Origin of the sequence: Rhodopila sp. (assembly GCF_965276935.1) — a bacterium.
In the GTDB taxonomy this organism is placed as follows: domain Bacteria; phylum Pseudomonadota; class Alphaproteobacteria; order Acetobacterales; family Acetobacteraceae; genus Rhodopila.
In genome coordinates this window covers 834,123-1,745,663 of sequence record NZ_CBDIBS010000003.1, presented here as the reverse complement: position 1 = coordinate 1,745,663, position 911,541 = coordinate 834,123, and the positions used below count along the sequence as shown (strand labels likewise).

Here is a 911,541-nt window from a genome sequence, read left to right as displayed (position 1 = left end):
GACGTGGACGACCGCATCGGGCTGCTCGGCGTCAACGGCGCCGGCAAGTCCACCTTCGCCAAGCTGGCCGCCGGGGCGCTGGAACTGCAGTCGGGCCACCTGCAGCGCGAGCGCCGCATCAAGGTCGGCTGGTTCCACCAGCACCAGATCGAGGCGCTGAACCCCGCCGACACGCCGCTGGACATCATCCGGCGGGAACGGCCGGATGACAGCGAAACGTCGCACCGGTCGCGGCTGGCGCAGTTCGGGCTGGGGTTCGACAAGCAGTCCACCACGGTGGAGAACCTGTCCGGCGGCGAACGAGCCAGGCTGCTGCTGAACCTGGTGGCGATGACGGCGCCGCATCTGCTGATCCTGGACGAGCCGACCAACCACCTGGACATCGACAGCCGTCGCGCGCTGCTGGATGCGCTGAACGATTATTGCGGCGCGGTAATCCTGATCACGCACGACCGGTCGCTGATGGAGCTGGTGGCGGACCGGCTGTGGCTGGCGGCGGACGGGACGGTGATGCCGTTCAATGGCGACATGGACGACTATGCCCGGTTCGTGCTGGAGCGGGCGAAGGGCGGGACCGCGCCGAACCAGATGCGGGTGGGCAAGGTGAAGGGAAAGCGGAAGGTGGCGTAGCGGTTGATGATGCTTCTTGGACCTTGCAATCGAATGCCCAGGATTAGCGTACCTATGGGATGTCATTCGCATTCCGCTGTTCGTGAAATCGTGGTCCCCCAGCCTGAAGGCGGCTTTGCCATGACCTTTCCAGGCCCCTCGTGGAGCAGTCAATGACGCAGGTAAAGAATGGCCGCCTGCCGCTCATTCCAGCCCGCGCCGACATAAGCGGTCATGATGCCACCGGGCCGGCGAAGTTCTGGCAGCAGCTCCGGACGTTCCTGGACATGGCGCCACGGCAGGGATGTAAAGCGACGGGTGCGCCTTCCGCCTGAAAGCTCACCAAGTGATAACCGCGTGACAACCAGCGGACAACCGGCCACACTCATGGCGTGAATATCCTCGCTCCACCGAAGGCGCGCCTTGGTATCGAGATCGTGCATGATCTCGTGTGCCCCTGGTGCTACCTGGGTGTCCGGCGGCTGATCCGCACGTTGCGTCGCCGGCCCGACATCCTGTTCGAACTGACTTGGCGGCCGTTCCTGCTCAATCCCGACATGCCGCGCCTGGGGATGTCCCGGCCTGACTACGTCGTGCGGAAATTCGGCGGCGAGGATCGGGCTCGGCGGCTATACGCGACAATCACTGAGGTCGGCCGGCTCGAAGGCGTGCGGTTTCGTTTCGACCGCATCCGTCGCACACCATCGTCTGTCGATGCGCACCGTCTGGTCCGCTATGCCACCCGCTACGGCCAAGGCGATGAGATGGTGGAGGCTTTGTTCGCCGCGCATTTCACCGACGGATACGATATTGGCGACCACGACGTGCTGGCGGCGATCGCAACCGCCTATGGCATGGACGCCGTCGCCGTGCGCCGCTTCCTGGCCAGCGAGCAAGAGGCGGAAGCCGTTCACGCTGACAATCTTCGCGCGCATCGGCTGGGTATCAACGGCGTGCCCTGCTTTGTGCTGGAGGGCAATCATGCCATCGCCGGCGCTCAGGAACCCGAGGTGATCGAGCGGTTGCTGGACATTGCAACGGTTGACGCGGTGCGGCTCTAGCCGGCGGCATTATTGCCCGGTCTTGCAGCCGCGCCTGTCATTCAGCGCAGGGCCTGCTTGTCAGTGAACGTCGCTTATCCCGGTGCGCCACGCTCTGGGCTTTGACGGCATGACTGTCGGTCACCACCCGTCGACGCAGGGCCGCTTCTTGCCGGTGCGCGGCGGTGTCGGGGGCACCGAGCGCAGCCCGGCAGCAATCCACTTGCGTGTCTCGGCGGGATCGATCACGTCGTCCACGCCGAACCCCGTTGCCTGGTTGATCGCCCGGCCGCGTTCATACAGTTCGGCAACCATCCGCTCATAGGCGGCGCGGCGCTCGCCTGGATCCTGGATCGCCTCAAGCTCCTTGCGGCGGCCGAGCTTGACCTGTCCTTCAAGGCCCATGCCGCCGAACTCGCCGGTGGGCCAGGCGATCGAGAACACGCCGACGCGCATCCCGCCGCCGATCATCGCCAGCTTGCCAAGCCCATAGGATTTCCTGATGCAGACCATAAACACCGGCACGGTCAGGTTGGCGCCGATCAGGTAGCTGCGGCAGCAATGCCGCACCAGCGCGGTCTTTTCGGCTTCCGGCCCGACCATGTTGCCGGGGTTGTCGTTCAGCGACAGCAACGGGATGTCGTGCGCGTCGCATAGCTGCATGAACCGCGCCGCCTTGTCCGCCGCGTTGGCATCGATCGCGCCGCCGAGGTGGCGGGGATTGTTGGCGATTACGGCGAGCGGGCGGCCCTCGACGCGGATCAGGGCGGTGATCATGCCCAGGCCGAAGCCGCCGCGGATTTCCAGCACGGAACCTGCATCGGCCAGGATCTCGATCAGGGCACGCATGTCGTAGCCGCGCAGCCGGTCCTCCGGCACGATGTGCCGCAGCTTGCGCTGGTCGGCGGCGGACCAGTCCGGCAGCCGGCCCTGGAAATAGGACATGTATTGCTTCGCGACGGCGACGGCCTCGATCTCGTCACGCGCCACGATGTCCACCACACCGTTCGGCACCTGCACACGCATCGGGCCGACTTCCTCGGGCTTGAACACGCCCAGGCCGCCGCCCTCGATCATGGCTGGACCGGCCATGCCAATGGTGCAGTCCTCGGTGGCGATGATGACGTCGCAGCAGCCAAGCAGCACGGCGTTGCCCGCGAAGCAGCGGCGCGACGCGATGCCGATCAGCGGCACCAGCCCGGACAGGACGGGAAACTTGTTGAACGCCTCGACCTCGACTGCGGCGCTGGCATCGGTGTCGCTGCCGCGTCCGCCGCCGCCCTCGGCGAACAGCACGATCGGCAGGCGGAGCCTTTCCGCCAACTCGAACATGCGGTCCTGCTTGACGTGCCCCATGCGGCCCTGCGTGCCGGCGTAAACGGTGTAGTCGTATGAAACGACGATCGCGCGGCTTTTTTCCTCCGGGAAGCGGTCGCCGTTGATGGTGGCCAGACCCATGATCAGCCCGTCGGCCGGCGATTCCTCGATCAACTGCTCCATCGTCCGGATCGACCGGCGCGCGGCGACGACCATCCGTCCGTACTCAACGAAGGAGTCTGGATCCACAAGATCGGCGATGTTCTCGCGCGCGGTGCGCTGGCCGGTGGCGCGGCGGCGTTGCACGGCCTTCGGCCGCGCTTCATCGGTGGTACGGCGGGCACGCTCAAGCACCGCTGCCAGGTCTGGGCGGACATGATCCGGATCGACCGCCGTAGCCGAGGGTTCGCTGCCGCCGGCGACCTCGGTGGGCTCGATGAACAGCAGCGCGCCGCCCTCGAACACGGTGTCGCCGCGCGCGACATGCAGGGCGCGGATGACGCCGCCGGTTTCCGCGGCGACACCGTGCTGCATCTTCATCGCCTCCATCACCAGCACTTCCTGCCCCGGCCGTACTTCGTCGCCGATGGAGACAGCGAGCGACACGATGGTGCCCTGCATCGGTGCCCGCAGAGCGACCGTGCCTTCCGGCCCGGCGATATCGGGCGGCGGATCATCCTCATCAGGGTCGCCCGTCGTGTCGGCTTGCCTGCCGTAACGCACCACCGCCAGCGGATCGAGCGGATCCACCCTGGCTCCGGCGTGCCTCGTGGCCGAGACGCTGGCGCCCGCGGGTTCGAACCAGCGGCGCTCCGCCGCACCATCGTCCGAAAGCAGGCTGGCGGCATGCGCCTCGACGAAGCGGGTATGCGCGGCCCCGGCCAGGAAATCCCGATCGCGCAGGATCGCCTGAAGCAGCGGAATATTCGTCGGCACGCCCGCAACCCGGAACTCCGCCAGCGCTCGGCATGCCTTTGCTGAAGCGTCTTCCAGGCGTCCCGATGCGGCGTGCACGATCACCTTGGCGAGCAGTGAGTCGAACCGCGGGTTGGTGCGGTAGCCCGCGTAACCATAGCCGTCCACGCGCACGCCATGACCCGACGGCGGCTCATAGGCGGCCAGAACCCCGCCCGCCGGCCGCACGCCGCCATCCGGTGCCATGCTCTCCAGGTTCACCCGTGCCTGCAGCGCCATGCCGCGCGGCGCCGGAACATCCGCCTGGCGCAGCCCGAGGTCGGCGAGGCGGGCGCCCTGCGCGATCTCCAACTGAAGCCGCACGAGGTCGAGTCCGGTGATTTCCTCGGTTACCGTGTGCTCGACCTGCAGGCGCGCGTTCGCCTCGATGAACGCGAACGGCGCATCGGCACCGGCGTGGGTGGCGTCGACCAGGAACTCGATCGTGCCAAGGCCCTGGTAGTCGGCGGCGGCGGCGAGCGTGGTCGCCGCGTGCAGCAGGCGCTTGCGCACGTCCGGGTGCAGGTTCGGCGCGGGGGCGATCTCGATGATCTTCTGGCGTTCACGCTGGATGCTGCACTCGCGCTCCCATAGATGCACGACCGCGCCGGCGCCGTCGCCGGCGATCTGCGCCTCGATATGGCGGGCATGGGGAAACAGCCGTTCAACATACAGGTCGCCGTTGCCGAACGCGTGCAGGGACTCGGCGCGGCAGCGTTCGAACGTGGTCGCAAGCTGCGCCGCGTCGGTGACGGGACGCATTCCGCGTCCGCCGCCGCCGGCGAGTGCCTTTACCATCATAGCGCCGCCGGGGCCGAGGGTGTCCAAGAATGCACGTGCCTGCTCCAGCGTGGTGGGGCCGGCGGTGCCCTCGATCACCGGCACGTCGCATCTCTCGGCGAAGCGCCGTGCCGCGGCCTTGTTGCCGAACAGGTCGAGCGTCTCCGGGCGCGGCCCGACGAACACCAGCCCCGCCGTCTCGCACAAACGCGCGAAGCCGGCGTTCTCGCTCAGGAAGCCGTAGCCAGGATGCACCGCGTCGCACTGTGCCTCATGGGCGCGGGCGACGATCCCCGCGCCGTCGAGATAGGCGGCGGGGCCGCTGCCTTGCAGCGCCATCGCCTCATCCGCCGCGCGCGTATGCAGCGAGCGCCGATCGTCCTGAGAAAACAGTGCGACGGTGGCGATGCCCATCTCGGCGGCGGTGTGCGCGATCCTGATGGCGATCTCGCCGCGGTTGGCGATCAGCAGCTTGGCGATGCGCATCCGATGTCTTCCTGTCCTGTTCGGCGCGTGCCCTATTCAAGGCGTGGGGCCGCGCGCGTGCCGATTACGCCCTGTTGTTCCAACCGCGCCAAGTCGCAAGGCGGAGGCCCGCCTGTTCGGCCAGAACCTGCTGATCGTACTCTCCCAAGGTCGGCGCCAGCCGAGTGACCGGCGGCGCCGCGCTGCCCAGCCGGTACGCCGCGCGCGACGATGAACCCCGCGCTCTATGGAGTCTGACGCCCCTCAGCGACCTGTCGACCGAAGCGCTGCATCAGCCATGCCGCCGCCGGTCCCGGAGGCGTGTCGATGCGATAGATCACGTCCACCAGATAGTCGAACGCCACCAGGTCGGGCATGTCGAGCTGGACCAGACGACCTGCCTGAACGTCGTCGGCGACCATCCACCAAGGCATCGCGCCCCAGCCGAGCCCGGCCTTCAGCAGCATGTGCTTGGAGGCGAGGTCAGCCAGCCGCCATGTCCGGTTGCCGATGACACTGAAATCGCGCCCCGCGGTCAGCGGGGATCGGTCGTAGACGACAAGCTGAGTGTGTTGGCGGGCGGCTCCCGGTGAAAATCCGCCTGGCGGGGGTGAAGCCAGCGGATGCGCTGGAGCCGCAATCGGTACCATGCGAAAGCTGCCAACGTTGACGCGCTCCAGTGCGTCACTGTCAGTTGCGAACCGGCCACTGACGCCGATCGAGGCGACTTTGTTCAGCACAAGGTTGGCGACCGCCCCTAGTGTCTCGACGTGAAGGTGGAGCCTGACGGTCGGGAACTCGGCGCGGAAGGCGGTCAGCGCGTCGACCACGCGCTCACCGGGCAGCAAGGAGTCCAGGACGACATGCAGTTCGCCCTCCAGGCCTTGCAGCATTCCCTTCACCTTGGCGCGAAGGCTGCTGATCCCGCCAGACAGGATGCGTGCTTCATCCAGCACGATGCGCCCGGCCGTGGTCAGTTGCGGTTTACGCGTTGTCTCGCGATCGAACAGGATCAGGCCTAGTTGAGCCTCCAGGTTGGCCATGGTGTAGCTGACGACCGAGGTCGCGCGATTCAGTCTGCGCGCCGCCGCTGCGAAACTGCCGGTCTCGACCACCGCGATGAGCACGCGAAGCTGATCGAAGGTGGGACTGCCGGGGTCAGAGGACATGTCGATTTATTCGAACCTAGATGCCGATGATTTGCCAGTTTTCTTCAGCCGATTGAGCCTCCTAATGTCTGGCCAGGAGCTTGGCTAGCCATCCCTGGAAGTCGAATGGGGTCGCGGCCGCCTCCATGACACGCCGGTAGGGTATCGACAGGAGCAGGGACGATATGCCGAGAGTTCTGGTTCTCTATTACTCAACGTATGGCCACATTGAGACCATGGCTTACGCCATGGCGGAAGGCGCTCGTGCCGGAGACGCAGTGGTCGACGTCAAACGTGTGCCCGAGACGGCGCCTCAGGACGTCGCACGTGCTGGAAATTTCAAGCTGGACCAGGCGGCCCCTGTCGCGACGGTCGCAGAACTGGAGAGCTATGACGCCATCATTGTGGGCACGGGCACCCGATATGGCCGGGTGTCCTCGCAGATGGCGGCGTTCCTCGACCAGACCGGCGGCCTGTGGGCGAGGGGCGCGCTGAACGGCAAGGTGGGCGCCGCCTTCGCGTCGACCGCGACCCAGCACGGTGGGCAGGAGACGACGCTTTTTTCCATCATCACCAACCTGATGCACCTCGGGATGGTGATCGTCGGGCTGCCCTATAGCCATCAGGCGATGATGACGCTTGATGAGGTCGTCGGCGGCTCGCCTTACGGCGCGACGACCATCGCCGGTGGCGATGGATCGCGTCAGCCAAGCGAAATCGAACTCGCCGGCGCGCGTCATCAGGGTGAGCTTGTCGCCCGAACGGCGGGGAAGATTTTTGGCTGAGCACCAGAATCTTCGCGAGATAGAAACCGCCGGTCCATGCGCCTTCGGAGCAGCGAAAAGTGAGCGAGTACAGATGATCCATCTCTACACCTGGCGCACACCAAACGGCCGCAAGATCCCCATCATGCTTGAGGAGATCGGAGTAGCTTACGCGGTGCATCCGATTGACATCAGCAAGAATGAGCAGTTCGCGAGCGACTTTCTGAGGATTGCTCCGAACAACAAGATCCCTGCCATCATTGATGATCATATCGTCGATACGACCGCCGATGGCGGTGCATTCGCGATCTTCGAGTCCGGCGCGATCCTGATCTACCTCGCCGAGACGTCCGGAAGGCTTCTGGCGCCGTCTAGGCCGGCTCGTTTCAAAGCGCTCGAATGGCTGCATTGGTCGATCGGAGGCCTGGGACCGATGCTAGGCCAGCTCGGCTTTTTTGCCGTCCGCGCGGAAGACAAGGCGGCGCTGGCGATCGATCGCTTCACGCAGGAAGCCGACCGTCTGCTGGGGGTGGTGGAGCGGCGGCTATCCGATGCGCCTTACCTTGCTGGAGACGACTACTCGATCGCCGACATCGCTTGCTACCCGTGGCTCGTGGCGGCGACCACCGCGCTTAAGGAACCGTTGGCCAAAAGCCTGCAGGACAAGCCGGCCCTCCACCGCTGGCTTGCAACGGTCGGCTCGCGCCCGGCTGTCGTGAAGGGAATGCGGGTGCCGCCGGAATGAGGTGTGGTGGAGGGGTTAAGCGGCGCCCAGGCCGCTCGCCGAGGTGAACGCGGCATGAACATTCATGGTCCCACAGGGCCCAGGAGCGGCGGCTTGAACTTTCTGATCTCGCTTGTGGTCGGCCTCCTGGTCGGCGGTTTGTACGGTCTGCTCCGCGTACACTCGCCGGCGCCGCCGCTCGTCGCCCTTGTCGGGCTCCTGGGCATGGTGATCGGCGAACAGAGCGTCCTGCTTCTTCTGCGGCATCATTGATGGTGACCCGAGGATGCAACGATAGTGAAGCCTGATGTCGCGGACGACTGAGCAACAAATCCGGACGTTCGTTCATGTTGCGGAGATCGCGGTCAAGCTGTTCGGCCGACTGCAATTCGCTATGAGAGAGGAGGTGTTGGGTGGCAGCCGAGCTAAGCCGACCGCCGGGACCGGCCACGGCGCTGCGCGGGTTCGCGCTGGCCCTGGTGTTGCTCTGGCTCTCAGGCGCGGCGTTGCGGGTGACCATCCTGGCGGTGCCCCCGGTGCTGCCGCGCATCACCGCCGAGCTTGGCCTCAGCGCTACCGACATTGGTCTGTTGACTGGTCTGCCGTCGCTGCTCTTCGCTCTGGCGGCGGTGCCCGGCGCGCTGCTGATCAGCCGCTTCGGCGCGGTATCGGCATTGGTGGCGGGGCTGCTGCTGAACGCGATCGGCGCGGCGGCGCGGGGCTTCGCGGGCAGTGCCCTGGGGTTGGACGCGACGACAGTTCTAATGTGCCTCGGTATCGCCGTGATGCAGCCGGCGATGCCACCGTTGGTGCGGGAATGGGCGCCGGCGCGCATCGGCTTCGCCACCGCCGTCTACACCAACGGCCTGCTGATGGGGGAGCTGATTCCCATCGCCTGGGTGCCGCAACCGGTGCTGCCCCTGGTTGGCGGCGGCTGGCGCGCCTCGCTGGCGGTCTGGGCGCTGCCGGTACTGGCAACGGCGCTGCTGGTGGGTGCGCTGGGCCGCCGGTCGAAAGCCGCGGCGGACGCGGCGACACCACGCTGGTGGCCGGACTGGCGGGACCCGCGGGTCTGGCGCCTTGGCCTGATGCTGGGCGGCGTGAACGCCACCTATTTTGGACTGAACGGCTTCCTGCCGGGCTGGTTGACCGCTGCCGGCGCGCCGGATCTGGCGCGCCCGGCGCTGACCGCGCTGAACCTGGCGCAGATCCCGGCCTCGCTACTGATGCTGGTCCTGGCCGGGCGGCTGGTGCGGCGGCCGGCGGCTTATGCGAGCGCGGGTGCGCTGCTCCTGACCGGGGTACTCGGCTGTGTGGCGATGCCCGGTCCCGCCGCGGTGGCATGGGCCGGCCTGGCGGGGTTCGCCGGGGGGATGCTGCTGACCTTGGGCCTGGCTCTCCCCTCACTGCTGGGCGCGGCGGCGGATGTGCCGCGCCTCGCCGCCGCCATGTTCACCGTCAGTTATGGGCTGGCGCTAGGGGCGGCGCTGCTGGCGGGACGGCTGTGGGACCTCAGCGGCATGGCGGCCATGGCTTTCCTGCCCTTCGCGCTGGCGGCGTTGGCAGTGACGCTGCTGGGTGCCACGCTGCGGCTGCGGCCGGCGGAAGCGCCGCGGTCCCGCGACCTGCGCGCTGAAGTTCCGGCAACAGATGATCGATCTGGTCCGCGCCGGCCGTGACCCTGCCGACCTCGCTCGGGTTTGAGCCTTTCCGCCACGCCATCCGGAACTGGATGGCCGAAGCCGATCGACCGGCTGACCGCCGCGAGACGAAGCCAGCAGGCGGTGATGCCATTCTGGCCACAGCCGAGCGCGACGCGTTGGTCCGTCTTCGGCGCGGGAACAAGCGACTGCGCCTGGAATGCGACATCGCCTCTCGGGCGGCAGCCCGGTTCGCGAGGGAGATCCGCGCTGCGTGGGCAGCCGACTGCTCGAGCAGCGACTCGTCCGCGCCATCCGGTTCATACCATGCTAAACGAAAGAAAAACTGGGAGATACGTCATGCCATACCCTGTCGCCCGCGTTCACGGGTTGACGCCGATTGGCCCGGTGCCGACTGGGCGGGTGTCGTCCAATGCCTGACGATTTCGGCCCGACGCCGTCGAGCGTTCCGGTGCAATCAATCGAGAGCCGCGCCTCATGGGTCGCGGCCGGTGTGAGCCTTGCGATCCTGTCCGTGGCCTATGGCTCGACGCTGCTGATCGTGGTCGGGCTTCGCGTGATGGAGATCGATCTCGGGGTGTCGCGCTCGACCATGGCGCTTGCCGGAGGGCTGACGTGGGTCGGGACGGGCTTGGGCGGTATCGTCATGGGTTGGCTAGCCGACCGGATCGGGGTGCGGAACAGCGTGTTGATGGGCGCGGTGATGATCACGCTCGGTCTTGCCCTGTCATCGAGCGGCAACATCTGGGCGCTGTATATCGGACAGGGCGCGCTGATCGGGTTCCTGGGAATGGGAGCGATCTACCCGCCGCTCCTCATCTACGTCAGCCGGTGGTTCGATCGCCGGCGCGGCACTGCCATCGCGCTGATCTCGTCCGGCCAGTACATCGCAGGTGTCGTTTGGCCCGCGGTGTTCGAGCGGTTGATGGCGGGTCCCGGCTGGCGCGTCACGTACCTGGGCTTCGCGGGTGTTGTGTTGCTAGGCGTGGTGCCGCTCGCTGCCCTGTCCCTGCGCCCCGCGCCAGGCGCGGTTGGCGCTGTGGCGGGAGGCACCGGAGACAAACGTGCCGCGGGCACGCGGGTGCTGGGACTGCGGCCGAACACGGTGCAGGCGATCCTTTGCACCGCCGGCTTCTGCTGTTGCGTGCCGATGGCGATCCCGCAGGCGCATCTGGTGGCGTTCTGCGGCGACATCGGCCTCGGCGCGGCGACGGGCGCCATGATGCTGTCCGTCTTGCTGGCGTGCGCGTTCATCTCACGGCAGTTCTGGGGCGTCTTCGCCGACCGCCACGGCGGCCTTAAGACGGTGCTCGCAGGGTCGGCCTTTCAAGCCGCGGCGATCGGTGCCTTCGTTTTCACCCAGAACGAGGCCGGACTATTCGTCGTCGCCGCTGGCTACGGGTTTGGCTTCTCCGGCATCATCCCGGCCTACGTCGTGTCGATCCGCGACCTGTTTCCATCGGCCGAGGCATCGTGGCGCATCCCCCTCGTGCTTTTCACCTCAATGAGCGGCATGGCGTTCGGCAGTTGGTTGGCGGGGCGGCTGTACGACCACTTCGGCTTCTACGCACCAGCCTTCGGCTCCGGCGTCGTGTTCAACGTCATCAACCTGGTTTTGCTTGGCTTCCTGGTGTTGCGACAGCCGAAACGGCGGCGCGCCATCGACGCCCGGCTTGCCGTTTGAGCAGGGTCGGCGTCAGTGCCGCACGCCGACTTATCCATCGGCAGCCCGGTAGATGCCGCCGGGATAGGTGGTGAACCGGCGCCCGAGCCCGTCTATCGCCGCGATCCGCCGCGCCGGCAAAAAGGAGAAGATCGACATCGGCTGCCGCCGCATCCGGGGGCGCGCACTTTGCCGTGATCCCGCCAGCGGCGAAGGTTGCGCTTGCTGCGCCGCCGTGGCCAACCGCCGCCGCGTCAGGCGCCGCCGCCTGCAACACGTGGGCAGCCTGAGACGCAAACAGTCGGCCGTAATAGCGGATCGTGACGCTGGCCGGACACGCCAGCACTGTAAGATCGGTGAGTGGGTCGATGGTCATTGGGCATGCCTTGTCGTCAGCAGATGTCATACCATGCGCGATCAGCCCTCAACCTCATCCGGACCGCATTCGATGCACATTACCTCCAAGACCTATGATGTCGCAGACCTGTGGGCAGCGCAGGAACTCTATCACAGCAACGGCTGGACCGACGGCCTGCCGATCGTCCCGCCGACGCGCGATGCGGTCCAGGCTTGCCTGGAATGGGTGATGACGCCGCCCGACCAACTGCTTGGCGTCGAGCCGGTGCGCGGCGTGCCGATCACCGCGGAAAAACTCGCCATCAACGCCGTCATGGCGGGCTGCCTGCCGATGCATTTCCCCTGCGTCCTCACCGCCTTCACCGCGATGCTCCGGCCGGAGTTCCTGCTGCATGGCGCCACGTCCTCCACCGGCGGCTGCGCCGTGTTCATCGTGCTGAACGGTCCGATGCGCCGCGAACTCGGTGCCGCCGGTTCGTTCAACGCCCTGGGCAACAGCGACCGCGCCACTGCGGTGATCGGACGCGCGATCCGCCTCGCGTTGATCAACATCCTTCAGGTTCGGCCCGGTGGCATTGATCGCTCCACGGTCGGCCACCCCGGCAAGTTCAGCTACTGCGTGGCCGAGGACGAGGAGGACTCGACGTGGCTGCCGCTGCACGTCCAGCGTGGACTGCCGCCGGAGGTGTCCGCCGTCACTGTCATGGCCGCCGGCGCGCCACGGCAGATCATGAACGAGTGGACGACGCGGCCGGAGGACATCCTGGAAACCTTCGCCGCGGAAATGCGTGCCAACATGCGCCACTATTCGATTTGGGGTGGCAACTATACCCTGATCATTCCCAAGCAATTGCGTGACCATCTTCAAGCCGCCAACTGGAGCAAGACCGATATTGCCGCCTACATCCACCAGCGCGCTCGTATCCATCGCGGCGAATGGGCCGAGGTGGGCAAGGGCGCGGTCGTGCGCGAGCGCGGCGATAGCGAATATACGGCACTGCCCACGCCCGATGATCTTCTTGTTGTCGCCGCCGGTGGCCCCGCCGGTGGCTTTGGCGCCGTGATCCCGCCCTGGCTTGGCCTCAAGAGCCGCGCCGTCACCCTGCCGATCGGCGCCTGTATTGACTGTGAACCGCCGGCGCGGTGAACTGCCGGTTATGCCTCTGCAGGTCCTCGATCCTACCAACGAAATCGTGCCACCGGTCGGTCAGCCGGCGCCCCGGCTGACGTCGCTCGCTGGCAAGACCATCGGGTTCATCTCCAACGGGAAAGAAGGCACGCAGGGCTTTTTTGCCCATCTCGACCGCATGCTGCGCGAGGAATTTGGCGTGGCCGATGTGGTCAGGCGCGTGAAGTCCAATTACAGCGCACCAGCCGATCCTGACATCGTGGACGAGATCCGGCGCTGGCAGGCGGTCGTTACGGGGATTGGCGACTGAGGCAGTTGTTCGTCGTGCAGTCTGCATGACTCCGTCACCGCTGAACGTCTTGGCGTTCCCGCGATGGCCGTGATGACCACCCGCTTCATCAGTGCGGCCGATTTGATGGCGCGTGTTCTTGGCTTTCCGGCTTACGGGTTCGCGGTCATTCCGCATCCGATCAGCAGCGCCAGCGACGACGCGCTGCGCGAGATGGCGACTGTCGCGACCGCCGAGGTGCGTCGCCTGCTGCTGCTTTCGAAATAGGTGAAGCGGCGTGTCCTGGGGTTGATGCAGCCGAGCTTGCTCCGATAGCATGGACGCGAGCACTTTTGGCGGATCCGAATTCGCCGGCATGTCGTTCACTTTCGTCGTACCATTGATCGCCAAGGATCCTGGCGCGATGCTAGCCTTTTATGCCGGCAGCCTGATGCGTCGCGGCAGCATTGCCGCGACATCCATAGAGGCGTTATGTGCCTAGAGCGCTTCCGCGGTGACTGGAAACGGGCATAAGCCTTCCTTTCGTCATGGCTGGCCTTGTGCCGGCCATCAGCGCACGAAAGCTGGGGGCGGATGGCCGGCACAAGGCCGGCCATGACGGCGGATAAAGATCGGACGGTTCCAGTCAGCGCAGACACGGTCTAAGCTGAAGACGTACGCCGGATCAATCGGAGCCCGAACGGGCCGCTTAACGGGAGAGAAGCAGTTCATGACAACGATCTCTAGGCGCCATCTGCTCGCGGCCTCGGCTGCAACGTTGGGTGTCCCTGCCATCGCTAGCGCGCAGGGCGCGGCCAAGCCCCGCTTGACGGCCATTTCGCAATGGTCCTCCGGCAGCGACGGCGCGGCGATTTCCGCACTCGGCAAGGTGTTCGAGGAGCATGGCGGCATCTGGCAGCACAACCCGGTGCCGGGCTTCACCACCGATATGATGAACAAGCTGCGGGCGCAGATATTGGCTGGCGATCCCCCCGCCATCTCTCAGCTCAAGGGCCCCGAGATCGCCGCCTGGTCGAAGATCGCGCCGACCGTGGACATCTCGCCCTGGGTCAAGGCGGCGGGCTGGGGCGACAAGGTGCCGGCCGAGCTGGCCAAGAGCTGCCAACCCGCCGGCGAATGGATCGCGGTACCGTTGCAGGTGTATCGGATCAATACCTTGTTCCTGTCCGCCAAGGGCATGCAGCGGGCTGGCCTCAGCAAGCCGCCTGCCACCTGGGCCGAGTTCAATGAAGCGGCGGAAAAGATGAAGGCCGCCGGCATGACGCCGGTCGCCAACGGCGGCATCCGTTGGGACGACGGCATGAAGTTCGAGATCGCGCTCGCCGGCATCAGTCCGGACATCTATCGCCGCGCGATCATGGAACTCGACAGCGACGCGCTGAACAGCAAGGAGGTGCTCGCCGCGTTCCAGCAATTGCGCAAGATCGCCAACTGGATGAACCCCAACATCGCGGCGCAAAACTGGCAGGTCAACATTCCGGCGTTCGTGAAGGGCGACATGGGGATGGTGCTGATGGGCGGCTGGGCACAGGGCAACCTGATGCGGGCCGGCGCGACGACAGCCGACTTCACCAGCGGTTCGGCGCCGCAGGAGAACGGTCCGCCCTGCTTTGATCTCAACGCCGATTGCTTCATCTTCTGGCGCCAGAAGGCGGCGGACCTGCAAGCGGGTCAGAAACTGTTCGCCGATGTCGTCATGCAGCCCTCGACGCAGGCCATGTACTCGAAGATCACCGGCTCGATTCCCGCCCGCGTGGACGTCGACCTGTCCGGCCACGATTTCACCGACGGCCAGCGCAACGCCGCGCAGAACCTGCGTGACGCGATCGGTCAGAAGCGCGTCGTCCTGAGCCTGGCGCACAACATGGCGCAGCCGAACGGCATCACGGCGGCGATGATCGATGTGCTGACCGACTACGTGCACAACAGCGCAATCCCGGCGGCTGAAGGGCAGAAGCGCCTCGCCGCGGCGGTTGAAAGCGCCCAATAGAGCAGATCGCGGGAGAGCGGAACGTGCGGACGCGTGAGTCTGCTCTACAAATCAGCGCTCCAGCGCCGTGACCGCTACCTCGGCACGGATCTGGCGAGCGCGCGCCGGCGGCGTGCTGACCCAGCTCGCGATCCTGGTGCCGTTGGCGATCGCCGCCGGGCATGTCGTGCTGTTCACCGCCTGGACGACCTGGGTGTCATTCACCCGCTCGACATTGCTGCCCGACTACACCTGGGTTGGCCTGCGCAACTACCGGGCCGTGATGCGCACGGAAAACCTGCACATCGCCTATGTGAACCTCGTCATATTCGGCTTTGGGTCGGTCCTGCTGACGGCCGTGGTCGGGCTTCTGCTGGCGATCCTGCTCGACCAACGGGTTCGCGGCGAGAATGTCCTGCGCACGATCTTCCTCTATCCGCTGGCGGTTTCCTTCGTGGTGACCGGCACGGTCTGGAGCTGGCTGCTCAATCCCGGACTGGGCATCCAGAAGATGGTGCAGTCGTTCGGCTGGCCGGGATTTCACTTCGACTGGTTGGTGCAGCCGGACAAGGCGATCTATACGCTGATCATCGCGGCGGCCTGGCAGGGTGCCGGGTTCGCCATGGCATTGTTCCTGTCGGGCCTGCGATCAGTCAGCGCGGATCTGATCAAGGCCGCGCAGATCGATGGTGCCGGCCCATGGCGCACCTACTGGCGCGTGGTCTTGCCGACGATGTGGCCGACGGTCATCACCGTCCTGGTGATCCTGCTGGCCGCGGCGATCAAGACCTTCGACCTGGTGCGCGCACTGACCGGCGGCGGTCCGGGCATCGCGACCATGCTGCCGACGCTGGTTGTCTACGATTTCATGTTCCAGCGCGGGCAGCTAGGCCGCGGTTCGGCTGCCGCGGTCCTGATGCTGCTGTCGCTGGTCGTCGTCCTGGCGCCCTACGGCCTGTATATCCGGTGGCAGCGGCGACGGCGGGCCCGTGCATGAAGTGGAACCGTCTGATCGTGTACGCGGCTCTTGTCGTGCTGGCGGTGCTGTTCCTGGTGCCGCTGGCGGTCGTCGTGGTGAACTCGCTGCGCAGCAGCCAGGAGATCGCGGCGACCTCGATGATCGGCTGGCCGCGGCACTTCGCCTTCAAGAATTACCCGGACGCGTGGGACCGGTTCTGCATGGCCGAGCATTGCTGGGGCATTGAGCCGTATATGGTGAATTCGCTGGCGATGGCGATACCGGCGACGCTGATCTCGACGTTGCTCGGCGCGGTCGCCGGCTATTCGATCGCGCTCTGGCGCTTCCGTGGCGACCAGGTCGTCTTCGGGGTGGTGACGCTTGGCATCTTCCTGCCCGAGCAGATGAAGCTGATCCCGTGGGTGGTGGTGCTGCGCGATCTTGCGCTGATGAACAGCATCGGCGGCCTGATTCTGATCCATATCGTGCAGGGCATGAGCTTTACCACACTGTTCTGCCGCAACTACTATGTCAGCATCCCGCTGGACCTGATGAAGGCGGCGCGCATCGATGGGGCCGGTTTCTTCCGCGTCTTCTGGCGCATCGTGCTGCCCCTGTCGCCGCCGATCCTGGTGGTAACGGTGATCTGGCAGTTCACCGGCATTTGGAACGAATTCCTGTTTGGCGTGACGTTCACCTCTGGCGCCAACCAACCGGTGACCGCCGCGCTGATCTCGCTCAGTGCCGCCGTGACCAGCGAGCCGATGTACGGCGTGCAAAGTGCCGCTGTGCTGATCGCGGCATTGCCGACACTGCTGGTTTACCTGTTGGGTGGGCGTTATTTCCTGCGCGGTCTGACGGCGGGGGCGGTGAAATGAGGCATTTGAAATGGCCGCGCTGAGCATCCGCGGCGTGTCGAAGCGATTCGGTGCGCTGGACGTTCTAAAGAACGTTGATCTAGACATCGAGAGCGGCGAGTTCGTCGTGCTGGTCGGCCCATCGGGCTGCGGCAAGTCGACCTTGCTCAACATTGTCGCCGGGCTTGAATCTCCGAGTGCCGGAACGATCGAGATCGGCGGACGCGTGGTGGACGGTGTGGCGCCAAAGGATCGGGACATCGCCATGGTGTTTCAGTCCTATGCGCTGTATCCGTCGATGACGGTCAGGCAGAACATCACGTTCGGGATGGAATGCCGCGGCGTGGCGAAGCGGCAGCGCGATGAAGCCGCGGCCCGGGTGGCTCGGCAACTGCAGATCGAGACCTTGCTGGATCGCCGGCCATCGCAGCTTTCAGGCGGTCAGCGCCAGCGCGTGGCGATGGGGCGGGCCCTGGTGCGTGACCCGCTGCTGTTCCTGTTCGACGAGCCGCTATCCAACCTCGACGCCAAGCTGCGTGTCGAAATGCGGATGGAGATCAAGCTGCTGCACCAGCGCGTCAGCGCGACGATGGTCTATGTCACCCACGATCAGATCGAGGCCATGACAATGGCGACGCGGATTGCCGTCATGTACCAGGGTGAGGTGCAGCAATTCGCCGATCCCGACATGGTCTATCGGCGCCCGGCAAACCTGTTCGTCGCCGGTTTCATGGGATCGCCGCCGATGAATATGCTGCCGGCGCGACTGACGGCCGACGGGAACGCTCCTTTGGCGGTTATCGGCATGGGACGGCCTGACGAGTTGCGCGTCAAGCTGCCGCTTCACGATGGAGCTGCCGCATACCGTGATTCCGAAGTCGTTCTAGGTATCCGGCCGGAATGCATTGCCGAGGCCGGCCGTCGTTTTGGTCCGTCGTCGGACGCGACTCTGGCGTTCAGCGCCGACGTGGAAATGATCGAACCTACGGGCGCCGAAACGATTGTGCTGCTGCGTCTGGGCGGTTCGCCGGTTCTGGCGCGGGTGGCCGCCGATGTCCGGCCGCCGCTTGGCGCGCCCGCCTCGTTCGTGCTTGACACCAATCGCATTTGCTTGTTTGATCCGGAAACACAACGAATTATCGGATGATCGATGCCGTGACTGCCAAGGAAACGATCCAGGAGTGAGCAATCATTCTGCCATATTGCTCATGAAGTCGTTCGATAGCGCCGGTCGTTCCGCCCTGGGCACCGGCCCTTCCCAATCCATTGTCGGGATTGGGTGCCCGTGCCTGATTCGCACCCGTTATTCGGCCATGAAACCTTAATGGAAATGGATCCGTCCAGCATGTCACCCCAGGTCGCATCACACGTCGTTGCCCAACTCGCGCCGCACGGTGTGCTGCGGGCGGCGATCAACATGTCCAACTTCCTGCTGGTCACCGGCCGCACCGCGTCCGGCGACCCGGAAGGCGTTTCCCCCAGCATGGCGCGCGCGGTCGCCGATCGTCTGGGCGTTCCGGTCACCTACGTGCCGTTTCCGAAGCCGGGTGAACTGGCGGATCAGGCTGGCAAGGATGTCTGGGATATCGGCCTGATCGGTGCCGAACCGGCCCGCGCCGAAAAGATCGCGTTCACCGCCGCCTACGCGGAGATCGAGGCGACGTATCTGGTACCCGCCGGTTCGCCGATCAGCCGTATCCAGGACGTCGACAAGTCCGGCGTGCGCATCGCAGTCACCGCGCGCAGCGCGTACGACCTCTGGCTAGAGCGCAACATCAGGCAGGCCACGCTGATCCGCTCCGACAGCCTGGATGGAGCGTTCGAGCAATTCGTCAACGACAAGCTGGAAGCTCTGGCCGGCCTGCGTCCGCGGCTGTTGTCGGACGTCAGGAAGGTTCCGGGGGCGACACTGCTGGAAGGTAAGTTCACCGCCGTGCAGCAGGCAGTCGGCACAGCCAAGGCCAACAGCGAAGCTGCCCGGTTCCTGCACGATTTCGTCGAGGAAGCCAAGGCTTCCGGCCTGGTCGCTGGCTTCATCGGACAGTACAAGGTCGACGGGCTTTCGGTGGCCCCTCCGGCGTGATCAGCCGTCGGATCGGGCTTTTCCGTCGGATCATGCGCTCACCCGATCCGCAGCAGCGTGGTGCCCTCGGTCTTCAGCCAGGAAATCGCGGCGTGTCTGTGCGGCGTCAGTTCCTCCACCAGCGCCCAGAACTGCCGCCCGTGGTTCATGTGGCGCAGATGCGCGACCTCGTGCGCGACCACATAGTCCTGCACGAACGGCGGCGCCATCACCAGGCGCCAGCTTAGCGCGATCGACTTGTCCGGGGCGCAGCTTCCCCAGCGGCTGGAGGTATCCTTCATCGTCACCCGCCGCGGCCTGACGCCGACCAGGCTGGCTTTGGCCATCGTCACCTCGGTCAGCCGCCGCCGAGCCTCCTGATGGAGGAAGTCGCGGATGCGGCGGCTGAGGAATTCCGGCGCGCCGGCCACATGCAGCGCACCATCGGCGATCCAGGCGGCGCCGCGGCCGTTGACGACATGGCTGATCCGATGCGGCAGGCCGCCGATCGGCACGCTGGCTCCATCGGCGAACCGGACGGCGGCCGGCAACGCGGCCAGCCGGTCCGCGACCCAGTCCACATGGCTCATCAAAAGCGCCATGCCGGCCTTGTGCGGCGCGCGGGTCGGCAATGTCACGATGACCGCCCCGCCGGCCGGATCGATCCGCAACGACACGCGCCGCGCCCGGCTGCTGCGGCGCCATTCGATACGGGCGACACCTGATGGCAGGGTCAGTGATTCGGGCAGCGCGGCGTCCATGGGTACCATTGCGCAGAGGCACGGGTCGTTCGTCAACGGCTGGTAGCGCTGGTCTCGATAAAGGCTGGGAGGAAGTCCGTGGCGGCCGTGATCGAACCAGCCGAGCGAGCCAATTTGGATCAAAAACAGCTAGAGCGTGATCGCCTGAGGCTGACCCAGTCAGAAGGCGTGGATCACGCGATCAAACAATGAATTAAAGCGCGATTCGTGGGTCGACCTAAATCAATCGCGCTTTAACAGGCTGCTGAAAAACTTATCTGAAACGAACCTCTGGTTGTGGTAGCTCAGACTCAGAGGAAAACCCTCTATGATCAAAGCGATATTAAGGTGGATATGCTCGATAAAGCCGTTTTATGTCAGCCACAAAGGTAACGTTCCGGCTGTTTACAACCAAAAGCGACTTTTTCAGCAGCCTGTTAAAGCGCATCCTTCACCTTCGCCCAATCCTCGATCGCGGCTTCCTGACCGGGGACAAGCTGGATGGTGAACTGGGTGTAGCCGGCATCGCGCAGGGCGCCGATCCGTTGGACCAGGTCCGGCTGATCGCCGGTGAAGGTGGTCTGGCGGATCATCTCGGCGGTGACGAAGGGACGCTCGGTTTCCTTCACCGCCATCAGATGGCCGCGGTGATTTTCGAGGTAGCGTGCGTCCGCAGGCTGGAAGTGCTTCGCCATGGCCACGTAGGCCGCCACCGGTTCCGCCACCGATGCCGGTATGGGCGAAGTGTTGGGCAGGTCGGACAGCGCCTCATCCGCCGCGCGATGGAGCAGCACGGCGGCACGCGGGCCCGCCTGTGCCATGGCACGATCGCTATCCAGGGCTTCGTCCGGCCGCAGCACGCAACCGGTTGCGAAGGCCACGGCGGACAGCGCGGGTGCGGCGTGGCCGGCGTTCTCCCAGCTGTCGCGCATTGCCTGCATGGCCGCCACGCCGCCCGCAACGTCGCCGACGAAATTCAGCCAGCCGGCGGCGAGCTTGGCAGTCAGTGCCCGCGCCTTCGGCCCATAGGCCGAGACATGCAGACGGACCGGATCGGCAAGGTTGATCAGCTCCAGCTCGGGATTGAGGAAGGTGATCTTTCGCCGTCCGCCCTCCACCTCGAAGTCCACCACGTTGTCGTTCAGCAGGTTCATGACGACCCGGATGTATTCCTCCATGTCGGCGAGCTTCATCGCACCCAGACCCATCGTGCGCCGGCCGGTGAAGCCGGTGCCGACGCCGAAATCGATCCGGCCCGGCGCAAGCTGGTTCAACGAGGCGAAGGCATTGGCGGTGACCGGCGCGATGCGGTTGGACGGGATCAGCACGCCGGTGCCAAGCCGGATGTGGCTGGTCTGGACGGCGGCGGCGCCCATGGCGACGAAGCAGTCGGCGCACAGCATCTGCGTGTCGTAGAACCAGGCGTGGGAGAAGCCCAGGTCCTCCGCCCGCTTGACGACCTTCCAGCTATCCGCGGCGGTGGCGACGGTGATGCCGAAGTCCATGCTACAGTTTCCTCCCATCCGGCGCAGGCGAATCGTGGACAGCCGATGGTGATCGTCGCGAACGGACCATCAAGATTTCGCTGCGTGGCCTGCTGAGGTGAGTGGCCGGGTGGAGCCTTGTCAATGCCGCCCGTGCCGCGGCCGGATAGGCCACGGCCGAGGTCATCACCGCCACGCGCTCGGCGTCGTGGATCAGTCGGATCATCTCGTCAGCTTCCAGAGGTCCGGAGGTGATTCGCATACTGGCGTCGGCAATGGCAACCTGTTGCCAAACCGCATGAGGGCTGTTGCATGTCCGACGTCATCCACGCCAGTTTCACCTTCAGCGATTTCCACCTTCAGGGCGGCGACAGCCTGCCGGAGGTGACGCTAGCCTATGCCACCCGTGGCACCCTGGCCCCAGATGGCCGCAACGCGATCCTGGTGACGCACGGCTACACCAGCGGGCCGCGGATGATCGAGCCAGGGGTCGCTTCGTCCGAAGGCGCCTGGAGCACGCTGGTCGGACCGGGTGCGCCGATCGATACGGACCGGTATTTCGTCGTCTGCTCCAACATGCTGGGGTCCAGCTTCGGGTCCACCAACGCGGCGTCGATCGATCCAGGCAGCGGCCGGTGGTACGGGTCGCGCTTCCCGCGGATCAGCGTGCCGGACATCGTCACGGCGCAGCGGCGGCTGCTGGAACATCTGGGCGTGACGCACCTGCGGGCGGTCGTCGGGCCGTCCTACGGCGGGTTCCAGGCATTCCAGTGGGCGGTGACATTCCCGGATTTCATGGATGGAGTGGCACCGGTGGTCACGTCGCCGCTGCCGCCCGCGTCCGACCGGATCGAGGGGCTGATGAAGTGGTTCGGGCCGGACCCGAACTGGAACGGCGGCGACTACTACGACGGCGGCGGCGTGCACGAAACGCTGACCGCGCTGCGGGTGGATACGCTGACGCGGTATGGGCTGGCGGACAGCCTGGCGGAGCGGTTCGCCGACCCGGCCGAACGCGACCGGGAGCTGCGGCGGATCGCATCGGCGTGGGCGGATGTGTTCGACGCGAATTCGTTGTTCATCCTGGGGCGGGCGATGGAAGATTACGATGTCGCGCGGGATTTCGGGCGGATCAGAGTGCCTGTGCTTTATGTGCTGTCGCGCACCGACGCGCTGTTTCCGCCGACGCTGGCGCCGGGGGTGATGGCGGGGTTGCGGGCGGCCGGGGTGGACGCGGAGTATGTGGAGATCGACAGCGAGCACGGGCATCTGGCGTCGGGCGCGGATGCGGATAAATGGGCGCCGGCGCTGCGGCGGTTTATTGACACGTTGGAAGCGGGTGGGCGATCAGGTTCTGCTTATCAATAAGCCTGTCGGTTGTTCCGACGCGCCATACCTTCACCAGCGGGGCGGCCGCAGGGCGCCATCCACGGCTTGCCGTGCCGATCTCGGCAAAGGCGTGGATGACGGGCCGACACCCGCCACCACGGGATTCGGCACCTTGAGCGCAGCAGTTACTTGCCACAATTCCGTGCTCCCCAGGGCATGGACGTTCGGCCGGAAGCCGCCGGCCGATTGGTCAGGGCGCGGAAGCCTGACTGGCCCAAATCTGATCACCAGCGATCATTCCATTCCACCAGCCCGAAAGCGAACGTCCGAATGACCATGGTTGACGATGCCATCACCTCCCGCCGCTCCATCCGGCGGTTTCTGCCCACCCCGGTTCCGGCGGCGACCGTGGAAGCGATCCTGGACGTCGCCGTCCGCGCGCCCAGCGGCACCAACATGCAGCCCTGGCGCGGCTACGTCGTGGCCGGCGCGGCCAGGGACGCCCTGGTCGATGCGGTGCAGGCGGTGTTCGACGCGCAGGAACCGGGCCACGCGCAGGAGGTGCAGTACTATCCAGACGAATTCTTCGACCCCTACCTGTCCCGCCGCCGGGCCGTCGGCTGGGGCCTGTATGGCCTGCTCGGCATTGCCAAGGGCGAGGGTGCGAAGATGAAGGCGCAGCACCGCCGCAACTTTCAGTTCTTCGATGCGCCGGTAGGCATGATCTTCACCATCGACCGGCGCCTCGCTACCGGGTCCTGGCTGGATTACGGCATGTTCCTGGAAAACGTGATGGTCGCCGCGCGCGGCCGTGGGCTGGACACCTGCGCCCAGGCCGCCTGGTCGCACTACCACCGGGCGATACGCCCCGTGCTGGGGCTGACGGAGATGGAAACCGTCGTCTGCGGCATGGCACTCGGCCATGCCGATCCCGACGCGCCGGAGAACATGCTGGCGACAACCCGCGCTCCGGCGCGTGAGTTCATGCGGTTTGATGGGTTCGCTTGACCTTTAGCGCTGCATGTGGAACATAAAGGGAACATAAAGAAGACCGTGGTAATCGGGCAACGGAAGCTTCATATTGTAGTGTGGGCGGCGGAATAGACCTATATCTTGTTTGCCTCGAATCCGACGCGCCTGAGAGAAGGGCCGTCCGCGAATGATCTTGCCAGAGGAAGCCGCAATGGAAGCCGTAATGGAAGCCGCCATGCTCGATGCCATCCAGATGCCCGGCCGCTATCAGGTTCGGGTGGACCGGTCGCGGGATGCGCTGCTGACCGATTTCGGTCGGGCGACGTTGACCGACCGATATCTGATGCCGGGGGAGGCGTTTCAGGATCTGTTCGCACGGGTGGCGTCCCAATATGGCGACAACCACGCGCACGCCCAGCGGATCTACGACTACATGAGCAAGCTGTGGTTCATGCCTTCCACCCCCGTGCTGTCGAACGGCGGCACCAATCGCGGCCTGCCGATCTCCTGCTTCCTGAACGAGGCATCGGACAGTCTGGACGGCATTCTGGGGCTGTGGAACGAGAACGTGTGGCTGGCGTCGAAGGGCGGCGGCATCGGCTCGTACTGGGGCAACCTGCGCTCGATCGGGGAGAAGGTGGGCGCGGTCGGCAAGACCTCCGGCGTCATTCCATTTATTCGTGTCATGGACAGCCTGACCCTGGCGATCAGCCAGGGATCGCTGCGGCGCGGGTCGGCGGCGGTCTATCTGCCGATCTGGCATCCGGAAATCGAGGAGTTCATCGAGATCCGCCGCCCGACCGGGGGCGATCCGAACCGCAAGGCGCTCAACCTGCACCATGGCATCCAGATCTCTGATGCCTTCATGCGCGCGGTGGAGGCGGATGAGCCGTGGGCGCTGCTGTCGCCGAAGGACAAGTCGGCGGTGCGCTCGATCTCCGCGCGCGCGCTGTGGGTGCGGATCCTGACGGCGCGAATCGAGACCGGCGAGCCGTACCTGGTGTTCTCCGACCACGTTAACAACGCGCGTCCCGAGCATCACAAGCTGGCGGGGCTGGAGGTGAAGACCTCCAACTTGTGCAGCGAGATCACGCTGCCGACGGGTGAAGACCAGCATGGCAACCAGCGCACCGCAGTGTGCTGCCTGTGCAGCCTGAACCTAGAGAACTGGGCCGAGTGGGAAGACCATCCGACGTTCATCGAGGACGTCATGCGGTTCCTCGACAACGTGCTGCAGGACTTCATCGATCGCGCGCCGGCCGGCATGGAGAAGGCGCGGTATGCAGCGATGCGGGAACGCTCGGTCGGTCTTGGCGTGATGGGGTTCCATTCGTTCCTGCAGGCGTTGAACGTGCCGTGGGAAAGCGTCGTGGCGAAGGTGTGGAACAAGAAGATCTTCCGGCATATCCGCGCGCAGGCGAATGCGGCGTCGGTGACGCTGGCACGGGAGCGTGGGGCGTGTCCGGATGCCGCCGAGTATGGGGTGATGGAGCGGTTCTCGCACAAGCTTTCAGTCGCGCCGACGGCGTCGATCTCGATCATCGCCGGGAACTCGTCGCCAGGGATCGAGCCGATCGCAGCAAACGTGTTCCTGCAGAAGACGCTGTCGGGCAGTTTCTCCGTGCGCAACCGCCATCTGCAGAAACTGCTGGCGGAGCGGGGGTATGATAACGAGGAGGTCTGGTCGTCGATCACCCTGACCAAAGGCAGCGTGCAGCACCTGGATTTCCTGACGGAGCAGGAAAAGGCGGTCTACAAGACGGCGTTCGAGCTGGATCAACGCTGGGTCATTGAGCACGCGGCGGATCGGGCGCCGTTCATCTGCCAGAGCCAATCGGTCAACGTGTTCCTGCCGGCCAACGTGCATAAGCGGGACCTGCACCAGATCCATTTCATGGCCTGGAAGAAGGGCGTGAAGTCGCTGTACTACTGCCGCAGCCTGTCGCTGGCGCGAGCGGACAACGTCAGCGAGAAGGCGGTGGCCCCGGCGGCGTTCACGGTGATCGGGGAGGCGTTGCCGCTGCCGGCGAATGACGGGCAGGCGCGCCTGCCGCTGGTCGCGATGACACCGGCGACGACGGATTACGAGGAGTGTCTGGCCTGCCAGTAAAGGACCTTTGGCTGTGGCTTTCATGATAATTGGCGGGGTTCTTCCGGTGTTATAGGATGCTGATTACGCGTGTATTTCAGGCGGCGTCGACCAGGGCGGGTCGATCCCATGAGAAGCATCTGAAGGAGCTGCGTCACATGCACGATACCGGCAACTACTCGAACGACCTTGCCGAGCTGTTCTCCATTTCATGGCTGATCGTCTATCGCACCCTCGCTCGACAGCTTGGCGGCACTGTCGCGAAAGCGGCGTGAGATTCCGGAACCTACGCGCCTTCACGGGGCTCCTGCCGCCAGTTACGTTGAGGCATGAGCGTTCTTGAAACGGCGACTGGCAGCGTCAAGCCGAGGCTCTACCACGCCCCGTCATCTTATTTCTCCATGATTGCGCGGCTGGCGCTTGCGGAGGCCGGGATCGACCACGAGCAGGTTTTTGTCGACATCCTCTTCCGACGCAGCCAGCAGCTACCAGCATACGTTCGGCTCAACCCGAACATGACAGTTCCAACGCTGGTGCTCGCCGGGCGCGTCCTTGATCAAAGCCGGGAGATACTGAACGTCGCGCTGTCCGGCGCCGGACAGGCGCCTGATGCCGAAACTGCGTCATGGCTCGATCTGCATTACGCCTACCCGATTGAGGAACTGACCTTTGGCGGGTTCCTGGCCCGCCACGCAGCGGCACGCGCCATCATCCCCGCCAGGATGGCCGCCGTCCGCCGCCGCCTTCTTCAAGCGGCCGCCGCTCATCCTGATCTAGCCAAGGTTTACGAAAGGCGGGCCGAGGTGTTCGCCGAACGCGAGCGCATCTTTGATCCCAAGATGGCGGTTCACTTGTTGGCGACGCGGCGCACGGAAGCAGTCGGGTTGCTGGACCGTCTCGAACGTCATCTCGCCGACCGCTGCGATGTGATGGTCCCGCCGGATTACGGCGCCGCTGACGTCGTGTGGACGGTGTTTCTAGCCCGCATGACGTTTGTCGGGATGGCAGGAAAGATCGCCGACAGGCCGGCGCTTGCCCGATACTGGGGTGCGATGAAAGCACGACCCAGCTTCGTCGCAGCCGATATATGGACAACGTTGCAAGTCGGCCGCGTTATTTTCGGCATAATCCACGGTTGAGCGCCACGAAGATATGTCCGCTTTTGGGCTGGCCGACATAACGATCTAATGTCCGAGACGGCCGCAAAGCCACCGCCGGCGGGCCGGGCACACTATGTCCGGTTTCCGCCAAACTCAGCGTCGGGGTGCGCCATACAGCGCTGCAGGAACCCCGCCAGTTATCGCTGAGGGCCACGGTTGGCGGCGCGAGAACCACCTGCGCACAGCAACGAGCCGAGCGCGACCGTTGCACGATCGCGCACCCGATTTGGGGTTTGCCAGCGCGTGCGATCCGGATGATCGTTCGAGCCACGATAGCCGCGTCGCGATTGCTGGTTGCAAGACGCGGGTCAGGATGAAATGCGCGTCCGCGCGATGGCGTCGGGTCTCGCCGCACGGCGGACCGCGCTGCAGGGGATGGGGCCATACAGGTGCGGGAATGGAGCCTGATCGGGCTCGCTGTTGACCCAGCATAACCTGGCCGGCACCTCGTCCGGATCGAATGTCAGCACGAGCAGATCCGTGACCCCGACGAAATGGCGAGCCAGAACGAAATCGAGCTGCTCGGCGGTGCAACAATGCAGGAAGCCGTCACGATGCAGCGCGGGCGGCGAATACTGGCCGGTCCGGCTCGCCATGTCCCAATCGGCTTCGGTGGCGACGTGATGCAGTTCCATGGTTCTGATCGCTGCTGCCTTGGCTTGTCCATCATCTGTCACGGGCGACGAAACCGGCGATCGCTTCGATCATCGCCTCGGGCTCGTCGGAGCGTATGGAGTGGCTGCTGTTCTCGAAAATACGCAGATCCGAGCCTGGAATATGCGTGTGAATCTCCTCCGAGAACTCCGGCGCGCAGATCCAGTCATGTCGGCCGGCGAGAATGAGCGTGGGCACGTTGATCTCGCCAAGCCGAGGACGCAGGTCGTAGCCATACATGAACCCGCCAGGTCCGAAGGCGCGGTTCAGCGGCTCCGGCGCATGGCTGCCGCGGCGCAGCGCCGCGGCGGCGGCCTTGGGATCGTAGCTGCGCGCGTACAGCGGCCCCATCACGGCGTAGTAATGCTTCAGCCGTTCCACCGTATCGAGTTCGCCCGCCCAAAGCATGTCGCAGACACGCTGCTGTTCGGCGGTGCCACGCTGGCGCACGATCTGCCTGGCGCGGTCGATGAAGCCGCCATGCGCGGCGGTGACGATCAGCACGAGGTGGGAGATGCTTTCGGGATAGCGCAGCGCGTGCGCCATCGCCACCATGCCGCCATAGCTGGTGCCGACGCTGACGATCGGGTCGAGGCCGAGATGCCGGCGCAGCGCCTCCATATCCTCGACATTCTCGTCCAGCGTATAGGTGCTTGAATCGCCCCTGCCCGAACGCCCTTGTCCGCGATGATCGAAATAAACCAGTTGCATGCTGGCGGCCAACGGCGTGAAGGCGGGCTTGAGGCCGCTGTGGTCGCTGCCCGGGCCGCCGTGGATCAGCATCGCCACCGGGCGTTCACGCATGACATCGTTGTCGGGGACCAGGCCCATCCCGTCGATGTCAAAGTAGATTTCGGTGCCGCGCAGTGTCGCTCGCATCGGAGCCTCTCCGGATTATGGTGGCCAGGCTGGCAGTGGCCAGGCTGGCAGTGACCAGGCTGGCAAAACGACTTGCGCCAAAACCTTCAATACGACTCGCCGAACGCGTTGGCCACCGCGAGCAGCGTTGTGTCCGTGCCTGGGGCGCCGACAAGCGACAATCCGACCGGGGCGCCGTCAACCCGTGCGCCGGGCAGGTTAACCTGCGGCGATCCGGTCAAGCCGCCCACGCAGGCCAGGCAGGTGATCCGCTCACGCGGGAGCGCCAGATCCGAGATCGACAGACCGCGCATCGGTGCAGGGAATGGGGTGGTCGGCAGGCACAGGATCGTGTCGGGCGGCAGCAGCATCCGCAGCCGTGCGCGTGCTTCCAGCCGCATCAGCGCGGCCCTGGCGCGCTCGCCGTCACTGATCTGAGCCGCCAGTGCAAGGTTTCGCGCCACGCTGAACTGCAGGCGAGGATTGTACCGGTCGACCCACGGCGCGAAGGTCCGCCAGGATTCGCTGGATTGGAGGCAACGCTGCGCCTCCTTCCACACCGACAAGCCTTGCGGCGCCAGGGTTTCATCTCGGCGCGTGCCGATCAGGTCGGCCAACCTGTTCACCATCGGCGACAGCGCCTCGGCCACGGCCGGATCGGCGAAGGCGAACGCATCGCTGGCGATCAGCAGGGTGCGGGGCAGCATCTCGGGCAGCGTCTCGTCGAACAACACCTGTCCCACACGGGCAAACGTCGTGGCGTCCCGCGCCAGCCAGCCGACCGTATCGGAGGACGGCGCCTGGACGGTGATGCCGCGAAAATTCAGTCGCCCGTGCGTCGGCCTGAGGCCGAACAGGCCGCAGAAGCTGGCTGGTACGCGAACCGATCCGCCGGTATCAGTGCCGAGGGCGAAGTCGCATGCGCCGCCGGCCACCGCGGATGCCGATCCGGATGAAGATCCGCCCGGCACGCGATCCGGCGCGGCCGGGTTCAGCGGTGTGCCGGTGAACGGATTCTCGCCAAGGATGCCGAGCGACACTTCGTCGGTCGCGGTCTTGCCGATGATGCGGGCCCCGGCGTCCAGCAGACGCTGCACCACCCAGGCGGATCGTTCCGGCACCGGGTGCGCACGTGCCCAGTCGGGATTGCCGCCGCCGGTCGGCCAGTTGGCGACATCGATCAAGTCCTTCACCGCGAAGCTTAGATCGGCCAGCGGACCGCCCGCCGCGCCGGGGATCGTGCACCGTTCCCCCGGCACGAAGGCATTGAGATGATCCATCAGGTCGCTCCTGGATTTGTTCCGCGATCGCTTCTTGCCAGGCCGCACCCTGCGCGGCCGCGATCGGCGCCGGCACAGGCATCCGGCGGGGCGCGAGGATGTCCCGCGTCGCGAGGCCCCCGGTTATCCCGCCGTTGGACATCATGGCATGTCAGCGCTTCGTCGTCGCGGCCCGATCCGGACCCCGGAAAGCCTGACGCGCCCCTCACGGCCCGTAGGCCAGATCGAGATCCCGCACGATGGCCTGTGCCATCTCATTCCGGTTCGCCGGCAGCGGCAGGCGCGGCGGCCGTGGTTCACCCACATCCAGGCCCATGTGCCGCAGCAGCGCCTTCGATCCGGCGACATAGTATTGGCCGCCGACGAACTCGATCAGCCGGAGGTAGCGCAGGTAAAGCGCCCGTCCTTCGGTCACCCGCGCCTCGTTCGCCACCAGGGTGAACAGGCGGGCCAGCGGGCGGGGCGCCACATTGGCGGCGACCGCGACCCAGCCGGCGGCGCCCTCGACGAAGGATTCAAAACCGAGGATGCCGCCGAACACCGTCATCCGGTCGCCGCACAGCCGAAGGATGTCGCGCACCCGCGTCACCTCCAGCGTCGACTCCTTGATGTAGCGGCAATTGTCGATGGCGGCGAGCCGCGCCACCACCGGCGGCGTCAGGTCCACATTGGCGGTTGCCGGATTGTTGTAGATCATGATCGGCAGACCGATCGCGTCGCCGATGGTCTTGTAGTGGTGGTACAGCTCGTCCTCGGTCGGCGTGCAGTAGAATGGCGGGATGATCATCACGCCGTCGGCCTTCAGGCTTTCCGCCCTGCGGCTGAGCCTGACCGCTTCACGGGTGTCCTCCGCCCCGGTGCCGATCAGCACTGGCACGCGACCGGCCGCCTGCTGGATCACCGTCTCCGCCACCGCGAGATGCTCGTCGTCCGACAGCGACAGGAACTCGCCGGTGGAACCCAATGGAATCAACCCGTGGATGCCCTGGCCGATCTGCCAGTCGACGAGGCGGCGCAGCGTCGGCAGATCAAGCGCGCCATCGGCTGTGAAGGGCGTGACCATCACCGTATAGGTGCCGCGAAAGGCTTGCATGGTTCGTGCTGCTCCTCGGGCCGCGAGATCGACTTCGACAGATGTACTCCTTGCCGGTGTCGCGCTCAAAAGGCATCACCCACAGCTTCCAACACGTATCATGGCCGATGGCGGCCAGCCATCCGCGACAAAGGGGGGCGGCCAAATTCGGACAGGCCGATAAAGGGAATTTCTGCCTGAAAGCGGCGAAGCTGCCGCGGATCAGGAACAAGCATGACCAAGCGAACACACTGGACGCACGCCGCGGCGTTGAAGGCCAAGGTGGCGCCGTCGGCCATCAAGGGCGAGAGGACGCTGGCCGAATTGGCGCAGCAGTATGATGTAAAGCCGGCCTGCTGAGCGCCAACGATGATCGACCGGCGCCATGACCTTCCGTTGACACGGCAGGCGGCCGTTTGCGGCTCAGCCGGAGCAGCCTTCACTACGAACTACAGCCCGTGCCGGAGGCCGAACCAATGATCATGCGGCGGATTGATGCCCTGCACTGGAATTACCCGTTCGCGGGCAGCCGGATGCTGCGTGACCTGTTGTGCGGCGGAGGCGTCATTGGTCGTGAGATGGTAAGAACGATGATGCGGCAAATGTGCATCGAGGCGCTGTATCGCCGGCCGCGCACGTCAAAGCCGTATCCAAGATCTGCTCAAATGGAGTTGCGGTAGCAAAATGACCTCTGGCCCTGTGGTGCCGACCTTGCGACACCACCCTACGGGAAGCCACCCCTTTAGGGCATTATCGGCCGCGAGTTGCGAAAGTCGGACCAGTGTCCTGCCCCCGAAGTTCGTCATATCTTCTGACGGATGGAGGGGATAAGCAGGCCACTGAAATAAAGAACCAGCGCCGATGCCATCAGGTCCGCCATGACGGGGATTGGGCGATCGTTTTCGTGCATTGGACGTTTGCCGGATTAACGTCGCTCGTGCCCCCGTGGCGCGGGCTGATCCTGGTCCTCCTGCGCCTGTCAAAGCCCAGCATGACGCAACCTCAGGGGCTGAAAAAATTCGCTGACACGGAGGCTCGACCTATCAGTTCCCGTAACGCCGGATTGTCCTCGCTATGCTCCTCCGTCAGCGTTTCCATCGGCACGAAAAACTCGTGAGCATGCGGAAGCTGATGGCGGGCAAAGCCCTTGTAGTGGTCCTTCTTTAGACCATACAGCACCCGCATCTCCCGCACCGGAATGATCACATCGTTGAATGGCTCATGCAGGATCACCCCAGTGGTCTTCCAACGTGGCGTGTCGTCGGACGGGGCAATCGGCGCCAGCAGCCAACCTGTGGGGCAGACGCACATCAGGGAATGCGTGCTGGGGGCAAAGCGAGAGCGTTTATCGAGCAGGTTCTGGATCGTCGAACAGGCTTCGATGGCCAGGATATCAACAAAGGGTTCTGAAAAACTGCCGCCGAAGTTCAGCCACAGGCCATCAGGCAGAGTACGCAGCCGCGTGCTGCCAGGGATTTTGAGAAACGGATTGCAAATCCTGGTTTCGTCCTCTGATGGGCGGCCGCGCAGCCAAGCTTCCTTGCCGCGCCGTGGTTTTACGCCGGGTGGTCGTTGACCCCAGCCCTTGAGGCGGTTTTTAACGAGAATGTCTAAAGAAATTGGTCCTCGCATTGGCCTGTCCCTCAAATCACTTCTTAGTGAATGCAACCTTAACGCGTATTAACGGATTTTATTGCAAACTAACAATCTTATCATACAGGAATATTATTGCACTTATAGCGTCGAAATCGTGAAACCAGTCTTGATTCGTTTGCCTCTATCGACAAAGATACCAATATGTGGATTTAATCGGCACTTATCTGCCGATATCATTTTTCTATTATTACGACATGATGATGCTTCAAGCGACTGCCGTTGAACCTTGATGCTGGATGCTAGCCGTTCGTTATCCACCGAATTTTTTAGAGGACGACAAACCCAATTTCACCAGGTGAAATTTGGATTATCGCTTCAGCCGGGCGACAACGCGCGCAAAAAAGCCGGCGACCAGCGGCCGCCGGCTGATCGCAGCCGTCAGGGTGTCAGCCGCGCTTGATCGACGGCACGTAGTCACGACGCGGCGCGCCGGTGTAGATCTGACGCGGCCGTCCGATGCGCTGCTGCGGATCCTCGATCATCTCCTTCCACTGGCTGACCCAGCCGACGGTGCGGGAGACGGCGAACAGTGCGGTGAACATGTTGGTGGGAAAGCCCATCGCCTTTAGGATGATACCAGAGTAGAAATCCACGTTCGGGTACAACTTCCGATCGACAAAATAGCGATCGGTGAGAGCGATCTTCTCGAGTTCGACCGCCAGATCCAGCAGGGGGTCGTCCTTGATGCCAAGTTCCTGCAGCACGTCATGGCAGGCCTTCTGGATGATCTTGGCCCGCGGATCATAATTCTTGTAGACCCGATGACCGAAGCCCATCAGCTTGGTGTGGTTGTCCTTGTCCTTCACGTCCGCGAGGAACTGCTTGATGTTCTTGGTGTGGCCGATCTCGGCCAGCATCTTTAACACGGCCTCGTTAGCGCCGCCATGCGCTGGGCCCCACAGGCTGGCGATGCCGGCGGCGATGCAGGCAAAGGGATTGGCACCGGTCGATCCCGCCAGCCTGACCGTGCTGGTGGAGGCATTCTGCTCATGATCCGCGTGCAGGATCATGATCAGGTCCATGGCCTTGGATAGGACCGGGCTGACCTTGTATTCCTCGGCCGGCACCGCATGGAACATATGCAGGAAGTTTTCTGCATATGACAGGTCGTTGTGCGGATATATGAACGGCTGGCCAATCGAGTATTTGTGCGCCCAGGCCGCAATTGTCGGCAGCTTGGCGATCAGCCGGAAGGCACTGATGTCGCGGCTTTCCTTGTTATGGATGTCCAGGCTGTCGTGGTAGAAAGCCGATAACGCGCCGACGACGCCACACATCACTGCCATCGGATGCGCGTCGCGACGGAAACCGTTGTAGAAGGTCCGAAGCTGCTCGTGCAGCATGGTGTGCCGCATCACGCCAAGGTCGAAGTCCTTGGCTTCCGCCTCGGTCGGCAGTTCGCCGTTCAGCAGCAGGTAGCAGACCTCCAGGAAGGTAGAGTGTTCGGCAAGCTGCTCGATCGGATAGCCGCGATACAACAGGACGCCTTCGTCGCCGTCGATATAGGTGATCTTGCTGTCACAGGATGCGGTGACACCGTAGCCCGGATCAAAGGTAAAGACGCCCAGATCGCCATAAAGCTTGCGGATGTCGAAGACATCCGGTCCAATGCTGCCCGAGAGCAGCGGCAGACTGGTCGATTTGTTCGACCCGTCCAGGGTGATCGTGACAGACCGTTTGACGCTGCCGCTCATGTGATGTCCTTAATGACTGGAGGCGGAGATGCACCATCAGCCCGACGGGCGAAGATCGCTTGCCGGGGCAGTTGATGATCAAAAAACTATGGTGCTCCGCGTCACGACGCAACCTTCGCACACGCAGCAAATTCCGCCTAGGCCGGTTTCCGTTGCCTGATGTCAGGCAGATGATCTATGCGCAGCCGGAAATCAATGCAGGACCAAATGCCGCCGCGGACGCAGTACGGGTGTCGCGCGCGCCTGGTCCGCCTGGCAAGCGCGGATTGCCTTGCGCAGGGCCAGTATGGTGCGCGGCAGGTTCAGGTTGTCCGCTTCCTCCGCCAGTATGGTAAGGCACTGCAGCACATTGGCTGCTGTCGCAAGCCGAACCGCTTCAGGCAAATCGTCGTCAACCATGGGACGGTGATCTCTGTCGAAGCCGATATCACGGGAGCGTGAGATCGGACCATGATTTATGGCGATAAATGCCTCCGGCTGGCAACAAAAGTCTGTCTTGTATGGAATCCAGAATGGAAAATCAGGCAGAAATGCCACGCAGCCCACTGTTTCCCGATGCTGCGAGCCTGACGACCGCGAAATGCAATGTGGGAAACCGAGGTCTTGGGATCATCGCCGGCGGCGGCGAATTGCCGGCCAGGGTCGCGGCGGCGGGACGGGCAGTCGGACGCAGCGTCTTTATTCTGGGTCTGGAAGGCTTCGCCGATCCGGCGGTTCTGGCGCCCTGGCCGCACCAGATCGTGCGGCTCGGCGCTGCCGGCCGCATTCTGGCGCTGCTGCGAGACAATGGGTGTGAGGACATCGTAATGATCGGGCCTGTCCGCCGACCGTCGCTGCTTAATCTGCGGCCTGACGCCGAGGGAGCCCGTATCCTGGCGCGCGTCGGCCGAGCCGCCTTCATGGGCGATGACGGGTTGCTGGCGGCGGTCATCAAAGTGCTGGCCGAGGAGGGATTTCGCGTCATCGGCGCGCAGGAGGTGATGCGCGAGGCCACCGCCCCGCGCGGTGTGCTGACCCAGGCGGGGCCGGATGCCCAGGCCATGGCGGACATCGCACGTGCGGTGGAGGTGGTTCGCCTGCTGGGTGCCGCTGATGTTGGCCAAGGCTGCGTCGTGCAGCAGGGCCTTGTGCTGGCGGTGGAGGCGATCGAGGGCACCGACGCGATGCTGGCCCGCTGCGCGCCGTTGCGCCGCGATGGCATCGGCGGCGTGCTGGTCAAGCTGGTGAAGCCAGGTCAGGACAAGCGGGCCGACCTGCCGACGATCGGGCCGCGGACGATACGCAATGTCGCCGCCGCCGGCCTGAGGGGGCTTGCGTTCGAGGCCGGGACAACCATCCTGGCGGAGCGAGAGGCCTGTGTGGCCGCGGCGGACGCGGCAGGCCTGTTTCTACTGGGCCTCGACCCTGAAACATTGACCTTGTCCGGTGTTCCGGTCACGAGTCTTCCATCCGCACGTCTTCAACCTGAAGGGGAACCTCCATGAGCCGGTTTTTGCACACCATGCTGCGCGTCGGCGACCTGCAGCGCAGCATAGACTTCTACACCAAGGGCTTCGAGATGAAGGAGCTGCGCCGTCGCGACGTGCCGGACGGCAAATATACCTTGGCCTTCGTCGGCTACGGCGATGAGGACAGCAACACCGTGCTCGAGCTGACCTACAACTATGGCACCCAGGAATACGATCAGGGCACGGCCTTCGGACACCTCGCCGTCGGCGTGCCGGATGTCGCGACGACCACCGAGAAACTACGGTCGCTGGGGGCGAAGGTGACGCGCGAACCGGGGCCGGTGAAGTTCGGCACCACGATCATCGCCTTTGTCGAGGATCCCGACGGCTACAAGATCGAGTTGGTGCAGCGCGGCTAGCTGGCGCCCTGCCGCCGCATAGCCCTGTTTCGGTCATGCCGGTGGCGGGTATCGCGAACCTGGATGTGCCAGCTTCAACAGTGATGCGCATAAGCCAGGATTGCTGATCTGGTCTGTCCTCAATCAACCAGCGGGGGAAGCACATAACAGATGGGACCTTTGGCAGGCGTGAAAATCGTCGAGTTCGCGGGCATCGGCCCGGCGCCGATGGCGGCCATGCTGTTGGCCGACATGGGGGCTACGGTGCTGCGCATCGACCGAGTAGCGCCGGCTGATCTTGGCGTGCCGATGGCGAAGGAACATGAGTTCACCCACCGGAGCAGGGCGACGATCGGCCTTGATCTGAAGCAGCCTCAGGCGGTTGACCTTGCGCTGCGGCTGATCGCCGGCTCCGATGCCTTGATTGAAGGATTTCGGCCCGGCGTCATGGAGCGGCTGGGGCTTGGGCCGGATCAATGCCTGGGGCGTAATCCGCGGCTGGCCTACGGGCGGGTAACCGGCTGGGGGCAGGATGGTCCGCTGGCCCACGCGGCCGGCCATGACCTGAACTACATCGCTCTGACCGGTGCGCTGCACGCGATTGGACGAGCCGGCCAGAAGCCGACGCCGCCGTTGAATCTGGTGGGCGACTACGGCGGCGGCGCGCTGTATCTGGTGACCGGGCTGCTGGCGGCGATCCTCTCGGCGCGAACGACCGGTGTCGGACAGGTGGTCGATGCGGCGATGGTGGATGGGGCACTGTCGCTGATGACGCCGATCTACGCGATGCAGGCGGGCGGCCGGTTGGCCTCGCCGCGGGGGGAGAATCAGCTCGATTCTGGTGCCTATTACTATGAGGTGTATGAATGTGCCGACGGCGCGTTCATCTCCCTCGCGCCCATCGAGGCGAAATTTCATGCCGAGTTGCTGAGGCTGCTGGAAATCGACCCGGCGACACTGCCTGCGCAGCGCGACAAGGCCGGCTGGGACGGTTGGAAAAAATTGCTGACCGAGCGGTTCCGCTCCCGCACGCGGGATGACTGGTGCCGTCTGCTGGAAGGCAGCGACGCCTGCTTCGCCCCCGTGCTATCGATGCAGGAGGCGCATGAGCATCCCCATAATCAGGCACGGGGCGCCTTCATCGATGTAGGTGGTTTCCGCCAGCCGGCGCCAGCGCCTCGGTTCGGCGTCACGCAGCCTGATCCGCCGCGGGCGCCGGGATTGGTGACCGCCGGAGAGGCGCTAAGGGCCTGGGGAATGTCCGCGGCGGAGATCGAGGCGGTGACCGGCTGAACGGGAGCCTATCGAAACGCTGAAACAACCGTAAGCGGGGGTCTAAATCGTAGGCCTTTTGTCGGCTTAGGACCGCGAGAGGCGCCGCCAACGAAAGGCTCCGGGTCGATCGAGCGAACCAAGATTTCTGAGATGGCGCGGTTGACACGCCCACGCGTGCCTTTTTGGACACATGCCTACAACAAGACCGGCTTGGTGGCAGAACCCTGGAAAATCTATCCCTCAACGATCCGAAAAGTTGCTATTTTTCATTGCGGTGAGGTGTGCCCTGGTGTCTTCACGCATTGGTGACCAGTTGCCCGCTACCGTGCGTCTTTCGTAGTGAAATATGGAGGCTCGCTGGTGTTGATTTGTTACGCCGCGACAAGAAAGGAATGACGATGTTGAGAAGAACGACGTTGCTGGGCGCGGTTTCGCTGCTGGCAGGTTCAGTGCTGGTCGCGCCCCTGGCGCAGGCGCAGTCGAGCCAGCAGGTTACCGTCGATGGCGCCCGCAAGGTGCTGGCGGATCTTCGTCATGACAAGGAGTTTGGCAACGCAAAGCAGCTCATGCGCCGGGCGAAGGCGGTGATGATCGTTCCCAAGCTGCTGAAGGGCGGCTTCATTGTTGGTGGAGAGGGTGGCGATGGCGTGCTGATGGTGCAGGGCCGCAGCGGCTGGAGCGATCCGGCGTTCTTCGCGATTGGCGCGGCGTCCTTCGGCTTGCAGGCTGGACTGGAACAATCGGAGCTGATCCTGCTGATCATGAGCCAGAAGGGCCTGGACGGCGTGCTGCGCAATGAATTCAAGATTGGCGCGCAGGCAGGGATCACGGTCGCAACATTGGGTTCAGGCGTTGAAGGCGCGCTCAGCGGGGCCTCCGTGCCGGATATCGTGGTATGGTCGTCGTCCACCGGGCTGTACGGCGGTGTGGCGATTGATGGCTCGATCATCCGCGCGGAACCGAACCAGGACTCCGCCTACTACGGCCGGTCGCTGACCTCGCATGAGGTGCTGTATGGCCGTGGTGGCAGTCCACGTACCGTGGGCTTGCGGCGGGATATCGAAGCGATCGGATAGGCATGAGTTGCGGGGCGCGGGCGGCGGTGCTATCCACCCGCCCGCGCCCGATGGGGGATAGTTTAGCGGTAAAACTCCCGGCTCTGACCCGGGCATCCTTGGTTCGAATCCAGGTCCCCCAGCCACATCTGGTCGAGAGCGTTGCACCTGGTGGTCCGTGGTTGTGCAGGTCAATGCTTCAGGAACAAGTCGTCGGTTATCGACACGCTCCATCAGCAAGACGAGCGGAAAAGGGCATTTTACCCTAGCCGATTAAGCTGGTGGAAGCTCACGCGGCGGTAGACGTGGATATGGGCTGAGGGATCGGTTGACGAGCAGAAGGTTGTTCCCATGACCGTTTGCGCATTGCGGAAGCTGGGTGGCGCATCCGGTTCACCACCTGCTGTCTGTGATCCGCACCTTGACCATGCATAGTCTCATTGATACAATTTTATTGATATTTATAGTCTGGAGGATGTCTAGATGGCCTGGAAAACACCTAAAATCACAGAAATCGCGCTCGGCGCCGAAATCAATTCGTATGCTTCCGCTGGTTTGAAGTAAACATGCTTCGCGCCACTTTGGTGGCGCGGCGGATCGCACGATCAGACCTTTGAGAGCGCTTGTCCTTGGCGCCGCGGCCGGCGGTGGTTTTCCGCAGTGGAATTCCAACGCCGTGGGATGCAGGCGGGCGAGATCCGGTGATCTCTCCGCCGTTCCGCGCACCCAGGCCTCGGTTGCGATTAGTGCCGATGGCAATCACTGGTTTCTCCTGAATGCGTCTCCGGATCTGCGACAGCAGATCGAGGCGTCGTCCTGTCTTCAGCCACACCAAGGTTTGCGCTCATCACCAATTGCTGGCGTGGTTCTGTCTGGCGGGGACGTGGATGTAATAGCCGGGCTGCTGACGTTGCGGGAACGGCATGCTTTCACGGTTTACGCTACTCCGCGAATTCACCAGGTATTGGATGGGAATCCCATCTTTGAAGTGTTGGCGCGCGATGTGGTGACGAGGCGGCACGTCGCGGTTGGGATGCCGGTCATGTTGGCGTTGCCAGATGGTTCGCCGAGTGGTCTTGACGTGGCGTTGTTTTCCGTCCCTGGCAAGATCCCGCTGTATCTTGAGGCGTCCACTGGAGAGCCGTCTATTGTCGAGAGCGAAGAGACGGTCGGTGTCATGGTAAGCCACGGGAGCCGTCGATTGTTCTTCATTCCCGGCTGCGCCCGCATGACCGAGGCGCTCGCGCGGCGCTTGAAAGGTGCGGACGTGGTGCTTTTTGACGGCACATTGTGGCGCGACGACGAGATGCTGCGGGCCGGCCTTGGCAGCAAGACCGGAGCGCGCATGGGCCACATGAGCATTGATGGACCAAACGGCACGCTCGCCGCATTCAAGGCGATCGACGTGCGGCGCAAGATCATGCTGCACATCAACAACTCCAATCCAGTGTTGTTGGATGACTCACCTGAAAGGGCAGAGGTCGAGGCGGCGGGCTGGGAAGTCGCCTATGACGGAATGGAGATTCCGGTATGAGCGGTCGATTGCTGTCGCCCGATGAACTGGAAGCCTCGTTGCGGCAGATCGGCGCCGAGCGCTACCACTCACGGCATCCCTTCCACAAACTAATGTACCAGGGAAATTTGAATCGCGGACAGCTTCAGGCCTGGGCGTTGAATCGCTACTACTACCAATGTCGCATCCCGGTGAAGGACGCCACACTGATCGCAAGGCTGCCAACGTCGGAGCTGCGACGCGTCTGGCGACGACGGCTGCATGATCATGATGGTGACGAACCGAATACCGGTGGCATCGCGCGATGGCTGCGGCTGACCGACGGGCTGGGGCTTGATCGTGACTACGTCACTTCCATGGCCGGTCTGCTGCCGATTACCCGATTTGCCGTCGATGCATATGTGGAAATCGTGCGCGAGCGGTCGATTTTGGAAGCAATCGGATCGTGTCTCACGGAACTGTTCTCCCCAGCGATCATCGCCGAACGCGTTGGAGGCATGCTGGCGAACTATGATTTCGTTACGGCCGAAACGCTCGGCTACTTCACGCCGCGGTTGGATCAGGCTCCGATGGATGCCGAATTTGCGCTTGATTACGTCAAGGAGAATGCTCGCACGCCAGAGCAGCAGGCGGCGGTGCTGGCGGTCTTGCGCACCAAGTGCGACATACTCTGGGCCATGCTTGATGGGCTGTATCTGGCCTATGTCGATCCGCGATTGGTCCCGCCTGGCGCATTTGTCCCGGCTGACAGGTGAACGACGAGGCGGCCATTCCGCGATTTGGCGCTGGCGTGAAGTTCCGCTTCGACGCGGTGCGTGCGGCGTGGGTGGTGCTGGCCCCTGAGCGGCTGTTCCTGCCCGACGAGCAGGCGGTCGAGATCCTCAAGCTGGTCGACGGCATACGCAGCCTGAGCGTGATTATTGATGATCTGGCCGCGCGCTATGACGCACCGCGTGAGCTCATAGCCGGCGACGTCGAGACGATGTTGCAAGGTCTCGTTGAGAAGGGGGTGGTACGGTGGCAAGCATGATCGATCCACCGATGGGCCTGGTGGCGGAGCTTACCCATCGTTGCCCGCTGCAATGTCCATACTGCGCCAATCCTGTCACGTTGCACCGGGCGGCCGCCGAGTTGGATACCGCGACCTGGCGGCGGGTACTCGAGGAAGCGGCGGCACTGGGTGTATTGCAACTACATTTTTCCGGCGGCGAGCCAACCGCGCGAAAGGATCTGGCGGAGCTGGTGCGCGCCGCCGCTGACTGCGGATTGTACAGCAACCTCATTACATCCGGTGTGCTGCTGGATGAACGGTTGCTGAACCAGCTCGCGCGCGCCGGGCTTGATCATGTGCAGATCAGCATCCAGGACATCGAGGCCGACAGCGCTGACCGGATCGGTGGGCTTGGCGGCGGCCACGCACGAAAGCTCGCGGCGGCGCGGGCGGTGACGCAAGCTGGGCTCGCGTTGACGCTGAACTTTGTCGTACACCGGCAGAATGTGGCGCATGTTTCGCGGATGCTCGACCTCGCGGAAGCATTGGGGGCCGGGCGAGTGGAAATCGCCCATGTGCAGTATCACGGGTGGGCGGTTTCCAACCGTGATGCGTTGTTGCCCAGCCGAACCGAGACGGATGGTGCGACCGTGGCCGTGGAGGCTGCGCGTCAGCGGCTCAAGGGCAAGCTTGTCGTCGACTATGTGGCTCCCGATTATCACGCGTCGCGGCCAAAGGCCTGCATGGGCGGCTGGGGTCGACGCTTCATGACTGTGACGCCGTCTGGCAAGGCATTGCCGTGCCACGTCGCCGAGTCGCTGCCAGATCTTAATTTCCCGTCGGTGCGGGAGCAGTCTCTCCGCGCGATCTGGCACAATGCGCCTGCGTTTACCCGCTTCCGAGGCACAAGTTGGATGCCGGAACCGTGTCGGTCGTGCGATCAGCGTGAGATCGACTGGGGCGGCTGTCGTTGCCAGGCCTATGCGCTGACCGCGGACGCATCACGCACTGATCCCGCCTGTGAGAAGTCGTCCGACCATGCGCTGATCCAGGCGGCCGTGGCAGCGCGGCGGTCGACGCCGCCGGCCTTCATCTACCGCCGCTATCCCGGTGCGACACAGACAACCGACTGAACGTGGCGTGTGCGGCGATGGCTCGATCATCGACGCGCGGCTTTTTCCGCCGCCGCTTGCTTAGGGCATGGCGCCGTTGATATAAAAAAACCGGATACCGCCGCCGCGCGTATAGACGTGTGACGAGGTCGCGGCTCAGCGCCGCTGTCGGGAGCAGCTCCACCAATGACCGATATCACCACGAAGCCGAAAGCAAAGGTTGAAATAAAAGTCGAACGTCCGCGTCTTCACAAGGTTATTCTGATCAACGACGCCTATACGCCGCGCGAGTTCGTCGTGACGGTGCTGAAAGCGGAGTTCCGCATGACTGAGGATCAGGCAATGCGAGTGATGATGACCGCGCATCGGCGCGGTGCGTGCGTTGTTGCCGTCTTTACGAAAGATGTTGCGGAAGCCAAGGCAACGAATGCAACGGATCTAGGCCGCAGCCAGGGTTATCCGCTGTTGTTCACGACCGAGCCGGAGGAATGAGGCAAAGAGGATCGCCTCGGCCGAGCCGTGGGCGATAATCGTAGCTTCAGGATGCCAGCGAGATATTCATTTCCTCGCCGCCGCTTTCAGGGAAATCTATTTCGGTGAGTGATCGTGCCAAGTTAGCAAGAACTTATTCATGTTTCATCAGGATGGATCAATGACCATCTGCCAATCCGCGCTGCCTCTTATGCCACACCGTCCGCAGCGAATTCGCCAATGTCGTCAGGTGGCCGAACTTTATTAGCCGCAAGGCGCCTGTTGGCTTCACGGACGCTGGGATAGAGAAGACGGATAACGACCGTTCGTCGAGTCAACGGTCTTACCCGTGCTCCTGGAACTGGTCGGAGCGGCGGGATTCGAACCCACGACCCCCAGTCCCCCAGACTGATGCGCTACCAGGCTGCGCTACGCTCCGATTACGCCGGTGCCTTCGTCTACCAGCCCGCGCGCCGCGCCGCAATGCGTCTGCTGCCTCAGGTTGGCGTTTCCCCCCGATCAGTCCACATTCCGCATCATGATTGCCTTTGCCGCCCTGCTGGAGCGTCTGGTCTTCACGCCGTCACGCAACGCCAAGATCGCGCTGCTGCGCCACTATTTCGCCACCCAGCCCGACCCGGACCGAGGCTTCGGCCTGGCTGCGATCACCGGCGAACTGTCGTTCACTACGGCCAAGCCAGGACTGATCCGAGATCTGGCGGCCGCCCGCACCGATCCTGTCCTGTTCGACTGGTCATACGACTACGTCGGCGATCTGGCCGAAACCGTTGCCCTGATCTGGCCGGTTCAACCCTCTCCAGCCAACCCACCGCGCCTGACGGACGTTGTGGAGACGCTGGAAACCGCGTCGAAAGTGGCTTTGCCTGGGCTGGTGGCGCAATGGCTCGATACGTCCGATTCATCGACCCGGCTGGCGCTGCTGAAACTGATCACCGGTGGCCTTCGCGTCGGCGCCTCCGCCCGCCTGGCGAAGATCGCGCTGGCCGAAATTGGTCAGGTTGCCGCGGATGATGTGGAGGAAGTGTGGCACGGCCTGTCGCCGCCCTATACACCCCTGTTCGCCTGGCTGGAGGGACATGGGCCGAAACCTGATCCCGCCGATCAGCCGGTATTCCGGCCGCCGATGCTGGCGCATCCGCTGGAGGCCGCGGATTTGGCCGCACTGCGACCGGCCGATTGGCGGGCCGAGTGGAAGTGGGATGGCATTCGCGTCCAGGTTGTCGCCACAGCCGGCGGCCGTCGGCTGTTCTCCCGCGGCGCTGATGACATCTCGGCGGGGTTTCCCGAAATCATCGCGGCGATGAATTTTCACGCGGTGCTGGATGGGGAGCTTCTAGTGCTACGCGAAGGAACGGTAGCGCCGTTCGCCGAATTGCAGCAGCGGCTGAACCGCAAGACCGTCACGGCGACCATGATGGCGCAATACCCGGTCGGCATTCGCTTGTACGACCTGCTGTTCGACGGCACCAATGACCTGCGCGCGTTTCCATTTGATGACCGCCGTGGTCGGCTGGAGGCCTGGCTGGCGCGCGAAAAGCCTGCTCGGATGGACCTGTCGCCGCTGATTCGCTTTTCATCCTTGCAGGAACTGATGGTGCTGCGGGATGGCGCCCGGGCTGCCTCTATCGAGGGGCTGATGCTGAAGCGTGGCGACAGCGCCTATCTGGCCGGGCGGGTCAAAGGTCAGTGGTGGAAGTGGAAGCGCGACCCGCTGACGGTCGATGCTGTGCTGATGTATGCGCAACGTGGGCATGGCAAGCGCAGCAGCTTCTATTCCGACTACACCTTCGGCGTCTGGCGTGGCGAGGAACTGGTGCCGGTCGGCAAAGCGTATTTTGGCTTTACCGACCAGGAATTGGTTTTCCTGGACAAGTGGACCCGCAACCATACGACCGCCCGCTTCGGACCGGTTCGCGAAGTGGAAAAGAAGATGGTTGTGGAAGTGGCGTTCGATGCGGTGCAACTGTCGAACCGCCACAAGTCCGGCGTGGCGATGCGTTTCCCGCGTCTGGCGCGCATCCGCACCGACAAGCCGGCGGCCGAGGCGGATCGGCTGGAAACCTTGATGGCGCTGGTGGAGGACCGGACTCCGGTTGATTGACCTTATCATGTCGGCATGCTGGCCTGATCCAAACAACGGGGGAAACCATGTCCATCACCGTCAGCACGACCCGTCAGCGCCTGAAGGCCGGCAAGATGGCTCTGGGCTTTGGTGTACATCATCTACGCACGGTCGCCGCACCTGTGCTGGCCGCCGCAACTGGGCACGACTGGATGTTCGTCGATGGCGAGCACGGTGCCTTTACGATCCAGGAGACGACGCAGCTCTGCATTGCTGCCCTGCCGACCGGGGTGACGCCGATCGTGCGCGTCTGCGCCGGCGCGCTGGACGAGGCGACGCGCGCGCTGGACAACGGCGCCATGGGCATCGTCGTCCCGCATGTGGACACCGCCGCCGACGCCAAGCGAATTGCCGATGCCTTTCATTATCCGCCCATGGGTCGTCGAAGCTGGGGCGGCTCACCGGCGATCTACGGCTATCAGCCGCCGGCCACAGCCGAGGCGCAGGCCGCGATCAATTCCGAAATCCTGACCGTTGTCATGCTGGAAAGTCCCGAAGCGGTTCGCAACGCCGATGCGATCGCGGCGGTGGAGGGTGTCGACATACTGTTCATCGGCACCTCGGATCTGACAGCCGAGCTGGGTATTTCTGGTCAGATGGACCATCCAAAGGTGATCGACGCCTACCAGGTGATTGGCGATGCGTGCCGCCGGCATGGCAAGGTGCTCGGCATGGGGGGCGTCTACGATGAGCAGAATGCATCGCGCTATGTCGGCATGGGCGCGCGCTTCCTGCTGACCGGATCGGATCACAGCTATATCGTCACGGGGGCTGCTCAGCGTGTGTCGTTCTTCAACAGACTGGCAGGCGTACCGATGTGATTGATGCTCCACACAACTGCGTCGTAACGTTCAGTATCGCCGATGATACGCCGATCTTCAGATGTTGGCTGATGGCTTCGGCTACTCGCTTGCCACCGGCTCCGGCGGCTTGACCGATTGCTTCAATAGCAATGAATTGCTGGATGCGGCCATTACCGACCCGCTTGTCTGCTGCCTCGCCAACGTCACGCGGCGTTCTGGACCGGCGATCTCATCGGCAGCACCAGCGGCCTGTCGGTGGTCGCCGGTGCAGCCGAGACTGGCTACCTGTCCTTCGGCGACCGCACTGGACGGCCGCTGGTCATGCTTTCGCGTGGCGGCCGTGACAAAGACGCTGACCAGGACTGTCTGACGCAGGGCGAGTGCTGGCATATTGCCGCTGAGCTGCCTGTCTTATCTGGGAACATTCCCGCTTCGCACCGGAATTCCTGTCTGCTCATAACAAACCCTCGCAAGTTCTGCCACCCCTTCCCGTATTGTCCCTTCACTGGGCATTGCGAAGCAAAGCCGGAGGCAGTTGCTGGAGTTATCCGGGCTGACCGCCCATTCAGGCCCCGCATTGAAAACGATTCCCGCCTCGGCCGCCGGTTTGACGAGCTTACGCACATCGACATTCGCCGGCAGCCTGATCCACAAAAAGATGCCGCCTTTCGGCGCACAGCATTCGGCTGTTGAACCGAACTCCTTTTCCACGGCCTCTGTCATCGCCGCGAGCTTGCCGCGCAGCACGCCGTTCAGGTGCGCCAGATGGTTATCGAAGTGCTTCGAGAAGTATTCCGCCACCACCATCTGATCCAGCGCGCCCGTGCCGCTATCGCCTTTCAAGGGCAGCAGCCGGCGCATGATCTCCCAGCCCGCAATCAGATAGCCGAGCCGCAAGGCGGGAGCGAGGGATTTCGAGAAGGATCCGATATGGATGACGCAGCCGGGATCGAGCGCATACAGCGCCGGGGGTGCCTCTATCCCATCCCAAAGCAAGTCAGCGTAACATTCATCTTCAAAGATCGCGATGTTGTATTGGCGGGCGAGCGCGATTAGTGCGTGCCGCCGGTCCAGCGGCAGGACGCTTGCCGTCGGGTTCTGCACCGTCGGGATTGTGTAGATGAATTTCGGCGTCACCCCCTGCGCCTTCAGCGCCGCGAGTTGATCCGCCAGAGCATCAATCACGATTCCATCCGCATCCAGCTTCATGCCCAAAAGCTTAGCGCCGAGCTTGCGAAACCGGTTCAGAGCACCCTGGTAACAATACTCCTCGGTCAGCACCGTGTCGCCGGGGTTGATCAGCAGGCGGCTGATCATGTCCAGACCCTGACCGGATCCTGTGGTGATCAGGATGTCCTCGACCGGCGCCTCGATGCCCCGCTGGCGCTTTGACTTGTCGGCCACAAACTGGCGCAGTCCTGGATATCCCTGAGGCCCAAGTCCCAGATTGTAGATCGCCAGCTTCGCGCCTTCACGGCGCAGCACGGATGATGCCGCCTCGATCAGCCCGTCGATCGGGATCTGCTCGGGATCGTTGTTGCCACCAATGAAATAGTATTTTGGAAATGGTGCCCAGCGCGGCGCCGGATCGGGCAGGCTTGCGCTGTAGAGTTGCGAATAGTCGATGCCGGCGGCACTCATTGGCTGTTCCTCGGTTGCTCTTACGGCGAGGCTAGCAGCGATGCTGGACAGAGGCGACTCGATCGCACGAACCCCTCCGGCTTCGCCTTTGCCCAGGCAATCACCCGCGGGACTGTTCGCATTGCGACTTGGAAAACATTGTCCCCGGTGTATCCGGTTGTGGGTCTGGGAAAGGCGGCGGACAGGGGACCCAGAACCAGGCGGCAGTGCGATAGTCGAGGCCGTCTCGGCGATCCGTCAATATATAATACTCGGTATCTACGGCGAAGCAGCAAATACAACAGCGGGTAAGTTGTTGCTGGCCGGGCCGCTTTGTCAACCAATCCCGCGTGCCATATGGTGGACCTTCGACAGGCGGGGAGGCAGGGCATGATCCGGCCGGAAGGCGCGCATAACATCAGCTTTGTCGGCCACACCGACCAAGGCGGCCGCGGTGACGGCGTGCAGGTCATGGTCAGCCGCGGTCACGCCTATGTCGGCACACGGGTCAGCCGTGGCGTGGTGGTCACCGATGTCCGTGATCCGCGAAGCCCGCGGCCGGTGAACTTCATGCCGATCCACCCAAATTCCTGGTGCATGCACCTGCAGACAGCGAACGACCTGCTGCTGTGCATCGAGGAGCTCGATCTCAAGGCCCTGCTGTCGCAAAAGGATTATTATGGTGGCTCGAACCAGGTGGATTCGGCACGCTATGGCAAGCGCGGCGAAGATTTCTCCGCCGGCATGCGGGTCTATGACATTGCTGATCCGGCCAATCCGCGCGCCATCGGCTTTATGGAGGTCGAGGGGCTGGGTCTGCACCGCATCTGGTGGACCGGGGGCCGCCATGCCTATGCCTCGGCGCTGCTGGACGGTTTCGTTGACCATATTCTGATCGTCATCGACATGGCCGATCCAACCAAGCCGATCGAGGTCGGCCGCTGGTGGATCCCAGGCATGAACGCCGCCGCCGGCGAAACGCCGCACTGGACCGGACGCTGGGCGCTGCACCATGCGGTGGTGCAGGACGACATCGCGTATGCCTCCTGGCGCAACGGCGGTTTGACGATCCTGGACGTGAAGAACCCCGCCGCACCCGATTTGATCGTTCACCGCAACTGGTGTCCGCCGTTCGGTGGCGGCACCCACAGCGCGTTGCCATTGCACGACCGTGATCTGCTGGTAGTGGCCGACGAAGCGACCCTGAATATCGATCAGGAACAGATGAAACGAACGTGGGTGTTCGACATTCGCGAAAAGCCCAATCCGATCTCGATTGCGACAATGCCGACACCCATGGATCAGGACTATGTCTCGATGGGCGGCCAATTCGGCCCGCACAATCTGCACGAGAACCGGCCTGGATCGTTTCAATCGTCCACGACGATTTTTGCCACCTGGCAGAGCGCCGGCGTGCGCGTCTTCAATATCGCAGATCCGTATCGTCCCGCGGAGGTCGGCTATTTTGTTCCACCGCAGCCGACAAAGTGGATGGAGCCGATGCGCGGACGGGCAAAGATCCGCCACACGGCAGATCTTTTCGTGGCGCGAGATGGATTGATGTATGTGACGGACTACGATGCCGGGCTGTATATACTTCAGTGGGATGGGAAGTAGGGATGCTGTTGGAAGAGATCAACGGCTTGAAGCGGTGCACCGGCGTCGCGGCGTCGGGGCCGCCATTCATGACTTGCTGTGCTGGATTATGCAAAGGCACGGATAGCGTGCCTGTGTCCGTCATGGCGATAACTGAACACTGACGGGGAAAACGGATGAAAATCGGTTTTATTGGTCTCGGCATGATGGGTGCCGGCATGGCGTCCAACCTGCAGAAGGCTGGCCATGACCTGGTCGTGCATGATCTGACCCGTCAGGCGGCCTCGCGTCATCTGGCGGCAGGTGCCACCTGGGCCGATAGCCCGCGCGATTTGGCTGAGGCGTGCAATATCGTGTTCACGTCATTGCCCACACCGGCGGATGTGCAAGCCGTCGGTACTGGCCCAAACGGGCTGATCGAGGGTTTCCGCTCCGGCGCAGCCTGGTTCGATCTGTCAACTAACGCGGTCGATGTCGTGCGATCCTTGCATACGACCTTTGCCGGAAAGAACATCGATTTTCTCGACGCCCCGGTCAGCGGCGGTCCGAAGGGCGCCAACAGCGGTCGGCTGGCCATCTGGGTCGGCGGCGACGAGACGGTGTTCGACAAATACCGGTCAGTGCTGTCGGCGATGGGCGATCAGGCCGTCTACATCGGTCTGATCGGTGCCGGATCGATCGCCAAGCTGGTGCACAATGCATCCTCCGCCGCCGTCAACGTTGTGCTGTCGGAAGTCTTTACCCTGGGCATCAAGGCCGGTGTGGAGCCGCTGGCACTGTTCGCGGCGGTGCGGCAGGGCGCCTCTGGCCGCAACCGCATGTTTGATCGGCTAGCCGACCATTTCCTTACCGGCAGCTACGATCCGGCTGACTTCGCCCTGCGCCTGCTGCACAAGGACGTGTCGCTGGCATGCCAGTTGGGGCGGGAGGTGCAGGTGCCGATGCGGCTGACGAACCTGGCGTTGCAAGAACTGACCGAGGCGTTGAACCGCGGGTGGGGTGCGAGGGATTCTCGCGTTGGCTCGCTGCTGCAACAGGAACGTGCCGGCGTGCCGCCGATTGCCGTCGCGCCGGAGAAGATCAAGGCCGTGCTGGCGGCTGATGAGAAATAGGAGAAAGATATGCAGTTAGGTGCCCTGGTTCCGTTCAATGACACCGGCGGCGAGGCATCGCTGGTTCGCGACTTCGCCCTGAATGTCGAAGCCCTCGGCTATGACTTTCTGGAAGCGCCCGATCACGTCCTGGGCGGTCGGCCGGAGCCCGGCGCCACCGCTTTTGCGGATGGCATGTATCACGATCCATTCGTGCTGTTGGGATACCTGGCCGCCTGCACGACGCGACTGGAATTCTCCACCGGCGTGCTGATCTTGCCGCAGCGGCAGACCGCGCTGGTAGCCAAGCAGGCCGCCTGCCTGGACGTGCTGTCCGGCGGGCGCTTCCGCCTGGGCATCGGCGTCGGCTGGAATCCGGTGGAATTCACCGGCCTGAACGAGAACTTTCACAACCGCGGCCGCCGTTCGGAGGAGCAGGTGCAGGTGATGCAAGCGCTGTGGACTGCGCCGCACATCAACTACCAAGGCCGCTACCACACCATCGACGATGCCGGCATCAACCCCCGCCCGGCCGCGCGCCGCATTCCGGTCTGGTATGGTGGCCATCACGAGCACACCTTGCCCCGCATCGCCAAATGGGGCGATGGCTGGATGCCCAACGCCTATCCGCCGGATCAGGCAGCCCTCGACATCTTCACGACATTACGCAAGCTTACGGAAGAAGCCGGCCGGGACCCGGCCGCCGTGGGTATCGAGGTCTGGACCTCCTGTGGTGACACCACCGAAGCCGACTGGCGAAAGGAGGTCGCATTCTGGAAGCAGGCCGGCGCCAGCCACATCTGCCTGACCACGACCTTCAACCGCCGCCATCATCATCGGATAGCCGGCAAGACCGCCGCCGACCATCTGGCGGTGCTGAAGCGCTATCACGCTGCTGTCGCCGACCTGCTGTAGAAGGACAAGGCCATGCAACTAGGCGCAACGATACCAGTCGCCGATATCGGCACTGGCCCTGGTGAAATCCGGGACTACGCCCAGGCCGTCGAGGGCCTGGGTTTCGACTATCTCCAGGCGCCCGACCACGTGCTGGGCGCCAGTCCCGCGAAAGTCACCGGCAAGGGCAGGGTAGGGACCAACGAAAATCCCTACCATGATCCCTTCGTCCTGTTCGCCTTCCTCGCCGCCTGCACCCAGCGGCTCGGCTTTGCTCCCGGCGTACTGATCCTGGCTCAGCGGCAGGCCGCTCTGGTGGCCAAGCAGGCCGCCTGCCTGGATGTCCTGTCCAACGGACGCTTGCGGCTGGGGGTCGGCGTCGGCTGGAACCAAGTGGAATTCACCGGGCTGAACGAGGTCTTCTCCAACCGCGGCCGCCGCTCGGAAGAGCAGGTCCAGGTCATGCAGGCGTTGTGGTCACAGTCGCATGTGGCTTTCAAGGGCCGCTACCACACGATCGAGGACGCCGGCATCAATCCACGACCCACTTCCGGCCGCATTCCCGTCTGGTTCGGCGGCCATGTGGAAGCGACCTTGCAGCGCGTGGCGAAATACGGCGATGGCTGGATGCCGCTGGCCTATCCCGCGGATGACTCCGCGCTGGCCGTGTTCGAGAAACTGCGCGGCCTGATCCACGCCGAAGGCCGTGACCCGGCCGCGGTGGGACTGGAGGTGTGGTTGTCGCTGGGAAGCGGCGACGAGGCAGCCTGGCACAAGGATTTTGCTTTCTGGAAGGCGGCAGGTGTGACGCATGTCACCGCCCACACCACCTATGCCGTCGGGCATCACAAGCGGATACCGGGCCACACCACCGCGGACCATCTGGCGGCGATCACACGCTTCAAGCAGGTGATCGCCGATTTGCGCTAACTGAATTTATTCCATGACCTATGTGATACGAGGTAGCCACACGGCCCGCATTCCGCATGTCATAGTTCCCAAGCGACCTGCGCGCGCGCGTGCTGCGTGAGGCACACGCCAATGTGTGGCAAGCAGGGTGAGGCTTTCGCCATTGTAATTGGCTGGTCATGTCTGTGTCATCCAGATTACGCGACCGCGGTCTTAATGTTCCCCCGCTTTAACAATGGGGAAGTCAAAGAAGATGGGCTCACTGCGGAATTGCTTGTTGGCGTCTGTAACGGCTGTTGCCATGACATCCCTGTCCACCGGCGCCTCGAAGGCCGTCGCCGCCACACCAGCCGTCAGCTCCGGCTACGAGCACGTGCTGCTGATCAGCGTGGACGGCATGCATGCGGTGGACCTGGCCAACTGGATCCAGAACAACCCGAACAGCAATTTCGCCAAGCTGGCCAACAGCGGCATCATTTATCCGAATGCCTTCACCACGGCGCCGTCCGACAGCTATCCGGGCATGATCGCGCAAGTGACCGGCGCCTCACCGAAGACAGCCGGCCTGTTCTACGACGACAGCTATGACCGCACGGAATATCCGTCGAAAGCGTCCTATACCAGCCAAGGCCTGTCCGACCCCGGCTGCACCGGCACTCCGGGCACCGAGGTGACCAATACCGAGGAACTTGACCACAGCTACAACTTCACGACCGCCTTGGTGGCCGACGTCACCGGCGGCGGCACCCTCGGTCAGGTGTTGACGCAGCTCGATCCAAGCAACATGCAGCGCAAGCTGATCGCCGGCGAGTGCCGGCCGGTCTATCCGCACCAGTATATCCGCACCAACACCATCTTCGAGGTCATCAAGGCGGCCGGCGGGATTACCGCCTGGTCGGACAAGCACCCGGCCTACGAAATCCTGAGCGGGCCGTCCGGCAAGGGCATTGATGACCTGTTCGCACCAGAAATAAACTCGCAGATGTTCCTGGCCGGTGCGCCGCAGGGCGTCGACAACACCACCAGCTACGCCGCTGTGCGCGCCTATGACACACTGAAGGTGAACGCCGTCGTCAACTGGATCAACGGCTTGAACAGCACGGCCACCGCGCATCCCGGCGTGCCGGCGATCTTTGGCATGAACTTCCAGGCGGTCAGCGTTGGGCAGAAGCTGGCGACGGCGGGCTATGGCGACGACGCCAGCCTGACCGGCGGGTATCTGGACAGCAATGCGACGCCCGGCAACGCGCTGACGTTGCAGTTCCAGTTCGTCGACGCGGCGCTTGGCAAGTTTGTTCAGACGCTGGCCGCCCAGGGCCTGGACGGTTCCACGCTGATTATCGTCAGCGCCAAGCACGGCCAGTCGCCGATCGATCCGAAGGACCGCGTCATCCAGTCGGACAAGCCGTTCCAGAAGACGCCGGGCTTCGGCACCAACGGCTTCGAGATTTGCGACGATGTAGGGCTGATCTGGCTGGAACCCGATCTGCAGCAGGACAACTACGCCGCCGCCAAGGCTTACCTGCTGGCGAACGCCGGCACGCTGCACATCTCGGAACTGCTGGACCGGACCTCGCTGACGCCGCTTTATGGCGACCCGTTGAAAAACAGCCGGGTGCCTGATTTTGTCGCGGTGACCGATCATGGCGTGATCTGCACCGGCGGCACCAAGCTGTCGGAACATGGCGGCTTCTCCGACGACGACCGCAACGTGCTGATGCTGCTCTCGGCGCCGAGGATCAAGCCGCAGATCGTCGAAACGCTCAGCTATACGACGCAGATCGCGCCGACGATCCTGAACGCGCTTGGCCTTGATCCGAGGCAGCTCAAGGGTGTGCGGATGGAGGGCACGAAAGTGCTGAGCAAGTAAGACCAGCCGCCCAGATATGTCGACTGTCGAGTGGCGCGCATTGGTCATGCGGATCGGGCCAAACCGTCCGGTATGCCGGTCCGGATTTTTGAAGGATGTAATCAAACTGCGTTCGTCAAGGCACCCACGGGAAATACCCAATCATGGGCCGGCTACGCTAACTCGGCAAAAATCTTTCCCAGCCGTCGGATTGATCCCAGAGTCTTTTCCTGATCCAGCCCAGGCCATTGGCAGCGCATGATGAAGTGATCCACGCCCAGCAGTTCCTTGTAGCGCAGCACTTCATCCTTTACCGACTCCACATCGCCGATGATGAATCGGTCACGCGCGAAGTCCTCGAACGCAATACCTTCCAGCGGGCTTGTCATGCCCCAGACAGCATAGGCGGCATACTTATACTCCAGCGCCGCCTTGCATTCCGCCAATGCCGTCTTAAAGCTGCTGCCGACGTAACATTCACGGGCAATTGGGAATTCGAGCGGCGGCCGTCCATACTCAGTCAATGCGGCACGATAGGTGTGCATCTGCGGCGTGATTTCCTGGATGGACGAGGCATTGGCGATCAGCCAGGCGTCGCCGATCCGCGCCGCTCGGCGCACCGCCGAGTCCACCAGACCGGCGACATAAATCGGCGGTCCGCCGGCGCGCACCGGCCGCAGGCTGAGTCCGGCGTCGCGGATGGTGAAGAATTTTCCCTCGTGCGTGATCTTCCCGCCGGTCCATAGCTTGCGCATCAATGCAACACTTTCGGCAAACCGGCTGGCGCGTTCAGACAACGGAATCCCGAACGCGGTGAACTCCGGCTCCCGATATCCCAAGCCGGCGCCCAGGACGTAGTTGCCGCCGGTCAGCACATCCAGCGTTGCCGCTTCCTCCGCCACGTGCATCGGGTTCAGCAGCGGAAGTATCAAGATGTTTGGCCCGATCAGCATTCCCCGCGCCTCGGCGGCCAGAAACGCCATTGCCGGCATGATCTGCAGCATCTGCATCGGCTCGGTCAGCCAGTGATGCGGGAACCAGAGCGACTTGAAACCGGCATCGCGCGACACCCGGACCTGCTCGATCATGTCGGGCACCGCGGCCGGAACGTCGACGCGCTCCGGAAACTGTGTGTTTATGAACAGACCAATTTTCATGCTGAATTACCCTCAGATGCCTGTCCCGGCAGTAAGGCAGGCCGAGGCGGGCTTGAACAGGGGACTGCCGCAAGCCACATTCCCGGCATGAAACGCGACATCCCTCCGCAACTGGACATGACGCTTGAAGGCGAGTTCGTCTCGCCACCGAAGCCGCCGGTTTCGACCCGTATCATGGTCTGGGCGATCGTCATCGCAATCATTACCGGCGGCCTAGCGTTCGCCGCCCTGGCGCTGTGGGTGGCGTTAATTATCCTGCCGGTCGCTTTGGGGGCCGCCATCATTGCCTGGGCGATGTTCCGCTACAGGATGTGGCGTGCCGGAAAGTCACTCGGCGGCCAGCGGAACATGTGGAGCCCCCGCAGGCCGCTGTAGTTCAAATTCCCGCGCCAGCAGCGTGTAGGAACGTCGCCGAGCCTCCGGATCGTGCAAAGTCGTGAGAACGGCGATCTCCTCGACGCCGTGAAAGTCGGCCATGGCTCGCAACTTTGTCCCGACGACATCAGGGGTGCCGTAGAACGACCGAGTCCGAAGTTGCTCAATCCGCGCCTGCTCCGCCTCTGAAAAAGGCTGCGCCGCAGCCTCTTCGGGTGATGCAAGGGCCGTAAAAATCCCGCGATCCCGACCAAGGCGCCACATTTCCCGGGAGCGGAACAGCCAGGCTGCTTCGTCCTGCGTTTCCGCCGTCATCGCCCACACGCATACGGCTGTGTGCGGCGCCGACAGCCGAACATTGGGACGGAAGCTTTCCCGATACACCGCGAGGGCCTGTTCCACACCGTGACCATCGGTAATGAAATGTGCAAAGCAGAAGGGCAGGCCAAAATAAGCTGCGACCTGCGCGCCGTAATCCGAGCTACCCAAAATCCATACCGCTGGCGTGGTTGGTCCCGCGGGCTGGGCGCGGACATCCCTGAAAGGATGACCCTCCAGCAGCCGTTCGCCTGCCAGCCACGCCAGCAGATCGCGCACGTCAGCGGGAAACTGCTCCGCCGCGGTGTCCGCCCGCGGGTTCAGCGCATAGGCCGTCCTGCCGTCCGATCCCGGCGCCCGCCCCAGTCCCAGGTCAATTCGCCCCGGCGCGATGGCATCCAGCACGCGGAACTGCTCCGCCACCTTCAACGCCGCATAATGCGGCAGCATCACGCCAGCGGAACCGACGCGGATGCGCGTCGTGGTCGCCGCGATAGCCGCGATGAGAATTTCCGGCGCGGTGCCCGCCTGACTGTCGGAGTTATGGTGTTCGGCGCACCAATAACGGTCGTAGCCCAGTGCCTCGCAGTGCTGTGCCAGACGAATGCTTTCGCGGATCGACGTGTCGGGCGAGCGGCCGGTGACGACGGTTGATTGATCGAGAACCGAAAGCCGTATCATTTCAACTCCTCAGAGACTGGGCCGGCGCTTCAGAAGCTGGCATGACCCAGCAATGTGTCCAAGAGCGCGTAGAGCAAACCGCCAATCAAAAACCCGACGATGGTTCCGTTCATGCGAATATACTGCAAGTCCCGGCCCACCCGAAGCTCCAGGCGGTCGATGACCGTCGCGGTATCCCAGTTGGCGATGACCTGGGCGATGAATTCGGCGATCCGTATCTGCGCGCCGGGCAGCAGGGACCGCAAGATTGCCTCCGCCGCGACCTCCAGCCTGGTTCGTGCAGCCGGATCAGCCTCCAGAATCGCGCCTAGGTTGGCGAGTGCGCCCTCGACATAGGCGACCGTGCGGCCGCCGGGCTTCGCCAGATCGGCTTCCAGCGTCAGGCGCAGCCGTGCCCAGATGTCCCACAGCCAGGCCTGGATCGTCTCGTGCGCGACGAGGTGGCGGATTGCCGCACCAACTTCGGCCGCCCGTTTAGGCTCGGTTTCCATACGGTCGATTTCCCGGCGGACCCATTCATCGAAGGCGGCGCGCAGTTCCGAGCCGTCGGGGCTCATCTTGTCCAGTTCGCTGTTGATCAGCGCCAGCACCCGGCGTGCTACCGAGGCGCCGACGGCCCAGCCGACCAGCCGTCCACCCTGTTCGCGCACGCGCTCCTCGATGGCGTGACGCAGCACGTCCTCGCGGTTGGCGAGCAGGACCTTTAACTGGCCCAGGATGAAGCCGAACACCTCCTGGTGCCGACCGCCCTCGACCATGCCGTGCAGTGCGCGGGCGACGACGGCGCCGCCGGCGGGACCACCAACGATCCGCGGCACGATCCGCGCCACAACGCGCCGAGCCCGGCCGTCTTCCACGGTGGCTAACAGCTTGGGCAGCGTGCTGGACAGCGCCACCGCCGCCGGATGCGCCGCCACCGGATCGGCCAGGAACCGGTGCAGGATGTTGGGAAGGTCGAGCTGGTGCAGAACGTTGGAGACCTCCTGGCCAGTCACGACATGGTTGGCAATGAAACGGCCCAGCGCCTGACCCAGCCGCTCTCGTTGATTTGGGATGATGGCGGTGTGGGGAATTGGGATGCCCAGCGGGTGGCGGAACAGCGCGGTTACCGCGAACCAGTCGGCAATGCCACCGATAAACCCGGCCCTCGCGGCGGCTTGCAACAGGCCACTCCACCAGCCGGTGGGCAGCAGGTAGCTGCCAAGGGTGAGCGCCGCCATTAGGCCCAGCAGGCTGCTGGCGTATCCACGATATCGACGGAGCGTCCGGCGGGCAAGAAGATCGGGATCAGGCTTAATCATCGCCCCCTGTTTAGGCCCTGAGACGGAATAGGAAAGGCCGGATGGAGCCATCGCAGTGCTCTTCGCACCAGACCCTGGGGTTCCACTCGGCTTATGAATTTCCGTCAAAACCGATGCAGCGGCAGCCACATGACCTTTGCCGCAGCCGTCGGATCGCCTGTCCGGTCGGGCTGCGCCTTTCCTGCGCGACGACCCAACGGCCACACGTTACACAACCAAACGGCAGGGAATCCACTTATCGATGGCGAAACGCCGCAGCGAACAAGCTGACCACCTCTTTCATCCGGTTCGCCGGCGAGCGCAACGAAACAGCAGGCTGTGGGCATCATTGGCCGCCCTCGTATTAAAGCGCGATTGGTTTAGGTTGACCCACGAATCGCGCTTTAACTCATTGTTTGATCGCGTGATTCACGCCTTCTGACTGGGTCAGCCTCAGGCGATCACGCTCTAGCCAACTCCGTCTCAGCCAGCGGCTGTCCCGGCTATCCTGGGTAGAACGCCCGCCTACCGCAACCCGGCATTGATCTTCGTCAGCGCCGCCGAACCCGGCACCAGCGCGTCCTCCTGCAACGCGTTCAGCGGCGTGTCCGACGTCTTGAGGTAGCCGTGCATGTCGTGCGGCGCCGGATCGACATACAGCAGACCTGTCACGATCTCGCCCGCCGCCTGACGCTGCTGCATGTACGTCATGGCTGAGACACGGTCGTGCATGTCATATTCGACATGCAGCTTGCGCAGCCGCAGCTTCGACCCATCGTGCTGCGTCACCATCTCCACGCTGCCCGGCGCATAGTCCACGGTGATTTCCTCCCGTCCGGTGATGACATCCAGATAGTTCACCGCGGCGTTGTGTTCGCGCACGTAGTCGAAGCTTTTGGTCGATCCCATGTGGTTGTTGAACGCGACGCAGGGAGAGATGCAGTCGATGAACGCAGCCCCTTCGTGGCGCAGCGCCGCCTCGATCAGCGGCACGAGCTGCGCCTTATCGCCGGAGAAACTGCGCGCGACGAAGGTGGCGCCTAATTGCAGTGCCATGCCGACCAGATCGATCGCCTCATCGCTGTTCTCCAAGCCGCGCTTGGATTTGGCGCCCTTGTCGGAGGTCGCCGAGAACTGCCCCTTGGTCAGCCCATACACACCGTTGTTCTCGACGATGTAGACCATGTTGACGCCGCGCCGCATGGCGTGGGCGAACTGCCCCAGACCAATCGACGCGCTGTCGCCATCGCCCGACACACCCAGATAGATCAGGTCGCGGTTCGCCAGGTTGGCGCCGGTCAGCACCGACGGCATCCGCCCATGCACCGAGTTGAAGCCGTGCGACGCGCCGAGGAAGTACGTCGGCGTCTTCGACGAACAGCCGATCCCCGACAGCTTGGCGATGCGGTGCGGCGGCAGTTCCAGCTCGAAGCAGGCGCGCACGATCGCGGCACTGATGGAATCGTGCCCACAGCCGGCGCACAGGGTGGAGATCGCACCTTCATAGTCGCGGCGCGTATAGCCCAGACTGTTCTTGTGCAGTTCCGGATGATGCAGCTTCGGCTTCGCGAGGAAGGTCATAGGACAGCCTTTTCGGATAAGGCGGGCTTTTCGGATGAGGCGGGCGTTTCGAGTGAGGCGGACTTCTTCAGATGGTCAACGATCGCGCCGGCGATGAAACGCGCACTGATCGGCGTGCCGTCGTAGTGCACCACCTTGATCAACATTCTTGGGTCGATCTCCAGTTCGTTCACCAGCAGGGAGCGCATCTGGCCGTCGCGGTTCTGCTCGACGACGAAGACAAGGTCGTGCGCGTCGATGAACCCCGAGACCTCCTCGTTGAACGGAAAGCCACGCAGCCGCAGCAGGTCCACGTGAATGCCCTGTTCAGCCAGCATGGCATCCGCCTCGTTCATCGCCGGGCTGGTGGAACCGAAGTAGATCGCGCCGAGGCGGGTAGGCGCCTCGGCCTTGCGCTCGACCGCGGCGGGCACCAGCGATCGCGCGGTGCGGTGCTTCTTCAGCAGCCGCTGCATGTTTTCCTGATAGTCGTGGCCTTCTTCCGAGTATTTCGCCATGCGGTCCTTGGAGGTGCCGCGGGTGAAGAAGGCGCCCTTGGTGGGGTGCGTGCCGGGCAGGGTGCGGTAGGCGATGCCGTCGCCGTCAACGTCAAGATAGCGGCCGAACAGCTTTCCAGCCTCCAGCTCCTCGGTCGTCATCACCTTGCCGCGGTCCATGCGGCGGCTGTCGTCCCAGGTGAAGGGCTTGGCCAACCGATCGTTCATGCCAATTTCCAGGTCCAGCATGACGAAGATCGGCGTCTGCAGACGGTCCGCCAGATCGAACGCCAAAGCGCCGAACTCGAAACATTCATAAGGATCTTCCGGAATCAGCAGCACGTGCTTGGTGTCGCCGTGGGAGGCATAGGCGCAGGCGGTGATGTCGGTCTGTTGCGTGCGCGTGGGCATGCCGGTGGACGGGCCGGCGCGCTGCACGTCGAAGATCACCGCTGGTATTTCGGCGAAATACGCCAGTCCGACGAACTCCTGCATCAGCGAGATGCCGGGGCCGGAGGTGGCGGTGAACGCCCGCGCCCCGTTCCACGCCGCGCCGATGACGATGCCGATCGAGGCGAGTTCGTCCTCCGCCTGGACGATGGCGAAATTGTTCTTGCCGGTCGCCTTGTCCACCCGCATGCGGCCGCAATAGCGGATGAACGCCTCGGCCAGCGACGAAGACGGGGTGATCGGATACCAGGCGCAGACCGTCGCGCCGCCATACACCGCGCCGAGGGCCGCGGCGCTGTTGCCGTCGATGAAGATGCGGTCGCCGACCGTATCGGCGTGGCGCAGGGTCAGCCCGATCGGGCAATCCAGATGCTGCTTCACCCAGTCGCGGCCCATGTGCAGCGCCTGGACGTTGGCGACGATCAGCTTGTCGCGGCCCTTGAACTGTTCGGCCAGCAACTGCTCGACCGCCGCCGGGTCCATGTCGAGCAGCGCCGACAACGCACCCAGGCCGACGATGTTCTTAAACAACTGGCGTTGCCGCGAGTCGGTGTAGGCTTCATTGGTGATCGCGGTCAGCGGCACGCCGATCACCACGATGTCGGGGCGCAGCCGATCCACTGCCATCGGCCTGGTGTTGTCGTAGAACAGGTATCCGCCAGTCTCGATGGACCGCACGTCCTGGTCCCAGGTCTGCGGGTTCATCGCCACCATCAGGTCCGGGCCGCCACCACGCGCGGCCAGATGGCCGGCGTCGGAAATCCGCACCTCATACCACGTCGGCAATCCCTGGATGTTCGACGGGAAGATGTTGCGCGGCGTGGCGGCGATGCCCATGCGCAGCACCGCCTTGGCGAACAGCGCGTTGGCGCTGGCCGAGCCGGAGCCGTTGACGTTGGCGAACTTGACGACGAAGTCGTTGATCCGTTGCAGACCTTCGACCCGCTCTATTTGCTGCAGCATGCGTTCTCCGCCCTCGTCATATCCGCTTGGGCCACATCGATAAGGAAACGTTGCATGTCCCACGCGCCGGTCGGGCAGCGTTCGGCGCACAGCCCGCAGTGCAGGCAGACATCCTCGTCCTTCGCCATGATCCGGCCGGTCTTCAGCCCGCCGGAGACGTACAGCGCCTGATCCAGATCGTGCGCCGGCGCGTTCAGCCGGGTGCGCAGCTCGGCTTCCGGACCATTGTCGGTGAAGGTGATGCAGTCCACCGGGCAAATATCGACGCAGGCGTCGCACTCGATGCACAGCGCGTCGGAGAACACCGTCTGCACGTCGCAGTTCAGGCAGCGCTGCGCTTCGGCGAAGGCCAGCTTGTCGTCAAAGCCGAGCTCCACCTCCGCCTTGATGTCCTTCAGCGCGGCCAGCTTGTCGCGGTGCGGCACCTTGAAGCGCAGGTCGAGCGAGACGTCGTTGTCGTAGCTCCATTCATGGATGCCCATCTTCTGGCTGGCCAGGGTTACCATCGGCGGCGGCCGGTCGCGCACATCCATGTCCTGGCAGAACTGATGGATGGAGATCGCCGCCTGATGGCCGTGCGCCACTGCCCAGATGATGTTCTTCGGCCCGAACGCCGAGTCGCCGCCGAAGAACACGCGCGGCTCGGTGGACTGGAAGGTGGTCTCGTCCACCACCGGCATGTCCCATTCGTTGAACGCCAGGCCGATGTCGCGCTCGATCCACGGGAAGGCGTTTTCCTGACCAACCGCGACCAGCACGTCGTCGCACTCGAAGAACGCGTCCGGCTCGTTGGTCGGCACCAGCTTGCGGCGGCCCTTGGCATCGTATTCCGGCCGCACCTTCTCAAAGGTCATGCCGTACAGCACCCCGTCGCGGTGCTTGAATTCCTTCGGCACCAAGTAGTTCAGGATTGGGATGTCCTCGTGGATAGCGTCCTGCTTTTCCCAGGGCGAGGCCTTCATCTCCTCGAAGCCGGAGCGGACGATGACCTTGACGTCCTCGCCGCCCAGGCGGCGGGAGGAGCGGCAGCAATCCATCGCCGTGTTGCCGCCGCCCAGCACGATGACGCGCCGGCCGATCTTGCTGATATGGCCGAACGAGACGGAGGACAGCCAATCGATGCCGATATGAATGTTGGCCGCGGCTTCCCGCCGGCCGGGCAGCGGCAGGTCGCGGCCGCGCGGCGCGCCGGAGCCGACGAACACCGCGTCGTAGCCTTCCGCCAGCAGGGCCTTCAGACTGTCCACCGGCTGGCCGAGGCGCATTTCCGGTCCCATGGCTGTGATGTAGCCGACCTCTTCGTCGATCACCTCCTCCGGCAACCGGAACTTGGGGATCTGCCGCCGGATCATTCCACCGGCTCGCCCGTCCCCGTCGTAGATCACCAGATGATAGCCTAGCGGGGCCAGGTCGCGCGCCACGGTCAAGGAGGCGGGACCGGCGCCGATCAGGGCGATCCTCTTGCCGTTGCGTGTGGTGGGGGCTGACGGCATCCGGCTGCTGATGTCGCCCTTGTAGTCGGCGGCGACGCGCTTGAGGCGACAAATGGCGACGGGTTCGTCCTCCACCCGACCGCGGCGACAGGCCGGTTCACACGGTCGGTCGCAGGTGCGGCCCAGGATGCCGGGGAAGACGTTCGACTTCCAGTTGACCATGAACGCGTCGGCGTAACGCTCGGCGGCGATCAGGCGGATGTACTCGGGAACGGCGGTATGGGCTGGGCAGGCCCACTGACAATCGACAACTTTGTGGAAGTAGTCGGGCGCCCGGATATCAGTCGGCTGCAAGTCGGACTCCTTTCCTCCGGTTCGGCTGGATCACCTGCCGTGCCCCTTGCCAAACCCGCCGCCAACACTACGGCGATCCGGGCCCGTCGGCAATCGGGACGTGGTGGTCGGTAAGGCGGGGGCTCTGCCCCATAAGCGCTAGGATAAGGCATTTTTAGCGTCTTTGTCTTGGCAGCGGCGCTTTCTGGGCGGCTCGGCCAGCCGCCTGCGTGCCGTTCTGCGGGTCGCCAGGCTGCGGCGTCTTCGGGGTTGTGCGAACAGAGCCACTTGCAGACGGCGGTGGTTGGATTGCCAAACCCGCCAAAGGCTGGCGTGACGGGTTGCACGGCCAGATGTTGGCTCAGGGGGGAAAGCCGAGATCCTCGCCCAGCGAAGTCTCGATCAGCACGGCGGCGATGAGATGAGCGAGCAGCCAACTGCGCGCGAGCTTGGGATCGCTTGCTTGCAACGCCGCAAAGCCGCCCAGGCTTTTCAGTCGTTTGAACGCGAGTTCCACCTGCCAGCGCATGCGGTAGAGCCGCACGACCTCCGCCGCTGTCGCCTGTTCTGGCGACAGCGAGGTCAGCAGCATCATGTATCCAGCCGCCCTCAGGGTGCGCGGATCGGTCTTGTGGCCCTTGCGACTGGCCTTGCGGTGCAGCCTCTTGTGCTGGCGCTCGGTCGCCTCGGGCGGCTTGCGCGCGATGATCAGGCGCGCGCGCACCGGGGCGCGGCCGGCGCCGATTGACACGGCGTGTTCCACCACCGACGGGCCGTTGTCGGACAGCGCCGCGACCAGATCAAAGGCCTGCCGCGACGCATCGAACACGTTCACCGAGCGCCAGCCGATCCGGGTGATGAAGTCCGCCTGGTTGGCGTGGGCATGGGCAAAGTTGCGCACCCGCGCATAGCCACGATCCTGCACCAGAACATCACCGGGCCGCACCGCCACGCAACTGAGCGCTTCGGCCGTGGCGGCCTTGGTCATCGCAAGATCGGTAAAACAGCCGCGCGCCGGTTCATAGCGCGCGTGAAGCCGCCAGTCACTGCCTTTACTGCCCGGGATCGAGACCGTGGAGCCATCCACCAGGTTGAGTTGCAGGCGCCCCTCCATTGGCGTGTCGCCGCGACGATCCGCCAGCAGCCGGTCCAGCACATCAGCCAGGAAATCACCCGAATTGCGCAATCGATCCAGCAGCGAGACGTCACAGAGATCGGCAATCCCGGCTTCGGTGGCATGGCTGGCGACCGCACGCAGCGATAGCCTGCCGGGGCCGTAGAGGAGAGCCAGATGCAGCAGGTCGGCCGCGCTGCGCACGCCACGTTTGCGCACCAGGGCTTTGTGCGTCCGGGCGCTGACCTCCAGATCAATCAGCGAAGAGACGTGGCCGACGACGCTTGGCCAATGATCCAGATGAAACAATGCGGTTTGCATCTGCCCCGGAATCACGCCAAAACGTGCCGTGTCAATCCTATCCTAGCGCTTATGGGGCGCTGCCCCCGCACCCCGCCAAAGGCTGACGCCCTTGGAACCCATCTAGGGGTTTGGGGGAGAGGGGGCTACTCAGGTGTTGCTACCGCCTCGGTCGCCCCCTCTCCCCCAAACCCCTGGACGGGGATCAAAGGGGCATCCGCCCCTTTGCGGGTCCAGGGCAGCGCCCTGGCCTTGCTTACGGCCGCATCCCAAACGCCGAAGGTTCCGGCGTCCGCAGTGGCGCCGCCAGGGTGGCGAAGTCGCACAGCAGCCTGCGGGTGTCGCGCGGGTCGATCACCTCATCGACCCAGAAGGCCTCGGCCGTGCGGTAGGGGGAGCGCAGGCGGTTCAGCCGTTCCTCGATTTCCGCCAGCTTGGCATCGGGATCGGCGGCGGCGTCGATCTCCGCGCGATAGGCTGCCTCGATGCCGCCTTCCAGCGGCAGGGAACCCCAGCTTGCGGACGGCCAGGCGTAGCGCAGGCACAGGTGCCCGACCGGCTGATGTCCCAGGCCGCCGACACCGTAGCAGTTGCGGACGATAATGCTGCACCAGGGCACCGTGGTCTGGTTGATCGCCGACAGCGCGCGCACGCCCCAGCGGATCACCGCGCTGCTTTCGGCGCGCAGGCCGACCTGAAAGCCGGGGCAGTCCACCAGGTGCACCACCGGCAGATGGAAGGTCTGCGCCAGATCGATGAAGCGGATGATCTTGCTGCAGGCATCGGCGGTCCAGGCGCCGCCGTCAAACAGCGGGTCGCCGGCCAGCACTGCCACCGGCCAGCCATCCAGGCGGGCGAAGCCGGTGATGATGGAGCGGCCGAACAACGCGCCCATCTCGAAGAAACTGTCCTTGTCGAAGACCGAGGCGATGATCCGCCGCATGTGGTAGGCTTGCTTCTTGACTTTCGGGATCGCCGCGATCAGCGCCTCGTCGCGGCGGCTTGGATCATCCCAGCCGCGCAGCCGCGGCGGCACATCGTGGATCGAGCCTGGCAGGTAGGACAGGAACCGGCGGGCGGCCTCGAACGCCTGGTCCTCGGTGTCCACCGCGTGGTCCACCGCACCGCAGCCGAGCTGGATTTGCCAACCGCCGAGTTCCTGCTTGGTGCGCGGCTCGCCCAGGCGCTCCACCACCGGTGGGCCGGCGACGAACACCGCGGCGATGTCCTTCACCATGACCGAGTAATGCGTGGCGACCAGCCTGGCCGCGCCCAGTCCGGCGACGGAGCCTAGGCCGAGGCCAACCACCGGGACCTGCGCCATCTGGTTGGCCACCAGATCGAAAGATGTCGTCTCGGTCAGGCCGCCAGGCAGGTTGGCGCGCCCGGTGGTCTCGATCGTCTTGACCGAGCCGCCGCCGCCGGAGCCTTCGATCAGGCGGATGATCGGCATGCGGAACTGGGTGGCGATCTCCTCCGACATCTTGGGCTTGCCCTTGATGGAGGCGTCCGCCGATCCGCCGCGCAGGGTGAAGTCGTCGCCGGCGACGACCACCGGGCGCCCGTCGAGCGTGCCGCGGCCGAACACGCAGTTGCCGGGGGTGAAGGCGGTGATGCTGCCGTGGGCGTCGTAGCTGGCCTTGCCGGCGATGCTGCCGATTTCCTGAAAGCTGCCGGGGTCCAGCAGGCGGTCGATCCGCTCCCGCACCGTAAGCCGGCCGCCGGCGTGCTGGCGCGCGACCCGGTCCGCGCCGCCGAGTTCCCGCGCCAGCGCCTGACGATGGCGGAGTTCGGCCAGTTCGGGTTCCCAGCCGACCAGGCTGGATCGCGCCGACGCCTGCGCGGGTTGGGAGACATTGTCGTCGGCCATTCGCTTCCTGTCCGTGTTCATTCCTGCGGCATAACACCAGCGGGTAGAGCGTATGGTTGATCGTCTGCGCGCGCAACGTGGCGGGCGTGGCGCTAAATCGCGGGTTGCGCTGTCCGCCGGTGCCGCCGCGACGGCGTCCTCGCAGCGCACGCCTCACCTTGGCGTTGTTGCCCATGCGATGATCAGTGTCCGGTCGTGACCTGAGGCCGCGCGGAGCGCTGAACTGATCGAGCAGCGGCGTTCAGGACAGCACGCCGCTGGCGTTGAGCAACTGAGCAACGGCCAAAGTATCCTTAAGGCCAATCGTTTTGAAGGCAGTGAACTGTGTCCAGGCTGTCGGATTCGCCATCGCGGCGATGATATCCTGAAGCTGAACCTTCAACTGCCGGCTGGCATCAATGACCTTTCTCTGCTGCAGGCCGCTGACGAACAGGCCTGCCGCGGGCGGCACGCGCGTGCTGACCTGGAGCTCGGCGGCGCCCAGTTTCAAGTCAGTCCGATAGTGATTGACGTCGCTGGCCAGGATGCCGAATGCCGAGGTAAATTCGGTCGACGCGCCATAGGCTGCCGAGGGCGCCGTAGGCAATGGCCAGAGCGTGAAGAACCTGTGCCCTGGCATCGAGTTTCGTCTGGATGCCGCTCAGCGGATCGCGGGGCTTGCCCGAAACGGCCGCATCCGACGTGGGCTTATAGGTTCGCCGGAATATTTCGGCACGTTTGAAACCAGAAGATGCGTCGGAGGACAACACCGCCGCCTGCCCGGCCTGACCAGCGGCCGCCTGACCGGCCTTGCCGAGGTTGACGCCGGCGGTCAGCGTGGTTTGCACAGCCGGCCGCCGACAGACCGATCGCCACGATCAACACGGATAGACCGACGCCACGCCACGCGCTTGTTTTCAACTGGCGGCGAATTCGTTTCACCTGCTACTTTTTCGCGATCCCATCTAGCATTGCGTCCACTTAAAGATGAGTTCATTACAATAGAATATAAAAGACATTCAAGTCACAAATCTGGTCTGGCCGTCGGTAACTTATTGATTTCGCGCGCAGCCGCCCCACCAACCCCGCGCGCCTACCAGTTGGTCTTTCGGGCCGCTAGTACAATCGGATGGTTCCGTTCGGGGCAGACCGCTCATGCCATGGCCCTTGCTCTTGATTGCAGCTCTACGGCATCGTCCGGCCCGACCTGTTGGACCAGCCCGTGACCTTGCCACAAGAAGGATCCTGCCGATGACCGACGAACTGCTCTACGACCGGCAAGACGGCATCGGCCGCATTACCCTCAACCGGCCGCAGGCGCGCAACGCGCTGACGTTTCCGATGTATGAGCGGCTGGCCGAGATCGCCGCTGATCCTGGCGAGGTGCGGGCCCTGATCATCACCGGTGCCGGCGACAAGGCCTTCGCCGCCGGCACCGACATCAACCAGTTCCGTTCGTTCAGCTCCGCCGAGGACGCCATGGCCTATGAGGCCCGCATCGACCGCGTCCTGACCGCTGTCGAGCACTGCCGCGTCCCCACCATCGCCGCCATCGCCGGCGCCTGTACCGGCGGAGGTGCGGCGATCGCCGCCGCCTGTGACCTGCGCATCGCCGCCGCCAACGCCCGTTTTGGCTTCCCGATCGCGCGCACGCTGGGCAATTGCCTGTCAATGTCCAATATCGCCCGCCTGTCCGCCCTGGTCGGCCCTGCAAGGGTCATCGAGATGATCTTCACCGCTCGGCTGTTTCCGGCATCCGAAGCGCTGGCCGTGGGCTTGGTGACGGAGGTGCTGGCCGATCAGCCCGCGCTTGAAGCGCGTGCCCTGGAACTCGCCATGCTGGTCGGTGGTCACGCACCGCTGACCATGCGCGCGACGCGGGAGGCGCTGCGGCGCCTGCGCGACAATCTGCCGCCGGACGAGGATCTTATCCACCTGTGCTATACCAGCCAGGACTTCCGGGAAGGCATGGATGCCTTCCTGACCAAGCGATCTCCTGTCTGGCGAGGCGAATGACGAAACCCCTCACGCTTTTTGACAAGATCTGGAACAGCCATGTCATTACCACGCGGGAGGATGAAACCTGCTTGCTGTGGATCGACCGGCATCTGGTGCATGACGGCAGCTTCCACGCGTTCGACAAGCTGGATCACGACAACCGCCTGGTGCGCCGCCCCGACCTGACCTTTGGAGTGGCCGACCACTACGTGCCGAGCCATGCACGGGACCGGCCAATTGGCGATCCGGAAGCGGCAATACTGGTCGGCCGCCTGCGGGAGAATGCGGCGCGCTATGGCTTTGATGCCATGGACATGAACGATCCTCGCCAGGGCATCGTGCACGTGATCGGACCGGAACAGGGCCTGACGTTGCCTGGGCTGACGCTGGTCTGCGGCGACTCCCATACCGCGACGCACGGCGCGTTCGGCGCCCTGGCTTTCGGCATCGGCGCATCGGAGGTCGCGCATGTCCTGGCGACACAAACCTTGTGGCAGCGCAAGCCACGTCAGATGCGCATTACCATGGATGGCAGGTTGAACGCCGCGGTCAGTGCAAAGGACGTCATCCTGACCATGATTGCCCGGATCGGCGCCGCCGGCGCGACCGGGTGCGCGATCGAATACACCGGCGCCACCGTTCGCGCCATGTCGATGGCGGCGCGCATGACGCTGTGCAACATGTCGATCGAGGCGGGCAGCCGCACCGGCATGATCGCGCCGGACGAGATTACCTTCGCCTGGGTGCGCGGCCGACCGCGGGCGCCGAAGGGGGCGCATATGCAGAAAGCCGTCGCGGCCTGGCGCCTGTTGGTCAGCGACCCGGATGCCGCGTTCGATCATGAGGTTGTGATCGACGCCAGCACGATCACGCCCACGGTTACCTGGGGCACCAGCCCAGAGACCGCGCTGCCGATCACCGGCCGGGTGCCCGACCCAGCGGCGGCATCCAATCCCGGCGCGGCTGACTGCATCCGCGCCCAGCTCGACGCGATGGGGCTGTCGGCGAACCAGGCGCTGGATGGCATCCCAATCCACCAGGTGTTCATTGGAAGCTGCACCAATGGCCGGATCGAGGATCTGCGCGCCGCCGCCGCCGTCTTGCGCGGCCGGTCCGCGGCGATCCCTGGCCTGGTCGTTGCCGGCTCGATGCCGGTCAAGCGCCAGGCGGAACGAGAAGGGCTGCACCGTGTCTTCCTTCAGGCCGGGCTGACCTGGGGGGAGCCAGGGTGTTCCGCCTGCACCGGCATGAATGGCGACACCGTTCCGCCTGGGAATCGCTGTGCCGCGACGTCGAACCGCAACTTTGTCGGGCGGCAGGGCCCAGGATCCCGCACGCATCTGATGTCGCCGGCAATGGCAGCGGCGGCGGCGGCAACCGGAACGATCTGCGACGTGCGGCGGTTAATCGAATGACGCCGTTCACCGCGGTTGCTGGTTTGGCGACGGTGCTGACCCAGGGAGATTTGCTACAGGGGAATCAAGCCCGGGCCAACATCGACACCGACCAAATCATCCCGGCGCGCTTCCTGCGCAAGCCGCGCAGCGACGGCTACAACAATTTTCTGTTTTACGATGCGCGCGCCGCCGATCCCGGGTTTCCGCTCAGCCCTTCCGGCAACAGGCCGATCCTGATCGCAGGGCTTAATTTCGGCTGCGGCTCGTCCCGTGAGGGCGCGGTTTATGCCTTGGTGGATGCCGGCATACGATGCGTCATGGCGCTTGGCTTCGGTGACATTTTTTCCACCAACGCCGGGAAGAACGGCTTGCTGACCGTTGTACTGCCACCGGACGACCATGCGGCGGTGCTGCGCGCGGCCGCGGACGGGGTGGAGCTTACGGTTAGCCTGCCCGACCAGCAGATCCGCTTTGGCAATCAGGTTATGGACTTCCCCATTGACCTCTTCCTGAAACGGTGCCTGCTAAACGGGCTTGACGATATCGGCCTGACGCTGGATGAGAGCGCCCGCATAGCCGCCTTTGAAGTGGCCGACAGCAAGCGGCGACCCTGGTCGATCCCCGACTGAAGCCGGCGCACCATGACCAGCATGTCTCGACATAGGGCGTATGTTCAATCATAGGATGATGAAGGTAAGGATGCGCCCGCCCAATGCTGCTTGGCTGGCCTGATGCCATTCTGAACCATTTCTTAACCCTCTCCGGCTATATAACTCGACGTGAGATACCTTACCGACTTCGCCGACCAGGCGGTCATTCTTCCTGTCGTGCTCGCCGTGGCGGTAACGCTTGCCTTGCAGGGCTGGCGGCGCGGCGCCATCACTTGGCTGGTCGTAGTAATGGGAACCTTCGCGGCCACACTCTGCGCCAAGCTGATGTTCCTATCTTGTTCTCCTTTGTTCGGACCGATGGACGTACAAAGCCCGAGTGGTCATGTGGCGGCGGCGACCGTGGTGACAGGCGGCCTGGCCGCGATGCTGACACGCCGGCGTGACAGCATCATTCCCGCTGCTTTGGTTGCCGCAGTGGTAATCGGACTTTCCCGCCTGCTGCTAGGCATGCACTCGCTGCCGGAGGTAATTATCGGCGCGCTGATCGGTTTGGCCGGCGCCGCGGCGTTGATGCGCTTTGCAGGTAGGCCGCCTGCGCTCCGTCTCAGTCCCTTGATAGCGGTCGTCGTGATTGTAGCGACCGTGCTGCACGGGTTGCATCTGCCGGCCGAAGCGGCAATTCGGCATACCGCATATCGCGCGGCGCAGTTTATTCCGGCGTGTCGGGGAACGCCAGTATGGCGGCATCGGGGGACCGGATAGCGATCCGTGATATTGGACTGTGCTCGGCGTGTCATGGCAAGCTGGTCCGGTCAGCGGCCAAGGCAAGGATTCGCTCTCCATAACAGAGCGCATGGGCCGGAATAGACTGACGATCATATCCAGCCGGCGCCTTGCCTGTACTAGATCCGCCGCTTTCGCCGGCGCATTCCGGTAGCGACGCGCAGAGCCGGCACCGCAAGTTGCGTCAGGCTCATCATGCTTCCGAGGCCCGTGATTGCCTGCCGCCGCACACCAAGCGCTTCGCGCTCAACACGACCAGGACCCGACCGGCTGGCAAGTACACCGAGCACGACGGCAATCAGCAGATCAACGCCAAGTACAATGCCGGTGGCCGCATAGAATGACAGGCCGGCGTCCACGCGAAGCGCATACCAAGCCATGAAATGCACAATCACGAGTGCGCCAAGGACAAAAAGCAACGCGACGACAGCAAGAAGGATGCGCGTGACGTAACGTGTGGCCATGGCGCGCAGGCGAACACCCTCGGCCTCTGCCGCGATACGCGCGAGCCGAACTGGACGGATCATCGATCAGCGCATCACGCGACCGATAATCCACCCTAAGCCGGCGGCAATCAGGATGGCAATCAGAGGCTGCTGCCGCACCCGGCCGGACACCGCTTCGGCCTGGCCGCGCACCGCGCCGGTGGCGTTATGCACGGCAGTTTCCGCTCGGCCGGCAAAATCCGCCACGGCCGGGGTGACCCGATCCTTCATCAATGCTTCAACCTGTTCGCGGAGCCGCTCGATCTGCGCCTGGGCATCATCTAGCTTACCGCGTGTGTCGCTGCCGAGGGCCATGGAGGTTGCTCCTTTCAAGATGCCGATATGAACAACAGTTAAGCGACATTGTTCCCCGAATGAATATGCCATCGCAGCACGCTTGCGCGAGTTGCGATGGCCAAACCTATTTTGCCATCCGGGTCTCCAGGCTGGCCAGCGAGCGACCCTTGGTTTCCGGCAGCAGCAGCAACGCGACGATCATCAGCGTCAGTCCGCAGAAACTGAAGATGGCAATGGCCGCCGCCAAGCCGAGCCACTGCGCCAGGAAACCGACCAGCGCGGGAAATATCGCGCCGATGCCGCGGCCGACATTGTAGCAGAAGCCCTGTCCGACGCCCCGCACGGCGGTCGGGAACAACTCGGTCATGAACGGCCCCATCGGCGAGAACATCATGTAGTTGATGTAGCCCAGCAGGAAGCCCACCGGCAGGATCATGCTGTTGCTCAACGGCGCGAGCAGGTAGATCAGCATCAGCACCATCGATCCCACTGCCGACAGCATGAAGGTGGCCTTGCGGCCGATCGCATCCGCCAGATACGCGCCCGATACGAAGCCGAAGAACGCGCCCAGGATCAGCACCATCAGGTAGCTGCCTGTGCCCACCGAGGTCATATGGCGCTGGGTTTTCAGGTAGGTCGGCAGAAAGGTGGAAATCGCGTAGCTCGCGCCCTGCGCCCCGGTTACCATCATCGAGACCCGCCAGGTGATGGACAGGTATGGCGGCTTCAGGACGGAGAACAGATGGGAAAAGCGAGGCGCGGCGGCGCCGCGCGGCTGGATCGCCGGATCCTCAACATACTGGCGGATCCAGAACACCAGAGCGGCGGGGGCGAGCCCGATCCAGAACATCACCTTCCAGGTCAAGGCCTCCGGCAGCGTCGCCGACAGCAGCGTATAGAGCAACGCCGCCGTTCCCCAACCGAGCGACCATCCCGTCTGAACCAGTCCAACCGCCCGGCCGCGATACTTGTCGCGAATTACCTCGCCCATCAGCACCGCACCGGCGGCCCACTCACCGCCAAAGCCAAGCCCCTGGAGCGCCTTGAGCACGAACAGCTGATTGAAGTCCTGGGCGAAACCGCACAGAAAGGTGAAGACGGCGTACCACAGGATGGTGATCTGGAGGATTCTCACGCGGCCATAGCGGTCGGATAGGGCGCCGGCCAGCCATCCGCCAAAGGATGACACGACCAGCGTGACCGTCGCCAGGACGCCGGCTTCCGCCGTGGTGATGCCCCATAGCGTCAGCAGAGAGGGGATAACGAAGCTGAAGGTCTGCACGTCCAGCGCATCCAGCGACCAGCCGCCGAAGCAGGCTGCCATGGTCCGGCGTTCCTGGACGTTCAGGTCCCTGAACCAGGCCAACATTCTGTTTCTCCCGCGCAAGAATTTTAATTCCGACTCCAAATTGACATGCGAACGGCGTTTCGGCCCCGCAGTGAAGCGCGGCCGGCCCAATGGCACAAGTCAGCCAGCCGCCTGAACAAAATCGACGGCGCATATGCCACCGATGGCCAACCCACTGGTTAAAGCCGAGCATGCAACGTTGGAAGGGAAGTCACCGATGCCGAATCACACTTACCGGGTCATTGAAATTGCCGGGTCGTCCGAGATCAGTCATGCTGACGCAATCGACAACGCCATTGCCCGAGCCGCCAAAACAACCCGGCACCTGCGCTGGTTTGAAGTGACTCAGTTGCGCGGTGAGGTCGAGGAGGGTGAAATCCGCCACTACCAGGTGTCGATGAAGGTCGGCTTTACCCTTGAGGAGTGAGTCAGACTGAAACTGACAAGAACAAGTGGGCAATACTTGCCCGCTTGTTCTTGCAACGACTGTCATGCCGTCCTGTCGCTTTCCGCACCCAATGCCGCCTGTGCCGCCGCAAGCCGGGCGACTGGCACTCGGAACGGGCTGCACGATACGTAGTCCAGACCGACCTGCTCACAAAACGCGATCGAGGCGGGATCTCCGCCGTGCTCCCCACAGATGCCCAGCTTGAGTGCGTTCTTCGTGGCGCGCCCCTTGACCGAGGCCATACGCACCATTTCACCAACGCCTTCGACATCGATCGAGACGAACGGGTCCTTCGGCAGAATTCCCGCCTCCACATACTGCGGCAGGAACCTGCCGGCATCGTCGCGGGACAGGCCAAAGACGGTCTGCGTCAGGTCGTTGGTGCCGAAGCTGAAGAAATCAGCAACCTCGGCGATGCTGTCGGCCAGGATCGCGGCCCGCGGCAGCTCGATCATCGTGCCGACGCTGTAGTCGATCGTGGTGCCGCTCTGGGCAAAGACCTCGGCGGCGATCTTGTCCACCTGCGCGCGGGTGATTTCCAGTTCCTTCTTCATACCGACGAGCGGAATCATGATCTCCGGATGCGGCGCCTTGCCGGTTTCCTTCGCCACCGCGATGGCACCTTCGAAGATCGCGCGCGCCTGCATTTCATAAATCTCCGGGAAGGAGATGCCCAGGCGGCAGCCGCGATGGCCAAGCATCGGATTGGCCTCGGCCAGATCGGCGGCACGACGACGGATCGTCTCGATATCGGTGCCCAGACTTTCCGCGACTTCCTGCATTTCCGTGTCCGCATGCGGCAGGAATTCGTGCAGCGGCGGATCAAGCAGGCGGATGGTCACCGGCAAGCCGGCCATGATGGTGAAGAGCTGCCGAAAATCCTCCCGCTGGAAAGGCAGCAGCCGGTCCAGCGCGGCGCGGCGGGCGGGCTGGGTGTTGGAGATGATCATCTGGCGGACCGCCAGGATACGTTCCGGATCGAAGAACATGTGCTCGGTCCGGCACAGGCCGATGCCCTCGGCGCCGAACTTGCGGGCGGTTTCCGCGTCCATCGGGGTTTCCGCATTCGCCCGCACGCCCATGCGGCGGCTCTTGTCGGCCCATTCCATCAGTGTGCCAAAGTCGCCCGACATGGCGGGTTCGATCATCGCGACGGAGCCGATGAAGATCTCCCCGGTTCCGCCGTCCAGGGTAATGGTTTCACCAGCGCGGATTTCCTTTCCGCCGGCGGCCAGGATCTGGTTGTTGTAGTCCACGCTGATGCCGCCGGCGCCGGAGACGCAGGGACGGCCCATGCCGCGGGCGACCACGGCGGCGTGGCTGGTCATGCCGCCTCGGGTGGTCAGAATGCCGCGCGCCGCGTGCATGCCATGGATGTCCTCCGGACTGGTTTCAATGCGGCACAGGATGACCGCCTCACCCTTGGCGGCGCGGCTTTCGGCTTCATCGGCGCTGAACACCACTATGCCCGACGCGGCGCCGGGACTGGCGGGAAGGCCCTTGCCAAGCAACGTACGCGGCGCCTTCGGGTCCAGCATCGGGTGCAGAAGCTGGTCGAGCGAGGCCGGGTTGACCCGCATCACGGCCTCGGCCTCGTCGATCAGGCCTTCGCGCGCCATGTCCACGGCCATGCGCAGGGACGCAGCGGCGGTGCGTTTGCCGTTGCGTGTCTGCAGCATGTACAGCTTGTTTTGCTGCACGGTGAACTCGATGTCCTGCATATCCTTGTAGTGATTCTCTAATTTGGAGCGGACCGCCATGAGTTCCGCGTATGCCTCTGGCATCGCCTGCTCCAGCGGGATCTCGCCTTGCTTGGCGACCGAGGCGGATAGTGGTTGCGGCGTGCGGATACCGGCGACGACGTCTTCGCCTTGTGCGTTCACCAGATACTCGCCATAGAACATGTTCTCTCCGGTGGAGGGATCTCGGGTGAAGCACACGCCGGTGGCGCAGTCGTTGCCCATGTTGCCGAACACCATGGCCTGGACGTTGACCGCGGTGCCCCAGCCGGCGGGAATGTCGTGCAGCCGGCGATAGGTGATCGCGCGCGGGTTCATCCATGATCCGAATACCGCGCCAACCGCGCCCCAAAGCTGCGCCTGTGGGTCCTGCGGGAATGGCTTGCCGGTCTCCTGCTGGACCAGATCCTTGTAGTTTTCCACCACCTCGCGCCAGTCCTTGGCGGTCAGCGCGGTGTCTTCGATCACGCCATTGTCCAGCTTGGCGTGTTCGATGATCTCCTCGAACCGGTGGTGGTCCACGCCCAGCACGACCGAGCCATACATCTGAATGAAGCGGCGGTACGAGTCCCAGGCGAAGCGAGGATCGTCCGCGGCGGTGGCGAGACCCTCTACCGTAAGGTCGTTCAGGCCCAGGTTCAGCACCGTATCCATCATGCCGGGCATGGATACGCGCGCGCCAGAACGAACTGATACCAACAGCGGGTGATTCTTGTCACCGAAGTTCAGGCCTACGGCTTTCTCGACGGCGACCAGGGCGTCATCCACCTGACCTTTCAGGTCCGTTGGATAGTTCCGGTCATTGTCATAAAAGGCGGTGCATACATCAGCGGTGATAGTGAAACCGGGTGGGACGGGAAGATCTATCGAGGCCATCTCGGCCAGGTTTGCGCCCTTTCCCCCCAGCAGATTACGCATATCCGCTCGGCCTTCATTATGACCGGCGCCAAACCTGTAAACCCACTTGGTCATGCGGACCTCATCTAGCCTTCGATACGGGAGAAATCGGCGATCTGGTCCATGATAGACCGAACCTGGTTGAGAAGACGCAAACGATTGCGGCGCAATTCCGGCTCCGGCGCGTTGACTGTCACTTTATCAAAAAACGCGTCCAGCGGCGAGCGGAGCCGGGCGGTCATTGTCATGGCGGCGGCATAATCCTGCCGCAGCAGCAGGCTGGGCACCTCCCGCATCGACTGCAGCACGTTGGCGAGCACGGTTTCCGCCGGTTCGCGCAGATAATCGTTGTCGGGAAGCGCCTCGTGCGGACCATCCTTGCGGTCCTCGATACGTAGAATATTGGCGGCGCGACGATAGGCGGCGAGGAGGTCGGCGCCGTCCGGCGTGCTCAGCAGCGCGGTGACCGCGTTGGTTCGCGCCAGCAGAGCCACCAGGTCGTCGTCTTCGGCCAGGCCTTTCGCAGCGAATACGGCGTTCAGGATGTCGTACCGAGCGCCGTCAGCGCGAAGCTGGACGACAAGACGTTCTTTGATAAAGCTCATGATATCGAGCACTACCACATCGGTGCTGCGTGCGCTGCCAGGTATCAGCAAAGTTCCCGTCAGGCCCCGGTTCGGAATTGCCTGCAGCGCCTTTTCGACCAGATCAAGCAGATGCAGCCGTACCCCGTTTTCCCGAATAATTCGAATCACGCCCAGCGCGGCGCGGCGCAGCGCATAGGGGTCGCCGGAGCCGGTGGGTTTCTCGCCGATGGCGAAGAAGCCGGCCAACTGGTCCAGCTTGTCGGCGAGCGCGACGGCGATCGACACCGGCGCTGACGGCGCCGGCTCGCCGGGGCCACGCGGCACGTAATGGTCGCGGATCGCGTCGGCCACGGCCGGTGCCTCGTCATCGTGCAACGCGTAGTAGCGGCCCATGATACCCTGAAGCTCCGGAAACTCCCCGACCATGCCGGTGAGGAGATCCGCCTTCGCCAAGTCCGCGGCGCGTGCCGCCTGGGCGGGATCGGCATCGACGAGCGGGGCGATTAGCGTCGTCAACCGAACCAGCCGGCGCGCCCGTTCCCCCTGGGAGCCTAGTCTTGCCTGGAAAGTCACCTTGTCCAGCGCCGGAATGCGCGTGTCCAGCCGAGTCCTGCGATCCAGCTCCCAGAAGTGCCTGGCGTCCGCGAAGCGAGCGCGCAGGACACGCTCGTTGCCGGCGATGATCACCGCGCCGTTGTCCTCGGCCTGGATGTTGGCGACGAAGCCGAACCAGGGTGCGGCCGCGCCATTGTTGGTGCGCAGGGAGAAGTACCGCTGGTTCACCCGCATTGAAACCTGCATGACCTCGGGTGGCAGGTCCATGTGTTCGGCAGCGATGCGGCCGAGGTGCGGGACCGGCCATTCGACCAGGCCGGCGACTTCTTCCAGCAGGGCCGGATCGTCCACGACAACCAGGGACTTTTCGGCGGCAAGCCCAGCGATGCGATCGGCGATAACCTGTTTGCGGCGATCGGCCTCCACCAGCACCCGGTGCTCGGTCAGCTTTGCCTGCCAGTCGGCCGCGCTGGTAACGGCGAAGGTGCCGGGCGCGTGAAAGCGGTGACCCTCCGTCAGATTGTCGGCGGCAAGTCCATGGCCGTCGTCTCCGCCGTCACGCAGGTTGAACGGCACGACGGCGCCATCGAGCAGGCAGATGATCCGGCGCAGCGGGCGGACCCAGACAAAACTGCTGGTGCCACCCCAGCGCATTGATTTCGGCCAGGGAAAGCGGCGGAGCAGGGATGGCATCGCGGCAGCGATCAGGCCCACGGCGGAAATCGCTTCAACGCGCCTTTCCAGCACCCAATAGCCGCCTTCCTGACGCAACTGGTCAGGCGACGCGTTGTGCTTGCGCAGGAAGCCGGCAAGCGCCTGTTCGGGTGCAATGGTGCGCGGACCACGCTCGGTGGTGCCGACGGCGGCGACCTCGGCGGCAACTTCAGCGCGCAAGGCGATGCGGCGGGAACCGAACCAGGTCGCAAGGCTGGACGGTGTAATCGTGGCCAAGGCGGCGGTGACCAGGCGTTCAAGATCGGCGGCCGCGCCGCGCTGCATACGGGCGGGTATTTCCTCGCTGAACAGTTCAAGGAAGAGTTCCGCCATCGTCAGCCCTTCAGCGCCGGCTGGACGTCCGTCCGCGCGAAGTCGACACCTTTGAACAGCAAAGGCTCGCGCTCCGACCTGGCGACGCCATAAACCAGGCAGTCGCCAAAATTCAGGCCGGCCGGATGGTGCGGACGGCCATACAGGCGGCGACCCAGCCGAGCGGCCTCCGCATGGCGGGCGGTGAAGGGAATGATGTCGATGCCGAATTTCTTTGGGAAATCATCCGATCGGCTGACGGCAACCGCATCACCGGCGAGTTCAGTTCGCATCGCGGCTTCAAACCAGGTCACGCACGGCATGCGCGGGTGATGCTCGGATGGGATGGCGCGTGCGAACAAGGCAGCATCCGGTTCACCTAACACGATGGCCAGCAACGCGGACGCGTCGATAATCACCGGGGAAATCCAAGATCATCATACAGGCAGCTATGATCTGAAGTGATCGCCTCGCGCAGATGAGAGCGAATTTCCTGGCCGGCTGCCAGCATTCTAGCGACTTTCGTGTCGATGTCGCGCGCCCGCCGCTCGCTGTCCAGTTCGGTCCGAAGCGCCCTGCTCACGACGGCGGTCAAACTTTCGCCGGTCAGTTCAGCCAACTGCGATGCGAGGTGATAAGCATCCTCGCTCTTGATGTTCAACTGTGCCCCCATGGTCCCGCCGTGGTAGAATGCAAATTTGGGGCGGTAGAAATAGGCACTCCGAGCATTGATGTCATGGGGTTTCCCCGGCTATCCACACTTCGCAGCAGCCTTTCGCCAGTGCGCGGACGCGGCCGATATAACTTGCGCGCTCAGTAACGCTGATGACCCCCCGGGCGTCGAGCAGGTTGAACAGGTGACTGGCCTTGATGCACTGGTCATAGGCTGGCAGCGCCAGCTTGTCGCCAAGCAGCGCCGCGCACTCCTTCTCGGCATCGGTGAAATGGCAGGAGAGCATGGCGGTGTCGGCGCGTTCGAAGTTATAGGCGCTATATTCCCGTTCGGCTCGCAAAAATATGTCGCCGTAGGTGACACCGGCGCCGTTGAAGTCGAGGTCGTACACGTTCTCGCGGTCCTGGACATACATCGTCAGGCGTTCCAGGCCGTAGGTCATCTCGAAGCTGGGCGAGGTCACCGGGATGCCGCCGACCTGCTGGAAGTAGGTGAACTGGCCGACCTCCATCCCGTCGCACCAGACTTCCCACCCGAGGCCCCAAGCGCCTAGGGTGGGGCTTTCCCAGTCATCCTCGACAAAACGGAAATCATGCAGCAGCGGGTCCAGCCCGATCGCCTGATAACTCTCAAGCAGCAGATCCTGCGCGTCCGCCGGACTGGGCTTTATGATCACCTGGTACTGATAGAAGTGCTGCAGCCGGTTTGGGTTCTCTCCGTAACGGCCATCGGTCGGGCGGCGGCTGGGCTGGACGTAGGCGGCGCGCCAGGGCCTTGACCCAAGGGCACGAAGGGTGGTCGCCGGATGAAACGTGCCCGCGCCCATTTCCATGTCATATGGTTGCAAGATTACGCACCCCTGGCGCGCCCAGAAGTCATGCAGCCGGCGGACAACATCCTGAAAGTTGGGTGCGGTCGCGTTCATTCGGCATCCTGATCATGGCACAACAGAACGCCATCAGGCACCGCGGCCGTGCCCGAACAAGCCGCGGCGATAGCGAATGGCCCGGCCACTCCAACCGACATCTGCGGGAGTTTGATCATTTCATCGGGTGGTCCGTTTAAAGTCTTTGCCATATAACGGTCGATGGAGACCATTGGCGAACCATAAGTTGAAGCGACGCCGATTGCGTAGCCGAGTGTGCGCGCGAACCGGCTGTATGGCGGTAGCCGCTTGCGCTGGCATTGAACCTGACCGGATTGGTCAAACCCGGCTGCGGCACATCATTGCCAGTATTCCGTATTCTGGCGAAAAAGCAATGTCGGCCGCTTCTTTGCCATCAGCACTCCGCCTGATGGTAATCTGCCGGACATCGCCACCGGGAACGCCCACAGCCACCAGGCGCTGGTGGGTTATCCGCGCAGTGATCATCCCCGAGGCGAGAACCGGACATGGATGGGCAATCTGATCAATGGCTTTTGAAGCGGTTTCAGGACACGGCTACGACATCGGCTTGTTCCGCAGGGTTCCACAATCTCGGGCGCAATTTGGCAAACTTAACTTCCAATAACCGTCGCAAGGGGTATGTCTCTAAACGGGCGGACCTAATTGGGACTCGGTTGCGGAAGGTTCCGTTTGCATACTTGAACCAGAGGCACAGACGATATGACCGAAGACGGGCCGACCCCACCACATGCTAACCTGCATGCCCTTGGGCATATGGCGAGGATCGCCGTTGTTATGATAGGTTTGCTGCCGCAGGCATGTTCCCCGGCGGGACCCATCGGATCCGGCGCGCGGGTTTATGCCGTTGACCTGTCCGGTGGGGCGAAAGTTTGTGACGTTCCGAAGGTGACGCCAATCGCTGGGCAGACCCTAGCCACTGAAATCAAGCTCGGCAACGACGGTGGCTGGTGCGGTCTGACGGTTTGGCAGCCTGGACCCAAACCATTCGACGCTGGCTTGTTGTTGATGCGGCCCGCGCACGGAAATGTCGTGATTCACGAGGTTGGCGACGACACAAGGATCGACTACACGCCTGAGCACGGCTTTAGCGGCAGCGACAAATTCGCGGTAAAGCTGATACCGGGTAACGCGATTATTAATATTGCAGTGATGGTTAAGGCGCCCACGCAAAACCCGAAGGTGTGATGGTGGGCGGTGCCGGCCGAGGCAACGCCCGGATTGGGAAACCCTACGCTGATACTGCTGCAACTATCTCTTCTTTGAAGCAACCTTAGCCACTATCCGGTGGATCTTCTTCGGCGGGGCAGGCAGAGGCGAGCAAATATTCACGGAAGTCGGGACGAGGTCCTTGCCGGCTGCGTAGTCCGGCAAGTCGGACGGCGCGGGAAGCGCCAGCACCTCCTTGAACATCATGCCGTTGCGTGGGCAAAAGTCGCCGCCAAGGTCGCTGCCCTGGTGCGACATGGCGTTGGCCAGGTCGGTGACAAAGCGGTCGTGTTCGGTCTGGCCGTTGCGGCCATAGCGATGGACGAAGTAGGCGTTGATTGCGCGTTCGTTGGCCTGCAGGTCGGGTTGGTACCGGCGGATGAAGGCATTATAGCGGTCGTCGTCGTGACAGCCTGTTGCCAGGACCATCAGTTCGCTGCGCAGGGCCTGGATCTCGAACGCGGATTCATCCATCGATGCCGTGCACTGCGGAGCCGCCAGTACTGGTTGGGCGAACATCATGCTCAAGGCCGCGGCGACGCTCAGCAGACGGCGCATGCGATTCTCCTTTTATGTATTGGCCACGGTGGATAGCGTGGCGCTCTTGTGTTGCCAAGGCAATTTCCTGATATAATGGGAACGTTCCGTCGGATCGGGACAAGGCGGTGCGCAGTGGATCTTTTGGCCTGGGGGTGCCGACCTGGTGCGGTTGTACTGGCCCCACCGTGCCGGCGGCTGGTGCGTGCGAAACTGCGTTAATGGCCGGTGCCGCATCAAGAATTGGTGGTCGCATCAGCACGGCAGGCGCCTGAGTTGCCAGCCCGTTGGATGCGGCGGCTGACGGCATCCTTTCAATGTGCTAGGCGCGCGGCATGACGACAGGGGAGCGTTTCGCGCTGGGCAGCACGCTAGCCGGTTGCCTCGTGCTGGGCCTGAAAGGCGCTGCATGGTGGGTCACTGGCAGCGCCGCGCTTTATTCGGATGCGTTGGAGTCGATCGTCAATGTCGCAGCGAGTCTGATCGCGTGGATCGCCCTGCGTTTCGCGGGTCGTCCGGCCGACGCCAATCACCCATATGGCCATGATAAAGCAGAGTTCTTTGCCGCGGTCATTGAAGGCGCACTGATTGTCGTCGCCGCCATTCTGATCTTCAATGAGGGTTGGCGGAGCTGGTTGCGGCCTCGTCCGCTCGAGCTGCCGTTTCAGGGCATCGCGCTGAACGCCGCGGCAACCTTGATCAATGCGGTATGGTCGACGGCGCTGCTGAAGGCCGGGCGGCGGTTGCGGTCGCCGGCGTTGCTGGCCGACGCGCGGCATTTGCTGGCCGATGTTGTCACGTCGGTGGGGATCGCCGTGGGCGTCGTGCTGGCTGTCAGCACCGGCCGCTTGATTCTTGATCCATGCCTGGCCGCCGCCACGGGCGTCTATGTATTGTGGTCGGGCATGGCAATGATCTCCAGCTCGGTCGGCGGCTTGATGGATGCCGCGCCGGAACCGGCTGTGGTGGCCCGGATCAAGGAACTGGTGGCTAACAGCGCCGCCGGCGCGATTGAGGCGCACGATTTGCGGACCCGACATGCTGGACGGCTGACCTTCCTGGAATTCCATCTGGTGGTGCCGGGTGCAATGACGGTCGCAACGGCCCATACGATCTGTGACCGGATCGAAGACACACTAAAAGCCGAAATGAATCACCTCATGATCACGATTCATGTGGAGCCGGAGGAGAAGGCAAAACGAGGCGGCGTTCCGGTGCTGTAAGTTAACGTGCTAGCAAATTACGAACTGCACGCGATAAGATAAATATGTCTGTTGTTAACACGTAAAAGTTGTGCTTCTTCACCTTGACACCTATCTTTTGCCTGCGTAAAACGCCCGTCTTATTCTGCTTTAGCCAAAGGTCTCCGGACCCGAGGCGACGTGCCACTCGTGATGTGAAACCAAAGGACTCATGGCCAATACCGCCTCGGCGCGAAAGCGCATCCGTCAGACAGTTACCCGCACCGCCCGCAATCATGCGCGGAAGGCGCGCATGCGAACGTTTGTGAAGAAGGTGGAAACCGCGATCGCGACGGGTGACAAGTCTGCGGCGAATGACGCTCTTCGTACGGCGCAGCCGGAGATGCAGCGTGCCTCCGGGAAAGGTGTTGTCCACGCAAACACGGTGGCGCGGAAACTGTCTCGCCTGGCGGCGCGGATCAAGGCGCTACCGAGCGCCTGAAGCACGAAATTGAGAGGCGGTTTGTTGACCGGCTCTTTCTGGTGGTAACTGCGAACCGCAAGTGGTCCGAAATCTGACTTTATTGGACGTAGGCGTTTGCATTCTTCAATCTTGTTGAATGATTGCAAGTAGTATAAAGCAGCAGGCTGGTTAAGTGAGAATACCGAGAACATTATTCCTTTTTTGTACCTCATTTTTACGGTCGCCAGTTTGATATTGCCTCACGTCGAAATTCTGACATAATGCTTTTTCTTCAGCCAAACCAGAAGAAGTTGTAGTAAAATCCTCTCCGGAGGCTAGAAGAACTGTGTCATATTGGCCAGGATCGGGGAATCTCGACGGATCAACCGTCAGGACCAGGAACGATGTGGTGGGGCAGTGAGTTAAGTAATTCGGGGGGCATTGGATGACCACGACTGAGCCGGAGATTGTGGAACTGCCACATCTTGCTGCCCAATGGGCACGGATCAGGGCGCGGCTTCAAACCGAGGTGGGCGACGTCGAATATCGTACCTGGCTTCGGCAGATGACCTTGGCTGGGATCGACGGTGACGAAGTGACTGTCGCGCTACCCACACGTTTTCTGAGAGATTGGGTTACCAGTCGCTATGGCGACAGGATCAGTGCTTTTTGGCAGGCGGAGAATACGGCGGTGCGGCGCGTGGATATTCGAGTAGGCGCCGCGCGGCCGGCAGGCATGCCGCCGGCAAAAAGCCTGACCGTGTTGCACGATCCGCTGGCGCTTCAGGCATCTGGCACGGACGACCGGGCATCGCAATCGGAAGCTGCTTCCCCTCCGGGCATCGACGGCGCGTCGGCTCCGGTTGGCTTCTCGAACAGCTCAGCCATGCCTGCTTCTGGCTGGCAGGAGGATCGGGTCGAACCACGTCCGGAAATGGCCGCGGCCCTCGATCCTCGCTTTACGTTCGAGGGTTTTGTGGTCGGCAAGCCGAATGAATTCGCCTATGCCTGCGCCCGCCGGGTCGCCGAACGGCCGTCCAGCCCAGGGTTCAATCCGCTGTTTCTTTATGGCGGCGTTGGCCTGGGCAAGACCCACCTGATGCACGCTATTGCGTGGGAATTGACGGACCGCGCAACCCATCCCGTCTCCGTGGCCTATATGTCCGCGGAAAAATTCATGTATCGCTTCATTGCCGCCATCCGCAGCCAGTCCACGATGGAGTTCAAGGAGCACCTGCGCAACGTCGACGTGTTGATGATCGACGATCTCCAATTTCTTATCGGCAAGGACAACACCCAGGAAGAATTTTTTCATACGTTCAACTACCTGGTCGAGGCCGGCAAACAGATTGTCGTATCCGCCGACAAGTCGCCCTCCGACCTAAATGGGTTGGAGCACCGGCTTCGAACCCGGTTGGGCTGTGGCATGGTGGCAGACCTGCATACCACCACGTATGAATTGCGCATCTCGATCCTGGAAGCAAAAGCAGCCCGTGCCGGCGTTCCCGTACCTGTGAAGGTGCTCGAGTTCCTGGCGCACAAGATCACGTCGAATGTCCGTGAGCTTGAAGGCGCACTAAATCGCCTGGTGGCGCACGCCAATCTGTTCGGCCGGCCGGTGACGCTGGAAACGACGCACGAGGTGTTACACGACATCCTGAAGGCGCACGATCGTCGTGTAACAATTGAAGAGATACAAAAGAAAGTTGCTGAGCATTACAGCATTCGTTTGACCGATATGTCCTCTGCCCGCCGCGCCCGCGCCGTCGCCCGACCCCGGCAGGTGGCGATGTTCCTCGCCAAGCAGCTTACCAGCCGCAGCTTGCCGGAAATCGGCCGCAAGTTCGGCAACCGAGACCACACGACCGTGATGCACGCGGTATCACGCGTTAGCGAACTCATGCAGCGCGACGGCACCTTTGCCGAGGATGTGGAACTACTGCGGCGGCTGCTGGAGTCCTAAACGAAGAAGGCCAGGGCGCTGCCCTGGACCCGCAAAGGGGCGGATGCCCCTTTGATCCCCGTTCAGGGGTTTGGGGGTGAGGGGGCGACCGAGGCGGTTACAACGACTGAGTAGCCCCCTCTCCCCCAAATCCCTAAATGGGTTCCAAGGGCGTCAGCCTTTGGCGGGGTCGAGGGGCGGAGCCCCATAAGCGCTAGGATAGGATTGACACGGCACGTTTTGGCGTGATTCCGGGGCAGATGCAAACCGCATTGTTTCATCTGGATCATTGGCCAAGCGTCGTCGGCCACGTCTCTTCGCTGATTGATCTGGAGGTCAGCGCCCGGACGCACAAAGCCCTGGTGCGCAAACGTGGCGTGCGCAGCGCGGCCGACCTGCTGCATCTGGCTCTCCTCTACGGCCCCGGCAGGCTATCGCTGCGTGCGGTCGCCAGCCATGCCACCGAAGCCGGGATTGCCGATCTCTGTGACGTCTCGCTGCTGGATCGATTGCGCAATTCGGGTGATTTCCTGGCTGATGTGCTGGACCGGCTGCTGGCGGATCGTCGCGGCGACACGCCAATGGAGGGGCGCCTGCAACTCAACCTGGTGGATGGCTCCACGGTCTCGATCCCGGGCAGTAAAGGCAGTGACTGGCGGCTTCACGCGCGCTATGAACCGGCGCGCGGCTGTTTTACCGATCTTGCGATGACCAAGGCCGCCACGGCCGAAGCGCTCAGTTGCGTGGCGGTGCGGCCCGGTGATGTTCTGGTGCAGGATCGTGGCTATGCGCGGGTGCGCAACTTTGCCCATGCCCACGCCAACCAGGCGGACTTCATCACCCGGATCGGCTGGCGCTCGGTGAACGTGTTCGATGCGTCGCGGCAGGCCTTTGATCTGGTCGCGGCGCTGTCCGACAACGGCCCGTCGGTGGTGGAACACGCCGTGTCAATCGGCGCCGGCCGCGCCCCGGTGCGCGCGCGCCTGATCATCGCGCGCAAGCCGCCCGAGGCGACCGAGCGCCAGCACAAGAGGCTGCACCGCAAGGCCAGTCGCAAGGGCCACAAGACCGATCCGCGCACCCTGAGGGCGGCTGGATACATGATGCTGCTGACCTCGCTGTCGCCAGAACAGGCGACAGCGGCGGAGGTCGTGCGGCTCTACCGCATGCGCTGGCAGGTGGAACTCGCGTTCAAACGACTGAAAAGCCTGGGCGGCTTTGCGGCGTTGCAAGCAAGCGATCCCAAGCTCGCGCGCAGTTGGCTGCTCGCTCATCTCATCGCCGCCGTGCTGATCGAGACTTCGCTGGGCGAGGATCTCGGCTTTCCCCCCTGAGCCAACATCTGGCCGTGCAACCCGTCACGCCAGCCTTTGGCGGGTTTGGCAATCCAACCACCGCCGTCTGCAAGTGGCTCTGTTCGCACAACCCCGAAGACGCCGCAGCCTGGCGACCCGCAGAACGGCACGCAGGCGGCTGGCCGAGCCGCCCAGAAAGCGCCGCTGCCAAGACAAAGACGCTAAAAATGCCTTATCCTAGCGCTTATGGGGCAGAGCCCCCGCCTTACTCCTTCCTCAGACCAATCAAGCCGCTGAACGCAATGCATTGGTCGTGACCGACTTGATCAGGTCCGCGCCTTTTTCGGCAATCATGATCACTGCTGCGTTGGTGTTGCCGGAAGGGACGGTGGGCATAATCGAAGCGTCCACCACCCGCAGGCCGGCGATGCCGTGGACGCGCAGTTGGTCATCCACGACGGCCATCGGGTCGGGACCCATCCTGCACGTGCCGATGACGTGATAGGTCGTTTGGCCGGTTTCCCGCGCCCATTGCAGCCACTCGGCATCGCTCTGGACTTTGTCACCCGGGTTCATTTCGTAGGCGCGATATTTGTCCAACACGCGGTTGCTGATAATGCGGCGGCCGATCTTCATGCCGTCCACCAGGACGCGCTGGTCGATCGGGTCGGCAAGGTAGTTCGGCCGGATCGCCGGCGACGCGTGCGGATCGCTTGATCTGGCGTGGATCGAGCCTTTTGACTCCGGCCGGCACTGGTAGACCGTCAGGGTCATGCCGGGCTGGGTTTCCAGCACGCGCGTTTGCGCGTTGCCATAGCTGGCATGGGCGAAATGGTATTGCACATCGGGCTCTTCCAGTTCCGGCCGGGTCTTGATAAAACCGTAGGCGATGCCGGCGGTGAAAGTCAGGATGCCACGCCGCTGGGTGTAGTACTTCACGACTTCCCTGGCCAGAGCAATGCCGCGGCTGTGCTCGTTCAGGGTGACCGGCAGCTTTACCCGCCAGTTCATTCGTGGTGCGTAATGGTCGCGGTAGTTTTCGCCGACCCCAGGTAGCGCGTGCGCCACCGGAATACCAAGCGATGAAAGCAGATCCGGTTGACCAATGCCAAAAAGCTCCAGCAGATGGGGCGATTTCACCGCGCCAGCTGACAGGATGACCTCCCGGCCGGCGCGTGCCTCCTTCTCGACGCCAGCTTGAGTGTAGGCGACGCCGACGGCGCGCCTGCCGTCCAGGATCACCTTCGACGCCAGCGCCTCGGTCTCGATCTTCAGGTTTGGGCGGTTGCGGACCGGATCGAGGAAGCCGCGTGCGGTGGACCAGCGCTCACCATTCTTCTGCGTGACCTGGAAATAGCCAAAGCCTTCCTGGCGGCCGTTGTTGTAGTCCTTGTTGCGTGGGAATCCTTCGTCCACCGCGGCATCAATGAAGGCGTCCAGCAGTTCCGCCCGTTCACGCATGTGGTCGACGTGCAGAGGTCCGCCGCGCCCGCGGGAATCGTCGCCGCCAGGCCCGAAATGCTCAGCCTTGCGGAAGTACGGCAGCACCGAATCATATGACCATCCGCGGTTTCCGAACTGCGACCAGGTGTTATAATCGAGTGGATTGCCGCGGACATACAGCATGCCGTTGATTGAACTGGAACCACCGAGCGTGCGCCCGCGCGGGATCGGGATGCGGCGGTTGGCGGCATTGGGTTCCGGCTCACTCTCGAAGTTCCAGTTGAATTTCGGGTTGTTGAGCAGCTTGACGAAGCCGGCCGGGATGTTGATCCACATCGACGCGTCCTTCGGCCCGGCCTCCAGCAGCAGGACGCGGGTTCGCGCGTCCTCGGTCAGCCGGTTGGCCAGCACGCAGCCGGCTGAACCACCACCCACGATGATGTAGTCGAATGCCGTCATTGGCCGCGCTCCCACCTTTAACGCGATCTATAGCGCTGGACGGCCCGTACCGGAAGCCTGACGCACCGCCCAGGCGGACGGCTTGGCGGCTTTCCGCCGCCGGAAAGCTGTGGCAACCATGCCGCCCCATGGTGGATGGCGCACGATTTTCATTTCTTTCGCTGCTGCGGCACGGTGCGGGGCAGGCCTGGGCTCGGCAGTGGCGGGATGCGCAGCCGAAGTCATCCTACGATACGATCATCGTCGGTGCCGGCGGCCACGGTCTGGCGACAGCGTATTATCTTGCCAAGGAGCATGGCATCCGCGATGTCGCGGTGCTCGACAAGGGCTGGCTGGGCGGCGGCAACACGGGACGCAACACCACCATCATCCGCTCCAACTACCTATGGGACGAGAGCGCGGCGTTGTACGACCACGCGCTGAAGCTGTGGGAGCGGCTGGCCGGCGAACTGAATTACAACGTGATGTTTTCGCCGCGCGGTGTGCTCATGCTGGCGCATACGCATCACGACATGCAGGTGTTCCGGCGCCACGTCCACGCCAACCGTCTGCAAGGCATCGACAATGCGTGGCTGACGCCGGCTCAGGCGAAGGCGGTCTGCCCGCCGCTGGATATCGGCGCGGACGCCCGCTATCCGATTCTGGGTGCCGCCCTGCAGCGGCGTGGCGGCACCGCTCGGCATGACGCCGTGGCATGGGGCTACGCCCGGGCCGCCAGCGCCCGCGGAGTGGACATCATTCAGAACTGCGCCGTGACCAGCATCGCTCGCGACCCCACCGGCAGGGTCACCGGCGTCGAAACGACACGCGGCCCGGTCGCTGCCCGACAAGTGGGCGTGGTGGCCGCGGGCCATACCAGTGTGGTGATGGCGATGGCCGACGTACGCATGCCGCTTGAATCGTTTCCGCTGCAAGCATTGGTCAGCGAGCCGGTGAAGCCGGTGATGCCCTGCGTGGTGATGTCGAACACCGTGCATGCCTATATCTCCCAGTCGGACAAGGGCGAACTGGTGATCGGCGCCGGCACCGACGCCTACACGTCGTACAGCCAGGCCGGCGGGTTGCACATTACCAGCGAGACCTTGCAGGCACTCTGCGAGATGTTTCCCATGTTCCGGCGGCTGCGGATGCTGCGCAACTGGGGCGGCATTGTTGATACGACGCCGGACCGGTCACCCATCATCGGACCGACCCCGGTGCCGGGACTGTTCGTCAATTGCGGGTGGGGTACGGGCGGATTCAAGGCAACACCCGGATCTGGTCATGTCTTTGCCGCCACGATCGCACGGGGAACGCCACATCCACTCGCGGCACCCTTCGGTCTGGATCGCTTCACCACCGGCCGCGTGATCGATGAGGCCGCGGCGGCGGCCGTGGCGCACTGATGCTGCTGATCCCATGCCCATGGTGCGGCCTGCGTCCGGAGAACGAGTTTCGTTACTGCGGTCAGGCGCATGTGGTGCGTCCGGATGATCCGTCCGCCGTCGACGATGCGGCCTGGGCGGCTTATCTGTATCTGCGGGACAACGCGAAAGGTGCCCACAAGGAACGTTGGCGGCATATACATGGCTGCGGACGGTTCCTAAACTGCATACGTGACACCGTAACCGACCGTATCGCCGCGACATACCGCCCTGGTGAGGCCGATGAACGGTAGCCCTGACCTGCCGTCATGGTCGGGCAAGGCCCTTCTTGCATCCTGCGCTGCCGCACCCGAAACCACTTCGCCATGACCCAACCATTCCGCGCCTCGGCCGGCGGACGGATCAACCGCGCTGATCGCCTGCGTTTCACCTTCGACGGCCGTCCTTACAGCGGCTTCGCCGGCGACACGCTCGCCTCCGCCTTGCTGGCGAACGGCGTGCACCTTGTCGGCCGCTCGTTCAAATACCATCGTCCACGCGGTATTATCTCCACCGGCGCCGAGGAGCCGAATGCCTTGGTCACCGTTGATCGCGGCGCCGGCCGGATCACGCCCAACCTGCGCGTGACCCAGATCGGGCTTTACGACGGCCTGACCGTCCACAGCCAGAACCGCTATCCCTCGCTTGGCTTTGACCTTGGCGCGGTGGCCGGACTGGCCGGCCCGCTGCTGGCAGCCGGCTTCTACCACAAGACCTTCATGTGGCCGCGATCGTTCTGGCACCGCCTGTACGAACCGGCGATCCGTCGCGCCGCCGGGCTTGGCAAGGCACCACGGGCGCCCGACCCGGATCGGTATCTGCATCAGTACGCGCACTGCGACGTCCTGGTGATCGGCGGCGGCCCTGCCGGCCTGTCCGCCGCATTGGGAGCCTCGGTCACCGGCGAACGGGTGATCCTGTGCGACGAGCAGCCGGAACTCGGCGGCTGCCTGCTGGCGGAGCCGGCGGTCACCATCGACGGCTGGGCTGCCGCCGACTGGGTGCGAGAAGCCGTCGCCACGCTATCCCGCTCGATCACCCTGCTGCCCCGCACCACGGCGTTCGGCTGGTATCCCGATCAGATGATCGGCCTGGTGCAGCGGCTGACGGATCACGTCGCCGCTCCCGATCCCGCAATGCCGCGGGAACGCCTGTGGCAGGTCCGCGCCGGCAGGGTGATCCTGGCAACCGGCGCCATCGAGCGGCCGCTGGTATTTCCCGGCAATGACCGGCCCGGCGTGATGCTGGCCGGCGCGGCACGGACCTATCTGCATCGCTACGGTATCATACCGGGCCGGCGCGTGCTGTTGGCGACCGCCGACGACAGCGCCTATCGCACCGCCGCCGACCTGCACGACGCTGGGATAGCCATCGCCGCGATTGTTGATCAGCGCGCCGCGCCAGAGGGCGAGGCGATCGAGGCAGTCCGTGCGCGCCGGCTGCCGGTCCACACCGGCACCACCATCGCCGGGACCAAGGGCCGGATGCGAATCCGCTCCGCCGGTTTGGCGAACGGGATCGATGTCATCCCTTGCGACACGCTTCTGATGTCGGGCGGCTGGACGCCCTCGGTGCACCTGCATTCCCAGTCACGCCGCCCGCTGATGTTCCACGCTGCGTCGGGCACCTTCCTACCGACTGATGAGCCGGGACGGGCCGGCGCTCGCGCCGTGGAATCGGGACGCGCCTGTGCCGCGGGATCGGTCGGCGCCTGCGCCGGCGTCTTCGACCTGGCTGTCACGCTTCACGACGGCACCGCAGCCGGCGGCGGCGCGCCGCGCCTGTTCAGTGTCATGGGTCTGCCGGCGATGGCGCCTTCGTTGCCGCCGTTGCCGGCCGCCCCACATCCGAAGGCGTTCGTTGACTTCGGCAATGACGTGACCACGCGCGATTTGGCGGTCGCAATGGACGAGGGTTTCCGCTCGATTGAGCATGTCAAACGCTACACCACGACCGGCATGGCGACCGATCAGGGCAAGACGTCCAACCTGAACGCGTTGGCCACTGTCGCCGGTCTGACCGGACAAGGGATCGAGGCAATCGGCCAGACCAGCTTCCGGCCGCCCTACACGCCGGTGACCTTCGGCAGCCTGGCCGGTCCATTCCGCGGCAAGCTGTTCGCCCCGGAGCGCCTGCCGCCGATCGCCGTGCCGGGTGCGGTGCTTGAAGATGTTGGTAACTGGAAGCGCGCCCGATGCTTTCCGCACGACAATGAAACCATTCAGGCTGCCGTCGCGCGCGAATGTCGTGCGGTGCGTACCGAGGTCGGCATCTTCGACGCCAGCACCCTGGGAAAAATTGAAGTTGCCGGCGCGGATGCCGAGGCATTCCTGAATCGCATCTACACCGGCGACTTCAGCACCCTCCACCCCGGCCGTTGCCGCTATGCCATCCTGCTCGGGGAGGATGGTTTCATCCGCGACGATGGCATTGTCGGCCGTCTGTCAGCCGACCGTTTCCATGTCACCACAACGACCGGCGGCGCCGCATCCGTGCTGCACCACATGGAAGATTATCTGCAGACCGAATTCTTCGGCATGCGCGCCTGGCTGACCTCGATCACCGAGCAGTGGGCTGTCATTGCCGTGCAAGGACCACGGTCGGCCGATATCCTGGGGCCGTTCATCCCAGACATTGATCTGGGCGCGATGCCGCACATGAGCGTGCGGGAAGGCCATATCGGCGACATCCCGGTCCGGTTGTTCCGCGTCAGCTTTACCGGTGAGATGGGGTTCGAGATCAACCTGCCGCCGGATCAGGCGCAGCGTGTCTGGGACACGCTTCTGCAACGTGACGTCATGCCGTACGGCACCGACGCGATGCACATCCTGCGCGCCGAGAAAGGCTACATCGTCATCGGCCAGGACACCGACGGGACGGTCATTGCCGATGATCTGGGCCTGGATTGGACCATCAGTCGGGTAAAATCGGATTTCGTCGGCAAACGCTCGCTGTCGCGGCCCGACATGCTGCGCGCGGACCGCAAGCAATTGGTCGGCCTGCTGCCGATCGATCCAGCGGTGGTGCTGGAGGAAGGCGCGCAGGTGATAGAAGGCCGCCGATCCGCGTCTCTCGGTCACGTCACCTCCGCCTACCACAGCCCTGTTCTCGATCGTGGGTTTGCCATGGCGCTGGTGTCGGCGGGCCGTGCCCGGATTGGTTCGGTGCTACTTGTGCCGATGGTGCGGGCCCTGGTGCGGGTGACCGTCACCGAACCGCTGTTCTACGACAAATCCGGCGAGCGCCCGCATGCTTCGCCCGGTCCACGCCCACCCGGCGCATCGCTGCTGCCCGCGACCGTCACGCCCGCGCCGGTCGCCCGGCCCGCAGCCTCCGTCCGGCTGGCAGCGCTGACGCCGGCGACACGGCTATGCGTACGCGCCGCCACCGCCGCGGCGACGGCCATTGGATTGGCGATCGGAGTGCTGCTGCCCACTGTTCCCTGCCGTTCGATGACCGCCCGCAACCGGGCGGCGCTGTGGCTGGGGCCGGACGAATGGCTGATCCTCGCGCCGGAGGCTGACACCATGGTTGTGGCGCAGGCGATGCGGGCGGCCGCCGATCAGTCGGCCAGCGTGGTGGATGTCTCACATCAGGCCGGGCGCCTGGAGGTCACAGGGCCGCGCGCTGAATGGTGCCTGAACGCGTTCTGCGCCCTGGACCTGGATTTGGTTACGTTCCCCGTCGGCATGTGCACCCGCACCCTGCTGGGGAAGGCCGAGGTGATCCTGTGGCGCATCGGCGTGGAGGCATTCCAGGTCGATATCACGCGGTCGTTCATGCCTTACGTCTGGGCCTGTCTGGAAGAGGCGCGGTTGGAGTTCATGGTCATGCCGCGACCACCGACGCCGCCGCCCCATTGATCGTCACGTCAACCGCCAGAGCCGTCCAGATGAGCACGAAGTCAGTCCTCATGTCAGGCACCAATTACCATAGGCGACGCAGTTGCCGATAAGATGGCTTGGCTGCCGTGTCATGCCGATGAACCAGTCGATCGACAGCACCAGCACGATGCGGATCGCCGCCGCCACGTTCGACGGGACCAGGCAGATACGCGGCACCAGCATCAAGTCGTCGGATGACAGGGATGTGTCGGCCGCCTGAATGATGAATAACCTCATTCGCCTCGCACCCGCCTGTCATTTTCACGCGCCAGCAAATGCTCTACCGTTCATGCAACGCCAACAACGAAGCGAGGAAACACATGGACTCCAGTGGGGACTTCCACGGCAAGGTTGCCTTGATCACCGGTGGCGGCAACGGCATTGGGCGCGCCGCCGCCCTCGGTTTCGCCAGCCGCGGCGCCAAGGTCGTGATCGTGGATCGCGACCAGGCCGCGGGCGAGGCCACCGTCGGCATCCTGCGCCAGCAGGGCGGCGACGCACTCTTCGTGTCGGCCGACGTCACCCGTTCCGCCGATGTGCAGAACTACGTAAAGCTAGCATTGGATGCCTATGGTTCGATCGACTGCTTTGCCAACAACGCCGGCATCGAAGGCAGCGTCGCCGCCACTTACCAGTACGACGAGGAGATGTTCGACCGGGTGATGGCGGTCAACGTCAAGGGCGTCTTCCTGGGTCTGCGCCACGTCCTGCCGGTGATGATCAAGCAGGGCCACGGGGCGGTGGTAAACACCGCCTCGGTGGCCGGCCTGGTCGCCTCGCCGGGGATGCCGGCCTACGTTGCGTCGAAGCATGCGGTGATCGGTCTGACCAAGACCGCGGCCGGCGAGGTTGGGCGGGCCGGCGTGCGGGTGAATGCCGTGTGTCCTGGCCCGATCGACACGCGGATGATCCATTCACTGGAAACGATGTTGAACCCGGACGACCCTGGCAGCGTCGGCACCCGCTACCAGTCCAACATCCCGATCGGCCGCTACGGCACCGCCGAGGAAGTCGCCAACCTGGTGATCTTCCTGTCGTCGGACCTGGCATCCAACATCACTGGAGCGCACTACGTCGTCGATGGCGGGCGAAGCGCCACGGGCGGTGCGGTCACCAACAACCTGGTGCGCTGAGATGCTGCTGGCCGGCAAGCTGGCCCTGGTCACCGGCGGCGGATCCGGGATTGGTGAGGGCATCGCGCGCGCCATGGCCGACAACGGCGCCCGCGTGATCGTGGCCGATGTGAACGCGGCCGGCGCCGAACGCGTCGCCGCCTCGATCGGTGGCGATACAGCGTATCATTGGCTGGATGTGTCGGACCGGGCGGCATGCGATGCGCTTGCAGGGAAGGTCGGTCCTGTCTCGATCCTGGTGAACAACGCCGGCATCATCCGGCGCGGCAAGCTGGAGGCGGACAGCACGCAGGCGGATTGGGACGCGACGATGGCGGTCAATCTGGATGGGCCGTATAACATGGTTATCGCATTCCTGGACCAGTTGAAGGCGACCAAAGGCTGCGTGATTAACATTGGCTCAGTCCAGTCGTTCGTGGCGCTGCCGAATTCGGCCGCCTACACCACCTCGAAAGGCGGCGTGCGGGCGCTGACCAAGGCGCTGGCGATCGAACTGTCGCCGCAAGGGGTGCGGGTCAACGCGATCGGTCCAGGCATGATCGCCACCCCGCTGAACGCCGATGCCCGTCAGAACCCCGACTACATGGCCAACTTCACCCAGCGCATTCCGCTCGGCCGCCTGGGCGAGCCGGCGGATATCGCCGGTCCGGCGGTGTTCCTCGCCTCCGACCTGGCGCGCTACATCACTGGCGTCACCTTGCCGGTCGATGGCGGGTTCCTGGCATACTGATGATGCAAACGATCCGCACGCCGGTCCTGGAGATCGCTTACCTCGAATCCGGTCCTTCCGACGGGCCGGTGGTGGTCCTGCTGCATGGCTGGCCATCTGACGTGCACGATTGGGACGCAGTGGCGCCGCCGTTGGCGGCTGCCGGTTACCGCGTGCTGGTGCCGTGGCTGCGCGGCTTTGGTCCGACCCGGTTTCTGCATGCGGCGACACCGCGGAGCGGGCAGCAGGCGGCGCTGGGCGCGGATGTGCGCGATTTCATGGACGCCTTGTCGATCCGTCGCGCGATCCTGGGCGGTTACGACTGGGGCGGGCGAGCGGCCTGCGTCGTGGCGGCGCTGTGGCCAGACAGGGTGGACGGGCTGGTCGCCATCACTGGCTACGGCATTCAGGACATCGCCGCCTCCGCTCGGCCTGGGGCAGCCGAGCAGGAGTTTCGGCACTGGTATCAGTGGTATTTCCATACCGAGCGTGGGTGTGCCGGCCTGGCCGCCAATCGCGGCGACATCGCACGGCTGCTGTGGCGTCTGTGGTCGCCGAACTGGGTCTTCGACGACGCGACGTTCCTGCTTACGGCACCGAGTTTCGACAATCCGGACTTTGTCGCGGTGACCATTCAGTCGTACCGGCATCGCTACGGCAACGCTCCTGGCGATCCGGCCTATGACGATCTGGAAGCCTTGCTGGCGGCTCAGCCGCCGGTCACCGTGCCGGCGATCGTCCTGCACGGCGAAGACGACGGGGTGGCCTCTCCGGCAGGCTCCATTCCACGTGACCGGTTGTTTACCGGCGGCATGGAGCGTTTGCTGGTTCCCCGCGCCGGACATTTCCTGTCGCGGGAGAACCCGTTGGATGTGGTAGCCGCGGTGGAGCGGCTGGCGAAGGCTTGATGAAAAAGTATCCGTTGATCAATAGGCGCGCCGTTCGCGGCAGCGTGCCGATTGCGGCGGCAAGGCACTCTCGCAACGTTATCGCGGCCGCGGGGCCGCCATCCCCGACTTGACGTGCTGATTTCCGAAAAACGGTGGATGGAACCCCCCTCGCCATGACGAGATCGGGCAACCGTGCCTGGTCCGCGGCAGTGGGGTGGCGACAAACCCTGAAGGAGACGCAATGATGGACATCATTCCCAACGGGCAGACACTCGGCGCGCGCGTCGAAGGCATCGATCTGGCGGAGCCGCTGTCCAATGGCGACTTTCGCGCGTTGCTCCGCGCCCTCGGGCGGCATGGTGTGCTTTGCTTTCCCGATCAGACCCTCGAGACCGCCGCCTTCGCCGCCTTCGGCAGGCGCTTCGGCGATCTGGAGGTCAATGTCGCCAACCAGTTCCATGAGTCCGACTTTCCCGAAGTCATGATCCTGTCAAACCAGCTTCGTCCCGACGGCAGGCCAGTGGGACTGAACGATGCCGGGCAAGGCTGGCACACCGACATGTCCTATAGCCGCGACATTGCATTGGCGAACGTGCTGCATGCCCAGGCGGTGCCGGTCCGCAACGGCAAGCCGGTGGGGGAGACCCAGTTCCGCAACATGCACGCCGCCTACGACGAACTGCCGGAGGGCCTGAAGCACACACTGGAAGGCCGCACCGCGACGCATGACTTCGAGAAGTTCTGGGAGGTGATGCGGCAGCGTCCAGGGTCACGGCGCGCCCCGCTGACCGAGGCGCAGAAGCGGCAAAAGCCGCCAGTGTCGCAGCCTTTGGTGCGGCTGCACCCGTTGACCGGACGAAAGGTGCTGTACGCCAATCCCGGCTACACCATGTCGATCGACGGCATGGACCCGTACGAGAGCGGCACGATCCTGGACTACCTGTTCCGCCATCAGGAGCGCGCGGACTTCCTGTATGCTCATCACTGGGCGGTGGGCGATGTGCTGATGTGGGACAACATCGGCACGGTGCACAACGCGGTTGCCGACTACATGCCGTCCGAGCCGCGGTACATGCGCCGGGTGCAGGTGATGGCGACGCTGGACTATCCCGCGCTGGTGGTTTGAGTAAAAGATAACGCGGCTCAGAAGGCACAGAAACCAAAGTGGCGCTATTCGTCCGGTGGTATATGTCGTGTCCTAGCGGAGCGGTGAGGATGCCGCAGTCCACTCACTAGAAGTGCTACTGTCCCGGCGATCATGCTGAGGGCCTCCGGAGGCGCACGCCATACGAAGATCAGCACTGTGATAGCGAGGATCAGTTGCGCGAATGCTGAACACCAAGTCATACGAGGCTCCGTGCGCTGAGACAACGCGGCGGAGTTTGGCAATTTGGCGAACCCGCATTAAGGCCAAAACTTCCAGGGACGTTTGGCCCCAATAAGAAAGCGACAGACCCTTACGGCGAACCTTTTGAACACGGGACGTGTTGGAGTATGGCCTTTCCCTTTCTGACCAGTTTTTTTGCTGACGACACGTCCGCGAGGTTTTCTTGGCTTCTCACCTTCTCGAATGCGTCGCCGGACTTCATGTCTTCCAAGCGGTACTGATCGTACGACAGGGCGGCTCGTTTGGCTCTTTCAGCCGAGGCCCGATCCTTGATCGCATTCGATCCTTGTTTGGTGAACTTGAGTAGCTTAGAAATGAATGCGGCTAGGTTGCCGTCGGCCTCTGCCGCTATCAGACCTAGTGCTGTCTCGTGCAGATAGGCGGCGCACCAACCCGGGAGCGGCATGGGTGTCACACATGGATCGGTGCACAGAGATGGTCGGCTTCGTCGCTACAGCATTTCGCCTCCGTTAAGTGGATCTCCTGCCTGTTGGTTACGTAAGGTACTGCTGTCAGGTCGCCTCGCAGGGAGGGCGTAGCCTGATCGGAGAGGCGACCCGACAGCAGCGGCAAAATTCATGCGGCTGCCACGTGTGGCGGCAGGTGGGTGAAGTAGGCTTGGTCCGGCGTCCGGGCGTCAAGGCTCGAGTGCGGTCGTTTGCAGTTGAAGAAATCCAGATATACCCCGATCAGGCGCCGCGCTTCGGCGACGGTTTCATAGGCCCGCAGATAGACCTCCTCGTACTTCACCGACCGCCACAGCCGCTCGACAAATACGTTGTCTCGCCACGCACCACGACCGTCCATGCTGATGGCGATCCCGTTCTCCAGCAGCAGCCCGGTGAACGCGGCACTGGTGAACTGGCTGCCTTGATCGGTGTTGAAAATGTCCGGTTTTCCCTGCCGCGCCAGCGCTTCCTCGACGGTCTCGAGGCAGAAATCAACCTCCATGGTGACCGACACCCGCCACGCCAGAACCCGCCGGCTAAACCAGTCAACCACCGCCGCCAGATAGACAAAGCCTTTCGCCATCGGAATGTAGGTGATGTCCATCGACCACACCTGGTTGGGCCGGTCAACCGGCAGGCCGCGCAAAAGATATGGGTAAATCTTGTGTCCTGGACACGGCTTTGACGTGTTCGGCCGACGGTAGATCGCCTCAATACACATTCGGCGCATCATCGTCCGCACCATCTCGCGGCCAATGATCACCCCCTCCCCGCGTAGCAGATCGCGCAGCATCCGGCTGCCCGCGAACGGGTAGTCCAGGTGCAGCGCATCAATCCGCCGCATGATGACAAGCTCGCCCTCGGGCACCGGCTGCGGGTCGTAGTACAGGCTGCTGCGGCTCAATCGCAGCAACGCCGCCTGCCGCCCCAGCGGCAACTCGTGCGTCCGGTCAATCATCGCTTTGCGCTCCGCAGGCCGGCCTTGCTGAGCGCACCGGACAAAAAATCGTTCTCCAGCGTCAGCTCTCCGATCTTGGCGTGGAGTGTCTTGACGTCGATGACAGGTGCCGGTTCGGATGCTCCGCCGCCCGAACCAAACAGGCCCGAGGCTGCCTCCAGCAGGTGTCCCTTCCAGGCAGTGATCTGGTTCGGATGCACCTCAAACTGTTGCGCCAACTCGGCCAGCGTCTTCTCGCCCTTGATCGCGGCCAGCGCCACCTTGGCCTTGAAGGCCGCAGCGTGGGTCCGGCGTGTTCGCTTCGTCATATTCGCTCCTGATCCGCGGCATCCTCGCCGCTCTCAGGCAGAAGTTCCACTTAGCAGACTGTCCGAATTTAGCCGACCACCTCTGAGTCGAGAGCCACTAGCATAAGGGCGACATACCACACCATCAGAGTACGATAAGACGTTACCTATGAGCCCAAACCAAGAATTCGAGTTCATGGCAAAGAGCCGCGTGCCCGGCGCCGAGACAGTGAGATGCACCGTCAGCCAGCATCCTGGCTTTCGCTTTGAGCCAAAAGCGGTTAGCGCAGGGTGGCTGGAGGAGAGAGTCATCGTCAGGCAAAAGTCCGGCTGACAGCAGAGGCATACGCCGACACGATTCTCGAACTGTGCCACTTCATTGGGATATTCTGACGTAGCTGCAAAGGACAACAATGATAGGTTCTAGCCATGGTATATGGGACAACATCGGCACGGTGCACAATGCGGTTGCCGACTACATGCCGTCCGAGCCGCGATACATGCGTCGGGTACAGGTGATGGCGACACTGGATTATCCCGCGCTGGTGGCCTGACAGATGGCGGATTTCACCGGCAAGCGCATTGTCGTCACTGGCGGGGCGGGCGGCATCGGCATCGAGACGGTGCGCGCCTTCATGAGCCAGGGCGGCCACGTCGTCATGGCCGATGTCGATGAGGCCGCCCTGGCCCGCGCACAAAGCAGTCTCGGCCGGGTACGGCTGGGCATCATCGCCTCCGCCCTGGATACGCCGGCGGAATGCGCCCGGGTGATTGAGTCCGCCGGTGCGCCGGTCTTCGCGCTGGTGCATCTGGCGGGACTGTTCGAGCGGGATGACCTGAACCCCGACGACCATGGCGTCTGGAACCGGGCGATCGCCGCGAACCTGACCAATGCCTACGACATGGCGGTGGCGTTCTCGACGCGTTTTGACCAGCGAGAGCCGGCGCGAATCGTACTGACCAGCTCCGTAGCCTATCGGCGCGGCAGCGCAGATTTTGCGCCATACGCCGCCGCGAAAGCCGGGATTGTCGGGCTGACCCGGGCACTGTCGCGAAAACTGGCACCGGACGTGTTGGTAAACGCCATCGCGCCCGGCTTGATCGAGACGAAGATGGCGGACCCGATCATCGCCGAACGCGGCGAGGCGTATCGGCAGGAAATCCCGCTGAAGCGCTTTGGCAAGCCGTCCGAGATCGCCTCGGTCATCCGGTTCCTGTGTTCGCCCGACGCGTCCTATATTACCGGGCAGACAATCACGATCGATGGCGGCATTACCAACGCCTGACCGGCTCTGGAGACGGCTGAACAGGCCTTAGCCGAGGCGAGTTCCATGTCTTGTCATGACTGGCTTTAACCTCCTCACGCTGATCGCTTGGGGCAGCAAGGGATATGCGCCTCATATAGGTTGTTCTGGGGTCATATGAGAATTGAGCACGCGTCCACCTTCCGCCCGTCTCTCACATATTCGTAATCTCCAGACACGGCGCAGTTAAAAATTGCTAACTCCTGCGCAGTTAAAAGTAGACGTGAACCGCGGATGACAGTGCAACCGATGCTAGCCATCGCCGTTGCGCTTTCCATCGCTGCATTCATGCAAGGAAGACGGGGGGAGTCGCATGGCTGGACGGAATTCGCGTGCAAGTAAGATCCGGATGCTCGGGATTGCCGGCTTCCTGGCGGGGATCATGCCATTTGCCATGGGCGCGTCTGCACAGGCGGCACCGGATGACGCGGCGGCCAAGATGCAGATCGACCAGGCCAACAAGGCGCTGGAAGACAATCAGCCAAAAGACCCCCTGATTGCCCGCGGCAAGTACCTCGCCACAGTCGGCGACTGCTCGGCGTGCCATAGCGCCAAAGATGGCCGCGATTACGCCGGCGGGCAGTACATGCCGACGCCGTTCGGTCCGATTTCCACGCCCAACATCACCCCCGACAAGGAGACCGGGATCGGCGACTGGACGGATGACCAGTTCGTTCGCCTTTTTCATGAGGGTCTCGGCAAGAATGGCGAGCACATCTATCCAGTGATGCCGTATCCCTGGTTCACCAAGGTTAGCCGCGACGACGCGCTGGCTATCAAGGCCTATCTGTTCTCGCTTCAGCCGGTGCACGCACCGCGTCTGCCCAACCATCTGGCATTTCCGTTCAACGTTCGTGCCGGTCTTGCTGTTTGGGACCAGTTGTTCCTGAAGGAGGGCGTCTTCAAACCCGACCCGTCAAAATCGGCGGAGATCAACCGCGGGGCGTATCTCGTTGAAGGCTTGGGTCATTGCGGTGAGTGTCATAACGGCCGCAATCTGCTGGGTGACACGCAGATGGCGCAGTCGTTGCGTGGCGGTCCAATCCAGGACTGGTATGCGCCAAACATAACGTCCGATATGCAGAATGGCATCGGCAAGTACAGTGACGATCAGGTCTTCAGCTTTCTCAAGACCGGCGTCGCCCCCGGAATGGGCGTGGTGGCGGGACCCATGTCACAGACCGTTCACGAAAGCCTTTCCAAGCTGACGGACGCGGACGTCCATGCCATCGTCGCCTATCTGAAATCGACCCCAGCGGAACCGAGTTATACCGGCAAGCAGGACGCCGCGTTCACCGGCCCGCAGGCAGCCGGCGCGCAGGTCTATCTCAACAACTGCGCATCCTGTCACCAGCTTGACGGCAAGGGCATTGGCGAGAACGTGCCATCGCTTGTGAACAATGGCGCCGTGCTGGCGAACGGGCCGGAGGATGTTATCCGCGTGATCCTTAGCGGTATCGAGGCGCAGGCGACCTATGCGCCGATGCCCGCCGTCAGTGTCGGCATGACTGACCAGCAGATTGCCGACGTAACGAACTACGTTCGCCAGTCCTGGGGCAACAAGGCGCCAGCAAATGCTGGTCCGGGTACGGTTGGCAAGCTACGTGCAACGTCGTTTTCAGCGATGAATATCGGGCCCAATGGGCACTGCGATACCGTGGTGCAGCCGGATCTCGCCCGCGTTATCAACGATCCCAAAAGCGGCATCATGGACGCGCTTCGCTCCATGACGTTGGAGAACGTGTTGCAGACCGCTGGCCAAGTGGTTTCAAAGGTCAAGGCAGCGGCGCCGCAAGCCAAGCGGGCGGACATAGTCAACAGCCTGACCATCGCCTACTGCCCAATTGTCCAAGCCAACAGCACGGTTGCGGAAAATCAGAAAGTGGCCGAGCTGGATAATTTCAGTGAGCGTGTCTACTCGGAACTTCAAACCGCCGGCAAGGAGTGAGACCGGCTGTCGCATCGGGCCGAACATCGGTTCGATGCGACAGCCCTTCGGGTAGTCCGTAGCGTTTCGCCGGCGATCCCCTTGGTCAGGCGAATGCAATGGTTCGTAAGCGATAAAAATGGGAGACGGTTTGGACAACCGAAGGCTGGCTGAGGTGCCCAATCGTTTTCGCGGTTGCTCCACCGATTAAAGTGCTAAAGATCTGACCACGATACGAGCCACGTGCTGTATCACACGCTGAACTCCAACGTCACCCCAAATGCCTCTGTCGCCGGTACCAGCACGCTGGTTCCGATCCGATCCACGCCGCGAATGCCGCCGGCTTCCAACGCTGTCTCCGCCGCGTCCAGCGACAGCGTCTGGAATGTCAGTGCCGCCATATAGTCGCGCCGGCCGCGGCTGTCGGCGGCCGCGTCGCCGAACATTTCCCACAGCGCCGCCGGCGTCACCACATCGAAACGCGACAGGCCCAGGGTCAGAGCACAGCCATCATCTGTCGCACGCACCGCGCGCGGGCCGAACATCCGTGTGAACAGGGTTCCCACGGTGTCAGGGCTTTCGGCCGCGATCACCGCGCGGGCCACGCCGACCGCGCCGTTCGCATGTTGCCGCCATTCGTCGCGCCAGACCAGGTGCCGCGTCAGATGCTGGCAGAAATATAGCCGCCCTGCCGGCGCTGTGCCACGCGGCAGCCTAACCGTACGGAACACGGCGTCACGTTGCCCTGTCTTGATCTCCACCGGCCGGGAAAACTGCTGCGGCGGATCGATTGGAACCTCGGCCTGCCGCAGGGCATCGAATGTGGCGGCCGCGTCCTCGGTTCCAAACACCAGACCCTCCAGCCCGATCGGCGCTTCCATGATCTCTGGCCGGCTGGTATCGCCTGGCGTGGCGGCGATCAGTTCCAGGTAATCCGTGCCGAACATCGCCAGATGGTTTATCGAGCCCAGCGTGTGGTAGCCACGTGGCGTCAGGGTAAAGCCCAACCGGCGATAGGTGTCGGCGGCCTGGTCGATGCGGTCGCGGACGTTCACGACCACATGGTCAAGCGTCGGAACCGGAAAAACATGCGTCATGCGAGATCACCCAAAGCTTGAATATGTCATACCCGTCGGGCCATGCTCCGCCAAGATTGACAAGCCGATCAAGTCGAGTGCGGATGGGACTGCGTGATCTTGACCGGCCACGATTGCTTCCACCGTACACAAGGATTCGGATGATGTCCGTCACCCAACCCGTCCTGCTCCTGACCGGTGCCAGCCGCGGCATCGGCCACGCCACCGTCAAGCGCTTCGGCAGCGCGGGATGGCGCGTCCTGACGATCTCTCGCCAAGCATTTGATCCACGCTGTCCCTGGCCGGGCGGGGAGCGCAATCATATCCAACTCGACCTGTCCGACGTCGACATCGTGCGGGATGCCCTGCCGCGGATCAAGGAGATCACCGGCGGTCGGCTGGATGCGCTGATCAACAACGCCGCGGTATCGCCCAAGCACGAGGATGGCGGGAAGATCACCAGCCTGGAGATGGTCTACAAGGATTGGCTGCGCGTCTTCAACGTCAATTTCTTTTCCGCCATCCTGCTGGCGCAGGGGTTGAGCGAACTGCTGGTGGAATCGAGGGGCAGCATTGTCAACATGACCTCGATCGTCGGCTCCCGCGTGCATCCCTTCGCCAGTGCCGCCTATGCAACGTCCAAGGCGGCGCTGGCGGCGCTGACACGGGAAATGGCGAATGATCTGGGCCGTTATGGCGTGCGGGTGAATGCGGTTTCGCCTGGCGAGATCGACACCGCCATCCTGTCACCGGGAACCGAGGAGATCGTCCAGCGCGACATCCCGATGCGGCGGGTCGGCAAGCCGAACGAGGTCGCCAATCTGCTGTTTTTCCTGTGCTCGGATCAAGCGCTTTATCTCAGCGGCTCCGAGGTGCATATCGACGGCGGTCAGCGGGTTTAGCACTTTGGCCTGACGTCTCGCATTCCGCCGATACGTCGACGCATGGCATGATTTTTGTCGTCAGGATTTGACGGACGCTGCCGCTTCACGAAATTTGGTTCGCCCGCGCCACCACCGCCTCGAACAAAACCTGGCATCCCGCTTCGGCCTCCTCGGGTGCGATGCTTTCGGCCTCGTTGTGCGACAGCCCATCCTTGCATGGGGTAAAGATCATGGCGGTCGGCACATGTCGCGCGACGTAGACGGCGTCATGCGCCGCACCAGAAACGATTTCCCGGGCGCTATAGCCAAGTTTCGCCGCGCCCTGGCGCACCAGGTCAACGCAGACTGGATCGAACGGCTGCGCCGGTATCTTGAACAGCGCCGTCAGTTCGAGCCTCACCCCGCATGCCGCGGCGATCGCCTGCGCCGCCGGCGGAAAATCGGCATGCAGCACGTCGACCTCCGCCATTGCGGGATGGCGAAACTCGACCGAGAACCTCACCTCCCCCGGCACCACGTTGCGACTGTTGGGAAACACTAGAAGCTGCCCCACCGTGCCACGTCCATCCTCCCCACGCGCCCGCATCATCCGGTCCACAAGGTCGACAATGCGCGCTGCACAGACCAGCGCGTCCTTCCGCGTCGAGGGCGGCGTGGTTCCCGCGTGGCTGTCCTGGCCAACCGTCACCGCGTCATACCAGACCTGTGCCTGAGCACCCGTGACGATGCCGATCTGCCGTCCCTCGCGCTCCAGAAAAGGGCCTTGCTCGATATGCAGCTCGAAATACGCGTCTGCCGGGAACGGTGCCGCCGGATCAGTGCCCCGGTAGCCGATCCCGTCCAACGCGGTCTCGACCGAGACGCCTTCGGTATCTGTCAGGGAATAGGCCTTATCGAGCGTGAAGACCCCTGCCCAGACGCCCGATCCCATCAGGCTGTGGCCAAACCGGCTGCCTTCCTCGTCCGTCCAGTTGATCAGCTCCAGCGGCGCTTCGGTCACGATCCCCAGGTCGTTCAGGCTGCGCATCACCTCGAGCCCGCCAAGCACGCCCAGCGCGCCGTCGAACTTTCCGCCGGACGGCTGGCTGTCGAGGTGGCTGCCGAACAGCACCGGCGGCCGGGTCGGATTACGCCCGGGCCGGCGGGCGAACATGTTGCCGATCGCATCCAGCCGGACGGTCAGTCCCAACGCCTCGCATTCGGCGCGAAACCGATCCCGCCCGCGCTTGTCCACATCCGTCAGCGTCAGGCGACGCACGCCGCCCTTGGGAGTCGCGCCGATCTCGGCGAATCCCATCAGACTGTCCCAGAGGCGTTTGCCGTCGATGCATTGATTTGTCTGTGCCATGCGGCGGCATCTTGCCCAGCGGCCGGCTTCCTGCAAGCCTGCGCCGCATGAACAGTCCCTCGATCTTGCGAAACAACGCCCTCGATGGCCAGGATGTCTGGCAGGCCCGGGTGGACCTCGCCGCCTGCTTCCGTGCCGCCGCTCGGCTTGGCCTGAACGAAGGCGTCTGCAACCACCTGTCCTTCATGGTGCCTGGCTCCGCCGACCTGTTCCTGGTCAATCCCGATGGCTGGTCGTTCGCGGAGATCACCGCCTCTCGCCTGCTGGTCTGCGATTTTCATCGCAATGTCATCGCTGGCGATGGCGTGCCGGAGGACACCGCGTTCTACATCCACGCCCGCCTGCACGCGCGCCTGCCCCGCGCCCGCGCCGCCTTCCACACCCACATGCCGAACGCCACCGCGCTGACCATGGTGGAAGGCGACCCGCTGATCTGGGCCGGGCAGAGCGCGCTGAAATTCTATGGCCGGATCGTGGTGGACGACGTCTACAACGGCCTTGCATTGGACGAATCGGAGGGTGACCGCATTGCCGCCAGTGTAGGCGATGCCGACATCGTCTTCATGAAGCATCACGGTGTCCTGGTCCTGGCGCCCAGCATCGCCAAGGCCTGGGACGATCTGTATTATCTGGAGCGGGCTGCCGAAGTGCAGCGCCTGGCTCAGTCCACCGGACGGCGTGTCGTGCCGGTTCCGCGCGAAATCGCCGAAGCGACGGCCGAACAGATGCGTCACGAGGGTGGTCGCGACTCGCCCAAATTGCACCTGGAGAGCATCAAGCGCCAGCTCGACCGCGATGCGCCCGAGTATCGTCAGTGAGCCGGCTGCTGCCAGTCCTGCTGGCACTGTTCAGCTTTACCGGCTGCACGTTGATCGACCAGCGCACCTTCGCGCCCTCACCCGAGGCAAAGGCGCAGACGCCGCCACCGCTTCCGGCGGTGGCGATCGATCCGCGCACGCCGCTGGTCACCATCGACTATACAGCCCCATCGCCGGACTACGCGGAGCTGCTGCATTACGCCGTGCGCGCGGCGGAGGCGCGGGATGTCGATGTTCAGTACGACGTGATCTCGGTTCTGAAAGACCCGGCGGAGGCGTCGGATGGGCAGGAACACGCCATCGGCGTGATGCGTGCGATCATGCGCGACCGTGTGCCGGCCAGCCGGATTCATCTTGGCCTCCGCACGGACCCCGTGCTGGCCGCCAGTCAGGTCCGAGTTTACGTACGGTGAGAAGGATGCGTGCGTGGAAGCGCGCATCGGTAAGGCGATTGGCCGCTACGCACCGTGTCCAAGAGCGTTACTGTGCCGCCCCTGACATCCAGTGCGTAAGCTTCTACGATGTATCGCATTGACCTTGCTGGAGACGCGCAATGCCTTACGCGACAACCGATGACGGAGTTCGTTTACATTATGAGGAATGCGGCAGCGGCACTCCGGTGATCTTCGTGCACGAATTCGCTGGCGATCATCGCTCCTGGGAAACGCAGATGCGGCATTTCGGCCAGCGCTACCGCGCCATCACCTATGCGGCGCGTGGTTACTCGCCATCGGATGTGCCGGAGGATGTGGCGAAATATTATCAGGCGCGTGCTGCGGACGACATCGCGGCAGTGCTGAGTTGCCTGCGGATTGAAAAGGCCCATGTCGTCGGCCTGTCGATGGGCGGGTTTGCCACCTTGCACTTCGGCTTCCGCCATCCACAGCGCGCGTTGTCGTTGTGCGTTGCTGGATGTGGCTACGGTGCCGAGAAGGGCCAGCAAGACAAGTTCCGTAACGAGGTCGCAACCGTCGCGGCTTTTCTCGACGCTCACGGCATCGAGGCATTCGCCGCCAAGTACGCCTATGGCCCGACCCGCGTGCAGTTCGAGAACAAGGATCTGCGCGGCTTTGAGGAATTCAAGCGTCAATTGTCGGAACATGCCGCCGTCGGTGCCCGCAACACGCAGCTTGGCGTGCAGGGCGAGCGGCCTTCACTGTATGATCTGGTCGAACCCATGAAGGCATTGACCGTGCCGACCCTGATCCTGACTGGAGACGAAGATTGGCCATGCCTGCAGCCTGCTTTGCTGATGAAGCAGACGATCCCCAGCGCCGCGCTGTCAGTGATGCCAAACTGCGGACACACCATCAATCTTGAGGATCCCGATCAGTTCAACCGTCTTGTGGGTGACTTCATCGTGCAGGTTGATGCGGGGCGATGGCCGGAGCGGGATCCGCGTGCAACGGTGGCATCTATAACGGGCATTAAATGATTTTGATAAAGTAAATATCTGTTAGTTTGCGGGCTGTCAGTCAACGATCCTGTGATTGGACCCGGCGTCGACGTCACCATTATCACATCTCGTAATGTTGCTTCGCTTCCGTCCGCTCATGATCCTGCTGCTCTGCGTGGGTGCTCCAGCCGGTTGCGGCCCGGTTCTGACAGCATCCACAGCCGACGTGGCCGGCATCACCGGTGCCGGTGTTGCCAGCGCTGTTTCCAGAAGCCCTGCGGCTGCGGCCGGCATCGGCCTCGGCATCGCCGCGGGTGCCAGTGCCGGCCTGCAATACGTCGAGCGGAACGTGCATCGAGCCGAACAGGATCGCATCGCCGAGGCAGCCGGCCCGCTCGACCAAGGCGTAATCGGGCACTGGAGCGTATCGCATACCATCCCGATCGAGGACGACGAGCACGGCGATCTTGTCGTTACCCGGCTTGTGGGTTCGGCGGATTTCTCTTGCAAGGAGATCGTGTTTTCGGTGGACACGATCAAAAAGAAGATCCCGCAGCGGGCGTTTTATATTGCCACGGTGTGCCGGGACGGCGACGTCTGGAAGTGGGCTTCCGCCGAACCGGCGACCGCCCGTTGGGGTTCGCTGCAGTGACTGGCGTGCGGGCCGCCACATTGGCAATGATGGTGCTGTTGACCGGATGCAGCTCGGTGCCGGAGATCGCCGCCGTGGTTGTGGGCGGTGCGACCGGAGGTGCGACAGCTAACCCCGCCATCGGCTTTGCCGTGGGCGTGGCCACTGCCGCCGCAGCCACCGCTGCCGTGCAATACTATGGCCGCAGCCGCCAAGGGGCCGAACAGGATGCCATCGCGCGGGTCGCCGGAGATCTGCCGGTCGGTGGTACAGCGGACTGGAAGATTGAGCACACTATTCCGCTTGGCGATGAGCACGGTCAGCTTCGGGTGACCCGCCTGATCGATTCGCCGCTGGCGGAATGCAAGGAAGTAGCGTTTTCTGTTGCCGAGGGCTCCAGGAAGGCTGCAAAGCTCAACTGGTTCACCACGGATGTCTGCAAATCCGCCGACACCTGGACATGGGCAGCCGCCGAGCCAGCGGTCGAACGATGGGGTTATTTGCAGTAGTCCCGGAACGACTAGAGCGTGCGCGCTGAAGGCTGATCCGTCGAAGGGCGTGAATCACGTGCTCAAACAACATGAATGGACACCGGCGATCGATGCAAATCCGGACCATCATGGTCTGAAGTTGAGGATGGTTGTCGCGCCGAGTTGATCCGCGACCGCTTTTACTGATAGGCATTGATCAGGGTCCAGATCATGGGCATCTAGGTCCGCGCGTTAGCCAGCCTGAACCTATGAGTGTCTGGTCCATCGTCAGATGTATTCATCATGAACAGAAAGCTTTACATCCATGATCTGGAACAGAAGATCCAGAACAGCCGGCGGCTTTTTCGGCAAGCTGCCACACCGTGATTTCGTTCTGCTTCCAGCGATTTTCCTGCTGACCTTGCTCTGCATCGGCTTTACCAGCGAGGCGCTGGCGCGTCTCTGGTATCCTGAACAACAGCTTGATCGGTGCCAGATAAACGAGCCGACAGGCGGCCGTTTCAAACCGGGATGTCATTCCGTTACAAAGATGTTTGAAAGCACCTGGGTCGAATCAGACTATAATGACTGTGGCTACCGTTCGGCCCATTCATGCCGGACCAAGGCGCCGGACGCCTTGCGCGTTGCCGTTCTGGGAACCTCGATCAGCCGAGGCTACTGGCTTCCTTACAACCAGAGTTTCGCCGGCCGGGTCGAGCATGATCTGACAGTTGCCTGCCAGCAGCCGGTGGACCTGCAGAACGTTTCGCAAGCCAACAGCATCCTGGTGACCGGAAACGGCCGAATTCCGATCTGGCATCACATTGCCGATCGGGTGCCCGAAGCTCTTGCCCTGCGGCCAAACGCACTGGTGCTGGTCATGGCGCCATTCGATCTGGAAAGCTACGAGGTGATGCCTGAAAGCACCGGCGCCTCCGCCGCCACGGCGCCTGTCACTCCGGGCCCGCGGGGGCTCGTCGGTCTGTTCAAGACCATCAAGAACTTCATCAACAATGACAGCCGGGTCATCCTGGTTGCTCGGCACATCGCCTACCAGGATACCGATCGCTATGTGCTGCATGATCTGCAGCAAGGCGATAGCAGCGACTACCTCCGGCAACCATTCACGGCGAAGTGGGCGCTGCGGTTGAAGGTAGCTGACCAGACCATCAGCCGGATTGCCTCGCAGGCCAATGCAGCGGGTGTGCCGCTTATCGTCGTGCTGATGCCGCTGCGCACACAGGCCGCGCTGAGCGCCGCCGGCGTGGACCGGCACCAGACGCATCCTTTCGCGCTCGGTCGAGCCTTGTCCGGCATCGTGCGGGCGCAGCATGCCGACTTCATCGACATGACCAACGTGACCAGCACGTTGCGAGATCCGGCTGATCTGTTCTTCGAGATCAACGGCCATCCGAACGCCGCCGGTGATGCCGCTCTGGCTCGCTCGGTCGAAACGGCACTTGTGCGAGATGTCCAAGGATTTTCGCATTGTCGGCCTGTTGGGCCACGGATGTCAGGCCGCTGATCAAAGCCGGCAGCCTGTTCACGATTGCACATCCCTCAACGCCTCGTTAGGTTCAAGACGCGGCGGGTGTAGCTCAATGGTAGAGTCCCAGCCTTCCAAGCTGGCTGTGCGGGTTCGATTCCCGTCACCCGCTCCATTTGACAGCACACGCAGTCCGCCGCATCTTCCAGATACTGAGGGGAGCCCCACCAGAGGGGCTGAGATATCGTCTGAAACCGGATCAACCGGTGGTGCGATGACCCTTGAACCTGAACCGGGTCATGCCGGCGGAGGGACAGGTCTATGCGAAGTGACCTTGTTCCGTCGTCCGCGACCCGCCGACGATGCAATTCATGCGCTTCCCGCGTGAAGTTTCTTCCGCGTGTTTCGCGCGAAGTTGAAGGAGAGGTCCATGACGGTCCAGTCAAAGTCCGCCGCCCGCCCGAGCTCGGTGACCACCGGCGCGATCGCCGGGTCGCGCAAGATCTACAGCGCCCCCGCCGACCGGACCGATATCCTGGTGCCATTCCGCGAAATCGTGCTCGATCCCAGCGCCAAGGAAGAGCCCTATCGCGCCTACGACTGCTCCGGCATCTACACTGATCCGTCGATTACGGTGAATCTGGAAGCCGGCCTGCCGCCGGTGCGTCGCGAGTGGCTGGCCAAGCGTGGCTTCGACCGTATCGCCGCGCGTGCCGTGAAGCCCGAGGACAATGGCTTCATCACCGGCGACAAGCTGGTTCCGGAATGCCCCGCCGACCACCCTGTCCTGGCCGGCAGGCCTGGACAGTCTGTCACGCAATATGAATTTGCCCGCGCCGGCGTCATCACCGAGGAGATGATCTACGTCGCGCACCGCGAGAACATGGGTCGCGCGAAGATGATCCCAGGTGCGGAAGAACGCGTCGCCGACGGTGAAAGCTTTGGCGCGGACATCCCCGCCTTCATTACTCCGGAATTCGTCCGCGACGAGATCGCCCGCGGCCGCGCCATCATCCCGGCGAACATCAATCACCCGGAACTGGAACCGGTGATCATTGGCCGCAACTTCCTGGTGAAGATCAACGCGAATATCGGCAACTCGGCGGTGACATCGGGTGCGGCGGAAGAGGTGGAGAAGCTGGTCTGGGCGATCCGCTGGGGGTCCGACACCGTGATGGACCTGTCCACCGGTCGGAACATCCACAATATTCGCGGCTGGATCATTCGTAACTCTCCGGTGCCGATCGGCACAGTGCCGATCTACCAGGCGCTGGAGAAAGTGGACGGCGACCCGACCAAATTGGACTGGGAGGTGTTCAAGGACACGCTGATCGAGCAGGCGGAGCAGGGGGTCGACTACTTCACCATTCATGCCGGCGTGCGGTTAAAATATGTCCCGCTGACAGCCAGGCGCGTCACAGGGATCGTGTCACGCGGCGGTTCCATCATGGCCAAATGGTGCTTGTCGAGGCACAAGGAAAGCTTTCTGTACGAACGCTTTGACGAGATCTGCGACATCATGCGGAAATACGACGTGTCGTTCTCCCTGGGTGATGGTCTGCGTCCGGGATCGAATGCCGACGCCAACGACGCGGCGCAATTTGGTGAACTTGAAACCTTGGGCGAACTGACGAAGGTTGCCTGGAACAAGGGCTGCCAGGTGATGATCGAGGGGCCCGGCCATGTACCAATGCACAAGATCAAGATCAACATGGACAAGCAGTTGCGCGAATGCGGCGAGGCGCCGTTCTACACCCTTGGGCCGCTGACCACGGATATCGCGCCTGGCTACGATCACATCACCAGCGCGATCGGCGCCGCGATGATCGGCTGGTACGGCACTGCCATGTTGTGCTACGTCACGCCGAAGGAGCATCTGGGCCTGCCGAACCGTGACGACGTGAAGACCGGCGTGATCACCTACCGCATCGCCGCGCACGCCGCGGATCTGGCGAAGGGGCACCCGGCGGCCAAGCTGCGTGATGATGCGGTCAGCCGAGCAAGGTTCGAATTTCGCTGGGAGGATCAGTTCAACCTGTCTCTCGACCCGGACACGGCGCGATCGTTCCATGACGAGACCTTGCCAAAGGAAGCCCACAAGGTGGCGCATTTCTGCTCGATGTGCGGGCCGAAGTTCTGCTCCATGCAGATCACCCAGGACCTGCGGGTGGAGGCGGAGCGGATGGCCGGTCTGGAAGCAAAAAGCGCCGAGTTCGCGGACGCGGGCAAGGAGATTTATCTGCCGCGTCAGGCGGCGGAGTAGCCGCATTCTCGCGCCGCGATGACTGATCCCCGGGCCGCTCTTGAAGCGATCGGCCAATTGCCGGATACCGAGATTGACATCGGTAACGCCGCGCTTCAACTCGCCCGGGTGGATGCTCCCAACAGCGATTGGCATGCCGCTCGGCGGCATCTGACGGATCTGGCGCAAGGGGCGGTAGCCCTAGCGGCGTCGATGGAGGGACAGGCTCTGCAGGCTCGGGCAAAGGCGCTGTCGGATTTTCTGGCTGATCACCATGGATACGTGGGCGACACGGAATCCTATGACGACCTGGCGAACGCGAACCTGATCAGGGTGATCGAGCGGCGGCGCGGCCTGCCGGTTGCCTTGGGGGTTATCTGGATGCATTCCGCCCGAGCGGCCGGATGGGGCAGCCACGGGGTCGATTTCCCCGCGCATTTCCTGATCGCGCTGGAGGGACATAAAACGCAGGTGGTGCTTGACGTCTTCAATCGCGGGCAACTGATGACAGCCCGCGACCTGCGCGAGTTGCTGAAGCGCGTGGAAGGCAAGAACGCCGAGTTGCGCCCTGGTCTGCTGCAGCCCATGAGCACGCGACGCGTGCTGCTTCGGTTGCAGAACAACATCATGACGCGGCGGTTGCAGACGGGGGACATGGACGCCGGCCTGCGCTGCACCGAGGACATGCTGCGCATCGCCCCCGATCAGGCCGAACTGTGGCGGCAGTCGGGTGTGCTTAATCAGAAGCTGGACCGAGTTGCCGCGGCCCGAATGTGCTATGAGCGGTTCATCTCCCTGGTACCAGAGGGGGCCGCAGCGGATGCGGTCAGGGTGCAGTTGGATATCCTGAAGTCAATGCTGAACTGAAGCCGACCTTGTCAGGTTCCTGAACCGCAGAATACCGCAAGATGTCAGTCTCACGGTGGGTTTGAATCAGGCCTGGGCTCGGGAACCGGGATCTTGGACGCGCATTCCAGCAGCGCCATGACCCGAAGAGCGGACGCCAATGGCCGATCCGGCCCGCGACCTACGTCAGCCGCCGCGACAAGGGTGGATAGGCTTTGACCACGAGCCTGCGCCATCTGGCCAAGAACTGTCCAGAATTCGTCCTCTAACGCGACGCTGGTGCGATGACCGGCAAGCGAGAAACTACGTTTGATAAGGCCGCTCAGGCGCGTGCTCCATGCTGTGGGTTGAACGGCTGAATTCAACATGTGTTGTCGCTCATGGCGATCCGGGTCACGACTTCGCGGACCTGCGGCAGCGTTGTTGGCATGGCGCAACCTGCCATAGGGGTAGCAAGCACCTACCGATCAAAACATGCATCATTTGCCATGGCACGGCACATTCCGAAGGTCATGGCGGGCGCAAGCTCCACCTGCGTTGAATCAGGCATCGTCGTGGGTTGGTCAGGCCCGGTGTCATGGCCGACGGAGGCCGGCTACGCCTTCTTGCGGTGCCACCCTGCCGCCCACGCGCACAGGGAGTTGGCAAAGGCATCTTGACATGGGAGCTGATTATGTTCTACATATGTTCTAATGTTGACGGAGCGACGCCTAGCATGACCGTATCCGGTCACACTCAGCCGCCCAATGGGCCGCCCAATGAGCCACCCAATCAATTGCCAGCCCCGACGGGACCACAAGACAATCCGTTTCTTGAACGCCTCTTCACCACGATGTGCCGTTACATATATGTGTTGCCCGAGGAGACCTTCGTGCATCAAGTACAGCGCTGGATCGACGCACTTCATTTCATGACATCACTGAAGCCGCGGACCGAGCAGGAATGGCTTCTGGCGTCTGATGTAACGATGCAGCACATGTTCGCACAGCAAAGCCTGGCCCTGAGCCGCGGCAAGGGCGTGCGAATAAAGCAGCGGATGCAGCACGGCAAGGATTTCATCACCCATGCCAAGACCCTGCATGCCGCGCAACTGCGCTATGAACTGGTGCGGGCCAAGCCGGCCGCCTGAAGCCGCGGCTGATATGAAGCCGAGCGATGTTGGTCTAGTGTCCTCCGCCGACAGAAGGGGGGACTTCCATGACGCAAACGCAGTCGGTGACAGGCGCCGAATTTCTGGCACGCAGCCTCGCGGCCAACGGCACGACGCATGTCTTCTTTATCGATGCGGTTCTGCGCCGGACGCTGATCGAACTGGGCACCCTCGGCGTCAACCGAGTGCTCGGCCATAGCGAGAAGGGCGTTGCCTATATGGCCGACGGCTATGCCAGGATCGCTGGCCGGCCAGGTGTCTGCTTCGCCCAGTCGGTCGGCGCCGCCAATCTCGCGTCGGGTCTGCAGGATGCTTATCTGGGCCGGGTGCCGGTGATTGCGATGACTGGTCATAAACAGCCGGCCATGCAGCAACGCAACGCCTACCAGGAAATCCCCCACCTGCCGCTGTTCTCGGCGGTGACGAAGTTTTCCGCCCGTGTCGATCAGGCGGCAGACCTGCCGCGGCTGATGCGCCAGGCCTGGCGCGAGGCGATGACCGGGACTCCGCGCCCGGCGCACCTGGACCTGAACGGCTTGCAGGCCGAAGTGATCGAGACCGGGCAAGTGGCGGAAGACCCCGGCCCTGATCCGGCCTTCCAACTGACAATGCCGCCGCATCGCCCGACGGCTTCGCATGCCGATATCGAACGCGCGGCTGCCCGCATCCTGCAGGCGAAGCGGGTGGTTCTGATGGCTGGCGAAGGCGCCGCGGCGTCGGGTGCCGCAAGGGAACTACTTGCGCTGGGTGAACTGCTGGCCGCGCCGATCGCGACATCCCTGGGTGGCCGCGGTCTGGTCCCGACCCGTCACCGCCTGTCGATTGGCTGCGCAGGCAACTATGCGGCGCCACCAACGAACCAGATCGTGCACGAGGCGGACCTGGTGGTCTTCATCGGCTGCGAGACAGGCGATCAGGTTACTCATACCTGGCGCATTCCGGCGATCAATACGCCCTGCGTGCAGATCGACATCGACCCTACCGAGCTTGGTCGCTCCTATCCGAACACCCTGGGTCTGATGGGTGATCCGAAAGCCACAATGTCCGCGCTGATCACTGCCCTCGGCAAGCCAGCGCGAGAGACCGGATTCGCGGAGCGGGCTGCCGGCATCGTCTCGGCCTGGCGGGAAAGCCGAGTGGCGGCACTGGCGAGCAGCGCGATACCAATCTGGCCAGACCGGCTGTGCGATGAGATCACCAGGGCGCTGCCTTCGGACGGGATTCTGGTCGCTGACACCGGCTACTCCGGCATCTGGAGCAGCACGCTGATCGAACTGAATGGCGAGGGACAGACCTATCTGCGTGCCGCCGGTTCCCTCGGTTGGGCGTTTCCGGCGGCGCTGGGTGCCAAATGCGCGGCGCCACATCGGAAGGTGATCTGCTGGTCGGGTGACGGGGCGATCTACTACCATTTGACCGAGCTGGAGACTGCCCGCCGCCGGGGTATCGCGGTGGTGCTGGTGATCAACAACAACTCCGGCTTCGGCCAGGGTTGGCCGAACATCCAGCGCCAGCAGGGCAACAAGCCAGGCGATGTGTCAGAACTTGTCCGCTTCGGACCGACCAATTTTGCGGAGGTGGCGCGCGTGTTCGGCCTGCGCGGCATCCGCGTGGAGGACCCTGCCCAGATTGGGCCGGCCTTGCGCGACGCGCTGGCTTCGGATGAAACCGTGGTGGTCGATGTCGCCACGGACATCGATTGCCGAGCACCGGAACCCTGGCTGCCGGAGGGCCTGTAATGACAGACGTCGCGGTTATCGGCGCGGGCACCATGGGGCACGCGCTGGCTCTGGTCTTCGCGCTAGGCGGCCACATGGTGCGGCTGACCGACAGCAATCCCGAAACTCTGCGGCGCGCGCCGGCGCTGATGCAGACCGCGGTGGAAACATTAGCGGAAGCCGGGGAGGTCGATGCCGCCTGGAAAGAAAACGGCATCGGCCAGTTCGTCCGCTGCTGTGACACGCTGGCGGAGACCGTCGCGGGCGCCGCCATCGTCGTCGAGGCGATCATCGAGCGGCAGGACGCCAAGCATACCTTGTATGAACAGCTCGATCGCTTGATGGGGCCCGACGCGATCCTGGCCAGCAACACCAGCAACCTGGATATTTTCCCACTAGTGCCGGAGGCCAGGCAGAAGAACACGATGGTCGCGCATTGGTATACGCCGCCCTATCTGTGCGATCTGGTCGATCTCTGTCCAGGCCCACGGACCGACCCGGCCATCGTGGAGACGATCCGCGGCACAGTCGCGGCAATGGGCAAGGTGCCGGTCGTGTTCAAGAAGATGGTGCAGGGCTATGTCGCCAACCGCATTCAGGCGGCGATCGGGCTGGAGGTGTTCCGATTATTGGACGAGGGCGTCGTGACGGCGAAGGATATCGATGATTCGGTCATCCACGGCCTCGCGCTGCGCATGCCGATCCTGGGCATCATCGCCAAGGCTGATTTTACCGGGCTGGCGCTGATGCAGCAGGGTCTGGCCAACCGCAGCTATACACCCCCGCCGGTCACCGGGCGGTCGGAGGCGTTGGATCATCTGATGGATCAGGGCCGCTCCGGCGTCATGGTCGGCAAAGGCTTCTTCGACTGGGGTGATCGCACACCCGAAGAGCTGTTCCGCGAACGTGACCGGAAATTGCTGAAACTGAAACAGGCATTGCGGGCGATCGGCCCGATGGAGGGCACATGATCCGTTATGATCTGACCGGGAAGACCGCATTGGTGACCGGCGGTGCGTCCGGCATCGGTTTTGCCACCGCTCATATGCTGGCGGGCTTCGGTGCAACCGTCGCGGTGAATTTTCTGGCCGACGATCCGCGCGGACCGGAAGCGGTAGACAAGCTGATCGCCGCCGGGGGTAAGGCAATCATGGCACCCGGCAGCGTCGGCGATGCGACAGAGTCGGTGCGGATGGTGGAGACGGCGGCCGCCGACCTCGGCCGGCTCGATCTTCTGGTCAACAATGCCGGCACGCCGGGCACGCGGCATCGGATCGCGCCGCCGGATCTGGGCCTGATCACCGAGGAACTTTGGACGACGCTGCTGGAGGTCAATCTGCTGGGCGTGTTTCGCTGTGCGAAAGCGGCGGCGCCCGCGCTGAAGCAGGCGGGTGGCGCGATCGTCAATACCGCCTCGATCGCTGGCCTTGGACGTGCCGGCAGCAGCCTGGCCTACGGCGCGACCAAGGCCGGCGTTGTCAGCCTGACGCAGAACCTGGCGCGTGCGCTGGCACCGGATGTGCGGGTGAACGCCATCGCCCCCGGCGCCGTGGACAGTTCCTGGATGGTGGAATGGACGAATGAGGAAAGACAGCAGTCGATCGAGCGTGCTCTGCTGAAGCGGCGCTGCCAGCCGGAGGATTTGGCCGAGGTCATCCTGTTCCTGGGCTTCGGCGCGGCAATGGTAACCGGGCAGACAATCACCGTGGATGGCGGTCTGACATTGTAGACCGCAGCGGCATCGACATCGGAGGGCGGACGTCAGAAGGCAGCTTATGGCCGCTGATAACCGGTCGCGGCATATCCTTTTTCGACACCAACAGGGCGATGCCACTGGTTCGTCCGGGTTAGAAGGTGATGACGGCATCGCCTCCAAAGGTGAAGCTGTTTGATGTGCTCTTGGTGCGTGCCGGCGGGTTTTGGTTGAACGGGTTGTTGTCGGTAAATGAATGATCCCACCGGACTTCCGGCCGGAGCAGCAGGCTGGTGACCGCGGGTAGCGCTGGCTTGTAGCTCACGCCGAGGGTCAGTGCTCCATAGGTCGTGCTGCCGCCTGGTGCCGAATAGGCGTTGGAGACGGTCGGCAGCCCTTGCTGGAACCGCACCGGATCGTTGTTGCCGGAGAATGACGTTACGAAAAAGTTGTTGTCGTCGCGCCAGGCCTCGACCCGCCCGTTCAGCGTGAGAGTATCGGTCAAGGTATACGATCCATATTGTGCCACCCCGTACGCATTCACTGGCTTGTTTTGAAAGCCATAGGCGTCCCGCGCCCAGTTCAGCTCAGTCACCAGGGTCAGCTTGTCGGTGGCCTTGTACGTTACCACCACATCGTTGTAGGAGCGCCACTCGCCGTTGGCATTGAAGCCTAGAGGCGAAAGAAGCCGGGTGGGCTGCTCGGGACCGAAATGACTGAGCGCCAGAATGGTCAGGTTGCCACCCATGAAGTTCAGCCCAAAGCCGCCAATACCGCCGAGCGCGCCATTCTCGTCGCCCAGCGGTCCGAAAGTTGTATTGGTGCCTGTATCGACGCCGGCATAGATGTCCAGCAGGCTGTTGACGTGTGTGGTGGTCAACACGCCGGTGTGCTTGAACGGCAAGCCGAACTGAAAGATGTATGAATGCGAGTAGAACGGATTGGTGGACGGATCGATCGTCTCGTATCCGAGCGGGGTTGAATACTGTCCCGCCTTCAGGTCTATGCCGCCCTCTGTCAGATAGGGCAGATGGAGAAGGACGTTTGCCTCGACGACGTCCAACTGGTACCGATCGCCTGGATTAACACGGTTAAGTTCGCCCAGGAACTGAGTGAACCGTGCATCCGAGCCATACAGGAACTGCAGCTTGAAGCCCCATTGGAAATTCGGATCTTTCGGGTCCAGCGGCTTGTTGGCGGTCAACAGAAGCTGGTTGAGCTGCGCCTGATTGGCATGATCGGTAAACAACTGACCAAAGTTCAGGCCGGTACTTGGTCGCATCGGATTGAAAATGACACCCGCGTCCAGTTGCGCCGACAGGTGGATGCCGTCGATCCAGTACCCAGGCGGTGGTGCGTCGGCGGCAGGGGCGACCGCGGGTTTCTGGGTTTCGGTCGTCGCAGCCGGGGGCGTGGCTGCCGGCGGGCCAGCGGCTGGAGAAGCGGGCGACGTCTGTGCCACTGCTGAGACCGAGGCTGTTGCCATGGTTGCGGTAGCAACAAGCAGCGCCCGCTGGTGGAGCCAGTTCTTGGTCATGTGTCCGTTTCCGTTCCTGTAGTATCCGTATAGCAAAAGCGAAATATATAGTCAGTGGAATAATGGCAAAGGTTTATATAAGCCGTATAAAAAGGGCGCCTCGCAGCAGCGGCGCCCCCAGGATACCAAGCTAGAAAATCTGCTCGCCATGCAGCACGATATCCAGACCCTCGCGTTCTTCCTCCTGGTCAACCCGCAGCCCAACCAGGGCCTTGGTGACCATCAGAAGTATCAGAGTCATGACACCGCTATAGACCAGCGTAGAGACAACACCAATCGCCTGCAGCTTCAACTGCGCCAGGCCGCCGGGGCTGCCGTCCGGGCTGGCATCCGTGGCTGACAGCGGGCCATAGGAGAACACACCGGTCAGCAAGGCACCAACAATACCGCCAATTCCATGCACGCCGAACGCATCCAGACTGTCGTCGTAGCCCAGCATGTGCTTCAGGCTCGTGGCAGCCCAGAAGCAGATCACACCGGCGGCAATGCCGATGACAATGGACCCACCGGGCAGCACGAAACCTGAAGCTGGGGTGATGGCGACGAGGCCGGCGACGGCACCGGATATCGCACCCAATACGGAAGGCTTGCCCTTGGTGATCCACTCGGCGAACATCCAGCCAAGTGCCGCCGCGGCGGTGGCGATCTGCGTCACCGTCATCGCCATGCCTGCTCGGCCGTTGGCAGCCGTCGCGGAACCCGCATTAAAGCCAAACCAGCCGACCCATAGCAACGACGCGCCGATGACTGCCAGAGACAGGTTGTACGGCGCCATGTTGTCGCTGCCGTAGCCAACCCGCTTGCCAAGCACTAAAGCGCACATCAGGCCGGCGATACCAGCGTTGATATGCACGACGGTGCCCCCCGCGAAGTCGAGAACCCCCATTTGATTGGCCCAACCGGAGGGAGCCCAGACCCAGTGCGCGATTGGCGAGTAAACCAGCAGCGACCATAGCGTCATGAAAATGCACAAGGCTGAGAACTTCATACGGTCAGCGAATGCTCCGGCGATCAGCGCTGGGGTGATGATCGCGAAGGTCATCTGGAACATCATATAAACAGTCTCGGGTATCGTCGTGGTCATGTCCGAGACGTCCTTGACGCCGGAGGCCAACACAAAGGCTTGCGTGTCATTACCCTTGGCAATGTGTTCGGCGATGCCGTTCAACATGACACGAGAAAAGTCGCCCATATAGGCGTTTCCAGTCGTGAAGGCGATGCTGTAGCCGACCACAACCCAAACCAAGGTAACGATGCAGCAGATCGTGAATGATTGCATCATCGTCGCCAGCACGTTCTTTTTCCGCACCATACCGGCATAGAAAAGGGCCAGGCCGGGGATGGTCATCAGCAGCACCAGCGCGGTGCTGCTCAGCATCCAGGCGGTATCGCCAGAATCAAGCTTTGGTGGCCCGGCCGCCGCGGCCGTCGCGGCGGCAGTCGTGCCTGGAGCAGCATTATCGGCGAAGGCCGGAAGCGCGAGGATCAGAGCCAACAACAGCACGCTCAGTCCCCAGGCATGGCGGGATCTTGTCATAGTCTTTATTCCCTATCTTGTTCAGAGTGCTTCGGTATCGACTTCACCGGTGCGGATCCGCATCGCCCGTTCAATGTCGAGCACGAAAATCTTGCCATCGCCGATCTTGCCGGTATGAGCGGCCTTTGAAATCGCCTCGATAACCTGATCAACCAGGTCGTCGGGTGTCACAACCTCGATTTTTATCTTGGGTAAGAAGCTGACGTGGTATTCTGCCCCGCGATATATCTCGGTCTGGCCTTTCTGCCGGCCAAATCCTTTCACTTCGGACACAGTCAGGCCTTGCACCCCAAGTGGAGTCAAAGCCTCTCGCACGTCGTCAAGCTTGAAGGGCTTTATGATGGCCATGATGAGTTTCATGTCGACCTGCCCTCTGGCATACCAGCATTGATGATGAAAACCTGCATTCTTGGGTCCTGCTTTGCCGTTTCGTCATGCCGCCATGATCCACACGACCAGACGTCGGTTAATTCGAATCAATAATCGTGCCAACGCGATTAACCCCGTTGACACGTATTTTGGTATCCGAACTACGGACACGGCTAGAAGATATGCTTAATAAAGCAGCAAATGCCTGCTACCGTCACAGCCGTAGGGATGCCAGGAAATGCTGCTGCGCCCGCCAGGTTTGCGTTTTCGGCGGCCTATGCGAAGTAACGCTGCCTATGGAATGAGATGCCCCGGATGCTCACGACGTTCAGCCTTGCCGATGACGTTGACTCTAAGGCGGATGTTACGGCTTGATGCACGAGCGGCAGGTCATTGAGCCTTCCAGATCGAAGCCGAGGCGGCTAATCGGGTTACTGGAGCAGCAGGACAACCGGGGGCGCGGTTTACCAAGCAGGCATCAAAGATTGTTGGCATGGCCAACATTGTCCTGGCCCGCACATAGCTTAAGTTGAGGTCACAACGGACACCGCGTCAGACAAGGCCCCACCGTCCAATGGACGACGGGGCTTTGATGTGACTGTTCTGGGTTGGATCAGGTCGAGTAGTACATTTCAAATTCAACCGGGTGCGGCGAATGTTCGAAGCGATAGACCTCGTTCCATTTCAGTTCGATATAGCTTTCAATCTGATCCGTACTGAAGACGCCGCCTTCCAGCAGAAAATCATGATCAGCAGCTAACACACCCAGCGCTTCGCGCAGGCTGCCACAAACGGTCGGAATGCCCTTCAGTTCCTCCGGCGGCAGGTCGTACAGGTCCTTGTCCATTGGATCGCCAGGATGGATCTTGTTCTTGATTCCATCCAGCGCTGCCATTGTAATAGCGGAATAGGACAAATAGGGGTTGCAGCTCGGATCAGGGAAGCGAACCTCGACACGCTTCGCCTTCGGATTGGTTGTATAGGGGATGCGGCACGACGCCGATCGGTTCCGCGCCGAGTAGGCAAGCAAGACTGGTGCCTCGAACCCCGGAATTAGTCGCTTGTAACTGTTGGTCGAGGGATTGCTGAAGGCGTTGATCGCCTTGGCGTGCTTGATGATGCCGCCAATTGCGTACAGGCAGGTTTCCGACAGGTCGGCGTAGCCGTTACCGGCGAACAGCGGCTTGCCGGCCTTCCAGATCGAAATGTGGGTGTGCATGCCCGAGCCGTTGTCGCCATAGATCGGTTTCGGCATGAAAGTCGCCGTCTTGCCATAGCTGTGTGCGACGTTGTGGACGCAGTACTTATAGATCTGCATCTGGTCGGCCATCGTGAGCAGCGAGCCGAACCTGAAGCCTAGCTCATGCTGCGACTGCGCCACCTCGTGGTGATGCTTTTCGATCGACAGGCCCATTTCGCCCATGGTCGACAACATCTCGGCGCGCAGGTCGCTGTCGCCGTCGACAGGCGGGACCGGGAAATAGCCGCCCTTGACTGCTGGCCGGTGGCCCATGTTGCCCTCCGGATAGTCCTTCAACGGGGCCTCTGGGCCTTCGACGCTATCGACGTGAAAGGTGGCGAAATTGCCGCCGGTGCCGAACTTCACGCTGTCGAAAATAAAGAATTCGGCTTCGGCTCCAATAGACACGCTGTCGCCAATGCCGCTGGACTTGACATAGGCTTCGCACAGCTTGGCTGTCGCACGCGGATCGCGAGAATAGTACTGCCCAGTCGACGGCTCCACGATGTCACAGAAAAGGATCAGACTTGGTTTGGCAGCAAACGGATCCATCACGGCTGTGTCTGCGTCAGGCATCAGAATCATGTCGGATTCATTGATCGCCTTCCAGCCAGCGATCGACGATCCGTCAAACATGATGCCGTCGGTAAAAACGTCTTCCTTGATCGTAGACACGTGCTGCGCGGTGTGCTGCCACTTGCCGCGCGGATCAGTGAAGCGCAAATCGACATAGTCCACTGAATTTTCCGTCAGCATGCTGAGCACCTTGCTCACGCCAGCGCTTTTGTCTTCCGGCTTTCTCGCCATCCTGATCTTCCCTGTTGCCAATCAAGTCGCCGCAACGTCTGTAGCCATCGCGCGACGCAACGAGATACGGCGGGTTAAAGGGCCCGCACCACGCGGTACCTGGTGATTCGGCCCTCCATAGCTTCATCCGCCGAGGGCCAATAGCGGGTAACAAATCTAGATGGCGTCCTCCCCCCGTTCGCCTGTGCGAATGCGGATGACCTCCTCGATCGCCGAGATAAAGATCTTGCCATCGCCGATCCGCCCGGTCCGTGCCGAGTTCACGATCGCCTCCACCGCACGTTCGACCACACTATCGTCACAGATGACTTCGATTTTAACCTTCGGCAGGAAATCCACGATATACTCAGCGCCACGATAAAGTTCCGTGTGGCCTTTCTGGCGGCCAAACCCCTTGGCTTCCACCACGGTGATACCTTGCAATCCAACCTCGTGCAGCGCTTCCTTCACTTCATCAAGTTTGAACGGCTTGATGACAGCTTCGATCTTCTTCATGTTCACCAAGCCCGGTTTGGCCGGGCCTCCCAACAATGTTCAGGCTGCCCGTATTGCTACTGAGGTTCAGCAGCATGAACAGCGCATTAGGCTTGCATTTCGCGTGCCAATCAGCAACGGCGACCGCGTGACCGTCATGCCACACCGCCATGGGCAACACGTAAGACAATTCAGGCGGCTCCTGTTCCTTCCATCGCCGTCCACGTGCCCACGCCACGGTCGCCGCATCAGCAGTTTCGGCTGGCGGGGTATAGGCGGATTGGCACAATGACCCATCGTTGTTCTTTGCACGCTATGGCGGAAATCATTTGCATCCACAAGCAGTCTCGGCCTTTTCAACCTACTCCGCAGGCGATATTTCATCGTATGGCAGCAGTAGAACGGAGCGCGGACGGATGCGCGGAGCGAACAGCTATCTCGGGTCGATCGGCACCACCATCTTCACGGTGATGTCGGCGCTCGCGGTCGAGCATCAGTCCATCAATCTGGGTCAGGGTTTTCCGGACACCGACGGTCCGGAGGACATCGTCCAGGCAGCGGCTGAAGCGTTGAAGGACGCGCGCAACCAATACCCGCCGATGCTCGGCGTGCCGGAGCTGCGGCAGGCCGTCGCCGCCACGAACAAACGCTTCTATAATCTTGATATCGACTGGATGAGGGAAGTCACGGTGACCTCGGGCGCCACCGAGGCGATCACCGCATGCTTGATGGCCATCCTCGACCCCGGAGACGAGGTTGTGCTGATCGAGCCGCTGTACGACACCTATGTCCCGGTGGTGCGGATGCTCGGCGCGATCCCACGCATCGTCCGCCTGGCACCGCCGCATTGGGAGCTGCCGCATGCCGAACTGGCGGATGCATTTGGTCCGAAGACCAAGGCGATCCTGTTCAACTCGCCCATGAACCCCTGTGGCAAGGTCTTCACGGTCGAGGAACTTTCCTTCATTGCCGAGCTGGTGGTCCGCCACGATACCTATGCAATCTGTGACGAGGTTTACGAGCATCTGACATTCGATGGCGCGCGTCACATTCCGCTCATGACCTTGCCCGGCATGCGCGACCGCGCGATGCGTATCGGCAGCGCCGGCAAGACGTTTTCGCTTACCGGGTGGAAGATCGGCTACGTGACGGCCGCCGCCAACCTTTCTTCGCTGGTGGCCAAGGCGCACCAGAACCTGACCTTCACCACCGCGCCCAACCTGCAACGCGCTGTCGCACTTGGGCTGGCAAAGGATGATGGCTATTTCGCCTCGTTGGCGGCCAACCTTCAGGCGCGGCGTGATCAGCTCATCGCCGGCCTGGCTTTGGTTGGCCTGTCGGTGCTACCGACGCAAGGCACCTGTTTCATTACGGCGGACTTCGCGCCGCTGGATTTTGCGGGCGACGATGTCACTTTCTGCCGCCACATCACGGAGCAAGCCGGCGTGACCGCAATCCCGGTCTCGGCCTTCTACGATGCGCCAGGGGCACCACGTCATTATGCCCGCTTCGCCTTCTGCAAGCGGCAGGAGGTGCTGGAGGAGGCAATCGGAAGGCTGCATCGACACTTCGGAACCGCCTGAATCAGAACCGAACCCGAAGACTTGCACCTTCGAGTTCGGCTCGATCTGATCAGATCGCGTGTACCTTCGCTTCACGTTCCCAAAACCGCAGCTTTCGGCAGGTCGTGATAAACTTTTTCATGTCTGCCGCATCCGTCAAGGCGACGATGCCCGCATCGATATCCGTCAGTCCCGCCTTTTCAAACAGCGGCTTCGCGGTTTCGGTGCAGCCAATGAATTTCGCATGAGCGAACGCGTCGTTGAGGAAATCCTTGGCAGTCGCCTCTCCCGTCAGCATTGCCGCACCCTCGGCGGACGGCATCACGACGACCGCGTCGTACAGCACGGACGGTCCGCCGTTCAGCTTCTGCTGGGCCTCATGACGATTGCCATCACTGTCGGTAAATCCGCCGACCTTGGGTGCTACCAATTCCATCATGGCGCCTTCCGCCTTGACCGCCTGCATCAACGCCTTCAGCAACGCAGCGTCGGAGCCGTTGCTGACCAGCACGCCAACCTTACGGCCAGCAAAGGTGTTCTTGGCATTGCCAATAATGCTGAGGGCAGGGGACTTCTTCAGGTTCATCACGACAGGCCGGGCGGCGGCGGCGGCGGTGGGAAGCTTCTCCATGCCAAGACCGTCGGCTACCTTTTGTGCCAGGGACTCATCGACGTTCAGCAAGTGCGATACCATGCGGACGCGGATCGCCACCGTTTCAACCTTGCTCAGTTCGAACACGAAGGCATCTTTGATGTGGGTTTGCTCGATTGGCGTCTGGCTCAGGTAGAACTGACGCGCCTGGCTGTAATGGTCGGCAAACAGTTCGGCACGAACCCGGCGTTTCTCACCAGTTTCGACCACCGGCGTGGTGACGAACCCACGGTCGGGTGATTCTCGAGGGCCACCGGCGGCGCCACCCCAGGAATTCGGTTCATAGTTCACGTGCCCCTTGGGGTTGTGCATCGCCATATGCCCGTCCTGCTGGAGCGTGTGGAACGGACACTTTGGCGCGTTGATTGGAATATGCGTGAAGTTAGGGCTGCCGAGACGCTTCAACTGCGTGTCGAGGTAAGAGAAATTCCGGCCCTGCAACAGCGGATCATTGGTGAAGTCGATGCCTGGAACAATGTTCTGCGTGCCGAACGCGACCTGCTCGGTTTCGGCGAAGAAGTTGTCCACGACACGGTCAAGGACCATGCGGCCGACCTTGCGGATTGGAACCATCTCCTCGGGGATGATCTTGGTGGCATCGAGTACATCGAACTCGAACTTGTCGGCGAACGCTTCATCAAAGAGCTGCAGGCCAAGTTCCCATTCCGGATAACTGCCGCTCTGGATCGCAGCCCACAGGTCGATGGAAATCCGGGTCCGCGCCGTTCAGCTTCACGGCCTCGTTCCACACGACTGACTGCATGCCGAGTTTCGGTTTCCAGTGGAACTTCACAAAGGTCGATTTGCCGTCAGCATTGACCAGTCGGAAGGTGTGGACGCCAAACCCTTCCATGAAGCGCAGCGAGCGCGGGATGGTACGGTCCGACATGATCCACAGCAGCATGTGGACCGACTCCGGGATCATCGAAACAAAGTCCCAGAAATTGTCGTGCGCGGTCTGTGCCTGCGGAAAACCGCGATCAGGTTCCTGTTTGGCGGCATGGATCAGGTCGGGAAACTTAATGGCGTCCTGAATGAAGAACACCGGGATGTTGTTGCCGACAATGTCCCAGTTGCCTTCCTTGGTGTAGAACTTTACCGCAAAGCCGCGTACGTCGCGCGCCAGGTCGGACGATCCCTGGTTGCCTGCGACGGTGGAAAACCGGACAAAGACCGGGGTTTTTTCGCCGACGCGCTGAAATATGTCGGCCTTGCTGACGTCAGCGAGCGATTCGGTCAGCTCAAAGAAGCCGTGCGCGCCAACGCCGCGGGCATGCACCACCCGCTCGGGGATACGTTCGTGATCAAAGTGAAAGATCTTCTCGCGAAAATGAAAGTCTTCCAGAAGAGTTGGGCCGCGTGGCCCGACCTTCAGGGAATTCTGGTCGTCGGAAACAGGCATACCGAGCTGGGTGGTCAGCACAGGAACGTCGCCACCGGCAACCTGATGGGTTTCACCACCCTCTCCCCGGAAAATTTTGGCATCCGCCATTTGAGCGGGTTTCAGGTCGTTGGACTTAACTATGTCGGCCATGCGGCGCCCCTTCAGCATCAGATAAACATCCGGCCACGGCGAGATGACGGCATGACCTCGGATGCGTCCCCAACGCCGGTGCGGGCAAGTGGTTGTGGCCGCCAAGTGAAGTTAATTGGACGGACATCATGCCGGCCAAGGCGCCGCCTGCTTCAACTGACACCGCCTCTTGCCGCAACCGGCCAGAGGCACTCCACCCGGCCCTTGCGAACGCCGACATACCAATCGAATTTATCAACCGTCGGGTCGCAGTGGCCGGGCACCAGGCGCAGCTTTTCACCGACCTTTGGCGCAGCGGTTTCGCTGGCGACATCCAGCTTGCCATGCTCGTCTGACGCGCTGACATAGCGCAGGTCCGGCCGCTGCCACACCGTCGGCAGTCCAGAATCCACGGCGACCGCCTTATGGCCGGCATCCAGCACCGCAATACCTGGCCGCGTCGCGCTCATGACCGAGGACAGCACGAATAGCGCGTGCTGGAATGTCGAGACTGGCGCGCCTGCTTCGTCCAGGTTCCGGGCGTAGTCCGCGTCCATAAAGACATAGCTGCCGGCCTGCATCTCGGTGTAGACGCCAGACGTCGATTCAAAGGGAAATGTGCCGGTGCCGGCGCCGCCGACGATCGGGCAGTCCAGCCCACGCTGGCGAAGCTGTTCCACCGTGCGGCGGGACGCCTCCACCGCGCCGCCGATCAGCGTGCGCCGCTCGCCTGGTGTGCGCTTGTGCTGCGCGCTGCCGTGGTATGCCTGCAGGCCGCCAAAGATCAGGTGTCGGGATTCGGCGATACGTGTTGCCAGGGCAACCGCCTCGGGTCCGGGGGCGACGCCGCAGCGGCTGGCGCCGACATCGATCTCCACCAGCACGGTCATGCGGATGCCGGCATCGGCGGCGGCGGCCTCGATCGCTGCCACCTGGCCTTCATCGTCGGCACAGACCGAGACCTGGGCGATCCGCGACAAGGCGCACAGCCGAGCCAGCTTGGCGGCGCCGACGACTTCGTTGCTGACCAGGATGTTGGACACGCCGCCCCACGCCAGGACCTCGGCTTCGGTCACCTTCTGCACACAGTTGCCGATGGCGCCGCGGGCGATCTGCAGCTTGGCGATAATGGGCGATTTGTGGGTCTTAGCATGGGCGCGCAACTTGGCACCGGTCGGTGCGAGCAGGGCCGCCATGGCATCCAGGTTGGACTCGAACGCGTCCAGGTCGATCACCAGGGCAGGTGTGTCGATGTCTTCCTCTTGCATTCCGGGAGCGGCGGGCGGCATTTGCAGCATGGCTCAATCCTTCAGAATACCGCGCATTGTCGCCGGTCGAGTCAAAAATGGCAAACTGGTCGAAGTCCTTATGAAAAGAACTGAAGCCTTGCTTTAATAAGCTCAACCGCTGTCAAAGCATCCTTCAACAGGGCCAGCCGATGCCGGTATACCCAACCTGCGTGGGTCACTATGAAACCACTGCCGTCGGCGGGAAGGCTTTGACAACAATTCCGCATGCATCGCGCCAGCTTGGCCTGTCGCAGCCCACCATTACCAGTGGTCTGGAACACCTACGGAGTTTGGTTATCGCGCATGAAGCGACGCGTCGACAGCGCGGCCGTGTCTTCGTCTACAGCGCGTTTCTAAGCCTGTTGAGCGAGGGCACCGAACCCTTGCCGCCTTGATATCAAACCAGGTAAGGCATCCGCACGCCGGGATTGTTCGACGGAAAATCCTTCATGTCCCGTGTCACCAGCAGCCGGTCCGTGACTTGCGCTGATGCCCAGACGATCGCATCCGGCAACTTCATCCGGTGCGCCTGGCGCAGTTCGACCGCACGTTGGGCAACGGTCCGGTCGACCTCGATCAACCGGAAGCCGTCAAGGAACCGCCGCGTTGGCTCGGTGAACCCGGGCGGGGTGCCGACCAGAACCTCCATCCAGGTCACAGCGCTGATCGCCTTGTCCTGATGCAGGTTCAATTCGTCCTTCGCCTGAGGCAGTCCGCGCAGATAATCCACCAGGATGTTCGTATCCAGCAGCGCCTTTACCATTCCGCGCGTACATTCCGTTGGAAATCAATCCCATCCGGCGCGTTGGCGGTCCACAGGCCGAACGCCTCCTCCCCCGGAGCACGCTGATATTTGGCCAGATATTCGGCTATTGCGTCCCGCACAATGGCAGCGCGCGGCTGGTTGACCTTCTCACAGAGGGCGGCCAGGGCGCGGACCTGAGTGTCCGGGATGTCGATCAAGGCACGCACGGTTCACCTCGTATAGTTGATATGCACATCATATATATCAGACTATATCATCAACATATATCAGAGTCTACAGAAATGACGTCAAAAGCGGTCCGGCGTCCGCGATCTGAAGCGGCCTGGCCCCGAGCAGCGCAGCCGCCGCGACTGGTTCCCAGGCTGCCTCCTCCGGCGCCAGCGGATCGAACGGTGAAAGCCGGTGCGCCAGCACGAAACGCGCCAGCAGAGTTCGCCGCGCATCCGAGCTCGGCCGAGACCCCTCCCAGGCCATCAATACCGCACTGGTTGCATCATACAGCGCCGTCGCCGCCTGCCTTGCCAGAACCTCCTGGCCCTCCGCCGCCACCCGTTCGGCCAGGGCCATCGCGCGATCCAGCGCAGCGCTTAGCGCGTTTCGGAACGGATCGGGCAGGGACACCGCCTCTGCCAACCGGCCACGCAGCAGCGCATGCAGGGCCCGGTGCGCGCCGGATTTGCCAACCGCGCGGGTAATGACGTCCAGCGCGTTGATGTTGCTGGTGCCTTCCCACAACAGGCCAACCTGGGCATCGCGGATCAGCCGCGGATTCACCCAATCCTCGATATAGCCGTTGCCGCCCCGAGCCTCCATCGCGCCGGTCGCAACGGTCACGTTGTCACGACAGGCGCGCAGCTTCAGCAAGCCGGTCAGGATCCGCAACTCCTCGGTGGCACCGCGGCCCAGCGCGTCGGCGGTGCAAAACGCCATGGACAGCGCCTGTTCCGCCGGCACCATCAGCTTGATCAACTGCCGCCGCATCAGCGGAAAATCCGCCACGGTCCGGCCGAACGCGACACGCCCGCGGGCAGCGGCCAGTGCTTCGTTCACGCAGCGGCGCATCATCGCCGCCGCGCGCACGCCGTGCGACAGACGAGACAGGTTCACCTGCTGCATCATCTGGTTTAGTCCCTGATCCACCTGGCCGACCAGATACGCCTCGGCGCCGTCCAGCCGGACTTCCCCGCTGGCCATCGACCGGGTGCCCAGCTTGTCCTTCAGGCGGACGATCCGATAGGCGTTGCGCAGTCCGTCTCGAGTGTGTCGTGGCAAGGCGAACAGCGCGAGGCCCTTCGTCCCAGCCGGCGCGCCCTCCGGCCTCGCCAGCATCAGCGCCACGTCGGCATCGGTGTGCGAGCAGAACCACTTCTCGCCGTAAAGCCGCCAGACATCACCTTCATTGCGCGCCGTGGTCTCGATGGCCCCGACGTCCGAACCGCCTGCCTTCTCGGTCATGAACTGGGTGCCCTTCCACAGGGTGGAAAGGTCGTCGGACAGCATTCGGGGCAGCAGATAGTCCTGCAACGCGTTGCTGCCGAACGTGCGAATCAGGTGGATGGACGTGTCGGTGACGCTGATCGGGCACATCAGTCCGAACTCGGCTTGCACGAACAGATACTGGAACGCGTATTTGGCCACCGGCGGCAAAGGCCGGTCCATGCCCAGCACGCCACCGCGATGCGACATGGCGTGGAACTGGAACGCCTCGAACGCGATCTGCTCCATCTCCCGGTAGGCGGGATGGTACTCAATCCAGTCTTGATCACGGCCGAAGCGGTCACGTGGGTGCAGCACCGGCGGATGACGATCAGCGATGCGGGCCAGTTCGTCCAGCCGGCCGCCGGCAAGCTGCCCGAGATGCTGAAGATGCGGTGTCAGGTGGTGCAGCATGTCGCGCGGCAGGTAGATGGCCAGAAGGTCGCGCAAGCTCCGGTCGGCGGCATGAAAATCCATGCCGGCGCAATCAGGTGCGATCCAGTCGGAGCCGGTGCGCGGCTGATCCAGGGGCATGTGGGTACATCCTTGCGACGTTTCTCGGCTTTCTCAGCGGTTCATTATCCTGTTGTCGCGCCTTGTGAAAAGATCCCGAGGCTCCGGCGCACAATGATCTTTTCCAACGCCTAGTTTGCGTTCCATGGCCGTGCCGGCCATTGCTTCTATACGCTACAATACTACGGCCAACCGCCGGGACGGCTATAACTTCCCGTATGGGATTCAGGATGGAATGTCATTCTGGACTGTTTCCGATCTTGCCACCGGTAAGCTTGCCGATCTTGAAAGGCCTGACCGGCGGGATTAATGCAATGCTCGATATGGTGATGGTGGACGTCGATAAGAGGAGCAAATTATCAGTTACTGTGCCGCTCAATCCGGTACGTTACGCTCTCAACGTCATGGCGCCCGCAGGGTCGCCATGCACGGCTAATCCTACTGCGCTTGCACCACGCTATTGAACGCCGTTCGATTGGTCTGCGGATTGGTTTGCTGTTGTACCGCATCAACGAATACCGTCGCCAGATCGTTCTGCACCGACTGGGTGATTGCAGCCCGCGCCTGATCATATCCGGTCTTGTCCGCCGCCGCGTCCGGCGTCACCACCTCGGCAAGCTGGGCAACCACGAAGCCGTCAGAGGTTTCTACCATCGTCGTTTCGGCTTTCTTCAAGCCAAACAGCACGCGCTGCAGTTCCGGCGGCATGTCTGAATTGCCCTGGTTGCGTGTCACCAGCGGACTCAGCCGCGGTGTCACGCCCGCCACCGTGGCCGCGTCGGAGAACGATTGGCCGCCTTTTACCGCGATCATCATCGTGGTTGCCGCGTGGTCCTGGGTCCGCCGACGCTGGTCCTGCTTCCAGTCGTCCGTCACCTGGTCCTTTACCGCGTCGAAAGCTTTCTTGCCGGGGGGGATCACGTTCTCCACCGCCAGCGCATAATAGGCCGACCCTCCGGTAGACGGCGTCTGCACTTCGGTCAGTTGCGGCGGATCCCCCTGATGGGCCTGAAACGCCGCGGCAATCAGGGCGGCCTTCAATTCCGCTGAGCCCGGGATCGGCGCCGGCGTGCCCGCCTGCGTCTCTCCCGCCGCATCCAGGGTGCCCGCCACACCGGCCAGGCCGAGGTCGCCCGGCAAGGCGTCCAGGCTGGTGCCGTTGCCCAGAAGCTGGTCGATCTTGTTGGCACGGTCATACATCAGGTCGGCTGCCTTGCCAGCCAAAAGCCGAGCGCGCAGGGACTCCTTGGCCTGGTCGAAGGTGGTTTCCATGCCGGGATCGACTTTGGTAACCTTCACCACGAACCAGCCCAACGCGCCCTTCACCGGCTCACTGACGCTGTCCGCCGTGGCTGAAAACACCGCCTTGGCCAAGTCGGGATCGGGAAACTGGACCTCGGTGGCGTCGTCTTGCATGATCGCCGCCGCGCCATCCGCCCGTGCTGCCGCCTGCATCGCCGTCCAGTCCGGCGTATCGTGCCATCGCGCCGCCAGTGCCTTGGCCTGCGTTTCGTCCGGCGTGGAGATGACCTCGGCGGAGCGCTTCGCCGGGGTCTCGAATTCCGCCTTGTGCTCCTGATAGGCGGCGCGGAGCTCATCGTCCTTGATAGTGATCTCCGGCGCCAAGGACTGCGGTGAGAGTTCGATCGCCTTGATCCGACGAAACTCTGGCGTGGCGTAGCTGTCCGGGTGGTTGTCGTACCAGCGTTGCAGCGCGGCTTTGTCCGGCGTGGGCGGTTCCGGGGCCGTGGACAGGGGAAACGTCGCCATGTCGGCGGAGCGCTTCTCGAACTCGGAATCATACAACGGCCTAACTTCGGCGTCCGGCGCGCTGGCCGAACCTGTAACCGCCGACAGAAGCTGCCGCTGCGCGATATCCGCCCGAAGTTCGGCCAGGAAACGCGCCTCGGTGAAGCCGTTGCTGCGCAGCACCGTATCGAACGTAGATTTGCTGAAGGCGCCGTCTGGCCCCCGGAAGGCCGGCATCGCCCGAGCTGCGGCCGCTACCGCGTCGTTCGGGGTAACGATCCCAAGCTTCTTCAGTTCCACGGCCAACGCCGCCTGGGCGATCATTCGCTGCAACGTCTGCTGGCCGACCGTCTGGCGTAGGTCCGGCGATGCTTCCTGCCCGGCCGGCAGGTTGTGCTGCTGCTGTGCCAAAGCCCGCTGGTATTCCGTCTGGAACGCGGGAAGCTGGATTGTCTCGGCGCCGACCTTGGCAACCCAGCTTGGCGAGCCGCCCAACTGCGTCAGGCTGCCGCTGATGCCCCAGCCGACGAAGGCGACCGTCATCAGAACGAAGAACCCGCGGACAATCCAGGAATCGAGCGAGCGGCGAAACAAGGAGATCATGAAATCGGTCCAGGGCCCAAAAACGATGCGGCGGCGAGCATATACGGCGGCTGGTGCGCGATTGCCAGCCGCGCCGATGCCAACCCGCCGTCATCACCCAGCGTTGCTCTTGACGCGGCCGGTTAGTGCGCTAGCAGCAGTCGTTGGAACACGGAGGGGTGCCGATGCGACAGTTGATCGCCGGAAACTGGAAGATGAATGGTCTCGGTGCCGACAGCGTGGCCCTGGCGCGGGCGATCGCTGCAGGTGCGACGGGCATCACCGCCGACCTGCTAGTCTGCCCGGCCGCCCTGCATCTGTCTGGGGTGGTGCAGGCGATACGGGGCTCGGTTGTCGCGATCGGCGGACAGGATTGTCATCAGGATCAGCAGGGCGCCCATACCGGCGACATTTCCGCGCCGATGCTGCGCGATGCCGGCGCCGCTTGGGTCATCCTCGGCCATTCCGAACGCCGGCAGAACCATGGCGAAACCGATGAACTGGTGCGTGAAAAGACCCTGGCCGCGGTCGCCGCCGGCCTGACCCCGATTGTCTGTGTCGGCGAAACCAATGACCAGCGTTCCGGCGGCCAGGAGACCGAGGCCGTCGGTTGGCAGATCGCCGGCAGCCTGCCCAAGCCGTTCATCGGCGTCATCGCCTACGAGCCGATCTGGGCGATCGGCACCGGCCGCACGGCGACCGAGGACGATGTCCTGGATATGCACAGCTTTATCCGGGAGGAGCTGATCCGCCAGTTCGGCGATGCCGGGCACGGGATCCGCATCCTGTATGGCGGCTCGGTCAAGCCGAACAACGCGGCTGGATTACTCGCGGTGCCCAATGTCGGCGGCGCGCTGGTCGGTGGCGCCAGCCTGAACGCGGAAGACTTTCTGGCGATCGCGCGCGCGGCGATTGCTGAAAGTGGCCAGGGCGGGTAAGAGGCGCGCGCGGCGCTGATCTCGCCGCGATGCTTCTGTGAAAGTCCACGCGTTGAACACCGTCCTGCTGATCGTCCACCTGTTCGTCACCCTGGCGTTGATCGGTGTCGTGCTGATCCAGCGCAGCGAGGGCGGCGGGCTGGGCATCGGCAGCTCGCAGGGGATGGGTTCGTTCATGTCGGGTCGCGGCACCGCCAACCTGCTGACCCGTACCACGGCGATTCTTGCGGCGATCTTCATGGTCCTGTCGTTGGCCCTGGCGCTGTTAAACCACGGCACCACCGGCGTCGATCGTTCCATCCTCGACACGCCGGCACCGGCGCCAGGCGCTGCCCAGCCGGCAACGCCGCCGCCAGCCGCGCCAAAAGGCCCGTCCGCCCCGACGAATTGACGTCACGAACCAGATGGGCAAACCGGATGGGGCAAACGAAATGTCAGGGTTGCTGCCGAGGGGCTTCCATCGGCCCGATTCGGCTGGATATACTGGGTGCCCATGACGCGTTATGTGTTTATCACCGGCGGCGTGGTCTCCTCCCTTGGCAAAGGCATCGCCGCCGCAGCGCTGGGCGCGCTGCTCCAGGCACGCGGCTTTGCCGTCAAGTTGCGCAAGCTTGACCCCTATCTTAACGTCGACCCGGGCACCATGAGCCCCTATCAGCACGGTGAGGTCTTCGTCACCGACGACGGTGCCGAGACGGATCTGGATCTGGGGCACTACGAGCGCTTCACCGGCGTGCATGCGACCCAGTTCGACAACGCCACAACCGGGCGCATCTACCAGGATGTCATCGCCAGGGAACGTCGCGGCGACTACCTTGGCGCTACCGTGCAGGTAATCCCGCACATCACCGACGCGATCAAGGAAGTCATCCTGCGCGAAACCGGCGCATTCGATTTTGTGCTGGTGGAGATCGGCGGCACCGTCGGCGATATTGAAAGCCTGCCGTTCCTGGAAGCGATCCGCCAGCTTGGCAACGAGCTTGGCATGGATCACGCGATGTTCGTGCACCTGACCTTGGTGCCCTATATTCCATCGGCTGGCGAGCTGAAGACCAAGCCCACCCAGCACTCGGTCAAGGAACTGCTGAACGTCGGTATCCAGCCGCAGATGCTGCTGTGCCGCTGCGACCGGCCAATTCCGGATACTGAACGCCGCAAGATCGCGCTGTTCTGCAACGTTCGCGCGCAAGCGGTCATCCCGGCGCTTGACGTCGCGACGATCTATGAGGTGCCGATCGCCTACCACGTCGAGGGCATGGACCGCGAAGTGTTGCGGCATTTTGACCTGCCGTTCACTGCCAGCCCCGACTTGGCGCGCTGGCAGCGGATCGTCGATATCGTGCGGAATCCGGAAGGCGAGGTTCGCATCGCCGTGGTCGGCAAATACACCAACCTGCTGGACAGCTATAAGTCGCTGTCCGAGGCACTGATCCATGGCGGCATCGCCAACCAGGTGAAGGTGCGGCTGGACTGGGTCGACAGTGAAGTCTTTGAGCAGCCCGACACCGTGCACCGCCTGGAAGGCGTGCACGGCATCCTGGTCCCAGGCGGCTTCGGCGAGCGCGGCACACTCGGCAAGATCGCCGCCGTCCGCTTCGCGCGCGAACGCAACGTGCCGTTCTTCGGTATCTGCTTCGGCATGCAGATGGCCGTCATCGAGGTCGCGCGGAACATGGCCGGCCTTCGCGACGCGTCCTCAAGCGAGTTCGGTTTCTGCGACACCCCGGTGGTTGGCCTGCTGACCGAGTGGGCACGCGGCAACCAGATCGAGCGCCGCTCGGAGGCTGATGTAAAGGGCGGCACGATGCGCCTGGGCGCCTATCCCGCCGTACTGGGCGCGGACAGTCTGGTGCGGTCGATCTATCGTGGTGCCGGCGTGATCGAGGAACGTCATCGTCACCGGTATGAGGTGAACGTCAATTACCGGACCTGTCTGGAGGCGACCGGGTTGCGGTTCTCCGGCATGTCACCCGACGGCGTGCTGCCGGAGATCATCGAACTTCCGGGTCATCCGTGGTTCGTCGGAGTGCAATACCACCCGGAATTGAAGTCGAAGCCGTTCGAGCCGCACCCGCTGTTCGCTGGCTTCATAGCCGCCGCGGTGCGGCAGGCTCGGCTGGTATGAAAAGCCCAGGGCTTCGCCGGTTGGCCGAGTAGGCGGTAGCAACCGATCGGGGCCAACCAATCAGGCCAGATCACTGGATGGCGAGGCCATGGCGCCACGACTTTGACCGCCGCTATCGCCCAAGCACGCGGTGGAACAGCGCCAGTTGTCCCGCCGTCGTCTCATCCCAACTGAGCCCTTCCGCATACCCCCGCGTGGCCATCCGATCAGGCGGTGAGGCAAATAACCGCCGCACCCCCGCCGCGATCGCGTCCGGTGTATTGGGCTGATAGATCACGCCTGCTTCCGGCGCGCGCACGACCTCTGGATTGCCCCAGATGTCGCTCGCCACCACCGGCGTTCCGCACGCCATCGACTCCAGCAGCACATTCGCCCAGCCTTCGCGAGAAGACGCCAGCACCGAGGCATCGGCCGCGCCGTACAACCCGGGCAGCGAAGCATGCGGGCGCGGACCCAGCAGCCTGACCCGGTCGGCCAGGCCATGCCGTTCGATCAGTGCCGCAAGCCGCTCCCGTTCCGGTCCCTCGCCGGCGATTAGCAGCTCGAATTCGGCAAGCTGCCGCATTGCCTCGATCGTGCGGTGATGACCCTTCCGCTCGATCAGCCCGCCGACGGAGATCAGGGCGGGGCGTGTTAGACCCAGTTTGGCGCGAGCGGCGGCGCGGTCGGCCGGCGGGCGGAACAGGCTGGTTTCCACGCCGTTGCGCAGGACCGTGACCTTGTCATCCGGCGCGCCGAGCTCCACCAGCACCTGCTTCAATGCCGCGCTGACCGCGACCAGCGCACTGGCCTTTCGTATCGCATCCTGGATCAGCCGGCGCGGCATCGCATAGCGCGGGATCAGGTTCACGTCGGTGCCACGCGCCGTGATCACCACGGGCAGGCCGAGGCGCTTGCCCAGCCATGCCGCCGCGACTCCGTCCGGATAGACGTAGTGCGCATCGATCAGGTCGAAACAATGCCCCGCCGCGAGCAGCCGCCGGATGACCGGCAGCACCGCCTGATAAAGCAGCCAGGGTGCGATCGACATGCCGGCCTTCGGAAGCACCGGATAGCGCGGGTGGCGGATGTCGATGCCGTGCCGGGTCTCTTGCTGCGGCGCACGCGCATTGAGCGCCCAGTCGCCAAAGCGGTTCGACCGGCTTGGAAACCAGGGCACCGGTGCGAGCACGAGACTGGTCGCTGCTTGGCTCGCCAGCAGATGCCGCAGCCGGTTTTCGACGAAAATGCCGTGATTGGGACGCGCCGCATGGGGAAACAGCGTCGAGAAGGTCAGCAGGCGGATGGGTAGCACGATCTGGCTCACTGCAGGCCGGGATCAGGAACCCTTTGCAAGGTCGTCCAGCAGCTTCCGCGCCTCGGTCTTCTCCTTGAAGTCGCCTTTCGTGGCGATCACCGTCTGCAACTGCTTTCTGGCTTCCTGCCGATTGCCGGTGTCCTTCAGGGCCACGGCGTAGTGGAACAGGATCCGCGGATCCGATGTGGTTTCGGCGCCAGCCTGGCGCAGCAGGGCCACGCCATTCCCGGCATTGCCGGATGTGGTGAGGATCCACCCCAGCGTGTCGGCGGTCTGCGGCCCGGGAGACAGCACATAAGCCTGCCGCGCGAGCGGCTGGGCGCGAGCATCGTCGCCCATCTGCTGATAGACCCAAGCCAGGTTGTTCAGCGCCACGGCATCGTGCGGCTTCTGCTTTAACAACGCCTGCAAATAGTTCGCCGCATCGTCCAGTTTTCCGGCGGCGATGCTGATTTCCGATATCTGCTCGGTCACCACCAGGTCATTGGGATGCTTGCCAAGCCAGTCCAGCAACAGCTTGCGGGCGTCGTCCGTCCGACCTGCACGAAGCATGGCACCAGCCGCCAGGATGACAAGCTGGGCCGATGGAGCGGTGTTGTTGGCCTCGATATAAGCCGTCACCGCATCGGCCGGGCGGTTGGCGGCCATATAGACATCACCCCTGAGAGCCCGGATCGCGGAAAAATCCTGGTCCTGTGCCTCCAGCCGGTCGGCGGTCGCCAGCGCGGCATCAATGCCGGAGGCCTTCAGGTCGATCATCACGAAGTCCCGGTAGAGCTGATAATTCCGCGGATCGACGGCCAGCCCCGCTGTGACGACGTTGCGCGCGCCTTCGAAATCGCCGGCTTCGATCAACAGGGCAACAAGCTGCCGCCGGACGCCGACGGCGTGCCCGTCCTGCGTGAGAATTTCCGCGTCGGCATTCCGCGCCTCCTTCTTCTGGCCGAGGGCGAGGTAGGCAGCGGCCCGCAGGCTGAGCATATCCGTGGCAACGACGACGGGTTGCTTCGCGGCCAAGGTAAGATCCATGGCTTTTTGCGGATCATTGGCACGGATATACAGTTCACCGAGGCTCGTGGTCACGCGGACAAGAGCCGGGTCGGAGCGATGCGCCCGTTCCAGCAGCGCGACCGCGTCCGGCATGCGATTGTCTTGCTGATACATTGAGGCGAGCATGGTCAGAGCCGGTTCCGTGGTTGGCCGGCGAGCGAGAACTTCGCTCAGCATGGTTTCAGCCTGAGGCCTGTCCCCCAGCATCAGTGTGACGCGCGCCAGGTTGATCTTGGCTGGCGTGAAGTCGGGGTATTTCCGCACCACGTCCGCGAAGGTTGCCTGCGCGCCTGCAAGATCGATCTGCGACAGCTTGTAGAGGCCTTCAAGATTGCCGACCACATCGGTTTGGCCCTCGGCGGCACGGATCCTTGCCAGCGCATCCGCGGCCTTCGCCGTGTCGCCGGTCGCCAGGGCGGCGAAGAACAGCGCCTCACCCACTGCCGGAAGCTTCGGTGCCAGGACCAGCGTATGCTCCAGGTCGCCCATTGCCGCGTCGGCATCGCCCATGCCCATGCGGACAGCGGCCAGCCGGGTCTGCAACCCGACATCATTCGGCGCCAGAGCCTCGGCTTTCTGGAACGACTGGATCGCTTCCTGACCACGCCCGATCGCAGCAAAAGCTCTGCCCAGCAGGTCGTAGGATTCGGCGTCAGCCTTGCCGGAGTCGGCGGCCTTGCCAAGTGTATCGATCACCTGATCCGGCCTGTGCCTGACGAACTGGATTCGCGCCAGCATTTTGTATGCGGCGAGGTCATCCGGCGAACGGCCGAGGTACTTCAGCGCGGCTTCCTCCGCCTGTTCACTCTGCCCCAGTTGCTCCTTGACCACCGCCTGCAAATAATAGGCGCGCTGGATTTGCCCAAGAAAGGCTGAGATCCGCTCCAGGTTGGCATCGGCGGCCTTGTAGTTCCTGGCCTGCGCCTGCGTCACCGCCTGCAGGTAGATCGCCTGAACATTGCCGGGCGTCGCCTTCAGCACCGTATCGATGTCGTTCTTCGCGGCATCCTGGTTGCCCGACGCGAGTTCCAGGCTGGCGCGATCCAGCCGCGCCTGCATGATGCTGGGTTGATCAGTGATCAGGGCGTCCAGCACGGTGATCGCACTGGGAATGTCGTTCTTTAGGCGCAGCAATTGTGCCTTGGCCAGCAGGGCCTCGGCTGATTTCGGCTGGGCGGCGATGGCTTGGTCGATCTTCGTCCCCGCGGTCGCCAGATCGGCCCGCGCCACCGCGAGGCGGGCATCGGCCAGTAGCGGTTCCACCGCATTCGGTGCGTCCTGCTCCGCCTTGGCGAACGCAAGCTGCGCATCGTCCGGCCGCTTCAGACCAAGCAGGGCATTGCCGCGCGAGACCAGGATGGAGGCATCCAGCAGCGGATCCTTGCCGTCCGGCTTCAGCGTGTCCAGAAGCTGCTCGAACTTGTTTTGCGCCAGCAGCGCCTGGGCCAGCAGCGGCACGGTCCGGTGCGGGTCATAGCCGCGGTCACGCGCGGCCATTGCTTCTCGTTCCGAGGCCACGGGATCGCCAAGCTCGAACACGACCCGGCTGAGCCAGTAATGCGCCTCGGCGTTGTGCGGATCGGCACGGATGGCGTTGCGCAAGTCGATCTGCGCCGACCTCAGGTCGCCTTTCCTGATGGCATCCTGGGCGCTGGACAGGTAGTCGGCATGGGCAGTAAGCGGCCAGGCGCCCACCCAGGCGCCGATCATGATCCAGCCGAGCGATCTGTAGCGCATGTGGTTCACCTTAATTGTTCCGCGGTATCGTTTCGTCGGCTGGGGCGGTGATCTCCGCGGTTCTGGCGGCGTCGGTGACCAATCCGTGGGCTTCCAGAAGGCCATACAAGGTGGGCCGGCTGACCCCCAGAAGCCGTGCGGCAACCGAAAGCGTGCTGTTGCTGCGGGCCAGGGCCGTCTTGATGACCTCATGTTCCGCCCGCAGCCTGGCGGTCCGAAGGTCAAGGTCCGGCAGCGCCGCCTCCGGCGCGGCAAGCTCCAGATCGACGGCGTCGATCAGCCGCTGTTCCGTCATTACCACCGCGCGCTTCAGGCGGTTCTCAAGCTCCCGCACATTGCCTGGCCAGTCATGCGTGTTCATGGCGACGGTCGCATGTTCGGTAAAGCCGCGAATGCCGCGGCCGAATTCCTGGTTGAAACGGTTCAAGAAGAAGCTGGCCAGCAGGCTGATGTCGGTGCCGCGGTCGCGCAGTGGCGGAATGCGGATGGTCAATGCATTCATGCGGTAGAACAGATCGCCGCGGAACACGCCCTGACTGATCTTCTCGTCGAGGTTGGCATTGGTCGCGGAGACGATCCGCACATCGACCTGGATTTTCTGACGGCCGCCGATTCGTTCGACGATCTGGTCCTGCAGGAAGCGCAGCAGCTTGACCTGCAACGGGTGCGGCAGGTCGCCGATCTCGTCCAGGAAAAGCGTACCCTTGTTGGCGGCTTCGATCTTGCCAATGGTCTGCTTGACGGCGCCGGTGAAGGCGCCGCGCTCGTGCCCGAACAGCTCGCTTTCGAGCAGGTTCTCCGGGATGGCGCCGCAATTGATCGCCACGAAGGGATGCTTGGCGCGCGGCCCCAGGTCGTGCACCGCGTTCGCCAGCGCTTCCTTGCCAGTGCCGCTTTCGCCAAGCAGCAGAACAGGAACATTCGCGCCGGCGATCTTCTCGATATCGCGGCAAACCTTCAGCATTGCCGCATGGCCGGTGATGATCCGTTCAATCGGTGAACGGGCCGGGATGGCGGCGAGGCGGCGGTTCTCCTCCTCCAGCCGGTGCAGGTTCAGGCCACGTTCAATGATTGTCCGCAGTACTTCGAGTTCGACCGGCTTTTCACAAAAATCGTAGGCACCGGTGGCAATCGCCTTCAGCGCGTTCTTGCGCTCCCCGTTGCCGGTTACGACAATCACCTTGGTGCGCGGCGCCAGGCGAAGGATTTCCTCCAGCGTGGCAAAACCTTCGGTAACGCCATCGGGGTCGGGCGGCAGCCCAAGGTCCATGATCACCACCGGCGGCGCTTCACGCTTGGTCAGCGCGACCGCCTGTGGCCTGGCATGTGCCAGCAACACATCACAGGTGGGAAACGCCCAGCGATACTGCGAACACAAACCTTCGTCGTCTTCGACGATCAGCAGTTTCGGCTTTACCACGCGCGCGCCGCTCATGCCTCGACCGATGCGCGGTCGGCCATCCCCCGCTGGATCGAGGGCAGGACGATGCGCATTGTCGTTCCATATCCAGGACGGGTCGTCACCAGTAGATCGCCGCCGGCATCGCGTAACAACTCCCGCGCCTGATAGGCGCCAATGCCATGACCGCCTTCCTTCGTACTACGGAACGGGCGGAACAATGCGTCGCGCACGAATTCCGCCGGCATGCCGGGTCCCAGGTCGATGATGTCAATCACGACGCTTAAGGACTCGACGTGCATGTCCACCCGCACCGGCGCGGGGCCGGACGCTTCAATCGCATTGTTCAGCAAATGCGTCGCGACCGCATCGAATGCATCCGGATCGATCGCCGCGCCAGCGCCATCGCTGCGGTCGGTAAACGTGACTTTAGACGAATGGGCTGTCTGGTGGGCGTCAATCAGTTCACGCAGCCGCTCCGCCGGAGTGACCAGAGCGTGATCACGTTCCTGCCGTTCGACCGCCAGCCGGGACAGCAGGCGGGTAATCTTGCCAACTGATGCACGCACCGTCGCCAGCATATCGCGCTGGAAATCGGGATTGTCCGCATGGACCTCGGCGTTGGTCAAAAGCATCGACAACTGTCCTGAAACATTCTTGATGTCATGAATGACGAATGCGAAACGTTGGCTGTATTCGCGCAGTTGCTGGGTCTGGGTCAGCACCTGCATGGCACGCTGCTCAGCTACTCGGCTCGCGACTTCGCGACCAACCACGCGTAGCAGGTCAAATGCTTCCCGGTCTAGTTTGAACTGCGCTCGGGACCGCGCCAGCACAATAAATCCAATTAAATTTCCGAAATGGTTTAGCGGCACGGCAAGCCAGGACCGCGGCAGATCGACAAGCCATTGACCGGCCTCCGGGTGTTCGTCGAGGCGAACGATCCAGTCGCCGTCGCGGAACAGCGCGATCAGTGGATGCCCAGGGGCAATCGGCGCGGTCACGCCCGGCATGTTCCAGGAGCCGGCCCATTCAAAAGCCACATCCCGTGGCGCTCGCACGAACAGCGCGCCGGCTGGGCTGTCCACGACTTCCGTCGCGGCGCGGATGGCTCTTTTCGGCAAGGCGACGAATGCCTCGGGGGCGGTCAGCGCGTCGATGCAGCGCATCCATTCCTTGCGGTAGTCGTAGCGGTGGCTGTAGAAATTTTCCACCACGACCGACCGGATGCGGGAGCGGGCGGAGCCTGAGGTCAGGACAACCGCAACGGCCAGAATGCCACCAAAGATCAGGCAGGTTTCCGTCACTTGGCCCCATTCGGAGCCGCCGCGCCGGAATGCCTCGCCGATCGCGGCGACAGCCAGCAGGAATATGCCGCTGGCGATCAGGGTGAAGCTGTGGAAGACGACGTCGCGGGAGACGTGAATGTCGATGGCCCAGCGACGGTTCCGAGCCGCCGCGAGCGCCACCAGTGGGGCCGCCAGCATGGTAGCGGGAGCGCGTCCTTCCACCAGCGCGAGCGAGAGACGGCGAAACAGCACGCCATCGGCATAAAGCAGCAGATCATAAAGAAATATGCCGCCTAGCGCGACGCAAAGCAGATTGATGTTCCAGCGCGATTCCGACGGCGTGTTGAAGTAGAGGTTTTCCAGCAGAAGTACGTTGCAGACCGCAAAGCCGAGCCTGACGGCGGTGCGGAGAGAGGGAATGCCGACACCGGCGGGGCCGCTGAGGTAATCAATCAGCGGACTGCCGCAGACCACGAGCAGCGCGAGCAGGCCCATGGTCGTGAATGCGTTGCTGATCTGGTCGCTGGCTTTGATGGTGCGCCGGTAGAGATGCAGGATGAAACCGCACCACGCGCCAGAGCGCCCAACTTCCAGCCAGGCGGCCAATGGACCAATCGGCGCCTGCCAGGCAAGCGCGAACGCGGCCGCCCAGCCCGCCGTCATCAGACAGGCGAAGACCAGCCAGGCGCCGGTCCGGCTGAGTGGCGGGCGCGCCAGGATCAAAGCCCCCAGCAAGACATATACCAGCGCGCAGGCGCCGTGCAGCACGACGAAGGTGGAGAAGTCTGGTGTCATCACGGCTGCGGCAATCGCACTGCTCGGCCACCAGGTCCAGAAAAAACCGACAGACCCCGGTCGTTTCTTGCCTGCCTTCGGATCGGCCGGAAAAGCCTCACTGGCTCAGCGGCCACCTTCACAAAACAGTACGACACGAATGGTGGAAAGCAGGATCCGCAGATCAAGCAGGATGCCGCGGTGTTTCAAGTAATATAAGTCATACGCGAGTTTTTCGCGCGCATCCTCGACCGAGGCGCCGTAGGGAAAATTGATCTGTGCCCAACCGGTAAGGCCTGGCTTGACATAGCTCCGCTCCCGATAGAAGGGGATAGCAAGCGTCAGTTGTTCAACGAAATGGGGCCGTTCCGGACGAGGGCCAACCAAACTCATTTCACCGAGAATGATGTTCACCAGTTGCGGCAGCTCGTCAATGCGAGTGGCGCGAATGAATGCGCCGACCTTGGTGATCCGTGGGTCCTGCTTCTGCGCCCAGCGCGGTGCCCCGCAGGCTTCCGCGTCGACATACATGCTACGGAACTTTAACACGGTAAAGGTCCGGCCAAAATGACCAATCCGCTGCTGACGGTACAACACCGGGCCGGCGGAGTCGAGCTTGATGGCCAATGACGTCAGCACCATAAGCGGCAGTGTCATTAGCAGCAGTGCGGCGCTGATCATCAAATCGCAGCCGCGCTTTAGGGTCAAGGACAGCAAGCCGTCGACCAAATCGTCCCCAGGCAGCAGATGTTTGACGGTCAGCCCATCCACGTCAATCCGACCGAGATGCTGTTCCTGAAAAGCCTGATCGCTCAGGACTGTCATTCCGCGTAGCTTCCAGTCCAGCAGAGGTTCAGGAAGCGCGGTTTCGGTGGCGAAGGCGACGATAATGCCCCAGATGCCCTGTTGGCTGACGTGGCTCCAGGACAAGGCGCCGGCGGACGTAGTATCTAGGTGTGGCGTGCCGGGAGGCGCCAGTAGCGGTTCAAACTGCCTTCCGCGCCTGGATTTGAGCCTTGAACTCACGGCCTGGATGCGATCCGGGTCACCGATGATGAGGATGCGGCGAGGCAGCCCAGCCCGCTGCATGAAGAAACTGAAGATCAGGCGAAACAGGGCGATCGTGGCTAGCCAAGCGCCAAGAATTCGCGCCAGCCAAAGTCCGCGTGCCGTAGCGCTGCCTTCAATGAAAAGACCACTCAGGAGCATGAACAGCGGGAACGCGGTCAGTCCGGCAAGACAGGCCGCTCCCAACAGCTTGGCGGTGTCGGGGCGGGTCGTTGACTGAAAGGAACTGATTCCGACCACCACCGCGCAAATGGTGAAGGTCAAAACCGCAGTCAGATAGTTGACTGGATGCATCAGGCTGATCGAACCATTCGTCAGCAAAATGCCGCTGTCGGGCGTGTCCAGCATATGCTGGATCACCATGAACGACAGGACGAATTCCATTACGCAGTGGACGGCCACGTCCAGGGGGACGTATCGCGACATCGCACGCCGCATCCAGCGTTCCCTTTCCACTACGATTTGGCTCATATTAAAGTATGAAAGCCCAAGATTGCAGGCGATCTGGTCGGGCGTCTTTAACATTTCGTGCTACACGCCATAAAGGCCGCAGATCACGATGAAAGTCATAACCAAACGTTATCGACCGGGGGCGGGGGCGTCAATCTTTTTTCGAATCCCAACCAATTCTTGCGAGGTCATGGCCAGGACAGGGGATACGGAAAGCTACGCAGTCTCCTAGACACTTCTAGTGGAGCGCGGCAGCTTGTTATTGGACAAAAGGCTTGCGCGATCGTAACCGTCGGATGTAGAACCCATCCATCGTCCAAGGATGGCTTGCATGCACCGCGTCTTCATCAAGCTGGCAACATGGCAGGGATTTGTCTCTGCTAGAAACGGCAGACGTTCGACGCAGCATGCGTTTGTTCCGACGGTTTAAATTGACGATGCGTCAGGCGTGTAGCTCATTGGCAGAGCACTGCCTCAACACGGCAGATGAGGGGGTTCGATTCCTTCCACGCCTACCATTACTTATGCGTCTTTGGCGGACTACTTCATGTTTCTGGTGCGGCAGGCACGTGCCTAGCCTCGTCGGCTGCTTTCATAGGTCGAGTTGATGCACGGCTGGCTGCGCCCGAATGGGTTTGATGTTGTCAGGCTGGTTCGGTCAGTGGCTGCGATTGCTTCTGTTCTTTCGCTCGTCGCGTGCGAGGCCGGACCGTTCTGGTCAAAAGCACCGCCGCCCGTGGTCGAGACCAGCTCCGCCAAGGCATCGGATGATTACATTATCGGCTCGGGGGACTCGCTCAGTATCTTTGTCTACCGCAACCCCGATCTCAGCGAAGAGGCCGTCGCGGTGCGGCCCGATGGACGCATCTCCACTCCGCTGATTGAAGACATCGTCGCGTCTGGCAAAACCCCGACTCAGTTGGCGCGAGAGATCGAACAACGGCTGACCAAGTTTATCCAGGAACCAAATGTCACGGTGATTGTGCGCGGCTTCATCGGGCCGCCCGATCGGCAGGTGCGTGTGATTGGGGAAGCGACCGATCCGGTCGCACTGCCTTATCGGGACCATATGACTCTGCTTGATGTCATGATCGCCACCAAAGGCCTGACGAAATATGCCGCCGGCAACCGAGCGGTGATCGTGCGCACCGACCCGGACGGCAAGCGGCAGTCCATCAGGGTGCGGCTGAACGATCTGACCAAGGACGGGGATATCGGACAAAATGTCGAAATGAAACCGGGCGATACCCTGATCATCCCGCAAACCTGGTTTTAAAGGACGCAGGTCCGTGGACTCCGTTCGCGCCATGCTGACCCAGTACTTGCGTGCCGCCTGGCGCCGCCGTTGGTTGGGTGTGGTCATCGCGTGGCTGATTTGCGGCATCGGGTGGGTGGGCGTTTACATGATCCCAAACCAGTACGAGTCAGGCGCGCGCCTCTTTGTTGACGCCGATGCAGTCCTGACGCCGCTGCTGCGTGGAATCGCGGCCGATTCCGCACCGACCACCCAGCTTGAAATCCTCCAACGTACTCTGCTCAGCCGGCCTAATCTGGAAAAGCTGGTCTCGAAGACCGGCCTGGACCTGACGCTGAACAGCCCGTCTGATCGGGAGCGCCTGCTGACCCGCCTAGCCGCGCAAATCAAGGTCACGCCGCAAACCAAGAACCTGTTCACCATATACTATCGTGACAAGAGCCCGAAGCTGGCGCGTGACGTCGTGCAGACCCTACTGACAATCTTCATCGAGAACGCCACCGGCGGCTCCCGGTTGGACATGGAGAACGCTCGGCACTTCCTGGAGCGACAAATCCAGTCGTATGAGCAGCAACTTCGCGCGGCGGAGAAACGGCGGGCTGACTTCCGCGCCCGCTACGTCGAGATCCTGCCAACGGACAATAACCCAAACGTTCCAGCTCTGGAAGGCGCACGCAACCAGGTGCAGGCGTTGGAGGGCCGACTGCAGGATGCGGTGACTGCACGCGACGCACTCAAGCGGGAGGTTGAGACGACCCCTCCGATGCTGGTCGTTGAATCGGGCGATATTCTGGTCAACGGTCAGCCCGCGCCAAAGACACGATTGCAGGAGGCTCAGGATCAGCTTGACATGCTGCTGCTGAAGGATACCGACCAGCATCCGGATGTAATTGCCCAGCGCAAATTGATTGAATCGCTTAAAAAGACGCCAAGCAAGATGGTGGGTGTCAAGGCCGCCATGGATGTCGGCGGCAAGCCGCAAGGCGGTTCAGTTACACCGAAGCGTTCGGTACCCAACCAGATCTATGACCAGATCAAGCTCAAGCTGATCGACGCAAACACGCAGGTGGTCTCGCTTCAGCGGCAGAAGGATGACGCTGTGCGCACGCTCGAACGACTTGAAAAGATGCAGCATGAGCAGCCTGGTCTGATCGCAGAGTACGAGAACATGGATCGCGACTATTCCGTACTTCAACAGAACTATGAGCAGCTACTCAGTCGGCTGCAGTCGGCCAACATCGCCCAGGCGGCGGATACGCAGGCCGACAAGGTGAAGCTTCAGGTCATTGATCCGCCGGAGATCCCACGCCTGCCAGTGGCTCCCAATCGGATGCTGCTCGTCACAGGGGTTTTGCTGGGCGGCCTGGCAACCGGTGTCGGCATGACAATCCTGTTCGGCCAGCTCGATCAATCCTTCTCCACGGTCGATGATCTGCGTGCACTGGGGCTGCCGGTGCTAGGTGGCATTTCCGTACTTGGAATGGTCCCCCTGCGTCAGCGGCTGATGGCGGCCGGCCGTTTCGGGGCCGCTGTGGCAGTCCTGGTCTGCATCTACGGTGGCATTCTCGTCCACATCCTGCGTTCAGCGGCGCTCATCTAGTGCCAGCGCAGTTTCCCCACGCGTTCCCGTTGTTCGGGGCATTTTACATCCGCTGTCGCAGGCCCGATGACGCTTCACGCGCTGGACGTCATTCGATGATGAAGGTCAGGCTAGGACGCAAGGGACCTTCCGGCCCATGTTGATACCCAAGGCTTCGCATCTGGTCGAACGCGTTGCGGAACGCCTGCTGCGCAACGGCGGTCTCGACACATCAGCGGCACAGTTGCTGCGGCCGTCCGCCACGCCCATGCCCGAGCCGGTGGACCAGCCCGCCGTCGACGTGTCGCAGCGCTCGTCGCTGTTTGCCACGCCGCAGCCGACGCTGCTGGAAGCGGCCTGGACCGAGGCACCGGCGGACGCGGCGGCGCAGGTGTCTCGGCTAACCGAAATCCGCAGTAGTGCGTCCTCAGCCGATTGCGCGGCAGAGGCCGTCGCGCCTGAGTGGCCCGTCAAAGCGCCGGTTGTGCCGCCGCCGCGACCGCCCGTGCGGGCTATAGGGTCGGAAGCGCTGCCGGCACCGTCGCTTTCGGCCACGCTGCCGACGACCACCAGCGATCCCACGGCCGAGGCGGCTTCAAGCCCGGTCCAGACGCTCGGATCCGTCGATGCGGTGTCGCTGGAACGCGCGGGCATGGTCGACTGGTCACGTACCCGCAGCCGCATCTCCGAGGAGTTTCGGCTGGTGCAGCGCCAGATCCTGCGATCCGCTTTCGGTCCAGACGCAGAACCAGGCTTCTCCAATCTCCTGATGGTCACCAGCGCGCGCCCAGGCGAAGGCAAGAGTTTCATGTCCCTCAACATAGCGGGAAGCATCGCGCGTCAGAACGACAACCACGTGCTGTTCGTCGATGCGGACTCGAAGCGGGATTCCCTCTGCTACAGCCTGGGTTTGGCGCAGGCGCGTGGTCTGCTGGATTTGGCATCCGATCCAAAGCTCGATCCCGCCTCGCTGATCCTCAAGTGTCCGATCGAACGGCTGTCCATCCTGCCCATTGGGCGGGAGCGGGAGAGGAGCGCCGAGCTTTTCTCCACCAAGGAAATGACCCAGGTCATCCAGAGCCTTGGACGCCGCTATGCCGACCGATTGCTCATCCTGGATGCGCCGCCGTGCCTGTCCACCAGTGATCCTGCCCTGCTGGCTCAGGTCGTCGGACAGATCCTGTTCGTAGTGGAAGCCGATCGTACCCAGCGGGACGAGGTGGAAGCATCGCTGGATCTGATTCAGGCATGTCCAACCATCACGATGGTGCTCAACAAGCAGCAGATGTCTTCCCGGTACACCTTCGGCGCCTACTCCTCGTACTACTCAGTCTGATCCGTCGCCAATGGCAGGGCAATGCGGATTTATGCCATGAGCAGGGATGAGAAACCGCCGGCCGCCAAGGCACACCGCACCGGAACACCGGGTCGCCTGCTGGGATTTGGCGCCGCGCTAGTCGTCTTGCGCGCGGCCGCCGCCGTTGCGTTCCCGCTGATTGATCCAACCAACGAGAACCAGGTGCCGACGGGCACTGAACTGGCGACGCCAGACGCCCAGGACCTGCAGCACCAGTTGCAAATCGTCAATGGCTTAGCGGCACCTCCGGATGGCGGCTGGACCTTCGTGCCGCGGCTCGACGTGCAGGAGCTGCTGACCGACAATGTGCTTCAGCAGCACACGCCGCGGCGGTGGGACATGGTCACCTATGTCGCACCGGGGTTCAGCGTGGCCGCGGACACACCGCGGCTGCAGCTTTCTTTCAGCTATGCGCCGACCCTGGCGCTGTATGCCCGCACCGGCTCGCTCAATGCGCTGACCCAGCAGTTCGCTGGCACCGGCCTGGTCACGGTGATCCCTGAGCTGGCTTATGTCGACGTCCGGGCTGTGTCGGGCGTGCAAAGCCTGTATGGCGGCATTGGCGGCCTTAAGACCATCGGCGCGGCGCCCGCCGCCGTCGGTGCCACGGCGGCGACAATTCCGTCGCTCGCCGGCAACGGCCTTGGTCTGAACAAGGACAACGAGGTGCAGACCAGCAGCTTTGGCGTGTCGCCATATCTGCTCCGACGCTTCGGCGACTGGGGAACCGGCAAGATCGGCTACTCCGTCAATGTCACTGAATCCAATCTGGTCACCGGATTTGCTCCGCCGCCGTTTCCAACCGGGGGCGCCAATGGACAAAGCCTGATCAGCAACGAGGAGATCGCGCACTTCGCGACGGGAGAATTCCTCGGGCGATTGCAGGACAGCATCGATGCCGACCTGACGCAGTCCAGCTACAACACCGGCACCAACTATCCCACGGACACAACAGGCCCGCTGGCGAACAACAATAACACCACCTCGACGCGGGCACTCTTCTCCGACCAGGTCAGCTACGTGCTGAACCGCGGCATCACCGTTTTCGCCTCCGGCGGGCACGAGGATATCAGCTACACCAATTCGGCTTACCCGCACATCAATGACCTGACATGGAGCTTTGGGACAACCCTGACGCCCAATGCCGACAGCTTGCTGACCGTCAGTTATGGTCACCTGAACGGATTTAACTCGTTCACCGCCAGTGGCCATTACGCGGTCACGGCACGCACTGTATTGACTGTCTCCTACGGCAGCACACTCGGCACACAGCTTGAAAACGTGCAGAACCAGCTCAATCTCGCCAGCACCGGCAGTGGAGGATCGCTGGTCAATGCACAGACCGGCGGTCCGTTATTTGGCAGCACCAATGCACTGGGCGTGCAGGCCGGGGTATTCCGCACCGACACCCTGACGCTTGGCGGCCAGACCACTCTGGCGCGCGACATCCTGTCGGCGAACCTGCTCCTGACAAAGCAAAGCCAGCAGAACGGACGGACCGTGTCCCCGACCACCGCCGACACAATCACTCTGCAGTGGATACATCAGATCCATCCCGATCTGACGCTGAGCTCGGCGGTTGCCTATTCCCTGCAGCAGCAGGAGACCGGCATTGTTCTCAATCCCGGCAACAGCAGGTCGGTGGCGGCGAGCGTTGCACTGCAGTATCAGATTTCCGATACACTCAGCGCCAGTTTGCGCTATTCATTGTTTGACCGACAGTCTGCCGTTACCGCCTACCAGGTTTACCAGAACTTGCTCATCCTGGGCATTTCGAAGACATTTTGATCGCACATCGTGTTTGCACCATTCTACCGCCTGACCGGCCTGCCGTTCCTGCTGACGCCCGACAGCCGTTTTTTCTTCGGGTCGAGCGGACACAGCCGGGCGATCGCCCATCTGGTCTACGGTCTGTCGCAGCAGGAGGGCTTCATCGTCATCACCGGCGAGGTCGGTTCCGGCAAGACGACGCTGGTCGAGCAGATCTGGGCGCAGCTTGACCGCAAAGCCTACGTCATTGCCCGCGTCGTGACCACTCAAGTAACTGGTGATGACCTGCTGCGACTGGTGATGGCCAACTTTGGCCTGAATGACACGCCCGGCACCGACAAGGCAACTTTGCTGCACCGGTTCGAGCAGATGGTCCGCGACGAGACCCAGGCGGGACGGCGTTGCCTTCTGGTGGTCGATGAGGTTCAGAACCTGTCGCTGCCGGCCTTGGAGGAGCTGCGGATGCTGTCCAACATCACTGTCGACGGCAAAGCCTCGGTGCAAACAATCCTGCTGGGCCAGCCGCAGTTCCGGCCGATCCTGGCGAGCCGGGATGTCGTGCAGCTTCGCCAGCGCGTGCTGGCCTCCTATCACCTGGGGCCGCTGACGGGCACCGAGACCCAGGCCTACATCGAGCACCGGCTGAAAATGGTTGGATGGCAGAAGGATCCTGCTTGGGACGACAGCGCCTTCGCCGCGGTGCATCGCCAGACGGATGGCATCCCCCGCCGGATCAACACCCTCTGCTCCCGTGTGCTGCTGTTTGGCGCGCTGGAGGAAGCCCACACGATCACCGCCGACATAGTGGACGCCACCGCCGAGGAGCTGAACCGCGATCTGGGCGCGGGGGATCTGCCATACGCAATCGAAACCAAGGAACGGCCAGCCGAACAGCGGAACGACATCATTCGGCGGATCGAGGCACTGGAAGGTCTGGCCTACCAACAGGCACAAGCCTTCAGGGGTATGTTGGATCTGTTGGAAACGAAGCTTGTGGCGCGGCCATGATAATGATCCGCAACGCGATGACGGTCGACGTCGAGGATTACTTCCAGGTGCAGGCGTTCGCGCACTGCATTGCCCGCGCCGACTGGGACAGCTTTCCCAGGCGTGTCGACCAGAATACCAACCGCATCCTGGACCAGTTCGCTCGCGTCGGCGTCACCGCGACGTTCTTTACCCTCGGTTGGGTGGCGGAGCGCTTTCCCGCCCTGGTCCGCCGCATTGTGGCGGATGGCCATGAATTGGCCAGCCACGGCTGGGACCACACACGCGCTGATCTGCAGGATCCGGAAACCTTCCGGGCCGATATCCGCCGCACGCGTCTGCTGCTGGAGGACCTCGGTGGCGTCGCGGTCACCGGCTACCGCGCCGCCACGTTCTCGATCGGCAGCCGCAACCTGTGGACGTTTCCCATACTGCGGCAGGAAGGCTACCGCTACAGTTCCAGCATCAACCCGATCCGGCACGACCTGTATGGCATGCCGGATGCGCCGCGGGTGCCATTCCGGCCGGCCGCCGACGGCGTGATGGAAATTCCGATGACCACCGTCCGTCTGCTGGGCCGCAACTGGCCGTGCTCGGGCGGCGGTTACTTTCGGCTGTTGCCGACAATGCTTTACCGCATGGGCTTGGTCAGGGTGAACCGGCATGACCGTCAGCCAGGCATTTTCTACTTTCATCCGTGGGAGATCGACGCCAACCAGCCACGCATCGCCAACGCCGGCTGGAGGTCGCGCCTGCGGCACTACACCAACCTGTCGCGGATGGAAGGCGATCTGGATCGGCTGCTGCGGGATTTCGTTTGGGACCGGATGGATCGGGTCTATGCGCATGTTCTGGCGGATGCAATGCCGCAACATGCGCCGGCAGAAGCCGTAACGGTCTGAGGGAATAGCATGTCCATTGTTCTCCGCGGCCTGAATGACGGCAACGCGGCGGCATGGGACCGCTTCGTCAATGCCATGCCGGCCGGCACGTTCTTCCATCGTTCCGGTTGGGCCCGCGTGGTGGAAACCGCGTTCGGCCATGTGACGCATTACGTCCTGGCCGAACGTGATGGCGCGATCACCGGCGTGCTGCCGCTGGCGCGGGTCAAGACCCGGCTATTCGGCGACACGCTGATCTCCAATCCGTTCTGTGTCTACGGCGGGCCATTGGCCGCCGACGCGGAAAGTGCCGCGGCGCTGGCTGCCGAAGCCGAAGCGCTGCGTGCACGAACCGGTGCCAGCGCCGTGGAGTTCCGCCACCGGGAACCAATCGGAAACGATGGCCTTGAAGACACCTGGATCGAGCGGCCCGACCTCTACGTGACATTCCGCAGGCCAATCGAGGCCGATCATGAACGCAACATGAAGGCCATCCCGCGCAAACAGCGTGCAATGGTACGCAAGGGCATTCAGAACGGCCTGACGTCGGTTGTTGACCGTAACGTCGACGGTTTGCACAAGGTCTACGCCGAAAGCGTGCGGAACCTCGGCACGCCGGTGTTTTCCCGCCGCTATTTCCGCATCTTGATGAACGTGTTCGGTGATGCGGCGGATGTGGTCACGATCCTGCACAAGGACGCGCCGGTCGCCGCGGTGATGAACTTCTATTTTCGCGAGGAAGTGCTGCCCTACTACGGCGGCGGCAGCTTGGCCGCGCGGGCCTGCGCCGGCAACGATTTCATGTATTGGGAAGTGATGCGCCGAGCGGCTGAGCGCGGCTCACGCCTGTTCGATTTTGGCCGCAGCAAGATCGGCACCGGCGCGTATGCCTTCAAGCACAACTGGGGCTTTGCGCCAGAGAAGCTGCATTACCGTTACGGGCTGGCACCGGGGGCTTCAATCCCCGAGCACAATCCAATGAACCCGAAATACCGGTTGTTCATCGCCGCTTGGAAGCGCCTGCCGCTGCCGGTCGCGAATATGCTGGGCCCGTTCATCGTGCGCGGGTTGGGCTAGCAGATGGCCATGCCCAGTCTGCTGTTTCTCACCCAACGCCTGCCCTATCCGCCGATCAAGGGCGAGAAGATCCGTCCGCTGCAAATTCTGAAATACCTGTCGCAGTGGTACGACGTTCACCTCGGGTGCCTGATCGACGATCCGGCCGATGAGCCGTATATCGAAACGATACGGGCATTGTGTCAGGACATTCATGTCGCCAGGCTGAACCGCCGGTTGGCGCGTCTGTCGTGTCTGCGTGGGCTGCTGACCGGCGAATCCCTCAGCGTCACGTTTTTCCGTGACCGGGGGCTGGCGCGCTGGGTCCGCGACGTGGTCGTAAAAATCAGACCAGAGGTGATCTTCGTCAACTCCTCCAACATGGCGCCCTATGTGCTGGACCTGCCCCGCACCGGAACGCGCATTGTCGACCTTGCTGATGTGGACTCGGAGAAGTGGCGCGCCTACGCCGACAAGGCCACTGGACCAATGCGGCTGGTCTATCACCGCGAATGGCGCAGGATGGCTGAACTGGAGAGGCGGATCGCGCATGAATTCAACCTGTCCAGCTTCGTCTCCGACGCCGAGGCGGCACTGTTCGCCAGCCAGGTGCCTGACTGCGCGTCCCGCATCCGTGGCGTCAGCAGCGGCGTCGATCATCGCTATTTTGATCCGTCCCTGCAACACGCGCCGGTCTACGACCTGACCGTCCCGACCTATGTCTTCACCGGCACGATGGATTATCCGCCCAATGTCGATGCCGTAGCGTGGTTTGTTACCGAGATCCTGCCGGTGATCCGCCTCCGCTTGCCGGCCGCACGGTTCTATATTGTCGGCAACAACCCAAGCCCCGATGTGGAACGCCTGACGCAGACCGAGGGGGTTGTCGTCACCGGCCGCGTCCCGGATGTCCGCCCTTATGTCGCGCATGCCACCGCCAGCGTCGCGCCGATGCGCATTGCCCGCGGCATCCAGAACAAGGTGCTGGAGGCGATGTCCCTGGCCCGTCCGGTCGTCCTGACGTCCGGCGCGTTGGAAGGGATTGCGGCGGTGCCGGGCCAGGAGGTGATCCTGGCTGATACGATCGACGACTTCGCCACCGCCTGCGTCCGCCTCGCCACCCTCGGCGATCAGACCGGGATCGGTCCCAAAGCTCGCCTGTGTGTGTTGCGTGACTACGACTGGAGCGTAACGTTACGCCGGTTCGACGATCTGCTGCGTCCGCCACAGTCGGCAAGGCTTCCGGCGGACACATGAAGAACCAAGGCATCGACGCGCCAGTTCTCACCGCTGAACCACCGCGGGGCGCAGCATCCGCGCGGCGTTTCCGGGGGACTTCCGCCGGCCGCCGGATCGCGCTGCCGCTCTGCCTGGGTCTGCTGTTGCTGGGCGCGGTCTTCAATCAGGAAGTCGCCGCGGCGGTCCGGACATGGATCGACTCGACCGCCTATAATCACTGCTTTCTGATCATTCCCATCGCTCTCTTTCTGCTGCGGGAGCGGCGGTCGGACCTTGCCGGAATTGCCCCAAGGCCGATACCGGTGGTGGCTCTGCTGGCCATCCCGGTCGCGCTGGTCTGGTTGGTCGCGGAACGGCTGGGAATCATGGAGGGACGGCAACTCGCAGTGGTCAGTTTCGCCGAGTTGCTGTTCCTGGCGGTGCTCGGCCGGCGCCTGTGGTGGATGGCATCGGGGCCGCTGCTGTATCTTTACTTCCTGGTGCCGTTCGGCGGATTTCTGACTCCAAAGCTACAAGATGCGACGACGTTCTTTATCCGTCATGGTCTCGATAGTCTCGGTGTGCCTGCCTATATTGACGGCTATATCATTGAAATCCCGCAAGGCACGTTCTTCGTCGCCGAGGCTTGTGCTGGGCTGCGCTTCCTGATTGCCTCCGTCGCCTTCGGCTGCCTGTATGCGCTGATGATGTATCGCAGTCCGGTGCGACGTGGCGTGTTCATTATGGTTTCAATTATCGTGCCCATCATCGCCAATGGGTTCCGCGGGCTTGGGATCGTCTACCTAGGTTATATTTTGGGCAGCGCCCAGGCGGCGGCGGCGGACCACATCATTTATGGCTGGATCTTCTTTTCTGCCGTCATCCTGGTGCTGATTATGCTGGGCTTGCCGTTCCGAGAGGACGACACGCCGTCTCCGCCGAACCACGTTCCGCCCGAACAGACAACCCGCTCGGGTTCTGCCTTCGCCGCGGTTGCAGGGGTTGTCGTACTGGCGGCACTCGCCCCGATGCTGACCGCTGGCTTGACGATGGCGGGTTCGGGCCGGCCCGCGATCCCCGCTGCGCTCGATATTGGATCTGGCTGCGTGATCCTGGCCGGAAGATCGGCTGGGTCTGATGAAGCCCGGATCCGCACCGAACGCGCCATTTGTGGTAACATCGCCATGGACATGACATGGGAGGCATTTCCTCCCGGAATCACCGCAGGCCCGGTCATGGCGGAGCGTCGGCGGCTGTGTCGACCTGCTGAAACCGAGAATGCAAGCAAATCCTGGATGCCCGACACGAGCGCGGCGCACCGGGCGTGGCGGATCATGCAGTCGAACGAGCCGGCCTATGTGCTGGCTACCGCCCTCTGGATCGACGGCAAACCGGCCCGGCCAGGTGTGGCGATGCGCGCGCGGATGGCGGTGAACAGCCTGTTCGGGACCGCATATGCGCCGCTGCTGGTCACCATGACGCCGGCGGTATCTTGGGATGGCATGAGGCCGTCTGACCTGAAGGCGGCGGAAACGAGCCTGTTGGCATTCCTTCAAGCGCATCCGGACCTGGATTCGAGGATCGCCGCGCTTTCAGCGCTGCGGTAGCCGCTAACAGGACCATTTTCCGCTGATTCTACCAAAATCTTGGGTTGGCAGACAAATAAGTGCTGCAAGTCAGGCGCGGTACCCCATCCCGGCATGGCGAGCGCGGGCCCGCTATCCACGCCTTAATCGTGACCGGCCCTGCAAGCCGTTTTACGGCAGGCTTGCCCTCGCCATGACGTTGTGAGAATAGCGCAGCGTTTCGGAACGTGAAACCGACGTCTGCCGGCGGCGTTGTGGAAACCGCCTTCGCGGCGCTGACAACCAGCCGCACCCATTGGCCATACCGTCCCAGGATAGACTCACGCAGCTAAGGATCGCGTCACCGTCTACTGCGTCTGATAATAGGAGATGATGTCCTTTGGGCTAAGGGCATTGTTGCTTTTCCGCCCAAAGAAGAAGAACCCCAGACCGGCGTCCGAGGCGGGGCGACGGCGCATGAGGCGATCAAAGTACCTCAGCCAGAAGAATGGTGCCGTCAGCGCTGTCGCGGCCTTGTCGCCAATCCCAAATGCGCGCCAGAAATACTTCACCGACCAGAGCATTGACCAGCCGGCACCGCCGAGAAGACCACCGTCGATCTGGTCGAACCTGCGAAACAGCCACCGATGACCGCTTAAGGTAAAGCGGGTGAAATCATGGGCGCCTTCGTGGACTTGCTGCATGAAGGGCGTTTCCGCATAGACCACGCCATCCGGCTTGAGCACCCGGTGGATCTGCTCGACCACGGCATGCGGTTCCAGTACATGCTCCAGCACCGCCTGTATCCAGACCCCATCGAAGACTTCATCCGCAAAGGGTAGCCAATGGGCATCGGCGAGCAGGCAGGTATACGGCGACGGATAGACATCGATAGCAATGATTTCGACCGAATTGTCCTTGTAGAACGTGTCTGTTCCCATACCTAGCGTGCCGCCACCGATGATGAGCAGCCGCGGATGTTCCGTTCGCTGCTTCAGAGACTTCAGCACGCCAAGGCTATTCTGTTCGGCGATATGGTTGACACCGTAAATGACTTGCCTGACCCGCTCACGGAAAGTATTGTTGGTATAAGTACGGAAAGATCCAGAGAACCTGACGCCTGACGGCGGTATAACGGCATCGGCCTCATTGTAGTCGCTACGGCGAAAAACGGAGTGCTCGAAATCAACCAGCACGGGCTGGCCTGCTGCCGTAGGATAGCCGTCACGCGAAAAATCACATTCCGGATTGCTGCACCGCCATTTTGTTGATGAAATATCCAAAGTCGCCCGACAGCGGGGGCATGCGACAATGTCTTCGAGATGCACAACGACTCACCTTCTGTGACTGTCGATATTGCAACCTATAGGCTGAAAATCCACGGTTGCACAGCCACCCTCCCAATCGTGATCCGTTCGTAACCCCCCACCTTCCAATTCCACCAACGGATCGGTCGAGCGAGGCAGGTTATCGATTTGCGCAAGCTGGATTATGTTCTTTTTTGCGACATTTTCAATTGAAGAACTTTTGAAACCACGCCAGGGTTTCGCTCGGCGCTTCCTCGGCTATGTAATGCCCAGCCGGCATTGGTCCACCGATCACGTCCGCCGAACAGTAGTCCCGCCAGATCGCCAGCGCGTCATACCAGCGGTTGATCGATCCTTTCGCGCCCCATAGCACCAGCATCGGACAACGGACCTTCAATCCCGCCGCTCGGCTCGCTCGGTCGTGCTGGAGGTCAATACTGGCGGCGGCGCGATAATCCTCGCACATGCCGCGCACCATCTCCGGCTGGCGCACCGCGTTCAGGTAATCGTCCAGCGCATCGGGGTGAAACAGATCGGATAGCGAGGGATCCCGGCTGGTATGCTGACGCCACCAATCCTCCGGCGCGCGGTTGATCAGCAATTCCGGAAACGGGTGCGGCTGGGCGAACCAGAACCAGTGGTAGTAACCCAGGGCGAACTCCATGTTGGTTCGCTCGAAATGCTCGAGCGTCGGGATGATGTCCAGCACGGCGAGTTTTTCCACGCGGTCCGGATTGTCCAGCGCGATGCGATGCGACAGCCGAGCGCCCCGGTCATGGCCGGCAAGGAAAAACCGGTCAAAGCCGAAGTGATCCATCACCGTGGTCATATCCTTAGCCATCTCGATCTTGGCGTAAGGCGCGTGGTCCGAGGTCGCGGGCGGCTTCAGCGAAAATCCGTAGCCCCGCAGGTCTGGGCAGATCACGGTGAAGCGCTCCGTCAGAGCCGGCGCCACGCGGTGCCACATAGCGTGCGTCTGTGGATTGCCATGCAGCATCAGCAACGGCGGACCCGAGCCGCCATGGCGCAGCCGGATCGTGCCGCCCGGCACCGCGACATGGGCCAAGGCCAATCCCTCAAAGAACATCGCTACTCTCCCTCGGCTGTTCGTTCGTAGGCCTCGACGTTGAACCCGGTCGCGACGCGGCGCCAGCCCGGACCGGCCATCGCCTTGCGCATGATCGGCAGGCTGGCGGTACTGTCGCGATCCTGCGCCAGCAGCGCCAGGACGACTCGGCGATATGCGCTGATGCGGGCGCGGAGCGAATTGACGGAATCGGCGGCTGAGACAAGCAGGATGGGTAACGAAGGTGGTGCTTCCAGTCCGAAGGCGCCAACGATACCGACCCCGTCATTGCCGCGCGGCACCAGGACCACCGTGGCATCGGCGAGAGACACAGCGGCCTTTGCCGTGGCGCGAGCGGGTTGCATGGTGCGGGACCCGGTCACCAGGCCGACGATCGAGGCAAGCTGAACGGAAAGCACCGCAATGAGCATAAAGCCAGTCCAAGCTGGTGGCCGACGCGGACGTTCACGGCAGGTGCCTCGCTCACGAAAAAGCGTCATGGCGGGCGCACGCCTGCCATCGGCGCCTCTGTCCGCATCACCGCAAGCCCTGAAAGGCGAGCCTGCGCCCGCCATGACAAGGAAACCGGACCCATGCTTCGCGGCGGCTTCTGGAACATGCTGCCCGTATGAACGACATGCCCACGCCGTGAGCAGGGCGATGAATGGCACCCCAAACGACAGATACCGCAGTTCGATCGGGGTGTTGTTGAACACTGCGCCCAGCAGCAGCAAACCAGCCAGCGGCGCGGTGGCGGCGCCCAGAAGCATTCGGATGGATGGACCAGCCGAAAGCGGCCGCGCCCGCAGCACGACAAGCAAAAGCCCGAGCACCAGAACACCAATGGCGCTGCTCACAATGATCCGCACGACACCATCCATGTAGAGCGGCAATCCGCCAAACACATTGGCAACCTGATAGGCCGCCAACCTCGGCAGCGCGAAAAACAGCGAGAATGGCGGAAACTGGCCATCCCTTGCACCGTGTTGAGCGGCGAAGAACCACCCATCCAGCGCCAGGAACGGCGCGGCCGCAGGTATGATCAGCCAGCCTCCAGCCAGCATAGTGGCAGCGGTGGCAACGAATATCGCAAGGTAATTGCAGCAGCATGCGGCGCCGAACAACGCTCCGGCGGCCAGCGTGCCGAGGCGGGTGCGCCGGCCGATCAACAGCGCAACGCCGCACAGAATCAGGGCCTGCGCCGGCGCGAAGCCTCGGGCAATGGCGTTTGTATAGGCAAAACCATAACTGCCCAGCGTGAGCAGCATCGCCAGCCACGGCGGGATGCCGCATCGTCGAGCAATCAGTCCCACTGCCGCGAGGGACACGAGGCCGCATAGCACAGAGAACAGGCGCGCCTCGAACAATTCAGGCCCGGCAACGCCGCGCCACACCGAGACGGCCCAGAAATACAACGGTGGATGGACGTCGGTCGTGCGCAGATCGTGGGCAACCGAGGCCAAGCTTGCCCGACCGGATTGCACGGCCGGAATGGCGCCAGCTCTGAACACAGTCTCGGGCCAGGTGGGCCGGGCCGTGCCGGCGGTGAGGAAAAGGGTGTATTGCTCATCGTATTCGGCGCCGCGCAGCCAGGCCGTCGTGGTCAGCACCAGGACAGCCAGGAGCAGCATTGCCGCGATGCCGGCGCGTGAATCGTTGGGCCGGTTAACCAATTGTCAGCACTTCCCGGACTACCATCGCCGCGAGTGTAGCGGTAACTGGTTAACGGAGTGCTTATGCTCGACATCTCGCTGCTTGCCCTGCGTCGGCCCTGGCAGCCGACGATTTCAGTGGTCGTGCCGGCTTACAACGAGGCGGATGGCCTGGTGCGGTTCCACCAGCGGCTGGAGCACGCGATGGCCGGGCTTGGGCACTGGGAAGTCATTTACGTCAACGATGGCAGCACCGACCGGACCATGGCGGTGGTGGAAGCGCTGCAACGGACGGATGACCGGATCGCGCTGGTCAGCCTGTCGCGGAACTTCGGCAAGGAGACCGCGATCACCGCCGGATTGGACTACGCTTCAGGGGATGCCGTGGTGGTGATCGACGCTGACCTGCAGGATCCGCCGGAAGTCATTCCCGCGCTGGTTGCCGCCTGGAAATCCGGCTTCGACATGGTTTACGCCAGGCGCCGCAGCCGAACCGGGGAAACTTGGCTAAAGCGGACGACGGCGGACGGGTTCTATCGGCTGATGCGGCGGATGGGGGATCTGAAGCTGCCGCGTGATACCGGTGATTTCCGCCTCATGAGCCGCCGCGTGGTCGATGCCGTGCGCCAGTTGCGGGAGCAGCACCGGTTCATGAAGGGGCTGTTCGCCTGGGTCGGATACCCTACGACGTTCGTGCTGTACGACCGGGCGCCTCGGCACACCGGCGTGACCAAGTGGAACTACTGGAAACTATGGAACCTGGCGCTGGAGGGGATCACAAGCTTTACCGTGATGCCGCTGAAGCTGGCGACTTATGTCGGGTTGTGCATCGCGCTGCTGTCGGGGGTCTATGCGGTTCAGGTGATCGTGAAGACCTTGATTATCGGCAACCCGGTCGCCGGCTATCCCAGCCTGATGACGGTAACGCTGTTCCTAGGAGGGGTTCAGCTCATGTTCCTGGGGGTCATTGGCGAGTACCTGGGCCGCGTTTTCAACGAGACAAAGCAGCGGCCGCTTTACCTGGTGGAACGCTACGCACCCAGCGCGGTGAAGGTGGAGGGATGATGCATGCATCTTTCGACGTCGTTGTTGGCGCAGGCTCGTCATTCAAGCATTGGGGTGCTGGTGAGGCGGAGGCACCGATAACAGGCCGTCGCCTGCCATGACGTCGCCCAGAAGAACAATCGGTCGCTGGCTCCTGCTGCTGTTGCTGGCCCAGGTCCACGCCGTCCGGGCACAGCAACCCGTCTCCCTGTCACACGGGATCAACATTACCGGCTGGTTCCGCTTTCCCGTCAGCCGCCAGCCGGCTGCGTTGGCGGGCTACATGACTGACCAGGCGCTGGCCGATCTGCGTCGCGCCGGGTTCGACTTCGTGCGGCTGGCGATTGATCCGGCCGTGGTGGCCTCGCCCGCCGACCGGGCCGTATTGATCCAGGCGATCCGCCGTATCCAGCGCCAGGGTCTGGTCGTCGTCGTCTCCCCGCATCCGCAAGACTGGCATTTGGAGACGCAGCCGGCCGATCGCGACCGCCTGCGCGACTTCTGGCGCGACTTGGCACCAGCATTGCAGCCGTTGGACCCGGACCGGACGGTGCCCGAGGTGCTGAACGAGCCGGTCTTTCCCAATGATCCCGCCGGCTGGGCCGCCTTGCAGCATCAGGTGCTGCTGGATATTCGCCAGGTTCTGCCGCGCCAGACCGTTGTGCTGACCGGCCAGGATTGGGGCAGCATCAACGGGCTGCTGGCGCTGACGCCGGAGGCCGACCAAGCTGTGCTTTACAGCTTTCATTTCTACGATCCGGCGGAACTGACTTCGCTGGCGGCCTATCGGCCTGGACTGGATCGAACCTCCCTGGCCCGCCTACCGTTTCCGGCCACCGACCGCACCGCTTGCGAGGCCACGGCGAGTCTGACGTCTGATGCCGCCACCGGCGATCTGATGCGCTACTATTGCGCCTTGCACTGGGATGCGGCGCGCATCGATGCGGCGTTTGAACAGGCGGCCGACTGGGCGCGCCAGCACCAAGTCCGTCTGCTGGCCGGCGAATTCGGCGCAAGCATTCAACTGAACCCGTCGGCGCGGCTGGCATGGTTCCGTACGGTGCGCGACGGGCTGGCGGCACATGGCATCGGCTGGGCGCTTTGGGGCTACGACGACGTGATGGGCTTGGCGGTGTCACGTCCGCCCGGGCCACGCCCATCGCTGGATCGTGACCTTCTCGCGGCACTTGGTCTGCAAACAACAACGTTATCGGCATCGGTGCGATCCGCACCCTTACAAGGTTTGCCATGAACGATAGCCTCGATCCTGCTGACTGGTCCGGCTTGCGTGCACTTGGACACCGCATGGTCGACGACATGTTCGATCACCTCGAGACACTGCGCGACGGTCCGGTCTGGCGCCCCATGCCGGAGGCGGCGCGGGCTGAACTGCGTCAGGCCCTGCCGCGCGATCCTGTTCCGGCGGCGGCGGTGTACGACGATTTCCGGCGCCTCGTGGTGCCTTACGCCACCGGCAACCTGCATCCGCGTTTCATGGGCTGGGTGCATGGCGGCGGCAATCCGGTCGGGATGCTGGCCGAGTTCCTCGCCGCCGGGCTGAACGCCAATCTGGGCGGGCGCGACCACGCGCCGATCGAGGTGGAGCGCCAGGTCATCGCCTGGGCGGCGGAGATGCTGGGCTTCCCGTCTGACGCCTCGGGTGTGCTGGTGACTGGTACCTCGATCGCCAACCTGATCGGCGTTCTGGTCGCGCGCACGGCGAGCCTGGGGCCGTCGGTGCGGCGGCGCGGTGTTCGTGGCAGCGGATTGGTCGCTTACACGTCGGCCGCGGCGCATGGCTGCCTGCCGCGGGCGATGGACATGGCTGGCCTGGGGCGGGAGGCGCTGCGGCTGATCGCATGCGACGATGACGGCCGCATGCGCCTGGATGAACTCGTGCGGCGCGTGCAGCAGGACCTTGACGACGGGTTGCGACCGTTCCTGGTCGTCGGCACCGCCGGTACGGTGGATACCGGCGCGGTCGATGATCTGGCCGGGCTGGCGGATTTCGCCGAACGGCAGGACCTGTGGTTCCACATCGACGGCGCCTACGGTGCGATCGCTGCATTATCCCCCGCCCTACGGCCGCTTCTGACGGGGATCGAGCGGGCCGACTCTGTCGCGTTCGACTTCCATAAATGGGCGCAGGTTCCCTACGACGCCGGCTGCATCGTTGTCCGCGACGCCGCCAGACAGATCGAGACATTCGGCGCCGAGGCGGCCTATCTGCGGCGCGAGCAGCGCGGCCTCGCTGGCGGCGGTGTATGGCCGTGCGATCTGGGACCGGATCTGTCGCGTGGCTTTCGCGCCCTGAAAGTGTGGATGACAGTGTCGGTCTATGGTGCGGACCGCATTGGTGCGATCGCGGCACGGACCTGCGAACTCGCGGCCATGCTGGCGGCGCGGGTGGATCAAGAACCCGATTTGCAGCGTCTGGCGCCGGTTGCGTTGAACATCGTCTGCTTCCGCTTTATCGCGTCGAGTGGGAACCTCGACCGGCTGAATGTCGAGATTGCCGCGGATTTGCAGGAAGCCGGCATCGCCGCACCGTCTACGACAACCGTCAACGGCGCACTGGCTATCCGTGCGGCTATCGTCAACCATCGGACGAGCGAAGCCGACATCGCAGTGCTGGTTGATGCGGTGCTGAAGGCCGGGCGGGTGAGAACGAGGTGCGTGCCGGCGCGGGAAACCCAGATGCTGAAAGCCATGCGTTGAGGACACGTAGCTTCACCGTGATGTGCAACTCGGTCGGACATACGCCGATCTAGGCGTCTGCTTATCGAGGAATGAATTGTTTATCCCGGTGCTACACGCTCTCATTGTCATGGCGGGCGAACCTCAAATGATCAAGGTTTAACGCCGACCAGACCAATACTGCGTGTTGCATGGCCGGCCTGCGGGTCGGGCCGAACGACCGCCCAAGCACCAGCCTTACGCCCGCCACCGCAATTTCTTCCGTGAAAGCTCGCAAGTCATCGGTCGTCGGGCAACGCTGACCGAGACTCGAAAGGGCGGCATGTGCATGAGGCTCGCATTGGCACATGATATGCACTTGGTTGCGGCGGCTACGCCGCCGGTGCGGCACCTAGGATCGCACGCCACTGTGGCCAAACCGGCTTGAAACGCAGCAAAAGGGGAATTCCGGATGATCAAGCGACGCAGTGTTCTGACCGGTGGCGCCGTCGCCGCAGCGGTCGGCCTCGCTCGGCCTGCCGTGGCAAAGGGCGCGAACGTTCTGACGTACGTGCCGCAGGCCAACCTGGCAAACCCGGACCCGATCTGGACCACCGCCACGGTCGCGTCGCTGCACGGATACATGGTCTGGGACACGCTGTTCGGCATTGATGAAAAACTGGTCGGCCAGCCGCAGATGCTGGCGGGCAGCGACACCTCCTCCGACGGGCTTACCTGGAAGCTGACGCTGCGCGACGGATTGCTGTGGCACGACGGCGAAAAGGTGCTATCGAAGGACTGCATCGCCTCGATCCAGCGCTGGGGCAAGCGTGACGGTTTCGGCCAGCGGCTGATGGGCCAGACCGCCGAGATGAAGGTCGTGGACGACAAGAGCTTCGAAATCCGCCTGAAAAGGCCGTTCCCGGTGATGGCCTACGCGCTTGGCGCCAATGGCTGCTTCATCATGCCTGAACGCATCGCCAAGACCGACGCCTTCACCCAGATCACCGAGTACATCGGCAGCGGCCCGTTTAAGTTCCTGAGGAATGAATGGGTCTCCGGCGCCTCCGCCGCCTATGCGAGGAACGACAAATACGTGCCGCGGCAGGAGCCGCCGAGCTACTTCACAGGCGGCAAGGTAGTGCATTTCGACCGGGTCGAATGGCAGATCATGCCAGATCCCGCCTCGGCTTCTGCCGCGCTGCAACGCGGCGAGATCGACTGGTGGGAGAACCCGCTAATCGATCTGTTGCCGTTGCTGAAGCAGTCGCCGGGGGTCAAGATCGAGGTGCTCGACCCACTCGGCTCGCTGGGTGTTGTCGCGTTCAACCACACCCAGCCCCCCTTCGACAATCCTAAGCTGCTGCAGGCCATGCTGGTGGCATTCAATCAGCACGATTACCTGGACGCCGTTCTGGGCGATCAGCAGGATCTCGGCCGCACCGCGGGTTTTTTCATACCCGGCTCGCCGATGGCCAGTGATGTCGACATGGACAAGATCCTCGGCAAGCGCAACCTGCCGTTGGCGAAGAAGCTGGTGGCGGAGAGCGGCTACAAGAACGAGCCAATCGTGCTGATGTCGCCATCGGATCAGCCGCAACTTGTCGCGGCGGCCCAGGTGACTGATGCCTACTACAAGTCGCTCGGCCTGAATTCAAAATATACCAGCATGGACTGGGGCACGCTGGTATCGCGCCGGGCCAGTCACGCACCGTCCAGCGAGGGCGGCTGGAACAGCTTCTGCACGGGGTGGGGCGGGCTGAACGTGTCCAATCCCGGCAGCGACTATCCGCTGCGCGGCAACGGCAACGGCGGCTGGTTTGGCTGGCCAACCGATCCCGCGATGGAGGCGCTGCGTGACAAATGGTTCGATGCACCAAACCTGGCCGCGCAGCAGGCAGTGTGCAAGGACATGCAGCGCCTGGCCTTCCAGGACCTGCCGTTCTTTCCAACCGGCGCATGGTTCACGCCGACCGGCCACCGCGACAATCTGACCGGATTCGTCAAGGCCGGTCTCATGCTGTTCTGGGGCGTCAGGCGCGTCTGACGCGGAGTGCTGGGCAGGTGATGCTGCCCATGCGGTTTGCGCCCGGCGTGGAGCATCTTATGATTGTTGCATTCGCTCGCACAGGAGACGCGTATGTCCGACGCAACGCTCACCCTCACGGTCGCCGACTATGCGCGAATCATGCCGCTGGCCACCGGCGCGGTGACACCCGAAGGCGTGAAGCTTATTGTCATCACTGGGCGCGAGGGATCCTGGCCAGAGCGGGCAGGGCTGCTGCGCCGAGCGGTGACGGATCCGAGTGTCGATGCCGGGGAAGGATCGATGGGCGTTCATCTGGCCCGCATCGACCGGGGCGATCGCAGCTTCGTCGCCCTACCGGCCTTCGTGCTGCGGAACTTTACCGCGCGTGACCTATATGTGCTGAAGGATGGGCCGCTGCGTAGCCCGCGGGACCTCGCGGGCCGGCGCCTTGGGATGTATAGCTGGACCGCCAGCGGTTCGATCTGGTATCGCCACTTCCTGCGCTGGTGCGGCCTTGATCTCAATGCCATCGAATGGTGGATCGGTGAGGTCGATGTGCCGCAGATCGCAACGCCTGGTGCCATGTTGCCGCCACAGGTGCATGCGGCGCCGGCCGGAAGGTCGCTCTCGGAACTGCTGATCGCCGGCGAGATCGACGCCCTGTACAGTCCGCCGCGCCCGCTGCGCTACCACCCCACACAGGGTCCGATCGTGCGGCTGGTTCAGGACATCCGCGGCACCGAACAGCGCTACTATCAGGACACCGGCGTCTATCCGCCGCAGCATCTGATCGTCATGCGCCGCGAGGTATGGGAACGCGACCGTTCGCTGGCTCGCCGACTGACAGATGCTTTCATTCGCAACAATGAGGTGTTCGAGGCGTCGCAGCGCGGCTTCCCCTATGTCACACCCTGGCACGATCTGGAGAACGAAGCGACGGACGCGCTGATGGGACCCGATTTCCACGCGGATGGGCTGGAGCCGAACAGACGCACGATGCAGCAGTTCTGCCAGATGGGGTTCGAGATTGGACTTACTTCAAAACTTATTTCCGTTGACGATTACTTTGCGGAGTATCTTGTTTCAGGTTGAGAGCCTTTGATGGACAAGTGCCACGCCTGCGGTACAGATGACTGATGCCGGGGGCGGAGGCAGGTCATGGCACAAGGACAGATCCACGCCGCAACCTTGTGGGTTCGCGGCCCGCCCCGGCCATGATGCGAACGGTGGGCACTTCACCAAAAGTCCCGAGCATCGCCCGTGTCCCCCAGGAGCGTAGGAAACATGCGCATCATCATTACCGGCGGCGGGATTGGCGGACTTACCCTGGCCTTGATGCTGCACCAGCAAGGCATCGACTGTCAGGTTTACGAAGCCGCCGCCGAGGTGAAACCGGTGGGCGTCGGCATCAATGCCTTGCCGCACTCGATCCGTGAACTTGCCGGCCTTGGGCTGCTGCCACGGCTGGACGAGATCGCCATTCGCACCCGCCAACTGACCTATGCCAACCATCTGGGACAACCGATCTGGTCGGAGCCGCGCGGGCTGTACGGCGGCCATGATGCGCCGCAATTCTCTGTCCACCGCGGCCGGCTGCACGCCATGCTCTGGCGGGCGGCGACCGAGCGTCTGGGCACTGCCGCGCCACGCCCTGGACGGCGCCTGGTCCGTTTCACTCAGCACGTCAGCCATGTCGTGACGACATTTCAATGCGCCAACGGAACGCTGGAGGAAGCGATGGGTGACGCGCTGATCGGCGCCGACGGCATCCATTCCACGCTGCGTGCCGCGCTGCATCCCGACGATCCCGGCATCCGCTGGAACGGCATCCAGATGTGGCGCGGCGCGGTGGACTGGCCCGCCTTTGACGGCGGCGACAGCATGGTGATCGCCGGGGACGCGGTGGCCAAGCTGGTGCTCTATCCAATCGCGCCGGGCGAGACGGCTGCGACCCGCCTGACCAACTGGGTGATCTACGCCCGCGTGGCCGAGGCCGGCGTGCCGCCGCCGCAGCGGGAGAATTGGTCGCGCCTTGGCCAGTATTCGGCCTTTCGGCATCTGGCCGAACGGCTCGATCTGCCGTTCATCGATCTGGAGCGGTTGATCCAGTCGACGCCGGAGATTTTCGAGTATCCAATGTGCGACCGCGATCCGCTGCCGTGGTGGACGCAGGGGCGGGTGACGCTGCTGGGCGATGCGGCGCATCCGATGTATCCGGTGGGGTCGAACGGCGCTTCCCAGGCGATCCTCGACGCGCGCTGCCTGAGCAACCTGCTGGGCGCGCATCCGGTGCCGGAGGCGCTGGCCGCGTACGAGACAGAGCGGCTGCCCGCTACGGCGGCGGTGGTGCAATCAAACCGCATCGGCGGCCCTGAGCGCGTGGTGGACCTGATCGCTGCGCGGGCGCCGCGCGGATTCACCCATGTGCGCGAGGTGGCGACCGAGGACGAACTGACTGACATCGTGCGCGGCTATGCACAATTGGCTGGATTCGGTGTCACACCAACCGTCTGAAGGATCGACGGCTCAGCACCGCCTTATCATCGTCATGGCTGGTTTGTGCCGGCCATCTTCGCACCAACGGCTGGAGGCGGATGGCCGGGACAACCTTCCCAGGGGAATCGCTTGAGTGTCTCATGCGATGCGCCGGATGACGTTTTCCAGATAATCCTGATTCCAGCCGGCCTTTTTACGGCGGTTCTTAAAGCTGGTGACGGGTTTCGCCTGGTTCAGTAAATTCATGGCAGTATGTTTCACGACCGCCATGTTGGCAGGGCCATGAGCGGTGCGCAGGCGCGCCAAATCGTCGTGGAATACCACATCCAGCACCCAGTGCAGCCGGTTCTCAATGCCCCAGTGGCTCCGCACGACCCTGGCGAGGGTCTCGGCACTGAGTTTGGTTGAGCACAGGTAGTATCGGGTTTCTGTCTGGATAACGCCGCCCCGCTCGGTTTCGCTTTCGATCATGCCGATGGCGGTCAGGCCAGGGAATGCAAATTCGCCCGGATGACGCCGCTCGGCGAACAGCCAGTTGATGTCGTGGCAGATCGTATGGCGGCGGGTTTCGATCCGGCCATGGTCGCCATCGACGGTCTCGAAGCTTTGCAGCGTCAGCGTTGGTGGTGGATCGGCAAAGACGGTTTCCACTTCGGCATAGGTCGCTGGCCAGTTCTCCTTCAAGGCCAGCACGTAATCGCCACCACCCTCGATGATCGTCTGGGCAATCTCCTTCTGCGTGCCCATGGCATCGATGGTCACCAACGCGCCGGCCAGTTCCAGACGACGCAGCAGCACAGGAATGGCGGTGATCTCATTGGATTTCGCCGACACCGCCTCTTGTCCAAGGACCAATCGCTGACGCGTCGCCCAGGCGGACACCGTATGCAGCGGCAGACGCCCTTTGCCGCGGGCATGGCTGCGACGCGAGGTCTTGCCATCGATCGCGATAATCTCGGGCGTGTCAGTCCGCAACCCGTCTACCCAGGTCAGGAAACATGTCTTGAACAGCTCAGGATCAATCGCCGCGATCACGTCGCACAATGTGTCGTGGCTCGGGATGCCGTGCTTGAACGGCAGAAAACGGCGGAGGAAGCCCTGGCGTTCGCTGCCCCACAGGCTGATTTCGACAAAGTCGTCCGCACCGGCGATGGTCCCGCAGAGCATCAGCAACAGGATTTCCGGTAGAGGATATAGCACCTTCGTCGCTTGGCGCGGGTCCCGGAGGGCCGCGAAGTGGGACAAGAAGCAGGGCTGGCTTGGCATGGACATAGAGACCTCCTGATGAGAGGCTTCCTATGAATCCGATTCTAGCCCGCACGGGAATCCCTCAACCACTCAAGCGATCGCCCTGACAACCTTCCCTTGCGTGCTCGGTCGCCCGGCTATATCAAGTTGATGCGACGTGATCGGAAACTGCTCTGACGCTTTGTTCAATGCCGTTATTCACGCCTGCTGATGAGTCAGCCTCAGACTATGACCTACCGGCTGAGGCCTCACCGCGCCAGCGGCCGGTACTTGATCCGGTGCGGCTCCGTCGCGTCCGCCCCTAGCCGGCGCCGCTTGTCTTCCTCATAGGCCTGGAAGTTGCCTTCGAACCATTCGACACGGGCGTCGCCCTCGAACGCCAGTATGTGGGTCGCCAGACGGTCGAGGAACCAGCGGTCGTGGCTAATGATCACCGCGCAGCCGGCGAATTCGGTCAGCGCCTCCTCCAGCGCCCGCAGGGTATCCACGTCCAGGTCATTAGTCGGTTCGTCCAGCAGCAGAACGTTGTGTTCGACCTTCAGCATCTTCGCCAGATGCACACGGTTGCGCTCGCCGCCCGACAGGATGCCGACCTTCTTCTGTTGGTCGGACCCCTTGAAGTTGAACGCCGCCACATACGCCCGTGACTGCACCGCGCGCTTGCCGAGGTAGATTACCTCCTCGCCGCCGCTGATCTCCTGCCAGACGGTCTTGTTCGGGTCCAGGCTGTCGCGCGACTGGTCGACATACCCCAGCTTCACGGTGTCACCGACGCGCAGGGAGCCGGAATCAGGCTGCTCCTGTCCGGTAATCATGCGGAACAGCGTCGTCTTGCCGGCGCCGTTCGGGCCGATCACGCCGACGATCCCGCCGGGCGGCAGCTTGAAGTCCAGCCCGTCGATCAGCACGTTGTTGCCGTAGCCTTTGCGAAGATCTTCCGCCTCGATCACGATGTTGCCCAGCCGAGGCCCCGGCGGAATGACGATCTCCGCCACCCCGGTCGCCAGTTCCTGCGACTTCTGCAGCATCTCCTCGTACTTCGCGATACGTGCTCGGCTTTTGGTCTGCCTTGCGCGCGGGGAGGCGGCGATCCATTCCGACTCGGCGGCGAGGGCGCGCTGGCGGGCACTTTCCTCCTTTTCCTCCTGCTGCAGCCGCTTGCGCTTCTGTTGCAGCCAGGACGAGTAGTTGCCCTCGAACGGATAGCCCCGGCCGCGCTCCAGCTCCAGCATCCAGCTTGTGACGTTATCCAGGAAGTAGCGGTCGTGGGTGACCACCATCACGGTGCCGGCGTAGTCGTGCAGGGTGTGCTCCAGCCAGGCGACGCTTTCGGCGTCCAGGTGGTTGGTCGGCTCGTCCAGCAGCAGCAGATCTGGCTTTTCCAGCAGCAGCCGGCACAGCGCGACCCGCCGTCGCTCGCCACCCGACAGCTTGGCGACCGACGCATCGGCCGGCGGACAGCGCAGCGCATCCAGCGCGATGTCCACCTTGCGGTCGAGCTCCCAGCCATCCTGGCTGTCGATCTTCTCCTGCAGGTCGCCCTGTTCGGCCAGCAGATCGTTCATCGCCTCGTCGCTCATGGGTTCAGCGAACGCCATGGAGATTTCGTTGAACCGGCTTAGCGCGGCCTTCAGGTCGGCGAAGGCTTCCTCGACGTTCTCCCCGACCGTCTTGGCGGGATCGAGCGGCGGTTCCTGCGCGAGGTAACCCACGGTGGAACCTGGCGCGGCCCAAGCTTCGCCGCCATACTCGGTCTCAATGCCGGCCATGATCTTCATCAATGTGGATTTGCCGGCGCCGTTGACGCCGAGCACGCCGATCTTCACGCCGGGCAGGAACGACAGGGTAATGCCCTTGAAGACCTCCCGGCCGCCGGGGAAGGCTTTAGTCAAATCCTTCAGCACATAAACGTATTGATAACTCGCCATGATTGGTCGCTTCGCTGTTTGGTATGGGTTCTAGGTTGGGGCTGCGGCTGGCTCAATAGCGATCAGGGCGCCAAGTGCCATGGAATTTGTCATCGTAGCACGGACTGGCCACCCTCACGATCCCCCACCAGCCGGTGATCCCGGAAAGGTACAGCGGTTGACGCACCGCGTAGCCGGATCGAAAAATGCGATTTCCCCGATAGCAAGGGATTAGATCCATGGACATCGACGAACAGAAGATCGACGAGGCGGTGCTGGCGTTGCTGTATCTGACTCGATGCGGCGATGCGCGCGCCTGGAAGGGCCATAATTGGGATGCGATGGACCGGTTGCATGAGAAGGGAATGATCGACGACCCGAAGAGCAAGGCGAAATCTGTTTGGCTTACTGAGGAAGGCGCGGCGGAGAGCGAGCGGTTGTTCAGGAAGCTGTTCGGCAAGTTTGGCACGTAGACGCTGCCAATACGGTCTGGCGGAGTTAGATGGTCGCGCGCAGACACCGCGGTCAGTGCTGCTCTTTCGCCGAAAAAGCAGCCTCCAAGGCCGAGCAGGGCGCCTGCAACAGTTCATCAGGTGTGATCGGGCATGTGGAGGGTCTATTAGCCGCGGATTTGCCACCGTGGCGTAACGGCTCGCTCTGCTGCACAGCGCGGGCATAAAGCCTTGCCAGATCAAGCCTCTGCGGCATGGACGGCGAAAAGTGCCTGGCGGCATCAATCTGGAAGGTGACGATTTCGCTGCGCCAGTGCCGGCGAGCAGCCAGATTGGGCCAGCCATGAAGCAACCGGCTTACGCGGCGAAGGAAGCGGCGGACACGGTGCGCCCGGCAGGACTCGAACCTGCAACCGAGCGGTTATGAGCCGCCAGCTCTAACCAATTGAGCTACAGGCGCGCACCACGCCTTAATGCCCGCGGCACCGGTGTCCCGTCAACGACCGCGCGATGTCTGCACTATAATCCCGGACGGCACATCCCGCTTGACAAGCGCCGCCCCTGGCCCGGTATCTCGCATCCGCACAACACGTCGCATCAACGAGAGAGCGCATATGCCGAAGATCATCCCCGTTGCCATCTTCGACTGCGTCGTCTTTGGCGCCACCGGCGACCTGACGCTGCGCAAGCTGCTGCCGGCGCTGTACTACCGCTTCCGCGATGGCCAGATGCCCGCCCAGTCCCGCGTCATCGGCGCCGCCCGATCGAAGCTGTCGGACGAGGATTACCGCGAGCGCGCCGCCCAGGCGCTGCGCAAGCACGTCGGGGTCGGCGACCTGGAGCCGGACGTCCTGGCCAGCTTCCTGAGTCAGGTGCACTACGTCCCGATCGACGCGACCGCGGCCGACGCCGACTGGGACCAGTTTACCGTTGTGCTGGACCCCGCCCGGATCCGGGTCTTCTACCTTGCCACCTCGCCAGACCTGTATGGCGCGACCTGTCTCGGACTGCAGGCCGCCGGCCTGGTGACCGAGCAGTCCCGCGTCGTTCTGGAAAAGCCGATCGGCCATGACCTGGACTCGGCGCACGCCATCATCGAGCAGGTCGGCCGCGTCTTTTCAGAGGCGCAGACCTTCCGCATCGACCACTTCCTGGGCAAGGAGACGGTGCAGAACCTGCTGGCGCTGCGCTTCGCCAATACGATCTTTGAACGACTGTGGTCGTCCGACGTGATCGACCACGTGCAGATCACTGTCGCCGAAACGGTCGGTCTGGAAGGCCGCGGCGGCTACTATGACAAGTCCGGCGCGCTGCGCGACATGCTGCAGAACCACATGCTGCAACTGCTGTGCCTGATCGCGATGGAGCCGCCGGTGTCGCTGGACGCCGACCGGGTGCGCGACGAGAAGCTGAAGGTGCTGCGCGCGCTGAAGCCGCTGGAACCGCATGACGTCGCCGGCCTGACCGTCCGCGGCCAGTACACCCAGGGCGCCATCGCCGGCAAGCCGGTGCCGGGTTATCTGGCGGACCTCGGCGCCGACGACCCCTCCGGCACCGAATCGTTCGTGGCGCTGAAGGCCGAGGTGCGGACCTGGCGCTGGGCCAACGTGCCGTTCTACCTGCGCACCGGAAAACGGCTGCCGAAAAAGGTGTCGGAGATTGTCATCCAGTTCCGCTCCCTGCCGTTCTCCATCTTCCCGTCCGAGGCCGCCGAGTGGCAGCCGAATTCCCTGATCATCCGCCTGCAACCCGAAGAAGGCATGCGGCTCGGCATGATGACGAAGGATCCTGGTCCCGGCGGCCTGCGGCTGTCACCGACCGGATTGGACATCCGCTTCGAGAAGACCTTCGGGATGCGCTTTCCCGACGCCTATGAGCGGCTGCTGATGGACACCGTCCGCGGCAACCCGACGCTGTTCATGCGGCGCGACGAGGTGGAGGCCGCCTGGACCTGGGTCGAACCGATTCTTGAAGCCTGGGCGAGCCGACCGGATCAGCCAAGGCCGTATCCCGCTGGAAGTTGGGGCCCGACCGCGGCAATCGCGCTGATCGAGCGGGATGGCCGGACCTGGCATGAGGACGTGGAGTAGGCACAAAGGACCCGCTTGCCTCGTGATAGGCCCATGAGTGGATCAAGCCATGGCTTCAAGCTTGCCCTTGCCAGGCGCACCTGTTCTCATCACCGGATTCTTGATCTCACGCTGCGCTTTTCAGACCGGTTTCAGCCGCCATCGCTCACCCAATTGCCGTGAAAACCGAACGGCACGCGATGCGACAGCGCCACTGTGGCAATCGGACCGTGGGCGATGTCGCGGGTATCGAGCACGATCAGGTCGCTGCGCCGCTCCGCCGCACGCCACGCCACACCCAGCAGCCAGCCATCGCCTTCCGCCGCTGCCTCGTCGCGCGGCACGAACACCGGCTCGGAGATGCTGTCGCCTGCCGGTAACGTGAAGACAGCACGCCGGTCGGCGGCCAGATCGAGCCAAGCAATGCTGTCCAGCCCGACCTCGGGACGGCTGCGTCCGGCAAAGGCGCCGAATCGGTTGCGCAGGCCGGCGCGACGATCGTCGATGCGCGGGAATTCACCGCTCATGTCATCCAGCCTGGTGCGTGTGATCGCATCTGTGGCGGCGGCCGGATCAAGCGTCCAGCGCACCAGGTGCGCCTGCGTATCGCCGGACGGGAGACCATCAGCCCGCGGAAACAGCGGCGGCTCGTCATATTGCATCACGTCCGCGATGATGCGACCGTCTTCGTCCCAGGCGTTGAGCACGTGGAACACGAAGCAGCTTTCAACCCGGAACCAGCGCAACGAGGCGATGCCTTGCTCGCGCACGATCAGCCCGACATAGCCGCCCAGGTCCGGCTCCCAGGCAAACGGCGGCGCGCCGGCGCGCGCACGTGCCATGCTGCCGCTGAGTGGCAGGACGGGGAACACGACGTGCCGCTGAGTGACGACGAAGTCGTGCACCATGCTGCAATACGGCGCCTCGAAGTGCTCGAAGCGCTTGACACGTCCGTCGGTGCCGATCGTGCCATAGCTCATGCCCGCGGATAGCGGCCCCGCCGCCGAATAGCCAAAGAACACAAGCTCGCCGGTGATCGGGTCGAGCTTGGGATGCGCGGTGAACGGCCCTTCCAGGGCGCCGCCGCAGTTCCATACGCCGCGTGTTGCCAGCGTGGCCGGGTCGAGTTCGATGGGAAGATGCCCTTCCTCGAGCGCCAGCAGGCGTTCGGCGTGCCAGACCACATTGGTATTTGCCACGCCTTCATTCGCCATGGCGCGACTGGAGTCGGAACCGAAGCCAGAGACCAGCGAGCGCCCCGCGGCGGCTTCCGCGTGCCACTTGGCGGTGCGTACCCACCGGTTGCGGTATGACACCCGACCGTCGCATAGCGTAAAGCCGTGAACCATGCCATCACCGGTGAACCAGTGATGCCGCAGCGGATCGAGCGGCGTGAATTGTGGATTGGGCCCGTTCCGGAACAGCGTGCCGTTCAGCGCCCGCGGCAGTTCGCCGAAAACCGGCAGATGCGGTGCCTCGCACTCCATGGTAATCGGCGCGAAGTTGTCGGTCAGGCCTTGGGCATCTCTGCTAATCATGACGGTCTCCGGGGATGGGCTGACGGGCACGAACGCCGCCGATGTCGCTGATCAAACCACGCCGGGATGCTTGGTGTCTCCATGCCTGGAAGCAATCTTCCCGAACGTTTTCCGCTAGCTGGCCGACGTGCGGCCATTTCTTGCCATCGGCCCTGGCGCTGTCGCTGGACCTGCTCCATCCATGTGATCCGTCCCTATGACAGAATCGCCGCTCGTCGAAACAAAGCTGGAACGACGGTTTCTGGCTACTCCCGCGCCGCTGGCGTGCCTGAAAGCCAGGGAACAGGAACCGTCAAGGCCTTCCTTGCCAACTCGGTCGAGCAGGAACAGCCTCAAATCATGCTGGGCGAGAGGTTTTGCAACCAATCAAGCAGTGGACGCCAAAGCTCTCGCTCCGCCCGCGCTCCCGCCGTCATCCCGATATGTCCGGCCGCCGGCTCATGTAGAGCCGCCTTAGGGATCAACCCCGCCAGCGACCGAGCCGAGTCCGGCGGGACAATGCGGTCCTGCCGCGGCACCGCAACGAATGCCGGCATGGCAATTGCTCGCGGATCAACCGGCAGCCCGGCAATCCGCCATGTTCCCCGCGCGGGTGCGTTCTCCCCATACCACTCGCCCAGGCACACCCGCGCCACCTCGGCCGCCAGTGGCACGCCATCGTTCAGCCAGTCCTCCAGTGCGACGATCAGCTTGGCCCGGTCGCTGGCCTGATCCAGCCGAGAAAAGCCGCGATACTTGTCCGGCACGCCCCAGGGATCGAGCAGCGCGAACAGCGATTGCAGCAGATCGACCGGCAGCGCCTGGTTGAACGTCAGAGCCGGCTCCAGCAGCGGCAGGCTGGCAGCGACTTGCAAGGCCTGCGTGCGATCCGCCGCGTGGAAATCCCAGGGCGCGGCCAGCAGCGTCAGGCCGCGGATCAGATCCGGCCGCCGCTGCGCCGCCGCCACCGCCAACGTGCCACCCATGCAGTAGCCGGCCAGCACCAAGGGTTCGCCGGTCAGCTCCGCCGCCGCCGTGATGGCCCGTTCCATCCGCCCCGCCACGTAGTCGGTCAAAGTGAAGCGCCGTTCCGTCTCACCTGGCCAGCCCCAGTCTAGCAGGAATGGCCTCACCCCGTGCTGCGCCAGCCAGCGCAGCATGGAATGTCCCTCCGCCAGATCAAGCACATAGGCCCGGTTGATCAGACTAGGCACGAACAGCACAGGTGAGGCGGCCGTGCCGGCTCCGTAGTCCAGCAGGCGCGAGTCGCCTTCCGACCAGACCGTCGGGGGATCAGTCAATGTCCGCCGCCAGGGGTGCCGGCGATAGGCGGCGATGCCCGCGATCAGCGCCGCATCCTGCCGCAGCGTCTCCGCCATCACCTCGGCCGGAAACGCACCCTCAAGGTTTCCGTCGCGGACGGCGCTTCGCAGGCCGTGCAGCACCGCCGCTCCGCTCGAGGTCGGCCAATCGGCGTTCCAGTGCGGTGACATGGCGCGCGATACGGTCGATCTCAGCGTCGCGAGGGTCAGGTGCAGCAGCAGCGGCCGTGGCCCGCGACGCATCAGCGGCCCCGGCGCGTCGGGTCGCGTGGTCATCCCGGTCAGGTACCGGCTCGCGCGGTATCACCCGCAGCATGGCGGACATGGCAGCGGCCCAAAGCGACGCCATGGTCTGCCACGCCTGCCGCAATTCGGGATCGGCGGCGAGAGCTGACAACTCGCTTTGCCATACGGTGATCCAGTCCTGTGCCAGTTTCCGCGGATCGTGGACGTCGGCGGCTGAAGCAGAGCGGCGTACGTTCTCGCCGGCCCCTGATGGCTTGGCATCGCCGGCCGCACCGAGATCGCTGCCCGCATCTTCGGCCGACGTTCCGGCAGAATCCGCCACCATGCCGCATCCATCCTCCTTGCCGACCAGAACATAGGCGCGGCGACGCGGCGGCGAAACGCCGAACCTGCAGGTGATCACGCAGTTCAGGCTTTCGCAGGTGCGAAAGGCACGGTAAAGAGAGAAACTATCGCGAGGAAAGCATGGCTGATACGGTCCAGATCCTGCCGGAGTCCAAGTCAACCGATAAGCCGCCGGTCGTGGTCAAGAAATACGCCAACCGGCGTTTGTACAACACCGAAAGCTCCAGCTACATCACGCTGGAAAACCTCGGGGAGATGGTTCGCCTTGGCCGCGATTTCGTTGTCTACGACGCAAAGTCCGGCGATGACATCACGCGCGGCGTGCTGACCCAGATCATCGTGGAAGAAGAGGGCAAAGCGGGGCATCACCTGTTGCCGACAAGCTTTCTGCGCCAGTTGATCGGCTTCTACGGCGGTTCGATGCAAGGGCTGGTGCCAAAATACCTTGAACATGCAATGGCATCGTTCGCCCAGCAGCAGGAGCAAATGCGCTCCGCCGTGCAGAAGACGATGGGCGGGCTTTTTCCCTTTGGGAACATCGAGGAAGTGAGCCGCCAGAACATGGCGATGATGGAGCGGGCGTTCAGCCTGTTCACACCGTTCTATCGCGGCGTCGAGTCCAGCTCATCGGCACCGCCAACAGATGCCAGTGCCGAGATTGCCGCGCTTCAGGCGGAGGTTGAGCGGCTAAGGAAGGAACTGGCGACGGCCAGGAAGCCGTAGGGCCGTTCGCTCAACAGCGTTGGGTTTGATCTGGCTATTCCCCGCGTTGTCCCTTGAACGGGATCATGACAATGGCAATCCCCACGGCGTAGGGGAGCAACATGCCGGTGATGCCGAGCAGGCCGGTTCGGGTCAGTCCGAACCAGGAAAGAGCGAGCGCGCTTAACACCAGGTAGCAGCCCGTCACTATCGTGATGCATGATTGCCGGCTTAATCGGCCAACAACTCGACTAAAGTAGGCCGCGCCAAAAAGAACGCTCCAGACGACGACGATTGCAATGGTGACGAAAGCCAATGCCTTACCCTCAAGTCAGTGGTTTGCACCCGCTCAGGGAGCGGAAATCGAGTCGCTTGGCCGAGCGCAGGCGACATCGTCTTTCATCGCGGCTGGCAAACGCGGCAACGCCTATTGAGAGCCCTGATTCGCGCCATGTTCCAATGACATGTCGAGCATCTGGCCGCCGCATCAAGGTAAGCCGCGACAACGAAATTCATCGGCCTTGTCAGAAGCAAGGCCGATGGGTTTTCTGATTAATAGACGCGGCATCTACTTTTATAGGCCCGCTCTCGATGTCATGGCGGGCGCAGGTAGCATGTCGGAAGGCATGGTCTGGCGTGTAAACAAGGCCCAATGGCAGGACCGGCGTCCGCCGACATTGACACGGAAGCGTAAAGGCCGCCTGCAGAGCGACTGAAAGAACGCTCGCCGAGGGCACATGCCAAACCCCGCTATACCCCCTATTCCACCTGCGCTATACAAACCTCATGGCTGCGGCGGGCTCCTTGATTCGCATCGCCGTCAACGTCGCACTTGACGGCGGCATGGCGGCTGTTTCGATTCCGGTGGCGCGCTGGCTCGCTGACCCGGCGACGCCCGCCATGCATCCGCTCTGGGAAATTCCGCTCGGCGCGCTGTGCCTGCTGATTGCTGGCATCCCCTTCCGCCTCTCGCTGCAGTACTGGCGCTTCGCCGCCATCGGCGACCTGCTGACTGTTGCCGCCAGCGCCGCCGCCGGCGCCGCCTTGTTCGCCGCCACCTCCGCCCTGGTGAACATCGCCCCCGCCAATCCCGCCTTTCCGGCCATCCATGCGCTGACGCTGCTGCTCTTCCTCGGCGCCCCCCGCGTCGGCTATCGCTGGCGCCGGGGGCGCCGCGGCAGCAAGCCGCCGCGGATCGATGCCGCCTCCATCCTGCTCGTCGGCAGCATCGAGGATGCCGACTTGTTCATTCGTGCGCTTGCCCAGGACCGCCGCCAGGTGTTTCGGATCGAGGGCCTGCTGGCGTCCTCCGACCGCCAGACCGGACGACGCATCCAGGGCCACCGCATCCTTGGCTCACTGAAAGACGCCGCCAGCGTGCTGGACCAACTGCAAGCCGAGGAGCGCCTGCCCGGCACGCTGGTCTTCGTCACGCCGGAACTGGCCGGCGCCCGCCTCGCCCAGGTGGTGGTCCAGGCCGACCGCTTCGGCTTGCAGGTGCGCCAGGCGCCCCGTCCGACCGCATTGGCCGACCCGACCGATAAACCGCGCCCGGTCGAACTCCGCCCCGTCGCCATCGAGGACCTGCTGAACCGCCCGCAGGTCCCGCTCGACCGGGACGGCATGGCGCGCCTGATCCAGGGCCGCCGGGTGATCGTCACCGGCGCCGGCGGCACCATCGGCAGCGAACTGGCCCGCCAAGTCGCCGCCTTCGGCCCCGGCACGCTCATACTGCTGGACAACGGCGAGTACGCACTGTGGCAGATCGATCTGGAACTGGCGGAGACCCATCCAGGCGTGCCCCGTCGCACGCTGATCGCCGACATCCGCGACGAAGCCCGGATCCGCGTCATCTTCGAGGCGCACCGCCCCGAACTGGTGTTTCACGCCGCCGCCCTGAAACACGTGCCGATCGTCGAGGCCAATCCGCTGGAGGGCCTGGCAACCAACGCCGCCGGCACCCGCCACGTCGCCGACGCCGCCCGCGCGACCGGCGCCCTTGCCATGGTGCTGATCTCCACCGACAAGGCGGTGAACCCGACCAGCGTGATGGGCGCATCGAAACGGCTGGCGGAGATGTATTGCCAGGCGCTGGATGTTGCCGCCCGTTCCACTCAGCAGGGCATGCGCTGCATCACCGTCCGGTTCGGCAACGTGCTGGGCAGCACCGGCTCTGTCGTGCCACTGTTCCAGCGGCAACTGGCCCGCGGCGGCCCGCTGACGGTCACCCATCCTGACATGCAGCGCTATTTCATGACAGTGCGCGAGGCTGTCGGCCTGGTTCTGCAAGCTAGCGTGCTGGGGTTGGGCGGCGTGTCCTTGCCGTCCGGCGAGAACGGCGGCATCTTCGTTCTCGACATGGGCGAACCGGTCAAGATCGTTCACCTGGCCCGCCAGATGATCCGCCTCGCCGGCCTGCAACCGGACAACGACATCGAGATCCGCTTCACTGGCCTGCGCCCCGGCGAGAAACTGTTTGAAGAACTATTTCATGGCAAGGAACCGCCTGTCCCCACCGGCTATGCGGGCCTGCTGATGGCCTCGCCGCGCACCGCCGATCCCGCTATCGTCGGCAGGGCGATTGAGGAAATCGGCAGCGCCTGCCGCGGCGGACAGGTCAAGCTCGCGCTGACCTTGCTGGGCCGGCTGATCCCCGAGTTTGAACACAACGCCGAAGGCAGCGCCGGCGAAGCCCGCGCCTGAAAGAGATTCCATGACCGATACGCCCACTGGCACGCCCACTGGCACGTCCACGCTCACGCAGACGCCACGCCAGATCCCGTTCCTCGACCTGAAAGCGCAGCAGGCCCGCATCGCGGTCGACCTGCGCCGCCGGCTGGATACGGTGCTGGCGCATTGCCAGTTCATCCTCGGTCCCGAGGTCCAGGAACTGGAGGCGGCGCTGGCGCAATTCTGCGGCGCGGCACACTGCGTCAGCGTCAGCTCCGGCACGGATGCGCTGCAGATCGCCCTGATGGCCGAGAACATTGGCCGCGGCGACGCAATTTTCCTTCCGGCCTTCACCTATACCGCCACTGCGGAGGTGCCGTTGCTGCTGGGTGCCACCCCGGTTTTCGTCGATGTCGATCCACACACCTTTCAGATCGACCCGGCGCACCTAATCCTGCGGGTTGACCAGGTTCGCGCCGCGGGCACGCTGCGTCCGCGTGCCATCATTGGTGTCGATCTGTTTGGCCAGCCCGCTGACTGGGGCAGTCTGACCGATATCGCCCGACGCAACGACCTGTTCACTCTGGATGATCTTGCGCAAAGCTTTGGCGCCTCGCTGCACGGCGCCATGCTGGGCACCCAGGCCGACGCGACGGCAACCAGCTTCTTTCCCTCCAAGCCGCTGGGTGCTTATGGCGACGGCGGCGCGCTGTTCACTGAAAGCCAGGCGCGCGCCGAGCTGTATCGTAGCCTGCGCACGCACGGCGAAGGACACACGCGATACGAGGTGCTGCGAACCGGCGTGAACGGCCGCCTGGATTCCATCCAGGCCGCGGTCCTGCTGGCCAAGCTGGCGGTCTTCCCCGAAGAACTGAAGGCCCGCGAGCAGATCGCCCAGGTTTACGACCAGCGTCTTGGCAATGCCGTCACCATCCCGGCGCGGGTGCCCAACAGCACAAGCGCCTGGGCGATCTATGCCATTCTGCTGCCCGATGCGGCGGCTCGGGATCGGGTTCGGACAGCGCTGCAAGTCGATGGCGTCCCAACCGCAATCTATTATCCCCGGCCGCTGCATCGTCAGCCGGCTTACGCCGATCATCACGACGGTGTGTCCCTGCCTGTTTCGGATGACCTGGCAGGGCGTATCCTGGCGCTGCCGATTCATCCTGACCTGACGGAACAGGCAGTTGACCAGATTTGTGCCGCGCTACTCGCGGCTGTATAACTTCTCAGAAAATATCGTTTCTCTTGACATCCACCGTCGAAAGTCTATCTCAATCCTGCGGGTTGAATACCCAAACCGCCATCATCGGCCGCGCATCCCTGATGCGGGCAAGTCGTGTTTCATGACTGGGAAACGCGCATACCACGGCACCTTCCGGGCTTGGCCCGGGCATCCGTACGGAACACATCCGCCACATGGCAGCATCCGCCACCGCGCGCGTTCAAGAGCCTGCGCAAGACCATTTTCGGGGGGAAGATTTCGCCTCCCTGCTCGATGAAACACTCGGCACTGACACGGGTTTCGACGGTTCCGTCGTCACCGGCCGGGTGCTCCGCCTGACCGACGAATTCGCCGTTGTCGATGTCGGCCTCAAATCCGAAGGCCGCGTCGCCCTGAAGGAATTCGGCCCGCCCGGCGCCAAGCCGGAAGTCAAACCCGGCGACTACATTGAATTATATGTAGAGCGCTACGAGGACCGCGACGGAGCGATCATCCTGTCGCGCGAGAAGGCGCGTCGCGAGGAAGCCTGGACCAACCTGGAAAAGGCGTTCGAGGCGCAAAAGCGCGTCGACGGCACGATCTATGGCCGGGTCAAGGGCGGCTTTACCGTTGATCTTGGCGGCGCGGTGGCATTCCTGCCCGGCAGCCAGGTCGATATCCGTCCGGTCCGCGACGTGGCCCCGCTGATGGGAACGCCGCAGCCGTTCCAGATCCTCAAGATGGACCGCGCCCGTGGCAACATCGTCGTCTCCAGGCGCGCCGTTCTTGAAGAGACCCGTGCGGAGCAGCGCAGCGAGCTGATCCAGGGCCTCAAGGAAGGCATGATTTTGGACGGCGTGGTGAAGAACATCACCGACTACGGCGCATTCGTCGATCTCGGCGGCGTCGATGGTCTGCTGCACGTCACCGACATCGCCTGGCGCCGCATCAACCACCCGTCCGAGGCGCTGACCATCGGTCAGCAGGTCAAGGTGCAGGTGATACGCTTCAACTCCGACACCCAGCGCATTAGCCTGGGCATGAAGCAGTTGGAAGCCGATCCGTGGGAAGGCGTGGCGGCGAAGTATCCGCCGGGCGCGAAATACTCCGGCCGCGTCACCAACATCACCGACTACGGCGCCTTCGTGGAACTGGAGCCTGGGGTCGAAGGCCTGGTCCATGTCTCCGAGATGTCGTGGACCAAGAAGAACGTTCATCCTGGCAAGATTGTTTCCACCAGCCAGGAAGTCGATGTCATGGTGCTGGACGTCGACAGTTCCAAGCGGCGAATTTCGTTGGGCCTGAAGCAGGTGCAGCGCAACCCGTGGGAGCAGTTCGCCGACGACCACCCGAACGGCTCCGAGGTCGAGGGCGAAATCCGCAACATCACGGAATTCGGCCTGTTCATCGGTCTGTCCGCGGATATCGACGGCATGATCCATATGTCCGATCTGTCCTGGGACGAAGCCGGCGAAGCGGCAATGGCCGGCTACGAGAAGGGCCAGACCGTCAAGGCAAAGGTCTTGGATGTGGACGTGGAGAAGGAACGCATCAGCCTCGGCATCAAGCAATTGCGTGACGATCCGGCCGCCACCATCCTGGGCAGCGTCCACAAGGGTGATGTGGTCACCTGCATCGTCAGCGCGATCCAGGCCAATGGGATTGAGGTCCGCGTCAACGATGTGCTGACCGGTTTCATTCGGCGGGCCGAACTGGCGCGTGACAAAGGTGATCAGCGGCCTGATCGGTTTGCCATCGGCGAGAAGGTCGATGCCAAGATCACCGCTGTGGATCGCGCGTCCCGCAAGCTGACCCTGACGATCAAGGGCAAGGAAGTCGAGGAAGAGAAGCAGGCCATGGCCGAATTCGGCTCGTCTGACTCCGGTGCCTCGCTTGGCGACATCCTGGGTGCGGCGATCCGTCGGCGCAACCAGTTGGCGCAGGACAGCAACTAGCCCAGTTACGCATGTCGCTGGAAACCGATCTTCTGCTGGACAGGCGGCGCCTCAAGCGCCGCCTGGTCTTTTGGCGGGTGTTCTCCGTTCTTGCGCTGGTGGTGGCAGCGGTGGTGGCGATCCGTGGAATCGGAGTTGCCCCTGTTGGGGCGCATATCACGCGGGTGACGGTCAGCGGGATCATTACCGAGGATCGCAAGCTGGCCGAGGCAATCGATGCCATGGCCGACGACAGCCAGGTGAAGGCCGTCATCCTTTCCATCGACAGCCCAGGCGGCAGCGTATCGGGCGGCGAGAGTCTGCACGATGCGATTGCCAGGGTGGCCGCCAATAAGCCGGTTGTCGCGGTGATGGGGGGGCTGGCCGCATCCGCCGGCTATATGATCGCGGTGCCCTCCAGCCGTATTTTCGCACGCGACTCGACCCTGACCGGATCGATCGGCGTGCTGATGGAAACCGGCGAGGTTTCCGGTCTTCTGGGCAAGCTGGGGATCGATGCGGAGACCATTCGCTCGGGTCCACTGAAGGATGAGCCGAGTCTGACGCGACCATTGTCGGATGAGGGACGGAAGGTGCTGCAGGGGTTGGTCAACAACCTGTATGAGCAGTTCGTCGGCATGGTCGTCACCGGCCGGCACATGGACCCGGCCCGCGTCCATGCGCTGGCTGATGGACGCCCCTATACCGGCCAGCAGGCACTGGGCCTGGGACTGGTCGATGCCATCGGCGGGGAGCGAGAGGCGAAGGCCTGGCTTGCCACGCAAAAAGGCGTATCCGCGGGCTTGCCGGTGGAAGATCTGTCAACCGGCGGACTGGCGCGATGGGCGATGCGGGGGGAATTTGGGTGGATTATGCAAGGGCTTTGGAAAAGTCTGGTTTCACAAAGCGTTAGTCTTGACGGCCCGCTGGCCCTCTGGCAGCTTTCCGATAATTAATCGGGGATGGGCTTTGACCAAATCGGAGCTGATCACGGAGTTGGCGACCGCCAACCCGCACTTGCGCGGTCATGATGTGGAGACCATCGTGGCAACGATCTTTGAGGAGATAAGCTACGCGCTCGCGCGCGGCGAAAGGGTGGAATTAAGAGGCTTCGGCGCTTTCACCGTCAAGCAGCGCGATGCGCGCACGGGACGAAACCCACGCACCGGTGCATCCGTTGCGGTCGATCAGAAGTCGGTGCCTTTCTTCAAGGCCGGCAAGGAGCTTCGGCTGAGGGTCAACGCCGGAAAAATCCAGCGTGCCTCCGCGGCGGTACGAAAACAAGCCTGACGGGTTACGGTGCGGATGCTGTTCCTAATCGTTTCAATTATTTTATGTCTGCCGTTCGCGGTGTTCGCCTTGTCGAACATGCAGGTTGTCCAGCTTGGCATCTGGCCGACCGACTATGTCGTTAGCGTGCCGCTCTCCCTGGCGATCCTGGGTGGAATGGCGGCGGCTTTCCTGGTTGGCGGGCTTGTCGTCTGGGTCGCCGAACTCGGGCAGCGCCGCCGGGCACGGAAAGCCGAACGAACGGTGCGTCTGCTTGAGGCCAAGATCGAGGAACTTCAGGCGCGCCCGCCCGGTTCCGCCTTGGCACTGCCTCCCGCGGCCTGATGCCACAGACCAACCGGCTGATCGTGGCCCTGGACACAGTCGATTTGGATCGGGCGCGGTCCTGGGCCAACGCGGTGGCGTCCTGTAGCGGTCTAATCAAGCTGGGACTGGAGTTCTTCCTGGCCAACGGTGCCTCAGGCGTCCGGGCAATTGCTGGCGCTCCGGTCTTCCTTGACCTGAAACTGCATGACATCCCGAATACTGTGGCCGGCGCCGTTCGGGCCGTCTTGCCGTTGCGGCCGCGTATGCTGACGCTTCATGCATCGGGCGGCGCGGCGATGATCCGGGCGGCATGCCAGGCGGCTGTCGCGGCCGGCACCGACCGTCCCTTGATCCTGGCGGTGACCGTATTGACCAGTCTGGATCAGGCCGCCCTCGCCACCATCGGCATGGCGTCCCCACCATCCGAACAGGTCCTGCGGCTCGGCCGGCTCGCTGTCGAAGCCGGTGCCGACGGTCTGGTGTGTAGTCCGCTGGAGGTTGCGATGCTCCGGCAGGCCTTCGGTTCAGCCATTCAACTGGTGGTCCCTGGTATCCGCCCGCCGGGCGCCGCCGCCGATGATCAGGCGCGGACCATGACGCCGGCGGATGCCGTTGCGGCCGGGGCCGACTGGATCGTGGTCGGACGCCCTATCACGGCCTCAGACGATCCAGCCGCCGCGGCAGCGGCCATCGCGGCCAGTATCCGATGACCAAGGTCAAGATCTGCGGCATCAATGACGCGGCGGCATTCGATGCGGCGGTGGGGGCGGGCGCGGATTGGGTCGGGTTTAACTTTTTTCCGGCATCGCCACGCTTTATCTCCCCCCAGACAGCGGCCACCTTATCACGCCGCGCCGCCGCCGGCCCTCCCCGCGTTGGACTGTTCGTGGAGCCATCCGATGCGCTGCTCGCATCCGTGCTCGATTTCTTGCGGCTGGATATCCTGCAGATCTATGGGCGATTGAACGACATCGCCAGCCTGAAGGCCAAGTTCGGCTTGCCAATATGGCGGCCGGTGGGTGTCGCCGCGCCGGCCGACCTGCCTGTGGATCCGTCGAGCGCGGATGCATTGCTGATAGAGGCGAAACCGCCGGCGGAGGCGACGCGACCAGGCGGAAACGCAATCCTCGTCGACTGGCCCATTCTACGCGGGTGGATCGCACCGGCACCCTGGTTGCTGGCAGGTGGCCTGACGCCGAACAATGTGCGGACCGCGATTCAACTGACCGGGGCGGATGCGGTCGATGTCTCATCCGGCGTGGAACGGACGACGGGCGTGAAGGATCCTGATCTGATACGTGCATTCATCCAGCAGGCGAAGCACGCCTCGACCTGTTCCGAAGCAGATCAGCCGGAATAATCTCCATCGACAGAATGTTCGTCTTTACTTAACCCCCCTACTGGCGGGGTAGCAGCGAAACCGGAAATTCGATTGGATGAGGCATTGCGGCTGAGGTTGGGTAATGCTGAAAGTCTGGGGGCGCCTAAATTCGTTCAACGTTCAGAAAGTCATGTGGCTGGTGGATGAGCTGAAACTCGCACACCAGCACATCCCCGCCGGAGGCGACCTTGGCGGCCTCGACGCGCCAGACTTCCTAACGATGAACCCGCATGGGCGCGTGCCCGTCATTAAGGATGGCGATCTAGTAACTCTGCACAGTGATTTTGAACGGTTAAGTGGTGTCGGGATAGGCGCGAGCCAGCTTGTCTCTCGCCTTCTGCGTCGTGAACTTCCATTGGATCCGTGCGCCTGACGCGTTGCGTTGGCTTTGCCATGCTTTGATTTCGGTGTTGAGAACGTCGCGCTCACCGATCCGGCGATCCAGGCACTGGCCGCGCAGCACGCCGATCTCAATCTCCACCATGTTCAGCCAACTGGCATGTTTGGGTGTGTAATGAAATTCCAGGCGCTGAAGAATACGGTGCGCTTCGGGTGCCGGGAAGGTCTCATATAGCGCCCCGGCGGTGTGGGTTGAAAGATTGTCCAGCACAACCCGGATCTGGTCGGCATCTGGATAGTGGGTATTGGCCAGATCACGCATGCAGACGGCGAAATCCTGCGCGGTTCGCTGGTCTGTCACCTTTACATGACGCCAGGGTCTGTGTGCGTCGAGAAACACGAACAGATTGGCGGTGCCGTTACGGCGGTATTCGCAATCATAGCGCTCCGGCTGACCCGGTTCGGCCGGGATCGGCTCACGTACCTCGCCGATCAACTGGGTCGGACTTTCGTCAAAGCACACCACCGGGCGCTTCGCATCAGCCGTCTCGGCGTAGAGATCGAGCACATCCTCCATCCGCGCGACATAGGCGCCATCAATTTGTGGAATGCACCACATCTCCCGCCGCCACGGCTTTAGATCGTCTTCTGCAAGGCGCCGGCGCACGGTCTCGCGCGACAGATCCTCATGCTCGGTCAGCCTCACCATCTCGCCGGCCAACAGATCGAGCGTCCAGCGCTTGCGCCCCACCGGCGGGGTGGTGCAGGCCGTTGCCACCAGCAGCGCGGTCTCCTTGCCGGACAGCTTGCGCGAAGTCCCTGGGCGGACCTCCTCGCTGAGCGCCAGATCCAGGTTGCCCTCGACGAAGCGTCGCTTGGTGCGGTAGACCGTCGAGGTGCCAACCGAGACGCTGTTGGCGATCACGTCGTCGCTGACACCAGCATCGGCGGCCAGCAGGATCTGAGCCCGCTTGATCTTGCGTGCTGCGTGTTTGCCGCCGTTCAGCAGCGTCGTGAGGTGTGCGCGCTCCGCCTCGCTCAGATCGACCCGATACCGTATGGTCATCGCCGTTCCTTTCCCTTCAAGGACAACGATGAGTCGAGCTGTCGATGCGCTGCGACCGCAATTTACCCCCAGACAGGGCGTAAGCGTCGCGTTCGGCCCACCTGGCGCTGACGGCTGAAAATGTGATGGGTTTGTCTCATGGAGACGAACGCGAACCCAGCCGCGATGCCTGCGGCGCCAAAGAGCGCTCATACGAGCAGTCATAAGAGCGCTCGCACGCCGCCGGTCGAGTTGATTACCCGCGGTGAGCGGCGCCGACGCTGGACGGTTGAGCAGAAGCAGACGATCGCGGCGCAGAGCCTGGCGCCTGGTGCGTCACCGACCGAGGTGGCGCGTCAGCACGGCATCGGCACCGGTCAACTTTATAGCTGGCGACAGGCCTTGCTGGCGGCGCAGCCGAGTGTCGCGGCGCCGATGCTTGGACGCTTTGCCCGGGTTGAAGTGGCGGCTGGCAGGACAATGCCGCACGTCGAAGGCAGCATGATCCCGGCGCCGACGCCACCCCCTACATCGGCCCAACCGGCCGGTCTGATCGAGATCGTTCTGCCGAACGGCACGACGTTGCGTGTGGACGCGCAAGTCGATCCCCGTGCCTTGCGACGCGTGCTGTCGGCGCTGCGCGGATGATCAGCTTGCCATTGGGTGCGCGGGTGTGGCTGGCCTGCGGGCACACCGATATGCGCAAAGGGATGGATGGCTTGGCGATGCTGGCCCAGCAGGTGCTGGCGGAGGACCCGTTCAGCGGCGCCTTGTTCGCCTTCCGCGGCAAGCGCGGTAGTCTGGTCAAGCTGCTTTGGTATGATGGTCAGGGCCTGTGCCTGTTCAGCAAACGGCTGGAGAAGGGCCACTTCGTGTGGCCGGTGACGACCACTGGGCGGGTGTCGCTGACGGCTGCACAGGTGTCGATGCTGCTGGAAGGGATTGACTGGCGGATGCCGCAGCGGGTGCGCCGCCCGGAACTGGCAGGCTGAGCGCGGCGGCTCACGCAGGATTCATTGGCGCCGCTTTGCGCCGATACTCCAGCCTCCGAGCGTGTTCACCGCTCCCACCGCTCTACCCGGCGATCCGGCGACGTTGCAGCTGATCCTGCGCGCCGCGCTGGCCGAGATCGAGCGGCTGCAACTGCTAATCGCCGGCCTGCAACGCAATCGGTTTGGCCGCCGGTCCGAGCAGTTGGACGACGAGACATTGCAGCATGGACTGGAAGACCTGGAGCAATCCCTGGCCGAGCAGGCAGCCGGGTTGGAAGCGGCGATACCGCCGCCAGCGGTGGCGGCGTCGGATGCCGAACCAGTGGCGCGTCCGATAAAGCCGCCGCAGCGCAACCGCGGCGCGTTGCCGGCACATCTGCCGCGGGTTGAGGTCGTTATCGATGTCGAAGACAAGGCGTGTCCCTGCTGCGGCGGCACGCTGCATCCGATCGGTGAGGATCGGGCGGAGATGCTGGATTACGTTCCTGCCCAATTGCGGGTGCGGGTGATCCGCCGTCCGCGCTATGGCTGCCGGGCCTGCGAGCAAGCCGTCGTGCAGGCGCCCGCCCCGGAGCGGCCGATCGATGGTGGCATGGCCACCGAGGCGCTGCTGGCGCATGTGCTGGTCAACAAATATGCCGATCATCTGCCGCTGTATCGCCAGTCGCAGATCTTCGCCCGTCAGGGTGTGACGCTGGATCGTTCGACGTTATGCAACTGGGTGGGCCGGGCCTGCTGGTGGCTGGCCCCGCTGCACGAACTGATGCTGAGCACGGTACTGTCGTCGCCCAAAGTGTTTGCCGATGATACCACTTTGCCGGTGCTCGACCCCGGCCGGGGACGCACCAAGACCGGACGGTTATGGTGCTATGCCGTCGACAATCGCTCCTGGCAGGGGCCGGGCCATTCCGCCGCGGCTTACGTCTACAGCGAAGACCGCAAGGCGGATCATCCGGCGGTGCATCTAAAGGGATTCCGCGGTCTGCTCCAGGTCGATGGCTATGCCGGGTTCGGCCGTCTAGTCGCCGCGACCGCGGACGGCGCAACCCAACTGGCTTTCTGTTGGGCTCATACACGCCGAAAGTTTTACGACATCCATATCGCTACCAAATCACCGCTCGCCGAAGAGGCACTGCGGCAGATTGCGGCTCTTTATGCGATCGAGGCCAACATTCGCGGCCAGTCCGCCGACGAACGCCGCCAGGCACGGCAACAGCACAGCCGCCCGCTTGTTGCGGCCATGTACATCTGGCTGAACGAGCAACTTGGCCGCATATCGGGTCGCTCCGCCCTGGCACAGGCGATCCGTTATGCGCTCAACCATTGGGGCGGGTTAATTCTGTTCCTCGACGACGGCCGCATCGAGTTGGATACCAACACGGTCGAGCGCGCCATGCGTCCGGTTGCCCTCGGACGCAAGAATGCGTTGTTCGCCGGAGCCGATAGCGGTGGGCGGCATTGGGCCATCGTCGCCACGTTGATCCAGACGGCGAAGCTGAATGACGTCGATCCCATGGCGTGGTTGACCGATGTGCTCGAACGCATCGTGTCAGGCCGCACCAAGCAGAACCAACTACGCAGCCTGCTGCCGTGGATTTGGAAGAATCCTGATCCAGTTGGTGTCAACACGGGATAGCATCAAAACACCAGTGGAGTTGGCACGACGCTTACGACAGGGCCAGTTTTTGGCGTATATCGACGCTTATACTCTGGTGAACGGGCGCCCGCCGGCGGAGGCGGACATGATGCGGTTCTTCCGCCTCACGCCTCCAAGCGTCCATCAGATGGTGCTCACCCTCGAGCAGGCCGGGCTGATCTCACGCAAACCAGGCTTCGCACGGAGCATCGTCGTCCTGCTTGAGCGTTCCGCTTTGCCTGAACTACTTCCAGGACACGCTCAACCGGTCAAAACCTCTGTGCAAAGGTACTAGTGGTATGGGAGAGCCACGCCATCCTGAGATACTTGGCCGCCTGCTATGGCCAAGGTCAGTTCTGGAACGATGATCCTGCCAAACGTTCTCAGGCCGACCGCTGGATGGATTGGTCTCAGACGAGCTTGCAGCCTGACTTTCTCATGGGCGTGTTCTGGGGCTTCTATCGCACGCCCGAGCACCTGCGGGACCGGGCCGCCGTCGCAGCCAAAGTCGCGGCCTGCGCTGCGCATATGCGCGTGTTGGATCCCATGCTCGCGGACCAGCCCTACCTCGACGGTGAGGAGCTGACTTTGGCTGACATCCCAGCAGGTACCGCGCTGTATCGCTATTTCGGCCTGGAAATAGAGCGGCCGAGCGTGCCGCACGTGGAGGCCTGGTATCGCCGCCTGCAAGCGCGCTCGGCTTACCGCAAGCAGGTCATGGTTCCGTTCGGCGATCTCAAAGGAAAGCTGGACTACTAAAAGCGATTTTACGAAGGCCAACGAGTGGCAGGCGGCGGCCGTCTTCTTGAACCGCCAAGACGAAGGTGTGCAAAAATGGCGCGGCGATCTGGAGCTAGCCAACGCCATACTCCCGCTTCGCCGCCGCCGCTGACAGATATCCCAGCCGCACGTCGCGTTGCACCGCCACCGGATCGCGCTCCGCCGCCGGCCCCATGCCGCCGCCACCGGGCATCTCGATCACCAGTCGCTCCCCTGCGGGCACGACTTGCAAGCCTTTCGGCTTCAGCGCCGTACCGGACTTCAGCGACAGCGCCCCGCACTGGCCGGCGCCGCCGCCGATGCGACCGCGAGCCGGAAATTTCACCCGCTCGAAGCCGGCGAAGATACCGAAAGCCGCGTCTTCCCGCGAGCTGATCTCCATCACCTGACCCAGCCCGCCGCGATATTGCCCGGCACCCCCGGAGTCCTGCCGCAGTTCCTTGCGCCAGATTACCAGCGGGGTGATCGCCTCCGTCGCCTCCACCGGCACGTTTCGGACGCCTGATGGAAAGGGGGTCGCCGACAGGCCATCCTGCCGAGGACGCGCGCCGGCCCCGCCGGAATGAAAACTCATGACCATGAACTGGGTGCCGGATTTTTCGCCGATGCCGGTCAACCCATGGCCGGCGACCATCTTCAGGCTCCAGAGGTTGGACGTCCCCTCGGCCGGCACGCGTCCTGGGATCGCCTGTTCCAGCGCGCCATAGACCACGTCCGGCATCATGTGGCCAATCGACGACCGGGCATATACCGCCGCCGGATAGGTCGCGCTGACGATCGTGCCGGGTGGAGCGGTCACCTTCACCGCGTCCAGCGTCCCCGCGTTGTTCGGAATCGTTGGCGCGACCACGCAGTTGATGCCGAACGTCGTGTAGGCTTCCGTATAGCACAGCGGGCAGTTGATGGCGTAGCTCGACATGCCGGAAGTGCCGGTGAAATCCACATGGATCGTGTCCGACGCGATGGTAACGGCCGCGACCAGATCGAGCGGCGCCTCATACCCATCCACGCGCATGACATTGGTCCAGGTGCCTTGCGGCAGCTTGCCGATGGCTTCGGTCATGGCGCGCCGGCTGCGGGTGATGATCTCTTCCCCCAGCATCTCAAGGTCGAGCAGCCGGAATTCTTGCATCATCGACACCAGCCGGCGGCTGCCGATCTCGTTGCAGGCGATCAGCGCATAGACATCGCCGATCACCTGCACGGGTTCACGCACGTTAGCCCTGATCATCGCCAGCAGGTCCTCGTTCATCGTTCCGGCGGTGGCTAGCCGCAGCAGCGGAATGAACAATCCCTCGTGCCAGATCTGCCGGCCCTCGGGCGTCTGGCCGACGCCGCCCATGTCCACCAGATGCGAGGTGCAGGCGAACAGCGCGACAAGCCGTCCGTCCATGAACGTCGGTGACACGACGACCAGATCGTACAGATGTCCAGTGCCCTTCCATGGATCATTGGTGATGTAGACGTCGCCTTCCTTCATCCGGTCGATCGGGAAGGCCTCGATGAAGTAGCCGACCGAGCGGGCCATGGTATTGATATGCCCCGGCGTCCCGGTGACAGCCTGCGCCAGCATTCGCCCGCGCAGATCGAACACGCCCGCGGATATGTCGCCAGCCTCCCGCGCCGAGGTGCTGAACGCGGTGCGGACCAGCGTTTGCCCCTGCTCCTCCACCACCGAAAGCAGGCGATTCCACATGATCTGGACGTCAATTTCGAAAATATTGCGTCCGCTCATGCCATCTTTTCCTCAATAATGATCTCGCCGCCATACCCAACCCGTGCCGCGAATCCGCTCGGCACGATGGTGGTGGTGCCGGATTCCACAATGGCCGCGGGTCCGAGCAAGGTGGCGCCGGACCGTAGTGCGGTTCGGGCGAAGATCGCCGCGTCGACGGTCTCGCCAGTCGCGGCTTCCACCATGCGGCCTGTGTCGATCACGACGGCCGCGGCCGCCGGGGCGGCGACCTGGTCGGGGCGCGGCAATACATGCGGCTCGGACAGCCCGAGTGTCCACGTCACCGCCTCGATCTCCAGCCGTGGAATGATCCGCCCGAACAACTGCGTGTAGGTCGTCTCGAACGCCTGCCGCAGCGTGTCCGGTTGCAACGCGGCGTTATCCAGCGGAACCGCGATTTCATGCCCCTGGCCGCGATAGCGCATGAAAGCGGTGCGGGTTTCGGCGAGTTCACCGGTCGGCACACCCAGTCGCACCACGGGTTCGGCCTCGGCCCGCATATCAGCAAACAGTGCATCGATCAGCGCCTGGTCCAGTCCATCGAGCCGCACCAGAAATGTCCGCGCGACCTCATAGGCAATCGGTGCGTCCAGAAAGCCATGCGCCGATCCGACACCGGCATCAACCGGGATCACCACGCGTCCGATCCCAAGCTTCTGCGCCAGGCGGACCGCATGCAGCGGCGCCGCGCCGCCGAATGCGATCAAGGTGCGTCCGGCGGTATCCTTGCCGTTTTCCACCGCATGGACGCGCGCGGCACTCGCCATGTTCTCGTCGACGATCTCGACAATGCCACGCGCGGCTTCGTCCGTCGTCATGGCCAGCTTCAGTCCCACATCCGTCAGCACGGCGTCATGCGCCAATGCCGGATGCAGAGCGATCTTGCCGCCGGCGAACCGGCTGGGATCGATGCGACCCAGCACCACGTCGGCATCGGTGACGGTGGCGGCCGTGCCGCCGCGGCCATAGCAGGCCGGTCCGGGATCGGAGCCGGCGCTGTCCGGTCCTACGGCGATCCGGCGCAATGGGTCGACCCGCCCGATCGAACCGCCGCCGGCGCCGATCTCCACCATGTCGATCACCGGAACGCGCACCGGGATACCACTGCCTTTGGCGAAACGATACGCCCGAGCGACTTCGAAATGGCGCGACTGCTGCGGCATGAAATCGTCGATCAGGGTGATCTTCGCGGTCGTGCCGCCCATGTCGAAAGACAGTGCCCGGTCATAGCCGCCCAACGCGGCGACCCGGCGGGCCAGGATCACCCCGCCGGCCGGGCCACTTTCCACCAGGCGGACCGGGAAGCGCGTCGCCGTTTCCACCGTGCAGATGCCGCCCGACGACATCATCAGCAGCAGCGGACAGGTCACGCCAATCCCGGCCAGTCCTTCCCGCATGCGGCCCAGGTAGCGGCTCATCAGCGGCAGGACATAGGCGTTGGCGACAGTGGTGGAGGTCCGCTCGTATTCGCGGATTTCCCGGCAGACGTCCGAGGATAGGGTGATCGCCAGTTCCGGCATCGCCGCGGCGATCAGGTCGCGGGCGCGCTGCTCGTGCGCGGGGTTGATGTACGAATGCAGGAAACTGATCGCCAGCGCCTCGATCCGCTGCGCCCGCAGCACGTCCGCCAGCCGTCGCAGCGCGGCCTCGTCCAGCGGCAGCAGCACGGAACCGTCGGCGGCCAGGCGCTCGGGCACTTCAAGCCGAAGGTCGCGCTCGACCAACGGTGCGGGCCGTTCCATGTACAGGTCGTATTGCTCGAAACGATGTTCGTAGGCGATTTCCAGTGAGTCGCGGAAGCCGGCCGTGGTGATCAGGGCGGTCCGCGCGCCCTTCCGCTCGATCAGCGCGTTGGTGGCGAGTGTGGTGCCATGGATCACCAGATCCAGCGCGGACCCGTCGATGTCCGCCTCCGCCAGGATCGCCCGGGTGCCCACGATCACCGCCTCGTCGGGCGCGTCATGCGTGGTCAGCAGTTTTGTCGAAAGCGTCCGGTCGGGCAGGGACAGCACAAGGTCGGTGAAGGTGCCGCCGATATCGACGGCGAGGCGGGTCCGGCCAATCATCAGGCGGTCATCAGGTAGGTGGTCATCCGGTGGGCGGGCCTTTTTGTTCGGCGCCAGGGTAGTCCGCCCCTCCCGCCGGGGGAAGCCGGTTAGTCACCGTCCGACGGCGGACAGGGGTGGGGCGATGTCCTCCAGCGACCGCCGCTCGGCGTTGGCCGTCAGGAAGCCCGATACCACCGCCGCACCCACCATAAGCAGGCCACCCAGCAGATAACCATAGAAGATCGACATGCGGGAACCGGTACTGATCAGCGCCCCGAACAAGGCCGGTCCGGCGACGCCGCCGACGCCGGTGCCAAAAGCGTAGAACAGCGCGATGGCGATCGCCCGAACCTCCAGCGGGAAGCTCTCGCCGACGGTCAGGTAGGCGGAACTCGCGGCGGCGGAGGCAAAGAAAAAGATGATCGTCCACGCCATCGTCTGCTGCTGGGCATCCAGCCATCCCAGCGTGAACAGCCAGCCGGTCAACACCATCAGCACGCCGGACAGGCCATAGGTCGCGGTGATCATGATCCGCCGGCCGAGTGTATCGAACAGCCGTCCGAGAACCAGCGGGCCCAGGAAGTTGCCCAGCGCGAAGGGCAGCATGAACAGGCCCACGTCGCCCGACGTGACGTGATAGAAGCGGGTGAGGATCAGCGCGTAGGTAAAGAACACCGCATTGTAGCAGAACGCCTGCGCCGCCATCAGCGTAATCCCCAGCCAGGTCTGTCGCTGATAGGTCGTGACCAAGGCTTTCGCCCCGGCGCCGAACCAGGAATGCACGTCTGTGCGCAGTTTCAGGAAGCCTGGCGGCACCGGCGGCAGCGGTCTGCCTGTCTCGCGCTCCACCCGTTGCTCGATTTCGGCGACCACCCTTTCGGCTTCCACCGGATGACCGTGGGTCATCAGCCAGCGTGGGCTTTCCGGCAGGAACCGACGCAGCAGCAGCACGAAGATGCCGAGGACGCCACCGATCACGAACGCGGCGCGCCAGCCGATCTCCGGCGGCATGATGGAAGGGTCGAGCACGACATAGGCGCCCATCGCGCCGATCGCCGCGCCGAGCCAGAAGCTGCCGTTCACCACCAGGTCGGTGAAGCCGCGCCGACGGGCCGGGATCATCTCCTGGATTGTGGCGTTCACCGCCGCGTACTCGCCGCCGATGCCGGCGCCGGTGATCATCCGGAAGATCGCGAACGACCAGAAGTTCCATGACAGCCCGCAGGCGATGGTGGCGACCAGGTAGACCAGCACCGTTATGCTGAACAGCTTCTTGCGCCCCAGCCGATCCGTCAGCCAGCCGAAGAACAAGGCGCCCGCGACCGCCCCCACAAGGTAGGCGCTGGCCGCCGCGCCGACCTCGCTGGGCGTCAGATGCAGTGTCGGGCTGTCCGACAGCGCGCCCGCCAGCGAGCCGACGATGGTGACCTCCAGCCCATCGAGGATCCAGGCAATGCCCAACGCGCCGATGACCAGCCAGTGGAAGCCGCTCCATGGCAGCCGGTCCATCCGGTTGGGAATATTGGTTTCAAACGTGTTGTCCGCAGCCGGCATTGCCCGTCCTTGATTTCTGTTGCCTACTGGACCTGCCGCCAAGCCGGAGACCCCGACACATGGATGCTTTCGAGACATTGGTAGAAACAACAATCACGCGCTGGCATGGGATTACGGCGCCTAATCCTCCAGCGCAACGGCTGGCCGCCGAACTGGCCGAGACCATCGCGGCCTTCGAGGCATTGCGTGGCACGCTGGTCTTCGAAGATGAGCCATCCAGCTTCGAGGCGGCGTTGCAAGCCACCAAGGAAGCTGTCTGATGCTCGAGCTCGCGAACCTCTCCCTGATTCAGGCCGCCGATGCGGTGCGCACCGGTCAGGCGACGTCGCTTGAGCTGCTGCACGCCTGCTGGGCCAACCTGGATGCCGTCAATCCGCGGGTCAATGCGGTGATCTGGCAGGAGCGGGAGGCAGCGGAGGCCGCCGCCCGTGCCGCTGACGCGGCGGTGCGGAACAAGGCAACTCTGGGCCCGCTGCATGGCGTGCCGATGGCGCACAAGGACATGTATTATCAGGCTGGCAGGCTGAGCACCTGCGGGTCGGCGCTGCGCGAGGGCTTTCGCCCCAACGTGACGGCCACGGTCATCGAACGCCTGGCGGCGGCCGGCGCCTACACGTTCGCCGGTCTGAACATGGCCGAGTTCGCGCAGAACCCGACTGGCCACAACAAGACCTTTGGCGATTGCCACAATCCCTGGAACCTGCCGCATGTCACCGGCGGTTCGTCCTCCGGCTCGGGTGCCTCGGTCGCGGCCCGTTTCAATTACATGGCGTTGGGTTCGGATACCGGCGGGTCGATCCGGCTGCCCGCCTCGGCCTGCGGCGTGACCGGGCTGAAGCCGACGCAGACCCGGGTGTCGCGGTTTGGCGTGATGCCGTTGTCGTTCTCGCACGACAACGTCGGTCCGTTGGCGCGCACCGCGCGCGACTGCGCCCGGGTGCTGTCGGTGATCGCCGGGCATGATCCCAAGGACCCGACCAGCGCGCGGGAGCCGGTGGCGCAATATGAATCGGCCATGACTAGCGATCTGCGCGGCGTGCGCATCGGCGTGCCGACCAATGTCTTCCTCGATGGCGCGGATGATCCGGTCGTCGCGGCGATGGAAGCCGCCCTGTTGGTGCTGACCGAGCGCGGCGCCACCGTCAGCCGGTTCGACCTGCCGTTGATGGATGCGGTCGCCGCCTATGGCGGGATCGTCTCGCGGGTGGAGGCGGCGGCGATCCATGCCGAGTGGATGCGATCCGATCCGCAAGCCTACGGCGCCCATATCAGCGCGCGCATGTATCCCGGCTATGCCATCCCGGCACCTTACTATGTGGAAGCGCTCAGTCGCCGCGGCCCTATCCTGAAGGCATTCGCCCGAGAAGTGTTCGCCCAGATCGATGTGCTGGTCACGCCCACCATCCGCACCTGCCTGCCGACCTTGGCGGAAACCGACATCGACCGCGGGCCACCTGGAACCGAGCACCGCTTCATGGCCTTGTCGGCGAACACACGGCCGTTCAACTACCTTGGCCTGCCAGCCATCAGCGTGCCGTGCGGCTTCGATCCAAACGGCTGCCCGATCGGCTTGCAGATCGCCGGGCGTCCATTCGGCGAGGCGCGCATCCTGAACGTCGCCGGCGCCTATCAACAGGACACTGAATGGCATTGGGCGCGTCCAGCGATGCTGCAAAGCACGCTGCCGGCTGAAGCCGCCGCGCGGGCAGGCAGCGCCATATGAACAAACCGAAGGTCGCCTTCATCGGCACCGGCGGGACGATCGCATCGCTCGGCCGCGGCCCGCTGGACCTGCAGGACTACGCCTCCCTCGGCAACATGATGCACGCGGAGGACGTTCTGGCCCGCTGGCCGGAAACTGCCCTGGTGGCTGATGTGCTTCCAATCCGCTACCGCGCCATTCCAAGTCCGGCAATCGGCTTTCCCGATTGGAAAGCACTGTCCGAGCTATGTACGCAGCTTGTCCAGGACCATCCGGACCTCGCCGGCATCGTCATCGGCCATGGCACCGCGACCTTGGAGGAAACCGCCTATTTTCTGAACCTGACGGTGAAGGTTTCGCTGCCCGTGGTGATTGTCGGCTCGCAGCGGCCATCCAGTGCGTTGTCCAGCGACGCCGGCATGAACCTGGTCAACGCCATCCGAGTGGCCGCCAGCCCGGCCTCACGCGGCCTGGGTGTGCTGGTGGTGCTGAACGATGAGATCCACGCGGCGCGGGAGGTGACCAAGACCTCCACCCTGCGGGTGCAGACCTTCCGCACGCCGGATTTCGGGGTGCTGGGTCATGCCGATGGTGACGCGGTCGAATACTACCGGCAGCCGATCCGACGGCGCGCGCCGGACACCGAGTTCGACATCGCCGGACTAAATGCCCTGCCGCGGGTTGATATCTCCTACTCCTATGCTGGCGGCGACGGCACCGCCACGCGCGCCTTCATGGCCGCCGGCGCCGCCGGCATCATCGCTGCCGGCTTCGCACCCGGCATGTCCGCGCCAGACGATTTCGAGGCGCTGGCCGAGGCCGCGCGCCAGGGTGTCGTCGTGGTGCAATGCACCCGCGCCGGATCAGGCCGCACGTTTCGCGGAACCCGGCTGCGCGAAGCCGGGTTCCTGATCGCCGACAATCTCAACCCGCAAAAGGCACGCCTGCTGCTGTCGCTGGCGCTGACAATCACTCGCGATCCGGAGGCAATGCTGCGGATTTTCCGCACCTATTGATGCGGCCGTAGATCAAGATCGACCGTTGATCGGGCGGCAACGCCTGTCGATGACGAAATGACTTGACATTTACAGCGTTTTGTGACTTTATTCCCAGGCTATCTGGCTTGATTTTCTAGCCGCGCCTTATTCCATTTACAAAGAAACGGCTTTGCACTGTTCCATATTTTCTCCGCGGGTATCGGCATGCCGAACAACCTGACGGAAGCGGCGACTGTCCCTGGTTTGTCCTCCACTGCCGCGGCGCCCGCTAAGCTCCTGCCGCGAGAGGCGCCTCCCTTTGGCCTGCAGCGGGGACTGGTAGCCGTCGCGCCGAATCTGACGGCGGCCGAGCAAGCCGCGTGGATCGACGCGATGACCGGACCGCTGCTCAAGACAGCAGTCACCACGCCCCGGCGCGTCGCCGCCTTCCTTGGTCAGTGCGCCATGGAGAGTGGCGGCTTTCGCGATCTGGAAGAAGACCTGTCCTACAGCGCCGGCCGGCTGTGCCAGGTCTGGCCCGACCGGTTTCCAACGCTCGGCGCGGCGGAGTCCTGTGCGTTCCAGCCCGAGATCCTGGCCAATCGGGTCTACGCCGGCCGGATGGGCAATGGCGAAGTCGCGTCAGGCGACGGCTGGCGGTTTCGTGGGCGCGGCCTGATCCAGTTATCCGGACGAACCAACTACGAACGATTCGCGGCAGCCATGAACCTGGGCCTCGACGACGCGACGCAACAGGCTGCCACTCTGGTTGGCGCGGCTGAAAGCGCGGCCTGGTTCTGGTCTGTCAACCACTTGAACAAGCTCGCCGACTGCTGGTCAACCAATCTTGTCACCAAAACGATTAATGGCGGCATGACTGGTGCGGCGGAGCGCAGCCGGCTGTGCAACGCCGCCCTGCACGCTATCGGCCGCCCTGCCATTGGCGACTGAACCGCCGTTGTTCCGCTGGCTGCCGCCATGCCAGTTCGGCGACATCGCATTTCATCCGCGGCTAAATGACTGTTTCGAATGCATTTCTTTTCATTCATCCGGAGTCATTACATGGATCTCATGACAGCGCTGGCCGCCATTCCGGCCGCCGGTCCGCTACTGCCCTATATCGCCGCCGCCATCACAATCTGCGCCGGCGTCGCGATCGCATTGCCACATCCCGCCGCCGGCGCGACAGGCATCTATCCGACGATTTACGCCGTGGTGAACTTCATCGCGCTGAATTTCGGTCACGCCAGGAACGCCGAGGCCCCAGCCGCGCCGAGGACACCGCCCGCGGCTTAATTTGAAAGAATCCTTGTCATGAATCGCCGAATTTTGCTCCGCGCGGCCGCGCTTGCGCCGGCCGCCAGCCTGATGGCTTGCGCGACGCAAGCGCCCTCGCAACTCGCGACCGATGTAACCTTGATTGCCTCCGGACTCACGGCGGCAATTGCTCAAATCAAGCAAATCCCCGCCGTGCCCAGCGCAACCGTCACCCAGCTTGACGCCTATCTGGCGGCGGTCCAGGCGGACGCCGCCCAGGTTGCCGGTGCCACCAGCGCACCCGCGACCTCCACCGTGCAGCAAATCGCCCAGGTCGTGCAGGCCGTGGCATCGACCGTCTTGCCGTTGGTTCCGGGTGGATCGGTGGTCGAGGCGACGGTCCAGGCCGCTGTGTCGCTGCTGCCGGCGGTTATGGCGGAGATCGGCGTGTCGGGCGCCACTGCGCCAATGAAGTTCACACCGGATCAGGCTCGGCTGATTCTGGCGGCGGCGCATTGATGCGGCTCGGGCGGCGCCCGCACGACAAGCTGGCGCTCGCTCGCGCGCCGTCGCATCGCTTCGGCATCGCACCGCCACCGCCGGTGCTGGATCGAGGTGACGTCGCGTTCATGCCTGAACTCTATTCAAATGATATAATACCGGATTGTACAGCCGCCGCGCTGGCCAATGCCGCCCGCGGCATCGCGGCGTTGAACGGCTTCGGCCTGGTTGTCGATCAGGCGTGTGTGCCGGCCTTCTACGGCGCCTGTGCCGGTCATCCGCCCGACCTCGCGGCAACCGACGGCGTCGTCATGCTGGATGTGCTTCAGCGGCAGGCCAGCCTGGGCTTTGATATCGGCACCCAGTGCCTGTTTGGACTGTTCGGGACGCTGGACGTGCGAAGCCGATCCGCACTCGCCCATGGCATCGCCCGCCTTGGCGCCGGCTACTGGGGTGTCACACTGCTGGAGCGCGACATGCAGCGTGCCGCGGTGTGGGACGTTCAGGACGGCCGCGATGACGGCGAGATTGCCGGCGGCCATGCGGTCATCGCCTGGGACTACACCAGCCTGTCGGACGACGGGACAGTGCGCCTCGGCACCTGGGGCTGCTGGCAGCGCGCCACCTGGGCCTGGATTGCCGCTCGTTTGGACGAGGCGCATGGCGTCTGCTGGCGGCAACTGGAGCGCGCGGACGGCACCTTCTACGATCGGCTGACCGCGGACGGGCTGGTGGCGGAGATTACCGCCAGCCAGTGTCCTGCCCCCGAAGTTCGTCATACCTTGTGATGGACGGAGGGGATAAGCAGGCCACTGAAAACAAGGAACACTAGCCTGGCACAGTAATGAGAAGCTGTTCCTGCCGACCTCCAGCAACTGCTTCGTCCGCAACGTGAACCAGATCCCGCATCACCTCGGCTAACACGCCACGCCAGTCGCCGGGCCGCTCCTGGCGAAGCAGGCGAGCCGACGCATACCATGGGCTGTCCTCCCGTCCCAGCAGCCAGCGCCAGTCCGGCGCGGCCGCCAGCAGCACCCAGACCGGCTTGCCCAGCGCCCCGGCCAGGTGCGCGATCGAGGTATCCACGCTGACGACGAGGTCCAGGCACTCCATCAACGCCGCGGTCTCCGAGTAGTCGGTCAAATGCGCGGTCAGATCGGGTAGTCCAAGCCCAGCGGCGGCAGGACCATGCTGCAGGTTGACGAAGGTCAGGCCAGGAAGCGCCGGCAGCGGAACGACCTGGTCGAGCGGGATGGAACGCCGCCGGTCGTTGCCATGAGCCGGGTTGCCGGCAAACGCCACGCCAACCTTCCGGCCCTGCGGCAGCCGCGCCCGCCAGGCCGCCGCACGATCCGGGTCAGCCCGCAAGTAGCCGGCCGCACCCGGGATCGTCTCAAGCGTCGTGCCGAGGACGTGGGGCAGGCTCATCAGGTCGATCCAGCTATCGAAGGACGGCAGCGGGTCAAAACTGGATACAACCCGAACGCCTGCCATGCGGCGGATGAGTGGCACCATTGCCGGTGCGCAAACCAGGATCGGAGCGCCGCCGGCATCGCGTATCACCGGCAGGAAGCGGGCGAACTGGATGATGTCGCCAAGACCTTGTTCCGCACGCACCAGGATGGTTCGGCCGGCGGGGTTGCGCCCATCCCATTCACAGCCAGGAAGCGAGACGAAATCGCGTTGATACGGGCCATGCCGCTTGCGCCATTCAAAGGCGGCAAAGCCACGCCGCAGATCGCCGCTCAACAGCGCCGCGATGGCCAGGTTCCAGTGCCCCTGGGTGAACGCCGGACGCAGCCGGATCGACGCCTCGCAGGCCTCGATCGCTGCCGTGGTCTGGCCCCGCGCGGTCAACATATAACCCAGGCTGGCGTACGCCTCCGGCAGGGCCGGGTCCAACCGGACCGCCGTCCGGCAAAGCCGTTCCGCGGCCTCCAGGTCATCCAGGTCGGCCCAGGCATTGGCCAGATTGAGGCACGACGGCGCGTGATCGGGCAGAAGCGCCATCGCGCAGGTCAGCGCCGCGCAGGCTTTCACCGGCTCGTCCAGCGCATTCAGGGCGGTGCCGCGGGCAAAATGCAGCTCGCCATCGTCCGGGGCGTTCGCCAGGCAGGCGTCGGCCTGCAGCAGGGCTTGCCGGAACTCGCCCGCCGCCAGCAAGGCCCGCACCAGGTTCCGCCGCACCCCCGGATGGGCGGGCTGCCGTCGCAGCGCGGCAGTCAGCAGGCTCGCGGCATGATCCGCATCGCCGTCCCGCAACGCCAGCAATCCGTCAATGTACAGGCGGCGACCGTCGTCGGGATCGGCCGCGCGGGAATGGGAGGCGGCAGCCTGACAAGCCGCGGTGACCGTGCGATCGCGCATGGGGCGATCCTGCCACCGAATGGTTAACGACTGCTGAACGGCGCCAGATCGACCGAGCCGGCCGCATGCCTTCCGGTCGCTGCGGGACGGACGCCGGGTGGCAGGCGCACGCCATGGAGCAGCGGAAGACTGGCCGCATGATACGTCCAGCCTCAATCTACGTCGGGCCGCTTATCGACGTATTGTGATATGAGAATTTATCGCTTGAAATGGCGGTTCGGTGATATGAATATCCTCCATAAGGTCGCAACGGGGGTATTAATGATCTTCCGCCAGTTGTACGACGCGGTGTCCGGCACCTACACCTACCTGCTCGCCTCCCGCCGTGGAGGCGAGGCGTTGATCATCGATCCGGTGCTGGAAAAGGTGGATCGATATCTGGCGCTGATCCGTGAACTGGACCTGCGCCTGGTCAAGGCCGTCGATACCCATCTGCATGCCGACCACATCACCGGTCTCGGCGCGCTGCGTGACCACACGCGGTGCATCACCGTCATGGGCGAGCAGTCCAGCATCGACGTCGTGTCGATGCGCCTGTCGGACGGCGACCTGATGCGGATCGAAGGTCTGGAACTGGAGGCAATCTACACGCCTGGGCACACCGATGATTCCTACAGCTTCCGGATGTCCGACCGGGTGTTCACCGGCGACACGCTGCTGATCCGCGGCACCGGCCGGACCGATTTCCAGAACGGCAGCGCGCGGGCGCAGTACGAGTCGATCTTCAACCGACTTCTGCGGCTGCCGGACGAGACGATGGTGTTTCCGGCGCACGATTACAAAGGCGACACGGTCAGCACGATTGGCGAGGAAAAGCGCTGCAACCCGCGCCTGCAGGTGCGGTGCGTCGACGATTACGTGGCATTGATGAACGGCCTGAACCTGTCGAACCCGAAGATGATGGATGTCGCGGTTCCGGCCAACATGCGCCAGGGGCTGGCGCAGCAGGACATCGCGCGCCAGGGTTGGGCTATCACCGCCGAACGGGCGCGGGCAATGACCGGTTGCAAGGACACAATGCTGATCGACCTGCGGGAACGGACGGAGCGGCAGAAGTACGGCGCGATCCCCGGCTCGCTGCACGTACCCTATTCCGATCTTGAGGCGAACATCCAGCCGAACGGCATGCTGCATGGACTGGCATCCGCCACCGGCCGTCAAATCCTCTTTTACTGCGCCTTCGGTGAACGCTCGGCCATGGCGGTGCGGGCAGCGCACGAAGCCGGACTGGAGACGGCGTATCATATCCATGGCGGCCTCGATGCCTGGAAAAAAGCGGATGGTCCGCTGACCCACTGAAGTTGCGCGAACCTGGACAGGCCGCCGACCCGAGAGTACGAGTACGGCAGCTCAAGGGGGAACGTCGCGATGACGACGGTAAGGGTCGATGGACCAATAACAGCCGTGGATCAGGCATGGGTAGGCGGCTCCGTCATGGCGGGTGCAGGCCCGCTATCCCTGCCCTTGTCGAGACCAGCACCGCGCGGCGTGGATGTAGGGCGTGTGCTCGCCATGACGTTGAAGGTGCGCCGCGCCCCGGCAACCGGTCGGCTTGTTGATCAGCCGGCCGTGGCGTGCCTGCCGGGGCCCCGCAGCATCAGGGTGTATCAGCCATGAAACTGGGCATCTTCGACCATATGGATCGCGGCTTGGCGCCGCTGGATCGCTTCTATGAGGAGCGGCTGAAGCTGGCTGAAGCCTATGATCACGCAGGCTTCTACGGCTATCATGTCGCTGAACATCACGCGACACCCTTGGGCGTGGCGCCCTCGCCAGGGGTCTGGCTGGCGGCGGTTGCGCAGCGCACCAGGCGGTTGCGGTTCGGTCCGCTGGTGTACCTGCTGCCGCTGTATCATCCGATCAAGCTGCTGGAAGAGATCTGCATGCTCGACCAGATCAGCGGCGGCCGGATGCTGCTGGGCGTCGGGCGCGGCATCTCGCCGATCGAGCTGCGGTATTACGGGCTGGACCCGGAGCAGACACCGGCAATGTATGCCGAGGCGCTGGAGGTGATTTTGCGTGGCATGACCTCTCCGGCGCTGAACTTTGAGGGCAAGTACTATCAATACCATGACGTGCCGATGGAGATGACGCCGTTCCAGACGCCATACCCGCCGCTCTGGTATGGGCTGGGCCGGCTGGAAGCCGTGCCTTGGGCGGCCAGGAACCGGGTGAACATCGTCGGCAACTTGCCAGGCGCCGGAATGCGGGCGCTGACCGACCGCTATCGCACGGAATGGAACGCATTGGGCAACGATCCCGCCGATCTGCCGCTGATGGGGGTCGGCCGCCATGTCGTTGTCGCGCAGACTGAAAAGGAAGCGCTGGAGATCGCGCGGCGCGGCTACGACAAATGGCGCGCCAGCTTCCTGAAGCTTTGGATCCAGCATGGCACGACGCCGGTCATGCACGCGCTTTTCCCCGAGCGTTTCGAGCATGCGGAAGCGCAAGGCCGCGCCGTCGCGGGCACGCCGGACAAGGTCCGCGACTTTCTGCAGCAGGGCATCGACGAGGCCGGCCTGAACTACCTGCTCTGCCGCTTCGCCTTCGGCGACATTACCGGCGACGAGGCGCTGAACTCCATCGACCTGTTCACCCGCCACGTGATGCCAAGCCTCACCGCCCACCAGCCGGACAGGTAGGTGATGACAGCGGAATATGAGTTGTTCGCCTTGCGCTATGCCACGCGTCAGGCGCGGCGGCACGAACACTTCATCGGTGGTGATCCGCATGATGGACCGATGCCGATGGACTACTTCGTCTGGGTGGCCCGCAACGCCGACCGGGCGGTGGTGATCGATATCGGCTTTACCGCTGACAGCGGCGCCAAGCGAGGCCGGCGGCTGGAACGCTGCCCGATTGAATCACTCACGCTGCTTGGCGTTGATTCGGCGCTGGTGGAAGACGTCATCCTGACGCACATGCACTACGACCATGTGGGAAACTTCCACAAGTTCCCCAGGGCACGGTTTCATCTGCAGGAGCCGGAAATTCATTACGCCGTCGGCCGCTACATGCGGCACAAGCAACTGGCTCGCAGCTTCGAACCGGATGATGTTTGCGGCATTGTGCGGCTCAATTTTGAAGGCTGGGTCGTTTATCATAATGGACCGGTCGAGGTGATGCCGGGCATCAGCATCGTGCCGACGGGCGGCCATTCGGCCGGCCTGCAATTCGTCAAGGTGAACACCCGGCGCGGCGCCGTTATACTGGCGTCCGACGTGACGCACTTCTATGAGAACATGGAGGCATACCGTCCGTTCACGACGGCCTTCCATGTCGGTGAGATGCTGGATGCCTTCGATACGCTGCGCGCCCACGCGGCATCTCCCGGCCTGATCGTGCCTGGACATGATCCGCTGGTGATGCAGCGTTATCCGGCGCCGTCGCCGGACCTTGAAGGCATTGTCGTGCGTCTGGACGTAGCGCCCACGAAGGCCTGATCAAGGTCGGCAAGCGGCAACCGGAGTTGACTCGCGCCTCGACCGTCCGCGTTGAGCGCCTGAGGCTGTCCCAGTCAAAAGCCGTTAATCGTGCGATCAACAATGAGTTGAAGCGCGACTCCTGCGTCAACCTCAACCAATCGCGCTTTAAGACAGCCGCACCTTGACGTAGCTGCCCGGCGCATCCTCAAGAGTCTGCAACTTTGCGTCGCCGGGATGTCGAGCCGGGACCTGAGCCTTGTTGAACGACAGGATCCAGCGGTGCCAGTCGGGCCACCATGATCCCGCCATCTCGGTGGCGCCCGCCAGCCAGGCTTCCGGCTCAGCCGGCAGGTCCTTGTTGATCCAGTGGCCGTACTTGCCGCCATCCGGCGCATTTACCACGCCGGCGATATGGCCGGAGGCCGCCAGCACGAAGCGCTTCGACCCGCCCAGCAACTGCGTGCCGCGATAGGTCGATTTCCAGGGTGCGATATGATCCTCCCGCGTCGAGAGGAAATAGGCCGGCACCTTGACGCGGCTCAGGTCGATCGGCACGCCATCCAGAGTGATGCCGCCGGGCTCCGCCAGCAGGTTCGTCTGATACATGTTGCGCAGGTAAAAGCTGTGCATCCGCGCCGGCATCCGGGTGGAGTCGGCGTTCCAGTACAGCAGGTCGAACGGGAATGGATCGTTTCCCATCAAGTAGTTGTTGACAACGAAGGACCAGATCAAATCGTTGGCTCGCAGCATGTTGAAGGTCGTCGCCATCTCGCTGCCTTCCAGATAACCTCGCTTGTTCATCTTTTCTTCAAGCGCCTGGAGTTGTTCCTCGTCAATAAAGACGCCCAGTTCGCCGGCCTCGCGGAAGTCCATCATGGTGACAAAGAACGTTGCCGTCTTGATCCGGTCGTCGTTCTTCTCCGCCATGTAGGCCAGCGTGGAGGCAAGCAAGGTACCGCCCAGGCAGTAGCCGATGGCGTCGACCTCGTTCTCGCCAGTGGCCGCTTCGATCGCGTCGAGCGCGGCGAGATAGCCTTCCTTCATGTAGTCCTCGAAATTCTTCTCGGCCAACTGCTCATCCGGATTGACCCAGGAGATCATGAACACGGTATGGCCTTGCGCCACCGCCCAACGGACGAAACTGTTCCGCGGGCGCAGGTCGAGGATGTAGAACTTGTTGATCCAGGGCGGGGCGATCAGCAGCGGCCGCTTCAGCACTTTCTCGGTCGTGGGATCATACTGGATCAACTGCATCAGGTCGTTCTGGAACACCACCTTGCCGGGAGATACCGCGATGTTCTCGCCAAGGCTGAAGGCGTCGGTATCGGTCATCTTGATGCGCAGCTTGCCCTTGCCGCGCTCCAGGTCGCTCAGCATGTTGTTCAAGCCCTTGAGCAGGTTCTCTCCGCCGGTCTCAGCGGTCTTGCGCAAGACCTCCGGATTGGTCAGCAGGAAATTGGACGGGCTCATCGCATCGACGAACTGGCGAGCGTAGAAATCGACCTTCTGCGCGGTCTTGGGGTCCAGCCCGTCGACATGGGTCACCACGTCCTGAACAAAGCGGGCCGACAGCAGGTAGGACTGCTTGATGAAATCGAAGACCTCGTTTTCCTTCCAGGCCTCGTCCTTGAAGCGCCGGTCGGAGGCAGGGGGATTTATCACGGCCGCGGCCTCGATCCCCATGATGCGCTTGGCGGTGTTCTGCCACAGGGTCATGTAGTCCTGCCAGAATCCAAGCTGGGCCTGCATCAGCCTGGCCGGATTTACCATCATGCGTGTGGTCATTTCCATGAAGGCCCTGCCGATGTTCAATGGGTCCGTGTGATGCTCCGACTCCGACTGACGCTTCAGCCAATCCGTCACGATGCGCTGCGACCGCTCCGCGATATCGGCCATGGAACGGCCGACCACGTTCGGGTCGGGCATCTTGTAGCCAGCGGCGTCCGAGGGTGCTGCGATGTTGGCGGGGTAGTTGCCCGCGCTCTTGTCGTTTTGGGCCATGAACAGACATCCTTTGCGTCCGCGCCACCAGCGGCTACACAAGCGGCCGTTAGCGAAGAGCGGTTCCGATATATGGTGATCAGCAGAGATGGCGCGCAACCTAGTGGCGCGGGAATGTGCGTTCAAGCCGTGTCTGTCGGGTTCTTCCGCGGCGTGCGCCAGATCGTCTGTTTCGGTTTGGCCGCCTGTCTTCTGACCGGCTGTTCAACGCTGGGTTCCATCAATCCGGTAAACTGGTGGCACCGCCAGGAGGGCGGCAAGATCGCCGAGGAGCGCCCGGCCCCGCCGGGGGCCAATCAGGCTTATCCGAACCTGTCCACCGTGCCGGGAAAGCCGCCGGCGCCGGATGCCGCCGCGTTGCAGAAGCTTACGGATTCTCTGGTAGCGGACCGGACCAATGCGCAACACGCGGCCGAGACGGCGCCGCTGGCCGATCCGTCGTCGCCAAGTGCCTCGCCGACGCTGTTTGGCGTTGGCACGGCACCCCCACCGGGTCCGGCATCACCACCCCAGACGCCGGCAACGCCAGTCTCGGGTACCCCGGCACCGGGCACGCCAGCCACGGGTACCCCGGCTTCGGGTGCGCCGACCGCGAGCGCTTCACTGCCGGCGGTTAGCGCACCGCCCGCTCCAGCGACGGCGCCCACGCCGGCGCCCCGCCGACCGGTGCGGAGTGCGCCGCTTGAACCGCCAGCTCCGGCGCCAGCCACGACCGCCAGCGCGGCCCCCGAACCTGGAGCGGCCGCTCCGCCCGCGGCCGCTCCGCCAGCCTTGCCCGCCGAACCGCCGCCGCGTCCGCAGGCGGCCGGCTCGCCGCCGCCGCCGGTGGCCGTCCCGGTGCCGATGCCGTCGCCCGCCGCCGGTCCCGCCGCCACTGTCGTGTTCGCCGGTGAGTCCGCCAACCTGTCGTCGCCGGCCGCCGACGATGTGAAAGCCTTCGCCGGCAAGCGCGGCAATGGCGTGATCCTCGTCACCGGATTTGGCGACGCGGCCGCCAGCGATCCATCGGCGCAGTCGGCGGCGCTGACCCTGGGGCTGTCGCGCGCCCAGGCGGTGGTCGAGGCGCTGAAGCAGGCCGGGGTGCCCGGCAACGCAATCCGCGTCAGTGCAGAAGCGTCCGGTCGCGGCGCCTCGCTGCACGTGATACAATAATTCTGTATCAAGCCGTGAAAGGCCTGTCATGAGCTGCGACTCCGCCGGCGAATTCCATCGCATCCGTCGTCTTCCGCCGTATGTCTTCGCCGAGGTAAACACGGCCAAGGCGAAGGCGCGCGGTGCCGGCGAGGACATCATCGACCTTGGCATGGGCAATCCTGACAGCCCGACGCCGCCGCACATTGTCGCCAAATTGATCGAGACGGTGCAGGACCCGCGTTCGCACCGCTACTCCGTCAGCAAGGGCATACCAGGTCTGCGGCGGGCGCTGGCGGGATACTACCAGCGGCGGTTCGGTGTGCGTCTCGACCCGGAGACCGAGGTGGTCGCGACGCTCGGATCAAAGGAAGGGCTGGCGAACCTGGCGGCAGCGATCACCAGCCCGGGCGACACGATCCTGGTGCCCAACCCATCCTACCCGATCCACCAGTTCGGCTTCATCATCGCCGGCGCGGCGGTGCGCAGCATTCCGGCGATCCCCGATGACGACATGCTGCGGGCGCTGGACCGCGCGGTGCGTCACTCCGTGCCAAAGCCGACGGCGCTGATCGTGAATTTTCCGTCCAACCCGACCGCCTACCTGGCGGATCTGGATTTCTACCGGGAGATCGTCGCCTTCGCCCGCCGGCACGAGATCTGGGTGATGTCCGATCTGGCCTACGCCGAGATCTATTTCGGCGACAAGATGCCCCCGTCCATCCTGCAGGTGCCGGGGGCGAAAGCTATCGCGGTGGAGTTCACCAGCCTGTCGAAGACCTACTCCATGCCTGGGTGGCGGATGGGGTTCGCGGCGGGAAACCCTCGGCTGATCAACGCACTGACACGAGTGAAGTCATATCTGGACTACGGCGCCTTCACCCCGATCCAGGTCGCCGCCGCGGCCGCATTGACCGGGCCGCAGGATTGCGTGGAGCAGATGCGAACGCTTTACCGCGAACGCCGCGACGTGCTGATCAAGGGTCTGGCCTCGGCCGGATGGGATCTGCCGTCTCCCGAAGGATCGATGTTCGCCTGGGCGCCGGTACCGCCGCGTTACGCATCGCTAGGCAGCGTCGAATTCTCCAAGCTGCTGCTGGAGCGGGCAAAAGTCGCGGTTGCTCCAGGTCTAGGCTTCGGCGAGCATGGCGAGGGCCATGTCCGCATTGCCCTGGTGGAAAACACCCACCGTCTGCGCCAGGCCATCCGCAACATCCGCGCCTTCATGCAGACCGGCTCCAACATCGCGGAGGCCGCGGCGCTGTCCGAAATGGGGGTGTCTTGAGGAAGCCAGGTCAGGGGGCGCTGCCCCCTGGGCCCCTGCCAGGGGCGACGCCCCTGGACCCATTCATGTTTGGGTCTGGGAGGGGGCCTGCCGAGGTGTCGAAACGCCTGTGTCGTTTCCGCCCCCTCCCAGACCCAAACAAAGCGGGTTCTAAGGGCGTTACGCCCTTAGCGGGGTCCAGGGGCAGCGCCCCTGGCCTTGCTCGCCCATGACCCGCCCCCTCTCGGTCGCGCTGGCCGGCCTGGGCACCGTCGGCGGCGGCGTGCTGAAGCTGCTCCGGGACAATGCGGACGTCGTCGCGGCGCGGGCCGGCAGGCCGATTGCGGTGACGGCGGTGTCGGCGCGGGACCGATCCAAGGATCGTGGATTCCCGGTGACTGGATTGCGTTGGTATGAGGATCCGGTTGCTCTGGCGGCTGACCCCGCAGTGGATGTGGTCGTGGAGTTGATCGGCGGTTCCGAAGGGCCGGCGCGGACGCTAGCCCAGGCCGCGATCAACGCGGGCAAGCCGCTGGTGACCGCCAACAAGGCCCTGCTGGCAGTGCATGGCGCGGACCTCGCCGAGGCCGCCGAGGCGCAAGGTGTGCCGCTGGCGTTCGAAGCGGCGGTCGCCGGCGGCATTCCGGTCATCAAGGCGCTGCGGGAGGGTCTGGCCGGCAACCGCATCAGCGCCGTCGCCGGCATCCTGAACGGCACCTGCAACTACATCCTGACCCAGATGCGCGAGCGAGGCCGCGAATTCGCCGAGGTTCTGGCCGACGCGCAGAAGCTGGGCTACGCCGAAGCCGATCCCAGCTTTGACATCGACGGTGTCGACACCGCGCACAAGCTGGCGATCCTGGCTGCCCTTGCGTTCGGCCGGCCGGTGGCGTTCGACCAGGTGCACATCGAGGGCATCCGCCGAATCTCCGCCCTCGACATCGCCTTCGCCACCGAACTCGGCTATCGCATCAAGCTGCTTGGCATTGCCCGCCAGACCGACGCGGGGATCGAGACCCGCGTGCATCCCTGCATGGTGCCCTGGGCGGCGCCGATCGCGCGGGTGGACGGGGTGTTCAACGCGGTGGTGGCGGAGGGCGATTTCGTCGGCCGGGTGATGCTTGAAGGCCGCGGGGCAGGGGCGGGACCAACCGCGTCCGCCGTGGTCGCCGACCTGATCGACATCGCGCGAAACCGTTTCACGCCAGTATGGGGCGCTGCGGCCGCTGCGTTGTCCAGCGTGCCGTCGGTGCCGATCGGCGCCCATGTCGGGGCCTATTACCTGCGCCTGATGGTGGTGGACCGACCAGGCGTCATCGCCGATGTGACGGCGATCCTGCGCGACATCGGCGTTTCGCTGGAATCGATGCTGCAACGCGGCCGCAGCCCCGGCGAGGCTGTGCCGGTGGTGCTAGTGACGCACGAAACCCAGGAAAGCGCAATGCGGCAGGCACTGGACCGGATCGGCGCGCTGGATACGGTGATGGAAGCGCCGACGCTGATCCGGATCGATGCGGGTTAGCCGGTCGCGAGCCTGGTGCCGCGATAGATCGCGGTGATGTCGACGCTGAAGTCGATGCTTGTCAGCTCCAGCACACCCGCCTCAATCTTCATGGGCCGTTCCGGCCAGTTGCCGCTGGCGTCGCGGCGCAGCAGTTCGGCGCCGATCGCGGTGCTGCGAATGATCAGGATTTCCTTGAGCGAGGGAATACTGGTGTAAGCCCAAATATTGGTCCAGGTTTCCGCCTGGTTGCTGGGCGAAAGGATCTCGACCACCAATACTGGATCGGTCAGGTAATACTCTTCCTGCTGGTAGGACGAGCACGTGATGGCCAGATCGGGAATACGAAAGTTGATGTCGGCCCGGATACGGGGAACGATACCGGGCGTCGGAATGATGGAGCACGGACTGCCGCAATCTACAAAGTGATTGCGAATCAGCGCGTTAAGCTCACCCAAAATGCCGTTGTGCGTCCGGCTGCCAGGCGCCATGGCCTGCGGTTCGCCGTCGACGAGTTGCCACGGCGGCCCCCATGGAGCGTCCCAGGCGAGGAATTCCTGCAAGGTCATGAATGACGGTATGCGCACTGCCGCTTCCATGTCGCTGACATAGCAGATCGCTTCCTGGCCGCCTAGGTTTGCACTTGCGTCCGCTCTGACTAGACTTCGCGCGGTGATCACCGGGGGTCGGCAACATGGACTTCAACCTCAACGCGCAGCAGCGGGACATGATCGCCTCGGTGCGGGCGCTGGCGCAGACCGACTTCAAGGCCCGTGCCATGCGCTGGATGGACGGCACCTTCCCGTGGGAGAACATGAAGCAGCTTGCCGACCTTGGCGTGCTGGGGATGTCGGTGCCGGAGGAATACGGCGGCCTGGGCCTGCCGATACTGGACACCGCGCTGATCCTGGAGGAAATCGCCAAAGTCGACTACGTCACCGCGATGGCCGTGCTGGGGGAGGCGGGGGTGCAGACACGGGTGATCGCCCGTTATGCACCCGCTTCGATCCGCGACCGAATCCTGCCCAAGGTGGTCAGTGGCGACTGCATCCTGGCGGTGTGCATGACGGAGCCGCATGCCGGAACGGATGTCGCAAATTACCGAACCAACGCGCGGATTATTGGCGACCGGGTCATCCTGAAGGGCACCAAGACGCTGATCAGCCGAGCGCGTGAGGCCGGAATGTTCGTGGTGTTCACGCGGGTGGCGGGCAAGCCGGGGCGGGAAGGAATCGGTTGCGTGCTGGTCGAACCCGATACCAGGGGCTTCGAGGTGACCAGCACCTATCACACCATGGGCGGCGAGAATCTGCACGAGATCCAGTTCAACGACTGCGAGCTGCCGCTGGAGAACCTGGTCATCCGCGAGGACGGCTTCCGGCAACTGCTTACCGCGTTCAATACCCAGCGCTGCCTCAATCCATCGATATCGCTGGGCCTGGCGGAAGGCGCATTCGACGAGGCGGTGAACTATGTCCGGGAACGCACCGTCTTCAACAAGCCGATCGCCGACTTCCAGGGCATCCGTTGGAAGCTGGCCGACATGTTCAAAGACATCGAGGCGGGGCGGGGGCTGCTGTATCGCGCCTGCCTGACAGCGAACCCGTTCCCCGATCCGTTCATGGCGGCGGCGGCGAAAATCTTCTGCAACGAGATGTCGCTGCGGGTGACCAGCGAGGCGGTACAGGTGCACGGCGGCTTCGGCTTCACCGACGAATATCCGGTATCACGGCTTTACCGGGGCGCCCGTTACGGCTCCATCGGCGGCGGCGCGTCGGAGACGTTGCGGGACCTGATCGGCAAGAAGATCGTCGGCGACTTCGATGTCACCGACGGCATCATGGGCATGGGGACGTTCTGACGTGCTGCTGATCGAGGCGGACGGCAAGGCGCTGCTCGCTGCCGCCGGTATTCCGGTTCCGCTCGGCGTGGTGGTGACAGCCGAGTTGCCGGCGCTGCCAGGTGCGGGGCCGTGGATGGTGAAGGCGCAGGTGCCGGTGGGCGGCCGTGGCAAGGCGGGTGGCGTGGTGCGCTGCCAAACCGCTGCCGATGTCGCCGCCACGACGTCGCAGATGCTGGGCAGCCGGCTGAAGGGGCACACCGTCGAGGCATGTCTGGTGGAGCAGGCGGCCGAAGGAGAAGAACGTTATCTAGCCGTCATGGTAGATCCTGGCAGCTACGGCTTGCGGGTGATCTATGCCGCGCAGGGCGGTATGGACATCGAATCGGCCGCGGGTGCCGTTCATGAGCGGCTTTGTCCGCTGCATTCGGGCGCTGTTGCCGAAGTGCTGGCCGATCTGATCGCGGACGAACCTCAATCCTGGCGCGCCCATCTCGCCGGCATCGGCAAGACGCTTGCGGATATGGTCATCGAGGGGGAACTGGCACTGGCGGAGATCAATCCTCTGTTTGTCAGCGAAACAGGCTGCCTTGCCGGCGATGCCAAGGTCGTCGTCGATCTGAACGCGGTGGACCGCCAGCCGGCGATCGCCGCGCTGATCGCCGGCCGCCCGACAACCTATCTCGACGCCGGTCGCAAGCTGGCCGAAGGGTTCGATTATGTCGAACTCGATCCGGAAGGCGAGATCGGCTTGGTCACCACCGGCGCCGGCCTGTCGATGATGCTGATCGATGAACTGACGGCGCGCGGTGCCAGGCCGTTGAACTTCTGCGACATCCGCACCGGCCAGATGCGCGGCAGCCCGGCGCGCCTGATGCGGGTACTGGAATGGATCACCGCAGCTTCCTCGTTGAAGGCCGTGCTGGTCAACATCTTTGCCGGCATTACCGATCTGGGCGAATTCGCCGGCCTGCTGGCCGCGGCCCTTGAGCAGTCGCCAAGACTGACCGTTCCGGTGGTGGCACGCCTGGTTGGCCGTGGCGCGATGGAAGCGCAACACATCCTGACCGAGAGGCGGCCTGGGATGCTGGTGACGGAAGACCTTGAGGAAGCCCTGACAGCGATAGACCTGATCGTCAGGACCGCGGCATGATTGGCGGCCTGTCACGCGCGACCCCGGTCATCGTCCAGGGCATTACCGGGCGCATGGGACGCAGCCATGCCGCGCTGATGCGGACCTATGGCACCAATATTGTCGGCGGAACCTCAATCCGGACGGACATGAAGACAGCCGCCGGGGTGCCGGTTTTCCCGAACTGCGCGGAGGCGGTGCTGGCAACCGGCGCCGTGGCCTCGGTCGTCATGGCGCCGCCAAACGAAACCCTGGCGGCGGTGCAGGAGGCGCTGGCGGCGGGTATCAAGCTTATTGTAACGGTTGCCGAAGGTGTCCCGTTGCATGACGCAATCAGGATTGGCCGAACGGTGCGGCGGGCAGGCGCGCAATGGGTGGGGGCCTCGACGCCGGGGCTGGCGGTGCCGGGCGAATGCAAGCTGGGGTTCCTGCCGGATGTCTGCCTGAATCCCGGGCCGATTGCGATCATGTCAAAGAGCGGCACGCTGTCCTACGAGGTCGGCTATCGCCTGGCGCGGGTGGGCCTGGGCCAGAGCATTTGGGTTGGCGTCGGCGGCGATGCGGTAAAGGGGCTTCGGTTTGCCGATCTGCTGCCGGTGTTCCTTGCTGACAGGCATACCAAGGGGATCGTGCTGGTAGGCGAGGTCGGCGGCACGGAAGAGGAGGATTGTGCCGACGCGTTTGCTTGCCTGGGTGCGCGAAAACCGCTGTTCGCGCTGATCGCGGGGCGAGAGGCAAAGGAAGGCATCTCGATGGGTCATGCCGGGGCGCTGGTGCATGGCGAAGCGGGCACCATGGCATCGAAGGTGCGGCGACTGACCGAGGCGGGGGCGACGGTATTTGGGTCGATCGAGGCGCTGATCGATCGTTGCGCACGGACCTACCGCTTTGACAAACGGTAAGGGCGTCTGTCGCTCAATTCATGATTGAAACAATCGTTCGCGCGGTGGCTGACCCCGCGTGGCCGACAAATAAACCGGGCTGCCGCATAGCGGCGCCGAGCAGACTATCCGATCGTCATCTCCCGCACCAACCGGGCCTTCTGGGCGCAGGCCGCGGCCAGGAACGCCAGATCCGTACCAGTCGAGACATAGCGCGCGCCCATTGTCACGAACTGCGTCATCAGGTCGTCCCGCGATGCCAAACCGCCGATGCCAACATGCTTGCCGACGCTGCGCGCCGCCGTGATGGCGCGGGCAAATGCATCTTTCAGCCTCGGGTGATCGTATTGGCCGGTGATCCCCATCTCCCCGCACAGATCGTTGCTGCCGACCAGCAGCAGGTCGACGCCTTCGGTGGCGATGATTGCTTCCACGTTCTCCAGCGCGGCGACGGTTTCCAGCATCACGACCAGTGACGTCGCATCGTTCATTGCCGCGTTCGTTTCGTTGATCGGGAAGCTGCGATACTGGTAATGCGACAACGGGCCACCCGCCGACCGATGGCCCAGCGGCGGGAACTTTATCAGGTCGACCATGGCTCTGGCCTCCTCGGCGGAGCGGACATGGGGCGTGATCACGCCCATTGCGCCGCCGTCCAGCACACGGCAGATGTACTCTGGCGTATTCGCCGGCACGCGGACCAGCGGTGTCACGCCGATCTGCTGCGCGGCGATGCAGATCTGGCACGTCGTATCGATCGACAGCGTGTTGTGCTCCAGGTCCACGTACAGCGTGTCGAAGCCGGCCGTCTTGGCGATCTGGGCGATCTCGATCGAGCGGGCCAGGCGCACAGTCATGGAAGCAACGACCTGATTGGCCGCCAGCTTGTCTTTCATATGGTTGCGCAGGATGCTGCGAAGCTCGGACATCAATCTTCTCCCGGTTGAACAGGTCTAGCGTGGAGACAAGACGGCTAGGGCGCAACGCCTTATGCCGCACGCCGATCAGCCTTTCCTGGACCATCAAGCCGCGACAAATCGGTCATGAGGGTCATCGGAAGGTGGCGCTTACCGAAAGACGCACGAACGCTGGAGTGCTGGCCGGCGCGGCGTGGGGAAGAATGCGCTGCCGATGCGTCGAAGTCAGGCTTGCGCCGGCGGGATCAAGCTTGTAGGTAGCGCTCCCGTCCGCATACCGGGCGCTGCTGTAGCTCAGTGGTAGAGCACTCCCTTGGTAAGGGAGAGGTCGAGAGTTCGATCCCCTCCAGCAGCACCATATTTTCAATGACTTAGACAAGGTTTACCGGAAACGATTTGAGCATTTCCGGGGCCACTGGCCCCGTCTTTCCGGCTACGATCCAGTTAGCGCAGCCACCGCGTTCCGCAGGAAATCCGGGCTGAACTTGGCATACACCCGCTCGGTCACCCGGCTGTCGCCATGGCCCAGCACGCGGGCGATCTGCTCCATCGGCACCCCCGCCATCGCCATCCACGTCGCCCCGGTATGGCGCAGGATATGCGGCGTCACACCCGGCAGCTCGGCCCGGATCGCCGCTGCCCGTGTGCCGGTCTTGACGCTGTGAACCTTGGCGCTGCCGTGCTCCACGACATAGCGGCTGGTGGCGGCATCGCGTACCATCCGCAGCAGCGGTAGCAGCTTGTCGCCGATCGGCACCACGACACGTTTCTTGCCGCCATCGACAAACCCGTAGTCGATCAGGTTCGTGCCGAAATCGACCCGGTCCCATGTCAGATCGAGAATAGCACCCGCCCGCGCCGCCGTGTAAAGCGCCAATGCTAGGAACGTCTTGATGTGCAGCGCGCGGGCGCTCTCCAGCAGCCGATCGGCTTCCGCGCGGGTCAGCCAGCGGTCGCGCGGCGGCGGCTGGCGCGGCACCGCGATATAGGGAATCTCCGAGATCCACTTCTCCCGCTGCGCCCATTTCAGCGCCGCCCGCAGCGTCAGTAGCTCGCGGATGATCGTGCCGTCCTGCGTCGGCTTCTTCCGGCGCGCATCCGGCGGCCCGACCATGTGCCCCTCGGCCCGCCGCCGCGACATGTAGAACCGGACCCGCTCGCGTGTCAGGTGGTCGGGCTGCAGTTCGCCCAGGTGGCGCACCAGCGCCTTGCCGCAGGCCGCCAGCGTGCCATAGGCGCGCACGACCGGTTTGCGATCCGCCAGATAGCCGGCAACCACGCTGGCGACCACCGGCGCCGGCGGCGGCTCCGGCGATCCGCGGCCGGCCTCGAACTGCGCTAGGAACCGCTCTGCCGCCCGGCGCTCCGCCTCCCCCGTTGAAACGCGCTGCCACGCGCCATCTTGCCACCATCGGACATAGAAACGATCACCGCGCTGGACGAGCCGGTATCGGGGAGCGTCGAGTTTACTGCGTGGCACTGGCGGCCCTCATACGATTCGATGTCGACAAGGCGGATGCGGATCAGGCTGCCGATGCGAAGATGGCCGAGCGCCTTGGCCGCGACCAGATCATAGACATGCCGATCCGATACGCCCCAGCGGGCCGCCACCTGGCGGACGCTGAAGGCGGTCTGGGTGAAGGGTGTTCCGTCAGACATCAGCAGTCTCCAGCATCATCCCTGGCCCCACCGGCACATCCACCGGCACCGGTCCCGCCATCGCCCGCGCTCGCGTCACCACGACCGCGATCGCCATCCCGTGGCAGTCGGCCTGGAACCGCACCAACTTCGGCACCGCCGGATCGAACGTCCACTCCAGGCGCTCGATCGGCTGGCGGCACGCGTGGCACCTCGGCCACCAAGTGGGTGGATCAACCACCGGCAGCCTCCCCAACACAAACCAGCGGCGCGTTGACGATGCGTAGCCAGACGTCCGCATGGCACGGCTGATCCAGCGGACACCAGCAGGCCAGGTTCTTGCCGCGCAATGCTTTGCTTCCAGCGCCGATCGAAGCGCCGTCGAAGGCAATGAACTTCTCGAACATCGCCACCGCCTCGGCGGCGCTCCCCGGAACCTTCGGCGGTTCGCGAAATCGCCAGCCGTAGGCTTGTAAAAGTCGTTTGTTGGGCGGTTCGCAGATGCGGATCGGGTTACCCCACTCCGTGGAGCGATCCACCTTCACGCGGCGGAGCTGGATGCGGCGCGGCGGCGCCTCGATCGGTCCGATCACGCCATCACCTCCGGGTGCTCCACCCCATCCAGCAACGCTCCCCGCTCCGCCGGCAACTGAATGGCATAGCCGCGGCTGCCGGGCCCGTTGCGGTCGCCGACCAGCATCGCCGGCGCGCCGATGCCGGCGAGCTTGAACCTGATCCGGTGCACCAGGACGCCGACCAGATTGACGCGGCTCTTTGTCCGGATCTCGGCGATGATGTCAGCCGCGGTGACAAACCGGCCGGCCCGCGCGGCGATGGCCTGCAGGATGGCGATCTCCTGCGGGGTGAACGGCACCGACTGCTCGCCGCAGCGCGCCGTCCGCGTCTGGCTGTCCAGCGTCACCGGGCCGAGGAACAGCACCTCCGGGTTGCCGGCCTCGCTGTCCCAGCCGACGCTGCCGGCCAGCAGGTCGACCAGCCAGGTCTTGTCGACCTTGCGAAAATCCACCGCCGCGGTGTTGGCGATGACGAACCCGCGCACCGCGCTGCGGTGGATCCACCACTGATCGCCGCCCTGCTGCTCGACCCGCGCGGTGCCGCGGCGCGACGCCCGCAGCCAGTCTTTCTCAATCCAGCGGATGATCGTGCCCGGATCGACACCGAACAGCTCCGCCAGGCCGCCCGCGGTGAAATGCTCCGGATCGGCGGTGCTCGCACCCAGCCGCTTGCGCTGCACCACGATGGCCACGTCCGACCGCTGGAACCCCGCCTTTTTCAGCATGGCGCGCAGCACCGCCGGGTCCAGATGGGCGTGCTCGGCGAGGATGTCGTTCTCGGCCTCGGTCCAGGGCAGCGCCTTGAACCGCGGCACCGCGATGCCAAGCCGCACGGCACGGCCATAGATCCATTGTCGCGGCCGGTCGATGCTCTGCGCCAGGCGCTTGACCGCGCCCTTGTCCGGGCACCCCTGATAGGTCTTGCGGATGGCGTCGTCGATCGCGTCGCTGGTTGCATAGGTCTGACGCCGCAGCGACGCGGCGTCCGCCGGCACGCGCAGCCCGAGCATGCTGGCCCGGGCATAGATCGACTTCGCACTGCGGCCGGGCAGCCGCGCCAGGCAGCCAGCCACCCCGCCTTTCGGATACGCGTCGCGCAGGATCACCTCCTCCCGTCCGGTCCAGAACCGGCGCGCGCCTTCACGCGGCGCCCCCACGGTCTCGGCGGTATCCAGCAGCAATCTCAGCGCGCTCATGCCGCGTCGTCCGAAGGACGCTCGGTTCGAGCGATGTCGTCCGAAGGACGCTCGGTTCGAGCGATGTCGTCCGAAGGACGCTCGGTTCGAGCGATGTCGTCCGAAGGACGCTCTGTTCGAGCGATGTCGTCCGAAGGACGCTCTGTTCGAGCGATGTCGTCCGAAGGACGCTCTGTTCGAGCGATGTCGTCCGAAGGACGCTCTGTTCGAGCGATGTCGTCCGAAGGACGCTCTGTTCGAGCGGTGCCCGCAAAACCCATGTCGAACAGATAGTCCGCCAGGATGTTGGCTTCATTCTCGCCGACGCGGACGGTCCGCGCGTCCTTGCCGCCAATCTTGATGCGGAACGATACGCCGCGGCCGGACTCGGCGAACACCTCGATCGTGTCCTTGCTGTTGATGGCGCACTTCGCCCGAAAGCTTTCCGCGCTCCGGTTCATGCCATCACCGCGCGGTGCTCGACCCCGTCCAGCACCGCTCCGGCCGCCGCCTTGCCGACGTGCTCGCCCTCGCGAAACTCCCCCCACTGCTTGAAGAAGAACGGGATGCCGTAATCCGCGCACTGATCGCGCAGCACGCGCAGCCAGTTCGCCTCGACCGGCCGGGCGTTGGGTCCCGACTCCCCGCCGGCGACCACCCACTCCAGCGTGCCGACGCCCTCGGTCAGACCGATCTCACCAAGTAACGGTTCGGCCGACAGCCAGCACCGCCAGCCAGCCTGGCGCAGCGCCATCAGCGGCGGTAGTCGCATATGAAACCATCCGCCGGTCTCCGCGCTGATCCCCAGCCGCACCTGCGGCAGCGGCCATACCCAGTCGATAGACGCATTGGTGATGTGCTTGCGCGACGACCGGAGCACTGCATACCGCGCCTCACGAATGCGAAATTTCGTGTGGAGATCAGCGAAATACGCCAGCATCAGAGCCGGTCGCTTGGTCAGCACCTGGAACCGGTGCCAGTCCGCCAGCGCCATCACCGCGAACACCTGGTCGCGCAGCGGGTCCGGCACCGCCGCATGGAACAGATCGCCGTGCGCGACCACGAAGATGTCACGCGAGCGGCACCAGTGCAGCGGCTGGTGCAGCCAACCATCCATGAAACGAACCGTGCCGTTCCACACCGGTCCGGCGCGGCTGTCGATCGTCAGCCCGGACCGGCTCGGCGTGTGCTTCAGCCGCGTTCCAGCCAGTCGCATGGCGTAGCAGTTGGTGCAGCCGGGGCTGATCACATCGCAGCCGATCAACGGGTTCCAGGTCGCGTGGGTCCATTCGATCAGGCTGTGGTCAGCCATGCCGCACCACCGGTGCCGGCGCCCCGAACGCCGCCGCATCCGGCCGCCAGGCCGGCAGCCTGCCGACCAGCCGCGCACGCAGCGCCGCCACCGTCCCAGTGGCCCTCTCGCCGAACGCCAGCGCGACCCGGCGCAGCTCGTCGCCGCCGACCTGCTTCAGGAAGTCCTCGGTATCGAACCGCGGCATCGCCTGGTTGGCGTCGATCGCCGCACCGATCCACTCCGCGGGCGCGCCGCTGGACGAATAATACAGACCAGCCACGCCAAACGACAGCACCCGCGCCATGACCTCACCGGCATAGCCTCGCGCATCCGCCATGCTGACCTCGTCCAGGCCGCCGCCGGGCAGCAGCACCCGGGCGGCGATGTCGCGAAAATTCCTCTGCTCGTAGGAATTATCGCCCGCTGCAACGTTCGACACGCTGACGTTCAGCGCCCCCCACGCCAGCACCATCAACACCAGCAACCGTTCCGCCGGCATCTCGGTCAGCCCGGTGCACAACGTCTCGCGCAGCGCCTGCGTTTTCGCCGCGTTGACCATCGTCAGTCCGGCCTTCGTCAGACCGGGTTTCTCCACCACCGCCGCCGGCACCTCAGCAGCCTCGTCGTCCGCGTCATCCTCCACGGCCTCGCCCGTGGGATCCCCAGTCGCCGTCTTGGCCTTCTCCACCTTCCGCGCCTCGGCCGCCTTCACCGCCTTGGTATCCTCGGCAAGGATGCGCTTCACCACACCCATGTCGTCGAGCGTCACGAATACGCACTCGACCCGCTTCGGCTTCTCGACGTCGCCAGTCCACACCCGCTTGAACCCGACCGGCAACTTCGGTGTGTGATTGTTGCTGTCGAAATCAACCAACTGGACACGCTGCTTCCTGGCCTGCGCGTCCGCCACCTGCGATTCCAACGCCTGGCGCTGCAGCCGCATGAACGTTTCCCCGTCAGTCGAGGTGTATTCCTCATCCGAACCCGGCTGGGCGAAGAAATCCACGTCCCATGTCATTGCGTCGGCATCGAACAGCGCGTTGCCTCGAAAGTAACGAGTGACCCGGCAGGCATGCGCGATGGCGTGCCAGCTCACCCGCTGCTCGTCGCCCCGTCGCCAGATCGCGTCCTTGCTCTTCACCGCCTTCGCCTGCATCGCGCGCGGCGCGCTGGCGATGATCCGCAACTCCCCATCGGTCGGCATTTCGTCGCCCGCCTCGATCAGCGCCAGCAGCTTCGGATCAAGCAGGCCCAACCGCTCCATCCGCCGCGTCTGCCGGTCGTCCAGGCCGAGCGCCGCGGCCGCATTGGCGAAGGTGAAGCCGCCGGCGACCAGGTCGCGCACCGCGCGCCACTGATCGGTCGGATGCATCGGCACCCGCACCATGTTCTCGGCGGCCTGCGCCGCCAGCGCCCACCCCTCGGTCATTCGGCCGACCTCGGCGGGGATTTCGTCCAGCCCGGCGGCACGCGCGCAGCGCAGCCGGCGCGCGCCGGCGACCAGCACGAAGCCGCTGCCGTTCGCGCACACGTCGTCCGAAGGGCGCGCTGTTCGCACCAGGATCGGCTGCAACACGCCTTGCGCCTGGATGCTGGCGGTCAGTGCCGCATCCGCCGCGGCGGAGGCTTTCATCCGGCGGGAATTGCCATTCTCATGCACGGCATCAATCCGGATCAGCATCCGTCAGGACCTTTCATAGCGCGCGAAGCACGCAACCACCCCACCCTGCGCCGCCGCCACCACCCGGCTCGGCACCCGCATCCGCGGCAGACCGGCCAGCGCCCGAAGCTGCAGGCACAGCACCCGCTCGCCGCAAGCCTCGGCGACGCCGGCCGCCTCCTCCAGCGCATCCGCCAGCAACAGCAGCGCGTCGCTGTCGGCCGCCGGGTCGCACAGCAACGCCGCCACCCCCGCCCGCAGCCAGCCCGGCACCGCCGGCGCGATCCGCGCCGCCACCGCCAGCCAGCCACCGCGGTCGCTCGGCCGCCACGCCGGCGTGGGTTTCGCCCATCGGTTCAACCAGACGACGTTCCGACGCATCAGCCGAACCTCCCCATGTCGCCCGGCCTTCGCGTGCAAGGCGCGCTGTTCGCCCGTCGCCTGCAAGGCGCGCTGTTCGCGCGACGCCGGCGCCGACGCGCCAGCCACGCGCAAAGCTGCCCCCACCAAGTCGCCTGCACGACACGCCGCGGCGGCGTCACCCGGCGGCCATGCGCGTCCAGGCACAGCCCGGCGAGGAATCGCGCCGCGGCCAGGCAGTCGATCCCCACTGGCGTCGGCCGGCCGCCGACCACCATCACCTGGCCGGGAAACGACTGGCGCAGCCAGGTGTCGTCGCCACCGAACAACGCCAGCAGCGTGCCCCGGCTGCTCAGCGCCAGCAGCGTGACCGCCCGCTCGGTGCCGTCGGCCAGCCGGAACACGTAGCGCGAGCCACAGACGCCGACCGGATGCAGGCTCAGGCCGCTCATGGCTCGGAACCCGCCACGCCGCGCGGCCGCGGCCGGCGGCCGGCGCGCAGCAGCATCTGCAGCAGTGGTTCACGCGCGGCGACGTTGATCTCGTCACGCAGTTCGGGGGCAACGCTGTCCTGCCAGCGCCGCACGATCGACAGCAGCGCCGTCTCCACCCGGTCCATCACGTCGAGGATCTCCGATCGCTTGGGCGGCCGCGGCGCCGTCGTCCGCTTCGTTGCAAAACGACGCGCCATTACCAAAACTGGCGGGAAAGATTTAATGCTTCGCCGCAAGATTTTATGACGTTATCGCTTGTTAACCCCCGGTTGTGTTCGGCAGGTTCACCCGAGCGTGAACGGTTGAAAGCAAAAGGGGGTGGGCGATGGAGCGCGGGCGGCATCGACGAAGCCTCGGTTGTCATGAACCCACGCTTACGTCAGGTAAGCTTAAATGACAACAGAAAAGCTACGCCAGGTAAGCATCATGCTTTCCGACCCGTCAGGCTGTGACGCGTTGACCCTTCGCTGGGCTGCTCTGCTGCTCTATCTCGGCTCTGACCGCGACCGAGGTCCGGAACAGGTTGAGGTGCGAGATCCGCTGGCCGGGTGTGAGTTGGCGATACAGCGTGACGATCTCGATCTCGTCCGCGTTGGTTAGCACCATCTCCGCCAGATCCGGCACCACGTTCTCGATGAAGTAGGACATCGGCTTGCCAGTGACACGGGCGATCGCGACCAGGTTCTCCCGACCCGGCAGCTTCTTCTGGCTCTCCCAGGCGCCGACCAGGCCATGGCTCACCCGTGTCGCCGTCGCCAGGGCGCGCTGCGATAACCCGGCTTCCCTGCGCGCCGCACTGATTCGACTGCCGATATGCACCACCCAAAAATAGGCGTTGAACCGTAGACCTGGGGTAAGCATTTTGCCCTTGCTCCCTGCGCTTACGTTGGGTAAGCATACGTTATGGCGACGCTTCTGATTATCCGCCGCGGTCGCGGCAGTCTCGCAAAGCTGGCCGAGGAACTCGGCCTGACCCGTGGTGCCGTGGCCAAATGGGATCGCGTGCCGGCCGAGCGGGTGGTCGAGGTCGAGCGGATCACGGGTATTCCCCGTGAGCAGTTGCGCCCTGATCTATACCGCCAACCGCTCGATGCCATCCATATCGCCGAAACGCAACCGGCCCGCGCCGCCTGATGCCTATCTACGCCCTGCACGCCGGCGACAACCGACAGAGCGTAATGGAACTGCTCGACGCCGGCAATCCAGTGTCTTCTTTTGCGCGCGTCATATTTACCTGGCGATCCTCGTCGCGGCACTCATCGAGCTTTCGCCGTAGCAATGTTGTTCTGTATCCAACACTGTGCCAATTGCGGTTCGTTGAACCAGCGTCGCCCGATCTACATCTCGCCCCCATGGCGGTTGCCCAGGCGCTTCCGGCGATCGCGCCACAGCACGGTAAGCGCCTCGAATGCCTCGACGAACCGTCCCTCCTGGCCTTCCGGCAGGCCCTCGGCGCGCGCCATCGCGCGGTCGAACGCCGACGGCTCGTCCTCGGCTGCCTGATCGACCCTCGCCGCCTGGCGAGCCGGGGACATTATGTCGACCAGAGCGAACGTCAGGGTGCGCGCCTGTTCCCAGGTAAATCCGCCGGCCTCAAGACATTCAGCAAACTTCAGCGGGTCAAACACGACGGCGCCCATCGCCTACAGCTTGCCCATCGCGTGCAGCACCAGTCCAAGCACGGCAGCCCCCCCGGCAAAGGCGGTGCCAAGCCCGGCGATCGCCTGCACCAGGAATTTCCTGTTCTCGGCTTTCATGTCGAACCGCATCTTCTCGATGTCCACAGTCATCTGGTCGATCCTGAGATCCTGAGCCTCGCGTGCTCGGCATCTTGGCCCGCTTCACGGTCCGCGATCTTCCTGGTCACGCGCGGTCACCTGGTGATCCTAGACCGCTCATCCAACCGCCTCCAGCCCCGCCCTCGCGGGCTCGCTCGCCCGCTCCAGCAGCCACGCGCCCGGATCGCGGATCACCTCGCCGGTGGCGCCATCGGCCATCGCCCGGATGCTGGCCACCAGGAAGCTGCGCGGCCGCTTGCGCAAATGGCAGTAGCCCGAGATCATCACCGCCACCGCACGCCCGGCCTCATCCCGGCCGGTCTCGATCGCGCGCACCGTCACCTGTCGCTGCTCGGGCTTCGCGCCGCGTCGGGCATAGGTCAGGATCACGTCAAAGCCGAGCCGATCCACCTTGGCCGGGATCGGCGGTTCGAGCGCGGCGGCCGACGGCACGACCGAAGCCGGTTCCGCCACATCACGTGGCGCGATCCGCGCGGCCTTTTGTTCCAGCCGGATCGCCCTAAAGCGCCGATACCAGGCGCGCGCGCGTGTCATAATGGCAAGCATCGCCACGAAACCCAGCCACAGCAGCCAGAACCCGACAGCCGCGCCATCGGCCCGCGGCAGCCCGCCGTTCGCCGCCGCCAGCAGCAACCCCACCGCGAATATCCCGAACAAGCCGCCAAAGCCACCCTGACGCGGCCTGCCCTGGGGCCTGTCCTGCGACTTGATCGTCGTCAGTCCGAATACTTGCGCAACCAAGGCTGTGCTGCTCAGCCAAAGCAGAACGCCGCCGATCAACCCCCATACATTCATAATCACTGCTCCTCTAATCCTGTCATACTAATAACGAAACGTATGGTTGTCTAATGCGCCATTTTCACACTCTCGCCATCGCACCCCTCGCCCGCGTGCTGGCTCGCCCGCCCGATGTGATGATCGGCGGTCCCGATACCCCCTACCTCCGGCGCTGGTGGATCATCCCGCGCAACCGCTGGTGCAACCTCTACCTGCACCATTTCCTGCGCAGTGATGACGACCGCGCGCTGCACGATCACCCCTGGGCCAGCCTCTCCATCCTGTTGCGCGGCCGCTACCGCGAACACCTCGTCACCGGTCCAGGGAAGCTGACTGTCCGCCTGCGCCGCCCGTTCCGCCCCATCCTCCGCCGCGCCGTCACCGCGCACCGCGTCGCGCTGATCGACGACCAGCCGGTCTGGACCTTGTTCATTACCGGCCCACGGCGCCGCGAATGGGGCTTTCTCTGCCCCAACGGCTGGCGCCACTGGAAAGCTTTCACCGACCCGGCCGATCCCGGCGCCATCGGACCAGGCTGCGGCTGATGTTCGGTCGCCCCACCAACAAGCCGCCGCGCACGTCGCCCGAAGGGCACGCTGTCCGCACGACGCCCGAAGGGCGCGCTGTCCGCACGACGCCCGAAGGGCGCGCTGTCCGCACGACGCCCGAAGGGCGCGCTGTCCGCACGACGCCCGAAGGGCGCGCTGTCCGCACGAAAATCATCCTGACCGGCCATCCACCGCCGGAGCAGCAGATTGCCGGCCAGGTGCGCAGTGCCACCGGCATGACCTACGGTGTGCAGACCGCCGATGGCGCCCGCATGCCATCCGCCGTCGCCCGCCAGCCGGCGCCGCGTCCACAGCCATTGATCGCCTCCTGGCCCACCCCGCCACCGCGCTCGGCCACCATTCCACCACGGCTGGCCACGCTGCTGGCCACGTCGCCCGAAGGGCGCGCTGCCCGCGCGACGCCCGCGTTACCACCCACTCTCTCCGCCGCCGCGCCGCCGGGACGAACCCCCAAAAGCCTGGCGCGCACCAACCCTCCCTCGCGTGCTCGGTTGCCCGTCATCGCCGCCGCGCGAACAGCGCGCCCTTCGGACGACGCGCGAACAGCGCGTCCTTCGGACGACGCCGCGCCGCCGGCCGACCTGACCGGACCCGACGGGCGTCCCGGCCAGATCATGGCCTACCTGCATCAGATCGAGCAGGCCGGCGGCCGGCTGCCGACCCGCCACGTGCTGGAGGCCGAGTTCGGCGCCGATCTGATCGCCCTGCTGCGCAAGCTGCACGCCGGCCGTCACATCGACCTGTGGCGCGGCCGCGCCGGCGTGGTCCCCGGCACCGGCCATCCGCACGAGCTCGCCATCCGCATCACCGGCTCGCCGACCGTCCTCGCCACCCCCGGCGCGCCAAGCTGGTTCGCCTGGGAACGCGGCCGCCTCGCATCATGACCGATCGCGGCATGACCATGGTCGAAATCGACGGCGCGCGCATCACCCTGCCGGCGCTGCGATGCCCCTGCGGCTCGCCCGACTGGTTCGCCTGCGCCCCCGGCACTGCAGCCGAGACCGCCGATCCCGCCGCCCGGATCGTGCCGCTGCACCCGGCGCCGGAGATCCCGACGAAGGTCTGGTGCGCCGCCTGCTGGCCCTGGTCGCGGCCAGCCCGGCGTCCCCTGTCGTGCAAGGCAACCGATGCCTGAGCTCGATCTCGGCCTCACCCTGAAGCTGACCGCCAGCGACGAGCTGCTGCGCGTCCTCGGCGTCATCGCTGACGCGCTGGCCCGGATCGCTGCATCGACTCTGCCGCACTCCCCTTCTCCGGTCGTCCCCGTGCCGGAGCAGGCCGTCGCCCAAAGGGCGACCGAGCACGGCGGGTCCCCAGCCAACATGTTGGCTGGGAGCCCGGCGAGGGAGGGGCGCTGTTCGCACGACGTCCAAAGGGCGCGCTGTTCGCACGACGTCCCCGGTGACTTGCGACCGTCCTCCCCTAAGCCCCAACGGCCGGCGGAAGGGCCAGGTCGCGCCGCCGGCCCAACTTCAGCGGGCGATCGAAAGGTCGCCCGCTATGCTTCGCCCAAGGGATGGCTGACCGCCGCCCGAAAGATCGAACTGACCCGGTTGTGGCCAACCGAGACACCGTATCAGGCGATCGCGGCGGCATTGCGTCCGCTGTCCGACATCCCATTGCCCGAATCCAAGGCCATCGACCAGGCCGCCTTCAGGCTCGGTCTCAGGCGTCCGCCGAGTATGCGTCCCGCCAGCTTTCCACACTACCGCACACCGCCGGCCAGCGCCGCGGCGAGCGCGATCCTTCCCACGCCGGCGGCGCCACACGATCCACCACCGATCGCCAAGCCGCCTGAACCGCCACCGGCGCCGGTATCCGACCCGCCGCCGATCGCCACCCCGCCCGCCCTCGATCCCGTCCCCCGCCAGGCCGGCACCCTGCCGGCCGCCCCGATCGAGGCCAGCCAGGAAGCCATCCGCCAGTGGGGCGAGGCGCGCGGCATCCACCACGTCGCCGGCTTCAACCTCGCCATCGTCAACCGCAAGGCGCACGCCCTCGGCCATCCGGGCTTTGTCGTGCGGCGGACAGCGCGCCCGGCGGCCGACGTCAAACCTCCACCCAGCTCCGTCGCATGAACCACCCCACCGCCCCCACCGCCGCCGACCTCGCCGCCGAACTGGCCCGCCAAATCGAGACGCTGTGCGCCGACCTGCTCCCCGCCGGCCGCCGCAAATCCGCCTACTGGACGGTCGGCGGCACCGACAACACCAAAGGCGGCAGCCTGTGGGTGCATCTGCGCGGCGCCAAGCAAGGCCGCTGGCAGGACGCCGCCACCGGCGAGTTCGGCGACGCCCTCGACCTGCTCGCCGCCTGCCGCCACGCCGGCGACAAGAAAGCCGCCTACGCCGCCGCCCGCGCCTGGCTCGGCCATGGCGGCAACGCCCCGGCACCCATCCGTCCCCCACCGCGAACCCAGCCAACCCAGGTCGATGACGAGGCCCGCAAACGCGCATACGCTCTGCGTCTCTACCTGCAGGCCGCGCCGGCGCTCGCCTTCACCCCGGTCGCCAGCTACCTCCGCGACCGCGGCATCGATCTCGCCGCGCTCGGCCGCCAGCCCCGCGCGCTGCGCTACCACGCCGATCTGCCGCACCGCGAAACCGGCCTGCGCTGCCCCGCCATGATCGCCGCCATCGCCGGCCCCGACGGCCGCCACATCGCCACCCACCGCACCTACCTCGAACGCGCCGGGGGCGGCTGGATCAAGCTGCGCAACACCAACGCCAAGCTGTCGATCGGCAACTTCGCCGGCGGCTCGATCCGCCTCTGGCGCGGCGCCTCCGGCCGGCCGCTGCGCGACGCCCCACCGGACGAACCCGTGCTGATCGGCGAAGGCATCGAAACCTGCCTGTCGATCGCCCTGGCCTGCCCGGAGCTGCGCATCCTCTGCGCCGTCTCGCTCGGCAACCTCGGCCCCGTCTGGCTGCCCGCGCAGGTCCGCATGGTCATCCTCGCCGCCGACAACGACACGCATCCCCAGGCCCGCGTCGCCCTGCAACGCGCCATCGAGCGCCACATCGACGCCGGCCGCGAGGTCCGCATCGCCCGCGCCCAGAACGCCAGCGACTTCAACGACATGCTCACGTTCGCCGCATGACCGGCAAGAAACCGCCCACATCCAGCACGCCGGCGACCAGACGCATCCGCGATTCGGTGCTCGGCGCCGACCGCGCCTTCAAGGTGGTCGACGGCGGCAAAAGCGGCGGCGGCAAAGCCGGCAACCACAGCCCCGACCCCACGCCCGACCCGCCCGACGACTGCCCGATCACCGCCCTCGGCCATGCCGACGGCAGCTACATGTTCCTCGACATCGCCGGCCAGCCGCGAAAACTGTCCGCTCGCGACCTCGGCAACCGCCACAACCTGATCAGCCTGTTCGGCGGCGACGACACCTGGCCGCGCGCGCAGTTCCCGGTGAAGAAGGAGTTCGAGGCCGCCGACGGCCAGAAAACCATCCGCACCGTCGATTTCCGCGTCAACGCCGTCGCCCACGAGCTGATCGCCCGCGCCGCCCGCCAGGGCCTGTGGGGCAAAAGCATCACCCTGCGCCAGCCCGGCGTCTGGCGCGGCGAGGACGCCATGCCGATCGTGCACTGCGGCGACACCGTGCTGGTCGGCGACACCTGGCGCAGACCCGGCTTTCGCACCGGCAAGCAGATCTGGGCCGCCGCCGAGGCGATCGCCCGCCCCGGCATCCCCTGCGATCCTGGCGTCGCCCGCGATCTGCAGCAGGATCTGCAAACCGCCTGGAACTACAAGAACCCGGCCGCCGGCATCGCCCTGATCGGCCTGCTCTACAGCGGCTGGCTGTGCGGCGCCCTGCAATGGCGGCTCAACGGCTTCGTCACCGGCCCGGCCGGCAGCGGCAAGTCGGCCTTGCTCAAGGTGATCCGCGCCGCCTGGCTGGTGCACGACTACAGCAACGACACCTCCAAGGCCGGCATGGAGCAGACCATCGCCAGCCGCGCCATCCCGGCGCTGATCGATGAGGCATCGGATCGGAATCAGTCCAGCGGCCGCGATCTGCTCGACATCGTGCTGTCGTCGTCCGGCGATGAGGGAACGAAACTCGCGCGCGGCACCGTCGACGGCAAGGGCCGCACCGCCGAGATCGTCTCCAGCGTCATCATGTTCAGCATCTACCCGCCGCCGCTGCAGCCGCAGCACCTCGGCCGCTTCGTGCTGATCGAGCTGCAAACCCCGCCGGACGGCGCCGACGGCACCGAAAACCACCGCCGCATCGCCGGTTTCGCCCGCGCCCATGCCGCCGGCCTTTGGGGGCGTGCCATCGGCGCGCTGGAGCGCTATACCGAATCCCTCATGCTGTTCCGCACCCACCTGGCCGAGGCCGGCTGCTCGCCCCGCGAGATGGACAGCAAGGGCGCGCTGCTCGCCGGCTGGTATGTCATGACCAACGACGGCCTGCCCGACACCCGCGCCCTGCGTGAGGGCATCGCCGCGCTGGGCGGCTTCGTCGTCACCGCCGCGCAGGCCGAGGCCGACGACGCCCCCCGCCGCGCCTTGCAGCATCTGCTGGCGTCGCACGTTCAACTGCACCGCTCCACCGACCGCGAGCCGATCGGCGAGCTGCTGGAAACCGCCTACGGCCTCGGCGACGAACTGCGCGTGCCGGCCGCCGCCGCCGACCTGCTCGCCCGCAACGGCATCCGCCCGGTGCTGGCCTGCCTGCGGGACAAACCGCCGCCGGACGGCAGCGCCTGCACCTGCACCAACTGCTTCAACGCCAAATTTCACAAACCCGTGCCTCGGGTCGGCCGTGGCGCCGGCATCTGGATTGCCAACCGCCACCCCATCCTGGAGGGCATCTTTCGCAACACCGATTTTGACGATCGCAAATGGCTGACCGCGCTCGCCCGCAGTCGCGACGCGCTGCCGTCCAGCCGGGTGATCCGCATCGGCGCGATCACCGGCTATGCCATTTGGCTGCCGAAAGACACGCTTTTACCCCCTGAAGACAGCTCATAAAATAGGCATTTAACAACGCTTCACGCGAAGTCTCAATGATTTCAGTGATGTAGTTGTTAAAAAAATCCGGGTTGTTAAAAAGGTTGTTAAGCGAAAAGCCTAACAATATCAATATTGTGTGGGTTGTTAAGCGAAAACCCCGATTTTCGCCCTATAGGCGTTTTTCTCCCATGGAGAGGATTTTGCGCTTAACAATGATCACGAACTTAACAACTCTCTATAACCTATTGATATATATATATAAAGGTTGTTAAAAAAGTTGTTAAAAAGGTTGTTAAGGTTGTTAAGAATCGTGTGTCGAAATGATAAAATCCATGATTTGTGATGTTTCAAACATCATTTATGATGCAAATTATGTCACCGCCACTCTGGAAGCCGCCGGCAAAACCCTGCTCGCGCTGCCCGGCTGCGGCTTCAGTCCCGGCCTGTCCGCCGGCGGCCTCGACGTGGTGCGCAACGCCATCGAGGCCTACGGCTGGACCGAGCTGCCGATCCGTCCGCCCGTCCCCCGCGCCCGCGCCATCTCCGAGATGGATCAGGCGCTGCGCTGGCTCAGCCTGATCCCGAATGACCGCTACGTGCTGCGCCGCATCGTCGGCGCCCGCCTGCTGGTCCACCCCGTCACCGACCGCCACCTGTTCACCTGGCGCCGCGTCGGCAAGGTGCTCGGCTGCGACTACCGCGCCATCCAGCGCTGGCACGCCGAGGCCATCGACCTCATCGTCCGCGCGCTGCACGCACGAAATAATTTTCAATGGGGCTGTTCAAGCTGATCAAAAATATGCCATGAAATCGCTATCGTAACGCGAGTCTCATGCGCGGGCCGCAATCGGTGGTCGAAATCACCGGATCGACCGGCTTTCCGACCGATCCCGCGCCACGCCTAAGCGCCGCGCCCGCGCCGCCCGTCCGGCGCTTCCAGTCCGCAAAGGCCGCCATGCTGAACTTCCAGGTCGACACCGCCGGCCTGACCCGCATGGAGCGCGCCCTGACGCTGTTCGCCGACAAGCAGCTCCGCTATGCCACCGCGCGCGCGCTGAACGACTGCACCCAGGCCGCCAGCGTCGCGGTGAACAAGGCGATGCCCGAGGTCTTCGACCGCCCGATCCCGTTCACCGAGCGCGCCGCGATCGCTCCGCGCGACCTCGCCGCCACCCGCGACCACCTGGTCAGCACCGTCACGCTCCGCCCGATCCAGGCCGCCTACCTGCTGGCCGAGGAACAGGGCGGCACCCGGACGCCCGGCCAGAACACCCGCAAGCCCGGCACCGCGCTGGTGCTGCCCGGCAAGGGCACGCCGCTCGATGCCTACGGCAACATCCCCAACAGCACGCTGAAGAACTTTCGCGCCCAGGCGAAAGCCGACCAGCGCGCCCGCCGCAAGCGCCTCAGCGCCAGCCGCCGCGCCGCCAAGGTCGAGCAGGCCGCCCCGCCCAAGGTGGATGAGACCAACACCATCGTCTTCCTCGCCGCGCAGACCCCCGGCAACAAGGCGGCGATCGGCGGTTACTTCCGCCGCCTGAGCAACCACCACCTCACCCGCCTGACCGCCTTCGAGCCGGAGACCCACTACCACGCCCGCCTGGGCTACCACGCCCGCGTCCAAGCCACGTTCGCCCACACCTGGCTGCCCGCCCTCCTCCGCCGCCTCTACGAAGCCCTAGCGACCGCCCACTAACGCCCACGGGTCCCTCCTCGGGGGCCGGCCCAACCGCGGGTATTTGACGCCCCGGTTTGTGGCTCTCGATTTGCAAAACAAAAGGGGTTTCGGTTGTCCCTCTCGTTGTCGTCCGGTGCCGACGTGGCGGTTCGGGTGAACAAGCGGGAACTTGCGCGGGTGCTGGCTGTCTCGCTGCCCACCATCAACGCCTACCTGGACCGCTACACCGATTTCCCGGTCCTGCAGGAGGGCACCAACGGCCGCGAGTGGCAGTTCGATGCGACCGCGGTGCGCGCCTTCATGGCGGCGAAGGAACGCGAGGAAGAAGCCGCCGAACTGCGCAAGCAGGAACAGATCGCGCAGCTCGCCATGCCGCTGGAGTCGACCTCCGATCAGCCCAGCGAGATCAACCCCGGCGACCGCCTCAAGCTGATCCGCTCGCTGGCGGCCGAGGACGAGCTGCGGCTGAAGCGCGGCTTCCTGGTCAGCGTGCCGGCGCAGCGCCAGGCGCTGACCGCCGCCGTCGCCCGCTGGAACCGCGCGCAGCTCGCCACCATCCGCCAGGCCGGGCGGGACTTCAACCTGCCGGACTCGGTCATCCGCAGCCTGCTCGACCGCCTGGGCGAGGCGCAGCGGCAACTGATCGCCGACCTGAAGATGGACGCCGGGCTGCTCCCCGACGGCCTGCTCCCAGCCGACATGACCCAGACCGGTGATGCCGAGCGCCGGATCGCCTGAGGCGCCGTATTTCGATGCGGGGCGGCTGGTGGCGGAGGTGTTCGAGGCCTCCTTCAACCCGCCGCGCCGCGGCTCGGTCGCCGACTGGGCATCGGAACACCGCTGGCTGGCCAACGAGGGCGGCGGCTACGTCGGCCGCTGGCGCCATGACATCGCCCCCTACCTGCGCGACCCGATGGAGGTTCTCACAGACCACCGCTACCTGACCGTGGCGATCGTCGGCCCGGGCCAGTGCGGCAAGACCGAGGTGGCGCTGAACTGGCTGGGTGCGGCCATCCACGGCGATCCGGCCGACATGCTGTGGTATCTGCAGACCGACGCGGTGACCCAGGCCTTCGTCAAGACCCGCATCGACCCGCTGCTCGACGACCACGCCATCCTGCGCGCCCAGCGCGGCCTGCGCGCGGTCGATGACAGCCTCGGCTTCAAGCGCTTCCGCGGCATGACCATCGAGTTCCTCGGCGCCACGCGCAGCGCGATGATCAACAAGCGGGCGCCGCGCATCGTCGCCGACGAGTGGGACGCCTACGACCCGGGCCTGGGCGACCCGAAAGCGCTGCTGGACATCCGCCGGCAGACCTATGGCCGCGAGTCGAAGCTGGTGGCGATCAGCCACCCCGACCTGGCGACGGGTTCCCGCCCGGCCGGCTGGACCGGCGGCATCATGGCGCTGTTCGCCGAATCCGACCGCCGCCTGGGCTGGTGGAGCTGCCCGGAATGCGGCGCCTGGTCGTCGCCCAACCCGGTGGCGTCCCGCGTCATGGCGGTGGACCACCCGGCCGACGGACCGCTGGACGAGATCGCCGAACAGGCCCGCCTGATCTGCCCGGTGAACGGCTGCATCCTCGACGAGAGCCACCGCCGGCAGATGATCCAGACGCTGCGCTGGATCGGCCTGGGGCAGGGCATCGACGTGGATGGCACCGTGCACGGCTCGCTGGAGGCGCGTGACGCCGCCGGCTTCTGGATCACGGGGTTGATGTCCCCGTTCGTCATGGGCGGCCTGGGCGGGCTTGTACGGGCCCGCGTGAAGGCGTCCCGCGAGTCCGAGGCCACCGGCAGCGACGAATCGCTGCGCCAGGTCGTGGTCAAGCAGTGGGGTATCCCGTTCGATCCGGTGCGCCAGGTCGGCGCGCTGGACGCCAACAGCCTGGCCGACCGGGCCGAGGACAGCCTGCGACTCGGCGTCGTGCCCACCTGGGTGCGCTTCCTGACCGCCGCCGTGGACATCCAGGCCAACCGCTTCGAGATCCTGGTGCGCGGCTGGGGCCCGGAGCAGGAGAGCTGCGTGGTCGACCACCAGCGCCGCGCCGGCGATCCGGCCACCTCCAGCCGCGACTGGGACGATCTGCTGGGGTGGTTGATCAACGCCGCCTGGCCGCTGGCGGACGGCTCGCCGCGCGGCATGAAGCTGCGCGGCATCGGCTACGACAGCGCCGGCGGGGCAGGGGTGACGCAGGAGGCCTATGCCGCCTGGCTGCGGCTGAAGGCGCGGCGCCATGTCACCCTGCGCGGCCGGGTGGACGGGCGCGACGCCTGGACGGTGATCCCGCTGAAGGGCATCGGCACCTTGGGCGCGCAGCCGCTGCTGGTGACCTACCCGGACACCGCGCGCAAGGACCGCCGCGTGGTGACCACCGGGCAGGTGCCGATCGGCCAGTTCAACGCCAACTGGTTCAAGGATGCGCTGGCCGGCCAGCTCGCCCGGGTCGATCCGGGGCCGCGCGCGATCCACCTCCCGGCCGCGCTGCGCAGCCCGGAACCGCCGCACGCCTGGTTCGAGCAGCTCGTCGCCGAAACCCGCCGCAAGGATGGCCGCTGGGAGAACCCCAGCGGCGCGCGCAACGAGGTCACCGACCTGATGGTGATGGCCGACGTGGTGCGCCGGCTGCACCAGCCGGCCAAGCTGGACTGGAGCCGCCCGCCGCTGTGGGCGGCGGAGTGGGACAGGAACGCGCTGATCGTGTCGATCGCGGCGGTGGCGCGGGATGCCGAAGCGCCGGCGGCGCCGGTCGTGGTCGCCGCGCCGGCGCCACGCAAGGCGGTCAACCGGCTGGACCGCATCGCGGCGATGCTGCGGTGATTGATACGTAAACGGAAAGCCTGAAGGGACCTGATGCTTCATCTCATACCAACCAACACGCCGGACGGCGACCCGGACGCGCCGCACACGCAAGCACCGTCGTCCGAAGGACGCGCTGTCCGCGCATCGTCCGAAGCGGGTGTTCCCTTGGGACAAGACCCCAAGGACATGATTCGCACGTCGCCCGAAGCGCGCGCCGTCCGCCCGACCATCGGGCGCATCGTGCTGTTTTCGCCGGGGCCGCGGCTGCCGGATGCGCATGGCGTCGAGGTCGGCGGCAACGAGTTCGTCGCCATCATCGGCGATGTGTTCGACGAGCAGGGCAATCCGCGGCCCTGCTGCAACCTGCTGGTGATGCCGCCGTTCGCCACGCCCTATTGGCAGGGCGGCGTGCGGGAAGCGCATGAGGGGATGCGGCAGACCTGTTCCTGGCGCTGGCCGCCTCGTGCGGACAGCGCGTCCGTCGCGCGAACAGCGCCCCTCCCTCGCGTGCTCGGTCGCCCTCCAGGCGACGAACGACGCGCCTGATGTCGCAGACGATCCCGACGGTCTGCCCGCCTGTCTCCGGCACCTTCGCCGGCCTGTCGGTGCTGGCGCTGCAGGCCGCGCTGATGCAGGCGCAGCAGGCGCTGATCAACCTGGAGACCGGCGCCCTGGTGGCCACCGTGTCCTACGCCCAGGGCGAGGGCAACCGCTCGGTCACCTACAGCCGCGCCGACTCCGGCCGGCTGCGCCAGCTCATCGCCGAGCTGCAGGCCGCGCTTGGCCTGCGCGCGCGGCGGGCCATCGGGGTGCGCTTCGCATGACCATCCTCGACTCGCTCGGCCAACCGATGCGTCCTCTCCAGGCCACGCCGCCGCGGCCGCGCGCGGCGCTGACCGAAGGGGCGATCGGCGCCGGCTTCCCCTATGACGCCCAGGTGCCCTACAGCCAGGACATGGCGGACTGGCAGCCCTGGCTGCGCGGCCCCGACGCTGAGATCAACTTCGACCGCGACCGCGTCGTGGCGCGCACCCGCGACATCGTGCGCAACGACGGCTGGGCCCGCGGCGGCATCGTCGGGCGCATCGCCGACGCCGCGATCGGCGCCGACTTCCATCCGATCCCGGCGCCCAACTGGCGCGCCTTATCACGCCACGACAAGGCGTTCGATGCCACCTGGGCGGCCGAGTTCGCCGCCGCCGTCCGCTCCGAGTGGTCGCTCTGGGCCGACGACCTGAATTTTCAGTCCGATGCCGCGCGCACCCTGACGATGACGCAGCAGTGCTACCTGGCGTTCATGCACTACCTGATCGACGGCGATGCGCTGGGCATGAACCTGTGGGCGCCGGAGCGGGCCGGGCCAGGTGCCGCCCGCTACAGCACGGTGCACCAGGTGATCGACCCGGACCGGCTGTCCAACCCGTACCAGATGGTCGACACCCACGACCGCCGCGGCGGCGTCCAGGTGGACGATTTCGGCGCCCCGGTCGGCTACCACATCCGCCAGGCACACCAGAACGACTGGTATGACGCCGAACGCAGCATGATCTGGGAGTTTTTCCCGCGCGAGACACCGTGGGGCCGGCCGGTGGTGGTGCACTTCTTCGACAAGGAACGCGCCGACCAGCACCGCGGCAACAGCGTGCTGACGCCGATCCTGTCGCGCTTCAAGATGCTGTCGAAGTATGACACCGCGACGCTGCAGGCCGCCGTGCTGCGCACCATCGTCGGCTTCTTCCTGAAATCGCCCTACGACCCCGAGCAGGTGCGCATGGCGATCGACAACGGCACCTATGGCGACGGCGCCGGCGATCCGGAGGACGTCTTCGTCGGCATGATGGGTGCGCGGGCGCAATGGAACAAGACCGCCGGCGGGGTTTCGCTGGGCGGCGTGCGCATGCCGCTGCTGGCGCCGGGCGAGAGCATCGAGACCGCCGCCGGCGGCAACCACGCCGACGATTTCGATGCGTTCGAGACCAGTTTCCTGCGCAACTTCGCCGCCACCACCGGGCAGAGCTACGAGGAGGTCAGCGGCGACTTCCGCCACACCAACTACAGCAGTTTCCGCGGTGCGATGCTGCAGGCCTGGCGCACCCTGGTCCGCCGCCGCGCCAGCTTCGCCAGCCGCTACGGCGCGCAGATCTACGGCGCCTGGCTGGAGGAAGCGCTCGACACCCACCTCGCCGACATCCTGCCGGCCAACGCCCCGCCCTTCGCCGACCTGCGCTCGGCCTATGCGCATGCGAAATGGATCGGCCCCGGCCGCGGCTGGGTCGATCCGGTCAAGGAACCGCAGGGCGAGGTGCTGAAGCTGGATGCGGCGATGACCACCTTGCAGGATGTCACGTCGAACATCTCGGGTCGTTACTACCTCGATGTGCTGGACGAGCGCGCAGTCGAGCAGGCGCAGATGAAGGCGCGCGGCCTGCGGCTGCCGGACTGGGCCGGACTGCCGGCGCAGGACGTCGAGAAGAAGCCGTTGGCGGAATGAGCGGCGACTTTGCCTTTCTGTCGGCCCGGGTCTTCAACACCCCGCTGATGCTGACCGAGGCCAAGGCCGAGATCATCATGGCGGCGCTGGCCGAACGCCTCGGCGTCACCCAACTGTCGCGTGGCGATGGCGCGGCCGTCGCGATGGCCGGCTACGCGCTGGACAGCGATGCAGCACCGGAACGACCCTACGGCATCACGCCGGAAGGCGTTGCCATCATCCCGATCCAGGGCACGCTTATTCAACGCGGGGCGCTGCATCCTTATTCCGGGATGACATCGTATTCCGGAATCCGCTGCAAATTCCTCGGTGCGATGGCGGACGAGGACGTCCGCGGCATCGTGCTCGACATCGACAGCCCGGGCGGCGAGGTCGCCGGCGTGTTCGACCTGGCCGACACCATCCTGGCCGCGCGCGGCGTCAAGCCGATCTGGGCGATCCTGAACGAAAGCGCCTACTCGGCCGCATACTGCCTCGCCAGCGCCGCCGACACCATTACCGTGCCGCGCACCGGCGGCGCCGGCTCGATCGGCGTCATCGCCATGTGCGTCGACCTCTCGCGCGCGCTGGACCAGCAGGGCATCACCGTCAACGTCATCGCGCACGGCAAGCGCAAGGCCGACGGCAACCAGTTCCAGCCGCTGGCGAAGGAAGCCCGCGATCGCTTCCAGGCCGATGTGGACAGCATCGGCGCGCTATTCGAGGCCACCGTCGCGCGCAACCGCGGCATCGCCGTGCAAGCCGTGCGCGACACCGAGGCGGGGACTTTCCAGGGGCCGGCGGCGGTGGCGCTGAAGCTGGCGGACCGCGTCGCCGCCCCGGACGAAGCGTTCGACGCATTCCTGCAACGACTCTGAAAGGGTGATCCATGGTTGAAACGACCGAGCGGCCGCGCGTGCGCGTCCCGGCGGGCAGCGGCCCGGGCGGCAGCATACGCGGCGGGCTGCTCGCCGGCCTGTCGACGATTGCCTTCCGTGGCATCGGCGCTGCCGCGTCGCGCGAACAGCGCGCCTTGCAGGCGACGAAGAAGCCGGCGGCCGAGGAAGATGAGGAGATGGCCGCCGCCGAGGCAGACGAGGAAGCCGCCGCCACCGAGCCAAAGGATCCCCCGGAGGATACCGAGGACGACAAGCCCGCCAAGCCGGCGAAGGCCAAGACGGCAAAGGGCAAGCGCAAGACGGACGACGACAGCAAGGATGAAGACGAAGGCGGCGAGGGCGAGGAAGGCGACAACGACGACGATGACGACCGCGAGGACATGCGCGCCGGCACCCCTTCGCGTGCCATGCGGCTGCGCGAGCGCGCCCGCGTCGCCGCCATCCTGGAATCGTCCGCCGCCGCGGCCAACCTGGAATTCGCCGTCCGCCTGGCGCTGACCACCGACCTGCCGCGATTGGAGGCGATCGCGCTGCTGGAGGCCGCGCCGAAGGCCGCTGGCGGCCGGCTGGCCGACCGCATGGCGCAATACGGCAACCTGCGCCCCGGTGCCGGCGCCGCCGCCGCGCCGAAGGGCCAGGCGGCGATCGACGCGCTGTGGGACGCCCAGGCGATGGCCAATGGTTTCCGGCCCGCTCGATCGCGTTAGCGGCGGCAGGGCCTGGGTGCGTGCGAACAGCGCATCACCACGACATGACTTAACCGAAACGATAGGACCCATCCCCCATGGTCTCCCCCGTCCTGACCGAGAACTGGTACACCAGCGGCTTCATCGTCAGCGAGGCGCCGGGCAAGCTGTCGCGCAGCCTCGGCACGATCTACAACACCGGCACCGCCGACATCGTGCAGGAAGCCGGCCTGGTGCTGGCGCAGGCGACCACCGCGACGCCCACCGTGACCGCCGGCGGCGCCAACCACGGCAACGGCTCGGTCACCGCCATCACCGCCGGCAACAACGCGGTGCTCGGCGCCTATACGCTGCTCGCCACCAGTGCGACGTCGTTCAACCTCACCGATCCGAACAACGACGCCATGGGTCCGGCCACCGTCGGCACCGCCTATGCCGGCGCCGAGATCGATTTCATGATCAACGCCGGCGGCACCGCCTTCGCCGCCGGCGACATTTTCACCCTGACCCTGCTGCCCGGCACCGGCGCGTTCGTCTCCTACACCGGGGCTGTCGGTCTGCCGGCGGTCGGCGTGCTGTATAACCTGGTCTGGGTGCCGGCCGGCGGCTCCACCAAGGTCACCGTGATGGCGCGCAACTGCGAGGTCAACCGCGCCGAGCTGCAGTGGGATCCGTCGATCGTCAACAGCGGCAGCGTCGCGGCGCTGGAAGCCACCGCGCTGGCGGCGCTGGCGACGCACAACATCATCGCCCGCTGACCGCGCGAGATCATCGCGCGCGCTTCGCAGAACATCCTCGCGCGCCCTTCGCACGACATCCTCGCGCGCTATTCGCACGACATCCTCGCCCGCTGATCGCGGGATATCACCGCCCGCCGATTGGAGAGTAGACCGTGGACATTCTGAACGTCTTTCGCAACGATGCCTTCTCGACCGTGTCGCTGACGTCGTGGGTCGATCGCATCCCCTATGTGCCGGTCGGCATCGGCGACATGAACATCTTCGAGGACGTGCCGCTGCGCACCACGGCGATGGCGGTGGAGGAGCGCGACGGCCTGCTGGTGCTGATCCCGACCACGCCGCGCGGCGCGCCGCGCACCGAGCGGGTGACCGAAAAGCGCAAGATGCGCTACTTCGAGGTGCCCCGGCTGTTCCACGGCGACACCATCCTGAGCAGCGAGATCCAGAACGTGCGCGAGTTCATCGGCACCGGCGGCGTCGCGCAGACCGTGCTGATGCAGCTTGTCACCGAGGTGCAGCGCCGCCTGGCCGGCCCCACCGGCATCCTGACCAACCTCGACTACACCGAGGAATACCACCGCCTCGCCGCCATCCAGGGGCTGCTGCTGGATGTCGACGGCTCGGTGATCCACAACTGGTTCAGCGAGTTCGAGCTGACGCAGCCGGCCGAGATCGGCTTCAACCTCGCCGCCGGCGCCACCGCGCCGACCGGCACCATCCGGCCCTTGTGCAACCAGATCGCGCGTGCCATGCGTCGCGCGGCGCAGGGCACCTGGCGGCCGACCACCCGGGTGGTCGGGCTGTGCGGCGACGAGTTCTTCGATGCCTTCGTCAACCATGCCGACGTCCGCAGCACCTACCTGAACTTCATGGACGCGCGCGAGATCCGCACCGGCACCGCGTTCAACGCGTTCGAGCAGTTCCAGTTCGGCAACATCACCTGGATCAACTACCGCGGCAGCGACGACAACAGCACCGTCGCGATCCCGATCGACAAGGTGAAGTTCTTCCCGGTCGGCGCGCCTGGGGTGTTCCAGAAGGGCATGGCGCCGGGCGAATCGTTCGAGTGGGTCAACCAGCCGGGCAAGCCGCGCTACGTGCGGATCATTCCGGACGAGAAGCGCAACGAGAAGGTCGAGATCGAGGCCACCGCCTATCCGCTGCACATCTGCACCCGCCCGGACATGCTGCAGTCCGGCCGTTACGAGGCCTAAGATCATGGCGGATGAAACGCAGACGCGCGCTTCAGGCGATGAAACCCGCCTGGTGACGACCAAAGGCAAGCTCTACTTGCCCGGCGGCAGCGTCGGCTTTCCCGCCGGCACCGAGATCGCCCTGCCGGTCCAGGTGGCCGACGAACTGGACGCCGCGGGACACCTGGAAGCGCCGGCGCGCAGTGGTCAGTGATCAGTCGTCAGTCGTCAGAAAGCCAGACGACCGAGCGCTGCTTCACCCGCCGCTCTGCAGACTGACGACTGATTACCGGAAACTGCTTCCATGGGTGCGGCAGACGCCTTACGGCACATCACAGCGTCGCCTCGCTCCGTGCGAACAGCGCGCCCTTCAGGCGACGCGAGCCTTTGGCCGTGGGCGCGATTGACATCGCCCGGCGCATCATGACGTCAGTCCGCTTCGCGGCCTTTTGGTCATGATTGACTTCGACGCCCTGGTGCTGGCGCCATGCCACGCCACGTTCGGCGAACTGGTCACCTACTATCCGGCCTCCGGTCCGCCCACGCCGCTGCCCGGCATCTTCAACGACCGCTACATGGAAATTAAGCTGCAGGACGGCGTCGAGATCGTCGATTACCGCACCGTCGTCGCCATCCGCGCGTCGCTGTTCCCGATGGCACCGCCGAACCAGGCCGAGCTGATCCGGGCGCGCGGCGTGCTGTATGTCATCACCAACGTCGAGCCGGACGGCCTCGGCGATCTGCGCCTGTCGCTGCGCTCCGCCACTGATGCGGAAGCGGCCAAGCTCCGCCTGCCGGCGGTATGACAATGGCGGAACGCTCAGCCGTCACCGATGACACCCCGCGCGCGCATCATCGCGCGCAGCTCGGCCTTCTCGGCCGCCTCCATGTCGTCTGGCAGCGCCGCCAGCCAGCCACAGGCGGCGCAGCGATGCGGCTGGCTGGGCAGGTGCGTGAAGCTGATCACAGGCAAGCCGCAATCGACGCAGTTGAATTTGGCGGCATGGTCGTCAAGGTCGTCGTTGCTCGGATTCATGCTTCGTTTCCCAGACGGTTACGGACGCAACGATCGAAGGGCGCGCTGTTCGCGCGACGATCCGCGCGCCCGATTCGGATGATACGAACCTCGCACGCGTGGTTGACGCGACAATGACGATGAGTGCGCTGCAAGACCAGGCCGCGACCATCCGCGCCACCACCGCGGCCATCCTGCTCGCCGCCGGCACGCTGGCCGGCGACGCGGTCGAGCAGGAGCGGATCGACCCGCTGCAGCCCGGCGACGCGCCTCGCCTGGTGGTGTTCGCCGACCAGTCCGGCCAGACCGACAGCACCGCCGGCACCGCCGTGCGCTTCACCGTCACCTGCAACCTGACGATCCAGGCGCTGGCGCAGCGCTCCCGCCTGGCCGACGTGCTGGGCGACCTCGATACGCTGGTGTTTCAGACCAAGGCCGCGCTGTTCTGCGATCCGGTCTTCGTCACCCTGGCCAGCAACATCGCCAGCGTCCGCGTCACCAGCACCTACAAGGACGGCGGTGACTGGATCACCGGCGATGCCCGCATCCAGATCACCATGAGCTGGTTCGAGACCTACCAGCCGAACCCGACCACCGTGCTGTCCGGGCTCGACGTGACCACAAGGCTGCCCGGATCCAGCGGCCCGACGATCTATTCCGAATTCCTGACCACGGGAACCTGAACCAATGTCCGGCAACGTCTCCGCCCAAGCCGTTTCGTTCAATACCATCCCGCCCAACCTGCGGGTGCCGCTGTTCTGGGCCGAGGTCAACAACAGCCAGGCCGGTGCGAACCAGCAGAACCAGCGCGCGCTGATCATCGGCGGCAGCCTCAACACCGTGCCGCTGGCGCCGGTGTTCATGCCGCCGCCGTCCGGCACCGGCGCTGTCGGCGCCGCCCAGGCCGCCGCCGCGCAGTTCGGCCGCGGCTCCATGCTGGCCGAGATGGTCGCCTATTACCGCATGAACGACCCCTATACCGAGCTGTGGGTGCTGCCGGTCACCGATCCTGGCGGCGGCACCGCGGCCACCGGCAGCCTGGTCATCAGCGGCACGGCGACGGCGAATGGCACGTTGTCGCTCTACATCGGCGACGTCCTGCTGCAGGTCGGCGTCACCTCCGGCCAAGCCGCCGCGACGGTCGCCGCCGCCATCGCCACCGCGGTCAACGCCGGCCTCTTTCCAGTCACCGCGACCAGCGCCAGCGGCACCGTCAGCTTCACCAGCAAGCACAAGCTGATCGAGACCAACGCCCTGCAGCTCGGCCTGAACTACCTTGGGTCCGTCGCCGGCCAGTCCACCCCGGCCGGCCTGACCGTGTCCGTCACCGGCTTCTCCGGCGGCGCCGGCGTGCCGCTGCTGACCGGCATGGCCGCCGCCCTCGGCGTGCAGGACTTCGACTTCATCATCTGCGGCTACAACGATCCCACCGCGCTGGCGGCCTGCACGGCGATGATGTCCGACGGCGCCGGCCGCTGGAGCTACATCAACCAGCTCTACGGCGGCGTGTTCGCCGCCGATGTCGACACCGACGCCAACCTGCTGACCCTCGGCGGCACGGTGAACGACCAGCACCAGGTCATCTGGGGCGCCTACGGCACGCCAACGCCATCCTGGAAGGTCGCCGCCGCCGCCACCGCCGCCGTGGTGCCGAGCCTGGTGGCGCAACCCAACCTGCCGCTGCAGACCCTGCCGGCCTATGGCGTGATGGCGCCGCCGGCCGGCCCCGGCGCGCTGCCGTCGGTGTCTACCATGCAGAGCCTGCTGACCACCGGCATCAGCCTGCTGTCATGGGACCGCACCGGCCTGTGCCGCGTCATCCGCTGCGTCACCACCTATCAGACCAACCCCTATGGCGTGGCCGATCAGTCCTACCTGGACGTCGGCACGCTCTACACCCTGATGGCGGTGCTGCGGACCCTGCAGGCGATGGTGACGCAGCGCTACGGCCGCGTGCTGCTGGTCGCCGACGGCACGCCGATCGGCGCCGGCATCGCCGCCGTCTCGCCCCGCACGGTGCGCGCCGACCTGGTCGCCGAATACACCATCCTGGAAGACCTCGGCCTGACGCAGAACAGCACCGCCTTCGCCGCCGGCCTGATCGTCACCATCAACGCGAATGACCCGACCCGGCTGGACGTGCTGCTCGATCCCTACCTGGTCAGCGGCCTGGCGATCTTCGCGGTGGCCTGCCAGTTCCACCTGAACACTGCGGTGAACAACAACGCCGCGTCCACCGCGGCGGCGTGAGGCGTCATTCCAGGCGTCGTCGCCTGAAGGGCGACCGAGCACGGCGGGTCCCCAGCCAACATGTTGGCTGGCAGCCCGGCGAGGGAGGGGCGCTGTTCGCGCGGCCGGGTGATCCATCCGCGCCATGTCATCGAACCCGGTCTTGATCCGATAGGAAGATCGGAAGTCGAATTCAGACAGGTCGCGGTGCGAACCTTGACGAATCGAATCCCAAAACTTAGTTCCTGAATGCCGGGAGTGCGTCACATAGCACGTCGGAACCATGGTTCCGCTCGGCGTCTTCCCTGGATCCACCCTGGTCGGTATCGGCCTGACGGCTGGAGACCATCAGGCAGCAATTCTCTCTGGTCCGTCTGTCAGACTTCGGTCGCGGGATTGTCCGGCTTCCGCCGCAGCGGTCGTTTGCCAGACGGCAACGGGGCAAGCAGGGCCTTGCAAAGCCGCTTTGCGTTGGCCTTGGAAATCGGCACCCCGGCCGCTGCCAGATCACGGAAAGTGCCGGCGATCCGCATCACGTCCGGCACGACTATGTGACCGCCGGCCACCGGAGGTTCTTGGCTTTCCCGCTGAATCTGGCCGCGGATGGCGCGGCTTAGCCACTCGCCCAGCGTGAGGTCGGACCGCCTCGCGGCCTCGCTCGCGGCGTCACGCTCTTCGGGCGGTATGCTTCTGATCGTCCACGGCTTGATACTATCCGACATCTCGTTCGGCACTTCTGACCCCCTTAACGCCGCCCGACCCACAGCAGCCAAGCGCACACGGAACGACTGCCAGGCACAATGACAGGCCGCCTGCTCGGCTTTGTCCTGCGGGACGCCGCCGATCACCGAGTTTGCGCTGCCGCTGCCGCCTGATCAAACGGCGGCGCTCCGCCGGGCAAACCCGTGGGCAAACCTGCCGCGAAAACAGGCAAACCCGCCGGTTGACGCTGGTCGGACCGATGGGCAAACCTTGCCGGGAAACCGCGAGGCAAACCATGGCAGACCAGGCCCCCTGGACGATCAAGGCCGTTCCGATCGAGACCCGGCAGAAAGCCCTGAAAGCGGCGCATGCACAGGACCAGACCATGGCGCAGTGGCTGACCGACGCGGTTGACCGCCTGGCTGACCAGCAGGCGGCTAACCTGGTCATACCGCCAGGCAAACCGGAAGCAAAACCCGCGGTAACACCGGACATCGATCTCGCCGACTTCGCCGCCGCGGTGAACGCGGCGGTGGGTGCGACGCTGGCGGCCGGCGGCAAACCGCCGAAAGCGCTTGGCCGTGATGCGGCGGCAATGATCCGCCAGTATGCCCGCGCCGCACGCGGCCTGCCGCCCCAGCGCACCCGTGGGCAGACCATCGGGCAAACCATCGACGAAAACGGGCAAACCCCGAGAAGCAGTCATCAGCTTTCAGTCGTCAGTGATCAGACGAGACGACCGAGCGTGATCCCGCCTGCCTCCCTTCTGACAACCGACGACTGAAAACTGGAAACTGAACATGAGCGTTGGGGTATCCTACGGCGGCACCGCCCAGTTCACCGTCGGCGGCACGCTGTATTCGCTGGCCGGCAGCATCAAGGTCGATCCCGGCGGCATCATCAAGACGCCGGCGATCGGACCGTCCGGCCCGACCGGCAACTGGACCGAGAAATACGACCCGCCAATGATCGAGGTCGAGCTGTTCGACGATCCCGCCCAGTCGGTCACCACGCTGCGCGGCGTCGTCGGCGTCACCATCCAGGCGCAGAACCGCAACGGCAAGACCTGGGTGCTGCGCAACGGCTTCGTCGCCGACAAGATCGACCTCGATCTGATCAGCGGCAAGTACACCATCAAGTTCAGCGGCACCGACGTGCAGGAGCTGCTGCCGTGAGTGACCCGATCACCGTCACGCTGTCGACGCCGATCCAGGACATCAACCTGGCGACGATCTCGACCGTGACGATCACCCCGCCGACCGGGCGGCACCTGATGAAGGCCGGCTCGGTGATGCGCATCATCACCCAGGAAGACAGCGGCGAGACCGGCATCGAGATCAACCCCGCCGGCATGGGCAAGCTGATCGGCGTCTGCGCCAACCTGCCGATCCGCAGCGTCGAGATGCTGTCGGCCGCCGACTTCATGGCGATCTCCACCGCGATCATGGGTTTTTTGGCCCCCACGGCCGCAACGGTGACGATGTCCTGACGGCCTATTTCGACGCCGCCCGGTTCTGGAACGACCTCGATTTCGCGTTTGATCTGACCCTGGACGAACTCGATACGCTGCTGGTGCACTCAGAACGCATCGCAAGGCGCGAGAAACCCAGGACCTAGTCTTGCCGGACGGTCGCGGCGATGTGCACCCATGCCGCTTGACGCCGCCTCAAGTCTGTTCCTATTATACGCACATTGGCGACGGGATCGGCCCGATGCCAGCCTTCAGGAGGCACTCATGGCAAGCATCTCCCGCGACTTGCACGACCGCTGCATCGCGGCGTTCGCCGCGATCAAGGCGCGCGACCCGGATCTGGCGGCACAGGCGCTCGCGCGCGGCGTGCCCCTGACCATCGGCTCGCCGGCGCATGCCCTGATGCAGGATCTGCTCGCGCTCGATGCCGTGGCCAGCGCGTTCGCCACCGGGGTGCGGCCGCGCGCGGCGCAGATGAAACGGGCGCTGGCGCTGACCGAGGTCCGCGCGTGAGCGTCGTGCCAGAAGCACGCCCTTCGGGCGACGATCCGATCCTCGCCGCACTGCGCCGCCTGGAAGCCGGGCAAACCGCCCTCCGGCTTGACTTGATGGCGCGGATGGACCGTCTGCAGGACGGACTGACCGCGATCCGCGACGACATCGGGGTCAACATGGGTGCGGCCGACGCGATGCAGCGCGCCAACGACAACACCCGTGAGCTCGTCCGCCTGCAGGGCGAGCAGATGAGCGTGATGTGGCGCCAGCTCAAGAATTTGCAGGCGAAAGTCCGCGAGATTACGGGCGAGCCGTGAACGCCGCCGAATATCGCACGCTGCGCGAGGTCTGCGGGCTGTCGGCCCGGGATGCCGCGGCCTTCCACCAGGTTGCGGAACGCACCATCGTGCATTGGGAAACCGGGCGGAACGGCATTCCGCCCGGCGCGGCCGACGAACTGGCCCAGCTCAACGCGCGGATCGAGCGCGCGGTGCGCGCCAGCGTGGATCTGTACCGGGAAAGCGCCCCGCCAGATGCCCCGGATGCGGTCGCGCTCGTCCGCTATCGCACCGCGCGAAGCTACGCCGACAGCCGCGCTGCGCGCGAAGGTCTGTCGCACGCAAGCCACAATGCGTTGATCGCGCGGATGATGACCGCCCTGGAGCAAGCCGGCGCGCGGGTGATGATCGACTGGGGTTGACCCGCCGCGGGCAGTCGCCGCCTGAAGGGCGACCGAGCCCGGCGAGGGAGGCGCGCTGTTCGCACGTCGCCGGCCATACCGTAACGACGCCGCACCTATAGCCAGGACATCATGGCCGCCACCGTCTTCGACGCACAGATCCAGGCGGTCGACCGCGCCTCCGGCCCGATCCGCGCCATGGTGCAGGGCATGCGCGAGATCATCGTCGCCGCCCGCGGTGTCGCCAGCAGCAGCGAGCACGGCGCCCGGGCCGCCGGCCACGCGGGAAAAGCCGCCGCGCATGCGGTCAAGCACGCCGCCGAAGGGGTCAGCAAGGCCGGCCAGACCGCCACCAAGGCGATCGAGCAGACCGAGCACGCGGTCGAGCACGCCGAACGTTCGCACATCCGCTTCTTCCGCGCCATCGGCGGCCACGTCCGGCTGCTGCGCGGCCATTTCGGCGAGCTGCACGCCTCGATCGGCGAGATCGGCAGCAGCCTGACCGAGTTCCTGCCGATGCTGGGCGCGCTGGGCGCCGGCGGCTCGCTGGTCGGCTTGTTCGAGATGACCAAGGAGGCCGGCGAGGCCGCCATCGCGCTGGATGCCGCCGCGCAGAAGATCGGCGTCACCGCCGGCCAGTTCGCCGGGCTGTCCTGGGCGGCCAAGGAAAACGCCGTCTCCACCGAGACCATGACCTCCAGCCTGGAGAAGCTGAACAAGACCGTCGGCGGCGCCGTCGCCGGCAAAGCCAAGGACGCCGCCGCGCTGTTCCACCACCTCGGCATCCAGATGAAGGACGCCCAGGGCCACACCAGAAGCACCGCCGACCTGCTGCCGCAGCTCGCCGACGCGTTCGCGAAAACCCGCGATCCGGCGATGCGCGCGCTGATGGCCACCACCCTGTTCGGCAAGGCCGGGCAGGAGCTGCTGCCCATGCTGATGAAGGGCCGCGAAGCCCTGGCCGAGATGTCCGAGGCGGGCGAGAAGTTCGCCGATCTCGGCACCGACGAGGAACGCGAGAAACTCAAGGCGTTCGGCCATTCCTGGGGCGAACTCGGCGCCAGCATGGACGGCTTCAAGACCCGCCTGGCCACCGAGCTGGCCCCGGTGCTGCTGCCGATCGTCGAGATGGCACGCGACTGGGTGATGGCCAACCGCGACTGGATCGCCACCGCCATCGCCGACAAGGTCAGGCTGCTGGCCGAGGCGATCAAGGGCATTCACCTGAAGGAACTGCTGACGGACGTCTGGCACTACGCCCAGATGCTCCACCACCTGACGGCGGGGCATGGCGAGTTGCTGGCGATTGTCGGCGCGGTCACTTTGGCCATGGGGTCGCCGCTTTATACCGTGGTGACGCGGATCGGCGGCGCGTTCATGATGCTTGGCAGGATCGTCACCGGCCTGGGTGCCCTCAGCTTCGCCAATCCCTGGCTGTTGGCCGCCTATGCGCTCATCGCGGTCGCCGTCCTGGTCTACGAGAAGTGGGATTGGGTCAAGGGCGTCATGGTCGCCTTCACCCAACTGCCGTGGGGGCAGGTCCTGGCGGACTCCTTCAAGCCGTTCCTGCTGGTGCCGGAACTGATCGTGCAAGCGTTCGAATGGGCCTGGCAGAAGCTACAACCCATCATCGAGCGCCTGAAAGGCGCCGCCGACTGGGCCAGGACAAGCTGGCTCGGCCGCGGCCTCGGCGCCGTGGCCGACGTCGGCGGCCGCGTCGCCAACAGCGTCGGCAACGCCCTGGCCACGCCGTTCGCCAATCCCGAATTCGGCGCCCCGCCCATCGCACCCAACCTGTATCGTCCGGACGGCCCGGCGGCGCAGGCGCTGCAGCAGAAAGGCGAGGTCAACGTGAAAGTCGACTTCACCAACACGCCGCCCGGCACACAGGTGCGCACCGACGCCTCCGGCATCGCCCAGCCGCCCGACACCAGCATCGGTTTCCTCAATCCGCTGGCGTTCGGTTACTAGAGCGAAATCGTCGGAGGCGGAATCGCCGGAGACGTGAATTTCGCTCTCAAACAATGGTCTGGAGCGGTGTTTGTGAACCAAGGTGAATGGATAACGCTCTGATGTCGGGCGTCCTCAACACGTCGTCCGAAGGACGCGCTGTCCGCGCGCTGTCCGGCGGCCTGGCATCGGCGACGAGCTGGCGCAACGGCCTGCGTCCCAGCAGCTTCCGCGGCGTGCCGTTCTACATGGACAGCGCCGGCGGCAGCGGCGGCCGGCGCAAGGTGGTGCACGAATTCTCGCTGCGCGACACGCCCTATATCGAGGACCTCGGCCAGGCGGCGAACAAGTATCGCATCAAGGCCTGGACCGTCGGCGACAGCTACCTGCAAAACAGCCGCGCGCTGATCTCGGCCTGCCAGGATTACGACACGCCGGCGATCTTCGTGCACGCCTGGCGCGGCGAGATCCGCTGCAGCGCCAGCCTGATCGCCTGGAGCGAGAACAAGGACGCCGGCGGCTACTGCGAACACGACATCGAGTTCCTCGTCGATACCGGCGGCCTGCCCAGCCCGACGGCTTCGGTCGATACCGCCTCCACCCTGCTGGGCGGCGTCGCCAGCCTGGGCCAGGTGCTGATCGCCGCCTATCAGGATGCCAGCCTGGTGGTGCAATACCCGTCGCTGCTGCTGCCGCTGATGGGCAACCTGCTGGGCGGCGTCGTCGCCGGCCTGACCGGACTGCCGAGCAGCACGATCGGCAGCCTGCTGCAGGGTGTCGGGTCGATCCTGCTCGCGCCTGGTGATGACAGCGCCACCGCGACGGCGATGCAGACCGTGTTCCAGGGCGCCGCCGCCAACGCCATCACCACGCTGACCCCGGCCACCCAGCCGGACGACCCGGTGATGGGCATCCTGCCCGACCTCGCCGCGGTGGCCGACCTGTCCGGTGGCCTGGCGGCGCTGGCGACCTGGGGCAACACGCTGGCGACGCCAACGGGCCCGGTCCAGGCGGCGCAGCAGCAGGCGGTCCAGGCGCTGGTGCAGGGCAGCGCCATCGTCGGCGTGCTGGCGGTCTATGCCTCGATCGACTGGCCAACCAGCCAGGCCGCCAGCGCGGCGCGGACGCAGGTGCTGACGATGATCGACAGCCAGCTCACCCTGGCGGCCGCGACCGGCAGCGACGACCTGTACCTGGCGTGGCAGGCGGTCAGCGGCCAGGCGATGGCCGACCTGATCAGCCGGGCGCAGGCGCTGCCCGACCTGGTCAGCTTCACCAGCCTGGCCAGCCTGCCGTCGCTGCTGCTGGCGCAGACCTGGTATCAGGATGCCGGGCGGGCCGGGCAGTTGGCGCTGCTGAACGACGTGCCGGACCCGATGTTCATGCCGTTCACTGGTGTGCGGCTGTCGGCGTGACCTTCGGATTCTGGCAAACGCTTTGAAGCGAGCCCGGCGGCGGATGGGTTTGGTGCATGTCGGCGCATCGCCCCAAGCGCGGCGGCGTCAGGTAACGTGCTCGGGTGCATCGGCCAGCCCAAGGGCCTGGCGCAACAAGGCGTTGACCTGGGACTGCCAGCCGGGACCGGCCTCGCGCAGCTTGGCCACCACGTCCGGATCAAGCCGCAGGCTGATGTGTTCCTTCGGTGCGGCGGACTTTGGCCGCCCGCGCCCGCGCCGGACGAATGAGTCGCCCTGGAATACCTCGGCCTGGTCAACAAAGGCGTCCGTGATCGGCGGCGCGTCGTCCGGGTCCGGACACATGGCTCTATGTGTCCGCGGTGACTGCTGAAGGCTCTTGTTCCAGCAGCTTGCGCACATGCAGCAACTCGACGCCGATGACGCGCCCCTGCTTGTCATAGTCCAGGACGACCCCAGGGGCGACCTCGCTACTAACCTCGTATTCCGCCCCTTCCGGCGCGAAATAGATACCGATCGCGTCGGCCTCTCGATCATAGCTGACGCGCCCTCCCGCGCCGGGCTCCCAGTCAACATGTTGGCTGGGGACCCGCTGCGCTCGGTCGCCCTCCGGCTTGTCGGTCATGGCTTGGCTCCTCGGTCAAAAAAAGCGCTCAATACAAGCACATCCGCCCCGTCAGGCCGATGCCCGTCAGGCCGATGCGCAACGCGCAACACCCGGCCGCCGTGTTCCGTGATTTTCCGGAACGAGCGCGTAACGCCAGGCTGCTGTGGGTCAGCGGACGTCCAGTCCGGTGAAAGGACAGCGGCCTCGATCCACGCTTGTGCCAGGCCGTATGCAGCTTGGCGCTCTTTCGCATGGTTTGTCAGCCTGATGTCCATAGGTTTTATGTATCACATTAATCCCTATAACGCAATATCCGTGATACAATAAATACCGGTTTGTGAAGGACCGCCACAGCGCCATGCCAGTCGCGACCACCGATCCTGTCACCCTGCTGGTCAACGGCATGCGCTATGCCGGCTGGAAGGAGATCAGCATCGAGCGCGGCGTCGACCGCTGCGTCAGCAGCTTCAACCTGTCGGTGTCGGAACGCTGGTCAAGCACGGCACAATCGGGCCAGGTCGGGGCGGGCCAAGCCGGGGGGAAAGCCTGGCAGATCCAGCCGTTCGACGCCTGCACCGTGTTCATCGGCAACGACCTGGTGCTGACCGGCCACGTCGAATCCTACATGCCGGCGTTCGAGGCGCGCTCGCACGGCGTGCGCGTCGCCGGCCACAGCCTGACCAAGGACTTGGTGGACTGCGACATCGATCCGCCGTCCGGCCAGTTCTCCGGCTACTCGGTGGCGGCAATCGCCCGCGCGGTGTGCAAGCTCTACGACATCAACGTCGTGGTGCAGACCGACCTGGCCAACCAGGTGGTCAGCAACACCAACCTGCAGCGCTGCGAGACCGCCTTCAGCTTCCTCGAACGCCTGGGCCGGCTCGCCGGCGTGCTGCTGTGCGACGACGAAAACGGCAACCTGGTGCTGACCACCGCCGGCGGGACCAGAGCGGCGTCCACCCTGGTGCAGGGTCAGAACATCATGGCCGCGAACGCCACCATCAGCGTGGCCAAGCGCTTCAGCCAGTATGTCGTCAAGGGCCAGGCCGGCATCGGCGCCGGCAGCACCGACATCTGGGGCGGCGCCAGCGGCATCGGCACCAGTGGCAACGCGCCCACAGGCGCGGTGCAGACCCAGATGCGGGCCTCGGCCACCGACACCGGCGTGCCGCGCTACCGGCTGCACGTCACCCTGGCCGAGAGCCAGTTGTCGCTCGCCCAGATGCAGGCGCGGGCCAACTGGCAGCGGCAGTTCGCCTACGGTCAGGCCACCAAGGCCTCGGTCAAGGTGCAGGGCTTCCGCCAGGCCGACGGCAGCTTGTGGCAAATCAACCAGATCGTCGCGGTCACCGCGCCCTGGCTGGAGATCGACGATGACCTGCTGGTGGCGAAGGTGAAGTTCGTGCTCGACGCGACCTCCAACGGCCATGTCACCGAGCTGGAGCTGGGCCCGGTCGCGGGCTACACGCCCGACCCCGGCGAGGTGAAGCTGAAGAAAACCAAGCACGCCGGCAAGGGCAGGGGCGGCGGCATCAACTGGTCCGGTGCAGGCGGCGATTGATGTTGAACGCCCTCGGCGCCGCGTTGAAATCCATCGTCTCCCGCGGCAAGGTCGCCAACAGCCGCGTCGGCCCGCGCACCCTGCTGCAGGTCACCGGCCTCGACGGCGTCACCCAACAGGTGGTGGAACTGCTGCTGCCGCCCGGCTACAGCGCCCGCCCGGCCGCCGGCGCCGACATTGCCCTGCTCCAGGTGCTCGGCAGCGCCGATCACGTCGTGGCGCTGGGCGGCGACATGGCGGGACAGGCGATCGGCACCCTCGCACCCGGCGAGTTCGGCCTGTCCAACGGCAGCCAGATGGTCATCGTCCGCGCCGACCATATCGAGATGATCAGCCCGACCTACGTCCTGTGCACCACGCCGCAGCTCCGCGTCACCGGCGCGGTCATCGCCAACTACGGCAGTGGCAACACCACCAGCCTGGCCACCCACACGCACGGCTCCGGCGGCGCCGGCCACACCGCCGCGCCCGATCCGAACACATGACAGGTAAAATGGTTCCGCCCGTAACGACTCTGCTGATAGATCCAGCAGTCACGCCCTGTCACTGCTATGGCGCACCCATCAACTTTGTCTGGTCTGACGAAACACGGAAATGGCCGTTGCTGGGGTATAGCTGTGGTCAATGCGGCGCTTGCTGGCCGACGTCCTGGGCGCGAACGGCTCATCCGTAATTGGTCACGTCCCTTTAGTTTTAGAGGCCAGCAGAGAGTGCAAAATGTCCGAGTTGGTGAACGAGACAACCAAACAAGTCAGGATCTTTCCCGAAACCTTGGATGCTGATGACGGCTATCCAAGTGATGAAAAGATTGCGCAAATCCGTGCCGCGAATGACATCCCGAACGCCGCGCAATGGCTGATCGAGACGTTCCCGAAGCTGGTGGAAAGCCTTCCTTGTGGCTTTGTCGAAGTCCGTGACGACGTGAACGATTTCGACCGTCCAATCAAAATTGTCTCGTTTTCCACCGGCGGCTGGAGTGGTCAGGAGGCACTCATCGACGCTGTCGAGCATGGCCTTGTCGGATTGTTCTATCTCTGGTCCTGGCAGCGCGGCGGACACTACCAGTTTCGCGTTCCTGCTCCTCAATCCACCGGCCACACCACCGCGCCTAGCTTGTCCAAGTCATGACCGACATCGCGCTGATCTGGGACCCGGTGAACGGCCGCGCCGACTTCGCCGTCGCCGGCGGCGACCTGGTGATGGACCAGGGCCTGGCCACCGCCGTCATCATCAGCCTGTTCTGCGACGGCCTGGCCGACCCCGGTGATGCCATCCCGGACGGCACGCTCGACCGCCGCGGCTGGTGGGGCGACACGCCGCTGCCAAACGCAACCGACCCAACCGCCGGCGGGATCGACCTGACCGGATCGAAACTCTGGCTGCTCGCCCGCGCGCTGCAAACCCAGGAAACCCTGAACCAGGCGCAATCCTACGCCCAGGCCGCGCTGGCCTGGATGATCACCGACGGCATCGCCGGCTCGATCGATGCCACCGCCGTCTTCCCCGCCACGCCGCCGAACGCGCTGGAGCTGAGCATCGACATCTACCAGACCGGCGCCGCCAACCCGACCCGGTTCGCCTTCGCCTGGTCGGCAAGCTGACCCATGCCGCTGCCCATCCCCACCCGCGCGGCACTGCAGCAGCAGGTGCTGGCGGACATGAACGCGCGCATCGCCGGCGCCGACAGCTCGCTGCGTTTCTCCACCATCCGCATCCTCGCCTACGTCTGGGCCGGCTCGCTGTGGCTGACCTATCGCTTCATCGTCTGGCTGTCGAAACAGCTTTTCATCGACAGCGCCGAGACCGCCTATCTGGAACGCCGCCTCGCCGCCTACGGCATCATGCGCGAGGGCGCCACGTTCGCCGCCGGCAACGCCGTCTTCGCCGGCACCCCCGGCATCGACATCCCGCTCGGCACCCAGGTGCAGACGACCGACGCATCGGTCCAGTTCGCCACCCAGGCCGACACCCAGATCGCCGCCGGCAACACCACTGTCACCGTCGCCATCGTGGCATCCGTGGCGGGGTCCGCCGGCAACCTGCCGGCCAACGCGCCGCTCAACCTGAGCACCGCCATCGCCGGCATCCAGCCGGTCGCCAACGTCGACGGCAACGGCCTGTCCGGCGGCACCGACGCCGAGACCGACGCGGCATTGCGCATCCGTGGCCAGCAGCGCATCCAGCAGCCGCCGCAGGGCGGCGCCGGCACCGACTACGTCGCCTGGGCCAAGCGGGTCGCCGGCGTCACCCGCGTCTGGGTCTACCCGCTGCTCAACGGTCCCGGCACCGTCGGCATCCTGTTCGTCATGGACGGCCGAGCGAACAACATCCCGCTGAGCGCCGACATCGCGGCGGTGCAGGCGGCGATCAATGCCGCGCGTCCGGTGACCGCCGCCGCCACGGTCTCGGCGCCGATCGCCGACACCCTGGCCATCACCATCCTCAACCTGGCACCGAACACCACGGCGATGCAGCAGGCGGTGATCGCCCAGCTCGATGCCCTGGCGCTGACCGTGCCGGCTGGCGCCGCCACCATCGGCGACGGCGTCAGCGCCGCGCAACCCGGCGGCATCCTGTATCTGGAGGCGATCTACGCCGCGATCAGCGCCGCCGGCGCCACCGCCTTCGACCTGACCGCGCCCACCGCCGACGTCAGCTTCGCGCAAGGCCACGTCCCGGCGGTGCCGACGGTGAGCTTCTGATATGGCGCTCGTGACAAATCCCCCCTCGGCCGCCTTCCTCGCCGCGGTGCAGGCGCTGCCGCCGCCTGGACGCGCCTTCCCGTCCGATCCCACCACCATCCAGGCGCAGGTCTTCACCCCGCCGGCCGACGCCCTGCTGAACGTGCGCGCGATCGCGCTGCAACTGGCCAACGTCGAGGCCGACCCGGCCTTCACCACCGAGCTGCTGCCCGACTGGGAAGCCGACTTCGGCCTGCCCGACCCATGCAGCGCGCCCGGCGCCTCTGTGGAGCAACGCCGCGCCAGCCTGCTGGCGCGGATCGCCAGTCTGGGCGGCCAGTCGCCGGGCTATTACATCGCCGTTGCCGCGGCGCTGGGCTTCACCATCAGCATCACCGAGTTCATCCCGTTCCGCCTCGGCGTGGCGCAACTCGGCCAGCCGCTGCTCAGCCCGGGCTGGCAGTTCGTCTGGCAGGTCAACGCCCCGGCGATCACCGTGTCCTACTTCAAGCTGGGCCAGAGCGTCTGGGGCGACCCGTTCTGGAGCGTCGGCAACACCGAGCTGCAATGCCGCATCCGCGCCCTCGCACCGGCCCACACGCTCGTTCTTTTCAAGTATTCATAGGATCGACCGATGCAGCTTATCCAGAACGGCACGCAGGGCGGCGCCAGCGTGCCGGCCAAGCAGGCGGCCGTCGGCACGCCGGGCTACGCCAACAGCGGCTCGCCCGGCACGTTCTCGCCCACCACCGCCGATCCGGACGTGTTCAACACCGTGCTGGCGGAGATCGCCGCCGTCATCATCGCCTCCGGCCAGACGTTGAATGCCGCCAACAACGCGCAGCTCCTGCAGGCGATCCAGGCGGTGCCAAGCGGGCGGCTGCTCAACGTGCAGGTGTTCAAGACGCCGGGCACCTTCACCTACACGCCGACCGCGGGCACCAACAGCGTCGATGTCGAGGTGCAGGCGGGTGGCGGCGGCGGCGCCGGCGCGCCGGGAACAGGCTCGGGGCAGTATGCGCATGCCGGCGGCGGCAGCGCAGGATCCTATGCCCGCAAGCGGATCACGTCCGGATTTGCTGGCGTGACGATCACCGTCGGCGTCGGCGGCGGCGGCTTTTCCGGCACGTATGGTGGTCCCGGCGGATCATCCTCCTTCGGCTCGATCGTCTCCGCCGCCGGCGGCATCGGCGGCAACATCTACGGGCCGATCAGCAGTTCGACCTTCGTGGTTGGCAACACCGCGGCGGCGGCCACGCCCACCAGCGGCGACATCAACGTCACCGGACCGACGCCGAGCCAGTCCTTCACCATTTCGGGCAACGGCATCACCCCGGCGCCGGCGGCGTCGATGTTCGGGTTCTCGTACGGCGCCGGCGGCGCCAGTGGCGGCCCGATCGGGCCGTCCAGCTTCTCCACCGTCGGCCTCGCCGGGCCGAGCGGCATCGTCATCGTGCGGGAGTATGCCTGATGGCCTGGGGACGCATCTATGACAGCCTGATCGCCGAGCAAACGGCGATCGACCCGACCGGACGTTTCGACGCCTCGATGCTCTGGGTCAACCTCGCCGGCATCACCCCCACGCCGCAGCTCGGCTGGTCCGCCAGCGAGACAAACGGCACCTGGAGCTTCACGGCACCGCCGCCACCGCCGGCGCCGACGCTGGCCGAACAGGCCATCACCGCGATGTCGGCCGGCCTGACCATCAGCTCGGCCGGCACGCCGGCGCTGGACGGCACCTATGCCTGCGACGATACCGCGCAGGCCAACCTCAACAGCATGTACAACCTGATCCAGCGGGCCGGCGGCAACGCCTTCCCCGGCGGCCTGTCGGCGCTGCCCTGGCCGCTGTTGTCCGGCGCCGTGGTCACCTTCACCAGCGTCAGCGCGTTCCTCGCCGTCGAGACCGCGATCGGCGACTACGTGCTGACCCTGGATCTGGTCGTTACCACCAACGCCGGCACGCTGCCGCCGGCGACAGCGAGCATCGCCTGATGCCGGCCGACATCGCGCGGGAAGCGCCCCTCCCTCGCGTGCTCGGTCGCCCTTCAGGCGACGCGCGGGAAGCGCGTCCCCTGGACGACACGCCGGGGATCATCCCGCCGTCGCCGGACGCCGGCCGCGCCTGGACCGCGCGCCTCGGCCTGGCCGCCGACCGGCTGCTCAACGTCGTGCTGTTCAACGGCGACGACACCTGGACAGTCAGTCTGCACGCCGCGGTGGCCCGCGTCGAAGGCCGCCGCTGGGGCTGCATTGTCTGCGGGCTGCTCGGTGTCCTGATCCAGCGACGCCATTGCGCGCTGACGCTCGATCCGAACACGCAGGAAAGCACCGGTGCGGCGATCCGCGCCGGGCTGCTGATCCTGGCCGTCTTCGCCGCGCTCGGCTTTGGCCTGCGCGCTCTGTTTCACCTGTTCTAGGAGCAAAACCATGGCCGCCGGTAACGTGACCGTCTACTCCAACGCCGCCCTGGCACTGACCAAGGCGGCGATGAACCTGGCCAGCGACACCTTTGTCTGCATCCTGGTCACCGCGTCCTACACCCCGGCGCCGAACACCGATGCGACCTATGCCAATGTCTCGGCCAACGAGGTCGCCACTGGCGGCGGCTATACCCAGGGCGGCGTGGTGCTGACCAGCGTCACCGACACGCTGTCGGGTGCCACGGTGACCTACAACGCGGCGGCGGCGTCCTGGTCCAGCGCCACCATCACCGCCCAGTATGCGGTGATCGTGCACCGCGCCGGCGCCTCGCTGGCCTCGACCGACCTGCTGCTGTCCTACGTCAACCTCAACAGCGGCGGCGGCTCGGTCAGCAGCACCAACGGCACCTTCTCGGTGACCTGGAACGCGTCGGGCATCTTCACCCTCACGCACACGCCGTAAGGCATCCGGATGCAGCCCTGGACCTATGCGGCTTTGAAGACCGCGGTGGCGGCGCTGTCGCCCGTGCCGGCGACGCTGGATCTGGTGGTCGCGGCGATCAACGCGCAGAGCACGACGCTGACCAGCCAGACGTTCCCCTGGTCGGCCGCCAAGCTGATCGCCCGCCAGGCGTCCACCGGCGACTGGTCGCGCATCGTGGCGCGGGCGCGCGGCACGCCGGCGCTGCCGCCGGCCAGCACCGCCGACCAGGCGATCCTGGCCGCGATCAACGCGGTGGAAAGCCTGGACAGCGACATCATCGACCCGACCAACGCGCCGACCTGGGCGGCGTTCCAGGCCGGCCTGGCGGCGCTGGGGCCGTCTGGCCCAGGCGGCATCGGTTCCGGTGACATCAGCGCGGCCACCATCGCCGCGATCACCGCGCTGACCACGGTGACCGGGCCGGCCTGGGTGCCGGCGGTGACCGCGGGCCAGGTGCAGACCGCGGAGGCGCAGCCATGACCACGCATTTTTCGCAAAGCCTCAACAGCGGGCTGGACAGCCCGTTCGGCTCCCTCCTCGGCCTGGCGAACGGCGGCTACCAGCTGAGCACCTCGGCCATCGCCAACACGCCGACCGATGGCACCACCATCAGCTACGACATGGCGGATCTGGTCATCGCCCTGAGTGGCGGGGGCATCACCACCGGCAGCGGTGCGCCTTCCGTCACCGTGTGGATCTTGCCGGCGATTGACGGCTCCAACTACCCGAACCCGCCCGGCGCCACGGCACAGGCGGCGCCAGTGGGACTGTCCTACACCTTCCAGCAGGTGCCGGGCGTCGCCACCACGCTGATCGCCTGCCCGAACATCCCGATCCCGCCGTACAACTTCAAGGTGATGATCCAGAACAACCTTGGCGTGGCGTTGCCCTCGTCGGGCAGCGCGGTCTGTGCCCTGCAGCGCAAAACCGTCGCCAACTGGTAGCCTAACGTGGCGCTGATCCGCCGCGCCGCGTTCGCGTCTCCGCGCCAGTGGCACCCGGCGCAGGTGCCGACCGGGGCGGTCGAGATCGACAAGAGCCAGGAACTCGCGTCGGGGCTGGTCGGCTGCTACCTGCCCGGCGGGCTGTCCGGCCTGACCGACCTGTGCGGCATCGGTCCGACGCTGGCGCCGTACGCCGCGCCTGCCATCGTCGCCAACCCGTTCGGTCCCGGCCTGGCCTCGGCGGCGGTCGCGCAGGGCGCCTATGCGCCGGCCTATGCCGCCTACGGGTCGTTGCTGACAGCCGCCACCAGCCTGTTCTGGAAAGGCTCGTTTCCAACCGCCTACTCGGGCAACTATGGCGCGGTGCTGTGGGGCTTTTCCGCGCACAGCACCGACTCGTCGCCGTATTACGCGAACGCGATTGAACGCCAGAGCGGCGGCGACGTCGGCGACGCCTTCTCCTTCGGCAACGGCGTCGCTGCCGCCATCGCGTCCGACGCCGGCGTGACCTCGGTCGCCTCGACCTTCGACGGCGCCAACAGCGAATTATTCACCAACGGCACCGGCCAGGGCCTGGTGTCGGCCAACGGCAACACGCCGACGCTCTACAGCGGAGCGACCGGCTCGCAGCTGTCGTTCGGCTGGTATGACCCGGCGCAAGGTCGCACGGTGAATGCGATCTCCAACCTCGGGCTGATCTACAACCGCGCGCTGTCGCCCGCCGAGGTGGCGCAGCTTCACGCCGCGCCGTTCGCCCTGCTGCGCCCGGTGGTGCGGCGGCAGTATTACGTCGGTGTCGGCGGCGGCACCGCGTTCACCGCGACACCGGGTGCCGGCGTCGTCGCGCTGACCGGCCTCAGCCCCTCGCCATCGGCCGGGGCGGTGGCGGCGGCTGGCGCCGGGCGCCTCGCCGTCACCGGCAACGCGCCGATCCCGGCGGCCGACGCGACGGCCGCATCCGGCGCGGGGCTGATTGCCCTCACGGGAATCGGCCCGGCTGCCTCGGCGGCCGTCCGCGCGGCACCCGGCGTCGGCAGCCTCTCCGTCGCCGGCAACGCCGCCGCCCTGGCGGCCAGTGCGGCGGCCATACCCGGCGCGGGTCTGATCGCCCAGGCCGGTGCCGCCCCGGCGCTGTCGGCCGGCGCGGCGGCGACGCCAGGGGCCGGCGCGATCGGTCTCACCGGTGCGGGGCCGACGCCGGCGGCGAATGTCACCGCACTGCCCGGCAGCGGACTGCTCGCCCTCGCCGGGTTCGCCGCGAGCTTCGCCTCCGGCGCCTCGGTCACCGCGCAGCCGGGTGCCGGTGCCGTCATCCTGACCGGCCTCGCGCCGACACCGGCGGCGAACGCCACGGCGCTGCCCGGCAGCGGACAGACGGCGCTGACCGGCCTGCCGGCCATCTTCTCCTCCGGCAGCGCGATCATCGTCCAGCCGGGTGCCGGTGCGGTCACACTGACTGGCCTCGCGCCGACACCGGTGGCGAACGCCACGGCGCTGCCCGGCAGCGGACAGATGGCGCTGACCGGCCTGCCGGCCATCTTCTCCTCCGGCAGCGCGATCATCGTCCAGCCGGGTGCCGGCGCCATCAGCCTGACCGGCAGCCTGCCCACGCTGTCGGCCGCGGCTACCAGCGCGGCCGGTGCGACAACGGTCGCGCTGGCTGGCTTGGCACCGACGCCGGCCGCCAGCGCCAGCCTGCCCGCAGGTGCCGGCGGCATCGCATTGAGCGGACCGTCCGCCGCATTCTCGGCGAGCGCCAGCGCCGTCCCAGGCGCCGGTCTGATCAGCTTCGCGGGCTATGCGCCGAGCTTCGGGACGGGCGTCGATGTGCGCGGGCTGCCTGGCGCCGGCTCGGTGGTTGCCACGGGTCTGGCCGTCACCCTGTCGGCCGACGTCTCGGTTGATCCCGGATCAGGCCTGATCAGCTTCACCGGCTACCCGCCGGCCGGCACGCCGGCACCCTTCGCCCCCAGCGGCCTGCGCGCGATCCCGCTGTTCGACCAGGCGATCGCGGCGCCGCGTGGCGCCATCGCGACCATCCTGCCGCTGCGCTGGCCGGCCAAGCTGGCCGCTGCCACGCTCGATTTCGCGCTCGATGCATCTGCCCTTCAGGCCACCCCGACTGACATCCTGGCCGCCACGCTGAACGCCAGCACGAACGTCCAGGCCGTCATGCCGCCCGTCGTCATCGGCGGCCTGGTGACGCTGTTCCTGTCCGGCGGCATCGCCGGCGCCGACGGCCTGCTGGATTTGACCCTGACCACCGCCGCCGGCCGCCAGGTGCGCCGCATCGTCCGCCTCGGCATTCTCTGACAGGGCCCCGCCATGCTGACCTTCCAGACCCAGTCGCCCGACGACCGGCTGACCAACACGTTCGACTTCACCACCGAGCTGGCCGCCGGCGACGCCATCGAGCTGGCCAGCGTCAACCTGATCGTCATGCCGGACGGCCTGCAGGTCAGCCCGGTGTCCGTCGCCGGCGCCGTGCTGACCGTCTGGACGCAAGGCGGCAGCGCCTCGACCACCTACGGCATCCTGTGCCTGGCGCAGTCGGCACAGGGCCGCGCCGTGGTCGGCGTCGCGCAGATCTTCGTCGGCCCGGTCGGCCTCGACACCGGCGGATGAAGCAAGCTGCCGAAGCCCAGCCGCCGGAAGGCAAACTCGTGAAATTCAACCCCGAACTCAACGTCGGCACCCTGGTCACGGTGTCCGCCGTGCTGTGCAGCCTGGTCGCCTGGATCGTGACCGGCAACAACCGCAGTGAACAGAGCACGCGCGACCTGGCCACCGTGCAGACCACCGTCTCCAGCCAGATCGCCGACCTGCGCACCGTGGTCTCCTCCGGCCTGCAGGATGTGCGCCAGCAGATCAGCACCTTGCCGGACCAGCGGGCCAAGCTGGAGCAGGTCGAGCGCCGGCTGGCCGACCTCGATGCCAAGCTGAACACCGAGGACCAGCAGATGGCGGCGCTGGAGCGCTCGACGATCGAGTGCCGCGCCGACATCAATACCCTGTTGCGTGCCGCCAACGGCCCCCTGGTGCCGGGGCGATCCAGCCGGTGAAGCGGCGGCGACTGGTGCTGACCGGCCTGCTCGGGATGCTGCTCGGCGCCTGCATCACCCTGATCGTCACCGCCTTCCTGCTGGCCAGCGCACCGTTGCAGATCACCCAGATCCGCCCCTTCGTCGTCACCCGCGCGCGCGGGTCCACGCTGGAGCTGCATTACAAGTTCCTCAGCCGCAGGCAGTGCAACAGCGTCATCGCGACCTGGCTGTGGACCTGGGTGGACAACGACGGACTGGCGCCGCGGCAGCGCTACTTCGTACCCATCAGCACGGTGTTCGTGACCCTGGCCGACCCGTCGCCGCTGCTGCAGGAGTTCATCATCGCCCGGCACCTGCCGGACGAGGTGACGCCGGGGCAATGGTTCCTGCGCGCCAAGTATCTCGACCGCTGTGGCTTCCTGGCCGGGCTGTTCGACCCGGAGGTGCGGGAAAGCCCCGACATGCCGGTGATAGTTCCCGAACGCACGAGCGAACGCGGCAGCGAGGCGACACCTCGACGGCCGAACGGGCACGCAAGTAACGATTCAGCCGAGGCGCCACCTTGAAGCTTCTGGTTTTCATGCCGCCGATCTGGGCGGCCATCCTGCTGCTGTCGGCCTGCGCCGCGCCGCCGCCGGCGGCGATCCCGACACCGCTGTCGGCGCTGGTGCCGCCCGAGCTGCAGCACTGTCCGGAGGGCCGGCCGCCGCCGCGGCCGCCGCCGCCACCGCGCACGCTGCAACAGCTTGTCGACTGGGTCGTGCAGGTCGACGCCGCGCTGCTGCGCACCGAGCACGCGCGCGCCGAATGCGCCGCTCGCCTGGGCCGCCTCAATGAAGCAATCACCAGTGGTCAGTTGTCAGTTGTCAGAAAACAAGTCGGACCCTGAAAGCAGCCGTCAGACCGCAAGACGATCCGAATACTTCATCTGCCTTTCTGACAACTGGTCACTGACAATTGGAAACTGCACTATGACCTCACGCAATTTCGGCACCGGCTACGGCTTCATCGAGGCGCCGGACGACGACGGCCAGCCGTTCCACATCACCCCAGGCGATCCCGGCGGCGCCACCGTTTACGGCTGGACCTACACCACCTGGCTGCGCGCGGCCCCGCTGCACGGCGTCGACGACATCTCGCTCGCCGCCTTCAAGATGCAGACCAAGACCACCCTGCGGCCGCTGACCCAGGCGGTGTTCTGGAACAGCATCCAGGGCGACCGCCTGCCGCCCGGCATCGATGTCTTCTGGTTCGACTTCCAGTTCGGCAGCGGCGCCGCCACGCGCGAGCTGCAGGCCGCCCTCGGCACCGCACCGGACGGCGCCGTCGGTGATCACACCATCGCCGCCGCCGTCGCGCACGATCCTACCACCACGCTCGCCCGCCTGCTGACCGCGCGCACCGCCTACTACGACGAATGCGGCTTCCAGGCGCGCTGGCCTGGACTCTACCGCCGCGCCCGGGCCTGCCATGCCCTGGCGCTCACGCTGATCCCCACCACCGGAGGCTGAATCATGGACCTCAACCCGATCCTGCAGTTCGTCATCGGCGTCGCCGCCGCCGCCATCGTGCCGGTCGCCGCCTTGCTGGCCGGGCGCGCGCTGCGGCTCGCGCAGGCGCGGCTGCACCTCGCGCTGTCGGCGCGCGACCAGGCGGCGGTGATGGCCGCCGTCAGCACCGGGGCCGGGCTGATGCGCGCCAGGCTCGCTACCGGCGCCATCAGCCTGCCCGACGTGCACCTGGGCAGCGCCGCGGTGGATCAGGCCGCCAGCGTCGCGATGAACCTGATCACGACCTCGGCCAGCGCCAGCGGCCTGACCCAGGAGGACATCGCCCAGCGCATCGTCGGCAGCCTCGGCCACGCGTTGGGTGAGGATCCCACGGTGCCGTCGATCGCCAGCCTGCCGCCACCGCCGCCGGCGGCCGTGGCGGCGGTCGTCGTGAACGAGCCGGCCGCCGCCACCTGAATCCGCACGGAGGGACAGCATCATGCTTCGCCGACATCTGCTGCGCACCGTGGCCGCGGCCGCCGTCGCCGCCACGACCGCGTGCGCCACCACCACCGCCGTGCCGCCGCAGCTCGCCACCGACGTCAACCTGATCGCCACCGGCCTGGCGGCGGCGATCGCCGGCATCAAGCAGATCCCGGGCGTGCCGATTGCCGCGCTGACGCAGCTTGACGCCGATCTGGCGACGATCCAGGTGGACGCGGCGCGGATCACCAGCGCCACCGCCGGCACCGCGATCTCGACCATCCAGGAGATCGGTCAGGTGGTGGAAGCCATCGCTGCGGTGGCGCTGCCGCTGATCCCCGGCGGGTCGACCGTGGAGACCACCATCGAGGCCGCGGTGTCGTTGCTGCCCGTCATCCTGGCAGCGGTCGGCAGCGCCGGCGCCGCGCGAACAGCGCGCCTTGCAGGCGACGGCCTGGCGTCGCCTGAAGGGCGCGCTGTTCGCACGACATTCACGCCCGAGCAGGCCAGGCTGATCCTGGCGGCGGCCCACTGATGCGCCCCCCGGGGATGCGCCTCGGTCGGCTGCCGCATGATCCGGCGGCGCTGGCGGCCGCGCCGCGCCACCGCTTCGGCGCCGTGCCGCCGCCGGCGGTGCTCGATCGGTCGGCGCTGGCGTTCACACCTGGTCTTTACAGTAACGATACCTTGCCCGACTGCACCGCCGTCGCGCTGGCCAACGCGGCGCGCGGTGTCGCCGAGCTGCAGGGCTACGATCTGGTTGTCGAGGCCGACCGGGTGCCGCGGTTCTATGCCTGGTGCATCGGCAATCCGCCGAACCTGGCGGCCACCGACGGCGCCAACATGCTGGACGTGCTGACGCTGCAGCAGAGCTACGGCTTCTTCATCGGCCCGCAGCTCCTGGTCGGCCGGTTCGGCAGCATCGACGTTGCCAGCCGGTCCGCGCTCGCCGCCGGCCTGGCGCGGCTCGGTCCTGGCTACTGGGGCGTCACGCTGCGCGAGCGCGACATGCAGCGCGCGCCGATCTGGGACGTCCGACCCGGCCGCGACGATGGCGCGGTGGTGGGCGGCCACGCGCTGATCGCCTGGGACTACACCGGCCTGGCGGACGAGGCGACGGTGCGGCTGGGCACCTGGGGCGGCTGGCAGCCGGCCACCTGGTCCTGGATCGCCGCCCGGCTGGAGGAAGCGCATGGCGTCGTCTGGCGGCAACTGGTGCGCGCCGACGGCACGTTCTACGACGGCCTGACGGCGGACGACCTGGTGGCGGAGGTGGAGGCGTGAGCTGGTTCTGGAAGCTGCTCAACCGCATCGCCGGCCGGCTGATGGCGGTGGCGAAAAGGGCCGAGGACGAATAGCGCGAGAACCGCGATACAACTGTCGTGACGTTCGCGGCCCCCGGGACATCCCGGGGGCCGCTTTTTTGATTCCAGGGCTGTGACGGCTTTGGGCCTGACCGCGTCACGTCAGCCAACCCCGGACCGTGCACGTCGTACGGTTCATGGATCGACCGGCGCCAAATCCTCTCGACCAGTTGCGATCGTTCGGAGAACGGGGAACGCCAAGGCCTCGCATTATACGTCATAATGACGTATATAGATCGTGCCTTCGGCAATGGGGTCGAGGGCCAACGGAAGGAACCCAAGATGCGGATTGGCATCAAATGGGACTTCCGGTGGGGAAAGAAGCGGATCAAGGGGTCAATCGAGATCCGCTTCTAAACCAGCCGGAGGGCGGGGGTCGCAAGGCCCCCGCCTTCTGGATGCTATCACGGGATCGGATGGAGTTGAACATGAGCCAAAGCTACAGCGAGTTCCGCGCCAGGATCGCCGGCCTGGGCCTGACACAGAGCAGCCTGGCGCGGCGCATGAAGGAACTCGGCGACGACCGGGACGAGAAGAACATTCTGCGCTCGATTCAACGCATGGTCGCCGGCGATGCCCGGGTGTCGGGTGAGATGCGGGCGCTGCTTGGCCTGCTGGAGGAGGTCAGTCCGTCTGAACGTCGACGCGCATCGGGCAACTGACCGTCCCGCCCTGCTGCCGGCGCTTTCGAGCCAAATAATAAACGGGGCCAGGTGGCCCCGTTTATCGCCTTCGTTACGCGAAAAACGCTTAAAAACGGCACTTCTCGCGATTTCGCGATCAATAAAATCAATGTTCGCACTCAGGTGCAGTGTTTTGGTAAGGGAGAGGTCGAGAGTTCGATCCCCTCCAGCAGCATCATTCAAAGCACTGCTCCTTGACGGAGCCAGCGTCGCTTCCAACCATTCGTGTTGTGGTGCGAGACACCGCCGTACCATTGTCTTCCGCTACGTTCCAGACTGACGCGCAACCAACGGGCGGGCAGTCAACGGGCAGGCGATCGACTACCGGGCAACCGACTGCCGGTTGGGCAACACCGATCATGATCGAACAGTCGCCCATGCGAATGCCTGTGGACTGCCGGAACCGTTAAGCCAGTCTTAACACTTCTGTAATTTGAAGAAACAATTTTGCTTGTTTTTGTTCTTACTTAATCCTACTGGCCATGCTAGTTGACAGGGACATTCAGTATTGAACGTCAGGGGCCTGTCATCCACACCTTGCAGTAAGGATCTCGACAAAGGCGTTGAAGACGGCCTTGCCGCCCAATAGAACGAGAGTGGGCGAACGTACCTGATTTACAGCCGCTGACGTCCCGCAAATTCTGTCAGTAGACCCCAGCCTATTCTACTCCGCCAACTCTAGTGCTGACCAGAAACGGAAGCTTGTGCCATGTCGATTACTGAAAATAAGAATGCGTTTGTCGGTGACACAGCCAGGTCTGTCGGTCTTTCAAGTATGTTTACGGTGACCGCGGCAGGCACAAATCCGGCTTATCTGGTTCTGACGGCACTCGACCGCGACGAATATATCGCCGGTGCCAGCGCGGCGACCGGCAATTTGTCCGGCGACGGCCAGACCACGCGCTTCAGCAGCATTGGCGGCGACGCGCGGGGTACCGGACTTGTCTTCACCTATCAGGCATCAACGGGTCGGTACTACAACAGTACTTACGGCTACTTCGATCAGTTGACGTATAACGCGTCAGGCAGCCTGGATGACGTGACGAACCTTTCTCTGTTCGGCACCAACAGCCTGGCCACGGCCAACGCTTATGCCGCCAATGCCTATGATATGATGCAGGTCGCCGCATCCGGCTACCTCGGCAGCGCCACGGTCGTCACGGAGCAGAATTTCATCGCTACCGTTCCCGCCCAGGCGACGCCGGATTCCATTGCGGCGGTCGCCGACAGCTTTGTCGGCCAAGCCTGGAACATGAATGGCTGCTGGGTGCTGGCCAGCACCATCGCGGCCGAGGCCGGGGCATCGCTGCCGGTCGTCAGTACCGCGATCGGCCTGCCCGGGCAGGCGAACGGCGAGTGGATCGTCGCCTTCGACGGACCGGCCGGCCAGTCCGGCAATTGGCAGTCGCTGGTGAAGCAAGGCGAGATCGTGGTGATCGGCACCTCCGGCGGTGGCGGCCATATCACCACCTGCGTCTCCGGTTCCGGCGGCACCGCGATGCTGGTGGATAACATCACCTATGTGAACGGCAGCGGTCAGGTGCAGAATTCCGCGCATGACGGGTCCAGCAGCGACGTCACCGTCGCCGCACCGCATCAGGCTTCCCAGGAATGGTCCGGCGTCGCCGCCGCGTCGGTCGTCATCTACGAGTTGGACACACCCATCGTCACCGACTCGGTCTCGGCCGATGGTCTCGCGCCTGGTTCCAGGCAGGCGTTGTCATTGCTGTTCGCCGCGACAGATCCTGGCAACAAGGCGATCACCGAGTGGCAGGCCTATGATACCGCGACCAGCGATATGCTCGTGCTCAACGGCATCGACGATGCCGCCCATTCGGCCGCCTCGGCTCTGACCGCGACATCGCTGGCCGCGGTCTCGCTGCTTGCCGGGTCGACCCAGACAACAGATACCCTGGATGTTCGGGCATTCAACGGCAGCTACTGGGGCGATTGGGAGCAACTGGCGGTTTCTGTCGCCGGTTTCGCTGCCCCAGTGGTGGCTGCCCCAGTGGTGGCTGCCCCAGTGGTGGCTGCCCCAGCGGTGGCGGCGCCAGCGGTGGCTGCCCCGGCGGTGGCTGCCCCAGTGGTGGCGACGCAGACGGCGAACCAGACATGGACGGGTGGCAGGGCGATCGCGCTGGCGCTGCCGGCGACAACCTTCCATGACCCGCAGAACCAAACGCTGACCTATACCGCGAAGCTGTCGAATGGTCAGGCGCTTCCAAGCTGGCTGACCTTCAACCCCAACACCGCGACCTTCAGCGGTCTGGCTCCGCCGACGGCGCAGACGCTCCGCATCGCCGTGACCGCGACGGACACCAGTGGCCTGTCAGCCTCCGACACGTTCGCGGCCACGATCATCGGTGCGCCGGTGGCGGCGGCGCAAACCGCCAACCAGACCTGGACGGCAGGCCAGCGGATTTCCCTCGCGCTACCGGCGGCGACATTCACCGATCCGCAAAATGAGGCGCTGGTCTACACCGCCACGCAGTCCAACGGGCAGGCCCTGCCGAGCTGGCTGACCTTCAATGCGGCAACCGAGACGTTCAGCGGCACCACCCCGGCCACTGCCCAGAGCCTAGGTATCAAGGTGACGGCAACGGATGCCAGCGGCCTGACGGGGTCGGAGACGTTCACCGCCAACGTCCAGGCGCCAGCGACGGTGGCGCGGCCCGCGATCACCACATCCGCACCAACACCGAACCAGGTTTGGGCTGTCGGCGGCCCGGTTGCTCTCGCCCTGCCGTCCAACACCTTTACCGACGCGCTCGGCCTGAAAATGACCTTCGCGGCGTTCGAGGTGTCCGGTCCGAACATCACGTCCTGGTTGCGCTTCAATCCGGCCACGGACACGTTCTCCGGCAACGCGCCGGCATCGATGAACGGATCAGTGGAACTCGCCGTGGTCGCGACCGATGCCGCCCGCGCTGACGCCGTGGACCTGTTCAACGTGACCTTCGCGGCGGCCTCGGGGCACACCGCCTCTGCTGTTCAGGTGATGTTGCCTGGTCTGGCTGCTCAGTTCGCCGCATCGCAGCCGGTTGTCTCATTGGGTTTTCACTTCTGATGCCGCGTCATTGCCTGGGCGATTATCCAAGCGACGCCGAGGCCCGTGAGGTGGTGGCGACCAATTCATCAGCAGCCATCCATGATCACCCGTTCTAGGTTCCCTTGACCATGGCCGCTGGACCCACGACCTGATGTGTCGCCGGCAGATAGGGGAACCAACACCATGCAGCGAACCGTTCCGCGTGTTAGCCAAATTCTGGAGACCTCGCTCTACGTGGAAGATCTTGACCGGTCGCGCCGCTTTTATGAACGTCTGTTTGGCTTTACGGCTTTGGTCCAGGATGATCGCATGTGCGCCATGGAGGTCCCTGGCGAGCAGGTGCTGCTGTTGTTCCGTCACGGCATGACGGATCGGCCCGCGCCGGGGCCGAAGCCAGGTGATATGATTCCGCCGCATCACGGCCGCGGCGCGCTGCATCTGGCGTTCGCCATTCCCTACGGTGAACTGGATGCATGGCGGACCCACCTGCTTGATCAGGATGTCGCGCTGGAAAGCACCCTGCGCTGGCCGCATGGCGGCACCAGTCTTTACTTCCGCGATCCCGACGGGCACTCGCTGGAGGTCGCCACGCCCGGCCTTTGGCCGAACCGGTGACTCCCCATAGATTGTTCAAACGCATCGGTGACTTGCTGTGGATGAAGATTTGATAATATCGGCTTAATGGGAAAGGCCGCAGCAGAGACAGGAATTCAGTTCGCCGCGATCCCCTTCATGATTGCGCCAGATGGGTTACGCGTGCTGCTGCTGACGTCGCGGGAGACGAAACGGTGGGTCATCCCGAAGGGCTGGCCGATACGCGGCCTGAAGCCGCGGGAGGTCGCGGCGCGGGAAGCTTTCGAGGAAGCCGGCCTGGTCGGCACGATCGTCGGAAAACGACCTGTTGGTTCCTATCACTACAGCAAACAGCTTATCGCTCGTCCGGCGGTGCTTTGCCGAGTCCGGGTGTTTTTGCTGTCGGTCGACCATCAGTTGGAGGACTGGCCGGAGAAAGCGCAGCGCGAATGGTGCTGGGTCGATCCAGGCAGGGCCGCGCAAATGGTGACTGAAGGCGGTCTAGCCGAGATCATCCGTGATGCGTTTCCCTTGATCAACCGGCTGGTTACTAAAGCGGCAAAGCGCCGGCGTTTGCCTCGGTAGGCCGATGCGGCTCGGCTGCCTGTCTTTCCCAGCCTAAAGCGCGATTGGTTTAGGTTGACCCACGAATCGCGCTTTAACGCATTGTTTGATCGCGTGATTCACGCCTCTGACTGGGTCAGCCTCAGGCGATCACGCTCTAACCCCCGCCGCCTAAACTTCCTGCCGCAGCCGGCTCGGCAGCAGTTCGCCGCGACTTTCCAGCACGGGATAAGCCGCCGCCGCCACGATGTGGGTATTCACGCTCTTCAGGTCGCGCAGTGCGTCCAGATGCAGCGCGCCAGTCTCCGCCGTATCGATGCGGCCAGAGCGGAGCCGATCGAAGTGTGCTTCTGTGGCCGTCGTCTCCATGCCGCGAAAGATTTCCTTCTCCGCCGCCAGCAGCCTGGCCGCACGTTCATCCGCAGTCATGAACAACGAGGCCGCGGCGCGGACATTGGCGATCAGCCGGTCGATCATTGTCAGCAACTCGGCCTCGCCGGCGGCGGAAAATGTTAGGCCGCGCTTGATCTTCTTTGAAGCCAGACCCAGCAGGTTGCGGTCCACGATATCACCGGCACGCTCCATGTTGGTGACAAAGGACAGAATCTCGCGTATGCGGCGGTGATCTGCATCGCCCAGCGCATCCGGGTCCAGCGCCGTCAGATAAGCGTTGATTGCCCGGTTCAGCTTGTCCAGCGTGTCGTCCAGGTGCTTCGTCTCTGCCACAATCCGGCGATCGCCTCTGGCGAAAGCATCCCGCAGACCCTGCAGCATGCTCTCCAGCACATCGACCAGCCGCAGCGCCTCCCGCGCCGCGCCGCCGATCGCGACGACCGGCGTCTCCATGGCCGCATCATCGAGGTAGATCGGCCGACCGGGATCCGCCGCATCGATCCGCACCGGCATCCAACGTTGCAGCAGCCGCGCGTACGGACCCAGCAGGGGAAAGAAGACCAACGCGAGCACGATGTTGAAGGCGGTGTGGAAGTCGGCCACGGAGCGAGCGTTGTCCGGATCGATGGTGACGATCCAGCCGCCTAGCCGGGGCAGCGCCAGCAGCACGGCGGCCACGCCGGCAACGCGGTTGATCAGGTTGCCGACCGGTAGGCGCCGAGCAGAGGGGTTGCCGCCCGTGTTGCCTTCCAGCACCGGATTGATGGCGGTGCCCAGGTTGGCGCCCAGCACCAGCGCGAACGCGGCATCGGGCGGCACCGTGCCCTTGGCCGCGAACGACATCACCACCAGGACCACGGCGACGCTGGAATGCGCCGCCCAGGTCAGGCCGGCGGCCAGGATGACATCCAGGACAGGCTGCGTGGATATCGCGCCGAGCATCATCCGCAGGCTGGGCGCGTCCTCATACGGCGTCAGCAGTTCGACAAATTGGCTCAGCGCCATCAGCACCAGGCCGAGACCGATCAGCACCCGGCCGAAATCGCGTGGGCCGGTGGAGGCGCGCTGGAACATCAGCACGCCGATCAGGATGAGCGCGGGGGCGACCTCCGCGACATTGAACGACAGCACCTGCACGATCAGCGTGGTGCCGACATTCGCCCCCAGCATGACGGCAAGGGCCGGAACCAGGTCCACCAGCCCACCGGCGGCGAACCCGGTGACCATCAACCCGGTTGCGGTGCTGCTCTGCATGATGGCCGTCACGCCAATGCCGGCCAGGAACGCGCGGAACCGGTCGCGCAGCGCATGACCCAGGAAGCTGCGCAGCCTGGCGCCGAACGCCCGCTGCACGCCGGTCTGCACCATGCGGATGCCCCACAGCAGCAGCGCCACCGATCCAGCCAGTTTCACCAGGGTCAGCGAAACATCCATCACATCTATCGTGCCGCCGCTCTGACCAATGCACTTGCAATGTCAAACAGATCCAGCAGCCGCGCAACATAGTGGTCGTGCACGACGAACCCTGGCGCGCCCGGGTCGTGCATCTGCCGCTCCAGCGCGTCCAGCATCCGCGTCAGGCGCCGCCGGTGCAGCCCCAGCCGGCGCTGCACCGGGTCCGCCACCACGCCGGCGAACGCCGATGCCACAGTGGACGCCATCAGCAGGCCCCCGGTCAGCGCGCTGACCAGCACCACCGAGGGTGCCACCGGGAACATCGCATACCAGACCGAGCCCAACGCGCCGCCCATCGGGAACGACATCACCGCCGCGCGCTGGGCAATGGCGGCGGCAAGGCTCGGACCGAGCGAGATGGCGCCGGGGGTGAGCTTCCGCAGGGCAACGACGCCGGCGCTCAAGCTGAGCAGAGCGGTGGTGATCTCGGTCGCGGCGGCACGGGTGCGGGTGTACTCGCTCATGGCGATCTCGAGCCGCCGGCGCAGGGCGGGATCATTGCCGTGGGCGCCGATCGCCTCCAGCGCCGGGGTAAGCGCGGCGACAACGCGAGGATCGGACAGGATCGTCTCAGCCAGGGCGTCGCGCCGGGTGATCCGCTCGCCTTCCTGGAACGGCAGTTCCAGCAGGTCGGCGTGCAGCCGCCAGGCGAGTTCACGGCCGACCGCGGTGTGCACCACCAGGTGCGTGTCACCGAGGCGCGCCGCCGTACGCGTGGCGCCTAGCTTGCCGGCCAAACGGGCGGCCAGCAGCAGCCCGACCTGGGGCCCGGCCATCGCCAAATTCAGCGGCGCTCGGGCGATATCCCAGCCGACCGCCACGCGATGCAGCCGCAACGATCCGGTGAGTGAGAAGTTCCTGTCGACGAACGCATCGATCCTGGTCCGCCGATCCTGAAAATACCGACGTATGCCGTCATCGACGATGGCGCGGGCAAGCGCCGGGTGGGTTTCCGCCTGATCCGGCAACGCCGGCGTCATATCCATACTGCTTTCCGTCAGGACTTCCATCGAATCGCCTCCCATTGGCTGCGCCGGGTCAACCCGGCTAGGCTGCTTTCAACAAATTCAGGGAGAAACAGATGTCCTTTGCCGCCGCCAGCGACAAGGTCATCGAATCGTCTTGATGCGGCGGGCGTTCTGACGGCTGATGCCGGTCCTGTTGCTGACCTACCTGATCTGCCATATCGACCAGGTCAATATCGGCTTTGCCTTGTTGCGGATAAACAGGTGATCGGCATCAACCCGAAGACCGATGGCCTGGGCGTGGGCAGGTTCATTATTGACTATTTTATCCTGGAGATGCCGAACAACCTGGAAACGGCGGCGATGCGGCGGCAGGACGATGCAAGGGTGACTGCCGCCGCGTGCTGCCGGCCTGGCGGGTCATCCGAGTGTGAATTCGCTGTGTCGAATTAGCGAACTCTTAACGTTTGCCATTCAAATTGCCTTCGATCCGGAGGCATCATGGCGGTCAAAGGCGACAAGAAGGGCTCCAAGCGCGGAGTCATTATCAAAAAGTACACGATCGAAGCCAGTGGCCACCACGGCGGCGCCTGGAAAGTCGCCTACGCCGATTTCGTCACCGCCATGATGGCGTTCTTCCTGCTGATGTGGCTGCTGAACGCCACGACCGAAGACCAGCGCAAGGGTCTGGCTGATTATTTCAGCCCCAACAATCTGTTGTCGCACGCTTCGTCCGGCACCGGTGAGCCGTTCGGCGGCCACACCGCTTTCGACCAGGGCGCGCTGGTCTCGGATCGTGGGTCCGTGCAGGTCACCGTCGGCAAGCGTCCGGTGCTGGAGAATGTCGCGGACGGCGATGACCCGGTCTCCACCGAATATCATCGCGCCCGCGCCGGCGAAGGTGTCGGACAGGGCCCGATGACACAGGATCAGGCCGCCGATGACGAGACGGACGAGAAAACCATGGGTGAGGCGGGCACGCGACGCCCCCCCGGGCCGGGCGGCCCGGCCGATACGCGCAGCCAGGGTTATACCAAGCTGAATCGTGACGCCGCGGCGGATGACGCGAAGGACCAGGCGCAGGCGCAGGCCCGCCAGGAAAAAGCCGCTTTCGAGCAGGCGGCGGAACAGATCAAGGCAGCGGTTCGCGCCGACCCCGCGCTGGCGGAACTGGCCAAACAGCTTGCGGTCGACATGACGCCGGCCGGCTTGCGCATTCAAATCATGGATGAGGTGAAGCTGCCGATGTTCCCCACCGGCTCGTCCTCTCCGAACGAGCGTGCTCGGCTGCTGATACAGAAAGTCGTGCCGGTGCTGATGAAGCTCAATCATCCGATCTCGATCGCTGGACACACTGATGCCCAGCCGTTTCCCGGTCCGGATCGTACCAACTGGGAGCTGTCGGCGGAGCGGGCGAATGCGACGCGGCGGCTACTGACCGATGGCGGCTTCCCCGAAGCACGCATCCAGTCTGTCAGCGGGCATGCCGACCGCGAACCACTGCTGCCGGCGGATCCGATGGCGGCGGCGAATCGGCGGATCGCGATCCTTGTGTTGCGCGAGGCACCATTGCCGGATGCCGCCAGGCCCGCGCCGGCGTATGGCCCCAGCCGGCCCGCGCCGGCGCATGGCCCAGGCCAGCCTGCGCCGGCGTGGCACTGAGCATCCACCGTGCTGACCATTGGCGGGCTGGTCTTCCTGTTCATCTGCGTGTTCGGCAGCTACCTGACTTCGGGCGGCAGCATGGGACCGCTGATCGAGGCGGTCCCGTTCGAGATGTGGACCATCGGCGGCGCCGCCCTCGGCACCTTCCTGATGTCGAACAGCATGACCGGGGTGAAACACACGCTGCACGGGTTCGGCAAGATCATGAAAGGTGCCAAGTTCAAGAAGCCCGATTATGTCGAACTGCTGAGCCTGCTGTTCTTCCTGGTGCGGCTGGCAAGCACCAAGGGGACAATGGCGCTGGAGCCGCATATCGAGAAGCCGGCCGAAAGCACGGCATTCCAGAAGTTTCCAAAGATCCTGGCAAACCACCACGCCAGCACGATTATCTGCGACTACCTGCGCATGGTCGGGATGAACGCCGATGACCCGAACCAGATCGAGGACGTGATGGCGCGGGAGCTGAAGAAGACGTTCAATGAGGAGATGCACCCCTCGCACGCGTTGCAGAGTATGGCGGACGCACTGCCGGCGCTGGGGATCGTGGCGGCGGTGCTGGGCGTGATCAAGACGATGTCGCACATCGATCAGCCCCCCGCCGTTCTCGGCGCGATGATCGGTGGTGCGCTGGTCGGAACATTCCTCGGCGTGCTGCTGGCCTACGGGATGGTGGGTCCCTGTGCCACGAGGTTGAAAGGCGTGGTCGAGGAGGAGTCGACCTACCTGGAAGTCATCCGCGCGGTGCTGGTGACACATTTGCACGGCAATGCGCCGCAGGTCAGCGTGGAATCCGGCCGCAAGATGGTGCCGAACGAGCACATGCCAAGCTTTCAGGAGCTGGAGGAGGCGGTGCAGGCGGTTGAGGCGTAGTATCGGGCTGCTCCGCCAATTGGGTTTTGCTGATACCACCGGCTCTTGCCTTAGCCGCGCCAAGCCATAAGCTTGGTGCATGAATCTGCGCTGCGTGTGGTTGATTGGGATGCTGGCAATGCCCGGCGTCGCGTCTGGACAGACGCGGCCGATGTCCCTGCACCTTAGCTACGAAACCTATGCGGCCGGCCTGAACGTGGCGGAGATGGATGCCGGGTTTGGGCTAGGCCCATTCTCATATCAGCTAAACCTGGCGTATCATACCAATGGCGTCGTCGGATTTTTCTTCCGAGGCCACCAGTTCGACACCGTCAGCGGCTCATGGAACGGCACGCAGCCGGTTCCCAACCGGTTTTTCGGGCATGGCGTGTGGCGAGGACAAGACCGGGTCGCGGTGATCGACTACGACAAGGGCATGCCGATCGTGCGCCAGCTTGTGCCGCCAAATTCGCATGAGCGGGAGGTCGTGCCGGATGCGCTGCGCGCCAACACGATCGACACGGTCAGTGCCCTGATCGGACTGGTCCGCAATGTCGAGACCACGGGTCGCTGCGAGACCGTGGTCCACACATACGACGGTCGTCGTGCAACCGAGATCCAGGCGGTGACGGTGGGGAACGAGATGCTGGAACAGACCAGCCGATCCACATTTGCCGGTCGGGCGCTGCGCTGTGATTTTACCGGGCGTATGCTGGCCGGGTTCCTGCTGAATGACAACCGGGAGCGGGACAGCAAGCCGCTGCACGGGTCAGCCTGGCTGGCGCCGGTGCTTCCGGGCGGCCCGCCCGTGCCGGTGCGCCTGACGTTTCAGACACGCTGGGTCGGCGATGTGACGATGTATCTGACGGGCGTCGGCGCCGGAGCGGAGCTGGATACCACGTCGGCGATGCGCTAACCGCTTCACCTCGTCCCATGCCAAGCCGGCCCTGCGCGCCACAGGTGGTAAAATACCGCTCAGCAGGCGACCGATACGCGCCCCTGTCATGGTCGCGGCGGCCGGCCATCGCCGCGCCCGTCACGACAGGCTTGTGCCAACGTGCCTGACCGGCAGTGGTTATTCTCCGCGGGCGTCTAGCCCTGATCACCCAGCCGAAACGCGTCGGTGATCCGTCGAACCTGTCCCGCCGGGTCGACCAGCAGCACGTCGAAGCGAACACCGTTGGTGCCCCAATCCGGATGCTTCGCCAGAATGATATCGCAGGCGCCCAGCAGCCTGGATCGCTGTCGTGCAGTCAGGGCGGCGGCGGCTTCGGCGAGAGACTTGCGGTGCTTGACCTCGATGAGCGCCAGCAGACCGGCTTTCTCCGCCACTGCGTCCACCTCGCCGGCCGCGGTGCGCAGGCGGCGGCCGAGGATGGTCCAACCGTCAGTCCGCAGCGCGGCGCAGGCGGTATCCTCGGCGGCGAGGCCGGTGGCGTAGGCGGTCGGTCCTCGGCGGCGGGAGAGCATTGCTCAATACTATGGGCAAGACATTAAGATCCGGTGAATATCGGGGGGAGACGATTGCGCGGGCAGTCGCGGCGCGCATCCAACTGGCATCCCCCAGGCCAATCCCCATGTCTGCATCTCAACCACGCATGGAACCCCGTCCATGGCCGCACCTGAAAACCTGCTGGGTCGGGAAACCTCCCCCTATCTGCTGCAGCACGCCGGCAACCCGGTGCACTGGCGCCCCTGGGGTCGCGCCGCTCTGGACGAGGCGAAGCAGACCAACAAGCCCATCATGGTCTCGATCGGCTACGCCGCCTGCCACTGGTGCCACGTCATGGCGCATGAATCGTTTGAGGACCCGGACACCGCCGCGCTGATGAACAGCTTGTTCGTCAACATCAAGATCGACCGTGAGGAACGCCCGGACATCGACCACATCTACATGTCCGCCCTGCATGCGCTGGGTGAACCGGGCGGCTGGCCGCTGACCATGTTCACCACGCCGGACGGCACGCCATTTTGGGGGGGCACCTATTTCCCGCCGGAGCCGCGCTGGGGGCGCCCATCTTTCCGTCAGGTGCTGCAAGGGGTCGCCAACGCCTTCAACACCGGGGCGGAGGCGGTCACGCAGAACACCCAGGCGCTGGCGGATCATCTTGCGAGCGAAGCCGCTGTCTCGGCCGGCGATGCGCCTGGGCCGGCGCTGCTTGACCAGGTCGCCGAGGCGTATCTGCGGATGACCGATCCGGATCAGGGCGGTCTGCGCGGCGCGCCGAAATTTCCTAACCCGCCAATCTACCGGTTCCTCTGGCAGAACGCCTTCCGCGGCGGTGACAGGGCGGCCCAAGACGCGCTGCATCTGATGCTGGAGCGGATGTCGCAAGGCGGCATCTACGACCATCTGGGCGGCGGCTATGCCCGTTACTCGACCGACGCCATCTGGCTGGTGCCACATTTCGAGAAGATGCTGTACGACAATGCCCAGCTTCTGGAGCTGCTGGCGCTGGCCCAGGCGCACCGGCCCAACCCGCTTTACGCGCAGCGCGCCACGGAAACCGTCGGCTGGATGCTGCGCGACATGACCGCGCAGCGGGTTGACGGCAACGCCGCCTTCGCCGCCTCGGAAGACGCGGACAGCGAAGGCGAGGAAGGCCGCTTCTACGTCTGGACCGATGCCGAGGTCGATGCGCTTCTCGGCGCTGCCTCCGCCGCCTTCAAGCAGGCCTACGACGTCACGCCTGGTGGCAACTGGGAAGGCCACACGATCCTGCGCCGGGTGACGCCGCCAGGCTCCGCCGAAGCGGAAGCCGCGCTGGCACGCGCTCGGGACGTGCTGTTCCAGACGCGGGACAAGCGCATCCGCCCTGGCTGGGACGACAAGGTGCTGGCTGACTGGAACGGGCTGGCGATCGCCGCCCTCGCGCGCGCCTCGGTGGTGTTCAAGCAGCCGGCGTGGCTGGATCGCGCGCGGCAGGCGTTTGATTTCATCCTGACCCAGATGGCCGCCAGCCATGGCGGCGTGGCGCACGCCTGGCGGCTGGGCCGCGTAACCGCCCCGGGTCTGATCGAGGACCAGGCGGCCATGGCCCGTGCCGCGCTGGCCTTGCATGAGGCGACCGGTGATCCCGCACCCCTGACGATTGCGGTGCGCCTCGCCGATGCCGCGCGGGACGCGTTCGGCGACGCGGCCGGCGGGTTCTATGCCACTGCCGCCGATGCCGCCGACGTGCCGCTGACCCGTCCGCGCACCGCGGCGGACAATGCCACACCGTCTGGCAACGGCATGATGGCCGAGGTGCTGGCGCGCCTCTACCACCTGACCGGCGACCCCGACTTTCGCCTGCGGGCAGTGGGCGTGTTGCGCGCCTTCGCCGGGCAGCCGGACCAGATGACGGGCATGCCCACGCTGCTGGCCGCGGCCGATCTGCTGGAGGAAGCCACCACCGTCGTGGTCGCCGGCAATACCGCGGATGCCATCGCGCTGATGCGAACGGCGTCGTCTTCCGCCGATCCGGCGATCGTCGTCCTGCGTACGGCCGATCCTGGGACATTGCCCCTCGACCATCCGGCCCATGGCAAGCCGGCCGGACCAGACGGTGCCGCTGCATATGTGTGCCGCCGCTCGGTCTGCGGACTGCCGATTTCGGATCCGTTGCTGCTGGCGCAGGCGCTGCATACGCGGCGGTGACCACTCAGCATCGGCTGAACCGGCGTCCCCGACGCTTCATCGCCCTATCGGAATGCTATGCGCCATCGGCACCGGCTGCTACCAGGATACGCACCTGCCGGCAGCCGGAGATAGGACGATGGACAGCACCGCAAGTCACGCCGAGACAAGGGGCGCCACAACCAGAGCGGCCTCGCCTGCCGATCGTCCCATCACGACCGCCGGCGCCTTGGCCGCCCTCGGTATTGTCTTTGGCGACCTGGGCACAAGCCCGCTCTACACCTATCAGACCATTGTCGGCACCGTTGGCGGGCATCCGTCGGCGGCGGATGCATTGGGCCTGTTGTCGCTGGTGGTCTGGTCGCTGATCATTACCGTCTCGATCAAATACTGCGTGTTCGTGATGCGAGCCGACAACCACGGGGAAGGCGGCATCCTGGCGCTGATGGCGCTGGTCACGGGAAGTGAGGCGGGTCGAGCCGGGCGCGGCGTTGGAGCGCTGATCGTCGCCGGCCTGTTCGGCGGAGCGCTGCTCTATGGCGACGGGATCATCACGCCGGCGATCTCCGTCCTGAGTGCGGTGGAAGGCATCAACGTCGTCACCGACGCGTTCAAGCCGTACGTGCTGCCGGCGGCCATGGTTATCCTGTTCGCGTTGTTTGCCGCCCAGTCCAAAGGCACCGCCAGCATCGGCCGCATCTTCGGCCCGGTCATGCTGCTGTGGTTCGTGGTCATCGCCGTGCTCGGCCTGTTGGGCCTGCTGCACCGGCCAGAGGCGCTGTTGGCAATCGATCCGCGCCACGCGATTGGCTTTCTGATGACGCATGGTCTGCGGAGCTTCATCGTGCTGGGCGGCGTGTTCCTGGCCTTGACCGGCGGTGAGGCTTTGTATGCCGACATGGGCCATATCGGACGAAACCCGATTCGGATGTCCTGGTACGGCCTCGTGCTGCCGGCGTTGCTGCTGTGTTACGCCGGGCAGACAGCGCTGCTGATTGAAAATCCCGGCCTGGACGGCAATCCGTTCTTCAAGCTCGCACCCGCGTGGAGCGTCGTGCCGCTGGTGGTGCTGGCGACGTGCGGCACCATCATCGCCAGCCAGGCGATCATCACCGGCGTGTTCTCCCTGACCCGTCAGGCGATGCAGCTCGGCTGGTTTCCGGGGCTGAACATCCGGCAGACCTCGGACCAGGAATATGGCCAGATCTACGTGCCCATCGTGAACTGGACGATGATGCTCTGCACCCTTGCACTGACGTTCGGCTTTGGCAGCTCGGATGCCTTGGCCGGTGCCTATGGCACGGCGGTTTCAACCACCATGCTGCTGACCACGGCGTTGCTGTACAACGCCATGCGCGACGTGTGGCGCTGGCCGATCGCGATCGCCGCACCGATCAGCGTCGGCTTCCTGCTGATCGACCTGGCGTTCTTCGGCGCCAACCTGCTCAAGATACGGGAGGGCGGCTGGCTTCCGCTGCTGCTGGGCTGCGTGATCTTTACCATCATGACAACCTGGCGACGTGGTGTCGTCGCCCTGCGAGACCGCCAGACGCATACGGAGCAGACGCCGGAATGGTTCCTGGCCAAGCTGCAATCGGGCAATATCCCCCGCGTGCCGGGCACCGCGGTGTTTCTCAGCCGAGCGGATGCGGTCATTCCGCCGGTGATGGTGCGGCACGTCGAGCAGTTCAGGGCGTTGCACGAAACGGTTGTGAGCTTGACGGTGCAGTTTGAAGAATATCCCCGCGTGTCGGCGGACCAGCGGGCGGAGTTTCGGCACTTGGCGGACCGGCTTTGGCACATCACGGTGCATTTCGGTTTTGTCGAGAAGCCGGACGTGGTGGCGGCGCTGGCCTGCGCGAAGGAGAAGGGATGCCCGCTGAACCTGGACGACGTGGTCTACTTCGCCGCCCACGACGAGGTCGTCCGCAACGAGACGCGCCCTCGGCTTGCCGGATGGCAGCGGATGGTGTTTGGCGCGATGTATCGCAATGCCGTTCAGGCGCCGGATCGGTTCAACCTGCCGGCCGACAGGTTCCTCGAGATTGGGCGGCAGGTGGCGTTGTAGCATTTTGGTGCGGATGAACCGAACGTCCTGGCGTTGCGGCAAACCTGGGATCGCGCCACGATAGCTGTCTGTGCCGTCTTGAACGGCGCGGAAGGGAGCAATGCCATGGCCAACGATGCCCCGGCGCCGCTGGTTCGTCCGGGCGCGACATCTGCTCTCGCGGTCCCGTCGAAGCGGCGCTTCGTCGTCATGGCGCTGCTGTTCGTCACGGTCGTCATCACCTACCTCGACCGCAGCAATCTCTCGATCGCGGCGCCTGGCATCGCCCGTGAGTTCGCGCTCTCCCCGGTGCAGATGGGCCTGCTGTTCTCGGCGTTCGGCTGGACCTACACGCCGCTGCAAATCCCCGGCGGGTGGCTCACCGACCGCATCCGCCCCCGCACGCTCTACACTGCCGCGCTGGTGCTTTGGTCAGCCGCGACCCTGAGCATCGGCGTCGCCAGCGGGTTCACCATCCTGATCGTGCTGCGCATGCTGGTGGGCGTCTGGGAGGTGCCGAGCTTCCTGATCAACAACCGGGTTGCCACCACCTGGTTTGGCGAAGGCGAACGCGCGACCTGCATCGCCGTCTACACGGCCGCGGAATACGTCGGCCTCGCCTTTCTGACCCCCGTTCTGGCCTGGATCGCGGTGACGTTCGGCTGGCCCGTGATTTTCTTCGCAACCGGAGCGGTAGGCCTGATCTGGGCTGTCATATGGTATCGCAGCTATCATGAGCCGACGGAATTTCCCGGCGTGAACGCGGCCGAGATCGCGCTGATCGAGAGCACCGGCGGCATTCCCGACCTCAGCACGCGGATCGAGGCGCATCGGCGCCAGAGCGGCATCACCTGGCGCGACCTCGGCGTCGTGCTCGGACGTCGCAAGCTCTGGGGACTCTACCTGGGCCACTTTGCCTGGGGCAACACGGCGGCGTTTTTCCTCACCTGGTTTCCCACTTACCTGGTGAAATACCGGCATCTGGACTTCATCAAGGCCGGTATCTACGCCTCGCTGCCATTCCTCTGCGCGGTCGTCGGCGTGCTGTGCTCGGGCATGCTCTCGGATTGGCTGGTTCGCCGCGGCGTCAGCCTGAGCATCGCGCGCAAGACCATGATCATTTGCGGCCTCGGGCTGTCGTCGGTGATCATCGGCGCCAACTATGTCAGCAGCCCGGCGCTGATCATCATGTTCCTGGCGCTGGCGTTCCTCGCCAATGGTCTGGCCTCGATCCACTGGTCGCTGGTGTCCGCGACGGCACCCGAGCGGCTGATCGGCCTTACCAGCGGGATGTTCAACTTCGCCGGTGGGCTTGCCTCAATCACCGGGCCGATCGTGATTGGCTTCCTGCTGCAGGCCGGCAGCTTCACCGCCCCGCTTGTCTACATCGCCTGCGTCGCGCTGCTTGGCGCCGGCTCGTACATCTTCATCGTCGGCAAGCTCGAGCGTGTGGCGGATTGACGGCTAAAGGAGTTCGAAGAATGAAGATCACCAAGGTTGAGCCGCTGATGGTCGATCGCTTCTGCCTGGTTCGCATCGAGACCGACGCGGGCATTACGGGCATCGGCGAGAGCGGCGCGTGGGGCCAGCTTGAAGCCAGTGCCGCGGCGATCCGCAAATATGCGGAGTATCTGGTCGGGCGAGACCCGCGCCCGATCGAGCACCATTGGAACGTGATGCTGCGCGCCAATCACTTCACCGGCGGCGCGATCACCGGCGCCGTCTCCGCCATCGACATCGCCCTGTGGGACATCAAGGGCAAGCTGCACGGCGTGCCGGTGTTCGAGCTTCTTGGCGGCCGGATGCGCCACAAGGCGCGGCTCTATGGCCACGTGAAAGGTCGCACGATCGAGGCACTGGTCGCCGAGGCGAAGCGGCTGAAGGCCGAAGGGTTCACCGCCCTCGGCCACCTCAACCCTTTGCTGGACGAGGACGAGGAGGCGCCGTACTATCGCTCTCACGCAGCGAAGATGCATCAGGCGATCGATAACGTGCGCCGGTTGCGCGACGCGGTCGGGCCGGAGGTCGATCTGTGCATCGAAATCCACCGTCGCCTAACGCCGCCCGAGGCGATCGCGCTCGGGCGCGGCATTGAACAGTATATGCCGATGTTCTTCGAGGACCCGCTGCGGCCCAACAGCTTCGATGCGATGGCCTGGGTTGCCGACCATATCCCGATCCCCGTCGCGACCGGCGAGCGCTTCACCAGCCTGTACCAGTTCCAGACGCTGCTGACGCGTCACGCGGTCGAGTATCTGCGGCCCGACGTGTGCCTGTGCGGCGGCATTACCGGGGCGAAAAAGATCGCTGCTCTGGCCGAGGCGCACGACGCGCAGGTCGTGCCGCACAATCCGCTGTCGCCGATCAGCACTGCGGCGTGCCTGCAGATTGCCGTTTGCATCCCCAACTTCGCGATCCAGGAGTACCCGTCGCGCACACCCGACCTTGATGGATCGGCTGAGCTGCTTGGTGCGGGACTGGCGACCGGGCTTGCGGAGCAGCAGGGCGGCTTCATCACGATTCCCGACACACCCGGTATCGGCCTGGAGCTGGTGCCCGACATCGAGCGTCGTTTCCCGCCGCGTAACCGGCCAATCCGCATGCGCCCGCACCAGGACGGGTCGGTCGTGGATCAGTAGGCGAGGCCGAGGGGCACTGATCGTTGCCCGGGGCTGCTGTTTCGATCCTCCCGTTCATTGGTTGGGCGGCATCCTGCCATGCAAAGCAACAACGTTGCCAGCCCGGCTGATTTGCGGCATGCACGACGTAAAGACGGAGCCAGTCCCATATGCCCTTCCTGACCGAACCGGAGCCGCAGCGCGGTGCGGCCCTGCCGGTGCTGCCCGGCATCAGCCGGATCGTCGCCGACAATCCGGGGCCGATGACCTACCTCGGCACCAACACCTATCTGATCGAGACCGCGGACGGCCTGGTCGTGCTGGACCCCGGGCCGGCGGACCATCCCGAGCATATCGAGGCGATCATGCGCCACACCGGCGGCCGGATCGCCTTTATCCTGGTCAGCCACACGCATCACGACCATGTCGGCGCGGTGCCTGCCTTGCAGTCCGCCTGCGGCGCGCCAACGGTGGGCTTCCGGATCAGCGGGACCGAGACGTTCGAGCCCGACATCAAGCTGGATCACGGCGCTGTGTTCGCCGGAATGCAGGCGCTGCACACGCCCGGCCACGCCTCGGACCATCTCTGCTTTGCCTTGCCGGCGGATGGCGAGAAGGCGCTGTTCAGCGCCGACCACGTGATGTCGTGGTCCACCAGCATTGTCAGCCCGCCCGGCGGCAACATGCACGATTACTTCAACAGCATGAACCTGTTGCTTGCCCGAGACGACGACGTGTATCTCCCCGGCCATGGTCCGCCGCTGCATGAGCCTCGCGCGCTGGTGCGGGCGATGCTGACCCACCGCATGATCCGCGAGGCGGCAATCGCGGAGAAGCTGGCCAATGGACCGGCCGATACCTACACGATTATGGACACAATGTATTCACAGTTGAACCCACGCCTGCGCCGCGCGGCGGAGCGGAATGTGCTGGCGCATCTGCTGAAGATGGAAGCCGAGGGCAAGGCGGTGCGGGACGGGGAGATCTGGCGGGCGGCGTAAGGCCTGGAATCGCCGATCGGGTAAATCCCGCCAGAGGCGTGCATTCCGACGCTCTGGCTGGACGATTCGCAGGATATCGTTTGATGATGTCTCCGATCTTCCGGTACGAGATCCGATCAACAAGGGTTGTCGCCGCGACGGCTCGCGTCACATAGGACGTATGCCAAGTATTCAAACCTATCTTCTGGTTCGCTTCCTGCGATGGCGCATCAAGAAGCCGATCAAGGATCCGGTCGATCTCGCCGCCATTCGCATTCAGCTTGGCCAGCCATACCGAGGGCGCATTCCGCGCGATATCCAGATCAAGACCGTTCATGGGCCAGTACCCGGCGAATGGGTCGCCTCGGACCGAGCCGCGCGCGATGCACCAATCATGCTCTATCTCCACGGCGGCGGCTTTTTTGCCTGCTCACCCGCCACCCATCGGGCTGTGACAATTGCCTTCGCACGATCCGGAGGGCTGCGGCTGTTCGTGCCGGACTACAGGCTCGCCCCTGAGCACCGGTTTCCCGCCGCACTCGACGATGCGATCACCTGCTGCGACTGGATTGCCACCGAAACCGGCCAGCCCGTCGCGGCCATCGCCGGTGATTCGGCTGGCGGTAATCTGGCGCTCGCCACACTGTTGCGGCTGCGCGATACCGGGCGGCCAATGCCGGCGGTTGGCGTGGCCTTTTCGGCGGTAACGGATTTGGCTGCCACCGGGATCTCGATCATCGAGAATGACCGACGCGATGCGCTGTTCTTCGGCGCTTCCGTGGCGCGGCTGGCCGAGGTGTATCTGCCGCCCGAACTGGATCCGCGAGATCCATTCGCCTCGCCGCTCTATGCGGATCTGACCGGGCTGCCCCCAATACTGCTGCACGTCGGCGGCGATGAGGTGCTGCGGGATGATTCGGTTCGCTTCGCGGCACGGGCCCAGGCGGCTGGGGTCGATGTCACGCTGCGGGTTTGGCCAGGTGTGCCGCATGCCTGGCAGCTTATGGCACAACTGTTGCCGGAAGGGCGCCGGTCATTACAAGAAGCGCTACACTTCGTATTGCACGCGATAGAAGGGTCTCGTTCACGATCGCGGAAGGAAGCTGCATGACCGGCTAGAGCAGTTCCGATCAGGTCGCTCCGTTTTGAACCCGTCATGGCCGGGCTTGTCCCGGCCATCTTCGCACCAACGGCTGGGGGCGGATGGCCGAGACAAGCCCGACCATGACAAATTGGTGCAACGTGATCGGAAACTGCTCTATTATTTGGTTCCGGAGGCGCAGCCGCTTGCCGCCGTCCTGATGTCCCTGGCTGGCATCGGCCCCAACAATGCGGTGGCAAGCAAACGTCCACCGCGTCCGCCGGCAGTACGCAACGCGTTCCGCGAACATGACGTGATGAACGTCTTCACGCGCATATCGCTGAACAGGGTCGCCCGGAAGCAAGACGAAACGCTGCCCGTGCGCTAGGCTGTTGCCATCTACCGCAGCCGAAAGCGTCCAAGCCATGAAAATCACCGCCGTCCGCCTGCGCAAGCTGCGCGGGACCATGCCGACATCAGGTTCGTTCTGGGAAGAGCGCCTCGTCCGGCCGATCGATATCTACCCGGAGTATCGGGCACGCCAGGATTTCGAGGGTGGCCAGCAAACCGAGCGCGGCTTCGCAATCGAGACCTATTTCGTGCAGATCGAGACGAATGAGGGCGTCATCGGCATTGCCGGCCCCGTGCCGGACACCGTCGCCTTCTTCGTCGGCCGCCGGCTGCGCCCGATGCTGATGGGTCGCGACCCGATCGCGCACGAGATGCTGTGGGACCAGATGCACCGCCTGATGGTGCATGGCCGCCAGGGCGACGCGATGCTCGCGATCAGCGCCATCGACTGCGCATTGTGGGACCTCAAGGGCCGCTGGCTCGGCCAGCCCGTCTACAAGCTGCTGGGCGGCCCGACGCGACCCTCGATCCCAACCTACGCCAGCATGCTTGGCTTTGCCACACAGGATGCCGGGCGGGTGCGCGAGCGCGCGCTGGTGTTCTCGGAACAAGGCTATGTCGCGCAGAAGTGGTTTTTCCGTCATGGCCCAATGAGTGGGCCGGAGGGCATGCGCAAGAACGTCGAACTCGTCCGCACGCTGCGCGAGACGCTGGGCGAGGATGACGACATCATGCTGGACTGCTGGCAGTCGATGGAGCCAAGCTACGTCATCGACCTCGCCTCCCGCATCGCGGAGTACCGGCCGCGATGGCTGGAAGAATGTTGCATGCCCGATCGCATCGACAGCTACCGGCGGATCAAGGACAAGATCAGTATTCCGCTTTCAGGCGCCGAACATGAGTACACGCGCTGGGGCTTCAAGCGGTTTATCGACGCGCGGGCACTCGATATTCTGCAACCCGACATCTACTGGTGCGGCGGCCTGTCGGAGACGCTGAAGATCGCGGCCTATGCGACGGTGCATGATCTTATCACCATCCCGCACGGGCATTCGACGCCGGCTGGCATCCACTTCTCGGTGACGCAGTCGCCGATCCACACGCCGTACCAGGAATACCTCGTCAAGTGGAACGACATTCACCAGCATTTCCTCGCGCACCCGGTCAAACCGGAGCGTGGGGAGATCCATGTGCCGAGCATTGCAGGTCTTGGCATGGATCTCGATCCGGCGAAGATCGAGGCGGAGGAAGAAGCGTTCGCGCCGTAATGGCTGGAATAAGACCGTAGGGCCGGAAGGCGCCGTGTTCCTGAAGCGGCGCCACCGGAAGATGTTTCAGCGCCTACGCCTTCACCAATGGACAACCACCGTCGGCCAACGGCCGCCAGGCATCAGCCGGCGGAATGGTCGCCAGCAGCTTGCAGAAATCGTACTTCGACTTCGCCTCTGCTACCGGCTTGACCTGCCACAGATACATCACGTGCATCACCCTTCCGTCTTCCCGCACCTTTACATTGGTATTGTAGAAATCATTGACCGGCAGTTCCTTCATCTTGGCGACGACCGTGTCTGCGTCCGTCGTGCCAGCCGCCTTCACCGCCTTCAGCCAGTGGTTGGTCGCGCAGTAGTTGCCGGCGTGCAGCAGTCCGGGCACCATGCCGCCCATCTGGGCGCTCCAGCGCTTGGACCAGGCGCGGGTGCTGTCGCTCATGTCCCAGTAGAAGCTGTCGGTGTAGGTCAGTCCCTCGCAGACGCGCTGGCCCAGCGCGTTCACGTCGCTGATCTGCATCAGCAGCGTGGCCAGCCGGATGCCGCTTTTCGTCAGGCCGAACTCCGCCGCCTGCTTGACGCAGTTCTGCGTGTCGGTGCCGGCGTTTGCCAGGCCAATGACCTTGGCGCCCGAGGACTGTGCCTGCACCAGGTACGATGAATAATCGGCGGTCCCGAGCGGGGCGCGGACGTTGCCGAGGATCTTGCCGCCGGCCGCCTTGACGGCGTTCGTCGTGTCACGCTCCAGCGCGTAGCCGAAGGCATAATCGGCGGTAATGAAGAACCAGCTATCGCCGCCGGCCTTGGTCAGCGCGCTGCCGGTGCCATGCGCCAGCGCATAAGTATCATAAGAGAAATGGATACTGTAGGGCGAGCACTGCTTGCCGGTGAAGTCGGAACTGGCGGGGCCGGTGACCAGGTAGATCCGCTTCTTCTCCCGCGCGATCTGCAGGACCGCCAGGCCGGACGACGTCGCCGCGCCGTCCGCCAGGACGTCGACACCCTGGTTGTCCACCCATTCGCGCGCCAGCGTCGCGGCGACGTCGGGCTTGTCCTGGCAGTCCGCCTGCAGCACCTCGATCGGCCGGCCCAGCACGGAGCCGCCAAAATCATGCACCGCCAGTTCGACGGCCACCTTGTTGCCGGGGCCACCGACATCCCGGTACGGCCCGCTCATGTCGGACACCAGCCCGATCCTCACCGGCTTGGATGTGCTCTGTGCTCGGATAATGCCAGGCCGAGCCAGCGGAGCCGCGGCCGCGCTACTGATCAGCACCCGACGCGTCAGTCTCGACATGAATAATCCCTTCCATCCCGGGCGTCCGCTTGATCGGCGGCGCCACGCCTTGTAGCCAGATAGCACTGTCTGCCGCCGAGGAGGAAAACTACTTATGCCCACGATGCCAGGAAAGACCGCACTGCTGGAATTATTGAAGCAGGAGGGCGTGCGGGTGATGTTCGGCAACCCCGGCACCACGGAACTGCCGCTGATGGATGCTTTCGCGGCTGAACAGGACCTGCGCTACGTCCTGGCGTTGCAGGAGGCGCCGGCGATGTCGATGGCCGACGGCTATGCCCAGGCGTCCGGCAACATCGTCGCGGTCAACCTGCACGCCGCCCCGGGCCTCGGGAACGCGATGGGCATGCTGTACGACGCGCAGAAGGCCGGCTCGCCGATTCTGGTGACCGCCGGTCAGCACGAGCAGCGGTTCAACTTCACCGAGCCGCTGCTGTGGGCCGATCTGCCGGCGCTGGCGCGTCCGTTGGTAAAATGGTCGGAGGAGGTGCGGCGGCTGGCCGATCTGCCGCGCGCCATCCACCGCGCGGTGAAGACCGCGCTGGCGCCGCCGATGGGGCCGGTATTCCTCTCGCTGCCGGGCGATATCCTGACTGACAGTGCTGACCTGGATCTTGGCCGGCCCAGCCGTGTCGCTGGTGCCATCCGGGGTGACGCTACCGCGATCGCCGATGCGGCAGCGATTATCGCCCGAGCGGAACGGCCGCTGATCATCGCCGGTGATGCGGTGGCGCAAGGCAACGCCCTGGCCGAACTGGTCGCGCTGGCCGAGGCGCTCGGCGCGCCGGTCTATGACGAAGGCATGGCCAGCCGCGCGATGTTCCCGTCGTCGCACCCGCTGTATCGCGGCCCGATCGCTCGGCTGCCGGCCCCGATCCGCGACCTGCTGTCGCAGCACGACCTGCTGGTGTCCATCGGCGCCGACCTGTTCACGCTGTCGCTGCCCGGCGACGTGGAGTCGATGCCGGAAGGCTTTCCCGTGGTCCATCTCGATACCAACCCTTGGGAACTGGGAAAGAATTATCCAGAGAAGGTGTCCATCCTGGGCGAACCCACGGTTACCCTGCCGGAGCTGACGGATGCCGTTCGGCGCGCCTGTTCAGCGTCGGAGCAAGCGGCGGCGGCGCAACGGCTGGCGCGGGTGAAAGCCGCCGGCCTGGACAGCCTGGCGCGGTTCCATGCCATGGCCGACGCCGTGGCGAGCCGTAATCCGATCCACCCGATGGCGCTGATGCAGACGATCGGCAAGCTGCTGCCGGCCGAGGCGGTGGTGATCGATGAAACCGTGTCTTCCGGTGTCGGCGTAAGGCGGTTTCTGAAAAGTGACGATGCGCAAAGCTTCTTCGGTCTGCGCGGCGGTGGCATCGGCTGGGGGCTGCCGGCGGCGATCGGCGTCAAGCTGGCACTGCCGCACCGCCCGGTGGTGGCGCTGATCGGCGACGGGTCGGCGATGTACTCGATCCAGGGCCTGTGGACCGCGGCGCATGAGAAGCTGGCCATGGTGTTCGTGATCATCAACAACTATTCATACCGCATCCTCAAGCAGCGGACCAACGCGATGCGCGGACATGCGGCGCAGACCGACAACTATGTCGCGATGGACCTGGACCGGCCGCGGGTGGATTTCCTCTCGGTGGCACGCGGCCTGGGGCTGACGGCGCACAAGGCCCACACGCTGGCGGACTTCGGCGACTTGCTGCGGCAAGGACTGGCGGCCGAGGCGCCGACGCTGATCGATGTGGAGGTGGATCGGGCCTGGAAGCCGGTATGATGACCTGACAATCCATCACGATTCGCATCCAATGCGCCCGCGTCGTTTGACGGCAGCGGACATGAGGTTGCTGGCGGATGCGCTCGATCAGCAAAACCACGGAGGCGCTCCAACGCACACCCAAGTCGCCACTGCGCATCAAGCTCATGCTCGGCTTGTCGATACCAGGCGTGCCTCGTCCGCGGCACGGTAGAGGTACCAGGTGGCGAGGGACCGATAAGGCGCCCAGGCAAGCCCGATCTCGGCCAGCGCGCGGGGCTTCGGCTGGACCTCCAGGCCGTGCAGCACCCGATAGCCCTCCCGCACGCCGAAATCGTCCACCGGCAGCACGTCCGGCCGTCCCAGGGTGAAGATCAGCAGCATTTCCACCGTCCAGCGCCCGACGCCACGGATGCTGGTCAGCCGCTCGATCAGGGCCTCGTCAGTCAGACGGGTCGACTCGCGGCGGCTAGGGATCGTACCATCCAGCGCCTTGGCGCAGATGTCACGAATGGCGGTGATCTTGGCGCCGGAAAAGCCGCAGCCGCGCAGCGCCAGTTCCCCCGTCGCCAGCACGGCATCAGGAGCGGGAAACGCTCCGGCCGGGAACAGCGCGGCGAAGCGGCGCAGGATCGCCTCGGCTGCCCGGCCGTGCAGTTGCTGATGCGCGATCGCGCGGATCAGCGCCTCGTACGGGCTGCGCTGGCGCTGAATATCCAGCCGCGGCGATCCGACCCGCTGGATCAGCGAACCGAACCGGGTGTCGGTGCTGAGGTGCCGGATGGCTTGTCGCGACAAGGACGCTTTCCTCCGCATCAATACATGCTTGACTTGCAGTGACCGCACGCGGTTCCTTTATGATCGATGGGTTGAAACACGGGAAGGCGGGCTGAATGTTCACGCATCGCCCTTTGCTGGATGAGCAGGATGACCAGAAGGTGGCGGACCGCCAGACGGCGGGCCTTCTGGGGATTGCTATCACACTGGTGCTTTTGGTTGTGGGATTGTTCCTGGTCCAGCAGCTCCGGTCTTCAGCCGCGATCGAGGATTGCCTGATGGCCGGGCGCACGAACTGCGGCCCGCCCGCAAGCTTGCAGCGTTGACCTTCATGCCTGGATAGGGCCAGCGTCAGCATGGTGCGATAGCGGCATCAGGAGCCATGGGCTTGGTGCCCCGGGCTGGCGGGAGATTGCCATGGACATTGATTTTGACGGCAAGGTGGTCGCGGTCAGCGGGGCCGGGCACGGCTTTGGGCGGGAAATTGCCCGCACCTTTGCTGGCCTCGGTGCCGAAGTGTTCGCCACCGACCTGACGCCGGACGGCCTGACCGAGACCGCCTCGACCGGACGGATGGTTACCCAGGCACTGGATCTGCGTGACCGCAGCGCCGCGACAGCCTGGGTCCGCCAGATCGAGGTCGCGGCGAAACGGCCGATCGACATCCTGGTCAACAATGCCGGCGGTGTCGCCGGGCAGGCGCCGGTGCCAGTGGAGGATGTTTCCGACACGGACTGGGACGTCATCTTCGACATTAACGTGCACGCTGCGTTCAACCTCAGCCGAGCGGCGGTGCCGGGCATGAAGCGGGCAGGCGGGGGCAGGATCGTCAACATCAGTTCCGGTGCCGGGCTGCAGGCGTCGTTGACCGGCATCCAGGCCTACTGCAGCGCGAAGCATGCCGTAGTCGGGCTGACGCGACAACTCGCGCACGAGTTGGGACCGTTCAACATCACGGTGAACTCCGTGGCTCCTGGTTTCATCCGGACCAACGCGGCGACGGAGAAGCAGTGGGAAAGCTACGGGCCCGAAGGCCAAGAGGCGCTGGTGGAGCGGATCGCGTTGCGGCGGCTGGGTTTCGCGCGGGATATCGCCAATGCGGTCGTGTTCTTTGCCTCGGATCTGGCCGGCTTCGTCAATGGACAAATCTTGCAGGTGGACGGAGGACGCTAACGCCTGGAGTGACGGCGCTATCGTCTTGCGATACTTCAGCGCCTTGCGGGGATTGGGTCGCTGTCTTTTCATTCCTCTTCCTGGCCCGCCTCGCCTGTGCTCAGGGATACCTCAGCCAGCATGAGCACCCGCCCAGGCGCCGAACGTCCGCGGCTCGTCCGACGGCGCCATGCCCGTCATCCGGTTCGGCTTTTCAATAGCGGACGCGTGACAATGCCGCATTTGGTCAATTGCCGGCAATGCGTCCGGCGTTGGCCGTGGCGCTCGGGACTGTAGATCAACGTGAGCACACTGGCGACAATTACAGCTTAAGAGTGCCCCGCAAGTATGATTGCCCCAATAGGTAGCAATTAAGGTTATTCTTAGAAATCCCAGTAGAGTAACTACTATATGATCTCAAACGCAAGTGATAATGCATGCCTGCGTAAGCAGATCCGTTGACAGAACACGAACAAACGGCCAGCATGCCTGCGTTCTACCTGACGACAATAACTCTACATGACGACAACAACATCGTGAAGAAGGCTTTCGCACGTTCGAAATATTTAGCTCGAAAGATTTACTGTCACCAACGATGACACAACTGTGGTTCGTTTAATTGCTTGAACATTGATTATTCGGGCATGCCTGACGCGGCACCGCCCCGTGACGGAAAAGTGCAACGAGGAACACCAACGTCAGTCAAGTTGGTGGCGGATCGGCAAGCGGAAGTAGATCGTGCAAACAAACCTCATATATGATCCAAGCGTAGTTGGTGCTCCGTCGGCTTTCAAGTCCGCGGTTCAAGATGCGGCCAATTACTTGGATGCATTGATCATTAACGCCGTAACAGTCAATATCAACGTGGGATGGGGCGAAACCGCGGGATTTTCGATAGGCCCAGATGCCTTGGCAAGTGCGTCGCCGATCGGCACGGCATTTACCTATGCCCAGGTTGTGTCGGAACTGGCGAAATACGCGACGACAAGTAATGATTTTTTGATCTTGAAATATCTTCCGGTAACGGATCCGACGGATGGTGCGGGATTTTTTGTGTCCATTGCTCAGCAACAGGCCTGGGGACTGCTGCCGGCCGCGACTGCGACTATCGCTGGAGCCGTCGGATTCAGTAATACTGTTGCATTTTCGTTTAATCCAGATAATCGAGCAACTTCGGCCACCTATGACCTCATCGGCGCGGCCGAGCACGAGATCACCCACGCTCTGGGACGATTCGCCAGCGATGGGACCAATCCGCAGTCGCTGGATATGGTGATGGACCTGTTTCGATACACCGCCCCTGGCGAACTGGCCACAAGTCCCAATCAGCCGGCATACTTCTCGATAGATGGCGGACAAACAAATCTTCTGCCATTTGACCCATCCTTGTCCGGAGACCCAGGAGACTGGGCCTCCAGCGTCCAGGATGACGCATTTGGCTATGGGAGCATGAACCAACTCGAAAATATCTCTCCGACTGATATGACCTTGATGGACGTGCTAGGCTTCAATGTAGATGCGAGCAGACTTTTACCGGGCACCACCGGCCTAAATGTCGCTGATACCACGACAGGACTTCCCGTCTCGGCGCTCGCCCAGGCCTATGCGGGTCCGGTCAGCGGATTGCAGCAGCAGTACATCAATATCACCAGTGATAGTCTAAATATAACCGCCACCACTCCCAACTGGTTCATTCACAGCGGTAGCGGTAATGATGCGATCGCCGCCACCGGCGGAACCAATGTGCTCGATGGCGGCGTTGGCTCGAACTTCCTCACCGGCGGCACCGGGTCCGACACGTTCTTCGTCGATGATCGCTCGGCCAAGGCGGATGTCTGGAGCACGGTCAATCACTTTATCGCAGGCGACGCCGCAACGGTCTGGGGCATCACGCCAAGTGACGCCGGTCTTGCCTGGGTGAATGGACAGGGCGCGGCCGGTTACACAGGTCTGACACTTCACGCCTCGGCTTCAGGCCAACCGACCGCATCGTTGACATTGGTCGGCTTCGCCGGCAATGCCTTGAGCGACGGCAGGCTATCAGTCAGCTACGGTACTTCGGGCGGCAGCTCCTACATGTATATTCACGACAACATCTGACAGGGTGGCCGCCGGGATTGTCGGACGAACGTGGAACGTATCGCCAAAGTTCATGATCCGGATGGACTGTTTCGCGACCGAACCTCGCACGAGCAAAGCCCTAGAGGCTGTTATGAACCTACCGCCAGTGAAGCGACGCGTTTGAGCATGAGGCATACAAATGCAATGAGGTGAAATCCTGCCAGAGTACTGGCATATCGTTCATAATCCCTGACCAGGCGCCGAAAGCGGGTCATCCAAGCGAACGACCGCTCGACCACCCAGCGACGCGGTAGCAAGACAAAACCCTTTTTGGCTTCCGGCAACTTGACCACAACCAGTTCGATACCGTTGGCTTCGGCGGCCGCGGCGGCGTTGGGACCATTGTAGCCCTGATCGGCGAACGCAACCTCGACGTTGTTGTCACTCACGGCCTGCACCGTCCGGGTCAGTCGGCCGACCTCAACCCGCTCGTCGACATCAGCCGCAGTGACGTGCAGTGCCAGCAGACTGCCCAGCGTATCGACCGCCAGATGCAGCTTCGAGCCCTTTTTGCGCTTGGCACCGTCATAGCCCGCACGCTGCCCGCTTTCCGGCGAGGACCGCAGGGTACGGCTGTCGAGAATGACGGCGCTTGGCTCTGCTGAGCGGCCCAAGGCGTGGCGGAGCACCGCCCGCAAATCGTCAACCAGCGCCTCGAAACAGCCCGCTGCCAACCACCGCTGCGCCTGCTGGTAGACCGCTGCCCAGGGCGGCAGGTCATTTGGCATCCAGCGCCATTGCGCGCCGGTCTTGATGATGTATCGCAGGCCGTTGAACACTTCCCGTAGCGGATGGGCCCGTTGTCCGGCATCCTCCGCCAGCAAGGTCAGGTACGGCGCAACCAAAACCCATTCTTCATCAGTTACATCAGACGGGTAGGGCTTGCGGACGGTGCTCATGCCTGCAAACTTGGTGATTACTCCGCCGCAGGTCCATAACAGGCTCTACCGCTTCGCATCCTCAATCCCGACGACTCTCCAGTCACATCATGATTGCGGAGCGACGCGCCCATAGGTTGATCCAGTTTCATGGCAATGGCGTCGTCAGCGCGTCGTATTCGTACAGCCAATCATAACGTTGTTTCACTTTGTCCGGCTGGAATTCCCGCTCGACATAAGCCGCGGCTCCCTGCGGACTGCCCAGAGCAGGATTATGGAAACGTCTGGTGTTGTCTGATGACCCACGCACGATTGCCACGGTGCGTTGCAGGCGGGCGTTCTCATATCGCATCAAGGCCTCCGGCACATCGTGGGCGTCCAGGCAACGGGCGATGACCACCGCGTCCTCCAGCGCCATGTTGGCGCCCTGAGCCAGAAAGGGCAGCGTGGGATGCGCCGCGTCGCCCATCAGGCAGACCCGGCCCTGCGTGTAATGATCCAGCGGATCCCGTCCCAGCAAGGCCCACTTATACGGCGTATCGATCGCCCGGATGATGTTCTTTACATCCTCATGCCAATTGTTCAGGTCGTGCAGGCATTCCGTATGGCTGCCAGGCTCTGTCCAGGACTCCACGCGCCAGTCGTCGCGTTCCACCACGCCGACGAAGTTCAGGATTTCGCCACGCCGCAGCGGGTAGGTGACGACATGCCCACCCACGCCGATCCAGTTGGCGCCGACCAGCCGGCGCTGGTGCGGCGGCAGGCGCTGCATCGGCACCAGGCCGCGCCATGCCATGATGCCGGTGAAATGCGCCGCGCCCTGTCCGAACATCTGCCGGCGCAGCCGGGAGTGGACGCCGTCCGCGCCGATCAGCGCATCGCCGGAGACATCATCGCCACTGGCCAGATGCAGGGTGACGCTGTGGGCGGACTGCTCGAAGCCGACGCAGCCCTGGCCGGCCCGCACCGCCTCTGGATCAGCCGCGCGCACCGCATCCAGCAGCACGCGGTGGAAGTCGCTGCGATGCACCATCCAGTAGGGTGCGCCGAACCGCTCGACCGAAAACTCGCCCAGGTCGAACGTCGGCCAGCTTTGCCCGGTGGTGCCCAGCCGGATCTCCTTGCCGGTGGCGGCGCAGACGACCTTTTGCATGGCGGCCTCCAGGCCGAGCGCGATCAGGATGCGCGTGCCGTTGGCGCCGAGTTGCACGCCGGCCCCGACCTCCCGCGGTTCGGCCGCCTGCTCGAATACCCGCACCTGATGCCCGTGCTGGATCAACGCCAGCGCGGCGGTCAGCCCACCCAGACCGGCGCCCGCGATCAGAACATCAGCCATCGGTTTCGTCCTCCCGCCCCGGCGCAACCTTGGCATTGTTCCGACCCGGGCGAACCGATGCCGCGCCAGGTCGAACCGCGTGGATGATGACGTCCGAGGGCGCGGGCGCCTGGCGCAGAAACGATGTCAGGCCGTCACAGTGGTAGCTGATGCACAGATCCGCCCGCAGCGCACGGTCCAGGGTGCAGCCGTTCGCACCGTGGAACAGGCAGGACCCGGCATAGGACATGGGGGCGACATCGCGGACATAGGCGGCGATCAAGCCACGCGCGTCCTGGTCCGGCCGGTCCCGCCGCACGCGGGCCATGGTACGTTCGTCCAGATATGCGTGCTCTCCACCGCCCAGGCAGCAATGTCCGTGGCACGCGGCGCAGCCAGCGCGGAGCACGGCCGCGACATCGCCCTCGGGTTCGGCCGTATAAGGCTGGATCAGCCGGTCGGGATGCTTTGCCACGCGAAGGTCGCGCAGTGACCGGACCAGATGACGGCGCAGGCGGCGCACCCGGTCGAGCGATGGCGACTCCAGCGTCCGATCCTGATAGGGCACGGTGATTTCCATCACGAACTCCCCGGTTCGATCTCATTCGCGCTATATCAGACAGATAGGGCAATTGTAGAAGCACCCGATGCCCATACCCATCATCCTCGACTGCGATCCTGGCACCGATGACGCGTTGGCGATCTTCCTCGCGCTCGCCTCGCCGGAATTGTCCGTCCTGGCGATCACCGTCGCCGGCGGCAATGTAGGGCTAGACCGGACCCTGCCAAACGCATTGACCTTGACGGCGTTGGCTGGGTCCGCCGTGCCGGTTCATGCCGGTGCGGACCGGCCGCTGCTGGGGCAGTTCGTCAGTGCACCGCACATCCATGGCACCGACGGGCTGGGCGGCATGATCCTGCCGACGGGCAAGCCGGCCGCACCCGGCCTCGCGGCCGACGTGATCCGCCGCATCCTGCGCGAATCGCCTGACCCCGTCGCCCTGGTCGGCATTGGCCCGGCCACCAACCTGGCCCTTGCCCTGGCCACCGAACCCGCCTTGATCACCCAGGTCGCGCGGATCGTCCTCATGAGCGGCGCCTGGGCCGAGGGCAACGTCACGCCCGCCGCCGAGTTCAACGCCTGGAGCGATCCGGAGGCGCTGGCGATCTTGCTCGCCACCGGCCGGCCGGTGGTGTTCGCGACTCTGGAACTGACCGCGCAGGCGCTGGTGACGCCGGCCCGCATCACCGCCTGGCGCGCCCTGGGCAACGGACGCTGCCTGCACGCCGCCAGTGACATCCAGGCCAGCCTGACACCGTCGCCGCGTCTGGCGGGGCAGGGAACGCCGCTGCACGACCCCTGTGCCATCGCCTGGCTGATCCAGCCGGCGCTGTTCACCGCGCGCGACTGCGCGGTGCGGATCGACCTCGGTCCCGGCCCCAGCCGTGGCCGCACCCTGATCGACCGCTGGAGTGGTGCCACGCCCAACGCCACGGTGCTGGAGACGCTGGATGCCGACGGGTTCTTCGCGCTGCTGGGCGAAAGGCTCGCCAGGCTGCCATGATCGTGGCACGGTTCCTCGATCACCTGGAGAAACAAGATCATGGACCCGAACGCGCTGCCCTTCGACACCGATGCGATGCTGACCGGGCTGCGCGAATGGGTGGAATGTGAAAGCCCGACGTTCGACGCGGCCTCGGTCAACCGGATGATGGACCTGGCCTCCCGCGCCCTGGTGCTGGCGGGCGCGCGGATCGAGCGAGTCGCCGGCCGTATGGGCTTCGGCGACTGCGTGCGCGCCAGCTTTGCGCATCCGACGCCGGATGTGCCAGGCATTCTGGTGATGGGGCACCTGGATACCGTGCATCCGATCGGCACCCTGGCAAAGCTGCCGTTCCGGCAGGACGGACAGCGCGCCTGGGGACCCGGCATCCTGGACATGAAGGGCGGCAACTACCTGTCGCTGGAGGCGATCCGCCAGCTTCAGCGCGTCGGCGTGCGCACCAGGCTGCCCGTCACCGTGCTGTTCACCAGCGATGAGGAGGTTGGCAGCCCCTCCACCCGCGACCTGATCGAAGCCGAGGCGTCGCGGCACAAATACGTGCTGGTGCCGGAACCCGCCCGTCCGGATGGCGGCGTGGTGACCGGCCGCTACGCCATCGCCCGGTTCAACCTGGAAGCGACCGGGCGGCCGAGCCACGCCGGGGCGCGGCTGGGGGAGGGGCGGTCGGCGATCCGCGAGATGGCGCGCAAGCTGATCGAGATCGAGGACATGACGACGGAAAGCTGCACCTTCAGCGTCGGCGTCATCCACGGCGGCCAATGGGTGAACTGCGTCACCACCACCTGCGCCGGCGAAGCGTTGTCGATGGCCAAGCGGCAGGAGGATCTCGATCGCGGCGTCGCTGCCATGCTGGCGCTGCGGGCGTCCTCCAACGAGGTTCAGTTCCAGGTGACGCGGGGCGTGACCCGACCGGTGTGGGAGCCGGATGCCAAGGGCATGGCGCTGTATGACACGGCACGGGAGATCGCCCGCGGGCTTGGATATCAGATCAGCTCGCAAAGCTCCGGCGGCGGGTCGGACGGGAACTTTACCGGGGCGATGGAGATCGCGACGCTGGACGGGCTGGGCGTGGCCGGGGCAGGGGCGCATACGCTGGATGAACATATCCAGATCGACAGCCTGGCTTATCGCGGCAAGCTGATGGCCGGGCTGCTGGCTTCCTTGCGCTGAATGCGGCGCGTCCGGCGGGCGGTCTGGGCGCACCGCCGGTCGTGCACCGGGATGCTCGCTGGCCTGGCGGCGGTGCCGTTGCTGCCCGTGCGGCTGGCGGTGACGACGCGCGGCATCCTGGCCTGGGACATCGGCGTGCTGGTCTTCCTGGTGCTGGCCGGGCACCTGTTCGTCACCGCGCCGCCGTCCCAGATGCCGGCCAACGCCGAGGCGCAGCAGGAAGGCGAATGGACCATCTTCTCGCTGACCCTGGCCGTGGTGATCGTCAGCTTCGTCGCGGTGACGCATGAGTTCGCCGCGATCAAGGGCGTGACCGGACCTCGGCAGGGGCTGGATGTGGCGCTGGTGGCGATAACGCTGCTGACGTCGTGGCTGATGACCCATGTCACGTTCGCGCTGCGCTATGCCCACGAATTCTATGCCCGCGACAATGGCGGCCCGGACATCGACCGCGGGCTGGAGTTTCCAGGGGAGACACAGCCGGACTACATGGACTTCATGTATTTCTCGCTGGTGCTCGGCATGACGTTCCAGGTGTCCGACGTGCAGATCACCAGCCGGAAGCTGCGCCGGGTGGCGGCGTTGCACGGGCTGCTGAGCTTTCTGTTCAACACCGTAATCGTGGCGCTGACGGTGAATATCGCCGCCGGGCTGTTGTAGGCGCCAATCAGGCAAGCGCGGCGGCAGGGCACTGATCAGGGCCCAGGCGTTCACCGCTGCCAAGGATTGGAAACAGCCTGTCGGCAGCCTTGTCACGACGGCCGCTATGGGATTGGCCGCCGCTTTCGCTGATCCCCGGCAAACATCCATCTTGAGCGAGTGGGCGGCATTCAGCGCCGCCTTGACGGCCTTATCCGACAGAGAACAAACTTGTTTTAGGCCGATGGTCACCCACGGTTCATGACCAGGGGTTCCACCTCCTTCGATCGCGCAAGGCGCCGTCAAATCAAGCAAACGCCTGGAGCTTGCCGATGCCAACCCAGCCCCCGACCGTCGGCCTCGCGCTGCAAGGCGGCGGCTCCCACGGCGCGTTCACCTGGGGCGTGCTGGACCGTTTGCTGCAGGAAGTCGCCGCCGGCCGCCTCGGCTTCGCGGCGATCAGCGGCACCAGCGCCGGCGCCATCAACGCCGCCCTGACCGTCAGCGGGCTGGTGCAGGGCGGCCCCGACCTTGCCCGCCGCAAGCTTGCGGACTTCTGGCGCGCCCTCTCGCGCGGTGGCTTCCTCGGCGGCAACGCGCTGTTCTTCGGAGAGCAGGGACCGTTTGGCTTCAATCTGGACTGGTCCCCCGTGGCCATCGCGCTGGAGGCGGTGGGTCTGGTCGTCTCGCCCTACACCAACCCGTTCTACAGCGACGCCCTGGCGCCACTGATCGCGCAGGCCTTCTCCGCCGCCGACCTGGCCGCGCTGAACGCCGCCACCGAACCGCGGCTGTTCCTGACAGCCACGGATGTCACCAGCAATGGCCGAGCAATCTTCACGCAGCCGGATATATCGGCGGCGACGCTGCGTGCCTCTGCCTGCCTGCCGAGCGAGTTCAAGGCCGTCACCATCGGCGGCGTGCCGTACTGGGACGGCGGCTATCTGGGCAACCCGTCGCTGTCGCCGCTGCTGGACCATGCGCAGGATCTGCTGCTGGTCCTGGTCAATCCATTTCACCGCGACAGGATGCCGCCGCACAGCGCCCCCGCCATCCTGGATCGGTTGAACGAGATCACCTTCAACGCCTCGGTCGTGCTGGAGGTCAACGCCATCGAGGCGGTCAACAGCCTGCTGAATGAATTGGCGGAATCGGACGTGCCCTATGCCGGACGCTACAAGCCGATCCGCATCCACGCCATCCGCGACGATGCCTTTCTCGAGCAGCTCGGCTTCGTGTCGAAGAACAGCACGTCCTGGCGCCTGCTTTCAGCGCTGCGCGATGCCGGCTACAGAACGGCCGAGGCATGGGTCGCCGCGCACCGGGACAAGGTCGGCAAGCGGTCCTCCTTTAACGTCAAGACGGAGCTGACCAACAAGGTGCTCAAGGCGCCGAGCTCATCCACACGGGCAATGTAATGGCCCCCACAAGCCTGGGCGCCGACGCCATTGCAATGCACGCGCGAGACCCGGATGCCTGCATCGCGTTGCCGACCTTTGGCTCAACCAGCCGCGGCAAACATCCGAAGCCAGAGCCTGACACTTGCGACATCGCCAGTCATGCCGGTGTTTCATCCCGCCCCCTGAGGCGGCGCGATCCACACGGCCACGCCCGCATCGCCACCCGTCCGATCGCCATCAGGCGTTCCCGGGATGCCCCATCCCGCGCCTGAACAGCGATCCCACGAAACAAGGCGCTAAAGAACGCGGCGAGCACCTCGACGTCCGTATCAGCCGGCAGATCGCCCGACATGACGCCACGCCGCAAACGCTCCGCCAGCGCCTGCTCGGACATCGCCCGGTGCGCCATCAACCTGCCCCGCACCGAGGCAAGCGCCGGCGGCAGATGAGTGCCCTCCAGCGAGATCATGCAGCCAGCCGGGCGATCATCGCGCGTGAACTCGGCTGCCGCGGCGTCGAGCAAGCGTTCAAACGCCGTGCGCGTTGTGGTGGCCTCGGACAAGACTCGCCCGAACCAGCAACTGGCACAGGTGATGTAGTGGTCTATCGCCGCCTGGTAGAGTCGCTCCTTGCTGCCGAACGAGTTGTAGAAACTCGACGGGCTGATGCCCATCGCGGCGATCAGCTCGTCGAACGTCGTCCCCTCGTAGCCGCGCTCCCAGAACAGCGTCATTGCCTGCTGCAGCGCCGTTTCGCGGTCAAAGCCTTGCGGCCTGCCGCGGCCCCGCTTCACACCATCGTGTATTTCTGTTGCCATCGCTCCAATAACTCTTGACTGTCGATCGCCTTGGCACACCTTCCCAATATAGGAGCGAATGCTCCAGATAAAAGCCGCGGTCTCGTGCGCCGCCGCGGCCCTGCCTTGCCGGCCGATGCACGAACGCCCGAACCGGCCAAGGAGTTTGCGATGCAACCGAGGACTTGCCGGCGACACGGCGGGAATGTTCAGGACCGCTGTCCTCAGGACCATTTTGAGTGACGCTCCTCTCGGACGCGTCATGCAAGACCCGCGGCACCCACGAAATCGCACTGACGCCGGCAGGCGCCGGATCTCAAACCTGATGTGGAAGACAAGATGACTGGCCATCCGCGGTTTATTGACGACTTGGTTGCTGATCCCGTGACTGCTGCGCCTCGGTTCCGCGGCCGGCGCCGGACGTGGCCGGCTGTCGCCTTGATCGGGCTGCTTCTGGCATCAGGAGGTGCGATATGGGTCGTCAGGCAGCACCAGGGGGCAGCGCCGCCGACAGCCGTCCTGCCGCCCCCGCCCGCGGTGACCGTCAGCCCGCCGCTGCAGCGCAGTGTCGCCCGTTGGACCGATTTTACCGGGCAATTCTCCGCCGTCGATCAGGTCGAGCTGCGCGCCCAGGTCAGCGGCTACCTGACCGAGATACATTTCGCCGACGGCCAGGTCGTCCACAAGGGCGACCTGCTCTTCGTCATCGACCCGCGCCCGTACGAAATCGCGCTGCAGCAGGCCGCCGCGCAATACCAGACCGCCGTGGCCGGCCTGGATCTCGCGAACCAGGAGGTCTCGCGCACCACCAACCTGGCACATGACAACTTCGCCTCCCGCGAGCTGCTGGACCAGCGTGTCCAGACGCAGCGCGCCGCCCTTGCCACGATCGAGCAAGCCAAGGCGGCGATCCATGCGGCCCAGCTGAACCTGGAGTTCACCCACATCACCGCGCCCTTCAGCGGCAAGATCAGCATGCGCAACGTCTCGATCGGCAGCCTGATCAGCGGCGGACCGGGTGCCGCGACCGGCACGGCGCTGACCAGCATCGTCTCCCTCGACCCGATCCACCTGGATTTTGATCTCAGCGAGGCGGACTACCTGGCCTATGAACGCTTCCAGGCTACCAAGCAGCCGGGCCTGGACAGCACCATCCGCGTCAGCCTCAGCGATGAGCAGGGCTGGCCGCGTCATGGCCAGCTTGACTTCATCGACAACCAGATCGACCGCGGCAGCGGCACGATGCATGCCCGCGCCAGCCTCGCGAACCCCGACCTGCTGATCGCGCCCGGCCAGTTCGCGCGGTTGCGCCTGCCGGTCTCCGCACCCCGCCCGGTGCTGCTGGTGCCGGATGCGGCGCTGGTGACCGATCAGTCTCGCAAGCTGCTGATGGTGGTCGGCGCCGACGGCACGGTGATGCCAAAACAGGTTGAGATCGGCGCGCTCGACGGCGAACAGCTTCGCGTGATCACCAGCGGCCTCGCCGCCACCGACCAGGTGGTCATCAGTGGCCTGATGCGGGTGCGTCCCGGCGTGAAGGTCACGCCCCAGCCCGGCAGGATTTCACCTGCGTCGGAAAGCTGAGGAGGCCGCGCCATGCGCCTGACCCATTTCTTCATCGACCGTCCGATCTTCGCGGTGATGTTGTCGCTGTTCATCACCATCGTCGGCGGCGTTGCCTACTTTGCCCTTCCGGTGACGCAGTATCCGGACATCGCGCCGCCCATCATCCAGGTCACGGCGAGCTACCCTGGGGCCTCGGCCGAGGTACTCAGCCAGACCGTCGCGACGCCGCTGGAGCAGGAGATCAACGGCGTCGAGAACATGCTGTATTTCAGCAGCCAGTCGACCGGCGACGGCAAGCTGATCGTCTCTGTCACCTTCAAGCTTGGCACCAACCTTGATACCGCGCAGGTCCTGACGCAAAATCGTGTCGCCATCGCACTGCCGCGCCTGCCAAATGCGGTGCAGCGCCTCGGCGTGACGGTGAAGAAGAACTCCCCCGAAATCCTGATGGTAATCCACCTGTTGTCGCCGGACCACTCGCGCGACCAGCTCTACCTGTCGAACTACGCGACGCTGCACGTCAAGGACCCACTGTCCCGGCTGCAAGGCGTCGGCGACGTGCAGATCTTCGGCGGCCGCGACTACGCCATGCGGATCTGGCTGGACCCGGACAAGGTCGCCGCGCACGACCTGACAGCGGGTGAAGTCGTCACCGCTCTGCAGGCGCAGAACGTGCAGGTGTCCGCCGGCGTGCTGGGCCAGCCGCCGATGCCGCAACCTGGCGCCTTCCAGCTCAACGTCCAGGCCCTGGGACGGCTGACCGATCCAGCGCAATTTGACGACATCATCGTGAAATCCGACTCCGCCGGCCGCGTCACGCGGCTGCGCGATGTCGGCCGCGTCGAACTGGGCGGCCAGGACTACGGCTCGAACAGCTACCTGAACACCCGGGAAGCCGCGGCGCTGCTGATCTTCCAGCAGCCGGGATCGAACGCGCTGTCCACCGCGCAGGAAATCTACGCGACCATGCGAGGCCTGTCCGCCCAGTTTCCGCAAGGACTGACCTACGACATCGCCTATGACACGACCGGATTTGTCGCCCAGTCGGTGCATGAGGTCGTCAAGACCATTTTTGAGGCGGTGGCGCTCGTGGTCGTCGTCGTCATCCTGTTCCTGCAGACCTGGCGCGCCTCCGTCATTCCGATCGTCGCGATCCCGATCTCGCTGATCGGCACGTTCGCCGTCCTGTCGGCCCTCGGCTTCTCGCTGAACAACCTGTCGCTGTTCGGCCTGGTGCTGGCCGTCGGCATCGTCGTGGACGACGCAATCGTCGTGGTGGAGAACGTCGAGCGCAATCTGCGGCTTGGCCTGACCCCCCGGCAGGCGGCGCACAGGACCATGGACGAGGTCGGCGGCGCCCTGGTTGCCATTGCCCTGACGCTCTGCGCGGTGTTCATCCCGTCCGCGTTCATTTCCGGCATCTCGGGCCAGTTCTTCCGCCAGTTCGCGGTGACTATCGCCGCGTCCACGGTGATCTCCTGCTTCGTGTCGCTGACGCTCAGCCCAGCGCTCTGCGCGCTGCTGTTCAAGCCGCATGTGACCCATCCGACAGCCGAACGCCGCTCGCTGCTGGTGCGGCCGGTGGTGGCGTTCTTCACCGGCTTCAACCGCGGCTTCGAGTGGCTGTCCGACCGCTTCGGCCGGCTGGCGGCGCGGCTGATCCGCATGACCGCGCTTGTGCTGGTGGCCTACGCCGGACTGATTGGCCTTACCGGCTGGCAGTTCAGCCGAGCGCCAACCGGGTTCATCCCGGAGCTGGACCAGGGCTATCTGATCACCGTGCTGCAACTGCCCCCAGGCGCCTCGCTGGCGCGGACCGACGCCGTGGTGCGGCAGGCGACAAATATCATCCTTGGCACGCCCGGCGTGCGCAATGCTGTCGCGTTTGCAGGCCTTGACGGGGCGAGCCTGACCAATGCGTCGAATGCCGGTACGATCTTCTCCGGCCTGCGTCCGTTCGAGGACCGGAAGACGGCAGCGCTAAGCGGCCCCGCGATCCTGGCATCGCTGCGCCAAAGGCTTTCGGTGATCCAGGATGCCTTCGTCATTGTCCTGGCGCCCCCACCGGTCAGCGGCATCGGCAATTCCGGCGGCTTCAAGATGATGCTGGAAGATCAGCAGGGCCTTGGCTCGACAGCGCTGGCGGCGGCGGCTCAGGACATGGCGGCGTCGGCCAATGCGATCCCAGGCCTGGTCGGCGTGTTCACGCAATTCAGCAGCGGCACGCCCAGTGTCTTTGCCGACATCGACCGGGTGAAGGCGGAGAAGCTTGGCGTCTCCCCGGACAAGGTGTTCGAGGCCATGCAGGTCTATCTCGGTTCCGCCTACATCAACGACTTCAACTATCTCGGCCGCACCTATGAGGTGACAGCGCAGGCCGATGGCCGCTTCCGCAAGACGATCGACGACATCGCCCGCTTCAGGACCCGTAACGCCAGTGGCGGGATGGTGCCGTTGGGCTCGGTCGCAAGCTTCGATTACGTCACCGGACCATACCGCGTCCCTCGCTACAACCTTTTCCCGGCGGCGGAGGTGCAGGGTGGCACCGTCCCAGGCGTGTCCTCCAGCTATGCCCTCGCGGCCATGGAAAAGCTGGCGGCGCAACGTCTGCCGGCCGGCATGGGGTTTGAATGGACCGATCTTGCCTTCCAGCAAAAGCAGGCAGGCAACAGCACGATCCTTGTGTTCGGCGCCTCGGTGATCTTCGTCTTCATGGTTCTCGCCTCCCAGTTCGAGAGCCTGACCCTGCCGCTCTCGGTCGTGCTAATCGTGCCGATGTGCCTGCTGGCGGCGATCTCCGGGCTGTTGCTGCGCGGCATGAGCATCGACATCCTGGCGCAGATCGGCTTCGTCGTGCTGGTCGGGCTTGCTTCGAAGAACGCCATCCTGATCGTGGAATTCGCCAGACAGGCACAGGAAGCCGGCGCTACCGTCAATGCGGCGGCGGTGCAGGCGGCACGCATACGCCTGCGGCCGATCCTGATGACGTCGTTCGCCTTCATATTCGGCGTCGTGCCGTTGATGACCGCGACCGGCGCGGGCGCCGAGATGCGCCAGTCGCTCGGCACCGCGGTGTTCTTCGGCATGCTTGGCGTGACGGTATTCGGATTGGTGTTTACCCCGGTCTTCTACACCGTGGTGCAGCGCCTCGCCCGCCTTCGGCACCCTGTCCAGCCAATACCCAAGCCAGCGGCGGAGTAGTCAGTCGCGGCTATCGTCTGGTTGCGCGGTTCGTTACTGTATAGTGGATGCGTCGCACGGCCTTTCCGCGCCACCTCAACCATCAAGCCGCGCGGACGTCGCGCAGGAACGTTGCCACCTGCACCTTGAGCACTTCGCCATTCCTCGATAGTTCGGCCGCCGAGGCAAGCACCTGGGTCGCCGCCGCGCCGGTCTGTTGTGCCGCTTGGCTGACGCCAGTGATGTTGCCTGATACCTCTTGCGTGCCCTCGGCGGCCCGAATTACGTTGCGAGCAATCTCCTGCGTCGCGGCCCCTTGCTCCTCCACGGCCGAGGCAATGGTGCCTGCTGTCTTGCTGACCTTGCCAATCGTTGCGGTGATTCCTTGGATCAATCGCGCGGAGAGTTGTGTCGCCTCCTGGATTGCCTTGATATGCGCGCTGATCTCCTCCGTCGCCTTCGCTGTCTGATTAGCCAAAGCCTTGACCTCGGAGGCGACCACCGCGAAGCCCTTGCCGGCGTCGCCCGCTCGTGCCGCCTCGATCGTGGCGTTGAGCGCCAGCAGATTGGTCTGGCCGGCTATGCCGTTGATGATTCTCACCACGTCGCCAATCTTGTCCGCCGCCTCGGTCAGGCCTTTCACTTGCTCGTTCGACATCTCGGCCTGCCGCACACTCTCGTTGATCATTGCGCTCGCGGCGACCACCTGCTGGCTGATCTGCCCGATGGAGGCAGTCAGTTCCTCGGTCGCGGAAGCAACGGTCTGCACGTTTCGGGTAGCCTGCTCCGACGCCGTCGTGACCGTGCTTGCTTGCTGCATCGTCTCTTCTGCCGTCGTCGCCATGGCCTGAGAGGTTGTTTGAAGCTCGGTCGCGGCGGAAGCCACGCACTCGACGATGCCGCCAATGCTCGCCTCGAACCGGCCGGACAGGTCAAGCATTGTCTGGCGCCGTGTTTCGCCCGCCTGACGCTGCGCCGCCTCCTGTGCCTTTCCTGATGCCTCGATCTGAACCCGCGCGGCGTCGGCCCTGTTCAGATTGGTGGCGTTTGTGGCAATCAGACTGGCCAGGTAGTCGGTCAGCCAGATCAGCGCGCCGGCCTCGATCACCAGGATCCCCGCATGCAAGACGACACGGCCCAGATCGCTTTCGCCACCAAATACCAAAGCTGGCGCGACAAAGCTCAAGACGAGGTGATGAACCGCCGTTACCGCTGCAGCGGCCAGAATCACGTTTCGGTCACAGTAGGCCGCCAGCACGGCAAGTGCCGCGAAATAATACATGTGGATATCGGTTTGCCATGCGCCGCCCGCTGTCGCCGCAAGCAGCAGCGAGACCATCACCACCAAGCCGACGCCCATCGCCATCCTTCGCATGGTGTCCGCGGACCAGGAGAAGCCGGCCAAGGTGATCGCCGCCGCCACGGCCGCCGCGCCGCCGCCCAGCAAGAACATGGCGTTGCCCTGAAACCATGCAACGCCAGTGATCAGTGGCACGTGCAGCCAAAGTGCCACCATCATCACCTGATCCACCTTGCCGCGCAGGTGTGCGAGTTCGTCCACGGGTTGCAATTGCCGCTCCATTTATTGGGATTTCGATCTAAAGCCGCAGCCCGCGAGGCCGCGAGGGTTAAGCAGAAGCCAAGCGCCGCCACGCCACAACCGATCTCGACCTCGCGCGTCATCGGGCACGATGATCACGACGGAATGCGTCAGGCCGAACCGCAGCACCGCTCCGCCTTCAGCCGCGCCATTGACTGTACGCGTTGCGTCCCACCAGGGTGGGAATACGACCGCCACCGGACCACCGGCCGGGCCGCCCATCAGAGCCATGAACAGCCCACCAACAGCCAAGCCTACGACGGCCAAACCCTGCAACGGACGGTGAAGTGAAAACTGGACCACGATGGCGCATCGCTATCGAAAACTGATTAAAGCTCCCTTAACGCCTCGCCATCGTTAACGAGCACGATGGTTCACCCCGTCCTCCAGTGGCGGGATGTCGTCGAGCGAAATGGCGTTTGCAAGTTATCCTCCGATGCACGCATCGCATCGCAAGGCAACGATAGTCATGGCTCAACCGGGCACCGCACCTAGCCGCCAAACGCTGCCCGGCGAGCGGCCGTGGCAAGCTGGTCAGCGCGTTCGTTGAACACGTTGCCGTCGTGGCCGCGCACCCAGCGCCACTCCACCCGGTGCACCGTGGCCGCCCCCAGGATACGCTTCCACAGGTCGATGTTCGCCACCGGATCACCAGTGGAACTCCGCCAGCCCTTGCGCACCCAACCGGCGCTCCAGCGCGTGATGCCGTTGCGCACGTACTGGCTGTCGGTATGGATCACCACGTGGCAGGGACGCTTCAACGTCTCCAGCGCCGTCGCCGCCGCGGTCAGTTCCATTCGATTGTTGGTCGTCGGCGCCTCGACGCCGGAAAACTCCTTGACCACGCCGCGGAACGTCATGATCGCCGCCCAGCCGCCTGGCCCGGGGTTCGGCTTGCAGCCGCCATCGGTCCACACCTCCACCACCTGATCGGGATCAGGCGGCAGCGACACCACGATGTCGTCAGAGGCCATAGGCTTGGCCACCGGTAGCGGACATGTGGAACCGCAACCGGCGCAAATACTCCAGCGGGTCCTTCCGGGTCACCATTGCCCCCGGCGGCGTATTCAGCCAGTCGTACAGCCGTGTCAGCAGGAAGCGAATCGCCGCGCCCTGACACAGCACCGGCAACGCCGCCTGCTCCGCCGCCGACAGCGGCCGGACGGTATTATAAGCTGACAGCAGCGCATGCCCCTTGGTGACGTTGAACGAGAAGTCCGCTTCGAAGCACCAGGCGTTCAGGCAGACCGCGATGTCATAGGCCAGCAGGTCAGTCGCCGCGAAGTAGAAGTCGATCAGCCCGGAAAGGCGATCATCCAGGAAGAACACGTTGTCGGGGAACAGATCGGCATGGATGTGACCATCCGGAAGCCCCGGCGGCCAGCCAGCCAGGATCGCCCGCAACGCCGCGTCCAGTTCCGCTGTCAGCCCCGGCTGCACCTCGTCCGCCCGTTCCCGAATGCGGTTCAGCAGCGGCATCCATCCGGCCGGGCCCAGTGCATTGACCCGTCTGGGCGCATAATCCGTCCCCGCCAGGTGCAGCGCCGCCAGCGCCGCGCCCAATGGGCCGCAGTGGTTGACGCGCACGCGCCGCGGCCAGACGCCAGGCAGGAACGTGGTGATCGCCGCGTGCCGCCCGCACAGGTTTCGCAATGCCGATCCGTCACGCCCATGCACCGGCTGAGGACACACCAGCCCACGTCCCGCCAGGTGCTCCATCAGTCCCAGGAACCAGGGCAGTTCGTCGGGATCAACCCGCTTTTCGTACAGCGTCAGGATGAAATCGCCAGCCGTGGTGCGCAGTGAGAAGTTGGAGTTCTCCACCCCCTCGGCAATACCGCGGAAGGCGACAACCGTGCCGATGTCGTAACCGGCCAGGAACGTCCTCAGGGCATCGTCGGTGACTTCCGTATAGACCGCCATCCGGTCGGTCAGTGCGTCCAGTTCTCGGACCGGCCGTAGCGGAAGTTATCGGCGTAGGCCTTCGGCTTGATGCGGCGGACCTGCGACAGTTCGACCTCGTACTCCAGACCGGCGCGTTCGGCGTAGGCGATGGCTTCCTCACGCGTCTCGAATGTCAGCTTGACCTGGGTCTGGGTGTCGCCGCCGCCGGCCCAGCCCATCAGCGCGTCGGGACGCCGAGCGCTGGTCGGCATGAATTCCAGCGTCCAGGCATGTGTCTTGGCCCAGCCGGACTGCATGGCGGTCTTGGGAGGCTGAAAGATGCGGGCCCGCATGAAAATATCTCCGTAACGAATAGTTGCCGCGTCAAATGGTCGGGGCGGCGGGACTCGAACCCACGACCTCCTGTACCCAAAACAGGCGCGCTACCAGGCTGCGCCACACCCCGACTGAAACCCGCGCGGAACCTATGGGCGGCGACGTGCGGATGCAAGGTTTATGCTGCGGCGACGTGCGACGCCAGCCCGGATCGCGACCTACTGTTGCGCATTGCCGAAAATCCGCTGATGGATGACATCGCCGACACGGATGTTCAGCTTGGCGGTAATGCCGGCTTGCAGTTCCAGTACCGCACGCACCGGGCCATGGCTGCTGATGATCGCCAGGCTGCGCGGTGTGGTGTTCTCGGCGATCGCCCGGATCGTGCCGTTGGCGTTGATGAACACCATGTCCAGCGGCACCAGGGTATTCCGCATCCACATGTTCGCGGGCCGCGAAATGCCCCAGTCGAACAGCATGCCGCCATCGGCCGGCACCGACGTGCGGAACATCTCGCCCACGGTCTGCTGCTCCTGGGTCGTGGCCATCTCCACCTTGAACGGATGCGACACGCCGTCTTGCGTGACGATCACCAGTTTTTCCTTCGGCAGTTCAGGCTGTGGCCCATTCGGGTCTGGCTCCTGACCAAGCGCCACGGCGGTTGGCAGGGCGACCAGCAGAGCCAGGACAAAGCGCCTATTCATGCAGATGGAGTCTCCTCGGTCAGTTGCCGTACGACATCGCGGACCGGACCGACGCGAGGCGGGTCCAGCAGCGTGGTCAGCCAGTGTTGCGGCGGATTGCGCCCGGCCGCCCGATCATAGCGCAGCCCGCGGAGTCCGGCCTCGGCTTCGGGCGGCAGTCGGTCGGGGATCGGAAAATCGTTCAAGGTGCCCCAGATCAGCGCCCAGCAGCGGCCCACGGTCCAGGGGTTGTAGCCGCCGCCGCCGAGTACGACCAGCCTCGGCGCCAGCGCCATGACCGCCCGCGCCACCGCCCGATGCGCGTTGTTGGACAGCGACAGTTTCGCCAAGGGGTCTTCCTCCAGCGCGTCCGCGCCGGCCTGCAGCATGATCGCCTGCGGCTGGCGCTGCGCGATCAGCGGCAGTACGGCGTGCTCGATGACCCAGGCGAACTCGGTGTCGTTGCAGCCGGCGGGCAGCGGAAAGTTCCGCGCGGCACCGCCCGCCCGGTCGTCCGCCGCACCGGTGAACGGCCAGCGGGCGCCTTCATGCAGGCTGATGGTGAACACCCGCGGGTCGTCGTGGAAGGCGTCCTGCACGCCGTCGCCGTGGTGCGCGTCGATATCCAGGTAGACGATGTTGTCCAGCCCCAGGTCCAGCCAGGTCAGCAGCCCCAGCACCGGGTCATTCAGGAAGCAGAAGCCGGAGGCGCGATCCGGCCGTCCGTGATGCGTGCCGCCGCCGGGGCAGTGGACGATCCCGCCATCCGCCGTCAACCGCGCCGCCAGCATCACGCCGCCGGCGGAGATGGCGGGGCGGCGGTAGACCTCCCGGTAGACCGGGTTGCCCTCGGCGCCGATGCGGAACCGGGTGCGGACCGCGTCGCTGACCGCCTGATCCGCCTCCGCCTGGCGCAGCGCCGCGACATAGGCGGGATCATGGAAGCGGGTCAGCGCCGCTTCTTCCGGCATCGGGGCGTCACGGTAGACCGCGTCCGGCAGCCAACCGAGGGACCGGCACAGGTCGGTGCACACCGACACCCGCGGCACGGCGAGCGGGTGCTTCGGGCAGTAGCTCGAATTTCGGTAGATCTCGCTGCCGATATACAGGGGGGTCACGGGTGGGGCGTCTCGCGGGGCGGTTTCAGGAATTCCACATGTTGATCCGGCGCCGGCTTGGCAAAGTCGCCCGCGTTCTCAGAAACCGAACATGTGATCGAGCGAGAACCCGCCTGCCTCGTCCATCAAGCCGTGATAGCCGAACAACCGGCAGGTCGGATCACGCACCAGCACGTAGCCGCCATCGCCGGCCGCTTCCAGCGCGGCGGTATCGAACGCCAGATGGGGCCACACCATGGCCGAGCCCGAACAGGCAATTTCCAGCGGCGCCTGCGCGATCATCGCGCCCGATCCGTCGTGCAACTGCAAGATCGTGGCGGAGACCGGATGCCATGGGCCGGAGGCCGGGTAGATCAGCGCCGCGAAGCTGTGCCGCCGGCTGTCGCCCAGCTTCAGGAACAGCCGGGTGGACAGGCCGGGCGGCGGCCCCGCGTAGGATTGCGGCTCGTCGCGATAGGTCATCGCGGTGTTGAAGATGTGCGCGCCGAAACTCGATTCCGCGACATGGCCGGAGTGCCGGTCCTCGTAGCGGAACAGCGCGTGCAGCCAGCCATCCGCCTCGCCGCCGTCGCGGAAGTCATAGACTAGTTCGGCATGGCCCGCCTCCAGGTCGAACTGCTCCAGGTCCAGCGCCAGGCTGCGGTCGCGCGGCAGATTGCCGAGGAATGTCTCGGCGCGCTTTATCCCGGCCTGGTCGAAGACATCCAGCCGGATCGGCAGGTCACGCTGGGTGGTCGCCATCGGCGTCGGCTGGACGATGCTGCGGAAGCGCGACTTCGGCAGGATCGGAAATGGCAGGATGTAACCGCGGCCGAGTTCGGCGGGCAGCGTCGGGATCATCGGATCAGGCCGCAGATTGTCGCGTTCGACGTTGACGTGCGCGATGCGCACCCGATCCTGCCGGGTCACCTCATAGCGCGGGCGGACCACGTGCCGGCCGGCGCGCAGTTCGATCTGCCCAGGCCAGCGCAAACCCGGAAGGTAATCCGCCACATCCAGCGCGACGGTGGCGAACGGACCGACCGGCTGGTCCAGCGGAACCGGCTGCTCCGCCCCCATGCGATCCAGCGCGATGCTCCCGGCTGGGATCGGCACCGCATGGCTGTTCTGCAGCCACACCACGACCTTCTCGTCGGGCCGCGGCGCCGGCAGGCCGGCGAACCGGTCGGATGGCCAGGCATTCGCGTCATGCGTGCAGGACAGCGACGCACCGTTATCGGCGGCGTAGGTATCCAACGCGTACTTCACCACGTCATGGCCGGCGACGCCCACGGCGTGAATGAACAGTTGCCCGATGAACGGATCGAGCCCGAACCGCTCCCTGACGGAGCGGCTGTCGATCGAGAACCCGCCAGGGCCAGCGGGCAGCGCCTGTTCCCAGGTCGCCAGAACCGCGCCACCGCTATCGAACAGGCGCAGCCATAGCCGCACCGGCCCGGCGCCGTAGCTTGCCCAGTAGTTGGCGGATGCCACCCGGGTCGAAAGCCCGTCGGCCTCCCGGAAGAAGGCGAAGTTCGTCGCGAAGTTCAGCTTGTCCAGATAACGGTCGCGGTTGCTCAGCAGCGCGTCCGGCAGCCGAACCTCGTCCAGCGTCAGCACGCTGGCACCTGGCGGCAGCATGGGGGCGATGCGGCTGGCGATGCGGCCGGCGTCGAACGCGGCGATCAGGACCGTGCGGCACCCGCTTGCTGTCAGATCCGTCAGCGCCCCGGCCGTCACGCCCGCTCGCCGTTGCCCAACCAACGTCACATCGTGCACGAACAGACGGTCGATCAGCGTCGGGTACAGCGCGATCAGGGCATCGGCGATGCCGTCTGGATCATACAGCGCGACCGGCCCCTGCAGCCGACCATACAGACGCGCGATTGCTTCCGCGGCCAGCGGATGTGCCAGCGCCTTGTAGATGACATTGCCCCCGGCGCGGGCGTCGAACGTGTCGATTTGCAGCATGAACCTCGAATCCTGGGATCTGCGGAAAAATAACGGCTTTGGATCAGGCACGGTCGCCAACCGCTCCTTATAGGGTCAGGTCCCTACAAGCCCAGCCGGTGGCGCATCTCGGCGGCGGCCATCGGCGTATCATTCAACGGCGCCACCGGCCACTGCGTGAAGCGTCCTGCAAAGGCACGGATACGATTTTCTTCCATCATGGTCTTCAGGAACAACGCCTGCCGATGCGACCGGCCCGGCAGGGGAACGAACAGCACGGGTGCGGTGGTGGCCGAGGCCTCGGAAATCATGGATACGCTGTCCTGCGTGACGATGATCATGTCCGCCAGCGCGAGCATCCCGAAATAGGGGTTTTCGCCCGCGCCATCCCACACCCAGCCGCCGATTGGGGCGAGGGCGGCGCGGAGCTGAGCGGTCACCGCCGGATCGGTGCGGCGGGACGGTGTGACGACAATCCCCACCTTGTCGCGCCGAACCATTGCCGCCAGGTCCGCCGCCAGCTTCGCACCCGCGTCGCGGTCCAGGCGGTATCGTCCGTTGCTGCCGCCCAGCAGGACAGCGACCAGTGGGCGTCTGTAGGCGGCGAAGCGGTCCCGCCAGGCCGCCGCCGCGGCCAGCAGCCGTTGCTGTGTCACGCGATGCAGCGCGGTGCGGATGACGAAGACGTTCGGCCCGGTCAGTTCGTCGTGGCGGTTGGCGATCAGCAGGTCGAAGCGCCTGATGTCCATCCTTGGGTTCTGCACCTGAACCACCCGCGTCGATGGCCGGCGCAGTGCCGCCAGCACGGCACCCGCCATGCCGCCGCAGCCGATCGCCAGACCCGGCAGCGGCGCCTTCACCGCGTCGGCGACCGCGGCCAGCGGGTTGGGCCAGAACTTGGCGGCGATCCATTTCCACGGCGCCGCCGGTTTCAGCACCCGCGCCTGCGGCGACAACCCGGCTGCCTCGGCCAGGCCGAGGGCCTGCGCCTGAAGGCCGGCCAGGCCCTCGGTGATAACCCAGGGCGACAGCCGGGATGCGCCGATATCAGACATCGGCGGGCTGTTCGGCCCGCATCAGGTCGGCGGCCGAGGCAAAGCCCAGGCACCCAGCCGGATCACCTCGCTCGGCCGCCGTCCGAACCCGGCCGCTCGCTACCAGGCCGCCGCCGCTGGCCAACAAGGTCCGTCGTCGCATGGCTCAGGCCTCCTTGCCTTGGGGATACATCCCCGTGGGGACACATTCATACGCCGAAGCCAGGCCGATCGGCCTGGTCGCCGGCGTGCGCGCGGGGGGATCACGTCCAGACGACAACGCGGCTTTATCCCCAGGACGCCATATCCCTACCCGGCGCCCTGGATGAACGAGATCGCTACGATCCGCAACGGCGAAAGCGGACGCCAGACGGTTCCACCACACTCAGGTCGGCTGTATCCTGCCGGTCGCACGGCAGGGAATACCGCACATGGACCGCGATCTGCTTGGGTACGGCGCGCATCCGCCCAACCCCGACTGGCCAAACCAGGCACGCCTGGCCGTCAACTTCGTGCTGAATTTCGAGGAGGGATCGGAACCATCGGTCCCCGACGGCGATCCGGCGTCGGAGTGGGCACTCACCGAATATGGTGGCACCAATCCCGGCGTGGTCGGACGCGACTTGGCGGCCGAGGGGATGTTCGCTTACGGCAGCCGGGTCGGCTTCTGGCGCATCCTGCGGCTTTTCCAGGAGCGCAACCTGCCGCTGACGATCTTTGGCTGTGCCCTGGCGCTGGAGCGCAACCAGCCGGCGGCGGCGGCGATCAGGCAGGCAGGCTTCGATATCTGCTGCCACGGCTGGCGCTGGGAAAAACATTTCGAGTTGGCCGAAGAGATCGAGCGGACGCGGATCGCCCGCGCCGTTGCCTCGCTCCGGCAGACCATGGGCGAACGTCCACTCGGCTGGTACTGCCGCAGTGGGCCAGGGGTGAACACCCGCCGCCTGCTGGTCGAGGAGGGTGGATTTCTGTACGATTCGGATGCCTATGACGATGAGTTGCCATACTGGACGAAGGTGGAAGGCAAGCCGCATCTGGTTGTTCCATACAGCCTGTCCACCAATGATTCGAAATTTGGCCGCGGCACCTTCGCCACCGGCGACGATTTCTTCCACTATTGCCGCGACGCGTTCGACTTCCTTTACCAGGAAGGCCGCACGCAGCCAAAGATGATGTCGATCGGATTGCACATGCGCATCATCGGGCATCCGGCGCGCGCCGCCGGCCTGCAACGGCTGCTGGATCACGTCGCGCGGTTCGATGGCGTCTGGATTACCCGCCGGCTGGATATCGCGCGCCACTGGGTAGCCCGATTTCCCCCACCGGTTGCCCCCATGGTTGCCGACAAGCCAGCGTGCTGATACGGGAAATTCATGGCATCGCAGGACATTCAGGCCAGCGATGGTCTTCCCGCTCCCGAGCAGGTTCGGCAGAACATCCTGGTGATCAAGCTGGGGGCGTTCGGCAATATCATGCTGTCATTGGCCGCCTTCGCCGCCATCCGGCTGCACCACGCCACGGCGCGGATCAGCGTCCTGACGACCGCCGCCTATGCGGATTGGCTCGCCACGTTCCCTTACTTCGACCAGGTGCTGGTTGATCCGCGGCCAGCCTGGTGGGACCTCGGCGGCGTCGGTCGGTTGCGGCGAATGCTGACCACGGGCCAATTCAATCGGATCTACGATCTGCAGACGTCCAGCCGCTCGTCCCGCTATTTCCATCTGTTTCCGGCCAAGCATCGGCCGGAATGGTCCGGCATCGCCTTCGGCTGCAAGCTGCCGGACCGCGATCCCCGGCGCAACATGCTGCACGATACCGAACGTCAGCAGGGCCAGTTGCGCCAGGCCGGGATCAGCGTCTTCCCGCCGGCCGACCTGTCCTGGTGCCGCGGCGAGATCGGGCGGTTCGGCCTGCCGCCCGACTTCGCCCTGCTGGTACCCGGCAGTTCCCCGAACCGCTTGGCCAAGCGATGGCCCACCGCCCGGTATGAGTCGCTCGCGCGTGCCCTGACGGATCGTTGCATCACGCCGGTCGTCATCGGTGCATCGGCTGAAACGCCGCTGGCGGCGGCGATCCCCTCCGCCATCGACCTGACCGGACAGACTGGCTTGGGAGACCTCGCGGACCTGGCGCGCGGCGCGCGCTTCGCCGTCGGCAATGACACCGGACCGATGCACCTGATCGCCACCGCCGGGTGTCCCGCCGTCACGCTATTTTCCGTCGACTCGAACCCTGCTCAGTGCGCGCCGCATGGCCGCTGGACACGCGTGCTGCAGCGCTCCGATCTGTCCGATCTGCCGGTCGATGCGGTGCTGGCGTGTCTGCCCGAGCCGGTCGTCGCCTGATGCCGGATGTCTCGCCTCCGGTCAGAACCTCGATCGAGATACCGGACGGCGTGCCAATGCCGCAGCGGATGTGGGCGATTCTGACCATTGCGCTCGGCCTGACCCTCGCCGTGCTGGACGGCGGCATCGCCAACGTCGCCCTGCCAACCATCGCCCGCGAGGTTCATACCTCCCCGGCGAATTCGATCTGGGTGGTGAACGCCTACCAGCTCGCGGTCACCATCTCGCTGCTGCCGTTGTCGTCGCTGGGTGAAATCTACGGCTACCGGCGGATCTATCAGGCCGGCCTGGTGCTGTTCACCTTCGCTTCGCTGGCCTGCGCGCTGTCGTCATCGCTGCCGACCCTGATCGGGGCGCGAATGCTGCAGGGTTTTGGCGCCGCGGGGATCATGAGCGTGAACGGCGCGCTGATCCGCTTCATCTATCCGCGGCGCTGGCTGGGACGCGGCGTCGGACTGAATGCCACGGTGGGTTCTATCGCCTCGGCGCTTGGGCCGACGGTCGCGTCCGGCATTCTGGCCGTGGCGCCTTGGCCGTGGCTGTTCGCGGTGAACGTGCCGCTGGGCGTCCTGAGCGCGGTCATCGCGCTGCGCGCCCTGCCGATGACGCCGCTGTCCGGCATCCGGTTCGACCTCACCAGCGCGGGCCTTCAGGCGGTTTCGTTCGGCACCCTGCTGTTCGGCGTGTCGGAACTGGGTCACGGCGACTCATGGGCCCATGTCGCCGTGGCCCTGGTCGTTGCCGTGGTATCCGGCTTCATGCTGGTGACCCGGCAAATGAGCCGCACCGCCCCGCTGCTGCCGGTCGATCTGATGCGGATACCGCTGTTCGCGCTTTCGGTCGCCACCTCGATCTGTTCGTTCATCGGCCAGTCCATCGGCCAGGTATCGATGCCGTTCCTGTTCGAGCATCGCTTCGGCATGGACCAGGTGATGACCGGCCTGCTGATGACCCCCTGGCCGCTGATGGTCGCGGTCGTGGCACCCTTCGCCGGGCGTCTGGCGGATCGCTATCCGGCCGGCTTGCTGGGCGGCTGCGGCATGACGGTCATGACCGTCGGCCTGCTGGCCATGAGCCTGCTGCCGGATCACCCGACCACCTGGGATATTGTCTGGCGGATGACGGTGTGCGGCCTCGGCTTCGGCTTTTTCAACACGCCGAACAACCGCGCGATCATTACCTCGGCGCCGCCGATCCGCAGCGGCGGCGCGAGCGGCATGCAGGCAACCGCACGGCTGCTGGGCCAGTCGATGGGTGCGGCGCTAGTGGCGTTGGTGTTCACGGCGTTTCCGCTGAACGGCACGACAGTTGCCCTGTTCATTGCTACCGGCGCCGCCGCGGTGGGTGCCTGCGTCAGTTTCAGCCGGCTGGCGGCGGCGTGATGCTTTCTATCGAAACGATAAATATATCATGATGAATATAATACTGGAGAAATAACCTCCTGCGGAGGCAGTACACGACGTATAGTCATACCGATTTAGTATCAAAAAATGCCACCCTCGCAAGCATAACTGCTGCAATCTCCATGGTCCTGTCGCTCCCGGCAAGTCCCGTTCCTTACGAATACCACCCGAAACGCTATTTCGATGTGGATAATCACCGCGAATTTTATAATCTTCCTTCCGGCGATGATAGGCTTGGCAACAAGGCCGGATGGAAGGAATGAAATGACGACTTTAACGGTTGGAACCGGTAGCGGGTTTGACTACGGCACCTTGGCCGGCGCCATCGCGGCCTCTGGAAACGGCGACGTCATCCGGGTGCAGGCAGGCACCTACACCAACGATTTCGCCACCATTACAACGAGCATCGCTATCGAAGGCGTTGGCGGCATGGTGAACCTGGTTGCCACCGAGGCGCCGCCAAACCGGCAGGGCATCCTGACCATTGGCACGCCGGGCGCCACCGGCCCCGATGTCACCCTGTATAACATGTCGTTTTCCAGCGCCGCGATTTCCGGCGCGGATGGGGCCAACGCCGCCGGCATCCGCTACAAAAGCGGCAACCTGACGCTGAACAACACCGACTTCACCAACAACCAGGATGGGCTGCTGGCGGACGCCGATCCAACCGGAAACATTACAATCAACAACTCGCAGTTCGCAGAGAATGGCGGTCCGTCAGGCCAGACCCACAATCTTTATGTCGGCGGCATCCAGCAACTGACGATCGACAACAGCTATTTCTACGATCCCCTGGTCGGCCACGACATCAAGAGCAGGGCGGCAAACACCACGATCGAGGATTCCCGGATCGACGATCCGAACGGCACCGGCAGCTACGAGATCGACCTTCCAAACGGCGGCAACGCCGTCATTCGGGACAACGTGATCGACAAGGGCGCCGGGGCCCACAACGCGAACTTCATCTCGTTCGGGGCAGAAGGCGGCCTCCACGCCGGTTCGACGCTCAGCGTGACCGGCAACACGGTCATCAACGATTATGGCTCGAACGCGAACCTGCTGGTGAACGACACCAACATACCGGCCAGCGTGACCGGCAACACCGCCTATGGACTGAAGTCCACCCAGATCGCCGAGGGACCGGTTGCCACGCCGGAGACCAATACGCTGGCGCCTCAATCCAGCGAACCGCCGCTGGATACCTCCGCCGCATACTTGCCGGTCGCGTCGTTCTCCTTCGCCTGCTTCGCCGCGGGCACGTGCATCCTGACCACCGACGGCCCGGTGCCGGTCGAGGCGCTGCGTGTCGGACAGGAGGTCGTTGTCGTCCGATCGGACAACGAGACGCCGGGTCAGCAGGGAACGCGATCCATTCACTGGATCGGCCACCGGCACATTGATCTCGCGCGTCATGCCGATGCCGAGCTCGCTCGGCCCATTCGCATCCGCGCAGACGCGTTTGCCGACGGTGTGCCGCTGCGCGATCTGCTGCTGTCGCCCGACCACGCGATCTACCTCGACGGCCTGCTGATCCCGGTCCGGCTGCTGCAAAACGGCGCGACCATCGTGCGCGAGGATCGTCTGCGCGCCGTGCGATATTTCCATGTGGAGCTTGACCGGCACGACATTCTTCTGGCCGAAGGTCTGGCGACCGAAAGCTATCTCGACACCGGCAATCGCTGGCAGTTTGAAAACGTTGGCAGGTCGCTGCTGCTGCATCCCGACCTTACGGCCGATGATGGACAGGCGCGCCGGGAATTATTCTCCTGTGCTCCGTTCACGGCTGATGCCGCGCGCGTGGAACCGGTGTGGCGGCGGCTGGCGGACCGTGCGTCGCAACTGGGACACGTGATAGCCGATCCGGCGACTACCTCCGATCCGGCGCTGCGTCTGCTGGTCGACGGTCAAGAACGTTGGCCCGTCACGACGACCGATGGTTGCCATATTTTCGTCCTGCCGCAATCCGCCGCGTCGGTTCGCCTGATTTCCCGGGCAACCGCACCCTGCCACGTCATGCCCTGGATCGAGGACCGCCGGCGGCTCGGCGTCGCGGTCGGACGCATCGTTCTGACCAGCCCGACGGAGGCTTGCGATATGCCGGCCGACCATCCGTCGCTGACGGAGGGATGGTGGCCGCATGAGCGCGATGGATCCAGACTTTGGCGCTGGACGGATGGCAATGCGATGTTGCCGTTGCCGCCGGGCGTGGCGATCGTCGAAGTTCATCTGGCTGGCGAAAACACCTACCAACTCGCGGCGGAGGCCAATCAGGCGGTGACACCAAAGCTGTTGATGGTGGCGTGATGGCGGTCCGTATCACGACCGGCACACCCCTGGACGGCATAGGGCCGGTCTGGCAATAAAACAACAAACCTTCCGCTCAACCACAACCAAGCTGTCAGCTTTAATGAAAGCAGGCTGATGGCCCATCACGGTCTCAGCGGGCTTGCCTCGACGACTTCCGGCAATTGTCAGCTCATCCCGCGGTCAACCGCCTGGGTCTTTGGCACTGTCGCCATGCAGCGCAAGAAGCCGTATCGTCCGAGGAAATTTCGATACGAGGTTCCCGATGACAACACCCCTGGCCGGCATTATTGTTCTGGACTTCGGCCAGATCTACCAAGGCCCCTACGCCACCATGCTGATGGCCAAGGCCGGCGCCGACGTGATCAAGATCGAGCCACCGGGCGGTGAGCCGCTACGCCGGCGGGTGATCGCGACAGGCGGCGACACCACGCTGCCGATCGCCATGCTGAACGCCAACAAGCGTGCGGTCACACTCAACCTGAAATCGGCCAGTGGAAAGAACCTGCTGAAACAGATGGTCGCGCGCGCCGATGTGCTGCTGGAGAACTTCGCGCCCGGTACGCTGGACGGCCTGGGCGTCGGCTACGACGTGCTGCAACAGGTCAACCCAAAGCTGGTCTACGCCACCGGCACCGGCTTCGGCATCAGCGGCCCAGACCGCGATAATCTGGCAATGGATTTCACCATCCAGGCGGCATCCGGTATCATGAGCGTCACCGGCGATCCCGATGGGCCGCCGATGAAGGCCGGCCCGACCTTGGTGGATTTCATGGGCGGCATCCATCTGTATGCGGCCGTGGTGTCCGCGTTGCTGCAGCGGGTAACCACCGGGCAGGGCCAGTTGGTCGAGGTGGCGATGCAGGAGACTGTCTATTCGACCCTTGCGTCCAGCTACGACTACCACCTGCGCACCGGCAAGGTGCCGCCGCGTGCCGGCAACCGTCAGGCCGGGCTGGCCAGCGCCCCATACAACGCGTTCCAGACCAGGGACGGCTGGGTTGCCATTCATGTGGTCACCGAAGCCCATTGGCAAAACCTGCTGCGGGCCATGGGCCGGGACGATCTGCTGGACGATCCACGCTTCAGCACCAATCCAGCGCGCACCGAGAACATGGCGGCGACCGAGGCGCTGGTTACCGCCTGGACCCTCGGCCTTGGCAAGATGGAGGTCGCCGCCGTGGCCAAGCGCTACAAGATCCCCGCCGCCCCGGTGCGCAACGCCATCGAGGTCATGAACGACCCGCATATGCATGAGCGTGGCATGTTGCAGCGAATCGACCATCCCTCCCTGGGGCCGATCATCGTGCCGAACTCGCCGTTGCGGCTGCATGGCGCTGACCGGGTCGATCCGCTGCCGAGCGCGTCGCTGGGTCAGCACAATCTGGATGTTTATGGCGATTGGCTGGGTCTGGGCGCGGACGGGGTGCGACAGCTCGAGCATGAGGGGGCGATCTGAATGGGCGCTTGCCCGACGTTGCCGATCCCGTTCACCTGTTCCGGATTGTCACGCGGAACTAGCCGACAAACCGTATCAACCGTGCATCAAGGAAGTGATTCATGACGACACTCCGTTTCCTCGGCATTTCCGGCAGCCTTCGCGCCGGTTCGTTCAATACCTTCGCGCTTCGCGCCGCGCGGGAGCTTGCGCCTGAGCAGGTCTCGATCGAGCTTGCGGATATCAGCGGTATTCCGCTGTACAATGATGATGTTCGGATCGCTGGGATGCCGCCGTCCGTCGTGGCGCTGCAGTCCGCGATCGCGGCGGCCGATGCGGTGATCATTGCGACACCTGAGTATAACTTCTCGGTGTCCGGGGTGCTGAAGAACGCCATCGACTGGATTTCGCGCACCGATCCCCAGCCATTTCGCGACAAGCCGGTCGGCATCATCGGCGCCAGCATGGGCATGGCTGGCACCGCGCGGGCCCAGTATGACCTGCGCAAATCGTTCCTGTTTCTCGACGCCCATGTACTGAACAAGCCGGAAATCATGATCGCCGCGGCGCACACCCGCTTCGATGCCGAGGGACGCTTGACGGATGAGGCAACGCGGGGCTTCCTGAAGGCCATGCTTGTTGCATTGCGCGACTGGACGCTGCGGCTGCGGAACTCGGCCACGATATCGGTTTAGGAGGCACCATGTCTGTTTCCCAGGAAGATCGGCGGCCGCGGCTGGTTGGCCTCAATCACATCGCGCTCGAGGTTGGCGACATCGAGGAGGCGCTGAATTTCTATGGACGCATCTTCGACATCCGGTTGCGCGGCCGAGTGGAAGGCGCGGCTTTCATTGATATGGGGGATCAGTTCATCGCGCTGATGCAGGGACCGGTGCGCGCCGCGTCCAGCCATCGTCATTTCGGCCTTGTGGTGGATGATCGCGCCGCAGTTCGGACGCTGGCCGAAGCAGCCGGCGCGGAGATGGTGGATGGCCCGTTCCTCGACTTCCTCGACCCCTGGGGGAACCGGGTGGAGGTTGTTGGCTACGGCGATATCCAGTTTACCAAGGCGGACCATGTCTTGCGCGGCATGCAGCTTGCGCTGCGGAAGACGGATGCTGCCATCAGCGAACTGGCTGCCAAGGGCATGGCGCCGGCGGTGTGATACCAGCTCGCGAACGTCCTGATTCTCCGCGCAGTCCGTGTTCGCCGATCGGCGTTGGTCATGATGGCAGAACAACGATGACCGTCGGCCAGACCTCGTGCTGGTTGCCAGCCCTCGTGCTGGTTGTATGAGAGGACATTCCGCTACGGCTGTCATGCTTGGATGCTCGCCCAGTTTGACTCTCACACTACCAGGCTTTGATAGCACAAGTGACGTTTATAGTAAACGCCGGACGCGTGTCAGATTTTCATGCGCGAAGGCCTGAACATCCCCATCAAAGGCAGCCAGCAAGCGACAGTTACTAGACTGTCCCGGGCCAATACAAGCCAGGGTGAAAACGATAGACTTGGACGACCCTCAGATCCGATCAACTTCGGCTAATTCCTCCGCCGTCAGCACCCAGGATCCCGCCTTGACGTTCTGCTCAAGCTGCTCCGGCCGCGTTGCTCCGGCAATCACGCTGGCCACCGGACTCTGTGCCAGCAGCCACGAAAATGCGAGCTCCAGCATTGTCCGTCCGCGCGTCTCGGCGAAGTCACCCAACTTCTCCGCCATCACCCAGTTCCGCTCGGTCAGGTACCGATCAGCCAGCCGCTGCGTGCTGGCCAGCCGCGTTCCCGTCGGCAGCGCCATGTTGCGGCGATACTTTCCGGTCAGCAAGCCACTGGCCAACGGAAAATACGGCAGTAGCCCATAACCCAGCTTCCGCGCCGCCGGCAAAAGCTCGGCTTCCGGCGCGCGATGTACAAGCGAATACTCATCCTGACAAGAAACGAATCCGTTCAACCCCACTGAGCGCGCGGTCCAGGCTGCCTCGGTCATCTGCCACGCGGGAAAGTTGGAGCAGCCGGCATAGCGCACCTTGCCCTGCCGGATCAGGTCGTCCAGCGCGCGCAGGCTCTCCTCGATCGGCGTCCGCGGGTCGGTCTGGTGCATCTGATACAGGTCGAGGTAATCCGTCCGCAGCCGCCGCAGGCTGTCTTCCACAGCCGCCATGATATACCGGCGCGATCCGCCCAGCTTCTCCCCGCTGTCGTCCATCGGCATGGCGAACTTCGTCGCCAGCACGATCCGCTTGCGGTCATCGCCCAGGATGCGGCCCATCAGTGTTTCCGATCCGCCGCGTTCGCCATACACATCCGCGGTGTCAAACAGCGTGATACCCAGATCGAGCGCCTTGTGGATCACCGCCTTCGTCGCGGCCTCATCAATTCGGCCGCCGAAGTTGTTGCAGCCGAGGCCGATCGTCGACACGCGCAGGCCCGACTGGCCGAGGTTGCGAATTTCCATGATGCCCTGGCTCCAACAAGTGTTGACAACAGCTTCACCGCATGGGCACCCAACGTCAAATCGCCGCCAGGCAAATCGTCAGAAGACGATCAGCTTGTCCACATCCCGGCCACGCTCCGCCGGCAAATCGAAATCCAGCGCAGGCCCCACGGGAACGATACCGGTCGGATTGATGTTTCGATGACTCATGTAGTAATGCCGCTTGATGTGACCTAGATCGACAGTGGCCGCGACACCGGGCAACTGGAAGATGTCCCGCGTGTAGGCCCATAGGTTTCGGTAATCCACGATCCGCCGGACGTTGCACTTGAAGTGGCCGTAATAGACGGCATCGAACCGCACCAACGTCGTGAACAACCTTATATCCGCCTCGGTCAGCGCGTCGCCGCACAGATAGCGGGTCCGCGACAGCCGGTCCTCCAGCCAGTCCAAGGTGGCGAACAACGGGCCGACCGCTTCCTCATAGGCGGCCTGCGTGGTTGCGAACCCGGCCTTGTAGACCCCGTTGTTGAGGGTGTCGTAAACGCGCTGGTTGATCGCGTCGATCTCGGCTCGCATCGGCTTCGGATAGAAGTCGCCCGGCCGGGCGCCCACCGTGTCGAACGCACTGCCGAACATGCGGATGATGTCCGCGGATTCGTTGTTCACGATCGTCTGGGTATGCTGGTCCCACAGCACCGGAACCGAGGCGCGGCCGGTGTATTCGCCGTCCGCCCGGGTATAGAGTTCATGCACGAAATGGCTGTTGTATAGCGGGTCATGGACCACATGCTCGCCGGGCGCGAAGGTCCAGCCCTGGTTCCCCATCAGCCAGTGCGTGACCGAGACCGGTATCATCGCCTCCAGTCCCTTCAGCGCTCGCACGATCAGGGTCCGGTGCGCCCACGGACAGGCGAGCGACACATACAGATGATACCGCCCCGCCATCGCCGCGAAGCCGTCCGTTCCGCTGTGCCCCGGCCGCCCGTCTGGCGTGACCCAGTTGCGGAACGCGCTTTCCTTCCGTTCAAAGCGGCCATCTGGCCCTGCCTCGGGTTCATGCTCGTGCCATGCGCCGTTGATCAGCAATCCCATTGGTATCTCCCTGTGTCGCCCGCGGCCGAGTTACCGGGTGGCCGCGAACCGGTTCCCGTCGGGTTGGGCGGCGATTTCACTGACCAGCTTGTGAGTCATGGCGTCGCCGAAGGTCGCGAAGTCATGTATCTCCATCACGAAGCTGCCCGGACCGCCCACGACATTCTGGCGGTAATAGTTGGCCAGCCCGCCCGGCGGCTGCACGTGCGCGAAGGTCCAGGAAACCGGATGGTCGTTGATGATGGTCAGGCCATTAATGGTGATGCCCACCTTCAACGCATCATCGCGCGCATCGCCGACCTCACGCCCGGCGTTGTTGGTGCCGTCACCGCACACGTCGATGACATGGCGGGTCGCGTTGCCCCCGGTCTCGGTCAGCAACTGCACCGCCTGATCGATGCCGGCACTGATCGCGGTGCGGCCCCAGAAGGATCGCGGCGCGGCGGCAAGCTGGTCGGCGAACGCCCGCGCCGAGGCCGCATCCCGGATCACCGTCCAGTCCAGCACGGTGCGGACCTCGAAGCTGCTGGCGAATTCAAGGTAGGCGACCGCGATCTTGCCCACCGGACCACCCTTGATCGCTTCCAGCACGCGCTGATTGGTGAAGGCAACACTATAGCCGTCCTTCTCCAGCTTGAACTCGCTGTCGTCGATGCTGCGTGACACGTCGGTGACCAGCACCAGCGCGACATCCACGTCCTCGGCCTTTGCCGGCGGTGCGGCGGACATTGACAGGAGCATGATAACCAACGGAACCAAGACGATCCGACCCATCGGCGCAGTCCTCCTGCTGTTGATCTGACGCCTTGCCGCGCCTGCTCGTCAAAGGAAAACAGCCCTGCCCCGACCGTGCAAGAGCACGGATGCGCCAGCCTACTGGCTGGCCCAGACGATGCGATGGATCCAGGCCATCTCCGTGAGATCGAAACTGTAGTCGGGATGTTCCGGGTTCAAGCTTTTCAACTCGACCCGGCGAGCCGATCGGCGGGTCAGTTGCTTGGCCATGACCTCGCCGGCCAATGTCCGCACCACCACCCGGTCACCACGGCGGATCGGCGCCGACGGCGACACGATGACAAGGTCGCCGTCACGGAACACCGGCTCCATCGACTCGCCGCTGATCTCAAGTGCATAGGCATTCGCATCGGCGATCTCCGGCAGGCTGACTTCATCCCAGCCACCGCCAACCGGATAGCCGCCATCGTCGAAGTAGCCTTCGCCGCCCGCCTGCGCTAGACCGATCAGCGGCACGCGCCTGACCACGCTGCGCGCCGCCGCGCCGCTGGTCAGCGCACGCGCCCCAGACACCAGGGCGGTAAAGCTTTCAAGCGACGCACCGGTCGCATCCAGCACTTTCGCCAGGCTTTCCGTGCTTGGCCAGCGAGCCCGCCCGTCCGGCATGCGCCGCTTGGATGGGTTGAACGTTGTTGCATCCAGCCCGGACCGCTTGGCCAGACCAGACGCCGACAAGCCGCTTTCCGCCGCCAGCGTGTCGAGCGCGCGCCAGACATCCTCGTGCTTCATCCCATACGCCTTCCCTGCTGCGGTACGTCCTGCCGCCCGCGAATCGGCCGCCCGCCGACTTCGCTTCACCGCATTATCCTAGGAATAGGTGCCAAATGAAATAGGAAAAACAACCATATTTACTTGCAGCCGTATGCAACCTATGGTTACATAAAGCTGGCACGAACACTCGCGCCGATATTTAACCGGGAACGCCCTTTTTCATGTCGATCGCTCTTCGTCACACCCGCATTTCAACACCCTCCACGCCGCCGCGACATGGCGCCGCGACCCGCGTTGGTACACATCCCTTCAGCAGCGCCGAGGAGGCATGGCTGTGGACGATGGCCGCTCTGATCGCCCGCCGTGAAGGGGCGCGCTATACCGCCGGCAAGGGCCTGGTCAGCCGTCCTTGCGATCCGGATGACGTCGTGAAATGCCTGGACGGCCTGTATCGGCAGCGGCGCATCGGGCTGTTGCACGCACGCGTCCTGCGCATCTGGGGCGAACGCCAGATCACCCCAAGCCCAAACGTCGCGGCGGAGCGAACCGAGCAAAAGTTGTGGACCGAGGCACTGGAACGTCTTGAATGGCCGCTGCGTATCAAGGGCATCGTCGCCTAACCCGTCATTTATAGGAAAAATATCATTGACACTGATATGTGTTTTCTCGTAATGTTCTTCTTGTCAACGGGCGAGTTGCGCCTGTTGTGAGTTTTCTTCCCCGCAAACCTTCAAGGCCGCCGTCCCTGCCTGGGACAGCGGCCTTTTCTTTATGGAAGGACGTCCGCATGGCCTTCGCGATCCGCAATCTGTCCGTGTTGGCCTATGCCAATGGCTTTACACTCTGGCACTACAAGTCCGGCAAGGACCGGCTGGAGACGATCAGCAGCGGGAACTACCTCTCTGACGCGGCGGATATGCTGACCGTCGGAGACCTGATCATGATTACCGCCGCCGATGGCGCGCGCATTCTGTGCGTGACGCTTGCGGACCTCGAAACCGTCGTCACCGCGCCGCTTTCATAGCATCCGCCTTTGCACTGGCCGTTGCACCGGACGTTGTTGACGCACCTGGCTGCCGCAATGGTTCGTGTCGCTTGGCGCCTCCGGCTGCCCATTTGATCGCTCCCGCGATCAGGCACATAGGCAGCCGCCCGAGGTTCCCAGCACCTCCGTCGCATGCCGAAGCTTGCCTGCATGTGTCAGTTCGAAACGTCCGTCGTCACGCTGGCGGCACAGGTCGATGCCTGACAGCCGCCGCAGGCAGGGATCATCCAGCAAACCGGCTGGACGCCCCGCCGGACCACACAGATGCAATCGGTGCAGCGCCGCTCGGCAGCATGTCTCAAGGTACGGTTGATTCCACATTTGACTACATCTAGGCGCTGCCGCGAATAAGGCAAATCCACCCGCGAACAAGGTCCCAGAAGGACCCAAGGGCCCAATGGTTCGACGGCAGACCCGGCTGTGATCTTCATCGTAAGCAATTGCCCTCATGTGATCCCGGTAAGAAATCCGTAAACGAAAGGCGCTGGTTTATGCCAACGTTGCTGCTCGTGTTCCGCCGCCCTGGACGCTCTGTCGCAACAGCGTATGTCTCGCCCGATGCGCGCCATCGTCCTGCCAACCGCCATCCGTGCCGGTGTCGCTGTCATTCCGAGCAAGTATCATGTATTTGCCAGACGGCACCGACATGATTGATCGACAAAATGCCGATCACGATCATCGGCCATTAGTGAACTTATCATACAACGTGACTGGTTGCGTAACTTGAAATTTAACTCAGAACTCAACCTCGGCACACTGGTCACCGCCGGTGCCGTGTTGTGCAGCCTGGTGGCATGGGTCGTTACGGGAAACAACCGTAGTGAACAGAGCACGCGCGATCTGGCCACTGTTCAAACCGCCGTATCAAACCAGATCGCCGACCTGCGCACCGCGATCACCGCCGGGCTGCTGGATGTGCGTCAGCAGATCAGCACGCTACCGGACCAGAGGGCGAGGCTGGAGCAGGTCGAGCGCCGGTTGGGCGACCTCGAGACCAAGCTGAATAACGAGGACCAGCGGATGGCGGTGCTGGAAAGATCAACAATCGAAAGTCGAGCCGACATCAACACCCTGCTGCGCGCCGCCAATGGGCCATTGCTGCCCCCGTTCGGGAAACCCAATCGACCATGACTTTTCTTCAGAAGGTAAACAAGCTCCAGTTCGCGATGACCAGCATGCTCGGAATCCTGATCGGCTCTTTCATATCCCTGATCATCGCAGCCTTCGTGATGTCCAGCACGCCTCTGCAGATCACCAGCATCCGCCCGCAAATCACCTATCGCGCGCACGACTCAGTTCTTGAAATGCATTACAAGTTCGTCAGTCGCAGGCAATGCAACAGCGTCATTTCGACGTGGATATGGCGGTGGGTGGAAGGCGATGGCCTGGCCCAGCGGCAGCGATACTTCATTCCGATCGGCACCGCCTTCGTGACGCTCGCCGACCCTTCGCCTGTCATGCAGGAGTTCACGATCGCGCGGCATCTGCCGGCCGAGGTGACGCCAGGACAGTGGTTCCTGCGCGCCAAGTCGCTTGATCGCTGTGGATTCCTGGCACAGCTCTTTGACCCGGTGACCCGGGTCACCGCGGACATGCCGGTGACCGTCCTCGAGCAGGAAGCGAACGAGCACGCGAGGGCGGGACAATGAAAGCCCTTGTCCTCGCGGCCCCCATTTGCGCGGCCGTCGTGCTGCTGTCGGCCTGCACCCCCCCGCCGCCGCCGCCGGCTGTCCCCCCGCCACCGCTGTCGGCACTCGTGCCGCCCGAGTTGCGGCGATGCCCGGAGGGCCAGCCACCGCCGCCACCACCACCGCCGCCGCGCACTCTCCAACAGCTTATTGACTGGGTCGCGCAGATGCATAGCGCATTGTTGCGCACCGAGCGGGCGCGCGCCGCATGCGCGTGGCGTCTTGCCAAGCTCAACGAGCTGATATTGGAAAAGCAATGATCCCGCCGCACGGATGACCCCTGGCCCGGACGAGACGCAGCCGAACAAATGAAGCAGCCCGCTGCACTGCCGCTACAGCACGAGGGGAATGTTGGGCGGATGCGGAACGCCGCTCGTGTTCCCCCGCATTGGCCTGCAAGCGGCGGCGTTTCGCTTTGCCGGATGCCTGCGGTCCGGCCACGCGGAAAGGACAGCAGCGGATCAAGCAGCGCTTTTGCCCTTTCGGCGCCTTCCGCTTGCTTGTATAGGCGCGGCCCGATGCTCCCATTCCTCGTCTCCGCCGCACTGCCGCTACTCCGGCGCATCGATCCCGAGCGAGCCCATGGACTTGCGCTGCAGGCGTTACGTTGGGCAACGCCGAACACCGCCCCGCGGCAGGACCACCCGGCACTTGCGGTCACCGCACTGGGACGGACATTCAGCAATCCCATCGGCCTGGCGGCCGGCTTCGACAAGAACGCGGCGACCGGCCTTGCCCTGACCCGGCTTGGCTTCGGCTTCGTGGAGACAGGCACCGTTACGCCGCGGCCGCAGGCCGGCAACCCGAAGCCCCGCATCTTCCGCCTTACCCCGGATCACGCCGTCATCAACCGGCTCGGCTTCAACAATCTGGGACTGGACGTCTACCGGACCAATCTTGGCCGCCTGGTGCAGCGAACCATCCCGCTGGGTGCCAATGTCGGCATCAACAAGAATGGTGCTGATCCGATCCGTGATTATCCCGCGCTGATCGCCGCGGTGGGCCCGCTGGTCGATTACGTCGTCGTCAACGTCTCCTCGCCGAACACGGCCGGCCTGCGCGACCTGCAAGGACAGGCGCGGCTCCAGCCCATCCTGACCGCGGTCAGCCCCGCGCTCGGCGCAATGTCCAGCCCGCCGCCGATCCTGGTGAAGATCGCCCCCGACCTGGCACCAGACGACTTGGCCGCGATCGTCGAGACCTGTGTGACGCATGGCGTCCAGGGTCTGGTTGTGGGCAACACCACCATCTCCCGCCCGCCTGGCCTGTTGTCGCCGCTTGCCTCGGAAGCCGGCGGCCTGTCCGGCGTCCCCTTGCAGGCGTTGTCAACCACGATTCTGGCACGCGCATTCCTTCTGGCGCGCGGGCGTCTGGTGCTGATCGGCGCGGGCGGCGTATTCACCGGCCGGGACGCGCTGACGAAAATCCAGGCGGGCGCTTCGCTCGTGCAGCTTTACACCAGCTTCGCCTTCCATGGACCGGCGCTGATCCCGCGGCTGAAGACCGAGCTGCTGGCCGCCCTGCGGCAGGAGCGGTTTGCCGGCGTGTGCGACGCGATCGGGACCAAGGCGCAAGCCCTTGCGTCGATGCCGTACCCTCTGACGGAGCCTGCCTGAATGGAACACCTGTAATGGAACACCTGTCCGGCTTCGCGCCGCTGGCCGGTCGCTACGACGGCTTCGTCCTCGACCTCTGGGGGGTGATCCATGACGGGGTCAACGCGTTCCCCCACGCCGTCGAATGCCTCCGGCAGCTTCGCGCCGCCGGCAAGCGGACATTGCTGCTGTCCAACGTGCCGCGGCCGAATGCGGACGTGCAGGACATGATGCGGCGCATGGGCATCGACGATGCGCTCTACACCGACATCCTGACCAGCGGTGAAGCAGTGCGGCACGCGCTGCGGACGCCACCGGACCTGTGGTGGGCGGAACTCGGCCAGCGTGTCTTCCACCTCGGACCCGGACGCGACCGCCCGGTGTTCGACGGACTGCCTCTGACAATCGTCTCAGGTCCGGCTGACGCCGACTTCGTGCTGAACACCGGTCCCGATGATCATCGTAATCCCAGCGACATGGCGGAGTTCGAGCCGGTTCTGCGCGATTGTGCCCGATACCGCCTGAAGATGATCTGCGCCAATCCGGATCTGGTGGTGATCCGAGGCGGCGTGCGGGTGCTGTGCGCCGGCTCCCTGGCGCTGCGCTACCAGGAACTTGGCGGCGACGTCCGCTCCCTCGGCAAGCCCGACCCGGCCATCTATCAGCCGGTGCTGCAGCAGCTTGCCTTACCGCCCGAGCGGATCTTGGCGGTCGGCGACTCGCTGCACACCGACATCGCCGGTGCCGCCGGCGTGGACCTCGCAGCCTGCTGGGTGCTGAACGGTATCCATGGCCCGTCGCTCGCCGACGGGGCAGGCGGGTTTGATTGGATCAAGACGGACCAAGCCGCTGACGCTGCCGGTCTCTCGCCAGTCGCCGCGTTGCCGCGTTTCGCCTGGTAGCTGTTGACCGCGCGGGTTTCATAGGCATGACGATAGCGCGTTGAAGGGCGCACAAACGCCTACTTCCAGGCGGTTCAAGATTCTGGCGGGCTGCTATCAGTCCGATAACAATCGCAATGTTGCGACCTCGCAAGAGCAGACTCCGACGTTGTATGATGTTTATCCCCAGCTACAGTGCCCTCACCGACCGAGGAACCACTGAACGGCACAAGATGTCCTCGATGCAAAACCGGAGTACAGGGACAAGTTCGCGTGCAGCTAGATGACTCCTTGAAGGCATGGCACGACTTTTACGCGCTGGTCGGCACCGCTTCGGCCACGCTGATCGGCTTGTTGTTCGTCGCCGCCTCTGTCGGTTCCGGCGTCTACACGCCAGACAAGCATCATGCCTTGCGCGCTTTTCTCTCGCCCACCGTGATGCACTTCAGCAGCGTGCTTGTCGCGTGCCTGATCATCATGACACCGATTCATCGCTGGACGTTGCTTGGTCTTCTGGTCGGAGCCGACGGATTGATTGGCTTCGTCTATGCCGCTTCAGTCTGGCGCGGCATGAAGCACCACGGCCTGCTGTCGCTTATTGATCGGGAAGATTACACCTTCTACGCGATATGTCCGGTTTTCGGGCACGTCATCACCGTGGTCGCCGGCATCTTGCTGCTTTTGCGGCTGAACGCGGGATTTGGGATTCTCGCTCTTGCAATCGCGGTTCTACTGCTCGTCGGCATTCGTAATGGCTGGGACATGACGCTATGGACCGTCATGCGACCACGGAATAACGTCAACAGCTCAAAGGACTAGTCTTTATCGGTGGCGAATTCCATTGCGATATTGGACTCTCCGCCCTCTGAACAATTAACACTTCTGTTCAGTCGCCTGATCCGCTGATGCCCGAACGAATGATGCCCGAACGAACCGCGCCCGTATTCCTTTCCGGTTGCGACGACCTCTGTAGGCAGTGTGGATCTAGGCGTAGGGTAAAGCTAGGCGAGGACACGGTTTATGACGTTTCAAGGCATTGACGTCGCAACGAGGTTGCTAGTGATCGCGACGATGGCAGTCGGCTCTGCCTTTCAGGCAGCGCTTGGAATGGGGTTGGCCTTGCTCGTCGTGCCCATTCTGGCGCTGCTTGATCCAGGGTTCATTCCCGGCCCCATGCTGCTCGCCGGCACGGTGCTGACCGCCATGACGGCCTATCAGGAGCGGGATGCCATTGATCGCAAGGGCTTGGCGATATCGCTTCTCGGTCTTCTGGTCGGAACCGTGATCGGCGCGGTCTCCCTTCAATATGCGGCCGGCCCCAACGTGCAGCGCGTCTTCGGCGCCGTGATTCTCGTCGCCGTGCTGATCAGTGTCCTGGGGTCGCACGTTGTGCCGAACACGCGTAACTTGATCATGGGCGGCGGTGCTGCTGGTGTAATGGGTACCATGGTCGGCATCCATGGACCGCCGATCTCGCTGGTTTTTCAGGGTGCGGAGCCAAGGGTCGCACGGGCGATGCTCGGCGCGTTCTTCACCATTGCCTATCTGGGATCGGTGGCGGCGCTCGCGTTGGACGGCCTGTTCGGTCGCGCTGGGGTCGAACGAGCTGTCGTGCTGCTTCCAGGCGTCGGCATCGGCTTGGCGCTCGCGCCTGTCGTCCGGCGGTGTGTCAACCGGCGTCGGCTTCGTGTCGCAATTCTTGCGGTGGCGGCGATCAGTGGGGTCTTGCTGGTCCTGAAGTAGTCCCTCCGGCGCCTTCAGGCGGCCGCTTCAACTGCGGACGTCGCCGATCCCAGAGTCGCAAGCCGCGTAACGCTAGGTCGGCAACCGCCGGCAATAGCCGCGGCTGCATTAAGTCCGGATCAAAGACGCTCATGCGACGGGCGTTTTCACGGTAGCAGTCCTCGACGAACTGCTGGAAGCTGAAGCCGTCCAGGAACATGTTGGCCTGCGTGACCGCGAAATCCTGCCCGTCATTCGCGGTTTGACCACGGCGGACCATGCCGAGCAGGCGCCGTAAGGCACGGCCGTAGAACCAGGTCGACTTAAGGGCCCGGGTCGGTGCGATGTGCCCCCGCCGTTTCTCGCGCCAGGCCATGTAGTTGATAAAGAACACGATGTGGCGCGTCTCCTCCTGCATCAGCACGTCGAAAATTTCGAACATGCCGGCAGGCAGGAACTCCGATTGGCGGGCTGTCTTGAAAGCACCGAACCCGAGGAAGGCATCAAGGCATTCGCCGAAGCCGAAATCGATGAACGCCGTCTCCAGGTCGGCCGGAAACGCCTCAAGCGGTTGTTCAGTCGCGTCGATGCCGTAGCGGTCGATCATCACCCGGATCAGTTTGGCATGGCGCGTCTCTTCCAGGCCCTGCAAGGCGACGGCTTCACGCACGACCGGGTCCATGACGTGTGGCGTGAAGGCGTCGACGATGGCGCCGGCACGGCGCTCGGTGTGATAGACTTCCTGCCAGAATGGCACCCCGCGCAGACGGGCGAGGGCCGCATCGTCAAGCACCGGCCAAGGCAGCGTCTCCGGATCGTACAGCTCATGGGTTTCGATGAACTGGCGGCAGAACGACTCCTTGTGGAGGTCTGATCCGGCGCTGATCTTCATGCCGTTGCTCCGACAATGTTGTGGCGAGGCTTGCGCAGGAAGCGACGGATCAAGCGCACCAGACTGGGCATTGTCGTCGGCCTCAGCAGGCGTTCGTCGTAACCCGCGAAGCGGCGATCATTTTCCGACAGGCAAAGTTCCATGAGATCTCTTGTTCCAATATCGACATCGCTGACCGCCTTGGCGCCCTTGACGGTGAAGTTGTTGTCCTGCGGCTTGCCAGCGTTGCCTTTCCCGTCGTCCATGCCGCGGGCGAGTCCGATACGTTCCCATCCAAGGAACACCCAGACGGCAGCGACGCGCAACTCGAACCATGGACGCCGCCACCACGGCATGTTGCGCCGCTGCCAGGCAAGCCAGTTGGCGAACAGCAGGATGTGCCGGCATTCCTCCTGCATCACCGGCTCGAATGTGTCGACCAGCTCGGGTGGAAAGAAGCCGGAACGCTCGGCGACCGCGAACAGGCCGAACGCGAAGAAACTGTCGATGCACTCGCTGAAGCCGGTGACCAGATAGGCCCATTCCGTGTGGCGAGGTTCGGGATAGGCCGGCTCGGGTTCCAGGACGATGCCGTAGGACGAGACGAGGTTGGAAAGCACCGTCTTGTGCCGCCCTTCCTCCCAGCCATTCAGCTCGATCGCGCCGCGCCAAGCCGGGTCAACAAGGCTGTACGCGTAGGACAGCATCCTGATCCGTGCCTTGCCCTCGGTTTGCACCGCGATGTCCCAGATCGGCAGGTTGACCAGCCTGTCACGCTCTTCCTGACTGAGCTTCGGCCAGTCGATGATTGTTGGCTTGAACGGATTGAAGGTCTCGCGGAACATCCGTGCAACCGCCGCCTTGTGCGCATCCGTCCCTGGCCGCAGCTCTCCAGGCTCGCGACTGACCCAATGCCTGGATGCATGGTCGGCGGCCGCGATGACGGCCGGATCGCGGTCAAGGCGTTGCGCCAGTTGCAGACCACCGGGAGGCGCCTCAAGAACAGGGGCATTCATGTTGAACTTTGTTCCTTTCCACTGTTTGGATCACTCAGGTCAAAGGGCAAGTGTGCCCGAGACAGCCGCCTTGTCGTGTTGCTGGACCACCGGCCAGTCCACCACGTTCCACCACGCCGCAAGATAATCTGGCCATCGGTTCTGGTTTTTCAGGTAGCAGGCATGCATGTCCAAGACATCTTGCCGAAAAGCACCGCCCTGCCTTCCATCAAGGGCAAGTTCCGGTTCGGGTGGGTGACAAGGCTCAGCTTGCCGCTGCTGCCGACGGGCACCATCACCCAATCCGATCCGACCTGCCCCGCGCCCGCCCTGCCAACCGCGGCCTTCCTGTCCGAAGGAGCAATCAGACACCTGCCCGTTGCGAGGCTGGTGCCCGGAATCGGCTCTCCTCAGGCCGGGATGGGGGGGCCTGTCGGGTAGGTCGCGGCGGCCGCTCTCGAAGGCGGCGCTCGGACGAGTGGCAGAGCCAATCTCATGAGGCGCCGCGCTGCCAGGCGGACCGCGATCAGCACGGGGGTCAGAGCGAGGCCTGCCTGTGCCAGGGCCAGACATAGCGGACACAGGATGCAATCCAACTGGCCGTGATGCGCGGGCAGCGTGCCGCCGGTCTCCGCGCGACCGGCGTGGCACACTACCAGCGTGAACGGCGGACGAATGGAATTCGCTGCTGACATACCCGGAGCGGGCACAACGGCACCAAGCGCCAATTGCCCCGCTAGCGCGAGGACGCCCATCCAAACACCGATGAGCCAGCCGGTTTCATTGAAGCGACTAGATGGACAGCACTGTCTCACAAGCAGAAGCTACCACGCTTCTTGCCATGCCAAAATCCGTGTGCCGTTGCCGCCCTTAATCGTGATGACGGCAGATGCGGGGCAGGGTGGCGCAGCCAGCTACCTGGCGCCGATGCCAATCGGCACGCCAGGGCAAACTACCCAACGCTGCTTGAGGACGGGATGCCAGGACCGGAAGCACCTCTGTTCGCCGCGACGATTTCGGCTTGCGGCACCAGGAATGCACATCGTGCAAGGGATATCCGTTTCGCTTAGCGCATGATCGCCTAAGGCTGACCCGGTCGGAAGGCGTGAATCACGCGATCAAACAATGAGGTAAAGCGCGATTCGTAGGTCAACCTAAACCAATCGCGCTTTAGCGCGTGATCGCCTGAGCTCGACTTTCCGCAATTTATGCTGTGAGGCATAGTGTCTCCACGAAGCGTTGTAGCAATGGAGCGGGAATTTGCACGTGCTCGGTGTGCTGCCGGGACATGGAAAAACCCTCGGGCATCCAAAGCACGCGGCGAACGGCGGCGATCGCGTCGCTAAACGTTGGCTGGGATTTGTCGTACCAAACGGCGGTATGCGGCCGGACTGCGGTGTTCGCCGCTGGCATCAGCCCATGCGCCCAAACGGTGATCAGCGAGTACAACCCCAGCAGCGCCGGGGTGGTGCGCCGGATGGCCAGATCGGACCACTGCCGCTGGGTCTCGACGCCCAGATGTTGGCGGACCTCCTGGAAGGTGGTCTCGATCCGCCAGCGCAACACGAACCGACTGAGGATCGCCATGGGGTCAAGCGCGAGATCGGTGCACAGGAATGCCTGTGCGTCGCGCGCGCCGGTGGGATCGCGCACCAGCACCCAGCGGATCGGGGCGGGCGGCAGGCGGCAGCTGTACCAGACCGCGGTGCCGGAGATCGTGTCCAGCACGCGGGTTTGGCCGCCATACCATTCGGCCATCGTGACCCGTGTCCAGACGGTGGCGGGATCGGCCAGCACGGCGCTAAGTTTGGGCCGGCGTTGGCCTTTCAAGGCCGGCCGGCCGCGTTGGCCGGGTCGGCGCGCGGGGGCGGGTTCGAACAGGGCAGCATCCAGACGCAGCCGGGTGATCAGGCAGACATGGCGGCGCACCGCGGCGATCAGTTCCAGGGCGGCGAAGCTGCTGTCGGCGACCACCACCACACGCCGATCCGCCAGCCAGCGCTTGCTTTGCAGGATCGCCTGACGCGCCTGATCGGTCAGGGTCTTGTGCCGCCGGCCGTGCGCCTCGCTCCAGCGCACCGAGGGCGCCAGCACGGTCAGGAACGGCAGCGACCAGTGCCGGCCGGCGAAGGGCACCGCCAGCACGACGGCCAAGGACAACCAGCGCAGGCCGCTGGTCTTGACGAAGTGGCCACGCGACGAACGCACCGGGTCACGATAGATGCCGCGGGCCTCGATCTTGCGACCCCAGCGCCGCTCGATACTGTCGTCGATGGCAATGACCACCTCACCCTGCGGACCCAGCACCGCCAGCAGATGATGCAGCAGCCGGCGCGCCACGGCGCGGGCATCCCAGCGCGCCCGGTTGAGCGCCTCATGGTAGCGGCCGAAGCCAGGCTGCGCGGCCAGCCCCATGACGCGCAACGCCTGGCTGACGGTGCGTTTGCCGGGGGCCAGGACGGCGCCGGCAACCAGCACCAGGATGTGGTTCCAGACCGGGGCCGTGAAGCACGGGCGAAACGGGGCCAGCCATGTCAGCAGGATCGCGGGCACAGGGGAGACGACTGGGATGCGTTGGGTGCGCTTGGCGATCATCGCAGATATCCAAGCAAAACGCCCATGCCGCGCAAGAGCCCCGCGGCACAGATCGGACAATCCGCCAAGGGATCACGAAGGGATCACGACATCGCGCTGCGAAAGCGTCTATCGTGGGGCGCGATGGACGACGCAATCATTCAGCACATCGAGGCCTTCCGCTGCGCCAGAGGGACCTTATTGGCGGAACGACGCAACCGCGGCTACACACTCTACGATGCTAGATCCGGCGCACCGGTCGCGCGGCTGCGCGCAACGCCATCAAACAACAAGTTCGAAATTCTCTACTGGTCGCTCTGGAACGAGCGATGGACCGCCACAGGTCCGTTCGGCCGGACGATCCTGTCCCTCGATGAGGCGCTACCGTTTATCACTCACCAGGATATCTTCTGGGCCATGACATGATCGTCCAGACCTCCAAATTGCGGAAAGTCGAGCTGAGGCTGACCCAGTTAGAAGGCGTGAATCACGCGATCAGACAATGAGGTAAAGCGTGATTCGTAGGTCAACCTAAACCAATCGCGCTTTAGCGTCGCACAAGCCGCGGTCCGCAAGGGCAGGGGACCTTTGCCTATGCGGCGCAATGGCCGGACGAGGTCACCCAACTTGTCCTTATTCAAAGCGGCTTGCCGGCTTTCAGCCAGAAAGCGGCGATGGATATCGTCAGCGGTTGAACATCTGACGGTGGCGTGCAGCGGGCGCCATGTTCCGGAAGAGCAGCCCAGAGAGCTGGCGCGTGCGGTCCGCGCGTTCCTCGACGCGCATCCGTAGCCGCTCTTTCCCGTCCCTCGACCGCGCCGGCTCAGTGCGAAAAGAACACCGGCACCGTCATCTCGGCCAGCAAGGTCCGGGTCACGCCGCCGAAAATCATCTCCCGCGCGCGGGAGTGGCCGTAGCCGCCAGCCACGATCATCGTGGCGCTGATGTCCGCAGCGTAGGACAGCAGCGCCTCGCCATCGGCAACGTTCCTGGCGATGGTCCGCGTTGTCTCCGCCTTGATGCCATGGCGAGCCAGGTGCGTCGCCAGATTGGCGGGCGGCACGCCGGCGGTGTCCTGGGCGACCGAGGCAGACGGATTGACCGCCAGAATGGTGACTTGTCCAGCCTCTCGCAGCAGGGGCAGGGCATCATGCACCGCCCGTGTCGCCTCCCGGCTGGCATTCCAGGCAATCAGCACGTGCTCCGTCAGTGTCGGAAAATCGCCGGCAAAGGGGATCGTCAGGATTGGGCGGCCAGAGGTCATCAGGACCGTCTCCACCACAAGCCGGCCGCGATTGTCCCGACGCCGTGGATCATTCGGTTGGCCAACCACGACAAGGTCCGCGTAGTGCGCGTCCGCGCCAAGCACGGCAGGCGTGTCTCCCTCGATAATCCGCCACGTGCCTTGCAGATCATGCTGCCGGAGCTCTTGCCGGAATGCGGCCTCCACCGGCTCCGCGCGGGTGCGCGCCTGCGCCGTCATGACGTCGATCGTCGGGTCGGGACCCAAACCGGCCATCGGCATGCCGGCGCCGTACAGATACTCGGCATTCGGAATATCGACGACAAACAGGCCGGTCAGGTAGCTGCCGAACCGGCGTGCGAGATCGGCCGCGACACCGAGCCTGACGGCGCTCCTGGCGCCTTGATCAAGCTGAACAAGAATGTCTTTCATCACTATGATGAGCTCCTTGACCATTGATCACGCACCGCGGCATGGCGCCGCCGCTGGGCACCGCCGTGATCAGCTATCCGTCAGTCCCGGTTCCAGGCAGCGTTCCGCGGATTGGTCGGCGCCCACGGCGCGAAGCTGGACCAGCAGCTTCTGCAGTTCCAGAATGGTGAATGGCTTGCGCAGCAGCCCGGCAAGCTGCGCCCCGACGATGTCCGTCTCCGACAGTTCGGCATAGCCGGTCACCAGGGCAATGGGCGCGGTGACGCCGCGGTTGCGCAGGGCCCGGGCGACCTGGATGCCATTCATCCCCGGCATGGCGTAATCCAGCAGGATCAGCGTGGGCGGCGGTGACAACTTGTCGATCAGCACCAGCGCCTGTTCGCCGCCGACCGCCTGCGCCACCTCGCAGCCAAGGTCGCGGGTCATCTCTACCGTCACCTGACGGACCGCGTCGTCGTCGTCAACCACCAGCACAAGATCATTCGACAGCCTGCCGACAAAGGCGGCTTTCGTCATCTTCGCTTCCGGCAAGGCACCGGTCTGCTCGGTGTGAGTGGCCCGAGGCAGGCACAGCGTGACGCGCGTGCCTTCGTTCGGCTGGCTGTCGATCATCACGTTGCCGCGGCACTGGCGCGCCATCCCGTAGACCTGGCTCAGACCCAGGCCGGATCCGGCGGGACCCTTGGTGGTGAAGAACGGTTCGAACGCGCGCGCCTTGACCTCCCCCGTCATGCCGGTCCCGCTGTCCGAGATGCACACCCGGACGTAGCAGCCCGCTCGCAGATCCTTGGTGTCAGCGGCACCCTCCGACGTCTCGTCGACCGTGAGGTTGGATGTGCTGATCAGCACCCGTCCGCCCTCCGGCATGGCATCGCGGGCATTCAGGCATAGGTTCAGGATCGCGGCTTCGACCTGGCTTGGGTCGACCAGCGCGGGCCAAAGGTCCTCGGCCAGTTCCGGCGCCACCTGCACGCGCCGCCCCAGCGTGCTGGAGGCCAGCGTGATCAGATCGCGCAACAGTGCGTTCACATCTGTCGGACGAGCGGCAATTCGCTGACGGCGGGAGAAGGCCAGCAGGCGTGACGTCAACTGGCTGCCACGATGCACCGCGCCGGTGGCACGGCCGATCAGCCGCATCAGGCGATCACTGTCGCCATCCGTCCACGCCTTCCCGGTCTGCGCGACCCGCCGCTCCATCAGTTCAAGGTTACCCAGGACGGTGGCAAGCATGTTGTTGAAGTCGTGGGCGATCCCGCCGGCAAGCTGGCCGACGGCCTGAAGCTTCTGCGCCTGATGCAGGGCGGCCTCGGTCTTCTCGCGACCGGCGATCTCCACCTGCAGCCGATTGTTGCTCTCCGAAAGCGCGCGCGTGCGTTCCGCCACCTGTGCCTCCAGGAAACTGGCTTGCAGCCTGCGCTCGACTTCCCGCGCCTGCAATCCCGCTGCCATCGCATTGAAGGCTTCCGCGAGGGCGGAAAATTCCGCGCCTGGATCGGACATCCTGGCCCGCGTGCCCAGCTCGCCTTCTCGCCAGTTCCGAGCGGCCAGCAGCAGGGTTTCGGTCGGTTGACGGATGAAGCGGCGGCTGGCGGCCCAGGCCAGCAGCAGCGCGACCATCGCGGCGCCGCTGATGACCAGCATGTCCTGTTTGGTCGCCCGATCAATATCCGCGATCACGTCGGGCAGCGCCATGGTCTCGATGACCGTAAGGCCGGTCAGTGCCGCCGCCGGCTCGTAGGCAGCGATATAGGCACGACCGTTTGGATCGGTCACCGTCGCGACATCCCCGGTTTTCCGATCGACGAACCGCCGTAGCCACGGCGGCAACGGTTGCCCGACCGCGCGTTGCCCGATTGCGTCTTGATGGTCCGGCAGCCGCGTCACGACCATGCCGTCATGGTCAGCCATGATCAGCGTCGTCTGCGCCATCGCTTGCCGGTGGCCGGGCTGCGCCGCCTCGAGATGCCTTGCAATCCAGCCAGCGTCGAGCGCCGCCACCAGGATCACGGGGTCGGATTCGGCCCCAGCGCTTGGTATGCGGACGCCGACCGGAAGGAACGCTCCGCCCGGACTGCCGGCCGCCGCCAACGGGCCGACCTGCACGTCGCGCTCGGCCGCCATGTCCACGATCCACCGCGGGCGGCCATGTCCGGCGTCGTCCGGCGTCGTCGCGGACCCGCAAAGCAACCTGCCATCCAGCGCGTAGACCGCCAGGAAGCGGTATTGCGGAAGGCCACGTTGCAAGGCTGTGAGATGGTCATCGCACCGCCCCCCCGGCGCCAGCACATCGGGAAACTGGCGGAGCATCGTGCCGAGCTGACCGACGGCATTGATGATATTGCCCATGTCCGCATCCACCAACGCCGCCTGACGCTCAACCAGGCCCCTGATCTGGTCCTGTCTCGCGTTACGGAGATTTAGCTGGGAGTAGATCTGCGCGGTCAGGATCGGCAACAGGCAGCCCAGGATAAGCAGGACGAGCCGGGTGGACAGCCTCATGCGTCCCTTTCTCGGCTGGAGATGCCGTTTACAGCGCCGGTTCTCTGAAAGCGCGGACCGCTGACTGTGGTGACGGCCGCTGGTGTCATACGAAGAACCCCGCGAACCCCGCATCGGAGCGCCTGAGATATCCGGCAATGACTTTGCCGGTGGGGCGCCAGCCCAAACCTGACAAAACACAAACTCGTGGGCGAAAGCGAGAGCCTTTTGCCCCACACCCATATCACAATGTCGCGACTATCATGGATGGTTGCCATTGTCGACCAGTGATGGGCTGGTCAAACCATCATAAGACGCTTTACTTTCATATGTTTGGACAAACCAGCGCGAATGCGGTTGATTGTCCGGCTGTTGTGAACGTGATTTGCGTGCCGTCAGACAACAAGACTGTTTGGGTTACGGAGGTGGGAAATCCGCAGGGCTCCTTGGATTGGACGCTGCCGCCGCTGACGGTGCTGCCGGTCGTCGGTTCAGCGAACAGCGGCACCAGATTGGTCGCCCGCGGCTTGCAGCACGACGTGATCGTCGCACCTTTTAACCGCCCCGGCCGCGAGCCGAACATTTCGCCGTCGAGGGTTTGAGCATTGGGTACTCTATAACGAGTCGTGGTGGTTTTCCGCATGGCGGGCTCCATGTCAGTGGCTGGCACAGCCAATAGGGCATGCCGACCGGCGCGCTACGCCGTCGCGATTGACAAATGGTTAACCCAAGAATTCGACAAATTTCCTCCGGCATGTCCCGGTCATGGTCCCGCCGAATTGACCCGCAAACACCACCCTGCCGGGGCGGCCACGTCATATCGGCAGTGATTTGCCCGGCTACCGCCCTGATCCTGCCGCCCCGCCATGACCAGCCGCCGTCAATCATGACAATCAGGGAACGCCCGTCACCTATTCGGGTTCATCTCACCTGAGTGGAACGCTCAGGCTGAGGCCTGGAGTCTGGATTGCCTTGCGGTCCTCGGACGACTGATAGCGCGAGCCGGGGGTGAACCCCAGGCTGGGATCGTAGGACTTCGAGCGATACATCTTCACATTGAGGCTGGGCTGCTCGGATGGTGGCGCGATCGGCGCGGCGACATCGCGATCGGGCACCGGCGCGATCTCGGTGACGGGCACATCGTCGGGCGGCAGAGGTGGCAGAGGAAGAGCCGTTCCGATCGCGCGTCCCGCCGTCACGCCCTCCGCCGTCACGCCCGCCTCGCTGGCGCCTCCCTCTCTCACACCCGCAATCGCGGCGACGCTGAAAGTCAGCATGAACAGCACCAGGTAGCACTTCATAACCCAGCTTCCCCCGAACAGACGCGTGCCGGCTTCGCCAGCCCGTGAACGCCTCGCATGTCCTCGGCCGAATTACCGGCTGGTTGCCCCAGGCCGGCGCTGCCCGCGGCTTTCCAGGCATCCAGCGCCCAGTGCACGGTCGGGAAAGCAATGTTGCTCCAGGGAATCTCATGCCAACGGAACAGCCGGACATCCTGGCTTTCCGGACCAGGCCGAAAATATGGCTGGTCCGGCTCGGTGAACCTGGCTCGGAAGATCACCTGCACCTGGCCGATACGGGCGATACTGAAGACGCCCAAAATCCCCTCGATGGTGATAGTCGCTTCGGCTTCCTCCAGCGCTTCCCGCGCAGCGCCTTCTTCCAGGGTCTCCCCCAGCTCCATGTAGCCGGCGGGCAGCGTCCAGAAGCCCATCCGCGGCTCGATGGCCCTGCGGCACATCAATATCCGATCACCGGCCGCGACCACCGAACCGACAACGATCTTCGGATTTTCATAAGCGACATATCCGCAATCGGCGCAGATACTACGCTCGCGGTTGTCACCCTCGGGAATATTGCGGATGAACGACGACATACCCCAGGGTGCCGCTTTGACCCGTCCAAATCAAGTGCGAAAGACGTCGGCGGATCGCCAAACCGCACGCAATAGTTTCGCCGCCCCCGGCGCCCGCACTTCGGCGGCTACACGCTCAGGTCCAGCAACGACCCGCGCGGCAGCCCGCGCAGCGGCGGCGTCGCCGGTGCCGGTGCGGCCGAACCGGCCGGCTTGCGGGTCGGCAAGGCGGTGACCGGCGGGACAGCCGGCGCGACAGGGGGTATCCGGACGGGCTGCACCGACGGTGTGTGCCCAATCCGGCCGGAACCGGCCGAGACGCTTGCGAGTGTGGCTGGAGACAGCATGCGATCATCCTAGCGATCGCTGGTAAATGAAACGTTAAAGCAAGTGGTCAGGCCACCACATCCTGCATGATTTCCCGCAGGGCGCATGCGGCCGCGGCGAGTTCCGCCTCGGCCCTGACCATCGCGGCGGGCCCCAGGGCGGCGGTATCGCCAGCCTGTGCCGCCGCCATGATCGCCCGCAATGCGGTTTCCAGCGCGGGCATGCCATAGCCCGCCGCCATCCCGACCATGGCATGGGCATGCGTCGTGATCGCGCGGACCGAGCCAACCGCGAAGGCTCGCCGCAGGCCGGGAAGGCATTGATCCAGATCGACCAGACAGGCCTCGACCAGCGTCACGAAGGTCCGCGGCGGCAGATTGCCCCGCAGTTCCAGGATCCTCTCGGCCGACAGCACCGGATCAATCGCCGGGATGTCCGCTGGGGCACAAGGAACGCCGCCAGCATCCCGCGCCTCGCGGCGTGACCACGCATGCGCCTGCAACGCATCCAGCAGGGCCCGAGCTGTCAGCGGCTTGACCAGCAACCCGTCCATCCTCAACGCCTTGAACATCGTTGCATCCTCGGCGGAGGCCGCCGTGATCAAGCCGATGACCGGCACCAAACGAACCGGTCCGGGCACAACGCGTCGCTTAATCATAACCAACACCGAAAGCTAGACAACACTGATGATAGATCGGACAGGCTCGGACAGTACTTCCGGCACATCAACGATATCAGGGGGCTGAGGAGCAACCGAACGCAACGGCTATAAGGCTGGAATACACCGGTCTTGCTGCCCGTCCCGTCCCCGCTGTGGACCAACCGCGCCGCATCGGATTTGGCATAAGTCCCTCGCGAAGCGTCCGGCGGCGGAAAGGTCGTAGCTTGGTGCAAAAACCCCATAAACGGCTACCACACAACCTTTCGCTCACGTCGCAGACCCTGGCTGCCGGAGCTTCAGTCTCAGGGACGGGGCGCCGCCTGCGATGCAGCGGCTGATTCCCCAGTAGGATGGACCGAACCGATTACCAAACAATGGTGATTTGCTCCAGGAAATTCGAAACGAAAAAGGACTTTATCGTTCACCGGCCCGAGTGACGGCCGCGATCAGCCCGCGTTCTGGGCGAACAATGGCGCCAGGCGCCACCGTCGCCTCGCATGCCGACGCACGGGTCGGGTATGTTTGCCTTTCAGGCGGAAATTTCCCCTGTCGACATGGCTGCTTTTCATCGACGACCTCCGACGCCAGCGACTGGATCAAATAAGCGGTTGACCGAGCACGCGACGCCGGGGATCTCGCAAAACACATTGCGCGGCTCGGCACGGGCTCGCCTGGATGCTTTGGTTCGAGACCCCGGCTTTTAACCTGATCCGGCTGCCCACGCGCCGGCGACAGGCTGGGTCTGCCGGCAAAATGCCGCAAGGCGGAAGGAGCGGTCCTAAAGCTATCACAGAAATCGGCTGGAGCCGCCCGTAAACGTCAAAATGGACGATTGGTACTGACGAATTAGGAATTCCAGGCGGGCGTTTCAGCAGCATGCCAAGGATCATCGCGATCGAGCGAGGCGACTGCCGCGCACTGCACCGCGCCGAACGTAAACCAATTCCGCGGCGTGATCGCGATGACTCTACGACACGTTTGGCAGCAGCAATCGCTGATCACGATAAGACGGCGCACGATCCTGCCTGAAACCGTGGCGCCTGAAATGGGACGGCCCGCGCATCCGCTAGATGACCACGCTGCTTTCTATTTTGATGCGGACGTCAGGTATTGGTCGAAAATCAATGCCGGTGCGCGTGTTCAGACAAAACACGGCTCGACCGAAGACATATTGGCATACCGGAATATGATCAGAGGCTGACTTCGCCCTGCTACCGCGTGCAGCTCAACATAATATATACCGCCCCGCGGGAGCAATTTCCCACAATACTCGCGTAAAAAGTGCAAATTTATTCGCATTAAATGCGAAAGTTGATGGGGTTGCCACAAAGCCTTCTGCCGGCCATTTGTCGGACGTGTCAATCGCGGTTGTCCACACCCGACACAGGTAGCCTGGATGCAAATAAATTTAACAATATCATCATCATTTGCCAAATCGGCGCTAAAGCCTAACAATAATGTTCTCGATAGATGTGAACGAGATGTCACGATAAGTCGAGAAGACCATTGCTGGAGATTTGAAGTATTGATGCGGACAGGTTTTGCATGGCACTGTGATTTGGGGTTGATACAGGGAATGCAGCTACAATGCGCGGCGAAACCAAAGCGCTACACATGGGCTACGATCCTAGTAACGACGCCAACCATGCGGTCGCCGTGCCGATCTATCAAACGGTCGCGTACGCATTCGACAGTGCGGATCACGGAGCGGCTCTGTTTAATCTTGAAGCGACCGGCTTCCGCTATAGTCGAATCAGCAATCCAACCACGACAGTACTAGAAACGCGTATTGCGTCTCTTGAGGAAGGTCTTGGTGCGCTGTGCGTCAGCACCGGTCAGGCGGCTGTCCACTATGCCATCATGAATATTGCCGAGGCAGGCAGCAATATCGTGACCGTACCGCAGCTTTATGGCACGACACATACGCTTTTGACTTATCTGCTTCCGCGATTTGGTATTACTGCACGTTTCGCCGAGACCGAACATCCGCGTAGCATTGAAAAACTGATCGATGACGATACGCGGGCGGTGTTTTGTGAAAGTGTCGGCAACCCCGCCGGCAATATTTGCGATATCGAGGCCTTGGCGGCGGTCGCACACCGGCACGGCGTGCCGCTGATCGTCGATAATACCGTGGCAACACCGGTGCTGCTGCGTCCGATTGCCTACGGCGCCGACGTCGTCGTGCATTCGCTGACCAAATTCGCCGGCGGCCATGGCACGACGCTGGGCGGCGCCATCATCGACGGCGGTCATTTCCCGTGGCGGAAATACCCAGAGAAATACCAGATGTTCAGCGTTGCCGATCCATCCTACCACGGCATGATCTACTCCGATCATTTTGGCCAGAGCGCCTACATCGAGCGCTGCCGCAGTTTCTATCAGCGGCTCACCGGTTCCGTGTTGTCGCCGTTCAATGCGTTTTTGCTGTTGCAAGGCATCGAAACAATGGCGCTCCGGGTCGAGCGTCATACCGACAATGCCAGAACGGTGGCGCGTTTCCTGCGCGATCACCCGCAGGTCGCCTGGGTCAACTACGTTGGCTTTGATGACAACCCTTATCACGACCTGGCGCAACGCTATCTCGGCGGACGCGCCTGCTCGTTGATTACCTTCGGCGTGCGTGGCGGCTTTGATGACGGCAAACGCTTCTATGATGCTCTGAAGCTGGTTCTCCGTTGCGTCAATCTCGGCGACTCAAAGTCATTGGCCTGCCATCCCGCGTCGACAACGCATCGGCAGATGCCAGTCGAGGCGCAGCGCAAGGCGGGCGTGGGTCCCGAAGTCATCAGGCTCAGCATCGGCATCGAACACGTCGACGACATCATTGAGGACCTCAACCAGGCGTTGGAGGGCTCCTGACATGCTCAGAATTGGGATCGTTAACAATATGTCTCCCGCCGCGATCGGCGGCACCGAACGGCATTTCCGCGAGCTTCTGGGCGAAGCGGCCGGAGACGGCATTCCCCTGAGCATCCAGTGGTTCCGGCTAATGGGCGCGCGCCCGGCCAACTATGGGCAGTTGGCCGACCTCAAGAAGCATGACTTCGACGGGCTCATCATCACCGGATGCGAGCCGAAAGCCGCCACCTTGCCGGATGAGCCGGTCTGGGAGCCGCTGACCAAAACGATTGACTGGGCGGCACGGACAACCACCTCGGTCATCTTCTCCTGCCTGTCCGCCCATGCCGCCGTGCTCCACCTCGATGGCGTGCAACGCCACCCGCAGCCCCGCAAGATCTTTGGCCTGTATCCCGCTGTTAAAGTCGCCGATCATCCGCTGCTCGCGGCCACGCCCGACACATGGTTGGCGCCACACTCGCGCTACAACAACCTGCTGCGCGACGAGCTTGAGGCGAATGGTTACCAGGTCCTGGCGGACTCCCGGGGCGCCGGCGTTGACACCTTTGCCAAGCAGGTGCGGCGTAGCCAGTTCATCTTCTTCCAAAGCCACGGCGAGTACGATGCCGGCGTGCTGATGCGCGAATACCGTCGCGATGTGGAGCGCTTCTACCTGGGCACCCGGATGCATTATCCGGCGGTGCCGGCAAACTACTTCAATGAGCAAATCACGGCGGAGCTCGAGGCACTGCGCCACTGCGCGTCCGCCGGCAGCAAGTCACGCGGTCAGCTCATCCTCGAGCGTGCCAGCCTGCCGACGCATAGCTGGAAGTCGACTGCCGTGCAGATGTATCGCAACTGGCTGACAATGCTGCTGGCGGCCCAGCAGACCCAGCACGTCGCAGCCCAACTGACCCAGCCCATGTCGCTGATGGCGGCGGAATGAGCCAGCCCCTGTTCCCGCCGCGGCAGGAGCGCCAGCGCATCGACCATGCGCTGACCGCAATGCTCGATACAGCGGAACAGCGGGTCCTTGCCGGCGCCGTGGTGCCGAGCTTCGACCACAGCCGTTTTGCCCGCGAGCTTGCCGGCTTTACCTTCGACACGCCGCGTGCCTGCGAAGCGACGCTGGCGTGGCTGATTGATCAGATGGAGCACGGCTTGGTCCACGTGAACCATCCGCGCTACTTCGGGCTGTTCAATCCGTCGCCGACCTTTCCCGCGCGGTGCGCGGACCGCATTGAGGCGGCGTTCAACCCGCAACTGGCGACCCGGACCACCTCGCCCGCCGCCGTCGACATCGAGAACCACCTCATCGCGGCCGTTGCGGCGCGCCTGGGGCTGCCCACCGGGTCGGGGGGTCATTTCACCTCGGGCGGTGCCGAAGCCAATTACACCGCCGTTCTCCTGGCGCTCAGCCGTGCCTCGCCAGCGTTTGGCGAGCATGGCGTGCGCGCGTTCCCCGGCCAGCCGGTGTTTTACGCCTCGCGCGAAAGCCATCTGGCCTGGATCAAGATCGCTGCCCAGGCCGGCCTTGGTCGTGCGGCGGTGCGCCTGGTGGCCACCGACGGGCATGGCCAGCTTGATCCGGCGGCGCTCGCGGATGCCATCGAAACCGACCGTGCGCTCGACTGCTGCCCATTTATGATCGCCGCCACCGCCGGCACCACGAACGCGGGAATGATCGATCCGCTGAACGCGTGCGCCGACCTCGCTGCTCGATATGGCATATGGCTGCATGTCGATGCGGCGTGGGCTGGCGCACTGATCGCCGTGCCCAACAGGCGGCATCATCTGGCGGGCATCGAGCGTGCCGACTCGGTCACTGTGGATGGCCACAAATGGTTCGCGACGACCATGGGCTGCGGCATGTTCGTCACCCGCCACCCAGCCTTGCTCGGCAGCACGTTTCATGTGGCGGCGAGCTACATGCCATCGCGCGCTGCTGCCGTCGATCCGTATATGAGTTCCATGCAATGGTCGCGCCGCTTTCTCGGCTTGCGGCTTTTCCTGTCGCTCGCCGCGGCGGGGTGGGAAGGCTACGCCGCGCATATCGAGCAAACCCTGGCGATGAGCGATCTGCTCAGGCAGCAACTGGCCGAACGGGATTGGCGCACGGTCAATGCATCCCCCGCCGGCGTGCTCTGCCTGTTGCCGCCACAGCCCGCGCCTGTGCGCCCGATCGTCGAACGCGTGCTGGCGTCCGGACGGGCCTGGGTATCGGTGGCAAGCTTCGAAGGACGTGAGGTGATGCGCGTGTGCGTTACCAGCGGATTGACAACGGCGGACGACGTCGCCGCCCTCGTCAGCACATTAATGCAGGCCGAAACAACTTGACTTAGCAAGGAATCCAAAATGGACACTCTAACCGCCGGGTACAGTCCGGTCATCGAAGAAATCTGTGCATACGACTGGGCCACGCTATCGCCTGACCAGTTGTCACTGGTCGCCTGGGCATATTACTACTTTTCGATCCAGTTTCGTGAAAATCTGGAAGTCACGCTGGCCTTGTTGCCAGATGATCCACAGCTTCAAAAGCTGAAGGCCGAGGAATGCGATACCGCCAACCTGTCACCTTGGCCGGGTGTCGCCGCGCCCGGTGAAGCGATGAACCACGACGAATTCATGGCCCGGGCTCTGCGCCTTTCACCCATCAACGCCGCCGCCAGGCACCGCGTTGAGCGGGCTGGCGAGCTTTACTTGAAACAGGTGCGCGCGACGGACGAGATGAGCAAGGCGATGAGCATCGCGAGCTATGAAGGCGGCGGCCTGGAAGCGATTTTCCACGCTTTCCTGCGCGCCAGAGACTGGAACACGCCACTGCTGCACGCCTTCCGGCACTTCCTGACTAAACACATCCAGTTCGACAGCAACCCTGATGCAGGACATGGCGCCTTGTGTGCCCACCTCGTCCCCGATGACCGGATTCGCGGGTTATGGGTCGCGTTCCGTACGCTTCTCATCGAGGCGGTGCCGCATCTCACTCTCGCCGCTTGATTATGCGGCGGACGGGACAAGACCGAGGAGAGGCAACCCGCACGACATAATCGTACGAGGCATGTGATGAGTGCAACAATACAACTTGAAATCGTCGACGTCGCGCTTGTCGCTGACGCTGCCGTTGCTATGGATATGCCGTTCGTCACTGACGTTCCCATCATCGCGGACGTCGCGCTGATCCCGGACCGAGAACGTGTGTTGCCCAAGACGATGTTGCTGCGTCACTGCTATCGTCTGGTCGAGGACGCTTGCCGCCGTGATCTCGATGTTATTCTCGCCCTTTTCGGGCTCGTTTGCTTGCTTCCCGTCATTCTTGTTCTCGCCTGCCTGATCGCGACGGATGGCGGGCCGGTGTTCTTTTCACATAAGCGGGTGGGTCGTCACGGCGTGATGTTTGGCTGCTGGAAATTCCGCACCATGGTTGTCGGGGCGGAAGAGTGTCTCCGTGACTACCTCAAGTATCATCCGCATGTCGTTCCGGAATGGAATCAGGAGAATAAGCTTGCGGTTGATCCGCGGATTACCCCGCTGGGAGCGTTTCTACGCAAGACCAGTCTTGACGAAGTGCCCCAGCTTTGGAACGTACTGTTGGGAGAAATGAGCCTGGTCGGTCCGCGTCCGGTGACCGCGCAAGAAATGCGGGAACGCTACGGATCGCATGCTGATGTTGTGACATCGGTAAGGCCCGGTGTTACCGGACTCTGGCAGGTCAGTGGCCGCAATGATATTGATTATGATCTGCGCGTTCTACTTGATCATCGCTACGTACGCTCCCGGACACTGCTTTCCGACCTTGTTATCATGCTCCAAACGGTGCCGGCCGTCGTGCGCGCCCGCGGAGCTCGTTGAGGACCGGCGTATGATGTCTCAAACCATATCAGTGTTGATGGCCGCCTATCAGCAGCAGCGCCCCGAGCATTTCGCGCGCGCGCTTGAGTCGATATTTGCCCAGGTTCAACCTGTTCAACAACTTGTTCTCACGCTGACCGGCCGGAGCGGACCTGAACAAGAGGCCATCGTCGCGCGTTACGCCGTCGATCCGCGTATCAATGATGTGAGGGTGCTGCGCCTGGCGCGCACCGTCGATCTGCCGGAAGCCCTGAATATCGGCCTGAACGCTTGCACAGGCACCTGGATCATGTGCATGGACAGCGCGGACGAATCGCTGCCGGATCGTTCAGCCGTGCAACTTGACTATGTGCGGCAGCATCCCGTTGACCTGGTGGGCGGCTGGACGGAAGAAGTCCTGGAAGGAAAGCCGGCGCGCGTCCTTGCGACCCCCACCACCCATGAGGCGATCGTCAAGGCGCTTGCGTGGCGCAATATCCTTGCCCATGCCGGCATGCTGGTTCGTGCCGATACGCTCCGCGCCGCAGGTGGCTATCGCAGCAACTATCCGCCGTTGGCGGATTGGGATCTGTGGGTCCGGCTTGCGCTGGCGAACGCGCGCTTTGCTGTTATTCCAAAGGTTCTGGTGCGCATGTTGACCGGGACGGAACAACGGTCACAGCGACGCGGCCTGCGATATCTTCAACATGAGGTGCGGTTTCGGACGTATTGCTGGATGCGGGGGTTTAGCAGTTTTCGTCAATACGCCTTTAGTACAGCGACATATGCAACGTTTCGATTGGCCGGCGCTGTTTCGGTACATCGCCTGAAGAGCAGAACGATGGCATGGCGCTGATGCCGATGAACATCAGCCTGCGGCGAACGACGTCCGCTAACCGGCGCGGCAACAGTTTGACCATCTTGGGGAATGCACAATGAAAACTGCTCTGGTCTGTGGTGCCGGTGGATTTATCGGTGGCCATCTGGTGCGTCGCTTGAAGCGCGAAGGCTTTTGGGTACGCGGCGTCGACCTCAAGTTTAACGAGTATTCGGAAAGCGAAGCAGACGACTTCGTGCTGGGTGACTTGCGCGAGCAGGCTTTTTGCCGCGCCATGATTGACCAATCGTTTGACGAAGTCTACCAGTTGGCCGCCGACATGGGTGGCGCGGGCTACATCTTCACGGGCGAGCACGATGCCGACGTGATGCACAACTCGGCCACCATCAATCTCAACGTGGTCGATGCGTGCCATAAGCGTCGCATCAAACGGGTCTTCTATTCGTCGTCCGCCTGCATGTATCCGGCTTATAACCAGGAAGATCCGGACAACCCGCTGTGCGCGGAAGCCTCGGCTTATCCTGCCGCGCCGGACAGCGAATACGGCTGGGAGAAACTGTTCAGCGAGCGGGTATATCTTGCTTACCGGCGAAACTATGGCGTGCAGGCGTTTGTTGCCCGCTATCATAATATCTTTGGCCCGGAGGGCACCTGGACCGGCGGCAAGGAAAAGGCGCCAGCGGCGATCTGTCGCAAGATCGCCATGGCGAGAAACGGGGATGCCATCGAAATTTGGGGCGACGGCAAGCAAACTCGCTCGTTCCTCTATGTTGATGAGTGCCTGGAAGGCAGCACGCGACTGCTCCGGTCAAACTTTGCCGGTCCAGTGAATATCGGCTCCGAGGAAATGGTCACCATTGACGGGCTGGTCGATCTGGTCGCCGACATCGCCGGCAAACGGATCAGCAAGAATCATATTTCCGGACCGACAGGCGTGCGCGGCCGAAACTCCGACAATCGTGTCATCGCGGCGAAGCTGAACTGGGCGCCGAGTCAGTCCCTGCGGCTAGGTCTGGAGAAGACCTATGCTTGGATCGAAACGCAGGTGTGCCGCAACTTTCCTGCCGAAAAGTTGGTTGCATGAACGACAAATTCGACTTTGGCCTTCTGCTGCGCCGGAAATGGCTGATTATGCTGTCCGGTTTGGTCGCCGCCTGTTTGGCGGTGGCCATGACCAAGGTCATGCCGCGTGAATATGCCGCTGACGGCGGCATGATTGTCGAGAACAGCGAACCCAACGTGCCGGAACTCGGGGTTGGCGTAGGCTCGTCGGGCGGCAACAACGACGGTGTTGTCCTGACACAATTGGAGGTTTTGCGCTCGCGTGGCCTGATCAACCAGGTTGTGCTCGATCACCACCTCGTTGATGCGCCTGACCTGAAGCCGGCTCTGCGGCTGCCGCTGGCTGTTCAGCATTTTCTGGCAATGATGCACGGCTATCTTGCGGCGGCCACCGCCGTCTTCGCTGCTTCGTCGGGCAATGGGTCTGAACGGAGTCCGGTTGATCAGGCGGCCGACTATATTGGCAAGCACCTCAAAGTGGCGGCGACCGACCATAGCAGCGTGATCTCACTCCGATTTCTGGCCGGCTCGCCGGTTCGGGCGACGGAAGTCATCAATGCGGTAATGGATGTCTATCTGGCGAACGACATCGCCCGGCGGAAGGTGCAAATCACGCAGGTCAACAACTGGTTGACCGAGCGGGCAGCCAGCTTGGAGAAGGACGCCAACAACGCTGAGCATGTGGTCACGGATTTCATCTCTCGCCACAATCACCCGGAGGTGCAAGGCTCGCTCACAGCTGCGATCCAGCTCAGCAAGGACCAGGAGAAGCTTGCCGTAGCGCAGCAGAAACTTGCCAATCAGGAAGCCGTCCTGAAGGCCACGCTGCATGGCGGTGGGGCTGGCGCCGAAGAAACTCTCGAGTCGAAAACGATCCAATTCTACAAGGATCGAGAGTCGCAAGTCAGGCAGCAGCTTGCATCGATGACGCAAATCGATCCGCGCCGGGTCGCGTTCGAACGGATACTGAGTGACATGCAGGCACAAGTCACGCTTGAAATACAGCGCATCGTGGATGCGACGCGCTACAAGGTCGATATCGATCAGGCCAACGTCAAGGCGACGGAAGCTGCTGTTGATCGCGATCTAGGACAGGCTCAGTCGTCCTCGGTGGACGCTGCGACGCTGCTTACGCTGCGCCATGATGCCGATGCCAAGCATCAGCTCTATCTTGCTTTCGGCACGCGCACCCAACAAACCATGCTTGCGGCGGCAGGGCTGCCATCGGCACGGATCCTGTTCAAGGCGGACCTTGAGCCGGCCACTTCCTTTATGAAAATGGCCTTGCTGTTCGGCTTTGTGGCTGGCGCTTTGTTGTCGTCCGCCCTGCTCATCCTGCGCGAGTCTTTCAGCACAAAGATCAACTCCACGATCAAGATGGCGATTGCCACCGGCTTGCCGGTGTTCGGCAGCCTGCCGGCGGTGAAGAAACCACGCGAGTTGATCGCCGCGCCGGCCACCTCCATGGTGGGCGAAACCCTGCGCGCGATCTGGCTGAAGATACGCCCGCCATCGGGCGAGGACTTGGCAACCACGGTGCTGGTTACCTCCAGCGACGTAGGCGAGGGCAAGACCACCATCGCGGCGGCCCTGGCGCATCGTATTGCCGAAGACGGCTATCGCGTCCTGCTGATTGATGGTGACCTGCGCCGCCATCGGTTGGCAGCCGCGCTGCGTCAACGCCCTACCCGGTTCCTGGACGGCATACTAAGCGGGTCTGTGACGTTGCAGGACGCGGTGATACGGGATCCGTTCTCTGGCGTAGACCTGCTCTTCTCTGATGGCAGCACGAGCAATCCCATGGCGGCGCTGTCGTCCGCTGCCTTCAGCATCCTGCTGATGGATGCCAGGCGGGAATACAACTTCGTGGTGCTCGACAGCCCGCCGGTTCTGCGGGTCGCCGATACCATGATCATGGCTGAGCTATGCCAACATATCCTGTTCATCGTGCGGTCCAATTACTTGGCGAGCGGGTTAATCAGCGAGGCCACGCGACGGTTCGCTGAGACGGACCGTTTGAAGATCTTCACCTTGTTGACAGGCGTACGACCCAATCACCTGCAACGCGGGGACTACTTTGGTGGCTATCTGCCGGCGCCAGCATAATGGACATCATGGTTCACGACTATTGCGGTCACCCGTTTCAGATTCACCTGAGTCGTCAACTGGCGGCGCGTGGCCACCGCGTGCTGCACGCGTACTACGCCGATAATCATGGGCCGAAAGGCCTGTTCCGGCGCCCCGATGACCCGGCCTCGCTGGAGGTCATCGGAATGAGCCTCGATTGCGTGGTGGCGCAAACCGCGCTGCTGGCGCGGCGCTCCCATGACCGTGCCTATGGTAAGCGCGTTGCCGATCTGATCCGAATTCGCCGCCCCGATGTGGTGATCTCCGGCAACACGCCGACCGAGGCCCAGCAGTTCATCATCAAGGGGTGCAAGGACGAAGGGAGCAGCTTCGTCTATTGGTTGCAGGACATCTACAGCATTGCAGTGACCAAGCTACTGAAAAAGCAGATCGGCCGCGCCGGCGCGGCGATTGGCGGCTACTACCGCTGGCTCGATCGCAGCCAGTTTCGCCGCAGTGACGCGATCATCGCGATCACCGACGATTTCAGCCCGCTGGCCGGTGCCTGGAGTGGCGATCCGGCCAAGGTGTCTGTTATCGAGAATTGGGCCGCGCTGGAGGATTGTCCGGTCGGACCAAAGGATAATGCCTGGGCGCGAACGCATGGCCTGAATGAACGCTTTACCTTTCTTTATTCCGGCACCCTCGGCCGCAAGCACAATCCGATGCTGCTGCTGCAACTGGCGAAGCAACTCGATTTGTCCGCCATGGTTGCCGTCGTGGCGCAAGGCGTCGGCATGCAGCTTTTGCAGAACGCTCCCCCCCTGGCTGCCTTGAAGCTTTTGCCGCTCCAGCCGGCCGCTCGGTTTCCCGAGGTGCTGGCCACGGGGGATGTTCTGATCGCCAGCATTGAAAGCGACGCAGGCAGCTTTGCCGTGCCTTCGAAAGTGCAATCGTATCTCTGTGCCGGACGGCCGATCCTGCTTGCGGCGCCAAAGGAAAATCTGGCGGCGCGTACTGTGCTGCGAGCCAATGCAGGGCTGGTGGTTGATCCCGATGACACGGCGGGATTTCTCGCCGCCGCCGAACGGCTGCTGCTTGATCCGGCCTTGCGGGCGGACCTGGGCGCCAATGGCCGCGCCTATGCCGAGAGAACGTTTGACCTCCGCTCCATCACCGACCGGTTCGAGGCCGTGTTTCGCGCTATCCGCCCCTCTCGCACCATGCGCCGCCAAACGGCCATTTCCAAGGCGGACCCGCGCCTTGTGCGTCCGGCGTCCGTGGCGGAATGAGGCAGGCATCGGTGCTGACTGCCTCTGAAACGGATGCGGCCTATGCCAGGGCCGGCATTATCACGATGCCTTCGCCGTTAACCGCCCGCCACCGGTCGATGATCCGCTTCATCACCACTCAACTGTTCTCTGTTCTGTTTCTGCAAAAACTTGCTTTGGGCTCCGGCACGTTCCAGATCAACGCGCCATTGCTGGTGATGACCGCGGGCATTGGTTGGATGGCGATTACAAGAAGGATTAACTTTTCCGTTCCCAGATTAGCCACCTACCTGATCTTTGTTGGTGTGTGCTTGATCTCGCAGGTAATCTCCGGTGCGGGCGCTGGTTCAATGCCAAGCTTTCTCGAACTGATGCTGATCTATGCGGCGATGACGATTACCACCGACCTGTCGGAAGCGGACTATCAACGCTGCCTGCTTGACCGGTTTGTAAAATTCATGATCCTGCCGGCGCTGATCGTCTTGATACAATATGGCTTTCAAAAGCTGACTGGCGGACCTGATCCACTTAGCATGGATAGGATGCTGCCCAAATCAGTGCTGTTGCAGGGCTTCTACTACAGCGCCCCGTATCCGGTCTGGACCTCCAGTTTCACCCGTCCGAACGGATTCTTTTTTCTGGAACCGTCCTTCATCTCCATGTTTACCGCCTCGGCGGCGATCTGTGAGTTGAGCTATCTTCGCCGCCCTTTGCTGATCGGGTTAATGATGTTGGCCACGGTGCTGAGCTTTGGCGGCACCGGCATGACGATGCTGGTGGTGGCGGCCCCGTTTTTGCTCGCTCGTGAAAATCCTCGTATTGTCTTGCTTCTCGTGACTGTTCTTGTTGTCGGGCTGGTGGTCGCGTCCATGATGGATGTGCCATTGCCGTTGATTTCGCGTCTTAACGAACTCGACAATGGCAAGGCAAGTGGTTCCGAACGCATGCTGACGCCGGCTGTGCGCCTTTTTGCCTTGCTGCTCGACCCCCACTACCTGTTGACAGGGACAGGGTCCGGCTCAACGGGCGCCGAAGACGGCAGTCCATGGCCAATGCTCAAACTGACCAATGAATATGGTCTGCTGACCATGGTCGCTTTTGTCGTGTTTTTCATTACGGCAATCCGAAGCAGGGGAAACATGCCGCTGAAGGCTGCCATTTCGGTCGTCTACCATTTTACCGGTGGATACTTGTTTGACATGGAAATGGTGTATTTCTTGATGCTGCTCAGCATGAATGAGCCGGTGCGCGAATCCGCCCCCGCCGTCATCCGCCGATCACCCTTGCGCTGCGTCGTGCCGGCCGTTCGCCTGTCGGGCCACGGCCGGTTACCCTCGAAATTAGCGGCCCTATCCATTCCACTGTCAGACCATAATGGATGAGTCCGGTGAACTTGAACTGGTGTGAGAATCGCCCGATCGAACCCGACCGGATGCGGCATATTTTTGCCGATCCGCCAAGACGTATCGATAACGTAAATATTTGGCCGGGAAGGCGCTGATGCAAGTTACCTATTTTGCCCAGGACTTGACCGATGCCGCCGTGGTTCGGCGGGTCCGGATGTTGCGCGCGGGGGGCGCCGAGGTAAAGCTCCTCGGCTTTCGGCGCTCGGCTCAGGCTTGCTCCACCGTTGATGGCGTCCCGGCCGTTGACCTTGGCCAAACCCATGATGGAAAGCTCGGACGCCGTGCCGCCCTGGTGCTGCGCCGCTGTCTTGAAGCTGGACAGTGGCGGGACTGGGTGGCCGGATGCGACGTGCTGTTGGCCCGCAACCTGGAAATGTGCACGATCGCCCTGGCGGCTCGCAAACGGGTCAACGCAACCGTGCCGCTGGTGTTTGAGTGTCTCGATATACACACCGCGCTCTCGGGCGCCAATTTGCCGTCCAAGCTTCTGCTAGCCTGGGAAAAGCATATTCTCCATCGCTGCGCCGCCTTGGTGGTGAGTTCGCCTGGCTTCCTGACGCATCATTTCCGGACGCTTGGCGTCGACTTGCCGCGCGTGATCTTGGCCGAGAACAAGCGCGTCATGGTTGATGCGGCGATCGAGCGACCGCCGCTCGCCCGGCCAGCGAACACACACTGGCGCGTTGGCTGGTTCGGCAACATCCGTTGCGCCGACAGCTTCCATATGCTGCTGGCATTGGCCAGGCGCGGGCCAGACATTATTGATGTCACTCTGCGTGGCAAACCGTCTCGGGCGTTGCAAGCCCTGATCGATCGGCATCTCCCCCTGCCTAACATGGTCTTTCACGGCCCATATCAACAGGCCGAACTCGCCACCATCTATCAGGCCGTGCATTTCACCTGGGGATGCGACTATTACGAAGCAGGTCTGAACTCCGACTGGTTGCTGCCAAACCGATTGTATGAGGGCAGTTTTTTTAACCGTCCGGTGATTGCCGCCACCGGAACGCAAACGGCGGAGTGGTTGCAAGCGCGCGGCGCGGGCGTACTGCTGGACACGCCAGCCAAAAACCTTGAACCGTTCCTCCGGCGCTTGACCCCGGATTTGTATGCTGATCTCCAGCGTGCCGCCGCGGCCATTCCAACAACCGATCTCGTCTGGACCCGCGCCGACTGCGAACGGTTCGTAGCTCAATTAGCCGGCCATAAGGCGGCTACGGCACGAAATCCGATATTCCACATTGCGGATAGGGCTCCGCGCAACCGGTCGCAACAGGCCGTTTGACATGGCAATGATTTGTCCGGATTTTGCCAGCCGATACGACGTGTTTGGTCTCGTGCGCATCGGATCAAATTCCACGTTCTCGTGCGACGCCGCGTTTCTTCGCGACATGCTTTCAAGCTGGTTGAACGCCGGGCGAGCGGTCGGCCATCCAGGCAACGCGACCATCCGCACCGATGCTCACGAAACGGTCGATGCATGATCGCGCCGCACCGCATCAATCGCGAACACCGCAAGCTGCTGTTCTCGCTGGGTACCATTTTCATGACCCGCATTCCCGGTGCGGTCGGCGTGTTGTGGTTCCTGCCGTTGCTTCGGTTCGGTCTAGGCACCGAGGATTATGCCAACCTGCTGAGCGCGATGGGTTTGGCGATAGCGGCGACGTTTCTGATCAATGGCTTCTCCATTTTCGGGCGCCGCCTAATTGGCGAGGCCTATGCAAATGGCGATCGCGTGGGCGAAGCGGACGGTTTCGCAAGCCTTGTGTGCGCAAATGCGTTGGCGCTCGCCCTGGCCCTAGCCATCATCGCTGCTTTTTGCACTCTGAGGGATTCCGGCACCGCTGTGCTGATAGTATCAATGTTGCCGGCTATCGGCATCTTTCTTACCACGTTCGATAACGTGCGCTCTGCCTATAACGAGCATTATGTTACGGCAACGGCTCAGTTTGTCCTTCAGGTGGGTATCTACACCATCGGCTTTCTTCTACCGGCGGTCCGGCATAGCCTGATTTTGGCCGCGCTGGTGCTGCAGGGCCATGCCATATTGTCAAGTCTGATCACGCTCGGGCTGCTGCTGCGCGACCGGGCTTATCTCCTGACTGGACGCCCCGTCGCGGCGTGGCGGGTGATACGTGAGGGCACAATTGTCGCGATGGCCGAAGGCTTATTGACGGCAACGCTGAGCTTATCGATGGTATGGTTGCAAACCACCGCCAGCGCGACGACCTCGGCATGGTTCGCCACGATTGTGCGGCTGTTCCAAACTTTTCTCACGCCGGTCATTCTGCTGCTGATGCCGCTGTCGAGCTATATCCGCCTGTCATGGAACGGCAAAACCTTTACTCAGCAACAGACCCTTGCCAAAGTCGTCTTGATGATCGGGCTTGGTTATGGCGCCCTGGTTGCGCTAGCACTCCTGCTGGCATCGCAACTTTATGTCGATCGCTTGCTGCATCTGCCCGCTCCCGGAGGATTGCTGCAAGTCCTGCCCTGCTTCCTGCTGTTTGGTGCCATCATTGCTTACAAAAGCTACTCCTCCATCGCCTATCTCGTGCTCGACGGGGCATCCCATCTTTCGTCGTGGACCACGGTGGCGATCACTGCGGCTGCGATGCTGGGCGCGGCAACGAGCTTCGCCGTCGATTCGTTCAGTGTGATCAGCGTCTATGCCGTGGCGACCAGTCTATCGATGATCCTGGTGCTGTGCTGGAACGCGGCGCGCTTCGTGCTTGACGGCAACCGCTTGCAGGAGAGCTGAATTCCTATGCTGGCAAAGCGCGCGCTGGTCATGGTTGTGCTGCTCCCGTTCGCAGTGAGCTACTCGGCGGAGGAGCCGGCGACCGAAGGCCCGATCCCGGCCGGCTTCCACCAGGTCTGGTCGGATGAGTTCACCACGCTGTCGCTGCGGACCGGCGGGCCGAGCTATGATGGTCTTGCGGATGGAACGGGCACCTGGGCGGCGCCTGGCGCCTGGTACAGCGACGATCCACGCGGCGTCGCGGGCTACGGCTACGATTGGTTCGTCGATCCGTCCTTCGATCGCTGGCCGGCCGGCTATCCACGGCTGGGGCAGTTCGCCATTACGCCCGAGGGACTGCGGATCCGCGCCGAGGCGCCGTCACCCGCTATGGCAAGGATGTTGCCGATGGCTGTGCGCGATCGCAAGATGCATCCGTGGCTGGCGGGCCAGATCAACAGTTTCCATGCCGTGCGGATCAAGCCGCCATTTTACTTTGAGGCCCGGGCAAAGATGCCAGCCGGCGTCGGGCGGCCGTTTCCGGCCATCTGGCTGGTGACCGGCGCGCATAAACATCCCGGTGATCATGCGCGGGACTACGAAATCGATGTGCAGGAAGGCTTTGGCGATAGCGACCGTTTGCACGCCACCATTCATTGGAACACATCGCCGGACACGGCCAACTTTCCGTCCCGCGACGTGGTGAACATGGCGGCCGCCGGTGATCTGTCAGCCGGATTCAATACCTGGGGTTGCTACGTAACAACCAAGCAACAGGTGATCTATTTCAATGGCAAGGAGGTCGGGCGGGTCGTAACGCCGGAGACCGCGGTGGCGGATCAACCGTTTGGCATCATTCTTGATGTCAGTGCCGGCCTGCCTTGGAAGGGCGGTGGGCCGCCGAGTGGCGGCCCGCATGATATGATCGTTCGCTATGTCCGGCTTTATGGACCGGACGGCCCAGGACCGGTCGCCCGTCCATGATCGCCAAGTCGATAGCGGCTGACTACTGATCATGGTCTGATTGGTCTGCACCACGTGGTCAACGCCCGCTTTTGAGGCATTGACGCGACAGTAACCCGCAGTGCCGGTCAGGCTCTCCGGCACCTGCTTCAGCGGTAACGCGTTTTGATGAACCAACAAGATGTCGATCACAAATTATACTTGCGATATAAAGTCGTGGACCGCGTTTTGCTGTGAAAACTATTATGTGATTGGGGTTCGATGCCTGTGTTCTGGTGTTCTTCTCAACTAAAGACTATACTAAAGTTAATGGGGAGAGCTTAATGTTACCGGTTAGCTTCGAAAGCTGCTTTGGACTGCTGCATGTTCCGCCATCAGACGCGATGTCAACCGCGGTGGTGATTTGTCCAGGTCTTACGATCGACGAATTAAGCGGGTATACGACGCTCCGCCTGCTGGCCGACGCTTTCGCCGATGCTGGCTTTCCAACGCTGCGGTTACATTATGCCGGAACCGGCGACGCGCCTGATCCAGCCAAGGGACCGGAATACTGGCTTCGCTGGCAACAGGATATTGGCGCGGCCATCGCGTGGATCGGCGCGCACTGCGGAGCCAGGCGCATCATTCTGTGTGGGTTTCGATTTGGCGCGCTGCTTGCCGCGACCGTGGCCGCGGCTCGTGCGGAAGTAGCCGGACTAATCTTGCTCGCCCCGGTGCTGCGCGGGCGGTCCTATATGCGCCAGCTCTCGATCGAAAGCACCCCAAGCCGGACCGGGATCGATGCCGGGCGGTTCTATCTTTCCGCCGAGACGGTCGCGCTGATCAGCAAAGTCGAGTTGCGCCATATCGTGCTGCCGCCGACCTGCAAGACGGCGCTATTCGCACGACCTTCGACCGTGCTTGCTCATTGTGCGGCCGATTGGAAAACCCGTGGCGTCGAGCTGACGGTTAACGACTTCGCCGGACTGGAACCGCTGCTTCGCCCTACCTTCGCCATGCATGAGGGATCGGCGGAGGTGGCTGCTATTGTCTCCTGGGCAATCCATGCGATACCGGATCGTTCCCTGGCGGACATGCTGTTGCCCAATTGCTCTGCGGTGGTCGAAACCGAGGACTGGATCGAAACACCACAATACTTCGGTCCTGCCCGAGACTTGTTCGGAGTTCTGTGCCGCCCGAGGCAATCCGGTAGCGAGGTTGTCGTTCTGATGGTGAATGCGAGTGGTGATCCGCATTGTGCCGGCGGTGCCGTTAACACCGCTCGGCATCTCGCGAGAGGTGGCGTGGCATCGTTTAGGATCGATCTGGCGGGCTTGGGTGACAGCGGCCAGGCGAACGATCAGCATGTTTTCGAAACAGATCGATCAGGTGACTGTTCAGCGGCGATTGATGCCCTCGAGGCGCTGAACTACAGGCAATTCGCCATTTTCGGCCTGTGCTCCGGCGCCTACCATGCGTTTCATGGTGCCAGTGCCGATCCTCGCATTGGCTATGCTGTCCTGATCAACCTGCCGTTCTTTGTCTGGACGCCCGGATTTCCACTCAACGACCTGACCTTTGATGTACGCAAGCCGGCGCATTTTTTGCAACGCCTGAATACTCGAGCGTTTTGGAAAATCTTCCTGTTCAAGTTGGTAACAGGTGACCTCAATCTGCGTGTCCGGCTGGCTTGGCTGGAGCGCAAGTTCCGTCGGCTGCCGGGTTTTACTCAGGATGTATCGCTGGCGACGCGCGTGGCCAAGCAAGTCAAGATGTTGTTCCTGATCTGCGAAGGCGACATCAGTGGCGAACTCCTGCGCCGCGAGTTTGGCCTGCATCCCCCACCGGGCACGCGCATCACGCTGGTGCCGGAACTCAACCATGCGATGACCGGCAGCTTCATGCGCGAGGTCGTGGCGCGCCACATCATTGCTTTTCTGCCGGCTGAATGCAGCGTGCAACCGCCTGCAAAAGCGCGTAGTTTAGCTGTTGCGGATGCGTAGGCATAGTGCGTATTGTAGCCGCGGGAGGGCATCCTGCGGACAACGGAATTGGTAGCAGCTTGTAATCGGAGGAAACATGATGACGGTTCACGACATCGTTTATGAGCAGATAAGGACTGTTGCAAAACAACAGCATAAAACGCTGGTATCGCTGGTTGACGACCTGCCATTGCTGGAAACCGGTCTTGACTCGCTTTGTATCGCCATCCTGATTGCATCTCTCGATGACCAACTGGACGCCAGCCCGTTTGACGAAGAAGGGGTCGTTATTCCGATCACCGTTGGTGATCTGGTCCAGATTTACCAAACGGCCAAGTATCCCGCCTAGGCGATTTAAAATAATGAATGCCCGTATTTCGCGGCAAGGCGTGCCCTTTAAGACAGCCGTTTATGAACACGAAACGTTTATTCGAACGGCGCGGCATCTTTCGGTGTGCAAGTGTGTAAAGCGCGGGCGGTAGTGAAATCGGTATAAGTACTCAGGCAATCAAGACGATGGAAGCGGCTCGTCATCCGGCAGATATTCCGACATGTCTTCGGTGTCCTTTCTGAATTTGTCTACCGAGGTGCTGTTGATAGAAAATTGCAAATGTGTAACGTCGTTGGTGGTCCCGGCGGTTGTGTTGTTCACTCAGGATACGGCGGCGGCTGTGGATTCTCAAACTCCGGACGCTTGTCGTGAAACTCAAAAAGCTGCCGTCCATCAGAATGAAATCTTTGTTTTCTTCACGGTTGGAGGGACGCCGGTGCGACATCATAACTACATAGTTAAAGATGTGCTTTGGAATGATACTAGCATGTTAGCGGTTGCGGCGGGTTAAACCGATGTCTGGCAGTGCTGCGAATATTCGCAAGGCGTGTTTGAGCATCATGGTCCGGAGATCGTCTGCCGCATGTTTCACGGCCTCGACCTCGATGCCGATAAAAGGATACGATTGAAATGTTTGAAGGCTGTCCGACGTGTATTTCGCCATGCATATTCCTGTGTCGCGACGGTATCACTGGCGACAAATTGTGGCGTGCCAATACGTTTGCCAGAACACCTCTTACGGTGGAGCAATGCAATTGAGTGCGGACCTCGGACAAGTTTGCGAAAATTACATGACCGAACACGATTGTCCCGCTCGATGATGGCGGCGCTGACGCTGTATCCGTCATGATTTTGGGCTTTTACCCGTCAGTCGACTCGTTGCTGATAAGCGCCAAGCCGCTCAGGAAAATGCCATTCCGCTGCTCCGTCACTGATAAAAGCGTCACCACGACACATTGCAATTGGCCTTGTCGCCGGAAGGTTCCACATGTTGCCGTCTAGGCGCTCGCTCGCGTCGTTAACGCTGGCCGCGCCCGCCGCCGGGCGGTTCATCATCGACGGGCAGGCCGCCGTGGCGCTGGCCGATTTGCGGGATGCGGCGCCTTTCGCCGCGCCGCTGGAAGCGTTTCGGGACAAGGCGGTTGTGTTGGCGACGGATCGCCAGATGACCACCGCCTTGGCAGCCATCGCGCTGGATGGGATCGCGCGGCGGCTGTTTTTTTGCACACCTGATCTAACCCCGCGTCTGCCGTCGATCCTCGTTGAAACAGGGGCGGACGTTGTGGTATCGGACCGTCCCCTGCCGCCATGCGATGTGCCTCTGATAACCTGTAGTGATGACCTACTTGTTCCCGTCACGCCGACCTCGCGCGACGTTGAAACCGAGTGGGTGCTGTTCACCTCGGGCACCACCGGCATGCCGAAAATGGTTGTGCATACCTTGGCCGGATTGAGCGGACCGCTCGATGACGGCGTTTTCGTCAGCCAAGGCACGGTCTGGAGCACGTTTTATGACATCCGCCGTTACGGCGGCATGCAGATAATGTTGCGTGCCTTGCTGGGCGGCGGTTCGCTGGTGCTGTCGCATGCCAGCGAACCGGTCGCGGCATACCTGCAACGCCTCAGCGGGCAGGGTGTGACGCATATCTCCGGCACGCCGTCGCATTGGCGCCGAGCGCTCATGAGCCCGGCGATCGTCACCTTCGCGCCCCGCTATGTCCGCCTGTCCGGCGAAACCGCCGATCAGGCCATTCTGGACAGGCTGCGCGACGCGTTTCCGACTGCCAACGTCGCACACGCCTTCGCCTCGACCGAGGCTGGAGTTGGTTTCGATGTGCGCGATGGAAAGGCCGGGTTCCCCGCCGATTTCATTCCTTATCCCAACGAAAACCGCTCGATCGAAATGAAGGTGGCGAACGGGACATTGCGCATCCGTTCGACCCGTACCGCGCGCGGTTATCTGGGCACCCATCGGCTTCCCGCCGAAGACGGATTTATCGATACCGGCGATCTCGTCGAGCAACGCGGCGACCGCTACTATTTCATGGGCCGCCGCGAAGGCGTGATTAATGTCGGCGGCCAGAAAGTGTTTCCCGAGGAAGTCGAGACTGTGCTGACCCAGCATCCCGATGTGTTGCTCGCACGGGTCTGGCCGCGCAAAAACCCGATCATGGGGGCGGTGGTCGCCGCCGACCTTGTGTTGCGACCCGCCGCCAAAGCCGACTTCGCCACCATCCGGAACGCCTTGCTGGCGCGCTGCCGGCAAACCCTCGCACCACACAAGGTGCCGGTGTCCTGGCACCTCATGGACAACATTGAAATGACGGCATCAGGGAAAGTCAAACGTGCTTAACATTGTCGTCACAGGCGGGACCCGCGGCATCGGACTTGCCGTTTGCCGGATGCTCGCTGCCGAGGGATACCGGGTCATACCGATCGGTCGCAGTCCGATGGCGGAAACCGAGATGCTGGGCGCGCAGCCGGAGTTCCCGTCCCTCGTCACCTGGGATCTGTCGGACATCGGCTCGTTAGGCAAACTGGCCGCCACGATCCGGGAGAATTTTGGTCCGGTCTATGGCTTGGTCAACAATGCCGGCATCGGTACCTCCGGCATTCTGTCCACCATGACGGATCGCGATCTCGCCCGGATCGTGCAGTTGAACGTGCTTTCACCGCTGACGCTGAGCAAGTATCTCGTGCGCTCCATGATGGCGGCCCGCGCTGGACGCATCGTGAACATGTCCTCGATCGTCGCCAGCACCGGCTATCCGGGGCTCACCGCGTACAGTGCGACAAAAGCGGCGCTGGAAGGCATGACCCGGTCGTTGGCGCGCGAAGTGGGCTCCCTGGGCATCACGGTCAATGCCGTCGCGCCTGGCTTTGTCGAGACCGGCCTGACCAGCGAACTGAACGAAAAACAACGCGAACAGATCAAGCGGCGCAGCGCTTTGCAGCGCATGGTGACGGTGAACGATGTCGCCGCCGCCGTCGCGTTCCTGATCAGCGAGAAAGCCGCCAACATCACCGGCACGGTGCTGACCGTCGATGCGGGAAACACCGCATGACCGCAACGGCAACCTGGGTGCGCGCGCTTGAAGCCACCAAGAAAGCGGCGTCCCTGACGCTGCACAGCATTCTCGATCAGGCGGCGTCTGCCTATCCTGACCGGCCGGCGCTGCTCGATGCGCACCACATGCTGACCTATACGGCGTTCGCCGAACGCGCCAACTGGTATGCGCACTGGGCGCTGGCGCAAGGCATCGCCGGCGCCACGGTGGGATTGCTCATCCCCAACTGCCTGGAATACGTGCCGATCTGGCTCGGCTTCACACGAGTGGGCTGCACCGTTGCCTTGCTCAACACCAATCTCAGCGGCGAGGCGCTGCGCCACAGCCTTGCGGCGGCACAGGCGACGCATTTGATCGCTGATGCGCGGGTTCCGCTGAACGCGACGCAGACCGGGGTGCGCCATGTATGGCGATGGCCAATGCACGATTGGCTGGGCAATCTGTGCGCGACACCGCCGGATGTGCCGCTGCCGGCAATCGATAGCGTGGCACTCTACGTCTACACGTCCGGCACCACCGGTCTGCCCAAGGCGACCAGGATCACCCATCGGCGCATCGTCGAATGGAGCTGCTGGTTCGGTGGCATGATGGATGTGCAACCCGAAGATCGGCTCTACGATTGCCTGCCGCTGTATCACAGCACAGGCGGCATCACGGCGATCGGCGCGATGCTGGTCAAGGGCGCTTCCGTTTACATCAAGGATCGGTTTTCCACCGGCCAGTTCTGGGACGATATCGTGCGGCATGAATGCACGATCTTTCAATATATTGGCGAACTGTGCCGCTACCTGATCCTGGCCTCGCCGCATCCCCTGGAACGGCAGCACAAGCTGCGTCTGGCCTGCGGCAACGGCATGCGCGGCGATGTGTGGGAGCGTTTTCAGGAACGTTTCGCCATCCCTCGGATCCTGGAATTCTATGCCGCCACCGAGGGAGCCCTGTCGCTCTACAACGTGGAGGGCAAACTGGGAGCGATCGGGCGCATTCCGCCATTTCTGGCACGCTCTATCGTCGTGGCAATCATCCGCTGCGACCCTGAAACCGGCCAGCCGTTGCATGACGAGCAAGGATTTTGCGCGCGCTGCACGGATGATGAACCCGGCGAAGCGATCAGCCGGATCGTCGATGGCCGGCGATTCGACGGCTACACGGATGGTGACGCCACGCATCGCAAGCTACTCTCGAACGTGTTCGAGACGGGTGATCTCTGGTATCGCTCCGGCGACTTGATGCGACGCGATCATGCCGGATTTTTTTATTTCGTGGATCGGCTTGGTGATACCTTCCGCTGGAAAGGCGAGAATGTGTCGACCACCGAGGTAGCAAGCATTCTGCAACGTTGTTCAGGGGTGATTGAAGCCTTCGTCTACGGCGTGTCGGTCGCCGGTAACGAGGGACGCGCCGGCATGGTCGCGCTCACCACCAGCGACGAGTTCCGCCTCGACGATTTCGCGGCACATTGCTTGGCGCACTTGCCGGTGTACGCGCGGCCGCTGTTTATCCGGCTCGCCCGATCGCTTGATCTCACCGGGACATTCAAACCAACCAAAGCAAGCTTGGCGCGGCAAGGCTATGATCATTCCCCCGATCCAGTGTGGCGGATGGAAGCAAAAACTGGCGGAGTACAGCCGTATGACGCCTCGCAGATCACGCCCTGAGCGGTAAGGTGCGGCCTATCCAGGTGCACGGTCCTCTCAAAACTGCTCTTCATTGAATTCCATGCGCGAAATCACATTGTCCCAAAAGGAGAATAATCCGACCAGCAGCATGACGGGGACAGTCAGCGTCCGCCATTAACTAATTTCACTTCCGCGTGATGACGCACCTGGACCGTGGCATTTCGTTGCAATGTAGTGCCGATTTGCGATAGAGCAATATCAGCCTGACTGGAATAGCGAAGCGATCTCAGGCTGATGAAATTGCTTGTGAAATACAGCTAAAGTGGTTCCACGCTTGGTGGAACCGCTCTCGTGCGCGGCACAGGCATGGAAGGAGATCGGCGTGGTTGCCACCCAGCGGGCGTCTATCGCGTTGCCCGCATCGACAGACGATTCTGCCTCCGCCTTTACCACCGCCGGCGGACGGATGGCGGCGCTGATGGCATCAACCGACTGGGCCCGCACGGGTGTTGGCCCGCGGACATCCTGGCCGCACAGCCTGTCGACCATCCTGCGGATGATGGTCACCTCCCGCTACGCGATGTGGATGGGCTGGGGCAAGGACCTGACGTTCTTCTACAACGACGCCTACATGCCCACCCTGGGCGTCAAGCACCCTTGGGCGCTCGGCCAGCCGGCCAGCACGGTATGGGCGGAAATCTGGTCCGATATCGGTCCGCGCGCGGCATCTGTCATGGGCACCGGCGAGGCGACCTGGGACGAGGGGCTGCTTCTTATACTTGAGCGGAGCGGCTACCCCGAGGAGACCTATCACACCTTTTCCTACAGCCCGCTGCCCGCCGACGACGGCTCCGTCGGCGGCATGCTGTGCGTGGTGACGGAAGAGACCGAGCGCGTGCTCGGTCAGCGTCGCCTCGCCACGCTGCGTGATCTCGGCAGCCATCTCGCGGCCGTTCATACCGAAGCGGATGTCCGCCAGGCGATCGCCGAGGCGCTGGCCCGCGACAACCGCGATCTGCCATTCAGCATCGTCTACCTCCGGGATACGGAAACCGGCCGGCTCCGCCGCATATGCGACACGGGCAATGTCGATGCTCGTCTTGCGCCGCGGGACATGGACAGCGCCGACGATCTGCCCTGGCGGGCGGCGGAGGTCCTGACCGGACGGCAACAGCGCCTGATCCACGACGTCACGGCCGAACCGGACCTGCCTATGGGTGCCTGGGACAAGCCGCCGCGCCGGGTGATCATCGTGCCGCTGCTGCGTCAAGGGCAATCGGCGCCAGCAGGGGTTTTCATCGCCGGCCTGAACCCCTATCGCCCCTTCGGCGATGCCTATTCTGATTTCATCGATCTGGTCGCCGCGCAGATCTCCGGCGGACTCGCCGCCGCCGGTGCGTATGAGGCCGAGCGGCGGCGCGCGGAAGCGCTGGCCGAGCTCGACCGGGCGAAGACGGCGTTCTTCTCTAATGTCAGTCACGAGTTCCGCACCCCGCTGACCCTGATGCTGGGACCGCTGGAGGAGGAAATCGTCTCCCACGGCAGCGATGCGGCCGGGCGAGCCGCTGCGGACCGGCTGGCGATGGTTCATCGCAATGGTCTGCGCCTGCTGCGCCTGGTCAACACGCTGCTGGATTTCTCCCGCATTGAAGCGGGACGGGTCGAGGCGAACTTCCAGCCGACCGATCTCGCGGACTATACCGCGGAACTGGCAAGCAACTTCCGCTCCGCCTGCCAACGCGCCGGCTTGCGGCTCGATGTGCGATGTCCGCCGCTCGCGCACCCGGTCTATGTTGACACCGACATGTGGGAACGGATTGTCCTGAACCTGGTGTCCAACGCCTTTAAGTACACCCTTTCGGGCGGCATCACCGTCGCACTGGCGCCCAGCGACGATCACGCAGCGGTGGTTTTCACTGTTCAAGACACCGGCGTCGGCATCCCAGCGGCGGAATTGCCGCATATCTTCGACCGGTTCCATCGCATCGAGGGACAACGCGGCCGCACGCTGGAGGGCACCGGCATTGGCCTTGCCCTGGTCGACGAACTGGTACGGCAGCATGGCGCCACGATCCATGTGGCCAGCCAGATCGACGTGGGCACCACGGTCTCGGTGCGGCTGCCGTTCGGGCGGAGCCACCTGCCGGACGCTCGCGTGTCGGAAACATGCGCCCGCAACGACCCGCGGTCCGTCGCCGCCGCCTTCGTGGAAGAAGCGCTGCGCTGGCTCCCCGAGGAACCGCAGGCGCCGGCGGATGATCCGATGCCGCGGACGTCCGGCAGCCTGTGCTCGCAGCGCGTCGGGACCCTGTCGGCGGGACAGGCGCGGCGCCGCATCCTGCTGGCCGACGACAATGCCGACATGCGCGACTACGTCATGCGGCTGCTGCGGCCGGACTACGACATCGTCACGGCGCCCGACGGGCAGGACGCGCTCCGCTTGGCTTATGCGGTCCGGCCCGACCTGATCCTGTCGGATGTCATGATGCCCGGTCTGGACGGCTTTGGCCTGCTCGCCGCGGTCCGTGCCGATGCCGCGCTGCGCGATCTGCCGGTTATACTGATCTCCGCCCGCGCCGGCGAGGCATCCCGGCTGGATGGGCTCGACGCCGGTGCCGACGATTACCTGGTCAAGCCGTTCTCGGCCCGGGAACTGCTGGCGCGGGTGCGTTCGAACCTGGCTCTCGCCATGCTGCGGCAGGAAGCGCGCAATGCGCTGCGACAGGCCAACGAGATGCTGGAACAGCGCGTTGCCGCCGAGATCGCCAAACGCGCCACGGCCGAGGAAGCCGCTCGGCAGTCACAGAAGATGGAGGCGATCGGCCACCTGACCGGCGGTGTCGCGCACGACTTCAACAACCTGCTGACCATTATCTGCGGCGGGGTGGAGACCTTGCAGCGCATGCTGGTGGCGGTGCCGCTGGGTGCCGAGGAAGCCCGCATCAACCGGGCCGTGGCAATGATCGCGCGCGGTGCCGAACGAGCCGCCGCCTTGACCCACAGGCTGCTGGCGTTCGCGCGCCGCCAGACCTTGGACCCAAGGCCGCTGGATGCCAACAAGCTGGTCGCCGGCACGTCAGAACTGCTGCGCCGGACGCTGGGCGAGTCAATCAAGCTGGAAACCGTGCTGGCCGGCGGATTGTGGCTGACCACCGTCGATCATAATCAGCTTGAGAACGCGCTGCTGAACCTCGCGGTCAACGCCCGCGACGCCATGCCCGACGGCGGCCGGCTCACGGTGGAAACGGCGAACACCTACCTGGACGATGCCTATGTCGCCACGCATGAAGACGTCAGCCCCGGCCAATATGTGATGATCGCGGTCAGCGACACCGGCATCGGCATCGGCCGAGCCACGCTGGACCGGGTGTTCGAGCCGTTCTTCACCACCAAGGATGTCGGGCACGGCACCGGCCTTGGCCTCAGTCAGGTGTACGGCTTCATCAAGCAGTCGCAAGGCCATGTGAAGCTTTACAGCGAGCCAGGGCAGGGCACCGTGGTGAAACTTTATCTGCCGCGGCTGCTGGGCGAGCAGGCCAACCGCGAGATCGTGCAGACGCAGGCGGCGATTCCACCCGGCCGGGGCGAGCTGGTTCTGGTGGTCGAGGACGAGGCATCGGTGCGCGAGCATTCCTCGGATTCATTGCGCGACCTGGGTTACCGCGTCCTCACCGCCGGCGATGGGCTGGCCGCCTTGCGGGTGCTGAAACTGGAATCGGCGATCCGGCTGCTGTTCACCGATGTCGGCCTGCCGGGCGGGATGACCGGGGGACAACTCGCGGCGGCGGCGCGGGTGCTGCGGCCTGACCTGAGAGTGCTGTACACGACAGGCTATGCCCGCAACGCCGTCTTGCGGGGTGGTGGGCTTGATCCCGGCACGCAGCTTCTGCCGAAGCCGTTCAGTTATGCCGCCCTGGCGACGAAGATCCGGGCTGTGCTGGACACCTGAACGAATATCCTGCTCCCAAGGTTCGTCGCATGATGCGACGGACGGACGCGATCAGCAGGCCACTGGAAACAAAGAGCGAGTGGCGCTAATCCGAGGTTCGCCGACTATGGCGAACTTCAGGTTCGGCACACTGGCCGGCCGTCGAGCCTTGGGTTGCCTGAAACGATGGTTTCAGTTGACCGCCGCCGGACCGCTTGACGGATTTCATTTGATGACGACATGCGGTTTCAACGGCATCGGGCACCAGAAATAGCAATTCCTTGCGGCGGCCGGAGACTTGAATTTGTTTTAATTCCATCGTTGCTGACAACATTTTCCCTTGCTGGCCGCACGACCGTCTGAGCAGGATCAGCAGTGACCGCGAGCGTCGGCAAAACAAGATCAACAGGCTTATCGGCAATGGCTTCATGGAAGGGACATCAAGATGTCGGTCGGGGCGGTACTGAAGACCAAGGACGGCGCGCACATCATTTCCGTCGAGCCGTCGACGACGGTGCTGGAGATCGCTGAAATCATTTCCACCCGCCGGATTGGCGCGGTGCTGGTGCTGGACGACAATGGCGGCGTAGCCGGCATAGTCAGTGAGCGCGATGTCGTGAAGTCTCTGGCCGCGCACAAGGCAAAGGTGCTGGAGATGCGGGCGGACGACCTGATGACCCGCAACGTGACCACGACGACATCGCAGACCACCGTGGCGGAGGCCATGGAGATCATGGACCACGGCTATTTTCGCCACCTTCCCGTTGTCAATGACGGCAAGCTGGAGGGCATCATCAGCATTCGTGATCTGGTGAAGTTCCGTATCATGCTGCATGAACAGGACGCCGACAACATGAAGGCGTACATTGCCCGCACGGTCTGATTGGCCGCGGCGCGATTGCGTCCACCCTGTTTGGCCTGCTCGCCGTTCTCCATTCAGGCAGCCTCGGCAACGACGTTGTAGCGTGGATGGCAGACCGAAAACCCGTGCCAAGCCGTCCAAGCACCTGATCATTCAAGACGGTGACGATGCGGACTACGATCCGATCGCACTAGAGCATGATCGTTTTAGGTTGACCCGTAGCCGGAGTTGACGAGGTAATTGGCGCATTCTTCGACGGTATACTCGTCGAGGAGCTTGGCGATCGCTTCGATCACTGCGTCGATGGTGCGGGCGTTGGCCTTGCGCAGCAGGGTTTTGAGTTTGGCGAACACCTGCTCGATCGGGTTGAGGTCGGGACTATAGGGTGGCAGGAAAATCAGCTTTGCACCCGCTGTCCGGATTGCCTTGCGGATGACAGGGCCCTTGTGACTGCTCAGATTATCCATGATCACAACGTCGCCCGGTCGTAACGTCGGCACCAGGAACTGCTCGACATAGGCGCGAAAACTGATCGCGTTCATCGGCTGATCGAGCAGGCATGGCGCATGAATGCCGTCGCATCGCAGGGCGGCAACGAAGGTTTGCGTCTGGCGATGACCATGCGGCACCTTGGCGAGCAGACGCTGGCCGACCGGGCACCGCCCCCGGATCGGGGTCATGTTCGTCTTCGTCCAGGTTTCGTCTACAAAAACAAGCCGTCTGGGATCAACTTTATCCTGCCGCTTTTGCCATTGCAGGCGCCGACGGGCAACATTGGGACGATCCTGCTCGCTGGCGTGCAGGCTTTTTTTTAAAGCTGAGACCAGCGCGGTCAACGATGTTCCAGACAGCAAAATAGCTCACCGTGATGCCACGGTCTTGCAACTCAGCGAGCAGTGCGCGCAACGGCAGATCCGGCTGTTGCGCAATCCGTTCGATAATCCTGTCGCGTTCGTTGGCCAGTGCGAAGGGCCGATGACCACCCAGCCCCTGCGCCGCCACGCTGCCCTTCTGTCGATCCAGCCGCGACCACCGCTGCACAGACGACTCACTGACCTGGAAGAGGGTCGCCGTCTCAAGCCGGCTCCTGCCTGAGCGGAATGCCGCGACAGCGCGTTCTCGCAAATCCAACGTGTAAGGAGCACCCATCCATGCTGGCCTCCGACCCAGCCCACAGCTTGGATCAGATTTTAGGCCGCGCCGGAACCCCTACTCACGCAGGAGTCAACTTAAAACGATCATGCTCTAACCCCAATCGCGCTTTGAGAAATCCATGTGGATCATCTCACCCCAGTATGCCCAGGCCAATGCCGCCGAGCGCACCGATGGCAACCACCAGCAGCGGCGGCACCCGCCAGACGACCAGCAGCACGAATCCTAGCACGGCGAGCGCGAAATCGGCCGGCCGCAGCACGGCGCTCGTCCAGACAGGATTGTACAGCGCCGCCCCAAGCAGTCCGACGACGGCTGCATTGACACCCCGCATGGCAGCTTGCGCCTGCGGACGGGCGCGCAGCGCATCCCAGAACGGCAGGGTGCCCATCAGCAACAGGATGCCCGGCAGGAAGATCGCGAAAAGCGCGATGATCCCCCCAACCACCCCGCCCAGGGGGCCAGAGATGACCGCCCCCAGATAGGCCGCGAAGGTGAACAGCGGACCCGGCACGGCCTGCGCCGCGCCATAGCCCGCCAGGAAGCTGTTTTCCGACACCCAGCCCGGTGTCACGACCGCATCGCGCAGCAGCGGCAGGACCACATGGCCGCCGCCGAACACCAACGCGCCGGAGCGATAGAAGGCGTCGAACACGGCAATTCCCATCCCGGCCCCGCGCAGCAGCGGGGCTACCAGCAGCAGCACCGCGAACAGCACCAGGCAGCCGATTCCCACGCCGCGGGAAACCGGCATAACAAGCGGCTCAGGCACCACGCCGGCACCCACCGCGGCCGCTGGCCGGCACAGGAACAGGCCGGCCACCCCGCCCAAGGCAATCGCGGCAATCTGGCCAATGGAGGTCGGCGCAAACAGAACCAGGATCAGGGCAACCGTGGCGATCGAGGCACGCTTTCGATCTGGGCAGAGTGAGCGCGCCATGCCCCATATGGCCTGCGCCACGATCGCGACCGCGACCAGCTTCAGCCCATGCAGGACCCCAGCCCCGGACGCCGTGGCCGCAAGCCCGCCCGCCCCATAGGCGAACAGCAGCAGGAGCACGGCGGAGGGCAGCGTGAAGCCGGTCCAGGCGGCCAGGCCGCCGAGATAGCCGCCGCGCAGAAGCCCGATGGCGAATCCGGTCTGGCTGGATGCCGGGCCAGGCAGGAACTGACACAATCCGACCAGGTCGGCGAAGGCTGCTTCGTCCAGCCAGCGGCGCCGCTCGACGAATTCAGCGCGAAAGTAGCCGAGATGCGCGATGGGGCCGCCGAAACAGGTGACGCCCAGTCTTGCGAACGCCGCAAGAACCTCCAGCGGTGAACCAGCGCGGCGCCGATCACCTTCCGACTGCGTCAAGGCCGCCATATCTCCGTTTCCTTCCTAACTCCCTTGCCAATCGAGGTCCGCCTCGAACCGCTCGCGCGCTTTGACCTTGGCCGGCTTCAAGGCCTTACGCTCCGTGGGTGTCGCGTGATGACCCGCCACGTTCTTCCGCCACTCCGCGCCTTATAGACGGTCGGAAGTCCTGGCGTTCGAATTGATGAAATAACGGACAAGGCGTGCCCAGGCCTGACCCGGTAGCCATGTCGTTCCCAACGCCTCGATCATCTCCATCCCGTGGACCGGCCCCCTGTGCGCTAACATAGAGGTCGGCGCGTGTCGATCAGACCTGACGTCATGATGGGCGAAGGCCTGCGAGTGACGATCAGAAGCGCTGCGCGATGCCCCCGAGGATGGCGCGCCGAAGACCGAATTGCGGTGCCCCGACGCCAACGCCCGTGCCATCCCTGATCTCGTACTTCTGGTCGAGCAGATTGATCACATCGAGCCTAAGCTGCGTGCCGTGCAGATAGCCAACATTCAGCGTCTGCACCGCGGAAAGATTGATCGTGTAGTAGCTCGGCAGCTCGCGCCCGTTCGGCACGGTCGGGGTGCTGGCGCGGAGTCCGCTGCCGACAAGCAGATCGGCGGAAAGCCGAGCGGGGCTGCGTGTTTCCTTGAACAGGGTATAAGCGGCGCCCACCGACCCGGTCCAGCGTTGGTCATGATCAAGATAGATGTAGTGGTGACTAATATACGCCAGATCATCCGCGGTGAAGTTGAACTGGGAAGATGTGATGTCTCTGCCGATCGCGCGCGAAAAGGCGACATTTCCGTACAACGACCAAGGCCCGCGATCATAGCTTGTCGTGCCTTCGACGCCCCATACCTGGCCCTTCGCGTAATTGAAGGCGGTCTCTATGATCGGCGCTCCGAACTGGCCCTCATCGATCAGGTTCTTCGCTTGCTTGTAGTAGGCATCCACGCCGGCCGTCAGGCCAGGCAGCAGAATCTGGGTGACGCCCGCATCGAAATAGTGGTCCCGCTCGGCCTTGACAGTAGTGTTCTGGTTCGTCGCCGGCGCGGCCGTGGTGTTGTTGAACAGGCTGAGCGTCGAGCCGGAGACCAGTTCGAAAGGCGGTGGTGTGAAGTAGCGGGAATAGCCGGCATGAGCCGTCGTCGTGTCGGTCGCTTTCCAGACGACGTTGATGCGGGGGCTGATCTGGTTCTCCTGGGTGAACTCGTCCACACCATCGAACCGCGCGCCGTAATTCAACGTGACGCGCGGCAACACACGCCATTCGTCCTGGACATAGACCCCATAGAGACCACCGGTCTTTCCGAGGCTGCCATAAACCGTGGATGGCACGTCGGAGACCGGTGCGCCGCTATCGTCGGTCAATAGGACCTGCGATTCGGTGGCGGCCACTGTCCGTTCACCGCTACCCTGAAAACCAGCTCGCACCGTGTGACTGTCGTTGACGCGCCAACTTGCATCGGTCTGCGCGCCGGTTGACCAGACCGACCGAGCCGCCGTCTGTGATATTCCGTTGTACAGCAGGTCACCCAGCGGATCAGGCGTGAAATACAGGCTCGTGTAACGCGAGAACGCCGAAATCTGGATATCGACAGTATCAATATGTTTTTGCAATGATAAAATGCCGAAATCGGTGATCTCGCGCTGATGTTCCGTCAGGCTGGCGCTGTTGAAATCGCTGATGCCATTGACCGTGAGCCCCAGCGTGGGAGTCTGGTTGGGATTGTTCGGGATCTGGAACACATCGTTGGAGACGCCGGCGATGAAGCTGATCCGGGTGGTTGGATCGACGATACCCGATACATGCAGAAGACCGTGATACTGGTTACTAAGGTCATGGATCGCGTTGAAGCTGCTGGTCGGATTCTCGATGCCGATCCGCGTGTGCAGAAAGTCGCCGGTTATGAAATAGTCGATCGCGCCAGACCGTCCACCATACGAAAAGCTCGGCTGGAACAGATCGCGCATGCCGCCGTAGATCGAGATTTCGCCGCCGGGATCGGTGGTGCCGGATTTCGTCGTGATGTCCACGACCCCTGCCTGCAGGAAGCCGTACTGCGCCGGCAGCGAGCCAGTGATCAACGAGATCGAATGCGCGAAGCGGGTCTCTAGGGCCTGTCCGAAGACCGACAATCCCTCCGGAAGCTGCACGCCATCAAGCCGGTACTGCACCTCGTTGTGGTCGCCTCTGACGTGGATCTGGCCAAAGCTGTCCTGCGCCACACCCGGCGCCTGCAGCAGGACCTGGTTGAGCGGTGCGTTATCGCCCTGCGGAGTCGTTTCGATTCCTTGTCGGCTGAAATCGAAACGGGTGGCGCCAAGATTGGGCTCGATCTGGCTGCGTGCCTCGTCCAGCCGTTTGGCCACGACATCAAGGTCGGGCAGACTCATATTACCGTTGGTCCCGAGATTGATATCCGGCGCCAGGGGCGGCGACACGACATCCGCCGTGAGTGCCGGCGTCGCCGAGACGATGCCAAAGGCACTGCTCAGCAGCAGGGCATGACGCATTTTCATCCGAATGTGTCTCCAGCATTGTCAGCGAATCGCGACAGCCAATATGATACATTGTGTCAATTCAGGCAACGCTGTAATGTGAGCTTTCCGACCCGGCACGCCTTGCGACAAGGTGGAGTCAAGAGCAGCAACAAGCGCTGGACAGGCATTCTGGCCGTTGGCGCAACTGGAGGTTTTCATGTCGAGATTGGCTGCGATTGTCGTTGTGGCTGGAAGCCTGACTTTCTCGCCTGCCTTGTCGCAGGCAGCGCAGCCGCCGATGTCCATCGTGGCCGCCGAAAACTTCTACGGCGATGTCGCCCAGCAGATCGGCGGCCCGAACGTGAAGGTGACGAGCATTCTCAACAACCCCGATCAGGACCCGCATCTTTTCGAGGCAAGTCCCTCCGTCGCGCGGGACATTTCGGCCGCCCGCATCGTCGTCTACAGCGGTATCGACTACGATCCCTGGATGGAAAAGCTACTGGAGGCTGCCCGCTCGCACGACCGTCGCACAATTGTTGTCGCACCGCTGGCGGCTCGCAAGCCGGGTGACAATCCGCACGTCTGGTACGATACGCAGACCATGTTGGCCTACGCGGCCGTGCTGACCGACGCCTTGGTCGCCGAGGATCCCGCCGGTGCGGCCGGCTTCCGGGCGCGTCTGCAACAGTTCCAGGACTCCATTCAGCCAATCCAGGCGAAGATCGCCCTGTTGCGCGACCGCCTGGCCGGCACGCCGGCCACCGCGACGGAACCGATCTTTGGCTACATGCTTGATGCAATCGGCATGCATAGCCGGAACCAGTCCTTCCAGCTTTCAGTCATGAACAACACCGAGCCGAGCGCCTCCGACATCGCGGCGTTCGAGAACGACCTTAAAACCCATAAGGTCCGGCTGCTTATCTACAACAGTCAGGCAACGGACCCGACCGCGGACCGGATGAGAGGGATCGCCAAGACAGCAAACGTTCCGCTCGTTGCCGCGACTGAAACAGAGCCGGCGGGCATGAAGAACTACCAGGCCTGGATGAGCAGCGAACTTGATGCGGTCGATAAGGCGCTGCCGAACGCGAGCCCATGAACGCCATCGAATTTCGCGACGTTCGCCTGACGCTCGGCGGGCGCGTCATCCTGGACGGCGTCAGCCTGGACATCGCCGCCTGCGAGTTCGTCGGTGTTCTGGGGCCAAATGGCGCCGGCAAGACAACGCTGATGCGCGCCATTCTCGGACTGGTGCCGCCAAGCCGCGGCAGCATCCGCGTCCTTGGCCGTCTGGCGGCGCGGGGCAATGCCACAGTCGGCTACATGCCGCAGCTTCGTACCGCGGTCGCCAGCATGCGACTGAGCGGCTGGGACTTCGTCGCCGGTGTGGTCGCCGGCCATCGGCTGGGCCTGCCGATCCTTGGCAAGGCGGCCCGGGCCGAGGTCGACCAGGCGCTCGATCTGGTCGGCGCGCGCGAACTGGGACGTCGCCCGCTCATCGAGATATCCGGTGGCGAGCGGCAGCGGCTGCTGCTCGCCCAGGCGCTGATCGGCCGGCCCCGGCTGCTGCTGCTGGACGAGCCGTTGATCAGCCTCGACCCGCACCACCAGCGCGGCGTGGTGGAACTGGCCAGGTCGCTCCAGGCTGAACTGAAGATCGCGGTGCTGTTCAGCGCCCATGAGCTGAACCCGTTGCTGGGCGCGCTCGATCGCGTGCTTTATCTCGGCCGGGGTCAAGCGGCGCTTGGCACGGTCGATGCGGTCATCACCGGCCCCGTGCTGTCGCGCCTGTACGGGTCCGAGATCGACGTCGTGCGCCTCAAGGACCGGATCTTTGTCATGTCCGGCAGCCACGACCTGGAACACGACGCACACCGGCACCAGAATGACATGCCAGCAGCGGCCGGCCGGCGGAAAAAGGAGACGGATCGTGCTTGACTACGATTTCATGCGCGATGCCTTTGCCGCGGCAACCGTGGTCGCGATCGTCTCGGGCGCGGTTGGCTATTTCCTGGTGTTGCGCGGCCAGACCTTCGCCGGCCATGCCCTGGCCCATGTCGGCTTTACCGGCGCCACCGGCGCGGTCCTTTTCGGTATCGCGCCCATCTGGGGCCTGGTGCTGCTGACTGTTGCCGGCGGGATCGGCATGGGACTGCTGGGTGACCGGCTGGCGCAGCGGGACGTGGCAATCGGTATCGTGCTCGCGCTGTCGCTCGGCTTCGGCCTGCTGTTCCTGCACTTCTATACCGCCTTCGCGGCGCAGGCGACGGCGCTGCTGTTCGGCAACGTCCTGGCCGTTGATGTCAATACCGTCTGGACGCTGCTCGCCCTCGGCGTCGTCAGCCTTACGGCGCTCGCCGTCATTTCCCGGCCGCTGCTGTTCGCCAGCCTGCAACCGGAGCTGGCCGAGGCCAAAGGCGTCTCGCTGCGGACCTATTCCGTGCTGTTCCTGGCGATCGTGGCGCTGGCGACCGCCGAATGCGCGCAGATCGTCGGCGTGCTTCTGGTTTTCACCCTGATGGTCTGTCCCGCGGCGGCGGCCCAGCGGCTGACCAGCGGAGTGGGCAAGGGCGTCCTGCTCTCGGCGGCGCTGGCGCTGGTCGAAGCCTGGCTCGGCATTACGCTTGCTTTCTACACGGACTGGCCGAGCAGCTTCTGGATTACCGCCTTGAGCGCTGGGGTCTATCTGCTCACCGTCCTGCCGCGGCTCGCGTTGACAAAGCCTGTGTCACTGTCGGCCCGTGAAGACATGGATCTACCGGCACCCATTGTCGCTTCCCAGAAGCGTTAATACGCGCGTCGGGACGGACGCGAGAAAAAGCGCTTTTTTGTCGATTAGTCAGTGTAGCGGAATACGCAAAACCGTCCGCTCATAGAAACCCGCTCAACTAGTCGTACTGCCGCAATAGACGACACTAGAGCAGTTTCCGATCAAGTTGCACCAATTCGTCATGGCCGGACGACCGAGCGCGCGAGGGAGGGTCGTCCCGGCCCTCCACCCCCAGCCGTTGGTGCGAAGATGGCCGCGATAAGCCCGGCCATGACGGATTCAAAACGGAGCAACTTGGAGCCGCTGCAACAAGTGCCTTGACCGCGGCAACAACCAAATTAGGCTCCAAACGAGCTGTGCCCTGTTGCGGCGAGATGGACTTTTTAAAACCCAGGACAGCAAAAGGATGACAGCCATTGGGTGTGCAAAGGCAGATGCGGCTTGGGCTGAATATCGTGGCGAACGGCGCGCACGCCGCCGGTTGGCGTATGCCGCAAGCGCGCGCCGACGCGCTCGACATCCGGCTATGGAAGCAGATGGCACAGGCGGCGGAGCGCGCGAAGATCCACTTCATGTTCTGGGCCGACGGCATCGCGGTGCGCCACTCGGCACAGACTGAGGACGAACTCAGCTACAACGCGCGCATCGACGTGTTCGAGCCGCTGACGCTGATCGGTGCCCTGGCGGCGGTGACCGACCGAATGGGCTTCGTCGCCAGTGCCTCCACCACCTACAACGAGCCGTACCATATCGCCCGTAAATTCGCCTCGCTGGACCACATCAGCACGGGCCGCGTCGGCTGGAACGTGGTCACGTCCTGGAGTGAGCAGGAAGCCTATAATTTCGGCCGCGATGCCCATATGCAGCACGATCTGCGCTACCGTCGCGCGGAGGAATTCGTCGACGTCGTCTTTGGACTTTGGGATAGCTGGGAAGACGACGCCTTCATCCGCGACAAGGCCAGCGGCCGCTACTTCAATCCCGACAAGCTGCACACGCTGAACCACAAGGGCGACATCTTCTCGGTCAAGGGGCCGTTGAACGTGGCGCGGCCGCTGCAAGGTTATCCGGTCATCGCACAGGCTGGCTCGTCCGGTCCAGGCCAGGACCTCGGCTCCCGTATTGCCGACCTGATCTACACGGCGCAGAAAACCAAGGCGGATGCCGTGGCCTTCTACGCCAGCGTGAAGGCGCACGGGCAGAACGCAGGTCGTGCGCCGGGTTCAATGCTGGTGATGCCCGGCATCCTGCCCATCCTGGGGCGCACGCATCAGGAAGCGCAGGACCGTTTCGAACAGTTGCAGGACCTGGTTCACGTCCGCCTGGGCCTGCCGATGCTTGCTGCCTCATTCGGCGATCTGTCCGCCCTGCCGCTCGACGGGCCGCTGCCGCCGCCTATTGCTGGCCACAACGAGGTGAAAAGCGCGCATGACGTGCTGGCGCGCCTCGCGCGGCAGCCGGGAATGACGATCCGCGCCCTGTACAAGATCATGGCCGGCGCATCCGGCCACAACGTCGTGGTCGGCACCCCCGCCGCGGTCGCTGACCTGATGGAGGACTGGTTCACCGCCCATGCCTGCGACGGGTTCAACATCATGCCGCCTTTCCTGCCGGAACCGGCGCACGAGGCGTTCGACTGGCTGGTGCCCGAACTGCAAAGGCGCGGCTTGTTCCAGACCGAATACCAAGGCGATGGCACCTTGCGCGGCAGCCTGGGACTGGCGCGCCCCGCCCATGATTCATATCGGCGCAAGCCCGCTTCCGCCGAGGTATCAGCATGAAAAGCCGGCTTCCAAGGACCGCCTGTTGCGTGCTGCTGATGGCGCTTGCGGGCGCGCCGCTCGGCTTTGCGCAAGCCCCCGACGCGGCGGTGCCAGCCGAGGCGGCGCAGCCCAATCTGGTCAAGCTCCTGCCGCAGGCCACGGCGGCTTCCAAGACGCTGACCGTCGCCGTCGCACTCGGCTCGCCGCCCGATGATTTCCGCAACCAGAACGGCGAAACCACCGGCTGGGAGATCGACATCCTGCACGGCGTGGCGCAGAGCCTGGGGCTGCAACTCGAACTTCGCCCGGCCACCTTCGACACGCTGATTCCGGGCCTGCAAGCCAAGCGCTTCGATGCCGCGGTGGGCCAGATGGGCATTACCACGGTGCGCGAGAAAGTCGTCGACATGGTCGGAACCCTGCTCGCCAACGAGCAGTTCGCCGCGCTTGCATCCTCCGACATCAAGGTCAACAGCCTGGAGGATATTTGCGGCGTGACGGTGGGCACCACGCGCGGCTCCCGCGAGTACGAATTCGCCCAGTCGTACAATCCGAAATGCGAGGCCGCCGGCAAGAAGCCGATCAACGTGCTTGCGTTCAACGATGGCAACGGCGCGGCCGAGGCGCTGATAAGCCGGCGGGTCGAACTTTTCTGGCTCGGCTCCACCGCCGTCAGCTATTTCGTCAACCAGTCGCACGGCAGGACCAAGGTCGTCGGCAGCTATACCGACACCAGCTATCTCGGCGTCGCGCTGCCCAAGGAGTCCGACCTGGCCAAGCCGTTGCAGGCCGCCATCCAGCACCTGATCGACGACGGCACCTACCAGACGATCGTGCGCAAATGGGGGCTGGAGAAAGGCGCCATCAAGACCGCGCCGCTTAACCCGACCGGCACGCCGAGCTGACCGCGATAGATGCGCCATCCGCGGCGGCGAACCAGGCGATCCAACCGGGGCGGGTCGTGCCGCTGCGCCACCCATGGACCTGGGTCGCCAGCGCGGTCGTCGGCGTGATCGCTGTCCTGGTTCTGCTCAGCGTCGCCACCAACCCCGCCTTCGAGTGGCCGGTCGTCGCGCGATACATGTTCGACCGCCAGATTCTGCTCGGCCTGTCGCGCACGCTGGAGCTGACGATCGCCGCGATGGTCATGGGCCTGGGCCTAGGAACCGTGCTGGCGGTGATGCGGCTGTCGAGCAACCTGCTGCTGTCCACCGTCAGTTGGGCCTATATCTGGTTCTTCCGCAGCGTGCCGGTGCTGGTACAGCTTATTTTCTGGTACAATTTCGGCGCGCTGTACTCCAGGATAACGTTGCGTATCCCGTTCGGCCCGACGTTGTACTCGGTCAGCACGAACACGCTGATCACACCGCTGTTCGCTGCTCTGGCTGGGCTGGGACTGGCGCAGGCCGCGTACACCGCGGAAGTCATCCGCGGCGGCATCGTATCGGTGCCGCGTGGGCAGACGAAGGCCGCATTGGCACTGGGAATGCGGCCAGCAACGATCTTTCTGCGCATCGTTTTTCCGCAGGCCATGAAGGTCATCATCCCGCCCGTCGGTAACGAGGTGATCTCGATGGTCAAGAACACCTCCCTTGTCAGTGTCATTGCGCTGGCGGAGTTGCTATACACGGCGCAGCTTATCTACGCACGCACATACGAGACGATACCTCTGCTGATCGTTGCATCGCTGTGGTATCTTGCGATCGTTTCGATCTTGTCGGTTGGCCAGCACTTCCTTGAACGCCGCTACCGGCAACGCTCATGACGGACATCATGGTCAGGATCCGCGGCCTGTCTAAGCGCTACGGCAATCGCGAAATCCTGCGTGGCATTGATCTGGACGTGCCGGCTGGCAGCGTGATGTGCATTATCGGCCCATCCGGATCGGGCAAGAGCACACTGCTGTCCTGCATCAATTATCTGGAACGCATCGATGGCGGTCGGCTTTGGGTCGGTGGCGAACTCGTCGGTTACCGTGAGCACAAGGGCAGGCTGCACGAACTGCCGGAGCGGCAGATAGCGCAAATGCGCGCCAAGGTTGGGATGGTGTTCCAGCAGTTCAATCTGTTCCCGCATATGACCGCGCTGCAGAACATCATGGAGGCGCCGATCCGCGTGAAGCGGATCCGCCCTGACCCAGCCAGGCGCCGCGCCATGGAGTTGCTGGATCGGGTCGGCCTAGCGGGCAAGCAGGCCAATTTCCCGATACAACTTTCAGGTGGCGAACAGCAGCGCGTGGCGATCGCCCGCGCTCTTGCGATGGATCCGCAACTGATGCTGTTCGACGAGCCAACCTCCGCACTCGACCCTGAATTGGTCGGCGAGGTTCTGGCGGTGATGCAGGATCTCGCGCGGTCTGGCATGACGATGGTGGTGGTGACGCACGAGCTCGCCTTCGCACGGGAAGTCGGGGACGCATTGACCTTCATGGACGCCGGGCGCGTCGTCGAATGTGGTCATCCGCGCACCGTGCTGAACGCGCCAAAGGAACGACGTACCCAGGAATTCCTGGCACGGGTGCTTTAGCCGGCCAGTTAACCTGCACACTGCGGTTATAGCGGCCGCACAGTCCATACCACCCGCTGGTTTTAGACGCTTTCTGTCCATAACATGGTCTTGGAGCAAAATCCGATCGTGCTGCATAGCCGGAGTTGCAGGGTAGTTGCGGCATTCCTGCTCGGTGAACTCGTCGCTGCCAGTTTATTAACGTTCGTGAACCGAATTAGCGTGTCGCTTGAGGTTGAGAGGGCGGTGCGACCGGGCCGATGGTGGGCGCTCCAGGCGGTGACGTTTGAGGCGTGGGAGGATTCATAGGCGCCCTAGGACGGTACACAACTCTCCTGGCTGGAGATCCGGTCCAATCCACTACATACTCCTTGTTCATGACATCCTTAAATTTCAACTCAATTTGTGGACTGTAATTAAAAAAAGCTACCTGTTCCACACCTGGAAATTTCAGGCTTAAATTTCCTTTAATTAACCCGCCTACCGGAATTGCGTTAAATCCCTCATTTATTAGAGGCTTTTGATAGGCGTAATTGGCTAAGTTTGCGTCAGAAAATTGCCAGTATGAAGGAAGGCCTTCGAGAACTGCTTGGTGCTTATCCCCGTTAAAATTGGCCGTAACTGTCCAAGATACAATTGCACTTGGCATGGTGCCTGAATTCCTTATTGTTACGGCTAGAATAATCTCAGAACTTATAGGGTCAACTTGGGTTGCCGGCATAAACATTTGTTCGACTGTGCCACTCAACTCTGGCAGGGGCCGGTCGAATTTTTCATTCGCAACGAGAATCACAAATATCGCGACAAAAAGACCTAGAACGCTCCACCCAAATTGCTTACCACCCTTGAAAAGACCAACTGCCTTTTGACCAACTACGGTTAAGGCCACAGCGGAGATCATTGCTTCGATCCCCTTGACGAGTAGCGCCCATCCGACGTTCTGCACTGCCCAAGAAAATATACTGCTGGGGTCCATGAGCGGCCTTGTTGCTTGATGCTATCAGCAACTCGTAGCTGCCCACGAAAGCAGTCGCTAAGATACCCACAAAAAAGTGTAAACCTTCCAAGGAATACACACTTGTTCCACCATCGCGTGGGACGCATCCAAAGTCATTATTGCTTATGGTCAGATGCTTCATATCCACTTTCTCCACTTTTAGATGGAATCGGCATAGCGGCATTGGGTAAACCATTGATTTGCTTGGTGGCGGCTGCTACTTAATAGCGATGATTTCGCGTATCATGGCGCGTTATGGGCGGGCAAGTTGTCCATCACGACGATGTCGCCGGGGAACAAAGTCGAGGGATGGTGTCATTGCCCGCGAACGTGCACCTGACCGTCAACGCCAGGAGAAACGCCGGGCGCCTGCAGGAGGGTGGAACCGATGGACCGGTTCTCACCGCCAGGCTGTGATTGAAGGCGCGACTGGTCAAAGGAATAGGCCGTAGCACCCAAAGGCGCGAAGATCCGCGCACGGTTTTCGTCCATCTTCCTGGCAATGGCGGCATACTTCGATGTGCCAGATGGCGAAACCGCATCAGCATGGGCCGGCTGCATAACCAGCCCACCGCTCATGATCGTCAGAAAAGCCATGAGATGGTGCAAAAAGCATCTGTGCTTCATGACAAAAGAGATCGGTCGGGCGGCTCTGTGGGGCAAGTCGTGTTCATCCGCGCCCAGGGCAATGCCATCGCTCATTCCGCGGCCTTTTCAAAAGCCTGAAGCCCGCTCAGGACCGTTTCACGCGAGATATCCCGCACGATGAAAACCAGGCGCGACCGGCGATCTCCGCCGGCTGGCCAGGCTGGCAACAGCAGCGGCTCATGAAACACGTGCTGGACACCGTGCACGACCAACGGCCGGTCCTGACCCCGCAGGTTCAGGATACCCTTGATCCGCAGCACGTCCTGCCCGCGCGTGCGGACCAGCATGTCCAGGAACATGCCCATTCCATCCCATCGCAATGGCGTCTCGAACGTCAGGCAGAAGGCGTGGATTCGGGCATCGTGGCGATTGGGATCATGGGCGTGATGTTGATGGTTCGCGGCGTGCGCTTCTTCCCCCAGCCAACGTGCCACGTCCGGAATTTTGCTGTCTGGCTTGAACGGCCCGACGTTCAATACGACGCCGGGGTCGATCACGCCATTCCGCACCCGCCGCGGTGGCGCGCCGGGATTCAATGTCCGCAACCGCTCCTCCAACGCAATAAGGACCTCCGGAGCAGCAATGTCCGCCTTAGATATGACAAGTCGATCGGCGATCGCCGCCTGCTTGACCGCCTCCGGCTGCCGATCGAGCGTCGCCATGCCGTTCGCGGCGTCAACCACGGTAACGACGCCGTCGAGCCAGAATGTGCCGAGCACCAGCCGGTCGCTCATCAGTGTGTGCAGAATGGGCGCGGGGTCGGCAAGGCCCGTCGTCTCCACCACGACACGGCGCACCTTGTGGCCCGCATCGATGCGGTCGCGCAGACGCCGCAGCGCCTCGATCAGGTCGCCACGCACGGTGCAGCACAGGCACCCCGCGTTGAGCAGGACCACATCGTCGTCCAGCCGCTCCACCAGCAGGTGGTCGATCCCGACCTCGCCGAACTCGTTGACCAGCACGGCACATTCCGCCAGCTCCGGCTGCTTCAGCAGGTGATTGAGCAGCGTCGTCTTCCCGGCGCCCAGAAAGCCGGTCAGGACGGTGACCGGTACCGTGTCGTCGTGGATGGCAACGCGCTCGCGCGAGACGATCATCGCGGACCTCGGGAATGAGCCAATGATATTTTGTATCAACCTTTATATCAGACTCGCTCACGGCGACAAGACCTGATACAAAGTATCAATACGTGCCCCCTTCGGCGCGTCCCCGTCAGGAGGCTGCCATGTCAGTAACCACATCGCCCGCCGTTTCGCAGATTCCGGTAACGGTGCTCACCGGTTATCTCGGGGCCGGCAAGACCACTCTGCTGAACCGCATTCTCTCGGAAAGCCACGGCAAGAAGTATGCTGTCGTGATCAACGAATTCGGGGAACTGGGCGTGGACAACGACCTCGTTATCGATGCCGATGAGGAGGTATTCGAGATGAACAACGGCTGCATCTGCTGCACCGTCCGCGGCGACCTGATCCGCATCGTCAACCAGCTTGTGAAGCGCAAGGGCCAGCTCGACGGCATCATCATCGAGACAACGGGCCTCGCCGACCCGTCCCCTGTCGCCCAGACCTTCTTCGTGGATGAGCAGGTCAAGACCCGGTCACGGCTGGACGCGATCGTCACCGTGGTGGACGCCAAGCACCTGCTGGCCCGCCTGGCCGACAGCCACGAAGCGGAAGAGCAGGTCGCGTTCGCCGACGTGATCGTGCTGAACAAGACAGACCTGGTGACGCCCGAGGAACTGGCGGTGGTCGAGGCCCGTATACGCTCGATCAACCACGCGGCACGGATCATGCCCACGCAACGGGCCGAGGTGCCGATCGCCGACCTGCTGGACCGCGGCTCCTTCGATCTCGGCCGCATTCTGGAGATGGAGCCGGACTTCCTGACCGGAGAGGACGACCACGCGCACGATGACGCCGTCACCTCGGTCAGCCTGACCTCGGACGCGCCGCTCGACATGCAGCGCTTCCACCAGTGGATCGGCGATGTGCTGGCCGAGAAGGGCCAGGACCTGCTGCGCACCAAGGGCATCCTGCAGTTCAAGGATGACAATGAGCGGTTCGCCTTCCAGGCGGTGCACATGATCGCCGATGGCGACTACATCGGTCCCTGGAAGGCGGGCGACCCGCGGCAAAGCCGGATCGTGTTCATCGGGCGCGAGCTCAACCGTCCCGAGCTGCGGCGCGGTTTCGAGGCGTGCGCGACAGCTTAGCGCACATCGGGCTCGTCCCGGCCAGCCACGGTTCGCGAACCTGGGCGCCGCAAAGGCATGGAGGCGGGTCCGTACCCGTCATGACGCGGAGGCGTAAGGCCGCCCGCGGCGATCTGTTGACGCAGATGCCGACAAGCCCCGCCATGCCAGGTTCAAGGTGGAGCGAGCTGATCGGAAACAGCTCCAGCGAAAGCTGACTGATCATCGGCGCCGGCGTATATGAGGGACGTGAAGCGGTGCCGCACACGACCGGATCGCGGCAACTCGCGACAGACCGCCGATCGGGTTGCGGCCGCGAACGGGAAAGGCACGTCATGACCATTACGCCAGACAATGCCGGCACGCTGGATGAACTGGAGGTGATTTGCCGACAGCGCGGCGGACGGATGACACGCCAGCGCCGCGCCGTGCTGGGCAAGCTGCTGCAGACCAAACGGCCGCTCTCCGCCTATGAACTGCGCGACATGCTGCAGCCGGAGGATGCGTCCGTCACCCCCGCCAGCGTCTACCGGTGTCTCGATTTCCTGGTCGAACACGGCCTGGTGCATCGGCTGGAGACAACCCGGTCCTTCATCGCCTGCGACCATCCGGACCACCCCCATGCCGTCCAGTTCCTGATCTGCCGGCAGTGCGGCACCGTCGTCGAGGCCGAGGACAAGCGCATCGCGGCAGCGGCGGAGCGCCTCGGCCATCGGCTCGGCTTCGCGCTCGACCAGCGAACGGTCGAGCTGACGGGCATCTGCGCCACCTGCAAGACCGAGGACACCGCCGCGACCCCGTGCGTCTGACGGTCGGGATGGTGCGGCGGTTCACCTGGGCCTGGCAGGGCCGGCCGGTCGAAGCGGTGTATGAGGTCGTCGGGACCGGCGCGCCGGTGCTGCTGCTGCCGGCGTTCAGCACGGTATCGAGCCGGGAGGAGATGCGGCCGCTCGCGTTGCATCTGGCGGCGGCGGGGTTCGCCTGCACGCTGGTGGACTGGCCCGGCTTCGGCTCATCGACCCGCGGCCGCCTCGGCTACGGGCCGGCGCTCTATGAGGGTTTCCTGGCTGATTTCTGCACGGCCGTGACCCCGGCTGGAACCGCGGTGATCGCCGCCGGGCACGCCAGCGGCTACGCGCTCGCCCTCGGCCAGCGACGTCCAGGTCTGTGGCGACGGATCGTGCTGCTGGCACCGACCTGGCGCGGCCCGCTGCCAACCGCCATGGGGCCGCGCCCGCGTGCCTATGCCATAATGAGAACGCTGGTTCGCGCGCCCGTCATCGGCCAAGCGCTTTATCGACTGAATATACATCCTCGGGTGATCGGGATGATGTATCGCCGGCACGTCTATGCGGACGCTGATCAGGTGACACCGGCCTTCATCGCCACGAAGCGAGGCTTCGCCCGTGGTCCCGGTGCCCGCTTCGCCTCAGTCGCCTTCGTCACCGGCGCGCTCGACCCATCGCCGGACCGGCAGGGCTTTCAAGCCTTGCTGGGGCCGCCACCGGCGACAACGCTTATCCTGTGCGGAACCGCGACGCCGCCAAAGTCGAAGGCCGAAATGGCCGCGATCGCCCAGAGCTCGAGCGTGACGGTGCAGTGGGTGCCGGGATCGCTTGGGCTTCATGAGGAGTCCGTCGGGATCATCGGCCGGTTGATCGCCACCTTTCTGGCGGATCAGGCGCGGGTGGAGCAGCCCGGGTCGGCCGCCCCGCGTCGCCTGATCGGTTGATCGCTCAGCCGTGGCAGGTGCAGCCGGCGTGCTCACAGCCGGCGCCGCTCTTGTGATTAATTGGTCAAGGAAGCCTTCAAGGACGTGATCTGGGCCAGTAGGGTCGGTTACCAATCGCGTGGGTGTCTTGATACAACATATCACTTCATGCGATCGATTGGAGAAATTTTGAAAGAGCCCGCATGATGGGTGCCGCCTGGTTCAACCGCCGCTCGCGCAACGGCCATCCGGCCGCCGAATGGTCATTGTCCGCACTGTGCCGCGGCCTGACGCTGTTGCCCTTTCTTCTGGTGCCCCCGGTTCTTCTGGTGCCGCTAACGGCTGTCGCACAGGATGCGTCGCCAGTTGCCCCCGTGCGGGCCGGGGCTGTCGGGTCCGCCGTGCTGCCGCGGGATCTGTCGGCCTGGGGCATGATCACCCAGGCGGACTGGGTGGTGAAGGCGGTGATCGCGGGCCTGGCGTTCGCTTCGGTGCTGACCTGGACGGTAGCGCTGGCCAAGAGCCTGGAGTTGTTCGCCGCCGGCCGCAGCACCCGAACCGGGCTTGCCGCGCTGCACGCGGCCGCCAGCCTGGAGGACGCCGAACGACAGCTCGGACCCGCCCAGGGACCTTGCGCCGACCTGGTCCATGCCGCACGGCAGGAGATCGCGGTCTCGGCCGATACGCTCAGCCGGGAAGGCGTGAAGGAGCGCGCGGCATGGCGGCTTGAACGTCTGGTCGCGGCCGCCGGGCGCACCATGGGGCGTGGCACCGGCGTGCTGGCCACCATCGGCGCGACGGCCCCTTTCGTCGGGCTGTTCGGCACCGTCTGGGGTATCATGAACAGCTTCATCGGCATCTCCCGTGCGCAGACGACCAACCTGGCCGTGGTGGCGCCCGGCATCGCCGAGGCGTTGCTCGCCACCGCGGTCGGCCTCATCGCGGCCATTCCCGCCGTCGTGATCTACAATGTCTTCGCCCGCGCCACCGCCGCCCACAGGGCAAGGCTCGCGGATGCGGTGGCGGAAACCATGCGCCTGCTGTCGCGCGACCTGGACCGTGGTCCGCCCGGCCGCCTGCGGGCCGTGGGCGAGTAACGCCATGGCCATCAAACTGGGTGACGACGACGACGATCTGCCCGAGGCGCACGAGATCAATGTCACCCCCTTTATCGACGTGATGCTCGTGCTGCTGATCATCTTCATGGTGGCGGCGCCGCTGGCGACCGTGGACGTGCGGGTGGAACTGCCCGCCTCGACCGCGCAGCCGCAGCCGCGACCGGACAAGCCGGTCTTCCTGACGATCACGGCCGACCGGGTCCTCGATCTGGGTGACGCGCCGGTGCCGCGCGACGCGCTCGGGGCGGCGCTGGATACCGCGACCGGGCAGCACCGGGACCAGCGCGTGTTCCTGCGCGCCGACAAGGGCGTGCCATACGGCGAGGTCATGACGGTGCTGAACCTGCTACGTGCGGCGGGCTACCTGAAAATCGCGCTGGTTGGCCTGGCTGCAAGTCAGACGGCGCCGTGAGCGAAGCGGCCGGCGTCCCCCGGCGCACGAACGCCATGACGGCCTTGCGCTGGGGGGCGTGCCTCGTCCTGATACTTGCCCTGCATGTCAGCCTGGCTCTGCTGCTGCTCCGCCGTAGCCTGCTTCCGGAACAGCCGTCGCTGGCGCCCGAAGCCGTCATGCTGGACCTTGCGCCCGAGCCGGCGGCATCGCCGCCAGGTCCCCCGCCGTTGCCAGCGCCTGCGCCGCTGCCAAGCCCTGCGCCGCTGCCAAGGCCTGCGCCGCTGCCGCCGCCTGCGCCGCTGCCGTCGCCCGCGGCCCCGCAACCGCCTGCCAAGCCTTCCGAACCGCCGCCGCCAGTCGAGCCGCCGCCCAAACCGACAGCCGAACCGCCGCCCCCGCCATCCTTGCCCAATCCCGCTGTGGTTTTGCCGGAGCCGCCGCCGCCGCCGCCCCGCCTGGCGCCAAGACAGGTGGTTTCGCCGCGCCCCATGGTTCGGCCGCGACCGCCCCGTCACGCCCAAGCCGCGCCGACCGAAGAAACGTCGAAACCATCGGCACCGGCTGCCGTTCCGACGCCCGCCCCCGCCGCAACAGCCTTGGAAGCACCGGCCTCCAGCGACGTGCCGGGGTGGCGAAGCGAGCTGATTGGTCGGCTACAGCGCGCGAAACGCTATCCGGATGCGGCGCGTGCGCACGACGACCAAGGCATCGCGACCGTGACGTTCACCATCGATCGGGGCGGACATGTCCTCTCCGTGAACCTCGTCCGCGGTTCTGGTTCGCAATCGCTTGACGAGGAGGCGGTGGCGCTGGTTCACCGGGCCGATCCGCTGCCCGCGGTGCCGGCCGAACTCGCCGGCAACACGCTCACGTTGACCCTTCCGGTGACGTTCTCCTTACGCTGATACCTGCAAGATTGGACATCGGCGATGATGTGGCCTCGAACAATCATGATCTGGCCTTCTCGATGGCCAGGCGGTCGATCTTCTGGCCAGTCGATATCGCGCGCCGGGTTGGTGGGCGACTGAGCACGCGAAGGAGGCGGCGGCGCGCCAGATATGACTGTTATACCGACGGCCGTTGGTCTGCTCTTGCAGGGCAACATCAAGGACCGCCGGTATGACGCTTGTTGGTTATGAAACAGCTTTCGGTCCGGGTAACGCTTGTTGGTTATGAAACGGCTTTCACGCTGTTTCAGGCTGCGTGGCCTTGCCCGCCAGCGGCAGCAGCAGCGTCACGCATGTGCCAGTTCCCGGCGTGCTGACAAGGCGGAGAAGGCCTTGTGATTGGCTGGCGAATGCTCGGACCTGCGACAAGCCCAGGCCACTGCCTTTGCCGGCCTGCTTCGTGGTGAAGAAGGGCTCCAAGGCCCGCTCCAGGACGTCCTTGCTCATGCCAACGCCGGTGTCCTCGACCGATAGGTTGACAAACTGGCCAGGACTGGCGTCCGGATTGCCGGTCAGCGCCTCGCGTCCAACCGTCTCGAGGCTGGTGGTGATCAACAAGGCGCCGCCGGCCGGCATGGCGTCGCGTGCGTTGATCACCAGATTCAGGATGGCGGATTGGAAGTACGCCGGATCGACGCGGCAATCGGATATCAGCGTCTTTGGAACAATCTCGAGCTGTATCGGTGGCGGCGCCGCTCGACGCAGCAGCGGTTCGAAGTCCTGCAACAGCGCGTTGACATCCACATTCTCCAGCGGCAGCGACTCGCGCCGAGCGAACGTGAACAGGCTGTTGGTCAGGTCAACGTCATGCGTCGCCGCGTGCTTTGTCTCGACGGCGTAGCCGACGATGCTCGCGTTGCCGCTGCTCAATCGGCGGATCACGCTCGGCGTAAGGTTGCTGACAATGACCTGGATGAGGTTGTTGAAGTCATGCGCGATGCCCCCAAGCAGGTGTCCGAGTGCCTCCATCTTCTGTGCCTGGTACAGCGTCGCTTCAACCGACCGTCGTTCGGCGATCTCGTTGAACAATCGTTCGTTCGCCTCGCCCAGCTTGCGCTGCTCCCGATACAGCGCCAGCCGAAGCTGCACCCGTTGGCCGAAAGCACGATGCCCGTTGAGACTGATCAACGACAGCGAGACTGCGAAGATGACGAGCATCAGGGCCGACATCAGTCCCAGTCCGCCCTTGGCGGCGAACCGCGCGGCTAACGGCAAGCTGGCCGGCAGGATGAAGCCCAACACCGTCGGCAGGTGTGCGGAGTTGACGGTAATCGAGCCGGCGCACATCCCACCGACAACAAAAGCCAGAAAAAGCTGATAGGATTGCGAAGCCGGAAACAGCACGGCTGCACCGCCGCCCCAAAGCAGGCCAGTCGAGGCCGAACCCAGGATACTGATCACCGCCCAGCGGCTGGTCTTGTTGATCTCTCCCCGCACAAGGCGAAGGAAACGCCTGCCGCCGACCCAGCGGGGAATGGACACCGCCGCGATCGCGGCCGACCAGATTGCCGGAAGCAGAAAGTCACCCTGCAGCGACAGCACGATTGCCGTCAGGATCGAGTTGATGATTGAAACGCCCAGGGTCATGGGTGCGCTGCGAAACACGCATCGTAGCCGTTCGATTTCGATCAACGCCGCATCCGCATCCAATGGCATTTGAGCCCCCAGGCCGAAAAATGGTTGCAGGCGGACATTGTAGGCCGTTGCAAGCATGCGGGAACAGCAAGTTGCAGAGATGGCAACTAAGGCTTGTGGACAAATCACGGCTGCGAAGCAAGCACGGCTGCTGCATCTCGTTGTGGCGTCCGCCACGCCTCATCCGCGTCGTGGCGGACGCCACGCCTCATCCGCGTCGTGGCGGACGCCCGCCATGATGTCGAGAGCATGACGTGTCGAGATGAACGGCAGGTTTACCGGTAAGCGAATCCTTCAATCATTGGTGTGACAAGCACGCGGTAAATAAAAACACGGTTTTGTGTCGGTATCAGGACCCGTCGTCAATTGAGCCAAATGACGGTGGCGGCCTGGTAGACGGCGGCCAGGAAATTCCTCGCGGTTTTTCATGTTGTGTTGCCAGCGTTCCGGCACAGGTTGAACGCTGCCGCGGTTGCACGATAGGCTGTCGCGAAATCCGCGGGAGCGAGCATCATGGAATTCGGCATCGGCATTCCGACATCGCACGATAGTTGGAAGGTGGCGCAGCGGGCGGAGGAACTCGGCTTCACGCATGCCTGGTTCTACGACACGCAGATGCTGGTGGCCGATCCGTTCGTGGCGATGGGAGCGGCAGCGCTGAAGACCGCGCGCATCCGCCTGGGCACCGGCGTGCTGGTGCCGACGAACCGGGTTCCGGCGGTGACGGCGGCCGCCTTCGCCACGCTGAACGCAATGGCGCCGGGGCGGATCGATTTTGGCGTCGGGACGGGATTTTCGGCCAGGCGAGCGATGGGACTGGGCGCCATGAAGCTCGCCGACATGGAAGAATACATCCGCGTCGTCTACGCCCTGCTGCACGGTGAAACGACCAAAGCCGAGGTCGATCCCGGGGTGCGGAAGAAAATAAGGTTTCTCAATCCTGAACTGGGGCTGATCAACATCAAGGACCCCGTCCGCCTGCATATCTCGGCACTGGGGCCGAAAGGGCGGCAGATGACGGCACGCCACGGCGCGGCATGGAAAACAGTGATGTCCGGCGTCGATGACGGACTGGCGGCGCTGAACGGGATGCGGAAAACCTGGACCGAGGGCGGCAGGGCAGCCGGCGACCTGTATTCCTCCGCCTGGATCTGGGGCTGCCTGCTGCGCGACAACGAGACGCTCGACAGCCCGCGGGTGCGCGCGCAGGCGGGTCCGCGCGCGGCGGTGCTGCTGCATCGCGCCGCCGATGTGGACATGGAAGGCTGGATCAACACATCCCCGGTGCCGGACAGCGTCAAGGATGTGTTGCAGGGTTATGTGGAGGCGGCGCGCAAGTTCGAGCCGGCGGATGCACGCTACCTGCTGAACCATACCGGCCATTGCGTCGCGGTGAAGCCGGAGGAGGCGCGGTTCATCACCGCCGAACTGATCCGCCAGACGACATTCACCGGGGCGGAGCAGGACATCAAGCAGCGGATCGCGGCGATGCGTGATGGCGGGCTTTCGCAACTCGTCATTCCGATTGTCCCAGGGCATGAATCGGCGATCGAGGATTGGGGCCGGATCACCAAGGCGTTTCGCTGACCGAGGACGAACCCACCGATCACGGCGAGCGTAAGATCGGCGCCGCCGCCTCGCCATGCCGCAGCAAGTCCGCATCCAGGCGTTGCGACGCGCGCGGCAAGGCGTCGATACCAACCCCTGTCGGCATGACGAACAATGTCAGGCCGGCGGCTGCATGCCCTCGGTGACCACCGTGCGTAGCCTCGCGTGCATGTGCGGATTGCCGGCGACGATGTTCGCGGTCTCACGCGGGTCGCCTTCACCCACATCCGTGGCGTAGCCGCCGGCTTCGCGCACCAGCAGCATGCCGGCGGCGATATCCCAGGGCTTGACGCCGAGTTCCCAGTAGCCATCAAAGCGGCCATGCGCCACCCAGGCGAGGTCCAGCGCGGCGGCGCCGAAGCGTCGGATGCCGGCCACCTGCGGCATCAGCGTCGCCAAGGTGCGGCTGAACGCCTGCCGCCGCGGGACCGAAACGGCGCCAAACGGAATGCCGGTGGCGAACACGCACTCGCTGAATTCGCGGCGCGCGGAGACACGCAAGCGGCGTTCATTGACAAACGCGCCGGTGCCCTTCTCCGCCCAGAACATCTCGTCCGCCGCCGGCGCATAGATCAGGCCGGCGTGGACCTCGGAGGCGCCATCCGGCAGGCGGCGTTCCAGGCCGATGCTGATCGCCCAATGCGGCATGCCGTGCAGGAAATTCGTTGTCCCGTCCAGCGGATCGACCACCCAGCGCCAGGCCCAGTTGGCGGAGCCGGACGGCCCGGATTCCTCCATCAGAAAGGCATAGCCGGGGCGCGCCTTGTTCAGTTCCTCCTTCAGCGTCTGTTCGGCGCGCAGGTCAGCCTGGGAGACGAAGTCGGACGGCCCCTTGATGCTGACCTGCAACTGCTCGACCTCGGCGAAGTCGCGCAACAGGCGTTTCGCCGTCTTCTGGGCGGCATTGGCCATGACGGTCAGATGCGGGGAGAGACGAAATGCCATCAGCCCTTCGCGCGCTCCACATAGCTGGCGTCCTCGGTGCGGACAACGATGCGTTCGCCTGCCTCGATGAACGGCGGTACCGCCGTCTTCACGCCGTTCGACAGGCGGGCCGGCTTGTAGGAGGACGACGCGGTCTGGCCTTTCACCACCGGATCGGCCTCGACGACTTCCAGCACCACCGTGCCGGGCAGGTGGATCGCCACCGGCTCGTCTTCGACCAGATCGACGGTCAATTGCATCTGGTCCTGCAGGAACGGCGCGGCGTCGCCCATCAGGTCGGCGGGAATATGGGTTTCCTCGTAGGTCTCCGGGTCCATCAGCACCAGGTTGGTGCCGTCGGTGTAGGAGTAGGTGTACTCCTTTTCCTCGGTGGTCAGCCGTTCCACCGTATCGGCGGTGCGCCAGCGCTCGTTGGTCTTGTTGCCAGACTTCAGGTCGCGCATCTCGACCTGAATGAACGCGCCGCCTTTGCCGGGTGTGATGATCTGCTGCTTCAGCACCGTCCAGCGCCGGCCTTCATGCTCGATCACCTGGCCGGCGCGAATCAGGTTCGCCTGCTGCTTCATGGATGGATCCGTCCGAGAGATAGGGAGAGGTGCGGGCTTCTAGACCTTGGAGGTTTCGGGAGCAAGGTTGCGGCAGGGTTGCCGATAGCCAGCGCATCCCGTGGACCGGCGGCGACAAGCGGATAACAAGGGCGCGGCATGGACCAATTGGATTGGAATAGCTGCCGGCAGGTCCTAGTGGTCCGATCCTGACGCTTGGTTTCCAAGCGTTAGGTGAATCGGCCCACCAAATCAAAGCCTAGTGGATAAATTCAACGGACCTATCGGTTGGATTTTATCCATTAGCTGTCGGCGTTCGCCGGCCACAGCCAGGCGGCGCCGCGGACACCGGATGAATCCCCATGCTTGTTGCGCAAGATCGGCGTGGCGATCACATCGCTGAACGCATGCAGTGATATGAGCCGCGGCAGCTCGGTGTAGAGGTGGTCCATGTTCGACAGGCCGCCGCCGAACACGATCGCGTCCGGGTCAAGGATGTTCACCACCATGGCCAGGCCACGGGCGAGCCGGTCGGCATGGCGGGCCAGGGCGTCGATCGCCCGCTGCTCCCCGCTGGCCGCCCGGGCCGGCAGCGTGCTGGCGTCCTTCGCGCTGTGTCCGTCACTGTCTCGCGCCAGCGCGGGGCCGGAGACATAGGTTTCCAGACAGCCGTTCTTGCCGCACCAGCATGGGTTTCCAGGCATTTCCCAGCCGGTGATCCATGGCAACGGCGTGTGGCCCCACTCGCCGGCGACCCGATGCGAACCGCGATGAACTTTCCCGTCGATCACGATGCCCGCGCCGCAGCCGGTGCCAAGGATCACGGCGAAGACGCAACTGAAACCGACACCGGCGCCATCGGTCGCCTCGCTGAGGGCAAAGCAGTTGGCGTCGTTCTCGACCCGCACCTCCCGCATCAGGATCTGGCTTAGATCGCTATCCAGCCGATGGCCGTTCAGGCCGACCGAGTTGGCGTTCTTCACCAGACCGGTCGCCGGGCTGATAACCCCGGGGATGCCGACGCCCACGGTCGCACTGATTTCCAGGCAGGCTTCAACGTCATGCACCAAGGCCGAGATGGTGTTCAGGACATCCTGATAGCCGGGCGGAGTGGCAACCCGATGACGAAGCACCTCGGTCCCGTCCGGTCCCAGGACGGCAATCTCGATCTTGCTGCCACCAAGATCGATACCAATTCGATAACGGCTCATAACTACCGAGCATGCCATTGCCGCCGCGATCGCTCAAGCGGATTGAGAGCTTGAGGACAATGAAGTCCGGCTTCGGCGACAGGTGCGCAAGCTGAGGTCGCGCAGGGTTGAACCATCCGTTGCCGCCTCGCTATCGCTATACTTCAGGTCCTGCTTGTGGCGGCAGGCCGGATCGGCCGCGCGTGCAACAGGCGTTCAAACAATCTCAGGCATGGGAGAATTTCCTCGATGGCTCCGAATGCGCAGCGCGTTCCTGGCCGGCGCTGGACGATCGGCGTACTGCTCGGCGTCGGCGTGCTGATCAACTACTTCGACCGGATCAACCTTTCGGTCGCGGCGCCGCAGTTGCAGCAGGAGTTCAGGTTGTCGCCGGAGCAGCTCGGCCTGTTGTTCAGCGCGTTCTTCTGGTCCTATTCGCTTCTGCAGGTCCCGGGCGGCATTGTGCTCGACCGGTTCGGCGTCACCCGAGTTGGGCGCTGGGGCGCCTTTCTGTGGTCCATGGCATCCGCCGTCACCGCGGTTGCCGGGGGTTTCGCGGGCATTTTCGCCGCGCGCATCGTGCTGGGCATCGCCGAGGCGCCCGCCTTCCCCGCCAGCCAGAAGGCCACCGGCTACTGGTTTCCCCGCAACGAACGCGCCCGTTCGACCGCCATCTTCGACAGCGCCGCCAAGTTCTCCAACGTCATCGGTGTGCCGCTCGTCGCTTTCGCCATTGTTGAACTCGGCTGGCGCTGGGGTTTTGGCATCACGGCGTTCCTCAGCCTGGCGTATTTCGTGGCCTACTGGGCGATTTATCGCGATCCCAGCGAAGACCGGCGGCTGACGCACGCCGAACACATCTACATCGTCGATGGCGGCGCCACGCCCGAGGGCGTCGCGGCCGGCGGAAACAGCGCCATGCTGGGATACCTGTTACGAAATCGGAAGGTATGGGGCCTGACGATCGGCTTCTCCGCCTACGGCTATTCGTTCTATCTGTTCCTGACATGGCTGCCCGGCTACCTGGAGCAGACATTGCACATGAGCATTCTGAAGTCGGCCGGCTACGCCACCATTCCATGGATCTTCGCCAGCCTTGCCGATCTGCTGATCGGCGGCTTCCTGGTCGACCACCTGATCGCGCGGGGCCGCGATGAAACCAGGGTGCGCAAGACGGTGCTCGTTGCCGGCATGTTGCTGGGCCTGACGGTGTTCGGTGCTGTCGCCACCACCAATCCAGTGTGGGCTATCACCTGGATCACCATCGCGCTGACCGGCCTGTCGGCGGCGGCGCCAGTCGGTTCGTCCATCGTCTCGCTGATCGCGCCTCGGGGCGGCACCGGCACGATCGGCGGCATCGTCAACTTCACCAACAACCTGATGGGCGCCGCGGCGCCGATCGTGACCGGCTTCATCGTCGGCCTGACCCACTCCTTCGCCGGCGCATTCCTGGTCGCCGGCGTCGTGCTGGTGATCGGCATCGTCTCCTATGTCGTGGTCCTCGGCCGCATTGAGCCTATTCCGGAGCCCGCCGTGACGCTTGACCGTAGCGGGACAAGCGCGGTTGCCTGATCTTGTCGTCCGTCAGGCATAGGTTGCCGTTCGCGCCGAAGTTCTCCTGCCGGGCCGCAAGCATCTGGGGTGGGCCGGCTCGCGAACGAACCGACCCGCTCCCCTACCGTCTCTTGATGATGATCTTGACTTTTACGGTATTATGTATCAACCGCCACCACAGGATAGCGGCGCTAGGGGCCTGATTCCACTACTATATATAGCATGGAAAACAAACACATAGCTGCCGTCCTGGTTCAGAAACGCGCATCGTTGACGGGCCAGATCCTTGATATGGAGGAGCGGCTTCGTCAAGCGCGGCAGGATTTGGTCCACATTGACGCATCAATCCGGCTCTTCGACCCTGACCTCGATTTTCGAAAGATCAGCCAAAAGCGTCCGTCAACACGAGGCACGTTGTTCGTGCATGGGGAGGTCGCGCGTTATTGTCGGAACGCGCTTCGCGGGGCGTCTGAGCCGATCGCGGCGGAATCCATCGCAATTCAGGCAATGCAGGAAAAGGGGCTTGACCTCGTTGACTCCAAACTACGGGTAAGGATAACCAAAAGCGTGCTGTGGTCGCTGCGAGAGTTGCGGCGGAGTAGATCAGTGGAGAAGATCGGCGAAGGATTAGGCTCTCGTTGGACGTTGCCATTACCAAGCGCTACGTCTTCCGATTGAGTGGCGGCGGATGCAAGCCGCGACGTGAGACGGTGGTCAAGCATGGTATGGGATGGGAGCGGTGGGGGTTGCCGCTTACACCTGCGGTGCCATAAACTCGATCAAATGCGTCTGAGAGCGCAAGTGAGATCATTAAGCCAATGGCTCTAACCACCGTCGATCTTTTTAGGTCTGGCAATCGCACGAGCCCATGCCTGGACAAGCCTCGAATTACGCCACATTCTCATCCAGACATAGAGACATATATCGAGATTTGGGGGGACATGTATGTCAAAGCGCAAGCGGGAGGAATGTCCACGTCCGAAGCAATTGACCCGGCATGGACAGGAAAAATCTGGAAACTCCCTTCCGGATCAAGTTATAGTGACTCACTTGTATTGATTGATGATGGACAGGGTCACTGGTCATGGGAGCCATCTGTAAACATGAAATTGTCCGAATATCGGCGTCTCCTTTCGGATATGCACCCCCAGTTCTCTAGAGTTTAGACGTCTCGGGAGCGGCCAGATGCTCATACTTTCAGCAGGCGCAGTACGCGTAGTGAGTGCGGCGGTGGACCGTTTGTCTGATCAGCAACAGCGAGCTGACTGGCTTACGTGGCTATCTTCATATCCGAATATGAGAGCAAAAAAGAGCACATACAGCGACAACGGTCCGAATATACCAGCCCATATAGTTGCTATATCACTGTTGGCTTTGGAACTAGCATATTCCGAAATTACCAAAGAACGAGAATCCGCGGACGAGGACGACCAATTTTATTTTGACAATGACCTCACCTTTATATCATCTATTAAAAAAAGTCTCTTAGCCGAAGTTTCCTAGGCCGCCTTTTGCGCCCGCTGCCAATACCCGCACCAATCCACCGAAGTCGGCGCCGCCATGGCTAATCCCGCTACCATCCTGACCTGGGTGCCGTTGGCAACCCGACGGTGGTCCTCCCGCCAAGCACTCTCTTGCGCATAACGGATCAGGTATTGGCCGGCGATGTGGTGGTGATGCCCGATCTCGGCTCGGCGCATCCGGGAGAAGAACTCTTCCGCACCGTTCGTGTAGACGCCAGACCGATCGCTGTAGAGCGAGCCGTGGTCGATCCGGGACACCTCATACCGGGTGTGCAGATCGTTCCACGACGTGGCTTCGTCCGCCATCAGATTCGTCTCCGGCGCCACCCGATTAACAATGAAGCTCAGCGCCGCAGTCTCTGACTTGAACACGGAGGGAAGCGTCCGGCCGCCACGCTCCCGCATCACCACGACCACCTGACGCTTGCCGTTCTGATTCTTGGCAAGTCTCCGGTCGCGGCGGTTCTCCTTGTGGTTGGCCGGCTTCACATACCCACCAAAGTAGCCGCAATCCACTTCCACCGTCTCGCCAGCGCCGCCCAGGCGCATACCCTTCAACTCGGATGCCATCGCCTCGCGCAGTTTGTGCCCGAGCACAAAGGCCGTCTTGTATTGGCAATCCAGATCACGAGACATCGCCAGTGCCGACTTGCCTTTGCACTCATTCGTGAAAATGACAATTGCCGCGAGGTAATCCCGCAGGCCCTTCTTGTGGAAGGCAAAGAGGGTGCCGCTGGTGATGCTGAAATCCTTGCGGCACGCTTTGCAGCGGAAGCGCAGCGCGCCGTCCGGGCGACGGCACTCATAGACGGTCGGGCATTCGCAGTGCGGGCAGACGGCTTTGCCATCAGGCCAGCGGACGGAGCGAAACGTTGTCTCGGCTTGCGCGTCGGTCATGCGCATAACTTCCGCCAGTGAGAGGGTCCGGGCTTTGGCGCTAAGGAGAAAGTGTTGGGACATCTGTCATATCCGTCGTTAATTCGACGAATATGTAGATTATGCGATGCCCATTTGCAATAGGGAAATCGACACATATGTAGTATTATATGCAGAAATGGAGGATAGCCGATATGGCAGCCGTAAGTGAGAAATGGGCAGACCACGCCAAACGGCATTTGAAAGCAGAATTAAAGCGCGCCGACGTGAACTATGCCGAACTGGCCCGACGCTTGACGGACATGGGTATTCCGGAAACGGATACGTCCGTTGCCGCAAAGGTCAATCGGGGGGCTTTCCCAGCGTGGTTCTTATTCGCCGTTATGCGCGCCATTGGCGCACATACCTTACGTGTGGAGGACTGGTCCTAGGGCTTTGTTGCAGTGAGCAAGCGCTAGGCCAACATCAGAGCGGCGATGATGCCAACCGCAATACAAAGAACACCACAAGCGTACCAGATCTCCCCTTGCCGCCTGTCGTGGAACCGACGTATTCCGGACTCATTGATCAGAGTGCTTGCCAGCCATCCCAGGCCAGCCATCAAGCCGATCTTTGCATAGCTTGGCGCGCTGCTGTAGCGACCGAGGAACAGGCTTTCTGGTCTAGAGTCGCGTGCTTGGCCGCCGTCTTCGGAATAATCTTTGTAGTTCGCACGCTGCACTACACTAGAGTTGCCGCCGAAGCGGCCCAAGTTAGCGCCGGGGCGGCGGAGCGAGCCATTGAGGAGAGCTCTAAGACGCTTGCCCATGCACGAGATGTAGCCGCCCGCGACCTGCGGCCGTGGATTACGATTGAGGCTGTTCTGGACGGCCCTATCGAATTGAACCCATGGATAATAGCGACATTCCCACCGGACGAAAACAACTTGGCGTTCTTCATCCGATTGCACGCTAGGAATGTTGGTAAATCTGCCGCCCAAAATGTAATCTACTGGATTGCCGCAGCCGACTTTTCTGAACTCGGTGACGCGGACAAGTGGTTTGAAGACGCCGTCAACGACGCAGTTGCCGCTTCGCGAGGCAAAGGCGGCGCGAGCAACGATTCTCTCGCGCCGTCCGAAGCACATAAAAACAGACGATGGTGCACCGCAAAGGCAGCCGCTCCGGACAAACGGCCGCATTGGAAAAGTTATGAGCTTTGCGTCTGCGTCGTCGCAGCCTACATGGGCGAGGCTGATACAACGCCATTCTATACAGCTAAAGTCTTTCCGATCGGGTTCCCGGACGTTCCGGTGTTCCAGAAGTTCATCAGTCCCGCCAAGCTGCCTATAGGTACGGGTGATGTTGGCTTCGGCCCGGTCCGGAAAGCCAAGTCCAGCTAACCAAGTGGCAACAAGCACCGTTCTGAAACACCGCCGCCAGCCCACGGCGGTCACCGCCGGCCTACATGACGCCCTCCGTCATGTGGCGGATCGCCATCGTTTGTTAGGCTCTGTCGATCAAGCGCATCCATCAGCCTACGACGGGATTGCCGATTTGCCCGATCCGCACGGATAATAGACACTCCAGCGGCAACTACGGCGATTACAAAGATGACAAACAGCGTTGGGAGCAGCCCATTTTGGTTTGGGTTTTCCCTTAACTTCTGGGATTGGGCTGGATCAAAACTTCTCGTTGTAGCTGTGTTCGCTGGCATATTCGCAGCACTAGCAAGCGGCCTGTCGTCTGGTATTAGCTCTGCCGTGACGGCCAAAATCCAGGACACGGCGGGGATCCGCATAACAGCCGCAGAATCGGAATTGCAGAAATCGCGGGAGCGGATCGCCACGCTGACATTACAATCCGACCAACTGAAGAACGACAATCTAAAGCTGGCGCTCCGGTTGGCAGAGCTTACACAGCCACGTGACATAGATGTCGATGCCGTGGTGAAGGCGGCTAAATCTTTTCCTGGCGCAACGTTTGATATGAACGTGTTGGTAAACGACCCAGAGACAGAAAGGTTTGCCACACTTATTGAAGAGGCGCTTTTGAAAGCAGGCTGGAAAGAGCTAAGCTGGAAAACTGGAACGGTTAAAATATCACGGCCTGGAAAACCGAATTGGGGATTAAATAACTCTTCAGGGGCTGCAATTCTTGTTGATACAAAAGAAGCCGAATCAGTGGCTCTGGCGGTGCTTCCTGCTCTCAAATTAACAACCAAGAAATTTGAAATAAATTCAACCCATGGAGCGCCGCCTGAATTTGGCAGCCCAGGCGCGCTACATTTCGTGATTGGAAAAAAACCGATCAGCTCACCCTGAGATGCAGGTTTGGGCTGGTGGCGGCTGCTACCTAATACCGGACTTTTATGATCACGATCACCAACATTAGCAGTCAGGATATTGTGTCATCCTATACCTCCAGATGTTAAGCCGGCGGGTCATAACCGCCGGCTTTTTCATTTTGGCGGTCATGTACGAAGGAATGGTTGATAGCGCGGGAGTGTTCAACCCGGACCCGTCCTGGGCGGATTTGGCCGGCCGTTTGTCACTTGGCACTTACCTGATCCGCGCCTCTCCCGACCCATGCTCGCGCGCCTGCTGCCGTTCGCGCACCTGGGCGTCGCTCAGTCGTGCGTCATAGATCGATCGCGGCTCGATGGTGCGGGCCAGCAGTGTCGCGGTCGCCACGGCAAGCAGCAGCGGCACGATGGCGGCGCGGGCATAGCCGGTCAGTTCCATCATCAGCACGACGGTCGAGATCGGACCCTGGGTGGTCGCCGCCAGCATCGCCGCGGCGCCGACCAGGGCGAACAGTCCCGGCGGCACGCCAGGCCAGAGCCAGGACCAGGGCAATCCGAGCACCCCACCTAGCAGCGCGCCCAACGCCAGCGACGGCGTGAACAGGCCGCCGGGCGCGCCACTGCCCAGGCAGAGCACGGTCGCCGCCGGGCGCAGCAGCACCAGCGCCATCAGCAGCAGCGGGCTGAGCTGCCCGGCGAATGCCTGCGCCGCCACGTCGCGTCCATTGCCGAGCAGTTGCGGGAAAGCAATGGAGACGGCGCCGAGGACCGCAAGCGCGATGACCGGAGCCAGCAGCCGCCGCCACCCTCGCGGCTTGTGACGATCGGCCCAGGCCACCGACCGGACGTAGACGACCGAGACCAGGCCGACGACCGGCCCGGCCAGCAGCGCCCAGACGCTGCTGGCGAGCGAACCTTCGAAAACTGGAATGTGGTAGGTCGGCGCGTCGGGCAGAAACCACCAGGATACCTCGGTCGCGACCACCGAAGTGACCAGGGCTGGCAGCACGAAGCGCAGCGCGAGGACGCCGCGCAGCACCTCCAGCGCGAACAGCGCGCCACCGAGCGGTACGCCATAGGCCGCCGCCATTCCGGCACCGGCGCCACAGGCGACCAGCAACCGACGCTCCTCGTCAGACAGTCGCACCCGGTCGGACAGCATGTCGGCAATCACCGCGCCCGCCTGCTTGGGTGCGCCTTCACGCCCAAGCGCCGCGCCCATGCCGACGATCAGCACCGACAGCGTGGCGCTGCCCAGCGTGCGCAGCTTCGGCAGGCGGCCGGCCTGGAACCAGATCGCGGCGGTGATGTCGATGCCGTTGCCGCTCGACAGCCGCGTGAGCAGGAGCTGTCCCGCGCCGGTCAGCACTCCCGCACCGGTCAGCACGACCAGATGCTTCCACGGCGGCGCCCGTGATGCCCCCTGCAGCAGATCAAGACCATTGCCGCCCCAGATCCTGTGCTGCGTCACTTCAAGCAGCCCGGTCAGCGCCGCGGCGCCGAGACCGGTGCCGATGCCGGTCAGAATGACCGCGAGCCAGAACCCGGCGGCGCTGCGCCGAGCCAGGATGGGCGGGATCACGGGTCGGACGTTGTTCGGATGAGTTGGTCTCCGGTGCCCGATGCCGGATCGGACGGACTATTCTGGCGCATGTTGGAAGCCTCCGGTGCCATGCTAGCGGAGCGGCTGCTATACAAGCCGGATGCCCAAGCGCGAATACGACGTGATCATCCTGGGCGCCGGGGCGGCGGGCCTGATGTGCGCGATTTCCGCCGGCCAGCGTGGACGGCGGGTGCTGCTGCTGGATCATGCGGCGGAGGCGGGCGCGAAAATCCTGATCTCCGGCGGTGGGCGGTGCAACTTCACCAATACCGGCACCGTGCCGGAACGCTTCCTGTCGGACAATCCGCACTTCTGCCGCTCCGCTCTCAGCCGCTACCAGCCGGCCGACTTCGTCGCGATGGTGCGGCGGCATGGCATCGGCTTCCATGAAAAGACCCTCGGCCAGTTATTCTGCGACGGGTCGGCGCGGCAGATCGTCGCCATGCTGCTGGCGGAATGCGCCGCGGCCGGCGTGGAGCTGCGGCTGGGGCATCGCGTGACGGACCTGGCCCGATCCGAGGTCTTTCGGGTCGAGACGGACCAAGGCGCGTTCGCCGCCGGCAGCCTTGTGCTGGCAACCGGCGGGCTGTCGATCCCGAAGCTGGGCGCCACCGGTTTCGCGCATGACGCCGCCCGGCGCTTCGGCCTGCGGCTGACCGACATCCGGCCCGGTCTGGTGCCGCTGACATTCGCCGACGACCTGCTGGCGCTGATGCGGCCGCTCAGTGGCGTGTCGCTGAACAGCGAGGTGACGATAGGCCGGCAGACGTTCCGGGAGGCCATGCTGTTCACCCATCGCGGCCTGTCCGGGCCGGCGATCTTGCAGATCTCGTCGTATTGGCGGCAGGGGCCGATTGCCATGAAGCTGCTGCCCGGGATCGATGCGGCGGCATTCCTGCTGGACCGCAAGCGGACCCGGCCAAAAGCGGCGCTGGGCAGCGTGCTGGCCGAGGTGCTGCCGGCGCGGCTGGCTGCGGCTTTCGCCGTGGAAAGCGACGCCGTCCGGCTGGCGGATGTGCCGGATCGGGTGCTGGCGGCCTTGGCCGCGCGGCTGTCCGCCTGGGTCGTGCGGCCAAGCGGGACGGAGGGATACGCGAAGGCGGAGGTAACCCGCGGCGGCGTGGATACGCGCGATCTTTCGTCCCGGACGCTGGCGGCGGCCGGCGTTCCGGGACTGTTCGTGATCGGCGAGGCGGTCGACGTGACCGGCTGGCTCGGCGGCTATAACTTCCAGTGGGCGTGGGCGAGCGGGTGGTGCGCGGGGGAAGCGGTTTGAACCATTAATGGCGTCGTGGCGACTGGGCGGCCGAAGGCGCGGGCATTGCCGCATCGCCTTCCGCCAGGACACGGGCCGTCTCCGTCAGGGCGCCGAACCAAATGAGTTGTTCCCGGCGCTGCGCCGGCGTCAGGTGGGCAAGATCGGCGGAGCATTCAGCCGCGACTTCCGCCATCGCGTTGGCCCAGACCAGCCGGTGCTGTCGCTCCGCCGCCGATTTGCCGGTCGAAGCCGCCGGCTGAGCCTGGGCCTGCTGGACCGCCGCGCGGGCGTCGGCAAGCGACGCAAGCAGTTCGGCCTCGGACGGGGCATCGTCGAGTTCCACCACCTGACTTTCGGCCGGATCGCTTTCGATCGGCGGCACCACGTGGGACCGCTGCTTTTCCAGCGCGGCCGTCGCCCGTTGCGATGTGTGGTTGAGCGCATTGGCGTTGCCGCGCAGCTTGAGCTTCATTTCCACGCTCAGGTCATGCGCCATCGACAGGCGCAGCGTGTCGAGTGAGGCGAGGGCGAAGCCGGCGATCTCGGCGACCGTCAGCAGTTGTTCCACACCGCGGGCCTTGTAGCTTCTGATCGCCTGGGCGGCGGCGAGGCGGGCGAGGCCCGGATCAGTCATGCCGCCGGTCATCAGCAGCGGGGTGAGCAGGCCGATGATGAACTCCATCAGCGGATCGGCTGGCTGGTCTTGTGTCGGGTGGATTTCTGTCATGGCATGAGGCCTTCAATAAGTGTCGAATGGTGGAATCACAGGATCAGGTCGCCGGGGCGGATGTGGCGGATCGGCGGATACTGGCGCAGGCCGCGGCGCAGGTTCTCCTGGCACTCGCGGCGGTAGGCCAGGCCGAGGCGGCGGGCCATGTAGGCCTCCTGCTGCGGCGTCGGGTGCTCGGGCATGATCATGCCGCCGCCGGGCAGGATGCCGTCGGTGTGCTCGATGTCGAGGCCCTCGTTCTCGACGGCGATGCGGTCGGCCTCGCGCAGTTCGTTGGCGAGGGCGATGGCGCGCGGGTTCCAGGCCACGGCGGGGGTTTCCGCGAGTGAGGCGCCTTCGGCATCACGGCAGCGGGTTTCCCAGGCCTCCATGTAGCTGGTGGGGTCCTGCCGGTTCCACTTGCGCGGGGCCGGGCGGCCGAGCGGAACCGTGAGCGGCTTGATCTGGCGGCGTTCGAGGCCGCGCAACAGGCTATCGAAGGCGCGCGCGGCGGAGGCGGCGGTGGCGATGTGGCGGGTGCTGTCGCCGCAGGGGTGATGATGATTCATGCCGAGGCGCCAGCAGGCGGCGGCGGCGTGATAGGCGCACAGGGCCTGGACGCCGATCATCACCTCGATCTCGTCACGCGGGTGCAGGGCGGCGAGCGCGAGCATGGCACTGTGGCGCCGCCGGTTGGCCCAGTCGGCTGATTCCGCACGGTCGATCGGCAGGGCGCGCATCAGGGTGCGGATGGCTTCGGCGACAAAGCTGGGGTTAATCGGGCCGTTTTCGTCGAAGATGGCGTGCGGGTCGTAGGGCGGCGTGGTTTCGGTGGTGACGTCGGACATGCGGCGCTTAAGTTCTTGGTTTGTTCTAAACGGTGGTGGAGATGGGGAGGCTGGCGGCTGGTGCAAGGGGTTGCGCAATGAAAACGATATGGCGAGAACCTGGTGCCGATCCGATCGTGGCCAGTGGCGCCATTGGCCCGGCTTCGTTCCAGGCGGCGGACCGAAAGCCCATGCCATGACGCAGCACGGGACCGAGGCGTTCTGTCGTCACCGGGCAGGGCGGTGAATGTCGATGATCAGCGGTGTTGATCCGCTTTATTCATCGACCTGACAGGCATGTCGCTTGAGAGGGTATCGACCAGGAGTTCCTTGAACCACGCTATCGAAGCCGAAGGTTTAGGCTGTCGGCCACTGTTGGGCCGCGTGCAGAACGCGCGGGATAGGCACGACGTGGATATTCTCGGCATAGGCCACCACGTTATTCCTTCGGACAACCATTTCCCGCGTGCCAGCGACGCGGCCCCACCTGTAGAGCTTGGGGTGTTCCTGCAGCTTGGAAACCTTGGCCTCGATCTCGTCTTTCAAACGCTGGGCGGCATCGGCGTTGTCGTCGGATATATAATCAGTAATCGACAGCAAATCGGCACGAGCCGTCTCGCGCCATTCAAGCACCAACGCGTGCACGGCGCTTCCTGTCGATCAGCGCTTGGGCTTCGTCCATGACTTGCGGATGCGGCGCAGACGAGCGCGTGTCTGCCAGCGCTTCCTGGACCTTGGCACGAAACCACGCGTCATAGGCTTCGGGATCGGCCGTCAACCCAGGAGGCAACGCGCCCTCGTTGGCGACGCGGGTTAACAACATGCGCACAGCATCCGAGACAGTCATACCGAAATGAGCGAGCTTTTCCGCCGCTTGCGCCTTGATTTGGTCATCGACACGCACGTGCAACATTGAGGTGTGAGCAGCCATATTCAATCCTCTTGGCTTAGCTCATACATGTATCTCAAATGAGATACAATCAAGGCGTGCCGCAAAGATCTCAAGTCGCGCGACAAGCTGGGTTTTCGCGGGTCTCGTGGCCCTTCCGACCCAGATGATCCCTGGTGACCCGACCGTTGTGTCTTGGCATTTTAGCCGTTTTCGAGGTCCGTGCTGCTATCGACATTCAAGGCCGAGCCAACTGAATATAGGCACAACGGCAGCCGATGTCCTCGACAGGGCCATCATCTTCCGCTTTGGTCCCTCGACGCGAACCTAAACCTTGTCCATCGTGTCGCAGTCTGCGTCGATATGCACGCGCAAAGGCTTGCGGGCAGGGTAGTTGCGGGCAGGATATGAGCACGGCCTATCGGAAACTTTTATCGGCAGCCGGTCAAGGTAGTCCTAAATCACCAGCATGCATGACCTGATCATCCGCAACGGCCGCGTCATCGATCCGGAAAGCGGGCATGACGGAACGGCCGACGTCGCCGTGTCCGGTGGCCGCATCGCCGCGGTCGGCGCCGGGCTGGACGGCGCGGCGCGGGTGATCGACGCGGCCGGGCTGATCGTGGCGCCGGGCTTCATCGACCTGCACGCGCATGGCCAATCGCTGCCAGCCGACCGCATGCAGGCCTTCGACGGCGTGACCACCTCGCTGGAGCTGGAGCTGGGCGTGCTGCCCGTCGCCCGCTGGTACGACGAGCAGGCCCATGCCGGGCGGCTGCTGAACTACGGCGCCTCCACCGGCTGGGTGTTCGCCCGGATTGCCGCCATGACAGCGCAGCAGACGGAATCCAGCGTAGAGGGCATGGGGCGCGCCATGCGCGACAGCCGGTGGGTCGACGCCGTGGCGACCGCGGCGGAGACCGCCGACATCACGCAGCGTGTCCGCGCCGGGCTGGAGCAGGGCGGCATCGGCATCGGCTTTCCAAACGCCTACGCGCCCGGCACCGGTGTCAAGGAAATCTCCGAACTGTGCAGCCTGGCCGCCGACCACGGTGTGCCGACCTATACCCACATCGCCTACATGTCGAACATCGACCCGCAAAGTTCCGTGGAGGCCTATACGCGGCTGATCGGCTTTGCCGGGTCGACCGGCGCGCACATGCACATCTGCCATTTCAACAGCACCAGCCTGCAGGACGTCGAGCGGGCGGCGGAACTGGTCGGTTCGGCGCAACGTCAGGGCCTGAAGGTAACCGTGGAAGCCTATCCGTATGGCACCGGCTCGACCGTGGCGGGCGCCGTGTTCTTCACCGATCCGGCCTTCCCCGAGCGGACCGGTACGGATTATCAAGCCGTGGAGATGCTGCGGACCGGGCGCCGCTTCACCGGCCGTGACGACTTGCTCGCGGCGCAACAGGATGATCCGGGCGCGCTGGTGCTGTGGCACTTCCTGGATGTCGAGGTGAACCAGCGCCACCGCGATCTGCTGGATGTCTCGGTGCTGTATCCCGGCGGCGCCATCGCCTCGGACGCGGTGCCCTGGACGGTGGACGGCGTCACCTACAACGGCGACGCGTGGCCCTTGCCGGACGCTGCGGTATCCCATCCGCGGTCGTCCGGCACGTTCACGCGGTTCCTGCGGCAATGGGTGCGGGAGCGGCAGGCGGTGCCGCTGATCGAGGGGCTGGCGAAATGCACGCTGATCCCGGCGCGCATCCTGGAAGCCAGCACGCCGCAGATGCGCCGGAAAGGCCGCATCCAGCCCGGCTGTGACGCCGACCTGGTGGTGTTCGACTTTTCGACACTGACCGACAAGGCGGAGTTCAAGGCGATGAACCGCCCGGCCGAGGGCATGCGCCACGTGCTGGTCCACGGCAACGCGGTGATCACCGACGGCCTGCTCGATCTTCATGCTTGGCCCGGACGTCCGATACGCCGCGCCGTCGGCTGATGGCGGTTCCCATCCTGCTGGTGACGGGCTTCCTGGGCGCCGGCAAGACGACGCTGATCAACCATCTGCTGACCCATCCGCAAGGCCGCCGCCTGGCAGCCGTGGTGAACGACTTCGGCGCCATCGACATCGATGCCGCGCTACTGGGAAATGCGGCGGACGGCGTGGTCAGCCTGAAGAACGGCTGCATCTGCTGCAGCCTGCAAGGCGACCTGCTGCGGACATTAAGCACCATCCTGCGCCGTGATCCGGTGCCGGACGGCATTGTCATCGAGACCAGCGGCGTATCCGATCCAGCCGAGGTCGTGCGTGCCCTGCTGGACCCGGTCGTCTGGCGGGAAGCCGCGCTGGACGCGGTGATCTGCGTCGCCGACGCCTGGCACCTGACGCGCCGGCCTGATCTGCTGGACGACGCGCTTTGCCGATCGCAGATCCAGGCCGCCGACTTCGTCGCGCTGAGCAAGACCGACCTGGTCAGCCCGGACGAAGCCGACCGCATCAAGGCGGCGCTTGCCGCGGTCAAGCCGTCGCGGATGATCTTCGACATGGAGCACGGCCGCGTTCCGGCGGACATTCTGTTCAGCGCGTCGCTGCATCAGCCGGCGCGCATCACCGCGCCACGGTCAGCCTTCGCCACGCCGGACTTCGAGACATTAAGCTGGACGGCAACCTCCCCGCTCTCGCTGATGCGGTTCCAGGCGGTGATCGGACGTGTTGCCGGCCTGTTGGTGCGGGCGAAGGGTATCCTGCGGTTCGCGGAGCGGCCGGATCAGCCGATGCTGTTCCAGCTCGTGGGCGAACGCGCGACACTGAGTCCCAGCCCAATCGATGATCCGGCGACTGAACCGGTGCGACTGGTGCTGATCGCCAGGAACGGTGTCCTGGACGTCCCGAAAGTCAGGGACATGCTGGCGGATTGTGTCGCTAAGCCGCAATGACGAGTACGACCTGCCGGGTCCGCGTCCGGGCTTCTCAGATTTCTCCAAGCCGAAGCACGGGTCGTGCCGCTTCATTCAAGTGTCAGTGCGCCGGGGTGGCATCCGAGGCGCTGCCGGCGTTGTGCTGGCTGAAAGGCTGCGTCGCCGCTGGCGCGCCCTGGCTGCCGCTGGCGGATGGCCGCGCGGTTTGCATCTGGCGGGTCAGGTCGACGACGCAGCGACCGAATGTATCGCTGACCGCGGTCGATCCGGCGAGCGAGATATGCCACGGCGACTCGTTGCCATCCGGATAGCTCAGTGTCATCGAGCCAGCAGCGCGGAACTGCTGGTCGAAGGTCTGGATGGCGTTGCGGTCCATTGTCCATTCGATGGTCTGGCCATGGCCGGTGCCGTGCAACGTCCAGGCCGGATTGGCGCCGATCTGCATCACCACCGCGACCTGCATGCCGTCCGGGATCGTCCAGTCTGGCTTGTTGGCGTCGAACACGGTGTCCGTGCCACCGATGTCGAAGCGGACGGAGAACGTATGGCCGGTCGCCGGGTTGTTGGTCCCGATGCCGCAGACCGGGCCACCGCCGACGGCGCGGCCGCTGAACGCGTCCCAGGCCCCGGAGTGGTAGTACACCTGGGTGCGCGGTGCGTGGCTCGCGGCAGCCGGTGCTTGAGCAGCCGGCGTCGCGGTCGCCTGCGGTTGCGAAGCCGGCGGCTGGTTCTGCGGTTGCGTGGCCGGCGGTTGCTGGTCCTGAGGTTGCTGATCCTGCGGTTGCGTGGCCGGCGGTTGCCGGTCCTGGGGTTGCTGATCCTGGGGTTGCTGATCCTGGGGTTGTGTGGCCGGCGGTTGCGCGAACCCGGCGACTGGCGCGGCGGCGGACAATACGGCAAGCAGGGCGGCCAATCGACTCGAACGGTTCATGCGGCACTCCTTCATGGGCATACTCGGATAGGGCGGTGGCAGGTACGCCAAACCAATCGGTTTCGCAAATGAAAGTGCGACAGCGGCTGAATGCGGCGGCCCCGCCGGGTGCCCCGCGGGTTGGCAGGCCGTGCCTTGGTTCAAAGGCTCCAAAATGCGGAACCAGACACAGCCACGGTCGGCCGCGGTGACAACGGCAATAGAAGACAATGGGTATTCGGCCGTTGCCTGAAGATAGCCGGGACGTCAAAAGGCACCGATAGCGACCGTGATCCGGATATGGTACTCTGCCACTGAATGAGGCTTGAGATACCCTTATGAGCAACTTGTATCACACTGATGTCGTGGTCTGGTCTGAACAGCAGGCATCGCTGCTGAATCGAATCGCTACAGGTGAGCGCGTCAACAGCGATGAACTGGACTGGCCCAATATCGCGGAGAAGATCGACTCGTTGGCCAAGACCTACAGAAGGGAACTTGGCAGCAGGGTGTCGACGGTATTGATACACCTGATGAAACCGGTCGCTTCGCCAGCCGACGCGCCACGTGGTGGCTGGGTTGAAACGGTTTGGTCGCAGCGGGAAGAAATCGATGCCTTGCTGACGGACACTCCAAGCCTCCGGCAGACCGTTTCCGGCGTCATCGCTGAAAGGCTTGGCAGCGCCAGGAAGCGAGCGGCCGCGCCGCTGGCATACTATGGCGAATCGTCCCTAGTCGACATTGACAGCTTGACGTTCACGGAGGATCAGGTGCTAGGCGACTGGCTTCCTGAACAGCCTGCCGTGCCGTCGTAAGCTCGAGATCATTTGTCGGACGTTGACCAGGCACGACAACATCAGCTTGCAGTAATGACTATGCAAGACTGCATTGTGGTTGCCGCGGGCATCCTTATCTTTTGTCTGAATGCGCTGAGGTTGTGCAGCGCTTCCAGTACTTTTGTCCCGAATGCGGTTCACCGCTGTTTACCACGGGCGAGGGCGCGGAGGCGCTTGAGTGGGGCATCCGGTGGGGCAGCATCCGCCAGCGCCGCGCGCTCGCACCCAAGCGACAGATCTGGTGCCGCTCGGCGGTCCCATGGATCGATCAGATCGGCACGCTGCCCGGCAATCCGGCCGATTGAGCGATAGAACCAAGGCCGAGCATGGACACTCGCCCTGTCCACGACCGGCTGGCAACAGCCGGGGCGAAATGATAGGCACCGCCGCAATGCCGTCACCGGAGAACCCAGCATGCCCCTGATCGCCGACATCACCGCGCGCGAAATCCTCGACAGCCGCGGCAACCCAACGATCGAGGTCGATGTCCTGCTGGAAAGCGGTGCCATGGGCCGCGCCGCGGTGCCATCCGGCGCCTCGACCGGCGCGCATGAGGCGGTGGAGCTGCGCGACGGCGACAAATCCCGCTACGGCGGCAAGGGTGTCCAGCAGGCCATCGCCAACGTGCAAGGCGAGATCCTGGAAGCGGTGGGCGGCGAGGAGGCGACCGAGCAGGTCGCCATCGACAACATCCTGATCGACCTGGACGGCACGCCGAACAAGGCGCGGCTCGGCGCCAACGCCATCCTGGGGGTTTCCCTGGCGGTGGCCAAGGCTGCCGCCAACGACCTGCAACTGCCGCTGTATCGCTATGTCGGCGGCGTCTTCGCCCGCACCTTGCCAGTGCCGATGATGAACATCCTGAACGGTGGCAAGCACGCCGACAACCCGATCGACATCCAGGAGTTCATGATCCAGCCGATCGCCGCGCCGACCTTGGCCGATGCGGTGCGCATGGGATCGGAGATCTTCTCGACGTTGAAGCAGGGCCTGCATGACGCCGGCTTCAACACCAATGTCGGCGATGAAGGCGGCTTCGCGCCCGACCTGAAATCCGCCGATGAAGCACTCGGGTTCATCGCCAAGGCGGTCGAGAAGGCCGGCTACCGGCTGGGCGAGGACGTGACCTTCGCACTCGATCCCGCCGCCACCGAATTCTTCAAGGACGGCAAGTACCACCTGGAAGGCGAGGGCAAGGTGCTGGATGGCGAAGGCATCGTCCGCTACTACGCCGATCTGGTCAGCCGCTACCCGATCGCCTCGATCGAGGATGGCTGCGCCGAGGACGACTGGGACACCTGGAAACTGCTGACCGAGACGCTGGGCAAGACCGTCCAGTTGGTCGGCGACGACCTGTTCGTCACCAATCCGGAGCGTCTGCGCCGCGGCATCGGACTGGGGTCGGCGAATGCCATCCTGATCAAGGTCAACCAGATCGGCACCCTGTCGGAAACGCTGGAAGCGGTGGAACTCGCCCATCGCGCCGGCTGGAACGCGGTCATGAGCCACCGTTCGGGTGAGACCGAGGACGCCACCATCGCCGACCTCGCGGTCGCCACCAACTGCGGCCAGATCAAGACCGGCAGCCTGGCGCGCAGCGACCGCACCGCCAAGTACAACCAGCTTATCCGGATCGAGCAGCAACTCGGCACCGCCGGCCATTACGCTGGGGCGACGATCCTGCGGCGGTGAGGTTGCAGTGGCGTCACGGCGGCGACGTCATGGTGATTTTGCGCGGCCGGCCCTGAGGAAACCGTCTCGCTTTCCCTGCGGCGGCAACCTTTTCTTAAGGATTACCTGACATTCATGCGTCACACCTGGCCGCCGGGACAAGCCACGCATGACGGACACTTTTTTGGATTCAGCCACGCTGCCGTTATCCGCCAGGCCCAAGGCCGACGTGCTGCACGGTCCGCTGATCGGCAGCCGGCAACGCTGGCAGCATCTGGTCAGCCTCGCCGCCGATCTTGCCTTCGAGACCGACGCCAAGGGACGTTTTGTCTTCGTGGTGCCGGATCAGGTGCTGGGCTGGTCGGCCGCCGCGCTGATCGGCCAGCCGTCGGAACTGCTGCTGGCCGACAGCGGCGACAGCCCGTTCAATCCGTTTCGTCCCGCCGTCGAAACGCGCGGCCGGCGCATCTGGATCAAGCGGCACGATGGAACCATGGTGTACATGGCATTCTCCGCCGCGCCGCTGCTGGACGCCCTGGGCAACATCGTCGGCTCGCGCGGGATCGCCGCCGATGTGACGGAGCATCAGGCGCAGGCGTCCGCGATCGCCGGCAGCCTGCGCCGGGGCGAGGTGCTGGATTACATTCTATGGTGTGTGGCGCAGGAGGTCATGGCGCCGCGCATGATGGATGCCGCGCTGTCCGCACTGGTCAACGCGCTGGCCGCCGAGGGCGCCATCGTGGTCGCCGTGCGTGAGGGCGAACAGGTCGAACTGCTGCATGAATCCGGTCCCGGCTCGACGGCGGTGCGCGAGGCGGCCGCCAGGCTGGCGGCCGAACATGGCGCCGAGGCAGGGCAGGCGATCACCGTGGACGGCAGGCTGGTGCTGGCGGTGGGATGTCAGACCCGGTTCGGCGCGAATGCCGGCCTTGGGGTCTGGCGGACCGCCGATTCGCGCCCCTGGGATCGCGACGATACAATGCTGGTCCGATCCGCCGCCAGCATCATCCGCATGATCCTGGAACATGAGTCCATTCAGCATGAAATGGGCCGTCAGGCACGCACCGACCCGCTGACCGGTCTGCTGAACCGGCGCGCCTTCATGGAGGATATGCAGCGCCACGCCGAACGGCTGGACCAGGAACACGCGCCTGGGACGCTGATGTTCGTCGACATGGATGCGTTCAAGACGGTGAACGACCGCCTTGGTCACGAAATGGGCGATCAGACGCTGGTGCATGTCGCCAAGATGCTGCGCGACCTGGTGCGGCCGTTCGACCTGATCGCCCGCCTCGGCGGCGACGAGTTCGCCGTCTGGATGGGCGGCGCTGATCATTTGACCGCGGCGGAGCGTGCCGATCACCTCCGCAAGACCGGTCCGGCGGAACTGGAATCGCTGCTTGGCCAGCCGATCCCTGGTCTGGGCCTGTCCATCGGCATCGCCAGCCGCAGGGCCGGAAGCCAGGAGCCGATCGACGACCTGATCCGCCGAGCCGATATGGCGATGTATGAGGTCAAGCGCAGCGGCCGCGGCCACTGGCGGGTCTCCCTGCTCGAGGGCGACTGATGCAACAGGATGAGGCCGCACGTGTCCGGCAAAGCGCCAACACCGCGACCGGAGCCGATATCCTGCAGGATCTGGCGCAGGATCCATCGGCTACGGTGCGTGCCACGGTCGCGCTTAATCCCTCGGCGCCCGCGCTGGCGAATACGATCCTGGCGTCCGACCGGGACGAACGGGTGCGCGCGCTGCTGGGCCGCAAGCTTGCCGCCCTGGCCCCGAACCTGAACGATGTGGCGCATCAATGCCTGCGCCAGCAGACGGTCGAGACGCTGACCGCGCTGGTCGCCGACGAGGCGGCGCGGGTGCGGCAAAGCATCGCCGAAGCGGTCAAGCACATGCCGGACGCGCCCCGCGACATCATTCTGCGTCTGGCGCATGACCCGGTGGTGATGGTGTCCGAGCCGGTGATCCTGTTCTCGCCGGTGCTGACCTCGCAGGACCTTGTCGCACTGATCGTCGCCGCGCCGTCGGCCGAAACAATCGCCACGGTGGCCCGCCGGCCGGGGATTGATGGCCGCGTGTCCAATGCCGTCGTCGCCGCCGCGCATGCCGATGCCGTTGCCGCCCTGCTGGCCAATCCGTCGGCGCAGATCATGGAGGCGACACTGGATGCCCTGGTCGCCCGTGCCGAGACCGAGGTCGCGTTGCAGGACCCGCTGGTGCGCCGCCCCATCCTGCCGGCACATGTGGCGCGCGCCTTGTCGGAGATCGTCACCACCCATCTGCTGGCGGTACTGAGCGCCCGCGACGACCTGGATGCGGGCCTGGCCCGTGATCTTCGCGACCGGCTCAAGCAATCCACGGCGGCGGCGCGGCCGGCATCGGCTGATCAAACAGCGCAAGTGGTGCTCGCCCAGGCAACCGCGCTGCGCGATGTCGGGCAACTCAATGATGCGGCCTTCATCGCCGCCGCCCGCCGCGGCGACAGCGGCCTGTTGTGCACCATGCTGGCGATGAAGGCGGGGGTTGCGCTGCCGGTGATCGAGCGTGCCGCGGCATTGCGCAGTGCCAAGGGACTGATCGCCCTGGCCTGGAAGGCCAACCTGTCGATGCCGGTCGCGCAAGCCTTGCAAGTTGTTCTGGGTCGCCTGCCGCCGGACGCTGTCATCCACGCGCGGCCCGGTGGCGGCTATCCGATGACGACCCACGAGATGCGCTGGCAATTGGAGTTCATGTATCGCACCGGCCGGTGAGGCTGCGGCTGCGGCTGCGGCGGCCGAACCGGGACGCGGAGCCGGGGCAGTATCCTACCGGCGGATCAAGGTGCCCGGCCCGGCCGCGGTGAACAGTTCCAGCAGGCAGGCATGCGGCACGCGGCCATCCAGGATCACCGCGCCTTTCACCCCCTGCCGCACCGCTTCCACGCAGTTTTCCACCTTCGGGATCATGCCGCCGGTGATGGTGCCGTCGGCGATGCGCGCCTGCACGTCCGCCAAGGTCAGGCTCTGGATCAGCCGCTTGTCCTTGTCCAGCACGCCGGCGACATCGGTCAGCATCAGCAGCCGCGTCGCGTTCAACGCACCGGCCACCGCCGCCGCCACCGTGTCGGCATTGATGTTGTAGGTCTGTCCGTCGGTGCCGATTCCCACCGGGGCGATCACCGGCACCAGCCCGCCGCCAGTCAGCGCATGGATGACCCGCACGTCGATGCTGGTCGGTTCGCCCACGAAACCCAGGTCCAGCGCCTGCTCGATGCGGCTGTCGGGGTCCTGCTTGGTCCGTGTCAGCTTGCGCGCGCGGATCATCGCGCCGTCCTTGCCGCAGATGCCGACCGCCAGTGCGCCGGCGTTGGTGATCAGTTCGGCGACATGCTTGTTGACGGTACCGGCCAGCACCATCTCCACCACTTCCACCATCGCCGCATCGGTCACCCGCAGCCCGTCGATGAAGGTGGACTGGATCGCCAGCCGCTTGAGCATCGCGTTGATCTGCGGCCCGCCGCCATGCACCACCACCGGGTTGATGCCGACCTGCTTCAGCAGCGCGATGTCGTGGCCGAACTGCTGCGCCAGGCTGTCCTCGCCCATTGCGTGGCCGCCGTACTTCACCACCACCGTGGCGCCGGCGTAACGCCGCAGGAAGGGCAGGGCCTGCGCCAGCACGTGGGCCTGTTCGGTCGCCGCCGCGACGTCGACGGCTCGGATCTGTGTTTCGCTCATGGCGCGCGTGTAGGGCGGCGTGGGACGCAGGGTCAAGAACCCGCGCCGCGAATGAGCCGATCCAGTCGCAAACCATCGGAATCTTAACGTTTTCGTAAGTCATTGGCTGCAATGATCCGGCCGCGAGAGAACCAGGAGGCCGGCGTGCGTGAAGCTGGAATGTTGCTACTTCCGGATGGCCTTGCCGATGGCTTGCCGCCCGTCCGCACCATCCGGGCAAAACCCGGCGCGGCGCGGCGCGGTTCGGCGGCCCGCGTGACGCTGGCGGCCATGGCGCTGGATCACCTGCCCCTGGCTGTCGCGGTGCTGGATCGCGGGCTTCGGCTGCATTACTGGAATCGGCACGCCGCCGACCTGCTCGGCGTTCCGTCCATGATGGAAGCGGAAGCGCCGGAGCTTGCGGACGTGCTGCGGACCGCCGGGCGCGTGACGCCGCGGCAGCTTGAACGGATCACCGAATTCTGCGGCAACATCATTGCCGGCATGGATCGCGCCGAACCCAAGGCCTGGCTGCGCGTCGCGCTCGGCCGCCACCACCGCATCATGTTCAAGCTGCACGGCTTGGGGGGCGATCGCTGGCTGCTGGGCATCGAGGAGATCGCGCCGGCCGCGCAAATCGCAGAGGCCGGCGGAGACGCCATGCTGGATGCGCTGACCAGCTTGAGCAACCGCCGGCACTTTAACGATACCTTGCGCGATGTGGTCCGCGATGGCGATCCAGACACCCGGCGTGCCGTGCTGATGATCGATCTCGATCGGTTCAAGACCGTAAACGATACCCTTGGTCATCCGGTCGGCGATGCCCTGCTGTGCCTGGTCGCGCAGCGGCTCCGCCGGGAGACCCGCGATGATGACCTGGTCGCGCGGCTGGGCGGCGATGAGTTCGTCATCCTGCAGCCGAACGGTGAAGCGGCCGAGGCGTTGGCGGTCCGCGTGGTGGACATCCTGTCCCGGCCCTTCCTGGTCGAGGGTCATGTCGTGAACATCGGCGCCAGCGTCGGCATTGTCCGCTATCCCGAGCACGGCACCACCGCCGAGGACCTGATGCGGCATGCCGACCTGGCTTTGTATGACGCGAAAAGCGCCGGCCGCCTGACCTGGCGGGTTTTCAATCCGGCCATGGCCGAACAGGCACGCCTGCGGCGGGAACTGGAGACCGATCTGCGCAAGGCGCTGACCCTGGGGGAATTCTCGCTGGCCTATCAGCCGCAGTTCAATGTCCGCGGCCAGTGCCTGACCGGGTTCGAGGCGCTGCTGCGCTGGAACCATCCGACCCGCGGCGCGGTTCCGCCCGGCGTGTTCATCCCGGTCGCCGAGGACATCGGTTGCATCCAGGGGCTGGGAGAATGGGTGCTCAAGATGGCCTGCCAGGAGGCGGCGCGATGGCCGGTTCACCTGTCGGTCGCGGTGAATGTGTCGCCGCGCCAGCTTGGCGACAGCGAGCGCCTGTTCAACGCCGTGCAATCCGCCCTGTACGCATCCGGCCTGCCGCCCGCGAGGCTGGAGATCGAGATCACCGAAAGCGCCATCATGACGCAGGAGGCGCCGGTGCTGGACCTGCTGCACCGGCTGCGCGGCCTGGGCATCCGCATCGCCATGGATGATTTCGGCACCGGCTATTCGTCGCTCAGCCAGTTGCGCGCCTTTCCGTTCGACAAGATCAAGATCGACCGGTCGTTCGTCTCCACGCTTGGCGCCGACGCCGAAGCCGATACCGTCATCCGCGCGATCACCACGCTTGGCGCCGGCCTCGGCATGACGACGATCGCCGAGGGCGTGGAAACCAAGGAACAGGCGGCGCTGGTGGTGGCGGACGGCTGCACCGACATCCAGGGCTATCTGATCAGCCGACCGGTTCCGGCCACCGAGATCGATGGCCTGATGGCGCGGTACACCGCCGCGTTGAAATCATAAGGAGAGATCGTATGGCTGGAGCGCTCTACCGGCTGCTGTATTGCAGCCGCAATGTCATTGCCCATGCCGTGCCGGCGGGACAGGCGGTGGACATGGAGCGGGAAATCCGCGCCATCCTGGATGTGGCGCGGCGGCGGAACAAGGCGGACAACGTCACCGGCGCCCTGCTGTTCACCGCGTCCGGCTTCGCCCAGGTTCTGGAGGGATCTCGCGAGACCGTGGAGCGCACCTTCGAACGGATCGGCGCCGATCCGCGTCACGCCGATGTCTCGGTGCTGTCATTCACGCCGATTGAACGGCGCGGCTTTCCCGATTGGGCAATGGGGTTCTGCGGCGATATACGCTCCGATCGGGTCGATCCGCTGGCGCACCTGCTGTCCGACGCCACGTTCACCGGAGAGCGCGCATCCACCGGCGGCGATCTGCTGCGGCTGCTGGAAAGGCTGGTTCGGCGGGAGGACGAGTGGATCGCGGCATGACGGGCGCTGGCCGCCGCTCAGGCATCTGCCGCGAATTCAGGCAAATCGCTTCACGTAAAAGATGCGATCATGCCTTGGCGGGTAATCAGTGATCCGGCCGCATTCGACGAAGCCCAGCTTCGGGTAGAAATCCGGTGCCTGAAACGTCCAGGTGTCCAGCCAGATTCCCAGCAGGCCTCGTCGCTTCGCCTCGGCTTCGGCAAGCATCATCACTTCGCGGCCAAGACCCAGGCCCTTTGCCGGACCGAGGGCAAGAAGTTCCACGAACAGAAATCCGTAGCCAGTCTGACCCCAAAGGCCACCGACGACCTTGTCGCCGGAATCCCGTACTGTAATTGCCAACGTGCCCCAGCGTCCAGGCCCGGCGGCGGCCTCGTTGTGCGCCACGAGCGGCGCCAGGATCTCCGCGCGCAGTGCCGCATCGGGATCAGCTTCGACGGTGATTTTCCACTGGCTGCTCTGCATTGGACAATACGCCTGGCTACCTGATGAGGAAGCCGTACCCTAGGCATGCCGACTCCCGAATACAACGAACCTCGGCAATTCGCCCGACACCGCGGGCGACTCCGCCGTGCCTTCCGCTTCTAGTCCGATGCGGAGCTTCACTGATCGCGCCATGACCGTGGCCTGGGAGCGTGATCGTTTAAGGTCGCGTCATCGCCGGTGTCCGACCACGGTCTAACCTTTGCCTGATCACATGATTCACGCCTTCAAAAGAGAAGAAGCCTGCAGAAATTCCGCGGATACGCCAGACCCACTTCGATGCTCGACTAGTCCCCTCTCTTCCTGATATGTCTGGATTTTCTTCCCTGGCGCGCGCGCACGATCGGGCAGGACATCTATTCCATTGTCGAAGAAGCAGTAAGTGCCTCGCCCCTGCGCCTTGGCATCGTATAGTGCGTGATCGGCCTGTCGCAGCAGCACAGCGCTATCAGCGTCCATGTCACGCGTGCACAAGGCAATGCCGACACTGATGCCGACATTTGCCGAGTTCCCATTCAGCATGAAGGGAACAGATAAGGCCACCACAACCCGCTGCCCGACGTCCGCGGCTTGTTCCACCGTGGTCAGGCCTTCCAGAAGCACGGCAAACTCATCGCCGCCTAGTCGGGCCAAAGTATCCTGACTGCGCAGGCAGCGGCCGATCCGCATCGCCGCCTGCCGCAGGAGTTCGTCGCCCGCCGCATGGCCCAAGGCATCATTTACGTTCTTAAAATTGTCAAGGTCAAGAAACAATACGGCGATCAGCCAGTCTTGTTCCGCGGGATCGGGTCGAGAATCCTCTAGGCAGCTCTCCCCGCGCAGGCGCCCGAGGGTGCGTTCCAGGCGCTCCCCGAACAAGCTGCGATTGGGTAGATCGGTCAGCGCATCATGATGCGCCATATGGCGGACGCGTGCCTCTGCCCGACGCCGTTCGCTGATGTCCTCGAATGTAGCGACCCACCCGCCCCCTGAGGTAGGCTCATGATGGATGGCATGCACACAGCCGTTTCCCAGGGTCACCTCCGTGTCGGTGACGCGGTCCGCGACCCCGACACGATCGCGCCAGGCGGCATATTGTTCAGGCGGCATCAATGGCCCGGTGCCAGCGGCGTAACGAAGGTCGACCACGTCGCGAAGCGTCATGCCGATCCAGAGCTGGCTCGGATCGAGGTCGTACATCTGGGCATATTGCCGATTGAACAGCAGCAAGCGCTGTTGGCCGTCAAACACACACAGACCTTGCCGGATGCGATCCAGCGCGAGATCGCGCAACTGAGTCCCGTCAAGTGTCGCAGGGTTATCGAGGCGCGGGTGACCTGATATCGAGATGCGTTCCGGGGCGGTCGCGATTGACGAGAGCAGCGTCGCGCTGCCGGAGCTTACCTGACATGGCATCTGTTCCTTGGCGGCTCGCATGGGTGCCCCTGCAATGATTCACCATAGACCCCAAGCTGGCCTGGCAAGGTATTCTTCGTGTTGCTGCCCTGTCGAACCAATACTTCGGCATAATCGCCGACGCCAAATACAAAAGAGACCTTAAGTTTGGGTTAATTTTCCGGTCAAGCATATCAACCGGCGGAAAAAGTGACACGTTGGCGGCGCCATCTCGTGATGCCGACTCACACCCCGAACGCCTCACTCATTCCCGCGCCAGGAAATCCAGCACCCGGTCGGTCACCTGCCGCTTCGGGAACATGCCCGCCAGCGCCCGGGCGCGGGTCAGCGGATCGGAGGCGAAAAAGCGCTCGTACAGCACCTGCCGGCTGCCGAAGGAGCTGCACGCGATGTCCCATGCCAGGTGGAACAGCCGCACCCGCTGCTGCGCCGAACTGCCGTCGGTCGCCAGGTATTGTTCGATATGACCGGCCAGGGGACCGTTCATGTCGGCTTCCGTCGGCAGGATCATCAGGCTGGAGGAGCCCAGAAGCTGCAGGATCTCCACCATGCGCGGGTAGGCGGTCATGAACAGGTTGCGCGTTGTTTCCGCCGGCAGCGGGGCAGGGCACATCACGCCGAATTCGTCCAGTTCGGCATCCGCCTCGGCCGCGCGCATGCAGGCGCGCATCAGTTCGGCATACATCACCAGTTCGCCGATGCGTTCCTCGACGTGCGGCACGCGGCCGTTGCCCAGCGTCTCGGTCATCAGCAGGGCGACGCCCAGCACCAGTTCGCACTTCGCCAGGTTCTTGGCGCAGCCCTGATGCGCCGTGTGCGCCGAGGAATGCGTCACCGATGCAGTACCGTTCAGCAGCCCGACATCGCCGTGGATGAACACCCGCTCCCACGGCACCAGCACGTCGTCGAAGAAGACAATGCTGTCCATTTCCTCGAAGCGCGAGCCGAGCGGATGGTCGAAATGGGATTTGCCTTGATCGAGGCTGTCGCGGCAGAGGAAGCGCAGGCCCGGCGTGTCGCAGGGGATGGCGAAGTTCAGCGCGAACGGGCTGTAATGCTTCAGATGCTGCGCCACGCGTGGCGAGTAGACCGCGATCTCGTCGGCCAGCGGGCCGAGCGTGGCCAGCACGCGGGCGCCGCGCACGGTCAGGCCGGCGGAGGCTTCCTTGACTACCTGCAAGGCGGTGCCTTCCTGCAGGTTGAACATGCCGTCGACGGTGCGGCTGCGCTGCAGGTTGATCAGCGCATGCGTCAGCACTAAGTCGTTGCCGGCGATGTACTGATGATAGCGCCGCATGTTGTCGGCGAATTCCGGCTTGCCACGGCCGAAGTAGTCCGCCGTTCCGGCCCAGCAGGCGAAGGTCACGTTCATGAAGTCGGGGGAGCGGCCCATCATGCCGCAGGTGGTGCGCGCCCAGTTCAGCATCATGACTCGCCGGCGTTCCAGGTCTTGCCGGGTGCGGGGGATGATGAACGACAGCCCCAGCGTCTCCCCGCTGTCAGCGTCCGCGAAGGTCATCGCGTCGCGCCGCGCCGGGTCGCATTGCAGGTCGTACAACGACGCGATGGCCTGCGCCCCGCTGGCGAGGCCGGGATGCGCGGTCACGTCCGTTACCCGTTCGCCCCGCAGCCAGACCTCGGTCCGCCGATCACGCAGACCAGCCAGATAGTCCGTACCCGTCCGTGCCGGCATCCGTGCCTCCCGTTGCAACGGCACGACTGTCGGGGGAGGGGCGGGTTGGGTCAAGGCGGAAAGGAAGGCCAGGGCGCTGCCCTGGACCCGCAAAGGGGCGGATGCCCCTTTGATCCCCTAAATGGGTTCCAAGGGCGTCAGCCCTTGGCGGGGTCCCAAGGGGAGATGGCGGGCAGCGCCCCCGCCTTCCTCACCACCCACCCGTCCGTGCGGCCATGACGGTCTGCGTGGCGATGCTGGTCATGATCGGGATTGTTTCCAGCGGCCGGGTGCCGGTCAGGGCGTGGGTCAGGATGACAAAATCCCGCGTCCAGACCCGATGTGCCTGGGTGGTCGCGGCCTGGCACCACAGCGCCATCAGCAGGAACCGCTCCGCCCAGGCCATGCGCGAGCCTGTGAGAATCTCGCTCAGCACTAGGCGCGCCGCGCCGACGTTGTCCCGGCGCGGCACCTTGGCGATGACGCGCCGGACGGTCGGATTGTCCTCGAACCATGATGTAGCTATCGGCTGCCGCGACATCCATGCCACACCCCGCGCCAGCGCCGCTTCCACGCCAGCCGGCGTCCGGTCATCCGCCGGCAGCGCGGCAAATAGCTGCTCGGCTTCAGCGGCGACATCCAGCCGGCGATCCTTCCACTCCGCGCCGCCGGCGCTTTCGGCGATCGCCAGCAGCTTTTCGCCCGGCACCGAGCCATGCGTCAGAGCCGTGGCGATGGCGTGCTGCACCGCAGTGTCCAGATAGGATCGGTCCACCTCGTCGAACGGAACCTCGCCGCGGATGTCGCGCAGCATCTTGTTGATGCTGGCACGTGTCACCTCGGTATCCAGCCAGGAGTCCACGACCCCGACACCATGCTTCAGCAGCAGTCCCGCTACCAGGCCTTTTCGGCCGGTGCGGCTGACCGCCAGGATGCTTTGCGCGCCGGAGCCATCCACCATGGACGCGTGGCAGGCGATCCCATTCGCCGCAACGGCGCCCGGCCACGCACCGATCGGCACGCCGGCGGCGCGGGCCTTGCGGATCGCATGGTCTAGTTCAGGCCGGTCCGCCTGCGGGATCCAGTTGCGCAGCGTGATCGCGCGCCGCAGCCAATCCGGCGATACCGTATCCGCGCCGGCGGTCTGCGCCATCGCCGCCGCGGCGGCCCGCCGCACGCCGGCGTCGCTGTCGAGCAGCATCATCGGCACCGCCTCGCGCAGCACCGCGTGCGGCGACAGCGCCAGTTCGGTCGCCATGAAGCAGCGCAATGTCGCCGGCATCACCGCGCCAGCCGCCTTCAGTGCCTCGATGATCTCGAACGGCGAGTCGGCCATCGAAGCCAGCTCGTCCGACAGGCCGCGCAGCGCCGCCATCATCTCTTCCGGCGGACCCGGGTTGGCGATGGTCATGCCGGCCTCGGCCAGCGCGGTCTGGATCGCGTCGGAAACCGGAACCCGTGCCTCGCTCAGCGCGGTAGCCATGGCGAACCAGTCCGGCTGATCGAGCGTGGCCGCCTTGCCAAGCGCGATCAGCCGCTGCTGGTAGTCGTTCAACATGCGCGCCGCCCAATCCCAGCCGCGATCCAGGCGGTAGCGGACGAATTCGAGCTGCAAGGTCGTCAGGGCCAGGCAGGTGGCGACGCGGCGGTCATGCCGGGGCTGGGCGGTCATCGCCTCCACCAGCAGGTCGGTCAGCACCGGCAGGGTCTGCGGCGTCATTTCCAGCCAGGCCCGGTCCTCGATCCGCGGCTCGCTGTCCGCCTTGCGGGCAAGCTGGCCCACCAGCGAGCGGAGCCGGTCGCGTTCGCCACTGGTGGCCGGCGGCGGCTCCCGCGGGTCGTCGCCGATCAGTGGCGACTCCGTCTCCTCCGTCAGGGCCGCCAGCAGGTCCTCGAGCTCCTCCTCGGACGGATCGGAGCGGGAAAGATGGTCCAGCAGGGCCTCCGCCGCTTCGGTGATCGCGGCCGGCCGGCCGCTGCGTTGCACCACACGACCCTGGCGAAGGGCTTCCCGCTGGAATTGCCAGGTGCCTTCCACCTTGGCGGAGAACGCCGGATGGTGCATCGTCGTGCGGAAGCCGTTGCGATTGCCCAGGACGTCCAGCCGCCAGTCCAGGTCACCGCCGCCGAAGCCACAGGTTTCCTCCGCCAAGGGGGGCGCCAAGGGGGGCGCGCCGGCCGGTGCTCGCCTGGACGGATACAGTTCCAGGTAACGCGCTTCGTTGTCCGGATCGAAGAAGTACTCCGCCAGCAGCGCCGAGGCCAGATCGAGCAGCAGCCGGTCGACGTCATCCGGCTCTGTCTGCGGCTCCGCCTCGTTCAGCCTTGCTTGGTTCCACGTCCGCGGTTTCTTCGCCATCGCCGATCCCCAGGTCAAGAAGTGTCGCCAACTCTGCCCGTAACGCGGGGATACCGTCGCCGGATTGGCTGCTGGTGTGCAGCACGCGCGGAAACGCGGCGGAATGCGAACCGGCGAGCTGTTCGGCTTCCAGTAGCTTGCGGGCCAGGGCCGGGGGTTTCAGCCCGTCCGCCTTGGTCAGCACGATCTGGAACGTCACCGCCGCGCGGTCGAGCAGGTCCATCACGTCGCGGTCGGCCTGCTTCAGTTCGATCCGCGCGTCCAGCAGCAGCACGACGCGGCGCAGGGTGGGGCGGCCGCGCAGGTAGTCGAACATCATGCCCTGCCAGTCGGCCTTGATGTCCTTCGACGCGCGGGCGTAGCCGTAGCCCGGCATGTCCACCAGGGTCACCACGCCGGCAAGATCAAAGAAGTTCAACTGTCGCGTGCGCCCCGGCTCGGATGACGCGCGGGCCAGTGCCTTTCGCCCGGTCAATGCGTTCAGCAGCGAGGACTTGCCGACGTTCGACCGGCCGGCGAAGGCGACTTCCGGCCCGGCGACGCGGGGAACCTGGTCCAGCGTCTGGGCGCCGTGGAAGAACCGGCACTCGGCCGCGAACAGCAGCCGGCCGGCTTCCAGAGCGGCTGGCTGGTCCGCCGGGTGGACAACGCCGCCTTGCACAACGCCGCTTGGGACAACGCCGCCTTGGACATTATCCGCCGCTGCGGCGCTCAGGTCCGCGCCAGGGAGGGTTTCGCCAGCCGGGTGCGTCGCTGAATGAGCCATTGTTGTCCGATCGAGAGCGTGTTGTTCCAGCTCCAGTAGATGATCAGGCCGGCCGGGAATTTCGCCATCATGAAGGTGAAGATGATTGGCATGAACTGGAACAGCTTCGCCTGCACCGGGTCCGGCGGCGGCGGGTTCAGCCTCTGCTGCAGGAACATGGTGCAGCCCATGATCAGCGGCCAGGCGCCCAGATGCAGCAGCGGCACATAGGCCGACGGATCGAACGGGATCAGGCCGAACAGGTTGAACACATTGGTCGGATCGATCTGCGACAGGTCATGGATCCAGCCGAAGAACGGCGCCTGCCGCATCTCGATGGTGACGAAGATGACCTTGTATAAGGAGAAGAACACCGGGATCTGCACCACCATGGGCAGGCAGCCGGAGGCCGGGTTCACCTTCTCGGTCTTGTACAGCGACATCATCTCCTGCTGCATGCGCTGCGGTTCTTCCTTGTAGCGTTCGCGCATCGCCGTCATCTTCGGCGCCAGCAGCTTCATCTTGCTCATGGAGCGGTAGGAGTAGTTGGCCAGCGGGAAGAACAGCAGCTTCACCAGCAGCGTGAACGCCATGATCGCCAGGCCGAAGTTGCCCAGCACGCCGTTGAAGAAATCCAGCGCGAAGAAGATCGGCTTGGTGAGGAAGTAGAACCAGCCGAAATCCACCGCCTTGTCGAAGCTGGGGATGTGCAGTTCGGCCTGGTAGCGGTCCAGCAGGGTGACCACCTTGGCGCCGGCGAAGGCGTGCGTGGTCAGCGTCGCCGCCCCGCCGGCCGGCACGGTCTGCGGGTCCGTGGTGACGTAGTCCACCTGGTAGTGGTCGCCCTGCGTGTCGATGTGGCGGAAGTTCACCTTGGCCGGCGCACTTTCGTCCGGGATCAGCGCGGTCAGCCAGTACTTGTCGGTGATGCCGCCCCAGCCGCCGGTCGAGGTGGCGTCGAAGGCGAGGCCGTCCTTCTTTTCGCCGTCGCTCTTGGCCTTGGCGTAGGAGACCTCCTGCAGCGTGCCGTTGGTGACGCCCAGCAGCCCCTCGAACAGCACGTAGTAGCCGGAAACCTCCGGCTTGTAGTCGCGGCGGATGCGCGACCAGGGAAACAGGGCGACCGGCTGTCCGGTGCTGTTCTTCACAACCTGATGGACGGTGAACATGTAGTCGTCGTCCACCGCCATCTCGATCTGGAAGATCAGCCCGGCGCCGTTGTCCCAGGACAGCGTCACCGGCCTGCCGGGGCTGAGCGTATCGGCCGAAGCGCTCCAGACGGTATTATCGTCCGGCAGTTTCAGGTGATTGCCGCCTGACTCGGTCCAGCCGTACTGGATGTAGTACGGATGCGGCTGCGACCGTGGTTCCAGCAGCCGCACATCGGGCGAGTCGGCGGCGATGGTGTCGCGATACTGGGTCAGGGTCAGGTCGTCCAGGCGGGCGCCCAGCAGGCTGATGGAGCCGGCGATGCGGGACGCGGCGATCTTCACGCGTGGCACGTTGGCTGGGATCGCGGCGGCGGATCCGGCGGACGGCGCGGCACCGCCGGTGGGGCCGCCCTCGGCCGGCGTGGCGGCGTCCAGGTGGGGTCCTGGCGTGGCCGAGTCGGCGCCATGTGCCGACAGTTCCGCGACCGGCCGCGGTGGCGGCTTCGGCAGATGCGGCGCCACCAGCATCTGGAACCCCAGAAGGATCGCCAGCGACACCGCGATCGCCAGGAAGAGCCGTTTTTGGTCCATCAGTGCCCCATGTGGCTGTCTGTGCGAGCGTCCGGCCCCGGCACCGGATCGACGCCGCCTTCATGCCATGGATTGCAGCGCAGGATGCGCCTGGTCGCCATCGCCGAACCCTTCAGCGCGCCATGCAGGCGCAGCGCATCGACGGCATAGTCGCTGCAGCTTGGCCAGAACCGGCAATTCCGCCCAATGAACGGACGCAGCGTCCACTGATAGACGCGGACCGCACCAATGCCCACCGCGGCAGCCGGCCCGACCGGATGAGGTTCAACGGACGCAGCCTGTGTCATGTCACGCCATTCCTGTCCAGCGCGCGCCTGATGTCGGCTTGCAGCGCACGAAAATTCCGCTTGCGGGTGCTGTCCCGCCCGATCAGTACCAGATCCGCGCCGCACACCGGGCATTCCTTCAACAGCAGACGGGCGGCTTCTTTCAGCCGCCGCCGCGTGCGATTACGCACAACAGCGTTACCAACCTTGCGGGTCACGGTGAAACCCAGTCTGGCCGGCTCCTCGTCCCGCCGGATCAGGACCTGAAGCACGACACCGCCAGTCGCCGCCTTCCGGCCGGAGGCGGCCACGCGCAGAAACTCCGCCCGCCGCTTCAGGCGGCCTGGCTTGATCGCGGGGCGCGATGAGGCTTCGGCTGGCACGGACGGCACACCAGCATCCGCGGCCTGATCAGGCGGACAGGCGCTTGCGGCCCTTGGCACGTCGATTGGCCAGGACCTTGCGACCGCCCACGGTTTCCATGCGGGCGCGAAACCCGTGCCGACGTTTGCGGACCAGCTTGGACGGTTGATACGTGCGCTTCACGACTACTCTCCAGAAACCGCTTGGCCGGAAGCCGTTCAGGCAACGGCCAGGCGGGCAGCGTCCATGCAGGTATGACAACGAGTGCGCCGGTGAGAGCGGCCCGTCGGAAGCGGCGGCTTATACGGGCGCGGTTCTTGTGCGTCAATCATCACGCGCGCCGCTGGCAGGGCGATCGCTTGAGTGGTTGAGGGATTCCCGTGCGGGCTAGAATCGGATTCATAGGAAGCCTCTCATCAGGAGGTCTCTATGTCCATGCCAAGCCAGCCCTGCTTCTTGTCCCACTTCGCGGCCCTCCGGGACCCGCGCCAAGCGACGAAGGTGCTATATCCTCTACCGGAAATCCTGTTGCTGATGCTCTGCGGGACCATCGCCGGTGCGGACGACTTTGTCGAAATCAGCCTGTGGGGCAGCGAACGCCAGGGCTTCCTCCGCCGTTTTCTGCCGTTCAAGCACGGCATCCCGAGCCACGACACATTGTGCGACGTGATCGCGGCGATTGATCCTGAGCTGTTCAAGACATGTTTCCTGACCTGGGTAGACGGGTTGCGGACTGACACGCCCGAGATTATCGCGATCGATGGCAAGACCTCGCGTCGCAGCCATGCCCGCGGCAAAGGGCGTCTGCCGCTGCATACGGTGTCCGCCTGGGCGACGCGTCAGCGATTGGTCCTTGGACAAGAGGCGGTGTCGGCGAAATCCAATGAGATCACCGCCATTCCTGTGCTGCTGCGTCGTCTGGAACTGGCCGGCGCGTTGGTGACCATCGATGCCATGGGCACGCAGAAGGAGATTGCCCAGACGATCATCGAGGGTGGTGGCGATTACGTGCTGGCCTTGAAGGAGAACTGGCCAGCGACCTATGCCGAAGTGGAAACCGTCTTTGCCGATCCACCACCAACGCTGACGCTGCAAAGCTTCGAGACCGTCGATGGCGACCATGGCCGGATCGAAACCCGCCGCCATACGATCTGCCACGACATCAACTGGCTGTTCGCCGAGCGGCGTCATCCGGGCGAATTTGCATTCCCTGGCCTGACCGCCATCGGCATGATCGAAAGCGAAACCGAGCGGGGCGGCGTTATCCAGACAGAAACCCGATACTACCTGTGCTCAACCAAACTCAGTGCCGAGACCCTCGCCAGGGTCGTGCGGAGCCACTGGGGCATTGAGAACCGGCTGCACTGGGTGCTGGATGTGGTATTCCACGACGATTTGGCGCGCCTGCGCACCGCTCATGGCCCTGCCAACATGGCGGTCGTGAAACATACTGCCATGAATTTACTGAACCAGGCGAAACCCGTCACCAGCTTTAAGAACCGCCGTAAAAAGGCCGGCTGGAATCAGGATTATCTGGAAAACGTCATCCGGCGCATCGCATGAGACACTCAAGCGATTCCCCTGGCGCCGCTGGCATGACACGCGCCGCTGGGCGATCGGCTGTTACCCTGTGGCCTTGGACCGAGGTGTTACGATGATCGCGTTGACCGGGCAGTGGCTGGCGCCGCCGGTATCCTTGCGCCGACCGGAAGCCGCGCGCGCAACGCCGCACCGGCCGCGCCGCGTCCCCAGCGCAAGGCCGGCATTTCGACATGGGTGTGCAGCCAGGCCGACAGCAGGATCGGCAGCACGATCGCGCTGGGCAGCCATAGCGCCGTGAAGACCACCGGGTCACCATCCGCAAGCCTGCTCAGGGTAGCGGCGAGCACCTTGTGGATCGGTTCGTTGACCAGATAGATGCAGTAGGAGATCGCCCCGAGGTACTGCGCCGCCTGGCAGCGCAGCAGTCCGGCGAACCATCGCAGCCCTGGTGTGGCCTGCCGCATCTGCACCGTCAGGCACAGCGTCCAGACCAGCGGCGGCAGCATCTTGCCGAACATCGCATAGCTGGCACACACCGCCAGGCTGGCCGCCAGCGTCACGCCATAGATGACAAGCGCGCCACGGCGCTGGCGCACCACCGCGAGGCTGGCCACGCCCAGGGCGAAGAAATGTGCCTTGTTCGCCAGGAAGGCGCGGCTGAACTGCCAGCTCTCCGGCGTTGCCTGCTGCCAGGCGACCCCGACGATCGCCAGCAGCATCAGCCCACCTGTCAGCCGGCTGGCGCCGCCGCGGCTGGCCAGCAGAGCCAGCAGGTAGAATTGCCATTCGGTGGAAAGGCTCCAGGCGGCACCGAGGAAGCTGACCCAGACATGGGGCAGCACGCCGTTCGGCAACAAGCCGTGGGTCATCGTCAGATGCGCCGCGATCGCGGCCGGCCAGGCATGCGGCCAGTCCGTCACGCAGATCGTCCGCGCGGCGTTGTCGGGACCGATCCAGGGCATGCGGTCGAAGCCGCATGAGCCCGGCTGGATTAGCACCGCGACGACGAACACCGGGACGAACACCGGAAAGATGCGCGCTGCCCGGGCCATCAAAAACGGCACCGCTCGGCCGCCGGCGCGATCCAGCGACTGGGTGATCACCAGGCCGCTCAGGATGAAGAACATGTCCACCGCGGCCTCGCCGTGCGACACGCCATCCTGCAGCCATGCTGGCAACGTGGCGAACGGGGCCATGTGGCCGAACAGGACGTAGACCGCGAGCGCGCCGCGAAGCCCGTCCAGGCATTCCAGGCGCTTCATGTGACCAGGCGCTTCATGTGGCCAGGCGTTTCAAGGGGCGTTTCATCGGGGGCGTTTCATGCGGCGAAACATGCCGGATAAAGGTTAACAAGATGCGAAGCCTTGCAATGATGGGCGCCGCGCGCTACTTATCGGTCCATCATTTCTCGTCGTCCGACCAAGGGGCGGCTTTCGCGAGGTTCGCCTCCGCGGGCCGCCTTTTTTAGTCTGGACGGACGATACTGTTTGGACGGCGCTGTTTTGGACGGAAACGAACCAACCTATACAACCCTGGAATCGAGGCTGGCGGCCATGATCGCCCCGCGACTTGAATCGATGGGGTTTGAACTGGTCCGGGTCGCCGTTCTGGGCCGGGAACATCCGACCGTGCAGGTCATGGCCGACCGCGCGGATGGCTCGCAGATCTCCGTGCAGGATTGCGAGCAGATCAGCCATGATGTCAGTGCAGCGATCGATGTCGATGATCCGTTGCCTGGCGCCTGGACGCTGGAGGTCAGCTCCGCCGGCATCGATCGGCCGCTGACGCGGGTGAAGGACTGGAACCGTTTTGCCGGTCATCTGGCGCGGGTGGACACGTTTTTTCCACAGAACGGCCGCAAGCGCTTTTCCGGCATCGTGCTGAAGGCTGATGAGACGGCGGCGTGCCTGCGTCTGGACGACGGGTCGGAAATCGCGATCCACCTGGCCGACATCCGCCGCGCCAAGCTGGTCTTGACGGACGCTCTGATCGCGGCGACGGCCTCGCCGCCGCCGACCAACTGAACCCCGCCCTATCGCACGCAGAGGTCGCCATGGACACCGCTATAGCCCGCCCCGAACTGCTTCTGGTCGCCGACGCCGTCGCCCGCGAGAAGAACATCGACCGCGAGGAAGTGCTGGAAGCGATGGAGCAGGCAATCCAGAAGGCCGGCCGCGCCAAGTACGGGCACGAGAAGGACATCCGCGCCACCATCGACCGCAAGAGCGGCGATGTCCGGCTGTCACGCTGGACCGAAATCGTCGACGCGGTCGAGAACGAGGAAACCCAGATGGGCAGGGCCGATGCGGCCAAGCTGTTCCCCGACAAGTCGGTGGGCGAGTTCGTCATCGACCCGCTGCCGCCAATCGATTTCGGCCGCATCGCCGCGCAGACCGCCAAGCAGGTCATCGTCCAGCGGGTGCGCGAGTATGAGCGCAAGCGCCAGTACGACGAGTTCAAGGACCGTGTGGGGGAGATCATCAACGGCGTGGTCAAGCGCACCGAGTACGGCAACCTGATGGTGGAACTCGGCCGGGCGGAGGCGCTGCTGCGGCGCGACGAGCTGATCGCCCGCGAAAGTTTCCGCAATGGCGACCGGGTTCGCGCCTACATCTACGATGTGCGGGAGGAACCGCGCGGGCCGCAGATCTTCCTGTCGCGCACCCATCCGGGTTTCCTGGCCAAGCTGTTCGCGCAGGAGGTGCCGGAAATCTACGACGGCATCATCGAGATCAAGGCGGTGTCGCGCGATCCCGGCAGTCGCGCGAAAATGGCGGTGATCAGCCGCGACAGCTCGATCGACCCGGTGGGTGCCTGCGTCGGCATGCGCGGCTCACGCGTCCAGGCGGTGGTGCAGGAATTGCAAGGCGAAAAGATCGACATTATTCCTTGGAGCAGCCAGGCGGCGACCTTCATCGTCAACTCCCTGGCGCCGGCCGAGGTCAGCAAGGTGGTGCTGGATGAGGAAGCCGGACGGGTTGAAGTCGTCGTGCCGGATGAGCAGCTATCCCTTGCCATCGGGCGGCGTGGACAGAACGTCCGGCTGGCGTCGCAACTCACGCGCTGGGACATTGACATCCTGACCGAAGCCGAGGAAAGCGAGCGGCGGCAGGAGGAGTTCCGCCGGCGCTCCAGCCTGTTCGTTGAGGCGTTGGATGTGGACGACATGATCGCGGGACTTCTGGTGACCGAAGACTTCACGTCGGTGGAGCAGCTTGCGTTCACGCCGATCGACGAAGTGGCGGCAATTGAAGGTTTCGACGAGAGCATCGCCGAGGAACTGGTCCGCCGGGCGGAGGCTTTCCTGACGCAGCGCGACACCGAAATGAACGACCGGCGGGTCGAACTTGGCGTGGCCGACGAGATCGCCGGCATCGAGGTCCTGACACCGGTCATGCTGGTGGCGTTGGGTGAGAAAGGGGTAAAGACCCTCGACGATCTTGGCGATCTGGCATCCGACGAGCTGATCGAGATCATCGGCGCCGACAAGATGGATGAAGCGACGGCGAACGACGTGATCATGGCCGCGCGCGCCCACTGGTTCGATGGCGAGCAAGAACCGGTTGTGACGGAGGAGGCGGGACACGACTGATATTGAAAAGTGGCCGATCTTCGCGCATCCCGTTGCCGGGGCCACGGTTGCGGAAAGCAGCGGGACTGAAGACGGAGCTGCGCAGCAGGGGGCTGCTGAAGACCGGGCTGCGCAAGATCGGGTCGCTGAAGACGAGATCGCTGAAGACTGGGCCGCCAACGTTCCGCTCGCCGGAAATGTTGTCGTGGACGAACCGGAATCCGGTCCGCTGCGACGCTGTGTCGTCAGCCGCGAACGGTTGCCGAAGGAGCGGATGATTCGCTTTGTGATTGGACCGGAGCGCCAGCTTGTCCCGGATCTGGCGGCAAGGCTGCCAGGGCGGGGAATATGGTTGAGTGCGTCGGGTGATGTGCTAGAATTCAGTTCTGGTGATGAAGCTCGGCCAAGAACAGAAAAATCGGCTGCTGGGCTTGCGGACCGGCGCCTCGCACGCGCATTTTCCAGGGCGGCCCGCGGTCCGGTCCTGGTGCCGCCTGATCTTTCCTCGCTGCTTCAGACGGCGTTGGTTCGTCGGATCACGGAGCTTCTGGGTTTGGCCCGACGCGCCGGGCAGGCCGTCGCTGGTTTCGAGAAAGGGCGCGAGTATCTGCGGACCACGCCGTCTCGGCTGGTCCTGCAGGCGTCGGATGGCAGCGTGTCGGAGCGGGCGCGATTTCTGACAGGGGCCGGCGCGGACGTGAAGGTTTTCGATCCGCTTCCGGGCGATGTGCTGGGACGGATATTCGGACGGGACTATGTGGTGCACGTCGCGGTCGCGCCGGGCAAATTGGCGGAGTCACTCGCGATGGAAGCGGGCAGGCTGGCCGGGTTGAGAACCAGCTCTGAACGAGCTGGAGGGTCCGCGAGGGCCATGGGGTCCGCAAGGGCCACCGGACGGGACACCGTCACGGTAAACACTGTATTGGATGCCAACGGATAACATGAGCGAAAGCAACGATCAGGACGGCGGCAAGGGTCGGCTCTCCCTGCGTCCGGCGGGACGGCTGGAGTTGGGGCGGACAGTCGATGCGGGATCGGTCCGGCAAAGCTTCAGTCACGGACGGTCGAAGGTCGTGCAGGTGGAAGTGCGCAAGAAGCGTGCGCCGATGCCGAACCCGTCGGCTGCCGCGGGTGCGCCGCCGCCGCCGCCGGTCGGTGGCGCGCCGGCGCCGCGCGCGCCTCTGCCGGGTGCCAAGCCCGCGCCGGGGGCCGGCAGGGCACTGACCGCGACCGAACAGGCCGCCCGCCAGCGGGCGCTGGTGGAGCAGCAGCGGGATGCCGCGAAGCGCGAGGCGGAGCGGCGCGAGCAGGAGAAGATCTCGATCATGTCGGCGGCCGAGGAAGCCCGCCGGCGCGAGGACGATGCGCGCAAGGCCGCCGAGGAGGAGGCTCGCGCCCAGGCCCAGCAGGCCAGGGCGGACGCCCTGGCTCGGCGGGAGGCTGAGGCGGACGCCGCCGCGCAAGGCAGGGTCTATGTGCCGGACGAGCCCAAGGCCGTGCCGTCCGAGGATGTGCCGTCGGCGGATGTCGGCGCTGCGTCGCAGCCGGCAGTGCCGGTGCAGGGTGGGCCGGTGCAGGCTGCGCAGCCACAGCCGGTCGCACGGGCGCCCGGCGGCCGGCCCGCGCCAGCCCAACCGCCCGCGGGCGCGCCTGGTGCCGCGCCCTCGGCGGCGACCGAAACCTTGCGTCTGCGCACCGGCACCGGACGCGCCGAGGAGGATGACGAATCACGCCCCGCCCGCCGTCCCGGCACCGGTGGCCTGCCAGCGCGCAAGCCGCCCGTCGTCCTGCCGAAGAAGGGCACCGACGGCGGCCGCCGCGCCGGGCGCATCGACGTGCAGGCGGCGATCGAGGGGGAGGACGAGCGGGTCCGCTCGCTCGCCTCGGTGCGCCGCCAGCGTGACCGGGAACGCCGGCAGGCGGAACTCGATCGGCTGCGGTCGGATCAGGTCAAGGTGGTGCGCGACGTCATCCTGCCGGACCAGATCACCGTGCAGGAATTGGCCAACCGCATGGCCGCGCGCGGACCGGAGGTGATCAAGGCGCTGATGAAGATGGGGGTGATGGCGACCATCACCCAGTCGCTGGATGCCGACACCGCCGAACTGGTGGTGCAGGAATTCGGTCACCGGGCACGTCGGGTATCGGAATCCGATGTGGAGATCGGGCTGGAAGGCCTGGCCGACATCGACACCGACCTGGTGCTGCGTCCGCCGGTGGTCACCATCATGGGCCATGTCGATCACGGCAAGACATCGCTGCTGGACGCGCTGCGCGCCACCGATGTGGCGGCCGGCGAGGCTGGCGGCATCACCCAGCACATCGGCGCCTACCAGGTGACGATGCCCGGCGGCGAGCGGATCACCTTCATCGACACGCCGGGCCACGAAGCCTTTACCGCGATGCGGGCGCGTGGCGCATCGGTGACCGATATCGTCATCCTGGTGGTCGCCGCCGATGATGGCGTGATGCCGCAGACGATCGAGGCGATCCGTCATGCCAAGGCGGCCAATGCGCCGCTGATCGTTGCCATCAACAAGATGGACAAGCCGGACGCCAATCCCAACCGGGTCCGCCAGGAACTGCTCAGCCACGACGTCGTGGTCGAGGAGATGGGCGGCGAGACGCAGGACGTGCCGGTTTCGGCGACCAAGAAGACCGGCCTCGACAAGCTGGAGGAAGCGATCCTGCTGCAGTCGGAGATCCTCGACCTGCGGGCCAACCCGATCCGGTCGGCGGAAGGGTCGGTGATCGAGAGCCGGCTGGATCGCGGGCGTGGCCCGGTGGGCACCGTGCTGGTGCAGCGCGGCACCCTGCGGCAGGGCGACATCGTCGTGGCCGGCGCCGAATGGGGCCGGGTGCGGGCCATGCTGGACGACAAGGGGCGGCCGATCATCGAGGCCGGTCCGTCCACCCCGGTGGAGCTACTGGGGCTGAGTGGCGCGCCATCGGCCGGGGAACCGTTCGTGGTGGTCGAGAACGAAGGCCGAGCACGGGAGATCACTGAATTCCGCGGGCGCCGTCAGCGTGACAAGGTGGCGGGCGCCGCGGCCGGTGCGCGCGGCACACTGGACCAGATGCTGGCCCGCATCCAGGCCGGCGTGCAGAAAGAGGTCGCCGTGCTGATCAAGGCCGACGTCCAGGGCAGCGCCGAAGCGATCGAGGCCACGGTGCTGAAACTGGCGCACGAGGAGGTCAAGGTCCGCGTGCTGCTGTCCGGCGTCGGGCAGATCACCGAAAGCGACATCCAGCTCGCCAAGGCGTCCAGCGCGGTGATCGTCGCCTTCAATGTCCGGGCGACATCCCAGGCGCGGGAGCTGGCGCAGCGCGAAAGCGTGGATATCCGCTACTTCTCGATCATCTACGAAGTCGCCGACGACATCGAGAAGCTGGTCCGCGGCAAGGTGGCGCCGAAGGCACGCGAACGGTTCCTGGGTTACGCCGAGGTCCGCAAGGTGTTCAACATCACCAAGACCGGCAAGGTCGCGGGCTGCATGATTACCGAGGGCCTGGTCAAGCGCGGCTCCGGCGTGCGGGTGCTGCGCGACAACGTGGTGATCCACAACGGCGAGCTGTCGCAGCTCAAGCGCTTCAAGGACGATGTCCGGGAAGTCGCGCGCGGCTATGAATGCGGCTTGTCGTTCGCCAACTTCCACGACCTGCAGGAAGGCGACGTGATCGAGTGCTTCGAGACGGAGATGGTTCCGGGTTGAAGAAGCCGGCCAGGACAGGACCCTCGCAGCGGCAGTTGCGCGTGGCGGAGGAAATCCGTCACGTGCTGGCCGGTATCTTCGCGCGGAACGAGTTCCGTGACCCGGAGCTGGCGGCGGCGCAGGTTACCGTTACCGAGGTTCGGATCACGCCGGACCTTAAGAACGCGATTGCATTCATTGCGCGCCTGGGGCGATCGGATGTCGATGCGCTGCTGCCGGCACTGAAGCGGGCAACGCCATACCTGCGCGGGCAGGTCGCGCGCGTGCTGCGGCTGAGGTTTGCGACCGACCTGACGTTCCAGCCGGATACCGCGCTGGATTATGCGATGAAGATCGAGGAACTGATGCATCGGCCGGAGGTCGCGCGGGATCTGGAAGGGCTTGATTCTAAGATTGATACGGTTTAATCTAGCCTGTCTGGACAGATCAGGAGGATGCCGGTGCAGGATTGGCAATTGCAGGATGCGAAGAACCGCTTCAGTGAGGTGGTCAAGCGTGCCAAGGAAGATGGGCCGCAGACTGTTACCGTCCATGGCCAGCGTGCGGCGGTAGTGGTGGCGGCGCTGGAATTCGATGCGCTGATCAAGCCGCGGATGTCCTTCGTGGACTTTCTGCTGAGCGATACACCCGGTGTCGATCCGTGGCCGGATGATGTGGTGGATGCGATCAACGACCGCTCGACCGATACCGGCCGCGACATCGCCTTCTGATGTACCTGATTGATACCTGTGTGGTGTCGGAAGCGCGTCGACGTACGCCTGCGGCGGTGGCGTGGCTTCGCGGGGCGCAGTCGGACACGCTGTTCCTCAGTGTCATCACGATCGGCGAGATCATGAAAGGCATCGCAATTAAGGCGCGTGTTGATCCACCTCAGGCGGCGGCCTTGCTGCGCTGGCTGGATGAACTACGCTTCGTCTACGCGGGGCGCATCCTGCCGATCGATGATGCGGTGGCAGTCGGCTGGGGACGGCTGATGGCGCAGCGCACGCGGCCTGTCACGGATGGCCTGATCGCCGCGACGGCAAGGGTTTTCAACAAGGTGGTGGTCACCCGCAACATGGCGGATTTCGCCGATACCGGGGTGGACATCATCGATCCGTGGGCGGTTGCGGGGTGACCGGCCTGGCGCGGCTACATGCCGTTGCCGCCGACAAGCACGACAAGATGGGTGGCTTGGTTGAGCTGATGCATGGGTGCCTTGGCCGAATGCCGCATGGTCTGTGATAGTCTGGCCAGCGCAACCCGAGGACGCCGATGCTCACGCTGGATCAGCTCAATGCCATGTCGCAGGACGATTTCGTCCTGGCGCTGGATGGGGTATTCGAGCATGCGCCCTGGATCGCCGCCGGCGTACAGCCTCCCTTCGCCACTGTCGCGGCGCTGCATGAGGCGTTGATGACGGTCGTACTGGCCGCGCCGGCTGACATGTGCCTGGGTTTCCTGCGCGGCCATCCAACGCTGGCACCAAACGCGCTGGCCGATCCCGCCGTTACCGCCGCCTCGCGCTCCGAGCAGATCGGGCTTGGCATGGCCGCCCTGGGCCATCAGCTCGCACAATTCGACACGGCGTCGGCGGCTTATGAGGCGCGCTTCGGCATTCCGTTCATCGTCTGCGTGCGCCGGCTGACGCCGCCCTTCGTGCTGCGCAACCTGGAACAGCGGCTGGCCAACACAGACCAGCAGGAACGGGCGGCTGCGCTGGCGGAGATCGGCCATATCACCCGGCTGCGGCTGGTCGATCGCGTCAGCCGGCCGGGCATGCCGCCAACCACGGGCCATCTGTCGTCGCACGTGCTGGACACGGTGCGGGGCAGGGCGGCCGAAGGGATACGGATCAAACTGTTCCGGGAGAATGTGCTGATCAAGGAAGGCATCACCAACCGGGATGGCCGCACCGACACGCCCCTGCTGTCGCGGGAACCGCTTCGGATCGGCCGCTACGAACTGCGTTTTCACGTTGGTGACTATTTCGCTGACCTTCCGGACCAGAACGACCCGCTCTGGTACGACGTCATCCCAGTCCGTTTCGGAATCGCGGAGCCCGAAGGGCACTACCATATACCGCTTCTGCTAGGCGCCTGGACCTACACGACGTATCGGGGAAGCTGAGTCTTGAACAAGCTGACCGGGTTGGTCACGCCTCACCGTCAGCATGAAGCTTCAAGCCACCGTCCGCGGCCGCTCGGCCATACGCGCCTGAAGGGCGGCGTCCAGCACGCCGCGCCGGTTCCACAGCGAACGGTACCAGGCGATACGGGGCGCAACCTGATAGGCCAGCATGCGCTGCTCCGACACGTAAGCCCGTGCCGCATCACCCAGGTCGCGGGCCATTTCGGGCGTGGCGATCAGGCGCAGCAGGCGGCTATGCAGTTCGGTAGCATCGCGGAACAGCAGGCCGGTGCGCTCATCCTCGATGCTGTCGCCATAGACCACGGTGCTGGCTAGCGAGGCGACGCGGCAGGCACCGGCCTCGATGAATTTCAGGTCGGACTTCGCCCGGTTGAACACGGTATCCGACAGCGGCATGAACGAGATTTCCGCCTCGGCGAGCAGGCGCAGATAGGTGTCGTAGTCGCAGGTCGGCGTGAAGCTCTTGAACGGGGTCTCCAGCGCCTCGAAGAACGTCTGGTCGTGGACGATCTGAAGCCGCAGACGCGCGCCGGCCTTGCTGGCAACGGCATTAATCGCTGGCAGCAGGGGCCGCCAGCAGGCCTCGCGGTTCAAGGCGCCGAAGAACAAGGTCAGGGCGCGTGGGTCGGCGAAGTTCCGCACCGGCGGCAGGGCGGGGACAGCGTTCGGAAACACCGCGATCTCGGGATTGTACTTGCGCAGGACCTGGGCCAGCGCCGGCGTACTTGTCTGGAGGGCGTGAACGCCGCGAAACGACAGCTCGCCGCCTTGTTGCATCATCTTGAAGAAGTCGGGATGATCGTCGAATTCGGTCACCACCAGGTAGCCGGCCTGCATCAACGACCGCAGCATCTCATGGCCTTGCCGTGATGTCAGGGCAGGGCGGTGCAGCACGAAGATGCGGGCTGTGTCATCGCCTCGCTGGCTGGTGTCCAGGTGATTGATCACGCCGACGGTGAGCAACGGATCGGTGCCGATCGCATGCAAGGGATGCACCACGCGGACATGCGATACACCGCCCACCGGCGCCAGCATGTTGCCCGAGACGATGACGCGCAGGTTCGGCGTCTTGCGAACCCGCCAGATGAAATGCGTTGGCGCGGAGCGGCGGACGTAGCTGTCAGGCTCGATGCCCAGGGCGGTCAGCCCGGTGGCGATAGCATCGGTGAAGCGGCTGGCGGCCTGTGGGTCCGGCTCCTGATCGAGCGGGATCACGTCGCACAGCGAGAGCCCGGCGTCAGTCAGGGTTCGGCGCATGGCGTTAAGGTTGAACCAGCGAGGATGCGCTTCTTGCCGCGGTTCAGCGCCAGTATCCTCCCACAGGCCACGCAGCAGGCGCTCCGCTTCGCGCCAATGTTCCGGATTAGGAACACGGATCAGCATCATGCCATCCGGGCTCAGTGCTTGTGCATGGCGGCGGATCAGGCTCCAGGGATCGCGCAGATGCTCCAGAATGCCGTTGTAGATGATGCAGTCGATGCCGTCCGGCAGATCGAACGGCAGCGGGTCCGCTTCCACGCCGCTGGTGGCGACCTGGTGGATATGCCGAGCCGCCGAGGTGGCGGCGGCCGGGTCGGCTTCGATGCCCAGCAGCCGCGCCCTCGGGTTCATCAGCCGATAAGCCGCCGCTAGGCCGCCGTCGCCGCAGCCGACGTGCAGGATTGTCAGCGCGGACAGTGGTATCCGCTGGAGCAAGTCGGCGTCGGGTGAAACAGGCTGCATCGTCGGCGCTGGTATCCCGCATAAGATGGGCGGCGGAGCCTGTGCGCGGTCAGCCGATCGATCTGAGTTGGTAGGCGGATTCGTCAGGCCGGCGCAAGCCGCATCGCTCGCCTGGCACGCTGCCGCGTTGGTTTAGGCCATGATCGCTTGAGGTTGCAGCTTCGCCGGTGTCCGATCATGGCCTGACTCTTTGCTGGTCCCGTGACTCACGCCTTCTGGCTGGTCAGTCTCAGGCGATCACAACGATACAGGATCACGCCGCTACCGGCAGCGTGGCGGCCTGGGCAGCCGCCCGCGTCGCCGACCAGCCCAACGCCGTCCTGATGAAACCGCCCGCATAGGCCAGGCGCCAGCGCGCGCCCAGCAGGAAGGTGGAGCGACGGGGGATCAGGGCGGCCGGCGCCAGCAGCACCGCCACCAGCACCCGCCGCGGCAGTTCCCGCCACACCGCCTCCGGCTGATGCAGCAGCCGCCTGGTCAGGACGGTGGATGCGCCTTGCCAGAACAGCCGCGTCAGCAGCCACTCGGGCTCCAGCCGCCGCGCCTGGATCTGATGGTGCACGACGATGCGGGAGTCGTAGCGCACCGAGTAGCCGTTGTCCTGCAGCGTCCAGGCAAGCTGCACCTCCTCGTCCGATAGCAGGCTATGGCCGTAGCGCCCGACGCTGCCGCTGAAGCCGCCGGCTGCCAGCAGGGAAAGGACGTGTACGACGATGTTCGCCGCATAGGGTTCCAGGTTCTTCGGCACCGCCGGCGTGCGGTATTCGCCGACGCCTTCGTGCTCGATGATCGATAGCACGCCACGCAACGAGGCGGGCCACCAGACGGGCAGGGGTGCCTCCCACTTCGGCAGGATCTGGCCGCCGATCAGGGCCGGAAGACGGCCAGGCTGAACGATGGCGTGCAGAATGGAGCCGATCCAGTCGGCGGCCGGGATGGCGTCGTCATCGATGTAGGCGATGAACCGGGTGCGCGCCGCCCAGGCGCCCGTGTTGCGCGCCAGACTGACACCAGCCCGGTCGAGCCGGATCAGCCGCGCATCATGCCGTACCGCCAGCGCCTGAAGTTCCCTGGTATTGTCCGGCGAGGAGGCGGTGTCCACCAGCAGGATGGCGAAACGGTGGCGCGCAACAGTCTGCCGGCGAAGCCCGTCCAGGCAATCGCGGACGTAGCGCGAACGGTTATGCGTGCAGATGCAGACGGTAAGCTCCATGCCAGGAGGCTAAGGCCAAATAATTGAGAAATGGTTAATCCAGCCGAGGCAAAACCGGCCATTGGCCTGCGGTCCACGAATGCGGATGATCCGAAGCGGTACCGTGTTCCGCCGTTCCGCGCTTTGGGAGCCGTCGACTGGCTCAAGTATTTCTTGTTAGAAGGGATGGCCAATCGGCCGGAAGACGTGTGATGGCCTGTGCCTTACAGCGGTAGAAGCAGGCTCTTGCGGCGCCGACTGGCACCCTCGGAACGGCCGGATGGCCAGGCTCGTCCTTCGCACGAGCCTGGCCACGATCCCCTGAGCGTGGAGCGACCTGATCGCACGCTGCTTTAACCCGGCTGCTTGTCCTTGCCGGCCGGCACATTGGACAGCGACAGCGGCACATACTGCACGCCGCCTTCCCGCTGGATCAGCATCAGCACGAACTTGCGGTCGGCGCCGCGCGCCGCGTCCACCTGCTTCTGCACGTCCGCCGGCGAGGCGACCTCACCCTGCTGCACTTCCATGATCACGTCACCCGGCTTCAGGCCACGCTCCGCCGCCGGCGTGTTGGGCGAGACATCGGTGATCACCACGCCCTTCTGGCCGTCCTGCAGCGAGAACTTGTCCTTCAGGTCGGAACTGACCGGCGCGACCTTCAGGCCCAGCCCGCTGATGTCGGTCGGCTTCGTCGTATCCACCGGCTTGGTCGCGTCCGCCGAGGCCAGTTGCGTGTCGTTCGGCCGCTCCGCCAGGGTGGTCTGAACGGTGACTTCCTTGCCGTCACGCCATATCACGACCGGCACTTCCTCGCCGACCTGCGCATCCGCCACGATACGCGGCAGGTTGTGCATCTCCTTCACATCCTGGTTGTCGAACTTCAGGATGATGTCGCCGTTGCGCAGCTTCGCCTTGTCGGCCGGACCGCCGTCGGTGACGCCGGCGACCATCGCGCCGGAGGCATCCTTCAGACCCAGGCTTTCGGCGATATCCGGCGTCACCTGCTGGATCTTCACGCCGAGCCAGCCGCGCCGCGGATGACCGTACTGGCGCAACTGGGCAACGGTGTTCTTCGCCATGTTGGACGGGATCGAGAAGCCGATGCCGATCGAACCGCCGGACGGCGAGAAGATCGCCGTGTTGATGCCGATCACCTGCCCGTCCATGTTGAACAGCGGGCCGCCGGAGTTGCCGCGGTTGATCGACGCGTCGGTCTGGATGAAGTCGTCGTACTGGCCCTGGTGGATGTCGCGCCCGCGCGCCGAGACGATGCCCGCGGTGACGGTGCCGCCCAGGCCGAACGGATTGCCGATCGCCAGCACCCAGTCGCCGACCCGCGATTGCGAGGAGTCGCCGAACGGAACCGTCGGCAGCGGCTTGTCCGCTTTCACCTTCAGCAACGCGATGTCGCCACTTTCGTCGCGCCCGACCACCTGGGCCTTCAGCGTGGTGTTGTCCTGCAGGATGACGGAGATCTCGTCGGCGCCTTCGATGACGTGGTTGTTGGTCACCACCAGGCCGGACTGATCGATGATGAAGCCCGATCCCAGGCTTTGTGCCCGGCGCTCCGGCCGCGGCTGGTCGCCCCCGCCGCCGCCACCGGGGCCACCCTGACCCTGGCGGTTGCGGTTGAGGAAATCCTTGAAGAACTGCTCGAACGGTGATCCGGGCGGAAAGATCGGCATTTCCGGACCGGCGCCTGGTGAACCGGCCTTGGCGGTGATCGTCTGGGTGGACGACACGTTGACCACCGCCGGCAGCAGTCTGGCCGCCAGGTCGGCGAAGCTGTCCGGCGCCGACCGGGCCACCGCCCGAGGGAACGCCGGGGCCAGCGGCAGCGGCGACACCAGTGCGAAGGAAACCCCCAGCAGGGCGGCGCGGGCAACGGTGGAGCGGAACGGGCGCATGATCAGGTTTCCTGGCTTGTAAGCCGCATGTGGTCCGAAGCGTGACGGTAGCAAGTTATCCGCCGGATGACATCGGCGGTTTGCGATTTATCCGCCGGATGACATCGGCCGTTGGCGATGCCCGGCTTCAGGCTGGACATCACCGCCCGGAACCGGCCGCCGGAACCGGCTGATCCGGCGGAACCTGCAGATAGCGCAGGTAATTGTTGTCCGGCGTCAAGACGAGCCTGGCAGCGCCGTTGTCGAAGATGTCGCGGTAGCCTTGCAAGGTGCGCCAGATCGCGAAGAACGCCGGGTCCTGGCCGAAGGACCGGGAATAGATGTTGGTTGCCTCGCCCTCGCCCTCGCCGCGCAGGTTGTCGGCGGTGGCGCGCGCCTCGGCCAGCAGCACTGTGCGGTCGCGTTCCGCGTCGGCGCGGATTTTGGCGGAGGCCTCGGCGCCTTCGGCCCGCGCCTGGGCGGCGACACGCTGACGCTCGGACTGCATCCGCGCCAGGATGGCCTGGGTGTTCTCCTCCGGCAGGTCGGCCCGCCGGATGCGCACGTCGACGATGGTGACGCCGAAGTTGTGCATTTCCGTGTTCACCTGGCCGCGGATGGTGGACATGATCCGCTCGCGGTCCGCCGACAGCACGTCCAGCAGCGTGTTGTTGCCCAGCACGCGCCGCAGGCTGCCGGTGACGATGGAGTTCAGCCGGCCGCGGATGTTATCCGGCACCGGCCCGATCGCCTGGTAGAACTTCAACGGATCGGTAATGCGGAAGACGGTGAAGGTATCGACGATCAGCCGGCGCTGGTCGCCCAGGATCACTTCCTCGCCCGGCAGGTCGACGTTCAGCAGCCGCTTGTCGAAGCCGATGACGTTCTGGATCAGCGGCAGCTTGGCGTGCAGCCCTGGGGTCTCGATCGGCCGGACGATCTCGCCGAACTGCACCAGCAGCGCCTGCTCGGTCTGCGAGACGGTGAACAGGGTGCCGCCAGCCAGCACGGCCAGCACGACAAGCAGGGCGATGCCGGCAATGGCGATCCGGTTCATCGGCTGGCTCCCGCGGTCGTGGTCAGCGGCAGCGGGTCTTGCGTCGAATTCTGTGCCGTCGGCGCCTGCGACGGCGCCGCCGGTGGCCGCGCCGGCGGTGGCAGATTGAGCGGCAGGAAGGGCACCAGTCCCTTCAGCTTGTCGTCCACCACCAGCGGCTGCGAATGCGACAGCACATCGGTCATCGTGTCGAGGTACAACCGGGTCAGCGTGACGTCCTTGGCGGCCTGATAGGCCTTCAGCACGCTCTCGAAGCGCTGCGTCTGGCCGGTGGCCTGCGCGACCGACGCCTGCTTGGCGCCTTGCGCCTCGGCGGTGATGCGGGCGGCGTCGCCGCGCGCGCGCGGGACGATGTCGTTGCGGTAGGAATCAGCTTCGTTGCGCATCCGTTCGGCGTCGGTGTTGGCGCGCTGGACGTCGCGGAAGCTCTCGATCACCGCGGCCGGCGGATCGACCTTCTGCAACTGCACCTGGGTGACCTCGACGCCCGCCTTGTAGCGGTCGAGGATGGTCTGCGTCTGCTTCAGCACGTCGGTTTCGATCTGACCACGCAATGGACCGAGGGCCGGCTGGATCGGCGTGCGGCCGATCACCTCGCGCATCGAGCTTTCCGCCACGGCGCGCACCAGGGCTTCCGGGCTGGCGGTGTCGAACAGGAAGTCCGACGCGTTGCTGACCCGCCAGAAAACCGCGACATCGATGTCGATGATGTTCTCGTCGCCGGTCAGCATCAGGCTTTCGGCCAGGACGTCGCGGCCGCTGTTGCCCTGGCCTTCATCGACGCGGCCGTTGTTGGGCGCGGAGCGGTAGCCGATCTCGGTCCGGTTGATGCGGGTGACGGTGGGCAGCAGAACCGACTCGACCGGCCAGGGCAGGTGCCAGTGCAGCCCAGGCGGGGTCCAGTAGCGATAGGCGCCGAAGCGTAGCACCACGCCCTGTTCGTCCGGCTGCACCCGATAGAAGCCGCTGCCGACCCAGACCGCGACCACCAGCAGGCCGAGGAAGGCGAGACCGCGGCCGTTTGCGAGATAGCTGACTGGGCCGCCACCCTTGATGCCGCCTGGGCCACGATAGCCGCCGCCGGAACCGCCGCCCAGCAGGCCGCGGATGAAGCCTTGCGCCTGTGCGATCAGCCGGTCGAGATCCGGACCGGGGCCTTTGCCGCCCGGTCCGCCGCCGAATGGTCCGCCGCCGCCGAAGGGACCGCCGCCGCCCGGCCCACCGCCGAACGGTCCGCCGCCGAATGGCCCGCCGGGCTTGCGCGGCCCGCCAGGCCGGTCACCGCCGCCGCTGCCGCCAGGGTTTCCCCACGGACCTCCAGGCGGCTTCTGGCCGCCGTCGCCGCCGGACGATCCGGATGCATTGCCCCGCGGGCCGGGACCATCGTTGTTCCATGGCATGGGTGGAGATAGGCTCCTGTCATAATGCCGTATGCGTGCGCTGTTGGCGATCGAGGCGCGATGCGCCATATCAAATGGAACAGGCGCTCACGGCCGCTTGCTTATCCACTTGCCGTGTCAAGTTTGCAAGGTAAGGGTTCAGGCACCATGGCTGAGGCTTCGTCGGACGCGCTCCGCACCGCATTGCGCGCGATCAGGGACCCGGCGTCAGGCCGCGACATCGTCACCGCCGGGCTGGTCGAGGGGATCGAGGTCCGCGGCGGCCTGGTGCAGGTGACGCTGCTGACCGATCGCGCCCACGCCGCGGCGATGGAACCGGTGCGCCGCGAGGCCGAGGCGCTGCTCGGGCGGCAGCCAGGGATCAGCAACGTCACCGCGATCCTGACCGCGCACAAGACGTCCTCGCCCGCCGCCGCCCAGCAAGGCGGCCACACGCAAGGCGGCCACACGCACGCACCGGCCAAAGCGGCCGCGGGTGCGCCCGCGGGCGGCAAGCCGGCGCTGCTGTTGCCGGAGGTGAAAGCGATCGTCGCGGTCGCGTCAGGCAAGGGCGGCGTCGGCAAGTCCACCGTGGCGGTCAACATGGCGGTCTCGCTGGCCCGCCAGGGGCATCGCGTCGGGCTGCTGGACGCCGACATCTACGGCCCCAGCCTGCCGCGCATGGTCGGCCTGAATCGCAAGCCGGAGGTGCGTAACGAAAAGATGATCCCGATCCAGGCCTGGGGCATGTCCTGCATGTCGATCGGCTTCCTGGTGGATGAGGAAACCCCGATGATCTGGCGCGGCCCGATGGTGATGGGGGCGCTGGAGCAGATGATGGGCCAGGTCATCTGGGGTGCGCTGGACATCCTGGTGGTGGACATGCCGCCCGGCACCGGCGACGCGCAACTGACCATGGCGCAGCGGGTGGCGCTGACCGGCGCGGTGATCGTCTCCACGCCACAGGATATCGCGCTGATCGACGCCCGCCGCGGCGTGCGGATGTTCGAGAAGACCCAGGTGCCGGTGCTGGGCCTGGTGGAGAACATGAGCTTCTACTGCTGCCCGAACTGCGGCCACCGCGCCGACATCTTCGGCCACGGCGGCGCCCGCCACGAAGCCGCCCGGCTCGGCACCGAATTCCTCGGCGAAATCCCGCTGCTGCTGGATATCCGCAGCGCCGCCGATGCCGGCACGCCGATCGCCGCGTTGGCGCCGGACAGCGACGCGGCAAAGGCCTATGACGCTCTGGCGAGGCGGGTTTGGGAAAAGGTGAACGGGGCGGTCGTGGCTCGGAGCAGCGGGCCACGGATCGTGATCGAGTGACGTGAAACGTCGCCTGTGCTATCGAGAATGCGCAATGCCCAACGACGCAGCCAGCACGAGCCTTTATCATCAGGACCGGTACGCCTGGGCGGTGGATCAGGCAGCGACACTGCGCGCGGCGCACACGGCCAACCAGAGTGGTCCTTGTCAGCCTTCGGAACCGCTGAAACCAATCGATTGGGCGAACCTGGCCGAGGAAATCGAGGGATTGGCGCAAAGCGATCGGCGGGAGCTTGGCAGCCGTCTCGCCCTGATCATCGAGCATCTGGCCAAGCTTGAATTCGGTCGGATTGCCGCGCCACGTGCCGGATGGATCCGAACGGTGTGGCGCGAGCGCGAGGAAGTTGAAGAACTGCTGCGGGAAAGCCCGTCGTTGCGTCGCGAGCTGCCTGACCTGCTGGCGCGGCGAGCCGGCGGCGCGATCGAGCAGGCCGTCAGCGCCCTGGGTGACTTTGGCGAGACGGTAGAGGCGAAGGCACTGCTGGCTCGCGTGATCGCCGGTTATCAACCCGACGAAGTCGTTGGCACCTGGCTTCCGGACACGCCAGCTCGGTAAGTCGCTGGCGACCGGCAAGCCCACCGCTTGCCGCGGCGCGTCACGCTCCGAACGTCCTGGCGGGCGCAGGCACGAAATCCGATCCTGGCGGAACGTAGGGCGACGCGACAAGATCCGGTCAATGGCAACGATGTAACGGTAATCCACCGGCATAGACCACCCTGTCGTGCAACCCAGGCTGTTGTTCAACGTATTGGCGTCGCCTTGTTCGGCAGCGGCGAGATCCGCTGCTTCTGCGTTTTCTACAGAGGATACCCCGATGTCATCTTTGCCTCATTCGGCCGTCATTTCTCTAACAGTCAAACGTTCAGCGGCGGCGGCGTTGTTCGGCGCTGTCGTGCTGGCCAGTCCGCTCGTTCCGGCTTACGCGCAGCATGATACCGGCCGACCGGCGCCGACCCGTGCCGCCAGTCAGGCACAGACGGTCGACCAGCGGATCGACAACCTCCACACCGAGTTGAAGATCACGCCGGCCGAGGAAGCCGACTGGCAGGGTGTCGCGCAGACGATGCGCGACAACGCCGCGGCCATGCAGAAGCTGGCGGCCGAGAAATCCAGCCAGTCGCAGCAAGGCATGACCGCGGTTGAAGACCTGCAGACCTATGCGCAGTTCGCCCAGGTGCGTGTCGACGGATTGAAGAACCTTATATCATCGTTTCAGACGTTGTACAACTCGATGCCTGACCAGCAGAAGAAGCTTGCCGATCAGGTGTTCCTGAATTCCAGGCGGCAGGAAGCTTCCAGGCATGGCTAGCTGCCGCGGCGATCATTATTCGATATCGCATCAAGCCGCATGAGGAAACGCGTGATGTACCTGTTCATTGATACCACGCCGTCACGCCAATATCCGCGGCGGCGCGCGGCGTTGCTCGCGGCTTCGGCGGTCTTCGTGCTGGCCACGCTGGCCGCACCGGCTTATGCCGAGGATCACCATGGCGGTGACCACCATGGTGATCACCGGCGCGATGATCGCCGCGGCGGTGACCACCCGGTCTATGGTGGCCGTCCCGACTTTGATGGCGGCTACTACCGGCCTCCACCGGTGGTCTATGGCGGGCCTTACTATCCACCGCCGCCGGTCGCTTATGGCCCCGGCATCGGCTTTCCTGGCGTCACCATCAATGTTCGCTGAGACTTCTGGTTGCATAGCAGGAACAGCGCGGTTTACCTTGTGTCCATGCTGTTGGCGTGATGGCGGGCGCAGGCCCCATAGCCGCTAAAATAGCGCTCCGCATGCCGCCCTGCGCCCCTGCGCCATGGTCGGCGGAGGCCGACCATCCACGATCTTGCGGCGTGCAACACTGCAAGGCGGAAGTGGTCGGCCATGACGCAGGGTGCAGCCGACACGCATCAATCCGCAACTCATGATCCTGGTCTGGACACCGGCGTTGCAGGCCGATGCCCGCCATGACGGGATGCGACGACCGTGCCTGCCGCGCACCGGTTATTTGATATTAATAATTGCCATTCCATTCCTGCGCTGGGTCGTGCGTCCGGGGCCCGACCCAGCCACGCCGCTTGCTCCCTATCGCGGCTCTCCAGGCTTCTTCTCTCGTTCCGCCTGTGCGGCACGGGGTGGCGGGGGTGCGGGCCGCATCGCTTCGACCCGTTGAGGCGCCGGCGCCCGAGGCGCCTCGGGCGCCGGCCGGACCGCTTCGGCACGCGCGGGCGGCGGCGCATGGGGTGTCTCGGGTGCCGGTCGAACCGCTTCGACATGCGGGGGCGGAGCCGCGTGCGGCATTTCGGGCGCCGGCCGGATCGCTTCGGTGCGCGGCGCCGTTGGCACGACGACGCGCGGTGTCTCTGTCGCCGCCGGCCTTGACGGCGGCGTCGCCGCGGAACGCACAACGGGCTCGGGCGCACGGCCAGGCACAGGGGCTGGATGAACCATTCGTGGTTCGGCGGCGCCGGGTGGCCGAGGTCCCGGTGCCGCTGTCAGCGCCGGTCTACCTTCCGGCGGCTGGACGACCAGTGGCAGCGGCGCGGCGGGCCGGCCTGGTTCCCGCACGCCGTTCGGCGCCGGCACCACCGCGGCCGCGGGATGCGGCGCACCCGGCCGTTCGCCACGCGGCCCGACCAGTGCAGGCCGAGCGGGCGTGCCGCCGGAGCGAGCGGGGGGCTGGGCGGGCACGACCGGACCGGGTGCGACACGCCGCGCCGCACCCACGGGAGCCAGGTTCAATTGACGCGCCACGACCGGTGTGACACCGGCGGTCGCGGCGGTCGGACGCATCGGCTGCTGCCCCACCACCGGGTGGGCCGCCGCGAACGCCTGCGCCGACACAGGTTGCGCCGCCGCCTGCACCGGCCGTGATCCGGTCATCACGGCGGCCGGCACCGACGTCGCGGCGCCACGGTTTACGTAGTTGTTGATCGTCGTGATGTTCGTCACGTTGGTGACGTGGGAGATGTTGACCTGCCGGACATAGTTGTCCGAGGCATGGTACCACGGATGGTAAGCCTCTCGCGGGCCCAGCGGCACCCAGCCGATCGAGCCGCCCGCGATCGCCGCGCCCACCGCCGCGCCGGCGGCAAGGCCGACGAACGTGACCAGGGCAGGGGCGTAGACCGGCGGTCCGACAGCCCGCTCGACGCCCGGCGTCCAGCCCCAGCGGTCGTCGATCCGCACCCAGCGGCCGTAGTGGAACGGTGCGAAGCCCCAGGGTGCGTTATCCACCCAGGTCCAGCCCCATGGGGCGACATACGCCCAGTGGCCCTCCCGGTAAGGCACCCAGCTTGCCTGCACCGGCGGATACCAGACCTCGCCGTACTGCGGCGCCCGCGACCAGTTGCCGTAACCGGCGAGATCGCTGCCACCCGGCATATAGGCCACCTGCGGCGGGATCCCGGCCGGCCGTGGCGGCGGACGCTCCGCGGTCAGCCGGGCATTCAGGAACGCGTCGCGCTGGGCCGGGCCGATGCTGCCCTGGAACGTGTCGGTGCCGCTGACGCTCGCCGTCTGGTTGGCGGCAACCCGCAGCGACACGCCCGGCCCGTCGATCTCGGCCGCGCCATCCAGCACGGTGAGCAGGGTCGGCTGGTCCGTGCTGCCGACGACGACGTCGTAGCGGCCGTTAGCGGTCATCCGCACCATGCCGCGCGGGGTCTGCACCGACCAGGCCTCGTTCGGGGCTAGATCGCCGAGATGAAGGTAAGTCTCGCCCTGCGGCGCCACGGCCTGCAGGCCGCCGGCATCCAGGGTATTGACGACGAACTCGGTCTGGTCGGCCAGCGCCACACGGCTGTCGGAGATTTCCAGGTTTGCCTCGGCGCGGGGCTCGGTCCAGAACGCGTCGCCGCTGCTGACCGGATAGTTCGCGCTGGCGGCGTTCCATTGGGTGTCGTCCGTGGTGCGGAAGGATACGGTGCCGGTCAGGCCGGCGATGCGGCCGACGCGGCTGGGCGGGTCACCCTGGTTCTGGTCGGCCTGGTTCTGGTCGAATTGTGCGGCGGGGGGCGCCGGCTGCGCGGTCGCGACGGCCGGCAGGGCGGCGTTGCACAGCAGTGCGCCGAGCGCCACGCTGGCGGAAAGGCGGAACAGGCGAGGGTTTTTTCGCATTAGACCGGTCCGTTGGCTGAGGAACGATCCGGGGCATCACATCAAACCATGGCGAAACAAAGTCCATGTCACGTTTGCGAAATGCCTGCTTTTGGCTTGGCAACGGCCGCACCCTGGTCCTCAAGCTGACCGGCCCCCGGATGTGATGTCATGACATGGGATTGACGAGGTACAGCCGCCAATACGCCGCAAACCCGCACCATATGCCCTTCCTGACGTAGAAGGAGTTCTTGTCATGGCGGGTCGGGTTCCTGGCCGGTTCGTGCTGCCGTTGGTGGCTCTCGGCGTGGCTGCGATGTTGGGTGGCTGCGTCGCCTATCCGGCGTATCCCGGTTACTCGGGTTATGCCGGGTATCCAGCCTATGGTTACGGCTACGGTTATACGCCGTACAACAGCGGCGGCTACATCGCGCTTGGCGGCGGCTGGCACGATGGCGGCGAGCATGAGGGCGGGTGGCATGATGGCGGCGGCCACGAGGACGGCTGGCGCCGCTGATCCGGCGAATTTGTTGGCTCGCCAGCGGCCTTGCTTCGTCGCTTGATTGTCCGCATGCCTACTGGCCCGTCGGGCGCACGTGGCTGGCAGCATTTGCCCGCACCTGCGCGGGGGGTGCTGCCGCGGGCTTCTCTCGGCCAAGGGCAAGCCATCCCGCCATCAGCCTGCCACCGTCCGACGGATATGTCTCGTCCAGCACGTTCGCCGTCCTGATCCGGTCAACCCGAAAATGGCGGTAATCGGCTCGTAGTTCGCACCACGCCGCGATCAGGGTCACGTCCACGTAGTAGGCCATCGCGATCGGCCAGATGGTCCGGCGCGTACGCCGATCCTGCTCGTCCGCATACGCCAGACGCAGCTTTCGATTGTTTCGGATCGCACCGCGGATTTCGGAGAGATCGATCCCGTCGGGAACGCGTGCGCTGCCCTCGGATACGTAGAAGGGAGCCAGGGCAAAGTAGGCTCGGGTCGCGTCCGGCAGCACGACGGCAACTTTCGCCAGCACGCTTGCGGCCGCATCCTGGAGCGCGGGGTCCCGCAGCCGTCGGACGAGCTGCGCGCCGACCGCGATCGCATCGACCTCCTCCGTCGTGAACATGAGAGGCGGCAGGTCGAAACCCCGGCGCAGCACGTAGCCGATTCCCGGCGCGCCTTCGATGGGCACCCGCCGCGCCTGCAAGGTGGCGACATCGCGATAGACGGTGCGGACGGTGACCTCCAGGTGCTCTGCCAGCGCGGCGGCGGTGGTCGGCCGTTTTGCCGAACGCAGGACCTGGATGATGTCGAACAGCCGATCAGCCCGGCGCATGTCGCAACTCCACGAAGTACGGTGGACCCTAAGCCTGCTGACACAACGCTGTCAGTAGCCAGCCTGTATGCTCGCCGTGAACTGAACATCGCGCGGGATAGAACAATGGCCCCAACACCCACCCGTATCGCGGCCGTGGCATGGACCCGGTGATCGCCGGCACCCCATCCGGCGAGAGAAATCAGAGTTGGCAGGGAATTCTTCTCGTCCTCGGGTCGGCGGCCGCGTTCAGCACCGCCGGCTACTTCACGCGGCTGATCACGGTCGATGCCTGGTCGGTGCTGTTCTGGCGGGGCCTGTTCGGCGGCCTGTTCATCGCTGTGTATGTCATCATCAAGCAGGGTCGGCGCACGCTTGTGGCAATCCGAACAATCTGGCCGGTCGGGGTTCTGGTCGCCGCCTGTTCAACGCTCGGAACCATCTGCTTCATCAACGCCTTGCGACGCACAACCGTCGCCGATGTGACGCTGATCAATGCGACCGCGCCGTTCATCACCGCGGCGATCGGTCGGATGTTCCTAGGCGAGCGGGAAAGCAAGGTCACCCTGGCGGCCAGCGGGATCGCGCTGGTCGGCGTTCTTCTGACGTTGGATGGCGCGGTGGCGAATGGACATCTGCTTGGCGATATGCTGGGCCTGGTGATGACGATCGCCATCGCGGTGATGATGGTCCTCATTCGCAGCCATCGCCGCACCCCCATGCTGCCCGCCGCCTCGCTCTCGGCCTTCGCGAGCGCTCTGCTGGTGCTGCCGCTCGCACACCCTGAGGTGCCAAACGCTGAGCAGCTTGTCTATCTCATGCTCTTCGGTGTTACGCAGTTCGGGCTTGGACTGCTGCTCCTTACGCTCGGCGCTCGTCTGATATCGCCCACGCGCGCGGCCCTGCTCGGCAATCTGGAGATCCCGCTCGCTCCAGCCTTGGTCTGGGTGGCATTTGGGGAAATACCGCCAATGGCAACATGCACCGGCGGTGCGCTTGTCATGCTTGCGGTTCTAGGCGATCTGCTGATGGGAAAGGCCAAGGCTTGACGAAACCGGAATGACCTGGCGTTTGTCGTTCTTGTTGTCGCGGAATTCCTGAACAGGAAGTGGCGCGGGCCGGTCGTTCATCCGGATCGCCAGCGCGGTTTTCCGATCAGTTTGCACCAACTCGTCATGGCCGGGTTTATCCCACGGCCATCCGCCCCCAGCCGTTGGTGCGAAGATGGCCGGGACAGGCCGGCCATGACGGGTTTAAACCGGGGCGACCTGACTGGAAAACGCTCTACAGCCCAGCCGCATCCAACCGCAGGATCGCCCTGGCGCAGGCCTGGGCGCGCGGCACCAGGCTGTCGATCCGCAGGAACTCCGCCGGGCTGTGCGCCTCGCCGCCGACCGGCCCCACCGCACAGATCGTCGGCGCCCCGACCGCGGCGGTGAAACCCGAGTCCGCACAGCCGCCGGTGAACTCGCCTTCGGTGCGGAAGCCGGACGCGGCGGCGGCGTCCACGTACAGCTCGAACAGCCGCCGAGCCGGCGGCGACTGGCTCAGCGGCAGGAATTCGCCGCGCACGGTCAGTTCGGTTCGGTTCGGGTGCCGGGGACGAAGCTGCGCTCGACGATGGCGCCGATGCGGGCCATGATGTCGTCCTTGTCGGCCGGATCGATGTAGCGCAGGTCGATCTGGCCCTCGGACCAGGGTGCCACGGTGTTGACGCTCTGCCCGCCGCTGACCAGCCCGACGTTCAGGGTGATGCCGCGGTCCAGATCGGTCAGCGCGTGGATCGCCTGCACCTTGCGCGCCAGTTCCTCGATGGCGCTGATCCCGGCCTGGAAGTTGCCGCCGGAATGCGCCGCCTTGCCGGTGATGCGGAACACCATGAACACGCCGCCCTTGCGCCCGGTGACGACATTGCCCGACACGCGCCCCGGTTCGCTGTTAAACACGACACGGGCGTGGCGCGCTTCGCTCTCGATGACCGGCCGGCCTTCGGGGGAGCCGATCTCCTCGTCGCCGGTGAACAGGCCGACCAGCGGGGCCGGGGCGCCGCCGAACCGGGCGAACGCCGCCAGGATGAAGCAGTTCATCACCAGACCGGCCTTCATGTCGGCCACGCCGGGGCCATAGGCGATGCCGTCGCGGATGGTGAACGGCCGGCGTGCGGCCTCCCCATCCGGAAAGACGGTGTCGCGGTGACCCATCAGCACGATGTTGCCGCCGGCGTTGTTCCTGGGAGAGTTGCCGGAAGAACCCTCCCACGGCACCGCGGCACGCAAGCAGTCGCCGGCTCGGCTTTGCGGCAGCACCTCGACCGGAATGCGCTGATCTTCCAGGAAGCCGCGCACCACCGCGCCGACCGTGTCGATGCCGGGCTTGTTGTAGCTGCCGCTGTCGATATCGACCATCCGCCTCAGCATCGCCACCATCGCATCCTGCTGGGATACGAGCCAGGCGGTGATTTTTTCTTCCGACATCAAGACGCCTTTCGTGTGACCGGGTTTGCTGGCCTGGTGGCAACGTCTATGCAGCAACCGGGCGCCCTGGACAACTGGCCTGCTGAGAAGAAGAACGTCCTGGATCGTGAGTATCTCCGTCAGCCCTACCAGCGACCTGATTGCCCGGCGCGACGGGTCCCGCGGACGCAACCACGCGCTTGGGTCTTGGGTCTTCGCCATGGCGGCGGCAACTAGTATCGCGGCGGTCATCGTTGCTGTTATTCCCATGGATGCTGTCGCTGGCCTTCAAGAACGAGGCTGACAACTTCGTGCATCCACGCGCGTTCGTTTTGAACACGTCTGCATTGGACATTTTACTGACGTATGCGTGCGGGAACTTTGTGATTTACATGGTCATGCTATTGCAGTGGCAGTCATTCGTCTGCTGCTGCTGGCATGTCTGCGGACTACAGCATTGCCAAGGAACAGCCAGTCAGACGACAGTATTCATCCTGATCGTCTGGATAAAGCCTGCTCTGTCGGGCCTGATCCCGCTGTGAGCATCGATGAAGGCCTCGGCTTGCCATGAGGGGGAACACACGTCGCCGTTGGGCGGAACCTAAAGCAGTTTCCGATCACGTTGCACCAATTCGTCATGGCCGGCTCGTCCCGGACATCCACCCCCAGCCGTTGGTGCGAAGATGGCCGGGACAGGCCCAGCCATGACGGGTTCAAAACGGAGCGACCTAATCGAGAACTGCTCTAGTTGAGCTTTCATCCACATCGAATGGGTGATCATCAAACAAGATCAAGCGCGTCGATCAAAACCGCGTTTTCAGGTATCACGACAAACTGGGGCAGTCATTACCCGGCGCCGTCGTATGCGCGCCGGCGGTCAGTGACGACGCTACTCCGGCGGCGTCAGGTCAGGCAGCGGCCCGTCTCGGGGCCTTCCTTCCACCAGAGGCTTCCGTCATGATGGATCGTAGATCGCGCAGGAAAGCAGCGCCCTTGGGGGTGCGCTGCACCAGCACGCTGCGCCGGTCCGTCGGATCAACCTTGCGACGCGCCAGGTCCAGTTCGCCCAGACGGTCAAGCGCCCGGGTGATTGCCGGCTTGGACACGTTCAGCCCGCCAGCCAGACCACGGACCGTATGACCGCCTTCGTTCAGGTAGCAGGTCAGAAACACGCCCAACTGGCGTGCCGACAGATCGGCGCCGTCTCGCCGAACCAGCGCGACAACTGTATCACGCAACAGACCAACCTGGGCATCCGAGACTGGATTAGGGGGAGATGCCACGTCCTTGAACCTTTCTTCATGTATGTGATGCGGACCCATGAATAACTCGTGCGAGCTATGAATGAATTCCGGATCGAAGTCAACCTTATTACGGTATAATACTCATCACGACTTATTATAGAGCCGCCAGCCGCTTCCCGTCCTGATCAGATGGAACCAGCAACCGCTCCTTCAAGGCTAAGAACAGCGCACGTATTGTCATTGCCTCGCCGCCTTCCGGCCGGCCGGGCCGGGTCGCGTCATTCCAGGCATACAAATCGATATGCACCCAGGGAATCACCGGCTTGACGAACCGTTGCAAGTAAAGTCCCGCGACGATCGACCCGGCCATCGGCTTTGATGCCACATTGTTGATGTCGGCAATTGGACTTTTTAGCCAGTCGTCATAACCGGACCATAACGGCAGACGCCACAACGGATCATGCACAGCATTACCTGAAAGTAACACCTGCGCCGCCCAGGCGTCATCGTTGCAGAACAACGCGGGCAGGTCAGGGCCCAATGCCACCCGCGCGGCACCCGTCAGCGTCGCGCAATCGATGATGATCGCAGGCGCTTCCTCCGACGCCTCGTGCAGCAGGTCGCACAGTACAAGCCGGCCTTCGGCGTCGGTGTTGCCGATCTCGACCGTCAGGCCGGCGCGCGTGAGCACCACGTCGGATGGCCGCATCGCGGTGCCGGAGACGGAGTTCTCCACGCAGCCGACCCGCACCACCAGGCGGACCGGAAGATCCGACTCCATGATGATCCGGGCCAGCCCCAGAACCGTCGCGGCGCCACCCATGTCCTTCTTCATCCGCAGCATGCCGGCCGACGGTTTCAGATCGTAGCCGCCGGTGTCGAAACAGACACCCTTGCCGCACAGCGACACCAGCGGTGCGTCGTCGGCGGCCGCAGAGCCACGCCAGCGGAAGGTGACCACCCGCGCCGGACGCACCGATCCCGCCCCGACCGCGGCGATGGTGGGATAGGCCTGCCGCAACGCCTCGTCCGCGAAGACGTCCGCTTCGGCGCCGTAACGGCCAGCCAGCGAGACGGCGAAATCCGCCAGCTCGACCGGTCCCAGGATGTTGGCAGGCGTATTGATCAGGTCCCGCACCATCCAGGTTGCGGCGGCCTGGATCAGGCTTGCCTCATGCGCTGGCGGGCACAGCAACTTCGCGGGTGCGCGTGCCTGCCGCCGAAAGCGCGCATAGCGATACGCGCCGAGACAATAGCCGAGTGTCGCGGCGAGCGGGTCGTAGTCGCCTGGTTGCAGCCGCCATGTGCTGATTTCCGGCAGCAGCATCGGCAGGCCGCCGAATACGAACGGCGTGTGATCCTCGCCCAGGCCCAGCGCCGCCCCGGCAATGCCATCCGGGCCGGGCAGCAAGCGAAGGTCCCCGGCGGTCGCACCGAAACCGCAGTCGCGCAGAAAGCCGGCCTGATGCGACGGCAGCGAATTAAGGAACCCGACAAGACGGTCGGGCCGGACCGCATGGATCGGCTGCGTGCTATCATCTGTATCTACAAGACAGTCGAGTATCTGATCCAGCATATAGGTAATTCCTCTGCCCATACGACATTGAAGGTTTGGCGGGTCTGTTAGATCAACCGTCGCACCTTGCTACCTACGCCCGCTGACGTTCTCTCGCCATCCATGCAATTGTATCCACGCGCAAAAGCCGTGGAGGCTAAAGCGGTTTCCGATCAGGTCTATCCGTTTCGAAACCGTCATGATCGAGACAAGCTCGGCCATGACGAATTGGTGCAACGCGATCGGAAACCATTCTAGCCTAAAGCCGCAGGGGGTGAACCAGATGGAGCCGCGTGACAGGAGGATGAGCTGTGTCATTCGTTCATCGTCATGCGCCCGAACCTGATCCAGGCATCCGTCCAACAGCGGTGCGGAGACGGACGCGCAGCCTTATCCTCGGATATCATCCAAGAAGGATCATGACGATAATGGCGGGAAGTCCGCCGCCGCATCACGGCTTGTTCTGGCGCCTGTGTCGCCAGGCTCAGTCATGACACGGCTGCGGCGGCCTTACCCCAGGCTGTTCGCCAGCAGCGTCGTGACCCGCCTGGCGAAGGCGCTCGCGTCACTCGGCAGATCGCCTTCCTGCACCTGGGCGAGGTCCAGCAAGGTGGCGGCGGCCTCCTCGATCAGCGCCGTGTCGGCCAGCTTGCCGGACAGCGTCTCGATCAGCTTGTGCCGCGGGTTGACCTCCAGCACCGGCTTGGCCGGCATCATCGCGCGTCCCGCCCGCCGCAGCAGCCGCTGCATCTGCAGGTCCGGCCCCTTGCCGTCGGAGGCCAGCACCACCGCGCTGTCGGTCAGCCGAGAGGTGGCGCGGACATCGGATATGCGGGCGCCGAGGGCCTGTTTCATCGCGGCCAGCAGCGGCGACACATCCGGCTGGTCCTCATCCTTGCCCGTCTCCTCCGCCGCCTGGGTGACGCTGCGCAGGTTCTTGCCCTCGAAGCTGTCCAGCCGCTCCGGCCAGAAGGCGTCGATCGAGTCGGACATCAGCAGCACCTCGATGCCCTTGGCGCGGAAGCCTTCAAGCTGCGGCGAGGTCTTCAGCGTCTCGGCGTGATCGCCGGACAGGTAGTAGATGGTGTCCTGGCCTGCCTGCATGCGGGTGAGGTAGTCCGGCAGCGACGTCCAGCCGTCCTGCGTGGAGGAGCGGAAGCGCAGCAGCGGCGCGATCTCCGTCCGGTGTTCTGCGTCCTCCCAGATGCCTTCCTTCAGCACCGGACCAAAGTTGTCCCAGAACCTGGCGTAATCGTCCGGCTCCTTGGCGCGGTTCTTCAGTTCGCCGAGCACGCGGCTGATCAGCGCCTTGCGGATGCGGGCCAGCACCGGCGTGGTCTGCAGCGTCTCGCGGGAGACGTTCAGCGGCAGGTCCTCGGTGTCCACCACGCCGCTGACGAAGCGCAGCCAGGGTGGCAGCAGGTCGGCCTTCTCGGTGATGAACATCCGCCGCACATGCAGGCGGACATGCGCCTCGCGGTCGTTGTCCACCGCGTCGAACGGCTTCATGCCCGGGATGAACAGCAGACAGAAGTATTCCAGCGCGCCCTCAGCCCGCCAGTGCAGGGTGGCCCAGGGCTGGTCGAAGAAATGCCCGAGATGACGGTAGAACTCGGCGTAGTTCTGCTCGGTCAGGTCCGCCTTCGGCTTGCGCCACAGCGCAGTGCCCTCGTTCGCCGGCTGGTCCTTGCCGTCCTGCGCCACGGTGATCGGCAGGGTGATGTGGTCGGCCCACTTGCGGATCACCGTCTCCAGCCGGATCGGCTCCAGGTACTCCGACGCGTCGGCCTTCAGGTGCAGCACGATGTCGGTGCCGGGGCTTTCCCGCGTCGCCGGCGCCAGGGTGAACTGGCCGGTGCCTTCCGAGGCCCAGGTGAAGGCTTCGTCACTGCCAGCCTTGCGCGATGTCACCTCGACGCGGTCGGCGACCATGAAGGCGGAGTAGAACCCGACGCCGAACTGGCCGATCAGGTTCGGCCGGTCCTCCGGCTTGGCAGTGGCCAGGTTCTGCGTGAAGGCGCGGGTGCCGGAGCGGGCGATGGTGCCCAGGTTGTCGATCATCTCCTGGCGCGTCATGCCGATGCCGTCGTCGGCGATCAGCACGGCGTTCGCCGTCTTGTCGGGCACCACCCGGATCTTCGCCTCGGCCGGCGGCGCCAGGGCGGCATCGGTCAGCGCCTCGAACCGACGGCGATCGACCGCGTCGGCGGCATTGGCCACCAGTTCGCGCAGGAAAATCTCACGCTCAGTATACAGCGAATGGACGACCAGATCGAGCAGGCGGCCAACCTCGGCGCCGAATGAATGTTGTTCCAAAACAGTGTCGCTCATGCGTAACCTCCTTGTCCGGCGCGATATGCGTTCGCACGCGCGGGTGTTCAATGCGTGCGCGCATCTGAATTGTCGCCTTGTCGGACGGGGTGAATTCAAGTGCCAAGGGATGGCGCATCAACCCGTCGGCTGCTGGGTCAGGTGCCGCCGCGGGCGACGGCGCGGGCGCGCCGCGAGGATCGGCTGCCGTCCGGCTGCCGGATCACTGGCTTAAAGCGCGATTGGTTCAGGTTAACGTGGATATCGCGCTTTAAATCATTGTCTGACACCTTCTGACTGGGTCAGCCTCAGGCGATCACGCTATTGCGGTGTCGCTGGAGCGTGTGTCGCCACCAGTCGAACTGGCGGGTCGGCACCGCGGGAAACAGTGCCGCCCATCATGCAGCGCAGCGCTTGGGCAATGGCGAAGGAATGGCGGATCTGCGCCGCCTCGTTCAGATGGTCCGGCGAATCGAAGAAGTCCGAACGCGGATAGCGGCTGCGGTTGGGCAGCTCCAGGAAGCCGGCGCCGAGGTAGACCGCGCGAATGGCGGCCAGGCTGTCGGTGCCGATGGGCGAGTCGGCGAACCCGGTCGGCAATCCGCCGATGACGCGGATGTCGCGCGCGGCGGCCCAGCGCACGAACTGCCGCACCAGTTCGGTGCCATACCCGCCGCTGATCTGGGCGGCGGTCGCATGGAACGGCTGCTCATGCAGCAGCGCCGACCGGCTGGCGGCGCTCAGGGCGATGGTATGTCCAATATGGTCGCCCCATGCGTTGGTGGAGCCGGTGGCGGCCGCGCGCGGATCGTGGAAATCGCTGTCCAGCAAGGCCATTTCCAGCAGGCTCATGATGCCGGCCCGCAGGTCGGAGGCAAACAGCGCCGCAAGCTGGCGGTGCGGCGGCATGGTCCACAGCGTGGCACGGTCATGCCGCAGCATGATCGCCGCGTCCGGCCCGAGTTCGCTGGTGGTGCGTTCACGGGCGTACTGCGTCTCCTCCAGCGGCAGGTAGACCACATCACCTGGACGCAGCAGCGGCTTCCAGCGGGCGAACAGGTAGTCCAGGCCGACGCCGACCGCGACGCCGGCATTTATGCAGGGACGGCCGACGATGGGACCGATCATCTCGCAGCGATGCGAGTAGGGGCCGTTCGATCCGGCCAGGATGACCAGCTTGGGACCAGTGATCGCGGTGCCCAGGGCCAGATTGGCGTTGATCTGCGCGCGCAGCCTGCCCAACGTCAGCGGCCGGTCCAGCAGGCAGCCAAAGGCGATCCCATACAGCACCAGGGACGCGGCGCAGGCGAGCAGGATGCGGCGCATCAAGCTTGCCCGGTGCGGCGCATCAGAACTGGAAATACAGAAACGGCGCGACATGCGGCGCGAAGAACAGCGCCTGCACGGTCAGCGCGAAGCCCGCGGTCAAGGCCCAGGGGCGGGCGCGGTCGGTCATCCGCTGCACGTTGGGCAGCGCCAGCACGATGATCCAGCCGATCAGCAGGCAGGCGGAAATCTCCGGAAAACTCAGCGTGCGGGCATCGCCGAGGGACGGCATCACCGCGACCGGCAGGGCGATGGCCGCCAGCGGCGGGAAGGCGGCGACGATCATGCGCGGCAGGGCGATGCCGTTCAGGCCGCTCAGGCCGCGCAGCATGGACAGGGTATCGGCCAGGGTGGCGGCGCGGAACGGCACCCAGGCGACCACCACCGCCAGCAGGGTCAGCGTCTGGCCGAGCAGCGCCGGCAGCGGCGGGAAGTGGCGGCGGTACTGCGTGTGGATCACCAGGAAGCCGCCGTGCAGGCCGCCCCAGGCGATGAAGTTCCAGGCGCTGCCATGCCACAGGCCGGCCAGCAGCATCGTCACCATCAGGTTGACGATGCGCCTTGGCCCACCGACGCGGTTGCCGCCCAGCGGGATGTACAGGTAGTCGCGCAGGAAGCCGCCCAGCGTGATGTGCCAGCGGCGCCAGAAGGCGGCGATGTCGCGCGCCTGGTAGGGGCTGTCGAAGTTCAGCGGAAAGCGCACGTTCAGCATCCGCGCCAGGCCCATCGCCATGTCGGAGTAGCCGGAGAAGTCAAAGTAGATCTGCAGCGCGTAGGACAGGGTGGCGTACCATGCCTCGAAGAAGCTTAGCCCGATGCCGTGCGAGGCGGCATCGAACCCGGTGTCGGCGAAGCCGCCGAACAGGTCCGCCAGCACCAGCTTCTTGCCCAGGCCGAGCAGGAAGATCATCAGCCCGTCGGTCAGGTTGTCGAACTGTGCGCGGGGGAAGCGGGATGCGGTCAGTTGCGGGATGATCTCCGATGCCCGGACGATCGGGCCGGCGATCAGATGCGGGAAGAAGGTGACGAAGGCGGCATAGGGCAGCAGCCCCGGCAGCGGCGCCGAGGCGGGGGTTCGGCTGGTATCCACCAGGAACATGATCTGCTGGAAGGTGAAGAAGCTGATCGCCAGCGGCAGGGTGATGCGCAGCGGCGGCGCGCCGGGGGCGGCGATGTGCAGCAGGAAGTCGGCATACTTGAACCAGCCGAGCAGCAGCAGGTTCAGCGCAATTCCCGCAATCAGCCAGCGCCGCGGCACCAGGCTGCGGCGCAGCCGCCAGGCGATGGCGTAATTCGCCAGCACGGAGCCCACCAGCAGCGGCAGATGCGCCGGACTCCACCAGGCGTAGAAGAACAGGCTGGCGGCGATGATCCAGCGCAACGCCCAGCTACCCCCGCCGTAACGGCCGACGAGAAGGAAGCCCGTCAGGCAGGTCGGCAGAAACCCTAGGATGAATGCGGTGGTGTGGAAGAGCATGGCGTGTGGGCGCCAGGGTAGGTGTCGAGCATTAATGCCTGGTTAACGTGGACGCCGCGGGAGCAGCGTCCTGTCCGCTTAACCAACAACGATGGTCCGAGCACTTCTCCTGCGGGCGGTGCTCGGACCTGATAAGCTGCCTTTCTGGAAAGAAAACACGATGTCGATCATTGAATGGCTCATTCCTGGTATTGCTTGCCGGCTTTATTGCCAGCAAGATCATTAACAAGCGCGGCAAGAGCCTAAAGGCTCGACATCGTCCTCGGCGGCTTTATCAGGGTTTTCTGTTCTCACTGATCGGGGGGCTTTGGTGACCGGCCTGAACCTCGATAGCATGTTTGTCGCCGTCGTCGTGCTGTTCGTCTACCATCCGATCACCGGCGCAGCGACGGCCGTATAGCCTGACGCATAGCCTCGCTTCATCTCCAGAAGGAAGATAGACAATGGGAATTCTTGACACAATCATGTCCAGCATGGGCAGCGGCAATGCCAGCGGCGAAGCGTCACCCATCCAGGGTATCCTCGGCAGCCTGCTTGGCGGCGGTCAAGCCAATCAGGCCGGGAACCAGGGAATGACGGGTGGAGCGGCCTCGCTTGGCGGCATGGGCGGCCTGCAAGGCTTGATCTCCAAGTTTGAAGGCGCTGGCCTTGGTGGCATCGCACAGTCCTGGGTCGGCAATGGAGCCAACCAGCCGGTCTCCCCGGAACAGCTCCATGGCGTCCTGGGAAACGATCAGGTTCAGGCGATGTCGTCGCAATCGGGCATGGCTCCGCAGGATTTCCTGTCGCAGCTCAGCCAGCATCTGCCGAACGCCGTTCATGCCGCGACGCCGGACGGCCGCTTGCCGGATGAAGGTTCGGTGTCGGTTTAGCCCGATGGTCAACCGCGCCCTGTCCACAGTGGTCGCAAGCTGCCTGCTCGCGTGGCAGTGCGCGGCGCTTCCGGCGCAGGCTGAAAACCGGATGGGCTACCGGTTGCTCTCGCAGCAGGAAGCCGCCGGGTTGCCGCACAACCAGGGCAGCCTGGGGATGAACATCGAACGCGCGCAGCAGATCACTGATGATGGCATGACGTTCGAGCTCATTCGGGTCAAGCAGGTGCGCCAGGGCTCGCCTGGCGCACAGGCTGGCTTCAAGGCCGGGGATCAGATCATCGCGGTGGATGGGCAGGTCTTCCCGAGCCTCGCCACCTTCGCCAGCTATGTCGGGTCGAAACCGGCCGGCAGCCAGATAAGCGTCGATTACATTCCGGCAGGCGGCGGTCCGCAGCAAGCGCAGCGCGTTGCCGTGGTGGTCGGCGCCGCTGGCCGACCGGCGCAAGCCATGGTTTCGGGCCAGGCGACTGCGCCTGCCTCGACGGGAATGTCCACCGGGACCAAGGTTGCCATCGGTGTCGGCGCGGCAGCCTTGTTCGGTTGTTACGAGATGGGCTGCTTTTCGCATCGTCATGCCACGGCGACATCAAACACCGGGCAGCAAGTCCAGCAACCGCATGGGCTTCAGCAGCAGCGGTAGGTAAGCTTCGCCTGGCGGTCGGGCCGCGGACGCCGGAGCAGCGCCTTGCCCTTCCTTTCTTCCGCCTCGGCTGATACCTGAACGACCGACATGACCGATGACCTGCCCCCCAACCTGGCCCTGCTGCCCGCTGGTCTGCGTGATCTGTTGCCGCCGGACGCGGAAACGGAAGCCTCCGCCGTCGAGGTGCTGATGGGCGTGTTCGCCGCGCACGGCTACCAGCGGGTGAAACCGCCGCTGCTGGAATTCGAGGACAGTCTGCTGCTCGGCTCCGGCGCGGCCGTGTCGGAGCAGACCTTCCGCCTGATGGACCCGGACAGCCAGCGCATGATGGGGCTGCGCGCCGACACCACGCCGCAGGTCGGCCGGATCGCCACCACGCGACTGGCCACGGCGTCCCGACCCCTGCGGCTGTCATATGCCGGACAGTGCCTGCGGGTGCGCGGCAGCCAGTTGGCGCCCGACCGGCAGGTGGTGCAGGCCGGCATCGAGCTGATCGGCCATGACAGTCCCGAGGCGGACGCCGAGACGGTGCTGGTCGCCGCCGAAGCGCTGGCCGCTGTCGGCCTGATCCGCGTCAGCTTCGACCTGACCTTGCCGATGCTGGTGCCCTCCCTGCTGGATGAAGCCGGCTTCACCGGATCGGAGCGTATTCACCTGTCTCGGGCGCTGGACCGCAAGGATGCGGCGGCGGTGACGCGGCATGGCGCGGCCCTGGCGCCGGTGCTGACCGACCTGCTGCTGGCGGCGGGTCCGGCCGATCGCGCGTTGGCGGCGCTGGCGGCGGCGGTCTTGCCAAACGCCGCCGGTGTCCTGGCCGAACGCGTGGCCCGCACCGTCGCCGCCATCCGCGCCGGTGCGCCGGCGCTGCGGCTGACCGTCGATCCCGTGGAATTCCGAGGGTTCCGCTACGAAACCGGCGTTTCGGTGACGGTCTACGCCCCCGGCCGGCACGAGGAACTGGGTCGCGGCGGTCGCTATGTCTGCGGCGAGACGGAACCCGCCACCGGCCTGACGCTGTATCCCGACGCCATCCTGCGCGTCGCACCGCCGCGTCAGGCGCGCACCCGCGTGTTCATTCCGCTCGCCGCCGATCCCGCCCTGGTCGCCGGCCTGCGGGCGGATGGCTTCGCGACGGTTGCGGCGTTATCCCCGACGGTATGTTATGCCGGCGACGATGCCGCCGAGGCGGCGCGTCTTGGCTGCTCCCATATCCTGCGCGGCGGCCGCGCGATGCCGTTACATACCGATTGCTAAACCATGGGGACTGAACAATGGCCAATGTCGCCGTGATCGGCGCCCAATGGGGCGACGAGGGCAAGGGTAAGGTCGTCGATTGGCTGGCCAGCCGAGCGGATGTGGTCGTGCGGTTCCAGGGCGGGCATAATGCCGGCCATACGCTGGTTGTCGGCAACCAGACCTACCGGCTGTCGCTGCTGCCCTCGGGTTTGGTGCGGGGCAAGCTGGGGGTGATCGGCAACGGCGTCGTGGTCGACCCCGACGCGCTGCTGGCGGAGATCGACCGGGTGCGCGCGCAGGGCCTGACGGTCACCCCGGACACCTTGCGCATTGCCGAGAACGCCGTGCTGATCCTGCCGCTGCATCCGGCGCTCGACAAGGCGCGGGAGGAAGCCCGTGGCGCCGCCAGGATCGGCACCACCGGCCGCGGCATCGGCCCGGCCTATGAGGACAAGGTCGCCCGCCGCGCCATCCGGGTAGCCGACCTGGCGGAGCCGGATACCTTGTCCCTGAAGCTGGACGAGCTGCTGCTGCACTACAATACCTTGCTGCAGGGTCTCGGCGTGGCGCCGTTCAGCAAGGATGCATTGCTGTCCGGGCTGCTGGCGCTGGCGCCGCGGATCCTGCCCTATGCCGAACCGGTCTGGGAACGGCTGGATCAGCTCCGGCGCGCCGGCAAGCGCATCCTGTTCGAGGGCGCCCAGGCGGTGATGCTGGACGTGGACCACGGCACCTATCCGTTCGTCACATCGTCCAACACCGTCGCCGCCACGGCGGCGTCCGGCAGCGGCGTCGGACCGGCGACAGTGGGCTTTGTGCTGGGCATCGCCAAGGCATACGCCACGCGGGTGGGATCGGGACCGTTCCCGACCGAGCTGAACGATGACATCGGCCAGTCGCTGGGCGACCGCGGGCACGAGTATGGCACGGTGACCGGCCGCCGCCGCCGCTGCGGCTGGTTCGACGCGGCGCTGGTGCGCCAGGCAATCAAGGTCGGCGGCATCCAGGGACTCGCGCTGACCAAGCTGGATGTGCTGGACGGGCTGGCGGAGCTGAAGATCTGCACCGGCTACCGGATCGATGGCACCGTCTTCCGCCATCTGCCGGCTGCCCCCGGCGCACAGGCTGCGGCTACTCCCGAATATGAGGTGATGCAAGGATGGTCCGGGTCCTCACGCGGCGCACGATCCTGGGCCGATCTGCCGGCACAGGCGATCAAGTACGTGCGGCGGATCGAGGAACTGGTGGAAGCGCCGGTCACCTTGCTGTCCACCAGTCCGGAACGCGACGACACCATCATGGTAAAAGACCCGTTCGAGGGGTGATGCCAGCAGCCCGGAGGGCCGGCTGGCGTGCGCGCGCGACCGGTGGAGCGACCGACCTGCAACGGAGGCGGCCGCGCGCGAAAGCAATCGGTTGACGCCAGCACGTTAACCCCTGGTCAACCTTTCCAACTCTAAGCTTCCGCGGCCTGACCAGAATGGTTCGTCCGCATGGCCGCTGAACTCACCCCGTCCGACACGCTGATCGCTGGCCGCTACGCTGTCGATGCCGGCCGACGGCTGCACGACGCGGGTGGTGGATTGCCGGCCTTCGCGGCGACCGATCGGCAAAGCGGTGAGGCGCGACTGGTCGCGCTGGCGGTCGGGCGGCATGCCTCGCCTCGGCTGCTGGCGATGCAATCCCTGACCGGCCCGATCGATAACCTGATGATCCCCCTAGGCCATGGGGTCGGGCCGCGGCCAGGCGGCGGCCAGGGCTACTACGTCATCTGCTCCGCGCCGTCCGGACCGCCGGTATCGTCCTCGACGGAGGCCTGGTCCGAGGCCGCGTTGCTGGAACACGTGCTGCGGCCCGCGGCACAGGTTCTGGTCGCCTTGCAGGGCATCGGCGTCACGCACCGGGCGATCCGGCCTGATAACATGTTCATCGCCGCCCGCGGCCAGCCGATCACGCTTGGTGCCGCCTGGGCGGCGCCGCCGGCGATGCTGCAGCCGGCGGTCTTCGAGTCGCCGTTCAGCGCCATGTGCCATCCAGCCGGACGCGGCGACGGGACGATCGCCGACGACGTCTATGCCCTGGGTGTGCTGCTGATCGTGCTGGCGACCGGCCAGATGCCGATGGCCGGCCTGGACGATGCCACGATCGTACGCCGCAAGCTGGACCTCGGCAGTTTCGCCGCGCTGACTGAAGGCGTCGCGATCCCCGCCTTCCTGGGCGACCTGCTGCGCGGCATGCTGGCGGAGGAAGCCGAACATCGGCCGGCACCCAAACTGCTGACCGATCCCAACAACGCCCGCATCCGCCGCATCGCCGCTCGGCCCGCCCGGAGAAGTCAGCGGCCGCTGATGCTGAACGACATCGCGGTGTTTGACGCCCGCACCCTGGCCTACGCGCTTTCGCTCAACGAAAAGAAGTCCACACAGGCGTTGCGCAACGGCCTGGCAACGCACTGGCTGCGTCGCGGCCTGGGCGATGCCGGGCTTGCCGCGCAGATCGAGGACCTCATCCGCATTCGTCTGGCGGACGGCAAGACCGCCGCCGATGCCGATGCGCGGCTGCTGATGCACACCATCAGCACCATTGAACCGCGCATGCCGCTGTGCTGGCGGGAGGCGGCGCTGTGGCCGGACGCGGTCGACTCGCTGCTGGCGGAGGGCATGCGGGGCAACCCGGGCATGCTGAACCTGGTTGAGGAATTGCTCCGCAACGACATCCTGTCGACATGGTCCGCCGCCGGCCCGCGCGGCAGCCGCGATGATGTGCTGTCGCTGTCGGTGGAAGGGCGCCAGCATCGGGTGTTCCTGCAAAAAGGCGGGGAAGGTGCACTGGCGCGGGTGTTCTACGCGCTTAATCCGCTGCTGCCGTGCAGCGGTCAGGCCATGGCCGACGCCTGGGTGATCGGCATGCCGGATCTGATGCGATATCTGGAGAAGGCCGCGGCCGCGGCGCCGGGTGGCAGTCTGGTCGACCTGCAGATCCGTGCATTCATCGCGGCAAGAAGCGACCGGCAAATCGAATCGGCGGTAAACCTGATCCTTGCCACCAAGGATCCCAGGACCTGTCGCATGCGGCAGCTTGGCCTGTTGCGCGATCTTCAGCAACGCCACCACGCTCAGCCGATGCCGGCGCTGGCAGCCTGGGCGGCGGCGCAGCTTCGTCCCGAACTGGAGACGTGGCGCAACCAGTCGACGCGGGCGGCGCTGCTTGAGCGGCTGGACGCTCTGGCGAAGGCCGGCTTCCTCGGCCGTCTGCTGGCCCTGGTGGAGGATGGCAAGGCCCGTGCCGAGGACCACGTTGGCGCGGCACGGGCGGCCGTGCTGCTGGCGGCCATCGACGGCGAACTGGCGGCGATCGACCGGTCGGACGACGCAAGGCGGGTTGTCATGCAGCGCTTCGGCCGCGAGATCGCCGCGGCGGCCGGGATGACCGCGCTGATCCTGATGATGCTGGCCGCCGCGCTCGGATGACCGGCCCCGGATGAGCACGAAAACCGCCGGGAAGGGGTCGGTGCTGTCACGCGCGAGCGGTGGGCTGGTGCTGCTGATCGTCGGCCTGGGCTGTGGCGGCATGATCGCGGTCGCCCCCGACATCGCCGCCGCGGTGCTGCTGCTGCTGCTGCCCGGGGTTGTCGGATGGCTGCTCGACCCGACGCCGGGCAAGGCGATCGGCCGGACCATGCTGCTGTTTCAAGGTGCCGCCAGCATTCACCCGATTGTCTCGATCTGGTTCCAGTGCGACGGCCTGGATGCCTGCGTGGCGATGGCGGCGGATCGACGGACGGTGCTAGTTGTCCTGCTGGCGGCGGGGTTCGGATTCGTGCTGACGCAAATCCTGCCGATGGCGCTGAAGCTGCTGGACGACGGACGGATCCGGATCAGGCGCGCGCGCCTTGTCGCCGAGCGGCAGAAGATTGTCGAGGAATGGGAACTGGAGCGGTCAGAATAGCCAGGCGGTAATCCCGCCGCCACGGGATCACGCTTGCGTATATCGTGACGCAGCAAAGACAGTATTGCCACAGGCCGTGCATGGCCGGCACGGGACATGAGCAACACGTGTACGGCCAGCGGGGCCAGCCATGCACGTGTGTCGTCAGTCAAAGCGGCGGCAGCCGAACCGGACGACGTTAGCCAGGCTGCGCTGTCAGCGCCGGCTGATGGTTGGACGGCAGGCGAGCGTTGGCATTCATCCGCCGTTCGGCGATCTGCGCCTTCATTGCCTTTTGCAGCTTTTCAAACGCGCGGACCTCGATCTGGCGGACCCGCTCGCGGGAGATGTTGTATTGCTGCGACAGGTCTTCCAGCGTGGTCGGGTTGTCCTTCAGGCGGCGTTCAATCAGGATGTGGCGCTCCCGCTCATTCAGCGACTTCAGCGCGCCATTCAGCAGCGCCTTGCGTCCGGTCAGTTCCTCACGGTCCGCGATGGACGATTCCTGGGTTTCCGACTCGTCGACCAGCCAGTCCTGCCACTCCCCCTCACTATCCTGGCGGACCGGCGCGTTCAGGCTGTGGTCGGGCGCCGCGAGACGGCGGTTCATGCTGACCACGTCCTGTTCCGGCACGTCCAGCACGCGGGCGATCTTGGCCACCTGCTCGGGTTGCAGATCGCCATCGTCGATCGCCTGCATCTGGCCCTTCAGCCGGCGCAGATTGAAGAACAACTTCTTCTGCGCGGCGGTGGTGCCCATTTTAACCAGCGACCAAGAGTGCAGGATGTATTCCTGAATGGCGGCCCTGATCCACCACATGGCATAGGTCGCCAGGCGGAAGCCGCGGTCGGGATCAAAGCGCTTGACCGCCTGCATCATGCCAACATTGCCTTCGCTGATCAGCTCGCCGACCGGCAGGCCGTAACCGCGATAGCCCATGGCGATTTTCGCCACGAGTCGAAGATGCGAGGTGACAAGCTTGTGAGCCGCCTCCATATCCTGTGTATCACGCCAGCGATGAGCCAGTGAAAGCTCCTCCTCCGGCGTCAGCATGGGGAATTTACGGATTTCCTGAAGATACCGCGACAGGTTGCCCTCTGGGGCGATATTAAGGACGGCAGAGGCCACGGCGTAGGCTCCTTTCGTCAGCCGGAATTCACCTGCCCGAAGCGGCGCAGGAATACGGCCTGAATGTGACTGAACTCAGTCTGGATGCGTGAGGGTACATCACGTCCCGGAGACCCGCTCCACACTGGCAGCGGCTTGACCGGACGAACCCGGCAACACAGGGCATCCACCTAGGTTGATGAGGTTGATATACAGGACCAATGCGGTCCTGTCAACATGAACGAGCTGGCCGAATGGATCAGTGTTCAGCCGGCTCCCAGGACCCGCTCCACGGCCTGGATCAGCGCCGCCATATCAGGCGGTGGCGCTGCCTGAAAGCTGATCGGCCGGCCAGTTCGGGGGTGGGCGAATCCGAGGCTGGCGGCGTGCAAGGCTTGCCGCGGGAAGTCCAGAAGCTGGCTGCGGAGTGGCTGCTCGATGCCGCGGGCGCCAGCCGGCACCCGACGCAGATACAGCGGATCACCAACCACCGGATGTCCACGGGCCGCCAGATGCACGCGGATTTGATGCGTCCGTCCGGTGGCCAGGCGGCACTCCAGCAGCGCCAGACTGGCTCGCCAGGCGCGTTGCGTGCGGTAACGTGTCAGTGCCGCCTTGCCGCCGTGGCTGACCAGCGCCATGCGCTTGCGGTCCCGCCTGTCGCGGCCGATCGCGCCCTCGATCTCGCCGTGCAGCGGTGTCGGCAGGCCCCAGACCAGCGCCAGGTACGCGCGGTCCAGATCGCGCGCGGCAAAGGCGGCCGTCAGCTTGTCGTTGGCGAACTGCGTCTTGGCAACGACCATGACGCCGGAGGTATCCTTGTCCAGCCGGTGCACGATGCCGGGCCGCCGCTCCGCGCCGATGCCGGTAAAGCCTGGACCGACATGCGCCAGCAGGGCATTCACCAGGGTGCCGTCGAGGTTGCCGGGGGCCGGATGGACGACCAGGCCGGCGGGCTTGTCGAGGACGATCAGGTCGGCGTCCTCATGCAGGATGGTGAAGGCGATGCTTTGCGGCCGCGGTGTCGCCGGCGTCGGCGGCGGGATGTCCAGCGTGTAGGTGCCGCCGGCGCGCACCGCTTCCGCCGGCTCGGTGATGATGCGATTGTTGCTGGTAAGGCGGGCGTCCTCGATCAGCGTCTTAACGCGGGAGCGGGACAGCGTGCCGATCGCATCCGCAATGAAGCGATCGATGCGCTGGCCGGCATGTTCGGCGGCGGCGATGATCCGGATTGGCCCGTGCTGGAATGAGCCAGCCTGGCATGATCCAGCGGGCAGCGAAGCCGTGCGCGGACCGGGTAGCGGATCGACGGGTGGTGCGGACGGCATGACGCCTGGGCAATAGGCGCATCCGTGGTCGCAGGGAAGAATGGGCGTGGTTGGGGGGGAAGGATGGGATCGGGCATGCGGGCGCTGAAGATCGCCGTGATCGTGATGGGCGTGCTGATCGTGGCGGGCACGGCGGCGCTGGTTGTCGTCGTGCTGCGGCGCTCGGCAACGCCCTTGGGCGGTCCCCTGGCTGCGGCCGCGGGACTGCCGGCGGTGATCGGGGCGGTGCTGCAGGAGCCGGCGGGGACGCATATCGCCGGGATCGCCGGTGTGCAGGACCGGCTGGCGGTGCAGTTGCAAGGCGGCGGGCTGGATCGGGTGATACTGATCGACCCGCGCACCGGCGCGGTGGCGGCACGGGTATCGCTGGCGCGGTAGCGTATCTGGGTGCTTGAGGTTTGGGGGGTTCGGAGGTAGAAGCCCGCCTTGGCCGAGGTCCCGTTCGTCTAGAGGCCCAGGACAGTGCCCTCTCACGGCACCAACAGGGGTTCGAATCCCCTACGGGACGCCAGCTAAGCAATCAGTTGGAGTGATGCCAGTCGTCCCCGCGGCCGGTTTTCATGAGCGATAACACGGTCTGACGCAAAAGCCGTGTGGTGGCTTGGCCTTATTGAACCTCCGGCCAAAACACCTGCCAGGGGAGGCTGCAACGGTTCCGGATGCCGTCTGATCCGTCCTCGACCGGCCGGCCTTCGTCTGGCTTGCCTGTTTTGAAGCGCGATGGCTGGAAACGACACGATTGATGTTCGGTCTAGGGATTCATCCATGGGTTCGCGTCACCGTGCCCCCGGCCGTGGTCCGATACAGGCTGCTCCGGATTCATCCACGGATTTGCGCCACCGCGCCCCCGGCCGTGGTCCGATAGAGGCTGCTCCGGATTCATCCACGGGTTCGCACCAGTGTGCGCCGAGAATTTGTCGTTGGAAGAATGGCCTGGGTTCATCCAGGGGTTTTCCGCCGCTCGCGTAGTGTCACGGGTGTCGCGTGGGGCGGCGGCATCAGCCCGTGCCACGCTAGTGCGGTCTCGATTCCTGTTGACCATGTTGCCATGGACGCCGCTGAAACCGAATTGCCGCCAGTTTTCGTAGCCGCCGCGTGTCGAGATAGATGGATGTCGCCCGTCACCACGCGCCTCGGCGCTTGCGTCAACCCCGACCAGCAGGAAAGCCCCGATCAAGCCCAGCGCTAAAATCCTCATGTCATCGTCCCTGTATGACACCACCATAGCAGCACGTTCCGTTGCGGCCTTTCAAAATTCTGTGTACATCCACAACGGCCTGTTGAATCGGCCCCAGAATCGCGCCGTCCATCTGTCATCATCGTTGCTAAACTGGGGTGGTATCTGGGTGGCACATGCAAACGCTGCTAAAGCGGCGCTTGGCGCCATGCGACTGACGGTCGCATCGAAGCCTTGGAAGTCGTCGCCAATAGACGGTTGAACCGGGTGGAGGCGAGCTGACCACTCGTTTGCGGCAAGCCCAGTATATCGTTGCCCAGGTCGCGGCCGCACCGCGCCTGAACCAACTTCATCGCACTAGCCGGCGGCCGATTCTTCTTGCGCCTCGGCAACGGTTTGCGATAAGAACTCATAAGAACGAAACAAGAATTCACCGATCGGATTTTCAGCCAGGGGTTACCGTTCCCATGACCAACCCGACCGTCGCCACTCCTGACAACAATGCTCCTGGCAACAATGGGACCTTGCCCGCTGATCCCGTGTTCGGTCTGATCGAATGCCTCGCCAACCGCCTTGCGCCGCTGTTCGTCGCTGGCCGGGACGACCTGCCGGTTGCCCAGGCGATGGCGGTGTGCGCGATCGCCTCCTATCAGCCGCGGACGCACGCGGACTGCATCAACAGCGCGCGCGTCATCGCCTTCTCGATGGCGGCGCTTGCCGCCTTGGGCAGGGCAGCCTCGGAAGACATGCCGCCGGCGCTGCAGTTGCGGTATCTCGGCAAAGCCAACACGCTGAACCGTTCGGCTGCCCAAGGCGAACGCCTGATGGAGCGGCGCCAGCGCGACCTGCGGTCGAAATCGCTTGGCATACCGCCGGGCGCACCCGATGAAAAAACCCCCCCGCCGATGACAGCGGGCGGCCTGGCGGCGGATCTCGCCGTTATCAATGCCGCGGTCGCCGAAGCCATGCAGGAGCCCGTCGGCGACAGCATTCCGGCCCCGGCGCCCGCCGCGACAGCGACCGGCCCCGCCGCGGCGGAAATATCACCCGCCGTCGCAGCGAAAACGACCCGGAAGGCAGCGACCGAAACCACCCATTGTCCCGTGGCGATGCCGCAAGCAACGCCGGCAGCACCCCGGCTACCGGTGGTCCGCCCGATGCCGGTTATTCAGCTCGATCAGCGGCCAAACTTTGCGCAGAGGATGGCGGACGAGCTGGTGCGGACGGCGGCATTGCAGCGGCGGGCGCTTGCTGCGACGACGCCATCGGTAGTCTGACCGACGGCGTGCGGCGCCAATCCCGGTCTATTCCGGCTGCGGCCCATCGTATCCCTCGATGATCAGGACATCCGCCTGCGACCGCCCGTCGCGCAGCGCCTTGGCCGCTTGATACTCCGCCGAGTGGTAGCAGGCGACCGCCGTCTCGTAGTCGGCGAACTCCAGCACGATGTTGCCTGACCGGGCGATGCCCTCCGGCGCCTCGAAGCGACCGCCGCGAACGATGAAGCGGGCGCCGAAGCTTCGGAATGCGACGGCGTTGGCCGCGACGTACCGTTGATAACCCTCCGGATCGGTCACATCGACCCGCGCGATCCAATATCCCTTCGGCATGAACCCTTCCTTTCAGTGGACCCGTCTTCATGCGGCCCATCGCGTTAATGCGGCCCATCGCGTTAATGCGGCCTGTCGCCCAGCATCTCGGCCAGCACCGGCTCCATCGTCCGCGACATCAGCCGCTGTCCCTCCGCCGAGGGATGCAGCGGCGGGTCCGGCGGCGTCAGCCGCGGATCGAGATACAAGGCGCGGTTCAGCATGCCGTTGCGCATGAAGATGACGGTCAGGTCCAGGTAGGTCACCGACGGCACATCCTTGTAGCGCGATGCCAGTTGCGTGTTGATCTGCCGCGTGGTCTCGGACACCCACGCCGACCGCGCCGACGGCAGCACCCCCAGCAGCAGGATCCTGGTCTGCGGCAGGCGGTGGCGCAGTTCGGTGATGATCGTGTCGATACCGGCCACGGTGTCCGCGGCGGACCAGTGGACCCGGCCAAGGTTGTTCGCGCCGATCAGCAGCACGGCGACCTTGGGCGCGATCCCGGCAACCTCGCCGTTGCGGATGCGCCACAGCAGATTGGCCGTGGTGTCGCCGATGAAACCGAGATTGACCGCATTGCGATCGCCGTAGAAGCGTTGCCAGTCCGGGGCGAAATCCCGCCAGGCCGGCGGCCCGGATTTCTCCCAGTCCTGGGTGATCGAGTCGCCCAGGAAGATCAATGTTGGATGCACCCGCGCCAACGCCTGCAGCTTCGCCTCATGCCGAGCGCGCCACCATGGCAGATCCATGCGCGAGATGGGCACCGCCGCCAGGATGGTGCGGGCATCGCTACGCATGGGAAAGCCGATGGTCAGGGCCGCCAGCAAAATGGCAGTCCAGCGTAGCGGTTTGCTATGATCGCGAGGCTTGCCTGTTGGTCGCGGGTCAATTCGCGTGGAGGACGATGCATCCACCTCGGGAATCACGCCGCAAGCGCGATCAGGTCGCAAGCGTGGTCCGCTGCCATGGCGCGCGCGAAGCGCCGATGCGGCGCGGATGCAGCAGCGGCAGGATGATGCCGACACCCAGGCCCCAGATTTCCCAGGCGATCAGGGAGCGCAGCATCGGCCAGGCCTGCCAGCCGAATGCCGCGGCCAAGCCCTTCAGTGGCTGGAATACGAACCAAGCCATCAGCGTGGCGAGCAGGCCAAGCGGCAGGCCGTTCAGCCAGATCCGCCCCCGCAGCCGGGACGTCAGGAACCCAAAGCCGCCGCCATACAGCGCGCCCCAGAAGGTGAGGCTGACCACCATCGGCAGGTTGAACGGCGGCACCTGGGCAACCCCGAATGCCGCCCGTGGGGCAACACCCAGCCAAAAGAAAATCTGCAATATGGCTTGATGAAAGACAATCACCGAAACGGCGCCCGCGACGCACCCCAAAAATACGCGGGTCGACGAGGTCATCATGGGCCTTCCTCCGGACGGCTGCGTTGATGCGCATTTTCGACAGTCCACTCGATCCGTCAATCCTGTACTACAGCGGCCTGCACCACAGCGGACAGATACGCGTGCGCGGTGGCAGGGGGACAGATAAATCGCCGGCGCCGTCGTAACGCTACGCCGCATCACTGACTGTCACGCGTGTTGCCCGTGTGCCTTGCCGTGTAGTCGGTGATGAAACGACCTGCCCCGCAAGGTGTCATGAACCAAAACCGCCGCCGCGCCATTTACCAACCTGCCGGAGGATCAGGAACATCGACCGGAGCAATCCACCCGCCTCGACGCGAGGCATGGCATGCCGATTTTGCTGGACAAGTCTGGCGGCGGCCTCTATATGCGCGCCTCTTTTGGAACGCGGGAGACGTCGGGCCGCCTCATGGCTGCCTGGGTCGCATGCACCGCGGTCCCTTGAAACAAGAATGAGGGATCATGGCGAAAAAAATCGTCGGCTACATCAAGCTGCAAATTCCGTCAGGCAAGGCCAATCCATCGCCGCCGGTCGGCCCTGCGCTCGGCCAGCGCGGCCTGAACATCATGGCGTTCGTTAAGGAATTCAACGCGGTCACCCAGAGCATGGAGCCGGGCATCCCGCTGCCCGTGGTCATCACTGCCTATGCCGACCGCAGCTTCACCTTCATTACCAAGACGCCGCCCAATACCTATTACCTGAAGAAGGCCGCCGGGATTACCAAGGGCAGCCCCACCGTCGGCAAGGGTGCTGCCTCCGGCAGCGTCACCATGACGCAGTTGCGGGAGATCGCGGCGATCAAGATGAAGGACATGAACGCCAACGACATCGATGGCGCGGTGCGGATGCTGACCGGTTCGGCCACATCCATGGGCCTGACCGTGACGGAGGGCTAAGCAATGGCGAAGAACAAGCGTCTTTTAGCGGCCCAGGCGGCGGTCGACAGCAGCAGGTCCTATCCGCTGGTGGACGCGATCAAGCTGGTGAAGTCGATCTCCAAGGCGAAGTTCGACGAGACCATCGAGATGTCGATGAACCTCGGCATCGACCCGCGCCACGCCGACCAGATGGTGCGCGGGCTGACCAGCCTGCCGAACGGCACCGGCAAGACGGTGCGCGTCGCCGTTTTCGCCCGCGGCGCCAAGGCGGATGAGGCGCTGGCCGCTGGCGCCGACGTGGTTGGCGCGGACGATTTGGCGGAAAAGGTGCAGGCCGGCGACCTCGGCTTTGATCGCTGCATTGCCACGCCCGACATGATGGGAATCGTCGGCCGCCTCGGCAAGGTGCTTGGCCCGCGCGGGCTGATGCCGAACCCGCGTCTGGGCACGGTGACGATGGACGTGAAGGGTGCCGTCACCGCGGCAAAGGCGGGGCAGGTTGAATTTCGGGCCGAAAAGGCCGGCATCATCCACGCCGGCATTGGCAAGGTATCGTTCGAGGAGGACAAGCTGCTGGAGAACGCTCGCGCCCTGGCCGATGCGATCCAGCGCGCCAAGCCGACCGGCGCCAAAGGCACCTATCTACAAGGGGCGTCCGTCAGTTCGACCATGGGACCCGGCGTGCGTGTCGACGTCAGCACGCTCGGCGCCGCGGGGGCGTAGGGCGCCTGAAGCATCGGGTGCCAGGGAACCGCGCAGGGAACAAGGCGCGCAGCCAAATAGATCAGGAATCAGGAATATTGACGACGGAATACACCGGTCCCCCGGGGATACCCGAGGGTCGGTGGACAGGGAGGGCCTCGGCCTTCCCGAACCTGTCCAAGACCGCTCGTCCCGACCACGGATCCGATCCGGCGGCCGGGGTAATGGACCCAAGGGAGAATGATCCTCCGGTCCGCGCGCGGAAGATGGGGAAGCCAGATTTTCCGGAGCGATCCGTGGATCTTTGGTGGTTCCTGGGACAGGCGAACCGAACCGCTCCGGCATGGGCCGGCGCGGTTGCACGGCAACCTGGCCTGCCGCCCCCGTCCGGGGAGACAGGCCGAACGGAGACGAAACGTGGACCGTACGGAGAAGCGGGAGTTCGTCGCCAACCTCAATCAGGCGCTGGCCGTTACAACGATGATCGTGGTCACCCGCAATGCGGGCCTCACGGTTGCCGAGGCGACCGATCTGCGCCGGAAAATGAGGGCGGCGGGTGCGACCTTCAAAATCGCGAAGAACCGGCTGACCAATTTCGCCCTGGAAGGGACCCCGTTCGACGGCATTCGTCCGATGCTGAAAGGTCCGACCGCGCTGGCGTGGTCGGCCGATGCGGTAGCGGTTTCGAAGGCGGCCGTCGAGTTCGCCAAGACCAACGAGAAGCTTGTGCTGGTCGGTGGTTCGCTGGGAACCCAGACGCTGAATGCGGATGGGATCAAGGCGCTCGCCGAACTGCCGAGCCTGGATGAGCTGCGTGGCAGGCTGCTGGGGATGATCCAGACGCCGGGCACGCGGATCGCCGGGATCTTGGCGGCGCCGGCTGGACAGCTCGCGCGGGTCTTTGGGGCCTTTGCCAGACGGGATGAGGAGCCGGCCGAAGCTGCCTGACCCCCGGATCGCGTCCGGGGGGCATGCTCCCCAAGCAAGCCTGGGGCGTGCCAACTCAACCCGCAAGTCGGATGTATGCCGCCTTGTATGGAACCAATCAAAGTCTAGATTATAGGAACACACGACATGGCCGATCTACAAAACCTGGTTGATGAACTGTCCAAGCTGACAGTTCTGGAAGCCGCCGAACTGTCCAAGCTTCTGGAAGAGAAGTGGGGCGTTTCCGCGGCAGCGCCGGTTGCCGCCGCCGCTGCCGCCCCGGCCGCCGCGGCCGCCGCGCCGGTGGAAGAGCAGACCGAGTTCACCGTCATCCTGGCCAAGGCAGGCGACAAGAAAATCAACGTCATCAAGGAAGTCCGCACCATCACGGGCCTCGGTCTGAAGGAAGCCAAGGATCTTGTGGAAGCCGCGCCGAAGCCGGTGAAGGAAAGCGTCGGCAAGGACGAAGTGGCGAAGATCAAGAAGATGTTGGAAGACGCGGGCGCCAGCGTGGAGGTGCAGTAACGCCTACCTTTGGTAATGCGACTTCGGTCCCGCGTCTCCGCCGAGACGCCGGGGCTTATGCGTTGGGGCGGGTGGAAATCACCGCGATTTCCGCCCGCTGTCCTGTTTTCGGCGAATGGATTACGCGCGCGCTATCACTCGGTGGCTGGCGCCGGCAGACGGCATAACGGCAGGTAGGATTATCAATGAACGCCATCACACGGTCATTCACTGGACGCAAGCGCATTCGCAAGAGCTTTGGCCGGATCCCCGAAGTTGCTCCCATGCCGAACCTGATCGATGTGCAGCGCGCCAGCTACGAGACGTTCCTGCAGATGGTCGTCAACCCGGACAACCGTACCAACTCCGGGCTGCAGGAAGTCTTCAAATCCGTGTTTCCGATCGACGACTTCGCCGGCCGCGGCCGCCTGGAATTTGTCCATTATGAACTGGAAGAGCCGAAATACGACGTCGAGGAATGCATCCAGCGCGGCATGACCTTTGCCGCGCCGTTGAAGGTGATCCTGCGCCTGATCGTCTGGGACGTTGATGAGGACACCGGCGCCCGGTCGATCCGCGACATCAAGGAGCAGCCCGTCTACATGGGCGACATGCCGCTGATGACTGACAACGGCACCTTCATCATCAACGGGACCGAGCGGGTTATCGTGTCGCAGATGCACCGCTCCCCTGGTGTGTTCTTCGACCACGACAAGGGCAAGACGCACTCCTCCGGCAAGTACCTGTTCGCGGCACGGGTGATTCCGTATCGCGGCTCATGGCTGGATTTCGAGTTCGACAGCAAGGACCTGGTCTACGTGCGCATCGACCGTAAGCGGAAGCTGCCGGTGACCACGCTGCTGTATGCGTTGGAAAGCGCCGCCACGACGCAGCTTCGCGCCGCCCGCGCCGCCCGCAACGAACCGCTGGACATCGCCGAGATCAAGGGCATGGACCAGGAGGAAATCCTCCGTCACTTCTACACCCAGGTCGTCTTCGACCGCACCCCCAAGGGCTGGGCTCGCCCGTTCGAGCCGGATGCGTTTCGCGGCGTCAAGCTGCTGGAACCCTTGGTTGATGCCGCCAGCGGTGAAATCGTTGCCAAGGCCGACGACAAGCTGACCGCCCGCCAGGCCCGCCGCATCGCCGAGGCCACCAAGGAGGTGCTGGTGGGCCGGGCCGATCTGCTGGGCCGGTATGTGGCGGTCGATCTGGTCAACGACGAAACCGGTGAGATCTACGCCGAAGCCGGTGAGGAACTGGCCGAGGCGCGTCTCGCTGCGCTGGAAGACGCCGGCATCACCAGCCTGCCGACCCTGGCGGTGGACCAGTCCAACGGCCCATGGATCCGCAACACGCTGGCGGTGGACAAGAACACCAACCGCGACGACGCGCTGATCGACATCTACCGCGTCATGCGTCCCGGCGAGCCGCCAACTCCGGAAACCGCCGAGGCGCTGTTCCGCGGCCTGTTCTTCGACGGCGACCGCTACGACCTGTCGGCCGTGGGCCGGGTGAAGATGAACATGCGCCTCGGCATCACCGATGCGCCGGACACCATGCGGGTGCTGCGCAAGGACGACCTGCTGAAGACGGTCAAGACGCTGTGCGACCTGAAGGACGGCCGCGGCCAGATTGACGACATCGACAACCTAGGCAACCGGCGCGTGCGTTCCGTCGGTGAGCTGATGGAGAACCAGTACCGCATCGGCCTGCTGCGCATGGAGCGGGCGATCCGCGAGCGGATGGGCTCGGTCGACATCGACACGGTGATGCCGCACGACCTGATCAACGCCAAGCCGGCGGCGGCGGCGGTGCGCGAGTTCTTCGGCTCGTCGCAGTTGTCGCAGTTCATGGACCAGACCAACCCGCTGTCGGAAGTGACGCACAAGCGCCGCCTGTCGGCGCTTGGCCCGGGTGGCCTGACGCGGGAACGCGCTGGCTTCGAGGTGCGCGACGTGCACCCGACGCACTACGGCCGCATCTGCCCGATCGAGACACCCGAAGGCCCCAACATCGGCCTGATCAACAGCCTGGCGACCTACGCCAAGGTCAACAAGTATGGCTTCATTGAAACGCCTTACATGCTGGTCCAGGACGGCATCGTGCAGAAGGACGCGCGCTACCTGTCGGCGATGGAGGAGGAGCGGCTGGTGGTCGCGCAGGCGGATGCGCCGATGGACGGCGGCGGAAAGTTCACCCAGGACCTGGTCTCGGTGCGCAAGCAAGGCGACTTCCGGCTGGTCAAGCCGGAGGACGTGACCGCGATCGACGTCTCGCCGAAGCAGCTTGTCTCGGTGGCGGCGGCGCTGATCCCGTTCCTGGAGAACGACGACGCCAACCGCGCGCTGATGGGATCGAACATGCAGCGCCAGGCGGTGCCGCTGATCCGCGCCGATGCGCCGCTGGTCGGCACCGGCATGGAAGCCGCGGTGGCGCGGGATTCGGGTGCGACGATCGTCGCCCGCCGGCCCGGCATGGTCGACCAGATCGACGGCGCCCGCATCGTCGTGCGGGCGACCAACGAGGACGCGACGACGAAGGGGGTGGACATCTATCGCTTGCGCAAGTTCATGCGGTCGAACCAGTCCACCTGCATCAACCAGCGCCCGCTGGTTAGGGTCGGCGACCGGGTGTTCGAGGGCGACATCATCGCCGACGGCCCGTCCACTGAACTGGGTGAATTGGCGCTGGGGCGGAACGTGCTGGTCGCGTTCATGCCGTGGAACGGCTACAACTTCGAGGATTCCATCCTGATCAGCGAGCGCATCGCGCGCGACGACGTGTTCACCTCCATCCACATCGAGGAATTCGAGGTGATGGCACGCGACACCAAGCTGGGCCAGGAGGAGATCACCCGCGACATTCCGAACGTCGGCGAGGAGGCGCTGAAGAACCTCGACGAGGCCGGCATCGTCTACATCGGCGCCGAGGTGAACCCGGGCGACATCCTGGTCGGCAAGGTAACGCCGAAGGGCGAAAGCCCGATGACGCCGGAGGAAAAGCTGCTGCGGGCGATCTTCGGCGAAAAAGCGTCCGACGTGCGCGACACCTCGCTGAAGCTGCCGCCCGGCGTCACCGGCACCATCGTCGATGTCCGCGTGTTCAGCCGTCGCGGCGTCGACAAGGACGAGCGCGCGATGGCGATTGAACGGTCGGAGATCGAGCGCCTGGCCAAGGACCGCGACGACGAGAAGGCGATCCAGGAGCGGTCGTTCCTCAACCGGCTGCGCGAGAAATTGCTGGGCAACAAGGCGTCCGGCGGTTTCAAGGGCATCAAGTCGGGCACCGAGATCGATGAGGCGATCCTGGGGGAGCATCCGCGTGGAGCGTGGCGCCACATCGGCGTGCAGAACGATGCGGTGATGGCCGACATCGAGACCTTGAAGCGCGAATACGATGCCGCCGTTGGCCGGCTGCAGGCGCGCTTCGACAGCAAGGTGGAAAAGCTGCAGCGCGGCGACGAGCTGCCGCCCGGCGTGATGAAGATGGTGAAGGTCTTCATCGCGGTGAAGCGCAAGCTGCAGCCCGGCGACAAGATGGCCGGCCGCCACGGCAACAAGGGCGTGGTCTCCCGCGTCGTGCCGGTGGAGGACATGCCATTCCTGGAAGACGGCACCTCGGTCGATCTGGTGCTGAACCCGCTGGGCGTGCCGTCGCGGATGAACGTCGGGCAGATCCTGGAGACCCATCTTGGCTGGGCCTGCGCGACCCTGGGCAAGCAGATCGGCGAGCTGGTGGAGGAATACCGTCGCACCGGCGCGCAGCGGGATGCCCTGCTGGAGTCGCTGAAGGGGGTCTACGGTGACGAGGTCTACAGCCAGCAGATCGCCAACCTGGACACGGATCAGTTGATCGAGCTGTGCGAGAACCTGAAGAAGGGCGTGCCGATCGCCACCCCGGTGTTCGACGGCGCGCGCATGTCGGACATCGAGGCGATGCTGACGCGGGCCGGACTGAACACCTCCGGCCAGGTGGTGCTGACCGATGGCCGCACGGGTGACACGTTCGAGCGCAAGGTGACGGTTGGCTACATCTACATGTTGAAGCTGCATCACCTGGTGGATGACAAGATCCACGCGCGCTCAATCGGGCCGTACAGCCTGGTGACCCAGCAGCCGTTGGGCGGCAAGGCGCAGTTCGGCGGCCAGCGCTTTGGCGAAATGGAGGTCTGGGCATTGGAAGCCTACGGCGCGGCCTACACGTTGCAGGAGATGCTGACGGTGAAGTCGGACGACGTGTCCGGCCGCACCAAGGTCTATGAAGCCATCGTGCGCGAGCAGGACAACTTCGAGGCCGGCATCCCGGAAAGCTTCAACGTGCTGGTGAAGGAACTGAAGTCGCTGGGGTTGAATGTCGATCTGGACAACCGGGCGGCTTGAGAATCATCGCTACGCACGTTCGCTCTCACCGTCGTGGCCGGACGTGTTCCGGCCATCCGCCCGCCGCTGTTCGTGCGCGGATGGCTTGCACAAGGCCGGCCATGACGACCAGGGCAGAGTGGCGCGTAGCCTCCGCCCACGACGACCAGGAGGATAAAGTGGCGGATGGCTTCGCCCATGACGGCGAGAAAGAGTGGCGAGTGGCTTCGCCTCTACAGTCATGGCCGGGCCTGTCCCGGCTCTCCACCCCCGACCGTTCGTGCGCGGAGGGCCGGCACAAGGCCGGCCATGACGGTGAGGCTAGCGTGACGCGTGGCTCCGGCTATGACCATTGGGGTAAAGTGGCTTGTACGGCGACCGACGTACTGAACCCGCGGATTAGAAGGGTATCGAACCTATGAACGAGCTGATGAAGATTCTTGGCCAGACCGGCCAGGCGATGACATTCGACCAGATCAAGATCCAGATCGCCTCCCCGGAACAGATCCGTTCCTGGTCGTATGGCGAGATCAAGAAGCCGGAGACCATTAACTACCGCACCTTCAAGCCGGAGCGGGACGGGTTGTTCTGCGCCCGTATCTTCGGCCCGATCAAGGACTACGAATGCCTGTGCGGCAAGTACAAGCGGATGAAGTTCCGCGGCATCATCTGCGAGAAGTGCGGCGTTGAGGTGACCCTGGCGAAGGTTCGGCGGGAACGCATGGGCCATATCGAGCTGGCGTCGCCGGTGGCGCATATCTGGTTCCTCAAGTCGCTGCCCAGCCGCATCGGGCTGATGGTGGACCTGACCTTGAAGGAGCTTGAGAAGATCCTGTACTTCGAGAGCTACGTGGTGCTGGAACCCGGCACCACCGACATGAAGATGTTGCAGTTGCTGACCGAAGACCAGTTGATGGCCAAGCAGGATGAATTCGGCGACGACCAGTTCGAGGTCGGCATCGGCGCGGAAGCCATCAAGAAGGTGCTGAACCGCATCGACACCGATGCGGAAAAGGTCAAGCTGCGCGCCGACCTGAAGGAGACCAGCTCCGAGGCCAAGCGCAAGAAATTGGTCAAGCGCCTCAAGCTGATCGAGGCATTCGGTGAATCCGGCTGCCGGCCGGACTGGATGATCCTGGACGTGGTCCCGGTGATCCCGCCCGAGCTTCGCCCGCTGGTGCCGCTGGATGGCGGCCGCTTTGCCACCTCGGACCTGAACGACCTGTACCGCCGCGTGATCAACCGCAACAACCGCCTGAAGCGGCTGATCGAGCTGCGCGCGCCGGACATCATCGTGCGCAACGAAAAGCGCATGTTGCAGGAATCCGTCGACGCGCTGTTCGACAACGGCCGTCGCGGCCGGGCGATCACGGGGGCCAACAAGCGGCCGCTGAAGTCGCTGTCGGACATGCTGAAGGGCAAGCAGGGCCGCTTCCGGCAGAACCTGCTGGGCAAGCGAGTCGACTACTCCGGCCGCTCGGTCATCGTGGTGGGGCCGGAGCTGAAGCTGCAACAGTGCGGCCTGCCGAAGAAGATGGCGCTCGAGCTGTTCAAGCCATTTATCTATTCCAAATTGGAAAAGTACGGTCACGCGACGACCATCAAGGCGGCCAAGCGGATGGTGGAGAAGGAGCGTCCCGAGGTGTGGGACATCCTGGAGGAAGTCATCCGCGAACACCCGGTGATGCTGAACCGCGCGCCGACCCTGCACCGCCTGGGCATCCAGGCGTTCGAGCCGGTGCTGATCGAAGGCAAGGCCATCCAGCTTCACCCGCTGGTCTGCACCGCCTTCAACGCCGACTTTGACGGCGACCAGATGGCGGTGCACGTGCCGCTGTCGCTGGAAGCGCAGCTCGAAGGCCGCGTGCTGATGATGTCGACCAACAACATTCTCAGCCCGGCCAACGGCAAGCCGATCATCGTGCCGTCGCAGGACATCGTGCTGGGGCTGTACTACCTGTCGCTGGAGACGCCGCTGTTCCGCACGGTGCCGGACGAGAAGGCCCCGGCGTTCGGCAAGATCGGCGAAATCGAGCACGCGCTGTTCGCCAAGGTGATCGGCCTGCACGACAAGATCAAGGCGCGCTATGAGACGATCGATGCCGGCGGCAACGCCGTGCGTCCCATCGTCGTCACCACGCCAGGCCGCATGATGATCGCGCAGATCCTGCCGAAGCATCCCAACGTGCCGTTCGACCTGATCAACCGCCAGCTCACCAAGAAGAACGTCTCCGACGTGATCGACATGGTCTACCGCCATTGCGGTCAGAAGGAGTGCGTGATCTTCGCCGACCGGCTGATGGGGCTGGGGTTCGCCCAGGCCGCCAAGGCCGGCATCTCCTTCGGCAAGGACGACCTGATCATTCCGGAGACCAAGGGCGCGCTGATCACCACCACCCAGACGGAAGTCAAGGAGTTCGAGCAGCAGTACCAGGACGGCCTGATCACCGCCGGTGAGCGCTACAACAAGGTCGTCGACGCCTGGTCGCGTTGCACCGATGAAGTCGCCACCGCGATGATGAAGGAGATCAGCAAGCAGGAGATCGGCGTTCCCACCAACTCGGTGTGGATGATGTCGCACTCCGGCGCGCGCGGGTCGCCGGCGCAGATGCGCCAGTTGGCCGGCATGCGCGGGCTGATGGCCAAGCCGTCGGGTGAAATCATTGAACAGCCGATCATCGCCAACTTCAAGGAAGGCCTGTCCGTCCTGGAGTACTTCAACTCCACCCACGGCGCCCGCAAGGGGCTGGCGGACACAGCGTTGAAGACGGCGAACTCCGGCTACCTGACCCGCCGGCTGGTCGATGTGGCGCAGGACTGCATCATCGTCGAGGAAGACTGCGGCACCGAACGCGGCCTGACCGTGCGCGCGGTGATGGACGGCGGTGAGGTCGTGTCGTCGTTGTCGGAACGCACCCTGGGCCGCACCACGGCCGAGGACGTGATCGATCCGGCAACCGGCAAGGTCATGCTGCCGAACAACACGCTGATCGAGGAGCCAGAGGCCGAACTGATCGAGAGGTCCGGCGTCGAGGCGATCAAGATCCGCTCGGTACTGACCTGCGAGTCGCATATCGGCGTCTGCGGCCATTGCTACGGCCGTGACCTGGCGCGCGGCACCACGGTGAACATCGGCGAGGCGGTGGGCGTGATCGCCGCGCAGTCGATCGGCGAACCTGGCACGCAGTTGACCATGCGCACCTTCCACATCGGCGGTGCGGCGCAGCGCGGCGCCGAGACATCGAGCGTGGAGGCCAGTCATGAAGGCACGGTCACGGTGCGAAACCGCAACGTGATTCCGAACAGCACCGGTGCCTTGGTGGTCATGAGCCGCAACTGCGAAATCGTCCTGGTCGACGACAAGCAGCGCGAACGTGCCCGCTTCCGTGTGCCCTACGGTGCCAGGTTGCTGGCCGAGGAGAACCAGGTGGTCACCCGCGGCCAGAAACTGGCCGAGTGGGACCCGTTCACCCTGCCGATCATCACCGAACTCGGCGGCACGGTCGAATACATCGATCTGATCGACAGCATCACCCTGGTCGAGCGGATGGACGAGGTGACCGGCCTGACATCGAAGGTCGTCGTCGACTACAAGCAGGGGTCGAAGAGCATCGACCTTCGCCCGCGCCTGCAGTTGAAGGACGCCAAGAACGAGGTCATCCGGCTGCCGAACGGCTCCGACGCACGCTACTTCCTGGCGCCGGACTCGATCCTGTCGGTCGATGCCGGTGCGGTGGTGCAGGCGGGCGACGTGATTGCGCGTATCCCGCGTGAAGGCAGCAAGACGCGCGACATCACCGGCGGTCTGCCGCGTGTCGCCGAACTGTTCGAGGCGCGGCGTCCGAAGGATCACGCGGTCATCGCCGAGTGCGATGGGCGGGTGGAATTCGGCAAGGACTACAAGGCCAAGCGCCGCGTCATCGTCAAGAACGACGAGACCGGCGAGGAGACCGAGTACCTGATCCAGAAGGGCAAGCACGTGTCGGTGCAGGAAGGCGACTTCGTCCGCCGAGGCGACCCGCTGGTCGATGGGCCGCGCGTGCCGCACGACATCCTGAAGGTGCTGGGGGTGGAGGCGCTGTCCGACTACCTGGTGAACGAGATCCAGGACGTCTACCGGCTGCAGGGCGTGAAGATCAACGACAAGCATATCGAGGTGATCGTCCGCCAGATGCTGCAGAAGGTGGAGATCATGGACCCGGGCGACACCACGTTCCTGACCGGGGAGCAGGTGGATCGCACCGAGTTCGATCAGCTCAACAACAAGCTGATGAAGGACGAGCGTCCAGCGGTGGCGATGCCGGTGCTGCAGGGCATCACCAAGGCTTCGCTGCAGACCAACAGCTTCATCAGCGCCGCGTCCTTCCAGGAAACGACACGGGTGCTGACCGAGGCGGCAACCGCCGGCAAGACCGACAGCCTGATGGGGCTGAAGGAGAACGTCATCGTCGGGCGGCTGATCCCGGCGGGCACCGGCGCAGTGATGAACCGTCTGCGCGCCATCGCGGCGGGCCGCGACCAGCGCACGCTGTGGGAGGAGAATGCCCGCCTGGCCGGGGAGACCGCGGCGGAGTAGCTTGCAGGATCGGTCTGAAGCATTGGGGCCGGTGGTTATTCGCCACCGGCCCTTTTCATGTCAGAGCCCTGGCCAGGTAACCGTTGACGATGCAGCCGCGTACCACTTGTTCAAGATGGCTTGCTTGAAGGGCTGATTAGTGCTACTAAGCACACCAGCTATTAGAGGCACTCATCATGTCGAACGATAGGGGGCGAAAAGATCCCATCGCCACCGCACGACGTGGACGTTCCGTTGAGGACAGGGAACGTCGAAAGAAGTTAGGCGATCGAATCAGATCCGCCCGGTCTGAACGGGGCCTCTCGCAGGCTCAGCTATCAAAGGCCATGGGCGTCACACCCGGTGCCGTTGGACAGTGGGAGATCGGCGAAAGTTCTCCGGCCACCGAAAAGCTGGATCAACTTGCCAGCATTCTGGACGTATCCGTGGATGAACTGTTCGGCAGGTCCCAGCCAGCCGCCAGTCCCGGATTTATCGCCGGGGCGGCGGCTGATGATCTTCAACTGATTGATGAAGCACGCAGGCTTGGGGTTGATCTGAAGCAGATTGTGGCTGAAGCCCGCCAACAGCGCTGGCGTCAAGAGAACAAGGACGCTCTCGCCGACGCCAATGCCTTCCTGATCCGCTACGGTCTATGGAGCGATGGCAAGCGCCAGTTCTGATGCAGTGCGAGGTGTATGTGAATGCCGAGGATCCGTCGGGTCAAACACCCTACCTGCTCGACATCCAGGCCAATCTCCTTTCAGATTTGCAAACGCGTGTGGTCGTTCCCTTGATCAGGTCGGAAGCATTCGGCCGCAAAGCCAATCGTTTGCATCCCGAGTTCATGATTGAAGGACACCAGGTCGTCATGGCCACTCATTTGCTCGCCGCTGTTGGCAGGCGTTCCCTGGATACGGCCGTTGCGTCCCTCATGGATCAGCGTGATGCGGTTCTGCATGCGATCGACGTGCTGTGGTCAGGTGTATAACGCCAACCAGTGGAACAGATGACAGATCGGCGGCACCACCTGTTCATCCCAACGCAGGCGGCCATCCACGCTTTACAAAAGCATGGATGGCCTCGTGCGCCCGCGATGACGGCAACACCTGTGTCCGCTGATCAGAACTTATGCCGCTTGGCATGAAACACGGCAGGGCGTGCCCTTATGCGGCCGTCGAATAGTTCGACGGGAACATCGCCCGCTTGGCGTCCTCGTCCATCTCCTGCTTGAACGCATGATCGGTCCCGACAGCCCGAGCCCGCGCCACGGCGGGACGGGCGTCGATTGCCTGGAACCAGCGCTTCAGGTTGGGATAAGGTCCCAACGGATCGCTGCCGCCCAGCACCACGGCCGCACGGTCGAGCCAACCCCAGGCCGAGATATCAGCGATCGTATAGCCGTCGCCGACGATAAAGCTGCGTCCCGCGAGGTGCTTGTCCAGCACGTCATAATGCCGTTCAGCTTCACGGCGATAACGGTTGACCGCGTATGGCATCGGCTCGGGTGCCATACGCTGGAAGTGAACCGCCTGCCCGGAATACGGCCCGATGCCAGTGGCGATGAACATCAGCCAGGACAGAAGCTCACCCCGGTCGGCCGGCAAGCCGATGAATTTGCCGGTCTTTTCGCCCAGGTAGAGCAGGATCGCGGTGGAATCGAACACCCGCGCGTCGGCGCCGCTGTCGGTATCGACGATGGCGGGCAGCTTGCCGTTCGGATTGATCGCGCGGAAGGCGTCCGCGTGCTGTTCGCCGCGCCTGGTATCGACCGTCACGACTTCGTAGGGAAGTCCGGCTTCCTCCAGAAACAGCGATACCTTCATCGGGTTGGGGGTCGGATGGTAATAGAAGCGGATCATGTTGACTCCTTCGACAGACTGCGCAGGACGTCGATGGTTGGTTCCACCTCGGGCCGATGCGTGTAATCCGGATCGGCTTCAGCCGCGGCGACGATGCCGTCGCGGCGGATGACGATCCTGGCCGGTATCGAAAGCCGCCAGCTTTCGTCACCGTTGAAACGAGGCAGGTCGACGCCGATCTTCCTGTAGACCCCGATCAGGTCGTCCGGCAGGCGAAACGCCAGACCATAGGCCTCGCCGACCTGGTTGCCGTGGTCAGTCAGGATCGGGAAGCCCAGCTTCTGCGTTGCGGCACCTGGCTTGGTGAATTCCGGCAGTTGGGGGCAAAGCACGACCAGGCTGGCACCGAGAGATTCGATCTGGGGTAATACTGCTTGCAAAGCATCCAGCTCATGCCGGCAGTATGGTCACCAGAATCCTCGGAAGATGCCGACGACAACCGGCCCGGCGGTCAGCAGCGCCGACAGGGAAACCATCTGGCCATTCTGATCGTTCAGTGCAAAGTCCGGTGCTTTCGCGCCCGGCTTGATCACTCTGTTCAGGATACCCGAGCCGCGCAGCCGCGTCGTCGCGTCGTGCATGATCGCCTGCAAATCCACCGGGATGCGCTTTCCGACACCCTCCCGCGTTGCCGCGAGTTTTGCTTCGAGAGTCATGACAATTCTCCTTTGTTGAATTTAGTGTCGCGGACGATCCGCCGCGTTAGGGCCGAAACAGGATCTTGTTGCCCGCCATGATCAACAACGCACGTTCGCTGCAAGGCTCTCCCACGACATCGGCATGGTCGGCATCGGGCCGGCCATCCAATGTTTCGGATCTGAGTGCCGGTTCGTTACACCGCGGCTAACCTGCCCCCGCCGCTTCCAGGGCACAATCCCTTGATAGAACGTCCTGCCGGGTTTGTAGACGTCTCGCCAGCAGGAATGGGATGGCCGCTGATCGCAGCCGCATCGGCATGACCCGGCGGGTGATCGTGATGCGCCTGTCGCTGCCTGAGGGCACCTGCCGTGTTCCCTCCTTACCTTGATCCGCGCTAGCCTGGGCGAATGCTCGCCGCTATCCCTGATCCCGCCGCCGACCCGTCGCTGCGCGACCTGATCGCCGCCCGGCCGAACCTGAAATACGACGCCATGGCCGGCCTGTTGCTGGACGGTGTTCCGCTGGCCGGCATCGCTGATGCGGTGGGCACCCCGACCTGGGTCTATTCCGCCGCCGCCATGCGGGGCCGCTACCGTCACTTGACCGGCGCGATGACAGACGCCGGAATTGACCTGCACGTGCATTACGCGGTCAAGGCGAACGACGGCCGAGCGGTGCTTGATCTGTTCAACCGGCAGGGCGCTGGCGCGGATGTGGTCAGCGGCGGGGAACTGCGGAAGGTCCTCAACGCCGGCTTCCCCGCCAGCCGCATCGTCTATTCCGGCGTTGGCAAGGCGGAAGCCGAACTGCGCCTGGCGCTGGAACACGACATCGGCCAGATCAACATCGAAAGCGCCGAGGAACTGGCGATGATCGCCGGCCTCGCCACAACGCTCGGGCGGCAGGCGCGTATCGCGTTGCGCGTCAATCCCGACATCGACGCCGGCGGCAACGACAAGATCACCACCGGGCGGGCCACCGACAAGTTCGGCATTGCCTACAGCGACGCGGCAATGCTCTACGCGCACGCCGCCACGCTGCCTGGGATCACGCCGGTGGGCCTCGCCACCCATATCGGCAGCCAGGTCCTCACTCTCGCCCCCTACCGAGCGGCCTTTCGCCGGCTTGCCGACCTGGTCGTCACTCTCCGGGGGCGCGGGCTGCCGGTCGAGACCGTGGACTGCGGCGGCGGCCTCGGCATACCGTATCGCAATGAGCCCGCCCCCAGCCCCACCGGCCTCGCCGGCACGATCAAGGCGGCGTTCCACAACCTGGATGTGCGAGTCGTGATCGAGCCCGGACGTTGGCTGGTCGGACCCGCCGGTGTGCTGCTGGCCTCCGTCGTCCTGGTCAAGCAGGCCCCCGGCATGCGGTTCATCGTGCTGGACGCGGCGATGAACGATTTGGTGCGGCCGGCGATGTATGATGCCTGGCATGGCATTGTCCCGATCTCCGCCATCGACGCCGCTCAGCCGACGCAGCCCGCCACCGTCGTCGGCCCGGTCTGCGAAAGCGGCGACACATTCGCGCGAAGCCGCCAGCTTCCGCCGCTGGCCCGCAATGCCCGCGTGGCGATCCTGGATGCCGGTGCCTATGGTGTGGTCATGAGTTCAACCTACAATGCCCGCCCGCTGGCGGCCGAAGTCTGGGTCGAGGGCGACCGCTGGTCGGTTATCCGCGACCGCCAGCCGGTCGAAGCCCTGTGGGCGCGGGAGCACCTTCCGGCATGACCGATCCGGCGCCTTCATCCCGGCGGCTGGCTGGCCGCCGCCTTCTGGCCCGCGGCGCCATCCTGTTCGAGGCGCTGTGGCCTGCCTTATGGCCGCCGATCGGCCTGATCGGCCTGTTTGCCTGCGCCGCCCTGCTGAACCTGCCGGCGCTGCTGCCGCCGCTGGCGCATCTGGTGCTACTGCTTACCGTGGTGCTGGCGGTGGCCGTGCTGGCGGTGCGCGGCCTGCGCGGCATCCGCTTGCCGGACGATCGCGCCGCGGACCGGCGGCTGGAAACCAGTTCCGGTCTGATCCACCGGCCATTGTCGGTCCTGACCGACCGCCCAGCCGGCGGCGACAGCCTTGGCGTGGCGGTCTGGCAGGCCCATGCCGCCCGGGCAATGACGCAGATCGGGCGGCTGAAGGTAGGATTGCCCCGCCCTGGCCTGGCCCGTCGTGATCCGCGGGCGCTGCGTTATGGTCTCGTGCTGTGCCTTCTGGCAGCCGCGGTCATTGCCGGCCTGGACGCACCCGCGCGATTGCTGGCCGCGCTGTCGCCCTCGCTTCCCGTGGCACCGAACGCGCCCGGCACTGAACTGCAGGCCTGGATCACCGCGCCTGCCTATACGCGCGTGGCGCCGATCTTCCTCAAGCCGCCGGGGGGCACCGTCTCGGTTCCTGCCGGATCGCATCTGACGGTGAACGTCTCCGGCGGCACCAGCGCGCCGACCTTGTCGTCGAATGATCGCTCCGATCGATTCACCGCGCTGGACCATACTAGCTTCCAGGTCGAGCGGGATCTGGCGCATGGCGGCCTGCTGACCGTGCGGCGTGACGGCACGACCCTGGCCGCCTGGACCTTGACGGTGGTCGCCGACCAGCCGCCCACCGCGGCCTGGGGCGAAAATCCCGGTCACCTGCCGTCCGCACAGCAGACCCGGTTGCCATGGCAGGTGTCCGACGATTACGGCGTCACCGGGCTGCAGGCCGAGTTGCGGTTGCGGGACCGGCCAGAGGCGCCGCCGCTGATTGTGCGGATACCCCTGCCAGGTGGCTCGCCGAAAGACGCGCACGGACTCAATCAGCAGGATCTGACGGCGCATCCCTGGGCCGGCCTGCCAGTGGTCGGCCAGCTGATCGCCCGCGATGCCGCCAACCAAACTGGCGCCAGCGCCGATGCCACGTTCGACCTGGCGGAGCGGCCATTCCACAACCCGGTCGCGCAATTGCTGATCGCGATGCGCAAGGCCCTGAGCGCACATCCGGATGATCGCGACGTCCCGCTGGACGGGCTGGACCGCCTGATGCAGCAGCCGGCGCTGTTCAACGGCGACCTGGGCGCCTACCTGAACCTGAGCTCGATCTACTACCTGCTGGCGCGCAACCCGAACGCGTCAGCCGTGCCCGAAGCACAGGGCGCCATGTGGGAACTCGCGCTGCACATGGAGGAAGGCCAGACCGAACAGAGCGCCCGCCAACTGGAACAAGCTCGCCAGGCGGCGCGCGACGCGCTGGACCGCGCGACGCAGCAGCCGACGGATGCGAACCGGCAGGCGCTGGAAAAGCGCCTGCAGGAATTGCGGCAGGCGATCGACAAGCACATGCAGGCGCTGGCCGAGCAGGCCCAGCGCAACAACGAGATGACGCCGTTCGATCCGAATGCCGCGCAACTGTCCAACCGCGACCTGGACAAGATGGCGGAGCAGGCGCAGCAGGCGGCGCGGCAGGGGCGGATGCAGGACGCGCAGCAGCAGATGGCGGAACTGGAGAAGATGCTGGACCGGCTGCGCAATGCGCACAGCCAATCCGGCGGCAGCAAGCAGGCGAACGGCCAGCGCCAGCGCGGCAAGCAGCAGATGGGCGCGGTGCAGGACATGATCGGCCGCGAGGCCGGGCTGATGGACCACGCCCAGCAACGCACCGAGCAGAATCCCGCGCAGCCCAATCCCGCGCAGCCCAATCCCACCCAGTCAACCGACCCGGCGGAGCAGCGGGAGGCGGATCGCCGGGTTCAGCAGGCTCTCCGCCGTGCCCTGGGTGAACTCATGCAGCAGTTCAGTGACCTGACCGGGCAGATGCCGCCCAGCCTGGGAGAGGCCGATCAGGCGATGCGTGACTCGATCGGCCGGCTTGGCCAGGGCGACGACGTAACGGCGGGTCGGTCGCAGCAACAGGCGATTGCCGCGCTGCAGAAGGGCAGCCGGGAGATGGGCCAGACCATGGCGCAGCAGTTCGGCCGGCAGCCGGGGCAGGGCGGGGAAGATGGCGAGGAAGGCGTCATGGGCATGATGATGCCGGACGGCTCGCGTGCCGACGGGCGCGGACCCGGACCGATGCTGGGCCAACCGGACCCTGCCGATCCCAATGGCCGTGATCCGCTTGGCCGTTCGGCGCAGGGCAATTCGACGGACAATGCGGACGTGACGGTGCCGGAGGAGCGGGAGCGGCAGCGGACCCAGGCGATCCAGGAAGAACTTCGTCGGCGGGGTGCCGACCAGGAGCGTCCGCGGGAGGAGCTGGATTACATTGATCGGCTGCTAAAGCAGTTCTAAGCGGCCGCTGGGCAGGCGGCCCAATCAGATCGCCAAATGGTCGTTGGCGCGTCGGCACCGATGTTATCGTGATAGGCCTAAAGGCCGCTAATCATGGAACGCATTGCTCGATTAGCACGCCACGCTGTTGGCATCATGACCCACGGCCGAACATGCCAGGCATGGCCTGCCATCACGGTCTTGCTCGGCTGCGTCCGATTCGCAATCGTTATACATGCACCGTCGTCGCTGCGCGATGCTTCGGCAGGTCCTTGCGCCTTTCAGCGCCGGACCTGCACCACGCAAGCCTGCAGGCTTGTGCTACCGCTTTTCAAAAACCATCGTATCGCCATCGGAGGTCAGCTTCAACTGCTTGCCATTCGCGACTGTCTCATACTGGTCGGTCTCCGGCTCCACGGTCCCGCTTTTGACGGCAGATTGGGTTGGCGTGAAGATAAGCGTTCCTGTGCCATTGTTTGATGGCATCTGCTTGTATGTGCCCTTCATCTGGCGCACGACCTGATTCCGCTGGAACGTCTCGCTGCTCCACGCGCCATCAGGGCTCACGTTCATGTTGATCGTGACGCCACTTCCTAAACTCGTGTGCCAGTTTCCCGACACGCTTTCATCGGCAACGGCTAACGAACTGATTGATAGCAAGACCAGACCGGACAGCAAAAGTGCTCGCAATGTTTCCTCCTGAGCCAAAGATGGTTTCTGCAACACGCCGACCAACGCCCGCGAGGCAGCCTATCACTTGAACGGCCGTCGCAATATCTGGTTGCCGGTTCAAGAACAAGCGGCGGGCGGCGAACCGGATAATGAGATGTTGGTGATAAATGCTACCCAGGGATCACGCACGAACGTTAAAAGGTTATAGCAATGGCTGGCAAGCAATTGCACAGCGGGCACGACGCGTTCAAACAGCTCAAGGATGAAGTAGATGAAGGTTCGCATTCTGGTTTCACTCCTGGCCCTTACTGGTTTGGGCTTTGGGTGGAATAGTCCCGCAAATGCCATTGGCTGCATTAGTGGCGGTGCCGCCGGTGCCGTTGCCGGACATTTGGCACACCACGGCATCCTAGGTGCCGTCGGTGGCTGTATCGCGGGGCATGAGTTGCACAAACATCAGCAGCGAGCCGCCGCCGCCCAGGCACAAGGTCAATACAACCAGGCGCCAAACCAATACAACCAAGCGCCAAACCAATACAACCAGGCGCCGAACCAATACAATCAGGCGCCAAACCAATATAACAGGAATGCGCAATAACACAGGCGTCAGCAGCAACACGAGCCTTGGCGTGAGGCGGGCCGGCGATGGTGCCAGTCACGCCATGGGCAGCGGCAGCACACAGCGCGTGCGCGCGCGGGCATAGACGAAAAAGTCGGCGAACGAGGTGTCGTCAGGGCTGGCCGGGTCATACGGATATGGATTTGGCAGATGCGCGCACAGCCGCCAGGCCGGAAGGTGGCTGGTGACATGGTTGGTAAAGCGGCGGTGGCGCACATGCGGCGCTGGCCAATCCTGGTCCATGTTGCTCGCGTAGATCACCACCAGGCGTGTTGCGTGAGCGAACAGCTCCGCCATATAGGCGGCGAAGACCTCCGGCTCAGTCAGGTGGTAGATGACGTCGATCGACAGGCACAGATCGGCTGGCCGCAGTTCGGCCGCCCGAGTAAAGGGCAGAAAGACGTGCTCCGGAAAACGCTCCACGCACCGGGCGATGACGGTATCGGAGACGTCGAGCCCGGTATAGGCGGACGGCCGCAGCATCGACAGCAGATTTCCGTCGCCGCAGCCGAAGTCCGCCACATGGGCGATGCCATTCATCTCGATCACGCCGTTGATCAGGGCGGCCTTGTAGTCGGCCAGCCGTCCGTAGGACCCGGCACCTGATGTGCCGCCCGCGCGGTAGCGGGCATCCCAGTAGTCCGCCGAACCAAAATGATTGGTCATGGCGACGCCAAGCGGACAGGCGTGGTCCGTCGCCGCGCCGCAAGCGGCTTGGCGATCCGTTCCGCGCTGGATGGCAAGTACGCACGACACCGCATGGCCACATAATGCCCTAAAACCATGTCGAATTCAACATGATTATCGGTGTCGCTTCCTTGCCATGGTGTATGTCAGCCGAACGAGGCCGATTGCCGTGTCGTGGAAGATACGCCTGCCGAACGCGCTGCCGACGCTGTTCGCCGGCATGAAGGTCGGCATCAGCTTTGTCCTGGTTGGCGCCATCGTGGGCGAGTTCGTCGCCGGGTCGGACGGTCTGGGCACCGCGATCCTGATGGCCGAAGGCCAGTTCGACACCACGCGCGTGTTCGCCGCCCTGGCGATGTTAAGTCTGATGGGCGGCACGCTGCTGTTCTACGCCATCGAATCCGCGGAGACGCTGTTGCTGCCGTGGCATCCGTCGTATCGGGCACGGCACGGCACGGCAACGCGCGTGCGTAATCGGACGGTTTGATTCGAAGCGGCCAGTTCAACGCTTGTTCATGGCATCCGGCCCGAACTGGGGCTTGATTTGGCGAACGAAGCGTGACATACGCGAAAAATGCATATGTGCTATCCTTTCGTGGATGGCTAATTCGCTTTCTCTTGCCACCGCCACACTTGACTTCGTGTCAAAAATGGAAGCCGGAATGATGATCGGCGGCGGCTAGCGTCGGCTTCATTCGGACTCAGTGATGGCGCGGGGGCCTGTCCCGCCGCGCTAGGAGCCCTGTCGAGCCTAGACATCGCTTTATCGCCAGCCGCTCCAATTGTCGCCGTGCCGGCACTAACGTTGCAAAATCGTATAAAAAATCAGGGAGCAAAGTTCATGGCAATGTCCATGGGAACCGCAGACGCAATGCCTTGGTGGAAAGAACCGACCAAGGACCAGTGGATGGCGTGGATCGCTGCCTGGCTGGGTTGGACGCTGGATGCGTTCGACTTCACCATCTTCCTGATGATCATGGTGCCAATCGCCCAGACGTTTCATGTGCCGCTGATCGAGGTGACCGCGGTTTTCACCGTCACGCTCTGGCTGCGTCTGGTCGGTGCCACCGCCTCCGGCTGGCTCGCCGACCGCATCGGCCGCAAGAAACCCTTGATGATTTCCATCGTGTGGTACTCGGCGTGCAACTTCATCGCCGGCTTCTCGCCAAGCTTCCTGTTCTTGTTCATCTTCCGCGCGCTGCTCGGCATCGGCATGGGGGCGGAATGGCCCGCCGGCGCCGCGCTGGCGATGGAGACGTGGCCGATACGCTCACGCGGATTGATGAGCGGCCTTTTGCAAGGGTCATGGGGAATCGGCTTCCTGGCGTCCAGCCTCGCATATGCCTTGCTCTACGATCAAATCGGTTGGCGCGGCCTGCTTTGGATCGGTGTGCTGCCGGCGCTCGCCGTGCTGTGGATCCGCAAGAACGTCAAGGAGCCGGAGGTGTGGGTCAAGAACCGTGCCATCCAGCGCGAGCAGAAACAAGAAGTCCATGTGCCGCTGTTGCGCATCTTTCGCCGCAAGATGATCGGCAACACAATGACCGCGTGCCTGTGGATGGCCAGCGGCTTCGTGGTCTATTACTCAACCTTTGGCATGTTCGCCACGCATCTGCAGCGTGACATGCACTTCAGCCCGGCGCTGGTTGCCTTGCCGGTCGCGCTGTCCAACATCACGGGGTTCGTGGCGAGCGGCTTCTGGGGCTGGATCGCCGACCGGCTAGGCCGCCGCTGGGCGATGATCATGCCAGCCATGATCGGCCTTTTCGTCGTGCCGTTCTATCTGCTCACGTCCGACTATACCCTGACCGTCATCGCGTTCACGGTTCAAGGGTTCTTCTTTGGTGGCATGTATGGACAGAACCCGAGCTACCTGACCGAACGGTTCCCGACCGAGATACGCGCGACCGCGGCGGGTTTTTGCTATCATCAGGGGGCGATCTGGGCTGGCCTCGCGGCACCGATCCTGACCTGGTTCGCCGCCGGCCAGCCAGGTGGCTTCGTGATGCCGATGCTGGTGGCACAGTTCGGCGCGACACTTGTCTTCATCGTCGCCCTGCTGCTGGGACCTGAGACCAAGGGAAAAGCCATGGCGGCGGAGTTGGACGGGGCGCCCCTGGCGGTCGTCCAACACTAACCCGCATGGCACCCGCGGTGCGTTGCGCCGCGGGTGCCGCTTCGGTGCGGCTTGGCTTTCACCTAGTATCGCGCATAACAGAAGCGCAATACGTCGCTATTGGTCTGAAGTATCTGATTCACGCGCCGAAACGTGGCCGCTACGCGTCTCACGCTTCTCTGCGATCAGATACTAGACCACGATCGTTTGCGGTCGACCCTTCTTGCGAGTCCGATCGTGCTCTGGGCTTTTGCTTGATCGCGTGATTGACGCCTTCCGACTGGCCAGCCTCAGGCGATCACGCTTGAACCATCTGGCCCGGCAAGCGTGACGTGCACGGATGATTTGCCATGATGCGTCGGATCACGTACCGAAGAGCATGAGCGATCGTCCGGACCGCTCGCTGTCCGACGTCATAGCAGGCGCACCGTAACCGACCCGTACCTTGATGCACCCATTCAGATCCGCAGCCGGTTTCCGCCGCCGTGAATGATATCTGGCGCGACTTGCTGCATGCGCGGGCGAACATGACGCTGGCGATCGGCCTGGTGCTTGCCATCGGCGTCACGATCCACATCCTGCTGAACAAGCGAGAGGTCGCGTCCGCGGTCGGCTGGATCGGGCTGGTGTGGTTCGCGCCGATCCTCGGGGCGTTCGCCTATCTGGTGTTCGGCATCAATCGGGTGAAGCGCCGCGCCCGCCTGCTGCGTCCACAGGACGGTTCAGGCGGCCAGCCGGGGCGGCCGTTTGCAGGGGTTGGCGACGACCTCGATCCGTTGGCCCGGGGCATCGGCCGCATCACCGCCCGCCGGCTGCTGGCGGGGACCGTGGTGACGGCCTATCAGAACGGCGACGAGGCCTACCCGCCCATGCTGGCGGCGATCGCGGCGGCCTCGGTCAGTGTGGGCCTGTCGTCGTACATCTTCCGGAACGACATCTGGGGCGGCCGCTTTATCGAGGCGCTAACCGAAGCCAAGGCGCGCGGCGTGGCGGTGCGCGTGCTGATCGACGGATTCGGCGGCGGCTGGCTGCTGTCGCGCGCTTATCGTCGGTTGCTGCGAAACGGCGTGACGGCCGCCCGCTTCATGCATTCATCGCTGCCCTGGCGCATGCCGTTCCTCAACCTGCGATCGCACAAGAAAATCCTGCTGGTGGACGGGGTGGTCGGCTTCACCGGCGGCATGAACATCGCGGACGAGAACGTCATGGCCACCCACCCGAAGCAACCGGTGCAGGATCTGCATTTCCGCATCGAGGGCCCGGTCGTCGCGCAGCTTGCCGAGGCTTTCGCGCAAGACTGGGCGTCCGTCAGCAACGAGGATCTGGACGGGGATGCCTGGTCACCCGAGATCGTTCCCCAGGAAGGGCCACCGGCCCGCGTCATCGATTCCGGCCCCGACGAGGATATCGAGAAGGTGGAGTTCGCCGTGCTCCAGGCGGTTGCCTGCGCGCGCACCAGCATCGCCGTCATGACGCCGTACTTCCTGCCCGACGAGCGGCTGGTGACGGCGCTGGCGCTGGCCGCGATGCGCGGCGTCGGCGTCGATCTCGTCATACCGGAGAAGAGCAATCACCGGCTGGTGGATTGGGCGACGCGCGCGAATATCGGGCCGCTGCTGTCCGACGGTCTGCGCATCTGGCGAAGCCCGCCACCATTCCACCATTCCAAGATGATGGTTGTCGACGACGAGTGGTGCCTGATCGGCAGCACCAACTGGGACATACGTTCGTTCCGGCTGAACTTCGAGCTTTGCATGGAGGTCTACGATGGCAAGCTGGCAACGACACTGATGACGCTGATGCGGCGCGCCCGAAACTCGGAGCTGACGCAGGCGGACCTGGATGCCCGCGCGCTGCCGGTGCGGATACGCGACGCGGGTGCCCGACTGATGCTGCCGTATCTATGACCGGACCGGCCTGCCTGAACGCGGTGATCGTGCTGCGGGCGGATGGAACCTGGCTGGCCGCTTCCGGGCCGGCCATGGGGCTGTTCAAGCCGCGTCTGGCCGAGCAGCATCGGCGAACGAGCGCCGTCCGCACGACCGTCGGCGATGCCTGCTGTCCCGTGTGTCGGCGAAAGGCCAGCCATGCGGACGAAATGGTTGCGTTCAGCCATGCGCCGCTCCTATTTAAGGTACGTAATGACCAAACTTATTAGCTGGAACCTGCTCCGCCTGACCGGGGCCTCACGCGACGATGTTGTTCGGCTGATCCGGCGGGAGCATCCGGACCTGCTGCTGATGCAGGAGGCGACCCGGGAGATGGACGGGCTGACACGAAGCGTGGGCGGCCACTACCAGCGGGACCAGATGCCCGGCCGTGTTCATGGCCTTGCTGTCTGGAGCCCGGTGGCATTTCCCACTCAGCCGGTCGTGCTGCCGCTGCAGGCCGGCGCGATGTTCACCCGGATCTGCCAGATTGTCGACTTTGGCTCGATCACGGTTGCCAATGTGCATCTCTCGCATGGCCAGATCCTGAACCGCCGGCAGCTTCGGCGGATCGCCAGGGTGCTGCCCTATCGGACCGCCGTGGTGGGTGACTACAACCTTATCGGGCCGGCGCTGCTGCCCGGCTTTCGGGACGTCGGACCGCGCGAACCGACACACGTGGCGGGTGATATGGTGCCATTACGGATCGATCGGTGCCTGATACGGGGCATCGCCTGTCTGGAAGCCCGCGCCCTGCTGCGGGAGGCATCGGATCACCGGCCGATCGTGGTCAGGCTCGACACGATTGCTCATGTTCGGGCGCCGGAGGCGGTGTCGGCGGTGACGCTGGGTGTTGTTGCGTAACTGGAAATTGGCACAGCGCGGCAAAGCCCGTATTCTGATAGAGGCCTGAGCCCTGCAGCGGCCGGTACGAGGTGGTGGGTCCGGCAATCGATAGGTTGCATACCCGCCAAGCCCGGCATTTTACCATAAAAAGCGCCGGCGCCCTGCCGTCGCACGCGGGAACAGCGATAAGCTATCGCACCGGCAGTCGCTGGTCAGGCGTTGCAGGCGAGGTGCCAGGACATCACATAACGGTCCTGCATCGACATGGCGAAATCATAAATGCCAAGGGGGATGGTCCTTTGAAAAAATTGGTCAACGACCCACGCCACGTTGTGCGCGAGATGCTCGAAGGCCTCGCCGACATCACGCCGGGCATAGCGCTGCTCGACCGTGAGGACGTGGTGATACGCGAGGATCTGCCGGAGCCGGCTCAGCGGCCTGTGGCGGTGATATCAGGCGGCGGCGCCGGGCATGAGCCGGCGCACGCCGGATATGTCGGCGTCGGCATGCTGCACGCGGCGGTGGTTGGCGATGTATTCACCTCGCCATCGGTCGACGCCGTGCTGGCCGCGGTTCAGGCTGTCGCCGGGCCTGCTGGTGTCGTGCTGATCGTGAAGAACTACACCGGCGACCGGCTGAATTTCGGCCTGGCGGCCGAACTGGCGCGGTCCGCCGGAATTCCGGCCGAAATCGTCGTTGTCGCGGACGACGTGGCACTGCGCGGGACCGTCGAGCCGGGCCGGCGGCGCGGCATCGCCGGCACCGTGCTGATCCACAAGATCGCCGGTGCGCTGGCCGAAGCGGGCGCATCGCTGCCGGAGGTCGCCGAGGCGGCGCGCCAGGCGGCTTCGGCGATCGGCTCGATGGGTGTCGCGTTGGGCGCCTGCACCGTGCCCGCTGCCGGCACCGCGGGCTTCAGTCTCGCGGATGACGAGATCGAGCTTGGCCTTGGCATCCATGGGGAACCGGGTGTCCAGCGGACGAAGCTGCAGCCGGCCGATCCGTTGGTCGACCTGATGCTCGACGCGATCCTCGAGGATCGGAGCATCCGCTCGGGTGACGGCGTGGCCCTGCTGGTCAACGGATTGGGGGGCACGCCGCCGATGGAACTGGCGGTGGTCACCCGTCGGGCGCTGACGACGTTGCGCGCGCGAGGGATCACGGTGGAGCGGGTCTGGAGCGGCACATTGCTCAGTGCGCTGGAGATGCCGGGGTGCTCGCTATCGTTGCTGCCGGTGGACCCCGCTAGGCTGGCACACCTGGATGCCGCGACGACAGCGCCTGCGTGGCCTGGAAGCGGCGTGGTGCCGCGGGCACGGGTGATCCGTCCGGCGAGCGTTCCGATTGTCACGCAAGACAGGCGGAACCGGTCGCATGATGAGGCGGGGGCGGCGGTCCTGGCGGGCGCGTTGGCCGGCGCATCGGCGCTGGAAGCGCGGAAGCGGCAGTTGACGGATCTGGACAGTGCCGCCGGCGATGGCGACCTGGGGATCAGCATGGCGCGCGGCGCGGCGGCGATACAGGCATTGTCCGGCAATGGCGCGGCTGATGCGGCCTCCGCCCTGACCCGTGTCGCGGAGACGTTGCGCCGGTCGATCGCCGGCAGCTCCGGCCCGTTCTATGCAGTTGGCCTATTGCGCGCGGCCCAGCATCTTGCCGCAAGCGAGACCCTTGATGCGTCGACATGGGCGACCGCTTTCGAACGCGCCGTCGACGCGGTCGCGGAATTGGGCGGTGCCAGGCCCGGTGACCGTACCATGCTGGACGCGCTGTATCCGGCGGTCGCGGCATTCAAGGCGGCACTTGGGCGGCAAGCGGACGTGGCCGCCGCGTGGGCGGATTGTGTTCAGGCAGCGGAGGCGGGCGCCGCCGCCACAGCGCGGATGCGGCCTCGGCTGGGGCGGGCCAGCTATCTGGGTGACCGGGTCTTGGGCGTGCAGGATGCGGGCGCCGTGGCGGTGACCATCTGGCTTCGCGCGCTTCTGACGGTTGTCGAATAGGATGCTGGCAACAAGGACAACACTCGGGCGACGCGGTGGCAGCCGTCGAGCAGGGCTTGCTCTTGCGCCGCCCTCTCGCCGGGTCGTTCTGGTCGTCGCGGCGGTTGCCTCGACGTTGCTCGCCTGCTGGTTCACGCGGGGCGAGGCCGCGTCGCACGCCATGATCGTCGCGGACGCCGAGTTGACGTGGTTGCTGCACTTCATGACGGCGCTGAAATGCCTGCTGGGTGCCGGCGCGCTTTGGCTGGTGTGCCTGCGGTTCCGTTTCGCGATCTCGTGGCCTTTGGCATCCGCCTATATCGCGGGCGGGATGGTGATGGCGGCCGGACCGGGGGTGATGTGGAACATCGCGCATATCGGCCTGGGTGCCCTGCTGTTCTACGGCGGCCTTGCCAGCTTGTTCATTGTCGCCCGCATCGATGAAGGTGCCAGGTGGGGGTTTGGGAAGCGGCAGGGCCGAGCAGCGGATTGTCCACGATCATAGCAGATACGGAACCCATGGATGCGCCGTGTGCCGCTACATCAGCTTGTCGAGCGTCAGCGGCAGATCCCGAATGCGCTTGCCAGTGGCATTGAAGACGGCGTTCGCAACGGCTGCGCCGGTGCCGGTAATGCCGATCTCGCCGATGCCGTGCGCGCCCATGGGCGTGTGCGGATCGGGGATATCAGTCCAGACCACGTCGATCTCCGGCACGTCCAAATGCACCGGAACATGGTATTCGGCCAGGCTTGGGTTCATGACGCGACCGCGGCGCTCGTCGAACTGGGTTTCCTCCATCAGCGCCATGCCGAGGCCCATGATGATGCCGCCGCGGAATTGGCTGGCTGCCGTTTTGGCGTTAAGGATGCGCCCGCAGTCGAACGAACCCAGAAAGCGGCTGATCCGCGTCTCACCGGTGACGGCATTAACCCGTGCCTCGCAGAACATGCCGCCGTAGGAGTGCATCGACCAGTGCTGCGTCTCCATCGGCGGAGGAGCCGCCGCCTCAACCACCACCTCGTCGCGCTGCGCCCGTGCCAGGATCGACGCATAGCTCTCATGCCGCTCCGGCTCGTCGAGCTTGGCCAGGCCGCCGTCCAGACCACCAACTTCGTCCGCATTAAGCCCGGCGAGCGGCGAGTTGTTCCCCGCGAGCTTTAACAGTTCGGCCACCAGCGCGTGATGCGCCGCGATCACGGCCGCGCCGATTGAGGCGGTCTGCTGCGAGCCGCCGGCCAGCACGGCGCCGGGCATGATCGAATCACCGTAGCCGAAGCTTACCTGGTCCAGCTCCAGCCCGAGCCGCTCGGCAGCGACCTGGGTCTGCGCGGTGGCGGTGCCCATGCCCATCTCGTGCGCGGCGACCTCGACCCGGGCGTGGCCATCCTTCGTGAGGGTGATGCGCGCCGCCCCGCCGGGCATACGGTAATACGGATAGGTCGCGGTGGCGCAGCCCATGCCAATAAGCCACTCGCCCTTCCGGACGGCACCCGGCGACGGGTTGCGCTGGCTCCATCCGAACCGCTCGGCGCCCGCGCGCCATGCCTCCACGATGTGGCGGGAAGAAAACGGCGTGCCCTCGGTCGGGTCCTTCTCCGGCTCGTTGCCGATGCGCAGCTCGATCGGGTCCATGCCGAGTTTCGCGGCCAGCTCGTCCACCGCGCACTCCAGGCCGAAGGTGCCCACCGACTCGCCGGGCGCGCGCATGAAGGTGTTGGCCAGCATGTCCATGTAGGCCACTTCCACGTCGAGCTTGAAGCTGTCGGCGGCATACGCGCCCCGCGTCGGCAGGATGAACGGCTCGGGCATGGCGTTGTGCCGTGTCATCGCCACCGTGCCAGTGTGGATGATGGCGGTGAAGCGGCCGTCCACCTCGGCGCCGATCGCGACCCGCTGCTCGGTGACGGTGCGGCCGCCGACCATCCGATACACGCCCTCGCGCGACAGGGCGATGCGGACGGGGCGGCCGGCGAGCTTGGCTGCCGCCGCGCCGAGCACCTGGTGCTGCCACAGCGTCTTTGAGCCGAAGCCACCGCCCACGTAGGGGGAGGTGACGCGGACCTGCTTCTCGTCAAGCCCGAACACGTTGGCGAGCGACCATGCGGTGTGCACCACCGCCTGGGTGGCGTCGTGCACGATCAGCTCGTCGCCGTTCCATGCCAGCGTCGCCGCGTGCGGCTCGATCGCATTGTGACTGTGGCGGGGTGTGGTGTACTCCGCATCGATCGACACGGGTGAGGCTGCCAGCGCCGCCTCCGCATCGCCGATCTCCGCTTTCAGCGGCTGTCCCATGAACATCCCGGGTTCGGTCCCCTGCGCCTTGGCCTCGGCAAAGGCGGTGATGGCGGGTTCCACCTCGTAGGTCGCACGGATCAGGGATTTGGCGTGGTCGGCCTGTTCCTGGCTCGCGGCCAGCACCACCGCGATCGGCTGGCCGTTCCAGTGGATGCGGTCGTCCTGCATGATCGGCAGGTTGTCGCCGCCCGCTGCCTTTTCGGATGTCAGGAACAGCGGCATTGGCTGCATCCGCGGCGCGTTCCTGTAGGTCATGACCAGGACGACGCCGGGGGCAGCCTCGGCCGCGCCAGTGTCGAGTGCGGCGATGCGGCCCTTGGGCATGGTGCTGAATGCCACTGCCGCGTAGACCATCCCCTGCAGCGGGAACTCCGCCGCGAACTTCGCCTTGCCCTGAACCTTGAGCGGGCCGTCGATGCGCGAGATGGGTGCGCCGATCAGGCCGTGCTTGTTGCGGATCAGCGGGTCGGGCTTGCCGCCGGGCAGCCAGCTATCCGGCGCCAGCTCAATGGCCTTCTTCATCACGGTCTGTGCGGCGCCTTGCGCGGCGGCCTTGGCGTTTTCCACAATGCTCATGCGGCTTCTCCAGCCAGGTCGCCGAGAACGGCGGTGATGGTGCGTTTGGCGAGTTCGATCTTGAACCCGTTGTGACGAAGCGGCGCGGCGTCCGCGAGTTCCGCCTCGGCCGCGGCGCGGAACGCCTGCACGGTAGCCGGGCCGCCCCGCAGCGCATCCTCCGCCTTGCGGGCGCGCCAGGGCTTGTGTGCGACGCCGCCCAGCGCCAGCCGGATGTCCTTGACCGTGCCTGCCTCCAGCTCCAGCACGGCCGCCACCGAGACCAGCGCGAAGGCGTAGCTCGCCCGGTCGCGCACCTTGCGGTAGGTGGAGCGTGCCCCAACCGGCAGCGCCGGCAGCTCGACCGCGGTAATCAGCTCTTTGGGTTCCAGCTCCGTCTCCACGTCGGGATGGCCACCGGGCAGGCGATGCAGCTCAGTCAGCTTCAGGCTCCGCGTGCCGCCGGCCCCTTGCAGGTGCACCGTGGCGTCGAGCGCGGCCAGCGCGACGCACATGTCGGACGGGTGGGTGGCCACGCAGGCGGGCGAGGCGCCGAGGATCGCGTGGATGCGGTTGAACCCGTCCACCGCGTCGCAGCCCTGGCCGGGATTGCGCTTGTTACAGCGCGACCCGTCATCGTCGTAGAAGTAGGTGCAGCGGGTGCGCTGCAGGATGTTGCCGCTCACCGTTGCCATGTTGCGGATCTGCGCCGAGGCGCCGGCCAGGATCGCACGCGCGAGCACCGGGTAGCGGCTACGCACTGCACGGTGCTCGGCCAGCGCCGTGTTACGCGCCGCAGCACCAATCAGCAGGCTGCCGTCCTCGCGCTCCTCGATGCTGGAGGAGAGGCCTGTTACGTCCACCAGCGCGGACGGCCGCTCGATCGTCTCGCGCAACAGGTCCACCAGGTTGGTGCCGCCGCCGAGGTACTTCGCCTGGTCCATTCCGCCGAGCCGCACCGCGTCGGCGGCGTCGGTGGCCCGCACGTAGCTGAAGGGAGTCATTCCGCCGCCTCCGCGTAGGTCTCGGAAATCGCGGCGATGATCCCATTATGCGCGCCGCAGCGGCACAGATTACCGCTCATGCGTTCGCGCACCTCCTCGCGCGTGACAACGACCGCATCCGAGCAAAGATCGGCGGTGACCGCGCTCGGCATCCCACGCTCCAGCTCCGCCGCCATGCCGACAGCCGAACAGATCTGGCCGGGCGTACAGTAGCCGCACTGGAAGCCGTCGTGCTCGATAAATGCCTGCTGCAACGGGTGCAGCCCGCTCTCGCCATTCAGCCCTTCGATGGTGGTGACGCTGCGCCCCTCGTACTGCACCGCGAGGGCCAGGCAGGACACGATGCGCTCGCCATCGACCAGCACGGTGCAGGCGCCGCACGCGCCCTGGTTGCAGCCTTTCTTGGTCCCGTGCAGGTGCAGCGTCTCGCGCAGGTGGTCGAGCAGCGACACGCGCGGGTCAGCCGGCACGGCGGTTTCATTTCCGTTGATCCGTATCGCCACGGCGTCTGTTCCTCTCAGCCTATGTGTGTTCAACGCCAGCGCGCCACAGTAGGTTCAGCACGCCTTCGTACTAATTTAGCTGGTGGAAGATTGTCGGCACACTCTCCTCCGGCGTAGACTGGCCTCGACCGGCTTAGAGCTCTCCGCGTGCCGCCAATGCCTTGATCCGGTCGGCCGTGCGCATGGCGATCGCGGTGATGGTGAGCGACGGGTTGACCCCGCCCGTGGTCGGAAAGATCGAGCCGTCGCAGACCCACAGGTTGGGGATGTCCCATGTCCGGCAGTCGGAGTTCACCACGCTGGTGCGCGGGTCGTCGCCCATGCGCGCGGTGCCGGCGAGGTGGTTGGTGTCGTTCTCCTGCCGGAAGATGTTGCCTGCGCCCACGGCTTCCAAGCTGGTCTGCATCTGACCGAGCGCGTGCTGGATCAGCGCCTTGTCGTTGTCGCTCCAGCTATAGGTCACCCGGGCGACGCGCAGACCATACTGATCCTTCTCCTGGTCCAAGGTCACCGTGTTGCGCTCGTCTGGCAGCATCTCGCCAACCATCTTGAGTCCGACCTGATGGTTGTACTTCTCCATCTCGTCGATCAGCGCCTGGCCCCACAGCCCGCGTGATCCGGTCTGCACCGTCACCCACTCGACCGGCAGCGGTCCCTGCGCCATCCAGCAGTAGCCGCCGGCAAAATCCTTCCGGTCGTCGTAGTTCCAGTGCTCGGTGATGGAGAGGGAAGGCGGACCCTTGTTCCAGCGCACCTCCTGCTGCATCGTGCCGAACACCGCCTGATTGGACTGCGTCATCAGGTTCTTGCCGACCAGGCCGGAGCTGTTCGCCAGGCCGTCGGGATAGCGGTCGGTGGCGGAGGCCAGCAGCAAACGCGGCGTCTCGATCGCGTAGCCCGCCACCACGACGTTGCGGGCGCGCTGGAACCGCCAGCGGCCGTCACGGTAGTAATGCACGCCGGTGGCGCGCCCGGCTTCGTTCACCTCGATCCGTCCGACCATCGCCAGGTCGCGGATCTCGGCGCCCGCCGCCAGCGCGCGCGGGATGAATGTTACCAGTTGGCTCTGTTTCGCGTTGGTGGAGCAGCCGAAGCGGCAGAACCCGCGATAGACGCAGGGCGGCGAGTGCCCGTGCGGGGCGGACACGGTGGCCAGCGGCGTGGGCGTCCACTTGATGCCCATCGCCTCGGCGCCGCGGGCCAGCAGTTCCGCGGCACCGTTCAGCTCGTGCGAGCGATAAGGGTAGCGCGGCCGCTTGGGTCCCCAGGGGTAGTTCACCGGTCCCGAGATGCTGAGCGCCCGTTCCGCCTTGGTGTAGTAGTCCCACATCTCCCGCCAATCCAGCGGCCAGTCTGCACCGTAGCCCAGCGCGCTGCGGGACTTGAACCATTCCGGCCTGAAGCGCAGCGAGACCATGGCGAAATGCACGGTGCTGCCGCCCACCGCCTTGCCGCTGTTCTTGCCGCCCATGACCATCGGGTTGGCGCCGTCCACCACCCGCTGATCGGTCCAATAGAGCTTGTTCTGCTCGGTTTCGTCGGAGGCGAAATCCTCCAGTGGCCGGAACCAGGGTCCGGCGTCGAATCCCACGACGGAGAAGCCAGCCTCGGCCAGGCCGGCGATCAAGGGACCGCCGCCCGCACCCGTCCCGACGATGACGAAATCGACGGTGTCGTCCTCGCTGAACTGGCGCATCGGCACCCAGGCGCCGCGCTTGAAGACGTCGGGCGCGCGGCCATGGGCGCCCCGCGGCGCGGCGAACGGATCGGTCGAGTCCACGACGTTATCAACCGACACGCTGATTCTCACGCCGAACGCGCGCTTCCTCTCCGGGCTTTGCTTCCGCCGCTTCCCAAGGGTCTCGCCGGTCCAGTTGCATGCGCACGTAGCCACGGGGACTGGCCGGGCCGCCAAAGCCGATCTCGTTCCAGGCAACCGGGTGAGCATAGTAGGCATGAGTTATGTCGGCGATGACGCGGTGCTCGAAGAACGGCTTGCAAGGCATTCCCTGCCAGGCATCGGCCTGCAACTCGCCTTTCTGCATGCGTCGCAGCAGATCGTCCTGCGCGTCCGGCGGCAGGCTGTGGAAGCGGCCGCCGTGGGCGTCCCGTGCCTCCTGATCCAGCGCGGCGAGGCCGCGTTTCCAGGCTTCGCCCTGGTCCGGCAACGCGGCGTAGCGATAGCCATCCATGTGCTTTTCGGTGATCTTCGCATCGACGTAGGCAGGCAGCGGGATCGGCGGTCGGTCGGACGGCTGCGGCATGATGCGGTCGCACACCGCGCCCAGCGTCTCCCACTCATTCACGTTGAAGAAGCGCGGCTCGCGCGGCACCGCGAGGCGCCGCTGAACCACCTGCCGCGTGATCGGGTTCCACGATTGTGACCACTGCTTGTTCATCACGTCATAGTCGGGATAACGGTCAGTCATCGGGGTGGTCCTCCATCAATCCCAGCGCGGCCAAACCGGCGAGGGCAAGTCCGGTGAAGCTGGGCGGTGCCGGGATTGGCGGTCCGTTCAGCAGGTTTTGGCTCCAGTTGCGCCACCCTCCCATGTTGCGGGCGACGCCCATCGCATGGAATCCGGCACCGGCGTATCCCATCACGGCGGTGAGGCGCAGCCATATGCGGGTCGCGCGCCGGGGCCGGCCGATCTTGCCGACGGCGGCATTGCCGAGCACGGCGGCGGTGATGGGCGGGATGCTGACGGGCAGGAACATGAACGGGTCGTGATAGGCGCCGCGGAAGTGCAGCAGCCCGGCTTCTCCAACCGTGCCCAGCAGACCGATGCTGGTTGCCGCCGCCACGGCGCGGCCGGCGGACAACCCGGCGATGGTCGGCGACACGCCCGGCGTGGTGTCGCGCACCCGTTCAGCGAGGAACCCCATCGCACCGGACAGGATCAGCGCTGCGGGGGCACCGATCGGCGCGGAGTAGAACAGGTTCTGCCAGCTTACCCCGCCCGGCTTCTTGGTGATGTTGAACAGGTGGAACCCGGTGCCGACCAGTCCGGTCAGACCGGCGGCGGCATAGATGGTGTCCCGTACCCGGTGCGGCGACGGCCGGCGGTCGGTGTGCCCATGCGCGCTGGCCGCCAGCGACAGGGACGCCGTCACCAGCGGCGCGAACATCGCCTTGTTGTGGAACGAGCCGCGATAGTGCTCGACCGCGCTGTCCGCCAGCACCGATGTGGCGATGACGCCGGCGGCGCGGTTCAGCCGCCGGGCGGCGCGCACCGCCGCGCCTGGGTCGATTTGCTGAACCGCGGCGGCGGGAGCGGCCACCGCGGCCCGCGTGGCAGGTAATCGAGCCAAGGTCTTCGCGGCCCTATCGCGGGCGGCGGGGATCGAGGCCGATGTTTTCGCCGTCACATCGCCGGCGGCAGGTAGGCGGATCAACGGCTTCACGGCAGCGGAAGCGTGGGACGCGGATCCGCGGGCCAATGCGCCCGCCGCCAAGCCCAACAGGACCAGGCCCGGCACCGTGAGGTCCGTCGTCTTCGTCATTGTCCCCCGCCTGGCGCCACGGCGAACCGCTCGGCATCCTGTTGCTTCAACATAAGGCCAAGTCCCGGCCGGGTCGGATCAGGCGAAATGCCGCCGGCGTGCGGCACCGGCGCGCCGTCGAACAGCGTGTGCTCGATACGGACATGATCGTGAAACCACTCGCAGTGCCGGAAGCGCGGCGCGGCGCACCCAAGATGCCGGTGCAGCGCCGGGGCGCAATGGGCGGACAGGTCGACGTGGAACGCCTCGCATACGGCGGCCGCCTGCAGGAAGCCGGTGACGCCGCCGCAGCGGGTGGCGTCGGCCTGCTGCACGTCCACCGCCTCGGCGGCGAGCATCCGGCGGAAATAATCCAGCTCGTAGCCATACTCGCCCGCCGCCACCTCCATCGGTGACGGCACGTGATCCCGCACCCAGCGCAAGCCGGTGAGGTCGTCGGAGGAGACCGGCTCCTCGAACCACTTCACGTCCTGCTCGGTGGCGAAGATGTGGGCCAGGTGCTGCGCCTGCTTGATGCTGTAGGCGCCGTTGGCGTCCACGAACAGGTCGGCGGCGGAGCCGATCGCCGCCTTTGCCGCCGCGACACGGGCCGGATCGCGCGCCGGTTCGTTGCCGATCTTCATCTTGACCCAGCGGCAGCCGTCCCGCTCCACCCAGCCGAGGAGCTGCTCGGTCAACTGGCTGTCGTCGTAGCTGGTGAAGCCGCCGCTGCCATAGATCGGGACCACATGGCGATAGCAGCCGAGAAGGCTGGCAAGCGGCAGATCCAGCAGCCTGGCCTTGAGGTCCCACAGCGCCGTGTCCACCGCCGAGATCGCCGTCGCCGCCATTCCGGCTCGGCCGAGGTTGCGGACCGCGACCTGCATGGCCCGCCAGGCGGCAGGCGGGTCCATGGCATCGTAGCCGGCGAGGACGTCCGCCAATTTGCCGGCCACCAATCCCGCCACTGGCGCATCTGCGTAGGTATAGCCAATGCCACGGTGTCCGCCGGCTTCGGCGTGAACCACGACGATGGTCGTCGCATTCCACGACGCCGTCCCGTCCGCCTCCGGCAAGTCCGTGGGGATGGTGTAGGCCCGCGCCTGCACCCTTCCCACACACACATCCGCAGCCATGGATCAGCTCTTGCCGCCGGGCAGCACGCTGGCCAGCATTTCCTTGGCGCTGTTCTTCAGGACACTGCCGAGTTCAGGTTCGCTCGCCATCATGGTGGTGAAGTTCTTGGCGTCCTTCAGGGTGATGTGCGGCGGCAGCGGCGGCACGTTGGGATCGGTGTAGATATTGAGGATGACCGGCCGGTCGGCCGCCAGCGCCTCGTCCCAGGCGGCGCCGACCTTTTCCGGGTCGCGCACCACGATGCCCTTCAGGCCGAGCAGTTCTGCATAGGTGTGGTATGCCATGTCGGGGATCGCCTGGGTCGACTCGGTCTTGCCGGTGCCGAGCTGCACCCGTTCTTCCCAGGTAACCTGGTTCAGGTCCTGGTTGTTCAGCACCATGACGATCAGATGCGGGTTCGACCACTCCCTCCAGTATTTGGAAATGGTGATCATGACGTTCAGGCCGTTCATCTGCATCGCGCCGTCGCCGATGAAGGCGATCACGGTGCGCTCGGGGAACGCCATCTTGGCGGCCATCGCATAGGGGGTCGCGGCGCCGAGGGAGGCTAGGCTGCCGGACAGCGAGCCCTTCATGCCGCGCCGCATCTTGATGTCGCGGCCATACCAGTTGGCGACCGAGCCGCTGTCGCCGGTCAGAATGCAATTATCCGGCAGCCGCGGCGAAAGCTCCCAGAACACACGCTGCGGGTTGATCGGGTCGGCGGACTGCATGGCACGCTCTTCCAGCGTCTTCCACCACGTCGTGATGTTCTTCTCGATCCCCTGCCGCCAGCTATCGGCGGTCTTCTGTTGCAGCATCGGCAACAGCGCGCGCAACGTGGTGGCGCTGTCGCCGACCATGTTGATCTCCATCGGATAGCGCAGGCTGAGCATGGCGCCATCGATGTCGATCTGCACGCCGCGCGCACTGCCGGGCTTGGGCAGGAATTCACTGTAGGGGAAGGCTGAACCCACCATCAGGAAGGTGTCGCAATCCTGCATCAGGTCCCAGGACGGCTTGGTGCCCAGCAGGCCGATGCCGCCGGTCACGAACGGCAGGTCGTCCGGCAGCGCGGCCTTGCCGAGCAGCGCCTTGGCGACGCCGGCCTGGAGCTTTTCGGCGACCGCGATGACTTCATCAGTGGCGCTGAGCGCACCCGCGCCGACCAGGATCGCCACCTTCTTGCCGGCGTTCAACACCTCGGCGGCCTGGCGCAGCAAGCCTTCCGCCGGCAGCAGGGCAGGGCCGGCATAGCCAACGCCGGTATGGGTTGTGCCGTGCACCAGCGGGGGATCCTCATAGGCAAGCCCTTGCAGGTCGTTGGGCAGGATCACGCAGGTCACGGTCCGCTTGGCGCTGGCGATGCGCACCGCGCGGTCGATCAGGTGGCGCACCTGGGACGGCACGCTGGCCATCGCGACGAAATCCGAGGCGACGTCCTTGAACAGCGACTGAAGGTCGACTTCCTGCTGGTAATGCGCGCCGAGCGCGGAGCGGGCTTGCTGGCCGACGATCGCCACCACCGGTACGTGGTCCATCTTGGCGTCGTACAGGCCGGTCAGCAGGTGGATGGCGCCTGGCCCGGAAGTCGCATAGCACAGCCCGACCTCGCCGGTGAACTTGGCGTGCGCCGAGGCCATGAAGGCGGCCATCTCCTCGTGCCGCACCTGGACATATTCCATTTTGTCCTTGGCGTGCTCCAGCGCCACATCGAGGCCACCGACGCCATCGCCTGGATAGCCGAAGACCCGCTTGATGCCCCACTCGTTCAGTCGGTGCCATACAAAGTCGCTGACGTTCATGGCCATGATATTCTCCTCACGCGGTTCGAGGGCAACGCGGCCCATGGTGTCTTGTTCCTGATCCGCATGGCCCGCCCAAGCATCTGTGATAGACGAGGGGCCTGTCGTGCCGCGGGATGGCGCGTTGGCCTGTGATCGGACCAGGAGAGCTGCATGGACATCGAGCTTGTTCTTGACGCACACGCCATAATCGCTGAATCGCCCACCTGGGTGGCGGAGGAAAACGCTGTCTACTGGATCGACGTCAAGGCGCCCGCGCTGCACCGGCTTGATCTCGCGACGCGGGTGGACCGGGAATGGCGGCTTGCGTCCGACGTCGGCGCCTTCGCCCTGATCGCCGGGCGGCATGAAGCGCTGGTGGCGTTGCGCCACGGGCTGTTCCGGCTTGATCTCGCGACAGGCGCGCTGGTGCTTGAGGTGCCGCCGCCGTTCGATCCTGCCCGGCACCGGTTCAACGAGGGCGCGTGCGACAGCACCGGGCGGTTCTGGGTTGGAACCATGTTCGATCCCATGCCGGACGTGGAATGCAATCCTGAGCGGTCAGGCATGAGCAGCTTCACCTTGTCCGGCGGCTTGCGACCTGAACCGGACGCGGCGGAGCTGCACAACGGCATGGCATGGAGCCGCGATGAGGCGACGTTCTATCTGTCGCACAGCCAGCAGCAGGCGGTGTTTGCCTTCCCGTACGACCGCGTCCATGGGTCGCTGGGGTCGCGGCGTGCTTTTGTGACGATCCCAGCCGAACTAGGCCTGCCGGATGGCGCCGCCGTCGACGCGGCGGGCGGCTACTGGTGTGCGCTGCACGGAAGCGGGCGGCTGCATCGCTACCGCCCGGACGGCACGCTCGACCGGGAAATCATGCTGCCGGTCAGCCAGCCGACGATGTGCGCGTTCGTCGGTGCGGACCTCGACATGATGATGGTGACGACCGCGTCGGACAAGCTGAGCCCGCGGCAGCTTGCGGAGCAGCCGCATGCGGGCGGCCTGTTCTGCTTTCGGCCCAGTGTTCGGGGCATTCCGCGGCATTACCAACTAAAATGACGTAGCCGCCGCGATCTTGCTGGGCTTTGCGTTCCCAGCGCCCGGTCGCGGCAATCCCCATTCGGGCGTGCAATTACGTTCAGGTGTGTGCTGGCAACGCTGGCAGGGCCCCGCCGTTAGGTCGCTACACAGTCAGGGGAGAATTCCATGCAGTTGCAGGGAAAGGTGGCACTTATCACGGGTGCGGATTCTGGGATTGGTCAGGCAACCGCATTGGCATTCGCGCAGGCGGGTGCAGACGTATGCATCACCTACCACACTGACGCCGAAGGCGCGCAGGAGACCAAGCGTCGGATCGAGGATGCAGGGCGCCGCGCCGTCGTGGTCCAGTGCGACATAACCGACAAGCGCAGCGTCGATGCCGCGTTCGATCGCACCGTCGCCGCGTTCGGCACGCCGGACCTGCTCATCGCCAACGCCGGCACGGGCATGAGTGGAATGCCGGTGGCCGAGATGGACGACGACAAGCTGATGCAGGTGCTGCGGACGGACCTGGTTGGCCCACTGTTCTGTGCCCGCAGGTTCGTGAAGCTGCGCCAGGCGGCCGGTGGCAAGGGCCGGCTGATCTTCACCGGCTCGGTCGCCGGGCACCTGCCGGCGCCGGGCAGCGCGCCCTATGGGATGGCCAAGGCCGGCATCAACTCGCTGGTGCGCAGCCTGTCGCGGGAGGTGGCCAAGGACCGGATCAACGTCAATGCCATCGCGCCCGGCCTGATCGCGACGCCGATGACGCAGCAGCGGCTGGACGACCCGGCCGCGCGCGACCACAGCATGCAGGCGATCCCTTGGGGCCGTCCCGGCCGCCCGGAGGAGATCGCCGGCCTTGCGGTGTTCCTGGCATCGGACGCGGCGGACTACGTCACCGGCCAGACCCTGGTGATGGACGGCGGGCTGACGATGAACTGGGGCGGGGCCTGACACCGCACCCGACTGGCGTTCTGGCCGCGCTGCATCCCCTTGTGTCATGGTCGGGCTTGGTTCGGCCACCCACGACTTGCGGTGCCAAACCAAGCCAAAGTCGTGGGTCACCAGGCCAAGCCCGGTGATGACACAACGGGAAATGCGCCATCCCGTGGCTTCGATCTACTTCACCCGATTGCCTTGGCAGTTCGCCACCTGATGGCGCCTGAAGGTCAAGGGCGGGTTCAGCTTCTCGTGGCACGGCGGCGGCTTTCCTGTTACGGAACGGAGTCACGTCAGGGAGAAGGCGGTGAAAGGCTCGAAGCGGTTTGGCCAAGCAGGTTCCGCTGTCGTGATCTGGGTTCTGCTGGCTGGGTTCTACCTGCTGTTCGCCGGACAGATCAGCATGACCGAGATCATCGCCGGGGTGCCGGCCACGACCGCGGCGGCGGCTGTCGCGGTCCTGCTGCATCGAGCCCGATCGCGACGGCTGCGGTTTCGCGCGCCCTGGTTGCATGTGGTTGGCCGGCCGCTTGCCGCATTGTTGCCGAACGCGGTACAGGTTGCCGGCGTGCTGCTGCATGCGCTGTGGCGGCGACCGGACGGTCCGGTGGGCGTCGTCGCCCGCCAGCCGTTTCGTCAGGGCGAAGGCCATGCCGACGATGCGGGACGGCGCGGCCAGGCCGACGATGCGGGATGGCGCGGCCAAGCCGACGATGCGGGACGGCGCGGCCTGGTCACGCTGGGCATTTCGCTCGCGCCGAACGGTTACGTGCTGAGCATCCCAAAGGGCCAGGACGTGCTGGTGATGCACCGCCTGGTTTCGGCACCCCCAAGCCCTGACCGGCAATGGCCGGCGTGACATCCTGGATGCTGGCGCTCGTGGCGCTGCTGCCGGCCTTCGCGATTCCCGCGGTCGCCGCATGCCACGGCGGCACGGCTGGGCGGCTGGTCGCTGTCCAACTCGCCACCTCGGTCGCCACGCTGATGCTGATCCTGATGACCTTCGCATTCGATCAAAGTGCGTTCATCGATCTGGCGCTGACGCTGGCGCTGCTCACGCTGCCAGGCACGTTGATCATCACGCTGTTCCTTGAGCGATGGCTTTGATGACTTTCGCGATCCAGGGGTTGCTGGTGGTCATCGTGCTGGCCGTCTGGCTAGGCTGCGTCGGCTTCATGCGGCTGAGATCGCCGCTGGACAGGATGCACTGCGTGGCGTTCGTCAACACGACAGCCGGCACCGCCCTGGTTCTTGCGGCGTTCCTGAGCGACGGGATCTCGGTCCGCGCGCTCAAGATCCTGCTGATCATCGGCATCAGCCTGCTGGCCGGCGCGGCGATGTCGCATGCGGTCGGACGCGCGCTTGTGCTGCGGGGTTCGGCACCGGAGGCCGCGGCGTCCGGGGCTGAAGCAAGCATTGGGAAGAGCCCATGAGCCTGCTGATCACGCTGCTGTTTCTGCTGACGGCGGTGACCGGCACCGGCGTTGCCCTGTCGCGGACGCCGCGCCGGCAGGTGATGGCGATGGCGGCGAACGGGCTGGTGCTGGCGCTGCTGTTCATGGCCCTGCAGGCGCCGGATGTGGCCTTCTCGGAGTTGACCGTCGGCACCGTGGCATTGCCGTTGCTGTTCCTCGTCGTGCTCGCGAGCATGCGCATGGATCGCCGCGCCAAGCGGCCGGACGCCGAATGAGCCCGCGCATCCGGCTGCTGGTCTTCCTGCTCGCCTGCGTCTGCCTGGTCCCGGCGGTGTTTCATGTTGCCGATCGCATGCCGGTGTTCGGCGCCCATCCCCTACCGTATGGCGATGCGATCAACGCGGCGGGGACGCGGGAGCGTCACGTCACCAACATGGTCAGCGCGGTGAATTTCGACTATCGCGGCTTCGACACGTTGGGCGAGGAGTTCATGCTGCTGTGTGCCGTCACCGGCACCACCATGCTGCTGCGCGGCAGCCGGGGCGAGCACATCACCGCTCGCCCCGGGCAGGTCGAGGGGCGGCCGATCCCGGCCCGCAGCGACGCAATCGTCTTGATCTGCCGCATGCTCGCCGGACTGACCGTGCTGTTCGGCCTCTATGTCGCCCTGCATGCGATGACCACGCCCGGCGGGGGTTTTCAGGGCGGCGTCATTGTCGCCTGCGGAACAATGCTGTTCTTCCTTGGCGAGGGCTACCGCGGCTGGCGCAGGCTGATGCGCTCGGAGTTCCTGGATGCCTGCGAAGGCGGCGGTGCCACGCTCTATGCGCTATGTGGCTTCGCCTCGATGGCGGCGGGGGCGCCGTTCCTGGGCAACATCCTGCCGCTGGGTTCGGCGCGCGACGTGTTCTCGGGTGGCCTCATGCTGGTCGAGAATGCCGGTGTCGCCTTCGCCGTGGCGGGAGGCTTCGCGGTGCTCTTCCTGGAGTTCCTCGAGGAGACACGGATCGAACAGGACGGGAATGGGCGATGACCACGCTGGCCAGCCTGGTTCCCTGGATCGTCGCCGCCTGGCTGTTGGGGATCGGCCTCTATGCCATCATCACCAGCCGCAACTATGTCCACCTGATCGGCTGCCTGTCGGTGGTGCAGTCCTCGACCTATGTGCTGCTGCTGGCCGCCGGGTATCGAAAGGGGGCCGCGGCGCCGATCTTCTATACGCATCCGCCCGGCACGCCGGCGGTTGATCCGGTGGTGCAGGCGCTGGTGCTGACCGACATCGTGATTGGCGCCACGATCACGGCGCTGCTGCTCGCGCTGGTGCTGCAACTGCACAAGCAGCGCGGCACGATCGATCCGGAAAAGCTGCGGCCACTGCAACCGTGATCGACCTGCTGCCGCCCCTGCCGGTCGCGGGTCCGCTGGCGATCGCCGGCCTTCTGCTGGCGTTCGGTCGGGTATTGCCGAGCCGCGTGCCCGATGTTGTGGCCGTGCTGACCGCGCTGGGCAGTGCGGCGATCTGCGTGGTCATGGCGATGCACGCGGGCGAGCATCCGCTGATCTACTGGTTCGGTGGATGGACGCCACGCACCGGCCAGGCGCTCGGCATCAGCTTCGTCGTCGATCAGGCCGGCGCCGCCTTCGCGGCCTTCATCGGTCTGCTGTTCGCCGCCACCCTGGTGTTCGCCTGGGGCTACTTCGACGAGGTGCAGGCGCATTTCCATGTGCTGATGCTGCTGTTCATGGCGGGAATGACAGGCTTCTGCCTGACCCACGACCTGTTCAACCTGTTCGTGTGGTTCGAGGTCATGAGCGTCGCCGCCTTCGCCGTCACCGGCTACGCGCTGCGGCCCTCGGCGCTGGAGGGGGCGCTGACCTTCACCGTGGTCAATACGATCGGCAGCTACCTGATCCTGGGCGGGATCGGGCTGATCTATGCACAGGTGGGCGCACTGGACTTCGCCGCGCTTGAGAGGGGTGTGGCAGCCGCGCCCGGCGATGCCGTGATCACGGCGTCCTTCGTCTTGTTGGCGACAGGTCTGCTGATCAAGGCGGCGCAGGTGCCGTTCCAGTTCTGGCTGTCGGATGCCCATGCGGTGGCACCGAGTCCGGTCTCGGTGATCTTCTCCGGGGCGATGGTATCCATTGGACTCTATGGCGTCGCCAAGCTGACGTGGGCGGTGTTCGCACCCTCGGACGTGGTGCTGCACGTCGTTCGCACGCTGCTGCTGGGGATGGGGGTGGCGAGCGCGATCGTGGGCGGGGTGATGGCGGTGGTCCAGCGGCACGTGAAGCGGCTGCTGGCGTTCTCCACCATCTCGCATACCGGCATCATGCTGATCGGGCTGGCGCTGCTGAACCGCGAGGGGCTGTCCGGCATGCTGGTCTACATGGCCGGGCACGGGCTGGTGAAGGGCGCGCTGTTCATGGTGGCGGGCATCCTGATGGCGAGCTGCGGCGGCATCGACGAGATCGGCCTGCGCGGCAAGGGGCGCGACATCTGGCCGGCTGGCGTGGCGATGGCGGCGGGCGGATTGCTGCTGGCGGGCCTGCCGATCGGGCTGATGGACAAGGGGACGGATTTGATCGAGGCGGCCGGACATGAGGCGGGCAAGGGTTGGGTCATGATCGCGGTGACGGTGGGCGCCGCTTGCACCGGCGGCGCGGTGCTGCGGGTCACCGGGCGCGTGTTCCTCGGGCTGGGACAGGTTCCCGGCGAGGAGGAACGTTCGCCGACCGAGGAAGAGCAGGAGAAGGCCGACCGGCCGCTGTGGCTGATGCTGGCGCCGACGGTCCTGCTGCTGGTGCTCGCGTTGCCCGAGGCCGAGGCGGCCGGCGATTACGCCATGCGGGCCGCGACCAGCTTCATGCATCCGGATGTCGAGGCCATACTGGGGTTGCGCGCGGCGAACACGGGGACAGTCCCGCTGGTCCCGTCACACGATTCCGGCGGTTCATGGATGCCTTGGGTTTCGGTGGCGCTGGCTGTTGCGATCGCGGCGTTCGAGCTGACGCGGCGGCGCCTGCCCGAGCGGCCGGTTGTCTGGGTCGACCGGATCACGACGCCCGTGCTGAACGCGCTGAGCACGATCCACAGCGGGTTGATCGGGGATTACGTCACGTGGGTGATGGTGGGGTTGGCGCTGTTCGGGGTAGTCTTCGCGTTCAGCTAGATGACAGCGTGATAAAGAGATGGAGATACGATGTTGTCGCGGCTCGATGCTTGACGGTTACCGAGGCAGCGACGTTCGCGTGGAACAGCCGCGTGCGGCAACGGCTTAACCCGTTCCGTCTACGTATTTCCTGTGTGACGCGGCTCTGGGACCGCGTGTCGTCGAAAAGGAGGAGCGCATGCCTGCCTATCTGCTTGTTCAGATCAAGATCACTCGCGAAGAGGGGTGGCCCGAATACCGGGCGGCGGTGGGACCGCTCGCGCAACGGTTCGGCGGCCGCTATGTCGTGCGCGGCGCCAAGCTTGAGGTGCTGGAGGGTTCGCACGACGGGCGGAGCCTCGTGGTTTTCGAGTTTCCATCGATGGAGGCGATCCACAGCTTCTGGGACTCGCCGGAGTATGCCGAGGTGAAAAAGCTGCGCGAGGGTTCGGCCGAGCTTGACGTGTGGGCGGTGCCGGGGGTGTGAGGCGAGAAGGCAAGTGCGGCGAAGGGAATGGCAAAATTCATTACTCCATAGTAGCAGCCGCTTTTACGCAACTTGACGGACCTAACTATCCATAGTTCCGCGGTGAACATGTTTGGCCTGAGGTATGGTCGGAAATGTCAGCGGGGCCACGACCGACGATGATGAACTCTATGTTCATGCTGGAGCCCTATAATGGCAACTACCAGGCAAGTACGGCATGGTTGTGCTGCCGCACATGCGGCGAGCATGTTGACATGTTGGTCACATGCGTTGAGATTACCCAAATGGCGGTCATGATACAAATCCGTAATGTGCCGGATGCGTTGCATCGTCAGCTCAAATCGCGTGCGGCGCTGGCGGGTATGTCGCTCTCCGACTACCTGCTCAACGAGATGCGCCAGGTGGCCGAGCGACCGACGCTTGATGACTTGCGGGCGCGTTTGGAACGGCGTTCGGGAACGGCCCTGTCAGTGGAACCAGCACAGGCCGTCCGCGCTGAACGCGACCGCCGATGATCGTCATCGACGCTTCAGCGGTGCTCGAAGCGCTGCTTCGCACGCCAGCAGCCAAAGCGGTGGAGAAGTGGCTATTCGATCCGTTGCAGACGTTGCACGCGCCTTATTTGCTGGACGTTGAAGTCGCGCAGGTGGTTCGCCGGTATGCTGCGAATGGTGAGATCGATGCGAAGCGCGGTCGCGCGGCTCTCGCTGACCTCGTGGAACTCCCGTTGCGCCGATATCCACACGACTTCCTTTTGCCGCGAGTTTGGGATCTGCGGAACAATCTTACGGCGTATGACGCGGTCTACGTCGCCCTCGCCGAAGCGCTCGACGCTACGCTGCTCACCCGCGACAAACGTCTCGCCGCTGCGCCGGGCCATCATGCGCGAGTCGAGTTGGTGTAAAGGCATCGGTCTGTAGCCCGGCCCCGAAAGCGCCTTATTCAATAACTGTCGGCGCCGGGACGGACTGGCGGGTCCTAAACCATGATCGTTCGAGGTTGCATTATCACCAGCAGCCGATCATGGTCTAGCGCTCTGCTTGATCGCATGATTCACGCCTTCTGACCAATCAGCCACAGGCGATCACGCTCTAGACTGGCGGAGAGGGAGGGATTCGAACCCTCGGAACGCTTGCGCGCTCAACGGTTTTCGAGACCGCCCCGATCGACCGCTCCGGCACCTCTCCGTTCCAGCATGCGCGTCGGCGGCGTGACGTAGCCGGTCGCTTGGCAACACGCAAGCCTTACCGAAACGGGGTAAGGCCGTCGCGGCTAGACGTTGAAGCGGAACAGCAGGACGTCGCCGTCCTTCACCGCATAGGTCTTGCCCTCGATCCGCATCCGGCCGGCTTCCTTGGCGCCCTGTTCACCGCGGTAGGCGACGAAATCATCATAGCCGATGGTTTCACAGGCTATGAACCCGCGCTCGAAGTCCTTGTGGATCACCGCCGCGGCCTGTGGCGCCCTTGTGCCCCTGGTAATCGTCCAGGCGCGGGTCTCCTTGGGTCCGCAGGTGAAATAGGTCAGCAGGTCCAGCAGGCCGTAGCCGGCACGGATCACCTGATCCAGTCCGCTCTCGGCCAGGCCGAGGCCGTCCAGGAACTCCGCCCGGTCGGCCTCGGGAAGCTGCGACACCTCGGCCTCGATCGCGGCGGACACGGCGATGGATGGCGCTCCCATACGAGCGGCTCCCTCCTGCGCCGCAGCCCACGCACGCACCTGTTCCGAAAACGCGTTGCCGGTGGCGGCGGAGGCTTCGTCTACATTGCACACATACAGCACGGGCTTCGCGGTGAGCAGCTGCAACCGGCGCACGGCGTCTTCCTCGCCGAGCGGGATCGCGGTGCGGGCGGGCCTGCCCGCGCTTAAGGCGTTGACCAGAGGTTCCATGATCGCCACCGCGGCGAGGCTTTCCTTGTCGCCGCCGCGGGCGCGTTTCTGCGCCTGGGTCAACCGGCGTTCCAGGCTGTCAAGGTCCGCCAGCATCAGCTCGGTTTCCACCACCTCGATGTCGCGCAGCGGGTCGATCGAGCCTTCGACGTGGGTGATATCGCTGTCCTCGAAACAGCGCAGCACATGGATGATGGCGTCCACTTCCCGGATGTTCGCGAGGAACTGGTTGCCCAGGCCCTCTCCCTTGGAAGCGCCGCGCACCAGGCCGGCGATATCGACGAACTCCAGGCTGGTCGGGACGATCTTGATCGACTTGCCGATCTCCGCCAGCACGTCCAGGCGCCGGTCGGGTACGGCGACGCGGCCGACGTTCGGCTCGATGGTGCAGAACGGGTAGTTCGCCGCCTGTGCCGCCGCGGTGGCGGTCAGCGCGTTGAACAGGGTGGATTTGCCGACGTTCGGCAGGCCGACAATGCCGCAGTTGAAACCCATCAGCGTCTATCCCCGATCAGCTTGAACCTTGGGTCCGCAAGGCGACATTGGTCATGAACTCCGCCGGCCTGCCCTGCGCCAGCAGCTCGGCAGCATCCGCCACCGCATCCAGCAGGGCGACCAGCCACGTCCGGTCGTGCTTGCCGAAGTCGCTCAGCACATAGCCCAGCACCTGCTCCTTCGAACCGGGATGGCCGATGCCAAGGCGCACACGCCAGTAATCCTGGCTGCCCAGCATCCTGTCCATGCTGCGAAGACCGTTATGACCGGCGGCGCCGCCGCCTTGCTTGACGCGCAGCTTCCCCGGCACCAGGTCGAGTTCGTCGTGAAACGCGGTGATCGCCTCGGGCGGCAGCTTGTAGAAGGCGGCGGCGGCCTGCACCGACTCGCCGGAACTGTTCATGTAGGTCAGCGGCTTCAGCGCCAGGATCTTCTGCCCGGCGATGCTGCCCTCGGCGGCAAGACCCTTGAAGCGGCGGCGCCACGGCGAGAAACCGTGGCGTGTCGCGATCATGTCGAGTGCCATGAAGCCGATGTTGTGGCGGTTGGCCGCCATGCCAGGCTCCGGATTGCCGAGGCCGACCCAAAGGCTCGTCACAGCGGAAGGTTTGTCACAGCGGAGGCTTGATCACGCTGTCTAGCCCTTCTTGGCGGGCGCCTTGGCGGCGCCCTTCGCGGGTGTCGCGGCCTTGGCCGGTGCCACGCCGGCGCCGGCTTCGGCGACCACCTCGATCTTGGTCGGCGGCACCACGGTGGCCACGACGAAGTCCCGGTCGATCACCGGCTTGACGTTCTCGGTGCCCCGCAGGTCGTGCCAGCGGACATTGTCGTTGAAGTCCAGCGGGCCGAGGTCGGCGGTGAACTGGTCCGGGATGTGGTCGGCGTCGCAGTAGACCTCGACCGTGTGGCGGACCACGTTCAGCACGGCGCCGCGCTTGATGCCGGGGCTGATGCCGTCATTCTCGAAGTGGACCGGGATGGCGACCTTGACCCGCTCGCCTGGTGTCAGACGCTGGAAATCGACGTGTTCCGGCGCGTCGGAAACCGGGTGGAACTGCACGCCGCGGATCAGCGCGCGGATCGGCTGCGCGCCGGCGTTGATCTCGTATAGCCGGGATTGCCAGCCGGCACGGTGAATTTCGCGGATCACCACCCGTGGGTCGAGCGCGATCAGGTTGGGATCCTGTTTGCCGCCATAGATGACCGCGGGCACCTTGCCCGCACGCCGGGTCGCCCGCGCCGCCCCCTTACCGCTGCGCGCACGTGCCTCGGCCTCGATCGACACAACGTTGGCCATGGTTCGCTCCTGTACAAGCGCCGGCCTCCAGGGGTGCCGGCGCGGGGGCGTGTAGCCCAGGGTGGGGTTGCGGGCAAGGGTCATGCGGAGGTGAGGAAGGCCAGGGCGCTGCCCTGGACCCGCGAAGGGGCGGATGCCCCTTTGATCCCCGTCCAGGGGTTTGGGGGAGAGGGGGCGACCGAGGCGGTTGCAACGACTGAATAGCCCCCTCTCCCCCAAACCGCTAAATGGGTTCCAAGGGCGTCAGCCTTTGGCGGGGTCGAGGGGCGGAGCCCCTCGCCTTGCTTGCTTCAGCGCAGGGCGTGCATCCGCCAGGACCCGTACATGTGAGCCCACCAGGCGATCCCGCACACAAGGACAATGACGATGACGGATTCCATGGGCGAGCCGGTGCGGCATAGGTTCAATCCCCAGGTCCGCCGGTGTGGCCATGCCAGCCGCAGCCCGCGGGGGGTCAGCATGTCCGCCGCAAGGTGCGACAGGTAGCCGATTGCGAGGGCGGACACGGCACCGCGGCGATAGCCGGATTGGAAAAGCAGCAACGTCAGGCCGACGATCGCCAGAGCCGAGTGGGTGATGCCGCGATGACCCAGGGTCGAGGCGATGACTGTCGAGACCGGCCGTGCGCGCCGTCCAACCCAGGAATTTGGATGGTCCACGTCCGGCAGCAGCGATCCGGCCAAAGCCAGGCCGAGGTAGACCGGGTCCACCGGAGACAGATGCAGCCAAGGCGCCGCGGCAATCCATGTCGCAAGGCCGATGACCACATGGGATCTCGCCATCATGCCGCGCACCTACACGCGCCGCCTTGGTCCGACAAGGCGACGGCATCTGTTGCCTTTGAAGGGTTGCCGGCGCTGTCATCGCCTCGGATCAGAAGCGGCCACCTAGCGACAGATCTCGACGGTATTGACAAAGCAACGAGTTCGGCGTGAACATCCGTCCCGTTACGAAACCGGCATGGCAGCGATGCGATATCTGCTCGTGGTCCTGATCCTGTTGTTTGCTGGAGCCGCCTGGGGGGATGACGACCTCGTGCTACCGAGCGTCGATTTCTCGGCGACGGACGTGCAGGAGACGGGGGCGTTGCTCAGCCGGCAGACCATCCACTATACGCCCGGCATACTTCGCATCGATCGCGCGAACGGTTTCAGCACCACGATCCTCGACCTGACGACGCAGACGCAATACCTGCTGATGGCCAACCACACCTATCTCGTGCTGCCGATGGATGATGCGTTGTTCCGACGCTATATCGCGCGCACTCCGGCAGTCAGCGGTGCGGTGAAGGCGGGGACCGAACGTATCGAGGGTTTGAAGACGACGAAATACATCTTCGGCGATGATGGCGCGCTGGACGCGGCGGGGGCTTACTGGCTGACCGACACGGGGATCATGGTGCGCCGCGACTATGACGACGGCGTGTTTGGTCAGAACATCCATCATCGAGAGTTCCTGACCGGCATCACATTCGCCAAGCAGCCGCCCGAGCTGTTCAAGATTCCAGCGAGTTATCGGCTGACGAACTGATGTCGCGTGCCATCATCACCGATCGCGATTGATCACGCGTCGGCGGCCGTGCTGCCATGCTTGCGGCAAACCGAGGATCGGCATCATCCGACCAGGTCACGCCATTCGGCTTCCGTCATCGTCCTGACCCCTAGTTCCGCCGCCTTGCGCGCCTTTGCTCCGGCATCGGCGCCGACCACCACGATATCCGTCTTCTTCGACACCGTATCGGTGACTTTCGCTCCCAGCGTCTCGGCTCGCGCCTTCGCCTCCGGACGGCTCAGCGTTGCCAGCGTGCCGGTGAACACCAAGGTCTTGCCGGCGATCGGACTGTCGGCGGCCTGCTCCGCCGCCGCGTCCTCGATGGTCAGTTCGGCGGCCAGTTCATCCAGGATGGCGACGTTGCGCGGTTCGGCGAAGAAATCCACCAGTTCCTCGGCGATCGACGGGCCGACGCCGCTGATGCTGCCCAGCGCCAGGCGTTCATCGGAGCCGACGGTCATCGCCGCCAGCATCTGCGTGCGCCAGTTGGCGAAGCCACCATAATGCCGAGCGAGCAGTCTGGCATTGGTCGCGCCAATGCGGCGAATGCCGAGGGCGTAGATGAACCGGTTAAGCGGGACAGTGCGGCGGGCGGCGATAGCGTGCGACAGGTTGCGCGCGGACAGCTTTCCCCAGCCCTCCCGGACGGCGATTTCCGCTTCGTGTTCCGGCAACCTGAACAGGTCGGCCGGGCCGTTCAGCCAGCCCTCATCGTAGAATTCCTGGATGGTCTTCTCGCCCAGCCCGTCGATGTCGAAGGCGGGGCGGGAGACGAAGTGGATCAGCCGCTCGACGCGCTGGGCGGGACAGATCAGGCCGCCGGTGCAGCGGCGCACCACTTCGCCCGGGGGGCGAACGGCGTGGCTGCCGCAGGCGGGGCAGGTATCGGGGAAGACATAAGCCGCGGATGTCGCCGGCCGCCGGTCCGGCACGACGGACACGATCTGCGGGATTACGTCGCCGGCGCGTTGCAGCAGCACGGTGTCGCCGATCCGGATGTCCTTGCGGGCGATCTCGTCTTCATTGTGCAGCGTGGCGCGGGCGACCAGGACACCGCCGACATTGATCGGTTCCAGCTCCGCCACCGGCGTCAGCGCTCCGGTGCGGCCGACCTGGATGCGGATGTCGCGTAACACCGTCGTCGCCTGTTCGGCGGGAAACTTCCAGGCTGTCGCCCAGCGCGGCGCTCGGCCGACAAAGCCCAGGCGGCGCTGCAAGGCGAGGTCGTCGATCTTGTAGACGACGCCGTCGATGTCGTAGCCGAGGGCCGAGCGGGCGAGACCGATCTCGATCTGGAAGGCCTCGGCGTCGGCTTCGTTCGCCAACTGGCGGGACAGCGGATTGACGGTGAAGCCCCAATCCGTCAGCCGTTGCAGATAGGCCCAATGGGTTTCCGCCACCGGTCCGCTGCTGTCACCCTGCGCATAGGCGAACAGCGACAAGGGGCGGCCGGCGGTGATCCGGACGTCGAGTTGCCGCAGGCTGCCGGCGGCGGCGTTGCGCGGGTTGGCGAAGACCCTGGCACCGGCCTCGGCCTGCGTCTGGTTCAGGGCGATGAAATCGGCCTTGGTCATGAAGACCTCGCCGCGGATCTCGATCAGCGCGGGCGCGTCGCCGTGCAGGGTGTCGGGGACGGACCGCATGGTTCGCAGGTTGGCGGTGACGTCCTCGCCCTCCGTGCCATCGCCACGCGTGGCACCGCGGACGAAGTGGCCATGTTCATAGGTCAGGCTGATCGAAAGGCCGTCGATCTTCGGTTCGGCAACGAATGTCAGCGGCTCGGTGCGGCCGAGGAAGCGTCTGGCGCGGGTGCAGAATTCAGTGAAAGCGGCGGCGTCGAAGACATTGTCCAGCGACAGCATCGGCACGCGATGGCGGACCTTGGCGAAGCCGCTGTCGGGCGCGCCGCCGATGCGGGTGGAGGGGGAGTCGGCGCGGATCAGGGCAGGAAAGCGGGCCTCGATCGCGGCATTGCGGCGGCGCAGCGCGTCGTAGTCGGCGTCGGTGATCTCCGGCGAGTCATGCTGGTGGTACGCGGCGTCGTGGTGCGCGATCTCCGGTGCCAGGCGCGCCAGTTCGGCGGCGGCTTCGGCTTCGGTAAGGGAGTCGATCGGGGGGTGCCCGTTGGCTGCGGTCATGGTAGGACGGGTCGCGAGGAAGCGGGCGGGACAGGTCGCGAGAACCCGGTACGAAGGCAAGGCCGACCAACATCGTCATGACAGACGACCGACCAAGCGAGGGAGGGGCAGGGCCGCCATCCATGCCTTCTAGTCTTGACGCAGGCGTGGATGGTGAGCCTTCGCGTCAGGTGCGTTGAAACAGGGACCCATGTGTGTTGGTCAAGGCCTGCTCCATGGCCGAGCGTGGCCTGGCTACCCGCCATGTGCAAGGCCGGGCGCGGCAAAGGCGTGGATGGCCGGCCTCCGCCGGCCATGACGTGGGGGCGTGAAGGCCGCCTCCAGAGTGCTATTTTAACGCACATGCGGCCTGCGCTTGTCATGACCGTAGAACTGCCCCAAGCCTCATACCAGCAACGGTTTCTGGCCGCGCAGCAGGTCGTCGGCGGCGGCGCGAGCAGCCTCGGTAACGGTCTCCCCGGCCAGCATGCGGGCGATTTCCTCGCGTCGCGCGATCGGGTCCAGCCGGTCGACCAGGGTTGCGGCGCGGTCGCGGGCGGCGGACTTGGCGACGCGCAGATGTGCCGCCCCCCGCGCCGCGACCTGCGGGCTGTGCGTCACCACCAGCACCTGCACCTGTTCGGCGACCCGCGCCAGACGCTCTCCCACCGCCGCGGCGGTGGCGCCGCCGATGCCGCTGTCGACCTCGTCGAACACCAAAGTCGGCACGGCGGAGCCGGCGGACAGCACCACCTTCATGGCCAGCATCAGCCGCGACAATTCGCCGCCGGACGCGACGCGGGCGAGCGGCCCAGGGTCCTGCCCCGGATTGGTGGCGATCAGGAAACGGACCTGGTCCATGCCGGCGGGGCCCCAGGCGGCCTCCGGCAGCGGTGCGACCTCGGCGAAGAAACGCGCCTTGTCGAGACGCAGCGGCGGCAGCTCTCGCGCCACCGCCTTTTGCAACTTCCCGGCGGCGGTGACGCGGGCGGCGGAGAGGTCCGCGGCGGCGGCCAGAAAACGGTCCTTGGTGTCGCGGGCGGCCTGTTCCAGCGCGACGACCTCGGCCGCACCGGATTCCAGCGCCGCCAGACGCGCCGCCAAAGTATCCAGCAAGGCAGGCAGGTCGGTGACGGCGATGCCGTGCTTGCGGGCGGCGGCGCGCAAGGCGAACAGCCGTTCCTCCGCCTGTTCCAGCAGGCGTGGATCGACGTCGGATTCCGCCGCCAGGCGAGTCAGCAGGGTTTCCGTCTCAGCCACCGCCTCCTCCGCCCGCTCCAGCGCCGCCAGCGCCTGATCGGCCGGATTGGCGGCGGTTGACGGGTCAGCGGCGTGTTGACTAGACGGGGTGAGACGCTGGAGCGCGCGGGACGCGGCGCGCAACGCGGCGGCGGGTCCGGCGGTCCGACGGTCGCGCGGGGTCAGCTCGGACAGCGCCGCGGCGATCGCCTCGGCGCGCCGTTCATGCTGTTGCAGGCGCTGGCGTTCGCGGGCGAGATGTTCCTCCTCGTCGTTGCGCGGCGCCAAAGTGGCGAGCTCCTGCAGGGCGTGCCGCAGGTAGTCCTCGTCACGCTCCGCCGCGGCGATCGCCGTGCGAGCCTTGTCCAGCGCGCCAAGGGCGTCCCGCCAGGCGCGCCAGGTCAGGGCGACCGTCTGGCGCAGGGCGGCGGCCACACCGAAGGCATCCAGCAAGGCGGCGTGGCTGGTGGGATCGGCCAGGCTCATTTGTTCATGCTGACCCTGCACCTCGACCAGCAGGGCGCCGATGCGGCGCAGCAAGCCGACACCCACCGGATGATCGTTGACGAAGGCGCGGGAGCGGCCGTCCCTGGTGAGGACACGGCGCACGACGATCTCGTCCTCCGCGGTCAAGCCATGTTCGTCGAGGACAGCAGAGACGGCGTGGTCGTCCGGTGGCGTGAAACAGGCGGTGACCGAGGCCTGTTCGGCGCCGCCACGGACCAATCCGCTTTCCGCCCGCGCGCCGAGGGCGAGACCCAAGCTGTCGAGCAGGATCGACTTGCCGGCGCCGGTCTCTCCGGTCAGGACGGTCAGGCCATGATCAAACGCCAGATCCAGCCGCTCGATCAGCACGACATCGCGGATGGAAAGCGCGGTCAGCATCCCGCGTCCCGGTGCCGCGATGGAATGTCAAACCATGATCGTTCGAGGTTGCATCTTCGCCGGTGTCCGATCATAGTCTAACTCTTTGTTTGATCGCGTGATTCATGCCTTCCTACTGGTCAGCTTCAGGCGATCACGCTCTAAAACACCGCATGCCACGCGCGAGAGAAGAAGCCGCGCCTGGCCGCTTCGGTCGGGCTGTTGCCGGTCGGGGCAACCCCATCATCGACGAGCTGCGCGTAACTATCACCATACCAGAGGCTGCCGGGATAGTTGTATCCCAGCACGGAGGCGGTCTTGCGGGCCTGATCCTTCAGTCCCAGCGCGAGATAGATCTCGGTCAGGCGAGCCAGCGCTTCCGGCACATGGTTGGTGGTCTGGAAATCGTCCACCACGCGCTGAAACCGGCCGATGGCGGCTTCATACAGATGCTGCTTCTGATAAAAGCGGCCGATTTCCATCTCCTTGCCGGCAAGGTGGTCGAAGCAGAGGTCAACCTTCAGCTTGGCGTCGCGGGCGTAGGTGGTGTCGGGGAAGCGGGAGACAACCTCCCGCAGCGCGTTCATCGCCTGTTCGGTGCCCTTCTGGTCGCGCTGGATATCGGCGATCTGTTCATAATAGCAGAGCGCGCGGAGGTAATAGGCATAGGCAATGTCGCGATGCGCTGGATGCAACTGGATAAAGCGGTCCAGGGTGCCGATCGCGTCGGTGTACCTGTTCTGCAGGTACAGCGAATAGCCCGACATGAGCTGGGCGTTCACCGCCCAGGAGGAATAGGGGTAGTTCTGCTCGACCGCGTTGAACTGGTCGTCGGCGGTGGCGAAGCGGCGCGCGTTGAGCGCATCCACGCCATTATTATAGAGCCCCTCCACCGGGGCGACAGTTGCCGGCTTGGCGGCTTCATCACTGCTGCCACTGCTGCTGCCGCAGGCGGAAAGCGACAGCAGCCCCAGCATCACAACGGCAGGAAGGCGGAGAATACGGAGGGACATCGTGCGGCTCTGGTTCATCATGTGGCTTATATCATGCCGCCGTGATCCGCGAATACCGGCTGATACTAGATACTGTCCTGATGGCGAATAATGCCCCTTGGTCCAGTCGCGCGGCCTAGTGACGGCCTGCAAACGGGGGTGGGGCTTCGCCGCGCGAGGACCGCTTCCGCATGGCGTTGCCTTGACCGGCGAAGGCGCGGCTGGCGGCACTGGACGCGATGACGTCGAGAGCGGGTCGCGCCGCAGTGTATTCGTTGTCTAGCTTTACCTCAGGCGGCGGCTGACAGCGGCTCGGTGGTGACGGCTTGCCAGGCGGAGGCATCGGCGAAAAGTGCGCGCAGCAGACGGTTGTTCAGGTCATGGCCGCTGCGGTGGGCGATGAAGCGTCCGTGCAGCAGGCCGCCGGCCAGCGCCAGGTCACCCACCGCATCGAGCAGCTTGTGGCTGGCGAATTCGTTGTCCATGCGCAGGCCACCAGGGTTGAGCACGGCGGCGCCATCGACGACGACGGCATTGGCCAGGCTGCCGCCGAGGGCCAGGCCGGCCGCCTGCAGTTGGCGTACGTCCGGTGCCAGGGCAAAGGTACGGGCCTCGGCGAGTTGAGTGCGAAACGTATCCGCGGTCAGGCGCAGGGAGCAGGATTGGCGGCCGATCGCCGCGGCGGCGAAATCGATCGACAGGTCCATTTCCAGCACCGGGTGGCTGGCGCGCGCCAGCGGACCCAGCGGACGCAGTTCCGCGTAGGCATTGCCGGCGGTGACGCGGACCGGCCGCCGCACAGCGATGACGCGGCGCGCGGCGTCCTGTGCAACGGCGCCGGCGCAGTCCAGCAGGAACACGAAGGGTCCGGCCGAACCGTCCAGAATGGGCAGTTCCGGGCCATCAACCTCGATCAACGCATTGTCGATGCCGAGGCCGCACAACGCGGCCATCAGATGTTCGACCGTGCCGATGCGCGCGGACGCCATGGCCGGGTCCGCCAGGCTGGTGCAGAGTCGGGTGTCGCAGACATTGTCGAAGCGCGCGGCGATGTCACGGCGGAGATCGGTGCGACGGAAGACGATGCCATGATCCGCGGCGGCCGGACGGATGACCAGGTTGGCGCGCCGGCCGGAATGGACGCCCACGCCGACACAGTCGATCGCGGTCTTCAGGGTGCGTTGCCGCCAGCCAAAGGTGCCGGTGTCGGAGGTACAGGCGTGGGAGGCACCAACCTGCAAGGTAGCGGTCTCGGGGAAGGCGATTTGCGATAGTCCATCCATCGGGTCGGGTTTCCAGCACGATCGAATCACGTCAGTCGGGGTGACGGGCGCCATGCTTGTCGATAGGCCGATGTGGGGACCGCGGCGAGTCAATGATTGTTGCCAGGTGTTACTGCTCAAGACGCTGAATTCATGGCATTTGTTGCAATGCGTTACACGCCCGCATCACGCCGCCGCATGGCGTGTGGCGGTGACGCGAAAATGCGGCATCACCTCATGCGCGAAGCGGCGCAGGTTATCGCGCGAGGTGCCGCCGCCGTTCAGCAGCACGTATTGCACGCCGGCTTCACGCAGCCGCTCGAGCTTGCGGCAGATCTCGTCGGGGCTGCCATAGAGGGCGCTTTCCTCGCTGGCCTCGCGGGTATCGGAAAATGCCATGATGCTGGAGGTGTTGTTGCCGTCCGGGCGCTGGCTGATCGCGTGCATGCGGCGCTGGCCGGCGATGCGGCGTTCCAGCGCGGCGTCCTTGTCCGCCTGATCGCGCGCCACGTGGAAGGCGCGGGCGACGCCGACCTGCGACGGATCAAAGCCAAAGCCGTTGGCGATCATCGCCTGCCGGTAGGTGTCGAAGCGGCTGATCGTGTCGGCGAAGGAGGCGAACTGGTCCAGCAGCAGGTTGTGGCCACGGGCGGCGACGCGGCGGATGCTGTCAGGATGGCCGGCGCCCTGCCAGAACGGCGGATGCGGCTTCTGCGCCGTCGGCGGTTCCACCACGATGTCCTTGAACTGCCAGAACCGGCCGTGGAAATCGAAGCGGTCATTGCTGGTCCAGGATTTGGTAATGATGTCAATCGCCTCATTGAAGCGCGGCTGGGCGTCTTCCATGGGAATGCCGAAGCTGTCGAATTCATTGTGGCGGTAGCCCTTGCCGACGCCGAAATCCAGCCGGCCGCCGGACAGCAGGTCCACGGTGGCGGCCTGTTCGGCCAGCAGCACCGGGTTGTGCCAGGGCAGCACGATGACCGCGGTGCCGAGCCTGATCGTGGAGGTGCGGGCGCCGATCCAGGTGAGCAGGTTAAGGGTGGCGGAGACCTGGCCGAAGCCGGTGAAGTGGTGCTCGACGATGAACGAGCTGTCGAAGCCGAGCGCCTCGGCTTCGATGATGTAGTCTATGTAGTCCTTGAAGCCGGCGGCGCTGTCTACGTCCGGGGATTGGCCACGCCGTGCCGTGGCGGCGCCGAACAGTCCGAAGCGCATGGGCGTGTCCTTTCGAAGGGGTGCTGCCTCGCTGCGTGGCGAGGCGGGCTAGCTTGTTGTTTGATCGCATGATTCACGCGCCTCGCACGTTCCGCTCGGCGCGATCATGCTCTTCATGTGATCGCATGATTGACGCGCCTCGCACGTTCCGCGCGGCGCGATCATGCTTCAGTGGATCTCGCCGGCACGCCGCAGCGCGTCCCGCAGCTTCGCGGGGGTGAAATCGGCGGCGCGGCAGACGTCCAGGATCACCTTCTCCCGGCGGGAGACCAGGTCGATCGCCGCCGGCAGCTTGCGCACCGCGTCCGCCGGGATGACGACGGCACCGTGGTAGTCGGCATGGATGACGTCGTCGTGCGCCACCTGCATGCCGAACACGTTCACCGGCTTGCCGAAATCGACCATGTGGACATGCGCGTGGCTCGGCCCGATGCGGCCGCCGATCATCTGGAAGCCGGGCGCCCACATGTCCATGTCGCGGAACGATCCGTTGGTGACGCAGCCGATGCTGCCGAGCGCCTTGTGGATGTTGGACTGGACCTCCCCCCAATAGGCGCCGTAGCCGATCCGGTCGTCGATATCCTGCAGCACCGCGATCGTCGGGAAATCGGTGCGGGCGACGTAGTCGTACCAGTCGGCGCGGTCGGTGACCTTGGAGCGCGGCGGTTCGGTCGCGCGGATCATGCCGACGCGGGCGAGGCCGACGATCGGCTTGGCCTTCGGGTCGATGCAGACCATCGGCTCCACCGTGAAGCCGATGGCTCGGCGTTCCGGCACCACGACCTCCAGTCCGTTGCAGATGGTGGGGGTGTCCCACTGCGCGAGGATATCCAGGTCGGACTGGTTGAACGGGTACTCGGGCATGAAACGGTTCCTTTATCTGGCAACTGGGTTGTAGTGTGGCGCGGTGTTCGGAGGGCGGCAAGGTGATCGCTTATGGCGGCAAGGCGGTGTACGGCGCGCCGCTGGGGATTCTGATGCTGGAGGCGCGGTTTCCTCGGATTCAGGGGGACATGGGGAACGCCGGGACCTGGCCGTTCCCGGTGCTGTACCGGGTGGTGAAGGGCGCCAGCCCGGAGCGGGTGGTGTTGCACGGCGCGGCCGGGCTGCTGCCGTCGTTCCTGGAGGCGGCGGCGGAGCTGGTGTCGGTGGGCGCCGAGGCGATCACCACGAACTGCGGGTTCCTGTCGCTGTTCCAGCGGGAACTGGCGGCGCATGTCGGAGTGCCGGTGGCGACCAGCGCGCTGATGCAGGTGCCATGGGTGCAGGCGATGCTGCCGCCGGGAAAGCGCGTCGGGGTGGTGACCGTGTCGGCGGGATCGCTGACGCCGCGGCACCTGGAGGCGGCGGGCGCGCCGTTGGACATGCCGGTCGTGGGGACCGAGGACGGTGTGGAGTTCTTCCGGGTGCTGATCCTGGGGGAGAAGCAGGATATGGACGTCGGGCTGGCGGCGGCCGATGTCCTGGACGCGGGACGGCGGCTGATGGCGCGGCATCCGGAGGTGGGGGCGGTGGTGCTGGAGTGCACGAACATGCCGCCGTATGCGGCGGCGCTGCGGGCGGCGCTGGGGGTGCCGGTGTTTGATGTTTATTCGTTGGTGACGTGGCTGCAGGCGGGGGTAAGGCCGCGGGAGTTCGGTGCTTTATCTGTAGCATGACCGCCACACGGGCATGATCTCCAACGGCTTTAAGACGAGCGCCCGGATCTTAAGCCGCAGGTTCTTTTTACAGCAAATTAGCAACTAATCAAAAGGTGCGGCCTTTCCGCGCTCAGGCGACAAAGGAACCGCGACGAACCAAGGTCCAACGGGGGGCTATACCAGCCAAGGGGTCAACCAAGGAAAGACGGGCCATATCGTTGCAAATTAATTGCAACGATGCCTTCGACTGCTTTATAGTTACATTACAGAATCACGACGAGCAATGTCAGGCGTAGCTTTGCAGAATGACCAGGCTAATGAAGCACCATATGGTGGCAACCGCGACACGCCTGCTGGAGAGGGTAGGATATACCCTTGTGCCAACATGGCGGCTTCATGACCGCGCTTTAGCCCAGCATCTGGGCAAATTGCTCAAACAATTTGAGGTTGACTGCGTAATCGACATTGGCGCGAATGATGGCGGCTACGTCAGATTTCTCCGGGCGGAGGTTGGCTACGACGGATTAATCTTGTCGTTCGAGCCGCTTCCGGCGCTGGCGGCAAAATGTCGCGCCGCGCGTGACCCGCACTGGCAGGTTTTTGAATATGCGTGTGGTACTGAGGACAGCGAAACAGAGATTAATGTCGCCGCATACTCACAGTTCAGCTCCTTGCTGCCGACGGTTGCATCGCCACCCGAAGCGTTTACCGACATGATGACCATCCGTCACAGAGAAACCGTCCAATTACGGCGGCTCGACGGCTTACTGCCTGAACTGCAACGGCTTAATGGCTACAAGCGCCCCTACCTGAAGGTTGATACCCAGGGGTTCGATCTGGCGGTTCTTGAAGGGGCTGGCAACCTTCTGGAGGCCATGATCGCGGTACAGACAGAATTATCGTTCTGTCCGATTTATCAAGGTATGCCAGGCTGGCGCACTGTCCTGGATGTGCTGGAAGCGAAGCGTTTCTCCGTCAGCAGCATGTTTGCGATCAGCGTGGATGCCTCGCTTCGGGCGATCGAGTTCGACTGCATTCTTATAAACGATCGTTACGTCACAAATACTTAATGCCGACGGTTTGCCAATATGGATCATGTTGATATTGGTCATTACCAACGCACACCGACTAGCTCCCATCGCCGAAGCCGCTTCCATGCCTTGGCCATTACTCCAAGCGTGAATCGCTCCGCACCATCCGGCTGGCCCGTGGCGAACCATATAGCCAGCAGCGCTGCTGCATAACAAGTTGCACCAATGGCCGCCCGACGCACCAGATCTATTGCCAAACCGAACTCGTTGAGACCATGGCCGGGAGTCCACGCCATGTCCAACTGCCAAAGCAACAACGTCATGGCCATCGTCGCGATGACCGGACGCATCACACAACGAGCAAGCCGCCACGGCGAAATCCTTGCCCGAGGTAGTGCGATCCCAAGAAACAACATGACGTCGGCGATGGCGGCAACCGAAAGCGCCGCGGCCGCTCCTGGAAGACCGAAGCCGGGAACAAGCATCAACAGGCATATGACCCGTATAATTGTCGAGACAGTCACGACGTAAAAGGTCACGCTCGGCCGCCCAATGGCGTTCAGTAGCGTTCCGCTCGCATGGCTGAACATCGCTCCGGTGGCCGCCACGGCCATAATTTGAACCACCGGCACGGTCGCAATCCAGTGCATCCCCAGCATCAGCCGCACGATCGGGTCCGCAACCATGGAAATGCCGATTCCTGCCGGCAAGATCAGCATAAAACCCATCCCAACGGCATTCAGGAACATGTTGTCGAGGCTCTCTGCCGCATTATGAAGCGAGGCAAAGCCAGAAAACAGCGCGCGGTTCAGCGGTTCCACAATCTCCGTTATTGGCAACGACCCCAGTTCCGCGCCAACTGAAAAAACACCCACCTGCGCCGCACCGAGCAGCCGCCCCACCACGATGCTGTCCGATCGGTCGCGTGCCTGGTAAAGCACCGTCTGCGCCCATGACCAAAGTGAGAAGCCGATAATTCCCTGCCATGCCCGCAACGTGAACCCGGGCCGATAAGGCGACATCAGGTAGCTTTGCAACAGCCGAGCGATGCGGTTGGCTAAGATGCCGGCAACCAGCGCCCAATAGGTTTCCCAGATAGCCGCGATGGCGACTGTCGCGACAACACCGACCACCCGCGACCACAACTGCATGTCAAATTCCTTGCGGAACGCCAGATTGCGGCGGAAGTCGACGACGCGGATGTTCTCAAACGCGGTGATCACCGTTCCCACGGATAGTGCCAGCATCACGACGGTCAGCCGCGGGTCGGTAAAAAACGCCCCAACCGGCCAGGCGATCGCGCCGATCACCAGCGCGGTGAGGATTCCACGCAGGACACCCAGGCAGAAACCCGTGTCGTACATGTCGCGATCCAGGGCAGGCGCACGCACCAGAGCGTCCTGCACGCCAATCGCCGAAAGAGCATCAACCGAATTAATGAAACCGCCTGCCAACGCGACAAGACCGAAATCCGACGGTTGCAGCAGCCGGACAAGTATCAGCGTGCTCAGCAGGCCCAGGTTCCGTGTAGCCAGGCGCCAGGCAATGATCCAGCCGGCACCCATCGCGGCACGCTTCGAGACGGACAGCGGTTTCGTATCCTTAACCATACTGTCGAATGCCTCCTCGATGCGGCTGTTCTGTCCGCCGTCGATCTGGCGGATGTCTGAACTGACACGTCATTATCACGGGAGCCTGACGCATTGGGCACTCTTTATCCGATTTCATGCCGCAAGACAGAAGATAATTCTCGGCTTTGCCGCATCAGGAAGCCTATATGAGTTCGCCGTAGGAAGGCTCGACGTCCTATGTCAGGAACCCGGTCTTCACCCGGCACATGGTTGGTCGAGAAGTTGCCACATCGCAATCGAGCTGGAATTCAGCATTTGACTGGCTACAAGGTTACGAAGTCGCGCCTACATATTTTTGGTCCTTCTATACGCCGTAAGATTCGCTGCATAATCCATCCCGATACCATTGCTTCGGAAGCGTTATGCAAATTGATATTGTGCTGGCGACTTTTAACCGTGCCGGGCTACTTCGGAAAGCAATCGACAGCTTTGCTCACACCCGTGTGCCTGACGGCTGTACAGCACGGCTCGTGGTGGTGGACAACAACTCGAAGGACGATACGCGTCGCGTCGCCGAGGCTGCGCTGGAAGCGCACCCGGATAGGCGGATCAGCTATGTGTTCGAGCCCCGCCAGGGGAAGGCTCATGCGCTTAACTCGGGGATAGCCCGTTCCAAGGCCGACGTCATCGGGTTTTATGATGATGACGAGCAGCTTGCGCCTGATTGGCTGGATGTTCTGCACCAGGCGTTTCTGGACCCGGTGCTGGAGTTTGCAGGTGGTCCGGTGCTACCAGACTGGAGCCGGCCGCCGCCCGCATGGCTGCCACGCCAGGGCTATGGCGGCGTGCTGAGCTTGGTTAGCAACGGCGAAGTTCGACGGCAGTATGGCCAGGACGGCTTCGCCGGCATGCTGATCGGCGCAAACGCTGCAGTCCGACGCACGACATTATGTCGTTGCGGCCCATACACGACCCGGTTCAAGTGGGCCGAAGACCGCCAGATGTATGCCCGGCTATTGGCGGAAGGCGCCGTGGGCTACTATCTGCCAAAGCTCGTGGTGTATCATCACATCTTGGATAAGCGACTGACCAAGCGATACTTCAGGCAATGGGCCCATGCAGAGGGTCGTACCAACGGGTCTGAGCTTCAGGCGCTTGAAGCCGGACCGCTGCGAACGGTTGCGGGGGCGCCGCTTTGGATGTGGCGGCGAGCTGTCTCCTCTGCCGGTGTGATGACTTACGGCTATGCACGCTGCCGGACCGGAGATCCGGGAGTATTCGGGGCCGAGCTGGATTTGCGCCAGTTTCTAAGTTTTTATATCGAGCGTAACTTTCCATTCATTCGACAGCGTCACTTTGATCGGACCTGACGAACTGTTCAGTAACGAGCTAGAATCCGCGATCATACCAGCTTGCTAATCAACGGCACTCAAGGCTGCCCAGAATACTTGTCCGAACCGCGAGCCGGGATACCCATTGCTTTGGACGGCAATCAAGGTTAAGATAGGATGAACGTGACTCAAAAAGTTGCTATGCCGATTCAAGCCGGTGTATAATGGCTGATGCCGGATTCAAACTGTATCAGCGTTCTTATGCCAGCCTACAATGCCGAGCGCTTTATCCGTCAAAGCGTACAGAGCGTGCTCGGACAGACATTCGAGGATTTTGAGCTACTGGTCGTCGATGACTCCTCGACGGACGAAACCGGTAACATTCTGTCTTCAATTCAGGATCAACGGCTCCACGTGCTGCGGAACCAGCATAATCTTGGCATCGTCGGATCATTGAACCACGGCATGACCCAGGCATCCGGTCGTTACATCGCACGCATTGATGCCGACGACTTTTGTTTGCCGACCCGCTTCGCCAAGCAGAAGGATTATCTGGACCTTCATCCTGACGTGGTAATGGTCGGGACCCAGATGTCAGTGCTGAGCAATGGGCAGATCCGACGAAGCCGTTTGCCGGCCGATCCCGATCCCGTGCTGCTGCATTGGCAGTTCTACACCGCCAACCCACTCGGCCATTCGTCAATGATGTTCCGCGCTTCGGCCGTCGGATTGCTCGACAGTTATCTGCGGGAGGCGTTTCAATATGCGGAGGACTTCGATTTTTCCCATCGCATGCTGCAACGGGGAGGCATCGCGGTACTGCCGGAATTCCTTGTAATTTATCGCCACCACGACGCTAGTCTGACCCGAACGCGGCGGAACGAGATGATGTGCAAGACCGCCGCGGTCCTGCGCGATGCTTATACGGCCCTGCTTGGTGTCGACTCCGCAGCCGAGGCGCTGCTCGCCGCGGAGCATTTTGTCGCTGGCACCCCAGTCCGCAGCCTTGCCGTCCTGGCGCGGCTCGGCCTATTGCTGAACCGACTTGTCGATGCGTTCGTGGCGAAGCATGACCTTTCCGGCAACCGTGCCGCCGGCGTCATCGGCCATGCGGCCAGATTGTGGTGGGCCACCATCCAGACATCGCTGCGCGCCGGGACGGTCATTCCAGCCGCCTTCGGCCACGATTGCTTTCGCTGGAGCAGCCTTGGTCGTCCTGGGATGCCTCGGCTTGCGCGCTCTGCCGTGTCCGGCGTTACCGGAGCCGCGCTACAGCCCCTGCAGCGTCTGGCAACGGCCATCGCAAGACCGTCTCTGATCAAGGCTGACGGCGGCATTATTCTGAATGGCGTTGGCCTGGCGCTTGAGCCGATCCGTCAGGACGACCCACCGAGCCTTTATGTCGAGGTGGATACCGAGGCGGAGTTCGACTGGGGAAAGCCATTCGAACGCGGTCAGACCGCCGTCAACTCGATCGGAAGCCAATGGCGGGCGCAGGCAATCTTCGATGCCTACGGTCTTCGCCCGATCTACGTCGTCGACTACGCTGTCGCGTCTCAGGCGATGGGCTACGAGCCGCTGCGTGGCTTCCTTAACCGGCACAGCTGCGTAATCGGTGCGCATCTGCATCCCTGGATCAATCCGCCTTTCGAGGAAACGGTTTCGGATTACAATTCGTTTGCCGGGAACCTGCCAGCGGAGCTCGAGGAACAAAAACTCGCGGCGCTGATCGACATGATCGACAGAAACTTCAAGGTTTTTCCTTTGTTCTATAAAGCGGGCCGCTATGGGATAGGACCGCACACGATGCAGACGCTGGCCCGAATGGGCCTCGTCGTTGATTTCAGCATCATGCCAAAAACCGACATGAGGCAGAGTGGTGGCGTGGATTTTCGCTCGGCGGAGGCCCGACCCTATCGAACCGAGCCGCATGGGATATTGTCCGTTCCGATGGCCCGCGAGCAGTTTGGCCTGGTCGCATCTCTATCTTCTCGCCTGTTGAGCGGTCTGCAGTCGCCACTCATGACGGCGCTCCACGTTCCCGGCATGTTGTCGCGGCTGGGACTGGCAAATACCGTGACGCTGACCCCTGAAGGCGTCACTGCCGAGGAGCAGATACGCCTGATCCGCGCAATGATGCGGCGAGGCTACCGGACCTTCGTGATGCACTACCATAGTCCATCATTGGTAGCTGGAAACACACAGTATGTCCGGTCGGATACGGAACTTGTTAGCTTTCTCCGGCGCATCGAGGACGTCTGCCGGTTCTTCTTCGGAGAGCTTGGCGGTCTACCAGGCAATCCGGTTGATCTGCTCCCTCCGCACATGCGCGAGTGTGCGTGGCCCCAGCCACAGGTTCAAGCGGTCAACTTGGGTGAACAGCCTCATGCCGAGGCGGCATCTGGCTCATGAAGCCGACACCGTCGTGCTGGATGTCCTTATTTTTCTTCAAGTGGCCTTCCGCCGCGTTGACCTTTTGCGTCATGCCGCGTTCGGCAGCACCTGGCCCCCCGGTACCTCATCCAGGTGGCAGGCCGACAGGTGTCCCTCACCCATCTTGCGCAGCAACGGCTCCTCTGTCCGGCAGCGGTCGAACACGAACGGGCAACGCGTATGAAACCGGCACCCACTTGGTGGATTGATCGGGCTCGGCACGTCTCCGGTCAGGATGATCCGATTGCGCTTCGCCATCGGGTCCGGCACCGGAACCGCCGACAGCAGCGCGCGGGTGTAGGGGTGGTGGGAGTGCGCGAACAGGCTGCGCCGATCGGCCAGCTCGACGATCTTGCCCAGGTACATCACCGCGACCCGATGCGTCAGATGCTCGACCGTCGCCAGATCGTGGCTGATGAACAGCAGCGCGAGACCGAGTTCATCCTGCAGGTCGACCATCAGATTGATGATCTGCGCCTTGACCGAGACATCCAGCGCCGACACCGCCTCGTCACAGATGATCAGATCGGCACCGGGCGCCAAGGCGCGGGCAATGCAGATGCGTTGGCGCTGGCCGCCGGAGAATTCATGCGGAAAGCGATCGACGGCATCGCGCGGCAGACGGACCTTGTCCATCAGCGCCTCGACCTTGGCGTTCAGGTCGCGGCGGCCGCGCGCCATGCCGAAATTGATCAGCGGTTCGGCCAGGATATCGCGCACCTTCTGGCGCGGGTTCAGGCTGCTAAACGGGTCCTGGAACACCACCTGCACGCGCTTGCGCATGGCTCGCAAGGTGCGCGCCGGCATGTTGTCGATGCGCTCCCCGTCCAGATAGACCTCGCCATCGGTCAGCGCGAACAGCCGCAGGATCGCCTTGCCGACGGTGGACTTGCCGCAGCCGGATTCGCCAACGAGCGACAGGGTTTCGCCGCGCCGGATGTCGAAGGTGACGCCGTCCACCGCATGAACATTGCCGGTGGTTCGGCCGAGCAGGCCACCGCGGATCGGAAAATGCTTCTTGAGGGCGTTCACCTCCAGCAGGGGGTGTTCCCTAGACGCGACGGGCGCCCTGGTCATGCCGCCACCTTCTGGCCGGCGTAGTGACAGGCCACGCTGTGCGCCGGCGCCTTCGGCTCGATCGCCGGCGCCACCCGTCGGCACAAGTCGGTCACCATCGGGCAGCGGCCGGCAAAGGCACAGCCGATGATGGGTTTGCGCAGGCTTGGCACCAGCCCGGTGATCTCCGCCAGCTTGCCGCGGGCATTCGCCTCCAGCGAGGAGCCCAGCTTCGGCATGGCGCCGAGCAGACCCCTGGTATAAGGATGCATTGGCCGGGCGAAGATCTCGTTGACCGGCGCTTCCTCGACCTTGCGGCCGGCGTACATTACCACGACACGCTGGGCCATTTCGGCGACCACGCCCAGATCGTGGGTGATCAGCATGATGGCCGATCCCAGACGGGTCTTCAGGTCGCGCATCAGATCCAGGATCTGCGCCTGGATGGTCACATCCAGCGCCGTGGTCGGCTCATCGGCGATCAGCAGCCTGGGATTGCAGGCCAGCGCCATCGCGATTATCACCCGCTGGCGCATGCCGCCCGAGAGCTGGTGCGGATACTCGCGCACCCGCCGGCCGGGGGCGGGAATGCCGACGAGTGTCAGCATGTCGACCGCCTTGGCCTCGGCGTCGCGGGCGTTCATGCCCTGGTGCAGGCGGACCGTCTCGCCGATCTGGCGGCCGACCGTCAGCACCGGGTTCAGGCTGGTCATCGGTTCCTGGAAAATCATGGAGATCGCATTGCCGCGCAGGTCGCGCATCTCCGGTTCGCTGAGCGTCAGCAGATCGCGGCCCTCGAAGCGGATCTGGCCGGAAATCCGGCCCGGCGGTTCCTGGATCAGCCGCAGGATCGACATCGAGGTGACCGACTTGCCGCAGCCGGACTCGCCGACGATGCCAAGGGTCTCGCCCGCCTCGATATGGAAGGAAAGCCCCTCCACGGCGCGGACGACGCCATCCATGGTGCCGAAATGCGTCTGCAGGTTCTCGACCTCGAGCAAGGCTTGTCCGCCGCGCGGACTTTTGCCTTGGCGCAAGTCCTGTCCATCGCGCTGATCGGGCGACAGCGCCATCGGCTACAGCCGCTTCGCCAGGCGCGGGTCGAGCGCGTCGCGCAGCCCGTCACCCAGCAGGTTCACCGCCAGCACGGTGACCGACAGGAAGATCGCCGGGAAGAAGACGATATACGGCTTGACCTGCCAGAGCGCGCGTCCCTCCGCCATGATGTTGCCCCAGCTTGGGATGATCGGCGGCGTGCCGGCGCCGATGAACGAAAGGATCGCCTCGGTAATCATGGCGGAGGCGCAGATGAACGTCGCCTGCACCATCAGCGGCGCCAGCGTGTTGGGCAGGATGTGTTTCCAGATAATGGCGGGCACCCGCGTGCCGGAGGCGATGGCGGCCTCGACATAGGGCTGTTCGCGCAGCGACAGCACCACGCCGCGGACCAGGCGGGAGACGCGGGGGAACTCGGCGACGCTGATGGCGATGATGACGTTCTGGACGGAGGCTCGGGTCAACGCCATCAGTGCGATCGCCAGCAGGATGGGCGGGATCGACATCAGTCCATCCATGATTCGCATGATCACGGCATCAAGTGCGCGAAAGAAACCGGAAAGCAGACCGATGAACGCGCCGACCACGCTGGCGCAAAAGGCCACGGCGAACCCCACCACCAGCGATACCCGCGCACCGTACATCACGCGGGAATAGACATCGCGTCCCAGCATGTCGCTGCCAAACCAGTACTGCGCCGAGGGCTGACGCAGGCGGCGGGCCGGTGCCAGCGCGGTCGGATCCCTGGTTCCAAGGTACGGCGCGAAGATCGCGATCAGGATCATCAGGAGCAGGATCAGTCCGCCGAGGAAGATGGCCGGGTGGCGGTAGATGAAGCCGGCAATCCTTCCGCGCTGCCTCGGCACCGGCAGGATGGCAGGCAGATCCGGGGCTTCGGCATAGCCAGGGGTGGTGGCGCTCAATAGCGGATCCTCGGATCGAACAGGGTATAGAGAAGGTCCACCAGCAGGTTGACCAGCACGTAGACGAAGCTGAACAGCAGCACGACGCCCTGGATGACCGGATAGTCGCGCCGCAGGATGGCATCCACGGTCAGCCGCCCCAGGCCGGGTATGGCGAACACGCTCTCGGTGACCACCGCGCCGCCGATCAGGGCGGCGAAGCCGATGCCGATGATGGTGACGATCGGCACCGCGGCGTTTTTCAACGCGTGGAGGAACAGCACGCCGCCTTGTCCGACGCCCTTGGCCTTAGCGGTGCGCACATAATCCTGCGCCAGCACGTCCAGCATGGTGGCCCGGGTGATGCGGGCGATCAGCGCCATGTAGATCAGCCCCAGCGACACCGACGGCAGAATCAACGTGCGCAGGAAGGGGATGAGACCCTGGCTGATCGGCGTGAAACCCTGCACCGGCAGCCAGTCCAGCCGCAGCGCGAACACGTACGCCAGCACATAGCCGATAACGAACACCGGGGTGGAGAACCCCACCACCGCTGTCATCATTACCAGCCGGTCGATCCAGGTACCAGGCTTCCAGGCCGCGATCACGCCCATCGGGATCGCCAGGCTGATCGACAGGATCAGGGTCAGCACCATCAGCGACAAGGTCGGCTCGACGCGCTGCGCGATCATGTGAGTGACCGGCAGATTGGTAAAGATCGAGGTGCCCAGGTCACCCTGCAGGACATGCCAGAACCAGTCGCCGAAGCGGACCAGATACGGCCGGTCGAGCCCCAGCGACGCATGGATCCGCGCCACATCGGCCGGGGTGGCCTGATCGCCGGCGATAATCGCAGCCGGGTCGCCGGGGGCGATGTACAGCAGGCTGAACACGAACAGCGCGACCAGCAGGACCACCGGGATGGTGGCGGCGATGCGCCTTGTGGCGTAGGCCAGCATCAGCGCGGTCCTGTCGCAGGGAAGGCGGGGGCTCCGCCCCTCGACCCCGCCAAGGGCGGATGCCCTTGGAACCCATTCAGGGCGAGGATCGAAGGGGCGTCAGCCTCTTTGCAGGTATAGGGCAGAGCCCTGGCCTGCCTTACGGACACCACCGCGCTCACGCCTTGGTCACGTCCCAGAAGACCGGGAACGGCGCCTTGACTACGCCGGACAGGTTGGTCCGCCAGGCCTGGTACGCCTTGAAGAACCCGGTCGGAACGTAGACCACGAAATCCATCGCCGCCTTGTTCAGCTCGTCGATCGCCCGCTTCTCCCCCGTCAGGTCTGTCGCCGCGTACCAGGCAGCGATCTTCTCCTGCACCAGGTCGGATTTCGGCCAGCCGAACCAGGCGGTAGGGCCGCTGCAGTCCAGCGCGGTATAGGGGGCCGGGTTCACACAATCCGCGCCGGCATGCCAGGTGTGGAAGATGTGCCAGCCGCCCTTGTCCGGTGGCTCCTTGCTGGCACGCCGCTGACCCACCGTGCCCCAGTCCAGCGCCTGGTACTGCACGTTCATGCCGATCCGCTTCAGCAGGTCCGCGGTGACGTCGCCCTGCGCCTTGGTGATGGCAACATCGGTCGCGACCAGCAGGATGATCGGCTCGTTCTTGTAGCCTGCCTCGGCCAACAGCTTTTTGGCCAGCTCGTAGTCGCGCTTGCCCTTCAGCGGCTCACCACCGACTTCCGTATATAAAGGTGTATCCGGCGTGAAGAAGCTCGGCAGAGTCTTCCAGAGGGATTGGTCGTCGCCGACGAGGGCGCTCATGTAGTCTTCCTGGCTGAGCGCGATCTGAATCGCCCTGCGGGCACGCACGTCGTTGAACGGCGGATACAGGTGGTTAATGCGAAAGGAGCCGATGTTGCCTAGCGGGTCCGCAATATCCACCGCGATGTCGCGGTTCTTCTTCAGCAACGGGATCAGGTCGTTGTTCGGCGTTTCCAGCCAGTCGACCTCGTTGTTCTGCAGCGCCGCCGCGGCGGTGGCGCCGTCGGGCACGATCTGCCACTCGATCCGGTCGAAATGGATCCGCTTGCCGCCGGACAGCCAGTTGGCCTTCTCGGGGCGCGGCAGGTAACCGTCGAACCGCTCGAAGACCGCCTTCGCGCCGGGTACCCATTCGTCCTGCTTGAAGCGCATCGGGCCGGAGCCGACGTACTCGGTGATCTGCTTGTAGGGATCAGTGGCGGCGATCCGCTCCGGCATGACGAACAGCGTTGGCGTGCTGCTTTTGCCGAGCGCGAACAACATCTTCGGGTAGGGCTGGTTGAGGCGGAAGCGGAAGGTGCGGTCGTCCACGACCTCCAGCGCGGCTAGCCGCTGTTTGATCGGACCACCCATCGGGGCATCGCGCACCATCCAGCGGTTGATGCTGGCGACGGCATCCTTGGCCAGCACCGGCGTGTTGTCGTGGAATTTCAGCCCAGGGCGCAGCGTGAAGGTCCAGGTCTTGAAGTCGGGATTGGCGTCATAGCTTTCCACCATCTGCGGTTTCGGCTGCAATTGGTCGTCCACGCCCAGCAGCATGTCCCAGATCAGCAGCGAGCCGTTGCGCACGACATATTGCGTGGTCCAGATCGGATCAAGGTTGGCGAGGTTGGCCTGCGGCACGAAGCGTAGGGTCTTGCGGTCGGCTGCCAGCGACAGTCGCGGCGCCGCCAAAGTGCTGGTGGCAGCGATTGCGGCCGTTTTCAGAAAACCCCGACGATCCATTCTATACTCCGTGGCGGTTCACTCTCACCGCGCGACGCTGGCATGCAAAAAACGAGCCTGCCCGACTGCGCGGTGAAACACCATAGACATTCTTGTTCATGTTCGGCGGAGGTTCCGGAACGGCGCAAAGCTGTTGACCGGGTTCGTCAGGTCGGCCCGCACCACCGTGAAGCTGGTGTCGAGACCCAGGGAGCGGAGTAGCCCGCGCGCCACGTCTGGCGCCTCATTTTTGGGTGTGTTGATCGTGAGCACTGTGGTTGCGGCTGCGCGCCCGACCCTCGGCATAAGGGCAGGCGCAGGGCCGCCATTTATGCCTTGACCGGATCAGCGCCGCGAGGCGTGGATGGCGAGCCGATGCCCGCCATTACGAGATCAGGCGATCGTGCTCGACATCCGCTCTGATGCCAATGTCCAATTATTTAGATTACGACTGGTCGTTTGATCGCGTCATTCACGGTTCCGAGTGGTCAGCCTAAGGCGATCACGCGCCGGAACAGCAGCGGTTTTGCCCTCTAAGCCCTATGCCCATGTGGGAATTTCCACGTGCGGGTGGAGCGGTCGCGTGCCTGGTTCGCGGTGGCGACGTCGGACCGGTTTATTGCCGTCCTTCACTCGACCGTCTGAATGACCTCAAACCCTTCAAACTCCGGGTGGCCCAAATACAATGGCTTGTTGCCGCCGGCGCTGCGGTGTGCCTGACGAAAGGCTTCCGACGTGGTCCATTCCTCGAAGACGGTCTTGTTGCGCCAGATCGTGTGCGAGGAATACAGCACGTGATCCTCCCGCTCTGGTCCGCGCAACAGATGGAACGATACGAAACCAGGAACGCCGGGCAGGTGCGTATCGCGGGAGGTCCAGACCTCCTCGAACGCCGCCTCGGCACCTGGCAGGACCTTGAAGCGATTCATCGCGATGAACATGAGCGGATTCCTTTTTTCCTCGATGCGGGGGTCCAGTGATCGGGCCAGGCGCAGGCTAGCAGATAATGCGTTTCGAGGGGATGCCACGGGTCCCGGTAAAAGATTGGGCGGCGAACCGGGCGCCGTGGCAGCTACGTCAGGGCGATCGGGTGAACCGGATGACGCGAGGAGTTCTGCGCCATGGGCACCCGACTGGCGTCCTGGCCGCGCTGCATTGCCTTGTGTCATGGCCGAGCTTGACCCTACCCGATGCACACATCCTATGAACGACCTTGCTAGGCCCCGTGCGGTATGGGCTTGTCATCTGCCTCAAATCGAGAAGTGCATTGCGGAGCATGGCATGACAGCCAACCCCTCGCTGTTCAGTGATCGTCGTTTGGAAGCGGCTTGGCTGGACATGCAACAGCGGCTGTGCGGGATGGGCCAAAAGCGGGTGCAGGTGCGCGCGCTGGGCGGCGACCGGGCCGGCGAGATGAGGATAAGGCGGTTCCTGCACAACCCCCGCGTGACCCCCGATGAGATGATCGAGGCTGCGCGGACGCACACCGCCGCCTTGGTGGGCGGCCGGCACGTGCTGGCGATCCAGGACACCACCAGCCTGCGCGACGATGGCAAGGACAGCGGCCACTACCTGCATCCGACGATTGCCGTGGACGCCGACGACGGCACCTTGCTGGGCGTCGTCGCGGCCAGCTTCCTGCTGCGCCGGGGCAAGCAGGCGGTGCATTGCAACAAACGAGCGTTCGGCGACAAGGAAAGCGCTCGTTGGCTGGAGGCGACGCAAGAGGCGGCGCGGCTGTCGGCGGCTGGCGCGGCCTGCGTCACCACGGTGGCCGATCGCGAATGCGACCTCTACGAGGCCTTCGCGCTGCGCCCGCCGACGACGGAGTTGCTGATCCGCTGCCACCACAACCGCGTGCTGGCCGACGCGACGCGGCTGTATGCCGCCCCCACCGCGCTGGGCGAACTGGGCGGCAGCGTGGTGCACGTGCCAGCCGCCCCCGGCCGCGCCGAACGCCAGGCCAAGGTGGTGCTGTCTGCCTGCCCGGTCACGCTGCGCCGGCCAAAGCGCAACCGCGCGGCGGAAGCCGCCCGGCTGCCGGCGAAACTGAGCCTGACCTACGTCGAGGCGCGGGAAGTCAATGCACCGCCGCGAGTGAAGCCGCTGCACTGGCGCCTGCTGACAACGCACCCGGTGCAAACCCTGCCAGAGGCGCAACGCATCATCGACTTCTATCGCCGCCGCTGGAGCATCGAGCAGGTGTTCCGGGTCATGAAAACCCAGGGCTTCGACATTGAGGCCGTCGAAATGCAGGACGAAGCGGCCTTCGAGAACCTTGTCGCCACCACCCTGATCGCCGCCGTCAAGGTCATGCAGATGGTGCATGACCGGGACGGAACCGCCGCTCGGCCGCTGACCGACGCTTTCGACCCCGACGATCAACCCGTGTTGCAGGCCGTTTGCACCACCCTCGAAGGCAACACCGCCAAGCAGAAAAACCCGCACCCCCCCGGCTCGCTGGCCTACGCCACCTGGGTATGCGCACGCCTCGGCGGCTGGACCGGCTACTACGGCAAGCCGGGACCCATTGTCATTCATGCCGGCCTCGCCCGCTTTAACGCAATGCTCATGGGATACCACATCGCAAGGCATCAGCCGGGCCATGCTTGACGCAGCAGCCGCCAGATCGTTTCCATGTTGTGTGAATCCGGTAGAGCTTGACCTGGCCACCGACGACTTGCGGTGCTAAACCAAGCCAAAGTCATGGGTCAGCGGGCCAAGCCCGGTGATGACACAACGGGAGATGCGCCATCCCGTGTCCTCGATCTACTTTACCCGATTGCCCTGGCAGCTACGTGACGACCCTGATATGTGGCGCCAAGGCAGATTGGTCAGCTTCATGGCGCGGGTCAGCCGGTGAACCGATCGCGGCCGAATGCCAGCAGATCACCGATGGCATCAATCGCGATGTCGGCCTCCGGGCGCGTCCTGATCTCCTGCGGGTCATGGGCGTAGTGCCCCTGGCGCGGGAACACGGTGATCACGCGATCCGCCCATTGCTGCTTCAGCGCCTGCAGGATGCGCAGCTTGTCGTCGATCATGACATAGCGGCGCGCCGGATATAGCCGTTCGACATCATCCAGCGCCTGCTCCTTATGGATATAAATCAGCACATTGTCGGAAAACGCGTGCCATAGGCCGGCGCGCTCGATCTTACGCGGCTGGAACGCGGCGTCGCCGTCGGACAGGATCACCACCGGTCCCCAGGCGGCGACATGGCGCACCACCTCCAGCGCATGCGGGTAAAGCCGATCGGCAAACGGGTAATCGGCCAGCCAGTTGGCGATCCGCAGAACCTTCGGATTATGCAGGTCCTCCAGCCGGTAGCGCTGCAGCGCGCCAAGGTAGTCGGCATAGCCTTGCGCCGCCCGCAGGTCCTCGAACAGTGCCCAATAGCGGTCGCGCGCCTCGGTGCCGTAGTGCGTGCCGAGATGCTCGCCCAGGTCGCGCTGGACCTGGTCGTTGTCCAGCAGCGTGTTGTCCACGTCGAACAGGAAAACAACGTCGTCCATGGCGAACCTCTGCGGGATGTGGATTACGGGCGATGATGCTTTGGCGCGGGTGGATCGGTAAACCCGTCGTCTGAAGCGGCGCGCCGCGCTCTCGACACTACGACGCGCATAGTCCCACCATCCATGTCTGGCAACACCGATCTTGCCAAAGGCGTGGATGGCGGGCCTGCCCCTCGCTCGCGTGCTCGGTCGCCCGCCATGACGGGATCATGCGACGGTGCCCGGATCGCTGGCGTTGGCTGTCCGCAAGTGCTCGGGCCTGATCGTGACATGCTCGGGCTTTGCGCTTTCCGGCAAGCCTGCCAGAACGCCTCGCTTCAGCATGTGGCGGGCAGGGCGGTGCCGATCATGTTGTCGAGCAGGCGGTCAATCCGGCGCGGTTCGTTCCAGACCAGTTCGACACCGATGACCGTGACCCGAGGCCGGATCGCTGGCGGCAGACGCACCGCGTCCTTGGGGGTGGTCACCAGCATCGCATCCAGCGCCGCCGCTCGCCGGAGCAGCGCATCTAGTTCCCGCACCCGGTAGACGTGGTGGTCCGGGAAAGGCTGGGCGGCGACGACGACCGCGCCAGCCCGACGCAGCGGCGTAAAGAATTTCTCCGGCAAGGCGATGCCGGCGAACGGGAGGATGCGGTGCCCCGCCAGCGTGCCGATTGCCGCATCCTGCGCAAGGGTTGCCCGCAATACGGGCAGAGCGGCGGGCAACGCGGCCGTGACGCCGGTGCTGTCAGCGCCGATCAGCACGGCGGCCTGGACGCGGCCGATGGCTGCCGCCAGAGGTTCCCGCAACGGGCCGGCCGGCAGCACGCGGCCATTGCCGAACCCGGTCGCGCCGTCGATCACCAGGATGCCAAGCGTCTTGAGCAGTGTCGGGTTCTGCAAGCCATCATCCATCAGCAGCACCTGGGCGCCGGCGTCGATCGCGGCGCGGGCAGTGGCGGCGCGGTCGGCGCCGGTCCAGGTTGATGCGAGGCTTGCGAGCAGCAGGGCTTCGTCGCCGACCAGCGTGACCGGGTCCCGCGGACTGACGCGGTGGACGCCTCGGGCCGAGCCGCCATAGCCACGCAGGAGTATGTGGACATCCGTGCCGCGTTGTTTCAGGCGGCGCGCCAGATCCAGCACCAGGGTGGTCTTACCGGCGCCACCAACCGTGACGTTGCCGCAGCACACCACCGGCACGGGGGCCAACCATCCGGGACGAGCGACGCGGCGGGCGGTCAACGTGGTGCCGATCATCGACAGCGGCGACAGCGCGCGGGCCAGCAGGCCATTGTGCGACCAGAACGCCGGCGCACGCGGCATGATCAGGACGAAATCATGCGGAAGGCGGTCATGCCGGCGGGTGTCCTGCGGAACCGGGTCTGCGGGCCGGCGTCATGCAGGGCGGCCGGTTGCAGACGGGCGCAGCAGGGACAACAGCGTTTCAGCGGTGCGCTTCGGCAGGCCGGCATGCCGTTGGGCCACCGCCGCGGCCTGCGCGCCCAGGTGGCGGCGCTGGGCCGGATTATCAAGCATCGCCGTCACGAACCGCGCCAGTCTGGCCGCATCGGCTACCTCCGTCAGTGCTCCGGCGCTGCGCAACAGGGCCACATGATCGGTGAAGTTGCCGCAATGCGGGCCGACAGCGATGGCACAGCCAAGCCGAGCCGGCTCCAGCGGGTTCTGGCCGCCGCCGGGGGGGAGCAGACTATGTCCAACGAAGGCGATCGGCGCCAGCCGATACCATAGCCCAAGCTCGCCCATCGTATCGGCGATCCAAAGCCCCTCGGCCGGGAGCGGCTGACCAGCGGCGCGTCGTGGCGCGTTCAGCGCCGCCGCGAGCGCGGGACCGCGGTCCGGGTGACGCGGAGCGATGATGGTCAGCAGCCCCGGATGGGTCTGCGCCATCAGGCGGTGCGCGGCGGCCACCAGCGCCTCCTCGCCCGGATGGGTGCTGGCGGCGAGCCAGACCGGCCGCCCGGACAGGTCCCGGTTCAGGCGATCGAGTTCCGACGGGTCGACCGGCAGCGGCAGCGCGGCGAACTTCAAGTCGCCTGGGCAGTCGACATCCGCCGCCCCGAGACGCCGCAGGCGCGCCGCGTCCTGCTCCCCGCGTGCCTGAATATGGGAAAAGCGGCTCAGCGTGGAACGGGCCAGGCCGGGGGCACGCTGCCACCGCAAGAAGCTGCGGTCCGACATGCGGGCATTGACCAGCATCAGCGGAATGCCGCGCGCCTGGCAGGCGGCGAGCTGGTTCGGCCACAGTTCGCTTTCGACGAAGCAGGCGGCGTCCGGCCGCCAATGCGACAGGAACCGGGCGATCCAGGCCGGCACGTCCAACGGCGCGAATCGATGCAGCACGTCACCGGCCAGCCCAAGCTCCGGCAGGCGCCGATCCAGCAGCGCCTGGGAGGTGACGGTGCCGGTGGTCAGCAGCACGGTTATCCGGTGGCGCAGCGCCTCCAGCACCGGCAGGATCGACAGCGTTTCTCCCACGCTGGCGGCGTGCATCCATAACAGGCGACCCGCCGGGCGCGGGGTGGGATCAATGCCGCGACGCTCCGGCAAACGAGCGGCGATCTCGCGGCCGTTCGCGGCACGCCGGCGCAAGTTCAGGCGAACCGCCGGGGCCAGCAGCATGGCGGCGACCGCCCAGCCGCTGGCCAGGACATTGCTGGCCGGAGTGGGCCTGGCCGGGGCGGGGGCCGTTATGCCTGACACAATGCCTCCGCGCGGTCGGCTGCCTGGTTCAGCGCGTCAGTGACCGCCGGGACCGCATCCCTCCAGCCGTGGCGAGGCACGCTGATGGCGGGGCCGCAGACCATGACGCCGCGGCCAAACGGCAGCGGCACCGGCATGCGGTCCCAGGTATCCAGCCGCATGCGCTGGCTGGTCCGCGCGGCAAGGGGTACGATAGGCACGCCAGACAACGCGGCGAGTTGCAGGGCGCCGAAAGCGGCTTGACGACGGGGGCCGCGCGGACCATCGGGCGTGATCCCGATCAGGTCACCCCGCCGCAGCACCGCCAGCATATTGCGCAAGCCGGCCGCGCCGCCTCGCGAGGAAGAACCCAGAATGGGCAGGATGCCGAAACGCTGTACCACGGCGCCAATGAACCGGCCGTCGCGGTGGTGGCTGACCAGGGTATGGATCGGCCTCGGGCGATAAAACGGCAACTCGCGCGCTATCAGCGCCAAGGCCGGCATCAGGGGCAGGAACTCATGCCAGAATGCGAAGATCGCAGGCGTGCCGGCGCCAAACGGACGAAAATGTTCCTGCCCATCCAGCGTCCAGCGTGTGGTGCGGAGCGCCAACGCCAGGTAGCGCCCCAACAAGACCGCCAGCATGGATTGGGCTCGGTTTGTGCGCAGCAGTGACTTCATTGCCGCGCCGGTAGCACGTGGAGGGGATGTCACGGAAGTGTAAGGCGCCATCGATCCTGCTTAGCGCGCTGAAGAAGGCGTTGTTAAACCGGCTGATGGCGGCGAGTTCGAGCACCATCTGACCCAGGACCGGGTCTCCGGGCGAGCGCAAGAACCGCCGCAACGGCTGCACCCGTAAGTGGGTCCTGACAGACGACGGCCATATCGAAGCAACCGTTCCGCGTGACCGGCAAGTGCGCTTTGTTCCTGAGCCGCGCTCGGGAGACGGGCTGTCATGACGACATCGCCTTCGCTACCGGCTCCGGTTCGTCCACCTGCGGCCAATGGCCCGCGGGCACGACCGTGAGGGTGGCACGCATCAGCCGAGGCTGGCGCCGCTCGGCCGCGGCCACGTCGGGATTGCACTAACCCCAGATCAGTTTCATCGGGATGTCGACGGCCTTGAGGTCGGGCAGGCGCGCGGCGTTGCCCGCCTGGATGTCGAAAAACCGTGTGGCGATCTGCATGAAAGTCGGGCTCGAGCCGTCTTGATAGTAAAGTTCTCCGCGGCAAGCGGACCGATGAACCTCTTCATCCGGGGCTTCTGGGCGTCCGGTAGCGCGTCCTGAAACTGCTGCTGCTGGCAGGTCAGTAGCCAGCCGAACAGCTCGGGATTTTCGCGATCGCCATCACGGGCGCCTGGCGAGTTTGGATCGTGAACAGCGTGATCATCCTGGGCCAGAGGGCTGGGTCGTCCTCGGCGTAGGCCGAATTCAGCATGATCAGGGACTCGAGGCCATTGCCGTGCGCAAGCGCGTCATTCAATCATGTCATCCACACCCAGCACGATCGGACCAGTTGAAACAAAGGCGCTGATTAATAGCACGCGTGCAGCCTGTCGGCTGTTCCAGCCCGCGCGGTTGAGCACGCGGTGACAATTGACGAAGTGCCGCTTCCGCCGCAGCCCAACAATTCGCAGCAGGCTACTCATTGTGCGTTGGATCGGGGCCAACCATGCGCCTAGCAACAGCAACTGAGCGTGACACCAGGTGCGCTGCTGCACAAACACCGGAGCAAATGCTAAAGTGATGACGGCGAAGCGGGGCGGCATCTCCTGGCAAGGATACCTCATTGCATGCCTCCGTCCACTCCGCCACCCAACATTGACGGCTGGATAGCAGTGGCCCGACAAGTGGCCAAACTCGAAACAAGCGTCCGCGCAAATCAAGGACCAGGGGGAAACGCGATGAAAGCCGCCAACAGGCATTTATTGGTGCGACGCCGCAAGGTGCTGATCGGCATGGCCGCCGCGCCGCTGGCAGCACCCTGGATCACGCGTGCGGCCGAACCGATCCGCATCGGGCTGCTGCTGGCGAAGACCGGGCAGATCGCCGGTCAGACGGAATATCTTGCCAACGGCACGTTCCTGGCGATGCAGGAGCGCGACAACCAGATCATGGGCCAGCCAGCCGAACTGGTCTGGCTAGACGAGCCGACGCCGCAGGCGGCGACGCAGAACATGCGGAAGCTGGTGCAGGAGAACAAGGTCTGCGCCGTCCTCGGCGGGTCGTTGTCGTCGAATGCACTGGCGGAGGAAGCGACCGCGGCGCAACTGAAGGTGCCGTTCGTGTGCGACAACGCGGCGGCGACGGAGATCTCCGGCAAGAACTGCAACCGCTTCACGTTCCGGCTGAACACGCCGGTTGTCGTGCAGTCGCGCATGATCGCGCCGTATGCGCTGACCTATGGCAAGCGGTGGTACCACATCACGGCATCGTACGCCTTTGGGCAGGACATCCTGCGGTCGTCGCGGGCGCTGCTGAAGGCGGCGGGTGGCACCGAGGTCGGCGCCGATGAGGTGCCGCTGAACACCGCTGATTTCAGTTCCTTCATCCTGAAGATCCGCCAGGCCAGGCCGGATGTGGTGGTCGGCGGCCTGTCGGCCGGCGACCTGTCGACGTTCCTGAAGCAGTGGAACGAACTGGGAATGAAGGGCAAGATCCCGTTCGTGGAGATCGCCATCGGCGACACCGACATCTGGGCGGTTGGGCCGGAGGCGGCGACCGGCACGTTCACCAAGATGTGGTATTACAACAATCCAGACAATCCGCCGGAAGAAAAAGCCTTCGCTGCATCCTATCAAAAGAAATACCGCAAGCCCGCCGCCGACAAGGCGTGGATGGGCTGGATCACCGCCCGTTCCTTGTTCGAATCGATCGACGCGGTGAAGTCGACCGACCCGATGGCGATCGTGCAGGGGCTGGAGGCCTGGAAGGTGCAGGCCGGCAACGCGTCCTACAGCTATCGAAGATTCGATCACCAGATGCTGGCGCGGAACCTGGCCGTGTCGGTGAAGGACAAGATCACCGACAGGTGGGATTATTTCGACGTGAAGGCGACCTTGCCGGAGAATCCGGCCGACCTGGAAAAGGTGTTCGGAACGCCGGAGGAAGTCGGCTGCAAGATGAGCTGAGGGGCATTGCGATGGATCGGGTTGCCGCGCCGCCCACTCTGTAGCAATGCAATACATTCCGGAGGCGAGCCCGCCATTCTCGCGCGGCCTGCTTATCTATCGTCAATGGTAAAGCCTTCCAATTAGACTGTCGTTTCCTGGTTGGCCGTGAATGAGACGGGCGATGGAGAGGTGTGGCGTTATGGATGTCGGCCTGATCGGTCAAAGCACGTCCTTGAAACTGGCCATGCTCGCTGCAGCCCGACATCCATGACGTGCGGTGGCGATATGAATAAGGTCGTAGGTGGCGAGCCTTCGCCGGCGATGACATAAAAGCCGCCGAACCTGTCTGACGAACTTTTGCCTGAGTGCCAATCAATCCAAACTTGATGATGAGATGAAAGGAGGGGCCACACATCGTGCTGGAAGTCTTACTGTCCCAGATCGTCAGCGGCCTGGTCCTCGGCGGTCTGTATGTTCTGATCGCCATCGGTCTTTCGATCATCTTTGGCCTGCTGGGCATCGTCAATTTCGCCCATGGCGCGTTCTTCACCTTGGGCGCCTATCTTGCCTTGACATTATACCAATACCTCGGCTGGCCGGCGGTGATCGCGGCGCCGTTGTTTGTCGGCGCGATCGGCATGATCGTGGAACGACTGCTGATCCGGCGGCTGTACGACAAGGAACCGCTGATCAGCCTGATCGTCACCTTCGCCCTGGCCCTACTGATCGAGGCAAGCGTGCGGCTGATCTACGGCGGCATCGGTCAGCCGTTCAGCCCGCCGCCGCTGCTGAGCGGGTTCATCATCTGGGGGCCCGTGCTGATCACGAAGTATCGTTTCGCCGTGCTGCTGACCAGCGGCGCGGTGCTGATCGCGCTCTGGCTGTTCCTGGAACACACGCGGTTCGGCCGCATCCTGCGCGCCGGTTCCCGTGATCCCGAGATGGTGGGTCTGCTGGGCATCAACCTGCCGCGGGTGCTGACCTGGGTGTTCGGGCTAGGCTGCGCCATCGCCGGCATCGCCGGCGTGCTGGCGGCACCGCTATGGACCATCACGCCGTCGATGGCGACCAACGCCATCATGCCGGCCTTCGTTGTCGTGGCGGTCGGCGGCCTGGGATCGTTCGCCGGCGCGGTGATCGCCGGGCTGCTGGTCGGTGTCGTCATCGCATTGACCATCCAGTTCTACCCGGAGGCGTCCGGCGCGGTGATGTATGTGTTCATGGCGCTGATGCTGCTGCTGCGCCCGCGCGGCCTGCTGGGTGAGCGGTGGGAGCGCTTTGAATGATCCGCCATCCGGCTTTACTGGTCTTCGCCGTCCTGGTGCTGCTCAGCGGCGTGTGGCACCTGATCGGCGCACCGATCAGCCTGATCACGCAAATCGCCATCTACACGCTGTACGGCGCGGGCGTTTGCCTGCTGGTGAGCTATACTGGGCTGGTGCCGTTCGGTGCCTCGGTGTTCTTCGGCTGCGCCAGCTATGCCGCCGCCTTTGCCATGCTGCGCGGCGCCGGCAACGAAATCGTGGCGCTGCTGTTCTGCCTGCTGTTCTCGCTGGTGCTGGCGGCGGTCATCGCGCTGATCATCCTGCGTCGCCGCGGCCTGTATTTCTCCCTGCTGACACTCGCCTTCTCGCAGATCGCCTTCGAGATCGCCTACAAATGGACCGACGTGACCGGTGGCGAGAACGGCCTGCAGGGTGTCCCGCGCCCGCTGTTCCGCGACGACTGGTCGTTTCATATATTTACCGTCGTCACCGTGACCGTGGCGATCGCCGTTCTCTGGCAGGTGGCGCATTCGCCGTTCGGTCGTTCGCTGCAGGCGCTGCGCGACAACGAACAGCGCGCCGAAAGCCTGGGCTACGACCCGTTCCGGCTGAAGTTCGTGTCCTTCGTGCTGATGGGTGGCTTTGTCGGCTATGCCGGCGGGCTGCTGTGTTTCATGCTGAAGGGCGCCTATGCCGACAACCTGAGCTGGCAGCACGCTGGCGATTCGCTGCTGATGGCGGTGCTGGGCGGGGTGCACCATTTCCTCGGGCCGCTGTGGGGCGCCATCGCCTTCATCCTGCTGGAGGACCGGCTGTCCGCCATTACCGAAAGCTGGTGGCTGATCTTCGCGCCGATCGTGATCCTGTTCGCGCTGGCCTCGCCCGAAGGCATGCAGGGCCTGGGGTTCCGCCTGATGCGCCGCGACGACTGGACGCTGACCCGCAAGCGTATTCCGACGCGGCCGGCACGGATTGAGCCCTACCGCGTGGGCGGAGCGCAACTGGACGTCGATCAGCCGATCCTGACCGTGACCGGCCTGAACAAGCGCTTCGGGTCGCTGGTGGTGGCGTCCGACCTGAACTTGCAAGTGTATCCGTACCGCCTGCACAGCTTCATTGGCCCGAACGGCGCCGGCAAGACCACGTTCTTCAACATGCTGACCGGCATCCTGAAGGCCAATACCGGACAAATCCTGTTCGACGGGCACGACATCACCAATCTGCCGGTGCATCGGCGCATTCGCCTAGGCTTGTCGCGGTCGTTCCAGATCCTGAGCGTGTTCCGCAACCTGACAACGTTCGAGAACGTGCGCGTCGCGGTGCAGGCGCAGGACCGGCGGCGCTGGGGCCTGTGGCGCGACGCCTACCGCTACGACGACATCAATGCCCGCACCTGGTCGCTGCTGGCCGCGGTGGGGCTGGCGGACCGCGCGGCGGAATCCTGCGCCAATCTGGCGCACGGCGAGCAGCGGCTGCTGGAGATCGCCATCTCGCTTGCCACTGACGCCAAGCTTCTGCTGCTGGACGAGCCTTTGGCCGGCCTGGCGGAGGCCGACCGGCAGGTGGTGGGCACGCTGATCCGCCAGCTTGCCGAAACCCATGCCGTGCTGCTGATCGAGCACGACATCGACCGTGTGCTGGCGCTGTCCGACCGCATCAGCGTGCTGCACCAGGGCCGGCTGATCGCTGATGGCGCACCGCAACAGGTCGCCAGCAACCCGGACGTGGTGACGGCGTACCTCGGCGCCGAACGGATCGTGCCGCCGCCGGCGGCAACGGATGCCGAAGGCCAGGCGCATGCGGCGCGCAAGCCGCTGCTGGTGGTGGAGAAGCTGCGCGCCGGCTACGCCGGCAGCGTGGTGCTGGAGGATCTGTCGCTGACCGTGCACGAAGGCGAGGCAGTTGCGTTACTTGGCCGCAACGGTGTCGGCAAGACCACCACGTTGCGCGCGATCACCGGGACCGTGCGGGCTTCCTCCGGCCGTATTGGCCTGGAGGGGTCGGCGATCACCCAGGCAAAACCGTACGAGATCAACCAGCGCGGCATTTCCCTGGTGCCGGAGGGCCGGCGGCTGTTCCCCAACCTGACCGTGCTGGACAACCTGCGGCTGGCGACGCGTCCTGGCGGTGCCTCGCTGGAGGATGTCTACAGGCTGTTTCCGAAGCTGCGCATGCTGCAACGATCGAAAGCCGAAAGCCTGTCCGGCGGCGAACGCCAGATGCTGGCGATCGCCCGCGCGCTGATGGTGCCGGCGAAGCTGATCCTGCTGGACGAGCCGTTCGAGGGATTGGCGCCGGCTATCGTGAAGGAAGTCATGGACGCGCTGGCCAAGCTGCACGGCCGCGTCGCCATGGTGATCGTCGAGCACCACGCGGAAACCGTGCTGCCGCTGGTCGATCGGGCGTACGTGCTGGTCAACGGCCAGGTGGCGTTCGAAGGCACCGCCCGATCGCTGGAGCAGGACGTCGCGCTGCAGGTTCGGCTGCTGGGGGTGGTGCAGAAGGAGATGGCTTAGTTCCATAGCCAAAGCGTTCGACGTGTTGCAGGACTGATCGCCTGATTTAGGATCGTCTGTCAGCCCGGGGAACGCCGCGCGCAGGACGGTTGTACTTGTCCCAACGCTGCCCGCCACAGCCGCAGCCCAACCGGTCGAGACTGGCCGATGACAGACAGGCTGCGTTGGCGTGTCAGACGTTGGCAAGCAGACATTCGTCCTTGGAAATTGTCGACGGAAGCCACCTCCGTTGGGCGGCCGACGACGGCGCAATAGCTTGCCCCCGCTCAAAGGCCCTTCGCGGCTGGCAATGTGGGATCTAGTTGCAGTGCCGCCGACGCCACCGACCTGGGCTCTGCCCTTCGGATCGCACGAAGACGCGGGTGAAGTGGCTCTGGTCCGCGAAGCCGCAAGCCAGCGCAATTTGGCATAGCTCTTCACCGCCGAGCAGCAACGCCTTCGCACGCCCGATCCGCCGATTGACCAGCCATCTGTGGGGCGAAGTGCCGGTCGATGTGGAAAAAGCCCGGGCAAAATGACTTGGCGACAGACGGCATTCCCCGGCCAAATCGGCAACCGAGGGATCGGCGTCGAGATTGGCGTCAGCGTACGCGCGAACGCGCCGAAACTGCCACGGCGCTAGGCCGGCGCCGACGTAGCGTCCACTTGCCAGCCCACCGCCATAGCTGCGCATGAAATGAGCGTGGAATGCGAGTGCAACGGAGTCGAGGAACCCGGTCGCTTCTGCGTGCGGCGCCTCAAGGGCAGGCAGAAGCGACAGCGCCAATCCCTGCATCACCGGATCGCGGACTTGCCGCGGCGGTGTGCGCAGGCCCCGGACGCGAGGCAAGCCCTGATCGTCAGCCAGCCGATCGAGCGTCACGGCGGGGAGATAAAACCGCACGAAATCATAAGGTCCGGCAAAACTGGCAACGGGACTTGCTGCCAGATCAAACACGAAGGTATCGCCGGGATACGCCGGCGGCAGCGCATCGTGCGTCCCGTCGATCCAGATTTCACCCGCGGCCACCGGCGCGAGTGCCACCAGAAGCTCGAAGGCCGCATCCGGCGGTGCGGCCTTCGCCCGCTCGCCGGCTATCGCGGTGGCGCGCAGCCTGGTGAAAGCGATCGGCCGGGGCAATCGCCGCTGCGCCAGCAGCGTTGGAGCCTGCGTCAAGCCGAACTTCCTGGCGACGTCTTCTTCGATCTGGATTGCCCGCACTGTTACCTCCCGATGCCGGTACGAGTGCGATGCTCGCAGACCGACGGGCCCCGGTCGCGTGAGCGATTGTGATATCTTATGAGACCACCATGCTCGCCAGATCCGGGCAGCCGATCAGGACCAGTCAGCGATAAGCCGCCGAGCGCCGACGACATCGCCGGTATTAAATCCCTCGGTGAAGCGATCATGTGTTGCCGCCAGCAGGTCGCGGGCCTGGATCACGCGCCCGCGTCGGTGCCATAGCCGGGCCAGGCTCGTCGCCGCGCGCAACTCCCACGACAGGGCCGATTGCTGCCGCGCCAAGTCGAGGGAGCGAAGCAGCGTCGCTTCGGCCGCCGCCGAGGCATCCGACGCACCATGCCAGAGCAGAAGTTCGGCGTTGACGCGCAGCACTTCGGGCAAGCACCACAGGGCTTCGCCCACGTCATCGTCGGGCTGCGGCATCGCGCTCGTTGCAGCCGATGCCAGCGCGAATAGCTGTTGCGCCGTATTCAGGTCGACCCTCGGCTCAAGCGACGCCGCGATCAGCGTGCTGCTCTCACCGCTTTGCCGCAGTCGCAGAATGAACGCCCAGCAGCGCCTCCATCGGTCCGCCGCGGCCCGGTTCACGGTCACGTCCAGGTAATGCTGTGCCTGCGCCAGATCGCCGACCCACAGCGCAAGCGGCAGGCCCGCAAAGCACAGGACATAGTACATCGAATACCAGTGGTCGGACCGCTGCGCCGCGTCGATCGCCTCGTGAAGCATGGCTGCCGCCTGATCGGGCAAGCCTTGCACCCAAAGGATGCGCGTCAGCATCGTCGTGCCCGCGATCTCCGGACTAAGCTGGAATTCGCTGTTCAGCACATTACTTGTGCGGCGCGCGACATGCAGCACCTGTTCGGAGAGGTTCCGGGCCGTCTGCTGGTGGCCGAGATAATGATGTGTCAGCCCCAGGATCCGGCCACCCAGCAGCATGGCGGCCTCATCTCCCGACGCCCGTGCGACGGTCTCATATGTTTCCGCGAACGTCAGCGCCTCCTGGTAGAGGCCGCGCGCGCGCCGGGAAGCCCATAACCCCCAGAGCGCCTGCAACCGCACCTGCACGTCGCCAACTTGATCGGCGAGCATCAAGGCTCGTCGGAAGGCGCGCTCCAGCCGGTCCGCCTCGCTCGCCGAATACCACAGGGCGTGACCCAGCGCGGCCAGCAGCCGCATCTCCATTACGGCGTCCGAGTACGGTGCGTCGGACAGAAACCGAAGAGCGAATTCGATGCGGTCCCGGCACTCCAGGGTCAACGACAACTGAAACCAAAGCCGAGCGGAAGCGATCATGAGAAGCAGCCCGATCGATGAGTCGCCTGCGTCGGAAAAACACCAGTCCAGCGCTGCCCGGATGTCATCGATCCGTCCGGCATAGAACCGCAGCCACGCCTTCCCGGCATGCGATTCCCAATTGGCGGGCGCGGCCTCGATCAGCTTCAAGTGGTGCTCGGCGTGCCGCCGCGCGGCCTCCGGCCTGCCACGGCCGGAAGCGAGCTTCTCGTTCGCGTAGATGCGCGTTGCCTCCAGCAGCCGATACTGCACGACCTCGCCCGCACTGTCTGCGGTCAGCATCGACTTGGCGACCAGGTTCGCCATCGCGTCCACGGCGCTCTCGAACGTGATCGTCGGTCCCCGCACGATCGCAAGGGCTGATTCCAGCGTGAACGTTGTCCGGAATATCGCGATGCCCTGCAATACCGCCTGTTCGGTCGGCGCCAGCAGGTGGTAGCTCCAGTCCAATGCCGCACGCAGCGTCTGATGGCGCGGCAACGCGAAGCGGCGCCCTTGCGTCAATACGGCGAACATGTCGTTCAGGCCACGCGCGAGACCAGGAAGGCCAAAGAATTCCACACGGGCCGCCGCCAGTTCGATGGCGAGCGGAATACCATCCAGCCGTCGGCAGATTTCGCCCGCAATTGGCGCCAGGGCATCGTCGAGTGCGAAGCCGCCAAAGCCGGCGGTCGTGCGATCGACAAACAGTTGCACGGCGGCATAGCTCAGCGCGTCCTCGGCCGACAGGTCGTCCTTCACCGGCGGGCATTCCAGCGGCATCAGCCGATGCACGTGCTCGCCTTGTATCCGCAGCGTCTCGCGGCTCGTGACCAGCACGTGCGTCGCGACGGTATTCCGAACGATACGGTCGGTCAGGGCCGCCACCGCTTCGATGACCTGCTCGCAATTGTCGAGCACAATCAGCAGCCGCCGGTCGCCCAGGTACTCGACAAGGGCGTCCATCGGCTCCTCGGCGCGCTGTACTCGTCCCAGCACCGATGCCACGGCGCCCACCACCAGCACGGGATCCTCGATCGGCGCCAGATCGACGAAGAACACCACATTGCCGAAGCTCGGGCGCAACGTTTCGGCTGTTGCGATCGCCAGCGTCGTCTTGCCGATGCCGCCCGGACCGGCAATGGTGACTAGGCGCCTGCGCAACAGTTCGCGCGATATGGTTTCAATAGTGCTCGTCCGGCCGACAATCACGCTTGTCCGCGTTGGCAGGTTGAGCCTGGCACCGAACAACGCTGGGCTCAACCCGGATGCATTTGCCCGATCCAGTCGCTCGACGCGTGCGGTGAAGCAATAGCCGCGGCCGAACACGTTCGTCACGTGACCTGCGTCCGGCCGGCTGTCGCCAAGCGCCCTGCGGAGATTTTTGACGTGAAAGCGCAAACTGCTTTCGTCAACTGTTACATCGCGCCAGACACTCTCGAGAATATCCCTGTTCGAGACGACCTCACCGGCGCGCTCGACGAGAACGATCAGAAGATCGAGCGCGCGTCCGCCGAGGCGCACGGGCTTGCCGTCGTTCTCCAGGCGGCGTTCCGCGGCGAACAGGCGGAACGGGCCGAATGCGAATGTCGAGGACCCGCCATCGAGCATCCTGAGCCTTTCGCTGGCAAACCGCACGCGGGAACCAACCGCCCGCGGCTTCAGCTTATTGGTATGCCAAGTTTATCCCGGCGCGCCTGGGCGCGACGCCGTACTCAACCAATGCGCCCGATAGTTGGAAAATGCAAAATTGCAGCGGAATGCATCAATCTCCTGCCTGCTCCATCCGGCATGGATTGGCACACGCGACGACGCCAAGCCGCCGCGCGAATGGATGGAGATTTCGCATGGAAACCCAGGTTGTATTGATCACCGGCGCCTTGACAGGCATCGGCCGCGCGGCCGCGATAGCCTTCGCCAAGAGGGGTGCCCGCGTCGCGGTGTCCGGCCGCCGGGACAGGGAAGGAAAAGCCCTCGAAGCAGAGCTGCTGGGCCTCGGTGCGGACGCGTTCTTCGCCAGAGCGGATGTGCGCCACGACGAAGACGTTGCCGCGTTGCTGGAGGCGACCCTCACCCGTTTTGGGCAGGTCGACGCTGCGGTCAACAATGCTGGCACGGAGGGTCAGCCCGGACCGGTCGCCGAACAGACGGCGGAGAGTTATGCCGCCACATTCGAAACGAACGTCCTCGGCACGCTGCTTTGCATGAAGCACGAATTGCGCGTCATGCAGGCGCAGGGCCACGGCAGCATCATCAACATCTCCTCCACCTATGGTCATCGTGGAGCAGCCGGCGCTTCCATTTATGCGGCCAGCAAACATGCCGTCGAAGGCCTCACCAAGTCCGCGGCCTTGGAAGCCGCCGCTTCCGGCGTCCGGGTCAACGCCGTGGCGCCGGGCCCGACCGATACCGGCATGCTCGACCGCTTCACGGGCGACCCGCAAAGGAAAGCGGCCATGGCATCGGCCGTCCCGCTGGGACGCGCCGGCAGGCCCGACGAGATCGCCCAGGCGATCGTTTTCCTGGCTTCGCAGGCCGCTTCATTCGTCACGGGACAGATCGTCTCTGTCGATGGCGGCAAGTCCGCCGCCTGATCGATCAGGGCAATTGTTTTCCAGCATCGCTGGGGCGCAACCGCGCAACGGCGGCAAATCGGGTGAGAAACATCATGTTTTCCAAAGCCATCAAACTGTATCACGCTACGGGCTCACCCAATTCCAGGCGAGTGCGCATCTTCCTCGCCGAAAAGGCACAGAATGTCACTCTTGTGCCGATCGACCTCGGACAAGGGGAGCAACATTCGGTTGCTTACCGCGCCATCAATCCGCGTCGCGTCGTGCCGACGCTGGTGCTGACCAACGGTGTGGCGATCGGTGAGGTTCCGGCCATTTTTCGTTACTGCGAGGCAGCGTATCCGGCTCCGCCGCTGCTCGGCACCGGGCCGGTCGGCGAAGCGCTGGTCGTCATGTGGGAACGGCGCGTGGAGCTGGAAGGCTTCGCCGCCGTCATGGAGGGGGTTCGCAACGCCGCCGCGAGACTAAAGGGCCGGGCGATCGCGGGGGCGCACGACTACGAGCAAATTCCCGCCCTGGCCGACCGCAGCAGGCGGCGGGTTGCGAATTTCTACGCCGATTTCGACCAGCGGCTGACACAAGCGTCCTTTGTCGCCGATGACGCGTTTTCGGCTGCCGACATCACCATGCTCGTCACCGTCGACTTCGCGACGCGGGCGTTCGACATGCCCATCCCGCCAGCCTGCGCCGCCCTAAGGCGCTGGTACGACACGGTCGCAGCGAGACCGAGCACAACAGCCTAGCGGTTCATCCGCTTGCAATCCCGACGTCCATCAAATGCCCAATATTGGGCTTGAGGAGAATGTATCATGGCAAACCTTGCCAACAAAACCGCCTTTGTGACCGGCGGATCCCGCGGCATCGGTGCTGGAATTGCCAAGCGATTGGCCGCCGAAGGCGCGAGCGTGGCCGTCACTTACACAAAGGGCGCCGACGCCGCCCTCTCGGTCGTTTACGAGATTGAGCGCTCCGGCGGAAGGGCCATGGCGATTCAGGCCGACGCGACCGATGCCAAGGCCGTTACGACCGCGGTCGACAAGACCGTCGCGACCTATGGACGACTGGATGTGTTTGTAAACAATGCTGGGACTGCCATTCCGAAGCCATTCCTGGAGACGACGCTAGAGGAACTGGATCGTGTGATTGACCTCAACTTCCGTGGTGCATTGATAGCGACGCAGGCGGCGCTGCGGCACCTGCGAGACGGAGGTCGCATCATCCTGATCGGCTCGTGTGTGGGCGAGCGTATGATGACGCCTGGCTTGGTTGCTTACGCGGCCACGAAAGGCGCCATAAAGATGTTCGCGCAAGGCTTGTCTCGAGAGGTTGGGGGCCGGGGCATCACGGTCAACAATATTCAGCCGGGACCCATCGACACGGACTTAAACCCCGCCGCGGGCGATTGGGCGACGCCGCAGACGGTCCTCACGGCGCTCAACCGTTATGGTCACGTCGAAGACATCGCCGCGATGGTAGCCTTCGTCGCGGGCCCGGAAGCGGCCTACATAACGGGCGCAAGCCTAACTGTTGACGGTGGCACGAACGCATGACGCGAGCCGAACAGGCAGGGCGCGGCATGCCCGTTCATGGATACCAGTCCGCGCTCATGCGTTGACTTTAGGGCGTCGGTTGACGCGATTGGAGCATTAATGGGCCCAGATCGGACCTCTGGGCCGCCTGCCTTTATAGCCGCTTTCCACCAATAGCGGCCGGGAAGCCGGCGAACGCAACGTCCGCTTCGGATGCGCAGAGACAATCGGCTGGACGACCGACTTGTGCGCAAACTAGCCGTTGCGGGCGCGAGTGTCCTACGTTCGGTCTCCGCCAAAGCGGTCTCTCTAGGGACGACGAGCCGGGTTCAAAACCAGGCAGGTGAGGCGTCGATAAATCGCGACCGCGCAAGCAATCGAAAAAATCTGGCATCGAGCTACCACCCGCTACCCTGCCCTGCGACATTGACACCACCGGCGTGATGCCTTGCCTGTTCAACACGCGTCAGGCCGTTGGTTTCGTGCTGATTCCATGCCCGCCCACCAACCTAGTGCATACCTACAGCTCTTCAGGTCGCTGATATGATTCACAACCTGCGAACCCGCCCCTTAAACCGCTCGCACCAGCGGCAGCTTGGTCCCCGCCACCAGCCGTTCGGCCAGCACCTCGCCGCGAAACCGAAACAACTTGGCCGGGCGGCCGCCGGTGTCGGTGGTGACATCACCAGTTTCCTCGACCAGATCCTGCTGGTCGATCAGCCGGCGGAAATTCTGCTTGTGCAGCAGCCGGCCGGCCAGGGCCTCGACCGTTCGTTGCAACTGCAACAGCGTGAACGACGGCGGCATCAGCTCAAAAACCACAGGCCGGTACTTGATCTTGGCGCGAAGCCGAGCGATGCCGGTGGCCAGGATGCGGCGGTGGTCGTGCTGCATTGCCGCGCCGAGGGCCTCGGTCAGGATGTCCGACAGCCCGCACATTCCGGCGCGGGCCTCCGCCACCAGGCCGGCCTCCCACAGCAGTTCATAGCGTTGCAGCACCAGATCCTCGTTCCATTTCTGGCCGCGCAGACCGAAATTGATCGCGATGCGCCGCTGCCGGTCACGCGTGATGCCCGCATCATTCGGTTTCTCGCACCAGTCGAGCAGCGCCGGCTCCAGCAGGGATTCGCTCAGCGCGGCGCCGGGGCCGCGGAAATCCTCCCACGGGAAGTAGCGGTACCAGGGTGCCCACGCCGCGTCCCAGCCCTTGGCCGCCGGCGCTTCCCTAGTCAGTCCCAGATAGCTCACGGACACCGCTCGGCCTTGCGCCTCTTTCTTCCGGTCGAGGTCGGCGAAGGTGTAAAGCTGCTCGACATAACCGAGAGGATGATGCGTCTGGGTTTCCACCCACGATCGCAGGCCGGCCTGCAAGGACCGATGCCCCGGCTCGAACGGCCCCGATGGCAGTGCCTGCCCCTTTTCGATGGTCAGCACGCGCGGCTGCCCTTCGGTCACCGCGACGATGACCGCGGTCAGCTCCGCGGCGACCGCCATGCTGTCGAGGTTACCGAGCGTCCGAGCCATGACGGCGGTCTCGCGCGGCGACGGCCGGTTCGGTTTCATTGAAGTCACCGCCGCGGCCGCCTCTCATCCGCCTTTGCGGCCAGCGTCCTTGACCGCCAGGCTCACACCTAGAACCATTGCTCCGGTCGCCATGCTGATAATGGCGGTCCCGATCATCATGCCAGCCAGCCATGAACCGCCTGGGCCCGGTTTCCGACCACTGGTCGTATTCTTCGATCGCCGCATCCAAAAACATCCCTTCGTGACCTGTCAGATCGTCATCCGACCGACAATAGCAAGACAACGCATGCGGAGGCACCCGAATTGGACACCCGTTCAGCGGCGGGCAACACTCACGGCATAACAGGAAAGGAAGACCCTGATGGATATCTTGCTGCCACTGGCTGAGAAGATCGGTGCGCGCCTGAAGCAACGTGGCGAGACGATCGCCATCGCCGAATCGTCCACCGGCGGCCTGATCTCCGCCGCGCTGCTGTCGGTCGGCGGCGCCTCCGCCTATTTCCGCGGCGGTAGCGTGATCTATACCGCCTATGCGCGGAAAGGCTTCCTTGATATTGGCAATCCGCTGCCGGCGCCGGTCGAACGGGCCTCCACCGAACCCTACGCCATGCTGCTCGCCAAGACCGTGCGCGATCGGCTGGAGGCGACTTGGGGCCTGGGCGAAACCGGCGCCACCGGCCCAACGGGCAATCGCTACGGTGATCTGGCCGGACACACCTGCATCGCCGTCACCGGCGCCGGCTTCTCGGAAGCCATCACGTTGGAAACCGGTAGCGCCGACCGCATCGCCAACATGCGCGCCTTCGGCGTTCGCGCACTGGAACTGCTGGCCGAGGCGTTGGGGGACTGAGGCGAGGGAAGCAAGACCAGGGCGCTGCCCTGGACCCGCAAAGGGGCAGATGCCCCTTTGAGCCCCGTCCAGGGGTTTGCGGGAGAGGGGGCGACGCAGGCGTTGCAACCGTCTCGGCCGCCCCCTCTCCCGCAAATCCCTAAATGGGTTCCAAGGGCATCAGCCCTTGGCGGGGTCGAGGGGTGGAGCCCTCGCCTTGCTTATCTCGCCGCAGCTTCCAACGCCCCAGCCGACCAGGCCAGCCGCGAGGACCGATGGTGGGCATGGCAGATGGCGACGGCAAGGGCGTCGGCGGCGTCGGCGCGGCGGATCGTAGCGCTGGGCAGCAGGCGGCGCACCATCATCTCAACCTGGTCCTTGTCGGCGCCGCCGGTGCCGACGACGGCCATCTTGACGGTCTTGGCAGCGTATTCCGCCACCGCGATGCCGGCCAGGGCCGGTGCCAGCAGCGCGATGCCGCGGGCGTAGCCCAGTTTCAAGGTCGCGGTGCCGTTGCGGTTGACATAGGTCTCCTCGACCGCCGCCTCGGCTGGATGATGCAGCGCCAGCAGATCGGCCAGGGCGTCGTGCAGGGTTTTCAGCCGAACAGGAACGGCGTGCGCGCTGTCGGTGGCGATGACGCCGTCGGCAATGTAGCGCAAGCGGCTGCCGTCACTCTCGATGATGCCCCAGCCGGTAAAGCGCAATCCGGGATCGATGCCAAGCAACCTGACCATGCGCGAATCGTGCTCCCCGATTTGGAAACCGTATGGTTATACGGGTGTCGGTGCGGGCGCCATGTTAAACTGAACTTTACCGTCTTTTCGACGTAAGTCATTGATCCGACTCCGGACCCCACCTGCTTGCTGTCTACGCTGCCGTCAATTCGACCCCCAACAGACTGAGTGCGCGGCGCTGTATCGGCGTTGCGGTGGTCTGAACGGTAAGCATCTTCTGCCCTGCGAAGCAGACGGTGTTTCGGGCCAATGTTGCCAGATCGCCCAGCAGGGTGCGGAAGCTGTGCACCGGCTGGAGCTCGCCGCTAGCGTCCACCACGCGCTGCGTCGAGGCCTTGCGATAAGCCGCCTTGGAGACCTTGGCCTTGGCCACTGGCGACGTCCGCTCTGCTTCGGCCGACGCGCGGTCATGATCGTCGAACAACATCGGCGCCAGCGGCTGGCGCATATGCCACTCCAGGTAATACGCCAGCATGCACAGCAGGACATGCGCGCGTACCCGCGGCGCGGTCCAATGGAACACCGGCCGCAGGTCCAGATCGACGCTCTTGAGGCAGCGGAACGCGCGCTCTACCTGGGCCAAGGCTTTGTAGGCCCGCACGGTCCCGGCGGTATCGATCTGCTTGGCGGGGAGGTTGGTGCGCAGCACGTAAAAGCCATCGAACCTGGCTTCATCGGCGATCGCTTCGGCCTTGCGCGTGAAGTCAAATGCGGCGTCGGTGATGGTCAACGCGAAATGCTTGGCCATCTTGCGTTTGCCCAGGAGAGCGCCGACCGCGCGGCCGATGTCCCCAGCCCCGCGCAGAGGGTTCTTCGCGCGCGTCACCCGGGCCTGGATCTTGCTCAGGTCGGCCTCGGTCAGCGCCAGTAACGCGTCACGCTTGCGTTGGCGTTCCGCCGCCAGCAGCGGGTTCTGGCACACCACCAGCCGTTCGTCGGGATAATCCGGGCTGCTGATCTCAGCCATATCGCGGGTGTCGAACAGGGAGAATTGCAGCTGTCCGCCTTCCGCCAGTTGCCGGATCGCCGGGGCACGCAGCGCGGTGATCCAGTCTAGGCCGGCGGGGCGGAGGGCTTGTTCGATCCGTGCGGCGGTGAGCATGCCGCGGTCGCCGACCATCACCACGTGGCGCAGCCGCAAGCGCTGCTTCAGCTTGCTGATCTGCGCCGCGACGGTGGCCGGGTCGGCGGTGTTTCCCTCGAACACCTCGACCGCCACGGGGCAACCATCCGCGGCACACAGCAGGCCGATCACCAGTTGCGGCCGATCGCCACGGCTGTCGCGGCTGTAACCGTGGTGGGCCAGCGGACAGCAGCGGCCCTCGAGGTAGGTGGAGGTGACGTCGTAGAGCACCAGCGCGCCGTTCTTCAGATGGCGGCGGGCGAGTTGGTTTTCGATGAAGGCCTGCTCGCTGCCGAGCCAGTCGAGGGTGGTGTAGATTTCGCCGGCGGTAACGCAGCCAAGGCCGAGGCTTTCACCCAGCGAGTGGCTGGCGGTGGCGCTGTCGAGCATGCGCGCTGTCGCCAGCTTCGCCGCCGGGTCGAGCAGTCTGGCGACGATCAGCGCCAGCGCCAGGTCACGGCGGCGCGGCGGGGCGCGGCGCGGCAGCAGATCGTCGAGGCCGATGCGCCGTGCCACGCTCAGCGCCGCAAGCACGTGGCCATGCGGCAGCGAGCGGCGGATCTCGAAGCCGTTGTCACCAACCGGGGCGAGCGGGTCGCCACGCAGGGCAGCACGCAGAGTCTCGATGCGCTCGACCGGCAGCTTGGAGAGGTTGGCCAGCGTGCGGTTCTTGACCTTGCCGTCCTCGCGATAGGTTTGGCGCAGGAGGAAGGACGGTTTGGCGTTACGGTTTGGGACCTTGGCGATGTGCATGAGGCATGGAATCAAACCGGTTCGGCCTGTGTCAAGGAGAAATTCGCCAAATGCTTGACTACGTTCGTGGCACGTTTCCTTGGTAATCAACCGGATGGCTCAAAAACACAGCAAAGTTCGGGCTAAGCTGGCGCCGCCATAACGGAATCACGCGCTGTCAGCGATGAAGATCTGCGTCGTTACGCCATACTTTCAAACTGAACCGGCATGGCTGCAGCAGGCGCATGACAGCGTCAAGGCGCAGTCGATCCCGGCGCATCACATCCTGGTCTGCGACGGTTCGGCACCAGCACAGATCCAGGCGTTCCAGGGCTCGCACATCGTGCTTCCACGCAACTATCGGGACTACGGCAACACGCCCCGGCTGATCGGCTGCCACCACGCGATCGCCGCACAGGCCGACGCGATCGCCTTCCTGGATGCCGACAACTGGTTCGACAAGGACCACCTGGAAGGCCTGATGGCCTTTGCCCAGGCGAACAGGCTGGATGCCTGCTCATCGGCACGGATGCTGCATCGCCTCGACGGTTCCCGCATGGCGAAGTGCCCCCAGGTGAACGCTCGGCCGTACATCGACACAAGCTGCCTGCTGGTGATGAGGTCCGCTTTCCAGCACATGATCGCCTGGGTGCTGTTCCCGCCGGCCGTCGCGGCCGAGGCGGACAACCATGTGTGGAACCACATGAAAACGAGCGGCGCGCGGCTGGGCTTCCTGGACAAGCCGACCATGGCCTATCGGACACGGCATGCGGTGCATTACCAGATCGCCAATGAGGCGCCCCCGCGTGAGGCTGTCGTCCGGGTCGATCTCAGCGGCGACAACTATCACTGAAAAACGACATAGGGAGCAACCGCATCAACCAGACCGTTACTTCAGTAAACTGTCATTACGCCGATAATGCCTGCACCACCGCGTCCGGAATGTCGAAGTTGGCGTAAACGTTCTGCACGTCGTCGCTGTCTTCCAGCGCGTCCAGCAGCTTGAGCAGGCTGGCCGCGCGGTCCTCATCCAGCGTCACCAGCATGGTCGGGCGCCAGTCCAACCGAGCGGTTTCCGGCTCGCCAAAGCGGCTTTCCAGGCTGTCGCGGACGGCGAAGAAATCCTCGACGGCACAGGTGACCTCGTGCCAGTCGGTATCGCTTTCGACATTGTCGGCACCGGCCTCGATCGCCGCTTCCAGGATGGCGTCGGCTGATCCGGCCGCCGCCGGGTAGCGGATTACGCCCAACCGGTTAAACAGAAAGCTGACGGAGTTGGTCTCCCCCAACGCGCCGCCATACTTCGAGAAAGCGGTGCGCACGTCGGAGGCGGTGCGGTTGCGGTTGTCCGTCAGCGCCTCGATGATCACCGCGACGCCGGCCGGGCCGTAGCCTTCGTAGCGGACCTCGGCGTAGTCATCCCCGCCGCCGGCGCCGGTGGCTTTCTTGATCGCCCGGTCGACGGTGTCCTTCGGCATGTTGGCCTGGCGCGCGGCGATCACCGCGGCGCGCAGGCGGGGGTTGAACGCCGGATCAGGCAGGCCCTGCCTCGCCGACACGGTGATCTCGCGAATGATCTTGGCGAACTGGCGCGCACGGCGGGCGTCCTGCGCGCCCTTGCGGTGCATGATGTTCTTGAACTGGGAATGGCCGGCCATGGTCAGCGATCAGCTTTCGTCTGGTGTGTCGCCGCAGGATACACCGAGAACGCGTCACACGGAACGCGCGGTCAGCTCGGCTGTTTCGCGATCTGCTCAACGCGCGCGCAGCCGTTATTGATCGGCTTGTCGAGACTGGTCAGGAATGCGGCGTCGCCACCGCACACCAATGCCTGACGCTGCGCACGCACCGCGTCGTTGCGCGCGGCAACGGTTTCAGGTGTCAGCACCGCACCGAAGTCCGGGGCGCCGGCGCCGATGACGCGTCCGATCATGATCCTGCCAAGCTGCTTCTTGAAGTGAGTCGGCTCCCAGAACCAGCGCATCGGCGTTCGACGGTCGCCCTGTGGTGGCACGGCTTCCGTGCTGAAGCGGCTGTAGTCCATGAAGTCCCACAGAACGACATTCCTGCCCTTGCTAGCGGCCAGTGCGGCAAGCTCGGTCTTGAGCTGCTCCACCCGCGGCCAAAGACCGTTGCGCCAGTAGAGTTCCAGGGCGTCGGCATGGTGTGGGGTGATCACCAGGGTCAGCTTCACGTCATGGGTCTGGGCGAGGGCCATCATATCGACGACGATACCGAGATTGGGCAGCGGCCCGTGCCATCTGGCCATGACCTGCGCCAGACCACGCGCGCGGGCAGCCTCGAACGCGTCCTTCTGCGCGAACAGGTCATGCATGCCGTCATTGCGGGCGGCGTTGATGAAGTCCGCCTCGGTGGAGGAGCCATCCGGCGCCAGGTTCAGCAGGGTGGGATTGCGCTGGCTGATCACCGTGGTGACGCTGTCGGTCAACGCGCCCATCGTCGCCAGCGACAGGAACATGTCGTCGGCGACCTGTGCCTCGCGGTTCGGGTTGCGGGCGTCGTTTGCCAACCAGTGGAACCGTCGGTCGTCCTCGCCTTGCGAAGTCGCCGGTTGTTGCGGGGCCGGCTGTTCCGGAACGAAGAAGTTCTGGAAATCCAGGAACACGATGGCATTTCTGACACCGCCCAACGCGATCGCCTCGCGCAGCGTGCTCAGGCTGGTGGAGGTGGCATAGCCGCCTGGGATGCCATAGTTGTAAACCGGTCGCATCGCCAGCGGCCAGGCAGGATCGGCGGCGTCGATGCCGATATGGGTGGATGAGGATCCGATCAGCACCGTCACCGGATGGACGCGTGCGATCTGATAAGTCTTCGCCAGCATTGAGTGATTCTTCGCGGCCGGCTTGTAGGCGCTGATGCCGGCAATGCGCGGCGTGCCGAAGACCTCATAGGGGTCGACCAGCAAGTTTATGCCGATGACGAGGGCCGCGAGACCCAGCAGGCTTGCCAGCCATATCCGGATGAAACGTGCGGGACCTGCCATCAGAACTGCCAGTACAGGAATTCGCTCAGTTCACCCAGTGACAGGATGCCCGCCAGGGCGACGCAGGCGAGGCCAACGGCCCAGGGAGCACTGGGTGTCCAGGTCAGTGAACGGACCAGCAGCGGCGATGCCTTTGCCGGTTTGACCCCGAGCGCCGGCTCGTACGGCGCCAGGATCTCCAAGGTATTCGGCAGCGCCAGGGCAATGAACAGAAGCACGCCGATGCGCAAGGTTGCTTCCACCAGCAGCGACCCGCTGGTCCAGGCCGGGTGAAAGCCGATCGTCGTCAGCAATCCCACCAGGGAGCCAAGGCGGGCGAAAACCGCCTGTGGCAGCGTCGCGCCATAGGCCCCGGCCATGCCCTTCCACAGCATTACTGCCGAACCGATGGTTGGCGCGCGGAACAGCACCATGGCGAAGACCACCGACAGGAATGTCAGCGCGAAGCCGACCGGCGCCATCCGGCGGTTATAGCTGTTGGTATCACGCCAGATCCGCGGGCGGATCAGCCGCCAGGCGTGATTGATGCACAGCAGCACGCCGTGCAGCAGGCCCCAGAGGACGTAGGTATAGCCGGCGCCGTGCCACAGGCCGGAGATCAGCATCGTCAGGATCGTCGGCATCGCCAGCAGGGTCAGGAACGCCGGGATGTTGGTGTTCCGGCCGCCAAAGATGGCCTTGCCCCGGGCCATGCGCCGGCGGGTCAGCGCCAGGGTCATCGGATTGTAGATATACGCCGTCAGGAAGCGGGTCAGGCTGACATGCCAGCGCAGCCAGAAATCGACGATGCTGCGCGCCTTCAGCGGCGAGTTGAAGTTCATCGGCAGCTTGATCCCGAAGAACCGCGCCAGCCCCAGGGCCATGTCGGTGTAGCCGGAGAAATCGAAGTAGATCTGCAAGGTAAAACCGAGCGCGGCGATCCAGGCCTCGGTGGCGGATTGCGGGATGCCGGCGGCGGCCTGGCCGTACAGCGGCGCCACCATGCGGCTGAGCGGGTCCGCCAGGATCAGCTTCTTCGCCAGGCCGAAGAAGAACAGCGTCAGCCCGACCGCCACATTGGTCGCGTCGAACCGGCACGGCGCGGCGCGGAACTGCGGCATCATCTCCCGGTAGTGCACGATCGGTCCGGCGATAAGCTGCGGGAAGAACAGCACGAACAGCCCGTAGTCGCGCAAGCTGAACCGGCTGACGCGGCCGGCCTGGACATCGACCAGAAAGGCGATCTTCTGGAAGGTGATGAACGAGATGCCCAGCGGCAGGATCAACTGCGTCAGCAGGAAGCCGCTGCCGAAGGCGTCGTTCAACGTTCCTTCCAGGAAGTTCAGATATTTGAAGTAGCCCAGGAAACAGATGTTGAAGACGATCCCGGTGGTGAGGATCATCTTCGCCAGCGCCGGTTTGGCCTCGTTGGTCCGCTCCAGCGCCCTTGCCAGGGCGTAGTTGATCAGGATCGACGGTGCGATCAGCAGGACGTTGACTGGACGCCACCACGCGTAGAACAGCAGGGAAGCCGCGGTCAGCCACAGTAGCGCAAGTTCTCGGCTGCGGCGGCCAAGCAGGTAGAAGCCTGCCAGGACGATTGGCAGGAAGCCGAAGACAAACGGGTAGGAGTTGAACAGCATGGCGGGCTTGCGTCAGCGTCCGCGGGCAGTACCGATCGCCCTCACGATCGCGCCGACGTCGGGAAACGATTCAACCTCGGCAATGCGGAACTTGACGCCGTATTCGGCCTCGACCGCGACAATAAAGTTGACGTAGTTGAAGGAATCCCACCCGGGCACGTCCTGGCGCAGGGTGGTCATGGTCAACTCGATCGCGTCATCGCCCAGCAGATCGCGCAGGATCTGTGTCAACGTGGCAAGCCGTTCCTGCTCTGTCATGGTCGCGCTGTCCGCGTTGAAGAATGCAGAGCTGGTAATGCCACACAAAAATGTGAAATGCCAGATAAACGTTGCGAGGTGCGAAGTATGGCGGCCCAGGGACAAAGTTCCGTGGGGGCAAGGTTTCGTGGTGGAGAGATCCCGCCTCAGAACGCGCCTGCATGATGGCCTGATCAAGCCGGCGAACGACATCGCCGGCGGATGCATCGAGAAACCATGTAATACGGAGGCCGCGAAGGCGGATGGGCAGTCCGGCACCGGCTGAACCGGCCTGCTAGCCTTGAAAGAACACGCGTATGAAAAGCCGGAGATGATCAGTCATGAACGTCTGATCCGCCGGTTATTCCCAGCGCGGAGGCGACACGTCCGGTCTGGCTTGTCATTGCGCCATCGCGGCCGTTGCCGGTCAACGCCGCGTCAAGCCAGTTCGCGCACCCTTGCCGGGGCCGCTTGCGGGATCAGACAGGCCGGCAGAGGTTTGTCGTAACGCGGAGAGGCACCCGTGTCCGGCAGCGGCGCGGGATCAGGCGGTATTGGCTCGTTTGGCGGCAGGTGCCAAGGTCCCGGCCCAAGCTGCCAATACTCCCGCACGGCGAGCACCATTGGCACACCGAAGGTCAGCGCGAAACTGCAAATCACCTGGGTACTAGCATTCATCGGCGGTTCGTCCTGGACTGACTGCTGTGGCTTAGCGAAGCACAGTGCCGCCGGTCGATCAAGAATACGGCCAGATGGCGGCCGGCTACGTCGCCAAATAGCCGCCGTCCACGTAAAGTTCCGCGCCGGTGATGTAGGACGCCTCGTCGGACGCCAGGAACAGGATGGCGTTGGCGACCTCATCGGCCTCACCGGTGCGGCCCAGCGGCACGGACTTGAGCATCCGGGCACGGACTTCGGGGTCGGCGGTGGCGCCGGAGGTGCGCATCGGCGGCATCAGGCCGGGATGGATCGAGTTGCAGCGGATGCGGTCCTTGCCAAACTGCACGGCGGTCGCCTTGGTCATCGTCCGCACGGCGCCCTTCGAGGCGTTGTAGCTCATGTGCACCATGCTCTGGCCAACGACGCCGGAGATCGACGACAGGTTGACGATCGCGCCGCCACCATTGTGCCGCATCTGGCGCACCTCCGCCGCAGTGCCAAGGAAGACGCCGGTGCTGTTCACCGCCATCACCCGGTGCCACAGCGCGGAATCGAGCATGTCGTTGGTGGCGCTGCCGCTGATGCCGGCGTTGTTCACCAGGATGTCGAGGCGGCCGAAGGCGTGCACGGTTTCGTCCACCACGCGGGTCCAGGCGGCTTCATCGGTGACGTCCAGCGACAGGAACATCGCGTTGCCGCCGTCGGCACCGATGCTGGCGGCCACCGCCTGGCCATCTTGTTCCAGCATGTCGGCGACGACGACCTTGGCACCTTCCCGGCCGAAGCGGCGGGCGGTAGCGGCGCCCATGCCGGATGCCGCGCCGCTGATAATGGCGACCTTGTCTTGCAGGCGCATTGTCCGTCTCCCAATCTTGTGGTTTGGCGTCTTGCTGTTGGCGACAACGTGCCATCCCGGCGCGGGCTTGGCTACCGGGCGGCCGGCGGCGCAGAATGACGTATGTTCAAGGAGACAGATCCATGGCGCATCGCGGCTTGACGTTCGGCATCTTCCTGGCGCCGTTCCACCGGACCGGCGAAAACCCGACCTATGCGATCGCGCGCGACGTCGAACTGATCCAGTGGCTGGACCACCTGGGCTACGACGAGGCGTGGATCGGCGAGCACCACTCGGCCGGATGGGAACTGATCGCCTCGCCCGAACTGATTATCGCCGCGGCGGCCGAGAAGACCAAGCACATCAAGCTGGGGTCCGGGGTGACCAGCCTGCCGTATCACCATCCGTTCCTGGTGGCGCAGCGCTGGGTGCAACTGGACCACATGACGCGCGGGCGGGCGATGCTGGGCTGCGGGCCGGGCGCGCTGACCTCGGACGCGTACATGCTGGGGATCCAGCCGGAGACGCAACGGCCGCGCATGCTGCAGGCGATGGACGCGATCATGGCGCTGCTGAAATGCGAGGAGCGCGTCACGATGAAGACCGACTGGTTCGAGATGAACGACGCGCGCCTGCACCTGGCACCCTACAGCGACCCGCATTTCGAGATCGCGGTGGCCAGCACGATCACGCCGTTCGGGATGATCGCGGCGGGGACGCACGGGGTCGGCGTGCTGTCGATCGGCGCCGGGTTGCCAGGCGGGCCGGAGGCGCTGGCAAAGCAGTGGACGATCGCCGAGGACGCCGCAGCGAAGGCGGGCAAGACCATATCGCGTAAGCAATGGCGCGTGGTGGTGAACGCGCATATCGCCGCCGACGACGAGCAGGCTTTGCATGAGGTGCGCCAGGGCGAGCGGAACGAGACCGTTAGCTATTTCGAGGACACGCTGGGCCGCCCTCCGGGACGCGCGGATGATCCGCTGCGGGACGGGGTGAAGATGGGGACAACCCTGGTAGGCTCGCCGGAGACGGTGGCGAAGGGCATCAAGCGGCTGCTGGAGTACAGCCAGGGCGGCTTCGGCGGCATCCTGTTTCGCGCGCACGAGTGGGCCGATCGGGAGCAGACGATGCGTAGTTACGAGCTGTTCGCCCGCTATGTGATGCCGGTGTTCCAGGGGTCGCTGGATCTGCCCGCCGGGTCGGGTACCTGGGCACGGGAGAATCGCAGGCAGGTATTTGGTTCGACGCCGGAAGCGGTGCGTCGGGCATTCACCGATTTTGGCGCGGCGGTGCCGGAGGATTTCCGGTCGCGGACGATCGGGGCGCGGGATGGAGATGGGGCGGGGTAACGGGGCTTTTCAGTGCACGGCTTCGCGCCGAGGCAAAACGATGCAACGTCGGCACAAATCTGCGCGGATTAGAAACGCAGGCTATCGAGGCCGGTTTATCGGCACCAGATGCGAAAGGAAACTCTCCGCACAGGCTCGCCACGAATAGCGTTCGGCATGCATCAGGCACGCCGCGCGATCCGCGCCCAGCGCATCCAGCGCCGCCAACCGCAGGTCCATGTTGACCGCGCCGATCCGGCCGTGCGCATCGGTCAGCACATCCTTCGGACCGGTCACCGGGAACGCGGCCACAGGGGTGCCGCAGGCCAGGGCCTCCAGGATCACTAGACCGAAGGTGTCTGTCAGGCTGGGGAACACGAATACGTCCGCCCCCGCGTAGGCCCGCGCCAGAGCCTCACCATACCGGGGCCCGGTGAAGGTCACGTCCGGATAATCGCGTTGCAACGACACCAACTGGGGGCCGCCGCCCACCACCACTTTCGACCCCGGCAGATCGAGATCGAGGAAGGCACCGATGTTCTTCTCCACGGCGATGCGGCCGATATAGACGAAGATCGGTCCTGGCAGATGCTGAAACTCGGTGCGCGGGTAGGGCTTGAACAGATCCAGGTCCACGCCGCGGGTCCAGGCGCGGATGTTGCCGAAACCTCGCGCAGTCAGCTCCTCGCGCAGCGATTGCGTGGCGACCATGGTGCCCTTGCCGGCACCGTGGAAGCGGCGCATCCAGGCGTAGATCGGACGCACCGGCAGGCGGGTACGCGCCTTGATGTATTCGGCGAAGCGAGTGTGGAACGACGTGGTGAAGGCAAACCCGTTGCGCTTTGCCCAGCTTCGCGCCGCCAGGCCGAGCGGGCCTTCGGTCACGATATGCAGCGCGTCGGGATCAAACGCTTCGGTCAGGCGGACCAGCCGCCGCCGCGGCAGCAGCGCCAAGCGGATATCCGGATAGGTCGGGCAGGGAAACGTGCGGAACCGGTCCGGACCGATGACGTCCACCACGTGACCCATCGCCCGCAGCTCCTCCACCACCGTGCTCATGGTGCGCACCACGCCGTTGACCTGCGGCCTCCAGGCGTCGGTGACGATCAGAATGCGGTGGCAGGGCGCTGGCGGCAGCATGGCGTCGATGCCAGTCAGGTCCGCGCGCGCGCGTTGATCAGGCAGGTTCCGTCACCGGAACCGGACGCGGCTGGAAGAAGGACAGGCGGTTGAGTTCCGCCCAATCGATCAGTTCCAGGTGTCCATCGTGGTGTTCCACCAGGGCGGTGCAGCTTTCCACCCAGTCGCCATCGTTCAGGTAGAGAATGCCGTTCACCTCGCGCATCTCGGCGTGATGGATATGGCCGCACACGACGCCGTCGAAGCCGCGCCGCCGAGCCTCGGACGCGAGGGCGGTTTCGAATCGGTCGATGGCTTTCACCGCCTCCTTGACCTGGCGCTTCAGCCAGGCGGACAGCGACCAGTAGGGGTAGCCCAGCCGGCGGCGGATCGCGTTGAACCAGCGATTGACGACTAGTGCGGTGGTATAGGCGCCGTCGCCAAGCAGGGCGAGGAACTTGGCGTAGCGGACGACGCTGTCGAACTCGTCGCCGTGCATCACCAGCAGGCGCTTGCCGTCGGCGGTGGTGTGTTCCGATTCGCGGCGCATCCTGATGCCGCAGATCTCCAGCCCGATGGGCAGCCAGTTGCGAAACATCTCGTCATGGTTGCCGGGAATATAGGTCACGTTGGTGCCGGCGCGGGCGTGGTGCACGATCTGGCGCAGCACGTCGTCATGGTGTTCATCCCAGTACCAGGACTTGCGCAGCCGCCATCCATCGATAATGTCACCAACCAGAAACAAGTTATGGCAGCTTGACCGGCGGAGGAAATCGGCCAAGAATTCACTGCGGCAGCCACGGGTTCCTAAATGCGTGTCTGAAATGAAAATGGTGCGATAGCCGGGCCGAGCACCAAGGTTGGAGCCAACGGGGGACATTGCGTTCATTGCCAGTCCTTCATGTCCGGCGGAGCACATACCCGCTGGACCGCGCTGCGAAAGTGAAGATTGGATGACGGAAGCTCTATTTGATCAATTCAATGAAAGTAATGTCATCGTCATTGAACCGACATGAAATCGTCATGCTCCGCGCTTACCGATGTATTTTTAATCTGGGTTTCCTTCCGATTTGCCCGATCATCTTTTCCTGTTGCTCGTGATCCCGGCTTGTGATCATCGTCTTTAACCCGGTTGCCGGCCGCCGGCGGGCACATCTGCTGTGGCGCGTGCTGGACGTGTTGGCGGCCACCGGCGTGCGGCTGGACCTGGCGGAAACCCATCGGCCCGGTCACGCCGAAGCCCTGGCGCGAGAGGCGGCGCAGCGTGGCGAACGCCTGGTCGTCGCGGCCGGCGGAGACGGCACGATCGCCGAGGTCGCGAACGGCTTGATGGGTTCGTCGGCGCATCTGGGCGTCATCCCGCTGGGCACCGCCAACGTCCTGGCGCATGAGCTTGGGCTGCCGTTCTCGCCGCGTGCCGTTGCCGCGGCGCTGGCATTCGGCCGCACTTGCCGCTTATGGCCGGGTCAAGCCAACGGCGCCGACGGCACCCGGCTGTTCGTGCAGATGCTGGGCGTCGGCTTCGACGCGCACGTCGTGCGCAACCTGCCGTTTCCATTGAAGAAGGCGTTCGGCAAGGGCGCCTATGTCCTGCAGTCGGTGCGGGAGCTGAGCCGTTATCGCTTTCCTGTCATACGATTGCGCATCGATGATCAGGAAACCGAGGCGGCCAGCGTCATCATCAGCAAGGGGCGCCTGTATGGCGGGCGCTTTCGGCTGGCGGTCGCGGCGGAACCGGCGGAGCCTGGATTTTCCGTCGTGCTGTTCGACTTGTCAGGCCCCGGCGCCGCCATGCTGTATGGATCGGCGCTGCCGCTGAACCTGCTGGGGCAGGCACCGGGGGTGCGGCACATTCGTGCTAGCCGAATCGATTTCCTGCAGAACCTGAGCGTGCCGGCTCAAACCGACGGCGATGCCGCGGGATGGGCGCCGCTTTGGGTGAGCGACGCGCCGCAGCCGATCCAGGTTGTGGTCGGCTAGCCGCGACGCATCTGGACCGGGCCGAACGATGCCGCCGACTGATGCCGCCTTGGGCAGCGGCCGCCTCGGGCAGCGGCTCCAGGGATGTCATGAAGGGCTCTTTAGCCTCCTGCCTTGACGGTGCGCCCGATGATGACAACTATCACGATAGTAGTTGCCGTCGAAGGTTCTCCCGATGCAGCGCAAGAGCTTCAGCACCATGCAATGCCCAATCGCCCGGGGGTTGGAACATGTCGGCGAGTGGTGGAGTATCCTGATCCTGCGCGACGCGTTCCGCGGCCTGACCCGGTTCGATGGGTTCAGCGAAAGTCTCGGCATCGCGCCGAACATGCTGACCAGGCGGCTGTCCGCGCTGGTGGAAGCGGGGCTGCTGGAGCGCCGGCGCTACAGCGAACGCCCGCCGCGGGACGAATACCTGCTGACCCAGCGCGGCCAGGATTTCCGCCCGGTGTTGCTGGCCATGCTGGCCTTTGGCAACCGCCATTTTCCGCCCGACGACCGGGACGTTCGGATCGTGAACATGGCGACCGGCGCGCCGGTGGAGCCGCTGCTGGTCGATCCGGCGACGGGCCTGCCGGTGGACGGTCCCGGCTACGCGGTGGTTTCCAGGATGCGAGAGGCCTTGAACACGTGAACGCACCGGCGTCTGCTGCGGTCGCAGACGCCTCATCCAAGCGGCCGATGGCGTGGTGGGCCTTGACCTGCTGCGTGGCGTGCGCAGCGGAACTATCCGGACGCGTCCACCGGCTGCCGAGCAGCATGTCGTTCGCCAAACTCGATGCAGGATGCACCACCATGCACCCGACGCCGGCCAAGTTGCAATACGATGTGATTGGCAGGATGCATGACGGCGCTCTGGCGCCTCTCCTTGATGTCGCCCCGGCGCCGCGCCGATCAAGTCATGCTGCCGCGGCGCCGAGGGTATACGGCCTTGAGAATTAACGTGAACTCTTTGCGGGGCGTGCCGGAGGGCATCGGAAGAACTGGCGGCCGAGGGCGGCGTGGTCAACCTTGGCTGCCGGTCCGCCGCGGCAGAGGAAATATTTATTGATGCCAAGGACTGGCACTACGCCATTGTCAGCATCATTTGCGCTGATACTCGATCAATCGGTGACCTCTGGTATCAACTGCGGATCGAGCAACACATCGGCGCCATCTCGTCATGCCGAGGACGAGTTGCATGAGCGCTTTCATGCGTATGGACAAAAGTATGGATGGTGGGCCTTCGGCCGCAACGATGGTTCAGACAGTCGCGGACGGTTGAGGCCGTCGGGCCGATCGATTAGAGCATAAGCTGGTACGTGTGATACCGCTTTGCCGGCCTACTAACGCAGTAGCCCTCATCTCACTGTCGGTATCCAGGCCACAATCAGGAAGCAATTATCATGGATCTCCCGATAACCCTCACCGTGAACGGTGTCGCCCGGCGCGTCATGATCGACGATCCGCGCGTCACCTTGCTCGATCTGCTGCGCGAGCGGCTTGAACTCACGGGCACGAAGAAAGGCTGCGACCGAGGCCAATGCGGCGCGTGCACGGTGCTTATCGATGGCCGGCGCATGAATTCCTGCCTGGCCCTGGCGGTCAGTCACGACGGCGCCGATATCCTGACGATCGAGGGCGTGGCCGAAGGCGACAGGCTGCATCCCGTGCAGACCGCTTTCGTCGAGCATGACGGCTTCCAGTGCGGCTTCTGCACGCCCGGCCAGATCATGAGCGCGATCGGGCTGATCAGCGAAGCACAGGCCGGCGACGATCCCGAACGCGTGCGCGAGGCCATGAGCGGCAATCTCTGCCGCTGCGGCGCCTATGCCGGTATCACCGACGCCGTGCTGGATGCCCAGGTGCGGATGCGCGGCGATCGTCACGCGGGTCCTTCCCGGCACGGAGAGGCCGCATGAACCGTTTCGAGTATTCCCGTCCCGCGAGCCCCGCGGAGGCGATCGCCGCCGGCGCCGAACCCGGCGCGGCCTATCTCGCCGCCGGCACCAACCTGCTTGATCTGATGAAGGGCCGTATCGCCCAGCCGACGCGGCTGGTTGACATCAGCCTACTGCCCGGCCTCGACGTGATCGAGCGGCTGCCTGACGGTGGCGTGCGGATCGGCGCGCTGGTGCGCAACAGCGACCTTGCGCATGATCCCGATTTCGCGCGGCGCTTTCCGGCGGTCGCCGAAGCCTTGCTGTCCGGCGCTTCGGCACAGTTGCGCAACGCGGCGACGACGGCGGGCAACCTGATGCAGCGCACGCGCTGCCAGTATTTCTATGACACCGCCAGTGCCTGCAACAAGCGCGATCCGGGCGCCGGCTGCGACGCGCGTGGCGGCGAAACCCGGCTGAACGCGGTGCTCGGCTGGAGCGAACACTGCGTCGCCACCCATCCATCCGACTTCTGCGTGCCGCTGGTCGCCTTTGATGCGATCATCGAGATCGAGGGCAAATCGGGCCGGCGCGAGGTGAAGCTGGAAGATTTTCACTGTCTGCCGGGTGACACGCCGCAGCATGAGACGGTGCTCGAACCTGGCGAGTTGATCGTTGCCGTGCGCCTGCCGCCCGAGGCCGCCGGGTTCGCGGCCCATGCACGCTACCTCAAGGTGCGGGAACGCACGTCCTACGCCTTCGCGGTAGTCTCGGCCGCCGCCGGCGTTCGCCTGGACGGACAGACCATCGCCGAGGCGCGGCTGGCGCTCGGTAGTGTTGCCCTGAAGCCGTGGCGTGCCCGGGAGGCGGAACGTCTGCTGGTCGGCCGCCAGCCGACCGAGGCAACCTTTCGCGCCGCCGCTGACGCCGCACTCGCCCAGGCTCGGCCGTCCGGCGACAACGCGTTCAAGATCGAACTGGCGCGGCGCATTGTCGTGCGTGCGCTTTCCCTTGCGGTTGAAGGGACACCGGCACGTCTGCCGGCGCTGCCCGCGTCCGCTTTTGCCCATGCGCCCGGAGTATCCGCCAATGTCTGAGACCGCCCCCGCCCATATCCGTCACGGCTCGAGCATGGGCCAACCGCTGACCCGGCGCGACGGCCTGCTGAAGGTTACCGGCGGCGCGCGTTTCGCCGCCGACAACCATCCAGCGGGCATGCTGTTCGCGGTAATGGCAACCAGCAGCATCGCGCGCGGCCGCATTACCGCACTGGATACCGATGACGCCCGCGCGCATCCCGGTGTTGTCGAGGTGATGACATCCGGCAACACGCCGAAGCTGGCACGGCATCCCGACGCGACGGATGAGATGTTCATGTACAAGCTCGATCTGTTGCAGGACGATCGCATCCGCTACGCCAACCAGCCGATCGCGGTGGTGATCGCGGAGACGCTGGAGGCGGCGACCGAAGGGGCGGCGCTGATAACGCCGACCTATACTGCCGAACCCGCGCATATCGGCCTGGACGCGGCCGAACGCTTTGAACCGCCGGCGATCGGTGTTGGCGAGCCGCCGAATGCCGGAAAGGGCGATGTCGCGGCCGGTCTCGCCGGTGCCGAGAAGCAGGTGACGGCGGTCTATGAGACCGCTGCGCAGTATCACAACGCAATGGAGCCGCACGCTGTCGTCGCGGCCTGGGACGGCGATCGCCTTACGCTGGACACGCCAAGCCAGGGGATGTCGGTCGCGCAGGCTCGCCTCGCCGGACTGTTCGGAATTGATCCCGCCAACATCCACATCCGTTCTCCCTTCCTTGGCGGCGGCTTCGGCTCGAAGGGCGTGCTGTGGGCGCCGCAGGTGCTTGGGGTGATGGCGGCGCGCCTGGTCGACCGGCCGGTGAAGCTGGTGACGCGGCGCGAGCAGATGTTCGGCCCGGTCGGCCATCGGGCGGAGACCCGGCAGACCTTGCGGCTTGGCGCGGACGCGGACGGGCTGTTGACGGCGCTCGACCACCACACGCTGACGTCCTCCAGCACCTTCGATGATTTTTTCGAGCCGAGCGGCGGAGTTTCACACACGCTGTATGCGACACCGGCGCTGGCGACGAGCTATGAGGCGGTGCGGCTGGATACCGGCACGCCGTTCTTCATGCGTGCGCCGGGCGAGGCCTCGGGCAGCGTCGCGCTGGAAAGCGCGGTGGACGAGATGGCCGATGCCTGCGGCATGGACCCGCTGGCGTTCCGGCTAAAGAACTACGCCGAGGTCGAGCCGATCTCCGGCAAGCCGTTTTCGTCGAAGTCCCTGCGGGCGTGCTATGAGCAGGGAGCAGAGAAATTTGGTTGGGCGTCGCGGCCACTCGCGCCGCGGCAGATGCGTGACGAGGCTGGCCTGCTGGTCGGCTGGGGCATGGGCACCGCGAGCTTCCCCGCCATCATGTTCCAGGCTGGAGCACGGGCGGTGCTGCACGCCGATGGCAGCGCGCTGGTGGAGCTTGGCGCGCACGACATGGGGCAGGGCGCCTGGACCGCATTGGCACAGATCGCCGCCGACGGGCTGGGACTTGACTACGAACGCGTCGAGTTCCGTATGGGCACGTCCGACCTGCCGAATGCGGGCATTGCCGGCGGCTCCTCGCAAACCGCGACTTCCGGTGCGGCGATCCACAATGCCGGCGCGGACGTGATCGCGCAGCTCGCGGACATCGCCATGGGCGATGAGCGCTCACCGCTGTTCGGCGCGGGCAATGCGGGGGTGATCGCGCGTGACGGGCGCCTGGTGCGCCGCGACGACGAGAGCCGGGGTGAGAGCTATGCCGACATCCTGGCCCGCGCCGGGCGGAGCGGGCTGGAGGGCAAGGGCCAGGGCGCGGGCAATCCGGCGGACCAGGAGAAGTACGCCATGCATGCCCATGGCGCCGTGTTCGCCGAGGTGAAGGTGGACCCTGATCTCGGTCAGATCCGCGTCACGCGCCTGGTGGGCGCCTTCGCGGCGGGCAGGATCATCAATCCGCGGCTGGTGCGTAGCCAATATTTCGGCGGCATGATCTGGGGCGTGTCGTTCGCGCTACACGAACATGCCGTGCTGGACCCACGGTCAGGGCGAACGATGAATGGCAATTTCGCGGAATACCACGTGCCGGTGAATGCCGACGTCCCTTCGCTTGAGGCCATTCTGGTCCAGGAAGACGACGCGCACGTTAATTCGCTCGGCATCAAGGGCGTCGGCGAGATCGGCATCACCGGCACGGCGGGGGCGGTGGCGAATGCCGTGTGGCATGCGACGGGTGTTCGGGTGCGGAAGATCCCGATCACGTTGGACAAGCTGCTGTAGGCAGCCGCATCCTGATCCGCCACAGGGGATGATGACGGACACGCGGCTTGTCTTGCTGAAGCGGCTACAAGAAACCAATACTGAACCATGGCACCGCCGCCACCACGATCAGCCCGGCTAGCACCGCCAGCAGATACGGCCAGATCCGCCGCATTGCCGCATCAGGCGAAGCCCGACCGATCGCGCAGGCGGCGTAATATCCCACCCCGAATGGCGGCGCGAAAAGCCCGATGCCCATCGCCAGGATCACCACCATTGCATAGTGGACCTCATTGATCCCCACGAGACGAGCGGAGGGAAACAGCAGGGGGCCGAACAGCACGATGGCGGGAATGCCCTCCAGCACGCTGCCCAGCACGATGAAGGCGATGATGGAAACCGCCATGAACCCTGCCGCGCCACCCGGCATGGCGGTCATCGCCGTCGCCAGTTGATGGGAAAATCCTGACTGGGTCAGCGCCCAGGCCATCGCCGTCGCGGTGCCGATGATCAGCAGGATCGCGCCCGACAGCGCGGCGGTCTCAACCAGCATCGGATACAGCCGGCGCAGCGGGAACTGCCGATAGATCAGTATGCCCGCCAGCGCGCCGTAGACGATGCCGATGGTGGAGACCTCGGTGGCGGTGGCGATGCCCTCGATCACCGCAGTGCGGATGACGAAGGGCAGGACCAGCGCCGGCAGCGCAACGATGAAGGCGCGTCCGATGGAGCGCCACGGCGGCCGGACGACGCCCGCCAGGCTTTCGCCGCGGCCGCGCCAGCGGGCGATCGCCGCCAGCGCCGCCGCCAGCACCAGCGCCGGCATCAGGCCGCCGGTGAACAGCGCCGAGATCGACACGCCGGTCACCGAGCCGATGGTGATCAGCACCAGCGACGGCGGGATTGTCTCGCTCATGGCGCCGGAGGCCGACAGCAGCGACACCAGCTCGCCTTCGTCGGCGCCGCGCCGCTTCATCTCCGGGAACAGCACGGGTGCCACCGCCGCCATGTCGGCGGCCTTGGACCCGGAGATGCCGGAGACCAGGTACATCGCGCCAAGCAGGACGTAGGACAGGCCGCCGCGCACGTGGCCGAGCAGGGAAGCCAGGAAGCCGACCATGGCGCGCGCCATGCCGGTCATCTCGATCAGCAGCCCGAGGAAGACGAACAGCGGCACCGCTAGCAGGATCAGGCTGCTCATGCCCTCGTCCATGCGGGAGACGACGACGGTCAGTGGCGTGCGGGTCAGGGTCGCCAGGTAGGCGAGGGTTGCCAGCCCGAAGGCGAAGCCGATCGGCACCGACAGCAGCACGCCGGTGCCCAGCAGCAGCACGAAGAACAGCACCAGGTTCCAGTTGCCGAAGCCCTTCAGCCAAGGTGCGGCGAGATGCAGCGCCGCCATCATGACCAGGACGACGACAACGCCAAATGCCGCATCCTTCCAGGACAGCCGCAGCAGGCGGGTCAGCGCGGTGATCAGCATCAGCACGCCGCCCACCAGGATCGCCATGGCGCGCCATGTGTCATGAATACCGAGCGCGGGCGTCTCGATGAACCACTGGTCGGATGCGTAGTCCCAGGCGGAGGGCACCAGCATCAGCAGGAACACGGCCACCGCCGCGGCTGCCAGGGCCTCGGTCCGGGCCCGTGCCGCCGCCGACATGACGGCTACGATCGCGGTCAGCCGCATATGCTCCGACCGCTGCAGCGCGATGACGCTGCCCAGCATCGCCAGCCAGAGGAACAGGATGGAAGCCAGCTCGTCGGTCCAGATCAGCGGCGCGTGGAAGACGTAGCGGGCGACCACGCCGGTGAACAGCACGACGACCTCGGTCAGCACCAGCAGCGCGGCCGGCACCTCCGCGATCCGCCGCAAAATGACATCGATCCGCGAGGCGGCGCGGCTGGGGGTGCGGGCGAAAGCAAGGCTGGTCATGATGGCGTCCCGCCGACCGTCACGACAGGGTGCCGACCTCGGATTCAAGGATCGCCCAGGCCTGATCACCGAACTTCCGCTTCCACTCGGCGTAGAATCCGGCCTGCTTCAGCGCGTCGCGGAAGGCCGGTTTGTCCACTTCGACGAACACCAGACCCTTCGCCTGCAGGTCGCCGGCGACCGACCCGTTCAATGCGGCGATATCCGCCCGCTCCTGCAACGCCGACTGGTTCATCTCCCGCGCCACGATCGCCTGTACGTCGGCGGGAAGCGACGAAAAGCCGCGCTTGTTCGCCAGCAGCCAGAAGCCGTCCCACATGTGGCTGGTCATCGAGACGTATTTCTGCACCTCGTACAGCTTGGCAATCTGGATCAGGCTGAGCGGGTTCTCCTGGCCTTCCGCGATCTTGGTTTGCAGCGCTGAATAGACCTCGGAGAAATTGATGCTGATGGGCGAGGCACCCAGCGCCTGGAACATGCTGGTCCACAGCGGCGAGACCGGGACCCGAATCTTGAATCCCTTCAGGTCGGATGGAAGCTTGATCGGATGGGTGGAACTGGTGATCTGGCGGAAGCCGTTGTCCCACATCTTGTCGAACGCGATCAGGCCACGCTTGTCGATCTCGCCCCGGACGTAGCCGCCGAGCTTGCCGTCCATCGCCTTCCAGACGGTGTCGTAGTCCTTGAAGGCGAAGCCGACGCCGTTGATCGAGGCCGGCGGCACCAGCGTTGACAGGATCAGCCCCGACAGCGTGAAGAAGTCGATCGCGCCGGATCGCAGTTGCGACAGCATGTCGGTGTCGGAACCCAGCTGGTTGTTCGGGAACAACTGGATATCGACCTGGCCGTTGGTTGCCTGCCGAATGCGGTCCGCGGCCTGCTGCTGACGCACGGATTGCGGATGCGTCACCGGCGAATTGTTCGCCAGCTTCAGGCTGAACGCCGCGGCGCGAGCGGGGCGGGTGCCGATCGCGAACAGTGGCAGGGCGGCGCCGGCGACGCCGCTGGCAAGCCCCCGGGCAAGCAGGGTTCGGCGGTGGACAAGGGACATTCGACTTTTTCCTGGAAAGCTTCTCTTGGGCGGCAAAATACCGGCCTTCACCAGGGTGGCAAGTGCTGGCACCAGGCTATGACCTGGCCGCCGGGCGCCCCGCAAGCGGCGGCAACGGCGCGGCTGATCGGAGAAAGCGGTCCTGGGCTGGCCCCTGCCGGCCGGATCGTGGTTCTACCGGCGAGGCAAGCCGGACGATTGCGTCAACCAGATTGACTCTGCTGGTTCTTCTCGTCATAAACCACAGAGCCGGGTCAGCCACCCGGTCCCCGCCTGACGCGGGGGCAACGCCGCTCCGCGAGGGTTCGCGCAGCGGCGCTTAACTGTTTGGAGTAACGCCACCCGTGTTCGAGGCACTTTCAGACAAGCTGTCTGGGGTTTTCGACCGGCTTCGCACCCGCGGATCGCTGAGCGAAGCCGATATCACCGAAGCCCTGCGGGAGGTCCGGCTGGCGCTGCTGGACGCCGACGTGGCGCTGCCGGTGGTGCGTGATTTTGTCGCCAAGGTGCGCGACCGGGCGGTCGGTTCCGAGGTGCTGACCTCGGTTACCCCCGGCCAGCAGGTCGTCAAGATCGTCAACGACGTGATGATCGAGGCATTGGGCGGCGAAGGCGCTGTGCCGATCAACCTGAACGCCGCGGCGCCGATCCCGATCCTGATGGTCGGGCTGCAAGGCTCGGGCAAGACCACCACGTCGGGCAAGATCGCGCTGCGGTTCAAGGACCGCCTGCGCCGCAAGGTGCTGCTGGCCAGCCTGGACACCCAGCGGCCGGCGGCGCAGTTGCAACTTGCGCAGCTCGCCACTCAGGCCGGCGTGCCCAGCCTGCCGATCGTCGCCGGCCAGACCCCGGTTCAGATCGCCCATCGCGCGATGGACAGCGCCAGGCGCGAAGGCTTCGACATCGTCATTCTCGACACCGCCGGCCGGCTGTCGATCGATCAGGAGCTGATGGACGAGGTCCGCCAGGTCCGCGCCGCCACCAATCCGGCGGAGACGCTGCTGGTGGTCGATGCCATGACCGGGCAGGACGCGGTCAACACCGCCAAGGCCTTCAACGACGCGCTGTCCATCACCGGCATCGTCCTGACGCGCATGGACGGCGATGCCCGCGGCGGCGCGGCGCTGTCGATGCGCGCCATCACCGGTGCGCCGATCAAGCTGATCGGTGTCGGCGAAAAGCAGGACGCGCTGGAGGATTTCCATCCGGAGCGTGTCGCCGGCCGCATCCTCGGCATGGGCGACATTGTCGGCTTGGTGGAGCGCGCCTCTGAAACCATCGACCAGGCGGAGGCTGAAAAGCTCGCCGCCAAGATGATGAAGGGGAAGTTCGACCTGCAGGACTACGCCAATCAGCTTCGCCAGATCGGCAAGATGGGCAGCATGGCCAATATCGTCGACATGCTGCCTGGCATGGGCAAGATGAAGCAGCAGCTTGCCGGCGCCGACCTGGACACCAAGGTGTTCAAGCGCCAGGCGGCGATCATCTCGTCGATGACGATCAAGGAACGGCGCCAGCCGGACATCATCAAGGCCAACCGCAAGAAGCGCATCGCCGCCGGGTCCGGCACGACGGTGCAGGACGTCAACCGGCTGCTGAAGCAGTTCGATGACATGTCCACGATGATGAAGAAGATGGGCAAGCTGGGGCAGAAGGGCCTGATGCGCCATGGCCTGAGCGCCCTGATGCCGAAAGGCATGTCAAACAACCGCCGACCCTATTAGTTCACAGGAGCAACACGTTCATGGGCCTGAAGATCCGCCTCGCCCGCGCCGGCGCCAAGAAGCGTCCCTACTACCACATCGTCATCGCCGACAGCCGCAGCCCGCGCGACGGGCGCTTCATCGAGCGTGTAGGCAGCTACAACCCGATGCTGCCGGCCGAACATGCCGACCGTGTGCGTCTGCGGGAAGAGCGCCTGACGCATTGGCTGGAAAACGGCGCGGTCGCGACCGAACGGGTAGCGAAGTTCCTTGGCAAGGCTGGCCTGGCGCCGATGCCGGTCTGGAATGAGCAGCCGCACCAGTCGGCGCCGAAGAAGAAGGCGCAGGAACGTGCCAAGGCCGCCGCGGCGGTCGCCGCCTGAGACTGAACGGTGCCCGCAAGCCACACTCCAATGGGCCGCATCCAGGTCGGCGTGATCGGGCGGCCGCATGGCGTGCGTGGATTGGTGCATGTCACCAGCCATACGACCGATCCGGCCGATCTGGTCGCGTATGGACCTTTGTCCGACGCCGCCGGGCAGGTCTTCCTGCTGCGCTGGAAGACCGGCGGCGTGGCCGAGGTTTCACATATCCTCAACGGCGCCGCTGTGAAGGTGGCGGATCGGACGGCGGCGGAAAAGCTGACCAACACCCGGCTGTTCATCGACCGGTCGGCTTTGCCGCCGGCGGAGGATGACGAGTATTACCTGACCGATTTGATCGGGCTGTCCGCGGTTGACCTGAATGGCGACGTGGTCGGCACGGTGACCATCGTGCACGACTATGGCGCCGGCGCCAGCCTGGAGATCGAGCGGACCGGTGCCGCGCCCGTTATCCTGCCGTTCACTCGGGCCTGTGTGCCGAGCGTGGATATCGCGGCGAACCAGGTCGTTGTCGTATTGCCCGAGGAGATTGTGGTACCGCCCCAGGCGGAGGATGCCGCGGCATGAGCTGGCGCGGCGCCGTCCTGACGCTGTTTCCGGCCATGTTCCCAGGTCCATTGGGCCAGTCCCTGGCAGGCCGGGCGCTGGCGACGGGCCTGTGGGCGCTGGATGTGACGAACATCCGCGACTTCGCCCGGGACCGTCACCGGACGGTGGACGATACGCCGTTTGGCGGCGGCGCGGGCATGGTGCTGCGGCCGGATATTGCCGATGCCGCCGTGGCCTCGGTGGCGGACGATCGGCCGGTCATCTGCCTCACCCCGCGCGGGCAACGCTTTACCCAGGCGGATGCGCGCCGGTTCGCGGCTGGGCCAGGGTTAATCCTGCTGTGCGGGCGTTATGAGGGCATCGACCAGCGGGTGATCGAGGCGCGGGCGATGCACGAGTACAGCATCGGCGACTACGTGCTGTCGGGCGGCGAATTGGCCGCGCTGGTGCTGCTGGATAGCATTGTTCGGCTGCTGCCTGACGTGATGGGCGCGGCGGACAGCGCCGCGGAAGAAAGTTTCTCCAGCGGATTGCTGGAATACCCGCATTACACCCGCCCGGCCGAGTGGCAGGGGCGGCGCGTGCCGGAGGTGCTGATCTCTGGCCACCATGCCGCTGTCGCCGCCTGGCGGCAGACGGAATCGGAAAGGATCACGCGGGAACGGCGGCCTGATCTGTGGGCGGCACCCGCATCACCCACTCACCCCGCCTCCGCCACGTCTTCATAAGCAAAGGATACAGTCATGAACATCATCCAGAAGTTCGAGGCGGAGCAGATCGCGCGCCTGACCGGGGGCCGACCGGTTCCCGCTTTCATACCGGGAGACACGCTGCGGGTCTCGGTCAAGGTTGTCGAAGGAGAGCGCACCCGCGTCCAGGCGTTCGAGGGCGTATGCATCGCGCGGTCGAACAAGGGGCTGAACAGCAACTTCACCGTGCGCAAGATCAGCTATGGCGAGGGGGTGGAGCGGGTATTTCCGCTGTATGCGCCGACGATCGCGGAAATCGCCGTGGTGCGTCGTGGCGATGTGCGGCGGGCAAAGCTGTATTATCTGCGCGGCCGCAGCGGCAAGTCCGCGCGCATCGCGGAGAAGGCCCGTAGTGTGGCGCCAGCCGCGGCCCCTGGGGCGGCGGCGGTGAGTGAAACCGCCGCTGAATGATTATATCGGGTTCATATAAGGCGGCTTAAATGTTGGCGGGTCGGCGCGACAGCCTCAACCGTCATCGCCGGCGGGAGCCGATCCTCTACGCCTTTATAGTCGTCGTTGTCGGCTGGGTGGAGGAGCACGGATCCGATTCCAATCCGAAGTGACCGATCCTGGCGCGCTTGTGTCGACGCGTCATTGAGGGTCTTTGAGTGCAGACAGGCGATTTGCAGGGGCGTGCCATACGGAAGTTTTGGCCTTTCGTCGACTGAAGGATGCGGCTAGAGTATTCATTATGGTCCAATCGCCATCGGCAGAAGATCAAGAAGCACCTGTGCCAGGCTCCGGGGGTTTTGCTGTAGTGCGAGGAAGTTCGCTACCCGAAGCTCTCGACATCTCGATATCCCAGGCTACCCCGGTGCATACAAGCACTCTTGGTATAGTATTAGGGTCGCTAATTAACTACCGACGTCTAGGGGATGACACAGTGGCTCTAGACCTCGTTAAGAATATTGCTGCTCAGCTTTCTGCAGGTGATGTTGAAAGACCGCAGACTGCAGCTGATCAAGTTTTAAAAGACCATATTTCGTCCGCACCCTCCGAGACAGACCAAGCGATTCTAGAGGAAGCGGAAACGCTCATGGCAAGTATTAACAGCCGTTTGGATGCTCAGGAGGCGTTCACCGACCAGTTGATGAAGCGGTACGGTCTGTAGGGCAGGTGACGCTCAGTCCAAAGGCGTGGCTTGACACTGCGCGGACGATTGATCGGCTTCTGACGATGGACGATAAGCTGCAGAAGCTTATTGCCAAACAAGTCGATGCGATCGATGACCTCGAAAAGCGAGTTACCGGCTCGAAGCGCGGGAAGAGATCGTGGTGGCAAAGGCGCAAGGTGCTGCGGCGGCTGTGGCTGCGACCGCTGCGGCAGGTCCGATCGCGGAGATCTCACGTCGCTAGGGTGCATTGGAGCAACGGACGGCGCAACGCGACGACTCCCGGCTGCTACCGCCGACTTAGCCATGTGCAGAATGCCTCGGGCCGGCTGCGCACATGCCCTAGAGGCCACCCATAGGCGATAATCTCGCTGCCCTCGGCGTGGAACAGCCGGACGGGACCTCTGACGCGGGACATGCTGATAACGACGCCGATACGAAAGCCTCATGCTTCATGGGACCGGCAGGCATGATACTGTAACAGGATGTCCGCCTCCCTCGAGTCGTCCGTCGTGCTGCAGGTGCTTCCCTCCCTGGTCACCGGTGGGGTTGAGCGTGGCACGGTGGAGATTGCCCAGGCCCTCGCCAAGGCCGGCAACACCGCGATCGTGGCCAGCGCCGGCGGCCGGATGGTCGGCCTGATCGAGCGTGCCGGGGCCACCCACCTCACGCTCCCGCTCGCCACCAAAACCCCGTTCGGTATCTGGCGCAATGCTGCTCGCCTGGAAGCGCTGATCCGCGCCCACAACGTCTCCGTCGTCCACGCCCGGTCGCGCGCCCCCGCCTGGTCCGCCTGGCTCGCCTGCCAGCGCACCGGCGTACCGTTCGTGACCACCTATCATGGGACCTATACAGAGAACCTGCCGTTCAAGCGCCACTACAACGCGGTGATGGCGCGCGGCCGGATTGTCATCGCGGCAAGCCATTTCATTGCCGATCTGATCACGCGGCAGCACGGCCTGCACCCGACACGCATTCGGGTCATCCCCCGCGGCGTTGATACGGTGCTGTTCAACCCGGACACCGTCTCGGGCGACCGGATCGCGAACCTGGCCCGCGACTGGCGGTTGCCCGACGGCATGCGGACCGTGGTGCTGCCAGGGCGGCTGACGTCCTGGAAGGGTCATGCCATTCTGCTTGAGGCCATTGCCAGGCTCGACCGGCCGGACGTGCTCTGCGTGCTGGTCGGTTCGCATCAGGGTCGCCATCGGTACGCACGGGAACTGGCGCAGCACGCGACGCGTCTTGGCATAGCCGAACGTTTGCGTCTGACCGGCCACTGCGAGGACATGGCGGCGGCGCTGCTGCTATCGGACGTGGTGGTGCATGCCTCGGTCAAGCCGGAAGCCTTTGGACGCGTGGTGATCGAGGCGCAGGCAATGGGCCGTCCCATCGTCGCCGCCGATCTTGGCGGCCCGGTGGAGACGGTGCGGCATGGCGAAACCGGCTGGCGCGTGCCGCCCGGTGATCCCGGCGCCTTGGCGCTTGCGATCGCACAGGCGCTTGATCTCGATCCCGTGGCGCGCGCGGCGCTCGGGCAACGGGCGCGGGCCTCGGTTCCCACCGTTCGCGCGATGCAGGAAGCCACGCTGGATGTCTACCGGACGGTGCAGCGAGGCGGGTGACCAAATGGCTTTGTTCACGCTTTGCGCAAGTTCCAGAACAACGCGTAACCGGTCAGCACATCGGTGACATTGCGGCGATAGGCCGTGGATGACAGGGCCTGGCCGAGTGGAATATAGGGTACATCGATGAAGACCTGCTGCTGGATCAATGCGGCAATCCGCTTCCGCTCGGCCGGTTCGGTCGCGAAAAGCCAGTTGTTCCGCAGCGTCTCCAACGTCTCGCTGGTCGGCCAGCCTCGCGACGCCGCTCTGCCGTTGCCCCGGATATACACATGCACAGCCGGATCGACCTGATCCAGACCGGACCAGTAGGTATGGAAAAGGCTCCAGCCGCCTTGCGCCACCGGTTCAGTCTTGTTTAGAAGCTGCAGCACGCTGCCCCAGTCGGCGTAGCGGGCATCGACGTTCAAGCCGATGCGCTTGAGCATGTCGACGCCGATATCGCCAAGCGCCTTGAGGGTGGGCAGATCGGACGGGACCAGCACCACGGTGCTTTCGCCCTTGTAGCCTGAAGCCTCGACCAGACGCCTGACCTTGTCGATGTCGCGTGGGCTGGTTAGCACATCCATGCCCGCCGCGGTCGCCATTGGCGTTCCTGGGCAGAACACCCCGACGTTCACGCGCCAGTTCGCTGGATCGTCACCCGCCGCCGCCGCCATATAATCCTCCTGGCTGACGGCACCCAGGATGGCTCGCCGCAGCGCCGGATTGTCGAACGGCGGCTGCAGGTGGTTCATCCGCAGGCAGCCGATGTACCCCAGCGGGTCGGTCGCAGCGACGGTGATGTCCCGGCCGCGCCGCAGCAGAGGCAGCAGATCGGCGGTCGGCACTTCCCACCAGTCCATCTCGCCCGCCTGCATCGCGGCGGCGGCGGTGCCGGCATCGGGAATCACGGTCCACTCGACGCGGTCGACATGCACGATCTTCGGACCAGCGGTGAAGCTGGCCTGGCCATCCGGGCGCGGAACGTAGGCCTGGTTGCGTTCATAGACGACGCGCGAGCCGGCGATGTGCTCGTCTGGCTTGAAGCGAAACGGCCCGCTGCCGACCATGTCGGTGATCTGCTTGAACGGATCGGTCGAGGCCAGCCGTTCCGGCATCATCATGCAGACATTAGAGCCGGCCTTGCCGAGTGCTGCCGGCAACAGCGGGAAGGGTCGCTTCAGGCGGAATCGCAGTCGGTGGTCGTCCACCGCCGACAGCTCGTCAGTCACCGCCATCAGCGTCTGGCCGAAGCTGTCACGCGCGCCCCAGCGGCGAATACTGGCGACGCAATCCCGCGCCAGCACCGTCTCGCCGTCGTGCCAGAGCAGCCCGTTGCGAAGTGTCAGGGTCCAGGTGCGCCCATCATCCTCCACCGTATGGCCGGCCAGCATCTGCGGCGATATCCGATAGGACGAGTCCATGCCGTAAAGGGTGTCGAAGATGAGCATGCCGTGGTTGCGGGTCACGTAGGCGCCGGTCCAGATCGGGTCCAGGATACTGAGGTCCGATTGCGGAATGAACTTCAGTACCGAAGCATTCGCCGAACGGCCGATCGCCGGCGCGGCAAGTGCGCCGGCAACGGAGGTTGCGAGGAAACGCCGCCGCCTTATCGTCATGCCAGCCGCCCTTCCGGTTTCACCGGCAATCGTCGCCGGTTCGCGGCAAGGCGTCCCGCCAGGTACCGGCTTCGCCGGACCCGTTCAAACGTCAGCTTTGGTGTCGAGAGGCTGTCCGCATCGCAGGCGGCTTGGCCGGTCGTCATGACGAGCATCGTGGCATCCCTCGAATTCGGCGCTGAGGTACTATGCGCGTCCGATCGGTCCGACGAAAAGGGGTTCCATGGATCTGTCACGACGAACAACCTTCGTGCTGCTGGCGATGCTGCCAGCCGGTCTCGTCTGGCACGCCGATGCGCAGGCCGCCTGGATGGCTGGCCGCGCTCGCCACGGCTTAGCGGCCCGTGCCTGACCCGCGGCCGTTATCTCCGCATTGACGCTCAGCCGACTTCGTGCGGCAGTTTGGGCTGCTCGACGATCCGGAGATACGGCCTCAAGGTCTTCCAGCCATTCGGAAAGCGCTGTTTCGCCTCGGCATCTGAAACCGAAGGCACGATGATGACGGGATCGCCGTTGGTCCAGTTGACCGGGGTCGCGACCTTGTGGGCGTCAGTCAGTTGCAGGCTGTCGATCACCCGCAGGATCTCGTTAAAGTTGCGGCCGGTGCTGGGCGGATAAGTCAGGATCAGCCGCACCTTCTTGTTGGGGTCGATAACGAAGACGCTCCGCACGGTGACGGACGGATCAGCGTCCGGGTGCACCATGTCATAGAGATCCGATACCTTACGATCCGCGTCCGCGAGCACTGGAAAGTTCAGGGTCTGGCCCTGGGTTTCCTCGATATCGCGCTCCCAGCCCTTGTGGTTCTCGCCAGAATCCACGGACAGGCCGATCGGCTTGACGTGCCGCTTGTCCCACTCCGGTTTCAGGCGCGCGACTTCCGCCAGCTCGGTGGTGCAGACCGGGGTGAAATCCTTCGGGTGGCTGAACAGCACGCCCCAGCTATCACCCAGCCATTGGTGGAAGGCGATCCTGCCGGCGGTGCTGTCCTGCTCGAAGTCCGGGGCGATCTGTCCGAGTTGTATGGACATGAGTCTTCTCCTTGTCGGCTGGCCGATCGGTCGGCCAGTTGTATTGTCCTGAACCATCGGAGTGGTCGCTTGGAAGCAGGACCGATCCATCGCATCCGTGTGAACGCAGCCGTCCATACGATCAGCGGCGGAACCTGTCAGTTCAGGTCGGCGGATCGAACGCCCGGATCGGCGGCGGTTCGCTGTCGAAGCGTTCGATCTGCACCACGGTCAATTGCCCGGTGCAGGCCTGCGCCAGCTTCGACGTGCCGACGTCCCGGGTCAGCACGTTCGGGTTGCCGTGCACGCACAGCGGGTTGTCAGCGGCAGGATCGAGCGGATCATACCAGGCGCCGGTGGCGAGCTGCACCACGCCCTGGCGCACCGCGTCACTCAGAACCGCCCCGGCCAGGCAGGCGCCGCGATGGTTAAACAGGCGGACGATGTCGCCGTCCTTGATGTCGCGCGCCGCCGCATCGGCCGGATTGATCCGCACCGGCTCGCGTCCCCTGATCTTGGACCCAAGGCTGGTCGCGCCGAAATCCAACTGGCTGTGCAGCCGCGTCGCCGGCTGGTTGGCGACCAGGTGCAGCGGGTAACGCGCCATGATCGGGCTGCCGGCGCCTTCGACCGGCGGCATCCAGGTGGGGTGACCAGGACAGTCCTGGTAGCCGAAGCCGGCGATGGTGGCGGAGACGATCTCAACCTTGCCGGTCGGCGTTGTCAGCCTGTTCCCCCGCGGATTGGCGCGGAATGCACGAACCACGCCGCCATCCCAGGGCCGCGTGGGCAGGGTCAGCTCGCCCGCTGCCCAGAAGCCGTCGAAGTCCGGCGGATTGCGCCCCTGTTTGGCCAGGGCGGCACGGGTCGGCTCGTACAGATGCCGCAGCCAGGCGTCAGCCGATCGGCCCTCGGTGAATTCCGCCTCCCGGCCAAGCCGGGTGGCGAGGCCGGAAAAGATCGTGTAGTCGTCGCGGGCCTCGCCATAGGGCTGGGCCACGGGGTGCATCGCCACCATCAGCGGATCGTTGCCGGCGGCGCCGATGTCGGCACGTTCCAGGGTGATGGTGGCCGGAAACACCAGGTCGGCGTGGCGGGTGCTGGCGGTCCAGGCGGAGTCATGCACGATGATGGTGTCCGGGCGAGAAAACGCCTGCCGCAGCCGGTTCAGATCCTGGTGGTGGTGGAACGGATTGCCGCCGGCCCAGTAGACCAGCCTGATATCCGGATAGGTCAGCCGGCGTCCGTTGAAGTCGTACTCCTGACCGGGGTGCAGCAGCATGTCGGCGATGCGGGCGACCGGGATCAGGTCCGGCACCGGGTTCCTGCCCTGCGGCAGGGTCGGCAGCGGCACCGCCAGCGCCGGCTTTCCCACATTGGCGATCGAGCCCATCGCATAGACGAACCCGCCGCCCGGCAGGCCGATCTGTCCCAGCATCGCCGCCAGCACCACACCCATCCATAGCGGCTGTTCGCCATGTTCGGCACGTTGCAGCGACTGCTGGCACGTCACCAGCGTGCGCCTGCCAGCGGCTTGGCGTGCGATATCGCGGATCGTCCCGGCTGGCAGGCCGCAGATGCCCGCCGCCCAGGCAGCGTCCTTTGGTGGATCGCTCAGGTAGCGACGGAACTCCGGCCAGCCGACGCAGAAGCGGTCGAGGAAGTCGTAATCGACCAGGCCTTCCGTCATCAGGGTATGGGCGATGCTCAGCATCAGCGCCACATCAGTACCAGGGCAGATCGGGTGCCAGATGGCTTCGATCGCCGGCGGCAGGTCGTCACGCAGCGGGCTGATCAGGTGGAATCGGGCGCCCCGCCGGTGGGCGGCCAGCAGATGGTCGCGCGCAATATGCTGGCTGGTGCCGCCGCTGCTGACGCTGGTGTTCTTCAGCGGCAGACCGCCGAAGGCCAGGATGACCTCGGTCTCGGTCGCCAACTCGTGCCAGCTCACGTTCTCCCGCCCGGCGGATTCCTGCGATCCGATCACGTGCGGCAGGATCACCGCCGCGGCGGCGGCGCTGTAGCTATGGACAGATTTCACGTAGCCGCCCAGCCCGTTCAGGAACCGGTGCACCTGGCTTTGTGCGTGATGAAAGCGCCCGGCGCTTGACCAGCCGTAGGACCCGCCAAAGATTGCTCGACCGCCATGTTCGGCATAGACGCGGCGAAGCTCCCCCGCCGCCAGATCAAGCGCCTTCGGCCAGGACAGCGCGACAAAGGCGTCCCGCCCGCGCCCGCGATCCGGCCCAGGGCCGCGTTCCAGCCAGCCGCGGCGGGCCATCGGCGTGGCAATGCGGGCGCGGTGGGTGAGCGAGGCCGGAATGTTGCCCAGCAGTGCCGCCGGATCGGGATCGCGCGGATGCGGCAAGATCTCGATCCCATCCGGCTCGATCCCACCTGAGGCAAACCCATCCGCCCGCCGGACAACGGAAAAGGCGCCCCAATGGGAGCTGTGCGGGAACCTCTCGTGGTCCATGCGGTCAGATCGTGTAGTTAAAGGATTCGTAGGCGAGGTCGCTGAGGGTCTGGTCCATCGCAAGCGCCGGCTGGTCTGCCGTGGCAACCCGCACGACACGGGCGGGAACGCCGGCTACAGTGGCATGGGCGGGCACCGATTTCAGCACCACCGAACCGGCGGCGATGCGGGCGTGCTCGCCAACCTCGATATTGCCTAGCACCGTGGCGGCGGCGCCGATCAGCACACCCCGGCGGATCTTCGGGTGACGGTCGCCGGACTCCTTGCCGGTGCCGCCCAGGGTGACGTGCTGAAGCAGGGACACATCGTCCTCCACCACCGCGGTTTCACCGATGACCAAGCCGGTGGCATGGTCCAGGAAGATGCCCTGGCCGAATTTCGCCGCCGGGTTGATATCGGTCTGGAAGACCTCCGATGAACGGCTTTGCAGATACAGCGCGAAATCGCGGTCGCCATTGTGCCACAGCCAGTGGTTCAGCCGATGTGCCTGGATGGCGTGGAACCCCTTGAAATACAGGAACGGCTCGATCAGCCGCTCGCAAGCGGGGTCGCGGTCGAGGACGGCGACCAAATCAGCCCGCAGCGCATCCCCGATCGTCGGATCGGCGGCGAAGGCTCGGCTGAAACCCTGCACGATCAGCGGCAGGGAGATGACGTCGTTCTTCAGCCGAGCGGCGACACGATGGAAGACCGCGACCTCGAAGCTGGGCTGGTTGAGGATCGAGTCCAGGAACAACGGCGCCAGCTTGGGTGAGCGCTCGTAGGCTTCCTCGGCCTCGGCGCGCAGGCGGACCCAGAGGGCATCATCGGCGGGCCGATCCGGATGAACCAGCGTCAGGCAGCCTGGGTTTGCGCGCATCACGATGGTTCCCGCGGAAAGGCGTCTGGCCGAGATCGGCACCCTCACATGTTCGAATTCCGAGGCGGTTCGTCAACTCCCTTTGTTCAAAGGCAGTGCATCGCTTGCGACAACCTGAAATTGCGAGACTATTGATGTTAGGCTGCAACATCCAGACAGTCGTGGATCCTATCCGCGTGGCTGCAAGAAAGTCAGCCCGCCGCATGGCAACGCTTTACAGGAAGTTTTGCGGGCCCAGGAACATCCGGCGCCGACCAGCGAGGCGCGTTCGATCCTCCGGTCCGCGCTCATTCATCAATTATGCGCTTCACCCAGCGTGTCCGCTGCCCTCGCCTGGCGGCTGCCCATCGGTTTCGGTTGGCCAGCCGTTGAATCGGCCTGGGTCTGCCGTTCCGACTGGGCGTTGACGACGGCGCCGAACAGCGCCACGAAGGCGGACAGGTAAAGCCAGGTCAGCATCACCACGACGCCGCCCAACGAGCCATAGGTCTTGTCGTAGCTGGCGAAGTGGCTGACATAAAGGGTGAACAGCAGCGACCCGATGATCCACAACACTGTGGCGGCGATCGCGCCGGGCGACACCCAGCGCCACTTCGCCATGTCGCGGTTTGGTGCGAACCGATACAGCAGCGCCAGACCGGTTATGACCACAGCGAACAGCAGCGGCCATTCCAGCACCAGCAGCAACCATTTCGCCACGCTGCCCAGGCCGACGAACTGGATGACGACCGGCAGCACGGCGACCAGAGCGATGACCACCAGGCCTCCAACCAGCATCATCAAGGTCAAACCAACCGCCAGCAGATTGAACCGGAAGAAACTGCGCGTCTCCTTCTGGTCATAAGCGATGTTGAGCGCGGTAATCAGGCCGCTCATGCCGCGGGAGGCACTCCACAAGGCCACCAGCAGGCTGATGGCGGCACTGATTCCCAATGTGCCGGAGGATGCGGCGACAAGCCGGTGCAGTTGATCCGCGATCATCTGCTGTGTCTGTTCGGGCAGGAGGCCGGATAGGCTAGCCACCTGCCGCTCGACCTGGGTCGGATCGAGGGCCAATCCATAAATCGACACCATCGCAGCAAGGCCGGGAAACAATGCCAGCAGAATTGCGTAGGTCACGCCGCCGGACACCAGGAAGATGTTGTTGTCGGAAATCTCCTTCCAGGAGCGCAGCAGCACATCCTTCCAGCCAGGCGCCGGGATCTGCCCAGGATGTTCGGCCGACCGGCCACGGTTCGATGCGGTTTCGCCGCGGCTGATCGGCGCCAACGAAGGTTCACGACCGGTTAGTGCCGTCACGTCGGTCTTCAGCTTGTCGAGCCGCGACGGCATCAGGCGGCGGGGCTTTTCGCCCGGCCGCGCATGTCGGCGATGGGACGGGGAAAACCGCTCCGGCTGCTGTAGTCGGGCACCGGCACCGCGCGTCGCGCCTGGAACGTGCTCAGCCAATGGGCGCACAGCACGTCCTCCACGGTGACGCCGTCGACCACGGCAAAGCCCAGCAGCGCGCGGGCCTGGCCGGTGCTGCCGTTGGTCGTCGCGGCGGACAAGGCGGCGATATCCATCGCATCGCCGCCCGCCCGCGCCCAGACCCACGGAGTGGGATCATCCGACGCCAGGATGCCGATGCCAACGCCAACTTCCCGTAGTCCGAAAGCGGTCATCGTGCGGGGCCTGTCGCCTAGACCCACCGAGTGGCCGAGCAGACGCGGGGCCAGCAACGCGGCGGCGCCAAGGGCGACGCTGAGCCAGCCGAGGCGCCGGACGGTGGGATACATCGATCCGGCCGGATTGGCGGGCCGCGCGGTGACCATCGCCTGCTTGTCCATCATGCCTACTCCTTATGGCTTCATCACGACCTTGATGCAGCCATCCTGTTTTTGCCGAAACGTCTCGTACATCAACGGCCCCTGTTCCAAGCTGACGTTATGGGTAATGACGAATGACGGATCGATCTCGCCTTCCTCGATACGCTTTAGCAGATCGTCGGTCCAGCGGTTCACATGCGTCTGGCCGGTGCGCAGCGTCAGCCCCTTGTTCATCAGCGCGCCGAACGGGACCTTGTCGAGCAGGCCGCCATAGACGCCGGGGACCGACAGGGTGCCGGCGGGACGACAGACGTAGATCATCTCCCGCAGCACATGCGGACGGTCGGTTTCCAGCATCACCGCCTGCTTCGCCCGATCATACAGCGAATCGATCGAGCGCGATGCGTGCGCCTCCAGGCCGACGGCGTCGATGCACTTCTCCGGACCCTTGCCGTCGGTCAGCGCGTTCAGCCGCTCAATGACGCTTTCCTCATCAAAATCGATGGTGATTGCACCGCCGGCCCGCGCCATCGCCAGACGCTCCGGGACATGGTCGATCGCGATCACTTGGCGGGCGCCCAGCAGGACGGCGCTGCGGATGGCGAACTGGCCGACCGGGCCGGCGCCCCAGATGGCGACGGTGTCGGCGGGCTCGATGTCGCACTGCACCGCGGCCTGCCACCCGGTCGGGAAGATGTCGCTCAGGAACAGCACCTGCTCGTCGGTCAGGCTGGCGGGGACCTTGATGCAGCCGGCATCGGCGAAGGGCACCCGGACATACTCGGCTTGGCCGCCTGGGTAGCCACCGGTCAGATGGGTGTAGCCGAACAGCCCGGCGGGGCTGTGGCCGAACGCCTTGTCGGCGAGTGCCTTGTTACGGTTGGACCGCTCGCAGACGGAAAAATTGCCGCGCCGGCACTGGTCGCATTCACCGCAGATAATGGTGAACGGGACGACGACGCGGTCGCCGACCTTCAGGCGGGTGTTGGCGTTGCCGACTTCCATGACCTCGCCCATGAACTCATGGCCCATGATGTCGCCGGACTTCGTGCCTGGAATGAAATTGTCGTACAGGTGAAGGTCGGAGCCGCAGATGGCGCAGGAGGATACCTTGATGATGGCGTCCCGGCCGTGCTCGATGACGGGATCGGGGACGGTGTCACAGCGGATGTCGTGTTTCCCGTGCCAGCGTAGCGCGCGCATCGCATGATTCCCCTTAATAACTGGAATAACCGGCCGCGGGCGCGTTTGGTTGCAGACGTTCAGCCATTTTTGCGCGACCGACAAGGCCCATGGTGGCACCGGTTACAAAAGCGTGGGAGCATTCCGCTGCGGCGGATTCGCCGCCAATGAACATTTTCGCAAAGACCGGAGGAAACATGACCAACCGCCGAGACTTCCTGACAGGCTCTGCTGGCCTGGCTGGCATCCTGTTCTGCGGCTGTGGCCTGCCGCGGGCGGCGCATGCCGCCGCCGCCGCGCCCCATCGCCTGCCCGTCACCGTGGCCGGCAAGCACGTCAAGACGATCGATGTCCACTCGCACTGCCTGTTCCATGAAGCCAATGCGCTGATGGGGGATGAGGCAGCCAAGCTGACGCCGCCGATCAATGGCGCGCAACAGGCCTTCATGACGGTCGAGGACCGCGCCCGCGCGATGGATGCGATGGCGGTCGACATGGAGATCCTGTCGGTCAATCCTTTCTGGTATGGCAAGGAACGCGACCTGGCGGCGAAGATCGTCTCGATCAACAACGACAAGCTGGCGGCGCTGGTGGCATCCAAACCGGACCGGTTCGGCGCCTTCGCGTCGCTGACCCTGCAGGACCCGGCGCTGGCGGTGACGGAACTTGAAACCGCGATGAAGAAGCAGGGCTTGGGGGGAGCGGCGATCGGCGATCAGGTCGCCGGGTCCGAGTTCTCCGACCCGAAGTTCGATCCGGTCTGGGCGAAGGCGGAGGAACTCGGCGCGGTGCTGTTCATTCATCCGGAAGGCGTGCCGGAGTTGAACAAGCGCTGGGCCGGCAATGGCTGGCTGCTGAACACCATCGGCAATCCGCTGGCGACGACGATCGCGCTGAACCACCTGATCTTCCAGGGCACGCTGGACAAGTTTCCGAACCTGAAGGTGCTGGCCGCGCATGGCGGCGGCTATCTGGCGTCGTATGCGCCACGTGACGACCATGCCTGCTTCGTGGCGCCGTCGGCCTGTGATCCGAACATCAAGCTGAAGAAGCAGCCGACCGAATACCTCAACCAGCTTCACTTCGATGCGCTGGTGTTCACGCCGGAGGCGCTGCGTCATCTGGTAGCCCAGGTCGGCGCCAGCCAGATCATGCTGGGCAGCGACTGTCCCTATCCATGGGAATTGCACCCGGTGGACGCCATCATGGCCACCGACAGCCTGAGCGACGCGCAGAAGCACGCCATCCTGGGCGGCAACGCGGCGAAGCTGTTCGGGTTGAAGGGAGTGGGCTGAGGTTGTGGCGGCAGACCACTTGACCTTTCGCAGCGGGCGGCGGCACGAGAATAGCTGTTTGCACGGCCCTGGGCTCGGTTAAGCGTGAAACCGCCATGACGCATATCTTTCAAGCCGCCGCTTCATCCAAGACCGCCGGCTCCGGGATCGCCAGTTCCGGAATTCGCGGCCTTGATGAACGCGAGCCGATCCCAGGTCACACCCGGTCGTTTGAGCAGACTGTCTTCGTCCGCGACGTATTGAACGCAGGTCAAACCTTCCGCTCGCGCAAGACGAGCTGTCTCGGCCGGCGTCACATTGAACATGCGCCGACCTACCGGCACCGGACCATGGCGAAGGGAAAGCATCATCACGCCTTTCGGCCGGATCAGCGCTGCGACACGGGGCATGGCACAACGTCTCTGCTGCTCGTCCAGGTGCATCCACACGGCAGTCAGCATCACGACGTCAAATGCCGCGTCGCGCCCGGATAAGGCGGCAAGCTCCGGCAGGCAGTCATCCAGCCACTCAACTCGAGGACAGGCGTGCAGCACGGTTGCACGCCTGCGCAGCTCGGCCGTTGGCTCAACGGCAGTCACCAGATGTCCCATAGCCGCGAAGCCAGCCGCGTCACGCCCAGTTCCAGCGCCGATGTCGAGGATGTGAGAGGGCGACTTCGGGATCAAGTGCATGATTTGCTTGTGCACGTCAGCAAACCGCACGCTCTCATATTGCCGGACCAAGGCTTCCGCCTCGTTCGCATAGCCTTCTGTGCCGCTTGGCCGCGTTTGTGGCATGTCGACCTATCGGTGATCGTGCCGACGCATCAGCGCCATCATCTCATCAATATTGTCCCACGCCGAGCAGCGATCAACCGCCGCTTCCACCGCCGTCACCCCAGCCGGCGTCAGCACGACCCCCGCGAGTTCGTGGAACTTGCCACGGATCTCCGCCGTCTCGAACGGCTGCGAAAAATCCCCCCTGTGGCTCTCAACCGCCCGCTCGGCCTTGCGCCCGCCCGTCAGCGTCACGGTCACGCGGGCCGGCCGAAGTCGCGGCGCCACGGCGGACATCGCCGGATCTTCGGTCACGTGCACGCGGTGCCGCAGCGCCGCGATCACCGGATCGTTCAACGCCGCATCGTCCAGTTCGGCGAACCCGGCACCGCCGCGCACCACCATGGCCGCCGCCGCATGCGGCAGCGAATACTTCGACGCGAAGTAATTCAGCGGGTCCGGATTGCGCATGACGGAGGCGAAACGATATGTCGCAACGTCAATCCGCGTGATCTCCTCCGGCTTCGGATCAAGTTCATCCAGCGCCATCCGAAGCGCATCCAGCGAAGGATGGATCGGATTGCAACAGGCGTACAACCGAAAGTAGTTCCGGGTGATTTCCCAGCGTGTGCCGAGCCCCTCCAGCAGTCCGGACGGCTCGAAGCCATCGCCGACCAGTTGGCCAAGGGTTTCCTCGATCGCATCCGGCTGCGCCTCGAAACCGGCCAGTACCAGGTCCGGTGCCAGAGCGCCGACAAACCCGCTCATGCCGCCGGCGACATTCAGCGCCGTTGCGCCTGCCACCACGTTTGTATAGCTTGGCGTCAACACCAGCGTCGTGGCAATCCGCATCGCTCGGCTGATCCCGGCCGCATCCAGGCCACGCAGCTTCGCACCCGCCGCAACCGCGCCCAGCATCGAGGCCTGTCCATTCTGATGCGCCAGCGGCCGCGGCGTGAACGCGGCGCTCAATCGGGACGCCACGTCGTAACCCAGCACAAGCGCCGCCATCATGTCCTGACCGGAACTGCGCATGACCTCGCCAACCGCGAGGACAGCGGGCAGCACCTGGATTGCCGCCTGGCCGGAAACCAGCCGGTGACCCTCGCACAACTCGATCGACCGCCCGGCGATGCCGTTCAGCAGCGCGGCGGTGCGCGCGTCACCGGTGGGCCAGCCGCTGGCGAACACCGTGGCACCGGTGCCCGCGGTGGCACCCACGCGGTCGCGCAGGCCCCGCACCTCCGGCCGTTCCGAACCAGCGAGGATCACGCCCAGGGTATCGAGGAACACCAGCGTCGCATGCTCTTGCACCGATGCCGGAATGTCGACCCAGCTTGTTGTCGCGACGAAGGACGCGAGTGCCTCGATCTGCTGACCCATGGTGTGAATTTCCCCTGGTAATTACTTGATCGCCGAAGCCGACCGGGCGATCTCGCGCAGCGTGAACTTTTGAATTTTTCCTGTCGAAGTCTTCGGGATTGCCTGGAACACGAACGCCTTCGGCACCTTGAACCGGGCCATGTGCCGGCGGCAAAAATCCCGCAGCTCATCCGCCGTCACCTGGGCGTCGATCTTCAGTTCGATGAAAGCGCAGGGCGCCTCGCCCCACTTCTCGTCAGGCTGCGCCACCACCGCTGCACTCAGCACGGCCGGATGGCGATACAATGTTTCTTCCACTTCGATGGACGAGATGTTTTCGCCGCCCGAAATGATGATGTCCTTCGAGCGGTCGCGGATCTTGGCGTAACCATCCGGCTGCATCACCGCCAGATCACCGGTATGGAACCAGCCGCCCTCGAACGCTTTCGCGGTGGCACCTGGGTTCTTCAGATAGCCTTTCATCGTGATGTTGCCGCGGGTCATGATCTCGCCCATTGTTTCGCCATCCCACGGCACCGGCTGCATCGTCGCCGGATCGAGCACGCTCATCGCTTCCTGCAACGGCGTCCTTACCCCCTGGCGCCCATTCCGCTCCGCGCGCCGGTCGATCGGCATTTCGCTCCAGGCTTCATGCTTGGAGCAGACGCTGACCGGGCCATAGACCTCGGTCAGCCCATAGACATGGGTCAGTTCGATGCCGATCGCCTCGGCGCCCTCGATGATCGCCGCCGGCGGCGCCGCGCCGGCCACCTGCCCGGCAATGCGATGTGTGATGCCGGCGCGCAGATCCGCCGGGGCGTTGATCAGCATCGAGTAGACGATCGGGGCGCCGCACATATGCGTCACGCCATGGTCGCGGATTGCCGCCAACACCGCGTTCGCCTCGATCCGGCGCAGGCAGACATTGACCCCGGCGCGCTCCGCCATCGTCCAGGGAAAGCACCAGCCGTTGCAATGGAACATCGGCAGCGTCCAGAGATACACGGCGTGATGCGGCATGCCCCAGTTCAGGATGTTGCTGACCGCGTTCAGATGCGCGCCGCGATGGTGATACACCACGCCCTTCGGGTCGCCGGTGGTGCCGGAGGTGTAGTTCAGCGCGATCGCGTCCCACTCATCGGTGGGGTTCCGCCACGCATAGGCTGGATCGCCGTCCGCCAGGAAGGCCTCATAGGTCGTTTCACCCAGCAACTTGCCGTCCGGATGGGCCGGATCGGCGATATCGATGACCAGAGGTTTCGTCTCCAGCAGTGCCAGGGCGGCCTCGATGACCGATGAGAACTCGCGATCGGTGATCAACACCTTCGCCTCGCCGTGGCGCAGCATGAAGGCGATGGTTTCGGCGTCTAGGCGCGTGTTCAACGTGTTCAGCACGCCGCCGCACATCGGAACGCCGAACGCCGCCTCCACCATCGGCGGTGTGTTCGGGGCCATAATCGCGACAGTGTCGTTCCGGCCGATGCCCCGTCGTGACAGCGCCGAGGCGAGCCGCCGGCAGCGCTCATACGTCTGCTTCCAGGTATAGCGTTCGGCGCCGTGCACCACGGACAGCTTGTCGGGATAGACGTAGGCTGCTCGCTCGATGAAGGTCAGCGGCGTCAGCGGCGCATGGTTGGCCTGATTCTTGGGCAGGTCGTCATACGGACTGGTCATGGCGGCGTCTCCCGATCGCGCAATCCGGTCTGGGCCGGAACATTGATGCAAGCACATATCGCCCAACAGTGCATTGCGGCAAACGCAGCCTGCCGCGCGGGGGTGCGCAATGATTGTCGCCGGTTACCGGGCGTAACATGCCGGCGGAGCCGGAATTACCAGGCCGCGATGACTTCTCAGGCCGTCGATCGGGCAGCCACGTCGCTGTCCTGAAGCACATCCGGCGCCAGGCTACACGCTTTTTCGTCTGACTATTGCCGCAGCCAACCGAAATCTGATCGCGCCGATTCTTGTTACATCCGACATACCATGCCATTTGCAACTGGGCGTGCATTGCCGGACCGGAGATCCAACCCAACCATGCCAGCCGAACCCGCCATGATCCGGCCAGACCTTGCCGCCGCGGCCCGCCTGTCCAGGCGACAACACTGCCGTGGCCTGGCGCTGGCCGTCGCGCTGCTGGCAACCGCCTGTGCACCCCATGATGCCAGCGCCCGCGCCACGCCCGACAGCCTGGCGCCGCTGGTGAAGAAAGTGCTGCCCGCCGTGGTCAACATCGCCGTGACCGAAACCGTCACCGGCGGCGACGTGGCGAACGAACTGCCGCGTGAACTGCGCGACACCCCCCTGGGGCGGGAGTTCCGCCGGCGTTTCAGCAACCGCCGCGAGCAGGTGGCCGGCGCCGGTTCCGGCTTCATCATCGACGCCTCCGGCATCATCGTCACCAACAATCACGTCGTCGGACATGCCGACAAGATCGTCGTGTCCCTGACCGATGGCCGTCAGCTTCCAGCCAAGGTGCTGGGGCACGACGAACTGACCGACATCGCCGTCATCAAGGTGCAGAGCAACGAATCGCTGCCCGCCGTCACCTGGGGCGACTCCCGCAAGGCCGATGTGGGCGACTGGATACTTGCCGCCGGCAACCCGTTCGGCCTGGGCGGATCGGTCAGTATCGGCATCATCTCCGCCGAGGGACGCGATCTCGGCTCCGGTCCGTTCGACAATTTCCTGCAGCTCGACGCGCCGATCAACCCAGGTAACTCCGGCGGCCCAGTGTTCAACATGGACGGTCAGGTGATCGGCGTCAGCTCGGTCATCGTCTCGCCCACCGGCGCCTCGGTCGGCATCGGCTTTGCCATCCCCAGCGACACCGTCACCCGCATCGTCTCCCAGCTTCTCGCCCACGGCTCCATCGAGCGCGGCTGGCTTGGCGTTTCCGTGGAGGAACAGGATGATGCCGTGGTGATCGCCGCGCTGGATCGCAATGGACCCGCCGCCCACGCCGGCATTCGGGCCGGGGACCAGGTGGTGGCGATCAACGGCGACCGGATCGACAGCTCACGCGGGCTGATCCGGGCCGTTGCCGTGGTGCCGCCAGGCAATAGCGTGCGGGTGACCATCCGGCGCCAAGGGCGAGATATGGAGTTTCCAGTCAATGTCGGCCGGCGGCCGAACGAGCAGTCAGGTTAGTATGCGGTCACAACCAGGTTGAGTACACATTGCCTAGTGATCGACTACGCCAAACAAAGGAGTTCAACCTATGCGCATCCTGGTGGTCGAGGACGACAAGGACGTGGCTGGCTTCGTCGTGCGGGGTCTGCGCGAGGCCGGCCACGTGGTGGAGCACGCCGATAACGGCCGTGACGGCCTGTTCATGGCGGCCAGTGAGAGCTTCGACGCGGTGATCCTGGATCGCATGCTGCCCGGCGGAATTGATGGCCTGAAAATCCTTGAGACGCTGCGCGGCCAGAAGAACACCGTGCCGGTGTTGATCCTGTCCGCCATGGCCGAGGTGGACGATCGGGTGAAGGGACTGAAAGCCGGCAGCGACGACTATCTGACGAAGCCCTTCGCCTTCGCCGAGCTGCTGGCGCGTGTCGAAGCGCTCAATCGCCGCGGCAAGGGCGAGGGTCCGGTCACAAAGCTGGAGGTCGAGGACCTGGAGCTTGACCTGCTGTCCCGCCAGGTAAAGCGCGCCGGCCAGAAAATCGACCTGCAACCGCGCGAGTTCCGCCTGCTGGAATACCTGATGCGCCACGCCGGCCAGGTGGTGACCCGGACCATGCTGCTGGAGGGCGTATGGGACTACCACTTCGACCCGCAGACAAATGTTATCGACGTTCATGTTTCTCGGCTGCGGCAGAAGGTTGACAAGCCGTTTCCCTCGCCACTGATCCACACGGTGCGCAACGCGGGCTATATGCTGCGGGCGGAACAGGCGTAGTCCTGCGCGCCTATGGGTTTGCCTGGTCATAGACGTATCGTTTACGTTGATGCACCGCGTTCTCGACGGCATGACGGGATTGGGCGACCGTCCCTGTCTCGCGGCAGTCAACTGTCCACGAACCTTACGGTTTCAATATGCTAGACCGCGGCCTGTTCCGGTCCGCCGGCTTTCGCTTCGGGGTGATCTACGCCTTGCTGCTGGCGATCAGCGCCGTCGCGCTGGCGAGCTTCCTGTGGTGGGCAACCGCCGGCCTACTGGACCGCCAAACCGATGCGGCGATCTACGCCGATGCGCAGGACCTTGCCGCCCGCTGGTCGGACGGTGGCTTGCAGGCCCTGGCCAGCACGATTGACGACCGGCTGGCGCAGAACGTGGACGACGATGCGATCTATCTGCTGGCCGACCCGGCAATGCACCGGATCGCCGGCAACCTGGCGAGCTGGCCAGCGACCGTGGCCCAGGTTGGGACGGCTTATGAATTGCAGTTGCAGCGGGCCGGCATGAGTTCACTGGCGTATGTGCAGCGCTACGACCTGCCCGGCGACTATCATTTGCTGATCGGCCGTGACGTGAAGGTGCGCGCCCAACTTCGCACTCTGCTGACGGATGCGCTGCTGTGGGCGGTGCTTGTGGTCGTGCTGATGGCGACCATCGGTGCCCTGGTGATCCGCAGCCTGTTTCGCCGCACGCTGGCGAATATCTCGGCCACCGCCACGGCGATCGCCGCCGGCGACTTTGCCCAGCGGGTCAAGCTGACCGGCCGCGGTGATGAATTCGATCAGCTTGCCGAGGTCATCAACGACATGCTCGACCGCATCGGGCGGCTGATGGATGGCGTGCGCCAGGTGTCCAACGCGATCGCCCACGACCTGCGCACCCCGATTACCCGGGCCCGCACCCGGCTGGAAGATGCCACCTTGCACGCCTCTTCGCCCGACGATCTGCGCGCCGCGATCGAACGTGCCACCGCGGACCTCGATGGGATCGTCGCGGTGTTCCAGGCGCTGCTGCGCATCGCTCAAATTGAAGCCGGATCGCGCCGCTCCGCCTTTGCCCGTCTGGACATCGTCCCGTTGCTGGCCGAGGTTGTCGATCTGTATGGCGCGGTCGCCGAGGAGCGCGGCATTTCGCTTCAGGTCGACACGCCACCGCATGTGGCAGCCTATGGTGACCGGGCGCTGATCCAGCAGGCGATCGCCAACCTGGTGGACAACGCGGTGAAGTTCTCCCCGTCGGATGGCGTGGTGCGTGTCGGCGCCTTGGTCGGCGGCACGGTGGCCGTCACGGTCAGCGACCAGGGACCCGGAATTCCAATGGCCGATCGCGCCAAAGCGACGGACCGCTTCTACCGCGGCGAGAGCGCCCGCAGCACGCCGGGCTCCGGACTTGGGCTTTCGCTGGTGCAGGCGGTGGCGCAACTGCATGGCGGAAGCCTTCGGCTGGAAGACAGTGACCCGGGGCTGCGCGCCATCCTGTCGTTGCCGATGCCGGAGGATGGTGCGGCGGATGCGCGGGCCGACAACCCCGATGACCGTGATACCTGATCGCCACAATATCCGATCAACCTGATATCTGACCGCTTTGTCACTTGTGAAACAGCCCGCTGAGAGGCCGGACATGCGATTGACCAAATCATGTCGATCCTTGTTCGTATCCTCGGTTGCGCCGGTGTTGCATTCAGCCTTGGCTTGATGGCCGTCGCCTCAAGCATGCAGGCGGGTGCCCAGTCAAACGCGCTGGAGGTCACGAGCGATACGCCCGAGTATTGTGTGCGGCTGCTGGATCGTGTGAGCAACCTCGTGCGTGTCTCGCCGTCGCCGCCGCCGTCCGACGTGACACGTCTTTCGGCGGAGGGTCAGCGCATGTGCGATCAGGGCGAGACCCGCGGTGGGATCCTGCGGCTGCGTCGTGCCTGGCTGCTGATGACCCGACTGGAAGGGCAGCCGGCGCGATAGACCCGGTCGCCCGCCGAAACCGGTCTTCGTCTTGCAATCGCCGGCGTCTTGCAATCGCCGATGTCTTGCAATCGCCGGTGCTGTCGCCTCTAAGCACATAACCAGGCCAAGAAGAATGTCATGCCGGGAGGATCAGTTGGCCGCTAGCGAGCCATGGAATCAGGATCGGGCGCACGGCATTATCACGATGCACACTGCCCTGGATGGCGCCGCGCTGCCAATTCTCCATGCGCTGCAAGCGGTGTTCGGCTGTATTCCGCTGGAAGCCGAACCGCTGGTCGCCGAGGCGCTGAACATCAGCCGAGCGGAAGTGCATGGGATCGTGTCGTTTTATCATGACTTCCGCCGAACGCCGCCTGGCCGCCATGTCCTGCGGGTCTGCCGGGCGGAGGCCTGTCAGGCGGTGGGTGGAGAGGCGGTGGCGGATCGCGCCCGCCGGACCCTGGGGGTAGGCTGGCACGGAACCTCGGCCGATGGAGCGGTGACGCTGGAGCCGGTCTTCTGCCTCGGATTCTGTGCCGCCGGCCCAGCCGCGTTGCTGGACGGGGCGCCGCTGGTCCGCCTGGATGCCGCCCGGATCGAGCGCATGCTCGCCAGCCTGACATGACGCGTGTATTCGTCCCGCGCGACGCGGTGGCGCTGGCGCTTGGCGCGGATCAGGTCGCGGCGGCGCTGGCGGACCATGCCACGGTGGTGCGAACCGGGTCGCGTGGACTGTTCTGGCTGGAACCAATGATCGAGATCGAGACGCCGGAGGGCCGCATCGCCTACGGTCCGGTTGACGCCGGCGCCATCCCCGGCCTTCTGGCCAGCGGTCTGCTGGCCGGTGCGGCGCAGCCGATGCGGCTGGGACCGACCGAACGGATTGCATTTCTCGCGCGGCAGACAAGGCTGACCTTTGCCCGGTGCGGCGTGGTCGATCCGCTGTCGCTGGAGGATTATCGCGCCCACGGCGGCATGACGGGGCTGGACAGGGCGCGCACCCTGGGACCGGCCGCGACCATTGCCGCGGTCGTGCAATCCGGGCTGCGTGGCCGCGGCGGCGCCGGCTTCCCGACCGGCATCAAGTGGAAAACGGCGGCGGAGGCCAGGGGCGAACGCAAATACATCGTCTGCAACGCCGATGAGGGCGATTCCGGCACCTACGCCGACCGGATGCTGCTGGAAGGCGACCCGTTCAGCGTCATCGAGGGCATGGCGATCGCCGGCCTGGCGGTCGGTGCGTCCAAGGGCTTCGTCTACACCCGGTCGGAGTACCCGCACGGCATCGCCACCTTCGATCAGGCACTGGCGATCGCGCGCGCGGCCGGCATTCTGGGTGGCGAATTCGACATCGAGCAGCGGGTCGGTGCGGGCGCCTATGTCTGCGGCGAGGAGACCTCGCTGCTCGAAAGCCTGGAGGGCCGGCGCGGCCAGGTTCGTGCCAAGCCGCCGCTGCCGGCGCACAAGGGCTTGTTCGGCTGCCCGACGGTGATCAACAATCTAGTCACCCTGGCGACCGTACCAGCGGTCCTGCGCGACGGCGCCGAGGCCTATGGGACGATCGGCATGGGACGCTCGCGCGGCACGATGCCGATCCAGCTTGCCGGCAACATTCGCCATGGCGGGCTGTTTGAAGCCGGCTTCGGCATCACCCTCGGTGAACTGGTTTTCGACATCGGCGGCGGCACTCGGTCCGGCCGTCCGGTCCGCGCGGTGCAGGTCGGCGGACCGCTGGGAGCGTATTTTCCGCCCGCCCTGTTCGACACGCCGTTCGATTACGAGGCGTTCGCCGCCCGCGACGGCCTGATCGGCCACGGTGGCGTCGTGGTGTTCGATGACACGGTCGACCTGGCGCGTCAGGCACGCTTCGCCATGGAATTCTGCGCCACCGAATCCTGCGGCAAGTGCACGCCCTGCCGCATCGGCTCCATTCGTGGTATGGAGACAGTCGACAAGATTATCGCCGGCCAGGTGGGAGCCGACCAAGCAGGCGATGCCAACGAAGGCCGCGTGAACGCGGTGGATGCCAACCTGAATTTGCTGCGCGACCTTTGCCACACGATGAAGTTCGGCTCGCTCTGCGCGCTGGGCGGGTTCATTCCCTATCCCATTCTCAGCGCGCTGAACCACTTTCCGGAAGATTTTTCCGCGGATCATCACCGGCCGGCGAGGTAGGAGGACAGAAGGATGCCATTGCTGCTAGAAAGCGATCATGGCACGCGTGCCGTCGCCGCCGAGGCGATGGTGACGCTGACAATCGACAGCCATGTGGTGACGGTGCCGGAAGGCACCTCGGTCATGCGGGCCGCGATGGCGGCAGGGATCAAGGTGCCGCGGCTGTGCGCCACCGACACGCTGGACAGCTTCGGCAGTTGCCGCCTATGCCTGATCGAGATCGATGGACGCGCCGGCACGCCCGCATCGTGCACCACCCCGGTCGCGCCCGGCATGAAGGTGCATACCGTTTCGGGTAATCTGCGAAAGCTGCGCCTCGGCGTGATGGAACTCTATATCTCCGACCACCCGCTGGATTGCCTGACCTGCTCGGCCAACGGCAATTGCGAGTTGCAGGACGCCGCTGGTGAGGTCGGACTGCGAGCAGTCCGCTACGGCACCAAGGGCGCCAACCACCTGACCGCCGCGGTGGATGCATCGAACCCGTATTTCCAGTTCGACCCGTCCAAATGCATCGTCTGCTCCCGCTGCGTCCGGGCGTGCGAGGAGGTGCAGGGCACCTTCGCGCTGACCATCCAGGGCCGAGGCTTCGACTCCAAGGTCGTGGCCGGGATGGACGAACCCTTCCTGACCAGCGAATGCGTCTCCTGCGGCGCCTGCGTGCAGGCCTGCCCGACCGCGACGCTGATGGAAAAATCCGTCATCGAGATGGGCCAGCCGGAACATTCGGTGGTGACCACCTGCGCCTATTGCGGCGTCGGCTGCAACTTCAAGGTGGAGATGCGCGGCGACCAGGTGGTGCGCATGGTGCCCTGGAAGGATGGCAGTGCGAACCACGGCCATTCCTGCGTCAAGGGCCGCTTCGCCTGGGGCTACGCCAACCATCCGGACCGTATCCTGCGGCCGATGATGCGGGAGAAGATCACCGATCCTTGGCGGGAGGTGAGCTGGGATCAGGCGATCGCGCGCGTGGCGTCGGAGTTCCGGCGCATCCAGGCGGCGCATGGCAGAGACTCGATTGGTGTCATCACCTCATCACGCTGCACGGATGAGGAGGCCTATCTGGTGCAGAAACTGGCGCGTACCGCGTTCGGCAACAACAACACGGATACCTGTGCGCGAGTGTGTCATTCGCCGACGGGCTATGGCCTGAAGACGACGTTTGGCACCTCGGCCGGTACACAGGACTTTGACAGTGTTGAAGCGTCGGATGTCATCCTGGTGATCGGCGCCAACCCCACTGATGGGCATCCGGTGTTCGCCTCACGCATGAAGCGGCGGCTGCGGCAGGGAGCGAAACTGATCGTCATCGATCCACGGCGGATTGACTTGGTGCGCACGCCGCATGTCGAGGCCGCATTTCACCTGAAGCTGCGGCCGGGCACCAATGTCGCCCTGCTGACGGCGCTGGCGCATGTCATCGTGACGGACGGGCTGGTCGCCGAGGCGTTCGTCACGGCGCGTTGCGATGCCGAGGCGTTTGCCGACTGGGTGGAATTCGTCGCCGATCCGCGGCAGGGGCCAGAGGCCACCGAAGCCGTCACGCAGGTGCCGGCAAACCTGGTGCGGGATGCGGCCAGATTGTTCGCGACCGGCGGCAACGGCGCGATCTATTATGGCCTGGGCGTGACCGAGCATAGCCAGGGCAGCACCGCGGTGATGGCGATTGCCAACCTGGCGATGGCGACCGGCAACATCGGCCGCCCTGGCGTCGGCGTGAACCCGTTGCGTGGCCAAAACAACGTGCAGGGAAGCTGCGACATGGGCAGCTTTCCCCATGAACTGCCAGGCTACCGCCATGTTGGCGACGCTGCCGCGCGGGCGATCTACCAGGCTGAGTGGGGCGTGCCCATCGATCCCGAACCAGGCCTGCGCATTCCCAACATGCTGGATGCGGCGGTGGAAGGCAGCTTCCTGGGGCTCTATATCCAAGGTGAGGACATCGCGCAGTCCGATCCCGACACCAAGCATGTCACCGCCGGCTTGTCGGCAATGGAATGCGTCGTGGTGCATGATCTTTTCCTCAACGAAACGGCCAACTACGCGCATGTCTTCCTGCCCGGCGCGACCTTCCTGGAAAAGGACGGCACCTTCATCAACGCCGAACGCCGGATCAACCGGGTCCGCAAGGTGATGGCGCCGCGCGCTGGGATGGCGGACTGGGAGGTGACGCAGGCGATCTCCAACGCCATGGGCTACCGCATGGACTACGCACATCCATCCGAGATCATGGCGGAGATCGCTCGCACCACCCCCAGCTTCGCCGGCGTATCCTATGAGAAGCTGGATGCGGGATCGGTGCAGTGGCCGTGCAACGACGCGGCGCCCGATGGTACGCCAATCATGCACCAGGACGGGTTCGTGCGCGGCAAGGGTCATTTCGTCATCACCGAATACATCGCGACGGACGAGAAGGTGGGGCCGCGGTTTCCGCTGCTGCTGACCACTGGGCGCATCCTGTCGCAGTACAATGTCGGCGCGCAGACGCGGCGGACGGCGAATAGCGTCTGGCATGCGGAAGACCTGCTGGAAATCCATCCGCATGACGCCGAACAGCGCGGCGTGCGCGACGGCGACTGGGTGCTGCTGCAGAGCCGAGCGGGCGGGACGACGTTGCGGGCGCGGGTGACGGAGCGGGTCGCGGCGGGTGTGGTCTATACCACGTTCCATCATCCGCTGACCCAGGCGAACGTCGTTACCACCGACTATTCCGATTGGGCGACCAACTGTCCGGAGTTCAAGGTGACGGCGGTGCAGATTTCGCCGAGCAATGGGCCGTCCGAGTGGCAGGTGGCGTACAGCGCGCACGCCGCCGAAAGCCGGCGGATCGACCCGGTGCCGGCGGGTGACTGACCCGGCGCTATCCGTCCCGCGCCTGGTCTGGCGGGGCGACGCCGCCGAGGCCGGCAGCCGGCTTGTGCCGCGCGAGACGCCGGTCGCGCTGACCTACAATCGTTCGACGCATGCGGTGATGCTGGCGACTCCGGCGGATCTGGCGGATTTCGCCGTTGGCTTCAGCCTGTCGGAAGGGATCATCCGGCACGCCGAGGACATCATGGCGCTGGACATCGTCAGCGTGCCGGATGGCGTGGAACTGCGTATGGACCTGGCAGCCGATCGGCTGGACGCGCTGACCCGGCGGCAGCGGCGATTGGCGGGTCCCAGCGGCTGCGGACTATGCGGACTGGACAGCCTGGCGGCGGCGCTCCGCCCGGTGCCCAAGGTCGCGGACGGGCAGGGCTTTACCGCCGGGATGATCCACACCGCGATGCAGTCCATGCCGGCGGCGCAGACGCTGAATGCCGCGACGCACGCGGTTCATGCGGCCGGGTTCTGGACCCCCCGACGTGGATTGGTCGCGCTGCGGGAGGATGTCGGCCGGCACAACGCGCTGGACAAGCTTTCAGGCGCGCTGGCTTGCGCGGGGGTGCCGGCGTCGGATGGGTTGCTGCTGCTGTCCAGCCGCGTCTCGGTTGAAATGGTGCAGAAGGCGGCGACGCTCGGCGGGTCCGTCATCGTCGCCGTCTCCGCCCCGACGGCGTTGGCGATCCAGACGGCTGAACGCGCCGGCATCACCCTGATCGGCGTTGCGCGGCAGGACGGCTTCGAGGTCTTCACTCATCCGCGCAGAATTGGCCCGCAACCGGTGCGGCATGTCGCCTGACGAGAAACTGGCGCATATGGCAAACCAGATCGGCCGGTTCTTCCAGTCGCAGAAAGCCGATACCGCGGTTGCCGCGATTACTGACCATCTGCTGAAGTTCTGGGACCCGCGCATGCGACAGGCGATCCGGGCGCAGGTTGCCGACGGAACGGCACGGCTCGATCCACTGGTTCGGGAAGCGGTGGAGCGACTTGGTAACGATGGGTCTGCCTGACGTATCGCTTCCGCACAGGAGCCGGCACAGGCTGATCCATCGGCGCTGGCGGCGGACCGGCCACCGATTTGCGAACCAGACCACACAGCCACATACTGGCCATAGTTCACTTGCAACCTCAAAAAGGGCTTTTGCATGACCGAAATGGAATGTTTCTTTGACTGCTCCAGTCCATGGTCCTATTTCGCTTTCGAAAGCCTGCTGCACATGCAGCAGGAGATTGAGGTCACCATTCAGTGGCGCCCCATCCTGGTCGGCGGCGTGTTCAACGCGGTCAATCCCAGCGTCCATAACGCCCGCGAAAAGCCGGTGCCGGCAAAGTCCGCCTATGGCAAGAAAGACCAGCAGGACTGGGCGCGCTACCTCGGCATTCCGATCCACTACCGGCCTACGGTATTTCCGGTGAACAGCGTCAAGGCCATGCGCGCCTGCATCGCACTGGAACCCGACGGCAAGCTGGTTCCGTTCGCCCGCGAGACCTTCAAGGCTTACTGGATCGAGGACCAGGACATCTCGCAAGTTCCCGTGCTGACAAACGTCCTTCGGAAGATCGATGCCAATCCGGACAAACTGTTCGCCGCCATCGATCAGCAACCGGTCAAGGACGCCCTACGCGCCAGCACGCAGGAACTGATCGACCGTGGCGGTTTCGGCTCCCCTACCATGTTCGTTGGTGGCGACGACATGTATTTCGGCAACGACCGCATGCCGCTGATCAAGGATGCGGTGCTGCGCCGGCGTTCATGATCGAAACCGCATTCAGCCCTGGGCGGACCGTCGCGACCGTCACCGTCAACAACCCAGCCCAGCGCAATGCCCTTGGCAATGCCGGCAAGCGCGAACTGGCGGAAGCGATCGAGTGCCTGCTCAACGAGCCCGACTTGCGCGTCGTCATCCTGACCGGCGCCGGCGACAAATCCTTCATTGGCGGTGCCAACATCACGGAGATGGCCGGCTTCGTCCGCCACGACGCCAGCGAAGGTCCCAGCCTGACCCACCGGGTCTGCGAAGCCGTCCGTCGCTGTCCGGTGCCCGTCCTGGCCCGCATCAACGGCTGGTGTCTCGGCGCCGGGCTGGAGATCGCCGCATCCTGCGACATGCGCGCCGCCGCCGACACCGCGTGGTTCGGCATGCCCGAAGTGTTGTTCGGCCTGCCGTCCGGCATGGAGGCCTGCCTGCTGCCGCAGTTGATCGGGTGGGGCAAAACCAGGGAACTGGTGTTTACCGGCCGTCACATCAACTGCGCCGAGGCTGCCGCGTGTGGTCTGGTGGAACGCGTGGCGCCGCCGGATAAACTGGACGCGGCGGTCGAGGACTGGATCGCCGCCATCCTGAAAGCCGGCCCGAATGCGATTCGTGCGCAAAAGGAATTGATTCGTGACTGGGAACGCATGTCGATTGTCGAGGCGATCCAGCAAGGCATCCGCGCGGTTGCGGCGGCACATGGCACCGACGAAACGAAACGCCTGATGGGCGCCTTCATCGACCGGTATAAAAATGGCCCAAACGGCGGATAACCGCTTGGGCCAGACCTTCAGCTTTGTTGATGATACGCCGCCCAGTTGCCTCCGGCGTCGTGCTGGTTCGACCACGACCATCCGCCGCCGCCGGTCGAACCGGTGCCTCCACTGCTGTCAGACGAGCCACCTGCTGAAGGCACGGTATAGTCTTGCGAGGAGGTGCTCGTGCCGCTGGTTACCGATGCCACTGTCGCCGGCGTCGTGTCGGTCGATGTGCCGCTGCTGCTGCTGCCGCCACTGCTGCCCGACGCCGAGGTCGTTGGTGTCGACACGAAGCTCATGCCGCTGGACGATCCGGTCGACGCCTGGCCGGACGCAAGGCTGCTTGCGGTGATCGTTGCATTGTTGCTGGTCGTGCTGTCGGTGCTTGCCGTTGTCGCGGCCGGCGTGGCTGTCGTCGAACTGGAACTTGCACCGGCCCCGGGATTCGAACCGGCGGTGACGTTGAATGTATAGGTGCCGTCAGTTGCCTGCTCCCACGGCGGACCGGATGCCGACGCGCCACCATCGAGGCTCGCGCCCATGACGTACAGGTTGCGATCTGCAGTATCGAGTCCAAGATTGGTGCCGGGATAGTAACCGCCGACCCCGTCGTTTGTGAAGGTCACGGCGACCGTGTGCGTACCGCCGCCCCAGTTGCCTTGAAGATTGAATGCTTGCTGCTGGCCTTCCGACACCTCGGCGGTCGTGGTCTGTGTTCCACCGACCTGTTGACCGTCGACCGAAACGGTAAACTGCGCATCGCCATTATACGCATCTTCCGCCATGTTGAGCACGAGCGTATCGGGTCCACTGCCAACATACACCGGCCCGGGCGTCGTCGTCGGATTTGGCGACGAACCGGATGGAACCGGTGTCGTATCATTTACTTTAAAGACCGCATTGCCGGGTTCAACCGTATTCGAGTTCGGTGGGAATCCCGGCGACACGTAGATCGGCGTTGTCGTGTTGGAAACGGTTTGCCCATTATAGGAGACGCCGTCAACATATAGATTTCGGTCGCCGGCGCCAGTGTTGGTCGACAAGGATCCGTCGGCGTTTATGACCGGATAAATGAAGTTATTGGTGAATGTTACCGTAACGTTATGCTGGCCGACGCCGTAGTTGCCCTCGAAGGTGAATTGCTCCGCCTGCCCCGAGGACTGTGAGGCCGTGGCGGTCTGGATGCCGCCGATCTGCTGCCCGTCAACATTCACGGTGAAGTTCGCGTTTACGCCAAGCGCTTGATCTTCCGCGACATTCAGAACGATCGAATCCGATCCAGAACCAATTACGCTCCCACTGTTATAAATATTTCCACTGCTTGTCGAACCGGACATGCACATGCTCCACTGTTGCTTGTTTGAACGCAAGTCCGCTCGGCCGACGAACGGACCGGGGCGTAACAGGGACTTCGGCCGATCACAACGTGGGACGCGGCAAGTAGTTTGAAACGGGACGATTTTGTCCAATTTGTGCTGTGGATAAGCGAAGCGCTGAAGAAAGTTATCCTATATAACTTGGGATTTTTCAAACATAAATCGGGAGCGGTATGTAATATGACAGTCAAAAGATAGAATGAAACCTTTACTGACTGGCAAATGCTCGAATTCGTCATGGACATCCGGCAGACCCGATTGGCCCTGGACAGATGTCGGGACAGCGTAAGGATAAGTTCGTGCAAGTGGTCAGGATACGGCGCCGACGTGCGTCAGAGCGTCGTCCGCTCACGCTGGTTGCATCAGGTCGCTCCACCTTGAACTCGTCATGGCCGAGCAATCAAGCACGCGAGGGAGCGTTGTCTCAGCCATACGAATGGTGCGATCGGAAGCCGCTAGCGCCTAAAGATCACAAGCGGGTTTATTTGGAATCGGTTACGTGACAAACTATCGCACGTAATCCCGCTACACCGCCTCGGCGGAAAATCGTCGCGGTGCGGCGCAGCAGGCGCATCCGCCGACATGCGCGCGTGCCGGCGCATTGCCGGCATCGGCGGGCAAGGTCCCACCGCCGATTGCCGCCACGGTCAGCAATCGAGGCGCCAGCGCCTCACAATCCGGGCAGGGCTGCGGCCGGTCGTACTCGGCCATCGGCCTGAGCTCGCTGAATGGGCCGCAATCCGGGCATTCATATTCATAGGTCGGCATCCACGCCCTCCATCATCCACCGCCGTATCATGCCATTTCCCCGCGCGACGGGCCAGCCACCCGCCTTGCCGCCCCGGCCAACCGACGCCATGTTGCAAAGCACCATCGCCGCAAGGGACGCAAGCATGAACGCACCTGTCGATCTGACCCTATTCGCCGAGGAAAGATATGCCGTCGGCCAGCCGGTTCCCCGCAAGGAAGACCCGGTTCTGCTGCGCGGCGAGGGGCGTTATTCCGACGACCTGAACCTGCCGGGTCAGGTCTACGCGGTTATGGTCCGCTCGGGCTACGCGCACGGCGTGATCCGCGCAATCGACACCAGCGCGGCGAAAGCCATGCCAGGCGTGCTGGCGCTCCTGACCGGCGCGGACCTGATCGCCGCCGGGATGGGCAACATGCCCTCTGGCATGGCCCTTAAGATGCGCGACGGCAGCGACATGCCCAAGCCCACCCAGCCGATCCTGACAACCGACAAGGTCCGCTTCGTCGGCGATCCGATCGCGGTTGTCGTGGCGGCGACCGCCAAGCAGGCGAAGGACGCGGCCGAGGCCGTAGTCCCCGACATCGAGGTGCTGCCGGCTGTCACCTCCGCCGCCGAGGCCGTGGCCGCCGGCGCCCCACAACTGTTCGACACGACGCCCGGCAATGTCATCCTGGATTTCCATCATGGCGATGCCGCGGCGGTCGAGGCGGCTTTCGCCAAGGCCGCGCACGTCACGAAGCTGAAAATCTTTAACAGCCGGGTCGTTGTCTGTCCGATGGAACCACGCTCCGCCATCGCCGAATACGACCCGGATAGCGAGCGCTGGACGCTGCGGCTGGGCTGCCAGGGCGTGTTCAACATGCGCCAGCTTCTGATGGGGCCCTTGAAGGCGCCGGTCGAGAAGATCCGCGTGCTGACCGGCAACGTCGGCGGCTCCTTCGGCATGAAGGCGTCCTGCTACCCGGAATATCCCGCCATCCTTTACGCCTCTCGGCTGCTGGACCGCCCGGTGAAATGGACCGACGAGCGTGGTGAAAGCTTCCTGTCGGACAGCCACGGCCGAGCGCACGACATGCAGCAGGAGATCGCGCTGGATGCGGAGGGGCGAATTTTGGCGCTGCGGGTCACCGGCTACGGTGACATCGGCGCCTATCTGTCCAACGGCACCGTGCTGCAACCCACTGGCAACGTCGTTCGCAACACTATTGGCGTCTACGCGACGCCGCTGCAGGCAGTCTCCACCAAGGCGATCTTTACCAACACCACGCCGGTCGGTCCATACCGTGGCGCCGGCCGTCCCGAGGGCAACTATTATATAGAGCGCCTGCTGGACACCGCGGCGCGGGAAATGGGCATCGACCGCGTCGACATCCGCCGCCGCAACCACATCCAGCCCGAGGCGCTGCCCTACAAGACTCCCGCCGGCACCACCTATGACAGCGGTGATTTCCCGACGATCCTGGACAAGGCGCTGACTGTTGCCGACTGGGACGGCTTTCCGGCGCGCCGGAAGGACAGCGCGGAACGCGGCAAGCTGCGCGGCCGCGGCATTGGCCAGTATCTGGAGGTCACTGGGCCGCCCGCGCCCGAGATGGGCGGCATCCGGTTTGAACCGGACGGTACGGTGACCCTCATCACGGGCACCTTGGACTACGGTCAGGGCCACGCTTCCCCATTTGCCCAGGTGCTCGCCTCCCGGCTTGGCATTCCATTCGAGAAGATCAGCCTGCTGCAGGGCGATTCAGACGAATTGCTGGCTGGCGGCGGAACGGGCGGCTCGAAGTCGCTGATGGCCAGCGGCACCGCGATCATCGAAAGCGCGGAGATCGTGCGGGAGAACGGCCGCAAGATCGCGGCGCATGTTCTGGAAGCGGCCGAGGGCGACATCGAGTTCGAGATCGTTCGCGGCGGCGGCCGTTTCCGTATCGCTGGCACCGATCGTGCCATTGGCCTCATGGACCTCGCGGACAAGCTGCGCGATGGCAGCGTCATGTTGCCTGAAGGCGTGCCGACCACGCTGTCGGTGTCCCACGTCGCGCAAAGCCCGCCCTTCGCCTTTCCGAACGGCTGCCACGTGGCCGAAGTGGAGGTTGATCCGGAAACCGGCGTCGCCGAGGTTGTCCGCTACAGCATGGTCAACGATTTTGGCGTGATCGTGAATCCGATGCTGGTCGAGGGCCAGGCGCACGGCGGCATCGTTCAGGGCATCGGCCAGTGCTTCATGGAGCACGTCGTCTATGATGAGTCCGGCCAGCCGCTGACCGGGTCTTACATGGACTATGCCCTGCCACGGGCCAATGACGCGCCGTTCTTCACCTTTGCCTCCCACCCTGTGCCGGCAAAGACAAACATGCTGGGGTCGAAGGGCTGCGGCGAGGCTGGATGTGCCGGCGCTCTGCCGTCGGTGATGAATGCCCTGGTGGACGCCCTGTCCCGGTATGGCGTCAAACATATTGACATGCCTGCTACACCGGAACGCATTTGGGTGGCGATCCAGTCAGGCCAGCCGGGGTGACGGGGCGCCACTTGGTCATGCCGACGGAGGTCGGCATCCACGGCTTTTTTGCGCATGTAAAGGCGTGGATTGCCGGCCTTCGCCCATCATAACGATTGAGGCTGCCGCGCGGAGCGGTCAGCATTGAAACCCGTTGGTATCAGTGGTTGGCCTGTGCCTGCCATGACACAAACGCTTGATCCGATTGCTATGGGTGACCGAACCAGTCCAAAATCTAGACTCAAGCTGCCGTCTGGACGCGTGCTTCCGCAACCTCTGCACGCGCCATAAGCGATTCCTGAATCCGGAACAGCAACTGGGAATGATCTTCTTCTGACACCTTATCGCTGTGCATCACGAGGCGTACAAGCGGGTCCTGCAGCATCGTGTTCAGTGTAAGCGTGCTGATGGTTGTCGTGCACATCGTTGTCACCATCCTTATTCATTGCCTGCGCAGATTAGCCGCTGCTGATCGACATAATGGAAATGAATTGTGTCTTAAGGTTGCTCCGTGCTGGTTAATTTTAGGAAAGCATCGAAAACTTCTTGGCGAGACCGTGGCAGATCCGCGATGCTCCGCACGGGTTGGCTGGCAATTCGGGTGATCGCACAGCCGATTCAACCGGGATGAACCGGAAGATGACAGCAAGAGGGCGGAGGGATTAAAAAGAGGGCTCTTCCACCAGGTCGATGAAATTCAAGCCCGGACATTGGAGTGCCACCTGTAATATCAACCGGCGCAGGAAGTGACACATCGGCGGCGCTATCTCGTCATGCTGACGCAGGTCGGCATCCACGCCTTTCCCAGCACAGACAAAGACGTGGATGGCGGCCCTTCGCCCGCCATGATGGTTAAGGCCGTCACGCCGACCGGTCAACATCAAGGCGGCTGGTGCAAAATTAGAAAGATCTGGTGATTTCCCGCGTTATTCCGCGGCTTCCGGTTTGCGCGCCACCCACTCGGCCACGCTGATACGTGGTACTTCGAACCGGTCCGTCACCCGCGAATACCACCCACCGCCATGCATGCGCCCGATCAGGTCCAGCTTCGGCGTGTCGATGTAGCAGCGGTCCTGGTCCAGCACGCAGTCGTCCCGCACGTAGATTGCCAGCACCTTGCCAAGCACCACCGCGCGGTCGATGCCGACATCGACAATCACCAGCCGTTCGCACTCCATCGAGACCGGCGCCTCGGCAATCCGCGGCGGCTTGACATGCAGTGAAGCCGCCGTGGTCAGACCGGCTTCCCGCAGTTCGTCTACGCCTTTCGGAAAATCGATGGCGGTGACGTTCATCGGTTCGGCCAGTTCATAACTGACCAGGTTGACGACGAACTGCCCAGTGCGGCGAATGTTGCCGCCGGTATCCTTCACGTCGCCGGGAGCGCGTCCGCCGATGCCGAACGCCACCACCGGCGGATCGCCCGACATCGCGTTGAAGAACGAGAACGGTGCGGCGTTGATCGTTCCATCGGTGTCCTGCGTCGTGACCCAGGCGATCGGCCGGGGGCCAATGGTCGAGACCAGCAGCTTGTAGATGTCGCGGGTCTGCGTCGTGGCGAAGTCGAACAGCATGGCTTGCCTCGGATGAATTCAGGGATGCAGCGATACGCGTAGGGTTCAAGGCTGTCCAGATCGGGCGCGGCCATGATCATGCTTGGACAAGGGGTTCAATGCGTTTTTGGCCGAGGTTTGACGTGCGGTGAAGACAATATGTCTTGTCCTGGATGTAGTCGGATGAAAGCCGCCCTGTCCTCCCCGGATCTCTTCACATATGTTACCTTTACGTTTCCTTAAGGTCTTCGCCATACGCTGCACCGCCTTGGTTCAGGAAAGACATGCCGATGTTGTCCATCAATGCCTGCGCACGCGTGGCCAGAAGCCTGCCGATCGGCTGGAAGCTGGCACTCACTGTCGCTGGCGCACTCGGCCTGCTGACCGGCGTTGCCTGGTTTGCCCTGGACCGCCTGACCTTCGTCGCCTCGCTGCAGGCCAGCGTGACCGCTCAGGCCGATGTGGAGCATCAGGTGCAGCGCGGCCTGATCGCGGCGCAGGAGTTGCGGGTGGTCAGCCGCGAACTGCCGCACCAGCAGACCGCCGCTGGCATCAGGACGGCAACCGAGCGGGCCACGCATCAGCGCGACCAGGCGACGGAGATCATGCGCGGGGTCAGGGATCGCCTGACGGACGCGGCTGACCTCGGGTTGCTCGACCAGTCGATCGGCCGGCTGGACGCGCTGATGGCGGCGGTCACCCGGGCCGGCGCCTTGCGTGGCGACATCATCACGCTGCGGCAGAAGAAGCTGTTCCAGGTCAGGCAGGTGTTCGACACCAGCCTGAACACGCTGCGCAATGAACTGACCGCGGGCACCGCGCCGGCGAGCGGCGTCGATTCCGTACGGGCAGCCGCCACGACATCAGGCGATGGAAACCAGAACGACGCGAACCTTGCGGAACTGACCCGCTACCAACTGGCGATGGGCCGGTTGCAGGGTGCGGCGCTGATGTTCATGGCAACCGGCAATCCCGCCGCCGCCAATAGTATCCGGGAAGCGACGCAGGCGGCGCAGACGAGCATGACCGCCATTATGGGCGGCGGCGCCGCTGATCAGATCAAGGCCGACGCCCGCATCGTCGGCTCGATCGGCGCCGGCATCGCACAGGCCTCGGCCGATCTGATCGACATGACGAAGCGCCTGGACGATGTCGCCGGGCCGGAGGTGGAACAGGCCAGCCAGGCGATGCAAGCGGCCTTCGAAGCGCTGGCCGAGACCGCCGCCCAGCGGGCGGATGCCGCATCCGCCATCGCCAGGGACGCCACCAACGCCGCCTGGCGGCACATTACCATGATAATCGCCGCGACGGCCGTGCTGATGATCGGCGCCGGCGGCGGCGTCACCGCGACGATCGCGGGACCGATCCGCCGGCTGACCCGGATCGTGCAGGCGATCGCCGCGGGTGAGACCGGACGATCGGTGCCTTACACCGATCGGGGCGATGAAGTCGGCCGCATGGCGGCCTCGGTAGAGCGGCTGCGCGGGGTGATGCGGGAAACCTTCCTGCAAAGCCAGATGATCGAGCAGATGCCGGTCGGCGTCATGACCGCCGAACCGACCGGCGACTGCCGCATTACCTATCTGAACGCCGAAGCTTGCCGGATCCTGGAGACCGTGAAGGAGTCCGTGGCCGTACCAATCGACCAGCTGGTGGGCCAGAGCATGAACGTCTTCCAGGCCCTGCCGCCGCAGCAGCGCGCGATTCTGACCGATCCTGCAAACCTGCCAAGCCACCTGCGCCTCGCCATTGGCCCGGAGACGATGGAGCTTCGGGTCATCGCCACGCACGACCGCCAGGGCGACTATGCCGGGCCGCTGATTATCTGGCGCCGGCTGACCGGTCAGGTGAAGCTGGTGGACCAGTTCGAACAGAGTGTCGGCGCCATTGCCCGCACCATCGGGGATTCGGCCGACGGCATGCGGTTGGCTGCTTCCGGCATGCGGCAAAGCGCGGTCGATGCGGGGGAACGCACGGACGCGGTCTCGGCGGCCTCGGACGAGGCCGCTCGGAACGTCAGTGCCGCCGCGGCGGCCGCGGAGGAACTGGCGGCATCGATCGCCGAGATCACCCGACAGGTCGCCGAACAGGCGCACATCGCGGCGGAGGCCGTGGCGGAAGCCGCCGCGACGGATGCCAGCGTCGGCGGCCTGAGCGAGGCGGCGGACAAGATCGGCTCGGTGGTGCGACTGATCGGCGATATCGCGGGACAGACCAACCTGTTGGCGCTGAACGCGACAATCGAGGCCGCGCGCGCCGGCGAGTCCGGCAAAGGCTTCGCCGTGGTGGCCGGCGAGGTCAAGAACCTGGCCACCCAGACCGCTCGTGCCACGCAGGAGATCGGCGTGCAGATCGCCGCGATGCGGCAGGCCACGGGTCAGGCGGTCGGCGCGCTCCGCTCGATTGCCGCGACGATCCAGCGAATGAACGAGATCGCGACGGGGATTGCCGGTTCGGTGGAGCAGCAGGGATCAGCGACGCAGGCGATCGCCCAGGCGGTGGCCCAGGCCGCGGCCGGGACGGCGGAGGTGAACGGCAACATCACGGTGGTCAATCAGGCGGTTGGACAGACCGGCGACAAGGCCGGCACCGTGCTGCACGCGGCGACGGATCTGACGGCGCAGTCGGCGGTGCTGAAGGCGGAGGTCGAGCGGTTCCTGGCGGCGGTGCAGCAGGCGGCGTGATCGCGGACCGCTCAGCTAGCCCGAACTTTGCTGTGTTTTTGAGCCATCCGGTTGATTACCAAGGAAACGTGCCACGAACGTAGTCAAGCATTTGGCGAATTTCTCCTTGACACAGGCCGAACCGGTTTGATTCCATGCCTCATGCACATCGCCAAGGTCCCAAACCGTAACGCCAAACCGTCCTTCCTCCTGCGCCAAACCTATCGCGAGGACGGCAAGGTCAAGAACCGCACGCTGGCCAACCTCTCCAAGCTGCCGGTCGAGCGCATCGAGACTCTGCGTGCTGCCCTGCGTGGCGACCCGCTCGCCCCGGTTGGTGACAACGGCTTCGAGATCCGCCGCTCGCTGCCGCATGGCCACGTGCTTGCGGCGCTGAGCGTGGCACGGCGCATCGGCCTCGACGATCTGCTGCCGCGCCGCGCCCCGCCGCGCCGCCGTGACCTGGCGCTGGCGCTGATCGTCGCCAGACTGCTCGACCCGGCGGCGAAGCTGGCGACAGCGCGCATGCTCGACAGCGCCACCGCCAGCCACTCGCTGGGTGAAAGCCTCGGCCTTGGCTGCGTTACCGCCGGCGAAATCTACACCACCCTCGACTGGCTCGGCAGCGAGCAGGCCTTCATCGAAAACCAACTCGCCCGCCGCCATCTGAAGAACGGCGCGCTGGTGCTCTACGACGTCACCTCCACCTACCTCGAGGGCCGCTGCTGTCCGCTGGCCCACCACGGTTACAGCCGCGACAGCCGTGGCGATCGGCCGCAACTGGTGATCGGCCTGCTGTGTGCCGCGGATGGTTGCCCCGTGGCGGTCGAGGTGTTCGAGGGAAACACCGCCGACCCGGCCACCGTCGCGGCGCAGATCAGCAAGCTGAAGCAGCGCTTGCGGCTGCGCCACGTGGTGATGGTCGGCGACCGCGGCATGCTCACCGCCGCACGGATCGAACAAGCCCTCCGCCCCGCCGGCCTAGACTGGATCACCGCGCTGCGTGCCCCGGCGATCCGGCAACTGGCGGAAGGCGGACAGCTGCAATTCTCCCTGTTCGACACCCGCGATATGGCTGAGATCAGCAGCCCGGATTATCCCGACGAACGGCTGGTGGTGTGCCAGAACCCGCTGCTGGCGGCGGAACGCCAACGCAAGCGTGACGCGTTACTGGCGCTGACCGAGGCCGACCTGAGCAAGATCCAGGCCCGGGTGACGCGCGCGAAGAACCCTCTGCGCGGGGCTGGGGACATCGGCCGCGCGGTCGGCGCTCTCCTGGGCAAACGCAAGATGGCCAAGCATTTCGCGTTGACCATCACCGACGCCGCATTTGACTTCACGCGCAAGGCCGAAGCGATCGCCGATGAAGCCAGGTTCGATGGCTTTTACGTGCTGCGCACCAACCTCCCCGCCAAGCAGATCGATACCGCCGGGACCGTGCGGGCCTACAAAGCCTTGGCCCAGGTAGAGCGCGCGTTCCGCTGCCTCAAGAGCGTCGATCTGGACCTGCGGCCGGTGTTCCATTGGACCGCGCCGCGGGTACGCGCGCATGTCCTGCTGTGCATGCTGGCGTATTACCTGGAGTGGCATATGCGCCAGCCGCTGGCGCCGATGTTGTTCGACGATCATGACCGCGCGTCGGCCGAAGCAGAGCGGACGTCGCCAGTGGCCAAGGCCAAGGTCTCCAAGGCGGCTTATCGCAAGGCCTCGACGCAGCGCGTGGTGGACGCTAGCGGCGAGCTCCAGCCGGTGCACAGCTTCCGCACCCTGCTGGGCGATCTGGCAACATTGGCCCGAAACACCGTCTGCTTCGCAGGGCAGAAGATGCTTACCGTTCAGACCACCGCAACGCCGATACAGCGCCGCGCACTCAGTCTGTTGGGGGTCGAATTGACGGCAGCGTAGACAGCAAGCAGGTGGGGTCCGGAGTCGGATCAATGACTTACGTCGAAAAGACGGTAAAGTTCAGGCTAGCGCATGTTCCAGGCAGCCAGTTCCTCCGTGCGCAGGTTGTGGTCTACCGCGTGCAGTCCGTCTGAGCCGCCTAGGATGTTCACCGACGGCATCGGATCGGCGGCCGGCGTCCAGTTCTTGTCCGGAACACCCCGATGCGCGAATGCGGCCCAAGTGCCAAGCATGAAGGCCGAGAGCGTCGCCGAGTCCGCCCCGTCGCCAGCCTTTTTGGCGAAGAACGGATCGGCATAGGTGCCGAACACGAAGGGGATCTCCGCCGTGTGCGGGACGCCGTGCGCGGGCGGGACCAGCGGGCGGGCGAACTCGTACAGGAAGGTTGGATGGCCCGCGGCCACGTGGCGCTCCGCCGCGGCGCGGGCGCGCAGGCGGAACACGATATCGGTATAAGCCGCGATCCATAGCGGCAGCGGCGTGTCCGAGGTGCCACGTTGTCGTGCGGCCGCGGCGTAGGCGTCGGCGATATGCTCGGGCGGGATATTGGCACCCTCCGGCCGATAGATCGCGACCAGGTCGTGGATCATGGAGACGAGCCGCGCCCGGTCAGCCGGCGGTGCCAAGCCGGGCACCTGCTTGCCATCCGGGCCGATCAGGTCGTACCAGAACGTCCCCTCGGTCCGGGTCGTGCCGATCAGCAGAGGGATGGCGGGCAAGGCACCGTCGCGGGGCCACACCTTCAGCACCACCCCGTCCAGGACTGGCAGCACCGGCGGCCGGCCCAGGCTGCGCACCATCACCGGATCTCGCGCCAGTGTCAGCTCCGCCTGGTGCAGGGTCATTGCCGGCACATGTCGCAACTCCGGCACGGTCACATCCAGCCGCTTGGCCAGCGCCTCGGCGTAGGCGGCGGCGGTCGCGATTTCCGGAAAGCCAGGGGCGCCGTGCAATGATCCGCTTTCGATGATGGCCTTGTGCAGCAGCCCTGCATTGCGGCTGTCCTGCGCGATGGAGGCGGTGGAGGAGCCGCCGGCTGACTGGCCGAACAAGGTGACATTCGCCGGATCGCCGCCGAATGCGGCAATATTGGCCTGGACCCAGCGCAATGCCGCGACCTGATCCTGCAGGCCCCAGTTCGCGAAGGCGCCGGTTTCGCTGTCCGCCAGCGCGGGATGGGCCAGCCAGCCGAGGGCGCCCAGGCGGTAGTTGATTGTCACCACCACCACATCGCCCGTCTTGGCCAGCGCCGTGCCGTTCGTGCCCACCGCGTTGCCGCGTCCAGTGCGCCAGGCGCCGCCGTGGATCCAGACCATGACCGGCCGCCGGCCCGTCACGCCCGGCGTCCAGACGTTGAGGAACAGGCAGTCCTCGCTCTGCGGCGTAGCACTTTCATAAAGCCAGGCAGCGGCGCCCCCAAGCGTCTGAATCGAGGCCGCACCCGCGCGCGTGGCGTCGCGCGGCGCCGTCCAGCGCCTGGCGGGACGGGGAGAATTGTAGCGGCGCGCGCCGGTCGGCGCCGCGGCATAGGGTAGGCCGAGAAACGCCGTCACACCCTCCGCGGCCAGCCCGCGCACCGGCCCGCAAGGCGGCTCGACATCGATGGCTCGTCCGCTCCGTGCATCGAACATCAGGCCAGAGACGGCCGCGGCCGCCACGATGGGGCGACGTCCGATCAGCATTCCGATCACACCTGTCCTCGTCCAGCGTATCGGGTCATTGTTCGCCCAGTTCGCGGTGTCGTCCAGTGGCATCGCGGTCATAGGCACGATCAGGCACACATGGAAGACCGAGCGAGACTTATAGTCTCGGCATCCCACCAGCCCAGTTGCCCAGCGACAGTGCCCGCGCCGGTTCCGCCGCGCCGCATTTCGGACAGGCTTCCGCATGGCACGCTCGGCAGTACGCCCGGCCGCAGTTCGAGCAAGCAGCCAATGCGGCCGGAACCACCAGATGCAGCGCATCGTCGCACACCAGGCGCGGCCGTTCCGCCGAGAAGGTCGCTTCGCACACCGGCGGCTCCAGCCGCCGCGCCAGCGGGTTCCAATCCAGATGAATGGTCCGGTCCGCCTTGCGCCGCCGGATCTGCACCGCGAACCGGTGCACCGGCATTATCAGCTCCAGCGTCTGAACCCATTCAATTGTAACCCGTGTCGCGTATTGCCGCGCCAGATCGTCCAGCTTGGCGCGATATTCCCGCTCGATCGCCGCGGCCCGCTGTTCCTCCCGTGCCCGTTTCGGATCGCCCTCGGGCAGCACGGCGGCACGTCGCAGCGCATCACAGTATAGATCGTTGTGGTACTGGTGCAGCCGGTCCTGGTCGCGTCCGAGGCGCCGGCGCAGCCCCTTGACGAAGGGACCTAGCGCCGCGTCCAGTCGCGCCGGCAATGCCCGCGCCAAAACGCCAAGAACGCGTGTCCTGTCCCAAATCGCCGGCGGATCGGCGTTGTCCGGCATTATTAAAGTCGTTTCTTCGTGGTCAATCAATGGTCCGATCGCCGTGAGCACCGTGTCCGGCAGCGCGCCAGTCGCCATGTTGATGCCCACGCGCAGCATGAAGTCGCGCTTGTCGTCCGAAACGGCCGAGGCACGAAAATCCATCACCAGGTAGCGCGTCCAGGCCGGCGTCACCTCCAGCAACCGGAACGTTGCGTTATCCAGCACCAGCTCATGCTCCAGCACCCGCTCCGGATCGCCAGGTGCCTTCCCGGTCAGCGGCAGAACACGCCTTGACCGACGTCCTTGCGGGCCGAGCAGCCGGGCGAAACGGTCGAGCCAGTCAGACTCCATGCCGACGCGCTGAGCGGCCGGCGGCAACGTGGTGCCGAAACCCAGGCGCGCCAGCTCGCCGACGCCCAGCGCATGCTGCACCTCGGGGGGCGCCAGGACTTCCAGGCCCTCGGGCTCAATCGGCTCGACCAAAGCACCTTGTTGGCGCAGCAGAGCCTCGGCGAACTCCTGCATCCGGCCAGGTTCGGCGGCATCAGGCTGCATCGAGTTCATTCCCGAACAATGCCTCGTCAAGCTGCTTCACGGCATCGTAGTCCTGGCGGGCGGCGAGCAACTGATTCTCCAGCCTGGCGAAGGCATCGGCGCGGGCCTGTTCGGTGCCTTGCAACCAGGCGTCCAGCACCAGCGTCGAAAACTCCTGCTGTTCATCAACCTCACCCAATATGGCGCCGACCTCGCCGACCACGAGCTCGAACATGTTGATCTTTTCATCCAGGATGCGGAGCACCTCGTCCTCGATCGTGCCGGCGGTGACCAGGTTGAAGATGAACACCTCGCGTGTCTGGCCGATGCGGTCAATGCGGCCGATGCGCTGCTCTATGGCCATTGGGTTCCAGGGAATGTCGAAATTTATTAATGTGTTGCAGAATTGCAGGTTGCGCCCCTCGCCGCCGGACTCGGTGCATAGCAGGATGTTGACGCTGTCTCGGAAAGCATCGACCGCCGCGTCCTTCTGCGGGCCGGACATGTCGCCACTGAACTGCGCGAACGGCATCTTCTGCCGGCGCAGCCGTTCCGCCAGATGCATCAGGCTGTCGCGCTGATGGACGAACACCAGCTTTTTCTCGGTCGGATTCTGCGCCAGCAGTTTCAGCAGCGCGGTTTGCTTTGCCCCGGCGGCGACGGCGCGCGTGCGGGCCAGCAGCTCGGCCCAGCGTTTATCCCCCGGATGGCGCTCCACGTAACGGCCGATGGCGGCGGCGGCGGCCACGGGAGACGATCCGGCCGCCGCCAGCAGATGCTGCAGCGACAGGCGGTGGGTTTCCTCTCCGCCCGCCGCTTCCCTCACCAGCGCGGCCAAGTCCGCGTAGCAGGCGGCCTCCGTCGCATCCGGGGCGGCCCGCAAGGTGGCGGCATTTCGCCGCGGCATCCGAAGCGCCGCCAGCGCCCGCGTGTTGCGCACCATCACGCCACGCATCAGGTCGCGCAGCCGCTCCCGGTTCGCCGGTTCCCGCGGCTTGCCGGGCACCATGTAGACCGAGCGGAATTCCTTCTGCGTCTTGAAGATGCCTGGTTGCAGCAAGGTCAGCAGGTTGTACAGTTCTAGCAGGCTGTTCTGCACCGGCGTCGCCGACAGCAGCAGCAGGAAACGTTTTTGCAGCCGGTTCACCAACTGGTAGCTGGCACTGGACTGGTCGCGTAGATGATGCGCCTCATCGACCACCACCACGTCATAGTTCAATCCAGCCAGCATCGCCGCCTGCTCCTTGCGCCGTGCCGATGCGATCGAGGCGATCACCAGCGGCTGCGCCCAGAAGGCAGCGGGATCGCCGCGCAGCAGCGGATCGTGACTGGTGGCGAATTCGATGCCGAATTTGGCCGCCATCTCGTCACGCCACTGCCCCACCAGCGATGCCGGCGTCAGAATCAAGATCCGCTCGGCCATCCCGCGCAGGATGTATTCCTTCAGCACCATTCCGGCTTCGATGGTCTTGCCGAGACCGACCTCATCAGCCAGCAGCACGCGGCCGCGATATTGCTTCAGCACCTTGCGGACAGTTTCGACCTGATACCAATGCGCTTCGACGCCCTGCAGCGCCGGCAGGCAGAGCAGTTCGTCGAACCCCTCGAACAGGCTGAGCCGGACCAACTCCCCGCGCAACCGAAACGGGATCTGATCGGGATCGGTCTCAGCGCCAGCGATCTCGATCGCATCAGGATTGACCAGGTCGAACGTCATGTCGAACCGGGCCTCCAGCTTCGGCAGATCAGCGACGGTGGGCAGCACCGAGGTGGCGGGCGCCGGCCGAACGCTTTGGGGCTTCGCCTGGGAAAGTGCTGCTTGACGGGCGGAGCCTGGTGTCGCGCCCTGCCTCACCTGCGACGGTCGCTTCGCCTGGACCAGAGCACGCGATCCCTCCAGCCTAATCTCGCGCAGCCGGGCGAACAGCCAGTCATTCATGATGTCGTCGCCGACGAACCAGGCCAGCGCCGCCTGGTTCCCGTCCAGGTGGTTTTCCTTCAGCAGGGTCAGGGCACGGGCAAAATGACCCTGCTGAGCAAGCGCAAGGCCGATCAACAGCAGCGCCGATTTATTCTGTATATAGCGTTTGCTGTAACGCTTGATCACCGCCAGCGCGCGCTCCGGCCGAGCCGCGGCGAGAGCGGTGAGGCTGGCCAGCAGCAGGATTTCGGGATCGACCGGATGGACCCGCAAAGCCTCCTCGGCCGCCTCAACAACCTGCGGCGACCGCTCGGCCAGCAGGTCGCGCAGGCGCACGACCCACATATCTGATCCCGCGTTGGCGTCGGCCGTGGTTGGGTCTGCGTCCAGGTTCGGCAGCAGGGGCTGCGAGCCGCGGACACGTCGGGATGGGACGAGAGTGCTCATGACATTGGCTCTCCGCCGAGCTGGTTGCTGAACAATTCGGCGGAGAGTATCCCGTACCAGCGCGGTGGGCACCAGCACACCACACTATTGTGTTGATGGCCGGACAACGATCCGTCCGGCGGACGGGCCAACTTTGATAGCTGGATTATGCCAGCCAAACCGGCAGTGCGCGGCGCATGCCCGTCCAGTTCAGGCGCCGGTGGAGCGACGTCCGGCGTGCCGCGAATTCTGAGGCCGGTCCGATTTGAAAGCGCACCGACATTTTTTGTCACCGCCTCTTGATCGCCATCTTGACCCTGATGTTTACAGTTATCGTGATCGGCAGCAACGGTCCGAGACGTGTGCATCGCTTACTTCGGATTCGCTGGCGAGGACGACTTTCGCCGGCGTTTCTGTTTAGACCTGTAGTATAAACGATTGTTTGATGGTGGGGCCGGCGGACCATGCGCGATACGCCTAACGCCCGATCAGGCGGCGGCACACGGGCAAAAGGCTATATTCCGCCAGCAATGGCACCGTGAAAGCGCCGCTTCAAGCCGTGTTGGCGCGGCATGAAGCGGTCTGGCGTGACTGGCCAGGCGATGAACCAGAACCCTGGACAATACGGCATCGCTGCTTATGTATCAGTCAACAGGCGCGACTACTGTTTAGACCTGAACTAAATCGCAAGACGCGATCGAGTAAACGCAACGATCAAGGAAGTCCTCATGTCACACCGGGGCTGTGTCGCATCGTCATGCAACTACCTGGAGATATCCGCCATCGGCGGTAATTTAGTTTCCAATGAGACGATCCGCGCCGTCGCCTGTGCTGCTCGGAACGAGTTGCGACTCCCGTTCGCTGCCCTTTCGCTGGGTTCTTCCGAGTTTTCCTGCACGACGTCTCTGTTCATTCGCGATGTCATGGTGATGCCGCAGACATTTGCCCCTTGCGCTGTCACCGCCGCTGGCAAGGACGTCTGCGTCATCCCGCAGTTGCCGCTGGAGCACGAAGATTCAGGTTCTGCTGCTGTCCTGCGGTCCTACGCCGGTTGCCCGGTATTCGACCGTGAGAGTCATTGCGTGGGCGTGTTTTACGTGATGAACACGAAGCCGTGCCGGTTCTCACCCGCGGGCGTTGCGCAACTGCGTGTCTATACACAACTGATCGCAAATCATATTGAAATCCTGCGTCGCTTCGGCATTGATGGTCCGGACCCTTCTCCGCGGGAGATTGTGTGTCGTGCCGACCGGGTGGCCAGGCAAGGAAGGCACAATGAAGCGCGAAGGCTGATCACGCTGGCCTATACGGCACATGACATCGCATGTCTCCGCCGTCGGCAGCAGACCTCTACACTGTCCTGACGGCGGATTGCGCGTCAGCGTTTATCCACGCATGGTTCGTCGCTTGGGAATGACGGGAAGCGCATGGTCAATATGGCAATCGATCCTGGCCGGCCGACGCTGTTCGGCGGTGTCGTCTTCAGCTTGCCATGGAAGCCAATGCGGCACCTGGCACTTTCGGACTGGTTTCGTAAAACTGATCCGGCGGTGACGGACTATTTTCGTCGCTCGCGGATGCGGCGGTCAGCTTCCTCGACGAGGTCGCGGGCGGGCGGGACCGGCTGATGGGTGCCCTGCCGACCATCGCCGACGTCGATCGTTGGAGCCATATGGTGTTCATCGCCAAGAGCGGCATGGACATCGCGCACTGGCCCAACCTGCACGCCTGGTCCAGCGGCTTGGCCGAATTGTCCGGCTTTGCCCCGCCCTACGACCTGATCCCCCCGCCCTACGACCTGATCCCCCGCCCTACGACCTGATCCCAAGGACAGCCACGGAGTTTTTTCCATGCGCGTAGCGGTTATCGGTGCTGGCGGAGTTGGCGGCGCGTTCGGTGCGGCTTTGGCCCAGGCGGGCGCGAACGTCAGCTTTGTTGCTCGCGGTGCACATCTGGCGGCAATGCGCCGAACCGGCCTTCGCATCGAGGGCGGCCGCGGCGAAACGATCCTGCACCGGGTTCAGGCCACCGACGAGCCGGCCATGATCGGACCGGTCGATTTCATTCTGTTCTGCGTCAAGCTGTGGGATGTGGAATTGGCCGGCGCGCAGATCAGGCCGCTGATTGGGCCGACGACAGCGGTTATCCCCTTGCAGAACGGCATTGATGCACCGGAACGCCTGATCCCGATCCTGGGCCAGCCGGCGGTGATGGGCGGCGTGGCGCAAATCACAGGGGAATCGCTTGAGTGTCTCATGCGATGCGCCGGATGACGTTTTCCAGATAATCCTGATTCCAGCCGGCCTTTTTACGGCGGTTCTTAAAGCTGGTGACGGGTTTCGCCTGGTTCAGTAAATTCATGGCAGTATGTTTCACGACCGCCATGTTGGCAGGGCCATGAGCGGTGCGCAGGCGCGCCAAATCGTCGTGGAATACCACATCCAGCACCCAGTGCAGCCGGTTCTCAATGCCCCAGTGGCTCCGCACGACCCTGGCGAGGGTCTCGGCACTGAGTTTGGTTGAGCACAGGTAGTATCGGGTTTCTGTCTGGATAACGCCGCCCCGCTCGGTTTCGCTTTCGATCATGCCGATGGCGGTCAGGCCAGGGAATGCAAATTCGCCCGGATGACGCCGCTCGGCGAACAGCCAGTTGATGTCGTGGCAGATCGTATGGCGGCGGGTTTCGATCCGGCCATGGTCGCCATCGACGGTCTCGAAGCTTTGCAGCGTCAGCGTTGGTGGTGGATCGGCAAAGACGGTTTCCACTTCGGCATAGGTCGCTGGCCAGTTCTCCTTCAAGGCCAGCACGTAATCGCCACCACCCTCGATGATCGTCTGGGCAATCTCCTTCTGCGTGCCCATGGCATCGATGGTCACCAACGCGCCGGCCAGTTCCAGACGACGCAGCAGCACAGGAATGGCGGTGATCTCATTGGATTTCGCCGACACCGCCTCTTGTCCAAGGACCAATCGCTGACGCGTCGCCCAGGCGGACACCGTATGCAGCGGCAGACGCCCTTTGCCGCGGGCATGGCTGCGACGCGAGGTCTTGCCATCGATCGCGATAATCTCGGGCGTGTCAGTCCGCAACCCGTCTACCCAGGTCAGGAAACATGTCTTGAACAGCTCAGGATCAATCGCCGCGATCACGTCGCACAATGTGTCGTGGCTCGGGATGCCGTGCTTGAACGGCAGAAAACGGCGGAGGAAGCCCTGGCGTTCGCTGCCCCACAGGCTGATTTCGACAAAGTCGTCCGCACCGGCGATGGTCCCGCAGAGCATCAGCAACAGGATTTCCGGTAGAGGATATAGCACCTTCGTCGCTTGGCGCGGGTCCCGGAGGGCCGCGAAGTGGGACAAGAAGCAGGGCTGGCTTGGCATGGACATAGAGACCTCCTGATGAGAGGCTTCCTATGAATCCGATTCTAGCCCGCACGGGAATCCCTCAACCACTCAAGCGATCGCCCTGGCGCAAATCAGCGCGACCATTGCCGAACCTGGGCTGATCCGCCAGACCGGCAGCTTTATGCGCCTGGTGTTCGGCGAACTGGAGGGCGGCCAGAGCGCGCGCGGCGAAGCCTTCCTGGCGTTGTGCCAGAAGGCCGGCTTCGATGCCACGCACAGCGACCAGATCGTGACCGACCTCTGGCTGAAGTTCATCCTGCTGGCGACCAACAGCGCCCTCACCGCTGCCACCCGGTCACCATTGGGCAGGCTGCGGGACGATCCGGACATTGCGCCGCTGTTTCTGGCGGCGGCGTCGGAGGTTGCCGCAGTCGGCCGAGCGCGCGGCGTCAGTCTGCCGGACGACGCGGCGCAGAAGGCGGTCGGTTTTACCCATGCCGCGCCACCGGCAATGATGGCCTCGATGGCGCACGATCTGATCCGCGGCAACCGGATCGAACTGCCCTGGTTGTCTGGAAAAGTCGTCGCGCTGGGCAAGACGCTTGGCGTACCCACCCCGGTGCATTCCGTGTTGTATGCAGTATTGAAACCGTTCACAAACGGTTAGTTGAACATGAGTAATACTTGAGCGGCAACGTTCTGCCTGTGCATATATGCATTGTAAACGTTCAGTTTTTGCCGCAATTTTTCCTGATGTCCTTGATTATAACGTGATAAAATAACATGCAGCAGCTTTACAGTCATCGCTCAGGCTGATCTCCCGAACAATCGAATTGACATTGGATGCTTGGGCCGTTTCGTTACCTGCTGTCAGGCGGTTCGTCGGCCGCAGTATTGGCGGCTACCATTCATTCTGGAAAGCAACTGGGTGCAGGATGCGGATGACTGTGAATGCCTTGGATCCTCATCGTCGTCGTTACGCGGGGATCGAAGCCGCCAGAGCCGTAGCGGCGATTGCTGTCGTCATCAGTCACGTGGCCTTGATCACTGCCGAACCACGCTACTTCGGCGTGATGCCCTTTAATGGTGTGCTGAAGCCTCTGGCAGCCGGCGTCGATTTCTTTTTTGTCCTCAGTGGCTTCATTATTACCACCGTGCATTGGAATGACATCGGCTATCCGGATCGGCTCGGCCGCTATGCCAGACGGCGCTTTCTGCGCATCTTCCCGCTGTTCTGGACCGTCCTTGTTCCGCTTATTGTCATCTACCAGATCCGGCCGTCCTTCGGCATCCCATCGCAGCACGCACTGTCCAATGTCATCCTGTCATTCTTTCTGCTTCCAAATCCGGATATGCCGGTTCTCGGCGTCGCCTGGACCCTGACGTATGAAGTCTTCTTCTACCTGATGTTCGGTCTTGGGATCGCGTTCGGGCGCAATTGGATCAAGGTGCTGGTCGCCTGGGGCGTCGCGATCATCACTGCCAACCTGGCATGCCCGGACATGGGCTTTCCGTTCTCATTCTTTCTAAACGTTCGCAATCTGGAGTTCCTGACAGGTGTGGCTTGTGCCCTTTATCTGCGGGCGCACACGACACCTTGGCCGGCCGCCGTTCTAGCGGCTGGCATCGCCGCCTTCGCGGCGGGGGTCGCGTTCGTTCCAGACATAACCGACCCACAACAAGTGCAAGAGGTGTTCACCCTGGTATTCGGCAGCGCCTCGGCGCTGACGCTGCTGGGGCTGATCGGTGTGGAAAGAGCCGGCTGGTTCAAGCTCTGCGAACCGGCCTTCATTGCCGCGGGCGCCTGCTCCTACGCCATCTACCTCGCACATCCAGTCGCCGATTCCATTTTCGTTCGAGCGGCGATGTGGTTCAGTCACCGCCTATCAATTGAAACAATCGCGATCGGATTATCGGTAGTCTGTGTGGGTTGCGGAGTGGCGACCCATTATTTGCTTGAACAGCCGGTGACGTCGTTCGCCAAGCATGCTCTGGATCATATTGCCGCGTTTGCTGGCAGGCGTTCGCGTGCAATAGCCAAGCGGCGTAAGGTTCAGAAAGAAGGTCCGTCTGATTGGGCCACGCAAGAGCCGCCGGCGACAGGTTACCTGAAGCCGTAAGGATCTGGGCCAGGATTGTTAACTATCCAGGGGTCGCGACAGGGCTGCCGGTGCGGCAGACTACCCCTGGCGCCAACTGGCTGTAGACCGCATATTGCGCCGGTCGCCGCGATCCATCCGGGGCGAGCGTACCATCAAGTGGCTGTCCGGTCAGGTTGCCCCAGGCCCACCAGTCCGTCGACACGCCCTGCTCCATTCCCCTGAAGCTCGGCCCGCCCTGGGAGGCCAGTTTGCCATTCAGATAGTCGACCAGGGTCGCGGCCCAGGCTTGACTGGCGGCAATATTTTCATGGCAGCAAGTGCCATCGAGGTTCGCACCCATCTCGCCAATCCAGACCGGTGCGATCTTCTCCGATACAAGAAAACCCCAGGCCCGGTTCATTCCAGCCACCTTCGGCCGACCGCTGTTCTCTTTCACGCCCGAGACATACGTCGGATAATCATGCACCGAATACACCAACCGGTCTGCCCTATTAAGCTGGACCGGGGCGGCTCGCACGTTCGACAGATCACCCCATGGCGCCCTACCAGGGTAGTTCTGCGGACCCTCCGCGATGATCAGCACATCCGGGTTCGCCGCCAGAATGGCATTGCCGACAGTCTGGTACATCAGGCGGATATCGGTCACGCCGCCATCGCCCCAGGTGGAACCGCCTGGGATCATCAGCGGTTCGTTGTCGAGATCAAAGCCGATGACGGTGCTGTTGCCGGCGTAGCGCCTGGCGACTTCCACCCAGTGCGCCTGAAAGACGGCCTGGGTCACGGTGCCTTTGACAGACGTGCCGTTGGTGCCGTTGGTGCCCGGCCCGCTGTCGTACCAAAGCCCATTCCGCTGCTGCGCACCGTAGCCATCGGCCGGTGTGCCCGCCTCATTGGTGTGGTGATCCAGAATGACCTTGATGCCATGATGCGCCGCCGCTGCGACGATCCTATCAATCCGTTGCAGGTCGCTCCGCATCGTCGCATCGACCCATGAGATCCGCACGGCGTTGAAGCCGAGCTGCATGATCTTTTGCATCGCGAAGTCCGGGTTCTCGAACCCCTGAAACCAGCCGACCGAGGCGATACGGACGGGTCGCCCGGTCTGATCGACGATCTGTGACCCGGCTGTATGCAGATAGCCGGCGGGCAGCAATGCTGGACGGCTGGCGCCGCTTGGTGGCATCAGACCTGCCTCCGCCCCGATGGATGATCCGGCCGCCGAACAGCCAGTCGCCATCCGCGTTTCGGCTTCATCCGTCTGTCGCGGGGCTGTCACGATGGCCGCGGACAGCAGCAGGACCGCGGCGGCTTGTTTCAGGTAGCTCATGCGAGAGGGTCACCTTCGGCCAAAACGAGGGCTCGCAACGTTGGCGGTCAGGCCGTCCTGCATTACTGCCGCAATACCGCATCGGTGTGAACCCGGTTTGAAGGCCGCTGCCGAAGATGTCAGGCCGGCCGCGGGCTGGCGACGGCTGACGACGCACGTCCAATCGCATGCCAGCGCATCATCCGTAGCCGCTTCTCCCGCAGCAGCTTGACCCGCAGCAGCCAGATCTCCGCCTCCGCCACCAGTTGTGCCGCCACTGGCGGCGCGGGCTTGTAATCCCGCAGGTCCCGCACCGCCACGCGCCAGCCAATCATCGCGTTGTGCATGTGGCGGTCCGAGATGTCCTCCGCGATGCGGACGTCGAAGCCAACGCGCGTCAACATGCGGGTCACGCCATTCGCCGTGGGCACTGCGGCGGCGGTGCGGTGCTCCAGCCTGGCCCAGCGGCTAACCGTGGGATCGCCGGCGAGCAGCGGCGCGTCGGCGACCAGCTCGATCATCACCAGTTGCCCCCCGGTTTTCAGCGTTTGCGCCAGACTGTCGATGATCGGTTCCGGTTGGCCGCCGGCCCGCAGCGGCTCGATCGCCAAGCAGTGGTGGTGCTGGCCGCGGCCGAAGCGTGGGTTCTCGGGGTCCCACGCCTCGATCTTGGCCTTGTTGGCGATCTGCCCGGCCTTCATCAGCGCTTTGGCTTCTTTCACCAGAGCGGGATCGACTTCCAGACCGGTGACCCAGGCGCCCAGGTTGCGGACAATGCTGCTCGCCGGTCCACCGGCGCCCACGCCGATCAGCAGCAGGCTGGAGGCTGACGACAACCCGAGCGACCGGGTAAGCTGAAGGATTTCCACCTCTCCGCCCGGAAGATTGAAGCCCTTGCCCCAGAGCTGGCTGGTGACCGCCAGCCGAGCGGCTGGCCAAAGGTTGGGCGGCTGTTCCGGTGCGGGACTGAAGTTGTAGCGTGAGACGGCCGCGTCCGGCAGGCAAGCGGCTGCCGCGACCGGAGGCACCTCCAGCGTTCGTCCAAACCAGCTCCGCACCGCGGTCGAAAACATACCCGCGCCTCCATTGGGCCAGTCTGACGGATAATGGTTACCAAAGGGTTTATGCCGGCCGCATCAGCCGAATTCGGTCAGCACGTAGCGGACGGTCTCATTGCCCGCGACCGAGGGCTTGTGCCGGTGCGCGCGGCCGGCGGGGATATGCAGCATGTCGCCGGGTCCGGCCTCGACCGAGTGGCTGTCAAAGTCGTAGCGAATGTGGCCGGACAGAACGAAGATCGAGTGCCCGGTTTCGCACCAGTCGGCCTCCGGCGTGCCGGGCGGGTCAGGCGCGCGTTCCTGATAGCGCAGGGCGATGCCGAAGCCGGAGACGGCCTCACGCACCTTCAGCCGATCGGTCGCGTCATGCAGCGGATGGTCGGCGGCGGGAAACAGATAGGGACTGACTGTCATGCGGCCAGTGTGCCCGCTCTCGCCAGCACTTGCCACCCTGGTCAGCCGTTTTCATGACCTACCGCCTTGCCCACCCGGAGCCGCGAAAGTGCTCCTCGATCATGGCGAGGTTCCGCAGGTTGGCTTTCAATGCCATGTCGAATAGATCGCCCAGCACAGGAACGCTGCCGGCAAATACCTCGATCCCGACATTCGCCACCATCCGGGCCAGCTTGTGTCGTGGCAGTCCAAGCTGTGCTGCTTCATAGACAATATAAAGTGACAATGCTCCGAGGACCGCATCACCGCCGATTGGCAGTAGGCCAATCAGGCTGTTCAGGCCAAACCGAAAACTGGTTCCTGGCAGCGCGAAGGCGCCGTCGATCAGCCATGCCAGGCGGCGCAGGCGAGCGAGCCGAGACGCCGCGTCAGAGCCGATATAGTTTTCACCGGTAGCAGCCCAGGCCATGATACAAATCTCCTGATACGTGCCATTATGTCAGAAACGTCAGGCCGGAAATCAATGGCCCCTCGGTCCCGCTCGATACGCCCTGAAGGACCGAATGAAAAAGCGGTTCGCTCGGCCGAACAAGCCTGGCATGGATCGAGCGTTTGAACGTCGCCACTGGCACCAGCATGGCAGGATCGTCGTCCGGTTTCCTGCGCCTTGTTGGTCTATATGTGGCCTTGTTTGTGGCATACGGAGCCGTGTCACCTTTCCTGGCAGCCTTTCTTGCCAGCCGGGGCTTGTCGCCGGAAGCAATTGGCCTGGTGCTGGCGGCCGGCACCGCGGCGCGGCTTGCCGCTGGTCCGCTCGGAGGCTATGTGGCCGATCGGCTCGCGGCGCCACGCATGGTTCTTGTGGCCTGCACCGCCGCCGCCGCCGTCGTCGGTTTCACCTATCTGCCGGCCGCCGATCTGTGGCCGCTGCTATGCGCCAGTGTGGCTCACGCAACGGTTCTGGCGCCGATTACGCCGCTGGCCGATGCGCTGACCTTGGCGGCCGCAGGGTCCAGTCGTCAACCCGGTTCGCTCTGGCGAAGGTTTGATTACGGCTGGGTGCGAGGCACCGGATCGGCCGCCTTCATTCTTGGGACACTGCTGGCGGGCCAGGTGGTCGGGCGATACGGGCTTGATTCCATCATCTGGCTCAATGGGCTGCTGCTTGGCGGGGCGGCGTGGTGTGGCGTCTGGGTGCCCGATGTCATCCATTCGGTCACGCGGGCAGTGACCAAGCAAGCCGGCAGCCTCAGGACTCTGCTGCGATTGCGCCCATTCCGGCGGCTTATGCTGGTGGCGGCGCTGATCCAGGGAAGTCACGCGATGCACGACGGCTTTGTCGTCATTCACTGGCGCAGTGTTGGCATCCAGGACAGCACGATCGGTCTGCTCTGGTCGGAGGCGGTTGCCGCCGAGATCGTGGTCTTCCTGTTTGCCGGGCGCCCGCTGGTCAACTGGCTGGGGCCGGCCGGCGCGTCCATGCTAGCCGCCGTGGGCGGCATAATGCGCTGGGCGGTTCTGGCACAGACAACGTCGGTAACGGCATCCGCTTTAGTTGAGCCATTGCACGGATTGACCTTTGCGCTGCAGCACCTCGCCTGCATGCGCCTGATCGGCGACACCGTTCCGCTGCGTCTCGCCGCCACGGCACAGGCGTTTTACGGCACGGTAGCGGTCGGCGTGGCGTCAGTGCTGCTGACGATCGGGTCGGGCCTGCTGTATGCTCATTTCGGCGCCGCCGGTTTCTGGGCCATGAGCGGGCTGTGCACCGCGGCCATCCCAGTGGCCTGGTTCCTGCGCCGGCCGAGCGTCGGTGACAATTGCTGAAGGCATCCAGGCACGATGGGATGTCTGCCTATCGCGGGGGCTGCCGACTGCAGGTCATAACGCTGCTGTTGGTTACGGACACGTGATCACAACCTTGCGCTGTTGCGGCGGAGACATTACGGTTGCCACACCGAAGTGAAAACTTTCGGCGCAACTTTGAAGTCATGGTGTGATGGCTGACGTTGGAATTTCCGCGAGCGTCGTGAATGCAGGAGCGTTGGCAGCAGCGTTGGATTGTGTCTTCACGCCGACGTTTCTTTTGCACTCCGATGGACGGATCGCCCATGTCAATATAGCTGGAAACGAACTGCTTCGAAACGGTTTGGCGTTAAGGAAGAATAACTTTCGACTGGTTGCGCGCCGATCATCTGAGGCGAAGCTGCTGGCCGTCGCGGTGCTTCGGGTCGCTGACAGTCAGCAGCCGGAACTTTTCCGTCTATTGAGCCGGGATGGCAGCCTGCGCCTGCTGATGACGATCACGCCTGTTCCGGGCGATACGCTGGTGGCAGCATGCGTGGCGGATCTGCAAGCAGATGCATCGCGCACCTCAAGATGGATTCAGGAGGCATTTCATCTGTCCCGGGAGAACGCCGAACTCGCTGAAGGCCTGATATCCGGTCTTAGCCTGGCTGAATTCTCGGTCGAGAAGGAGGTAACGCTGGGCGCCGTGCGAACCCGGCTCAAGAAGCTTTTTGCCCAGACCGGCAAGCGGTCGCAGGCAACGCTGGTAGCGGCATTGCTGCGTGCGAGCATGATCGCACCGCGTCGTCTGAAATAAAACAGACCATAAATCAATGTGAGGGTAGCCCCATATGAGGCTATTCCGACCGAGCAAGCAATAGTTATGTATCCGTCATCAACCATCCACGCCACACCAACAGCGGCGGGAATAGACGGAGTACAGATCATGACGAAAACCCGATCAATCCTGATTGCCGAACACGACGGTAGCCAGCATCAAATTCTGGCGGAAAGCGTGACTACGGCCTGCGATTTCAAGCTCACGCTTGTAACAAGCTTTAAAGAAGCTGATGAACTTCTCGCCGTCGCGGGTGCGCATTATGACGGTATCGTCCTCAGTCTCCAAATGCCAGACGGTGACGGATACGACTATTGCGCGAAGCTGCGGCGGCTCGGCTATAAAATGCCAATCATCACGACAGCCGTTTCCTGCGACGAGGGTGATGTTATTCGCGCACTTGATGCGGGCGCGAACGATTACGTGACGAAGCCGCTTCGTCCAAACGAGCTGTTGGCGCGGATGCGCACGCACCTGCGTGTTTTCGACGACAGTGAGAATGCCGTGTTCATGATTGGCCGCTATACGTTTCGACCCGCCGCCAAGCATCTGCATGATCAAACGAAAAACAAAACCTTCCGGCTAACAGAAAAGGAAACCGCGATCCTGAAGTTTCTCTACCGGGCAGGTGCGGTGCCGGTTACGCGTGTGACATTACTGGACCGCGTATGGGGCTACAATTCTGGCGTGAACACGCACACGCTCGAGACGCATATCTACCGCCTGCGGCAAAAGATCGAGGCCAATCCGTCCAACTGTCAGATTCTGCTGACGGTCGAGGGTGGGTATCGACTGAATGCCTCTGGCAACATTGCTGCTGCTGCCTAGGCCTGTCTGAAAGGAGGGTGCCGGCGCTTCGCCACGCGCCGGCACCAGCCTTGTTCACGAACAACATGCCTGCGGCTCCCGGCGGCAGGAACCGGCCTGTCTCAGAAAATCGCGATCAAGGTAATCCCGCCAACCATCAGCATACCACCCAATACCCGCCAGACATTCAGGTGGTGCACCTCCATTCTGAACAGTCCGAACTGGTCGATAAGCAGCGACATCAGGATGTTCGCGGTGATCGTCAGCCCGGCGAAGGCGCCAGCGCCGACCTTGTCGACGAACAGCAGCCCGGCGACCACGGCGAGGGAACCGATCAGACCGCCGAGGGGCGCCCACCACGGCATGCCGTCGATCCCGGCGGCGGTCGGCAGTGGCCGAGGCACGCATAACCACAAGACGCTCAACGCCGCCACCACGGGCAAGAACGAGACGACGCTGGCAAACCAGGGGTTGCTCAGGGAGGTCCGCAACGTGCCGTTCATCGGCGGTCCCCACGCTTGCAGTGCGCCGGCAATCAGGATCAAGGGATACAGCCAAGCCGCACTGATGCTCTGCATACATTGTTCTCCCGTTTTGTCAGCCAAACGCGAAGGCGCCTGCGATTGCCAGCAGCAGCGCGGGTGGCATTACCAGGAGCCCAAGCTTCAGGAACGTCCAGGCGCTGACCTGAAGCCCCTCGCGCCGTAGCGCGGTCAGCCAAAGGATGGTAGCCAGCGATCCGGTGACCGACAGGTTCGGCCCCAGGTCCACTCCGATCAGCACGGCGGCGCGGACCGACTCAGGCACATGCGCCAATTCCACCACACGGCCCGCGACCAGCCCGGCCGGCAGGTTGTTCACCAGGTTGCAGCCGACACCCAGCACCGCACCGGCCGCCCAGGCCGACCCAATTGCCGACCAGTGCACGAGGTGGCCGAGCAGCCCGGCTAGGTCACTGGTCAGGCCGGTCTTCTCAAGCGCCTGCACCAGCACGAACAGTCCCGCGACCAGAGGCAACACCCCCCAAGAGATATCACGCACCACCGCCGTCATCCCACACCGGGACCGGGTCATGACCAGGCCGGCGGTCGCCACCCCCGCCAGGAAGGTCGGCAGGCCAAGCTGGAGATCGAATGCAGAGGACGCCAGCAAAACGACCGCCGTCCCGACGATGCCCAATGCGGCAAGCTTGCCGGCGGCGGACAGAGCGGGAACCTTGATCTCGGACGAAATCGACTGCCGCAGGCTTGATTTTTGCGTCCAGCGAAGCATGGCATAGGTCACGATCACGGACAGTGCCGAGGGCAAGGCGTAGGTCGGCAGCCAGCGCAGCAGGGGCGGCATGTGGCTGCCGTAGATCACCAGGTTCGCCGGGTTGGAAATCGGCAGCACGAAGCTCGCGGCGTTGGCGATGAAGGCGCAGATGAACAGGTACGGCAGCGGCTGCTTTGCCTCGGCTGTCTTGACCACGGCGGCGACGGCGGGGGTCAGCACCACGGCAGTGGCGTCGTTCGACAGGAACACCGTGACCATTGTGCCCACGGCGAACACCAGGGAAAACAGCCGGCGGCCTGAACCCTTCGCCTGGCCGGCCGCTTTCGCCGCGAGCCAGTCGAACAAACCTTCCTGCCGAGCCAGCTCCGCCAACAGCATCATGCCGGTCAGAAACAGATAGACGTCGGTGCCCTTCGCCACGCCGGTCAGCGCCTCATTTGCGGGCAGCGCACCCAGCACGATCAACAGCAGTGCGCCGCCGACGGCCCAGATGAACTCCGGCCAGGAGAAAGGACGGATGATCACGCCAGCCGTGGCCGCGGCGGCAATTCCCCAGATGGCCCAGGGCGAACCGGCGATTACGCCCATCACGTGGCCCCGCCGGACGGCTGGGCTTCAGGCTGGGTCCGGGACCGGGTCTCCGGCATCAGGAAGGCAAAGAACAAAAGCGCGCAAACGGCGAGGCCGGCGAGCGTGAGGAAGCCCGTCGCATAGCCGAACCACTGCACGGCATACTCTCCCACGACGTTGCTGAGGCCCGCGCCAATGCCGACGCAGAGTGCCACCAACCCCTGCGCCAGGTTGAACCGCCCGGTGCCCCGCATCAGGTCGGAGGCGATCAGAACCGAGACCACGCCGAAGACTCCGGCCGCCACGCCATCGAGCACCTGGATTCCGACGACGCCATAGGGGCTGGTGGTGAACGAGAACAGCACGCCGCGCACCGGCAGCAAGGCGTAGGCGACCAGGAAGATCGGCTTGCGCCCGATGCCTCGCATCATCGCGCGCCCGACCGCCCAGGCGACGCCGACCATCACGAACTGCGCCATGATGATGCACGCCGAGAGTGCAATGGTGGCCTGGTCCGCGTGGGCGCGGGCCAGCACCTGCCCGGCCATGGGCAGCATCGCCGCGTTGCCAAAGTGGAACAGCGTTACCGAGCCAAAGAAGACGAGCAGATCGCGGCGCTTGAGCAAGGTAAGGATCGCCACAGGCTCCACCTGTCCAGTGCCATCCTGCTTCGCTTCGCCGCCGCGCGCCAACGCGTGGTCGATCTCGGCTGGCTTGATTAGTAGCGTGGACAGCGCGCTGGCGGCGGCAAAGGCGCAAATCAGGTAGAAGATCCAGAGAATCCCGATGAAATGCCCGAGCGTGCCGGCCAGCGCCGCGGCCACGAAGTTGCCGCCGTGGTTGAACGACTGCGTGCGGCTGATCGTGGCATCGAACCGGGTGCGGCCGGCCAGCCCGAGGGCAAGCGCCGCCAACGTTGGCGGCACCAGCGCCGCCGCCGCGCCGATCGCCAGTTGTGCGCCGAGCACCGGAAAAAAATGCGGCCACCAGGCAATCAGCAGACACGCCGCCGCGATCAGCAACCCCGAGGCGGCGGCGACCAGCCGCTTTGCCGGTGTCGCATCGACCACAAGCCCGGCAGGAATCTGGCAGACCGCCGCCGCGATCGAGCTGGCCGCCATTGCCAAGCCGATGCTGCCAGGCTGCCATCGCTGATCCGCCAGGAACACCGTTAGGTAGGGGCCGAGCCCACCCTGCACATCCGCCATGAGGAAGTTGAGCGCGTCGAGGCCACGCAGGCTGCGCCACGAGACCTGCTTGCCGGGCCGCTCAGCCCGCGGCTCGCCCGGTATCCCGCCGCTGTCATAACCCTCGGCCGCGACCGCGGAACTTACCACTTCCTGCCGTTCCGGTTCGGTCCGAGCTGGGTGTTCAGGATGCCCTTCTCCGGCCAGGCGTCGATCCGATCCTGATCGCTGCCGTCGGCGACACGTTCCGGGGGCGTCCAGTCAGGGCGCGCCGGATGGACGCGATCCTGATCCCCTCGGCTTCGCGCATCTCGCGCGCGGACGCTCACGCCTTCGCCCAACCCGTCGCAGGGGGCCTCCCACAGCGCGGAGGCGCCAGGCACAGGCACCATTGGCACCCACTTGCCATCGTCTAACCGTACCTCCACCACCTCGATCGGCGCGTCGCCTATGACCTTTACACGCATGAGAGACGCGCCGCCGACGGTTTGGCCAGCCCCCGTGACAAGTCGCCGGTCGGCCGGTCGGGCTATCAGGACAAACGGCCAGGCGCGCTCGATCGGCGTGAACCGCCAGCTCATGCGGCCGCCGTCTAGCGCGGCGATCGAGAAGCCGGGCGGTCCCTCCTCGATCTGTCCGGTCGAGCGTGTCGCTATGAAGATCGTACTCCCGTCATTGGCGAGTTCATTGTAATGGGGTTGGCGTCTAGTTCGCTATCGGGCAGCTCGGCACGGGGCCAGACCAGCCGGCCACATAAAAGCCGTAGCGATTCCGAATGACGTCGCAGGCGCGGGCGATCATCGCTTCGGCATGGCCAATCTGCGCCTGGGCGGATTGGCGATAGAGTTGAACCAGCAGACGGTCAACCGCGACGCTGGCGATGAGTGAAAGGCTCCACAGGCTGAGCAGGCGGAGTTTCAGCGAGCGTAAAGGAGCGCCTGGCGCGGCGCTATCGCCGCGCACTATCCGGATGGAAGCGGGTATCCGCGGTCGCGGTCAACCACGAAACCGGATTGGAGGCCTGACCAGGGACCAGCAGATGCTGGCCGTTTTGCGATCACTCGACCTTGACGTCTTGCCAAAATCCAAACCGACCACCGACCGCCTGCATAGCCGGCCGCGGTGATTCGTAGGACCAGGCCGCTCTGCTGGAACGGGTGTTGTCGAGCACCACGTCATAGAACTGGACACCGTGCGGACAGGCACGGTCTGATTCGGTTTTTGGCACTTTCTCCAACCACTCCAGGCGCGTCGCGGTGCTGGGAAAATACTGGTAGCCGCCGGCTTCAACAATATCGTCGCTGTCAGCGATCACATGGCCGTTCAGGGTTGCTTGCATCGTTTTGTCCTCCTGTCTCGCCGGAAGCATGGCGGCGTTTACTGCTTTAGCATTGGCAGATTGGTGCGGAGGCGGCGGTGTTCCAGAGCCGATCTGCGGTATCCGCCAAAACACCCGGGACGAACTAGGTGAACGTCCGCAGCGAGTCGTGGATCAGTCTAAACGCGTGCAGGACGGTCGCGGCGCGGATTTCAGTGCGGTCGCCGGGGAAGACATGGCGCTGACTGATCAGCGGCAGGCCGGTGCGGGCGACGCCGAACCATACAAGACCAACAGGCTTTTCCGTACTGCCGCCACCTGGGCCGGCTACGCCGGTGACTGACACGGCAATGGCGGCGCGGGAGCGGCTGAGCGCGCCCTCGGCCATGGCACGGGCAACCGCCTCGCTGACCGCTCCATGCGCCTGGATCATCGGCATCGGCACACCGATCATCTCGTTCTTTGCCTCGTTCGAATAGGTGACGAAGCCGCGATCCACCACGTCCGACGATCCGGTGATGGCAGTCAGGGCGGCGGCGATCAGCCCGCCGGTGCAGCTTTCCGCGGTGGCGAGCCTGACGCCCTTGGTTCGGCAGGCAGCCAGCAAAGATGCCGCTTCGGTCAGTGTCGAATCAGGGAGCATGGATGGGTCCTGCCCGGCGTTGCGGCGTTAAGCCTGACGCCGAGCGCGGCTGCTGTCCACTGATGGGTTTTTGTACTCCTACAGACCAGCCAGCGCATCGGGGAAAGACCTGACGAAACAGTCGGAGGATTTCGTGGCGTTATGTCGACGATCCAAAGAATCAACAAAGTATGCGCGTGGCGCGGCGTGGTGGGGCGGCTGCGGGCGAAGCAATGAAATAGCAACGGCCGTTGACCCGGGTATCGCCGGGTCAACCTAAACGGCCATTGTATCAGATCTCGGTGCCGTCCTCGTCACGGCTGCGGAAATAGGTGCGAAGCTGGTCGCGTAGCTGGAGCTTCTGGTCGGTCAACTGCCAGAGACCCTGCCAATCGCGCTTGATGTCCTTCAAGGGATCGAACTGGTTCTTCCAAAGGATTTCGTCCCGCCTGGCATAGCCGCGGTGCTTCTTCGATCCATGAAAATAATGCAGCAGCAAGCCATCGACCAAACCAACGTTGCGCTTCACGTAGGTCTCGGCGCGAGCCTGCCACTCGAGGCACCATCCGGCATAGGTTGGGCATGCATGCCCGGTATCAGCGCTCAAGGCCTGCGCCATCTCGCCAAACAGGCCGCACGCCATGTAACGATCGGCGGAGCCGACAGCACCCCAATCGATCAGGCCGCCGAGGTGGTCCCAGGCATCGCGCCGGCAGGCCCAGGCATACCCGGGATGCCAGACGCCATAACGGTCCAGCTTGGGGACCGTGTTGCCATGCCGGCGCATATAGCGTGCGACGAACCCGTCAAACGACGCCAGCGGCTGGTGCTGTGGGCCGAGATCGGTGGCGTGCGAAAACATTTGCACGACGCTGAAGTGCTGAAGCTGGTGGACCGTTTCCGCAACGATGTCGGGGCGCGCGAACTGCACGTCGGCATCAATCCAGGCGACGTATTTCCAGTCGGCCGGCAGGCGGGACACGCCGATGTTGATCAGGTTCTCCTTGTGCCAAAGTTCATGATTGGTGCGAAGACGGAGGTGATGTGGATTGGCGGCGTCGGTGATCTCGAACGCGCGGTCGCCGTAGGCGGCCTCTACGGTGTAGAGAACAGCACCGATGTCGGTGATGTATTTCTCGAAATTCCGATACAGGTGATAGCGGGAGCGATAGCGGGATGGATTGATGATCGGCGTGACAACATAGAGCGGCGCGTCGACTGGCTTGATGGGAAGCATGAAAAGACCTTGAATAGACAATAGCTGGTTGAAATCAGATTAGCTTAAGATCGTGCGTGGACCCGGCGCGGGTTCTGTGGCTCACTCATACTCCTGTCGTTCAGCCGGGTTTGTCGCGCGCGCCTGAACGCCTTGCGGGTTCATCCAAGGTTTTGAGTCGGCACTGCGAGCGTTTGGTTTGTGCCAAGCCACCACGGGGATCGCGTCGGCTTTACTTTGGCGCAACTCAAAACCAACCGACTCGGCCGCCGACACTTATGGAATTTGAGGGAAGGCGTATGATTCGCAGTGTCGTTAAAGGTTGCGGTGTCGGCGGAAATGAGATTGGCAGCACAGAAGAAAGATACTCACCTGATGTTCGCCTTACGTTCTTGTTTTCTATCTCAGGTTGCAACGTAACGCAATAGGAAAATGAGCCTGAAGGAGGTCATCAAGCAATATTTCAGAAGGCATGACGGTTTAAGCGGCCTCGCCGATCCGTCAATACATGGGCCGCCTGGTACTATGTCACGCGAGGCGGCAACAACGGTCAAGATGTGCAACCAGCCGAGCACGACGTTTGATTGTGTAGCGCGCCAATGCAACAGCGGCGGTTAGAGGTTCAGCCGCGCCTGGTCATTACGGCGCGATCGCCGCGCCCGCCGGACGACGAGGATCGCTGGCGCCATAAAAAACCTTCGCCGTCCCACGCTGCCCGGTGACAAGATCCATACCTGGCGGCGTCGTCCCGGGCGCTGGCGGCGCGCCCATCGCGATCAGCTCCACCGCGCCCCAATTCGGCTGTTCCTCGATCCGGTAACCCATCCGCAGCAGCGCGTCCCGCGCATCCGGCGACAGTGCCAGCCGTTCGGCATATAGGATATCCGGCAGCCACTGCAGGTGCAGCCGAGGAGCGTCCACCGCCTCCTGCGGCGTCATGTCATAGTCGATCATGTTCAGGATCGTCTCCAGCACAATGGTGACAATCCTCGACCCGCCGGGGGAGCCGAGGACCATCCGCACCTGCCCGTCCTTCAGCACAATCGTTGGTGCCATCGATGACAGCGGCCGCTTGCCTGGGGCAATGGCGTTCGCCGCACCTTGAACCAGTCCGTACAGATTGGAAACCCCTGGTTTCAAGGTGAAGTCGTCCATCTCGTCGTTCAACAGGAATCCGGTATCGCCGGCGATTACGCCCGCACCAAAGGCGCCGTTAATGGTGTAGGTCACCGCCACGGCGTTGCCGTCCTTGTCGATCACCGAGTAGTGCGTCGTCTGCGGCTTTTCCCTGGTCGGTGCCTCCGCGGGTCCCAAATCGGCTGACGGCGTGGCCCGGCCAGTGATCTGACCACGCAAGCGGGCGGCGTAATCCTTGGACAGCAACCGGTTGAGCGGGTTGTCGATAAAAGCGGGATCGCCGAGGAAGGTGCTGCGGTCGAAGTAGGCAAGGCGCATGGCCTCCGCCATGACGTGCACCGATCCGGCGGCGTGGAAACCCATCGCACGAAGGTCGTAGCCTTCCAGCACATTCAGGATTTCGCAGATCGATGCGCCGCCGGAGGATGGCGGAGGCGTGGACAGGATGACGTTGCCGCGGTATGTGCAGGTGAGCGGCGACGTCTCCGTGACATGATAGGATGCGAAGTCGGCGGCCGTGATGATGCCGCCGCCGGCGCGGGATGCGGCCTCGACCGCCTGAGGAATATGTCCCGTGTAGAATGCCGCGGGGCCATGGTCGGCGATGGCTTGCAACGTCGCGGCAAGGTCCGGCTGACGCAGGATGTCGCCGGCTTGGTAGGCAGTGCCATCCGGATAGAGGAACTGGCTTGCGGCGACGGCATCCTGCCGCAACAGGCGCTCGCCTTTACCCAGGATATCGGCATCGGCCTTGCTCAGCACAAAGCCGTCGTGGGCCAGACGGATGGCCGCCGCCATGACCGTTCGGCGCGGCAACGTGCCGTACTTCGTCAGGGCGGTCTCAAGGCCGAGCACCGTGCCGGGTACGGCGATGGCTTTCCAGCCGTACCGGCTGGCGTCGTGAACCGGGTGGCCGGCGCTGTCCAGATACATGTTCCGACTGGCGGCGGCCGGGGCGGTTTCACGGAAACTGATGGCGATGTTGCGTCCGTCGGCCAGTCGCGCCGTAAGGAATCCGCCGCCGCCGATATTGCCGCAGCACGGGTTGACCACGGCTTCCGCATAGCCGACGGCAACCGCCGCATCGATCGCATTGCCGCCCTGGCGCAGGATCGCCACCCCCGCCTCGGCTGCCAGACGCTGTGCGGAGACGACCATTCCGGTTTCGGATTCGACGGCGGGAAGAGAGGCGGCGTGGCCGGAGCCAATGAAGCCGAGGAGGACGAGCACCACCAGCGCGTTCTTCAATGCGATCATAACGCTGCCCGTTCACGAATGACGCTTGCCTTTGTCCAAGGCTTCAGGCGGCTCGAACGCGAGCGCCGCGACAAGGCTTCGCGAAGACTCTTCGTCATGCGCATGGTTCATACTTTGTGTCATGCGCATGGTTCATCGCCTCGCACAGTTAGCGGATCGGGTCATCCGGCGGCGTCTGTCGCGAGATGACCCTGATCTTGTCGTTCGCTACATTGCCGCCTGGATCGATTCACCGGTGATCTGAACGATGCGGTCCAGCGTCACTTCCGAAGTCGGCAGCGGTGGCGCGAAGCACAACGTGTCGCCGCTGGCGGGCGGCCCGTCGGCGGCGGCGCGCAGGCGCAGGATCAGGCCGCGGTCGGCGGCTTGGGCGGCGACGCGCGCACCCAGACCCTTGGCCGGCGCCTTGCTGCCCTTGTGCTCCACCAGTTCGATGGCAGCAAGCATGCCGATGCCGCGCACCTCCCCCACCGCCGGCAGAGTCAGCAGCGTCTCCAGCCCGGCACGGAACCGGTCGCCCTGCACCTGGGCGCGCTCGACCAGGCCTTCCTTGTCAATAATGTCGATGTTGGCCAGGGCGACGGCGCAGCAGACCGGATGGCCGGAATACGTCGCCGCATGCATGAATTTTTCATCCGCCGGCGCATCCTGGATCACCTGATGGATGTGCCTGGACACAACGACGCCGCCGAGTGGCAGATAGCCGCTGGTGACGCCTTTGGCGAAGGAGAACAGGTCCGGCTGGATGCCCCAATGGCCAAGGCCGAACCACTGGCCGGTGCGGCCGAAACCGGTGATCACCTCATCGGCGATCAGCAGGATCTCGTGGCGGTCGCAGATCTCCCGCAGCCGGGGAAAGTAGCTGGGCGGCGGGACGATCACGCCGCCGGAGCCCATCACCGGTTCGGCGATGATGGCGGCGACAGTGTCGGCACCTTCGGCCAGGATGGCTTCCTCCACCGCGTCCGCCGCGCCGATGCCGGCATCGCCGTTGCCCGGCCAGCGGTAGGGATACGGCGGTGCCACCTGCAGGAACTCCGGCACCAGGGGGCCGAACATCTTGTGGTAGTTGGGCAGGCTGGTGGCGCTCATGGCGGCCAGCGTGACGCCGTGGTAGCCGTAGCGGCGGGAGATGATCTTCACCTTCTCAGGCTTGCCCAGGCGCTTCCAGTGATAGCGGGCGAACTTGAAGGCGCTTTCATTGGATTCCGCGCCGCCGGTGGTGAAATAGACCGCCGCCATGTTGTCGTACGCGAGGTTCACGATGCGCTCCGCCAGGCGGATCGCCGGCTCGTTGGAGTAGCCGGCATAGGCCGACGCGTAAGCCAGCTTCTCCATCTGTTCGGCGGCGGCGGTGGCGAGTTCCTTTCGGCCGTGCCCGATGTTGACGTTCCACAGGGCCGAAAGGCCGTCGATGTATTCCCGGCCATCGGCGGTGCGCAGCATCGACCCGTTGGCGGAGACGAAGACCTTGGGGTTGGCGTGGTCCTTGGCGTGGTGCAGCGGGTGAATCAGGTGGCGCTGGTCGGTTGCCACCAGAAGATCGCCCGTTGGCATAAGATCGTTCATCGCGCGCGCATCCTTTCGCTGTTCTCCAGGACAGGCTAATGCATCCACGGCAAAGGTTGAAGCACCCCACCCGCCAGGATCGCGGCGCAGCGGCGCGGTAATCAGCCAGGCGGTTCCTCGGCCTGATGCCCGCCGCTACCCTCCGGCGTCGATCATTCCCGACTTGATCGCCTCCAGGAACAGCCGCCAGTCGGTTTCCGTCTGCGCGGCATACGCCACCGCAAAGCCGGCGATGGCCGCGTCGAAGGCGCCGCCTGATCCCATGTACCCGCCGATACAGGCTGCGTCGGCGGAGCGGGCATGGGCGCGAGCCAAGGTCACGCCGCACAGGGTCGCGTAATACGGCAGCGCCGCTTCCGCCACATCGGCGCCGATCAGCGCGAGGCGGCTGTCCTTCAGATGGCGAACGTAACATTGCTGGTCATCGCCCGAATGCTCGGTCCAGCCGAGGAACAGGTCCGGCACGGTCTGCATGATACGCTGGCCGACGACGACCCGCTGGCCCTGGTTACGCGACAGGCTGGGACCAGCGAAGTCCGCCAGTACGGAGGCCTGGGCCTCCTTCAGTTGCAGCAGCAGGGTGTGGTCGTCCTTCGTTGCGAACAACCCGATGGCGCAGAACGTGCCGACGCTGCCCACGCCGACGACCTTGAAAGCGACATCCGCCAGTTCGTAGCGGTCCAGCAGGATCCGTCGCTCCTCCGGCAGGGACAGCTTGTAGGATTCGAAGCCGGTGCGCGCGACCCGTTCGTGCGTATCGTCGGCCTGACCCGATAGCGGCGTGACCAGGGGCGGCTTTTCCTTGATCCGCCAGCCGCCCCTGGTGCGCTCGATCAGCTTCGGGTAGCCGTTGTGGCTGGCGTCGGTCGCCGTCCGCAGACGTTTCAGGGCGCGGTCCCGCAGTTTCTCGTTCTCGATCCCGTTGACGATGTTGGTGACGTCGATGCGCGATCGCCAGGACATCAGCGGGTCGAGCCGCGCGAGTTGCTGCATGTGCATCCGGTAGGCCAATGCCACGGTGCGGGCCAGTTGCCTGGCGGCACGCGCACCAAGGTGGCGGGATGTCGCGTCAACGGCGAAGCTGGCGGCGAGGCGCTTGACGTCCCACTCGAACGGCGCCGGCAGGGTTTCGTCGAAGTCGTTGACATCGAACACCGGGATGCCTTCGGGGGAGGCGAAGGTGCCGAAGTTGGCCAGATGGCAGTCGCCACAGGCCTGCACCAAAAGGCCGCTGGTCGGGGTCATTGCGAGATCGGCCGCCATGATCGCGGCGGCGCCGCGGAGGAAGCCGAATGGCGAGGCGCGCATCCGGTCGTACCGGATCGGCAGCAGGCTGGCAATGCGATGGCGTCCGGTCTCGATCAGGATGGCGACCGGATCGCGACGCGTCGGCGATGGCGTCCAGGCGGCGTGCAGGCTGCGCGGCACGATTTTCCGGATTGCCTGACCGGCCAGACGCCGTTCCGCGATGGGCCGCACGCTGTCAATCCGCCTATGTTCCAGGGGCATGGATCGCTTTCGGAATTTCCGAATACCAAGCCTCAAACACTTCGGTTCGCAACGCAAGAACAGGGGCTCGCGGCGCAAGGACAGGGGCTGGTGACGCAAGAACAGGTAAAGTCGGCGGATTTTCAGTCAGCCGCGGCAGCACTGCGGCGCCGATACTGTCATATCCGCAAGGCCGGCCACATCAGGCCGGCGAACGCCAACAGCAGTGCCGCGATCACGCCGGCGATGACGTCATCGGCCATGATCCCGAAGGCACCGTGCTGGCGGTCGGCCCAGCCGACGGGGCCAAGCTTGGTGATGTCGAAGACGCGGAACAGCAGGAACGCCAGGATCAGCCCCGGCAGGGTCGGCCGGTGCAGCGCGAGCAGGGTGATCCATTGACCGGCGAACTCGTCGATCACCACCCAGCCGGGGTCGCCGTCGACCTTGGCGCGGCTGATCGCGGCATATCCGCCCACCGTGGCCCCCAGGGCAACGAGCGGCACCGCCCAGCGAGACAGCGTCATCAAGCCGGCGCCCGTCAGGACCGCGGCCAGTGACGCCACCGTGCCGGCGGCAATAGGCGAAAAACCGGTGCCGAAACCGCCGGCGATGAAACGGGCCGGGGTCATCCTGTCCGCACCAGGAATGTGGTCAGCGCGGCCGCCGCAAGGGCCTCGGTCAGGGTCGGCGCGTGGCCGATGCCGGGCAGCGTTACCAGCGCCATGTCGGGACGCGCCGCCTGCATCCGGTCGACCGTCTCAGGCAGCAGGATGTTGCTAACCCCGCCACGGACCAGCAGCAGCGGGACATCCGCCAAAGCGCCGAACAGCGGCCAGAGGTCGGGCATCCGGCCGGCCAGCAGCCCAGCGATCCTGATATCCCAGACCGGATGGTAGCGCTGATCCGGTCCGGGCGCGTAGGTCAGTTCGGCCATCCGACGCCATTCCCGGTCAGTCGAGAGCGACAATGGCGGCAGGTTCTGTCGCAGGAAGGCGACGCAGGCATCCAGGCTCTCCAGGGCAGGGTCGAGACCAATGAAACCGCGGACGAAGTCGCCGCCTTCGGTGCCAACCCGCGGGCCGATGTCGTTCAGCACGGCGGCGGCGATCAGTCCAGGACGCGCGGCGGCAAGACCCATTGCCAGCAGGCCGCCGAAGCTGGTGCCGATCACCACGACGCGATGCAGGTGCAGGGCGGCGCAGATGTCCATGACGTCGCGAGCGCAAGGCTCGGGCGCATAGCGTCGGATATCGCGGCTCCGGCCGGATCCGCCGCGGCCAGCGTAGTCCACCGCGACCACCCGGCGGCCTTCGCCGATCCGCTCGGCCAGCGCCTCGAAGTCAGCGCCGGTGCGAACCAAGCCAGGCAGGCACAGGATGGGCCGGCGTGTCGTCCCGGCGTGCCATTCGCGCACGCACAGCGGCAGGCCGTCCCAGGCGCTGAGACTATGGATCAGCGCGTCCATGGCGTGGTCAGGATCGGCGTCGTGTCATTGTCCTGGGCACGATAGATCGTCACGTTTTCCACCACGCGCTGAACGTAGTTCCTAGTCTCGTTGAACGGGATCAGCTCGATCCAGTCGACCATGTCGATCGGGCCGGTACGGGGATCGCCATCATCAGCCAGCCATTGTGCCACGCGGGCGGGCCCGGCATTGTAGGCGGCGGCGGCCAGCGGCAGCGACCCGTCGAAACGCGTCAGAACCTCCTGCAGATAGGCGGTGCCCAGGCGCATGTTGTTGCTGGCATCGACGGTCAGGGCCGAGATCGATACCGGGATGCCAAGCTGCCTCGCCTCGCTGGCGGCGGTCGGCGGCATCAACTGCATCAGCCCGCGCGCGCCGGAGGAACTCAGGGCGCCGATATCGAAGCTGCTCTCCTGGCGCATGATGCCCAGCGAGAAGCCGGCATCGGGTGGGGTTGGCGGCTTGAAGGGCTCGGGCCATCCCATCCGCGGCAGCGCAAGCCCATCGCGGCCCATGCGTCGGGCGACGGCGACGGCGCTGTCTGGCAAGCCGACCTGCAGCGAAAAGGCGGCGGTCAATGCGCGTTCGGCGGGGATCGGCGCCAGCTCGTCCATGCGCCGCAGGAAGACTCGGGCACGTTGGTTGTCGCCCCAGGCGATCAGCCACGCGGCGGCGCGCAGCACCTCGTGGCCGGTGAATGCCAGGGCGGTGTCCTCGGTCCAGGCCGGATCACGCAGGGCGCGGATGCGGGCGGCGGGTGATGAGCCCAGGGCCAGTGCGGCAAGTTGACCGTAGAAGGTGGTCGGCCAGGCGGCAGCCTTCTGGTACTCCGGTTCAGCGTCGGCACCTGCCGCGGCGGCGGTGCGGGCGAGCCAGTAATGCGCGCGGCCCTGGGTGATGGCGGCGGGCGATGCGGCAGCCAGAGCCTGGAAATGCGGTGCCGCCTTCGCCGGATCGTGCAGCAGACGAAGGGCGATGAAGCCGGCGAGGAATTCGGCGTCGACCAGCGGCTCGCCGGCGGTCTGGCCGTGGGCGGCGACGATCGCGTAGGCGTCCTGCATGTCGCCGTCATGCAGCAGCTTGCGCGCCAGCTCATTCCGCTCTGCCCAGAATTCAGCCAGATGTCCCGGCGCGGCGCGTTGCGCCTGGGTACCGCTCTGCAGCCAGAGCGCCACGGCGTCTCCCGTTCGGTCGGTTTTGCGGAAGCAACGGGCGCGGTCCAGCATCAGGCCGGGATCATCGCGCCGTTCCGGCGGCAGGGAGGCGACTAGAGGTTCGCCCTGCGGGTCGTCGCGTCTGACCGCCAGGCGGGCTTCGCCGGCGGTGTGGTGCGCGACGTCGAGGCGGGTCAATTGACGGGCGGCGGCGGACGGGTCAGTCCAGGCGAGGCGCTGGAAGCGAGCCCACTGGTCGTCCGGCGTGGCAAGGCCGGACCAGCGGCGCAGGAAGGCGGCCTCCGCGCCCGCGCCGCTGATAGCATCGATCCAGGCCGCGCGCGCCATGGCGTTGGCGTCTGCGGTCCGGCCGGCATTCGCCATCGCCTCGGCGCAGCGCAGCATGGCGTTGGCCAAGGTTGGCACGGATGCGGCACATTGCGCCAGGACGGCCGCGTCGTCAGGCTCCAGCGCGATGGCTTCCTGCCGCCGGCGTTCCAACATCGGCTGCGCCGGCCAGTCCGGGTTGCGCTGCATGAAATCGGCGATGTCCGCGGCGGTGGCGGCGCCCGGCGCGCGCAGGCGGAAGTAAAGCACTAGCTTCTCGGCCACCGGATCGGCGAAGCGCGCGGCGGCGGCCTGGGCGTCGGCCCAGCGGTCCGCATGTAGGGCGATGATTGGATTTTGGGCGGCATCCTGCGCCTGAACCGAACCTGTCAGCAGGCAGGCCAGACAGGAAAGAATGGAGCGAATCGGAACGCGCATGTTTCCTTCTATCAAGCCACGCCTTGCGGCGCATCTGTCGCGCGCCTAGCTTCGTGTGTTTCGCTGGAAGCCCCGGTCGGGAGAGGAAACATGTTCAAGGGATCGCTCGTCGCGCTGATCACACCGATGCGGGAAGATGGCTCTGTCGATGAGAAAGCCTATGCGGCTTTCGTCGACTGGCAGATCAAGGAAGGCACCCATGGCGTGGTGCCGGTCGGCACCACCGGCGAGAGTCCGACGCTGTCTCATGCGGAGCACCGACGGGCGGTGGAAATCGCCATCGAGGTGGCGAAGGGCCGCGTGCCGGTGATCGCCGGGGCTGGATCGAACAGCACCGAGGAGGCGATCGAATTGACCCGTCACGCGCAGGAAGCGGGGGCGGATGCGGCGCTGATCGTGACGCCATATTATAATAAACCGACGCAGGAGGGCATGTTCCTGCATTTTTCGGCCATCGCTGATTCCGTCGACCTGCCGATCATTATCTACAACATCCCATCACGCAGCGTGGTGGACATGAGCGTCGAGACCATGGGTCGGCTGGCGAGGCACAAGAACATCGTTGGCGTAAAGGACTCGACCGCAAGCCTGGTTCGGCCGCTGCACACGCGCCGAACGTGCGGCGACGACTTCTGCCAATTGTCGGGGGAGGATCATACGGCGCTGGCATTCTACGCGGCTGGCGGTCACGGGTGCATCAGCGTTACGGCGAACGTGGCGCCGCGACTCTGCAGCCAGATGCATGGGGCCTGGGCCGAGGGCCGTGTTGCCGACGCGATGGCTCTGCAAAATCGTTTGGTGCCGCTGCATGATGCGTTGTTCAGTGAAACCAGCCCTGCACCCGTCAAGTTCGCCGCCGCCTTGCTGGGCAAGACGTCGGAGCGCTGTCGCCTGCCGCTGGCTCCGATCCTGGAGCCGACCCGCGCGCGGGTGAAGGCGGCCATGACAGAGGTTGGGCTGCTGAACTAGGAATTATTGATCGGATTGGTATGATTGGCTTAGTCTTCAGTTTGAACCTCTGTCGCCCAGCGTGTTCGGGCCGCAATACTTGGCACCGGCCGATACTTGGTTGCCATGGCTGAAGCCAGGAAGAAAGGTCTGATCTCCCACGGCATCGCGGCACAGAACCGCAAGGGACGCTTTGACTACGCCATCGGCGAAACGGTGGAGGCCGGGCTTGTCCTGAAAGGCCCGGAGGTCAAATCCCTGCGGCTCGGCCGAGCGACTTTGGGCGAGGCATGGGCGGGGGAGCGGGAAGGGGAGATGTGGCTGTTCAACGCCTATATCCCCGAATACCAAGGCGGTGTCCTGTCCCGGTTCGAGCCTCGGGCGCCCCGGAAGTTGCTGCTGAAGAAGAAGCAGATCATGCAACTGCTGGGGCAGGTGGCGCGGCGCGGGGCAACGCTGGTGCCGCTGCAAATCCACTTCAATGACCAGGGACGGGCCAAGGTCCTGCTTGGGGTTGGTCAGGGACGGCAGAAGCAGGACAAGCGCGAAGCGATAAAGGATCGGGACTGGAAGCGGGACAAGGCGCGGCTGATGAGTGCGCGCGGGTAGGCAGTGACCTCTGAAAAGTGCGACGATTGACGCAAGATCGACCGGTAAAGTTGTTTCCGTCTCCTGGATTAGACGTTCGCTGGCGTAGACGAGGCACGATCCAGGCCAGCAAATTCATGTCTTAACCGGATCGGCATTTCCCGCGGGTCCGCCGCAACATGCGATAAACGCCGCGGGCAAGACACTAGTGGATAAAATCCAACGGATAGGTCCGTTGAATTTATCCACTAGGCTTTGATTTGGTGGGCCGATTCACCTAACGCTTGGAAACCAAGCGTCAGGATCGGACCACTAGCGTACTTGATTATTGGACAGCATGATTTCCGCGTTGCTGGGCCGCACGGCTTGATAGGCCGAGACCATGAAGCCGTTGTCCTTCCTCTCCATCACCAGATCCCCAGGATGATTATAGATAAAGTGACCAGTAACAGTCTTTCGCGTCTTGGCGAATTTCTCCAAGCACGCCATGTTGGAAAATGTGGAATTGCTCATTCCGATGAAACGGGGAGCGGTTTTCGCTATCTCAAAATCGACGATTGAATGATCGAACGAATTCATGTTTCCAATCTCCGCGCTGGTCAGAAAATCGCTTTTCCAGACAAGGCCAAGATCGAACCGACCGCGTGCCAGCGCCCGTATCTCCTCCTTGGGAACCGGCATGGAAGCCTCATCGGCTGTTACGTAGGCATTATCAAGCGTGGGAAAAGTCTTCCTGATCTTTGCCAATATTTCAACAAAACCAATATTATAATCTTCCACGTTATGCAGGATCGGGCGCAGCGCCTTGGCGTGATCGACCCAATCATCCTCGATCCTGAGTTGGACCACGGTCTGGATCTTCATTGCAGCGAACACGAAGCTTCGAAGCTTTTGATACACCGGCAGGGAGATCATCTTGGGCTTAAGGCTTGCCAGACCACCCAGGATCGTCTCGATGACATCATTATCCAGCGATCTTGATAGCCGATCGGAGAAATGACGAAAGTGATCCCAGCCGTCGCGCTTGCCACCGGGGGAACCGTCGATAATTCGGACGTCCTTACGACGAGCGAACTCATGAACGGCCTCTATCTCGAAGACATTGGCAAAATTTGTAAGAATTTCCTCTACCGATTTCTGGTCTTTAAGATACATGTAAGGTAGATTTAGCGACAGTCCATGCTCAATCGCGTTTATCAGCAGGCCGATGAAAGCCATTTTCTGGTTGTTCAGGCCGCCATGATTGTAAAGATACTCGACGACGTTCGAGGTTGGGGGTGCCGGGACGACCTGAGATGAATGCACCACTTCATATAGCATCATGCAACCTTTTCTCAGGCGAAAGCGGTGTGCGACTACCTGGTCCCGAGGAGGCTATAGGAGTCGGCGTGACGCGAAATCAAGCATTAATATCGAGGTCATGCTGAATTCATCCAGCATCAGGTCTCGCCAGGAAAGTGCGGCAAAAACGATCATGATTTGCAGTAGATCCAATGTCCCGAAGTTCGATTGCCGCTGACAGAAGGCCGCCTTTGGGACTGCGGAAACGCGTCGCGCGACCCTATGCTTCCGATAGGCGAACACGGCCTGGAACAGGTCCAATGACCATGTCAGGGGAAAGCCGCCGAACGGAACCTGCACATTCGCCTCTAGACCTATATGTAGGATGTAGCAACGACATCGAGATGCTTTTCGCACTATGCATCCGTCACGATCGGCCCGCGGCACGCTTTCCCCGCTAGCGCCTCGGTGCCGGCTGGGTGTCCGTAGACTTCCACTTCGTCCATATGAAGGCAGCCAGTTCCGCGCAGCCGCAGCATGACGAAGCGGTAGCGGCATTCGGACCGGCCGGGGACAACCAATGGCGCGCCATCGCCGCCAAACGGCTCGGCTTTCGTGTATGACAGCAGCATTGTCCAGGTGGAACCGTCGTCGCTAGCGAGCACGTCCATGTCGTTCGCCCGCGCGGCGATCATCCGGTCGCCGCCGCGATTGTAGATGTGAACGTCCTCAATATAGTGCGGCATGAGCAGATCGACGATCCACCACGGCCGTATCTCGTAACTTGTATGAAAACCATAAGTGCCGGTTCGCATGCCGTTGTTGCCGCCACCGGCCAGCCGGCTGAACGGTGCTTCGGCTCCGTCCGGTTCGAACACCGAGCTCTGGAAGGACGGCTTGTTCAAGGCCACATTTTCACCAGGCTGCGCTGCATCGTGCGGCCGGAGTCCAAAGCGCAGCGCGGGCGCCGTATAGTTGTACCAGTATTCAGCCAAGTACGTATCATAGACGGCATTGTTCTGTGCCAGCATGGCCCGATGCACACCCGTGTCATGCGCCGCCTTCCACTGCTCGCCATTCGGAAACCCACCGCGACGCCAGCGCCGAAGGAAATCCTCCTCCGACCTGAACTGGAAATGTGCGATATAGCCGCAGTCCAGCACAGTCTCGGAAAATCCCTCGCGCGCCACCAGCGGAATGGCGTTCAGCGGAAAGTCCTCGGCATACCCGTCGGTAGGCGCGTTCAGCACATCACGGCAGCGCACACCCGGCAGCTTGTAATTGTCCAAAAAGTGCCAGAACGCCCCGCGGCCGGCCTCCAGACCTTGCTGAACCAATGCCGCGTCGACAGCCGCCGCTCGGCACAGCATCTTCGTATGCGTGTCCACGACACCAGCCCGGCGCAGGTAGGATGTCAGTGTCGGCCCATCCTCGCGGCGGACCTTGTTGCTATTGCCGTAGATCACCCAGTTGAAATAGAGGCAGTCAACCCGTGCCTCATGGTCCAGCATGAAAGCGAATATGTCATCCAGGCCCTTGAGGACAAAAAACTCGTCGATATCCAGGAAGGAAAACCACTCCGTCTCATGCTTGAAGGTCTTCAGGAAATGCAGGTAGATTTGCGGTTGCTCGCCAATATGCGGCCAATGCCGAAAGGTGACGAACGGGTCGAAGCCATGGACGTACGGTGCGACCGCGCGAAACAACTCGGCCGGGTCCTCATCGTTTGAGTAAAGGTAGATATGATCGAACCCGATGGATTTATGGTATTCGACCCATTCCTGAATATGTTTCTCCTCCCAGCGCGCGCAGGCAACGAGGGAAAACTTGTGCTTGGACATTGGCGAATCCAGAATTGCTGCCAGCGCATTTAGCGTGACTGCCGCGTCCAAGTCACCCGAACTCGTCATCGTCCTGACCGCCGACCTCCAGCCGGCGCGTTTGGGGGAGCGAGTCTTTCGTTCCCCGAACGCCCACGGGTTGCTGCATTCCACCAGCCGCGCCGGCTGCAAGCCCTGCTGGATACACGCAATGCCAGCGACGTCGCCGGGAACGGCTGCTTGAACAGGTTCGGTGTCATAGCCAGGCGCGGCGGCTGTCAGATAAAAGCCGCAGGTTGCTTGTGGAGCGTCACCACGCGCGATCAGGTCCAGCACCCTGCCGTGCAAAGTCGTTCCTGACAAGAGAAGACGATGGAGATGGGGCATGGGCATTGGCGCGGAACCCTTGCGGTCACCTAAAATCAACTAAAGGTAGTGAATTAAATCGCCTTTAAGTTGTGGGTGTCGCTGAAAACTTTGATCATTCGCAAGCTTTCTTGTGACCGCCCCATGCGGCTGCTGATCTACTTCGGGAAAACGATGGATTTATGCAGAAATAACTTTCTTTTTCTCCCGCATTGACGATAACGTCGTCAGGAGCAAATGAGGTGCCCAATGAAAATCCTGGTTGCGGAAGACGACTTCATGCTGGCGGATTTCCTGGAAGAAGCGCTGGTGGAGCAGGGGCACGACGTATGCGGGGTAGCCAGCAATGTGCGTGACGCTGTCGAACTGGTGCGCTCGCGGCGCCCGGAGGTCATTGTTCTCGACCTGCAGCTTGGTGACAATGAGCTTGGAACCGATATCGTCGACCAACTTATGATGTTAGGCGATCTTGGAGCTATCGGGGTCCTATATGTCAGCGGTGATGCTGACCGCATCCGCCGGGATGCGCCTTTAGGCCACGCCTGTCTCAACAAGCCATACAGCCTCGACGCGTTGGAAGCGGCACTCGAGATCGTCCTGAATATCGCGCGTGGCAGCACGATCGCCCATGTCCTGCCGCATGGGATGGAGCTTCTTCCGCAGGGTCAGGTCGATGCCGCTCGGTTGGCTCGTCGGTTTCCCGGCCGCGATCATACGGTGAACGGTAATGCCATGGACGGTAGCGATGTCCACTTGCACAACGCAGCGCACCCGCCGGCTTCAAGCTGGCGCCGCGCCGTGGCCTGATGATGCGCTGCCGGTTGACGAGGCCGATCCTTTGCTCTGGTCGCTCTTGCTGAAGAGTCCGCGGCCGATCAGATGACGTTTGTGCCAAATGGCGTTTCTGCGAAGTTGGGGTTTCCGCTTGCATTTCCAGTAAAACTTATATAGGAACATACCACGAACATATTGGTGGCAGCATGAGCGATGATCCTGCCGATAGGCTGACAAAAGCCAATCGGATCTCCATCCAGGCGGTACTCGTCCCGGAGGGCCATGATCCTGTTCCGCTCTTGCTCGCCAATGGAATCTACGAGCCAGTCGCAATTCCATTTGTTGTGGACGACGACGCGTTCAACAGTGGCGGCATCCTGGGGGACGGCGTGACTCCCAACGTCGTCGCCACCCTCGACTTTGGCGAACAGGAACCGACGGACGCGACGTCCGGACAATCGGCGCCCGATCCGAGCGCAGCGGATGCCGCTGGCCAGGCGGCGGAGAAGCAAGCCGCGCCCACCGTGACGCTGCCGGCGGCCTATGGCATCAAGCCTCTTGCCCCTGTCCGCAAACGGTGGTTGTAGCTCGCTTGGAACAAGCGTTCGGCGACGCGCCGCCGTCGCTCCCGCGGGTCTGGGGGACCCATCAAAGCCTGAAGGATCCTGCAGCCGTCGGCTACATTCGCCCGGCGTCCACCACCCAGGACTGGCTCGTGCACATGCGGCTGTCGTCAGACGCAAGCCACAGCACCATGTGAGCCACATCCGCCGGCACCAGCTTGGCCTTCAGGCACTGCGCACGCAGCAGGTTCGCCTCGGCTTCCGGCGTCAGCCACAAATCGATCTGCCGCTGTGTCATGATCCAGCCAGGGATCACCGTGTTGACGCGGATGCCATGCGGACCAAGGTCGCGGGCCATGCCTTTGGTCAAGCCCTCGACCGCCGCCTTGGCACTGGTATAGGCCGGCATGCCGCCCTGGCCGGCATGCCAGGAGATCGAGCCGAAGTTGATGATCGATCCGCCGCCCGCAGTCCGCATCATCGGCGCCACCGCCTGAATTGCGAAGAACTGGTGCCGCAGATTGGTTGCCATCCGCTCATCCCAGTATTCGACCGTTACATCCTCGTAGTTGTGGCGCTGGTCGTTGGCGGCATTGTTCACCAGCACGGTCACCGCGCCCAGGCGCCGGTTGACCGTGGCGATCGCTGCCCGCAACGCCGCGATGTCGCGCAGGTCACACGGCAGGAACAGCGGCGGCGGCATACCGGCCTCGCGTAATGACGCGATCAGGATGCCGGCCGCTTCCTCGGCGATATCCAGGAAGGCGACTTTGGCACCGTGGCGTGCGAACTGAGTCACTTCCTCCGCGCCAATGCCGCTGGCGCCCCCGGTGACCAGCACGACCCGGTCGCGCAGGCTGGGATAGGCGGCGAAGACCTGGGTCATCGCAAACGCTCCTCCAATGATTTTATCGCGGTCTCTAGCACTGTGGCCGGTGGTCCGCCAATCTCCACGATCACCGGGTGCTCGTCGGGACCGGGTTCCTCCAGCGTGGCAAGCTGGCTGTCCAGCAAGGCCGTCGGCATGAAATGGCCTTTTCGCCCGGCCATCCGCCTGGTAATCAGGTCCTTGGGGCCGCGCAGATACAGCAGAACGACATCCGGATGCCCGCCCACCAGCACATTGCGATAAGCGCGCTTCAAGGCGGAACACGCCACCACCGCGGACACGCCCTCGGCCCGCATTGCGTCGGCCCGGGCGGCGATCGCCCGCAGCCAGGGCCAGCGATCGGCATCGGTCAGCGGGATGCCGGCCTTCATCTTGGCGACGTTAGCGGGCGGGTGGAACGCATCGCCCTCCAGCAACGTCCAGCCCCATAGGCGAGCCACCCCTGCCGCGACGGTGGTCTTGCCGCTGCCGGAGACCCCCATCACGACGACAACGGTCATTACGGCTTGTGTGTCCCCGGTTCGACATGGCCACCAAAGCCGAAGCGCATGGCCGACAGGATCTTTTCGGCGAACGTGTGTTGCTTGCGCGAGCGGAAGCGGGTGAACAATGAGGCGGCCAGGACTTCGGCTGGCACGGCTTCCTCGATCGCGGCTTCGACGGTCCAGCGGCCCTCGCCGGAGTCCTCCACCTCACCGGAGAACGCGTCCAGCTTCTCGTCCGTCGCCAGCGCCAGCGCCGCCAGGTCCAGCAGCCAGGAACTGACCACGCTGCCCCGCCGCCAGACCTCGGCGATGTCGCCGATGTTGAGGTCGTAGCGTTCGCCTTCCGGCAGCGAACCGAGGTTCTTGTTGCGCAGGATGTCGAAGCCTTCGGCGAAGGCCTGCATCATGCCGTACTCGATGCCGTTATGGACCATCTTGACGAAGTGCCCGGCGCCGACTGGCCCCGCATGGATGTAGCCCTTCTCGGCGCGCGCGTCGCGGCCTTCGCGGCCGCTGGTGCGCTCGATCGTGCCGATCCCGGGCGCCAGCGCGGCAAGGATCGGATCAAGCTGATTCACCGCATCGGTGTCGCCGCCGATCATCAGGCAGTAGCCCCGCTCCAGGCCCCAGACACCGCCGGAGGTGCCGACGTCGACATACCGAAGGCCCTTCTCCGCCAGCGCCTTGCCGCGGCGGACGTCGTCCTTGTAGTAGGTGTTGCCGCCGTCGATGATGATATCGCCACGCGACAGCAGGCCCGACAGGGTCTCGATCGTGCTCTCGGTGATCTTGCCTTGCGGCAGCATCACCCAGACCACACGCGGTGATCCGGACAGCTTGCCGACAAGGTCGGGCAGACCGCTGGCCGTTGCGGCGCCGTCCTTGCCCACTGCCTCTGTCGCCGCGGGACTGGCGTCCCAAACGACCGATGAATGCCCTGCCTTCATCAGCCGGCGAGAGATGTTGGCTCCCATCCGTCCAAGCCCGACCACGCCGATCTGCATTGCTTGTACTCCGTCGTTGTGCGCTTTCGGGGGCGCGCTTTCAGGGGGCGCCGTTCGCCCCTTCCTGCGGCAAACTGCCACATGCTGTCCCGAAGGCAAGCAAGCCCGCAAACTCACTGACCCGCGACTTCAGGAGCAACGGCTTGATGATGCGATATCGAGTTGAAATTGCCATCGATATTTCGATAGCACGGCTGGCCGAGCCGCGCATCAGTCGCCGCACCGGCTGGTCCGGGTCATCTCTTTGGTGCTGCATAGTTGTCTACCGGGTCCTGTCGGTTCATTTTTCCGGCGTTTACTCTTTAGGAACCCTGACCCTCGATGAATACCGCGACCCCGCCTGACGCAACCGATGGGTTGCCGCCGGACCGCCGATGGCTGGCCATGCTGGCGGTTGGCATCGCCGTCGGCATGGCGGTGCTGGACGGTTCGATCGCCAACGTTGCCTTGCCGACGATCGCGCGGCAGATGCACGCCACGCCTGCCTCGGCGATCTGGGTGGTGAATTCGTATCAGCTCGCGGTCACCGTCAGCCTGCTGCCGCTGGCGTCCTTAGGTGACATCCATGGCCATCGCCGAGTCTACTGCTGGGGGGTGCTGCTTTATACCCTGGCCTCGGTCGGCTGCGCTTGGTCAACCAGCCTGCCGGAGCTGGTGACCGGCCGGGTGCTGCAGGGATTTGGCGGAGCAGGCATCATGAGCGTCAATGGCGCGCTGATCCGCTTCATCTTTCCCCGCGCACAGTTGGGCCGCGGCATTGGCTACAACGTGCTGGTGGTGGCGGCATCCTCGGCGGCCGGCCCATCGGCGGCGGCGGCGATCATGGCGGTGTCATCCTGGCCCTGGCTGTTCGCCATCCAGGTGCCGTTCGGCGTCGTGGCCCTGGCGATGTCGGTGCGCTTCCTGCCGCTGTCACCGCCGTCACGCCACACGTTCGACGTGCTGAGCGCCGTGATGAACGCGGCGACCCTGGGGTTGTTCATTGTCGGGCTGGATGGGATCGGCCATGGTGAGCGCCTGCCCCTGGTGGTGGCGGAACTGCTTGCCAGTGTCGCGGTGGGATTCGTCTTCGTGCGCCGGCAGTTGCACCTGCGACCGCCGATGCTGCCGGTTGATTTGCTGATGCAGCGGCCGATCTTCGCCCTGTCGGTGGCGACCTCGGTCTGCACCTTCGCCGCTGCGATCATCGGACTGGTCGTGCTGCCGTTCTACTTCCAGTATGTGGGCGGCCTGTCGGCGATCCGGATCGGACTGGTGATGACGCCCTGGCCCGCGGCCGTTGTGGTCATGGCGCCGATCGCCGGGCGGCTGGCGGACCGCTTCTCGGCCGGCGTCCTGGGCGGGCTGGGCCTGATGGTGATGGCGTTAGGGCTGTTGATGGTGACACTGATGCCGGCGACCGCCGCGTGGCCGGACATCGCCTGGCGGCTGGTGCTGTGCGGCGCCGGCTTCGGTCTGTTCCAGTCGCCTAACAACCGGCTGCTGCTGGGCAGCGCACCGCCCGACCGCGCCGGCGCCGGCAGCGGCATGCTCTCGACCGCCAGGCTGGTCGGTCAGACAACCGGCAGCGCGATCGTGGCGATGGTGCTGGGCCTGACGCATGGTGGCCCGGACGCCATCGTCTCGGCGACGCATATCGCAATGGGCATCGCCACCGCGTCGGCCGTGCTGGCGATGGGGCTGAGCTGGATGCGGGTGATTCCGCGCGATAAGACAACCCAGAGTCGCGGAAGATCATCCGCCTAGGCGGCCGATCAGCCTAAGTGAACGGTCAGCCTGAGCGGCGGGTCAGGCGTCCGCCGCCGCCTTGCGTGCCATGGCTTCTTCCGCCGAGGCGACACCGCCGTGCGCGGCCGACCAGGCGACCGGGTTTTCCAGGAAGCGCCGAACCTCGGACAGCGACTGTTCGGCGAAGTAGGGCCGGTCCTTGCAGGCCTCCAGCACATCCCACCAGGTGCACAGATGGTGCAGCGTGATGTCCATGCCGGACAACGTCTCGAACGCACCAGGGAAGACGCCGTAGAAGAACACCACGAAGGCGTGGTTGACGATCGCGCCGGCATCGCGCAGCGCATTGGCGAAGCGGATCTTCGATTGCCCATCGGTGGTCAGGTCCTCGACCAGCAGGGTGCGTTTGCCGACCGGCACATCGCCCTCGATCAGCGCGTTCTGGCCGAAGCCCTTCGGCTTCTTGCGCACGTAGGACATCGGCGCGTTCATCCGGTCGGCGATGAAGGCGGCAAAGGGAATGCCGGCGGTCTCGCCGCCAGCCACCGTTTCGATGGTCTCGAAGCCGACGTGGCGGTCGATCTTCTCCACCGCCAGATCGCAGATCTTCCCGCGCGCGCGCGGGAAGTAGATGATCCGCCGGCAGTCGATATAGACCGGCGACTTCCAGCCGGAGGTGAAGGTGTACGGCTCCTCCGGCCGGAAGTTCACCGCCTTGATCTCCAGCAGGATGCGCGCGGCGGTCAGTGATGAGTCGCGATCCCACTCGGTGACGGCGGCGGTGGTATGGGCGGGTCGGGCCATCGCTGGGCGTCCTCGATGCTGGATTGACCAAGGCTTGATAGCCGATCGCGGCCATGGGTGACAGTCCCGCCGAACGATCGCGATAATGTGCCGCCCGGATCGGATCGGGATGATCTAGGATCGGATCAATTCGTCGCCCCTGGAGTGCTTTCGCGTTTACCATGACCCATGTGCGACCTGCCACTCCGGCCGGGACCCAAGCGAGCGGTCGTCGGTCCTGGCGATTGCCGCGGCGGGATTACTTCCTGCTGCCGCTGATCTTCGTCATGACAATGGTGATTATTCTGATCGGCGGTGAAATTACCACCCGCCTTCTGTATGTGCAGGTGGATTCCGTCGAGCCGTGCGAGTACAGCACGGCTTCCGGGTTTCGCTACAAGCCGTTCTGCACGTCCCACACCAAGGTTTGGGATGGTCCCTGGATCACGCAGCATTTCAACGATTGTGGCTATCGCACCGCGGAATCCTGCGCGCCGCGACCCGCCGGCTCGCTTCGGGTTGATGTCATAGGTTCTTCCACCGCACGTGGCGTGTTGGTGAATTATCCCGAGTCATTCGCCGCAAGGGCCTCCGCGATGTTGTCAAGCCGTTGCGATAGTACTGTCGATTTCCAGAACCTGGGGACCGAGCCCACGGATGTGGATACGATCGATCGCCGCATACCTGAAGCGCTGGCGCTGCGACCGGCCGCCATTGTCATGACGGTCGGCCCTTACGACATGATCCATCTAAAAGATAAGGAAGCGACAAGAGGCGACGCGATCCCGCCCGCGCGCTTCAAGCTGCGAGACCTAGTGACGCTGCTGCGCGATAGCCGGCTTTTCCTGGTCATGCAGGCTTACCTTTACCGCGACCCTGCGTTCAATATTCGGGCGTTTCTGCTGAACGGCGATCCGGCGGACTATGTTCGCACCCCACTCAGCGCGGCCTGGCGGCAAAGGGTCTCCGACATCGGCGACCTGCTCGGTCGCATCACCGCCCAGACAACGCCGGCGCATGTTCCGGTCCTGCTGTTCTATATTCCCGAACGGGCGCAGGCGGCGCTGGCGGCTTTGCCGTCCGACCCGGCGGGGGTGGATCCGCTGGCGCTGGGCGCGGCGCTAAAAGCCGTGGCGGCGCGGCACGGCGTGCAGTTGTTCGACTCGACCCGTGCCTTTGCCTCGGGGCCGGACTTCGAGTCGCTGTATTATCTGACCGACGGTCATCCACGAGAGGGTGGTCATGCCGCACTCGCAGGGGTGGTCGAAAAGGCGCTGCTGTCTGAACCAGCCTTCAACCGCTGCAAGCAGCCGGGGCCATCGGGAGTGCCATCGAGATGAATGTCCCATCCTGGCAATTCCTGGTGTTCGCATTGGTGGGCGCAGCGGTTTTCAATATTCCGTTCGGGCAGCGGTGGCGCGATGCCGTATGGCTGGTCCTGAACCTGGCATTTGTCTGGAGCTTCTCGTACGCCGTCGGGCCGCTGCTGCCGCTCGCCGGGTTCCTGGTCCTGGGATACCTGGGGCTGGAGGCTGCTCGCACCCGGCGCGCCTGGACAGCACCGGTTTCCATCATACTCGTGCTGGCGGTGTTCATCTGGTTGAAACGCTACACGTTCATTCCGCATGCGCTGCTGTTGCCGCCAGGCTACATGGCGGTTGGCCTGTCCTATATTTTCTTTCGCGTGATGCATCTGGTGATCGATGCGGGTCAGGGCGCGGAGGAGCGGATCAGCGTGTTGAAATACGTCAATTTCACGCTGAATTTTCCCGCGTTCATTTCCGGTCCGATCCAGCGCTTTGAAGACTACCAGGCGAACAGCGCGCTGCCGCTGGATTTGCCCGATATCGGCGTGGCGGCCTGGCGCATGGTGCTGGGCGCCTTCAAGGTGCTGATCCTGTCCGCCGCGCTGCATGCCTGGCAGCTTGACCTGCTTGCGGCGTTGCCGGAGCGGTCGGATGTGCTGATCGGGGCGGGCGTGGTCGTGCTGTATCCGCTGTTCCTGTATGCCAATTTCTCAGGCTATGTCGATTTTGTCATCGGGATCGCCCGGCTGTATCGCCTGCGGCTGCCGGAGAACTTCGACCAGCCATTCGCCGCGACGAACTTCATCGACTTCTGGAGCCGGTGGCACATAACGTTGTCGCAATGGCTGCGCAGCTATGTGTTCAACCCGCTGTTGATGACCTGGATGCGGCGCTATCGGTCGGCTCGGACCAAGCAATATCCGGCGGTGGCGGCATTCTTCGTCACGTTCTTCCTGGTCGGCGCGTGGCACGGCCAGACGTCGGAATTCCTGTTCTTCGGCCTGTTGCAGGGCGGCGGCGTGGCCGGCAACAGGCTGTATCAGGTGGCGATGACGCGGCGACTGACGCCGTCCGGATACGGTCGGCTGTGCGCGAACCCGGTCTATCGTGCGGTGGCGCGGGGACTGACGTTCACGTGGTTCGCATTCACGCTGCTGTGGTTCTGGGCGGACTGGCAGCAGATCGGTGCGTTGGCCGAGCGGCTGGGGCTGGCGGGGTCGGTGGCGGCGGTGGTGGGCACGGTCGGCGCGGCCAGTATCGTGTTGGCGCTACCCGATGCACTGGGTGGTCTCAGCGGCCGGATCGGCTTGGTGTTGAGGTCGCGTTACACCCGAACGGCGTTCGCCTCGGCAATGATCCTGGCGCTGACGGTGGCCGGACTGGTGCTTCGGCTCTCCTCGCCGGAGATCGTCTACAAACAGTTCTGAGCGGCGGGGGCTGCCTGCTGCGATCGTCGTGCGGCGCGATACGGACAGGGATCAGATAGCGCGGGTCGGCATCAGGCGACGCGGGCGGAAGATCCAGCCGGTCAGACCTCACCCTGTCCTGCCGCCACCAACTCCGCGATCGCCGTTCCCACATCCGCGGTCCCCGCCTGGCCACCCATGTCCCGCGTCTTCGGCCCGCTCTCCCGCAGCAGTGTTTCGATTGCGGCCACAATCGCCGCCCCGGCTTGTGCCTCACCCAGATGCTCCAGCATTAGCGCGGCTGACCAGATCTGGCCGATCGGGTTGCAAATGAACTTGCCGGCGATGTCCGGTGCTGATCCGTGCACCGGCTCGAACATCGACGGAAACGCCCGCTCCGGATTGATGTTGGCCGCCGCCGCGACACCGATGGAACCGGCCACGGCCGGCCCAAGGTCCGACAGGATATCGCCGAACAGGTTCGACCCCACGACCACATCGAACCAGTCTGGGTGCTGCACGAAATGCGCGCACAGGATGTCGATATGGTACTGGTCCGTCCGGATCTGCGGATACTCCGCCCCGATCGCGGCGAAGCGCTCGTCCCAGTAGGGCATGGTGAACGTGATGCCGTTCGACTTGGTGGCCGAGGTCAGGTGCTTCTTCGGCCGCGTCATCGCCAGTTCATAGGCATAGCGCAGGATACGGTCGGTTCCCTTGCGGGTGAAAATGCTTTGCTGGGAGACGAACTCGCGGTCGGTGCCCTCGAACATCCGGCCGCCGACGGACGAATATTCGCCCTCGGTGTTCTCCCGCACCACAAAGAAGTCGATGTCCGCTTCGGTGCGGCCCGCCAGCGGGGTCTTGACGCCGGGCATAAGCTTGCAGGGCCGCAGGTTCACATACTGGTCGAAGCCGCGGCGGATCGGGATCAGCAGGCCCCAGAGCGAGACGTGGTCTGGCACGCCTGGCCAACCGACGGCGCCCAGCAGGATGGAGTCGGACTTCGCCAACTGCTCCAGCCCGTCCGCCGGCATCATCAAGCCAGTGTCCTTGTATGTCTCGCACGACCAGTCGTAATGCGTCAGGTTCAGGTCGAAGCCGAAGCGGCGCGCGGCGGCATCCAGCACCTTCAGCGACTCCGGGACGGTCTCCTTGCCGATACCGTCGCCAGGCAGGACCGCAATGCGGTGGCTGCGGGTCATGGGGTGGTTTCCTCCATCCTTTATCGAGCAAAGAGATACTGGACGAAGCGCTCGGGGCCAAGCCTTCCATAAAGGAAGCTGATGGTCTCTGCCGGGAATGACGCCTGGCGAGAGGCATCAGCCCATCAAGGCGGCGCGATTGATCAGGATCAAGAGTTTGCCGTGTGCCCGCCCGGTGTGGCTCAGTTCAAGTGCCGTGCGCCAATCATCCATGCTGAAAGTGCGCGCCACCGGGACGGTAAAACGTCCTTCAGCGGCAAGCTGCGCGAAATGACCAAGCGCATCATAGCGTGGAACCGAATCCGGCTCGCGCCCTGTGGTACGGACGCCAAGGCCTTGTTCGTCGAAATCGCTGATGCTCATCACGCGGCGTGGATCCCCGTCCACGATCTTGATCAGGTCCGGCAGCACGCCTGGAGCGAGTGCGGTGTGTAGAACCAAGTCGGGCGCTGCGCCCGCGAGACCGCGAACTCGCTCGACCATTCCGTCGCCGTAGGACGTGACATTAGCACCCAGCTCGCGCAAGCGGCTTGCAAAGGTCTCGCCCGCGGTTGCAATCACGTGCGCGCCGCGCATCAGCGCCATCTGAACGGCAGCAAACCCCACCATCGTCCCACCACCGTTAATCAGGATGGTCTGACCGGTTGACAAGCCGAGCAGATCGAGACTGCGAACCGCCGTCTCGACGGCCATTGGCAACGCAGCCGCTTCGAGAAGGTCCAGGCCTTCCGGAACAGGCTGCCAGGCCGCCAAGACCGCATATTCCGCTACCCCGGCGCTGGGATAGCCCATGAAGTCAGGAACACCGAAGACGCGATCCCCAACGCCGACGTTTGTGACGCCCTCTCCGATAGCATCAACGGTTCCTGACACGTCCAGCCCGATTCCACGTGGCAGAGTGCCGGGCATGAACCCGAGGCATAAAACCCAATCCATCGGGTTAAGCGCACACGCATGAACCCGTACCCGAATTTGGTTCACGCCCGGCTTTGAGACGGGAACACGCTCCAGCCGGAGCACGTCCGCCCATTCGCCGTAGCTGTGGAAGCAAAGGGCACGCATGCTGGTGGGTTCCGGATTGGTCATGATCGTTCTCCAATTCTGGACCGTTGCGCGTCTCTCACCGTGTCAGGGTTCGCGATTGCGCAACCAGGGTCGTCAGTTGTACCGTCATTAACTGACACTATACGTATAGTCAGTCACTGACAAGAGGTCATTGGTTTATGCCGCGAAACGCGAAGGTCGTGCGCCGGCGTCTGCAAGAGGCCGCGTTGGACCTTTTCGATGAGCGCGGGTACGGTCAGACCACATCCGCCGAGATCGCGGCGAAAGCGGGGGTCACGGAGCGAACCTTCTTCCGTCACTTTCCCGACAAGCGGGAGGTGTTGTTTGATGGCGAAGCCACGTTGAGCGCGATCCTGACCAGTGCTGTACATGACGCGCCGCCTGCGCTCGGCGCTTGGGACACGCTGTTCCGCGCCTTTCAGGCAGCGGAGCCTCTTCTTGTCGAGAACCGTCCGTTCTCCGAGCCTCGCCGCCGCATCATCGCGAGCAGCCCGCCGTTGCAGGAACGCGAAACGGCGAAAACCATGTCGCTGACCGTGAAATTGGCTTCGGCGCTACGCGAACGTGGCGTTCCCGATCGACTGGCGTCTCTCGCGGCCCAGATGGGGACGGCTGCATTCGGTCAGGCCTTCATGTGTTGGCTGGATGACGCCCAAGCCGATCTCGACGACCATCTCGCACAGGCATTCCGCGACGTGCACGATCTTGTCATTGGTCGAGAAGAATGACACCAGCGATGCCATCGCTGGCGCATTTGGTCGGAAGCAGCAGGGGCTTGGTGCAAGATTCAAGCAGACTGTGTGAAAACGCGATTTCGAAAAATCTTAAGAGAATAGATTTCCCCGACGTCCGAAACCTTGAGGTGGAACTCCAATGAACCGCTCATATTCGAGCCATTCAGCATCGAAATTCAGATGGCTTAGAAAAGTATTCTACAAAATCGTTACGGCCATGACTTTTCACACGGTCTGCAGGAATTATGCACTGCTAATCGGAGCGTGGTTGTCCAGCGGCTTAACCGGTGCAGGAGTCCTGTGCGAATGTCCGCTCAGGGTCGAGTGCGACCATCCCACATAGTACCTCGTACCCGACTGACAGACCGTATTGACCCAGAGATCCCACCTTGCAACCTGCCAAAACCTTCCGCAACGAGGTACGGTCCGGGCTCGTCTGGCCGCCGCGACCCGACCCACTATCAACCTGACGATACGGCCAGACAGGTTGGCGGCGGCGGATTCTGCTGCCATACTGAAGAGTATGGCCATCAAGATGCATTTGGTGAAGATCACCGATGACGAACGGCTGGTGCGATCGCCGAGATGACGCCACCCGCGCCCATCGACTGCGATGTGCATCCCGTCGTTCCCAACCTGGCGGCGCTGCTGCCGTATCTGGACGATCACTGGCGGGAAACCGCCGTCCGGCGCGGCATAGATGATCTGACCACGATCAGCTATCCATCCCGCAATCCGCTGAGTTTTCGCGACGACTGGCGGGACGCCACCGGACGCACCGCCACGGATGCGGCGACGCTGGGGCGGCAGGCGCTCGATCCGTTCGGCACACGGCTGGCGATCTGCAACTGCCTGTATGGAGTGCAGGCGCAGTTCAGCGAGGATCTGGGCGTCGCCTTCTGTCGTGCCTTGAACGACTGGATTGCCCGGGAATGGCTGGACCGCGATCCTCGCCTGCGCGCCTCCATCGTCGTGCCGATGCAGAACGCCGAGATGGCGGTGGACGAGATCAAGCGCTGCGCCGCTGACCGCCGCTTCGTCCAGGTCATGCTGCTGGTCGGCTCCGAGGCAACGCTCGGCCGCCGTCAATACTGGCCGATCTATGCCGCGGCCGAACGCCATGGCTTGCCGGTCGGGATCCACGCCGGCAGCATGTACCGGCACCCGATGACGCCGGTCGGCTGGCCGACCTCGTTCACCGAGGAATACGTCAACCAGGCCACGGCGTTCCAGTCGCAGCTTACCAGCCTGATCACCGAGGGCGTCTTCGCGAAATTTCCGGCGTTGACCGTGGTGCTGATGGAATCCGGCGTGTCCTGGTTGCCGGCCTACCTGTGGCGCCTGACCAAATTCTGGAAGGGGCTGCGCAGCGAAATCCCATGGGTGTCCGATCCGCCCGGCTCCATCGTTCGCGATCGGGTGCGACTGACCTTGCAGCCGTTCGATGCGCCACCCGATCCGGCCGCGGTGATGCGGCTGATCGAGCATATCGGCTCGGACGAGATGCTGCTGTTCTCCACCGATTATCCGCATTGGCAGTTCAACGGCGCGGATCCGGTCCCGGACGGGCTGGATGCGGGCCTGACGCGGAAAATCATGGTGGACAACCCGCTGCGCACCTATGTTCGGCTCAATGAAACGGTAGACAGGGAGATCGTGCCATGACGGTGGACGTCGTTGCTCGTAGCGGTATCCAACCCACCGCCGCATCGCGGCTGGCGATCGCGGATTGCGACATTCATCCCCGGCCCGGCGGCGTCGGCATCGGCGGGGTGAGCAAGTCGCTTTATCCCTATCTGTCGAAGCGCTGGGTGGACCATGTCGAGACATTCGGCATCACCTATCGCCAGCCGTGGGAGAAAGGTTCGGCCTATCCGAAAGGTCAGCCTCAGGCATGCCGGCGGGATTCGTTCACGCCGGATGGCGGCTCGCCCGGCAGCGACCTGAACTTCATGCAGCACCAGCACCTGGACCCGAACAACGTGGCGCTCGGCATTCTCAATCCGCTGACCAGCGGCCAGGGTGCAATAAGCCCGGACCTGTCGGCGGCGATCACGCATGCCACCAATGAATGGCAGAAGGCGGAGTGGACGTCGCAAGACCGCCGGCTGCGCGGGTCGGTGGTGGTGCCGTATGAGGACACCGCCGCTTCGGTCAAGGAGATCGAGCTGCGTTCCGGCGATGCGGACTTCGCGCAGGTCCTGCTGCTCAGCCGGACGGCGGAGCCGCTCGGGCAGCGGCGCTACTGGCCGATCTATGAGGCAGCGGCGGCGGCGGGACTCGCGGTCGGCATCCACGCCTTCGGCAACGGCGGCTGGCCAAACACCGCCGGCGGCTGGGGCAGCTACTACATTGAGGAGATGGTCGGCCATGCCCAGGCGCAGCAGGCGCTGCTGGTCAGCATGATCCTGGAAGGCGTGTTCGAGCATGTGCCGGATCTACGGGTGGTGCTGATCGAGGGCGGCTTGGCCTGGGCCGCCGCGCTGGGTTGGCGGATGGACCGGCAATGGGCGAAGCTGAAGCAGGAACTGCCGGCGCTGAAGCGCGCTCCGTCCGAGTATATCCGCACGAATGTCTGGTTCACCACGCAGCCGATCGAGGAGCCCGAGCCACGCAGCCAGTTGGCGGAGGCGATCGAGTGGATCGGCTGGGATCGCGTGCTGTTCGCCACCGACTATCCGCATTGGGACTTCGACGATCCGGCACAGGCGTTGCCGCTGAAGCTGACCGAGGCGCAGAAGCGGGCGGTGTTCCAGGAGAACGCGATGCGGGTTTACCGGCAAGGGTGATCGCCCACCCGCCGGAACCACCCCATGCACATCGCCACCTCGCCCGACTTCAAGAAGAACGCGCAGCAGGCGCTGTCCGATCCCGGATTGCAGAAGGCGCTCGCCCGCAGCGGGCCCAGCTTCATTGCCCGCCGCACCGCCGCGGTCGCCAACCTGCCGGAGTTCGAAACCCTTCGCGACGAAGCCCGCGACATCAAGAACCACGCCCTCGCCAACCTGGATTTCTACCTGGAAGCCTATGAGGCGAAGGTCCTGGAATCCGGCGGCAAGGTCCATTGGTGCAGTGACGCCGACGCCGCCCGTTCCGCCGTGCTGGCGATTTGCCAGGCAGCGGGCGCGCGCACCGTGACCAAGGGCAAATCGATGATCGGCGAGGAAATCGCCATCAACGACCATCTGGAAGCCAACGGCATCACGCCGATCGAGACCGACCTCGGCGAATACATCATCCAGCTTCGCCATGAATTGCCGAGCCACATTATCGCGCCTGCTTTCCACCTGAACATGGAGGACTGGGAGGAGGCATTTCGAAAAACCCACACTGACCTGCCGCCTGACCGCGTGTTCGCCGAGCGCCGCGACATCCTGAATGAGGCGCGCACCAAGCTGCGTTCGAAATTCCTTGCCGCCGACGTCGGCATCACCGGCGCAAATTTCCTGATCGCCGAGACCGGCAGCAGCGTCATCGTAACGAATGAGGGCAACGGCGACCTGACCCAGACCCTGCCGCGCGTTCACATCGTGCTGGCCAGCATCGAGAAATGCGTGCCGACGCTGGAGGACACGACCTCGCTGCTGCGGGTCCTGGCACGATCGGCAACCGGCCAGGATTTCTCCGTCTATACCACGTTTTCCACTGGCGTCCGTCGGCCCGGCGACCTCGACGGCCCGGACGAGTACCACGTCATCCTGCTCGACAACGGCCGCTCCGCCATGCTTGGCACCGCGTTCCAGGAGATGCTGCGCTGCATCCGCTGCGCCGCGTGCATGAACCACTGCCCGGTCTATGGCGCGGTCGGCGGCCATGCCTATGGCTGGGTATATCCCGGCCCGATGGGCGCCGTGCTGACGCCCAGCCTGATCGGCGTGGACAAGGCGGGGCATCTGCCCAATGCCTCCACCTTCTGCGGCAAATGCGAGAGCGTCTGTCCGGTGCGCATCCCGTTGCCAAAACTGATGCGGCACTGGCGCGAGCGGGAGTTCGAGCGGCACCTGACTCCCGCGACCACACGCGCCAACCTGCGCATCTGGGGGTTCTTCGCCCGCCGGCCCGCGCTGTATCGCCTGGCGACGCGGGCTGTCGCGAAGAGTCTGGGCCTGCTGGGTCGCAGGCGTGGACGATTTACGTCGATGCCGCTGGCTGGCGGCTGGACCCAGGGACGCGACCTGCCGGCACCCGAGGGTGATACCTTCTTTGCCCGCTATGCCCGCGAACAGCGCGCGGGGCGCATTTGATCGCCAAACAGGCGATGTTGACCGCCATCCGCCGTGGCCTGAGGCGTGGACCGCTGCCGCCGGATCAGGCCGCGATGCTGCGCGATCGCATCGCGCGGCACCCACGCCATCCGATCCCCGCCCGCTCCCGCCTGCCGCACCCGCAACAGGTCGATTTGTTTGTAAATAATGTGGAGAAAGAGTTCGGCACGGTTGCTCGCGTACCGGATCTGGCGTCGGTGCCGGGCGCGGTCGTGGACTACCTGGCGGTGCGGAACCTGCCCGTCCAGGCGGCGATGGCGCCGCATCCCGAGTTGCGCACGATCCCCTGGTCCGACCGCCCGCTGCTGGAAATCCGTATGGGCCGAGCAGAGGCGACCGATGCGGTCAGCGTGCAGCATGGTTTCGCGGGTATCGCCGAGACTGGATCGCTGATGCTGCCCAGCGCGCCCGAACGGCCGACAACGCTGAACCTGCTGGCGGATACCGCGATCGTGGTGCTGCGCGCCTCCGCCATCGTCGGCGCCTATGAGGAAGCCTGGAACCGGCTGCGGACGGAGATCGGCGGCATGCCGCGCAACGTGATGATCGTGACAGGGCCGTCGCGATCGGCGGACATCGAGCAGACGCTGGAACTGGGCGCGCACGGCCCGCGCAATCTGCATGTCGTGTTGGTGGATGATGTGGCGGCGTAGGGTGGTTTTCGATCAGGTCGCTCCAGCTTCAACCCGTCATGGCCGGGCGCGCGCCAGGGCTCGTTCGGGCCATCCTCGCATCAATGGTTGAAGACGGATGGCCGGGACAAGATCCGGCCATGACCAGTTGGTGCGACCTGATCGAAACCCGATCACACGGACGAGTTTCCGCCGGCAGGCCTCCACGATATTCACCCGATCTTAACCAGTATCTGCCATGCCCGCCCGGTTGGACCATGACCATCCCGACCCATTCCGGGACGGCTGCGCCATGACCGGACAAAGGCAACCCTGGCGGATCGGCGGGCATGAGCATTACCTCAGCGAACCACGTCACCTACCTGAGCGTGTCGCAGATCGCCAGTCTCGGCTCGCGAACGATCGCGGCGATGGGAACCGACTTTATCACCGCGCTGACCACGACTCAGGTCCAGGCGCTGACCGCGGCCGAGATCAAGGGACTGACCAACGTGGACCTGATCGCCTTGTCCAGCGACCAGATCGACAGCCTGACGCGCCCGCAGATTGCCGCCCTCGGCACCGCCCAGATTGCCGCCCTGCCGACCGCGACGGTCGCCACGCTGGCAACGGTGCAAGTCGCCGCCCTGCCGATTGCGGGGATCGCCGTTCTCGGCACTGATCAACTAGCCGCGCTGAGTCCGACGCAAACCCGGGCGCTGACGGCGAGCCAGATTGGCGCCTTGACCACCGTGCAGATCGCGTCGCTGTCCACGGATCAGCTTGCCGCCTTGTCGGCTAGCCAGGTTGCCGGGCTGAAACCGGGCCAAGTGCTGTTCCTGGGTTCGGCGCAGGTCGCTGGTCTGACCTCGACCCAACTTGGCGCGCTGAACCCGGTCCAGCTTGGCGCCCTGTCGACAGCGGCCGTGGCCGCGCTGACATCGGCGCAGATCGGCGACTTCGCGACCACCGCGGTTCCGGGCCTGACGGCAACGGCGTTGCGGTCGCTTTCCGACGCCCAGGTTACCGGCCTGACCGCCGGGCAGATCGGCGCGCTGAGGCCGGCGCAGGCCGCCGCCCTGCCGGCAACATTTCTTGCCGCGCTCAATCCCGCGCAGCAGGCCGCGTTGCCCATCGCCGGCATCGCCGCGCTGAACTCGGCTCAGCTTGGCGCCCTGTCCACCGATCAGGCCGACGCGCTGAGCACGGCGCAGGTGGCGGCGATTGCTCCGGCCGCGATCGCCGGCCTATCCACCAGCGCGGTCGGCAGCCTGGGCAGCGCGCAGGTCGCCGCGTTGACCGCCGCGCAGGCCGCCGCCCTGACCACCGCGCAGGTCGCCGCATTGAGTTCGGCCCAGGTCGGGTCCCTGACGACGGCACAACTTGGCCGGCTGACCGCCGCGCAGGTCGGTGCCCTGTCCACCACGGTCCTGTCCGCCTTAAGCTCCACGCAGATCAGCGCCTTGCCGGTCACCGGCGTCGCCGGCCTGGGCACGGCAGGTCTCGGCATCCTGTCCAGCAGCCAGATCGCCGGGTTATCGCCCGCCCAGGTAACCGCCCTCAAGGCCGCGCAGGTCGCCGTGCTATCGCCCGCCGTGCTCAATGACTTCAGTTCGGCGCAACTGCGTGGGCTGTCGAATGTGGAAATCGGCGCACTGACGTCGACCCAAATCGCTGGACTGGCGGCATCCCAGTTCGCCCAACTGGCGGCGACCCAACTTGCCGCTCTGGGATCGGCGCAGACCGCGGCGGTGCCAGGCGCCAGCCTTGCCGCGCTGTCCACGGCTCAGATCGCCGCCCTGTCCGCAACGGCTGTCGCCGGCCTCGGCACCGGCGCGATCACCGCTTTCGGCACGGCGCAGGTCGCCGCGCTGAGCCGCACGCAGCTTGCCGCGGTCGCCACAGCCGGTATCGCAGCTTTGTCCACTGCCCAGATCAACGTGATTGCCGCCACCGCCCTGAGCGGTCTGAGCAGCGCGCAACTTCAGGTCCTCAGCGTCCCTCAGGTGGGCGCGCTGACCACGGCTCAGGTGCAAAGCCTTGGCGCGGCGCAGATTGCCGCGCTGCCGACCGCGGACACCGCCGGGCTTTCGGCGACGCAGGTGGCCGCGCTGTCGGCGGCTGGCGTGTCGGGTCTGGCCGCCGCCGCGACCAGCGCCTTCGGTTCAGGTCAGATCGCCGCGCTGGGAACCGCCCAGATCGCCGCCTTGGGCACCGGGAACGTCGCGGCCCTGACGACCGACCAGTTCGCCGGATTCTCGACCGGCCAGCTTGGCGCGCTGAAGGCGGCGCAGGTCGCCGCGATCCCGTCAGGTACCGTGACCGGCTTCACCACCATGCAACTTGCCGCGCTGTCCGCCGCCGCGATCGCCGGTCTTTCCACCTCCTCGATGGCCGGCTTGAACACGGCCCAGTTCACCGCCCTGACCAGCGGCCAGCTTGCCGCGCTGACCGCTGGACAAGGCGGCGCGCTTTCGGCCGCCTCGGTCGGTGCGCTGACCGGCGTGCAAATCGCCACATTATCGATGGCCAGCATCGGCGGCCTGACGACAGGCGGGCTGGCGGGCCTGAGTGCTAATCAGCTTGACGCGCTGGCGACCGCGCAGGTGCGTGCGCTTGGGTCGGCGCAGGTGGCGGCGCTGTCGTCCGACCAGATCGCCAGCCTGTCGGACACGCAGTTCCAGGCGCTGGCGGCGGCCGGCGTCGCCGGCCTGGATGTCACGGTGACAGCGACGGCAGGCCGGGTCGGCCTGTTCGGCGCCAGTCAGATCGCCGGCTTTGGGTCGGCGCAGGTGGCGGCGCTGTCCAGCGCGATCATCGGCGGGCTGACCACCAGCCAACTCGGCGGATTCTCAGCCGGCGCCATTGCTAGCCTGGCGACGGCAACAGTGGCCGGTCTGGGCACCGAGGCCAGCGCGCTGACCGGGACCCAGCTTGGCGGCTTCAGTTCGGCGCAGGTCGCCGCCTTGTCCACCGCTGCCGTCGCCGCGCTTTCGGCCGGCCAGGTCGGGGCATTCTCCTACTCCGGTATACTCGGTCTCAGCACCCCACAAGCGGCGGCCCTGTCGGCGCAGCAGATCGGCGCCTTGACCACGATCCAGTTACTGGCGTTCGGCACGGATCAGGTCGCCGCGTTGGCGGCGAACCAAATCGGCGGGCTGACCTCGGCGCAGGTCGGCAGTCTTTCGGCGGCGCAACTCGCGGTGTTGACGACCGCGCAGGTCGGCGACTTGGGGACCGACTTGGCCGGGCTGCTTTCGGCGCAGATCCCCAGCCTGTCCACTGCCGACGTGGCCGCGTTGTCGACTGACGCCTACGCGGCGCTTGGCGTCTCCGCGGTGCAGGCGCTGTCCGCCGTGCAGGTTGCCGCGCTGACCACCACGCAGCTTTCCGCCACGGCTGCCACCATGGCTGCCGCCTACAGCCATACCCAACTACTGGAGATGACGCAGGCGCAATTGTCGGCGCTGTATGGCTAGAGTCTTCGGCGCTGTATGGATAGAGTCTGAACGGGGTCTATAACTTGAACCGGCCGAGACGGAACCCGGGTCGCTTGCCGTCGCGTCACCGTCGCGACGGTGGCAGCGCCAGCAGCACAGCAGATGCCAGCGCGCAACCGGCAGCGACAATGTAGCTTAGTTCATATCCCCCCAGCGCGGTGACCGCCACACCGAACACCGGAGGGACTGCCATGCCGCCGGCAAACAGGATCGCGGTGCCAAGCCCGGTTGCCTCGGTCCGTCGTGCGCCACCCAGGGCGGCATATTCCGCATAGGCGACCCCGGTGTAGCCGCCGGTGGTGCAGCCGGCTAGCAGCGCATTCGCCAGGATCGCCCATGTCGGCCAGCCGCGTGCATACAGCGCCGTCAGCACCGAGGTCACTGCCATTCCCGCGCCAAGCGCCGCCAGGGTCTGCGCCGGCGTCAGGAACCGGTCGGCGATCCAGCCCCAGATCGGCCGGCTGACCGAGCCGGCGATCTGGTACGCTGCCAGCATCTGGCCGGCGCGTACCAGGTCCAGCCCAACCGTGGTTGTCAACTGCACTGTCATGAATGCCACCAGGCACAGCGACAGGCCGGCATAGACGAAGGCGGCGACCGACAGCCGGCGAAAGCGCTGATCGCGCAGCAGCGCGAACGGCTGCACCAGGGTGCGGCCGAAGACGCGCCGCGTTGGCTCGCGGTCGATATCCCAGCGTCGCCGGGGGAACTCCATCAGCACGATCAGCAGCAGGATTGGGCCCAACTCGGCCATCAGGGCCGCGCGCCAGCCGATTGCCAGGGTCAGCGGCGGCAGGATCAGCGCCGCCAATACGCCGCCCAGCGGCACGCCGATCTGGCGCAGCGACATCACCAGATTGAATACCGGCTGCGGTGTCTGCGGCACCAGCAGATGGGTGCTGGCCGGGGCGGCGGCGCCATAGCCCAGACCCAGCACCACCGCCGCCAATGCCAGGCCGGTAACGCCGGAGCCAAGTCCTGCCAGCAGCAGCATTCCCGCCGCCGCCAGCAACACTGCCTGCGTCGCCCGCACGCCGCCATAGCGCCGCACCAGACCGGGCGAGACCAGCGCCGACAGGATGCCGACGCCATAAGCCGCGGCGACGAAACCGCCTACCAGCGTACCGTTTACGTGCAGGTCCCGCGCCACCTCGGGCGCCACGGCCGGCAGCGAATACATCGCCATCGTTGCCAGCGTCTGCACCGCCAGGGTCGCCAGCAGGGGCCATACCGGCATCGAACGGAGCAGGCCGAGCGTCGAGTCAGGCTTCATCCGCCGCACCTTATGCATCGGCAAGCTCGATGGTTCGGCGGGCGCGCATCGGCCGGTTCATGCATGGCGATGGGAACAACGGCCACGGAACCACGGTGGACCAGCTCTGGTGGCGCCGGGTAAAGATGCCGCTGCGGACCGCTTCAACAAGTTCTCACGATTACGTGTCATGATAATCCAGCTTATCCCACGGCAGCATTTGCGCGGCCACGACAGCCCATATACTTTTTGGTCCCGGGTTCTAGCAGAGATGAACACGTGCGGCTGCCCGGAGCGAATGCGAGCGCGATTGGATCGCTTCGAGTGTTGCTCGCGGCGTCGGTAACCCTGCCAATCATGGTTTTAATCACCCTGTCATGGCTGAATTACCGCGGCATCATCGCGGAGGCTCGGCATGACCTTGAACGAACCGGCGAGGTGGCACGGGAAAATGTCGGCAAGGTCTTCGACAGCCAGAGCCAGCTTGTCGACTATGTTAACGACCTTGTCAGCAACCTGAGCGAAGCGGGCATCATCGCCAACGAGTTCCCGTTGCATCAGGTGCTGGTTCGGATGGTCTCCCGGCTACCTGATGTCGTGAGTGTCATGGTCGTGGCCAGGGACGGCAAACCGCTGGTGAATGCCGGCAGTTATCCAATTCGCCGTGACGTCGATCTGCGTGACCGAGACTACTTCAAGGCCTTGATCGGCGGCCAAAACGGGCTGTTTGTCAGTCGGCTGCAGACCGGCCAGATCTACCAGCGGCCCTTTTTTGGGCTGGGACGCCAATGGACCGCGCCGGACGGAGCGATCAAGGGAATCATTGATGTCGCCGTATCTCCTGAATTCTTTTCCAATTTTTACCGCGGACTGCTGCGGGAGGCGGGCAACGACCTTGACGGCAAGGTCATCACCCTGCTGCGCGACGACGGTGAATTCCTGGCTCGCTATCCGCGATACGATGGACCGCCGCTGCCTGCCAGTGCAGCCGCCACATTCCTGGCCGCCATCAAGAAATCGCCTGATGGAGGGACCTACGAACGCAACAGCCTGATCGACCGCACGCATCCGCTGCGCCTGTTCGCCTACCGCAAGGTGCGCGGCTATCCGCTGTACGTTGCCGCCGGACGCTCATGGAGCGCGATCATGGCGGAGTGGCGCCGCGCCGTGCTGATCCGTCTGCTGATCGGAATACCGATCACCATGGTGCTGTTCGGCCTTGCGAAGACCGCGCTGTCCCGCGCGATCAGCGAGGAGCAGGCGCTTGCCCTGGCGCGGCAGGAGATCGCGCGGCGGGAGATCGCGGAACACACGCTGCTGCGGTCACAACGCCTGGAGGCGGTCGGCCAGTTGACGGGCGGCGTCGCACATGACTTTAACAATCTGCTGACGGTCATCCTTGGCAACGCGGCGATGATCGATCGGCGCCCGGATGACCCGGCCAGGGTTCAGCGCCTGGCCGCCGGCATTCAACTTGCCGCGAAGCGGGGGGCGGAGATTACCCAGCAGCTCCTCGCCTTCGCCGGTCGGCAGATTGTCAGGCCGCAGATGATCTGCCTAAACGACCGCTTGACCGCATTCAAGCTGTTGCTGGACCGCGCCGCCAGCGAGGCCGTGCAGATCGTGTTCGATCTGGATCCCGCGCTTGAGCCGGTCAGTATCGATCCAGGACAGTTCGAGTCCGCCATTCTCAACCTGGTCGGGAATGCCAGGGATGCGATGCCGAATGGCGGCATGGTGAAGATCGCCACGCGCAATGTGAGCGGTGGCGATCGGCCGGCACCAGGATCGGCATCCAGGGCGACATCACCTGAAGTGCCGGAACCCAGCCTCCGCGGGCTCGGCGTGCGCGTCACGATCTCGGATACTGGCAGCGGCATGGACCAGGCGACCATGGCGAAGGCGTTCGAACCGTTCTTTACCACGAAGGATGTCGGCAAGGGAACCGGACTGGGCCTGAGCCAGGTCTATGGTTTCGCCAAGCAGGCAGGTGGCAGCGTGCGCATCGCCTCCGTTCTGAACAAGGGGACCAAGATCGAGATCACCTTGCCGGTCACAGGGCGGATGGTCTTCGACAACGATGCCGAACCCGCCAAACCCGTGGTTCCGCGAAATGCCCGCGGCAAGGTTGTGCTGGTCGTGGAAGACCAGCCAAGTGTGCTCGATACGACGGTGGAGACGCTGCACGAGCTGGGATTTGCGACGCTGGCCGCCACCAATGGACGTGACGCGCTGGAACGCCTGCGGAAATCAGATCAGGTGGATCTTCTGTTCACGGATATCGTGATGCCGGGCGGCATCAATGGCGTTCAACTGACGAACGAGGCAAAGCGGCTGCGTCCGGGCCTCAGGGTCGTGCTGACATCGGGATACAGCGGGACGGCGGGTGCCGACCCGCCAAGGAACGTTCCGCTGCTGATCAAGCCGTACAGCCGCGACCAATTGCTGAGGCAGTTGCAATCTACTTTCCAGCGGTAGCTCAAGTTGCCAGCGGCCTGATGCTGATCATCATCAAGAAGCCGGCCGGCGGGTACACTCATACGACAGGAACAAAGCCGAGATGGATTTGAAATGAGCGTTTCTTTTCTTGGTGGTTTGGCAGTCGATGTGCATACGCACGTCTATTCGAATCGCTATATCACTTTGTTGCAAAACAGGACGGCTGTTCCGCGCATCGTGACCCGCGGTGGACAGGATCGAATGCTGATCCTGCCCGGCGAGGACACCGACGCCAGCACCAGTTCCGGCCGGCCGATCGGCAGCGAATACTGGGATGGCGCGCGAAAGCTGGCGTTCATGGACGGGCACGGCATTGCCGTATCGGTCGTCAGCCCCGCCAATCCGTGGCTGGACTTCTTGCCGGCGGCTGATGCCGGCCCAGCGGCCGTCGACATCAATGAAGATATGGAGGCATTGTGCGCGGGCAGCGGCGGTCGCCTGTACGGCATGGGTCTGCTGCCACGCGACCCGATGACCGCGGCGGCCGAACTCGGCCGGATCGCCCGCCTGCCGCATCTGCGCGGTGCGGCGATCGGCACCACCGGCGCCGGCAAGGGTCTGGACGATCCGGCGCTGGACCCGGTCTGGGCGGCCGCGGAACGCAACGGACTGATGCTTTTCGTCCATCCGCATTACGGGCTGGGCAACGAGGTAATGGGCGGCTACGGCCATGCGATGGCCCTGGCACTGGGCTTTCCGTTCGAGACGACCACCGCCATCACACGGCTGATCCTGGGCGGCACGCTCGACCGGTTTCCTGGGCTGAAGCTGATGGTCGCGCATGCCGGCGGCGTGCTGCCTTATCTGGCGGGGCGGCTGGATGCCTGTGTCGCCGGCGATGCCCACTCACCCGTGCGGTTGCGCCATCCGCCGAGTTCCTATCTTCGCATGATGCACTACGACGCGATCGGCTATCAGATGCCAACGCTGTCCCTGCTGATAGCGCTGGTGGGCGCCGACCGGCTTCTGTTCGGCACCGACTATCCGTTCTTTCCGCCGCATGTCGGCAACGCCGAACTGGATACCGCGACCTGGCATAGTCCAACCGTGCACCGGGCGATCCTTCAGGAACTGGAGCCGCAAACCGCATCGGCGATCCTGCGTAGCAATGCGATGAATACATTTGGTCTTGCCGTGCCGGCCAGTGCCTGAGACGCAGGCGATCAGGTCCCCCCTTTGTTCGTCAGGAACTTGCGCTCGAAACCACCCAGGCGATTGCTGATGGGTTCGCGGCGCTGATCGGCTTTACCGACCGTCTGCTACTGGATAATACGAGTCCATTCGCTTGACGCTTACCGGAAGCGCGCTTCGCCACCTTGCCGAACCGGACCCCAACAACACCTGCCGTCTTGAGGCATTGCAGGCGCAGGCGGCGGAGAACACACGATCATGAGGATAAGACCGGCAAGCGCTCTGACAATCAGCATGATCGTGCTCAGCTTGGCCACAGCGGTTTTACCGGGATGCACGCTCGAGCAGATAATGATTGGTCAGTGGTATCATATCTCTACCCCACGGTCAGGTGCCTGTCCGAGTCTTGAGTGGCAGTTTGTCGTTGATCCTCAACGATCCATCGGCGGATATCTGTCTGGTGACGGACAACAGTGGATAGCCAATCTGTCCGGCCGGCTCAACGCGGATGACAGCTTTCAGATCACCGCCACGGACCTGACGGGGAATCGGACGGCCAACGTGACGGGACAATTCACCTCGCAGGTAAGCACGATTTCCATCCATGGCGATGCGGCCGGCAGCGGTTGTGACGGACAGACCTTCAAACTGCGGCTGGGAGGTTACTTCTCGTTTCCCGGCGGTGGCGGCGGTGGCGGTGGCGGTGGTGGCGGTTGAAATGGCTAGTGCCGATGATTGTCGAGCGTCGTGACCAGTGTAGCTTGACGAGGCGCGGGTCGCCGGATGATACGGTCCAGGATAATTCCCGCTGGACGCACTGCCGGAGCTGTCCGCATTGTAGTGCCTTCACGCTTGGGCCAATTCACGCAAGTTCATGTTGGTGCCTTTGTCCACGCTTCATGACACGACGAGCGGCTGGTAAGCGCGCATGGTCCGGTCCTGGCGCCTCCGTGGCACAATTCTGGTCGCAGCCGTGCTCATCGTCGCCGGGTGGGCGACGGTCTGGCACCCTGCCATTTCCCGCATCGCGCGCCCGGACGACAGCGCCTTCCAGCCGGACCGGATCGCACGCGGTGCTGAACTGGCGGCGATTGGTGACTGCGCCGTCTGCCACACCGCCGACGGTGGCCGTCCCTATGCCGGCGGGCGCGGCATCCCGACGCCGTTCGGCACCGTCTATGCCACCAACATCACGCCGGACCCCAGGACCGGGATCGGCACCTGGTCGGAAGCGGCGTTCCGACGCGCGATGCGCGACGGGATCGACCGTGCCGGACGCCATCTTTACCCGGTGCTGCCCTATCCGCATTTTACCCGCGCGAGCGACGCGGACATCGCCGCGATGTATGCCTTTCTGATGACCCGCGCGCCGGTCCGTCAGACGCCGCCGCGCAACCGCCTGCCGTTCCCGCTGAATAACCGGATCCTGCTCGCCGGCTGGAACCTGCTGTATCTGCGCCCTGGTCCCTGGCAGCCTGACCCGGCGCATGACGCCGACTGGAACCGCGGCGCCTATCTGGTGGAGGCGATCGGCCATTGTGGCGCCTGCCACACGCCGCACAACGCCCTCGGCGCCGAACGCGGGGCGCTGGCGCTGGGCGGCGGCGAAGCGGAGCATTGGTATGCGCCGGCGTTGCAGGCAGCCTCCCCGGCACGCGACCCATGGACGCGCGATGCGCTGGCGACCTACCTGCGCACCGGTTTCCAGGCCCAGCACGGCGCAGCGGCCGGCCCGATGACAGCGGTTACCGAGGAACTTGCCCAGGTGCCCGAGGCGGACATCCGCGCCATCGCGCGCTACATCGCTTTCTTTATGCCGAAAGCCGCCCCTGAGCCGCCGCATACCCGTACCAGCGGCGACCAACCGGCAGCCGCGATGTTCGCCGGCGCCTGTGGCGGATGCCATGCCGCGGATGCGCCAATGACGCGCAGCGGGGCGCCGCCGTTGTCGTTTGGCACCGCGGTCAACGCGCCGACGCCACAAGACGTGATCGAGATCATCCTGCACGGCATTCCGTGGCGTGAGGGAAAAGCCGCCCCTTACATGCCGGCGTTCGGCGATGCGTTGACCGATGCGCAGGTCGCTGACCTTGCCGGCTATGTGCGGGCGCACGACAGTGACAAGCCGCCGTGGACCGACCTGCCGGCCGCGGTGGCACGGGCGCGACAGGGCGGAGGCGCATCATGATCAGGCTGCACCTGAACGGGCAGGATCGAGACATTGGGTCTGATCCGGATACCCCGCTGCTGTATGTGCTGCGCGACGAGCTTGGTTTGAACGGCTCCAAGTTCGGCTGCGGGCTTGGCCAGTGCGGCGCCTGCACGGTGATTGTCGACGGTAAGGCGGTGTTTTCCTGCCTGATGCCGGTCGCGCTGCTGGCTGGCCGGCGTGTCCGCACCATCGAGGGGCTTGGCTCGCCTGCCTCGCCCAACGCGGTGCAACGCGCCTTCATTGCTGAGCAGGCGGCGCAATGCGGCTACTGCATCGCCGGCATGGTGATGCGGGCGCAGGCGCTGCTGGAGCATAATCCGCATCCGTCCGAGCGGGAGATCCGCGAAACCATGGCGGTCAACCTGTGTCGCTGCGGCACCCATATGCGTATCCTCGCAGCCGTGCGGCAAGCCGCGGCGGGTCAGCGGTCCGCGGGGCTGGATCAGGCGGCGCTGGCGCAACCAACGGTGCCTGGTTTGGCTGCGGCCGGCGTGAGCGGGAAGCCGTGAACGCCCTGCTGTCGCGCCGCGCGCTGCTGGCAGCCGGCGGGGGCCTGGTGGTCTCGTTCTCCCTGCGTGGCGCCAGCGCGGCGGAGCAGGGCGGAACGCCGCCGCCGGCGACCACCACGCCGCTGCCAGGCAGCCTGAAGGAGACCCCGCTGCTCGACGCCTGGATCCGCGTTGGGTCGGAAGGCCGGATCACCGTGTTCACCGGCAAGGCCGAGCTGGGGCAGGGGCTGAAGACAGCCTTGCTGCAGGTCGCGGCGGAGCAGCTCGACGTGCCGACCGGAGACATCGAGCTGGTCACCGCCGATACCGCCGCGACGCCGAACGAGGGCTTTACCGCCGGCAGCCACTCCATGCAGGACAGCGGCACCGCCATCATGAATGCCGCCGCGCAGGTTCGGGCGCTGTTGCGCGATGCCGCCGCCGCCACATTCGGCGTCGCCGCGGAAACGCTGGTGACCGCGGGGGGCGTGGTGCGTGCGCCGGACGGGCGCAGCCTGGGTTACGGTCCATTGGCGGCGAAGCTGGCGCTGCACGTCCAGGCGCAGCCAACCAGCCCGTTGAAAGATCCGGCGACATATCAGGTGATGGGCACGCCGGTGCCGCGGGTCGACATCCCGGCGAAGGTGACCGGCGCCGCCGCGTACGTGCAGGACCTGCGCCTGCCGAACATGTTGCACGCCCGGGCGGTCCGTCAGCCGAGTGTCGGCGCGAAGCTGCTCGATTTCGATGCCGGGCCGGTGGAGCGCATGCCTGGCGTCGTGCGGGTGGTGCGCGAGGGCAGCTACCTGGCTGTCGTAGCCGAGACGGAATGGCAGGCGATCAAGGCGATGCGTGCGCTGGCCGCCGCCGCGCGGTGGCAGGAAACCGCGAGCTTGCCGAATGAGGCGAGCGTGCTCGACACGCTGCGTGCGCTGCCGGCGCGCGACATTCCCGTGCTGAACTGGTCGGCCCCGGCCGAACCGCCGGTGAAACGGCTGACCGCGCGTTACACGCGTCCCTACCTGATGCATGGCGCGATTGGTCCATCCTGCGCTCTGGCGCGGTTGGCGGATGGCGTGATGACGGTCTGGACGCACACACAGGGGGTGTTCCCGCTGCGTGGCGCCCTGGCGCAGCTTCTGGGCCTGCCGTCCGAAGCGGTTCGTTGCATTCATGTCGAAGGGTCCGGCTGCTACGGCCATAATGGCGCCGACGACGTCGCCGGCGACGCGGTGCTGATCGCCCGTGCCGTGCCCGGCCGGCCGATCCGCGTGCAATGGATGCGTGAGCAGGAGCATACCAGCGAACCCTACGGTCCGGCGATGATCGCCGAGGTCGCGGGCGCGATCGACAGGGACGGGAGCATCGTTGACTGGAACTATGAGGTCTGGAGCAACACGCACAATCGCCGGCCGAACGTCGGCGGTCTGATGCTGCAGAACGCCGCGTTGCCTAATGCCCTGCCGGTTCCGCCGCCGGCGCCGATCCCGATGCCGGAGGGCGGTGGGGATCGGAACAGCAACCCGATCTACGCCTTGCCGAATGCGCGCGTGGTGTCGCATTTCATTCCGCGGATGCCGCTTCGTGTCTCCGCGCTGCGCTCTCTGGGCGCCTACTTGAACGTGTTTGCAATTGAAAGCTTCATGGACGAGCTGGCACAGGCTGCCGGTGTCAATCCGGTTGCATTCCGGTTGCGGCATCTGACTGACGAACGGGCGAAAACGGTGATCGAGACAGCCGCCGCCAAATTCGGCTGGCCGAATGCCCCGCCGCGCTCGACGGAGGAGGGCCGCGGCTTTGCCTTCGCCCGCTACAAGAACCTGGGGGCCTATTGCGCGGTCGCACTGACGCTTCGGGTGGAGCATGAGACGGGGCAGATCCGCCTCGGGCGCATTGTCGCCGCGGTGGATAGCGGGCAGCCGATCAATCCCGACGGCATCCGCAACCAGATCGAAGGCGCGATCGTGCAGTCCGCGAGCTGGACGCTATATGAGATGGTTCGGTTCGACCAAGAGCGCATCACCAGCACAGACTGGAGCGGCTATCCGATTATGCGCTTTCCGGCAGTGCCGGAGTCGGTCGAGGTGCATATCGTGCCGCGTCCGGGCCAGCCGTTTTTAGGCACGGGGGAGGCAGGGCAGGGTCCCACTGCCGCCGCGATTGCCAACGCGGTCCGCGATGCGACGGGCGCTCGGCTGCGCGATCTGCCGCTGTCGGCGGCGCGGGTGAAGGCGGCGGTCGGAGTGTGATGCCAGCGCGTTCGAGACGACTTGTTGTTTGACGGATCACGTCCGTCCGGTGATGGCGAGAAGTAAGCCACGCAGCTGGGCCTGGACTGGGTTTCGCAATGCCGCGCCAGGTGGCACGTTGTCGGCTCTTATCGCGTCGTGCCGGCCCCACCGAACAGCCGGCCGATCAGGCCAGACAGGTCCGTAGTCTGGGCTGGAACCTGTCCCCCCGGCGTCGCATGGTCGATCACATGAGGCAAAGCTTGTGCAAGCACGTCACGCATGGCATCCGGCGTTGTTCCTGCCTGCTGCGCCCAACCTTCAATCTGATTCTGTGAAAAGACCTGTCCGACCTGGTTGCCTGAAACGGGCGCATTCTGCCCGGTTCCCACCCAGGATTGCACCGGCTGCCCAAGGCCCGCCGACTGGAATTTCGAAATGATCGCCGCAACGCCTTGCTTATCGCCGTCCTTGACCGAGAGCACCTGTTGCAGAATGCCGGCAATCGGCGAAGCCTGACCCTGCTGGCCGCCGCCAAGCACGCCCTGGAGCATCTGACCAAGAAATCCACTCATCGCGAAGCCTCCGGGGTTGATAATTGATACGAGCCAGATAATCCGGCGCCGCAATGCGGTCAGTTTATTCTGCGATCACCCGGAATGCCGTTGTTGGCGCGGTTGCGAACAACCATACGATAGATGGCAAGAATGATGATCGCGCCGACCACTGAACCGATGAACCGCGCGCTCTGCTCACCATGATACCAGCCCAGCGTCCGACCCAGCCAGGTCGCCACGACCGAGCCGCCGATGCCAAGCAGGATGGTGACGATGAAGCCGCCTGGGTCACGTCCCGGCATGATGAGTTTCGCAACCGCGCCCGCAACGAACCCAATAATGATAGCCCAAATAAATCCCATTTTTCGCCGCGCCCTTCCAGGCATCCAGCGTGCCCTGCTCCACCTAACAGGATTATCCGGCGCATGGCATCCTGGAACCGGCGGTATTCCTGGGTGTCACAACCATTTTACAAAAGTCATAGGCAACTGCTCCGAGTTCTATCGCAAGTAAGCTCGCGTTACGCCGATCCAAGGTCTGGTCTCAGGTTGCTCTTGTTCTTCTGCATCAGAGCAAGATCGCGCGGCTTGAGAAACGTGGCGCACCGCTGCGCACGACGCGTTCACTGACACCACAACCTGCATGCGTGGGGATTGATTTGATTGGCTACAGGCGTGCAGACAATGCTCGACGGCTGATGCCTACACCGTGACGACAACATAGTTTTCCTCAACCGCCACCTGCACCGACTCCGCAACGAAAGGGCCTTCCACGACCGCCTTGCCTGGCTCGACCGCCACATTGAACGCGCGCGCCTGAACGCTGTTCGGGTCGCACAAGGACTGGCCCGTTCGGATGTCAAACTCCCAGCAATGCCAGGGACAGCGGATCATCTCGCCAGGGCGGGTCAGCCGGTATTCCCCAGGGACGGGTGCCACCAGCCGGCTGACGATTTCGCCGCGGCATAGCGGCGCGCCCTGGTGGGGGCAGCGGTTGATCAGGCCGTAGAAGGTTTCGCCGACCCTGAAGATGCCGATCTCCCGTCCCTTCACCGTGACGATCTTGCGGCTGCCCGTTGGTATCTCGTCGGCCCGGGCGACGACGTGCCGGCTCATGCGTCAGTCCAACTGGTAAAGCGCGCGTGCGTTGTCGCGGTAGATCCGCCGCTTCCAGTCCTCCGGCAGCGGGATCTTGAAGGCGTAGCGTGGGTCGTCCTGATCCCAGTGCGGATAGTCGGTGGAGAACATCACCCGCTCCGGGCCGATCCACTCCAAGACGGATGCCATGTCGGCCGGCCGCTCCGGCTCCTCGATCGGCTGGGTGGTGACCCAGAAGTGCTCACGCACGTATTCTGACGGTGCACGCTTCAGATGCGGCACCTCCGCGCGCAGGCGGTTCCAGTGCTTGTCCAGGCGCCAGCACAGGGCGGGGAGCCAGGCGAAACCACCCTCCACCAGCACCACCTTCAGGTTGGGGATCTGCTCGAACACACCTTCACAGACCAGGCTGGTAACCAGGGTCTGCATGGTCTGCACATAGGACGGATGTTCCTCATGGTAGAAAGACGGCCAGCCGCCGCCGGTGGAGGCATGGCCGCTGGTGCCGCCCAGATGCAGCGAGATCGGAAAACCATTGGCGGCGCAGGCCTGCAGGATCGGCCAGTAACGGCGGCGGCCCAGCGGCTCCAGGCCGCGCGGCGGGATGTTGACCTGGACGAAGCGGCGGTCGCCGGCGCGCTTCTCAATCTCGGCGATGGCGGCTTCGGCGTGCTCGATGTTGACCTGCACGGCGCCTTTCAGCCGCGGGTCGGGATCGCACCAATGAGCGATCTGCCAGTCGTTGACGGCGGTGGCCATCGCCGCGCCAAACTCGACATTGCGTTCGCCGCCGCCACCACCCACCAGCGGGGCGAGCAGGCCATAGGCGACATCGAACAGGTCCAGAAGCTGCTCGCGCATCATCGGCAGGTCGGAACCGGGGTGACCGCCGCCGGCCGGCCAGCTATCCATCCGCATGCCGGCGCCGGGGGAGATGCGCGGATACATCGATGTCTTGCCGAGACCCTGGCGCGAACGGTTGCCGATGGTGCGGCGATGCTCCACCCAGCGCTTCGACAGGAACGGATCAAAATCCTCGGCGGTCTTGACGTAGGGATGCACGTCGCAGTCGATGAAGCCAAGATGGCTCTGGGCGGCGCGCGCCGGCTGAGAAGCAGGATCGGGCTTGCGATCCAGAACGGTCATGTTCATCGGGTGGTCTCCTTCAGGTGCGCAGGCGTGGATAGGTATCTAGCGGATTATCGAGGCAGATTTTCCGGATCAGGTCAGCGGGTAGGCCGAGCGGCAGGGCATCGTCGCCATCGAAGTGCCAGTGGGGATAGTCGGTGGAAAACAGCAGCATTCGGTCGGAGCCAAGCTGCTCCAGCAAGGTCAGCAGTTGCCGCTCGGTCGGCGGCGCGTCGAATGGTTGCAGGGTCAGGCGAACGTGTTCGCGCACCACCTCGGTCGGCTGGCGTTCCAGCCAGGGCACCTCGGACCGCACGCCGCGCCAGGTCTTGTCCAGGCGCCAAAGGGACGCCGGCAGCCAGGTGACGCCGGATTCGATCAGCACCACCTTCAGCGCCGGGAACTTGTTGAAGACGCCCTCGCTGACCAGGCTGTTCAGCGCGGCCTGGAAACCCTGACCTTGCGAAACGTAGTCCTCCAGGTAGTACGATGGCCAGCCGAGAGCGCTCGGTGGATGGCGAAAGCTGCTGCCGGCATGGATGCCGACTGGCAGATTATGTTGTTCGGCGGCCTGATAGATCGGCCAGTTCTGCCGCCGGCCCAGCGGCAGCTCGGTCATGGCGAGAAGAAGGACCTGGACGAAGCGGTGGTCGGGGGCCATGCGGTGGATTTCCTCCGCCGCCAGCTCGGCGCTGTGCACCGGCACGACGATGGAGGCGCGCAGCCGCGGGTCCCGATCAAGCCACTCCGCCTTGATCCAGTTGTTAATGCCGCGGCAGAGGCCGGCGGAAAGGTCCTCGCTGAACATGACCTGCGCGCCATGCAGGACGTTGCAGATAGCGAAACTGGGGTGCAGCCGGTCGAGAATATGGCTTTGCAGCGCTTCCAGGCTGCTGCCGGGTGGACCGCTGGGCAGGTGCCAGTCCGGCCGGCCATTGATCGGCGCATTGGCCGGATAGGCACTCAATTCCAGGTTTTCTCGTTCCAGACCACGCCGCAGGATGTGCTCACGCCAGTAGTCATCCAGATACGGCAGCAGCACCCGGGTGCTCGGCACGGCCGGATGGACATCGCAGTCGATGGCGCCTGTCAGGCGGTGATCCGGGTCGGGACGGTCCGCCGGAGAATGGTTCATGGCGGTGGTTTTCGCCTTGGTTTATGGAAAATAAGGTAGGCGCTGCGGTGTATCGTGTAAATGACGGCGACCCTGCCAAATACCAGGAGACGGTTTTCGTCGGATGGCTCCAGCAGTTGGGCACGCGCCGCTGCTGAACGTCACGGCTTGATCATCCTGGCGGCGCACCCGGCATGACACGCGCAGACCCGCTGGATATCCTGGCACCGGACTTCCCCCCGTAATCCATCCAGCCTCCGCCGTGGAGCGCATCATGAGCGAGTACCAGTATTATGAATTCCAGGCGATCGACCGCCCGCTGAGCCCGGCGGATCAGGCGGCGTTGCGCGACCTGTCCACCCGCGCGCGGATCACCGCGACCAGCTTCACCAACGACTACCAGTGGGGCGACTTCAAGGGCAATCCATCCAAGCTGATGGCGCGCTACTTCGACCTGCACCTTTATCTGGCGAACTGGGGCACCCGTCAGCTCATGATCCGACTGCCGAAGCGGCTGGTCCCACCCGATCGGTTCGAGCGCTTCCTGCGTGAGAATGACAACGTGAAGCTTGACGACGTCGCCGAGAATCTGGTCCTGCAGATCAACTGGGATAGCGAACCGGGACGCGCAGGAATATTGGATAGGTTGCACGAACTGGCGGCAACCGGTCTTATCGCGCCTGGACAAGGGCGGATCATTCGTGGACCTGAACCGACAGATATCTGCGCCGGGCTTGACGCCGCCGCTGCGTGACGCCGCGCCGCGCGGCCTCTGCACCGATTGCGGTATATCCCGTTCAGCCGATCCCAGGCGCTGCGGGCGGGCCTGCCAGTTCATAAAACCTGACTACCCCGGCCTTGAGGCTCGCGTGCATGGGCGCGCGCGCGACCCGGCCCGCATGGACGAGGTATTCTTCGGCCCGTTCCGCCGCATGTTGCGCGCCTCGCTGGTGACGCCCTTGCCGGGCGCGCAATGGACCGGGATCGCCACGCGGATCGCCGAACGGCTGCTGGAAACCAAGGCGGTCGATGCCGTGCTGACAATGGCACCTGATCCGAACGATCGCTGGCGGCCGGTGCCGGTGCTGGTGACCGACCCGGCCGGCATGGCGCACTGCCGCGGCATGCGCATGGGCTATGCGCCGCTGCTGGCGCTGCTGGAACCGGCGCGGGAAAAAGGCTTCAGGCGCCTGGCCATCATCGGCATTCCCTGCCAAGTTTATGCGCTGCGCGCGCTGGAACAGGAACTCGGGTTCGAGAAGCTGTACGTCATCGGCACGCCGTGCTCGGACAACACCACCACGGAACGATTTCATGAATTCCTGGCGCTGCTGGCCGAGGATCCGGACACCATCACCTATCTGGAGTTTCGTGCCGACTACCATGTCGAGCTGCGCTTCACCGACGGGCGCACCAAGGCCATTCCCTTCCTTATGCTTCCGATCTCCAAACTGCCGCCGGACTTCTTTCCGATGACCTGCCGCACCTGCGTCGATTACACCAACGTGCTGGCGGACATCACCGTGGGCTACATGGGCGGCCAGGGTGAACAGTGGCTGCTGGTCCGCAACGGCCGCGGGGAGGAACTGCTGGCGATGCTCGGCGACGAGATCCGCACCGCCGAACCAGGCAGCGCCGGCAAGCGCAAGGGCCCGGTCACCGGGTTCATGAAGAACACCGCACGCGCCGCCGGCGGCCTGCCGCTGCGTGGCATGCCCAACTGGGCGCGCCCGCTCGTCGGCTGGCTGATGCCGCGGGTCGGACCGCGCGGTCTGGAGTTCGCCCGCGCACGGGTGGAGATGAAGGCGATCGAGACCGTGCTGCATCTGCGGCGCCGCTACCCGAAGCGTGTACGCAACATGGTGCCGGACCACGTCTGGGCGCTGGTGAAGCCATACGGCCTGACGCGCGAATGAAGTTGCTGACGGTTATGCTGCTGCTGGCCGCCGCGATCCTGATCGGCGGCGGCATCTGGCTCTACACGCCCGACAGGCCGCGCGCGCCGCTGGAGGCCAAATATGCTGGGAGGGAGTCTGAATTTCTACAGATAGCCGGGTTAAGGCTGCATGTCCGCGACACTGGGCCAAGGAATGCTCCCGCGGTCATTCTGCTGCACGGTCTCGGCTCCAGCCTGCATACCTGGGAGCCGTGGGCGCGGGCGCTTTCGCAGCGCTTCCGGGTGATCCGGTATGATTTGCCGGGCTTCGGGCTGACCGGCGCCGATCCGACCGGTGACTACTCGGACGCCCGCGGCATGGCGGTCTTGGCCGCCTTGATGGATGCGCTGGCGGTGCCGCAGGCGTCCTTGGTAGGCAACTCGATGGGCGGCAAGCTCGCCTGGATGTTCGCGGCCGAACACCCCGCGCGGGTGGACAAGCTGGTGCTGATCTCGCCGGATGGTTTCGCCAGCCCCGGCTTCGAATATGGCAAGCAGGCCGAGGTGCCGCTGATCGCCCGGGTGCTGCCCTACACGCTACCTCGGTTCATGTTGCGAATGAACCTGGTGCCGGCCTACGGCGACCCGTCGCTGCTGACCAACGCGGTGGTGGACCGCTATCGAGACCTGATGCTCGCGCCGGGCGTCAGGCGGGCGCTGCTGGCGCGGACGGCGCAGGTGCGGCTGGAACCGCCAGAGCCATTACTTCGCCGCATCAAGGCGCCTACTTTACTGATCTGGGGAGAGAAGGACGCGCTGATCCCGCCCGGCAACGCCCAGGACTACCTGAGGGCGATCCCCAACAGCCGGCTGGTGACATTCACCGGATTGGGACATGTGCCGCAAGAGGAAGCGCCTGATCGCTCGCTGGTGCCGGTAGAGGCGTTCCTGACGCAGCAGGATTGGGGATTTGCCGGCGTGAATGCGCCGCCACAGGCTGTGCCGTAGGCGTTCGGACTGCAAGGGTTATCAGCAGCCTGTCGCGCCTCGCCCGATGACTGGTATGGTAGACGACAGAAGCCGAGGGGACGCCCTTGGCCTGGCGAGGAGAGGCCATGCCGCTGATCTTGCACAGTCTGCGTAACGCCGTCACCGCCTTGCGGGCCGTCCAGGCCAAGAGCGAGGACATCCCTTTCATGGCCGCCCAGGACGAGATTACCCGAGAGGTGATCAGGTCCGGCGTCATCCAGCATTTCGAGTTCACCTATGAACTATGCTGGAAATTCATGCGGCGCAGGCTGGAGGCGGATATTGGCCGGAGCAGCGTGGACGGCCTGAACCGGCGCGACCTGTTCCGCATCGCTGCCGAGAACCGGCTGATCGAGGACGTCGAGAACTGGTTCGGCTATCATCAGGCACGGAACGAGACCTCGCATACCTATGATCTGGCGGTCGCGGCGCGGGTTTATGCCACAAGCCTGAATTTTGCGCGCGATGCGGCTCTGTTGCTCGCTGAGCTGGAGGCGAGGAATGCTTGACATATCGTCACACTGTTTGGCGATCGTACGCCAAATCCTGGCGACGCATGTGCCGGATTACGACGTCTGGGCCTTCGGATCACGCACACAGGGAACCGCCCGCCGCTATTCCGATCTGGATCTTGCCATCATAACCGAAACGCCTTTGTCGTTCGAGGTCAGCGGATCAATGTGTGAGGACTTTTCCGAGTCCGACTTGCCGTTCCGGGTGGATATCCTCGACTGGGCATTAACGACGGAATCATTCCGTGCGATTGTCGAGAGAGACAAGGTGGTTGTTCAGCAACGAAGACTGGCCGAGGAAGCCGCCATGTCGATGCCCGGACGTCAAAGCTGACGGCATCGGATGACGCTGACGGACCCGTTATCTTGGCTGGCGGAGCCTGATCCATGGGTGGTCTCGGCTGGCCTGACGGTATCGCCGCATGCAAGGAAGCTTTCGCCGAGGCTGATCGCGGCTTTGCGGCATCCGGGGACAGGCGCCGCTCCCCCGCGTCAGGATAGGGCAAGGTATCGCTGCGTCACCCTTCGCTGGAACAAATCTTTTTAACGTACAAAATGCGCACGGCGGTCTATACCCGCCGCCAAGACAGGAAATCAGGCTGGACCGGATGTCTTAACCATGCGTTAACAGTCTGCGCGTCTTGAACTTCGGCGGATGGGGTGGGATTCGAACCCACGGAACGCTTGCACGTTCGGCGGTTTTCAAGACCGCTGCCTTCAACCGCTCGGCCACCCATCCGGTGGACACCGAAACTAGACTTTCCGCTGGAGCACCTCAAGCATTGACGAAACCGCCCGCGGACGATCTTCTCGCACTGCATTCCGACCCAACAAGAAGTCCTGCCTGATGAACCGAATGACGACGCTTGTCATCGCCGCTGCCATTCTGCTGCCGGCTGTTTCGGTCCGCGCCCAGCCGGCTCCGGACACCGCCAGCATCTGGACGTTGCAGGACGAGAACGCTTCCATTTCCGCCTCGAAGCCGACCGACCGCTTCTATGTCAATGGCTTGCGGCTGGGGTGGACATCGCCGACCACCGTGGTTCCGGATTTTCTGCAAAACCTCGGCCACACCTTGTGGGGTAACGGTCAGCAGCGGATCAGCTTCGACCTGTCGCAGCAGATCTACACCCCGGTGAACACCCAGGCGACCATTCCCAATCCCCGCGACCGGCCTTATGCCGGACTCCTGCTCGGCGACTTCTCGTTGCTCAGCGACACCGACGACAGCCGAAGCGTGCTGGCCTTGAGCTTCGGCATTCTGGGGCCCGCGGCAGGCGGCAAGGGCATCCAGAACGGCTTTCACAATCTGATCAGCCAGAATGTCGTCAATGGCTGGAACCACCAGATCCAAAACACCGCGGCTGTCGAACTGCTGCATGAACGAACGTGGCGGCTGCCTATCGCGACCGTCGCGGCAATGGAAACCGATGCGCTGCCGTCCCTGACAGTCGCGGTCGGCGATGTGCGCGACTACCTACAGACCGGCATCACATTCCGGATTGGCCAGGGCCTGAACTCCGACTTTGGCGTGCCAAGGCCGCGCCCCGGCCTGAGTGGCGGCGATGCCTACAAGCCGACCAGACCGTTTGTCTGGTATGCCTTCGTCGGCGCCGACGGCCAGGCGGTGGGCTATGACATCCTGCTGCAATCCTCCCCGTTTCGCGGCGGCCCGCACGTCGGCAAGACCTGGGACGTGGGGGAACTGCAAGGTGGTTTCGCCGTCATGGCATTCGGCATGCGCCTGACCGTGGCCTATGTCGCCCAGACGCAGGAATTCCAAGGCCAGACCGGAGGCCTGCACCAGTTCGGATCAGCCTCCATAGCGTTTCGCTTCTAATCCCCCGCTTCTAATCCCCCCGTCTACTCGCCCGCGAGTCGAGCCGACATGAGCGGGGCGGCGAGGCGCATCATGTTGGCCACGTCGGCGGTGGTGTCGATCGCCAGCACCGCGTTGGCCAAGGTGGTGGCTCGGTCGGCACCAAGGACGGCGTCGGTCAGGCCGGCGAACTTGGCGCGCAGTTCCTGTTCCGACAGGAAGTTGCCAGGCTCGCCCTTCGGCACCACGACGGTCTGTTCAAACCGCTGGCCGCGCGCCTCGATCGTCAGTTTGCCGGACATGTTGGTCGGAAACTCCGCTTCGACATCGGGATCGAGCGCGCAGGTAACCTTGGATAGCAAGCTGCGTACGGTGTTGTCGTTCAGCAGGGCATAGCTGTCCCAGCCCATCGCGCCGGTCGCCAGCGCCGAGGCGATCACGAACGGCCCGCTGAACTGACCATCGACCACGTTCCGCGGGTTGGCCTTCTTTTCCGCCGGCGCGCCGATCAGCAGCATGCCGGCTTTCGGCAGGCCGAGGCGGATCGCGCTGATCTCCGACGGCTTGATGTCGTTGGCGGCGCGCAGCGCCAGTGCCGCGTCAATGCCGGCATGGCCATAGCGGCAGGATGGGTAGGGTTTCACCGCCGTGTTCATCAGCTCCCACACCACGCCGAGATCCTGCACCGCACGCTCCGGCGTTGGATTGGGCGCATAGGCCCGCATGAAGCCATGCTTGCCTTCCAGCGCGTCAGCCGCGCCCTTGAAGCCCTCGCGCACCAGTGTTGCGGCCATCAGCCCGTTCATCCCGGCCCAGCCGACCTGGAACCGCTTTGTCCAGGCACCATTGGCGAGGAATTGCAGGCTGCCCGCGGCTTGCGACAACACAGTACCAAGTGCGCTCGCGACACCCTCGGCGTCCAGGCTGAAAACCCGCGCGGCGGCAGCGGCGGCACCAAACGCGCCGCATGTGGCGGTCGGGTGATAGCCGCGGTCGTAGTGCTCACCCGCGGGAAGCGCCAGGGCGACGCGGCAGGTCACTTCATAGCCGGCGATAATGCCGGCCAGGACATCGGCACCGGAGGCTCCGACCATCTCACCGGCCGCCAGCGCGGCAGGGATGACCGGGGCGCCGGGATGCAGCGATCCGGCGGCATGGGTGTCATCGAAGTCCAGCGAGTGAGCCAGCGCGCCGTTCAGGAAGGCGGCGCCGGCGGGCGTGTAGCGGGCAGCATCGCCGAACACGCCGGCGTTGCCGGCTGCCATGCCCATCGCCCTGGTGGCAGCAAGGAAGGACGCGGTACTTTCCGCGTCGTGACGGGCACGGACAATGTTTCCGACAAGGTCAAGGACCAGGAAGCGGGCACGATCGACCACCTGAGGCGGCAGCCTGTCCAGGCGGATCTCGGCGGTAAATTCGGATAATGTGGCGGTGATGCCCATGGCTCGGTTTCCTTCCGGCTAATGGCGAACAGTCTGCCCGAGAGCGGGAAAAAGGAACAGGGCGGCTCGAATGATCAATGGCGGCTTTAATATGTCGCCCATTCGTTGACCTAACAGGTTGGACACATATGACTGGATGCTTGGTTCCCGCCCAAAGCGGCACGTCGCTAATTGACAAGAAGTCTAAACTATACTCGAGCCACAATTGAAGCAGCTCAGCTCCAGCCAGCTCGCCCGTCATCGGCACCCACGTCGCCCAGCTACAAGATCGCGATTTACCGGCACGATCTTGCTGTCCGTCGAAGCAGGGTTCGGACGGCGCCCTCGGCGGATGTCCCATCATCAATACCCCGGCAGCTCATTCAACGAAATCACCCGCCACTCGTCGCGGCTATGCTCCAGCCGCGTCAGCGATAGATTCTGCACAGCCATGTGCAGGGCGTTGTCGGCGGCGATCCGCAGCGCATGCGCCACCGCCCCGCGAATCGCCCCGCCATGGCTGACGATCACCACGTCCTGGCCGCGGTGCGTCTCCGCCAGCCGCTCCATGGCCGTGCCGACGCGGGCGATGACATCGGCCATGCTTTCCCCACCCGGCGGCGTCTCCTCCCCGCCCAGCGGCCAGAACGCATGCGCCGGCAGTTTCAGCCGAACCGGCAGGTCGGCGTGCGGCAGCCCCTGCCACTCACCCAGCGACTGCTCGATCAGATCCGGTTCGACCGCCAGCGACGCCGGCGGATAGCCATGCGCGAAGATCGTCTCCGCCGTCCGCCGGGTGCGTGACAGCGGCGTCACCAGCCACACCGCCGGCCGCGGCAGGCGAGCCGCGAGAGACCGATACATCGGCGCCTGTTCCAGCAGCGTGGGCTCGCACAGTGGCACATCCATCACGCCATACAGGAAGGCGCGGGCGTTCTCCTCCACCAGGGCGTGGCGGATCAGCCAGAAGTTCGTCTCCATCATTCACCCATGCTGACGAGCGCGCCGCAGACCCGCGCATGGTGGAACTGCCTGGCGAACAGCAAGGCGGCGGCGCCCAGCCAGATCAGGTTCAACGCGGAAGCGGCGGCCAGATGATCCCACCGGACCACCCCGTTCAGCAGAATGCCGCGCATCCCCTCGAACACATGGCTGGTCGGCAGCGCCAAGGCGAACGGCCGGAGCGTGGCCGGCAACACCGACACCGGATAGAATACGGCGGAGAACGGTGCCATGCCGAACAGCACGCCCCATGCCAGCGCCTCCGCGCCCGCGCCGTGCCGCAGGATCAAGGAGACCACGCCCAGCGCCACCGACCAGCCGAACATCATCAGGTTGACGAAGAACAGCACCAGCACGGGGCCGAGCAGAAAGAGGTTGAAGGCGTAGAAGGCCCAGGCGAGCAGGATCGCCGGCATCACGCCCAGCAGCATGCGGATGATCGACATGCCGATCAGCGCCGCGATCAGCTCGATCGGGCGTAATGGGCTAACAAAGATATGCCCGAGGTTGCGCGACCAGATTTCCTCCAGGAAGGACATCGACATGCCCATCTGGCTGCGCAGCGTGACTTCCCATAGCAGCACGCCGCCCAGCAGCGCCGCGCCGGCCATGATGGCGGCGTTACCCATCCGTGCCATCAGGAAGCTCGCGGTGAACCCCCAGATGCACATCTGCAGCGTCGGCCAGTAGCACAGCTCCAGCAGGCGCGGCCAGGACCGGCGGTACAGCGCGAGGTGCCGGTACATCAGGCCCCAGATGCGGCGCAGCGCCGGCGTCATGCCGCCACCGCCTGCCGCCGATCCCGGGCAATGTCCAGGAAGACATCCTCCAGATCCGCCCGGCCGTATCGCGTCAGCAGATCGTCCGGGCTGCCACGATCAACCACGCGGCCTTGCTTCAACATCACGACATGGGTGCACAGCCGCTCCACCTCCGCCATGTTGTGGCTGGCGAGCAGGATGGTGCAGCCGCTTTCCGCCCGGTAGCGCTCCAGCCAGGTGCGGACCATGTCGCCGGTATCGGGGTCCAGGCTGGCGGTCGGCTCGTCCAGCAGCAGCACCTCCGGCCGGTTGATTAGCGCCTTGGCCAGCGCCACCCGGGTCTTCTGGCCGGCCGACAACTGCCCGGCCGGCCGGTCCAGGATCAGGCCGAGGTCCAGTTCGGCGGCCAGTTCACCGATCCGCCGGTCCACCCGCGCCACGTTGTACAGGTGGCCGTAGACCCGCATGTTCTCCCGCACTGTTAGTCGATGCGGCAGCGAGATATAGGGCGACGAGAAATTCATCCGTGCCAGCGCCGCGAACCGGTCCTTCGCCATATCATGCCCCAGCATCGTGATGCGGCCGGAGGTCGGTATCAGAAGCCCCAGGAGCATGGCAATCGTGGTGGTCTTGCCCGCGCCATTGCCGCCCAGAAGGCCGACCGTGGCACCCTGGGGGGCCGTGAAATCGATCTCGTCCACGGCCAGCACGTCGCCGTAGCGCTTGATCAGTCGCTCAACCTGAATTGCTGTCATGCCGCCTGGATTACGGTGCCCGCGTCGTTTCGCCAAGAGATGATTGGCCAAAGCCTCGGTCCGGCATACCTTAGCGTGATCATGATCGAACTTCTCGCCGCCCCCGCCACCCTGCCGCCCGGCCAGCGCATCTATGCCATCGGTGATATCCATGGCTGCCTTGATCGGCTGGTCACGCTGCATGAGATGATCACCGAGGACCTGGCGGATCGGCCATCTGGGAACGTGACGCTGGTGCATCTGGGCGACTACGTCGACCGCGGCACCGACAGCGCGCAGGTGGTGGACTGGCTGATCAACGGTCCCCCGGTCCCGGCGGACGAGGTTGTCAACCTGATGGGCAACCACGAGCAGATGATGCTGGCCGCGGTGGCCGGGGCGGACAAGGACGCGCCTTCCCACTGGCTGGTCAACGGCGGTGCCGACTCGCTGCTGAGCTGGGGCATTGGACGGACCGTCCCACCCGCCGACTGGGCCGCTCGGCTGCCGCTCCAGCATCTGGTGTTCCTGCGGGACCTGGCAACCAACCACCGCGTTGGTCCTTACCTGTTCGTGCACGCGGGCATCCAGCCTGGCGTGCCGCTAGATAAGCAGACGCGTCACGACATGCTTTGGATCAGGGACCCGTTCCTGAATTCCAGGGAAGATCACGGGGTTGTCATCGTTCACGGCCATACGCCGAAGCGCGAGCCGATCGTGCTGCCGAACCGGATCGCCATTGACACCGGCGCTGTCCTCGGCGGCGCCCTGACCTGCGTCGTGCTGGAGGAAGACAAGCTCGGCTTTCTGCAAAGTTGAGCATCGGTGGCGACGGCCTCGGCGGCGCCGGAGGCCGGTTGTGCGACATGCCGGAGACGCCATCTTCCGATGGTTGGCTAGACCGGAGGTTTGGATGACAGCCAGTGACGCTTCGGGCGCGCCTCGCGCCAGATTGCGCGAGGCGGCGCACACCCTGCTGCGGGCCTATCCCGCATTTCGACCGGTCACCGTGCCGGCGATGTACGGTTTGCTTGCCACCAACGCGTTCACCGCGCGCGGGCTCTATCTGAACCTGGGCTACTGGAAAGACGCTCGTACGATTGATGAGGCGTGCGAGGCGCTGGCGCAACTGGTCGCGGAGACGGCGGCGTTGGGGCCGGATGATGACGTCGTCGATGTAGGATTTGGCTTCGCCGACCAGGACATGCTGTGGATGGAGCGTTTCGCGCCGCGCCGCATCACCGGACTGAACGTGACCCCGTCGCAGGTGCGGATCGCGCGGCATCGCGTACGCCGTCGCGGCATGGCGGACCGGATCGAACTGCGTGAAGCGTCGGCCACCGACATGCCGCTGCCGGACGCGTCATGTGATGTCGTGACCGCCGTCGAATGCGCCTTCCACTTCGACACGCGGGAGCGCTTCTTTGCCGAAGCGTTCCGCGTGCTGCGCCCAGGCGGGCGTCTTGTGCTGGCCGATGTGATTCGCAATGCGCCGGCGGCGGATCGGTTTCGCCGTCGGCTGCAGGATTTCAACTGGACCAGGTTCGCGCGGACATTTCGGATACCCGCCGCCAATGCCGACAGGCGTGACAGCTACGCCGCGAAGCTGCAAGCAGCCGGGTTCGTCGACATGCACGTCACGTCGATCCGCGATGACGTGTTTGCCGGCTGGCATCGGGCATTGGCGCAAGATCCGGCTTTGCTCGGCAGGCTTCCCTTGGCCGGTCGCCTGCCGTATCGCTTTTTGCTCCGCTTTGACCCCAACACGGTATACGGCGCCTTCGATTATGTCCTGGCCGCGGGTCGCAAGCCGCTCCGTCAATCAGGCCTTCAACTCCACGCCTGATTGCCGGAGCGGCGATCGGACAAATCTAAGGCCATATCCGTCGGCGGAGTGCGTGAATGAACAAAAAGGACGTGATGTCGATCTATGCCTTCAGCGCCAGGCTTGGAACGGGTGAAGAACGCAGCCTCGCGGATTACCGTGGCAAGGCGCTGTTGGTGGTGAACGTTGCCTCGAAGTGCGGCTTCACGCCGCAGTACAAGGGCTTGCAAACGCTTTACGAGCAGTTCGGGCCGCGCGGGTTCGAGATCCTTGCCTTTCCCTGCGACCAGTTCGGCCACCAGGAGCCCGGCTCGGATGCGGCGATCGCCGCCTTTTGCGAGCGCAATTATGGCGCCTCCTTCCCGCTGTTCGCCAAGATCGCGGTCAACGGCAAGAGCGCCCACCCGCTGTTTGTCTGGCTCAGGCACGAGAAGCCCGGCCTGCTGGGCGACGGCATCAAATGGAACTTCACCAAGTTCCTGGTCGACAGGACCGGCGCCGTGCGGGCACGCTTCGCGCCGTCAACCGCGCCGGACCGTCTTGCGCCTAAAGTGGCGGCACTGCTTTGACGTTCAATCGGGCCGCTGCCGCGGACTTGGATGTGGCGCGGATGTCATACAGGCGCGGCATCGCAACAGTCTGCGCTTGCTTCTTTTCTCGGTCGCACGCGAAGATGGGTTGCACGATAATGACAGCCTCGATACGGCAGATCGAATGAACCAGATCACTCCCGGCTCCGCCTCTCGGGCGGATGAGCCGCAGCCCGACCTTGCCGCCGCTGTCCGGCGTCTGGCCCATACAAGCGTACTGGTGATTGGCGACGTCATGCTCGATCGCTACACGTATGGAGAAGTATCCCGCATCAGCCAGGAAGCGCCGGTGCCGATCCTGGCCATCGACCGGGAAGTCGCACTGCCTGGCGGTGCCGGCAATGTTGTGCGCAACCTGACGGCATTCGGTTGTGCGACCGCTTTTATCTCCGTCGTCGGCGATGACCAGGCGGGATCGGACCTGACCGGCCTGATTGGCGGCCAGCCGAACGTGGAGCCCTGGCTGCTGGTGCAGGGCAGCCGGACAACCACGCTGAAGACCCGGTTGATCGCCTCCGGCCAGCAGCTTCTCCGCGCCGACCGGGAGCAGACCGACCCGATCCACCCCAAGCTGGCTGACCGGATGCTGCGTATTGCGCTGGATGCGATGGCGGCGACCAGCGTCACGGTGCTGTCCGACTATGGCAAGGGCGTGCTGTCCGCCGATGTGCCGGTGCGGCTGGTGGAGGCCGCGCGCAAGGCCGGCCGGAAGCTGATTGTCGATCCCCGCGGCAGCGACTTTGCCCGCTATGCCGGCGCCGATGTGGTGATGCCGAACCGTCTGGAACTCGCCGCCGCGGCCCATATGCCGGTGGATACCGAGGCAGCGATCATCGCCGCCGCCCAGCACCTGCGTGTCGAGCATGGCTTTGGCGCGGTGGTGGTGACCCGCGGCAATGACGGCATGACCCTGGTGGACGCCACGCGCGTCCTGCATTTTCCGGCCGAGGCGGCTGACGTCTACGATACCTCCGGGGCCGGCGACACCGCGCTGGCCACCTTGGGGGCGGCGCTGGCGGCGAAGCTGGATCTGGCGGTCGCGGTGCGCCTGGCGAATTTGGCGGCGGGTATCTCGGTCGGCAAGGTCGGCGCGTCGGTGGTGCGGGAGGCTGATCTGCTGTCCGCGCTGACGCCGCAGCGCAGCGCCCTGCGAAAGATCGTGACGCGGGAGGAAGCGGTGGAGCAGGCGGAGCGCTGGCGTCACCGCGGCTGGCGCGTCGGCTTCACCAACGGATTCTTCGACCTGCTGCACCAAGGCCACATCCATCTGCTGGAGCAGGCCCGTGCCCGCTGCGACCGGCTGATCGTCGGGGTCAATTCCGACACCAGCGTGCACCGGCTGAAAGGCGCGCCGCACCCGGTGCAGCCGGAGGCCGCGCGGGCGGCGGTGTTGGCCAGCTTCGCCTGCGTCGATGAGGTCTGCCTGTTTGAGGAAGACACGCCGGAAGCATTGATCGAGGCGCTGCGTCCGGATGTGCTGGTCAAGGGCGGCACTCAGTCGATCGAGGACGTGGAGGGCGCCGACCTGATGCGCAACTGGGGCGGCCGGGTGCTGCTGATCGATCTGGTGCAGGATCACGTGACGCAGCCGGCTCTGACACCGCTGAAGGGGTGAGGTGGGTTGATGGTATGTGAGTGTTGCTTTTCGAAACAGGTCGGTCAGAGGGGCGACGCGCCAACGAGCCGGAAAGCAAACATCGGCCGCTGTTAGCCGTTACGCATCCGGAAACCAGTTTCCATGAAAACCCGGTGGGATCCTGTGCGGCAGCCGGACGGTGGCAACCGGGGCCGCTTCGAAGGATCGCGCATTGAGGATCACGAGGTCGGTGGTCTCGTCCGCCGTATTGATCACCAAGCCGAGAAGCCAGCCTTGGTCCTCCTCCGCGTCGGCGGTCGCCGGGACGAACACGAACTCGCCCGGCAGGTGATCGTCGCCGAAGTCGTGCACAAGGCGGCAACCGGTCTCGAGATCATGCTTGTAGAGCCGCGTGGCGCCGACAAGTTGCGGATTGCCGTCAAGCGGAACGGAAACGGTGTAGACGTAGCGATAGCTCTGGCTGAAGCGGCGCTCGTCGATGCGGGGGAACTCCTGCGGCGTGGGGTCGATCACATGCCGGCTGATGCGGCGCGTTGCAGGATCCACCGTCCAGCGCTCGAGCCGGCCCAGCGCGTCGAGGCTGCTCGCGCCTGAGGCGAACATCGTGGCGTAGGCGACGACGTCGAGGATCACCTGGCCGTCGGCGCCATCGAAGGCATTGGCCACGTGGAAGACGAAGCACGGTTCGACCTCAAGCCAGATGATGTCGGCCGCCTCACCGTCTCGCGGCAGAAGGCCCAGGCGGGGCTGGTGTGCCGGATTCCAGCGGAACGGAAACAGGTGGCCGCCGAGCACGGCCCGCATCGAGAAGGTGACTGGGAGATCGAGCACGATGGCGAACCGCGCGGTGATGGCGCAATCGTGGATGCAGGGGCCGTGCTGCACGGCGATCGACACGTCGCGGACCACCTTGCCAGTCGCCGAGACGACAACGTGGCGGACGGCGTCCCAGACGCTGCCGTCATAGGCGATGGCGTGGTACTCGCCGGTAAACGGATCCCGGTGCGGGTGCCCGGTGAAAGAGCCATCGAGCGTTCCGTCGAACGGATTATAGCACTGCTCCTCCAGGGTCTCGGAGAGCTCGACGGGGAAGCCGCCTGCCTCCACCAGGGCGAAGGCGCGACCGCCGATGTCGACCACGTTGGTGTTCACGGTGTCGTTGCGACCCCTGCGCGGACCGGGCGCGGCGGGCCGTCCAAGCGCCGCCGCCGCCAGGCGTGAGCGGATCCAGCGGTTGCGATACCACAGGGCCCTGCCGTCCCGGATAGCGATGCCGTGCACCATGCCGTCGCCGAGAAACCAGTGATGCCCCGCGGGATCGGGACTGACCGGGTTCGCGCCGATCTTGAGATAGCGGCCGGTCAAACCCGCCGGGATAGATCCGGTGATGGCCAAATTCTCAAGCGTCAGTTCAGAGTGCATTGGCTTGTGGATGCCGACCACGTAGGCGGCTCCCGTCAGCGGCAGCCGTTTTCGGTTCCAGGCCGCGATCAGCTCGACCGCACCCTCGACGACGGCGCGAACGGCCGATTGAACAGGATTCGGCATGAATCGCGGTCTCCGGCGACGGCGCGTCACTGTTGAGCTTGGATGCTAACAACCTGCCAAGGTATTGTCGCGTGTCATCCGGCGAATGGCCGCATAGCGCCCATTCCGGAAATGGAAAGTAGCAGGGGCGGTGCTGGAAAGCTGCCGATCTGCTGCGGTCTGGTCGCCAATGCCCGGACCTGAAACATTCTCTGAAACTCGCTTCGTATAGCGATCAGCCAACGAGCAGCGCGAGATCGAGCGCCGACAGCGCGGTCAGGACGACACTGTGCGCGAAATGACCGTAGTCCTTATACCGAACCACGGTCGCGACGGCCGCGACGCAGATCGCCGCGCCTAGCATAAGGCCCGCAACGCGCGCGGCCGGCATCGCGATAAGCGCAACCACCAGCCCGTCACGAGATTCCACCAGCGCGGGTAGCCCCAGCGAACGAAGTCGTCCTTGATTGCGGCCCAGCCGGCTGCGTTGACGACGCCGGCGCCGAGAAAGACGAGGCTGAGCAGCCAGGCCAGCAGGGTTGCGGCGGAAATGCCGAACAGAGTCATGGGTTGCTCCCGTGCTAAGAGGTCGTGAAGGGATCAAGCGGCGCTCAGGCCATGAGCAGCGCCGCACTGGCGGCCAGGGCGATTGCCGCCGTGGCACCGTGGATGCCAAAGGCCGCAGTGCGAGTTCCGCCGCTGCGCAGGACGATCACCGCATCGCCCACGGGAATAACGCTGGCGGCGGCCATGAAGGCGCCCAGCAGGTGCGGCGCCCGGTTAGCCAGCAGGACCCAGATGAAGATCCCCGAGGCGATGTCGCGCACCCCCTTCGCGTAAAGCCAAGGGTAGGGGCCGGCGACTTGGGTTTGCGCTCCAGGCGGCTCGGCCGGAATGCCGAATCCGGCCGCGGCGGCCTGCGGCACCAAAAGGAAGCGAGCGCCGATGAGGGCGATGCCGACGCCGATCACGCCGGAGACGATGGAAGCGAGGGTGGTGAACATGTGAGGCTTTCCTGTGCCGGGAGCCAATATCTAGCAACGCTAGGAAATATGCCAATGATATTTTATAGCGTTGACAGGCTTTCGAGCGTCAGTAAAACACGCGCATGTCTGTCGCAGACCGCCGCCGCCGCGAACGCGCCAGCCGCCACGATCTAATCATCGCGGCGGCTCGCGATCTTGCCGAGGCCGAGGGGTGGGAGGCGGTGACCACGCGCCGGCTGGCTGACCTCGTGGAGTACAGCCAGCCGGTGCTGTACAGCCATTTCGACGGCAAGGGCGCGATCGTGCGCGCCGTCGCGATCGAGGGATTCGAAGACCTTGCCGCCCAATTGCGCCAGGCGCAGTCGGCTGTTGATGAGCCGGGGCTAGCGTTGCGAGCGGTCTGCAGCGCCTACCTGACATTCGCAGCCGAGCGGCCGGCGCTCTATCAGGCCATGTTCGTGCTGCCGATCGATGTCAAGTTCGCCAGCGAAGACACGCCGTCACCCTTGAAGGCGGCCTTCGGCGAACTGATTAGCGCGCTCAGGCCCTTTGACGCACATCCCGCCCTGCGGGCGGAAATCACCTGGGCTGCGCTGCACGGCCTAGCGGTACTGCGTCGTGGCGACCGCATCCCGCCAGAAGGCCATGAGGCGCGCATCGATCTGCTGGTCAGCCAGATTATCAACGAATGTGCCGGCTGAAGATCCACTTCATCGCTACCGCGCACGGAGGCTACCTGTCCGCTTTCGGCCATTTGCTGACTTGCGAATATGGACACGACCGACGGCCCTGGCCCTACCGGCAAGGCTGCGGCAGAGTCATCTTTGCTCGCATTCAAAGGGGAACCGCCCATGGCCAAGGTCATCATAAGCTGCGCCGTCACCGGCGCGATCCACACTCCCAGCATGTCCGACCACCTGCCAATCACGCCGGAGCAGATCGCCCGGTCGTCAATCGAGGCGGCGGAGGCGGGGGCGGCGATCATCCATCTGCACGCGCGCAACCCGGTGGATGGCTCGCCCACGCCCGATCCGGCTGTCTTCATGAATTTCCTGCCGACGATCAAGCAGAGCACGGACGCGGTGATCAACATCACCACCGGCGGCGGCCTGACCATGACGCTCGAAGAACGCCTCGCCGCGCCGCTGGTGGCACGGCCTGAGATGTGCAGCCTGAACATGGGCAGCATGAACTTCAACATCTCCCGCGCTGGCGACCGGATCAAGACGTGGAAGTTTCCCTGGGAAAAACCCTACCTCGACGCCACCGACAACTTCATCTTCCGCAACACCTTCAAGGACATCGAGGGCATCGTCCAAAAGCTCGGCCGCGCCCACGGCACGCGGTTCGAATTCGAGTGTTACGACATCGGCCACCTGTACAACCTGGCCTACTGCCTGGATCGCGGCATTGTCGAACCGCCGTTGTTCGTGCAGTCGATCTTCGGCATCACCGGCGGCATCGGCGCCGAACCTCGCAACCTGCTGTTCGCCAAGGAAACCGCGGACCGGCTGTTCGGCGACGCTTATGTCTGGTCGGTGCTGGCCGCCGGACGGCACCAGATGGCATTCACCACAATGGCCGGGATAAACGGCGGCAACGTCCGCGTCGGACTGGAAGACAGTCTTTACATCGGCAAGGGCAAGCTCGCGACATCGAACGCCGAGCAGGTAGCGAAGATCCGGCGGATACTGGAGGATCTGAGTCTGGAGATCGCGACGCCAGCGGAAGCGCGAGAGATGCTCAAGCTGAAGGGCGGCGACCGGGTCGGGTTTTGACGGCCTCGCGCCGCACCTGCCGCTGTCTCGTCACGCCAATGGAGGAAACGGATGTTCGACCTGAACGAACTCAAGGACAAGATCGCCGTCATCGGCGTCGGCAACACACGGTACGGCAACTTCCCGGATATTGATGACTACGGCCTTGCGGCGCAGGCGTTCCGCAACGCGGTGAGCGACTGCGGCATCGACAAGAACAAGATCGACGGCCTGCTCGTCTCCCGCATTCCGTACTACGCCCGGATGGGCGAAATCCTCGGCCTGAACCCACGCTGGACCATCACCTTGCCTGGCCATGGACGGATGTCCGGGATGGGCATTATCGAGGCCGCGACCGCCATCGCCGCCGGCCACTGCGATTACGCGGCGTTGCTATACGCGAATATCGGACGCTCGCGGCGGGTGAACTATGGCGGCGACGAAAGCCCCGGCACCTGGGACCCGTGGGGATTCACCTCCCCTGGTGCCGCGCATGCCATGGCATTCCGCCGGCATATGGAGATGTACGGCACCACCACGCGGCAACTCGCGGAAGTTTCAGTCTCGATCCGGTATCATGCCTGCCTGAACCCGCACGCGGTGATGCGCAACCCCATCACGATCGAGGATCACGAGAGCGCCCGTTTCATCACCGCCCCGTTGCGGCTGCTGGATTACTGCCTGATCAACGACGGCGCCGTCTGCCTTATCCTGACATCCAGGGAACGAGCAAAGGACTTCGCCCAGCCGCCGGTGCTGATCTCCGGCATCGGTGCGCGGGAGACGTTCAGCCCGTCCTCGATCGCCAATTTCGACATGGATTTCTGGTATCCGGCGATCAGTGCGGCCGGGAAACAGGCGTATGAGATGGCGGGAGTGACGCAGCAGGATGTCGATGCGTTGATGTGCTATGACAATTTCTCGCCAACGGTGCTGTTCAGCCTGGAGGGCCTGGGCTTCTGCGGCCGTGGCGAGTCAGGCGCGTTCGTCGAGAATGGCGCCTTGAGCCTCGGCGGCCGGCTGCCGGTCAACACCGATGGCGGCCACCTGTCGAACTCCTACATGCAAGGCTGGGCGTTGAACGTCGAGGCGGTCCGCCAACTCCGTGGTGAATGCGGCACCCGACAGATCCCCGATTGCAAGGTTGTGCAGTACGTGCAGGCGACGCCCTGTACGCGCTCGATCATTTACACAAGCGGCTGAGGGAGGAACGTTTCATGAGCTACGACAAGCCACTGCCGCGCCTGGACACACTGAACAAGCCATTTTGGGCAGCGGCGCAGCAAGGTCGGTTCATGCTGCAGCACTGCCCGGCGTGCGGCGACACACGGTTTCCGCCAGGCCCAATTTGCCCAAAGTGTCTGGCGGAGGATCAGACTTGGGTTGAGGCTTCGGGCCGGGGAACGCTCGAGTCCTGGGTCGATATGCACCGGGCATACTGGGACGGATACAAGGATGACCTGCCCTATCGGGTGTGCCTGGTGCGGCTGGCGGAAGGCCCGGTGATCGTCAGCAATCTGGTGGACCGGACGGACAACCTGCGGATGGGCGCGCCAGTCAAGGTGGTGTTCGACGCGGTGACGCAGGATGTGACGTTGCCGAAGTTTACGCTGGTGTGAACGGACCGGAGCGGTCATCCATGATGCGGTTTCGCCCGAGGCGATAGACGTCACGAAGCACGCGAACGGCACTGGCGGTCGACAGCGAGACGTAAGGCGGGAACCAGGCCTGACACCCCGCTCACCGCATGGTTTCGCCACAGCCGACCGTCGGCCATCGAAGCGGGCGGCCGCGCGTCTGGTCGCCCGAGGTATTGGCGGAGAACGCGCGTGGTTTACAACCTCGCGAGCGTCGCCGCGTCGGACTTGCCGTCAAAGAACGTCCGCAACGCCGTGCGGAAAATTTCGTCATCCGCCGATGCTTTGGCGAATAAGGTCATACTGGAGTGAAATTTCATATCGTCGGGGCTACCAAGCATCTGCTGCACCGTCCGGCCCTTGACCACGGTCACCAGCCTGGTGGTCTCCCTCAGCCTGGCGCCGAGGATGGGGTGATCCAGGAAAACCCTCGCTTCTTGCAGCGACGAAATCGCATACCTACGGCTCATCGCACTGCTGCCGAGGCCGCCAATCTGCGGAAAGATGAACCACATCCAGTGCGTTCGCTTCTGGCCAGCCGATAATTCGGAAAGTACCGTCGCGTAGACGGGATTCTGGGCATCGACAAAACGTTGCAGATCAAACGGGTCGGATGCCTCGGTGACCATGGCGATTTCGCTCCATACCTTTGATACCGACGGCCATGCGCTTCGCCGATCGACACGCTCGCCTGAACGTCACGCCCCGCCCGCGGTTTGACACGACGATCGCACCTTGGGACGCTCAATCAAACTCGGTCGCCAGTCTCGGTTCGCGTCGATGAGCAAACATCCGGCCGATGTGATGCGCCGACGTCCGCCGCAGCGACAGATCGCACGGCACGTCGGTTTCCGCGAACCACCCGACTTCGCTTGTCTCCAGGCTGGTCGCCGCGGTGCCGCCCTCCAGCGCGCAGACAAAGAACATCCGTACCACGGAAAACGCTGTCGGCGGCTGCGCCTGCCTGGCCCGGTCCCACACCGCGGCGAGTTTCACGGCACGCACTTGGTAGCCGGATTCCTCGAACACTTCCCGCACCACCGACTGTGCCGGCGTCTGGTTTACGTCCGCCCAGCCGCCCGGCAAGGTCCAGCGGTTATCATCCTCGACCTCCCGCACCATCAGGATGCGCCCGGCGGTGTCGAACACCGCTGCGCGCACGCCGACTTTGGGGGTGGCGTAGCCGGTCTCGGCGTCGAACAGGCGCTCGATCCGGCTGATGTTCGCCGCGGTGTGCGCGGCCATGATCCGGGCGGACAGCCGGCGCAAAGCGGCAAAGCGATCCCGGTCATAGGGGTCTTTGCTGAATGCCAACCCGGTCTGGGCGATCGCCTGGATTTCCCGGCTCCAGATCAGCCAGTCGGGATCTTCCGTTCCTGCCACCGCTATCATCGCCGGAGACGCTTTCGCCAACCTTTGCTCGAACAATCAGGGACGAATGGCAGGCTCACTCCACCCTCGCGCGTTCGGCGGCTCGATCATGTCCGACAAGAAATGACCATGCCTGCCACAACCACCAGCGGCGGTGCGACAAGGATCTCAATCCGCCGACACCGTCATCAGCCTGACGTCGGCGGGTTCCCGTCCACTGATCTCCGCCTCCGTCAGCACCCGCCAAATCCCGCCGACGAGCACCTCGCTCGGCTTGAAACGGGCTTTGTAGGCCATCTTCCGGCTCTCCGGCACCCAGTAGCCGAGGTACACATAAGGCAACCGCAAGGACCGCGCCTGTTCGATCAGCCATAGCACGGCGTAGGTGCCGAGCGACTGCCTTTCCAGGCCGGGGGCGAAGAAGCTGTAGACGGCGGAGAGGCCATCGCCCAGCTTGTCGCCCAGGCAGGCGCTCACCAGCCGGTCCTGAGCATCGCGGAATTCGATAATGAACGTCTCGATCGGCGTATCCTCGACCATCGCGCGGTAGTCGTAGAAACTCATGCTCGCCATGTCGCCGTCGCCATGGCGCGCCTGCTGGTAGCGCTGGAACAACTGGAACTGTTCCGCGGTCGCGCGCGCCGGCACGCGGTAGCCATCCAGCCCCGCGTTCGCCCGGCCGATCTTGCGCAGTGTGCGATCCGGTTGAAACTGCTCCACCGGGATGCGGATTGGCACGCAGGCCTGGCAGGCTGGGCACACCGGCGCATAGGCGATGTTGTGGCTGCGGCGGAAACCGGCGCGGGACAGCCGGTCGTGCAAGGCCTCCGACTCCGGTCCGGCGATTTCGGTTACAACCTTGCGCTCGGTGCGACCCGCCACATACGGGCAGGGCAGGGGGGCCGTCGTGTAGAAGAACTGCGGCCGGCGCGGAGGCTTATAGGTCATGGGGCGAACGTTCCACCACCTATGTTCCAGCCTGCGCCCGGCGCGGTCAACGCCTCCATTGCCCGCACCCGCACGACCACCAGCCCGCTCACAAGGTCGTGCAGTGTGCGGTGGCGCGTGGTGAACAGCGCGATGATGAGCAAAAGGCCAGATGTGGCCAGCGTCAGATAGAACACCACGGTAAAGACCAGGGCTTGCAACCCGGTCGGCGGACCCAGGTCGAAGTTCCGCCGCACCGTCAGGCCGAGCATCTGCTGCCCAGGCGTGGCGCTGGCCGAACCGAGCAGGGACAGCAGGTGATAACAGAACGGCACGAAGGGCAGGATGGCCAGGGCGCCGAAGCCCAGGCCAAAGGTCAGCATGCCGAACAGCACCAGGATCCACCACATCACCCAGACCAGCACCACGATCAGCACGACATCGATCATCCAGCCCAGGAAGCGGCGCAACAGCGCCCCGCCCACCAGAGAATCGTCGTCCAGGTAAGGTCCGGCGTAACTCATGGCGTCAGTTGAATCGTCCCCGTGGTTCGGGCCGCGACCGGCCCTAGCAGGATCGTAGCACCGTCACGCCATCGCGTGACAAAATCTCTTGCATGGCTGCTGAACGGATTGCCCGATTGGCCGGGCGTGATCATGAACAGGCTGCGATCCAGATCGGCCAGATCATAGACACCGCGATACGATGCGCCATGCACCGACTGCAACTGCGCGTCCGTCCCGCCGCGCCCGACTGTATCGTCATCGCCGCCGCTGGGAATACTGATCGTCGTCAGGTTTCCCAATACCGGAACATTGCGCAGGATCGGGTGCGCGAAAATCGCCTGGTGCGCCTCGCCCCAGCGCCAGGCGGCCGGGTCGTCGCCGAAACGCGCGCGTAATGCCGTCACCGCCGAGTCCAGGGACTCCCGCAGCAGCGGCGCGCAATCACCGTCGCACCAGTGCACGCCGGCTGGCGACAGCACGAAAGCGACGAAATCGGCGACCGGTGCGCCCAGGCCGTGCTCGATACGCGCGTGCCGCAGCAGCGCATTGTAGAACGCATCCGTCCAGGCGTTGAAGATTAGCGGCTGCGGCAGGTTCATCGCCGCCGACCCATCCCAGCCCTTGAGCAATCCCAGTGCCACCGCCGATGGGCCGCTGACCCCAGGTACCGCCAGCAACTCGGGCAGCACCTGGCGGGCGAAGGTGTCGACGAAGTCCACCTGCATCGCCGCGAAATCGGCTGGCGTTTGCCGATCGGAGCGATCGAGCATCTTCCTGATCCGGCGCGCGCGCCAATCGCCGAACGTGTCTCGGCCCATGAACACCGGAAAGTCCGGTCCGGCCAAGGGCTCGTTCGCGTTCACCAGCCGTCCGCTGGCCGGGGCGACATCGTGTGGCAACTGTTTGCCTGCGGCCCAGCCGATCCAGTCATGCGAGCCATCGCCCGCCACCGGCGCCGATCCGTCACCGGCCTTGCGAAGCGGCACCCGCCCGGTAACGAACAGCCCGATGGTCTGCCGGTCGGCGACCAGAAGGTTCTGCGCTGGCGAGCTGATTTCCGCCGCTGCCACGCCGGCTTGTTGCACGCTCTCGGCGCGGTTCAGCGCCAGCAATCCGGCGGCGGCGGTATCGCCCGGCTGCAGGTTGCCCATCGCCACCGCCATGATCGGACTGTTCGGGTTGTCCAGGTCGCTGATCACCGGGCCATGCCGGGTTTCCCGAACCGTCAGCACCTGGTCCGGCTGGCCGCGGACGGCAATCCGTTCCTCCCGCACCGTGAACGGCCTGGGTCCGTCCGGCGTCTGATAGGTGCCCTCGCCGGCCGGTGTTTCGATGAAGATATCCTGCACGTCGGCACCGGTGGTGGTGAAGGTCCAGGCGATCTTGCCGTTGTGCCCCAGCACCAGGAACGGCACGCCGGGCGCGGTGGCACCAGCCAGTACCCGCCCCGGCAGGTCGATCCGCGCCAGGTACCAGATGCCGGGAAAGCTGAACGCCAGATGCGGATCGCCGGCCAGCAGCGGCGCGCCGGTCGCCGTATGCCGCCCATCCACCGCCCACTCGTTTGAAGCCGATTGCGGCAGCGTGTAAGGCCCTGGGAAACGCGGCAGCACCGCCGCCAGGCGTGACGCCGCGGCGGCAAATCCCGGCATCGCCATCGCCGATGGACCAGACACGCCGGTCTCCCGCGGCCAAAGCTGGTCGAGCATCACCGGCGAAATCTTTCCCGCCAGCGCCTGGCGCGACAGCTCCTGCCGCCAATTCATCGACAGCCACAACCCCATGGTCTTGGCCCATAGCAGGCTGTCGGCCGGCTGCCACGGCTCCGGCTCGCCCAGCACCAGGAACTCTGGTGCGGCAAAGCGGCCCTTGAGCTTGATCCAGGCGTTCACGCCGTGCGCATAGGCCTGCAGCATTGCCCGCGTATCGTCGGGCAGGGCGGCCAGGTCGGCCACCGCATGCCGGCGCAGGCCCAGGGTGCGCATCATGCGATCGATCCGCAGCGTTGCCGGCCCGGCGATCTCCGACAATCGTCCGGATGCCGCGCGCCGCATCAGCTCCATCTGGAACAGTCGATCCCTGGCATGCAAGAAGCCCAGCGCCGTCGCGGCATCCAGTTCGGACGTGGCTTGGATCCGCGGCACCATGTCGGCGTCGAAGGTGATGCCGACCGGACCGGTCAGGCCAGGGATCCTGGCGGTCCGGCTCGCCCACGGGATGGCGCCTGGAATGGTCAGCCAGATTGCGCCGACGACCAGGGCAGCGAGCAGCAGGACAACAACCCCGATCGTTGCCAGCACGCGCCGAATGCCTCGAATCACGGGATTCATGATTGGCAGCGTGACCGGACGGGAGCCGAATGGGAAGTGACGGGATCATGCCGCATCATGTCGCGCTGGCGCCGCGGCAAAACGGATGGGTCGCGCGGCCGGTCGGACGAAGGTTCAAATATTACGCCTTGCGGGTGCGGGCTGATGCGATAAATTCACATCCCTGCCTACATTGGAAACGTCTGTTCAAAAAGACCATGAAGCCGCCCAACCCGGATATGCCTGTCACGCTGGATGCCATCGACCGCCAGATCCTGTCCGCTCTACAGGAAGATGGCCGCATGACCAATGTTGATCTGTCGAAACGCACTGGGATCTCCGCCCCACCTTGCCTGCGTCGGGTACGCGTGCTGGAGGAAGCCGGCGTCATTCGCGGTTATCACGCCGATACCGATCCCCATAAGCTGGGCTGGGAAATCACCTTCTTTGCCATCGTCGGGCTGGAAAGCCAGAAGGAAGTCGTGCTGTCGGCGTTCGAACAACTCGTCGGCGGCTGGGCGGAGGTGCGGGAGTGCCATATGATCCGTGGCGGCGGCGATTTTCTGCTGCGGTTGGTGGCGCGCGACACGGCGCATGAGAACCAGTTGACCCAGCAACTGACCGGCTCCCCCGCGGTCAGCCGCGTGCAAACCTTGCAGACAATCCGTACCAGCCGCAGTGAGGCAGGCGTCCCGCTCTAGTGTCCTGCGTCAGGAGTTCGCCATAGTTGGCGAACTCCTGACACCAGCCACTAGGTCTTTGTTTTCAGTGGCCTGCTTATCCCCTCCGTCCGTCATAAGATATGACGATCTTCGGGGGCAGGACACTAATGTCGATCGCGGAAGCAACTGATTGGCTACGTCGCCGTATGTAAAAGTGGCGGCCTCTGCTAATCCGGCTGACCTCGATCCGCGCGCGGTCAAATAACCCCCCGCTTCGACATTTGACGCTGATCACCACATGCGCCCGGTGAGCTTTGAGACTGACAACATGTCACAGGAGCATTCTTCTGTTGCTCCGTTCTTCTTCATGAATTGCACACGACCGTGATGACTATGGATGCCGCTTGGCAATTTGTCTTGACGGCAAATACCGGTCTTGTATCTCCTGCGCCGCACCCGAATGGAACCAGATGGCCGAAATCAAAAGCCTGGCTGAACGACCGATGTCGGTGCGATCCGCCAGCACCCCGGTCCTGAGCGTGATCGTTCCATGTTTCAACGAGCGCCCGAACGTCGTGCCGATGATCACCAAGCTCGATGCGGCCCTGGCCGGCATTGCCTGGGAAGTCATCTATGTCGACGACAACAGTCCCGACGGCACGACGCAGGAGGTGCGGCGAATGGCCCAGCAGGACCCGCGCGTGCGCTGCATCCGCCGCATCGGACGGCGCGGCCTGGCCTCGGCGGTGATCGAGGGGGCGCTGTCTTCCTCGGCCGATTTCATCGCGGTGATCGACGGCGACCTGCAGCACGACGAAACCCGGCTGCCGGTGATGCTGCGGGCGCTGCAGGCCGGCGATTACGACCTCGCTGTCGCCAGCCGCCATGTCGCCGGCGGCGACAACCAGGGCCTTGGCGGCCGCTGGCGGCATATGATCTCGGACGGCGGGATCAGGCTGGCGCAGTCCTTCATGCCGGTGCGCCTGAACGACCCCATGAGCGGCTTCTTCATGCTGCCCCGCCCGCTGTTCGAGGACCTCGCCAAAGGCCTCAATGGCCAGGGCTTCAAGATCCTGCTCGATCTCGTCCTCAGCAGTCCGGCCCCGCTGCGGGTGCTGGAAGTCCCCGCCCGGTTCCGCGAGCGCGTGGCAGGGGAAAGCAAGCTGGACGCGCTGGTGATGATGCAGTTCGCTGGCCTGCTGCTGGACAAGGTGTTCGGCGGCTTGCTGCCGCTGCGCTTCTTCTCCTTCGGCCTTGTCGGCCTGCTCGGCGTCATCGTCAACCTTTTCGTTCTTGCCTTGCTGCACCATTTCACCGGCCTGGGTTTCGAAACCGACCAGACCATTGGCACGGTGATCGCCATGGTATTCAACTTTCAGCTCAACAACGCGATCACCTATCGCGACCAGCGCCTAAAGGGGCCGCGGCTGTGGCGCGGCCTGCTGTTGTTCATGGTGGTCTGCGGCTTTGGCGCGGTCGCCAATATCGGCATTGCCGGGGCGCTGTATCAACAGCACACAACCTGGAAGTTCGCCGGCGCCATCGGCGCGGTGATCGGCGTCGTGTGGAACTACGCAGTGTCCGCGACACTGGTGTGGCGCGCGAGGTGATCCGCCTCGCCGCCGTCATGGCGGCGGTGACGGTGGCGAGGCTGGTTGTTGCCGCCACGGTGCCGCTGGCGCCGGACGAGACCTATTACTGGGTTTGGTCGCACGCCCTGGCGCCTGGTTTCCTGGATCACCCGCCAATGGTCGCGCTGTGGATCAAGGCCGGCACCACGTTGTTCGGGCAGACGCCCTTGGGTGTCCGTCTGTTGGGACCGCTGTCCGCCGCCCTGGCGTCATGGTTCCTGTTCGACGCCGCCCGTCGCCTGTTTCCGTGGCAATTGGCCGGCCCTGCCGCAGTCCTGCTGCTGAACGCAACGCTGCTGCTAGGCGTGGGAACAGTGGTCATGACCCCGGACTCGCCGCTGCTGTTCTTCTGGACCGCGACGCTATGGGCGATGGTGCGGCTGCTCGGGGGCGGTTCGGCCGCATGGTGGCTGGCGGCCGGGCTGTTCGCCGGGCTGGCGCTGGACAGCAAATATACCGGGCTGTTCCTATGCGCCGGGATCGGCCTCTGGCTTCTGCTGGTGCCGTCGGCGCGGCTCTGGCTGCGGCGGTGGCAACCCTGGGCCGCGGCGGGATGCGGCATCGCGCTGTTCGTGCCGGTGTTGTGGTGGAACGCGGCGCATGGCTGGGCCGGGTTCGTCAAGCAGGGCGACCGGGTCGGCGATTGGCAGCCGATCCGGGCGGCCGGCTTCCTGGCGGAACTGGTGGGTGGGCAGATCGGCCTGGTGACCCCCTGGATCTGGGTTCTGTGCATGATCGGGCTTGTCGTGGCGGTGAGCCGAAGCTGGACGTGGCGGGAGCCGCGGTGGTCGCTGCTGGCCGCGCTGTCGCTGCCCCCGGTGCTGGTGTTCCTAGAACACGCGGTCGGCGACCGGGTCCAGGGCAACTGGCCGGCCATTATCTATCCCGCCCTAGCGCTCGCGGCGGCTGGCTGGCTGACACCGCGGCGGAACACGGCCTGGATTGGCGCCTCGGCACTCGGCTTCGGCATCACCGCCATCGTCTACCTTCAGGCCACACTGGGTCTGATCCCGCTGCCGCCCCGCTTTGATCCCATCGCGCTGCGCCTGGCCGGCTGGGGCGCGTTTGCCCGTGATGTGGACGCGGCGCGGGTTCAGGCCGGAGCGGTCTACGTCGCGGCCGACGGCTACGCGACGGATAGCGAACTGGCATGGTGGCTGCCGGCGAGCGTGCCGGTGGTCGGGACGGATAAGCGCTGGGCGCTGACCGATCTGCCGCCGGCGCGGATCGCCGGACGTAGCGGGCTGCTGCTCCGCGACGCACGCCGAACCGGCCCGCCCGATCCGGCCATCTGGCAACAGGCGGAGCGAATTGCAACGCTATCACGTCCCGGTGCCGTGGCGAAGTTCGCGGTGTATCGGGTAACGGCCGACGCCGCCCCACCGGTCGCGGTTGCCTTGCCGCGCCGATCCTGACGGCTTCAGACTTCGCGCAGGGCGCTTTCCATCGACGCCAACATCTGCGTTATATTTGCCTTTGGTGGGACCGGTCCAAGAAGTGCGGCCCACCGTTGCCTGGACGGAGCAACGTTCGGACCCAGGGAGGCAAACCATGAACGCACCGGTGCAACCCGACCCGCGACCCGACGCCTATGCCACGCCGATCGAGCGGATCGATGTCAGCGATCCGCATCTCTACCAGGACGACACATGGCGGCCGTGGTTCGAACGGCTGCGCCGGGAGGATCCGGTCCATTGGTGCGAGAACGGCATGTATGGCGCCTTCTGGTCGGTAACCCGTTATCGCGACATCATGGCGGTCGATACCAACCACACCGCGTTCTCATCCGATGCACTGTTGGGCGGCATCGTGCTGCGCGATCTGCCGATGGACTTCCGCCGGCCCAGCTTCATCTCGACGGACCCGCCAAAGCACGACGCGCAGCGCAAGATCGTGGCACCCATCGTCGCGCCGATGAACCTGCGGAACCTGTCGGGCACCATTCGCGAACGCGCCGGCCGCATCCTGGACACCCTGCCGCGCGGCGAAACCTTCGACTGGGTTGATCGCGTCTCGGTCGAACTGACCACGCAGATGCTGGCGACCTTGTTCGATGTCCCGTTCGAGGAACGGCGGATGCTGACCGACTGGTCCAACGTCGCCACGGTGAACACCCGCGCCGGCACCGAGATCGACTCGGAAGCCAAGCGCAATGCGGTGCTGGACCAGGCGGTCGCCTACTTCACCGACCTCTGGCATCAGCGGGCGGGGCAGCCGCCACGGCCTGATCTGATCTCGATGCTGGCGCACGGCGAGGCGACGCGCGACCTGCCGTCACGCCCGCACGAGTTCATGGGCAACCTGTTGTTGCTGATTGTTGGTGGCAATGACACGACGCGCAACTCGATTTCCGGCGGCCTGCTGGCGCTTAATCAGTTTCCCGACCAGTACCGCAAGTTGCGCGCCAATCCCGCCCTGGTCACCGGCATGGTGCCGGAGACCATCCGCTGGCAGACGCCGGTCATCCACATGCGGCGCACCGCCCTGGCGGATACCGAGGTCGCCGGCAAGACCATCCGCCGCGGTCAGAAGGTCGCCATGTGGTACCTGTCGGGCAACCGTGACGAGGATGCCATCGAGCGGCCGGACGACTTCATCATCGACCGCGCCCGCCCGCGCCAGCATCTGTCCTTCGGCTTCGGCATCCATCGCTGCGTCGGCAACCGGCTGGCGGAGATGCAGTTGACGATCCTGTGGGAGGAAATCCTCAAGCGCGACTGGCCGATGATTGAGGTCGTCGGTGAGCCGACACGCGTCTACTCCAATCTGCTGCGCTCGATCAGTGCCTTGCCGGTGCGTATTCCCGCCGCCTGATCCGCAGGAGATTGGCTATGTCCCTTCCATACTACGACTGCATCGCGCATCACGCCATGCGGCAGCCGCGGTCGCTGGCGGCGGTCGATCTGGCGACTGGACGACGCCATACCTACCAGGATCTCGACGACCGGATAACCCGGCTGGCGGCTTGCCTGCGATCTCAGTACGACATCACACCCACCGACCGTATCGCCGTGCTGTCGCCGAACAGCATTGATACGTTCGAGGTGCAGTTCGCCTGCGGTCGCATCGGCGCGGTCTTCGTGCCGCTGAACTGGCGGCTGGCAAACCCCGAGCTGCGCACGATCCTGGCCGACTGCGCGCCGGCCGTGCTCGTCTTCGATCCGGAATTCGCCGAACGGGCGCGGGAACTGGCGCAGGACACAGGCATCGGCCGGCTGTTGTCGTTCGGTCCGGCATTCGAGCGGATCGCCCTGGAGGGCCCGCGGGATGTCCATTCGGCCGAACCGGTGGCGGCGACGCTGGATGACATATCGACGATCCTTTATACCTCCGGCACGACCGGGCGGCCCAAGGGTGCCGTCATCACGCACGGGATGAACTTCTGGAACACCGTCCACAGTATCAGCTTGTGCGGCGTCGCCCGCTCCAGCGTGTTCCTGGGCCTGCTGCCGCTGTTCCACACCGGCGGGCTGAACGTGTTTTCCTATCCCGTGTTCCAGGTTGGCGGCACCGTCATGATCATGCGGAACTTCGATGCCGGCGAGGCGCTGCGGCTGATCGACGATCCCGCGCTGGGGGTGACGCATATGTTCGGCGTCCCGGCCAACTACCAGTTCATGGCGCAGCATCCGCGCTTTCGGGACACCGACATGAGCCGGCTGGTGTTCGCCGGCGTCGGCGGCGCCCCGACGCCGGATGCCATCCTGCGCATTTGGCAGGAACAGGGCGCGATCCTGCAGCAGGGCTACGGCATGACCGAGACCAGCCCGCTGGTCCTGGTGCTGGACAAGCAGGACGCAGTGCGCAAGATCGGGTCGGCTGGCAAGCCGGTGCTGCACGTGCGGATGCGCGTGGTCGGCGACGACGGCACCGACGCGCCGCCCGGCATCATCGGCGAGTTATGGGTAAAAGGCCCCAACATCACCAAGGGCTACTGGAACCAGCCGGAGGTGACCGCCGCCGCCTTCACCGATGGCTGGCTGCATACCGGCGACGCCGCCCTGGTCGATGATGAGGGCTACTATTTCATCGTCGACCGCTGGAAGGACATGTACATCTCTGGCGGCGAGAACGTCTATCCGGCGGAAGTCGAGAATGTGCTGTATCAAAACGATCTGATCGCCGAAGCCGCGGTCATCGGCGTGCCGGACGAGCGATGGGGCGAAGTCGGACGCGCGGTCGTCGTAGTGAAACCCGGTCATTGCTTAAGCGAGACAGAAGTGGTCGCGCATTGCGCCGCCAACCTGGCGCGCTACAAGCTGCCGCATTCCGTGGTGTTCACCGACGCTCTGCCGCGCAATGCGACCGGCAAGGTGCACAAGCCAACGCTGCGCCAGCGGTTTGGCGGGCCATGAGCCGACCGCAAGAACGCTGGCCCCTGAAGGATTGCTGATGACATTCCCGATCACTGAACACGTCGTCGAAACCGACCGCCACACGACGTTCTACCTGGCCTGCGGGCCGGCCGACGCGACGCCGCTGATCTTCGTGCATGGTTGGCCGGAGCTGTCCATCAGTTGGCGGCATCAGCTTCCGGTCTTCGCGGATCTTGGTTTTCGCTGCATCGCACCGGACATGCGCGGCTACGGTCGCTCCGGCGTCTATGCGAGGCACCAGGACTACGCGCTGGAACACAGCGTCCGAGACATGATCGAGCTGCTGGCTGCCCTCGGCCGCGACAAGGCGGTGTGGGTGGGTCACGACTGGGGCACCCCAGTTGTCTGGAGCCTGGCCAGCCATCATCCCAATCGTTGCTTTGGCGTTGCGAACATGTGCGTGCCTTATGTGCCTGCAGGGTTCGCACCGGCCAACCTTATTCCGCTGGTTGACCGCAAGGTTTATCCCGAGGCGGACTTCCCGGCCGGCCAATGGGACTACCAGCTCTTCTACCAATCGCATTTCGAGCAGGTTCGACAGGTTTTTGAAACGAATATCCCCGCCACGGTCAAAGCCTTGTTCCGCAAGGGCAGCCCCGCGGGCAGGGGCCAGCCCTCACGCACCGCGCTGGTGCGGCGCGACGGCGGCTGGTTTGGGGGCGCCGGGCAGGCCCCGGATGTGCCGATGGATGCCGATGTGCTGACGCAGGCGGATCTGAACCACTATGTCACCGCGCTTGAACGCAATGGGTTCTTCGGACCTGACTCCTGGTATATGAATGCTGATCGCAATGGCGCCTATGCGGCGGCCGCCGGCAATGGTGGGCGGCTCCAAATGCCCGTCCTGTTCCTCCATGGCGCCTATGACTACACGTGCGAAACCATCGATTCGCGGCTCGCCGAACCGATGCGGGCGTCATGCGCTGATCTGGCCGAACGGGTGGTGCGCTCCGGTCATTGGATGGCGCAGGAGGCGCCGGTCGCTGTGAATGCCGCGCTGGCACGCTTCCTGGCGGTCAAGCTGCCGGATGTCTGGTGCGATTGAATGTCCGCGGCTGAGTTCAAGTGGCGGGTTCTGTGGTTGGAGCCTTGCGCAGCCGCCAGCCCCGCGCGGTATCAGATACCGCCGCCTTTCACCACAGCCCAGGAATCAGTCGGAACCTCACCCGCTTTGTATAGTCATCATAGCCAGCTAGCGCGTCACGCAGCATTCGTTCCTCGCCCACTGCCCGCACCCCCAGGCCAACGGTAAACAGCGGAACCGCAATCAGGCCCCACCAGGAGCCGAGCAGCAGCGGCATACCGGCGAAGTAGGGAATGGTAGCGGCATACATCGGGTGGCGTACGATCCGATAAGGCCCCTCGCTTACCACCCGTTGCCCCCGCTCGGCCTGCACCCGTACTTGGGGCACGGCAAAGCTGTTGAAGCGGAAGGTCTGCCAGACGGCAACCATGCTCAGCCCGATCAACAAGCCGCCCGCCATCTGTGCCCAAAGCGGCACATGCGACCATCTGAAGCGGCGCGCATCGAAGGCTATCACCACCGCCCAGGAAATAACCGCGACGACAGCCAACGACATGAAAATGCGGTCCCATGGTTTTTGATCGCGCTGCACCGGCAAGCTAAGCCGCAGACGAAGCAGCGCCGGATCGTGACGCGCCAGCCAGACGGTCATCGCGGTGGAGCAGGTTGCGAACTCGCCGAGGAACATCCAGCCTTGCGGCCAGCGCCAATCGCCGGCGGCAAGGAACAGGATCACCCCCATCATCGCGAGCCGACCCGCCGCCTGGATCAACGGCTGCATGATCACCGGTTCATCTTGAGCGTCAACCGACGGACGTCCGTGCCCGGCGCCCGCACCAGCGCGCCTTCCTATCCCGTCCGCGATACCTCCAGCACATGGTCGGCGAGCGCCAGCGATGCGGTCAGTCCTGGGCTTTCAATTCCGAACAGGTTGATCAGCCCCGCCACGCCATGTGTCTGCGGCCCCTGGACAACGAAATCCTGCCCCGCCGCACCTTTTGCAACGATCTTTGGCCGGATGCCCGAATATCCCGGCTGCAGCGCCCCATCCTTCAACCCCGGCCAATAGGTCCGCACCGCCGCATAGAAGCTGTCCGAGCGCGACGGATCGACCGTGTAGTCGATCGAGTCGATCCACTCCACATCCGGGCCGAACCGCGCCTGCCCACCCAGATCCACCGTCAGATGCACGCCCAGGCCGCCGGGCACCGGCACCGGATAGATCAGCCGCGAGAACGGCGACCGCCCCGACAGAGTGAAGTAATTTCCTTTCGCATAGTACGCCGTCGGCACCCGATCGCTCGGCATGCCCGCGATCCGGCCGGCCAGACCCGGCGCATGCAGCCCAGCCGAGTTCACCAGCACGCGGCACCGCAGTGTCATCGGGTCGGCGCCGCCGACATCGATCTCGATCTGCCGGCCAGCCACGCGGCCGCTCAGCACCGGACTGTGGAAGACAGGGACTGCCCCCGCATTCTCGGCGTCGCCCAGCAAGGCAACCATATAGGTGTGACTGTCGATGATGCCGGTGGTGGGGGAGAGCAGGGCGCTGGTGCAAGACAGGTTTGGCTCCAGCGCAATTGCCTCGGACGCGGTGAGCACCCGCATGCCCTCGACGCCATTGGCCTCCGCCCGCTGCTTGATCCCAGCCAGCAGCGCGTCTTCCCGCGTGTTGGTTGCCGCGATCAGCTTGCCGCAGTTGCGGTGCGGCACGCCTTTTTCCGCGCAATACTCATACAGCCGCCGCCGCCCGGCGACGCAGGACTGCGCCATCAGGCTGTTGGCGGGATAGTAGATCCCGGCGTGGATCACCTCGCTGTTGCGCGACGACGTCTCGGTGCCGATCCCCTCCGCCGCCTCCAGGAGAATGACCTCCCGTCCCGCCAGCGCCAGCGCCCTTGCCACCGCCAGTCCGACAACCCCGGCACCCGCCACCACGCAATCGACTGTCTCCACGCCTGTTTCCTCCTGGGGTTGAGGGGAGCAAGCCGGGGGCAGCGCCCCATAAGCGCTAGGATAGGATTGACACGGCACGTTTTGGCGTGATTCCGGGGCAGATGCAAACCGCATTGTTTCATCTGGATCATTGGCCAAGCGTCGTCGGCCACGTCTCTTCGCTGATTGATCTGGAGGTCAGCGCCCGGACGCACAAAGCCCTGGTGCGCAAACGTGGCGTGCGCAGCGCGGCCGACCTGCTGCATCTGGCTCTCCTCTACGGCCCCGGCAGGCTATCGCTGCGTGCGGTCGCCAGCCATGCCACCGAAGCCGGGATTGCCGATCTCTGTGACGTCTCGCTGCTGGATCGATTGCGCAATTCGGGTGATTTCCTGGCTGATGTGCTGGACCGGCTGCTGGCGGATCGTCGCGGCGACACGCCAATGGAGGGGCGCCTGCAACTCAACCTGGTGGATGGCTCCACGGTCTCGATCCCGGGCAGTAAAGGCAGTGACTGGCGGCTTCACGCGCGCTATGAACCGGCGCGCGGCTGTTTTACCGATCTTGCGATGACCAAGGCCGCCACGGCCGAAGCGCTCAGTTGCGTGGCGGTGCGGCCCGGTGATGTTCTGGTGCAGGATCGTGGCTATGCGCGGGTGCGCAACTTTGCCCATGCCCACGCCAACCAGGCGGACTTCATCACCCGGATCGGCTGGCGCTCGGTGAACGTGTTCGATGCGTCGCGGCAGGCCTTTGATCTGGTCGCGGCGCTGTCCGACAACGGCCCGTCGGTGGTGGAACACGCCGTGTCAATCGGCGCCGGCCGCGCCCCGGTGCGCGCGCGCCTGATCATCGCGCGCAAGCCGCCCGAGGCGACCGAGCGCCAGCACAAGAGGCTGCACCGCAAGGCCAGTCGCAAGGGCCACAAGACCGATCCGCGCACCCTGAGGGCGGCTGGATACATGATGCTGCTGACCTCGCTGTCGCCAGAACAGGCGACAGCGGCGGAGGTCGTGCGGCTCTACCGCATGCGCTGGCAGGTGGAACTCGCGTTCAAACGACTGAAAAGCCTGGGCGGCTTTGCGGCGTTGCAAGCAAGCGATCCCAAGCTCGCGCGCAGTTGGCTGCTCGCTCATCTCATCGCCGCCGTGCTGATCGAGACTTCGCTGGGCGAGGATCTCGGCTTTCCCCCCTGAGCCAACATCTGGCCGTGCAACCCGTCACGCCAGCCTTTGGCGGGTTTGGCAATCCAACCACCGCCGTCTGCAAGTGGCTCTGTTCGCACAACCCCGAAGACGCCGCAGCCTGGCGACCCGCAGAACGGCACGCAGGCGGCTGGCCGAGCCGCCCAGAAAGCGCCGCTGCCAAGACAAAGACGCTAAAAATGCCTTATCCTAGCGCTTATGGGGCGGAGCCCCTCGACCCCGCCAAGGGCGGATGCCCTTGGAACCCGTCAATCAAAGCGTCTCGGAAACCGACACGATCGCCCTGCTTCCCGAACGCCTTATTCAATGGTTCCAAGGGGCGTCGCCTCTTGGCGGGTCCAGGGCAGCGCCCTGGCCTTCCTTCGCCGCAGGCCCTTAGCCTCAGGCGAACCGGGAGTCCAGACAGGCAAATCACGATGACCGAGGCTGGCGGCCCGACAATTGGAAGCCAGCCCCTGCCATGCGGCAGAACTCTTGCAGACGGTGCGGCGGGACCAGCGTCCCGCCATCCGGAAATCAGTTTGGCAGAACCACGCTGTTGATGACGTGGATCACACCATTGGATTGCTTGACATTCGGAATCGTAACTTCGGCAACGCCGCTTTTTTCGCCAAGCACGAAAAGTTTCGTTCCATCCTGACTTATCGTGAGCGGCTCACCTTCGACTGTCTTCAGCATCGCCTTGCCGCCGCCGGCTTTCACCATCTTCATCAGATCAGCAGCGGTATAGTCCCCTGCCACCACATGATAAGTCAGGATCTTCGCGAGCATCGCCTTGTTTTCCGGCTTCAGCAATGTATCGACCGTGCCGGGGGGAAGCTTCGCGAATGCCTCGTTTGTCGGGGCAAACACCGTGAACGGGCCCTTGCCCTCCAATGTCTCGACCAGGCCGGCGGCCTTGACAGCGGCCACAAGCGTAGTGTGGTCCTTGGAGTTGACAGCATTCTCGATAATGTTCTTCGTCGGGTACATTGGTGCGCCGCCGACCATCACGGTATCCGATGGCATCGAGGCGTTCGGTGCTTGGGCGCTGGCCGGCACCGCCGCGAGCGCACTTGCACCCATGCCAATCAACACCAAGGCAAAAAGACGATTTGACATCAAGGCTTCTCCTGGATAACGGATTGCAGGCTAGACGGAACTTCTTACGCGCGCCTTTCGAATTCGGATCAATCGGATTGCGCAGCATTACGCCGATGCTTGAACATGACGTTGGTATGCCGAATGAAAGGCAAGCGCGATCAGCGGCAAAACCGTCACGGCCCGTTCGGGAAGCAATCAATGCATCCGCCGCCGCCGAAGGAAATATCGTGCGTCACGCCCCGCGCTGCGCGGCTTGACCTCGGGCCAGCGCAGGCTGCCTCAGGAACGCGCTTGATCCAGCATCTCCAGCGCCGCGTCCGATCCGATCAGTATTTCCATCAGCCGTACCTGGTCAGTGAGCTCTAGCCCGCCATCGTTCGAACAGGCTCGCACTTGATCGGCCGCCTGCGCCAGAAGCTTATCGTAGGTCGAGCCGCCGCTGATGGTGCGTGCCTCCGCCTCCAGCGCACGCAGGCCTCGAGCCGTCGCTTCCAGGTCAGCGAGCGCGGCGGCGCTGGGCTGAGCCGACAGCTCGCGCAGCGGGATCAGCAGTTGTTCATTCAGACCCGTGCTGAAGCGTGCCTTGCAGTCGGTATCCAGCCGTTGCCGCAGACCCCGCACCTGATTGCGCCGAACCTGGGGCGCATTGTCCTGGCCCAGTTCATTCAGAAGTGCCGCGATGCGAGCCGCCGTGGCGCCGGATTCCGCCAGTGTGGCGGCAGCCACCAACGACTCGGCGCCTTCAGTGGCATCAAACTGCGCCAGCAGCAACGCAGCGGCCTGATCGGTCGCAGCCTTGATGGCGGCCGCCTTGCTACCCGATTCAATCACGTACAACAGCCGAACCGACGTCGGCAGGCGGGTCAGCAGCAGCGTGGTCAGCATCGGCAACGCGGTCGGGTCCATCGCTGAAACCTGGCGCACCATCGCCTCGACGACCTTGCGGTTGGGCGGCAGCAGCCCTTGCGCGGTTTCAGCGCACAGTGAATCCAGTGCCGAGGCCTGGCTCAGCAGAGCGGCAAGCCGGCGGGCCAGATCGCGGTAGACCTGGGTTCCGAGACCGGTCTGCTGCCAGACGACCGGCACGTCGGACGCCGCCAGGATCACAGCAGCCTCCGGCCACAGCATCGTGCCCAAAGCCGAGATCAGGTCGGTCTGGTCGGTCCCTCGGTCATGCACCGCCCGTTTGATCGAGGCCGCCTTGTCGCCTAGCGCCATCTCGACCACTTCCGCCATTGGCGAAATGACAGTCCGCGGAATCGTACAGTGGACCGGCTTCCAGTGTGCTGGGCCAACGATCAAGGGATCCAGCGGCAGGAACAGCAGCCGAGCCAGCCGCAGCGGCCGGGCGGGACGCATTTCGCACAGACGATGGCGGACCGATGCGATCAGATCATCGGCCGCGCCACGCGCCGCCATTGCGTCGACCGTCGCCACGATCCGCATGATCCGGGCGTCATCGGCATCGGCGACACCGCGGCTGAGTGCGCGGATCGACGGGTCGCGGCTCTGGATGCCTGGCTCTGCCATGTCAGGTCACAGACTCAAGGCACGCAGCTTCTCGTTTCGCCCGATCAGCGTGAAGGCGCCGCCGCCGGTGCGCCATCCGTCATTCTGGCAGGTCACCCGGCAGGCGGGATCCAGAGCCTCCCGCGGGAGTGGTGTCGGGCTCCATTCCATCGCCTCGCATGGCAGGGCCGGGACCAGTTGCGCCATTTCCAGCAATGCCGCCCGCCGCACCATGTTGGTTTTGGCGGATCGCCAAAGCAGGCAGATTTGCTCCCAGCCGTCCAGGACCCACTCCGCGCGTGTCACCAACGCGGTCACCCGCGCCGGGTTGACAATCCAAAGGCTCAGCAACTTTATCGGATCCGAGAGCAGGGCGCGCGTGGCGGTCAACATGCCGCGTCCGCAGGGCAGAGTGATATCCATGGAGGCGATGACCGAGCGGCCCAACCTTGTGCCGTCGGTTTCCTCGCCGACCTGGAATGACCGAGCCATGTCATCCCGTGTGTCTTCCAGGCGCTCGATCAGGCGCGCGACACGCGACTTTGTATCGTCCGCCGCCACGCCGAGCGGCGCGAAGACCGCACCCAGTCCCGCCAGTGCGTCGCCAAGTTGCGGACCGGACCGGCCGAAAGACGGCCCCAGCCGGTGCAATACCGCGCTGGCCCTGCGATCGAGTTCCGCCGACCGGTCGGCGAATGACCTTATTTTCAGGCCATGCGGCTCCACCTGCTCCACCAGGGTGGTCAACAGCAGGAACTCGGCCCACAGCCGCTGCGACCGATCGGTGCTGAAAGCGGTCTCGGCAGCGGCGCGGGCCTCCGATCCCGCCAATCCCTCGCGCGCGACATCCCAGGCGGCGCCGCGCATCGACGACGGGTCCAGCAGGGTCAGGTGAGCGATGCGCTGAAGCAGCACGGTGTCGTGGACGGTTGGACGGTATCGTTCCCGCACCCTGGCCGGGTGCAGGATATAGACGCCACGGCCGCCGGACGGATTGGGCACCACCAGTTCAAGGCCGGCCGACCCCGAGTCGCGAATGCGGGTTCCAGCCAGCAGCGGCGCGGTAAAAGGCACCGCGACGCCACGTTCCCGAAAAGTCATCGGGTAGTGGGATTCGATCAGGGGTGCATTCTGCGAGGCCACCCGTGTAGGCTAGACGCTGAAGATGAATGAAACGTTACTGCACGAGCAATTTGTTCACGCGCCGGTCGCGTATGAACATTTTTACCCTCAGTCCAACTCCTCAGCGCCTCATCGCGGCTTCAGCGCAACCACATTCCCGGTATCCGACACACCCAGCGTCGCTGATAGGCCAAGTACCTCGGCGACCTTGCGGGCCAACTGCTCACGCTTGAACGGCTTGCCGATCAACTGCACGCCGTCATCCAAGCGGCCGTGGTGGACGATGGAGTTCTCGGTATAGCCGGACATGAACAACACCTTGACCTCCGGCCGGATTGCCGCAATCCGCTCGGCTATCTCCCGCCCTCGCACCTTGCCGGGAAGAACGACATCCGTCAGCAGAAGGTTTACCTCGCTGGCATGGGCACCAAATACGCGCAGTCCTTCCTCGCCGTCCGCCGCCTCCAGAACATGATAGCCAAGGTCGCTCAGGATCGCGACCGCGATTTCCCGCACCGCGGGTTCATCTTCCACCACCAGCACGGTGGCCGAACTGCGCGGCAGATCGATCGGCGCCTCATTGCGCTGTGCGGCCGTCATGACAGCGCCGACCGCGCGCGGCAGATAAAGGCGTACGGTCGTACCCTCTCCGGGCTCGGAGTAGATGTTCACATGTCCCTGTGACTGCTTGATGAAGCCGAACACCATGGCAAGGCCGAGGCCGGTTCCCTTGCCATCCGGCTTGGTGGTGAAGAACGGCTCGAAGGCACAGGCAAGCACGTCCGGCGTCATGCCGTGGCCGGTATCGGATACCGCCAGCATCGCATAGTCGCCCGGCGTCACCTCCGCATGGTGACGGGCATAGGTATCGTCGAGGACCTTGTTGGCCAGTTCGATTGTCAGACGGCCGCCGCCAGGCATCGCGTCGCGTGCATTGAGTGCCAGATTAAGCACGACGTTCTCAAGCTGCGCCGCATCCGCCATGGCGGGCCACAGGCCTGCGGTTTCGACGTAGCGGACATCGATATGCTCACCGAGCGTGCGTCGCAGCAATGGGACCATGTCCGGCACCGTCGCCGTCAGGTCTACCGGCGCCGGTGCCAATGGTTGCTTGCGCGCGAACGCCAGCAACTGGCTGGTCAGGGTCGCACCACGCTGAGCCGCCCAGACCGCCCTTTCGATGCGGATCTGCAAGGGATGTTCGCTGTCCAGCTTGGTCCGGGCGAGTTCCAGGTTCCCCAGGATCACCGTCAGCAGGTTGTTGAAATCATGCGCGATGCCGCCGGTTAGCTGGCCGATCGCCTGCATCTTCTGCGCCTCCCGCAGCACGGCCTCGGCCTGGGCACGCTTGGTCATGTCGGCAACCGTCAGAACGAAACCAGCGTCAGGCATCGGCGTACGGCGTATCTCCAGGTGACGGCCGTTAGAGCAGGTGCGTTCATAGGTCACCGGCTGCCCCGGCAGCGACCGGCCATACCGGATCTGCTGTTCAGTCTCCAGGAGCGCTGCCCCGCCTTCGGCCGTCTGTTCGACGAAAGCGACGTAGGGCGTATCCACGCGGGCCATCGCCCTGGGCAGATCAAGCAAGATCTGGAAACATTCATTCCAATGGGTTAAGCGTCCATCGGTCGAAAATACCGCGACCCCCTGGCTCAGGCTGTCGAACGAGGTCCGCAACCGCAGCGCCAGCGTCCGCTGCTCGGTCTCCACCTGGGAGGACCGGAGCCACGCCTGATTAAGCAGACGGGCGGCCCAGGCGAGCGCGGCGATTGCCAGGATGCCACCCGATAACACCAGTCCGCGGATCCAGGCGCCGCGGGCTTCCATGGCCGCCTGCCGCTGCGCGAGCAAACGCTGCTCTTCCGCATTCATCGCATCGAGCGTTGCTTCGATCGCCCGCATCATGCCGCGTCCGGCGCCGGAGCGAACGATCCCCAATGCGCCATCCAGGCCGGCCTCGCGCCGCGCTTCGACCGCCTGGCCCATCTCCTCCAGCTTGTGTTGCAGGGCGGGGATCAGCGTGTGCAATCGGGTCTGTTGCGCCGGGTTGTCGGCGGTCTGGTGCTGAAGGTCCCCTTCGAGCAACCCGACGCGGTCGAGCGCCGCGTTGTAGGGAGCAAGGTAGTCGTCGCCGCCGGTGAGCAGAAAGCCGCGCTCCCCGCTTTCCGCGGCGCGCACGGCTAGATTGAGATCCTTGATGGTGCCGAGCACCGCGTAGGTGTGCTCCGTCCAGTCACGTGCCGAACTCGACGCATTAAAGCGGTCCCAGATGGCACCACCAATCAGGACAAGGATCGTGACCAATCCCGCGAACACGAGGGAGTTGGCGCGTGCGACAATGTATCGGCTCATTTATCCGCTCGGCCAGGCTCATTTAATGCGGAATTAAATCCCGCCAGACACTCCTATCGTTTCGCACTGGCATTGTCAATCGCACAGTCCTGGCAGGTCGTGAGGCCTCGCGACCGCAAACGTTCGGTTGAAATGCCACGACGACCATGCCTCCGCCGGCTTCGGCGGCGAGGCCGCTGTGACGCGGTTATTTGTCCACCAGTCCTATCCTCGGATAAACGCCAGAAGATCCTGGTTGAGCTTGTCCTTCTCGGTAAAGAACAAGGCATGCGGCGCCCCGGCATATTCCTTCAGCACCGACCCGGGGATCATGGACGCCGCGACGCGGCCCGACTTGTCCACTGGCACGGTCGCGTCCGCATCGCCATGCACGATCAAGGTCGGAACACGGAAGGCGGCCATGTCCTGGCGAAAATCCGTCTCGGAAAAGGCGCGGACACAGTCGAGGGTCGCTTTTGGCGATCCCGTCATCGCCATCATCAACGCCCACTGCAGGATCTCGGTCGTAACAGTAAAGTTCAGCAGGCCGGCGCCGAAAAACTGCTTGCCGAAGGTGGCCAGGAAGTGCGGGCGGTCCTGCCGCAATCCGTCGATCATCTTGTCGAACGTGCCGCGGTCCACGCCGTCCGGGTTGTCGCCGCCCCGCAGCAGGCAAGGCGTGACGGCGGATATCAGCGCGGCCTTTGCCACACGCTCACCCCGGTGGCGTCCCATGTAGCGCGCAACCTCGCCGCCGCCCATGGAGAAGCCGACAAGCACGGCGTCTGTCAGGTCAAGCGTATCCAGTATCGACTTCAGGTCATCGGCCATCGTGTCGTAGTCGTAGCCGCTCCATGGTTGGCTGGATCGTCCGAAGCCGCGCCGATCATAAGCAATGACACGCAGACCCTGGGAGGCGAGGAAGACAGATTGGTACTCCCACATGTCGGCGTTGAGCGGCCAGCCGTGGATCAACACGACGGGACGCCCGCTGCCCCAGTCATTATAGAACAGCGTTGTCTTGTCGGCTGTCTCGATGAACGGCATGATATTGCTCCGGAAGCAGCCTTGTGAACGCCTGTGGCCTGATATGGTTTCGCCGGCGCCGCGCTGCTGCTTTCACGCGATGACGCGACTACGCACCGTCGCCATTGAAAACACGCTCCAATATATAGCCGGTATCATGGCCGAGCGCGGCAAAGCTGGTTTCATGGGAGCGGGCTTGTCACATCCAGGCTCGGTCCCTCCTTCTGCCGTCAAGGCCCACGGTCGTGATAACAGCAGAAGGAACCAAAGGTCAGATGACGTGGTCTGCGTTATCACGGTCCATGATGCCCAGCGCGACGGTGCTGCCTGGTGCTCGCAGGCCGGGCAAGTTCCATGTCCTCCAGGCACCAACGGAGCCGATCCACTGCGAGACCAAGACCCGGACGCGCCGGCGGGCATGAACCTGCTGCCGATGGATCATCCACTTCAGGCCGGGTTCGATCGTCACCGACCGCCGGTACTCCGCATCATGCGCCGACTTCGCATCGCAGGCCCGTTTGATCGGATCGTTGTAAAAGGCCGCTATCTTCGCTTGTCCGATGCCGTCAGTGCGTAACCATTCCGGTATGTGCACAAGGCACAGGCGTTCGATGTCCGTCAGTATCTTGGTTATGCCGGTGCCCGCGGCGGGACAGGCGGTCTGAAAGGCGTCGCCGATCAGGACAACCCCATCGCGAACATGCCCTTCGGACATATAGAGGTCCATCGCGCGCACCTCCACCTTGCCGCTGACATCAAAATCACCGATCAGCTTCGTCAGGCCGGGTAATGCTGCTTTCAAGCAACGCGCCGGATCGGCCCGGAACGCCGTCGTCCAGGGATCGCGATAATCCCGGAAGGTAAAAAGGTTGGCGCGAGTCTGATCACCCAGTCTGAACAGGGCGAGGTAGTCGATCCGGTCAGCCACCTTCTCGCCTTGATAGACGACGTATGAATGCTCGAACGCCGCGCGGTCCTTCGGCGTGATGCTGAAGCCGAACGTCAGGGAATGAGCTTCACGAACCATTTTTCGTGTAATGCCGAGCCTCCGGCATAAGGCGTAGCCCAGGCCTGCCGCGACGATCAGAAGCCGGCCGCGCAACACGTGCCCGTCGGCGAGGCGGACCTGCTGGATCGTGTCGCTGGTGACGACATCGACGACGCGACCGATGACGGATGTCACCGTCGTGGGCATAAGCCGGCGGGCGATATTGACCATCTGGTCGTAGCGCAGCCCAAAGTTGATCGTCTTGCCGATTTCGATCAGCCGGCCCCGGCGCCCACACGCCACTGTCTCGCCGCGATACAGGCCAGCCGTCAGGTCATCGAGCAGACCAAGCCGGGCAAACTGGTCGATCTGCGTGCCGTCAAGATGTTCGGCCCGAAAATCGGTCGGGTATTCCTTGTAACGATCGACAATCGTCACACGATAGCCGCCGCGGGCCAACACCGTCGCGGCGAGCGTGCCACTGATCCCCGCCCCGATGATGACGATGTCGGCCACGTGGTCAGGCGGTTCGTCTTCATGCTGCAGGCAGGTGATTGCTTCGGACATTGAATTTGGATCCCGCGCGGCCAGGATTGATCTCTGTTAATCAGGTATCGGTGATTTGGAGTGATAATACGGGGCGAAAGAGCGGTTCAGCGGTTTCCCCAAAAAGTTGATCTGTCGCCGGTCTAGTCGCCTACCAGGTGTGCGTTGAAACTTTGACGTCGGTATCTCCTGGAAAAAGTGCAAGCCCAGGCGCTCCGCCGTGCTCGGCTCGACAAGCAATTTTAGGCCAAAGCGGCTGTTTAGCCACGGCACTCATACTTATATCGCTGCCATGACCTTACTTTCAATTCTTGACCTCGCCCCGGTTCCTGAAGGCGGCACCGCCGGTCAGGCACTGCGCAATGCGCTCGACCTGGCCCGCCATGCGGAAGCATTTGGCTACAGCCGCTACTGGATGGCCGAGCATCATAACATGCCGGGCATAGCCAGCGCGGCCACGGCCGTGGCGCTGGCACACGTTGCCGCCGGCACCAGCACCATTCGAATCGGCGCCGGCGGCGTCATGCTGCCTAACCATGCGCCGCTGATAATCGCCGAACAATTCGGCACACTCGCGGCGCTGCATCCGGGGCGGGTCGACCTGGGGCTCGGCCGGGCGCCGGGATCGGATCAGCGCGCCGCCCAGGCGATGCGGCGCAATCTCGCCGGCGACGGCGATCGTTTTCCGCACGATGTCATGGAACTGATGTCCTATTTCGAGCCGGCGGCCGCTGGCCAGGCGCTTCAGGCGGTGCCGGGCGCCGGACTGGATGTCGAGGTCTGGATCCTGGGATCCAGCACCTTTGGCGCCCAACTGGCCGCGATGCTGGGCCTGCCCTATGCGTTCGCCTCCCATTTCGCCCCGCAACAGATGCGCGACGCGATCTCCGTCTATCGCCGCACATTCCGGCCCTCGCAGCGGCTGGCCGCCCCGCACGTCATGCTGGGCGTCAACGTCTTCGCGGCTGAGACGGACACCGAGGCTTTACGGCTGTTCTCCTCGCTGCAGCAAGCGTTCCTGAACCTCCGCAGCGGGCGGCCAGGAAAACTGCCGGCACCGGTCGACGACATCGCCGCGCGGCTTGATCCTTATGCCCGGGCGATGCTGGAGGAAGCTCTGGCGTGCTCGATTGTCGGTGGTCCCGACACCGTGCGGCGGGGGCTGCGGTCCTTCATCGCGTCCACCGGCGCGGACGAGCTGATGGTGACAGCGCAGATCTTCGACCATGCCGCCCGCAAACGGTCATTCGCGATCCTTTCGGACGTCCATCAGGCGATAGCGAATGAGGATGCCAGGACTTCATTGCTGCGCCAGTCAGCGTGATTAAAGCGCGATTGGTTTTGGTTGACCGAAGAATCGCGCTTTCACGCATTGTCTGATCGCGTGCTTCATGCCTTCTGACTGGGTCAGCCTCAGGCGATCACGCTCTAGCACCAGCCGGCGATGCCAGGCGTCACGGCGCTGGACCGCGACGCATCGTTCCGCTTTGTCTCAATTTGGATAACAGGGATGAAGACGAAGCCGCGGTGTTTTCAACATCGGCTGGCCGTCTGACACATTATCCTCGTTACAAGCCGAGTAGAACAGCGGCCTAGCCGTGGCCCGCCGCAAGTGTCTCGGACAACATGGTTGTCAGCTCCAGTCCCTTGAATGGCTTGGAGCAAACCCGCCAGGTTGACTTTCCCTTTGGAATCGCCGTGTCGCCGTAGCCGGACAGGAACAGGAACGGAATGTGCCGTGCCGTCAGCGCCTCGGCGACAGGGTAGACTTTCTCTCCCGCCAGGTTGACATCCAGGATCGCCAGGTCGAACCGCTCGGTTCGCGCCGCATCCAATGCGCTTGCAAGCGTATTGAACGGTCCGATCACGGTGCAGCCCTGGTCAACCAGCATATCCTCGATAAGCATGGCGATCAGCATCTCGTCCTCAACGACAAGGACATGCTTGCCCGCGAGCAATGCGCTCTCGACTTTCATGCGGTCGCGCTCCTTTTCAGTTGGCCGGCGCGGCTGCCATGCAACGGCGCATGCAGCCTGGCTTGAACGCCGGTTGGCCGGAACTCGATCCTTGCTTCGCCACCAAGATCGTGCGCCAGGCCACGTTCGATCAACGTCATGCCAAAGCCATTGCGTACCGGGCGAGTGACAGGCGGGCCGTCCTGCTCGATCCAGTCCAGGGCAAGCCTGTCCCCGTCCGTTCCGCAATCGACATCCCATGTCACCGTCACGCGTCCCTCCGGAACCGATAACGCACCATATTTCGCCGCGTTCGTTGTCAGTTCATGAACAGCAATGCCAAGAGCGAGAGCCGCCCGAGGTTCAACCATCACCGCGGGCCCATCCAGCCAGACATTGATGTGCTCGCTCGCGAGGAACGGCTTCAGTTCCTCCATCAGCACCTCTCGCAGCGGGACCGCCGACCAGCCTTCCCGGCTCAGCAGGGCGTAAGCCGCTGTCAATGCGTGAATTCGTCCAAGAAAGACATCGGAGAACTGTTCCAGCGTAGTGGACCGCCGCAGCGTGTTGCTGGCCAGCGAGATCACCACCGTCAGCATGTTCTTCACCCGGTGGTTGAGTTCATCCACCAGCAGCCGCTGATGCGCCTCGGCCCGCACGATCGTGGTCACATCAACAAACGTGATCAGCGATCCGTCCACGGCATTGTCCGGCGAGCGATACGGCAGGATGCGCATCAGGTAATGGACACTTCCATCGACGCGATCGACCCGCCTCTCCAACGGCTCAAGCGTCCGCAGGACGTGCTGCACGTCCTCGCGCAGGGTGTCGTAATTCAGCCGGCTGACGATATCCGTCAGCGGCCGACCCTGATCGCTGGGAATAAGATTATAGATGCTGGCGATTTCCGGCGTGAAGCTGCGAACAATGAGGAACGGGTCGAGGAACACCGTCGCCACCTTCGTGCTCTCGAACAGATTGCGCAGGTCGCTGTTGCTCCGGTCGAGCTGATCGATCTTGGCGGTCAGTTCCAGGTTGACCGTGTTCAGCTCCTCGTTGACCGACTGGATCTCCTCCTTGGAGGTTTCCAGTTCCTCGTTCGACGACTGCATCTCCTCGTTGACCGATTGCAGCTCCTCGTTGGAGCTCCGCAGTTCCTCGATCGCCGTCGCATGTTCCTCGGTGACCGCTTGCAACTGCTCGCGAAGATCGCGGTTGGCTCGCTCCAACTGCGTGATCAGCGCCTCCGGTTCGGCGGGCGCACCGATCCGCGCCGGCTGATCCGTCGCGGCTGCCTGCTCCAGTTCCACGAACACGATCATATAGAGCGGATTGGGATCACGAACCGGCAGCGGCTCGACCACCAGCTTGACGGTCTCGGTCGGTCCCGCGTTGGACGTTCGGAAGCTACGCTCCTGCTCGACCTGCCGTCCGGTTTCGACGCAGCGCCGCAACGCCTGCCGCAGGTCCGCGCCCCACATCGGGCGCGCCATGTCGAACAGGTTGGTAGTGGGTACTCCCAGGGCGGGCTCAAGGAACTTGCCGGTGTGGCTGGAGTAGTGCATGACCTCACCCTGGCCGTCGACCACGACGAAGGCCGAGGCGAAGCGCTCCAGCACGCGCCGGTTGGCATAGCTCACCGCCAGTGCCCATTGTCCCTTGGGGTCCGGCGGTGCGGTCGGGTTGCTGCCCGGTCGCGGGCGGACTTCCCGTTCCGGCGTCCGGGACAGGCTAGGGGCTACGCCTGGTCCGGCTTGGCGCAGGAAAATCCGGTGCGTGCGATCCAGCGTAGTGAACAACCGCTCGTGGGGCGCAATGGTCTCCGAGCTGCCCAGCATGAGGATGCCGCCAGGCATGAGGGCGTAGTGGAAGATCGGAATGATCCGGTCCTGCGGGTCGCTGTCGAGGTAGATCAGCAGATTACGGCAGGACACCATGTTGATCCGCGAGAACGGCGGGTCGCGGATCAGGCTATGCGTCGAGAACGTGCACATCTCCCGCACTTCCTGCCGCACGGTGAAGCCGTCCGCACCATCGGTGAAGAACCGGGACCGCCTCTCGGCCGACATGCCTTCAAGCAGGGATGCCGGATAACGCCCGGCGCGCGCGGTGGCGATCGCGAGCTCGTCGATGTCGCTGGCGAAGACCTGTACCTTGGGGGCCGCCGACACCGTGTCCAGATGTTCCCGCAGCAGGATCGCCAGGGAGTAAGCCTCTTCGCCGGTCGAGCATCCCGCCACCCAGAGCCGTATTTCGCTGCCCGCGTTCTTGTCGGCGAACAGGCGTGGAATAACGGTCTTCTCAAGCGCCGTGAATGCCGCTGCGTCGCGAAAGAAGCTGGTGACGGAGATCAGCAGATCGCGAAACAACAGGACAACCTGCTCCCGATCGGTTCTCAGCCGCGTCACGTACTGGTCCAGGTCGGTCAGCCGCAGCACCTGCATGCGCCGCTGCACCCGGCGCATGAAGGTTTGTCCCTTGTACTGGCTGAAGTCATGTCCGAGTTGGGACAGCAGGATCGCGCAGACCTCCAGCCGGATGGTGTCCGCTCGCTGGGCATTTTCCGCCGGATCGCCCGTCGGCTCCGGTCGCGTTTTGCGGGCGGCCAGGATGTGGCTGATCATCTCTTCCGCGGGCACCAGCAGGTCGACGCCGCCTGCCGCGACAGCGCTGTCGGGCATGCCGGCATATTCAGGTTTCGAGCCATTTGATCCCTGTGCCAGGGTCAGGCCGCCCGACGCCTTGATTGCCTTGAGACCCAGAGTGCCATCATGACCGGTGCCGGAGAGCACGACACCAACGGCATCCTCTTTCAAGTTAGACGCCAACGAGTCGAGGAAGGCGTCGATCGGCGCCATGCCTCGCACGGCATCGCCTGGCATCGCCTGCAACGACAGCCGCGTCTGCTGCAACGTCGCGATCACGCCGCCCGGAATGACATGGACGTGGTTGGCCTGAACCTCATCGCCATCCTGTGCTTCCGATACCGGCATCCGGGTCCAGCGCGCCAGGATCTCCGGCAACAGGCTTTTGCGGTCGGCCGCGAGATGCAGCACGACGACGAACCCCATGCCCGTATCGGCCGGCATCCGTTCAAAAAAGTGGCGGAGCGCGTCGATACCACCGGCGGAAGCGCCGATGCCGACAATCGGGATGGCGGTCATGGCCGGATCACCGGCACTGCCTGAACCCGCAGGATGGCCCGAAGCAGCAGCGACAGGGATGACGCGCCCTGGTCCAATCGTCCATTTCGGCACCCCTGGCGCGCCTTGCTCGGAAGAACAGAACATATCCTCCCGCAGTTGGTTGTCAGCATCGCGCGCTTATCCGGGACAGCAGATGGAAAAACAAATGGAGTCAAGAAAATTTAATCCATCTCCAATGGTTTTTGCTCTTAATAATGGTAGCGTAACAGACACTGTCATTTCGGATATTATTGGTTAGACCACCGGGTTTACAACATCTTACCGGAAAATGTCGGCTGCTGTCGTCGAACAATGTGCGTCTCCTGAACCGAGTACCAGGACCTCGGCACCCCTTACCAATGCCAGGCCCTGGCGCTTGGAGAGCAGTGCGGTGTTGCAGACTCAGCTATTTTATCCAGCCGGGACGTCCGGACAAACAGGCTGCGACATTACGGTAACATTTAGAAAATTTGCGCGATCACGCGCACGCCGGCAGTTACCTGGCGGACGAACAGGCGGTATGGCCCCGGCCATGAACACGCATATTGGGGGACGGATGTCCGAACAAGATGACGAATCCAAGCCGGCGCACCCCGTGATCTGGGCCCGTCTGCTGCTTCTGCTGCCGTTCATCGGCATGCTCTGGGTGTCGTCCTACAACACGGCGGAACCCTCGCTGGGCGGCGTGCCGTTCTTCTATTGGTACCAGCTTCTATGGGTGTTGCTCAGCGCCGCGATCGTCGCCCTTGTTTATCTCGTGGAGCGCTGATCCGTGGCCACTGACTGGACGGCGCTGACCGTCTTCATCCTGCTTTTCGGCTTTGTCGCCGGACTGGGATTTTTCGCCGCCCGCTGGCGCAAGGGTGACCTGGACCTGCTGCACGAATGGGGGCTGGGCGGCCGCCGTTTTGGCACGCTCGTCACCTGGTTCCTGATCGGCGGCGACCTCTATACCGCCTACACCTTCGTCGCCGTCCCCGCCCTGATGTTCGGCGCCGGCGCGCTCGGCTTCTTCGCCGTCCCATACACCATCATGGTTTATCCAATCCTGTACGTGGTGTTCCCACGGCTCTGGTCGGTGGCGCACCGGCATGGCTACGTCACGTCAGCCGACTTCGTGCGCGGGCGCTTCGGCAACCGCTGGCTGGCGCTGGCCGTGGCGTTCACCGGCATCCTGGCCACCATGCCATACATCGCGCTGCAGCTCGTCGGCATCCAGGTGGTGATCGGCGCGATGGGGGTGGAGACCTCCGGCTTCTTCGGCGACCTGCCGCTGATCATCGCCTTCGTCATCCTGGCGGCCTTCACCTACAGTTCCGGGCTGCGCGCGCCGGCGATGATCGCGGTGGTGAAGGATCTGCTGATCTACCTCACCGTGATCGTCGTGATCATCGCCGTGCCGCTGCACCTGGGTGGCTACGGCAAGATGTTCGCCGCGATCCCCCCGGCCAAGCTGCTGTTGGCCGCGCCACCGCCTGGGTCACTGGGATCATTCAGCGCCTATGCCACCCTGGCACTCGGGTCGGCCGGCGCGCTGCTGCTGTATCCGCATTCGATCACCGGCATCCTGAGCTCATCCAGCGCCCGCGTGGTGCGGCGCAACGCGGCGATCCTGCCGGCGTACTCGTTGATGCTGGGGTTGCTCGCGCTGATCGGCTTCATGGCCATCGCCATCGGCGTTTCGTCCATGCCGGCGTTCGCCGACGGGTTCAAACGCTACAGCAATAACTTCTCGGTCCCGGCGCTGTTCCTGGCAATGTTCCCATCATGGTTCGTCGGCGTCGCCTTCGCCGCGATCGCCATTGGCGCGCTGGTGCCGGCGGCGATCATGTCGATCGCCACCGCCAATACCTTCACCCGCAACATCTACCGGGAGTTCATCAATCCGGCCTGCACGAACGCGCAGGAAAGCCAGATGGCGAAGTATGTCTCGCTGGTGGTCAAGGCGGGAGCACTGGCGTTCATCTTCTTCCTGCCGCTGCAATACGCCCTTTGGCTCCAGCTCCTCGGCGGCGTCTGGATCATCCAGACGGCGCCGCCGGTGGTGCTGGGGCTCTACACCCGGATGCTCAACGGCTGGGCGCTGCTGATCGGCTGGATGTGCGGTTTCGGCCTGGGCACATGGCTGGTGGTCGTGAACAAATACGCGCCGGTCTATCCGCTGCACATCCTCGGTGTCACGGTGCCTTGCTATATCGCGCTCATCGCGCTGGTCGTGAACCTGATTGTCGGGCTCGTCTTGTCGTTGGTGTTCAACCTGGTCGCGTCCGATCGTGGCAACGACAGCACGGTGGCGGAGGATTACGGGTAGGCCGCCACTTGCCCTCCATCCGGAAACAGCGCGATCCTTTCGCGTCATAAGTCGGACGGGGGAGCAGGATGCAGCGGCACACAGGCACCGGATCGGGCCGGTCATGACCTTCGACACGATCATTGTCGGCGGTGGTTCCGCCGGTTCGGTGCTGGCCAACCGGCTTTCGGCGCGCAGCCAGAACACGGTGCTGCTGCTGGAGGCCGGGCAGGATACACCGCATGGCAAGGTGCCCGCGGCGGTGCTGGATTCCTATCCCGGCACCGCCTACCTCAACCCGAACTACACCTGGAACAAGCTCAAGGTCAGCACGGAGGTGATCTCGCACAATAATCCGGACCAGCGGCCGCCGCCGCTGCGCGCCTATGAGCAGGCGCGTATCCTCGGCGGCGGGTCGTCGATCAATGGGCAACTGGCCAACCGTGGCGCACCGACCGATTACGACGAATGGGCGTCGAAGGGTGCCACCGGCTGGGACTGGAACAGCGTGCTGCCCTACTTCAAGAAGGTGGAGCGCGACATGGATTTCGACGGTCCGTGGCATGGCACTGAGGGCCGCATCCCGGTGCGCCGCATTTTCCCCGACCTGTGGCCGGAACACGCCAAGGCGGTGGGCAAGGCGTTCGCCGAATCCGGCTATAAATTCATCCAGGACCAGAACGCGGAATGGCAGGACGGGTATTTTCCCATTACCATCTCCAACGCCTATGAACGCCGCGTCTCGGCGGCGATCGGTTACCTCGATCCGGGCACGCGGCTGCGGCAGAACCTGACGATCTCTACCGCCACCGAGGCCTCCGAACTGATCTTCGAGGGCCAGCGCTGCGTCGGCGTCAAGGCAATGGTCGCCGGTCAGCCGCGGGAGTTTCGCGGGCGGGAGATCATCCTGTCCTGCGGCGCCATTCATTCCCCCGCGCACCTGATGCGTGCTGGCATCGGCCCGGCGGCGCATCTGCGGGATATGGGCGTCGAGGTGCGCGCCGCACTTCCCGGCGTCGGTCAGCGGCTGCAGGATCATCCGGCGGTGGCGGTGGCGGCGTTCCTGAAACCGCATGCGCGGATCATTCAGGATTACAGCCGGCGCCATATCTACACCGCGCTGCGCTATTCCTCGAACCTGCCCGGCATCCCAGCCGGCGATATGTTCACCGTGGTGACCAACAAGACGTCCTGGCACAAGGTGGGCGAGCAGATCGGCTCGTTCATCATCACGGTGTACAAGACCTACTCGGAAAGCGGACAGGTCCGGCTGCGCTCCGCCGATTGGCGGCAGGAACCGCGGGTTGACTTCAGCCTGCTATCCGATCCGCGCGACCTTGAACGGATGATGGATGGCGTGCGGCGCTTCGGTGCGCTGCATCTGACGCCCACCCTGGAGTCGGTGACAACAGATCCGTTTCCCGCCAGCTACAGCGACAAGGTGCGGCAGGTCGGGCTGCTCAGCCGCAAGAACAAGCTGATCACCGACGCGCTGGCCCGCGCGCTGGACGGACCGGCGGCGCTGCGGCGGTACCTGATCCAGAACCTGGTCATGGAGGGCGTCACCTTGCAGGACGTGCTGACCGACGACGACAAGCTGGAGGCGTTCGTCCGGAAAGCCGCCGTCGGTGTCTGGCATGCATCCTGTACGTGCCGCATGGGGGCGGATGACGACCCGATGGCGGTAACCGACCCCGCTGGGCGGGTGCGCGGCGTGGAGGGGCTGCGCGTCGTGGATGCCTCGGTGTTTCCGGTGGTGCCATGCGCGAACACCAATTTCCCGGTGCTGATGACGGCGGAGAAGATGGCGGACGCGATCCTGGCGGGGGTTTGACAAGGGGGATTTGATCAGGGGGTTTGCAAAGCGGGAGCAGGTTGGTAGAACCCGGCCCGCGTTGGTGCGGGCGCATAGCTCAGTTGGTAGAGCAGCTGACTCTTAATCAGCGGGTCCACGGTTCGAGCCCGTGTGCGCCCACCAACAAGCCGCTGAGACTAGAGCGTGATCGCCTGAGGCTGACCCAGTCAGAAGGCGTGAATCACGCGATTAAACAATGAACTAAAGCGCGATTCGTAGGTCAACCTAAACCAGTCGCGCTTTAGCCGCGCATAAAGCCTGGCTTACACTACCCGAGGTCGAGAAGGCGGCGCGGCGCACGCACGCCAACGAGGTCATCGAGAGCTGGAAGCAGCCGCACGGCCATAGATAAAGTCACGGCATGCCGGAGGGCAGCATGAGCGACTACGACACCGACATCCTCGAGTGGTCCGAGCGCCAAGCCGCGTTGCTGCGTCGGCGCGCCGCCGGCCAGCTGCTCAACGACGATGAAGTGGACTGGGCAAACATTGCCGAGGAGATCGAGAGCGTGGGGAGCGAGCAATGGCACGCTGTCGAGTCGCTGCTGTTGCGGGCGCTCATCCACATGCTGAAGGCTGAAGGGTGGTCGCTCGCGCGCGACGTGCCACATTGGCAGGCTGAGGCGCGCGTGTTTCGGGCTCAGGCGCGACGGCGATTTGTGCCGTCCATGCGGCAGAAGATCAACCTTCCCAGTATCTACGCCGACGCCCTGCGGGGCCTGCCCGAGACAATCGACGGTCAGCCGCCGCTGCTTATGCCGGCAGTCTGTCCCGTAACGCTCGACGAACTGCTGAGCGTCGATTGATGACCCTGATTCACCGCTGCGACCTGCGGCGCAGCGGGTAGCCAGCTTCTATGTTCCTCCTGATAGCGCCACATAATCCGTGCGAAGTTGTAATAGCGTGGGGTGTGTAGCCTGCATGTGGCATGCCGGGCGTCCTTTTCGATGCTTATCGAAAGGATCATGACGACGCTTGCCGCTGCGTTAGAACGGTTTTGATCGCGTTGGACCAATCCGTCTCGAATTCCCGCCTGTTCGTCATCAGTTGACATGATAGCAGGAACACGCCGTTGCACGCCCAACGATGTAACGGTTGCTTCCGTTGATCCACACGTTTTGTGCTAAGCCCACCGCACTGCTTCTACCGGTAGGCGATAATGGCTACGATCAACACAACCGAAGCATCTGTCCATCTGACTGCGGATGGCTCGCCGAACGACCAGGACGTGGCGCTGGCCATTGCCTGGCTCGCGTTCAACCAGCGAGAGTGGACAGCCGCGGCAGTCCGCTGGGCGGATATCCGGCTTCGCTTTCCGGACAACCGAATCGGCTATCTGATCGGCGCTCAGGCGTTGCAGGCGGCCGGAGCGGTCTCGCGAGCCGTGGCGGTTCTCGCGGACGCGCGGCGTCGCTGGCCGGACGATCTCGAAATCCTCGCCGCCGCCGCCGATCTCGCGCACGCGCGGGGGGATTACCCGGCAGGCATCCGCATCGGCAAGGCGATCATCGGGCTGTTTCCCGGCGAGAGTGCAGGCTACTTCCATGCCATCCACGGCCTGCGCCACCTCGGCAAGCACGCTGCGGCCGAAGCCGTGCTGTCCGCTGCCACGCAACGCTGTCTGAACGACCGGATGATCGCCTCGATGCACGTCGAAAGCCTGCCGCGTCGCGGTGCGGCAGCTGAGGCCGACGCGACGGCGAGCCATACCCATGAGGCTTTTCCCAACCATCCCGCAGGCGACGATCTCGGCGTCGGCGCATGCCAGACGATGAACGGCCAAACCGGTATAAAGGAGATCCCAGAGATCATGCATCAGCGCTTGCCAAACGATCCGATGGCGCAGCGTCTATCGGCGCAACAGGCGACGGAGCGGCGCGAGTGGGCCGTCGCGGAAGCGTGCTGGACCCGGTTTCGCGAGCAATTTCCAGACGATCCCGCCGGCTATATCGGCGGCGCGCTGGTGCGGCGGGAAACCGGCTGGCCGGACGGGTCGGATGCGCTGCTGGCGCAAGGCATCGCCTCGCAGCCACGCGACATCGGATTGCTGACCGAGTACGCGCACAACGCCATGCGTCGCAAGGACTGGAACGAAGCGGTCAGGCGGTGGGAGACGTTCCGCCTGCGCCTGCCGGACAGCCACCTCGGCTATCTTGGGGGCGCCGGGGCACTGCGTGATGCGGGCCAGTTCGAGGTGGCGGAAGCACTCCTGCGCGGTGCGCTCACGCTGTTCCCGGACGAGGCGAACCTGGCGGGCGAATACGTCAACCTCGCCCGCATCCGCGGCGACGTCGCATCGATGATCGAGCGGTCCAGGCAGTTGGCGGAGCGGTTTCCCGATCGGGTGGACGGTGCCGTGAGTTACGCCGAGGCACTGTCGGTCGAGGGCCGGCACGCCGAAGCCGAAACCATCCTGCTCGACGCCCAGAGGCGGTTTCCCGACCAGGTCGAACCTTTTGCCGAATTTGCGCAGGTTGCCATTCGCCAGGGCGCCTGGATTGCCTCGCTCGAGCGCTGGCAGGCGGCACAGCGCCGCTTCCCGCGTCTGGAGTCGCTGTCGCACCGGATTTTCGAGGCGCGGATGCGGGTCGCGGAGGTCGATCCGGAAAGCACCGCCGAGGCTGCGGTAGAACCCGTTCCACAGGCCGCAACGCCTGCCATGAAGGAGATCGTCGAGGACTTTGAAAGTCTCGGGGGTGCCGGTCACGGGTGCGAATTCGGCTTGTTTCAAAGAACCCATGGCGCCGAACCGCTGGGCTTGTTGCGCTGGGCGGATCTTGGCGCCGACCTGCTGATTGCCGCGCTCGAAGCCGAATTTGAGGGGGTCGGGCTGCCGGAGAACACACTTGTATTTACACCGCCGACGACAGGCCGGTCGGAGTACTGGACCAGGGACAAGCGCTACTGGATGGCGATGCGGTGTTTCATCATGGCCGACGAGGTGGCTTATGAGAAGATGGTCACCCAGGCGTGCCGCCGCATCCAGTTCCTGCGCCGCAAGCTGATCGACGACCTGCAGGCCGGCGAGAAGATCTTTGTCTTCAAGTCGATCGCCCGCAATCTGACCGATGCGGAACTGGCACGCCTGCACAATGCGGCACGGCGCTACGGCGACAACGCCCTGCTCTATGTCCGTTACGAGGACGCAGCGAACCCGAACGGCAGCGTGCGTGTCGCCGGACCCGGCTTGATGATCGGCTACGTCGATCGGTTCGCCTTTTCGCCGGATGACAGGGATCTGGGGCCGGCGGTGGATCGCTGGGCGGCGATTTGCACCAAGGCCCACGCGATATGGAAATCGGGCGACCTTGCCCGCGCGACGCCTGGCGAGGTTGCCGTTTCGTCCGCCCCCATCGCGACAGCCGCGGCAAAGCCTGCCGAAGCAGAGCCGTCGCGCGGACAGCGCCTGATATCCGGCCCCGGCCCCGACCGATCCCCGGTTATCCTGAAATGGTCGGCGGCCAAGGTGGCGGAAGCGCGGCAGACCCTCGTCGAACAGGCTCCGAACACGCGCGAACAGGCATTCGCATCGATTGTCGTAAACTCCCTGGATGGAGACCATGCGGCGGCCCGTGGCCGCATCGGCAAGCTGGTGGATGACTTCGCCATTCACTATCCCCACGATGACTTCATGTTTGAAGGCCTGCTGCTGGCCTCGGTCATCTCCGGCCAATGGGACCTCGCGCCGCGACTGCTGCGGGACCGGTTCGGGACGGACTGGTGCGCGGCGGTGGATGTTGAAGCGATCGAACCGCCGGCGCAGACCATGCGATGGGAAATCGACCCGGCCGGGAAGTCGCGGTTTCATTTGAACGCCGCGCTGTTTGCCTCCGATCGGACCTGGATCGAGCTGTTCGGCTGGTCGCGGTCCATGACCTTGTTCCACGATTACACCACCGCCCCCGCACCGGAGCACGGCAGTGTCCTGGTCTCCCTCGGCGACAGCGGCGCGACACCGGGTCTTGCTCCGTCGGAGTACCGGCCGGGGTACTTCCTGATTCCGGACCCGGTGTTTCTGAACACCAACGCCTACAGCGCCGCCCGTACCGCCATCGACGCGGCTTGGGTGCCGTGGAACGATCGCGCGCCGATTGCCTTCTGGCGCGGTGCCAGCACGGGACAGCTCCGTTCAAACTGGCGTAACCTTCCCCGCATGAAGCTGTGCCTGATCGCCAGGCAGGCTGCGTCCGCCGGCCTGATCGATGCCGCCATAACCAGCTTTGTCGGCCTTCCCGCGGCAATGTTGCAGGAAGCCGAGGCGGCCGGTCTGGGCGGCGACTTCGTCAGGCCGACCGACTTCACGCGCTACAAGTATCAGATCGATATCGATGGCAACACGAACGCCTGGGCGGCGCTGTTTCAGAAGTTGCTGACCGGTAGCCCGGTGCTGAAGGTCCGTTCACCCTTCGGCTATCGGCAGTGGTATTACGACGATCTGATTCCGTGGGAGAATTACGTTCCGGTCGAACCGGAAATGCATGATCTGATCGAGAAGATCCGATGGCTTCGCGAGCATGATGACCATGCCCAGCGGATCGGTCAGGCTGGGTTGGCGCTCGCTCGCTCGATGTCGCGAGCCAATGAACTCAAACGCGTCCGCCCCACGATCAGCGCGGCCATCAGATGTTTCTCCGGCCGCCCGGATATCGTGATACCTTTCGGCGCCGAAACCGATGAGAGCCGCTTCCTGATCGATGGCTGGTCGGGCATCTTTACCGCCTCAGGAGCAACTGGGCGCTATGCCCTGGGTCCGGAAAGCCGGATCAAATTTCCTAGACCAATGAGCGAGCATGATATGGAACTGCGCCTGTCGCTCGCGGCTCCTGCTCCCGCCAATGCCTTTCGCATGATCACGGTCGTGAACGGCCTGCAGGTTGATGATGTGGTTGTCACCTCGCCGCGGGATGTCGTCAGCACGGTGCCGGCGTCCACTGTCGCCCGCGGCAGCCAGACAACCATCACGTTGCTGTTTCCCGACCTTTGTCAGACGTCGAAGCCAGCGCTGCCCGCGGTTCCGGCCATGGCAGGCTTGCTGTTTACCGGCTTGCAGATGACAGCGAAATGATCCGCGGCGGGAGGAACGGCCAAAGGCACAGCACCGCCGGGGACAAACCAGGATAGCCCCTAGGCCTGCAACGACCGCTCCCCGGACTGGCTTGCATGCGCCGGGTCTTGATTTGTCCGTCGTTGCGGCGCGGCTTCGGCCGTGACGCCGAAGCGGATCATGTAGGGACGGAACTTCGCGCGCTCCTGCTGTTCCTCCAGCCCGTGATCCTCAAAGTGATAGCTATGTTCACCGTAGCCGCCTTTCGATTGGGCCGCGACGTAATCCTCGATCGCACCGGCGGTACGCGGCGACAGCGTCAGGCCAAAATGCCGATACACGCCTTCGACCGTGCTGACCGGGTCGCTGATCAGGTCCATGTGATGAACGTGGCAGATCGGCTCCGGAAAACCGGCGTCGTCGCCGGCCGCCATCATGCGACGCGTTCCATCCAGCCAACGCCGGCTTTCGGCCGGACCCAGCGCCTTCGGATCAAGCCGGCGGGTAAAGGGCTGGCGCAGCACCTCAGTCAGCCGAGCCTGCGACAGCAGCACCTTCACCGGGTCCCGATGCACAAACACCAGACGCGCGTCGGGATAGACCGCACGGATCGCCTGCAGGGCGAAAAGATGCTCCGGACATTTCAGCACCCAGCGGTGCGCGACGCGGTCCTGGTGCTGAAGGTATTGCAGGAACCGCCGATGAAAGCGGTAGGCCGGCAGTTGACGCATCACGTCAGCGTCCAGCCATGTCCGGTAGGACGGAATGTGGTAATTGGTATCAAACCGAAGGCTGCGAAAAACATGAGCCGTGATCTCGCTGCATTCCTGCGGTGAGGTGGCATTCAGCGGATGCAGCGCACGGAAGGCGGGCGCCAGCCAGTCGAACGTCTTCAACTGGCGCGTCACCCGGGCGATCCGCTTCGTCGTTGTGCCAGCCGCCGGCGAAGGATAGATCGTTTCCCACACCAGCGGGGCGCGATTGTCCAGGTCCGTCATCATCAGCCGATGTAGAAACGTCGTGCCGCTGCGTGGCAGACCAGTGATGAAGATCGGTTGCTGGATCGGCTCCTGCAAGATCTCCGGCGACCGGGTCATGGCATCATGCAGCAGGAGCAGGTTCGACAGGAAGCGTACCATATCCCAGCGCGTTGCGCTGCGGCCCATCAGCCCAAGCGCGGCCTCGGCGGAACAGGAATCCAGTAATCTGGTGAGCGGCCCGATGAACGAGGTGTCACCAAACGCGCGCAATCCAGTCTGCCGGCGCGCGATCTGGATAAGAGTGTCGGGATCAAGCGGCTTGTCGAGAAAACCAACGGTTTCGGCAACCTTATCCGCCAGTCGGAAGGCATGGGTCGTGATCGACAAAAATCCGGTCTCCCGTTCAACGCGCGGCAAGTCAGTGCCACTGATCAGAGGTAAGTCGGGCCTGGAGCGAGTAATGTCACAATCAAGTGATTCCTCGGTGTCTCACAGGCGTGAATGCGCATAAGAAGTGCCCATGTATCTGCATTATGTCAGTCGTTCGATCTTGGGGGCCGCGTCGGTCATTTTATTTGCTCCGTCACCGGGGCGGCCCCAAATACGTCTGAACCATCGGTGATGTTGGAGAATAGTCTCATGGACACATTGTCCTGCCGGCGCCGTGTTCTGTTCGCGGCGGCAGCGGCTGTTGCTGTCGTCGCGGCGCCAGTCGCGGTGCCGCTGGCATACGCAGTCGACACGGAGAACGTTGTGGCGCCCGTCCAGCAATTAACCAACGGGCTGCTGCGCGTGATGAAGGCAGGGAACGCCACTCCGTTCTCGCAACGCATCGACATGCTGGCCCCAATTATCGACAAGACCTTCGACCTGGACGTGGTCCTGCGGGAATCGGTTGGGCCGACTTGGGACAATCTGCCGCACAACCAGCAGAAGATGCTGCAGGATGCGTTCCGCCGCTATACCGTTGCATCATATGTCAACAATTTTAACAGCTTCAAAGGTGAGCGTTTCCAGGTAAAGCCCGATCCGCGGCCGGTCGGCAATGGCGAGCAGGTGGTGCAGACCGAGATCATCCCGACCTCCGGTGACAGGCACGAACTGGACTACGTCATGCGCCGGGTCTCCGGCGACTGGCGCGCCGTGGATGTGCTGGCGGACGGGTCGGTCAGCCGTGTCGCCGTGCAGCGATCGGATTTTCGCCGCATGCTGACCCGCGGCGGTCCCCAGGCGCTGGCGGATAGCCTGCGTAGCAAGTCGGCGGACCTGTCGGAAGGGTCGAGTTAAGCAAGAGCGTGGCGCTGCCCCCGCACCCCGCCGAGGGCGGATGCCCTTGGAACCCCTTAATTAAGTGGTTCCAAGGGGCGTCGCCCCTTGGCGGGTCCAGGGCAGCGCCCTGGCCTTTCTTGCCCTAAACCGTCGCCACAGGCGTAGCCGGTGAGCCGACCGCGCCAGGCAGCCGCAGCGGTGGAGCGGTCAGCAAAAAGCGATTGCGCCCCTGCGCGCGCAGCCAGTCCGCGAGTTCAGTCAGATACCACATCTCGCCCAGATAGCAGCCGAGCGTGAACAGGCAATGGGCATGCAGCGGCAGCATGGCGCAATGGTCGTCGGCGCAGGGCTTGGCGGGGCTGGCCTCCACCGCGTAATTATCGGCCAGCAGAGCGACGACGCCGCTGTCGGTGACCCATTGCCGCAGTTGCGGATCGCGTCCGTCGAAGGCCGAGGTGGTCGCGAACAGCACCTTCGGATCAGGCTGCTTGTTCATCTCCAGCAGAAGCTGAGCAAAGCCGGTGCGGATGCAGACGAGGTCGCCTGGCTCGATCACGACCTTGTCCTTGTCCAGCACGGTCATCAGGTCCTCATAGCCGACAACCCTTCCGCTGCGTCCAAAATGCGCCTCCAGATCAATCATCACCGCTCGGCCTTGCACGCAGGCAGCCGCCATGTTCTCCACCCCAAGGCGGCGCGCGCCGGGGGTCTGATGGGTCGGCGTCTGGTTGCCTTTCGCATCGTACAACACCGGCCCGATGATGTCGGTGCCGGCACGATAGCCGTTGTAGAAGACGTCTTCAGCAATGCCGTCGCCGTCGACGTCGAACATCTGGCCGACATGCGCCAGGCTGTCCCACTGCGTCGAGTATTGCAGCGTCAGCACCACCTGATCATCGCAGACGATATCCAGCGCGGTCGGGTCGTCGCAGCGCATCGGGTAGTTCATGTTGGGGCGGCCGTTCCGCTCGGTGGGTTTCAGCACCGGCGGATGGCGACGGGGATTGACGATGTTGCCGCCCGGATAGTCCAGCGGCAGCGACAGGCAGAAGGTTTTGCCTAATTTCACCTCGGCGATGCCTTGCAGCACCTTCTCCGGGGTGACTAGGTTGAGGCGGCCGAGTTGGTCATCAGGTCCGAAATCACCCCAGGTCGAGCCGGCGGGGCGGCGGGTCCAGCGTGGATTGTCGGCCATGGTCGTTGCCTTTCTTGTCCTGGGGATTTGGCAAGGTAGTAGGTTGATTGACGATGTCGAGGTTCAGGGGGCAGCGTAGCGGATTGACCATGACATTGAACGATGACGCCACTCTCAATGTCGGACCAATATCCTCCATATTCCCAGACTTTCCCCTTCGAAACGCATACCGTGTTCGGCAGCAAATTCTGCTACTTAATTAATGAAAGTGGATTAAGGTTAAACGGCAGCTATATACCCTTTCTCCTTTAAAGTAGCAGCTTCCCTAAGAATCCTATCTACATCAAGCCTCGGCTTGATCTCCTTTACTTTCCGAGCTGTGTCAGGGACAGTCGCTTGCCTGCCCGCCAGAGATTCCGTACGGTCCAAAAATACAAGAGTACTTGCCATTTCCAGGTCAGTAGCGGAACGATTCCCAAATTCACTTATAACAGAAATAATATCTGCCTGATAGCGCTGTATAGCGGGGCTGCGTGCAAGAAGAGCATCAATTTCATGCCCAGGAACTATTGCATATCCAGTGCCTATAGAATAGCCCACCTCAGACGACCGCACAGCCCCCTTCAATTCAGCGACCTTCAAATCCTCAAGAACCTGTCCATCATAAGGACCATAGGTATAGATTCTGAAGTCATATCCAAGAGGAACCTTGCGCAACGTCTGAGGAAAATATACCAGCTTCATTATAGCAGTTCGACCGAGAGGATGCGGATCGGACTGCCTTACGAGAGCGGCGATCGTAGCGAGGCGCAGGTCACCTTGGGGTGGCTGAGTGCTCATCATGCAGACCTTTCTTTAAGCAAATTTGTAAGACGTTTCTGTGCCTCAGAACGAATGGTTCTGGGAACATAGAGGCGAACGCTGCGCGATGGCGTCATTTGGCGGACAATTGAGGAACATGCAGAAAGCAGCATTGTTCGACCGCCGCTAATAGATGCTGCAACAGGCAGGTCATCTGACCCTACCTTGTACCAGGATTTTCGCGCATCTCGTCGCACGGGCGATAGACCCTCCAGTGCTGACATGGCGGCATTAAGCCGACCTTCATCTTCAAGGGTCGGAACTTCAGGCGTCTCATACACAAGTCGAAAGAAATCCCGTCCTTTAAGATGGCGGGCGTGCTCGCCTCCACAGTCCTGAGAAAAGTAACCAAGAACCCGCCAATCATCCCATTTCAAATATTCGTCGAGATCTGATCCTATGGGTGGTGGAAAGACACCCCCAGGAAGCAGTGCCTCAACCGCATGATGTAGATGATAGTCCAATATTACTCTAGCTTTGTGGAATTAGATTTGACTAAACATCATGTAACGAGCAATAATAAGACCCTCCGCTACATGGCGTCCTCCATCAGAAACTCCTAAGCGCCAGGAGCCGCTCTCAGCGTCTTCAACAAGCTCGATGGAATTTATGAGGCGTCGCCAGTCGTATCGGCCATATTCCACCCCTGAATGGTATGCATCTCTGAGTAAATAATCCATTCGGTCAGCGTCCAGTTGGCTGGATATAATCTCCTGCCAGATTGCAGCACTTCCCGCGGCAGATTTTCCCTCAATTAGGCCTGCGACGTCGTCAATGGTGAACCGGTAGTTTGCATTAGCCGGATGATTTTCGATGACGTCTCGAAAGTGCCTTCGGATGATTGCGGCAGAGTATTCCTCATGACGATAACGTCGACTGCTTTCCCCTCCATCATTGAGTGGAGCCAACTCCTCTACGGCATGGGAAAAGGGTCCATGTCCTACGTCATGAAGAAGCGCGGCTAAACGGACGAGACGACGGTAACGCTTCACCCCAGCATCGCCATACTGATATTCACTGCGGAGAACGTCACTGCAGCGTTCTTGAACGCCGTCGTATAGCATCGATGCCATGTGCATGACGCCAAGCGAGTGCTCAAAGCGGGTATGCATAGCTCCAGGATAGATTGCATCAGTCCATCCCAACTGACGAATGCGACGCAGCCTCTGAAATGCAGGCTGCGCAACGATCTCGCGCTCCCAAGCATCTAGCGGAATGAAGCCATAAATCGGACAACGAATTTCAAACGTCTTTATCGTCATATTAGTCTCATACAGCCCAATCCGATTCGCGATGAACGGCAAAACCAAGATGCCGGTCTAACCTAGAGCGGACAATGTGCATGATTCGTTCCTCTTGGTCAAATCTAGGCTCTGCAACGGTTATAGGCGCTACGGCTTCGCCGAAATCGTTATCTGCCGCCGAGCCAACCGCACCCTTTGCGTGCGCTGCACGACCGGCCATTAGGACAACCGTCGTGCGCGATTTGAACGGTAATTGCTGAAGATAGATCGGCGAAATACGGGCGCGATCCAACTCGCATTCCTAGCAGAACGTCTCTATCCTGATTACCGTGGGGTAGTTGGCCTGGCCTTCCTCTTAAGGTTGAATCTTCGGTTAGCCGTAGGACGGGCATAACGATAACAGGAAACTTCGCTTATCAATCCACTTATCCCCCACACGCGCACACCCGGCATCAGACCTCCGACCCGGCGATCGGCCGATCAGCATACGCCTGTGGAGAGGAACGCCAATGTTCGACCGGCTTGCGCCCTTCCTGTTCGTCCTGCTCTGGAGCTCGTCGTTCATCACGACAAAGGCCGGATTGCGCTACGTGTCGCCGCTGCTGTTCGTTGCTGTGCGCCTTACGGCCTGCGCGGTCGTGCTGGTGGCATTGATGCTGCTGCTGCGCCGGTCATGGCAACCGCTTGCCGGACGTCGTTGGCTGCACTGCGCGGTTGCCGGAGCGCTGCTGAACGCCGTCGGATTGATGGGGCCACAGGCCGGGCTGATGATCGCACCCGCCGCCTCGATCGCGCTGGTGCAATCCCTTACGCCGCTGCTGACCGCTGCCTCGGGTGCCGTATTGCTGCGGGAGCGGGTTCTGCCTGGCCAATGGCTGGGCCTGGCGCTGGGGGTCGTCGGTGTCGGGCTTGTCGTCGGTCAGGCGGCGCTGCGAAGCGCCCTACAGTTCGACGGCCTGGCGCTGGCATTCCTCGGAGTTCTTGGACTGGTTGGGGGAACGCTGTATTTTGGGCGGTTCTGCCGTGGCGTTCCATTGCTGTGCGGCGCCACCGCGCAGTTCCTGTCCGCCGCCGGCGTGTCCGCGTTCGGCACCTGGTGGCTGGAAACCCCGCACGCGGACTGGACCGACATAACCATCGCCGCCGTTGCCTGGAACACCATCCTGGTGTCGCTCGGCGGGATGGGGATCTACTTCGCCATGCTGCGCCGCGGGACTGCCGCGCGGACGACGGCAAACTTCTACCTCGTCCCTGGCACGGTGGCGGTGCTGGCGTGGGTGCTGCTGGGGGAGCGGGTCAGTCCGCTCGCCATGATTGGGTTGGTCGTGGCCTCGGCCGGATGCTGGCTTGTCAATGCCGTGCCCGCCAAGCATTGACGCCTGCCGGTATCGACCGTCGGAGCCAGGCGCTCCATCCTGCCCTGATGCGCGGTCTCCATTCGGCGGTTCCCATTCGGCGGTTGCGGACTCCCGCGTGCCGCATGTAGTAGGGTGCCGTCCGCGATTGGGAACACAGCATGAACGATCTGTTTGGATCAGAGACCGGGAAGATCCCCAAAAGGCGCCCTGACATAAAGCGCCCTGAGAGTGGGCGCCCTGACATTGGGCGTCCTGACGCGGCCGCCGTGCAACCCACGGCCAAGCCGCAAGTCCGCCCCAACGGCGCCCTCGCCGGAAAGTCCGGCATGCCAGCACGCGACGACTCCGACTACTCCGCCAAGGACATCGAGGTCCTGGAGGGGTTGGAGCCCGTCCGCAAGCGCCCCGGCATGTATATCGGCGGCACCGACGAACCCGCCCTGCACCACCTGGCGGCGGAAATCCTGGACAACGCGATGGACGAGGCAGTGGCCGGCCATGCCAGCTTCATCGAAGTCTCGCTGGAGGAGAACAACTGGCTGACGGTGCGCGACAACGGCCGCGGCATCCCGGTCGACCCTCACCCGAAGTTCAAGAACCTGAGCGCGCTGGAGGTCATCCTGACCACCCTGCACTCGGGCGGCAAGTTCGGCGGCAAAGCCTACGCGACCTCCGGCGGCCTGCACGGGGTTGGCAGTTCGGTGGTGAACGCGCTGTCGGAACGGATGGAAGTCGAGGTCTGGCGCGACCGCGTGCTGTGGAAGCAGAGCTACGCCCGCGGCAAGCCGCTGACCAGGCTGGTCAACGCCGGACCCGTCCACAACCGCCGCGGCACCAGCATCCGCTTCAAGCCGGACACCGAGATCTTCGGTCCGCTGCGCTTCGTCCCCAGCCGGCTGTATCGGCTATGCCGCTCCAAGGCCTATCTGTTCCGCGGCGTGGAAATCCGCTGGAGCTGCGCCGCTTCGCTGGCCGGCGGCAAGGACGAGGTCCCAGCCGAGGCGGTGCTGCACTTCCCTGGCGGCCTGCGCGACAGTCTGGAAGCCGATATCGGGACCATCCCTCGCGTCCTGCCGCAGATCTGGGCGGGCGAAGCCAACCTGCCCGGTGAGGCCGCCGGCCGCGTCGAATGGGCGGTCTCCTGGCTGGAGGAAGGCGACGGTTTCCTGCATTCCTACTGCAACACCGTGCCCACCTCGCAGGGCGGCACGCACGAGACCGGGTTCCGCGCCGCGCTGGTCAAGGGCCTGCGCGCCTGGGGCGAGCAGCGCGGCAATAAGCGTGCGGCGCAGATCACCGCTGACGACGCGCTCGATCCAGTGGCGGCAAAGCTGTCGCTGTTCATCCGCGAGCCGCAGTTCCAGGGGCAGACCAAGGAGAAGCTGACCAGCAACGAAGCCGCTCGGCTGACCGAGACGGCGCTGCGCGACCGCTTCGACCATTTCCTCGCCGGCGATCCGGGGTCGGCCGACAACCTGCTGGCCTTCGTCATCGAGCGGGCGGAGGAACGCATCCGCCGCAAGGAGAGCAAGGACACCGCGCGCAAGTCGCCCACCCGCAGGCTGCGGCTGCCCGGCAAGCTGACCGACTGCACGCGGGAGAACGCGGCCGAGACCGAAATCTTCCTGGTGGAGGGCGACAGCGCCGGCGGTTCGGCCAAACAGGCGCGCAACCGGGAAACCCAGGCGGTGCTGCCGCTGCGCGGCAAGATCCTGAACGTCGCCAGCGCCTCGGCCGACAAGCTGCGGCAGAACCAGGAGCTGAAGGACCTGATCGAGGCGCTGGGCTGCGGCGTCGGCGACCGCTTCGACCGCGCCAGGCTGCGCTACGGAAGGGTGATCATCATGACCGACGCCGATGTGGACGGCGCGCATATCGCGTCACTGCTGATGACATTCTTCTACCGCGAGCTGCCGGAACTGGTGCGCCACGGCCATGTCTATCTGGCGCAGCCGCCGCTGTATCGGCTGACCCAAGGTGCGAAATCGATCTACGCCATGGACGACGACGACCGCGAGCGCAAGATCAAGCGCGAGTTCAAGGCCGGCGCCAAAGTCGACGTCAGTCGGTTTAAGGGCCTGGGCGAAATGCCGCCGGCACAGTTGAAGGAAACCACCATGGACCCGGCGAAGCGGACCTTGCTGAAGGTGGTCGCGGCGGCGGAGGAGCGGGCGGCCACGAACGAGCTGGTGGAAAGCCTGATGGGACGGCGGCCAGAGTTGCGGTTCGCGTTCATCCAGGACCGGGCGAAGACGGTGGAAGAGGTGGATGTTTAGGGGCGCGGCGGGCGGATGAAGCTAGTAGTCCGATCCTGACGCTTGGTTTCCAAGCGTTAGGTGAATCGGCCCACCAAATCAAAGCCTAGTGGATAAATTCAACGGACCTATCCGTTGGATTTTATCTACTAGGTGCCGGAGCGGGATGCCGCCGCTAGTACCATTTGCCGATCGGTGTGCGGTCCTGCAAAGGAAGGCTGATTTCGACCTACAGCGGCCATTTGCGCGAGATTTTCGCAACACAAGCCCGTCCAACCTTGCGCAGATCGGCGGTGCGACATTCTTGGTTTTTTCCGGGGAATGTGGCCGTTCGCATCCTCGCCACGTTGCTCGATGTGGGTTATTTTCAGTTTCGTCGAACACCGTGACCGCTTCCAAGGCGCCGATTCGGAATCCGGTGAGCCAGTCGGTCATCTGCCGGATTATTTCGTACATTTTGAAACTTTTTACCTAAACTTTTAGCTTATTGGAATCGGCGTGAACGTTGCAGTGTCGGATCCACGTCTCGTTGTATGCGTGAAACGACATCTAGTAAGGAAATTTCGCCGTGAAAAAGCCCGTCCTGTCTACCGCCGCCTTGCTCGCACTCGGCGTGGCAACCGCGCCGGGGGCCCGTGCGACCGCAATCGCCTACGATGTATCAGCTACCATTCAAGTGACCGATGAGAATCGCAACAACCTCACCTACGATGTCGGGGTGTCCGGCAGCTTCACACATAATACAAACACCAATTCCGAGACCAATGTCTCCCTCGAAGCGACCAATGTGTACGATGCGGGGGGTAGCAACGCGCTCAACTTGTCGAATGCATGTTCCACGATCTACGTCTGTGCTTCATACGCGGCATCTTTCGCAACCGCGCCATCTAACTACAACCCCGCCATCGTTTTGGATCCGGTGAACCACAATCTATCCCTGGGCGTGAACACTGGCGTATCGAACGCCGCCGTCTACGTTAACGGCTACGCAACCCAGGACAGTGTGGTCTCGGGCGAGTTCACCATTGCCTCCGTGCCCGAACCCGGCAGCATAGCACTGCTCGGCGCCTCCCTCGCTGGCCTCGGCGTGATCCGTCGCAAGCGCGCCCGATCCAGTCTGTCGGGATGCTTTACAGGTGGGGCAATGCCGCAGGGTGCCGCCCTTTCTGCGTCGCTCGAGCGGTGACGACGGCGTAGGCTGCCCTATGATCCTTGTATTCCACCGCGCCTATACGCCCGCGTGTTTCGATGTGGCGGCTGGTGGATCATATTACTGATAAGAAACATGAGGCGTTCGTCGTCGCCGGAGTCGACGAACGTCAAGATGCTGACCTATCCCGGCGCCCTGCATGGGTTCGACGCCACCGCACCGCTGCATTTCTACGTTGGTCATGGCGGCGGCGGTGTTCCGGCCACCGCCGCCAATGCCAAGCGGCAGGTGCGCCAGTTCCTCGCTACGCGGCTGGTGCCGCGATGATCAGCCCTTCGCAACACCTGTCTGCGCCGACGCACATTGAAGATCCGCTATTCGCTTAGCCGCCTTGAAAGTTCTGAGTTTTGCAGTCTTACGGCTATGCGCGCGGGCCATGCGGCGGCGTCAGGCGCGGCGGTAGCACATGGGTTATGGTGTCGATGAAGCGCGCCGCCGTGGCAATTGCGGCGGTCGCCTCGGCGGGCGCTATCGGCGTGGCCGCCGAACCAATGGCATAGTCAGCCCGCATCTTGAATTGATAGCCGGTGCCGAGAAAGGTAATGAGGTCGCGCCCGATGCGCGGCTCGGCTCTTGCCAGGCGGGAAAATTCGCTGCGGACGCCCCGATGCGTCTTTACCACCTTGCCGCTTTGCTCGAAAATGTAAGCCTCGGCGGCATGGAACACAGCAAGGTATGCCTCGCGCGCGGCGACATGGGGCAAGGGTAACGCTGCAATCGTGTGGGCGTCAGCAAGCGTTGTATGGGCCTTCGCCAGATAGTCGGCGGTTTCGGCCTTCATAAATCAAGGCCATCCTTGCGTAGTTCGTGCATGAAACCCGTGCGTTCGCGATAGGCCCCGGCAGGGAACGGCGTGGCGGAAATCACCGCGCCAGTGTCCAACAGAATATCAGTGCTGACGGCGGCGAGGCGTGCGCTCTCTTCGGTGAATGTGCCTGCGTCCCTGAGAAAAACGGCAATGTCGTAATCGGAAGCCGGCCTTGCATCGCCCCGCGCGCGCGAGCCGAACAAAACGACGCGCTCAATGCGCTCGCCACAGATTTCAATCACGGCGGCGCGGAAGCGGGTCAACACAGGATCATCGGGCGGCTTTTTCATCATTGTGCCTTAATATGGCACAGATCCACGTTCGAAAAAATCTCCGTAGGTCCTGAATTTAGCATCACGCTTAACGTCCGCTTCCCACCCATAGCAGACGGCGAAGCGGCAAAGTTTCTATCCGACCTCGGATGCTGGTAAAGGCAAGCCAGCGGAATTGCGCTGGCACGCGTCAAAACCTCTATGCCGAGTTGGTGACGGGCGTGCCTCTGATCCGCTTCCGCCCATCCTTGCTTGCTTGCGCCAAGTAATCGTTCCGTGTTATCTTGAGCATTTGTTAACGCCCAGCCGCGGAAGGGATGCATGACCGCCTACAATCAGCATCACCCGCGTGGACCCTGGAACGCCCCGCGACAGCACGTCGTGGGGCGGGTCAAACGCTGGATCTGACGGCTTCTTCTCGTCCTCTGTCCGGTTTCGCCCGCTCGGCGATCGCCGCGTCGGTATGACATCACGTCCTCCGACGCGGCCATGACATTCCGTCGCTTCGGCGACCGACCCGGACACGAGAAAACCCATGAGCCTGATCCATCTGCGCAGCCTCGGCGTCGTGTCGCCGCGCCTGCTGTTCCGCAATCTCGACCTCAGCCTTCACGACACCCAGCGCATCGGACTGGTCGCCGGCAACGGGGCGGGTAAGACCACGCTGTTGCGCTGCCTGTCTGGCGAAGCCGAGGCCAGCACGGGCGAAATCACCCGCCGCCGTGGCCTGAGGGTAGGACTGGTGGCGCAGGAAATGCCCGCCCACCTGCTCCCCCTGTCGTTCATCGAGGCGATCCGACGTGCCATTCCACTGGCGGAGCGCGGCGAAAACGCCTGGAAAGCCGGGCTGGTGCTCGACCTGCTGAATACCCCCGCGGCGCTGCGGGAGCGGCCGCTATCGGCGCTCAGCGGCGGCTGGCAGCGGCTGGCGTTGCTTGCCCGTGTCTGGGTCACCGATCCGGATGTGCTGCTGCTGGACGAGCCGACCAACCACCTCGATCTGCAACGGCTGGCGGTGCTGGAGGATTGGATCAATCATGCAACCGAAGGGGTGGCCATGATCATTGCCAGCCATGACCGGCAATTCCTGGATAACTGCACCACCCACACGCTGTTCCTGCGCCCCGATACCTCTTGCTTGTTTGCGCATCCGTTCAGCCGCGCGCGTGAGTTGCTGGCCGAACACGATGCGGCCCGGGAAGCCAAACTGGCGCGCGATGCGAAGGAGGCCAAGCGTCTGCGCCGCAATGCTGGGGAGCTGCGCAATGTCGGGGTTAACAGCGGCAGCGACTTGTTGCTGAAGAAGGCGAAGCAACTCAACGGCCGCGCCGAGGCGATCGAGCAGTCGCTGCAGCCGCCGGAGCGGACGCGCCCCGGCCAGATCCGGCTGGTTAATCGCGGCACGCACGCCAAGGTGTTGATCAGCTTGGACGACGTGGCGGTCGCAACGCCTGACGGACAGGGGCTGTTCCGGACTGACATACTAAAGATCTTTCAGCACGATCGCATCGTCGTCTATGGGGCGAACGGCGTCGGCAAGTCGCGGTTCGTCCACCTGCTGCGCCGTGCAATGTCCGACGACGCGGCAATTCCGGGCGTCACCGTCGCGCCGACCGTGGTGACGGGCTACCTGGACCAGCAGATGTCGCAGTTGCCGCCGACGCGGACACCGCTGGACTTCGTGGCGGATGAGTTCCGGCTTGGCGACCAGCGCAGCCTCAGCCTGCTGGCCGGCGCGGGCTTCGATGTCGACACGCAGCGCCGGCTGATCGGGCAACTGTCGCCGGGTCAGCGGGCGCGGCTTGGCCTGCTGGCGTTGCGGCTGGCGGCGCCGAACTTCTATCTGATGGACGAGCCGACCAACCACGTGGACATCGCCGGTCAGGAGCGGCTGGAGGCCGAGATCCTCGCGCACAGGGCAACTTGCTTGCTGGTCTCACACGACCGGTCGTTTGTCCACGCCGTTGCTACGCGCTTTCTTCAAGTTGCGGATGGCCGGATGCGGGAAACCGCTGCGCTGGAGGATTAGTGCGTCGTCCAATCATGTTGTGCGACTGATGCGGCTAGAATACAGGCGCACAACTGACACCTGCCGCGGTTCCTGCTGATGCTGCAAGGCTAAGCATAGGGTCATCGCGAATTAAGAAAAAATACTTGCGAAATAAGGACTTCATGCCTATGATCCGACAGAACAACCACGACCCACCCGAGGCACCCGCATGTTCCCCTTGGCCAACATCCCACTCGCCATCCAGGACACCGTCCTCGGGCGCCTCGCGCTGCTTTTCCTTGCCGGTGCCAACGGCGACCTGACCGCCGCACGCGACGCCGCCAACCACATGCTTGCCACCTATCAAGCCGAAACCGAGGCCGAACTTCTGCTCGCGGCTGAAATCATCAGCTTCGGCTTTCATACCCTTGAAGCGCTCAGCCAGGCCATGGACGACGATATGCCGCTGGCCCGGATCATCCGTTTGCGAAGCAGCGCCGTCAGCCTCAATCGCGAAGCGCATCGCAGCCGCCAGAAGTTGCAGGAAATGCAGCGTGACCGCCAAGCCGGCATCGCTCAGCCGGAGGTCGAAATCCCGGATAGCCAGCCTGATGCGCCTCCAGATCGTCCTGCCGTTGAAAAGGCAATCGCCCTGATCGAAACCGCCCGCGACCCGATCCGATCCGCTGACAAGAACAAGAACCGGGGCAAGTACGGCGGCCTGACCTGGAGTCAGGCCTATCAGAAACGTCTGGCGGTTCAGTCCATGGCCAAGACCGCTAAACGTCGTCAGGCCGAACACGCCGCCCGCGCGGGCGAGCAGATCGCGGCCACGCCGATGGAAGCCGCGCCGGCGGCGTAGACAGGACAGCGTCCGGACAACCGGACTCGGCCCGCTGATGAAAACCAGCGCGACCGGTGTCTGCTCCTGACCACGTCGCGGCTCCCGTCATGGCGCGTGAGACAAAACTGTAGAACCGCTTGCCTCGCCCAGCCTGGCCTGATCTAGCAAGCCCCCCTGGAACGCGCGATTAGGTAATTCACCGACTGTGCCCTAGCGTTCGTCGAACAACCAGCCCAGGAAACAACCATGCGCATCTTGAACCGGCGAAGGTTTTGCATGGCAGGCGGCGCCATGCTCGGCCTGAGCCCGATGCATGGCAGAGCACAGCCCACGGCCCTTCGCGTCGGCGTGCTGACCGACATGACGGGTGTCTACTCCGACAGCATTGGATCCGGATCAGTCCTTGCCGCGCGAATGGCGGCCGAGGACGTCGGCGGCAGCGTGCTCGGACGCACCATTGAGATCCTTTCCGCCGATAATCAGAACAAGGCGGACATCGGCTCCGCCATTGCCCGGCAGTGGTACGAGCGGGATGGCGTGAACCTGATTGTCGGCCTGGATAACTCCGCCGTGGCGCTGGCCGTCGAGCAGGTGGCGCGCGAGCGGAGCGGCATCGTTATCGCAATCGCTGTCAGCACCAATGACTTCACCGGCAGGTTCTGCACCCCGACCGCGATGTCATGGAACTACGACAGCTACGCCCTGACCCACGGTGTGGCGCGGACGCTCGTCGCCCGCGGACTGGATAGCTGGTTCTTCCTGGCGGTGGATTTCGCCTTCGGCACCGCGCTGGAGACATCCGCCTCGGACGCTGTCCGTTCGGCCGGGGGCCGTGTGCTGGGTTCGGTCCGGCACCCGATCGACGCAGGGGATTTCAGTTCTTTCCTGCTGGCGGCGAAAGCCTCCGGCGCGAAGGTTGTCGCCCTCGCCAGTGGTGGCGCCGACATGACCAATGCGGTCAAGCAGGCTGCGGAATTTGGTATCCCGCAGGGTGGGCAGACCTTGGTTCCCCTGCTGTGCACCATCCAAGACATCCATAGTCTCGGGCTTTCGGTCGCGCATGGCATGACGTTGATGACATCGTTCACCTGGAACCGCACGGACCAGACACGCGGCTGGTCCGAAAGGTTTTTCGCGCGGCATCATACCATGCCGTCGATGTCCCAGGCCGCGACGTATTCCGCGGTGCTGCATTATCTTCGCGCGGTCGCCGCGGCAGGCGGCACCGATAGTACCGTCGTCGCCGCAAGAATGCGCGCCATGCCGGTCCAGGATGTTTACGCCAACGAAGGGCACATCCGTGCCGACGGCCGGCTGCTCCACGACATGTATCTGATCCGCGTCAAGCAACCGGCGGAGTCGAAAACACCCTGGGACTACGAGGCGATTCTGCAGACCGTTCCTGGCGATCAGGCATTTCGTCCGCTGGCTGACGCCGGCTGTCCGCTGGCGGAAAAGACCTGAACCGGCACCCCCTGCCATTGCCTGCCTCGGGGGCTACCTCCCGTTGCGGTATCTCACACCGCCGCGTCATGACCGGTCTTGGCCAGCCAGGCACGTCTGTCCCCGCATGACGTCGCGCACCGTGGTGCCGTCAGACCAAGACGTCCTCGATGCGGATCGGCACCTTTCGCACCCGCACTCCAGTGGCGTGATACACCGCATTGGCGATCGCCGCGGCGACGCCCACCATCGGCAACTCGCCTATTCCCTTCACCCCCAACGGATTGGACCGGGTCTCATCGTTCTGCACGATAATCGTCTGGATGTCAGGTACATCGGCGTTCACCGGCATCAGGTATTCGGAGACGTTGGGATTGACGATACGGCCGGTTTCCCCATCCACCAGCGTCTCCTCCAGCAGCGCCATGCCGATGCCGAAAGTAATGCCGCCGATCAACTGGCTGCGCGCGGTCTTGGCATTCAGAATGCGGCCGCCATCGAACGCGCCGACAAACCGGGTCACGCGGATCGTGCCCAGATCGGCATCGACACGCACCTCCGCGAACTGTGCCCCAAAAGCGTGCAAGGAGTATTGCTTTTTCTCGTCGCCCGGCGCGCCCTTGACCGTGGCCTCGATGAACGGTTGGTTGTGCCTCTCCAGCAGCGACGTGATCGACACACGCCGATCTGGTCCGATGACAAGCCCGTCCCGCACCTGCAGGACATCCGGCGACTGATTATGCCAGCCGCCGCTCGGGTCGGCGATGGCAAGGTCCTTGATCTTCGCCAACAGCCCCTTACAAGCCGCCGCCACCGCCGGTGCCACGCTCGGCACGGTCGAGGAACCGCCGGATACCGGCGCCGGCGGCAACACGCTGTCGCCGAGTTCGAAGCGGATGCGCTGGATGGGAATGCCCAAGGTGTCGGCGGCGACCTGCGTCATCACGGTGTAGGTGCCGGTGCCCAGATCCTGCGTGCCCGACTGCACCACCACGCTGCCATCGCGGTTCATGCGCGCCCGCACCGTCGCGGGCTGGCGGTTGGTCGGGTAGGTGCTGGTGGCAAAGCCCCAGCCGACCAGCACATGACCGTCGCGCATCGAGCGGGGTTCCGGCGTCCGCTTGTCCCAGCCGAATGCCGCGGCACCCTGCTGGTAGCATGCCCGCAGCGCCTTGCTGGCGAACGGCTTGTTCTCATGCGGGTCGGTCTCGGCGTAGTTGCGCAGACGGAACTCGATCGGGTCCATCTTCAACGCGACGGCCATCTCGTCCATCGCCGATTCCAACGCGTAGACGCCGGAGGATTCGCCGGGCGCACGCATGTAGGTCGGCAGAGGCGCGTTCAGCGCGACGAGCCGATGCGTAATCGCGACGTTCGGGCACGCGTACAGCATCTCGGTTGCCAGCGCCACCGGTTCGACGAACTCCCCCAGCACCGGCTGGGACATCGAGCTGAATCCGTCATGCCGCATGGACAGCAACTTGCCATCGTTGTCGGCCGCCAGTTTCAGCTTCTGCACCGTGCGCGGCCGATAGCCGTTGGAGGTGAACATCTGTGCCCGCGACAGCACCAGCTTGACCGGCCGGCGGACCATGCGCGCGGCCAGCGCCGCGAAGGTGGCGGGCGGCCAGGTGTTGCCCTTGCAGCCAAAGCCGCCGCCGACATAGGGATCGATCACCCGCACATCCGCCTTGTCGAGGCCAAATTGCCCGGCCAGGGTGTTCTGTGCACCGCTGATCCCCTGCGTCGCGGTCCAAACCGTCAGCTTGTTGCCGTTCCACGCCGCGATCGTGGCATGCGGCTCCATTGGATTATGGTGCTCGAGCGGCGTAACATAGGTGGTGTCCAGCTTCACCGCCCCGGTGCTGAAGGCGCCCTCCGAATCACCGCGGTTGGAGTCAGGCGGCCGTTGCCCACTGCGAAAATGCTTTGGCACGTAAGCCTGGCCCAGCAGTGCATCCATCGAGGTGGCGACTTCACCATTGTTGTAATGAACCCTCACCCGCGCGCCGGCAGCCTGCGCCTGCTGCAGCGTCTCGGCGACCACCACGGCGACATGTTGGCCATTGTAGAGAATGTCATGGTTCTGCAACAGGGGACCGGCCACCGCCTGCGGCATATTCTTCGGGCTTTCAAGCTTGCCGGCGTTGTCCGGCGTGATGATCGCCAGCACGCCCGGCATGCCTTGCGCCTCGGCCAAGTCAAATCCGGCGATCGAGCCGGCGCCGATCGTGCCTTCCACCAGCACCGCGTGAACCACGCCCGGCACGGCGAATTCGGCGGCGTATTTCGCCGACCCGGTTACTTTCAGTCGGCCATCGATGCGGTTGATCGGCTTGCCGATCATCGCCCCATTCATCGCCATGTCGCTCTCCTATACCGAAACGGTCTGCAGCGCGCGCAGCACGGTGCGGCGCAGAAGCAGGGGCTTGAACGCGTTCATGCTGGCCGGATGTGCGCCCTCGCCAGCTCGGTCCGCGGCCGCCTTCAGCGTGTCCGCGTTTGCCGGCTTGCCAGTCAGCGCCGCCTCCACCTCCGGCAGGCGCCATGGCTTGGTGCCGACGCCGCCGGCCGCGACGCGCGCCGAACGGATGACGCCCCCCTGGATATCCAGGGCAACGGCGGCGGAAACCAGAGCGAACGCGAAGCTGGATCGATCGCGCACCTTCAGATAAGCCGACCGCTCGGCCGTCGCGGGAATGCGGATCGCCGTGATCATTTCCCCCGGCTGCAGCTCCGTTTCGATATGTGGCGTATCGCCCGGCAGCCGGTGGAAGTCGCCGATCGGAACGGTCCGCACGCCGGCGTGTCCGCTAAGCTCGACCTGCGCATCCAGCACGAGCAGCGCCACCGCCATATCCCCAGGATAAGTGGCGATACATTGATCGCTGCCGCCCAGGATGGCGAGGTTGCGGTTCTCGCCGTTGATTGCCGGACAGCCGGAGCCAGGGTTCCGCTTGTTGCAGTTAAAACCGGTGTCGCGGAAATAGCCGCACCGGGTGCGCTGCAGCAGGTTGCCGCCCATCGTCCCCATGTTGCGGATCTGCGGCGAGGCCGAGGCCAGCAGCGCCTGCGACAGAACCGGCCAGGATTTCACCACCGCCGGATGCGCCGCGACATCGCTCATGCGCGCCAGGGCTTCCAGGCGGAGCCGCCCCGGTCCCGCCTCGATGCGCGACAGGTTCAGCGCCTCCAGGTCGACAAGGTGGTCGGGCGTTTCGATGTTGTCCTTCGCAAGCTGCAAAAGATCGGTGCCGCCGGCAATGTACTTCGCATTGGAATGGCTGGCCGCGACGACGGCGGCTTTCGCGTCGGACGGATGAACCAGGGTGAACGCTTGCATCGGTCAGCCCTCCCGCGCGCCCTGCTGGACCGCCGCGACAATGTTGGGATAGGCACCGCAGCGGCAGATATTGCCGCTCATCCACTCACGGATCTCATCGGTCGAGCCGGCGTGACCTTCCTTGATCAGCGCCACGGCGGACATGATCTGCCCTGGCGTGCAGTAGCCGCATTGAAAGCCATCATGTTGCATGAAAGCGGCCTGCACCGGATGCAGCTTGTTGCCGTTCGCCAGACCCTCGATCGTGGTGATCTCCCTGTTCTGGCAACGGGCCGCCAAGGTCAGGCACGACAGTACCCGCCGGTCGTCGATGTGCACCGTGCAAGCGCCACAGGACCCTCGGTCGCAGCCCTTCTTCGTGCCGGTCAGGCCGGCCTGTTCGCGCAGCGCATCCAGCAAAGAGGTGCGCTGGTCGACCATCAGCTTCACCATTTCGCCATTCACCCGCAGCGTCACCGGGACCATGTCGGGTACGGGACGGTTACCACCGGAAGTGCGGGCAGGCGACGTATCATCGGCCAAGGCCGTTGCCGCCGTCGTCAGCGCAACGCCGCCTACTGTGCCAATCATCACCCCACGCCGGGTGATTGAAGCATCTGCCATCATCTGTCTCCCCTCAAACCGCAATTACCTAAGGTGTCGCGTGAGACTGCATCCTCACAATACGCGGGAATGGAGATTAATGATTTGTAAGTAAACCGAAAGCCGTTGCGGGATTCGCAACTTCTCTGATCCGCGTCACCAGGGCAGTATCGCGGAATCGCCGTGAGACCGCTGCGAGGGCGCTGACATGGTCTGCCGCTCCCGCTGGGATCAGCAGCAGGAACACCAGATCGACCGGCTTGCCGTCGATCGCATCAAAGTCGATCGGCCGGGCGAGGCGAATGAAGACCCCGAGGAAACGGCTCAATCCTTCAATCCGCGCGTGCGGCAGCGCAAAGCCGGCACCCAGGCCGGTGGAGCCAAGCTGCTCGCGCGCCAGCAACGCGGCTTCGATGGTAGCCCGTGAAATACCAGTCGCGGAACCGCCAGCCATGGTACCATTGCTCATCAGACCACCGGCCATCTGACCTGCGGCAATGCGCGCTGCCTCAGTCAGCAGGCTCGGCTTGTCCCGAGCGCGCAAACCCAACACCACACGATTGGCATTGAGGAAATCGTCGATGTCCATTCGCGGCCTTAGACCATGATCGTTGGAGGGTGCATCATCGCCGGTGTCCGATCATGGTCTAACCGCCTTGTTTGATCGCGTGCTTCACACCTTCTGACTGGTCAGCCTCAGGCGATCACGCCTTAGTCGTGAACACGCAGTCTGTAGCCAACCCCGGTTTCCGTCAAAATATGGCTCGGCCGTTCCGGATCCGGCTCAATCTTCTGGCGCAGGGCACGGATGTAGATACGCAGATACTGCACATCGGTTTCGCTTCCCCAGACGTCCCGCAGGATCATCTTGTGCGTCAGCACCTTGCCGGCGTGCTGCACCAGCAGGCGCAGCACACCATACTCGCGGGGGGAGAATTTGACCTCGTTGCCGCGCACGGTGACGATGCGGCGCACCAGATCAACGGCGACATCGCCGCTATGGAAGATCGGCGCCTCGCCCTCGCGCTGCAGACGATGCCGCTGGGCAGCCCGCATCCGCGCCAGCAGTTCATCGATGCCGAACGGCTTGGTGACATAGTCATCCGCACCCAGGTCGAGGGCGTCCACCTTCGCCGCCTCGTCGTCACGGCTGGATAGGACAATGATCGGAATGGCGGACGCGGCGCCGCGCACCTGGCGGATGACCTCGATGCCGTCGATGTCGGGCAGGCCGAGATCCAGCACGATCAGGTCGGTGCCTTTGCGGCGAGCCACATCGACCGCCGGCAAGCCGTTCTCCAGTTCCGAGACGATGTAGCCCTGGCTGGACAGGCCGGCGCGCAGGAAGCGCCGGATCGCCGGCTCGTCGTCCACCACAAGCACCCGCAGCGGGCCGGTTCCGGTGGTCATGCGCCGGTGGCCGTGTGGCCGCTAGCCATTGGGAATGGTCTCCTCGGGCAAAGGCAGATTGACCAGTGGGGCACCGGTTGGAACGGGCAAGGTGATCGCAAACACCGCGCCGGACCGATCGGAGCGATTCGCGGCCACGACCGTGCCGCCCATGGCCTCCACGAAGCCGCGGCAGATGGCAAGCCCCAGGCCAGTACCGGCGCGCCCGCGATCCGGTCCTTTGGCGCGATAGAATTTCTCGAAGATCGGCTCCAGGTCAGCCGCCGGAATGCCGGCGCCTTCGTCAATAATCCGCAAGGTGACGGTATCGCCTGTTCGCACGGCTTCAAGCCGGACCAGCGAGCCCGCTGGCGCATACTTGGCGGCGTTGTCGAGCAGGTTGAACAGCACCTGCTCGAACAGCACCATATCGAGTGCCAGCATCGGCAGGTTAGCCGGCAGGTCGACCTCGATCCGATGGTCCGCCAGGATCTTCGCCGCCCGCTGCAGCGCCGCGCCGATCACGTCCGACAGCACGTTCAGGCCGCCACGCGGATGCAGCGCGCCCGACTCCAGCCGGGTCATGTCCAGCAGGTTGCCGATGAAGCGGTTCAGCCGGTCGGCCTCCTCGATGATGGTGCCGAGCAGCGAGTCCCGTGTCTCCGTGTCGAGCATGACGTGCTGCGAGCGTAAGCTGGTGGCCGATCCCAGGATCGATGCCAGCGGCGTGCGCAGATCGTGCGAGATCGAGGTCAGCAGCGCCGATCGCAGCCGGTCGGTCTCCACCTGCAAGCGGGCTGAGTGCAGGTCTCGCGCCAGGTTCACCCGCTCGATCGCCAGCGCGGCCTGATCGGCCAGGCTGTCCAGCAGCCGCTGCTGGTCCGGTGTCAGCAACGGTCCCGGTTCGTCGCGAATGATGCCGACGACGCCCAGCGGACCACGGCCGGTGCGCATCGGCAGAAACAGCCACTTGGCGCCCGGCAAGGTATCGGAGCCGCGGCCGGCGACGTGGTTCTTCTCCCAGCTCCACTTGGCGGCGGCGAGGTCGGCGTCATCCAGCACATCCTCCGGCGGAAAGCCGGCGCGCACCGCGATGCTGCCGTTCGCACCGTCTCCCTTGGGGTCTGCCTCGGGCAGCAGCAGCACGACGCGGACCTTCAGCATCAGCGCGATCTGGTGTGCGGTGGCCCAGAGCAGATCGTCCAGCGTCACCGCCACGGTCAGCTTGCGGCTGAACTGGTACAGGTCGTCCGTGGTGCGTGCCCGCACCCGCGCGCTGACCGCCTGGCCACGCACCCGCGCCGCGAGGTTGGAGGCAACCAGTGCGACCACCGCGAAGAAGAACAGCGCGACGACGTTCTCTGGTTCAGCGATGGTGAACGTGTACAGCGGCGGCAGGAAAAAGAAGTTGTAGGCCATCACCGAGGCGAGGCAGGCAAGCAGCGAGGGACCCAGGCCGAACAGTACGGCGTCAATCAGGATTGCGGTGAGAAACACCAGCGCCACGTTGGTGATGCCCATCGTGTGCAGGCCCATCGCGACCGCCGTCGTCAGGGCCACGACCGCCGTGGCGATGATATAAGGCCGAACGTCGGCGGATGGCTTTTCGTCACGGGTGGGCACCGCGCTGCCCGCTCGTTCGACCGGCGCCTCGATGATGTGGATGTTGATACCGCCGGCGCGGTTGATCATGCGCTGTGTCACCGAGCCGGACACCATCTGCCGCCAGCGCGGCCGGTCGGATTTGCCGATGATGATGTGCGTCACATTGTTGGCGCGGGCATAGTCGATGATCGAGTCCACGACATCCTGGCCAGGGATCAGCACCGGTTCGCCACCAAGCTGCTGGGCAAGGCGCAAGGCCTCCACCACGCTACCTTGTTCCGCAACCGGGTTCCTGCCGGAGCGGGCTGTCTCCACGCTGATCGCGCTCCAGGGAGCGCGGAACTGATCCGCCAGGCGTTTGGCATGGCGGACGGTGGCGGTGGCCCGCTGGCCGCCCTGGATACAGACCAGAACGCGCTCACCCGCCGGCCACGGCCCGTCGATGGCGTGGCTGCGCATGTAGTCAACCATCTGGTTGTCGACACGTTGGGCGGTGCGGCGCAGCGCCAGTTCCCGCAGCGCGGTCAGGTTGCCGGGTGCGAAGTAGTGCCGAACCGCCCGTTCGGCCTGCGCCGGCACGTAGACCTTGCCGTCTTTCAGCCGCTGGATCAGGTCCTCCGGCGTCAGGTCGATCAGCTCGATGTCATCCGCCCGCTCGATCACCGAATCAGGGATGGTTTCGCGCACCCGGATGCGGGTGATGCGGGCGACGACGTCGTTCAGGCTCTCGACGTGTTGGATGTTCAGCGTGGTGTAGACGTCGACGCCGGCGGAGAGCAGTTCCTCGACGTCCATGTAGCGCTTGGGATGACGGCTGCCGGGGGCGTTGCTGTGGGCCAGCTCATCGACCAGCACCAGGTGGGGGCGGCGGGCCAGGATGGCGTCCAGGTCCATCTCGGTCAGGGTCTGGCCGCGATAGGCGATGGTGCGGCGCGGCACCATCTCCAGCCCCACGGTCAGCGCCTCGGTTTCCGCCCTGCCGTGGGTTTCGACCACACCGATGACGACGTCGGCGAGGGTCGCATCGGAGGCTGCGCGCGTCCGGGTCTGGGCGGCGGAGAGCATTTCATATGTTTTGCCCACGCCAGGCGCCGCGCCGAGGAAGATCTTCAGGCGACCCCGCAGGGTCTTCCCGGCCTCCCGCAGCAGGGCGTCCGGCGATGGGCGACGATCCGTGGCTGAGTGTTCGCCCATACGTGTCAGCTAAGGGCTCCGTTCAGGTCTTGGCAAGCGCATCCAGCGCGAGGTTCAACTGCAGCACGTTGACGTGCGGTTCGCCGATCAGGCCCGCGACGCGGCCGCTGATGTGTTCCTGCACCAGCGCGCGCATCCGCGCCTCCGGCAGGTTACGCGCGCGGGCGATGCGTGGCACCTGGAAAAACGCCGCTTCCGGCGAGATGTCCGGGTCGAGCCCGCTGGCCGAGGTCGTCACCAGATCCATCGGCACCGGGGTGCCTGGGTTCTGCACGGCAAGCTTGGCCGTATCGGCCGTCACCCGGTCCAGCAGCGCCTTGGAGGTCGGCCCGAGATTAGATCCACCCGAGTTGGCGGCGTTATAGGGCGCCGGCACGGTCTTGCTCGCATCGTTCGGATCGGTGTCCGTGGTGGCGGACGGCCGGCCGTGGAACCAAGTCTCGCCGGTGAAGTTCTGGCCGATCAGCGCGGAGCCGACCACATGGCCGTCGTGCCGGATCAGGCTGCCATTCGCCTGGAACGGGAAGATCGCCTGGGCAAGCCCGGTCATCGCCAACGGATAGGCAAGCCCGGTCAGGATCGTCATCGTCAGGATCATCACGATCGCCGGGCGGATATGCTGGATCATCGTCGTCACCTTCTGGGTAGTATGAGAGGAGGCAAGTGAGGCCAGGGCTCTGCCCTGGACCCGCAAAGGGGCGGATGCCCCTTTGATCCCCGTCCAGGGGTTGGGCGGAGAGGGGGCGACCGAGGCGGTTGCAACGGCTGAGTAGCCCCCTCTCCGCCCAACCCCTTAATGGGTTCCAAGGGCGTCAGCCTTTGGCGGGGTCGAGGGGCGGAGCCCCAGCCTAGCTGACTTCCTCTCATGCCAATCCCAGCGCGTGGACGCCCATGTCGATCAGCTTGATGCCGATGAACGGAACCAGGATGCCGCCCAGGCCGTAGATCAGCAGGTTGCGGCGCAGCAGGGCGGCGGCGCCGACCGGGCGGTAGGCGATGCCTTTCAGCGCCAGCGGGATCAGGGCCACGATGATCAGCGCGTTGAAGATGATCGCCGACAGGATGGCGCTTTGCGGGCTGCCCAGGCGCATGACGTTCAGCGCCTGAAGCTGCGGATAGAAGGCAATGAACATCGCTGGGATCATGGCGAAGTACTTTGCCACGTCGTTGGCGATGGAGAACGTGGTCAGTGCTCCGCGGGTCATCAGAAGCTGCTTGCCGATCTCGACGATCTCGATCAGCTTGGTCGGATCGCTGTCCAGATCGACCATGTTGCCGGCCTCGCGCGCCGCCATGGTGCCGGTGTTCATCGCCACGCCGACGTCGGCCTGGGCCAGGGCAGGGGCGTCGTTGGTGCCGTCGCCGCACATCGCCACCAGCTTGCCCTGCGCCTGCTCGTCGCGAATAAGCTGGAGCTTGGCTTCCGGCGTGGCCTGCGCCAGGAAATCGTCCACGCCGGCCTCGGCGGCGATGGCGGCGGCCGTGAGAGGGTTATCGCCGGTGATCATCACGGTGCGGATGCCCATCTTGCGCAGCTCGTTGAAGCGCTCGCGGATGCCGCCCTTGACGATGTCCTTCAGGTAGATGACGCCCAGCAGGCGCCCGTCCTTGGCGACAGCCAAGGGTGTGCCGCCGGCCTTGGCGACCTTCTCGGCGATCGCCGTCAATTCCTTCACCACCTGGTCGGACGCCGACGGACGCAGCGCGGTCGCCACGCCGCCGTTGGCTGGTGCCGACGGAGCTGTGCGCACCCAGTTCAGCACCGCGTCCACCGCGCCCTTGCGAATGGAGGAGCCTTCATAATCAATGCCGGACAGGCGGGTTTGCGCCGAGAACGCAATGAAGTGGGCATCCATCGGCGCCATGTCGCGGCCGCGGATATCGTATTTCTCCTTTGCCAGGACGACGATGGAGCGGCCTTCCGGCGTCTCGTCCGGCAAGGACGAGAGCTGTGCCGCATCCGCCAGCTCCACCGGGCTGACGCCGCCCAGCGGCAGGAACTCGGTGGCTTGGCGGTTGCCCAGGGTGATGGTGCCGGTCTTGTCCAGCAGCAGGGTGTCGACGTCGCCGGCGGCCTCTACCGCGCGCCCGGACATCGCCAGCACGTTGAAGCGCACGAGGCGGTCCATGCCGGCGATGCCGATGGCTGAAAGCAGCGCGCCGATCGTGGTCGGGATCAGCGCCACGAACAGCGCCACCAGGATCACCACGGACACCGAGCCGCCGGCGTAGGTGGCGAAGCTTGGGATGGTGGCCACGGCGAAGACGAAGATGATGGTCAGGCCGGCGAGAAGGATGTTCAGCGCGATCTCATTCGGGGTTTTCTGCCGAGCGGCGCCTTCAACCAGGGCGATCATGCGATCGAGGAAGGTGGAGCCCTGGGCGGCGGTGATGCGCACCTTGATCCAGTCCGACAGCACGCGGGTGCCGCCGGTGACCGCCGAACGGTCGCCGCCGCTTTCGCGGATCACGGGCGCTGACTCGCCGGTGATAGCGGATTCGTCGATCGAGGCGATGCCCTCGATCACCTCGCCGTCGCTGGCGATCAGCTCGCCCGCCTCGACCATGACGATGTCGCCCTGCTTGAGGTCGGCGGCGGCGACGTCCTCGGTGCCGGTCGCGGTGATGCGCCGAGCCATGGTTTCGGTGCGGGTGCGCCGCAGGGTGGCGGCCTGCGCCTTGCCGCGGCCTTCCGCGACGGCCTCGGCGAAGTTGGCGAACAGGACGGTGACCCACAGCCACAGGATGATCTGCAGGGTAAAGCCCCGATCGGGACCGCCGGTGAGCAGGTCGCGCAGGAAGATCACCGTGGTCAGCGCGGCGACGACTTCCACGACGAACATCACCGGGTTGCGGATCATGATCCGCGGATCGAGTTTCCGCGCGGCCTGGCCGAAGGCCGGCAGCAGGATGGACGGGTCCAGCAGGCTGGACCTGGTATCGCGGGCGCTGGTTCTGCTTGACATAGGATATGCCTTAGAAAGTGGTGCCGGCGTGCATCGAGAGTTGCTCGACGGCCGGCCCGAGGGCGATGGCGGGCAGGAACGTCAGGCCGCCGGTGATCAGGATCACGCCGATCACCAGCCCGACGAACAGGCCGCCGTTGGTCGGAAAGGTGCCGGCGGAGGTCGGCACGATCTTCTTGGCGGCGAGCGATCCGGCGATAGCCAGCATCGGCACGATCATCAGGAAGCGGCCGATGAACATCGCCAGTCCCAGCGTGCCGTTCCAGAACGGCGTGTTGGCGGACAGGCCGGCGAAGGCGCTGCCGTTGTTGCCGGTGGCCGAGACATAGGCATACAGCGCCTCGGAAAAGCCATGCGGCCCGGCGTTGGACACGGCCGACAGGCCGGGCTGGATCACCACCGCCAGGGCGGTGAAGCCGAGCATGGACAACGGCAGGATCAGGATCGCCAGCATGGCCATCTTGACCTCCTTCGCCTCCAGCTTCTTGCCGAGGTATTCGGGCGTGCGGCCGACCATCAGGCCGGCGACGAACATCGCCACGATGACGAACAGCAGCATGCCATACAGGCCGGAGCCGACGCCGCCGAAGATGATCTCGCCCAGCATGATGTTGATCATCGGGACCATGCCGCCCAGCGGCGTCAGGCTGTCATGCATCGAGGTGACGGCGCCGCAGGAGGCGTCTGTTGTGATCGTGGCGAACAGCGCGGAATTGGGGATGCCGAAGCGCACCTCCTTGCCTTCCATGTTGCCGGCCGCGTGGTCGAGCGGCAGATGGGCGAACAGCGTGTTGCCGGCGGCCTCGGACGAGTACAGCACCGTGGTGCCGGCGAGGAACAGCAGGCCCATCACGGCGAAGATCGCCCAGCCCTGGCGCTGGTCGCCGACCATGCGGCCAAAGACGTTGGTCAGCGCCGCGCCGATCGAGAAGATCAGCAGCATCTGGATCAGGTTGGTCAGCGCCGTCGGGTTCTCGAACGGGTGGGCCGAGTTGGCGTTGAAGAAGCCGCCGCCGTTGGTGCCGAACATCTTGATGACTTCCTGGGAGGCAACCGGGCCTTGGGCAATGAGCTGCTTGCCGCCTTCCAGTGTCGTGACATTTGTATAGGCAGACAGATTGTCTGGCACGCCCTGCCAGACCATGACCAGGCCGACGACGACGCAGACCGGCAACAGTATATACATTGTGCAGCGGGTCATATCGACCCAGAAGTTGCCGACGGTGCGGGCCGATCTGCGGGTGAAGCCGCGGATCAGCGCCATCGCCAGCGCGATGCCGGTGGCGGCGGACAGGAAGTTGTGCACGGTCAGGCCGGCCATCTGCACCAGGTAGCTCAGGGTGGTTTCCGGTGTGTAGGACTGCCAGTTGGTGTTCGTAATGAAACTGACGGAGGTGTTGAACGCGAGGTCGGGCGAGACCGCGCCGAGGTCTTGCGGATTCAGCGGCAGCAGGTGCTGCAGGCGCTGCAAGGCATAGAGTAAAAGAAAGCCGGCGAAGCTGAAGGCCAGCATGGCGACGGCGTAGGCGACCCAGTGCTGCTCTGTCTGTTCATCGAGGCCGGCGAGTTTGTAGAACAGGCGCTCGACCGGGCGGATCACCGGCGACAGCGGTGTCCGCTCCCCGGCGAAGACCCTGGTCATGTAGCCGCCAAGCGGCTTGGTGATCAGAAGGAGCAGGGCGCAGAACAGCGCGATCTGCAGCCAGCCATTGATTGTCATGGGTTCTGGTTCCCGAGGGGATGGGAGGTCACGCGAGGGTGCTGGCCATACGGTAGCGGCTCAGAAACGTTCCGGGCGGATCAGGGCGAAGACCAGATAGACCAGGAGGAACACGGTGACCGTGCCGCCGAGGATGTAGTCGATGATCATGCGCCCGCTCCTACAGATGGTCGCAGGCGAAGGCGTACAGGACGCAGACAAACAGAACCGCCGCGCCGGTGGCGACAAAGGCCAGGTCGAACATGCCGATACTCCTTGACCGGGGGCGAGAGCGTCCGCCGGAGAGTCGTTCAGGACGGCATGGGAGGTAGGCGCATCGACCTATAGAAGCCATGCGGCTTGAGGCCGGGCGTTATATAGGGCGCATATAAAGCAAGAGCAGGGCGCTGCCCCGCACCCCGCCAAGGGCTGACGCCCTTGGAACCCATCAAGGCGGTTGGGGGAGAGGGGGCAACTGTGTCGGTTGCGACGACCGTGTCGCCCCCTCTCTCCCAACCGCCTTATTAGCGGGATCAAAGGGGCCGTCGGCCCCTTTGCGGGTGCGGGGCAGCGCCCTGCTCTTGCTTAGTAATGTATCGCCCGCCCAAACGCATCCAGCACCGACTCGTGCATCGTTTCGCTGACCGTCGGATGCGGGAACACTGTATGCATCAGCTCCACTTCCGTCGTCTCCAGAGTCCGGGCGATGGTATAGCCCTGGATCATCTCGGTCACCTCGGCGCCGATCATGTGGGCGCCCAGCAGTTCGCCGGTGTTGGCATCGAAGACGGTCTTGACCATGCCCTCCGGCTCGCCCATGGCGATCGCCTTGCCGTTGCCGATGAAGGGAAAATGCCCGACCTTGACTTCATGTCCGGCGGCCTTGGCCTTTGCCTCCGTCAGCCCGACCGAGGCCACCTGCGGCCGGCAGTAGGTGCAGCCGGGGATGTTCAACACGTCGATCGGGCGGACGTCGTTCTGTCCGGCGATCTTCTCGACGCAGATCACGCCCTCGTGGCTGGCCTTGTGCGCCAGCCAGGGGGGGCCGGTTATGTCGCCGATCGCGTAGATCCCCGGTTCCCCGGTGCGGCAGTATTCGTCGATCACGACATGGGCGCGCTCGACCTTTACGCCGGTGCGTTCCAGGCCGATGTCTTCCACATTGCCGACAATGCCAACGGCCGAGATCACCCGATCCACCGTGATGTCCTGGCTTCTGCCGGCCAGCTCCACCGTCACGGTCACGCTGTCCGCGGCTTTGCTGACGCGCTTTACCGTGGCATCGGTCAGGATCTTCATTCCCTGCTTCTCGAAGGCCTTTCGCGCGAAGGCGGAAATTTCCTCGTCCTCCACTGGCAGGATGCGCGGCAGGACCTCCACCACCGTCACCTGCGCGCCCATGTTGAGGTAGAAGCTGGCGAACTCGATGCCGATCGCGCCGGAGCCGATCACCAGCAGCGTCTTTGGAAAGACACTGGGGATCATGGCTTCCTTGTAGCTCCAGATCAGCTTGCCGTCGGCTTCGAGGCCGGGAAGCTGGCGGGCGCGGGCGCCGGTGGCCAGGATGATGTGCGGCGCCTTCAGGCTGGCGATGTCCTTGCCGTCTTTCGTCACCGATATCGTCTGGCTGCCGGCCAGCTTGCCGGCACCGTCGAACACGGCGATCTTGTTCTTGCGCAACAGATGGCCAACGCCCGAGGAAAGCTGCTTGGCCACCGCGCGGGAGCGTTTCACCACCTTGCCAAGGTCGAAATGGGATTCCACCGCGGCGAAGCCGAAATCGGGAAGATGGTGCAGCAGATGGTTGATCTCGCTGGTACGCAGCAACGCCTTGGTCGGGATGCAGCCCCAGTTCAGGCAGATGCCGCCAAGGTGCTCGCGCTCGACCACGGCGGTCTTCAGTCCGAGTTGCGCGGCGCGAATCGCGGCGACATAGCCGCCGGGGCCGCCGCCCAGCACGATCAGATCGAAGGTTTGCTCAGCCATGGGAAGATCCTTGCGCCAGCGCGAGGAGTGCCTCGCCGCCGAGTTGCCGTGTGTGCCAGTCGCGAATTTTCTCCGCGCCGAGACGCTGATAGAAGTCGATGGAAGGCTGGTTCCAGTCGAGCACCCGCCATTCCATACGGCCACAGTTTTCCGTGACCGCACGGTGAGCCAGGTGGCGCATTAATGCCAGGCCAAGGCCCGTGCCGCGATGCGCGGGTTCGACGAACAGGTCTTCCAGAAAGATGTTGGCGGAAGCCTTGAAGCTGCTGAAGGTGTAGTAGAACAGCGCGATGCCGACGGGGTGGGCGTCGATGTCCGCCAGGATGACGTGGGCGCGGGGATGCGGGGCGAACAGCGCGCGCTGGATGTCGTCTTCGGTGGCGGTGACCTCGGGCAGCAGGCGTTCATATTCGGCCAGGCATCGGATCAGGCGGCGGATGTCCGGCACATCGGCGGGTTGAGCGGGACGGATGCGCCAACGCGCTGGTTCCAACCGCATCTATAAACCGCCGAGTTTCGTCATCGCCGGCTCGTTGACCCGTTGAGCAAGGCGCGTGTGCCAATGCACCATTGCCAACTTCGGTTGCGAGCTCATGGTATTCGGCATGACTGGCACGTCGACGGGTTGAGCGAGATGCGTATGCCGATGCGCCATTGCCAACCTCAGTCGCGGGCTGTCGGATTTCGTCATGGCCGGCCTTGTGCCTACCGGATTCACACAGCATGGAAACGATCTGGCGGCTGCTGCGTCAAGCATGGCCCGGCTGATGCCTTGCGATGTGGTATCCCATGAGCATTGCGTTAAAACGGGCGAGGCCGGCATGAATGACAATGGGTCCCGGCTTGCCGTAGTAGCCGGTCCAGCCGCCGAGGCGTGCGCATACCCAGGTGGCGTAGGCCAGCGAGCCGGGGGGGTGCGGGTTTTTCTGCTTGGCGGTGTTGCCTTCGAGGGTGGTGCAAACGGCCTGCAACACGGGTTGATCGTCGGGGTCGAAAGCGTCGGTCAGCGGCCGAGCGGCGGTTCCGTCCCGGTCATGCACCATCTGCATGACCTTGACGGCGGCGATCAGGGTGGTGGCGACAAGGTTCTCGAAGGCCGCTTCGTCCTGCATTTCGACGGCCTCAATGTCGAAGCCCTGGGTTTTCATGACCCGGAACACCTGCTCGATGCTCCAGCGGCGGCGATAGAAGTCGATGATGCGTTGCGCCTCTGGCAGGGTTTGCACCGGGTGCGTTGTCAGCAGGCGCCAGTGCAGCGGCTTCACTCGCGGCGGTGCATTGACTTCCCGCGCCTCGACGTAGGTCAGGCTCAGTTTCGCCGGCAGCCGGGCGGCTTCCGCCGCGCGGTTGCGCTTTGGCCGGCGCAGCGTGACCGGGCAGGCAGACAGCACCACCTTGGCCTGGCGTTCGGCGCGGCCGGGGGCGGCTGGCACGTGCACCACGCTGCCGCCCAGTTCGCCCAGCGCGGTGGGGGCGGCATACAGCCGCGTCGCGTCGGCCAGCACGCGGTTGTGGTGGCAGCGGATCAGCAACTCCGTCGTCGGCGGGCGCAGCGCGAAGGCCTCGTAGAGGTCGCATTCGCGATCGGCCACCGTGGTGACGCAGGCCGCGCCAGCCGCCGACAGCCGCGCCGCCTCTTGCGTCGCCTCCAGCCAACGAGCGCTTTCCTTGTCGCCGAACGCTCGTTTGTTGCAATGCACCGCCTGCTTGCCCCGGCGCAGCAGGAAGCTGGCCGCGACGACGCCCAGCAAGGTGCCGTCGTCGGCGTCCACGGCAATCGTCGGATGCAGGTAGTGGCCGCTGTCCTTGCCATCGTCGCGCAGGCTGGTGGTGTCCTGGATCGCCAGCACGTGCCGGCCGCCCACCAAGGCGGCGGTGTGCGTCCGCGCAGCCTCGATCATCTCATCGGGGGTCACGCGGGGGTTGTGCAGGAACCGCCTTATCCTCATCTCGCCGGCCCGGTCGCCGCCCAGCGCGCGCACCTGCACCCGCTTTTGGCCCATCCCGCACAGCCGCTGTTGCATGTCCAGCCAAGCCGCTTCCAAACGACGATCACTGAACAGCGAGGGGTTGGCTGTCATGCCATGCTCCGCAATGCACTTCTCGATTTGAGGCAGATGACAAGCCCATACCGCACGGGGCCTAGCAAGGTCGTTCATAGGATGTGTGCATCGGGTAGGGACGAGCCCGGCCATGACGACCCACCAGGATGCCCTGCTTGGCCACGTTCATGTCCCGCCAGCGAACTGCTGAGGATACTCTGCCCTGGCGCGTTCATGCCCCTCCAGCGAACGGCCGCGGATACTCTGCTCTGCCACGTTCATGTCCCGCCAGCGAACGGGTGAGGACACTCTGCCCTGGCGCGTTCATGCCCCTCCAGCGAACGGCTGCGGATACTCTGCTCTGCCACGTTCATGTGCCGCCAGCAAACGGCTGAGGATACTCAGCCAGGTGACATTCATACTCCCCAGTGGACGCATGCGGATAATCCGTTGGGGCCATACTCGTACCACTACAGCAATAGACTCAGCGGATCTTCCACCACCTGCTTGAACGCCCGTAGCCATCGGGCGCCCAATGCTCCATCCACCACACGGTGATCGACCGACAGCGTGCAGGTCATCACCGTCGCGATCGCCAATGCGTCGTTCTTCACCACCGGACGCTTCTGTCCCGCCGACACCGCCAGGATCGCGCTCTGCGGCGGGTTGATGATCGCGGCGAACTCCGACACGCCGAACATGCCCATGTTGGAGATCGAGAAGCCGCCGCCCTGGAATTCATCCGGCTTCAGCTTGCCGGCGCGGGCGCGTTCGGCCAGGTCCTTCATCTGCCGGCTGATCGTCGCCAGGCCCTTCTGGTCCGCCTGGCGGATGATCGGGGTGATCAGCCCGTCGGGGATGGAGACCGCGACGCTGATATCGACATCGTCGTAGAACACCATGCCGTCGTCGGTCCAGCTCGCGTTCACCGTCGGGATCTGCCGCAAGGCTGCCGCGGCGGCCTTGATCACCAGGTCGTTGATGGTGATGCCATAGGCGCCCGGCCCCTCCTTCGGCGCCTTGGCGTTCAACTGCTTCATCAGGTCGACCAGGGCGTCGATCTCGATATCCATCGAGACGTAGAAGTGCGGGATCGTCGCCTTCGCCTCGGTCAGCCGGCGGGCGATGACCTTTCGCATGGAGGTGTGCGGGATCAGCTTGTGCGGTGCGGCAATGGCCGGGGTTGCCGCCTTGCCGATCGGCGCCGCGGCAGGCGGGGCGACCGCCGGGGCAACCGTGGCCGGAGCCGCCGCCGGTGGCGCGGCGCGTGGCTCCGGCTCTGGCGCGCCACCCTGCCGCGCCGCCTCGATGTCAGCCCGGACGATCCGCCCGCCCGGTCCGCTGCCCTTCAAGCTGTGCAGGTCGATGGCCGCCAGGCGAGCCATCCGCCTGGCCAGCGGCGAGGCGAAGACCCGTTCACCGGCGGCTGCCTTGTCGTGCCCATTAATGGCCGGCGGCACGGGGGTGGCCGGCGGCGCGGACGCAAGCGGCGTCGGCGGGTTCGCCGGTATCGCAGGCAGCGGCAGGCTTACATGCGATGGGTGCGGCATGTCGGCCACCGGCGCAGGAGCGGGCGCGGCGGCAGGCGTCGCAGCGGGCACCGTCTCGCCGGCCTCGACCATTACCCCGATCGGTGCGTTCACCGCCACGTTCGCGGTGCCGTCCTGGATCAGGATCTTGCCCAGGATGCCCTCGTCGACCGCCTCGACCTCCATGGTCGCCTTGTCGGTCTCGATCTCGGCGATCACGTCGCCGGCCTTGATGCTGTCGCCTTCCTTCTTCAGCCAGCGCGCCAGCGTGCCCTCGGTCATCGTCGGGCTCAGCGCCGGCATCAGGATGTTGTTTGCCATGTATCGGCTCCCCGCTCAGACGATCTTCTTCACCGCGTCCACCACCCAGGCCGGCTGCGGCAATGCCAGCTTCTCCAGGTTCGCGGCGTAGGGCAGCGGGACATCCACGCCATGCACCCGCACCGGTGGTGCGTCCAGCCAGTCGAAGGCATGCTCGATCACCCGCATCGCGACTTCCGCGCCGATGCCGGCGAATGGCCAGCCTTCCTCCACCGTCACCAGCCGGTTGGTCTTCTTGACGCTTTCAATGATCGTCGCGGTGTCCAGCGGGCGCAGGCTGCGCAGGTTGATCACCTCGGCGTCAATGCCTTGTTCGGCCAGCGTCTCGGCTGCCTTCATCGCCACGCCGACCATGATGCTGAACGCCACGATCGTCACCTGCTGTCCGACGCGCTCGATCTTCGCCTGGCCGATCGGCAGGATGAAGTCCTCGTCCACCGGGCAGTCGAAGGTCTGGCCATACAGGATTTCGTTCTCCAGCACGATCACCGGGTTCGGATCGCGGATGGCGGCGCGCAACAGTCCCTTGGCGTCCGCCGAGGACCACGGCGACACCACCTTCAGCCCCGGCACGTGCGCGTACCAGCTGGCGTAGCATTGTGAGTGCTGGGCGCCGACGCGCGATGCCGCCCCGTTCGGGCCGCGGAACACGATCGGGCAGCCCATCTGGCCGCCTGACATGTACAGCGTCTTCGCGGCGGAGTTGATCGTCTGGTCCATCGCCTGCATGGCGAAATTGAAGGTCATGAACTCGACGATCGGGCGCAGGCCATTGAGTGCCGCGCCCACCGCCATGCCGGTGAAGCCATGCTCAGTGATCGGCGTGTCGATGATCCGCTTCGGGCCGAATTCCTCCAAAAGGCCCTGGCTGATCTTGTAGGCGCCCTGGTACTGGGCGACTTCCTCGCCCAGCAGGAACACGTCGGCGTCGCGCCGCATCTCCAGCGCCATGGCGTCGCGCAGCGCCTCGCGCACCGTGGTCGGCCGGGTCGGTCCCCAATCCTTCTCCGGCGCCGGCGCCGCCTCGACCGCTGGCTTGCGCAGGCCCTTGGCGCCCTGTTCGGCGATCGCCGCTGGATCGGCGCCCTCGGCGGCGACCTTCGGCAGTGCCGCCGCCGCCGGAGGAGGAGCTGGCGGCGCGGTGGTCGGCGGCGGCGGGGCAGCGGCGGCCGAGGCATCTTCCCCGTTCATGCTCAGCACCGCGATCGGCGTGTTGACCGCAACGCCCTCGGTACCCTCATCGATCAGGATGCGGGACAGCTTGCCCTCGTCCACCGCCTCGACCTCCATGGTAGCCTTGTCGGTCTCGATCTCGGCAATCACGTCGCCGGCGTGAACCTCGTCGCCGACGTTCTTCAGCCATTTCGCCAGCTTGCCCTCGGTCATGGTGGGCGACAGCGCCGGCATCAGGATCTGCGTCGCCATGGCTCAGCTCTCCAGCAGAACATCGGAGTAGAGTTCGGTTTCCGCCGGCTCCGGGCTGCTCTGGGCGAACTCCGCGGCGTCCTGGATGATGGCCCTCACCTCGTTGTCCATGGTCTTGAAGGCGGCTTCCTCGACGCCCAGCGCCTGCAGCCGGTTGCGCGCGCTCTCGATGCAGTCGTGCTGGGTGCGCATCATCTGCACTTCCTCACGCGTGCGGTATTTTGCCGGATCGGACATCGAATGGCCGCGGTAGCGATAGGTCTTCACCTCCAGCAGATACGGCCCGTTGCCCGTTCGGCAGGACGCCACGGCCTGCTCCGCCGCGGCCTTTACCGCCAGCACGTCCATCCCGTCGACCTGCGTGCCGGGGATGTTCCAGGGTGCGCCGTTCTTCGACAGGTCGTGGCTGGCGGAGGCGCGCTCCACCGAGGTGCCCATGCCGTACTTGTTGTTCTCGATTACATAGACCACCGGCAGCTTCATCAGCGCGGCGAGGTTAAAGCTTTCGAACACCTGGCCCTGGTTCGACGCACCCTCGCCGAAGTAGGTGATCGAGACCCGGTCATTGCCGCGATACAGGTTGCTGAGCGCAAGCCCAGTGCCCAGGCTGACCTGCGCGCCGACGATGCCATGGCCGCCGAAGAAGTTCTTCTCCTTGCTGAACATATGCATCGAGCCGCCCTTGCCGCGGGAATAACCGCCGGAGCGTCCGGTCAGTTCCGCCATCACGCCGCGCGCTTCCATGCCAGTGGCAAGCATGTGTCCGTGGTCGCGGTAGGAGGTGATCACCTGGTCGCCTTGACTGAGCGCCATCTGCATGCCGACGACGACGGCTTCCTGGCCAATATAGAGGTGACAGAAGCCGCCGATCAGGCCCATGCCGTAAAGCTGGCCGGCGCGTTCCTCGAACCGGCGGATCAGCAGCATGCTGCGATAGGCCGTCAGCAGCGCGTCGCGATCGACCGCTGGTTGCTTCGCCTTGCCGCGTTTCCGCGTGTCAGCCGCTGGTGCCATCGCGACATCCTCCCGTTCCGATTGCCGGACAAACTAGACCATCTGAGCGGCGACGGGAAATCCGTGAGCCGCCGCCGCATGACGATCAAGCCTGTCGCACTTGCCTAATGCGAACCGATAAGCGCCGCCATACCGGAGAAGTTGCCATCAAGCCCCTGCTGCCAGTCGATTACCGGCTGCCAGCCGATCAAGGGTGGCTCTAGCTCGCAATGGCTGTGTCGACAAGCGCGGCACGATACAATGATCGACCATGCACCGGCACCGCCGATCAACCGAATTTTGGTCAACCGGTGGGTCCAGCGATGGTCGGCGCGGCAACGTCGGCTACAGGGCCATGAAGACCCGGCCTCGGTCACCCGCTATTCCGTTCCTGTCCGCTCCACGCCGCCGCCAGTTGTGCATGGTTGGTCAGCCAGCAATGCGGACTGGCTTTTACCACGGCAAGGGCATCGAGGAACGCCAGCGCGCCGTATGGACGGCCGAACACATGGGCGTGCAAGGTGATGTCCAGGCAGCCGTACGGACGGCCCAGGCGTGGCCAGCCCTCGACGATTTTCGTCAGTGTCCGGGGGAAGGCATCCGGCTCATTGCCGTAGCGAACATACAGCGGCATGTCGTTCACCTCCATGGTGAATGGCATCCCGATCAGGCGGCCGGCTGGCGTGGCGATCTGATACGGCAGGTCGGAGTCGAAGATGTCGGCGTGCCAGGCGAATCCTTGCGCCGCCAGCAGCGCCGAGGTCCGTTCGCTGGGCGTGCAACGCGGGCTGAGCCATCCAGCTGGAGGCGCGCCGGCGGTCTTGGTCAGTACCCGGACACAGCGGGCGATGTCAGCTTCCTCCTGTTGCCGTGTCAGGTAGGGCGGCAGGGCGCCTTGACTCCAGCCATGCGCCGCGACGGTGTGTCCCTGGCGGGTGATGGCGGCCGCCAGATCGGGATACTGCTCCGCCACAACGCCGGAGGTGTAGAACACCGCCCGCGCTGCCTCGCGATCGAGCAGATCGAGCAGGCGCCAGGCGCCGACCTTGGCGCCGTAGTCCGCCCAGGATCGCGCCTGAAGGTCAACCACGCCGGGCTTCAGCGGATTGCCCATTGGCCCAATGCCCGGCGCATCGGGCGCGGCCCAGCCTTCCAGCATGACGTTGACGGATACCGCCAGCGGACGATCCAGCGGCCAGCTTGCTGGTATTTCAGGTTGCTTCATCGTGTGCTTTCCGTGGCGGCGGGTTTTCCTGTGTCAGCAACGGGCAGGCCCGGTAGGCGTTGCCGTGACAGGGGGCGGGATGCGACAGGCTCCATCAAAACGATGCGGCTCGCCGAGGACGTTCCGCTGCCCGACACAGCAGCAGCGGCGCAGTGCCGGCTGGACGGTTTCACGCAATCTCGAACGCAATTGTTGATGACGCGCCGCCTGATCTTGCCTAACGGGGTATGGCCGTGGCGGGCGGTGTGGCCGCGCTTACTCCAACGAGAGCATGAACCGCATGGTTGACGAGACGCCTATCCTCCCTGCCCATATCGAGGATACGATCCAGGCGATCGCCAAGTTGCACGCCGCCCATCATCAGGAGGCGGGCGCGCTGCAGCGGCTGGTCGAGCGCCTGACGGCCTGGATTGGCCGGCCCCGATTTATTGGTGCCCTGACGGGGATCATCGCGCTGTGGATTGCCGGCAACCTGTTGGCGGCGCTGTCTGGGAAGCCGCCCTGGGATGAACCACCCTCCGCCTGGCTCCAGGGTGCCTTGGGACTGCTGGCGCTTTACGTCACGGTCCTCATCCTGACGACGCAGCGCCGCGAGGATCAGCTTGCAGGATATCGCGAGCAGTTGACCCTGGAGCTTGCAATCTTGAGCGAGCAGAAGTCGGCGAAGATCATCGCGCTGCTGGAGGAGATGCGCCGCGACAATCCCATGCTGAAAAATCGCATCGACGAGGAGGCGGCCGCGATGGCGGTGGCGGCCGATCCTCAGGCTGTGCTGGATGCGATCAAGGAGAGCGAGGATGCGCCGCTTGCGGAGGAACTCATGACCCCGGCCGACGCTGATCTTGATCTGCTTGCCGTCCACGACGTTCGGACTCAAGAAGAAACCTCAGATTGACATGAACCGCCGTCGGGGATCTGGCCACCGCCGCGACCTTTCCCGGATATCGAGTTGCCGTTGCATGGCTGATACGCCATGTGCCAAGAAGTGGATTGCCTTGGTTGAACGTGATCCATTCGTTGCCGCGGCACGTAATAGGGTTCGTGAATGCAACATATCTCCGGCCTGAACCTTACCGCGGGCCATCCGGCCGCCCGGTCGCGCCAAGACGGGCCGGTTCGATCAGGTCCGCGTCGCGGGGGGTGGTGCTTGCGTTCCACCGCGGCCTATTCGTCGGAGGGATGACAAAACCGACCGCGCCGCCGGACAGGCTGGACCACCCAGTGCTGATCCAGGCCATCGCCCTGCGGCAGGACCGTGCGGCGTTTGGCGAACTGTTCCGCTATTTCGCGCCGCGGGTGAAGGCGTGGATGCTGCGCGCCGGTGCCAGCCCCACGGCTGCGGAGGAGATGGCGCAGGAAACCATGCTGATCGTCTGGCGCAAGGCCGCGCTGTTCGATCCGGCACGAGCCGGCGCCACGACCTGGATCTTCACCATCGCCCGCAACCTGCGGATCGACACCATGCGGCGGGAACGCCACCCCAGCACGCTGCTGCTTGATCCGGCCGACGAGCCGGAGCCGGCCGAACCCGCCGACCGCGCGCTCGACATCGCCGAACGCGAGACTCGCATCAAGTTTGCGCTCAGCCGGCTTCCCGTTGAACAGGCCGCCGTCGTTCACAAGGCGTTCTATGAGGAAAAGGCGCATGCCGACATTGAAAAGGAGCTTGGTATTCCACTGGGAACGGTCAAATCCCGCTTGCGGCTCGCGATGAACCGGCTGCGGTCGGCGCTTGAGGATTTGACGTGATCACTCATCATCCCAGCGACACGACCTTGTTGTCGTATGCCACCGGCACGTTGCCGGAGGCGCTGGCGATCGTGTTGGCAACCCATCTGACCTATTGTCCCGCCTGTCGACAGGCTCTTGCGGACCTGGAAGCAGTGGGCGGTGCCTTGCTGCAAGAGATCCAACCGATAGCGTTGTCGCCTGAGCTTGCTGATGCCGCGGCGCTGGATCGGCTGCTGGCGCGTGAGCCGAAGCCGGCGCCGGTTCCGCCGGTCGTCAACCCCGAATTGCGTGCCCCACTGGACCGCGTGCCGCTGGGCGAGCGCTGGTGGCCGATCGGGATCGGTGTCCGCTGGCGGCCGCTGCGCGTCACGGGCGCGGCCTGGGGTGGATTGATCCTGGCGCAGCCCGGCCGGTCGCTGCCGCGGCACGGGCATGACGGACTGGAACTGACATGCCTGTTGTCCGGTTCCTTCGCCGACGGCGGCCAAGCCTACATCGCCGGCGATCTGGCCGAACCGGAGGTTGATCACGACCATCCCCCGATCGTGATCGGAACCGATCCGTGTCTTTGCGTCATCGCCACTGAGGGGATGCGGCTGCGTGGTTTCCTCGGCCTGGCGCAGCGCCTGGTGGGCCTGTAGGCCGCACATGCGTGGTCTGCTGGCGGCGGTCATCGTGATGGGCGTGGCCGGTTGTTCGCCTGTCTCGGTGCTGAATGCCCTGGCGCCGCGTGCGGGAATTGCCGTGACGCACGATGTCCCCTACGCGCCGGGGCCGAGGCAGACGCTGGATATCTATGCGCCCGACCATGATGCGAAGACAGCGGATCAGGCGGCCGGTGCGCCGGTCGTGGTGTTCATCTATGGCGGCGGTTGGAAGGATGGCGACAAGTCGATGTACCGCTTCGTCGCGGCGACATTGGCGGCGCGGGGCTTCCTGACTGTCGTGCCCGATTACCGGCTGTTCCCGCAGGTGCGGTTTCCGGTGTTCATTCAGGATGCCGCCGCCGCCGTTGCCTGGACTCGGGCAAATATTTCCCGCTATGGCGGCGATCCGCATCGGCTGTTTCTAATGGGCCATTCCGCCGGCGCGCACATCGCGGCGATGCTGACCCTGGACAAGCAGTGGCTGCGGGCCGACGGGCTGGATCCCGACCGCGACATCGCCGGCATGGTCGGCTTGGCGGGTCCATACGATTTCCTGCCGCTGCATGATCCTGAACTGGAAGACATCTTTGCCCCCGCCGGAGACCTGCGACTGACGCAGCCGATCACCTTCGCCCGCGGCGATGCCCCGCCGATGTTCCTGGCCGCCGGCACCGACGACACCACCGTACGGCCGAGCAATACTGAACATCTGGCTGCCGCGATCCGCCGCGACGGCGGCCGGGTGGAGGAGAAACTGTATCCTGGCATTGGCCATCCGATGATTCTGGGCGCGATCGCCGGCCCGCTGCGCTGGTTTGCTCCGGTACTGCGGGACGTGACGGCGTTCTTGGACCAGCATGACGGACGAGCCTTGGTCTTGGGCACGGCACCGGCTGACGAGTTGGCCAAGACCGGGAAAGGCCGGGGTGCCCGACCGATGGGTGGCGTTGCTGGAATACGTGGTTTAGTGCCGTGATCTCTGCGGTCCATTGAACCGGATCGGTTGAGGCTCGGACACTGGTTGGATGCAACCTTGAGCAGTCACGGGCTTATTCGCGGGCATCCAGCGCGGCCACGACTGATGGCAAAAGTGCTGGATCGCCGACGGCGATGATCCGCCCATCCCCGTTCATCCTCGGCTGGTTCCCCTGCCAGTCGGTCATCCGGCCGCCGGCGCCTTCCACCACGGGCAGCAAGGCTGCCCAATCCCAGGGCTTCAGGTCACACTCCACGATCACATCGATCTGGCCCAAGGCCAGTAGGCCATAGGCGTAGCAATCACCGCCCCAGGTGTTGCGCCGCACCCGCGCGGCCACGCGACGCCAGCGCGGCAAATCCTCGCCCAGCATCTCCGGGCTGGTGCAGGACAATTCGGCGTGCGCCAAGTCGCCGCACGCCCTGGTGCCGATGCGTCCGCCGAGTGGTCCGGAAAATACGGTGGGGCGTCCGGCAACGCCGATCCAGCGCTCCCCGGTGATCGGCTGATCGATAATCCCCAGCACCGGCGTGTCGCTATCCAGCAGCGCGACCAGGATGCCGAAAACCGGTCGGCCGGTGATGAACGCGCGGGTCCCATCGATCGGGTCCAGCACCCAGCGCAACCGGGAGTCAGACCCGGTGAGGCCGTATTCCTCACCCAGGATGCCGTGGTCTGGACAGCGCTGGGCGAGCACCGCGCGCATCGCGCGTTCGGCATCACGGTCCGCCAGCGTGACCGGCGACTGGTCAGGCTTGAGGTCGGCCGCCGTCGTGCCACGAAAGAACGGTCGGATGACGTTGCCGGCGGCGTCGGCGGCGGCGATGGCAGCCGCCAGCCATGTATCGGTCGCGGCGGTCACGGGGAAACCGGTTGCACGGGATCGGGGCGTCCTTCTCGGTCGGCATGATCGGCGGCATCGGCCGGCCGTTGCACGGGATCGTGCGCATCCGTAAACTCCCGGCACCATAGGAACTTGAATACCGCTCTTCAACCGCTCCCTCCATCGGACGGGCGCTTCTCAGGACAAGCTTGCCTCGTGAACCCCATCGTCGTGATTCCCGCCCGCATGGCCTCCACGCGGTTGCCCGGCAAGCCGCTCGCCGACATCCATGGCAGGGCGATGATCCTGCATGTGCTGGACCGGGGGCGGGAGGCCGATATCGGCCCGGTCGCCGTGGCCTGCGGCGATCCGGAAATCCTGGCTGTGATACAGGCCGCCGGGGGCACCGCGATTGCCACCGACCCGTCCCTGCCAAGGGGTTCCGACCGGGTGCACGCGGCGCTGGGGCAGATCGATCCGCAGGCGCGCCACGATGTGGTGGTCAACCTGCAAGGCGACCTGCCGACCATCCCGCCGTCCTACCTGCGCGCCGTGCTGATGCCGCTGTCCGATCCCGATTTCGACATTGCCACGCTGGTCGCCCCGATCCGGTCGGCGGAGGAGGCGGCGATGCCCTCCGTCATCAAGGCTGCCTGCGCCTTTGATGGCGGCCGGGCGGTGTCGGCGGCGCTGTATTTTTCGCGGGTGGCGATTCCATGGGGCGATGGGCCGCTGTGGCATCACATCGGCATCTACGCCTTCCGGCGGGAGGCGCTCGCCCGGTTCGTCGCGCTGCCTGAATCGCCGCTGGAACGCCGTGAGAGCCTGGAGCAGCTTCGCGCGCTGGAAGCCGGAATGCGCATCGCCTGCGTCCGGGTCGATCACGCGCCGTTCGGCGTCGACACCCTGGCCGACCTGGAGCGCGCGCGCGACGTGCTGCGTCCCCAGGGTGCATTTTCCCGGGGCGAATTTTCCCCGGGCGAATTTTCATGAGCGGGGTGATTTCCTTCCAGGGCATTCCTGGTGCCTACTCCGATCTGGCCTGCCGCGGCGCCTGTCCGGCGATGACCACGTTGCCCTGCGCGTCGTTCGAAGCGGCGATCGACGCGGTAAAGGACGGCACCGCCGATCTTGGCATGCTGCCGTGTGAGAACAGCCTGGCCGGGCGCGTTTCCGACATCCACCATCTGCTGCCGGACTCGGGGCTGTTCATTGTCGGCGAGCAGTTCCAGCGGGTCGAGCACTGCCTGCTTGGCGTCAAGGGGGCGGTGATCTCCGACCTCCGGCGCGCCCATTCGCATTCGGTCGCGCTGGGCCAGGTGCGGCACATCCTCCGCGACCTGAATCTCGCCCCAGTGGTGGAGGCTGATACCGCCGGCGCGGCGCAGCTCGTCGCCGGCTGGGGGAAGAAGACCGAGGCCGCCATAGCGTCATCGCTGGCCGCCGAGATCTACGGCCTGGAGGTCCTGCGAGCCAACGTGGAGGATGCGGCGCACAACACCACGCGGTTCTACGTCGTGTCGCCACGGCCGGGGACGCAGGATCCGGCGACACCAAACCTGATGACGACGTTCGTTTTCAGGGTGCGGAACGTGCCGGCGGCGCTGTACAAGGCGCTGGGCGGGTTTGCCACCAACGGCGTGAACATGACCAGGCTGGAGAGCTACATGCTGGGCGGCGAGTTCGCCGCCACGCAGTTCCTTTGCGACGTCGAAGGGCATCCCGAGCAGCCAGAATTGCGGCGCGCCCTGGAGGAACTATCGTTCTTTTCCTCCGAACTCCGCGTGCTCGGCGTGTATCCGATGGCGGCGTTCCGGCTGGCGCAGGGATCGGGCGACTGATGGACGATATCCTGATCGAACTCCACGGCGGCTGGCGCAAGCTGATCCTGAACCGCCCTGCCAAACTGAACGCGGTGAATAGCGCCATGCTGACCAGCCTGCTGGCGGCGATCGAGGCGGCCGAAGCCGATCCGGCCACGCGCGTGGTCATGCTGACCGGTGCGGGCCGCGGCTTCTGCGCTGGCCAGGAGCTGGGGTCGGACGTGACTGCCGGGCCCGATGGACCGCCCGACCTGGAGAGGCTGGCCAATACCTGGCATCACGAGGTCGTGCGTCGCATCCGCGCTTCCCGCCTGCCCTTCATCGCCGCGGTGAACGGTGTGGCGGCTGGTGCCGGAGCCAGCTTAGCACTGGCCTGCGACATCGTGCTGGCGGCGCGTTCCGCCAGCTTCGTGCAGGCGTTCATCCGGATCGGACTGGTGCCGGACAGCGGCGCCAGCTTCTTCCTCAGCCACATGGTTGGCGATGCGCGCGGCCGAGCGCTGGCGATGCTGGGCGACGCCATTGGCGCGGAGCAAGCCGAAGCCTGGGGCATGATCTGGAAGACGGCCGATGATAGCGCGCTGATGGCGGACGCAGGGGCCATGGCGGAGCGGCTGACGCAAGCCCCGGCGCAGGCGCTGGCCGCGATCAAGCTGTTGTTCGCCACCGCGCCGCACAACACGCTGCACCAGCAGCTCGATCTCGAGGCTCGGCTGCAGGGCGAGGCCGGACGATCGGCTGATTTCATTGAGGGCTTGGACGCGTTCCAGCAAAAACGCGCGCCTCGGTTCGGTCCAGCGTAACCTTTCACGTCGGTGTGCGTTCAGGCTTTCGTGAGCAATAGGAGGCGCACATGGCAAGTTTAGACGACACCGCGAATCCAAGCGGCCATCTGATCGGTGCTGATCAGGTGCAAGGTACGGTCGTGTACAGCTTGGCTGGCGAGAAGCTTGGCTCGGTTGAAGACGTGATGATCGACAAGCGCAGTGGGCGGATCGCCTATGCCTTACTGAGTTTCGGCAGTTTCCTTGGGGTTGGTGGGCATTACTATCCGCTGCCATGGGAAAAGCTGAAGTACGATACCGAGAAAGGCGGTTATGTTGTCGATGTCGATCGCGAGACGCTGGAAGGCGCCCCGTCCTACAGCGACGAGAAGACGGCCACCTGGGGCGATGATGCCTGGAGCCGGGATGTGTACATGTATTACGGCGTGCATCCGTTCTGGGACATCGTGCCGGGAGGATAGCATTGGCCTGATCATGAAGGCGCTGCCTTGAACCAGGCCGCCAATGTCATGGCGGGGCGAGCGCGGGGACAGGGTTCGGTCCGTCATGACGATGAGCCTGCGATGAGGATGAAGTAGCGTTGTCCCGTTCAAGCAGATCCGTTCGCCTGGTGATCTTCGATTGCGACGGCGTCCTGATCGACAGCGAGGCGTTGTGCGACCGGGTTGTCTCGCTCGAACTGCGTCAGGTCGGCTGGGAGGTGTCCGCCGTCGACTGCCACAGGATGTTCCTCGGCCTGACCTTTCCAGACATTCAGCACGCGGCGGAGGCGCAACTAAGCAGGGGTCTTGGTGCCGGCTGGGTCGATCAGGTCGTGCGGCGCGTGACGGCCGTCATGGCGGAGGAGGTTAAACCCATTGCCGGTGCGCGGGAGGCGCTGGAAGCCACCACCGCCCTCGGCCTGCCGTTCCGTATCGCGTCGAATTCCACGCGTGCCGAGATGGCCGCCAAGTTCGCCCGCACCGGACTGTCCGCCATGGTCGCCGGCCGCATCCACAGCGCCTATGACCTGATTGCCCAGGGCAAGCGCGGCAAGCCCGCTCCCGACCTTTTCCTGCAGGCCGCGGCGGCCGAGGGGGTTGCACCGGAAGCCTGCGTTGTGATCGAGGACTCGCTGGCCGGCGTCCGCGGTGCCATTGCCGCCGGCATGACCTGCCTGGCGATCACCGCTGGTAGCGACGGGATCGCCTTGTGCGAGGCGGGTGCCCTTCCATTCCCCTCGATGTTCGCGCTACCAGATCTGCTCCGCAGCTTGCTGGACCGCCGCCCATGACGATCGCCGCGCTGAGCGCCTTTTATCCGTGGATCAAGTCCTTCCACATTATCTCGTTGATTGCCTGGATGGCGGGGATCTTCTACCTGCCGCGTCTGTTCGTCTATCATTGCGGCGTGGCCCGCGGCAGCGAGCAGAGTGAACGCTTCAAGGTCATGGAATACCGGCTGATGAAGCAGATCATGACGCCGGCGATGATCGCCACCTGGCTGTTCGGCATCCTGCTGGTGCTGACCCCCGGCGCGGTCGACTGGACCGCGACCTGGTGGCACGTGAAGCTGACCTGCGTGATCCTGATGTCGGGCTTTCACGGCGCGTCCTCACGCTGGCGCAGGGACTTCATGCAGGACGCCAACCGCAAGCCGGAGAAGTTCTTTCGGATTGCCAATGAAGTGCCGACGGTGCTGATGGTGGTCATCGTCATCATGGTCATCGTCAAGCCGTAGTTCTTTGTTTTCAGTGGCCTGCTTATCCCCTCCGTCCGTCATTAAGCTATGACGAACTTCGGGGGCAGGACACTAGGAAGGGTCCATCATGCCGCTGCGCATCGTCGATGTCCGGGAGGTCACCAAGCCGATCAGCTCGCCCATCCGCAACGCCTATATCGATTTCAGCAAGATGACCTCCAGCCTGGTTGCCGTTGTTACCAACGTGCAGCGGGGCGGCAGAACGGTTGTCGGATACGGCTTCAACTCCAACGGCCGTTACGGCCAGGGCGGCTTGATCCGCGAGCGGTTCGCGCCGCGCATCCTGGAAGCCGATCCGGCGTCCTTGCTGGACGAAACCGGCGACAACCTGGACCCGGACCGGGTCTGGGGCAGCATGATGCGGAATGAGAAGCCTGGTGGCCATGGCGACCGGTCGGTTGCCGTTGGCAGCATCGACATGGCGGTGTGGGACGCGGTCGCCAAGATCGCCGGCAAGCCGCTGTTCCGGCTGCTGGCCGAACGGAACGGGGTGGCGGCGGATCCGCAGGTTTTTGTCTATGCCGCCGGTGGCTATTACTATCCGGGCAAGGACGATTCGGCATTGTGCGCGGAAATGCGCAGCTATCTGAATCGCGGCTATACTGTTGTCAAAATGAAAATCGGAGGCGAGTCTATCGCGGACGACCGTCGGCGCATCGAGGCGGTGCTGAAGGAGATCGGTCCGCATGCCCGCCTGGCGGTCGACGCCAATGGCCGTTTCGATCTTGAAGCTGCGATTGCCTACGCGAAGATGCTGCGGGACTACGAGTTGTTCTGGTATGAGGAAGCCGGTGACCCGCTGGATTACCAATTGCAGGCAGCACTGGCGGCATTCTATCCCGGTCCGATGGCGACCGGTGAAAACCTGTTCAGCCATCAGGACGCCCGCAACCTGATCCGCCATGGCGGCCTGCGCGCCGATCGCGACTGGCTGCAATTCGACTGCGCCCTGTCCTATGGGCTGTGCGAGTATCAGCGCACCCTGGCAATGCTGAAGGAGCATGGCTGGTCGTGGCAACGCTGCATTCCGCATGGCGGCCACCAGATGTCGCTGAACATCGCCGCCGGCCTGGGCCTTGGCGGCAATGAAAGCTATCCGGACGTGTTTCAGCCATACGGCGGTTTCCCCGACGGCACTCAGGTGCGTGATGGCTTCGTGACGCTGCCGGACCTGCCTGGGATCGGGTTTGAAGCGAAGTCGGATTTGTACGCGATCATGCGGGAAGTGGCATCCTGAAGCCACGCGCCGACCCACCGCGCAGGCTCCGCCTGGTCATTGTCGGAAGCCGGCACCTGTCGCAGATCGAGCGTGCTTTTCGTTATTCCGGAACAGTTTCGCCGGAGCCGCCGAACTCGGCCGGGAAGTCCTTCAGCTTTGGCAGCCCGTCGCGCATTGGCAGCACCGTTTCGGCATAGTTGACGTGCACCTGCGGCACGAACGTGAAACCTGGAATGGTGGCTGAGAAGACGTCGATCATCTGCAAGGACGGATGCGTCGTCATCAGATGGCCACCACATAGCCGACAGAACTGCCGATGGCTGAGGTCTGTCTTGTGGTAGGTTGCGATGTCTTCCTTGCCCTTGGTCACCTGAACCGCTTCCGGCGACCAGAGTGTGAAGGCGTTCACCGGTCCGCCGGACCAGGAACGGCAGGATCGGCAATGGCAGTAGCCCATTGCGTTGGGCTCTCCACTGACGCGGATTTCCACAGCTCTGCAGAAGCATTGGCCGGTGTATGGACTGCTCATGAGTTTTCCCTGATTGACCTTGTGGTGCGTCAACAATCTACCTGGACAACGCGTGCAGTCCTGCCGGCGAATCACGACGGATGATTTTGTCATGTCCATCCAGGGGATGTCGATATAGTGCGTCAGGTGATGCGCGATCCGGACACAGGCTGGCCGTCGTCTTGGCACCGCTTGCGACCGGCGCTACACCTGATCAGCGAACGCCGCCGGAGGAAACCGCCCGCATGATCAACAAGATCGTCCAGACCTTGGCCGATACCATGGCTGGCATCAGGGACGGCTCGGTCGTGCTGCTTGGAGGGTTTGGCGCGGTCGGGCAGCCCAATGCGCTGATTGACGGCCTGATCGAGCAAGGTGCCACCGAGCTTACCGTCGCCTGCAACAACGCCGGCGTCGGCCATGTCGGTCTGGCTCGGCTGATGGAGCTGGAACGCCTCCGCAAGATCATCTGCTCCTTCCCGCGCAGTTCCGATCCGGTGGTGTTCGAGACGCTGTACCGCGCCGGCAAGATCGAGCTGGAGATCGTGCCGCAAGGCACCCTTGCCGAACGCATGCGCGCCGCCGGCGCCGGGGTGCCGGCCTTCTTCACCGCCACCGGCGTCGGCACCAAGATGGCGGTCGGCAAGGAGCACCGGGAAATCGACGGCCGCACCTACATCCTGGAACAGGCGCTGAAAGGCGATGTCGGCCTGGTGGAGGCGTGGGAGGCCGACCGCTGGGGCAACCTGACCTACCGGCAGGCCGGCCGGAACTTCAATCCCGTGGTCGCCATGGGCGCCGAACTGACCCTGGTGCAGGCTCAGCATATCCGTGAACTCGGCGAAATCGATCCCGATCACGTCGTCACACCCGGCATCTTCGTCGACCGCGTGCTGCACGTGCCCTACGGTGATCCCTCCGGCTTCTGAGACAGGAGACGCTTGCATGTCCGCCACCGAACTGACCGCCTTCAAGCCTTTTAGCCGTCCGCAGATGGCGCAGCGCGCCGCCGCCGACATTCCGGAAGGCTGGTACGTCAACCTCGGGATCGGCATGCCGACCGCCATCGCGGATTTCGTTCCAGCCGACCGCGAAGTGATCTTTCACTCGGAGAACGGCGTGCTCGGCATGGGCCCGGCGCCGGAGAAGGACAAGATCGAGCCCTGGCTGATCAACGCCGGCAAGCAATACGTCACGCTGCGCGCCGGGGGCAGCTTCTGCCACCATGCCGATAGCTTCTCGATGATCCGCGGCGGTCACCTGGACCTGTGCGTGCTGGGCGCCTTCCAGGTTGCCGACAATGGTGACATCGCCAACTGGGCGACCAGCGAGAACGACACCGCCCCGGCCGTCGGCGGCGCCATGGATCTGGCCGCCGGCGCCAAGCGCCTGTGGGTGCTGATGGAGCACACCGCCAAGGACGGCACGCCCAAGCTGGTCAGCCAATGCTCCTATCCGCTTACCGCGCCGGGCGCCGTCAAGCGCATCTATACCAACATGGCAACCGTCGAGGTGACCGAGCGTGGCTTCGTCGTGCTCGACATCGTCCCTGGCCTGAGCTTCGAGGCGCTGCAGGCGCGCACGGCGGCGAAGCTGCACGCGAAGTAAGGCAGGCCAGGGCTCTGCCCTGGACCCGCAAAGGGGCGGATGCCCCTTTGATCCCCGCTAATAAGGCGACGCGGGGAGAGGGGGCGACCGAGGCGGTTGCAACAATTGTGTCGCCCCCTCTCCCCGCGTCGCCTTAATGGGTTCCAAGGGCGTCAGCCCTTGGCGGGGTCCCAAGGGGAAGCGGCGGGCTGAGCCCTCGCCTTCCTACCTTCGCCAGCAGCGCCGATGCGGTCAGCCCGAGGACTGGATGCACCCAGTCCGGAGCGACGTCGGCCAGGGGGGCGAGCACGAACGCGCGTTCGTGGGCGCGCGGATGCGGCAGGATCGGATCGGGTTCGGAGCGGATCATGTCGCCGATGGCAATGATGTCGAGATCCAAGGTTCGCGCCGCGTTCGCCGCCTTCCGCTGGCGGCCGAAGTCTTTCTCGATCAGCATCAGACGCGCGAGCAGCCATGCCGGGTCGATGACCGCGGCGGGGTCAACCCGCAATGCGGCTACGCCGTTAACGTAGTCAGGTTGTCCAGAGGGAGGGACGGGTGCGGAAAGATACCATTGAGAAAGACCGCACAGGCGCAGACCAGGCAACAAGTCAAGATGCGCAACGGCTCGCCTGCACGTGTCAAGCGGCGTTCCACCATCCGGATCAGGCAGATTCGCGCCCACGGCGATGAATATCAATGTTCTTGCATGCATACCGCTACCGTTTCGGCTTTCACAAAATCGAATGATGGTTATAGTGACTTTGCACCGGTATTTTGACGTTTTGCCGGTTGGCGTGGCTTGACGCCAATTGTCCGCCTCCATTCACCGAATATAGCAAGGTTCAGCCGATGCCTTTTCTGCCAAACGAACGGGTCGCCCTTTTTATTGATGGCGCCAATCTCTATTCGGCTTCGCGAAACCTCGGCTTTGACGTCGACTACCGCAATCTCTTGGAGTATTTTAAGAGACAAACACGCGTGATACGTGCATATTACTACTCTGCCGTGCTTGAAACCGAGGAATACTCGCCGCTTAAGCCGCTGACTGACTGGCTGGCCTATAACGGTTACGCACTGGTCACCAAACCGGCCAAGGAATTCACCGACTCGACCGGCCGCCGCCGCGTCAAGGGCAACATGGATATCGAGATTGCCGTCGATATGCTGGAACTGGCGGACAAAATCGATCACGCCGTTTTGTTCAGCGGCGATTCGGACTTTCGCCGAATGGTTGAGGCGGTGCAGCGCAAGGGCGTGCGGGTCTCGGTCGTATCGTCCGTGCGCACCAGTCCGCCAATGGTCGCCGATGAGCTGCGTCGCCAGGCCGACGATTTTCTGGAGCTGGCGGAGATTGCCGCGGAGTTCACCCGCCGCCAGACCGAGCCGCGAATCCGCGGCAACACGATGCGCAATACGCCAGCGGAACCTTATGCCGATCCGCACGACGTTGCGTGAGCCCGACGCTTCCAGGGCCTGACTGCCCCCGCTGCGATCGGCTGGTTGCATATCGGCACAGCAATCGAGCCGCCAATCCTTCATGGCACAATGCCCCGGTGCCCAGCTTCGGCCCGCTCGATGCCCGGCTTCTGGTTGTTGGCCTGGCGCCGGGCGTGCGTGGAGCCAACCGCACCGGCCGGCCTTTCACCGGTGATTTCGCCGGCCTGCTGCTGTATCAGACCTTGATCAAGTTTGGTCTGGCCGAGGGTTCCTATCGTGCCGATCCGGCCGATGGTCTGGTGCTCCGGGATACCCGCGTGACCAACGCGGTCCGTTGCGTGCCGCCTGGCAACCTGCCGACACCCGCGGAAATCACCGCATGCAATCCGTTCCTGACCAGTGAACTGGTGGCAATGCCCCATCTGCGTGCGGTTCTGGCGTTGGGGGGCGTTGCCCATAAGGCGGTGCTGCGCGCGCGCGGCCTGCGGGCGGGTTCCATCGCATTCCAGCACGGCGCGCTGCGGACGTTGCCCAAGGGGGATTGGCCCGACGAACTGCTGATCGCCGACAGCTACCATGTCTCCCGCCTCAATACGAACACCGGCCGCCTGACGGCGGCGATGTTCGAAGCCGTTGTCGCCGCTATCCTGGCGCGGATAAACTGACAGCGGAGGCTGGCCTTGCGGCTGACCACCTTCTCCGATCATACCGTGCGAACCCTGATCTATCTGGCGCTGTCCCCGGGCAGGTTCGTTTCCATTGCCGAGATCGCCGGCGCCTGCGGCATGTCCCACAATCATCTGATGAAGGTCGTGCAGCATCTGGCCGCGACCGGCGATGTCACGACCTTGCGCGGCCCACATGGCGGCGTGCGCCTGGCACGGCCACCCGGCGACATCCGGCTGGGCAGCGTGGTGCGCGGCAGTGAGCGAATTTGCGTGCCCGATTCGCGGACCACATGGGCTGAGGTGACGGCCCGGGCGCTGGCGGCCTTCATGGCGGTGCTGGACGATTGCAGCCTGGCGGACCTCTTGGCGGGTGACCCGGATGCGGTCAGGCAAGCGGTTCAGGGAAACCGGACGGATGCCAAAACGTCGCCCTCCTAGTGGATAAAATCCAACGGATAGGTCCGTTTAATTTATCCACTAGGCTTTGATTTGGTGGGCCGATTCACCTAACGCTTGGAAACCAAGCGTCAGGATCGGACCACTAGAATGCTCTCAGGCTGATCGTACCGCCTGAAAGCGGTCTAGCGTAATTCACGCCTTCTGACAGGGTCAGCCTCCGGCGATCACGCCTCTGACGAAACCACCCGCCGCGTCACGTCAACTGTATCGTTCCTCCGTCCAGGGGTCGCCGTTGTTGTGATAGCCGCGCTTTTCCCAGAACCCCGGATGATCGCTGATGGTGAACTGGATCCGGCGCAGCCACTTGGCTGATTTCCAAAGATACAGCCGCGGTACCAGCATGCGCACCGGGCCGCCATGCTCACGGCTGATCGGCTGGCCCTGCCATCGATGCACCAGGAAGACATCAGGCTGATCGAACTGGTCGAGGCGGATATTGGTGGTGTAGCCGTCGTAGGCGTGAAAGATGATGTGCTTGGCTTCCGGCGCTGGGCGGACGATCGCCAGCAGCGCCTGGGCGGACACGCCCTGCCAGCGGTTGTCATAGCGCGACCACTGGGTGACGCAATGCATGTCGGAGACGCTGTCCGACTGCGGCAGCGCCATGAACTCGTCCAACCGCAGGCTCAGGCGATGCTCCACCGCGCCATCGACATCCAGCCGGAACTTCGCTTCGGTGACGTCAGGCTGCGCGCCGAGGTCCAGCACGGGCCAGTCCTTCACCAGTCGCTGGCCGGGCGGCAGCCGGTCTTGGTCAGGGTCGCCGGTGGTGCCGGTCAGCAGCCGGCCCTGGCGCGCCCAGTCCTGCTTGCGCTCGATCAGCTTGTCCCGCGCCTTGCCGGTGATCGGGATATCTTCGTCCGCCATGCACGCCTCGCTTCCTGTTCGCTGGCGCATAGACTGGCGGTTTCATGCGGCGCCGCAAGGGCGGCATGCGCTCAGAATGCCGCGCAAGGTGCTGGCGGTACTGCAAGCGCGGAGATTTGGCCGGGCCGGTCGGCGCAACCGAGGACGGTGCCAAATTCGTGTTCCCAGTGGTGACCTGGCGGACGAACACCGGATCGACCATGCCGGCTTATTCCGCCGATTGACCAGCGCCCGCCGCCGGACCAAAGATGATCCACATGATCCTGCTTATTGACAACTACGACAGTTTTACCTTCAACCTGTACCACTTCCTGGGCGATCTTGGGGCCCAATGCGAGGTCTGGCGCAATGACAAGCTGACGGTTGATCAGGCCCTGGCGATGCGGCCGGAGGCGATCGTGCTTTCTCCAGGGCCATGCACGCCGACGGAAGCCGGCATCTGCCTCGACCTGATCGCGGCGGCGGCGGGACGCATTCCGCTGCTGGGCGTGTGCCTCGGTCATCAGGCGATTGGCCAGGCCTTCGGCGGCGCGGTGATCCGCGCGCCGCAACCGATGCACGGCAAGGTCAGCGGCATCACCCACGACGGTACGGACATCCTCGCCGGCCTGCCCTCCCCGTTCCAGGCCACCCGTTATCACAGCCTGATCGTCGAGCGGGACACGCTGCCCGACACGCTGGTCCCGACGGCCCGGACTGATGACGGGCTGATCATGGCGATGCGCCACCGCACCCTGCCGATCCATGGCGTGCAGTTTCACCCGGAGAGCATTGCCAGCCAGCATGGCCACGCCATCCTGGCGCGTTTCCTGGCGCTCGCCCGCGGCGGCAACACGCCGGTTCGGCCGCCGCTTGACCATGCGGCCTGACCGGCCGTGTCCACCACACTGAAACCCGCGCTCGCCCGCCTCGCCGCCGGCGAGACGTTGTCAGACGAGCAGGCCGAAGCCGCTTTCGACATCATTATGTCCGGTGAAGCCACGCCGGCGCAGATCGGCGCGCTGCTGATGGCGATGCGGCTGCGCGGCGAGACGGTTGCCGAGATCACCGGCGCGGTTCGCGCGATGCGGGCGCGGATGACGGCGATCGCGGCGCCGGACGGTGCGATTGATGTTTGCGGCACCGGCGGCGACGGCGCCGGCACGCTGAATGTCTCCTCTGCCGTGACCTTTGTCGTGGCCGGTTGCGGCGTGCCGGTCGCCAAGCATGGCAACCGCGCGTTGTCGTCGCGCACGGGGGGCGCCGACGTGCTGGCCAAACTGGGTGTGAACCTCGATGTGCCGATCGAACGGCTTCCGGCCATCCTGGCCGAGGCTGGCTGCGTCTTCCTGTTCGCCCCGCGCCACCACCCTTCGATGCGCCATGCGGCCGGTCCCCGGGTCGAGCTCGGCACCCGCACCCTCTTCAACCTGTTGGGTCCGCTGGCCAACCCGGCGCGGGTTCGGCGGCAGTTGACAGGCGTCTTCTCTTCCGACTGGACACGGCCGATGGCGGAAACATTGGCGGCGCTGGGGCACCGGTCAGCCTGGATCGTGCATGGCATGGGATTGGATGAACTGACGGTTGCTGGACAGAACCACGTGACCGCGCTGCGCGATGGCGCGATCCGCAGCTTTCTTGTGGATGCCGAACAGGCCGGCCTGCCAAACGCGCCGGTCGAGGCAATCCGGGGTGGCGATGTGGCGTTGAATGCCGCGGCGTTGCAAGGGTTGTTGCAAGGCACGCCTGGCGCCTACCGCGACACGGTTCTGCTCAACACGGCCGCGGCGCTGATCGTGGCGGACCGCGCGGGCAGCCTGCGCGAAGGTGTCGCCCTGGCTGAACAAGCCATTGCATCCGGTGCGGCCCTTGCGGCGTTGGAGACACTGCGGCGCGTAAGCGCGGCCTGAAGTCAAGAGGAAAGTCGATGCCAAACGATTTCGACTCGATGCCTGATGTTCTCGCGCGGATCTGCGCCGACAAGCGCGCGGAGGTGGTGACCGGCAAGGCCGCGCGGTCGGTCGAAGCCCTGCGGCACGAGATATCGGCGCGCGCCAGTGCCACGCGCGGGTTCGGCTTCGCGCTGAAGGAGGCGGCGACCAGTGGACGGTACGGGTTGATCACGGAGATCAAGAAGGCATCGCCATCGAGCGGGCTGATCCGGCCAGACTTCAATCCTGGCGCCATCGCGATGGCCTATGCCGCGGGCGGCGCCACCTGCCTGTCGGTGTTGACCGATCGGCAGCACTTCCAGGGCCACCCGGCGCATCTGAAGGCGGCGCGGGCGGCGGTGAGTTTGCCGGTGCTGCGGAAGGATTTCATCATCGATCCCTGGCAGGTCTACGAAAGCCGAGCGATGGGGGCGGATTGTATCCTGCTGATCATGGCGGCGCTGTCGGATGTGCGTGCGCGGGAGCTGGAGCAGGTCGCGGTGAGCCTTGACCTTGATGTGCTGGTCGAGGTGCATGATCGGGACGAACTCGATCGGGCGCTGCTGCTGGAGACGTCGTTGATCGGCATCAACAACCGCAACCTGCGGACGATGGTGACCGACCTTGCGGTGACCGAGGAACTGGCCCCGTTGGTGCCGCCGGACCGCTTCCTGATCGCCGAGAGCGGCATCCGCGACACCGCCGACCTGCGGCGGCTATCGGCTGTCGGACCGCAATGCTACCTGGTCGGCGAAAGCCTGATGCGCCAGGCGGATGTGACGGCGGCGGTGCGCGAGCTGCTGGGCGACGCGCGTCCGGCGCCATGAGCGGCGGCGGGTTCACTCATTTCGACGCGGCCGGCAATGCGGCGATGGTGGATGTGTCGGCCAAGCCGATTACCGCGCGGGTGGCGACGGCGCGGGCGCTTGTGGTGATGGAACCGGCGACCTTGGCGATGATTCAGGCCGGTTCGGCGAAGAAGGGCGACGTGCTTGGCGTTGCTCGTTTGGCCGGGATCATGGCGGCGAAGCGGACGGCCGAGCTGATCCCGCTGTGCCATCCGCTGCCGATCTCGTCGATCAGTGTCGATCTGGAAGCCGATCCGGCGGCGGTCGCGGTGGCGATCACCGCGACGGTACGCACCACCGGTCAGACGGGGGTAGAGATGGAGGCGCTGACCGCGGCCAGCGTGGCGGCGCTGACGGTGTACGACATGTGCAAGGCGGTGGATCGGTCGATGCGCATCGAGGGGGTGCGGGTGACGCACAAGGCGGGCGGGAAGTCGGGGGAGTTTTCGCAGAATTGAGGGCTTTGTTGACTCGGTCGCTCCTGAAACCAGAATTCGCTAGCAAATCGACTCGTCTGACTGCGTGATGGTTTCCTTTGTTATCGCCGTCAAAGTCGCATGACAGGTCCGAACTTTCGCTGCCATATTGCTGCGCACGCTAATCACGATATACATGGTCTGATCATTGCGCGTTTATCCTGATACACCGAATCAGGATAGCTTGGCACTGATGAACAACCACTCCCACCCGCGCGACAAGGCCATGTGCTTGGCTCCGCACTCCACGGCAGAGCGATCCAACGCAAGATCTCGAGTAAGCTCTTCCACTGCCTGTTCTGTTGGTCTTCCAGCAACATCGCATACGAGCGCGCCGAGATGACCGGGAAGGCCAGGCAAGCCGCTGTCCGCCAAATGCCGTTGGAGCAGCGCGATTTTTTTCCAATCATCTACGACGCCCTTCGGCTTTCGTCCCTCATCAATGATCTTGATTTCTAGAATTGCTGAGGGCTTTTCCTTGATCATAGATCGCTACATCTGCACGCTGACCACCAAACTTTGAGACGCTGTCGGTTCGGTAAACGCCAAGGTCACGAAGAATGCTTGAATAGGGAATCTCAATGCAAGCGTCCTAATTGCAATCGGCGATCAGTTTCGATGCAATGTATAAGCTTAGGCATGTTTCAGGTATTCTGGTTTCATCTGTGATAGCCGCCCTGCCACGATATTCGAGCACCGCGTCTGCTCCGAACCCTGTAATAGCGGTCTGGATATTCATGACGTTCTCCGCCTGTTATATAATTCTCAGCTTACGGCATCAACGATGCCAGGCCACTCGGCGTCCACCTCTACACGTGCCTATCAGACATGCTGGATCATAGAGGGCCTAATTCAGATGCTTTGAAGCTCCCGATCCGCGCCCACGTGAGGCGCCATCGCGATCGTGGCAGGCAGCAGGCCTTCCTCGATGGCCTTGATCTGCAATGCCAGGTACTTCGAGTAAATCCGCACATGCGGCAGCCCGCCGGCGGTGAACCACAGGCCCGGCTGCGCGGTGCGGCGCCACATGTTGCATTCCTCGCCGCCTTCATCAAAGCCCCAGACCGGGCCGATCCGGTCGGCGATCTCGTCGCCGAGGTAAAGCCGCACCACATCCTGCTGGTTCTTGTATCCCGTCGCCGCCACCAGGAGCTCGGCCTCGATGACACGGCCATCCTTCATGCGCACGCCTTGCGGAACGAAACGCTCGATGTCGTTGTATTGCAGCAGGCCGATCTTGCCATCGACGATCAGATCGGAGCAGCCGACGTTGAAGTAATAACCGCCGCCGCGCCGCAGGTATTTCATCTGGAAGCCGGTCTCATCAGGCGGCCCGTTGTCCAGCCGGAAGCCGCGCGCCGCCAGCCCGTCCAGCAGTGTCTTGTCGGCGGCCTGCGAGGCGGCGGCGGAAACCTGATAGCCCTGCACCAGGACCTTGTAGGGAACCGCGGTCGCCAGCAGGTCGCAATCGGCCAGCGTCGGGCCTTCCTTGTACATGTCATAGACCTTCTGCGCCTGCTCCAGGCTTACGATCAGCGTCGTGCTGCGCTGGATCATTGTCACCGCCGCGCCGCTGGCGTGCAGATCATGGGCAACATCATGGCCGCTGTTGCCGGTGCCCATCACCAGGACTTTCCGCCCGTTCCACGCATGGCCTGTGGCGTACTGGCCGGAGTGCATCACGGTGCCGGCGAAATCGTCCAGGCCAGGCGCATCCGGCCGGATCGGAATGGCACTGACACCGGTCGCGAAGATCAGGTGACGCGGGCGCAACGTCCGCTCCGACCCGTCGTGGCGGCGCAGCGAGACTTCCCACCGCCCGGTGGTCTCGTCGAAGGTGCCGTGCTTCAGTTCGGTGCCGGTCCAGACGTACAGTTCCATCGCATCGGCATAGGATTCAAACCAGTTCGCCAGCTTGTCCTTGGGAATGAACACCGGCGTGTTGGGCGGGAACGGCATGTAGGGAAGGTGGTTGATGTGCACCTCATTGTGCAGCGTCAGCGAGTGGTACCGCTTGCGCCAGGCGTCGCCGATCCGCTCGTGCCGGTCGATTACCAGGGTATCGATGCCAAGCTGGCCGAGGCTGGCGGCGATGCCCAGGCCAGCCTGCCCGCCGCCGATGACAATGGCGGCCGGATCGTGGTCCTCGTACGCCATGGCCTTGCGCCGATAGTCCAGCCAGTTCGGGCCGCCGAACTCGCGGGAATAAGCCTGCCCGGTGGAGACGCGCGGACCAATGCGTTCCTCGTGATGCTTGATCTCATCCAGCGCGGTCAGCAATACCCAGGCGGCAAGCCTGCCGTCCGCATCGGCTACCAGCCGCAGGACGCCGCTGGCGTGGCCGGTGGCGGTTTCGAACGCGAACAGCGCCTCGATGGTCGGGGTGCCGGCGCGCGTGACAAGGCGAGGCGCCACGCGGTTCGGCGCGATGCGGAAGTTGCCGGGCCGGGTGGTTGGCAGCGTCCGCTGCAGCGCCGCGGTGATCTCGGTGGTGCCGTTCATGGTGAGGATGTGCCAAGTGAAGGACACGAGGTCGCGCCAGTGGCCGTCCGGCAGGAACAGCGCCGCGGCGGCATCGGCGTCTGTCTGCGAAAGGGCGGCTTCGAAGGCTTGCAGCCACGCGGCGGTGGCCGTCCGGGGATCTATCTCGTTCAGGTTGGTCACGGTGTTTGCCTTTGGGATACCTTACGGTAGATCGTAATACCGGCCGGTTCAGCGTGGAAGGCAGGCGTTGTGGCACAGGCTAGCCTGCCGCCTGTCCCACCGCTTCGGCGGTGCCAGCTTCCGACTGGTCCGGCTCGATCTCGTCGTTGAACAGAACGGTGACGTCGCCTGGGTTTTGCGCCATCTCCACCACGGTGAATTCCACCGCGGCGACGATCTGGGCGAGGTTGACGGTTGCCAGCGTCGCACCCGGCACCGGCGCACCCAGGAAATGCTTGTACTGCCAGGCTTGATCGATGCCATCGGGCACACCGGCGTGATCGAGCAGGACATCCAGCAGGATGACCCCTTCGGAGGACTGGTGCGCCGCCGCGATCGACGTCAATTTCATGACATCGCCGGTCGTCAGCAGCAGCCCGAACGAGCCGCGCAGCCCGACCATCCGGCGGCCCAGCCAGGCAGGCAGAAGCCCTGTCACCGTCTCGGGATCGGTGATCCGCGTCCATGTCATTGGCTGGTCCTCCACGCTGTGTGCCAAGCTCTATGCATACGGTGAATGCCGACGGAGCAAAACCCCGCGCTGGAAGACGCCGAATTGCGGAATCGTGCCGGTGCTGCCAAATCCGGCCGACGGCGGACCGGCAGTGGGGGAGATAACGAGCATGTCTGGAACAGCAGATCGGTCATCCGGACAGCAGGTCCATGTTGTTCTTGCCGCTTACCTGGGCTGGACGCTGGATGCCTTCGACTTCTTTATCATGGCCTTCGTGCTGCGGGAGGTGGCGGCCACCTTCAGCGCGCCGATCGGCAGCGTGGCATTCGCCATCACCCTGACGCTGGCCTGCCGAGCGATCGGCGCGGCCGGGTTTGGCAGGCTGGCTGATCGTTATGGGCGTCGGCCGACGCTGATGGTCAACGTGCTGTGCTATTCGCTGCTGGAGTTCTGCTCCGGCCTGGCGCCGACGCTGACCACGTTCCTGATACTGCGCGCGCTGTATGGCGTGGCGATGGGCGGCGAGTGGGGCGTCGGTGCCTCCCTGACCATGGAGAGCGTGCCGGCGAAGTGGCGCGGCCCGGTCTCCGGCCTGTTGCAGGCGGGGTATCCGAGCGGCTACCTGCTTGCCTCCGTGCTGTACCTGGCGCTGCCCTGGCTGGGCTGGCGCGGCATGTTCATGGTCGGTGTGATCCCGGCGCTGCTGGTGCTGTATATCCGCCGATCCGTGCCGGAAAGCCCGGACTGGCTGGCACGCACGCAGCAGGAGCGGCGGGTCGGCCTGTGGAGCGTGCTGCGCCAGCACGTCGGGCTGGTGGTGTTCGCCGCCATCGTGATGATGGCCTTCAACTTCTTCAGTCACGGCTCGCAAGACCTGTATCCAAGCCAGTTCCTGGGGGCGCAGCATCATCTGTCGCCGGGACAGATCTCGGTGATCTCGATCATCGCGAATGTTGGCGCGATGCTGGGCGGCATCGGCTTCGGCACGCTGTCGCAGCGGATCGGACGGAAGTGGTCGATCGTGATCGCCGCCGTGCTGGCGCTGCCGGTGCTGCGGCTGTGGGCGTTCTCCACCACGCCGGTGATGCTGGGGCTGGGGGCGTTCCTGATGCAGGTCTGCGTGCAGGGCGCGTGGGGTGTCGTGCCGGTGTACCTGAACGAGTTGTCGCCGGCCTCGATCCGCGGGACGTTTCCGGGACTGGTCTACCAGTTGGGCAATTTTTTGGCCTCGGCGAACGCCAATATCCAGGTGTGGATCGCCCAATGGTATGGTGGGGACTATGGCATGGCGCTGGCGATCGTGATCGGGGTGGTGGCGGTGGTGATCGCCGTGCTGGTGGCGCTGGGGCGGGAGCCGAGGGGCACGCGGATGGGGACTGATCTGGCTTGAGGGTGGGTTGATTGCAGCGCGGCCGTGAACATTCATGTGCGCTCATGGTCGGTGAGCAAGGCGGTAGGCGAGGCAATTTGTCCAGGAACCGCGAGTTGCTCCCGCACCGCGAGTCGTGCATCTGCGGGTAGGTGCTGAGGTGGGGATAGCCATGATAGCGGTCTTGCGTCTGCGCGGTGTTTTCGGACGTATCTTTTGGAACGGGTAAGTCGTTGAAAACATTGGGCATGCAAAACGCCAAAAATTCTTGAATTAAGCACGGAAGGCTGTCGTGCAGGGTATCGGGCCGCAGCTTGTCGAGTAGAGACCGCTAGAGGAAACTTAGCACTCGCGCCTGAATCGAGGGGAGCTGTAGCTGTGAGATTTGCTGTATATGGGGGTTTCGAGATCTATCGAAAAGAGAGGAATGGTTGGGGCGTCTTTGATAAAGCATTTTGGGCGCGAGTCGAACAACAGGAGCAAGGGCTTTCTAGGGCATGTGGATGCTATGTTTTTGCATTGAAAAATGGGGAAAATATTAAAGCATGGTATGTCGGAAAAACGGAAAAAAGCAGCTTTCAAAAAGAATGTTTTCAGGCAACAAAGTTGATGTATTACAATGAAACCCTTAACGATCATAATGGAATGCCTCATTTATTCTTAATTGCACGCTTAACTCCAACTACAGGAAAGTTCTCAAAGTCCGGCGTTAATGGGTATAAGGACATTGATTACTTAGAGTCAATGTTAATTGGTATGGCATTAGAGAAGAACGGGATGTTGCAAAACGTGAAGAAAACAAAATTCCTTAGGGAGCTGGTTGTGCCCGGCGTAATAAATACCCCAGCAGGTCGCTCAACAGAAGCAGTTCTCGACCTAAAAAATGCGCTTGGCCTTTAAATCTTGATTTATGGTAGTCTCTTTCAGTTGCATATTAGGCCTTTAAGTTTTGCGGTGCAGGTGGCCTGGCCCTGCACGGAGCCGACCTGGCGATACAGCGGCAGGGCCTTCTCATAGTTCATCCGGGCCGCGTCATGATCTAGAAGCACAAGCGCGATGTCGCCAAGGCGTAGAAAGCAATTGGCCTTGCTCTGCCTGGAGCCGACCTGGTGATATAGCAGCAGGGCCTTCTCATAGGCCGCCTGCGCTGCGTCATAATCCGAACGCACAAGCGCGATGTCGCCAAGGTGCAGGATGCAATTGGCCTCGCCCTGTACAGACCCGACTTGCCGATACAGCAGCAGCGCCTGTTCGCAGGCTGCCTGCGCTGCGTCATAATCCGAGCGCTCAAGTGCGCAAAGGCGCAGGATGCAATTGGCCTCGCCTAGTGCATCCCCGACCTGGCGATACAACAGCAGCGCCTGTTCGTGGGCCGTCCGCGCAGCGCCATAATCCGAACGCTCACGCGCGATGTCACCAAGGCGCAGGATGCAGGTGGCCTCGCCCTGCACGGACCCGACTTGGCGATACAGCGGCAGGACCTTCTCATAGGCCGCCCGCGCTGCATCATGATCCGAACGCACAAGCGCGATGTCGCCAAGGCGCAGGATGCAGGTGGCCTCGCCCTGCACATCGCCCTCGGCTTGACAAGCAGTAGCCAAATCACTCAGCGCAGCCGACGGTCGTGCCGCGATGTAGGTGAAGCGTCCAAAACCGTTCAGAGCAGCCATCACCTGCTGACGCTGGCGTACGGCAAGAGCCGCGCGAATCGCCGCCTCTATGTTGGCAAATTCCGCAACTAATCGGCCGACTGCACCTTCGCCTGCCTTGGTGGCGACAGTCTCGCCGAAGCGGCGGGCCAATCCTAGATAATGGATTGGCCACGCCGCGCCATCCGGGGCCAGCGGCGCATGGTGACGCGCGGCGTGATCACGTATGGGGGGTAACAGGTCTAGGCGGTCACCGCGCTCGACCGCTAGGCCGATGCGCAGTAGGGCGTCCTCGCCATCAAAGCCCTCATCGCCCAGCAGTTCATCGCGATCTTCGACAGCGAGACCCGCCGGGAGCTGACCGAGTAAACAGAACAGACGGCGTGCTACCGGCGTCAAACGGTTAGACGTCAGCGATAGTTCGATCGAATGCGGCAGGGACGTTAAACGGCCTGCGTCAAAATCAGGATCAACGGCAAGTGCCGTACCAATGCGTGTCCATTGTGTCCAGAGCGCCGCGAGCGATGACCGGCTATGGGCGCGCGCGGCAACTAATTCGATCGCTAGCGGAATACCGCCCAAAGCAGTCATGAAGCACGGCAAATGCGGGTCGTTCGGGAACCGTCCTTGAGCAACACGGCAGAAAAGCTCAACATCGTCCGGCGGATCGAGCTGACCGACAGGATGCACCAGCGCCCAGGCCGGACCGCCGACGCGGTCGTTACCACGAAAAGATGCCAGAACTGCCAAAGCCGGAATGTCAGCCAGTGCGGCGAGAATTTCTTCAGTGGCGCGACGCTCAGTTTTGGGGTCCCAGGGTGTTTCGAGATTATCGAGGACCAATAGTCCCGGCCGCTGACGCAGCATTACTAGCGTAGCACCGAACCCCTGAGACGGATCGCCGCCACTGGATCGGGTGATGGCGTCCTGTGTGGCAGCGGCACTGCTGACCGCGTCAAGAGACACAAACCAGCGATTATTTTCGCCAAACCAACGAATGACATCGGGATGGTTTCCGACGGCTTGGGTTAGGGACGTCTTGCCGATACCCGGACCGCCCTGAACCAAAATGGCCACAGACGCGGACGAACTCAGTAGGACATCCAGGATAGCCGCAACGTCCTTAACGCGGCCTAGAAAATACGCTGGTGGTCGCGGAATGCTGCTAGTTGGTGGGGGCTGCCGACGACCATCATAGGCTGCGCGCAGATCGATGCACCACTGATCGTAGGCATCGTTATCGCCGAATAGCTCCCGTTCGATACTACCAAGTTCGGTAGGGGGATTTCTTCCGGCACGCCAGTTGCGAACTGTCCTTTCATTTATGCCGCTCAAGGCCACTGCGAAGTCCTTGTTGCCCCAGCGTCTACCGGGTCGATCCGGGCTGCCCTGAGGACGGGTGCCGAAGTCGAGATGCCAACTCAATAGGTCGGCAAAGCTGCCGCCTTGCGGATAGGGCACCTCGTTTCCGGATTTTTCCGGCGGTTCCAACGGCGGCATCGAGGTTTCCGGACAATAGGTATTTCTGAGGGACCAGGTTTAACCCTGGCTCGAAAGCCCATCCCATGTCGATTCTCCACGCCGCCTTGGCGCTGTCTACCAACTTTAACTTGCACCTCTGTCTCTACGGAGCTTTCGGTGCCACGCTTTTGCATCGCTCGCTTTTGGCGATACGCGATCATCGATACGACGTCGCCCGCAAGGATGCCGTGATCGGCCTCGTTCACATTCTGCTGGCAATGCTCTAAGGGTAAGTTCCTACCAGCCAAGACCCAATAATCCCGGCTTATGGCAGGACCATCCCAGGCTGTGGTTTTCCATAATGGCCGTCATTGTTCGCGCTCCGGCTCGCAACATCCCTGCCGGATGTTGCGCTTGACCTCTACGGTCGCGGCGGCGGCCATGCAGGCCCGGTCTGGTCCGGTCGCCTCGGCCTGCCCGAACAGCCCCGCTCCGCCTTTCTCAAGCCCAGTGCGGAGTTCGGCCACATCAAGCGCGGGAATGGCGGGTTGTTGCGCCAAATGCCCGGACAATGGCCGTGAGAAACGGGTGCGCCGGGCCAAATGTGTCGTCCGCCGTTAAATCTGCCTTGCTATCCCCGTGGGCCTCCATGAACGCCCGCAGCACGGCGTTCATTCGCGACAGATAGCCCTTGTCCTGTTCCTGAACCATACCAACACGTCGGGATCGAGACGCAGGTGAACGGAGCCCACGCCGAGCGCTGGCATGATGACACGGGCCGAAGCCCAAAATCCGTGTCCACGAGCACGCTTTCGGCATTTGCCGCGGCGACGGCGCGGCGGGGGAGTGGTCACCGCATCACTGGCGCCGATCCTGTGACGCAGGCCGTACAGGCACACGCCGTCGCCTCATGCCCAGGAGCCGCCTTGCGAAAGTTCGACGATCTGCGGGATACCCTGGCAAGGCGATGGCATTCAGAAGGCCTTGGCGATGTCCGTTCTGGCAAAGTCGTTTCCCACGAACAGCAGCGGGCAAGCACGCTGCCGCGCGAGGGCATAGGCAAAGCAGTCGCCATAGTTGAGGCCGGCAGGGTGAACGCCCTTGCCCCACAGCGCGTAAGCCTCGGCAACCTTGAAGGCGTCGTGCTCGGTTACCGATACGACCTGGCATCCAAGCCCGCTTATCAGTTGCTCCATGGCAGGACCCATGTTGCGCCGGCCGGCGACAACCAGGGTTTCCGCCAGTGTTCCGGCCGACACAATAATCTCCCCTGCCTGGGCCATTACATCGATACAGGCTTCGGCGGCCGGTTCATCCAATGCTACCGCCATGAAGGCCGAGGTGTCGACCACGATCATGCCGGGAGGCCGTCCTCATCGTAGAGAAAATCCTGGCTCCGATCACCACTCGGGCCTGATGTGGCTTTCGCTCGGCCTTCAGCTCGCACGGCGTTCAGGAGGGTTCGGCGATCCGCTTGACTTGGCTGCTTCACGATACCGACGAGTCGCGCCACCGCCCGGCCGTGGCGCGTAAGGACGATATCCTCGCCATGCTCAGCACGTCTCACGAGGTCTGTAAGCAGGCCCTTGGCGTCACTGACCGGTATATTCATGCAGGCTACTTTGGACCAAAGCATAGTCCAATGTCAACGCAACGACCAAAAGCGTGCCCACCGGCCTCGGGTAAACCAGCGGCACCCTCTACTCCGCCGCCACCTTCTGCCCGACGATATCCGTCGAATACCGCAGATGCACCGGCGCGTTCGCCTCCCACGGGTCCTTCAGCCCCAGGGTGGCGCCATATTCCTTGATCGCCGGCATCACCTCGCCGCACAGCAACTGGATGCAGCGGCGGCGGTCTTCCTTGCTGACCGTGCCGTCGTTCGCCCAGATGCCCATGATCCCCGGCTTGGTGTGCTGCACCAGGTACTTCAGCCGTTCGATCACCTGGTCGGGCGTGCCGGCGATGATCATGGTGCTGGCGACCTGATCCTCGAACGTCGGGGTGCCACGGGGATTTTTTGCTCGGCCCGTCGAGAACTCGACAAACGCGCGTCGGCCCGATGGGGAGAAGTATCCTGCCGGATTGGCCCAGACCGGATTGGCCAGACCGGTGAATTCGCCCTGCATCCACATGAACTGGCGGGCGTTCCGCATGGCCTTTTCTTCCGTGTCCTGCACGTGCACACGGATCAGGTAGCCAAAATTCTCCGATCCGGCGGTGTAACCAACATCCGCGGCGGCCTGCGCATAGGTTTCGCGGATCGTCTTGGTGGCCTCGATCGAGGTATTCAGCGCGATGTACGGATAGCGCTGCTGCGCCGTCCAGATCACGGTTTCCTTCGACAGCACGCCGGGTATCCACACGCGGGGATACGGCTGCTGCAGCGGCAGCGCCCAGGGATTGACCACCCGCTGCTGGTAGTGCGTGCCTTCCCAGCGGAACGGCCCGGGCTGCGTCCAGGTTTTCTGCACCAAGTCATGCGCCTCCATGAAACGTTCGCGGTTGAACGCCGGGTTCACCCCGTTCGCCAACTGCTCCTGCCCGCCGCCGCGCACGAAGCCCGACACCAGCCGTCCCTTCGAGATCATGTCGATCATCGCCAGCTCTTCGGCGAGCTGCACCGGATTTTCCGTCAGCGGCAGCGGATTGCCCAGGATGACAATCTTCACCCGGTTGGTCACCGCGGCCAGGATCGAGGCGAACATGTTGGTGCGTGCCTGCATGCAGAACGGCGCGTTATGGTGCTCGTTCAGCATGATCCCGTCGGCGCCGCATTGCTCGGCCAGGATGTATTCTTCCAGGTATTCGTTGTACAGCCGGCTGCCCTCGACCGGGCTGAAGTGCTTGTTGGAGAAGGTCAGCGCGGTCGCGCCGTAGTCCAGGCCGGCCTCGGCGTCGTAGGCCGACATCGGCTGTTCGGTGAAATACATCATGTGCATGGGGAAAGCCTCCTGCTGTCCGGCGTCAGTGGTTGATGAAGTTCGTGGTCAGGCTGGCGACGACCTCGGGCTTTTCCATCTCGGCGAAATGACCGCAGGCGGGGATCGTGGTCAGCGTCGCGTCATGGAATGCGCGGGCATAGGCGTGACCGGCGCTGACGGGCACGATCTGATCGTCGTCGCCCCAGATCAGCAGCGCCGGGGTGCGCACGCCGCCTAGCAGATGCGGCAGGGTCTGACTGTACATGTAGGGTTTCCAGGCGGTGCGGAAGCACATCTCGCGCGCGATGTCCCAGGCCTCGAGCTGGTCGGTGGAGATATCGCCATAGATGCGGGTGAACGCGGTCTCCTCATGAAAGCCGGACTTCGGGTAGGCGATGTATGAAACGATCGCCTGGTCGGCGATGTCGCCCTCCGGCGGCTTGAGGCCGGCGGCACCGACCAGTACCAACCGGCGGTATGTGGTGGGGGACTGGCTGGCCATTTCCGCCGCGATCCAGCCGCCGAAGCCGAGCCCGATGAGGGTGACGCCGACGGCGTCGAGGTCGGCCAGCAGCCAACTGTAGATGGCGGCGATATCACGGGGATGGCGCAGCCACCCTGGCCGCTCCGACTTGCCCCAACCGGGATGATGGGGGATCACCACGTCGAATTTTTCCGCCAGCAGGTCGTAGAACGGCAGGCGGTCCACAGTGCCGATGTCGTGATGCAGCACCAGGACGGTCGGGCCGCTGCCAGCGCGCGAGATGTGCAGCTTGCCGCCGGCAATGTCTTTGACCGTGTCGGTCCAGGTGACAGCCATGCGTTGTTCCCTCTCGGACGGTTTTTCGGTGTTCAGACTACCCACGGGTAAGCTGGCTTGTCCAATTTACCGCCGGCCTCGCGCATTGATGATGCGGTGCGCCTGACCTTGTCATTTAACTGGGCGTTCCGTTAACCTGTAGCCACGAAAGTCGTCCGGGCGTCGTCATGCTGGCCAGTTCCATCAGCTCCCTGCTGGCATTGGCTGGCCATTCACCGGTGTTCCAGGCCGGCGCCATCATCATTGGCACCTTCATCCTGGAGGACGCGGCCACCGTCGTGGCGGCGATGCAGGTCGAGCAGGGGGTGTTGCCGTTACCGCTGGCGCTCGGCGCGCTGTATGTGGGGATTGTGCTGGGCGACCTGGGCCTGTACGGCCTCGGCCGCCTATCCGCGCGGATAGGCTGGCTGGCACGTCGGCTGCCGCCGCATCGCCAGGCGGCGATCCGCGACTTCGTCGCCGGCCGGATTTTCAGGATTGTTCTGGTCAGCCGCTTCCTGCCGGGGCTGCGCCTGCCAACCTATACCACCTGCGGCTTTGTCAAGGCCGACCTGCGGCAGTTCACACTGGCCGCCGTGGTCGCGACCTCGTGCTGGACCAGCCTGCTGTTCGCCGCCTCCATGCGGGTTGGCCAGTTTCTGATGGACCATCTGGGCGCCTGGCGCTGGGCGGGCGCCATCGGGTTCGTCGTATTCATTGTCGTGGCCGGCCGCGCCGCCGCCACCGGGTTGCGGAGTGCGCGCCGATGAAGCTTGAAACCGCCGTGACCGAACAGCAAGCGCTGGTGTCGGACCAGGTTGCTTCCGCCCGGCAAGGCAATCCGCTGTCGTTCTTTGAGTTCTGGCCAGGGTGGTTGTTCTATACGCCGGTCGTCGCGCACTGGGTGCTGCTTGGCCTGCGCTATGGCGATTTCAGCCTGCCGACGGCGGCGAACCCGCGGATCACCACCGGCGGTCTGTGCGGCGAGTCGAAGCTTTCCATCCTGTCGCAGATCGGACCGGAAGCGGCGGACCTGACCGCGCCGGCCCGCGGCGTGCTGGCGCATCCGGACGGCGTGGCGGCGGTCGAGGCGGCGATGGAAACCGCCGGGCTGGCCTATCCCGTGGTCGTGAAACCGGATATCGGCTGCAACGGCACGGGTGTGCGCCTGGTCCATGATGCCGCCGAGGTCGCGGCGTATCTGGCCGGATTTCCCGCCGGCGAGACGCTGGTCGTGCAACAGTATGTCGCTGAACCGCATGAGGCGGGCCTGTTCTATGTCCGTCATCCACACGAGATGCGTGGACGCATAACGTCGATGACGATCAAGGAGCCGCCGGTGGTCGTCGGCGACGGACGATCCACCCTGCGCACGCTGATCCTGGCCGATGAGCGGGCCGGACGGGTGCCGCATTTGTATCTCGACCGTCTCGCCGACCGGCTTGATCAGGTGCCTGATCAGGGCGAGCAGGTAAGGCTGGTTTTCGTCGGCAACCACTGCAAGGGATCGATCTTTCGCGATGGCGGCGACCTGATCACGCCGGCGCTGACCGAGGCGATCGAGCGCCTGGTCCGCTCGATGCCGGATTTTCATTTTGGCCGGATCGATGTGCGGTTCGCCTCCATCGCGCTGCTGCGGCGCGGGTTGGGCTTCCGGGTGATCGAGATCAACGGCGTCGGGTCGGAGGCGACGCATATCTGGGACCCGCGGACCAAGCTGCTGGCGGCTTGGCGGACGCAGTTCTTTCATTATGGCGCGGCCTTCCGGATCGGCGCGGCCAACCGCCGGCGCGGCTTCCGGCCGTCGGGTCTCAGGACGATGTACCGGGACTGGAAGAATCAGCGGCGGCTGATGGCGGCCTACCCGTTGAACGATTGAACCTGGGTGGATGGACCGTTGCGATGCCGCTCGCCATGGCCCGGACAGGCCTGACTGGCAAGCCGCACTGGAAGCCGCACTGGCGCCAAGTTGATCGGTCGAGTGGACGTTGGCCATACGGTATCGCCGGCGAAGGCCGGTCATGACGACAGGAGAGTTCCTTGCCCGAAGCCGCCTATGACCAGAATTCCTTCGATCCATCGGAAGTGGAAGAACTGGAGCGGACTGCCTGTTGGCATCTACGGCTGCACGACGTGGATTCTGGGAACCACAGCCGTGCCGCCGCACGGCTTGACGTTCTGGTCGAAGACCTGCGGCGCAATGACTACACGCCGCTTTGGGTTGAATTGCGGGCAATCGGCAACTGGCTGGCGGAATCCGACATGATCTCCGACTACGCTGAACTGGCCTTCGAATACCGCTCCCGGATCGGCCTGTCTGAGATGCCGGCCGACGGAGCCGACTACCTCCGCAGCCTGCTCGAGATCGCCCGCGGCCTGATCTGACGGCGCAAATTGCATGCGTCGGATCGATAGAACCGGTCGGACGGTGATCTTGGCACCAAGAATCCGCTAGTGTCCGGTCTCGAATTGGCCGGAGCCATGCATGGACACGTTACAAGCCCTCGTGATCGCAATCCTTCAGGGCGCGACTGAGCTCTTCCCCGTCAGTAGCCTCGGCCACGCCGTGGTGCTGCCGGCCCTGCTGCACTGGCGCATCGACCAGCGTTCGTCCGAGTTCCTGCCATTCCTGGTCATGCTGCATCTCGGCACCGCGGCGGCCCTGCTTGGCTACTTCTGGAAGGACTGGTGGACCCTGGTCACCGGCGTGCTGGGCATTGGCGGCGCGCACCAGGTGCAAGAGAGCCGCCGGGTCTTCCTGCTGGTCGTCATCGCCACCATCCCGGCCGTCGTCCTGGGGTTCCTGCTGGAGAAGTTCGTCCGCGGCCTGTTTGGCTCTCCCGTGGTTGCCGCCGCGTTCCTGATCGTCAACGGCGCGCTGCTGCTGTTCGGGGAGCGGCTGCGCGGCCGCGGGCGGCGTGATCTGGCGACCCTGAACATGGTGGATGCCCTGGTCATCGGCTGCTGGCAGTGCACCGCGCTGATCCCCGGCATCTCCCGCTCTGGTGCCACCATTGTCGGTGGCCTGCTGCGCGGCATCAACCATGAGGGGGCGGCGCACTTCTCCTTTCTGATCGCGACGCCGATCATCCTGGGCGCCACGGTGCTGGAGGTGCCGAAGCTGATGCACGAATCCGTGCCGCCGGGGGTGCTGACCACCTCGGTGATCGCCGCCGTCGTCGCCGGGATCACGGCGCTGCTCAGCACGGCGTTCCTGATGCGCTATTTTCGCCAGCACGACGCCATGGCGCTCAATCCGTTTGCGTACTACTGCGTGTTGGCGGGTGGGATCAGCCTGGCGGTCCTGCTGCTGCTGTAGCCGGTTGCGCCAAAGGGATGCGACATAGCGCGGCGCTGACGGCGTGGCTGATCGTCTGTTTCGCGTTCTTGTATGTGCCGATCGTGTTCCTGGTGGTGTTCAGCTTCAACGACTCGCGGCTGGTCACCGGCTGGTCGGGTTTTTCCACACGGTGGTACGCGACGCTGCTGCACGACCGGGCGATGATCGATGCGACACTGCTGTCGCTGCGCATTGCCGCCGTATCCGCCAGCCTGGCCTGCCTGATTGGGTCGGCTGCCGGCTTCGCGCTGGCTCGCTTTGGCGGCTTCCGCGGGCGCCTGCTGTTCGAGGCGGGGATCGCCGCGCCCCTGGTGATGCCGGAGGTGATCACCGGCCTGTCGCTGCTGCTGCTGTTCGTGGCACTGGAGCAATGGATCGGCTGGCCCGCCGGCCGCGGCGCTGGCACGGTAATCCTGGCGCACGCGTCAGTGTCGGTCGCCTATGTGGCGGTGGTGATCCGCGCTCGCCTGGCGGATGCGGGGGAGGCGTTGGAGCAGGCGGCGATGGATCTGTATGCGCCGCCGTGGAAGGCGTTCGCGCTGATTACCCTGCCGCTGATGGCGCCGGCGCTGGTCTCCGGCTGGCTGCTGGCGTTCACGCTGTCGCTGGATGACGTGGTGGTGGCGAGCTTCACCTCCGGCCCAGGGGCTTCCACCTTGCCGATGGTGGTGTTCTCGGCGACGCGGCTGGGGACCACGCCGGAGATCTATGCGCTGGCGACGGTGATCGTGGGTGCCGTGGCGGCTGGGCTGCTGGGGTTCGCCGTGGTGGCGCGCGGACGAGCGGGTTGAGACGGATGGGGCAATGCCCAGAGCGGCGATGCGGTGCCTCGCGAGGTACGTGCGCGTGCTGAATTCAGTTCCGACTATAAAGAAGAATGCGGCTTTCAGGGAGCAGTTGGTTGAGAATGTCGAAGTCGCCGATATTCCCGGTGAGGACGACGTAACCGTTTTCAACGGCCTGAAGGAGCACCAGGGCGTCGTTCAACAGCTTGCGTTCCTGTCCCGGCTGATATTTGCCCAGGCGAAACGCCAGGCCGGCCAGCATGCCAGCAGTACCCCAGGCCGAGTGACTCGGTTCGCGAAGCCGATGTGGCCGCATGGCGCCGATGGTCTGGCTAATGCTGTCCAGCGTGTTCGCGGTTCGAGGATGGCTTGAGGCAAGGCGTCCATAGGCATGAGTTAGTTCCGCCAGGCAGACCGCGGAATGGTTGCAGACACGCACCGCCATGAGGCGATCTACCTCATTGGGTGATCGATCTTGCAACCCATCGATGTAGACGGTTGTGTCCAACAGCAACTCGCGACCTGGCTGCGGAAACGCGCTGACAAACGGCAGTTCCTGGATGTGGCGGCGGGCCAGCGGAGCGATGAGTTTCGACGGCTTCAGCCGCCGGAGGGACAGGGCAAGCTCAAAACTCAAGTTCCACGTCCTTGCTCACGCTGCCCCGCAGGCGCGCGAACTGGTCGCTGAAATTGTCCTCGATGGCGACCTTGGCCAGCGCGTACTCCAGCAGGACGGTTTCGGATGTCAGGCCGGTCCGCTGTTTCGCCGCGTCCAGAAGGCTCCGGTGGACCCGTCCGGAGACTTTGGCGTCCTTGTCCGACTTCGGGATAAATCCTTCCGACCGCGCGACATCGAGAACCTTGTCAACATTCGGGTTCATTGTCATGGGATGCTCCTTTTATGTCGTACATATTGCTTATTTGTCGGACATAAAGCAATAGATAATGTTGCTCAATGTCGGCGGGTCTCATTCCTGGCTTCGCTTCCTCCTTGGCTTCGGCGGTTTCGCCGTAACGATCGTCGCCTTCCCAGACGGCCGCCCCGCCGCCTTTTCCGCCATCTTGCGCTCCGGCGCCGCCGGCAGCTTCCGCCGCGCCGCCTCGAACCCGTCCCAGGGATCAGCTTTTAACCGGCCCAGCCGCTCCGGCACCGACCGCAATGTGAACGCCGCCAAGTCCAGCTTCGGCGTCACCTCCTGCCACGCCAGCGGCGTCGCCACCCCAGCACCGGGCCGAGCCCGAGGGCAGAACGAAGCGACCGCCGTGGACCCCAGCCCGTTCCGCAGCCAGTCGATCAGGATCCGTCCGCGCCGGTCGGCGATCTTGACATGCGCCAGATATTTATCCGGAGCGGCCTCGCTGACAGCTTCCGCAAGACTCTTGCAGAACCCTCGCACCGTGTCCCAAGGCTGCTCGGCCACCAGCGGCACCACGACGTGCAGCCCCTTGCCGCCGCTGGTGCGGCAGTACGACGCCAACCCGATCGCCTCCAGCTTCTCACGGACCTCCAGTGCCGCGGCGACAATCGCCGGCACAGTCACGCCTTCGCCCGGATCGAGGTCAAAGACAAGCTGATCCGCATGCAGCGCATCGGCCTCGATGGCGCCCCAGACATGCAGCTCCACCGCCGACATCTGCGCCATCGCCACCAGTCCTTGCAGCCCGTCGATCGCCAGGAACGGTGCCTTGTCGGCAACCCCGTCGCGGATCCCTAAGGGCATGGCGCCGTGGCCGTGCTTCTGGAAGAAGTGCTCGCCCTCCACGCCTTCGGGACAGCGCAGGATCGCCAGCGGCCGCTGCGCCAGTCCCGGCAGCGCATGTGGCGCCACCGCCTGCCAATACGACACCAGGTCCCGCTTGCTGATCCCCGGCCACAGCGGGCGGTCGGGATGCGTCAGGGTCACGCCCTCGATCGTCTCGGTACGTGCCCGCGGCGCCTTGGCGGTCACGATCACGCTGCTGCGCGCTGGCGCATGGGGGGTTGGAGGGGGCGTCGGTGCGCCGTGGCTCGCCGCCCGTTTCGGCGGCACCGTGATTACAAGCCGTTTGCGTACCGCTGAACCGGCCGGCGGTTTCGGGTTGACGGCCCGCTGCTCGGCCGCCGGATCAGCCACCGCGCGCACCACTTCGGCGGCGGATTTGTCTTCCCGCAGCCCCAGGAACACGGCATGGCGGACGCGGCCGGCGCCGGACCAGGCAATGAACGACGTCTCCACCACCAGCTTCGGCTCGACCCAATGGATGGTCCGCTCCAGATCGTCGCCCGCCAGCAGCAGGCCCTTGGGCGGCGCTGTCTCCAGGTCGTCCAATGCGTTGCGCAACCGCTCCAGCACTTCGTCGGAAAAGCCGGTGCCAACGCCGCCGGCGTAGTGCAATCCGCCGTACTCATCGTAGTAGCCAAGCTGCAGCGACCCGAGGCCGACCCGGCCACCGGCTGGCGCGGTCCAGCCGATGACGACGAACTCCTCCCGACCCTGGCACTTGACCTTCAGCCAGGTGTGGCCGCGGCCAGGCCGGTAGGGTGCATCCGCCTGCTTGCAGATGATGCCCTCCAGCTTCATCCGGCAGGCGGCCTGGCGCATCCGCACCACGTCACCCTCATGATCATCGCTGAAGCGCAGCATCCCTTGCCAGGCATTCAGGCGCTTCAGCACAAGCTTGCGGTCGCGCAGCGCGCAGGGCCGCAGGTCCCAGCCGTCCAGGTGCAGCAGGTCGAAGGCATAGAACAACAGCGTCTCGTCCCGCCCGTCCGCCAAAGCCGCCTGCAGCGCGGGAAAGCTGGACGAGCCGTCGTTGTCCAGCGCCACCAGCTCGCCATCCAGCATGGCCGACGACACGTCAAGCCGCCGCACCGCCGCCGCCACCGCGGGCAGGCGGTCGGTCCAATCGTTGCCGTTGCGGGTGATCAGCGTCACCTTGCCCTCTCGCACCGAGGCCAGTATGCGATAGCCGTCGAACTTGATCTCGGTCAGCCATCCCGCGTCCTCGGGCGGCGCGTCGACCACCGCGGCAAGCTGCGGCGCCTGCCGATCCGGCAGCGCCCGCCGTACTGCGCCGGGCGCAGGGGCGTTGCCCGCGGCGACAGGCTGCCGGCGCTTCGGCGGCTTGGGTGCTTCGACCGTCGCCTCCAGCGTCTCGGCGTCGCCGCCGGTCTGCTCGAACGGATCGTGCTCCTTGATCAGCAGCCAGCTATCCTGCCGCCCGCGCTGACCCGGCTTGGCGCGCAGCCGGATCAGGACAAAGGCGCCGTTCAGCCGCTTGCCGCTCAAGCGGAACTTGATCTCGCCATTTCGAAAGCCGGCATCCGGATCGGTTACCGGTGTCCACGTGCCGCGGTCCCAGGTCTCCACCGTACCAGCCCCGTACTGGCCGTCCGCGATGGTGCCTTGGAACTCCGCGTAGTCCAGCGGATGATCCTCGACATGCGCCGCCAGGCGCTTGTCCTTGGGATCGAGCGAAGGGCCCTTGCGCACCGCCCAGCTCCACAGCACATCGCCGTGCTCCAGCCGGAAATCCCAGTGCAGGCCGGCACGATGCGCCAGGTGCTTCTGCACCACGAAGATCGGCGCGCTTCGCTTGGCTGATCCGACCTCCGCCGAGGCAGTTCGACCGGCCGACGGCTCGTCGGTCGCATGGAAGTCGCGCTTCGCCTGATAAGTCGTGATCGAGGTGTCGCGTTGCGATGCAGCCGGCCGGACCATGACAACACCTTATGGCACAGGTTGAGCGACAGACCGGAACGTTCGGTCGCCTGCTCGGTTGCGTATCGGCACGCCCAGGTCCGCCAACGCTTCGCCGCCGTCACGAGAACACATGGGCGATTGCGCGTCGGCAGATGTGTCGCTAGCTTGCCCAAATCATGGGCAACTGTCGTTCACACATCACACCACCTGCCCTTGCAACGATCGATCTGCATCCCATCGATCTTGGCCAAGGTGTCCGTATCGCGACACCCGTCATCCTCGCGCCGATGTCTGGTGTCACCGATCTGCCGTTTCGCCGCATCGCCAAGCAGGTCGGCGCCGGGATGGTCGTGTCGGAGATGATCGCATCCTGGGCGATGATCCGGGAGAACCGCCGGACTCTGGACATGGCGGAGATCGACGGGCAGGGCGGTGTCTCCGCCGTGCAGCTCGCCGGTTGCGATCCGGTCGCGATGGCCGAGGCGGCGCGGCTGGCGGTGGACAGGGGCGCGCACCTGATCGACATCAACTTCGGCTGTCCGGTGAAGAAGGTCGCGGTCGGCCAGGCTGCCGGCTCCGCCCTGATGCGCGATGAACTGGCCGCCGCGGCGATCCTTCAGGCCACTGTCGATGCGGTGCCGGTACCGGTAACGCTGAAGATGCGCATGGGCTGGGACCATGCTAGCCTGAACGCGCCGAACCTCGCCCGGATCGCGCAGGACGTGGGCATCCGCATGGTGACCATCCACGGCCGCACCCGGCAGCAATTCTATACCGGCGTCGCCGACTGGGATTTCGTCCGTCGGGTCAAGGCGGCGGTGCGCATTCCGATCATCGTCAACGGCGACATACTGACCGAGGATGATGCCGCCGCCGCGCTGTCCCGCGCCGGTGCCGACGGCGTCATGATCGGCCGCGGCTGCTACGGCCGGCCCTGGTTCCTCGCCCAGGTGGCGCATTTCCTGCGCACCGGCGCGCGCCTGGCGGAACCGTCGCTGGAGCAGCAGAAAGCCATCCTTTTGGAGCATTACGCCATGATGCTCAGCCAATTTGGCATTGGACCCGGCGTCCGGCTCGCCCGCAAGCACTTGTCGTGGTATTCGCGTGGTCTGGCCGGATCGGCCGAATTTCGTGCCGCGGTCAATCGACTGCCGGATGCCGACCAGGTCCTGCGGCTGATCGATGAATTCTACGATCCGCTGATCGGCCAGGGCGCCAGCCGCACCACGGCCGGGGGCGGCGACGTCCAGCAAGCGCAGGCGGCATGAGCACCGTCGTCGCTCGCGCCTCGCGCCTGTTGGCCGGCCGCAACCGAGGCGCCGATGCCGCCACCGTACTGGCCGCGCTGCCGGTGCCGGTGATCCTGCTGGATCCGGAAAACCGGTTTCGCCTGGTCAACCAGGCGGCGGAGCATTTCCTGGGCATCTCGGCCGCCGGCTTGTCGCAACTGCGGCTGAACGACCTGATCCCGGCCGACAACCCCATCTTCCTGCTGATCGAACAGGTGCGCGGCACCGAAGCCACCATCGTCGACCATGATCTGAACCTTGACAGTCCCCGGCTGCACAAGCGCGGCATCACGGTACAGGGATCGCCGCTGCCGGAGGAAGCCGGCGCGGTGCTGCTGGTGATGCAGGATGCTTCCGCCGCCCGCGCGCTGGACCGGCAGCTTGCCTTCCGCGGCGCCGCCCGCAGCGTGTCGGGCATGGCGGCGATCCTGGCGCATGAGGTCAAGAACCCGCTGTCGGGCATCCGCGGCGCGGCGCAGCTTCTGGAGGCCAGCGTCGGGCCGGCCGATCGGGAACTGGCCGAATTGATCCGCGATGAGGCCGATCGCATCCGCGCCCTGGTGGACCGCATGGAAGCCTTTGGCGAAAAGCCGATCGCCCGCACCGCGGTCAACATTCACCGCGTGCTGGAGCATGTGCGCAAGCTTGCCCAGTCCGGTTTCGCCGCGCACATTCGGTTCCATGAACTGTATGACCCGTCGCTGCCGCCGGTCTGGGCCAATCGGGACCAGCTTGTTCAGGTGGTGCTGAATCTGGTCAAGAACGCCGCCGAGGCGGTCACCGTGGAAGGCGTCCACCATCCGGAAATCACGCTGGCGACCGGCTTCCAGCATGGCATGCGGGTCGCCATCCCCGGCAGCACCTCGAGACTTGACCTGCCGCTGGTCGTTGCCGTGCGCGACAACGGGCCCGGCATTCCCGAAGACATCCGGCCGCATCTGTTCGAGCCGTTTGTCTCCTCCAAATCGACCGGCAGCGGACTGGGCCTGTCGCTGGTCGCCAAGATCGTCGGCGATCATGGCGGCCTGATCGAAGTGGATAGCCGCCCCGGCCGCACCGAGTTCCGCCTGCATCTGCCGGTGGTGACCGAGAGGGACTCCGACCAATGACACTCCCCACGGTCCTCGTCGCCGATGACGACCGCTCGATCCGCACGGTGCTGACGCAGGCGTTAGGACGTTCCGGCTATCAGGTCCGCAGCACCGGCAACGCCGCGACCTTGTGGCGCTGGGTAGAAGACGGCGAAGGCGACCTTGTCATCACCGACGTGGTGATGCCGGACGAGAACGGCCTCGATCTGATCCCGCGCATCAAGCGGATCCGGCCCGATCTGCGCGTCGTCGTCATGAGCGCGCAGTCCACGCTGATCACCGCGGTGAAGGCCACCCAGCGCGGCGCCTTCGAGTATCTGCCCAAGCCGTTCGACCTGCGTGAACTGCTGTCGGTGGTCGGCCGAGCGTTGGCGCAGCCGTCGGAAGCGGCCATCGCCGTCCGCGAGCCACGTGACGCCGAGGAGCGCCTGCCGCTGATCGGCCGCAGCCCATCCATGCAGGAGATCTACCGCACCATCGCGCGGCTGACGACGGCGGACCTGACGGTCATGATCAACGGTGAATCCGGCACCGGCAAGGAACTGGTGGCCCGCGCGCTGCACGATTATGGGAAACGCCGAGCCGGCTCGTTCGTTGCCATCAATATGGCTGCCATCCCGCGGGAACTGATCGAAAGTGAGCTGTTCGGCCATGAGCGGGGCGCGTTCACCGGCGCTACCAACCGCTCCCAGGGACGCTTCGAGCAGGCCAATGGCGGCACGCTGTTCCTCGACGAAATCGGCGACATGCCGCCGGAGGCGCAGACCCGCCTGCTGCGCGTGCTGCAGGAAGGTGAATTCACCAGCGTCGGCGGCCGCCAGCCAATCAAGGCCAATGTCCGCATCATCGCCGCCACGCATCGCGACCTGCGCACCGCCATCCGGCAGGGCCTGTTCCGTGAGGATCTGTTCTATCGCCTGAACGTCGTGCCAATCCGCCTGCCGCCGCTGCGCGAACGCGTCGAGGACATCCCGCTGCTGGCGCGTCACTTCCTCGATCGCGCGCGGGAGGATGGGCTGCCATCCAAAAGCCTGGATCAAAGCGCGGTGGACCAGCTCAAGCAGCACGGCTGGCCCGGCAATGTGCGGGAGCTGGAGAACCTGATGCGCCGGCTGGCCGCGCTGTGCCCGGAGGAGGTGATCGGCGCCGATGTCATCGCGCCCGAACTCACTGATCCATCACCGATGCTTACGCCAACATCTTCCGGCCAATCCGGCAATGGACCGGAGACGTTGTCCAGCGCGGTGGAGCGGCACATCAAGGACTTCCTCGCCACGCATAACGATGGCGTCGGCATCACCGATGTCTATGACAAGATTATCGCCGAAGTGGAACGGCCGCTGATACGCCTCACCCTCGCCGCCACGCGCGGCAACCAGATAAAAGCCGCCTCCATGCTCGGCCTCAACCGCAATACGTTGCGCAAGAAGATACGCGACCTGGAGATCCCGGTCGTGCGGGGCCTGATGTAGATGATTGCCGGGCGGCCGCCAAAGGCAGACGACATGCCCAAGAACGACGTACCAGAAGGCCTGCCGCCGGACATGACCGTATCCTCCGGGCAACGTGGGCCGCGGCCGGCGGAGCCGCCCAACATCATTTCCGAGCCCCGCTCCTCCCGCGCCGGCCAATTGGGCGATGTGTTGCTGGGCAAGGGCGTGACGTTGGTGCTGACGGCGCTGGCATTGATGGTCGGCTTGGCAACCTTCATCATCCTTGCCCGCGGTTCCCCGCTGGGTTGGAAGCCGGGGGTCAGCGTCGGGCTGGTGCTGGCGAACCTGTCCGTGTTGCTTTTGCTGGGGACGGTGCTGGGTGGCCGGCTGACCCGCGTCTGGGTGGAACGGCGGCGTGGATCGGCCGGTTCGCGGCTGTATGTGCGGCTGGTCTTCCTGTTCAGCGGCGTGGCGGTGGCGCCTTCCATCGTCGTCGCCTGCTTCGCCGTGGCTTTCTTCCACTTTGGCATTCAATCCTGGTTCAACGATCCGGTGCGGGCATCGCTGGCGGAATCGTTGCAGGTCTCGCGCGGCTATCTGGAAGAGCATCGCAATAACATTCGCGCCGTCGCGCTGGAGATGGCGAACGACTTGGCGCGGGCCGGGCGATTCCTGTCGGCCGATCCGACGGTGTTCGCCGAGGTACTGGATACCCAGACGACCCTGCGCGGCCTGACGGAGGCGGTCATCTACGAGCCGACCACCGGGCAGGTACTGGCGGCGGCGGGCATCTTCGTCGGCATGGGCGTGGAGGCGCCGACCCAATCGGCCACCCAGCAGGCGATGCGTGGCGACGTCGCGGTGCTAGATGGCGGTGACAACACCCGCGTCCGGGCGGTGGTTCGCCTGGAGTCCACCCCGCCGCTGATGCTGATGATCGGCCGTCCGATCGATCCGGCGATCCTGGCCTACATGCACCGTACCGAACAGGCCGTCTCGGAGTATCAGCGCCTGGACCAGAACCGATCCTGGCTGCAGATCGCCTTTGCCTGGATCTTCGCCATCGTCGCCCTGCTGGTGCTGCTCGCCGCCGGCCTGATCGGGCTGGTCATGGCGAACTCGATCGCCCGCCCGATCGGCACCCTGATCAACGCGGCGGAGCGGGTGCGCAGCGGTGATCTGAATGTCCGGGTGAAGGAGGCCGCCACCGGTGACGAGGTCGCCGGCCTGTCGCGGGCCTTCAATCGCATGACCGGCCAGTTGACGGCGCAGCGTGCCGAACTGATGGAAGCCTACAGCCAGATCGACGAGCGTCGGCGTTTCACCGAGACTGTCCTGGCCGGCGTGTCGGCTGGCGTGATCGGCCTGGACGCGCAGGCCCGGATCGAGCTGCCGAACCGCACCGCCGACGAGTTGCTGTCGCTTGATCTGCTGACCGCGATCGGCCAGCCACTGGCGCAGACGGTGCCGGAATTCGCCAGCCTGATCGCCGAGGTCGCGGCCGCGCCCGAACGCGCGCGTACTGCCGAAATCCAGATCGGACCGGCGAACCGTCGCCGCACCTTGCTGGTGCGGATCGGTGCGGAGCTGTCGGGTGGCCGGACAAACGGCTTTGTCGTGACATTCGACGACATCACCGAACTGCAATCGGCGCAGCGCAAGGCGGCCTGGGCCGACGTCGCCCGCCGTATTGCGCACGAGATCAAGAATCCGCTGACGCCGATCCAATTGTCGGCGGAACGCCTGAAGCGCCGCTTCGCCAAGGAAATCCAGTCCGATCCGGACACCTTCGCGCAGTGTGCCGACACGATCATCCGCCATGTCGGCGATATCGGCCGGATGGTGGACGAATTCTCGGCCTTCGCGCGCATGCCGCAGCCGGTGATAAAGCCCGAGGATGTCGGCCGTATCGTTCGTGAAGCCCTGGTCCTGCAGAAGACCGCGCGGCCCGGCATCGAATGGCTGTCGGACATCCCCGACCGCGGCCCCGTCGTGCCCTGCGACCGGCGGATGCTGCGCCAGGCGCTGACCAATCTGCTGCAGAATGCCGCCGATGCCGTTGCGATGCGGCCAAAGGACGAGCGCGACGGTGCCGGCCGGATCGCGGTTGCGGTGGAGGACGTGCCGGAGGGCGTGCGGGTTACCGTGACGGACGATGGAATAGGCTTGCCACAGGCGGACCGATCGCGTCTGACGGAGCCGTACGTGACGCACAAGCCGAAAGGGACCGGATTGGGATTGGCGATCGTGAAGAAGATCATGGAAGATCACAGCGGCAAGCTGCTGCTGGATGACCGGCCCGACGGCCGCCCTGGCGCCATGGCCAGCCTGTTCCTGCCGCTGGGCCAGGGTCAACCGGCGACGGGCACGGTTGCCGGCGTGGAGCAGCAGATGAAGGTGTCTCATGGCGCATGAGATCCTGATCGTCGACGACGAACCCGATATCCGCATGTTGATCGACGGTATCCTGCAGGATGAAGGCTACGAAACCCGCGGCGCCGGCGACTCCGAGGCGGCTGTCAGGGCGTTCCGCGAGCGCCGGCCATCCCTGGTGGTGCTGGACGTGTGGCTGCAAGGCTCCCGGATGGACGGGCTGGGCGTGCTCGAGACGTTGAACAGCGAGGAGCCGCAGGTCCCGGTGGTAATGATCTCCGGCCACGGCACGATCGAGATGGCGGTCGGCGCGATCCAGCAGGGCGCCTATGATTTCATTGAAAAGCCGTTTCAATCGGATCGGCTGCTGCTGTCGGTCAGGCGGGCGCTGGAAGCCGCGGCGCTGGCGCGGGAGAATGCCGAGTTGCGGCTGCGGGCCGGGCCGCCGGCAACGCTGACCGGTGAGTCCGGCCTGATCGGACAGTTGCGTTCCCAGGTGGAGCGGGTGGCGCCGACCGGCTCACGCGTGCTGATTTCCGGTCCCGCCGGATCCGGCAAGGAGGTGGTGGCGCGGATGATCCACGGGCGGTCGCGCCGGTCCTCCGGCCCGTTCGTGGTGATGAACTGCGCGACCTTGAACCCAGGCCGGTTCGAGGAGGAGCTGTTCGGGTTGGAGGCTGGCGCCGACCCGGTGTCGCATCCACGCCGAGCGGGGGTGCTGGAGCGGGCGCATGGGGGCACCTTGCTGCTCGATGAGGTGTCCGACATGCCGCTGGAGACGCAGGGCAAGATCGTCCGCGCGCTGCAGGACCAGACGTTCGAGCGGCTGGGCGGATCGTCGCGGGTGAAGGTCGATGTGCGGGTGCTGTCCACCACCAACCGCGACCTTCAGGCCGAGATCGCCGCCGCGCGGTTCCGCGAGGATCTTTACTACCGGCTGGCTGTGGTGCCGGTGAAGCTGCCGGCGCTGCGGGAACGGCGGGAGGATGTGCCAACCTTGGCGTTGTCCTTCATCGGTCGTTCGGCCGAAAGTTCGGGCATTCCGGTGCGGGCGCTGTCCGCCGACACGCTGGCCGCGCTGCAGGCCTATGACTGGCCGGGCAACGTGCGGCAGTTGCGCAACCTGATGGACTGGCTGCTGATCATGGCTCCCGGCACGGCAGGCGAGCCGATCCGCGCCGACATGCTGCCGCCGGAGATCGGTTCTCGCGCGCCGGCGCTGCTGAACATCGACCCGACGGCGGATATCATGTCGCTGCCACTGCGCGAGGCGCGGGATCTGTTCGAGACACAGTATCTGCATGCGCAGTTGCTGCGGTTCGGCGGGAATATTTCCCGGACGGCGCAGTTTGTCGGGATGGAGCGGTCGGCGCTGCACCGCAAGCTGAAGCAGTTGGGAGTGAATTCGGAGGAGCGGGTTGGGGGGTAGGCGCTCCCGGCGAGGGTGCCAGCCGCTCTCTATATTGCCATTTCCGGAATTTGCAGCGAATCAAGTCGGGGCAGCAGGTCTGGAACTTCATACACCAAGCAGTATTCCCAGTGGCCGAAGCGCTTGGTTGCGTTAACGGCGGCGCACCAACGATGCGCCGCCTGTGCCTTGACCTCGGCGGTGCCTTCCCGGTCCGCGCCCTTGATCTCCACGATAAGATACCGCTCATCCTCGGCTTCGAGGCGAACCATGAAGTCGGGCATGTAGCCCGACAATTTGCCATTGTGCAGATAGGGAATCGTGAAGCTTAGGCCGACGTTCTTTACGAAAGATCGCACCGTCGGGTGCTGATCCAGAATATAGGCAGCGGACTCCTCCCACTTGAGGGTGTCGAAGACACAGAGGTTCACGTGGCTGCGCACGACCTCGCGCACCGGTTTGATGGTGAACACCGAGATGTCGGCCGTGCGCAATGGCCGGTCCTCGTCGATTTCGGGGACCTCTGGGGTCTCTCCGGCTTCTGCGTCAGGTCGGATCGCGCCGAGCAGCCGCTCGATGATCCAGCCGTAGTAGGGCGAAAGGAACGCGTCCAGGCGGTCGGCGGGTGGCAGCGGCTTCACCTTTTCGGCGATATACCGCCTGACGATCTTCAGCACCTGCCCGAATAGCACGTGCACGGGCACTTCACACGTCGGCTGCCCAGCATACAGCCGGGTCAGGTCGGCCGCCATCTGGAAGGCAAGTTCCTGCTCGCGGTGCCGCTCGCGGAACGCCGCCAGGCTGGCCACGGCGACGCCGCCCGGTGCGTTCACCGAGGGCCTTGTGACGTTGAGTGTCGCGGCCAGCGCCGAGGTCGGCGGCAGGTCCATGGGGTCGAGCTTGATCGTCGGCACCGTGGTCCAGTCCGCGACCGCAATGCGGTCACGTACGGCCATCTGGTAGCCGACCACGTTGGGAAGCGTGATGGCGTGCCGCGCCTTCGCGGGCACAGGGTAGATGCGCTGGTGCGGCGGCTTTGGTTTGGGTGTCGCATTGCTTGCCTTGAACGGCACCACCTCGAAGGGCACGCCAAAAACCTTGGCGACCTCTTCCTCGAATTTTCCATCATTGCCGATCTGATAGGAGCGCCGCCGCAGCGCGCGGCCGACGACCTGCTCGCACAGCAACTGGGACTGGAACGGCCGCAGCCCGATGACGTGGGTGACGGTGTTGCAATCCCAGCCCTCGGTCAGCATGCCGACAGACACAATGCAGCGGATGTCGCGGCCGGGTGGGTGCAGCGGCCGGTGCAGCTTCGCGGCAAGCTCCTGAAAGCCTTCCGGGTAGATCGGACGGTTCTGCTTGTCCACCGGCCAGGCCGTGCTGCCCACCGTGTCGAGGGTGAGCCGCATCCAGCGGTTGTCGTCCAATTTGGCGTTATCGCTGTCGGTTTCGGCGACCACGCTGGTGTCCACGCGAATGGTGTTCACGCGGCCGTCCTCGTTGCGCAGGCCAGGGATGCTCAGGGGTGCGACGCCAGGTGATGCGCTGCCCTCGCCGATCCATTCGAACAGCGCCTTGGCGATCTTCTTGTTCTTGGCAACCAGGATGAGGACGGGCGGGCGCTTGTCGTCACCTTCCGCCCACGACTCGCGTTCCTTCGCCCACATGCCGCCCAGGATCGCGATCGGCGTGTGCGCCCATTTCAGGATCGCGTTGGCGTCCGGGCTGGCGCGCGCGGCGCCACGTTCCTGCGGGGTGAGTTTCGTGAGTATCCACGCCCAGATGTTGAAGAAGGCCGGCATCGCGGCGCCCGTGTCGTCTTGCGCGACAAGCTGCGGGACCTTCACCAGCCCGCTCTCGATGGCATCGGTCAGGCCGAAGTCGCTGACCACCCATGGGAACACGGTGTTGGTCGCGTCCCCCATCCGGCCGAGGTAGTAGGGCGTGGCCGACAGGTCCACGCACAAGTTGATGCCTCGGACCTTGTTGACCTTGTCGAGGCCGTCGATCCAGACCGTGGCCTGCTTGCGGTCGGCTTTCTCGGCGTCTTTGTCCTCGGTCTCGGAACCGCTGTTGCCGGCGCCATCCGCGGTGCCGTCCTCGTCGTCCGCTTCCTCGGGTGGGATTCGGTAGGCATGGTGCGCCTCGTCGTTGATGACCAGGATGTTCTGCTTGCCGCCGGTGCGGTCCAGGATGCGGTTGACCAATGCCGAGTCGCTCTCGACGTATCGCGTGGCGCGCACCTCTGCCTTGATCACCGCGCCCGTGGCGTCCAACGCCTCCGCCTTCACGTCCAGTTCGCCTGCCGCGCGCGCGGCGTCATAGGCTTCGTGTGTGTAGTGGCGGCTGCCGTGTGCGGCCGTCGTCCTCGCGCCGACCGTGATCCGCTCCGTTGTGGCCTTGGGCACCCCCGCCTTCACGACGCGTGCCCCGCCGCCGCCCGGTGTCTGCGGCTCGAAGACGTGCCAGTTGGTGATGATCACCCTGCCGTGCATGAGGTCCGGCATCATGCTTTCGGGCACCAGGTCGCGGACCCGGTAGAGGCTCGCCTCGCCTTCGGCCGGATCGAGTTCGTTCAGCCGACGCCGGATCGTCACGTTCGGGCAGACGATCAGAACCGTGTCGCTGAAGCGCTTGTCGCTTCGGTCGGCAACCTTGTTCAGGATGCTCCAGGCCGCGAGCATGGCCGCCACCGTGCTTTTGCCCGAGCCGGTCGCCATCTTGGCGCAGCGGCGCTCAAACCCTGCATAGCCCTCCCCGATCCGCGCCTCGCTCGGCTCGTCGCGCGGGATCGCGATGCCCTGCAGGAAGTCCTGCCGGGCCTCGGTGAGGAAGACGACGGTTTCCACCGCCTCGCGCTGGGCGAAGAACAGGCGCGGGTGGCGGCCTTCCCGTTCCCACCATAGGAACAGTTCGGCGGTGACGCCGGTGATGCCGGGCCGGCCGGCCAAGCGCCATTCGCGCACGCGGTCGCGAATGAGGTTCACCAGCGGCATTTCGCGCCATACACCGCGGCTGCCGCCGCCGTCCTGCACGCCGCGGCCCGGGTCGCGGAAGTAGTAGCCGGCGGAACGTCGTCCCGGCTGTTGCACCGGCGGCACGCCTTCCTGTAGCAGCCAATGCTGCTCGGGCTCGTCGAACGGGCCGTTCAGGATCGGGGTCGAGACCTCGAAGCCGCTCATGATCCTAGCCCCCGAGGCGCGTGATCTTGAGCAGCTCGTTGCCGCGGTCATCCAGGACCTTCACCGCGACATCGGTGCCGGCAGGGGCGGCGAAGGGCGCCGACAGATCGCCAGCGAGGTGGTCCCACACGGTTTCGTCGTGGGTGGACTTGAGCGTCTTTTTCAGGTTGTCCCAGGCGCTGGTGCGGGGGAAGAAGACCTGGTCGGCGCTGAACGCCATGCCGTTCCAGTCGGTGTCCAGCATCCACATCGGCACGTCGTCGCCGTTCAGGTGGTGCGGCTTGATGCTGGTTGGGTCGAAGGTGTCGAGGCCGAGCAGGCGCACCTGCCAGCGTGGCGTGTCGTCCTCGGCGGCGTCAGGCAGCGGGATGACGGCGACCTCGGGGCTGCCGGCGATGGCGAAGATCTGGCTGCTGCGCTGGGTCTTGAGCAGGTCGCCCATGAGCAGGTCATGGGTCACGGTCACCCGGCTGGCGGGCAGGCCGAGCACGTCCTCGCCGGCGTCGATTTCGGCTTGCGCCTCGGCGGTAAAGCCGAAGCCGATGACGTAGAGGTGGGTGAAGTTCTTGGCGTTCGCTTCCTTGGCGGCGTCGAGTACGCCCTTGGCGGTCACGGCGCCGTTCGGCGGCCCGAACAGGACGGCGACCGGGCGCGGGGAGACGGGCAGGGTGGCTGGGTTCGCGTCCTGTGCCGGGGTGGCGGCAGCGGAGAGCGAAACGGCATTGGACGCGGGTTCGAATTCGACCACGGCTTCGGCCGAAAGCGAGAGGGATTTAGCGGGGCGGCGGATGGATTTCAGGGTGACGTTGGCACCGCCGGGTAGGCGCAATTCGGGCGAGCGGCGCAGCACCTCGATCATGCGCGCCACGTGGTCGCCCGGCGCATCCTGAGGCGGCACGGTCGCGTCCTCGTCGTCGAGCGTTTGGGGGTTTGGAAGTACGGCCTCGACGACGAAGGGGCCGCTGACGCGCGTGATGGTGTTGTCGGATTCCGGGCGGTCTACGAGTACTTCCTCTGCAGGGGGCTCGTTGTTGGCGATGGATTTGAGGGTGATGTGCGGCACGATGCCGCCGATTTCCTCACCCTTCTTGTTCTCGCGACGGGTATAAACAAAGCCGGCGGCAGGGCCGGATGTCTCGTCACGTAGGCGATACCATGGGAAGGTTGCTGTCAGAATGCGCTGCCGGGCAAGTGCGAGCGGTACGCGCGAAGTGTCAATCGTGATCCAGCGGCGCCCCCATTGCTCAGCGACATACGCAGTGGTGCCGGAGCCGCAAGTTGGGTCCAGGACGAGGTCACCCGGCCTTGAAGTCATAAGAATACAACGTTGGATTACTTTCGTGGAAGTCTGGACTACGTAAAGCTTATCCATCGCACTACCACTTCCGGTATCCGTCCAAAGATTATCGAGTGGGTTTGCCGGAAAGTCATTTAAGTATCGAACAGCGGATAAAGTGTTACCCTGCACTCTCACGCGTCCGACCTTGATTAGCTTCTCCATACTCTCGGGCGGAAAACCCCACCACCGGGTTCCCGCTGTATATACTTTGTCATTTAACTTGATGTCATACCGCTGGCCCGGCCCCGGTTTGGTAAGAGATACAAAGCGGAATAGCTTGGCATTCTGTGGAAGAACGCCTGTGCGGATTTCCTCCTCAGTGACGGATCGCGTTATGCCATCCGCCTGCTCGACAAGTCTGTACGCAGCGTCGTCACCAAAGGATTTGGGAACAAAAACATCCTTGAAGAACGCGTTAGCTTTATCCCGGGCGTACCAAAGCAAGTAATCGTTTCTAGTCGCAACCAGATTTGCGCCTAACGCGCCGGCTTTGACTACACTTATTTCCGAGCAAAAATTCTCTTCACCAAATAATTCGTCGAGTATATCCCGCACCCGATGCACATTCTCGTCACTAATTTGCACGAACACACTGCCGCTCGGCGTCAGTAGATCCCGCGCCACCATCAACCGGTCGCGCAAATACGTCAGGTAGGAGTGCAGCCCCAACTCCCACGTATCCCGATACGCCTGCACCATCTCGGGCTCGCGGGTCATATCCGCGTCGTCGCCGTGCTTTACGTCGCGCTTGCGCACGAAGGGCTGGAAGTTGGAGCCGAACTTCACCCCGTAGGGAGGGTCCATGTAGATCATCTGGACCTGCCCCCCAAGCCCCTCGTAGCGCAGCAAGGAGTTCATCACCGACAGGTTATCGCCGAGCACCATCCGGTTCACCCAGTCGCCGTGGTGCGTGTAGGCGTTGACCTGCTGCGCCATCGGCATCTTCGGGTCGGCGAACAGCGCATGCATGTCCGACTGCGGCGCCAGCCGCCGGTGTCCTTCGAACGTCTTGATGATTGCTTCGGTCGAGAACCGCTCGTGCACGAACAGCGGCAGCGTCGGCACGTCAAAGGACAGCCGCTCGGCCTTGCCCGCCCAATCCAGAAACGGCGCCTGCATGCGCTTCAGCGCCGTCAGGGCGTCCTGCAAGCCCGCGACCGTGAGCAGTGCCTTGCCGTCGGCACCGCGCAGCACGCGCGCCTCCGGAAAGGTCTGGCCAGGCAGCCGGGCGCTGTCCTCGATCGCCGCGAGCAGCCAGGCCGCCACCTCTCGCGCGGGATTGGTATCCCAATCCAGCGCAGGCGACAGGCTGCTGTCGTAGCGGTAGGTCGCCTTCTCGCGCTTATCCCGAAAGCGCGGCGCTGCCCCCGCCTCCGGCCGGCTGACGGCCTTCTGCGCGTGCCGATACACCTTCGAGGCCGGTGCGGAGGCCAGCTCGGCAGGTTTGGTCTGCGCAGCGCGTTGGAGACGGGGCATGGCCGGGAGAGCCTCTTTTGATAAAAAGTTACAACGATAAATAACTGCAATGAACATGCCCCGATATGTTCAGTCCCGCAATCAAAAGTTGCATTCGCCCGCGCTGAATTAGCGACATTTCACGGTTTTAAATGAACCATTGCCGTCCCACTGACGGGGCATGGCTTTCCCATTGCTCAACCGGGCACTGCCATATCCACCCGAGCATCCAGCGGGGATCGGCGTGCGGCGCAAAGCTATGCTTCCCAATCCACCGGGAAGACGAATACGGTTGTTACTGTATAGAACCGTTCAGGGCAAGCTTCATCCGGCCGGAAACAGCAGCGCCTCATAGTCCCGGGCGCCGTGCAGGATCTGCACGATAAAAGCCTGATCGCCTTTAATGCGGTAGAAGATCAGGTAGGCCCCGAAGGGCCGGCGCCGGAGACCATGATGCTCATAGCGTGGAACAAGCGAGAATGCGCGAGCCATGTTGCCGATGTCCAGCACCTTCGTCCGAAGTTCGCGCACGAACGATCGGGCTCGGTTTGGATTGTCCAGCGCGATGTAGAAAGCGATTTCACGTAGGCTGGTTCTAACCTCTTGCGAGAGGACAATCCTATACCGCCTGGCGGTCAGAAAGAGCCGCGAGTTCCTTATCCAGTTCGTTGCACACCTCGTCGAGATCGTGTATGCGACCAGCCTTGATGTCGACCAATCCACGCTCGATTGCGTCATCCAGCGCACCGAGTCTGCGCTCGCGATCTTCCAACAGTCGCAACGCGTCCCGGAGCACTTCGTTCGCGTCCGTGTAGCGTCCGCTGGCAAGTTGGGCTTGTATGAACGAATCAAAATATTCATCGAGTGCGTAGGTGCCTGGCAACAAACAATTTCCTTCAGGGACCAAACCACCGTAGCGGTAAAGAATTGGGGGATGCATGCTCTTGTCAAGAACCTCAGCGAGGCTGCCAGGTAAGACAGCGGATCAGAATTACGCCTCCGCCCCCACCAGCCCGCGCGCGAAATCCCCAGCATCAAACGGCCGCAGGTCCCCGGCTTTTTCCCCCACACCCACGGCATGAACCGGCAGTCCAAAGCCTTCCGCCAGCGCCACCACGATGCCGCCGCGGGCGCTGCCGTCCAGTTTCGTCACCACCAGGCCGGTCACCTCGACCATCTCCTTGAACACCTTGACCTGCTGCACGGCGTTCTGACCGGTAGTCGCATCCAGCACCAGCAGCACCGAGTGCGGCGCCGTCGCATCCTGCTTGCGCAGCACGCGGATCATTTTGCGCAACTCATCCATCAGCGCGGCCTTGTTGTGCAGGCGCCCGGCGGTATCGATCAGCAGCACATCCGCCCCGGTCGCCTTGGCCTGGGTCAGCGCATCGAACGCCAGGCCGGCCGAATCCGCATTCGCCCCGCCGGCGATGACCGGCGTGCCGGTCCGCTCCCCCCAGATCTGCAACTGCTCCACCGCCGCGGCGCGGAACGTGTCGCCGGCCGCCATCACCACGCGCCGACCTTGCTCATGATAGCTCTGCGCCAGCTTGCCGATGGTCGTGGTCTTGCCGGTTCCGTTCACGCCCACCACCAGCACGACATGCGGCTTCAGCGCCGGATCGAGCACCAACGGCACGGCGACCGGGGTCAGGATGGCCGCGATCTCCTCGGCCAGCGCCTGCTTGACCTCCGCATCGGTAACCTCGGTGCCGAAGCGCGAGCGACGGAACCCGGCGATGACGCGCTGCGCCGCCGCGGTGCCAAGGTCGGCGGAGATCAGCAGTTCCTCCAGCTCCTCCAGCGCCGCCTCGTCCAGCCGGCGCTTGGTGAACACCGCCGTGATGCCGCCGGACAGCTTCTGCGTGCTGCGCGACAGGCCTTCCTTCAGCCGCGAGAAGAATCCGCCGAGCGCCATCAGGCTGCCTCCGCCAGCAGCGCGCCGGCCGCCGTGCCGATCACCCGCGCCGCCAGCACGGTCCCCGGCGAGGCCGCCGCCGTCAGCCGGACCGGGGCGAAGTGTTCGGTGTGGCCGGCGTGGTCCGCCTCGGTCAGCACCGAGACCTCTCGTCCGACCTGGCCTGCCAGAAAGCGTTCGGCGACGGTCTGCCCCGCCTGGCGCAACAGGGCCGCACGGGCGCGCCGCACCGGCTTTGGCACCGGCGGCATCCGCGCCGCCGGTGTGCCGGCCCGCTCGCTGTAGGGAAACACGTGCAGGTAAGGCACCGCGGCATCCCGCACGAAGGCCAAGGTTTCCGCGAACAGGTTGTCGCTTTCGGTCGGGAAGCCGGCGATCAGGTCGGCGCCGATGGCGATGCCGGGCCGCAGGTCACGGGCGCGGGCGATGACCGCGAGCGCCTGGGTACGAGAGTGCCGCCGGCGCATCCGCTTCAGGATCAGGTCGCTGCCCGCCTGCAACGACAGATGCAGATGTGGCATCAGCCGCGGCTCCTCGGCGATCAGCCGCCACAGGTCGTCGTCGATGGCGGCGGGATCAAGGGAAGATAGCCGCAGCCGCGGCAATTCTGGCACCAGGGCCAGCACCCGGCGGATCATCTGTCCAAGGGTTGGCGCGCCGGGCAGGTCCGCACCAAAGGAGGCAATATCGACCCCGGTCAGCACCATTTCCTGGTAGCCGGTTGCGATCAGCGCCCGCACCTGATCGACAATGGCGCCGATCGGAACTGAACGGTTGGGGCCGCGTCCGAACGGGATGACGCAGAACGTGCAGCGATGGTCGCAACCCTGCTGCACCTGCACGAACGCCCGCGCCCGGCCGGCGAACCCGGTGACCAAATGCGCCGCGGTCTGCTTCGCCGTCATGATGTCGGACACCGCCGACCCAGCGCCAGGCGCCCAGCTCTGCGGCTTCAGCTTGTCGTCGTTGCCCAATACACGATGCACGTTGGGCAGGCCGGCCCAGGCGGCGGGATCGATCTGCGCGGCGCAGCCGGTGACGACGATGCGCGCCTCCGGCTGTTCGCGCGCCACGCGGCGGATCGCCTGCCGAGCCTGACGCTCGGCTTCGGCCGTGACGGCGCAGGTGTTGACGACCACGGTGGCGGCTGGCTCGTGGGCGGAGAGCGCGCGCATGACCTCGCTTTCATAGGCATTCAGGCGACAGCCGAAGGTCAAGATTTCGACTGTCATGGCGAATACGCCTCCAGGTCGACCTGGCCATGGAACGTGGTGGCGACTGGGCCGGTCATCAGCACGTGGCCGTCGTCGCGCCATTCCATAACCAGCGTGCCGCCGTCGACAATGACCTGGGCGCGGCGGTTCGCCAGGCCGCGGCGATGCGCGTTCACCAATGCGGCACAGGCGCCAGAGCCGCAAGCCAGGGTCAGGCCGGCGCCGCGTTCCCAGACCTTCAGGCGGATCGCGTCGGGGTTCAGCACCTGCACGAAACCGATGTTGGCGCGTTGCGGGAAGATCGGGTCATGCTCCAGCAATGGACCGACGCGCTCGATCGGCACGGCGTTCAGGTCCTCGACAAAGAAGGTCGCGTGCGGGTTGCCCATGCTGGTGGCGGCCGGGCCGGACACAGGGCCGGCCGATACATCAAGCCGCAGCGTATCCATGGGGCGAAGCAGCGGAATGTCGCTCCAGTCCAGGCGTGGCAACCCCATGTCGACCGTGATCTGGCCATCGGCGTGGATGAGCGAAGGCAGGTCGCCCGAAATGGTGCGGATGGTAAGCGCCTGCCGGCCGGTCTCGCGCGCCAGCATCGCTGCCACGCAGCGTGTGGCGTTGCCGCAGGCGCCAGCTTCCGAGCCGTCCGGATTATAGATGCGCATGAAGGCGTCAGCATCCGGTTCGCCGGACTTGATCACGACAAGCTGGTCACAGCCGATTCCGGTATGGCGGTGGGCGAGGGCGGCGGCGCGCGAGGATGTCAGGTCAAGCGGGTGGGGACGCTCGTCCAGAATGACAAAATCGTTGCCGCAGCCGTGCATCTTGACGAAGCCGGTGGTCATGCCGGAGATATAGAGAGCCTAGTCGTCTTGCGCCATGTCCGGCGCCACATGTGTCGTGCACCGGACATGTGGCGCCGGTCAGGGCGTCAGGGCGTCAGGGCGTCAGGGTCAGGCGACGGGTGCCAGGCGCGGCACACGCAGCGGAGCATAGGCCGGTGCGGCCGGCGCGAAAGCTTCCATTACCGTCGCCGCCGGTTCGCGGATCATGTAGCCGCGGCCCCAGATGGTCCCGATCATGTTGTCGGCGCCGGCATGCGCGAGTTTCTTGCGCAGCTTGCAGACGAAAACGTCGATGATCTTAACCTCTGGTTCATCCATCCCGCCGTAAAGATGATTTAGAAACGCTTCCTTGGTCAGCACCATGCCCTTACGCAACACCAGCAGTTCCAGGATGGAGTATTCCTTGCCGGTCAAGCGGACATCCTTGCCGGCGACGGTGACTTCGCGACTATCCAGGTTCAGCTCCAACGGCCCCAAGCGGACGGAAGGTTGGCTAAAACCCTTGCTGCGACGGACGATCGCCTGCATCCGTGCCAGCAGTTCGGCCTTGTCGTATGGCTTGGTGATAAAATCATCCGCACCGAGGCTGAGCGCTTTCACCCGCGCCTGTGGCATTGTCAGACCCGACAGGATGATGACGGGCGTGTCGTTGCGGGAGATGCGCATGCGCCGTACCACCTCGAACCCCTCGATGTCCGGCAGGGCCAGATCCAGCAGAATTATGTCGTATTCATAATGCCGCAGGAGCTCCAGCGCTTCTTGCCCGCTATCAGTCTGATCCATGATCACGCCAGCGGCTTTCAGCATGAGGTTGATGCCTCGCGCCGCAATCAGGTCGTCTTCAACGAGCAGGACGCGCATCCGCCCCTCCTTAACAATCACGAATTAGCAATTAGCACTATAGCGTGTTTTTAGCTATCGAAAAGTTTACCTGATGGTGTAAATTTTTACTCGCGTCATCACCAACAGGCGCCTGGTCCAGAATATTTCAGGAACGTTAATGTTAATTAGATCATGATGTCTAAATGAGAAATCATAGTCTCGACGATCGGCTAACCGCGTCCTCCGCGCTGCTTCGTCGCATTCCTATCGCCAGCATCAGTGGCACGGTTGTCAATCTGCACGGACTGCTGGTGGAGATCGACGGCGTCAGCGGCTTGATTGCAGTTGGCGACCGGCTTGATTTATGCACACGCGATGGCCGAATTGTGCCGGCCGAGGTGATCGGCTTCCGCAACCGGCTGGCCCAAGCCATGGCATTCGCACCGCTGGACGGCCTTGGGCCAGGCGCCCGGGCGGAACTTCTCACCCGGTATCACGGCATGATCGATGTTGGTCCCGGCTTGCTTGGCCGGGTGATCGATCCGCTCTGCGCGCCGCTCGACCGGAAGGGCGCCTTGCTAGGCGGCGCGGTTGCGCGGCCCACGCGCGTCGCTCCGCCCGACGCTATCCTGCGGGCACGGGTCGGACCACGGATCGACCTCGGCGTCCGCGCCCTCAACTGCTTCGCCACTTGCCGACAGGGCCAGCGGCTCGGCCTGTTCGCCGGTTCCGGCGTCGGCAAATCGACGCTGCTGTCGATGATGACCCGGGGCACCGCGTGCGATATCGTCGTGCTTGCCCTGGTGGGGGAGCGTGGGCGGGAAGTGCGGGAGTTCCTGGAGGACGACCTTGGGCCCGACGGCCTGGCACGGTCGGTGGTCGTCGTCGCCACCTCCGACGCACCACCGCTGATGCGCCGGCAATGTGCCTATACGGCAATGACAATCGCAGAGCACTTCCGTGACGAGGGCCTGTCCGTGCTGCTGCTGATGGACAGTGTGACGCGCTTCTGCCTTGCGCTGCGGGAGATCGGGTTGTCCACTGGCGAGCCTCCCGCCACCCGCGGCTATCCACCGAGCGTCTTCGCGGAACTGCCCCGGTTGCTGGAACGTGCGGGCCCCGGCCTGCAGCGCCCGGACGGCAGTGCCGGCCAGATCACTGGGTTGTTCACCGTGCTGATCGAAGGCGATGACCACAATGAACCGGTCGCCGACGCGGTCCGCGGCATCCTGGACGGGCATATCGTGATGGACCGGCGGATCGCCGAGGCCGGCCGTTATCCGGCAATCGACATCCTGCGCTCCTTGTCGCGCCTTGCCGCGGGCTGCCTGGATGAAGGGCAGACCGCGCTGATCAGGCGCGCGCGCGGGATTTTGGCGGTGCACGCGGAGATGATCGATATGGTTCGGCTCGGGGCCTACCGTGCGGGCAGTGATGCCGCGGTGGATGAAGCGCTGCGCCTGACGCCGGCCATTGAAGCCGTCCTGCGGCAGGAGCGGCACGACATCACCGGCTTCGATGATGCATTCCTGCGGCTGAACCAGGCGATGGAAGCCTGATATGGCCCATAATCCGATGGCCCGTAATCCGATGGCCCGTAATCCGATGGCTGGTGATCCGATAGCCGGTGATCCGTCGCGGCGTGATCCACTGCGGGTTGTGCTGACCATACGGCAGCGAGCCGTCGATCAGTCGCGCCAGGCTCTGGTCATCTGCCTGAACGCGGAAACCGCGGCGATGGAGGCGGTCCGCACGATTGATCAGGCGGTTCGTCAGGAGCGCACGGTGGCGGACCAGACGATGGCGCAGCAGCACGGCATGGAACTGTTCACTGCCTGGCTCAATCAAGCCTGGACAAGACGGGAGGCCGCGGTGGCAGCACTTGCCGCCGCTGAAGCACGAAGCACGCAGGCGCGCGCCGATCTGGCCGCAGCCCGCTCAGCGGCGGAGGCAACGGAGCAATTAATCGAAGACCGAAGGACCGCCCAACGGGCAGCGGCTGAAGCGCGTCAGGCTCATGACCTGGATGACGTCGCCAGGGCGCAGCATCGCGCACGTGGGCTTGAGCAATCCCGGTGGGAAGCTGGCGGAGCAGGGAATGATCGTTAACAACGTGCCAGGCTGTGACTATGTCGACGAAAGGCGTGATACATAAGACACCAGAAATAACATCCTTAGCTCATACTTAATCTTGTCTTGTCATCCCCCTTGATCCGGAAAACATGCATTGCGGCCCCATGATCCGAAGGACGCCCCGCAGTTTCGGTCTCGCGGTGAAAACCTGGTGCAGAGGGTCGCGTGCCTAGAGATGCTGAATCACGGTCAGGATTTCGTTGAGGTGAAGCACATGATCATACATGTTCGAAATAATTAGCTGAAGTTAGCCTCACAGGAATTTGCCAGTCATGCACCGCGATTTAGACGGCTGAGTTACCTATATCTGAGATCATGGATATCATAATGTCATATACTTCTACAATTTCGGACTCCATGTCCGCCTATACAGTCCTTGTTGTGGAGGACGACATGATGGTGCGCATGCCAATTGCGGAATACCTCCGGGATTGCGGTTACAACGTTCTGGAAGCGGGCGATGCTTCCGAAGCAATTGCCGTGCTGGATGCAACAGTGCCAGTGAGCCTGGTATTCAGCGATGTGCGGATGCCTGGTTCGATGGACGGGTTCGGGCTGGCTCGTTGGCTGCGCAGCCATCATCCGGATATCCCTGTCATCCTCACGTCCGGTTACAATAACAGTCGTAGTCTTTCGCAGGATCTGGCGCAGGGCGTCAGGCTGATCGAAAAGCCATATCTGCAAGGCCATGTTGCTCGGCGAATTCGGGATCTGCTCGACAATTAGGTGATGTTCTCGGGGGTTGCCGCGGCTTTGGCAGGATCCGCCGACCGCGTCCGATGCCGGTGATTCTTCCTCACAAAAGGTTTGGCGGCCAGCCCGACGTCTAGCGTCCTGAACCGATCGGCGCGCAATTGCTGCGACCCGATGCGACACAATCCTGGATCGCCGAAGCGTGGCGAAGCTGCTGCATCACGAACAGCACCCCCAGGATCAACACAACGATCAGGCCGAGCCCAACCAGTGCGCGCAACGGGGAGGCGGGCTGGGGGTCGGAGGGAGAGCCGGAGGGATCCTGCTGGTCATCCTCGGTCCTCATGCCCGCTCTCGTCCTTCCTCGACCGCATGGCAAGCGACTTCGACTCCAGCGGTCCTGGTATAGGCCGGTTTTTCAATCCGACACCGTTCGTTGGCAAGCGGGCAACGTGGGTGGAACGGGCAGCCTGAGGGTGGCGCGATGGGGCTTGGCACCTCACCGCCCACCGGCGTGCGGCGGCGTCCGATCTGCTCCAGATCCGGGATCGCCTCCAGCAGCAGGCGGGTATAGGGATGGCGCGGACCGCGGAAGATGGCTTCGGCGGGGCCGAGTTCAACAATGCGGCCGAGATACATGACCCCCAGGCGGTCCGCCATATGCCGCACCACGGCCAGGTTATGGCTGATGAACAGATAGGTCAGGCCGAGGCGACGCTGCAGGTCGCGCATCAGATTGAGGATCTGCGCCTGCACGGATACATCCAGCGCGCTGGTGGGTTCGTCGCAGACCAGGAACTCCGGCTCGCTCGCCAGAGCGCGAGCGATGGATACGCGCTGGCGCTGCCCGCCGGAGAACTCGTGCGGGTATCGGTCACCGTCGCGCACGGTAAGGCCGACCTCGGCAAGCAAGGACCCGACGCGGGCCTGCACTTCGTTTGGGCGGGTGGCGAGGGTGAAGGCGCGGATCGGTTCGGCAACGATGTCACGCACACGCCAGCGCGGATTCAGCGAGGCGTAGGGGTCCTGGAAGATCATGTTCATCCGCCGGCGCAACGCGGGTTGCGCACGGGCCGCGGAGAGAGGCTTGTTTTCGAAACGGATTTCACCAATGGTCGCGGCGTGCAAGCCGACCGCCAGGCGAGCAATGGTCGACTTGCCGCAGCCGGACTCGCCGACCAGGGCAAAGGTGGTGCCGGCTGGGACGGCGAATGACACATCGTCCACCGCGCGCAATCGGCGCTTCTGTTCGCGGGCCACAAGGCGTTGCAGGAAGGGGCGTGAGACATCAAAGAAGTGCGAGACGCCGATCGCTTCCAGGACGATGCGTTTGGCGGTCATGACAGGCTCGCCAGGAAGGCCAGGGCGCTGCCCTGGACCCGCAAAGGGCCACTGGCCCTTTGATCCCACCCATAAGCGGTTTCAAGGGGCGTCGCCCCTTGGCGGGGTCGAGGGGCGGAGCCCTCGGCTTGCCTAGCCATCAGCATGCAACCAGCACGCCGCCTGCGTGGCGCCAGCCGGCAGCAGCTCCGGCCGCTGCGCCAGGCACCGATCGAACGCGTGCGGGCAGCGTGGATGAAACCGGCAGCCGGTCGGGATGGCGTCCAGGCGGGGCATGGCGCCGTCGATCTGGCGCAGGCGGTCGACCCGGTGTTCCAGGGCAGGAATACTGGCCATCAGGCCCTCGGTGTAGGGATGCGCGGGATGGCGGACAACGGCGGCGACCGGACCGATCTCGGCGATCCGTCCGGCGTACATCACCGCCACACGGTCGGCGGTCTCGGCGATCACGCCCATATCGTGAGTCACCAGCATGACCGCGGTGCCATGGTCGCGGGTCAGATCCTTGAGCAAGGTAATGATTTGCGCCTGAACCGACACATCCAGCGCGGTGGTCGGCTCATCGGCAATGACCAGAGCCGGTTCAGCACACAGCGCCAGGGCGATGACCACGCGCTGACGCTGGCCGCCGGAGAACTCATGCGGGTAAGCGCCGAACCGTTGGGCGGCGGCGGGGATGCCGACGCGTTCCAGCCAGCCAATCGCCCTATCACGCGCCTGGTTGCCGGATAGGCGCAGATGAGTCTGCATTGTCTCGGTCAACTGCCGACCGATGGTGTACAGCGGGTTCAGCGTGGTCAGCGGGTCCTGGAAGATGGTGCCGATGCGTCGCCCTCGGATGCGACGGAGCGGTTCGGCCTCAAGGTTGTCGATGCGTTGTCCATCCAGACGGATTTCCCCGGAGGCGATGCGGCCTGGGCGTTCCAGCAGACCGACGATGGCGGCCCCGGTCAGCGACTTGCCCGCACCGGATTCGCCGACGACGCCCAGCACCTCGCCGGTGTCAATGCTGAAGGACACACGGTCCAGGGCGCGCAGCACGCCGCGGCGGGTGGGAAACTCGACTGTCAGGTCCACCACCTCCAGCAGCCCCATCATCGCAACCCCATCATCGCAGCCTGGGGTTCAGCGCGTCGCGCAGCCAGTCGCCGAGGAGGTTGATCGACAACACCATCAGGATCAGCGCCAAGCCGGGAAAGACGCTGACCCACCACTGGCCGCTGAACAGGAAGTCGTCGCCGAAGCGGATCAGGGTGCCGAGGGACGGCCGGGTCGGCGGCAGGCCGACGCCGAGAAAGGACAGGGTGGCCTCCGCGATGATGGCCAGACCGAGGCCGAGGGTGCCGATCACCATGACCGGACCGATGACGTTGGGCAGGACGTGCGTCAGCATGATCTTCCAGGAGGGGACCCCGATCACCCGTGCCGCCGCCACGTAGTCCTTGTTGCGCTCGACCAGTGTGGAGCCACGGACGGTGCGGGCGAAGCTGGGCCACAAGCTGATGCCGATGGCGAAGACGATGACGTCGATCTGCAGCGCGTCGCGCATCGTGCGCGGCAGGGCGGCACTGATCACGCCGTCGACCAGCAGCGCCGTCAAGATTGAAGGGAAGGTCAGTTGCACATCGGCAATGCGCATCAGCAGCGTGTCGATCACGCCGCCCGCATAGCCAGCCAGCAGCCCAATGGCGACGCCGACGACGATCGCGAACAGCACGGAACTGGCGCCGACCAGCAGGCTGATCCGCATGCCGTACATGATGGCCGACAGGACGTCACGACCCTGGTTGTCGGTGCCCAGCGGGTTCGACCAATCGGCATCGGGTGCACCGATGGGCGGCTTGAAACTGTCCAGCAGCGAAAGAGAGGCCACGTCCATCGGGTTGTGCGGCGCCAGGACAGGGGCAAACACCGCGGCGATCAGCAGCACCAGCAAGATGCCGCTGGAGATCAACGCGACCGGCGACCGGCGGAAGCCGTACATCAGATCGCTGTCCCAGCCGCGAAAAAGCCGTCCGCGAAAAACCCGCCCGCGAAAAACCCGTCCGGCCATCAGCGCCGCAGCCGCAGCCGCGGATCGACGGCATAATACAGCAGGTCCACGACCAGGTTGATGACCACGAAGACCAACGCAATCAGAATCAGATAAGCGGACATCACCGGAATATCCGCCACCGCCACCGACTGCACCAGCAGCAGTCCCATTCCGGGCCACTGGAACACCGTCTCGGTGACGAGCGAGAAGGCAACGATCCCGCCGAACTGCAAGCCGATGACGGTGATGACCGGAACCAGCGTGTTCTTTAGCGCATGGCCGAAATTGATCGTCCGGCTGGTCAGGCCGCGGGCGCGGGCGAATTTTATGTAGTCGGTGCGCAAGACCTCCAGCATCTCGGCGCGCACCAGGCGCATGATCAGCGTCATCTGGAACAGGCCAAGCGTGATGGACGGCAGGATCAGTGAGCGGATGCCGGCCCAAGAGGTCAAGCCGGTGGTCCACCAGGCGCCAACATGCACGACCGGGCCTCGCCCGAAGCTCGGCAGCCAGCCGAGCCAGACGGAGAACAGCAGGATCAGCAGGATGCCCAGCAGGAAGGTCGGCAGCGATACCCCGACCAGGGAGACGACCATGAACAGCCGCGACAGCGGCGTGGTGCGGTGGATGCCGGTATAGACGCCCATCGGCACGCCGATCGCCAGCGCCAGCACCGACGCGGTCAGCGCCAGTTCCAATGTCGCCGGCGACCGTTCGGCGATCAGGCGGGAGACGGGTTGCGCGAGCCGGTAGCTGATGCCGAAGTTGCCGTGCAGCGCGTTCAGCAGGAAGTGCCAGTACTGGACGAAGAAGGGCTGATCGAGGCCAAGCTGGCGGATGAGTTCCAGGCGCTGCGCTTCCGTGTGGTCCTGCCCCAGCAGGATGTTGACCGGATCACCAACGTAGGCAAACAGCGCGAAGGCGATGAAGCCGACGATCAGCAGAACCGGAATGGCCTGGAGAATCCGCGATATGATGAAGCCGAACATGGTGCTGACACATAACGCGCACCGCTGGGCTGTTGGCAAGCTGTGGCGGCGCCGGCGCAACGGCGGTCTGGCTGCGGTATGGCCAAGACGGTCTGGCGGACACAATCTTGTTGCATCGCGGAAATTTGAACGGATAAAATCCCAATGCCTATCGAGTCGGCACGGCCAGCCCGAGGGGTGTTCGGGTTAACCAGGAAGGATTGTCCGTGGACCAAAATGCCGAAGCGACGCATTCCTATGTCCGTGCCGCCCCTGGCAGGGTTTTCGCCAGATTGGCGCGGAGGACCGCGGATGGAACGCTGGTGCGCGGCATGCACGTCGAGTTCACGCCGGCGCAGGCGCTGCAGATGGCGCGTCACCTCGACGAGTGCGCCAGGATGGCGATCGCGGCGGATGGACCGCCGCAGCGGCAGACCGGCAATTCGACTGGCCGACCCGTGGACGTGTTACCTTCAGCCTGACCATTCGGAACACCGTCATCGTGAGCACGGGCCGCCTTGACAGTGAACCGCCGGTGCTTCCGTCCTCATTTGTGGTCCCCGATGCCCCCCGGTTCCGAACAATGACATAGACGCAAGCGAACCGGCGCGCCGGCCGCGCATTATCCATGGCATGTCGCAAGCACCCGTCCAGACCACCGACCCGCACCCCTTCAGCCTGTCGCCCGACATCCTCAAGGCCACGGCGAAGGCGGCCAAGCTGCGCTATGTCTCCGACCGCACCCGCGGCATCCGGCGGGAGCTGACGGGTGAGGGTTTCGAGTTTTACGATCCCAAGGGTGCGAAAATCACCGATGACGAGGAACTGAGCCGCATCCGCAAGCTGGCGATTCCCCCCGCCTACCAGGATGTCTGGATCTGCCCGCACGCCAACGGACACTTGCAGGCAACCGGGCGCGATGCGCGCGGCCGCAAGCAGTATCGCTACCACCCACGCTGGCGGCAGGTGCGTGATGAGGGCAAATACGGCAAGATGTTGCTGTTCGGCAAGGTGCTGCCGACAATCCGCGCCCAGGCTGAACGCGATCTGGCCAGGCGCGGCCTGCCGCGTGAGAAAGTGCTCGCCGCGATCGTCCGCCTGCTGGAGAGCACGCTAATCCGTGTCGGCAACGAGGAGTATGCCAAAACCAACAACAGCTTTGGCCTGACGACGTTGCGAAACAGGCATGTCAAGGTCGAGGGTGAGAACCGCATCCGCTTCGACTTCCGCGGCAAGAGCGGCACCGAGCATCATATCGATCTGCGCAACCGGAAGCTGGCCGCCATTGTCCGACGTTGCCAGGACATGCCGGGCCAGGAGCTTTTTCAGTACCTTGATGACGAGGGGCAGCCGCACACTGTCGGATCGGATGAGGTCAATGACTATTTGCAGGAGATCACCGGAGAGGAGATCACGGCCAAGGATTTTCGCACCTGGGCGGCGACCAATCTCGCGGCGCTGGCCTTGCAACGACTGGAAGTATTCGACAGCCAGGCGAAAGCCAAGAAGAACGTCGTTCAGGCCGTCGAAGCCGTTTCCAAGATGCTCGGCAATACGCCGGCGATCTGCCGCAAATGCTACATTCATCCAGGGATCTTCGACGGCTACCTGGATGGCAGCCTGCTTGAGGCGCTGAAGCAGCGAACCGAGGAGAAGCTGGCCGATCCGGGTCACGGCCTGCGCGCGGAAGAGGCCGCGGTGATGGCGTTCCTCGACCAGCAGCTTGGAGGTTCCACTACCGCAACAAGAATTCAGGTAGGCGCCGGAGACCGGAAAAAGCCGGACGCGCGTGCAACGGCAGAGTAGCGTTCCGCCGATTTGCCGCAGCTTCTTCCAGCGGCCCGCGCCCGAGGTTGCCCGGGACATGATCGGCACGACACTTCTGGTCGACGGCGTCGGCGGTGTCGTGGTCGAGACCGAGGCATACGACCGCGACGACCCGGCCTCGCACAGCTTCCGCGGCCGCACCCTGCGCAACGCTTCGATGTTTGGCTTCGCGGGTTGTGCCTACATCTACCGCTCGTACGGCCTTCACTGGTGTCTGAACGCCGTCTGCGGCGCCGAGGCTTCCGGCAGTGCGGTGCTGATCAGGGCGCTGCAGCCGGTTTCGGGTATTGATGTCATGCGGGATCGGCGGAAAGTCGTCGATCCTCGGCAGCTTTGCAGCGGGCCAGGCCGTTTATGTCAGGCACTCGGCGTAACCGGGTCGTTGGATGGCCAGGCGCTCGATACACCGCCCTTTGCGGTCGAATCACGATCAGAAACCGTGCAGATCGTCGCCGGGCGCCGCGTCGGAATCACACGTGGTATCGAGACACCCTGGCGCTTCGGTTTGTCCCGTTCGGTCTTCCTGAGCCGGACAGTCAGGGCGTGATCTCCGATGCCCATGACAAGCAGCAGGCGGCTTTCGGGGCCACGGCGCAGTAAGTAGCCAGGGAGTTGAAGCAGAGACACATACTGGATGTTCGGGCCGCAATTTGGTCACAAAGCTGTGCGCGCTGCGTACCGGTTGTGACGCGGCCACGTTAGACCTCCATCAGCCGAACTCCGATGGAGCATAGCAAGATGAAAGCCGTCATCTATAATGGGCCGCGTGAGGTCAGCGTCGGTCGGGCTCCCGACGCGAAGATCGAAAAGCCGACCGATGTCGTCGTACGCGTGACGACGACGAACATCTGCGGTTCCGACCTGCACATGTACGAGGGCCGCACCAGCTTCGAGACAGGCCGGATATTCGGCCACGAAAACCTCGGTCAGGTCATCGAGATCGGTGCCGGGGTTGACCGGATCAAGAAGGGCGATTGGGTTTGCCTGCCGTTCAACGTCGGCTGCGGCTTCTGCGAGAACTGCGAGCGCGGGCTGACCGGATTTTGCCTGACCTGCAACCCAGGCTCCGCCGGCGCCGCCTACGGGTTTGCCGAGATGGGTCCTTATGAAGGCGGTCAGGCGGAATTGCTGCGTGTGCCTTATGCCGACTTTAACTGCCTTTCCTTGCCGGAGGACGCGCAAGAGAAGCAGGATGACTACGTCATGCTGTCCGACATCTTCCCCACCGGCTGGCACTCGACCGAGCTGGCTGGGTTAATGCCGGGGGAGACGGTGGCCATCTATGGTGCCGGCCCGGTTGGCCTGATGGCCGTGCATTCGGCGGCGATCAAGGGCGCGTCCCGCATCTTCTCGGTTGACGCGCATGACGACCGGCTGGCGCTGGCGAAGTCGCTTGGCGCCATTCCCATCGACACGCGGCGCTGTGATCCGGTGGAGGAGATTCTCGGCCAGACCGGTGGGCTTGGCACGGATCGCGGCTGCGAATGCGTCGGCTACCAGTGCTGCGACCGTCATGGTCGGGAGGCGAACAACGTCACGATGAACAGCTTGGTTGCCTCGACCAAGGCGACCGGCGGCATCGGTGTGGTCGGCGTATTCGTGCCGCAGGACCCCGGCGGCCCGGACGAACTGGCCAAGCAGGGCAAGATGGCGTTCGACTTCGGCGCTTTCTGGTTCAAGGGCCAGCAGATCCGCACCGGGCAGTGCAACGTGAAGGCCTACAACCGGCGCCTGCGCGACCTGATCCACGTCGGCAAGGCGACGCCGTCCTGCATCATCTCGCATCGCCTTGGATTGGACGACGCGCCGGATGCCTACAAGCACTTCGACGCACGCGATGAAGGATGGACGAAAGTGGTGCTGAAGCCAGCGGCCTGATCCTTTTCCTTTTGTCAATCCAGTTGCGGCTGCTCAGCACATCCGCTCGGGTTTCGAAATCGCGACCGAATGCCTGCAACCTCGGCTGGACGTAGGTCAGTGGCATCTGGAGGGTAACCAATAACCGAGGCGCGGCCATTTACACGTGCCTCGCTTATCAACCAGTCGCGGAACTGCCGTACCTGACGGACCCGCAGCCGACCCGGCAGTGTGACGAACCAGTGGCCGTCTGGGCCGAGCACCGGCGGATCGGGGGCGCGTTCCGCCAGCAGGCCATTGGCCAGCATCTCGGCGATCAGGTTGCGGTCCACGACCGCCGCACCCATGCCGGCCACTGCCGCCTGCACCGCCAGGGCCCGGGTCTCGAACGTCAGGGCGGACGGCGCGTCCGGCAGACCGAGGGCGCCGGCGACCAGCCGCCAGTCATCCGGTCGCGTTCGGGCGGCGAGGCGAGGAAGTTCGGAAGCGGCGTTCAGCAGTCTTGGAGCAGTCACCAGCACAGGACGATCGCGAAACAGCAGGGTCTTTTCCAGGCCGGTCCAGCCGCTGGCTCCGTCTTCGCCGCGGCCCCAGCGGATGGCGCACTCGAATGGTTCGGCGGCAAGATCCACCGGCTGTGTACCGGTGGTCAGCAGCAGGCACGTATCAGGATGGCGCGACTGGAAGCTGGTCAGCCGCGGCACCAGCCAGAGCGTGAGAAAACTCGACAGCGTGGAGACGCGGATATCGCTGGCCTGATGCGTGGCCTCGGCGATGGCGAGGTCGATTGCATCGAACGCCGTGATCAGGCGGGCACCGAGCGCGGCGCCGGCCTCGGTCAACCGGATCCGTGGGTTGTGGGCCGAGAACAGCGTGATGGAGAGGATCTGTTCGAGTTCCCGCAGCAGATGGGAAACGGCGGAGGGAGTCACATTCAGGCTACGAGAGGCTCCAGCTAGGCTGCCGGCGCGGGTGGTCTCGGCGAAGGCGCGCAGCGCGCGGAGCGAGGGGGCGGGCATGAGATATCCTCATGATGGCGATCAATGTTCTCATTAGCGCTCCGCGACCGGTTGCGCCAGGATGGCTGAGGAGGTGGCACATGCTGAAAGCACATTTCGATCAGTTGGCGGCGTACAATCACTTCGCCAACACGCGGCTATATAGTGACGCCGCAGGCTTGCCTGATGATGTCCGCAAGCGGCCGATCGGGCTGTTCTTTGACAGCCTGCACGGCACGTTAAACCACCTGCTGGTGACGGATTACATCTGGCTGCGGCGGATGACCGGCGAGGGGCCCCAGCCGGAGCGGCTGAACCAGATCCTGCACGAGGATTTCGCCAAACTGCGACTGGCGCGCGAGGCGGAGGACGCTCGCATTATTGCATTCGTTACGGGATTGACCGCCGTCGATTACGACGCAGTACTGGAATATCGGAATTCAACCGGCAAGCTGTTTCAGCAACAGTTGGCGGCGGCGCTGACGCATCTGTTCAATCACCAGACGCATCATCGCGGGCAGGCGCATGCGGCGCTGACAATCCTGGGCATCGCGGAACCGGCGTCACTAGACCTGCTGGCGCTGCAACGGTCGGCCGCCGCCTGAGGTCGCGGATCGGTTTGGGCCGTGCCAGGCGACAATCAGGTGACCCTGGAGAGCCTTTTACGATGCGCTACGCTGAAGGGGGCGAAGCCCTGCGATGCAAAGAAATGCTGCGCATCGAGGTTGGCTACCCACGTCCCCAAGGCGATTTCGTCAACACTTTCCAAAGCGGCCTGATGTTCAAGATAGCGCATCAAGGCGGCGGCAATGCCACGGCGGCGTGCCTCTTGCACGACCGAGATATGATGCAGGTAGATGCGTGATCTGGCAGGCGTCAACGGCGTTTCAGGTCTCGACTGTCGTTTGAACCAGGCGTAGCCGACAGGCACGTGATCGGCCTCGGCCATCCCAATCGTGTTCCTTGGATTGGCCAATTGTGCCGCGAAAAATGCACGCAGTGCGGACTGGTCCGGCGTCAATTTGAAATCGTCCGGATAAAGCATCGCGGGAAGCGTTTGGACGACCTGATTGAGCTGAACGAGCGCATCAAGATCAGCCTCCGCCGCGGCACGCACATTCGTTGACATCGCGACGCCTCCTGCCTCAGAGGTTATCCAATCCTCAGGCCGCCAACTTCTCCGCCCGGATGTCCTTGATATCGCGGAACGTCAAACTCGGCGCCATTTCTTCCGCCCGCCGCATCATGAATCCGGAGGTCGCCAGGAACACCGGATCGCCATCGACATCATCGGCCATGGCGACGCGGTTTTCAGCGACAAATTTGCCCAGCGCCATCCGGTCCGCCGCTGACACCCAACGCGCCAGGGAATAGGTCGATGTTTCGAATCCGATGGCCACACCATACTCGCCGGCCAGACGCGATTGCAGCACGTCCAACTGCAACGTGCCGACAACGCCCACCAGCGGCGCCGATCCGTCCTGTGGCCGGAACAACTGGACCACGCCTTCCTCGGCCAGTTCCACCAGCGCCTGGCGCAGCTTCTTCGCCTTCATCGCGTCGTCCAGCCGGACGCGACGCAGAATTTCGGGGGCAAAATAGGGCACGCCGGTGAACTGAATGTCCTCGCCTTCCGTCAGCGTGTCGCCAATGCGCAGGGTGCCGTGATTGGGAATGCCGACCACGTCGCCGGCGAAGGCCTCGTCGGCGATCTCGCGTTCGCGCGCGAAGAAGAACTGCGGCGCGTGCAGCGGGATGGACTTACCAGTTCGCACCTGCTTCAGCCGCATGCCGCGCACCAGGCGCCCCGAGCAGACCCGTGCGAAGGCGATGCGGTCGCGATGATTGGGGTCCATGTTCGCCTGAATTTTGAATACAAGCGCGGTCAGACCCGCCTCGGTCGCCTGGATGATCCGCCTGTCGGCTGGCTGGGCGCGCGGCCGCGGACCGTATTCCGCCAGCCCGTCGAGCAGGTCGTTCACGCCGATGTCCTTGATCGCGCTGCCGAAATACACCGGCGTCAGATGCCCGGCGTTGAAGCTTTCCAGATCGAATTCCGGCAGCGCCGAGCGGATCAGGTCCACCTCGTCGCCGACCGCCTGCAAGCGCGGATCGGACTGCGCCAGGTCCCTGGTCAGGTGCATCGCCCGCTTGCGCAGGTCATAGGTGCCGGCAAAGTCGGCCGCGCGCCCGACCGGCCAGGTGACGGGGGCGGTGTCTAGCGCCAACGTGGAGGCGATCTCGTCCAGCAACTCGATCGGGTCGCGCGCCTCGCGGTCCATCTTGTTGATGAACGTGACGATGGGGATGTCGCGCAGGCGGCAAATCTCGAACAGCTTGCGCGTGCGTGCCTCGATCCCCTTGGCGGCATCGATCACCATCACGGCGGAATCCACGGCGGTCAGCGTGCGATAAGTGTCCTCAGAGAAATCCTCGTGGCCCGGCGTATCCAGCAGATTGAAGACGCAGCCGGAATGTTCGAATGTCATGACCGAGGTGACGACGGAGATGCCGCGGTCGCGTTCGATCCCCATCCAGTCGGAGCGGGTGCGTCGCCGTTCGCCCTTGGCGCGGACATTTCCGGCAAGCTGGATGGCGCCGCCGGCGCGCAGCAGGTGCTCGGTCAGCGTCGTCTTGCCGGCGTCGGGATGGGAGATGATGGCGAAGGTGCGGCGGCGGGCGATCTCGGTGGCGGGGTCGGTCATTCCGGGGCTTTCGTGACAACGGCCCTGTATATAGTTGCTGCCAGGCGACGGATCAAAAAAGGTGATGGAGCGGTGAAACCAGTGGTCAAGCAGCCGCCGCGGCCGGCGCAGGTGCGGATCGAGCGGGTCGGCGCGGACGGTGACGGTGTCGGGACGCTGCCGGACGGCGTTCCGGTCTACGTGCCGTTCACCCTGCCGAACGAGGTGGTGACGGTCGGCCCGACGCGGCCCCGCGGCGAGGGTTGGCTTGCCCGGGCCGACAGCATCGAGCAGGTCAGCCAGGCGAGGATCGAAGCGCCCTGCGACTATTTCGGCCGCTGCGGCGGCTGCGCGCTGCAGCACTGGCGCGAGCCGGATTACGCCGATTGGAAGACCGGCCTGCTGGTCGCGGCGTTGCGGCGGGCGGGGTATGCGGAGATTCCGGCGGTGACGCTGCTCCGCGGGCTGCCGGGCGAACGGCGCCGGCTGGATTTCGCCGTGCGGCGATCGCACGGAAAGATCATCCTGGGGCTGCATTCGGCCGGATCGGGCGAGGTGATCGACCTGACCCACTGTCTGGTGTTGCATCCCATGCTGATGGCGCTGATGACGCCGCTGCGAACGGTCCTGTACGGGCTGGCGGCGATCCGACGGGCGGCGTCGGTGGTCATCAACCTGCTGGACTCGGGTCCGGACGTGCTGCTGCGGACGGATGCGGCGCTGTCGCTGGCCGACCGCAACGCGCTGATCAGTTTTGCTCAGGCGCATGGCGTTCCCCGCCTGTCCTGGGCTTCGGGCAATGCGCCGAGCGAGCCGGTATGCATGTTTCGCCCGCCGGTTGCCATCCTGTCCGGCGTCGAGGTCCGGCCGCCGCCCGGCGTCTTCCTGCAGGCGACAGCGGCAGCCGAGGCCGCGATCGTCACGGCCATCCTGGCCGGGCTGCCGGAGCGTATGACCAGCCGATCCCGGATCGCTGAACTTTATGCCGGATGTGGGACGCTGACATTTGCCCTGGCGGGCCAAGCACGCGTGGCCGCCTGGGAGGGCGATGCGGCGTCAGTCTCGGCGCTGAAGGAGGCGGCTAATCGCGCCGGCCTGGCGGGACGGATTGACGTAACGCCACGCGACCTGGCGCGTCAGCCGCTGGCGGTGAAGGAACTGGCCGGGTTCGCCGCGGTGGTGCTGGACCCGCCGCATGCGGGTGCGGCGGCGCAGATTGTCCATGTCGCGGCCGCCCGGGTGCCGGCGGTGATCTACGTAAGCTGCAACCCTGCGACGCTGTTGCGCGATGCGCGGACGTTGCACGCCGCCGGCTACACGCTCTCCGCTGTGACCGCCATTGATCAATTCCTCTGGTCAGCTCGACTGGAAACGGTCAGCGTGTTTCACCGAGGCGCGTAGCCTGATCGCATGATTCACGCGCCTCACGCGAGCAGCGCGTACTTTGGACGATGACCGTTCCGCTGTGCGCAATCATGCGCCAGGTGACGCGCGACTTCTGATCTTCCAACCCGCTGATCAAAGTCCGAGGTCACGCTTGACTTGCACCCAGCGGTCCAGGATCGGCAGGATGACATCCGGTTTTTCCGCCGGCAGGCTGAACACGACGCGGTCGATGCCGATCTGCTGGCAGAAGCGCAACTGGGTCAAATCGTCGGGCACACGGAAGATGCTGATCAGCAACGATGCCGGATCACGCCCGGCTTCCGTGGCCATGTCGCGAAACTTGCCGATTACCACCCCGATACCATCATGCTCCAGCCGGTCGGCGCGGGGAATCCAACCGTTGCCGTAACGGATCGCCCGCTGCGCGGCGTAGGGAAAGGCGCCGCCGACGATAATCGGCGGATACGGCTTCTGGAAGGGCTTCGGCCATTGGTTCATTGGTCCGAACCTGACGAATTCGCCCTCATACGATGGTTCGTCCTGGGTCCAGATCGTCTGCATTGCCTCGATCCGCTCCCGCGCCAGCTTGTTGCGGGTGGCGAACGCGGTGCCATGGTTCTCGATCTCGTCGCGGTTCCAGCCGTTGCCGACGCCGAACAGGAAGCGTCCCTCAGAAAGCTGATCGATGGTCGAGACCATCTTTGCGGTCACGATTGGATCGCGCTGCACGACCAGGGCGATACCGGTGCCAATCTTCAGCGTCGTGGTCGCGGCGGCGGCGGCGTTCAGCGCCAGGAACGGGTCGAAGATCTCGTAATACGGCCGGGGCAGGGCACCGCCGCCGACGTAGGGCGTCAGCCGGGTGAGCGGAACATGGGTATGCTCCGGCACCCACAGCGACTCGAACCCCCGTTCCTCCAGCGCCCGACCCAGATCGGCCGGCCGCATCGAGTCGGTGGTGAAGAACATCACGGCGCCGATCTTCATAATTTGAAAATCCTTCTCAGGCGGTGCGTACGGCGGGGACGACATCCTCGGCGATCATCTGCATCTGTTCCATGGCCAGGCTCGCCGGCATGCCGGCCCAGTGGATGCCCAGCACCAGCGTATTGACGCCGAAACGACGCTGCAGCAGCAGGATCTGCTCGGTTACCTCGGCCGGCGAGCCGAACAGGAACCGGTCGGTCATCAGGTCCTCGAAGTCGAGATCGAAGTGGTCGCCAGTAGGCATCACCTTGTCCTGGCCCCAATCGCGATAGGCGTTGTATTTGACTTCCAGGTATGGCTTCGCCAGGCGGATTGCCTCGTCTCGAGAGCGGGCGACGAAGACCTCGCGCGCCATCGGAAGCTCGTGCGGGAAGGGTTTGCCGGCATCTTCCAGGGCGCGCTTGTAGACCTCCATCTGTTGCGCGATGGTGTCGATCTTGTTGTGCGGGTTGATGAACCAGGTATCGGCCATGCGGGCGGCTCGCCGGATGCCGACATTGGCGTTGGCGCCAATCCAGATCGGCGGCATCGGCTGCTGCACCGGCATGACGGTGCAGTTGGCGTTCTCCAGCGCGAAGTAGCTGCCCTGCATGGTCACGAAGTCTTCGGACCAGAGGCGCTTGACAGCCGTCAGGCATTCCTCGAAGCGCGGGCCGGATTGTTTCTTCGTGGTCCCAAAAGCCTGGAATTCGACTTCGCGGTAGCCGATGCCGGCGCCGAACACCAGCTTGCCGTTCGACATGACGTCCAGCGACGCCAACTCCTCCGCCACGTGCAGCGGGCTGTGCAGCGGCAGCAGCACCACCCCCGGCACCAGCCGCAGCGATGGCGCGACCAGCGCAACCTGGCTCAGATAGGGGATTTGCTGGATGTACTGGAATGGATGCGAACTGTAGTGCGAGCCTTTCGCGATCAGGTCATAGCCTAATTGCTCCGCCCGCCGAGCGGCGTCCAGGTCCTCACGCAGGCGGATGCGCATGTCATCGCCCAGCGCGTACTGGCCGCGGATGATCAGGCCGAAGCGCATGTTCTCCTCCCCCCACTGTCGTCGGCGTGAGCGTGGCACTCCATGCGGGACTGTCAAGCGTGTGGCTGTCAAACATCAGCCGCATTCGGAATTGCCGATTTCCTTCTCGAATTTCACCTGCGCGAGGCTGTCATGTTTGCGGCGGATGATATTCACTGGCGGTATTTGTGGTCGGCCGGCCATTGCTGCTTGCCCAACGTGCGAGGGACAGCGGGGGCAGCGGCCGCGAGGCGGTGGGAGCGGCACTCGCAGGGTGCCGCCCCCAGCATTCATCCCAGGCCCGTCTAAACGCGGGTGCCCGATGTCACGGTCGGTTTCAGGTCGTAGCGATCGGCGTTCATCACCTTGTTCCATGCCCCGACGAAATCCTTCACGAACTTCTGCTGGGAGTCCGTGCAGGCATAGACTTCGGCAAGAGCGCGCATTTGCGAATGCGAGCCGAAGATGAGATCGACCCGCGTGCCGGTCCACCTCGGTTCCTTGGTCTTGCGATCGCGGCCCTCATACGCGTTTTCCGAGGCGGTGGGCTGCCATTCCGTGCTCATGTCGAGCAGGTTGACGAAGAAGTCATTTGTCAGCTTCCCTGGCTGCCTGGTGAAGACGCCGTGCCGGGAGCCGGCGGCGTTGGCGCCCAGCACTCGCAAGCCGCCGACCAGCACCGTCATCTCCGCCCCAGTCAGCCGCAGCAGCTCGGCCCGGTCCACCAACGCTTCCTCAGGCGCCATGAACTGCGCGCCCTCATAGTAATTGCGGAAACCATCGGCGGTCAGTTCCAGCGGCGCGAAGGAAGCCGCGTCGGTTTGCTCCTGCGCTGCATCCATGCGCCCGGGCGTGAACGGCACCTTGACGTCGTTTCCAGCAGCCTTTGCCGCTTGCTCGATCGCCGCGCAGCCGCCAAGGACAATCAGGTCGGCGAGCGAGACCTTCTTGCCGCCGGACGCGGAAGCATTAAACGCTGTCTGGACGGCTTCAAGCTTCTGCAGCACGCTCGCAAGTTCACCCGGATTGTTCACCTTCCAATCCTTCTGCGGCGCCAGCCGGATGCGCGCGCCGTTGGCGCCGCCACGCTTGTCCGAGCCACGGAACGTCGCGGCCGATGCCCAGGCGGTCGACACGAGCTGCGATACCGAAAGCCCGGTGGCGAGGATCTGGGCCTTGAGCGCCTCGATCTCCTGCTCGCCGATCAGCGGATGATCCACCGCCGGGATCGGATCCTGCCAGATCAGCGTCTCGTTGGGGACGAGCGGGCCGAGGTAGCGCTGGATCGGGCCCATGTCGCGGTGCGTGAGCTTGAACCAGGCGCGGGCGAAGGTGTCCGCGAACTGGTCGGGATGCTCATAGAACCGCCGTGAGATCTGCTCGTAGATCGGGTCCATCCGCAACGCGAGGTCCGAGGTCAGCATGGTCGGCACACGCTTCTTCGACGGGTCGTGCGCGTCCGGGACCGTGGCCGGGGCGTCCTTCGCCTGCCACTGCCAGGCGCCAGCCGGGCTTTTCGTCAGGTCCCATTCAAACTTGAACAGGTTGTCGAAATAGTGGTTGCTCCACTGGGTCGGCGTCTGCGACCAGATGACCTCCGGGCCGCCGGTGATCGCGTCTGCCCCGAAACCGGTGCCGTGCGTGCTGCGCCAGCCAAGCCCCTGATCCTCGATGCCGCCGCCTTCCGGCTCCGGGCCGACAAACGATGGATCGCCAGCGCCATGGGTCTTGCCGAAGGTGTGGCCGCCGGCAATGAGGGCGACCGTCTCTTCGTCATTCATCGCCATGCGCGCGAAGGTCTCGCGGATGTCGCGCGCCGAACCGATCGGATCGGGCTTGCCGTTGGGCCCTTCCGGATTGACGTAGATAAGGCCCATCTGCACCGCGCCAAGCCTGTTGTCCAACTGGCGCTCGCCGCTGTAGCGCTCATCGCCCAGCCATGTCCCCTCGGGACCCCAGTAAAGCTCTTCAGGCTCCCAGGTGTCCGCCCGGCCGCCGGCGAAGCCGAAGGTCTTGAAGCCCATCGATTCCAAGGCGACGTTGCCGACGAGGACAAAGAGGTCGGCCCAGGAGATCTTGTTGCCGTATTTCTGCTTGATCGGCCACAGCAGCCGGCGCCCCTTGTCGAGGTTCGCGTTGTCCGGCCAGCTATTGAGCGGCGCGAAACGCTGTTGGCCACCGCCGGCGCCACCGCGGCCGTCGGTCGTGCGATAGGTGCCGGCGCTGTGCCACGCCAGGCGGATGAACAGGCCGCCGTAGTGACCGAAGTCGGCCGGCCACCAATCCTGAGAATTGGTCATCAAGGCGTGCAGGTCTTGAATGACGGCGTTCAGATCAAGGCTCTTGAACGCCTCGGCATAGTTGAACCCGTCGTCCATCGGGTTGGCCCGCGGCGAGTGCTGGCTGAGCGCGGACAGGTTTAGCTGCTCCGGCCACCAGTCACGGTTGCCCCTGCGCGAGCCCCCGCCCCCCATCGGGCATTTGCCGGAAGTCTTGTCGTCGGTCATCCCATCCATGGTCTATCTCCTGTTACGATGGCCTCTTCGGCTCCGCCGGCGACGGCTGTCCTTGTGCCCAAGGCGCCGGCGGAATCTGCTCGCGAGGTCGAACGTGCCGCAATCTAGCGTCGGCATGCTCCCTTGGGAAATTGATTATCAACGAACGAGCGATTGACCCAGGCGATTAATCAGCGTCGGTCAGATGCGGTGAACGCCCTGCGGCAGATGATCACGCAGGGTTTTCGCGAGGTGGTGAATGTCACCGAGCCTGGGATAGCTGCGGCGCCATGCAAGGCCGATGCGCCGTCCGACCCCGGGCTCCAGCGGCCGCGTCGTGACCGAATGCGCGCGGGCTTCGCCGCACGCCATCGCCGGCAGCAGCGTACTCCCTAGGCCTGTCGCCACCATCTGCAGGATCGTCTGCAGACTGGTGGCGCGGAAATCCCCCTCGGAGTCGCGGTCAGCCGTCTCGCAGATCGCCAACGCCTGTTCGCGCAGGCAATGGCCTTCGGTCAGCAGCAATAGCCGCTGGCCGTGCAGATCGTCCTCCGTCATGACCTTGGCGCCGACGGGCTTGCGGCCCTTCGGTTCGGCGAACCAGAACGGTTCATCGAAGAGGGGGAGGGTCTCCAGACGGTCATCGGGAACCGGCAGCGCAACCAGCGCGGCGTCCAGGCGGTGCGAGCCGAGTCTCTCCAGAAGGGGAGCGGTCAGATCCTCGCGCACCACCAGCCGCAGCTTTGGATAGTCTTTCTTCAGCGCCGGTACCAACCAGGGCAGAAGATAGGGCCCGAGCGTCGGGATGACGCCGAGGCTGAAACCGCCGGCCAGAGGTCCGGATATATGCTGCCCGACACTGATGATGGCTTCGACATCGGCCAGAACCTGACGCGCGCGGCCGACGATTTCCGCACCAACGACGGTCACGCTCACGGACTTGGTCGTGCGCTCGAACAGCGTCACACCAAGCTGCTTCTCGAGGTTCTTGAGTTGTGTGCTGAGCGTCGATTGGGCGATATTGCACGCGGCGGCGGCGCGGCCGAAATGGCCATGGTCGGCAAGCGCAACGACATAGCGCAGATCTTGTAGCGTCATGCTCGCCGCCGATCCCCATGTGCTCCACCGATGAATGGCAGATGTCTGATTGATACGCTAGATCATTTGGACACGTCAAGCTGTCGGAGCATGACATGTGGCTGTCAAATATCGGCTGGATTTGCCATGCTATCGTCATGCGCCTGACCCACCCGACCATTCGCTCCACCGGCCGTGCGATTTCCTTTCAGTTTAATGGACATCGTATCGAGGCGCTGGACGGCGAGACGCTTGCCGCCGCGCTGTCCGCCGCCAATGTCACCACGTTCCGTCATACGTCCACCGGTGCGCCGCGCGGGCTGTTCTGCGGCATGGGCGCCTGCTGGGATTGCGTGGTCACCGTCGATGGACGCATCGGCCAGCGTGCCTGCCTGAGCCACGCGGTGGACGGGATGACGGTCCTCGGCGGCTTTCCCGCGACCTTGGCCGAACCGGACCCATCACCGGACGGATGCGAGCGGACCTGTGACGTGCTGGTGGTCGGCGGTGGCGTCGCCGGGCTGTCCGCCGGCATCGCCGCGGCCGAGGCCGGCGCGTCCGTGGTGCTGCTGGATGAACGGCGTTCGCCGGGCGGCCAGTTCGCCAAGCCGCTCGCCGCCAGCCACACCGACAGTTCACCCGACCCGCAGTTCGCCCTCGGCCATCGCCTGCGCGCCCGTGCCGAACGGGCCGGCGTGCGGCTGGAGGCGGAAGCAATGGTGTGGGGCGCCTTCGCGGCGGACGAGATCGCCGCTGTGGTGCGCGGCCAGGCAGTCACATTCCGCCCGCGCCGCCTGATCTTGGCGGCCGGCGCGCATGAGGCGCCGGTGCCGATCCCTGGTTGGACCCTGCCGGGCGTGATGACCACGGGCGGCTTGCAGACCCTGGTGCGGACGCAGCGCGTCGTCCCCGGCCAGCGCATCCTGATCGCCGGCAATGGACCGCTGAACCTGCAGCTTGCCTGCGATTTGCTGGCCGGCGGCGTGAAGCCGGTGGCGGTGCTGGAGGCCGCTCTGGCGCCCGGTCTGGCGGCGTGGCAGGAGCTAGCCCGTATGGTTCGATCGGCACCGGACCTTGTGCGCGATGGAGCCGCCATGCGGCTGCGCCTGAAGCGGGCCGGGGTGCCTGTGCTCTGGGGCACGATGCTTGACCGCCTGGATGGCAGCGAACGAGTGGAAACCGCGAGCGCCGGTACTCATCGCTTCGAAGTCGATATCGTTGCCCTGAACATGGGGTTTCAGCCGGAGACTGGGCTGGCCCGCGCGCTTGGGGTGCCGCACCGGCTTGTCAGCCGCGGCGCCGGGTCCCTGGCAACTGAAACCGACGCCGACGGCCGTACATCGCTGGAGGGCGTCTTCGCCGTGGGTGACGGTGCGGCTTTGGGAGGCGCCCGCATTGCCGAGGCACGCGGGCGGCTGGCCGGTTTGGCGGCAGCGCGGGAACTCGGGCTGGGGGCGCCGGCCGATCCCGCCACGCAGGCGGCGTTGGCCCGGGCGGAGGCGTTTCAGGACGCGCTGTGGCGGGTGTTCGCCGCTCCTGCCGTGCCGATCGCCGACGCCGCTATCGTTTGCCGCTGCGAGGAAGTCTCCGCCGCTCGGCTGCGGGCGGAAATCGCCAGTGGCCTGACCTCGCTGCCGGCGCTGAAGAAAGCCACCCGCGCCGGGATGGGCCGGTGCCAGGGTCGGTTTTGCGCCGCAACGATTGTCCGAATGTGTCCGACCACCGCGGAGCCTGCGGCAGGCCCGGACCGATTTGCCGCGCCTCGCGCGCCGCTGCGGCCGGTGCCGATCGCTCCGCTGATGCGGGAGGCACCCGAATTCATCGCCCCGCTGCTGCCCGATCCTGCCCCACCTTGCAGGCTGCACGCCCTCGCACCACTGCCGGTCGAGATGCGGCATGCCGATGTGGTGGTAGTCGGCGGCGGCGCGGCCGGGCTGTCGACCGCGTATTTCCTGGCGAAAGGCGGTGCCGACGTGCTGCTGATCGACCGCGACGAGGCGGCGATGGCCGCCAGCACCGCCAATGCCGGCAGCCTTCACGTGCAGTTGCTGTCCTACGATTTCAATGAAGATACGCCTTCGGATGGTGGCCCGGCGGCGCATACCCTGCCGCTCGCGCCACGCAGCATCGCGCTGTGGAAGGCGATCGCCGCAACAGCGGGAGAAGACCTGGGCATCCGCACCGAAGGCGGCCTGATGCTGGCCGAGGACGAAGCCGGACTGTCATGGCTCCGCCGCAAATCCGCGATGGAGCAGCGCTGGGGGATCGAATCCCACATACTTGGAAGTAACGAGTTACGTGACCTCGCCCCTGCCTTGTCGGACCGCATGGTCGGCGCGGATTTCGTTCCGGCCGAGGGATACGGCGATCCGCTGCGTGGCATGATGGCGCTGCTGCGCCTGGCGCAAGCGTCCGGTGTTCGGCTGTTGCGCGGCGCCGAGGTGCAGTCGATAGAACAGGCTGGCACCGGGTGGACGTTGACGACCAGCAAGGGTGTGGTCTCGGCGGGTCGTGTGGTCAACGCGACCGGACCCTGGGCGGCACGCATCGGGCGCATGGTCGGGCTAGATCTGCCGGTCACCGGGACGGTGCAGCAGGTCATCGTGACCGAGCCGGCGCCGCCGCTGACCCGGCATCTGGTGGCGATCGCCAACCGGCATCTGTCATTGAAGCAGCAGGCCAGCGGCGGCTTCCTGATCGGCGGCGGCTGGTTCGGCGGTTTCGATCCGGCCACCGGGCGAACCCACAACCTGCGGCGGAACATCGAGGGCAATCTGTGGGTCTGCGGCCGCGCCCTGCCGGCGGTGCGGTCGCTTTCAATCGTGCGCGCCTGGACCGGGATCAACGTGGCGGTGGACCGTGCGCCGCTGCTGGGGGAAGCTGCGGGCCTGCCAGGGTTCTACAACACAGTCACGGCAAACGGCTATACGCTCGGCCCAGTAGTCGGGCAGATGACGGCAGAGGCGATCTTGTACGGAGAGACGATTGATCCGCGCTATCGGGCCGAGCGCTTCGGGTAGAGGATCAGAGCCAGTGAAACCCGCGTGCCATCGCGGCCAACAGGCTGCCGATGGTGGCGATATTCATCGCCAGTAACCAAAGGAAGTCGGCGTGGTGGCGGCTGGCCAGGGTGTCGAACTTAGCTTCGAGCTTGCGATCCATCGCTTCGAACTTCCGATCCACCGCTTCGAATTTCCGATCGACTGCCTGGAACTTATGGTCCAGCGCGTCGAACCGGCGGTCCATCCGGTCGAGTAGTTGATCCTGACGTTGCTCCAACCTCTCCAGGGCGGCCACGGTGGTCTTCGCGATATGCTCCAGGACTGCGAGGCGCGCTTCCATATCAACAGGATAGGGAGACGGGGGCAAAAAATCAACCGACATATCTGGCATCAACGTCTTCCTTCGACAGGCCCATACTGCTCGTCGAAAGGTAAACAGACTATAAATCGCTACGTGCAGCCCGTCTCTTGAACGCAATGGCATGCGGCGCGTTCACATCCCGCCAACCCGCAGCCTGTCCCCACCAGTACCCCCCATCGCATTCCGCAACGCCGACAGCAGTGCCACGATCGACGGCGCGGCGCGTGGCGACCGTCTGGCAGCCTCCCGCTCTGGCGTCTGGTAAAACCAGCGCACCGGGTGCAGATCAGGATGGGCCTGGGCGACCGAGAACGTGCCGACTGGAGTCTCGATTGCCACGTCCGCGTCGCGCACGAAGACCTTGCCTTCGACATCCCACAGCTTCAGGCAATCCAGCAGAAGGTTGCGAAGTGCCGCATCGGTCAAGGCCGCCTATCCTACAGGCGAGGCGCGGTGATCATTGCCTCCGCCACCTTGCGGTGCTGCCATGTTCCGTGGCCGAGGCTGCCCTTGAACACGCCGTTCTCCACCGCGACCTGGCCGCGGATCATGGTCAGGCAGGGCCAGGCGTCCATCTTGCGGCCTTCCCATGGGGTGTAGTCGGCCTCGTGCAGGTCCTCGGCGCGGATCACCCGCTGGTCAGCCGGATCCAGCACGCAGATATCGGCGTCCGAGCCCGCTGCCAGTGCGCCCTTGCGCGGGTACAGCCCCATGATCTTCGCCGCGTTGGTGGAGACAAGATCGGCGTAGCGCTGCAGCGAATAGCCGCGCCTGCCGACCATCTCGGTATACATCAGAGCCATTCTGGGCTCCACCCCGGCATTGCCGCCGGTGGTATCGTCGATCCGCACGCCCTGCAGCTTCCTTGCCAGGGTACAGCAGATTTCGTCGGTGGCGACGCAGTTGATCGAGCCGTCCAGCGTGCCCTGCCATAGCGCCGCCTGATCCTCCGGCGACTTCAGCGAAGGATAAGTATGATAGATCTGACCGTTTGGTTTCTTGTAGTCCTCGCTGTTGTACAGCATGTATTGATGCAGGGATTCGCCATAGATCGGCACGCCGCGGCGGCGCGCTTCCTGAATCGCCGACACGCCGGTGGCGGCGGAGACATGCATCATGTAAAGCGCGGTGCCCGGCACCTTCTCGGCCAGGCGGATGACGCGGCGGAACGAGACATCTTCCGACAGCGTGTTGTGCACTTCGGCTAGGTTCTCAAACCCGGTGCGACCCTCACGAATCAGCTTGCCATACATGTGCATGACGATGTCGTTGTCTTCGGAGTGGATCACGCCCAAGCCCTGATTTTCCGCCAATACCTGGAAGATCTCCCAGATGTCGCCGAAGTCGACCATGCGTCCCTTGCGGCTGGGGGTGATGTCGGTGGTGAAGATTTTCACCGTCGGATAGCCGGCCTGGATCGCTTCGGCTACCTGCGGCGGCAGGTCGATCGGCAGCGCGCCTTCCACCATGATGTGCTGCGCGTAGTCGCAGGCGCAGTGGCCTTTCCAGTCGCGTTCCCGCACCTCGATCGCATCGCGCAGGGTCTTGCCTTCGGAGGCGCGGGTGAAGTCGATGATGGTGGTGGTGCCGCCATGCACCGCGGCTTTGCTGACAACGTCGGGGGGTTCGGTCAAACCGAAACTGCCGTCCGGGTTCGGCAGCGACCATTTGCAGTGCACATGCGGATCGATGCCGCCCGGCAGGACGATCTTTCCAATGGCATCAATGAACCGGGCGCCTTCGGGCACCGGAATTGAGCCAGGCGCCGCCACGGCCGCGATTGTGCCGCCCGTGACGAGGATATCATGTGCCCCCACGCCCTGCGGCGTCACCACCGTGTCGCCGCGGATCACCAGATCAATCATGTTGTCTCCCCCTGCGCTTCCGCCGCATGGTTACGCGTCTGCGCACCGGCGGCAAGGTGACGCCGGAAATGCGCTCAGCGATCTTAATTCCGTTATTGGCGCTGCCTGTCAGGAGGTCAGCTGAGACGCAGGGCGGCTTGGATGCCGCAGGAACTTGCCGTGCATTGGACAAGCATTACGCCGAATGGGGCCTGACGGGACGAATAAAACAACCCGAGCGTTTCGAGGCGTGCTACCGACCCGTCGGTTTCGGCCTTTGTGCCGAGCTTCGGGATTTTCCTATCGTTCATCAATACGCCGCGAGACGAAGGCTCAGGGATGGCCCAGGGGGTGGCGGTCGATCCTGGTGCGATCTTTACTCGAGCCGCACACACGTGAAGCGCCGCGCGGGCAAATGAACGCGGCACAGGTGCAGGGGGAGGAACCATCGTGACAATCAGGTTGACAGGGGCTTGCCACGCCTTATCGCTTGCTGTTTTCGGGACGTTGATCTGGATCGGTGCCGCGTCGGCGCAGGCGCCAACCTCCGGTTCCGCGGCGGGTGCGCCATCGGCCGGAGGTCCGGCTCGGGCTCCGGCCGCGCCTACGTCTGACCAGGGACGGCCTTGGGGGCTTCCCCCACCGCCGCCCAATGTCGGGCCGGTTTCGCTGTTCGCAGATATCCACGACACGCCACAGGGCAAATTCCTGGAGGGCGGCGCTTTCGATGACGTGGGCAACTTCTGGTTCGTCGCCATCGGCAGCGGGTGGATTTCCTACCTGACGCCGGAGGGCAAGCTTGTTCCGGTCGTCAACTGCAACCCAGCGGCCGAACTTGGGTTTGCCTGCGAGCCGCAAGGTACACGCTGGCATGATGGCAAGCTTTATCTGACGACGCGCCATCTTGGCATCATGGTCTATGATCCTGGGACGAAGAAACTGAACTCACTGGTCACGACCTACCGAAATCAGCTCTTCAAGGGTCCAAACGACCTTGATTTCGACGCCGAGGGCAATCTTTATTTCACCGATCCATGGGGCACGGGTGCTGGGCCGGATGCGACGGATCGTACAGGGGCGGTTTACCAGTATTCCACACAAGGTGTGCTTCGGCGCATCATCTCGACCGGAGAATTTCCCAACGGGATCGCTGTCTCGCCGGATGACGGTACGCTGGCCGTCGCTGACTATGCCGCGAACCGGATGCTCTACTACTCGTTTCTTAACGGACCAAACGCGGCCTGCACCGAATGCGCCAAGGATCCGCAGCATCTGACGTTCTTCTTTGCCACGACCGGCAGCTACAATCCGGGAAACGGTGGCCCTGACGGGATTCATTACGACGTGCACGGGGATCTTTGGGCGCAGCTTGGCATCGGCGGGATTATTGAATACGACCCGCGAGGCGTGATTCTCGGTTACGTGCCGCTGCCGAATGGCGACGCCTCGGCAACCAACTTCGCGTTTGGTGGCCCGGATAATCAGTATATCTATATGGAAGGCGCGGTGAGCGGAACCGTCTATCGTTTCAAGGCGCCTTATCCAGGGCTGATCGGACCGGGAGGTAAACGGTTGCCCGCGCAGCATTGAGGCACTGCCTGGCGCGCACAGGGGCGTTCGGTATGACCGCCCCCGGCAGGTCCGGCAAGCACTGCCGGACGCTTGCTCAACTAAACGACGCTTGCTCAACTAACATGGTCAACGATCTGGGCGGTCAAGGACTTTGCCATTCGGTAGCCGGTGTTCGTTCCGTAGTTCCGCGTCTTGACTCCGTCTTCGGCGTAGCCGTTGGCGTGGTAGAAACGCCGCGCGGTTTCAGTGCTGCTCAGGGTGGATCGTGTATTGCCCCGTTCTATCGCCCGGGCTTCGAGCGCGGCGAGCATGGCCCTGCTGACGCCACGAAACCTCGCATCCGGAGAGACGTAGTTCAGGATGATCTCCCCTGCATCGGTCACCGAACCTACCACGAGGATCGCGCCATGCTCGATAGCGACCAACAGAGAGCTATCCACCTGGGCGATCCATGAGGCGACGATCTCAGGGGTCTTGTTCCGTAGCCACGCAGCCAGGATCGCGGGATCGTTCCCGTGATCGGCCACGCATAGCTCGCTGATCGATCGCCTCAGGACTTCGCACGCAGCGGGCGCGTCATTGATCACCGCATCTTGGATCTTCATTGCTTCATCATGCACTCTGGCGTCAAGACGGAGCAAGTCTGGCACAAAGCGTCCAAGCTTGGCTATTATTGTTTCTTTTTCGTATTGTTGACGCTCCTGGTGTCGCGGCAGGGGCAGAAAAGTCTCTCGCCTGATTGCGGGACGCCACAAGGACAACAATCTATAAGCCTCAATATTCAACCGGCGCGTCCCGCGGCGAATTCCTCCGCCGGCGCGTCACTCGCCATGGAGGCTGTATGACCACCGCCCAGGATTTCGACATCGCGGTTATCGGCGCTGGCATGGCTGGCGCCACCGCCGCGGCGTCGCTGTCAGCCGAAAAGCGCGTGGCGCTGATCGAGGCCGAGGAGGTCGCCGGCTATCACACCACCGGACGCTCCGCCGCGATCTGGATCCAGAACTATGGACCGCCGGATGTGCGTGCGCTCACGCGGCTGTCGCGCGCGTTCTATGAGAACCCGCCGGCCGGGTTCGCCGAGGCGTCGTTGATCCGCTATCGGCCGGTGCTCACGCTGGCGACGCCCGAGCAGATGTCGGCGCTGGAAGCCGCGATCGCCGTCGGCCGGGGCATCAGACGGATTACGGTTCCCGAGGCCGAGGCACTGGTTCCGGCGCTTCGCCCCGGCTACCTCGGCGGCGTGGCGCTGGAGGAGGACGCATTCGACATGGATGTTGCCGCGATCCACCAGGGGTTCCTGCGCATGCACCGGTCGCGCGGAGGTGTACTGGGCTTGCGCAGCCGAGCGGGACGGATTGAGGAACGGAATGGGATGTGGGAGGTGGAGACGGCGACGGGCACGGTATTCCGCGCGCCGGTGGTGATCAACGCCGCCGGCGCCTGGGGCGATGAAGTTGCCAGGATTGCCGGTGCCACGCCGCTTGGGCTGGAGCCACGCCGGCGGACGGCGGCGATCGTCGATCCCTCCCCATTTGACGCCTCGAATTGGCCGATGATCATCGACGTGCAGGAGGGCTGGTATGCCCGTCCCGAGGCGCGGACTCGGTTGATGGTGTCGCCGGCCGATGCCACGCCGACGCACGCGCATGACGTGCAGGCCGAGGAGTTCGATATCGCCGTGGGGATCGACCGGATGCAGCAGGCGCTGGATATCCCGGTGCGGCGGGTGGAGCATAGTTGGGCCGGGCTGCGGACGTTCACCCCGGACGGCAGCCTGGCGTTCGGCTGGGATCCGCTCGTGAAGGGGTTTTTCTGGTGCGTCGGGCAGGGGGGTTATGGCATCCAGACCGCACCCGCCGCCGGCCGCTTCGTGGCGGACCTGGTGCTGGAACGTGATCCGGGGGATGCGGCAGCGCTGATCCCAGTTGTGACGCCGGGGCGATTTGCATGAACCTTATGGTTTTGCAAATTTATTGATGGGATGTTCCTTCGAACCGCTCTCCGATGATCGGCATGTCAATATTGATGCGGCGCTGTTTTGTCGTGACCGGGTAGGTTGGCCGCAGGATGTCAATACCTTTCGTGCCGTCTTGCGTACTCAGATTTCCAGTCAAATCGAAATGCGCGACTTTCTGATAGTCCGCGCCGTTGATCACGGCTTGGAACCGAGCCATCACCGCAAGATCCGACCAGAAGCCAGGCTGTACGACGAAATATGAACCGCCGACATCACGCAGCATCTGGGCAATCGTCGCTTCGTCATCGTCAGCCTGCTTGACGCCGCGCCGTCGCTCGCCAAACGGGTCGGACAGCAACAGCTTATCGACCCGGATCACAGCGACGTCGGACCGATCCGAATGCGTCGCGAGGTTAAAGATCAGGTTTCCGTCACGGTAGCCCGCGTAGACGACCAAGCCGTCATGGGGCACAACCCTGGCGAGGTAGTCAGCAACGGCACGATATCCGCCGACGCGTGAGACCGGACAGAAGGCCAGAGTATAGACCAGTGTGGCTACACCTAGCGTCAATCCGGCTGCTTCACCGAGCGGCTTCGGCAAGATGGCCAGAAGAAACAAAGGTGCCGCGCTCGCCAGCGGCAAAAGAACCATGATGTCGTGGCGCACTTCCTTGAGAGCAATCAAGCTAAAGAACAGGTAACCCATCACCAGCCACGTCAGCAGCAGTGCATAAATCCATTGATCCCGTGCGGCGGCGGCCCGCCTGAACATCACGGCGAGGCCGCCAGCCGCCGGCGCCAAGGTTATAGCACCCACCTGAACAGGCAGCGCTTCAACATAAAACAGCCAGCAGTCCAGGCTGCCCAATGGAATGGTGCCCGGTAGACTGGCTATGGAGTCCAGATTGCGCGCGCCGAACTTGAGCATGATGACAAGCGCCGGCACCAGGCCAACGGCCGTCATTGCGGCCGCGATGATCGCGTGGCGGTCACGCAAGGCGGTCCTGCCTTTACCCATGACGAACCCGACCGCCAGCGCGGGTGCGACAAAGGCAGCATTGTATTTCGTGTAGATCGCGGCCAGAAGGAACAGTGCGGCAAGATAAACCGCCAGCGGCCTGCTGCCTTTAACATAGCTGACGAGACACCAGGTGCTGGTCGCGATCAATGCATAGGCTGGCACGTCCAGCATGACCTGCCGCCCCCAGAAGGCGGTCTCCGGGGTGCCGATTGCCAGCAGGGCCGCGCCGAGTGCCGACCATCGTGGCAGGAACGTTCGGGCGAGCTTGTAGGCCGCACAAGCGAGCAACAGGACGAAGAGCATGACCGTGGACTGCGCAACGAAATGCGTGAAGCCAAACAATTGAAAGGCGATTGCTTCTATCCCGTAGAACAGCGGTGGATAGAACATGATCGTCAACGCGGGCCGCATGAGGTAATAGTTGATGGCCCAGCGAACCGGGTCGCCGAATGGATGGGCCGCCACCAGATCACGGATAAAAGCGCCGTTCAGAGCATGACGCGGGGCATCCTGCCACCAGAAATCGCCGTCGACGGGCGCAGTCAGCAGAAGTGCGAGGCACGCCAACAGCAGGATTGCCGCCACGGCCGCCGTTTGCAGGACTGATCGAAGTACGCCTTCGGTTTGATTCCCGAGCGGAACTGAAGCCCGTGATGCGTATGACGCCATGGACTGATCAACTCCGGAGTGTTTCTGTTTTGATACCAGGACTATTCTGTTGAGTCCAGCTTAAGACGAAACGGCATGTCGGCTGATTGTCCACCGAAAGAAACGCTGGCAGGATTTCGTGTGGAAGCGAAATGCCCGCGTGTCGTCCGCTCAGCGGGATGTCAATCCTCACGCGGCGGAAACTGTTTGAAGCAATGTTCCGCGCATGCGTTTATGACGTCGGGCAGTAGTGGGGGCTTTGATGCGTTATCGATTTGCCATGTGTCTGCTGATCGTGACTATCGGGGGATGCGCAAGTCTCTTTGGGACGAACAAACAGAAATTCAGCATCTTTTTCCAGCCTTACTCCGTCGATCTTGACCAGCAAGCGCGGCAAACCGTCGATACGGCGGCGGCCTTCGCGAAAGACCACCCCTCGCAGCCTGTGGAACTAATTGGTTTTGCCGCGCCACCCGATCCAGGACAGGACGTTGCCGGCCTGTCGGCTCAGCGTGCCGAGGTGGTAAAGCAGGCTCTGGTCAGCATCGGTGTCAGGCCGGATCGTATTACCGTGACGGCCAACGGTATTACGGATCCAGAGAACTTGCCCAACCTGTCAGTTCGACGAGTCGATATCAGCGTTGGTCCGTAAGCGCGGGTCGCCCACCGGCAACGGCAGGAATGGCGGATACAGGCTGACAGGGGACCCGGCATGCCCACGGCATCGTTCATGGGCGATTGCCACGGCCTTAGGGTGCCCCGGTAACGGAATAGCGTGTGATCGCCGAAGGCTGATCCGAAGGCGTGGACCACGCGATCAATCCTACACGACCGCGTCCGCCCGCAGCATGGCAATGGCCGCGTCGTCATAGCCGATCTCGGCCAACACGGCGTCAGTGTCGGCGCCGGCGTTGGGCGCGAGCGTATCCAGCCTGCCGCCGCCATGCGCCATCTGAAAGCCCGAGCCCATCAGCCGCAACGAACCATGCGGACCATCCACCGTCTGCATCACGCCACGCGCGGCGACCTGTGGATGGTCGATGATTTCCTCCACCTTCCAGATACTGGCACAGGGCGCGCCGGCATCGTTCAGGCGGCGTTCCCACAGCCTGGAATCAGCTTCGGCCAGGGCAGTTTCAATAATATCCCGTAATGTCTGCTCGTTTTCCTTGCGGCTGAACCAATCGGCGAAGCGCGGATCGTCCAGCACGTCGGTTCGGCCGATGGTGGTCATCAGTGCGTGGTATTGTCTCTCATCGTTGACCGCCAGCAGCAGGAAGCCGTCCTTGGCACGAAACAGGTTGGCGGTGACCTTGCGGCTGACGGCCTGATTTCCCGCCTGCTGTTGCCGGTGCCCGGCCACGGTGTAGTCGGCGACCTGGGTTGCCAGGAACGCCAGACTCGCCTCCAGCATCGAGACGTCGACGAACTGCCCGCGCCCGGTATGGGTCCGCTGATACAAGGCTGATGCCAGCGCGAAAGCGCCCGTGGCGCCCGACAGGATATCGCACACGGCGAAGCCGGCGCGCGTCGGGCCCGTCTCCGGATGGCCGGTGATCGCCATGATGCCCGACATCGCCTGTAGCTTGCCGTCATACCCGGCTTCGCCGCTGGCCGGGCCGGTCTGGCCGAAGCCGGAAATGGCGCAGTAGATCAGCTTCGGATTGATCGTCGACAGCGCCTGGTAGCCAAGGCCAAGCCGGTCCATCACGCCGGCGCGGAAATTCTCCATCACCACATCGGCGCGGGCGGCCAGTTTCAGCACGATCTCCCGCGCAGCCGGCTTCTGCAGGTCGAGCGTCAGGCTTTTCTTGTTGCCGTTCACCGCCAGGAACGGCGGCGCCATGTTGCGGTCCGCCCATTCACGGGACAGCGGGGTGCGGCGCATGTCCTCACCGCCGCGCCGCTCGATCTTGATCACGTCCGCACCTAGCAGCGCCAATTGGTAGCTGGCATAGGGGCCGGCCAGCACCTGGGTAAAATCCAGGATCCGGACACCGGTGAACGGACGCCCCGCTTTGCCGTCCATACTCATGCCGCCTTGACCGTGCGGTTCGGCCGAGCCAGTTCCTTTTGCCGATCGAATTCTTCCCGCCGGCGCTTGAGTTCCGCCTCGCCGATCTGCTCCAGGTTCAGGTAGTCCAGCTTCCACTTGCCATCTTCATTCCAGCGGATCGGCGACTGCATCGTGGTTTGCGGGCCGGCCGCGGTTTCCAACAGACGCAGCGCGAGCGCCAGCGTCTGGTCCTGTGCGGCGACGTCGTGTGGCTTGCCGGCGCTGTTGCCCAGGGGAAAGTCGCTGAACAGGAAGCGCGGCGCGGCGGCATGCTCGACGATGTCCTTGGCGCAGCCCATGACGACGGTGGGGATGCCGTTGGCCTCCAGGTGGCGGGCGACCAGGGTGCTGGTCTGATGGCAAACCGGGCAGTTGGGAACGACAACGGCGACGTCCGCGCCGTCTTCCTGAACGCGACGCAGGATTTCCGGCGCGTCGGTTTCCACTGTGACGCGGTGGCTGCGGTTGGTGGGGGCGCCGTGGAAGCGCGCCGCAATTGCACCAATCTGGCCGGAGGTAGCCGCTCTGCGCAGTGCCGGCAATGGGAACCAGGTGCCGCTGTCGGTCGCGGTGGTGTGGGTGCGATCGTAGCCGATGTGGGAGATGCGGAGGTCGTGGTCCTGCGCGGTGTCGCCGGAATACACCGTGTAGAACTTGGCGCTGCCGTTATAGGGCGCACCGGGTCCCTGATCGCCCTTGCCAGGTTGATAGGGCGCGGCGGTGGTGATCAGCGCGACGGTGGATTGGCGGAGCGGCTTGCGGAGTGGGGTGAACGGCGCGGCAAGGAAATGCGCCCAGCGATACGGTGTCGCGTAGCCAATCGCGGCATAATACTCACGAGTGCGGCGCATGTAAGGGATTGGGGAGTTATAGTCCGGGGCAAAGCCCAGCAGAGTGTCGAGGGTCTGATCCATGTGTGTCCTCCAATTGCTGAAATTATAGGACAGGCCGACAGGACTGTCTGCCCATGAAACGCGTTTCTTGGCACGCCAAACACCCTGCTTCGGTGGTGATCCCGGACCGTCAGAACTTCGCATGCAGCCGTGGTGCAAAAGCCGAAACGCATGTTGCCGCGGTGGTTGCGGGCGGCCAGCCGAGGGAAAGGACATTTTGTAGTTTCGCTCGCGCCCGGATTTGGCGGTTCCCGAATGGCCAGTATCCTGCCAGACTGCATGCATGACAGAGGCTTTGTCCATACGATACCAGCGGTTCGCGGCGACCGAGGCGCGGGGGCGTTCGCCGCTGTATGAGGCGCTTGCCTTGGGCGTAGCGAACGACGGGGCAATACTCACTCTTCTGGCAGCCTTGCCGCTGGAAAAGCAGCAGCCGAACCTGCTGTTCGCGGCGGTGCGGGTTGTCGCCGGAACGGCCGCCGGGTTCTCGGATTTTCGCAACCGGCTGCTATCGCATGCGAACGCGGTTTGCAGCCTGATGCTGCGGCGGCGGACGCAGACGAACGAGCCAAACCGCTGCGCAGTGCTGTTGCCTTTGCTCGCCCGCCTGCCTGGGCCGCTGGCGTTGATCGAGGTAGGAGCCTCGGCCGGGCTGTGTCTGTTGCCGGACCGTTATGGATATGATTACGGTTCTGTCACTTTGCCTGGCATGCCCGTGCTTCACTGCCGCGCCCAGGCTCCGCTGCCGTATCGCAAGCCGGAGGTGGCGTGGCGCATAGGCCTTGATCTGGACCCTGTCGATCTGGCCGATCCTGCCGAGGTTGCATGGCTGGAGGCGCTGGTGTGGCCGGACCAGCCGGAGCGGCTGTCGCGGCTGCGGCAGGCGATGACCGCAGCCTGCGCCGATCCGCCGTCGGTAGTGCCTGGCGATTTGCGGGTGGACACCATTCGGCTGGTGGCTGAAGCGCGCCAATATGGCACGCCGGTCGTGTTTCACACCGCGGTGCTGGCTTATCTGCCGGACGCAGCCGAACGAGTGGAATTTGGCCGGCTGGTGATGGAAGCTGGCGCTGTCTGGATCAGCAACGAGGCGCCGGCGGTTTTTCCCGCCATTGCCAGGCGGGTAGGCTCTCCGGCGCCGGATAGGGCATTCCTCATGGCGCAGGACGGCGTTCCGGTCGCCTGGACCAATCCGCACGGGAGCTGGATTACCTGGATTGCATGATGCCGTTGGCTCCGCTGCGTGCCACAGCAAAGATGCGACACGGCTGCCCAGATTGGCCAAATGCCAGGCGCGGCCGCTCGCCGTCGATCGATCAGGCCACCGGGCGGTCAGCGTCGTTCAATCGCGACCTGCCACAGGGCCGCTTGCCGGATATGCCAACTCAAGCCGGCTGCCGCCCGCGCGTAAGCTCAGCCACTGAAAGCAGCCTGTAACAATAGCATGGTTCACCTTTTATTAAGCTATTCCTGCACTTATCGGCGTCTCAGTGGTGTTCAAGCGAATTCCGTAACCTCATGTCCCAGCTCGTTCCCCAGGTCTGTCAACTTTCGCATGCCGGCTTTCGCATGCTCGGCGACCCGGTCTTCCGTCTCAGTGAGGGCGCTCGGGTGCCATCGATGGTCATGCGGCTTGAAAAGCAGGAAGCGGTGCTGCCGCTTCGTTCGGTCGCGCGTGAGTTCGGGGTCGATCCCGACAGCCCTGATGGTCAGATGCTGAACCTGATCGAGCAGGCGCTGGATTTCGTGGTGGCTCTTCGCCTTGGCGACACGCTTCCGTCGGAGCTCAATGGCGGTAAGGCAAGCTGGAAGCCAACCGAGCAGGACCGGATGCTGGCGACCAGCCGGGTGCGCCACAATCTGGTTCGCTGTGTCTTCGCTCGCATGGGGCAAAGCGTCACCCTCAGCGGCACCATGACACCTGGCTGGGAAGACACGGCCGGAAACCGGGACCTGATGAAGAAAGCAATTGACGGCGCGGCGGCGCAGCTCGACGGGGCGGAGGTGGCGGAGGTGACAGAGGGTATCGGCTCGCTAAGCGAGGAGATGGCCTGCATCGAGACCATGCGTCGCACCCTGATGCGCGGCATTGCACGGCCACGGGAAAAGCTTCTGGCCTTGCAGATAATCGAGGTGCCGGTCAGCCGACGGGACACGGTGAAGCAGGTGCAGGCATTGGCTCGCCGAGGCCTGAAGGAGATTACCGACCGGTTTGATCAAGTGGATGCGCGGCTGGACGACATCCTGGCCATGCTGCGGGACCTGCCGGCCGCGATTGCCGGGTTGCGGCGGCAGCGGGACTGGCTGTACCGCACCGGTCAGGCATGGGAGCCGATGTTCGCGGATTGGGCGGCGGCGCCTAATCATTATGACGATTTCCTTTGGAGGGTCGTGGAGCGCAGCTACAGCTTCCTGGCCCCCAGGTTCATGTCGTTCCAGGAATGGGCAACGGCGGGATCCTTGTTAAAACAGAAAGAGGCGCGGGTCACCGTGTGGTAGACCTTGGAGGCAAAGCCACACGGTAGCAAAACGGCGGCCAAGGTCAGATGGCCCGAATATTATCCAGCAGTCGGACGTGGCTCAGCATCGCCGCCGCGATCAACCGCGCGCCGGGCACGAGGTTGCCGAGTGGCATGAGCGTTGCCGGATCGACCAGCGCAAGATAGTCGACATCGAAGCCTCTGGTGCCCAACGCCGCCCGCGCCATTGCCAGCACGCCAGCCGCGGCCTCGCCAGCGGCGAGCCGCGCCGCCGCGGTTCGCAACGCCTCGATCAGGGCCGGCGCGACAGCCCGCTCCGTCGCGGACAGGAAGCGGTTGCGCGATGACATTGCCAGGCCATCCGTCTCCCGCACCGTCTCGACGCCGATGATCTCCAGCGGCAGCAGCAGATCGGCGGTCATCCGCCTGACCACCTGCAACTGCTGCCAGTCCTTCTCCCCGAAATAGGCCCGATCCGGCCGCACCTGGCCGAACAGTTTCGCACACACCGTCGCCACGCCACGGAAATGTCCGGGTCTGGCATCGCCTTCCCATTGCTCGGCCGGACCGGCCACGGTTATGGTCGTTGCTTCGCCCACCGGGTACATCGTTGCCACGTCCGGCAGCCAAGCCAGCGCGCAACCCTCGGCCTCCAGCACCGCCAGATCGCCGGCCTCGTCACGTGGATACCGTGCCAGATCCTCGGTCGGCGCGAATTGCAGCGGATTGACGAAAATGGAGGCCACTGTTGCCGCACCCGACGCGATACCCGCGCGAACCAGCGCGCGGTGTCCCGCATGCAACGCGCCCATCGTCGGGACGAACGCCAGCGCATCGGCATGGCGGCGCAAGCGGGCGCTGGCGGCACGCAGATCGGGCAGGGTGCGGGCGATCAGCATGTGGCGGAGCTTGGTGCGGATCGCGATCCCAGGCAACATGCCGTGGCACGGCGGAGGACAGGTGTCATGAAACTGCGGAACCAGATTGCATTGGTAACCGGCGGCTCCCGCGGCATTGGCCGAGCAACGGCGCTGCTGTTCGCGGAACAGGGGGCGGATATCGCCTTCTGCCATCTGGACGACGACGCCAAGGCCGAAGCCACCGCGACCGAGATCCGCGCGCTGGGCCGGCGTGCCCTGCATTGCTCGCTGGATGTCGCGGACATCGCCGCGACCAAGGTGTTCGCGCAACAGGTCGCCGAGGCGTTCGGGCCGGTCGACATCCTGTTCAACAATGCCGGCATGAATATCCGCAAGCCGTTCGAAGCCTATACCGAAGCCGAGTTCGACCAGATCCTGTCGGTCCACCTGAAGGGCATGTTCTTCATGGCGCAGGCGGTCTATCCGGCGATGGTCGCGCGCGGGCGCGGCTGCATCATCAACATCGCCTCCCAGCGCGGCCTGAAGGGCGCGGTGAACTCGGCGCCGTATTCGGCCGCCAAGGCGGGCATCATCGGCTTCACCCGCGCCTTGTCGTGGGAGGCCGCGCCGAAAGGCGTTCGGGTCAACGCCATCGCGCCCGGCCCGGTCGACACCGACCTGACGGCGACGATGGAGCCGGCCGATCGCCAGGCGTTCATCGACGCTCTGCCAGCCGGACGCTTCGGCCGGCCCGAGGAGATCGCCGCCACCGCGTTGCTGCTGGCCGGGCCGGAGGGCGGCTTCTACGTCGGTGCAACCTTGTCGCCGAACGGCGGCGACGTGATGCACTGATGAACCTCCGTCAGCGCAAGGTCTGGATAGCTGCAAGCACCGGCATCAGCTCATCCGATCTGCCACGCGACAAGTTCTCGAACACGGCGGCTGCTTCCTATCGCGCCCGCGAGCCGGGCGGCTTCGACAGACCGCCTTTCCGCCAGGATCATCGCGCCATAAACTGAGGACAGCCATGACCGACAAGCCGAACTTCATCCTGATCCCAAACGAGGCCGTGCCGTCGGCGCCGCCGGCACCGGCACGGAACGATGGGGCGTTGGTTCGGCTGCGGACGATGGCGACCACCGCCGCCACATCCGCGGCCACGGCACTGCGGTCGGCGCTGCGACATGCCGAACCGCCGGCAGATACCGGCACCCCGGTTCGGCCGCGCCTGGTGTTCGCGGTAGATGCCACCGCCTCACGCGAGCCGGCCTGGGCTGCCGCACGGCAGGTGACGGACAGCCTAGTCAAGGCGCTGCCGGGCGAGCTGGACGTGGCGCTCGCCGTACATGGCGGCTCCCGCGTCCACACTTTTTCCGCCTTCACCGATAACGCCGCCACGCTGCGTGATCGTGCCGCCGGCGTGGCGTGTCAGGCCGGAATGACCCGGCTGCTGCCGATCCTCTCGGCCAGCCTGAAGCAGCCGGGAGTGCGGGTTGTGATCTATATCGGCGACGTGTTCGAGGAGAGCGTGTTGCAGGGGCGGCGGCTGGCGGACGCCATGGGTGCGCAGGGCACCAGGCTGATCGTGCTGCACGATACGGCCGACCCGACGGCGCGCCGCGATGCCGAGGTATTCTGGGATCTCGCCAAGCGTACCGGCGGCTGCGTGTTGCGGTTTGATGCCAGTGCCTCCGGCCGGCTGCGCGACCTTCTGTCGGCCGTGGCGGTCTACGCTGTCGGCGGCGAGAAGCTGCTGCGGGCAAGGCGGCACGACCTGCCTGGCGCGGTGGCGCTGCTGGAGCATCTAGACCAGCGGACCTGATCCGCGTGGCGTTTTCACCCGGCGGCTCACTATCGCATGGCTGGCGTCCCGTCGGGCTAGAGGATCGCCGGCGGGGTCTGGAAGCGGACATTCAACCGCAACACGATCACTGACCGAGTGATGTTCCATGCATGGCGGCGGAGTGTGCCTGACGCGCCACCCTGGCTGACGCGTTGCCCAAGTTTAACGCTGAATGTGCGAACCAGCCATTGTCCATCCCGCGTCCCATGCTCTAAGTCCCAGGCTTATGGCGAACGCTGACTCCGGCAAGACAGCCGCGAAAACCTGGCTTCGGCAGCAACAACGCGCCGGCAGCCGAGCGGCAAGGCCCGTGCTGGGCCTGCACGTGGCGGGATCGGTGGCGGGAGTCGGACAGGCGATCGCCGCCGCGTCGGCGCTGACCGACGCGTTCCGAGGATCGGCCACCGTGGTGCTGGCCATCGCCGCGTTCATCGTGTTGGCCATCTTGCGCGCCATCCTGTTCTATTTGATCGAGCGCAGTGCTTTCGCCGCCGGCGCGTCGGCGCGCCGCCGGCTGCGCACCGACGCGCTGTCCCGTCTGCTGCATGCCGGGCCGGTTCTGCTGCGCAGCCGCCATTCCGGTGATCTGGCGACCATCGTGGTGGACCGGATCGAGGCGCTGGATGGTCTGTTCGCCCGCTACGTCCCCGCCGCGACGTTCGCCGTGGTGGGACCGGTGATCGTGCTGCTGGCGGTGCTGTGGGTCGATCCCTGGGCCGCCGCCGTGCTGGCTGCCTGCGGCTTGCTGGTGCCGGTGGCGATGGCGGTCGCCGGGATCGGCGCGGCCGCTGCTTCTCGCAACCAGTTCCTGGCGATGGCGCGGTTGCAGGCGCGGTTCCTCGACCGGGTGCGCGGCATCGCCACCATCGTGCTGTATGGCCGGTCGGCCGACGAGGCGCGCGATCTGGCCAAGGCCGCGGCGGAACTGCGCGTGCGCACGATGCGCATCCTGCGGGTGGCGTTCCTGTCGTCGGTCGCCCTCGATCTGGCGGCGGCGGCGGCAATGATCATTCTGGCGATCCACTATTTCTTCAGGCTGCGTGGTGCCGGCGGCGAGCTGCCGGCGGAGATTGGGCCGGCGCTGATGGTGCTGCTGCTGACGCCGGAATTCTTCGCGCCGCTGCGCACATTCTCCGCCGCCTACCAGGACCGCCTGCACGCCACCGGCGCGGCCGAGGCGCTGATCGATTTGCCGCCGCTGCCCGAACCGGTGCCGGCGCGGGAAATCCGCACCGTCTCGGCCCAAGGCGTCACGGTGGCATTCGATGCGGTCACGCTGACATGGGACGCCTCACGCGGTCCGGCATTGGACGCGTTGTCATTCCGCGTCTCGGCCGGGGAGACGCTGGTGCTGGCTGGCCCGTCCGGCGCCGGCAAGTCATCAGTGATCGAGATCCTGCTAGGGTTTGTTCGTCCCGACGGCGGCCGGGTAACGATCAATGGCGCCGATATCACTGATCTGGTGCCGCAGGCGCTGTCTCGCCTGACTGCCTGGATCGGCCAACGGCCGGTCCTGTTCGCTGGCTCGATCCGTGATAATATCTGGTTTGCAAGGCCTGAGGCAACCGATGAGGAGGTTGCCGAAGCCGCTCGTGCGGCGCGGGTGGAACCGTTCGCGGCGACCCTTCCGGCCGGGTTGGACACGCGGATCGGGGAGGGCGGCTACGGCCTGTCCGGTGGTCAGGCGCAGCGCGTCGCCATTGCTCGCGCCTACCTGAAGAACGCGCCGCTGCTGCTGCTGGACGAGCCAACCGCGCATCTGGACCCGGCGACCGAGCAGGAGGTGTTCGACAGCCTAAAGCGCCTGGCGCTGGGGCGGACGGTGATCCTGGCGAGTCATTCCTCCGCCGCACATGCCTGGGGCGGCCGGCGGCTGGACCTTCGGGACGGACGTGTGGCGTCGGCGCGCGGTGCCGCGTGATGGGTCCGTTGTTTCGCATCCTGGCGCTGTGGGCGCCGCGGAGCGGCTGGTTGCTGGCCGGGCTGGCGATTTCGCTCGCCGCGCTGGTGGCCGGTGTCGGGCTGATGGCGGTGTCCGGCGTGACAATCGGTGCGGCGTTGCTGACTGGCGCGTTGGCGATGCCGTTCCTGCTGCGTGGCCTGGGGGTGGCGCGGGTCGTGCTGCGGTATGCCGAACGGCTGGTGACCCATGGCGCGACATTCCGGGCACTGGCGGATATCCGGGTGTGGTTCTTTCGCCGCCTGGCCCGCACGGCCGCGGGCGGCCTTGGTTTTCGGCATGCGGGCGACGCATTGGCCAGGCTGGTTGGCGATGTCGAGGCGCTGGACGGGCTATATCTGCGCATCCTGCTGCCGCTGGCCGGCGGGGTCCTGCTGCTGCCGGTTCTGGTGATCCTGGTCGGACACCGCGCGCCGGTGCTGGCGCTCGAGATCGGCGCGCTGTTCGTGCTGGCGGCGTTCGTGCTGCCGTGGCTGGCGGCTCGCGCCTCCAGCGACGCTGGCCACGATCTGGCCGTCGCCTCGGGTGACTTGCGGATCGCCGCGCTGGACGCCTTGACCGGTTTGCGGGAGGTGCGGGCGTTTGCCGCCGAGGGCCGCATGCTGGCCACGGTGCAGGCGCGGGAAGCGACGATGCTGACGGCGCAGCGCGGCATGGCGGCGCGGACGGCGCTGGCTGGTTCGGCGGCGTTCCTGTGTGCTCAGGCGGCGGTGCTGGCGGTGCTGCTGGCGGCCGGGACCAATCCGGCAGGGGCGATCGCGGCGTCTTTTCTCGTGCTGGCGGCGTTCGAGGCGGTGGGCGGATTGCCGCGTGCCGGCGCGGCGGCGGG

At 64.5% G+C, this 911,541-nt stretch carries 840 protein-coding genes, 11 tRNA genes, 6 pseudogenes and 1 riboswitch (2 of these 858 running past the window's edge); of the genes and pseudogenes, 485 read left to right on the top strand and 372 right to left on the bottom strand.

Features of this window, described 5'->3' with window-relative positions; genetic code table 11:
- On the top strand, positions 1–630 hold the 3' end of the coding sequence (locus tag ACQY4S_RS15965) for an ABC-F family ATP-binding cassette domain-containing protein (RefSeq protein ID WP_428486171.1). 996 nt of this gene lie to the left of the window's left edge; only the last 630 of its 1,626 coding nucleotides appear in the window; its start codon lies beyond the left edge, outside the window; its stop codon occupies positions 628–630.
- Positions 631–779: 149 nt separating this feature from the next.
- Here the strand turns inward: ACQY4S_RS15965 and ACQY4S_RS15960 are convergent, their stop codons facing one another.
- Entirely contained in the window at positions 780–1,052 is a 273-nt protein-coding gene (locus ACQY4S_RS15960) for a hypothetical protein (protein WP_428486170.1), read from the bottom strand.
- On the opposite strand from ACQY4S_RS15960, the gene ACQY4S_RS15955 reads away from it, so the two are divergent.
- Entirely contained in the window at positions 1,047–1,670 is a 624-nt protein-coding gene (locus ACQY4S_RS15955; RefSeq protein WP_428486169.1) for a DsbA family oxidoreductase, read from the top strand. The two genes, ACQY4S_RS15960 and ACQY4S_RS15955, sit on opposite strands and share 6 nt — an antisense overlap.
- Before the next feature lie 120 nt (positions 1,671–1,790).
- Here ACQY4S_RS15955 and ACQY4S_RS15950 read toward each other — a convergent pair whose 3' ends face one another.
- Positions 1,791–5,186 (bottom strand): carboxyl transferase domain-containing protein, encoded by a 3,396-nt coding sequence (locus tag ACQY4S_RS15950; protein WP_428486168.1) that lies wholly within the window; start codon positions 5,184–5,186, stop codon positions 1,791–1,793.
- Positions 5,187–5,410: 224 nt separating this feature from the next.
- Positions 5,411–6,334: a LysR family transcriptional regulator gene (locus tag ACQY4S_RS15945; RefSeq protein WP_428486167.1), complete on the bottom strand. Its 924-nt coding sequence runs from the start codon at positions 6,332–6,334 to the stop codon at positions 5,411–5,413.
- 164 nt (positions 6,335–6,498) lie between these two features.
- On the opposite strand from ACQY4S_RS15945, the gene wrbA reads away from it, so the two are divergent.
- From wrbA to ACQY4S_RS15885, 12 genes are all read left to right on the top strand, one after another.
- On the top strand, positions 6,499–7,098 hold the full coding sequence (gene wrbA, locus ACQY4S_RS15940; protein WP_428486166.1) for an NAD(P)H:quinone oxidoreductase: 600 nt from the start codon (positions 6,499–6,501) through the stop codon (positions 7,096–7,098).
- On the top strand, positions 7,091–7,822 hold the full coding sequence (locus ACQY4S_RS15935) for a glutathione S-transferase C-terminal domain-containing protein (RefSeq protein WP_428486165.1): 732 nt from the start codon (positions 7,091–7,093) through the stop codon (positions 7,820–7,822). The genes wrbA and ACQY4S_RS15935 overlap by 8 nt, the downstream gene beginning before the upstream one ends.
- Before the next feature lie 93 nt (positions 7,823–7,915).
- Positions 7,916–8,074, top strand: a complete 159-nt coding sequence (locus ACQY4S_RS15930) for a DUF1427 family protein (RefSeq protein ID WP_428486164.1) — start codon at positions 7,916–7,918, stop codon at positions 8,072–8,074.
- 140 nt (positions 8,075–8,214) lie between these two features.
- On the top strand, positions 8,215–9,480 hold the full coding sequence (locus tag ACQY4S_RS15925) for a CynX/NimT family MFS transporter (protein WP_428486163.1): 1,266 nt from the start codon (positions 8,215–8,217) through the stop codon (positions 9,478–9,480).
- Between the two features lie 394 nt (positions 9,481–9,874).
- On the top strand, positions 9,875–11,146 hold the full coding sequence (locus tag ACQY4S_RS15920; RefSeq protein ID WP_428486162.1) for an MFS transporter: 1,272 nt from the start codon (positions 9,875–9,877) through the stop codon (positions 11,144–11,146).
- Between the two features lie 427 nt (positions 11,147–11,573).
- On the top strand, positions 11,574–12,629 hold the full coding sequence (locus ACQY4S_RS15915; protein WP_428486161.1) for a hypothetical protein: 1,056 nt from the start codon (positions 11,574–11,576) through the stop codon (positions 12,627–12,629).
- 10 nt (positions 12,630–12,639) lie between these two features.
- Positions 12,640–13,167: a UGSC family (seleno)protein gene (locus tag ACQY4S_RS15910; RefSeq protein WP_428486290.1), complete on the top strand. Its 528-nt coding sequence runs from the start codon at positions 12,640–12,642 to the stop codon at positions 13,165–13,167.
- Between the two features lie 442 nt (positions 13,168–13,609).
- A complete protein-coding gene (locus ACQY4S_RS15905) occupies positions 13,610–14,890 on the top strand; it encodes an ABC transporter substrate-binding protein (protein ID WP_428486160.1) in 1,281 nt (426 codons plus the stop codon).
- A 67-nt stretch (positions 14,891–14,957) separates the two neighbouring features.
- Positions 14,958–15,866, top strand: coding sequence for a carbohydrate ABC transporter permease (locus ACQY4S_RS15900; RefSeq protein WP_428486159.1), 909 nt, complete (start codon positions 14,958–14,960; stop codon positions 15,864–15,866).
- Positions 15,863–16,705: a carbohydrate ABC transporter permease gene (locus tag ACQY4S_RS15895; protein WP_428486158.1), complete on the top strand. Its 843-nt coding sequence runs from the start codon at positions 15,863–15,865 to the stop codon at positions 16,703–16,705. Before ACQY4S_RS15900 ends, ACQY4S_RS15895 begins: the two co-directional genes overlap by 4 nt.
- Positions 16,706–16,715: 10 nt before the next feature.
- Positions 16,716–17,831 carry an ABC transporter ATP-binding protein gene (locus ACQY4S_RS15890; RefSeq protein WP_428486157.1) on the top strand — a complete coding sequence of 372 codons (1,116 nt, stop codon included), beginning with the start codon at positions 16,716–16,718 and terminating at the stop codon, positions 17,829–17,831.
- Between the two features lie 198 nt (positions 17,832–18,029).
- Positions 18,030–18,767 (top strand): transporter substrate-binding domain-containing protein, encoded by a 738-nt coding sequence (locus tag ACQY4S_RS15885; RefSeq protein WP_428486156.1) that lies wholly within the window; start codon positions 18,030–18,032, stop codon positions 18,765–18,767.
- Positions 18,768–18,805: 38 nt separating this feature from the next.
- Here ACQY4S_RS15885 and ACQY4S_RS15880 read toward each other — a convergent pair whose 3' ends face one another.
- A complete protein-coding gene (locus tag ACQY4S_RS15880) occupies positions 18,806–19,507 on the bottom strand; it encodes a M48 family metallopeptidase (RefSeq protein ID WP_428486155.1) in 702 nt (233 codons plus the stop codon).
- 416 nt (positions 19,508–19,923) lie between these two features.
- Positions 19,924–20,991 (bottom strand): LLM class flavin-dependent oxidoreductase, encoded by a 1,068-nt coding sequence (locus ACQY4S_RS15875; RefSeq protein ID WP_428486154.1) that lies wholly within the window; start codon positions 20,989–20,991, stop codon positions 19,924–19,926.
- 291 nt (positions 20,992–21,282) lie between these two features.
- Here ACQY4S_RS15875 and ACQY4S_RS15870 point away from each other — a divergent pair, with 291 nt between their 5' ends.
- The 4 genes from ACQY4S_RS15870 to ACQY4S_RS15855 all read left to right on the top strand — a co-directional run bounded on the left by ACQY4S_RS15870 (position 21,283) and on the right by ACQY4S_RS15855 (position 26,499).
- Complete coding sequence (locus tag ACQY4S_RS15870) at positions 21,283–22,338, top strand: alpha/beta fold hydrolase (RefSeq protein WP_428486153.1); 1,056 nt, start codon at positions 21,283–21,285, stop codon at positions 22,336–22,338.
- A 291-nt stretch (positions 22,339–22,629) separates the two neighbouring features.
- On the top strand, positions 22,630–23,307 hold the full coding sequence (locus ACQY4S_RS15865) for a nitroreductase (protein ID WP_428486152.1): 678 nt from the start codon (positions 22,630–22,632) through the stop codon (positions 23,305–23,307).
- Between the two features lie 175 nt (positions 23,308–23,482).
- Entirely contained in the window at positions 23,483–25,381 is a 1,899-nt protein-coding gene (locus tag ACQY4S_RS15860; RefSeq protein ID WP_428486151.1) for a ribonucleoside-diphosphate reductase subunit alpha, read from the top strand.
- 308 nt (positions 25,382–25,689) lie between these two features.
- The gene (locus ACQY4S_RS15855; RefSeq protein WP_428486150.1) at positions 25,690–26,499 is read left to right on the top strand and encodes a glutathione S-transferase family protein; all 810 of its coding nucleotides are present in this window, start codon (positions 25,690–25,692) and stop codon (positions 26,497–26,499) included.
- A 329-nt stretch (positions 26,500–26,828) separates the two neighbouring features.
- Here ACQY4S_RS15855 and ACQY4S_RS15850 read toward each other — a convergent pair whose 3' ends face one another.
- The 4 genes from ACQY4S_RS15850 to ACQY4S_RS15835 all read right to left on the bottom strand — a co-directional run bounded on the left by ACQY4S_RS15850 (position 26,829) and on the right by ACQY4S_RS15835 (position 30,405).
- A complete protein-coding gene (locus ACQY4S_RS15850) occupies positions 26,829–27,155 on the bottom strand; it encodes a DUF952 domain-containing protein (protein WP_428486149.1) in 327 nt (108 codons plus the stop codon).
- 31 nt (positions 27,156–27,186) lie between these two features.
- Positions 27,187–28,053: an alpha/beta fold hydrolase gene (locus tag ACQY4S_RS15845; protein WP_428486148.1), complete on the bottom strand. Its 867-nt coding sequence runs from the start codon at positions 28,051–28,053 to the stop codon at positions 27,187–27,189.
- Positions 28,054–28,139: 86 nt separating this feature from the next.
- Positions 28,140–29,312: an amidase gene (locus ACQY4S_RS15840; protein ID WP_428486147.1), complete on the bottom strand. Its 1,173-nt coding sequence runs from the start codon at positions 29,310–29,312 to the stop codon at positions 28,140–28,142.
- 205 nt (positions 29,313–29,517) lie between these two features.
- Positions 29,518–30,405 (bottom strand): dihydrodipicolinate synthase family protein, encoded by an 888-nt coding sequence (locus ACQY4S_RS15835; protein ID WP_428486146.1) that lies wholly within the window; start codon positions 30,403–30,405, stop codon positions 29,518–29,520.
- Between the two features lie 213 nt (positions 30,406–30,618).
- Here ACQY4S_RS15835 and ACQY4S_RS15830 point away from each other — a divergent pair.
- Positions 30,619–31,037, top strand: a pseudogene (locus ACQY4S_RS15830) (IS3 family transposase); the annotation flags it as partial.
- 349 nt (positions 31,038–31,386) lie between these two features.
- On the opposite strand, the gene ACQY4S_RS15825 reads toward ACQY4S_RS15830, so the two are convergent.
- The 3 genes from ACQY4S_RS15825 to ACQY4S_RS15815 all read right to left on the bottom strand — a co-directional run bounded on the left by ACQY4S_RS15825 (position 31,387) and on the right by ACQY4S_RS15815 (position 34,133).
- A complete protein-coding gene (locus ACQY4S_RS15825; RefSeq protein WP_428486145.1) occupies positions 31,387–32,016 on the bottom strand; it encodes a hypothetical protein in 630 nt (209 codons plus the stop codon).
- Between the two features lie 410 nt (positions 32,017–32,426).
- Positions 32,427–33,734: a citrate synthase gene (gltA, locus tag ACQY4S_RS15820; RefSeq protein ID WP_428486144.1), complete on the bottom strand. Its 1,308-nt coding sequence runs from the start codon at positions 33,732–33,734 to the stop codon at positions 32,427–32,429.
- A gap of 192 nt (positions 33,735–33,926) precedes the next feature.
- Positions 33,927–34,133: a hypothetical protein gene (locus ACQY4S_RS15815; RefSeq protein WP_428486142.1), complete on the bottom strand. Its 207-nt coding sequence runs from the start codon at positions 34,131–34,133 to the stop codon at positions 33,927–33,929.
- A 131-nt stretch (positions 34,134–34,264) separates the two neighbouring features.
- Between ACQY4S_RS15815 and ACQY4S_RS15810 the strand changes: the two genes are divergently transcribed.
- The 11 genes from ACQY4S_RS15810 to clpS all read left to right on the top strand — a co-directional run bounded on the left by ACQY4S_RS15810 (position 34,265) and on the right by clpS (position 42,018).
- A complete protein-coding gene (locus ACQY4S_RS15810; RefSeq protein WP_428486141.1) occupies positions 34,265–35,218 on the top strand; it encodes an LpxI family protein in 954 nt (317 codons plus the stop codon).
- The gene (gene gloA / locus ACQY4S_RS15805) at positions 35,215–35,601 is read left to right on the top strand and encodes a lactoylglutathione lyase (protein WP_428486140.1); all 387 of its coding nucleotides are present in this window, start codon (positions 35,215–35,217) and stop codon (positions 35,599–35,601) included. Before ACQY4S_RS15810 ends, gloA begins: the two co-directional genes overlap by 4 nt.
- Before the next feature lie 150 nt (positions 35,602–35,751).
- A complete protein-coding gene (locus tag ACQY4S_RS15800) occupies positions 35,752–36,873 on the top strand; it encodes a CaiB/BaiF CoA transferase family protein (RefSeq protein WP_428486139.1) in 1,122 nt (373 codons plus the stop codon).
- 380 nt (positions 36,874–37,253) lie between these two features.
- A complete protein-coding gene (locus ACQY4S_RS15795; RefSeq protein WP_428486138.1) occupies positions 37,254–37,931 on the top strand; it encodes a lipid-binding SYLF domain-containing protein in 678 nt (225 codons plus the stop codon).
- Between the two features lie 51 nt (positions 37,932–37,982).
- Positions 37,983–38,056 (top strand) — tRNA-Gln (locus tag ACQY4S_RS15790).
- 337 nt (positions 38,057–38,393) lie between these two features.
- A complete protein-coding gene (pqqA, locus tag ACQY4S_RS15785; protein WP_428486289.1) occupies positions 38,394–38,474 on the top strand; it encodes a pyrroloquinoline quinone precursor peptide PqqA in 81 nt (26 codons plus the stop codon).
- Positions 38,475–38,523: 49 nt separating this feature from the next.
- Positions 38,524–39,444: a pyrroloquinoline quinone biosynthesis protein PqqB gene (gene pqqB, locus ACQY4S_RS15780; RefSeq protein ID WP_428486137.1), complete on the top strand. Its 921-nt coding sequence runs from the start codon at positions 38,524–38,526 to the stop codon at positions 39,442–39,444.
- Positions 39,441–40,178, top strand: coding sequence for a pyrroloquinoline-quinone synthase PqqC (pqqC, locus tag ACQY4S_RS15775; RefSeq protein WP_428486136.1), 738 nt, complete (start codon positions 39,441–39,443; stop codon positions 40,176–40,178). The genes pqqB and pqqC overlap by 4 nt, the downstream gene beginning before the upstream one ends.
- Positions 40,175–40,453 (top strand): pyrroloquinoline quinone biosynthesis peptide chaperone PqqD, encoded by a 279-nt coding sequence (gene pqqD / locus ACQY4S_RS15770; RefSeq protein ID WP_428486135.1) that lies wholly within the window; start codon positions 40,175–40,177, stop codon positions 40,451–40,453. Before pqqC ends, pqqD begins: the two co-directional genes overlap by 4 nt.
- Positions 40,450–41,547 (top strand): pyrroloquinoline quinone biosynthesis protein PqqE, encoded by a 1,098-nt coding sequence (gene pqqE, locus ACQY4S_RS15765; RefSeq protein WP_428486134.1) that lies wholly within the window; start codon positions 40,450–40,452, stop codon positions 41,545–41,547. Before pqqD ends, pqqE begins: the two co-directional genes overlap by 4 nt.
- Before the next feature lie 165 nt (positions 41,548–41,712).
- Positions 41,713–42,018 (top strand): ATP-dependent Clp protease adapter ClpS, encoded by a 306-nt coding sequence (gene clpS, locus ACQY4S_RS15760; protein ID WP_428486133.1) that lies wholly within the window; start codon positions 41,713–41,715, stop codon positions 42,016–42,018.
- A 341-nt stretch (positions 42,019–42,359) separates the two neighbouring features.
- Here clpS and ACQY4S_RS15755 read toward each other — a convergent pair.
- Positions 42,360–42,436 (bottom strand) — tRNA-Pro (locus tag ACQY4S_RS15755).
- Positions 42,437–42,535: 99 nt separating this feature from the next.
- Here ACQY4S_RS15755 and ACQY4S_RS15750 point away from each other — a divergent pair.
- Together ACQY4S_RS15750 and ACQY4S_RS15745 are read left to right on the top strand one after the other, a co-directional pair.
- The gene (locus ACQY4S_RS15750; protein ID WP_428486132.1) at positions 42,536–44,119 is read left to right on the top strand and encodes a cisplatin damage response ATP-dependent DNA ligase; all 1,584 of its coding nucleotides are present in this window, start codon (positions 42,536–42,538) and stop codon (positions 44,117–44,119) included.
- Positions 44,120–44,166: 47 nt separating this feature from the next.
- Positions 44,167–44,961, top strand: a complete 795-nt coding sequence (locus ACQY4S_RS15745; protein WP_428486131.1) for an HpcH/HpaI aldolase family protein — start codon at positions 44,167–44,169, stop codon at positions 44,959–44,961.
- A 393-nt stretch (positions 44,962–45,354) separates the two neighbouring features.
- Here ACQY4S_RS15745 and ACQY4S_RS15740 read toward each other — a convergent pair whose 3' ends face one another.
- Positions 45,355–46,584: a PLP-dependent aminotransferase family protein gene (locus ACQY4S_RS15740; RefSeq protein ID WP_428486130.1), complete on the bottom strand. Its 1,230-nt coding sequence runs from the start codon at positions 46,582–46,584 to the stop codon at positions 45,355–45,357.
- Positions 46,585–46,953: 369 nt separating this feature from the next.
- On the opposite strand from ACQY4S_RS15740, the gene ACQY4S_RS15735 reads away from it, so the two are divergent.
- The 5 genes from ACQY4S_RS15735 (at position 46,954) to ACQY4S_RS15715 (ending at position 52,923) form a co-directional block, all read left to right on the top strand.
- A complete protein-coding gene (locus tag ACQY4S_RS15735) occupies positions 46,954–48,180 on the top strand; it encodes an LVIVD repeat-containing protein (RefSeq protein WP_428486129.1) in 1,227 nt (408 codons plus the stop codon).
- A 155-nt stretch (positions 48,181–48,335) separates the two neighbouring features.
- Positions 48,336–49,271, top strand: coding sequence for an NAD(P)-dependent oxidoreductase (locus ACQY4S_RS15730; protein ID WP_428486128.1), 936 nt, complete (start codon positions 48,336–48,338; stop codon positions 49,269–49,271).
- A 9-nt stretch (positions 49,272–49,280) separates the two neighbouring features.
- Entirely contained in the window at positions 49,281–50,165 is an 885-nt protein-coding gene (locus ACQY4S_RS15725; protein WP_428486127.1) for an LLM class F420-dependent oxidoreductase, read from the top strand.
- A 12-nt stretch (positions 50,166–50,177) separates the two neighbouring features.
- Entirely contained in the window at positions 50,178–51,074 is an 897-nt protein-coding gene (locus ACQY4S_RS15720) for an LLM class F420-dependent oxidoreductase (RefSeq protein WP_428486126.1), read from the top strand.
- A gap of 280 nt (positions 51,075–51,354) precedes the next feature.
- Positions 51,355–52,923 (top strand): alkaline phosphatase family protein, encoded by a 1,569-nt coding sequence (locus ACQY4S_RS15715; protein ID WP_428486125.1) that lies wholly within the window; start codon positions 51,355–51,357, stop codon positions 52,921–52,923.
- Between the two features lie 152 nt (positions 52,924–53,075).
- Here ACQY4S_RS15715 and ACQY4S_RS15710 read toward each other — a convergent pair whose 3' ends face one another.
- Positions 53,076–54,059 carry an LLM class flavin-dependent oxidoreductase gene (locus ACQY4S_RS15710; protein WP_428486124.1) on the bottom strand — a complete coding sequence of 328 codons (984 nt, stop codon included), beginning with the start codon at positions 54,057–54,059 and terminating at the stop codon, positions 53,076–53,078.
- A gap of 87 nt (positions 54,060–54,146) precedes the next feature.
- Here ACQY4S_RS15710 and ACQY4S_RS15705 point away from each other — a divergent pair, with 87 nt between their 5' ends.
- Positions 54,147–54,434: a hypothetical protein gene (locus tag ACQY4S_RS15705; protein ID WP_428486123.1), complete on the top strand. Its 288-nt coding sequence runs from the start codon at positions 54,147–54,149 to the stop codon at positions 54,432–54,434.
- Here ACQY4S_RS15705 and ACQY4S_RS15700 read toward each other — a convergent pair.
- The 9 genes from ACQY4S_RS15700 to ACQY4S_RS15660 all read right to left on the bottom strand — a co-directional run bounded on the left by ACQY4S_RS15700 (position 54,387) and on the right by ACQY4S_RS15660 (position 66,060).
- Positions 54,387–55,433, bottom strand: a complete 1,047-nt coding sequence (locus ACQY4S_RS15700; protein WP_428486122.1) for an LLM class flavin-dependent oxidoreductase — start codon at positions 55,431–55,433, stop codon at positions 54,387–54,389. The genes ACQY4S_RS15705 and ACQY4S_RS15700 overlap by 48 nt on opposite strands.
- A gap of 29 nt (positions 55,434–55,462) precedes the next feature.
- Positions 55,463–56,734, bottom strand: a complete 1,272-nt coding sequence (locus ACQY4S_RS15695) for a DUF445 domain-containing protein (RefSeq protein ID WP_428486121.1) — start codon at positions 56,732–56,734, stop codon at positions 55,463–55,465.
- Between the two features lie 504 nt (positions 56,735–57,238).
- Positions 57,239–58,294, bottom strand: a complete 1,056-nt coding sequence (locus ACQY4S_RS15690; protein WP_428486120.1) for a 2-oxoacid:ferredoxin oxidoreductase subunit beta — start codon at positions 58,292–58,294, stop codon at positions 57,239–57,241.
- On the bottom strand, positions 58,291–60,183 hold the full coding sequence (locus ACQY4S_RS15685) for a 2-oxoacid:acceptor oxidoreductase subunit alpha (RefSeq protein ID WP_428486119.1): 1,893 nt from the start codon (positions 60,181–60,183) through the stop codon (positions 58,291–58,293). The genes ACQY4S_RS15690 and ACQY4S_RS15685 overlap by 4 nt, the downstream gene beginning before the upstream one ends.
- A complete protein-coding gene (locus ACQY4S_RS15680) occupies positions 60,168–61,970 on the bottom strand; it encodes an FAD-dependent oxidoreductase (protein WP_428486118.1) in 1,803 nt (600 codons plus the stop codon). Before ACQY4S_RS15680 ends, ACQY4S_RS15685 begins: the two co-directional genes overlap by 16 nt.
- A gap of 340 nt (positions 61,971–62,310) precedes the next feature.
- Entirely contained in the window at positions 62,311–63,384 is a 1,074-nt protein-coding gene (locus tag ACQY4S_RS15675) for an IS4 family transposase (RefSeq protein ID WP_428483734.1), read from the bottom strand.
- 235 nt (positions 63,385–63,619) lie between these two features.
- Complete coding sequence (locus ACQY4S_RS15670) at positions 63,620–65,233, bottom strand: acyl-CoA carboxylase subunit beta (protein WP_428486117.1); 1,614 nt, start codon at positions 65,231–65,233, stop codon at positions 63,620–63,622.
- A 241-nt stretch (positions 65,234–65,474) separates the two neighbouring features.
- Positions 65,475–65,723 (bottom strand): hypothetical protein, encoded by a 249-nt coding sequence (locus ACQY4S_RS15665; RefSeq protein WP_428486116.1) that lies wholly within the window; start codon positions 65,721–65,723, stop codon positions 65,475–65,477.
- Position 65,724: 1 nt separating this feature from the next.
- The gene (locus ACQY4S_RS15660; RefSeq protein ID WP_428486115.1) at positions 65,725–66,060 is read right to left on the bottom strand and encodes a hypothetical protein; all 336 of its coding nucleotides are present in this window, start codon (positions 66,058–66,060) and stop codon (positions 65,725–65,727) included.
- A gap of 403 nt (positions 66,061–66,463) precedes the next feature.
- On the opposite strand from ACQY4S_RS15660, the gene ACQY4S_RS15655 reads away from it, so the two are divergent.
- The 4 genes from ACQY4S_RS15655 (at position 66,464) to ACQY4S_RS15640 (ending at position 69,980) form a co-directional block, all read left to right on the top strand.
- Entirely contained in the window at positions 66,464–67,228 is a 765-nt protein-coding gene (locus tag ACQY4S_RS15655) for an enoyl-CoA hydratase/isomerase family protein (protein WP_428486114.1), read from the top strand.
- Positions 67,225–68,625, top strand: a complete 1,401-nt coding sequence (gene leuC / locus ACQY4S_RS15650; protein WP_428486113.1) for a 3-isopropylmalate dehydratase large subunit — start codon at positions 67,225–67,227, stop codon at positions 68,623–68,625. Before ACQY4S_RS15655 ends, leuC begins: the two co-directional genes overlap by 4 nt.
- On the top strand, positions 68,622–69,236 hold the full coding sequence (leuD, locus tag ACQY4S_RS15645; RefSeq protein ID WP_428486112.1) for a 3-isopropylmalate dehydratase small subunit: 615 nt from the start codon (positions 68,622–68,624) through the stop codon (positions 69,234–69,236). Before leuC ends, leuD begins: the two co-directional genes overlap by 4 nt.
- Before the next feature lie 150 nt (positions 69,237–69,386).
- Positions 69,387–69,980, top strand: a complete 594-nt coding sequence (locus tag ACQY4S_RS15640) for a phosphatase PAP2 family protein (protein WP_428486111.1) — start codon at positions 69,387–69,389, stop codon at positions 69,978–69,980.
- A gap of 140 nt (positions 69,981–70,120) precedes the next feature.
- On the opposite strand, the gene ACQY4S_RS15635 is transcribed toward ACQY4S_RS15640, so the two are convergent.
- The 3 genes from ACQY4S_RS15635 to ACQY4S_RS15625 all read right to left on the bottom strand — a co-directional run bounded on the left by ACQY4S_RS15635 (position 70,121) and on the right by ACQY4S_RS15625 (position 72,152).
- Positions 70,121–70,528, bottom strand: a complete 408-nt coding sequence (locus tag ACQY4S_RS15635; protein ID WP_428486110.1) for a hypothetical protein — start codon at positions 70,526–70,528, stop codon at positions 70,121–70,123.
- Between the two features lie 3 nt (positions 70,529–70,531).
- Positions 70,532–70,801 (bottom strand): hypothetical protein, encoded by a 270-nt coding sequence (locus ACQY4S_RS15630; RefSeq protein WP_428486109.1) that lies wholly within the window; start codon positions 70,799–70,801, stop codon positions 70,532–70,534.
- 106 nt (positions 70,802–70,907) lie between these two features.
- Positions 70,908–72,152 carry an MFS transporter gene (locus ACQY4S_RS15625; RefSeq protein WP_428486108.1) on the bottom strand — a complete coding sequence of 415 codons (1,245 nt, stop codon included), beginning with the start codon at positions 72,150–72,152 and terminating at the stop codon, positions 70,908–70,910.
- Between the two features lie 142 nt (positions 72,153–72,294).
- Between ACQY4S_RS15625 and ACQY4S_RS15620 the strand changes: the two genes are divergently transcribed.
- Entirely contained in the window at positions 72,295–72,558 is a 264-nt protein-coding gene (locus tag ACQY4S_RS15620; protein WP_428486107.1) for a dodecin, read from the top strand.
- A 62-nt stretch (positions 72,559–72,620) separates the two neighbouring features.
- On the opposite strand, the gene ppdK is transcribed toward ACQY4S_RS15620, so the two are convergent.
- From ppdK to ACQY4S_RS15595, 5 genes are all read right to left on the bottom strand, one after another.
- Positions 72,621–75,290, bottom strand: coding sequence for a pyruvate, phosphate dikinase (gene ppdK / locus ACQY4S_RS15615; RefSeq protein ID WP_428486106.1), 2,670 nt, complete (start codon positions 75,288–75,290; stop codon positions 72,621–72,623).
- An 11-nt stretch (positions 75,291–75,301) separates the two neighbouring features.
- Positions 75,302–77,404, bottom strand: a complete 2,103-nt coding sequence (glyS, locus tag ACQY4S_RS15610) for a glycine--tRNA ligase subunit beta (protein WP_428486105.1) — start codon at positions 77,402–77,404, stop codon at positions 75,302–75,304.
- Between the two features lie 2 nt (positions 77,405–77,406).
- Positions 77,407–77,802, bottom strand: coding sequence for a type II toxin-antitoxin system VapC family toxin (locus ACQY4S_RS15605; protein ID WP_428486104.1), 396 nt, complete (start codon positions 77,800–77,802; stop codon positions 77,407–77,409).
- Positions 77,799–78,044: a type II toxin-antitoxin system VapB family antitoxin gene (locus tag ACQY4S_RS15600; protein ID WP_428486103.1), complete on the bottom strand. Its 246-nt coding sequence runs from the start codon at positions 78,042–78,044 to the stop codon at positions 77,799–77,801. Before ACQY4S_RS15600 ends, ACQY4S_RS15605 begins: the two co-directional genes overlap by 4 nt.
- 73 nt (positions 78,045–78,117) lie before the next feature.
- On the bottom strand, positions 78,118–78,981 hold the full coding sequence (locus ACQY4S_RS15595) for a glycine--tRNA ligase subunit alpha (RefSeq protein WP_428486102.1): 864 nt from the start codon (positions 78,979–78,981) through the stop codon (positions 78,118–78,120).
- 756 nt (positions 78,982–79,737) lie between these two features.
- Between ACQY4S_RS15595 and ACQY4S_RS15590 the strand changes: the two genes are divergently transcribed.
- On the top strand, positions 79,738–80,148 hold the full coding sequence (locus ACQY4S_RS15590; protein WP_428486101.1) for a hypothetical protein: 411 nt from the start codon (positions 79,738–79,740) through the stop codon (positions 80,146–80,148).
- A 63-nt stretch (positions 80,149–80,211) separates the two neighbouring features.
- Here ACQY4S_RS15590 and ACQY4S_RS15585 read toward each other — a convergent pair whose 3' ends face one another.
- A complete protein-coding gene (locus ACQY4S_RS15585) occupies positions 80,212–80,727 on the bottom strand; it encodes a hypothetical protein (protein WP_428486100.1) in 516 nt (171 codons plus the stop codon).
- 314 nt (positions 80,728–81,041) lie between these two features.
- Here ACQY4S_RS15585 and ACQY4S_RS15580 point away from each other — a divergent pair, with 314 nt between their 5' ends.
- From ACQY4S_RS15580 to ACQY4S_RS15565, 4 genes are all read left to right on the top strand, one after another.
- Positions 81,042–81,929 (top strand): cation diffusion facilitator family transporter, encoded by an 888-nt coding sequence (locus ACQY4S_RS15580; RefSeq protein WP_428486099.1) that lies wholly within the window; start codon positions 81,042–81,044, stop codon positions 81,927–81,929.
- A gap of 190 nt (positions 81,930–82,119) precedes the next feature.
- Positions 82,120–82,389 (top strand): 30S ribosomal protein S20, encoded by a 270-nt coding sequence (gene rpsT / locus ACQY4S_RS15575; RefSeq protein ID WP_428486098.1) that lies wholly within the window; start codon positions 82,120–82,122, stop codon positions 82,387–82,389.
- Positions 82,390–82,795: 406 nt separating this feature from the next.
- The gene (dnaA, locus tag ACQY4S_RS15570) at positions 82,796–84,313 is read left to right on the top strand and encodes a chromosomal replication initiator protein DnaA (RefSeq protein WP_428486097.1); all 1,518 of its coding nucleotides are present in this window, start codon (positions 82,796–82,798) and stop codon (positions 84,311–84,313) included.
- 239 nt (positions 84,314–84,552) lie between these two features.
- A complete protein-coding gene (locus ACQY4S_RS15565) occupies positions 84,553–85,626 on the top strand; it encodes an IS4 family transposase (RefSeq protein ID WP_428483734.1) in 1,074 nt (357 codons plus the stop codon).
- Between the two features lie 246 nt (positions 85,627–85,872).
- Here ACQY4S_RS15565 and ACQY4S_RS15560 read toward each other — a convergent pair whose 3' ends face one another.
- Complete coding sequence (locus ACQY4S_RS15560) at positions 85,873–87,489, bottom strand: GMC family oxidoreductase (protein ID WP_428486096.1); 1,617 nt, start codon at positions 87,487–87,489, stop codon at positions 85,873–85,875.
- Between the two features lie 128 nt (positions 87,490–87,617).
- Between ACQY4S_RS15560 and ACQY4S_RS15555 the strand changes: the two genes are divergently transcribed.
- The 3 genes from ACQY4S_RS15555 to ACQY4S_RS15545 all read left to right on the top strand — a co-directional run bounded on the left by ACQY4S_RS15555 (position 87,618) and on the right by ACQY4S_RS15545 (position 92,755).
- Entirely contained in the window at positions 87,618–88,874 is a 1,257-nt protein-coding gene (locus ACQY4S_RS15555) for a sarcosine oxidase subunit beta family protein (RefSeq protein WP_428486095.1), read from the top strand.
- Positions 88,874–89,146, top strand: a complete 273-nt coding sequence (locus ACQY4S_RS15550) for a sarcosine oxidase subunit delta (RefSeq protein WP_428486094.1) — start codon at positions 88,874–88,876, stop codon at positions 89,144–89,146. Before ACQY4S_RS15555 ends, ACQY4S_RS15550 begins: the two co-directional genes overlap by 1 nt.
- 72 nt (positions 89,147–89,218) lie before the next feature.
- Positions 89,219–92,755 carry a sarcosine oxidase subunit alpha family protein gene (locus ACQY4S_RS15545; RefSeq protein ID WP_428486093.1) on the top strand — a complete coding sequence of 1,179 codons (3,537 nt, stop codon included), beginning with the start codon at positions 89,219–89,221 and terminating at the stop codon, positions 92,753–92,755.
- 48 nt (positions 92,756–92,803) lie between these two features.
- Here ACQY4S_RS15545 and ACQY4S_RS15540 read toward each other — a convergent pair whose 3' ends face one another.
- Complete coding sequence (locus ACQY4S_RS15540) at positions 92,804–93,013, bottom strand: hypothetical protein (RefSeq protein ID WP_428486092.1); 210 nt, start codon at positions 93,011–93,013, stop codon at positions 92,804–92,806.
- Between the two features lie 83 nt (positions 93,014–93,096).
- Between ACQY4S_RS15540 and ACQY4S_RS15535 the strand changes: the two genes are divergently transcribed.
- The 4 genes from ACQY4S_RS15535 (at position 93,097) to ACQY4S_RS15520 (ending at position 96,634) form a co-directional block, all read left to right on the top strand.
- On the top strand, positions 93,097–93,909 hold the full coding sequence (locus ACQY4S_RS15535) for an SDR family NAD(P)-dependent oxidoreductase (RefSeq protein WP_428486091.1): 813 nt from the start codon (positions 93,097–93,099) through the stop codon (positions 93,907–93,909).
- A 1-nt stretch (position 93,910) separates the two neighbouring features.
- On the top strand, positions 93,911–94,639 hold the full coding sequence (locus ACQY4S_RS15530) for an SDR family NAD(P)-dependent oxidoreductase (RefSeq protein ID WP_428486090.1): 729 nt from the start codon (positions 93,911–93,913) through the stop codon (positions 94,637–94,639).
- Entirely contained in the window at positions 94,639–95,526 is an 888-nt protein-coding gene (locus ACQY4S_RS15525) for an alpha/beta fold hydrolase (RefSeq protein ID WP_428486089.1), read from the top strand. Before ACQY4S_RS15530 ends, ACQY4S_RS15525 begins: the two co-directional genes overlap by 1 nt.
- 223 nt (positions 95,527–95,749) lie before the next feature.
- Entirely contained in the window at positions 95,750–96,634 is an 885-nt protein-coding gene (locus tag ACQY4S_RS15520) for a TauD/TfdA dioxygenase family protein (RefSeq protein ID WP_428486088.1), read from the top strand.
- A gap of 837 nt (positions 96,635–97,471) precedes the next feature.
- Here the strand turns inward: ACQY4S_RS15520 and ACQY4S_RS15515 are convergent.
- Positions 97,472–98,610 (bottom strand): IS3 family transposase gene (locus tag ACQY4S_RS15515; RefSeq protein WP_428483442.1). Its coding sequence is split into 2 segments (ribosomal slippage): positions 97,472–98,352 and positions 98,352–98,610, totalling 1,140 coding nucleotides; the frame shifts between segments, so codons are not numbered across the junction.
- 392 nt (positions 98,611–99,002) lie between these two features.
- Between ACQY4S_RS15515 and ACQY4S_RS15510 the strand changes: the two genes are divergently transcribed.
- The 3 genes from ACQY4S_RS15510 to ACQY4S_RS15500 all read left to right on the top strand — a co-directional run bounded on the left by ACQY4S_RS15510 (position 99,003) and on the right by ACQY4S_RS15500 (position 101,841).
- Entirely contained in the window at positions 99,003–99,143 is a 141-nt protein-coding gene (locus ACQY4S_RS15510) for a hypothetical protein (protein WP_428486087.1), read from the top strand.
- Positions 99,144–99,146: 3 nt separating this feature from the next.
- The gene (locus ACQY4S_RS15505; protein WP_428486086.1) at positions 99,147–99,875 is read left to right on the top strand and encodes an SDR family NAD(P)-dependent oxidoreductase; all 729 of its coding nucleotides are present in this window, start codon (positions 99,147–99,149) and stop codon (positions 99,873–99,875) included.
- 367 nt (positions 99,876–100,242) lie between these two features.
- Positions 100,243–101,841 (top strand): c-type cytochrome, encoded by a 1,599-nt coding sequence (locus ACQY4S_RS15500; RefSeq protein ID WP_428486085.1) that lies wholly within the window; start codon positions 100,243–100,245, stop codon positions 101,839–101,841.
- Between the two features lie 230 nt (positions 101,842–102,071).
- Here the strand turns inward: ACQY4S_RS15500 and ACQY4S_RS15495 are convergent, their stop codons facing one another.
- Entirely contained in the window at positions 102,072–102,917 is an 846-nt protein-coding gene (locus ACQY4S_RS15495) for a VOC family protein (protein WP_428486084.1), read from the bottom strand.
- Between the two features lie 140 nt (positions 102,918–103,057).
- Between ACQY4S_RS15495 and ACQY4S_RS15490 the strand changes: the two genes are divergently transcribed.
- Positions 103,058–103,798, top strand: a complete 741-nt coding sequence (locus ACQY4S_RS15490; protein WP_428486083.1) for an SDR family NAD(P)-dependent oxidoreductase — start codon at positions 103,058–103,060, stop codon at positions 103,796–103,798.
- An 85-nt stretch (positions 103,799–103,883) separates the two neighbouring features.
- Here the strand turns inward: ACQY4S_RS15490 and ACQY4S_RS15485 are convergent, their stop codons facing one another.
- On the bottom strand, positions 103,884–105,128 hold the full coding sequence (locus ACQY4S_RS15485; protein ID WP_428486082.1) for a Zn-dependent hydrolase: 1,245 nt from the start codon (positions 105,126–105,128) through the stop codon (positions 103,884–103,886).
- Positions 105,129–105,175: 47 nt separating this feature from the next.
- Between ACQY4S_RS15485 and ACQY4S_RS15480 the strand changes: the two genes are divergently transcribed.
- From ACQY4S_RS15480 to ACQY4S_RS15440, 9 genes are all read left to right on the top strand, one after another.
- Positions 105,176–105,946 carry an aldolase gene (locus tag ACQY4S_RS15480; protein WP_428486081.1) on the top strand — a complete coding sequence of 257 codons (771 nt, stop codon included), beginning with the start codon at positions 105,176–105,178 and terminating at the stop codon, positions 105,944–105,946.
- Positions 105,943–106,359: a hypothetical protein gene (locus tag ACQY4S_RS15475; RefSeq protein ID WP_428486080.1), complete on the top strand. Its 417-nt coding sequence runs from the start codon at positions 105,943–105,945 to the stop codon at positions 106,357–106,359. The genes ACQY4S_RS15480 and ACQY4S_RS15475 overlap by 4 nt, the downstream gene beginning before the upstream one ends.
- A gap of 140 nt (positions 106,360–106,499) precedes the next feature.
- Positions 106,500–107,381 (top strand): alpha/beta fold hydrolase, encoded by an 882-nt coding sequence (locus tag ACQY4S_RS15470; protein WP_428486079.1) that lies wholly within the window; start codon positions 106,500–106,502, stop codon positions 107,379–107,381.
- Between the two features lie 187 nt (positions 107,382–107,568).
- Positions 107,569–107,994: a hypothetical protein gene (locus tag ACQY4S_RS15465; RefSeq protein ID WP_428486078.1), complete on the top strand. Its 426-nt coding sequence runs from the start codon at positions 107,569–107,571 to the stop codon at positions 107,992–107,994.
- 56 nt (positions 107,995–108,050) lie between these two features.
- Positions 108,051–108,482: a hypothetical protein gene (locus ACQY4S_RS15460; RefSeq protein WP_428486077.1), complete on the top strand. Its 432-nt coding sequence runs from the start codon at positions 108,051–108,053 to the stop codon at positions 108,480–108,482.
- 286 nt (positions 108,483–108,768) lie between these two features.
- Complete coding sequence (locus ACQY4S_RS15455; protein ID WP_428486076.1) at positions 108,769–109,968, top strand: hypothetical protein; 1,200 nt, start codon at positions 108,769–108,771, stop codon at positions 109,966–109,968.
- A 62-nt stretch (positions 109,969–110,030) separates the two neighbouring features.
- Positions 110,031–110,104 (top strand) — tRNA-Gly (locus tag ACQY4S_RS15450).
- Positions 110,105–110,134: 30 nt separating this feature from the next.
- Positions 110,135–110,260: riboswitch (TPP riboswitch) on the top strand.
- A 99-nt stretch (positions 110,261–110,359) separates the two neighbouring features.
- Positions 110,360–112,192 carry a phosphomethylpyrimidine synthase ThiC gene (thiC, locus tag ACQY4S_RS15445; RefSeq protein WP_428486075.1) on the top strand — a complete coding sequence of 611 codons (1,833 nt, stop codon included), beginning with the start codon at positions 110,360–110,362 and terminating at the stop codon, positions 112,190–112,192.
- An 18-nt stretch (positions 112,193–112,210) separates the two neighbouring features.
- Positions 112,211–113,038 carry a SirB1 family protein gene (locus tag ACQY4S_RS15440; RefSeq protein WP_428486074.1) on the top strand — a complete coding sequence of 276 codons (828 nt, stop codon included), beginning with the start codon at positions 112,211–112,213 and terminating at the stop codon, positions 113,036–113,038.
- Between the two features lie 50 nt (positions 113,039–113,088).
- Here ACQY4S_RS15440 and ACQY4S_RS15435 read toward each other — a convergent pair whose 3' ends face one another.
- Positions 113,089–113,385 (bottom strand): ribbon-helix-helix domain-containing protein, encoded by a 297-nt coding sequence (locus tag ACQY4S_RS15435; protein WP_428486073.1) that lies wholly within the window; start codon positions 113,383–113,385, stop codon positions 113,089–113,091.
- 347 nt (positions 113,386–113,732) lie between these two features.
- Here ACQY4S_RS15435 and ACQY4S_RS15430 point away from each other — a divergent pair, with 347 nt between their 5' ends.
- The 4 genes from ACQY4S_RS15430 to ACQY4S_RS15415 all read left to right on the top strand — a co-directional run bounded on the left by ACQY4S_RS15430 (position 113,733) and on the right by ACQY4S_RS15415 (position 117,614).
- The gene (locus tag ACQY4S_RS15430; RefSeq protein ID WP_428486072.1) at positions 113,733–114,146 is read left to right on the top strand and encodes a hypothetical protein; all 414 of its coding nucleotides are present in this window, start codon (positions 113,733–113,735) and stop codon (positions 114,144–114,146) included.
- Between the two features lie 68 nt (positions 114,147–114,214).
- The gene (locus ACQY4S_RS15425; RefSeq protein WP_428486071.1) at positions 114,215–115,906 is read left to right on the top strand and encodes a thiamine pyrophosphate-binding protein; all 1,692 of its coding nucleotides are present in this window, start codon (positions 114,215–114,217) and stop codon (positions 115,904–115,906) included.
- Positions 115,906–116,856, top strand: a complete 951-nt coding sequence (locus ACQY4S_RS15420; protein ID WP_428486070.1) for a 3-hydroxyacyl-CoA dehydrogenase family protein — start codon at positions 115,906–115,908, stop codon at positions 116,854–116,856. Before ACQY4S_RS15425 ends, ACQY4S_RS15420 begins: the two co-directional genes overlap by 1 nt.
- Positions 116,853–117,614 carry an SDR family NAD(P)-dependent oxidoreductase gene (locus ACQY4S_RS15415; RefSeq protein ID WP_428486069.1) on the top strand — a complete coding sequence of 254 codons (762 nt, stop codon included), beginning with the start codon at positions 116,853–116,855 and terminating at the stop codon, positions 117,612–117,614. The genes ACQY4S_RS15420 and ACQY4S_RS15415 overlap by 4 nt, the downstream gene beginning before the upstream one ends.
- Positions 117,615–117,732: 118 nt before the next feature.
- Here ACQY4S_RS15415 and ACQY4S_RS15410 read toward each other — a convergent pair whose 3' ends face one another.
- The 5 genes from ACQY4S_RS15410 to ACQY4S_RS15390 all read right to left on the bottom strand — a co-directional run bounded on the left by ACQY4S_RS15410 (position 117,733) and on the right by ACQY4S_RS15390 (position 123,563).
- Positions 117,733–119,115 carry an outer membrane beta-barrel protein gene (locus ACQY4S_RS15410; protein WP_428486068.1) on the bottom strand — a complete coding sequence of 461 codons (1,383 nt, stop codon included), beginning with the start codon at positions 119,113–119,115 and terminating at the stop codon, positions 117,733–117,735.
- Positions 119,116–119,245: 130 nt separating this feature from the next.
- Positions 119,246–120,652 (bottom strand): ammonium transporter, encoded by a 1,407-nt coding sequence (locus ACQY4S_RS15405; protein ID WP_428486067.1) that lies wholly within the window; start codon positions 120,650–120,652, stop codon positions 119,246–119,248.
- Between the two features lie 21 nt (positions 120,653–120,673).
- On the bottom strand, positions 120,674–121,012 hold the full coding sequence (locus tag ACQY4S_RS15400) for a P-II family nitrogen regulator (RefSeq protein WP_428486066.1): 339 nt from the start codon (positions 121,010–121,012) through the stop codon (positions 120,674–120,676).
- A 622-nt stretch (positions 121,013–121,634) separates the two neighbouring features.
- Entirely contained in the window at positions 121,635–123,068 is a 1,434-nt protein-coding gene (glnA, locus tag ACQY4S_RS15395; RefSeq protein ID WP_428486065.1) for a type I glutamate--ammonia ligase, read from the bottom strand.
- A gap of 156 nt (positions 123,069–123,224) precedes the next feature.
- Positions 123,225–123,563: a P-II family nitrogen regulator gene (locus tag ACQY4S_RS15390; RefSeq protein WP_428486064.1), complete on the bottom strand. Its 339-nt coding sequence runs from the start codon at positions 123,561–123,563 to the stop codon at positions 123,225–123,227.
- A 395-nt stretch (positions 123,564–123,958) separates the two neighbouring features.
- Between ACQY4S_RS15390 and ACQY4S_RS15385 the strand changes: the two genes are divergently transcribed.
- The gene (locus ACQY4S_RS15385; RefSeq protein ID WP_428486063.1) at positions 123,959–125,125 is read left to right on the top strand and encodes an aminotransferase; all 1,167 of its coding nucleotides are present in this window, start codon (positions 123,959–123,961) and stop codon (positions 125,123–125,125) included.
- Positions 125,126–125,174: 49 nt separating this feature from the next.
- On the opposite strand, the pseudogene ACQY4S_RS15380 reads toward ACQY4S_RS15385, so the two are convergent.
- The 6 genes and pseudogenes from ACQY4S_RS15380 to ACQY4S_RS15355 form a co-directional block, all read right to left on the bottom strand.
- A pseudogene (locus ACQY4S_RS15380) lies at positions 125,175–127,248 on the bottom strand (catalase).
- A 194-nt stretch (positions 127,249–127,442) separates the two neighbouring features.
- A complete protein-coding gene (locus ACQY4S_RS15375) occupies positions 127,443–128,567 on the bottom strand; it encodes a DSD1 family PLP-dependent enzyme (protein WP_428486062.1) in 1,125 nt (374 codons plus the stop codon).
- Positions 128,568–128,955: 388 nt separating this feature from the next.
- The gene (locus ACQY4S_RS15370; protein WP_428486061.1) at positions 128,956–129,321 is read right to left on the bottom strand and encodes a type II toxin-antitoxin system VapC family toxin; all 366 of its coding nucleotides are present in this window, start codon (positions 129,319–129,321) and stop codon (positions 128,956–128,958) included.
- Positions 129,315–129,530 carry a ribbon-helix-helix protein, CopG family gene (locus tag ACQY4S_RS15365; protein ID WP_428486060.1) on the bottom strand — a complete coding sequence of 72 codons (216 nt, stop codon included), beginning with the start codon at positions 129,528–129,530 and terminating at the stop codon, positions 129,315–129,317. Before ACQY4S_RS15365 ends, ACQY4S_RS15370 begins: the two co-directional genes overlap by 7 nt.
- Before the next feature lie 67 nt (positions 129,531–129,597).
- A complete protein-coding gene (locus ACQY4S_RS15360; RefSeq protein ID WP_428486059.1) occupies positions 129,598–131,334 on the bottom strand; it encodes an acyl-CoA dehydrogenase family protein in 1,737 nt (578 codons plus the stop codon).
- A gap of 417 nt (positions 131,335–131,751) precedes the next feature.
- Positions 131,752–133,665 carry a SurA N-terminal domain-containing protein gene (locus tag ACQY4S_RS15355; RefSeq protein WP_428486058.1) on the bottom strand — a complete coding sequence of 638 codons (1,914 nt, stop codon included), beginning with the start codon at positions 133,663–133,665 and terminating at the stop codon, positions 131,752–131,754.
- 164 nt (positions 133,666–133,829) lie between these two features.
- Here ACQY4S_RS15355 and tpiA point away from each other — a divergent pair, with 164 nt between their 5' ends.
- From tpiA to ACQY4S_RS15340, 3 genes are all read left to right on the top strand, one after another.
- Positions 133,830–134,582, top strand: coding sequence for a triose-phosphate isomerase (tpiA, locus tag ACQY4S_RS15350; RefSeq protein ID WP_428486057.1), 753 nt, complete (start codon positions 133,830–133,832; stop codon positions 134,580–134,582).
- A 52-nt stretch (positions 134,583–134,634) separates the two neighbouring features.
- On the top strand, positions 134,635–134,973 hold the full coding sequence (gene secG, locus ACQY4S_RS15345; RefSeq protein ID WP_428486056.1) for a preprotein translocase subunit SecG: 339 nt from the start codon (positions 134,635–134,637) through the stop codon (positions 134,971–134,973).
- A 102-nt stretch (positions 134,974–135,075) separates the two neighbouring features.
- On the top strand, positions 135,076–136,707 hold the full coding sequence (locus tag ACQY4S_RS15340; protein ID WP_428486055.1) for a CTP synthase: 1,632 nt from the start codon (positions 135,076–135,078) through the stop codon (positions 136,705–136,707).
- 112 nt (positions 136,708–136,819) lie between these two features.
- On the opposite strand, the gene ACQY4S_RS15335 is transcribed toward ACQY4S_RS15340, so the two are convergent.
- From ACQY4S_RS15335 to ACQY4S_RS15315, 5 genes are all read right to left on the bottom strand, one after another.
- On the bottom strand, positions 136,820–138,013 hold the full coding sequence (locus ACQY4S_RS15335) for a glycosyltransferase (RefSeq protein ID WP_428486054.1): 1,194 nt from the start codon (positions 138,011–138,013) through the stop codon (positions 136,820–136,822).
- 12 nt (positions 138,014–138,025) lie between these two features.
- Positions 138,026–140,791, bottom strand: coding sequence for an XrtA/PEP-CTERM system TPR-repeat protein PrsT (prsT, locus tag ACQY4S_RS15330; protein WP_428486053.1), 2,766 nt, complete (start codon positions 140,789–140,791; stop codon positions 138,026–138,028).
- A gap of 10 nt (positions 140,792–140,801) precedes the next feature.
- On the bottom strand, positions 140,802–142,226 hold the full coding sequence (gene prsR, locus ACQY4S_RS15325; protein ID WP_428486052.1) for a PEP-CTERM-box response regulator transcription factor: 1,425 nt from the start codon (positions 142,224–142,226) through the stop codon (positions 140,802–140,804).
- Positions 142,223–144,274, bottom strand: coding sequence for an XrtA/PEP-CTERM system histidine kinase PrsK (prsK, locus tag ACQY4S_RS15320; protein WP_428486288.1), 2,052 nt, complete (start codon positions 144,272–144,274; stop codon positions 142,223–142,225). Before prsK ends, prsR begins: the two co-directional genes overlap by 4 nt.
- A gap of 105 nt (positions 144,275–144,379) precedes the next feature.
- On the bottom strand, positions 144,380–145,846 hold the full coding sequence (locus ACQY4S_RS15315) for an exopolysaccharide biosynthesis polyprenyl glycosylphosphotransferase (protein ID WP_428486051.1): 1,467 nt from the start codon (positions 145,844–145,846) through the stop codon (positions 144,380–144,382).
- Between the two features lie 369 nt (positions 145,847–146,215).
- On the opposite strand from ACQY4S_RS15315, the gene ACQY4S_RS15310 reads away from it, so the two are divergent.
- The 10 genes from ACQY4S_RS15310 (at position 146,216) to xrtA (ending at position 157,481) form a co-directional block, all read left to right on the top strand.
- Positions 146,216–146,289 (top strand) — tRNA-Val (locus ACQY4S_RS15310).
- Between the two features lie 89 nt (positions 146,290–146,378).
- Entirely contained in the window at positions 146,379–147,047 is a 669-nt protein-coding gene (locus ACQY4S_RS15305) for an XrtA/PEP-CTERM system exopolysaccharide export protein (protein WP_428486050.1), read from the top strand.
- A 46-nt stretch (positions 147,048–147,093) separates the two neighbouring features.
- The gene (locus ACQY4S_RS15300) at positions 147,094–148,626 is read left to right on the top strand and encodes an XrtA system polysaccharide chain length determinant (RefSeq protein WP_428486049.1); all 1,533 of its coding nucleotides are present in this window, start codon (positions 147,094–147,096) and stop codon (positions 148,624–148,626) included.
- A gap of 136 nt (positions 148,627–148,762) precedes the next feature.
- Positions 148,763–149,941, top strand: coding sequence for a hypothetical protein (locus ACQY4S_RS15295; RefSeq protein ID WP_428486048.1), 1,179 nt, complete (start codon positions 148,763–148,765; stop codon positions 149,939–149,941).
- Between the two features lie 36 nt (positions 149,942–149,977).
- Positions 149,978–151,750, top strand: a complete 1,773-nt coding sequence (locus ACQY4S_RS15290; RefSeq protein ID WP_428486047.1) for a hypothetical protein — start codon at positions 149,978–149,980, stop codon at positions 151,748–151,750.
- A gap of 9 nt (positions 151,751–151,759) precedes the next feature.
- Positions 151,760–152,740 carry an XrtA/PEP-CTERM system-associated ATPase gene (locus tag ACQY4S_RS15285; protein ID WP_428486046.1) on the top strand — a complete coding sequence of 327 codons (981 nt, stop codon included), beginning with the start codon at positions 151,760–151,762 and terminating at the stop codon, positions 152,738–152,740.
- Positions 152,737–153,621, top strand: a complete 885-nt coding sequence (locus tag ACQY4S_RS15280; protein WP_428486045.1) for an XrtA system polysaccharide deacetylase — start codon at positions 152,737–152,739, stop codon at positions 153,619–153,621. The genes ACQY4S_RS15285 and ACQY4S_RS15280 overlap by 4 nt, the downstream gene beginning before the upstream one ends.
- 9 nt (positions 153,622–153,630) lie before the next feature.
- Entirely contained in the window at positions 153,631–154,677 is a 1,047-nt protein-coding gene (locus ACQY4S_RS15275; RefSeq protein WP_428486044.1) for a FemAB family XrtA/PEP-CTERM system-associated protein, read from the top strand.
- Positions 154,678–154,686: 9 nt separating this feature from the next.
- Positions 154,687–155,913: a TIGR03087 family PEP-CTERM/XrtA system glycosyltransferase gene (locus tag ACQY4S_RS15270; protein WP_428486043.1), complete on the top strand. Its 1,227-nt coding sequence runs from the start codon at positions 154,687–154,689 to the stop codon at positions 155,911–155,913.
- The gene (gene xrtA / locus ACQY4S_RS15265; RefSeq protein ID WP_428486042.1) at positions 155,910–157,481 is read left to right on the top strand and encodes an exosortase A; all 1,572 of its coding nucleotides are present in this window, start codon (positions 155,910–155,912) and stop codon (positions 157,479–157,481) included. Before ACQY4S_RS15270 ends, xrtA begins: the two co-directional genes overlap by 4 nt.
- Positions 157,482–157,807: 326 nt before the next feature.
- Here xrtA and ACQY4S_RS15260 read toward each other — a convergent pair whose 3' ends face one another.
- From ACQY4S_RS15260 to ACQY4S_RS15250, 3 genes are all read right to left on the bottom strand, one after another.
- Entirely contained in the window at positions 157,808–158,767 is a 960-nt protein-coding gene (locus tag ACQY4S_RS15260) for a class I SAM-dependent methyltransferase (protein WP_428486041.1), read from the bottom strand.
- Positions 158,768–158,951: 184 nt separating this feature from the next.
- The gene (locus ACQY4S_RS15255; protein ID WP_428486040.1) at positions 158,952–159,833 is read right to left on the bottom strand and encodes an alpha/beta fold hydrolase; all 882 of its coding nucleotides are present in this window, start codon (positions 159,831–159,833) and stop codon (positions 158,952–158,954) included.
- A 2-nt stretch (positions 159,834–159,835) separates the two neighbouring features.
- Positions 159,836–161,485 (bottom strand): hypothetical protein, encoded by a 1,650-nt coding sequence (locus tag ACQY4S_RS15250; RefSeq protein WP_428486039.1) that lies wholly within the window; start codon positions 161,483–161,485, stop codon positions 159,836–159,838.
- A 63-nt stretch (positions 161,486–161,548) separates the two neighbouring features.
- Here ACQY4S_RS15250 and ACQY4S_RS15245 point away from each other — a divergent pair, with 63 nt between their 5' ends.
- The 6 genes from ACQY4S_RS15245 (at position 161,549) to ACQY4S_RS15220 (ending at position 169,727) form a co-directional block, all read left to right on the top strand.
- Positions 161,549–162,529 carry a glycosyltransferase family 2 protein gene (locus ACQY4S_RS15245; RefSeq protein ID WP_428486038.1) on the top strand — a complete coding sequence of 327 codons (981 nt, stop codon included), beginning with the start codon at positions 161,549–161,551 and terminating at the stop codon, positions 162,527–162,529.
- 97 nt (positions 162,530–162,626) lie between these two features.
- The gene (locus tag ACQY4S_RS15240) at positions 162,627–163,760 is read left to right on the top strand and encodes a glycoside hydrolase family 5 protein (RefSeq protein ID WP_428486037.1); all 1,134 of its coding nucleotides are present in this window, start codon (positions 162,627–162,629) and stop codon (positions 163,758–163,760) included.
- Positions 163,757–165,226 (top strand): pyridoxal phosphate-dependent decarboxylase family protein, encoded by a 1,470-nt coding sequence (locus ACQY4S_RS15235; protein WP_428486036.1) that lies wholly within the window; start codon positions 163,757–163,759, stop codon positions 165,224–165,226. The genes ACQY4S_RS15240 and ACQY4S_RS15235 overlap by 4 nt, the downstream gene beginning before the upstream one ends.
- Positions 165,227–165,659: 433 nt before the next feature.
- Positions 165,660–167,231, top strand: coding sequence for an ABC transporter substrate-binding protein (locus tag ACQY4S_RS15230; RefSeq protein WP_428486287.1), 1,572 nt, complete (start codon positions 165,660–165,662; stop codon positions 167,229–167,231).
- 93 nt (positions 167,232–167,324) lie between these two features.
- A complete protein-coding gene (locus ACQY4S_RS15225) occupies positions 167,325–168,305 on the top strand; it encodes a hypothetical protein (protein ID WP_428486035.1) in 981 nt (326 codons plus the stop codon).
- Between the two features lie 192 nt (positions 168,306–168,497).
- Entirely contained in the window at positions 168,498–169,727 is a 1,230-nt protein-coding gene (locus ACQY4S_RS15220) for a flavin-dependent oxidoreductase (protein ID WP_428486034.1), read from the top strand.
- Positions 169,728–169,847: 120 nt separating this feature from the next.
- Here the strand turns inward: ACQY4S_RS15220 and ACQY4S_RS15215 are convergent, their stop codons facing one another.
- Positions 169,848–170,981 carry an ISAs1 family transposase gene (locus ACQY4S_RS15215; protein WP_428483659.1) on the bottom strand — a complete coding sequence of 378 codons (1,134 nt, stop codon included), beginning with the start codon at positions 170,979–170,981 and terminating at the stop codon, positions 169,848–169,850.
- A gap of 224 nt (positions 170,982–171,205) precedes the next feature.
- Positions 171,206–172,885 carry an energy-dependent translational throttle protein EttA gene (gene ettA / locus ACQY4S_RS15210; RefSeq protein ID WP_428486033.1) on the bottom strand — a complete coding sequence of 560 codons (1,680 nt, stop codon included), beginning with the start codon at positions 172,883–172,885 and terminating at the stop codon, positions 171,206–171,208.
- Between the two features lie 218 nt (positions 172,886–173,103).
- Here ettA and ACQY4S_RS15205 point away from each other — a divergent pair, with 218 nt between their 5' ends.
- Positions 173,104–173,337, top strand: a complete 234-nt coding sequence (locus ACQY4S_RS15205; RefSeq protein WP_428486032.1) for a DUF6429 family protein — start codon at positions 173,104–173,106, stop codon at positions 173,335–173,337.
- A 52-nt stretch (positions 173,338–173,389) separates the two neighbouring features.
- Here ACQY4S_RS15205 and ACQY4S_RS15200 read toward each other — a convergent pair whose 3' ends face one another.
- Together ACQY4S_RS15200 and ACQY4S_RS15195 are read right to left on the bottom strand one after the other, a co-directional pair.
- On the bottom strand, positions 173,390–173,668 hold the full coding sequence (locus ACQY4S_RS15200) for a DUF29 family protein (protein ID WP_428486031.1): 279 nt from the start codon (positions 173,666–173,668) through the stop codon (positions 173,390–173,392).
- A gap of 34 nt (positions 173,669–173,702) precedes the next feature.
- Positions 173,703–173,776: transfer RNA gene (locus tag ACQY4S_RS15195), tRNA-Ile, on the bottom strand.
- Positions 173,777–173,930: 154 nt separating this feature from the next.
- Here ACQY4S_RS15195 and zwf point away from each other — a divergent pair.
- Positions 173,931–175,406, top strand: coding sequence for a glucose-6-phosphate dehydrogenase (zwf, locus tag ACQY4S_RS15190; RefSeq protein ID WP_428486030.1), 1,476 nt, complete (start codon positions 173,931–173,933; stop codon positions 175,404–175,406).
- Positions 175,407–175,537: 131 nt separating this feature from the next.
- Here the strand turns inward: zwf and ACQY4S_RS15185 are convergent, their stop codons facing one another.
- Positions 175,538–176,923 carry a carotenoid oxygenase family protein gene (locus ACQY4S_RS15185; protein ID WP_428486029.1) on the bottom strand — a complete coding sequence of 462 codons (1,386 nt, stop codon included), beginning with the start codon at positions 176,921–176,923 and terminating at the stop codon, positions 175,538–175,540.
- A 332-nt stretch (positions 176,924–177,255) separates the two neighbouring features.
- Complete coding sequence (locus ACQY4S_RS15180) at positions 177,256–178,500, bottom strand: alpha/beta fold hydrolase (RefSeq protein ID WP_428486028.1); 1,245 nt, start codon at positions 178,498–178,500, stop codon at positions 177,256–177,258.
- Between the two features lie 435 nt (positions 178,501–178,935).
- On the opposite strand from ACQY4S_RS15180, the gene phaR reads away from it, so the two are divergent.
- Complete coding sequence (gene phaR / locus ACQY4S_RS15175) at positions 178,936–179,538, top strand: polyhydroxyalkanoate synthesis repressor PhaR (RefSeq protein WP_428486027.1); 603 nt, start codon at positions 178,936–178,938, stop codon at positions 179,536–179,538.
- 34 nt (positions 179,539–179,572) lie between these two features.
- Here phaR and ACQY4S_RS15170 read toward each other — a convergent pair whose 3' ends face one another.
- Positions 179,573–179,833, bottom strand: coding sequence for a hypothetical protein (locus ACQY4S_RS15170; RefSeq protein ID WP_428486026.1), 261 nt, complete (start codon positions 179,831–179,833; stop codon positions 179,573–179,575).
- A 488-nt stretch (positions 179,834–180,321) separates the two neighbouring features.
- On the opposite strand from ACQY4S_RS15170, the gene ACQY4S_RS15165 reads away from it, so the two are divergent.
- The 9 genes from ACQY4S_RS15165 to ACQY4S_RS15125 all read left to right on the top strand — a co-directional run bounded on the left by ACQY4S_RS15165 (position 180,322) and on the right by ACQY4S_RS15125 (position 188,675).
- Entirely contained in the window at positions 180,322–182,220 is a 1,899-nt protein-coding gene (locus ACQY4S_RS15165; protein ID WP_428486025.1) for a polysaccharide biosynthesis protein, read from the top strand.
- 10 nt (positions 182,221–182,230) lie between these two features.
- Positions 182,231–183,412, top strand: a complete 1,182-nt coding sequence (locus ACQY4S_RS15160; protein WP_428486024.1) for a DegT/DnrJ/EryC1/StrS family aminotransferase — start codon at positions 182,231–182,233, stop codon at positions 183,410–183,412.
- 194 nt (positions 183,413–183,606) lie between these two features.
- Positions 183,607–185,346, top strand: a complete 1,740-nt coding sequence (rpsA, locus tag ACQY4S_RS15155; RefSeq protein WP_428486023.1) for a 30S ribosomal protein S1 — start codon at positions 183,607–183,609, stop codon at positions 185,344–185,346.
- An 11-nt stretch (positions 185,347–185,357) separates the two neighbouring features.
- Positions 185,358–186,281, top strand: a complete 924-nt coding sequence (gene sppA, locus ACQY4S_RS15150) for a signal peptide peptidase SppA (protein WP_428486022.1) — start codon at positions 185,358–185,360, stop codon at positions 186,279–186,281.
- Positions 186,282–186,294: 13 nt separating this feature from the next.
- On the top strand, positions 186,295–186,615 hold the full coding sequence (gene ihfB / locus ACQY4S_RS15145) for an integration host factor subunit beta (protein WP_428486021.1): 321 nt from the start codon (positions 186,295–186,297) through the stop codon (positions 186,613–186,615).
- Between the two features lie 15 nt (positions 186,616–186,630).
- A complete protein-coding gene (locus ACQY4S_RS15140) occupies positions 186,631–186,939 on the top strand; it encodes a lipopolysaccharide assembly protein LapA domain-containing protein (protein WP_428486020.1) in 309 nt (102 codons plus the stop codon).
- On the top strand, positions 186,939–187,631 hold the full coding sequence (gene pyrF / locus ACQY4S_RS15135) for an orotidine-5'-phosphate decarboxylase (protein WP_428486019.1): 693 nt from the start codon (positions 186,939–186,941) through the stop codon (positions 187,629–187,631). The genes ACQY4S_RS15140 and pyrF overlap by 1 nt, the downstream gene beginning before the upstream one ends.
- Positions 187,628–188,281, top strand: coding sequence for a phosphoribosylanthranilate isomerase (locus ACQY4S_RS15130; protein WP_428486018.1), 654 nt, complete (start codon positions 187,628–187,630; stop codon positions 188,279–188,281). Before pyrF ends, ACQY4S_RS15130 begins: the two co-directional genes overlap by 4 nt.
- 103 nt (positions 188,282–188,384) lie before the next feature.
- Complete coding sequence (locus ACQY4S_RS15125) at positions 188,385–188,675, top strand: glutathione S-transferase N-terminal domain-containing protein (RefSeq protein WP_428486017.1); 291 nt, start codon at positions 188,385–188,387, stop codon at positions 188,673–188,675.
- Here the strand turns inward: ACQY4S_RS15125 and ACQY4S_RS15120 are convergent.
- Positions 188,595–189,707 (bottom strand): IS630 family transposase, encoded by a 1,113-nt coding sequence (locus ACQY4S_RS15120; RefSeq protein ID WP_428483393.1) that lies wholly within the window; start codon positions 189,705–189,707, stop codon positions 188,595–188,597. The two genes, ACQY4S_RS15125 and ACQY4S_RS15120, sit on opposite strands and share 81 nt — an antisense overlap.
- A 138-nt stretch (positions 189,708–189,845) precedes the next feature.
- Between ACQY4S_RS15120 and tnpA the strand changes: the two genes are divergently transcribed.
- From tnpA to ACQY4S_RS15095, 5 genes are all read left to right on the top strand, one after another.
- Positions 189,846–190,334 (top strand): IS66-like element accessory protein TnpA, encoded by a 489-nt coding sequence (gene tnpA, locus ACQY4S_RS15115; RefSeq protein WP_428483619.1) that lies wholly within the window; start codon positions 189,846–189,848, stop codon positions 190,332–190,334.
- A complete protein-coding gene (gene tnpB / locus ACQY4S_RS15110; RefSeq protein WP_428483620.1) occupies positions 190,331–190,678 on the top strand; it encodes an IS66 family insertion sequence element accessory protein TnpB in 348 nt (115 codons plus the stop codon). Before tnpA ends, tnpB begins: the two co-directional genes overlap by 4 nt.
- 61 nt (positions 190,679–190,739) lie before the next feature.
- Positions 190,740–192,314, top strand: coding sequence for an IS66 family transposase (tnpC, locus tag ACQY4S_RS15105; RefSeq protein ID WP_428483866.1), 1,575 nt, complete (start codon positions 190,740–190,742; stop codon positions 192,312–192,314).
- Entirely contained in the window at positions 192,208–192,609 is a 402-nt protein-coding gene (locus ACQY4S_RS15100) for a LexA family protein (protein ID WP_428486016.1), read from the top strand. The genes tnpC and ACQY4S_RS15100 overlap by 107 nt, the downstream gene beginning before the upstream one ends.
- Before the next feature lie 32 nt (positions 192,610–192,641).
- Positions 192,642–193,073 (top strand): glutathione binding-like protein, encoded by a 432-nt coding sequence (locus ACQY4S_RS15095; RefSeq protein ID WP_428486015.1) that lies wholly within the window; start codon positions 192,642–192,644, stop codon positions 193,071–193,073.
- Between the two features lie 94 nt (positions 193,074–193,167).
- Here the strand turns inward: ACQY4S_RS15095 and ACQY4S_RS15090 are convergent, their stop codons facing one another.
- From ACQY4S_RS15090 to ACQY4S_RS15080, 3 genes are all read right to left on the bottom strand, one after another.
- On the bottom strand, positions 193,168–194,829 hold the full coding sequence (locus ACQY4S_RS15090; protein ID WP_428486014.1) for a hydantoinase B/oxoprolinase family protein: 1,662 nt from the start codon (positions 194,827–194,829) through the stop codon (positions 193,168–193,170).
- A complete protein-coding gene (locus ACQY4S_RS15085) occupies positions 194,826–196,895 on the bottom strand; it encodes a hydantoinase/oxoprolinase family protein (RefSeq protein WP_428486013.1) in 2,070 nt (689 codons plus the stop codon). The genes ACQY4S_RS15090 and ACQY4S_RS15085 overlap by 4 nt, the downstream gene beginning before the upstream one ends.
- A gap of 93 nt (positions 196,896–196,988) precedes the next feature.
- Positions 196,989–198,431 (bottom strand): MFS transporter, encoded by a 1,443-nt coding sequence (locus ACQY4S_RS15080; RefSeq protein WP_428486012.1) that lies wholly within the window; start codon positions 198,429–198,431, stop codon positions 196,989–196,991.
- A gap of 59 nt (positions 198,432–198,490) precedes the next feature.
- Here ACQY4S_RS15080 and ACQY4S_RS15075 point away from each other — a divergent pair, with 59 nt between their 5' ends.
- The 7 genes from ACQY4S_RS15075 (at position 198,491) to ACQY4S_RS15045 (ending at position 203,656) form a co-directional block, all read left to right on the top strand.
- Positions 198,491–198,691, top strand: coding sequence for a hypothetical protein (locus ACQY4S_RS15075; RefSeq protein WP_428486011.1), 201 nt, complete (start codon positions 198,491–198,493; stop codon positions 198,689–198,691).
- Entirely contained in the window at positions 198,691–200,154 is a 1,464-nt protein-coding gene (locus tag ACQY4S_RS15070; protein WP_428486010.1) for an amidase, read from the top strand. The genes ACQY4S_RS15075 and ACQY4S_RS15070 overlap by 1 nt, the downstream gene beginning before the upstream one ends.
- On the top strand, positions 200,151–201,149 hold the full coding sequence (locus ACQY4S_RS15065) for an asparaginase (protein ID WP_428486009.1): 999 nt from the start codon (positions 200,151–200,153) through the stop codon (positions 201,147–201,149). Before ACQY4S_RS15070 ends, ACQY4S_RS15065 begins: the two co-directional genes overlap by 4 nt.
- A gap of 186 nt (positions 201,150–201,335) precedes the next feature.
- Positions 201,336–202,061 (top strand): glycoside hydrolase family 19 protein, encoded by a 726-nt coding sequence (locus ACQY4S_RS15060; protein ID WP_428486008.1) that lies wholly within the window; start codon positions 201,336–201,338, stop codon positions 202,059–202,061.
- 111 nt (positions 202,062–202,172) lie between these two features.
- Positions 202,173–202,406 carry a hypothetical protein gene (locus ACQY4S_RS15055; RefSeq protein WP_428486007.1) on the top strand — a complete coding sequence of 78 codons (234 nt, stop codon included), beginning with the start codon at positions 202,173–202,175 and terminating at the stop codon, positions 202,404–202,406.
- Positions 202,407–202,424: 18 nt separating this feature from the next.
- Positions 202,425–202,886, top strand: a complete 462-nt coding sequence (locus ACQY4S_RS15050; RefSeq protein ID WP_428486006.1) for a hypothetical protein — start codon at positions 202,425–202,427, stop codon at positions 202,884–202,886.
- Positions 202,886–203,656: a hypothetical protein gene (locus tag ACQY4S_RS15045; protein WP_428486005.1), complete on the top strand. Its 771-nt coding sequence runs from the start codon at positions 202,886–202,888 to the stop codon at positions 203,654–203,656. Before ACQY4S_RS15050 ends, ACQY4S_RS15045 begins: the two co-directional genes overlap by 1 nt.
- 40 nt (positions 203,657–203,696) lie before the next feature.
- On the opposite strand, the gene ACQY4S_RS15040 is transcribed toward ACQY4S_RS15045, so the two are convergent.
- Complete coding sequence (locus ACQY4S_RS15040) at positions 203,697–205,235, bottom strand: tetratricopeptide repeat protein (protein WP_428486004.1); 1,539 nt, start codon at positions 205,233–205,235, stop codon at positions 203,697–203,699.
- Between the two features lie 225 nt (positions 205,236–205,460).
- Here ACQY4S_RS15040 and ACQY4S_RS15035 point away from each other — a divergent pair, with 225 nt between their 5' ends.
- The 3 genes from ACQY4S_RS15035 to ACQY4S_RS15025 all read left to right on the top strand — a co-directional run bounded on the left by ACQY4S_RS15035 (position 205,461) and on the right by ACQY4S_RS15025 (position 208,678).
- Positions 205,461–206,534 carry an MBL fold metallo-hydrolase gene (locus tag ACQY4S_RS15035; RefSeq protein WP_428486003.1) on the top strand — a complete coding sequence of 358 codons (1,074 nt, stop codon included), beginning with the start codon at positions 205,461–205,463 and terminating at the stop codon, positions 206,532–206,534.
- Between the two features lie 314 nt (positions 206,535–206,848).
- Positions 206,849–207,877, top strand: coding sequence for an LLM class flavin-dependent oxidoreductase (locus tag ACQY4S_RS15030; RefSeq protein WP_428486002.1), 1,029 nt, complete (start codon positions 206,849–206,851; stop codon positions 207,875–207,877).
- Between the two features lie 3 nt (positions 207,878–207,880).
- Entirely contained in the window at positions 207,881–208,678 is a 798-nt protein-coding gene (locus ACQY4S_RS15025) for an N-acyl homoserine lactonase family protein (protein ID WP_428486001.1), read from the top strand.
- 147 nt (positions 208,679–208,825) lie between these two features.
- Here ACQY4S_RS15025 and ACQY4S_RS15020 read toward each other — a convergent pair whose 3' ends face one another.
- The gene (locus tag ACQY4S_RS15020) at positions 208,826–210,586 is read right to left on the bottom strand and encodes a PHA/PHB synthase family protein (RefSeq protein WP_428486286.1); all 1,761 of its coding nucleotides are present in this window, start codon (positions 210,584–210,586) and stop codon (positions 208,826–208,828) included.
- 204 nt (positions 210,587–210,790) lie between these two features.
- Here ACQY4S_RS15020 and ACQY4S_RS15015 point away from each other — a divergent pair, with 204 nt between their 5' ends.
- The 3 genes from ACQY4S_RS15015 to ACQY4S_RS15005 all read left to right on the top strand — a co-directional run bounded on the left by ACQY4S_RS15015 (position 210,791) and on the right by ACQY4S_RS15005 (position 214,578).
- Positions 210,791–211,813 (top strand): OmpA family protein, encoded by a 1,023-nt coding sequence (locus ACQY4S_RS15015; RefSeq protein ID WP_428486000.1) that lies wholly within the window; start codon positions 210,791–210,793, stop codon positions 211,811–211,813.
- A 28-nt stretch (positions 211,814–211,841) separates the two neighbouring features.
- Positions 211,842–213,077: an LL-diaminopimelate aminotransferase gene (locus ACQY4S_RS15010; RefSeq protein WP_428485999.1), complete on the top strand. Its 1,236-nt coding sequence runs from the start codon at positions 211,842–211,844 to the stop codon at positions 213,075–213,077.
- 208 nt (positions 213,078–213,285) lie between these two features.
- Complete coding sequence (locus tag ACQY4S_RS15005) at positions 213,286–214,578, top strand: homoserine dehydrogenase (protein ID WP_428485998.1); 1,293 nt, start codon at positions 213,286–213,288, stop codon at positions 214,576–214,578.
- On the opposite strand, the gene ACQY4S_RS15000 is transcribed toward ACQY4S_RS15005, so the two are convergent.
- Positions 214,575–215,144 (bottom strand): Uma2 family endonuclease, encoded by a 570-nt coding sequence (locus ACQY4S_RS15000; protein WP_428485997.1) that lies wholly within the window; start codon positions 215,142–215,144, stop codon positions 214,575–214,577. The two genes, ACQY4S_RS15005 and ACQY4S_RS15000, sit on opposite strands and share 4 nt — an antisense overlap.
- A 107-nt stretch (positions 215,145–215,251) precedes the next feature.
- Here ACQY4S_RS15000 and ACQY4S_RS14995 point away from each other — a divergent pair, with 107 nt between their 5' ends.
- From ACQY4S_RS14995 to ACQY4S_RS14985, 3 genes are read left to right on the top strand one after another with little or no spacing between them, the layout of a single operon-like run.
- Complete coding sequence (locus ACQY4S_RS14995; RefSeq protein ID WP_428485996.1) at positions 215,252–216,418, top strand: acyl-CoA dehydrogenase family protein; 1,167 nt, start codon at positions 215,252–215,254, stop codon at positions 216,416–216,418.
- A gap of 1 nt (position 216,419) precedes the next feature.
- The gene (locus ACQY4S_RS14990; protein ID WP_428485995.1) at positions 216,420–217,550 is read left to right on the top strand and encodes an ATP-grasp domain-containing protein; all 1,131 of its coding nucleotides are present in this window, start codon (positions 216,420–216,422) and stop codon (positions 217,548–217,550) included.
- The gene (locus ACQY4S_RS14985; RefSeq protein ID WP_428485994.1) at positions 217,547–218,431 is read left to right on the top strand and encodes a succinate--CoA ligase subunit alpha; all 885 of its coding nucleotides are present in this window, start codon (positions 217,547–217,549) and stop codon (positions 218,429–218,431) included. The genes ACQY4S_RS14990 and ACQY4S_RS14985 overlap by 4 nt, the downstream gene beginning before the upstream one ends.
- A gap of 104 nt (positions 218,432–218,535) precedes the next feature.
- Here the strand turns inward: ACQY4S_RS14985 and ACQY4S_RS14980 are convergent, their stop codons facing one another.
- Complete coding sequence (locus ACQY4S_RS14980) at positions 218,536–219,339, bottom strand: HpcH/HpaI aldolase family protein (protein ID WP_428485993.1); 804 nt, start codon at positions 219,337–219,339, stop codon at positions 218,536–218,538.
- Between the two features lie 271 nt (positions 219,340–219,610).
- Between ACQY4S_RS14980 and ACQY4S_RS14975 the strand changes: the two genes are divergently transcribed.
- Positions 219,611–219,685: transfer RNA gene (locus tag ACQY4S_RS14975), tRNA-Thr, on the top strand.
- Positions 219,686–219,760: 75 nt separating this feature from the next.
- Here ACQY4S_RS14975 and ACQY4S_RS14970 read toward each other — a convergent pair.
- The 12 genes from ACQY4S_RS14970 to ACQY4S_RS14915 form a co-directional block, all read right to left on the bottom strand.
- Entirely contained in the window at positions 219,761–220,606 is an 846-nt protein-coding gene (locus ACQY4S_RS14970) for a tyrosine-type recombinase/integrase (protein ID WP_428485992.1), read from the bottom strand.
- Between the two features lie 59 nt (positions 220,607–220,665).
- A complete protein-coding gene (locus ACQY4S_RS14965; RefSeq protein WP_428485991.1) occupies positions 220,666–220,986 on the bottom strand; it encodes a helix-turn-helix domain-containing protein in 321 nt (106 codons plus the stop codon).
- Positions 220,979–221,206: a hypothetical protein gene (locus tag ACQY4S_RS14960; protein ID WP_428485990.1), complete on the bottom strand. Its 228-nt coding sequence runs from the start codon at positions 221,204–221,206 to the stop codon at positions 220,979–220,981. The genes ACQY4S_RS14965 and ACQY4S_RS14960 overlap by 8 nt, the downstream gene beginning before the upstream one ends.
- Positions 221,199–221,558: a DUF4326 domain-containing protein gene (locus ACQY4S_RS14955; RefSeq protein ID WP_428485989.1), complete on the bottom strand. Its 360-nt coding sequence runs from the start codon at positions 221,556–221,558 to the stop codon at positions 221,199–221,201. Before ACQY4S_RS14955 ends, ACQY4S_RS14960 begins: the two co-directional genes overlap by 8 nt.
- Entirely contained in the window at positions 221,555–222,736 is a 1,182-nt protein-coding gene (locus tag ACQY4S_RS14950) for a hypothetical protein (RefSeq protein WP_428485988.1), read from the bottom strand. Before ACQY4S_RS14950 ends, ACQY4S_RS14955 begins: the two co-directional genes overlap by 4 nt.
- A complete protein-coding gene (locus tag ACQY4S_RS14945) occupies positions 222,733–223,176 on the bottom strand; it encodes a hypothetical protein (protein WP_428485987.1) in 444 nt (147 codons plus the stop codon). The genes ACQY4S_RS14950 and ACQY4S_RS14945 overlap by 4 nt, the downstream gene beginning before the upstream one ends.
- The gene (locus ACQY4S_RS14940; protein ID WP_428485986.1) at positions 223,173–224,027 is read right to left on the bottom strand and encodes a DUF5131 family protein; all 855 of its coding nucleotides are present in this window, start codon (positions 224,025–224,027) and stop codon (positions 223,173–223,175) included. Before ACQY4S_RS14940 ends, ACQY4S_RS14945 begins: the two co-directional genes overlap by 4 nt.
- Entirely contained in the window at positions 224,020–225,690 is a 1,671-nt protein-coding gene (locus tag ACQY4S_RS14935) for a ParB N-terminal domain-containing protein (RefSeq protein ID WP_428485985.1), read from the bottom strand. Before ACQY4S_RS14935 ends, ACQY4S_RS14940 begins: the two co-directional genes overlap by 8 nt.
- A gap of 3 nt (positions 225,691–225,693) precedes the next feature.
- Entirely contained in the window at positions 225,694–226,050 is a 357-nt protein-coding gene (locus ACQY4S_RS14930; RefSeq protein WP_428485984.1) for a hypothetical protein, read from the bottom strand.
- The gene (locus tag ACQY4S_RS14925; RefSeq protein WP_428485983.1) at positions 226,050–226,481 is read right to left on the bottom strand and encodes a hypothetical protein; all 432 of its coding nucleotides are present in this window, start codon (positions 226,479–226,481) and stop codon (positions 226,050–226,052) included. Before ACQY4S_RS14925 ends, ACQY4S_RS14930 begins: the two co-directional genes overlap by 1 nt.
- Entirely contained in the window at positions 226,478–226,720 is a 243-nt protein-coding gene (locus ACQY4S_RS14920; RefSeq protein WP_428485982.1) for a hypothetical protein, read from the bottom strand. The genes ACQY4S_RS14925 and ACQY4S_RS14920 overlap by 4 nt, the downstream gene beginning before the upstream one ends.
- 244 nt (positions 226,721–226,964) lie before the next feature.
- The gene (locus tag ACQY4S_RS14915) at positions 226,965–227,384 is read right to left on the bottom strand and encodes a helix-turn-helix domain-containing protein (RefSeq protein WP_428485981.1); all 420 of its coding nucleotides are present in this window, start codon (positions 227,382–227,384) and stop codon (positions 226,965–226,967) included.
- A 42-nt stretch (positions 227,385–227,426) separates the two neighbouring features.
- Here ACQY4S_RS14915 and ACQY4S_RS14910 point away from each other — a divergent pair, with 42 nt between their 5' ends.
- Complete coding sequence (locus ACQY4S_RS14910) at positions 227,427–227,657, top strand: transcriptional regulator (RefSeq protein ID WP_428485980.1); 231 nt, start codon at positions 227,427–227,429, stop codon at positions 227,655–227,657.
- Positions 227,658–227,860: 203 nt separating this feature from the next.
- On the opposite strand, the gene ACQY4S_RS14905 is transcribed toward ACQY4S_RS14910, so the two are convergent.
- The 3 genes from ACQY4S_RS14905 to ACQY4S_RS14895 form a co-directional block, all read right to left on the bottom strand.
- Positions 227,861–228,151, bottom strand: a complete 291-nt coding sequence (locus tag ACQY4S_RS14905; protein WP_428485979.1) for a hypothetical protein — start codon at positions 228,149–228,151, stop codon at positions 227,861–227,863.
- A gap of 15 nt (positions 228,152–228,166) precedes the next feature.
- Positions 228,167–228,313: a hypothetical protein gene (locus ACQY4S_RS14900; RefSeq protein WP_428485978.1), complete on the bottom strand. Its 147-nt coding sequence runs from the start codon at positions 228,311–228,313 to the stop codon at positions 228,167–228,169.
- Positions 228,314–228,418: 105 nt separating this feature from the next.
- Positions 228,419–229,123 carry a hypothetical protein gene (locus ACQY4S_RS14895; RefSeq protein ID WP_428485977.1) on the bottom strand — a complete coding sequence of 235 codons (705 nt, stop codon included), beginning with the start codon at positions 229,121–229,123 and terminating at the stop codon, positions 228,419–228,421.
- Between the two features lie 47 nt (positions 229,124–229,170).
- Here ACQY4S_RS14895 and ACQY4S_RS14890 point away from each other — a divergent pair, with 47 nt between their 5' ends.
- From ACQY4S_RS14890 to ACQY4S_RS14800, 19 genes are all read left to right on the top strand, one after another.
- The gene (locus ACQY4S_RS14890) at positions 229,171–229,644 is read left to right on the top strand and encodes a hypothetical protein (protein WP_428485976.1); all 474 of its coding nucleotides are present in this window, start codon (positions 229,171–229,173) and stop codon (positions 229,642–229,644) included.
- Complete coding sequence (locus ACQY4S_RS14885) at positions 229,644–230,552, top strand: hypothetical protein (RefSeq protein WP_428485975.1); 909 nt, start codon at positions 229,644–229,646, stop codon at positions 230,550–230,552. The genes ACQY4S_RS14890 and ACQY4S_RS14885 overlap by 1 nt, the downstream gene beginning before the upstream one ends.
- Entirely contained in the window at positions 230,549–230,803 is a 255-nt protein-coding gene (locus ACQY4S_RS14880; protein ID WP_428485974.1) for a hypothetical protein, read from the top strand. Before ACQY4S_RS14885 ends, ACQY4S_RS14880 begins: the two co-directional genes overlap by 4 nt.
- Positions 230,796–231,746, top strand: a complete 951-nt coding sequence (locus ACQY4S_RS14875) for a hypothetical protein (RefSeq protein ID WP_428485973.1) — start codon at positions 230,796–230,798, stop codon at positions 231,744–231,746. The genes ACQY4S_RS14880 and ACQY4S_RS14875 overlap by 8 nt, the downstream gene beginning before the upstream one ends.
- Entirely contained in the window at positions 231,743–232,768 is a 1,026-nt protein-coding gene (locus ACQY4S_RS14870) for a DUF7146 domain-containing protein (protein ID WP_428485972.1), read from the top strand. Before ACQY4S_RS14875 ends, ACQY4S_RS14870 begins: the two co-directional genes overlap by 4 nt.
- Before the next feature lie 56 nt (positions 232,769–232,824).
- Complete coding sequence (locus ACQY4S_RS14865) at positions 232,825–234,657, top strand: ATP-binding protein (protein WP_428485971.1); 1,833 nt, start codon at positions 232,825–232,827, stop codon at positions 234,655–234,657.
- Positions 234,658–234,971: 314 nt separating this feature from the next.
- Entirely contained in the window at positions 234,972–235,430 is a 459-nt protein-coding gene (locus tag ACQY4S_RS14860; protein ID WP_428485970.1) for a DUF6362 family protein, read from the top strand.
- A 41-nt stretch (positions 235,431–235,471) separates the two neighbouring features.
- Positions 235,472–236,335, top strand: a complete 864-nt coding sequence (locus tag ACQY4S_RS14855; protein WP_428485969.1) for a hypothetical protein — start codon at positions 235,472–235,474, stop codon at positions 236,333–236,335.
- Positions 236,336–236,428: 93 nt separating this feature from the next.
- Positions 236,429–237,055: a terminase small subunit gene (locus ACQY4S_RS14850; protein ID WP_428485968.1), complete on the top strand. Its 627-nt coding sequence runs from the start codon at positions 236,429–236,431 to the stop codon at positions 237,053–237,055.
- Positions 237,033–239,138 (top strand): terminase gpA endonuclease subunit, encoded by a 2,106-nt coding sequence (locus ACQY4S_RS14845; RefSeq protein ID WP_428486285.1) that lies wholly within the window; start codon positions 237,033–237,035, stop codon positions 239,136–239,138. Before ACQY4S_RS14850 ends, ACQY4S_RS14845 begins: the two co-directional genes overlap by 23 nt.
- Before the next feature lie 33 nt (positions 239,139–239,171).
- The gene (locus ACQY4S_RS14840; RefSeq protein ID WP_428485967.1) at positions 239,172–239,666 is read left to right on the top strand and encodes a hypothetical protein; all 495 of its coding nucleotides are present in this window, start codon (positions 239,172–239,174) and stop codon (positions 239,664–239,666) included.
- Positions 239,666–239,944, top strand: a complete 279-nt coding sequence (gene gpW, locus ACQY4S_RS14835; RefSeq protein WP_428485966.1) for a gpW family head-tail joining protein — start codon at positions 239,666–239,668, stop codon at positions 239,942–239,944. Before ACQY4S_RS14840 ends, gpW begins: the two co-directional genes overlap by 1 nt.
- Positions 239,941–241,611 (top strand): phage portal protein, encoded by a 1,671-nt coding sequence (locus ACQY4S_RS14830; protein WP_428485965.1) that lies wholly within the window; start codon positions 239,941–239,943, stop codon positions 241,609–241,611. Before gpW ends, ACQY4S_RS14830 begins: the two co-directional genes overlap by 4 nt.
- Positions 241,608–242,468 carry a S49 family peptidase gene (locus tag ACQY4S_RS14825; RefSeq protein WP_428485964.1) on the top strand — a complete coding sequence of 287 codons (861 nt, stop codon included), beginning with the start codon at positions 241,608–241,610 and terminating at the stop codon, positions 242,466–242,468. Before ACQY4S_RS14830 ends, ACQY4S_RS14825 begins: the two co-directional genes overlap by 4 nt.
- A gap of 11 nt (positions 242,469–242,479) precedes the next feature.
- A complete protein-coding gene (locus ACQY4S_RS14820; protein ID WP_428485963.1) occupies positions 242,480–243,196 on the top strand; it encodes a hypothetical protein in 717 nt (238 codons plus the stop codon).
- A 77-nt stretch (positions 243,197–243,273) separates the two neighbouring features.
- Positions 243,274–243,933 (top strand): head decoration protein, encoded by a 660-nt coding sequence (locus tag ACQY4S_RS14815; protein WP_428485962.1) that lies wholly within the window; start codon positions 243,274–243,276, stop codon positions 243,931–243,933.
- Between the two features lie 134 nt (positions 243,934–244,067).
- Complete coding sequence (locus tag ACQY4S_RS14810) at positions 244,068–245,129, top strand: major capsid protein (protein WP_428485961.1); 1,062 nt, start codon at positions 244,068–244,070, stop codon at positions 245,127–245,129.
- Between the two features lie 4 nt (positions 245,130–245,133).
- Positions 245,134–245,322: a hypothetical protein gene (locus tag ACQY4S_RS14805; protein ID WP_428485960.1), complete on the top strand. Its 189-nt coding sequence runs from the start codon at positions 245,134–245,136 to the stop codon at positions 245,320–245,322.
- A gap of 241 nt (positions 245,323–245,563) precedes the next feature.
- A complete protein-coding gene (locus ACQY4S_RS14800) occupies positions 245,564–245,914 on the top strand; it encodes a head-tail joining protein (RefSeq protein WP_428485959.1) in 351 nt (116 codons plus the stop codon).
- 14 nt (positions 245,915–245,928) lie between these two features.
- Here ACQY4S_RS14800 and ACQY4S_RS14795 read toward each other — a convergent pair whose 3' ends face one another.
- Positions 245,929–246,144 (bottom strand): hypothetical protein, encoded by a 216-nt coding sequence (locus ACQY4S_RS14795; protein ID WP_428485958.1) that lies wholly within the window; start codon positions 246,142–246,144, stop codon positions 245,929–245,931.
- 98 nt (positions 246,145–246,242) lie between these two features.
- On the opposite strand from ACQY4S_RS14795, the gene ACQY4S_RS14790 reads away from it, so the two are divergent.
- Both ACQY4S_RS14790 and ACQY4S_RS14785 read left to right on the top strand, forming a co-directional pair.
- Complete coding sequence (locus ACQY4S_RS14790) at positions 246,243–246,806, top strand: hypothetical protein (protein WP_428485957.1); 564 nt, start codon at positions 246,243–246,245, stop codon at positions 246,804–246,806.
- 4 nt (positions 246,807–246,810) lie between these two features.
- Positions 246,811–248,373: a phage tail sheath subtilisin-like domain-containing protein gene (locus ACQY4S_RS14785; RefSeq protein WP_428485956.1), complete on the top strand. Its 1,563-nt coding sequence runs from the start codon at positions 246,811–246,813 to the stop codon at positions 248,371–248,373.
- 356 nt (positions 248,374–248,729) lie between these two features.
- Here ACQY4S_RS14785 and ACQY4S_RS14780 read toward each other — a convergent pair whose 3' ends face one another.
- Positions 248,730–249,200 (bottom strand): hypothetical protein, encoded by a 471-nt coding sequence (locus tag ACQY4S_RS14780; protein ID WP_428485955.1) that lies wholly within the window; start codon positions 249,198–249,200, stop codon positions 248,730–248,732.
- A 149-nt stretch (positions 249,201–249,349) separates the two neighbouring features.
- Between ACQY4S_RS14780 and ACQY4S_RS14775 the strand changes: the two genes are divergently transcribed.
- The 8 genes from ACQY4S_RS14775 to ACQY4S_RS14740 all read left to right on the top strand — a co-directional run bounded on the left by ACQY4S_RS14775 (position 249,350) and on the right by ACQY4S_RS14740 (position 255,064).
- The gene (locus ACQY4S_RS14775) at positions 249,350–249,838 is read left to right on the top strand and encodes a hypothetical protein (RefSeq protein ID WP_428485954.1); all 489 of its coding nucleotides are present in this window, start codon (positions 249,350–249,352) and stop codon (positions 249,836–249,838) included.
- A gap of 16 nt (positions 249,839–249,854) precedes the next feature.
- On the top strand, positions 249,855–250,229 hold the full coding sequence (locus tag ACQY4S_RS14770; protein WP_428485953.1) for a phage tail tube protein: 375 nt from the start codon (positions 249,855–249,857) through the stop codon (positions 250,227–250,229).
- The gene (locus ACQY4S_RS14765) at positions 250,226–250,543 is read left to right on the top strand and encodes a phage tail assembly protein (protein ID WP_428485952.1); all 318 of its coding nucleotides are present in this window, start codon (positions 250,226–250,228) and stop codon (positions 250,541–250,543) included. Before ACQY4S_RS14770 ends, ACQY4S_RS14765 begins: the two co-directional genes overlap by 4 nt.
- Positions 250,544–250,789: 246 nt before the next feature.
- On the top strand, positions 250,790–251,038 hold the full coding sequence (locus tag ACQY4S_RS14760; RefSeq protein WP_428485951.1) for a hypothetical protein: 249 nt from the start codon (positions 250,790–250,792) through the stop codon (positions 251,036–251,038).
- Positions 251,035–251,337 (top strand): hypothetical protein, encoded by a 303-nt coding sequence (locus ACQY4S_RS14755; RefSeq protein WP_428485950.1) that lies wholly within the window; start codon positions 251,035–251,037, stop codon positions 251,335–251,337. Before ACQY4S_RS14760 ends, ACQY4S_RS14755 begins: the two co-directional genes overlap by 4 nt.
- Positions 251,334–251,720 (top strand): helix-turn-helix domain-containing protein, encoded by a 387-nt coding sequence (locus ACQY4S_RS14750; RefSeq protein ID WP_428485949.1) that lies wholly within the window; start codon positions 251,334–251,336, stop codon positions 251,718–251,720. The genes ACQY4S_RS14755 and ACQY4S_RS14750 overlap by 4 nt, the downstream gene beginning before the upstream one ends.
- A 111-nt stretch (positions 251,721–251,831) precedes the next feature.
- On the top strand, positions 251,832–253,670 hold the full coding sequence (locus tag ACQY4S_RS14745; RefSeq protein ID WP_428485948.1) for a phage tail tape measure protein: 1,839 nt from the start codon (positions 251,832–251,834) through the stop codon (positions 253,668–253,670).
- A 101-nt stretch (positions 253,671–253,771) separates the two neighbouring features.
- On the top strand, positions 253,772–255,064 hold the full coding sequence (locus ACQY4S_RS14740; RefSeq protein ID WP_428485947.1) for a DNA circularization N-terminal domain-containing protein: 1,293 nt from the start codon (positions 253,772–253,774) through the stop codon (positions 255,062–255,064).
- Between the two features lie 87 nt (positions 255,065–255,151).
- On the opposite strand, the gene ACQY4S_RS14735 is transcribed toward ACQY4S_RS14740, so the two are convergent.
- Both ACQY4S_RS14735 and ACQY4S_RS14730 read right to left on the bottom strand, forming a co-directional pair.
- The gene (locus ACQY4S_RS14735) at positions 255,152–255,409 is read right to left on the bottom strand and encodes a BrnA antitoxin family protein (RefSeq protein ID WP_428485946.1); all 258 of its coding nucleotides are present in this window, start codon (positions 255,407–255,409) and stop codon (positions 255,152–255,154) included.
- A gap of 4 nt (positions 255,410–255,413) precedes the next feature.
- Positions 255,414–255,689: a DUF2283 domain-containing protein gene (locus ACQY4S_RS14730; protein ID WP_428485945.1), complete on the bottom strand. Its 276-nt coding sequence runs from the start codon at positions 255,687–255,689 to the stop codon at positions 255,414–255,416.
- Between the two features lie 340 nt (positions 255,690–256,029).
- On the opposite strand from ACQY4S_RS14730, the gene ACQY4S_RS14725 reads away from it, so the two are divergent.
- The 25 genes from ACQY4S_RS14725 to ACQY4S_RS14605 all read left to right on the top strand — a co-directional run bounded on the left by ACQY4S_RS14725 (position 256,030) and on the right by ACQY4S_RS14605 (position 275,035).
- A complete protein-coding gene (locus ACQY4S_RS14725; protein ID WP_428485944.1) occupies positions 256,030–257,232 on the top strand; it encodes a phage baseplate assembly protein in 1,203 nt (400 codons plus the stop codon).
- A complete protein-coding gene (locus ACQY4S_RS14720; protein ID WP_428485943.1) occupies positions 257,232–257,717 on the top strand; it encodes a phage baseplate assembly protein domain-containing protein in 486 nt (161 codons plus the stop codon). The genes ACQY4S_RS14725 and ACQY4S_RS14720 overlap by 1 nt, the downstream gene beginning before the upstream one ends.
- Before the next feature lie 232 nt (positions 257,718–257,949).
- Positions 257,950–258,360 carry a hypothetical protein gene (locus ACQY4S_RS14715; protein ID WP_428485942.1) on the top strand — a complete coding sequence of 137 codons (411 nt, stop codon included), beginning with the start codon at positions 257,950–257,952 and terminating at the stop codon, positions 258,358–258,360.
- Complete coding sequence (locus ACQY4S_RS14710) at positions 258,357–258,833, top strand: phage GP46 family protein (protein ID WP_428485941.1); 477 nt, start codon at positions 258,357–258,359, stop codon at positions 258,831–258,833. Before ACQY4S_RS14715 ends, ACQY4S_RS14710 begins: the two co-directional genes overlap by 4 nt.
- Positions 258,834–258,836: 3 nt before the next feature.
- On the top strand, positions 258,837–259,934 hold the full coding sequence (locus ACQY4S_RS14705) for a baseplate J/gp47 family protein (RefSeq protein ID WP_428485940.1): 1,098 nt from the start codon (positions 258,837–258,839) through the stop codon (positions 259,932–259,934).
- A gap of 10 nt (positions 259,935–259,944) precedes the next feature.
- Positions 259,945–260,538: a YmfQ family protein gene (locus ACQY4S_RS14700; protein ID WP_428485939.1), complete on the top strand. Its 594-nt coding sequence runs from the start codon at positions 259,945–259,947 to the stop codon at positions 260,536–260,538.
- Positions 260,539–260,547: 9 nt separating this feature from the next.
- Positions 260,548–261,384: a hypothetical protein gene (locus ACQY4S_RS14695; RefSeq protein WP_428485938.1), complete on the top strand. Its 837-nt coding sequence runs from the start codon at positions 260,548–260,550 to the stop codon at positions 261,382–261,384.
- The gene (locus ACQY4S_RS14690; RefSeq protein WP_428485937.1) at positions 261,384–261,908 is read left to right on the top strand and encodes a hypothetical protein; all 525 of its coding nucleotides are present in this window, start codon (positions 261,384–261,386) and stop codon (positions 261,906–261,908) included. Before ACQY4S_RS14695 ends, ACQY4S_RS14690 begins: the two co-directional genes overlap by 1 nt.
- Positions 261,908–262,333 (top strand): hypothetical protein, encoded by a 426-nt coding sequence (locus tag ACQY4S_RS14685; protein WP_428485936.1) that lies wholly within the window; start codon positions 261,908–261,910, stop codon positions 262,331–262,333. The genes ACQY4S_RS14690 and ACQY4S_RS14685 overlap by 1 nt, the downstream gene beginning before the upstream one ends.
- 10 nt (positions 262,334–262,343) lie before the next feature.
- Positions 262,344–262,799 (top strand): hypothetical protein, encoded by a 456-nt coding sequence (locus ACQY4S_RS14680; protein ID WP_428485935.1) that lies wholly within the window; start codon positions 262,344–262,346, stop codon positions 262,797–262,799.
- A 9-nt stretch (positions 262,800–262,808) separates the two neighbouring features.
- Positions 262,809–263,300, top strand: a complete 492-nt coding sequence (locus tag ACQY4S_RS14675; protein ID WP_428485934.1) for a hypothetical protein — start codon at positions 262,809–262,811, stop codon at positions 263,298–263,300.
- A complete protein-coding gene (locus ACQY4S_RS14670) occupies positions 263,297–263,764 on the top strand; it encodes a hypothetical protein (protein WP_428485933.1) in 468 nt (155 codons plus the stop codon). Before ACQY4S_RS14675 ends, ACQY4S_RS14670 begins: the two co-directional genes overlap by 4 nt.
- Before the next feature lie 6 nt (positions 263,765–263,770).
- Positions 263,771–266,077 carry a hypothetical protein gene (locus ACQY4S_RS14665; RefSeq protein ID WP_428485932.1) on the top strand — a complete coding sequence of 769 codons (2,307 nt, stop codon included), beginning with the start codon at positions 263,771–263,773 and terminating at the stop codon, positions 266,075–266,077.
- A gap of 12 nt (positions 266,078–266,089) precedes the next feature.
- Positions 266,090–266,389: a hypothetical protein gene (locus ACQY4S_RS14660; RefSeq protein ID WP_428485931.1), complete on the top strand. Its 300-nt coding sequence runs from the start codon at positions 266,090–266,092 to the stop codon at positions 266,387–266,389.
- Positions 266,386–266,826 carry a hypothetical protein gene (locus ACQY4S_RS14655; RefSeq protein ID WP_428485930.1) on the top strand — a complete coding sequence of 147 codons (441 nt, stop codon included), beginning with the start codon at positions 266,386–266,388 and terminating at the stop codon, positions 266,824–266,826. The genes ACQY4S_RS14660 and ACQY4S_RS14655 overlap by 4 nt, the downstream gene beginning before the upstream one ends.
- Complete coding sequence (locus ACQY4S_RS14650; RefSeq protein WP_428485929.1) at positions 266,823–267,374, top strand: hypothetical protein; 552 nt, start codon at positions 266,823–266,825, stop codon at positions 267,372–267,374. Before ACQY4S_RS14655 ends, ACQY4S_RS14650 begins: the two co-directional genes overlap by 4 nt.
- Positions 267,371–267,697: a hypothetical protein gene (locus tag ACQY4S_RS14645; RefSeq protein ID WP_428485928.1), complete on the top strand. Its 327-nt coding sequence runs from the start codon at positions 267,371–267,373 to the stop codon at positions 267,695–267,697. The genes ACQY4S_RS14650 and ACQY4S_RS14645 overlap by 4 nt, the downstream gene beginning before the upstream one ends.
- An 82-nt stretch (positions 267,698–267,779) precedes the next feature.
- Positions 267,780–268,319: a glycosyl hydrolase 108 family protein gene (locus ACQY4S_RS14640; RefSeq protein ID WP_428485927.1), complete on the top strand. Its 540-nt coding sequence runs from the start codon at positions 267,780–267,782 to the stop codon at positions 268,317–268,319.
- 3 nt (positions 268,320–268,322) lie between these two features.
- Positions 268,323–268,775, top strand: a complete 453-nt coding sequence (locus ACQY4S_RS14635; RefSeq protein ID WP_428485926.1) for a hypothetical protein — start codon at positions 268,323–268,325, stop codon at positions 268,773–268,775.
- Between the two features lie 22 nt (positions 268,776–268,797).
- Positions 268,798–269,316 carry a hypothetical protein gene (locus ACQY4S_RS14630; RefSeq protein WP_428485925.1) on the top strand — a complete coding sequence of 173 codons (519 nt, stop codon included), beginning with the start codon at positions 268,798–268,800 and terminating at the stop codon, positions 269,314–269,316.
- A complete protein-coding gene (locus tag ACQY4S_RS14625) occupies positions 269,316–270,065 on the top strand; it encodes a hypothetical protein (RefSeq protein WP_428485924.1) in 750 nt (249 codons plus the stop codon). The genes ACQY4S_RS14630 and ACQY4S_RS14625 overlap by 1 nt, the downstream gene beginning before the upstream one ends.
- A 508-nt stretch (positions 270,066–270,573) precedes the next feature.
- Complete coding sequence (locus ACQY4S_RS14620) at positions 270,574–270,807, top strand: hypothetical protein (protein WP_428485923.1); 234 nt, start codon at positions 270,574–270,576, stop codon at positions 270,805–270,807.
- Positions 270,808–271,612: 805 nt separating this feature from the next.
- Positions 271,613–273,895, top strand: a complete 2,283-nt coding sequence (locus ACQY4S_RS14615; RefSeq protein WP_428485922.1) for a putative Ig domain-containing protein — start codon at positions 271,613–271,615, stop codon at positions 273,893–273,895.
- 165 nt (positions 273,896–274,060) lie between these two features.
- Positions 274,061–274,492, top strand: a complete 432-nt coding sequence (locus ACQY4S_RS14610) for a VOC family protein (RefSeq protein ID WP_428485921.1) — start codon at positions 274,061–274,063, stop codon at positions 274,490–274,492.
- 117 nt (positions 274,493–274,609) lie between these two features.
- A complete protein-coding gene (locus ACQY4S_RS14605; RefSeq protein WP_428485920.1) occupies positions 274,610–275,035 on the top strand; it encodes an NUDIX hydrolase in 426 nt (141 codons plus the stop codon).
- A 150-nt stretch (positions 275,036–275,185) separates the two neighbouring features.
- Here the strand turns inward: ACQY4S_RS14605 and ACQY4S_RS14600 are convergent, their stop codons facing one another.
- Both ACQY4S_RS14600 and ACQY4S_RS14595 read right to left on the bottom strand, forming a co-directional pair.
- Positions 275,186–276,841 carry a Na/Pi cotransporter family protein gene (locus tag ACQY4S_RS14600; RefSeq protein ID WP_428485919.1) on the bottom strand — a complete coding sequence of 552 codons (1,656 nt, stop codon included), beginning with the start codon at positions 276,839–276,841 and terminating at the stop codon, positions 275,186–275,188.
- Between the two features lie 5 nt (positions 276,842–276,846).
- Positions 276,847–277,872 (bottom strand): DUF6635 family protein, encoded by a 1,026-nt coding sequence (locus ACQY4S_RS14595; RefSeq protein ID WP_428485918.1) that lies wholly within the window; start codon positions 277,870–277,872, stop codon positions 276,847–276,849.
- Between the two features lie 219 nt (positions 277,873–278,091).
- Here ACQY4S_RS14595 and ACQY4S_RS14590 point away from each other — a divergent pair, with 219 nt between their 5' ends.
- From ACQY4S_RS14590 to ACQY4S_RS14575, 4 genes are all read left to right on the top strand, one after another.
- Positions 278,092–278,280, top strand: a complete 189-nt coding sequence (locus ACQY4S_RS14590; protein WP_428485917.1) for a hypothetical protein — start codon at positions 278,092–278,094, stop codon at positions 278,278–278,280.
- A gap of 48 nt (positions 278,281–278,328) precedes the next feature.
- A complete protein-coding gene (locus ACQY4S_RS14585; RefSeq protein WP_428485916.1) occupies positions 278,329–279,489 on the top strand; it encodes a flagellar motor protein MotB in 1,161 nt (386 codons plus the stop codon).
- A gap of 9 nt (positions 279,490–279,498) precedes the next feature.
- Positions 279,499–280,362 carry a flagellar motor stator protein MotA gene (gene motA / locus ACQY4S_RS14580; RefSeq protein WP_428485915.1) on the top strand — a complete coding sequence of 288 codons (864 nt, stop codon included), beginning with the start codon at positions 279,499–279,501 and terminating at the stop codon, positions 280,360–280,362.
- Positions 280,363–280,441: 79 nt separating this feature from the next.
- Positions 280,442–281,257, top strand: coding sequence for a DUF3108 domain-containing protein (locus ACQY4S_RS14575; RefSeq protein ID WP_428485914.1), 816 nt, complete (start codon positions 280,442–280,444; stop codon positions 281,255–281,257).
- A 176-nt stretch (positions 281,258–281,433) separates the two neighbouring features.
- Here the strand turns inward: ACQY4S_RS14575 and ACQY4S_RS14570 are convergent, their stop codons facing one another.
- The gene (locus tag ACQY4S_RS14570; RefSeq protein WP_428485912.1) at positions 281,434–281,811 is read right to left on the bottom strand and encodes a YraN family protein; all 378 of its coding nucleotides are present in this window, start codon (positions 281,809–281,811) and stop codon (positions 281,434–281,436) included.
- Between the two features lie 142 nt (positions 281,812–281,953).
- On the opposite strand from ACQY4S_RS14570, the gene ACQY4S_RS14565 reads away from it, so the two are divergent.
- The 8 genes from ACQY4S_RS14565 (at position 281,954) to ACQY4S_RS14530 (ending at position 292,305) form a co-directional block, all read left to right on the top strand.
- A complete protein-coding gene (locus tag ACQY4S_RS14565; protein WP_428485911.1) occupies positions 281,954–283,981 on the top strand; it encodes a thioredoxin domain-containing protein in 2,028 nt (675 codons plus the stop codon).
- A 118-nt stretch (positions 283,982–284,099) separates the two neighbouring features.
- Complete coding sequence (locus ACQY4S_RS14560; protein WP_428485910.1) at positions 284,100–286,028, top strand: potassium transporter Kup; 1,929 nt, start codon at positions 284,100–284,102, stop codon at positions 286,026–286,028.
- A 105-nt stretch (positions 286,029–286,133) separates the two neighbouring features.
- The gene (locus ACQY4S_RS14555) at positions 286,134–287,468 is read left to right on the top strand and encodes an MFS transporter (RefSeq protein ID WP_428485908.1); all 1,335 of its coding nucleotides are present in this window, start codon (positions 286,134–286,136) and stop codon (positions 287,466–287,468) included.
- Between the two features lie 20 nt (positions 287,469–287,488).
- Positions 287,489–288,646 (top strand): galactonate dehydratase, encoded by a 1,158-nt coding sequence (dgoD, locus tag ACQY4S_RS14550; protein WP_428485907.1) that lies wholly within the window; start codon positions 287,489–287,491, stop codon positions 288,644–288,646.
- Positions 288,647–288,795: 149 nt separating this feature from the next.
- Positions 288,796–289,626 (top strand): MBL fold metallo-hydrolase, encoded by an 831-nt coding sequence (locus tag ACQY4S_RS14545; RefSeq protein WP_428485906.1) that lies wholly within the window; start codon positions 288,796–288,798, stop codon positions 289,624–289,626.
- Between the two features lie 160 nt (positions 289,627–289,786).
- Complete coding sequence (locus ACQY4S_RS14540) at positions 289,787–290,716, top strand: alpha/beta hydrolase (protein WP_428485905.1); 930 nt, start codon at positions 289,787–289,789, stop codon at positions 290,714–290,716.
- 124 nt (positions 290,717–290,840) lie between these two features.
- Positions 290,841–291,074 carry a hypothetical protein gene (locus ACQY4S_RS14535; protein WP_428485904.1) on the top strand — a complete coding sequence of 78 codons (234 nt, stop codon included), beginning with the start codon at positions 290,841–290,843 and terminating at the stop codon, positions 291,072–291,074.
- A 37-nt stretch (positions 291,075–291,111) separates the two neighbouring features.
- Entirely contained in the window at positions 291,112–292,305 is a 1,194-nt protein-coding gene (locus ACQY4S_RS14530) for an enolase C-terminal domain-like protein (protein ID WP_428485903.1), read from the top strand.
- Between the two features lie 73 nt (positions 292,306–292,378).
- Here the strand turns inward: ACQY4S_RS14530 and ACQY4S_RS14525 are convergent, their stop codons facing one another.
- Positions 292,379–293,602 (bottom strand): ABC transporter substrate-binding protein, encoded by a 1,224-nt coding sequence (locus tag ACQY4S_RS14525; RefSeq protein WP_428485902.1) that lies wholly within the window; start codon positions 293,600–293,602, stop codon positions 292,379–292,381.
- Between the two features lie 94 nt (positions 293,603–293,696).
- On the opposite strand from ACQY4S_RS14525, the gene ACQY4S_RS14520 reads away from it, so the two are divergent.
- Positions 293,697–295,373, top strand: a complete 1,677-nt coding sequence (locus ACQY4S_RS14520; RefSeq protein ID WP_428485901.1) for a thiamine pyrophosphate-binding protein — start codon at positions 293,697–293,699, stop codon at positions 295,371–295,373.
- Between the two features lie 144 nt (positions 295,374–295,517).
- Here the strand turns inward: ACQY4S_RS14520 and ACQY4S_RS14515 are convergent, their stop codons facing one another.
- A complete protein-coding gene (locus ACQY4S_RS14515) occupies positions 295,518–296,150 on the bottom strand; it encodes a DNA-3-methyladenine glycosylase family protein (protein WP_428485900.1) in 633 nt (210 codons plus the stop codon).
- A 95-nt stretch (positions 296,151–296,245) separates the two neighbouring features.
- Between ACQY4S_RS14515 and ACQY4S_RS14510 the strand changes: the two genes are divergently transcribed.
- The 3 genes from ACQY4S_RS14510 to ACQY4S_RS14500 all read left to right on the top strand — a co-directional run bounded on the left by ACQY4S_RS14510 (position 296,246) and on the right by ACQY4S_RS14500 (position 299,381).
- Complete coding sequence (locus ACQY4S_RS14510; RefSeq protein WP_428485899.1) at positions 296,246–296,455, top strand: hypothetical protein; 210 nt, start codon at positions 296,246–296,248, stop codon at positions 296,453–296,455.
- A gap of 91 nt (positions 296,456–296,546) precedes the next feature.
- Positions 296,547–297,302 carry an SDR family NAD(P)-dependent oxidoreductase gene (locus tag ACQY4S_RS14505; protein ID WP_428485898.1) on the top strand — a complete coding sequence of 252 codons (756 nt, stop codon included), beginning with the start codon at positions 296,547–296,549 and terminating at the stop codon, positions 297,300–297,302.
- A gap of 717 nt (positions 297,303–298,019) precedes the next feature.
- On the top strand, positions 298,020–299,381 hold the full coding sequence (locus tag ACQY4S_RS14500) for an NF038122 family metalloprotease (protein WP_428485897.1): 1,362 nt from the start codon (positions 298,020–298,022) through the stop codon (positions 299,379–299,381).
- Positions 299,382–299,491: 110 nt separating this feature from the next.
- On the opposite strand, the gene ACQY4S_RS14495 is transcribed toward ACQY4S_RS14500, so the two are convergent.
- The 3 genes from ACQY4S_RS14495 to ACQY4S_RS14485 form a co-directional block, all read right to left on the bottom strand.
- Positions 299,492–300,301, bottom strand: a complete 810-nt coding sequence (locus tag ACQY4S_RS14495) for an IS5 family transposase (RefSeq protein WP_428483489.1) — start codon at positions 300,299–300,301, stop codon at positions 299,492–299,494.
- Between the two features lie 127 nt (positions 300,302–300,428).
- Positions 300,429–301,616 (bottom strand): FAD-dependent monooxygenase, encoded by a 1,188-nt coding sequence (locus ACQY4S_RS14490; RefSeq protein WP_428485896.1) that lies wholly within the window; start codon positions 301,614–301,616, stop codon positions 300,429–300,431.
- On the bottom strand, positions 301,609–302,175 hold the full coding sequence (locus ACQY4S_RS14485; protein ID WP_428485895.1) for a hypothetical protein: 567 nt from the start codon (positions 302,173–302,175) through the stop codon (positions 301,609–301,611). The genes ACQY4S_RS14490 and ACQY4S_RS14485 overlap by 8 nt, the downstream gene beginning before the upstream one ends.
- A 67-nt stretch (positions 302,176–302,242) precedes the next feature.
- Between ACQY4S_RS14485 and ACQY4S_RS14480 the strand changes: the two genes are divergently transcribed.
- The 4 genes from ACQY4S_RS14480 (at position 302,243) to ACQY4S_RS14465 (ending at position 306,387) form a co-directional block, all read left to right on the top strand.
- A complete protein-coding gene (locus ACQY4S_RS14480; RefSeq protein WP_428485894.1) occupies positions 302,243–303,160 on the top strand; it encodes a nucleoside hydrolase in 918 nt (305 codons plus the stop codon).
- Between the two features lie 39 nt (positions 303,161–303,199).
- Positions 303,200–304,330, top strand: a complete 1,131-nt coding sequence (locus ACQY4S_RS14475; protein WP_428485893.1) for a M20/M25/M40 family metallo-hydrolase — start codon at positions 303,200–303,202, stop codon at positions 304,328–304,330.
- A complete protein-coding gene (locus tag ACQY4S_RS14470) occupies positions 304,331–304,990 on the top strand; it encodes a DUF1345 domain-containing protein (protein ID WP_428485892.1) in 660 nt (219 codons plus the stop codon).
- A gap of 311 nt (positions 304,991–305,301) precedes the next feature.
- A complete protein-coding gene (locus ACQY4S_RS14465) occupies positions 305,302–306,387 on the top strand; it encodes a patatin-like phospholipase family protein (RefSeq protein ID WP_428485891.1) in 1,086 nt (361 codons plus the stop codon).
- Between the two features lie 139 nt (positions 306,388–306,526).
- Here ACQY4S_RS14465 and ACQY4S_RS14460 read toward each other — a convergent pair whose 3' ends face one another.
- Positions 306,527–307,186, bottom strand: coding sequence for a TetR/AcrR family transcriptional regulator (locus tag ACQY4S_RS14460; protein WP_428485890.1), 660 nt, complete (start codon positions 307,184–307,186; stop codon positions 306,527–306,529).
- Positions 307,187–307,603: 417 nt separating this feature from the next.
- On the opposite strand from ACQY4S_RS14460, the gene ACQY4S_RS14455 reads away from it, so the two are divergent.
- Both ACQY4S_RS14455 and ACQY4S_RS14450 read left to right on the top strand, forming a co-directional pair.
- Positions 307,604–308,749: an efflux RND transporter periplasmic adaptor subunit gene (locus tag ACQY4S_RS14455; RefSeq protein WP_428485889.1), complete on the top strand. Its 1,146-nt coding sequence runs from the start codon at positions 307,604–307,606 to the stop codon at positions 308,747–308,749.
- A gap of 12 nt (positions 308,750–308,761) precedes the next feature.
- Positions 308,762–311,932, top strand: coding sequence for an efflux RND transporter permease subunit (locus ACQY4S_RS14450; protein ID WP_428485888.1), 3,171 nt, complete (start codon positions 308,762–308,764; stop codon positions 311,930–311,932).
- 82 nt (positions 311,933–312,014) lie between these two features.
- Here the strand turns inward: ACQY4S_RS14450 and ACQY4S_RS14445 are convergent, their stop codons facing one another.
- The 10 genes from ACQY4S_RS14445 to ACQY4S_RS14400 all read right to left on the bottom strand — a co-directional run bounded on the left by ACQY4S_RS14445 (position 312,015) and on the right by ACQY4S_RS14400 (position 320,658).
- Positions 312,015–313,472 carry a methyl-accepting chemotaxis protein gene (locus ACQY4S_RS14445; protein WP_428486284.1) on the bottom strand — a complete coding sequence of 486 codons (1,458 nt, stop codon included), beginning with the start codon at positions 313,470–313,472 and terminating at the stop codon, positions 312,015–312,017.
- Between the two features lie 530 nt (positions 313,473–314,002).
- The gene (gene rnhA, locus ACQY4S_RS14440) at positions 314,003–314,485 is read right to left on the bottom strand and encodes a ribonuclease HI (protein WP_428485887.1); all 483 of its coding nucleotides are present in this window, start codon (positions 314,483–314,485) and stop codon (positions 314,003–314,005) included.
- Entirely contained in the window at positions 314,475–315,434 is a 960-nt protein-coding gene (locus tag ACQY4S_RS14435; protein WP_428485886.1) for a homoserine kinase, read from the bottom strand. The genes rnhA and ACQY4S_RS14435 overlap by 11 nt, the downstream gene beginning before the upstream one ends.
- An 8-nt stretch (positions 315,435–315,442) precedes the next feature.
- Positions 315,443–315,748, bottom strand: a complete 306-nt coding sequence (locus ACQY4S_RS14430; protein ID WP_428485885.1) for an ETC complex I subunit — start codon at positions 315,746–315,748, stop codon at positions 315,443–315,445.
- Between the two features lie 36 nt (positions 315,749–315,784).
- Positions 315,785–315,861, bottom strand: a tRNA-Pro gene (locus tag ACQY4S_RS14425).
- 88 nt (positions 315,862–315,949) lie between these two features.
- A complete protein-coding gene (locus tag ACQY4S_RS14420) occupies positions 315,950–316,435 on the bottom strand; it encodes a DUF192 domain-containing protein (RefSeq protein WP_428485884.1) in 486 nt (161 codons plus the stop codon).
- The gene (locus ACQY4S_RS14415) at positions 316,432–317,532 is read right to left on the bottom strand and encodes an acetoin utilization protein AcuC (protein WP_428485883.1); all 1,101 of its coding nucleotides are present in this window, start codon (positions 317,530–317,532) and stop codon (positions 316,432–316,434) included. The genes ACQY4S_RS14420 and ACQY4S_RS14415 overlap by 4 nt, the downstream gene beginning before the upstream one ends.
- A gap of 78 nt (positions 317,533–317,610) precedes the next feature.
- Positions 317,611–319,482: a hypothetical protein gene (locus ACQY4S_RS14410; RefSeq protein ID WP_428485882.1), complete on the bottom strand. Its 1,872-nt coding sequence runs from the start codon at positions 319,480–319,482 to the stop codon at positions 317,611–317,613.
- Between the two features lie 83 nt (positions 319,483–319,565).
- Positions 319,566–320,516 carry a mitochondrial fission ELM1 family protein gene (locus ACQY4S_RS14405; protein ID WP_428485881.1) on the bottom strand — a complete coding sequence of 317 codons (951 nt, stop codon included), beginning with the start codon at positions 320,514–320,516 and terminating at the stop codon, positions 319,566–319,568.
- Positions 320,509–320,658, bottom strand: coding sequence for a hypothetical protein (locus ACQY4S_RS14400; protein WP_428485880.1), 150 nt, complete (start codon positions 320,656–320,658; stop codon positions 320,509–320,511). Before ACQY4S_RS14400 ends, ACQY4S_RS14405 begins: the two co-directional genes overlap by 8 nt.
- Before the next feature lie 268 nt (positions 320,659–320,926).
- Between ACQY4S_RS14400 and ACQY4S_RS14395 the strand changes: the two genes are divergently transcribed.
- The 7 genes from ACQY4S_RS14395 (at position 320,927) to ACQY4S_RS14365 (ending at position 329,150) form a co-directional block, all read left to right on the top strand.
- Complete coding sequence (locus ACQY4S_RS14395; protein ID WP_428485879.1) at positions 320,927–321,856, top strand: allantoinase PuuE; 930 nt, start codon at positions 320,927–320,929, stop codon at positions 321,854–321,856.
- A gap of 12 nt (positions 321,857–321,868) precedes the next feature.
- The gene (locus ACQY4S_RS14390) at positions 321,869–322,840 is read left to right on the top strand and encodes a glycosyltransferase family 9 protein (protein WP_428485878.1); all 972 of its coding nucleotides are present in this window, start codon (positions 321,869–321,871) and stop codon (positions 322,838–322,840) included.
- The gene (locus ACQY4S_RS14385) at positions 322,813–324,222 is read left to right on the top strand and encodes an MFS transporter (RefSeq protein ID WP_428485877.1); all 1,410 of its coding nucleotides are present in this window, start codon (positions 322,813–322,815) and stop codon (positions 324,220–324,222) included. The genes ACQY4S_RS14390 and ACQY4S_RS14385 overlap by 28 nt, the downstream gene beginning before the upstream one ends.
- A 285-nt stretch (positions 324,223–324,507) precedes the next feature.
- Positions 324,508–326,547: a Hint domain-containing protein gene (locus ACQY4S_RS14380; protein WP_428485876.1), complete on the top strand. Its 2,040-nt coding sequence runs from the start codon at positions 324,508–324,510 to the stop codon at positions 326,545–326,547.
- 265 nt (positions 326,548–326,812) lie between these two features.
- Positions 326,813–328,006: a CaiB/BaiF CoA transferase family protein gene (locus ACQY4S_RS14375; RefSeq protein ID WP_428485875.1), complete on the top strand. Its 1,194-nt coding sequence runs from the start codon at positions 326,813–326,815 to the stop codon at positions 328,004–328,006.
- Between the two features lie 101 nt (positions 328,007–328,107).
- A complete protein-coding gene (locus tag ACQY4S_RS14370) occupies positions 328,108–328,680 on the top strand; it encodes an NADPH-dependent FMN reductase (RefSeq protein WP_428485874.1) in 573 nt (190 codons plus the stop codon).
- Positions 328,681–328,688: 8 nt separating this feature from the next.
- Positions 328,689–329,150: a VOC family protein gene (locus tag ACQY4S_RS14365; protein WP_428485873.1), complete on the top strand. Its 462-nt coding sequence runs from the start codon at positions 328,689–328,691 to the stop codon at positions 329,148–329,150.
- A 357-nt stretch (positions 329,151–329,507) separates the two neighbouring features.
- On the opposite strand, the gene ACQY4S_RS14360 is transcribed toward ACQY4S_RS14365, so the two are convergent.
- The 4 genes from ACQY4S_RS14360 to ACQY4S_RS14345 form a co-directional block, all read right to left on the bottom strand.
- On the bottom strand, positions 329,508–330,440 hold the full coding sequence (locus tag ACQY4S_RS14360) for an aldo/keto reductase (protein ID WP_428485872.1): 933 nt from the start codon (positions 330,438–330,440) through the stop codon (positions 329,508–329,510).
- 78 nt (positions 330,441–330,518) lie between these two features.
- Positions 330,519–331,514, bottom strand: a complete 996-nt coding sequence (locus ACQY4S_RS14355) for a glutathione S-transferase family protein (protein WP_428485871.1) — start codon at positions 331,512–331,514, stop codon at positions 330,519–330,521.
- Between the two features lie 30 nt (positions 331,515–331,544).
- On the bottom strand, positions 331,545–332,288 hold the full coding sequence (locus tag ACQY4S_RS14350) for a DUF1194 domain-containing protein (RefSeq protein WP_428485870.1): 744 nt from the start codon (positions 332,286–332,288) through the stop codon (positions 331,545–331,547).
- Between the two features lie 99 nt (positions 332,289–332,387).
- Complete coding sequence (locus ACQY4S_RS14345) at positions 332,388–333,038, bottom strand: S24 family peptidase (protein ID WP_428485869.1); 651 nt, start codon at positions 333,036–333,038, stop codon at positions 332,388–332,390.
- 203 nt (positions 333,039–333,241) lie between these two features.
- Here ACQY4S_RS14345 and ACQY4S_RS14340 point away from each other — a divergent pair, with 203 nt between their 5' ends.
- The 8 genes from ACQY4S_RS14340 (at position 333,242) to ACQY4S_RS14305 (ending at position 339,972) form a co-directional block, all read left to right on the top strand.
- Positions 333,242–333,640 (top strand): hypothetical protein, encoded by a 399-nt coding sequence (locus ACQY4S_RS14340; protein ID WP_428485868.1) that lies wholly within the window; start codon positions 333,242–333,244, stop codon positions 333,638–333,640.
- 167 nt (positions 333,641–333,807) lie between these two features.
- Entirely contained in the window at positions 333,808–334,044 is a 237-nt protein-coding gene (locus ACQY4S_RS14335) for a hypothetical protein (protein WP_428485867.1), read from the top strand.
- A 744-nt stretch (positions 334,045–334,788) separates the two neighbouring features.
- Entirely contained in the window at positions 334,789–335,196 is a 408-nt protein-coding gene (locus tag ACQY4S_RS14330) for a hypothetical protein (RefSeq protein WP_428485866.1), read from the top strand.
- A gap of 35 nt (positions 335,197–335,231) precedes the next feature.
- The gene (locus ACQY4S_RS14325) at positions 335,232–335,714 is read left to right on the top strand and encodes a hypothetical protein (RefSeq protein ID WP_428485865.1); all 483 of its coding nucleotides are present in this window, start codon (positions 335,232–335,234) and stop codon (positions 335,712–335,714) included.
- 557 nt (positions 335,715–336,271) lie between these two features.
- A complete protein-coding gene (locus tag ACQY4S_RS14320; RefSeq protein ID WP_428485864.1) occupies positions 336,272–337,369 on the top strand; it encodes a quinone-dependent dihydroorotate dehydrogenase in 1,098 nt (365 codons plus the stop codon).
- 14 nt (positions 337,370–337,383) lie between these two features.
- Positions 337,384–338,250 (top strand): TIGR01459 family HAD-type hydrolase, encoded by an 867-nt coding sequence (locus ACQY4S_RS14315; protein ID WP_428485863.1) that lies wholly within the window; start codon positions 337,384–337,386, stop codon positions 338,248–338,250.
- Positions 338,251–338,583: 333 nt separating this feature from the next.
- The gene (locus ACQY4S_RS14310; protein ID WP_428485862.1) at positions 338,584–339,048 is read left to right on the top strand and encodes a hypothetical protein; all 465 of its coding nucleotides are present in this window, start codon (positions 338,584–338,586) and stop codon (positions 339,046–339,048) included.
- A gap of 252 nt (positions 339,049–339,300) precedes the next feature.
- On the top strand, positions 339,301–339,972 hold the full coding sequence (locus ACQY4S_RS14305; RefSeq protein WP_428485861.1) for a TSUP family transporter: 672 nt from the start codon (positions 339,301–339,303) through the stop codon (positions 339,970–339,972).
- Here the strand turns inward: ACQY4S_RS14305 and ACQY4S_RS14300 are convergent.
- The 4 genes from ACQY4S_RS14300 to ACQY4S_RS14285 form a co-directional block, all read right to left on the bottom strand.
- Positions 339,944–340,843, bottom strand: a complete 900-nt coding sequence (locus tag ACQY4S_RS14300) for a hypothetical protein (protein ID WP_428485860.1) — start codon at positions 340,841–340,843, stop codon at positions 339,944–339,946. The two genes, ACQY4S_RS14305 and ACQY4S_RS14300, sit on opposite strands and share 29 nt — an antisense overlap.
- Positions 340,840–341,838, bottom strand: coding sequence for a ferritin-like domain-containing protein (locus tag ACQY4S_RS14295; RefSeq protein ID WP_428485859.1), 999 nt, complete (start codon positions 341,836–341,838; stop codon positions 340,840–340,842). The genes ACQY4S_RS14300 and ACQY4S_RS14295 overlap by 4 nt, the downstream gene beginning before the upstream one ends.
- Positions 341,839–341,877: 39 nt before the next feature.
- Positions 341,878–342,006, bottom strand: coding sequence for a Fe-Mn family superoxide dismutase (locus tag ACQY4S_RS14290; protein WP_428486283.1), 129 nt, complete (start codon positions 342,004–342,006; stop codon positions 341,878–341,880).
- A 1,017-nt stretch (positions 342,007–343,023) separates the two neighbouring features.
- A complete protein-coding gene (locus ACQY4S_RS14285) occupies positions 343,024–344,412 on the bottom strand; it encodes an IS701 family transposase (RefSeq protein WP_428485858.1) in 1,389 nt (462 codons plus the stop codon).
- Between the two features lie 24 nt (positions 344,413–344,436).
- Here ACQY4S_RS14285 and ACQY4S_RS14280 point away from each other — a divergent pair, with 24 nt between their 5' ends.
- Positions 344,437–344,817, top strand: coding sequence for a hypothetical protein (locus ACQY4S_RS14280; RefSeq protein WP_428485857.1), 381 nt, complete (start codon positions 344,437–344,439; stop codon positions 344,815–344,817).
- Between the two features lie 397 nt (positions 344,818–345,214).
- On the opposite strand, the gene ACQY4S_RS14275 is transcribed toward ACQY4S_RS14280, so the two are convergent.
- Both ACQY4S_RS14275 and ACQY4S_RS14270 read right to left on the bottom strand, forming a co-directional pair.
- Positions 345,215–346,066: a universal stress protein gene (locus ACQY4S_RS14275; RefSeq protein ID WP_428485856.1), complete on the bottom strand. Its 852-nt coding sequence runs from the start codon at positions 346,064–346,066 to the stop codon at positions 345,215–345,217.
- Between the two features lie 69 nt (positions 346,067–346,135).
- Positions 346,136–348,565 (bottom strand): response regulator, encoded by a 2,430-nt coding sequence (locus ACQY4S_RS14270; RefSeq protein WP_428485855.1) that lies wholly within the window; start codon positions 348,563–348,565, stop codon positions 346,136–346,138.
- 137 nt (positions 348,566–348,702) lie between these two features.
- Here ACQY4S_RS14270 and ACQY4S_RS14265 point away from each other — a divergent pair, with 137 nt between their 5' ends.
- Positions 348,703–349,146 (top strand): hypothetical protein, encoded by a 444-nt coding sequence (locus ACQY4S_RS14265; RefSeq protein ID WP_428485854.1) that lies wholly within the window; start codon positions 348,703–348,705, stop codon positions 349,144–349,146.
- A gap of 324 nt (positions 349,147–349,470) precedes the next feature.
- Here the strand turns inward: ACQY4S_RS14265 and ACQY4S_RS14260 are convergent, their stop codons facing one another.
- The 4 genes from ACQY4S_RS14260 to ACQY4S_RS14245 all read right to left on the bottom strand — a co-directional run bounded on the left by ACQY4S_RS14260 (position 349,471) and on the right by ACQY4S_RS14245 (position 351,384).
- On the bottom strand, positions 349,471–349,845 hold the full coding sequence (locus tag ACQY4S_RS14260; RefSeq protein WP_428485853.1) for a hypothetical protein: 375 nt from the start codon (positions 349,843–349,845) through the stop codon (positions 349,471–349,473).
- Positions 349,842–350,420 carry an NUDIX domain-containing protein gene (locus tag ACQY4S_RS14255; protein WP_428485852.1) on the bottom strand — a complete coding sequence of 193 codons (579 nt, stop codon included), beginning with the start codon at positions 350,418–350,420 and terminating at the stop codon, positions 349,842–349,844. The genes ACQY4S_RS14260 and ACQY4S_RS14255 overlap by 4 nt, the downstream gene beginning before the upstream one ends.
- Positions 350,421–350,527: 107 nt before the next feature.
- Entirely contained in the window at positions 350,528–350,746 is a 219-nt protein-coding gene (locus ACQY4S_RS14250; protein WP_428485851.1) for a hypothetical protein, read from the bottom strand.
- A 47-nt stretch (positions 350,747–350,793) separates the two neighbouring features.
- Positions 350,794–351,384 (bottom strand): hypothetical protein, encoded by a 591-nt coding sequence (locus ACQY4S_RS14245; RefSeq protein ID WP_428485850.1) that lies wholly within the window; start codon positions 351,382–351,384, stop codon positions 350,794–350,796.
- A gap of 1,590 nt (positions 351,385–352,974) precedes the next feature.
- On the opposite strand from ACQY4S_RS14245, the gene ACQY4S_RS14240 reads away from it, so the two are divergent.
- From ACQY4S_RS14240 to ACQY4S_RS14170, 15 genes are all read left to right on the top strand, one after another.
- The gene (locus ACQY4S_RS14240) at positions 352,975–354,249 is read left to right on the top strand and encodes an O-acetylhomoserine aminocarboxypropyltransferase/cysteine synthase family protein (RefSeq protein WP_428485849.1); all 1,275 of its coding nucleotides are present in this window, start codon (positions 352,975–352,977) and stop codon (positions 354,247–354,249) included.
- Between the two features lies 1 nt (position 354,250).
- Positions 354,251–355,174, top strand: coding sequence for a homoserine O-acetyltransferase/O-succinyltransferase family protein (locus ACQY4S_RS14235; RefSeq protein ID WP_428485848.1), 924 nt, complete (start codon positions 354,251–354,253; stop codon positions 355,172–355,174).
- Positions 355,171–356,565: a pyridoxal phosphate-dependent decarboxylase family protein gene (locus tag ACQY4S_RS14230; protein WP_428485847.1), complete on the top strand. Its 1,395-nt coding sequence runs from the start codon at positions 355,171–355,173 to the stop codon at positions 356,563–356,565. The genes ACQY4S_RS14235 and ACQY4S_RS14230 overlap by 4 nt, the downstream gene beginning before the upstream one ends.
- An 18-nt stretch (positions 356,566–356,583) precedes the next feature.
- Positions 356,584–357,225, top strand: coding sequence for a hypothetical protein (locus ACQY4S_RS14225; RefSeq protein ID WP_428485846.1), 642 nt, complete (start codon positions 356,584–356,586; stop codon positions 357,223–357,225).
- Between the two features lie 66 nt (positions 357,226–357,291).
- Positions 357,292–358,077, top strand: coding sequence for a sugar transferase (locus ACQY4S_RS14220; protein WP_428485845.1), 786 nt, complete (start codon positions 357,292–357,294; stop codon positions 358,075–358,077).
- 10 nt (positions 358,078–358,087) lie between these two features.
- Positions 358,088–358,912 carry a glycosyltransferase gene (locus ACQY4S_RS14215; protein WP_428485844.1) on the top strand — a complete coding sequence of 275 codons (825 nt, stop codon included), beginning with the start codon at positions 358,088–358,090 and terminating at the stop codon, positions 358,910–358,912.
- Between the two features lie 79 nt (positions 358,913–358,991).
- Positions 358,992–359,978 (top strand): NAD-dependent epimerase/dehydratase family protein, encoded by a 987-nt coding sequence (locus ACQY4S_RS14210; protein ID WP_428485843.1) that lies wholly within the window; start codon positions 358,992–358,994, stop codon positions 359,976–359,978.
- On the top strand, positions 359,975–362,062 hold the full coding sequence (locus ACQY4S_RS14205) for a GumC family protein (protein WP_428485842.1): 2,088 nt from the start codon (positions 359,975–359,977) through the stop codon (positions 362,060–362,062). The genes ACQY4S_RS14210 and ACQY4S_RS14205 overlap by 4 nt, the downstream gene beginning before the upstream one ends.
- On the top strand, positions 362,062–363,315 hold the full coding sequence (locus tag ACQY4S_RS14200; protein ID WP_428485841.1) for a glycosyltransferase family 4 protein: 1,254 nt from the start codon (positions 362,062–362,064) through the stop codon (positions 363,313–363,315). The genes ACQY4S_RS14205 and ACQY4S_RS14200 overlap by 1 nt, the downstream gene beginning before the upstream one ends.
- An 11-nt stretch (positions 363,316–363,326) precedes the next feature.
- Positions 363,327–364,676 (top strand): hypothetical protein, encoded by a 1,350-nt coding sequence (locus tag ACQY4S_RS14195; protein ID WP_428485840.1) that lies wholly within the window; start codon positions 363,327–363,329, stop codon positions 364,674–364,676.
- 145 nt (positions 364,677–364,821) lie between these two features.
- Positions 364,822–365,985, top strand: a complete 1,164-nt coding sequence (locus ACQY4S_RS14190) for a hypothetical protein (protein ID WP_428485839.1) — start codon at positions 364,822–364,824, stop codon at positions 365,983–365,985.
- A 195-nt stretch (positions 365,986–366,180) separates the two neighbouring features.
- Positions 366,181–367,461, top strand: a complete 1,281-nt coding sequence (locus tag ACQY4S_RS14185) for a hypothetical protein (protein WP_428485838.1) — start codon at positions 366,181–366,183, stop codon at positions 367,459–367,461.
- A gap of 6 nt (positions 367,462–367,467) precedes the next feature.
- Positions 367,468–368,424, top strand: coding sequence for a glycoside hydrolase family 16 protein (locus ACQY4S_RS14180; protein WP_428485837.1), 957 nt, complete (start codon positions 367,468–367,470; stop codon positions 368,422–368,424).
- A gap of 230 nt (positions 368,425–368,654) precedes the next feature.
- The gene (locus ACQY4S_RS14175; RefSeq protein WP_428485836.1) at positions 368,655–370,385 is read left to right on the top strand and encodes a serine aminopeptidase domain-containing protein; all 1,731 of its coding nucleotides are present in this window, start codon (positions 368,655–368,657) and stop codon (positions 370,383–370,385) included.
- Between the two features lie 76 nt (positions 370,386–370,461).
- Positions 370,462–370,713, top strand: coding sequence for a hypothetical protein (locus ACQY4S_RS14170; RefSeq protein ID WP_428485835.1), 252 nt, complete (start codon positions 370,462–370,464; stop codon positions 370,711–370,713).
- A 472-nt stretch (positions 370,714–371,185) separates the two neighbouring features.
- On the opposite strand, the gene ACQY4S_RS14165 is transcribed toward ACQY4S_RS14170, so the two are convergent.
- Complete coding sequence (locus ACQY4S_RS14165) at positions 371,186–371,359, bottom strand: hypothetical protein (RefSeq protein WP_428485834.1); 174 nt, start codon at positions 371,357–371,359, stop codon at positions 371,186–371,188.
- Between the two features lie 324 nt (positions 371,360–371,683).
- Between ACQY4S_RS14165 and ACQY4S_RS14160 the strand changes: the two genes are divergently transcribed.
- The 4 genes from ACQY4S_RS14160 (at position 371,684) to ACQY4S_RS14145 (ending at position 379,331) form a co-directional block, all read left to right on the top strand.
- Positions 371,684–373,048 carry a long-chain fatty acid--CoA ligase gene (locus ACQY4S_RS14160; RefSeq protein WP_428485833.1) on the top strand — a complete coding sequence of 455 codons (1,365 nt, stop codon included), beginning with the start codon at positions 371,684–371,686 and terminating at the stop codon, positions 373,046–373,048.
- Entirely contained in the window at positions 373,041–373,760 is a 720-nt protein-coding gene (locus ACQY4S_RS14155; protein ID WP_428485832.1) for an SDR family NAD(P)-dependent oxidoreductase, read from the top strand. The genes ACQY4S_RS14160 and ACQY4S_RS14155 overlap by 8 nt, the downstream gene beginning before the upstream one ends.
- The gene (locus tag ACQY4S_RS14150) at positions 373,757–375,421 is read left to right on the top strand and encodes an AMP-binding protein (protein ID WP_428485831.1); all 1,665 of its coding nucleotides are present in this window, start codon (positions 373,757–373,759) and stop codon (positions 375,419–375,421) included. The genes ACQY4S_RS14155 and ACQY4S_RS14150 overlap by 4 nt, the downstream gene beginning before the upstream one ends.
- A 343-nt stretch (positions 375,422–375,764) precedes the next feature.
- Positions 375,765–379,331, top strand: a complete 3,567-nt coding sequence (locus ACQY4S_RS14145; RefSeq protein ID WP_428485830.1) for an ATP-binding protein — start codon at positions 375,765–375,767, stop codon at positions 379,329–379,331.
- Between the two features lie 85 nt (positions 379,332–379,416).
- On the opposite strand, the gene ACQY4S_RS14140 is transcribed toward ACQY4S_RS14145, so the two are convergent.
- Positions 379,417–379,740 (bottom strand): hypothetical protein, encoded by a 324-nt coding sequence (locus ACQY4S_RS14140; RefSeq protein WP_428485829.1) that lies wholly within the window; start codon positions 379,738–379,740, stop codon positions 379,417–379,419.
- A 15-nt stretch (positions 379,741–379,755) separates the two neighbouring features.
- On the opposite strand from ACQY4S_RS14140, the gene ACQY4S_RS14135 reads away from it, so the two are divergent.
- Positions 379,756–380,193: a CBS domain-containing protein gene (locus ACQY4S_RS14135; RefSeq protein ID WP_428485828.1), complete on the top strand. Its 438-nt coding sequence runs from the start codon at positions 379,756–379,758 to the stop codon at positions 380,191–380,193.
- A 185-nt stretch (positions 380,194–380,378) separates the two neighbouring features.
- Here ACQY4S_RS14135 and ACQY4S_RS14130 read toward each other — a convergent pair.
- The 4 genes from ACQY4S_RS14130 to ACQY4S_RS14115 all read right to left on the bottom strand — a co-directional run bounded on the left by ACQY4S_RS14130 (position 380,379) and on the right by ACQY4S_RS14115 (position 385,466).
- A protein-coding gene (locus tag ACQY4S_RS14130) for an IS630 family transposase (RefSeq protein WP_428483280.1) occupies positions 380,379–381,321 on the bottom strand; the annotation gives its coding sequence in 2 pieces (ribosomal slippage) (positions 380,379–380,984 and positions 380,986–381,321; 942 coding nt in all).
- Between the two features lie 136 nt (positions 381,322–381,457).
- Entirely contained in the window at positions 381,458–382,690 is a 1,233-nt protein-coding gene (gene chrA / locus ACQY4S_RS14125) for a chromate efflux transporter (protein ID WP_428485827.1), read from the bottom strand.
- Positions 382,691–383,030: 340 nt separating this feature from the next.
- A complete protein-coding gene (locus ACQY4S_RS14120) occupies positions 383,031–385,193 on the bottom strand; it encodes a TonB-dependent receptor (RefSeq protein ID WP_428486282.1) in 2,163 nt (720 codons plus the stop codon).
- 27 nt (positions 385,194–385,220) lie between these two features.
- Complete coding sequence (locus ACQY4S_RS14115) at positions 385,221–385,466, bottom strand: hypothetical protein (RefSeq protein ID WP_428485826.1); 246 nt, start codon at positions 385,464–385,466, stop codon at positions 385,221–385,223.
- Here ACQY4S_RS14115 and ACQY4S_RS14110 point away from each other — a divergent pair.
- The 7 genes from ACQY4S_RS14110 (at position 385,459) to ACQY4S_RS14080 (ending at position 392,222) form a co-directional block, all read left to right on the top strand.
- Positions 385,459–386,262, top strand: coding sequence for a metal ABC transporter solute-binding protein, Zn/Mn family (locus tag ACQY4S_RS14110; RefSeq protein WP_428485825.1), 804 nt, complete (start codon positions 385,459–385,461; stop codon positions 386,260–386,262). The genes ACQY4S_RS14115 and ACQY4S_RS14110 overlap by 8 nt on opposite strands.
- Positions 386,259–387,101 (top strand): metal ABC transporter ATP-binding protein, encoded by an 843-nt coding sequence (locus ACQY4S_RS14105; RefSeq protein WP_428485824.1) that lies wholly within the window; start codon positions 386,259–386,261, stop codon positions 387,099–387,101. Before ACQY4S_RS14110 ends, ACQY4S_RS14105 begins: the two co-directional genes overlap by 4 nt.
- Complete coding sequence (locus ACQY4S_RS14100; RefSeq protein ID WP_428485823.1) at positions 387,094–387,954, top strand: metal ABC transporter permease; 861 nt, start codon at positions 387,094–387,096, stop codon at positions 387,952–387,954. Before ACQY4S_RS14105 ends, ACQY4S_RS14100 begins: the two co-directional genes overlap by 8 nt.
- Positions 387,955–388,367: 413 nt before the next feature.
- Positions 388,368–389,714: an LLM class flavin-dependent oxidoreductase gene (locus tag ACQY4S_RS14095; RefSeq protein ID WP_428485822.1), complete on the top strand. Its 1,347-nt coding sequence runs from the start codon at positions 388,368–388,370 to the stop codon at positions 389,712–389,714.
- 38 nt (positions 389,715–389,752) lie between these two features.
- Positions 389,753–390,601, top strand: coding sequence for an ABC transporter substrate-binding protein (locus tag ACQY4S_RS14090; protein WP_428486281.1), 849 nt, complete (start codon positions 389,753–389,755; stop codon positions 390,599–390,601).
- Between the two features lie 56 nt (positions 390,602–390,657).
- The gene (locus tag ACQY4S_RS14085; RefSeq protein ID WP_428485821.1) at positions 390,658–391,461 is read left to right on the top strand and encodes an amino acid ABC transporter permease; all 804 of its coding nucleotides are present in this window, start codon (positions 390,658–390,660) and stop codon (positions 391,459–391,461) included.
- Positions 391,458–392,222 (top strand): amino acid ABC transporter ATP-binding protein, encoded by a 765-nt coding sequence (locus ACQY4S_RS14080; protein ID WP_428485820.1) that lies wholly within the window; start codon positions 391,458–391,460, stop codon positions 392,220–392,222. Before ACQY4S_RS14085 ends, ACQY4S_RS14080 begins: the two co-directional genes overlap by 4 nt.
- 196 nt (positions 392,223–392,418) lie before the next feature.
- On the opposite strand, the gene ACQY4S_RS14075 is transcribed toward ACQY4S_RS14080, so the two are convergent.
- The 3 genes from ACQY4S_RS14075 to ACQY4S_RS14065 all read right to left on the bottom strand — a co-directional run bounded on the left by ACQY4S_RS14075 (position 392,419) and on the right by ACQY4S_RS14065 (position 394,943).
- Positions 392,419–393,102 (bottom strand): hypothetical protein, encoded by a 684-nt coding sequence (locus tag ACQY4S_RS14075; RefSeq protein ID WP_428485819.1) that lies wholly within the window; start codon positions 393,100–393,102, stop codon positions 392,419–392,421.
- A gap of 411 nt (positions 393,103–393,513) precedes the next feature.
- Positions 393,514–393,900, bottom strand: coding sequence for a hypothetical protein (locus ACQY4S_RS14070; RefSeq protein WP_428485818.1), 387 nt, complete (start codon positions 393,898–393,900; stop codon positions 393,514–393,516).
- Positions 393,897–394,943: a CobW family GTP-binding protein gene (locus ACQY4S_RS14065; protein WP_428485817.1), complete on the bottom strand. Its 1,047-nt coding sequence runs from the start codon at positions 394,941–394,943 to the stop codon at positions 393,897–393,899. Before ACQY4S_RS14065 ends, ACQY4S_RS14070 begins: the two co-directional genes overlap by 4 nt.
- A 128-nt stretch (positions 394,944–395,071) precedes the next feature.
- Here ACQY4S_RS14065 and ACQY4S_RS14060 point away from each other — a divergent pair, with 128 nt between their 5' ends.
- The 5 genes from ACQY4S_RS14060 to exbD all read left to right on the top strand — a co-directional run bounded on the left by ACQY4S_RS14060 (position 395,072) and on the right by exbD (position 399,278).
- On the top strand, positions 395,072–396,058 hold the full coding sequence (locus ACQY4S_RS14060) for a CobW family GTP-binding protein (RefSeq protein WP_428485816.1): 987 nt from the start codon (positions 395,072–395,074) through the stop codon (positions 396,056–396,058).
- Between the two features lie 314 nt (positions 396,059–396,372).
- Positions 396,373–396,846, top strand: coding sequence for a Fur family transcriptional regulator (locus ACQY4S_RS14055; RefSeq protein WP_428485815.1), 474 nt, complete (start codon positions 396,373–396,375; stop codon positions 396,844–396,846).
- Positions 396,837–397,769 carry an alpha/beta fold hydrolase gene (locus ACQY4S_RS14050; protein WP_428485814.1) on the top strand — a complete coding sequence of 311 codons (933 nt, stop codon included), beginning with the start codon at positions 396,837–396,839 and terminating at the stop codon, positions 397,767–397,769. Before ACQY4S_RS14055 ends, ACQY4S_RS14050 begins: the two co-directional genes overlap by 10 nt.
- A 182-nt stretch (positions 397,770–397,951) precedes the next feature.
- Positions 397,952–398,845 carry a tonB-system energizer ExbB gene (exbB, locus tag ACQY4S_RS14045; protein WP_428485813.1) on the top strand — a complete coding sequence of 298 codons (894 nt, stop codon included), beginning with the start codon at positions 397,952–397,954 and terminating at the stop codon, positions 398,843–398,845.
- Positions 398,846–398,849: 4 nt separating this feature from the next.
- Entirely contained in the window at positions 398,850–399,278 is a 429-nt protein-coding gene (gene exbD, locus ACQY4S_RS14040) for a TonB system transport protein ExbD (protein ID WP_428485812.1), read from the top strand.
- Positions 399,279–399,434: 156 nt separating this feature from the next.
- On the opposite strand, the gene ACQY4S_RS14035 is transcribed toward exbD, so the two are convergent.
- Positions 399,435–399,818: a hypothetical protein gene (locus ACQY4S_RS14035; RefSeq protein ID WP_428485811.1), complete on the bottom strand. Its 384-nt coding sequence runs from the start codon at positions 399,816–399,818 to the stop codon at positions 399,435–399,437.
- 38 nt (positions 399,819–399,856) lie between these two features.
- Between ACQY4S_RS14035 and ACQY4S_RS14030 the strand changes: the two genes are divergently transcribed.
- Positions 399,857–400,165: an energy transducer TonB family protein gene (locus ACQY4S_RS14030; protein ID WP_428485810.1), complete on the top strand. Its 309-nt coding sequence runs from the start codon at positions 399,857–399,859 to the stop codon at positions 400,163–400,165.
- Between the two features lie 279 nt (positions 400,166–400,444).
- Here ACQY4S_RS14030 and ACQY4S_RS14025 read toward each other — a convergent pair whose 3' ends face one another.
- Positions 400,445–401,920 (bottom strand): ATP-binding protein, encoded by a 1,476-nt coding sequence (locus ACQY4S_RS14025; protein ID WP_428485809.1) that lies wholly within the window; start codon positions 401,918–401,920, stop codon positions 400,445–400,447.
- A 435-nt stretch (positions 401,921–402,355) separates the two neighbouring features.
- On the opposite strand from ACQY4S_RS14025, the gene ACQY4S_RS14020 reads away from it, so the two are divergent.
- Positions 402,356–403,429, top strand: coding sequence for an LLM class flavin-dependent oxidoreductase (locus ACQY4S_RS14020; RefSeq protein WP_428485808.1), 1,074 nt, complete (start codon positions 402,356–402,358; stop codon positions 403,427–403,429).
- A 138-nt stretch (positions 403,430–403,567) separates the two neighbouring features.
- Here the strand turns inward: ACQY4S_RS14020 and ACQY4S_RS14015 are convergent, their stop codons facing one another.
- The 3 genes from ACQY4S_RS14015 to ACQY4S_RS14005 form a co-directional block, all read right to left on the bottom strand.
- Complete coding sequence (locus tag ACQY4S_RS14015; protein ID WP_428485807.1) at positions 403,568–404,395, bottom strand: inositol monophosphatase family protein; 828 nt, start codon at positions 404,393–404,395, stop codon at positions 403,568–403,570.
- The gene (gene efp, locus ACQY4S_RS14010) at positions 404,395–404,961 is read right to left on the bottom strand and encodes an elongation factor P (RefSeq protein WP_428485806.1); all 567 of its coding nucleotides are present in this window, start codon (positions 404,959–404,961) and stop codon (positions 404,395–404,397) included. The genes ACQY4S_RS14015 and efp overlap by 1 nt, the downstream gene beginning before the upstream one ends.
- A gap of 281 nt (positions 404,962–405,242) precedes the next feature.
- Entirely contained in the window at positions 405,243–406,151 is a 909-nt protein-coding gene (locus tag ACQY4S_RS14005) for an ROK family protein (protein WP_428485805.1), read from the bottom strand.
- Between the two features lie 228 nt (positions 406,152–406,379).
- Between ACQY4S_RS14005 and ACQY4S_RS14000 the strand changes: the two genes are divergently transcribed.
- Entirely contained in the window at positions 406,380–407,702 is a 1,323-nt protein-coding gene (locus ACQY4S_RS14000) for an MFS transporter (protein ID WP_428485804.1), read from the top strand.
- Between the two features lie 1,481 nt (positions 407,703–409,183).
- Here ACQY4S_RS14000 and ACQY4S_RS13995 read toward each other — a convergent pair.
- Positions 409,184–410,167 carry an IS1595 family transposase gene (locus ACQY4S_RS13995; protein WP_428485803.1) on the bottom strand — a complete coding sequence of 328 codons (984 nt, stop codon included), beginning with the start codon at positions 410,165–410,167 and terminating at the stop codon, positions 409,184–409,186.
- 110 nt (positions 410,168–410,277) lie between these two features.
- Here ACQY4S_RS13995 and ACQY4S_RS13990 point away from each other — a divergent pair, with 110 nt between their 5' ends.
- Positions 410,278–410,514 (top strand): DUF6471 domain-containing protein, encoded by a 237-nt coding sequence (locus tag ACQY4S_RS13990; protein WP_428485802.1) that lies wholly within the window; start codon positions 410,278–410,280, stop codon positions 410,512–410,514.
- 23 nt (positions 410,515–410,537) lie between these two features.
- Here the strand turns inward: ACQY4S_RS13990 and ACQY4S_RS13985 are convergent, their stop codons facing one another.
- Positions 410,538–410,891, bottom strand: coding sequence for a hypothetical protein (locus ACQY4S_RS13985; RefSeq protein WP_428485801.1), 354 nt, complete (start codon positions 410,889–410,891; stop codon positions 410,538–410,540).
- A gap of 117 nt (positions 410,892–411,008) precedes the next feature.
- On the opposite strand from ACQY4S_RS13985, the gene ACQY4S_RS13980 reads away from it, so the two are divergent.
- Both ACQY4S_RS13980 and ACQY4S_RS13975 read left to right on the top strand, forming a co-directional pair.
- On the top strand, positions 411,009–411,464 hold the full coding sequence (locus tag ACQY4S_RS13980; RefSeq protein WP_428485800.1) for a hypothetical protein: 456 nt from the start codon (positions 411,009–411,011) through the stop codon (positions 411,462–411,464).
- Positions 411,465–411,674: 210 nt separating this feature from the next.
- Positions 411,675–412,385, top strand: a complete 711-nt coding sequence (locus ACQY4S_RS13975; RefSeq protein ID WP_428485799.1) for a hypothetical protein — start codon at positions 411,675–411,677, stop codon at positions 412,383–412,385.
- A 237-nt stretch (positions 412,386–412,622) separates the two neighbouring features.
- Here ACQY4S_RS13975 and ACQY4S_RS13970 read toward each other — a convergent pair whose 3' ends face one another.
- A complete protein-coding gene (locus ACQY4S_RS13970; protein WP_428485798.1) occupies positions 412,623–413,948 on the bottom strand; it encodes a chloride channel protein in 1,326 nt (441 codons plus the stop codon).
- Between the two features lie 121 nt (positions 413,949–414,069).
- Between ACQY4S_RS13970 and ACQY4S_RS13965 the strand changes: the two genes are divergently transcribed.
- A complete protein-coding gene (locus ACQY4S_RS13965; RefSeq protein ID WP_428485797.1) occupies positions 414,070–415,245 on the top strand; it encodes an NAD(P)/FAD-dependent oxidoreductase in 1,176 nt (391 codons plus the stop codon).
- Between the two features lie 4 nt (positions 415,246–415,249).
- Here ACQY4S_RS13965 and ACQY4S_RS13960 read toward each other — a convergent pair whose 3' ends face one another.
- The 4 genes from ACQY4S_RS13960 to ACQY4S_RS13945 form a co-directional block, all read right to left on the bottom strand.
- A complete protein-coding gene (locus tag ACQY4S_RS13960) occupies positions 415,250–415,954 on the bottom strand; it encodes a hypothetical protein (RefSeq protein WP_428485796.1) in 705 nt (234 codons plus the stop codon).
- A 35-nt stretch (positions 415,955–415,989) separates the two neighbouring features.
- Positions 415,990–416,784: a hypothetical protein gene (locus ACQY4S_RS13955; RefSeq protein WP_428485795.1), complete on the bottom strand. Its 795-nt coding sequence runs from the start codon at positions 416,782–416,784 to the stop codon at positions 415,990–415,992.
- Positions 416,785–417,120: 336 nt separating this feature from the next.
- Positions 417,121–417,408, bottom strand: coding sequence for a type II toxin-antitoxin system RelE/ParE family toxin (locus tag ACQY4S_RS13950; RefSeq protein ID WP_428485794.1), 288 nt, complete (start codon positions 417,406–417,408; stop codon positions 417,121–417,123).
- Positions 417,389–417,694 carry a type II toxin-antitoxin system RelB/DinJ family antitoxin gene (locus ACQY4S_RS13945; protein ID WP_428485793.1) on the bottom strand — a complete coding sequence of 102 codons (306 nt, stop codon included), beginning with the start codon at positions 417,692–417,694 and terminating at the stop codon, positions 417,389–417,391. Before ACQY4S_RS13945 ends, ACQY4S_RS13950 begins: the two co-directional genes overlap by 20 nt.
- 427 nt (positions 417,695–418,121) lie before the next feature.
- On the opposite strand from ACQY4S_RS13945, the gene ACQY4S_RS13940 reads away from it, so the two are divergent.
- Positions 418,122–419,603, top strand: a complete 1,482-nt coding sequence (locus ACQY4S_RS13940) for an amidohydrolase family protein (RefSeq protein ID WP_428485792.1) — start codon at positions 418,122–418,124, stop codon at positions 419,601–419,603.
- On the top strand, positions 419,603–420,541 hold the full coding sequence (locus ACQY4S_RS13935; RefSeq protein ID WP_428485791.1) for a CobW family GTP-binding protein: 939 nt from the start codon (positions 419,603–419,605) through the stop codon (positions 420,539–420,541). Before ACQY4S_RS13940 ends, ACQY4S_RS13935 begins: the two co-directional genes overlap by 1 nt.
- Positions 420,542–420,623: 82 nt before the next feature.
- On the opposite strand, the gene ACQY4S_RS13930 is transcribed toward ACQY4S_RS13935, so the two are convergent.
- The gene (locus ACQY4S_RS13930; protein ID WP_428485790.1) at positions 420,624–421,454 is read right to left on the bottom strand and encodes a hypothetical protein; all 831 of its coding nucleotides are present in this window, start codon (positions 421,452–421,454) and stop codon (positions 420,624–420,626) included.
- Positions 421,455–421,771: 317 nt separating this feature from the next.
- Here ACQY4S_RS13930 and ACQY4S_RS13925 point away from each other — a divergent pair, with 317 nt between their 5' ends.
- The 5 genes from ACQY4S_RS13925 (at position 421,772) to ACQY4S_RS13905 (ending at position 426,697) form a co-directional block, all read left to right on the top strand.
- Complete coding sequence (locus ACQY4S_RS13925) at positions 421,772–422,248, top strand: DUF29 domain-containing protein (protein ID WP_428485789.1); 477 nt, start codon at positions 421,772–421,774, stop codon at positions 422,246–422,248.
- Positions 422,249–422,370: 122 nt separating this feature from the next.
- Positions 422,371–422,574 carry a GFA family protein gene (locus tag ACQY4S_RS13920; protein ID WP_428485788.1) on the top strand — a complete coding sequence of 68 codons (204 nt, stop codon included), beginning with the start codon at positions 422,371–422,373 and terminating at the stop codon, positions 422,572–422,574.
- 109 nt (positions 422,575–422,683) lie between these two features.
- Positions 422,684–423,961 carry a phosphopyruvate hydratase gene (gene eno, locus ACQY4S_RS13915; RefSeq protein ID WP_428485787.1) on the top strand — a complete coding sequence of 426 codons (1,278 nt, stop codon included), beginning with the start codon at positions 422,684–422,686 and terminating at the stop codon, positions 423,959–423,961.
- A 148-nt stretch (positions 423,962–424,109) separates the two neighbouring features.
- Positions 424,110–425,507: a diguanylate cyclase gene (locus ACQY4S_RS13910; RefSeq protein ID WP_428485786.1), complete on the top strand. Its 1,398-nt coding sequence runs from the start codon at positions 424,110–424,112 to the stop codon at positions 425,505–425,507.
- Positions 425,507–426,697, top strand: a complete 1,191-nt coding sequence (locus tag ACQY4S_RS13905) for a DUF2336 domain-containing protein (protein WP_428485785.1) — start codon at positions 425,507–425,509, stop codon at positions 426,695–426,697. Before ACQY4S_RS13910 ends, ACQY4S_RS13905 begins: the two co-directional genes overlap by 1 nt.
- A 54-nt stretch (positions 426,698–426,751) precedes the next feature.
- Here the strand turns inward: ACQY4S_RS13905 and argB are convergent, their stop codons facing one another.
- Positions 426,752–427,663, bottom strand: a complete 912-nt coding sequence (argB, locus tag ACQY4S_RS13900) for an acetylglutamate kinase (RefSeq protein WP_428486280.1) — start codon at positions 427,661–427,663, stop codon at positions 426,752–426,754.
- A gap of 144 nt (positions 427,664–427,807) precedes the next feature.
- Here argB and ACQY4S_RS13895 point away from each other — a divergent pair, with 144 nt between their 5' ends.
- Both ACQY4S_RS13895 and ACQY4S_RS13890 read left to right on the top strand, forming a co-directional pair.
- Entirely contained in the window at positions 427,808–429,577 is a 1,770-nt protein-coding gene (locus tag ACQY4S_RS13895) for a putative bifunctional diguanylate cyclase/phosphodiesterase (RefSeq protein WP_428485784.1), read from the top strand.
- A gap of 11 nt (positions 429,578–429,588) precedes the next feature.
- Positions 429,589–430,056 (top strand): BLUF domain-containing protein, encoded by a 468-nt coding sequence (locus ACQY4S_RS13890; RefSeq protein ID WP_428485783.1) that lies wholly within the window; start codon positions 429,589–429,591, stop codon positions 430,054–430,056.
- A 36-nt stretch (positions 430,057–430,092) separates the two neighbouring features.
- Here ACQY4S_RS13890 and ACQY4S_RS13885 read toward each other — a convergent pair whose 3' ends face one another.
- The 10 genes and pseudogenes from ACQY4S_RS13885 to rpmH all read right to left on the bottom strand — a co-directional run bounded on the left by ACQY4S_RS13885 (position 430,093) and on the right by rpmH (position 439,264).
- Complete coding sequence (locus ACQY4S_RS13885; RefSeq protein WP_428485782.1) at positions 430,093–430,521, bottom strand: GNAT family N-acetyltransferase; 429 nt, start codon at positions 430,519–430,521, stop codon at positions 430,093–430,095.
- Between the two features lie 237 nt (positions 430,522–430,758).
- Positions 430,759–431,439 carry a diguanylate cyclase domain-containing protein gene (locus ACQY4S_RS13880; protein WP_428486279.1) on the bottom strand — a complete coding sequence of 227 codons (681 nt, stop codon included), beginning with the start codon at positions 431,437–431,439 and terminating at the stop codon, positions 430,759–430,761.
- Between the two features lie 75 nt (positions 431,440–431,514).
- Positions 431,515–431,934, bottom strand: a pseudogene (locus ACQY4S_RS13875) (PAS-domain containing protein); the annotation flags it as partial.
- Between the two features lie 244 nt (positions 431,935–432,178).
- Positions 432,179–433,627, bottom strand: coding sequence for a 4-hydroxyphenylacetate 3-monooxygenase, oxygenase component (gene hpaB, locus ACQY4S_RS13870; RefSeq protein ID WP_428485781.1), 1,449 nt, complete (start codon positions 433,625–433,627; stop codon positions 432,179–432,181).
- Positions 433,628–433,817: 190 nt separating this feature from the next.
- Positions 433,818–435,965: a hypothetical protein gene (locus tag ACQY4S_RS13865; protein ID WP_428485780.1), complete on the bottom strand. Its 2,148-nt coding sequence runs from the start codon at positions 435,963–435,965 to the stop codon at positions 433,818–433,820.
- Positions 435,895–436,731: a ribosome biogenesis GTP-binding protein YihA/YsxC gene (yihA, locus tag ACQY4S_RS13860; protein WP_428485779.1), complete on the bottom strand. Its 837-nt coding sequence runs from the start codon at positions 436,729–436,731 to the stop codon at positions 435,895–435,897. Before yihA ends, ACQY4S_RS13865 begins: the two co-directional genes overlap by 71 nt.
- Entirely contained in the window at positions 436,677–438,452 is a 1,776-nt protein-coding gene (yidC, locus tag ACQY4S_RS13855; RefSeq protein ID WP_428485778.1) for a membrane protein insertase YidC, read from the bottom strand. Before yidC ends, yihA begins: the two co-directional genes overlap by 55 nt.
- Positions 438,452–438,739 (bottom strand): membrane protein insertion efficiency factor YidD, encoded by a 288-nt coding sequence (yidD, locus tag ACQY4S_RS13850; RefSeq protein WP_428485777.1) that lies wholly within the window; start codon positions 438,737–438,739, stop codon positions 438,452–438,454. The genes yidC and yidD overlap by 1 nt, the downstream gene beginning before the upstream one ends.
- On the bottom strand, positions 438,736–439,071 hold the full coding sequence (rnpA, locus tag ACQY4S_RS13845) for a ribonuclease P protein component (RefSeq protein ID WP_428486278.1): 336 nt from the start codon (positions 439,069–439,071) through the stop codon (positions 438,736–438,738). Before rnpA ends, yidD begins: the two co-directional genes overlap by 4 nt.
- A 58-nt stretch (positions 439,072–439,129) precedes the next feature.
- The gene (gene rpmH, locus ACQY4S_RS13840; RefSeq protein ID WP_428485776.1) at positions 439,130–439,264 is read right to left on the bottom strand and encodes a large ribosomal subunit protein bL34; all 135 of its coding nucleotides are present in this window, start codon (positions 439,262–439,264) and stop codon (positions 439,130–439,132) included.
- 246 nt (positions 439,265–439,510) lie between these two features.
- Here rpmH and ACQY4S_RS13835 point away from each other — a divergent pair, with 246 nt between their 5' ends.
- Entirely contained in the window at positions 439,511–440,644 is a 1,134-nt protein-coding gene (locus ACQY4S_RS13835) for an ISAs1 family transposase (RefSeq protein ID WP_428483659.1), read from the top strand.
- Positions 440,645–440,730: 86 nt separating this feature from the next.
- Here the strand turns inward: ACQY4S_RS13835 and ACQY4S_RS13830 are convergent, their stop codons facing one another.
- Positions 440,731–441,885 carry an acyltransferase family protein gene (locus tag ACQY4S_RS13830; RefSeq protein ID WP_428485775.1) on the bottom strand — a complete coding sequence of 385 codons (1,155 nt, stop codon included), beginning with the start codon at positions 441,883–441,885 and terminating at the stop codon, positions 440,731–440,733.
- Positions 441,886–442,125: 240 nt separating this feature from the next.
- Here ACQY4S_RS13830 and rimP point away from each other — a divergent pair.
- The 8 genes and pseudogenes from rimP to uraD form a co-directional block, all read left to right on the top strand.
- Positions 442,126–442,626 (top strand): annotated as a pseudogene (gene rimP / locus ACQY4S_RS13825) (ribosome maturation factor RimP); the annotation flags it as partial.
- Positions 442,627–442,676: 50 nt separating this feature from the next.
- Positions 442,677–444,215, top strand: a complete 1,539-nt coding sequence (nusA, locus tag ACQY4S_RS13820; protein WP_428485774.1) for a transcription termination factor NusA — start codon at positions 442,677–442,679, stop codon at positions 444,213–444,215.
- Positions 444,216–444,399: 184 nt separating this feature from the next.
- Complete coding sequence (locus ACQY4S_RS13815; protein WP_428485773.1) at positions 444,400–445,134, top strand: DUF448 domain-containing protein; 735 nt, start codon at positions 444,400–444,402, stop codon at positions 445,132–445,134.
- A gap of 1 nt (position 445,135) precedes the next feature.
- On the top strand, positions 445,136–447,907 hold the full coding sequence (gene infB / locus ACQY4S_RS13810) for a translation initiation factor IF-2 (RefSeq protein ID WP_428485772.1): 2,772 nt from the start codon (positions 445,136–445,138) through the stop codon (positions 447,905–447,907).
- Complete coding sequence (gene rbfA / locus ACQY4S_RS13805; protein WP_428485771.1) at positions 447,823–448,314, top strand: 30S ribosome-binding factor RbfA; 492 nt, start codon at positions 447,823–447,825, stop codon at positions 448,312–448,314. The genes infB and rbfA overlap by 85 nt, the downstream gene beginning before the upstream one ends.
- A 33-nt stretch (positions 448,315–448,347) precedes the next feature.
- A complete protein-coding gene (locus ACQY4S_RS13800) occupies positions 448,348–448,617 on the top strand; it encodes a type II toxin-antitoxin system Phd/YefM family antitoxin (protein ID WP_428485770.1) in 270 nt (89 codons plus the stop codon).
- Positions 448,617–449,024: a type II toxin-antitoxin system VapC family toxin gene (locus ACQY4S_RS13795; protein ID WP_428485769.1), complete on the top strand. Its 408-nt coding sequence runs from the start codon at positions 448,617–448,619 to the stop codon at positions 449,022–449,024. Before ACQY4S_RS13800 ends, ACQY4S_RS13795 begins: the two co-directional genes overlap by 1 nt.
- Positions 449,025–449,161: 137 nt before the next feature.
- Positions 449,162–450,016: a 2-oxo-4-hydroxy-4-carboxy-5-ureidoimidazoline decarboxylase gene (uraD, locus tag ACQY4S_RS13790; protein WP_428485768.1), complete on the top strand. Its 855-nt coding sequence runs from the start codon at positions 449,162–449,164 to the stop codon at positions 450,014–450,016.
- Between the two features lie 51 nt (positions 450,017–450,067).
- Here the strand turns inward: uraD and ACQY4S_RS13785 are convergent, their stop codons facing one another.
- From ACQY4S_RS13785 to hflK, 5 genes are all read right to left on the bottom strand, one after another.
- Positions 450,068–451,759 (bottom strand): methyltransferase domain-containing protein, encoded by a 1,692-nt coding sequence (locus tag ACQY4S_RS13785; protein WP_428485767.1) that lies wholly within the window; start codon positions 451,757–451,759, stop codon positions 450,068–450,070.
- 253 nt (positions 451,760–452,012) lie between these two features.
- Positions 452,013–452,972, bottom strand: coding sequence for a glycosyltransferase (locus ACQY4S_RS13780; protein WP_428485766.1), 960 nt, complete (start codon positions 452,970–452,972; stop codon positions 452,013–452,015).
- 332 nt (positions 452,973–453,304) lie between these two features.
- Positions 453,305–454,861, bottom strand: a complete 1,557-nt coding sequence (locus ACQY4S_RS13775; RefSeq protein WP_428485765.1) for a DegQ family serine endoprotease — start codon at positions 454,859–454,861, stop codon at positions 453,305–453,307.
- A gap of 139 nt (positions 454,862–455,000) precedes the next feature.
- Positions 455,001–455,897 (bottom strand): protease modulator HflC, encoded by an 897-nt coding sequence (hflC, locus tag ACQY4S_RS13770; RefSeq protein WP_428485764.1) that lies wholly within the window; start codon positions 455,895–455,897, stop codon positions 455,001–455,003.
- Positions 455,894–457,297: an FtsH protease activity modulator HflK gene (gene hflK, locus ACQY4S_RS13765; RefSeq protein ID WP_428485763.1), complete on the bottom strand. Its 1,404-nt coding sequence runs from the start codon at positions 457,295–457,297 to the stop codon at positions 455,894–455,896. Before hflK ends, hflC begins: the two co-directional genes overlap by 4 nt.
- Positions 457,298–457,444: 147 nt before the next feature.
- Between hflK and ACQY4S_RS13760 the strand changes: the two genes are divergently transcribed.
- From ACQY4S_RS13760 to ACQY4S_RS13745, 4 genes are all read left to right on the top strand, one after another.
- Entirely contained in the window at positions 457,445–458,602 is a 1,158-nt protein-coding gene (locus tag ACQY4S_RS13760) for an Mrp/NBP35 family ATP-binding protein (protein WP_428485762.1), read from the top strand.
- A 34-nt stretch (positions 458,603–458,636) separates the two neighbouring features.
- Entirely contained in the window at positions 458,637–459,158 is a 522-nt protein-coding gene (locus ACQY4S_RS13755) for a DUF29 family protein (RefSeq protein WP_428485761.1), read from the top strand.
- Between the two features lie 259 nt (positions 459,159–459,417).
- Positions 459,418–459,912 (top strand): Spy/CpxP family protein refolding chaperone, encoded by a 495-nt coding sequence (locus ACQY4S_RS13750; protein ID WP_428485760.1) that lies wholly within the window; start codon positions 459,418–459,420, stop codon positions 459,910–459,912.
- Between the two features lie 54 nt (positions 459,913–459,966).
- Complete coding sequence (locus tag ACQY4S_RS13745; RefSeq protein ID WP_428485759.1) at positions 459,967–460,290, top strand: hypothetical protein; 324 nt, start codon at positions 459,967–459,969, stop codon at positions 460,288–460,290.
- Positions 460,291–460,683: 393 nt separating this feature from the next.
- Here ACQY4S_RS13745 and ACQY4S_RS13740 read toward each other — a convergent pair whose 3' ends face one another.
- Positions 460,684–462,717, bottom strand: coding sequence for a DUF6600 domain-containing protein (locus ACQY4S_RS13740; protein WP_428485758.1), 2,034 nt, complete (start codon positions 462,715–462,717; stop codon positions 460,684–460,686).
- 235 nt (positions 462,718–462,952) lie between these two features.
- On the opposite strand from ACQY4S_RS13740, the gene ACQY4S_RS13735 reads away from it, so the two are divergent.
- A complete protein-coding gene (locus tag ACQY4S_RS13735) occupies positions 462,953–463,213 on the top strand; it encodes a hypothetical protein (protein WP_428485757.1) in 261 nt (86 codons plus the stop codon).
- A 58-nt stretch (positions 463,214–463,271) separates the two neighbouring features.
- On the opposite strand, the gene ACQY4S_RS13730 is transcribed toward ACQY4S_RS13735, so the two are convergent.
- On the bottom strand, positions 463,272–464,021 hold the full coding sequence (locus tag ACQY4S_RS13730; protein ID WP_428485756.1) for a helix-turn-helix transcriptional regulator: 750 nt from the start codon (positions 464,019–464,021) through the stop codon (positions 463,272–463,274).
- A gap of 140 nt (positions 464,022–464,161) precedes the next feature.
- On the opposite strand from ACQY4S_RS13730, the gene ACQY4S_RS13725 reads away from it, so the two are divergent.
- A complete protein-coding gene (locus tag ACQY4S_RS13725) occupies positions 464,162–465,049 on the top strand; it encodes a DMT family transporter (RefSeq protein ID WP_428485755.1) in 888 nt (295 codons plus the stop codon).
- 235 nt (positions 465,050–465,284) lie between these two features.
- On the opposite strand, the gene ACQY4S_RS13720 is transcribed toward ACQY4S_RS13725, so the two are convergent.
- Both ACQY4S_RS13720 and ACQY4S_RS13715 read right to left on the bottom strand, forming a co-directional pair.
- The gene (locus tag ACQY4S_RS13720; RefSeq protein ID WP_428485754.1) at positions 465,285–465,572 is read right to left on the bottom strand and encodes a M20/M25/M40 family metallo-hydrolase; all 288 of its coding nucleotides are present in this window, start codon (positions 465,570–465,572) and stop codon (positions 465,285–465,287) included.
- Between the two features lie 2 nt (positions 465,573–465,574).
- Positions 465,575–466,474 (bottom strand): M20/M25/M40 family metallo-hydrolase, encoded by a 900-nt coding sequence (locus ACQY4S_RS13715; RefSeq protein WP_428485753.1) that lies wholly within the window; start codon positions 466,472–466,474, stop codon positions 465,575–465,577.
- Between the two features lie 251 nt (positions 466,475–466,725).
- Between ACQY4S_RS13715 and ACQY4S_RS13710 the strand changes: the two genes are divergently transcribed.
- Positions 466,726–466,995: a hypothetical protein gene (locus ACQY4S_RS13710; protein ID WP_428485752.1), complete on the top strand. Its 270-nt coding sequence runs from the start codon at positions 466,726–466,728 to the stop codon at positions 466,993–466,995.
- A 366-nt stretch (positions 466,996–467,361) separates the two neighbouring features.
- On the opposite strand, the gene ACQY4S_RS13705 is transcribed toward ACQY4S_RS13710, so the two are convergent.
- The 5 genes from ACQY4S_RS13705 to ACQY4S_RS13685 all read right to left on the bottom strand — a co-directional run bounded on the left by ACQY4S_RS13705 (position 467,362) and on the right by ACQY4S_RS13685 (position 474,365).
- On the bottom strand, positions 467,362–467,736 hold the full coding sequence (locus ACQY4S_RS13705; RefSeq protein WP_428485751.1) for a MarR family transcriptional regulator: 375 nt from the start codon (positions 467,734–467,736) through the stop codon (positions 467,362–467,364).
- Positions 467,737–467,851: 115 nt separating this feature from the next.
- Positions 467,852–469,273 (bottom strand): leucyl aminopeptidase family protein, encoded by a 1,422-nt coding sequence (locus ACQY4S_RS13700; RefSeq protein ID WP_428485750.1) that lies wholly within the window; start codon positions 469,271–469,273, stop codon positions 467,852–467,854.
- Positions 469,274–469,762: 489 nt separating this feature from the next.
- Positions 469,763–471,583, bottom strand: coding sequence for a molecular chaperone HtpG (gene htpG / locus ACQY4S_RS13695; RefSeq protein WP_428485749.1), 1,821 nt, complete (start codon positions 471,581–471,583; stop codon positions 469,763–469,765).
- Positions 471,584–471,883: 300 nt separating this feature from the next.
- A complete protein-coding gene (locus tag ACQY4S_RS13690; protein WP_428485748.1) occupies positions 471,884–472,888 on the bottom strand; it encodes a hypothetical protein in 1,005 nt (334 codons plus the stop codon).
- Between the two features lie 22 nt (positions 472,889–472,910).
- Positions 472,911–474,365, bottom strand: a complete 1,455-nt coding sequence (locus ACQY4S_RS13685) for an MBOAT family O-acyltransferase (protein WP_428485747.1) — start codon at positions 474,363–474,365, stop codon at positions 472,911–472,913.
- A gap of 443 nt (positions 474,366–474,808) precedes the next feature.
- On the opposite strand from ACQY4S_RS13685, the gene ACQY4S_RS13680 reads away from it, so the two are divergent.
- The 6 genes from ACQY4S_RS13680 to ACQY4S_RS13655 all read left to right on the top strand — a co-directional run bounded on the left by ACQY4S_RS13680 (position 474,809) and on the right by ACQY4S_RS13655 (position 481,067).
- Entirely contained in the window at positions 474,809–475,237 is a 429-nt protein-coding gene (locus ACQY4S_RS13680) for a YidB family protein (protein WP_428485746.1), read from the top strand.
- Positions 475,238–475,241: 4 nt separating this feature from the next.
- Complete coding sequence (locus ACQY4S_RS13675) at positions 475,242–475,880, top strand: PDZ domain-containing protein (RefSeq protein WP_428485745.1); 639 nt, start codon at positions 475,242–475,244, stop codon at positions 475,878–475,880.
- Between the two features lie 90 nt (positions 475,881–475,970).
- A complete protein-coding gene (locus tag ACQY4S_RS13670) occupies positions 475,971–477,137 on the top strand; it encodes an ATP phosphoribosyltransferase regulatory subunit (protein ID WP_428485744.1) in 1,167 nt (388 codons plus the stop codon).
- A gap of 17 nt (positions 477,138–477,154) precedes the next feature.
- A complete protein-coding gene (locus tag ACQY4S_RS13665) occupies positions 477,155–478,444 on the top strand; it encodes an adenylosuccinate synthase (RefSeq protein ID WP_428485743.1) in 1,290 nt (429 codons plus the stop codon).
- Positions 478,445–478,612: 168 nt separating this feature from the next.
- Entirely contained in the window at positions 478,613–480,589 is a 1,977-nt protein-coding gene (locus tag ACQY4S_RS13660; RefSeq protein ID WP_428485742.1) for a hypothetical protein, read from the top strand.
- 10 nt (positions 480,590–480,599) lie between these two features.
- Positions 480,600–481,067: a hypothetical protein gene (locus tag ACQY4S_RS13655; protein ID WP_428485741.1), complete on the top strand. Its 468-nt coding sequence runs from the start codon at positions 480,600–480,602 to the stop codon at positions 481,065–481,067.
- Positions 481,068–481,245: 178 nt separating this feature from the next.
- Here the strand turns inward: ACQY4S_RS13655 and rpoH are convergent, their stop codons facing one another.
- Both rpoH and ACQY4S_RS13645 read right to left on the bottom strand, forming a co-directional pair.
- The gene (rpoH, locus tag ACQY4S_RS13650) at positions 481,246–482,175 is read right to left on the bottom strand and encodes an RNA polymerase sigma factor RpoH (RefSeq protein ID WP_428485740.1); all 930 of its coding nucleotides are present in this window, start codon (positions 482,173–482,175) and stop codon (positions 481,246–481,248) included.
- A gap of 245 nt (positions 482,176–482,420) precedes the next feature.
- The gene (locus ACQY4S_RS13645; RefSeq protein WP_428485739.1) at positions 482,421–483,482 is read right to left on the bottom strand and encodes an RluA family pseudouridine synthase; all 1,062 of its coding nucleotides are present in this window, start codon (positions 483,480–483,482) and stop codon (positions 482,421–482,423) included.
- A gap of 75 nt (positions 483,483–483,557) precedes the next feature.
- Here ACQY4S_RS13645 and ACQY4S_RS13640 point away from each other — a divergent pair, with 75 nt between their 5' ends.
- The 3 genes from ACQY4S_RS13640 (at position 483,558) to ACQY4S_RS13630 (ending at position 485,936) form a co-directional block, all read left to right on the top strand.
- Positions 483,558–483,860 carry a hypothetical protein gene (locus tag ACQY4S_RS13640; RefSeq protein ID WP_428485738.1) on the top strand — a complete coding sequence of 101 codons (303 nt, stop codon included), beginning with the start codon at positions 483,558–483,560 and terminating at the stop codon, positions 483,858–483,860.
- A gap of 57 nt (positions 483,861–483,917) precedes the next feature.
- Positions 483,918–483,993, top strand: a tRNA-Glu gene (locus ACQY4S_RS13635).
- Positions 483,994–485,126: 1,133 nt separating this feature from the next.
- Positions 485,127–485,936 (top strand): hypothetical protein, encoded by an 810-nt coding sequence (locus ACQY4S_RS13630; RefSeq protein WP_428485737.1) that lies wholly within the window; start codon positions 485,127–485,129, stop codon positions 485,934–485,936.
- A 27-nt stretch (positions 485,937–485,963) separates the two neighbouring features.
- Here ACQY4S_RS13630 and ACQY4S_RS13625 read toward each other — a convergent pair whose 3' ends face one another.
- From ACQY4S_RS13625 to ACQY4S_RS13615, 3 genes are all read right to left on the bottom strand, one after another.
- On the bottom strand, positions 485,964–486,269 hold the full coding sequence (locus ACQY4S_RS13625; RefSeq protein ID WP_428485736.1) for a DUF1330 domain-containing protein: 306 nt from the start codon (positions 486,267–486,269) through the stop codon (positions 485,964–485,966).
- A gap of 62 nt (positions 486,270–486,331) precedes the next feature.
- Complete coding sequence (locus ACQY4S_RS13620; RefSeq protein WP_428485735.1) at positions 486,332–487,078, bottom strand: GDSL-type esterase/lipase family protein; 747 nt, start codon at positions 487,076–487,078, stop codon at positions 486,332–486,334.
- A 112-nt stretch (positions 487,079–487,190) separates the two neighbouring features.
- Entirely contained in the window at positions 487,191–487,580 is a 390-nt protein-coding gene (locus ACQY4S_RS13615; RefSeq protein WP_428485734.1) for a hypothetical protein, read from the bottom strand.
- A gap of 540 nt (positions 487,581–488,120) precedes the next feature.
- Between ACQY4S_RS13615 and rplK the strand changes: the two genes are divergently transcribed.
- The 8 genes from rplK (at position 488,121) to ACQY4S_RS13575 (ending at position 500,577) form a co-directional block, all read left to right on the top strand.
- Positions 488,121–488,555 (top strand): 50S ribosomal protein L11, encoded by a 435-nt coding sequence (gene rplK / locus ACQY4S_RS13610; protein ID WP_428485733.1) that lies wholly within the window; start codon positions 488,121–488,123, stop codon positions 488,553–488,555.
- A 3-nt stretch (positions 488,556–488,558) separates the two neighbouring features.
- Entirely contained in the window at positions 488,559–489,260 is a 702-nt protein-coding gene (rplA, locus tag ACQY4S_RS13605) for a 50S ribosomal protein L1 (protein ID WP_428485732.1), read from the top strand.
- Between the two features lie 396 nt (positions 489,261–489,656).
- Positions 489,657–490,187, top strand: a complete 531-nt coding sequence (gene rplJ / locus ACQY4S_RS13600) for a 50S ribosomal protein L10 (RefSeq protein ID WP_428486277.1) — start codon at positions 489,657–489,659, stop codon at positions 490,185–490,187.
- A 126-nt stretch (positions 490,188–490,313) separates the two neighbouring features.
- Complete coding sequence (rplL, locus tag ACQY4S_RS13595; RefSeq protein WP_428485731.1) at positions 490,314–490,691, top strand: 50S ribosomal protein L7/L12; 378 nt, start codon at positions 490,314–490,316, stop codon at positions 490,689–490,691.
- 185 nt (positions 490,692–490,876) lie between these two features.
- Positions 490,877–495,052 (top strand): DNA-directed RNA polymerase subunit beta, encoded by a 4,176-nt coding sequence (gene rpoB / locus ACQY4S_RS13590; RefSeq protein WP_428485730.1) that lies wholly within the window; start codon positions 490,877–490,879, stop codon positions 495,050–495,052.
- Between the two features lie 397 nt (positions 495,053–495,449).
- Positions 495,450–499,607 (top strand): DNA-directed RNA polymerase subunit beta', encoded by a 4,158-nt coding sequence (rpoC, locus tag ACQY4S_RS13585; protein WP_428485729.1) that lies wholly within the window; start codon positions 495,450–495,452, stop codon positions 499,605–499,607.
- Positions 499,608–499,783: 176 nt separating this feature from the next.
- Complete coding sequence (locus ACQY4S_RS13580; RefSeq protein WP_428485728.1) at positions 499,784–500,269, top strand: helix-turn-helix domain-containing protein; 486 nt, start codon at positions 499,784–499,786, stop codon at positions 500,267–500,269.
- Positions 500,269–500,577 carry a CcdB family protein gene (locus ACQY4S_RS13575; protein ID WP_428485727.1) on the top strand — a complete coding sequence of 103 codons (309 nt, stop codon included), beginning with the start codon at positions 500,269–500,271 and terminating at the stop codon, positions 500,575–500,577. The genes ACQY4S_RS13580 and ACQY4S_RS13575 overlap by 1 nt, the downstream gene beginning before the upstream one ends.
- Positions 500,578–500,752: 175 nt before the next feature.
- On the opposite strand, the gene ACQY4S_RS13570 is transcribed toward ACQY4S_RS13575, so the two are convergent.
- The 3 genes and pseudogenes from ACQY4S_RS13570 to ACQY4S_RS13560 form a co-directional block, all read right to left on the bottom strand.
- Positions 500,753–501,448, bottom strand: a complete 696-nt coding sequence (locus tag ACQY4S_RS13570) for a glutathione S-transferase family protein (protein WP_428485726.1) — start codon at positions 501,446–501,448, stop codon at positions 500,753–500,755.
- A pseudogene (locus ACQY4S_RS13565) lies at positions 501,445–501,843 on the bottom strand (redoxin domain-containing protein); the annotation flags it as partial. The gene ACQY4S_RS13570 and the pseudogene ACQY4S_RS13565, both read right to left, overlap by 4 nt.
- A gap of 12 nt (positions 501,844–501,855) precedes the next feature.
- A complete protein-coding gene (locus ACQY4S_RS13560) occupies positions 501,856–502,104 on the bottom strand; it encodes a hypothetical protein (RefSeq protein ID WP_428485725.1) in 249 nt (82 codons plus the stop codon).
- 390 nt (positions 502,105–502,494) lie between these two features.
- On the opposite strand from ACQY4S_RS13560, the gene lysA reads away from it, so the two are divergent.
- Complete coding sequence (lysA, locus tag ACQY4S_RS13555) at positions 502,495–503,817, top strand: diaminopimelate decarboxylase (protein WP_428485724.1); 1,323 nt, start codon at positions 502,495–502,497, stop codon at positions 503,815–503,817.
- Entirely contained in the window at positions 503,814–506,348 is a 2,535-nt protein-coding gene (locus ACQY4S_RS13550) for a DUF4175 domain-containing protein (RefSeq protein ID WP_428485723.1), read from the top strand. The genes lysA and ACQY4S_RS13550 overlap by 4 nt, the downstream gene beginning before the upstream one ends.
- 300 nt (positions 506,349–506,648) lie before the next feature.
- On the opposite strand, the gene ACQY4S_RS13545 is transcribed toward ACQY4S_RS13550, so the two are convergent.
- Positions 506,649–507,062: a hypothetical protein gene (locus tag ACQY4S_RS13545; protein WP_428485722.1), complete on the bottom strand. Its 414-nt coding sequence runs from the start codon at positions 507,060–507,062 to the stop codon at positions 506,649–506,651.
- Between the two features lie 54 nt (positions 507,063–507,116).
- Entirely contained in the window at positions 507,117–507,284 is a 168-nt protein-coding gene (locus tag ACQY4S_RS13540) for a hypothetical protein (protein WP_428485721.1), read from the bottom strand.
- Here ACQY4S_RS13540 and ACQY4S_RS13535 point away from each other — a divergent pair.
- Positions 507,271–507,597 (top strand): hypothetical protein, encoded by a 327-nt coding sequence (locus ACQY4S_RS13535; RefSeq protein WP_428485720.1) that lies wholly within the window; start codon positions 507,271–507,273, stop codon positions 507,595–507,597. The genes ACQY4S_RS13540 and ACQY4S_RS13535 overlap by 14 nt on opposite strands.
- A gap of 57 nt (positions 507,598–507,654) precedes the next feature.
- Here ACQY4S_RS13535 and ACQY4S_RS13530 read toward each other — a convergent pair whose 3' ends face one another.
- Entirely contained in the window at positions 507,655–508,284 is a 630-nt protein-coding gene (locus tag ACQY4S_RS13530) for a class I SAM-dependent methyltransferase (protein WP_428485719.1), read from the bottom strand.
- Between ACQY4S_RS13530 and ACQY4S_RS13525 the strand changes: the two genes are divergently transcribed.
- The 7 genes from ACQY4S_RS13525 (at position 508,283) to ACQY4S_RS13495 (ending at position 515,679) form a co-directional block, all read left to right on the top strand.
- Positions 508,283–508,792 (top strand): ABC transporter permease, encoded by a 510-nt coding sequence (locus ACQY4S_RS13525; protein WP_428485718.1) that lies wholly within the window; start codon positions 508,283–508,285, stop codon positions 508,790–508,792. The two genes, ACQY4S_RS13530 and ACQY4S_RS13525, sit on opposite strands and share 2 nt — an antisense overlap.
- A 366-nt stretch (positions 508,793–509,158) precedes the next feature.
- Positions 509,159–510,442 carry an MFS transporter gene (locus ACQY4S_RS13520; protein WP_428485717.1) on the top strand — a complete coding sequence of 428 codons (1,284 nt, stop codon included), beginning with the start codon at positions 509,159–509,161 and terminating at the stop codon, positions 510,440–510,442.
- Between the two features lie 464 nt (positions 510,443–510,906).
- Entirely contained in the window at positions 510,907–512,328 is a 1,422-nt protein-coding gene (locus tag ACQY4S_RS13515) for a phospholipase D-like domain-containing protein (RefSeq protein ID WP_428485716.1), read from the top strand.
- The gene (locus tag ACQY4S_RS13510) at positions 512,325–512,579 is read left to right on the top strand and encodes a hypothetical protein (RefSeq protein WP_428485715.1); all 255 of its coding nucleotides are present in this window, start codon (positions 512,325–512,327) and stop codon (positions 512,577–512,579) included. Before ACQY4S_RS13515 ends, ACQY4S_RS13510 begins: the two co-directional genes overlap by 4 nt.
- Positions 512,563–513,213 (top strand): endonuclease/exonuclease/phosphatase family protein, encoded by a 651-nt coding sequence (locus tag ACQY4S_RS13505; protein WP_428485714.1) that lies wholly within the window; start codon positions 512,563–512,565, stop codon positions 513,211–513,213. The genes ACQY4S_RS13510 and ACQY4S_RS13505 overlap by 17 nt, the downstream gene beginning before the upstream one ends.
- Before the next feature lie 281 nt (positions 513,214–513,494).
- Complete coding sequence (locus ACQY4S_RS13500; protein ID WP_428485713.1) at positions 513,495–515,195, top strand: dihydroxyacetone kinase family protein; 1,701 nt, start codon at positions 513,495–513,497, stop codon at positions 515,193–515,195.
- A gap of 1 nt (position 515,196) precedes the next feature.
- Entirely contained in the window at positions 515,197–515,679 is a 483-nt protein-coding gene (locus ACQY4S_RS13495) for a hypothetical protein (RefSeq protein ID WP_428485712.1), read from the top strand.
- Positions 515,680–515,712: 33 nt separating this feature from the next.
- Here ACQY4S_RS13495 and ACQY4S_RS13490 read toward each other — a convergent pair whose 3' ends face one another.
- From ACQY4S_RS13490 to ACQY4S_RS13455, 8 genes are all read right to left on the bottom strand, one after another.
- A complete protein-coding gene (locus ACQY4S_RS13490) occupies positions 515,713–518,046 on the bottom strand; it encodes a xanthine dehydrogenase family protein molybdopterin-binding subunit (RefSeq protein WP_428485711.1) in 2,334 nt (777 codons plus the stop codon).
- A complete protein-coding gene (locus ACQY4S_RS13485; protein WP_428485710.1) occupies positions 518,043–519,029 on the bottom strand; it encodes an FAD binding domain-containing protein in 987 nt (328 codons plus the stop codon). Before ACQY4S_RS13485 ends, ACQY4S_RS13490 begins: the two co-directional genes overlap by 4 nt.
- A complete protein-coding gene (locus tag ACQY4S_RS13480; RefSeq protein WP_428485709.1) occupies positions 519,026–519,532 on the bottom strand; it encodes a 2Fe-2S iron-sulfur cluster-binding protein in 507 nt (168 codons plus the stop codon). Before ACQY4S_RS13480 ends, ACQY4S_RS13485 begins: the two co-directional genes overlap by 4 nt.
- Positions 519,533–519,665: 133 nt before the next feature.
- Positions 519,666–521,330, bottom strand: coding sequence for a GMC family oxidoreductase (locus ACQY4S_RS13475; RefSeq protein ID WP_428485708.1), 1,665 nt, complete (start codon positions 521,328–521,330; stop codon positions 519,666–519,668).
- Positions 521,320–521,961: a gluconate 2-dehydrogenase subunit 3 family protein gene (locus tag ACQY4S_RS13470; protein WP_428485707.1), complete on the bottom strand. Its 642-nt coding sequence runs from the start codon at positions 521,959–521,961 to the stop codon at positions 521,320–521,322. Before ACQY4S_RS13470 ends, ACQY4S_RS13475 begins: the two co-directional genes overlap by 11 nt.
- Positions 521,954–523,036, bottom strand: a complete 1,083-nt coding sequence (locus ACQY4S_RS13465) for a hypothetical protein (RefSeq protein ID WP_428485706.1) — start codon at positions 523,034–523,036, stop codon at positions 521,954–521,956. The genes ACQY4S_RS13470 and ACQY4S_RS13465 overlap by 8 nt, the downstream gene beginning before the upstream one ends.
- Entirely contained in the window at positions 523,033–524,151 is a 1,119-nt protein-coding gene (locus ACQY4S_RS13460; protein ID WP_428485705.1) for an enolase C-terminal domain-like protein, read from the bottom strand. Before ACQY4S_RS13460 ends, ACQY4S_RS13465 begins: the two co-directional genes overlap by 4 nt.
- Positions 524,152–524,154: 3 nt before the next feature.
- Positions 524,155–525,936, bottom strand: a complete 1,782-nt coding sequence (locus ACQY4S_RS13455) for a thiamine pyrophosphate-requiring protein (RefSeq protein WP_428486276.1) — start codon at positions 525,934–525,936, stop codon at positions 524,155–524,157.
- A gap of 153 nt (positions 525,937–526,089) precedes the next feature.
- Here ACQY4S_RS13455 and ACQY4S_RS13450 point away from each other — a divergent pair, with 153 nt between their 5' ends.
- The 12 genes from ACQY4S_RS13450 (at position 526,090) to ACQY4S_RS13395 (ending at position 533,838) form a co-directional block, all read left to right on the top strand.
- Positions 526,090–526,977, top strand: a complete 888-nt coding sequence (locus ACQY4S_RS13450) for an SMP-30/gluconolactonase/LRE family protein (RefSeq protein WP_428485704.1) — start codon at positions 526,090–526,092, stop codon at positions 526,975–526,977.
- 147 nt (positions 526,978–527,124) lie between these two features.
- Positions 527,125–527,895, top strand: coding sequence for an SDR family NAD(P)-dependent oxidoreductase (locus ACQY4S_RS13445; RefSeq protein WP_428485703.1), 771 nt, complete (start codon positions 527,125–527,127; stop codon positions 527,893–527,895).
- A gap of 334 nt (positions 527,896–528,229) precedes the next feature.
- Positions 528,230–528,739 (top strand): hypothetical protein, encoded by a 510-nt coding sequence (locus ACQY4S_RS13440; RefSeq protein WP_428485702.1) that lies wholly within the window; start codon positions 528,230–528,232, stop codon positions 528,737–528,739.
- Positions 528,736–528,987 (top strand): monovalent cation/H+ antiporter complex subunit F, encoded by a 252-nt coding sequence (locus tag ACQY4S_RS13435; protein WP_428485701.1) that lies wholly within the window; start codon positions 528,736–528,738, stop codon positions 528,985–528,987. The genes ACQY4S_RS13440 and ACQY4S_RS13435 overlap by 4 nt, the downstream gene beginning before the upstream one ends.
- Complete coding sequence (locus ACQY4S_RS13430) at positions 528,987–529,313, top strand: monovalent cation/H(+) antiporter subunit G (RefSeq protein WP_428485700.1); 327 nt, start codon at positions 528,987–528,989, stop codon at positions 529,311–529,313. The genes ACQY4S_RS13435 and ACQY4S_RS13430 overlap by 1 nt, the downstream gene beginning before the upstream one ends.
- The gene (locus tag ACQY4S_RS13425; RefSeq protein ID WP_428485699.1) at positions 529,310–529,570 is read left to right on the top strand and encodes a Na(+)/H(+) antiporter subunit B; all 261 of its coding nucleotides are present in this window, start codon (positions 529,310–529,312) and stop codon (positions 529,568–529,570) included. The genes ACQY4S_RS13430 and ACQY4S_RS13425 overlap by 4 nt, the downstream gene beginning before the upstream one ends.
- Positions 529,567–530,328, top strand: a complete 762-nt coding sequence (locus tag ACQY4S_RS13420; RefSeq protein WP_428485698.1) for an MnhB domain-containing protein — start codon at positions 529,567–529,569, stop codon at positions 530,326–530,328. The genes ACQY4S_RS13425 and ACQY4S_RS13420 overlap by 4 nt, the downstream gene beginning before the upstream one ends.
- Complete coding sequence (locus ACQY4S_RS13415; RefSeq protein WP_428485697.1) at positions 530,325–530,681, top strand: sodium:proton antiporter; 357 nt, start codon at positions 530,325–530,327, stop codon at positions 530,679–530,681. The genes ACQY4S_RS13420 and ACQY4S_RS13415 overlap by 4 nt, the downstream gene beginning before the upstream one ends.
- Positions 530,678–532,468 carry a complex I subunit 5 family protein gene (locus tag ACQY4S_RS13410; protein WP_428485696.1) on the top strand — a complete coding sequence of 597 codons (1,791 nt, stop codon included), beginning with the start codon at positions 530,678–530,680 and terminating at the stop codon, positions 532,466–532,468. The genes ACQY4S_RS13415 and ACQY4S_RS13410 overlap by 4 nt, the downstream gene beginning before the upstream one ends.
- Positions 532,469–532,646: 178 nt before the next feature.
- Entirely contained in the window at positions 532,647–532,934 is a 288-nt protein-coding gene (locus ACQY4S_RS13405; protein ID WP_428485695.1) for a DUF1330 domain-containing protein, read from the top strand.
- A gap of 176 nt (positions 532,935–533,110) precedes the next feature.
- Entirely contained in the window at positions 533,111–533,449 is a 339-nt protein-coding gene (locus ACQY4S_RS13400; protein ID WP_428485694.1) for a FitA-like ribbon-helix-helix domain-containing protein, read from the top strand.
- Positions 533,446–533,838, top strand: coding sequence for a type II toxin-antitoxin system VapC family toxin (locus ACQY4S_RS13395; protein ID WP_428485693.1), 393 nt, complete (start codon positions 533,446–533,448; stop codon positions 533,836–533,838). The genes ACQY4S_RS13400 and ACQY4S_RS13395 overlap by 4 nt, the downstream gene beginning before the upstream one ends.
- A gap of 193 nt (positions 533,839–534,031) precedes the next feature.
- On the opposite strand, the gene ACQY4S_RS13390 is transcribed toward ACQY4S_RS13395, so the two are convergent.
- The 5 genes from ACQY4S_RS13390 to ACQY4S_RS13370 form a co-directional block, all read right to left on the bottom strand.
- Positions 534,032–534,121: transfer RNA gene (locus tag ACQY4S_RS13390), tRNA-Ser, on the bottom strand.
- Between the two features lie 85 nt (positions 534,122–534,206).
- Complete coding sequence (gene ychF / locus ACQY4S_RS13385) at positions 534,207–535,319, bottom strand: redox-regulated ATPase YchF (protein WP_428485692.1); 1,113 nt, start codon at positions 535,317–535,319, stop codon at positions 534,207–534,209.
- Between the two features lie 16 nt (positions 535,320–535,335).
- Complete coding sequence (gene pth, locus ACQY4S_RS13380; RefSeq protein ID WP_428485691.1) at positions 535,336–535,917, bottom strand: aminoacyl-tRNA hydrolase; 582 nt, start codon at positions 535,915–535,917, stop codon at positions 535,336–535,338.
- A gap of 39 nt (positions 535,918–535,956) precedes the next feature.
- Positions 535,957–536,616 (bottom strand): 50S ribosomal protein L25/general stress protein Ctc, encoded by a 660-nt coding sequence (locus tag ACQY4S_RS13375; protein WP_428485690.1) that lies wholly within the window; start codon positions 536,614–536,616, stop codon positions 535,957–535,959.
- Between the two features lie 290 nt (positions 536,617–536,906).
- The gene (locus tag ACQY4S_RS13370; RefSeq protein ID WP_428485689.1) at positions 536,907–537,401 is read right to left on the bottom strand and encodes a metal-dependent hydrolase; all 495 of its coding nucleotides are present in this window, start codon (positions 537,399–537,401) and stop codon (positions 536,907–536,909) included.
- A 199-nt stretch (positions 537,402–537,600) separates the two neighbouring features.
- On the opposite strand from ACQY4S_RS13370, the gene ACQY4S_RS13365 reads away from it, so the two are divergent.
- On the top strand, positions 537,601–538,146 hold the full coding sequence (locus ACQY4S_RS13365) for a hypothetical protein (protein ID WP_428485688.1): 546 nt from the start codon (positions 537,601–537,603) through the stop codon (positions 538,144–538,146).
- A gap of 83 nt (positions 538,147–538,229) precedes the next feature.
- On the opposite strand, the gene ligA is transcribed toward ACQY4S_RS13365, so the two are convergent.
- The 6 genes from ligA to ACQY4S_RS13335 all read right to left on the bottom strand — a co-directional run bounded on the left by ligA (position 538,230) and on the right by ACQY4S_RS13335 (position 546,723).
- Positions 538,230–540,305 carry an NAD-dependent DNA ligase LigA gene (gene ligA / locus ACQY4S_RS13360; protein ID WP_428485687.1) on the bottom strand — a complete coding sequence of 692 codons (2,076 nt, stop codon included), beginning with the start codon at positions 540,303–540,305 and terminating at the stop codon, positions 538,230–538,232.
- A 384-nt stretch (positions 540,306–540,689) separates the two neighbouring features.
- Positions 540,690–542,408, bottom strand: coding sequence for a DNA repair protein RecN (recN, locus tag ACQY4S_RS13355; protein WP_428485686.1), 1,719 nt, complete (start codon positions 542,406–542,408; stop codon positions 540,690–540,692).
- A gap of 140 nt (positions 542,409–542,548) precedes the next feature.
- On the bottom strand, positions 542,549–543,418 hold the full coding sequence (locus ACQY4S_RS13350) for an outer membrane protein assembly factor BamD (protein ID WP_428486275.1): 870 nt from the start codon (positions 543,416–543,418) through the stop codon (positions 542,549–542,551).
- 251 nt (positions 543,419–543,669) lie between these two features.
- Positions 543,670–544,662: a UDP-3-O-acyl-N-acetylglucosamine deacetylase gene (lpxC, locus tag ACQY4S_RS13345; RefSeq protein ID WP_428485685.1), complete on the bottom strand. Its 993-nt coding sequence runs from the start codon at positions 544,660–544,662 to the stop codon at positions 543,670–543,672.
- Between the two features lie 165 nt (positions 544,663–544,827).
- On the bottom strand, positions 544,828–545,859 hold the full coding sequence (locus tag ACQY4S_RS13340) for an LLM class flavin-dependent oxidoreductase (RefSeq protein WP_428485684.1): 1,032 nt from the start codon (positions 545,857–545,859) through the stop codon (positions 544,828–544,830).
- Between the two features lie 168 nt (positions 545,860–546,027).
- Complete coding sequence (locus ACQY4S_RS13335; protein ID WP_428485683.1) at positions 546,028–546,723, bottom strand: RraA family protein; 696 nt, start codon at positions 546,721–546,723, stop codon at positions 546,028–546,030.
- Between the two features lie 62 nt (positions 546,724–546,785).
- Here ACQY4S_RS13335 and ACQY4S_RS13330 point away from each other — a divergent pair, with 62 nt between their 5' ends.
- On the top strand, positions 546,786–547,517 hold the full coding sequence (locus ACQY4S_RS13330) for an aspartate/glutamate racemase family protein (RefSeq protein WP_428485682.1): 732 nt from the start codon (positions 546,786–546,788) through the stop codon (positions 547,515–547,517).
- A gap of 311 nt (positions 547,518–547,828) precedes the next feature.
- Positions 547,829–548,569 (top strand): FkbM family methyltransferase, encoded by a 741-nt coding sequence (locus ACQY4S_RS13325; RefSeq protein ID WP_428485681.1) that lies wholly within the window; start codon positions 547,829–547,831, stop codon positions 548,567–548,569.
- A 41-nt stretch (positions 548,570–548,610) separates the two neighbouring features.
- Here the strand turns inward: ACQY4S_RS13325 and ACQY4S_RS13320 are convergent, their stop codons facing one another.
- Positions 548,611–550,095: an oligosaccharide flippase family protein gene (locus ACQY4S_RS13320; RefSeq protein WP_428485680.1), complete on the bottom strand. Its 1,485-nt coding sequence runs from the start codon at positions 550,093–550,095 to the stop codon at positions 548,611–548,613.
- A 428-nt stretch (positions 550,096–550,523) separates the two neighbouring features.
- Between ACQY4S_RS13320 and ACQY4S_RS13315 the strand changes: the two genes are divergently transcribed.
- Complete coding sequence (locus ACQY4S_RS13315; RefSeq protein ID WP_428485679.1) at positions 550,524–551,471, top strand: glycosyltransferase; 948 nt, start codon at positions 550,524–550,526, stop codon at positions 551,469–551,471.
- Positions 551,472–551,693: 222 nt separating this feature from the next.
- On the top strand, positions 551,694–553,844 hold the full coding sequence (locus ACQY4S_RS13310; protein WP_428485678.1) for a glycosyltransferase: 2,151 nt from the start codon (positions 551,694–551,696) through the stop codon (positions 553,842–553,844).
- A gap of 69 nt (positions 553,845–553,913) precedes the next feature.
- Here the strand turns inward: ACQY4S_RS13310 and ACQY4S_RS13305 are convergent, their stop codons facing one another.
- The 6 genes from ACQY4S_RS13305 to ACQY4S_RS13280 all read right to left on the bottom strand — a co-directional run bounded on the left by ACQY4S_RS13305 (position 553,914) and on the right by ACQY4S_RS13280 (position 560,508).
- Positions 553,914–554,942 (bottom strand): ABC transporter ATP-binding protein, encoded by a 1,029-nt coding sequence (locus ACQY4S_RS13305; protein ID WP_428485677.1) that lies wholly within the window; start codon positions 554,940–554,942, stop codon positions 553,914–553,916.
- Complete coding sequence (locus ACQY4S_RS13300) at positions 554,939–555,883, bottom strand: ABC transporter ATP-binding protein (protein WP_428486274.1); 945 nt, start codon at positions 555,881–555,883, stop codon at positions 554,939–554,941. Before ACQY4S_RS13300 ends, ACQY4S_RS13305 begins: the two co-directional genes overlap by 4 nt.
- Positions 555,884–555,997: 114 nt before the next feature.
- A complete protein-coding gene (locus tag ACQY4S_RS13295; protein WP_428485676.1) occupies positions 555,998–556,900 on the bottom strand; it encodes an ABC transporter permease in 903 nt (300 codons plus the stop codon).
- On the bottom strand, positions 556,897–557,838 hold the full coding sequence (locus ACQY4S_RS13290) for an ABC transporter permease (RefSeq protein ID WP_428485675.1): 942 nt from the start codon (positions 557,836–557,838) through the stop codon (positions 556,897–556,899). The genes ACQY4S_RS13295 and ACQY4S_RS13290 overlap by 4 nt, the downstream gene beginning before the upstream one ends.
- 157 nt (positions 557,839–557,995) lie before the next feature.
- On the bottom strand, positions 557,996–559,588 hold the full coding sequence (locus ACQY4S_RS13285) for an ABC transporter substrate-binding protein (RefSeq protein WP_428485674.1): 1,593 nt from the start codon (positions 559,586–559,588) through the stop codon (positions 557,996–557,998).
- A 608-nt stretch (positions 559,589–560,196) separates the two neighbouring features.
- Positions 560,197–560,508, bottom strand: coding sequence for an antibiotic biosynthesis monooxygenase family protein (locus tag ACQY4S_RS13280; RefSeq protein WP_428485673.1), 312 nt, complete (start codon positions 560,506–560,508; stop codon positions 560,197–560,199).
- Between the two features lie 340 nt (positions 560,509–560,848).
- Between ACQY4S_RS13280 and ACQY4S_RS13275 the strand changes: the two genes are divergently transcribed.
- The gene (locus ACQY4S_RS13275; protein WP_428485471.1) at positions 560,849–562,180 is read left to right on the top strand and encodes an IS4 family transposase; all 1,332 of its coding nucleotides are present in this window, start codon (positions 560,849–560,851) and stop codon (positions 562,178–562,180) included.
- Between the two features lie 239 nt (positions 562,181–562,419).
- On the opposite strand, the gene ACQY4S_RS13270 is transcribed toward ACQY4S_RS13275, so the two are convergent.
- The 4 genes from ACQY4S_RS13270 to ACQY4S_RS13255 all read right to left on the bottom strand — a co-directional run bounded on the left by ACQY4S_RS13270 (position 562,420) and on the right by ACQY4S_RS13255 (position 566,410).
- Entirely contained in the window at positions 562,420–563,082 is a 663-nt protein-coding gene (locus tag ACQY4S_RS13270) for an HAD family hydrolase (RefSeq protein WP_428485672.1), read from the bottom strand.
- 317 nt (positions 563,083–563,399) lie between these two features.
- A complete protein-coding gene (lpxK, locus tag ACQY4S_RS13265) occupies positions 563,400–564,386 on the bottom strand; it encodes a tetraacyldisaccharide 4'-kinase (RefSeq protein ID WP_428485671.1) in 987 nt (328 codons plus the stop codon).
- 72 nt (positions 564,387–564,458) lie between these two features.
- On the bottom strand, positions 564,459–565,784 hold the full coding sequence (locus ACQY4S_RS13260) for a 3-deoxy-D-manno-octulosonic acid transferase (protein ID WP_428485670.1): 1,326 nt from the start codon (positions 565,782–565,784) through the stop codon (positions 564,459–564,461).
- Positions 565,772–566,410 (bottom strand): lysophospholipid acyltransferase family protein, encoded by a 639-nt coding sequence (locus ACQY4S_RS13255; RefSeq protein ID WP_428485669.1) that lies wholly within the window; start codon positions 566,408–566,410, stop codon positions 565,772–565,774. Before ACQY4S_RS13255 ends, ACQY4S_RS13260 begins: the two co-directional genes overlap by 13 nt.
- A 188-nt stretch (positions 566,411–566,598) precedes the next feature.
- Here ACQY4S_RS13255 and ACQY4S_RS13250 point away from each other — a divergent pair.
- Positions 566,599–566,724 (top strand): annotated as a pseudogene (locus tag ACQY4S_RS13250) (transposase); the annotation flags it as partial.
- 349 nt (positions 566,725–567,073) lie between these two features.
- Here the strand turns inward: ACQY4S_RS13250 and ACQY4S_RS13245 are convergent.
- Together ACQY4S_RS13245 and ACQY4S_RS13240 are read right to left on the bottom strand one after the other, a co-directional pair.
- Positions 567,074–567,250: a hypothetical protein gene (locus ACQY4S_RS13245; RefSeq protein ID WP_428485668.1), complete on the bottom strand. Its 177-nt coding sequence runs from the start codon at positions 567,248–567,250 to the stop codon at positions 567,074–567,076.
- The gene (locus ACQY4S_RS13240; protein WP_428485667.1) at positions 567,243–567,416 is read right to left on the bottom strand and encodes a hypothetical protein; all 174 of its coding nucleotides are present in this window, start codon (positions 567,414–567,416) and stop codon (positions 567,243–567,245) included. Before ACQY4S_RS13240 ends, ACQY4S_RS13245 begins: the two co-directional genes overlap by 8 nt.
- Positions 567,417–567,698: 282 nt before the next feature.
- Between ACQY4S_RS13240 and ACQY4S_RS13235 the strand changes: the two genes are divergently transcribed.
- The 3 genes from ACQY4S_RS13235 to ACQY4S_RS13225 all read left to right on the top strand — a co-directional run bounded on the left by ACQY4S_RS13235 (position 567,699) and on the right by ACQY4S_RS13225 (position 572,661).
- The gene (locus ACQY4S_RS13235; RefSeq protein WP_428485666.1) at positions 567,699–568,898 is read left to right on the top strand and encodes an ABC transporter substrate-binding protein; all 1,200 of its coding nucleotides are present in this window, start codon (positions 567,699–567,701) and stop codon (positions 568,896–568,898) included.
- A 398-nt stretch (positions 568,899–569,296) separates the two neighbouring features.
- Positions 569,297–570,166, top strand: coding sequence for a branched-chain amino acid ABC transporter permease (locus ACQY4S_RS13230; RefSeq protein WP_428485665.1), 870 nt, complete (start codon positions 569,297–569,299; stop codon positions 570,164–570,166).
- Positions 570,163–572,661 carry an ATP-binding cassette domain-containing protein gene (locus ACQY4S_RS13225; protein WP_428485664.1) on the top strand — a complete coding sequence of 833 codons (2,499 nt, stop codon included), beginning with the start codon at positions 570,163–570,165 and terminating at the stop codon, positions 572,659–572,661. Before ACQY4S_RS13230 ends, ACQY4S_RS13225 begins: the two co-directional genes overlap by 4 nt.
- Positions 572,662–572,959: 298 nt before the next feature.
- Here the strand turns inward: ACQY4S_RS13225 and ACQY4S_RS13220 are convergent, their stop codons facing one another.
- Together ACQY4S_RS13220 and ACQY4S_RS13215 are read right to left on the bottom strand one after the other, a co-directional pair.
- Positions 572,960–573,817, bottom strand: a complete 858-nt coding sequence (locus tag ACQY4S_RS13220; protein ID WP_428485663.1) for a helix-turn-helix domain-containing protein — start codon at positions 573,815–573,817, stop codon at positions 572,960–572,962.
- Positions 573,818–573,976: 159 nt separating this feature from the next.
- Positions 573,977–576,766 carry an ATP-binding protein gene (locus tag ACQY4S_RS13215; protein WP_428485662.1) on the bottom strand — a complete coding sequence of 930 codons (2,790 nt, stop codon included), beginning with the start codon at positions 576,764–576,766 and terminating at the stop codon, positions 573,977–573,979.
- 236 nt (positions 576,767–577,002) lie between these two features.
- Between ACQY4S_RS13215 and ACQY4S_RS13210 the strand changes: the two genes are divergently transcribed.
- The 3 genes from ACQY4S_RS13210 (at position 577,003) to ACQY4S_RS13200 (ending at position 579,278) form a co-directional block, all read left to right on the top strand.
- Complete coding sequence (locus ACQY4S_RS13210; RefSeq protein WP_428485661.1) at positions 577,003–577,749, top strand: SDR family NAD(P)-dependent oxidoreductase; 747 nt, start codon at positions 577,003–577,005, stop codon at positions 577,747–577,749.
- 74 nt (positions 577,750–577,823) lie between these two features.
- A complete protein-coding gene (locus ACQY4S_RS13205) occupies positions 577,824–578,471 on the top strand; it encodes a glutathione S-transferase family protein (RefSeq protein ID WP_428485660.1) in 648 nt (215 codons plus the stop codon).
- A gap of 66 nt (positions 578,472–578,537) precedes the next feature.
- Positions 578,538–579,278, top strand: a complete 741-nt coding sequence (locus ACQY4S_RS13200; protein WP_428485659.1) for an SDR family NAD(P)-dependent oxidoreductase — start codon at positions 578,538–578,540, stop codon at positions 579,276–579,278.
- Between the two features lie 549 nt (positions 579,279–579,827).
- Here ACQY4S_RS13200 and ACQY4S_RS13195 read toward each other — a convergent pair.
- On the bottom strand, positions 579,828–580,751 hold the full coding sequence (locus ACQY4S_RS13195) for an NUDIX hydrolase (protein WP_428486273.1): 924 nt from the start codon (positions 580,749–580,751) through the stop codon (positions 579,828–579,830).
- 391 nt (positions 580,752–581,142) lie between these two features.
- Between ACQY4S_RS13195 and ACQY4S_RS13190 the strand changes: the two genes are divergently transcribed.
- A complete protein-coding gene (locus tag ACQY4S_RS13190) occupies positions 581,143–581,631 on the top strand; it encodes a CinA family protein (RefSeq protein ID WP_428485658.1) in 489 nt (162 codons plus the stop codon).
- 200 nt (positions 581,632–581,831) lie between these two features.
- On the opposite strand, the gene ruvC is transcribed toward ACQY4S_RS13190, so the two are convergent.
- Complete coding sequence (gene ruvC, locus ACQY4S_RS13185; protein WP_428485657.1) at positions 581,832–582,347, bottom strand: crossover junction endodeoxyribonuclease RuvC; 516 nt, start codon at positions 582,345–582,347, stop codon at positions 581,832–581,834.
- Positions 582,348–582,480: 133 nt separating this feature from the next.
- Positions 582,481–584,223 (bottom strand): IS1634 family transposase, encoded by a 1,743-nt coding sequence (locus ACQY4S_RS13180; protein WP_428483124.1) that lies wholly within the window; start codon positions 584,221–584,223, stop codon positions 582,481–582,483.
- 163 nt (positions 584,224–584,386) lie between these two features.
- Between ACQY4S_RS13180 and ACQY4S_RS13175 the strand changes: the two genes are divergently transcribed.
- Positions 584,387–585,055: a glycosyltransferase gene (locus ACQY4S_RS13175; protein ID WP_428485656.1), complete on the top strand. Its 669-nt coding sequence runs from the start codon at positions 584,387–584,389 to the stop codon at positions 585,053–585,055.
- Between the two features lie 55 nt (positions 585,056–585,110).
- Here ACQY4S_RS13175 and ACQY4S_RS13170 read toward each other — a convergent pair whose 3' ends face one another.
- The 6 genes from ACQY4S_RS13170 to ACQY4S_RS13145 all read right to left on the bottom strand — a co-directional run bounded on the left by ACQY4S_RS13170 (position 585,111) and on the right by ACQY4S_RS13145 (position 590,581).
- Complete coding sequence (locus ACQY4S_RS13170) at positions 585,111–585,860, bottom strand: YebC/PmpR family DNA-binding transcriptional regulator (protein ID WP_428485655.1); 750 nt, start codon at positions 585,858–585,860, stop codon at positions 585,111–585,113.
- A 71-nt stretch (positions 585,861–585,931) separates the two neighbouring features.
- Positions 585,932–587,206 (bottom strand): hypothetical protein, encoded by a 1,275-nt coding sequence (locus ACQY4S_RS13165; RefSeq protein WP_428485654.1) that lies wholly within the window; start codon positions 587,204–587,206, stop codon positions 585,932–585,934.
- Positions 587,206–588,828 carry an MBOAT family O-acyltransferase gene (locus ACQY4S_RS13160; RefSeq protein WP_428485653.1) on the bottom strand — a complete coding sequence of 541 codons (1,623 nt, stop codon included), beginning with the start codon at positions 588,826–588,828 and terminating at the stop codon, positions 587,206–587,208. Before ACQY4S_RS13160 ends, ACQY4S_RS13165 begins: the two co-directional genes overlap by 1 nt.
- Before the next feature lie 12 nt (positions 588,829–588,840).
- A complete protein-coding gene (locus tag ACQY4S_RS13155; protein WP_428485652.1) occupies positions 588,841–589,086 on the bottom strand; it encodes an acyl carrier protein in 246 nt (81 codons plus the stop codon).
- 417 nt (positions 589,087–589,503) lie between these two features.
- Positions 589,504–589,743 (bottom strand): hypothetical protein, encoded by a 240-nt coding sequence (locus ACQY4S_RS13150; RefSeq protein ID WP_428485651.1) that lies wholly within the window; start codon positions 589,741–589,743, stop codon positions 589,504–589,506.
- A gap of 85 nt (positions 589,744–589,828) precedes the next feature.
- On the bottom strand, positions 589,829–590,581 hold the full coding sequence (locus ACQY4S_RS13145; RefSeq protein ID WP_428485650.1) for an SDR family NAD(P)-dependent oxidoreductase: 753 nt from the start codon (positions 590,579–590,581) through the stop codon (positions 589,829–589,831).
- Positions 590,582–590,703: 122 nt separating this feature from the next.
- Here ACQY4S_RS13145 and ACQY4S_RS13140 point away from each other — a divergent pair, with 122 nt between their 5' ends.
- Positions 590,704–591,909 (top strand): LLM class flavin-dependent oxidoreductase, encoded by a 1,206-nt coding sequence (locus ACQY4S_RS13140; RefSeq protein ID WP_428485649.1) that lies wholly within the window; start codon positions 590,704–590,706, stop codon positions 591,907–591,909.
- Positions 591,910–591,990: 81 nt separating this feature from the next.
- Here ACQY4S_RS13140 and ACQY4S_RS13135 read toward each other — a convergent pair whose 3' ends face one another.
- Together ACQY4S_RS13135 and ACQY4S_RS13130 are read right to left on the bottom strand one after the other, a co-directional pair.
- Positions 591,991–593,028 (bottom strand): glycosyltransferase family 4 protein, encoded by a 1,038-nt coding sequence (locus tag ACQY4S_RS13135; protein WP_428485648.1) that lies wholly within the window; start codon positions 593,026–593,028, stop codon positions 591,991–591,993.
- 37 nt (positions 593,029–593,065) lie between these two features.
- Entirely contained in the window at positions 593,066–593,887 is an 822-nt protein-coding gene (locus tag ACQY4S_RS13130; RefSeq protein WP_428486272.1) for a UDP-2,3-diacylglucosamine diphosphatase, read from the bottom strand.
- A gap of 230 nt (positions 593,888–594,117) precedes the next feature.
- On the opposite strand from ACQY4S_RS13130, the gene ACQY4S_RS13125 reads away from it, so the two are divergent.
- From ACQY4S_RS13125 to ACQY4S_RS13105, 5 genes are all read left to right on the top strand, one after another.
- Positions 594,118–594,987, top strand: coding sequence for a diacylglycerol/lipid kinase family protein (locus ACQY4S_RS13125; protein WP_428485647.1), 870 nt, complete (start codon positions 594,118–594,120; stop codon positions 594,985–594,987).
- Positions 594,988–595,162: 175 nt separating this feature from the next.
- Positions 595,163–595,621, top strand: coding sequence for a winged helix-turn-helix transcriptional regulator (locus ACQY4S_RS13120; RefSeq protein WP_428485646.1), 459 nt, complete (start codon positions 595,163–595,165; stop codon positions 595,619–595,621).
- Positions 595,622–596,372: 751 nt separating this feature from the next.
- Positions 596,373–596,888, top strand: coding sequence for a (2Fe-2S)-binding protein (locus ACQY4S_RS13115; RefSeq protein ID WP_428485645.1), 516 nt, complete (start codon positions 596,373–596,375; stop codon positions 596,886–596,888).
- Positions 596,885–597,943, top strand: coding sequence for an FAD binding domain-containing protein (locus tag ACQY4S_RS13110; RefSeq protein ID WP_428485644.1), 1,059 nt, complete (start codon positions 596,885–596,887; stop codon positions 597,941–597,943). The genes ACQY4S_RS13115 and ACQY4S_RS13110 overlap by 4 nt, the downstream gene beginning before the upstream one ends.
- Entirely contained in the window at positions 597,936–600,176 is a 2,241-nt protein-coding gene (locus tag ACQY4S_RS13105; RefSeq protein ID WP_428485643.1) for a xanthine dehydrogenase family protein molybdopterin-binding subunit, read from the top strand. Before ACQY4S_RS13110 ends, ACQY4S_RS13105 begins: the two co-directional genes overlap by 8 nt.
- 64 nt (positions 600,177–600,240) lie before the next feature.
- On the opposite strand, the gene ACQY4S_RS13100 is transcribed toward ACQY4S_RS13105, so the two are convergent.
- Both ACQY4S_RS13100 and ACQY4S_RS13095 read right to left on the bottom strand, forming a co-directional pair.
- Positions 600,241–602,091: a TRAP transporter large permease subunit gene (locus tag ACQY4S_RS13100; RefSeq protein WP_428485642.1), complete on the bottom strand. Its 1,851-nt coding sequence runs from the start codon at positions 602,089–602,091 to the stop codon at positions 600,241–600,243.
- A gap of 19 nt (positions 602,092–602,110) precedes the next feature.
- A complete protein-coding gene (locus ACQY4S_RS13095; RefSeq protein ID WP_428485641.1) occupies positions 602,111–603,142 on the bottom strand; it encodes a TRAP transporter substrate-binding protein in 1,032 nt (343 codons plus the stop codon).
- A 344-nt stretch (positions 603,143–603,486) separates the two neighbouring features.
- On the opposite strand from ACQY4S_RS13095, the gene ffh reads away from it, so the two are divergent.
- The 7 genes from ffh to ACQY4S_RS13060 all read left to right on the top strand — a co-directional run bounded on the left by ffh (position 603,487) and on the right by ACQY4S_RS13060 (position 609,262).
- Positions 603,487–604,866 (top strand): signal recognition particle protein, encoded by a 1,380-nt coding sequence (ffh, locus tag ACQY4S_RS13090; protein ID WP_428485640.1) that lies wholly within the window; start codon positions 603,487–603,489, stop codon positions 604,864–604,866.
- 20 nt (positions 604,867–604,886) lie between these two features.
- Positions 604,887–605,228, top strand: coding sequence for a 30S ribosomal protein S16 (gene rpsP, locus ACQY4S_RS13085; protein ID WP_428485639.1), 342 nt, complete (start codon positions 604,887–604,889; stop codon positions 605,226–605,228).
- Positions 605,229–605,258: 30 nt separating this feature from the next.
- Entirely contained in the window at positions 605,259–605,795 is a 537-nt protein-coding gene (gene rimM, locus ACQY4S_RS13080; RefSeq protein WP_428486271.1) for a ribosome maturation factor RimM, read from the top strand.
- A complete protein-coding gene (gene trmD, locus ACQY4S_RS13075) occupies positions 605,792–606,505 on the top strand; it encodes a tRNA (guanosine(37)-N1)-methyltransferase TrmD (protein WP_428485638.1) in 714 nt (237 codons plus the stop codon). Before rimM ends, trmD begins: the two co-directional genes overlap by 4 nt.
- A gap of 15 nt (positions 606,506–606,520) precedes the next feature.
- Positions 606,521–606,937, top strand: a complete 417-nt coding sequence (gene rplS, locus ACQY4S_RS13070; RefSeq protein ID WP_428485637.1) for a 50S ribosomal protein L19 — start codon at positions 606,521–606,523, stop codon at positions 606,935–606,937.
- Positions 606,938–607,409: 472 nt separating this feature from the next.
- Positions 607,410–607,637, top strand: coding sequence for a hypothetical protein (locus ACQY4S_RS13065; RefSeq protein ID WP_428485636.1), 228 nt, complete (start codon positions 607,410–607,412; stop codon positions 607,635–607,637).
- A 485-nt stretch (positions 607,638–608,122) separates the two neighbouring features.
- Positions 608,123–609,262: a glycosyltransferase family 4 protein gene (locus tag ACQY4S_RS13060; RefSeq protein ID WP_428485635.1), complete on the top strand. Its 1,140-nt coding sequence runs from the start codon at positions 608,123–608,125 to the stop codon at positions 609,260–609,262.
- A 14-nt stretch (positions 609,263–609,276) separates the two neighbouring features.
- Here the strand turns inward: ACQY4S_RS13060 and ACQY4S_RS13055 are convergent, their stop codons facing one another.
- Positions 609,277–610,863, bottom strand: a complete 1,587-nt coding sequence (locus ACQY4S_RS13055) for an ABC transporter substrate-binding protein (RefSeq protein ID WP_428485634.1) — start codon at positions 610,861–610,863, stop codon at positions 609,277–609,279.
- Positions 610,864–611,086: 223 nt separating this feature from the next.
- Between ACQY4S_RS13055 and ACQY4S_RS13050 the strand changes: the two genes are divergently transcribed.
- Positions 611,087–611,215 (top strand): hypothetical protein, encoded by a 129-nt coding sequence (locus ACQY4S_RS13050; protein ID WP_428485633.1) that lies wholly within the window; start codon positions 611,087–611,089, stop codon positions 611,213–611,215.
- Between the two features lie 28 nt (positions 611,216–611,243).
- On the opposite strand, the gene ACQY4S_RS13045 is transcribed toward ACQY4S_RS13050, so the two are convergent.
- From ACQY4S_RS13045 to ACQY4S_RS13020, 6 genes are all read right to left on the bottom strand, one after another.
- Positions 611,244–611,894 carry a peroxiredoxin gene (locus ACQY4S_RS13045; RefSeq protein WP_428485632.1) on the bottom strand — a complete coding sequence of 217 codons (651 nt, stop codon included), beginning with the start codon at positions 611,892–611,894 and terminating at the stop codon, positions 611,244–611,246.
- Between the two features lie 142 nt (positions 611,895–612,036).
- The gene (locus ACQY4S_RS13040; protein ID WP_428485631.1) at positions 612,037–614,349 is read right to left on the bottom strand and encodes a molybdopterin-dependent oxidoreductase; all 2,313 of its coding nucleotides are present in this window, start codon (positions 614,347–614,349) and stop codon (positions 612,037–612,039) included.
- Between the two features lie 4 nt (positions 614,350–614,353).
- Entirely contained in the window at positions 614,354–615,208 is an 855-nt protein-coding gene (gene cysE, locus ACQY4S_RS13035; protein ID WP_428485630.1) for a serine O-acetyltransferase, read from the bottom strand.
- A 294-nt stretch (positions 615,209–615,502) separates the two neighbouring features.
- Positions 615,503–616,540: a YihY/virulence factor BrkB family protein gene (locus ACQY4S_RS13030; protein WP_428485629.1), complete on the bottom strand. Its 1,038-nt coding sequence runs from the start codon at positions 616,538–616,540 to the stop codon at positions 615,503–615,505.
- On the bottom strand, positions 616,540–617,040 hold the full coding sequence (locus ACQY4S_RS13025; protein ID WP_428485628.1) for a hypothetical protein: 501 nt from the start codon (positions 617,038–617,040) through the stop codon (positions 616,540–616,542). The genes ACQY4S_RS13030 and ACQY4S_RS13025 overlap by 1 nt, the downstream gene beginning before the upstream one ends.
- Before the next feature lie 9 nt (positions 617,041–617,049).
- On the bottom strand, positions 617,050–618,219 hold the full coding sequence (locus ACQY4S_RS13020; protein ID WP_428485627.1) for a zinc-dependent alcohol dehydrogenase: 1,170 nt from the start codon (positions 618,217–618,219) through the stop codon (positions 617,050–617,052).
- Positions 618,220–618,365: 146 nt separating this feature from the next.
- Here ACQY4S_RS13020 and ACQY4S_RS13015 point away from each other — a divergent pair, with 146 nt between their 5' ends.
- Complete coding sequence (locus ACQY4S_RS13015) at positions 618,366–619,493, top strand: amidohydrolase family protein (RefSeq protein ID WP_428485626.1); 1,128 nt, start codon at positions 618,366–618,368, stop codon at positions 619,491–619,493.
- Between the two features lie 122 nt (positions 619,494–619,615).
- Here ACQY4S_RS13015 and ACQY4S_RS13010 read toward each other — a convergent pair whose 3' ends face one another.
- The 3 genes from ACQY4S_RS13010 to ACQY4S_RS13000 are packed head-to-tail and all read right to left on the bottom strand — an operon-like array spanning position 619,616 to position 623,284.
- Complete coding sequence (locus ACQY4S_RS13010; protein ID WP_428485625.1) at positions 619,616–620,215, bottom strand: class I SAM-dependent methyltransferase; 600 nt, start codon at positions 620,213–620,215, stop codon at positions 619,616–619,618.
- A gap of 60 nt (positions 620,216–620,275) precedes the next feature.
- The gene (locus ACQY4S_RS13005) at positions 620,276–621,631 is read right to left on the bottom strand and encodes an MmgE/PrpD family protein (protein ID WP_428485624.1); all 1,356 of its coding nucleotides are present in this window, start codon (positions 621,629–621,631) and stop codon (positions 620,276–620,278) included.
- 21 nt (positions 621,632–621,652) lie between these two features.
- The gene (locus tag ACQY4S_RS13000; protein ID WP_428485623.1) at positions 621,653–623,284 is read right to left on the bottom strand and encodes an acyl-CoA synthetase; all 1,632 of its coding nucleotides are present in this window, start codon (positions 623,282–623,284) and stop codon (positions 621,653–621,655) included.
- Between the two features lie 360 nt (positions 623,285–623,644).
- On the opposite strand from ACQY4S_RS13000, the gene ACQY4S_RS12995 reads away from it, so the two are divergent.
- The 11 genes from ACQY4S_RS12995 to ACQY4S_RS12945 all read left to right on the top strand — a co-directional run bounded on the left by ACQY4S_RS12995 (position 623,645) and on the right by ACQY4S_RS12945 (position 635,021).
- Positions 623,645–624,757 carry a trypsin-like peptidase domain-containing protein gene (locus tag ACQY4S_RS12995; protein ID WP_428485622.1) on the top strand — a complete coding sequence of 371 codons (1,113 nt, stop codon included), beginning with the start codon at positions 623,645–623,647 and terminating at the stop codon, positions 624,755–624,757.
- Positions 624,758–624,827: 70 nt separating this feature from the next.
- A complete protein-coding gene (locus ACQY4S_RS12990; RefSeq protein WP_428485621.1) occupies positions 624,828–625,511 on the top strand; it encodes a response regulator transcription factor in 684 nt (227 codons plus the stop codon).
- Between the two features lie 137 nt (positions 625,512–625,648).
- Positions 625,649–627,058, top strand: a complete 1,410-nt coding sequence (locus ACQY4S_RS12985) for an ATP-binding protein (RefSeq protein ID WP_428485620.1) — start codon at positions 625,649–625,651, stop codon at positions 627,056–627,058.
- Positions 627,059–627,148: 90 nt separating this feature from the next.
- On the top strand, positions 627,149–627,469 hold the full coding sequence (locus ACQY4S_RS12980) for a hypothetical protein (RefSeq protein WP_428485619.1): 321 nt from the start codon (positions 627,149–627,151) through the stop codon (positions 627,467–627,469).
- A 136-nt stretch (positions 627,470–627,605) separates the two neighbouring features.
- The gene (locus tag ACQY4S_RS12975) at positions 627,606–628,076 is read left to right on the top strand and encodes a formate dehydrogenase subunit gamma (protein WP_428485618.1); all 471 of its coding nucleotides are present in this window, start codon (positions 627,606–627,608) and stop codon (positions 628,074–628,076) included.
- Positions 628,073–629,626 carry a formate dehydrogenase beta subunit gene (locus tag ACQY4S_RS12970; protein ID WP_428485617.1) on the top strand — a complete coding sequence of 518 codons (1,554 nt, stop codon included), beginning with the start codon at positions 628,073–628,075 and terminating at the stop codon, positions 629,624–629,626. Before ACQY4S_RS12975 ends, ACQY4S_RS12970 begins: the two co-directional genes overlap by 4 nt.
- Before the next feature lie 12 nt (positions 629,627–629,638).
- Positions 629,639–632,479, top strand: a complete 2,841-nt coding sequence (gene fdhF, locus ACQY4S_RS12965; RefSeq protein ID WP_428485616.1) for a formate dehydrogenase subunit alpha — start codon at positions 629,639–629,641, stop codon at positions 632,477–632,479.
- Entirely contained in the window at positions 632,472–633,290 is an 819-nt protein-coding gene (gene fdhD / locus ACQY4S_RS12960; RefSeq protein ID WP_428485615.1) for a formate dehydrogenase accessory sulfurtransferase FdhD, read from the top strand. The genes fdhF and fdhD overlap by 8 nt, the downstream gene beginning before the upstream one ends.
- Positions 633,280–633,504, top strand: a complete 225-nt coding sequence (locus ACQY4S_RS12955; RefSeq protein WP_428485614.1) for a formate dehydrogenase subunit delta — start codon at positions 633,280–633,282, stop codon at positions 633,502–633,504. The genes fdhD and ACQY4S_RS12955 overlap by 11 nt, the downstream gene beginning before the upstream one ends.
- Positions 633,505–633,639: 135 nt before the next feature.
- Positions 633,640–634,251, top strand: coding sequence for a 2-hydroxychromene-2-carboxylate isomerase (locus tag ACQY4S_RS12950; RefSeq protein WP_428485613.1), 612 nt, complete (start codon positions 633,640–633,642; stop codon positions 634,249–634,251).
- A complete protein-coding gene (locus ACQY4S_RS12945) occupies positions 634,248–635,021 on the top strand; it encodes an enoyl-CoA hydratase-related protein (RefSeq protein ID WP_428485612.1) in 774 nt (257 codons plus the stop codon). Before ACQY4S_RS12950 ends, ACQY4S_RS12945 begins: the two co-directional genes overlap by 4 nt.
- A gap of 17 nt (positions 635,022–635,038) precedes the next feature.
- Here the strand turns inward: ACQY4S_RS12945 and ACQY4S_RS12940 are convergent, their stop codons facing one another.
- On the bottom strand, positions 635,039–636,343 hold the full coding sequence (locus ACQY4S_RS12940) for a carbohydrate-binding domain-containing protein (protein WP_428485611.1): 1,305 nt from the start codon (positions 636,341–636,343) through the stop codon (positions 635,039–635,041).
- Positions 636,344–636,907: 564 nt separating this feature from the next.
- On the bottom strand, positions 636,908–637,150 hold the full coding sequence (locus tag ACQY4S_RS12935; protein WP_428485610.1) for an FmdB family zinc ribbon protein: 243 nt from the start codon (positions 637,148–637,150) through the stop codon (positions 636,908–636,910).
- Between the two features lie 125 nt (positions 637,151–637,275).
- On the opposite strand from ACQY4S_RS12935, the gene ACQY4S_RS12930 reads away from it, so the two are divergent.
- Entirely contained in the window at positions 637,276–639,648 is a 2,373-nt protein-coding gene (locus tag ACQY4S_RS12930; RefSeq protein ID WP_428485609.1) for a xanthine dehydrogenase family protein molybdopterin-binding subunit, read from the top strand.
- Positions 639,649–639,868: 220 nt separating this feature from the next.
- Here the strand turns inward: ACQY4S_RS12930 and ACQY4S_RS12925 are convergent, their stop codons facing one another.
- A complete protein-coding gene (locus ACQY4S_RS12925; RefSeq protein WP_428485608.1) occupies positions 639,869–640,051 on the bottom strand; it encodes a hypothetical protein in 183 nt (60 codons plus the stop codon).
- A gap of 349 nt (positions 640,052–640,400) precedes the next feature.
- Between ACQY4S_RS12925 and ACQY4S_RS12920 the strand changes: the two genes are divergently transcribed.
- Entirely contained in the window at positions 640,401–640,544 is a 144-nt protein-coding gene (locus tag ACQY4S_RS12920; protein ID WP_428485607.1) for a hypothetical protein, read from the top strand.
- A gap of 9 nt (positions 640,545–640,553) precedes the next feature.
- Here ACQY4S_RS12920 and ACQY4S_RS12915 read toward each other — a convergent pair whose 3' ends face one another.
- Positions 640,554–641,201: a flavin reductase family protein gene (locus ACQY4S_RS12915; protein WP_428485606.1), complete on the bottom strand. Its 648-nt coding sequence runs from the start codon at positions 641,199–641,201 to the stop codon at positions 640,554–640,556.
- 263 nt (positions 641,202–641,464) lie between these two features.
- Here ACQY4S_RS12915 and ACQY4S_RS12910 point away from each other — a divergent pair, with 263 nt between their 5' ends.
- Together ACQY4S_RS12910 and ACQY4S_RS12905 are read left to right on the top strand one after the other, a co-directional pair.
- A complete protein-coding gene (locus ACQY4S_RS12910) occupies positions 641,465–643,864 on the top strand; it encodes a methyl-accepting chemotaxis protein (RefSeq protein ID WP_428485605.1) in 2,400 nt (799 codons plus the stop codon).
- 141 nt (positions 643,865–644,005) lie between these two features.
- Positions 644,006–645,748, top strand: a complete 1,743-nt coding sequence (locus ACQY4S_RS12905; RefSeq protein WP_428483124.1) for an IS1634 family transposase — start codon at positions 644,006–644,008, stop codon at positions 645,746–645,748.
- A gap of 65 nt (positions 645,749–645,813) precedes the next feature.
- On the opposite strand, the gene ACQY4S_RS12900 is transcribed toward ACQY4S_RS12905, so the two are convergent.
- From ACQY4S_RS12900 to ACQY4S_RS12890, 3 genes are read right to left on the bottom strand one after another with little or no spacing between them, the layout of a single operon-like run.
- The gene (locus ACQY4S_RS12900) at positions 645,814–647,511 is read right to left on the bottom strand and encodes a carboxylesterase/lipase family protein (protein WP_428485604.1); all 1,698 of its coding nucleotides are present in this window, start codon (positions 647,509–647,511) and stop codon (positions 645,814–645,816) included.
- A gap of 37 nt (positions 647,512–647,548) precedes the next feature.
- Entirely contained in the window at positions 647,549–648,742 is a 1,194-nt protein-coding gene (locus ACQY4S_RS12895) for a hypothetical protein (RefSeq protein WP_428485603.1), read from the bottom strand.
- Entirely contained in the window at positions 648,732–651,089 is a 2,358-nt protein-coding gene (locus tag ACQY4S_RS12890) for a DEAD/DEAH box helicase (protein ID WP_428485602.1), read from the bottom strand. Before ACQY4S_RS12890 ends, ACQY4S_RS12895 begins: the two co-directional genes overlap by 11 nt.
- 707 nt (positions 651,090–651,796) lie before the next feature.
- Between ACQY4S_RS12890 and ACQY4S_RS12885 the strand changes: the two genes are divergently transcribed.
- The 3 genes from ACQY4S_RS12885 to ACQY4S_RS12875 all read left to right on the top strand — a co-directional run bounded on the left by ACQY4S_RS12885 (position 651,797) and on the right by ACQY4S_RS12875 (position 653,341).
- A complete protein-coding gene (locus ACQY4S_RS12885; RefSeq protein WP_428485601.1) occupies positions 651,797–652,432 on the top strand; it encodes a hypothetical protein in 636 nt (211 codons plus the stop codon).
- Between the two features lie 263 nt (positions 652,433–652,695).
- Positions 652,696–652,890 carry a hypothetical protein gene (locus ACQY4S_RS12880; RefSeq protein ID WP_428485600.1) on the top strand — a complete coding sequence of 65 codons (195 nt, stop codon included), beginning with the start codon at positions 652,696–652,698 and terminating at the stop codon, positions 652,888–652,890.
- 28 nt (positions 652,891–652,918) lie between these two features.
- A complete protein-coding gene (locus ACQY4S_RS12875) occupies positions 652,919–653,341 on the top strand; it encodes a ketopantoate reductase family protein (RefSeq protein WP_428485599.1) in 423 nt (140 codons plus the stop codon).
- Here the strand turns inward: ACQY4S_RS12875 and ACQY4S_RS12870 are convergent.
- The gene (locus tag ACQY4S_RS12870; RefSeq protein ID WP_428483659.1) at positions 653,322–654,455 is read right to left on the bottom strand and encodes an ISAs1 family transposase; all 1,134 of its coding nucleotides are present in this window, start codon (positions 654,453–654,455) and stop codon (positions 653,322–653,324) included. The two genes, ACQY4S_RS12875 and ACQY4S_RS12870, sit on opposite strands and share 20 nt — an antisense overlap.
- A gap of 139 nt (positions 654,456–654,594) precedes the next feature.
- Here ACQY4S_RS12870 and ACQY4S_RS12865 point away from each other — a divergent pair, with 139 nt between their 5' ends.
- Together ACQY4S_RS12865 and ACQY4S_RS12860 are read left to right on the top strand one after the other, a co-directional pair.
- Positions 654,595–655,080, top strand: a complete 486-nt coding sequence (locus ACQY4S_RS12865; RefSeq protein ID WP_428485598.1) for a ketopantoate reductase family protein — start codon at positions 654,595–654,597, stop codon at positions 655,078–655,080.
- A 172-nt stretch (positions 655,081–655,252) separates the two neighbouring features.
- A complete protein-coding gene (locus tag ACQY4S_RS12860) occupies positions 655,253–656,533 on the top strand; it encodes an acyltransferase family protein (RefSeq protein ID WP_428485597.1) in 1,281 nt (426 codons plus the stop codon).
- A gap of 22 nt (positions 656,534–656,555) precedes the next feature.
- On the opposite strand, the gene ACQY4S_RS12855 is transcribed toward ACQY4S_RS12860, so the two are convergent.
- The 4 genes from ACQY4S_RS12855 to ACQY4S_RS12840 form a co-directional block, all read right to left on the bottom strand.
- Positions 656,556–657,842 carry a glycoside hydrolase family 5 protein gene (locus ACQY4S_RS12855; RefSeq protein ID WP_428485596.1) on the bottom strand — a complete coding sequence of 429 codons (1,287 nt, stop codon included), beginning with the start codon at positions 657,840–657,842 and terminating at the stop codon, positions 656,556–656,558.
- Positions 657,843–657,961: 119 nt separating this feature from the next.
- Positions 657,962–658,894, bottom strand: a complete 933-nt coding sequence (locus ACQY4S_RS12850; protein WP_428485595.1) for a class I SAM-dependent methyltransferase — start codon at positions 658,892–658,894, stop codon at positions 657,962–657,964.
- A gap of 63 nt (positions 658,895–658,957) precedes the next feature.
- Positions 658,958–659,293: a cupin domain-containing protein gene (locus ACQY4S_RS12845; protein WP_428485594.1), complete on the bottom strand. Its 336-nt coding sequence runs from the start codon at positions 659,291–659,293 to the stop codon at positions 658,958–658,960.
- Positions 659,294–659,351: 58 nt separating this feature from the next.
- Positions 659,352–659,741 (bottom strand): DUF4112 domain-containing protein, encoded by a 390-nt coding sequence (locus tag ACQY4S_RS12840; protein WP_428485593.1) that lies wholly within the window; start codon positions 659,739–659,741, stop codon positions 659,352–659,354.
- Between the two features lie 167 nt (positions 659,742–659,908).
- Between ACQY4S_RS12840 and ACQY4S_RS12835 the strand changes: the two genes are divergently transcribed.
- From ACQY4S_RS12835 to ACQY4S_RS12825, 3 genes are all read left to right on the top strand, one after another.
- The gene (locus tag ACQY4S_RS12835; RefSeq protein ID WP_428486270.1) at positions 659,909–661,099 is read left to right on the top strand and encodes an MFS transporter; all 1,191 of its coding nucleotides are present in this window, start codon (positions 659,909–659,911) and stop codon (positions 661,097–661,099) included.
- Positions 661,100–661,271: 172 nt separating this feature from the next.
- Positions 661,272–661,877 carry a helix-turn-helix transcriptional regulator gene (locus ACQY4S_RS12830; RefSeq protein ID WP_428485592.1) on the top strand — a complete coding sequence of 202 codons (606 nt, stop codon included), beginning with the start codon at positions 661,272–661,274 and terminating at the stop codon, positions 661,875–661,877.
- Between the two features lie 129 nt (positions 661,878–662,006).
- On the top strand, positions 662,007–662,726 hold the full coding sequence (locus tag ACQY4S_RS12825; RefSeq protein ID WP_428485591.1) for a response regulator transcription factor: 720 nt from the start codon (positions 662,007–662,009) through the stop codon (positions 662,724–662,726).
- Between the two features lie 101 nt (positions 662,727–662,827).
- Here the strand turns inward: ACQY4S_RS12825 and ACQY4S_RS12820 are convergent, their stop codons facing one another.
- The 13 genes from ACQY4S_RS12820 to ACQY4S_RS12760 all read right to left on the bottom strand — a co-directional run bounded on the left by ACQY4S_RS12820 (position 662,828) and on the right by ACQY4S_RS12760 (position 677,731).
- Positions 662,828–663,283 (bottom strand): DMT family transporter, encoded by a 456-nt coding sequence (locus ACQY4S_RS12820; protein ID WP_428485590.1) that lies wholly within the window; start codon positions 663,281–663,283, stop codon positions 662,828–662,830.
- A gap of 19 nt (positions 663,284–663,302) precedes the next feature.
- Positions 663,303–664,568 carry an arsenic transporter gene (locus tag ACQY4S_RS12815; protein WP_428486269.1) on the bottom strand — a complete coding sequence of 422 codons (1,266 nt, stop codon included), beginning with the start codon at positions 664,566–664,568 and terminating at the stop codon, positions 663,303–663,305.
- Positions 664,568–665,887, bottom strand: a complete 1,320-nt coding sequence (locus ACQY4S_RS12810) for an MFS transporter (RefSeq protein ID WP_428485589.1) — start codon at positions 665,885–665,887, stop codon at positions 664,568–664,570. Before ACQY4S_RS12810 ends, ACQY4S_RS12815 begins: the two co-directional genes overlap by 1 nt.
- Entirely contained in the window at positions 665,881–666,318 is a 438-nt protein-coding gene (locus ACQY4S_RS12805) for a hypothetical protein (protein ID WP_428485588.1), read from the bottom strand. Before ACQY4S_RS12805 ends, ACQY4S_RS12810 begins: the two co-directional genes overlap by 7 nt.
- Before the next feature lie 476 nt (positions 666,319–666,794).
- On the bottom strand, positions 666,795–667,076 hold the full coding sequence (locus ACQY4S_RS12800) for a DUF427 domain-containing protein (RefSeq protein WP_428485587.1): 282 nt from the start codon (positions 667,074–667,076) through the stop codon (positions 666,795–666,797).
- A gap of 124 nt (positions 667,077–667,200) precedes the next feature.
- Complete coding sequence (locus tag ACQY4S_RS12795) at positions 667,201–667,698, bottom strand: CinA family protein (protein WP_428485586.1); 498 nt, start codon at positions 667,696–667,698, stop codon at positions 667,201–667,203.
- A gap of 271 nt (positions 667,699–667,969) precedes the next feature.
- Complete coding sequence (locus ACQY4S_RS12790) at positions 667,970–668,914, bottom strand: hypothetical protein (RefSeq protein WP_428485585.1); 945 nt, start codon at positions 668,912–668,914, stop codon at positions 667,970–667,972.
- Between the two features lie 618 nt (positions 668,915–669,532).
- The gene (ggt, locus tag ACQY4S_RS12785; RefSeq protein ID WP_428485584.1) at positions 669,533–671,287 is read right to left on the bottom strand and encodes a gamma-glutamyltransferase; all 1,755 of its coding nucleotides are present in this window, start codon (positions 671,285–671,287) and stop codon (positions 669,533–669,535) included.
- A 207-nt stretch (positions 671,288–671,494) separates the two neighbouring features.
- Positions 671,495–672,856, bottom strand: a complete 1,362-nt coding sequence (locus ACQY4S_RS12780) for an aspartate aminotransferase family protein (RefSeq protein ID WP_428485583.1) — start codon at positions 672,854–672,856, stop codon at positions 671,495–671,497.
- Between the two features lie 135 nt (positions 672,857–672,991).
- Positions 672,992–674,365, bottom strand: coding sequence for a DUF2252 domain-containing protein (locus ACQY4S_RS12775; protein WP_428485582.1), 1,374 nt, complete (start codon positions 674,363–674,365; stop codon positions 672,992–672,994).
- A gap of 158 nt (positions 674,366–674,523) precedes the next feature.
- A complete protein-coding gene (locus tag ACQY4S_RS12770; protein WP_428485581.1) occupies positions 674,524–674,976 on the bottom strand; it encodes a phosphatidylglycerophosphatase A family protein in 453 nt (150 codons plus the stop codon).
- Complete coding sequence (locus tag ACQY4S_RS12765) at positions 674,973–675,812, bottom strand: alpha/beta fold hydrolase (RefSeq protein ID WP_428485580.1); 840 nt, start codon at positions 675,810–675,812, stop codon at positions 674,973–674,975. The genes ACQY4S_RS12770 and ACQY4S_RS12765 overlap by 4 nt, the downstream gene beginning before the upstream one ends.
- Positions 675,800–677,731 (bottom strand): lytic transglycosylase domain-containing protein, encoded by a 1,932-nt coding sequence (locus ACQY4S_RS12760; protein WP_428485579.1) that lies wholly within the window; start codon positions 677,729–677,731, stop codon positions 675,800–675,802. The genes ACQY4S_RS12765 and ACQY4S_RS12760 overlap by 13 nt, the downstream gene beginning before the upstream one ends.
- A gap of 90 nt (positions 677,732–677,821) precedes the next feature.
- Between ACQY4S_RS12760 and dapA the strand changes: the two genes are divergently transcribed.
- Complete coding sequence (dapA, locus tag ACQY4S_RS12755; protein ID WP_428485578.1) at positions 677,822–678,700, top strand: 4-hydroxy-tetrahydrodipicolinate synthase; 879 nt, start codon at positions 677,822–677,824, stop codon at positions 678,698–678,700.
- Between the two features lie 105 nt (positions 678,701–678,805).
- A complete protein-coding gene (smpB, locus tag ACQY4S_RS12750) occupies positions 678,806–679,288 on the top strand; it encodes an SsrA-binding protein SmpB (protein ID WP_428485577.1) in 483 nt (160 codons plus the stop codon).
- Positions 679,289–679,579: 291 nt separating this feature from the next.
- Here smpB and ACQY4S_RS12745 read toward each other — a convergent pair whose 3' ends face one another.
- Positions 679,580–680,590: a hypothetical protein gene (locus ACQY4S_RS12745; RefSeq protein ID WP_428485576.1), complete on the bottom strand. Its 1,011-nt coding sequence runs from the start codon at positions 680,588–680,590 to the stop codon at positions 679,580–679,582.
- Positions 680,591–680,964: 374 nt separating this feature from the next.
- A complete protein-coding gene (locus ACQY4S_RS12740; protein ID WP_428485575.1) occupies positions 680,965–682,389 on the bottom strand; it encodes a glycosyltransferase family 2 protein in 1,425 nt (474 codons plus the stop codon).
- A 594-nt stretch (positions 682,390–682,983) separates the two neighbouring features.
- On the opposite strand from ACQY4S_RS12740, the gene ACQY4S_RS12735 reads away from it, so the two are divergent.
- Complete coding sequence (locus ACQY4S_RS12735) at positions 682,984–683,541, top strand: response regulator (protein ID WP_428485574.1); 558 nt, start codon at positions 682,984–682,986, stop codon at positions 683,539–683,541.
- Positions 683,542–683,714: 173 nt separating this feature from the next.
- Complete coding sequence (locus ACQY4S_RS12730) at positions 683,715–684,095, top strand: hypothetical protein (RefSeq protein WP_428485573.1); 381 nt, start codon at positions 683,715–683,717, stop codon at positions 684,093–684,095.
- A 91-nt stretch (positions 684,096–684,186) separates the two neighbouring features.
- Here ACQY4S_RS12730 and ACQY4S_RS12725 read toward each other — a convergent pair whose 3' ends face one another.
- The 3 genes from ACQY4S_RS12725 to gnd are packed head-to-tail and all read right to left on the bottom strand — an operon-like array spanning position 684,187 to position 686,449.
- Positions 684,187–684,957: an SDR family NAD(P)-dependent oxidoreductase gene (locus ACQY4S_RS12725; RefSeq protein ID WP_428485572.1), complete on the bottom strand. Its 771-nt coding sequence runs from the start codon at positions 684,955–684,957 to the stop codon at positions 684,187–684,189.
- Positions 684,954–685,460 carry a gluconokinase gene (locus tag ACQY4S_RS12720; protein WP_428485571.1) on the bottom strand — a complete coding sequence of 169 codons (507 nt, stop codon included), beginning with the start codon at positions 685,458–685,460 and terminating at the stop codon, positions 684,954–684,956. The genes ACQY4S_RS12725 and ACQY4S_RS12720 overlap by 4 nt, the downstream gene beginning before the upstream one ends.
- Positions 685,460–686,449, bottom strand: coding sequence for a phosphogluconate dehydrogenase (NAD(+)-dependent, decarboxylating) (gnd, locus tag ACQY4S_RS12715; RefSeq protein ID WP_428485570.1), 990 nt, complete (start codon positions 686,447–686,449; stop codon positions 685,460–685,462). The genes ACQY4S_RS12720 and gnd overlap by 1 nt, the downstream gene beginning before the upstream one ends.
- A gap of 143 nt (positions 686,450–686,592) precedes the next feature.
- On the opposite strand from gnd, the gene ACQY4S_RS12710 reads away from it, so the two are divergent.
- A complete protein-coding gene (locus ACQY4S_RS12710) occupies positions 686,593–686,793 on the top strand; it encodes a hypothetical protein (protein ID WP_428485569.1) in 201 nt (66 codons plus the stop codon).
- Positions 686,771–688,195: an MFS transporter gene (locus tag ACQY4S_RS12705; RefSeq protein ID WP_428485568.1), complete on the top strand. Its 1,425-nt coding sequence runs from the start codon at positions 686,771–686,773 to the stop codon at positions 688,193–688,195. The genes ACQY4S_RS12710 and ACQY4S_RS12705 overlap by 23 nt, the downstream gene beginning before the upstream one ends.
- A gap of 42 nt (positions 688,196–688,237) precedes the next feature.
- Here ACQY4S_RS12705 and ACQY4S_RS12700 read toward each other — a convergent pair whose 3' ends face one another.
- The gene (locus ACQY4S_RS12700) at positions 688,238–688,981 is read right to left on the bottom strand and encodes an orotate phosphoribosyltransferase (RefSeq protein WP_428485567.1); all 744 of its coding nucleotides are present in this window, start codon (positions 688,979–688,981) and stop codon (positions 688,238–688,240) included.
- A 224-nt stretch (positions 688,982–689,205) separates the two neighbouring features.
- Here ACQY4S_RS12700 and ACQY4S_RS12695 point away from each other — a divergent pair, with 224 nt between their 5' ends.
- Both ACQY4S_RS12695 and ACQY4S_RS12690 read left to right on the top strand, forming a co-directional pair.
- Positions 689,206–690,300 carry an SGNH/GDSL hydrolase family protein gene (locus ACQY4S_RS12695; RefSeq protein ID WP_428485566.1) on the top strand — a complete coding sequence of 365 codons (1,095 nt, stop codon included), beginning with the start codon at positions 689,206–689,208 and terminating at the stop codon, positions 690,298–690,300.
- Positions 690,297–691,694: an MBOAT family O-acyltransferase gene (locus ACQY4S_RS12690; RefSeq protein WP_428485565.1), complete on the top strand. Its 1,398-nt coding sequence runs from the start codon at positions 690,297–690,299 to the stop codon at positions 691,692–691,694. Before ACQY4S_RS12695 ends, ACQY4S_RS12690 begins: the two co-directional genes overlap by 4 nt.
- 101 nt (positions 691,695–691,795) lie before the next feature.
- Here the strand turns inward: ACQY4S_RS12690 and ACQY4S_RS12685 are convergent, their stop codons facing one another.
- Both ACQY4S_RS12685 and ACQY4S_RS12680 read right to left on the bottom strand, forming a co-directional pair.
- Positions 691,796–692,878, bottom strand: a complete 1,083-nt coding sequence (locus tag ACQY4S_RS12685; RefSeq protein ID WP_428485564.1) for a tartrate dehydrogenase — start codon at positions 692,876–692,878, stop codon at positions 691,796–691,798.
- 117 nt (positions 692,879–692,995) lie between these two features.
- Entirely contained in the window at positions 692,996–693,964 is a 969-nt protein-coding gene (locus ACQY4S_RS12680; protein WP_428485563.1) for an NADP-dependent oxidoreductase, read from the bottom strand.
- Between the two features lie 185 nt (positions 693,965–694,149).
- On the opposite strand from ACQY4S_RS12680, the gene ACQY4S_RS12675 reads away from it, so the two are divergent.
- The 6 genes from ACQY4S_RS12675 to ACQY4S_RS12650 all read left to right on the top strand — a co-directional run bounded on the left by ACQY4S_RS12675 (position 694,150) and on the right by ACQY4S_RS12650 (position 703,032).
- Positions 694,150–694,671 (top strand): TetR/AcrR family transcriptional regulator, encoded by a 522-nt coding sequence (locus ACQY4S_RS12675; protein ID WP_428485562.1) that lies wholly within the window; start codon positions 694,150–694,152, stop codon positions 694,669–694,671.
- Between the two features lie 591 nt (positions 694,672–695,262).
- Positions 695,263–696,342 (top strand): amidohydrolase family protein, encoded by a 1,080-nt coding sequence (locus ACQY4S_RS12670; protein WP_428485561.1) that lies wholly within the window; start codon positions 695,263–695,265, stop codon positions 696,340–696,342.
- On the top strand, positions 696,339–697,466 hold the full coding sequence (locus tag ACQY4S_RS12665) for an amidohydrolase family protein (RefSeq protein ID WP_428485560.1): 1,128 nt from the start codon (positions 696,339–696,341) through the stop codon (positions 697,464–697,466). The genes ACQY4S_RS12670 and ACQY4S_RS12665 overlap by 4 nt, the downstream gene beginning before the upstream one ends.
- A gap of 24 nt (positions 697,467–697,490) precedes the next feature.
- The gene (locus ACQY4S_RS12660) at positions 697,491–698,921 is read left to right on the top strand and encodes a lactate utilization protein B (RefSeq protein WP_428485559.1); all 1,431 of its coding nucleotides are present in this window, start codon (positions 697,491–697,493) and stop codon (positions 698,919–698,921) included.
- A 14-nt stretch (positions 698,922–698,935) separates the two neighbouring features.
- Entirely contained in the window at positions 698,936–699,595 is a 660-nt protein-coding gene (locus ACQY4S_RS12655) for a LutC/YkgG family protein (RefSeq protein WP_428485558.1), read from the top strand.
- Positions 699,596–699,903: 308 nt separating this feature from the next.
- Positions 699,904–703,032, top strand: a complete 3,129-nt coding sequence (locus tag ACQY4S_RS12650; protein ID WP_428485557.1) for a beta strand repeat-containing protein — start codon at positions 699,904–699,906, stop codon at positions 703,030–703,032.
- An 85-nt stretch (positions 703,033–703,117) separates the two neighbouring features.
- On the opposite strand, the gene ACQY4S_RS12645 is transcribed toward ACQY4S_RS12650, so the two are convergent.
- A complete protein-coding gene (locus tag ACQY4S_RS12645) occupies positions 703,118–704,326 on the bottom strand; it encodes an MFS transporter (RefSeq protein WP_428485556.1) in 1,209 nt (402 codons plus the stop codon).
- Between the two features lie 336 nt (positions 704,327–704,662).
- On the opposite strand from ACQY4S_RS12645, the gene ACQY4S_RS12640 reads away from it, so the two are divergent.
- From ACQY4S_RS12640 to ACQY4S_RS12615, 6 genes are all read left to right on the top strand, one after another.
- A complete protein-coding gene (locus ACQY4S_RS12640; protein WP_428485555.1) occupies positions 704,663–706,783 on the top strand; it encodes an ATP-binding protein in 2,121 nt (706 codons plus the stop codon).
- A gap of 93 nt (positions 706,784–706,876) precedes the next feature.
- Entirely contained in the window at positions 706,877–707,956 is a 1,080-nt protein-coding gene (locus ACQY4S_RS12635) for an amidohydrolase family protein (RefSeq protein ID WP_428485554.1), read from the top strand.
- A 273-nt stretch (positions 707,957–708,229) separates the two neighbouring features.
- Positions 708,230–708,652: a hypothetical protein gene (locus tag ACQY4S_RS12630; protein ID WP_428485553.1), complete on the top strand. Its 423-nt coding sequence runs from the start codon at positions 708,230–708,232 to the stop codon at positions 708,650–708,652.
- Between the two features lie 256 nt (positions 708,653–708,908).
- Positions 708,909–710,123 (top strand): cytochrome c, encoded by a 1,215-nt coding sequence (locus tag ACQY4S_RS12625; RefSeq protein ID WP_428485552.1) that lies wholly within the window; start codon positions 708,909–708,911, stop codon positions 710,121–710,123.
- The gene (locus tag ACQY4S_RS12620; RefSeq protein WP_428485551.1) at positions 710,120–710,656 is read left to right on the top strand and encodes a (2Fe-2S)-binding protein; all 537 of its coding nucleotides are present in this window, start codon (positions 710,120–710,122) and stop codon (positions 710,654–710,656) included. The genes ACQY4S_RS12625 and ACQY4S_RS12620 overlap by 4 nt, the downstream gene beginning before the upstream one ends.
- Positions 710,653–712,884 (top strand): molybdopterin cofactor-binding domain-containing protein, encoded by a 2,232-nt coding sequence (locus tag ACQY4S_RS12615; protein WP_428485550.1) that lies wholly within the window; start codon positions 710,653–710,655, stop codon positions 712,882–712,884. The genes ACQY4S_RS12620 and ACQY4S_RS12615 overlap by 4 nt, the downstream gene beginning before the upstream one ends.
- 128 nt (positions 712,885–713,012) lie before the next feature.
- On the opposite strand, the gene ACQY4S_RS12610 is transcribed toward ACQY4S_RS12615, so the two are convergent.
- The 5 genes from ACQY4S_RS12610 to ACQY4S_RS12590 all read right to left on the bottom strand — a co-directional run bounded on the left by ACQY4S_RS12610 (position 713,013) and on the right by ACQY4S_RS12590 (position 716,780).
- Positions 713,013–713,438 (bottom strand): YidB family protein, encoded by a 426-nt coding sequence (locus tag ACQY4S_RS12610; RefSeq protein WP_428485549.1) that lies wholly within the window; start codon positions 713,436–713,438, stop codon positions 713,013–713,015.
- A 59-nt stretch (positions 713,439–713,497) separates the two neighbouring features.
- On the bottom strand, positions 713,498–713,722 hold the full coding sequence (locus tag ACQY4S_RS12605) for a GlsB/YeaQ/YmgE family stress response membrane protein (protein WP_428485548.1): 225 nt from the start codon (positions 713,720–713,722) through the stop codon (positions 713,498–713,500).
- A gap of 399 nt (positions 713,723–714,121) precedes the next feature.
- Positions 714,122–714,535 carry a Rieske (2Fe-2S) protein gene (locus ACQY4S_RS12600; RefSeq protein WP_428485547.1) on the bottom strand — a complete coding sequence of 138 codons (414 nt, stop codon included), beginning with the start codon at positions 714,533–714,535 and terminating at the stop codon, positions 714,122–714,124.
- Positions 714,536–714,538: 3 nt separating this feature from the next.
- Complete coding sequence (locus ACQY4S_RS12595) at positions 714,539–715,669, bottom strand: amidohydrolase family protein (protein WP_428485546.1); 1,131 nt, start codon at positions 715,667–715,669, stop codon at positions 714,539–714,541.
- Positions 715,670–715,682: 13 nt separating this feature from the next.
- The gene (locus tag ACQY4S_RS12590) at positions 715,683–716,780 is read right to left on the bottom strand and encodes an amidohydrolase family protein (protein WP_428485545.1); all 1,098 of its coding nucleotides are present in this window, start codon (positions 716,778–716,780) and stop codon (positions 715,683–715,685) included.
- Between the two features lie 253 nt (positions 716,781–717,033).
- Here ACQY4S_RS12590 and ACQY4S_RS12585 point away from each other — a divergent pair, with 253 nt between their 5' ends.
- The 5 genes from ACQY4S_RS12585 (at position 717,034) to ACQY4S_RS12565 (ending at position 720,510) form a co-directional block, all read left to right on the top strand.
- Positions 717,034–717,513: a hypothetical protein gene (locus ACQY4S_RS12585; RefSeq protein WP_428485544.1), complete on the top strand. Its 480-nt coding sequence runs from the start codon at positions 717,034–717,036 to the stop codon at positions 717,511–717,513.
- Between the two features lie 115 nt (positions 717,514–717,628).
- Positions 717,629–718,675 carry a Coenzyme F420 hydrogenase/dehydrogenase, beta subunit C-terminal domain gene (locus ACQY4S_RS12580; RefSeq protein ID WP_428485543.1) on the top strand — a complete coding sequence of 349 codons (1,047 nt, stop codon included), beginning with the start codon at positions 717,629–717,631 and terminating at the stop codon, positions 718,673–718,675.
- A complete protein-coding gene (locus ACQY4S_RS12575; protein WP_428485542.1) occupies positions 718,672–719,643 on the top strand; it encodes an alpha/beta fold hydrolase in 972 nt (323 codons plus the stop codon). Before ACQY4S_RS12580 ends, ACQY4S_RS12575 begins: the two co-directional genes overlap by 4 nt.
- A 107-nt stretch (positions 719,644–719,750) precedes the next feature.
- Positions 719,751–720,173, top strand: a complete 423-nt coding sequence (locus ACQY4S_RS12570; protein WP_428485541.1) for an HI0074 family nucleotidyltransferase substrate-binding subunit — start codon at positions 719,751–719,753, stop codon at positions 720,171–720,173.
- Positions 720,130–720,510 carry a nucleotidyltransferase family protein gene (locus ACQY4S_RS12565; RefSeq protein ID WP_428486268.1) on the top strand — a complete coding sequence of 127 codons (381 nt, stop codon included), beginning with the start codon at positions 720,130–720,132 and terminating at the stop codon, positions 720,508–720,510. Before ACQY4S_RS12570 ends, ACQY4S_RS12565 begins: the two co-directional genes overlap by 44 nt.
- A gap of 318 nt (positions 720,511–720,828) precedes the next feature.
- Here the strand turns inward: ACQY4S_RS12565 and ACQY4S_RS12560 are convergent.
- Positions 720,829–720,915 (bottom strand) — tRNA-Ser (locus tag ACQY4S_RS12560).
- A 117-nt stretch (positions 720,916–721,032) separates the two neighbouring features.
- Here ACQY4S_RS12560 and ACQY4S_RS12555 point away from each other — a divergent pair.
- The gene (locus tag ACQY4S_RS12555) at positions 721,033–722,016 is read left to right on the top strand and encodes a lipid A deacylase LpxR family protein (RefSeq protein WP_428485540.1); all 984 of its coding nucleotides are present in this window, start codon (positions 721,033–721,035) and stop codon (positions 722,014–722,016) included.
- A 23-nt stretch (positions 722,017–722,039) separates the two neighbouring features.
- Here the strand turns inward: ACQY4S_RS12555 and ACQY4S_RS12550 are convergent, their stop codons facing one another.
- From ACQY4S_RS12550 to ACQY4S_RS12535, 4 genes are all read right to left on the bottom strand, one after another.
- Complete coding sequence (locus tag ACQY4S_RS12550) at positions 722,040–723,437, bottom strand: MmgE/PrpD family protein (protein ID WP_428485539.1); 1,398 nt, start codon at positions 723,435–723,437, stop codon at positions 722,040–722,042.
- Between the two features lie 342 nt (positions 723,438–723,779).
- A complete protein-coding gene (locus ACQY4S_RS12545) occupies positions 723,780–724,400 on the bottom strand; it encodes a histidine phosphatase family protein (protein WP_428485538.1) in 621 nt (206 codons plus the stop codon).
- The gene (locus ACQY4S_RS12540; RefSeq protein WP_428485537.1) at positions 724,397–725,197 is read right to left on the bottom strand and encodes an ABC transporter permease; all 801 of its coding nucleotides are present in this window, start codon (positions 725,195–725,197) and stop codon (positions 724,397–724,399) included. Before ACQY4S_RS12540 ends, ACQY4S_RS12545 begins: the two co-directional genes overlap by 4 nt.
- Positions 725,194–725,934 (bottom strand): ABC transporter ATP-binding protein, encoded by a 741-nt coding sequence (locus tag ACQY4S_RS12535; protein WP_428485536.1) that lies wholly within the window; start codon positions 725,932–725,934, stop codon positions 725,194–725,196. The genes ACQY4S_RS12540 and ACQY4S_RS12535 overlap by 4 nt, the downstream gene beginning before the upstream one ends.
- Before the next feature lie 81 nt (positions 725,935–726,015).
- On the opposite strand from ACQY4S_RS12535, the gene ACQY4S_RS12530 reads away from it, so the two are divergent.
- The 4 genes from ACQY4S_RS12530 to ACQY4S_RS12515 all read left to right on the top strand — a co-directional run bounded on the left by ACQY4S_RS12530 (position 726,016) and on the right by ACQY4S_RS12515 (position 729,943).
- A complete protein-coding gene (locus ACQY4S_RS12530; RefSeq protein WP_428486267.1) occupies positions 726,016–726,732 on the top strand; it encodes a metallophosphoesterase family protein in 717 nt (238 codons plus the stop codon).
- A 94-nt stretch (positions 726,733–726,826) separates the two neighbouring features.
- Positions 726,827–727,759: a class I SAM-dependent methyltransferase gene (locus tag ACQY4S_RS12525; protein ID WP_428485535.1), complete on the top strand. Its 933-nt coding sequence runs from the start codon at positions 726,827–726,829 to the stop codon at positions 727,757–727,759.
- A 74-nt stretch (positions 727,760–727,833) separates the two neighbouring features.
- Positions 727,834–728,307 carry a glutathione peroxidase gene (locus ACQY4S_RS12520; protein WP_428486266.1) on the top strand — a complete coding sequence of 158 codons (474 nt, stop codon included), beginning with the start codon at positions 727,834–727,836 and terminating at the stop codon, positions 728,305–728,307.
- Between the two features lie 145 nt (positions 728,308–728,452).
- Positions 728,453–729,943 (top strand): PfkB family carbohydrate kinase, encoded by a 1,491-nt coding sequence (locus ACQY4S_RS12515; protein WP_428485534.1) that lies wholly within the window; start codon positions 728,453–728,455, stop codon positions 729,941–729,943.
- Between the two features lie 99 nt (positions 729,944–730,042).
- Here the strand turns inward: ACQY4S_RS12515 and ACQY4S_RS12510 are convergent, their stop codons facing one another.
- The 4 genes from ACQY4S_RS12510 to ACQY4S_RS12495 all read right to left on the bottom strand — a co-directional run bounded on the left by ACQY4S_RS12510 (position 730,043) and on the right by ACQY4S_RS12495 (position 732,456).
- The gene (locus ACQY4S_RS12510; RefSeq protein ID WP_428485533.1) at positions 730,043–731,473 is read right to left on the bottom strand and encodes a carotenoid oxygenase family protein; all 1,431 of its coding nucleotides are present in this window, start codon (positions 731,471–731,473) and stop codon (positions 730,043–730,045) included.
- A 214-nt stretch (positions 731,474–731,687) separates the two neighbouring features.
- Positions 731,688–731,816, bottom strand: a complete 129-nt coding sequence (locus tag ACQY4S_RS12505; RefSeq protein ID WP_428485532.1) for a hypothetical protein — start codon at positions 731,814–731,816, stop codon at positions 731,688–731,690.
- The gene (locus ACQY4S_RS12500; RefSeq protein ID WP_428485531.1) at positions 731,810–732,019 is read right to left on the bottom strand and encodes a hypothetical protein; all 210 of its coding nucleotides are present in this window, start codon (positions 732,017–732,019) and stop codon (positions 731,810–731,812) included. Before ACQY4S_RS12500 ends, ACQY4S_RS12505 begins: the two co-directional genes overlap by 7 nt.
- A gap of 44 nt (positions 732,020–732,063) precedes the next feature.
- Entirely contained in the window at positions 732,064–732,456 is a 393-nt protein-coding gene (locus ACQY4S_RS12495) for a DUF4267 domain-containing protein (protein WP_428485530.1), read from the bottom strand.
- 104 nt (positions 732,457–732,560) lie between these two features.
- Between ACQY4S_RS12495 and ACQY4S_RS12490 the strand changes: the two genes are divergently transcribed.
- From ACQY4S_RS12490 to ACQY4S_RS12475, 4 genes are all read left to right on the top strand, one after another.
- The gene (locus ACQY4S_RS12490) at positions 732,561–733,139 is read left to right on the top strand and encodes a TetR/AcrR family transcriptional regulator (protein WP_428485529.1); all 579 of its coding nucleotides are present in this window, start codon (positions 732,561–732,563) and stop codon (positions 733,137–733,139) included.
- Between the two features lie 150 nt (positions 733,140–733,289).
- On the top strand, positions 733,290–734,216 hold the full coding sequence (locus ACQY4S_RS12485) for a 3-keto-5-aminohexanoate cleavage protein (protein ID WP_428485528.1): 927 nt from the start codon (positions 733,290–733,292) through the stop codon (positions 734,214–734,216).
- 51 nt (positions 734,217–734,267) lie between these two features.
- Positions 734,268–735,398 carry a thiolase family protein gene (locus ACQY4S_RS12480; RefSeq protein WP_428485527.1) on the top strand — a complete coding sequence of 377 codons (1,131 nt, stop codon included), beginning with the start codon at positions 734,268–734,270 and terminating at the stop codon, positions 735,396–735,398.
- Between the two features lie 14 nt (positions 735,399–735,412).
- The gene (locus ACQY4S_RS12475) at positions 735,413–735,814 is read left to right on the top strand and encodes a Zn-ribbon domain-containing OB-fold protein (protein ID WP_428485526.1); all 402 of its coding nucleotides are present in this window, start codon (positions 735,413–735,415) and stop codon (positions 735,812–735,814) included.
- Positions 735,815–736,029: 215 nt separating this feature from the next.
- On the opposite strand, the gene ACQY4S_RS12470 is transcribed toward ACQY4S_RS12475, so the two are convergent.
- The 5 genes from ACQY4S_RS12470 to ACQY4S_RS12450 form a co-directional block, all read right to left on the bottom strand.
- Positions 736,030–736,461, bottom strand: coding sequence for a DUF1810 domain-containing protein (locus tag ACQY4S_RS12470; RefSeq protein ID WP_428485525.1), 432 nt, complete (start codon positions 736,459–736,461; stop codon positions 736,030–736,032).
- 115 nt (positions 736,462–736,576) lie between these two features.
- Positions 736,577–737,224, bottom strand: coding sequence for an NUDIX hydrolase (locus ACQY4S_RS12465; RefSeq protein ID WP_428485524.1), 648 nt, complete (start codon positions 737,222–737,224; stop codon positions 736,577–736,579).
- A gap of 147 nt (positions 737,225–737,371) precedes the next feature.
- Entirely contained in the window at positions 737,372–738,151 is a 780-nt protein-coding gene (locus ACQY4S_RS12460; protein WP_428485523.1) for an arginyltransferase, read from the bottom strand.
- Positions 738,148–738,654: an RDD family protein gene (locus ACQY4S_RS12455; RefSeq protein ID WP_428485522.1), complete on the bottom strand. Its 507-nt coding sequence runs from the start codon at positions 738,652–738,654 to the stop codon at positions 738,148–738,150. The genes ACQY4S_RS12460 and ACQY4S_RS12455 overlap by 4 nt, the downstream gene beginning before the upstream one ends.
- Positions 738,651–740,936: a penicillin acylase family protein gene (locus tag ACQY4S_RS12450; protein WP_428485521.1), complete on the bottom strand. Its 2,286-nt coding sequence runs from the start codon at positions 740,934–740,936 to the stop codon at positions 738,651–738,653. Before ACQY4S_RS12450 ends, ACQY4S_RS12455 begins: the two co-directional genes overlap by 4 nt.
- Before the next feature lie 227 nt (positions 740,937–741,163).
- On the opposite strand from ACQY4S_RS12450, the gene ACQY4S_RS12445 reads away from it, so the two are divergent.
- The 6 genes from ACQY4S_RS12445 (at position 741,164) to ACQY4S_RS12420 (ending at position 748,659) form a co-directional block, all read left to right on the top strand.
- Positions 741,164–741,646, top strand: coding sequence for an Lrp/AsnC family transcriptional regulator (locus ACQY4S_RS12445; RefSeq protein WP_428485520.1), 483 nt, complete (start codon positions 741,164–741,166; stop codon positions 741,644–741,646).
- Positions 741,647–742,077: 431 nt separating this feature from the next.
- Positions 742,078–743,217: a glycosyltransferase gene (locus tag ACQY4S_RS12440; RefSeq protein WP_428485519.1), complete on the top strand. Its 1,140-nt coding sequence runs from the start codon at positions 742,078–742,080 to the stop codon at positions 743,215–743,217.
- The gene (locus ACQY4S_RS12435; protein ID WP_428485518.1) at positions 743,172–744,653 is read left to right on the top strand and encodes a glycosyltransferase family 39 protein; all 1,482 of its coding nucleotides are present in this window, start codon (positions 743,172–743,174) and stop codon (positions 744,651–744,653) included. The genes ACQY4S_RS12440 and ACQY4S_RS12435 overlap by 46 nt, the downstream gene beginning before the upstream one ends.
- A 136-nt stretch (positions 744,654–744,789) precedes the next feature.
- Positions 744,790–746,052, top strand: a complete 1,263-nt coding sequence (locus ACQY4S_RS12430; RefSeq protein ID WP_428485517.1) for a cytochrome P450 — start codon at positions 744,790–744,792, stop codon at positions 746,050–746,052.
- Between the two features lie 17 nt (positions 746,053–746,069).
- A complete protein-coding gene (locus tag ACQY4S_RS12425; RefSeq protein WP_428485516.1) occupies positions 746,070–747,593 on the top strand; it encodes an acyl-CoA synthetase in 1,524 nt (507 codons plus the stop codon).
- A 37-nt stretch (positions 747,594–747,630) separates the two neighbouring features.
- Entirely contained in the window at positions 747,631–748,659 is a 1,029-nt protein-coding gene (locus ACQY4S_RS12420; RefSeq protein ID WP_428485515.1) for an alpha/beta fold hydrolase, read from the top strand.
- Between the two features lie 88 nt (positions 748,660–748,747).
- Here ACQY4S_RS12420 and ACQY4S_RS12415 read toward each other — a convergent pair whose 3' ends face one another.
- Complete coding sequence (locus ACQY4S_RS12415) at positions 748,748–749,419, bottom strand: methyltransferase family protein (protein WP_428485514.1); 672 nt, start codon at positions 749,417–749,419, stop codon at positions 748,748–748,750.
- A 68-nt stretch (positions 749,420–749,487) separates the two neighbouring features.
- The gene (locus tag ACQY4S_RS12410) at positions 749,488–750,594 is read right to left on the bottom strand and encodes an NAD(P)/FAD-dependent oxidoreductase (RefSeq protein ID WP_428485513.1); all 1,107 of its coding nucleotides are present in this window, start codon (positions 750,592–750,594) and stop codon (positions 749,488–749,490) included.
- Positions 750,595–750,695: 101 nt separating this feature from the next.
- Here ACQY4S_RS12410 and ACQY4S_RS12405 point away from each other — a divergent pair, with 101 nt between their 5' ends.
- Entirely contained in the window at positions 750,696–751,769 is a 1,074-nt protein-coding gene (locus tag ACQY4S_RS12405) for an IS4 family transposase (RefSeq protein ID WP_428483734.1), read from the top strand.
- Positions 751,770–752,294: 525 nt separating this feature from the next.
- Here the strand turns inward: ACQY4S_RS12405 and ACQY4S_RS12400 are convergent.
- The 6 genes from ACQY4S_RS12400 to ACQY4S_RS12375 form a co-directional block, all read right to left on the bottom strand.
- Entirely contained in the window at positions 752,295–752,879 is a 585-nt protein-coding gene (locus tag ACQY4S_RS12400; protein WP_428485512.1) for a fasciclin domain-containing protein, read from the bottom strand.
- 261 nt (positions 752,880–753,140) lie between these two features.
- On the bottom strand, positions 753,141–754,391 hold the full coding sequence (locus ACQY4S_RS12395; RefSeq protein WP_428485511.1) for a hypothetical protein: 1,251 nt from the start codon (positions 754,389–754,391) through the stop codon (positions 753,141–753,143).
- Between the two features lie 6 nt (positions 754,392–754,397).
- Positions 754,398–755,471, bottom strand: coding sequence for a hypothetical protein (locus ACQY4S_RS12390; protein ID WP_428485510.1), 1,074 nt, complete (start codon positions 755,469–755,471; stop codon positions 754,398–754,400).
- Positions 755,472–755,621: 150 nt separating this feature from the next.
- On the bottom strand, positions 755,622–757,844 hold the full coding sequence (locus ACQY4S_RS12385) for a CHASE3 domain-containing protein (RefSeq protein ID WP_428485509.1): 2,223 nt from the start codon (positions 757,842–757,844) through the stop codon (positions 755,622–755,624).
- 204 nt (positions 757,845–758,048) lie between these two features.
- Entirely contained in the window at positions 758,049–758,870 is an 822-nt protein-coding gene (locus ACQY4S_RS12380) for an alpha/beta fold hydrolase (RefSeq protein WP_428485508.1), read from the bottom strand.
- 250 nt (positions 758,871–759,120) lie between these two features.
- Complete coding sequence (locus ACQY4S_RS12375) at positions 759,121–760,404, bottom strand: FAD-dependent oxidoreductase (RefSeq protein WP_428485507.1); 1,284 nt, start codon at positions 760,402–760,404, stop codon at positions 759,121–759,123.
- Between the two features lie 271 nt (positions 760,405–760,675).
- Here ACQY4S_RS12375 and ACQY4S_RS12370 point away from each other — a divergent pair, with 271 nt between their 5' ends.
- Entirely contained in the window at positions 760,676–761,707 is a 1,032-nt protein-coding gene (locus tag ACQY4S_RS12370; protein ID WP_428485506.1) for an LLM class flavin-dependent oxidoreductase, read from the top strand.
- 268 nt (positions 761,708–761,975) lie between these two features.
- Here ACQY4S_RS12370 and ACQY4S_RS12365 read toward each other — a convergent pair whose 3' ends face one another.
- Together ACQY4S_RS12365 and ACQY4S_RS12360 are read right to left on the bottom strand one after the other, a co-directional pair.
- Complete coding sequence (locus ACQY4S_RS12365; RefSeq protein WP_428485505.1) at positions 761,976–762,359, bottom strand: response regulator; 384 nt, start codon at positions 762,357–762,359, stop codon at positions 761,976–761,978.
- Entirely contained in the window at positions 762,356–765,502 is a 3,147-nt protein-coding gene (locus ACQY4S_RS12360) for a CheR family methyltransferase (protein WP_428485504.1), read from the bottom strand. Before ACQY4S_RS12360 ends, ACQY4S_RS12365 begins: the two co-directional genes overlap by 4 nt.
- Here ACQY4S_RS12360 and ACQY4S_RS12355 point away from each other — a divergent pair.
- The 7 genes from ACQY4S_RS12355 (at position 765,501) to ACQY4S_RS12325 (ending at position 774,732) form a co-directional block, all read left to right on the top strand.
- The gene (locus ACQY4S_RS12355) at positions 765,501–765,782 is read left to right on the top strand and encodes a hypothetical protein (RefSeq protein ID WP_428485503.1); all 282 of its coding nucleotides are present in this window, start codon (positions 765,501–765,503) and stop codon (positions 765,780–765,782) included. The genes ACQY4S_RS12360 and ACQY4S_RS12355 overlap by 2 nt on opposite strands.
- A gap of 297 nt (positions 765,783–766,079) precedes the next feature.
- Positions 766,080–766,292, top strand: coding sequence for a DUF3311 domain-containing protein (locus ACQY4S_RS12350; RefSeq protein WP_428485502.1), 213 nt, complete (start codon positions 766,080–766,082; stop codon positions 766,290–766,292).
- A gap of 3 nt (positions 766,293–766,295) precedes the next feature.
- A complete protein-coding gene (gene mctP, locus ACQY4S_RS12345) occupies positions 766,296–767,834 on the top strand; it encodes a monocarboxylate uptake permease MctP (protein WP_428485501.1) in 1,539 nt (512 codons plus the stop codon).
- A 103-nt stretch (positions 767,835–767,937) separates the two neighbouring features.
- Positions 767,938–769,647 carry a GMC family oxidoreductase gene (locus ACQY4S_RS12340; protein ID WP_428485500.1) on the top strand — a complete coding sequence of 570 codons (1,710 nt, stop codon included), beginning with the start codon at positions 767,938–767,940 and terminating at the stop codon, positions 769,645–769,647.
- A 68-nt stretch (positions 769,648–769,715) separates the two neighbouring features.
- Positions 769,716–769,791 (top strand) — tRNA-Lys (locus ACQY4S_RS12335).
- A gap of 253 nt (positions 769,792–770,044) precedes the next feature.
- Entirely contained in the window at positions 770,045–770,473 is a 429-nt protein-coding gene (locus ACQY4S_RS12330) for a DUF29 domain-containing protein (RefSeq protein WP_428485499.1), read from the top strand.
- 353 nt (positions 770,474–770,826) lie between these two features.
- Positions 770,827–774,732: a glycosyl transferase family 90 gene (locus tag ACQY4S_RS12325; protein ID WP_428485498.1), complete on the top strand. Its 3,906-nt coding sequence runs from the start codon at positions 770,827–770,829 to the stop codon at positions 774,730–774,732.
- 59 nt (positions 774,733–774,791) lie between these two features.
- On the opposite strand, the gene ACQY4S_RS12320 is transcribed toward ACQY4S_RS12325, so the two are convergent.
- Positions 774,792–776,078 (bottom strand): sulfotransferase family protein, encoded by a 1,287-nt coding sequence (locus ACQY4S_RS12320; protein ID WP_428485497.1) that lies wholly within the window; start codon positions 776,076–776,078, stop codon positions 774,792–774,794.
- Between the two features lie 252 nt (positions 776,079–776,330).
- Here ACQY4S_RS12320 and ACQY4S_RS12315 point away from each other — a divergent pair, with 252 nt between their 5' ends.
- Positions 776,331–776,978: an ABC transporter substrate-binding protein gene (locus ACQY4S_RS12315; protein ID WP_428485496.1), complete on the top strand. Its 648-nt coding sequence runs from the start codon at positions 776,331–776,333 to the stop codon at positions 776,976–776,978.
- A 124-nt stretch (positions 776,979–777,102) separates the two neighbouring features.
- Here the strand turns inward: ACQY4S_RS12315 and ACQY4S_RS12310 are convergent, their stop codons facing one another.
- From ACQY4S_RS12310 to ACQY4S_RS12300, 3 genes are all read right to left on the bottom strand, one after another.
- Positions 777,103–778,155, bottom strand: a complete 1,053-nt coding sequence (locus tag ACQY4S_RS12310) for a cyclase family protein (RefSeq protein WP_428485495.1) — start codon at positions 778,153–778,155, stop codon at positions 777,103–777,105.
- A 219-nt stretch (positions 778,156–778,374) separates the two neighbouring features.
- Positions 778,375–778,839, bottom strand: a complete 465-nt coding sequence (locus ACQY4S_RS12305) for a hypothetical protein (RefSeq protein WP_428485494.1) — start codon at positions 778,837–778,839, stop codon at positions 778,375–778,377.
- 602 nt (positions 778,840–779,441) lie between these two features.
- A complete protein-coding gene (locus ACQY4S_RS12300; RefSeq protein ID WP_428485493.1) occupies positions 779,442–780,218 on the bottom strand; it encodes an HD domain-containing protein in 777 nt (258 codons plus the stop codon).
- Between the two features lie 491 nt (positions 780,219–780,709).
- Between ACQY4S_RS12300 and ACQY4S_RS12295 the strand changes: the two genes are divergently transcribed.
- The 4 genes from ACQY4S_RS12295 (at position 780,710) to ACQY4S_RS12280 (ending at position 785,290) form a co-directional block, all read left to right on the top strand.
- The gene (locus ACQY4S_RS12295; RefSeq protein ID WP_428485492.1) at positions 780,710–781,576 is read left to right on the top strand and encodes a DMT family transporter; all 867 of its coding nucleotides are present in this window, start codon (positions 780,710–780,712) and stop codon (positions 781,574–781,576) included.
- Between the two features lie 308 nt (positions 781,577–781,884).
- Positions 781,885–783,834, top strand: a complete 1,950-nt coding sequence (parE, locus tag ACQY4S_RS12290; protein WP_428485491.1) for a DNA topoisomerase IV subunit B — start codon at positions 781,885–781,887, stop codon at positions 783,832–783,834.
- Between the two features lie 547 nt (positions 783,835–784,381).
- A complete protein-coding gene (locus ACQY4S_RS12285) occupies positions 784,382–784,999 on the top strand; it encodes a PEP-CTERM sorting domain-containing protein (protein ID WP_428485490.1) in 618 nt (205 codons plus the stop codon).
- A gap of 99 nt (positions 785,000–785,098) precedes the next feature.
- Complete coding sequence (locus ACQY4S_RS12280; protein ID WP_428485489.1) at positions 785,099–785,290, top strand: hypothetical protein; 192 nt, start codon at positions 785,099–785,101, stop codon at positions 785,288–785,290.
- Between the two features lie 94 nt (positions 785,291–785,384).
- Here ACQY4S_RS12280 and ACQY4S_RS12275 read toward each other — a convergent pair whose 3' ends face one another.
- Positions 785,385–785,804: a HEPN domain-containing protein gene (locus ACQY4S_RS12275; RefSeq protein ID WP_428485488.1), complete on the bottom strand. Its 420-nt coding sequence runs from the start codon at positions 785,802–785,804 to the stop codon at positions 785,385–785,387.
- A complete protein-coding gene (locus ACQY4S_RS12270; RefSeq protein WP_428485487.1) occupies positions 785,801–786,124 on the bottom strand; it encodes a nucleotidyltransferase domain-containing protein in 324 nt (107 codons plus the stop codon). Before ACQY4S_RS12270 ends, ACQY4S_RS12275 begins: the two co-directional genes overlap by 4 nt.
- A gap of 514 nt (positions 786,125–786,638) precedes the next feature.
- Here ACQY4S_RS12270 and ACQY4S_RS12265 point away from each other — a divergent pair.
- A complete protein-coding gene (locus ACQY4S_RS12265; protein WP_428485486.1) occupies positions 786,639–788,132 on the top strand; it encodes an ATP-binding cassette domain-containing protein in 1,494 nt (497 codons plus the stop codon).
- A 34-nt stretch (positions 788,133–788,166) separates the two neighbouring features.
- Here the strand turns inward: ACQY4S_RS12265 and ACQY4S_RS12260 are convergent, their stop codons facing one another.
- Positions 788,167–788,517 carry a hypothetical protein gene (locus tag ACQY4S_RS12260; protein WP_428485485.1) on the bottom strand — a complete coding sequence of 117 codons (351 nt, stop codon included), beginning with the start codon at positions 788,515–788,517 and terminating at the stop codon, positions 788,167–788,169.
- 36 nt (positions 788,518–788,553) lie between these two features.
- Between ACQY4S_RS12260 and ACQY4S_RS12255 the strand changes: the two genes are divergently transcribed.
- On the top strand, positions 788,554–788,955 hold the full coding sequence (locus ACQY4S_RS12255; protein WP_428485484.1) for a hypothetical protein: 402 nt from the start codon (positions 788,554–788,556) through the stop codon (positions 788,953–788,955).
- Between the two features lie 228 nt (positions 788,956–789,183).
- Positions 789,184–790,401 (top strand): ABC transporter substrate-binding protein, encoded by a 1,218-nt coding sequence (locus tag ACQY4S_RS12250; protein ID WP_428485483.1) that lies wholly within the window; start codon positions 789,184–789,186, stop codon positions 790,399–790,401.
- A 130-nt stretch (positions 790,402–790,531) separates the two neighbouring features.
- Here ACQY4S_RS12250 and ACQY4S_RS12245 read toward each other — a convergent pair whose 3' ends face one another.
- From ACQY4S_RS12245 to ACQY4S_RS12165, 17 genes are all read right to left on the bottom strand, one after another.
- Positions 790,532–792,745 (bottom strand): xanthine dehydrogenase family protein molybdopterin-binding subunit, encoded by a 2,214-nt coding sequence (locus ACQY4S_RS12245; RefSeq protein WP_428485482.1) that lies wholly within the window; start codon positions 792,743–792,745, stop codon positions 790,532–790,534.
- 9 nt (positions 792,746–792,754) lie between these two features.
- Positions 792,755–793,723 carry an FAD binding domain-containing protein gene (locus ACQY4S_RS12240; protein ID WP_428485481.1) on the bottom strand — a complete coding sequence of 323 codons (969 nt, stop codon included), beginning with the start codon at positions 793,721–793,723 and terminating at the stop codon, positions 792,755–792,757.
- 3 nt (positions 793,724–793,726) lie between these two features.
- A complete protein-coding gene (locus tag ACQY4S_RS12235; protein WP_428486265.1) occupies positions 793,727–794,188 on the bottom strand; it encodes a (2Fe-2S)-binding protein in 462 nt (153 codons plus the stop codon).
- Positions 794,189–794,402: 214 nt separating this feature from the next.
- Complete coding sequence (locus ACQY4S_RS12230) at positions 794,403–794,894, bottom strand: PTS sugar transporter subunit IIA (protein ID WP_428485480.1); 492 nt, start codon at positions 794,892–794,894, stop codon at positions 794,403–794,405.
- A gap of 122 nt (positions 794,895–795,016) precedes the next feature.
- Positions 795,017–795,715: a response regulator gene (locus ACQY4S_RS12225; protein ID WP_428485479.1), complete on the bottom strand. Its 699-nt coding sequence runs from the start codon at positions 795,713–795,715 to the stop codon at positions 795,017–795,019.
- A gap of 21 nt (positions 795,716–795,736) precedes the next feature.
- A complete protein-coding gene (locus ACQY4S_RS12220) occupies positions 795,737–798,493 on the bottom strand; it encodes a DUF4118 domain-containing protein (RefSeq protein WP_428485478.1) in 2,757 nt (918 codons plus the stop codon).
- Between the two features lie 22 nt (positions 798,494–798,515).
- The gene (locus ACQY4S_RS12215) at positions 798,516–799,121 is read right to left on the bottom strand and encodes a K(+)-transporting ATPase subunit C (RefSeq protein WP_428485477.1); all 606 of its coding nucleotides are present in this window, start codon (positions 799,119–799,121) and stop codon (positions 798,516–798,518) included.
- A gap of 235 nt (positions 799,122–799,356) precedes the next feature.
- Entirely contained in the window at positions 799,357–801,459 is a 2,103-nt protein-coding gene (gene kdpB, locus ACQY4S_RS12210) for a potassium-transporting ATPase subunit KdpB (RefSeq protein ID WP_428485476.1), read from the bottom strand.
- 10 nt (positions 801,460–801,469) lie between these two features.
- Positions 801,470–803,179, bottom strand: coding sequence for a potassium-transporting ATPase subunit KdpA (kdpA, locus tag ACQY4S_RS12205; RefSeq protein WP_428485475.1), 1,710 nt, complete (start codon positions 803,177–803,179; stop codon positions 801,470–801,472).
- Between the two features lie 60 nt (positions 803,180–803,239).
- Positions 803,240–803,329, bottom strand: a complete 90-nt coding sequence (gene kdpF / locus ACQY4S_RS12200; protein WP_428485474.1) for a K(+)-transporting ATPase subunit F — start codon at positions 803,327–803,329, stop codon at positions 803,240–803,242.
- 414 nt (positions 803,330–803,743) lie between these two features.
- Positions 803,744–805,144, bottom strand: coding sequence for a dihydrolipoyl dehydrogenase (gene lpdA / locus ACQY4S_RS12195; RefSeq protein WP_428485473.1), 1,401 nt, complete (start codon positions 805,142–805,144; stop codon positions 803,744–803,746).
- On the bottom strand, positions 805,137–805,643 hold the full coding sequence (locus ACQY4S_RS12190; protein WP_428485472.1) for an N-acetyltransferase family protein: 507 nt from the start codon (positions 805,641–805,643) through the stop codon (positions 805,137–805,139). The genes lpdA and ACQY4S_RS12190 overlap by 8 nt, the downstream gene beginning before the upstream one ends.
- 250 nt (positions 805,644–805,893) lie before the next feature.
- Positions 805,894–807,225 (bottom strand): IS4 family transposase, encoded by a 1,332-nt coding sequence (locus ACQY4S_RS12185; RefSeq protein WP_428485471.1) that lies wholly within the window; start codon positions 807,223–807,225, stop codon positions 805,894–805,896.
- 431 nt (positions 807,226–807,656) lie between these two features.
- A complete protein-coding gene (locus ACQY4S_RS12180; protein ID WP_428485470.1) occupies positions 807,657–809,036 on the bottom strand; it encodes a pyruvate dehydrogenase complex dihydrolipoamide acetyltransferase in 1,380 nt (459 codons plus the stop codon).
- Positions 809,037–809,051: 15 nt separating this feature from the next.
- A complete protein-coding gene (locus tag ACQY4S_RS12175) occupies positions 809,052–810,461 on the bottom strand; it encodes a pyruvate dehydrogenase complex E1 component subunit beta (RefSeq protein WP_428485469.1) in 1,410 nt (469 codons plus the stop codon).
- Between the two features lie 3 nt (positions 810,462–810,464).
- Positions 810,465–811,475 carry a pyruvate dehydrogenase (acetyl-transferring) E1 component subunit alpha gene (gene pdhA, locus ACQY4S_RS12170; RefSeq protein ID WP_428485468.1) on the bottom strand — a complete coding sequence of 337 codons (1,011 nt, stop codon included), beginning with the start codon at positions 811,473–811,475 and terminating at the stop codon, positions 810,465–810,467.
- A 352-nt stretch (positions 811,476–811,827) separates the two neighbouring features.
- Positions 811,828–812,679, bottom strand: a complete 852-nt coding sequence (locus ACQY4S_RS12165; protein ID WP_428485467.1) for a polysaccharide deacetylase family protein — start codon at positions 812,677–812,679, stop codon at positions 811,828–811,830.
- 271 nt (positions 812,680–812,950) lie between these two features.
- Here ACQY4S_RS12165 and ACQY4S_RS12160 point away from each other — a divergent pair, with 271 nt between their 5' ends.
- The 4 genes from ACQY4S_RS12160 (at position 812,951) to ACQY4S_RS12145 (ending at position 816,033) form a co-directional block, all read left to right on the top strand.
- On the top strand, positions 812,951–813,574 hold the full coding sequence (locus tag ACQY4S_RS12160; RefSeq protein WP_428485466.1) for a DUF1003 domain-containing protein: 624 nt from the start codon (positions 812,951–812,953) through the stop codon (positions 813,572–813,574).
- Between the two features lie 284 nt (positions 813,575–813,858).
- Positions 813,859–814,428, top strand: coding sequence for a sigma-70 family RNA polymerase sigma factor (locus ACQY4S_RS12155; protein WP_428485465.1), 570 nt, complete (start codon positions 813,859–813,861; stop codon positions 814,426–814,428).
- Positions 814,425–815,051, top strand: coding sequence for a ChrR family anti-sigma-E factor (locus ACQY4S_RS12150; RefSeq protein WP_428485464.1), 627 nt, complete (start codon positions 814,425–814,427; stop codon positions 815,049–815,051). Before ACQY4S_RS12155 ends, ACQY4S_RS12150 begins: the two co-directional genes overlap by 4 nt.
- Before the next feature lie 7 nt (positions 815,052–815,058).
- A complete protein-coding gene (locus ACQY4S_RS12145) occupies positions 815,059–816,033 on the top strand; it encodes an alpha/beta hydrolase (RefSeq protein ID WP_428485463.1) in 975 nt (324 codons plus the stop codon).
- 73 nt (positions 816,034–816,106) lie between these two features.
- On the opposite strand, the gene ACQY4S_RS12140 is transcribed toward ACQY4S_RS12145, so the two are convergent.
- Positions 816,107–816,895, bottom strand: coding sequence for an inositol monophosphatase family protein (locus ACQY4S_RS12140; protein ID WP_428485462.1), 789 nt, complete (start codon positions 816,893–816,895; stop codon positions 816,107–816,109).
- A gap of 177 nt (positions 816,896–817,072) precedes the next feature.
- Here ACQY4S_RS12140 and ACQY4S_RS12135 point away from each other — a divergent pair, with 177 nt between their 5' ends.
- The 7 genes from ACQY4S_RS12135 (at position 817,073) to ACQY4S_RS12105 (ending at position 822,441) form a co-directional block, all read left to right on the top strand.
- Entirely contained in the window at positions 817,073–817,849 is a 777-nt protein-coding gene (locus tag ACQY4S_RS12135) for a 3-deoxy-manno-octulosonate cytidylyltransferase (RefSeq protein ID WP_428485461.1), read from the top strand.
- Entirely contained in the window at positions 817,846–818,697 is an 852-nt protein-coding gene (locus ACQY4S_RS12130) for a prephenate dehydratase (protein WP_428485460.1), read from the top strand. Before ACQY4S_RS12135 ends, ACQY4S_RS12130 begins: the two co-directional genes overlap by 4 nt.
- Positions 818,697–819,482, top strand: a complete 786-nt coding sequence (locus tag ACQY4S_RS12125) for an enoyl-CoA hydratase-related protein (protein ID WP_428485459.1) — start codon at positions 818,697–818,699, stop codon at positions 819,480–819,482. The genes ACQY4S_RS12130 and ACQY4S_RS12125 overlap by 1 nt, the downstream gene beginning before the upstream one ends.
- A 50-nt stretch (positions 819,483–819,532) precedes the next feature.
- Positions 819,533–819,925 carry a PRC-barrel domain-containing protein gene (locus ACQY4S_RS12120; protein ID WP_428485458.1) on the top strand — a complete coding sequence of 131 codons (393 nt, stop codon included), beginning with the start codon at positions 819,533–819,535 and terminating at the stop codon, positions 819,923–819,925.
- A gap of 119 nt (positions 819,926–820,044) precedes the next feature.
- Positions 820,045–820,737: an HAD family hydrolase gene (locus ACQY4S_RS12115; RefSeq protein WP_428485457.1), complete on the top strand. Its 693-nt coding sequence runs from the start codon at positions 820,045–820,047 to the stop codon at positions 820,735–820,737.
- The gene (hemJ, locus tag ACQY4S_RS12110; RefSeq protein ID WP_428485456.1) at positions 820,734–821,183 is read left to right on the top strand and encodes a protoporphyrinogen oxidase HemJ; all 450 of its coding nucleotides are present in this window, start codon (positions 820,734–820,736) and stop codon (positions 821,181–821,183) included. Before ACQY4S_RS12115 ends, hemJ begins: the two co-directional genes overlap by 4 nt.
- A gap of 88 nt (positions 821,184–821,271) precedes the next feature.
- Positions 821,272–822,441, top strand: a complete 1,170-nt coding sequence (locus tag ACQY4S_RS12105) for a mandelate racemase/muconate lactonizing enzyme family protein (protein WP_428485455.1) — start codon at positions 821,272–821,274, stop codon at positions 822,439–822,441.
- Between the two features lie 82 nt (positions 822,442–822,523).
- Here ACQY4S_RS12105 and ACQY4S_RS12100 read toward each other — a convergent pair whose 3' ends face one another.
- Positions 822,524–822,952 (bottom strand): GFA family protein, encoded by a 429-nt coding sequence (locus ACQY4S_RS12100; RefSeq protein WP_428485454.1) that lies wholly within the window; start codon positions 822,950–822,952, stop codon positions 822,524–822,526.
- Between the two features lie 224 nt (positions 822,953–823,176).
- Between ACQY4S_RS12100 and ACQY4S_RS12095 the strand changes: the two genes are divergently transcribed.
- Both ACQY4S_RS12095 and ACQY4S_RS12090 read left to right on the top strand, forming a co-directional pair.
- The gene (locus ACQY4S_RS12095) at positions 823,177–823,860 is read left to right on the top strand and encodes a 3-oxoacid CoA-transferase subunit A (RefSeq protein ID WP_428485453.1); all 684 of its coding nucleotides are present in this window, start codon (positions 823,177–823,179) and stop codon (positions 823,858–823,860) included.
- Between the two features lie 16 nt (positions 823,861–823,876).
- Positions 823,877–824,539, top strand: a complete 663-nt coding sequence (locus ACQY4S_RS12090) for a 3-oxoacid CoA-transferase subunit B (protein ID WP_428485452.1) — start codon at positions 823,877–823,879, stop codon at positions 824,537–824,539.
- A 133-nt stretch (positions 824,540–824,672) separates the two neighbouring features.
- Here ACQY4S_RS12090 and folK read toward each other — a convergent pair whose 3' ends face one another.
- Positions 824,673–825,218 carry a 2-amino-4-hydroxy-6-hydroxymethyldihydropteridine diphosphokinase gene (gene folK, locus ACQY4S_RS12085; RefSeq protein WP_428485451.1) on the bottom strand — a complete coding sequence of 182 codons (546 nt, stop codon included), beginning with the start codon at positions 825,216–825,218 and terminating at the stop codon, positions 824,673–824,675.
- A gap of 152 nt (positions 825,219–825,370) precedes the next feature.
- On the opposite strand from folK, the gene ACQY4S_RS12080 reads away from it, so the two are divergent.
- The 3 genes from ACQY4S_RS12080 (at position 825,371) to ACQY4S_RS12070 (ending at position 827,064) form a co-directional block, all read left to right on the top strand.
- A complete protein-coding gene (locus ACQY4S_RS12080) occupies positions 825,371–825,976 on the top strand; it encodes an NYN domain-containing protein (protein ID WP_428485450.1) in 606 nt (201 codons plus the stop codon).
- A 98-nt stretch (positions 825,977–826,074) separates the two neighbouring features.
- Positions 826,075–826,623 (top strand): uracil-DNA glycosylase, encoded by a 549-nt coding sequence (locus tag ACQY4S_RS12075; protein ID WP_428485449.1) that lies wholly within the window; start codon positions 826,075–826,077, stop codon positions 826,621–826,623.
- Positions 826,624–826,638: 15 nt separating this feature from the next.
- Positions 826,639–827,064 carry an Rrf2 family transcriptional regulator gene (locus tag ACQY4S_RS12070; protein ID WP_428485448.1) on the top strand — a complete coding sequence of 142 codons (426 nt, stop codon included), beginning with the start codon at positions 826,639–826,641 and terminating at the stop codon, positions 827,062–827,064.
- A gap of 219 nt (positions 827,065–827,283) precedes the next feature.
- On the opposite strand, the gene ACQY4S_RS12065 is transcribed toward ACQY4S_RS12070, so the two are convergent.
- Positions 827,284–827,952: a sulfite oxidase-like oxidoreductase gene (locus ACQY4S_RS12065; RefSeq protein ID WP_428485447.1), complete on the bottom strand. Its 669-nt coding sequence runs from the start codon at positions 827,950–827,952 to the stop codon at positions 827,284–827,286.
- 257 nt (positions 827,953–828,209) lie between these two features.
- Here ACQY4S_RS12065 and ACQY4S_RS12060 point away from each other — a divergent pair, with 257 nt between their 5' ends.
- Genes ACQY4S_RS12060 through moaC form a run of 4 tightly spaced genes read left to right on the top strand, consistent with a single transcriptional unit; the run spans position 828,210 to position 831,168 of the window.
- The gene (locus tag ACQY4S_RS12060; RefSeq protein WP_428485446.1) at positions 828,210–828,821 is read left to right on the top strand and encodes an anthranilate synthase component II; all 612 of its coding nucleotides are present in this window, start codon (positions 828,210–828,212) and stop codon (positions 828,819–828,821) included.
- A 6-nt stretch (positions 828,822–828,827) separates the two neighbouring features.
- Positions 828,828–829,841, top strand: a complete 1,014-nt coding sequence (gene trpD, locus ACQY4S_RS12055) for an anthranilate phosphoribosyltransferase (protein ID WP_428485445.1) — start codon at positions 828,828–828,830, stop codon at positions 829,839–829,841.
- A 17-nt stretch (positions 829,842–829,858) separates the two neighbouring features.
- Positions 829,859–830,689, top strand: coding sequence for an indole-3-glycerol phosphate synthase TrpC (trpC, locus tag ACQY4S_RS12050; RefSeq protein WP_428485444.1), 831 nt, complete (start codon positions 829,859–829,861; stop codon positions 830,687–830,689).
- On the top strand, positions 830,686–831,168 hold the full coding sequence (gene moaC, locus ACQY4S_RS12045; RefSeq protein WP_428485443.1) for a cyclic pyranopterin monophosphate synthase MoaC: 483 nt from the start codon (positions 830,686–830,688) through the stop codon (positions 831,166–831,168). Before trpC ends, moaC begins: the two co-directional genes overlap by 4 nt.
- Positions 831,169–831,360: 192 nt before the next feature.
- Here moaC and ACQY4S_RS12040 read toward each other — a convergent pair whose 3' ends face one another.
- From ACQY4S_RS12040 to ACQY4S_RS12030, 3 genes are all read right to left on the bottom strand, one after another.
- Positions 831,361–831,672, bottom strand: coding sequence for a hypothetical protein (locus tag ACQY4S_RS12040; protein ID WP_428485442.1), 312 nt, complete (start codon positions 831,670–831,672; stop codon positions 831,361–831,363).
- Positions 831,673–832,038: 366 nt separating this feature from the next.
- Entirely contained in the window at positions 832,039–833,850 is a 1,812-nt protein-coding gene (locus tag ACQY4S_RS12035; protein WP_428485441.1) for a flavin-containing monooxygenase, read from the bottom strand.
- 79 nt (positions 833,851–833,929) lie between these two features.
- The gene (locus ACQY4S_RS12030) at positions 833,930–834,361 is read right to left on the bottom strand and encodes a hypothetical protein (protein ID WP_428485440.1); all 432 of its coding nucleotides are present in this window, start codon (positions 834,359–834,361) and stop codon (positions 833,930–833,932) included.
- 151 nt (positions 834,362–834,512) lie between these two features.
- On the opposite strand from ACQY4S_RS12030, the gene ACQY4S_RS12025 reads away from it, so the two are divergent.
- Together ACQY4S_RS12025 and ACQY4S_RS12020 are read left to right on the top strand one after the other, a co-directional pair.
- Positions 834,513–835,733 carry an MFS transporter gene (locus tag ACQY4S_RS12025; protein ID WP_428485439.1) on the top strand — a complete coding sequence of 407 codons (1,221 nt, stop codon included), beginning with the start codon at positions 834,513–834,515 and terminating at the stop codon, positions 835,731–835,733.
- Between the two features lie 357 nt (positions 835,734–836,090).
- Positions 836,091–836,612: a hypothetical protein gene (locus ACQY4S_RS12020; protein WP_428485438.1), complete on the top strand. Its 522-nt coding sequence runs from the start codon at positions 836,091–836,093 to the stop codon at positions 836,610–836,612.
- A 23-nt stretch (positions 836,613–836,635) separates the two neighbouring features.
- Here the strand turns inward: ACQY4S_RS12020 and ACQY4S_RS12015 are convergent, their stop codons facing one another.
- Positions 836,636–838,861 (bottom strand): tetratricopeptide repeat protein, encoded by a 2,226-nt coding sequence (locus ACQY4S_RS12015; protein WP_428485437.1) that lies wholly within the window; start codon positions 838,859–838,861, stop codon positions 836,636–836,638.
- A gap of 65 nt (positions 838,862–838,926) precedes the next feature.
- Between ACQY4S_RS12015 and ACQY4S_RS12010 the strand changes: the two genes are divergently transcribed.
- Positions 838,927–839,109 (top strand): hypothetical protein, encoded by a 183-nt coding sequence (locus ACQY4S_RS12010; protein ID WP_428485436.1) that lies wholly within the window; start codon positions 838,927–838,929, stop codon positions 839,107–839,109.
- 81 nt (positions 839,110–839,190) lie between these two features.
- On the opposite strand, the gene ACQY4S_RS12005 is transcribed toward ACQY4S_RS12010, so the two are convergent.
- The 5 genes from ACQY4S_RS12005 to ACQY4S_RS11985 all read right to left on the bottom strand — a co-directional run bounded on the left by ACQY4S_RS12005 (position 839,191) and on the right by ACQY4S_RS11985 (position 842,566).
- Positions 839,191–839,424 carry a hypothetical protein gene (locus ACQY4S_RS12005; RefSeq protein WP_428485435.1) on the bottom strand — a complete coding sequence of 78 codons (234 nt, stop codon included), beginning with the start codon at positions 839,422–839,424 and terminating at the stop codon, positions 839,191–839,193.
- Between the two features lie 372 nt (positions 839,425–839,796).
- Positions 839,797–840,180: a type II toxin-antitoxin system VapC family toxin gene (locus ACQY4S_RS12000; protein ID WP_428485434.1), complete on the bottom strand. Its 384-nt coding sequence runs from the start codon at positions 840,178–840,180 to the stop codon at positions 839,797–839,799.
- Positions 840,177–840,434 carry a type II toxin-antitoxin system Phd/YefM family antitoxin gene (locus ACQY4S_RS11995; protein WP_428485433.1) on the bottom strand — a complete coding sequence of 86 codons (258 nt, stop codon included), beginning with the start codon at positions 840,432–840,434 and terminating at the stop codon, positions 840,177–840,179. The genes ACQY4S_RS12000 and ACQY4S_RS11995 overlap by 4 nt, the downstream gene beginning before the upstream one ends.
- A gap of 88 nt (positions 840,435–840,522) precedes the next feature.
- Positions 840,523–841,764, bottom strand: a complete 1,242-nt coding sequence (locus ACQY4S_RS11990) for an LLM class flavin-dependent oxidoreductase (protein ID WP_428485432.1) — start codon at positions 841,762–841,764, stop codon at positions 840,523–840,525.
- 25 nt (positions 841,765–841,789) lie between these two features.
- On the bottom strand, positions 841,790–842,566 hold the full coding sequence (locus tag ACQY4S_RS11985) for an alpha/beta fold hydrolase (RefSeq protein WP_428485431.1): 777 nt from the start codon (positions 842,564–842,566) through the stop codon (positions 841,790–841,792).
- 167 nt (positions 842,567–842,733) lie between these two features.
- Between ACQY4S_RS11985 and ACQY4S_RS11980 the strand changes: the two genes are divergently transcribed.
- From ACQY4S_RS11980 to ACQY4S_RS11960, 5 genes are all read left to right on the top strand, one after another.
- A complete protein-coding gene (locus ACQY4S_RS11980; protein ID WP_428485430.1) occupies positions 842,734–843,315 on the top strand; it encodes a DedA family protein in 582 nt (193 codons plus the stop codon).
- The gene (locus tag ACQY4S_RS11975; protein WP_428485429.1) at positions 843,312–844,424 is read left to right on the top strand and encodes a D-alanine--D-alanine ligase; all 1,113 of its coding nucleotides are present in this window, start codon (positions 843,312–843,314) and stop codon (positions 844,422–844,424) included. The genes ACQY4S_RS11980 and ACQY4S_RS11975 overlap by 4 nt, the downstream gene beginning before the upstream one ends.
- A gap of 161 nt (positions 844,425–844,585) precedes the next feature.
- Positions 844,586–844,930 carry a hypothetical protein gene (locus ACQY4S_RS11970; RefSeq protein ID WP_428485428.1) on the top strand — a complete coding sequence of 115 codons (345 nt, stop codon included), beginning with the start codon at positions 844,586–844,588 and terminating at the stop codon, positions 844,928–844,930.
- Between the two features lie 100 nt (positions 844,931–845,030).
- Positions 845,031–845,864: an undecaprenyl-diphosphate phosphatase gene (locus tag ACQY4S_RS11965; protein WP_428485427.1), complete on the top strand. Its 834-nt coding sequence runs from the start codon at positions 845,031–845,033 to the stop codon at positions 845,862–845,864.
- 17 nt (positions 845,865–845,881) lie between these two features.
- On the top strand, positions 845,882–846,676 hold the full coding sequence (locus tag ACQY4S_RS11960; protein WP_428485426.1) for an ABC transporter permease subunit: 795 nt from the start codon (positions 845,882–845,884) through the stop codon (positions 846,674–846,676).
- 64 nt (positions 846,677–846,740) lie between these two features.
- Here the strand turns inward: ACQY4S_RS11960 and ACQY4S_RS11955 are convergent, their stop codons facing one another.
- From ACQY4S_RS11955 to ligD, 3 genes are all read right to left on the bottom strand, one after another.
- Positions 846,741–847,115, bottom strand: coding sequence for a hypothetical protein (locus tag ACQY4S_RS11955; RefSeq protein ID WP_428485425.1), 375 nt, complete (start codon positions 847,113–847,115; stop codon positions 846,741–846,743).
- 181 nt (positions 847,116–847,296) lie between these two features.
- On the bottom strand, positions 847,297–847,551 hold the full coding sequence (locus tag ACQY4S_RS11950; RefSeq protein WP_428485424.1) for a hypothetical protein: 255 nt from the start codon (positions 847,549–847,551) through the stop codon (positions 847,297–847,299).
- Positions 847,552–847,638: 87 nt separating this feature from the next.
- Positions 847,639–850,371 (bottom strand): DNA ligase D, encoded by a 2,733-nt coding sequence (gene ligD / locus ACQY4S_RS11945; RefSeq protein WP_428485423.1) that lies wholly within the window; start codon positions 850,369–850,371, stop codon positions 847,639–847,641.
- A gap of 158 nt (positions 850,372–850,529) precedes the next feature.
- Between ligD and dusB the strand changes: the two genes are divergently transcribed.
- From dusB to ACQY4S_RS11920, 5 genes are read left to right on the top strand one after another with little or no spacing between them, the layout of a single operon-like run.
- Positions 850,530–851,621 (top strand): tRNA dihydrouridine synthase DusB, encoded by a 1,092-nt coding sequence (gene dusB / locus ACQY4S_RS11940; protein ID WP_428485422.1) that lies wholly within the window; start codon positions 850,530–850,532, stop codon positions 851,619–851,621.
- The gene (locus tag ACQY4S_RS11935; protein WP_428485421.1) at positions 851,618–852,751 is read left to right on the top strand and encodes a two-component system sensor histidine kinase NtrB; all 1,134 of its coding nucleotides are present in this window, start codon (positions 851,618–851,620) and stop codon (positions 852,749–852,751) included. Before dusB ends, ACQY4S_RS11935 begins: the two co-directional genes overlap by 4 nt.
- Positions 852,748–854,205: a nitrogen regulation protein NR(I) gene (gene ntrC, locus ACQY4S_RS11930; RefSeq protein WP_428485420.1), complete on the top strand. Its 1,458-nt coding sequence runs from the start codon at positions 852,748–852,750 to the stop codon at positions 854,203–854,205. The genes ACQY4S_RS11935 and ntrC overlap by 4 nt, the downstream gene beginning before the upstream one ends.
- Positions 854,206–854,238: 33 nt before the next feature.
- Positions 854,239–856,581: an ATP-binding protein gene (locus ACQY4S_RS11925; protein ID WP_428485419.1), complete on the top strand. Its 2,343-nt coding sequence runs from the start codon at positions 854,239–854,241 to the stop codon at positions 856,579–856,581.
- Positions 856,571–857,968: a sigma-54-dependent transcriptional regulator gene (locus ACQY4S_RS11920; protein WP_428485418.1), complete on the top strand. Its 1,398-nt coding sequence runs from the start codon at positions 856,571–856,573 to the stop codon at positions 857,966–857,968. Before ACQY4S_RS11925 ends, ACQY4S_RS11920 begins: the two co-directional genes overlap by 11 nt.
- Before the next feature lie 29 nt (positions 857,969–857,997).
- On the opposite strand, the gene ACQY4S_RS11915 is transcribed toward ACQY4S_RS11920, so the two are convergent.
- From ACQY4S_RS11915 to ctrA, 8 genes are all read right to left on the bottom strand, one after another.
- A complete protein-coding gene (locus ACQY4S_RS11915; protein ID WP_428485417.1) occupies positions 857,998–861,132 on the bottom strand; it encodes a BPTD_3080 family restriction endonuclease in 3,135 nt (1,044 codons plus the stop codon).
- A gap of 4 nt (positions 861,133–861,136) precedes the next feature.
- Positions 861,137–864,004, bottom strand: coding sequence for a site-specific DNA-methyltransferase (locus tag ACQY4S_RS11910; RefSeq protein ID WP_428485416.1), 2,868 nt, complete (start codon positions 864,002–864,004; stop codon positions 861,137–861,139).
- A gap of 246 nt (positions 864,005–864,250) precedes the next feature.
- Positions 864,251–864,664: a type II toxin-antitoxin system RelE/ParE family toxin gene (locus ACQY4S_RS11905; RefSeq protein ID WP_428485415.1), complete on the bottom strand. Its 414-nt coding sequence runs from the start codon at positions 864,662–864,664 to the stop codon at positions 864,251–864,253.
- A complete protein-coding gene (locus ACQY4S_RS11900; RefSeq protein WP_428485414.1) occupies positions 864,546–864,809 on the bottom strand; it encodes a type II toxin-antitoxin system ParD family antitoxin in 264 nt (87 codons plus the stop codon). The genes ACQY4S_RS11905 and ACQY4S_RS11900 overlap by 119 nt, the downstream gene beginning before the upstream one ends.
- A gap of 108 nt (positions 864,810–864,917) precedes the next feature.
- Entirely contained in the window at positions 864,918–865,844 is a 927-nt protein-coding gene (ftsY, locus tag ACQY4S_RS11895) for a signal recognition particle-docking protein FtsY (protein ID WP_428485413.1), read from the bottom strand.
- Positions 865,844–867,076, bottom strand: a complete 1,233-nt coding sequence (gene mtaB, locus ACQY4S_RS11890; RefSeq protein WP_428485412.1) for a tRNA (N(6)-L-threonylcarbamoyladenosine(37)-C(2))-methylthiotransferase MtaB — start codon at positions 867,074–867,076, stop codon at positions 865,844–865,846. Before mtaB ends, ftsY begins: the two co-directional genes overlap by 1 nt.
- Positions 867,073–867,903 carry a diaminopimelate epimerase gene (dapF, locus tag ACQY4S_RS11885; RefSeq protein ID WP_428485411.1) on the bottom strand — a complete coding sequence of 277 codons (831 nt, stop codon included), beginning with the start codon at positions 867,901–867,903 and terminating at the stop codon, positions 867,073–867,075. The genes mtaB and dapF overlap by 4 nt, the downstream gene beginning before the upstream one ends.
- 108 nt (positions 867,904–868,011) lie before the next feature.
- Positions 868,012–868,764: a response regulator transcription factor CtrA gene (gene ctrA, locus ACQY4S_RS11880; protein ID WP_428485410.1), complete on the bottom strand. Its 753-nt coding sequence runs from the start codon at positions 868,762–868,764 to the stop codon at positions 868,012–868,014.
- A gap of 164 nt (positions 868,765–868,928) precedes the next feature.
- On the opposite strand from ctrA, the gene ACQY4S_RS11875 reads away from it, so the two are divergent.
- The 3 genes from ACQY4S_RS11875 (at position 868,929) to ACQY4S_RS11865 (ending at position 871,584) form a co-directional block, all read left to right on the top strand.
- Complete coding sequence (locus ACQY4S_RS11875) at positions 868,929–870,284, top strand: FliI/YscN family ATPase (RefSeq protein WP_428485409.1); 1,356 nt, start codon at positions 868,929–868,931, stop codon at positions 870,282–870,284.
- Between the two features lies 1 nt (position 870,285).
- Positions 870,286–870,834, top strand: coding sequence for a hypothetical protein (locus ACQY4S_RS11870; RefSeq protein WP_428485408.1), 549 nt, complete (start codon positions 870,286–870,288; stop codon positions 870,832–870,834).
- Between the two features lie 339 nt (positions 870,835–871,173).
- Positions 871,174–871,584 (top strand): response regulator, encoded by a 411-nt coding sequence (locus tag ACQY4S_RS11865; RefSeq protein ID WP_428485407.1) that lies wholly within the window; start codon positions 871,174–871,176, stop codon positions 871,582–871,584.
- Positions 871,585–871,684: 100 nt separating this feature from the next.
- Here ACQY4S_RS11865 and ACQY4S_RS11860 read toward each other — a convergent pair whose 3' ends face one another.
- The 5 genes from ACQY4S_RS11860 to ACQY4S_RS11840 form a co-directional block, all read right to left on the bottom strand.
- Positions 871,685–871,897, bottom strand: coding sequence for a hypothetical protein (locus tag ACQY4S_RS11860; protein ID WP_428485406.1), 213 nt, complete (start codon positions 871,895–871,897; stop codon positions 871,685–871,687).
- Entirely contained in the window at positions 871,894–872,892 is a 999-nt protein-coding gene (locus tag ACQY4S_RS11855) for an ABC transporter ATP-binding protein (protein WP_428485405.1), read from the bottom strand. Before ACQY4S_RS11855 ends, ACQY4S_RS11860 begins: the two co-directional genes overlap by 4 nt.
- A gap of 132 nt (positions 872,893–873,024) precedes the next feature.
- On the bottom strand, positions 873,025–873,990 hold the full coding sequence (locus ACQY4S_RS11850) for an ABC transporter ATP-binding protein (protein ID WP_428485404.1): 966 nt from the start codon (positions 873,988–873,990) through the stop codon (positions 873,025–873,027).
- 10 nt (positions 873,991–874,000) lie between these two features.
- Entirely contained in the window at positions 874,001–874,945 is a 945-nt protein-coding gene (locus ACQY4S_RS11845; protein WP_428485403.1) for an ABC transporter permease, read from the bottom strand.
- Complete coding sequence (locus tag ACQY4S_RS11840; RefSeq protein WP_428485402.1) at positions 874,945–875,916, bottom strand: ABC transporter permease; 972 nt, start codon at positions 875,914–875,916, stop codon at positions 874,945–874,947. The genes ACQY4S_RS11845 and ACQY4S_RS11840 overlap by 1 nt, the downstream gene beginning before the upstream one ends.
- 206 nt (positions 875,917–876,122) lie before the next feature.
- Between ACQY4S_RS11840 and ACQY4S_RS11835 the strand changes: the two genes are divergently transcribed.
- The 4 genes from ACQY4S_RS11835 (at position 876,123) to ACQY4S_RS11820 (ending at position 879,600) form a co-directional block, all read left to right on the top strand.
- Complete coding sequence (locus ACQY4S_RS11835) at positions 876,123–876,377, top strand: hypothetical protein (RefSeq protein WP_428485401.1); 255 nt, start codon at positions 876,123–876,125, stop codon at positions 876,375–876,377.
- Between the two features lie 151 nt (positions 876,378–876,528).
- Positions 876,529–877,701 (top strand): DNA topoisomerase IB, encoded by a 1,173-nt coding sequence (locus ACQY4S_RS11830; protein ID WP_428485400.1) that lies wholly within the window; start codon positions 876,529–876,531, stop codon positions 877,699–877,701.
- A complete protein-coding gene (locus ACQY4S_RS11825) occupies positions 877,685–878,269 on the top strand; it encodes a DNA-3-methyladenine glycosylase (protein WP_428485399.1) in 585 nt (194 codons plus the stop codon). Before ACQY4S_RS11830 ends, ACQY4S_RS11825 begins: the two co-directional genes overlap by 17 nt.
- A 191-nt stretch (positions 878,270–878,460) precedes the next feature.
- Positions 878,461–879,600, top strand: a complete 1,140-nt coding sequence (locus ACQY4S_RS11820) for a glutathione-independent formaldehyde dehydrogenase (protein WP_428485398.1) — start codon at positions 878,461–878,463, stop codon at positions 879,598–879,600.
- Between the two features lie 14 nt (positions 879,601–879,614).
- Here the strand turns inward: ACQY4S_RS11820 and ACQY4S_RS11815 are convergent, their stop codons facing one another.
- Positions 879,615–880,598: a LysR substrate-binding domain-containing protein gene (locus ACQY4S_RS11815; RefSeq protein WP_428485397.1), complete on the bottom strand. Its 984-nt coding sequence runs from the start codon at positions 880,596–880,598 to the stop codon at positions 879,615–879,617.
- Between the two features lie 80 nt (positions 880,599–880,678).
- Between ACQY4S_RS11815 and ACQY4S_RS11810 the strand changes: the two genes are divergently transcribed.
- Positions 880,679–881,182, top strand: coding sequence for a DinB family protein (locus tag ACQY4S_RS11810; protein ID WP_428485396.1), 504 nt, complete (start codon positions 880,679–880,681; stop codon positions 881,180–881,182).
- Positions 881,183–881,217: 35 nt separating this feature from the next.
- Here the strand turns inward: ACQY4S_RS11810 and ACQY4S_RS11805 are convergent, their stop codons facing one another.
- Both ACQY4S_RS11805 and ACQY4S_RS11800 read right to left on the bottom strand, forming a co-directional pair.
- Complete coding sequence (locus ACQY4S_RS11805; protein WP_428485395.1) at positions 881,218–881,706, bottom strand: GNAT family N-acetyltransferase; 489 nt, start codon at positions 881,704–881,706, stop codon at positions 881,218–881,220.
- A gap of 34 nt (positions 881,707–881,740) precedes the next feature.
- Positions 881,741–883,282: a peptide chain release factor 3 gene (locus ACQY4S_RS11800; RefSeq protein WP_428485394.1), complete on the bottom strand. Its 1,542-nt coding sequence runs from the start codon at positions 883,280–883,282 to the stop codon at positions 881,741–881,743.
- Positions 883,283–883,354: 72 nt separating this feature from the next.
- Here ACQY4S_RS11800 and ACQY4S_RS11795 point away from each other — a divergent pair, with 72 nt between their 5' ends.
- A complete protein-coding gene (locus ACQY4S_RS11795) occupies positions 883,355–884,662 on the top strand; it encodes a class I SAM-dependent RNA methyltransferase (protein ID WP_428485393.1) in 1,308 nt (435 codons plus the stop codon).
- Positions 884,663–884,779: 117 nt separating this feature from the next.
- On the opposite strand, the gene ACQY4S_RS11790 is transcribed toward ACQY4S_RS11795, so the two are convergent.
- From ACQY4S_RS11790 to ACQY4S_RS11775, 4 genes are all read right to left on the bottom strand, one after another.
- On the bottom strand, positions 884,780–885,634 hold the full coding sequence (locus tag ACQY4S_RS11790; RefSeq protein ID WP_428485392.1) for an LLM class F420-dependent oxidoreductase: 855 nt from the start codon (positions 885,632–885,634) through the stop codon (positions 884,780–884,782).
- A 16-nt stretch (positions 885,635–885,650) separates the two neighbouring features.
- A complete protein-coding gene (locus ACQY4S_RS11785) occupies positions 885,651–886,661 on the bottom strand; it encodes an LLM class flavin-dependent oxidoreductase (protein WP_428485391.1) in 1,011 nt (336 codons plus the stop codon).
- A gap of 284 nt (positions 886,662–886,945) precedes the next feature.
- Positions 886,946–889,147, bottom strand: coding sequence for a catalase/peroxidase HPI (gene katG / locus ACQY4S_RS11780; protein ID WP_428486264.1), 2,202 nt, complete (start codon positions 889,145–889,147; stop codon positions 886,946–886,948).
- 189 nt (positions 889,148–889,336) lie between these two features.
- Positions 889,337–890,233, bottom strand: coding sequence for a hydrogen peroxide-inducible genes activator (locus tag ACQY4S_RS11775; RefSeq protein WP_428485390.1), 897 nt, complete (start codon positions 890,231–890,233; stop codon positions 889,337–889,339).
- Between the two features lie 95 nt (positions 890,234–890,328).
- Here ACQY4S_RS11775 and ACQY4S_RS11770 point away from each other — a divergent pair, with 95 nt between their 5' ends.
- A complete protein-coding gene (locus ACQY4S_RS11770; RefSeq protein WP_428485389.1) occupies positions 890,329–893,232 on the top strand; it encodes an FAD-dependent oxidoreductase in 2,904 nt (967 codons plus the stop codon).
- A gap of 4 nt (positions 893,233–893,236) precedes the next feature.
- Here the strand turns inward: ACQY4S_RS11770 and ACQY4S_RS11765 are convergent, their stop codons facing one another.
- The 3 genes from ACQY4S_RS11765 to ACQY4S_RS11755 all read right to left on the bottom strand — a co-directional run bounded on the left by ACQY4S_RS11765 (position 893,237) and on the right by ACQY4S_RS11755 (position 895,440).
- A complete protein-coding gene (locus ACQY4S_RS11765; RefSeq protein WP_428485388.1) occupies positions 893,237–893,605 on the bottom strand; it encodes a hypothetical protein in 369 nt (122 codons plus the stop codon).
- A 102-nt stretch (positions 893,606–893,707) separates the two neighbouring features.
- Entirely contained in the window at positions 893,708–894,001 is a 294-nt protein-coding gene (locus tag ACQY4S_RS11760) for a hypothetical protein (protein WP_428485387.1), read from the bottom strand.
- An 11-nt stretch (positions 894,002–894,012) separates the two neighbouring features.
- Entirely contained in the window at positions 894,013–895,440 is a 1,428-nt protein-coding gene (locus ACQY4S_RS11755) for an amidohydrolase family protein (RefSeq protein ID WP_428485386.1), read from the bottom strand.
- A gap of 429 nt (positions 895,441–895,869) precedes the next feature.
- On the opposite strand from ACQY4S_RS11755, the gene ACQY4S_RS11750 reads away from it, so the two are divergent.
- Positions 895,870–897,009, top strand: coding sequence for an SMP-30/gluconolactonase/LRE family protein (locus ACQY4S_RS11750; RefSeq protein ID WP_428485385.1), 1,140 nt, complete (start codon positions 895,870–895,872; stop codon positions 897,007–897,009).
- A gap of 95 nt (positions 897,010–897,104) precedes the next feature.
- Here the strand turns inward: ACQY4S_RS11750 and ACQY4S_RS11745 are convergent, their stop codons facing one another.
- Complete coding sequence (locus ACQY4S_RS11745; RefSeq protein ID WP_428485384.1) at positions 897,105–897,596, bottom strand: GNAT family N-acetyltransferase; 492 nt, start codon at positions 897,594–897,596, stop codon at positions 897,105–897,107.
- A 236-nt stretch (positions 897,597–897,832) separates the two neighbouring features.
- Between ACQY4S_RS11745 and ACQY4S_RS11740 the strand changes: the two genes are divergently transcribed.
- On the top strand, positions 897,833–898,945 hold the full coding sequence (locus ACQY4S_RS11740) for an NAD(P)/FAD-dependent oxidoreductase (protein WP_428485383.1): 1,113 nt from the start codon (positions 897,833–897,835) through the stop codon (positions 898,943–898,945).
- Positions 898,946–898,964: 19 nt separating this feature from the next.
- Here ACQY4S_RS11740 and ACQY4S_RS11735 read toward each other — a convergent pair whose 3' ends face one another.
- Positions 898,965–900,557 carry an ArnT family glycosyltransferase gene (locus ACQY4S_RS11735; RefSeq protein WP_428485382.1) on the bottom strand — a complete coding sequence of 531 codons (1,593 nt, stop codon included), beginning with the start codon at positions 900,555–900,557 and terminating at the stop codon, positions 898,965–898,967.
- A 325-nt stretch (positions 900,558–900,882) separates the two neighbouring features.
- On the opposite strand from ACQY4S_RS11735, the gene ACQY4S_RS11730 reads away from it, so the two are divergent.
- Positions 900,883–901,272 carry an OmpA family protein gene (locus tag ACQY4S_RS11730; RefSeq protein ID WP_428485381.1) on the top strand — a complete coding sequence of 130 codons (390 nt, stop codon included), beginning with the start codon at positions 900,883–900,885 and terminating at the stop codon, positions 901,270–901,272.
- Between the two features lie 171 nt (positions 901,273–901,443).
- Here ACQY4S_RS11730 and ACQY4S_RS11725 read toward each other — a convergent pair whose 3' ends face one another.
- Together ACQY4S_RS11725 and ACQY4S_RS11720 are read right to left on the bottom strand one after the other, a co-directional pair.
- A complete protein-coding gene (locus ACQY4S_RS11725; RefSeq protein WP_428485380.1) occupies positions 901,444–902,649 on the bottom strand; it encodes a CaiB/BaiF CoA transferase family protein in 1,206 nt (401 codons plus the stop codon).
- 2 nt (positions 902,650–902,651) lie between these two features.
- On the bottom strand, positions 902,652–903,590 hold the full coding sequence (locus tag ACQY4S_RS11720; protein WP_428485379.1) for a glycine/sarcosine/betaine reductase selenoprotein B family protein: 939 nt from the start codon (positions 903,588–903,590) through the stop codon (positions 902,652–902,654).
- Between the two features lie 262 nt (positions 903,591–903,852).
- Here ACQY4S_RS11720 and ACQY4S_RS11715 point away from each other — a divergent pair, with 262 nt between their 5' ends.
- Together ACQY4S_RS11715 and ACQY4S_RS11710 are read left to right on the top strand one after the other, a co-directional pair.
- Positions 903,853–904,794, top strand: a complete 942-nt coding sequence (locus ACQY4S_RS11715) for a DUF2332 domain-containing protein (RefSeq protein WP_428485378.1) — start codon at positions 903,853–903,855, stop codon at positions 904,792–904,794.
- Positions 904,795–905,087: 293 nt separating this feature from the next.
- Entirely contained in the window at positions 905,088–906,068 is a 981-nt protein-coding gene (locus tag ACQY4S_RS11710) for a hypothetical protein (protein WP_428485377.1), read from the top strand.
- Positions 906,069–906,111: 43 nt separating this feature from the next.
- On the opposite strand, the gene panC is transcribed toward ACQY4S_RS11710, so the two are convergent.
- Complete coding sequence (gene panC / locus ACQY4S_RS11705) at positions 906,112–906,987, bottom strand: pantoate--beta-alanine ligase (RefSeq protein ID WP_428485376.1); 876 nt, start codon at positions 906,985–906,987, stop codon at positions 906,112–906,114.
- A 27-nt stretch (positions 906,988–907,014) separates the two neighbouring features.
- Between panC and ACQY4S_RS11700 the strand changes: the two genes are divergently transcribed.
- The 4 genes from ACQY4S_RS11700 to cydC form a co-directional block, all read left to right on the top strand.
- Positions 907,015–907,761: an SDR family NAD(P)-dependent oxidoreductase gene (locus tag ACQY4S_RS11700; RefSeq protein WP_428485375.1), complete on the top strand. Its 747-nt coding sequence runs from the start codon at positions 907,015–907,017 to the stop codon at positions 907,759–907,761.
- Between the two features lie 175 nt (positions 907,762–907,936).
- Positions 907,937–908,731 (top strand): hypothetical protein, encoded by a 795-nt coding sequence (locus ACQY4S_RS11695; RefSeq protein ID WP_428485374.1) that lies wholly within the window; start codon positions 907,937–907,939, stop codon positions 908,729–908,731.
- Between the two features lie 247 nt (positions 908,732–908,978).
- Positions 908,979–910,673, top strand: coding sequence for a thiol reductant ABC exporter subunit CydD (cydD, locus tag ACQY4S_RS11690; RefSeq protein ID WP_428485373.1), 1,695 nt, complete (start codon positions 908,979–908,981; stop codon positions 910,671–910,673).
- Positions 910,673–911,541, top strand: partial view of a thiol reductant ABC exporter subunit CydC gene (cydC, locus tag ACQY4S_RS11685; protein WP_428485372.1) — the 5' portion only. Its footprint extends 760 nt past the window's final position; 869 of the gene's 1,629 nt are visible here — the first part of the coding sequence; the start codon lies at positions 910,673–910,675; its stop codon lies off the right edge, out of view. Before cydD ends, cydC begins: the two co-directional genes overlap by 1 nt.

Excerpts from the sequence above, each read along its gene's own strand:
- ACQY4S_RS15960 (WP_428486170.1), bottom strand. The coding sequence starts at position 1,052 with ATGCACGATCTCGATACCAAGGCGCGCCTTCGGTGGAGCGAGGATATT.
- ACQY4S_RS15950 (WP_428486168.1), bottom strand. The coding sequence starts at position 5,186 with ATGCGCATCGCCAAGCTGCTGATCGCCAACCGCGGCGAGATCGCCATC.
- ACQY4S_RS15945 (WP_428486167.1), bottom strand. The coding sequence starts at position 6,334 with ATGTCCTCTGACCCCGGCAGTCCCACCTTCGATCAGCTTCGCGTGCTC.
- wrbA (WP_428486166.1), top strand. The coding sequence starts at position 6,499 with ATGCCGAGAGTTCTGGTTCTCTATTACTCAACGTATGGCCACATTGAG.
- ACQY4S_RS15920 (WP_428486162.1), top strand. The coding sequence starts at position 9,875 with ATGCCTGACGATTTCGGCCCGACGCCGTCGAGCGTTCCGGTGCAATCA.
- ACQY4S_RS15915 (WP_428486161.1), top strand. The coding sequence starts at position 11,574 with ATGCACATTACCTCCAAGACCTATGATGTCGCAGACCTGTGGGCAGCG.
- ACQY4S_RS15905 (WP_428486160.1), top strand. The coding sequence starts at position 13,610 with ATGACAACGATCTCTAGGCGCCATCTGCTCGCGGCCTCGGCTGCAACG.
- ACQY4S_RS15895 (WP_428486158.1), top strand. The coding sequence starts at position 15,863 with ATGAAGTGGAACCGTCTGATCGTGTACGCGGCTCTTGTCGTGCTGGCG.
- ACQY4S_RS15890 (WP_428486157.1), top strand. The coding sequence starts at position 16,716 with ATGGCCGCGCTGAGCATCCGCGGCGTGTCGAAGCGATTCGGTGCGCTG.
- ACQY4S_RS15885 (WP_428486156.1), top strand. The coding sequence starts at position 18,030 with ATGTCACCCCAGGTCGCATCACACGTCGTTGCCCAACTCGCGCCGCAC.
- ACQY4S_RS15880 (WP_428486155.1), bottom strand. The coding sequence starts at position 19,507 with ATGGACGCCGCGCTGCCCGAATCACTGACCCTGCCATCAGGTGTCGCC.
- ACQY4S_RS15875 (WP_428486154.1), bottom strand. The coding sequence starts at position 20,991 with ATGGACTTCGGCATCACCGTCGCCACCGCCGCGGATAGCTGGAAGGTC.
- ACQY4S_RS15870 (WP_428486153.1), top strand. The coding sequence starts at position 21,283 with ATGTCCGACGTCATCCACGCCAGTTTCACCTTCAGCGATTTCCACCTT.
- ACQY4S_RS15865 (WP_428486152.1), top strand. The coding sequence starts at position 22,630 with ATGACCATGGTTGACGATGCCATCACCTCCCGCCGCTCCATCCGGCGG.
- ACQY4S_RS15860 (WP_428486151.1), top strand. The coding sequence starts at position 23,483 with ATGGAAGCCGTAATGGAAGCCGCCATGCTCGATGCCATCCAGATGCCC.
- ACQY4S_RS15855 (WP_428486150.1), top strand. The coding sequence starts at position 25,690 with ATGAGCGTTCTTGAAACGGCGACTGGCAGCGTCAAGCCGAGGCTCTAC.
- ACQY4S_RS15850 (WP_428486149.1), bottom strand. The coding sequence starts at position 27,155 with ATGGAACTGCATCACGTCGCCACCGAAGCCGATTGGGACATGGCGAGC.
- ACQY4S_RS15845 (WP_428486148.1), bottom strand. The coding sequence starts at position 28,053 with ATGCGAGCGACACTGCGCGGCACCGAAATCTACTTTGACATCGACGGG.
- ACQY4S_RS15840 (WP_428486147.1), bottom strand. The coding sequence starts at position 29,312 with ATGGATCATCTCAATGCCTTCGTGCCGGGGGAACGGTGCACGATCCCC.
- ACQY4S_RS15835 (WP_428486146.1), bottom strand. The coding sequence starts at position 30,405 with ATGCAAGCCTTTCGCGGCACCTATACGGTGATGGTCACGCCCTTCACA.
- ACQY4S_RS15825 (WP_428486145.1), bottom strand. The coding sequence starts at position 32,016 with ATGCGAGGACCAATTTCTTTAGACATTCTCGTTAAAAACCGCCTCAAG.
- gltA (WP_428486144.1), bottom strand. The coding sequence starts at position 33,734 with ATGAGCGGCAGCGTCAAACGGTCTGTCACGATCACCCTGGACGGGTCG.
- ACQY4S_RS15815 (WP_428486142.1), bottom strand. The coding sequence starts at position 34,133 with ATGGTTGACGACGATTTGCCTGAAGCGGTTCGGCTTGCGACAGCAGCC.
- ACQY4S_RS15810 (WP_428486141.1), top strand. The coding sequence starts at position 34,265 with ATGCCACGCAGCCCACTGTTTCCCGATGCTGCGAGCCTGACGACCGCG.
- gloA (WP_428486140.1), top strand. The coding sequence starts at position 35,215 with ATGAGCCGGTTTTTGCACACCATGCTGCGCGTCGGCGACCTGCAGCGC.
- ACQY4S_RS15800 (WP_428486139.1), top strand. The coding sequence starts at position 35,752 with ATGGGACCTTTGGCAGGCGTGAAAATCGTCGAGTTCGCGGGCATCGGC.
- ACQY4S_RS15795 (WP_428486138.1), top strand. The coding sequence starts at position 37,254 with ATGTTGAGAAGAACGACGTTGCTGGGCGCGGTTTCGCTGCTGGCAGGT.
- pqqA (WP_428486289.1), top strand. The coding sequence starts at position 38,394 with ATGGCCTGGAAAACACCTAAAATCACAGAAATCGCGCTCGGCGCCGAA.
- pqqC (WP_428486136.1), top strand. The coding sequence starts at position 39,441 with ATGAGCGGTCGATTGCTGTCGCCCGATGAACTGGAAGCCTCGTTGCGG.
- pqqE (WP_428486134.1), top strand. The coding sequence starts at position 40,450 with ATGATCGATCCACCGATGGGCCTGGTGGCGGAGCTTACCCATCGTTGC.
- clpS (WP_428486133.1), top strand. The coding sequence starts at position 41,713 with ATGACCGATATCACCACGAAGCCGAAAGCAAAGGTTGAAATAAAAGTC.
- ACQY4S_RS15750 (WP_428486132.1), top strand. The coding sequence starts at position 42,536 with ATGATTGCCTTTGCCGCCCTGCTGGAGCGTCTGGTCTTCACGCCGTCA.
- ACQY4S_RS15745 (WP_428486131.1), top strand. The coding sequence starts at position 44,167 with ATGTCCATCACCGTCAGCACGACCCGTCAGCGCCTGAAGGCCGGCAAG.
- ACQY4S_RS15740 (WP_428486130.1), bottom strand. The coding sequence starts at position 46,584 with ATGAGTGCCGCCGGCATCGACTATTCGCAACTCTACAGCGCAAGCCTG.
- ACQY4S_RS15735 (WP_428486129.1), top strand. The coding sequence starts at position 46,954 with ATGATCCGGCCGGAAGGCGCGCATAACATCAGCTTTGTCGGCCACACC.
- ACQY4S_RS15730 (WP_428486128.1), top strand. The coding sequence starts at position 48,336 with ATGAAAATCGGTTTTATTGGTCTCGGCATGATGGGTGCCGGCATGGCG.
- ACQY4S_RS15725 (WP_428486127.1), top strand. The coding sequence starts at position 49,281 with ATGCAGTTAGGTGCCCTGGTTCCGTTCAATGACACCGGCGGCGAGGCA.
- ACQY4S_RS15720 (WP_428486126.1), top strand. The coding sequence starts at position 50,178 with ATGCAACTAGGCGCAACGATACCAGTCGCCGATATCGGCACTGGCCCT.
- ACQY4S_RS15715 (WP_428486125.1), top strand. The coding sequence starts at position 51,355 with ATGACATCCCTGTCCACCGGCGCCTCGAAGGCCGTCGCCGCCACACCA.
- ACQY4S_RS15710 (WP_428486124.1), bottom strand. The coding sequence starts at position 54,059 with ATGAAAATTGGTCTGTTCATAAACACACAGTTTCCGGAGCGCGTCGAC.
- ACQY4S_RS15705 (WP_428486123.1), top strand. The coding sequence starts at position 54,147 with ATGAAACGCGACATCCCTCCGCAACTGGACATGACGCTTGAAGGCGAG.
- ACQY4S_RS15700 (WP_428486122.1), bottom strand. The coding sequence starts at position 55,433 with ATGATACGGCTTTCGGTTCTCGATCAATCAACCGTCGTCACCGGCCGC.
- ACQY4S_RS15695 (WP_428486121.1), bottom strand. The coding sequence starts at position 56,734 with ATGATTAAGCCTGATCCCGATCTTCTTGCCCGCCGGACGCTCCGTCGA.
- ACQY4S_RS15690 (WP_428486120.1), bottom strand. The coding sequence starts at position 58,294 with ATGACCTTCCTCGCGAAGCCGAAGCTGCATCATCCGGAACTGCACAAG.
- ACQY4S_RS15685 (WP_428486119.1), bottom strand. The coding sequence starts at position 60,183 with ATGCTGCAGCAAATAGAGCGGGTCGAAGGTCTGCAACGGATCAACGAC.
- ACQY4S_RS15675 (WP_428483734.1), bottom strand. The coding sequence starts at position 63,384 with ATGCAAACCGCATTGTTTCATCTGGATCATTGGCCAAGCGTCGTCGGC.
- ACQY4S_RS15670 (WP_428486117.1), bottom strand. The coding sequence starts at position 65,233 with ATGGCCGACGACAATGTCTCCCAACCCGCGCAGGCGTCGGCGCGATCC.
- ACQY4S_RS15655 (WP_428486114.1), top strand. The coding sequence starts at position 66,464 with ATGACCGACGAACTGCTCTACGACCGGCAAGACGGCATCGGCCGCATT.
- leuC (WP_428486113.1), top strand. The coding sequence starts at position 67,225 with ATGACGAAACCCCTCACGCTTTTTGACAAGATCTGGAACAGCCATGTC.
- leuD (WP_428486112.1), top strand. The coding sequence starts at position 68,622 with ATGACGCCGTTCACCGCGGTTGCTGGTTTGGCGACGGTGCTGACCCAG.
- ACQY4S_RS15635 (WP_428486110.1), bottom strand. The coding sequence starts at position 70,528 with ATGATCCGTCCAGTTCGGCTCGCGCGTATCGCGGCAGAGGCCGAGGGT.
- ACQY4S_RS15630 (WP_428486109.1), bottom strand. The coding sequence starts at position 70,801 with ATGGCCCTCGGCAGCGACACACGCGGTAAGCTAGATGATGCCCAGGCG.
- ACQY4S_RS15625 (WP_428486108.1), bottom strand. The coding sequence starts at position 72,152 with ATGTTGGCCTGGTTCAGGGACCTGAACGTCCAGGAACGCCGGACCATG.
- ACQY4S_RS15620 (WP_428486107.1), top strand. The coding sequence starts at position 72,295 with ATGGCCAACCCACTGGTTAAAGCCGAGCATGCAACGTTGGAAGGGAAG.
- ppdK (WP_428486106.1), bottom strand. The coding sequence starts at position 75,290 with ATGACCAAGTGGGTTTACAGGTTTGGCGCCGGTCATAATGAAGGCCGA.
- glyS (WP_428486105.1), bottom strand. The coding sequence starts at position 77,404 with ATGGCGGAACTCTTCCTTGAACTGTTCAGCGAGGAAATACCCGCCCGT.
- ACQY4S_RS15595 (WP_428486102.1), bottom strand. The coding sequence starts at position 78,981 with ATGAACGCGACCGCACCCAACTTTCAGGATGTTGTCCGCCGGCTGCAT.
- ACQY4S_RS15590 (WP_428486101.1), top strand. The coding sequence starts at position 79,738 with ATGATAGGTTTGCTGCCGCAGGCATGTTCCCCGGCGGGACCCATCGGA.
- ACQY4S_RS15585 (WP_428486100.1), bottom strand. The coding sequence starts at position 80,727 with ATGCGCCGTCTGCTGAGCGTCGCCGCGGCCTTGAGCATGATGTTCGCC.
- ACQY4S_RS15580 (WP_428486099.1), top strand. The coding sequence starts at position 81,042 with ATGACGACAGGGGAGCGTTTCGCGCTGGGCAGCACGCTAGCCGGTTGC.
- rpsT (WP_428486098.1), top strand. The coding sequence starts at position 82,120 with ATGGCCAATACCGCCTCGGCGCGAAAGCGCATCCGTCAGACAGTTACC.
- dnaA (WP_428486097.1), top strand. The coding sequence starts at position 82,796 with ATGACCACGACTGAGCCGGAGATTGTGGAACTGCCACATCTTGCTGCC.
- ACQY4S_RS15565 (WP_428483734.1), top strand. The coding sequence starts at position 84,553 with ATGCAAACCGCATTGTTTCATCTGGATCATTGGCCAAGCGTCGTCGGC.
- ACQY4S_RS15560 (WP_428486096.1), bottom strand. The coding sequence starts at position 87,489 with ATGACGGCATTCGACTACATCATCGTGGGTGGTGGTTCAGCCGGCTGC.
- ACQY4S_RS15555 (WP_428486095.1), top strand. The coding sequence starts at position 87,618 with ATGGTGGATGGCGCACGATTTTCATTTCTTTCGCTGCTGCGGCACGGT.
- ACQY4S_RS15550 (WP_428486094.1), top strand. The coding sequence starts at position 88,874 with ATGCTGCTGATCCCATGCCCATGGTGCGGCCTGCGTCCGGAGAACGAG.
- ACQY4S_RS15545 (WP_428486093.1), top strand. The coding sequence starts at position 89,219 with ATGACCCAACCATTCCGCGCCTCGGCCGGCGGACGGATCAACCGCGCT.
- ACQY4S_RS15540 (WP_428486092.1), bottom strand. The coding sequence starts at position 93,013 with ATGAGGTTATTCATCATTCAGGCGGCCGACACATCCCTGTCATCCGAC.
- ACQY4S_RS15535 (WP_428486091.1), top strand. The coding sequence starts at position 93,097 with ATGGACTCCAGTGGGGACTTCCACGGCAAGGTTGCCTTGATCACCGGT.
- ACQY4S_RS15530 (WP_428486090.1), top strand. The coding sequence starts at position 93,911 with ATGCTGCTGGCCGGCAAGCTGGCCCTGGTCACCGGCGGCGGATCCGGG.
- ACQY4S_RS15525 (WP_428486089.1), top strand. The coding sequence starts at position 94,639 with ATGATGCAAACGATCCGCACGCCGGTCCTGGAGATCGCTTACCTCGAA.
- ACQY4S_RS15520 (WP_428486088.1), top strand. The coding sequence starts at position 95,750 with ATGATGGACATCATTCCCAACGGGCAGACACTCGGCGCGCGCGTCGAA.
- ACQY4S_RS15510 (WP_428486087.1), top strand. The coding sequence starts at position 99,003 with ATGATAGGTTCTAGCCATGGTATATGGGACAACATCGGCACGGTGCAC.
- ACQY4S_RS15505 (WP_428486086.1), top strand. The coding sequence starts at position 99,147 with ATGGCGGATTTCACCGGCAAGCGCATTGTCGTCACTGGCGGGGCGGGC.
- ACQY4S_RS15500 (WP_428486085.1), top strand. The coding sequence starts at position 100,243 with ATGCTCGGGATTGCCGGCTTCCTGGCGGGGATCATGCCATTTGCCATG.
- ACQY4S_RS15495 (WP_428486084.1), bottom strand. The coding sequence starts at position 102,917 with ATGACGCATGTTTTTCCGGTTCCGACGCTTGACCATGTGGTCGTGAAC.
- ACQY4S_RS15490 (WP_428486083.1), top strand. The coding sequence starts at position 103,058 with ATGATGTCCGTCACCCAACCCGTCCTGCTCCTGACCGGTGCCAGCCGC.
- ACQY4S_RS15485 (WP_428486082.1), bottom strand. The coding sequence starts at position 105,128 with ATGGCACAGACAAATCAATGCATCGACGGCAAACGCCTCTGGGACAGT.
- ACQY4S_RS15480 (WP_428486081.1), top strand. The coding sequence starts at position 105,176 with ATGAACAGTCCCTCGATCTTGCGAAACAACGCCCTCGATGGCCAGGAT.
- ACQY4S_RS15470 (WP_428486079.1), top strand. The coding sequence starts at position 106,500 with ATGCCTTACGCGACAACCGATGACGGAGTTCGTTTACATTATGAGGAA.
- ACQY4S_RS15455 (WP_428486076.1), top strand. The coding sequence starts at position 108,769 with ATGATCTGGAACAGAAGATCCAGAACAGCCGGCGGCTTTTTCGGCAAG.
- thiC (WP_428486075.1), top strand. The coding sequence starts at position 110,360 with ATGACGGTCCAGTCAAAGTCCGCCGCCCGCCCGAGCTCGGTGACCACC.
- ACQY4S_RS15440 (WP_428486074.1), top strand. The coding sequence starts at position 112,211 with ATGACTGATCCCCGGGCCGCTCTTGAAGCGATCGGCCAATTGCCGGAT.
- ACQY4S_RS15435 (WP_428486073.1), bottom strand. The coding sequence starts at position 113,385 with ATGTTGAATTCAGCCGTTCAACCCACAGCATGGAGCACGCGCCTGAGC.
- ACQY4S_RS15430 (WP_428486072.1), top strand. The coding sequence starts at position 113,733 with ATGACCGTATCCGGTCACACTCAGCCGCCCAATGGGCCGCCCAATGAG.
- ACQY4S_RS15425 (WP_428486071.1), top strand. The coding sequence starts at position 114,215 with ATGACGCAAACGCAGTCGGTGACAGGCGCCGAATTTCTGGCACGCAGC.
- ACQY4S_RS15420 (WP_428486070.1), top strand. The coding sequence starts at position 115,906 with ATGACAGACGTCGCGGTTATCGGCGCGGGCACCATGGGGCACGCGCTG.
- ACQY4S_RS15415 (WP_428486069.1), top strand. The coding sequence starts at position 116,853 with ATGATCCGTTATGATCTGACCGGGAAGACCGCATTGGTGACCGGCGGT.
- ACQY4S_RS15410 (WP_428486068.1), bottom strand. The coding sequence starts at position 119,115 with ATGACCAAGAACTGGCTCCACCAGCGGGCGCTGCTTGTTGCTACCGCA.
- ACQY4S_RS15405 (WP_428486067.1), bottom strand. The coding sequence starts at position 120,652 with ATGACAAGATCCCGCCATGCCTGGGGACTGAGCGTGCTGTTGTTGGCT.
- ACQY4S_RS15400 (WP_428486066.1), bottom strand. The coding sequence starts at position 121,012 with ATGAAACTCATCATGGCCATCATAAAGCCCTTCAAGCTTGACGACGTG.
- glnA (WP_428486065.1), bottom strand. The coding sequence starts at position 123,068 with ATGGCGAGAAAGCCGGAAGACAAAAGCGCTGGCGTGAGCAAGGTGCTC.
- ACQY4S_RS15390 (WP_428486064.1), bottom strand. The coding sequence starts at position 123,563 with ATGAAGAAGATCGAAGCTGTCATCAAGCCGTTCAAACTTGATGAAGTG.
- ACQY4S_RS15385 (WP_428486063.1), top strand. The coding sequence starts at position 123,959 with ATGCGCGGAGCGAACAGCTATCTCGGGTCGATCGGCACCACCATCTTC.
- ACQY4S_RS15375 (WP_428486062.1), bottom strand. The coding sequence starts at position 128,567 with ATGCTGCAAATGCCGCCCGCCGCTCCCGGAATGCAAGAGGAAGACATC.
- ACQY4S_RS15370 (WP_428486061.1), bottom strand. The coding sequence starts at position 129,321 with ATGGTAAAGGCGCTGCTGGATACGAACATCCTGGTGGATTATCTGCGC.
- ACQY4S_RS15360 (WP_428486059.1), bottom strand. The coding sequence starts at position 131,334 with ATGCCCCTGGATCAGCCGCGCACCGGCTCCGACTGGATCGCACCTGAT.
- ACQY4S_RS15355 (WP_428486058.1), bottom strand. The coding sequence starts at position 133,665 with ATGATCTCCTTGTTTCGCCGCTCGCTCGATTCCTGGATTGTCCGCGGG.
- tpiA (WP_428486057.1), top strand. The coding sequence starts at position 133,830 with ATGCGACAGTTGATCGCCGGAAACTGGAAGATGAATGGTCTCGGTGCC.
- ACQY4S_RS15340 (WP_428486055.1), top strand. The coding sequence starts at position 135,076 with ATGACGCGTTATGTGTTTATCACCGGCGGCGTGGTCTCCTCCCTTGGC.
- prsT (WP_428486053.1), bottom strand. The coding sequence starts at position 140,791 with ATGCGCTACAGATCGCTCGGCTGGATCATGATCGGCGCCTGGGTGGGC.
- prsR (WP_428486052.1), bottom strand. The coding sequence starts at position 142,226 with ATGAGCGGCGCGCGCGTGGTAAAGCCGAAACTGCTGATCGTCGAAGAC.
- prsK (WP_428486288.1), bottom strand. The coding sequence starts at position 144,274 with ATGACACCAGACTTCTCCACCTTCGTCGTGCTGCACGGCGCCTGCGCG.
- ACQY4S_RS15315 (WP_428486051.1), bottom strand. The coding sequence starts at position 145,846 with ATGTTAAAGACGCCCGACCAGATCGCCTGCAATCTTGGGCTTTCATAC.
- ACQY4S_RS15305 (WP_428486050.1), top strand. The coding sequence starts at position 146,379 with ATGCACGGCTGGCTGCGCCCGAATGGGTTTGATGTTGTCAGGCTGGTT.
- ACQY4S_RS15295 (WP_428486048.1), top strand. The coding sequence starts at position 148,763 with ATGTTGATACCCAAGGCTTCGCATCTGGTCGAACGCGTTGCGGAACGC.
- ACQY4S_RS15290 (WP_428486047.1), top strand. The coding sequence starts at position 149,978 with ATGAGCAGGGATGAGAAACCGCCGGCCGCCAAGGCACACCGCACCGGA.
- ACQY4S_RS15280 (WP_428486045.1), top strand. The coding sequence starts at position 152,737 with ATGATAATGATCCGCAACGCGATGACGGTCGACGTCGAGGATTACTTC.
- ACQY4S_RS15275 (WP_428486044.1), top strand. The coding sequence starts at position 153,631 with ATGTCCATTGTTCTCCGCGGCCTGAATGACGGCAACGCGGCGGCATGG.
- ACQY4S_RS15270 (WP_428486043.1), top strand. The coding sequence starts at position 154,687 with ATGCCCAGTCTGCTGTTTCTCACCCAACGCCTGCCCTATCCGCCGATC.
- xrtA (WP_428486042.1), top strand. The coding sequence starts at position 155,910 with ATGAAGAACCAAGGCATCGACGCGCCAGTTCTCACCGCTGAACCACCG.
- ACQY4S_RS15255 (WP_428486040.1), bottom strand. The coding sequence starts at position 159,833 with ATGTTCTTTGAGGGATTGGCCTTGGCCCATGTCGCGGTGCCGGGCGGC.
- ACQY4S_RS15245 (WP_428486038.1), top strand. The coding sequence starts at position 161,549 with ATGCTCGACATCTCGCTGCTTGCCCTGCGTCGGCCCTGGCAGCCGACG.
- ACQY4S_RS15240 (WP_428486037.1), top strand. The coding sequence starts at position 162,627 with ATGACGTCGCCCAGAAGAACAATCGGTCGCTGGCTCCTGCTGCTGTTG.
- ACQY4S_RS15235 (WP_428486036.1), top strand. The coding sequence starts at position 163,757 with ATGAACGATAGCCTCGATCCTGCTGACTGGTCCGGCTTGCGTGCACTT.
- ACQY4S_RS15225 (WP_428486035.1), top strand. The coding sequence starts at position 167,325 with ATGTCCGACGCAACGCTCACCCTCACGGTCGCCGACTATGCGCGAATC.
- ACQY4S_RS15220 (WP_428486034.1), top strand. The coding sequence starts at position 168,498 with ATGCGCATCATCATTACCGGCGGCGGGATTGGCGGACTTACCCTGGCC.
- ACQY4S_RS15215 (WP_428483659.1), bottom strand. The coding sequence starts at position 170,981 with ATGTCCATGCCAAGCCAGCCCTGCTTCTTGTCCCACTTCGCGGCCCTC.
- ettA (WP_428486033.1), bottom strand. The coding sequence starts at position 172,885 with ATGGCGAGTTATCAATACGTTTATGTGCTGAAGGATTTGACTAAAGCC.
- ACQY4S_RS15205 (WP_428486032.1), top strand. The coding sequence starts at position 173,104 with ATGGACATCGACGAACAGAAGATCGACGAGGCGGTGCTGGCGTTGCTG.
- zwf (WP_428486030.1), top strand. The coding sequence starts at position 173,931 with ATGCCGAAGATCATCCCCGTTGCCATCTTCGACTGCGTCGTCTTTGGC.
- ACQY4S_RS15185 (WP_428486029.1), bottom strand. The coding sequence starts at position 176,923 with ATGATTAGCAGAGATGCCCAAGGCCTGACCGACAACTTCGCGCCGATT.
- ACQY4S_RS15180 (WP_428486028.1), bottom strand. The coding sequence starts at position 178,500 with ATGACCACGCGACCCGACGCGCCGGGGCCGCTGATGCGTCGCGGGCCA.
- phaR (WP_428486027.1), top strand. The coding sequence starts at position 178,936 with ATGGCTGATACGGTCCAGATCCTGCCGGAGTCCAAGTCAACCGATAAG.
- ACQY4S_RS15160 (WP_428486024.1), top strand. The coding sequence starts at position 182,231 with ATGACCGATACGCCCACTGGCACGCCCACTGGCACGTCCACGCTCACG.
- rpsA (WP_428486023.1), top strand. The coding sequence starts at position 183,607 with ATGGCAGCATCCGCCACCGCGCGCGTTCAAGAGCCTGCGCAAGACCAT.
- sppA (WP_428486022.1), top strand. The coding sequence starts at position 185,358 with ATGTCGCTGGAAACCGATCTTCTGCTGGACAGGCGGCGCCTCAAGCGC.
- ACQY4S_RS15140 (WP_428486020.1), top strand. The coding sequence starts at position 186,631 with ATGCTGTTCCTAATCGTTTCAATTATTTTATGTCTGCCGTTCGCGGTG.
- pyrF (WP_428486019.1), top strand. The coding sequence starts at position 186,939 with ATGCCACAGACCAACCGGCTGATCGTGGCCCTGGACACAGTCGATTTG.
- ACQY4S_RS15130 (WP_428486018.1), top strand. The coding sequence starts at position 187,628 with ATGACCAAGGTCAAGATCTGCGGCATCAATGACGCGGCGGCATTCGAT.
- ACQY4S_RS15125 (WP_428486017.1), top strand. The coding sequence starts at position 188,385 with ATGCTGAAAGTCTGGGGGCGCCTAAATTCGTTCAACGTTCAGAAAGTC.
- ACQY4S_RS15120 (WP_428483393.1), bottom strand. The coding sequence starts at position 189,707 with ATGACCATACGGTATCGGGTCGATCTGAGCGAGGCGGAGCGCGCACAC.
- tnpA (WP_428483619.1), top strand. The coding sequence starts at position 189,846 with ATGGAGACGAACGCGAACCCAGCCGCGATGCCTGCGGCGCCAAAGAGC.
- tnpB (WP_428483620.1), top strand. The coding sequence starts at position 190,331 with ATGATCAGCTTGCCATTGGGTGCGCGGGTGTGGCTGGCCTGCGGGCAC.
- ACQY4S_RS15100 (WP_428486016.1), top strand. The coding sequence starts at position 192,208 with ATGTGCTCGAACGCATCGTGTCAGGCCGCACCAAGCAGAACCAACTAC.
- ACQY4S_RS15090 (WP_428486014.1), bottom strand. The coding sequence starts at position 194,829 with ATGAGCGGACGCAATATTTTCGAAATTGACGTCCAGATCATGTGGAAT.
- ACQY4S_RS15085 (WP_428486013.1), bottom strand. The coding sequence starts at position 196,895 with ATGATTGGCCGGACCCGCCTCGCCGTCGATATCGGCGGCACCTTCACC.
- ACQY4S_RS15080 (WP_428486012.1), bottom strand. The coding sequence starts at position 198,431 with ATGCCGGCTGCGGACAACACGTTTGAAACCAATATTCCCAACCGGATG.
- ACQY4S_RS15075 (WP_428486011.1), top strand. The coding sequence starts at position 198,491 with ATGGATGCTTTCGAGACATTGGTAGAAACAACAATCACGCGCTGGCAT.
- ACQY4S_RS15070 (WP_428486010.1), top strand. The coding sequence starts at position 198,691 with ATGCTCGAGCTCGCGAACCTCTCCCTGATTCAGGCCGCCGATGCGGTG.
- ACQY4S_RS15065 (WP_428486009.1), top strand. The coding sequence starts at position 200,151 with ATGAACAAACCGAAGGTCGCCTTCATCGGCACCGGCGGGACGATCGCA.
- ACQY4S_RS15060 (WP_428486008.1), top strand. The coding sequence starts at position 201,336 with ATGCCGAACAACCTGACGGAAGCGGCGACTGTCCCTGGTTTGTCCTCC.
- ACQY4S_RS15055 (WP_428486007.1), top strand. The coding sequence starts at position 202,173 with ATGGATCTCATGACAGCGCTGGCCGCCATTCCGGCCGCCGGTCCGCTA.
- ACQY4S_RS15050 (WP_428486006.1), top strand. The coding sequence starts at position 202,425 with ATGAATCGCCGAATTTTGCTCCGCGCGGCCGCGCTTGCGCCGGCCGCC.
- ACQY4S_RS15045 (WP_428486005.1), top strand. The coding sequence starts at position 202,886 with ATGCGGCTCGGGCGGCGCCCGCACGACAAGCTGGCGCTCGCTCGCGCG.
- ACQY4S_RS15040 (WP_428486004.1), bottom strand. The coding sequence starts at position 205,235 with ATGCGCGATCGCACGGTCACCGCGGCTTGTCAGGCTGCCGCCTCCCAT.
- ACQY4S_RS15035 (WP_428486003.1), top strand. The coding sequence starts at position 205,461 with ATGAATATCCTCCATAAGGTCGCAACGGGGGTATTAATGATCTTCCGC.
- ACQY4S_RS15030 (WP_428486002.1), top strand. The coding sequence starts at position 206,849 with ATGAAACTGGGCATCTTCGACCATATGGATCGCGGCTTGGCGCCGCTG.
- ACQY4S_RS15025 (WP_428486001.1), top strand. The coding sequence starts at position 207,881 with ATGACAGCGGAATATGAGTTGTTCGCCTTGCGCTATGCCACGCGTCAG.
- ACQY4S_RS15020 (WP_428486286.1), bottom strand. The coding sequence starts at position 210,586 with ATGCCCGACCCGAACGTGGTCGGCCGTTCCATGGCCGATATCGCGGAG.
- ACQY4S_RS15010 (WP_428485999.1), top strand. The coding sequence starts at position 211,842 with ATGAGCTGCGACTCCGCCGGCGAATTCCATCGCATCCGTCGTCTTCCG.
- ACQY4S_RS15005 (WP_428485998.1), top strand. The coding sequence starts at position 213,286 with ATGACCCGCCCCCTCTCGGTCGCGCTGGCCGGCCTGGGCACCGTCGGC.
- ACQY4S_RS14995 (WP_428485996.1), top strand. The coding sequence starts at position 215,252 with ATGGACTTCAACCTCAACGCGCAGCAGCGGGACATGATCGCCTCGGTG.
- ACQY4S_RS14985 (WP_428485994.1), top strand. The coding sequence starts at position 217,547 with ATGATTGGCGGCCTGTCACGCGCGACCCCGGTCATCGTCCAGGGCATT.
- ACQY4S_RS14980 (WP_428485993.1), bottom strand. The coding sequence starts at position 219,339 with ATGTCCGAGCTTCGCAGCATCCTGCGCAACCATATGAAAGACAAGCTG.
- ACQY4S_RS14965 (WP_428485991.1), bottom strand. The coding sequence starts at position 220,986 with ATGTCTGACGGAACACCCTTCACCCAGACCGCCTTCAGCGTCCGCCAG.
- ACQY4S_RS14950 (WP_428485988.1), bottom strand. The coding sequence starts at position 222,736 with ATGAGCGCGCTGAGATTGCTGCTGGATACCGCCGAGACCGTGGGGGCG.
- ACQY4S_RS14945 (WP_428485987.1), bottom strand. The coding sequence starts at position 223,176 with ATGAACCGGAGCGCGGAAAGCTTTCGGGCGAAGTGCGCCATCAACAGC.
- ACQY4S_RS14940 (WP_428485986.1), bottom strand. The coding sequence starts at position 224,027 with ATGGCTGACCACAGCCTGATCGAATGGACCCACGCGACCTGGAACCCG.
- ACQY4S_RS14935 (WP_428485985.1), bottom strand. The coding sequence starts at position 225,690 with ATGCTGATCCGGATTGATGCCGTGCATGAGAATGGCAATTCCCGCCGG.
- ACQY4S_RS14930 (WP_428485984.1), bottom strand. The coding sequence starts at position 226,050 with ATGCGTCGGAACGTCGTCTGGTTGAACCGATGGGCGAAACCCACGCCG.
- ACQY4S_RS14925 (WP_428485983.1), bottom strand. The coding sequence starts at position 226,481 with ATGAGCGGCCTGAGCCTGCATCCGGTCGGCGTCTGTGGCTCGCGCTAC.
- ACQY4S_RS14920 (WP_428485982.1), bottom strand. The coding sequence starts at position 226,720 with ATGGCGCGTCGTTTTGCAACGAAGCGGACGACGGCGCCGCGGCCGCCC.
- ACQY4S_RS14915 (WP_428485981.1), bottom strand. The coding sequence starts at position 227,384 with ATGCTTACCCCAGGTCTACGGTTCAACGCCTATTTTTGGGTGGTGCAT.
- ACQY4S_RS14910 (WP_428485980.1), top strand. The coding sequence starts at position 227,427 with ATGGCGACGCTTCTGATTATCCGCCGCGGTCGCGGCAGTCTCGCAAAG.
- ACQY4S_RS14900 (WP_428485978.1), bottom strand. The coding sequence starts at position 228,313 with ATGACTGTGGACATCGAGAAGATGCGGTTCGACATGAAAGCCGAGAAC.
- ACQY4S_RS14890 (WP_428485976.1), top strand. The coding sequence starts at position 229,171 with ATGCGCCATTTTCACACTCTCGCCATCGCACCCCTCGCCCGCGTGCTG.
- ACQY4S_RS14885 (WP_428485975.1), top strand. The coding sequence starts at position 229,644 with ATGTTCGGTCGCCCCACCAACAAGCCGCCGCGCACGTCGCCCGAAGGG.
- ACQY4S_RS14880 (WP_428485974.1), top strand. The coding sequence starts at position 230,549 with ATGACCGATCGCGGCATGACCATGGTCGAAATCGACGGCGCGCGCATC.
- ACQY4S_RS14875 (WP_428485973.1), top strand. The coding sequence starts at position 230,796 with ATGCCTGAGCTCGATCTCGGCCTCACCCTGAAGCTGACCGCCAGCGAC.
- ACQY4S_RS14870 (WP_428485972.1), top strand. The coding sequence starts at position 231,743 with ATGAACCACCCCACCGCCCCCACCGCCGCCGACCTCGCCGCCGAACTG.
- ACQY4S_RS14860 (WP_428485970.1), top strand. The coding sequence starts at position 234,972 with ATGATTTGTGATGTTTCAAACATCATTTATGATGCAAATTATGTCACC.
- ACQY4S_RS14855 (WP_428485969.1), top strand. The coding sequence starts at position 235,472 with ATGCGCGGGCCGCAATCGGTGGTCGAAATCACCGGATCGACCGGCTTT.
- ACQY4S_RS14845 (WP_428486285.1), top strand. The coding sequence starts at position 237,033 with ATGCCGAGCGCCGGATCGCCTGAGGCGCCGTATTTCGATGCGGGGCGG.
- ACQY4S_RS14840 (WP_428485967.1), top strand. The coding sequence starts at position 239,172 with ATGCTTCATCTCATACCAACCAACACGCCGGACGGCGACCCGGACGCG.
- gpW (WP_428485966.1), top strand. The coding sequence starts at position 239,666 with ATGTCGCAGACGATCCCGACGGTCTGCCCGCCTGTCTCCGGCACCTTC.
- ACQY4S_RS14830 (WP_428485965.1), top strand. The coding sequence starts at position 239,941 with ATGACCATCCTCGACTCGCTCGGCCAACCGATGCGTCCTCTCCAGGCC.
- ACQY4S_RS14825 (WP_428485964.1), top strand. The coding sequence starts at position 241,608 with ATGAGCGGCGACTTTGCCTTTCTGTCGGCCCGGGTCTTCAACACCCCG.
- ACQY4S_RS14820 (WP_428485963.1), top strand. The coding sequence starts at position 242,480 with ATGGTTGAAACGACCGAGCGGCCGCGCGTGCGCGTCCCGGCGGGCAGC.
- ACQY4S_RS14815 (WP_428485962.1), top strand. The coding sequence starts at position 243,274 with ATGGTCTCCCCCGTCCTGACCGAGAACTGGTACACCAGCGGCTTCATC.
- ACQY4S_RS14805 (WP_428485960.1), top strand. The coding sequence starts at position 245,134 with ATGGCGGATGAAACGCAGACGCGCGCTTCAGGCGATGAAACCCGCCTG.
- ACQY4S_RS14800 (WP_428485959.1), top strand. The coding sequence starts at position 245,564 with ATGATTGACTTCGACGCCCTGGTGCTGGCGCCATGCCACGCCACGTTC.
- ACQY4S_RS14795 (WP_428485958.1), bottom strand. The coding sequence starts at position 246,144 with ATGAATCCGAGCAACGACGACCTTGACGACCATGCCGCCAAATTCAAC.
- ACQY4S_RS14785 (WP_428485956.1), top strand. The coding sequence starts at position 246,811 with ATGTCCGGCAACGTCTCCGCCCAAGCCGTTTCGTTCAATACCATCCCG.
- ACQY4S_RS14775 (WP_428485954.1), top strand. The coding sequence starts at position 249,350 with ATGGCAGACCAGGCCCCCTGGACGATCAAGGCCGTTCCGATCGAGACC.
- ACQY4S_RS14770 (WP_428485953.1), top strand. The coding sequence starts at position 249,855 with ATGAGCGTTGGGGTATCCTACGGCGGCACCGCCCAGTTCACCGTCGGC.
- ACQY4S_RS14760 (WP_428485951.1), top strand. The coding sequence starts at position 250,790 with ATGGCAAGCATCTCCCGCGACTTGCACGACCGCTGCATCGCGGCGTTC.
- ACQY4S_RS14745 (WP_428485948.1), top strand. The coding sequence starts at position 251,832 with ATGGCCGCCACCGTCTTCGACGCACAGATCCAGGCGGTCGACCGCGCC.
- ACQY4S_RS14740 (WP_428485947.1), top strand. The coding sequence starts at position 253,772 with ATGTCGGGCGTCCTCAACACGTCGTCCGAAGGACGCGCTGTCCGCGCG.
- ACQY4S_RS14735 (WP_428485946.1), bottom strand. The coding sequence starts at position 255,409 with ATGTGTCCGGACCCGGACGACGCGCCGCCGATCACGGACGCCTTTGTT.
- ACQY4S_RS14730 (WP_428485945.1), bottom strand. The coding sequence starts at position 255,689 with ATGACCGACAAGCCGGAGGGCGACCGAGCGCAGCGGGTCCCCAGCCAA.
- ACQY4S_RS14725 (WP_428485944.1), top strand. The coding sequence starts at position 256,030 with ATGCCAGTCGCGACCACCGATCCTGTCACCCTGCTGGTCAACGGCATG.
- ACQY4S_RS14720 (WP_428485943.1), top strand. The coding sequence starts at position 257,232 with ATGTTGAACGCCCTCGGCGCCGCGTTGAAATCCATCGTCTCCCGCGGC.
- ACQY4S_RS14715 (WP_428485942.1), top strand. The coding sequence starts at position 257,950 with ATGTCCGAGTTGGTGAACGAGACAACCAAACAAGTCAGGATCTTTCCC.
- ACQY4S_RS14710 (WP_428485941.1), top strand. The coding sequence starts at position 258,357 with ATGACCGACATCGCGCTGATCTGGGACCCGGTGAACGGCCGCGCCGAC.
- ACQY4S_RS14705 (WP_428485940.1), top strand. The coding sequence starts at position 258,837 with ATGCCGCTGCCCATCCCCACCCGCGCGGCACTGCAGCAGCAGGTGCTG.
- ACQY4S_RS14695 (WP_428485938.1), top strand. The coding sequence starts at position 260,548 with ATGCAGCTTATCCAGAACGGCACGCAGGGCGGCGCCAGCGTGCCGGCC.
- ACQY4S_RS14690 (WP_428485937.1), top strand. The coding sequence starts at position 261,384 with ATGGCCTGGGGACGCATCTATGACAGCCTGATCGCCGAGCAAACGGCG.
- ACQY4S_RS14685 (WP_428485936.1), top strand. The coding sequence starts at position 261,908 with ATGCCGGCCGACATCGCGCGGGAAGCGCCCCTCCCTCGCGTGCTCGGT.
- ACQY4S_RS14680 (WP_428485935.1), top strand. The coding sequence starts at position 262,344 with ATGGCCGCCGGTAACGTGACCGTCTACTCCAACGCCGCCCTGGCACTG.
- ACQY4S_RS14675 (WP_428485934.1), top strand. The coding sequence starts at position 262,809 with ATGCAGCCCTGGACCTATGCGGCTTTGAAGACCGCGGTGGCGGCGCTG.
- ACQY4S_RS14670 (WP_428485933.1), top strand. The coding sequence starts at position 263,297 with ATGACCACGCATTTTTCGCAAAGCCTCAACAGCGGGCTGGACAGCCCG.
- ACQY4S_RS14660 (WP_428485931.1), top strand. The coding sequence starts at position 266,090 with ATGCTGACCTTCCAGACCCAGTCGCCCGACGACCGGCTGACCAACACG.
- ACQY4S_RS14655 (WP_428485930.1), top strand. The coding sequence starts at position 266,386 with ATGAAGCAAGCTGCCGAAGCCCAGCCGCCGGAAGGCAAACTCGTGAAA.
- ACQY4S_RS14640 (WP_428485927.1), top strand. The coding sequence starts at position 267,780 with ATGACCTCACGCAATTTCGGCACCGGCTACGGCTTCATCGAGGCGCCG.
- ACQY4S_RS14635 (WP_428485926.1), top strand. The coding sequence starts at position 268,323 with ATGGACCTCAACCCGATCCTGCAGTTCGTCATCGGCGTCGCCGCCGCC.
- ACQY4S_RS14630 (WP_428485925.1), top strand. The coding sequence starts at position 268,798 with ATGCTTCGCCGACATCTGCTGCGCACCGTGGCCGCGGCCGCCGTCGCC.
- ACQY4S_RS14625 (WP_428485924.1), top strand. The coding sequence starts at position 269,316 with ATGCGCCCCCCGGGGATGCGCCTCGGTCGGCTGCCGCATGATCCGGCG.
- ACQY4S_RS14620 (WP_428485923.1), top strand. The coding sequence starts at position 270,574 with ATGAGCCAAAGCTACAGCGAGTTCCGCGCCAGGATCGCCGGCCTGGGC.
- ACQY4S_RS14610 (WP_428485921.1), top strand. The coding sequence starts at position 274,061 with ATGCAGCGAACCGTTCCGCGTGTTAGCCAAATTCTGGAGACCTCGCTC.
- ACQY4S_RS14605 (WP_428485920.1), top strand. The coding sequence starts at position 274,610 with ATGATTGCGCCAGATGGGTTACGCGTGCTGCTGCTGACGTCGCGGGAG.
- ACQY4S_RS14600 (WP_428485919.1), bottom strand. The coding sequence starts at position 276,841 with ATGGATGTTTCGCTGACCCTGGTGAAACTGGCTGGATCGGTGGCGCTG.
- ACQY4S_RS14595 (WP_428485918.1), bottom strand. The coding sequence starts at position 277,872 with ATGGAAGTCCTGACGGAAAGCAGTATGGATATGACGCCGGCGTTGCCG.
- ACQY4S_RS14585 (WP_428485916.1), top strand. The coding sequence starts at position 278,329 with ATGGCGGTCAAAGGCGACAAGAAGGGCTCCAAGCGCGGAGTCATTATC.
- ACQY4S_RS14575 (WP_428485914.1), top strand. The coding sequence starts at position 280,442 with ATGAATCTGCGCTGCGTGTGGTTGATTGGGATGCTGGCAATGCCCGGC.
- ACQY4S_RS14570 (WP_428485912.1), bottom strand. The coding sequence starts at position 281,811 with ATGCTCTCCCGCCGCCGAGGACCGACCGCCTACGCCACCGGCCTCGCC.
- ACQY4S_RS14565 (WP_428485911.1), top strand. The coding sequence starts at position 281,954 with ATGGCCGCACCTGAAAACCTGCTGGGTCGGGAAACCTCCCCCTATCTG.
- ACQY4S_RS14560 (WP_428485910.1), top strand. The coding sequence starts at position 284,100 with ATGGACAGCACCGCAAGTCACGCCGAGACAAGGGGCGCCACAACCAGA.
- ACQY4S_RS14555 (WP_428485908.1), top strand. The coding sequence starts at position 286,134 with ATGGCCAACGATGCCCCGGCGCCGCTGGTTCGTCCGGGCGCGACATCT.
- dgoD (WP_428485907.1), top strand. The coding sequence starts at position 287,489 with ATGAAGATCACCAAGGTTGAGCCGCTGATGGTCGATCGCTTCTGCCTG.
- ACQY4S_RS14545 (WP_428485906.1), top strand. The coding sequence starts at position 288,796 with ATGCCCTTCCTGACCGAACCGGAGCCGCAGCGCGGTGCGGCCCTGCCG.
- ACQY4S_RS14540 (WP_428485905.1), top strand. The coding sequence starts at position 289,787 with ATGCCAAGTATTCAAACCTATCTTCTGGTTCGCTTCCTGCGATGGCGC.
- ACQY4S_RS14530 (WP_428485903.1), top strand. The coding sequence starts at position 291,112 with ATGAAAATCACCGCCGTCCGCCTGCGCAAGCTGCGCGGGACCATGCCG.
- ACQY4S_RS14525 (WP_428485902.1), bottom strand. The coding sequence starts at position 293,602 with ATGTCGAGACTGACGCGTCGGGTGCTGATCAGTAGCGCGGCCGCGGCT.
- ACQY4S_RS14520 (WP_428485901.1), top strand. The coding sequence starts at position 293,697 with ATGCCCACGATGCCAGGAAAGACCGCACTGCTGGAATTATTGAAGCAG.
- ACQY4S_RS14510 (WP_428485899.1), top strand. The coding sequence starts at position 296,246 with ATGTTCACGCATCGCCCTTTGCTGGATGAGCAGGATGACCAGAAGGTG.
- ACQY4S_RS14505 (WP_428485898.1), top strand. The coding sequence starts at position 296,547 with ATGGACATTGATTTTGACGGCAAGGTGGTCGCGGTCAGCGGGGCCGGG.
- ACQY4S_RS14495 (WP_428483489.1), bottom strand. The coding sequence starts at position 300,301 with ATGAGCACCGTCCGCAAGCCCTACCCGTCTGATGTAACTGATGAAGAA.
- ACQY4S_RS14490 (WP_428485896.1), bottom strand. The coding sequence starts at position 301,616 with ATGGCTGATGTTCTGATCGCGGGCGCCGGTCTGGGTGGGCTGACCGCC.
- ACQY4S_RS14485 (WP_428485895.1), bottom strand. The coding sequence starts at position 302,175 with ATGGAAATCACCGTGCCCTATCAGGATCGGACGCTGGAGTCGCCATCG.
- ACQY4S_RS14480 (WP_428485894.1), top strand. The coding sequence starts at position 302,243 with ATGCCCATACCCATCATCCTCGACTGCGATCCTGGCACCGATGACGCG.
- ACQY4S_RS14475 (WP_428485893.1), top strand. The coding sequence starts at position 303,200 with ATGGACCCGAACGCGCTGCCCTTCGACACCGATGCGATGCTGACCGGG.
- ACQY4S_RS14470 (WP_428485892.1), top strand. The coding sequence starts at position 304,331 with ATGCGGCGCGTCCGGCGGGCGGTCTGGGCGCACCGCCGGTCGTGCACC.
- ACQY4S_RS14465 (WP_428485891.1), top strand. The coding sequence starts at position 305,302 with ATGCCAACCCAGCCCCCGACCGTCGGCCTCGCGCTGCAAGGCGGCGGC.
- ACQY4S_RS14460 (WP_428485890.1), bottom strand. The coding sequence starts at position 307,186 with ATGGCAACAGAAATACACGATGGTGTGAAGCGGGGCCGCGGCAGGCCG.
- ACQY4S_RS14450 (WP_428485888.1), top strand. The coding sequence starts at position 308,762 with ATGCGCCTGACCCATTTCTTCATCGACCGTCCGATCTTCGCGGTGATG.
- rnhA (WP_428485887.1), bottom strand. The coding sequence starts at position 314,485 with ATGGCCTCTGACGACATCGTGGTGTCGCTGCCGCCTGATCCCGATCAG.
- ACQY4S_RS14435 (WP_428485886.1), bottom strand. The coding sequence starts at position 315,434 with ATGGCGGTCTATACGGAAGTCACCGACGATGCCCTGAGGACGTTCCTG.
- ACQY4S_RS14430 (WP_428485885.1), bottom strand. The coding sequence starts at position 315,748 with ATGCGGGCCCGCATCTTTCAGCCTCCCAAGACCGCCATGCAGTCCGGC.
- ACQY4S_RS14420 (WP_428485884.1), bottom strand. The coding sequence starts at position 316,435 with ATGAATAGGCGCTTTGTCCTGGCTCTGCTGGTCGCCCTGCCAACCGCC.
- ACQY4S_RS14410 (WP_428485882.1), bottom strand. The coding sequence starts at position 319,482 with ATGCTGCAAATCGACACGTTCGACGCCCGCGCCGGGGGCAATGTCATC.
- ACQY4S_RS14405 (WP_428485881.1), bottom strand. The coding sequence starts at position 320,516 with ATGTCTGATATCGGCGCATCCCGGCTGTCGCCCTGGGTTATCACCGAG.
- ACQY4S_RS14400 (WP_428485880.1), bottom strand. The coding sequence starts at position 320,658 with ATGCGACGACGGACCTTGTTGGCCAGCGGCGGCGGCCTGGTAGCGAGC.
- ACQY4S_RS14395 (WP_428485879.1), top strand. The coding sequence starts at position 320,927 with ATGGACCGCGATCTGCTTGGGTACGGCGCGCATCCGCCCAACCCCGAC.
- ACQY4S_RS14390 (WP_428485878.1), top strand. The coding sequence starts at position 321,869 with ATGGCATCGCAGGACATTCAGGCCAGCGATGGTCTTCCCGCTCCCGAG.
- ACQY4S_RS14380 (WP_428485876.1), top strand. The coding sequence starts at position 324,508 with ATGACGACTTTAACGGTTGGAACCGGTAGCGGGTTTGACTACGGCACC.
- ACQY4S_RS14375 (WP_428485875.1), top strand. The coding sequence starts at position 326,813 with ATGACAACACCCCTGGCCGGCATTATTGTTCTGGACTTCGGCCAGATC.
- ACQY4S_RS14370 (WP_428485874.1), top strand. The coding sequence starts at position 328,108 with ATGACGACACTCCGTTTCCTCGGCATTTCCGGCAGCCTTCGCGCCGGT.
- ACQY4S_RS14365 (WP_428485873.1), top strand. The coding sequence starts at position 328,689 with ATGTCTGTTTCCCAGGAAGATCGGCGGCCGCGGCTGGTTGGCCTCAAT.
- ACQY4S_RS14360 (WP_428485872.1), bottom strand. The coding sequence starts at position 330,440 with ATGGAAATTCGCAACCTCGGCCAGTCGGGCCTGCGCGTGTCGACGATC.
- ACQY4S_RS14355 (WP_428485871.1), bottom strand. The coding sequence starts at position 331,514 with ATGGGATTGCTGATCAACGGCGCATGGCACGAGCATGAACCCGAGGCA.
- ACQY4S_RS14350 (WP_428485870.1), bottom strand. The coding sequence starts at position 332,288 with ATGGGTCGGATCGTCTTGGTTCCGTTGGTTATCATGCTCCTGTCAATG.
- ACQY4S_RS14345 (WP_428485869.1), bottom strand. The coding sequence starts at position 333,038 with ATGAAGCACGAGGATGTCTGGCGCGCGCTCGACACGCTGGCGGCGGAA.
- ACQY4S_RS14340 (WP_428485868.1), top strand. The coding sequence starts at position 333,242 with ATGTCGATCGCTCTTCGTCACACCCGCATTTCAACACCCTCCACGCCG.
- ACQY4S_RS14335 (WP_428485867.1), top strand. The coding sequence starts at position 333,808 with ATGGCCTTCGCGATCCGCAATCTGTCCGTGTTGGCCTATGCCAATGGC.
- ACQY4S_RS14325 (WP_428485865.1), top strand. The coding sequence starts at position 335,232 with ATGACCAGCATGCTCGGAATCCTGATCGGCTCTTTCATATCCCTGATC.
- ACQY4S_RS14320 (WP_428485864.1), top strand. The coding sequence starts at position 336,272 with ATGCTCCCATTCCTCGTCTCCGCCGCACTGCCGCTACTCCGGCGCATC.
- ACQY4S_RS14315 (WP_428485863.1), top strand. The coding sequence starts at position 337,384 with ATGGAACACCTGTCCGGCTTCGCGCCGCTGGCCGGTCGCTACGACGGC.
- ACQY4S_RS14305 (WP_428485861.1), top strand. The coding sequence starts at position 339,301 with ATGGCAGTCGGCTCTGCCTTTCAGGCAGCGCTTGGAATGGGGTTGGCC.
- ACQY4S_RS14300 (WP_428485860.1), bottom strand. The coding sequence starts at position 340,843 with ATGAAGATCAGCGCCGGATCAGACCTCCACAAGGAGTCGTTCTGCCGC.
- ACQY4S_RS14295 (WP_428485859.1), bottom strand. The coding sequence starts at position 341,838 with ATGAATGCCCCTGTTCTTGAGGCGCCTCCCGGTGGTCTGCAACTGGCG.
- ACQY4S_RS14290 (WP_428486283.1), bottom strand. The coding sequence starts at position 342,006 with ATGCATGCCTGCTACCTGAAAAACCAGAACCGATGGCCAGATTATCTT.
- ACQY4S_RS14285 (WP_428485858.1), bottom strand. The coding sequence starts at position 344,412 with ATGATCGCCAAGCGCACCCAACGCATCCCAGTCGTCTCCCCTGTGCCC.
- ACQY4S_RS14280 (WP_428485857.1), top strand. The coding sequence starts at position 344,437 with ATGCCGCGCAAGAGCCCCGCGGCACAGATCGGACAATCCGCCAAGGGA.
- ACQY4S_RS14275 (WP_428485856.1), bottom strand. The coding sequence starts at position 346,066 with ATGAAAGACATTCTTGTTCAGCTTGATCAAGGCGCCAGGAGCGCCGTC.
- ACQY4S_RS14270 (WP_428485855.1), bottom strand. The coding sequence starts at position 348,565 with ATGAGGCTGTCCACCCGGCTCGTCCTGCTTATCCTGGGCTGCCTGTTG.
- ACQY4S_RS14265 (WP_428485854.1), top strand. The coding sequence starts at position 348,703 with ATGACTTTGCCGGTGGGGCGCCAGCCCAAACCTGACAAAACACAAACT.
- ACQY4S_RS14260 (WP_428485853.1), bottom strand. The coding sequence starts at position 349,845 with ATGAAGTGCTACCTGGTGCTGTTCATGCTGACTTTCAGCGTCGCCGCG.
- ACQY4S_RS14255 (WP_428485852.1), bottom strand. The coding sequence starts at position 350,420 with ATGTCGTCGTTCATCCGCAATATTCCCGAGGGTGACAACCGCGAGCGT.
- ACQY4S_RS14250 (WP_428485851.1), bottom strand. The coding sequence starts at position 350,746 with ATGCTGTCTCCAGCCACACTCGCAAGCGTCTCGGCCGGTTCCGGCCGG.
- ACQY4S_RS14245 (WP_428485850.1), bottom strand. The coding sequence starts at position 351,384 with ATGATTAAGCGACGCGTTGTGCCCGGACCGGTTCGTTTGGTGCCGGTC.
- ACQY4S_RS14240 (WP_428485849.1), top strand. The coding sequence starts at position 352,975 with ATGCGCGGCGAAACCAAAGCGCTACACATGGGCTACGATCCTAGTAAC.
- ACQY4S_RS14235 (WP_428485848.1), top strand. The coding sequence starts at position 354,251 with ATGCTCAGAATTGGGATCGTTAACAATATGTCTCCCGCCGCGATCGGC.
- ACQY4S_RS14230 (WP_428485847.1), top strand. The coding sequence starts at position 355,171 with ATGAGCCAGCCCCTGTTCCCGCCGCGGCAGGAGCGCCAGCGCATCGAC.
- ACQY4S_RS14225 (WP_428485846.1), top strand. The coding sequence starts at position 356,584 with ATGGACACTCTAACCGCCGGGTACAGTCCGGTCATCGAAGAAATCTGT.
- ACQY4S_RS14220 (WP_428485845.1), top strand. The coding sequence starts at position 357,292 with ATGAGTGCAACAATACAACTTGAAATCGTCGACGTCGCGCTTGTCGCT.
- ACQY4S_RS14215 (WP_428485844.1), top strand. The coding sequence starts at position 358,088 with ATGATGTCTCAAACCATATCAGTGTTGATGGCCGCCTATCAGCAGCAG.
- ACQY4S_RS14210 (WP_428485843.1), top strand. The coding sequence starts at position 358,992 with ATGAAAACTGCTCTGGTCTGTGGTGCCGGTGGATTTATCGGTGGCCAT.
- ACQY4S_RS14205 (WP_428485842.1), top strand. The coding sequence starts at position 359,975 with ATGAACGACAAATTCGACTTTGGCCTTCTGCTGCGCCGGAAATGGCTG.
- ACQY4S_RS14200 (WP_428485841.1), top strand. The coding sequence starts at position 362,062 with ATGGACATCATGGTTCACGACTATTGCGGTCACCCGTTTCAGATTCAC.
- ACQY4S_RS14185 (WP_428485838.1), top strand. The coding sequence starts at position 366,181 with ATGATCGCGCCGCACCGCATCAATCGCGAACACCGCAAGCTGCTGTTC.
- ACQY4S_RS14180 (WP_428485837.1), top strand. The coding sequence starts at position 367,468 with ATGCTGGCAAAGCGCGCGCTGGTCATGGTTGTGCTGCTCCCGTTCGCA.
- ACQY4S_RS14170 (WP_428485835.1), top strand. The coding sequence starts at position 370,462 with ATGATGACGGTTCACGACATCGTTTATGAGCAGATAAGGACTGTTGCA.
- ACQY4S_RS14165 (WP_428485834.1), bottom strand. The coding sequence starts at position 371,359 with ATGGCGAAATACACGTCGGACAGCCTTCAAACATTTCAATCGTATCCT.
- ACQY4S_RS14160 (WP_428485833.1), top strand. The coding sequence starts at position 371,684 with ATGTTGCCGTCTAGGCGCTCGCTCGCGTCGTTAACGCTGGCCGCGCCC.
- ACQY4S_RS14150 (WP_428485831.1), top strand. The coding sequence starts at position 373,757 with ATGACCGCAACGGCAACCTGGGTGCGCGCGCTTGAAGCCACCAAGAAA.
- ACQY4S_RS14140 (WP_428485829.1), bottom strand. The coding sequence starts at position 379,740 with ATGAAGCCATTGCCGATAAGCCTGTTGATCTTGTTTTGCCGACGCTCG.
- ACQY4S_RS14135 (WP_428485828.1), top strand. The coding sequence starts at position 379,756 with ATGTCGGTCGGGGCGGTACTGAAGACCAAGGACGGCGCGCACATCATT.
- chrA (WP_428485827.1), bottom strand. The coding sequence starts at position 382,690 with ATGGCGGCCTTGACGCAGTCGGAAGGTGATCGGCGCCGCGCTGGTTCA.
- ACQY4S_RS14120 (WP_428486282.1), bottom strand. The coding sequence starts at position 385,193 with ATGCGTCATGCCCTGCTGCTGAGCAGTGCCTTTGGCATCGTCTCGGCG.
- ACQY4S_RS14110 (WP_428485825.1), top strand. The coding sequence starts at position 385,459 with ATGTCCATCGTGGCCGCCGAAAACTTCTACGGCGATGTCGCCCAGCAG.
- ACQY4S_RS14115 (WP_428485826.1), bottom strand. The coding sequence starts at position 385,466 with ATGGACATCGGCGGCTGCGCTGCCTGCGACAAGGCAGGCGAGAAAGTC.
- ACQY4S_RS14105 (WP_428485824.1), top strand. The coding sequence starts at position 386,259 with ATGAACGCCATCGAATTTCGCGACGTTCGCCTGACGCTCGGCGGGCGC.
- ACQY4S_RS14095 (WP_428485822.1), top strand. The coding sequence starts at position 388,368 with ATGCGGCTTGGGCTGAATATCGTGGCGAACGGCGCGCACGCCGCCGGT.
- ACQY4S_RS14090 (WP_428486281.1), top strand. The coding sequence starts at position 389,753 with ATGGCGCTTGCGGGCGCGCCGCTCGGCTTTGCGCAAGCCCCCGACGCG.
- ACQY4S_RS14080 (WP_428485820.1), top strand. The coding sequence starts at position 391,458 with ATGACGGACATCATGGTCAGGATCCGCGGCCTGTCTAAGCGCTACGGC.
- ACQY4S_RS14075 (WP_428485819.1), bottom strand. The coding sequence starts at position 393,102 with ATGATCTCCGCTGTGGCCTTAACCGTAGTTGGTCAAAAGGCAGTTGGT.
- ACQY4S_RS14070 (WP_428485818.1), bottom strand. The coding sequence starts at position 393,900 with ATGAGCGATGGCATTGCCCTGGGCGCGGATGAACACGACTTGCCCCAC.
- ACQY4S_RS14065 (WP_428485817.1), bottom strand. The coding sequence starts at position 394,943 with ATGATCGTCTCGCGCGAGCGCGTTGCCATCCACGACGACACGGTACCG.
- ACQY4S_RS14060 (WP_428485816.1), top strand. The coding sequence starts at position 395,072 with ATGTCAGTAACCACATCGCCCGCCGTTTCGCAGATTCCGGTAACGGTG.
- ACQY4S_RS14055 (WP_428485815.1), top strand. The coding sequence starts at position 396,373 with ATGACCATTACGCCAGACAATGCCGGCACGCTGGATGAACTGGAGGTG.
- exbB (WP_428485813.1), top strand. The coding sequence starts at position 397,952 with ATGATGGGTGCCGCCTGGTTCAACCGCCGCTCGCGCAACGGCCATCCG.
- exbD (WP_428485812.1), top strand. The coding sequence starts at position 398,850 with ATGGCCATCAAACTGGGTGACGACGACGACGATCTGCCCGAGGCGCAC.
- ACQY4S_RS14025 (WP_428485809.1), bottom strand. The coding sequence starts at position 401,920 with ATGCTTGCAACGGCCTACAATGTCCGCCTGCAACCATTTTTCGGCCTG.
- ACQY4S_RS14020 (WP_428485808.1), top strand. The coding sequence starts at position 402,356 with ATGGAATTCGGCATCGGCATTCCGACATCGCACGATAGTTGGAAGGTG.
- ACQY4S_RS14015 (WP_428485807.1), bottom strand. The coding sequence starts at position 404,395 with ATGGCATTTCGTCTCTCCCCGCATCTGACCGTCATGGCCAATGCCGCC.
- efp (WP_428485806.1), bottom strand. The coding sequence starts at position 404,961 with ATGAAGCAGCAGGCGAACCTGATTCGCGCCGGCCAGGTGATCGAGCAT.
- ACQY4S_RS14005 (WP_428485805.1), bottom strand. The coding sequence starts at position 406,151 with ATGAGCCGTTATCGAATTGGTATCGATCTTGGTGGCAGCAAGATCGAG.
- ACQY4S_RS14000 (WP_428485804.1), top strand. The coding sequence starts at position 406,380 with ATGGCTCCGAATGCGCAGCGCGTTCCTGGCCGGCGCTGGACGATCGGC.
- ACQY4S_RS13995 (WP_428485803.1), bottom strand. The coding sequence starts at position 410,167 with ATGTCCCAACACTTTCTCCTTAGCGCCAAAGCCCGGACCCTCTCACTG.
- ACQY4S_RS13990 (WP_428485802.1), top strand. The coding sequence starts at position 410,278 with ATGGCAGCCGTAAGTGAGAAATGGGCAGACCACGCCAAACGGCATTTG.
- ACQY4S_RS13985 (WP_428485801.1), bottom strand. The coding sequence starts at position 410,891 with ATGGGCAAGCGTCTTAGAGCTCTCCTCAATGGCTCGCTCCGCCGCCCC.
- ACQY4S_RS13975 (WP_428485799.1), top strand. The coding sequence starts at position 411,675 with ATGACAAACAGCGTTGGGAGCAGCCCATTTTGGTTTGGGTTTTCCCTT.
- ACQY4S_RS13965 (WP_428485797.1), top strand. The coding sequence starts at position 414,070 with ATGCCCAAGCGCGAATACGACGTGATCATCCTGGGCGCCGGGGCGGCG.
- ACQY4S_RS13960 (WP_428485796.1), bottom strand. The coding sequence starts at position 415,954 with ATGACAGAAATCCACCCGACACAAGACCAGCCAGCCGATCCGCTGATG.
- ACQY4S_RS13955 (WP_428485795.1), bottom strand. The coding sequence starts at position 416,784 with ATGTCCGACGTCACCACCGAAACCACGCCGCCCTACGACCCGCACGCC.
- ACQY4S_RS13945 (WP_428485793.1), bottom strand. The coding sequence starts at position 417,694 with ATGGCTGCTCACACCTCAATGTTGCACGTGCGTGTCGATGACCAAATC.
- ACQY4S_RS13940 (WP_428485792.1), top strand. The coding sequence starts at position 418,122 with ATGCATGACCTGATCATCCGCAACGGCCGCGTCATCGATCCGGAAAGC.
- ACQY4S_RS13935 (WP_428485791.1), top strand. The coding sequence starts at position 419,603 with ATGGCGGTTCCCATCCTGCTGGTGACGGGCTTCCTGGGCGCCGGCAAG.
- ACQY4S_RS13930 (WP_428485790.1), bottom strand. The coding sequence starts at position 421,454 with ATGAACCGTTCGAGTCGATTGGCCGCCCTGCTTGCCGTATTGTCCGCC.
- ACQY4S_RS13925 (WP_428485789.1), top strand. The coding sequence starts at position 421,772 with ATGAGCAACTTGTATCACACTGATGTCGTGGTCTGGTCTGAACAGCAG.
- eno (WP_428485787.1), top strand. The coding sequence starts at position 422,684 with ATGCCCCTGATCGCCGACATCACCGCGCGCGAAATCCTCGACAGCCGC.
- ACQY4S_RS13910 (WP_428485786.1), top strand. The coding sequence starts at position 424,110 with ATGACGGACACTTTTTTGGATTCAGCCACGCTGCCGTTATCCGCCAGG.
- ACQY4S_RS13905 (WP_428485785.1), top strand. The coding sequence starts at position 425,507 with ATGCAACAGGATGAGGCCGCACGTGTCCGGCAAAGCGCCAACACCGCG.
- argB (WP_428486280.1), bottom strand. The coding sequence starts at position 427,663 with ATGAGCGAAACACAGATCCGAGCCGTCGACGTCGCGGCGGCGACCGAA.
- ACQY4S_RS13890 (WP_428485783.1), top strand. The coding sequence starts at position 429,589 with ATGGCTGGAGCGCTCTACCGGCTGCTGTATTGCAGCCGCAATGTCATT.
- ACQY4S_RS13885 (WP_428485782.1), bottom strand. The coding sequence starts at position 430,521 with ATGCAGAGCAGCCAGTGGAAAATCACCGTCGAAGCTGATCCCGATGCG.
- ACQY4S_RS13880 (WP_428486279.1), bottom strand. The coding sequence starts at position 431,439 with ATGGCGCATCATGATGCGCTGACCGATCTACCCAATCGCAGCTTGTTC.
- hpaB (WP_428485781.1), bottom strand. The coding sequence starts at position 433,627 with ATGCCGGCACGGACGGGTACGGACTATCTGGCTGGTCTGCGTGATCGG.
- ACQY4S_RS13865 (WP_428485780.1), bottom strand. The coding sequence starts at position 435,965 with ATGGCGAAGAAACCGCGGACGTGGAACCAAGCAAGGCTGAACGAGGCG.
- yihA (WP_428485779.1), bottom strand. The coding sequence starts at position 436,731 with ATGGCTCATTCAGCGACGCACCCGGCTGGCGAAACCCTCCCTGGCGCG.
- yidC (WP_428485778.1), bottom strand. The coding sequence starts at position 438,452 with ATGGACCAAAAACGGCTCTTCCTGGCGATCGCGGTGTCGCTGGCGATC.
- yidD (WP_428485777.1), bottom strand. The coding sequence starts at position 438,739 with ATGACACAGGCTGCGTCCGTTGAACCTCATCCGGTCGGGCCGGCTGCC.
- ACQY4S_RS13835 (WP_428483659.1), top strand. The coding sequence starts at position 439,511 with ATGTCCATGCCAAGCCAGCCCTGCTTCTTGTCCCACTTCGCGGCCCTC.
- ACQY4S_RS13830 (WP_428485775.1), bottom strand. The coding sequence starts at position 441,885 with ATGAAGCGCCTGGAATGCCTGGACGGGCTTCGCGGCGCGCTCGCGGTC.
- nusA (WP_428485774.1), top strand. The coding sequence starts at position 442,677 with ATGGACACCGCTATAGCCCGCCCCGAACTGCTTCTGGTCGCCGACGCC.
- infB (WP_428485772.1), top strand. The coding sequence starts at position 445,136 with ATGAGCGAAAGCAACGATCAGGACGGCGGCAAGGGTCGGCTCTCCCTG.
- rbfA (WP_428485771.1), top strand. The coding sequence starts at position 447,823 with ATGCGGCTTGTCGTTCGCCAACTTCCACGACCTGCAGGAAGGCGACGT.
- ACQY4S_RS13795 (WP_428485769.1), top strand. The coding sequence starts at position 448,617 with ATGTACCTGATTGATACCTGTGTGGTGTCGGAAGCGCGTCGACGTACG.
- uraD (WP_428485768.1), top strand. The coding sequence starts at position 449,162 with ATGCTCACGCTGGATCAGCTCAATGCCATGTCGCAGGACGATTTCGTC.
- ACQY4S_RS13785 (WP_428485767.1), bottom strand. The coding sequence starts at position 451,759 with ATGCAGCCTGTTTCACCCGACGCCGACTTGCTCCAGCGGATACCACTG.
- ACQY4S_RS13780 (WP_428485766.1), bottom strand. The coding sequence starts at position 452,972 with ATGGAGCTTACCGTCTGCATCTGCACGCATAACCGTTCGCGCTACGTC.
- ACQY4S_RS13775 (WP_428485765.1), bottom strand. The coding sequence starts at position 454,861 with ATGCGCCCGTTCCGCTCCACCGTTGCCCGCGCCGCCCTGCTGGGGGTT.
- hflC (WP_428485764.1), bottom strand. The coding sequence starts at position 455,897 with ATGAACCGGATCGCCATTGCCGGCATCGCCCTGCTTGTCGTGCTGGCC.
- hflK (WP_428485763.1), bottom strand. The coding sequence starts at position 457,297 with ATGCCATGGAACAACGATGGTCCCGGCCCGCGGGGCAATGCATCCGGA.
- ACQY4S_RS13760 (WP_428485762.1), top strand. The coding sequence starts at position 457,445 with ATGGCTGAGGCTTCGTCGGACGCGCTCCGCACCGCATTGCGCGCGATC.
- ACQY4S_RS13755 (WP_428485761.1), top strand. The coding sequence starts at position 458,637 with ATGCCCAACGACGCAGCCAGCACGAGCCTTTATCATCAGGACCGGTAC.
- ACQY4S_RS13750 (WP_428485760.1), top strand. The coding sequence starts at position 459,418 with ATGTCATCTTTGCCTCATTCGGCCGTCATTTCTCTAACAGTCAAACGT.
- ACQY4S_RS13745 (WP_428485759.1), top strand. The coding sequence starts at position 459,967 with ATGTACCTGTTCATTGATACCACGCCGTCACGCCAATATCCGCGGCGG.
- ACQY4S_RS13740 (WP_428485758.1), bottom strand. The coding sequence starts at position 462,717 with ATGCGAAAAAACCCTCGCCTGTTCCGCCTTTCCGCCAGCGTGGCGCTC.
- ACQY4S_RS13735 (WP_428485757.1), top strand. The coding sequence starts at position 462,953 with ATGGCGGGTCGGGTTCCTGGCCGGTTCGTGCTGCCGTTGGTGGCTCTC.
- ACQY4S_RS13730 (WP_428485756.1), bottom strand. The coding sequence starts at position 464,021 with ATGCGCCGGGCTGATCGGCTGTTCGACATCATCCAGGTCCTGCGTTCG.
- ACQY4S_RS13725 (WP_428485755.1), top strand. The coding sequence starts at position 464,162 with ATGGACCCGGTGATCGCCGGCACCCCATCCGGCGAGAGAAATCAGAGT.
- ACQY4S_RS13715 (WP_428485753.1), bottom strand. The coding sequence starts at position 466,474 with ATGTCGGAAGAAAAAATCACCGCCTGGCTCGTATCCCAGCAGGATGCG.
- ACQY4S_RS13710 (WP_428485752.1), top strand. The coding sequence starts at position 466,726 with ATGCTGTCGCTGGCCTTCAAGAACGAGGCTGACAACTTCGTGCATCCA.
- ACQY4S_RS13700 (WP_428485750.1), bottom strand. The coding sequence starts at position 469,273 with ATGCTGGATCAGATACTCGACTGTCTTGTAGATACAGATGATAGCACG.
- htpG (WP_428485749.1), bottom strand. The coding sequence starts at position 471,583 with ATGAGCGACACTGTTTTGGAACAACATTCATTCGGCGCCGAGGTTGGC.
- ACQY4S_RS13690 (WP_428485748.1), bottom strand. The coding sequence starts at position 472,888 with ATGCGCCGCATCCTGCTCGCCTGCGCCGCGTCCCTGGTGCTGTATGGG.
- ACQY4S_RS13685 (WP_428485747.1), bottom strand. The coding sequence starts at position 474,365 with ATGCTCTTCCACACCACCGCATTCATCCTAGGGTTTCTGCCGACCTGC.
- ACQY4S_RS13680 (WP_428485746.1), top strand. The coding sequence starts at position 474,809 with ATGGGAATTCTTGACACAATCATGTCCAGCATGGGCAGCGGCAATGCC.
- ACQY4S_RS13675 (WP_428485745.1), top strand. The coding sequence starts at position 475,242 with ATGGTCAACCGCGCCCTGTCCACAGTGGTCGCAAGCTGCCTGCTCGCG.
- ACQY4S_RS13670 (WP_428485744.1), top strand. The coding sequence starts at position 475,971 with ATGACCGATGACCTGCCCCCCAACCTGGCCCTGCTGCCCGCTGGTCTG.
- ACQY4S_RS13665 (WP_428485743.1), top strand. The coding sequence starts at position 477,155 with ATGGCCAATGTCGCCGTGATCGGCGCCCAATGGGGCGACGAGGGCAAG.
- ACQY4S_RS13660 (WP_428485742.1), top strand. The coding sequence starts at position 478,613 with ATGGCCGCTGAACTCACCCCGTCCGACACGCTGATCGCTGGCCGCTAC.
- ACQY4S_RS13655 (WP_428485741.1), top strand. The coding sequence starts at position 480,600 with ATGAGCACGAAAACCGCCGGGAAGGGGTCGGTGCTGTCACGCGCGAGC.
- ACQY4S_RS13645 (WP_428485739.1), bottom strand. The coding sequence starts at position 483,482 with ATGCCGTCCGCACCACCCGTCGATCCGCTACCCGGTCCGCGCACGGCT.
- ACQY4S_RS13640 (WP_428485738.1), top strand. The coding sequence starts at position 483,558 with ATGCGGGCGCTGAAGATCGCCGTGATCGTGATGGGCGTGCTGATCGTG.
- ACQY4S_RS13630 (WP_428485737.1), top strand. The coding sequence starts at position 485,127 with ATGACCAACCCGACCGTCGCCACTCCTGACAACAATGCTCCTGGCAAC.
- ACQY4S_RS13625 (WP_428485736.1), bottom strand. The coding sequence starts at position 486,269 with ATGCCGAAGGGATATTGGATCGCGCGGGTCGATGTGACCGATCCGGAG.
- rplK (WP_428485733.1), top strand. The coding sequence starts at position 488,121 with ATGGCGAAAAAAATCGTCGGCTACATCAAGCTGCAAATTCCGTCAGGC.
- rplA (WP_428485732.1), top strand. The coding sequence starts at position 488,559 with ATGGCGAAGAACAAGCGTCTTTTAGCGGCCCAGGCGGCGGTCGACAGC.
- rplL (WP_428485731.1), top strand. The coding sequence starts at position 490,314 with ATGGCCGATCTACAAAACCTGGTTGATGAACTGTCCAAGCTGACAGTT.
- rpoB (WP_428485730.1), top strand. The coding sequence starts at position 490,877 with ATGAACGCCATCACACGGTCATTCACTGGACGCAAGCGCATTCGCAAG.
- rpoC (WP_428485729.1), top strand. The coding sequence starts at position 495,450 with ATGAACGAGCTGATGAAGATTCTTGGCCAGACCGGCCAGGCGATGACA.
- ACQY4S_RS13580 (WP_428485728.1), top strand. The coding sequence starts at position 499,784 with ATGTCGAACGATAGGGGGCGAAAAGATCCCATCGCCACCGCACGACGT.
- ACQY4S_RS13575 (WP_428485727.1), top strand. The coding sequence starts at position 500,269 with ATGCAGTGCGAGGTGTATGTGAATGCCGAGGATCCGTCGGGTCAAACA.
- ACQY4S_RS13570 (WP_428485726.1), bottom strand. The coding sequence starts at position 501,448 with ATGATCCGCTTCTATTACCATCCGACCCCCAACCCGATGAAGGTATCG.
- ACQY4S_RS13560 (WP_428485725.1), bottom strand. The coding sequence starts at position 502,104 with ATGACTCTCGAAGCAAAACTCGCGGCAACGCGGGAGGGTGTCGGAAAG.
- lysA (WP_428485724.1), top strand. The coding sequence starts at position 502,495 with ATGCTCGCCGCTATCCCTGATCCCGCCGCCGACCCGTCGCTGCGCGAC.
- ACQY4S_RS13550 (WP_428485723.1), top strand. The coding sequence starts at position 503,814 with ATGACCGATCCGGCGCCTTCATCCCGGCGGCTGGCTGGCCGCCGCCTT.
- ACQY4S_RS13535 (WP_428485720.1), top strand. The coding sequence starts at position 507,271 with ATGAAGGTTCGCATTCTGGTTTCACTCCTGGCCCTTACTGGTTTGGGC.
- ACQY4S_RS13540 (WP_428485721.1), bottom strand. The coding sequence starts at position 507,284 with ATGCGAACCTTCATCTACTTCATCCTTGAGCTGTTTGAACGCGTCGTG.
- ACQY4S_RS13525 (WP_428485718.1), top strand. The coding sequence starts at position 508,283 with ATGGCGACGCCAAGCGGACAGGCGTGGTCCGTCGCCGCGCCGCAAGCG.
- ACQY4S_RS13530 (WP_428485719.1), bottom strand. The coding sequence starts at position 508,284 with ATGACCAATCATTTTGGTTCGGCGGACTACTGGGATGCCCGCTACCGC.
- ACQY4S_RS13520 (WP_428485717.1), top strand. The coding sequence starts at position 509,159 with ATGGGAACCGCAGACGCAATGCCTTGGTGGAAAGAACCGACCAAGGAC.
- ACQY4S_RS13510 (WP_428485715.1), top strand. The coding sequence starts at position 512,325 with ATGACCGGACCGGCCTGCCTGAACGCGGTGATCGTGCTGCGGGCGGAT.
- ACQY4S_RS13505 (WP_428485714.1), top strand. The coding sequence starts at position 512,563 with ATGACCAAACTTATTAGCTGGAACCTGCTCCGCCTGACCGGGGCCTCA.
- ACQY4S_RS13495 (WP_428485712.1), top strand. The coding sequence starts at position 515,197 with ATGCTGGCAACAAGGACAACACTCGGGCGACGCGGTGGCAGCCGTCGA.
- ACQY4S_RS13490 (WP_428485711.1), bottom strand. The coding sequence starts at position 518,046 with ATGAGCATTGTGGAAAACGCCAAGGCCGCCGCGCAAGGCGCCGCACAG.
- ACQY4S_RS13485 (WP_428485710.1), bottom strand. The coding sequence starts at position 519,029 with ATGACTCCCTTCAGCTACGTGCGGGCCACCGACGCCGCCGACGCGGTG.
- ACQY4S_RS13470 (WP_428485707.1), bottom strand. The coding sequence starts at position 521,961 with ATGACTGACCGTTATCCCGACTATGACGTGATGAACAAGCAGTGGTCA.
- ACQY4S_RS13465 (WP_428485706.1), bottom strand. The coding sequence starts at position 523,036 with ATGACGAAGACGACGGACCTCACGGTGCCGGGCCTGGTCCTGTTGGGC.
- ACQY4S_RS13460 (WP_428485705.1), bottom strand. The coding sequence starts at position 524,151 with ATGGCTGCGGATGTGTGTGTGGGAAGGGTGCAGGCGCGGGCCTACACC.
- ACQY4S_RS13455 (WP_428486276.1), bottom strand. The coding sequence starts at position 525,936 with ATGAACGTCAGCGACTTTGTATGGCACCGACTGAACGAGTGGGGCATC.
- ACQY4S_RS13450 (WP_428485704.1), top strand. The coding sequence starts at position 526,090 with ATGGACATCGAGCTTGTTCTTGACGCACACGCCATAATCGCTGAATCG.
- ACQY4S_RS13445 (WP_428485703.1), top strand. The coding sequence starts at position 527,125 with ATGCAGTTGCAGGGAAAGGTGGCACTTATCACGGGTGCGGATTCTGGG.
- ACQY4S_RS13430 (WP_428485700.1), top strand. The coding sequence starts at position 528,987 with ATGACTTTCGCGATCCAGGGGTTGCTGGTGGTCATCGTGCTGGCCGTC.
- ACQY4S_RS13425 (WP_428485699.1), top strand. The coding sequence starts at position 529,310 with ATGAGCCTGCTGATCACGCTGCTGTTTCTGCTGACGGCGGTGACCGGC.
- ACQY4S_RS13420 (WP_428485698.1), top strand. The coding sequence starts at position 529,567 with ATGAGCCCGCGCATCCGGCTGCTGGTCTTCCTGCTCGCCTGCGTCTGC.
- ACQY4S_RS13415 (WP_428485697.1), top strand. The coding sequence starts at position 530,325 with ATGACCACGCTGGCCAGCCTGGTTCCCTGGATCGTCGCCGCCTGGCTG.
- ACQY4S_RS13405 (WP_428485695.1), top strand. The coding sequence starts at position 532,647 with ATGCCTGCCTATCTGCTTGTTCAGATCAAGATCACTCGCGAAGAGGGG.
- ACQY4S_RS13400 (WP_428485694.1), top strand. The coding sequence starts at position 533,111 with ATGCTGGAGCCCTATAATGGCAACTACCAGGCAAGTACGGCATGGTTG.
- ACQY4S_RS13395 (WP_428485693.1), top strand. The coding sequence starts at position 533,446 with ATGATCGTCATCGACGCTTCAGCGGTGCTCGAAGCGCTGCTTCGCACG.
- ychF (WP_428485692.1), bottom strand. The coding sequence starts at position 535,319 with ATGGGTTTCAACTGCGGCATTGTCGGCCTGCCGAACGTCGGCAAATCC.
- ACQY4S_RS13375 (WP_428485690.1), bottom strand. The coding sequence starts at position 536,616 with ATGGCCAACGTTGTGTCGATCGAGGCCGAGGCACGTGCGCGCAGCGGT.
- ACQY4S_RS13370 (WP_428485689.1), bottom strand. The coding sequence starts at position 537,401 with ATGATGGCGAGATCCCATGTGGTCATCGGCCTTGCGACATGGATTGCC.
- ligA (WP_428485687.1), bottom strand. The coding sequence starts at position 540,305 with ATGACCGCAGCCAACGGGCACCCCCCGATCGACTCCCTTACCGAAGCC.
- recN (WP_428485686.1), bottom strand. The coding sequence starts at position 542,408 with ATGCTGACCGCGCTTTCCATCCGCGATGTCGTGCTGATCGAGCGGCTG.
- ACQY4S_RS13350 (WP_428486275.1), bottom strand. The coding sequence starts at position 543,418 with ATGAACCAGAGCCGCACGATGTCCCTCCGTATTCTCCGCCTTCCTGCC.
- lpxC (WP_428485685.1), bottom strand. The coding sequence starts at position 544,662 with ATGGATGGACTATCGCAAATCGCCTTCCCCGAGACCGCTACCTTGCAG.
- ACQY4S_RS13340 (WP_428485684.1), bottom strand. The coding sequence starts at position 545,859 with ATGCGCTTCGGACTGTTCGGCGCCGCCACGGCACGGCGTGGCCAATCC.
- ACQY4S_RS13335 (WP_428485683.1), bottom strand. The coding sequence starts at position 546,723 with ATGCCCGAGTACCCGTTCAACCAGTCCGACCTGGATATCCTCGCGCAG.
- ACQY4S_RS13325 (WP_428485681.1), top strand. The coding sequence starts at position 547,829 with ATGGTGGCAACCGCGACACGCCTGCTGGAGAGGGTAGGATATACCCTT.
- ACQY4S_RS13320 (WP_428485680.1), bottom strand. The coding sequence starts at position 550,095 with ATGGGTGCCGGCTGGATCATTGCCTGGCGCCTGGCTACACGGAACCTG.
- ACQY4S_RS13315 (WP_428485679.1), top strand. The coding sequence starts at position 550,524 with ATGCAAATTGATATTGTGCTGGCGACTTTTAACCGTGCCGGGCTACTT.
- ACQY4S_RS13310 (WP_428485678.1), top strand. The coding sequence starts at position 551,694 with ATGCCAGCCTACAATGCCGAGCGCTTTATCCGTCAAAGCGTACAGAGC.
- ACQY4S_RS13305 (WP_428485677.1), bottom strand. The coding sequence starts at position 554,942 with ATGACCAGGGCGCCCGTCGCGTCTAGGGAACACCCCCTGCTGGAGGTG.
- ACQY4S_RS13300 (WP_428486274.1), bottom strand. The coding sequence starts at position 555,883 with ATGGATGGCGTCGTCCGCGCCGTGGAGGGGCTTTCCTTCCATATCGAG.
- ACQY4S_RS13290 (WP_428485675.1), bottom strand. The coding sequence starts at position 557,838 with ATGCTGGCCTACGCCACAAGGCGCATCGCCGCCACCATCCCGGTGGTC.
- ACQY4S_RS13285 (WP_428485674.1), bottom strand. The coding sequence starts at position 559,588 with ATGGATCGTCGGGGTTTTCTGAAAACGGCCGCAATCGCTGCCACCAGC.
- ACQY4S_RS13280 (WP_428485673.1), bottom strand. The coding sequence starts at position 560,508 with ATGTTCATCGCGATGAATCGCTTCAAGGTCCTGCCAGGTGCCGAGGCG.
- ACQY4S_RS13275 (WP_428485471.1), top strand. The coding sequence starts at position 560,849 with ATGACAGCCAACCCCTCGCTGTTCAGTGATCGTCGTTTGGAAGCGGCT.
- ACQY4S_RS13270 (WP_428485672.1), bottom strand. The coding sequence starts at position 563,082 with ATGGACGACGTTGTTTTCCTGTTCGACGTGGACAACACGCTGCTGGAC.
- lpxK (WP_428485671.1), bottom strand. The coding sequence starts at position 564,386 with ATGCCGCGTGCGCCGGCGTTCTGGTCGCACAATGGCCTGCTGGCCCGC.
- ACQY4S_RS13255 (WP_428485669.1), bottom strand. The coding sequence starts at position 566,410 with ATGCTGGCGGTCTTGTTGGGGCGCTACCTGGCGTTGGCGCTCCGCACC.
- ACQY4S_RS13240 (WP_428485667.1), bottom strand. The coding sequence starts at position 567,416 with ATGAGTAGCCTGCTGCGAATTGTTGGGCTGCGGCGGAAGCGGCACTTC.
- ACQY4S_RS13225 (WP_428485664.1), top strand. The coding sequence starts at position 570,163 with ATGATCCGCCATCCGGCTTTACTGGTCTTCGCCGTCCTGGTGCTGCTC.
- ACQY4S_RS13215 (WP_428485662.1), bottom strand. The coding sequence starts at position 576,766 with ATGCTCGATGGCGGGTCCTCGACATTCGCATTCGGCCCGTTCCGCCTG.
- ACQY4S_RS13210 (WP_428485661.1), top strand. The coding sequence starts at position 577,003 with ATGGAAACCCAGGTTGTATTGATCACCGGCGCCTTGACAGGCATCGGC.
- ACQY4S_RS13205 (WP_428485660.1), top strand. The coding sequence starts at position 577,824 with ATGTTTTCCAAAGCCATCAAACTGTATCACGCTACGGGCTCACCCAAT.
- ACQY4S_RS13200 (WP_428485659.1), top strand. The coding sequence starts at position 578,538 with ATGGCAAACCTTGCCAACAAAACCGCCTTTGTGACCGGCGGATCCCGC.
- ACQY4S_RS13195 (WP_428486273.1), bottom strand. The coding sequence starts at position 580,751 with ATGGCGGTCGCCGCGGAGCTGACCGCGGTCATCGTCGCGGTGACCGAA.
- ACQY4S_RS13190 (WP_428485658.1), top strand. The coding sequence starts at position 581,143 with ATGGATATCTTGCTGCCACTGGCTGAGAAGATCGGTGCGCGCCTGAAG.
- ruvC (WP_428485657.1), bottom strand. The coding sequence starts at position 582,347 with ATGGTCAGGTTGCTTGGCATCGATCCCGGATTGCGCTTTACCGGCTGG.
- ACQY4S_RS13180 (WP_428483124.1), bottom strand. The coding sequence starts at position 584,223 with ATGCACATCGCCAAGGTCCCAAACCGTAACGCCAAACCGTCCTTCCTC.
- ACQY4S_RS13175 (WP_428485656.1), top strand. The coding sequence starts at position 584,387 with ATGAAGATCTGCGTCGTTACGCCATACTTTCAAACTGAACCGGCATGG.
- ACQY4S_RS13170 (WP_428485655.1), bottom strand. The coding sequence starts at position 585,860 with ATGGCCGGCCATTCCCAGTTCAAGAACATCATGCACCGCAAGGGCGCG.
- ACQY4S_RS13165 (WP_428485654.1), bottom strand. The coding sequence starts at position 587,206 with ATGGCAGGTCCCGCACGTTTCATCCGGATATGGCTGGCAAGCCTGCTG.
- ACQY4S_RS13160 (WP_428485653.1), bottom strand. The coding sequence starts at position 588,828 with ATGCTGTTCAACTCCTACCCGTTTGTCTTCGGCTTCCTGCCAATCGTC.
- ACQY4S_RS13155 (WP_428485652.1), bottom strand. The coding sequence starts at position 589,086 with ATGACAGAGCAGGAACGGCTTGCCACGTTGACACAGATCCTGCGCGAT.
- ACQY4S_RS13150 (WP_428485651.1), bottom strand. The coding sequence starts at position 589,743 with ATGAATGCTAGTACCCAGGTGATTTGCAGTTTCGCGCTGACCTTCGGT.
- ACQY4S_RS13145 (WP_428485650.1), bottom strand. The coding sequence starts at position 590,581 with ATGCGCCTGCAAGACAAGGTCGCCATTATCAGCGGCGCGGCATCCGGC.
- ACQY4S_RS13140 (WP_428485649.1), top strand. The coding sequence starts at position 590,704 with ATGGCGCATCGCGGCTTGACGTTCGGCATCTTCCTGGCGCCGTTCCAC.
- ACQY4S_RS13135 (WP_428485648.1), bottom strand. The coding sequence starts at position 593,028 with ATGCTGCCGCCAGCGCCCTGCCACCGCATTCTGATCGTCACCGACGCC.
- ACQY4S_RS13130 (WP_428486272.1), bottom strand. The coding sequence starts at position 593,887 with ATGTCCCCCGTTGGCTCCAACCTTGGTGCTCGGCCCGGCTATCGCACC.
- ACQY4S_RS13120 (WP_428485646.1), top strand. The coding sequence starts at position 595,163 with ATGCAGCGCAAGAGCTTCAGCACCATGCAATGCCCAATCGCCCGGGGG.
- ACQY4S_RS13115 (WP_428485645.1), top strand. The coding sequence starts at position 596,373 with ATGGATCTCCCGATAACCCTCACCGTGAACGGTGTCGCCCGGCGCGTC.
- ACQY4S_RS13110 (WP_428485644.1), top strand. The coding sequence starts at position 596,885 with ATGAACCGTTTCGAGTATTCCCGTCCCGCGAGCCCCGCGGAGGCGATC.
- ACQY4S_RS13105 (WP_428485643.1), top strand. The coding sequence starts at position 597,936 with ATGTCTGAGACCGCCCCCGCCCATATCCGTCACGGCTCGAGCATGGGC.
- ACQY4S_RS13100 (WP_428485642.1), bottom strand. The coding sequence starts at position 602,091 with ATGACCAGCCTTGCTTTCGCCCGCACCCCCAGCCGCGCCGCCTCGCGG.
- ACQY4S_RS13095 (WP_428485641.1), bottom strand. The coding sequence starts at position 603,142 with ATGTCCCTTGTCCACCGCCGAACCCTGCTTGCCCGGGGGCTTGCCAGC.
- rpsP (WP_428485639.1), top strand. The coding sequence starts at position 604,887 with ATGGGCCTGAAGATCCGCCTCGCCCGCGCCGGCGCCAAGAAGCGTCCC.
- rimM (WP_428486271.1), top strand. The coding sequence starts at position 605,259 with ATGGGCCGCATCCAGGTCGGCGTGATCGGGCGGCCGCATGGCGTGCGT.
- trmD (WP_428485638.1), top strand. The coding sequence starts at position 605,792 with ATGAGCTGGCGCGGCGCCGTCCTGACGCTGTTTCCGGCCATGTTCCCA.
- rplS (WP_428485637.1), top strand. The coding sequence starts at position 606,521 with ATGAACATCATCCAGAAGTTCGAGGCGGAGCAGATCGCGCGCCTGACC.
- ACQY4S_RS13060 (WP_428485635.1), top strand. The coding sequence starts at position 608,123 with ATGTCCGCCTCCCTCGAGTCGTCCGTCGTGCTGCAGGTGCTTCCCTCC.
- ACQY4S_RS13055 (WP_428485634.1), bottom strand. The coding sequence starts at position 610,863 with ATGACGATAAGGCGGCGGCGTTTCCTCGCAACCTCCGTTGCCGGCGCA.
- ACQY4S_RS13050 (WP_428485633.1), top strand. The coding sequence starts at position 611,087 with ATGGATCTGTCACGACGAACAACCTTCGTGCTGCTGGCGATGCTGCCA.
- ACQY4S_RS13045 (WP_428485632.1), bottom strand. The coding sequence starts at position 611,894 with ATGTCCATACAACTCGGACAGATCGCCCCGGACTTCGAGCAGGACAGC.
- ACQY4S_RS13040 (WP_428485631.1), bottom strand. The coding sequence starts at position 614,349 with ATGGACCACGAGAGGTTCCCGCACAGCTCCCATTGGGGCGCCTTTTCC.
- cysE (WP_428485630.1), bottom strand. The coding sequence starts at position 615,208 with ATGCGCGCAAACCCAGGCTGCCTGACGCTGGTTCATCCGGATCGGCCC.
- ACQY4S_RS13030 (WP_428485629.1), bottom strand. The coding sequence starts at position 616,540 with ATGCCGTCGCGGCTCGACAAGCTGAAGACCGACGTGACGGCACTAACC.
- ACQY4S_RS13025 (WP_428485628.1), bottom strand. The coding sequence starts at position 617,040 with ATGATGGACAAGCAGGCGATGGTCACCGCGCGGCCCGCCAATCCGGCC.
- ACQY4S_RS13020 (WP_428485627.1), bottom strand. The coding sequence starts at position 618,219 with ATGCGCGCGCTACGCTGGCACGGGAAACACGACATCCGCTGTGACACC.
- ACQY4S_RS13015 (WP_428485626.1), top strand. The coding sequence starts at position 618,366 with ATGAACATTTTCGCAAAGACCGGAGGAAACATGACCAACCGCCGAGAC.
- ACQY4S_RS13005 (WP_428485624.1), bottom strand. The coding sequence starts at position 621,631 with ATGGGTCAGCAGATCGAGGCACTCGCGTCCTTCGTCGCGACAACAAGC.
- ACQY4S_RS13000 (WP_428485623.1), bottom strand. The coding sequence starts at position 623,284 with ATGACCAGTCCGTATGACGACCTGCCCAAGAATCAGGCCAACCATGCG.
- ACQY4S_RS12995 (WP_428485622.1), top strand. The coding sequence starts at position 623,645 with ATGCCAGCCGAACCCGCCATGATCCGGCCAGACCTTGCCGCCGCGGCC.
- ACQY4S_RS12990 (WP_428485621.1), top strand. The coding sequence starts at position 624,828 with ATGCGCATCCTGGTGGTCGAGGACGACAAGGACGTGGCTGGCTTCGTC.
- ACQY4S_RS12985 (WP_428485620.1), top strand. The coding sequence starts at position 625,649 with ATGCTAGACCGCGGCCTGTTCCGGTCCGCCGGCTTTCGCTTCGGGGTG.
- ACQY4S_RS12980 (WP_428485619.1), top strand. The coding sequence starts at position 627,149 with ATGTCGATCCTTGTTCGTATCCTCGGTTGCGCCGGTGTTGCATTCAGC.
- ACQY4S_RS12970 (WP_428485617.1), top strand. The coding sequence starts at position 628,073 with ATGACGCGTGTATTCGTCCCGCGCGACGCGGTGGCGCTGGCGCTTGGC.
- fdhF (WP_428485616.1), top strand. The coding sequence starts at position 629,639 with ATGCCATTGCTGCTAGAAAGCGATCATGGCACGCGTGCCGTCGCCGCC.
- ACQY4S_RS12955 (WP_428485614.1), top strand. The coding sequence starts at position 633,280 with ATGTCGCCTGACGAGAAACTGGCGCATATGGCAAACCAGATCGGCCGG.
- ACQY4S_RS12950 (WP_428485613.1), top strand. The coding sequence starts at position 633,640 with ATGACCGAAATGGAATGTTTCTTTGACTGCTCCAGTCCATGGTCCTAT.
- ACQY4S_RS12945 (WP_428485612.1), top strand. The coding sequence starts at position 634,248 with ATGATCGAAACCGCATTCAGCCCTGGGCGGACCGTCGCGACCGTCACC.
- ACQY4S_RS12940 (WP_428485611.1), bottom strand. The coding sequence starts at position 636,343 with ATGTCCGGTTCGACAAGCAGTGGAAATATTTATAACAGTGGGAGCGTA.
- ACQY4S_RS12935 (WP_428485610.1), bottom strand. The coding sequence starts at position 637,150 with ATGCCGACCTATGAATATGAATGCCCGGATTGCGGCCCATTCAGCGAG.
- ACQY4S_RS12930 (WP_428485609.1), top strand. The coding sequence starts at position 637,276 with ATGAACGCACCTGTCGATCTGACCCTATTCGCCGAGGAAAGATATGCC.
- ACQY4S_RS12925 (WP_428485608.1), bottom strand. The coding sequence starts at position 640,051 with ATGTGCACGACAACCATCAGCACGCTTACACTGAACACGATGCTGCAG.
- ACQY4S_RS12920 (WP_428485607.1), top strand. The coding sequence starts at position 640,401 with ATGCTGACGCAGGTCGGCATCCACGCCTTTCCCAGCACAGACAAAGAC.
- ACQY4S_RS12915 (WP_428485606.1), bottom strand. The coding sequence starts at position 641,201 with ATGCTGTTCGACTTCGCCACGACGCAGACCCGCGACATCTACAAGCTG.
- ACQY4S_RS12910 (WP_428485605.1), top strand. The coding sequence starts at position 641,465 with ATGCCGATGTTGTCCATCAATGCCTGCGCACGCGTGGCCAGAAGCCTG.
- ACQY4S_RS12905 (WP_428483124.1), top strand. The coding sequence starts at position 644,006 with ATGCACATCGCCAAGGTCCCAAACCGTAACGCCAAACCGTCCTTCCTC.
- ACQY4S_RS12900 (WP_428485604.1), bottom strand. The coding sequence starts at position 647,511 with ATGACCGCGATGCCACTGGACGACACCGCGAACTGGGCGAACAATGAC.
- ACQY4S_RS12895 (WP_428485603.1), bottom strand. The coding sequence starts at position 648,742 with ATGCAGCCTGATGCCGCCGAACCTGGCCGGATGCAGGAGTTCGCCGAG.
- ACQY4S_RS12890 (WP_428485602.1), bottom strand. The coding sequence starts at position 651,089 with ATGAGCACTCTCGTCCCATCCCGACGTGTCCGCGGCTCGCAGCCCCTG.
- ACQY4S_RS12885 (WP_428485601.1), top strand. The coding sequence starts at position 651,797 with ATGTCACACCGGGGCTGTGTCGCATCGTCATGCAACTACCTGGAGATA.
- ACQY4S_RS12880 (WP_428485600.1), top strand. The coding sequence starts at position 652,696 with ATGGGTGCCCTGCCGACCATCGCCGACGTCGATCGTTGGAGCCATATG.
- ACQY4S_RS12875 (WP_428485599.1), top strand. The coding sequence starts at position 652,919 with ATGCGCGTAGCGGTTATCGGTGCTGGCGGAGTTGGCGGCGCGTTCGGT.
- ACQY4S_RS12870 (WP_428483659.1), bottom strand. The coding sequence starts at position 654,455 with ATGTCCATGCCAAGCCAGCCCTGCTTCTTGTCCCACTTCGCGGCCCTC.
- ACQY4S_RS12865 (WP_428485598.1), top strand. The coding sequence starts at position 654,595 with ATGCGCCTGGTGTTCGGCGAACTGGAGGGCGGCCAGAGCGCGCGCGGC.
- ACQY4S_RS12855 (WP_428485596.1), bottom strand. The coding sequence starts at position 657,842 with ATGAGCTACCTGAAACAAGCCGCCGCGGTCCTGCTGCTGTCCGCGGCC.
- ACQY4S_RS12850 (WP_428485595.1), bottom strand. The coding sequence starts at position 658,894 with ATGTTTTCGACCGCGGTGCGGAGCTGGTTTGGACGAACGCTGGAGGTG.
- ACQY4S_RS12845 (WP_428485594.1), bottom strand. The coding sequence starts at position 659,293 with ATGACAGTCAGTCCCTATCTGTTTCCCGCCGCCGACCATCCGCTGCAT.
- ACQY4S_RS12840 (WP_428485593.1), bottom strand. The coding sequence starts at position 659,741 with ATGGCCTGGGCTGCTACCGGTGAAAACTATATCGGCTCTGACGCGGCG.
- ACQY4S_RS12835 (WP_428486270.1), top strand. The coding sequence starts at position 659,909 with ATGGCAGGATCGTCGTCCGGTTTCCTGCGCCTTGTTGGTCTATATGTG.
- ACQY4S_RS12830 (WP_428485592.1), top strand. The coding sequence starts at position 661,272 with ATGGCTGACGTTGGAATTTCCGCGAGCGTCGTGAATGCAGGAGCGTTG.
- ACQY4S_RS12825 (WP_428485591.1), top strand. The coding sequence starts at position 662,007 with ATGACGAAAACCCGATCAATCCTGATTGCCGAACACGACGGTAGCCAG.
- ACQY4S_RS12820 (WP_428485590.1), bottom strand. The coding sequence starts at position 663,283 with ATGCAGAGCATCAGTGCGGCTTGGCTGTATCCCTTGATCCTGATTGCC.
- ACQY4S_RS12815 (WP_428486269.1), bottom strand. The coding sequence starts at position 664,568 with ATGGGCGTAATCGCCGGTTCGCCCTGGGCCATCTGGGGAATTGCCGCC.
- ACQY4S_RS12805 (WP_428485588.1), bottom strand. The coding sequence starts at position 666,318 with ATGAGCTGGCGGTTCACGCCGATCGAGCGCGCCTGGCCGTTTGTCCTG.
- ACQY4S_RS12800 (WP_428485587.1), bottom strand. The coding sequence starts at position 667,076 with ATGCAAGCAACCCTGAACGGCCATGTGATCGCTGACAGCGACGATATT.
- ACQY4S_RS12795 (WP_428485586.1), bottom strand. The coding sequence starts at position 667,698 with ATGCTCCCTGATTCGACACTGACCGAAGCGGCATCTTTGCTGGCTGCC.
- ACQY4S_RS12790 (WP_428485585.1), bottom strand. The coding sequence starts at position 668,914 with ATGCTTCCCATCAAGCCAGTCGACGCGCCGCTCTATGTTGTCACGCCG.
- ggt (WP_428485584.1), bottom strand. The coding sequence starts at position 671,287 with ATGATCGCATTGAAGAACGCGCTGGTGGTGCTCGTCCTCCTCGGCTTC.
- ACQY4S_RS12780 (WP_428485583.1), bottom strand. The coding sequence starts at position 672,856 with ATGAACGATCTTATGCCAACGGGCGATCTTCTGGTGGCAACCGACCAG.
- ACQY4S_RS12775 (WP_428485582.1), bottom strand. The coding sequence starts at position 674,365 with ATGCCCCTGGAACATAGGCGGATTGACAGCGTGCGGCCCATCGCGGAA.
- ACQY4S_RS12770 (WP_428485581.1), bottom strand. The coding sequence starts at position 674,976 with ATGACCCCGGCCCGTTTCATCGCCGGCGGTTTCGGCACCGGTTTTTCG.
- ACQY4S_RS12765 (WP_428485580.1), bottom strand. The coding sequence starts at position 675,812 with ATGGACGCGCTGATCCATAGTCTCAGCGCCTGGGACGGCCTGCCGCTG.
- ACQY4S_RS12760 (WP_428485579.1), bottom strand. The coding sequence starts at position 677,731 with ATGCGCGTTCCGATTCGCTCCATTCTTTCCTGTCTGGCCTGCCTGCTG.
- dapA (WP_428485578.1), top strand. The coding sequence starts at position 677,822 with ATGTTCAAGGGATCGCTCGTCGCGCTGATCACACCGATGCGGGAAGAT.
- smpB (WP_428485577.1), top strand. The coding sequence starts at position 678,806 with ATGGCTGAAGCCAGGAAGAAAGGTCTGATCTCCCACGGCATCGCGGCA.
- ACQY4S_RS12745 (WP_428485576.1), bottom strand. The coding sequence starts at position 680,590 with ATGATGCTATATGAAGTGGTGCATTCATCTCAGGTCGTCCCGGCACCC.
- ACQY4S_RS12740 (WP_428485575.1), bottom strand. The coding sequence starts at position 682,389 with ATGTCCAAGCACAAGTTTTCCCTCGTTGCCTGCGCGCGCTGGGAGGAG.
- ACQY4S_RS12735 (WP_428485574.1), top strand. The coding sequence starts at position 682,984 with ATGAAAATCCTGGTTGCGGAAGACGACTTCATGCTGGCGGATTTCCTG.
- ACQY4S_RS12730 (WP_428485573.1), top strand. The coding sequence starts at position 683,715 with ATGAGCGATGATCCTGCCGATAGGCTGACAAAAGCCAATCGGATCTCC.
- ACQY4S_RS12725 (WP_428485572.1), bottom strand. The coding sequence starts at position 684,957 with ATGACCCAGGTCTTCGCCGCCTATCCCAGCCTGCGCGACCGGGTCGTG.
- ACQY4S_RS12720 (WP_428485571.1), bottom strand. The coding sequence starts at position 685,460 with ATGACCGTTGTCGTCGTGATGGGGGTCTCCGGCAGCGGCAAGACCACC.
- gnd (WP_428485570.1), bottom strand. The coding sequence starts at position 686,449 with ATGCAGATCGGCGTGGTCGGGCTTGGACGGATGGGAGCCAACATCTCT.
- ACQY4S_RS12705 (WP_428485568.1), top strand. The coding sequence starts at position 686,771 with ATGAATACCGCGACCCCGCCTGACGCAACCGATGGGTTGCCGCCGGAC.
- ACQY4S_RS12700 (WP_428485567.1), bottom strand. The coding sequence starts at position 688,981 with ATGGCCCGACCCGCCCATACCACCGCCGCCGTCACCGAGTGGGATCGC.
- ACQY4S_RS12690 (WP_428485565.1), top strand. The coding sequence starts at position 690,297 with ATGAATGTCCCATCCTGGCAATTCCTGGTGTTCGCATTGGTGGGCGCA.
- ACQY4S_RS12685 (WP_428485564.1), bottom strand. The coding sequence starts at position 692,878 with ATGACCCGCAGCCACCGCATTGCGGTCCTGCCTGGCGACGGTATCGGC.
- ACQY4S_RS12680 (WP_428485563.1), bottom strand. The coding sequence starts at position 693,964 with ATGACCAATCCGGAACCCACCAGCATGCGTGCCCTTTGCTTCCACAGC.
- ACQY4S_RS12670 (WP_428485561.1), top strand. The coding sequence starts at position 695,263 with ATGACGCCACCCGCGCCCATCGACTGCGATGTGCATCCCGTCGTTCCC.
- ACQY4S_RS12665 (WP_428485560.1), top strand. The coding sequence starts at position 696,339 with ATGACGGTGGACGTCGTTGCTCGTAGCGGTATCCAACCCACCGCCGCA.
- ACQY4S_RS12660 (WP_428485559.1), top strand. The coding sequence starts at position 697,491 with ATGCACATCGCCACCTCGCCCGACTTCAAGAAGAACGCGCAGCAGGCG.
- ACQY4S_RS12655 (WP_428485558.1), top strand. The coding sequence starts at position 698,936 with ATGTTGACCGCCATCCGCCGTGGCCTGAGGCGTGGACCGCTGCCGCCG.
- ACQY4S_RS12650 (WP_428485557.1), top strand. The coding sequence starts at position 699,904 with ATGAGCATTACCTCAGCGAACCACGTCACCTACCTGAGCGTGTCGCAG.
- ACQY4S_RS12645 (WP_428485556.1), bottom strand. The coding sequence starts at position 704,326 with ATGAAGCCTGACTCGACGCTCGGCCTGCTCCGTTCGATGCCGGTATGG.
- ACQY4S_RS12640 (WP_428485555.1), top strand. The coding sequence starts at position 704,663 with ATGGTTTTAATCACCCTGTCATGGCTGAATTACCGCGGCATCATCGCG.
- ACQY4S_RS12635 (WP_428485554.1), top strand. The coding sequence starts at position 706,877 with ATGAGCGTTTCTTTTCTTGGTGGTTTGGCAGTCGATGTGCATACGCAC.
- ACQY4S_RS12630 (WP_428485553.1), top strand. The coding sequence starts at position 708,230 with ATGATCGTGCTCAGCTTGGCCACAGCGGTTTTACCGGGATGCACGCTC.
- ACQY4S_RS12620 (WP_428485551.1), top strand. The coding sequence starts at position 710,120 with ATGATCAGGCTGCACCTGAACGGGCAGGATCGAGACATTGGGTCTGAT.
- ACQY4S_RS12610 (WP_428485549.1), bottom strand. The coding sequence starts at position 713,438 with ATGAGTGGATTTCTTGGTCAGATGCTCCAGGGCGTGCTTGGCGGCGGC.
- ACQY4S_RS12605 (WP_428485548.1), bottom strand. The coding sequence starts at position 713,722 with ATGCCGGGACGTGACCCAGGCGGCTTCATCGTCACCATCCTGCTTGGC.
- ACQY4S_RS12600 (WP_428485547.1), bottom strand. The coding sequence starts at position 714,535 with ATGAGCCGGCACGTCGTCGCCCGGGCCGACGAGATACCAACGGGCAGC.
- ACQY4S_RS12595 (WP_428485546.1), bottom strand. The coding sequence starts at position 715,669 with ATGAACATGACCGTTCTGGATCGCAAGCCCGATCCTGCTTCTCAGCCG.
- ACQY4S_RS12590 (WP_428485545.1), bottom strand. The coding sequence starts at position 716,780 with ATGAACCATTCTCCGGCGGACCGTCCCGACCCGGATCACCGCCTGACA.
- ACQY4S_RS12585 (WP_428485544.1), top strand. The coding sequence starts at position 717,034 with ATGAGCGAGTACCAGTATTATGAATTCCAGGCGATCGACCGCCCGCTG.
- ACQY4S_RS12575 (WP_428485542.1), top strand. The coding sequence starts at position 718,672 with ATGAAGTTGCTGACGGTTATGCTGCTGCTGGCCGCCGCGATCCTGATC.
- ACQY4S_RS12570 (WP_428485541.1), top strand. The coding sequence starts at position 719,751 with ATGCCGCTGATCTTGCACAGTCTGCGTAACGCCGTCACCGCCTTGCGG.
- ACQY4S_RS12565 (WP_428486268.1), top strand. The coding sequence starts at position 720,130 with ATGCGGCTCTGTTGCTCGCTGAGCTGGAGGCGAGGAATGCTTGACATA.
- ACQY4S_RS12555 (WP_428485540.1), top strand. The coding sequence starts at position 721,033 with ATGACGACGCTTGTCATCGCCGCTGCCATTCTGCTGCCGGCTGTTTCG.
- ACQY4S_RS12550 (WP_428485539.1), bottom strand. The coding sequence starts at position 723,437 with ATGGGCATCACCGCCACATTATCCGAATTTACCGCCGAGATCCGCCTG.
- ACQY4S_RS12545 (WP_428485538.1), bottom strand. The coding sequence starts at position 724,400 with ATGATGGAGACGAACTTCTGGCTGATCCGCCACGCCCTGGTGGAGGAG.
- ACQY4S_RS12540 (WP_428485537.1), bottom strand. The coding sequence starts at position 725,197 with ATGACGCCGGCGCTGCGCCGCATCTGGGGCCTGATGTACCGGCACCTC.
- ACQY4S_RS12535 (WP_428485536.1), bottom strand. The coding sequence starts at position 725,934 with ATGACAGCAATTCAGGTTGAGCGACTGATCAAGCGCTACGGCGACGTG.
- ACQY4S_RS12530 (WP_428486267.1), top strand. The coding sequence starts at position 726,016 with ATGATCGAACTTCTCGCCGCCCCCGCCACCCTGCCGCCCGGCCAGCGC.
- ACQY4S_RS12525 (WP_428485535.1), top strand. The coding sequence starts at position 726,827 with ATGACAGCCAGTGACGCTTCGGGCGCGCCTCGCGCCAGATTGCGCGAG.
- ACQY4S_RS12520 (WP_428486266.1), top strand. The coding sequence starts at position 727,834 with ATGTCGATCTATGCCTTCAGCGCCAGGCTTGGAACGGGTGAAGAACGC.
- ACQY4S_RS12515 (WP_428485534.1), top strand. The coding sequence starts at position 728,453 with ATGAACCAGATCACTCCCGGCTCCGCCTCTCGGGCGGATGAGCCGCAG.
- ACQY4S_RS12510 (WP_428485533.1), bottom strand. The coding sequence starts at position 731,473 with ATGCCGAATCCTGTTCAATCGGCCGTTCGCGCCGTCGTCGAGGGTGCG.
- ACQY4S_RS12505 (WP_428485532.1), bottom strand. The coding sequence starts at position 731,816 with ATGCTAGGCGCGGCGATCTGCGTCGCGGCCGTCGCGACCGTGGTTCGG.
- ACQY4S_RS12500 (WP_428485531.1), bottom strand. The coding sequence starts at position 732,019 with ATGACTCTGTTCGGCATTTCCGCCGCAACCCTGCTGGCCTGGCTGCTC.
- ACQY4S_RS12495 (WP_428485530.1), bottom strand. The coding sequence starts at position 732,456 with ATGTTCACCACCCTCGCTTCCATCGTCTCCGGCGTGATCGGCGTCGGC.
- ACQY4S_RS12490 (WP_428485529.1), top strand. The coding sequence starts at position 732,561 with ATGTCTGTCGCAGACCGCCGCCGCCGCGAACGCGCCAGCCGCCACGAT.
- ACQY4S_RS12485 (WP_428485528.1), top strand. The coding sequence starts at position 733,290 with ATGGCCAAGGTCATCATAAGCTGCGCCGTCACCGGCGCGATCCACACT.
- ACQY4S_RS12480 (WP_428485527.1), top strand. The coding sequence starts at position 734,268 with ATGTTCGACCTGAACGAACTCAAGGACAAGATCGCCGTCATCGGCGTC.
- ACQY4S_RS12475 (WP_428485526.1), top strand. The coding sequence starts at position 735,413 with ATGAGCTACGACAAGCCACTGCCGCGCCTGGACACACTGAACAAGCCA.
- ACQY4S_RS12470 (WP_428485525.1), bottom strand. The coding sequence starts at position 736,461 with ATGGTCACCGAGGCATCCGACCCGTTTGATCTGCAACGTTTTGTCGAT.
- ACQY4S_RS12465 (WP_428485524.1), bottom strand. The coding sequence starts at position 737,224 with ATGATAGCGGTGGCAGGAACGGAAGATCCCGACTGGCTGATCTGGAGC.
- ACQY4S_RS12460 (WP_428485523.1), bottom strand. The coding sequence starts at position 738,151 with ATGACCTATAAGCCTCCGCGCCGGCCGCAGTTCTTCTACACGACGGCC.
- ACQY4S_RS12455 (WP_428485522.1), bottom strand. The coding sequence starts at position 738,654 with ATGAGTTACGCCGGACCTTACCTGGACGACGATTCTCTGGTGGGCGGG.
- ACQY4S_RS12445 (WP_428485520.1), top strand. The coding sequence starts at position 741,164 with ATGAAGCCGCCCAACCCGGATATGCCTGTCACGCTGGATGCCATCGAC.
- ACQY4S_RS12440 (WP_428485519.1), top strand. The coding sequence starts at position 742,078 with ATGGCCGAAATCAAAAGCCTGGCTGAACGACCGATGTCGGTGCGATCC.
- ACQY4S_RS12430 (WP_428485517.1), top strand. The coding sequence starts at position 744,790 with ATGAACGCACCGGTGCAACCCGACCCGCGACCCGACGCCTATGCCACG.
- ACQY4S_RS12425 (WP_428485516.1), top strand. The coding sequence starts at position 746,070 with ATGTCCCTTCCATACTACGACTGCATCGCGCATCACGCCATGCGGCAG.
- ACQY4S_RS12420 (WP_428485515.1), top strand. The coding sequence starts at position 747,631 with ATGACATTCCCGATCACTGAACACGTCGTCGAAACCGACCGCCACACG.
- ACQY4S_RS12415 (WP_428485514.1), bottom strand. The coding sequence starts at position 749,419 with ATGCAGCCGTTGATCCAGGCGGCGGGTCGGCTCGCGATGATGGGGGTG.
- ACQY4S_RS12405 (WP_428483734.1), top strand. The coding sequence starts at position 750,696 with ATGCAAACCGCATTGTTTCATCTGGATCATTGGCCAAGCGTCGTCGGC.
- ACQY4S_RS12400 (WP_428485512.1), bottom strand. The coding sequence starts at position 752,879 with ATGTCAAATCGTCTTTTTGCCTTGGTGTTGATTGGCATGGGTGCAAGT.
- ACQY4S_RS12395 (WP_428485511.1), bottom strand. The coding sequence starts at position 754,391 with ATGGCAGAGCCAGGCATCCAGAGCCGCGACCCGTCGATCCGCGCACTC.
- ACQY4S_RS12390 (WP_428485510.1), bottom strand. The coding sequence starts at position 755,471 with ATGACTTTTCGGGAACGTGGCGTCGCGGTGCCTTTTACCGCGCCGCTG.
- ACQY4S_RS12385 (WP_428485509.1), bottom strand. The coding sequence starts at position 757,844 with ATGAGCCGATACATTGTCGCACGCGCCAACTCCCTCGTGTTCGCGGGA.
- ACQY4S_RS12380 (WP_428485508.1), bottom strand. The coding sequence starts at position 758,870 with ATGCCGTTCATCGAGACAGCCGACAAGACAACGCTGTTCTATAATGAC.
- ACQY4S_RS12375 (WP_428485507.1), bottom strand. The coding sequence starts at position 760,404 with ATGTCCGAAGCAATCACCTGCCTGCAGCATGAAGACGAACCGCCTGAC.
- ACQY4S_RS12370 (WP_428485506.1), top strand. The coding sequence starts at position 760,676 with ATGACCTTACTTTCAATTCTTGACCTCGCCCCGGTTCCTGAAGGCGGC.
- ACQY4S_RS12365 (WP_428485505.1), bottom strand. The coding sequence starts at position 762,359 with ATGAAAGTCGAGAGCGCATTGCTCGCGGGCAAGCATGTCCTTGTCGTT.
- ACQY4S_RS12355 (WP_428485503.1), top strand. The coding sequence starts at position 765,501 with ATGGCCGGATCACCGGCACTGCCTGAACCCGCAGGATGGCCCGAAGCA.
- ACQY4S_RS12360 (WP_428485504.1), bottom strand. The coding sequence starts at position 765,502 with ATGACCGCCATCCCGATTGTCGGCATCGGCGCTTCCGCCGGTGGTATC.
- ACQY4S_RS12350 (WP_428485502.1), top strand. The coding sequence starts at position 766,080 with ATGTCCGAACAAGATGACGAATCCAAGCCGGCGCACCCCGTGATCTGG.
- ACQY4S_RS12340 (WP_428485500.1), top strand. The coding sequence starts at position 767,938 with ATGACCTTCGACACGATCATTGTCGGCGGTGGTTCCGCCGGTTCGGTG.
- ACQY4S_RS12330 (WP_428485499.1), top strand. The coding sequence starts at position 770,045 with ATGAGCGACTACGACACCGACATCCTCGAGTGGTCCGAGCGCCAAGCC.
- ACQY4S_RS12325 (WP_428485498.1), top strand. The coding sequence starts at position 770,827 with ATGGCTACGATCAACACAACCGAAGCATCTGTCCATCTGACTGCGGAT.
- ACQY4S_RS12315 (WP_428485496.1), top strand. The coding sequence starts at position 776,331 with ATGGACACATTGTCCTGCCGGCGCCGTGTTCTGTTCGCGGCGGCAGCG.
- ACQY4S_RS12310 (WP_428485495.1), bottom strand. The coding sequence starts at position 778,155 with ATGGCCGACAATCCACGCTGGACCCGCCGCCCCGCCGGCTCGACCTGG.
- ACQY4S_RS12305 (WP_428485494.1), bottom strand. The coding sequence starts at position 778,839 with ATGAAGCTGGTATATTTTCCTCAGACGTTGCGCAAGGTTCCTCTTGGA.
- ACQY4S_RS12300 (WP_428485493.1), bottom strand. The coding sequence starts at position 780,218 with ATGACGATAAAGACGTTTGAAATTCGTTGTCCGATTTATGGCTTCATT.
- ACQY4S_RS12295 (WP_428485492.1), top strand. The coding sequence starts at position 780,710 with ATGTTCGACCGGCTTGCGCCCTTCCTGTTCGTCCTGCTCTGGAGCTCG.
- parE (WP_428485491.1), top strand. The coding sequence starts at position 781,885 with ATGCCAGCACGCGACGACTCCGACTACTCCGCCAAGGACATCGAGGTC.
- ACQY4S_RS12280 (WP_428485489.1), top strand. The coding sequence starts at position 785,099 with ATGAGGCGTTCGTCGTCGCCGGAGTCGACGAACGTCAAGATGCTGACC.
- ACQY4S_RS12275 (WP_428485488.1), bottom strand. The coding sequence starts at position 785,804 with ATGAAGGCCGAAACCGCCGACTATCTGGCGAAGGCCCATACAACGCTT.
- ACQY4S_RS12270 (WP_428485487.1), bottom strand. The coding sequence starts at position 786,124 with ATGATGAAAAAGCCGCCCGATGATCCTGTGTTGACCCGCTTCCGCGCC.
- ACQY4S_RS12265 (WP_428485486.1), top strand. The coding sequence starts at position 786,639 with ATGAGCCTGATCCATCTGCGCAGCCTCGGCGTCGTGTCGCCGCGCCTG.
- ACQY4S_RS12260 (WP_428485485.1), bottom strand. The coding sequence starts at position 788,517 with ATGAAAGCCGAAGCTGATGATTTCAGCCGCGAGCAGAAGTTCGGCCTC.
- ACQY4S_RS12255 (WP_428485484.1), top strand. The coding sequence starts at position 788,554 with ATGCCGCTGGCCCGGATCATCCGTTTGCGAAGCAGCGCCGTCAGCCTC.
- ACQY4S_RS12250 (WP_428485483.1), top strand. The coding sequence starts at position 789,184 with ATGCGCATCTTGAACCGGCGAAGGTTTTGCATGGCAGGCGGCGCCATG.
- ACQY4S_RS12245 (WP_428485482.1), bottom strand. The coding sequence starts at position 792,745 with ATGGCGATGAATGGGGCGATGATCGGCAAGCCGATCAACCGCATCGAT.
- ACQY4S_RS12240 (WP_428485481.1), bottom strand. The coding sequence starts at position 793,723 with ATGCAAGCGTTCACCCTGGTTCATCCGTCCGACGCGAAAGCCGCCGTC.
- ACQY4S_RS12235 (WP_428486265.1), bottom strand. The coding sequence starts at position 794,188 with ATGGTCCCGGTGACGCTGCGGGTGAATGGCGAAATGGTGAAGCTGATG.
- ACQY4S_RS12230 (WP_428485480.1), bottom strand. The coding sequence starts at position 794,894 with ATGGACATCGACGATTTCCTCAATGCCAATCGTGTGGTGTTGGGTTTG.
- ACQY4S_RS12225 (WP_428485479.1), bottom strand. The coding sequence starts at position 795,715 with ATGACCACCGGAACCGGCCCGCTGCGGGTGCTTGTGGTGGACGACGAG.
- ACQY4S_RS12220 (WP_428485478.1), bottom strand. The coding sequence starts at position 798,493 with ATGGGCGAACACTCAGCCACGGATCGTCGCCCATCGCCGGACGCCCTG.
- ACQY4S_RS12215 (WP_428485477.1), bottom strand. The coding sequence starts at position 799,121 with ATGATCCAGCATATCCGCCCGGCGATCGTGATGATCCTGACGATGACG.
- kdpB (WP_428485476.1), bottom strand. The coding sequence starts at position 801,459 with ATGTCAAGCAGAACCAGCGCCCGCGATACCAGGTCCAGCCTGCTGGAC.
- kdpA (WP_428485475.1), bottom strand. The coding sequence starts at position 803,179 with ATGACAATCAATGGCTGGCTGCAGATCGCGCTGTTCTGCGCCCTGCTC.
- kdpF (WP_428485474.1), bottom strand. The coding sequence starts at position 803,329 with ATGATCATCGACTACATCCTCGGCGGCACGGTCACCGTGTTCCTCCTG.
- lpdA (WP_428485473.1), bottom strand. The coding sequence starts at position 805,144 with ATGGCTGAGCAAACCTTCGATCTGATCGTGCTGGGCGGCGGCCCCGGC.
- ACQY4S_RS12190 (WP_428485472.1), bottom strand. The coding sequence starts at position 805,643 with ATGCGGTTGGAACCAGCGCGTTGGCGCATCCGTCCCGCTCAACCCGCC.
- ACQY4S_RS12185 (WP_428485471.1), bottom strand. The coding sequence starts at position 807,225 with ATGACAGCCAACCCCTCGCTGTTCAGTGATCGTCGTTTGGAAGCGGCT.
- ACQY4S_RS12180 (WP_428485470.1), bottom strand. The coding sequence starts at position 809,036 with ATGGCAAACAACATCCTGATGCCGGCGCTGAGCCCGACGATGACCGAG.
- ACQY4S_RS12175 (WP_428485469.1), bottom strand. The coding sequence starts at position 810,461 with ATGGCGACGCAGATCCTGATGCCGGCGCTGTCGCCCACCATGACCGAG.
- pdhA (WP_428485468.1), bottom strand. The coding sequence starts at position 811,475 with ATGGCACCAGCGGCTGACACGCGGAAACGCGGCAAGGCGAAGCAACCA.
- ACQY4S_RS12165 (WP_428485467.1), bottom strand. The coding sequence starts at position 812,679 with ATGAAGCAACCTGAAATACCAGCAAGCTGGCCGCTGGATCGTCCGCTG.
- ACQY4S_RS12160 (WP_428485466.1), top strand. The coding sequence starts at position 812,951 with ATGAACCGCATGGTTGACGAGACGCCTATCCTCCCTGCCCATATCGAG.
- ACQY4S_RS12155 (WP_428485465.1), top strand. The coding sequence starts at position 813,859 with ATGACAAAACCGACCGCGCCGCCGGACAGGCTGGACCACCCAGTGCTG.
- ACQY4S_RS12145 (WP_428485463.1), top strand. The coding sequence starts at position 815,059 with ATGCGTGGTCTGCTGGCGGCGGTCATCGTGATGGGCGTGGCCGGTTGT.
- ACQY4S_RS12130 (WP_428485460.1), top strand. The coding sequence starts at position 817,846 with ATGAGCGGGGTGATTTCCTTCCAGGGCATTCCTGGTGCCTACTCCGAT.
- ACQY4S_RS12125 (WP_428485459.1), top strand. The coding sequence starts at position 818,697 with ATGGACGATATCCTGATCGAACTCCACGGCGGCTGGCGCAAGCTGATC.
- ACQY4S_RS12120 (WP_428485458.1), top strand. The coding sequence starts at position 819,533 with ATGGCAAGTTTAGACGACACCGCGAATCCAAGCGGCCATCTGATCGGT.
- hemJ (WP_428485456.1), top strand. The coding sequence starts at position 820,734 with ATGACGATCGCCGCGCTGAGCGCCTTTTATCCGTGGATCAAGTCCTTC.
- ACQY4S_RS12105 (WP_428485455.1), top strand. The coding sequence starts at position 821,272 with ATGCCGCTGCGCATCGTCGATGTCCGGGAGGTCACCAAGCCGATCAGC.
- ACQY4S_RS12100 (WP_428485454.1), bottom strand. The coding sequence starts at position 822,952 with ATGAGCAGTCCATACACCGGCCAATGCTTCTGCAGAGCTGTGGAAATC.
- ACQY4S_RS12095 (WP_428485453.1), top strand. The coding sequence starts at position 823,177 with ATGATCAACAAGATCGTCCAGACCTTGGCCGATACCATGGCTGGCATC.
- ACQY4S_RS12090 (WP_428485452.1), top strand. The coding sequence starts at position 823,877 with ATGTCCGCCACCGAACTGACCGCCTTCAAGCCTTTTAGCCGTCCGCAG.
- ACQY4S_RS12080 (WP_428485450.1), top strand. The coding sequence starts at position 825,371 with ATGCCTTTTCTGCCAAACGAACGGGTCGCCCTTTTTATTGATGGCGCC.
- ACQY4S_RS12065 (WP_428485447.1), bottom strand. The coding sequence starts at position 827,952 with ATGGCGGACGAAGATATCCCGATCACCGGCAAGGCGCGGGACAAGCTG.
- ACQY4S_RS12060 (WP_428485446.1), top strand. The coding sequence starts at position 828,210 with ATGATCCTGCTTATTGACAACTACGACAGTTTTACCTTCAACCTGTAC.
- trpC (WP_428485444.1), top strand. The coding sequence starts at position 829,859 with ATGCCAAACGATTTCGACTCGATGCCTGATGTTCTCGCGCGGATCTGC.
- moaC (WP_428485443.1), top strand. The coding sequence starts at position 830,686 with ATGAGCGGCGGCGGGTTCACTCATTTCGACGCGGCCGGCAATGCGGCG.
- ACQY4S_RS12040 (WP_428485442.1), bottom strand. The coding sequence starts at position 831,672 with ATGATCAAGGAAAAGCCCTCAGCAATTCTAGAAATCAAGATCATTGAT.
- ACQY4S_RS12030 (WP_428485440.1), bottom strand. The coding sequence starts at position 834,361 with ATGACATGGACGCGGATCACCGATCCCGAGACGGTGACAGGGCTTCTG.
- ACQY4S_RS12025 (WP_428485439.1), top strand. The coding sequence starts at position 834,513 with ATGTCTGGAACAGCAGATCGGTCATCCGGACAGCAGGTCCATGTTGTT.
- ACQY4S_RS12015 (WP_428485437.1), bottom strand. The coding sequence starts at position 838,861 with ATGCCGCCGTTGGAACCGCCGGAAAAATCCGGAAACGAGGTGCCCTAT.
- ACQY4S_RS12010 (WP_428485436.1), top strand. The coding sequence starts at position 838,927 with ATGTCGATTCTCCACGCCGCCTTGGCGCTGTCTACCAACTTTAACTTG.
- ACQY4S_RS12000 (WP_428485434.1), bottom strand. The coding sequence starts at position 840,180 with ATGATCGTGGTCGACACCTCGGCCTTCATGGCGGTAGCATTGGATGAA.
- ACQY4S_RS11995 (WP_428485433.1), bottom strand. The coding sequence starts at position 840,434 with ATGAATATACCGGTCAGTGACGCCAAGGGCCTGCTTACAGACCTCGTG.
- ACQY4S_RS11990 (WP_428485432.1), bottom strand. The coding sequence starts at position 841,764 with ATGCACATGATGTATTTCACCGAACAGCCGATGTCGGCCTACGACGCC.
- ACQY4S_RS11985 (WP_428485431.1), bottom strand. The coding sequence starts at position 842,566 with ATGGCTGTCACCTGGACCGACACGGTCAAAGACATTGCCGGCGGCAAG.
- ACQY4S_RS11980 (WP_428485430.1), top strand. The coding sequence starts at position 842,734 with ATGCTGGCCAGTTCCATCAGCTCCCTGCTGGCATTGGCTGGCCATTCA.
- ACQY4S_RS11975 (WP_428485429.1), top strand. The coding sequence starts at position 843,312 with ATGAAGCTTGAAACCGCCGTGACCGAACAGCAAGCGCTGGTGTCGGAC.
- ACQY4S_RS11965 (WP_428485427.1), top strand. The coding sequence starts at position 845,031 with ATGGACACGTTACAAGCCCTCGTGATCGCAATCCTTCAGGGCGCGACT.
- ACQY4S_RS11960 (WP_428485426.1), top strand. The coding sequence starts at position 845,882 with ATGCGACATAGCGCGGCGCTGACGGCGTGGCTGATCGTCTGTTTCGCG.
- ACQY4S_RS11955 (WP_428485425.1), bottom strand. The coding sequence starts at position 847,115 with ATGGCGGTGCGTGTCTGCAACCATTCCGCGGTCTGCCTGGCGGAACTA.
- ACQY4S_RS11950 (WP_428485424.1), bottom strand. The coding sequence starts at position 847,551 with ATGAACCCGAATGTTGACAAGGTTCTCGATGTCGCGCGGTCGGAAGGA.
- ligD (WP_428485423.1), bottom strand. The coding sequence starts at position 850,371 with ATGGTCCGGCCGGCTGCATCGCAACGCGACACCTCGATCACGACTTAT.
- dusB (WP_428485422.1), top strand. The coding sequence starts at position 850,530 with ATGGGCAACTGTCGTTCACACATCACACCACCTGCCCTTGCAACGATC.
- ACQY4S_RS11935 (WP_428485421.1), top strand. The coding sequence starts at position 851,618 with ATGAGCACCGTCGTCGCTCGCGCCTCGCGCCTGTTGGCCGGCCGCAAC.
- ntrC (WP_428485420.1), top strand. The coding sequence starts at position 852,748 with ATGACACTCCCCACGGTCCTCGTCGCCGATGACGACCGCTCGATCCGC.
- ACQY4S_RS11925 (WP_428485419.1), top strand. The coding sequence starts at position 854,239 with ATGCCCAAGAACGACGTACCAGAAGGCCTGCCGCCGGACATGACCGTA.
- ACQY4S_RS11920 (WP_428485418.1), top strand. The coding sequence starts at position 856,571 with ATGGCGCATGAGATCCTGATCGTCGACGACGAACCCGATATCCGCATG.
- ACQY4S_RS11915 (WP_428485417.1), bottom strand. The coding sequence starts at position 861,132 with ATGAGCGGCTTCGAGGTCTCGACCCCGATCCTGAACGGCCCGTTCGAC.
- ACQY4S_RS11910 (WP_428485416.1), bottom strand. The coding sequence starts at position 864,004 with ATGTTCATTGCAGTTATTTATCGTTGTAACTTTTTATCAAAAGAGGCT.
- ACQY4S_RS11905 (WP_428485415.1), bottom strand. The coding sequence starts at position 864,664 with ATGACGCAATCGAGCGTGGATTGGTCGACATCAAGGCTGGTCGCATAC.
- ftsY (WP_428485413.1), bottom strand. The coding sequence starts at position 865,844 with ATGGCGCTCGGCGGATTCTTCTCGCGGCTGAAGGAAGGCCTGTCGCGC.
- mtaB (WP_428485412.1), bottom strand. The coding sequence starts at position 867,076 with ATGACAGTCGAAATCTTGACCTTCGGCTGTCGCCTGAATGCCTATGAA.
- dapF (WP_428485411.1), bottom strand. The coding sequence starts at position 867,903 with ATGACCACCGGCTTCGTCAAGATGCACGGCTGCGGCAACGATTTTGTC.
- ctrA (WP_428485410.1), bottom strand. The coding sequence starts at position 868,764 with ATGCGCGTCCTGCTCGTTGAAGACGACCTGATTGCGGCGCGAGGCATC.
- ACQY4S_RS11875 (WP_428485409.1), top strand. The coding sequence starts at position 868,929 with ATGAGAAATCATAGTCTCGACGATCGGCTAACCGCGTCCTCCGCGCTG.
- ACQY4S_RS11870 (WP_428485408.1), top strand. The coding sequence starts at position 870,286 with ATGGCCCATAATCCGATGGCCCGTAATCCGATGGCCCGTAATCCGATG.
- ACQY4S_RS11865 (WP_428485407.1), top strand. The coding sequence starts at position 871,174 with ATGGATATCATAATGTCATATACTTCTACAATTTCGGACTCCATGTCC.
- ACQY4S_RS11860 (WP_428485406.1), bottom strand. The coding sequence starts at position 871,897 with ATGAGGACCGAGGATGACCAGCAGGATCCCTCCGGCTCTCCCTCCGAC.
- ACQY4S_RS11855 (WP_428485405.1), bottom strand. The coding sequence starts at position 872,892 with ATGACCGCCAAACGCATCGTCCTGGAAGCGATCGGCGTCTCGCACTTC.
- ACQY4S_RS11850 (WP_428485404.1), bottom strand. The coding sequence starts at position 873,990 with ATGATGGGGCTGCTGGAGGTGGTGGACCTGACAGTCGAGTTTCCCACC.
- ACQY4S_RS11845 (WP_428485403.1), bottom strand. The coding sequence starts at position 874,945 with ATGGCCGGACGGGTTTTTCGCGGGCGGGTTTTTCGCGGACGGCTTTTT.
- ACQY4S_RS11840 (WP_428485402.1), bottom strand. The coding sequence starts at position 875,916 with ATGTTCGGCTTCATCATATCGCGGATTCTCCAGGCCATTCCGGTTCTG.
- ACQY4S_RS11830 (WP_428485400.1), top strand. The coding sequence starts at position 876,529 with ATGTCGCAAGCACCCGTCCAGACCACCGACCCGCACCCCTTCAGCCTG.
- ACQY4S_RS11820 (WP_428485398.1), top strand. The coding sequence starts at position 878,461 with ATGAAAGCCGTCATCTATAATGGGCCGCGTGAGGTCAGCGTCGGTCGG.
- ACQY4S_RS11815 (WP_428485397.1), bottom strand. The coding sequence starts at position 880,598 with ATGCCCGCCCCCTCGCTCCGCGCGCTGCGCGCCTTCGCCGAGACCACC.
- ACQY4S_RS11810 (WP_428485396.1), top strand. The coding sequence starts at position 880,679 with ATGCTGAAAGCACATTTCGATCAGTTGGCGGCGTACAATCACTTCGCC.
- ACQY4S_RS11805 (WP_428485395.1), bottom strand. The coding sequence starts at position 881,706 with ATGTCAACGAATGTGCGTGCCGCGGCGGAGGCTGATCTTGATGCGCTC.
- ACQY4S_RS11800 (WP_428485394.1), bottom strand. The coding sequence starts at position 883,282 with ATGACCGACCCCGCCACCGAGATCGCCCGCCGCCGCACCTTCGCCATC.
- ACQY4S_RS11790 (WP_428485392.1), bottom strand. The coding sequence starts at position 885,634 with ATGAAGATCGGCGCCGTGATGTTCTTCACCACCGACTCGATGCGGCCG.
- ACQY4S_RS11785 (WP_428485391.1), bottom strand. The coding sequence starts at position 886,661 with ATGCGCTTCGGCCTGATCATCCGCGGCCAGTACGCGCTGGGCGATGAC.
- katG (WP_428486264.1), bottom strand. The coding sequence starts at position 889,147 with ATGACCGACGACAAGACTTCCGGCAAATGCCCGATGGGGGGCGGGGGC.
- ACQY4S_RS11775 (WP_428485390.1), bottom strand. The coding sequence starts at position 890,233 with ATGACGCTACAAGATCTGCGCTATGTCGTTGCGCTTGCCGACCATGGC.
- ACQY4S_RS11770 (WP_428485389.1), top strand. The coding sequence starts at position 890,329 with ATGTGGCTGTCAAATATCGGCTGGATTTGCCATGCTATCGTCATGCGC.
- ACQY4S_RS11765 (WP_428485388.1), bottom strand. The coding sequence starts at position 893,605 with ATGCCAGATATGTCGGTTGATTTTTTGCCCCCGTCTCCCTATCCTGTT.
- ACQY4S_RS11755 (WP_428485386.1), bottom strand. The coding sequence starts at position 895,440 with ATGATTGATCTGGTGATCCGCGGCGACACGGTGGTGACGCCGCAGGGC.
- ACQY4S_RS11745 (WP_428485384.1), bottom strand. The coding sequence starts at position 897,596 with ATGAAGATCCAAGATGCGGTGATCAATGACGCGCCCGCTGCGTGCGAA.
- ACQY4S_RS11740 (WP_428485383.1), top strand. The coding sequence starts at position 897,833 with ATGACCACCGCCCAGGATTTCGACATCGCGGTTATCGGCGCTGGCATG.
- ACQY4S_RS11730 (WP_428485381.1), top strand. The coding sequence starts at position 900,883 with ATGCGTTATCGATTTGCCATGTGTCTGCTGATCGTGACTATCGGGGGA.
- ACQY4S_RS11725 (WP_428485380.1), bottom strand. The coding sequence starts at position 902,649 with ATGGACGGCAAAGCGGGGCGTCCGTTCACCGGTGTCCGGATCCTGGAT.
- ACQY4S_RS11720 (WP_428485379.1), bottom strand. The coding sequence starts at position 903,590 with ATGGATCAGACCCTCGACACTCTGCTGGGCTTTGCCCCGGACTATAAC.
- ACQY4S_RS11715 (WP_428485378.1), top strand. The coding sequence starts at position 903,853 with ATGACAGAGGCTTTGTCCATACGATACCAGCGGTTCGCGGCGACCGAG.
- ACQY4S_RS11710 (WP_428485377.1), top strand. The coding sequence starts at position 905,088 with ATGTCCCAGCTCGTTCCCCAGGTCTGTCAACTTTCGCATGCCGGCTTT.
- panC (WP_428485376.1), bottom strand. The coding sequence starts at position 906,987 with ATGTTGCCTGGGATCGCGATCCGCACCAAGCTCCGCCACATGCTGATC.
- ACQY4S_RS11700 (WP_428485375.1), top strand. The coding sequence starts at position 907,015 with ATGAAACTGCGGAACCAGATTGCATTGGTAACCGGCGGCTCCCGCGGC.
- ACQY4S_RS11695 (WP_428485374.1), top strand. The coding sequence starts at position 907,937 with ATGACCGACAAGCCGAACTTCATCCTGATCCCAAACGAGGCCGTGCCG.
- cydD (WP_428485373.1), top strand. The coding sequence starts at position 908,979 with ATGGCGAACGCTGACTCCGGCAAGACAGCCGCGAAAACCTGGCTTCGG.